Source organism: Rhodococcus sp. SORGH_AS_0303 (assembly GCF_030819335.1).
Lineage (GTDB): Bacteria > Actinomycetota > Actinomycetes > Mycobacteriales > Mycobacteriaceae > Rhodococcoides.
Map to the genome: position 1 here is coordinate 3,677,529 of NZ_JAUTBO010000001.1, position 830,953 is coordinate 4,508,481.

The window sequence follows — 830,953 nt, forward strand, 5'->3', positions numbered from 1 at the left end:
AGGACGCGGAGGCGCAGGGCGAGACGGAGGACCGCTCCGGCCTGACGATGTGGGATCGGCCGGCGGGCTCGTGCTTCGAGGAGGGCTGCATGCTCACCAGCGGTCATGGTGGCGAGCACTACGCGGACGACGAGCTGTGAGCGGCCACCTCACGTCCCTGGCCGGCCTGCCTGGTCGGTTCGTCGCTACGTCGTTCGATGCTGAGCGGCAGATGATCGTGGTGGAGATCTCGGACGCCGAGGGCAACCTGAAGGGCTCCATGTCGTGGGGCTACCAGGAGCCGGCGGAGTGAGCCGCTGCCGAGGGCGTAGTGCTGAGTTCGAGTACGCCAATGTGCCTGGTGGACAGTGGCGTACGAAGCTGGACGCTGCTGCTGCTCTGTGTGCTGGGTGCCCGTTCCGGCCGCAGTGTGCAGCGGACGCGCTCAGATATCACGCCCTCGGCATGGTGTGGGCCGGTGTGCCGATACCACCTGACCATGACAACAAGCACACGGCGCGAGCGAGGCTGATGCTGATCGAGATCGCCCTGTATGGCGGTGTGCAGCACCTCGACCTCAGTGAGTACGACGGTGATCTTGATGGCTGATGTGAAGCGGCGTGACTTGCCGGCCGATGTGAAGGCACGTGTGCGTGCGCGTGCTGGGTACGTGTGTGTGAAGTGTGGGTCAGATGATCGGTGCGAGGTGGACCATGTGGTGCCGTGGACCATCAGTCACGATGACAGCGAGGACAACCTCCAGCTCCTGTGCTTCGGGTGCAACAGGCGCAAGGGCGCGAAGGTGGAGGCCGGCCGCAAGACGTGGTTCCACGCTGACTACTGGCCTCGATGATGCGTGCATACTATGCATGCGTATGCATCATGGTGGGTGCATACTATGCAGCGCCATGCATGATGCAGGCGGCTGCCAGGAGCCTGTCACGCGGTCGGTTTTTGCCAAAGGGGACGGTGGACACCGAGGGGCTCCCTGGATTTACACCCCCCGAGGGCGTCAGGTTCGATTCCCACGGCTCGAGATGCATGAACGGTGCATAGTATGCAGGCACAGCATGCATGGTCCATGCATAAACGGTGCATAGAATCCTGCATGATTCGTCCGATTCTGTCGAGTGTGAGGTGAGTTCTGGTGGCTGTCGCGAGAAACGTCGGGTTCGCTGACGCGGTCGATCTGTACATCACGGCGAACGACGATTGGCTGTCCGATTCCGAGACTCCGCTCGTGACCGAGCTGGTCACGATCGCTCAGAAGCTCGACGGCGCGAAGATGGCGGTCAAGGGACCTCCATCGGTGATGCTGATGGAGTTCCGGCAGTGCTTCAACGACCTGCACCGCCTGCGGCCAGACGATATCAGCTCCGGCCCGTCGAGCGACCCGTTCGATGCCGGCATTCGGGAGATCCTGGGCCAATGACGGCCCCGACGATGGTCGATGCTCCGGTGTGGCTGCCGTCGACGTACACACGCCCGATCGAGAACCCGGACTACTCCGAGGGCGACATGCTGATCCGCCTCGCGGAGAAGTGCTTCATCTTCGAGCAGTCCGACCAGTTCGGCCTGGACGACTGGCAGAAGTGGCTCATCCGCGAGATCCTCCAGAAGTTCCCGGCCGACTACCACGACCAGGCGCTCGCCGGCCGACTCGTGTACGAGCAGGTGGTCGTCTCGATGGGCCGGCAGAACGGCAAGACCGTCCTCGGCGCGGTCTTCGCCCTATACGGGCTGATCCTGATGGTCAACCGCGCCCCCGACGTGATCTCGCTGGCCTCGACCGTCGAGCAGGCGAAGAACCTCTACCGCAAGACCCGCTACTGCATCGACAACGTGCCGCTGCTGGCGACCCGATTCAAGACCACAGACCGGTCCGGCATCACCTCGAAGAACCCGCGCAAACCCGCCAACTACGTCGTGAAGGCCGCAGGCGATGGCTCAGGGCTGCAAGGCTTCTCGGGCAACCTCATGCTGCTGGACGAGCTGCACCTGCTCAAGCCCGAGACGTGGTTCGCGCTCGTCCTCGGCGCGTCCGCGCAGCCGAAGGCGCTCGTGCTCGGCCTCACCACGTCCGGCGATGACAACTCCGAGCTGCTCAAGCGGCTCTACCGCACCGGCAAGGAGGCCGCGGCGAAGTCCGAGGGCCACAACCCCCGGTTCGGATTCTTCCTGTGGATGAGCGACCCGTCGCTCGACCTGTACGACCCCGAGGCGCTCGTCCAGGCCAATCCCGCCATCGCATCCGGCCGGCTCTCGCTCGAAGCGGAGCTGCGCAACGGTCGCGAGATGCAGGAGTCCGAGTACCGCCGCTACAGGCGCAACGAGATGGTCTCCGTCGAGAACACATGGATGCCGCTGCCGGCCTGGCTCGCCGCCGCTGGCGGTCCGATCCCGGCAGCAGCCCGCAAGCAGCCGATGATCGTCGCGTTCGCCCGCTCCAGGCGCTCGTGGGACTACATCAGCATCGTCGCCGCGGTGAAGTGGAACGAGAAGGTCTACACCCAACTCATCGGCACCATCACGTTCGGCAACACGGAGCTGCTGGAGGCGAAGCTGGTCGAGTTGGCGCGGCACATTCACGTCGAGAAGTTCGTCGCGTCGGCCGAGACGATGAAGCCGACCATCCTGACGCTCAACTCGGCGCACCGGCTCACCACGGAGTACATCACCCGCGGCAACCTCGCCAACGCCACCGTCGCGGTGCACTCGATGGTCAAGGACGGTCGCCTGGTGCACGCCGGCGACCCCGAGATCCAGACGCAGATCCCGCGCACGGTGACCGTGAACGCCGGTCAGGGCGTCGTGATCGACGAGACCAAGTCGCTCGGCGATATCGAGGCGGTGTCCGCGACCGTCATGGCGGCGTTCATGGCCGAATCGCAGCAGCCGTTCGTGTCTCCTATCAGCATCTTCTGAAAACCACCGCAGGAGAATCGCTCCGACGCCCCTAGCGTCGTCCGCGATGAACATCAGGGAGTTTTTCGGATTCGGTGAGCCGGCCGTCGAGACGCGCAGCGGCTCGGTCGGCTCTGCCGGCGGCGACTCACCGCGGCCGGCCATTCTGCCGCCGCCGCGGTCCCCGCTGTACGTCTCTCCCCTGGACGCCCTGCGCATCAGTGCGGTCTCCCGCTCGGTCGATCAGATCAACACGATGATGTCCTCGATGCCGGCCGGCTCCCGACGCAACGGCGTGGTGCTCGACCGTGACAAGGATCGCGGCGCATACCCGACGATCCTGACCCGGCCCAACCTGGACATGGACTACGAGGAGTTCGTCCAGGTCACCGTCAACGACCTCGCGCTGCACGGCGAGTTCTTCTGGCTCCGCCAGGGCGACCCGCAGACGGCCAACCTGGTGCCGACCTCGCCCACCGAGATGACGGTCGTGCGCGAGCAGCTCCGCGACGGCACGTGGCGGCTGAAGTACGGGCACATGGGCCGTGAGATCCCGCGCTCCCGCGTCGTGCATAAGAAGCACACCGCCATCAACGGTGTCGCCCACGGCACCGGCCCCGTGCAGCAGGGCCAGTCGGACCTGCGCGCCGCGCTGACCCTCGCGGACTACCAGCAGGACTGGTTCGACGCCGGTATCCCGTCCGGCACGCTGAACACCGATCAGCCGCTGAACCCCGACCAGCAGGATCACATGCAGAAGCGATGGAACGAGTTCCTCCGCTCGCACCGCGGCCAGTCGGTGATCCTCGCGTCGGGCCTCGAATACAAGCACCTCGCGATCAAGCCCGCCGAGGCGCAGATGCTCGAGGTGCAGGACGCCATCGACCGGAAGATCGCCCGCCGGTTCGGTATGCCGGCCTTCGACCTAATGATCCCGGCCGGCACCGAGTCCCGCACGTACATGAACCTGGAGCAGTCCAACCTCCGGTTCCTGGTGACCACGCTGGCGAAGTACATCAACGCCGTCGAGCGTGGCTTCACCGAGGTCATCCCGCGCGGCCAGGAGGCATTCCTCGACGAGTCCGCCCTGCTGCGTCTCGACTCCACGACGCAGGTTGCGGTCGACGAGAAGCACGTCGCGATCGGATTGCGATCCACCAGCGAGATCCGCGCCCGCGACGGTCTCCGGCCGCTGCCGAAGCCGAAGCCCGAGGAGTCCCCGGCCACGCCGGCACCGGGCGAGAAGGAAGCACCCGCGAAGCAGGAGGCCGACGCATGATCACCGTCGTCGTCGGTCCGCCCTGCGCCGGCAAGTCCACGTTCGTCCGCGAGAACGCGAAGCCCAACGATGCTGTCGTTGACTTCGACTCCCTCGCAACCGCTTTCGGCTCCGGTGCCGCTCACGACACCCCGCAGCCACTGCGGCGCGTCGTGCAGGCAGCCCGACGCGCCGCGGTGTCCCAGATCCTGCTGGGCGTCGTCGAGACGGCCTGGGTCATCGACACCGACCCCGGCCACTTCATGCTCCAGCAGTACCGCCGAGCCGGAGCAACCATCGAGGTCATCGACCCCGGCATGGAGGTCTGCATCGAGCGCGCACTCGCGGACGAACGCCCCGAGTGGACCGCCGACCAGATCCGACGCTGGTACCGACTGAACAAGAAAGCGACCCGAGCATGACGATCGAGATCCGCACCGCCGCCATCGGCGGCGTCGACGAGCAGAAGCGCATCATCTCCGGTCTGGCCGTTCCGTTCGGCCAGACGGCCAACGTCGGCTACCCCGAGGAGTTCGCCCGCGGCGCGTTCGCTGACGACACCGTCGTGACCGTCCACGCCAACCACGGCGGGTTCAAGCGCGGCGAGCTGCCGGTCGGTGTCCTCACCGCCAGCCGCAACCGCGAGGACGGCTTCTACGTCGAGTGCCGCATCGCGAACACCGCCCGCGGCGACGAGGTGCTCGAACTCGCCCGCGACGGCATCCTCCAGTACTTCTCGGTCGGCTTCGTGCCGGGCGAGCACCAGATGCGCGGCGAGACCGTCGTGCGCACCAAGGCGACCCTCTGTGAGGTGTCGCTCGTAGAGACTCCCGCCTACTCGGGCGCGGTCATCGAGAGCGTGAGAAGCGCTGCAACAGAAGGGAACACAGACATGACACCCGAGGAACAGGCGAAGCTGAACGCCGCCGAGTCCGAGGTCGCCGCGCTCCGCGAGTCGTTCGGCGACATGGAGCGCCGCATGGAAGTCATCAAGGACGGCCAAGCATCCGGCAGCGGCCGCAAGACCTACAAGGCCCGCACCGGCGGCGAGCTGCTCAAGGCGCTCCTGACCGGCAACACCGACGTCGTGACCGAGGTACGCGAGGCTGCGCTCGAGATCGAGGGCGAGCGCATCCAGACCCGCGCCTTCACCGGTGCGACGTTGGCGGAGAACGGCGTCGACCAGCCGGTGTGGCTGGACAAGCAGCTCAAGCTGACGAACCGCCGCCGGCCGCTGTCGACGCTGTTCTCCCGCGAGTCGCTCCCCGAGTCCGGCACCTCGTTCGAGTACCCCGAGGTGATCGAGGAGATCGGCACCGTGGGCGTGCAGGCTGTCGAGGGCGACGACCTGTCGTACCTGGAGCTGAAGATCGGCGAGGGCGTCGGCAAGGTCCGCACCGTGGGCGGCTAAACGAGCCTGACGCGGCAGATGATCGAGCGGAACAAGGTCGCCTACCTCGACGCCGTGCTGCGCTGGATGGGGATCCAGTACGGCGAGGCGTTCGAGCTGTACGTCCGCACGTTCCTGCTCGGCCTGACCGGCACGAACACCATCCCCGTCGTCGGCGGCGTGCCCACCAGCGCGCCGGCGTGGATCTCGCTCATCATCGACGCCAAGGCCGCGATCGAGGACGAGTCCAAGGGGCTGCTCGCGGACATGATCGTCGTCTCCCGCGACGTGTTCAAGACCGTCGCCCTGATCGAGGACAGCACCGGCCGGCCGGTGTTCTCGGTCAACGGCGACGGCCAGAACACCTGGGGCAACATGGACCTGTCCTCGGTGGAACTCGGCGGTTCGATCTCCAACCTGCCGCTCGTCGTCGTGCCCCGCCTGCCCGCAAAGTCGTGCTTCGTCGCCTCCCGCGACGCCATCACGTCGATGGAGTCGGCCGGCGCTCCGTTCTCGCTCCAGGACGAGAACGTGGTGAACCTGACCAAGGACTTCTCGCTCTACGGCTACCAGGGGATCTACTCCGAGCAGCCGAAGGGCATCACCAAGGTCACCTTCCCCACGGGTGCCTGATGACGACCCCGACTGACGGAACCCTCGACGACGGCACCGCCGAGGGCGACACCGCCTCAGCAGTGCCGACGCTCGACGAGTTCCGTCAGTACGTCGGGGGCGATCCGGAGCAGGATGCCGTCCTCGTGCGCGACCTGGAGGAAGCGGTCGCGCACGTGGACGCCTTCTGCGCCCACCCTGATCGGCCGATCCCGGCCGTGATCCTCCGCAAGTGGTACCTGAAGGTCGGGGCCGAGATCTTCGACTCCAGCCAGGGACCGATCTCGGTCAACGACCGGTTCGGCACACCCGCCCAGGTGCGCTCGTCTCGCGACCCGATCCACGTCATCCTCCGCGAGGCTCGTCACTACGTCGGGTACTTCTGATGAACCTGACGCAGTTGCGCGACAACATCATCGACGGTCTCAAGGCTGCGATGCCGGCAGGGGTGCAGGTCACCTCGTGGGAGGACCGCAAGACCATGCCGCCAGTGGCGGTGGTCATCCCCGGAGTCGTCGACCGGGACGGTCCCGTCACGGTCGGGATGCCGTACGCCGTGCACTACGTCGTGCAGATCATCGCCGGCAAGGGAACGGGCCGGCAGATCCAGGTCAAGCTCGACACCCTGATCGAGGCCGGCGTGCTCGCGCTCGACGGCCTGAACGACCCCGACGCCCGTCTGGTGGTCGATGAGATCCGCGGCCCGCTCACTGGGGAGAACGACGAGTTTCTCGGCGCGGAGATCGAACTGACAGCAGCAATCAGCATGAGAGTGAGTTGAGCACAATGCCATTCAAGGGCACCAAGGGCGAGAACCTGTCGATCATGATCGACACCAAGGAGTACAACTCCTACCTCCACGAGGTGCGCGCCGAGCCCGACGACGGCGAGGACGCGGACTTCATCACGTTCGCCAACGCGGCCACCGGCGACACCGAGCAGTGGTTCCTGCGCGGGACGCTCTACAACGACTACGCCGCAGACAGCCTGTGGACGATGGCGTGGCTCAAGTCCGGCACCGTCGTCCCGTTCGTCATCAAGCCCTACGGCAACGCGGTCGCCTCCGCCGACCAGCCGCACTTCAAGGGCGACGTGCGGATCTCGCGCAAGCCCGGCATCGGCGGCGAGGCCGGCGAGGCCCACGAGACCGAGATCGAGTGGGAGATCGACGGCGTGCCGACCAGGGTCACCGCCGCCGCATGATCGTCGTGGACGTGGACGTCGAGGGTGTGCCGCAGATCCTCGCCAAGCTGGCGAAGTTCAAGGCGGACTCTCGACGTCTACGCCCCGCGTTCGACCGCATCAAGGATCGGGCGATGGTCATGGGCCGGTTCCAGGCCCCGGTGTACGGCGGTCGCACCAAAGCCTCGCTCAAGGGCAAGGCCACAAACATGCAGGCGAAGGTCTCGGCCGGCAACGGCAGCTACAGCAGCCACGGTGGCGGCATCTACGTCGAGCTGAACCACGCCGGCACCCGGTGGGACGGTCAGACACCGAACCCGTGGCTGTACCGAACGCTCAGCGCAGTAACACCTTTCGCCGTGCAGGCCGTACGGCGTGAACTCAACACCAAGAAGGAAGAGGCAGGACTGTGAGCTTCAACGACACCGTCGACGGAATGACCGGCCGGCAGATCAAGGGCGTGCAGACGCTCACCGGCGAGTCGATCCAGAAGAGCACCGACATGATCATGCTGATCTTCGCGGTCGGGTACGTCCTCCAGGAGACCGGCGAGGTCACCCAGGACGGGTTCAACAGCTACCTCGACAGCACCACGTACAAGACCGCGGCCGTCGCCACGGGTGCCGAGGAAACGGTGCCGGACCCAAACGCCGAGCCGGTCTCCTCCTAGCCAAGGCGGAGGCCGAGCAACTGGCCACCTGGTGCATGCTCACCGGCCAGTCGCCCTCGGTCTACTACGACCTCACCCTGCGTGAGCGCAATGCCTTCGTGACGGTCGCCAACAAACGAGCGCAGAGATCAAGAAGGAAGAACCGATGAGCTTTCGCAAGGTGTACGGGTACGAGTGGTCCGAGGCCGGCTGGCGCATGTGCAACCGGGACGAGTGCGTGACCGTCCCCGGCCCGTTCATGGACACCGCACCACTCCGGCGAGGCGCGCCGGCGGTGATCCTCGGTGCGTTCGTCAACGAGCTGCACCGCGTCGTCGCGCCGATCACATCGCCTGTGTGGGGTTGGTCCCTGAAGAACGACGTGGCGAACTCGAACCACCTCGCCGGTGTGAGCGTGGACGTGTGGGCCCCGCGACTCCCGTGGGGACTCAAGCGCATGCCGGCCGATCAGGTCGCCGCCACCAACGGTGTGCTCCAGCGGTACCCCGAGGTGTTCTGGGGCCGCGGGTGGAGCAAGCCCGACGAGATGCACTTCCAGATGCGCTACCGCGAGGGCGACCCCCGCAACGACGCCGGCGTACAGCGCATCCTCGGCGACGGCCCGTCCGCACCACCGGCCCCCGCTCCGATCAGTGGCCGGCCGACCATCCAACGCGGCGCGACCGGGCAGCACGTCCGCGACCTCCAGACCCGCCTCAACCGGGACTACCCGCGCTACTCGAACCTCGCCGTGGACGGCGACTTCGGGCCGGCCACCGAGCGCGTCGTCCGCGAGTTCCAGTCCCGCGCCGGCATCACGGTCGACGGCATCGTGGGCATCGTCACCTGGCAGAAACTCGGTCTGCTGTGACCGGGCGCGTCGTCACCCTCGCGCTCATCCGCGCCGGCCTCATCGCCGGTGCCGTCGTCACCACGGCCATCGCGGTGTTCGGCTACTACGTCATCAGCTCCGACCTCCAGGCAGAGGCGGAAACACTGGAGGAGAAATCGTGAACGGCATGGACCTGGTCTACGCGGAGATCAAGCGCCGCATGGACCCCGAGATCCAGGCGCGCATGGAGCAGCTCGCAGAGCACCTGTTCCCCGCCGTGAAGGACGGCACGCCCCTGGAGGACGTGCCCACTCCCCCGCCGCTCGGCACCCCGGCCCCGTCGACCGCCGCTGCGCGCACGCTCGTGCAGGGCCTGGTGCTCACGGTCCTGTCCGCCATCGTCGGCGTGGTCTACACCGCGCTCGGTGACGATTCGTTCCAGGTGTTCGAGCTGGGCGACTGGGCCGCAGTCGGCACCACCGCAGTCACGGCGTCCGGCATGGCGCTGCTCGCGTACGTGATGCGCAAGATCGGCCGATGAACGAGCGGGCGGTCGTCCAGGCCGCTCGGTTCCTGTCGTTCGTCCTCGCCACCGGCGCGATGGTCGTCGGCACCTTCTACGCCGGCCCCGAGTCACTGGTGCGCCGGCCGGTGCGCCCCGGGCAGGAGACGCTCGTCGTCCTGGTCGAATCGGTGTTCCCGGTCTGGCCGATCATCTTCCTGCTCGCCGGCTCCCTCGTCCTGGTCGCCGCCATCCGCATGCGCGGCCTCATCGCCGCGCACGGCGTCGTGGTCGCGGTGTGGGCGTTCTACGCCCTGTGCCTCATCCTCGGCCCGATCCTGTCGGTGCCGCCGTCCCCGATCCTGGTCGGCGTCATCGCGGCCATCGTCATGCTCACCAACGCTGCTGCCATGCGCCTGTGGGCGGCGCTCGGGGTGAACTGATGATCGACCACCTCACCACCATCACCATCATCTGCGCCGCCATCGGTGCGGTCGCCACCGGCGTCGGCACCGTCATGACGTACCGCGGCCGGGTGCAGACCGGCAACGTCAACACCCTCACCGAGCGCGTGACCAAACTCGAAAGTCAGGTCACCGCGCTCGACGAGTGGAAGATCGCCGCCCGCTACTACATCGCGCAACTCCGCGGCACCCTGGCGGACCGCGGAATCCAGTCGCCCACACCGCCCGTCGAGCTACAGCTACACCTGAGAGTGGGTGACCACGATGGCGAGTAACACCGTCGATATCTACTTCAAGGGCCACAACTCCGGCCTGACCCGCTCCATCGCGGAGGTGCAGTCCAAGCTCCGCCAGCTCCGCGACCAGACGATCCGCGTCAAGGTCGACGTGGACAGCTCGTCGCTCGACCAACTCCAGCGCCGCATACGAACCATCGGCAGCGAGACCCTCCGCATCCGCGTCGGCACCGAGGACGCGCGCGGCCTCCGACAGAACGTCCGCGACCTCGCCGCCAGCCGCGAGGCCCGCGTCCGCGTCAACGTCACGAACCTCGCACAGACCGAGGCGCAGCTTCAGCGCCTCACCCGCGACCGCACCGTCAACATCCGCACCCGCGTGAACGTCTCCGAAATCGACCGCCTCGTGCAGGCGCTCAACCGGCTGAACGACGCCGGCGGTGGAGCGGGTGGCGCTGCTCGAGGTATCACCGCGCTCGGCGGCGCAGCGGCCAGCACCCTGCCCAAGCTCGTCGCCCTCGCACCCGCCGTCAGTGTCCTCGCGTCCGGCGCTGTCGGTGCCGGCATCTTCGGTGTGGCCGGCGCGCTCGGTGCCGTCACCGCCGCGGCCGGCGCGCTGTCGGTCGGGTTCGGTGCCGCGGTCGCCGCCATCCCGATCGCCGCCGCCGCGGCCAGCGATCAGGTCAAGAACCACTTCTCCTTCATGGCCGACGACGTCGTGGCGACCATGAAGGAAATCGCGGTCCCGCTCCAGCAACCGCTCGTCGACCTCGCCACCTCACTCGGTGCCGCCTTCCACCAGATCCGCCCCAACCTCGAATCCATCACCACCGGTGTCGCCGGCCTAGTGACCGAGCTGTCGGGCAAACTGCCGGCCATCGCCGCCGAGGTCGGCCCTGCCCTGCAGAGCATGTTCGAGGGCGCTGTCCCCCATATCAAGAACTTCATCGGCAACATGCCGTCACTGATCAAGTCAGTCGGCAGCTTCGCCGCCAAGCTCGGGGACCCGGCCATCGTCGCCGGCGCGCAGCGGGTGTTCTCCGCCCTGCCCGGCATCATCGAAGGTGCCGGCAACGCTCTCGTCGGAATGGGCGAGAAGTTCCAGGGCATGATGTCTTACCTCGACAGTGGTGCCCTCGACGGATTCACAAGCGGCATAGGCACTTTCGTTGAGAACCTTCGAAACACCGATATGTCGGGGTTGGCAGCAGGCATCACCGAGATGGCGAACAGCTTCGGCAGCTTCCTCGGCAACGTCGACACCAGCAACCTGGTGACGAACCTGCAAGGTCTCGCCACCACGACGGCAAGCATCACCGCCGCAGCGGGATCCGCTCTCGCCAAGTTCCAAGAACTCGACAACGCGGTGCGCGGGGCCAACGATGCCAGCGGTGGCGGCCCGGTCGAGTGGGGCGGCAAACTGGCGGACGGCGTGAAAGCAGCCATCGCCAATCTCGCGGGCAACGGACCGGTCGAGGTCCCCGTCGTGCCCAAGCTCGAGGGTGACCCGATCGATGGCCAGATCGCCCGCAACGGCCCCGTCGAGGTTCCGCTCACTGGCGTGCTGGACCCGACCGCAGGGCAGCAGCTGCGCAACATGCCGCCCGTGCCGGTTCCCGCAACGATCGGACCGGTCACACCTCCGGTCGCTCCGATTGCTCCCATCCCCATCCCTGCAACGGTGGAGAACGTCGAGCAGCCGACGACTCCGATGGAGCCTGTCGAGGTCCCCGGCACCATCGCGGAGGTCGACGTGAACATCGCGGGTATCGACCCGGTGCCGGTGCCCGTCAAGTGGGACACCGACCAGCTCGGCACGCTGACCATCACCCCGCCGGAGCCGGTGCCGATCTCGTTCGTCGTGACTCCGCCGGATCTCAGCGCGGTCAACGTCGACATGACTGCCAAGGGAGCCGAGGCCGGCGCATCGTTCGCTGCCGGTCTCGCCAGCTCGGCAGGTGCCGTGTCGGGTGCGGTGGCCGGCCTCGCCGCCGCGGCGCAGAGCGTGAGCGTGGACCTGTCCGCGCAGGGCGCAGCGGCCGGTGCGAGCTTCGCCGCCGGCATTGCCTCGCAGGCCGGCGCGGTCGCTGCCGCAGCGGCGAACCTCGGTGCTGTGGCCGCGGCGAACAAGGGCCACTACGCCGGCCGCAAGGGCATCGCCGCCGACCGCATCATGCTCATCCCCCACGGTCGAGCGATGGTCGGCGGATTCGTCCGCGGCATGGTCTCGCAGAAGGGCGCGGTCGTGTCCGCAGCGCGCGGCCTCGCCGGCGAGGTCTACACCGCATTCGACGACGAGCTGGTGCCCGCCATCGGACTGCGCGGTGGCATGGACATTCAGCAGACCGTGCACGTCACCGTCGAGGCCGGCCTCGTGTCCGATCCAGTGCGCACCGGCCGCGCCGTCGCGGACGTGCTCGACGCCTACGCCGGTGCTATCGGCTCGACCTCGGTGAGCGTCAATGTCTAGGTTCATCGACCGCACCATGGTCACGCTCCAGGTCGAGACGGCCAGCCAGGACGTGTGGGTGCCGGACGGGCTCGCGGTCGCCCGCCGCAACTACGACCCGTCCGGGATCAAGATGGTGCCCGGGAACGGGCTCGCGTTCGAGAAGGACGTGACGATCGTGACCACCTCATCGCTGATGACGGTGCGGGCGAACAAGGCCAAGATCGCGACCCCGGTCACCGAGGTCGACCAGAACAGCTCGGGCGACGTGCGGACGTACAAGTCCCGCAGCCTCGGCCCCGTCGTGTTCCAGAACCGGGTGGCCGTCCCGGTGCGCCCCGGCATGCGCGTGAACATGAAAGGCACTCTGTCCCTGCGCCGCACGGGCAAACCGATCCGCGACCAGAACGAGTCCTACACTCCGATCGCGCTGCGTTTCGACCTGTGGGGCACCGGCACCACCGTCGACGAGTACGGCACCGAGACCGACGTCAAGAAGCAGATCATGTCCTACCAGGCGACCCTCCAGGGCACCGCAGGTGTCGGCGTCGGGTTCGTCGACTTCACCCTCCCCACCGTCTCGGATGCCACGGTGCCGTCCGACGTGGACCGGCTGTACCTCACCGCCTCGTTCGTCGCGACGAACACCAACAGCTACCAGGGCGTCGGGTACCAGGCGCGCTACTGGTTCGCGGAGTACCCCGACTACATCCAGTTCGACCTCAACGACCCGCTGACGATCTTCGTGCGCGAGCCGGCCAACACCACACCGACGGTCGCGAACTCGAACAGTCGCACCGGGTTCGCGTACCGCAACCGGCGCTTCTACACCAACCTGCCGAGCGACACCGAGATCGTGCTCGTCGGTGATCCGAACGCGACCGCCGTCGCCACGATCAGCGTGTGGGCGTGGACGGGCACCGAGCGCGCAGGGTGGCTGACGGGTGTCGACGTCGCCCCGAACCAACGGGTGTCCGTCATCGTCAACTCACCCACCCGCGGCATCGAACTGAGCACCTCGGCTCCGGCGATCCTGGTGGAGTCGGTGACCGCCCGCCCCTTCGAGACGCGCACCGCGGAGCGCACCCGCACGACGGCATACACCTACGCGGACGTCATCGACCCGGTGGTGTCGATCGAGTCGGAGACGGTCGAGGCGGACCTCGGTGTGCTCACGGTCCGGTTCGTCTCGGACACCATCAACGCCAAGGTGTCCGCCGGCAAGCGGGTGCGTCTGCTCGCGACCCACGCGGACGGATCGTTCGAGCCGATCTTCACCGGCACCATCCGCGGCCGGCGGATCGTGCACGACTTCAAGCACCAGGCGCAGGTGCAGATCTCGGTGCACGACGCGTTCGGCCGCGCCGGCCAGTCAACGATGCCCGTCGCGCACGACCGGCTCGCGGAGTACGGGCACCTGGTGCACACCACCGGCGTGCCCATCATCATCGACGGCACCGACTACTCGGGACCGCCGCGCTCCCTGCCCGAGGGCTGGGACTACTTCCCCTCGTACGCGGACGACGCGATGACGATGAACGACGCGCTGATCAAGACCCGCAACGCCCGCAAGGCGTTCCTGTACGTCGACCGCCGCGACCGCATGATCGTCACCTCCACGCTGCCGACGACGGTGACGTTGGACCTGTCCGACAAACCGGGGCAGGGCGACATGAGCTACAACCGGGATATTGAGTTCTCCTCGGACACAGAAAATCTGGTGAACACGGTGCAGGTGGTCGAGCACATGCTCGACCGCAAGGAGTTCATCGAGCGTGAGGTCGGTGGCGCTGATCCGCCGGCGCTGCTGGGTGACCTCGCGCCGAAGACTCAGCGGATCGACTACCGCCGGCAGGCGTCGATCGACACGTACGGTCAGCACCGCGTTTCGATCGACGTCATTCGTGGGTCCGGCTCGTGGGCCGACGTGCAGGCCGACCGGTTCGGTGCACCGTTCGCCGAGTGGGCCGCGGCCATCCTCGACGAGTACTCCGTCGAGCGGCAGGCCGTGAACCGGTTGCGCCTGACGGCGACGAAGCCGATCCATCGGACGCTGATGGCGAAGCTGCAGCCGCTCGACGCGGTGGTGGTGCGGTTCGGGAACTCCGCGCAGGTGTGCCGAATCCGCAAGGTGGAGCACAAGATCGCGCCGAACAAGTGGACGGTGGATCTGTCGTTCGGTGCCAGCCGTGATCAGACCTACTGGCTGCCACCGACACCGCTGCCGGTGCTCACCCTCGGCGACACCGACGCCGGCACTCAGTCCTACCCATCCCCCGGTCTCATCGACGGTGGCGCACCTGGCGACACCGTGACCGCAGTTCTCGACGGAGGCACCCTCTGATGGCCGCACGCGCACGCATCCAACAGCTACGCGACACCGCTGCCGGGTGGGCAGCGAAGAACTTCGTGCTGCTGGAGGGCGAGATCGGCGTCGAGACCGACACCGGACTCCAGAAGGTCGGCAACGGTGTCCAGGGATGGAACGCCCGCCCGTACCAGCGCGGCCCCATCGGGCCGACCGGACCGGCCGGCGCGACGGGTCCCGGCGGCGCGACCGGACCCACCGGCGCGGCCGGCCCGACGGGACCGAAGGGTGACACCGGCTCGGTCGGCCCCACCGGACCCAAGGGTGACACCGGCTCGGTCGGCCCCACCGGACCGAAGGGTGACACCGGCGCGGCCGGACCGAAGGGCGACCAGGGTGCCGGCCTCCAGCTCGCCGGACAGGTGCAGTCCTACGCGCAGCTGCCGACGTCCGGCCTCGCGTCGGGTGCTGGGTACCTCGTCGTGGACGACGGGCTGGTCTACATCTGGTCGGGCACTGGGTGGCCGGCGAACGGGTCCGGTGTGCAGCTGCGAGGCATCAAGGGTGACACCGGCGCGGCCGGCCCCAAGGGCGACACCGGTGCCGCCGGACCGAAGGGCGACACCGGCAGCGCCGGCGCGACCGGACCGAAGGGCGACACCGGCGCGACCGGACCCGCCGGCCCGGCAGGTCCGGCAGGTCCCGCCGGCGCAGCGGGCACCGGCGGTGTGGGCGACACGGGCCGGTTCCTGGTGCGCGTGGCGGGCACGAGCCTGTACGCGATCGACTACCGCAAGGGGTCGGCCGAGAAGCTCGTCGCGGCCGGCCTCGACATTGGCACCGCCGCGCCGGTGGTCCTCGGGAACTACGCGCTCTACTACACCGCCAACGGGTCGACGTTCATGTGCATCGACCTCACCTCCGGCTACGTCTCCCCCGTCGTGCCGGCCGCTGGTGTGGCGGTGTGGGGATCGTCGAGCGCCGAGCGCCTGGTGTCCCAGGGCGCGCTTCAGACGACGCTCGGCATGGCCGTCTACGGGCAGGGTGTCAGCGGCGAGGAGATCGAGCACTCCGCCGCACGCGCCAACGCGGTGCCCGTGCGCCTGCTCCCGGTGGGCGGTTCCATCCCCGCATCCGGTGGAGTCGACGTGACCGCGACGGCACCGTTCTCCGTGCTCTCGTCCGTCAACATCGCCGGCACCCTCGCCGGTGTCGCCGGCACTCTGGCGTACTCCGCGAGTCCGTCGCCGCGGCTGGTGTTCACCCGCTCGGCATCGGGCACCGCGGTCATCGTGTCGGCACCTGCGCCGTTCGTCGCGACGGCCGGCGTGCAGCGGCGCGACAACGCGGCGCTGCTGTGGGTGGGGAAAAACAACCTGTCCCCGGTGAGCTCGACGAGCGAGGCTCGGGTGATCGAGTACACCGCTCGGCACTGGGAGCAGGTCGGCGGGTTCGCCAAGCGCCGAATGGTGTTGGGCCACTTCACGAACACGAACTGGGACGCTGCTCTGAAAGCGCAGCTCGCCCGAGTGAACGCTGCCTACGCCACGGCGTACGGTGACAACTTCGTCGACGTGCAGGCGTACCTCATGAGCGCGCAGGTGTGGACGGACACGAAGATCACGCCCACTTCGGCGGACCTGGCGGCTCAGGCCGCGGGCGACATGCCGCCGTCGCTGTCGGCGGACGCGCTGCACCTCAACGCGGCCGGCTATACCGCGGTCTCGGGTCTGGTGAAGGCGAAGATGCTGGCGCTCGAATGGATCACCCCGCCGGCGCCGATCGTGCCGGGCCCGGTGTTGTTCTCGGACGGATTCTCCGGCACCTCGGATCTGAACGGCCGCTCGACGGACAACGCCTACGGCGGCAGCACCCTGGCGTGGTCGTCCAGCCCCGCCGGCCGGTACGCGGTGGCGAACGGTCGGGTGACGCTGAGCATCGTCGGCGGCGAGACCTCACCCGTCGCCACGCTCAACACGACGGTGGCCGACGTGGACGCGTCGATCCGTGTGGTGACGCGGCCGGCCTCGGTGGTGGTGTGGCTGGACATTCGGCGTACCGGGACGACGTCGTTCCGACTGCGCATCATGGCGACCACCGTCCAGATCGAGAAGCGAGTCTCGGGCACCACGACACCGCTCACGGCCACGTACCCGTACGCGGCCGGCGACATAGTCGGCATCCGTGCGCTGGGCTCGTCGGTGCAGCTGTCCGTCAACGGTGTGGTGCAGGAGACGATCACGGACGCCACGGTGCCGTCCGGCACGACGCTCACGCTCGGGTCGTTCCTGTCCTCGGGCACCGACACGGCCGCGTTCGACGACCTGGTGGTGCGGCAGGCGGTCTAGATCGACTGGTCCCACTCGTGCTCGGACTCGCACCGGTCCGAACAGAACCGGCCCGTGCGGCCGGGTGGGATCGGGCTGCCGCACCAGTCGCAGACAGACGGGTGGATCGTCTCGCGCCACCAGGCGGCGACCGCGCTACGCCACCGCACGGTACGGGTCCAGAGTGCGGATGGCCGCGTGCATCCGCACGTCGGTCGCCTTGGTGTAGATCTGCGTGGAGATGAGCGAGGCGTGGCGCAGCAGCTCCTGGACGACGCGAATGTCCGCGCCGTCTTCGAGCAGGGTGGTGCCGTACCAGTGGCGCAGCTGGTGCGCGGTGGCCTCGACGCCGGACCGGCGGATCGCGGTGGCGACCATGTCCGACACCGACTTGCCGCGCACGCACTGACCGGGCCGCGACGAGTTCGACGGGAACCAGTAGCCGCGGGCGGGCATGGTCTCGGCGGTGGTCGCGAGGATCGGGTGCAGCGGCACGTACTTGACCGTCTTGTGCTTGCCGGCCACGAGGAACCGGCCGCGCTCGAGGTCGATGTGCTCGCCCTTGAACCGGGCGATCTCCGAGCAGCGGAGCCCACCGAGGCCGGCCAGCAGGATCATGACGCGGGTGCGGTGGTGCATGTTCGACTTGAGGATCGTCAGCATGGCGGCGTCCGCGATCGGGCGGGCGACACGCTCGGGTGCTTTCGGTGAGCCGACCTTCAGCAGCGGGTTGTCGAGCCGGTGTTCCTGGAGCTGGAGCCACTTGAAGAACACCGACAGGTACGAGTGGTAGGTGGCGTGGGTGCTGTCACCCCAGTCGCCCGAGTGCGAGGCGTACCAGCGGACTATGTCGAGCGCCCTGATCGTCAGCAGGTTGCACTCCGACTCCAGCGCAAGCTGATTGAGCACGCGCACCCGCTCGACGATGGTCACCTCAGACAGCCGCGCCGCGTACTGCCAGACCTCCCACTCCTCGACCAGACCGGTAGGTTTCATGGGTCCCATTATTAACACACGTCACAAAACGGACCCTGAGAGTCTGTCATGCGACCAGTCGCAGTCCGGTCAGGTGGGTCGAATCACCGGACTTGTAATCCGCAGGTCGTAGGTTCGAGCCCTACTGGGGGCACAACGTCTTTCCCCACACCCGTCGACGCTCAGGAATTCCGGCTCAGCCGGGCCCCGATGCTCTGATGGAGTGAGCGCAACGCGTTCTGACCCAGCGCCACGGTCTCCGACTCGATGTGGCGGAGCAGATGAGCGTCGCTCACCACCTTCTCGGACGACTGGATCAGGACCGTTCCCGCACCGGTGAAGTCGAACTGCCGCTCCTCCCCCGTCTGTGCTCCGAGGAGCATCCCCTGCGCCGCCCCCCAGGAAGCTCTGCATCCACTGCGCGTCGAAGTGGTGGGACGGAGCGGGGCAGTCGGCCCAGCCGACGAGTGCCTGCGGATCCACTCGAACGGGCGGTTCGGCGAACACGACCGCACCGTTGGACGAGGCGAGGAACTTCCCGGTGCCGAGCAGCGTGAGAAAACCGGGCACGATGGACTGCTTCAGCTCGAGGCCGGGTTCGAAGGCCAGCAGGTTGGACGCCCGGATGGTCAGGTTGCCGTCGTCGAGATCGAACGAGTTGATGTCGAAGCCGCGATCGCCGAGCAGCACCTTGCCGTGTCCGCTCGCGAGCACCCAGTCGTTCGCGTACAGCGGCGACGAGAAGCGTGAGGCCACGACGGCCACCATCGACGTCCGCCCGAGAGGCTCGAACTGCACCGACCCGTAGTAGGCGATCATCGCGCCCTTCGCCGTGAACCACGGCTGTCCCGCGAGTTCGATGCAGAAGGCGTAGTCGTTTCCCGGCACGTTGTCGTTCACCGGCAGGGTGTGGGGGTTGTGCACGACGTCGGTCATGTCCGATTCCCTCTCGTCAGAACTTCTGCTCGGACGCCTGGACCCACACGGTCCCTGCGCCGCCGATCGCGAGTTGCACGGCTTCACCCGAACCGCGGCCGACGGCGTCACGCCACCCGACGTTCGTCGAGATGTCGACGGTGAGAGTGCCGCGGTGACACACGTACGCCTGCGGATCGACCACCACCTGCGGCCGGTGCGGACCCACCTCGATCTCGACCGTCCCACCGTGGGCCAGCACGGCCACCTGCCCACGTCCGGCGACCTGTGTCGTGAACATGCCCTGCCCGGTCATCGCCCCGCGCACCGCGCCGCGGACCCCTCCCTGCTGCGTCAGGGGTACGACCGATGTCGAGAGTGCGCCACTGTGTGCGAGCAACCGTGACGCCTCGACCGAGAGGACACCGGTCCCGTCGAGATCGATGACGGACACGTGCAGCCCGGCGTGGCCGTAGTGCACGGTGCCGGACCCCTCGGCGGCCATCATGGCGACGTGCTCGCCCGACATCATCCGGCCGGCCATTCCCGCGACGGCACCCATCCCCGGCATGCCGCCCGCGCCGCCGATCGTGTGCGGGACGAAGCGGACGTCGCCCTGGTGGAACAACATGGATCCACGGCGCGCGAGCGTGGGCGAGCCCGGGGCGACGGTCGACTTCACGACCTTGCTGTTGACGAGTTCCAACATGTCAGCGCTCCTGCGGCTGGATGTAGACGACACCGGTGCCGTCGAAGCGGAGGGAGAAGGCCTCGCCGCTCCCGCCGCCGACGGCCGACCGCCACGTGACGTCGGTGACGAAGCTCTGTGTCACCTGACCTCGGTGCGCGACGAAGGCGTCCGGATCGACCACCAACGGGTACTGCGGCGACACCTCGAGCGCGATGAGCGGTCCGCCCGCGGACAGCAGTCCCACCTCGCCCTGTCCACTGACGACCGTCGTGAACAGGCCCTGCCCGGACGAGGCGCCGCGGAGCCCGGCGAAGGCCACATCGGACCGCAGCCCGCCGGACAGAGCGAGCAACTGCGACGATTCGACGTGGAGTGCGTCACCCGCCAACGGCACGACGACGACGTGCTGCGCGTCGACCGCGAGCCGCACCGTTCCCTGCCCCGCCATCTCCATCAGGGACAGCGACTCGCCGGTGACCTTCTGCTTGAGAGCGGCGCGCAGTCCACCGCCACCGCCCATCCCGGCGTTCCGGAAGGTCACCTGGCCCTCGTACGCGATCATCGATCCGGTGACCGCCCGCACGCTGTCCCCGTGCAGGTCGACGACCAGAACGCGGTGTCCCTCGGTTCTCAGTTGCGCCACGGCAGACAGAATGGCAGACAACGGTCGTCGCCACAGTGGCTCCGGTGATCTGTCCCCTGCCAGCGACTCCGAGTGACGCACAGTACATCGAGTTCGTTTCTCGCAGAAGTCACAACACCTGTACCCCGTACCCCGCGGCATATACTGGACGAGGTCGACGGCGGGCGGGCGTAACGAACTGTCGCCCCGCTCGATGAACGTCTACCGGACGGTACGCACCCCTCGCGGCGGCTCGTCGAAGCAATTCACATCGAAGTTACGGTGCCGTAGGCTGCCCTCACAGTACGAGGCAGCGCGGTCATCGCGCGGAAGCAGTGAGCCGAACACCATTCTGGAGGACACGCATGGCACGGGATCTGACCCAACTGGAGCTGCTCGGAGAGCTGCAGCCGGTTGCGGAAGAGAATCTGAACCGGCATCTCTCCATGGCGAAGGAGTGGCACCCCCACGACTACGTCCCCTGGGACGAGGGGCGTAACTTCGCCGCGCTCGGTGGCGAGGACTGGTCGCCCGAGCAGTCTCGGCTCGACGAGGTGGCCAAGGCTGCCATGATCACCAACCTCCTCACCGAGGACAACCTGCCGTCGTACCACCGCGAGATCGCGGAGAACTTCTCGCAGGACGGCGCCTGGGGCACCTGGGTGGGCCGGTGGACCGCCGAGGAGAACCGCCACGGCATCGTCATGCGCGACTACCTGGTGGTCACGCGCGGAGTGGATCCCGTCGCCCTCGAGCAGGCCCGCATCGAGCACATGACCAATGGCTTCTCCTCAGCCGCTGCCGGTGGCCACGATCAGATGGGCTTCCTGCACTCCGTCTCGTACGTGACGTTCCAGGAGCTGGCCACGCGAGTGAGCCACCGCAACACGGGCAAGGTCTGCAACGACCCCATCGCCGACCGCATGCTCCAGCGCATCGCGGCCGACGAGAACCTGCACATGATCTTCTACCGCAACCTGTGCGGTGCGGCGCTCGACATCTCGCCCGACCAGGCGCTGCGTGCCATTGCCGACATCGTGCAGAACTTCCAGATGCCCGGCGCCGGCATGCCCAACTTCCGCCGCAACGGCGTGCTGATGGCCAAGCACGGGATCTACGATCTGCGTCAGCACCTCGAGGACGTCGTCATGCCGGTGCTGCGCAAGTGGAACATCTTCGATCGCACCGACTTCACCGCCGAGGGCGAGCAGACGCGTGAGGAGCTCGCCGCCTTCCTCGAGAAGCTGGAGAAGGACGTTCTCAAGTTCGAGGAGCAGCGCGACCGCATGCTGTCCCGTGAGGCTGCCAAGCGGCAGGCCGCGCAGGCATCCTGACCCGCACCGCACGACGGAGTGGCCGAGTGCCAGTTCCGACGGATACCCTCGATGTGCCCGGCACCCGTTCCGCGGATGCCGGGCACATCGCTGTTTCCCGTCGACCATGTCTGGTGTGTGATCAACCATGACTCTGCAGATCGGTTCCCTCGCCCTGCGTAGTCCCGTCGTCCTCGCGCCGATGGCCGGTGTCACCAACGTGGCGTTCCGCACGCTGTGTCGGGAGCTCGAGGAGACGCTGACGGGCAGCACCTCCGGGCTCTACGTCTGCGAGATGGTCACCGCGCGTGCCCTCGTCGAGCGGCAGCCCGCCACGTTGCACATGACCACGTTCGGCCCGACCGAGACGCCTCGCTCGTTGCAGCTCTACACCGTGGACCCGGACACGACGTACGACGCCGCGAAGATGATCGTCGACGAGAACATGGCCGACCACATCGACATGAACTTCGGCTGCCCCGTGCCCAAGGTGACGCGCAAGGGCGGCGGCGCCGCCCTGCCGTACAAGCGATCGCTGTTCGGACGCATCGTCGCCGCGGCGGTGAAGGCCACCGAGGGGACCGACATCCCGGTGACCGTCAAGTTCCGGATCGGCATCGACGACGAGCATCACACGCACCTCGACGCAGGACGGATCGCCGCCGGCGAGGGTGCTGCGGCCGTCGCGCTCCATGCGCGCACCGCGGCGCAGCGTTACTCCGGTACGGCCGACTGGTCCGAGATCGCGCGCCTCAAGGATCACGTCCGCGACGTCCCCGTCCTGGGCAACGGCGACATCTTCGACGCGTCCGACGCCGCCCGCATGATGGCCGAGACCGGCTGCGACGGCGTGGTCGTCGGCCGCGGCTGCCTGGGACGCCCCTGGCTGTTCGCCGAACTGTCCGCCGCTCTGCGCGGCACCACTGCGCCGACGCCGCCCACGCTGGGCGAGGTCGCCGTCATCATGCGTCGGCACGCGGAACTGCTGTCCGACCACCACGGCGAGGGCCGCGGGCTCCGGGAGATGCGCAAGCACGTCGCCTGGTACATGCGCGGCTTCCCGGCAGGCTCGGACCTGCGGGTACGCATGGCCACCGTCTCGACACTCGCGGAGCTCGACGAGCTGCTGGCTCGCCTGGATCCGACCGTTCCCTTCCCGGCCGACGCCGAGGGCCCCCGCGGTCGCCAGGGTTCCCCCGGCGCCGTGTCGCTGCCCGACGGCTGGCTCGACGATCCCGACGACTGTGCGGTGCCGGCGGGCGCCGATCTGATGCACTCGGGCGGATGATCAGTACTATGGCGTCGATCCGTCGACCACTGTTCGACGCCCGAGAGAAAGACGGAACGACCAGTGGGTGACGAGAACGAACCGGGGTCGCCCACACCCGGACGACGCGCCCCCTGGGAGCGTCCCATCTCGCGAGTGCCGCGCTCCGATCGCGACCCCGAGACACCGTCTCCCCCGTCCGAGCAGCCTGCGCCGGAACAGCGCCCGCCAGCGGATCGACCCGAGCCCGAGCAGACCCCGCCGTCCTCGTCCGACGACCAGGATCGACGGCTCTCGGTGGCCGAGGTCGTGGATCGGATCTCCCGCATCGGTTCCAACCGGGGACGCGCAGCGGGTCGCGACGACTCGCCGACCTCCGGCGCGGACGATCGAGCGGTCGCGTCGAGCCCTCCACCGTCCCCGCCGGTTCCACCTCGCGAGGATCCCGAGCCGCCCACCGAGGTGATCGCCCCCGTCGTGGACGAGCGACGCACCGCAGAGCGTCCGGCGCCCGAGGCGGTCGGCCCCGTCGCACCCCCGACGCTCACGCGGCTCGCCCTCAGCAGGGCACGCAAGCGCAAGCGGATGCGGGTCGCAGGCCGTGTCGGCGTCTCGATGGTCTCGATCCTGGCCCTGGTGATCACCGGTGTCGTGTGGGGATATCTCCGGGCGACCGACCGCGGGTTCGAGCAGGTCGCGGCCCTGGACACCGAGTCCACCGACGTGGTCGACGCGCCCGGCCAGTACGGCGACGAGACCTACCTCATCGTCGGGACGGACACCCGAGCCGGAGCCAGTGGTGAGATCGGCGCCGGCACGGTGGCCGATGCCGAGGGTGCACGGTCCGACACCGTCATGCTCATCAACATCCCGGCCGACCGCAGTCGCGTGGTAGCCGTGTCGTTCCCCCGCGACCTCGACGTCGAACGCCCCGAGTGCGAGGGCTGGGACAGCACCACCGGTGACTACACGGGCGAGATGTATCCCGCCGCGGACGGCGACAAGCTCAACGCGACCTACGCGCTCGGTGGACCCAAGTGCCTGGTCAAGATCATTCAGAAGATCTCCGGACTGCGGATCGGCCACTTCGTGGGTATCGACTTCGCCGGCTTCGAGTCGATGGTCGACGAGGTCGGCGGGGTGGACGTGTGTTCCCCGGTTCCGCTGGTCGACGAGGAGCTGGGAACGGTCCTGGCCACCGCGGGCGAACAGCGCATCGACGGACGCACCGCGCTCAACTACGTGCGCGCCCGCAAGGTGGACGCCGAGGGCACCGGTGACTACGGACGCATCAAACGTCAGCAACTCTTCCTGTCCTCGCTCCTGCGCTCCGTGCTGAGCAACCGCGTGCTGTTCGACCCGGGCGCCCTCAACGGTTTCGTCACGGCGTTCACGCGCGACACGTTCGTCGAGAACGTGAAGACGTCGGACCTGTTGACGCTCGGCAAATCGCTGCGCGGCGTCGAGGCGGGCGCGGTCACGTTCCTCACCGTTCCCACCGCGGGTACCACCGACTACGGCAACGAGATCCCGCGCACCGACGACATCAAGGCGATCTTCCAGGCGATCATCGACGACCAGCCGCTCCCCGGTGAGGAACGCGCACCCGAGACCACCCCCGAGGTCGCGCCGCCGGTCACCACCGAACCGCAGGTCGCGGTCGACCCCTCGCTGGTGTCGGTCCAGATCTCCAACGCCTCGGAGACCAGCGGACTGGCCGCCACCACCGCGGACGAACTGGCGGCCTACGGCTTCCAGGTCGTCGGGACCGGCAACGCCGAGACCACCGGTGCCGCGGCGACCGTCGTGCGGTACGGCGCCGGGTCGATCGCGGACGCGTCGACGGTGGCCAGCACCATTCCGGGAGCGGTTCTCGAGGAGACGCCGACTCTGGGCGGCATCGTCGAAGTCGTCCTGGGGACGGATTTCCAGGGCTTCCTGATGCCGCCGACCGTCGTCGGAGACCTGCTTCCGACCTTCGCGACGGGGGTCTCCGGAGCGTCCACGGAGGTCGCGCTCCCCAGCGATCTGACGGTCACGAACGGGGCGGACGAGTCCTGTGTGTGAATCGCTGCTCCGCATTCACCGCCCGTTCACCGCCTGCATGCCCTGTACCCACGTACGGCCGAGTAAAATCGGGCCATGCGCGTGGCTTACAACGAACAGATGACAGAACTCGCCGACCTGCTCGGCGAGATGGCCGCCCTGGCCGGTAGTGCGATGGAGCGCGCCACGCAGTCCCTGCTGCAGGCGGATCTCCGGATCGCCGAGCAGGTGATCGGCGAGCACGACAAGATCACCGACCTCAGTGCCCAGGCAGAGGAGCGCGCCTTCGCGTTGCTGGCTCTCCAGGCACCCGTCGCCGGCGACCTCCGCTCGGTGGTCTCCGGCATCCAGATCGTCGCCGACATCGACCGGATGGGCGCTCTCGCCCTGCACGTCGCCAAGATCGCGCGTCGTCGCCACCCCCAGCACGCACTGCCGGAGGAGGTCAACGGTTACTTCGCCGAGATGGGACGCATCGCCGTCGCTCTCGGCTCCTCCGCACGTGAGGTGCTCGAGACCCGCGACCCCGAGCGCGCCGCGAAGCTCCGTGAGGAGGACGAGGCGATGGACGACCTGCACCGCCACCTGTTCAGCGTCCTCATGGACAAGGAGTGGAAGCACGGCGTCGCCGCAGCCGTCGACGTGACCCTGCTGGGTCGCTTCTACGAGCGCTTCGCCGACCACGCCGTCGAGGTGGGCCGCCGAGTCATCTTCCTGGTCACCGGCAGCCTGCCCAGCGACCTGCCGACGCCTCCCGCGCAGCACGTGTCCTAGTTCTTCCACTCGCTACCCGGACGCACGAAAGGGCGCCCTCCCCGCGGGGAGGGCGCCCTTTCCGTGTGTGGACGCGCGAGCTGCGGTCTAGCCGAAGCGACCCGAGATGTAGTCCTCGGTGGCCTTCTGCGACGGGTTGGAGAAGATCTTCTCGGTGTCGTCGATCTCGATCAGGTTGCCGGGCTTGCCGGTGGCCTCGAGGTTGAAGAAGCCGGTCTGGTCGCTCACACGTGCAGCCTGCTGCATGTTGTGCGTGACGATGACGATGGTGAAGTCCTTCTTCAGCTCACCGATCAGGTCCTCGATCGCCAGCGTCGAGATCGGGTCGAGAGCCGAGCAGGGCTCGTCCATGAGCAGGACGTCGGGCTGCACCGCGATCGCACGGGCGATGCACAGACGCTGCTGCTGACCACCGGACAGACCGCCGCCCGGCTTGTCGAGGCGGTCCTTGACCTCGTTCCACAGGTTCGCGCCCTTGAGCGACTCCTCCGCGACCTCGTCCAGCTGCTTCTTGCTGCGGCCACCCTGCAGCTTCAGGCCGGCCACGACGTTGTCACGGATGGACATGGTGGGGAACGGGTTCGGACGCTGGAAGACCATGCCGATGGTGCGGCGAACGCCGACCGGGTCGACGCCGGAACCGTAGATGTCCTCGCCGTCGAGCAGCACCGAGCCCTCGACGCGGGCACCCGGGGTGACCTCGTGCATGCGGTTCAGCGAGCGGAGCACCGTGGACTTGCCGCAGCCGGACGGTCCGATGAAGGCCGTGACGCTACGAGGAGGAACGGAGAGCGTCACGTTCGACACGGCGTGGAACTTGCCGTAGAAGATGTTGACGTCCTTGAGATCGAGTCGTTTTGCCATGTCGAGATCCTTCTGTCAGAAGTTCTTGGGAGCGAAGAAGCGGGAGACCAGCTTCGCGCCGATGTTCAGCACCGCAACGATGAGGATGAGGGTGAGGGCGGCACCCCACATCCGCTCGCTGGTGAGGGCAGCGGTTCCGGCCTTCTGGAGGTCGACCATCATGAGCGGCAGCGACGTCTGCGGACCGGCGAACAGGTTGAAGTTGATGGCCGTCGCGGACCCGACCAGGATCAGCACCGGCGCCGTCTCACCCATGACGCGGGCGAGAGCGAGCATGATGCCCGTGACGATGCCCGAGAGCGCCGTCGGGACGACGATCTTGGCGATGGTCTTCCACTTCGGCACACCCAGCGCGTACGACGCCTCGCGCAGGTCCTGGGGAACGATGCGCAGCATCTCCTCCGCCGAGCGCACGATCACGGGGATCATGAGCAGGACCAGGGCGAGCGAGACAGCCAGACCCGACCGGTCGAAGCCGAACGTCGCGATCCACAGCGAGTAGATGAACAGCGCCGCGACGATGGACGGGACACCGGTGAGGATGTCGACCATGAACGTCGTGGCCTTCGCGAGCCGCGTGCCCACGCCGTACTCGACGAGGTAGATGGCGACGAAGATGCCGATCGGGATGGAGATGACCGCGCAGAAGAGTCCCTGGAGCAGCGTTCCGACGATCGCGTGGTACGCGCCGCCGCCTTCCTTGAAGGGGGTGACACCCGCCTGCGAGTACTGCCACCAGTCGGCCGACGCGACGGCGCCGATACCGCGGGAGACGACGGTGTAGAGAACCCAGATCAGTGGGACGAGCGCAATGAGCACCGCGAGGGACACGAGGACTGTCGCGATCGAGTCGGAGGCCTTGCGACGGGCACTGACACCCTGGAAGGTCGGCTCCTTGACGGGGCGATCCATGGTGGCGGTTCCACCGGACGTGGTGTCGGCCATGGGTCAGTCCTTCTTTCCAGCGATGGCGGCGCGAGCGCCGGCGTTGACGACGAAGGTGAGGACGAACAGCACCAGGCCCGCGGCGATGTAGGCACCGGCCTGCAGCTGGTTGTTGAACTCACCCGCGGCCAGTGCGATCTTCGTCGCGAAGGTGTTGCCGCCGTCGAACAGCGTCCAGCCGAACGTCTCCTGGGTGCTGCGGATGATGATGTAGAGCGCGATGGTCTCGCCGAGCGCGCGGCCAAGGCCCAGCATCGAGCCGCTGACGAAGCCGGACTTGCCGAACGGGATGACCGTGGTGCGCACGACCTCCCACCGAGTGGCGCCGAGGGCGAGAGCAGCCTCGATCTGGCCACGGGGCGTCTGGACGAACACCTCGCGGGTGACCGCGGCGATGATCGGCAGGATCATGACGGCGAGCACGATCGCACCGGTGAAGATGGTGCCGCCGCCGGCGATGGAGACGGAACCGGTGGCGAAGAGCGGGAACCACGCGAGGTTCGTGTTGAGCCACTCGGCGACGGGCGAGATGACCGGCGCGAGAACGTACAGGCCCCAGAGTCCGAAGACGATGGACGGCACGGCGGCCAGCAGGTCGATGACGTAGCCCAGCGGGCCCGCCAGACGCTTCGGGGCGTAGTTCGTCAGGTAGATCGCGATGCCCAGTGCCACCGGCATGGCGATCAGCAGAGCCACCACCGACACCGTGGCCGTGACCAGGAACAGGTCACGGACACCGAAGAGCATGGCGGACGTGTCCGACGTGCTCCACTGCCCGTTGTACGTGAAGAAGTTCACGGTGTTGTTCTGCAGCGCGGGGATCGCCCGCCACAGGAGGAACCCACCGATCGCCGCGATCAGGACGATGACGAAGACACCGGAACCGGTGGCGAGCGTCGAGAAGATGCGGTCACCCGGGCGGGTGACCGTACCTGAGGCTTTCTTGTCGGGCACTGGTGTCGGCGCTTCCGTCTTGCGAGCGGCGCTCACGGCCGATGTGGTGGCCGGCGTGACGTCGCTGATCGAATGGGTGTCGCTCATACCGCTCACTGTCTCGTGTGGGGTGGTACGGCATCGCCTGCATCACCCGGTGAATGGTCTTCGGGGGTGATGCAGGCGAGAACCAGTGTGTCAGGAAATGGCGTTGATCGCCGTCACCAGACGCTCCTTGAAGCTGTCCGGGAGCGGCACGTAACCGGCAGCCTCGAGGCCTTCCTGGCCCTCGTTGGCAGCGCTGAGCAGGAACGACTTGACGCCCGCGGCGGTCTCCGCGTCGTAGCCCTTGGAGCAGACGATCTCGTAGGTCGACAGCACCAGCGGGTAGGAATCGGCTTCCTTGCTGGCGAACAGTGCGTCGGTATCGAGCGCGAGGTCGTTTCCGTCACCGGAGAAGGTGACCGTGTCGATCGCCTTGGCGGCGGTCTCGGTGGTGAGCTCGACGGCACCAGCGCCGAAGTCGATCTGCGCCGCGGTCAGGTTCTCCTGATCGGCGAAGCCCTTCTCGACGTAGGTGATGGCGCCCGGGGTGGCGGCAGCGGCCTGAGCGACGCCCGACGAACCGTTGGCGCCCTCGCCCACTCCACCGGCCCAGTCGGAGCTGTGGTCCAGCGTCCAGGACTGCGGTGCGGCGTCGGACAGGAAGCGCTGGAAGTTGTCGCTGGTGCCCGAGGAATCCGAGCGGTAGATCGGCGTGATGGCGGTGGTCGGGAGCGACGCGCCCTCGTTCAGCGCGGCGATGGCCGGATCGTTCCAGGTGGTGATCTTGCCGGTGAAGATCTGGGCGATGACGTCGGGCGTCAGGACCAGGTCGTCGACACCGTCGAGCGTGTAGGCCACGGCGACCGGACCGAACACGAGGGGAAGGTTCCACGCCGGGTTGCCGGCGCAGCGCGTGGCGGCCGCGTCGGCCTGCTCTTCCTTGATGGACGAGTCCGAGCCCGCGAAGTCCACGAGACCGGCGACGAACTGGGTCCGGCCGTTGCCGGAACCGCTCACGGTGTACTCCACGGCCTTGCCGGAGCACACACCCGAGTAGACGGACGTGAAGTTGGACATCGCGTTCTGCTGCGCCGACGATCCTTCGCCGGTGATGGGGCTCTTGCCCTCGCACGTCGCGGCGGAGTCACCACTGCCGGTGGCCTCGACGTTCGCGTCGGAACCACATGCAGCCAGCGTCAATCCGCCGACAGCCAGTACACCCATGAGGGCAATGCTGCGCTCGAGCTTCACCTGTCTCCTCCAGAAACAGCCCGTCGGCGACCGATCGGTCGGCGGGCGAGAAAAGATGCGGTGACGTCGTACCGCAACGGGCAGCGTGCGCTACCCGTGGGAGAACGTAAGCGCCGGTGGTGGACGGTTCACCGCGCCTTTGTGAACGGAGGGTGAACAGACAGACCGAAAACCCGGATCGGGATGCGATGCGCGTCTCAGGGACCGCACCGGTCCCGCGTCAGACGCGCGCGAACGCCGCGTCGACGTGTAAGGTGGCGAAGCCGAGCCGGTCGTACGTGTGCACGGCGGCCGTGTTGTCCGACTCGACGTACAGCAGCACGCCGGCGAGGCCGCGATCGGCCAGATACCGCAGGCCGGCGAGCGTGAGGGTCCGGCCGAGCCCCCTGCCCTGGGCCGCCGGATCGATGCCGACGACGTAGACCTCACCCAGTTCGGGATCGTCTCCGGTCGGCGGGTGCACCTTGGTCCAGTGGAACCCCAGCACCGTGTCCGGGTCGTCCGTCGACGTCGCCACGAACAGCCCCGCGGGGTCGAACCAGGACTCCGCGCGGCGCTCGTCGATCTCCGCCTGCGTCCAGCCACCCTGCTCGGGGTGCCAGGAGAACGCGGCGTTGTTCACCCGCAGGATCTCGGCGTCGTCGGACTCCCGGTAGGTCCGCACGGTGATGCCGTCCGGGACGGTGAGTTCGGGCAGGGGCGCCGCGTCGGGGCCACCGAGCGGGCGGCGCATCTGCAGCAGTTCGCGGACCACCTCGAGACCGACTTTCTCGGCGACGCGATCGGCGGCGGGCAGCCGCCCGTGGGCCCACACGCGCGCCCCCGGTGCTGCGAGAGCGCGGTCGACCAGCGCGGTGCCGACGCCGCGGCCCCGGTGATCGGGGTGCACGACGGCCTCCACCATGACCGGCGCGTCACCGCGCGCGGACGAGAGCGTCGCGTACCCCACGAGGTGTTCGCCGTCCAGTGCCAGCAGATGCTCGTCGTCCCGCGGAGAGTCCACGGCGCGCTCGGCCTGCTCCGACAGCGGCGGTGTCCCGTCGGCGGTCGTGGCGGCCTCGATCGCGTCGCGGACGCGTCGGGCCTCGTCGCCGACCGGTCGCCGTGCCTCGAGTCGAATCGCGTCGCTCACGTCAGAAGGCCGTCCGATCAGCTGGGGCGAACGAGGGTGTCGCCGTGTCGTTCTCGATGTCCAGGTCGCCGTCCGACGGCAGGTCGACCGCGTCGTCGCTGCCCGCCGCGCCCTTACCTGCCCGGCTCGGTCTCACGGCCTTGTATCCCACGTTGCGCACGGTGCCGATGAGCGACTCGTACTCCGTTCCGAGCTTCGCGCGCAGACGCCGGACGTGCACGTCCACAGTGCGGGTACCGCCGAAGAAGTCGTACCCCCACACCTCCTGCAGCAGCTGCGCTCGGGTGAAGACGCGGCCCGCGTGCTGGGCGAGGTACTTGAGGAGTTCGAACTCCTTGTAGGTGAGGTCGAGCGGTCGCCCGCGCAGACGGGCGGTGTAGGTGCCCTCGTCGATGACGAGCTCGCCGAGAGTGATCTTCCCCGAGGCCTCGGGACTGCTGACGCCTCCGTGGCGGCCCACGAGGAGACGCAACCGGGCATCGAGCTCGGCGGGTCCGGTGGTGGGCAACAGGATGTCGTCGAGGCCCCACTCCGCGTTGACGGCGACCAGACCGCCCTCGGTGAGCACCGCCACCACGGGTACCGACGAGCCGGCGCTACCGAGCAGTCGGCACAGTCCGCGGGCGGCGGCCAGATCGGTGCGCGCGTCGACGAGCGCGATGTCCGCGCTCCCGGCCTCGAGCAACGACGAGACCTCGGTCGGTGCGGGACGCACCGTGTGCGCCAGGAGCGCGAGGGACGGGAGCACGGACTCCGGATCCGGATCGGAGGTCAGCAGCAGCAACTCCACAGGGCCTCCTCGTCCGCTCTTCTTCGGCCGGACGAGCCCACCAGCGGGTCCGCGACCGGCACTTCCGGTTGTTCTTCGGTCACAGACTAACCTGTCGGAAGGCAGGACAGTCGGCTGCGAGCCGCCACCGCCCGCCTCGGGACCCGCCCGCAGGACACCGAACCGCCCGAGAGGAACTCCGTGCGAAAACTGATCGTCGGGCTCGTCTTCGTCCTGGCGCTCGCTCTGGCCGCCGATTTCGGCACTGCCGCCTACTCCGAGTACCGCGTCTCGCGGGCACTGCGGGACGGCGGAGATCTGGTGTCCGATCCGCAGGTGACCATCCACGGCTTCCCGTTCCTGACCCAGGCGGCCGACGGCAGGTACGGCCGCGTGGAGATCCGAGCGCAGGACGTCCCCACCGACTACGTCGAGAAGACGACCATCGAGGCGACGTTGCGCGGCGTGCGTATTCCGGCCTCCGACCTGCTCGACGGATCGGTGCGCACGGTGCCCATGGATCAACTCGACGCGCGCGTCCGTATCGACGCCACCGACCTCGGCCGGTTCCTCGAGATCCCCGACCTCCAGGTCTCCACTCCCCCAGCCGACCGCTCCGACGGCACCGGCGGTTCGGGCGGTTCCGGCGAGACCACCGCCGGGGCCGTGGTCCTCACGGGCACCGTGCCCGTCGGCCCCCTGGACACCGCGGTCAGCGTCACCGCCGAGCTCCGGCTCGACGGTGGAACCGTGTCCATCGTCGCGTCGGACCTCTACTTCGGGCCCGAGGGCCAGGCCGACTTCACCATCCCCGACTTCCTGAAGCCCGCGGTCCTGGGCCTGTTCACCCGCACGATCGACGAGCAGCAGCTGCCGTTCGGCATCCTCCCCACGTCGGTCTACGCGGAGGGCGGACAGATCGTCATCGAGGGCAGCGCCGAGGACGTCACCATCGAACTCGACGAGATCCGCACGCCGTGAGCGCCGTCGTCGTCCTTCTCGTCGCCCTGGCGCTCGCCGCCGTGGTGGGCCTGTGGGTCCGCCGCCGCGAGGGCGCCGTCCGCACGTCGGATCGCGGCGGCGCGTCGGGATCGCGAGCTCACGCTCTGCGCGCCGCCGGCGCCACCGACGGCGCGGTGACCGTGCTCCACTTCTCCGCCACCTGGTGCGGCCCGTGTGCGGCGGTGCGACGCGTCGTGTCCGCCGTGGTGACCGACCTCGAGTCGGCGGGGCACCGCGTGTCCGACGTCGAGGTGGACATGGACGAGAACCCGCAGCTCGCCCGCGACTTCGGCGTGATGTCTCTCCCGACCACCTTCGTGCTCGACGGGGCGATGCGGGAACGATCGCGCGCGTCGGGTGTGCCGTCGTCGAAGGACCTGCGGGCCGCCGTGCTCTCGGCGTCCGATTCACCCTCGTCGGAGTGACGAGCGACACCCGGAACTTCTGGATCGGGACCGGCGTGGGTACGATGGCCGACGTGACCGCCAGCCACGAGCTTCTGCTCACCCGACGCCGCACAGTGGACCTGTGCCGCCTCGGTGGCTGTTGCTGCCGCTGCCGCTGACGACGGTCCTCCCCTCGTCGACCCGTCCGCTCGGGTACAGCCGTGCTGTACACACCTCGGACCGCTCGACGATCGCCGGAGACCACGCGCATCCGCTCGGTCCCCTTTCCTCCACTCCAGGAGCATCTCGATGTCATCCATTCCCCCGCAGGTCGACGTTCGTGGTCCCCGCTTCGTCGCCTGGGTGACCACCGGCGTCCTCGTCGTGACGCTGCTCGTGTCGACGGTGTCGCTCACCGCTGCAGCGGTGCTCCTGGGCCTGCAGACGCTGGTCTTCGCGTACGGCGCTGCTGCCGGGCCGGCAGCGCATCCCTACGGACGCGTGTTCCGCGCCGTCGTCGCACCGCGCCTGGGCCCGGTGTCGGAGACCGAACCGACGACCCCCCTGCGGTTCGCGCAGGGACTGGGATTCGCCTTCTCGATCGTGGGAACCCTCGGGTTCGCGCTGTCCTCGACGACCGTCGGCACCGTCGCCACGGGTCTGGCCCTGTTCGCCGCCGTGCTGAACGCGGCGTTCGGAATCTGCCTGGGCTGCAAGATCTACCCACTCGCGAGTCGGCTCCTGCCGGCTCGACATGCCACCACCTGAACCACCCACCACCTGTCAGAGAAGAATCGAAAGGAACCACATGGCTCGCTCCGACGTCCTGGTCACTGCCGACTGGGCCGAGCAGAACCTGCATGCTCCCAAGACCGTGTTCGTCGAGGTCGACGAGGACACCAGCGCCTACGACACCGGCCACATCGAGGGTGCCGTCAAGCTCGACTGGAAGTCCGACCTCCAGGATCCGGTCCTTCGTGACTTCCTGAACCAGGAGCAGTTCTCGGACCTGCTGTCGACGCGCGGCATCGCCAACGACGACACCGTGATCCTCTACGGCGGCAACAACAACTGGTTCGCGGCCTACGCCTACTGGTACTTCAAGCTGTACGGCCACAAGGACGTCCGTCTGCTCGACGGCGGCCGCAAGAAGTGGGAACTGGACGGTCGTCCGCTGAGCACCGACGCCGTCTCCCGCGAGGGAACGTCCTACAGGGCCGAGGCTCCCGACCTGTCGATCCGCGCGTTCCGCGACGAGGTCATCGCCGCCATCGGCACCAAGAACCTCCTCGACATCCGCTCCCCCGACGAGTACTCGGGCAAGATCCTGGCGCCGGCGCACCTCCCGCAGGAGCAGAGCCAGCGTCCCGGCCACATCCCCGGCGCCGTCAACGTGCCGTGGAGCAAGGCAGCGAACGAGGACGGCACCTTCAAGTCCGACGAGGAACTGAAGGAGCTCTACGACGGTGTCGGCATCGATCCGAGCAAGGGCACGATCGCGTACTGCCGCATCGGCGAGCGCTCGTCGCACAGCTGGTTCGCACTGACGCAGCTGCTGGGCTACGAGAACGTCAAGAACTACGACGGCAGCTGGACCGAGTACGGCTCCCTCGTGGGAGCACCTATCGAGTTGGGAGCGTAATCATGTGTGGAGCACCTGCTCAGGGACAGACCCTTCCCGCCGGCGTCGACGTGGAGAAGGAGACGGTCATCACGGGCCGTGTCCTGGCCGCGTCGGACGGTCAGCCCGTCGGCGGTGCGTACGTGCGCCTGCTCGACAGCACGGGTGAGTTCACCGCCGAGGTCGTCGCGTCCGGAACCGGCGACTTCCGCTTCTTCGCGGCCCCCGGCACCTGGACGCTGCGCGCGCTGTCCGCGTCCGGCAACGGCGACGTGACCATCTCGCCCGAGTCCGCCGGCCTCCACGAGGCCGAGATCTCGATCGGCGCCTGACCGAACACCTCTCGTTTCAGCCGAACACCCTCCCCAGCGTGCTGGGGAGGGTGTTCGCGTCGTGGAGGGTGTGCGATCCGACCGCGGGAACTACTTGCCGGGCTCCGGCGGGAGGCCGAGGGACTTCAGCACTTCCTCCCACGTCGACGGCACCGTCTCCACGGGCTGCGCCGGCGGCGCGAGATAGCCGGGATTCACCGGGGGAATCACGCGGGGCTCGGCGGGCGCCGTCGTGTCTCCCGCAGGAGGAGCGGCCGGCTCGTCGACCGGAGGGGCCTCGCTCTGCTCGCGAGCGAGGTCGGTGATCCAGCGGATCATCTTCTCGCTCTCCCAGTCGCGGCCGTTGTCCGGGAAGTTGTCCCAGTAGTAGAGGTGCTGCAGAAACCCCAGTTCGACGTAGGGCTTCTCGAACAGCTGCGGGATGTCGGCGTTGTCCTCGCCGAACCCCACGGCCTCCGCCTGCAGCTTGGCCTCGACGACGGGGCGGCCGGGACCGAGCGCCCACGTCACTGCGTCGAACATCTCGCGCGGCGTCGGCGACCTCTCGTCCGGCAGTGGCTGGGTGCGGTCCGACACCCGGAGCATCACGTCGAGCAGGGACTCGTCCGACGTGGCGAAGTCCGGGTCGCTGAAGACGTGCGCGATGGTGCGAGCCGCGACGTCGGACGAGACCGCGACGAACTCGGTGACGGTGCGGCCCGGATCGAGCAGGGTGAAGTGCATCCGCCCGAAGACGTTGAGCGCCAACGGCAGGACTCCGAGGTTCTCCGGTGCGTCACAGGCGATGTCCATCGGACGGCACGCCCACCGGATCTTGTTCGTGAGGGTTCCGTAGTCCTTCGGCTCGGACGACATGAAGCCACCACCCGGCGGACCGGGCTTGTCCAGAGACGCAGTGCCGGCAGGGCGGTACGGATCTCCGACGAGGGCGACCCCGGCGATGTCGTCGGACGTCACGTGCGCCGTGGACGGTCGGGACCCGATGTCGACGGCGAGGCGCTCGACCACCTCGGCACCCACGCTGTAGCCGAGCAGCACGTACTTCGTCGACGTGCCGCACGCGGTCTTGTTGGCGTCGATCATCCGGCCCATGGTCGCGAGGCCCTCGGCGACGGATTCCTGATAGGTGGGCACCGGCTCGGCCACGGCCACGCCGTACTCCGACGCGTACGGCACGTACACCCAACCGACTCGTCCGGGCGTGGACGCCGAGGCCTCCCCCGCGGGCACGGTCACGTTGCCGACCCAGTTGGACCACGGCAGCCGGTCCACCTCGTCGACGGGGTTCCGGTCCGACTCCGAGTCCGTCGCGCCCGTGATGGCGACGATGAGCACGTCGGGGCAGTCGTACGCGTAGTTGTTCGGATCCTGATCGACCTTCGTGCCCAGCCCGAACGTGTCGAGCACCGACTCGACGGGGTCGTCGCCCAGACCGAGCGGATCGGAGGGGGTGATCGGTGCCGCCCCCGCCAGTCCTCCAGGGATCGCGCACAACAGCAGTGTCGCGAGGGCAGCGGTCGCCGCGCGCAGCACGATCCTCGTCGGCCCGGTCCGCCGACGGTCGGTCGGGTCGAGCCCGGTCACACGAAGCATGGATGGATCACCCTCGTCTCTCGGTTCCAGAACCTCACGACCTTAAACAATGAATCGCGTCACCGGACCCGGCACAGGTTGTCATCCGTCACACAGTCTGCGGACCGCCTGCGTCGACCGATCGCGACGGCGGCCCGTGGCAGATCCACGACACCGCCGGTCTACAATCGGTGCGTGGTCCTATTCTTCGAAGCACTCCTCATCCTGGCGTCGATCCTCATCGCCTGGTTCTCGCTGTACGTCGTCTATCGCCTGGTCACCGACGAGTCGTGACCGACGAGTTCGGCACCCCGGCGCCCCGCCTGAGCGGTGACGCCGCGGTCGCGCATGCGGAGGAACGGGCCAAGGAGACGGCCGGGCGCAACATCCCGCCGCTCCCCGATCTGCCCGGTGACGGTGACACCGCCAATCTGCGGCAGGGTCCCGACATCTCGCACTCCATGCTGGCACTGCTGCCGCTGGTCGGCGTGTGGCGCGGCACCGGTGAGGGACACGACGCCGAGGGCGACTACACACTGGGACAGCAGATCGTCGTGAGCCACGACGGCGGTCCCTACCTGTCGTGGGAGTCCCGCACCTGGCGCGTCGACGAGAACGGCGCCTACGCCGGCCGCGACCTGCGCGAGTCCGGCTTCTGGCGGGTGAGCGGAACCGGTGAGCCCGGTGACGACGGCGAGGAGACTCTCGAGCTCCTACTGACCCACGCGAGCGGGCTCATCGAGCTGTACTACGGCCGCGCACTGACGCAGTCGTCCTGGGAGCTGGCCACCGACGTGGTCATCAGAAGCACGTCGGCGGCGCTGGTCGGGGGCGCGAAGCGTCTCTACGGCATCGTCGAGGGTGGCGATCTCGCGTACGTCGAGGAGCGGGTCGGACCGGACGGCGATCTCGAGCCCCGGCTGTCCGCCCGCCTCGAACGCTACGTGGGCTGACGCTCGCCCTTCTCGCTCTCCGCATCCTTCCCGGAACCGGTGTCGGCCTTGTCGGTGTCGGATTTCTCGGTGTCGGATCTCTCGGAGGCACCGTCCTCGTCGAAGTCCGCGAACGCGGTACCGGACACGGTGCCGCCGGTGCCGGGCAGCGTCACCGTCTCGCGCGCACCGGTCTCGTACCGCGCATTGAGGCCGTCCATCTTCTCGCCGGCGCGATCGAGGTCCTCCTGCGTCAGCTCGGGGCCCACGGTCTCCTCGTTCGCCGAACCGGTGTCGGAGGACGTGTCGTCGGTGTTCGTCGTGTCGGGCTGCTCGTCACTCGTCATGTCCCCCACAGTGACACAGGCGAGGGGGTCTGCTCGGCAGAACGGGAAAGACCAGGCGCGCGGGCCTGGTCCGGACATGGGACGACCCCCGAGCCCTACCGGTACACCGTTGCAGGAGTACGGGTCTCGGTCTGGACGGACCGAGGGCTCGGGGGTCGGGTAGCTGCCTGGTATTCGCCCGCCGCTCGCGCGGTGAGAGAAGAACCGTCAGCGGTTGCGGCTAGCGGGCAGCCACCTCACGCGTCCAAGAGTCATACAATTCCAGACCACCTCCTCTCTCGTGTACAGACGACGCTACGCGTGGATCAGCCCGGTCGGCAACGTCTTTTTCCGTGAGCGAACACACCTGACGTTCACCGCTCACGGTCACCACTCGAACGCCCGTCGGCACCGGTCGATGTGTCACGACCAGAACGGTCGTCGCCCGATCGAACAGTCCACCGTCGGGATCGAGCATCGCGGCGAGCAACGCGGCGGAGGACACGTCGTCCACGTGTTCGGTGGGCTCGTCGACGATGATCACCGCCGCCCGCGAGAGCGTCGCGCGGGCCAGCAGCAGTCGGCGACGCTGGCCGCCGGACAGCACCTCCGCGCCGCCGTCGAGGTCCGTGTGCACACCGTCGGGCAGACCGCGCACCCAGTCGCCGAGCCCGACCCGGTCGAGTGCCGCCGTCGCCTCCGTCTCGGTCACGTCACCGCGCACCACACGGAGGTTCTCCAGAACGGTGGTCCGGAAGACATGGGCGTCCTCGGCGACGTAGGACACCGTCCGGCGCATCGCGTCCTCGGACAGTTCGTCGACGGACCTGCCGTCGACGAGCACGGTGCCCGCGGCGGGGGCGACGAGCCCCGCGATCGTCATGGCGAGCGTGGACTTGCCGACGCCGCTGGGTCCGCTGATCGCCAGGCGCGCACCGGGTTCCACCACCAGAGATACCGGCGCGGTCCGCGATCCGCCGCGGCCTGCGACGACGTCGCACACCTCGAGGCGCACCGACGGCGACGGCGACGGGTCGTCCTTCGGCGTCACCGCCGGCCCGGAGCGGGCCTCGTCCACGAGAGCCATGATCCGCCGAGCCGCCGCGGATCCGCGCACCCACGCCACCGCGGCGGCGGGTATCGCACCCGTCGCCTCGAACGCGGCGAGCGGAACCAGCACCACGACGGCGAGCCCGGTGGGGTCGGTGCCGCCCGCGAACCCCGATGCGGTGCCGTACGCCGAGATGCCGACGGCGAGGGCGCCCAGCACCGCGACTCCCATCGACAGCGGGGTCGCCGCGGCGGACAGGGCGGACCACCCGGCGGCGCGGTCCTGCGCGGCACCGACGGCGCGGTCGGCCTCGTCGGCGCGGCGTCGCACGTCTGCCAGTCGCCCGGACACCCGGAGTTCGGCGGCGTGGTCGATCGCGGTGACGGCGTGGGCGGCGAAGTCGGCTCGCGCAGCGACGAGATCCTCGGCGACGGCCCGCTCGGCCCTGGCGCTCGACCAGGGCGCCACGACCCCGGAGACGAGCAGCGCGACCGCCAGGACGATTGCCGCGGCAGGGGACCACACGGCGACGAGTCCGACCGCGAGGGCCGAGACCACCGCCGCGACGGCGACGGGAACGAGGGCGCGCACCACCACGTCGCCGACGGCGTCCACGTCGGCGCCGGTCCGCACGAGGAGATCCCCTCGCCGCGTCGTCACCGCCGTGGCCGAATCACCCTGCGACAGTTCGCGGTACAGGGTGGACCGCGCACGGACGGTCCCGCGCAGTGCGACGTCGTGAGTGGCCAGTCGTTCCAGATACCGACACACGCCGCGCGTGATGCCGAGCGCGCGCACCGCGACCACGGCCACCGAGAGGTGCAACACCGGCGGCATCTGCCATGCCCGCGTGATGAGCCAGGCCGAGAGCGCGGACAGCGCGAGTGCACTGCCCAGCGTCGCGACTCCGGCCGCCACGGCCCGCGCGACGCGCCCCGGCGGCAGGTCGAGCAGCCGCAGTGCCCGCGTCAGATCGCTCATGCCGACACCGCCGCTCGGTCCACGTGCACGACAGTGTCCGCGGCGGCGAGCACCTCGGGCGTGTGCCCCACGATGAGGACGGTGCGGCCGCCGTCGGCCGCGGCCCGCAGGGACCCGAGCACCCGACGCGCCGATTCCGGGTCGAGGTGGGCGGTCGGTTCGTCCAGGAGCACGACGGATCCCGTCGCGGCGAGAGTGCGCGTCAGGGCCAACCGCTGGGCTTCTCCGACGGACAGTCCCACTCCCCCGGCGCCGAGCATCGTCGCGGCTCCGCGGGGCAGGGACGCCAGGACGGACGAGAACCCCGTGGCACGAGCAGCTTCGGCCACGTCACCACGCGCCCCGAGGTCGAGGTTGTCGGCGACGGATCCGGCGACGACGGCCGGACGCTGCGGCAGCCAGGTCACACGGCGCCACCACTGGTCGAGGTCGACGGTCGACAGGTCGACCCGCACCCCGTCGGAGCCCACGAGGGAGACGGACCCCTCGTCGGGATCGACGAGCCCGAGAACGGACGCCAGGACCGTCGACTTCCCGGTCCCGTTGGCGCCGGTCAGCACCGTCACCCGTCCCGCCCGGAACGTCGCGTCGAGGTGGCGGGGTGCCCACCCGTCCCGCCCGCGGACCGACAGGTTCGTCAGGACGACGGTGACCGGACCGGTGGGCGGCGCGGCCGTCCGCTGGTCACGCGGCGCCTGCGACTCGGCGCTCTCGAGCAGAGCGAAGGTACGTCCCGCGGCCTCCGCACCGTCCTCGGACGCGTGGAAGGCGGCACCGAGTGCGCGCAGCGGCAGGTAGACCTCGGGCGCCAGAATGAGCGCGACGATGCCGGGTGCCAGCTCCATGTCGCCGTACACGAGGCGTAGACCGATCGACACCGCGACGAGTGCGACGCCGAGCGTGGCCAGCAGTTCGAGCACCATGGACGAGAGGAAGGCGACGCGCAGTGCGGCCATCGTCCGGCGGCGGTGCTCGTCCCCGAGTTCGCCGACCCGCGCGGCCGGCCCGTCCTGCCGGCCGAGTGCGCGCAGTGTCGGGATTCCGGCGAGCAGGTCCATCAGCTGAGAGGACAGTCGCGTCATCGCGTCGAGGGTTCGTCGGGACCGCCCGCGGGTCATCAGACCGATCAGCACCATGAACACCGGGATCGTCGGGAGTGTGACCGCCACGATCACCGCGGAGAGCGGATCGACGAACGCGATCATAAGGGTCGCGATCGGCGTGACGGTCGCCGCCAGGACGAGGGCCGGGACGTAGTCGGTGAGGTAGGGCGCCAGTCCGTCGAGACCACGCGTGACCACCGTCGACCACTCGCCCCGATCCTCCCCGCCGCGCGAGCGCGTCGTCGTGGCCGCGTCCAGCATGTCCGCGCGCAACCCGCGCACGACTCGGATCGCCGAGCGGTGCGCGTACCTCGACCGCGCCCACGACGCGAGGACGCGGACCAGCACGGCGGCAGCCAGGACCGTCAGCTCGGTGGTCCAGGCTCCGACCGTCCGACGGGTCGGGTCGGTGACCGCGCCGCCCAGCACGGTCCCGACGACGACGGCGATGACGACGACACACGCGGTCGTCACCAGGGAGAGCGCCACCGACCCCACGAGGTGACGACGGACGGGCACCGACCGGCGCCACAACCGGGGGTCGACCGGTCCCCGGGGCCGCCTCGTCGCGGTCATCGGGTGCTCGCCAGGCCGATGGACGCCGGGATCTGCGTCGTCGAGATGCGCCGACGGAAGACCCAGTAGGTCCAGCCCTGGTAGGCCAGGACCACCGGTGCCACGATCGCCGACAGCCACGCCATGATGCGCAACGTGTACGCGGAGGACGACGCGTTGTCGACGGTCAGCGAGAACGCGGCGTCGATGGTCGAGGGCATCACGTTCGGGAACAGTGAGCAGAAGAGCAACAGCACGGCTCCGCCGATGGTCACGGTGGTGCCGACGAAGGCCCATCCGTCTCGCCCGCGCAGCACGGCCACCGCTGCCGTCACCAGCCCTGCCACGGCAGCAGCGACGATCCACCAGGTCCAGCCCTTCCCGTGCGCGAGCTGAGTCCACAGTGCGAACACCCCGGCGCCCACCACGGTCGGAACGATCAGTGCCGCAGCGAGTCTCGATGCGTCCGCTCGAACCTCGCCGGCCGTCTTGAGGGCGATGAACACGGCACCGTGGAACGCGAAGAGCATCGCTGTGGTCGCACCACCCAGCAGCGCATAGGGAGTGAGAAGGTCGAGCAGTCCCGAGGTGACCTTCTTGTCCGCGTCGATGGCGACACCGCGCACGATGTTCGCGAAGGCGACACCCCACAGCACCGCGGGCACCCAGGAACCGATCCCGATACCGAGGTCGCACCGACGCCGCCACACGGGGTCGTCGATCTTGCCGCGGTACTCGATGGCACAGATACGCAGGATGAGCGCCACGAGGATCAGCAGCAGCGGCAGATAGAAGCCGGAGAAGAGCGTCGCGTACCACTCGGGGAAGGCCGCGAAGAGCACTCCTCCCGCCGTGATGAGCCACACCTCGTTGCCGTCCCACACCGGACCGATCGTGTTGAGCACGACGCGACGTCGGGTCTCGGCGTCGTCCCGGCCGGATCGACCGAGAACGGGCATGAGCATGCCGACCCCGAAGTCGAATCCCTCGAGAACGAAGTATCCGACGAACAATGCGGTGACGACGGCGAACCAGAATTCGGGCGTTCCCATGATCATGTCTCCGGCGGGTCAGTAGGCGAACGAGAGCGGGCGGGCGTCGGCGTCGGTGTCGTCACCGTCGTCGTCGTGGGGGTGCCTGTCGTGCTCGAGCGGACCTGCCTGCACGTGGCGACGCATGAGCAGGAACCAGACGGCACCGAGCCCGGCATAGAGGACGGTGAACGTCGCGAGGGACGCCGCCACCAGAGCGACGGGGTGGTCGGACACACCCTGGTCGACCGTCAGGCGGATCATGTCGACTCCGCTGGGGTTGGGCGCGACGATCCAGGGTTGGCGGCCCATCTCGGTGAAGATCCAGCCCGCACTGTTGGCCAGGAAGGGTGTCGGGATCGCGAGCAGTGAGAGCCGGGAGAACCAGCGCTGGTCCGGAACTCGGCCACCTCGAGTGACCCACAGGCCGGCGAGCGCGAGCACGGCGGACCCGGCGGCGAGGCCGATCATCATCCGGAAGGCCCAGTAGGTCACGAAGAGGTTGGGCCGATAGTTACCCGGTCCGTACTGCTCCTCGTACTGCTGCTGCAGCTCGGTGACACCCTGGACGGTCGCGTCGACGTCGCTCTTCGCGAGGAACGACGTCAGGCCGGGGATCGCGACGATGTGCTGGACGCTGTCGCAGTTGTTGTGGGTGCCGATGGTGAGGATCGAGAACGAGGCGCCGGTCTCGGTGTGACACAGCGACTCTGCCGATGCCATCTTCATGGGCTGCTGCTCGAACATCAGCTTGCCCTGCACGTCTCCGGTGATCGCGAGTGCAGCGCCGGAGGCGATCATGACGACGAATGCCAGCCGGGCCGCGGGGCGGAACATGGAGCGGGCCTCCGACGAGGGGCCGACGTCGCCGCGACGTGCGCTGCGCACCATCCACCACCCGGCGATGCCGGCGACGAATGTCGCTGCGGTGAGGAAGGATCCGGCCACCGCGTGCGGGAACGCCGCGAGCGCCGTGTTGTTGGTGAGCATGGCCCAGAAGTCGACGAGCTCGGCACGCCCCGTGTCCGGGTCGTAGACGGCCCCCACCGGATGCTGCATCCACGAGTTCGCGGCGATGATGAAGTAGGCGGAGGCGTTGACCCCGATGGCCACCAGCCAGATCGTCGCCAGGTGAACGACTTTCGGCAGCCGTTGCCACCCGAAGATCCACAGCCCGAGGAACGTGGACTCGAGGAAGAACGCGACGAGGCCCTCGAGCGCGAGCGGCGCACCGAAGACGTCGCCCACGAACCGCGAGTACTCGGACCAGTTCATGCCGAACTGGAACTCCTGGACGATGCCGGTGGCGACGCCGAGTGCGAAGTTGACGAGGAAGAGCTTGCCGAAGAACTTGGTGAGCCGGTACCAGGAGTCCTTGCCGGTGATCACCCACATGGTCTGCATCGCGGCGACGATCGGAGCGAGTCCGATGGTCAGCGGGACGAGCAGGAAGTGATAGACGGTGGTGATTCCGAACTGCCATCGTGAGACATCGAGTGCGTCCATGACCAGCTTCTTGTCGTCGGCTGCGAGGCGGGGATCCTGCCTACGGGGCCGACGCTACTACTACGCGTAGTAGTAGGCGATGGACTGTGTCCACCGTTACCTGTGGCGCGCGTCAACGCGCGACGGCGGTGTCCACCAGTTCGCGCACGACGCGGTCCGACGGCATCTCCTTGAGGCGCGTGGTGTCGAGCGTGTGCACGCGCGCGGCCAGCGTGACGGAGGAGATCAGCCAGACACTGTCGGCCAGGATCAGATCGGCCACCCGCAACGGCTCGTGCGCACAGTCGAAGCCGGCGTCGCCCGCGACCTCGAAGAGAGCGTCCACCGTGGTGCCGCGCAGCACCCCGTGCTCCACCGGCGGCGTGACCATGCGGCGGTCCACCACGGCCAGCACGCTCGACCGTGGACCCTCGAGCACCTGCCCCTCGATACTGCGGAACACGACCTCGTCGAAACCCTCTCGTGCCGCGTGGCGCAGGGCCGCCATGTTGGTGGCGTAGGACAGAGTCTTCGCACCGAGCAGCGCCCAGGGCGACTGCTGTGTCGCGTCGATGGAGAAACCCCGGTTCAGGGTCAGGGCCGACACGCCCTCCGCGCGCGCCTGGGTGACGCGATCGGCGACGGCGGAGACCATGACGAGCGCCGTCTCGGCATCGTCCGCCCCCTCGCGCCCCCGGCTCAGCAGCAGCCGCATCGCACCCTCGCCGCCACCGGTCTTCTGCCACTGCGCGAGTGCCACGTCCACCGCGCGCCGCCATGCGTCGACGTCCGGTTCCGCGAGGTCGAGCATGGCCGCCGACCGGGTGAGGCGGGCGAGGTGGGCGTCGAGTCGGCACGCCCGACCCTCGCGGATCAGCACGGTCTCGAAGATGCCGTCCCCGCGCACCGCCGCCAGGTCGTCGGCATGCAGAACAGGCTCGGTCGGATCGAGCACGGCACCGTCCAGGGTCACCACCACGCGTGAAGTCATGGCCCCGAGGGTAGTGCCGTGGCCGGACCGGGCAGTCCGCTCCTAGACTGGTGGGGTGTCCGAGACCCCTGGCCTGTACTCCTCCCCCGTTCTGGCCCGCCCCGGCGCGGTGGCCGCACCCCAGGACGGTCCCGATCGTGGAACCGCCTGGCACTACGGGGATCCGTTGGGTGAGCAGCGCGCCGCCGTCACGACCGCCGCGGTCGTCGATCGGTCGAACCGGTTCGTCATCGCGATCACCGGCGAGGAGCGACTGACCTGGTTGCACACCATCTCCAGCCAGCACGTCGCGACGCTGACCGACGGAGCCTCCGCGGAGAACCTGAGCCTGGACGTCAACGGGCGCGTCGAACACCACATGGTCATGACCGACCTGGGCGGCACCACCTGGATCGACACCGAGGCGGACCGCGGACCGGACCTTCTCGCCTTCCTGTCGAAGATGGTGTTCTGGTCGAAGGCCGCGCCGCGTCGCGGCAGCGAACGGGTCGTCGTGTCGTTGCTCGGTCCGAAGGCCGGCTCCATCCTGCGAGCGGTGGGCGCCGAGGTGCCCGCGATGCCGTACGACGCCCTTCCGCTCGACGCCGCGAACCCCGACCTCGGTCTGGTCCGCCGGATGCCGTGGCCGACCCGCACCGATTCCTTCGACGTCCTGGTCCCCGCCGACCGTCTCGACGAGTGGTGGGCGAAGTTCGTCGTCGCGGGTGCGCGTGAGGCGGGCAGCTGGGCGTTCGAGGCGCTGCGCGTCGAGTCCGGTCGACCACGCCTCGGTCTCGACACCGACGACCGCACGATTCCCCACGAGGTCGGCTGGATCGGCGGGGTCAGCGAGTTCGGGGCCGTCCACCTCGAGAAGGGGTGCTACCGCGGACAGGAGACGGTGGCGCGCGTCCACAATCTGGGCAAGCCGCCGCGCCGACTGGTCCTGCTGCACCTCGACGGCTCCGCGGACGGTCGACCGGAGACGGGCGACGACGTCACCGTCGGCGGCCGATCCGTGGGCCGCATCGGCACCGTCGTCGATCACTTCGAGCTCGGGCCGATCGCGCTCGCTCAGATCAAGCGCGCGGTGCCGGTGGAGACCACGCTCGACGCCGGGCCGTGCGCCGCCTCGATCGATCCCGACTCCTACGTCCTGGACACCGCGGTCCAGGCGGGCCGCGCCGCGGTGGATCGGCTGCGCGGCCGGTGACGCAGCCGGCCCCGTCGGGACGCGTGCTGTCGGTGTGCGTCGTGCACACCATCCACCCCATCTCTCGGCCGGCGGTGGTCGACTCCGCCATCGACAAGCGAGCGGTGTCCGGACCGGTCGACGTCACCGAGCTCGGTCTGCACGGTGATCGCTCCTGCGACGTCACCTTTCACGGCGGCGCGGACCAGGCGGTCTACGCGTACGACGAGGCCGAGGCCGACAGGTGGGCCGAGGAACTCGGCCGGGAGGTTCCCGCGGGGTGGTTCGGTGAGAACCTGCGCGTGAGCGGACTGCCCGTCACCGATGCGGTCGTCGGAACGCGCTGGTCGGTGGGCACCGCCGAGCTCGAGGTGACCATTCCGCGGCGCCCGTGTGCCGCCTTCGCGCGGTGGACGGGCGAGAAGACCTGGGTCAAGCGTTTCACCGCGCGGGGCGATGTCGGGGCGTACCTGCGCGTCGTGCGAGTCGGCGCGCTCTCGGCGGGCGACGACATCGAGATCGTGTCCGTTCCCGACCACGGAGTCACCGTGCGGGACCTCTTCACCGGGGTGTCGGCGGAGGCGATGCAGATCCTTCTGAACACCCCCGATCTGGCGCCCAAGGTCTACCGCGAGGCCCGCGACATGGCGGCCCGGGCGGCGCGGCGCGCACCGTCGGTGTGACACCGGCGCCGGTGGAAGCGCAGACCCGATTCGCACGCTAGAGTGTGGGCAGGAAGAACACACAATCAGACGGGGCCGCCAAAAAATCCCAGGCCGCCCCGCTACTCGCGAGGGGGTTAGCCATGGGCCGCGGCCGGGCTAAGGCAAAGCAGACCAAAGTTGCACGTGAGCTCAAGTACAGCTCACCGTCCACGGACTTCGAGAGTCTCCAACGAGAGCTCACAGGTTCCCCCGACTCGCACCGCAACGGCATCGCCGATCGGGAGCCGTCCCGACACGACGATGACGACTACGACGACTGGCGGCGCTGACCGCATCCCCTAACAGGGGGGGGAATCCTCACATCGCACACACGACCGTGCGGGGCGTTCCGACTTCGGGACGCCCCGCACGGTCGTGTGTGCGAGGTTCTTCACGCGCAGGTCAGATCGCATACTGTCGCGGCGTGTGCTGGACGCTGATCCAGTGGTCGGTGGTGAACTCGTCGATGGCCCACTCGCCGCCGAAACGACCGATGCCCGAGTTCTTCTCGCCGCCGAACGCGGTGTTGGGCTCGTCGTTGATCGTGGTGTCGTTCACGTGTGTCATTCCGGCGTCGAGTCTCGTCGCCACCCGGACCGCACGCTCGACGTCTCGCGAGAACACCGCGCTGGAGAGCCCGTACTCGGTGTCGTTCGCGATCCGGACGGCGTCGTCCTCCCCGTCTGCGCGGATCACCGTGGCGACGGGTCCGAACACCTCCTCGGCGGCGGTCGCGACGCCGTTCGTTCCCAGCACGAGATGTGGGCCCAGCACCCGCCCAGCCGGTCCCGAACGCTCCCCGCGCACGCGGATCTCCGCGCCGTCCGACTCCGCGCGAGAGATCCGGTCGAGAATCGACTCCACCTGCGCGTCGTTGATGATCGGGCCGATCTGTGTGTCGGGATCGGCGGGGTCGCCGGTGCGCAGTGACCGGACCCGCTCGGTGAGCCGGTCCACCACCTCGTCGTGCACCGCATCGACCGCGATCACCCGGTTGGTCGCCATACACACCTGACCCTGGTGGAAGAACGACCCGAAGACCGCCGCGTTCACGGCTGCCTCGACGTCCGCGTCCTCCAGCACGACCAGAGGCCCGTTGCCCCCGAGTTCGAGGGACATCCTGGTGAGCGGCGCCGACGCCGCGATGCCCGACCCCACGGGCGTCGAACCCGTGAACGACACGAGCCGTGTGAGGGGATGCGAGGTCACGGCGTCACCGATCTCGCTGCTCTTGCCGACGACGACGGACAGCAGGCCGGCGGGCAACCCGGCATCCTCGAGGATTCTGGCCAGCAGGAGTCCGCCGGTGACGGGGGTGTCGCTCGCGGGCTTCAGCACCACTGCGTTGCCGAGCGCCAGCGCGGGCGCCACCGAGCGGGCGGACAGTTGCATCGGGAAGTTCCACGGACTGATCACCGTGACCACGCCGAGGGGCCGCCGGTACACGCGGTTCTCCTTGCCGTCGATCAGGGCGGCAGGGAGGATTCGCCCGGCCGATCGAGTGGGGTAGCTCGCCGATTCGAGCATCACCGCGCGGACGGCCAGCCATTCCCACTCGGCGCGGGGGCGGATGGCGCCGACCTCCGCGACGAGCCAGTCCACGATCTCGTCCTTGCGCTCCTCCATGATGCGCGCTGCGCGGTGGAACACGTCCGCACGCTCGGTCGGGAGCGTGGACTCCCAGTCCCGCTGCGCGATGCTCGCCGCCGTGAACGCTGCGTCGACGTCGGCCGCATCGGCCAGCGGGAGGGTGGTCAGGACGTCGCCCGAGTACGGGTTCACGTCGTCGGCGGTGCGGCCGTCTCGGCCCACTCGCCACTGACCGGCGATCGGGAGGGTGTCGAATCCGTCGTACGTCGTCATGCCGGTCGGGTGCCCGACCAGTCCTGCGACAAACGAGAACCTAGAAACGGGGGTGATTACCCGTCAGCACGGCGCGCTCGTCGGTTCCGCTGTCGGCGGACTTCTTGACCGTCCCCAGCGTCCAGCAGTCGATGTGGCGAGCAGTGAGCACGGCGAGGGCGCGGTCGACGTCCTCGGGTGCCACGATCGCGACCATGCCGACGCCCATGTTGAACGTGCGGTCCATCTCCTCGCGCTCCACGCGTCCGCGCTGCGCGATCATCGCGAAGATCGGAGCCGGGCTCCACGTTCCGCGATCGAGCTCGGCGACGAGGCCCTTCGGCATGACGCGAGCGAGGTTGGCAGCCAGGCCACCACCGGTGACGTGGCAGAACGTCCGCACGTCCGTCTCCGCCGCGAGGGCGAGGCAGTCCTTGGCGTAGATGCGGGTGGGTTCGAGCATCTCCTCGCCGAGCGTGCGGCCGAACTCCTCGACATGACCGGTGAGCGACATGCGGCTGATGTCGAGCAGAACCTTGCGAGCGAGGGAGTAGCCGTTGGAGTGCAGTCCCGAGGACCCCATCGCGAGGACCACGTCGCCGGGACGCACCCGGTCCGGGCCCAGTACCTGGTCGGCCTCGACGACGCCGACACCCGTCGCGGACAGGTCGTACTCGCCGTCCGCCATCATGCCGGGGTGCTCGGCGGTCTCGCCGCCCAGCAGTGCGCATCCGGCCAGGATGCAGCCGTCGGCGATGCCCTTGACCAACTGCGCGACGTGCTCGGGCACCACGCGCCCCACCGCGATGTAGTCCTGCAGGAACAACGGCTCGGCGCCGCAGACGACGAGGTCGTCCACGACCATCGCGACCAGGTCGAGTCCCACCGTGTCGTGCTTGTCCAGAGCCTGCGCGACCGCGATCTTGGTGCCCACACCGTCGGTGGACGCGGCGAGCAGCGGCTCGCGGTATCCGCCCTTCAGCGCGAACAGGCCGGCGAACCCACCGAGACCGCCCATGACCTCCGGTCGCGACGCCCGCTTGGCGAGGGGCGCGAACAGCTCGACGGCACGATCACCGGCTTCGATGTCCACTCCTGCCGCTGCGTACGAGGCTCCTGCGCCGGGCTGGTGGGTGTCATCGGTCATGGGTGTACTGCTCCAGCCTGATCTGTGTGTGAGTACCCGGGAGGGTCGGATGCGGCCCTAACGGTACCGGAGGCCTATCGGTCCTTCCGGTCTCGTGTCACCTCGGGCCTGGGAATGGCCGCGATCAGGCGCTTGGTGTACTCCTCCGCCGGATCCCGGAGGATCCGTCCGGGCGTCCCGAGCTCGACGACGGCGCCGCCCCGCAGCACCGCCACCCGATGCGCGAGGCGGTCGACCACGGCGAGATCGTGACTGATGAACAGGCACGCGAAGTGCAGTTCGGTCTGCAGTTCCTCGAAGAGGTCGAGAACCGCGGCCTGCACCGAGACGTCAAGCGCGCTGGTCGGTTCGTCGGCGACCAGCAGATCCGGCTTCAGGACGAGTGCCCGCGCCAGCGATGCCCGCTGACGCTGACCCCCCGACAGCTCGTGCGGGTACCGCTTCTCCGTGCCCTTCGGGAGCTGGACCGCATCGAGCCACTCCACGACCGTGCGCGCGATGTCCGCCTTCGACCCGGCCTTGTGCACGATCATCGGCTCGGCGATGCACTGGCCGACGGTCAGTCGGGGGTTGAGCGACGTGGACGGATCCTGAAACACGAATCCGAAACGCTTGCGCAGACTCTTCAGCGCGGACCCCCGCAGCCTGCCCACGTCCTGACCGAGGACGTCCACCGAGCCGGACGTCGGCTTCTGCAGTGCGGCCACGCAACGGCCGATGGTGGACTTGCCCGAACCGGACTCCCCCACCAGACCGAGGGTCTCGCCGCGGTGCAGATCGAACGTCACCGAGTCGACGGCCCGGAAGACGGGCTGACCGATGCCGCCGGGGAACTGCACGACGAGATCGCGCACCGACAGCACCACCTCGTCCGAGACGGTGCGATCGGTGACCACGGGATCGAGCGTCGGGACCGCCGCCAGCAACGTCTTCGTGTAGTCGGCCTTCGGCGCAGCGAAGAGATCGTGGACGAGTGCCTCCTCGACCACCTCGCCGTCCTTCATGACGACGACCCGATCGGCGATGTCCGCCACCACGCCCATGCTGTGCGTGATCAGCACGATCGCGCAACCCAGACGGTCCTTGAGGTCGCGCAGCAGGTCGAGGATCTCGGCCTGCACGGTCACGTCGAGTGCCGTCGTCGGCTCGTCCGCGATGATCACCTTCGCCTCGCAGGAGATGGCGATCGCGATCATCACACGCTGCTTCTGGCCACCGGACAACTCGTGCGGGAAGTAGCCGAATCGCCGCTCCGGGTCGGGCAGACCCACCATGGTGAGCAACTCGATCGCCCGGACGCGGGCGGACTTCTTGTCCAGCACCTTCCCGTCCGGTCCGGCGTGAGCTCGCAGGGCCTCGACGATCTGGAAACCGACGGTGAACAGCGGGTCGAGGGCGCTGCCGGGTTCCTGGAACACCATCGCCACGGCGTTGCCGCGGAGATCGGCCCACTGCTTGTCCGACAGCGACGTCACCTCGCGGGACCCCACGGTGACGGTTCCGCGTACGCGGGCGGTGTCCGGGAGCAGCCCGATGGCGGAGCGGACGCTGACCGACTTCCCGGAGCCCGATTCGCCGACGACGGCCAGGACCTCGCCCGGGAAGACCTCGAAACTCACTCCCTTGACGGCGTCGACGGGCCCGGCGTCGGTGGCGAAGCTGACCGACAGTGCCTCGAGGGTCAGAGCCGCCTGCGGGGTGGACGCTGAGGCCGTCATGAGGGATCTTTCTGCTTGCGTCTGGTTCTCAGAACGGGATTGAGTGTCTCGCTGACGGATTCGCCCACCATGGTCATACCGAGCACGACCAGGACGATGGCCGTGCCGGGGAAGATCGACGTCCACCAGATGCCGTTGGAGATGTCCGGCAGCGCCTTGTTGAGGTCGTATCCCCACTCGGACGCGGACGTCGGCTCGATGCCGAACCCGAGGAAGCCGAGACCCGCCAGAGTCAGGATGGCCTCGGCGCCGTTGAGCGTGAGGATCACCGGCAGTGTCTGCGTGACGTTGGCGAGGATGTGGCGGAACATGATCCGTACCGGGCCGGCGCCGGTGACCCGCGCCGCGTCCACGTAGGGCTCGGTCTTCACCGAGACCGTCGCGTTGCGCACCACGCGGAAGTACTGCGGCACGAAGACGGCGGTGATGGCGATCGCGGCCGAGAGGACACCACCGAAACTGCTGGACTGGCCTCCGGCCACGACGATCGAGACCACCACGGCGAGAAGCAGACTCGGGAACGCGTACATCGCGTCCATGAAGAGGACCAACACCCGGTCCACCCACCGGCCGACGTAGCCGGAGAGCAGTCCGAGGGGAACGCCCACCACGATCGACAGCACCAGCGACGTGACGATGACGAGCAGGGCGGTCCGTGCGCCGTAGACGACGCGGGAGAACACGTCCTCTCCGCGCACCGACGTCCCGAAGATGTGGTCCGCACTCGGCGCCGCCTGGCGCGCGAACTCCATGCCGTCGGCGGACGTCTGGGAGAAGGTGTACGGCGCGATGAGCGGAGCGAAGACCGCCATGATCACGAACAGCACCACCAGCACGAGCCCGATGACGATGGTGGCCTTCTGCAGTCCGGCACTCGAGCGGATGATCGACAGGCCGGGCACACCCCGACGTCGCTTCGGCGCCTCGATCGAGCCGACGCTCACCTCGATACTCATCAGAACCTCACTCGTGGATCGACGATCGCCACGATGGCGTCGGTGAGGAAGCTGACGACCGCGACGACGATGGCCAGGAACGTGACGATGCCCTGGACGGCGATGAAGTCGCGCGCCTGCAGGTAGCGAGCGAGCTGATAGCCCAGTCCCTGCCACTCGAACGTCGTCTCGGTGAGCACCGCGCCGCCCAGCAGCATGGCGATCTGCAGCCCCATCACGGTGACGACCGGGATGAGCGCGTTGCGGAAGGCGTGCCGCCGGGCGACGACGCGCGCCGAGAGTCCCCGTGCGCGCGCAGCTTCCACGTAGCCGGACTGCAGGGTCTGCAGAAGGTTCACCCGCACCAGGCGCAGGAACACGCCGGCGGTGAGAAGTCCGAGCGCGACCGCGGGGAGCACGGCGTGCTTCAGCACGTCGACGGTGTAGCTCGGCTCCCCGTAGAGAATCGAGTCGATCAGCAGGATGTTGGTCTTCGGTGACACGTTCTGCAGTGCCAGTTCGACGTTGGTGCTCGCCCGGCCCGCCACCGGCAGCCACCCGAGCTTCACGGCGAAGACCAGCTTGAGCAGCATGCCGACGAAGAACACCGGCGCCGCGTAGAACAGGATCGCCAGGATGCGCAGGGTGCCGTCGGAGATCGAGTCGCGGCGGGTCGCGGCGTAGAAGCCGAGGGGGATGCCGACGGCGAACGCGACGAGCAACGCCCAGAACGCGAGTTCCAGCGTCGCCGCGCCGTTGGTGATCAGCACACCGCTGATCTCCTGGTTGCTGGTCGCGGAGCGACCGAAGTCTCCCCGCAGCAGACCGGACAGGTACTCCCAGTACTGCACCAGGATCGGCCGGTCGTAACCGGCCGCGGCGCGTCGTTCGGCGATCTGGTCGGCGGGCAGTCGTCCACCGAGGGCAGCACTGATGGGATCGCCGAGAACGCGCATGAGGAAGAAGACGACCGTGACCAGGATCCATGCCGTGGGAATGATCAGCAGGAACCGGATCACGAGATAACGGGCGAGCGCGCCGTAGCGTGACGACGCGCTCGCCCGTGACTGCTTCCCCACCGACGCCTCGTCGGGCGTGGTGGTGACCATGGATCAGCCCTTCGTGAGCGGGGTGAAGCGGAACTTGAACGAGGCGTCGAGAGTCTCGTCGACACCCTGGACCTCGTCCGTCGAGATCGCGATCTGCTTGCCCTCGAGGAGCGGCAGCGTGGACACGAAGTCCTGCGCCATCCGCGTCTGGATCTCACCGATGATCTCGGAGCGGCGAGCCGGGTCGGTCTCGGTCCGCTCGGAGTCGATCAGCGCAGTGATCTCGGGGTTCTCGAAGTGGTTCTGCAGGAAGTTGTCCGGTGCGAAGAACGGCGTCAGGTAGTTGTCCGCATCCGGGAAGTCCGGGAACCAGCCGAGCTGGTAGACGGGGTACGTGTCCGCGACGCGTTCCTTGTTGTAGGTGTTCCACTCGGTGGACTGCAGGTTCACCGTGAACAGGCCCGAGCTCTCGAGCTGCGCCTTGACCGCCGCGTACTCCTCCGACGACGAGGAACCGTAGTGATCGGGGTTGTACTGCAGATTGACCGCGACCGGGGTCTGCACACCGGCGTCGGACAGGAACTTCGCTGCCTCGTCCTTGTTCGGGGCCTCGCCGTAGACGTCCTTGAACGCGGTGTTCGCGCCCTCGAGGCCACTGGGCACCACGGACCACGCCGGCGTGAACGTGCCCTTGTAGACGTTCTCCGACAGTGCGTCACGGTCCACCGAGGCGGCCATGGCCTTGCGGATCGCGAGCTTCTGCTCGGGTGTGCCGCCGGGCATCGTGTTCTGGTTGAAGACGATGTAGCGGAGCTCGCCGCCGGGGCCCTCGTGGACGGTGAGGCCGTCCACCTGGTCGAGCGACTCGATGTCGGTCGGGGTCAGCGAACGCCACGCGACATCGATGGACTTGTTCTGCATGTCGAGCTTGAGGTTGTCCGCGCTGGTGTAGGTGCGCAGGGTGACCGATCCGGTCTTGGGCTCGCCCAGCACGCCCTTGTAGTCCGCCGCGGCGGAGAAGCTGACGAGGGAGTTCTTCTCGTAGCTGTCGATCGAGTAGGGGCCGGCGAAGGGCTTGGCCGCCACGACCGCGTTGTCGTCCATGATCGAGTCGGCCGGGAAGACCTCGGAGTCGATGATGGGCCCGGTGTTGGTGGCGAGAACCTGGGGGAAGGTCTGGTCGTTCGCGGCCTTCAGCGTGAACTCGACGGTCTTGTCGTCCGGCGCGGCCACCGAGTCCAGGTTGGCCAGCAGCGAGGACGGGCCGTTGGGATCGTTGATGGACACGATGCGATCGAACGAGAACTTGACGTCCTCGCTGGTCAGCGCGTGGCCGTTGGCGAAGGTCAGGTCGTCCTTCAGCGTGCAGGTGTAGACCGTCGGCTGACTGAACTCGCAGCTCTCGGCGGCGTCGGGCTGCAGTTCGTCGCTGCCGGGGGCGTAGTTCATCAGGAACGGATAGACCTGGTTCATGATCGTGAACGAGCCGTTGTCGTACGAGGCGGCAGGATCGAGCGAGTAGACCTGGTCGGTGGTGCCGACGACGAGCGCCTCGCCGCCGCCCTCACCGCCTGCGCCGCCGCCGTCGTCGGTGCGGCCGGAGCCGCACGCTGCCGCGGTGAGAGCCGCGACGGACAGGATGGACACGGCTGCGGTGCGCCGCGCCGTGCGTCCTCGGGAGGGCACGCTCATGGTGTGGATGTCCTTCGTGAGTCTGGGCCCGCGGTGTCGGAAGCGCGCGTCGCGTCCCGTCCGGCCGGGTCGTTCCGGTGGTTCGGTGAACGGCACGTTACCGAGTGCGCATGTCGTTCATGTGTCGAACCACACGAAATTTTTAACATGACCGGTACTTACCTGTCCGACCGCCTGATGTCCAACAGCTTTTCGCCTCGCGGAGACAGCCGATATCCCACCTTCAGACTCTCGGTCAGACCCAGCGCCTTCAGCCGACGCACGCGCGGCTTGAACACGTCGCGTTCGAGTCCCAGCACGGCGCCGAGGTCCGCCGCCAGCACCGCCGGGCGCTCCCGGATCAGCTCGAGGGTGCGCCAGGCCCACGGCGCGTCGGCACGCTCCTCCATGCGATCGAGCTTCGTGGTCACCATGGCGACGTCGTCGTCGGACAGATCGTCGTCCGCACGCAGCCCCACTCGCGGGTCCTCGCCACCGAACGACACCTCGACCCGCCAGACGGGATCACCGTCGGCGCCTCGAAACCCCTTGCGCAAGGCCGAGATCGAGGACTCCCCCGCCGCGCGGGCATCGTCGTCCGTGAGCGACTCGGGGTCGCACTCGGTGATCGAGTCCACGACGACGACACCGGCCGGCGTGTGGATCCACGTACCCGCCTTGACGCGCCGCTTCGCCCAGCGCCGGTACTGCACCCGGATCGTTCCCGTCGCGATCGCCTCGGCGATCGCGAGCCGGATCAGCATCTGGGTGTCAGGGGCGCGAGAGAGCGCTCACGTTGTCGACGGCAGCGGGCATCGCGATGCCCGCTGCGGTCGCCAACATGCCCTCGAGGACGTTCTTGCCCATGGCGGTCTCCTTGGGGAGCTCGATGGGGTACTTGCCGTCGAAGCAGGCGGAGCACAGCCGCGTCGCGGGCTGCTCCGAGGCGGCGATCATGCCCTCGATCGAGATGTAGCCCAGCGAATCGGCGCCGATGGCCTGCCGCACACCCTCGAGCATGCCGTCCTCGGAGTCCATGCCGTTGGCGATCAGTTCCGCGGGCGAGGCGAAGTCGATGCCGTAGAAGCACGGCCAGCGGACCGGCGGCGACGCGATGCGCACGTGGATCTCGAGCGCGCCCGCCTCGCGCAGCATGCGTACCAGGGCCCGCTGGGTGTTGCCGCGGACGATCGAGTCGTCCACCACGATGAGGCGCTTGCCCCGGATGACCTCGCGGAGAGGGTTGAGCTTCAGCCGGATGCCGAGCTGACGGATGGTCTGCGACGGCTGGATGAACGTGCGTCCGACGTACGCGTTCTTCATCAGGCCCTGGCCGTACGGGATGCCGGAACCCTGCGCGTAGCCGACGGCGGCGGGCGTTCCCGATTCCGGGACAGGGATCACCAGATCGCCCTCGGCGGGGTGCTCCTCGGCCAGGCGGCGGCCGATCTCGACGCGTGTCGAGTGGACCGAGCGGCCACCGATGACACTGTCGGGACGAGCGAGGTAGACGTACTCGAAGATGCAGCCCTTGGGCTCGGGAGCCGCGAATCGCGACGACCGCACGCCGTCCGCATCGATCGCGAGCAGTTCGCCCGGCTCGATGTCGCGGACGAACGAGGCGCCGACGATGTCCAGGGCGGCGGTCTCGGAGGCGACGACCCAGCCGCGGTCGAGGCGACCGAGCGACAACGGGCGCACGCCGTGAGGATCACGTGCCGCGTAGAGGGTGTGCTCGTCCATGAAGGTCAGGCAGAACGCGCCCTTCAGCGTCGGCAGCAGTTCCATCGCGGCCTGCTCGATCGTGCTGTCCGCTGCGCCGTGCGCGAGAAGAGCGCCGACGATGTCGGAGTCCGACGTGGCACCGGTCCCACGGGGACGGCCCATGATTCCCGCATCGCGGGCGCGCTCCGACAACTCGGCGGTGTTCACGAGGTTGCCGTTGTGGCCCAGAGCGATGCCACTGCCGGCCGCGGTGGTGCGGAAGATGGGCTGCGCGTTCTCCCACGTCGTCGATCCGGTAGTGGAGTACCGGCAGTGCCCGATGGCGATGTGGCCGCTCATCGCGCCCAACGTCTGCTCGTCGAACACCTGGCTGACCAGGCCGAGATCCTTGAACACCAGCACCTGCGAGCCGTCGGCGACGGCGATGCCGGCGGCCTCCTGACCGCGGTGCTGCAGCGCGTAAAGGCCGTAGTACGTCATCTTCGCGACGTCCTCGCCAGGGGCCCACACACCGAAGACGCCGCATTCCTCCCGCGGCTCGTTCTCGTTGATGTCCAGTTCCGGACCGGATGTGTCATCGAGCAGATTCGGGCTGTGGACCGAGGGGTCACGAGTCACGACGCGCTCTCCTAGAAGCCGGGAGGGGTGGGGTGCAGGCCACGCTGCACGCACACTCGGGGAGTCTACGGGCAACCCCGCGATCAACAAGCCGTCGGCAGGCACCGATACCGCGGTGAGCTGTGATCCACGACTCGCGGCGCGGTGCCATGATGGAGACATGGCCAGCAGACTTCCGTACGGCGTCACCCCCGAACAGCCCGGCGAGGGGCAGGAATCGGTGTGGGACTACCCGCGTCCGCCGGCCCTCGAGGCGTCCACGAAGCATCTCGTGGTGCGCTTCGGCGACGCGATCGTCGCCGACAGTCACGCGGCCCACCGCGTCCTGGAGACCAGCCATCCGCCCACCTGGTACATCCCGCGGGCCGACGTCGACGAGAGCCGACTGCGGCGCTCGAGTGCACGATCGACGATGTGCGAATGGAAGGGATCCGCCACCTACTGGGACATCGTGGGCGACGACGGCGCCGTGCTCGAGGCCGGCGGCTGGAGCTACGAGAACCCCACCCCGTCCTTCGCACCGATCGCCGGCGCGCTCTCCTTCTCTCCCGTGTCCCTGACGTGCGAGCTCGACGGCGAGGTGGCACGCCCGCAGGAGGGCGGCTTCTACGCGGGGTGGATCACCCGCGACGTGGTCGGACCGTTCAAGGGCATCGCCGGGAGTTGGGGCTGGTAGTGGCCGAGAAGAACTTCTACAGCCATTCCGACGCGGCCGAGAAGTCCCGCCGCGACAAGGCCGTCGCTCTCGCTCGATACCTGTGGGACCGCGACATCTCTGCAGACGATCTCGCGGCGATGGCCGCGGACGTCCGACGCAAGGTGGCTCGGGCCGCGGACATCAATCCACCCAGTTCCGACGAGACGTGGACGGTGGTGTCGAATCTGTTGCGCGAGAAGGCGGAGTGGGCGCGCGATCACCCCGATCACGACGCGGCCCGCCGGGCGCACTCGGACGAGAAGATCTTGTGGGTCAAACCGCCGGTGCGGCCCTGGCGGTGAGAGTCAGATGCGCACGAGCGGAAGCCAGTGCGCCACCTCGCCGGCGCGGCCACCCGAGGCCGTGACGCCCGCTCCGCGCACGGCGTCCTCGAACGCCACGCGCCCCGTCACCATCAACAGCCATGTCCGCGGGTCGCATTCGACGACGTTGGGGGGCGTGCCCCGCGTGTGACGAGGCCCGACGATGCACTGCACCGCGACGAACGGCGGCACGCGCACCTCGACACTCGAGCCCGGCGCCGTCTGCTCGATGGTGCGCGCACTGAGCCGCACCGCGGCGGCGATATCGGCGCGCGGCGGCTTCGGAAGGTCGGGGTCGTCGAGCCACGGAGACACGGTCTGCAGTGCGCTCCGGAGCTCGGCCGGGTCGACGGGTTTCGAGGGTGCCACGCTGTTCAGTGTCTCACCGAGCGCGGTGTGCCCCGAGCCGTGCCTCACGGTCCAGACGTCGCCCGCATTGACGGGATCCCGCCGATTCTCGCGAGTTGTGGATGCTGAGGCACGGTCTGATCAACGAGGACCGCCGCTGTCCGCGATGGACGCTTCACTGTCTCCATGACACCGAACCTCTATCAAGGATCGACCATCGACCACCTCAACGTGACGGTCACGGACGTCGACCGCTCACTCGAGATCTACGTGCCGGCTCTCGGCGTGCTCGGGATCGAGAAGCTGCTCGACTTCACCGGCGGGCCGGACGACGACTACGTCCGCATGGTCGGATTCGGCAGTGGCCGCAAGCCGTTCTTCTGGCTCGTCCAGGGAAGCACCGTCGATCCCGCACTGCACGTGGCGTTCTCGGCACCCACCCGTGACGTCGTCCGGGAGTTCCACGACGCGGCCCTCGCGGCGGGCGCACGGGACAAGCTGTCTCCGCGCGTCTGCCCCGAGTACCACGAGAACTACTTCGGCGGCTTCGTGTACGACCCCGACGGCATCAACCTCGAGGCGGTCTGTCACCTCGAGTAGAGCGCCACCACGTCGATGCGATCGCCCCGACCGAGTTGGCAGCCCAGTGCAGTGCCATGGGCGTGAGAATGGTGCCGGTTCGCCGCTTCGACTCGACGAACAGTGCGCCGGCCGCCCCGGTGAACAGGACCACGGGCACCGACCTACCCGAGTCGTACCAGTGCCAGACCCCGAATGCCGTGGAGCCGACCACCAGTGCGGCACGGGGACCCACCACGGCGGTGGCCACGGTGTCGACGACGCCGCGGAACAGGAATTCCTCGGGTAGCACTGTCCCGATGGGGATGTCGAAAAGCACCCATCGGGCCAGTCCGGTCACTTCTCGGGACCGTCGGCGTCGGCGTACTCGTTCATGACGACGCGGATGCGTTCGGTGTCGGCCTGCGTCCACCCGTCGGGGGCGGCCACAGCGGCGAAGCCGTCGAGCACCGTCGTCCCGTAGTTGTGGCCGTGCCCGTCCGGCACGCCGGCCGCGTTCGTGAGGTCGGCACTCACCTGCCAGAAGGTGACGAACGGGAACCACCGCATGCTGGGCAGTCGGTCGTACCCGGGCGGCTCGGCGAGCCAATCCGGACGCTGGAAGATCAGATCCGGCGTCCACCACACGATGGGGTCGGACGGGTGCTGGATGTACAGCACGCGCGGGTAGGGCCAGTCCCCGCTCAGCGCCTCGACGTCACGGGTGCTGTCGGCGAACCGCATCAGCAGTCCGCCGGCGTAGACGGGTTCCACCTCGGTGGTTCCCGGATCGCGTCGGCTGACGTAGGTGTCCCAGATGCGATTGGAGTTCGGCGGGCCCACCCACAGCACTCCGTCGACGGTGTCCCGGATGTCGGCGATGTCCGCGAACGCGCCTTCGCCGGCCTGGGTTCCGAGACTCTCGCCGTAGACGTAGAACTTGGGCCTGGTCGCCTCGGGCTCCTGCTCCCATCGCTGGTGCACGGTGTCGATGAGCAACTTCCCCGCGGCCGCCGCCTTCTCGCGATCGGCGAGGAAAGAGATCCAACTCGGAAGGTACGAGTACTGGGACGCCACGAGCGCGACGTCCCCGTCGTACATCAGTTCCACGGCCCGAGCTGCGGTGGGATTGACCCACCCGGTTCCCGTGGTCGGGATGACGACGATGGCCTTGCGGGAGAACGCATCGGTTCGATCGAGTTCGCGTACCAGGAGATCCATGCGCTCCTCGTCCGTCTCCGCGCTCTCGAGTCCCACGTACGCGCGGATCGCCTCCATGCCCGTGCGGCCGGTCGCTCGGGTCATCTCGTCGGCCGACAACCCACCCGAGACGAAGTTCCGGCCCTCGAATCCCAGTGTGTCCCAGTCCACGAGCGAACCGGTACCACCGGAACGCTCGGGCACCGTCGGCTGTTCGGCACCCTCACGCGTGTTGCTGTTCTGAGTGCTGAAGACCGAGTTGGCGACGGTCATGGTGCCGCGCAACAGCACACCCTGCACCAGTGTGACGAGCACCGTCACGACGAGGAGGAACCCCACGAGGTTTGCAACCCACTGCGGGAGTCGGATCAGACGCAGGATCGAGCGCACGACGAAGCGGCGGATGTCCCGGATGACCCGCCACAGGCCGATGAGCGCGGCGCACACCGCGAAACTGATGATGCCGGTGCGGATGAACCCCGTGGACGTGAGCCCCTCGGCGCCCATGAGCGCGGCGAGCTGACGCTGCCAGTCCGCAGAGGCGTAGAGCATGACCGCTCCGGCGACGGTCGCGATCACCGGGACAGCGACCAGGAGTGCGCGCTCCACGCGGATCGGCAGCGGCCACCACGGCTGCTGACGAAGCACCGTGCGCAGGAGAATCCAGCCGACAGCGACGCCCACCCCGTACCCGATGGCCGCGGTGATGCCGCTGACGATGCCCTGGAACAGCCAGCCGCGTGGCAGCAGTGACGGCGTCAGCGACCAGCAGAAGAACAGGGCGCCGAACGCGATGCCGGTGACGTCGAGCCGCAGCAGACCCCACGCCCAGATCCACGCGGGGTGCTTGCGCACCGTGCGGGTCGCCGAGCTCAGGACGTACGCCGGCAGTTCCTCGAAACTGTGGGGGCGCTGCAGTTCGTCCGACGACCGAGTATCGGTGTCGGTCATCGGACGGTGCCGGTGCCGGGAAGGTCGGTCAGCCGAAGAGCGCCGGGAGCGTCCCCTCGTACGCCTCGCGGAGTTCGGTCAACGGGACACTGAACAGTCCCTGGAACTCCACCTCGTCCGACCCTTCGTCGGCCACCCCGATACGCGTCCATGGCATCCCCCTCGCGCTGCACATCCCCGTGAACCTGGTCTCCTCGGTCCGAGGGACAGCAACGAGTACCCGCCCGGACGATTCCGAGAACAAGGTGACGAAAGGATCTGTTCCTTCGGGCGGCAGAATGCGGCACCCGGTCTCGCCGGCGAGCGCGACCTCGACGACGGTCTGCGCGAGCCCGCCCTCGGACAGGTCGTGCGCCGCGGTGACCAGACCGTCGCGGCTCGACGCCGTGAGGATGTCGGCCAGCAACTGCTCGCGAGCCAGATCCACCTGCGGCGGAACACCACCGAGATGGTCGTGAACGACCTGGGCCCAGATCGAGCCGTCCAGTTCGTCGTGCGTGTCACCCAACAGGATCAGGGTCTCGCCCGGCTCCAGGCCGATGCCCGTGGGGATGCGGCGGTGGACGTCGTCGAGGACACCCAGCACACCCACCACCGGGGTCGGCAGGATCGGCGTCGACCCGGTCTGGTTGTAGAAACTGACGTTTCCGCCGGTGACCGGAATGCCCAGTTGCACACAGCCGTCCGCCAGGCCGCGTACCGCCTGCTGGAACTGCCACATGACACCCGGATCCTCGGGCGACCCGAAGTTCAGGCAGTTGGTGACGGCCTTCGGCGTGGCGCCCGTCGTCGCGACGTTGCGGAACGCCTCGGCCAGCGCAAGCTGCGCACCGCGGTACGGATCCAGCGCGGTGTACCGGCCGGACGCATCGGTCGCGAGAGCGATTCCGCGGCCGGTCTTCTCGTCGATGCGCACCACACCGGCATCGGCGTGCTCGGCGAGCACGGTGTTGCCGCGGACGTACCGGTCGTACTGCTCGGTGATGAGCCGCCGACTGCAGAGCTGGGGGGAGGAGATCATCTGCAGCAGGGTCTCGCGCAGTTCCACACCTGTGGTCGGACGGGGCAGACCCTCGGTGGTGTTCGCCACCAGGGCATCCTGGCTCGCGGGCCGCTGCACGGGACGCTCGTAGACGGGACCGTCGTGGGCCACCGTCTTGGGCGGCACGTCGACGACCACGTCGCCGTGCCAGGTGATCTCGAGATGCTCACCGTCCGTGACCTCGCCGATGTCGGTCGCCAGCACGTCCCACTTGGCGCACACCGCCATGAAGGCGTCGACGTTCTCCGGTGCCACCACGGCGCACATGCGTTCCTGCGACTCGCTGGACAGCACCTCCGCCGGCGTCATCCCGGTCGCACGCAGCGGAACCCGATCCAGGGCGATGTGCATACCGCCGTCACCCGCCGAAGCGAGCTCGGAGGTGGCACAGGACAATCCGGCACCGCCGAGATCCTGGATACCGACCACGAGCTTCTGCTGGTAGAGCTCGAGGCAGCACTCGATGAGCACCTTCTCGGTGAACGGGTCGCCCACCTGCACCGCGGGGAGCTTGCGTCGGCCCTGCTTCTCGTCGAACGTCTCGGACGCCAGCACCGACACGCCGCCGATCCCGTCGAGGCCCGTGCGCGCACCGAACAGGATGATCTTGTTGCCCGAGCCCGACGCGAACGCCAGGTGCAGATCCTCGGTACGCATCACTCCGGCGCACAGCGCGTTGAGCAACGGGTTGCCGGCGTAGGACGCGTCGAACACCGTCTCGCCGCCCACGTTCGGGAGCCCGAGTGAGTTTCCGTAACCGCCGACGCCGCGCACGATGCCCTCGAGCACCCGGCGCGTGTCCGGAGCATCAGCCGCACCGAAACGCAACTGGTCCATCACCGCGATCGGACGAGCACCCATGGCCATGATGTCGCGCACGATGCCGCCGACGCCGGTGGCCGCACCCTGGTACGGCTCGATGTACGACGGATGGTTGTGGCTCTCCACCTTGAAGGTGACAGCCCACCCGTCGCCGACGTCGACCACGCCCGCGTTCTCACCGATTCCGGCGAGCATTCCCGACCGCATCTCGTCCGTCGTCGTCTCGCCGAAGTACTTGAGGTGCACCTTCGACGACTTGTACGAGCAGTGCTCGCTCCACATCACCGAGTACATCGCCAACTCGGCGTCCGTCGGACGGCGGCCGAGGATCTCCCGGATGCGGGCGTACTCGTCCTCCTTCAGACCCAACTCCGCCCACGGCTGAGCGACGTCGGGCGACCCGGCCGCAGCGGAGACGGTGTCGACCGGAGGGGTGGGGAGGGCGTCGACCTGAGGAGTGGACTCGACAGACACGGTGGATGGGGTCCTTCCCTCGGCAGAATGTCGAGGTCATTCTATGTGCAGGACCCGACACCGTCCGACCGGCCTCCGGCCTGCCCGTTCGTCGGCCCCGACCGGCCTCCGGCCTGCCCGTTCGTCAGCCCCCGACCGGCCTCCGGCCTGCCCGTTCGTCAGCCCCGACCGGCCTCCGGCCTGCCCGCTAGTCCCCCTTGACGGCGTAGTCGACGACCACGTTGCCCTTGCTCGTGACGAGGGAGTTCGTCAGAACGAGACGAGTGAGCGGATCCCCCGGCTCGAACAGGTGCTGGCCCTTGCCCACGACGACGGGGTGCGTCATCAGGGTCAGGGTGTCGAGCACACCGGCCAGGAAGAGCTGGCGGACCAGAGAGACGCCGCCCACCAGCGCGATGTCGCCACCGTCGGTCTGCTTGAGTCGACGCACGAACTCCACCGGATCGCCGTCGATGGGCGTCGAGTTCTGCCACGCGAGATCTCCGGTGAGCGTGCGTGAGGCGACGAACTTCTCCACCGGATTGATGAAGCCGGCGAAGGGGTCGTCCGCCCCCGCGTTGCCGAAGTGATCCGACCACGACTCGTAGGCGACCCGACCCATGACGGCGGTGGTCGTCCTGCTCATGAACCCGCCCATGGACTGGCCGAGTTCGTCGTCGAAACTGTCGAACTGCCACTGGTCGGGAGCCTCGACCACACCGTCCACCGAGTGGAAGAGCCCTGCCGTCACCGCACGCATCGTGTACCGCCCTCGTGAAGAACCGGCGCCGATCGCCGATCACTGCGGGACAGACCATGCCGGACGCCGGAACTCATCACCCGTCGTTCGCCGCGGACTCGATCCAGTCCGTCGCCGCGTCCGTCAGCTCGGACGACCCGTCGACGGACTCACCGGCCCACCACGACGGGTCGGTGAGATCGCCGTTCACGCGCAGCACGTCGTCCCTCACAGCGGACGGGAGCGGCTCACCGTTGTGCTCGACCAGCCAGTCCCGAGTCTCCGCCGTCACGGCCGGCCACCACTGCGCGATCTCCATCCCGCCAGTCTCCCCCGCCGGGCCCTGTACGGCAGCAGGATTCGTCGGCCGCGTCGACGGGGTTCCCGTACCCACCGCGCACCGCCCGGCGGCACCAGGTGGCATTCAGCCGCAGCCCGACCCAGCGCTACGCCCCCAGGAACGCAGCCAAGGCGTCGGCGTACATGTCGACGTCGTGTGCGCCCATCACCTCGCGCGCGGAGTGCATGGCGAGCTGCGCGGCACCCACGTCGACGGTGGACAGACCGGTGCGGGAGGCGGTGATGGGGCCGATGGTGGATCCGCACGGAAGGTCGGCCCGGTGGACGTACCGCTGCAGTGGGACGTCGGCTCGCTCGCACGCCAAGGCGAAGGCCGCGGCACCGGCGGCGTCGGTGGCGTAGCGCAGATTCTGGTTGACCTTGAGCACCGGGCCACCGTTGACCTCGATGCGGTGCGCGGGCTCGTGCCGCGAGACGTAGTTGGGATGGGTCGCGTGCGCCATGTCGCCCGAGGCGTGGATCGACCCGGCCATCGCGCGCAGGAACTCCTCGCGGCCGCCACCACGCGCGAGCACGATGCGCTCGAGGACGGTGTTCATCAGATCCGAGAACGCGCCACGGTCCGACATGCTGCCCACCTCCTCGTGATCGAAGAGTGCGAGGACGGGGATGCAGTCGTCGGCTTGCGCGGCCGCGACGACCAGCGCCTCGGTTCCGGCGTAGCAGGTGCCCTGGTTGTCCAGTCGCGGCGAACTGACGAGGTCGTCCGAGAGTCCCACCACTGCAGCAGGATTAAGATCGTGGGTCATCAGTTCCCACCCGAGCACGTCGCCGGGATCCACCCCGACCTCGTCGGCGAGGAACCCGATGAACGAGTGGGGTGATCGCCCGACGCCCCAGATCGCGTTCACGTTGTTCTGCGGATCGAGATGCACTCCCTTGCGATCCTCCGACAGGTGGATCGCCAGCTGGGGCACCCGCAGGATGGGACGGTCGACGCGCACGAGGACGTCGCGCACCGAGCCGCCGTCACGCACACCGAGACGGCCGGAGATGCCGAGATCGCGGTCGAGCCAGGAGTTGAGCCACGCGCCGCCGTACGGCTCCAGGGCGACCATCTGCCACCCGGCGACGTCGAGATCGGGGTTCTGCTTGACGCGGAGGTTCGGACTGTCGGTGTGTCCGCCCACGATGCGGAAGGCCGCATCGGGTGCACGTTCGGTGGACCAGGCGATGATCGAGCCGCCGCGGACGACGAGGTAGCGGCCTGGCTCGGAGGGCCACGCGTCGGTCTCGGCCACGGCGGTGAACCCGTGCGCCGCCAGTTCCGAGGCCACCGTCTCGACGACGTGGAACGGCGACGGGGACGCGTCGACGAAGGAACAGAGGCCGGCCGCGGTCGCGGAGGTGAGGGACGCCATGGTCACCGATCGTAGAGAGACGGGGTGCGGAGACAGCGATGCCGGGCCCACCACGAGGGTGGACCCGGCATCACGAGTCGAGAAGGGTTCAGCTGAAGAAGCTCAGGCCGTCGAGGAAGCTTCCGGCGCCACCGAAGATGTCGGACAGTGCACCGAGAAGGTCGACGAAGCTGGCGAGGTCGGTCATGAGGAGCTCCCTTTGTGAGGTTGGTGGGCTTGTTGCCCGCTTGCTAAGTAATCCACACAAAAGAATGGCTCGCAACCCGAAAATTGTCGCGATTCGGTGACGAGAATCGACTCACGGGTCGATCTGTGCACCACCTGCAACGCCGTGCCACGGGTGAGCCATTGTCACCAGCACTGTCACCACGCGTGGACTCCGACCCGATCCGACGCCGACTCCTGCCATTCCACGCCGGGCACACCTGTGGGGCGGACTCGGCCGAGTTCGCCCCACAGGGATGCTCGGGTCAGCTGAAGAAGGACAGTCCGTCGAAGATCGATCCGAGCGCGTCGACGATCCCGGACAGGTTCTGGAAGAGTTCGAGCAGATCGGTGAGGTCGGAGGACATGGTGACTCCCTTGGCACGGTGGTGACGAACGGTCGTCCGCCGACGTCAGTTACTCATAGTGACAGTCACTACACAACCGGAATCGGATTGTGCGATCCGACAAGCAGACCGTCGCTCGGCGAACCCTCGCCGAGACCGGGAAAAAGGGGGAAATACGATGCAGGACTGGGTCGATCACGTCATCTGGTGGCAGGTGTACCCCCTCGGGTTCGTCGGCGCCGAGGCCGAGGCAGTGGACCGCACCGAACACCGACTCGACCGGATCGAGGGCTGGTTCGACTACCTCCTCGAGCTCGGGTGCAACGGCCTCGCACTCGGCCCGGTGTTCGCGTCGGAGACCCACGGCTACGACACCGTCGACCATCTCCGCATCGATTCCCGTCTGGGAACCGACAGCGACATGGACGCGCTCATCGGTGCGGCACGCGCCAAGGGCATCCGAGTTCTGCTCGACGGCGTCTTCAACCACGTCGGCAGGAGCCACCCGCAGTTCGTTCGTGCGGAGCAGGACGGGCCCGACTCGGACGCGGGGCGGTGGTTCCGCTGGAAGGACGGTCGGCCGCGCACGTTCGAGGGCCACGATCTGCTGGTCGAGTTGAACCACGACGAGCGGGCGGTGCAGGAGCACGTCGCACAGGTCATGACGCACTGGCTCGACCGCGGTGTCGACGGATGGCGGCTCGACGCGGCGTACGCGGTCTCACCGGCCTTCTGGGCGGCGGTGCTCCCCCGTGTGCGAGAGGCACATCCCGACGCCTGGATCGTCGGCGAGATGATCCACGGGGACTACGCGTCGTACGTGCGGGAGTCCGGACTCGACTCGATCACGCAGTACGAGCTGTGGAAGGCGACGTGGAGCGCCCTGAAGGACGCGAACTTCTTCGAGTTCGCCCACGCGCTGCGGCGCCACGACGAGTTGCTGCCCACGTTCGTTCCGGCGACGTTCGTCGGCAACCACGACGTCACCCGGATCGCGTCCACCCTCGACGACGACGATGCCGACATCGCCGCCGCGCTGCTGTTCTTCGTGGCGGGAACGCCGACGGTGTACTACGGCGACGAGCAGGGATTCCGCGGGATCAAGGAGGAGCGGGTGGGTGGCGACGACGCCATCCGACCCGAGTTCCCGGCGACACCCGACGATCTGGCGCCGTACGGATGGCCGCACTACCGGCGCCACCAGGCCCTGATCGCGATGCGGCGACGGTTCCCGTGGCTGCACCGTGCGCACGCCGAGGTGTCCGGACTGGAGAACACCGCGGTCACCCTCACCGCGACGGACGGCACGACGACGCTGGTGCTGTCGGCGAACATCGGCGACGCACCCGTGCCTCGACCGGCCGGAGACATCGTGGCAGCAGCCGACGGAGTGGAGAACGACCTGCGGCCGCACTCCTGGGCGGTGACCGTCAGGCCGTGACGATCGCGTCCAGCGCAGAGTAGAAGATGCCGAGGCCGTCGTCGCTGGGGCCCGTGAGGGCCTCGGTGGCGTGCTCGGGGTGCGGCATGAGTCCCACGATGCGCCCGTCGGCGGACGAGATGCCCGCGATGGACCGCTGCGAACCGTTCGGGTTGTCACCCGAGTAGCGGAACACGACGCGTCCCTCGCCCTCGAGCTCGTCCAGGACCGCCTCGGACGCCTGGAAGCGACCCTCACCGGACTTGAGCGGAACGAGGATCTCGGCGCCCGCCTCGTACCGCGAGGACCATGCCGAGGACGTGCTCTCCACCGTGAGCCACTGATCGCGACACGTGAAGTGCAGGTTGGCGTTCCGGGTGAGGGCGCCGGGCAGGAGTCCGGCCTCGCACAGCACCTGGAAGCCGTTGCAGATACCGAGGACGGGCATGCCGCCCTTCGCTGCGTCGATGACCGCATCCATGACGGGGGCGAAGCGCGCGATGGCGCCGGCGCGCAGGTAGTCGCCGTAGGAGAAACCGCCGGGGACGACGACGGCGTCGACGTTCTTCAGATCTGCGTCGCCGTGCCAGAGGCTGACGGCCTCACCACCTGCGAGCGTGACCGCGCGCGAGGCGTCGATGTCGTCCAGCGTGCCGGGGAAGGTGATCACACCGATCCGGGCGGGAAGGCCGGAGGCCGGTCGATCTTCGAGGCGAGTCACAGCCGGGTCACTTTCCATTCCTCGATGACGGTGTTGGCCAGGAAGGTCTCGGCGATCTGGTCGAGAGTCGCATCGTCGACGTCGTCGCCGACCTCGAGCTCGAACCGCTTGCCCTGACGGACGTCGGAGACACCGGCGAAACCGAGTCGCGGCAGCGCCCCGACGATGGCCTGCCCCTGAGGGTCGAGAATTTCCGCTTTGGGCATGACGTCGACAACCACACGGGCCACGTGAGAGCTCCTGAGCTAAGAGGGCAGATCCAGCAGGCACTTTACCCAGTCCCGAACCACTCCACGAATCCGGCGCATACTGGGGAACCATGGAGCTGACTCACTTCGGACATTCGTGCATTCAGGTGTCGATGGCGGGATCGACGGTGCTGTTCGACCCCGGCGCCTTCTCTCACGGGTTCGAGGGCATCACCGGCCTCGACGCCATTCTGATCACGCACCAGCATGCGGACCACGTCGACACCGATCGGTTGCCGGCGCTCCTCGAAGCCAACCCCGACGCGGCGCTGTACGCGGACCCGCAGACGGCCGACCAGCTCGGGGATCGGTGGACCGCCGTGAACGCGGGAGACGTCTTCTCCATCGGGGGCGTGCAGGTGACGGGTGCGGGCGGCACGCACGCGACGATCCACCCGGACATCCCCCTGATCGACAACATCGCGTATCTCCTCGGCACGCCGGAACAGCCCGGGCAGCTGATGCATCCCGGCGACTCGCTGTTCGTTCCCGACGTGGAGATCGACGTGCTGGCACTTCCCGCAGCGGCCCCGTGGATGAAGATCGGCGAGGGCATCGACTTCCTCCGCGCCGTCTCTCCGCGACTGGCCGTTCCCATCCACCAGGCCATCGTCGCGCCGGACGCGCGCGGCATCTACTACGGCATGCTGTCGGGCCTCGCGGGCGAAGGGACGGAGTTCCGCGCCCTGGAGGAGGAGACGGGCACGTCGCTCTAGACATTCCCGGACCGTCGTGGACACTGACCCGATGACGTGGACCAGGAGTACCTCGAAGGTCATCGGATCTGCCGCCCTGCTGGCCGTCGTGGCGGCGACCGCGGCATGCGGGACCGGGGAGTCCGGTGCGTCGGCCACCGACACACCGCCGGGGATCTCCGTGTCCGGGGTCGGCGAGATCCAGGGCACCCCGGACACTCTCACCGCTCAGATCGGTGTCGAGACGACGGCGGACGACGTGACGACGGCGATCGACGAGGCGAACACCGCGGTGACTGCGGTGACCGAAGCGATCGCCGCTGCCGGAGTGGACCGCGCGGACATCCAGACCCGCCAGGTGTCCATCGACCCGCAGTATGCCGACGGGTTCGGGGGCGGAACCTCCACGATCTCCGGCTACCGGGCGTCGAACATCCTCGGTGTGACCGTGCGCGACCTGTCGCGAGCGTCGGCGGTGCTGGGCGACGCCACCCGCGCAGGTGGGAACGCGACCCGAGTGTCCGGCGTGTCCTTCCGCATCGACGACGATTCCGACCTCATCGCCGACGCTCGGTCACGGGCATTCGCGGACGCTCGCGACCGAGCCGAGCAGTACGCGTCTCTGGCGGGAAGCGATCTCGGCAAGGTCCTGTCGATCACCGAGAACATCACCGGCCAGGAGTCGGCGCCGAGCTTCGACAGAAGTTCCGCCTCGTCCGCGGTGCCGATCGAGCCGGGGCAGCAGACCGTCAGCGTCTCGGTGAACGTGCAGTGGGCGCTGGGATGACTCCCCGGCTGCAGTACACCTAGCGCCGCAGGGCGCGCCCCGCGGCACGTCCGGAGAAGATGCACCCCCCGAGGAATGTGCCTTCGAGCGAGCGGTACCCGTGCACACCGCCGCCACCGAAGCCGGCGACCTCGCCGGCCGCGTAGAGCCCCGGCAACGGCGTGCCGTCGGCTCGGAGCACCCGGGAGTTCAGGTCGGTCTGCAACCCGCCCAGCGACTTTCGCGTCAGAAGGTGCAACTTGACGGCGATCAGCGGACCCGCTGCGGCACGCCCGGTCTCGTCGAGCAGCTTGTGCGGTGTGGCGATGCGCGCCAGGCGATCGCCTCGATAGTTGCGCGCCGCGTGGATCGCCGAGACCGAGAGGTCCTTGCTGAAGTCGTTGTCCATCTCACGATCTCGCGCGACGACCAACTTCTCCACATCGGCGGCGTCGAGCGTGACGTCACCGATCTTGTTCATTCCGGCGACCAGTTCTGCCACCGTGTCGGCGACGACGAAGTCGACGCCCTTCTGCTTGAAGGCCTCGACGGGGCCGGGTGCGCCGGGACGGACTCGCTCGAGAAGCTTGCGCAGATCGCGGCCGGTCAGATCCGGATTCTGCTCCTGACCGGAGAGTCCGAACTCCTTCTCGATGATCTTCTGATCGAGGAGGAACCACGTGTAGTCGTGTCCCGTCGACACGATGTGTTCGAGAGTGCCGAGCGTGTCGAAGCCGGGGAACAGCGGCGCCGGTAGCTGCTGACCCGACGCGTCGAGCCACAGCGACGACGGACCCGGCAGGATGCGGATGCCGTGGTTCGGCCACACGGAGTCCCAGTTGGTGATGCCCTCCGTGTAGTGCCACATGCGGTCCTCGTTGATGATGTTCCCGCCCGCGGCACGCGAGATCTCCAGCATCCGACCGTCGACGTGCGCCGGTACGCCCGAGAGCATGTGAGAAGGGGTGCGGCCCATGCGCTTCGGCCAGTTCTTCTGCACCAGGTCCCAGTTGCCGCCGATGCCGCCGGAGGTCACCAGCACCGCGCCGGCCCGGATCTCGAAGTCCCCCACCACGGTGCGGGACGACGTCACGCCGCGGGCGACGTCGGTCGGCTCCAGGACGGCGCCGCGCACACCGGTCGCGACACCGTCGGTCACCACCACCTCGTCGACCCGGTGCCGGAAGGCGGGGATCACGCTGCCACGGTCGATACCGTCCCGCACGATGCGTTCGAAGATCTCCACCAGTCCCGGCCCGGTACCCCAGGTGAGATGGAATCGCGGCACGGAGTTGCCGTGGCCGGTGGGGCCGTAGCCGCCGCGTTCGGCCCACCCGACGACCGGGAAGATCTTCCAGCCGCGCTCGCGCAACCAGGAGCGCTTCTCCCCCGCCGCGAACGCGACGTAGGCCTCGGCCCACTGGCGAGGCCACTCGTCCTCGGGACGGTCGAAGCCGGCTGATCCCATCCAGTCCTGCAGCGCGAGTTCGTAGGAGTCCTTGACGCCGAGACGACGCTGCTCCGGGCTGTCCACGAGGAACAGCCCGCCGAACGACCAGAACGCCTGGCCGCCGAGGTTCGCCTCGTTCTCCTGATCGAGCAGGATCACGCGCTTGCCCGCCTCGACCAGTTCCGCTGTCGCGACCAGTCCTGCGAGACCCGCACCGACCACGACGACATCGCACTCTCGTATCCCCATGACCTCACCGTATACGGCGAACCACGTTTTCGATACCGCCGGTATCGAGCGGTACTCTTCCCGAGTGAGCACCCCCGACCCGAACATCACCGAGCCGACCACCCGCCCCCCTCGCAGCGAGGTTCGCGAGCGGATCATCGCGTCCGCGATGACGGAGTTCGGCCGACGCGGGTACGCCGACGCCACGCTCGACGCCATCGCCGAGCAGGCCGGGTTCACCAAGGGCGCGGTCTACTCGAATTTCGGTTCCAAGGAGGGGCTGTTCTACGAGCTGATGGACCGGCAAGTGCTCGGTCGGGCGCGGATGTCGGTCGACCTGCTCGCCGAGCTCCCCTCCGACCTGCGGGAAGCCCAGCGCGTGCTGAGTACCCGTCTCACGGAGGCGATCTCGAACAATCGCGACTGGCATCTGCTGTTCATGGACTACTGGTCGAGGGCCCTTCGCGATCCCGAGGTGGGTGCCCGCTTCGCCGAGCACAGGGCGCAGCTCCGGGCGGCGGTCACCGACGCCGTCGTCAGCGTCACCGAGAGCTCCGGAGCGACGTTGCACGTTCCCGCGGAGTGGGTCACGTTCGTCATCCTGGCGCTCAGCAACGGTCTGGCCGTCGAGGAACTCGCCCAGCCGGGCATCGTGCCCCCGCAACTGATGGGCGAGGTCGTCGGGCGCCTCCTGCACATCCCCTGACCACGAAGGTCCTCAGCGCCCCGAATACGTCGCCTTCACGTGCATCCGTTCGCCCTGCGGTCCGAAGATTCCCAGGTACTCGACGGGCCGGCGGTCGGCGCTGCCGAACCAGTGCGGAAGGTGAGTGTCGAATTCGGCCACCTCACCCGGACCCAGCACCAGGTCCTTGTCGCCCAGGATGAGTCGTAGCTTCCCGTTCAGCACGTAGATCCAGTGATAACCCTCGTGAGACCCCAACCGCGGGTTCTCCTCGTAGCGATCTCCGGGGACGATCTGCTTGAACGCCTGCAACCCGCCCGCCCGGCGCGTCAGCGGGACGACGGTGACGCCGTTCGTCGTGACCGGCGTGAACTGCACCCGCGGATCTCCGGTCTCGGGGGCGTCGACGATGTCGTCCAAGGGAACGTCGTACACCTTGGCCAACGGCAGCAACAGCTCGAGGCTGGGCTTGCGTTGCCCCGATTCGAGCCGGGAGAGCGTGCTCACCGGGATGCCCGTGCGTTCGGACACCGCGGCCAGGGTCACGTCCGCCGCGACGCGGAGAGCGCGCAGGCGCGGACCGATCGCACTGATCACACCGTCGAAGTCGTCCATACCCCATATTGCAGTTTCGGCAAATATGTTTGTCAAATCCGCAGACTCGGGCGCACAGTGTCCGCATGACCTCACACCACCACGTCGACGCCGACGTCATCGTCCTCGGCGGCGGGTCCGCCGGACTGTCCGCCGCACTCATGCTCGGCCGTGCCCGTAGGCGAGTCCTGGTTCTGGACAACGGAACTCCTCGCAACGCACCTGCCTCGCACATGCACGGCGTGCTGGGTCGGGACCACACCTCGCCGCTCGACTACCTGAAGAACGGCCGAGCCGACCTCGAGCGATACGACGTCACGATCGTCGACGCCACGGTCACCGCACTCGGCGGTCACGTCGGGCACTTCTCCGCGACCACGGACGACGGACGCGCCTTCTCGGCGCGGCGCATCGTGGTGACGACCGGACTCACCGATCTGCTCCCGCCCGTCGACGGTCTGGCGGAACGCTGGGGTCGGGACGTCGTGCAGTGCCCCTACTGCGACGGGTGGGAGATCCAGGATCACCGCATCGGCGTCCTGAGCACCGGGCCGTTCAGCATCCATCACGCCTCGATGTGGCGGCAGTGGACTGAGAACCTGACCTTCTTCACCGACGGCGGACCTCTGGCGGACGATGATCGCGAGAAATTCACCGCGCGCGGCATCGAGATCGTCGAGCAGAAGGTCACCTCGGTGCTCACCGGGGAGGATCGCCTCCGTGCTGTCGGGCTGGCCGACGGGACCGAGGTCGCGGTCGACGCTCTCGCCGTGGGACTGCGCTTCACCGCTCGCAGTGAACTTCTCGGATCGCTCGGCCTCACCACAGTGCCGCACGCGACCGGACTCGGCGACGTCGTCGAGGTCGATTCCTTCGGAGCCACCACCGTGGCGGGAGTGTGGGCGGCGGGCAACGTCACCGACCCGTCGGCCACGGTCATCGCCTCCACCGCGCAGGGAGCCCTCGCCGGCGCTCACGTCAACGCGAACCTCGTCGCCGAGGAGTTCGACCAGGCGGTCCAGGCAGGGCGCCCCCGTCCGGCGTTGGACGGGCACTTCTGGGACGAGTTGTACCGGGAGTCGGACAAGCGGTGGAGCGGCAATCCCAACCCGACACTGGTCCAGTACGCGGAGCACCTCTCCCCCGGGCGCGCCGTCGACGTCGGATCGGGTGAGGGCGCCGACGCCGTGTGGCTGGCGGAACGCGGCTGGACCGTCACCGGCGTCGACATCTCCGAGGTGGCCGTCGAGCGGGCACGCGGACTGCACGACGGTGTGACGTGGCTGGCCAGGGACCTGCTGACCGACCCGCTGCCGCCGCACTCCACGGATCTGCTGACGCTGCACTACTTCGGCATCCTGCGGTCCGGGCCGGCGGACGGGCTCACGCGCCTCGTCGACACCGTCGCTCCCGGCGGGACGCTGCTCATGGTCGGCCACACCCCGTCGCCCGGACACCGCTGGGCAGGGTTCGATCCGTCGGACTTCCACAGCCCCCACTCCGTCGCCGAGTCCCTCGACCCCGCCGAGTGGACCGTCACGGTCGACGAGACGCGTCCACGACTGGTGGAGGCAGCACCCGGAACCCCCCACGTCTCCGACGACATCCTGGTGGCCGTCCGGGTGCCGGAACGGGTCGGACAGCGATAGCGTCGTCGCATGATCCCGGCGTCCGATCTCCGCGCTCGTTTCGCAGTCGCCCTCTCGGCGATGTACGGCCGTGAGGTCCCGGCGTACACGACGCTGGTGGAGGTGGCGACCGCGGTGAACGCGGACGTGGTGGCTCGCGAGGGTGCCGAGGCCGAGCGCCTCGGCACCCTCCACCGCGTCACGGCGGAACGGCACGGAGCCGTCCGGGTGGGGACCGTCGCCGAGTTGCGCGACGTGGCACGACTGTTCGGGGGGTTCGGCATGCACCCCGTCGGCTTCTACGATCTGCGTGACGCCGCCACCCCGATACCGGTGGTGTCCACGGCGTTCCGGCCCGTGGACTCGATCGAGCTGGCCCGCAACCCGTTCCGGGTGTTCTGCTCCATGCTCGTCGTCGACGACCGCAGATTCTTCACCGCCGATCTGGAGCAGCGACTCTCGACCGCACTCGAGGCGCGCACGCTCGTCCCGCCCGACCTGGTGCGCCTCGCGGTCCGTGCCGCCGAGGACGGCGGGTTACCGGAACCGGAGGCCACCACGCTCGTCGACGGCGCCGTCGCCGTCTTCGAACTCGGCACGGAGCCCGTCGATCGCGCCTGGTACGACGAGCTCGAAGCCGTGTCGTCGGTGGCCGCGGACATCGGCGGGGTGTCGTCGACGCACATCAACCACCTGACGCCGCGGGTGCTCGACATCGACGACCTGTACCGCCGCATGGCCGAGCGCGGTATCGAGATGATCGACCGGATCCAGGGACCCCCTCGGTGGACCGCGCCGGTGCTGTTGCGTCAGACATCGTTCCGAGCTCTCGCCGAACCTCGACTCTTTCGCGACGCGTCCGGTGCCACGTTCTCCGATCGGCTCCGCGTCCGCTTCGGTGAGGTGGAGGCACGGGGCGTCGCCCTCACCCGCCGCGGCCGGGAGGTGTACGACACCGCGATGGCGCGGGTGGACGGCCTCTCCGACGAGGCCGCTGCCCGGGAGTGGGCGCAGCACTTCCCCGGCACCGATCAGGAGATGGCGGAGCGCGGACTAGCCTACTACCTTCGCACGCCGGACGGGCTCGAACCCGTTGTCTACGAGGACTTCCTGCCCGCGTCCGCCGCGGGCATCTTCCGGTCGAACCTCACCTCGGACGGCGCCGTGGACACCGATGCCGAGGGAACGAGCTGGTCGGCGGAGTCCCTGTCCGAGGCCCTCGGGATGCCGATCGCGGATCCCTACGACCTGTACGACGCGCAGGTCGCGGCCGGGTCAGGCGACAGCGGTGCGTGAGCGCGGAACCCACTCGTAGCGGGCCGACGTCGCACCGTGGAAGCGCGCCAGGTCCACCGCGTCGAGCATGGCGGCACGGGGGCCCGGACGGCCGAGCTGCTTGGCGCTCACCGACAGTCGCACCACGCCGCCGCGGCGAGCCGTACGGCCGGCACCCATGACGAGCGCGCGGCACCACCACGGTTCCGTGGACCCGGGCTCCCAGACGTAGCCACCGGATCCGGTGCCGAAGCCCTCACCGATACCGTGGACCCGACCGCGCACCGTGGTTCCCCGCTCGAGGTCCTGGATGCCGGCGAGCCCGGCGAAGACGCGGAACCCGACCGTGGGAAGGGCGGACACCGCACCCGGTGAGGCGACCCAGCGGGGCGGTGCGAACACGCGGGTGCGCATGCCGATCTCCTCCATGACCCGGTCCGCGGCGCGCAACCGCAGCTGCGCCTCGTGAGCGGGGAGGGTCGCGAACTCGGCGCGACGCCGCTTGGTGGCCGCCTGGTCGTATCCGTGCAAGACCAGTGCGTCTCCGTGATCGCGGCGCATGCGCAGCCAGTCCTGCGTCTCGGTGTCGCGCGTGAGGCGGTACTTGTCCTTCAACCGCGGGGCCACGAGAAGCGACAACTCGATGTCGCGGCGATCCATCTCCGCGGCGAACTCGGCGGCGGCGTCGCGGGTCTCGTCGCGGATACCGGACACGGACACGATCAGACGTGCACTCATGAAGAAACCGTCGCACACCGAGGTGTACGACGGTCTCGTCCCGCGTGAACGCCGGGCGACGTCAGAGAGTCGGAACGGGCAGCACCTTGTCGATCGCCGCGAGAACCTCAGGGGCGTCCGGTTCGGTGCGGGGGCGGAATCGGCCCACGACCTCGCCGTCCGGCGAGACGAGGAACTTCTCGAAGTTCCACTGCACGTCTCCCGCGTTCCCCTCGGAGTCCGCGGTCTGCGTCAGGATCTCGTAGAGGGGGTGCCGGTTCTCGCCGTTGACGTCGACCTTCTCCATCAGCGGGAAGGTGACGTCGTACGTCGTGGAGCAGAACGTCTCGATCTCCTCGGCCGAGCCGGGCTCCTGGCCACCGAACTGGTTGCAGGGAACGCCCACGACCGAGAGTCCGCGGTCCGCGTACTCGCGGGCCAGCTTCTCCAGCGTCGTGTACTGCGGGGTCAGGCCACACTTCGAGGCGACGTTGACCACGAGCACCGCGCGGCCGCTGTACTCCTCGAGCGAGGTGGGAGCGCCGCCGAGAGTGCTGATGCCGACGTTCTGCAGTTCTGTCATGGGCTCACAGTACCGGCCGGTAACCCGTGAGCACGAGAGCGGGCGCACCCTCCCTGTGTGGAGGATGCGCCCGCTCTCGGTCGGTGCGTGCGGTGCTAGTTCTTCACGAGGTCGGGCTTGGCTTCCGGATCGCGGGCCTCTCCGTGCCCGTCGTCCACCATCGTGGTCTCGTCGAACGGGAGCTTGCCGGCGAGGACGTCCTTGACGCGTTCGTTGTCGATCGTCTTCGTCCAGGTGCCGACCAGCATCGTGGCGACGGCGTTACCCGAGAAGTTGGTGACGGCGCGAGCCTCGGACATGAACCGGTCGATGCCGACGATGAGGCCGATGCCGTCGAGCAGCTCGGGGCGGTGGCTCTGCAGACCACCGGCGAGCGTGGCGAGGCCGGCGCCGGAGACGCCGGCCGCACCCTTGCTGGCGATGATCATGAAGACGAGCAGCGAGATCTGCTCGCCGAGTCCGAGCGGGTTGCCCATGGCGTCGGCGATGAAGATCGAGGCCATCGTCAGGTAGATCGCGGTGCCGTCGAGGTTGAAGGAGTAGCCGGTGGGGACGACGACGCCGACCGTGGTGCGCTGCACTCCGACGTGCTCCATCTTGGCGATGAGGCGCGGCAGGGCCGACTCGGAGGACGAGGTGGCGACGATGAGCAGGTACTCACGGGCCAGGTACTTGACCAGCTTGAAGATCGAGACGCCGGAGACGAAGCGCAGGATCGTGCCGAGGATGCCGAAGACGAAGATGGTGCAGGTCAGGTAGAAGGCCAGCATGAGGGTGGCCAGCTGGACCACGGCCTCGAAGCCGGTGTCACCGACGACCTTGGCGATGGCGCCGAAGGCACCGATCGGGGCGAGCCACAGGATGCCGGCCAGGATGCGGAAGACGAGCTTCTGGATCGAGCCGATGCCGCGGAGGATGCCCTCACCCTGCTTGCCCATGGCCTGCAGGCCGAAGCCGACGAGCAGCGCGACGAAGAGGGTCTGCAGCACGCTGCCCTCGGTGAGCGACGACAGCAGCGACGTCGGGATGATTCCCTGGATGAAGTCGAGCGTGCCGCCGGCACCTTCCGCGGTCTCGACGAGCTTGCCGACAGCGCCGGAGTTCGGCTCGATGTTCAGGCCGGTTCCCGGCTGGATCAGGTTGCCGACCACCATGCCGATGGCGAGGGCGAAGGTGGACATCGTGATGAAGTAACCGAGGGCGAGGCCGCCGACCTTGCCGACGCTGGCCGCGGCCTTGACCGACCCGATGCCGAGCACGATGGTGCAGAAGATGACCGGGCTGATCATCATCTTGATCAGATCGACGAACATGGTGCCCAGCACGCCGAGGCTCGACCCGACCTCGGGTGCGACGAGACCGACGATGACACCACCGATCACGGCGATGATCACGGCGATGTAGAGCCAGTGGGTCTTGTCCCGCTTCTTCTTGGGCGGCGGGGTCGCGTCGTACGGTTCGGCGTCGATGCTGGCGGTCATGGTTGTCCTTACGATCGTGGCGTGAGGTGGATCACGCTTGTCTGAATGGAATGGTGGTCCATGAGCGTGACCCGAGTCACCAATGAGTTCATTTCGTTCATGTGTACAGCGGTCACGCGCACGTCGTGAGCAGAACAGTCGAACCCGGAGGAACCCCGTGAGCAGCACGAACACCCGGCGTCGCCGCAGTGTGGCGCGGCAGCTCCTCGTCGGCCAGCTCGCGGTCGTGGTGCTCCTCGTGACGCTCGGCGGCGCTCTCGCCCTCGTCGACGCCCGCCGGGACAGCGACGAGAGCATCCGCCGGGAGGTCGTCGACATCGCCGTCTCGATCGCGACTGCCCCGTCCACGGTGACCGCACTCGCGAGTGCGGATCCCACAGCCGCGCTGCAACCGGTGACCGAGCGCGTGCGCATCGCGACGGGGATGGACTTCATCGTCGTCATGTCGCCCGACCGCACGCGTTTCACCCACACCACCACCGAGCTGATCGGCGGGCAGTTCACGGGCACGATCGACCGGGCGCTCGCCGGCGAGACGTTCACCGAGACGTACCGCGGATCTCTGGGACCGTCGATCCGCGCCGTCACGCCCGTGCTCGACGACGGCCGCGTCGTGGGGCTCGTCTCCGCCGGGGTCACCCGCCAGAAGATCTCCAGTCAGTTCGTCGCCGGGCTCCCGGCAGTCCTCGGCATCATCGCGGCGGCACTCGGCGTGGCCCTCGCGGCGTCGTATCTACTCAATCGGCGGCTCAGTCGTCAGACCCTCGGGCTCGCGCCCGACGAGCTGCGCAGCATGTACGAGCACCACGACGCCGTCCTGCACTCCATCGGCGAGGGGCTGGTGGTGTGGGGCGACGACTCGGAGGCGGAGCTGGTCAACGACGAGGCGCGGCGGCTGCTGGACCTGCCCGAGGGTCCCGTGACGCGCGAGCGCCTTCCGGAATCGCTGCGCGGACTGGGCGACACCGCCGTTCGCGACGAGATGCACCTGACGACGACGCGTGTCCTCGTGGTGACCCAGGACCCCGTCCTGCACGGGTCCCGCCGGCTCGGCACGGTGACCGTGCTGCGCGATCACACCGAATTGCAGCGTGTCATGGGCGAACTCGACTCGATGACGTCCTTCGCCGAGTCGCTGCGCTCGCAGGCGCACGAGTCGGCGAACCGTCTCCACACCGTCATCACGATGGTCGAACTCGGCCGCACCGAGCAGGCGGTCGAGTTCGCCACCCAGGAACTCGAGCTGTCGCAGAACCTCATCGACCGGCTCATGAGCACGGTGCAGGAACCCGCGGTGGCGGCACTGTTACTGGGCAAGGTGAGCCAGGCCGCCGAGCAGGGCGTCGAGCTCACGGTCACCGAGGACACCGCTCTCACCGACACCGAGTCCTTCGACCGACGTGAATTGGTCACTCTCGCCGGAAATTTGATAGACAATGCGATCGATGCAGCGAAGCAGTCGGACGAGCCGTGGGTGGAGGTGACCGTGCGCGAGAGCGAGACGGACCTCGTGATCCAGGTGGCGGACAGTGGACCGGGAATGGACGCGGACGCCCTGGCGAGAGCACGGACCCGCGGATACTCCACCAAGTCCGGCTCGCGGGGCCTCGGTCTCGCGCTGGTCACCCAGGTGGTCGAACGCCATCACGGGACCCTGACGTCGGAGACGACCTACGGATCGGTCGTCACCGCGAGCATCCCGCATGAGTGAGGCACCCGGTCCCGACGACACCACCATCCGCGTGCTGATCGTCGAGGACGAACCCCTGATCGCGGACGCCCATTCGAGCTACGTCGGTCGTGTCCCCGGCTTCACCGTGGGTGCGATGGCGCACACCGCGTCGGGCGCCATGCGCGCGGCGTCCAAGGCCATCGCCGACGGGTCGCCGTTCGATCTGGTCCTGCTCGACATCGGGCTGCCGGACGCCAACGGCATCGACGTCGCCGCCGCACTCGGTGGACTGCGCCCCGGACCCGACGTCATCGCCATCACCTCCGAGCGCGACCTCGCCGTCGTGCGCAACGCCGTCGCGCACGGGGTGGTGCTGTACCTGCTCAAGCCCTTCACCTTCGCGGCGTTCCGGGACAAGCTGGAACGGTACGGCGAGTTTCGCAGCGCCCTGCGCGACGGCGAGTCGGCGGTGAGTCAACGCGACATCGACCGCGCCATGGCCTCTCTGCGCACCGCGGACGAGCGCGCCGCCTCCCCCAAGGGCATCGCTCCGGCGACACTCACCGAGATCTCGAACAGCGTGCGGGCACAGCCCGGGGGACTCGGGGCCTCCGAGGCAGCCAAGGCCGTCGGCGTCTCCCGGGTGACGGCGTGGCGCTATCTCGAACGGCTCGCCGACGACGGGCTCGTCGAGCGGCACACCGAGTACGGCAGGGCCGGACGGCCCCAGGTGCGGTACCGCTGGCGGTGAGTCAGCCCAGCGGGGCCGTGCGCTCCAGGAACGCGATCTGATCGGCCACCACGTGCTCGAACGGGTCGCCGACATAGATCTCGAAGTGGCCGTACGGGTACACCTCGATCTGTCCGCGAGGCGCCTTCGCCGCATGGCGCAGGGTCGCCTTCGTCGGTGCGACGGTGTCCGGATCGCACACGCAGAACAGCACCGGCGCGGTGATCCTCTTCGCCGCCCGGCCAGGGAAGTACCGGGTGATGGCGAGTGCGAACCGAGCCGCCACCTCGTTGGAGAAGGCGGAACCGGGCGGCTGCAGACCGAGGTACCCGTCGAGCGCATCGGTGCTGGCCATCAGTGCGACACCACGGTGTTCCGCGGCGAGCGGCACCATCACGGGAGGCTTGCCCCGGAGCGATCCGACGATGTCCCGGACGGCGAGCGGGGTGATCCTGAGCGTCGTGCGCAGCGGCGTGGCCAGGGCCGACGCGAGCCCGTCGGTGAACGGGCACTGGGAGATCACCGCGGCGACCCGGCCGTCCCGAGCTGCGGCCTCGAGGACGTGGCCACCACCGAACGAGGACCCCCACAGCACCACTCGGGTCGGATCGATCCCGTCGATCGTGCGGGCGTGCGCGATGGCCGACGCCCAGTCCTCGAGTTGGAGCCTGATGTCGAGGAGCTGCCGTGGCTCGCCGCCACTGGCGCCGAAGTGGCGGTAGTCGAACACCAGGCACGCGTAGCCGGCAGCAGTGAAGCGCTCGGCGTACGCGTCGAGCCGCATCTCGCGGACACCGCCGAGACCGTGAGCGAGGACGACGATCGGCTGCCGCTCGCTCGGTGTGGCCGGACGGTACAGCCACGCCGCACAGGTGGCGTCCCCGGACACGAACTCGACATCACGACGTTCACTCACTGCGGCCCCCGACCGTCATTCGCTGCAGTCCACCCCCCGGCGAACGCCGTCAGCTTCCCGTATCGCGGCCACCCGTGGCAATCGCACCCGTGCGTTCGATCACCCACGCGTACTCGAAGGCGACCTCCTTCCACTTCTCGTATCGCCCGCTGACCCCGCCGTGCCCGGCACTCATCTCGGTCTTCAGCAGAATCGGCTCGCTGCCGGTGTTCTTCACCCGCAGAGCGGCGATCCACTTCGCGGGTTCGACGTAGAGCACGCGCGTGTCGTTGATCGAGGTGATGGCCAGGACGGCCGGATAGTCCTTCTCCGCCACGTTCTCGTACGGGCTGTACGACTTCATGTAGTCGTAGACGTCCTTGTCCTCCAGCGGGTTTCCCCACTCGTCCCACTCGATCACCGTGAGCGGCAGCGACGGGTCGAGAATGGACGTGAGCGGATCCACGAACGGCACGTTGGCGAGGATGCCCGCGAACAGTTCGGGTGCGAGGTTGGCCACCGCTCCCATGAGGAGGCCGCCCGCACTGCCACCGTCGGCCACCAGACAATCGGGAGACGTGACCCCGGTGTCGATCAGATGCCGTGCGCACGAGACGAAGTCGGTGAACGTGTTCTTCTTGTGCAGCATCTTGCCGTCCTCGTACCAGAGGCGGCCCATCTCCCCGCCGCCGCGCACGTGCGCGATGACGAACACGATGCCCCGATCGAGCAGGGACAGTCTCGACACCGAGAAGCCCGGGTCCATGCTCGCCTCGTACGAGCCGTACCCGTACAGCAGCGTCGGCGCGCCGCCCTTGGACACCTCGACGTCGACGCGCTTGATCACCGAGAGCGGCACTCGCGTGCCGTCCTCCGCCGTCGCCCACTCCCTGGTCTGGGTGTACCGCGTCGGGTCGAAATCGCCGAGCACCGGCTGCGACTTGCGCAGGATGCGCTCGCCAGAGGCCAGGTCGTAGTCGTAGACGCGCGAGGGCGTGATGAACGAGGTGTAGCCGAAACGCAGCAGCGGTGCGTCCCACTCCGGATTCGAGCCGAGACCCACCGAGAACAGTTCCTCGTCGAACTCGAGCTCGTGACGCTCGCCGTAGCCGCTGTCGAGCAGTGGCCACAAGGCCATGCGCGGCACGGCTTCCCGGCGGTACGACAGCACCAGGTGGTGCGCGAACGCGTCGACGTCCTCGAGCCGCACGTCGTCGGCGTGCTCCAGGAGAATCGTCATGTCCGACGGGTCCTCCACCGGCGCGTCGGCCAGGACGAAGTTCTCCGCCTTCACTCCGTCGACGACGTCGTTGTGCAGGATCAGGAACCGGTCGCGGCCGGCGACCACGGCGTGCTCCGCGCTGTACTCGACGCCGTCCCTGCGCGGCAGGATCACGTGGAACTCACCCGTCGGATCCTGCGCGTCGAGGTACCAGCCCTCGGTGGTGACCTTCGACCCCACCCAGATCACGAGGTACTTCTCGCTGCGCGTGGATCCGAAACTGACCCAGTAGGACTCGTCCGGCTCGTGGAAGACCACCACGTCCTCGGACGTGGGCGACCCGATCCGGTGTCGCCACACCTTGTCCGGACGCCACGAGTCGTCCACGGTCTGATAGAAGAGGTACTGCTGATCGGCGGACCAGGTCGCTCCGGGAGCGGTCTGCTCGATCTCGTCCGGGAACAGCTCTCCGGTACGAAGATCCTTGATGCGCAACGTGTACCGCTCGTCGCCGGCGGTGTCGACGGAGTACGCGAGCAGGTGTCCGTCGTCGCTCAGGGAGAATGCGCCGAGCGAGAAGAAATCGTGTCCTTCTGCCAGCACGTTGGCGTCGAGGACGATCTCCTCGCCGGGGACCTCGACACCCGGTTCGAGCGCGGGCGGCGTCCAGTCGTCCACCGAGGCGACCGGGCAGCGGCACTGCATGCCGTAACTCTTGCCCTCCAGCGTGCGCCCGTAGTACCACCAGAGTCCGCGGCGCGTGGGCACCGACAGATCGGTCTCCTGTGTGCGCGACTTGATCTCGTCGAAGATCGCCGTGCGCAGCGGCTCCAGGTGGGCCGTCTGTGCCTCGGTGTAGGCGTTCTCCGCCTCGAGGTACGCGACGACCTCGGGATCCGACTTCTCCCGCAACCACTCGTACGGGTCGACGACGACGTCACCGTGGTGGGTGCGCGTGTGCGGAACGGTCTTGGCGATCGGTGGTGTCGTCTGCTGTGCGTCGTGCGTCTGCATGTCGGTCACGGTCGTACCCAATCGTCGAAGGAGAGACCCGAGAGTCGTTCGTACGCCTCGACGTAACGCGACCGGGTGCGGTCGGCGATGTCGTCGGGCAGCGGCGGGGGCGGTGCGTCGCCGTGGCGGTCCCATCCGGACTCACCGGTCAGCCAGTCCCGGACGAACTGCTTGTCGAAACTCGGCTGCGCCTGCCCCTCGGTGTAGCCGTCGAGCGGCCAGTACCGGGACGAGTCGGGAGTCAGCACCTCGTCGGCGAGGACCACCTCGCCGTCGTCGTCGACACCGAACTCGAACTTGGTGTCGGCGAGGATGATTCCGCGTCCGGCGGCGAACTCCGCGGCGCGCGCGTAGATGTCGAGCGTGGCCGAACGCAGCTTGTCCGCCGTGTCGGCTCCGACCAGGGCGACCACGGAATCGAAGTCGATGTTCTCGTCGTGATCGCCGATCGCCGCCTTGCTGGCGGGGGTGAAGATCGGCTCCGGGAGCTTGCTCGCCTCGGTGAGACCGTCCGGGAGCGGAACGCCGCACACCGCACCCGTCTCCCGATAGTCGAGCAGCCCGGACCCGGTGAGGTAGCCACGGGCGACACACTCGACCGGTGCCATGCGCAGCGCGCGCACCACCAGCGCGCGGCCGAGCACCTCCTGCGGGATCCGCGGATCCTCCGCGTCTCCGGCGAGGTGATCTCGCACGCCGAGAGTGTCGAAGAAGAACACGCTCATCGCGGTGAGCACGCGACCCTTGTCAGGAATGGGCGTCGACAGCACGTGGTCGTACGCGGAGATGCGGTCGCTCGCCACCAGTAGCAGATGGTCGTCGTCGATGCGATACAGGTCGCGGACCTTGCCGGCCGCCAGATGGGGATACTGCGAGAGAGAGGGGCGCACGACGTTCGAGCGTAGTCGTGCCGCGCATCGCGGTGGTGGCGGTGTCTGGCAGTGTTCGGAGGGGACCCTCGGTACCGAGGCGAACGAAGGAGCGTGGCGGGTGACGACGACGGACAGGGTGCAGGTCGGATTCCGGTCCGAACGAGGCCCGATCCTGGCGGCGCTGATGCTCTGCAACTCGCTCGTCGCCCTCGACTCGACGATCATCGCCACGTCCGTCCTCACCATCGTCGACGATTTGGGCGGCTTCTCCCAGTTCCCGTGGCTCTTCTCGATCTACCTGCTCGCACAGGCCGTCACCGTGCCGGTCTACGGCAAGCTGGCGGATCTCTTCGGCCGCAAGCGTCTCGTCCTGTTCGGCATCGCCGTCTTCGCGATCGGCTCGGTGCTGTGCGGGATTGCCTGGAGCATGCCCGCCCTCATCGTCGCCCGGGCGATCCAGGGCATCGGCGCGGGCGCGATCCAACCGATGGTGCAGACGATCGCCGGCGACATCTACACCGTGCGCGAGCGCGCGAAGGCGCAGGGCTATCTGGCCAGCGTGTGGGCGATGTCGTCCATCGTGGGTCCCAGTCTCGGCGGCATCTTCTCCGAGTTCCTCTCGTGGCGCTGGATCTTCTTCGTCAACATCCCGCTGTGCCTGGTCGCGGCGGTGATGCTGATCCGCAAGTTCGACGAGACGGCGAGGCCGTCGACGCGGCAGAGCATCGACTACGTCGGCGCCGCGCTGCTCACCGTCGGCGCGGGCGCCCTCATCCTCGGGCTGCTCGAGGGTGGTCAGTCGTGGGCGTGGACGTCGGGAGCGAGTGTCGCGGTCTTCGCCGTCGGAGTGGCCGGGCTCGCCGCCTTCGTGCTCGTCGAGAGACGCGTCGCGTCCCCCGTGCTGCCACTGTGGGTGCTGACGCGACGTGTCCTGGTCGCCACGAGCGCCGTGGGCGCCGTCATCGGCGCCGTCGTGCTCACGCTCACCACGTACGTCCCGACGTTCGTCCAGGGCGTACTGGGGCTGAGCGCACTGGCGGGCGGCTTCACCCTCGCACCGCTCCTGTTGTCGTGGCCGCTGATGTCGTCACAGTCGGGTCGGGTGTATCTGCGCATCGGGTTCCGGCGCACCGCGGTCATCGGTGGGTCGATCGTCACGGCCGGTTCGCTGCTCACACTGGGATGGACCACGACGTCGTCGGTGTGGGAGATCTGCGTCGGGTGCCTCGTGATCGGAGCCGGGATGGGGCTGATCGCGGGCCCTGCGCTCATCGCGGCGCAGTCGAGTGTCGACTGGTCCGAGCGCGGAGTGGTCACCTCCACCAACACGTTCGCCCGCAACCTCGGCAGCGCCGTCGGCATCGCGGTGTGCGGGGCCATCGTCAATGCCACCGTCGGAGACGACGCATCGCCGACCGAACTCGGCGACGGTCTGCACATCGTGTTCTACACGGTGATCGGCGGAGCGGTCCTGCTGCTGATCGCCGCGCTCGCGATGCCCGGTGGCCGTATCGCCGATCCCGAGAAGAGCTAGAGGCCGACGCGCTCGAGGAGTGCCTCGAACTCCTCTTGCGCCTGCGCTTCCGACTTGCCCTCGCGCAGAGCGCGCTTGTAGCCCGCGAGCGCCATCGCCTCGTACCGCTTGTAGGAGGCCAGCCACTCCTCGGCGCGCTCGCGCCAGTATCCGATGACCGAGCACTCACGGGTGCTCATGCCCCAGTGCTTGCGCACGTGGGAGCGCACCGCGCGGGACGCGCCCGCCTCACCGGCGAACCACACGTATCCGGAGCCCGCGGGACGCTCGTACGACGCGACCGCATCGGGGAGAACGCTCGGCATCACACCGTTGCCGGTACCCACGCGCCAGTCGACGGTGACGTCCGCCCCCGTGTCGAACGACTGGATGTCGGCGGGGTCGAGGACCTCGAGCACGACGTGGGTCCGCAGCCCGGCCGGTGCCTGTTCGAGTGCTCGGGCGATCGCCGGCAGACCCGTCTGGTCCGCCACGAGCAGTTGCCACGCGGCGTCCTCGGGACACCGGTACCAGGAGCGGGGGCGCGAGAGGACGACGCTGTGGCCCGGGCGCGCCAGCCGCGCCCAGTTCGACGCGACGCCGCTCTCGTGCAGGACGAAGTCGATGGTCAGCGTGTCGTCGTCGCGCATGCGGACGGTGTAGTTGCGGCACTCCGGCCGCGTCGCCGCGTCGTGGTAGCCCCACACGCCCTTACAGCAGGTCATCGGCGGCAGGACGTCGTCGACGGCGGGCGGGAAGTACACGGTCACGCACTCGTCCGGTGCCTCGACGCCGACGTACCGTTCCACCCACGGGCCGCCGAGAACGATGCGCACCATGCTGGGTGAGATCGCCGTCGTGGACAGCACCGACGCCGGATAGAAACCGGGTTCCGCATCGAGCGTCGCGGCGTCGAGTTCGAACGCTGTCGACATCGGACCTCCTCGCCTGCGGCACGCTCGGGGGATCGAGCGTCTGTAAGGCGAGCCTAACCATGCCTGGCGGCGGAGTGCAATGGGGCCGGGCGTTCTCGTTGCACTTCACACCCCCGCACGGGAAAAGACTTGTCGTTTCGTTTCGCCTCCTTCGCCGTCTTTCAGCCCCATGCGCCGCCACGGGCCGACCCCCCGTACGCCATTGCCTCGTCAAACAAACCGAATGAAAGGCGAAAGCTTTGACCAGAGCAGTTGCGGTCCGTCGAAAACACCCAGACAGACACACCGCGCAATCCTGCTGCACTCGAGCGACTTGTCAGGCATGTCGCCCCTCGCCTATCTTCGATTCGAGTCGAGCAGCGATTTCGGGGAATGCATGCTGCGGATACGACCATTTTATCCGTGTGTCGGGGCGCGGCTGTCAGGCCAATTCCGCGCGTTTCGAGGAGTGAAACCCCGTGACTGTCTCCGTGAGTTCGAACCGCCACCCTCGTTCTGCGGGTGAGAGCGGGTCGTCGACCCCTCGTTGCGAGCAATCAGGACAGGGCTGCTGATGTCTCGTCGCCCCGCTGTCGCCTCGGGCAGTTCGGTTTCCACGCGTCATACTCGGCAGGTGCAACGGGTCGCGGAAAAAGCAGCACGGTACCTTCCGTGGTTCGACATCACTGTCCATCCCCTAGACAGCGAGGACATCGTTCGCCTCGTCCTCGACACGGTCGAGTCACGAGAAACCCTGTGGCTGTCGAACTTCAATCTGCACGGGGTCTATCTCTATCAAATCGACCCGGATTATCGCGACGCCGTGAACGCGGCACACATCAACGTGATCGACGGGTGGCCGGTCCTCGCCGCCACGTCACTGGTCTGCCGCCGGCGGTTCGGCGCAGAATACCGAGTGGGAAGCTCGGACTGGCTACGGCTGCTTCTCGCACGTTCGTCGGGGCTGCGCATCGTCGCGGTCGGCGCCACTCCTGAGTCGAGTAGGCGTGGCGCCGAGGTCATCGCCGCCGGTGATGCCGACGTGACATGGAATGCTTACGACGGCTACCACTTCGCTCAGCGCGATGATTCACGAGAAAGAATGACACTCCGCCGTGCCGTGGCCGAGGCGGACATCGTACTGGTCGGAATGGGTATGCCGCATCAGGAGCGTTGGATCACAGAGAATGCGGACATGCTGCGGGGCAAGGTCGTTGCCAATGTCGGAGGGTGTCTCGACTATTTGTCGGGTGTGCAACGAGAAGCTCCCCGCTGGTTGGGACGCTACGGGCTGGAGTGGCTGTACCGCCTCGTTCAAGCGCCACGGCGGCTCTGCTACCGATATGTCGCCGAACCCGTGTTGCTGTCACGTCACGTGGTGAGACGAGCGTTGCGATCCGCTTCTGGCACTGCTGACTGACCCTGTCGTGACCTGATCACACTCGTCCTCAGTCTGCCTTTCTCCGGCGCAACAGGCCGGCGGTGTGGACCAGTGTCGTCAGATCCGTCCGTACCCTGCTCACCGCGATGAACCACACGGCAATTCCTACCGCCATGAGCGAAACTCGGGCGAAGAACGCCATGATGCCATCGCCGACGACATTCTCCACGGGGACCAGGTATGCGATCGCTGCCGATGTTCCGTAAACGCAGCACGCGCGGACACCAGACCAGAACATCGCCTGTACAGGGGCAGTTGTCAGGCGGGAGATCCACCACAGTCCGAGTGGCCAAGAGATCAGGGTTCCCAAGGCGAACCCCCAGGCCACGGCGATCGGCGACCACAGTGAGCCGACCAGAATCAGCGCCACGGTGAGAAGCCTGCTCACGATCGTGAACCTGAGGTTCGCGCCGGGAAGCCCCTTGGACAAGAACACCCAGTACGTCGCATACGAGGCCACTTGTGCTGCACCCGCGATGAGCAGAATTTGAAGGTACGGCACAGCCGGTGTCCACTGCTCGCCGAAAACCAGATTCATCAACCACAAGGCATTCGCCCACGCGACCGCGAATGCGGCCAACAACACGTGCATGAGCACGAGCTGGCCACGCAGCAGGAAAGCGGAGTATCGCTCGTCGTCGTCTTCCGTTCGCGCCAGCACAGGCAGGGCGACATTCGTGGCCGGTGCCTGGATCTGATTGAGCGGCGACGTGAAGACCTGAAACGCACGGTCGTACAGCCCCAGACTCACAGATCCGAACCGCACTCCGATGACTACCGAATCGACGTTTCGACTCAAGTACGCCACGAGCTGCGTGGCTGCAACGTTTGCCCCGAACTTGAGCAGATCGCTCATGTGCTCACCGCGTCGCGGTCTGCCCGGCCACCAGCGTGCAACGAATGGAATGAGCACCGACACGGACACTGTCTGAACGATGAGTTGCAGCACCAGCGCCTGAACCCCCAATCCTGCAATTGCAGCGATGGCAGCGGCCGCAATTCCCAGGACATGAGCGCCCACATCGATCACTGCCAGTGCACCGAAACGTAGATCCCTGTTCAGCTTGACTCTGAACTGTGTGGAAAAGCCGCTCGCGAGGAACGTCACCGACAAGCATATGGCGATCAGTTTCAGCGCCGGCCGATCGTAGAAGTCGGCAAGAAGTGACGAGGTGGCGATCACGACGAGACAGAACGCGAACCCGATACTGGTGTTGATCCAGAACAAATTCGATTGTTGACCCTCAGACAACGTTTTGGTCTGCACGGCGGCGGCCGACAGGCCGAAGTCCCGGAGTAACTCACCTATTCCGACGACCGCCACCACCATCGCCAGCAGGCCGTATTCCTCCGGCCCCAGAAGCCTCGAGAGGATCACCAGACCCAGAAGCTGCACGACGATCTTCGCAGCCTGACCGGCAAAAGAGAAGGCTGCACCGCGAGCGGCGATGCGTCCGAGAGGTCCCTTCGCCGAAAGGCTGTCTGTCACGGAGACGACCGAACGCTCGTCTGGTCGGCTCGCCTCGACGATGTCGCGGAACGGTGATGCGCCAGTGCCACGACGATCCCCATCAGTGCCCACAGCGGCACCGGGAGACCGCGATTGCTGAAGGCAGGAACGATGAAGGCATTGACCACGCTCAACGCGAAGAACGCCACGATCGGCGACGTCATCTTTGTTCGCGCGCGCCACATCGTGATGCCGATGACTGCGATGACTGCACAGTAAAAGATCGCGATCGGGATACCGAACCACAATGCGACGCCGAACCACTGCGACTCGGCAGAGTCCCAGATCAACGTCGTCGGCCTGTTTGCCGAGTTGACGACATCAGCACCCCACCCCGTCCAGGGTCGTTCGCGTATCGCGGGGAAAGTCTGCTCCGACCACACTTCGATCCGATACGCCAGGGTACTGGGCAACTTGCTGGATTCCGCGAGCGCCGGAACACCCGGATCGGCTGCTCCTCCCACTGCGCCGTCGGCTGCTCCTCCCACTGCGCCGTCGGCCACTCCTGCGGCGGGAACGTTCGGTGTTCTCTGCTGCTCGACTCTCGACTGGAGAGCGCCTCTGCTGAACAGCACAGTGACCACGCCCGCCACGACTGTGGCGCTTCCCAGGTACGGGAGGGATCTTTTACGCTCGACCGCCACCGTGACCGCAACGAGCACTGCAGACGTGGCGATCACCGAGATGGTCGCGGTAGCTGCGGCTCCTGCGATCGCCAGTCCGGCCGACACCCACGTCAACCGACCGATACGCCGATTCCGAGAAGTACCGATCACAATGCAACATGCGGCCGCCAGAACGGCATTGAAGTACATTCCGGCGCCGATCCAGTTACCGACGAGTGCAGTTGCTCGACTCGTCTCGCCGTCGGCAATCCGTCTCGATAGATCTTCGGACGGCGAAATGGACAGGATCGTCAGGCTCGCACCGCTCGAGACCTGCTGCACGAGTGCCACAGCAGCGCTCGGGATCACAGGAACGGTGAACCATTTCAGAAGTACGAGCGCATCGGTCCGGTGCCGGATCGTCATTCTGACCGCGACGTAACCGACCAACGGGTAGACGGGGAACACCGCCGCCGACAACCCGAAGGGTTCGCCGAGATCCCTGCTGTTGAAGAATCCGACCACGATCGACAATGCGATGAAAGCGAGAAAGAGCCAATCCATCACGAGTGGTCGCGGCCAGACCGCTCGGCGGGCTCGAACTGCCGCCAGCGCTATGACAAGGGCTGCACCCATCGCCACATGCCAGGGGCGCAGTGGGAGGAAAGGTAGCACCTCTGGAATGCCGACGACCGCAGAAGCGACCCCGAGTGCCACACCGACCGCGGCCGGGAAGTTCCTCACACGCGCACTCCTCTCGCAGTCTCGACTATCTCTTGAACTCTGCTGTCCCACGAATGATCGTCGATGACCGATCGTCGCGCTTTCTCCACTGCTCGACTGTCGCGAACGAGGAGGTCAGGTTGTGAAAGGATTGTGTCGAGTTGATCCAGACTGTCGAAAACATGAACGGCAGCGCCCGATTCGGCTAGACGACGCGCGTCCTCGGACGGTGTGCACAGGATGTCGAGACCCATTCCGGCATACTCGTACGATTTCAACGGGCTGTGGTACATCGACATGCTGGATGTCGCTCGATGACCCGCAATTCCGACGTCCCAGGTCGACATCAATGACCGGGCTCGCTCCGATGGAACCTGACCGTGGAAGGTGACGTACCGCCCCCACGAATGTCGCGTCACCACATCCCGAAGGCCGTCGAGCGCCGAGCCGTCACCGACGATGTCGATCGCGACAGCTCGTCCATCCACGAGTACACCCGGTTCCCCCAACCGGCGACACACAGCAGGAATGATGGAGCCGAGGTCCTGCCACTCCACGACCGCACCGACGAAGCCGAAAGTGAATTTGTCCGATTTCGTTCTTTCGACCTCCAGAAGAGCGGGGTCGATTCCATTCGGAACCACCAACATGCGAGTTCTGTCCACTCCCGCGAAGTGCTCGATTTCGCGCGCCAATGCGTCGCTCACCACTACAACGAGATCCGCGCGACGGAGAACGTGTCGCTCGACGAGGGCGGAAAGCCACACCGCCCTCGATATGTTGCGGTCGCGTGCCGTTTCACGGGAGAAGATGCCGTTTGCCTCGACCACGCGGATCGCGCGCTTCTTGTACCGATGGAACGAAGTCAGGGATTGGAACACCGCGGACCGCTCGTAGATGATCTCCGGCGCCGGACGTCGGAACGACCGGACCGCGACCCAGAACCCACACCACACCATGATGGCCACGCGCAGCAGGTCGACGGCAAGGATCCGCGACGTGCCGAGGTCTTTGTAGCCGGCGTCGCTCACCCTGGCGAACCGTCCCATGAGCGGCATGTCGGATGCGAGGTGCACGTCGGTCTGATGCCCGCACGTTCGAGCGGCGTCGACGAACTTGGTGATGTGCGTGCGCGGGCCGGGCGTGTGCGACGACGCATCCAGCGAGATTCGTACGCCGCCGACCAGATAGTCGATCATGTGATGCAGTCCTTTCCGACGGCAGGAAGATCCTGCGTTCCGAGTACGGACCGATAGACCTGGAGGTGCCGCTCGGCGACTACCGATGGATCGCGATCACGAAAGCGCGGTCTGCGGGCGACATCGACGGTCGCGGCCGCTTCGAGAGCATCCACGAGGTCAGCTGCCGTGATGTGCTCCCCTGAGAACAACTGAACCCACTCTGCCCCCACTTCTTCCTGCACGAGGAGCGTCGTAGGTGTCTGTGGCGCCAGTACGACGGCACCCAAACTCAGCGCCAGAATGAGGGCACCTGAATTGTGCATCTGACGATAGGGAAGGACGACCACGGATGATTCGGTGATCGCTCGAGACAGCGTGATGTCAGCAACGTGACGTAGACACAGGCGTACGCGTCGACGACCCTCTGCGAAGGAAGTCAGACGCGCGACGAGATCGGCGTTCTGTGGCTCACCGACGATCTGCAACGAGACTGATGCGCTGTCCAGTTCGCCGTAGGCCGTCATCAGGTCGTCCAAGCCCTTGTAGAGGCGTATCTGTCCGAAGTAGAGAAGCGAGTTCGGTGTCTTCGGACGCGGTTCGAGGCACTGGAACGATCGAACGTCGCAGTAATGCCCGTGGGGAATGAGCGAAGTCGGGCGGTCGGGAGGCACGGGTGTCACCGGGTTCAGAACGACTGCCGCTCTCGTTCGCCTGTCCAGACCGGACAGGATCACTCTTTCGAGGCGAGTCGCCCCTTCGTGTGGCCTCACGTTGTGCACTGTTCTGACCACCGGCGTGCGGAACAGTTCGAGCCGAAAGAGAAGCAGCGTCGTCGCGACGAATTTGAGAAGAGTGCGACCCCGCGTGCTGCCTCGGACGAAATTCTCGGGCCAGTGGACGTGAAGAATGTCGTACGAACCGATCAAGGCGTGACGCCACGAGAACGGGTGAATGCGGACGCCGGGCGCTGTCGACTCTTCCAACAGTTCGTAGAAACCGGTCGTGCCGCCCGACCTGCTGAGAGCATGCAGGACCGTGAGCTCAGTCATTCGTGTAGCCGCCGGCTCACGATCCTGCACACTCGGGCACGTCGACCGTCGCGGTACCGGCGAGGGTTGCCGGCTGAATCGGAGTCCGCGGTGCACCGGCCACCGTCGGCTCCACCAGGTCGAGGACGATCGTCTTCGTCTGACCCGGTTCCACCACCAGCGGGGTGTAGAAGACCGGGTGATTTCGCTCCTGGGTCGTCAGCAAGAACACTTGCTGTCCGTCGATGGTCGCCTTCGAGAGTGCAGACCCCGTGGTGGTGAACACCGACACCACCGAGCGATTCGTCCCGGGCGGCCCCTCGTATGCCGTGGTCTCGTTCTGCCTGCCGGCGATGTACTTCGGGTAATCCTGTGCGGGCGCAGTGTTCGTCACCGACACAGTGATCTGCGAGGTCCTCGTGTCTCCCTCGCATGCCGAGGCCGTGTAGGCGATGTCGCGCCTCAGGTAGTAATCCAACTTTCCGCCTGCGCCGTTGTTGACTATCGCCGACGCGAACGGGGCTGCGTCGTCGGGAACCTCGTGCGCGATCTTGGTGCCCGACAGCACACTCTGGATTTCGGGATCTGCGCTCCACACGGCGGTGTGCCCTTCGCTGACGCCTCGACCGATCGCATCCAGCAGCTTCGCTGGGTCGCTGATCTTCCCCTCCACCTTCGAGAACACGCGAGCGGCGATCTGCTGGAGATAGTCCTTACGCGCCGTGTTGTCTTCGGCGAAGCGGAAGTACGCCTCGGACTGAGTCAGATTCACGACGTTGTCTGCGGTGATCTGCTCGCCGTCCGCGAGTGTCACGGGGCCGACCACACCGAGGATGTAGCTGAGCGCGACGGGGTCGGTGGCCAACACACCGTCCACGGACTGGCCGGATTCCTGCTGCCAGATGGATCGGAGTATTTCACCGGTGTACGGAAAATGCGGGCTGACATTGGCGTTTTGCCAATTCGACGTCGCGTTGTATTGATTGTCGTAGTTCCGGGCGAAATCGGGACCGAGATCGATGGGGTCGTAATCGCGACGCAATTCATTGTTCTTCGCCAATTCGTCCAGCCCGATCTTTCCCCGATCGGCGTCGATGATGGCGAACCCACCCATCAGCCCGCCGGTGCCACGCGATTCCGCGTTCGTCTGAAAGGCCAAGAAGTAACTCTTGGGCGCATTCTCGCCGAGCATGTCCGGGAGGATCTTCGATGCGAGACTGGTATTGGTCAGGAGTCCTGCCAGGTCGTCCAGCTGTGCTTTCAACGAGTCGCCGGCCTCGGTGACCTGGGGCAGGTAGCTCTCGGTGTCGATGGACTCGGCACGATCGTTCAACTCGCCGACCGACACCGACACCTGCTCCAGCGTCGGCGATGCATCGCGGAGGGCACCCAGGTCGATCGTGCCGTCGTCCGCGCGCAGTTCACTCGGGTTCAGGACGGCACCGACTTCGACGGCGGGCTGCAGGACCTCGGTCGTGAGGTCGTGGACGAGCCCGGTGAGGGGCCCCACGACTTCGAGTGGGGAGCCGACGCCAGGGATAGCAGCGACGGCTTTCCAGATGGGCGACTTGGTGGCGTCCAGCGCATCCGACGACGCCGCGGTGGCGTCCGCGACGTGCTCGCGGCCTTCGTCCGCGTTGCCGGCCAGGATCGCCGACCGCGCCGCGAGCGCGTCGTCGCGCGCCGAGCTCAGTCCCTTGTACGCAGTGAAGACGGTCCATCCGAACCATGCGACGAGCCCGAGTAGCACGATGACGACAACCCATACCCAGATCGGTACACGTCGCCGTCGTCGCACTGCCGTGGTTCCCTCGAGCTCAGTCGACACGAAATTCCTCTGCTCGTTCATGGATCGGGATTCGGGCAGAAGTGTATCAATCGTTTTACGGGCACGCGTGGCGTCGCGCATTCACCAAGTCACGGCCTGCCGAGTCCCCGATACAGCCATCCCGCGGATCGCCACACATTCACGTCGAGGCAATTGCGTCCGTCGATGATTCTGCGTTCTCGCACCACGCCCTCCAGATCGGCGGGAACCAGCTCGCGGAATTCACGCCATTCGGTGAGCACGAGTACCACGTCGGCCTTCGCGCACGCCTCCAGCGCAGAGCTCGCGTACCCCAGCGTGGGGAACAGCGCGCGTGAGTTGTCGTTGGCCTTCGGGTCGTACACGGTCACACCGGCACCCTGAAGTTGCAGTTGGCCAGCGACATTGAGTGCCGGTGAATCACGGACGTCGTCGGAGTCGGGCTTGAAGGCTGCACCCAGCACCGCGACCTGAGCTCCCAGCAGAGTTCCCACGGTGTCGCGCACGACCTCGACCATGCCGGTGCGGCGACGCATGTTGATGTTGTCGACCTCGCGCAGGAACGTCAGCGCCTGATCGGCTCCCAGCTCACCGGCACGAGCCATGAATGCGCGGATGTCCTTCGGTAGGCAACCTCCGCCGAAACCGATCCCGGCGTTCAGAAACTTGCGCCCGATTCGATCGTCGTGACCGATTGCGTCGGCCAGAACGGTGATATCGGCGCCTGCCGCGTCACAGACCTCGGAAATAGCATTGATGAACGAGATCTTCGTCGCGAGAAATGCGTTGGCCGAGGTCTTGACCAATTCGGCGGTGGCCAGATCGGTCACGATGAAGGGGATCCCCTCGGCGAGCAGGGGCGCGTAGACCTCGCGGGCGACCTCCTCCGCGCGCCGAGGACGGTTCCGGTCGACCCCGAGCACCAGCCGGTCCGGGTGCAGCGTGTCCTCCACGGCGTGACCCTCGCGCAGGAACTCCGGGTTCCAGGCCACCTCGAGGTCCTCGCCTGCCGGCGAGAGCGCGTGGGCCATCGTGCCGAGTCGCTCCGCCGTGCCCACGGGGACCGTGGACTTGCCGAAGAGGACAGCGGGTCCGGTGATCAGCGGTGCGAGGTTCTCCACCACCGAGTTCACGTACGTCACGTCAGCGGCGTACTCGCCCTTCTTCTGCGGCGTGCCCACCGCGAGGAAGAAGATGTCACCGAACGCTGCAGCGTCCGCGTACGACGCGGTGAAGCGTAGGCGGCCCGCTGCGATGTTGCGCTGCAACACTTCCTCAAGGCCGGGCTCCCAGAAGGGCACCTCCCCCGCCTCGAGCTTGGCCAGCTTGCTCGGGTCGACATCGACCCCGAGGACGTCGTGTCCGATCTCGGCCATGCACGCAGCGTGCGTGGCGCCCAGATAACCCGTTCCGATGACGACAACTTTGCTCACATGACGAACCGTAGGGTCTGACGGCCGTCACTTCCACCGGGAGACCGCCCCGTCGTCACGGTTCACATCACAGAATGGGAGCCGGTGTGTACCGAGCCGCCTCCGGGTTCGCGTCGACCAGTGTCTGCACCGCGGCGACGACCGCAGCGACCTGCGCGTGCGCGGCGCCGATGAACGCCGACCGATCCGCCAGCGCCGTGTCGAGTGCCGCGCGGTCGAGCGGCAACCGCTCGTCGGCCGCGAGTCGGTCGAGGAGGTCCGGTTCCCTCCCCTGCTCCCGCATCGCGAGAGCGACGGCCACGGCATGCTCCTTGATGGCCTCGTGGGCGGTCTCCCGACCGACGCCTGCGCGGACAGCGGCCATGAGCACCTTGGTCGTCGCCAGGAAGGGCAGATAGCGATCCAGCTCGCGGGCGATCACCGCGGGATAGGCACCGAACTCTGCGAGCACGGTCAGGAAGGTCTCCATCATCCCGTCGATGGCGAAGAATGCGTCCGGCAGCGCGACACGACGCACGACGGAACAGAAGACGTCGCCCTCGTTCCACTGTGCGCCGGCCAGCTCCGCGGCCATGGACCCATACCCGCGCAGGATCACCTGCAGGCCGTTGACGCGTTCGCAGGACCGGGTGTTCATCTTGTGCGGCATGGCCGACGAGCCCACCTGACCCGGCTGGAAACCCTCGGTCACCAGCTCGTGTCCGGCCATCAGGCGCACCGTGTGGGCGAAGGAGGACTGCGCCGCACCCACCTGCACCAGCGCCGACACCACGTCGTGGTCGAGGGAACGAGGGTAGACCTGGCCGACACTCGTGAAGACGTGGGCGAAGCCGAGATGCTGCGCCACCGCGCGTTCGAGGGTCTCGAGCTTGTCGGCATCGCCGCCGAGCAGATCGAGCATGTCCTGGGCCGTCCCCATCGGACCCTTGATGCCGCGCAGCGGGTACCGGTCGATCAGCTCCCGGAGCCGGGTCAACGCCACCATCAGCTCGTCGGCAGCCGACGCGAACCGCTTGCCCAGCGTCGTGGCCTGCGCCGCGACGTTGTGGCTGCGGCCGGCCATGACCACCTCGGTGTACTCGGCCGCGCGCTCGGCCAGACGCGCCGCGACAGCCACGCCGTGCCCGTACACGTGTTCCATCGACCGCAGAATCTGCAGCTGCTCGACGTTCTCCGTCAGATCGCGGCTGGTCAGACCCTTGTGCACGTGCTCGTGGCCGGCGAGGGCGTTGAACTCCTCGATCCGCGCCTTCACGTCGTGACGAGTGACCCGCTCGCGATCCGCGATCGACTCGAGATCGACCCGGTCGGCCACGCGCTCGTAGTCCGCGATGGCCTCCGCCGGGACGTCGACACCGAGATCGGCCTGCGCTCGCAGCACGGCGATCCACAGCTGACGCTCGAGCACGATCTTGTGCTCGGGTGACCACAGACGGGCCATGTCGGGACTGGCGTAACGGTGGGCGAGGACATTCGGGATACGGCTCACGAGCGGCCAGTTTACGGTCCCCTCACTGCGCGGCCGTCCCCCGGACTGCGCCTCTACTGCGCGACCGTCCTCCGGACTTCCCGCGACAACGGCGCGTGACGGTCCACCGCATCCAGCAGGACGTCCCGCACGCGTGACCGCAGGTCCGCCCCATTCTCACCCAACGCGCCCATCACGACACCGTCGACGAGGGCCAGGAGCGGGCGGACGTGGTCACGGTCGGTGGGCCGACCCGCGGCGGACAGCACGTCGGACAGCATGTCCTCCAGCTCACCACGCAGCCGGCAGTGCAGTTCCTGCAGCTGCGGATGCCGCGCCGCGGCCAGCACCCGCTCGTAGCGCGCCACCATCAGGTCCCGCCGGACCTCGTCGCCGTCGTCCGGACCCACGAGCAGGTCCACCACCAGGTCCACCGTGTCCGCGGTGTCCAACGCAGCCGGCGCGAATGCGGTCATCCGGTCGCGGATCATCGCGATCTCACGGACCCCGTTCAGTTCCGCGGCGTGCGTGACGAGGTCGTCCAGGGAGTCGAAGTAGTAGGTCGTCGACGCCAGCGGAAGCCTGGCCCTCGCCGCGACGCTCCGGTGCCGCACGGCGTCGTACCCTCCGGCCAGCAGAAGGTCCGCTGCGGCCGAGATGAGGGCCTCGCGCCGACGCCGACCCTTGGGCGTCGAGCGGGGAGCGGAGCCGGTCGACATGCGTACACATGCTGCCACCGGCGCTTCTCCCCCGTGCGCCTTTTGCGTATCCCTGGATGCGCAAAGGGCGCACAGGGGCGCAGCCCACTACCGCAGTCGCGGGGTGAGCCGACGCAGCGCCTCGGTGATGTCCTCGGTCGCACCGGCGAAGGAGAAGCGCACCGTGTGGTGACCGTGCACCGTGTCGAAGTCCGCACCCGGGACGACGGCCACGCCGGTCTCGTTCAGGGTGTCGGCGCACCATCGGAACGAATCGTCCGTCAGGTGCCCGATGTCGGCGTACGCGTAGAAGGCGCCGTCCGCGGGAGCGAGCCGGGTGATGCCGGCATCACGGAGACCGCCGAGCAGTTCCTCGCGGTTGCGGGCGTACCGCCGCACGTGACCGTCCAACTCGGCGAGGGACTCGTCCGTGAAGGCGGCGACCGCGGCGAGCTGCGAGACGGTCGGCGGACACACCGTCATGTTCGAGGCCAGCCGCTGGACCGCTCGGGTGAGCGAACGCGGGAGCACCATCCAGCCGAGACGCCAGCCGGTCATGGAGAAGTACTTCGAGACCGACCCGATCGAGACGGCGCCGTCCGAGAACTCCCGAGCGCTCCGGCACTCGACGTCGCCGTAGGAGATGCCGTGGTAGATCTCGTCGGAGATCAGCAGCGTGCCGTGCTCATCGCACCATCGCGCGAGCGCGGCCAACTCGTCGGGATCGATGATCGTGCCGGTCGGATTGGCCGGACTGGCGATGATCAGTCCCTTCGGAGGTTCGGGGAGCGCATCGAGCATCGCGACCGTCGGCTGGAAGCGAGCGTCCTCGCCGCAGTCCAGCTCGATCACGCGACACCCCAACGCGGACAACGTGTTGCGATACGCGGGATAACCGGGTCGCGCCATCACCACGGTGTCGCCGGCGTCGAACGCCGCGAGGAACAGCAACGTGAACGCACCCGACGACCCGGTGGTCACCACGACGTCCTCGGCCTCGATGACGACCTTCGATCGCCTCGACAGGTAGGCGGCGATCGCCGCCCTCAGCCGCGCGGTACCCAACGTCTCGGAGTAGCCGATCACGTCGCCGTCGAGCGCCGTGCGCATGGCAGCGAGGACCGGCCCGGGCGCACGCGTGGACGGCTGTCCGGCCGCGAGGGACACGACGTCGCCGTGAGTCTCCTGGCGGCGCGCCGCAGCGGCGAACACGTCCATGACGCGGAACGGCTCGATACGCGAGCGCGCGGATTCCTCGACCATCGTCAGGAGGGGATCGAGATCCGGCCCTCGACGGCCGAGAGTCCGATGTCGGTGCGGAAGTGGCCGCCGGTCAACGACACTCGCGCCATGATGTCGTACGCCTCGGTGCGGGCGGCGGCGAGATCCGCCCCGGTGCCGACGACGCTGAGCACGCGGCCCCCGGCCGACACGAGGCCACCGTTCCTGCCGTGCGCCGTCCCCGCGTGCAGCACGCCGGGGTTCTCGGCGCCGGTGATGGCGTCTCCGGTGCGCGGTCGGCCGGGATAGTTCTCGGAGGCGAGCACGACGGTGACCGCCGAACCCTGCTTCCACTGCAGCGGCGGCAGGTCCGCCAATGTTCCGGTGGATGCCGCGTACAGCGCCGCACCGAGCGGTGAGTCGAGCAGTGCGAGCACGGCCTGGGTCTCAGGATCACCGAAGCGACAGTTGAATTCGATGACCGCGGGGCCCTCACCGTCCACCGCGAGGCCCGCATAGAGCAGGCCGGTGAACGGGCAACCCCGTGCCACCATCTCCGCTGCCACGGGCGCGACCACCTCGTCGACGATGCGCTGGACCATCGAGTCGGGCAACCACGGCAACGGTGTGTAGGCGCCCATCCCGCCGGTGTTGGGCCCGGTGTCGCCGTCTCCGACGCGCTTGTGGTCCTGAGCGGGCAGCAGCGGCACCACGGTCTCGCCGTCGACGAGACAGAACAGCGACACCTCCGGGCCGGACAGGAACGATTCGAGCAACACGGGATGGCCGAGTTCGAGGAGCTCGGCGGCGTGAGCGCGCGCGGTGAGGCGGTCCTGCGTGACGACGACTCCCTTGCCCGCGGCCAGTCCGTCGTCCTTCACCACCCACGTCGGCCCGAAGCGGTTGAGGGCGGCATCGAGCAGTGCCGGCGTGTCCACCACCTCGCTGGTCGCGGTGCGGACCCCGGCCGACGCCATGACGTCCTTCGCGAACGCCTTGGAACCCTCGATCCGGGCGGCGGCGGCGGACGGACCGAAGCAGGCGATCCCGGCCTCGCGCACCGCGTCGGCGACGCCGAGCACCAGCGGTACCTCGGGGCCGATGACGACCAGATCGGCGCCGCGCTCGCGAGCGAGCGACACGACGGCCTCCCCGGAGGCCACGTCGACGGGGTACGTCTGGGCGAGGGTCTCGATGCCGGCGTTGCCGGGTGCGCACATCACCGTGCTCACCTCGGGGTCCGCCGCCAGGGCGGTCAGCAGGGCATGTTCACGGGCTCCGGAACCGATGACGAGTACTCGCACGAGAGCAGCGTACTGGCCACGACCTCTGGACCAGCGCACCCGTTCGCGCTATGGTAATTCCGGAATTACGGAATAGCCGAATGATGCGACTCGAGGAGAACCGATGATGCGCACTCTCACCGCCGTGACCGCGGCGTCGATTCTGCTGGCCGGGTGCTCGTCCGCACCGCCGAGCACGGCCGAGCCGACGTCCACCACGACGTGCGCACCGGCCCCCGTTGCGGACATGACCACACCCGACGGCTGGATCGGCTTCGCCGCCGAGCACCCCGAATCGGTGTCCTTCGCGGTGGACGACGGGCTCGGACACACCGCCGAGCACGACGCGGACACGCCGCACCCCCTCGCCTCCGCCGTGAAGGTCGTACACCTCGGTGCCTACGCCCGCGCCGTGGCCGACGGCACGCTGAACCCGGACGAACGCATCCCTGTCGCCGACTGGCAGCGGTGGTACGCACCCGGCACGGACGGCGGTGCCCACATCGCGGCTCTGAATCGCCTCGGCATCGCGAACGACGGAACATCGCCGACGGATCCGGCCGCGACGGTGCGGCTCGACGACATGGTCACCGCGATGGTGCGTGAGAGCGACAACGGAGTGCCCGACTACCTCCGGTACCGGCTCGGCGACGACGCGTTGCGGGACGCGGCCGCAGCGGGCGGGTGGAGCGACTTCACACCACCCACCCTCGTCGGCGTCACGCTCGGCGCTCTCGACGCGACCGTCGACACGGACGATCTGTGGTCGCTCGCACAGCGGTTCGCCTTCGACGCCGACTTCCGCGCGACGTACGGAACGACCGCGCGACCGCGCGACGAGACAAAACTCCTCACGTACTTCGATCGGTTCGGCCCGACCGGGACGGCCGCCGAGCTCGCGCGATTCCACACCGCCGTCGCCGACGGTTCCTACGGCTCGGGGGTCGACACCGTCAGGCGCCACCTCGAATGGCAGGACCCGCCTGCGGACGCCGGGTTCGTGGCCATGGGGTTCAAGGGCGGAAATCTGCCCGGAGTTCTCACGCACGGCTTCGAGTTCCGCCGCGCGGACGGCGCCCCCGCCGTGGTGGTGTGGCTGAACCATGGTCTGACCGCAGCCGAGTACGAGTCCGCGACGACGAACCTGACCCAGCATCAGACGCTGCTCCTCGAGGCCGCGGCGGATCCGGCGACAGTGGGGCGGCTAGCCTGCATCTCGTGAGCGAGCTGGAGGCACGCGTCGCAGCCCTGGAGGCTCGGGTCGCGGCGCTCGAGGGGGACCCCCGACAGACGGCGGCGTCCACCGGGGGCCTCGTGTCCTACTCGGGTGACGTCCATCTGGCCGGCGACGTCACCTGGTCCATCGAGTACGTGCCCGACGCCGTGCTCGATCTTCCCCCCGACCGGGCGGTCGAGGTGCTGGCGGCGCTCGGCCACCCTGTGAGGCTCGCCGTGGTCCGCGCACTGTTGCGCGGTCCCGCGGTCGCCGCCGATCTGCAGGCTGCGGTGGGACTGTCGTCCGTCGGTCAGCTCTATCACCATCTGAAGACCCTCACGTCGGCGCGGATCGTCGAGCAGCACGGCCGGGGCGACTACCGGCTCGCCGCACGCACCGTCGTGCCCGCGCTGGTGCTGATGCTCGCCTCGGCCGACATCGCCGGAGAACTTCGCTGATGTGAGATCCGGTGCAGTGGACCGTGGTCAGCACGGTTCACTGCACCGGATCCGGGTCAGGCGGTGAGGTCGTACAGTGTCACGCCGTCCACGGTCTGGGCGGTGAAGGTCGCGGTGACCCACTCGCTGATCTCCGCCGAGGTACCGGACGCACCGCCTCCCATACCGCCGCCCGCGATGAACCAGTGGATCTCACCGTCGGCGACGTACTGCTGGAACTCGGCCAGCGTCGGGGAGGGATCGCTGCCGTTGAAACCACCGATCGGCATGACCGGGTCCTCGGTCGCCAACTGGTAGCCCGACGCGGCATTGGACCCGATCGCCGCGGCGACCCAGGTGTACGAGTCCGAGTTCTCCTCGAGCAGGGCGACCATCTCGGCGCTCGGAGTACTGCCATCGAGCAACCCGCCCATGCCGCCGCCACCGTCCGCGCCACCCGGCATCTGCGCGGCGCCACCCGGGAGCTGACCGGGCGCACCCGTCGGCGCCTGTCCCCCGGCGGGCATCCGGCCGGCACCGCCGTCGCGCATGCCGCGCCCGCCGTCCATGCCGCCACGCCCGAAGCCGCCACCGGTGTTCGGCCCGGCCGTGACGATGGAGCCCTGATGCGGTGTCGCGATGGCGTTCGCGGCGTAGGCGGTCGGTCCTGCGAGTCCCGCGATCACCGCCGCCAGAACCGTGACCGCGGCGAGCCTGCCGCGAGTCAGCCGCGGAACGAGCAGCCCCACGACCGCGAGCACACCGACCAGCACGACGACGACCTTCAGCCACGGAACGAAGGATGCGCTGCGGGACAACAGGATCCAGGACGTCACCACAGTCGCGACCACCGTCGCGGCGAGAACGATGCGTGCGACGAGGTGCTCGCGGGCCCGCCAGAGCGCCACGCTGCCCATGCCCACCAGCGCCGCGACCGCCGGCGCCAGCGCCACGGTGTAGTACGAGTGGAAGATGCCGGCCATGAAGCTGAACGTCAGCCCGGTGACCAGGAGCCACAGTCCCCAGACGATCAGCGCAGCGCGCCGCTGGTCGGTACGAGGAGCCCTGCCGCGCAGCACGATCGCCGCGATTCCCAGAATCAGCGCAGCGGGAACGAGCCAGGCGATCTGACCGCCCTGCGAGGCGTCGAACATCCGCAGGATGCCCGTCTCCCCCCACATTCCGCCGCCACCACCGCCGCCGCCGGGCGTGACCGAACCGGTCTCCTCACCGTTGAGCCGACCGAGACCGTTGTATCCCAGCGTCAGTTCGAGGATCGAGTTGTTCTGCGACCCACCGATCCACGGCCGCGACGACGCCGGCCAGAGTTCCACGACGGCGATCCACCATCCGGCCGACACGATCATCGCGCCCAGCGCGGCACACAACTGCAGGATGCGCCGTCGCAGCGACACAGGCCCGGCCAGGAGGTACGTCAGCGCCAGAGGGGGAACCACCAGCATGACCTGCAGCTGCTTGGTCAGGAAGCCGAGTCCGACCATCGTGCCGACGACCACGAGCCACCGGGTGCGACCGGTCTCGACAGCCCGCATCATCGCCCACACCGCCGCGATCATGAGCAGCACCAGCAGCGCATCGGGGTTGTTGAAACGGAACATCAGTGCCGCCACGGGAGTCAGCGCGAGAACCAGTCCTGCGAGCAGTCCGGCGGCCGGTCCCCACTGTCGCCGTACGGTGCGCCACAGCAGCGTCACGGAGGCGACACCCAGCACGACCTGAGGCACGAGAATCGCCCACGAGTTCAGCCCGAACACCCGGACGGACAGTTCCATGAGCCACAGCGACATCGGCGGCTTGTCGACGGTGATGGAGTTCGCGGCATCGGAGGAGCCGAAGAAGAACGCCTCCCAGGATTGCGAACCCGCCTGCACCGCAGCGGAGTAGAAGGAGTTGGCCCATCCGTTGCTGCTCAGGTTCACGAGGTAGGCGACAGCAGTTCCCAGGATCAGGGCCGCAGCGGCCCATGGTTCCCAACGAGTACGGACCGGGCGCGGAGCCCCGTCGTGCACGTGATCTTCCGGGGCGGTGAGGAGGGTGGTCACGAGGTGGACTCCATCTGACGAGTGCGGGCGGAGGATGCGGCCCGGAAGACCCAGCGCAGCGCGACGAAGCGCGTCACGGTGGCGACCAGGTTGGCGAGAACGAGAACGAGGAGCTCGACGTGCTTGGACGCACCCGGAGCCCACTCGTGCAGGGCGACGAGAGAACCGGCGGTGACGAGCCACCCGAAGGCGAACACCGCGAGACCCTGAAGATGATGCGCCGCAGCCCCGTCGGAGCCTCGGACCCCGAATGTGAAGGCTCTGTTGGCGGCGGTGTTCAGCACTGCGGTGACGAGGAGCGCGACGAAGTTGGCGCCCTGCGCGCCGAGGATCGTGTGCAGGATCAGGTACAGCACCGCGTAGGCGACAGTGCTGGCGACGCCGACGAGCGCGAACCGCACCAGTTGACCGATCATGCCGACGGGCACTCCCCTCAGTTCGGAGACCTCGGTGGTGGAGGCGGTGGACGACAGGGGTCCACGACCCAGGCTGAGACGCAGGTCCGCGATCGGGAGGGCGCCGGTCGCGAGCGCACGCCCGACGCGCCAGCAGCCCTTCAGATCGGCCAGTGCGGTGTCGACGACGTCCACGCTCGAGTCGGGATCGTCGACCCAGTCGACGGGCACCTCGTGAATGCGGAGACCGACCCGCTCCGCGAGGACGAGCAGTTCGGTGTCGAAGAACCACCCGGTGTCCTCGATCAGCGGAAGCAGTTCCCGGACGATCTCGGTGCGCGCGGCCTTGAACCCGCACTGAGCGTCGGAGAATCTGGTCCGCAGACCCGTGCGAAGGAGGACGTTGTAGGTGCGGGAGATGAACTCTCGCTTCGCCCCTCGCACCACCCGCGAGGACGAGGCGAGCCGGGACCCGATCGCGAGATCGGAATGGCCCGATGCCAGCGGAGCCAGGAGGGGCACGAGTGCACCGAGATCCGTCGACAGGTCGACGTCCATGTACGCGACGATGTCGGCCTCCGACTCCGTCCACGCCGCCTTGAGCGCGCGACCGCGACCCTTGTCGTCCAGATGTCGCACCGAGACACCGTCGAGCTCCCGGGCGAGGCGCTCGGCGATCGACCGTGTCGCGTCCGTGCTCGCGTTGTCGGCGACGGTGATCACCGTCGACCAGGGAACGTCGGCCCGCAGGAAGGCGTGCAGCCTGCGGACACAGGCTTCGAGCGCGGCCTCCTCGTTGTACACGGGCACCACGAGCTCGACGGTCACCGTCCGCGCCGCACCCCCACTCGGCCCCGGCTCCGGCCCGCGCCCGCGCCCGGGCCCACGGCCTTCCCGCCCGTCACCGGCCGGCCTCCGGCCTTCCCGCCCGTCACCGGCCGGCCTCCGGCCTTCCCGCTCCACCACTGAGTTGGTTGTCATGCACCGAACACTCGTGCGCCGCCCCGGGACCGACCCGGGGCGAACCCGGGAAGTACCCGGGAGCCGATGCGGAGCCGACGAATAGAGTCGGCCCATGGCATCCGTGTTCAGCGCAATCATCGCCGGCGACATCCCGGGCCGCTTCGTGTGGGAGGACGACGACGTCGTCGGGTTCCTCACCATCGCCCCGGTCACGCAGGGTCACACCCTGATCGTCCCGCGAGCCGAGATCGATCAGTGGCAGGACGTCGATCCCACGACCTTCGGCTCGCTCACGTCGGTCGCTCAGACCGTCGGCAAGGCCGTCCGGTCGGCGTTCGACGCCCCTCGGGCGGGTCTGCTGATCGCCGGTCTCGAGGTGCCGCACCTGCATCTGCACGTGTTCCCGGCCTTCGACATGGCGGACTTCGACATCTCCGGCGCCGACACCTCCCCGTCGCCCGAGTCGTTGGACGAGGCGCAGGAGAAGATCACCGCAGCGCTCACGGCACTCGGCCACGGGCAGCACGTCCCCCGTCGCTGATCGGTCGTCCGAGAACCGCCCGCGCGGCTCCGACGATCGCCGCGGCCACCGTGTCGAGCGCCGGCGACGACAGCGTCCATTGCTGCCAGTGAAGCGCCACGTCGATCACGGTGTCGTCGAGTTCGACGACGTCGAGTCCGCCGCGCTGCTGGTCCGGCAGCATGCCCCAGCCGAAGCCCAGATGCACGGCACGCGCGTACTCGGTGGACGACGGCACCAGGTGTCGCGGCGGCACCGACGCGGACACGCCGTGTCGCGAGAGGTAGCGATCCTGCAGCGCGTCCTTCTCGTCGAACACCACGACGTGGGCTCGGGCCAGGGCGTGCGGAGTGACGCCGTCGTCCAGGAATCGAGTCACGAACGACGGAGACGCGCAGGGGCGGTACCGCATCGAGCCGAGCCTGGTCGAGGTACAGCCGCGGACAGGTGTGTCCACGGACGTGATCGCCGCCGTCACCGTTCCACCGCGGAGCAGTTCCGCGGTGTGGTCCTGATCCTCTCGATGGATGTCGAGGATCACGGAGCCCGCCAGTGGCGCGAGCGCCGGCAACACCCACGTGGCCAGGGAATCCGAGTTGACGGCCAGCGACACCCGAGCGACGTCGTCCGCGGCGCGCAACTCCCGCACGGCGCCGTCGGTCAGAGTCTGGATCTGCCGGGCGAGCCGGAGCAGCACGACGCCGGACTCGGTCGGCATCACGGGCTTCGTGCGCGAGACGAGAACGGCACCGACCCGCAGTTCCAGCGCTTTGATGCGCTGACTCACCGCCGACGGTGTGATGTGCAGCGACCGCGCAGCCGCTTCGAACGTGCCGTCGTCGACGACGGCACGCAGGGCCTCGAGCTGGTCCGACTGCATGATGTGAAGCTACGCTCATCAGTCCTGAAAAACATGAGCTGGACTACATCGTCGGGTTCGACCTAGCGTTCCGGTCATGTCCTCCCTGTTCGTCGGCTTCGGTGTCGGCCTCTCCCTCATCGTCGCGATCGGCGCACAGAACGCCTTCGTTCTCCGTCAGGGCATCGCGCGACAGCACGTGCTCGCCGTCGTCCTGGTGTGCGCTCTGTCCGACGCGGTCCTCATCCTCGCGGGAGTCTCGGGCATCGGCGTGGTCGTCGAGACCTACCCCACGGCTGTCACCGTCGTCACGGTCGCCGGCGCCGTCTTCCTCACCGTGTACGGACTCATGGCCTTCCGACGGGCACTGCGCCCGACGAGTCTGACCGTCGGCGGGAACGGAGCGAGTGTGTCGCTGCGGTCCGCGGTCCTCACCTGCCTGGCACTGACGTGGCTCAACCCGCACGTCTATCTGGACACCGTCGTCTTCCTCGGCTCCGTCGCCAATCGCGAGACCGGGTCAGCGCGCTGGTGGTTCGCCCTCGGCGCGACGCTGGGCAGCATCGTCTGGTTCACGGCCCTCGGATTCGGCGCGCGATTCATGACGCCGATCTTCGCCAGACCCGTCGCGTGGCGTGTGCTCGACGTCCTGATCGGTGTGGTCATGCTCCTCATCGCCGTCGTCCTGGTCGAGGGGCTCGTCTCCGGCTGACTCCACCCGTCCACCCGGACGCCGGCCCGCCAGGGGCAGCTCCACGCGGAACGTCGCACCCCGGCCGGGCGCGCTCGCCACCGAGACCCGACCGCTGTGGGCCGCGACCAGCGCGGACACGATCGACAGACCCAGACCACTCCCGCCGCTCTCTCTCGTGCGCGAACGATCCGCCCGATAGAACCGCTCGAAGACGCGCTCGGCATCGTCCTCGGTGAGTCCCGGCCCGGTGTCACGAACCTCCAGAACAGCTGTCTCACGGACGGTTCCGACCGCCACGGTGATCGACGCCGTCGGCGGGGTGTGCCGGAGCGCGTTGCCCACCAGGTTGCCGAGAACCTGGCGCAGACGCGCATCGTCCCCCAGCACCTCCGGCACGCCGCTGCCCTCGAGCACCTGCAGACTCACGGCTCGTTCCGGAGCCGTGGCGGCCGCATCGTGCACCGCGTCCGCTGCGATCACGAGGAGGTCCACGGGGCTCCGATCGAGCGGACGCTGGGCGTCCAGCCGCGCCAACATCAGCAGATCTTCGACGAGCAGACCCATCCGCGCCGACTCTCCCCCGATACGGGTCATCAGCAACTCGGTGTCGGTCATGGCCCCCTGCCGGTAGAGCTCGGCGAAGCCGCGGATCGTCGTCAGCGGGGTCCGGAGCTCGTGGGAGGCGTCGGCCACGAAACGGCGCATCCGGTCCTCCGACGCACGTGCCGCGTTCTCGGACTCGCGCGCCGCGTTCTCGGACGCCTCCGTCGCAGCGAAGGCGTGCTGGATCTGGGCGAGCATTCCGTTGAGTGCCGCGGACAATCGCCCCACCTCGGTGCGTTCGTTCCGCTCGGGAACGCGTCGATGCAGATCCCCGGACGCGATGGCCGCGGCCGTCACCTCCACCTCCTGCAGCGGCCGCAGGCTCCGGCGTACCAGGAAGTACGCGGCGACACCCAGCACAGCCAGCACTGCGAGACCGATGGACAGTTGCAGAGTCACGAGCCTGGAGACGATGGCCTCGTTGCCCGCCAGCGGAATCGCGACCGTCGTCTGGCCGTCCCCGTTCGAGACGGTCACCGTGCGCCACGACTCGTCGGGATCGCCGACCGATCCGACAGTGGTCGGCGTGGCGGTCAGGACGCCGGTCAGATCCGGCTGATCGTCCCCGACATCGTTCACGGGAGTACGCACGGTGCCGTCCGCCGCCACCGAGCGGACGTAGAACGCCGTGGGCGGACGCTGTGGGTTCGCCTCCTCCGGGGGAGGTCCGAGGAACCGCTCCCCACGAGGCCTGGCCCAGCCGGACGCCGCCTCCATGAGCTGTTCGTCGACACGTTGGGTCAGCGTGTTCTGCAGTGCCGAGGTCACGGCCACACCCGAACCGACGAGACCGAGGGCGACGAGAAGCAGCAGCACCGACACCAGGGTGACGCGGAGCGGGACGGCGCGTAGGTGCCGCTTCACCGTCGCGGTTCCCGCAGGACGTAGCCGACGCCTCGCAGTGTGTGGATCAGCCGGGGTTCCGTCGTGTCGACCTTCCTGCGCAGGTACGACACATAGGACTCCACGACACCGACCTCACCCCCGAAGTCGTAGTGCCACACGTGGTCCAGGATCCGGGGCTTGGACAGCACCGTCCCGGAATTGACCATGAGGTAGCGCAGGAGCGTGAACTCCGTCGGGGACAACGAGACGGGTTCGCCCGCCTTCCACACCTCGTGGGTGTCGTCGTCGAGCTCGATGTCGGCGAACGTCAGGCGTGACGGCTGCGCCTCCGGACCGCGCACCGACCGGCGCAGGATCACGCGCAGGCGCGCCACCACCTCCTCGAGGCTGAACGGCTTGGTGACGTAGTCGTCCGCACCCATGGTCAGACCGGTCACCTTGTCCTCCACCGAGTCCCGTGCCGTGAGGAACAGTGCGGGCGCGTCGATACCGTCGGCGCGCAGTCGGCGGAGCAGCCCGAAGCCGTCCATGTCGGGCATCATCACGTCCAGGATCAACGCGTCCGGCCGGAAGGTCCGGGCGACGTCCAGAGCCGCGGGCCCACCCAGCGCCGTGCGGACCTCGAAACCCTGGAACTTCAGACTGACCGACAGCAGTTCGACGATGGTCGGCTCGTCGTCGACCACCAGTACCTTCGCCTCGGCGGTGGTCTGCGGTCGGGGAGTCGTCATGACGGAATTCTCGCTCACGAGTGCCATGGTGTCCGGCGTTGCTGGTTCCTGCCCGGGGTGTCGCTGTGAGGTTCCTGTGAGCCCCGATCCGGCGTCGTGTCCGCTTTGCTACCGTGGAGGACAGACTGCGACACAGACCCGGACGAGCGCACCGTACCCGGCCAGCGACAAGACGGTGCCAGGAGAGTCGACTACTCATGGCATGGATCATTCTGGTGTTGTCGGGCGTGTTCGAGGCCGTCTGGGCCACCGCACTCGGCAAGTCCGAGGGCTTCACGAAGCCCGTCGCCACCATCGTCTTCGGTACGGCGCTCGTCGTCAGCATGGGCGGTCTCGCCTTCGCCATGCGGACCATCCCGACCGGCACCGCCTACGCGGTGTGGGTGGGCATCGGCGCCTCGCTCACCGTCGTCTACGCGATGGTGTCCGGCACCGAGTCCGCGACGCCGATCCGCATCGCCCTCATCGCAGGGCTCGTCGGGTGCGTCATCGGACTCAAGCTCGCCCACTGACCGCGCCCCCGGCCGTCCCGGCCGTCCCGACCAGCCTCCGGCCTTCCCGCCGCGGGTTAGAGTGACCCCATGAACTGGGTGTCCGCGGTCACACTGCCGGTGCGTGTCGGATTGGCCGTCGCCGAGTCGGCGGTCGGGGTGGCCGAGTCGGCCGTCGCGACCACCCGGATGGCGCTGGCCGCAGGCGCTTCCGGGTCACTCGACGCCATCACCCTGGCCAATCCTCGGAGCGGCCCGCTGCAGCTTCTCGGACAGTTGGCCGAGCTCACCTCCGACGACCGCGCACTGGGTCACGCGCTGCGGCCCGGTGGCCCGCTGGACCGACTGCTCGAGCCCGGTGGCGCCGTCGACAGGTTGACGAGCAAGGGCGGCACCCTCGATCGACTGCTCGAGCCCGGCGGTCCTCTCGAACGCATCCTGGCGGACGACGGCCCCCTCACCCGAGTCCTCGCGGAGGACGGTGCGCTGGATCGCCTCCTCGCCGAGGGCGGTCTGCTCGATCGACTCACGGCCGTCGACGGACCCATAGAGCGCCTCACCGCGAAGGACGGCCCTGTCGAACTCCTGACCAAGGAGGGCGGCGTGATCGAGGCGCTGACCCGTGAGAACGGGGTCATCGACAACGCCCTCGCCAAGGGCGGGCTCGTCGAGACGCTGCTCGGTGAGGAAGGCGCGATCCAGCGGCTGACGGCACGCAACGGTCCGCTGGATCAGCTCGTGACCGTCGCCGAGTCGCTGAGTTCGCTGGCGCCCAACCTCGAGCGCATGAGCGTCAGCGTGGAGATTCTGCAGGACACCGTGGACGTCCTCGCCGCTGCGGTGAACCCGCTCGGCGAGCTGGTGGGCAAGCTGCCGAGCCGCTGGGTCAAGAGTCGCGGCGCGGTCGAGCCCAAGACGGGCGAGGTGCGCGGGGCGCTGCAGGGTCCGGCCGTCGGCCGCTGAGCCTCGTGGGCGTCAGCGCGACCGGACGTGCTCGCCGAAGAAGGTGAAGACCCGAGCGAAGGCGTCCTCGGCCTGCTCGTGCTGATAGCCGAATCCGGTGACGCGCATGACCAGTGCACCCGGACCCGATCCGAAGTCGTTCGCGAAACTGTGGCCGGCACCGGGATAGGTCACGACGTCGTGGGCAACGCCCTTGTCCTGCAACACCTTCTCGAGCTTCGGGCCCGCGCCCGGCAGCATCGGATCGCGCTTGCCGAAACTCGCGACCATCGGGCACGTGCCCTCGAGGGCCGACTCGATGTGACGGGGCAGGATGCCGTAGAACGGCGCGCTCGCCTCGAACCCCCGGGGCGCCAGCGCCAGAGCGAAACCTCCACCCATGCAGAACCCGACGATGCCCACCGCGCCGGTGGTGTCGGCGCGCGCGGTGAGGGTGTCGCGGCACGCCAGCAGGTCGTCCACCGCCCGGCCCGAGCGCGCGAGAAGCGACCGGAACACTCCTGTCACACACTTGGCGCGACCACCGCGGGCGTAGAGATCCGGCACCAACGCGACGTAGCCCTGGTCGGCGAAGCGCCGGGCGATGGACCTGATGTCGTCGGTCATGCCGAACACGTCGTGCACGATCACGACGGCGGGCCAGGGCCCCTCCCCTGAGGGGATCTCGAGTGTCGCCTCGATGCGATCTGTTCCGGTGTCGACCTCGATGACAGTCATACCGGCCGACTCTAGCGACCCAGCGCCGTTCTCACGGTGTCCGACAGCAGGTTGCCGGCGTGCACGCTGAGACCGTCTGCGAGCCCGGGAACGGTGGCGCACGCCTGCTCCCAGCCCTGGTCGGCGAGAGCGAGAACGAACGGGAGCGTCGCGTTGGTCAGCGCCTGCGTCGACGTGCGGGGAACCGAGCCCGGCATGTTGGCCACGCAGTAAAAGATCGAATCGTGCACCGGGAAGGTGGGATCGTCGTGCGTGGTGGGACGCGAGTCCTCGAAACACCCGCCCTGATCGATGGCGATGTCGACGAGCACGGACCCCGCCTTCATCCGTGCGACCAGTGCGTTGGACACCACCGTCGGGGCCTTGGCACCCGGGACGAGGACCGCCCCGATGACGAGGTCGGCGGCCACGACGGCCTGCTCGAGCTCCCACCTGTTCGACACCACGGTCTTGACCTGGCCGCGGTACTGCGCGTCGATGGTTCGCAGCTTGGCGATGTCGAGGTCGAACACCGTCACGTCCGCACCGAGCCCGTGTGCCATCGCCACGGCGTTGGATCCCGACACCCCACCGCCGATCACCACCACCTTGGCCGGACTCACTCCCGGAACGCCGCCCATCAGCACGCCGCGGCCGCCCGTCTGCGCCATCAGGTGATACGCCCCGGCCTGGGTCGCGAGCCGGCCGGCGACCTCGCTCATCGGTGCGAGCAACGGCAGACTGCCGCCCGCGCCGGTCACCGTCTCGTAGGCGATCGCCGTGGTGCCGGACGCGACGAGGGCATCGGTGCATGCGGCCGACGCGGCGAGATGGAGATAGGTGAACAGGACCTGGCCCGACCGCAGCCGGTGGTATTCGGCCTCGATCGGCTCCTTCACCTTGAGCAGCAACTCGGCCCGCGCCCACACCTCGTCGGCCGAGTTCGAGATCTCCGCGCCGGCAGCCTTGAAGTCGTTGTCCGAGAACGACGATCCCGCGCCCGCCTCGGTCTCGACGACGACGCGATGACCGTGCACGACCATGTCGTGCACTCCCGCCGGGCTCGCCGCCACCCGGTACTCGTGATTCTTCAGTTCCCGAGGTATGCCGATTCTCATGGTGCGCCCTTCGCCTCTACCGGATGACTCGTCATGTCCGATAATCGTGAACTTCGTTCGACCGAGCCGCAATCGAAGTGACGATAATTTCGTAGACTGGCCTCATAGACATCGAATCGTCGAACACAGGTCTGTCCGCCCCGGTGCGACCGAACAATCTTCGGGCGGCATCTCTGGACCGCATCGATCGCGTCATCCTGCGTGAACTGGCGAACGACGCCCGCATCCCCAACAACACCCTGGCCGCCCGCGCCGGGATCGCCCCGTCGACGTGTCTGGGACGCGTCCGTTCACTGGTCGAGCGCGGGGTCGTCCGCGGTTTCCACGCCGACATCGATCCGGCGGCACTGGGGCAGGGCCTGCAGGCCATGATCGCGGTGCGGCTGCTGGCGGGTGCCCGGCGCCACCTGGGCGAGTTCGCGGAGTCCTTCACGACGTTCCCCGAGGTGCTCGACGTCTACTTCATCGCCGGTGCCGACGACTACCTGATCCACGTCGCGATGACGGACTCTGCGCACCTGAGGGACTTCGTCGTCCAGAACCTCAGTGCTCATCCGTCGGTGGCCGCGACCGAGACCACACTGATCTTCGAGCACCTGCGGCCGCGACTGGTCGACGAGGGCGGACCGAGCTGACGCCCTCCGCCCATCCGGTGCGGCGAGCGCACCGAATACCCGGTGTATCAGCCAGGAGAGCACGGCCGTGGATGTGACGGGGGTACTTTTCGCCCACTCTTACTGACCCACCGACCACACGCATGGAGGCAGCCCGAGATGAGCGATCACGGTTCGCCCGAACGACCCGTGCAGCTGCCGGATCGGGACCTTCTCGAGCTCGCGTACCTGTGTGCCCTCGACGCCATGGCAGCCTCGGAGCAGTACGAGACCATGACTCGCCTCGACGACACGGACGCCCACACCAGGCGGAGGTTCGACGCGATCGTGCGTGACGTCCGCGAGACGATGGCCGTGACGTCGGACGCGACACGCACTCCCGCCCCCGCCGATCTCCGGGTCCGCATCCTGGGGGCCGTGGAGGACACGGCGCAGGTCGACCCCGACGGCGCGACAGTCCTCCCCCTTCGTCCCAGCCGCCGACGCGGATGGCGCATTGCCGCGATGGCGGCTGCCGCTGCGGTGGTCGTCGGTGTGGGCGGGGCGGTGGCCGTGCAGCAGAGCGCGACTCCGTCGGCTCCCACCGCGACCGTCGCGGCACCGCTCGAATCCCCGGTGGCCGGAGGCGGCACCATGAGCGTGCAGTACACCCCCGGTGACGAGCGCGCCGTGCTCCGCATGACGGGTGTCGCAGCACCTCCCGCCGGGTCGGTCTACCAGGTCTGGCTCATCGAGGGCTCGCCCGTGTCCGTCGGGACGATGGATGCCGACGACCTCTCCCAGCCGGCATCCGTGCCCGTCGACGGCGCCACCGCACTGTCGGTGACCGTGGAACCCGCGGGCGGATCACCGTTCCCCACCTCGGGCGCCGTGGCGCGCGTCGCGCTCGTCTGATCCGTCCCGGATCGGATCCACCGGAGTCGAACATGTGTTCGACACCCGTGTAGGGTGGGTGTCACTGCACCACCCGACGTCAGACCTTCCCTCGTGACGTGTGATTCCCGAGGAGACGTCCGTGATGAACCGTCGGCGCCGACTGCACCTGATGAACGGGGTCTGGCACGAGGAGGCACCGGCCACCTGCGGTAACGGTCATGTGCTGCAAGCGCGTACGGTTCTCGTGGGAGCCAGGTCGTGCTCGTGCGGCATCGGTCACCATCGCACGCACCACTGCCGCACCTGCGGTGACACCGTCTTCACTCCCGCCCTCGGCGAGGGGTGCCGGGACGGGAGTTTCGACGGACGCGCGAATCGCGCGCGCGGCGAGGGGTCAGGAGCGGGTCAGCAGTGACCGGAGGAAGAACGTCAGGTTCGCCGGACGCTCCGCCAACCGCCGCATGAAGTATCCGTACCATTGCGTACCGAAGGGCACGTACACGCGGACGCGGTACCCCTCCGACACCAGGCGTGTCTGCTCACCGTCGCGGATGCCGTAGAGCATCTGGTACTCCATGTCGTCCGGTCCACGTCCCAGTTCGGCCGCGTCTCGTCGCGCCGCCTCGATCATGCGGGGATCGTGGGACGCCACCATGGGGTAGCCCTCCCCCTCCATGAGCACCCGCAGGCACCGCTCGTACGAGGCGTCCACGTCCGCCTTCTTCTGGAAGGCCACACTGGCCGGTTCGCGATATGCGCCCTTGCACAACCGGATTCGCGATCCGGGACCGGAGAGCTCGCGGCAGTCCTGTTCGGTGCGGTGCAGGTACGCCTGCAGGACGGTGCCTAGAGTCGGGAAGTCCTTGCGGAGCTCCCGCACGATCGCGAGAGTCGAGTCGGTGGTGGTGTGGTCCTCGGCGTCGACGGTGACCCACACTCCCGCGGCGTCCGCGGCGGCGCACACCTTGTGGGCGTTGGCGAGGGCCGCGGCGTGGCCGTCGTCGGGGAGCGACTGTCCGAGCGCCGAGAGCTTCAGCGAGATCTCCAGCGGGAAGGCCGGAGGCCGGCCGGAGGTGGGCGGGAAGGCCGGAGGCCGGCCGGAATTGGACGGGAAGGCCGGAGGCCGGCCGGAAGTGGACGGGGAAGCCGGAGGCTGTGGGGTGTGGAGGCGTGAGTATGCCTGCAGTAGGGACAGATACGCGTCGACGGTCGCGGTGGCCTGCGCCGCGTCGGTGGTGTCCTCACCCAGGTGATCGACGCTGACGAAGCGGCCGGACCCGAGCAGGTCGGCGACGGCACCGACCACCTCCGGTTCGGTGCTCCCGGCGATGAAGCGTTCGACGAGCGACCTGGTCAGGACGGACCGCGCGACGACGCGTTCGAGGCGGCGCGATCGCCCGGCGGCGAGCAGGACGGGGCGGAGCGGGTTGGTGGCCATCGGTCAGATTCCCTGGTGAGGGTAGGTGTGGTCCACGGCCGGCACGAAAGTCTCCTTGATGGTGCGCGCGGAGGCCCACCGGAGCAGGTTCTGCGGTGATCCGGCCTTGTCGTTGGTGCCCGACGCGCGAGCACCGCCGAACGGCTGCTGTCCGACGACGGCGCCGGTCGGCTTGTCGTTGACGTAGAAGTTGCCGGCGGCGAAGCGCAGGGCCTCGGTGGCCTGCGTGACGGCGGCGCGATCGTCGGCGATGATCGATCCGGTCAGGGCGTACTTCGACCCGCTGTCGACCATGGCGAGCGTGTTCTCGAACGCACCGGGCTTCGAGTCGTCGTAGACGTGCACGGCGAGGATCGGGCCGAAGTACTCGGTGTGGAACGCCTCGTCGCCCGCGTCGTCACCGAGCAGGATCGTCGGGTCCACGAAGTAGCCGACGGAATCGTCGCAGGTGCCGCCGGCGGCGATGGTGATGCCCGGGGTGGACTTCGCGCGCTCGAGTGCAGCCGCGTTGCGGTCGAAGGCCTTCCGGTCGATGACCGCCCCACCGAAGTTCGACAGATCGGTGACGTCGCCGTAACGCAGCGACGACGCGGTGTCGACGAGCTTGTCCCCCATCCTCTTCCACACCGACGACGGCACGAAGGCCCTCGACGCCGCGGAGCACTTCTGACCCTGGAAGTCGAAGGCACCGCGGATCAGCGCCGTGGTGAGCACGTCCGGGTCGGCGGAACTGTGGGCGACGACGAAGTCCTTGCCACCGGTCTCACCGACCAGTCGCGGGTAGGTGTCGTAGCCGGCGATGTTCTCGCCCACCTCGCGCCACAGCCGCTGGAACGTCGGTGTGGAGCCGGTGAAGTGGATGCCGGCGAGACGACGATCGGCGAGTGCGACCTCGGAGACGAGGGGTCCGTCACCGAGCACGAGGTTGATGACGCCGGGGGGCAGTCCGGCGGCCTCGAGAAGCTGCATCGTCAGGTACGCGGCGACGGCCTGGGTGGGCGACGGCTTCCACAGCACGGTGTTGCCCACGAGCGCCGGCGCCGTGGGGAGGTTTCCCGCGATGGCGGTGAAGTTGAACGGGGTGATGGCGTAGACGAAGCCCTCGAGGGGGCGGTATTCGACGCGGTTCCAGACGCCGGGCGCGGAGATCGGTTGTTCGGCCATGATCTGTCGGGCGAACGAGACGTTGAAGCGCCAGAAGTCGATCAGCTCGCAGGGTGCGTCGATCTCGGCCTGGTGGTACGCGCTCTTCGACTGCCCCAGCATGGTGGCAGCCGCGATGGTCTCGCGCCACGGCCCGGCGAGGAGATCGGCGGCGCGGAGGAAGACTGCGGCGCGCTCGTCGAAGGGCAGCGATCGCCACGCAGGTGCGGCGGCGGTCGCCGCGTCGATGGCGTCGCGCACGTCCTGGTGGGTGGCATTCGCGAACGATCCGATGACGGACGCGTGCCGGTGCGGTTGCACGACGTTCTCGCGTGAGCCCGTCGCGTCGCGGTGGTTTCCGCCGATGACCTGGGTGATCTCGGTGGGCGTGGCGGCGAGTCGTTCCAGATGGTGCGTGAGCCGCGCTCGCTCGGCGCTGCCGGGTGCGTACGTGTGCACCGGCTCGTTCAGGGGGGTGGGTACTGCGGTGACGGCGTCCATGTCGGTCCTCGGTGTCGGGTCTTCGTGCCGGGTCGGTGGGTTTCAGCCAAGCGGACGCGGCATCCTCGATATTCGGCCCAGCGTCCAAAGAAACACACCGACCCCTGTCCGATCGGACGAAGGACATTTAGAGTGCACGGCATGACCCGCACCTCGTCGACCCTCGACTCGATCGTGCGTGCGCTGCACTCCGCCTTCGTCGAGGTGCTCGTGGCACCGGCAGGGTCGGACGTGCCGATCGGGTCGGTGACGCTCGTCGACGCCGACGATCTGGCCGCCGAGCTCTACACGACCGCCGCCGCGGCGGACCTCTATCTGCTGGCGGGTGTGCGGGAAGCGGACGCCGTTGCGTGGTTCGACGACCTGGCGACGCGGAGCAGCGACCTTCGACCCACCGCGGTGATGTCGAAGATCGCCGCCTCGTCCTCGCTGATGCAGCACGCGGCTCGCACGGCCGGCGTCGCTCTCGTCGCGGTGCACACGCAGACCCGCTGGGACCGCCTCCTGTCGATGGTGCGCGGCGTGCTCGACCATTCCTCGCCGTCGATCACCACACCTCCACCGTCGTCCGCGGAACCGTCCGAACTGGCGGGACTGGTGGGCGCGGACACCGATCTTTTCGGGCTGGCGCACACCGTCGCGGTGCTCACGCGCGGGATGGTGAGCATCGAGGACCAGCGGTCGCACGTGTTGGCGTACTCGGCGTCGGACGATCAGGCGGACGAGCTGCGGACCCTGTCCATTCTCGGACGAGAAGGCCCCGCGGAGTATCTCCGGCGACTCGAGCAGTGGGGTGTCTACGACGCGGTCCGCCGTTCCGACGAGGTCGTCGAGGTGCCGGCGCACTCCGATCTGGGTATCCGACGGCGACTGGTCGCCGGCATCAGAACGACTGCCACCCAGGATGGTTCGGGCACACCACGACTGGTCGGCACGCTGTGGATCCAGGAAGGTCGTCGCCGGCTCACCGACGATGCTCCGAGCGTGCTGCAGGGCGCGGCCGCGGTGGCGGCACGGTTGATCACGCGCATCCTCGAGGCACCCACTAACGAGGCGGTGCAGATCCAGCGACTGCTCGGCGCTCGTGGCGGTGGGGTCGACGTGCCCTCACTCGCCGCGGCGCTGTCCATCCCGACGGACGGGCCGGCGGCGGTGATCGGTCTCGCGGCGGTGGACGGCGCCGCGCCCGATGCCCCCTCGTCGGCCACGATGGCCGATCTGTCCGGCGCGATCCGACTGCACGCCAGTTCCTTTCACCGACTGTCCCTGGTCACCACTCTCGGCGACCGCATCTACGTCCTCGTTCCACGGACCCGCGCGGAGGCCTCGGTGCCGTCGTGGACTCGCCGGTTGCTCGAGGGCATCGAGGGACGCACGGGGATCCGGTTGCGGGCCGCGGTGGCATCGCCGGTGGCCGCCCTGTCCGAGGTCGCCGCCGCTCGCCGCGAGGTCGATCGCGTCCTGGACGGGACCGCCGGAGCAGACGACAGGGTGACCACACTCGCCGATTCGCGGACGTCCGTGCTGCTCGGTGAGATCGTCGATCTGCTCCTCGCGCACCCCTCGCTGCACGATCCGCGCATGGCGGCGCTCGTCGAGTACGACGCACGCACGTCCTCGTCGCTACGCGAGAGCATCGCGACGTATCTGCGGCACCCGTCCGATGTGCGCCGGGCCGCGGCCGACCTGCACGTGCACCCGAACACGTTGCGCTATCGGGTCCGACGGGCCGAGGAGATCACCGGGACGGACCTGTCGGATCCCGCTGCGCGACTGCTGATGGAACTCCAGTTGGCCGTGCTGGCACGTCAGGCCAGTACCTGACGGCACCATTCGAGAAGTGGTGTGAGATCACGCCAGGCGGCACGGATGTGATCGGCGCACTCCGGTGTGTCGAGCCACGGCGGGCAGCCGAAGGACCGTCCTGCCGTCAGGGACTTGTGGCGCAGCAGATCGATGCGGGGATGATCCGCGTCGTAGCCGCGCGGCGAGGTCTTCAGCCGGTCACCGCCGCGGTCGTAGCCGCGGCTCTCGAGATCGGCCACGATTCGCGCGAGCTCCGACCCGCGGACCTCGTCGTCGACGACGGCGCGGAACTGGGCGATGGAGTCGGACGTGGACGCGTAGAACCCGCCGGCGACCATGAGGCCGGAGGCGTCGACCTGCACGTACCACCCCGTGGACGGGGCCACCTGCACGTAGGCACCCTGGTGCGTCTTGTACGGCACCTTGTCCTTGGAGAAGCGGACGTCGCGGTGCGGCCGGAAGAGCTTGGCCGTTCCGAACTCCTCGGCCAGTACCTCCGTGAGCGCGGTCATGGGCGCGCGGACCGATTCGTCGTAGACGTGCTTGTGTTCGGCCCACCAGGTCTTGCTGTTGTCGACCTCGAGATCCTCGTAGAAATCGAGGGCGGCCTCCGGGATTCCGGTGAACGAGCTCATAGCGGGAGGCTATCGCCCCGTGCGCCCTGTGCGTACCGCTGGATGCGCATAGTGCGCACGGGGGTCAGGCCAGCGACCGGCTGATCACCAGACGCTGGATCTGGTTGGTGCCCTCGAAGATCTGCGTGATCTTGGCGTCGCGCATGTACCGCTCGACCCGGAAGTCTCGGGTGTACCCGTAGCCTCCGAACACCTGCACGCCGTCGGTCGTCACCTTCATCGCCGCGTCCGTCGCCACGAGCTTGGCCACGGAGGCCTGACGTGAGAACGGCAGTCCGGCATCCTTTCGGCGTGCCGCGTCGATGTACGTCGCTCGGGCCGAGTCCACGGCCGCTGCCATGTCGGCCAGCACGAACCCGAGCCCTTGATGATCGATGATCTTGCGGCCGAACGTCGTTCGCTCCTGCGCATAGGCCACGGCATCGTCGAGCGCGGCCTGGGCGATGCCGACGGCGACGGCGGCGATGCCCAGCCTCCCGGCGTCGAGGGCACTGAACGCGATGCCGAGCCCCTGCCCCTCCTCGCCGATGCGGCGATCGGCCGACAGCACCGCGCCGTCGTAGTGGGCGGCCGTCGTGGGTATCGCGTGCAGCCCCATCTTCTCCTCCGGAGCTCCGAAGGAGAGCCCCTCGAGGTCGGCGGGCACGAGGAAGCAGGAGATGCCCCGCGAGCCCTCGCCGGTGCGCGCGAAGAGCGTGTAGAAGTCCGCCTTGCCGCCGTGCGTGATCCAGGCCTTCGACCCGGTGACGGTGTACCCGTCCGGACCGGCCACGGCCTTGCAGGAGAGGGCGGCCGCGTCGCTGCCGGCCTGTGGCTCCGAGAGGCTGTAGGCGCCGATCGTGCGCCCACCGAGCATGTCCGGCAGCCACCGCGACTTCTGGTCCTCCGACCCGAAGGACATCAGCGGGTGGCACGAGAGCCCGTGCACGCTCACGGCGACGGCCACCGCGGCCCAGCGCGACGCCAGTTCCTCGAGCACCTGCAGATAGACCTCGTAGGACTGACCGCCGCCGCCCCACTCCTCCGGATACGGCAGGCTGAGCAGCCCCGCCTCGCCGAGCGTGGCGAAGACGCCGTCGGGATAGGTCTCGGCCTTCTCGTGTTCGTCGACGATGGGGTCGAGGACCTTGTCCGCGATGTCGCGGGTCAACTGGAGAAGGTCACGTGCGTCGTCGTTCGGCAGCAGTCGTTCGACAGCCATGGGTCCTCGTCTCGGTCGCGGATCGGATGAGGCGGCACCAGTACTGCAGCGGGCCCCTCAGTACTACGACAGTACTGCATGGCGTTCTGCAGTACTGTCGCTCACCATGACAGCAGCTCACGCGACGGCGCGGCGCGCGCAGCTCTTCGATTCCGTAGTGGCCCTGTTCCTGGCCGAAGGCTTCGCGCACCTCACTCTCGACGGCATCGCCGCCCGCCTTCGGTGCTCGAAGAGCACGCTGTACACCCTCGCCGCGAGCAAGGACGACCTCGTCCGCTCCGCCGCGGTGCACTTCTTCACCTCGGCAGCGGTCAGCGTGGACGCGGCCTCCGACGCCGCGACGGGCACCCGCGAGCGCCTCGCGGCGTATCTGGGCGCGGTCGGTGAAGCACTCGCGCCGGCGTCGGAACGGTTCATGACCGACCTCGCCGACTTCGAGCCGTCGAGGCTCGTCTACGAACGCAACACCGCCATCGCGGCCGAGCGAGTCCGCGGCATCATCGACGACGGGGTCCGCGCCGGCGACGTGCGGGACGTCCACGCCGCGTTCGTCGCCGACGTCGCCGCGTCCGTGATGGTCTCGATCCAGAGCCGTGCCCTCGCCCGTCGCACGGGTCTGGACGACGCCGCCGCCTACCGGGAGCTGGCCACACTGCTGACCGCCGGCATCGCGCGATGACTTTCGCCGTCGGCCGGAGTCGACACGGCTGACGGGTCGAGTTCGCTCCGCCATCCGAAGACGAAGGACCTCACGATGCAGAAGATCACCCCCACACTGTGGTTCGACGACCGGGCCGAGGAGGCCGCGGAGTTCTACCTCTCGACGTTCGGCACGGGAGCGATACTGAACGTCAGCCGCTACGGCGACGGTGGACCCGGCGCCCCGGGCCGCGCGATGATGGTCGACTTCGAGCTCTTCGGTCAGCGATTCAACGCCCTGAACGGGGGACCACAGTTCCCGTTCACCGAGGCCATCTCCATGGCTGTCAGCTGCGACGGGCAGGAAGAGGTCGACCGCTACTGGAACGCGCTCACGTCCGACGGTGGATCCGAGGGCCGGTGCGCCTGGTGCAAGGACAAGTTCGGGGTCTCCTGGCAGATCGTCCCGGTCCAGCTGATGCAGTTGATGAGCACCCCGGATCCGGCGGCGTCCCAGCGCGTCGTGCAGGCCATGCTGTCGATGTCGAAGATCGTGGTCGCCGACCTGCAGAAGGCCCACGACGGAGCCTGAGCGGCGACGTTTCCTCACGTCACACACCGGGCAATCCCCGAGCGTGAACGAGACGTCGATGCCCGTGCGCGCGCTCGCCCTGCCGTTCGGGTTGGGGTCGGCGCTGCGCCACGCCAAGCTGTTCCATCCCCACGGGAAGGTTCTGACGGGCACACTGCGCCGTACCGCCGAGGGCGACGCCGGACTGCCTGTGGGCACGTGCGAGGTGACGGTGCGCCTGTCCACCGCGCTCGGGCTGCCCCGACGAGTTCCCGACGTCGCGGGTCTCGCGTTGCGTCTTCCGCAGACCGACCGGGCCGACGGTGCCTGGGACATCCTCCTTGTCAGCGCCGGGCGGGACGTCGTGACGCGGTGCGTTCCGCTCCCGGTGCTCGCGTTCGAGACGGCCTCCTTCTCGACGCTGATGCCGCTGCAGTTCGAGGGTGGTCAGTGGTGGGTCCGCGCGCGGGCCGTCGCCGCGCCGCCGCTGCCCACCCTGGACTCCATCGTCGACGCCGTGCGTGCGCGTCCGCTGGTCTTCGAGTTCGAGCAGGCCGAGGGCACCGGGGCGTACGTCCCGTTGGCCGAACTGACGCTCGGCTCGGTCGACCAGTCCGGTGGCGACCTGTCGTTCGACCCGATCCGGCGCACTCCCGACAGTGTCCGGCCCGGTCCGGAATGGTTGCGGTCCCTCAGGGCGAGGGCCTACCTCGACAGTCGGCGCGGCCGGTCCGACACCTGACCTGAATGCGACCGACTCAGGTTCCCTGACCGATCTCGCGCCCACACCCCACTCAGCGCGCCACACCCCTGCCGGCAGACGGCACAGGGTGTGCACCTCATGAAACCCGTGCACGCCGGCGGCGACCACGCACCCGCGCACCCGACCGACGGGGTTCGACTGCCGCATTTGTGGATATTCACACGCGAAGTAGGATTTGTTCACATACGCGTGTGCCGATGGGGGTGGGCGCGTCCCAGGGGAAGGCTCCACGTGACCAGCAATTCGGTGACCGACGACTCCGTGACAGGTGCTCACGAGACTCGCCCGCTCGTTCCGCACGAGCCCGATCACCGGTTCGAACGCAGCTCCCGCCTGGTCGGACACGCCTACGTCATCCCCGACTACTACGAGGTCGGCCGCGAGAAGATCCGCGAACTCTCCCGCGCCATCCAGAACGAACATCCGGCGCACCACAAGGAGGCCGCTGCGGCCGAGTTGGGATACGAGGGACTCGTCGCGCCCGCGACCTTCGTGAGCGTCGTCGGATCCATCGCCATCGACTATCTCTTCGCGCACATCCTCGTGGAGTACGAGATCACGGCAGTCATGCAGACCGATCAGAGCTTCGTTCTGCATCGCCCGGTCATGCAGGGAGATCAGCTGGTGTCCACTCTCCAGGTGCTGTCGATCCGCCAGTTCGCGGGCAACGACATCCTGGTGGTCCAGAACCATCTGACGTCGCACGGCGAGGACGTGTGCACCAGCACCACGACGTTCATCGCCCGGACCGACGCCGACGTGGACCCGCGAGCGGCGGCTCTCGTCGACGCCGTGCTCCCCGCCAGCGTGCCGCGGATGGGCCCCACCGCCCGCCCGACCGCCTGACCGCCTGACCGCCTGCATTCCGACCGACCCCGGCCTTCCCGCCACACCCCGACCGGCCTCCGGCCTTCCCGCCACACCCCGACCGGCCTCCGGCCTTCCCGCCACACCCCGACCGGCCTCCGGCCTTCCCGCTAGAGTCCCCCGTGTGGAGGACGAATTCGCCGACCGGTCGTTCGAGGACGAGAACTACAACGAGATCGACGCACACGGCCAGCGGTGGGACAGGCGTTCGTACACGTCCTGCAGCTTCATCGACGCGGACCTCGGCGGTCTGACCACCCACGGTGTCGTCTTCACCGACTGCGACTTCTCCGGCGTGGATCTGACGGACTCGACGCACGTCGGGTCGGCCTTCCGCAACTGCGAGTTCCGGCGGAGCCGGTTGTGGCACAGCACCTTCCGCAGCACATCGTTTCTCGGTTCCGCCATCGCGGACTCGCGCATCACGCCCGCGGTCTTCGACGAGGTCGATCTCATGCTCACCTCGCTCGGCGGTCTCGACCTCCGCGGACTCGACCTCACCGGGGCGCGCCTGCGTGACGCCAACCTCGTCGGGACCGATCTCCGCAAGGCCACGCTGCGCGGTGTCGACTTCGGCGGTGCCCGCACCTCCGGGCTCCGGTTGAACGATGCGGATCTGCGGGGCAGCATCGCCGATGCCACGTTCTGGACGTCGGCCGTGCTCGACGGAGCCCGCATCGACACGGTCCAGGCACTCGCCTACGTACACGCGCACGGTCTCACCGTCTCGGACTGAGTAGATCCGACCTCCGCCCGACTCCGAATAGAAGACGGACACGGCCTCCCCGCCCGCGTGGTCCGTGCGGGAAGGCCGTTCCATCGGCAGGCTGTGGTCTCAACCTCACCGGGCGTCCACGCCGACGCACGCGCCGCCGCTGCCGCCGCACGTCTTCTACCCGAGCCACCCACTTCCGAAACGGACACAGGTGCTCGACCGCGTCGAACCGCGATGATCGGAACCCTGGACCGGACGACACCCGAGGACGCACGATGACGGGGAACTGTCACCGAGTGAAGGGCACACCATGAGCGACAACGTCTACCGCGTCACCGAGATCGTCGGAACCTCGACGGAGGGTGTCGACGACGCCATCCGCAAGGCCATCTCCCGCGCGAGCAGCACACTGCGGGAGCTCGACTGGTTCGAGGTCACCGAGACCCGCGGACACATCGAGAACGGCGCGGTCGCGCACTTCCAGGTGACGCTGAAGGTCGGCTTCAAACTCGACGACTGAGTGATCGGGCGGGCGACGACTCGGCGGGAACGCGGCGGCCCCGGTGCCCGTTTCCGATCGAGCACGACGGGTAGCCGACCAGGATGCCCGTCGTCAGAGTCGCGTCCGATCCCGGCTTCGCCGCCGCCGTCGCCGACTCCGTCGCGGCCGATCTCGACGGATCGGCCACGCGCGACGGCGACGTGCTCACCGTCGACCAGGTCGCGATCCCGTTGCCACCGGTACAGAGTGGCAGCCCCGACCTGGACACCTGGGCGTCCCTGCTCGGCCATACCGGGGGCAGCGAGGACATCCTCACCGTGTGCGTGTCCGAGATACCGCGGCGCGTGCGGTCCCGCCCCGTACTCGCCGAGATCGTCGGGCCGTCGATGGTGGTCGTCTACGTTCCGTCGTTCGGGACCCACCGAGTCGCGCCGCGGGCGCGCGCCGTCACGCTGGCCGCGCTGGAAGCGCTACGCGACGCCACCGGTGTCGACAGGCCCGATCCCGCCACGGGTCTCGCGCACTGGTCCACCGTCTCCGGCCACGACGCCCTGGTGGCGCCCGCCCTGGCGGGACGAGCGCGAGTGGTCGCGGGCATGATCCGCACCAACCGCCCGTGGCGGTTGATGCCGACGTTGTCCGGCGCACTCGCCGCGGCGACCGCGACGTCCGCGTTCGGCCTCTTCTACTCGAGCATCTGGCAGATGGCGGCCTCGATGTCGATCGTGCGTCTGTCAGCGGTGTCCGCCACCGCCCTCGTGGCCGTGACGACATGGCTCATCGTGCCGAACGGACTGTGGGAGAGGCGCGCTCGACGCGAGCGTGGGTTCGATCGCACGATGTACAACCTCGCCACCCTCGGTACGGTCGTGTTCGGGGTGGCCGTCATGTACGCGGTCCTGTTCGCGGTGGTCGGCGCGGCGGCCGCGGTGGTGATCTCTCCGTCGTTCCTGTCCGAACAGATCGGGCGTGCGGCGAACCTCTCCGATTACGTTCGCCTGGCCTGGCTCTCGGCATCACTCGGCACCGTGGCGGGCGCCGCCGGCAGCACCGTGGCCGACCGGGAGCAGATTCTCCGTGCGACGTTCGGACACCGCGAGGTCCTTCGTCGACGCGCAGCTGCCGGCCGACTGGACGACACGCAGGACCACGTCGACTCGTGACCGGTCCCGAATTCCGATGAAAACATCAGGAGTGGCACCGACGCCTGTTACGTTGCCGCGGAGCCGGGGGGACGGCTTCCGCACACGGGGGGAACGACGATGGCGACACGACGACAGGCTCTGCAGACTCTGATCGGCGGAGGCGTGCTCGGCACGGGACTGCTCGCGGCCACGGGACCGACGGCCTCGGCCGCTCCCACAGGCGCGTATCGAGTGGACCTACACGCGCACATGATCCCGCCGATGTATCGGGAGGCCGTGCTGCGCGCCGGGCTTCTGGTTCCGGGCGGCCTACCGCTGCCCGCGTGGTCGCCGGAGTCCGCTCTCGCGTTCATGGACGAGTTCGGCATCGCGGCCCAGGTGCTCTCGATCTCCGACCCCGGAGTGCGGTTCGTGCGCGGCCTCGAGGCGGTGCGCCTCGCGCGCTCCTGCAACGACTACGCGGCCGACCAGGTTCGACTGCATCCCACTCGTTTCGGCTCCCTGGTCACCGTGCCACTTCCGGACGTGCCGGCGTCCCTCGCCGAGATCGCGTACGGCCTGGACGTGCTGGGAATGGACGGGGTGGCACTGCTGTCGTCGTACGACGGCATCTACCTCGGTGACCCACGCTTCGAGCCGATCATGGCGTTGCTCGACGCGCGGTCCGCCCTCGTCTTCGTGCACCCCGGCGAGCTCCCCGCGGGTTCGGCTCCCCCACTGCCGCTTCCGAGCTTCCTCCTCGAGTTTCCGTTCGAGACCACACGGACCGCGGTCGAGATGATCGCGGCCGGCACCCTCGACCGGTATCCGAACATCCGCTTCGTCCTCGCTCACGCGGGTGGTTGCCTGCCGTACCTCGCCACGCGGCTGAATGCGCCCCGCGCCGTCGCACCGGACCAGATCCCGTCCGTGTCGCTGCTCGGCCTCGAGGGTGCACTGCGACGCTTCCACTACGACACCGCACTGTCCGCCTCGGCGTCGTCGCTGCGATCGGTGCTCGAGGTGACCGACGTCGACCACATCGTCTTCGGAACCGACTGGCCCTTCAGCGGACTTACCTACTCCGCCTCGGACACGGACGACCCGGCCCCCGGCCTGTCCGACGTGTTCGACGGCGACGGCCGGGCACGGGTGGAACGCGCCAATCCCCTCGCGCTGCTCCCTCGGCTGGCGGCGGAGCTGCGGTAGCCGGTCGAGGTTCTGCCACCATGGGGGTATGGCCACGAGCACCACTGCCCCACTCACCGGATATCTCAGCGACAACGCCGCGGGCACCGCCCCGGAGATCCTCGCGGCCATGGCGGAGGCATCGACCGGGCTCGCAGCCCCGTACGGCAACGATCCGACGTCCGCTCGTCTCACGACGCTGATGGCCGACGTCTTCGAGCGTCCCGTCGACGTGTTCGTCGTCGGAACCGGTTCGGCGGCCAACGGACTGGCGCTGGCCGCGTGTACACCGCCGTGGGGCAGCATCCTCACTCATCCCGACGGCCACATCACCAACGACGAGGCCGGCGCTCCGGAGTTCTTCACCGACGGCGCCAAGATCGTCCTCGTGGACGGCCCACGTTCGACGATGGATCCCACCGCACTGCGCGCCGCGGTCGTGCGACGACGCGGCGACGTCCACAGTGTCCAGCCGTCGGTGGTGAGCCTCACGCAGGTCACCGAGACGGGCAGCGTCCACACCCTCGACGAGGTGCGTGAGGTGTCGACCATCGCGCACGATGCCGGACTCCGCGTGCACATGGACGGCGCCCGGTTCGCCAACGCGCTCGTGGCCCTCGAGTGCACGCCGGCCGAGATGACCTGGCGAGCAGGCGTGGACATCCTGTCCTTCGGCGCGACGAAGAACGGCACGATGACCGCCGAGGCCATCGTGTCGTTCGATCCCTCGTTGTCCACCGAACTGGCGTTCCGACACAAGCGCGGTGGCCAGCTGACGTCCAAGATGCGGTTCCAGAGCGCGCAACTGGTCGCGTACCTGGAGAACGACCTCTGGATGCGTCATGCGCGGAACGCCAACGCGATGGCCGCGCGGCTCCGAGACGGGCTCCGACAGATCGGGGGCATCGAGGTCGTGGGCGACGCGTCGGCGAACATGTCCTACTTCCGCTTCCCCGCTGCTCTGACACAGGCACTGCACGACCGCGGATTCACGTTCTACGACGACCGGTGGGAGCCGGGGGTCGTGCGTCTCGTGACGTCGTTCGCGCACACTGCGCGCGACGTGGACGCGTTCGTCGATGCCGTGCGGGCACTCGCCATTATTGACTGATCAGTCTAGAATGGGTGCATGCCGAGACCGCGCGAGTTCGACACGGACACTGTGCTCGCGGCCGCCGTCGACACGTTCGTCCGTCACGGTTACACCGGCGCGTCCGTCGATCAGATCCTCGACGCCGTCGGCATCCGACGGGCGAGCCTCTACAACGCGTTCGGAAGCAAGCGCGGACTGTTCCTCACCGCACTGCGCTCGACGCACTCCACGATGCCTCTGCTTCTCGTCGCTCTCATGGATCTGGCCCCCTCCGATCCCTCGGTGAGGCAGGAGATCCGCGAGAAGTTGGTTGCCGAGAACATCGACGCACGGGCACTGGGCGACGCGATACTCACGCGCGCCTGCATCGAGAGAAAGGGCACAGCATGAACACCGTGACCATCGTCGACGGCCGACTGGTCGTCGAACCACGCGGCCTCGACAAGCTCTGGAGCTTCACGCGCCGACTCGACATTCCGCTGTCCGAGGTGAAGGGCGCCACCGTCGACACCGGTGTACGGCGTGAGCCCAGGGGCATCAGGGCTCCGGGCCTCTCGATACCGGGAAAGTACGCCGGCACCTTCCATCGTGACGGCGAGAAAGTGTTCTGGAACGTCGGGGACCCGGTGCGCAACATCGTGATCGAGCTCGACGGCACCGGACGGTTCGATCGACTCGTCCTGACGGTGGACGATCCGACCGGGACGGAGAATGCGGTCAACTCCGCACTCGCGACCTAGTTCTCACAGGTCCGCCCATGCCTCCGGATTGACTGCGTGGGGCGGCAGCTCGCCGGCGGCCATCGCGACGGCGTTCTCCGCGCACAGACGCGCCATCTCGCTCCGCACCGACACCGTCGCGCTCCCGACGTGCGGCAACAGCACGGTGTTTGCCAGCTCCGGCAGGCCGGGCGCAACGGCTGGTTCGTCCTCGTAGACGTCGAGCCCCGCACCGGCGATCACGCCGTCGCGCAACGCCTCCACCAGCGCGGACTCGTCGACCACCGGCCCGCGCGCGGTGTTCACCAGAATCGCGGAGGTCTTCATCGCGCCGAGAACCCGAGCATCGACGAGGTGGTACGTCGCCTCGGTCAGCGGAACGTGCAGGGACAGGAAGTCGCTCGTCGCCACCAACTCGTCCCACGAGACGTGCTCGACGCGACCGCCGAACTCGTCGAGCTCCGCATCGTCGACGGGCCTGTCGGACGGGGGCCGTGGGCAGAACCGCACCGTCATACCGAATCCGAGAGCGCGCCGCGCCGTCGCGCGAGCGATGCGCCCGAATCCGGCCAGTCCCAGCACCCGTCCGGACACGTCCGTGCCGAGCATCAGGTCCGGTGCCCATCCGGTGAAATCACCGGCGCGCACCGTCCGGTCCGCCTCGAGCGCCCGACGCGCTGTGGCCAGCATCAGCAGGAGAGCGATGTCCGCCGTGGAGTCCGTCAGGACGCCCGGAGTGTTCCCGACGACGATGCCTCGGGCGGTGGCGGCGCCGACGTCGATGTTGTCGACACCCACCGCGTAGTTGGAGATCCCACGCAGGCGCGCACCGGCGAGCAGTGCGCTGTCGAACCGGTCCCGGAGCTGGGCCACCACCACGTCGTAGTCGCCGGAGGCGCATCGCTCCGCCAGCGCGACGTGATCGAGCGCGATCACGTCGACGTCGGCGGCGCGGCGCAGAATCTCCATACCTGGTTCGGGAATCGGCAGGGTGACCAGAATCCGTGTCATGCGTCGTGCTCGCTCTCGGTGCGTCCCAACAGTTCCCGCAGTACTTCGGCGGTGTGCTCGCCGAGGTCCGGTCCGAGCGATCGGATGGGAACGGACGCGTCGCCGATGACGGGCACCACACCGACGAAACCCACGTCCACCGGAGTCTCACCACCGACGTCCACGGGGAACGTCTGAATCATGTTGCGCGCTCGGTACTGTGGATCCCGCACGATGTCGGCGGCCGTGTAGATGGGCCCCGACGGCACACCGGCCCGATCGAGCACCGCCAACGCCTCGTCGCGGGAGTGCAGCATGGTCCAGGCGGAGATGGCCGCGTCCAGTTCGTCCCGACGTCGCCAGCGGCCGGCGTTGGCGGACAGCTCGGGATCCGCGCCGAGATCCGGCCGACCGATCGTCTCCATGTAGCGCTGGAAGATGGCGTCGCCGTTGCCGGCGATGATGATCGAGTGACCGTCGTTGCACGGGTACGCATTCGAGGGCGCGATGCCTTCCATCCGCCCACCGGTGCGCTCGCGTTCCACTCCGTAGGCGAGGTAGTCGGGTACCAGCGATTCCATCATCGACAGAATCGACTCGTTGAGCGCGACGTCGATCGAGCGTTGCTCGAGCGAGAGCTCGCTCGACGCGGTCTGGCGTCGGAACAGAGCCATGACACAACCGAAGGCGGCGTAGAGGCCGGCGATGGAGTCACCGATCGACACTCCGACGCGAACCGGTGGTCGGTCGGGGTCGCCGACGAGGTTGCGAAATCCCCCGTAGGCCTCGGCGACGGCGGCGAAGCCCGGACGCTCGGCCATCGGACCGGTCTGCCCGAAAGCGGAGATGCGGGTGATGATGAGATCGGGGTTCCTCTCGCTCAACCGCTCCGGCGAGAGTCCCCATTTCTCGAGAGTGCCGGGCCGAAAGTTCTCGAGCACGATGTCGCACTGCGCGGCGAGATCCAGCACGTCCTGCCGCCCCTGCTCGGTGCGCAGATCGAGCACGATCGACTTCTTGTTGCGGTTGATCGTCCGGTACAACATCGACGTGGTACCGGAATAGAGACGCCAGTTCCGGATCTCGTCGCCGGTGCCGGGTCGCTCGACCTTGATCACCTCCGCGCCGAAGTCCGCGAGCATGCGTCCCGCGGTCGGCGCGGCGATGTAGTTGCCGAGCTCCAGCACTCGAATGCCGGTCAGCGGTAGCGACATGGGGTCCTCTCCGTCAGTCCCGGTCGTCCGGGCGCACGTCCTGCTCGGGATACCGGTCCATCAGCATCCTGTGGACCGCCGGGTTCGCACCGTCGAGCACCCGGCCCGCGAGTCGCCCGAGCTCGAGTGCGTCCTCACGACCGAGGCGGTCGACAACCAGTTCTCGCACCTGCGCGACGTGACCGGGAGCCGCGCGACGAACGATCTCCATGCCCTCGTCGGTCAACGTCACCGCGGTCTGCCCACCGGGGCCTCCGCGTGGCCCCCGTTCGACCCACCCCCGCGACTCCATACGCGTGAGTGCGTGGGAGACCCGAGAAAGTGATCCTGCGGCGAAGGCAGCGATCTCACTCGTCGGCGAACTCCGACCAGGCGACTCGGACAGACCGGCCAGAAGCATGTATTCGAAGTGGTTGACCCCCGCGTCGTTCTTCAATTGCGAGTTCAGTACTGCGGGGAGCGCCTCGAGGAGTCCTGCGACCGCGAGCCACGCGCGTACCTCGTCGGGTCGCAGCCACTCGACGTCGTCGTTCACACACCCAGCCTAGGTGTCGCGAACCTTCACTACCCCAACTTGAAGATTCAACTCGACGACACCACAGAGTGTTGACACTTCACTACATCGGCAGAACGGCACCAATGCAGATCGGGATCGACAACTTCGTGGCGGCCGTCGTCGAGTACGACACCGGCCACCGCGTCACCGCTCGCGAGCGGGTGGCGCATCTCTTGGACGGACCATGCTGCGGGGCATCGAGTTGCTCGGCACCGAGGTCGCGCCGCTGGTGAAGGCACGCGTGAGCGATCGCCTCCGAGCATCACGACCGGAGCGCCTCCGCCAGCATGGGCACCACGGTGTCGAGTGCGTACTGCAGCGAGAGCGCCGAGTTGGTGGAGTAGGACTTCGCCACCGCCGGGTCGTCGAACACGATCGCATGCCCCTGCGCCACGGCCGGGATGCTGCGGAACAGCGGGTTCTGCTCGATGTCCTGCGCAGTCTTGCCGATCGGAAACATGACGACGAGATCCGCGTCGAGCAGACCCAGCTGCTCGTCCGCGATCGGTACGGAGAACCGCACCGGGGTCATCGATGCGATGGTCGGGTTCTGCCGGAACCCGAGCCGCATCAGGAACTGCACCCGCTCGCTGTCCTCTATGTAGGCGCCGTAGCCGGTTCCGCTGAGGGCGCCCACCGTCACGGTCTTCTCTGCGAACTCCGGATGGTCCGCAGCGGCCGTGCGGAAGCCGTCGTCCAGCCCTGCGATCAGCTCGGCGCCCTTCTCGGGCACACCGAGCGCCGCGGCCACCATGGTGACCTGATCCTCGTAGGACGTCGTGTAGTTCTCCGCACCCTCCGGGATGCCGACGGTCGGGGCGATGGCCGCCAGGCGGTCGTGCCGGCCGACGTCGCCCGAGCTCTTGGTGTCGAGGATCAGATCCGGCTCGAGTGCCGCCACGGCTTCGTAGGACGGTTCCAGGGTTCCGATGATCTCGGGTGGTGTGTCGTAGAGACCCTCCGCCCACGGACCGACGCCCTCTCCGCCGAAGTCGAGCCAGTCGCTGGCACCGACCGGCTGGAACCCGAGGGCCAATGCCGTCTCCGCGTCCCCCCACCCCAGCGCCACGACGCGCGTCGGCGCCGATTCGAGGTCGACGGCGCCGAACGCGGTGTCGACCGTCGCGGGATAGACGCCGCCGGCCGCTGTCTGCGCCGCGTCGCGGCCGTCCTCGGTGGCGGCCGACGAGCACGACACGGTGAGGGCCACCGTCGCGACGAGTACAGAGATCAGTCGCCTCACGGGCGCACACACGGTGAGAAACATTGCGTTAGCCTAACCTAATCTGAGGCCCACGGGCGCACTGCGATCCAGCTCACAATCAGCATCACCGCAGGTGAGACCCGTTCTCGACTGGTCGCCGAAAAATATCTCGGCAGATCGGTAATGAAATTCGGGATGGGCGCGATTCAGTAGACATGAGCATTGCAACCGACTTCGCCACCGCAGACGTCACGCGCAACCACGGTGCCGACACCGCCCACGACATCGACTCCATGCACGACGAGATCGAGCGTCTCGACGCCCAGATCCTGGCCGCAGTGGCACGACGCACCGAGCTCACTCGCACTGTCGGCATGATGGAGCCCCGCTCGGCCGCATCGTCCGCACGCGAGATGTCGGTGCTCCAGCACTTCGGTGATCTCGGCCGCGAGGGCCGCACCCTCGGCATGCTCCTCCTGCGCATGGGCCGCGGACAGATCGCTCGCTAGTCCCGCCCGCGGTAGAACTACCGCATGGTGTGGTTCCTTCTGGCGGCGGCCGTAGTGGCCGAAGTGTCCGCCACCCTGTCGCTCAAAGGTTCCGAGACCCGTCCCGTCCTCTACGTCGTGGTGATCATCGGCTATCTGCTGGCCTTCGTCGGACTCGCGTCCGTACTGCGCCGCGGTATGGCCCTCGGTGTCGCCTACGGTATCTGGGGAGCAAGCGGTGTCGCTCTCACCGCCCTTCTCGCGTCATCGCTCTTCGGTGAACCGCTGACCATCGTGATGGGTCTCGGAATCGGACTGGTCATCGTCGGTGTACTCCTCGTCGAGACCGGGTCCCACCCCGCAGAGCGGGAACCGTGATGCAGTACCTCTTCCTCCTCGGCGCCATCCTCCTCGAGGTGTCGGCCACGCTGTCGCTCCGCGTGGCGGCCACCGGACGCCCCGCGTTCTACGGGGTCGTCGCTCTCGGCTATCTCCTCGCGTTCGTCGCCCTGCTCGGTGCGCTCCGTTCCGGTCTGGCCCTGGGAGTGGCCTACGGCATCTGGGCCGCGTCCGGAGTTGCCCTCACCGCCGTGGCCTCCCGGTACCTCTTTCGAGAACCCCTGACCCGCCGCATGCTCGGCGGGATCTCATGCATCGTCATCGGCGTCCTGCTCATCGAACTCGGTGCCGCGGCCGCTCGATGAACCTGCCGAGCAGTCAGTGACCGGTGACGTCGAGTGCGGCCCGGACGATCGAGTCGGTGTCGATCTGATGGTGGCGGTACACCTCGTCGAGTGCGCCGACCTGACCGAACTCACTCACCCCGAGAGACGTGGACGGCACCCGATTCACCGTCGCCAGGAACGCGAGCGTGTGGGGGTGACCGTCGAGGACCGTCACCATCGGCGCCGCCCGCTCTGCCGGCAGCAGATAATCGAGAATCCACGACTCCGCCTCGAGATGCCCCTGCCGTGCCTGCACCGCCCGATACAGCTCCCCCGGACTCGTGACGCACAGGACGTCGGCAGCGAGCCCGATCTGTTCGAGCCGCTCCGCCGCGGCGAGGGCCTCGGTGACCATCGCGCCCATCGCCGCGATGGTCACCACCGCACCGTCCCGCCGCACCAGCGGGTATCCCCCGGCGACCACCTGCCGCCGTCGGCGCTCCCGCGCCGCCGGATCCGCCGGAACGTTCGCCAGCGACTGATCGACCGGCCTGGTCGACAGGCGCAGATACGCCGACGTGCCGCCCGGGCGCCCCAACCGTCCGATCGCCGCCAGCAGCGTCCACTCGACGTCGATCGCGAACGCCGGTTCCCAGCTCACGCACCCGGGCTGCTCCAGACCGATCGACGGGGTCTTGATCGACTGGTGCGCACCACCTTCCGCCGCCAGGGTCACTCCCGAGGGGGTGCCGACGAGGATGGACTGTCCGCCTGCGTAGATGCCGTACGACCACGGCTCGAGCGCGCGCTCGACGAACGGGTCGTACATGACTCCGATCGGGAACAGCGGCTCTCCCCACCGGCTCCACGTCGCACCGAGCTCGCCCATCAGTCCGACGAGGTTGGTCTCGGCGATGCCCAGTTCCATGTGTTGCCCCGTGGGGCTCTCGCGCCAGTGCATGATCGTCTCGGCGTCGTCACCGAACCAGTCGTGGCGCTCCGAGGACGACCACACTCCGACCTTGTTCACCCAGCCGCCCAGGTTGGTGGTGGAACTGACGTCCGGGCTGACGGTCACCACACGTCGGGCGGCTTCCGGCGCCGCTCTGGTCAGGTCGAGCAGGACGCGACCGAGCGCGGCCTGCGTCGTCGCCGTTCCCTTGGGCGTGCGCCCGATGTCGGTGGGCACCGAGGGAGGCTCGGCCGTGTGTATCGGTTCCCGGCGCAGCCGGTCCGCGGTGTCCGCGCACACCCGCCCGGCCGGACTGTCGTCCGAGAATCGTGCCCAGGGCGCGTCGGGGTCGGTGCCCAGCGTGCCGGCGAGTGCGGCGTACTCCTCGACCGTCAGCAACGACGAGTGATTCTGCGGATGACCCTGCGTCGGCAACCCGAAGCCCTTGACGGTGTACGCGATGATCACGGTGGGACGGGTGTCGTCGATACGGGCGAACGCGGCGCGCAGTGCGGCGAGGTCGTGTCCGCCCAGGTTGCGGACGGCCTCCGTCAGAGCGGCATCGTCCAGATCGGCGACGAGGGCACGAATCCGTTCGGCACCGGGCCCGGCGCCGGGCAGTCGGGTGCGCAGTTCGTCCGCCGTGCAGCGCAGGAGGCGTTGGTACTCCGGGTTCGGCATGTCGACGATGCGTTCGCGCAGGGCCTCGCCGCCGGGACGGGCGAACAATGCGTCGAGAAGGGTGCCGAACGAGACCGTGACGACCTGCCAGCCGGCGGCGTCGAACATCTTCTCCAGCCGCCGCGCAGCGAAGTTAGGCACCACTCGATCCAGCGATTGGCGGTTCAGGTCGACGATCCACACGATCTCGCCGAGGTCGGCGATTCCCGGGTCGATCACCGCTTCCCACACCGCGCCCTCGTCCAGTTCGGCGTCGCCGACGAGCGAGTACTGCCGCCCCCGGAATCCGGTCGCTGTCCGGGCGTCGTCGTGCGCGTCACCGAAGGCGGCGTCGACGTAGCGGCGCGACATCGCGCCCCAGATCGGTGCGGTCGCTCCGATTCCCACGGACCCGGTGGAGTAGTCGACGGTGTCGGGGTCCTTGGCGCGCGAGGGGTAGGACTGCAGCCCGCCGTAGGACCGCAGCGTCGTCAGGTACTTCTCGTCCAACTCACCGAGGAGGTAGTTGATCGCGTGCAGCACCGGAGACGCGTGCGGCTTGACCGACACCCGGTCCCCGGGCTGCAACTGTTCGAACCACAGGGAGGTCATGATCGACACCATCGACGCGCACGAGGCTTGGTGGCCTCCGACTTTGAGTCCGCTGGGGTTGGGCCGAATTCGATTGGCGTGGTGGATCATCGAGGTCGACAGCCACAACACACGCTGTGCGATCTCCTCCAGGGTCTCCACCGTCTGTGGCGCTCGATCATCGACATGCTCGTTGCTGGTCATGGCGCTTCCCCCTCAGGACGTCATCTCCGGCTCGATGCTTCGCGGAGATCCCCAGGTGACCACGGTCTTGCCGACTGCGCAAGATCCAGCTCCGCGACCGAGCATTCTGCGCACAGCACCGCATGTCGTCGTGGGTGTTCCGAGCGTGTCGACCACTCGGGTGACCGGCGACACCCGGTGAGTGGGCGCCCGTGTTCGAGGACACCGGCCGGATGTGGTGTGCGGTGCCGACGGACGGGTACACGATGAACGGCGAGACACACCCTCAGCTGCGGTCCACGAACCGGTTACACGAACGCAGCGAAGGACGCCCCATGGCATCGAACTCGGCCCGCGAGCCCCATCCACCAGACGAACGCGTCATGGGCGCCCTGCGGTCCGGACGCACTGCGGAGACATGGCTGGCCGCGTGCGTGCAGTGGTGCCGGGCGGACGGAGCCGCCGTGGTGGCGGAATCGGCGGCCGATGCCGACGTCCGGCTCGTCACGTACGCGACGGACGACCTGGCGGAGCGGCTGGCCGACCTCCAGTACCTGCTCGGCTGCGGACCGCACACCGAGTCGATGGCGGGAGCGGGACACAGCCGACTCGATGTCGAGGACCCTGACCACGGCGTCCGCTGGACCACTCTCGTCGACGAATTGGCGACCCTCGGAGTCGTCGAGGTCGCGACGTTCCCCATCGGTGCACCCGCCACCCCCCTGGGAACGCTCCAGATGTACTGGCGTGGTCGACGCCGCAGCAGCACGCACTCCGACGCCGCCATCGCAGCGCTCGTGGAACGCCGCCCGGAGTTGCTTGCGCCGCGAGTTCCCCTGTGCGACGACCTGGACGGAGACACTGTCCTCACGGCCGTCGACGGCGGGCCCGACCACGGCTTCGACCTGTCGACCGTGCACCTGGCGATCGGCGTGGTGGTCGCTCGGCACCACCTCGGCGTCCAGGCCGCGTCGGCACTGCTGCGAGCACAGGCCTACAGCGCTGGGACCACGGTCACCGAGCAGGCTCGACGGGTGCTGGACGACCAACGAGGCTGACGACCGTCGTCGCCGACACCCACTAGGCTCCCCTTCATGCTGTCGAGCGACGTCCCCACCGCAGTCGGACTCACCACAGCGGAAGCGGAGACCCTCGCATCGCAGGGTCGGTCCAACGACGTGCCGGCCCGCTCCTCGAGGTCGGTCGCAGACATCCTGCGCGGCAACATCTTCACGCGCATCAACGCGATTCTGGCGGTACTTCTCGTCATCGTGCTGTCGACCGGATCGATCATCGACGCGATGTTCGGTCTGCTCATCGTCGCCAACAGCGGGATCGGCATCATCCAGGAACTGCGCGCGAAGCGCACCCTCGACGCGCTCGCCATCGTGGGCCAGAGTCGGCCCCTCGTGCGACGAGACGGCCGTGCACGGGACCTCGCTCCCCACGAGGTGGTGCTCGGCGACGTCGTGGAACTCGGTCCGGGCGATCAGATCATCGTCGACGGCGACGTGATCGAGGCGGACTCGCTCGACGTCGACGAATCACTGCTGACGGGTGAGTCCGACTCGATGACCAAGACCCCGAGCGACTCCGTGTTCTCCGGGTCGTTCGTCGTCGCCGGCCGCGGAGCCTACCGCGTCACCAAGGTGGGGAGGGAAGCGTACGCGGCCCAGTTGGCCGAGGAGGCAGGCAAGTTCACGCTCATCGACTCCGAACTCCGGTCCGGTATCGACCGCATCCTCCGCCACATCACCCGGGTGATGGTCCCGGCCGGCATCGTCATCGTCGTCAACCAGCTCGTCGTCACGGGCCAGCCGCTCGGCCCCGCGCTCAACGGCATGGTGGCGGCGCTGGTCCCGATGGTGCCGGAAGGACTGGTCCTGCTCACCTCACTGGCCTTCGCCGTCGGCGTGGTCCGCCTCGGACGTCGACAGTGCCTCGTGCAGGAGCTTCCGGCGGTCGAGGGGCTGGCCCGTATCGACGTGGTGTGCGCCGACAAGACCGGAACGCTGACCGAGAACGCGATGGTCATGTCGGACCTCCTCGTGCTGTCGGCCGAGTCCGACGAGGACGTCCGGCGCGACCTGTCCGCCGTCGTCGCCGACGACGATCGACCGAACGCCAGCATGATCGCCGTCGCCGACGCGCTTCCGACCGCGCCTGCCCGGACGGCGTCCGCGCGGGCTCCGTTCTCGTCGGAGAAGAAGTGGAGCGGAGTCTCCTTCCCCGACGCGGGCAACTTCCTGATCGGTGCTCCGGACGTGCTGCTGGATCCGGCATCGGAGGCCTCCGCACGCGCCACCGAGCTGGGCGCGGCCGGAAAGAGGGTGCTGCTCTTCGCCACCAGCGACCTCCCGATGGATCACGCCGACGCGCCGGGTGTCGTGACGCCCCGAGCCCTCGTCGTGCTCGAGCAGAAGATCCGGGCGGACGCCGGCGACACACTGAACTACTTCGCGGATCAGTCCGTCCAGGTCAAGATCATCTCCGGCGACAACGCGGTGTCCGTGGGCGCGGTGGCCGGGTCGCTCGATGCTCTGCCGTCGGGCGATGCGGTCGACGCTCGCAGTCTCCCGTCGAACACGGACGATCTCGCGGACACCATGGAGCGTCATGCCGTGTTCGGACGGGTACGCCCGGAACAGAAGCGGGACATGGTCACCGCCTTGCAGAGCCGTGGTCACACGGTGGCCATGACGGGTGACGGCGTCAACGACGTTCTCGCACTGAAGAAGGCCGACATCGGTGTCGCCATGGGCGCGGGAAGTCCCGCGGCGCGGTCCGTGGCGCAGATCGTGTTGCTGGACAACGCCTTCTCGACGCTGCCCCACGTGGTGGCCGAGGGTCGACGAGTCATCGGCAACATCGAACGGGTCTCCACGCTGTTCCTCACCAAGACGGTCTACTCGGTGGTGCTCGCGGTCCTCGTCGGGCTGTCCGGTCTGCTGTCCCTGGTCGTGAACGTCGACCCGCTGCCCTACCCGTTTCTTCCCCGCCACGTCACCATCGCGGCGTGGTTCACCATCGGCATTCCCGCGTTCCTGCTGTCGCTGGCGCCGAACAACGAACGGGCCCGCTCCGGCTTCGTCCCTCGGGTGCTGCGCAAGGCGGTCCCCGCCGGACTGGTGGTGGGTGTCGCCACGTTCGCGACCTACCTCGCCACCTACGACGGACCCGATGCCTCGCGGGCGGACCGGATCCAGTCGAGCACCTCGGCGCTCATCACGCTGATCGTCGTCGCGATGTGGGTCCTCGGGACGGTGGGCCCGGCCCATGCAGTGGTGGAAGGTGACTCTGCTGACCGTGTCCGTGGCGGCCTACGCGGTCATCTTCACCGTGCCGCCGCTCGCCCGCTTCTTCGAGCTCGATGCGGGCAACGTGTCCTACACCGTGCTCGCCTTCGTCTCCGCGGCAGTGGGTATCGCGGTCCTGGAGGCGGTACGCCCCGCCATGCGGCGCCGCGCGCACCGCACGGCGTAGCGCGCACAGCACCGCGTGCTGCGCATGATTGGCGACGACGGGAATCGGGCATTTCACAGGTGTGCATTTCACGCCGGCCCGGGTCGAGCGCATCGTCGCAGTGGTGCCCGCCCACAACGAGGACGCGTCGCTGTCTGCGTGCCTCGATGCCCTGCGCACCGCTCGCACGCTGTCGCCGGTCCCCGTCCGACTGGTGGTGGTGCTGGACGCCTGCAGTGACCGCACCGCGGAGGTGGTGGGTGGGGGCGTCCGGTGCGTCACGACGGACGTCGCGAACGTGGGAGCTGCACGGGCCCTGGGGTTCCGGTCCGAGACGTCGAGCGCCGGATCGTCCACCTGGTACGTCAACACCGACGCCGATTCGCTGGTCGACCCCGACCACTTCCGATCGATCGTGGCGTGCGCTGCGCAGGCACACGTCGTCCCCGGACCGGTGCGCGTCGACGAGGGCCTGCGTGATCCCGTCGTGCTCCGGCGATTCCGGCGCGACTACGCGGACCGTGAACGACGCGGTCTCCTGCAGGTCCACGGAGCCAACCTCGCGGTGCGCGCCGACGCCTACCGTGCGGTCGGCGGATTCCGTGCGCTCGCCGTCCACGAGGACGTCGATCTGGTCGCGCGACTCGGACGCCGGGGGTACCGCATACGCCGCACCGGCGCTCCGTGCGTGACCACGTCGGCCCGCACCAGTACGCGCACCACAGGTGGTTTCGCCACGTTCCTCGACGAGATGGCGACTCCCGTCACCGCCTGATCAGTGTGCGCCGGTACCCCGTGTGAAGACGTCGACGAGAACGTCGTCGTCGCGGTACTCCGCCCGGAGGAGCAGGTGCGGAGACGCGCGGAACGCGGTGTGCACCTCGGCCGCAGTGCTCGGGTACTCCGGAACGTCGTGGCGCCAGTGCGCGACGCACACGGTTCCGCCGGGCTCTGCCGCATCGACCGCCTTCGACACCAGAGCGTCGAGCTCCGTCGGGTGGACGTAGTAACACATCTCGCTCAGCACGACGAGATCGAACTGCTCGTCCGGCCACCCGTCGTGCAGCGACTCTCGGCGGAACTCCACGTTCGGAATCCCACGCTCCCGCGCGCGACGCAACGGTGCCTCTGCGATGTCCGTGGACAGCAGGCGATCGGCTCGGCCCGCGATGAGTTCGGACAGAACTCCGACGGAACACCCCGGCTCGAAGGCCGACCGGTACCGCTCGTTCGGAAGCATCGCCATCGTGAGGGCGTACTTGCGTCGCTCGTACCACCGGCTCTCGAACCCCCACGGGTCCGGATCGGCCTCGTACATGCGCTCGAAATAACTCGCCGGGACACCTCCGGCCTGCCCGCCCGATTCCGACCGGCCTCCGGCCTGCCCGCCCGATTCCGACCGGCCTCCGGCCTGCCCGCCCGATCCCGACCGGCCTCCGGCCTGCCCGCTCACACGAACACCGTCTCGTGAGAACGCAGGAGCCGCTCCAGAACCCACGGCGGGAGGATCTCGTCCTCGTTCCCGTCCCGAGTCGTCTGGCTGACGAATCTGCTCACCGCTACCTCCTTGCGCGCGATCGCGTCCGCGTCGAGCGTGATCGTGCGGGCCGACTCCCAGTCCACGGCCTCGTCCCCCGGTTCTGCCCAGTGCCACATCCACACCGGGTACTCGACGAGCGTGCACCCGTTCCGGCTCGCCGCCGCGGCCGACGCGCGCCCGACCGCTTCGTGATCGGGGTGGCCGTCGCCGCGCAGCGTCGTTGCGCACCACACCGTCGTACCGCGCCCCACGGTGTCGAGCACGTCGACGAGAGCGTCGACGAGGGCGCGCTCGTGCTCGGCCACCTGTCCGTCGGGCATGCTCAGCCGACGGATGTCGACGATACCGAGATCCACCAGCGCCGAAGCACTCTCGGCTCTGCGCACCGCTTCCAGGTCGGCGCGCGACCGCGCGGGCGTGGGGGTGTGAGACGCGCCCCCGTCAGTGACGGCGACTATCGTCACCGGAACACCGGACGCGGCCAGCATCGATGCCCAGCCGCCCAGACCGAGGACCTCGTCATCGGGGTGCGGAGCGACGAGGACCAGATGCGCCAGCCCGTCGTGGACAAGGTCGGGGTACGTCGGACCGTTCTCGCGCCACACGGACTCGGGCGTTCCATGCTGTGCCACCGGGCGTTCCGCGAACCTGTCCACACTCACGATGCGGAACCCGACGCCGCGACCGCCCGACCCAGGTTCTCCAGATCGACCTCGGCGTGGCTCTGGCGAAGATACGTCGTCAGGTCTGCCACCCGGCGGGAGTGCTCCGCGTCCAGACCGAGGGGTGCCGCACCCAGCGCGCGGCCGACCCGGTCGAGAACTTCGGTGCAGGCCCGCTCCACGATGGCGCGAACCCGCATGGCGCGGACTCTCGCCTCGTCCAGAGCCAGTGGGTCTCGGTCCACCTCGTCGGCAGCGACGTCGAAGGTGTTGACACAGGCCGTCAGTGCCGCGTCCACTGCTCCGAGGTGCGCGAGCGCATGCGGTCCGGCCCGGTCCGCAGCGGCCCGGCGGTAGAGCGGGTCGGCGACGGCGAGTGCCACCCCGAACCAGCAGGCGGCCACCCCGATCGCACCGTGCCAGAATCCGGCACGCGCGGTGTAGTCACCCGGTTGCCCCACCGCGACCGCGGGCGTTCCCGCGAGAGACACTGCGCCGGAATCGCTCTCGCGCATACCCGTCGCGTGCCACGTGTTCGGTTCAGGGGTCACGGTGCCGCTGTCCAGCGCCACGGCGAACAAGGCGGAGTCCTCCCCCGCCCGTGCCGTCACCAGCGCGTGCGAGCAACTGTGGGCGCCCGAGCACCACATCTTCCGGCCGGTCAGCGACCAGGAACCGTGCTCGTCGGAGACCGCGTTGACGGGCGGCGGCGTCTCTGCGGCCCACACTCCCCACATCTGCTCGGACGAGGTCGCGGGACCACCCAGCTCCGCGCAGATGGCGACGGCGTCGAAGTGGGCTTCGAGCAACCGGCCGACCACCGCGTCGTCGCGGCACCACGCGGCCAGCAGATCCCAGCGTCGCCTGGTCGCACCGGACCCCGGTAGCGGGATCTCTCCAGCGGACGCGATGCGGGACCGTACGGCCGCGGCGACACCGAGGTCGAGATCGTCCGTACTCACGTGAGTTGCTCCTGTCGTCGTTCCGCGGGGTACCCGATCGGCGTCAGGCCTACGCAGACCGGTCGATCGCTCGCTGTGCGGCTGCACAGCGCAGGCCGACCCGACGTGGAGTCACGCACCTGTCGCGGGGCTGCTCGCCGGGCGACGCTGAGGGGACCGCGAACGACGACCCGTGAAGGACAGCGCATGGCATCGATGGCAGGCAAGGTCGTACTCATCACCGGCGGTGCGTCCGGGATCGGTCTCGAGACCGGACGCCGACTCGCGTCGCAGGGCGCGCACGTGGTGCTCGTGGACCGATCCGACATACCCGCATCGGTGATCGGGAGCCTGGACACCAGCGCTCACGGCCGGCACCTGGCCGTGACCGCCGACGTCACGGACACCGCGTCACTCGAATCAGCTGTTGCACAGATCCTCTCGGAGTACGGGTGCCTCGACGTGGTGGTGGCCAATGCGGGCATCGCCGAGGCCGGCACCGTCGCCATCAGCGACGTCGAGACACTGACCCGCATCGTCGACATCAATCTGAACGGCGTCATCCGCACCGTGCACGCCACGTTGCCCGCCGTGACCGCACAGCGCGGCTTCTATCTGTTGGTCTCGTCCGCGGCCGCCCTGAAGACCGTGCCGGGCCAGTCCGCCTACGCGGCCGCCAAGACGGGTGTCGAGGCATTCGGCGGCGGACTGCGCCTCGAGGTGGCACACAAGGGCGTCGGCGTCGGGGTCGCGCATCCCGCATTCGTCCGGACTCCGATGTTCGAGTCGCAGCACAGCATCGAGTCGGTGCGGTCGAGCATCGAGGAACTGCCCTGGCCGTTCGATGTCGTCACCGACGTCGAGGACTGCGCCGACGCGTTCGTCGACGCCATCGTCCGGCGCCGCCGGAAGGTGTACGTGCCGGGCGCTCTGCGCGGCGTCGACAAGATCCGCGGTGTATTCACCGGCTCGCTGTGGGACGCGATTCTCCGTCCGAAGATGCGGAAGACGGTTCCACTACTGGAGCGGGGGATCCTGGAGAGCCGAGCGCGCGCTGCGCTCACGCGTCAGTAGCCACCACGCGAGGACGAGATCGGCTGTCCGGTCGATGTCGAGGCCCGTCAGATCACCGAAACGCGCCACCCTGTTGCGCACGGTGTTGCGATGCACGTAGAGGGCGGCGGCGGTGTCGTCGACGCGCCGATCGTGGTCGAGGTACGCCGCGACGGTGTCCAGGATCTCGCGACCCGCCTCGCCGCGTTCGGCCACCGTGGTCAGATGCGCGGACGCGAGTCGATCCGCGGCCTCCTCCCCCAGCGCGAGGAGAGGAAGCGGTCCGAGTGCGGCCAGGTCGACCACCCCAGTCCTCGCGAAGCGGGTGGCGAGGTCGAGTGCGTGCCGCGCCTGCCCGTACGACGCGCGCGCGTCTCTGGCCGGTCGAGCATCGCCCAGACCGACCGCCACCGAGGCCGCGAGGCGGTCCGGAACCACGGGCAGAAGGGCGACGAGACAGCCGTCGATGACCGCGTCCACCACGCCGAGATCATCGGTGCCGCAACGTAGTCGCAGCATCGACCGGATGTCCGACACGATCGACGAGTCGTTCCAGGTCACACAGGCGACGCTGTAGTGGTGATCGAGCGCGATACCGTGCTCACGGGCGTCCCGCTCGACGGACGCGGGCACGTACGACCCGTCGACGAGCTGCCGGATGAGATCCGCACGCCGGGTGGCACCCGTGACCGCTCGTTCCTGCATCACCGTGTTCACGGCGGCCGAGTACGACGTGGCCCACTCCCACATCATGTCCTGCATGTCGTCGATGACATCGGTCGACAACTGCTGCTCGACGGCGTTGCGCCGGATCATCTTGAACAGCTCGCGGGCACCGAGCTGGATGCTGTGTGCGACGAGTTCGAGGGGGATCCGCTGATCGGCCCACCGCCGGACCAGGTCGGCGACGTCCCGCTCGTTCACGGCAGGTGCATCGCTACGCACTCGCCACAGCACGATGTCCAGGACGGCGCGCGTGTTGCGCTGTACCTCCTCGTGCGCCACCGAGTCGTACACCGGAATGCTTCTGCGGTACAACGACGTCAGGTCCGACGCGACGGCATCGAGTTGCTCCTCGGCGTCGGTGACGAGGGAGGCGATGCGCGCGGCGATCTCCCGCTCCCGCGGAGTACCCGTCCGGTCGCTCATCGCGCCTCCTCTTCCACCACCCTGCCTGTCCGGTTCACGAGCGTCGCACATCCAGAGCAGCGAGCGCACGAATCCGCGGAGCTGCTGCTCGACTCCGCGCAGTGAACGGTGCCGTCGGGAGCGCGGCACGGAGGACGAGGAGGACGCGGCCGGCTCTCGGGTACACCATGCGCGACGACCGCCGCTCCAGCGCGCGGACGATGTGCGGAACGATGTCGTCGACGGGGCTGACCGCACCGAACGGGCCGGGAAGGGCGGCGAGCAGGGCCGCGAACGCGGGCTGCGCCATCTTTCCCGTGACCATCGACGTGTCGATCCATCCCGGGTGCAGGGATCCGACACGCACTCCGGTGCCGCTGAGTTCCAGTCGAAGGGCGTTCGCGAACGCTTCCAGCCCTGCCTTCGCCGCGGCGTAGCCCGAGTGGCCGGGCTGATGAGCGAAGGACGCCCAGGAACACGTGAAGGCGATGTGGCCGCGCGAGACCAGAACAGCCGGGAGCGCGGCCCGCACGATGTTGTGGGCACCGATCAGGTTGATGTCGATCATGCGCTTCCACGCTCCGTCGGGCAGAAGGTCGAGCGGACCGTACTCCGACACACCGGCATTGGCCCACACGATGTCGACCCGCCCCCGCTCGGCGACGACGGTGTCGATCACTCGGCGGCAGGCATCGGCGTCCCGGACGTCGAGCACGTGGGTGTCGCACGGGCCCGTCAGCGACCGCGCGGTGCGGGTCAGACCGCCCTGGTCCACGTCGAGCAGGACGACGATCGCACCGAGGTCCGAGCACCGCCGCGCCGTCGCGGAACCGATGCCTCCGGCCGCGCCCGTGACGACGAGGACCTGGCCGTCGAGGCTGCTCACCATTCGACTCTCCCCTGTGACGTGGGCGGGAGGTCGACGACCGCCAGCGCGGATTCGGTGATGCTTCCGAGAATCAGTTGCGTGCCGTGTCGGACCACGCTGGTCACCATCGAGTACTCGGGAGATGCCGACTGCAGGTCGTGCACGACCGTGCCGCCGGAGTCGAGAGCGATCACCCAGGTCGTGGACTCGCCCTGTCGCACACACTCGGGGAGGCGGTACGCGAACCTCCGGACGATGCCGGGGAGCTGCGCGACCCGATCGTGCAGTGTGCTGCGCGGCGTCGCCAGGGCCACCCACAGAAGGTCACCGTCGACCGAGACGTTGTCGGGGAAGGCAGGCAGATTGTCGGCGACGACATGCGGCGGTCCGGCGTGACCGTCGACGAGGGGGTACCGCAGTACGGCGAAGTCGCCTGTCGAGATCACGGTGACGGAATCCTCGTCGTGCGAGACCGCCAGCCCGTTGGCGAACTGGACACCGTCGACGAGCGTGCGCGCGGCGCCGTCGGGCGACACCACCGCCAGCCGGCCCGTGCCGGAGTGCTCGAGGAGATCGGCGAGGAAGTCGTGGAACCCGAACCGCCGGGTGGACACCGTGAAGTAGATGTTTCCCGACCGCCCCTGGACGATATTCGACGCGAAGGTGATCGGTTCGCCGTCGAGTCGGTCGAGAAGGACGTCGACCACCCCGGTGCCGAGATCCACGCGGAGAACACCTCGTTCGGCATCGCACACCAGCAACGTGGCGTCGTCGACGACGGTGATGCCGAGCGGTCGACCTCCCGTGTGCGCGAGAGTCTCGACGCCGTGACCGGTGTCGTCGATGGTGACCCGGACGATGCGCCCGTCCTCCAGGCCGGTGAGTACTCGCCCCCGCGAGTCCAGCCTGACGTCCTCCGGCCCGCGGCCCGGTAGTTCGAGACGCCGGATCGACGCCACCGGCTCCCTGCTCGTCACCTGCCGTGCTCGGGCCGGCGCGCTCGGTGGAGTCCACCGGACCGGGCGTAGTCGCGGAGCCACCGTGGAAGTGGGTCGAACGGCCTCGCTCGGGTGCGCGTCGCCGGCAATCACGGCGGCCACGGCACCGGCCGAACTCCACGGGGCACCGTGCCCCTCACGCCGCAGCGGATACGCGGTGGTGCGCGGGCCGCCTGCACTGTCGGCCATCGCGGCCGGATCCACACGTCGGTCGTTCAGGCCGTACACCAGTGAGACCGGGACGGACAGTCTCGACAGTCGTTCTCTCAGCGGCGCTTCGGTCACGTAGTGGTCGATCGCCGTCGAGGACGCGCGGAACCGACGCAGTCCCGTCGCGACGAGGTCCCGCACCGCGAACTCGGGAACCGGACCACCGGGAGCGAACGCCGACGCGAGACCGGACCGGAGCCTGCGCTCGGGCAGCATCGTCCACACCGCGGCGCCGAGGACCGGCACACCGAGAACCATCTCGGAGACACCTCTGGCCGTCAGCCGACTCGCCGTGGTCGGCGGAGTCGCGACCAGCACCAGACGGGTCACGAGGCCCGGGAACTGCTCCGCCAGGGACGTGGCGACGAGTCCGCCGCGCGAGTGCCCCACCACGACAGCGGGACCGATGCCGGCGGCCCGAACCGCCCGGGCGATGTCGAGGGCGTCCTGCTCGATCGACGCGGTACCCGCGATCTCGGGCGCGAGCACCGTACCGGTGAGCAGCGGTCGAACGCGATTCCAGATCGCAGGCGACCCGCCGAGTCCGTGCAGGAGGACGACGGGCTCGCTCATCGCGGCACCGCGTTCGTGTGGACCGCGTGGTGCTTCTCGTCGAATCGCGCGGCACGGCGTCGATACCCGAGGATGCTGCCCGGCCAGAGGTTGCTGTTGCGGCCGGCGGGGTCGAGGTACCAACTCGAGCACCCACCGCTCGTCCACACCGTCCCGTCGGTGAGGTCGTCGATGTCGGTCGAGTACTCGGCCTGCGCCCAGGCGGTCGGCTCGATGGAACCGCGTGCGGTCATCGCACGACGCATCGCCTTCTCGATGTATGCGATCTGAGACTCGAACATCAGGATCACCGACGTGTGGCCGAGTGCGATGTTCGGTCCGTGCATCAGATAGAGATTCGGGAATCCCGCGACGGTCGTTCCCAGGTAGGCCCGCGGACTGTCGCCCCACGTGTCCGCCATCGATCGACCCGACCCGTCGAAGACACTGTCCGTCAGCGGAAGTCGACTGGTGTCGAACCCGGTGCCGAAGATGACGGCGTCCACCTCGTGCGCGGTGCCGTTCGTGTCGATCACTCCGGTGGGAGTCACGGTCGCCACGCCCGCCGTCTCGACGGACACGTTGGGTTGCGCCAGGGCCGGGTAGTACTCGTCGGACAACAGGATCCGCTTGCAGCCCATCCGATAGTCCGGTGTGAGTTTCTGCCGCAGAACAGGATCGCTCACGGCATGTGCGAGGTGCGCACGACCCTCGCGCTCCCCGATCGCCATCAACGCAGGGTGCCGGAAGGCCAGGAGCTTCACCTCCCGCTCGAGGTAGATGGCCGCGCGCGCAGCACGCTGGTATCCGGGAACCGACTTCAGCAGGGTCCGCGTGCGTGCGGAGATGGGCTTGTCGTCGCGCGGCATCACCCACGGTGCCGTGCGCTGGAACAGGGTCAGGGACTCCACCAGCGGTTGGATTCTCGGGACGAACTGGATCGCGGAGGCACCGGTACCGACGACGGCGACGCGCATACCCGTCAGATCCGTGTCGTGGTCCCACTGCGACGAGTGGAACATCGGACCCGCGAAGGACTCGATGCCGTCGACGGCGGGGAGAGAGGGGTCGGCGAGGGACCCCGTGGCGAGAACGACGTGATCCGCGGTCGACGTCCCGCGCGGCGTCTCGAGAGTCCATCGCGCCGCGCTCGCGTCCCAGGTGAGGGACGTGACCGGGCACTGCGTCCGGAGTCGCGGGAGCAACCCGTGGTCCCGCGCCACCCGGTCGAGGTACTCGCGGATCTCGGGCTGCCGTGCGTAGGTGTGACGCCACCGGTGGCTGGGAGCGAACGAGAACGAATAGAGGAGGCTCTGGACGTCGCACGCAGCACCCGGATAGTCGTTGTCGCGCCACACCCCGCCGAGCGTCGCCGCGCGCTCGAAGATGACGACGCTCCCCTGGTGCAACGGTGCCAGCCCGATCGCTGCTCCGACTCCCGCGAAACCCGAGCCGATGACCGCCAGCGTGTGGTGGTCGGAACTCGTGGTGGTCCCGGACGATGTCATCACTGACCCTCTTTCCCTGCGTGGTGGTGACGGGCGAACTCCGACCATTCCGCGACTGCTGTCGGGATGAGGTCGGGCAGCACGAACGTGCCGTCGAGAGCGAGGATCCGCGCCGGCGGCACCGACCCGCCGCCCCGATCGGTCAGTCGGACGGACACCACCGCGGTGGCATGGTCGACGTCGCGAATGTGGAAGACCTGCTCGAAGTACAGGTTCTTGGCATCGGTACCGATCAGACGGGTCCGCACGCGATACGCACGCGGGAAGGTCAGCGAGCGTCGGTAGGTGATGCTCTGCGCCGTGACGACGGGACTCCAGCCCCGCACGCGGAACTGGTGCCACAGACCGGTTCTCGCGTAGTACGCGATGCGGGCCGCGTCCAGAACGGACAGGTACCGGCCGTTGGTCATGTGCATCAGGATGTCGAGATCCGCCGGGAGTACGCGGAACCGTGTCTCGAGAGGATCACCCACTCGCGCCGTCCGTCCGAACGAGTGCATGCGGAGGACCCAGCGCAGCATCATGATCACGGGCCACTCCTCGCCGGACGACGGTATCGATCACTCGAGTGTGGCCTTCGGGAGCGTCGCGCACGATGGCTGTCGCGACACGGCGCCGCACGATACGTTGTGCACGTGCCCACCGCCACGAGGGATGCGCGGCGTCAGTGCCCGGTGACCACGCCGAAGGCTCTCACCACGAGGTCCACGACGTCGTCGAGCGACAGGTCGTCGCGCTCGACGTACTCGTCGGCCGCCCGGTCGAGGAATCCCGTCCAGGCGACGACCGCCGTCTGCATCACCGGAGTCAGGGGCTGCCCCAGTCCGACGATGTCCGCCACCTGACGCGCGCCTGCCGCACGTGCCTCGCGGAGCGCCCGTTCGACGGCCGGATCGCCCAGCACGCCCTCGACGACGACGCGGACGTACAGCGTCCGATGGTTCTCCAGGAACTCGATGTGCCGTCGGACGAAACCGTCGAGGCGTTGCTCCGGAGTCTGCTCGTCCGCCCTCGGACTCTGGTGATGCACCAAGCGCGACAACACGTCTGCGAGCGCCGCAGCCACCAGGCCCTGCTTGTCGGTGAAGTAGTAGAACAGCAACCCGTGTGCCACGTCGGCCCGCCGGGAGATGGCGGCCGCGCTGATGTCCGCGTCGCCGCCCTCGCTCATGAGGGCGATGGCCGCATCGATGAGTGCCTGTCGACGATCCCGTCGCGGACGACGCGCGCCGTCGGGGGGGTTCGCGGACATGGCACCGAGGGTAGTGCACCCCGCCCTGCACCTCGAGCACAAGTCAATTTCTTGACTGACAGTCAAAGTGCTCGTAGCGTCGCGGTCACTTCCCCACGACGAGAGGCGACGATGAACGCGACGGGTGACCACACCGGCTCGGCCGGTCTCGGCAGTCACGGACCGGATCGCATCGCCCACTGGGTGGTGAAATCGACTCGCACCGACGAGATGGTGCGGTGGTACGGCACCGTCTTCGGGGCGCAGGTCGCGTATCAGGACGACGAGATCACGTTCCTGACCTGGGACGACGAGTCGCACCGCCTGGCGATCATCGCCGTGCCCCCGGTTCTGCGGCTTCTCTTCCCGCTCGCGAGGCTCAAGCGCAAGGTCTACGGCATCGACCACATCGCGCTGACCTTCACGTCCCTCGAACGGCTGCTCGAGAACTACGTGCGGTTGAAGCGCCAGGGCATCCGCCCGGTCTGGTCCATCAACCACGGCCCGACCATCTCCCTCTACTACGAGGATCCCGACGGCATCCGACTCGAGTTCCAGGTGGAGAACTTCGACCCGGATCACACCGCGGCGTTCTTCTACAGCGACGAGTTCGCCCGCAATCCGATCGGCGTGAACATCGATCCCGACTACCTGCTGAGCCGACTGCGCAACGGCGAGTCGCCGAAGGAGCTGCGGCGGCGGGAGGCCGGGACCAGGCCGGGCCGGCCGGTCGTGGCGAACAAGAAGACCATCTCGTTCCGTACCTTGTGATCCCTTCTCGAGAAAGCGAATCACCATGCCCGTGAACATTGTTCGCACTGCCGAGGGATGGTGGCGCCTGCACGGTGAGACCGCGGCCCGCATCGACACCACGGCCGACACCACCCGTGATCTGCTCGCCGATCGTGCGGCCGTCGAGAGCGCACACGGCGAGGACGCCGTCGTGGCGGATCTCGACGCCCTCTCGCCGATCACCGCACCGTGCCGCGTCGTGGCTCAGTTGCTCAACTACCGGTCGCACGCGCTGGACATCGGAGCCGACCCGGCAACGCTGTACCCCACGTTCTTCCGGAAATCGTCGGCCTCCATCAGCGGCCCCAACGACCCGATCCGCCAACCCGCCGAGGTCGCCCTGCTGGATCACGAGATCGAGCTGGGCATCGTCATCGGGGCGGACGTCCCTGTCGGGACCACGGTCACGCAGGACACCCTGCCGCGCTATGCCGCGGGGGTGGTCGTGGCCGACGACGTGTCGGCGCGCGAGATCCAGCTGACCCGCGTCCAGGTCTACGAGAGCAAGTCCTATCCCACCTTCACGCCACTCGGCCCGCGACTCGTCCTGTTCGACGCAGCGGACTGGGCGCGGCTTCCCGAGTTGCACATGACCCTGTCCGTCAACGGCGACGTCCGTCAGGATCAGACCATCGGCGATGACCTGATCACGCCACCCGCCGAGGCACTCACCCGCCTGTCTCGTTTCCAATCCCTCTCCGCAGGAGACGTTCTCCTGACGGGCACGCCCGTCGGAACCGCCATCTCCGCCCCACCGAAGATCGTGCAGAAGATCGGCGAACTCCTTCCGCCGGCGGTCAAGTGGAAGATCTTCTTCGCTCGACAGGCGCGCAATCCCCACTATCTCTCCGTCGACGACGTCGTGACCGCCACCATCCGCACGGCCGACGGCACCATCGACCTCGGCACTCAGCGGACCGTCGTCCGATGACGACTCCGGTGGTGATCGTCGGCGCGGGTCCGGCAGGCGCCACAGCCGCACTGCTGTTGGCTCGCAGGGGTATCCGCACCACTGTCCTGGAGCGTCGAGCCACGCTGCTCTTCCATCCGGCCGCACACGTGATCAATGCCCGCACGCTCGAGATCTGGCACGAGTACAGCCCCGATCTCGCGTCGGTCATCGCGTCGATGTCGCCTCCGCACGACGAGGTGAACCTCATCAGTTGGTTCGGCGGCATCGGCGACGGCCCCATCGGGTCCATCGACCTGCTGTCCGATCCCGATCGGAAAGCAGTCGTCGAGAGCCAGAGCCCGTACATGGTCTCGCACATCGGACAGCACCTGCTCATGCCCGTGCTGTGGAACGCGCTGGACGAGGACCCGCTCATCGACTTCCGCCGCGGCGTCACGGTTCTGGATGTCGAGTCCACACCCGAGGTCGCCCGAGTGCGAACGCGCAGTGGAGATGACGACGGAGAGCTGACCGCTCGATACGTGTTGGGGTGCGACGGGGCCAACAGCCCTGTTCGCGACGCCACTGGAATCGACCTCGTTGGGCCGGTCCTGGCGAACATGGGTAGCGCGTTCTTCACCTCGCACACGCTGTTCCCGGACGACGCTCGTCCACTTCTGAGCTGGATCTATACGCCGGATCTGTGCGGCGTCCTGATCTCCCACGCCGATCACCGGTACATCCTCATGACGGCCTACCTGCACCCGGCCCAGGAGATCGCCGCGAACAGCCGCCAGTTCTGGGCCGACATGTTGCCGAAGGTGCTCGGTGACAAAGACTTCGAGCTGGAGTCGACCGGCACCTGGGTGATGACGTCGCAGACCGCGGACTCGTTCCGCCGCGGGCGGCTCCTGCTCCTCGGTGACGCTGCGCATCGGTTCCCGCACACCGGCGGCTTCGGCCTGAACTCCGGGGTGCAGGACGCGCACAATCTCGCGTGGAAGCTCGACGCGGTGCTGTCCGGCACTGCCTCTCCCACTCTGCTCGACACCTACGAGACGGAACGCCGACCGGTGGTGGAGAAGTTCGCGGAGCAGAGTGTGGCCAACCATTTCCGGCTCGACGACATCGGTGGACGCATCGGCATCACCAACAGGATGCTGGCGGTCGCGACCCGGGTCGCGGCGCGTGCACCGCTCGCGTCGCTCCCCGACCGGCTCGTCGCGCCGATGGCCACGGCGATGATGCGTCGGCAGATGCGTCGAGCGCGGCGACTGCATCCTCGGGCTCCGGGTTCGACGGCACTGCGCGGGCAGATCGCGGAGGCGTTGCCCGGTCAGATCGAACACTTCGTCTCCACCGGTCTGCAGTTCGGCTATCTGCACACGAGCGACCTCGTCGCCGACGACGACTCTGCAGTGCGGCCGCCCGAGGACGTGGTCGACTATCTCCCCACCACCTACCCCGGCGCCCGGCTTCCCCACGCGATGATCTCGACGCGCGGGCTCACCACGGGCATCCACGACGTACTCCACCGGACCTCGTTGACGCTCCTCGCGCTCGACGACGACGGGTGGGAGAACGAGCTCGGCACTCACCGCATCGCGGGCCCGGGCGTCGTGGTGGTCCCCGTCGACGCACCGGACCCCGCAGACCGGCGTCGACTGATCGACCTGCTGGAGGTCGGTGAGAAGGGAGCCGTGCTCGTCCGCCCGGACGGGCACGTGGCCTGGCGTACGACCTCGCCGGCGTCGTCGGGTGTGGCCGAGTTGACGAGATTCCTCGAACGCTGGCGCCAGCACTATCCGATGCGGTGACAGCGGCATGTCGAGGGTTCCGCGCTCCGATTCCTTCGGCAGCACCGGAACCGACGGGGTTGACTGTGCCCATGACTGACACGAGGGTCGCCATCGTGACCGGCGGTGGACGCGGGATCGGACGGGCCATCAGCCTGGCCCTGGCCCGCGCCGGGTGGGACGTGGTGATCGGCTACCACTCCGACGCGGACTCGGCCGACGCCGTCGCAGCTGACGTCACAGCCCTCGGTCGCCGCGCGTTGTGCTGCGCGGTCGACATCGTCGACGAGGATTCCGTCGCCGCGTTCTTCGCGGCAGCGGAGACGTTCGGGCCGGTGACCGGGGTGGTGAACAACGCCGGCGCGGCCACCGCAGTGGGGCGGCTCGAGGACAACGACCTCGCGGCGATCCACCGGGACCTCGACGTCGACCTCTTCGGAGTGATCGTCTGCTGCAAGTTCGCGCAGGCAGCACTCATGAGACAGGGCGGTGGATCGATCGTCTCGATCTCGTCCGCGGCCGCGACGCTCGGAAGTCCGTCGAGGTACGTCCACTACGCGGCAGCGAAAGCCGGAGTCGACGCACTGACACTCGGACTGTCGAAAGAACTTGCCCCCGCGATTCGCGTGAACGCCGTGTCGCCCGGCACGATCTGGACCGACTTCCACCAGGAGCCGGACCGGCCCGCGCAGGTCGCCCCGACGGTGCCGCTCGGTCGAGCGGGCACCGTCGACGACATCGCGGGAGCCGTCGTCTGGCTCATGTCCGAGGACGCGAGTTACGTGACGGGTGCGGTGCTCCGGGTGGCCGGTGGACTGTGAACTACCTGCGGTGCGGACCCACCTTGTTCTCCGAGTTCTCGTAGTCCCCCCGGTAGAGGCGATTGCTGAACGGCTTCTCGTTCACGGGGATCTCGATGAGCCAGTCGTGCTCACGGATGTCACGCGGCCGATACGACCCCTTGAACGTCACGGTCACCGCGCCACCGCGTTCCGCAGCGGCCTCCTCGGTGGCCTCGCGACCGGTGTTGAACGTCTCGGCGAGGTCGCGGCCGTCGTTGCCGACGATGATGGTCCCGTCGTGCACGAACTGGACGAAGGTGCCGTTCGTGGCCGCTGCGGTTCCGGCGACGGCCGACCCCAACTCCGGGTTCAGTTCGGCGACGAAGTCGGGGGTGCCCGGCGCGGCCTCGCGGTCGTCCGCTCGTACGTCCGCGTGGCGGGCCGGTGCGGGCGCGAGGGTGACGTACTGGCCGAGGGCACTGTGGCGTCCGCGGTCGACGATGTCCCAGACGTGCGAACTCGAGGTGACCTTCACCCTCCCGTCGTGGAAGACGGTGACGCGGTCGGCGCCGTTGCTCAGAATCGTGCGCTTCGCGTTGGGGGGCATCCGGTAAGTATGCGCCCCGGGACCGTCCGCACTCACGCTCGGCTCCGAAGACGTGGGCCGTGGTGAGGCCAGGCGCGATCAGTCGGCCGACGTGATGGTCACCGTCACCGTGCCACCGAGCGCACCGACCACGCCGACTCCCGACGGGTCCATGGTCCCGAGTACGACGATGCCGGGGAAGTAGCTCTGATCGCCGTAGTACAGAACGACGTCGTTCGACGGCGCGTAGTACCCGATGTCGCCGGGATCGGGATCCGCCCCTGAGGGAGACCCGTCCGTGCTCAGCACCGCCGGCAGCGGACCCGTCTTCTCCACGCCGCCGTGATCCGACATCTCCACCGTCACGGGCAGAAGTGCCGCGAGATCGCGGGCCGCCACACTGTCGTTCAGCGTTCCGATCACCGTGGTGCCCTCGACGTCGATCGCGATGCGCATCGTCTCTCCGTTCGGTTCTGCGGCGGTCGGCTGCGTGGTCGCCGGTGACGACGCCGACGAACCGACGGTGTCGCTCTCAGCCGAGCAGCCGGCGAGCAGAGAGACTGCGGACGCGAGGGCAATCGCTCCGCGGCGCGTCATCCACGCTCGTAGGTGGCCCGAAAGCCGTCGGCAGGATCGCTCGGTGTCGGAACGAGAGTGTCACCGTCCACCTCGTGAGCACGATGAAGGGTCTGCCCGATGAGATCGCGCGCCGGAGCCGACTCCACCGAGATCGTGAAGGTCCCCGAGGTTCCGTCGGACTCGGTCACGAGATCACCGTGGAACGACTCGTACCCCTGCAGGATCGAACGCCGAGCCCGGTCATGCGCCACTCCCCCACCAGCGGGCTCGCCTCCTCCGACGCCGTCCACGCCGCGCCCAGTGCGGGCACAGCGACCGCCGGCGCGGCAGTCACGAACGGTCTCTTCACGGTTGGTACCTCGTCACGTCGGAGGGTTGGTCTGGCCCCACCAACGCTAGAGACGTGATCGCACGCGAGGGAGTCCCTACGAGGGCACCCTTTGCGGTCTCCCGACGACACTCAGAAGTCGAGGCTGTCCACTCCGTCGGAGCCACCACGTACTCGCCGAATGTGCACCCGTCGAACGAGGCGGATGACAGGCCGGACGAGCAACTCGACGCTCCCGACAAGGAAGAAGACTGTTCCGAGCTCGGTGGTCGACTCACTGAAGAACAGCACACTGCCCGCGATGAACCACACCGCGATCGCGATGTCGTTGACGATGCTGACCACTTCCCACCGCTGACGGACGATCAACTCGTCGTGTCCGATGGTGAGTGTCAGCGTCTTCCCGCTGGTGTCGATACCCACGGTCGCCGATCAGGAGTCGGTGTTCGCATCCCCGGGGTGCGGCACGTTCTCCTCGTCGACGTACGCGGTGTGCTCGGTGTCCTGCTCGTGCTCGCGCGGTCCGTCGTTGCTTCCGGCGGCGGGCACGGCGTCCGCAGCATCACTGGGCATCGTCATCGCGGGGTCCTGCTCTCTGATCGGTGGTCGGGTCACGCCCTGAATGCCCCGCGCCCCGATTCCGCAACCCTCAGGCGGGTGTGCCGTCGCCGACCAGATCACCCATGTCGAGCACGAACCGGTAGCGCACGTCTCCGGCCTCGAGGCGATCGAGAGCGGTGCCGACGACGGCCGACGGCAGCACCTCCACCTGCGCGGTGATGCCGTGGTCGCCGCAGAAGTCGAGCATCTCCTGCGTGTGCCGGCGACCACCGCTGCCGGACGAGCTCACCGATCTGCGACCGACCAGGAGATCCACCGTCTCGATCGAGACCGAGCCGAGGTGGCCCACCAGACAGAGGGTTCCGTCGAGCGCCAGGCTCGCGAGGTACGGCTGCGGATCGTGAGCGACCGGGATGCAGTCGACGACGAGATCCAGTCCGCCCTGCACCGCCGCCATCGCGGCGTCGTCAGTCGACAGTACGGTGTGGTGAGCACCCAGTTCCCGCGCCTCCTCCGCCTTGGCCGACGAGGTGGTGAACACGGTGACCTCGGCGCCCAGCGCCGCCGCGAATCGCACGGCGAGATGACCGAGGCCACCGATTCCGGCAACACCGACACGAGAGCCGGGACCGATGTTCCAGCGGCGCAACGGCTCCCACACCGTGATGCCCGCGCACATCAGGGGAGCGACCGCGGCCGCATCGAGGCCTTTCGGCCGGTGGTAGACGAAGCGATCCCGCACGACGTACTCCGCCGAGAAGGCTCCTGCCGTCGTCGATCCGTCGACGCGGTCCCGCCCGCCGTAGGTGAGGGTGGGGAACTCACGGCAGTAGTTCTCCTGCCCCGCAGCGCACATGTCGCAGCCATCAACAAGTCGCAGATCTATGCGTACTTCGGCAGCAAGCAGGCACTGTTCGACGCGGTCTTCGACAACCGGGTGGACGTCGACATGGCGGACGTCCCGCTCGACGCGGACGACCTGCCCGGATACGTCGCGGCCCTCTACGACATGTACCTCGGCGATCCCGAGCTGGTGCGCCTGGTGACCTGGGCGCGGTTGGAGCGGACTCCGATCGGCCCCCTCTTCGCGCACCGCGAGGATGCCGGTCGCGCCGAGTTGGACGCCATCCGCGACGCACAGAAGCGGGGCACTCTCGTCGACGACGTCGCGGCGGAGGATCTCTGGTCGATGCTGGTGTCGCTCGCCGCCACGTGGGCGCAGTCCGCGATCGTCCACACCGCGCACGCGGGTGAGAGCGCGTCCGACCACGATCGCCGACGAGCGGCACTGGCAGCGACAGCGCGGAGGGCGTTCCACGCGATCTGAGCCGACGAGGCACCTGTCAGCCGAAGACCGTCTGCCGTTCGGTGTGGGTGAAGGTGAAGATCGTGGCACCGAAGCTGAACAGCGCGGCGAGCAGGAGCACCTGGGGACCGGTGATGACGACGCCGATGAAAGCGCCGATCGCACCGCCGAGCGAGAACGACCCCAGCAGCATGAGGTAGCAGAGCCAGTCGTAGCGGGTTCCGCCACCGCAGAGGTGGCGTTCGATTCCCTGCCCCAGCTTGACCAGCGTTCCGGTGACATAACTCAGCGGAATGTAGGTCTCCTCCTTCTTGGTGAAGGCGGTGTTCAACGCGCCGAGCGCGAAAGCGATGAGAAGGATCGGATAGAAGTTCACGTCGGCGGACGACCACCCGGACAGTGCGATGTCGGTCGACCCCGCCACCGCGAGCGCGATCGTCGTCACCACGGTGGCACCGTGCGGATGGTTCGACCAGTACTTCCGTCGGCAGATCGACGCGATGACCACGCCGAGCAGGAACGATCCCATCAGTGCCAGTGCGGCCCAGGGAGATGCGCCCGGAGCCACCTCCTTGCCGGCGGGCTCACCGAAATGTCCCACGACCGCGCGTTCGGTATTTCCCGTCATGAAGGTGACGAAGTATCCGGCGGAATGCAGAAATGCGACGGCGCCGACCATCCCGGCGAGGCCCGACAGAATCCAGGACAACCGGGCTTCCGGGCCGACTGCTGTGTCACGGCTGATCGCCACAGATGAGGTCATACCTGTCATTCTCCGGACGGAATGTGCTCGGACGGCTCCGTGAGGCGTGTATCACAGAACAATAAAGATGGTTAACACCGGTGAAATGTGGTGGGTCACAACAGCGTTCTCCGAAAGCTGGAACAACACCGAAGGATTGAGGGTGGTCAGACTCGGGGCACCCGTGCTGCGTGGGCGGCAGTTCCGCCCCACGCCTGAGGAGGCCCCATGTATCTGCACGTACAGAAGCTGATCCACGACATCGTTCCCGACGAGCCCGATCCCGCCGCAGCGAACGCGCTGCAGGAGGGCCTCGGTGGCCAGTTCGGCGAGATGCGCACGATGATGCAGTACCTGTTCCAGTCGATGAACTTCCGCGGCGCCGCGGCCAAGCCCTACCGGGACCTGATCCAGGGCATCGGTACCGAGGAGATCAGTCACGTCGAACTCATCGGCACCACCATCTCTCGCCTGCTCGACGGGTCGCCGCGATACCAGGGCAAGCAGAACGATCCGCTCGACACACCGGGCGCGGGCGGCGCCGTGCCGCTGAACATCGCCCTGTCCGAGGGCAACATCCACCACTACCTCGTCGGTGCTCAGGGCGCGATGCCCGTCGACTCGGTGGGCAACCCGTGGAGCGGCAGTTACGTCTACAACTCGGGCAACCTCGTGCTCGATCTGCTGTACAACCTGATGCTCGAATCGACGGGCCGCCTGCAGAAGTGCCGCATGTACGAGATGACCGACAACAAGACCGCCCGGTCCACCATCTCCTACCTCATCGTTCGGGACCAGGCGCACGAGAACGGCTACGCGAAGGCACTCGAGACACTGGGTGTCGACTGGAAGAAGACGCTGCCCATTCCGAAGACGAACGCCGAGCAGTTCCCCGAGGTGAAGAAGCTCGTGGAGATGGGCCTGCAGAGCAAGCAGTACACCTTCGACCTCACCGGCGCGTCCGAGGCGGGCCGTATCTACCAGGGCATGTCGCCGTCGAAGGACGGAACGGATCTCGACGCGAGCGAACAGGCGCCGGCGGGTGCACCCCTCGACATCGCGCCCGAGCGACCGGAGGAGTTCGCACCCGGGCTCGATCCGGAGCTCATGGAGCTGATCCAGCAGACCGCAGAGATGGAGATGGCCGACATAGACGCCACGTTCGGCGAACTCGGGAAGTGATCTGACAGTTCACCGATGCGGCACTGCGCGACTCTCGTTCGCGCAGTGCCGCATCGGTGATCACGACACCATGCGTCGCAACAACCCGACAGCCTTCTTCATCCCGTAAGCCACGACGGTCCTGCGACCGTCGTCGTGCGTCCACTCGAGGAGAGCCGAACCGTCCTCCATCGATCCCTCCAACACGGTGGGTGCACCGACGAGAGGCAGCGGACCGACGACCTTGATGGACAATCCCAGTACCTCGGTCCAGAAGTAGTCGTCCGTCGGTGCGCACCGGGCCGGCACATCCAACACCGATGCCGCGGCGACCCTGCCCTGCGCGATCGCAGTGGACCAGAACGGGGTACGGCGAACCCGGCCGTTCTCGTCCGAGCCACGAGTGACGTCTCCCGCAGCGAACACTCCCGGCACCGCGGTCGCACAGCGGTCGTCGATGTCCACGCCGCCGCCGTCACCGATCCCGCTGCCGTCGAGCCAGTGCGTGCCGGGGACCTCACCGACACAGCTGACCACGAGATCGGCCGTCGACTCGATGCCGTCGATCCGGACCCCACCCACCGGATCGCCGATCAACTCGACAGGCCGGTCCACCCGGCGGACGTCGACCGAGCGTTCAGCCGCCCGTGCGGTGATCGCCTCGGACAGGAACGGGCCGAGTATCCGCTGCAACGGCGGATCCACGTCGATGACCGTGACCGGAACATCGCGTGCCGCACAGGCACTCACCACTTCCATCCCCAGGAACCCTGCGCCGACGACGATCGCGGACGTCGCACTCTCCAGCCGCTCCCGCAGCAGACGAGCATCGGCAAGGCTGCGCACCACCAGCTCACCGCTCTGGTCGGGTGCAGCCAGTCTGCGAGCGTCCGCCCCCGTCGCCACGATGAGAGCGTCGTACGGAACGTCGTCACCCTCCGCGAGAGTGATCACTCGTCGCCCGACATCGACTCCGGTCGCCAGCGCGGTGACGGCGGTCAGGTCGAGATCGGACAGGTCCCAGACATCGGACGCACCGATGCCCTCCGCGAGAACGCGTTTGGACAGCGGCGGCCGGGCATAGCAGCCGTCGGGATCGCATCCGATCATGGTGATCGGACCGTCGTGACCCAGCGCTCGGAGTTCACGTGCGGCGGTACATCCGGCGATGGAATCACCGACGATCACCACCCGGCGTGCGGCACCGCTCACGCGCGCTCACGCAGCGCCGCGACCGGACAGACACTCACGGCGGATCGAGCACCGGGCACCAACTCGTCCGGGACGTCCGCGCCGTCGTAGGCATGGTGCAGCTCGCCCTCGTCGTCGAGGCTGAACACCTCCGGCGCCTGCTCTGCGCAGATGCCGTGTCCCTCGCATCGATCCCAGTCGACATCGACGATCATGACGATCTCCTCTCTGCTGCGACCAACCTCAGTGGGAGGCGGTCGAATCGGTGGATGACGTTGTTCACCGCACGCGACGGTGTGCCCGTGAGTTCGATGCGCTCGACGCGCTCGGCCAGCACTCGCAGCATCGTGGACGCCTCGAGACGAGCGAGCCCTTGACCCGCGCATCCGTGCACGCCCGATCCGAAGCCGAGTTGACGGGACGCATCGCGGGTGATGTCGAAGGAGTCCGGGTCGTGCCACTCGCGGGGGTCACGGTTCGCCGACGCGTAGAGCACCAGCACTCGCGCGCCCCGAGGAATGATCGCGTCGCCGATGGTCTCCTGGCGCACCGCCCTGCGGGAGAACGCACGGATCGGCGACTCGTATCGCACGACCTCGTTGACCGCGTTGGGAATCAGGGACGGATCCGCGCGGACCGCCTGCCACTGGTCCGGATGGGTCGCGAACAGGTGCAGTGCACCGGAGATGGCGCCGATGGTCGTGTCCAGCGACGGTCCGAGGTAGTCGATCATCAACGCCGGGCACTGCGATCTCTCGATGCGCCCCTCGTCGGCCGCGGCGAGAACGTCCGCACCCATGCTGCCCGGCAGCACCGAGCGTTCACGGACCACCCGGCGGGAGTAGGCCATCATCTCCGACGCTGCTCGGGTCGCCGTCACCGCGTGCCGGTTCAGGGGACCGAGCGCATCGAATGTCGCTCCGGCCCAGCGCAGCAGGTCGTCACGGCCGTCCTCCGGCCACCCGACGAGATCGGGAACGATCGACGTCGGGAGCGCGGTGGCCAGGTCGTCGACTCCGTCGATGCACTGCTGCGTCAGCGCCGCGTCGACGATCTGCTCGGCCTTGTCCTGCACCGCCGACGCCATCTTCCGGACGGCCTTCGGAGTGAGACGATGTGCGAGCACGGATCGCTTCAACGCGTGCTCGTCGCCGTCACTGTTGAGCGTCGTTCCACGACCGAGTCTGTTGGCGACGGGATTCAGCGCGACACCGTCGCCGGAGACGAACGTGCCGTCGTCGAGCAGCGTCGACTTGCATTCCGCGTAGCGCGTGATCGCGTGAACCTTCTGGCGAGTCAGCCACACCACCGGACCCAGAGCCCGCATCTCCGCATAGTGCGGGTACGGATCGAGAATGGCCGCGGTGGAGTAGATGTCCTCGGTGTAGCGAGGAAGTGCCGTGTCAGCTCTCATCGGCGCGTCCGATCGTGTTCGGGGGCAACGGGCTCGGCGACGGCGGTACAAGGGTGTGGAGGGCGGACAGTGACCGCGCGGTCGCCATCACCGTCCGGTCGGGGCGGACCAGAGCGGCGGACACCCGTCCGCGGCGTAACCATCTGCCGTGGTCGGAGCCGGGGCTGACCAGAAGGACCTCCGCGCCGCGGCGGGCGATCTCCTGACGTTGCGCAGGTTCGGGTTTCACGGTGGTGACCACTGTGAACCGGTATGGTGCCACGGCATCGAAGCGAACACCGCGCTCGGTCGGCGCGTTGGGGCACAGCGTTCCCTCGAGCCTGCGCGGCGACATCGATCCACGTCGCACGAACATCGACGGGTGCAGACGCGGAGTCGCGCTGTCCGTGACGACGGAACTCAGTCCGGGAACACGTGTCACCACCGGGAACACCCGGCGACGCAGACCCGCGACCCTCTCACCGCCGCCGTTCATGGCCCATCCGACGGCAACTGCCTGGCGGATCATGGCGCGCGCGTGCGGTACTCGTTCCTGCTCGTAGCTGTCGAGAGCCGCCTCGGGCAGAGATCCGCCCAATACCCCGGCCACCTTCCAGGTCAGGTTGTAGGCGTCACGCAGACCGGCGCCCATCCCCTGGCCGATGAACGGCGGTGTCAGATGCGCCGCGTCGCCCAGCAGGAACACCCGTCGATCACGCCACCGGTCTGCGAGCTGGGCCCGGAACGTGTACTCGGTGACCCGGACGAGCTCGAGATCGGTGCGCGGTGCTCGGCGCAGCCACGGGTCGAGCAGCGATGCGAGTGCATCCAGATCCGGGAAGTCGTCGACGGTCTCGTGTTCGAGAAGTTCGAATTCCCACCGATAGCGAGTCTGGCCGATGCGCATGAACGTGCCCGCGCGGTGCGGATCGCACAGCTGATGCACCCCGTCCCACAGGCCGGGGTCGACGGGACTCGACGCGTCGACCACCAGCCACCGCTGTTCGGGCGCGAGAGTCCGCATCGTCGTTCCGAGCGCGGCCCGCACTGCGCTGTTCGCACCGTCGCACCCGAGCACCACGTCCGCCGTGACGGCGCTGCGTTCGCCCGTGGCGACCTCTCGGACGATCACCTGCACGTGGTCCCTCATCGTGGCCACGTCGGTGATCTCCACGCCGCCGCGAAACTGCACGTGAGGATTCCGCGTCATCGCCGATCGCAGGATGCGCTCGAGCTCCGGCTGGTCGAACATGTTGGCCGGAGGGAAGCCGTGGGGACGGGAATCGGGATCACGCTCGAACTCGGCGATGGTGTCCATGGCGGGGTCCACCAGGCGCAGGCCGCGTCCGGGGCGGGAGATCTCGGTGAACGCCTCCGCGACGCCGAGGTCACCGAGGATGCGGTGGACCTCGTCGTCGAGGTGGACGGCACGCGGCTGCGGGAAGATGTCCTCCCACCGGTCGAGTACGAGGCACTCGATGCCGTGCCGTCCGAGCAGTGAGGCTGCCACCATTCCGGTGGGTCCCGCGCCGACGACGACGGCCGGGTGGTGCGTCACGCGTACCGCACCGTCGTGCGCTGCATCCCCAGGTCGAGCATCGCGTCGTCGGTGGCGATGGTCACCTCCACGACGTCACCGTCCTGCAGGTAGGCCGGGTTGCTCGCCTGACGCTTGAAGAAGGTCTTCCACTTCACGGCCGGCGGCAGCAGAGCGCCGATGATCTCGATGGGCTTCGGTGGCGCCTTCAGGGCCGTGCCTCCCGGAGTGCCGGTCAGGATCAGGTCGCCCGGGTCGACGCGCTGGAACCCCGTCAGGGTCCGCAGCGCTTCCGTGGGTCGGTAGATCATGTCTCGCACCGTACTGTTCTGCCGGATCTCCCCGTTGACGCGCAGCATCAACCGCAGTTGCTCGAAACGATCGAGGTCGCCGTCTTCGAGAACAAGGAGGACGGGGCCGACGGGGGTGAAGGTCGGGTACGACTTCGCCTCGTAGAACTGGGTCTTGGGCAGCTGGACGTCGCGGGCCGACACGTCGTTGGTGATCACCAGTGCCGCGATGTGGCGGGCGACCGTCGTGTCGTCCATCGTCGATCCGACGGGAAGGGTCGTCCCCACCACGAGCCCGATCTCCACCTCGTAGTCGAGCAGGGTGACATGGGCCGGCCGGACGATGTCGGCGGTCGGTCCGCTGATCGACCCCGACGACTTCCGGAAGAAAGTCAGTGGCACCGTCTCCGGATTCATACCGGAATCCTTCACGTGCGACACGTAATTGGTCATCTGTGCCACCACTCGACACGGCGCGGTGACGGGCGAGACGAGCTCCAGCGATGCCACGGGGACGGTCTCGCCACCGGCCGCGGCAGCATCGACGGCCGACCGGTCTGCGAGCAGGTCCGCGGTGGTGGTCGCTGTGGTGTCCACCCGAACGGCACCCTCGCGGGTCTGCACCCACCATCCGTCGGCGGTGCGGAGAACGGCGATGCTCATGTCGAGGCTACTTTCATCAGGCCGAGAAGGCGTTCGGAGTCGAATTCGTTGTCGCTGCGCAGTCCGGTGAGGATGGATCGCAGTTCCGACAGGGACCGCTTGTTCGGTGCGATCCCCAGGAAGTCCTTGCTCGCGGGTGGTCCCCACTGCGCGAGACCGGACGCCGTCATCGGCGCCCAGCCCGGTTCGAGCGTGGCGTCGAAGCGGTCACCGTCGCTGAAGTGCTCGACGAGGAAGCCGTCCGGGTCGCGCCAGTAGTCGAAGATCTGACTGCCCTGGATGTGCCGACCGATCCCCCACGAGTGCCGGTAGCCGCGCTCGGTGAGATAGCGGCTCCCCGCACCGATGGCGTCGATATCGCACACCTGGTATGCCGAGTGGACGTAGCGGTCCGACGGCCCCAGCGTCATCGCGAGCGTGTGGTGGTCGGTCGGTTCGGACCCCCGGTCGCAGCGGATGAAACTCATGACCGGTCCGCGGTGACGCTGCCCGTCGTAGTAGAGGAAATCGCTGACGATCAGGCCCAGGTGTTCGAGGTACCAGGTCAGATTCTCGAGATAACGCGTGCGCTGCAGCACCACGTGACCGAGCCGCTCCACGAGGGCGGGCTCGTGCGGTGGCCGCTGCGTGGCATTGGTGCGCGTGATCCCCGCGTCGTCGAGCGCCCCGAAGTTGTAGTCGTGGGTGCGCTGACCCGGCAGTGGGCGACCGTCGTCGAGATCGGCGACCACCCGCACCGGCTGGCCGCTCGGATCCGTCACGGTCACCCCGATCCCCCCGATCGAGTCGGGCAGCCGCTCGACGCGATGACCCGTCGCGCGGGCGAGGCGCAGCACGTCGGCGGACTCGGCGGCACGGAAGGCGGCACCGACGTAGGACGTCCGGCGCCCCTTGCGGATGATGACGCACGGCGCTCCGTCAGCCAGCCCGCGCAGATACAACTCGTCATCGGTCCGCACGGTGACTCCGAAGCCGAATGCTTCCGCGAACGTCTGCGCGCGGTCCAGGTCGGGCTTGCGGAACTCGAGCCAGGCGATGTCCTGGACCTTGATCACCGGGTTCATCGCACGACCGGGATGCTCACCCGGCAACGCACCCTGATCGACGTGCATCCCCTGATGCCCGTCGACGTCGCGAGTTCGGTGCGCGTGATCGATAGTCATGGCCGCTCCTGAAGTAGATGATCACATCGTCACTCATGATCGGATCGCCCGTCAAGACTTTCTGATGAAATCATCACAAGGTGGTGTTCGAGTGGGAAGCACGGTGCTCGAGCGCTGACTCGTGTGCAGTGATCCGCGGTATCCGCGGATCACTGCACACAGGTGACTCGGGAGCGAGAGGTTCCCTGTCAGGGTCTCGTTGCGCCGCGAGGACGTCGATAGCGTCGACGACCGTGCCTTCCACCACCGAACGTCGACCGCTGCCCTTCCTCGTCTCCGTCCTGGCGATGGGCACGTTCCTCATGGGCACGTCCGAGTTCGTCGTGGCCGGGTTGCTGCCCGACATCGCCGGCGACCTGGCCATCGGGATCTCCGAGGCGGGTCTCCTGGTCACGGCATTCGCGATCGGCATGATCGCCACGCCGGCGGTGGCGGTGGCGGTGCTGCGAGTTCCCGAGCGCACGACGCTGCTGCTCTCGCTCGCCGTGTTCGCCGCCGGACATGTCGTCGTGGCACTCACCGACGAGCTCTCCGTCGTCCTCGTCGCCCGCTTCGTGACCGCGCTGGTCACGGGGGCGTTCTGGTCGATCGCAGCGTCCGTCGGTGCTCGAGTGTCCGGCCCGGACGACGCCGCGCGTGCCATCGGCATGGTCCTCAGCGGCGGCATCCTGGCGACCGTCATCGGCGTGCCCCTCGGGTCCGTCGCCGGTCAGCTCGTCGGGTGGCGTGGCCCGTTCTGGATCCTCGCCGGGCTGGCGCTGCTCGCGACCGTTCCCGTCGCTCGCATCGTTCCCGGCGGTCGCTCCGCCTCGACCACCGTCCCGCTGCGAGAGCAGACGGCGGCACTGATGTCGCGGCGCCTGTGGGTGGTCATGGCTGCCTGCGTCCTCGTCACCTCGGCCGTGATGTCCACCTACTCGTTCATCGCCCCGCTGCTGACGGAGCGCGCGGGCCTGTCCGCCGAACTCCTCCCGGTGGGTCTCGCGATCTTCGGCGTCGGGGCCGTCACCGGCACACTCGGCAGTGGCCGGCTCGCGGGCCGCGCGCCGTACGGGACTGCTCTGAGCGGGGGCATCGCCGTCGTGGCAGCACTCGCCCTGCTCGGCGCGGTGTCGGACCACGCCGCACCGGCGATCGCACTTCTCGCGATCGCCGGTCTCGCCGGTCTCGGCATGAACCCGGTCCTCATGTCGATGGCCGTCAGGTTCGCCGAGGGCGCACCCACCCTGGCCACGTCGCTGTGCACGTCCATGTTCAACCTCGGCACCGCGATGGGGAGTGCGGTCACCGCGCGGGCCATCGGCGTCTTCGGCCCGGCCTCGATCCCGGTCGTCGGCGCAGCGTTCGCCGCCCGCGCTGCTCGTTCCGCTGGCTACCCTCGTGATCATGGCCAGGCCCGGACACGGCCACCGCGCCGGCACCACCCCGCAGCACGACGCACTGGTGTCCTGACTTCCACTCGATCAGAGGAGCAACGACCATGACCACGATCGCCATCATCGGTGCGGGTGAGGGACTCGGAGCCGCCGTCGCTCGCCGCTTCGGCCGCGAGGGGTTCTCGGTCGCCCTGATCTCACGAGAGCAGGGCAATGTCGACCGCATCGCCGACTCGCTGGGCGATGCCGGGATCACCGCCGCGGGCTTCGCGGCCGACGTCCGGAACCCCGAGTCCCTGACCACCGCGCTGGACTCGGCGGCCGAGCGACTCGGACCGATCGAGGTGCTGCAGTACAGCCCTGTCCCGGCAAGGGAATTCATGAAGCCGGTCCTCGAGACACGCGTGGCCGATCTCGTCGGTCCGGTCGAGTTCTCCATCTACGGACCCGTCACCGCGGTGAACTGGGCACTGCCGGGAATGCGGTCGCTGGGACGCGGCACCGTGCTGTTCGTGAACGGAGGCAGTGCAGTTCGTCCCGGCGCGACCGTCGCCGGGACCTCGGTCGCCTTCGCCGGCGAGAGTGCCTACGCCCAACTGCTGCACGACGCACTCGCACCGGAGGGGCTGCACGTCGGCCAGCTGATCATTCCGCGGGGCATCGGCGCGGGTGAGCCGTCGCACGAACCGGACGCGCTCGCGGAACTATTGTGGACCATGCACACCGAGCGCGGCGAATTCCGCACGTTCGCAGCACCTCTGGACTGACCGTCCCGACGAGAGGTGCCCTGCGGGTACACCCTTCGTCAGGGACTCCCTCGACCGCCGATGCGGGTGTCGACTGGAGACATGACCACTCCCGTGAAGGCGTACGCCGCCACCGCAGCAGACGAGCCACTGTCTCCCTACACCATCGACCGCCGCGATGTCGGACCTCACGACGTCCGGATCGACATCGCGTTCGCCGGAATCTGCCACTCCGACATCCACACCGCCCGCGGCGAATGGGGCCCGGTTCCGTACCCCCTCGTCGTCGGCCACGAGATCGCGGGAATCGTGGCCGAGATCGGCTCCGAGGTCACGAAGCACGCGGTCGGCGACCGCGTCGGCGTCGGCTGCATGGTCGGCTCGTGCGGCGAGTGCGCCCAGTGCGTCAAGGGATTGGAACAGTACTGCCTCGTCGGCAACATTCAGACCTACGGCAGCACCGACCGCGACGGCACGGTCACTCAGGGTGGCTACTCGCAGCAGGTCGTCGTCACCGAGCACTTCGTCGTCACGATCCCCGAGGGCATCGAGCTCGACGCTGCGGCGCCGCTGCTGTGCGCCGGCATCACCACGTACTCACCGCTCCGCCACTGGGGCGCAGGACCCGGCAAGAAGGTCGCCGTCGTGGGGATGGGTGGACTCGGGCACATGGCCGTGAAGCTCGCGCACGCCATGGGAGCCGAGGTCACCGTCCTGTCGCAGTCGCTGGCGAAGCAGGAGGACGGACTACGTCTCGGCGCGGACCACTACTTCGCCACCGGCGATCCGGACACGTTCACGGATCTCGCCTCCACGTTCGACCTGATCATCAACACCGTCAGCGCGTCGATCGATCTGAACGCACATCTGTCGCTGTTGGCCGTCGACGGTGCCATGGTCAACGTCGGCGCGCCGGCGGAACCACTCCCCCTGCAGGTCTTCTCGCTCATCCCGCACCGCCGTACCTTCGCAGGATCCGCCATCGGCTCGATCGCGGAGACTCAGGAGATGCTCGACTTCTGCGCCGAGCATCGTCTCGGAGCCGAGATCGAGGTCATCTCCGCAGACAAGATCGACGACGCGTGGGAACGCGTGCTCGCCTCCGATGTCCGCTACCGGTTCGTCATCGACACGGCGACGCTGGCCTGACCGCGCGAGGGGTGTCATGACAGGGCCTCCCCCATCGCCTCCGGTCGTCCTACGCTGAATTCATGGACACCAAGGCCGAGGTTCGCGAGTTCCTCATGACCCGCCGCGCGAGGTTGACACCGGAGGCAGCGGGCATCACGACCAGTGGTACCCGTCGGGTGGCCGGCCTGCGTCGCAGCGAAGTGGCGTCGTTGGCCGGCCTGTCGGTCGAGTACTACGCCCGCATCGAGCGGGGCGCCATCGGCGGCGCATCGTCGTCGGTGCTCGACGCGCTCTCGCGCGCCCTGCAGCTCACCGACACCGAACATGCGCATCTGCTCGATCTGGCTCGCGCGGCCGACGGTGTCCCCACGTCGGGACGCCCCCGTCGCAGGGCGGAGCGCATCACCCCACCGCGCATCAGCCTGCAGTGGGCACTCGACTCCATCACCGACGGCGTCGCCTTCGTACGCAATCGACGGCAGGATCTGCTGGCCACCAACGAACTGGGAAAAGCGTTCTACGCACCCGTCATCGGTGACGGCGGCCGGGTGCCCAACCTGGCTCGGTTCCAGTTCCTCGATCCGCTGTCGCGGGAGTTCTATCCCGACTGGGACCTGTTCGCGCAGATGTGCGTCTCCATCATGCGTGCGGAGGCCGGCCGGGACCCACACGACAAGGGCCTGCAGGACCTCGTCGGCGAACTGTCCACACGCGACGAGACCTTTCGCAGGCTGTGGGGAGCGCACGACGTTCGCACTCACGGCGCCGGGACCAAACGCTTCCACCATCCCCTCGTCGGCGAGGTCCACCTCGCCTACGAGGAACTGGTGATCACCGCGGACCCCGGTTCCGTCCTCATGGTCTACACAGCGGAGCCCGGATCCCCGAGCGCGGATCGACTGCGACTGCTGGGGTCCTGGTCGACTGAAGCAGCCCGCTGATCGTGGAATCGAGACCCCGGAATCCGGGGTCTCGTTTCCACTGTCGTCATCGCGTCGTTCAGGACGACGCCCACACACCCAGCACGGTGCCGCTCGGATCGGTGAAGTGGAAGCGTCGTCCACCCGGGAAGTCGTAGGGGCCGGACACCACCGATCCGCCCGCGGCCTCGACCGCCTCGGCCGATGCGTCCAGGTCGTCGGAGTAGAGCAGCACGAGTGGTCCTCCCGCCGGCGCGGGGGTCTCGACCACGGCCAGCCCACCGACCTCGGCGCCGTCGGCTCCCACGATGCCGGCGTACGTCGGGCCGTAGTCGACGAAGGTCCATCCGAAGGCCCCCGCGTAGAAGGCCCGAGCGACCGTCAGGTCGGTGACCGACAGCTCGATGTAGTCGATGCGGTGGTGCCTGGTCGTCGCCATTGCCCGATCATGCCGGTCGAGCACGCCCGGCGCGTGGCCTTCCGCGGGACCTCTGTCGCCGAGTGGCAACCCGCCGACCGCACGAGTAGTGTCCTCCCACGGTGTGCCGGGAAGTCTGGTCGGCGGTCGCTTCCGCGACCCCGAACGACGTCCAGCAGGAAGAGGCACCTCGACATGATGCTCGCCGTCGACACGGGCACGTACCGGACCACAGCAGGCCGAGACGCCGTGCAGGAATGGTGCCGACGCAGACTCGCCGACTGGTCCACGCCGCACACCGTTCGCCGGATCGACACCTCGCTCGGCTCGACCGTCGTCACGACCGTCGTTCGACCCGACGCGCAGCGCTCCGTCGTGGTGGTGCCCGGCGAACTGTCCTGCGCGGCACTTCTGACGCCGCTGATCGATGCGATGCCCGACGCCACGGTGCACGTCGCCGACATGCCCGGCCAGCCCGGGCTCAGTTCGGGGGTGCGCCCGCGCCGGGGCCGGGCCTCGGCCGACTACGGTCGCTGGCTGGAGGACACCCTGACGCAGATCGGCGCCTCGCGGCCGGTTCTGCTGGGCATCGGGAGCGGCGCCGCGGCGGCCCTCTCCGCCACCTGCCGATCGTCGGTCGGCGCGATGGTGCTGGTCCGTCCCGAAGGCATCGTCCCGGTCTCTCGCCCCGATGGGCGGTTCCTGCGACGCCGCACGTCAGCGCACAGCACCTCCAGGGCGGTGGCCGCACTCTGCGGACAACATTTCCGTCCGGACGACGACCTGGTGGAATGGCGACTTCTGGTGTCGACGCATTGCGCCGGAACGCGCGCGGATCGCCACATCTCGGAGCGGCGGCTCGCGGAGTGGAGCCGCGCGGTGCCGCTCGAAGTGGTGGCGGGATCGTGTGATCCGGTGCTCGACCACCGTCGACTGGACGACCAGGTGTGGGAGATCACCGGTCGGGACACGACGGTGCTCGACGACTGCGGCCACCTCCCGGAACACGAATGCCCGCGGGCGCTCACCGCCGCGATCGAGCGGGTCGACCGACTGGTCCGGACGTAGCGGATTCGCGTCCACCCCGGCCTCACCGCCATGATCGACTGACCGATCGTCTATTTCTCAGGATGTGAACAAGTGAATTCAGTACGATCCGCCTGGCGCGGAATACGCAAACCGGTATTCATTCCCGCGTCCGCGATCATCGTCGCCATGATCGTTTTTTCCGTCATTTTCGCGGGTACCGCGGCCGACGCATTCGAGGCCCTCAACGGGGCCATCACCGACGGTGTCGGATGGTGGTACATCCTGACGGCGACGGGATTCGTCGTCTTCGCTCTGTACTGCGGCGCCAGTCGTATCGGCAACATTCGCCTCGGCCGCGACGACGAGAGCCCCGAATTCGGCGTCCTCTCCTGGTTCGCGATGCTCTTCAGCGCCGGCATGGGCATCGGACTGGTGTTCTACGGCGTCGCAGAACCGTTGTCGCACTACATCACTCCCCCGGTTGCCGGGGGTGTCGACGGATCGACCGACGCGGCCGCCAACCAGGCCATGGAGCTCACCCTGTACCACTGGGGTCTGCACGCATGGGCGATCTACGTCGTCGTCGGTCTCGGACTCGCGTACATGACCTACCGCAAAGGCCGCCCCCTGTCGGTTCGCTGGCTCCTCGAGCCACTGCTCGGACGGCAACGGATCGAGGGCGGTATCGGTCACGCCATCGACGCGATCGCCATCATCGGAACGCTGTTCGGCGTCGCGACCTCACTCGGTTTCGGTGTTCAGCAGATTTCCGCCGGTCTGTCCTACCTCGGCTGGGTGGAGACGAACAATTGGCTGACCATCGCCCTCATTGCCTTCGTCACGTTGCTCGCCACGTATTCCGTCGTCTCGGGTGTGTCGAAGGGCCTGAAATGGCTCTCCAACATCAACATGGCACTCGCCGCCGGCTTGGCTGTGTTCGTCCTGATCGCCGGACCGACGCTGTTCCTCATGCAGTCGTGGGTGCAGAACCTCGGTGGGTACGTCCAGGCGCTGCCGGAATTGATGCTCCGTACATCGCCTTTCGCCGAGGACGGGTGGGCCGGCGCCTGGACCATCTTCTACTGGGGATGGTGGATGAGCTGGGCACCGTTCGTCGGCATGTTCATCGCACGGATCTCGCGCGGCCGCACGATCCGCGAATTCGTCTTCGGCGTGCTGCTCGCACCGACTCTCGTCGGCTCGCTGTGGTTCACCATCTTCGGTGACTCCGGAATCCTCCGTCAGCGCAACGAGGGCACCATGCTCGCCGACGACGGAACGGTCGGCACGGACACGAGCCTGTTCCAGCTTCTCGACGGTCTTCCGCTCGCGACCGTCACGAGCGTTCTCGCCATCGCGGTGATCGTGTTCTTCTTCGTCACCTCCTCGGACTCCGGCTCGCTGGTCATCGACATCCTCTCCACCGGTGGTGATCTCGACACACCCAAGATCACCCGCGTCTACTGGACCGTGCTCGAGGGCGTCGCTGCCGCTGTTCTGCTGCTGATCGGTGGATCCGGATCACTCACGGCCTTGCAGACGGCGTCGATCGCGACCGCGGTGCCGTTCTCGATCATCATGGTGCTGGCGTGCGTGTCACTCCTGAAGGCCTTCCGCTACGAGGTGGCCACCACGCCGTCCTACGTCCGGATCACCCCTGCCGGAGATGCACCGCCCGTGGACCGCGCGACACCGGCGCGACGGCCGGAGCGCGGCGGTATCTCCACCACGTTCGCCGGTCTGTCACCGTCTAAGGACGGCCTGTCCACTCCGTCGGGGCTGCTCGCGGTCCAGTCGGTACCGCAGAGCCGACTTCAGATCGACCCGGACACCGGCGCCGTTCAGTACTCGGAGCACGACGAGCCGGTCGATCCGCTCGGCGGCGAGGTCTTCGACACCCCCGAGTTCGCGGACTCCGCCGAAGGCGAAGCCCACCAACGCCGTACCGACGACACCGCGTACGACAACTCCTGATCGTCAGAGCACCGAAGGGCACCCCATGACGTCATCCTCGCCACCTCCCACGCGTCGCAGTCTGCTCTCGCGGGGGTCGTGGTCCGAAGCCTCGCGCATCACCGACGTGCTGCGCAAGGAGACCGTCGGGGGTGCCCTGTTGCTGGTCGCCACGGTGATCGCTCTCGTCTGGGCCAACTCCCCGTGGTCGGCCGCCTACGACACGCTCATGGCGACACGAGTGGGCCCGTCCGCGCTCCACCTCGATCTCACTCTCTCCACGTGGGCCGCGGACGGCCTGCTCGCGATCTTCTTCTTCGTCGTGGGCCTCGAACTCAAGCGCGAGTTCGTCGCCGGCGACCTCCGCGACCCGGCGCGTGCGGCCCTGCCCATCGCGGCCGCGATCGGCGGCATGGCCGTGCCCGCACTGATCTTCGTCGTCGTCAATCTGCGCACCGGTGACGGCGCACTGCTGGGGTGGGCCATTCCCACCGCGACCGACATCGCCTTCGCGGTCGCCGTTCTCGCCGTCGTCAGCACGCACCTACCGCTCGCATTGCGCACCTTTCTGCTCACGCTGGCCGTCGTCGACGATCTCCTCGCGGTGACGGTGATCGCGATCTTCTACACCGCCGACCTGAACTTCGTGGCGCTCGGCGCCGCGATGATCCCGCTCGCCCTCTTCGCCGTCGCCGTGCAGCGACGGATCCGGTCGTGGTGGATTCTCATTCCCCTCGCGGTCGTCACCTGGGTTCTCATGCACGAGTCCGGCGTTCACGCCACGGTCGCCGGCGTGCTGCTCGGATTCGCGGTGCCGGTGATCCGCAGCCGCGCCGCCGGCGGTCCGGAGGCCGGTCCCGGTATGGCCGAACACTTCGAACATCGCATCCGACCTCTCTCTGCCGGTGTCGCAGTGCCGCTCTTCGCATTCTGCGCAGCCGGCGTGACCGTCGGCGGCGTGTCGGGCTTCTTCGAGGCGCTCGGCGACCCGATCGCCATCGGCATCGTCGCGGGACTGGTGGTCGGCAAGACCATCGGCGTGCTGGGCACCACGTATCTCGTGTCCCGCTTCACCCGTGCCACTCTCGATGCCGGACTCGCGTGGCGTGACGTGTTCGGCGTCGCCGTTCTCGCCGGCATCGGTTTCACCGTCTCGCTGTTGATCGGCGACCTCGCCTTCGGTGAGAGCACCGAGCGAGACGATCACGTCAAGGTCGGAGTGCTGACCGGATCGGTGATCTCGGCGTGCATCGCCGCCGCGATTCTGCGCAGCCGCAACCGCGCGTACAAGCTGATCCACGAGGAGGAGACTCGCGACGACGATCACGACGGCATCCCCGACGTGTATCAGCGCCGCGAGGAGAGCTGACTCAGAGTTCGGTGACCGGCGTGCGGGCCGCGAGCAGAGCTGCGAACTCCTCGCCGTAGGCAAGATGGCGTCGCAACGTCTCGCACCGATCCAGCGCCTTGTCGTGGCACTGGTCGACGAACTGTGTTGCGGCAGCGCGGTCCTCGTCGTCAGCATCGCCGTTCCCGAGGACGTCGAGAGCTGCGAGCAGCTCGCCCATCTCGGCCAGCGTGAACTCCAGCGGCTTCATCCGCCGGATCACCAACAACCGCTCGACGTCGGCCTCGGTGTAGAGCCGGAATCCGCCGGCCGATCGCGCCGACGGGACGACGAGACCCACCGAGTCGTAGTGGCGCAGTGTGCGAATGGACAGTGCCGTGCGCTCGGCGACCTCACCGATCTGCATGCTCTCGCCCACTGTCCCGCTCCTTCGTCGTACGTCGAGTGTGCGTCGACTCTAGTTCCGACCCGGAGACCGGGCCCGATCAGTGTCCTGCGCCGAGGTGTCCGCTGAGCCGGTCCCGTCGTTCCACGGACGACGCGTTCAGACCCACGATCTCGACCTTCTTGCCCCTCGCCGCGTACTTCGTGGTGACGGCATCGAGCGTCGCGACCGTGGAGGCGTCCCAGATGTGGGACTCCGACATGTCGATGACGATGTTCTCGGGGTCACCGACGTAGTCGAACTGGTGGATCAGATCGTTGCTGGAGGCGAAGAACAGCTCTCCCAGCACCTTGTAGACGCGCGTGTTCTCGTCCGGGTGCGCCACGTCGACCACCTCGGTGAGGTGCGCGACCCGCCGCGCGAAGAGCACCATCGCGGTGACGACACCGACGACGACGCCGTAGGCCAGGTTGTGGGTCGCGACGGTCACGGCCACCGTGGCGATCATGACCAGCGTCTCGCTCTTGGGCATGCGCCGCAGGGTCGACGGACGGATGCTGTGCCAGTCGAACGTGCCCACCGAGACCATGATCATGACCGCGACCAACGCGGCCATCGGGATGAGTGCCACGATGTCGCCCAGTCCCACCACGAGGATCAGCAGGAACGTCCCGGCGAGGAAGGTCGAGATCCGGGTACGAGCGCCGGAGACCTTCACGTTGATCATGGTCTGGCCGATCATCGCGCAGCCGCCCATGCCGCCGGTGAAGCCCGTGACGAGGTTGGCGACACCCTGGCCCCAACCCTCGCGGGTCTTGTTCGAGCGCGAATCGGTGATGTCGTCCACCAGCTTCGCGGTCATGAGTGATTCGAGCAGACCCACCAGGGCGATGGCGAGCGAGAACGGCGCGATGATCGACAGGGTGTCGAGGGTGAACGGCACGTTCGGGAGCAGCAGCGTCGGAAGCGAGGACGGCAGCTCACCCTCGTCGCCGACATCGGGAACCTGCAGCGCGAACACGAGGGTGGCGGCGGTGAGCATCACGATGGCGATCAACGGTGCGGGCACGACGGTCGTCAGCTTGGGAAGGAACACCATGACCACGAGACCCACTGCCACGAGGGGATACACCAGGGCGGGCACGCCGATGAGGTAGGGCAACTGCGACGTGAAGATGAGGATGGCGAGCGCGTTGACGAACCCGACCATCACGCTGCGCGGAATGAAGCGCATCAGCTTCGCCACTCCGACGACGCTGAGCACGATCTGCAGGACGCCACCGAGGATCACGGCGGCGATGAGGTAGTCGAGGCCGTACTCGCGTGACAGTGGCGCGACGACGAGGGCGATCGCTCCGGTGGCGGCGGAGATCATGGCCGGACGACCGCCGACGATCGAGATGGTGACCGCCATCGTGAAGGACGCGAACAGTCCGACGCGGGGATCGACACCGGCGATGATGGAGAACGAGATCGCCTCCGGGATCAGCGCCAGCGCGACGACCAGGCCCGCCAGCACCTCGGTCTTCAGTCGACGAGGTGAGCGCAGCGCGGCCAGCACCGAGGTGTCCTCGGGTGGGGCGACGGTCGAGCCGGCGTGGGACATGACGAGCCTCTTTCACGGTGCGGGACTGCCGGAGGCCGAGCACGGCCCTCCGCTGGGGCGGAACTCTACTCTCACCGGAGAGTAGAGTGCGAATTGACCGAGACCATCGACAACCGTCAATATAGAAGAATGTCGAATCAGTCAGAGCCCGACACGGGCGTCCGATGCTCGCCCCTGGTTCGTGAACCTCTGACCGAGCAGCAGTCGCACATCCTCGCGTCGATGTTCAAGGCGCTGGGCGACCCGGTCCGGTTGCGCCTGCTCAGTCTCATCGCGAGTCACGACGGTGGTGAGGCGTGCGTGTGCGACATCTCCGGATCCTTCGACCTGTCGCAGCCGACCATCTCCCACCACCTCAAGGTGCTTCGCCAGGCCGGCCTGCTCGGCTCCGATCGGCGCGGAACCTGGGTCTACTACCGCGTGGTTCCCGATGCGCTGCAGCAGTTGTCGGCCGTCATGGCCACCATCGACCCGACGGTGGTGACCGCATGAGCACCGCGGCGAACACCAGCGACCACCCCGCCGTCGTCGGCAAGCTCTCCACCCTCGACCGCTTCCTCCCGGTGTGGATCGGCGTCGCGATGGTCGTCGGGCTGCTGCTCGGTCGCGTGATCCCCGGGATGAACGACGCCTTGTCGTCGATCTCCGTCGACGGTGTGTCCCTGCCGATCGCGATCGGCCTGCTGATCATGATGTACCCGGTGTTGGCCAAGGTCCGCTACGACCGGCTCGACACCGTCACCGGCGACAAGAAGCTCCTCCTCGGTTCTCTCGCTCTGAACTGGATTCTCGGCCCCGCCTTGATGTTCGCGCTGGCCTGGCTGTTCCTCCCCGACCTGCCCGAGTACCGCACCGGACTGATCATCGTCGGACTCGCCCGCTGCATCGCGATGGTCATCATCTGGAACGACCTCGCCTGCGGCGACCGCGAAGCCGCCGCCGTACTCGTGGCCATCAACTCGGTGTTCCAGGTGATCATGTTCGCCGTCCTCGGCTGGTTCTACCTGTCCGTGCTCCCCGGCTGGCTCGGCCTCGACCAGACCACCATCGAGGCATCACCGTGGCAGATCGCGAAGTCCGTCCTGATCTTCCTGGGCATCCCGTTGATCGCCGGATTCGCCTCCCGGTACTTCGGCGAACGCGCCAAGGGCCGCGACTGGTACGAGACCTCGTTCATCCCCAAGATCGGGCCGTGGGCGCTCTACGGACTGCTGTTCACCATCGTCGTCCTCTTCGCCCTACAGGGCGACCGCATCACCTCCCAACCCCTGGACGTCGTCCGCATCGCGCTCCCGCTGCTGGCGTACTTCGCCGTGATGTGGGGCGGCGGATACGCCCTCGGCGCCGCCATGGGCCTGGGCTACGAACGCACGACGACCCTGGCGTTCACCGCGGCGGGCAACAACTTCGAACTCGCCATCGCCGTCGCGATCGCCACCTACGGAGCCACCTCCGGCCAAGCCCTCGCCGGCGTCGTCGGACCCCTCATCGAAGTCCCCGTCCTCGTGGGACTCGTCTACGTCTCGCTGGCACTGCGCAGACGATTTTCACCCGCCCGACAGACGAAGGAATCCTGATGTACCGCAAGCCGAGTGTGTTGTTCGTCTGCGTGAAGAACGGCGGCAAGTCGCAGATGGCCGCAGGGCTGATGCGCACGGTCGCCGGTGACGATGTCGAGGTGCATTCCGCCGGGACTGCCCCCGGCAGTGCAGTCAATGCTCTGTCGGCCGAGTCGCTGCGTGAGGTCGGAGTCGATCTCACCGGTGAGCACCCCAAGCCGATCGATCCGGATCTGATGTCCCGGATGGACTTCGTCGTCACCCTCGGCACCGAGGCGACCGTCGACCCGGTCGAGGGACCGACCTACCTGAACTGGGACACCGACGAGCCGTCGACGCGAGGTATCGAGGGCATCGAGCGGATGCGCCTGGTGCGCGACGACATCGCCACGCGCGTCGACGAACTCGCGGCGCGACTGCGGATCTGACACGGGCCGCACCCGACGGCCGGCACTCCCGGTCGGAGTGGCGGCCGTCGGCCGGAGGTCAACCGAGAAGTTGTTCCATCCTGGCGATCTCGGCGTTCTGCGTGTCGACGATCGTGCGAGCCATCGCGACCGCGTCGTCGTTCGAGCCCTCCTCGATCTCCGTCTCCGCCATGGCGACCGCACCTCGATGATGGTCGATCATCATCGTCAGCCACCGCTGGTCGAACTCGTCGCCGGACAAGGCCGTCAGGGAGGCCATGTCCTGCGAACTCATCATTCCGCTCCCCGACCCGTGATCCATGCCCTGCATGTCGTCGGGCGTTGCCGACGGAGACGGCTGACCCCACTCCGCCAGCCATGAGGCCAACTGGTCCATCTCGGGTCCCTGCGCGTCCGCGATCTCGTCGGCGAGCGTGACCACGTCCGGGTTCGTGGACCGCCCGTCGACCATGGAGGCCATCTCGACAGCCTGAGCATGGTGCGGGTACATCATCGATGCGAACGCGACGTCGGCGTCGGCGAAGTCCGCAGCGGGATCCTGAGACGGCGCGGACTCCATGGACGAGGAACCCATCGAGTGGCCCTCCATCGACGCGGACGACCCGTCGTCGCCACAACCGGCGACGAGGGCGACTCCGATCGCGGCAGCGGCGAGTGTGGTGACTGTCGTGTTCTTGACATGCATGGGCGTACTCCTGAGGTGTGTCGAACGGAAAAGGGGTCTGAATCGACGTGCGATCCGCCGGGGCATCACTGCCCCGGGCTCCCCGTCACACCCGCAGAAGTACCGAGTCGTCCAGCGAGGACAGCGCCCATGGTGGAGCTCGACCTGCGCGGGCGACGATCATGACGACACGGTCGGATGCGTCATCGAGCGCCGGCAGGCACTCGACGGCCCCGATCGGGACCGACATCGGCGGGAACGAGGTGACCGTCCCGATGCACGGATGCATCATGTCGTGACCGCCGGGGCACGGCAGTCGCTCCGCCGCCGGACCGGGCTCCGCGGTGTGCGTGGCGGCGCCAGCGTGGACCTCCGCGTCCATCGACGCGTGGTGGTTCGGCATCGCTTCATGGGCCGCGGCGGTCTGGACGGGCACCACCATGTGCATCAGCACCACGCCCAGTGCGATCGAGACGGCCCACCAGGCCATCTGCACAGCGAGGGTCAGCGAACGTCGCTGCCGAAGACTGTGCAACACGGGCCCCAGTGTACCGACGAGTACCCCCTGGGGGTACGTCGGCGGTCGTCGCACCGACACCCGGCAACCTCGATCAGATACCCCAGGGGGTACTTGCATACCCCCCCTCGTATGTGACACGGTGTGCGCAGTCCAGCGGATCGAACGCGGAAGGAGTGTCCAGTGGGCCCCCCTGCCGAATGCTCACAGTTCCACCGCTGAGCACACCCTCACACCACTTCTCGACGATGGCCGATCCAGGCCCTTCACATACCCCCAGCCGTATAGGAGTCCACCGTGTCCCAGTCCGACACTGTCGCCGAACCCCGGCCCGGCGACCACCACGACAGCGCCCCCGGCCGCCTCGGCCGGTGGGGCGCAGCCATGGTCACCCGCCGCCGCTGGGTCTTCGGCACCTGGCTGGTTCTGCTGATCGCCCTCGGCTCCGCTGCATCGTCGGTGTTCTCGTCCCTCGCCGGCGCCGGGTGGCAGGCGAACGGATCAGAATCGGTCCAGGTCCGCGAGCTCGCCGAGGAACACTTCGGCGGCAACTCCTCCGCCGCGGTGCAGGTCGTCGTCCACAGCGACTCCGGTGCGCTGAGCGACCCGGCAGCGACCGCCGCGCTCGCCGAGGCCACCGCCATCCTGAACGCGGACCCGCGTTTCGGTGAGATCGTGCCCCCGCAGCCGGGGATGACGATCAGCCCCGACGGGCGCACCGGCATCCTCATCGCCGGAGCCGACGGCACCACCGACGAGATGGTCACCGCCGTCGACGACGTCAAGGACCAGCTCACCGCACTCTCCGGCGACGGCATCGAGGTCTACCCCACCGGCGCATCGGCGCTGTGGTCGGACTTCAACAAGGCCAACCACGACGCGATGATTCAGGCCGAACTCATCTCCTGGCCCGTCACCCTCGCCATCATGGTCCTCGCGTTCGGCTCGCTCGTCGCCGCCGGACTCCCGCTGCTCTTGACCATCGCCGGTCTCGTCGCCTCCGCCGGCGGGCTGGTCCTGCTCAACGAGATCACCCCGATCTCGGTGTGGGCGATGAACTTCGCCATGATGTTCGCCCTCGCACTCGGTATCGACTACGCGCTGTTCCTCGTTGCCCGCTTCCGCGACGCCCTGCGCTCCCGCGATCCCCGCGCGGCCGTCGCCGAGACCATGGACACCGCCGGCAAAGCCGTGGTCCTGTCCGGACTCACCGTCCTCGTCAGCTTGTCCGCCGTGCTGATCGTCCCCGCCCCCGCGGTGCGGACCATGGCCGTCGGGATCATGCTCGCCGTCACCTTCGTCCTGCTCGCCACCCTCACCCTGCTCCCCGCCGCCCTCGGCGCGCTCGGACCGAAGGTCGACGCTGCGTCCCTCCCCTACGCCAAGCGTCAGCAGCACCGCTCACCCATGTTCGCCGCGTGGGGCGCACTCCTGCACAAGCACCCGTGGCCGTTCGCGCTCGCCTCGATCGGCGTCCTCGTCGCACTGGCGCTGCCTGTTCTCGGCCTGAAGGTCGCGATGCCGTCGATCTCCGTCGTCCCCGAGGACGCGCCCGTGCGGCAGGGCTACGCGCTCGTCCAGCAGCAGTTCGGTGACGGCGCCCCCGGCGCACTGCAGATCGTCATCTCTGACACCGACTCCGCAGACACGGCCGCCGCCGCGGCGCAGGTGTCCGGCATCGCCATGGTCACCCCACCGCAACCCGCCGCCGACGGCTCCGGCTACGCACTCCTGCAAGCGATTCCGGCGGTCGACCCCTCCGACGAGTCGATGGGCACCATCCTCGCCGACCTGCGCGGCGAGCTCCCGGAGTCGGCGCTGGTCGGCGGCGCCCCCGCGGAGAACCTCGACCTGCAGCAGGCCCTGAACGACTACCTGCCGCTCGTCGTCACGATCATCCTGATCCTCGGATTCGTGCTGCTCCTCGTCGCACTGCAGGCACCCTTGATCGCGTTCCTGGGCACCGCGGTCAGCCTGCTCTCCACCGCCGTCGCGTTCGGCGTCGCGAAACTGATCTTCCAGGACGGGCACGGCGCCTCGCTGCTCGGCTTCACTCCACAGGGCTTCCTGAACGGCTGGGGACCGGTGTTCTTCTTCGCGATGATCTTCGCCATCGCCATGGACTACACCGTGTTTCTCCTTGCCACCGCCAAGGAACACGTCGAGCGCACCGGCGACGCGACGACGGCGATGATCGACGGTCTCGCCCACTCCGGGCGGGTCATCTTCGCCGCGGCCGCGGTGATGGTGGCGGTGTTCTTCACCTTCGCCCTCGCCGACCCGCTCCCGCCGAAGGAGATGGGCATCATCCTCGGCGTCGCCGTGCTTCTCGACGCCATCCTGATTCGGTTGATCCTGCTGCCCGTCCTGCTCCGACTGACCGGCTCCGCCGCCTGGTGGTCACCGGCCTGGCTCCGCAAGGCCCTCCCGTCCATCAGCTTCTCCCACTGACACCCCCGACCGAAGGACGACACTCGTGACCATCGCTCTGACCACCACCCTGACCGACACCGACTTCGACACCGCCGTCCAGCGCACGCGAGACGCCCTGGCAGAGCAGGGTTTCGGCGTGCTCACCGAGATCGACATGCAGGCCACCCTGAAAGCCAAGCTCGGTGAGGACATGGAGCGCTACCTGATTCTCGGCGCGTGCAACCCGCCCCTGGCCCACCGCGCCGTCGGCGTCATGCGACAGATCGGCCTGCTGCTCCCCTGCAACGTCGTCGTCCGCGAGGACCCGGACAACGCCGACGTGATCATCGTCGACGCCATGAACCCCGACATCATGGTCCAGTCGACGGGAGTGCCGGCGCTCGGCGACGTCGCCCACGACGCAGCGACCAAGCTCCGCGCTGCCATCGCCACGCTCGCCGACGAACCGGCACCCGGACACTGAGACCCTGATGCCCCCGGGGGTACCATCGACAGCTCACGGCAGTTCTGACAGGAGTTCATCATGGTCGGCGACGACGACAGCATCGCACTGGTACTCAACCGACTCCGGCGCGCCAACGGCCAACTCACCGGGGTCATCTCGATGATCGAGAACGGCCGCGACTGCAAGGAGGTCGTCACCCAGCTCGCCGCCGTCTCGCGCGCGCTCGACAGGGCAGGGTTCAAGATCGTCGCCACCGGCCTGCGCGAATGTATGACCGGTGCCACCGCCGACAACAAGGAACCCATGACCGAGGCGGAACTCGAGAAGCTGTTCCTCGCACTCGCGTGACGAGACGAGCACTCCTGCACACGGCGGCTCGACCGCGCGTCGCGCTCGCTGTTGTCGCCCTGGCCCTCACCGCGTGCGCTCCGTCGGGCGGTGTGCCCGTCTCGCCGGCTCCCACGTCGAGTCGAGCAGAGCGCGACGACGTCTCGACCGGACTGCAGGCTGTCGAGGAGCGCTACGACGTGACGGTGGGTGTCAGCCTCCTGAACACCGGGACCGGCGAGACGATCAGCTATCGCGGAGCCGAACGTTTCGGTTTCGCTTCGACAGTGAAGGTGTTCCTGGCAGCCGAGTTCCTGCGACGAACCCCTGAGGACGCTCGGGACGACCTCGTGAGGTGGACCGCGGCCGACATCGAGCGCGCGGGATATTCACCGGTGACCACGGCACGTCTGGACACCGGGCTCACGGCGGCCGAGTTGGCGGAAGCGGCCGTGCGGGAGAGCGACAACACGGCGACCAACCTCGTGTTCGACCGGATCGGCGGTCCCGCAGAACTCGATGCGGCTCTGTCCCGACTCGGTGACGACGTCACGGACATCGCCGACGTGGAGCCGGGCCTCAACACGGTCGGACCCGACAGCACCGGAAACACCACCACCGCCGACGCGTTCACGACGAGTCTGGCCGCACTGCGGGGTGCCGGCTCGTCGACCGATGCCGACGCAGCGACCCTGGCCGAGTGGATGAGCGGGAACGCCACGGGCGACGCACTCGTCCGCGCGGGGGCGCCGAGCGGATGGACGGTGGCCGACAAGTCGGGTGGCGCCGGGGCCGTGCGGAACGACATCGCCGTCGTCACACCACCCGGCTGTCCCCCGCTGGTACTGACGGTGCTGACACGGAAGAACGACGCCTCGGCACCGTACGAGGACGCCGCGGTGAGCGAGAGCGCCGCGGTCGTCCTGAACACCGTTCGGTAGCCCCTGAACACCGTTAGGTAGTCTCGAAAAGTATGATCACTGCACCACTCAACGACGACATCGTCCTCGGTGCAGCCGAGCTCGAACGCGTGGATCGGGGCGTGCGCCCACACCGGCTCCCCCGTGCCGTCCGGCAACGCGATGCGGACCCGCAGCTCGCGATGATGGAGGCGCAACCGTCCGGAGTACGTATCGCCGCACGCACGACCGCCGTCCAGATGGTCCTCGAGGTCCACACCACGCGCATGACCTACCGGGGTGTGATGCGCGACCGGGGCGCCGTCGACGTGGTGGTGAACGACTCGATTCTTCAGTCCCACGTGCTCTCGGGCGGTGACACCGTCGAGATCGATCCGACCACCGGGACGAGCACGGTCCACCCGGGAACGACGGAACGCATCACCCTCACCGATCTGCCGGCCGGGGAGAAGACGGTCGAGATCTGGCTCCCCCACAACGAACAGGTGGATCTGGTCTCGCTGTCCGCTGATGCCGTTCTGCACCCGGCGCCGACGAGCGGACCGAGGTGGCTGCACCACGGCAGCTCGATCAGCCAGGGATCCAACGCCGCGAGCCCCACGCGCATCTGGCCTGTCGTCGCGGCCCGTCGTGCCGGCGTTCGGCTGCGCAACCTGGGTTTCGGGGGCAGCGCCTTCGTCGATCCGTTCATGGCTCGCGTCGTGCGGGACTCCCCCGCGGACGTCATCAGCGTCAAGCTGGGCATCAACGTCGTCAACCTCGATGCAATGCGCCTTCGTTCGTTCGTTCCCGCAGTTCACGGGTTCCTCGACACCGTCCGCGACGGGCACCCGACCACACCGCTGCTGCTGATCTCGCCGATCCACTGCGCGATCCACGAGAACACTCCGGGACCCGGGGCGATCGATCCCGACTCGTTCGCCGCCGGCTCCGCGAGATTTCGCGCGACGGGCACGGAGGGCGACATCGCGCTCGGACGCCTGACACTTCGCGTGATCCGTGACGCGCTCGCTCAGATCGTCGACAGTCGATCGGACGACCCGAACCTCCACCACCTCGACGGACTGCTGCTCTTCGGCGAGGACGACGAACGGCGCCACCCACTTCCGGACAACCTGCATCCCGACACCGACGCCCACGCCGTCATGGGACAGCGTTTCGCGGACATCGCCTTCGGCCCGTCAGGGCCGTTCGCGCCGGGGTGATCACGGGGCGTGGGCCCGACCGGGGAACGTGAGTGTGACCAGTCGGTGCATTCTCACGGAATGCGCGTGGGGTGGCGAAAATGGGGGTAGTCCCGAGTGAAGCGCGGCACCCGCGCACCGAGAGAGGACGACCCTCGATGGTGAGCGCGGGGAACCACGACGGCGGGCTTCGCACGTCGATCATCACCGACATCGTGGATGTCTGTGTCGATCTGACGGGCGCCGACGGCGCCGCCCTGGTTCTGGTCCCGCCCGGCGACTGGTCGGTGCAGAATGTCGCGCACGTGACAGACACGACGGCGGCCCGCGTCGCACGGGAACTCCAGGCAATCGGGCTCGGTCCGGTCGTCGACGCTCTCGCCGACGGTGCGGTCCACGATGCCGCGGTGGAGGATTCACTCGATCGCCTGCGGTGGCCGCAGGTGACCGGCGCCCTGAGCGTCCTGGGCGTCGGGTGGCTACGGGTGTTCCCTGTGGGCCCCCGCGCCCGACCGTCGGGAACCTTGCAACTTCACCGACGCACCTGGAGAGGTCGAGGGTGGTCGACGGAGCTCGACGGCCCTCTCGGCCGACTGGCGCACTCTCTCGGCACTCTGTGCGCCACCGACTTCGCCGCCGAGAACGGTGCACAGCCCGGCCCCGACACCGACGTGGTGCACACGGCGATCGGAATGATGGCCGCCAGGCACGAGCTTTCCGTATCCGCCGCATCCGCACTTCTGCGCGCGGTCGCTGATTCTCACGGGCGCTCGTCGGTGGCGCAGGCACGGGTCATCGTCGATTCAGTCGGGCGACGGGGAACCGGCACCTGACCTCGTTGATTGCGTCATAAGGGCAGCCTACCCTTAGCATCAAGGCATGATGCGTATTCCCGGCAGCGTTCCCCGATGGACGAGACGCTCGATCACAGTTCTCATCGCCGCCGTGGCGGTGACCGCGCACCTCGTCGGCTGCAGCTCGTCGGACCCCGCTGACCCCGGTTCGGCGACGACCGCCGATGCATCGTTCCCGAAGACGTTGCGGCACATGTACGGCGAGACCGTCCTCGACTCGACACCCGCCCGCGTGGCCACCTGGGGTGCCGGCGCCACGGATGCCGTGCTGGCTCTCGGGGTGATGCCGGTGGCCATGCCGTCGACCACGTACGGCGGCGGTGACGACCTGACGTACCCGTGGGTCGCCGAGTCGATCGCCCGGAACGGCGGTGAGGCACCGGCTCTCCTGGACGACGTCCTGGGTCCCCTGTCGGTCGAGAAGCTCGTCGCAGCCGACCCCGACGTTCTGCTGGCACCACATTCCGGCCTCACGCAGAGCGAGTACGACGCGGTCACATCGGCCGGCATTCCCGTGGTCGCACCGCCGTCCGAGCTCTGGTCGACTCCGTGGCGAGACACGATCGGTGTCACCGGTGAGGTTCTCGGAAAGAGCGTCGAGGCAACGGAACTCGTGTCAGAACTGGACCAGCAGGTCGTCGATGCCGGCGCACGACACCCCGAGTTCCGAGACCGAACCATCGCCTACGTGTCCGAGGCGCAGGACGTCTACTACCTCCTGCTTCCCTCGGACCCGCGCGTCGAGCTGCTCGAGAACCTGGGATTCACGTCCGATCCGTCCGTCACCGAACTGGCGACCGGTGATTCCACGTTCTCGACCGCGGTGTCGTCCGAGGAGATCTCCCGAATCGATGCCTCTGTCGTCTTTACACAGGTGGACACGGACGCGGCACTCCGGGAGTTCCTGTCATCCGACGTGTCGCGGCAGATCCCCGCTGTGGCGGCAGGTGCCGTCGCCGGATTCGTCGGCCAGGAAGCAGGGGCCGCCATCGGCCCGACGGCACTGACGATTCCCTACTTCCTCCCGACTCTCGTCGACGGCTTGGCGACGGCGGTCGACGCAACGGAGCAGTGACGAACCACGGGACTCACCGGAGCGAATCGACGTCGCGCACCGCACCCTTGTCTGCGGACAGTGCGAGCGCGGCGTACGCACGGAGCGCGACGCTCACCTCGCGCTGCCTGTGGCGGGGCCGGAAGCCGTCGAGGGCAGAACGCCGTTGCGCGAGCACGCTGTCGGCGACGTCCAGTGTGATCGAGCGGTGCGGGATGTCGATGGTGATGCTGTCCCCGTCCTCGACCAGAGCGATCACGCCACCCGCGGCCGCCTCCGGAGACACGTGCCCGATCGACAGACCCGATGTCCCGCCGGAGAAGCGGCCGTCGGTGATCAGCGCACACGAAGCCCCGAGGCCGCGACCCTTGAGAAATGCTGTCGGATAGAGCATCTCCTGCATTCCGGGCCCACCGCGCGGACCCTCGTACCGCACGACCAGCACGTCACCGGCCACGATCCGTCCGGACAGGATGGCGTCACATGCGTCCTCCTGCGACTCCACGACCACGGCCGGGCCGGTGAAGGTGAGGATGGAGTCGTCGACGCCCGCCGTCTTCACCACACACCCGTCGGCGGACAGGTTGCCGCGCAGAACCGCCAGGCCGCCGTCGGCCGAGTACGCGTGCTCCACATCGCGGATGCATCCGCCGGCGGAGTCGAGATCCAACGTCTCCCAACGCTCGGACTGCGAGAACGCAGTGGCGGAACGCACGCATCCCGGTGCGGCGTGGAACAACTCGATCGCGGCCTCGTCGGCACACCCGGACCGGACGTCCCACCGGTCGAGCCAGTCGGCGAGAGACTCCGAATGCACCGTGTGCACGTGATCGTGCAGATGCCCGCCCCTGCGGAGCTCACCGAGAATGGCGGGCACTCCACCGGCGCGGTGCACGTCCTCGACGAGGTAGTGCCCGTTGGGTGCCACCTTGCACAGACATGGGACCATCCGCGAACGCTTCTCGATGTCGTCGAGGCTGTAGTCGAGTTCAGCCTCGCGTGCCGCGGCCAGGAGATGCAGGATCGTGTTCGTCGATCCACCCATCGCGATGTCGAGGGCCATGGCGTTGTCGAACGCAGCGCGTGAGGCGATCTGCCGAGGAAGGACCGACTCGTCGTCGTGGTCGTACCACCGACGGCACAGATCGACCACGGTGCGCCCGGCATTCTCGTAGAGGTCCCGACGCGCCGTGTGCGTGGCGAGCGTGGTTCCGTTGCCCGGCAGAGCGAGCCCCAGCGCTTCGGTCAGGCAGTTCATCGAGTTTGCCGTGAACATGCCCGAGCAGCTCCCGCACGTGGGGCACGCTGACTCCTCCACGCGTGCCAGGTCCTCGTCCGAGACGTCACCGGCGGCGGCATCGGACATGGCGGACACCAGGGTGAGTCGGGTTCGCACGGTGCCGTCGACGAGCACTGCGGTGCCACCCTCCATCGGACCGCCCGAGACGAACACGACCGGGATGTTCAGTCGCAGTGCGGCCATGAGCATCCCGGGGGTGATCTTGTCACAGTTCGAGATGCACACGAGAGCGTCCGCGCAGTGTGCGTTCACCATGTACTCGACGGAGTCGGCGATGAGATCGCGGGAGGGCAGCGAGTAGAGCATCCCGCCGTGTCCCATCGCGATGCCGTCGTCGACCGCGATCGTGTTGAACTCGCGCGGAATGCCGCCGGCTGCGGTGATCGCGTCCGAGACGATGCGGCCGACCGGCTGGAGATGGGTGTGGCCGGGAACGAACTCGGTGAAGCTGTTCGCGACGGCGATGATCGGCTTACCGAAATCGTCGCCGTTCACCCCCGCGGCGCGTAGTAGCGCGCGGGCCCCCGCCATGTTGCGTCCGTGCGTGACGGTTCTCGATCGAAGTGCAGGCATGGGGACGACGATGCCGGTCGAGTGCCGCCGCAGGAAGACAGCTCCGGTACTGGTATCACCACCACCACCTTCACGCGTGGACGATCGTAGAGTTGCCGTGTGACCACCGACCGGGACTTCGCCGCGCGCCGTGAGCTGGGAGCTTTCCTGCGCGCCCGCCGCTCGGCACTGCCACGGTCGCGGCTCGGGTTGCCGCCCGTTCCGCGGGGCCGGTCGACAGGCTTACGTAGAGAGGACGTCTCGTCGCTGTCCCATGTCAGCGTCACCTGGTACACCTGGCTCGAACAAGGGCGGGACATCCACCCGTCACGCCAAGTCCTCGATGCCGTCGCCGCGACGCTCCACCTCACGCCTGCCGAGCACGATTACGTTCTCGACCTCGCGGGACACCCGCCGACGCCGACCCCGTCGAGCGCGGAGACGACGCCTCCGGCCGTGCAACGTCTGCTCGATGCCCTCACCGATTTCCCCGCGTTCGCTCTCCGTCCGGAGTGGACGATCGCCGGATGGAATCGTGCGTACCGTGCGTTGTTCCCCCGCATCGAGACCGTGGAGGCGGCGGACCGAAACCTTCTGTGGCTGGTCTTCACCGACCCGTACGTGCGCGAGTTGCTCCCGCACTGGGAGTCCGACAGCAGACGCTTCCTCGCAGAGTTCCGGGCGGACGGAGGCGCCGCCCTCGGCACTCCCTCCTTCACGGACCTGGTCGATCGGCTCCGCTCGACGAGTGACACGTTCGCCGACGGGTGGGACAACCGCGACATCGAGGGATTCGCCTCGCGTGAGCGCGTCTTCCGGCACCCTGTCGTCGGAGAGTTGCGCTTCGAGCACCACCAGTTGGCGCCGACCGATCACAAGGACGTGAACATCGTCGTCTACCTTCCTGTCGCGGGCACCGACACTCGCGAGAAGGTGCAGCGCCTGATCGGCGAGTGACGCCGATCCGGATCGGCACGGACATGAAAGAGGGACAGATGGCTACCGTCCTCATCACCACCGACTACCTCCACCCCGGCGACGACGTCGACACCCTGCTCCGTGCGCACGGTCACGAGACCGTCCACTCCCCCGCCGTCGGGCCCCGCCCCGACGGTGAGATGGCCGCGCTCCTCGCCGCGAGTGACGCTGCCATCATCGCCAGCGAACCCGTCACCGCCGCCATGCTGCGCGCGGCCCCGTCCCTCAGCGTGATCGCGCGCAGCGGAGTCGGATACGACTCGGTCGACATCGAGGCCGCCACCGCTCACGGCGTCCTCGTCTGCAACACCCCCGGAGCCAACCGCCATGCGGTGGCCGAGATGACCCTCGCTCTGCTCCTGATGTGCGCGAGGCGGATCGGCGAGACCACCGACGGCGTGCGGCACGGAGAGTGGCCACGCCACGACACTCGACAGCTACGGGGCGCGACTCTCGGCATCATCGGCCTCGGGCCGAGCGGACGGGCCGTCGTGGACCTCGCTCACGCGTTCGGCATGACCGTCCTGATCTCCACCGGCCATCCCGACCCCGCACTCGAGGTCACCTACGTCGACAGAACCACTCTGCTCCGCGAGTCCGATTTCGTCAGCCTCCACGCCCGTGCCGGCGGCGCACCCGTCATCGACGCCGCGGCACTGGCCCAGATGAAACCCTCTGCCTACCTGGTCAACACGGCCCGCGGATCGATGGTCGACGAGGATGCCCTCGTCGACGCGCTCCGCGACCACACCATCGCGGGAGCGGCGCTCGACGTCTTCGCCACCGAACCACCGAACCCGGACAACCCGCTCCTGGCCATGCCCACGGTCGTGGCCACCTCACACCTGGCCGGTCAGACCCGCGAGGCGCGCACCGATGCGGGTACCGCGGCCGCCGAGTCCGTCGTCGCAGCACTGGCCGGTCGGCCGGCCGCGGGTGCGATCAACGAGTCGGCGGTGGCGACGAGACGACCCTGAGCCGCCGCCGGACGGGGCCCCTGGACCATACAGGAGTACCCCCCGGTCGGCGTCAGGTCGACGAGCTCGTGCGGTCGACGGCGTCCGCAAGGCGGTCGAGCCAGTCCGCGTACTCGGTATAGGTGGTGGGACGCTTGTCGTCCCAGTCCAGAACATGGCCCGAGGTGACCGCAGGAATGGAACCGTAGACGGGTGAGGCGTCCAGCATCTCGCGGCTCGCGGGGTACTCGAGAACGATGTCGGCAGGGTACTGAGCCACGTTCTCCCAGCTCACCGTCGCCCACGGTCCGTCGAATCCCGGACCCGCGAGACCCACGCCGAGGTCCGAGAGCAGTCCCAGCACCGACAACTGTTCCGTTCCGATGTACACGGCGTCGGCGGCCGCGTTGACGGGCAGCACCGTCACGCCGGGACTCGCGGCGACAGCATCGCGCACCCGCTGTTTCGCCGCGTCGTAGTCCGCACGGTCGGATGCGATCTCCGGGGAGTCCACGTCGGCGCCCAGTGATGCTGCGAGCGAACGGTATTGATCCAGCGTTCCGTCGAGCGACGAGGACGGGTCGATGCCAAGGAAGGGAGCGACGACGTTGATCTGCTCGGCCTGCGCTGCCTCCCACCAGATCCAGGACGTGGGATCGGTCTCGGCGGAATAGCCGACGACGAGGTCGGCGCCCATAGTCGCCGCCACCTCCGTCTCGAACACCGCATCCGTACCCACGACGGTCATGGAATCGAGGTCCGCGTCACCGAGACCCAGCCCGTTGGTGATGCCGTAGCCGTAGACCCCGGCAGGGCGAACACCGTAGTCCCACAGTGCGGCAGCCGAGTACGCGTCGACAACCACCGTGTCCGGCGGTGCGTCCAGCGACACGGTGTTGCCGAAGGCAGTGGTGTGAGACCACCCTTCCCCACCGGAACTGCTCCCGGACTCGGTGGAACACCCGGCGACAGCCAGCGCGAGGGCAGCGAGGAGAGCGCCGGCGCGCCCGGCGGAGATGGTCGACATGTCCGAATGTTAGCGCAGGCTTACCTCACTTCAGTGAGTCACCGTCTGCGTGAACGGCGGGCGCCTCCGAGATTGACGACCAGCGCAACGAGCGCCAGCACTACCGCCACGACCCACCCATCCGGGTCCACCGCGTGGACGAGGATAACGGCACCGAGAACGACGAGCGCAGCAAGCGCGACCACCCCGAGCCCGGGGCCGCCGAGCGCTGTGCGGGTGCGACGGTCCAGAGCGCCGAGTCGTGTCCTCACACGTCGACCCTACGACGTCGAGTCCACCGCTCCGGATCGCGTCGATCCCGTTCGCGGAGGTTCCAGAGTTCGGATCTCAGGCCAGCGCGAACCGGGTGCGCGAATTTTGCGTCTGCCGGTGCAGCTCTCGCAGAGTCCGCTTGTGTGTCGCGGCCTGCTGCTCGTGCCACGTACCGGTGGGCGCGTCCCCCCTGGCCCGAGCTTCTGCGGCGAGCCGACGCGCGTCCTCGAGTTGAACCGATACGGTCGCGATCTCGTCGTCCAGCGCCGCGAGAAACACCCGCGCCTGCGCCACGTCCGAATCGTCCGCCACCCCGGTTCGCCTCCTTTTCATCGACCGTGCCGGTCCAGTCACTCACGATAGCGAGCCGCCCTGCTGCCACACCCCTCACCACTCCCATGTGTCGGACGATCCGGTGCAGTGAACCGTGTACAGCACGGTCAGCTGCACCGGATCACGCACAGCGGTCGCGTGGTCGATGAGTTCCCGACCTCGCGCCGGTCCACATCGGTGACATCCGACGAGAGGACGAGCCCATGATCGACCACGTACTGACCGTCGTACCCGTGCGCGACATCGATGTCGCACGCGAGTGGTACACGCGCCTGCTGGGACGCGAACCCGACAACAACCCCATGCCGGGTCTGATCGAGTGGCAGATCGTGCCGGGGGCGTGGATGCAGGTGTTCCTCGATGCCGACCGGGCCGGCCGGACGCGGTCGAACCTCGCCGTCGACGACCTCGACGCTCACACCACCGAGCTCGCGGGCCGCGGACTCGCCGTCGGCGACACCACGGACGCCACCAACGGAGTTCGGCTCGCGCCGATCACCGATCCCGACGGCAACGTCATCACCCTGATAGGCGGTTTCCGGACGGTGTACTGACCGACCCGACGATCGGGACGAATGTGTGCAGCCGAGTCACACGATGCGATATAAAGTCAGAGTCATCCACGGTTCCCATGTCCTGTAGACGTTCGGATCACCTCGAGCGCAAGGGGTGACGGCGAGGCACCACGTACGTCAATGTCGGAACACATGACTGTCCTCACCGACTCGGCCTCGTACGAACCCGATGCCGACCGGCGCAAGCGCCTTCGCACGGTCGTGGCGTCGAGCCTGCTCGGCACCACCGTCGAGTGGTACGACTTCTTCCTCTACGCCACGGCAGCGAGTGTGGTCTTCAATCGCCTGTTCTTCCCCGATCAGTCGTCCTTCGTCGGCACCATGCTGTCGTTCGCCACCTTCGCTGTCGGATTCGTGGTGCGCCCCATCGGTGGAGTCGTCTTCGGATACTTCGGAGACCGTATCGGCCGCAAGAAGACACTGGCGTTGTCGATGCTGATCATGGGTGTGGCGACCACTCTGATGGGCGTCCTGCCGACGACCGAGGACGTCGGTCTGCTGGCTCCGATTCTGTTGTTGCTGTTGCGCATCGCACAGGGTTTCGCTCTCGGCGGCGAGTGGGCCGGTGCCGTGCTTCTGGCCGTCGAGCACAGCCCGGCGCGTCGGCGTGGATTGTTCGGAAGCATCCCGCAGGTGGGTCTCGCGCTCGGCCTCGCGTTGGGCACCGGAATGTTCGCCCTGCTGCAGGTGATCTTCGACGAAGAGCAATTCCTCTCCTACGGCTGGCGCATCGCGTTCCTCGCCAGTCTCGTTCTGGTGATCGTCGGCCTGGTCGTACGCCTGAAGGTGGAGGAGACGCCGGCGTTCCGCGAGGTGTCCGACCTCCAGCAGCGATCGAGCGCACCGATCAAGGAAGTGTTCGCGCGGCGTCATGCGCGAAGCACCGTCCTCGGACTGCTGTCGCGATGGGGCGAGGGCGCAGCCTTCAACACGTGGGGTGTCTTCGCCATCACCTACGCGACGACGCAACTGAAGTTCGACAAGGTCTCGGTCCTGCTCGTGGTCACCGTGGCGGCAGTGGTGATGGCGGTGCTGATCCCGGTGTCCGGGGTGCTCGTGGACAGGGTGGGCGCCAAGCGTGTGTACGTCACCGGCATCGCGGCCTACGGGCTGGCCGTGTTTCCCGTGTTCGCCCTCTTCGACACGGGCAGCCTGTGGCTCTTCGGACTCGGACTGGTCCTGGTGTTCGGCATCGTTCACGCCACCTTCTACGGAGCACAGGGCACGCTGTACGCGAGCCTCTATCCGACCGAGATCCGCTACACCGGCCTGTCCGTGGTCTACCAGTTCTCCGGCATCTACGCCTCCGGCGTGACACCACTTATTCTCACCGCACTGATCGCTGCGGCGAGCGGGTCACCCTGGCTCGCGTGCGGCTTCCTCGTCGGCACGTCGGTGATCAGCGTCATCGCCACGGCGCTCATTCGCGAGGAAGACCTGCATCTGTCCGCGACGTCGAGCGTGGGGAGGACGTGAATCAGTACCCCATCGCGCATTCCGTGCCGCCGTCGGAGCCGCCGCTCGTGGTACTACTTGATGAGTAGTAGTCACGAGTGGGACGGGGGGTGAGGGGACATCGACGGACCCCTGCCCTTGACATCGGCGCAAGCTGCCGTCTGGTACGCCCAGCACGTGACCCCCGATCTGCCGTTCACGATCGCCTACTGCGTCGAGATCACGGGTGACCTCGATGTCGACGCGCTGCGCCTCAGCTCCACCACCGCCCTGGCCGAGTATCGGTCGTCCACCCTGCGCGTCCGGGACATCGACGGCCGGCCGTGTCAGACCTTCGTGGAAGCGACGCCCGACGTCGACGTGCGTGATCTCCGAGAACTCGACGACGCCGCCGACGCCGCCCGCCATGCGATGCGCAGCGCCTGTGACGACCTCCTCCCGTTCGACGGGCCCCTCGTGACCTCGACCGTGTTCCGCGTGCAGGACGACCGCGTCCTCTGGTTCACCCGCGCGCACCACATCGCCCAGGACGGACACACCAGCATGTTGGTGCTGGCGCGCACCGCCGACCTCTACGCGGCGAGCGTGCACGGAAAAGCCGTTCCCCCGATCGACATTCCCACACCGGAGATGCTGCTCGACGAGGACGCTCGGTTTCGCGCGTCAGCCCGCTCGACACGCGACGAGACGTTCTGGGCCGAACTGGACGCGGTGTCCGCGCGATCCGCCGTTCGACTCGGGCGCGTCCATCGTCCGCGCCCGGTCTCGGTCCGGACGGGACCAGGGTCGGCAGTTCCTACCGACACGCCCGAGGCTGCCGGCCCCTCGACGTCATATGCGACCACGGCGACGATGATCGCCGCCTTCGCCGTCCTGCTCTGCCACATGACCGGTGCTCGCGACATCCGGTTGTCCCTCCCGATCTCGGTGCGCGCCGATGCGATCAGTAGGCGCGCGGGGTCCACGATGTCGGCAGTCGCACCGCTCGTTCTCACAGGTATCGGTGACGGGACAGTCGGCGACGCGATCGCTCTCACGGAGAAGTCACTCAGCGCCGTGTTGCGGCGGTCCAGGACCGCTGTGACGGCCCGACGAGTCGCCGCGGCAGGCGCCCCGGGGCACGAAAGTTTCGGTCCGACGGTCAACATCATGATGTTCGCCGAGGACCTGCCCATCGGCGACCTGTGCGGCACGTTGGAGATTCTGACGACGGGTCCGGTGCCGGACCTCGCGGTCAACATTCATCCCGCCGTCTCCGGTGGCGCACCCCGCGTCGACATCGAAGGCAATCCCGCTGCCCACACCGCCGCGGATCTCGACAGGCTGCGTCGTCGCTACCTCCGACTGTCGGCAGAGTTCACTCGCCCGGAAACCTCCGACACCCTCGTCTCCGCACTCGACATCCGACTTCCCGGAGAGATGGACTCGGCACCCGCATCGGTCGGACCGACCGCGAGCGTGCCGACGACACTGGCCGACGTGTTCGATGCCGCCGTCCTGCATCACGGGAACTCGCCGGCCATCACGGGAGACGGCCGAGTCGTCACGTATGCGGAACTGGCCACCCACGTCGATGCGCTCGCGCGCATACTGCGCGAACGCGGGCTCGGACCCGAAGATCCTGTGGCTGTTCGGGTTCCGCGCTCGGTCGAGGCGGTCGTGGCCTTCTGGGCAGTCATTCGTGTCGGCGCCGCGTACGTGCCGATCGATCCGGACCTCCCGGTCGCGCGCGCCCGGTTTCTTCTCGAGGACAGCCGGGCGACGACGGCACTCGGAGACGCCGGGCCACACGTCGGCAACGGCGTCGGCCCGGTGTGGATTCCACTCGTCGACCGTGCCGCGACACCCAGATCGGGTGCCCTGGTCGGGTCGATCCGCCGAGATCCGAGGACCGCCGCGTACATCATCTACACCTCCGGTTCGACCGGCGCCCCCAAGGGAGTCGTCGTGACACACAGCGGTATCGGGTCGTTGGTGGATCACATCCGATCGCACTACGGCCTCGACACCTCCTCGCGTGTCTGCCTGTCGGCCGCGCCGGGATTCGACACCGCGGTGGTCGAACTCCTGGCAGCCGCCGCGACCGGATGTGCCCTGGCGGTCGCGCCGCCGAACGTGTTCGGTGGACCGGAACTCACCGACTTCGCAGTGCGTGCCGGCGTCACGCATCTCTTCGTCACCCCCTCCGCTCTCGCCACACTCGACATCGACCGGGCTGGGTCCATCGGTACCGTCATCGTCGGCGGAGAGGACGCGCGGGATGACCTCATGACCCGATGGTGTTCAGGTCGAGTGCTTCTCGATGCATACGGCCCGACCGAGACCACGTGCAGTGTCACGATGACCGGGCCCCTCGCCGACGGGGATCCATCTGGAATCGGGCGCGCCATGACCGGTGTACGCATTCATCTGCTGGATGCACAGCTTCGACCCGTCACTCCCGGCGCGATCGGTGAGATCTACATCGAGGCGGCTGGTCTGGCACGCGGCTATCTCGGACGATCTGCGATGACCTCGGCTCGCTTCGTAGCCGATCCGTTCTCGCCCGACTCACGTCTCTTCCGAAGCGGCGATCTCGCGCGGTGTCTCGTGGACGGCACTCTCGAATACCACGGTAGAACGGACGATCAGGTCCAGATCCGCGGCAACAGAGTCGAACTCGGTGAGATGGAGAGCGCGATGCGTCGGCACACCGCCGTGTCCGCTGCCGCGGTACGGGTCGGCCGGAGGTCCGACGGCACTGCTCGACTGGACGGTTATCTCGTTCCGGTGGGTGCCGGCGTCGATGTCGACGACATGCGTCGGTTCCTGTCACGCAGTCTCCCTGCACACATGATTCCGAGCACCATCACTGTCGTCGAGGCCATGCCCCTCACCGCCAATCGCAAGGTGAACAGGGAGGCCCTTCCCGAACCCGAGGTTCCCGTGAGCTCGACCTCCGCGCCGTCCGGCGCGATGCAGACGCTCGTCGCTCGAGCATTCTGCGAGGTACTGGAGTCGACGACGGTCGATGTCGCACTCTCGTTCTTCGACATGGGTGGGGACTCACTGGCAGCCACGCGCGTGGTGTCGCGTCTGCGCACCGCCACCGGGACGGACGTCGGGGTACGGGACATCGTCGACGCGCCGACAGTCCGTGCGCTCGCTGCAGTCCTGGACTCCAGAGTCTCAGGCTCACCGGAAGAGCGCGTGACCCGTGCACGAGAAGGTCTCGCGAACGCTGCGCACGGAGTTCCCCTGGCTCCACAGCAACGGGACATCGATCGCGATTCGCCACTCCCCCTCTATAATCTGCCGTTCACCCTCGACATCACAGGACCTTTCGACGTCGATGCCGCATCGCGAGCGTTCGACGATCTGATCGAGAGACACCCGACGTTGCGGACGACGTACCCGGATTCACCGGACGGGCCCCGTCAGGTCGTCGAGCGAGACCCGGAGCCTGTCACGATCGACGCGCTTCCCTTCACCGAGACGACCATGCGCGACATTCTCGCCGCTCCCTTCGACGTCCGGTACCGACGCCCCTTCCGAGTTGCGATTCTTCACGTCGCGCCGGACCATGCGGTACTCGCGTGCGTCGTGCACCACATCGCTGCGGACGGGTGGTCACTCGGGATCCTCGCGGCCGATTTCACCATTGCCTATCGCGCTCGAACCCGAGGTCGTTCACCGGATCTCGTGTCGATACCTCTGAGCTATGGCGATTACAGCGTCTGGGCGGCGGCCCGTCCGACGAGCGGAGATCTCAGTTTCTGGGCCGACGAACTACGCGGAGCGTGTTTCACCGCGACTCTGCCCGCCGGCCGCCCCCTGCCCTGTGTCTGGTCCTACACCGCGGCGCGAGACACCACCCACGTCGACAGCGAGACCGTCCGACACATCGACGCCGTGGCGCGACAGTGCGGCGTCGGACGTTTCACGGTTCTCAGAACCGCACTACTCGTCGCACTGAGCAGAGCGACGGGAGCCGAGGACATCGTCGTCGGCACGCCGGTCGCCGAACGGAACGATCCGGCGCTCGAACAGATCGTGGGCACGTTCACCACCACGGTGCCCGTTCGTACCGATCTGACGTCGACGTTCTCGATGTCCGATGTCGTGCGGTCCGCGCACGCGAGCGAGACACGGGCGCTCGACCACACGTCGGTACCTCTCCACGCCATCGCAGCGCAACTCGATCCAGGACCACACCCGTTGCGGCACCCTCTCTTTCAGATCGCACTCTCCTACGACGTGATGCAGGCGGACGTCGTCACGCTGGACACCACACCGGACGGGACGCCGACCAGAGCCACGGTTGAGCCTCGCCCCCTCGACACCGCGAAATGCGATCTGCACGTTCACGTCGTCGAGCATCGCGAGTCGCCTGGCGATCGACTGGAGGTGGCCATCGTGTATCCCACCGCGGTGTACGACGCCCCGACGATCGAGGATTTCGGCCGGGAACTCGCCCGCGCACTGCAGGACCTGATCGACGAGCCGGGAGCGTCGTGGCGCCGGGAGACCATGGTCGACCGGCGGACCGACCAGTTACTACACGATCTGTAGTATGTGTTCGTGTGGCACGGCGCCGCGCATCCGACCATCGGAGCTCCAGTGTCGACGATCAACGGTCTGCCCGCCCACATCCTGCTGGTCCACTTCATCGTCGTTCTCGCGCCGCTGACTGCCGTGCTCGCCATTCTCGCCGCTGTCGCACGACCCGTCCGATCACGCCTGGTGTGGCTGATCGCTGTGTCGGCCGCCCTCACCCTGATCCTGACGCCCCTGACCACCGACGCCGGCGAGTGGCTCGAAAAGCGGGTGCCGCGATCACCGGAGGTGCACGCGCACACAGAGCTGGGTGACGCGATGATCTATTTCTCGGTCGCCCTCGCCGTCGTGGCGGCCCTGGTGGTCGCCGTCCATCTGAGGGAACGCCGGGGCGGGTCCGTGCGACACCCCTTCACGATCGCCGTGGCGGTCCTGGCGATCGTCGTGGGCGGCGCGACCATCGTCCAGGTGTACCGGATCGGTGAGTCGGGCGCCCGCGCGACGTGGAGCGACGTGCCCGCAGCGGGGGTCGAGAGCAGCGAGTGACAGACAGGTCCGTCGCCCCTGACTCAGTGCAGGACCGAGGTGGCTGTCTCTCCACTCTCGGGCGCCACGACGTCCTGTGTGACGTCCGCGAGAATGCCGATCACCATGGCCATCACCACGACGACGACGGCCACCGCAGCGATGACGGGCGCGTTCCGCGGGCGGGGAGCAGGGGCGCTGAGAGCTAGAGCCCGGGCGACGACATCGCCGCCGGCGCCGGGCACCGTGTAGTAGACCGTCTCCCGATCGACGCCGCCACGCAACAGCGCCGCTCGGGCGAGTGCTGTCATGACGGTGACCCTGTCGGAGGCCTCTGCCGCACATTCGTCCGCGTGCCGTTCGACGGCATGTCGCACCCGTGCCACGGACGGACACAGAACGGGGTCGAGCAGTGCGGACACCTCGACCGCCTGGGTCCACAGAGCGTGGCGACAACGTAGATGTGCCCGCTCGTGGTCCAGGACTGTGCGGACCTCTGCATCCGACAGGGCGTCCAGTAGACCGGTCGTCACCACCACGGCACCCCCACCCGAGGGGACCGCGAAAGCATCCGGCTCGGACGTCTCGACCACGACCACTCCGTCGGAGCGCGCAGCGACCCTGCCGAACCGTGCGGTGCGACGGGCACTGGCGACGACCCGACGAAGATGGCGCACGACGAGCACTGCTCGCCACGCCGACCACAGGATCACGGCTGCACCGATCACGGTCGCCGGCCACGTCGACGATGAGAGGAGAACAGCGGCGACAGCGACCAGTGACGCGGTCACCGAACACGCCGCCACGGTCGTCAACGATGCGAGCACCACGACCGCCCGGGCCGGGGACACGTCACGATCGACCCTGCGGCACCAGAGCCGCACCATCACCGACAGTGTCCACGGTGCTGCCGCGACCACGACGAACCCGATCACGATTCGTTCGTGTCCGGGGAACCGTGACGAGACAGCAGTTCGCGTAACACGAGCTCGTCGTCGGGGTCGAGACCGGACACGAAACTGGCGAGAACATCCGCCCGAGCCTCACCGGCGTCGAGTTCCGAACGCATCCGCATCGCTGCACGCAGAGCCGGCAGATCTTCGTACGGCGCGGTCAGGCGGTAGACGAACGATCGACCCTGTCGCTCCCTGGTCACGAGACCCTTCCCGTGAAGTCGGACCAACGCGGTCATCACCGTCGTGTGGGCCAGATCGTCCTCGAGGAGTGTGCGTACTGCGGACACCGAGAGTTCGTCGTGCTGACCGAGAAGCCGGAGGACCGCCTTCTCCAATGCACCGGGTTCCCTACGCATCGGCCCGGGTGCGTTGCCTCGACATACAGCGAGTGTAGTGGGCACCTCGCGTTTCCGACTGCCGACGCATGGCCGTCCGAGTTCGGCTCGCGGCGACTGTCAGACCTCGCGAACCGTCTCCGCCCGTGGCGCACGGAGCTCCAGCACGGCGGTGGTGCGCTCGGCGTCGACGGGTCTGCCGAGCAGGAACCCCTGCGCCAGATCGCATCCCGTCTCGGCGAGTGCATCGAGTTGCGCCCGGGTCTCGACGCCTTCCCCCACGACGGTCATCTCGTACGCCTTGGCCAACGCGACGATGGCGGTGACGACCGCGCGGCCCCGCCGGGTGTCGAGTGCGTCGATGTATCCCTTGTCGATCTTGAAGCACTCGAACACCGGAAACCGTTCGAGGTAGGCCAGGCTGCTGTGACCGGCGCCGACGTCGTCGAGGAGCAGCGCGACGCCCATCTCGGTCACCGCGGCGAGGTTCCGGGCGACGCGTCCGGTGTCGGCGAGCCACACCGTCTCGGTCACCTCGAGCCCCAGTGCCTGTGGCGGTAGGCCGGTCTCCCGGAGCACCGACGCGACCCGGCCGGGGAACGCCGGATCTCGCAATTGGAGCGCGCTGACGTTCACCCGCACGGTGATCGAGAAGTCCCTGCGCCATCTCGCCGCCTGGCGGCACGCAGTGCGTAGCGCCCAATCCCCCAGTACCGCAGCCAGACCGGTGCGCTCGGCCACCGCTACGAACTCGGACGGCTCGATCTGCCCGAGCGTCGGGTGATTCCAGCGTGCGAGTGCTTCGACGGACACCACCTCCCCTGTCGCGATGTGCACCAAGGGTTGGTACGCGAGGGTCAACTCGTCCTCGGCCAGGGCAGCCCGCAGGTCGACCGACAGGGAGCGGACGCGGTCGGCGTCGTAGTGATCGTCCTCGGCGTCGAAGACGGCATGCGCTCCGCCGCCGCCGTCCTTGGCGCGGTGCAGCGCCAGATCGACGCGCCGCAGCAACTCCCGCACCGTGACGCCGGGCTCGGACACCGCGATACCTATCGAGGCACTCATCGGAATGGGGGCATCGGCCGCGGACGGCGGCGCGGCCAGCGCAGCGGTGACACGGAACGCGAGATCCTCGGCGTTCCGGGCGTCGTCGAAGCCCCCGCAGACGACGAGAAACTCGTCACCTCCGAAGCGATACACCGCGTCCCGCGTTCGGACCGCAGCGACGAGACGCTCGGCGAACCGGACCAACGCGCGGTCCCCGGTGTCGTGTCCGAGGCTGTCGTTGATGATCGCGAAATCGTCGACGTCGAGGAGGAGCAACGCCACCTCGTCGCCCTGCGCACGCGCACGAGTCAACGCATCGCCCACCGCCGAGTAGGCCCGCGTGCGGTCCGGAAGTCCCGTGAGTGGATCGTGATCGGTCTGTTCCCGGAGAAGCCGCGAGAGGTCGACGCGTTCGAGCGCTGCGGAGAACACTCCGGCCACCGCCGACAGGAAGGCGATGTCCGTGTCGTCGAACAGATTCGGTTCCGCCCCGAACACGATCAGCGCGCCCCACACCCCGGCGCTCGTCGTGATCGGCACAGCGGCGCCGCTGCGAAAGCCGACCGACGACATGGTGGACGTGTCGAACCGTGTCTCTGTCTCGCCGTCCGAGCAGACGGTCAATCGACCGTGCGCCAGAGCGAATCCGGCCAGGGAGCCGGCGCCGGACCGCACCTCGACATCGGTGCGCAGCACATGGGTGACCGCGTCGATGCGCAGAAACGGATCCTCCGGACTCTCGTGCCGAGCGAGCGCCGCGGACGCCACCCCCACCAGGGTCGCCGCGGTGGAAGTCGCTGCGGCGGACACCTCGTCCAGGTCGGCGGAGACGGCGAGCCCACTGAGCCTGGCGAGCGCGGTCTGCGCCAGCGCGAAGCGTCGGGATGCACGAACGTCCGCGAGGACACGGGCGGGGATCGTCACCATCACTCCGTTCGGCGTCTGTGAGTCGATGGTCGGTTCGACCACGGGCACACGTCACGAGCGACAAACCCCGACATTCACGGCTTATGACCCGTCCAGCATCGCACGTCGATCGTTCCGTGGCCGTGCGAACGCCGACGGAGCCGAATGCACTCGTGTCAGGGGGCGGTCGGATAGTGACCGTCGGGTGCGTTGCTGACCACCAGGCTGCGACCCCGAAGGTCGTCGGGGAGCATGTCACGCCATCGCAGCGCCTCGTCGAGGTCGGTACTGGTCCACAGAGCCGACACCAGTTCGTCACGTCCCGTCGCGCGCGGCGATCGCAGTTCCACCGTGTACACGTACGGCAACGGATGGGGGCCGGTCATCGATGGTTCCCAGTCCGCGCGGTCGACTATCCGGCCGTCCGGACCCTCGATGTACTGCACCCGTGCTCCCCAGGCCGCGCAGTACGCGCGAGCCGTCCGCACCGCCGACGACACGTCGGCCGCTGCCCGCACCACCACGGTGTCGCGGTCGTCGATCAACCACACCAGGAACCGACTCGAGGGTTCGATGTCGGACGTGCCCATCACCTCGAGGAAGTCACACGAGCGCGGCGTCGTTTGAGTGCGATGAACCATGAAACACATTCGCACACGATCGCCGATCGGGATGCGTGCTCTTCCTCACCACGCGTGGTGAGGGTCCGGCGCCCGGTAGTCAGTCCGGGAACCCGACTCCGGCGAGCTCGGTCGACAGTTCCCAGACCCGTCGCGCCTCCGCACGATCGCGCAGCCGCGAGTACAGCTTCTGCGGTCCGGGACGCCCACCGAGGTGCCCGAGTCCCGCCGGCCCGTGGAAACTTCCGGACGTCACGTCGACGGCGGTCGCCGCGTACAGAGCCGGCAGCGCAGCGGTCTCGGTGGTGCCGACCAGTAATCCGCGACGGGACAGGGCCTCGATCACGCGACGGCTCGTCGTCTGCGAGGTCCGGTCGAGCTCGGGTCGCGCGGCGAGCAGACCTGTCGGCGCGATTCCGGGGTGCGACAGATGACTCGAGATACCCCAGCCACGCTGCGCGCTGAGCCGTCCCAGTTCGAGGCCGAACAGTCCGAAGGCGATCTTCGACTGGCTGTAGGCGCGCATTCCGTCGTACGACCGTTCCCAGTTCAGGTCGTCCCAGTTGATCGATCCGCTGTTCGCGGCAATGCTGATCTGTGAGACGACGCGGGCGCGCCCTGCTCGCAGCAGGGGAAGCAGACGGCTCACGAGCGCGACGTGGCCGAGGTGGTTCGTACCGAACTGCAGCTCGAATCCGTCCGACGTCGTCCGTCGCGACGGTGGAGTCATCACGCCGGCATTGTTCACGAGGATGCCGATCGGTCTGCCCTCCGACGACAGCGTGTCCGCGAGTGCGGACACGGAGTCGAGCGACGAGAGATCGAGGCGCCGGAGTGAGACGTCGGCGCTGGGATGAGCCTGCCTGATCGCGTCGATCGCCGCCTCCACCTTGCTCTGCGAGCGAACGGGCAGGACCACCTCCGCCCCTGCTGCCGCGAGGCGACGGGAGAGGACGAGGCCGATGCCGTCACTGCCGCCGGTGACGACAGCTCGGATACCGGAGAGATCGGGGACGGCGATGTCGATGGTGCGTCTCATGGGTCGCTCCTGATGGGTGTGAGGTGTCGTGTCGACGACGTGTGACCTCACCGTGCCGGGGTCCTCCCCCGACAACCAGGACTCGTCGATCCCCCGATGGCCGGGTCACCCCTTGCGCGTGAGAGGGGGATCGACAGACCCTGGTCGGCGCACGCGCCACGCGATAGGAAGAAGCAATGGAGATCGACAGAGCAGGGGTGGCCCAGTTTCTCCGGGGTCGCCGCAGCGCACTGCAACCCGAGGACGTGGGTCTTCCGCGAGGGCTGCGACGTCGGACCGACGGATTGAGGCGCGAAGAGGTCGCGGGACTGAGCCACATGTCGACCGACTACTACGCCCGTATCGAGCGGGAGCGAGGACCCCAACCGTCCGAACAGATGGTCGCCTCGATCGCACAGGGACTGCATCTCTCACTACCCGAACGCGACCACTTGTTCCGGCTCGCCGGCCACACCCCACCGACGCGCGGGGCCGTCGGCGATCACATCGGTCCGGGCCTGCTGCGCATATTCGACCGACTGCACGACACTCCCGCCGAGATCGTCACAGAGTTGGGAGAGACGCTGCGGCAGACGGCACTCGGTGTCGCGCTCACCGGTGATCAGTCCGGCCGCACCGGGCCCTCGCGCAGCATCGGGTATCGGTGGTTCGCCGACCCGGCGAGCAGGAACCTGTACGCCCCCGAGGATCACGCGCACCTCACCCGAACATGGGTGTCCGGCCTACGCGAGGTCGCCACTCTTCGCGGACCCGACTCGCGCGCTGCGCGTCTCGCGGCGACGCTGCTTCAGGAGAGCGACGAGTTCCGCACCGTCTGGGAGCGGCACGAAGTAGGAGTGCGGCCGGCCGAGACGAAGCGATTCGTCCACCCGGATCTCGGCCGCCTCGAACTGTCCTGCCAGACGCTCGTCGATCCGCTGCAGTCCCATTTCCTTCTGGTCTACACCGCATTTCCCGGCAGCCCGAGTCACGAGAAGCTTCAGCTGCTCCCCGCGCTGGGAACACGAACGTCCACGACACCGGGCCCGTGACGAACACGCAGTCACGTCGAGGAATCTGTGCCATCAGCCGAACGACCGCCTGCTCACAACTCGATCCGCCCGGTGCGGTCGTGGAACTCCCCCGTGGGTCCGTCGCTGCCGAGCAGGGCCAGGCGAACGGTGGCGTCGGTTCCCTCCGCGACGGTCTGATGCCCGGTGTTCCCGTTGAGGTCGGTGGCCGTGTAGCCGGGGTCGGAGGCGTTGATTCGCATCTCGGGGAGGTTCTTGGCGTACTGCACGGTGAGAGCGATGACGGCTGCCTTCGAGGCGGCGTACGGGATGGCGGCGACGGGGAACTCGTCCCGACCGGGATCCTGGAGGAAGCGGCCCATTCCCACACCCGAGGCCACGTTGACGATCACCGGGTTCGACGACTGCCGCAGCAGCGGCAGCGTTGCTTGCGTCACCCGGACGATGCCGACGACGTTGGTGTCGAGGGTGTCCGCCATGGAGTCGGCGTCCAGGTCGTCGACACCGCCGCCGTGTCCGATGACGCCGGCGTTGTTGATCAGGACGTCCAGTCGGGGAAGTGACGACACCGCCGCGGTGACCGAGTCGGTGTGCGTCACGTCCAGCCGTACCACGTGTGCGCCGAGTGCGCGGACGTCGTCTGCCCTGTCGGGGTCGCGGACGCCGGCGTACACGTCGACACCGGAGTCGACGAGTCGTCGCGCCGTCTCGAGTCCGAGGCCCTTGTTCGCTCCCGTGATGAGTGCTGTTGTCATGTCTCGATCCTGTGGCCCGGTGACGTGCAGGTCCAGGTACTGCCGGTACCACCCGCGCTCCGGCGACGCGGTGCACGATGGTGTGCATGAGTGAACTGTCGACGGTGCTCCGGGCTTGGCGGGACCGGACTCGACCGGAGGAGGTCGGCCTGTCCGCCGTCCCCGGCCGACGAGCACCCGGACTGCGCCGTGAGGAACTCGCCACGTTGGCGTCCATCAGCGTCGACTACATCGTCCGCCTCGAGCAGGGGCGGGCGCGGCACCCGTCGGCGCAGACCGTCGCCGCGTTGGCGCGAGCGCTGCGACTGAACGACGAGGAAGTGGATCACCTGTATCGGGTGGCCGGACTGGCATCACCGAACGGGCGCCTCGTACCGCACCACATCGGGCCCGGAGTGCGGCGCATGGTCGACCGCCTGGACGACGTGCCACTGGCGGTCTTCACGGCCGCGTGGGACATCGTCCATCACAACGGCCTCTGGGCAGCCATCAGCGGGGACCCCGCACTGCGACACGGTGTCGACCGCAATGTGGTGTGGCGCCATTTCACCGACGACTTCACCGGCGTCGGCTACGACGACCGGCATCACGAGGAATTCGGCGAGGACCTCGTCGCCGATCTCCGAGCGGCACACGCCCGCTATCCCGACGACCCGTATCTGACCACCCTCGTCACCCGACTCCGGGCGAGGAGTGCGGACTTCGACGCTCGCTGGGGTCGCGCCACCATGTCGGTGCACAAGGCAAGCCGCAAGGTGATGACGACGCCGGTGGGACCGATCGCCGTCGACTGCGATGTGCTCACGGCACCGGGCAGCGATCTGCGCATCGTGGTCTACACCACCGTTCCCGGCTCCGAGGACGAGCAACGTCTGGAGTTGCTGTGCGTCGTCGGCACGCAGACTCTGGTGTGAGCCGGTCGCGCGGAGCGGGTCAGGAGCGGCGAGTACCGATGCCCCGCGACACGAGATCGGCCACGAACCTCTGTGTCAGCGCGTCCGATTCCGCCCCGACCATCACGACGACCGACCTCGTCAGTGGAGGTGTCATCGACTTGACGATCCCGGCGAAGCGAGCGGGAACGGCGGTGGCCGGCACGAGCGCGACCCCCAACCCTGCGTGAGCGAGTTGTGCTGCCGTCGTGGCATGTCGAGTGTGCGTGACAGCGTCGAACTGGACTCCGTGCGTTGCAGCCACGGTGTCGAACCATCCACGAAGGCCGTTCGACGGGTGGTAGTGCACGATCGGCCTGCCGGCGAGGTTCGGCCAGGAGACGGCGTCCTCGTCGGCGAGATCGAGACCTTCCGGAATCACGACCAGGATCTCCTCGGTCCCGATCTCGGTCATCGCTGCGGACCCGCGCGACGGCGCCGGCCCCACTGCGATGTCGAGGTCGCCGTCCGTGATCGCCGTCGCCATCGCGTCGGCGCTGGTGTACTCGGTCAGATCCAGACCGATGTCCGGGTGCTTCCGGGTCCAGGTGCGCAACGTCGGCGCCAGGATCGGGACGGTCATGCTCTCCGCACACCCCAGGCGTAGCCGGCCCGCATCACCCTGTGCCGCAGCGTGTCCGGTTCGCAGAACTCGCTCGGCCGCTGCCAACGCGATCCGCGCATCGACGAGAACGGCACGGCCGATGGGCGTGAGACGCACGCCTCGCGGAAGCCGCTCCAGCACAGGACTCCCGATCTCCGACTCCAACGACGCGAGGTGATGGGAGAGCGCGGGTTGCGACAGATGCAGCTGGGCTGCTCCCGCGGTGACAGAGCCGGCGTCGACGACGGCCACGAAGCATTCCAGGGCTCGCAGAGTCGGCACCGATGGAGCGTATGTCAGCGGCGCATGCTCACGTCGGGGCGATCGTGCGACTCGTCGTCGCCGGGATGCGACGGGAGGGGATGCGAGGGGAGAAAGACCAGCGTCAGCACACCGGCCACAGCGGTGACCATCCCGGCGACGAGACTGCCGGTGGTGAAGCCGTCGACGAAGCGTTCGCGTGCGAGATCGGACAGTTGCGACCCGAGCAGTGCCCCGGTGGCACCCAGCGAGTCCGCCGCCTGGCGTGCGGCTTCGAGCGCGGCGCCCACCGACTCCTGCGCGGGTTCCATCAGGACGGTGGGCAATTCGGTCGTGTCCAGCCCGTCTCGGTACACCGACAGAGCGACCGACCCGATCACGGCGACACCGAGTGTTCCGCCGAGCTCGCGGGTGGCATCGTTGACCGCTGATCCCATCCCGGCCTTGTCGGTCGGAACGACTCCCATGATCGCTTCCGTCGCAGGGGCACTCGTCAGACCCAGGCCTGCGCCCAGCAGCACCATCTGACCCGCGATCTGCAGGTAGGACGTGCCCGTGTCGATCTGCGAGATCCACAGGAACGCAGCCGTCAACGATGCCAGGCCGGCGGCCACCACGATCTTGGAACCGACCAGTACTGCCAGGCGAGGACCCACCAGCGAGAACACTGCCAGCGATCCCGCGACGGGCAGCATGCGCACGCCGGTCTCGAGGGCACCGAAGCCGCGCACGGACTGGAAGTACTGGGTGACGAGGAAGATGAACCCGAACAGCGCGAAGAACGCACTGGTGACCGCCCCACTGGCAGCCGTGAAGCGCATGTTCGTGAACAGCCGCACGTCCAGCATCGGGTGGCGAGCGCGCGACTCCCGGAGAACGAAGGTGACCAGCACTGCGGCGGCCACACCGAATCCGAGCGCCGTCGACGCCGAGGACCACCCGCGGTCGGGGCCTTCGATGATGGCGTGCACCAGTGAACCCAGGGCCAGCACGGACAGAAGCAAGCCCGACTTGTCCAGCGGCGGGGTCGACGGATCACGGGAGTTCGGCACGAAACGCACTGCGAGAGCGATGGTTGCGACAGCAGCGAGGCCGTTGAAGACGAAGATCGATCCCCACCAGAAATGTTCGATCAACGCCCCACCCACCACGGGTCCGACCGCGACCGAGACGCCGGTCGCCGCGCCCCACAGTCCGATGGCCATGACGCGTTCGGACCGCTCCTGGAACACGTTGGTCAGAATCGACAGCGTCACCGGGTACACCACGGCAGCCGCGACACGACCCGGAACAGATCGCCGCCCAGTTGTGGAGCCTGGTACACGGGTTCGTCTCGCTCGAAGCGGCCGGCCACTTCGCCGATCACAGCGACGCAGTCGCGAGCGTCCTCGCGCCCATGGCTGTCGCCCAGCTCGTCGGTATCGGCGACGACCGCGCTCGGGCGACCCGCGGAGCGCTCGACGCCTACGCGACCTGGACCGCGACGGCAGTCGAGTAAGAGAACGCCCTGCCCGCTCGAGAGCTCGCCGATCGCGACTGCGACAACCTCGCAACCCCGGATCGCGGCGCGCGGAGATGGGCACGGGCCCGGCGACCCCCTCGTGCCCGTCGTCGCACCGCCCTCACCTGCGTGATTGACATCACAAGGACGTCATACTACTTTCAAACTGACATCAGTTCAGGAAGTCCACTCGCACCGACAGCCGAGCGGCCCTGTGAGTCCGAGAGAGGTCTGACCATGCGGAGGATTCCCCGAGCCATCGCCACCGTTGCCGTGGCAGCGTCGGCGTTCGCGCTCACAGCGTGCGGCGGCAGCACCACCCCGTCCGGGCCCGTCGAGGGCAGCTGGGACGACGTCGTCGCCGCGGCGAAGACGGAGGGCAGCGTGATGCTCTACTCCAGCCAGAAGCCTGCGAACCTCGACGCGCTGAAGGCCGCGTTCACGCAGAAGTACCCGGAGATCTCCATGGACTTCGTGCGCGGAACGGATTCCGAGATCAATCCCCGTGTCGAGACCGAGAACCGCACGGGTACAGGCATTGCCGACGTCCACATGGTGACCGACGCGTCGTGGATCGCCAGCGCGTCCGAGTCCGGCACCTTCTCCACCGAGATCGTGGGTCCGGACTTCGACGCACCCGACTACGACCGCGCGGCCAGCGTGAAGAACGACCGCTTCTTCCTCTCGTCCGCCGCTGTCTTCGGCCTCGGGTGGAACACCGCCGCGGTGCCCGACGGTCTCGAGACCCCGCAGGACATTCTGGACCCGGCCTACCGCGGCCGCATCGGCATCGTCAATCCGACGGGCATCGCGTCGTACGTCGACCTGTATCGGCACTACGCCGAGAACTACGGCGAGGACTACTGGGACAAGCTGGCCGAACTGCAGCCGCGTGTCTACCCGAGCGCCCTGGCCGTCGCGCAGGCCCTGACGTCGGGTGAGGTGGTGGTCTCGCCCAGCGTCCAGCCGCTCGTCACCGAGGTCGACGCGGGCGCTCCCGTCGATTGGGTGCTGCCGGAGAACCCCTGGGGCACACCGTGGTACACCGAGGTCCTGAGTGCGGCGCCGCATCCGAACGCGGCTCAGGTCCTTGCGGACTTCATGGTGACCGCCGAGGGACAGGCCGCGCTGAACGGTGGCTACGCCGCCGCGCTGCCGGATGTTCCGGGCGCCGTCGAGCGGGCACAGAACATCGCCTCACCCGATCCCGCCGATCTGACCCCCGAGAACGTCGACCGGTACTCGCAGGAATGGTCGCAGCTCTTCCAGTGACGGGGACGCGACCGCTCTCGACCATCCGAACTCGTCATCCAGGGAGGTGATCATGGACGCTCGGACAGCGCCTTCACACGGCTCCCGTGTGCTCGTCACCGGCGCCGCGCGCGGCATCGGTGCGGCATGTGCCGCGCGCTTCGCCTCTCTCGGAGCGACCGTGTACGTCACGGACGTGGACGACGAGGGTGGTCGCGCGGTCGCCGACACCCTCGGACCGTCGGTTCGCTACCTGCATCTGGACGTGGCGTCGGAAGCCGAGTGGGACGCGTGCGTGCAGAGAATCGAAGCGGACGGTGGAGGCCTCGACGTGCTGGTGGCCAACGCCGGGGCGGCGCACCGCGGCGACATCGCCGACACCTCACTGGCCGACTTCCGCCGCATGCTCGACATCAACCTGGTCGGCACCTTCCTCGCCCTCAGGACGGCGAGCACCGCCGTCAAGTCCGGCGGTTCCGTGATCACGGTGTCGTCCCTGCGCGGAATCCTCGCGACAGCGAAGCTCGGCGCCTACGGCGCCTCGAAGTTCGGTGTGCGGGCCCTCACCCGAGTGGCTGCGCTCGAGCTCGCCGAGCGGGGGATCCGAGTCAACTCGGTGTGCCCCGGAAGCATCGACACCGACATCACCGGTAGCGAGGACTTCGCCGACCACGATGTCGCCGGCTATGTGCGCACCATTCCGATGCAGCGGCGGGGCACCACCGGCGACGTCGCGGACGCCGTCGTGTTCCTCGCCGGATCCGAGAGCAGCTACATCACGGGAACCGACCTCGTCGTCGACGGTGGTCTGGCGGCCGGCGCGCGAACACCCACACACACCTCTGGACAGAAGGCATGAGATGACCGATCGCTTCACCATTTCCGGACTGACCAAGACGTACGGCAGCACGAAGGTCGTGGACGGTCTCGACATCGACATCGAGCAGGGCGAGTTCCTGGTTCTTCTCGGCCCGAGTGGCTGCGGGAAGACCACCACGCTGCGGTGCCTCGCGGGGCTCGAGACACCCCAGGGCGGGCGTATCTCGTTCAAGGACAGGACGGTCTTCGACGCGGACCAGCGAGTCGACGTCCCCGCGCACAAGCGCAACATCGGCATGGTCTTCCAGTCCTACGCCCTGTGGCCGCACATGACGGTGCGCCGCAACATCAAGTACCCCCTCGACGTCCGCGGACTCACCAAGTCCTTCGGACCGGGAGCCGTCGAGGCAGCGGCCGACATGGTGGACTGCGGCGCACTGCTCGACCGGTATCCGTCGCAACTCAGTGGTGGCCAACAGCAGCGCGTGGCGGTCGCCCGCGGGCTGGTCGCGCGTCCGGACCTCATCCTCTTCGACGAGCCGCTCAGCAACCTCGATGCCCGGCTGCGCGATCAGGTCCGGTCCCAGATCCACCGCCTGCACCGCGAACTCGGGTTCACCGCCGTGTTCGTGACCCACGACCAGTCCGAGGCATTCGCACTGGGCGATCGTCTGGCCATCATGAAATCGGGTCGCATCGAGCAGCTCGACACGCCGTCGAGCGTGTTCGAGAACCCCGGCTCGGACTACGTCGCGGCATTCATCGGCATGGCCAACAAGCTCGAACTGCGCAGGGCGCACGACGGCTGGCAGACCTCCGCGGGTGACGCGATCGATCTCCGCGACTCGGTGGTCCGCGATCGTGCCGACGAGGGCGATTCCGCGGTCGCACGGCTGCGTCCGGACGACCTGCTCCTGCACCGCAGCATGGCCGAGGTTCCGCCCGGCCACGTCGGACTGCACGCCGCCCTCGTCGATCACGAGTACGGAGGTCGGCACTTCGATGTGACCGTGCGGTCCGGCGCCGAGACACTCACCCTGCGTGCGTCGGCCGCCGAGCACGGCCTCGCGCTGCGTTCGGCCGAGCCGGGTGACGCCGTGGTCGTCTCCTTCTCCCCCGCAGCACTGCGGGTGTTCCCCTCGGCGCCCTCCACCGCGACAGCCGCGGACACCGCACCCGTCGCCGCAGCAGTGGGGAGCGCATCGTGACCGCCACCCTCACACCCCCCGACACCGACACGACGCCGCCGCCGGCGGGACGACGGTCACGGCTGACCGGCCCCTGGCGTGCCCGGCTCGGTTACGGCATTCTTCTCGCCGTTCTCGCCTATCTGGTCGTCCTCCCCATGGTGCGTCTGCAGATGCTCGCGTTCGAGGACGGAGCGCGGGGCTACCGCAGCCAGTACGGACGGTTCGACATCGCCCAGACACTGTGGACGACAGTGATTCTGGCGCTGGGATCGCTCGTCATCGCGCTCGTTCTCGGCACCCTGCTCGCCTACGCCGCGAGCCGCCTTCCCGCGCGACTGGGGTTCCTCAAGATGATCCCCATCCTGCCCATCGTGCTTCCCGCGGTCGCCAACATCGTCGGCTGGGCCTTCCTGCTGTCACCGGGACCCGGCTACCTCAATGTCGTACTGCGCGCGCTGCCCTGGTGGAGCGATCTCGAGAGCGGCCCCGTGGACGTCTACACGGTGCCGTGGATCGTCATCCTGACCGGATTCGGTCTGACGTCGTTCGTCTATCTCTTCGTGTCCTCGGGGATGGACAACATCAGTTCGGAGCACCTCGAGGCCGCACGGATCAGCGGATCGTCCTCGATGGGTGTGTTCTTCCGTATCGTTCTCCCCCTGCTCCGTCCGTCGCTCATCTACGGCGGTGGTATCGCGTTCCTCCTCGGGCTCGGCCAGTTCACCGGACCACTCCTGTTGGGTCAGAACAGCGGAGTGAAGGTCCTCACCACCGAGATGTACCGGCGGGTGTCGGAATCACCGTCCGACTTCGCGGCCGCCGCAGCTGCCGGTTCACCCCTCGTCCTGTTCGGACTGGCGCTGGTTCTGGTGCAGAAGATGTTGCTGGGCAATCAGAGCCGGTTCGTCACTCACGGCGGCAAGGCGTTCTCCGCACCCTCGGGCCGCGGAACGTGGGCGGCCGTCACCATCAGTGTGTACGCCCTGTTCGCGCTGCTGATCCCCATCGTCGGACTCGTCATCGTGTCGCTGACCCCGTACTGGTCGGACACCCTGACCCTGGATCTGTTGACGCTGGACAACTTCCGGGCCCTCATCTCCGACGACGCGATCGTCTCGTCCGTACTCACCAGCATCCTCACGTCCCTCGCCGCGGTGGCCGTGTGCATCCCCATCGGGTACGTCATGGCCAACCTGTTGGTCCGCGGTCGACGCTTCCGCGTCCTGGGCATGATCGGCGACTTCATCACCGCCCTGCCACTGGGTATCCCCGCGGTCATCTTCGGTGTGGGGTTCCTGCTCACGTACACCGAACCTCCGTTGATCCTCTACGGCACTCGCACGGTGATCGTGCTCGTCTACATCGTGCTGATGTTGCCGTTCTCGGTCCGACTGCAGATGACGGCGATGCTCGCGCTGGGCAACACCTACACCGAGGCCTCGGCCACCAGCGGCGCCTCGCCCGTGGTGACCAATCTTCGGATTCTGTTGCCACTCATGCGAGGAGCCATCTTCGGCGCCGTCGCCCTGATGTTCATCCTTCTGACTCACGAGTTCGCCGCCTCGCTGCTCGTCCGCGCCTCGACGACCCAGGTCATGGGCACCCTGCTCTACGACATGTGGCAGAACGGCTCGTACCCGCTCGTCGCGGCGATGGCGCTGCTCATGACCGCGGTGACCACCACGGGAGTCGCGATCGCCATGCTCGTCGGCGGTCGCAACGTCCTCAGCAAGCTCTGAAAGGCCCACCATGCCCGAAGGCAGTACCCGTCTGACCGACAAGGTGGTCCTCGTGACCGGCGCCACCGGCGGGATCGGTGTCGACATCGTGACGAGGCTGGCGTCCGAGGGAGCCAGCCTGATCGTCACCGATGTCGACCAGAGCGCCTGCGACGCAGCGGTGCACGCGCTGGAACGCCCCGACTCGCATCTGGCGTGCGCGCTGGACATCACCGACGAGGAGCAGTGGGCGGCGACCCTCGCCCTCGTGGAGGACCGTCACGGCACGCTCGACGCCGTCGTCAACAACGGTGCGATCGGATCGCTCGCCACCGTCGTCGACGAGACGGTGGAGCAGTATCGCCGCGTCGTCGAGGTGAGTCAGACCGGTACGTGGCTGGGGATGAAGCACGCCGGCGCCCTGATCGAGCGGACCGGCGGCGGATCTGTGGTCAACATCTGCTCCATCCTCGGCAGCGTCGGCGGACTGGGCAACAGCATCGCCTACGCCGCGGCGAAGGGTGCCGTGCGGACCATGACGAAGAACGCGGCGCTGCACTGGGCCCGCCTCGGGGTGCGGGTCAACTCGATCCACCCCGGTTTCATCGCGACCCCGCCACTGCTCGCGCGCTACGAGGGCACACCGCGCCACGAGGCCATGCTGGCCGGCACGCCGATGGGACGACTGGGTTCCGGCGCGGAAGTCGCTGCCGCGGTAGCGTTCCTGGCCGGTGACGATGCGCGCTTCGTGACCGGTACCGAGCTGTACGTCGACGGCGGGTGGACCGCCGCCTGAGTCTCAGGCGACGCTGAACACGTCGACGCCGTCCTGGTTCTCCACACGCAGCACGCCCCAGTGGACGTCCAGATCGAGGTGGGCCAGGGTCTCGCAGACCGCGACCATGCGATCGAACGTTCCGAGATCCGCGAACGGGCGATCACGACGGGTCCACGGAAGGCGCTCGGCGACATCGAGGCCGGTCGCCCGGGTCAGGTCGGCGACGACCGCACGGGTCGCCGCCAAGCGGCGGGCGTGGTGATCGAGGAGTTCGCGCACGCGCGCGTGCAGACCGACACCGGTGTCCCCGTGAGCGGGCAGCACGGTGCGATCCCGATCGTCGAGCATCATCTCCAACGACTGCAGGTAGTGCCCCAGGGGCAGGTCCCACTCACCGAGTTCGAATCCGATCGACGGGGTGATGGTCGGCAGAACGTGGTCGCCCGTGTAGCTGATGTCTCGGTCGAGATCGTGGAACACCATGTGGCCCTTGGTGTGGCCGGGCGTGTGCACCGCGGTCAACCGGTGTCCGGGGATGTCGAGGGCGCCCTCGGTGAGCCACGCGTCCGGCGGCTCCCAGTCGTCCGAGTCGAAGTCCCCGTCGCTGGTGTCCAGGCGAACAGCTCGCGCGATGTCGTCGGCGCCGGCCCGTTCCAGCTCACGCAGTGACGATGTCGGCATGTTGGAGGCAAGCTCCCCGATGGCGACGATCCCCGGCGCCTCGGCCGACCCGAGGTGGATGCGGCAACCGTGTCGACGGCGGAGGTCGACGGCGAAGGTGTAGTGGTCACGGTGGACGTGAGTGACGAACACATCGTGTACGTCGTCCGGTCGGCAACCGAATTCGGCCAGCGCGGTGGAGAACTCGTCGTACGTACCCGGCCGTCGCCATCCGCCGTCGATCAGCGCCAGGCCCCTGTCGGTCTCCAGGGCATAGACGTTGATGGCACGGAGTCCGTCGGACGGCATCTGCAGTGGCACCCGGTGGATGCCGTCCGCGATCCGAACGGATCCCGGATCGGACCACCGGGCGGTCACGAGGTGGTCGACGTGTCGGCGACCATGGTCCGCTCGTCGCCGTACCAGATCATCCGTCGCCCACGCATGGTTCCGACGTGCTCGACGGCGACCTTCCACTCCGGACTGGCGAGCGCGGTCTCGAGATCGTCGCGCGAGGCGAAGCTCAGAATGGACAGTCCGTCCCACCCGGCGCTGCGCTCGTCTATCGAGTGGACGATGTCGATGTGCTGCCACCGCAGCAGGCCCGGGAGAGGGTAGGTCACCTCCGCGTGCTCACCGCGCCACCACGTCATGAACTGCTCGTGCGTCCAGTCGTTCGGACGGGCGGCGAGAACCATCAGATCGAACATGATTTCCTCCAGGGTGTGGTCAACATGAATTCGGTTCGGTATGGGTGGACGTGATCGACACGAATGACCGAGCCGGGCTCAGCGCCCAGCGGTCAGGGGCGCACCATCTTGAGCACCGCGGTGGTGACGGTCTCGGCGATCTCGTCGAGGGTGGCGGGGCCGTTCGGCCGGTACCACCGCCACACGCTGATGACGAGGGCGAGGACCAGGCGTCCCACCGTCTTCGGATCTCCCTCGGCGAAGACCCCGTCGTCCATGCCACTGGCGATCAATCTCGTCCACCGACGCTCGATCTCCTGGACCAGCTCTCGGGACTGGAGACGCTCGGCCTCCTCCTTCCCCGACTGCCGCTCCGTCGCCAGAAGGTCCATGTGGTTCTGCAGGATCCGGCGCTGCAGAGCGTCCAGCGGCGAGGCCTGGAGAGCTCCCGCGACGGCGGCTCGCAGTGCCGCCTCCGGGTCGCTCCGGTCGGCCGTGGCCGCGTCGAAGCGCTCGACGGAATCCGCCAGTTCCAGACGCATGATGGTGAGCAGACAGTGCGCTTTGGATTCGAAGTAGTGGTAGAGCGCGGTCTGGCCTATTCCGACCTCGTCCGCCACCGACGCCCACTTGGTGTGGTCGTAGCCCACCCTGCCGAACTGCTCGATGGCGACGGTGAGAATACGAGACCGCTTGGAGCGCGGGCTCTCGCGGCGTGCCGTCGTTCCGACGCTCATCGCGGCACCCTCGAAGACTGGCCCGGCCGGCCTCCGGCCTCCCCGCAACGTGTCAGCATCGTGCTCATGTTACTCGTCCCGAGGTGAATTCGGATCGGGAACACCGGCGAGACGCGCTGCCATCCGCACGGCATCGGGTCGGGAGAGCTTCCCGACACGGTTCTGCGGCAGATCGTCCACAGCGAAGACGTACTCCGGCCAGTTGTGTCGTGGCACGCCGCGACGGGACAATCCGTCCGTCACCTCGGCCAGACCGAGAGCGCGTCCGTCGGTCACCACGAGGGCTCCGGCGCGCTCGGACAGCAGCTCGTCCGGGATCGGCACCACGCAGACCTGCACGATGCCGGGGACGCCGGCCACCGCCGCCTCGACCTCGTTGATGTCGATGTTGCGACCACCACGGATGATGATCTGCTTCTGCCTGCCCATCACGGTGATGGTGCCGTCGGTCGCCACCTCGACGAGGTCACCGGTCGGCAGGTATCCGTCGTCGGTCAGTGTCGGTGCCGCGACCTGTCCTCCCCGTGCGTACCCGACGAACATCGAGGGTCCGCGGACCTGCGCGTCACCGATCTCCCCGGTGCCCACGTCCTCCCCCGCACCGTTCACGGCCCGCACGATCGTGCCGGGGAACGGCCGTCCGTCCGTACCGAGGCGAAGTCGAGGATCGTCGTCCGGGGTCGCGGTCGTGTGACCGAGGCACTCCGACATGCCGAACACCCGGAGGAACGTAGTTCCCAGGAACTGCTCGGCCCGTTCGAGAGCCGACGCGTTCATGGGCCCGCCGCCGACCGTCATCGCCCGCATCCCCGCGAGTCGACCGGCCCCGTTCTCGACGAGGGACAGCTGCAGCGCCATCGTCGGCACCAGCATCGTCCAGCGGACGTCGTGGGCGGCCATCGCGTCGAGTGCGGCCGCCGGTGACCACTTGCCGATCGACACCATCGGTCCGCCCACGAACAGCGGCAGATACATCCCGAAACATGCTGCGGCGACGGAGGACAGGGGGACGAAGGCGCCCACCGCGTCGCCCGGCCGCAGACCCACGGCGTCCCTCGTGCACGAACAGGCGTAGCGCAGTGCGTCCTCGGACTGGACGACGCACTTCGGGCGACCGGTGGATCCGGAGGTCATCGCGATGACACTGCCTCCGTTCCAGCGCGACACACCTCGCGGATCACCACGGCGAGCACGCAGATGACGGTCACCGACCGCCGCGTCGCCCGACGGGAAGTCCTGGTCGGACACCCCCCACTGTTCGAGTGTGCGAAGGTCGGCCACCACCATGTCGGGGTCGACGTCCTCGACGGCGAGCACGAATTCCGATGCTGTGGCATGCGGGCTGAGCACGGCGACCACGCCTCCGCGCAGACCGACCGACAGTGCGGTGGCCACCGTCTGCCAGGTGTTGTCCGCCTGGATCAGCACAGTGGGAGGTGTGGGGTCGTGCTGTGCCATGTGCTCGGCTCCGCTTTCGGCGGCAGCCATCACGTCGGCCAGTCGATGGGTGCCGTGCAGGTCGATCACGGCGATCGCGTCGGGGTGTTCCCGGACGCGGTCTCGCAGTTCGAGCGCGAGAGTCTTCACTGACGGTGGTCCTTTCCGGCATCACGTTCTGGGGTGGGCTCGTCGGACGTGGTGGGCAGGAGCACGGTTCGGCCGGCGTCCTCCCCGGCACGCAGACGCGCATAGGCGTCGATCGCCTCGTCGAGAGGTCGCGTGGTCACCTCGGGCAGCAGCGCCCCGGACTCCGCGAGCGCCACCACCTCCACCAGATCCGCCCGACTGCCCCAGAAGGGGGCCGAGACCTGCCACCCGGCGGCGATCCCCCGGTTCTTGGCCACCGACACGGACCCCCCGGCGCCCCCCACCACGACGAGGCGTCCTCCGGGTACGAGCGTGGCCAGCCCCTCGGCCATCGTGTCGTCGCTGCCGACGAAGTCGAACACCACGTCGACGCCCCCGAGATCTCTCGTGGCAGAGGCCGCCTCGGCCAGTGACGAGTACACCGCGGCGGCGCCCATGGTCGTCGCGGATCTCCGAGCCGCGTCGCGCGGATCGACGGCCACCACGTGGCCGGCTCCCAGCAGCGACGCCATTCGGACCGCGAGGTGACCGAGACCGCCGACACCGACGATCACGACCACGGCGTTCGAGTCGAGGAGGTCGGCCTGACCGCTGACGGCGTGATGCACGGTGGCGCCCGCATCGGCGAGGGGCGCTGCGAGTTCCGGTGCCAGGGAACCGGTGTCGACCAGCACCCCGCCGTGCGGAACCACCATGTACTCGGCCAGTCCGCCCGGCGCGCCGAGGCCGTTGCCGATCACGGCGAGCCTGCCGTCGACCGGCCGCAGTGCCAGACAGTAGTTCTCCCGACCCCGGCGGCAGTTGCGGCAGGTTCTGCAGGACCACACGCCGTGGACGACCACGGACGATCCCACCGTGCTCCCGTCGGCATCGGGGCCGGCAGCGACGACGCGTCCGGCCACCTCGTGTCCCAGCGTGAGTGGCAACGGGTAGTCGAACCGTCCGGCCGGCGCATCGCAGACGGACAGATCGCTACGACACAGACCCGCCGCCGTGACTTCGAGCAGCAACTGCTCGCCCGTCGGTTCGGGAACGGGAATGTCCCGCAGCTCGGGAGCGGAGCCCCACTCGAGCAGTTGCACGGCCAGCATCAGCGCGCCGTCCAGCCGCCGTCGACCACCAGGGTGTGCCCGGTGACGTACGACGAGGCATCGGAGGCGAGGAACAGCACCGCGCCGTCCACCTCGCCCGCAGTACCCCCGCGACCGAGCATCGTGTTGCGCCGCACCCACCCGGCCGACTTCTCGTTCTCGAAGAGCCCGTCGGTCATCTCGGTGTCGAACCACCCGGGGACCACCGCGTTCATGCGGATCCGTCGTCGTCCCCACTGCCCGGCGAGTTCACGGGTCAGGCCGAGCACACCGGCCTTGGACGCCGCGTAACTCGCACCGCCGATGGGGGCGGTCGAGACGAGACCGACGACCGACGAGATGTTGACGATCGACACCGGGGCGGAGTCCGGCGTCGTCGAGGCGACGTGCACCGCCAGGTGGAAGCCTGCGAGGAGGTTCACCTCGAGGATCGCGGAGAAACCCTCCGCGGTCTCCTGCTCCGCGTCCGGTGGGCCGGGCATCCCGGCGTTGTTGATCAGGATGTCCAGGCGCCCGGTCTCTGCACGGCACCGATCCACCAGCGCTCGACGGTCCTCGTCCGAGGTCACATCGCATCGCACGGGAACGAGGCCCGGGACGGTCTCCGCCACCGCGGCCAGACGATCCGCGCGACGTGCCGCCGCGTACACCGTGGCTCCGGCGGCGGCGAGCGTCCGGGCGAACCCGAGACCGAGACCGGACGACGCTCCGGTCACCACCGCTGTTCGGCCGGTCAGATCGAACAAGGCGGCAGGACTCCGGGTGTCGTTCACTTCTGTCACGTCCACGCCCTCCTCAGTAGACCGCGGTGCGGCCGCCGTCGACGGGAATGATGGCACCCGTCGTGTACGACGAGGCGTCACTCGCGAGATGTACGACGAGACCGGCGATCTCCTCGGGGCGACCCAGACGTCCCGACGGCAGCCGGTCGACGATCTTGCCGACGAACTCGTCGTCCCAGTGCTCGGCCATGTCCGTTGCAAATCCCCCGGGCATCACGCAGTTCACTCGCACGTGCGGCGCGTACTCCTGCGCGAACGCCATGGTCAGCGCATTGAGGCCGTTCTTGGCCGCGGCGTACATGGCTTCGGGCGGGCTCGGTCGAACAGCTCCGATGCTCGAGATGTTGACGATCGACCCGCGCCCGGCGGCCGCCATCCGCGCTCCGGCCACTGCCATCAGCCTGAACGGACCCTTGAGATTGACCTCGATGGTTTTGTCCCACAACCCTTCCGTCACTCCGACGAGGTTCTCGGACAGCGGCGCGATGCCGGCGTTGTTGACCACGATGTCGAGTGAGCCGAACTCGTCGACGATGGCGTCGACCGCGGGCTCGATCTCGTCCCAGCGACCGACGTGCAGAGCGCGGGCGTGAGCGCTGCCCACCGTCGACGGTCCGAGGGAGGCGACTGCCTCCTCGCACGCCTCGAGTTTGCGGCTGGACACCACGACGGTGGCGCCCGCGTCGCGCAGTCCACGAGCGATGGCAAGGCCGAGTCCGCGGCTCGCGCCGGTCACGAGCGCCACTCTGCCGGTGAGGGAATGTATGTCGGTCATCGGTACTTCTTCGTCTCGAGGCGGGCGATGGTGCGGAGATGGACCTCGCTCGGTCCGTCTGCGATCTGGAGGGCGCGGGTGATGGCGTGCAGGCGGGCCAGGACGAAATCGTCGCTGACACCGGCCGCTCCGAACGTCTGAACAGCACGGTCGACCACCTTGTGCGCCACCTCCATCGCCGCGACCTTGATCGCGGCGACCTCGGAGCGCGCCGAGGCGTTACCGCGGGTGTCCATCATCCAGGACGACTTCAGGACCAACAGTCGGATCTGGTCGATCTCGATACGACTGCGTGCGATCCACTCACGCACGACACCGCGATCGGCGAGCGGGGCACCGAAGGCCACTCGGTCGAGCGAACGGCGGCACATCATCTCCAGAGCGCGCTCGGCCATGCCGACGGCGCGCATGGCGTAGTGCATCCGGCCCGGGCCGAGACGACCCTGCGCGATGGCGAAACCGTCACCCTCGGCTCCGAGCATGTTCGAGGCCGGCACTCGGACATCGGTGAACTGGACGTCGCCGTGCCCGAGACGGTCGTGGAAACCGAACATCGGGAGATCGCGCAGGACCTCGATCCCGGGACTGTCGGCGGGAACCAGGATCATGCTCTGCTGGCGGTAGGTCGGACCGTCCGGATCCGACTTGCCCATGAAGATGATGAGCTTGCAGTCCGGGTCGAGAACGCCGGAGGTGTACCACTTTCGGCCGTTGAGCACGTACTCGTCACCGTCGCGACGGATCGTCGAGGTGATGTTGGTGGCGTCCGAGCTGGCCACGGCCGGCTCGGTCATGGCGAACGCGGACCGGATCCGACAGTCGAGCAACGGCTCGAGCCAGTCCTTCTTCTGCTCCTCGGTACCGAACATGGCGAGGATCTCCATGTTGCCGGTGTCCGGGGCGGAGCAGTTGATGGCCTCGTTGCCGATGATCGAGCGCCCGACCACCTCGGCGAGAGGGGCGTACTCGAGGTTGGTGAGTCCGGCCCCGAGCCCGTCGTGCGTCATGAACAGGTTCCACAGTCCCTGCGAGCGCGCGGTCTCCTGCAGTTCGCGCATCACCGCCGGCTGCTCGTGCTTGTTCGTGTTCGCCGCGATCTGCGCGTCGTACACCTTCTCGGCGGGCAGAACATGGTCGGTCATGAATGTCTCGAGGGTCTCGAGCAGCGCGTCGGTACGAGCACTGTAGGAGAAGTCCACGGTTGGCCTCCTGGAGGACGGATCGGGCGAGTGGATACGAGGGCGAGGGAGCTCAGGCGAGCAGGGCGGTGCCGGTGTCGATCAGCCGAGAGATGGTGGCGGGCAGCTTCTCCTGGTCCGGATCGTGATGACGGCCCTCCCTGTGACGACGCAGGTTGTGCCCCATGATGGCGGCCATCTTGAGTCGTCCCAGGGCGTCGAACCACGGCAGGTCGGGCAGGTCACGTCCCGCACCGGCGTAGATCTCCACCAACTCGTCGGCGCTCGGCAGACCGGGGACGGACCGCCCGACACCGGGGAAGTTGTCGCCGTCGGCGAAGACGAGGAACCACCCCAGCTCGACTCGGGGGTCGCCCACACTCCAGATCTCCCAGTCGATGAGCGCGACCGGCTCGGTGCCGTCCGCGATCAGGTTGCCCAGGCGATAGTCACCGTGCACCAGCGTCGACGAGACCGCGTCCGGGACGCGGGCACCGAGGAGGCTCAGCAGTCTGTCTCCGCCCTCCACCAGTTCCGGTGGAACGGCGCCCAGAGTGCGAGCCCACCGGGCGAGTTCGTCACCCGGTGTGAGTGTGGGGCCGGCGTCGGGCACCGCTCGGTGATCGACCGCGTGCAGCTCGGGTAGGACCGCTGCCGCACGCCGCATGCGCGCTGCTGCGAGCTCCGGGTCGACGGCCGGATCGTCCAGAACAGGCTCGAGCGACTCACCGCGGACGAATGTCATGGCGTACCAGGAGGGCTCGGTGTCGTCGACCATCACGATCGTGGGCACCGGCACCGACGTACCCGCGAGTTCCCGCATGATGGTCGCCTGCCGCAGCATGTCGTGGCGCCCGACGGGGCGCTGCCCTGCGGGCACGGCCTTGACCACCAAGTCGGCGTCGTCGGTCCGCACGCGGTAGGTCAGGCCGGAGTGTCCTCCGAGGAGTGGATCGAAGCTGCGCAGCGAGCCGAGGCCACCGGTCTCGAGCTTCGCGGCGACGCGCTGCTGCAGTGCGGAGTGTGTCGTGTCGTCGGTGGTCACGGCCTCGGCTCTCGGGGAAGGCCGAGAACGCGCTCGGCGATGATGTTGTGTTGGATCTCGTCGGTGCCGCCGGCGATGCGGTATCCGGGCGCGCCCAGGACGTGTTCCGTCCAGGCGAACGTGCCCCATTCACCGGTGTCGGACACCAGATCGGAGCCGAGCATCCGCCGGACCGCCGCCGACGTCCGGGACATCGTGGTGGTCGCGAGCAGTTTGCCGACGGACGCCTCGGGGCCGGGATCGCGTCCGGAGACGACGACGCCGGCGACGCGCATGGCGGTGACGCGCTGAACATGGCTGTGCACGACGAGATCGGCAACCTGATCCAGCTCGATCTCGGTGAGGGGCCGACCCAGATTGCGTGCCAGTTCCACGGCACGGTCGGCGTTCGCCAGTCCGAGGTTGCCACCGTCGAGTCGTTCGGCCGCCAGCACGGTGAGAGCGACCTGCCACCCCTGCCCCTCCGGGCCGAGACGGTGCGCATCGGTCAGCCGCACGTTCTCGAGGTACACCTCGTTGAACGAGCTGCCACCCGTCATCTGCCGGATGGGGCGGACGGAGACGCCCTCCGCGTCCATCGGGACCAGGAAGACGGTGAGGCCCTTGTGCTTAGGCACCGAGGAATCGGTGCGGCACACTGCCACCCCGATGTCCGAGACCGTGGCTCCCGACGTCCAGACCTTGTGGCCGTTCAGCACCCACCCGTCGCCGTCACGGACCGCGCGGGTGCGGACGGCCGCGAGGTCGGAACCGGCCTCGGTCTCCGAGAAGAGTTGGCAGGCCATGAGGTCGGTGCGCAGCATCGCTCGCACGTACGTGGCGCGCTGATCCGGCGTGCCCCATTTCTCGATCGTGGGTGCCACCAGTTGCTGTGTCACGGAGAACATCTCGGTGCGGCGCGGGACATCGAACCGGTCCTCCGCGCGGCGGAAGGCGAGTACGTGGGACAGCGGGAGATCTCGTCCACCGTATTCCGCGGGCCAGTCGAGCGGACCCCAGCCGGCGTCGAACTTCCGTCGTTCGTAGTCGCGGATGACGTCCGTGTGCCGGCGTTCCTCCTCGGGCGTCCAGTTCTCGAAGACGGCCACCGAGTCGGAGCCCTCGCCCCACGTCGTGCTGGTCCGCGGTGCGGCCACGCTGCTGAGCCACGCCGTCGCCTCGGCGGTGAATGCTCGGACGTCGGACGACACGGTGCTGGTACTCATGGACTGACCTCGCTGGTCGGATCGGACTAGTTCAGACGGACAGAACGGTGCAGGCGCTGATGCCCGGTGCCCCGTAGACATGGGTGAAGCCGATGGACGGCCCGCCCGGCACCTGACGATCGCCGGCCTCGCCGCGCAACTGGGTGACCACCTCGTGCACCTGGCGCAGACCGGAGGCGCCGATCGGTTCTCCGTTCGCGATGCACCCACCGTCGGTGTTGACGGGTAGACGCCCGCCGATCTCGGTGGCTCCCTCGGCGATCCACTGCTCCTGCTCGCCGTGCTCGCAGAAGCCGCACTCGGCCATGTGCATGAGTTCGGCGCCACTCTCGGTGTCCTGCAGTTGGGCCACGTCGACATCCGACGGGGAGATCCCGGCCTGCTCGAACGCGGCTGCCGCGGCATCCGCGCTGACGCTGGTCGGCTCGCCGACGCCCTGGACGGACGGACTGAAGACCTCGAACGAGCCGAATCGCCGCGTCCGATGGGTGATGGCGCGCAACCGGATCGGCCGGCCCGTCAGCCGCTCGGCCACCTCGGGTGAGGCCACGATCACGGCCGCACCGCCTTCGCCGGGAGAACAGAACATGTACCGCGTGAGGGGATCGTTCACCATGTCGGCGGAGGCGATCGCCTCGGCCGACATGGGTTCGCGGCGCCACGCATTGGGATTGAGCGCGCCGTTGCGGTAGGACTTCTCGGCGACGCGCGCGAGCGTGTCCGGGGTGATGCCGTGCTGCCGCATGTAGCGGGAGATCTTCGCGCCGAAGAACTGCGTGGTCACCATCAGACCCGCCTCGCCGTACCCCTCGGACAGACCCCACTCCGCCGGCGTGGGGTCGAACGCACCGCGCGGGTGCTTGTCGAAGCCCACTGCGAGACCGATCGACGCCGATCCCGCCCGTACGGCGTTGACCGCCGAGAACAGGGCGCTGCCGCCCGTGGCGCAGCCGTTCCGCACGTTGGTGAACGGCAGTCCGGTGAAACCGAGTTCACTGACGAGCGTGTCGGCGAGGCCCGCGGAGTCGCTGCCCCCGAACGCCACATCGACGTCCGGCCAGGCGATGCCCGCGTCGGCGAGCGCGGCGGTAATGGCCGAGACGGCCATCGCTCGGCCGCTGACACCGGGCTGGCGACCGAACTTCGACAATCCCACTCCGACGATGACCACGGACTCGCTCATACGGTGTCTCCCAGTGTGCTCGGTGCGGACGACGGGCCGGCCGCGACGACCTCGAACCGGGGAACCGGCACGACGGCCGTGAGGTGGACGAGCGCTCCGTGCAGATCGTCGACGTTCTCGGTGTCGAGAATCGCCTCGATGCGGATGCCCTCGCTCAACTCGACCCAGCCGACCGCGAACGGGGTGAACCCGCCCGCGGGTGGCACGTACGGCGGCGACTTGGGCGGGAAGCGCTGCACCGTGTGGGCCCACACGGTGCCCGACGTACTCAGGTCGACGGGTTCTGCCGTGGGCGTGACGCACCGGGAGCAGAGACTCGACGCCGGGTACGCGACCGTGCCGCACACAGTGCATCTACTGCCCTGCAACACCACCCGCTGTGTCCCGAGACCATTCGTCATCGTGATCCTCCCGCTCCCCGCCGACCGTCGTTCCTCGTTCGTGTCTCGCTGAGGATCAGCGACCGACCCACTTCGGCTCACGCTTCTCGAGGAACGCGGTGACGCCTTCTCGCCCGTCCTCGGACTGCAGGGCGTTGCCCACGGCGAGATGCTCCATGACCATGAGGGACTGGATGTCCGCGTCGAGGCCGCGATCGATCGTCATCTTGGTCAGCTTCATCATGAACGGGCTCTTGTCGGTGAGCTGCGCGATGAACTCCTCGACGGTCTTGTCCAGCTCGGCGGCCGGCGCGGACGCGTTGATGAGATCGAAGTCCGCAGCCTCGACACCGGAGAGCAGCTTGCCGGTCAGCATCAGTTCCTTGGTCTTGCGGATGCCGATCATGCGCGGGAGGCGATAGATGGGGCCGGCGCCGCCGAACAGTGCACGGCGGATGTGGAAGTCGCCGATCTTGGCGTCGTCGTCGGCGATGGCGAAATCACAGGAGATCATGAGCTCGAACCCACCGGCGGTGACGTAGCCCTCGAGGACCGCGACGGACGGCGTGTTCATGGAGTACAGGCGATCGCAGACCTTGGCCGAGAGCACGGCCACGTCCATGGCGTTGGTACTGCCGACGTAGTCGGACAGCAGGATGTCGAGGTCGAACCCCGAGCAGAAGGTGTTGTTCACACCGCGCAGGACCAGGACCTTGAGGTTCGGGTCGGCGTCGACCTCGGCGATGATCTCGTCGAGTCGGTACAGCAGCTCCGGAGTCACCGCGTTCTTCTTGTGCGGGCGGTTGAGCCAGACGCGAGCGACGTCGCCGTCCTTCTCGAGCAGGATGTGGTCGGTGTCGATCATGGGATCTCCTTGGGCTGCGTCACGATTTGAACTGGATTCACTTCAGTTTTACGGCATGGGGTCGAGCGCGTCAACCCTCGAATCGAACCGGGTTCAGTCCGATGAGGTCGGCGATGCGGCGGCGGTGGTACACCGCATCGCCGAGCAGCGCCTCGTCACCGGTTAGCTCGGCGAAAGTATCTGTGCGCCTGGTGCTCCCACGTGAAGCCGACGCCACCGTGCAGCTGCACCGCCTCGGCGACCGACTCGGACGCGACCTCCGTGCACACGGCGCCGGCGATCGCGACCGCGAGCGCGGCACGGTCCGGGGAGCTGTCGTGGAGCGCAGCAGCGAAGCGGGATGCCGATCGCGCTCGTTCGAGAGAGAGGAGCAGGTCGGCGAGTCGGTGCTTCACGGCCTGGAAGGAGCCGACGGGCCGACCGAACTGCTGCCTGGTGGTGACGTACTCGACGGTCATCTCCAGCATGCGATCGGCGATTCCCGTGTGCTCGCTCGCCAGCCCGATCGTCGCTCGCGCTGTCAGGTCGTCGAGAGCGGAGGCCGTGTCCGCCACCTCGGTGAGCACGGACGCCGCTGCCGAGTCGAGGTGCACGTCGGCGCGCGGCCGCGTCGGGTCGATGACCGTCCGCGGGACGGCGCGCACCGCGTCGGAGAGGGGTACGGCGAACACTCGGGCGCCGTCCGCCGTGTGCGCCCCGACCACGACGACATCGGCCGACGCACCGTGAACGATGTCGGTCGCGACACCGCTCAGACGCCATCCGTCTGCTGCGTGGTCGGCCGTGATCACCTGCGTGGCCGCTCGTCGCGTCTGCGACACGGGCAGGTGCACCGCGACGCGGAGTTCACCGGCGAGGGCACCGGACAGCAACTCGTCCACAGTTCCGGCCGGAGCTAGGAGCAGCGCGTGCACGCCGACACCGGCCGCGAACAGCACCGGTTCCGACACGAGCGCTCGGCCGCACTCCTCCAGGACCACGGCCATGTCCGTCATCCCGTACCCGAGGCCGCCACGATCCTCGGGAACGGACAGCATGGTCACGGCCATGTCGTCCACGAGTGTCCGCCACAGTGCCGTCGGGTCCCCCTCGTCTCGCCCACGGTGCCGCGCCAGTACTGCGCGCATCGCGGACCGGAGATCGGTCTGCTCCGGCCCGGGAATCAGGCCCGCGGGCTCCGCCTCCGGCCAGGGTGAGTAGGTGACGTCGTCGATCGCTGCAGACATAACACTCCTGAGTCGAGTTCAGTTCTGTTTTGAGAGTATCGGCGAAATGGAAGACATGCGGACTTTTCTTGAACTAAGTTCGGTTCATGCTTCGAATCGAGTCCTACTACGCCACCCTCGACAGCGGTGAGCTCGAGCAGGCGACCGACATGCTGGCGGAGAGCGTCTCCTTCGTGATGATCGTCCCGACGGGAGCCCGAGCCGGCACCGGTCGCGCCGCGATGCTCGACTACCTCACCGGACGTCCCCCTGTCGGCCGGCAGCATCGACTGCTGCGACGCGCACAGGACGGCGACGTCCAGTTCGCCCAGGGAGCCGTCACCGAGCACGGCGATGTCGTGACGGGATATTTCGTCGCGGCGATGCACCTCGACGAGAACGGGCTGATCGACCGCTACCAGGTGTCGTTCGATCCCGACCACGCACTGGTGCCGTGGGCCGGTTCCGACGCGCCCTCGACCGACCAGACAGGAGCACGACGATGACGACCGACGCGACAGGAGTCCTGCGAACGTGGTTCTCGTACATGGACTCCGAAGATCCCGACCGGGTGCTGACCATGATCACGGACGACTTCCGGATGTCCGTGCAGTTCTCCCGTGGCGAGGGAGCGTCCGCCGAATTCGTCGGCGACAGAGAGGGACTCGTCCTCTACCTCGCCCAGCGTGAGAAGAGCACCCTCGTCCATCACATCGACGTCGGATCCCGGGTGGGCGACGTGGAACTCGTACTGGGGCGGACCACGCGAGACGGCGACTTCGAGGCGTCCTTCAACGCGACGGCGTCGGTCGACGCGGCCGGCTCGATACGCCGCTTGCTCATCTGCCGGACACCGGAACTCGCGTTCGACTGACGCCGTCGACCACAACTGACAGGAGACCCTCATGACCACGTGGTGTCGTACGTTCGCGGCGCTGACATCGGCAGCCGCAGTCGGGTTGTCGGCGGCCTGCAGCGGTGGGGCGACAGCGTCCGGACCGGTGTCGGGCACGTGGGACGACGTGGTCGCCGCGGCGAAGGACGAGGGATCCGTCTACCTGTACTCGTCGCAGCACCCCGACAACCTCGCCTCGGTGAAAGCCGGATTCGAAGCGACGTATCCGGGCATCACGGTGGAGTTCACACGAGGTTCCGACGTCGAACTGAACCCCCGCGTGGATGCGGAGCACAAGTCCGGGCGCGGGATCGGCGACGTCCACATGACCACCGACCCCGCGTGGATCCGCGCGGCCGCAGACTCGGGCGAGCACTCGGTGAACGTCGTCGGCCCCTCGTTCGACAACCCCGACTACGGTCGAGACACCAGCGTGCTTAACGACAAGCTCTTCCTCACCAGCGCCGCCGTTCTGGGGCTCGGCTGGAACACCACGGCGTTACCGGACGGACTCGACAGTCCGCAGGATCTCCTGGCTCCCGAACTGCGCGGACGTATCGGCGTCGTCAATCCTGCGGGCTTCGCCGCCGTGACCGATCAGTTCCGGTTCTTCGACCGCAACTGGTCGCCCGACTACACCGACGAACTCGCGCAGAACGAGCCACGTGTCTATCCCGGTGTTCTGGCCGTCGCACAGGGCCTCGGGTCCGGAGAGATCATCGCCACGCCGATGGTCCAACCCCTCGTGCGCGAGCAGGAGGCAGGCGCACCCGTCGGGTGGTTCAGGCCGGACCCGGCGTGGGGCGCCCCCTACTACTCCCATGTTCTCGCGTCCGCACCGCACCCGAATGCAGCGCAACTTCTCGCCGACTTCCTCGTCTCCCCCGAGGGCCAGCAGGCGTTGTCGAAGGGGTACGCGAGTGTGCTGCCGAACATCCCGGAGTCGGTCGGACGCGCACAGGACCTCGCACTGACCGACCCCGCGGACCTCGACCCCGCAGCGGTCACCGAGTACCAGGCGGAGTGGGAACAGCGTTTCATCCGGTGACGTCGGGCTTCATCCGGTGATGCCGGCGGGCGGCGAAGGGGCACAGGCCATGACACGACCACCGACCGTCACACTCCTGACGCCGTTGCGTGTGCGCCGATTACGCATGATGTTGGGTTTCGAACTCGGCGCCGCCATCGGGATCTGGATCCTGGTTCTGGCGGTCCAGTGGACCCTGACTCGAGCAGGAGAATCCGCGTTCGCAGTGTCGGGCGTCCAGTTCGCCGCCAGCCTGCCCTTCTTTCTACTCTCCCTCCCCCTCGGCGCGATAGCGGAGCACGCCGGCCATCGAACTCTGCTGACCGGCACGGCGATCGGGCTGCTGGTCACGTCGGCAGCGCTCACGGTGCTCCAGGTCCTCGACCTCGCGACGATGCCGGTTCTGATGGCGGCAGTGTTCCTGTCGGGGTGCGGTCTGGCGTCGGTGGCGATCGTCTGGCAATCGCTGCTGCCGACGCTGGCGAGCCGCGAGATGATGACCGTCGTGCCCGCGATCGACGGCGCCATCTTCAACGGTGCACGCGCCATCGGTCCGGTACTCGGCGGGGCACTCCTGGCCGCATGGGGCGCCACCTCGACCTTCGCTCTCGTCACGGTCGTGTTCGCGATCTGCGTCGTCCTGGCGGCCGGTCAGATCCCGCCTCGGTCCGGGCGAGTTCCCAGGACCGAGTCGGTTCTCGAATCGGTGGCGACGAGTCTGCGGTTCATCCGTCATTCGCGATGGACGCGGAGACTGTTGTTCCGTGTCGTGATGTTCGGCCTGCCGGCGAGCTGCCTGTGGGCTCTGCTGCCGCTCGTGGCGTACGAGATGCTCCACGTGACGACGCTCGAGTTCGGAGTGTTGTCCGGGGCGATCGGTGTCGGCGCGGTGGCGGGCACCATCGCCTCGATGCCGCTGCGACGATGCCTGAGCTGGAACGTGTTCGCGGCCCTGGGTTCTGCCGCGTACGCACTGGTTCTGCTCGGTCTCGCCTTCGTGCCGTGGATGCCGGTCGTGTTCGCTCTACTGGTGATGGTCGGCGCAGCCTGGGTCGGCGTGCAGAGCACGTGGATGATCGCGACGCACGCGGTCATGCCACCGTGGATCAAGGCCCGAGTCATCGCCGTCGTGATGCTGACGTTCCAGGGCAGCCAAGCGGTCGGTGCCCTTCTGTGGGGGTTCCTCGCCGACACGATGGGGCTCGTCTCCGCTGTCGCTCTCTCCGCCGTCACGATGTCGGTGTCGTCGATCGGACTGCTGCGCCGAGGCATTCTGCCCAGCGACTCCATCGCGCCCGACCCGTCCGGTGCCGCCGGACCGCCGGAACTCGAACCGGGTCATCGTGGCGCGACGATCGTCGTCGAGACGACGTACGTGGTCCGTCCGCAGCGGGCGGACCACTTCGTCCACGCCATGACTCGTCTGAGGTCGTCGCGCCTGCGCCTCGGCGCATCGCGATGGGCACTGACCAGGGTGAGCGACTCCGCCTCGACGTACGTCGAGTTCTGCACCTTCAGGAACTGGGCCGAGTACTCCGCCCAGGAGACCGTGCGTCTCACCGTTCCGGAACGGCTCGTCCGAACGGATCTCGCGCTCGACCTGGCGGAGGAACCACGTGTTCGAGTCCTCGTCCGCCCCAGAACACCCGCCGACAGAACCGAGTCCGCATGAACGACCACTTTCCCCACCTCTTCTCACCGATCCGAATCGGCGGACTCACGCTGAAGAACAGACTGGTCGCACTCCCGGCGGGCACGTCGATGGCGGTCGACGGTGTGCCCACTCACGGGGACACCGAGCACGTCGAGCGCCTGGCCGCGGGTGGAGTGGGCTTGATCATCGGGGGTGCCACGGTCGTGCACCCGACGACGACGCTGCGATCGCGCAAGTTGATCGAGGCCTACCGGGTCGAGATCATTCCGAGCACAGCGGCCAAAGTGTCTGCTGCGCATCGCCACGACGCACTGTTCATCGGACAACTCTGCCATCTCGGACGTGAGTTCATCGGCGGCGAATCGGATGCGCCACCCTCCGCGCCCTCGGCGATCAAGACCGCGCGCGACGCCTACCCACCCCACGAACTGTCGGTCGCGGAGATCGAGGACATCGTCGAGGGATGGCGTACGTCGACGCGAAACCTGGTGCGAGCAGGTGTCGACGGGGTGGAGCTCCATGCTGCGCACGGGTATCTCCCCGCTCAGTTCATGTCCCCACTGACGAACCGACGGACGGACGATTTCGGCGGCTCGTTCGACGGCCGAATGCGTTTCACCCGCATGGTGATCGAGGCGATGCGGTCGGAGATGCCCGCAGGGCTCGCGCTCGGAGTGAGGCTGAGCGGGGAGGAGGAGATCCCCGGCGGAATGACGATCGACGACTGCGTTCGCATCGCCGAGAACGTGGCCGCGGTCGGCGTCGACTACTTCAGCATCACCCACGGCACCCGCGGGAAGTACGTCAAGGATTCCACCGGCGCGGACGCGGTCGCGATCCCGTCGGCGGCGAGGGTCCGAGCAGCGACCGGGACACCGACTCTCGTGGGACAGCGAATACGCGATGCGGGCGTCGCGGACCACGCCATCAAGACCGGACAGGTGGACATGGTCGGCATGGCACGCGCGCTGATCGCGGACCCCGAACTGCCGAACAAGTCCCGAACCGGTCGCCTCGACGAGATACGCGGTTGCCTCGGCGTCAACCAGGACTGCCGGGCCTTCGACCCGCATCTGCACTGCGCTGTCAATGCCGAGATCGGGCGCGGTCGACACGTCGACGTCGGTCGACGTGCCCGCGCCACGAAGGACGTCATCGTGATCGGCGGCGGCCCCGCGGGTCTCGAAGCCGCTCGCGTGGCCGCGGGAAGGGGCCACCGAGTCACGGTGTTCGAGAAGGGCAGTGCCCTCGGCGGATCCGTGCGGGTGGCTGCCTCGGCGCCGCACCGGGCGACGCTCATCGACATCGTCGACTACCTGGAACGGGAGATGCGTCGGCTGAAGGTCGATGTTCACCTGGCGGCCGGAATCGGCGAGGACGACCTGGCCGAGATTCGCTCCGCGTCGGACCACATCGTGGTGGCGACCGGATCGCGTCCGGTCGACCTGACCCCGTTGCTCCGAGAGCGCACCGCCTACAGCGTCGACGACGTTCTGCTCGGCCGGGTGTCGGGCGACGCGGGCCGGGTGGTGGTGTTCGACGACGGTGACGGGTTCTGGCCGGCCTACAGCGCGGCCGAAGCCCTGGCGCAGCGGGGCTGGGAGGTCACCGTGGCCACGACGCTCACCGCTCTCGCGTCCCGAATTCCCGCCGAGAGTGCCGGACCGCTGCTCGATCGACTGGGTGACGCGGGGGTCGACTTCCAGATCGCGCACGCCCTTCACGTCCCCGACGACCCTGCTGATCCAGTGACCTTGCGTCCGGTCTTCGGGACCGGCGACCGGCCCTACGAGGACGCCGCGATCGTGTGGCACCAGCCGCGAGTGGCAGTGTCGTCCTTCGGACTCGACGCGGGCCCCACCGTCAGTGTCATCGGAGATTGCGTCACACCACGGCGCATCGGTCACGCGATCGCAGAGGGCTATCGGGCGGGCGCAGAACTCTAGACTGCCGGTGCCGCTGGACCGCACCACCGACGAATCATGAAGAGAATGGAGCACATCATGTCGTTCGTACTCGTGCACGGTGCCGGAATGGGCGCGTCGTGTTGGGACCGCCTCGCGCCACTGCTGACGGGGCGAGTCGTCGCGGTCGACCTTCCGGGGCGCGGCACACGCGCGGACGTCGACCTCCGCACCGTCACCCTGGAGGACTGCGCCGACGCGATCGTCGCGGACGTGGAGCGGGAGGACGTCACCGACATCGTGTTGGTGGCCCACTCGTTCGCCGGAGTCTCCGTGCCCCGCGTCCTCGACAGGCTGCAGGACCGTGTCCGGCACGTGGTCTTCCTGGCCGCGGTGGTCCCGCCGGACGGCACGGCGGTGATCGACGGGATCGATCCTGCGGTTCGCGACATCGTGAAGGCGTCCATCGTGGACGGCAGATACGTCCAGGGCCCCGAGGGGGCACAGGCCATGCTGTGCAACGACATGGACGACGAACAGACCGCGTGGACACTCGAGCAGCTCGTCGACGACTCCGGCGCTCTGCTCACCGAGACCGTCGATCTCTCCGGCCTCCGGGTCGACGTCCCCCGCGCCTACATCCGGACGACGAGGGACACGTGCTACCCGCCGGAACTGCAGGAAGCCTCGTCAGCGCTGGTCCGCGCCGGTGCCCGGTCGGGTCGCGTCGTCCACATGGACTCCGGACACATGCCGATGATCAGTGTCCCCGACCAGCTCGCGGCTGTGCTCGACTCTCTCACCGCCGACTGAGCTCCGACGGTGCAGCCGCGGGGTCATCCCAGCCGGACGAGTGTCTTGCCGGTGTTCTCCCCTGCCAGCATCGAGACCAGCGCGGCCGGAGCTGCGTCGAGACCGTCGAACACCCACTCGTCGTACCCGAGACGGCCCGCATCGATGAGGGACGTGATCTCCGCGCGCATGTCGCCCTCGAGATGCAGGAACGATCCGGCCCGGTATCCCCGCATCGACAGGTTCTTCGACACGAACTGGAACAGATTGCCCGGCAGACTCGGCGCCTCGGCCGCGTCGTACTGAGACATCTGGCCGCACATCGCGATACGTCCGTTCGGTCGAAGTGCGTCGATCGCTGCAGTCAGGTGATCACCGCCCACACAGTCGAAGTACGCGTCGATGCCGTCGGGCGCCGCGGCGGCCACCGCCGCGGGCAGCGATTCGTGATGATCGAAGGCGTCCGCCAGGCCGGACGCTCGCAGATGGGCCACCTTGGCCGCTGACCCTGCCGATCCGATGACGGTGGCCCCTCGTGCCACCGCGAGTCCCGCCGCGAGCCCACCGACCGCACCGGCAGCGGACGACACCCAGACCGTGTCCGCGGGCCCCACGTCGAGGATGCCGATCATCCCCGCGTACGCGGTGAGACCGGAACTGCCCAGGGGCCCGAGGAACCACTGTTCGGGCAGACCGCCCGGACGGACGACGGTGGGCGACCCGTAGCCGCCGATCGTCGCGGTGTCGGCCGAGATGAGGGCGTGCTCACGGAAACCCAGTGTGTGAGTGACGATGTCACCGACAGCGAAAGCGGAGCTTTCCGATCGTTCGACGACGCCGAGAGCGAGACCTTCCAGTGCCTGCCCTGGCGCGAAGGGCGGCAGATAGCCTCCCGGCGTCTGCCTCGACAGCCGGATGCGGATCGACGGATCGATCGAGAGCCACGTGTTGCGGACGAGCACGTCGCCGGAACGGAGCTCGGGCACCGGCGCCTCCACCACCTCGAGGTCACCACTCGTCAGTGCGCCGTTCGGCCACGAGCGCAACACGACATGACGGGTCGAGATCACCCCGGTCATGCCGCACCTACCGCGCTCGGCGTCATCCCGGTCCACCGGCGGAAGGCGCGCCGGAACGCCCGTGGTTCCGAGTAGCCCAATCGGGCCGACACGATGTCCAGGGCCTCGCCGCGCCGAAGCGCCTCCACCGCGCGGGCGGCGTCGTGTCGAGCACGCAGAGCACCCAGAGTGGTCGACTCACCGGCGAGCAGGCGCCGTAGGTGCGGCTCGCTGATGTGGAGAGCACGGGCCACCGCGGTGGTGCTCGGCAGGGGTCCGCGGCCACAGGATGCGAACTCGCACAACACCCGTCGAGATACCGGTCCGAGTTCGATCCCTCCGGATCGCGTGTCGGTCATCGGTCCCCCACGGTCCGAGACGACCTGGCGGGCGTCCGCCGCACGACTGGCGGGCTCCACGCCCGGTCCGAGGGTCCGTACAGCCGCAGCATCAACCGGAAGTCTCCGGACGGAGTCGGGAGCCAGTTGCTCGTCCCTTCCGCGGGCGGGGTCGACGCGAGTCGAACGGTCAGGGATCCGTCGTGCGCCACCGTCACGCCGGGCGTCCGGTCGGTGATTGCATATCGGCCGATCGAGTTCTCGCACAGCAGTCCTCGCTTGTGGTAGACGGTGAGGGACCAGAAGAAGCGCGCCGGCGGCGCCTCGCCGGCGGCGAAAGTGATGTCGTAGGAATGCGCACCCGACAAGGGGCGCCCACCGTCGTCCACCTCACACACCGGGTACAGCGCCTCGTCCGCCGGGTTGACGTAGATCTGAGACAACGCGACGGCCGCGCGCAGAAGATGGTCGTCGCCGAAATCCGTGCCGAGTTCGTTGACCGACCAGCCGTTCGTCGTCCGGCCCAGCGACCTCACCCGGTCGGCGATCGCATCCAGGCCGTCGGACAACCCTGCTGCGAACTGCGAACGTGCTCGCGTGAACTGTTCCCCTGCGTGCAGCGCTCTACGCAGTCGCGCCAAGCTCTCGCGGACCGCGGGTGGCACGTCCGCCGCCGCGACACCGGCGACGGCGTGGTCCAGCGAGTCGAGAAAGGCTTCCGGATCGCGTAGTTCGTCATCGCGTTCACGGAGGACGAGCGTGCGGGTGGCAGCGTCGCACGCAGCTCCGGGCGCACGCGGCCCGTCCAGCACGATGGCGTCCTGCACGGCGATCACTCGCCGGAGATCCTCGGCATCGTCCGGTCGCACCAGGATGCGCACTGCAACCATGACATGACGTGTTCGGCAGGCCACCAGTAGTTCGTCGTCCGCCATGACCACCTCGCTGCCCGAGCGGACGATATGCAGTGTCGGCAAACGGCTCCCGTGTGTCCGCTGACCCTGTACCGCGATGGTCGTCGAGTCGGCCTCACCTAGCTGAATGCAGTAGTAGCGGTCACCGAGATCGGGCATTCGAAGCGTGAACGACCCGACATCGAGGTCGACGAAGGCCAGTGAGTAGAGCGTGTCCACGTTGGGAGCCACTCCTGCGGTGAGGGTGGGATCGGACAACCTGCGCTGATGGCCCATCGTGTTCAGCGCTGCACCCGCCGATGTGAGCGGCCGGTCCACGTCAGGCTCCAGCGGGGTGTGAACCGGAGACGCAGTCGCTGAGCGAAGACGAGCGGAAATCCCCAGATCTGCAGCGCGCGCGCGTCGCGGAACAGCTCGTCGCCACCATCCGAGCAGTCGGGTGCAGTCACACCACGACCATAACTGAAGTGAGTTCGATTAGGCTAGGGACTCTCAGTGACATTGCGAGCCCTCGACCGTCAGGAGAAGTCATGTCCCAGGAGGAGGCGCACGATCGTCGGCGCCCGCGCCGGGTCTACGCCGTCGGTGCCGAACCGGACGCACGGTTCAGCCTGGCGAACGAGCGGACGTACCTCGCGTGGATTCGAACATCGTTGGCGTTCATGGCAGCCGGAGTCGCGCTCGACGTGTTCGAGGTCGGAGGGGACACGACGCCCGCACGCATCGCATCGGTGCTGCTGATCGGATGCTCCGTCGTTCTGCCGCTGCACGCGTGGTGGGCCTGGGGCGCAGTCGAATCGAGCCTGCGCCGTAATCGGCCGCTTCCGTCCCCTCGTGTCGGAGCACCCCTGGCCGTCCTGCTGGCGGTGGCCGCAGCGCTGGTCGTCTGGTCGGTCTTCTCGTGACGGGACCACCCGAGGACAGGCCAGCGGGCGCACTCGGGGACGGTGGTCTCCAGGTCGAACGGACGGCGCTCGCCTGGCGGCGCACCGAGTGCTCGGTGGCGGTGTGCGCCCTGGTGGGTCTGCGCCTGGCCACCCACCAGGGTGACGTACCGACGGCTGTAGCCGCCGGCGTCGTACTGACCGGCGCCGTCGCTGCGCTCGTCGTCGACATCGTTCGGCGACGGAAGCGCAGGCGCGCGGACGCCGGCCCGGACGCGCCGCGAGGAATCCCGGCGCGCGCTCACGTACTGGCAGTCCTCACTGCGAGTCTCGGCGTCCTGGCACTGATCGTGGCCCGCACCGTGACGTTCGGCCCCGGGCACTGAGCCCGGGGCCGTTCCGTGGCTCGGTCAGCCCTGGAACTTCTGCTCCCACTCACGTGATTCCCGCTCGATGAACTCGGGAGTGAGTTGTGTCGGATCGGGCCCGGCGATGTCATGGGCGTCGGCGGTCGCGCCGTCGATACCGGGCAGCGCAGTCGCGACCCCGATCGCCTGCGCTCGTTGACCTTCGGGGCTGACCAGGAAGTCGGCCAGAACCTGCGCAGCGTTGGGATGAGGCGCGACCGACGTGACGTGACCGTAGAACGGTGTTCCCCACGACGGCGTCGGGAGCGCCCAGTTCACCGGAGCTCCGGACGCGACCTCCTGCACGAGAGGCTGGACCATGGGGGAGACGACGACCTCACCGGAGGTGAGTGCCTGCGCGACCCCCAGCGAGCTCGGGTAGATACGAGGCTGCTGCTCGGCGAGTTGATCCACGAAATCGTCGCCGAAGTTCTCGCGGTAGAAGCGGTAGAGATCCACGTAGGACGCGATGCCGACGGGGTTGACCACGCCCACCTTGCCTCGGTACTCGGGGCGCAGGACATCGCGCGGATCCGTGAGTCCGGTCGGCACGGTACCCGTGTTCCACCCCATGCCGAAGGTGGCGGCGACGTCGAGGAAGAACCTGTCGTTCTTGACGCTGCGGTCCCGTCCGTAGTCCGGATCGTCGAACGCGTCGCCCTTCAGAGACTGGGAGTACGCGCCGGACTCCGCCGCCGACGCGATCCATGCCGTGTCCGTGACCACGTGTACGTCCGCAGTGCCCTTGCCGGTCTTGTTCTCGGTCTCGACACGAGGATTCAGATCCGCGTCCGTTCCGCGAACGAAATCGAGAGTGATCTCGGGGTACGTCTGACTCCAGGCCTTCTTCACGCTGTCGAGGATCGTGGTGTTCTGGCTCGAGTACAACATCACCGACCCCTCGGACTTCGCCGCGGCGACGACGTCGTCCCAGCTCCCCTCCACCGGAGAGGTACCCCCTCCACCGCTGCTGCCGCACGCCGTCATCGTCAGCGCCACCACCCCGACCACAGCGATCGTGGTCGTCCGGATCGATCTACCGAGAGCACTCATGTCCATCTCCTTTGTTGAACTGACCTCAGTTCACCAAGTAGGGTGGGCAGAGTCAAGAGCGATGGCGGGTGCGCGTACAGGTCGGTGCGCCGGGTGAAGGAGTGTCGGATGACTCGAGGACGAGAAGCGGCCACCGTGAGTGGCCCGACGCCGTACGACCCTGCTCGAACCGACCAGTACCAGGAATCGACGTCCGACGACGTCCGACCCGTGGCCGCCGACGAGGCGCTCACATTCGCGTCCGTGCTCGCGCAGCAGGCAGTGCTGTACGGCGTGCCCGCCGTCTACCAGTACGCGAGCATGTGTGCACAGTGCGCTCCGGATGCCGACGGTGCACCGTGGTCCGTCAACACCTTGGTCCACGAGAGAAGCACGGCCGGTTCGGATTTCCGCCAGTTCCGGGTTCCGAACGTCGACACGGTCTACTCCAATGCCTGGCTGGATCTGACCGACGGACCGGTGACCATCGAGCTACCCGACTTCGGTGGCAGGTACTACACCCTCGAATTCCTGGACGCCCACAGCAACGTGAGCAACGTCAGCGCGCGGACGCATCCGGACGGTCCACGCAGGATCGTGGTGATCGCGCCGGGCCAGGACGACCCCGACACCGCGCGGTCGTCCGACGTCGTGTCCTTCCCCGTGTCCACCCCGCTGATGTGGCTGCTCATGCGCATCCAGGTTCACGGCGCTCCCGACGACATCGACACGGTCAGGACACTGCAGGACTCGGTCGCCCTCACCGGTCCACCTCCCCGCTCCCGTTCGTGGCCCGTGCTGCTCCGGGAGGAGGTGGAGTCGTCCGCCGCCGCGTTCCTGACGGCCCTCGATGCCGTGGTGGCCGTCAACGGTGTTCCGGTGCAGGATGTGTCGCACGTTCACCAGTTCCGTCAGCTGAACGTCGGTCCCGGTACGCCGGAGGTCGGCGATCTCGACGAGGTGGTGTCACGAGGCGCCGACCTCGGCTTCACACGCGCCATGTCCCTGCTCGACACGTCCCGATCCCGCCTCGGGCGGCGCACGGCGTCCGGGTGGACGCGGGTACTCGACAAGGGCGCACACGGACACAACTTCGTGGCACGCGCCGTCATGAACTTCGTGGGGCTCGGAGCCAACGTCGTCGAGGAGAACTGCTCGTACAACACGTACGTCGACTCCGACGGGAACGCACTGACGGGCCTCGAAGGCTGCACCTACGAGATCTCTTTCTCCGAACCCCCACCCGCAGAGGCGTTCTGGAGCGTCACCCTGTACGAGGCCGATACCGGCTGGCTGTACGACGCACCCGGCGACGTGTTCTCCGTCGGATCGACCACCTCGTCGGACGGTGTGGTGTCCACTCCCTCTCGCATCGTGGTCGGGTACGCGAGACCCGATGACCTCGATAGTCGGGAATCCTGGCTTCCCGCCCCACCACGTCCGTTCTTCCTGGTACTACGCATGTATCGACCTCACGAAGACGCGGTGACCGAACATTGGTCACCGCCGCCTGTCGATCCGTCGAGGGTTCCGTCACCTACGTGCCCGTGAGCCTCGAACCACGTCTCAGCACGACCCCACCGAGCGAACGCTCCTGGACCATGTGAAAGGGAACCACCATGGCGATCGATCTGACCTACGACCCCGTCGTCCGCGAGTGGATCGAGCGCACCCGCACGTTCACCCGCGAGCACGTCCTGCCCATCGAGGACAAGTTCCTCGGTGACGTGACCGCCGCGGGCGGCGACGACCTACGCCGGGAACTGCAGGCCGCGGCGAAGGACGCAGCAGTCTTCGCTCCCCACGCGCCCCGCGAGTACGGCGGCGGCGGACTGTCCATGAGCGACCGCGCCCCCGTGTTCGAGGAAGCCGGCTACTCCCTCTTCGGACCGATCGCGACGAACATCGGCGCACCCGACGAAGGCAACGTCCACCTGCTCGCCCACGTCGCCTCCCCCGCCCAGAAGGAACAGTTCCTCGCCCCCCTCGCCCGCGGCGACGTGCGGTCCGCGTTCGCGATGACCGAACCCGCACCCGGCGCCGGCTCGGACCCCTCCGCCCTCACCACCACCGCCACCCGCACCGACGGCGGCTGGCGCATCGACGGCCACAAATGGTTCATCACCGGCGCCGACGGCGCCGGATTCTTCATCGTCATGGCCCGCACCTCCGGCACCCCCGGCGACCGCGGCGGCGCCACGATGTTCCTCGTCCCCGCCGACACCGCCGGCATCACCGTCGGCCGCCACATCAGCACCCTCGACCGCGCCATGATCGGCGGGCACTGCGACGTCACCTTCGACCGCGTCGTCGTGCCCGAGGACAACGTCCTCGGCGCCGTCGACGAAGGATTCACCTACGCCCAGGTCCGCCTCGGACCCGCCCGCATGACCCACGTCATGCGCTGGCTCGGCGCCGCCCGACGCGGACACGACGTCGCCGTCGCCCACGTCGCCCACCGCGAAGGGTTCGGCAGCCGCCTCGGCGACCTCGGCATGGTGCAGAAGATGATCGCCGACAACGAGATCGACATCGCCGCCACCCGCGCCCTGCTCGTCACCGCCTGCCACGCACTCGACCTCGGCGACCCCGCGAGCAACAAGACCTCCATCGCCAAGACCTTCGCCGCCGAAGCCATCTTCCGCATCGTCGACCGCGGCGTGCAGATGTGCGGCGGACTCGGTGTCTCCGACGACCTGCCCCTCGCCCGACTCTCCCGCGAGGTCCGCCCCTTCCGCGTCTACGACGGACCCTCCGAAGTGCACCGGTGGGCCATCGCCAAACGCGCCGTCGGCGCCGCCCGCCGCGCCGCCGCCAAGGAACAGCCGTGACCACCACGCTCCCCGGGATGAACATCGCCGCACTCGAGACGTTCCTGCGCGACAACGGCATCGACATCACCGGGCACCTGCGCGTCGACCGCATCGCCGGAGGCCGGTCCAACCTCACCTACCGCGCCCACGACGACACCACCTCGTGGATCGTGCGGCGCCCCCCGGTCAGCGGACTGACCCCCTCCGCCCACGACATGGCCCGCGAGTGGACCGTCACCCGCGCCCTCGTCGGCACCGACGTCCCCGTCGCCACCGCCGTCGCCTTCGACGCCGACGGCGCCACCCTCGGAGCTCCGATGACCGTCGTCGAGTTCGTCCACGGACAGGTCGTGCGCACCCGCACCGACCTCGACGCCCTCACCGACGACGACATCGCCGCCAACACCAGCGAACTCGTCCGTGTCCTCGCCGCGCTGCACGCCGTCGACCACCACGAAGTCGGACTCGCCGACTTCGGCAGACCCGACGGATTCACCGCCCGACAGGTCGCCACCTGGGGACGGCAATGGCACCGCGTCAAGACCCGCGACCTGAACGACATCGACCGACTCCACCGGGCCCTCACCGACGCCGTCCCCACCCACTGCGCCGCCGCCATCGTGCACGGCGACTACCGCGTCGACAACACCATCCTCACCCACGGTGAACCCGGAACCGTTGCCGCACTCGTCGACTGGGAGATGTCCACCCTCGGCGACCCCCTCACCGACATCGCCCTCATGTGCGCCTACCGGCAACCCATGTTCGACACCGTCCTCGGCGTCGACGCCGCCTGGACCTCCCCCCGCTACCCCGACGCCGACGACCTCGCCCAGCACTACGCCGCCGTATCCGGACGCGACCTCGCCCACTGGAACTTCTACCGCGCCCTCGCCGACTTCAAGATCGCCGTCATCGCCGAAGGCATCGCACACCGCGCCGCCACCTCCGACGACACGGACGGCACCGCCGCAGCAGCCGCCCACGCCACAGTCGAATTCGCCGCAGCCGGGCTGCGCGCGTTCTCACGGTGACCCGCAGACACCACTTCTGATCGAGAGGCCGACAGCAATGAACGACATCGAGTGCGACGTACTGGTCATCGGCGGCGGGATGGCCGGTCTGACCGCCGGAGCCCGCGCCGCGTCCGCAGGCAGATCCGTCGTCGTGGTGGAGGTCGGTGCGGATGTCGGCGGATCCGCGCGCTATGCCGGATACGTCTGGACGGCACCGGATCACACCGTCATGGACGCACAGAACCCGCACGGCAACCCTGCCCTGAGGCGACTGCTGGTGGACCGGTTCCAGGACGGCGTGCAGTGGTTACGTGACACCGGTGTGGAGGTGGGCGATGCGCAGCGAATCCTGTCCTTCGGGCGAGGACACAAGTTCGACACCAACCAGTACGTCGATCTGTGCAGGCGGATCGTCCTCGAGTCCGGCGGATCGGTCCTTCTGAACACGTGCACCGAGAGCCTGATGTTCGAGAACGGCGTCGTCACCGGCGCGGTGATCCGGACCGGCACCGCGGAACCACAGGACGTGCGGGCGGCGCACACCGTGCTCGCCACGGGCGGTTTCCAGGGGTCCGCAGCGCTGCTCGAGAAGCACGTTCATCCGAATGCAGGGCGCATGCAACTGCGCTCGAACCCCCACAGCACGGGCGTGGGCCTGACACTCGCCGAGAGCGTCGGCGCTGCCGCCGGTGCGATGAACGCCGGCTTCTACGGGCACCTGATTCCCAGCGGGGTGACCCTGACGGACCCGTCCGATTTCGTCGACATGTCGCTGTACTACAGCGAACACGCGCTCCTGTTCGATCTCGACGGGACGCGCTTCGTCGACGAGACACTCGGTGATCACCTGACGACGATGGCTCTGCTCGACCGGCGCGAGGCACGCGGGCTTCTCGTGGCGGACGCTCGCGTGCACCGGGACTGGGTCCTGGCGTCGTACGTCGAGGGCGCCGTGGCCGTCGACAAGTTCGCACTGGCGAGCAAGCGCGGGGGTCGGGTCGGACGAGCGGACACGCTCGAGGAGCTCGAATACCTACCGGAGGACTGGGGATACGACGGAGCCGCCATCGCGGCCGCGATCGCCGACTTCAACGAGTCCACCACGTCGGCGGAGGGCCCTGTGCCGGGCCGAGCGCTGGATGCGAGCCCGCTGAGCGAACCGCCTTACTACGTCATCGAAGCCGTCCCGGCCGTCACTTTCCCGTTTCACGGCGTCAGAGTCGACGGCGACGCCCGTGTTCTGACACCGAACGGCGAGCCGATTCCGGGCCTGCTGGCAGCCGGTTCCGACACGGGCGGCCTGTGGAACCGCGCGTACGCAGGCGGTCTGGCGGCCGCTCTGGTGCTCGGACTCGTCGCCGCGGAGACTGCCGGGTGACCCCTCGGGAAGGATGATGCCGCCGCCGCGCTGCGCGTGTCACGGCCCCTCGCGGCCGTGGAGGGTGGCGATGATGCGCTGCGCCTCCTCCACCGACGAATGCTCCCGAGTGACCGCTCCGGCCCGCAACATCGCCGACGCGACATCGACCGCCACGGCATGCCGCGCGACCAGGATGCCGATGGCCACGCTCGTGAGATCGGTTGCCTCGTCCCCGTCCACGGTCGCCAGCGCGGCGTCGCCTGCGACCACGGGCCCGATGACCCGCACCAGGTGTCCGATCAAGACGTCCGTTCCTGCCGGCAACGGCCCGCTCCACACCGAGCGCCGGTGCAGTTGCACGCACCCGAGGGGGGCGTCCACCGCGCCCAGTGGGAGCACCCTCACCCACCCGACATCCAATGCCACCAGGTCGTCGATCAGCAACGGCCACCGCGCCCCGTCGTGGCGGTCGTCCACGATGATCGTCCGGCCCACCGCACGGTCACTCGACACGAGATCGACATCCGCGCCGTGCAGGTACAGCAGGTCGGCGATCCTCTCCGCCGACGAGTCGGTGGTGTGCAGCACGCGTCGCGTATCGGGGTGACGCGGGGACGACACGACCACCGCGCCACCGTCCGCGCCGGCGACCCCGACACACACGTCGACGAAATCCGACAACCGCTCCCCCGGGCCGAGTCGAGGCCCGTCGGACGCGGTCGCATCACCGGGGTCGTTCATGGTCCATCCCTCCACCAGGCGTTCGCAGATCGACTCGCGTACGCCTCGTTCAGCTTTCCCGTCCGCGACGACGGGGGCAGGTCGCGTCCTCACGAGACGGCGGACGTGCTCGCGTCCGATACGCCGCCACGACAGAATCGGCGATGCGCCCGCGGTCGGCGATGGCGAAACCATGTCCACGCGCCCACGTGCGGATCGCCGCGGTCTCCGCGCGGTCCGCTGCCGTCCGACGCCGCACCGTCGAGATGTCCTCCGACCGACGTCCTCGGGTGCTCCACTCCGTGAGCAGGCCGTGGATCTGCGCTGCGTTCTCGGACGACAGGTCGATCTCGAACCATGTTCCCCGGTAACCGAACACGACGGTGTCGTCCGCGGACATCCCGTCCAGGTCGTCGATCAGCGTCACGTCAACCTTGCGAACCACGCGGAGCTCCTCGGACACACGTACGAACGACCACGCAGGGTGACCCCGCACGGGCCGATCTGCCGTTGTATCGGTAGGTAGTAGGAAGCCGCCACACTCTGGACGCCGCTGTCTGTGCGTGTCCATACCCTGTCCGGTGCCACTCAACCTTCCGTGAGGGGAAATTTTCTCTCTCGACTCCATGTGATCTTCGAGCGGTGTTTCAGGGTGGTCCCCCACTGGGCACAATTCTCCGCAGGTGCCCCGCTGCACCCGGAGTTCGGTGCTCGACTGTCGAAACCGACGGCGGTCGGCACCGACTTCCCGAGTTCGCGAGGCCCGTCACCGGTCGGCGCGACCTGAGACAGTGATGGAAAGAGCGCCGTGACCACGTCGGACCCCACACCGCCCGAGCTGCGGCTCGCTCTGGCCGTCCGGGCAGTTGCCGCACTCGCCGACGACGACCACGTCGCCGAGCTGCTCGATCGACTGACCGACGTCGCCTGCACCCTCGTCGATGCCGCCGACCACTGCGGCATCACGCTGTCGATCGGCGATGTCACCTTCACCGCCGCAGCCTCGAGCACGGAGATCGCGCCGATCAACGACCAGCAGTACTCCGCCGACGACGGTCCCTGTCTGCACGCGGCTCGCACGGCCGCCACCATCGTCGTCGATTGCACGGTCGACGACGATCGATGGCCGCATCTCGGACCTGCTGCTCGCCGCGTCGGCATCAACACCATGCTGTGTGCGCCGATCGTCTGCGACGATCGGCCGGTCGGATCGCTGACCCTGTTCGCCCGTGCACCACAGGGTTTCGACGATCTCGATCACCGCCTCGTCGAGCTGCTCACCGGAGTGACAGCGGATGCTCTCGAGAGGGCTCGACGTCGCCGCGAACTACACGGAACCATCGCCGGGCTACGGGACGCGCTGGTGCACAGGGCTCCCATCGAACAGGCCAAGGGCATTCTGATGGCACTGCGTGGTATCGACGAGGATGCGGCTTTCTCTGTGCTGTCGACCCGCTCCCAACATCTCAATCGCAAGGTGCGCGACATCGCCACCGAGTTCGTCGAGTCCGTCAGCGCCGCCGCGCCGACCGGCGATCTCTGACCATCAGCGACGCACCCGCTCCCCTGTCAGTGGAGCCCACCGTCCACCGGAGCAACGAGGTCCCCCACGTCTCGCGGCTACCCGCGTCGAGCAGGCCGGGTGCGTTTGGCGCTGTACAGGGCCGTGTCGGCGAGGGCGAGGAGGTCGGCGAGCCGGACGGTTCCGGAGTTGTACGCGATCCCGATGGTGACGGACACCTCGACATCGCTCTCGTCGAGCGCGATGGGTTCGCGAACCCTGTCACCTAGTCGGGCGGCCAGCCGGTCCGCACCCTGCTCGCCGCCGGCGCCCGTCGGGGCGAACGACGCAATGATGAACTCGTCGCCACCGATTCTGCCGATCACATCCTCCGAACCGCACTCGGACCGCAGACGCTGAGCGAGCGTACGCAGGACGAGATCACCCGCCGCGTGTCCGTGAGTGTCGTTGATCTCCTTGAAGTAATCGACGTCCACGAACAGCAGCGCCGTCGGAGCAGCGAGGTCGCAGTCCGGGTGGGTGAGCCTCTCCAGCAGTGCCGACCGGTTCAGGACGCCGGTCAGGTCGTCATGACGAGACCGGTCCAGAATCGACTGGTACGCGTCGACCAGGCGAGCGGTCCGTTCGACGGTCTCGGTGACGTCGCGAAAATTGATCGACACGTGCCCGTCCACGAAACTGCCCGTCAGTTCGATGGTGCGACCGGGCACGTACAGGGATGCCGTCTGCAGCGTCACCTCACCACGCGTGGCGAGGACCTCGCGGTGGAAGTCACCGAAGAACGAGTCCCGCCTCCGCGGCAGTGCGTCGTGAATGTGTCGGCCCAGGATCTCGGCGCGAGGCACCCCGAGATGCCGTTCGCTCTCCGTGTTGATGTAGCGGACCACCATGTCTTCGCCCAACACCATGAAGCCGAGCGAGACCCGATCCAGCACCCGCGTGAGTACGGCGTCTGCGCCGAGTTCGGGGTCCACGGCGAGCACGATGCCGGTGAGAACTCCGGCGCCGGACTCGTTCGTCTTCTCGATGGTCATACTCCGGGTCAGGACGTACCGCAGGGACCGGTCCGGAAGCACGATCCGGTAGAGGCACTCGGCCCCGAGCGAGGTGTGGGCATCCTCGAACATCCGCTGCACGACACTCTCGTCGTCGGGATGCACTCGTTCGTGCCACACCTGCATCGCGGGACGGTCCGCGGGCGCCGCGAAGATCTCCCTCGCGCGGTCGTCGAGATCCAGGCGCCGGGCAGCGATGTCGTAGCGGATCACACCGATGGTGGCCGCTCGCGCCTCGACGTCGGACACCGACGGCTGCCCCGGCGACCACTGCAGACGATGTACCGACACCCTGACACCCACTCGTTCGTGCTCACGGTCGGGGACATCCTTCGCCACCCGCCCCGGATATCGTTCTACACCGGCGCACCCGGCGATCTGACCGTTTCGCCCCATCGCCGGGCGGCACTGGTCGCCGAACAGCCGGACGGTTCCCCGATGACCGGGGAACCGGAAGCGAGCCGACAGTATGGACACTGCTGTCCGAGTTCGAGAAGAACAAGGGTCGTCGCGCGGAATTGGCCGAGGCTGTCGGTTCAGTGCAGGCGGCGGTCCGCGACACTATTTCACTCGGCTCGAGAGACGGCCCCGAGATCGTGGACGGTCTCGAGATGCACCGGCCCGTCGAGCACCCGCTCCACCCTGACGAGCGGCGTCACACACGTGTCACGCTCACCCCGGCGGGAAGGCCGTCGTCGCCACCAGCGAGACCGTCCTGTCGCCCCGTGGGGTTCACCCGACTCTCCCCCGCCGCCTCACGAGCTGAGATCGACGCTGATTCCCAGTCCTCGCTCACGAGCTGCTGTGATGACGAGGCGTGCGACGGCGAGGTCCTCCGCACCGATGCCGGTCGAGTCGAAGAGTGTGATCTGCTCGTCCGATGATCGACCGATCCTCCGGCCGGTGATGACGTCACCGATCTCGGTGCTCAGGTCGTCCTCGGTCACCGCACCCTCGGCGAGTGCGAGCACGGCATCCCCCGATTTGGACAGCGCGGTGCTTCGACTGTCCACGACGACCCGCGACCGCGCCATGGCCTCACCGTCCACTTCACGTTCGTTCGGGCGTGGCGCTGCACCTACCACGTTCAGATGCGTTCCGGTGGTGAGCCATTCGCCGCGCAGGATCGGGTGAACCGACGGGGTGAGAGTGCAGACGATGTCGGCGCAGCGGGCCATCTCTTCCACCGACGCTGCCGACCGCACCAGGAGATCGTCACCCTCGAGGGCCGTACGGAACGTCTCCACCGTGCTCGCCGATCTGGACGACACCAGAACACTGGTCACGTCCCGCACAGTGCGGATCGCGCGGACATGCTCGACCGCGAGCGCGCCGGCGCCGACGACACCCAGCACAGCCGGCCCCGGCCGTGCCAGGTACCGGGTGGCGACTGCACTGGCGGCTGCGGTCCTGATGGCAGTGATCGCACGTCCGTCCAACAGAGCGACGCATTCTCCGGTGCGAGTCGAGGTGACCAGCATCGTCGACCGCTGACGAGGAAGTCCGCGCGCACGATTCGCGGGTGCGTCGCAGAGCACCTTGGCCACCGCCAGTTGCGCGACACCGGACTGGGCCACCATGGGGATGATGCGGGCGTCCTCGGTGCCGTTCATCGAGGGCGGCACCGGGTTCTGGGCGCTGCCCTCACTCAGCTCCACGAACATCCGCTCGACTGCTTCCAGGACAGTGGTGCGGTCCAGCAGCGCCGAGATCTCCGAGTGGCGCAGTACCAGTGTCATCGTTCAGCCGACCGTCGTCAGTTCCGCAGCGTCGACGATGCGCGAGGTGACCAGATCCTCGAACGCGGGGGCCCGACCGACCATCTTCTCTTCGTGGAGGATGCGCATCCAGCGGTCGCTCGCAGCACCATCGATGCGCGCCGTGTCCCAGGTGCGGGATTGCTGGATTCTGGTGCACGCGGCGGTGAGAGTGGGCAGCGGCATCATGGGCCAGTGCTCGGCCAGCAGCGGTTCGAGTTCACTCACGGGCGTCGCCTTGACCGTTGCCATAGCAGCGTCCAGGGCGGATGTGAACGCGACGAGCCGATCCTCCAGTTCCTCGACACGGTCGGTGCGGCAGTAGTACACACTGTTCGGGCCGAGCCCGCCGACGTCTGCGTACTCGACGACGATGTGTCCGGTGTGGCGATCCGACATCGACTGAGCGGTGGTGATGTCGACGATGATCGCATCACCGAGTCCGTCCTCGAACAGTTCGACGAACATCGGCGTGGACAGATCGCGGAGAAATGTCGTTGCGGCGGAATCGATTCCCGCTTCCCGCATCATTCCCGCGGTGATCGCATACGGCGCGCTACCACCGATTCCCGGCGCCAACACGGTCTTCCCGGTGAGTATCGACCAGTCGAATCCGTCCGGTGTCGGTGCTCGCATGACCAGCGCCTTGGGGAACTGGTGGTTCAATTGTGCGAAGACGGTGAGCTGACGAGATGTCCCCCAGTACATTCCGGGAACCCACAGTCCGCCGAGAGCGATGTCCGCAGCGCCGCTGTCGAGATCGTCGAGCACGCCGGTCCATGGGTCACACGCCTTCGCGCGCACCGACAGACCGCGCTCGGCGAACATGCCGGCGTGATCGGCGTAGTACTCGGGAAGGTAGTTCAGCCCGTGCGCGGTGGCGGAGACGAACAGTGACTCGGTCATGATGGATGTTGCCTTTCTGTTGTGATGCACTGTATTCGAGTGTCAGGCTGCGACGAGTTCCTTCTCGTTCACTTCCTCCAGAGACTGTCCGAACGTCTCGGGTCCGAAGCGAGCGACGACGACCAGGAGGACGTACATGGCCGCGATCATGAAGAACACTCCGGCCACTCCCGCGCGGTCGAAGAAGAAGAGGGCTGCGAACGGCATGACGGCGCCGGCGACATTCCCGATTCCGTTGACGATGGACGTGCCCATTCCGCGGATCGAGGTGGGGAACAGTTCCGGCGTCCACACCGACAGCATGGTGTTGAGCATCATCGTGAAGAACTGGAAGACGGCGCCGAGAACGAGGATGGTGACAACGCTGTTCGCGAGAGTCGCGAACGCCACCGCGGACACGCACCCGAGAACCGCCGCGGTCATCACAGTGGGCCGCCGCCGGACTCGGCCGGCGAGATAGCACGCGGCACAGGCGCCGAAGAGACTGCCGACGTTCATGATCATGGTGAACAGCAGTGAGTCCGTGAGGGAGTAGCCCCTCGAGACCAACAGGATGGGCATGAGGAACAGGAGGGTGACCTGGGCACCGAACGACATCCACGAGGCGGCTCCGACCGCCGCGGTGCGGCGCAGATTCTGCCCGCGGAACACCTCTGCGTACGACGTCGACGAGGTGGTGGGAAGGATGTCGGCATCGGTCACGAACTGCTTCGTCGGCCCCGGGTCGCGAAGCCCCGAGATCGAGCCACTGGCCAGCCGCGTCAGACTTCGATTGGCCTCGTCGACACGCCCTTTGGACAACAGGAACCGCGGCGATTCAGGAAGGTAACGCCGGAAGAACACCACCAGCAGCGCCGGCACGGCAAGGATGACGTAGGTCCAGCGCCACGAAGTGTCGTCGCCGCCGAGCACGCCCCCGAGCGGACCGAGCACGAGCATGAAGAAGCCGAACGATGCGATGTTGCCGATGCCTCCGGACGAGATGTTGAGAGTCGCGAGGAGGGACCCGCGGTGGCGGGTCGCGACCAGTTCGGCGAGAATCGCCAAGCCGACCGTGAACTCGCCGCCCAGACCGATGCCCACGATGAATCGGCTCGCGAGAAGCATCTCGTAGCTGACGGACGCGGCACTGATCAGTCCGCCGAGGGTGTAGACGAGAAGGTTCAGGCTGAGCGCCACGCGCCTGCCCCACCGGTCGGCGATGTAGCCACCGATGAGGCGGCCCACGAGGCCACCGATCACGGTGGCGGTGTTGATGAGTGTCAACTGCGCGTTTCCGATTCCGAGAGAATCCTTGATGAGTGGGCCCATGGCGCCGGTGGAGTTCTGCTCGAGACTGTCGAAGAACAACCCCGCCATGAGGAGGAGAACGACAGCTCCCTGGACGCGGGTGAAACCGATGCGGTCGAGGGCGCTGGACAGTGCCGATGCGGGCGCAGGATCGACGCCCGATGGGATCGATGCCGGAGTGGATGTGGACATGGTGTGCTCCAGGGGACTGGACGGCACCGGGAACGGATGTCAGCCGGCGAGTCGCCTCTCCACGTGCTCCGAAACGACTGCCTACTTTGTATACAAACCATGTGTCATTCCCGTTGCACTCCGCTACGGATGTGTTAATCCCCTGATATACATCTCGAATAGTATACGAAAGGCAGGGAGGGCCGATCGCTCAGGTGTCGGCTTCGTCGCGCCGAAGATGCTCGTCCATGAGGAACCCCGCCTGGACGGGTGCGCCACCGAGGATCGCCGACGCGAGCGCCGCGTGGTCGTGAACGGTGGCATCGGGATCGTCACCGAGACCCCACTCCACGCGTCGATTGACACCCGCCAGCATCTCCCTGAGCTGGTCGTTGCCCGAGGCGATGGCGATGAGGTCGTGGAACGACCGGGCGCCGCTCCGGTCCGCGGGTGATCCCCCGCCGCAGTCACGCGCCCGTTCGACGACACGCGCCAGCTCGTCCGCCACCGAACCACCCCGGTTTCGAGCAGCGAGCTGGGCGGCGAGAACCTCGAGCCCGTGCCGAACTTCGAGCAGCTCTCGATTGTCCTTGTGGAGAGTGGTCGACACCGTCGCACCGCGATACCGCACAGTGGTGACGAAACCTTCGGCTTCCAACTGCGCCAGAGCCTCTCGAACCGGCACGCGGGACACACCGAAACCCTTGGCGATGGTCTCCTCGACGAGCCTCTCCCCGCCGACACGACGACCCGAGAGGATCTCCTCCCGCAAGTGTGCCGCGATGGTGTCGCCGGGTGACCTGTCGTTCTCTCGACCCGCATCCACGGGAAGAAGTCTAGTCGGCCGGTCCTCTCGATGCCGGGATCGTGACGACCCGTCCGCCGGTCACGCCTTGTCAGCCTTGCGTTATTTGCATTCATAATGCAATATTCGCATGAGCATCGGGGCGGGCCGGGTGCGAAGACCGGAGGGGGTTCCATGATCACGGTGACCAGTGCCGCAGGCGGTGTCGGACGGCTGCTCGTCCGACAGCTGGCATCACGGGGTGTTCCGATACGAGCGGTGGTGAAGAACGACGACCAGGCCCGTTCGACTCGGCGTGACGGGGCCACCGAGGTCGTCGTGGGCGATCTGAGAGCCCCGCAGACACTCGACACGGCCCTCGCCGGCACGACCGTCCTGTACCACGCGGCTCCGACCAAGATCATCGACGAGCGACCCATCATCGATCACCTCATCGCTTCAGGACCATCACATGGTCTGCAGCACATCGTCTTCCACTCGGTGATCCACCCCGAACTGCACCAGCTGACCCATCATCGGCAGAAGGACATCGCGGAGGGGATGCTGCTCGGCAGCGCGATCCCCACCACCGTCCTGAGACCGTCGCACTACATGCAGAACTACCTCGAGGTGTGGGACCTTCTGCACGCGGGCGTCATGCCGTACCCGGTCTCACCGGACAGCGTCATGGGAGTGGTCGACCTCGCCGATGTCGCCGAGGTGGCCGCCACCATCGCACTCGATCCGGACCCACACACCGGGCGTACCTACGACCTGTCCACCGTCGAACTGACTCGCCACCAGATGGCGGCGATCTGGTCGACGGTGTTGGGCCATCGCGTGACTGCTCTCCGCATCCCGCCGTCATCGCTCAGACACAGGACGGCCGCCCTGCCCGCGCTGGGACCGATCCTCGTCGAGGCCGTCCGGGCGACCGGAATGCACTCCGCGAGCCACCTCGTGCGGGGAATCGGCGCGGCCGCCAATCCCCGCGGCATGAACGACTGGCCGCACGATGCGCGCGAGGCGTACCGCACGATGATGTCGCATTACGACCGGCACGGACTTCCCGCCGGTGATCTGACCGTGCTTCCCGCACTGCTCGGACGCGAACCCACCTCCTACGAGGATTTCGCCCGCCGGTCCGCCTCCGAGCGTGGGCATCGGTCGAAGGACTCCCGAGGATGAGTCGCTCGCAGGATCCATTCCGACCGGCGCGGTCCATGGTGACCGGGGCGAGTTCCGGCATCGGGGCCGGGTTCGCCCGAGCCCTGGCCGCGCGCGGCTCCGACCTGGTGTTGGTGGCACGACGGGAGGACCGGTTGACCGCTCTCGCAGCCGAACTCGAACGTGCACACGGCATCCACTGCCGTACGGTCTCCCATGATCTGTCGGAACCCGCAGCCGGACGTCGACTCCGGACCCTGGTTCCCGAGAAACTGGACCTCGTCGTCAACAATGCCGGCTTCGCAGTACAGGGCCCGTTCGTCGACAACGATGCCGACGACCTCGCGCGGCTCCTGGCGGTCGATGTCGCTGCAGTGGTGGACATCTGCTCTGCCTTCCTCCCCGACATGATCTCCCGCGGCACCGGATCCGTCGTCAACGTCGCCAGCACGACAGCGTTCCAACCCGTTCCCACCCTCGCCGTCTACGCCGCAGCCAAGGCGTTCGTCCTGAGCTTCACGCAGTCGTTGTGGTTCGAGTCCAGGCGCCACGGTGTCCGAGTGTTCGCACTCGCCCCGGGTCCGACGCGCACCGAGTTCTTCGATGTCATCGGCGAGTCCGCCGCGACGACCGGCTCGTACCAGTCACCCGCCGAGGTCGTCGCCACCGCGATGCGCGCCCTCGACGCCAGAACCTCACGTCCACAGATCATCTCAGGACGGAGGAACACCATCGCGGCCGCCACGGCAGCGCTGACGCCACCTCGGGTACTGCTTCCGGCGGTGGCGCGGCTGCTGCGCTGATCTCCTAAGTTGCCGTCCCCGCTCGGCCGACTCGGACTGTAGTGTCACGATCATGGCCAGGGCCTCGAAGTTCACTGCGGCCGACCGTCGCGCCGCTGTGGAGCGTGCCTTCGAGGGAACAGAGAGTCCCACCGCCGTCGCATCTGATCTGGGTGTCCACCCGACCACTCTCTATCGGTGGGCCGCGTCCGACACCACGGACGACCCGGGGCCGGCGCCGACTCGGCTCGTCCACGCCACCCAGACGCTGCTCGAACACTCCGACTACGGCGACATCACCGTGGAGGCCGTGGCGCAGCACTGCGGACTCGCGGCTCGGACCGCATTCCACCACTTCCCCACCAAACGCGACCTGTTCCACGCAGCCGTCAACGATGCCGCCACCACGCTGATCGACCGCATGGCAACGCGTTCCGAGCAGGCGACGTGGCCGGACGATCCTCTGGGACAGCTGCGATCGTTCCTGCACATCGCCGCGGCCACCATCTACGACACTCCAGCGACCCACGTGCTGTTCCGCAACATCGGTGTTCCCCGCAGCGAAGGAACCGCCGAGGGGTGGCACACCGACTTCGTCGTCGCGATCGAACAACTGCTGCACAGAGCGGCCGATGCCGGTCAGATCGAACGCCACACCGACGTGGCCGCGGCAGCGCAACTCGTGACCGGCGCCATGCGCGGGATCCACACCGCCGTGTTCGACGGCGCCTCTCCCGATGTCGCACTCGACCTGGTGGACCGCGTTCCCCTGCTGATACCTGGCCCCCGTCGAACGTGAGATTCGCAGCGTCGAGGCACCCCGCACCTCACCCGATCACGCGGTACCGCAGCATCATCTCGTGATCCTCGTGGTCGAGGATGTGGCAGTGCCACATGTAGCCCTGCAGATCCCCGGCCGGTGCGCTGTGAACTGCATGGTCGTAGGACGCCAGGGCACCCGGTTCGGGCGGCCGGGGGAACACGGCGTCGGGATCGAAGTCGAGTTCCTCGGCGGTGGGGAATCGCACGACGATGCGAGTCACGGTGCCCGGATCGAGTCGCACCGTGTCCTTCCACCCGCTCTCCCACGGCGCCGGAGGGAGTCCCGGACCGGCGAGGAAGGGTTCCGGTGACGGCGTCCACTTCGTGCCGACGGCGGGTTGCGGATGAGCGAGTTGAAGCTCGACGGTGCGTAGCGGGACGCGCTCGAGAATGCGGAAGTGCACCAGGTGCAGATGGATCGGATGCGGATCCGCCGTGATGTTCACGATGTCCCACCGCTCGGTGGTCCCGGCGCGGGGCGACTCGATGTCCCCGTCGGTGTAGCGGAGGTTGTTGAGAGCCATGTACGCCGGCGGAAGCCGTAGCGCGTACGGCTGACTGACGGTGACGACACGGTGGCGGTCGGGAGTTGCGATCGGCGGTAGTGGTTCCGGTCGTGATCCACCGTCGCGCAGACGGTTCGGGATCGCGCCCGTGTGGCCGCGAGCCGCGGTGACGTCGAAGCGGCAGAAGTGCGTCATGGCGACGGCGCCTAGTTGCGCAGCCTGGAACGGTGGTGCCTCGTCGTTGAGCAGCCGCACCGCCGTGCCGGGTTCGACTGCCCCGAAGTCCACGAGCACGTCGTAGCGCTCCCCCGGGGCGATCCGGAGGTGTCGAGTCTCGACCGGGGCATCGAGCAGTCCGCCGTCGTTACCGATGACCAGAAACGGGATCTCGTGATCGAGGTAGAGATTCCAGACGCTGTACGAGCCGGCGTTGATCATACGAAAGCGATACACCCCGCGAGCGACCGGGACACGCGGCCACACAGCACCGTTCACCACTCCGAGATCGCCGACGGCCCCGCCTTCCCAGGATCCTTCGGGCACCACGGGGGTGGATCGCAGACTCGCTCTGCCATCAGGATTCAGGATCTTCTCCTGCAGTACGAGCGGCATCTCGAACTCACCTGCGGGCAGACCCAGCGGATTGCCCGCTTCGCCGGTGTCGAAGCGGTCGCGAAGCAGAACGTTCCCGGCGAGCCCGCCGTACACGTTCGCGCGGGTGATTCCCATGGCGTGGTCGTGGTACCAGAAGTGCGCCGCCTCCTGGCGGAACGGGAACTCGTAGCGCAGGGTGCGACCGTAGTGCACGAGTTGCTCGGCGTGCCCGTCGCTGTCCGGCGGGGTCAGCCCGCCGTGCAGATGCAGCACCGTCGGCGGACTGGTCCGGAAGAGTGGTGAGACTCCGTGGAGACTCGTGTCGAGATCGCGCGCGAACGGGTGCGGGCCGAGGTCGTTGGTGAGGGTGAGCGACATCCGCTGACCGGACACCGCTTCGAGGGTGGGGCCGAGCACCGTGGTCGCCACCCCGTCCACCTCGTACGCCATCGCGGGCGCCGCAGACACTCCCGAGTGATATCGGTGCATCGTGGACACCGTTCGGACGACATGGTCGGCCCCGCGCACAGTAGGTAGCGGAGCCACCTCGTCGATGTACGGCGTCAGTGTCGGCGAGTGGAACAGCAGCGGACTCGAGAGGATCGGCTGAGCCTGAGCGCGGGTGACAACACCCCCCGTCGCACCCACTGCCACCGCCAAGCCCAGATTGCGCAGGAACCGCCGGCGCGCCATCGCACCGTCACGACCGACCGAGAACTCCTCCGCCACTTCGCACCCCCATGCCCGCGGCGCGAGTGCGCCGGGGCTGACCGTACCGCACCGTATGGTGTGTCGAGTGCGTTTTCGCGTGAGTGCGGAACGGCCCGCTACCGCGAGGTCAGCAGGGCGAACATCGCCCGCACCTCGTCAGGGGTGGGCGTGGGAAGGTTGTCGCGGGCATGCACGAAACCGATGCCCGCGTACACGAGAAAGCCTGCCCGCAACCGTGCCTCGGCCTCATCGAACCCCAGTTCGCGCATCGAGTTCTGGACCACGTCGAAGATGCGTTGATCGAGCTCCCGGACGACCACGGCAATCTTGTCGTAGGTCCGAGCCCAGTCCCGCACCGCCGCCTCGACAGCCCAGGTACGTTCCTGCAGAAGCAGTTCCGCCATCACCTGCAGTCGCGTGTCCACGGGTACGGTGTCCACCTGAGCCAGTCCGCGAAGCGTGTCGTTCTGCTCGTCGCACCACTTGTCGGCGATGGCGGTCATCAGCTCGTCGATGTCGGCGAAGTGCCAGTAGAAGCTGCCCTTGGTCACCTTCAGCCGCTCGCACAGCGTCGTGATCTTCACTTCCGACACGCCCTCGCTCACCAGTAGTGCGAAGGCGGCGTCGATCCAGTCGTCGACGGTGAGTCGCGGAGCCCGTGGCGCGGGCGCCGACTTCTTCTCGCTGCCACGCCGTCGACGTGCTGGAGCGCCACTCCGGGTGCGGGCATCGCCGGACGCGGCCTCGGGTGCCATCGCTCTCCTTCGTGTCATCGGGCTCGACTGATTCGTCGATCGTACGATCACCTCGTCGGCTCAGGTCCGACCGAGTGCGTCCAGCGCGAGTCGCCGTACCTGCTCGTCGCTCGAGAGCCGGGTGTGGTCGACCGTGCTGGTCGGATCGACGGACTGCACGACGATCGCCTCGCCACCCGGCATCGCACTCGTGAGCGGAGCGGTCACGAGTCCGTCGGTCGCCGTGACGAGGTCGACATACCGCACCCCAGCGACCGGTACGTCGACGGGCGGAGTCGTGAGAAACGACGACCCCGCGACGATCTGGCCACATGCCCCGCACCACGGACCCACCAGGGGCTTCTCCAGACGGGCCAATTCGTCGTAAATTCCGATACCGCGGTTGAACGCGGCAATCGTGCCGGCCCCGGCGAGGTTTGTGCCGCGCCAGAGCGGTCCGAGCGTGACCAGTGTGGACACCGGGGCAAGTTCGTCGTTCATAGAGCGGGTCAGTGCAGACTGCACGGCCAGCGCTCCCGCGCCGCGTGCGACGACGCGGATTCGCGACTCCCCGGTGCGGGACAGGATCCCGTCGATCGCCGACCGTATCTGCGATGCGGAGTCCTCGAGTGCAGCCAGCCCGGCGACCGTGACGACCGGCCGGAGCGCCTCCGTGAGAGCCGATTCGCCGTAGGTCAGCGCAACCGGGCACCACCCCCGAGTCGTCAGATCGTCGGTCCACCTGTCCCACTCCGCCGCGGAGGCACCCAGATCGTGCACCAGGAGAACAGTGTCGCCGCAGGAATCAGTCGGGCCGGCCATGGACGGAGCCACGACACACGCCTGGACTCCGACCGCGATGAGCACGACGGATATCAGCTTGCTGCACAACGACATTCATGACTCCCGGGGCCGAATCGTCGAAAACGTTCGAACACACCATACAGTGCGGTATGGTGGTCTGAGTCACAGACGCTGTGACGATGATCGCCGGAAGGGCAGGTCGTATGAACCACGAACGGACACGACCCTGTCTGGTAGGACGGTGAGCGCCTCCACCTCGCGAGCAGTCTCGTCCGCGGCACGCGGAGCGGTGTCGTCTCTGGGCGAGTTCTACTCCCTGGCACTCGACACCGGCCGAGCACTGGCGAAGCGGCCGTTCCAGTGGCGGGAGTTCGTCGATCAGAGCTGGTTCATCGCCCGGGTCTCCCTACTGCCGACGATCCTGATGTCGGTCCCCTTCACGGTGCTGGTCGTCTTCACTCTGAACTCGTTGCTCATCGAGATCGGTGCCTCCGATCTGAGCGGTGCGGGCGCAGGTCTGGGCGCCGTCACCCAGATCGGGCCGCTGGTCACCGTGCTCGTCGTGGCCGGCGCTGCCGCCACTGCGATCGCCGCAGATCTCGGATCGCGCACCATCCGCGAGGAGGTGGACGCCATGGAGGTGCTGGGTATCGATCCGGTGCACCGCCTCGTCCTGCCCCGAGTCCTCGCCTGCACTCTTGTCGCAGCCCTCCTGAACGGCGCCGTGTGCACGATCGGACTGGTGGGAGGGTTCTTCTTCTCCGTCTACCTCCAGGACGTCACACCGGGTGCCTATGCCGCCGGAGTCACGCTGCTGGTGGGACTTCCGGAACTGCTGCTCTCCGAGGTGAAGGCAGCACTGTTCGGTCTCCTCGCCGCGCTGGTCGCCTGCTACCGCGGACTGTCCGTGCGGGGTGGGCCCAAGAGCGTCGGGGAGGCGGTCAACGAGACCGTGGTGTTCTCGTTCGTCGCCCTGTTCCTGGCCAACCTGGTCCTCACCTCCGTGGGCCTCGCCGTGAGCGGCCGCTGATGGTTATCGAGATGAGCGACGTCGCCGCTGCGATGCGACGCCGGACGAACGCTGCCTCCGGAGCGGTCGATGTACTCGGCGAACGCGCGATCTTCTTCACGCGTGCACTCGCGTCCACCGGACGAGCCGTCCGGTCGTACCGCGGGGAAACCATGCGCGTCATCGCCGAGATCTCCCTCGGCACCGGGGTTCTCGCCGCGATCGGTGGCAGCATCGTCATCCTCGGCTTCCTCACGCTGTTCGCCGGTGCCACCGTCGCGGTGCAGGGATTCGACTCGCTCGGAAGCATCGGGGTCGACGCGTTGACCGGGTTCCTCGCCGCCTACGTCAACGTCCGGGTGGTCGCACCGGTCACCGCGGGAGTGGGCCTTGCCGCGACCATCGGCGCCGGGACCACGGCAGCGCTCGGCGCCATGCGGATCAGCGAGGAGATCGACGCGCTCGAGGTCATGGCGATCAAGTCGCTGCCCTACCTCGTCGGCACCCGCATCGTCGCGGGCATCGTCGCCGTGGTTCCGCTCTACGCGTTGTCACTGATCACGTCGTTCCTCGCGAGCCGGGTCGCGACAGTCGTGGTGCTGGGCCAGTCCGGCGGGGTCTACGACCACTACTTCTCCACGTTCCTCGTCCCGACCGACGTTCTGTGGTCGTTCGTCCAGGTCATCGTCATGGCTGTCGCGGTCATGGTGATCCACACCTACTACGGCTACACCGCCTCCGGAGGTCCCGCCGGCGTCGGCACGGCCACCGGACGCGCCGTGCGCCTGTCCCTCATCACGGTCGTCAGCGTCACGCTGCTGATCTCGCTCGCGCTGTACGGCAGCGCACGATCCGTGCATCTGGCAGGGTGACATGACACGACCCTCCGCCCGCCTCAAAGGTGCTGCGCTCCTCTCGATTCTGCTGATCATCGGAGTCGTCGCGGCGGCCTACCTCGCCTATCGGGGCACCGTCACCGACGCGATCGCGCCATCGGTCTCGGTGTCGGTGCAGTCCGATCGCGCCGGGCTGGTGATGCAGCGGGGCGCCCTGGTCAAGATGAACGGTGTCGAGATCGGCACCGTCTCGCAGGTCCGCCCGTCGACCCGCGGCGCCGTGATCGACCTCCGCCTCCGCGGCGACATCGCGGGTTCGGTGCCCTCCGATGTCGGGGCAACCATCGCCGCCACCACCATCTTCGGATCGAAGATGGTCACTCTCACCGCTCCCCCGTCACCGTCCGCCGTATCCATCGCCGACGGCGCCGTCATCGCCGCCTCCTCCGTCACCGTGGAGGTGAACTCCGTGTTCGAATCGCTGACGTCCGTTCTCGTCGCGTCGCAACCCGAGAAGCTGAACACCACCCTGGGGGCGCTCTCCACCGCCCTGAACGGCCGGGGCCGCGCGTTGGACGCGACGATCGAGGACCTGGACACCGTGCTCGGGGCGGTCAGTCCGCTCGTCCCCACGCTCCGACGCGATCTCCGTTCCGCAGCAGTCGCGTCCGGCGCGCTCGGCGACAGCGCACCGGATCTGGTCAGCACTCTGGCCTCGCTGACCACCACCGCGCGCACGGTCACCGACAGCACTGATGTGCTGGGCCCCGCCCTGACGTCGCTGACGGGAGCGGCGACCGACGCTCGCACCGTTCTCGCGGAAAACGCCGACGGAGTGACCGCCACGGTGGCCGATCTGGTCCCGACGACCGGGTTGCTGCGGGAGTACTCCCCCGAGTTCACGTGCTTCCTTCAGGGCGCCGACATCGCACGGAAGGCTGCGGAGAAGGTCTCCGGCGGCAACGGCCGCACGATGTTGCTGAACAGCACCGTGCTGTTCGGGGTGCCGGCGTACGAGTACGCCACCGACCTGCCGAAGGTCGCTGCCACCGGCGGGCCTCGGTGCGGTGCGCTGCCGCTGCTTTCCGACAGCGACATTCCGGCACCCTACGTCCGCGCCCACACCGGATCGAACCCGTTCCGCGCCGGTCTCACCGCTCCCGTCCTCGACCCGGCGTCCATCATCGACTTCCTGCCCGGCGGTCTCGCAGCACCGAGCACGACTCGATGAGTCACCGGGGCAAACTTGTTCGGCTCACGAGCTTCGTGGTCACCATGACACTGGTGCTCGCCGCGCTGGTGGTCGTCTTCGGCCAGGTCCGCTTCGACTCGACCTCCACCCACCGGGCGCTCTTCACCAGCGCGTCCGGTTTGCGCAGTGGTGAATTCGTCCGAGTGGCGGGTGTGGAGGTCGGATCGGTGGGCGCGGTGGACGTCGTCGACAACGACCACGCCGTGGTGGAGTTCGACGTGACCGATGCGTACACCGTGACCGAGTCCACCACGGCCACGATCCGCTACCAGAACCTGGTCGGCGATCGTTACCTCGAATTGGCCGACACTGCCGGTGACGCCGCGCCTCTCGCTGCCGGCGCCACCATCCCGGTCGACCGGACCTCTCCTGCACTGGATCTGGACCGACTCCTGAGCGGATTCCAACCCTTGTTCTCCGGCCTGGACCCCAGCACCGTGAACAGAGTGACCGGCGAACTCGTCGACGTCTTCCAGGGGCAAGGCGGCACCGTCGCCTCTGTGCTGGCGCGGCTCGCGAGCCTGACGTCGTTGTTGGCAGACCGTGACGAGGTGATCGGACAGCTGATCACGAATCTGCGGACCACCCTGGCGACACTCGCAGGGCGTCAGGACGACGTGTCCCTCGCGATAGACAGTGCTCAGACGCTGGTGTCCGGCCTCGCTGCCGACACCCGGACCTGGGGTGAGGCGCTGACGAGCATCGACAGTTCTGCTGCCACGATCGGTGATCTGCTCGTCGACGCCCGCCCGCCGTTGGACACCACCGCCGACCAGTTGCAGCGCACTGCAGCACAACTCGATGCCGGCAAAGACACCATAGCCAGTATCACCACTCGTCTACCGGACACGTACGCATCTCTCAGTCGCCTCGGCGCCTATGGGAACTTCTTCAACTATTACCTGTGCGGCATCAGGCTGAAGATCGACACACCCGACGGACAGGGCCTGACGACACCGCTCATCGGTCAGAACACGGGAAGGTGTGCACCCGCATGATGGAACGGTTCCGCACGGTCGACACCGTGCGCAGTGGCATAGTCGGCACCTTCCTCGTGGTGGTGGCCGCGGCGGCGGCGATGAACGCGACCGCACTCCCGATCCTCTCCACCGGAACGTCCTACAGCGGCCTGTTCCTCGATACCGGAGGCCTCGAGACAGGCGCCGCCGTGGAGGTCGCAGGGGTACGCATCGGCACGGTGACGGACATCGAGGTCGAGGGGCAGGCCGTCCTGGTGACGTTCTCGATCGAGGGGAAGGTGCTGCCCGGCAACGACACCCGCCTCGCCATCGCCACCGAGACCGTCCTCGGAACCAAGAACCTCCGGTTGGATCCGCGTGGCCCCGGCCGCCTGTCGACGACGGAACCCGTCGGACTCGACCACACCACCAGCCCGTATCAGCTCACGGACGCACTGGGGGACCTCACCGACGACGCGGCCGGTATCGACACCGACCAGCTCACCGACTCACTCGCCGCCACCACCGAGATGCTCGATCGCACACCGGACGACCTGGGCCGCGCCATCGACGGGGTGGGTCGTTTGTCCGCGACGGTCGCGTCGCGGGACGAGAGCTTGCGTGACCTCCTGGCGTCGGCCGAGAAGGTCACCGGCGTCCTTGCCGACCGCAGTGCGCAGGTCGACACGCTCATTGTCGATGCGGCCACGGTTCTCGCCGAACTCGACCGACGACGCGGCGCCGTGGACACACTCTTCGGAACCGTGACGCGGTTGGCGGACCAACTGCGCGGACTGGTGGCCGACAACGAGGCCGAGCTTGCGCCGACACTGGCCTCGCTCGACTCCGTCCTCACCGTCCTGACCGACAACAAGGCGGACATCTCCGCCGCGATCGAGAACCTGGGGCCGTACGTGACGCAACTCGGCGAGGCGGTGTCCAGCGGACCGTTCTTCAACTCGTGCATCCAGAACCTGATCCCCGGCCAGGTCATCAGCCCGTTCATCCGCGCAGCCCTCGGACTGGGCCCGGCTCCGGCCGATTCCACGTCCGTCAATCCGCTGACGGCTCTCAACGGGGCACCGCGATGAAGGCGAGGCTCCTCGGCGTCGTGCTGTTCCTCGTCGTCGCTGCTGCCGCGTCGTACGCGATCGTGCCGCGATTCACCTCGGTTGCGGTGACGGCGGAGTTCGCGAACACCACCGGTCTGTACGTCGGTGACGACGTGCGCCTCATGGGAGTGACCATCGGCTCGGTGACCTCGATCGAGCCTCGCGGCGACCACGCGGAGGTGGGACTGCGCTACGACTCGTCGTATCCCCTTCCGGCCGACGCGAAGGCGGTCATCGTCTCGCAGAGTGTGGTCGCGTCGCGCTTCGTCCAACTCGCTCCCGCTTACGACGGCGGCGACACCCTCCGATCCGCCGACACCATCCCGCTCGACCGGACCGCCGTGCCCGTCGAGTGGGACCGCATCACCGAGCAACTCGCCCGTGTATCCGAAACTCTTGCGCCGCAGGGCCTCACCGAACTCGGCTCGGACGATGCATCCAGGCCCCTCGGAGCGCTGGTCGATGCGGTGGACGCCAACATCGGCGGGCGGGGACAGGACATCCGCACCACGCTGACCCAGCTGTCCGACGCGATGCGCACGCTCTCGGACGGCAGAACCGACCTCTACTCCCTCGTGCGCAACCTCCAGGTCTTCGTGTCGGCGCTCGCAGCGAGTGATCAGCAGATCGTGACGTTCAACGAGATCATGGCCTCGGTCACCTCCGTGCTCGCCGACGATCAGGACGACATCGGCAGCGCCCTGGCATCACTGGATGGCGCGGTGTCGGATGTGGAGCGCTTCGTCCGCGAGAACAGGACGGGCGTCGCAACCACGCTGGGCAGCCTGGAGGAGCTCACGGCCGAGCTGGCGTCCCAGCGGGACGGCATCGCGCAGATCCTCCACGTCGCGCCCACGGCGCTGTCGAATCTGAACAACATCTACCAGCCGGCGCACAACGCGATCGTGTCGTCGTTGGCGCCGAACAACTTCGCGAATCCGATGGATTTCGTCTGTTCGGCCATCGCCGCCGCCGAGCAGGTGGGCGCGCAGGAAGGTGCGGAATCCTGTGTCCGGTACCTGGGTCCACTGTTGAAGACTCTTGCCTTCGACTACCTGCCCCTGCAGGCGAACCCCATCAAGGGTGTCGGCGCTCTGCCGGGCCAGATCGTCGACAGCGAGGGCGGGCGATGACGACACGGAGGACCTCGTCGTCGGTGGCACTCGTTCTGTGCTCGTCGGCACTGCTGTCGGCGTGCGGGTGGCAGGGCCTGAACTCCCTTCCGCTTCCGGGCACGGCGGGCGACGGTCCCGGATCGTTCGAGGTGGTCATCGAAATGCCCGACGTGTCCACGATCGAACGCAACGCGCGAGTCCTCGTCGGCGACGTCACCGTCGGACGTGTGGCCGATCTGGCGCTCGTCGACGGGCACGCCGAGGTGACCGTGCGTCTCGACGGCAGTACTGCACTCCCTGCCGATGCCGTCGCATCGGTGGGGCAGACGAGCCTCCTCGGATCGACCCACATCGAATTGGCCGCTCCGACAACGGGAGGCGCCCAGGGTCGACTCGCCGATGGCGATGTGATCCCCCTCGACCGGGCGGGCGCGTACCCCACGACAGAGCAGACGTTGTCGTCGTTGTCCCTGGTACTGAACGGGGGTGGGCTCGCGCGCATCAACGACATCACGACCGAGGTGGACGCGGCACTGGACGGCAACGAGGAGTCGCTGCGCTCGGTCCTGGCGGGTCTGGAGACACTGCTCGTCGGACTCGACGATCAGAAGAGCGACATCCAGAACGCCATCGTGGATCTGGACCGATTCGCCGAGACGGTCGCCGCGAACGACGCGGTCCTGGGCGATGCGGTCACCGCGCTGGCTCCGGCTCTGACCGTGTTGTCGGATCGCCGGGGGGATCTGGTCTCGGCCCTCGACTCCCTCGGCCGCCTCGGTACGACGGCGGAGGCCATCGTGAACGACACCGGCGACGACCTCGTCACGGCCCTGGACGATCTGGGCCCGGTCCTGAAGTCCCTCGCGGATTCCGGCTCGTCACTCACCGAGTCGTTCCGCTATCTCCTCACCTACCCGTTCCCCATCGACGTCTACAAGAACGCGGTGCGCGGCGACTATGCCAACGGGGAGGTGACGCTCGACCTCCGGATGGCCACGTTGGACAACGCACTTCTTCTCGGCACACCGTTCGAAGGCATGCTCGCCGGGCTCGAAGGAGCCGTGGGCGCCATGGCACCCACCCCGACGCCAACGCTTCCCACCGTGAACGACCTGCTACTGCCCCCGAACCTCTTGCCCCCGAATCTTCTGCCACAGAACGGCACACCATGACTCCGACTGTCCGACTCCGTGTCCAGCTGACGGTCATCGCCGTGGTGGCAGTGCTGTCGGTAGGGATCACGGGCGTCTATTACGCACGCATTCCGCAAGAGCTGGGGCTGGGCCGGTACAGCGTGACTGTGGAGCTCGCGGGGGGCGCCGGCCTCTACACCAACGCGAACGTCACCTACCGCGGCAGCGAGATCGGCAAGGTCAGTGCCCTGCGCGTCACTCCCACCGGTGCATCCGCTGTCGTCTCGCTGTCGTCGGACGTGTCGGTTCCTGCGTCGACACGTGCCGAGGTGCACAGCATGTCGGCCATCGGCGAACAGTTCATCGATCTCCTGCCCGACACGGACGACGGCCCCTTCCTCGGGGACGGGTCGGTCATCCCGATCGACCGCACCACGATCCCGACGGCGGTTGCCCCGACCATCGACCGTCTCGACGCGGCGTTCCGCTCCGTCGACCCGGTGACTCTCGGCCGCGTTCTCGACGACAGCTCCCTCGCGCTGGGTGCCGACGGTGACACCCTCGGCGAGCTGCTCGACTCGCTCGGGTCCGTCACCACGGCGACGCGGGAGAACATCGACCCGATCGCGGCCCTCGTCACCGATCTCGACCCGGTGCTCGGTGCGACCGCCGCGAGCAGTGACGCCATCCGGTCGTGGGCCGCGTCGCTGGCCACCGTCACCGGTCAGGTGTCGACGCGCGACGGCAACCTACGATCCGTCATCGACGGTGGTGAACCCCTGGGCGCTGCGGTGTCGGGCCTCTTCCAGGACCTGCGCCCCACACTCCCCTTGTTGTTGTCGAACCTGATCAGCGTCGAGCAGGTAGCCGTCACCTATAACGCTGCGCTGGAACAGATCCTGGTTCTGTATCCCCCTCTCATCGCCGCCACGCAGGGCACCGGTAAGGCGAATGCCGACGCCGGTGACCCCGGCCAGAACACGTACTTCGCCGCACAACTCAACGACCCGCCGCCGTGCACGGAAGGTTTCCTCCCCGCCGACCAACGCAGATCACCCGCCGAGGTCGACACCGTGCCGACGCCGACCGACCTGTACTGCAAGGTTGCGCCGGACGACCCCAGCGCGATCCGCGGTGCACGCAACCTGCCGTGCCAGGAGTTCCCGGGCCGGCGGGCGGCGACGGTGCAGTTGTGCCGACAGGGTGCCTACGACCCGAACAACGGGTCCTACATCACCGATGACGGGTCGCGATGGGTCGAGTCGACACTGTCCGACGCGCCGCCCGCAACAGTGGAACAGATGATGCTGCCGGACGAGTGACCCGGCGACCTACCGCACAGGATCCAGCGCGGAGACGAGCCAGCGGCCGTCCACCTGCGCCATCTCCACGCGGAGGCTGGTCGAGGTGGCACGCGGATCGGGAGTGTCTGCCGCAGTGACAGTCTGGTTGACGAACAGCAGCGCGACGGCCTCGGCGTCGTCCATCGAGACGAGCGCGGCACCCGACACGACCGCGCTCGAGGTGAGTTCGCGTTCGATCGCTCCCGGAACGACGGACTGCTCGGCGAAACCGGAATAGTAGGTGAGGAAATCGCCGGTGAGGCGTGCCTTCGCGCCGTCGACGTCGGACTGCACGCTGTCGGCTCGGTAGGACAGGACGGCGACGGTCCCCTCCGTCGCCGCCCGGACGACGTCCGACTCGACGGCATCGGATACCGCCCGATCCGGGACCGTCAGTTCGATCCCGACCGGGACAGCCACCAGCGCAACGATTCCGACGACGATCGCGATCTGCGCACCCCTCCGGCGCAGGCCCCGTCGTCGATCGGTCGCCGCGCCGTCGTCGACCGCATCCTCAGGTTCCGCGTCGGCGTCCAGAGTGACCGCCACGTCGTCGCTCACGGCACGAACTGCACGTCGGACAACGCGAGGCGGTCACCGTCGCGTGCGACCGAGACGCGCAGGCGCCAGACACGCGGCTCGTCCGTGGCTCCCGAGGCATTGGTGACCGTCGATGTCGCAGCCACGAGCACCTGCGCGTCGGAATCGGTCACAGACTCGATTCCCGCCTCGCTCACCGCTCCGGTGGCAGTGACGTCCGCATCCCGGACGACGGACACGAAATCCGCAGCGCGCTGGGAGAACTCGTCGCGGAAGCGACCGGTGGACGCCGACGTCACCCGCTCGACGTCCGCATCGACCGTGTCTGCGGAGATGGTCGTGAGGTCGAGGACGCCCTGCCGTGCGACCTGCAGGTACTGCTGCTCGAGCGTGGTGCGCTCCCGAGCCTCCTGAGATCGCGTCCACGCCGTGGCCGAGACAGTGACCGAGGTGGCCACCGCGGCGACAGCGAGTACACCGACGATCACCCGCGTTCGTGTGCGCACAGCCACTCCTGTCCCGGGCCACCTCCAGCGCGGCCCTCAGGTCCGACCGTACTACAGAGTACGGATGCTGTTTCCGAAACAGCGGAACAGATTTCGTTGCCCGAAACGCTTTCTCCATACCCGGTAGTACGGTACGTTCGCTCCACACGAACAACCGGATTTCACCGATCGAAAGCAGGGGCAGGTGCCGGAGACAGTCGACGAGTTCCAGCGAATACCGTACGAACCGGCGCGGGACGGGCGCGTGGAGATGCATTCCGGACTCTCCCGGCACTACCCGACGTTGCATGCGAATCTGGTGTCGCCCATCGGCAGGCCTGATAGACGCGTCGGCATCCTGATGGCGCATCCGTCGAGCGACTTTCTGTCGCACTTCCTGCTCCGTGGATTCGCGGCCGCCGGCATCCCCACGATGGGTCTCAACACCCGCTACTCCTCCAACGAGCCGGCACTGATCATGGAACGCGCGGCTCTGGACGTGGGCGCCGGTGTGCGGTGGATGAAGGACGAGCTCGGGTTCGAGAAGGTCGTTCTCCTCGGATTCAGCGGCGGCGGTTCGCTGTCCGCGTTCTACCAGTCGCAGGCCGAGACTCCGACGATCACGACGACTCCCGCCGGTGACCCGGTCGATCTCGCGTCGGCGGAGCTCGTTCCTGCAGATGCCCTCATGCTCGTCGGAGCGCACTCCGGACGCGCCCGCGTCCTGCGCCACTGGATCGACGGAGCAGTCGTGGACGAGTCCGATCCGTCCTCGGTCGCCCCCGACCTCGACCTCTACGCACCTGGACGTACGACGCCACTCGACCGCACGTGGGTCGAGGAGTACCGGGCGGCGCAGCTCGCCCGCATGCGCCGAATCGACACGTGGGCACTGGGCGAACTCGACGATCTCACGCGGCGCGGGGCGTCGGACCGGGCCTTCGTCGTCCACCGCACCGTCGCGGATCCACGCTTCGTCGACATCACGCTGGACCCGAGCGATCGGGTTCCGGGCAGCATGTACGGAGACCCGTTCGCGGCCAATTCCGCTGCCGGCGGACTCGCGCGCTTCGTCTCGGTCCGCAGCTGGCTCAGCACGTGGAGCCTCGACCACACGAACGCGGATGCCGTGCGCAACCTGACCGACGTGACAGTTCCTACCCTCGTCATGCCTCTGCTCGGTGACCAAGCGGCCTTCGCCGACGATGCGCGTGCGATGGCCGCAGCTCGCGGCGGCGCGACGGTCGTCGAGATGCCCCACCTGAACCACTACCTGGTCGATCAACCCGACGGAGTCGACCGAGTCACCACCGCAGCGCTGGCATGGCTGACGGACGCCCTGTCGGAGAGGACATCGAGATGACCAGCGCCACCCGCACTCCTACCGCGTTCACCTACTGGGAGAACCGGCAGAGTCCCGGTATCCAGCGCGCCGAAGCGTTGTTCGAGCGAGTGTTCCGGTCGTCACCGTTCCCCAGCGATGACGTCGCGAGGGAGTTCTGCGAGAGTCTGTTCCTCGGCGACACAGCGGCCGAGAACTTCGTCGACGAGGTGTACGAGGCAGACCCGACGGGAACACGCGCCCTCCTCGACCGTGCACTCGCTCACGGGATCGATTCTCTTCCCGACGTTCCCGAGAGCATGCGCGTCCTGTTCGACGAGTTCGAGACCGAACCGGACTGGCTCGACACCGATCTGGTCGAGCGCGGGGCCGCGGTGTGGCGACGGTGGGGCACGATGCTGTTCACCGTTGCCGGCGGCATCACCCTCGAGATGTACACCGAGGCTGCCGTCGCCACCCCGCTCTCACTGGCAGGCGGGTACGCCGGCGACAACGCGATGCGCCGATTCCTCGAGACCTGCAAGTTCTGGATCGACACCTCCGAGCCGGGTGCCCTGTCCCGCATCGGGTCCGAAGGTCGAGCCACCGCGATGAAGGTCCGCGTCATGCACGTCGCCGTACGTCGCAAGGTCGACGGACACCCGGAGTGGGATCGCGAGAAGTGGGGCTACCCCATCAGCCAGGGGTATCAGATGCTGACTCTCCTCGGTGGCAGCACCGTTCCGGCACTTGCTCTGCGATTGGTGGGTCTGCAGACCACCGCCGACGAGATCCGAGCGTTGCTCCATTTCCAGAAGTACATGGGTCACCTGCTGGGTGTCGACGTGTCGAACTTCCCCACCACCATCGCCGACTCCCTCCGGATGACGGCGATGGTGTCGGCCGCCCGCAGTTACGACGCCGGACCACACGGCAAGGAACTCATCGAGTCCTTCCCCGCAGGTTTCGCACCGCGCCCCGAGCAGCGAGGCCTCGCGCGTCTCCGCGCGCGGTACAACTACGGCATTCACGGCGCTTACACCGCTCTCTTCATGAGTCCGGTGACACGGTCGGACTACACGATGCCTCGGGCGTTCCCGTGGGTCCTGATCATCCTCCTGCGCTTCCCTCTCCTGACAGCGATCGAGCTCTCCCGACGATTCCTACCCGGAGTGGCGCCCGTCGTCGAGAAGGTCGCTGTGGCACAACGACTCCGGTGGTACCGGGACCAGATGAACGGCCGCGAGGCCGAATTCGACGCGAACGGAGCACTGCGACGATGACCGAGTATATTTCCGGCTTCGGCAACCAACACCAGTCCGAAGCCCTCGACGGTGCACTCCCCCGAGGTCAGAACTCGCCGCAGCGAGCGCCCCACGGCCTCTACGCGGAGCAACTGTCCGCGACGGCGTTCACCGAGCCGCGAGAGGTCAACCGACGCACCTGGACGTACCGGATCCGCCCCAGCGCAGCGCACCCGCGGTATCACCCCATCGACCACCCGACGCTCCGATCCGCGCCGCTGAGTGACGGAGTTCTCGACGTGAACCGGCTTCGGTGGAATCCCGTGGCCCGACCCTTCGATGCGGCCGACTTTCTCGACGGCCTCACGACCATCGCTGCGAACGGTGATGTGCTGCAGCGTGACGGCATCGCGATCCACCTGTACCACGCGACACGATCGATGACCGACCGCTACGTTGCAGACCTGGACGGAGAATTGCTGATCGTTCCCCAGTCCGGCCGTCTACGGATACACACCGAGGTCGGAATCGTCGACGTCGCTCCCGGCGAGATCGCCGTCGTCGGACGGGCCATCACGTTCCGAGTCGTGCTGCTCGACGACGATGCCGCGGGCTATGTGTGCGAGAACTACGGGTCCTACTTCACCCTCCCCGAACTCGGACCCATCGGCGCGAACGGTCTCGCCCACGCGCGGGACTTCCACTACACCGTCGCAGCATTCGAGGACGACGACCGACCCGTCGAGAAGATCCAGAAGTTCGGCGGCCGACTCTTCGCGACAGAGCTGGACCACTCGCCTCTCGACGTGGTGGCCTGGCACGGCAATCACGGTGTGTACAAGTACGACACCGCCGACTTCAACGTCATGGGGACACTCGGGTGGGACCACCCCGACCCGTCGATCTTCACGCTCCTGACGTCGCCCTCCGAACGGCCGGGACAGGCGAATGTGGATCTCGCCATCTTCCCGCCGCGCTGGAACGTCGCCGAGCACACGTTCCGGCCCCCGCACTTCCATCGCAACGTCATGACCGAGTTCATGGGACTGGTCCGAGGGCAACACGATTCCAAGGCGGAAGGCTTCCTGCCCGGGGGTGCAAGTCTGCACAACATGTGGGGTGCGCACGGACCGGACCAGGAGACCTTCGACCTCGCCACCGCGGCCGACCTGGCACCGCAGAAGCTCGAAGGATCGTTGCCGTTCATGTTCGAGACGCGGCTCCCCCTGCTCGTCACCCCACTCGCCCACGACGCGCCGCATCGCCAGCCGGACTACGACTCCTCGTGGGCCGGACTGCAGCGCCATTTCACATCTCCCCTCACTCCCAGCAACCCGGAGCAGCCATGACCGCGAGCACCCCCACCCGTCCCTCTGTCGCCCTGCCCGATCCGCTGCTGCGTATCGGCGGCGTCTCGCAGGCTGCCTCCGGTGGGCAGACCTACGACAGCATCGATCCGACCACGGGTGCTCTCGTCACCTCCGTCGCTGCCGGCGCCGAGGCCGACGTCGACCGGGCCGTGCGCGCTGCACGTGCGCAGTTCGACGGTGACTGGTCGCGCGTCAGCGGCCCGGAACGTACGAGGATCCTTCTCACGATCGCGGATCTGATCGATCGCGACTGCGAGACCCTCGCCGCACTCGAAGCAGTCGAGATGGGCAAGCTGTTCCGCGACTCCGTGAACGGCGACATCCCGGCCGCTGCCGCGGTGTTCCGGCACTTCGCTGGGTGGGCGGACAAGATCTCCGGAACCACCGTCATGCTGCCGGACTTCGGACCGCAACGCCGGTTCGGCTACACCGTCCGGCAGCCTCTCGGTGTCGTCGCCGCGATCACGCCGTGGAACAACCCGCTGTTGATCGCCGCGTGGAAGCTGGCACCCGCACTCGCCGCAGGGAACACGGTGGTGATCAAGCCCGCGGAGGACGCGTCCCTGTCCACGTTGCACCTCGCGGATCTGTGTGCAGAAGCCGGCCTACCGCCGGGTGTGCTCAACGTGGTCACCGGTCTGGGCGTGACCGCCGGTGCCGCCTTGGCCGGCCATCCCGGTGTGGACAAGGTGTCCTTCACCGGCAGTCCCCGTGTCGGCCGCCAGATCCAGGCGGTCGCGGGCACCACGTTCCGCAAGATCGTCCTCGAACTGGGGGGTAAGGCACCCCAACTGATCTTCGAGGACGCCGACCTCGACGCGGCGATGCCGTGGATCGCGATGGGCAACTTCTATCACCAGGGCCAGGTGTGTGCCGCGGGCACGCGCGTTCTCGCACACGAGTCCGTCGTCGATCGTGTCGTCGAGGGACTGGTCGCGGCGGCCGACGCTGCCGTGATCGGAGACCCGTTCGACGACACCAGCACGATGGGCACCATCGTCAACGAACGTCAGCTCGATCGCATCATGGGCTACATCGACTCTGGTGTCACCGAGGGCGCAGAGCTGATCACCGGTGGGCGGCGGATCGAGGGACCGGGACAGTTCGTGCAGCCCACCGTCTTCCGCGGACACAACGACCTGACCATCGCCAGGGAGGAGATCTTCGGTCCCGTCGCCACCGTCATCAGCTTCTCGTCCACCGAGGAGGCCGTCGCGATCGCCAACGACACGCAGTACGGGCTGAATGCGATGGTGTACTCGGAGAACATCTCCCGAGTGCACTCCGTCGTCGAGCAACTTCGCGTGGGCACCGTGTGGGTGAACGGGTGGGGTGTGCCGGATCCGGCTCTGCCGTGGGGCGGACGCGGTGCGAGCGGAGTCGGCCGCGAACTCGGCCGTACCGGACTCGACGGAGACACCGAAGAGAAGACCGTTCACATCGGATTCTCCGCATGAGCGCGCCGGAGATCGTCGAGACCTGGAACGGCCCCGGCCGACGCGACGCACGACTGACCGACGTCCACCCGCGCCACAACGCGGCCCATCCTGTGCCGGGTAGCCGATCGGGCTTCGAGCACTGGTACTTCGACGCCCACCTCGACGACGGTCACACCATCATCGGATTCCTCAACCTGCGCCGACCCGAAGAGCCTGCGCTGGTGGCGAAACCGAGCGTGGAGATCCTGATCTACGCACCCGACGGCTCACGCCGACAGATTTCCGTCCGCCACTCCAAGAAGGACGCCACCGCGTCGATCGCCGCCTGCGACGTCGTCGTGGGGCCGAACCACGCATGGGCGGAGTTCCCCGCAGACGGGCTCCCCATCCATCACCTCTACCTGTCGGAGGAGGACGTCACCTTCGATCTCCGCTTCCACAACGAACTTCCGAGCTGGATGCCCGGCGAGGGAGAGACGTTGTTCGGAGGCACCGACGTCTTCGGCTGGGTCGTCGCCGCGCCGCGTGCGCGGGTCGAGGGATCCATCACCATCGCCGGAAGAACCACTGCCGTCACCGGGCGCGGCTACGCGGACCACAACTGGGGCGCGGGCGACATGAAGCGCGTCATCGACCGCTGGCACTGGGGCCGACTGTACGACGACGACTATTCCTTGCTCTATGCCTTGGTCAAGACGCAGGCTCGGCTCGGTGCCCACGAGAGTCGCCCACTGATGTTGGCGTACAAGGGCGAGATCGTCCTGAGCTCCGGCGAAGCGGACGTCACCGAGGGGCCGATGGTGTTCAACGAGATCGCCAATCGGTCGTACCCCGCGTGGCTCCGCATCGAGGTACCGGGACAGGTGTCCCTCCTGCTGACCGTCCAGAACGTCGTGCACGCCCACGACCTGCTGGACGACGTTCCCATCGCCGGCCATCGTATGTTCCGCCCGTTGCTCTACAGCCTCGTCGGACACCCCGGGTACTTCCGCTTCGACTCGACGTTCGAACTGACCGTCGTACGTGACGGGGTCACCGAAACCCGAACGGGCCGAACACTTCATGAGCTCGTCGCCCTGAACTGACGCCTACGATTCCAGGGAGACATCCGATGCACACACACCCGGCAGGCAGGCGATCCGCCGCCGTCACGTTCACTACAGGACTCGCGCTCGCGGTGATCTCGGCGGTCGCCCCGTCCGCGTCCGCCACACCGAACGATGTTCTGGGCAGCTTCCAGCTTCGAGACTGCGTCGAGGTGTCCGCCATCGTCTCGGTGCCACCCGATCGCGCAGCCGCCGCACTGCCGGACGGCTACACCTCCTCGTCCTTCATCGGATTGCCCGGTGGCCCCGGCATTCCGGGTAATTCATCGCTCCTGATGGGTGTCGAGACCTGCCAGGGCGGGACCATCGGCGGCGTCCCCGTCGACGGTCCCGTCGCCTTCGGTGAGCGCGTCCTCTCCGTCGACCGCAAGGATGCTCGGCCGGGATACCACTTCTACGCCGTCGAGCAGGTCACAGACAACCAGCAGATCTACGACTTGATGCGGGAGGCCGGATTCGACATCGCATTGGTGCCGGGAGTCGGTGCCACTGCCGACGCGTTCGGAGGCGTCTCGGATGGCGGCCCCGTGCGGATCGTGGACCAGGCGCCCGTTCCTCGCGTGCCGTCCCCTCTCGGGGAGGTCAGCATCTGGAAGGACACCGAGAGCAGCAGAACAGCCCTACGCCTGACTGTCCATCGGCCGACGGCACAGGCCGGGCTCGGGCACGTGACCGCCGAACCGAATTCACCCATCGCGTTCCTGATGGGCACCGAGACGGCAACGGGAATCGGAGCGATCAACAGGTTCGACTTCGATGCTCGGGTGGAGGTGGTGCGCTGACCCACACCGGGAACAGTCGTGGTCCAGAAGGTCGGCTGTCGATCACCCGGCCACTGCTCGTAACCGCTCGACCTCGCTGCGAGAGTGGCGTACGGACTCGGTGTCCTCCCCCTTCTCGCGGGCGACGTCGTGCGCCAGGTCCAGAACGGCGCGACGCAGATGCTTGCGGGCTCGTCGGGCCTTCCGAGTGGGCGCGGACTTCACGAATGCCTTGCGGGCCTTCGTGTCCAGCACACCGTCGACCTCGGCATCGGTGACGACACCGGCCTCGACTTCCGGGTCGAGGATGTCGCGGACGAACTTATACTCACGCGGTGCGGCCCGGCGGAACGCGATGGTCAGAACCGTGAACCCGATGACGACCGACGCCAGGATCACCACGAAGTTTCCCAGACCGCCGCCACCGAGACCGCCGGCGTCGTCCCACGTGAAGTGGAGGAACATGCCGGCGACGACGAAGGCCGCACCACGCCAGACCCGCCGGGGTTGCGCTGCCGTCCCGATCAGATAGACGGCTCCGGTGCAGACGAGGGCACTGAACAGAGGGTGGGAGGCGAAGCTGACGGCGATGCGTACGACGGACATGTGCACCGCGTTGCCCACGGGATCGGTGCCGAATGCCCGAGCAGTGGAACTCGCCGCGTAGAGGAAGTCCTCGAACACGGCGAATCCGAGCCCGATGAGCGCTCCGACGATGAGGCCGTCGTTCGCGGTGCGGATGAGACGCGGGGCGAGGCTCATCAGGAGCAGGAAACCACAGAGTTTGGCCGCTTCCTCGGTGAACGGTGCCGTCGCACCTGCCGCCCAGTTCGCGCTCCATTCCTGACCGAACAGCTTGGGGTAGATGCCGAGCATCGCCGTGTTGACGGTCATCGCAAAGGCGAACGTTGCCGGGACAGCGCCCCACACGAGGGCAGCGACCACGAGCCCGCCTGGTTGCCGCTCCCACCGGTCGATGTGATGGAACCAGACAAGCCACGCGAGTCCGCACAACCCGCACAGCACCGCTGCGACCGCGAACCCTTCGGCGTAGAACCCGGCGTCGGGTGCGAAGAACGCCCACGCCTGGAACGCACCTATGGCGGTCAGCGCCAGGTAGACCCAGAAGGAGAGGTTGTGAGGCTGCACGAAGCGGAATCTCGCACCCCACCCGGAGATCTCGACTGCTTCCGCTCGGCGCTGACCAGCTTCCGTGCCGACCGTCTCGGGAGACGTGCGGGGGTCGACAGTGCTCATGCGTCGTCCCCGTCCACGGTACGGATGCTCGCGATCATCGCTCGGACGTCGTCGAGGGCTGCGGTCATCTGGGTGGGTGGCCCGTAGGCAGTGATGTCGACCCCTGTGCCGCCGAGAACGAAGGCCGCGATCACCCCGTCGCTTCGCACGCTGTTGTAGGGCTGCGCGACTCCGGTCTCGCCGGCCGCCGTGGTGAGAGTGGCCCTGTTCCCGTCGACCCGGAAGGTGGGGTCGTACGTCCGGGACGTGACCTTCTGCACCTGGTCGAGCAGCTGATCGGGAGTGCCGTCGTACGAGTCTGTCGACACCTGGAAGGTGATGCCGGCCCCGGCGAGGGTGGCATCGCCGAACGTGCCTCCGTCTCCGACACGGAAGCCGGACTCGACGTCGTAACCGGCGACGGGGGTGAAGACGAGGGTGTCGGTGAGTGCAAGCTGCTGCCCTGCCAGAACGGGGTCGTCCCAGTCGAGGGCAGCGTCGATGCGCGGAACCACCACGGTGAAGACCAGGAACACAGCGAGCACGACGAGCGCCGGTGGCCACGTTCGACGGTCGAGACCCAGCACACGATGTTCGACCGGTACTCGATGTCGATGTGCAGGAGCGTTCAACAGTGGTGTCACGGATACCCCTCGAACTCGTCGTTGTTCGTACTTTGTCACAAACCACGCGGTCCGTGCAGTCCGCTGTGAACGACCTCGACGAGAACGGCGAGTCGAGTGTCAGAGTCCGGCGATCACCCGATCGAGCCACTCGACCATGACCGCGCGCTCGGCGGCGCTCAACGTGTCCAACGCCGGCGTGATCGCACGAAAAGCGACCGCGGCGGCGGCGTGGTCGTCCTGCTCGCGGTCGGGCGGGTCGGTGAGGATCTGCCGCATGACGGCATCGAACATCGCGTCGGCCAACTCGTCGTCGCGGTCCTCGGCCGGAGTCGCGAGAAGCACCGAGATCGTGCCCACACCCGCTGCCTGGACGAGTCCGAGCGCCCGTTGTTCGCTCACCCGCAGTCGGCCCGTCTCGGCGACCCTGTGTATCCGAGCCCGGAGGACGTCCATGCCGGCCTGCGCCGCGCGAGATCGTGTCAGGTGCTGCGGGCCGTTCATCATCCGGAACAATTCCGGGTTGGCGATGCCGAACTCGACCTGCGTCAGCCACCCTTCGCGCAGGTCCACGAGGGGATCCACGCCCTGCGACGCGGCCGTCTCGGTGATGCGTTTCTTCATCGAGACATGCTCGGCCAGAACATGTTCTGCGACGGATTCCAGGAGACCGTCCTTGTCGCCGAACAGTCGATAGATCGTCGGGGGCTGTACGTCGGCACCCTCGGCAACCCCACGAGTGGTCACTGCGGCCACGCCGTGATCGCGCAGCAGGGCGGCCGCGACCTCGATGATCCGCGCCCGGACGTCGTCTCGAGTGCTGGTCGGCTTGATCACGTTCCAACGATAACAGTTCCGTGATACCGTCGCGTTTCCATCGATAACACCGGTGCGATACCAACGAAACTGAGGCACTCATGATCGTCATCACCGGCGCCACCGGCGCGCTGAACGGCGCCACTGTCGACCACCTGCTCAGACATCGCCCCGCTTCGGAGATCGCGGTGGCGGTCAGAGACGCGTCCAGGGCCCGACGCTTCGCCGATCTCGGAATCGAGGTGCGCCACGGCGACTACGCAGACCCGGCGTCGCTGGCGGACGCGTTCGCGAATGCCGATCAGCTGCTGCTCGTCTCGTCCAGTGATCCGAGGGCCGACGCAGTCTCCCTGCACCGCAACGCGATCGACGCGGCCGTCACCGCGGGCGTGGGGCGAATCCTGTACACGAGTCATCAGGGGGCCGCGGACGACACGCCATTCGGTCCGGGTCGAGACCACGCGGCGACGGAGCGGCTGCTGGCGGGTTCCGGCCTGCCGTGGACCTCGCTGCGCAACGGCTTCTACGCCCACAGCCTGGCCTGGTCGACGGGCCCATGGCGCGAGTCCGGTGTCATCACCGTTCCGGCCGACGGTCCGGTGTCGTGGACGTCCCGAGCGGATTCGGCGGAGGCTGCGGCGGCGATCATCGCGTCGAACGGCGCGTACGACGGACCGGTCACGGTGACCGCCGAGTCCGCACCCACCTTCGAGGAGGTGGCGGCGATCGCCTCCGACGTGGCCGGGCGGACGGTACGGCGAGTCCTGATGGACCCCGAGGACTGGATCGCAGCCCGGGTCGCCTCGGGGCAGCCGGAATTCGCGGCTCGCTTCACACTCGGGATGTTCGACGCTGCAGCCGGCGGTTGGTTCGCCGGCGTCGATCCACTGCTGGGACAGTTGCTCGGCAGGTCGCCCGCGACCGTGCACGACGCGCTGACTCTCGCGTAGCCTCCACGGCGCCCGTCAGAGGTCGAGGGTGGCACTCCAGGACAGCGAGACTCAGACCGGTCGTTCCGCCGTCACTCGCAGCCGTTGTGCTGATCGGCATGTTCGGAGGACAATCACCGGATCGGTGACGTGTTCGGTGAGAGGGTGTGCGATGTCTGTGTCGTGGGAGTCTCTGTCTCGTCGGCGCGGCGTACGGGTGACCGGCGGGCTCGTCGGCGTGTACGTCGGCCTGGTGGCCTATTGGTTCGTGCAGGATGCCGCCCACCGTGTGGCAGCGCGGAAGGCTGAGGCATAGCCTCCGTTCGTGCCGCTCCGAGTCATCGTCCGATGTGAGGGGATGTCGGACAACAGGATGCCCCTACGACGCCGACCCTGAATGCCGCATCGACGACGGGGACCGACCCATGGTGCGGGTGAATGCTCGCGAGAACGCCGCGTCGGACCCGTATCCGAACGAGGCCGCGACCGAGGAGATGGTGGCGTTCGATCTCGCGAGCTCCGCCGCCGCGAGCTGCATGCGCCGACGGGTCAGGTGGACCACCGGGGCCTCACCCACCAGCGCGGTGAAGCGCGCGGCGAAGGCGGATCGAGACATCGCCGCCGTCCGAGCCAGATCCGCCACCGTCCACGGCCGCTCCGGATGCCGATGCATCGCGATGACCGCGGCACCGATCTGTCTGTCGCGCAACGCCCCCAGCCAGCCGCCGATCTCAGCGCCCTCCTCTCGGAGCCACGCTCGGACGAGATCGATGATCAGGATGTCGGCAAGCCGCGTCACCACGGCCTCCCCACCCGGCCGGCGGGCAGCGGCCTCGTTCGCGAGCAGTTCCAGTACCGCGGCCGAGACCGCAGACCCGCGATCACCCACCAGCACATCGGGCAGCACGTCGAGGAGTGAGCGGGCAGTCGGATGATCGAACTTCACGGCGCCACAGATCAACACGGCCCGCTCGCCCCCGCCGCCGTGCTCGAGAACGATGAAGCGGTCCGAGATCCACTCGGGCTCCGGGTCGTACATCGACACCGACAGGGATGACGGATCGTCCACCACTCGGTGGCCTCGACCGTGCGGGACCAGCACGCACTCACCCTCGCCCACCAGCCGAGGGTCCGTCCCCGGCAGCTCGAGCAGGCACGATCCCACCACCGGTGCGTGAAACCACAGGCAGTCCTCCATCGCGGGGATGTCGAGACCCCAGGGAGCCGTCAGTTCCGATCGAACGTAGAACACCCCACGCATCCGCAGCGAGTGCAGGGCGTCGCCGAGCGCATCGTCACCGCGCCACATCCTGGACGATCGATCATCAACGGTGGACTCCACGGTATTCATTGTCCACCACGAACCCGGCACCGTGAATATCGTGACCACACAACGAACCATCACTGTTCTCGGCGCCACCGGCCGAACCGGACGACGCCTCACCGACACGCTCCTCGGCCGCGGATGGAAAGTACGCCGTGTCGCGCGCACCGCACGGCCCCACCCACACCCGGCTGCCACCACGCACACGGGCGACCTGACCGACACCGACTTCCTCACCACCGCGTTCACCGGCGTGGACGCGGCCTACGTCCTCGTCCCGTTCGACCCCACAGCACCCGACGTCCGAGCACACATGGACGACATCGGGTCCTCCATCACCGACGCACTCCGACGAGCACGGGTGCCACGCGTCGTCGCACTCAGTTCTCTCGGCGCCGAACTCGAGCACGGGACCGGATTCCTCACCGCACTGCACGCTCAGGAGCAGCGACTCACCGCCCTCGAGACCGATCTCGTCCTTCTCCGCCCCGGCTACTTCTTCGACAATCTCGACCCCGTCCTGCCCCACCTTCGCCACATCGGGGCACTCCAGGACTCCATCGCCCCCGACGTGCCCCTGCCGATGGTGGCGGCCGGAGACGTCGGCGCAGCCGCGGCCGACGCAGTCGAGGAACCCGAGCACCAGGGCACCACCATCCGCGAGATCAGGACCGCAGTCGATCTCACCCTGATGGACGTCGCCGCCGCGGTCGGCCGAGCACAGGGCATCGGCCATCTCCCCTACCAGCAGCTCCCCGACGAGGAGACGATCACCCAGCTACTCCAGGTCGGATTCTCCGACGATGCAGCGAGATTGCAGGTCGAGATGCACCACGCGTTCTCTGCAGGACGCGTCGCCGCGGCGGGGGACGACCCCCGCGCCCCGACGACGGTGGACGACTACCTGGCGTCGCGGGCGTGAGCGTCTACCGAAAGCGTGGCGTTCCCACGTGTGCTCACGACGCCGTGGTCGAACCCCGGATCACAGCCGCCACGAGATCAGGATCGTCCCACGTGGGAACGTGCCCCAGATGCTCGTGCACGATGACGGCGGCGAGGGACGGCAGCCCGTCGAGGTCCGTCTCCGCTGCACGGATGAGCGGGTCTCTGCCCCCGTAGACCACGGTGATCGGGACATCGATCTCGTCTCCGCCGCCGAAGCGGGTGCCCTCGAGGGCCGACATCGTGCGGTCGAAGTCGCACGTGGCGAGGTTGCGTGCATCGTCGGCTGCCACCACCGACGGGATGCGCCACGGACGGCCGAACAGCCCGAACAAGGCGACGGTCCGCAGCAGTGGCCGGCGCAGGAGGAACCCCGCACCCGGAACGCGAGACCCGTGCACCCACACGGAGAAGAGCACCTGCCGACGCACACGGGCTGTGCCGCCCGTCGAGCGCCACAGCCCGGCGGGCATGAGCGCACACACGGACGTCGCCCGACCACGGCGCGCGAGCTCCAACGAGAGCCACCCGCCGAGCGAATTGCCCACGAGGTGCGCACTGTCCCAGCCCAGTTCGTCCATCACCAGCTCCACCCGGTCAGCCAGTCGCGCCGGCGTGGGTGCGTCACCGTCGCCGAGGGGATCGCTCTCTCCGAAGCCCGGGAGATCGATCGCGACGGTGTCGAAGTGATCAGCCAGTGTCGGAATCACGGGGTCCCACATCTTATGTCGATGCCCGATCCCGTGAATCAGGAGCATGGGCGCTCCCCGGCCGGTCCTGCTGTAGCGAGGCAGTGCGGAGACATCGATGTCGGTCACGGGACAAGTATCGGTCCGAGACGGGCACCACCGATGTGGAGTGTGGCCAGTATCCGTGCGATGGGTCGGGACATTCGACAACCGAGCCGTGCGAGTGCACCACGCGGGAGCGACGACCAGCTCGGGTGGAATCGTCTGAACGGCTCAGAGGTGGCGCGCAGCGAAGTCCACCGCGCACTGCAGCGTCTCGCGGCCTTCCGGAAGTACGCCTGCCAACACGGGAAATGCGTGCACCTGACCCCGCCACACATGGGTCTCGACGATCCGGCCGGCGTCCTCGAGCTTGCGCGTCATCGCCTCCACGTCCGGGCGCATCAACTCGTACTGCGCCGAGGACAGGAAGACCGGCGGAAACACCGATGGATCGGCATCGATCGGAGACGCTGCGCCCGGGATGGCGTCCGGCCCGTTCATCCAACGATCCTCCAGCGCGAGAACCTGTTTCATCGGCAGATACGCGTCCCGCTTCATGAACGCACGGGAATGGCTCCTCAGGTCCAGATTGAGCAACGGCGAGAATCCCAGAACGGCCGCGGGTGGTGTCAACCCTTCCAGCGCAGCCAGTTCGGCGACTTTCATCGCGAGGTAACCGCCGGCCGAGTCTCCCGCCACGATGATCTTCGACGGATCGGCCACCGTCGCCGACGCGGCGCGGTAGGCGGCCATGGCATCGAAGATCGACGTGCCGATGCCGCCGTACGGAATCTGCCGGTACTCCACGGAGTACACCGGAACACCCGCACGGGCGGCGATCATGGCACACGCACCGCGGTGGGTCGCCAGTCCGCAGAAGACGAAGCCGCCGCCGTGAAAGTAGAGAACCGTCGCACCGGCCAGAGAGCCGGTGGCCGTCCGAGGATGTGTCGTCTTCTCGCAGGGCACACCACCGAGAACCACCTGGTCGATCGTGACGCGAGGCGGTTTCGGCAGTCGGTCGACGACGCGATCGAGGTGCCCGATGGCCTTGATACCGCCGTCGGTGAGCGGCCACATACTCAGGGTCGGCTTGAGGACCGCCTTCATCGCCGCCGACAGAACGCGTGCTTGCGGACTGATGTCGTCGTGCCAGGTGAGTGTGCCCGTCATCGTCTCGTCGTTCCCCTCGTGCGATGAAGCGTGGAGACGATCGACGCTATCAGCCCGGCTATGTGCACCGATTCCGACAGACTCGAGCTCGGCTGTGCTCGTGGGAGCTCGGCTCGGGTTTCCCGCGTGAACGTGCTGGGTACGCATACGACGAACGCGCCTGGGCGCACTAGAGAAGTTCGGTGGTTCACCGTGAAACGCATCGTCGTCGCCTTGTCGGTACTGGCTCTCGTCGCCGGCTGTTCCACCGACGACACTGCACCTGCGCCGACGCAGACGCCCGCCGCCGAACCGGCTAGGGCGCCCGCAGCGCAGGATCCGATCGGCACCGTCGTTCCGCTTCCGGGCGCACCCGAGGGAATCGTCGTCACGTCGTCCGGCATCGCCGTCGCCGCAGTGCGTGAACCCGATGGCCTGAGGCTGCTCGACGCGGCGACCGGAGTCGAGCGATCGTTCGTGCCGACGGTCGGTGCGCCGCGACACCTCTCCCTCGCCGGCCCGGACGGACCGGTACTCGCGCCCCTCGAGTCCAGTGACGAACTGCTCCTGGTCGATCCGGCGAACGGAGCGACGCTCTCCACCACCCGGGGCGTCGGACGGCAACCGCACGATGCCGTGGTAACCGCCGACGGCGCGACCGTCGTGACCAACGAGATGGGCGGCGGAGTCGTCTTCGTACGCAACGGTGTCGTGATCGCATCTCTCCCCGCCGGTCCCGTGCAACCGGGCGGCGTTGCAGCCGTCGGCAATTACGCAGCTGTCGCAGACGTGCAGGGCAACGGGATCTGGATCTACAGCGGGCCGGACCAGAAGCTCGTCGCGCAGGGACCGTTGGGGACCAAACTGACGCATGCGACATCGCTCGGCCCCGACCTCGCTGCCTTCGCCGACACCGACGGTGGCGCGGTATACCTCGAACGCATCACTCCCGACATCAGCGAGGTCGCTCGCATCGACGCACCCGGCAATCCTTACGGGCTCGCCTACGACGCCGATCGGAAGCTCCTTCTGATCACGCTGACCGAGAGCAACATCCTTCGTGTCGTCGATGTGGCCGAGCCGGCATCGCCGCGGATCGTGGTCGACTTGCCGACGGTTCGTCAGGCCAATTCCGTTGCCGTGGATCCACGAACGGGAAACGTGTTGGTGACAGGCAGTGACCCCGGCGCGGACTCGAGCCTGCAGATCATCCCGGCCGACAGTGTCGACGCGTCGTGACACGTGCCTGCGCGACGTTCACGATCGGTGTTCGGTGAACACCCGGCGCAACCCGACGAAGCGCACGACCGTGGCCACGAGGTTCGCGGCCACCAGGACGGACACCTCGACTGCTCGCGATGCATCGGGTACCCACCTGTGGAGGAGTACCAACGAGCCGCTGGTGACCGCCAGCCCGAGGGCGAAGACGACGAGCCCTTGCACGTACTGGCGAACGATCGCATCGGTTCCACGGATTCCGAAGGTGAACCGGCGGTTGATCGCGGTGTTGGCGAGCGTAGAGACCAGGAGCGCGAGCACGTTCGCGGCCTGGGACGACATGACGACTCGGAACACCAGAAACAACAGAACGTACGCGACGGCGCTCGCAGCCCCGACGAGGTAGAAGCGGAACAGCACACTCCGGGTTCCGGATGTCGTAGTCAGAGCATCTCTCCCGTCGGCCTCGAAACGGGGAGCGCAGCCACGCATCGGGCGAACTCACTGTTCGGGTGGCACTGTCGTGCGATCGGGTCGAGATCGACGAGTTCGTCCGCGTCACGCAGAGTCGGAGCTGCACCGACGACGAGGCCGCAGCGCTGCAGGGCGTCCCGGGTGTCGTCCCCGGTGCGGTCGGTGGACATCTCCACTGCTCGCAGCGCCTGCGCATCGGATGCGTCGTGCAGTCCGAGCACCCACCACCCTCCGTCCTCGGCACGGCCCAGGATCGCCGACGACGGTGCCAGAGCCTCACCGATGTCGGTGAGCATCGCGGGGTCGACCTGCGGTGTGTCCATGCCTATCTGCACGACGGGACCGGATCCGGCGGCGTCGTGATGCGCGTGGATCAGCCGTTCCGCAAATCCGTCCCCGCGCTGGTCGATGACGTCGAAGTAGGCCAGTGACTTTCGGATCTCGTCGCTGCGCATCGCCTCGGCCAGGTCGCCGGTCATCGCGACCACCCGCCGGGCAAAAGGAGCCTGCCTTGCCGCGGCAAGCGTGTCGAGCAGCGCCGCAGCCGCCACCGACGCGGCGTCCTCGGCGGTCATGGCGGCCATCAGACGAGTCTTGGCGAAGCCGGGTACCGGCGCTTTCGCGATGACGAGCAGCGTCGCATCCATCATGGAATCACCTTCGCGAAATCCCAGACGGCCACCACCGTGCCGCGAACCGACCCCGACACCTTCGACACTCCCCCGGTACGCGGGCGGTAGGTGATGTCGTGCTCGACCACTGTCCACCCTGCCCGAGCGGCGAGAACCAGCAGCTGCAGCGGGTAACCGGAGCGTCGGTCCGGGACGTCGAGCGAGAGCAGATCCTCGCGGCGTGCCACCCGAAGAGCGCCGATGTCGTGGACGTCGATCTTCAGCCGTCTGCGCAGACGCCAGGCGATGGCCTTGTTGCCGAGGCGGGCGTGCCACGGAGAGCCACTGCGGTGCACCGGGCGGCGCCGACCGACGACGAGTTGGGCGGAGTCCAACGCTGCGACGAGACCGGGCAGCTCGCGCGGGTCCATCGACCCGTCCCCGTCCATGACAGCCACGACGGTCGTTCGGGCAGCGGTGATTCCGGCGTGCACGGCGGAGCCGTACCCGGGAACAGCCTCGACGACCACGTGCGCCCCGTGCGCGCGGGCCACGTCCGCAGTGCCGTCGGTGGAGCCGTTGTCGACGACCAGACGGTGATAGCCGTCGGGCACGGCGTCGAGAACATCGGGAAGAGATTGCGCCTCGTTGCGGCACGGGAGTACGACCGTGACATCGGAAGGATCGATCATCGTCACACCACCGGGGCCGAGCCATCGGATGCCGCCCGAAGCGGTGCCGACGCGAACCGCGTCAGGCCCTCGTCCGGACCGACGGCAGCTCGGAATCCGAGAATCTCGTCGGCCCGATCGGCACCGGCAACGATGTGCCGCACGTCGCCGGGACGGAACTGACCCGTCACCTTCGGCTCGATGCCGCCGCCGTGTGCACGACACAGAATGCGGGCCACATCACCGATCGAGATCGGGTGTCCCGAACAGACGTTGCAGGCCACGAACCCCGCTCCGTCGTGCTCGACGGCGGCAAGGTTGGCGGCGGCGACGTCCCGGACATCGACGAAATCTCGCATCTGCCCACCGTCCTCGTACACAGTCGGTGATTCACCGCCCTCGAGCGATGAGCGGAACATCGCGGCGACACCGGAATACGGTGTGTCACGCGGCATTCGGTCACCGTAGACGTTGTGGTAGCGCAGCGCCGTGACCGATCCGCCCGTCGCCAGCGACCAGGCGAGTGCATAGTTCTCCTGCGCGAGTTTGCTTGCTGCATAGAGACTTCGGGGCTCGAGCGGAGCGTCCTCGTCCACCGTCTCCCACGTCACCGGCTCGTCACCCTCCGGGCACTTCGCATCGAAGACCCCGTTCCGCAGATCCGACGGGTTCCGGGGGCGCGGACGGACGACACCGTGCACGGGGCAGCGGTAGCGACCTTCGCCGTAGACGACCATCGATGACGCGAGAACCAGCTTCCGACACTCGGCTCGGGCCATCGCAGCAAGTACTTCGGCAGTACCCAGGTCGTTGTGGCTGGCGTATGCGGGTGCGTCCGCAGTGCTGACGCCGGCTCCGACGACGGCGGCCTGGTGACACACCACGTCGACCCCCGCCATGACATCGTCCAGAGCGCCGGGGTCGCGGACGTCGACCGTCGTGACGTTCGGCGCGTGCAGTGGCGTCGAGCCGTGCGCCGAGGGTAGGAACGCGTCGACAGCCGTCACGTCGTGGTCGGCCGCCAGTAGTGCTTCGTGAATGTGTTCACCGATGAAACCGGCCGCGCCGGTGAGTAACACGTGCATCGTTTTCTCCTTGTCGTGTCGATCGAGGGGGGGCGGGTCGCTCACCAGTTCGTGTACGTCAGATGGTTGATCGCCAATGCCAGCACGACTTGCGCTGCCAGCCAGAAGCGCACCGAGCGGTCCCCGATCGCGACAGTGGCAACCGTCATCCACACCTGGAACGGCAGCCAGATGCGTTCCGTCTCCGCCTTGCTCAGCCTGCTCAGGTCCGCGAAAGCCACCGCCAGCAGAGCGGCCACCACGAGCAGAGTCACAGGCTCGGCACGTCGCACACGCGGCAGTGACACCACGCGTGACAGGGCGGCGGGCACCGCGAGTCCCACGGCGCAGACCAGAGCCGCGATGTTGCCCCAGCTCCAGTACTGGAACGGACGTGCGGACGCGATTCCCTGCCAATACCGTTCCTGGACGGCCACATACCCGTCGAACCACCAGAAGCCCGACGCGGTGAAGAGGCCGGCGACGACGAGGGCGCCGCCGATCGCCGGTACCAGTGGCCGCACGCGGCGAGAGGCGATCAGGACCGCCAGAGCCGGCAGTCCCATCAGAGCGAGGCCGTAGTTCAGGTAGACCGAGAACCCGAGCAGGAGACCCGCCGCGACGGCCTCGGCATCGTGCCGAGGTCGTCGACCGGCTGCTGCGACGGCCAGAAAGGCGATGCCCCAGGCAGACACACCGGTGAAGAATCCGTCCGCGGAGACACCGATCCAGATCGCGCTGGGAGCGATCACGGCGAACGGGATCAACCGTCGAGCCGTGTCGCGGTCGACGAGCGCCGCCACAGCGACAACCGTGGCCACGGCGGCAGACGACCCGACGATCACACACAACCATGCGGCCGCCGCGCCTCCACCGAGTCCGATGCGGTCCAACCACACGAACGTCAGGATGGCGCCGGGGGGATGGCCGGAGACGTGCGTGGCCCACGAGTCCGCCTGGCCGTCGACGATCCGGTCGGAAAACCCACGCAGCGTGGCCCCGATGTCGTCGATCCCGCCGACTTCGGACAGATACTCGTCGCGGGACGTCAACTTGTCGACGAACCCTCTCTGCCAGCCGTCGACCGCAGCCAGTCCGACGGTCCAGACAAGGGTCGTCGCCCAGGTCACGAGGAGCAGGAGCCGCCACGACATGCGTGCCGCCACGGACGGGCCGAGGATCACCACCAGGACGCCGACGATCACCGCGACCGGGGTACCCGGGCCCACATGAGCGCCCACCCGCCCGAACAGCGGCGCGAGCGACGCGAAATCGTCGAAGTCGAAGCCCATGCCGTCGATCAGCGGAGTGACGACGGCGTTCTCCCGCCGCGCCACGACCACTGCCGCGACGACCAGTGCGGCCGCGAGGAGTGCGCCGATCAGTTCCGGAACTCGAGGAACCCACCCGCGCCGCCGATCCATCGCGGTCGGGCCGCTCACTCGGAAGTCTCGGGGGCCGAACCGTACGGGGGTTTGACGAAGTGAGCGAAATGCCGACCCGCGATCGCGGTCACGCCGACCGGCACCAACCCTTGTGCCGCAGCGAGCGGCGCCAGTGTCTCCGCATCGATGCGCGCCCAGTCGTACCACGGCCCCGCAGTCTCGTCGCTCTCGATACGCAGACATTCGGCAACAAGTCCCGTTCCGGGGGTTGCCACTTCGACGTGAACCGTTCCGCTCTCACAGGCGATGTCGTGCGCACGACCGATGACACGGCCGGGATCCCCTCCGATGCCGATGTTCCCGTCGACGAGAAGCACGGTGTCCCAATGCCCCTCGTGTGGAACGATGTCGAAGATGTCGGCCAGCTCGGCCTTGGCGCCGCGTTCACGGACCAGCGCGACAGCTGCCGGGGACGTGTCCACGCCCATGGCCGACACTCCCCGTCGGCGCAGTTCCTCGACCAAGCGGCCCGGCCCGCACGCGAGATCGATCGTGCGCCCGCGACAAAGGGCAAGCAACGTCTCGTCCACTGCACGGTCGTCCGCGTCCGCGTGCTCGCCGCCGAGCCAACGTCCGACCGGTAACAAGTTCCGTCGGCCGTCCCGGTGCCGCACCCACCACGCGGTACCGGTTGAGGCAGTGTCGAACAGAACATCGAAATTGTCAGGGGCCTCGCCCGCCGAAGTCGCTGTCACGCTTGTCCCTTCTACAGACCCCGACTGGTCCGGCACTTCCTCGATGTGGATGGTTGTCCATTCCCGGTGGACGTCGGCGACAAACGTCGCGTTCAGTCGTTTTCCACGTTCAGGGGCCGTCGCCCGACTCGTCGACACGATCCGGCCCACATCGGTGTCGATGTGGGCCGGGTAGGAGGCAGTGCCTCGTTACTGCGTGTTGACGGTGATCGTGGCGACTCCCACGAGCAGTCCCGGGGTGACGGCGTCGGTCTTGAACGTCTCGTTCAGCAGGCCGGCGGCGGTCTCGGAGATATGCACGGTCGTGCCCTGCAGAATCGCGGTGTTGTTCGGGCCGGTGGCCAGCGGCTCGAGCGTGCGGCCGTCGAGATCGAACAGCACGGCGTCGGTGGCGGCGCTCTCACCGTTGACGGTCACATCACCCATGAGCAGCGAGGTGCCCGGATCGATGACGAAGTTCGTCAGCTCCACCGTGGTACCGCCGGCGGTCAGCGACAATCCGCTGCCTTCGTGGTCGATGGAGCCCTGCACGTACGGATCGACCGTGCCCGGCGTCCAGTACTTGACATTGCCGCCGGTGATCGGGAATCGAAGTGATCCATCCGCGAGGGTCGCCGTGCCCACGGTTCCCGGGGTCAACCCGAGCGTGGTCAGAGCGTCCGTGAAGCCGGTATCGAGCGCAACGGCGGTGTCCACGCCGGTCAAAGCATCGACCTGCGCGGCAGGTTCGGGCTGAGTGGACGTCGATGCGGCGGCGGAGGACGAACTGGACGTCGTCGCTGCCGATCCGCCGTCGTCACTGGACGAGCAGGCGGCCAGCGGAATCAGGGACATCACGCCGATCGCAGTAGCGGCCACGGATTTACGGATGGTGAACATATCAGCTCCTTGTCGTCGGTAATGGTTACTCCACATTCGCCGCGACACGGCCCATGGATGGTGTTCGACCGCAATCGTTCCCGCGGCCACCTGCGTGGCAGCGATGGTGGAACCTCACCCGATCGGACGTAGAACGTTGTAGCACAGCCATTTTCGCGCTACATCTACGCGCCCTGTGTATCCGTCCGGTCGTGGACGCGTGGCATCGCAGGTGACGGCCGCCTCACCGCCGCGAGCACCCGCACCAGGAACACGGCGACGCTGATCGCGACCATGACCGCCACGAGCCACAGCCACCGCTCGAGATACGGGTCACGGTTCAGGCCCGTGGCCGCGACGATGGCAGTGTCGTCGGTGTTCAGGACGCCCGGGAAGAAGACCAGCAGCGTCAGCGCGGCGCCGAGAGCCGGCACCCGGATGTGCTGGCGCACCGAAACCTGTCGAACCGTCCAGTTGCGAGTCGGGCGCGTCGCACGATCCGCCAGCGAGTAGAGCGGATACAGAACGAGGTCGTGCAGGATCGCCGCACCGATGAACCACACGGCGATCGACTGCCACCACCTGTCCGGGTTCCACAGTGCATCCACCCCGAGTGTCAGGACAGCGGCACCGGCGATGACGAAGGACACGACCAGGACGGCCGCATGGGCGACGCCGGCGCCGTAGAGCCGCCTCATCGATCGGCCCCGCCCGCGAAGTCGATCCGCGAGACCCACTTGGTGTTGTGGACGCCGGGGAGCCCGGGGACGATCACCCGTGCCGGAAAGCCGTGGTCGAGCGACAGCGCCGCACCGTTGACGGTCAAGGCGAGAAGCGAATCCGGATGCCACACTTGGTTCTGAGCCAGCGTCGCCTGCGCGAACGCGCCCCCTTGTTCCAGCGACACAACCGTCGCAGCGCCGCCGGACACGCCGGTCAGCCCCGCGAGATCCCGCAGCCGCACCCCGGTCCACTCCTGCGTCGTCGACCACCCCTCGACGCACGCGATCGGCAGGACCGCGGTGTGCTGCTCCATCGCCTCCAGTGCCGTTCGGTCGAGAACCACGCGCGTCGTCCCCGACAGCTCCACACGCCACGAATCCCCGGTCGACGCCGGATCGATCCCCGCCGCGACCGCCGTGCGATTGACCTGAAAGTCGTTCGGTCCGTCGCCGTAGGAGCGGCCGCGGGGCAGCAGCAGTGCAGTCGACCGCAGTGGCCCGTCGATCGTCTGCCCGATGGTGAGTACGGCCAGCAGGCCGCTCCCGCCGGCCACGAGTGCGAGGGCTCCGCGTCGTGAGATGCCCTCCGGTGCACTCTCCTCGCGCACCGGTTCCGTGCCGGCTGCGTCGTTACGTTGCCGGAGCACGTCGGACAGAGGTGTCTGCCGGAGAGTCCTCCACATGACCGGAACCTTGATGGCTACGTGCGCGAGGAAACCGGCGATGAACACCCACGCCCCGAAATAGTGGGCCGCGTAGAAGTCGAAACCGAAGACGTAGTCGTACTGGATGTTGAGCACACCGGTGACGATCTCGAACAGCACACCACCGACGAGCATCAGCAGACTGAGTCGCTCGAGCGCCTGCGCCGGGGATCGGACCGGGGGCCACTGCACCAACTTCGGCATCACCGACCACAACTTCGCGAGCACCAACGGAATGACGACGATGCCGAGCGTGACGTGCAGGCCCTGGTTCAGCCGGTAGATCCATGCCGGATCGGTCGGCCAGTCGAACTGGGGCACTCTCAACCACCCCACGTCCCCGGGGCGGGCTTGTCCGAACTCGGGACCGTAGGCGATGTAGGACAACAGCCCGGTCACGGTGATCACCGGCAGCGACACCAGGAGAACGGCGCCGAACACCGATGTTAACCACGGACCGCGAATCGCACTCCGGAACTGAGGCAGAGGAGGCAACGGCACAACCCTTTCGACTAACCCGACGACTGGTGTACGCCAGCGTCGCACGGCGACGGTCAGTACGCAGGCAACCGGCGCGCGCACGCCGACGGATCACCACCTGGCTGCCATCGCACACGTGACTGCCCGCCACGCCTCGCGCCGTGGATGTCGCGGGCGATCGGCTCGACAGTCCATATCGAGTCGACAGGGACGTCGGTGTCGGCGATTCCAGACCGGGTGGGCCACGAGACTGGCCGTCCTGTCCGACGGCAGCTTCCTCCCTCCAGCAGTGAGCGGGTCTGGATTTACGAGATGTCACCAGACGTTTTCACAAAATATGTGCAGTTCACTGATGTACTCCGCGGTGGAGGCAGGGACTTCCTCGGCAGGCTCGGGGCCGTGAACGTGGGGAGTCGTGTGATGCGTAGGAGTGTTGTTCGTGCTGTTGTCGGGGCTGCTGCTGTGGTCCCGTTGTGTCTGGTAGGTGCGGGGTCGGCGTCGGCTGCTCCGAACGATGTGACGTTCACGGCGGTGGAGGTCGACCCGGGCGACGGCTCGGGGGCGATTCAGATCACGGTGACGGCCAACGTCGTCACTGCCTTCGGCTCGCCCATCTGCACCTTCTCGATCGACGGGGTGTCGGCGCAGTACTCGAGTCCCGGCATTATCTTCATCGGGAGCGTGTTGTCTCAGGGACAGCGCATCCCGAGTTTCCCGGTAGGGCCGTTGGTCGACGGGTTGTATGCGGTGGACGTGTCATGCCAGGGCATCGGTGAGGTGTACTCGGTGACGAATCTGCCGGTGATCGTGGGTGCGTTCGGTGGCGGCGGCGCCACCGGACCTGCCGGACCTGCGGGACCCGCCGGACCTGCCGGACCTGCCGGGCCTGCGGGACCTGCCGGGCCTGCGGGACCTGCCGGGCCCGAAGGCGCACCGGGCACTCCCGGGGCTCCCGGACCTGCCGGGCCTGCGGGACCTGCCGGTGGTCTCGGGAACATTTTCGGGAGCTGAGCTGCGGTAGGTAGTGGATGGCCCGAGCCCGTCAGGGTCCGGGCCATCGCGCGTGCGTGCGGTGGGTGCAGGGTCGGCCTCGTGCCGGCGAGCGAACCCGAGAATGCGGGTGACCGGGCCGCCGTCGCGTCGGCACTGGAGTGTCGTCGCCTCGCCGTCGACAATCCCCCTTCCACGCCCTGATGTTCGAGCGACCAGCGGGCGGGATCGTGCCGCTGTGACGCGTGCCGGTGGTCGAGTGCCGTTACCTGTCAGCGTGCATCGATCCCCCCGCCCGAACGCGTGGTCCAGCACCCACGGTTCGCGTGAACGATCGGGATGCGTTGCGAGAGCGGCATAACATTGATATACATGCGCTATGACAGCACTCCGCGGCACTCCACATCTCGACACGGTGATGGACAGTCCTCCTGCGGCTGACCGCGCGACCGCTGCATGACCGCCGTCGGACGCAGCACCTACGCCAGACTCACAGTCCTCGCAGTCGCCGCGACCGCTCTCGCCGTGGCCGGCGGATCGTATGTCCGCATGGAGTCCCTCCTGGGGGTCGGCCAGTACTCGGTCACACTGCAGCTCAGAGACTCCGGCGGCATCTTCACCAACGCCGAGGTGACATCGCGCGGCATTCCCGTGGGTCGCGTCGGAACGCTGACACTCGTCGACGCGGGGGTCGACGTCGAATTGCTGATCGACGACTCGTCCGATCCGATCTCCGCGGCGACCTCCGCCGCGGTCGCCGCACGCTCCGCCATCGGTGAGCAGTACGTGGACCTGCGGCCTGACACCGACGAGGGCCCTCACCTCCAGGACGGCTCGATCATCGACCGATCGAGGACGACGATTCCCACCCCAGTGGAGAACGTGCTGTCCAACGTCGACGGCCTCGCGCGCAGCATCCCGGTCGACGAACTGCGGACCGTCGTGACCGAACTGGGCGACGGGTTCGACGGCATGGGAGGCGACCTCGCGACACTCGTCGAGTCACTCGACTCGCTCAGTGCGGCGCAGCTCGACGCCCTCCCCGACACGCTGGATCTCGTACGGGACGGGCGCGTCGTGCTCGGCACCCAGTCCGAACAATCCTCCGCGATCATCGATTTCAGCGCGGGGCTCGACGATATCACCGCGCAGCTCCGTGCGAACGACGGTGACCTACGTCGAATAGTCGACAGCGGAATCGACGCTTCCGACGAAACCGGTGCACTGATCACCGGTGCAGGGGCAAGCGTCACATCGATCGCGAACGACGTCGCCTCGGTGGCCGCCGCGGTCAGTCCACGAGCATGGGCCCTTCGGCCGCTGCTGCAGATTCTCCCCCGGACGGCCATGGGGGCCCGAGCTCAGAGCCCCGGTGACGGAACCACCCACTTCGGCCTCGTCGTGGAGACGAACAACCCCCCACCGTGCACAGTGGGATACGAGGCCACCCAGAGAACCCTCGAGCGCGAACGTGCCGCCGATCCGGACTTCGACGAGACGACCCGGGACTTCCCGATCGATCTGTCGGTCGGATGCACAGCACCGCGAGGATCCGTGACGGGCGTCCGAGGTGCCGGCAGTGCGCCCTACATGGATCCCGCCATTCCGCAGCCCTGGGACGACAAGCCCAAGGTCGACCCCGGCGCACTCGACCTCAACCCGATCGCGAACCAGATGGCCACACTGCTCGGTGTCACGGTGCGATGATGCCTGCGACTCGACCGGAGGTGATCGGATGACGACGGTGAGCATGGGAATGCCCAGCCTGCCCGGTGTCGTACGTGCGTCCTCCGCCCTATCGGGTCCGCAGGACATGATGGTGGGCCGTCCCGATGTGCCGCACCTGTTGGACAGTTTCGGTCGCATCGCGCGGGACCTGCGCATCTCGGTCACCGAGAAGTGCTCGCTGCGATGCACCTACTGCATGCCGGCCGAGGGGCTGCCGAACCTGGAGTTCGAGCAACTGCTCACCGCGCAGGAGATCGCCCGCCTCGTCGGCGTCGCCGATCGACTCCTCGGGGTGCGCGAGGTCCGCTTCACCGGCGGCGAGCCGTTGGTCCGCAAGGACATCGTGGACATCATCGCCCTGACCGCTGAGCACGCACCCGGTGTCGAGTTGTCGATGACCACCAACGGCATCGGCCTCGAACGCCGAGCGGAGCGGCTGCGCGCGGCGGGTCTGACCCGGGTCAACGTCTCTCTCGACACGATCGACCGCGAGCACTTCGCGTCGCTGACCCGGCGGGACCGGCTGCCCACGGTGCTCGCCGGTATCGACGGTGCCCTGGCGGCCGGTCTGACGCCGGTCAAGATCAACGCCGTTCTCATGCGCGAGACTCTGCACGGCGCTCGCGATCTGGTGCAGTGGTGCCTGGACCGGGGTGTGGATCTGCGGTTCATCGAGCAGATGCCGCTCGACGCCGACCGGGAGTGGGCCCGTTCGACGATGGTGTCGGCGGCGGAACTGTTGGATGTGCTCGGGGAGCGGTTCACGCTCACCGAGATCGGGCGCACCGATCCGTCCGCGCCGGCCGAGGAGTGGACCGTCAATGGTGGCCCGGCCACGGTGGGGATCATAGCTTCGGTGACCCGCTCGTTCTGCGCCGACTGCGACCGGACCCGGTTGACGGCGGAGGGGACCGTGCGGTCCTGCCTGTTCAGCGACTCCGAGACCGATCTGCGGGTGGCGTTGCGCGGGGGTGCGACCGACGAGGAGATCGCGGACCTCTGGCGTGGAGCGATGTGGAACAAGTGGGCCGGGCACGGGATGGAACGTGAGGACTTCGTGCCGCCGGAACGCTCGATGGGTGCCATCGGTGGTTGAGTCCGTGACGGTGGACGTGCGGTACTTCGCGGGGGCTGCGGACGCTGCGGGCACCACGCAGGAGTCGTACGACCTGAGGGTCGGCGCGACCGTGGCGGACGTGAAGTCGGCGCTGCGTGGACGCCACGGGCAGAAACTGAATCGTGTGCTGGACGTGGCGGTGTTCCTCATCGGCGACGAGATGGTCCGCGACGACGCCTACCCGGTCGGTTCCCGAGTCGACGTCCTCCCGCCCTTCGCCGGCGGCTAGCGGTGTCGACCCGAGACCGCTAGCGGGGTCACTCGACGCCGATCGTCACCTCGGTGGACTTGACGAACGCGGTTGCCTGCTGACCCACTTCGAGGCCGAGGTCTTCGGCCGCCTCTCGTGTGATCGAGGAGGTGACGGTCTGGTCGCCGCCGTCGAGACGTACCTTCACGGTCGCCATCACGCTACCGAGAGTGACCTCGGTGATGGTGCCGACGAGCTGGTTGCGAGTGGACAGTCGCATGATGAATCCTCCTGTGAGAACGATGTTGTGACAGATTTGAGAAAGTGAAGACTACCAACGACACCGAGGAAGCAGCACGTGCTGATTCCTCGGTGTCGCGTGCCCGTGTCGACTGCGCGGCGCACTCACTGCGGAGCGTGCATCGCGTCCACGCGTGCGGGCACGTTCTTGTGCCACGGGGTGGCCGAGTACTCGTCGCGGCGGGCAGCATCGGTCAACTCGTTGGGTGCCACTCCCACGCGGGCCGAACCGGGAAGGTCGAGTCCGAAGCCGTTCGGCAGGGCGATGTGGCCGGGCTGCATGGTGTCCGTGATCTCCACGTGTGCCATCGCCGACCCCTTGGCAGTCGTGATCCGGGCACTGGAACCTTCGGAGAGACCGAGCTTCTCGGCATCGACGGGGCAGATGCGCAAGGCGCCGTTTCCGCCCCGCTTGCGCCACGTGTCGTCACGGAAGATGGTGTTCGCTGTGAACGCGCGTCGCTCGCCGGCGGAGAGAACGAACGGGAATTCGTCGCTGACATGGGACGGGTTCTTGCCCGTCAACGCCGTCAACGACTTCAGCAGGGGTGTGATGGCCAGCTGTATCGGCCGGTTCGCAGCAGGGACATAGTTCCACGCTCCGCCGTCGAGATCGTCCACGGTGATCTCGACGCCTGATCTGTTCTCCAGGATCGCGGTGAACAGGGCCTCGGCGTTGCGATGGCCTGCTGCGCGGACCGAGCCGGGATGTTCGTGGAAGATTTTCTGGGACAACGCCCACATGACCGAGGCCGATGTCGCGCCGTTCGGGAGCGTGGGCCCCAGTGTCGCGTAGAGCAGGTATGCCGCGACCGGGACGGACCTCTTGTCCAGTCTGAGCAGAGCGAGAAAAACGGCGCCGTACACCTTGTGACCGAGCTTCAGCGCTCCGCGCAGCAGCGCGAGCCACCACTGTTCGGTCAGCCCGAGAGCGTCGATCAGCCGTGCGTAGATCTCGGGTTCCGGCAATGTGCCCGGCAGCGGGTCCAGAATCGGTGCCCGGAGCTGAAAACTGTTGCGTGGGAACTCCAGACTGAAGAAGGTAGCCTCCCACTTCTCGAACTGGCTGGACGCAGGCAGCACGTAATCGGCACACCGTGCGGTCTCCGTCATGGCGACATCGATCACGAGGCTGAACTCGAGGTCGTCCATGGCTTGCCGGAAACTCGCCGAGTCGGCCATCGAATGCGCTGGGTTGGACGACTCGATCACCATCGCCCGGAATCTCGCGGGGTGATCGTTCGACACCTCCTCCGCGATGGCGTTACCCGGAACCAAACCGCCGAACATCGGAGTGCCGTGGACCGGTGTGTGTTTCACGTCCAGCGAGTAGTTCACCACCGGCGCCATCCACGAGTGATTCTGCATGGCGCCACTTTTCGCGAAGTTTCCCGTGATCAGCCAGATGAGCTTCTCGAGGTAGGACACCAAGGTGCTGTTGGGGCTCTGCTGGACTCCGAGATCCTCGTACACCGAGACGCTGTCCGCTGTCCCGATGAGATGCGCGGCTCGTCTGATCGACGACTCGCCCACCCCACACGTCCGCGCGTACGCGGAGACGTCGAGTCCGCGGACAGCCGCCACGACCTGCTCGACACCGGCCGTGTGCTCACGGAGGAAGGCGTGGTCCATCATTCCGTCGTCGATGATGACGGCCAGAACGGCAGCGAGGCACCAGGCATCGGTTCCCGGCTTGACCTGGAGATGGAGGTCGGCGCGCTCCGCTGTCTCCGTACGCACCGGGTCCAGAACGATCATCGATCTGTTCGGGTCCTTGACGATCTCCTGCAACACGGTGCGCGCCCGAGCGACACCGTGAGACTGCCACGGATTCTTTCCGAGGAAGACGCTGACCTGCGCGCGGTCGAAGTCGCCCACCGTGTGCCCACCGGTGAGGTGCGCGTCCACCCAGGCTTCACCGGTCTTCTCCTGCGCAATGGCGTTCGATCTGTACCTCGCGCCGAGTCCGCGCATCATGGCACCGGCGTACGCGCCACCCAGATGGTTTCCCTGTCCTCCACCCCCGCAGAAGAAGATGCTCTCGCCGCCGTGTTCGTCGCGCACGGCCCGCAGACGGTGTGCGATCTCGCTGATCGCCGTGTCCCAGTCGATCGGGCTGTAGGTGCCGTCGGCTTCGCGTCGCATGGGGGTGTCCAGTCGTGACCCGCCGTTCTGGTAGTGATCCAGTCGAAGCGCCTTGTTGCACGTGTACCCCAGCGACTTGGGATGTTCCTTGTCGCCACGTATCTTGGCAATACTTCGGCCTTCCATGGAAACGGTGATGCCGCAGTTGTTCTCGCACAGAATGCACGCGGTCTTCTGCCAGCCGGTGCCGTTCTCGTCCGTCACGATCGTCTCCAGTCGGTGTATGTGGTGATCGTCGCCGCGCATGATCGACTCGATCTGTCGGTCGAGGGTGGGTTGCTAGGTCACGACTCGCCTACAGCAGCGTCACCCGGCCCTGATGGCGAGTGTCGCGGGGACCGGGTGGCGATGACAAGAGGTATCGGTACACGTTCGCGTCGGACATGCTGTGCATGCGCACATATCACGCATCCTGCCGACTCTTGTCACGAGATGCGTTGCGCTGCATCCGTTCCTCTGTACTATGGCGATCGACATAGAATGGGGTTTTCATGACTTACGTGGTGGCGGAGCCGTGCGTCGATGTTCTGGACAGGGCCTGCATCGAGGAGTGCCCGGTCGACTGCATGTATCAGGGTGACCGCATGCTCTACATACATCCGGACGAATGCGTCGACTGCGGAGCGTGTGAACCGGTGTGTCCGGTGGAGGCGATCTTCTACGAGGAGGACGTGCCCACCCAGTGGTCCGCGTACATCTCGACCAACGTGGACTTCTTCGACATCATCGGATCTCCGGGCGGCGCAGCGAAGTTCGGTGCCACCGGCGTGGACACGGACCTCGTGTCCGCGGTCGTCGTCGGCGCACCCTCGCCGTGATGCCGTCGGCACCGAGCCTGCGGACGGTGGAGCAGCACCGAAGGATCATCGCCGGCCTGATCTCGCGTACGCCGACAGTGCTGACACCGCTCTCGGCGGCCACGGGACTCGTCCTGGCCGAGGAAGTGACCGCGTCGATCCCGCTTCCGCCGTTCGACAACTCAGCAGTCGACGGATATGCGGTGCATACCGCTGACCTGGCCACTGCCGGAGCGGACGCGCTGGTTCGGCTCCCCGTGTCCCACCTGATACCCGCAGGACACCCGGTACCGAAAGAGCTGCGCGCGGGAACGGTGGCGCGCATCATGACCGGCGCACCCCTTCCTGTCGGGGCCGATGCGGTGGTTCCGGTGGAGGACGCTCGGTACGACGGGCTGCAGGTGGCGTTTCGTCGTCCCGGCACGCTCGGTGCGCACGTGCGGCGGACCGGCGAGGACCTCATGCCTCCAGAGCGGCTCTTCGGTGCGGGTACGGTCCTGACGCCGTCGCGGATCGGACTGCTGGCCGCGTCCGGTGTGGGGCAGGTTCTCGTGCATCGCCGAATCCGTGTCGCCGTGGTGTCGACCGGCGCCGAGATCGTCGACACCTCCGCTCCCCTGCGACACGGTTCGATCCACGATGCGAACTCGGCACTCCTGTCCGCCGCGGTCGAGGACTGCGGCGCCGAACTCGTCGCCTGTGTCGCCGTGTCGGATTCGGTGAACCGGCTTCGTGCACACCTCGAAGACCTCGGAGCACGGGCGGACGTCGTCATCACCTCGGGCGGAGTCAGCACGGGGGATCACGAGGTGGTCAAGCAGACGCTCACGCCCCACGGCGTGCGTTTCACCGGCGTCTCGATGTCGCCCGGGCGGCCGCAGGGTGCCGGGACCGCCTTCGGTACGACTCTGCTGACGTTTCCCGGCAACCCCCTCGCGGCCTACGCCTCGTTCGAACTCCTCGCGCGACCGATTCTCCGGCGCGCCATGGGTCTGGTGCCGGACAACAGGCCCACCGTGCAGATACCTCTGGCCGACCCGCTGGTCAGGAGGCCCGGCCGACACACTCTGGATCTCGCCGCCGAACGCCCCGACGGGTCGCTCGCTCTTCTCACCGGTTCGGGACGACACGGACTCGGGGCGGTACGGGAGGCGCGCTGTCTCGTGGAGCTGGACGGCGAGGTTCCTTCCCTCGATGCCGGCGCGACGGTCACGGCGACAGTGCTCTGATCGAGCGGCCACATCTGATCACCACGAGCGGAAGAGACGGTTCATGGTCCAGAGCAACACCACTGGCGGGCGGCCGAAGACGGAGCGCCCGCCGTATCGACACGCCGCTGCCGGTACGCCGGGTGCTGCTTCAGCATCCGACGTGGGCGACAGGCGCCCGAGGACAACGGTTCTCGCCAGGATCTCGAGCGATCCCATCGATCCAGCGGAGGTCGCCGACGCCGTCACCGGCCCCGAACGCGGCGCCGTGCTGGTGTTCTGGGGAGTCGTGCGCGACCACGACCACGGCGAGTCGGTGTCCGCACTCGAGTACCGAGCCCACCCCGACGCCGAGAAGTTCCTCCGGCGCTGCTGCGAGGACGTGGCCGCGTCGTCGGGCCTGCCGACGGCGGCCGTGCATCGCGTCGGCGACCTCACGATCGGTGACACCGCTCTCGTCGCCGCGGTCGCATCCCCGCACCGCGCCGAGGCGTTCGCAGCGTTGCAGGCGTTGGTCGATCGCATCAAGACCGAGGTACCCATCTGGAAACGCCAGCAGTTCCCCGGCGGCACCAGCGAGTGGGTGGGTCTCTGAGGTCGCGCTCACTCGGAATGCGCTCGACCGCCCCACGAGGCCGAGACGGCGTCGCGGACACGAGCGCGGTCAATCGTCGAGAATTCGGGGGTCGAGTACACGCCGCATCAGGTCCCGGGCGACGCTGCTGATGGGTTGCGATTCGGCGTACGCGTGCCCGCGGAGCCGAACCGCCGCATCGTCGATCGGGATACGCAACCGGGCAGCGAGCATCCCCATGGCCGAGTGCACCTCCGGCGCGGTGCGGTACAACTCCAGTGACCCGATGGTCGACTCCCCGGCAGCCAGCGCGAACGCGAACAACGTGCGCACCTCGAGTACCGCCTCGACCCGATGCGTTCAGTCGGTACGACCGGCCCACATGATTCTCGCAACCCGGATGTGGTTGCAGGACTGCGTCAGGACATGACGCCTGTGAACTTGGGTCGCCGCTTCTCCATGAAGGCGCGCCCACCTTCCACGGCATCGTCCGAGCCCGCGCACATGGCCACGAAAGCCTCGGCCTCGGAGAGCATCTCCGGGTAGAGGTCGCTCGCGAGGGCCACCTTCGCAGCCCGCACCGACATGGGTGAATTGGCCGCGATGGTCGTCGCGAGTGTGCGTACGGCCTCGTGCAACTGGTCTTTCGGAACCACCCGATTCACGAGACCGATGGAGAGCGCGGTCTCTGCCGTGACGCGACCGCCGGTGTACAGCATCTCGGCGGCGTGACCGGAGCCGACCATGCGCTGCAGCACGCGCGTCGGCGGAACCGGGTATGCAATTCCCAGACGTGCGGCGGGAATCGCGAACGCGCACGCCTCATCGGCGATGCGGATGTCCGCGGTGAGCGCGACGGCGACGCCGGCGCCCATGCAGAAGCCGTGCACCATCGCGATGGTCGGCGTGTGCATGGCGGCGAGTCCGAAGAACAACGCGGCAATGGCGTCGTCGGCGGCCTGCTTGGCATCGGTGGAACCGTGCTGCGATTCGAACTCCGAGATGTCGGCTCCGGAGACGAATGCCTCCGAACCTTCCCCGCGCAGCACGATGGCGCGGATGTCGGGGCGTGTGTCCAGCTCTTGCAGTCGCGCGTGCAGATCGCGCATCATCGCTGCGCTCAATGCGTTGCGACGGGTCGGATTGCTGATCACGGCCCATGCGACCGCACCGTCGATCTCGACGGAGACAGAGCCTTTCTGCTCCACTGTGGCAGTCATGACAGGCCGTTTCGACGAACTTCTGGGTGCTCCATGCATGAATTTTAGATTCGGGCCTTCCACCGAGAGCGCGGCCGAACCATTGTCTGGCGGTCTCACAACCCGGCCGCAGTATCCCGTGGTCGTGACCGCGCATTCCTGCTCCGGGTCACCTCCCGCGCACCCACACGTCACTAGTCGGTCTGCATCCGACGAGCATCGACCGGACGTCCTGTGGTCGCGCGTTGCGACATATCGCGCCAGGGGTCCAGCAGCAGCGTACGGTGAGGCGCGTCCGGTGAAGTCATCACCGCGCAGCGTCCTCCGCGCACGTCGACAGGTGTCATGACTGCACCACAGAGGACTCCGCATGACGGATTCGGGCACGTCCGGCCTGCCCCCGGACGATCACAGCGCCGCGGCCGCACTGGCCGCCGCGAACGCTTTCGACGACGAGATCGCGGGAGCGTTGTCGTCCCGCACGGCCAGTGGTGTCCGCACGGCGATCACGATGCGATACTTCGCCGCGGACACCTTCGACGCATTGGACGTCTTTCGTGGACTCCTGCTGTCGCACAGTCGGTTCGAGATCCTCCTCCAGGGCTTGTGCGAACAGGCGGTCGCCGCGATCCCCGGAGCGGACATGGCCGGGGTGACCCTCCTGCATCACGACGCGGCGAACCCTGAGACCGCGGCACGGTCGGATTCCCGAGTCAGCGACATCGATGCCGATCAGTACCGCGTGAATGAGGGGCCCTGCCTCGAAGCCGCCCGGACCGGGCGCATCGTGTGCGTGCACGTCGAGGATGCTGCGGCGCGATGGCCGCTCTTCGCCGCGGCAGCCTCCGAGGCCGGTGTGCGCAGCTTCCTGTCGGCACCCCTGGATGTGGATTCCGAACATGCGGGATCGCTGAACATCTACAGCTTCGGCGACCACGGCTTCAGCGACATCGACGAGGTGCTGGTCACGGTCCTCGTGACCGCCGTGGAGGTCGCGGTGTGGGAATCGCGGCACACCGCGGACGCTCGCGAAGAGTCAGGCAACCTCCGCAGAGCGATGGAGGACCCGCGCCTGCATCGAACAGGCGAAGGGCATCGTCATGGCAGTGCGGGGTATCACCGCGGACGCGGCCTTCGCCGCTCTGGTCGAGCAATCGCAACGAGAGAACGTGCGTGTGTCGGTGCTTGCGGAACGCACGGTCACCTCGGTCGTGGCGGTACCGCTGTGACCCTTGATCGCGCACGCGAACAGGACGTCGACCGACGATCCGTCCAGGTCACCGCCGCCCGCAACGGGACTGTACTCATTGTGTCGGTCCGCGGCGATCTGGACCTCGAGTCCACGCCGATGCTGACAGCGGAACTCGACCGGGCATTGTCCGAGACGGCGCCCTCCGCAGTCATCATCGACCTGACCGACGTCGACTTTCTCTCCTCCACCGGCATGACGGCCCTCGTCGACACGCACCGCCGACTCGGCGCACTCGTCGCGCTCGCTGTCGTCTCGAACAGGCCCGCCACCACCCGCCCACTGACGCTGGTCGGGATGGACGAGATACTGACACTGCACGCCGACCTCGAGTCGGCACTGGCCGCGGTGACGTCCTGAACGGTCGCGCGGCAGGCGTGCTGGATGCGACGCACGGAGGTACCGCGGACGGAACCGTCCGCCCGAGCGCCCGGAACCCGGACTTCGTCGTGTCCGGTGTCCCCGCCGATGCCCTGTGCATCGGCGCCGTACGCAGAGCGCTCGCCGCCTGGCTTCACATCCTGCCGTTCGACGACGCCTGCAGAGCCGATGTGGTGCTGGCGGTGTACGAAGCGATGGCCAATGTCGTCGACCACGCGTACCTCGACACGGACGGTGTCGGCACGATGCAGATCAGCGTCACCTTCTCGATGGACGACGGCACGCTGGACGTGACCGTCGCTGATCTCGGACAGTGGAAACTGCCGGTGCACAACGCTCTTCGCGGTAACGGTCTGCGACTCGTCGCAGCATTGAGCACCTCGTCGACAGTGGATCACTCGGGCACGGGGACCACCGTCCGCGCGACGTGGTCCTCGATGGCGCGTCAGCACCCGGAGTCCGCATTCCACTGACTGAGCGCTCCGGATGACCCACTCGCGCAGCTCACCTGGATCCGTGGCATCCAGTCGGTCGAACCCACGTGTCGGTGTCCGGACATAGAGTTCGACCATGACCGACCCTGTGAACCGCGTGGAACCGCCCTTCGTCGCAGACCAAGTGACCATGCTCGAATCGTGGTTGGACTACCACAGAGCCACTCTGCTGTGGAAGTGCCGCGGACTCACCGACGCGCACTTGGCAGCGCGGTCGATACCGCCTTCCACTCTGTCCCTTCTCGGCTTGGTGAGGCACCTGACAGAAGTCGAACGAAGTTGGTACGCACGACGGCTCGCGGGCCGAGAACACCCGCCTCTGTACTAATCGGACGCCGAGCCCGACGGAGACTTCGACAGCCTCGACTCGGCACCTGTCGCGGAGGTGTTCGCCGCCTACGACAGGGCCGTCCACGACAGTCGGGGCTTCGCCGCGAACATCGACCTGGACACGTTGTCGGTCGGCACGGTCGACGGCCGGCCGGTCTCGCTGCGCTGGATCCACCTGCACATGATCGAGGAGTACGCCCGGCACAACGGCCACGCAGACCTCCTGCGGCAGTGCATCGACGGGGGCACCGGCGAATGACTCTCGTCGTCGCGGCCCTGGTGATCCTGGTGGCGCAGAACGTCGTACAGGGGACGGTCCTGATGCCTATCTTCCCGACGGCTGCTGAGCACGCGGTATTCGGTCAGCCTCCGGTGAGCGTCAGATAGCCGACGGTCGCCAGGGCTGCCACCATCGGCGCCGACAGCCCCACTGAGCCGAGGCGGCCGGCTGTCGACGCCTTGACTGCGATCTGCTCGCGCTCCTCCGCTGCCACATCCAGCACAGAGACGATGTCGGCGCCCACGACGATCGCCGCGAGAGCATCGACCCTCGGGTCGTCGCACACCGGGTTCACCAGGTCCGCGATCACGCGGTTGCGCGTTGCAGGCGCCGCCCTCGTGGTGCGGTAGGGCACACCGAGAACTCGGGCCCGGCCGCGTTCGAGCACCCCGTCGTCGGCCGCACGGTCGCGATGCTCCACATAAGCACGAGACCTCCGACGCAGCCAGTGCCGAATCTTGATGGGCCGGGTCGCGGTTGCTCGGTCGAGGGAGTCGGCGAGTGTGGACACCCATTCGAGATCACTCACGTCGACCCGCGCGCCGAGAATCAGGTCACCGTCGATGTCGACGATCCGGTCTATGGACAGCTCCGCGAGCTCGGCCAACGCGGTGCACTTGGCCGGGCCGAACCGCTGATACGGGCGCCCGTCCGCCGTGTGCAGCAGTGTCATCAGGGCCGTCGGGACGGCCAACTCTCGAGGGGTCGGTCGGGTGCTGTTCACGTGGTGCCTCTCCGTCGATTCGGTACCGGCTTCACGAATGCGAAACCAGTGCGTCCACATCACGCTAACAACGCGACGTTCCAACATCAAAAGTTTTTGTTAGGAAAACACAACTATTTGCAGGATCCACCACCACCTGAGGTGGACGGTGTCCTCGACGCTGCAGGACTCGGGGTTGGCGAACACCACAGTGTCGCAGGGTCCGCTCGTCGAGGAGATCGGACGCGACGGATCATATGAGCCGGGGTGCGCGTCCGCCCAGCACGTCCCGCCGAAGGATCTGACGTCGTCGCTGGTGAGCGAGGAGGTCTGAGACCCGGTCACGTTGGTGGCAAGTCCTCGTTCCTCGGCCATCGATGGCCCAGCCACTCGCGCCGGCGGCGGTGCACTCCCCACGATCATCCGACAGTGGATCGTCCTCGCCGACCGGACGTCATGGCAGGGGACGCACCAGTGCGACTGCGCTCTCGTGCGCTCGGGTGAGGGCGAGATCGAGTGGCATGCGCCGGAAGTCGTGGGACAAGATCTCGACACCCCAGGTTCCGTCGTATCCGACCTCGCGCAGAACACTGATCAGTCCGTTCAGGTCGAACACTCCCTCACCGCACAGTCGACGGTTGTCCATCGTGTCGTCGAACAATGACCCGACGACGTGCTCGTCGGCATCATCGAGTTCCACACCGAACACGACGTCGCCGGTCAGGGAAGATCGCAGTTCGTCGAGGGTGGTGCCGGCACGGAAGACGTGCCAGGCATCGACGATCACGCCGCACGCGGGATTTCCTGTGGCGCGGGCGAGGTCGGCCCCGTCCGGGATGGTGGAGATGATCGAGAACGGCATCGGTTCGATGGCGATGCGGGTGCCGCGCTCCACGGCCTCGCGGCTCAATACGCGTAACGCGTCGACCACGGGTTCCAGGTCACGAGGCGGCGCATTCTCCGAGCCGATCTTGATGTGCGTCGGCTGGAGGATCTCAGCGGCCTCCAGCAGCAGGTCGCGAGTGTCGTGGGTGCTTCCCTTCTCTCCTCTGGGGATCCACCACCGTTCCAGCAGTTCGATCTCGACATACCTCAACGGCGAATCGTCGAGCATGCTCCGCAGGGCCGGTAGTCCGATGTCGTCGCGAATGGCCGCGAGGTCCGCGGCGACGATCCCCATGCCGGCGAACCCGGCATCGGATACCGCCGTGATCCGGTCCGCGATCGGAATCGGACTCACAGGGTGTGGCGCGTCGGGGCGGACATCGCCCGCCGACGTCCAACACGCTGCGATCAGTTCCGGCGCCATCGGTGCGATGCGTCGGTCCGCTCCTCGGGTCATGGTCAGGATCCTGTCTGCGTCGGGGTACCTCGCGGCCACCGCGATAAGGACTGGTGCGACGTGGCCCGGATGCAGGAGGTGGCACCGGGAGCGAGGTGGTCACCTGCAGTGTGCCGATTGCGACATCGTCGGATCAAGCAGGTGGACCCATCAAAAACCCCTCGCCGAGGTGAAGTGGCGCTGCCGGTCCGATCCGGTCGTGGCCGGACGATCGCGTCATACCGAGTGAAGGCGACTCAGCTTGTCGGGCACGTCGAGGCTCATTCGAACGACGTCACCGATCGAAAGTCGTGACCCGGTAGTCATCCGCTCTCGCGACGGCTCGCGTGATCCCGACGCAGGCAGGGTGACGTGGTGGTCGATCCGACCACTGTCAGACCGTTCCGGCAGTGACGTCGCCACCGTCGATGACCCACCGGGCCACCTCGACCAACGAGATCGACAACGCATAAACGCGGGCCCGCAGCAGAGCCGAGGCATCGTCTGCCGCCAGATCATGACGTGCCATCAGCATGCCGATCGCGATGTTCGCAGACTGCAGATCGACATGGTGACGCATGAGACCGTCGATCCCGATGTGGCCGACCAGGTCATCACCCAACACGCGGGCCAGCTTGAAAACGAAGACGTCGACTTCCCCGGGCCATCGACGCGTCGGCGGGGTGCATCGATGCATCTGCATCGTCCCCGATGCACGATCACCCGAACCGATCGGATAGATCTGCACCCACCCCACGCCCAGCGACGACATTGCTCGACGAGCGCCGGCCACCGCAAGCGATCCAACGGATCACCCGACGTGATCGTGCACACCGCGTTGTCGTCGATCGCAGCCCGATCGGGACCGCACCCGTGCACGTACAGCACATCCGCCACCGCCGTCGCCGATGCGCTCGTCGCGTGCATGAGCGAACGTGCATCCGAATTCTCGGCGGAGGTGACGATCACCGCGGCACCGTCGGCGCCGTCGTTCACGCCGATGCCCCCGTTCCGAGCCGCCTCTGTTTCTCATCGTGCCATCGATCGGACCGGGAGGTTCGAAACGCTCATCGCTCGGGTGGTCTGCGCCGGGCAGCCTTCACACATCGACCGCGACGGTACGTCGCGCCCAGGATGCCGCTGAGTACTCAATTCGACACCTACCCCGATGTAGCATCGCGCAATGGCTCTACGGAACGCGATCCTCGCCGCACTCCTCGACGGTGAGTCCTCCGGTTACGACATGACGAAGAGCTTCGACGTCGCGGTGGCGAATTTCTGGAGTTGCACCTCGCAACAGCTCTATCGCGAACTCGACAAGTTGGAGGCCGACGGCCTCGTCGAAGCACGCCTGGTCGAGCAGCAACGACGGCCGAACAAGCGACTGTTCAGCCTCACCTCCGAAGGACGAGCCGCGCTGCAGCAGTTCATCGTTCGCGAACCCAAGCCCACAGCCGTACGTGACGAACTACTGGTGCAGATCGAGGCAGTGGACGTGGGTGACGTCCACGCGATCATGGCGCACCTTGACACAAGGGGGGCCGCCTCGACCCGCAAACTGCTGCAGTACAAACAATCTCGAGAAGTATTGCTCGACGGACAGACAGAGGCCGAGTACCTCGCGGACACAACGAGAATCGGGCACTTCCTCACCCTCGCACGCGGAATTGCTTTCGAGGAGGAGAACATCAGATGGTGCGACTACGTGCGCGACATTCTGTCGGGCCGAGCTGGGCCGAGCCTGGACACGGTGCGTGCATCGCAGTAGCCTCGCCCTGACGTACTCAACAAGTTGACTAGGGGCTGTCATGACGACCTTCCGCCAGGCGATCGATGCGCGAGATCTCGATGCCGTCGACGACATGTTGGCGGACGACGTCGTGTTCCGAAGCCCCGTGGCCTTCGCCCCTTATCAAGGGAAGGCCATCGTCTCCGCGATCCTCCGGACAGTCCTTCAGGTGTTCGAAGGTTTTCACTACAGCCGGGAGATCCACGACGTACACGGTCGAGACCACGCGTTCGTCTTCGAGGCGACAGTGAACGGACTGACCGTGACCGGGTGCGATTTCCTTCGGTACGACGACGAGGGTCGGATCGTCGACTTCATGGTGATGGTGCGACCACTTCGCGCGGCCGAGGCCCTCTCGGCTGCCATGGGCTCTCGCTTCGAACAGATCAAGGCCGACGCCGCCGAGCGAAGCGCACGGTGACCCTCTCCGGCGTTCTGCTCCTCGCATGGCTCAGCAGGCATCGAGCTGCGATCGTCCTCGCCCAGGGCATCCGAGTGCGGCGCTCCACTCCCCGCCTGCCCGCGGCACTCGGCCTGAAAGGCCGGATCGGCGAGACCGATGGGCGGGCTGTGCAGCTCGTAGTGTTGGGCGACAGCCTCGCCGCTGCCGTGGGAGTCGACCAGCATGCCGATGCTCTCGGTGGACATCTCGCGACACGGATCAGTACTCGAACGAGCAGACCCGTCGAGTGGACGATCATCGGCAGATCGGGAGCGACCGCACGCGAGGTGTCGGCTCTCGTCGACGACGCGGTGCTCGGAGCTGCCGACATCGTGGTCGTCTCGGTCGGTGTGAACGACACGAAGAATCTGCACTCACGGGCGACCTGGCGGGCTCAGTTGTCCGCACTGCTCGACCGCGTCATCGAGGCCTCCCCTCAGGCGGCAATCCTGTTCATCCCGCTCGCCCCACTTGCAGAGTTCCCGGCCCTGCCCGCGCCGCTGAAAACCGTACTCGGCCGCCGAGCCGACGAGTTCAATGCCATCGCCGGCGAACTCATCGCCGTGCGTCCGCGAATTCTATTGTCGGACGTGGCTTTCGAACCGTCACATCGAATGTTCGCCGCTGACGGATTTCATCCCTCGTCGGCGTTGCACGGCATCTTCGCCGACGGTGTCGTCACCGCACTCGACCGGGCCGGCACACACGGCGTGCTCGCGGCCGTGGAGCAGGAGCCACCACACCACCGTGCGTCAGCCGGAATCTTCGACGACCCTTCGAGCTGAGCACGCGCGATCGGCTTCGATGTGGAAGCGAGGCACTGTTCGGTCGAGGGGCGCCGGCAATCCTGCCACTCACAGGCCATGCCACCTGAGCTACGCGGGTGCGGAGTCGCCGAGTAGCACGGACACCGCGTGATCCACGTCGACCGTGGAATCGAGGAACGGGACAGATCTCAGGCACCCGGCGATGAGGTGGACGAGCATGTCGACGACGACATCGACGTCGAACCGACTCTCCACTTCCAGCCACCGAGCACTCGTCTCGTCCACAGCGGCAACGGCTGTCCGTCCGACCAACCTGATCGCGTCGTTGTGGGGATCGATGCCGAGCATGGCAGCGGCGGCGACGAGCGCTGCTGTGCGGGCATTCTCGAATACCTGCCACGCCTCGGGATCGGCGCCTCGACCGCCCAGAACCATCCGCAGCGCCAGGCCACGGTGTTCACGCAGATATGTCAGGTGTGCGGTCAGCGCTGCCCGGATCTGCTTGTCCGGGGTTGCGTCGGGGATGCCGTCGAACGCGCGCGCCATCGCCTCGGCGGTCGATCGCATGGCCTCGAGGTAGATGCCTCGCTTGGTGCCGAAGTAGTGGAACAACAGCCCGTGCGCGACGTCGGCCGTCTTGGAGATCTCACCGACGCCGACCTTGTCGTAGTCGTTCTCGGCGAAGAGCGTGACGGCGGTGTCGATGAGTCGCTGGCGGGTCTCCGCCGCCCGGGCGGACCGGGCGGTCATCTTGGCGGGCGGGCGCGACACGACGTCACTGTATCGGGAACAGCCGACCCGGGGTGAGTAGGTGACGGCCGCGATCGTCAGATGATCGGGGTGATGTGATCGTGCAGCTCGACCCCCAGCAGAGCCTTTCCGTACGTCTCGATCGATACTCGGGGCAGCATCACCGCGTGGCGCGCACCGACGTTCGAGTCGCGCCAGATCCGCTGCAGCGCATTCACCTCCGCGAAGGCGCCGGCGCCGGTGGCATCGAGCAACGTGTTGAGCGCCTCGTTGATGCTGCGCAGCGCGGTCGCAGCATCGCCGCGGACACGGGCCCGCGAGAGGAGGTCCGGATACTCCCCCGCGTCCGCCCACCGCTCGACATCGTCGGCTGCGCGGAAAGCGTGCAGGTGGGCGGTGTCGATCTTCAGAGCCGCCTCGGCCACGAGCATCTGAAACGCCACCGAGTCTGCCTGGCGCTCGAACACGGTGTAGGCGAGAGACTTTTCCGCAGCCTTGGTGCGCACCAGTTCCAGTGCAGCTCGACCCATTCCGAGCTGCGGTCCGACAAGGACCATGACCAGCATGGGGCCGAACGCGGACCTGGCGAACGCGGAATCGGTGCGCTCGGAGACATAGGAACCGCTGAAGGCACCCATCATCGAGAGCATCCGATGTTGGGGGACGAACACGTCGTCTGCGACGACGGTGTTGCTGCCGGATGCACGCATTCCGGTCACGTACCAGGTGTCGTCGACGTGGTAATCGGTTCGGGGGATCAGCGCCATTCCCTGATCCATCACCGTCTCGTCCTCGTCCAGGATCACCACGCCTCCGGTGCACCACGTGGCGTGCAGACTGGCCGAGGCGTACGGCCACTGGCCGCTGACGCGGTAACCGCCGGGTACCGGTCGCGCGGTGGCAGTGGGCGACACGACGCCGGAGATGATGACGTCCGGCCCGTCCGCGTACACCTCGGACTGCGCTTGCTCGGTGAACATTCCGAGTGCCCAGTGATTGATGTTGGAGAGCGTGGTGACCCACGCTGCGCCGCCGTCACCCTCGGCAATGGTGGCAGACACCTCGAGCATCGTCCGCAAGTTCGTCTCCAGCCCTCCGAAACGGGCCGGCGCTGCGATCCGGAACGCGCCGGAACGGCGGAGGGCGTCGACCGGGTCCTCGGACAACCTGCGCGCCTGCTCGTTCGCCGCGGCACCGGACTTCAGCTGCGGCAGCAGGTCGCGTAGCTGTCGTACCACCTCGGCACCGGTGTCGATGCCCGTGGTCGGTGCGGAGGACTCGGTCAGTGTCGTCATGGTGTCACTCTCGGTCGGGCCCCTGAGGAGCGGAGATGCGATCTGTGACACCGAACGTAGAGTTTCGTTGACTTCGTGTCAATATTGACATCGAGTCAACGACATGGCCTGATTGCCTCGTCGACCGCATCCGAAAGGAATTCGAGTGAGCCCCACATCCGTGAGCCGGAACATCGCCGCGCCCCAGCAGAAGGTCTGGGAAACCGTCTCCGACGTGACCACCTTCGAGCACTGGCACGCTCTGCACGCCGGCTGGGAAGAGCTGCCGCCGAGCACGATCGAGGTCGGCGCGACGATGGTGGAGAAGATCAAGGTGGCCGCCCTGGTCGACACCATCACCTTCGAGGTGGAATCGTTCCGGCCGCCGAGCGAGGTCGTCTTCCGCGGCAAGGGTTCGACCGGCTCGAAGATCCACATGCGCCTGGGGTTGGACGCGTCCGGTGACACGACCACCGTCACCATCGACCTCGACGTCACGAGCCCGCTGCTGGTCGGCCCGGTGGGCAAAGCTCTGCGGGGAACGTTCGAGAAGCGGCTACGGGAGACACTGGACGGGTTGTCCCGACATGTGATCGCAGTCTGAGGTCACATCGGGGCGCACGTCGCGTCACGGGGAGCGGACCGCGCGACGTGCCTTCACAACGCATCTGGCCCGCCCCGAGTACGAACCAGCGCGGAGATCACCGGGTGGTCGAGACGATGACATTGGCCGCGACGATGAGCACCAGAGCCAGCATCTGCCAGGGAGACAGCACCTGCCCGAGGACGATCCACCCACCTACCGCGGCCCAGACGGGATTTACACTCGCCAGCGTTCCGAAGGCGCCGGCGTCGAGATGCCGCAGACTCACCATGTCCACCGCGAACGGCACCACAGAGGCGAGCACACCGCACAGCGCTGCCAACAACACGAATCGCGGCGACGGCGGATTCACCGTGAACAACGCCACCGCCACCGGAGCCCACACGACTGCCGACAGAATCGCCGCAGCCGAGGTTCCGCGAAAGCCCGAGAAGAGCGCTCCCACGCGCTGATTGAGCAGGATGTAGCCCGCCCACCCCGCTGCGGCGACGAGAGCCGCGACGACACCAGCGATGTCGGAGGTCCCGCTCGGTCCGACGAGAACGATGACACCGACGGCGGCCAGTCCGGCGCACAGCACGTCGAGGGCGCGGCGCGACCCGGCGACCGCGACAGCCAACGGACCGAGAAACTCCAACGTCACCGCCAGACCCAGACCGATGCGCTCGACGCCGAGGTACAGGCTCAGATTCATGACGCCGAACACCGCAGCCAGCGCCATCACCGCCACCACTTGAGTGCTCGTCATCGAACGGAAGCGCGGCCGCGCCACGAACACCATGACCAGCGCCGTGACCAACTGGCGCACGGCGACCACGCCCACGGGACCCATCGCGGGAAAAGCCAGAGCGCCCGCCGCTGCGCCGGACTGGTTGGCCGCAGATCCAGCGAGCGCGGCCGTCACGCCCACCGATCGGCGCCTGCCGTTCTCCGGCCGGGCACCGGCCATGTGAACTCGCGAACCCTGCGACGGACGTTGCCTGAGCACCATGACGAGAACCGTAGGAGCAGCTCCAGCCAGAACTGAAATGCATACATCGCTCCGGGTATGCTCTGCGGTTATGACGTGGTCGTCTCGCGAAGTGGTCTACTTCGTCGCTGTCGCCGGCTGTGGGTCGTTCACGGATGCGGCCATCGAACTCGGCGTGTCCCAAGCGGCCGTCTCTCGCGCCATCGCCGCCACCGAGAACCGGCTCGGCGAAAGACTTCTGCGTCGCACACCTCATGGCTGCGAACCGACCGCTCTCGGACTGCAACTCCTGCCACAGGCGCGCCGCATCCTGTCCGAACTCGACGTGCTCGACGACATCGCTCGCACCAGGCGCCGACGGTTACGTCTGGGCTACGCGTGGGCCGCGGTCGGTCGTCACACCACACCACTCCTGCGTTCGTGGCCCGCCGAGCATCCGACAATCGAACTGCAACTCGTACGCCACAACTCCCCCACTGCCGGACTCGCGGAAGGTTTCTGTGACGTCGCCGTCGTCCGCACACCGGTGAACACCTCTCGATTCGACACCGTCGTCGTCGGACTCGAGAGACGACTGGCCGCGTTCGCGACCGACGACGCACTCTGGCGCCGCAGGCGGACACTGACCATGGCCGAGGTGGGCCGTCGCACGCTCGTCGTCGACCCTCGAGTGGGTACGACGACTCCCGCGCTCTGGACCCACGACGGCACCGACCCCGTACCGGATCTCATCGAGACCACCGACGTCGACGAGTGGCTCGACACCATCGCGGCGGGCCGAGGAGTGGGCTCCACCGCCGAAGCCACCGCCCTGCACCATCCCCGATCCGGGATCACCTACCGACCGATCACGGACGGACCGAGCATCCCGGTCCATCTCGCGTGGTGGAGACATGAACCGCCTATCGGACTGCGCGAACTGGTCGACACTCTCACGTCGTTCTACTCGACGTGACCGTCCGCGCCGTCACGCCCCCGATGTCGACCCTGTGAGGAACATGCACGAGTGACGCGTGACATTCTTTCGACGCGGAGCGGCTGGGGCGAGCACTCGCGATGTCGCAATGCGCTGTCTTGCACAGCATCTCAGTCACACAGTCAGGGGTAGCATTCGCTGCTACCACACCCTGGTCCTGCTGCCACAGCGCACATCAGCGCGCACGCGGAGCGTCGCAAGGGCCTTCATTGCTCGTGCGCACTCGTTTCGGCCAGCATCGAGACCTCTCCGAAAGGACAGTCTCGGTGCGCAACAGGTCAGTTCGAGCGGGAAGTCCGCCGTCCGTCGAACTCCCCAGGGATGGTGATGGCAGTCATATCGACTGTCGAACCGTTGCCGACCACAGGAGACGACCATGGCCATCGAGCTCAATCAGATCTGGGACTTCCCGATCAAGGAGTTCCACCCCTTTCCTCGCGCCCTTCTCGGGGTCGGCGCACACGACATCATCGGCGTCGAGGCCAAGAACCTGGGCTTCAAGCGATCACTTCTGGTCACGACGGGCCTCCGGGGTTCGGGGATCATCGAGGAACTGATCGGGAAGATCGAGTACCAGGGCGTCGAGGTCGTGTTGTTCGACAAGGTGGAGTCCAACCCCAAGGACTACAACGTCATGGACGCCGCCGCGCTCTACCAGAAGGAGAAGTGCGACAGCATCATCTCCGTCGGTGGCGGCTCGAGTCACGATGCAGCCAAGGGTGCACGTGTCGTCATCGCGCACGACGGACGCAACATCAACGAGTTCGAGGGTTTCTCCAAGTCGACCAACAAAGAGAACCCACCGCACATCGCCGTCTCGACGACGGCGGGTACGGGCTCGGAGACCTCGTGGGCCTACGTCATCACCGACACCTCCGACATGGACAAGCCCCACAAGTGGGTGGCGTTCGACGAGGCCTCCATCGTCACCGTCGCGATCGACGACCCGTTGCTCTACTACACCTGCCCGCAGCACTTCACCGCGTACTGCGGATTCGACGTGCTTGCCCACGGAAGCGAGCCCTTCGTCTCCCGGCTGGACTTCGCGCCGTCGCTGGGCAATGCGTTGTATTCCGTCGAACTGGTCGCGAAGAACCTTCGCGAAGCGGTGTACGAACCTCGGAACTTGAAAGCTCGAGAAGGAATGATGAACGCGCAGTACATCGCCGGGCAGGCCTTCAACTCCGGCGGCCTCGGCATTGTGCACTCCATCTCGCATGCCGTGAGCGCCTTCTTCGACAGCCACCACGGACTCAACAACGCCATCGCTCTTCCGCGGGTCTGGGAGTACAACCTGCCGAGCCGGTACGAGAGGTACGCGCAGCTGGCCGGCGCCCTGGGAGTCGACACCCGCAACCTCACCACCGTGCAAGCGGCGGACGCTGCTGTCGAGGCGGCCATTCGACTGTCGAAGGACGTCGGCATCCCGGACAACTTCGGGGAGGTGAACACCCGCCTGTACGACAAGAACCGGATGAACACGGGCAAGTACACCGGCCGCGGAGACGTCATCACCGGAGACGAGAAGACCGTCCTCGCCATTTCCGAGCACATCCAGGACGACTGGTGCACGCCGGGCAATCCCCGCGAGGTCACGGTCGAGTCGATGATTCCGGTCGTCGGTCACTCCATCAACGAGTCGTACTGACACTCGAGAGATCACGGAAAGGACCACGAGTATGACCACGGCCGGACCCTTCGTTCGACAACAGGACACCACTTCGGATCTGGCGACGCCCGCGGACGTGCGCGCATCGCTCCGGGAGACCGGATACATCGCGACCGACGACCTGTCGGTGGTGGTGCATCTCGCCATCGCGCTGGATCGACCGTTGTTGCTCGAAGGTCCGGCCGGCGTCGGTAAGACGGAACTGGCCAAGGCGCTCGCCCTCGCGGGAGGGCGTCGGCTGGTCCGCCTGCAGTGCTACGAGGGTCTCGACGACAATCGCGCGCTGTACGAGTGGGACTACGCGAAGCAACTGCTGCACGTCCAGATGTTGCGGGACCGCATGGGGGCCGAACTCGCCGATGCACCGGATCTCGCCGCAGCGTCCGCCCTACTGTCCGACACGGATTTCGGTCTCTACTCCGAGGGCTTTCTCGCTGTCAGACCCCTCCTCGATGCGATCCTCTCGGAGCAGCCGGTGGTGCTGCTCATCGACGAGGTCGACCGCACAGAGGAAGCGATGGAAGCACTGCTCCTCGAGGTGTTGGCTGAGAAGCAGATCACCATTCCCGAAGTCGGTACCTTCCGGGCGCGAACCGATCCGTGGGTGATCCTGACATCCAACGACACTCGTGAACTGTCCGCCGCGCTCAAGCGGCGCTGCCTGCACTTCGCGGTCGATTTCCCGAGCGCGGAGGTCGAGCGCGAGATCGTCTCCTCCCGCGCTCCGGAGGTGGAGGAGTCCGTGGTCGCTGACGTCGTCGACCTTGCTCGGTCGATGCGGGAACTGCCCCTGCGCAAGAGCCCGTCGGTCTCCGAGGTCATCGACGCAGCCCGAGCCGCGATGATCCTGAAGGAGCACGACACCGAGCGCACGAGGGAGTTGCTGTCCTCCGCACTGCTGAAATACGTGAGCGACGTCGAACTCGTTCGGCGACAACGAGAGCCCTCTGCACCGCACGACACTGCCGACCGTTCGGGTCCACCGCCCAGCATCGCCAGTCGACCACCCAACAGCACCACCGCTGCTTTCCGCGGACACGGCGGACGTGACCGTGGCGGAGTCGGGAAGAAGGCGTGACGTGACAACCACGTCCGCCACTCCGGCACGGGTACTCGACGTTCTGTCGGCCGTGTTCGGCCGGCTCCTCCGCCGATTCGGTGTCGCGGCGTCGCCCGCCGAGGTGATCGAGGTGAGGCGGGTTCTGGGCCTGATCGGCGCCTCCGACACACCGCTTCTGCGCTCGGCACTGCGCGCGACGTGCGCGAAGTACCCACACGAGCAGGAGGGCTTCGACCTGGCGTTCTCGGCGCTCTTCGATCCCGTTCTCCCGATCGACGAGCCAGGACGCACAGCGAGCGCGGCGGCGGTGGCCGGCGGATTGCCCACGGACTTGGAGGTCTCCGGCGACGAGCACACCACCGCCCGCTACGCGGACTTCAACGAGCGCGCCGCCGACGTGGGCGAACACTTCGACACGCCCGATGCCGAGCAGGGGTTCAATCCGCACAAGGACGACGACGATCTGAGCCTCACGAGCAGCGACTCTCAGGTGTCCGTGGACGCTGATTCCGCGTCGGGTCGCCGCGGAGTCACGTTCACCGTGGACGTGGACCGTGCCGACAGCGCGACGGTCGGTGAGTTGTCGTCCGATGACGCGGTCGTGTCGCGGGGAACTCTTCGGTGGGACGACCCGAACGGGATTCTGGGCTGGCTGGACGCCTACGATCCCGCGGCGGTCTACGGCGACGCACTCGACGCGGGGGAGATGACTCGGACCCAGCTCGATCGACTCGCGGAGGCCATCGAGGCCTTCGTCGATGCGCTGGCGCGCAGCGCGGGGGGTACGACACCCGCGACGGAGGCCGATCCGAACGCCCTGTCTCGCGTCGACGTGGACGGGGCGTGCCGGGAGATACTCCGCCGGATGAGGGGGGCGCCCAGACCTCGACCTCGCGAACACGGTCGCGGCAGACTCGACATGCGCAGGACCGTGCGCGCCGGGATGCGGACCGATGGGGTGCCGTTCCATCTGATCGTGCGCACCCCCGTTCCGGAACAGGTTCGACTGCTCGTACTCGCCGACGTCTCCTTGTCCGTTCGGCCCATCACCGCATTCACCCTGCGACTCGCGCAGAGCATGCGCCACCGGGTCAACAGATGCACGGTGTTGGCCTTCGTCGACCGACCGGTCGACGTCACGGACGAGTTGGCTCGAAGCACAGGCGACGACGCTCTCGCCACGGTGCTGTCCAGTCCGGAACTGGACCTCGAAGCCAGCAGCGACTACGGACGCGTGCTCGACGAGGTACTCACCCACCACGGCTCGTTCATCACATCACGGACGTCCGTCATCGTCGTCGGCGACGGCCGATGCAACGGTCTCCCCGCGGGAGTGGACAGGCTTCAGGAGATCTCACGCCGGGTTCACCGACTGGCATGGATCACCCCGGAATCTGAGCGGTACTGGGACCAGGCATCGTGCTCCATGCGCGAGTACGCAGACGTGTGCGACGGCGTCGTGGTGGCCCGCGATGCTCCGCAACTCATCGACCGAGCACCCGAACTCGGCAACGCTCTGCGGTGACGGTCCTGCCCGATCGGGCAGGTATCGACAGGCCGTTGCGCCGTAAGCTGGATCACATGTCCGGATTCTCTGCACCGTCCTCGGCGCATTCGGCGGACCCGACTGTTCCCGGCCTGGACGTTCCGCTCGGTGACGTCAACGCCGTCGGCCGGGTCGTCAAGTTCCACGCCCCCGAGATCGTCTTCGGGGTGGGTTCCACCGGCGAGGTCGCGCACGCGGTCGCGAGACTGGGAGGAGTGCGCCCGTTCCTGGTGACCGACGTGGGACTGCTCGAGGCAGGGTGGGTCGCGGCGATCGAGAAGGAATTACGAGAGCACGGCATGGCACCGGTGGTGTGGGCGGACCCGACCCCGAACCCGAAAGACCACGAGATCGCGGCCGGCCACGTCGTCTATCGCGACCGCGGATGCGACGTCCTCGTAGCAATCGGTGGCGGTAGCGTCATGGACGCGGCGAAGGGCGTGGCCATCCTCGCGTCGAACGGCGGTCGCATCCTCGACTACGAGGGCGTCGACACGGTCGAATCACCCATCCCGCCTGTCGTGATGGTCCCCAGCACCGCCGGCACCGGCGCCGATGTCTCTCAGTTCTGCATCGTCACGGACACCGACCGTGGCACCAAGATCACCATCCTCGGCCGTGCACTGGTCCCGGACATCACGATCATCGATCCGCGACTGCTCACCACCATGCCGGAATGGCTCAGTGCGGCCACCGGCCTGGACGCCCTGACGCACGGGATCGAGGCTTTCGTCTCGCTCGCCCACAATCCCCTCACGGACCACCATGCCCTCCGGGCGGTCACTCTCGTCATCGAGACTCTCGCCCACACGATCGCGGACCCCGACGGACTTCCTGCGCGCACCGTGATGGCCCAGGCCAGCCTCGAGGGCGGACTCGCGTTCACCAATGCCATCCTCGGAGCCGCGCACGCGATGAGTCACCAGGTGGGTGGTCTTCTCGACCTCCCCCACGGCGTCATCAACGGAATACTTCTGCCGCATGTCATCCGCTTCAACGCAGGCGCCGACGGCCGGCCGTACGTGCCCGTCGCCGCGAGTCTCGGGCTCCCCGAGGCCCGCGGATCGGCCGCGGAGGCAGCGTTCGCGGTCGCGGATCGTGTCGAGACTCTGGCGCGGGCCGTCGGGGTTCCCCGCACACTCGGGAACATCGGCGTCACCGACGCCGATGTCGAGCGCCTCGCGGAGTTCTCGCTCCGCGACGCCTGCATGGCCACCAATCCGCGGCCGGCCACTCAGAGCGATATCGCAGCACTGTTCCGGAAAGCACTGTGACTCAGCGCGAACCGGTGACGGACCTGTCCCGCCTCACCGGCCTGCGATCGTCGAAGAGCACCTACTACCCGCAATACCGGGGAGCCGCCGAACGGGCCGAACGGATCTTCCACGCCCTCGATCTGGTGTCGCGTGCACTCGTCCGCACGGTCGAGGGGCCCGAGACCCTGATCTGTGCAGTGGCCGAGGCCGCTCGCGCGCACCTCGGCGCCCGCTGGGTCGTCTTCGCCCTCACGGACGGCGCACTTCCGGACGCCGGCCCTCGCCGCCTGGTCCTGGGCCCCGACGCGACACCGTTTCTCGTGGGCGACGTCGAGGGCCCTCCCCTGCCCGACGACGTGGTCAAGTGCCTCGACGACATCCGCCGAGCGCGGGTGCAGGGTGGCATTGTCATAGAACCCCACTACGCGTTCGTCCCCATCGATTCGGTGGGCGGCGCGGTGGGGGCGTTCGCCGCGTGGACCGGTGAGCATCGGACTCTCGATGCCACCGACGGGGCCGTCCTGAGCATCCTCGCCTCGCAAACTGCGGTGGCGCTGCAGAACTCGGCCCTGTTCCAGAATGCCCGCCGCACCGCGGCGGACCTCGCGGTGCGTAACGCTGAACTGGAGACCACGCAGAGACAGCTCGGCGCGGTCCAGCGCCACCAGGTAGTGGACGAGGAGCGGCACCGCATCGCCCGTGAACTACACGACAGTGTCACCCAGGCAGTGCTGTCCGCCGGTATGCAGATCGAGGTGTGCCGCAGCGAGATCCCCGACGCGGAACGCCGAGATCGCCTCGATCTGGCGAAAGACCTGACCAAGCGTGCAGTCGAACAATTGCGATCAGCGATCTACGCGCTGAACCACGCGGGTGACTCTGATCGGTCCACACTCCCGGAGATGCTCGATCAACTCGCTGTCGTGCACATGCCGGACGAATTGCAGGTCAAAGTGAACACCGTCGGTAACGCTGTCGAGTTGTCGAGCGACCTCGAGCACGCGGTCCTTCGTATCGCCGGTGAAGCGTTGTTCAATTCGGCGGTGCATTCGAACGCCTCCCGCGCGGCACTCCGCCTCACGTATCGCGACCACTCGGTACTGCTGACAGTCGACGACGACGGCGACGGCGATCCCCGCGATCTCCGCGTCGTGATGCGACTCGCGGAGACCAACGACCTCGGCGGCTCACACCGCGGTCTCGTGAACATGGCGGCGCGCGTACGAGAGTTCGACGGCACCTTCGACGTCAGACGTTCGCGCCTGGGCGGGATACGCATCGCCGCAACGATTCCGATCGGAGCATGATGACCTCCATCCTTCTCGTCGACGACCACGCGATCCTGCGCCAGGGTCTGCGTTCCGTCCTCGAACGTGAGCCCGACCTGAGAATCGTCGGCGAGGCGGCATCACTCGACGAAGCCACCACGACGGCGGCTCACCTCACCCCTGACGTGGTTCTGATGGATCTCAAGCTCTCCGCCAGTTCGGATTACGAGGGTCTGACCCTGTGCAAGAAATTGTCGAAGTCGCATCCGTCCATGGGCCTGCTCGTGCTCACCACGTTCCTCGACGAACGACTCGTCGTCGAAGCCGTTCATGCGGGCGCACGCGGCTACGTGGTCAAGGATGTCGACACCACCGAACTCGTGCGAGCCATCCGTGCAGTGTCTCGCGGCGAGTCCGCGTTCGACGCCCGCAGTGCATCCGCCGTGGTGCGGTCACTGAACCGAGGAGGTGAACCCGACGGGAGACTGACCGAGCGCGAACTCGAAGTCCTGCGCCTGCTCGCGAACGGCATGTCCAACACCAGGATCGGTACCGAACTGTTCATCTCGGCCACCACAGTCAAGTTCCACGTCAGCAATATCATGCGCAAATTGGGCGTCAGTCGCCGTGCAGAGGCCGTCTACGCTGCGAGCAAGGGCGGCTTGATCTAGCGTGCGTCGAGCACGGCCCAGCCACCGTGGTGCTCGAACACGTCGAAGGGCGCGCCACTGCGCGAGACCGCGGATGCCAGTGCGGCGAGATCGAAGGTACGGACATGGCCGTGACAGCGTTCGGCTTCCTCTTCGAACGGCACCGCGATCACCACTCGCCGGCGTGCGACGCGCAGCGCCTCCTGCACGATCGCGTCACCCGATCTCACGTCGACGTGTTCGAGGAGGTGCAACGCCGTCACGGTGTCGACGTGACCGTCGGGCACAGGCACGGAGGCGGCATCGCACACCAGGGTGGCGACGTCGAGGCCCAGTGCAGTACTCATGGCGTCGAGCAGACGCACGGTTCCCTCGTGAAGATCGGTGGCGATCACGTTCACGCCGCGAGAAGCGAGCCGCAGGGGGAAGAACCCGAAGCACGAACCGAGGTCGAGCACGCTGTCGCCGTCGACCAGATCGTCAGCGCAGGCATGAATCGGCGCAAAGGCGGACGTACCGGATGTCAACTCTGCCAGAGAATTACGATAGTACGTGGCCCACGCTGCGACCGCACCGGGGACGGTGGACCGCACGAGGCCGACCATGATCGCTTCGAACTCCGATCTGCTCGAGCCGGCGGCTGTCACTCGGTCGGTGACTTCTCCGACCAGCGCATCGCTCAGACGGTCCGCGGTCAGGGAGTGTCGCACCTCCAGCACGCCTCCGCTGCGCCCGATATGGATGTCACCGGCGATCCGATCGTCGGAACGGGTGACGGTCACGTTGCCGTTCCTCCACACACCGGGCGCACACGGTGCGAGGGAATCGAATGGTTGGAGTGTCGCGGTCACAGGCCTCTCCCACATCTGTCGGGGACAGCATCGATCCTAGGGCCGAACGCCGCAACGTGACGGCCGGTTCCGCACCTGCCCGATCGGGCAGTCCTCGGGCGCCAACAGGCCTGTCACAGAGGAACATCGGACACCTGAACCTCTCTCGGTCCTACAGTGAATTCACGCACCTCACACGAGAATGCGCGTTCGAGAAACCCGAGACCGGAGGTACGTCATGACTCACAGCGATCCCACCGAGACGACAGACACGTCGCAGCAGGAACCGTTGGTCCAGGAGTCGTTGGTGGAGGAAGTCTCCATCGACGGTATGTGCGGCGTCTACTGAGTCGGCCGTGACCGACGTGCTCGCTGCATCGCCCCGAACGGTGGACCTGGCCCTGGCGTGGCAGCTCAATCCTCAGGTCGCGTTGCGCCCGGAACCGTTCGGGGCGTTGCTGTATCACTTCGGGACCCGCAAGCTCTCGTTCCTCAAGAACGCCGTCATCGTGTCACTGGTCACCTCGCTGTCGTCGCATCCGGATGCACGATCCGCGATGTCGGCCATGGGAATCGAGGAATTGGCGATACCGCGCTACGCGCAGGCACTCGCCGCTCTCGCGGACTCGACGATGATCGTTCCCACTCCCGTGAAGGAAGGCCCGGCATGACCTCCACCCTCGCCCGCCCCGAGCAACCGGTCGGCCGCCTGGTCGACCAGTTCGAACTCGGCCTCGACGCCCCCATCTGCCTGACCTGGGAGCTCACCTACGCCTGCAATCTCTCCTGCGTGCACTGCCTGTCCTCCTCCGGGCGGCGCGACCCGAGGGAGCTGTCGACCGAGCAGTGCAAGTCAATCATCGACGAACTGCAGAAGATGCAGGTGTTCTACGTCAACATCGGCGGCGGCGAACCGACTGTGCGATCGGACTTCTGGGAGCTCGTCGACTACGCCACCGCCCACCAGGTGGGCGTCAAGTTCTCCACCAACGGCGTCAAGATCGACGAGAAGGTCGCCGCCAGGCTCGCCGCGTCCGACTACGTCGACGTGCAGATCTCCATCGACGGCGCCACCGCCGAGGTCAACGACGCCGTCCGCGGCCCCGGCTCGTTCGACATGGCCGTCCGCGCCCTGAAGAACCTGAAAGACGCCGGGTTCCGCGATGCGAAGATCTCCGTCGTCGTAACCCGGCACAATGTCTCTCAGCTCGACGAGTTCAAGGCCCTCGCCGACGCCTACGACGCCACCCTGCGCATCACCCGCCTGCGTCCGTCCGGTCGCGGCGCGGACGTGTGGGACGACCTGCATCCCACCGCGGGACAGCAGCGCGAGCTCTACGATTGGCTCGTCGCCAACGGCGAGGGTGTGCTCACCGGCGACTCGTTCTTCCACCTCTCCGCCTTCGGCGACGCCCTACCGGGTCTGAATCTGTGCGGCGCAGGACGAGTGGTGTGCCTGATCGACCCGATCGGCGACGTCTATGCCTGCCCCTTCGCCATTCACGAACAGTTCCTCGCCGGCAATATCGTCCGCGAGGCCACCCCCACCATGGGCGGCTTCCAGGCCGTCTGGCAGACCTCGGAACTGTTCCAGGAACTGCGCTCACCGCAGACGTCCGGCGCGTGCACGAAGTGCGCGCACTTCGATGCCTGCCGCGGCGGATGCATGGCCGCGAAGTTCTTCACCGGCCTTCCCATGGACGGCCCCGACCCCGAATGCGTGCAGGGTTACGGCGAATCTGCCCTCGCCGCCGACCGCGGCACCGTGCCGAAGTCGAGTGTCGACCACTCCCGCACCGGCAAGCGTTCCACCCCGAAAGCGTCGATCCCCTTGACGCTGCTCACCCGCCGCGACGGCGCACCCGCCCTCGTGGAGGCCGGAGGCCGGCCGGCCCTCGGGAAGGCCGGAGGCCGGCCGGCCCCGAAACTGTGTGACGAGAGCCCCCTTGCGGGGATGCCTCGAGAGAAGGACTGACACCATGCGCACCCCCTGGTCACGACCCGCCTGGATGGAGACTGTCGCCGAAGCGCAGAGACGAGCGAAGAAGCGACTCCCGGCATCGGTGTACTCCGCACTGATCGCCGGCTCCGAACGTGGCACGACCTACGACGACAATCTCGCGGCCTTCGGCGAACTCGGATTCGCACCCAGGGTCGCCGGACATTGTCACGAGCGTGATCAGTCGACAACGGTGATGGGGCAGCACATCTCCATGCCTGTCATCATCTCGCCGACAGGAGTTCAGGCGGTCGACCCCGACGGCGAGGTCGCCGTGGCTCGTGCGGCGGCGGCGCGTGGCACCGCCATCGGCCTGTCCTCGTTCGCATCGAAGTCCGTCGAGGACGTGGCGGCGGTCAACCCGCAGACACTCTTCCAGGTCTATTGGCTCGGCACCCGCGACGAGATGGTCGCCCGCATGGAACGGGCGAAAGCTGCCGGGGCGGTGGGGATGATCCTCACCCTCGACTGGTCGTTCTCCTACGGGCGCGACTGGGGCAGCCCCACCATTCCGGAGAAAATGAATCTCGCGTCCATGGTCAAGTTCGCACCCGAAGGCATTCTCCGGCCCGCCTGGCTGTACAAGTTCGCACGAACCGGCAGGGTGCCCGACCTGACGACGCCGAACATCCTGCCCGCCGGCGCACCCCAACTACCCACGTTCTTCGGCGCGTACGGCATGTGGCAGCAGACTCCGCCGCCGTCCTGGGACGACATCGCCTGGCTCCGTGCGCAGTGGGACGGCCCGTTCATGCTCAAGGGCATCTCCCGCATCGACGACGCCCACCGAGCCGTCGACGCCGGTTTCTCCGCGATCTCCGTCTCCAACCACGGGGGCAACAACCTCGACGGCACACCGGCCACCATCCGCATGTTGCCCGCCGTCGCCGAGGCCGTGGGTGACGAGATCGAGGTACTACTCGACGGCGGAATCCGCCGCGGCAGCGATGTCGTCAAAGCCGTCGCCCTCGGTGCCCGCGCAGTGATGATCGGCCGCGCCTATCTGTGGGGGCTCGCCGCGAACGGGCAGGCCGGTGTGGAGAACGTTCTGGATGTGCTGCGTATGGGCACAGACAGCGCGCTGCTCGGCATGGGCAAGAGTTCGATCCACGACTTGACCCCGCAGGACATCGTCGTTCCGGACGGCTTCACTCGCCGGCTGGGCGAGAGCGTGCCCGCGCCGGCAGTGTCCGATGCTGCCACCACCGTGCTGACCTCCGCACGTCGGTCGTCCTGACGGTAGGGCGGCTCAGCGTGTCGTCGTCGAGGCCCGCTCAGTCCTCGAACCTGGGAGCGATGCGCTCGCGCGAGACGGTCGGGGCTCGGTTGGTGGCGGTGCCGGTGGGGTCGCTGGAGCAACACGGCCCGCATCTCCCCTTGGACACCGACACCCGCGTCGCCGCAGCAGTCGCGGGATCTCTCGATGACGCCGTTCTCGCCCCTGCCCTCGCCTATGGGGCCAGCGGCGAACATGAGGGCTTCGCCGGCACGGTCTCTCTCGGAGCCGAAGCACTGACCGCTGTCCTCGTCGAGTACGGCCGATCCATCTGCCGATGGGCCGATCGAGTGGTGTTCGTCAATGGCCACGGTGGCAACCTGTCGTCCCTCGTCTCCGCGGTCGGTCTCCTGCGATACGAGGGCCGAGATGTCGCATGGTTTCCCTGCGCGGTCGCCGGCGGCGATGCCCACGCCGGTCGTACGGAAACGTCCCTCATGATGCATCTCGCACCGAACCTGGTCGACGAGTCTGCTGTGGAGGTGGGAATCACCGCCCCGATCGCCTCGTTGCTTCCGCGCCTACGCACCCTGGGGATGAGCGCGATCACCAGCAACGGTGTGCTGGGCGACCCTCGGGGTGCGAGCGCCGCCGAGGGCGCTTTGCTCGTGGCATCGATGCGGGACTCCCTCGCCGCAGCCGTTCGATCGTGGGCTCCCGACACGCACGGCCGACTGTGACCACCGGTGACTCGTTCGACGTCGTCGTCGTCGGGGGCGGTAGTGCGGGATGCGTTGTCGCAGCGACAATCGCTGCGGCGGGGGCCACCGTCGCACTTCTCGAAGCCGGGAAGTCCGACATCGACGCCGAGGATCTGCGCTCTGCGACGCAGCTGCCTATCGGGCCCGGATCGGAGCGGGTGGACACGTTCGAGGTCGAGCTCTCCGCCGGTCGGACAGGATTCATGGCCAGAGGCCGAGTCCTCGGGGGAAGCGGCGCCGTCAACGGTGCGTACTTTCTCCGCGCCCCCTCTGCCGACTTCGACGCCTGGCCGCGGACGACATGGTCCTGGCCCACGGTCCGGCGCCGTTACGACGACGTCGAGCGGCACATGGTGCCCACGGCGAGTATCGACTCGGAGATCGGCCGAGCCTTCGCCCGGGCATGCTCGTCAGCCGGGTTTTCATGTGTCAGCCGAGCCGAGAAAGGCACCGATGCGTGGATGGCCGTGCCCTCGAATGTTCGGGACGGCTACCGCGTCACCACGGCACACGCGTATCTGGCGCCGGTACGCCATCTCGTCGACGTGCGACCGCGCACCCGTGTCGCGCGGGTACTTCTCGAGGGGACACGCGCGGTCGGCGTCACGGGCATCGACGAAGACGGGGACTTCGTCCTCCGGGCGGACACGATCATCCTGAGCGCGGGCGCGGTGAGAACACCACTGCTACTGATGCATTCAGGCATCGGCGACCCTACAGTGCTCCGGAACGTGGGCGTGGACGTGCACCATGCGCTGCCCGGCGTGGGAGTGGGGTTTCGTGATCACCCGGAGGTGACGGTGCCGTACGTTCCGCTTCGACCTCCGTCCGAGGTACGAACTCGCGCTCTCGACGTCGTCCTGCACGTCGGTGATGTGGAGATCCGTCCTTACACAGCATCTTTCGACCAGCTGATACCCGGGCTACCGCCGATGAATCCGGTGCTGGGTGTTGCTCTCATGCGACCCGATTCGCGCGGACGCATCTCGCCGGTGTCGGCCGACCCTTTCGCCGCGCCGCGGATCGAATACCGCTACCTCACTTCACCACGAGACAGAGCCGGACTGCGGGACGGTGTCACCCTCGCTCGAACGCTCGCGTCGTCGCTCGGTGTGGTCGAGAGCGCTCGCTCGGAACGACTGATGGACAGGCTCGGCACGTCCGCGCACATGTGCAGCGGCGCCCGTATGGGCACCGATCCGCTCTCCGTGGTCGACGACCACTGCGCCGTGCACGGAATCGACGGCCTCCACGTGATGGACTCATCGATGTTCCCCAGCGTCCCCTCGGTCGGGCCGCACGAAACGGTGGTGATGGCGGCACTGCACGCCGCGCATCTCGCGATCGGTCAGCCCTCGACCACAGGGTCGCATCGTGAACGACAACTGTGACGCGCAGTGTCACCTCGGGAGCTCCGAAATCCCCGGCGCCGGAAATCTGCGTTCTCACCCAAGGTCGACCGTGTCGGCGTTCTCCGCTCGCTCGATATCTGCGCGTGCACCTCGGCCTCGGCGAAGGACCACCACGGACGGACAGTCGTCACGTTTATCGGTCGATCGACCGGGTAGCACCGGGCGATGACAGACCACGACCCACACCGAAAAAGGACCCACCCGTCCAGCGGGAGACGGCGTATCGGTACTGCTCATCGCCGACCCCGGCAAACCCGCAGACCTCGCCGAGCACCTCTCCGACCACCTACCCCAACGCCTCACCGAACGAGGATCACCGCCCCGCCGATGGACCACCACCGTGCGCCGACAACCCCTCGTATCCGACGAACACGCCTCACTCGACGACGTGATCGACACCGTCGACACCGACTCCGACCACGAGGACATCGTCGTCTACCTCACCGACCTCCCCCGCCGCGACAACACCGTCCCCGTCATCGGCGAGGTCAGCGCCGATCACAAGTTCGCACTGATCTCCATCGCCGCCGTCGGCGGCATCGACCTCACTCGACGCGTCACCACCGTCGTCGAACTCGCCCTTGCACGCATCCTCGGCGAACCCGAACTCGCACCGACGAGCGCCGCGAGACGATTCCCCTCCGAACAGCACGAGACCAGCACCCGGTACCTCGCACCGAAGGGACTGCGCACGCTCCGACTGGTCTCCGGAATGGTGCGAGCCAACCGGCCCTGGCGGCTGGTCACCGGCCTGTCCAAGGTGCTCGTCGGCGCCTTCGCCACCGGCGCATTCGCATTGTCCACCAGCACCATCTGGTCGTTCGCCGACACCATGGGCGGATGGCGCCTCTGTGCGGCGACGATCCTGTCGACGGTGGCGCTCATCCTCTGGCTCGTCATCGACCACGAACTGTGGGAACGGCCCGAATCCGACGAGGAACGCGAACGCTCGAGGCTCTACAACACCGCGACTCTCATCACCCTCACCACCGGCGTCGCCGTCCTCCACATCGCCCTGTTCGGTCTGCTGCTCTTCACTGCCTGGCTCTCCCTCCGAGCGCACGTCCTGTCCTCGACCCTCGGGCACAGCGCGACCGTCGCCGACTACCTCGAACTCAGCTGGCTCCTCGCCTCGATCGCCACCATCGGCGGCGCCCTCGGATCCGGCCTCGAGGACGACGACGCAGTCAAGGAAGCCGCCTACGGAAACAGACAGCGCCAACGACACGAGAACACGCAGAAGGAGTGAGAGGTGAAATCCTCGAAGCGAGCGGTGCACCGTCCAGGCACGGGGTGGTGGACCCGTTGATCTGAACTGAGCGTGTTGCGCCCCCTTGCGAGCGCCTCGAACGCTCCCCGGTTCGGACGGAAGAGTATGCCTTGATCATGAGCAGTTCCGTTCTCAGCGCTTCCCTCGCCGACCGCCGCGCCGCAGTGGGCCGGTCGAGTTACCGAGTGATGGTCGTGGCCATCAGCTATGCCGTGCTGATCGCCGCTATCGCCGTCGCGATGTTCTCCGGCAGCAACAGCTTCAGCGGCATGCTGACGGTGGCCGCCGTGTGGCTCGGAGCGTTGTACGGGGTGACATGTTGGTGGCTCAGACAGGACGCCGATTCACGCGCGGGCCGCTGAGACCGTCGCAGCCACGCAGGATGAGTTTGCGTAGCCTTACCTAAGTAGTTACTCTCCAGCGGGTAAAGGTTCGGTCAAGAACTCACCCCTGGAGACTCGTGAAGAACCCGAAAACCCCGATCCTCGCCCTCCTCGCCACCGTGATCACGGTGAGCGCGCTCGCGAGTTGCAGCACCGACGACACCACGTCCGCGGACTCCGCCACCACCGTTTCGATCGACACCGCCACCGGACCTGTCGAGGTCCCCCAGAACCCGCAGCGTGTCGTCGCCCTCGACAACACGTCGCTGGAGACCCTGCGCGCGTTCGGCGTCGAACCGGTGGCGCTGCCCAAGCCGATCATGCCGTACGAAGGGTTCGAGGACTGGATCGACGACGACGCCATCCTCGACGTGGGGACGCACCGGGAGCCGAATCTGGAAATCGTGAACGAGGCGGAACCCGATCTCATCATCGGCGGCTACCGCTTCTCGGAGTACACCGACGAACTCGGTCGCATCGCCCCGACGCTGGACATCGCGCCGTCCGACGATGCCGAGGGTGGTTACGTCGAGTCGCTGAAGCGCCAGACCGCCTCTCTCGGCGTCGTTTTCGACCGCGAGGAGCAGGCGGCCGAGATCATCGCGGCTCTCGACGCCGCGGAGGAGAACGCGGCGGAGCGGACCACCGGCCAGTCGGTGTTCCTGTCCGTCGTCTCGGGCGGCAAGATCGACAACGGTGCCGGACGGATCGGTCGGATCATCGAACCGCTGAACCTGCGCGACGTCTTCGCCGGTGAGGCCGGCGACGTGCACGGCGACTCCGGCCTTGCGCCGGAGGCCGTCGCCGCGGCGAACCCGGACTGGATGATCGTGCTGGACCGCGACGCCGCGGCCGGCGAACCCGGTGCAGCTCCGGCGAAGTCGGTGATCGATGCGCAGGAAGCGTTCGCCCGCACCACGTTCGCGTCCGAGGACCAGATCGTCTACCTCGATCCCTACTTCTACACGCGCGAGAGCATCCAGGCGCACGCCGAGACGTACGAGCAGCTCGCGGATGCCTTCTCGAATGCATCGTAGGACAGCACTTCTGGGCACGGCGGTGGTCACCGCCGCCCTGGTCGCGGCGTCGCTGCTCGTCGGCGAGTTCGACATCTCGCTCGGCACACTGCTCACCGACCCGGTGGCGCGGGAGATGTTCCTCATCTCCCGCGTCCCGCGGACCCTCTCATTGATCTTCGCCGGCGTCGCGATGGCGGTGTCCGGTGTGGTCATGCAGATGATCACTCAGAACAAGTTCGTCGAGCCCACCACCGCCGGCACGAGCCAGTGGGCGGGGCTGGGCATTCTCGCGGCCCTGTTGCTGGCGCCGAATCTCGGGCCGATGCCGAAGATGCTGATCGCCACCGCGTTCGCCTTCGTCGGCACCATGTTGTTCGTCGGCGTCCTGCGTCGAATCTCGTTGGAACAACAACTGGTGGTCCCCCTGGTCGGCATCATGCTGGGCGCCGTCGTCGGCGCGATCACCACCTTCCTCGCCGGCACATTCGACCTGCTGCAGTCCATGTCCGCGTGGCGGTCCGGCGGATTCAGCGGCATCGTGCGCGGTTTCTACGAACCCTTGTGGGCCGTCGTCGTCATCGCCGTGCTCGTCTACCTGCTCGCGCACCGCTTCACCGTCGCCGGCCTCGGGAAGGACCTCGCCACCACGGTCGGACTGAACTACGACGCGACCGTCGTGCTCGGCGTCGCGATGGTGGCGGTGTGCACCGGTGTCACCAGCGTGGTGGTCGGCTTCATCCCGTTCCTGGGCCTCATCGTGCCGAACATCGTGTCCATGGTCCTGGGAGACGACGTACGGAGGAACCTCCCGTGGGTGGCGGTGCTGGGCGTCGGACTGCTGCTGGCGTGCGACCTGATCGGGCGCACGGTGGTCGCGCCCATGGAGATTCCGGCCTCGGTGATTCTCGGCGCGCTCGGCGCCGCGGTCTTCGTCCTTCTCGTGGTGAGGCAGCGACGTCATGTTCTTGCGTGAATCACCCTCGATGCCGACGCTGGTACGCACCGACTCGGGACCACGTCCGCGCCGACGACTTCTCGTGGCCTCCGCGGTGCTGGCGGGGGCGATCGCCTGCTTCCTTCTCCTGTTCGTCCGGGGTTCCTTCGAGTTCGCGGTGGAACGCCGCGCCACGATGCTGGGCGCCATGGCCGTCGCGGCCTTCGCCCACGGGCTCGGCACCGTCGTCTTCCACACCGTCACAGACAACCGATTGCTCACTCCGTCAATCGTCGGTTTCGACTCGCTGTACGTGCTGATGCAGACCGTCATGGTGTTCGTCTTCGGCGGCTCCGTCATCGCGCGGACCGACGGCACCCCGAAAGTGATCGCACAGACCCTCACCATGGTCCTGTTCGCCACGATCCTCTATCGCTGGCTCTTCTCCGGTCGCCTCGGCAGTCTCTTCACGATGCTGCTCGTCGGTGTCGTCCTGGGGCTGGCCTTCGACAGCCTCTCGACGTTCCTGCAGCGTCTGCTCTCCCCCACCGAGTACGACCTGCTGTCCGTTCGCCTGTTCGGTCGCCTCAGCGGGGTGGATCCGGGCATGCTTCCCCTCGCGTTCACGGTGTGCGTCGCGGTGGGAGTGGTGTTGTGGCGCAGACGCTTCCGGCTCGATGCGCTGTTGCTCGGCCGTGACTCCGCGACGACCATCGGCGTCGACCACAAGCGTGAACTGACGCTCGTGCTCGTTCTGGTGGCGCTGCTGGTGTCGTTCTCCACCGCGCTGGCAGGGCCGATGACCTTCTTCGGCTTCATCGTCGCGACGATGGCCTATCAGCTGACCGGCAGCTACAAACACCAGTACGTGCTGCCGATGGCATTCCTGCTCGGCATGCTCACGCTCGTCGTCGGACAGTTCGTCATGCAGCACATCTTCTACTCGGCCGGGTTCCTCACGGTCGTCATCGAATTCGCGGGTGGACTGCTGTTCCTCGTTGTCGTCCTCCGGAAAGGCAGATTGTGATCACGTTCTCGGACGTCTCCAAGACCTACCAGGGCGAGACGGTGCTCGGACCGGTCAGCGGCACCATTGCGGCGGGCGGCATCACCTCGGTCGTCGGACCCAACGGAGCGGGCAAATCCACCCTGCTCTCGATCATGGGCAGACTGCTCGAGCCGACCACCGGAACCGTGACCATCGGAGGCGCCGTGGTGCAGCACACGGCCACGAAAGACCTTGCCCGCATCGTCTCGGTGCTGCGCCAGGACAACCACCTGACCGCGCGGCTCACCATCCGCGAGCTCGTCTCGTTCGGCCGGTTCCCGCACTGCGGCGGCCGACTCGGCGCACACGACCACGAACACGTCGACCGTGCGCTCGACTTCCTGCACCTCGACATCCTCGCCGGGCGTCACCTCGACCAGGTGTCGGGTGGTCAACGCCAGCGGGCGTTCGTGGCCATGGTTCTCGCACAGGACACCCCGTACGTCCTGCTCGACGAGCCGCTGAACAACCTGGACATGAAGCACTCGGTGGCGATGATGGGCCATCTCCGACGCGCGGCCGACGAACTGGGGCGCACGATCGTGCTCGTGGTGCACGACATCAACTTCGCGGCGGCCTGGTCGGACGACATCGTCGCGATGCGGGACGGCCGGATCGTCGTCAGCGGTCCCGCCGGCGCGATCATGCACGACGACATCCTGAGCGACGTGTTCGACACCCGGGTGCGCGTCCACGACATCGACGGCGCGCGGACCGCCGTGTACGCCCGCCCTCGGAACGAGGTGCGTACCGCGGCCTCGACACAACCATGACACGCACGACAGTGCTCTCGAAAGGATTCGCCATGGTGCACTCCCCACTTCGCCGGCGAGGCGTCCGCCTCGTCGCCGCTGCGTCGATGGCGCTCGTCGTCCTCGGCGCGTCCGCGTGCAGTTCGACCGCCGATGACACCGCTGCAACTGTCGAGCCGACACGGAGCGAGACCCGCGTGATCGCCACCGACAAAGGAGAGGTGACCGTGCCCGCCGACCCCCAGCGCATCGCGGTCCTCTCGGCCGGGTTCGCCGGATACCTCTACACACTCGACGCGCCCGTCGCCATCACCGACACCAGACTGCTCGGTGTGACCAACCTCGACGGTGGCTTCCCTCCGCAGTGGGCAGACAAGGCTGAGGCACAGGGCACAGCGGAACTGCCGGCCGGCGAATCGCTGAACATCGAAGCCATCGCGCAGGCCGAACCCGATCTCATCATCGGCGGCGGGCAGGGCTACTCCGCCATCCTGGCCGACGATGCCTACGACCGGCTCGCCGCGATCGCACCCACCGTGCTGATCCCGTCCACGGTCACCACCTGGCAAGGCGAACTGGCGGCAGTTGCCGACGCTGCCGGGGAGAGCGACAAGGTCGACTCTCTTCTGCAGGCATACGAGGACAAGGTCGCCGACGTCGAGGACTCCATCACCGTTCCCGGGTCGCCAGTCGCCTATTTCCTGTCACTGGGCACCAATGAACCCTCCTTCATCCCGCAGACCGCGGCACTGCCGACGTTGTTGTCGGAGGTCGGTTTCGAAGCCGACGACATTCTCACGAAGGCCGGGAATCCGGAGTTGTACGGTTCCGGGGACTCGTTCATCGTCAGCCCGGAACTGCTCGGGTCCGTCGCCACCGCCCCGGTGATGTTCGTCGTCCCGGTCGCCGGACGCACCCTCGACCAGCTGAAGCAGGATCCGGCCTACGCGGCGTTGCCGTCCTTCGCTGCCGACACGGTCTACGAGCTACCGGCGACGAGCTACCGACCCGACTACGACGGCGTCATGGCCACGCTGGACCAGATCCAGCAGACGTTCGCCGCGTAGCAGTGCTACTGGGTGAGAACGGATCAGGAGGTAGGGATTCCCATGGCGGGCACAGTGCGCGACGTTCAGGTCTTTCGGATCTGCGTGCGAGAACTCGATGTTCTGCGGGTCGAGGACGTGACCCCCGGGATGCGACGGGTCGTGGTGGGTGGGCCGTCGATGGACCGGCACGTGCGCGACGGTGTCGAGCTGCCTCCGGTGCGGACCACCGGATTCGACGACGACGTCAAGATTCTTCCGGTCGACCCGGTCACCGGGACCCTGCCGTTCCCGGTTCCCAGGAATCAGGACGACGGCACCGTCGACTGGCCCTCTGGATCGTTCCCGTACGCACGGACGTACACCGTGCGCCGGTTCGACGAGGCCGAGCGAGAGATGGTGCTGGACTTCGCAGCCCACGAGGGCGGACTCGCCGCGACGTGGTCCCGGACGGTGGAGCCCGGCGACACGGTGCTGATCGCCGGACCGAAACACTCCGCGAGCCTTCCGCGCGAGGTGGAGTGGATGCTCGTCGCCGGCGACGAGACCGCCCTGCCCGCCATCGCGCACTGCCTCGAGATGCTGCCCGCTGATCTGCCGGCGACGGTGGTCGTCGAAGTGGCCGAGCGCTCGCACCGGCAGGAGCTGCGCTCGGCTGCCGACGTCGACATCACCTGGCTGTACCGGTCCGAAGCCGGAGGCGACTCCCGGCTCGTCGACGCGGTCCGAACGGCGCCGTGGCGACCCGGGCAGCCGTACCTGTGGGTGGCCGGCGAAGCACAGACCATCACGCCACTACGTCGATGGGCGAGGCAGGACAAGCAGATCGACAAGAAGTTCGTCGAGATCGCCGGGTACTGGCGTAGACGCGAGGAACGAACGGACGCGTCCCCGGCCGAGAGCGGCCAGGCAAGGGACGCCGCGGCGCGCCTGCACGAGATGGCGGACCTGGCAACCCCGCTGGTGATCAGGACCGCGGTGACGCTCGGGGTGTTCGCTGCTGTCGACGGCGGCGCCGACACCGTCGACGCGATCGCCGCAGCATGCAGCACTCACCCCGGCGCCACGGCGAAGCTGGTGCGGCACCTCGTGCTGCTCGACTTTCTCACCACCGACGGTCAGCGTTGCGCCCTCACCGAGATGGGGTCCCTGCTCGCCGACCCGGACGCGTTTCTCAACCAATCGCTGCACGACGACAGGATCCACACCCGACTCGAACTGTCGCTCTTCGGACTCACCGAGACGATCCGGATCGGGACACCCGCTGCGACACATCGTTTCGCCGACAAGATGGCCGAGCCCGGTGTCGCGGACGAGTTCCACGAGGAAGCGGCGTTCTCCGCTGTCTACCGCGCTCCCGCACTGCCCGACGCGGTCGATCTCGACGGAGTCCGGACGGTCGCACTCCACGGCGACGGGGCAGGCGTCTACGCCGACACCCTCGTACGGGAACGTCCCGACCTCGAGATCACGCTCGTCGGACATCCCGACCGCAACCGCCGGAACCTGGCAGACGTGGCCGACGAGCGGCGCGGTGCGGTGCACTGCATCGACTCCACCGATATCACCCCGTCGGGATCCCTCGTAGACCTCGCGATCGCCGTCGACCTCATCGACGCTTTCCCGGACGCTGACGCCCTCCTGCTGCTGTCGATGCTTGCCACGTCCGCGCGCAGGGTCGTCCTCGTCACCGACGTGCTCGACCCGGCGACCACCGACGATCACGACACCGAAGACGACTTGGTCCGACTGTGCCTGTACGGATCCGGGCGACGCACCGAAGCCGAAGTGCGCGAGCTGATTGCCGAGTCCGTCGGGGCCGACGCACGTGTCGGAAGCCTCGGGTGGGGGTCCACGGTGGTCGAATTTCGGGGCCGGTCGGGGACGTCGACGTGATGGGCCGGACGACTCTCGTCTGAACCTCGCCGGAAGCCGACCGGCTGCCTCGCGCACGCGGCCTCGACGACCCGGACAGGTACCTGCGTTCTCACCGCGGGACGAGCCGGAACGCGAAGACGCGCTGTCGCCTCCGGGGCATCTCGAGATCATCAGCGAACGCGAATCGCCACGCCGGGGACGTGGTCCCGAACAGTCGTACCCGGCGAAGAGTGGCCGACTCGAACGCTGGGTGAGCGGATGCCATCGGTCTTCCGGAACCCGTGCGTCGACCGGGCATTCGCGTACCGTCAAGTATATGACGCTAAATTATGTCAGATTCGGACATGGCAGCCCGCTGTTGCTGGTGCACGGCTTGGGCGTGGGATGGCGATCCTGGTCCCCGATCATCGACGAACTGGCGGAACACCGTGACGTCATCGCGGTCGACCTACCGGGGTTCGGCGACACGCCGCCGTTGACGGGCGAAGTATCGATCGCTGCTCTCGCCGACTCCGTCGCGGACTTCATTCGCGAACACGATCTGGGTGGCATTTCCACCGTCGGTCAATCCATGGGCGGTCGAATCGTCCTCGAACTTGCTCGACGGGGAGTCGGCGGCGACACCGTGGCACTCGACCCCGGCGGTTTCTGGAGCGACCGCGAACGCGCTGTCTTCGGCGCCACACTCCGGCCGTCGATAGCCCTTGTCAAATTGTTGCGGCGCTTCCTGCCTGCACTTCTGGGCAACCCTGCGGGAAGGACCCTGCTGCTGGCACAGTTGTCGGCGCGGCCATGGGCGCTCCCGCGCGACACCGTGTTGCCCGACGTGCGAGGGCTCGCCGACTCCCCGTCGACCGAGGCCGCTCTCGATGCCCTCATCCATGGGCCGAAGCAGGAAGGCGCCTCGCCCGGCACAGTGCCCGGACGGGTCACAATCGGTTGGGGACGACGAGATCTGGTGACAGTGCCGAAGCAAGCGGCGCGCGCTTCGGAGCTGTTCCCCGATGCCGTTCTGCACTGGTTCGAGCGATGCGGTCACTTTCCGCAGTGGGACGCACCTCGAGAAGCCACTCGATTGATTCTCGACCGCACCGAGAGAGGATGATTCTCAAAGGTCCGACCAGTGCATGTCGATCGCGGGTCACCATTCGCCGGCGACCTCGACCGGCCCCCGGCGAACCCGCTGCGTGGTGACGACTGTCCCGGTGTCGCGGGAGGGTCGCGGCGCGTCCTACCGGGGGATCCGGCCCTGCCCGCACATCAGATCGGAGGCGGCGTGCGGGCAGGGCCGGAGGGCCGCCATTCCTCTCGTCCGGTGACTTCACAGGTGGCGCACGAGCACGCCTCCGGCATTTCCCCGAACTGAGCGAGTCGACGATCTTCGTGCAATCGGGCATGAGGCTCAGGAGTGGTCGTGACCCGACGCATTGCCTGGCGCGGGTGCCTGCTTCACTGCTGACATGCTGAACGAATCGGGGCCGGCCGAATATATCGCCCCGGTCCTCGGCGGCGAGGTCGCCGCGACGCTGCCCGGGAATGGGCATCGTGAGCAGGGCCGCATCGTCGGTGCTACTCGGAGGGTGTCAGTTCCCGAGCCGTCCTCGGCAATCACCACGCGTGTCCCCACCGTCCCGGTGCGTAGCCGGTTCCGGCGTGCCGCTTTCGGAGTGCCGCTTTCGGCGTGACGGGACGTCATGCCTACGGCGAGCATGGCCAGCAGAGTTTGTGCTTGTCACCCTTTCAGGGGTGGTGCATCCGTTCTGCGAATGGGGGGTACCACGTCCTCATCTCTCAGACCCGACACGATGCGCCGCCGGCTGCAGTCCACGTGAGCTCGTTCCGCCCGCCGGTGCGGCGCCGTGTGCGAGCAAGCGTTCCCGGTGACTGATTTCGACGGGGACGGAAGCCGCTCCGGCCGCGCCCAGCAGCGGCCGGTCACCGCTGATGACATCTGCGACCTTGTACGTCGCGGCGGACCCACCATGGTGTTCCAACCCATCGTCGACGCCGCAGACCTGAACGTCGTCGGCTACGAAGCGCTCTCGCGGTTCCCCACCGGAACCGCGTGCCCCGCGGAGTGGTTCGACACCGCAGCGCAGAGCGGACTGTCCGGGGCACTCGAAGGCGCTGCGCTGCTCTCCGCTCTGAACGAAGCGGTATCGTTCCCGCCGGGAATGTTCCTCGCGGTGAACCTCTCCCCCGCCGCGCTCACCGACGACCCTCTGCTCGCCGAGCCGCTGCGCCACGCCGCCCGACATCGCCGCATCATCCTCGAGGTCTCCAAACGCACCCACATCCACGAGATCGACACCGTCCTCACACGGGTCAACGACCTACGCGGCGCCGGTGTGGTCATCGCCCTCGACGACGTCGGCGCCGGGCAGTCCGGGCTCCGGCAGGTGATCACCGTCCGACCCGAGATGATCAAGATCGACGCGTTCGTCACCCACGACATCGACACCGATCCTTTGCGTGCAGCCATCGCTGCCGGCACCGTGACCCTTGCCGAGCAATTCGGCATGACCGTGGTGTTCGAGGGCGTCGAGTCCGATGCCGAACTGCGCACCGTCCGCCGTCTCGGCGCCCATTTCCTGCAGGGGTATCACCTCGGGCGTCCCGCCCCCGCCACTCACGGAACCACCCCCCTGTAACGAACATTCTCGCCGCATCGAAGCCTCTGCGACCCTGGGGTCAGCTGACGATCGGCGTCACTGCAGTCGGGTCGCCCGCGGGTGATCGCACACGTCGTCAGTCAGCTCCCTGGCGGAGGTCACAGCTGACGGTCTGACGGTCTGCTCGTCTTTCGGACGTTTCGACTTGTCTCAACCGGGTGGCACCGGGCGATGACCGACCACGACCCACACCGAGAAGGACCCACCCGTCCACCGGGAGACGGCGTCTCGGTACTGCTCATCGCCGACCCCGGCAAACCCGCAGACCTCGCCGAGCACCTCTCCGACCACCTACCCCGACGCCTCACCGAACGAGGATCACCGCCCCGCCGATGGACCACCACCGTGCGCCGACAACCCCTCGTCTCCGACGAACACGCCTCACTCGACGACGTGATCGACACCGTCGACACCGACTCCGACTCGGACCACGAGGACATCGTCGTCTACCTCACCGACCTCCCCCGCCGCGACAACACCGTCCCCGTGATCGGTGAGGTCAGCGCCGATCGCGCGTTCGCGCTGATCTCCATCGCCGCCGTCGGCGGCATCGACCTCGCTCGACGCGTCACCACCGTCGTCGAACTCGCCCTCGCACGCATCCTCGGTGAACCCGAACTCGCGCCGACGGGCGGCGCGAGACGATTCCCCTCCGAACAGCACGAGAACAGCACCCTGTACCTCGCACCGAAGGGACTGCGCAGGCTCCGGCTGCTCTCGGGAATGGTGCGAGCCAACCGGCCCTGGCGGCTGGTCACCGGCCTGTCCAAGGTGCTCGTCGGCGCTTTCGCCACCGGCGCATTCGCGTTGTCCACCAGCACGATCTGGTCGTTCGCCGACACCATGGGCGGATGGCGCCTCTGTGCGGCGACGATCCTGTCGACGGTGGCGCTCATTCTCTGGCTCGTCATCGACCACGAACTGTGGGAACGGCCAGAATCCGACGACGAACGCGAACGCTCGAGGCTCTACAACACCGCGACCGTCATCACCCTCACCATTGGCGTCGCCGTCCTCCACATCGCCCTGTTCGGTCTGCTGCTCTTCACCGCCTGGCTCTCCCTCCGAGCGCACGTCCTGTCCTCGACACTCGGGCACGACGCGACCACCGCCGACTACCTCGAACTCAGCTGGCTCCTCGCCTCCATCGCCACCATCGGCGGCGCCCTCGGATCCGGCCTCGAAGACGACGACGCAGTCGAGGAAGCCGCCTACGGAACCAGACAGCGCCAGCGACACGACAACATGCAGGAAGAGTGAAGAGGTGAGAATTCCGAAGCGAGCGGTGCACTGTGCGGGGCGGCAGTCAGCACGCTCCACGCCTCCGACGTCGACATGAAGCGAGCGGTGTCCGTCCACAGAAGTCTCCGGAGGTCCACCGACCGTCGTGGATATTCATGCGCACAGTCCACCCATGACCACCCGAGTCCATCGAACGAGTGACGAACACGTTGTGACAACTCGTGACATCGAGCGGCATTTCGGCAGTTGTCGCAGGTGCCTGGACTCCCCTGGACCGTGGCGGACCTGCACGGAGTGCTGGCTGGTCCGCCGGAACCACGCGGTTCACGAGTCCGATTCGAAGCCGGTCTCCGCTGTGACGCGACTGCCTGTGAACAGCATCTCGGCAGCGTGCTCCCCCGGGGAAGTGGAACCCTCAGGCAATCGGCGGGTCCCGGCGCAGGCTCGTGTAGCTCACCCCGGTCACCTGCTCGGACAGATTCCACAGGGCGGTCGCGAGCTTCAAGTCGCGCGAACGCTTACTGGACGAGACGACTGTCGGATGGCCGCGCATCTCCCGGAACCCGTCGGGTCCGATGTACGAGCCTCCCTCGACGCCGGCGACCGTCGCCGCGTACAGCTGCGGCAACGCTCCCATGTTCGAGCTCTGACCGATGACACCCGCTCCGAACGAGAAAATCTTGTCGAGGGCAGATTCGGTGTGGGACGCCAGGTTCGTGGACGAGACACCGGGATGCGCCGCGACGGAGACGACCGAGGAGCGCGCTTCCGACAGGCGCCGCTGGAGCTTGTACGCGAACAACAAATTCGCCAACTTGGACTGGCCGTAGGCAGCCCAGCGACTGTAGCGGCGGTGCTCGAAGTTGGGGTCGTCGATCGAGATGTCTCCGCTCGTGTGCGCGAGACTGGACAGCGTGACGATCCGGTCGGAGATGCGGTCGACGAGCAGTCCGGTCAACGCGAAATGCCCGAGGTGATTGGTCCCGAACTGCATCTCGAAACCGTCGGCCGTCCTCTTCTGCGGCAGCGCCATCACACCGGCGTTGTTGACCAGGACGTCGAAGGGCTCGGTCGCGTCGGCGAAGCGTCTCACGGAGGCCAGATCGGCGAGATCGAGCTCACGAACGGTAGCAGTCGGCCCGATCTCGCGGGCGACATCCTCTCCCCTGTCGGTATTGCGACACGCGAGTACCACCTCCGCCCCACGAGCACCCAGGGCTCGGGCCGTGGCCGCACCCAAGCCACTGTTGGCGCCGGTCACGACGAAACGCCGCCCCGTCTGATCCGGGATGTCTGCGGTCGTCCACGTCGAGGTCACCGGTCCGACAGTAGCCGTGCGCGGCGGGTCACTCGGGAAACTGCAAAGGTGCCCTCCACGAGAACCTCGGCCACCGCCGCCTAATGGGTTGCGGTGATGCCACCGTCCACCGGGATCGTCGCCCCGTGCAGGTACGCCGCCTCATCCGAGACCACCCACGCGATGGCCGACGCGATCTCTTCCGGTCTACCCGGACGTCCGGCCGGTATGCCGGCCGTCATCTGACTGATGACGTCGCTACTCGAGTCGTTGATCGGGGTTCGGGTGGCGCCCGGCGCAACGGTGTTCACTCGCACCCCCTGCGGTCCGAACTCGGCGGCCCAGCTTCGAGCGAGCTGAGCTTCGGCCGCTTTCGTGGCGGAATACAGGCCGACGAATGCGTGGCCCACCGCGGCCATCCACGACCCGACGACCACGATCGCGCCGGTGCCTCGTTCGGCCATTGCCGGGGCCAGGGCTGCGGTGAGAACATGCGGTGCCCGGACGTTGACGGCAAGTGTCGCTTCCAGATCGGCGTCGGTGAGGGACACGGTGTCGACGGCGGGGCAGAGTGCCGCGTTGTGCACCAGGATGTCGACCCGCCCGTCGAGAGCGGTGGTCCACGCGGCGGCCAGCGCACGCAGGTCGGCAGGTGACGCGGCGAGATCGCCGTTCACGAACGCGGCGGATCCGCCGGCGCCTTCGATCTCGGCGACCAGATGCGCACCACGTTCGGCGTCGCGCCCGGTGATCACGACGCGAGCGCCACGGGCCGCGAGTTCGCGGGCGGTAGCGGCGCCTATTCCGCTCGTCGAGCCGGTGACGACGGCGGTGCGGTCGGACAGATTCGATGGGTTGCTCATGACGGCCAGTCCACAGTGCGATCACGTGACGCACCAGGGCGAGCACTGCCTGGTCACGCCGTGACCAGGCAGTGTCCGGGATGTCTCCGTAGTCTCGGCAGGGTGCCAGCAGACAGATCCGCACTCGGAGCGTTCCTCCGGTCCCGACGTGACGCACTCACGCCGGCAACAGCGGGGATTGCGCCATTTCCCGGTCCGCGGCGCGTTCCGGGCCTGCGCAAGGAGGAGCTCGCGGTGCTCGCGGGCCTGAGCCCCGACCACTACAGCCGGTTGGAGCAGGGTCGCCAGCACACGGTCACCGACGACATCGTCGACGCCTTGAGCCGGGCCTTGCGCCTCGACGAGATCGAGGACGCACACCTCCGGAATCTCGCCGCTCCGCTTCGCCGGAAACGCTCGAGTGCGTGGGAGTCTGCGCAGGGTCCCGATCCTGGTCTTCTCCGGGTGCTGACCATCATGGACCACGTTCCTGCGCTCGTCCTCGGGCGCCGCTCGGAGATCCTGGCGTGCAACACGCTGGCGCGGGCAGTCCTGGGGGCAGAGATAGACGCGGGCGCCGTGTTGGTGCGCTGGCTCTTCTTGGATCAGCGTGCGAGGGAACGAATCGTCAACTGGTCCGATTACGCGTCGGCCGCGGTGGGTGCGATGCGTTACGAGGTCGGACGCCACGTCGCGGACGCCCGATTGACGGTTCTGATCGACGAATTACGTCTGGCAAGTGGAGACTTCGCCCGGTGGTGGAATGATCACGGCGTAGCGGATCGCACGTCCGTCGACAAGAAGATCGCTCACCCCGTGGTAGGCCGACTCGCGTTCGGCATCGAATCTCTTGTGTCGCCCCTCGATCCGGAGCAACGCTTGATCATCTACACCGTCGAGCCCGAGTCGTCCACTGCTCGGGCACTTCCGATGTTGGCGTCGTGGGGCCCGGCATCCGCCGAGTCGATGGGCTGACGCGGGGACGATCACACGATCGGCCGGTCCCGCGCGGGTGGTATCGGCGGTACCTTCGACTGTGCCCAGATCGTCTCGTCGTTCACCGCCGCAACCTCCACGGGTCCCGACACGTTCGTCACGCGGGTGCCGAATACGTCTCGTCCGAAAGCCGAGCCGTACTCCTGCGCATCACGCGTCGCCCATTGGCTCGACTCGGTGACGTGCAAATAGAGGATGTCGCCGACCACCGTAACGCCGCGGTGGATGCGGCAGCACGCGGTCGGGCCCCCAGCACCCACCTGAGTAGCACTCGACGACCTCTGAGTCCCCGGTGTCACACGGCCGGCTGACGCATCGCGGGTGCTACATGCGGCTGGACCGAAAGCGACTGCTGTATGCGATCTTTCATCCGCCGTCACGGATCGTCTCGATCAGGTCCAGCAAGGGCATGGGGTGACCGTGGTAGTACCCCTGCGCCAGCTCGGCACCGGTCGCGGCGGCGACGGCGGACAGCCTCGCATCACCAACGCCCTCGATGACCGCGGTGGCCTCGAGTGCATGGGCGAGCCGCACGGCTGCGTCGAGGATCCGCTCGCCGCGAACGTCTTCGGCGGCACGTTCGGTGAGGGTGCGGTCGATCTTGATGATTCCTGGTCTCAGTCGCCCGAGCAGCTCCAGGTTCGAGTACCCGGTACCGAAGTCGTCGATGCTGATCGTCGCTCCGAGTCTCTGCAGCAACGTCAGCGCACCGAAAGCGCGATCACCGGGTACCAGGGTCACGTGCTCGGTGACCTCGATGACGATCCTGTCGAAGCCGGCGTCCGGGTGCCAGGACAGCAGCCTGTCCATCAGCTCGCGTTCTCGGAGCTCGGTGACGGAGAGATTGAACGCGACTCGCGGGTGGTCGACACCGAATCGCCGGTACAGGGCCGCGACGTCGTCGATGAGACAGTCGAGCGCGAGGTGCCCGAGGGCGCGCAGTTGACCGGTCTCGGTCGCAAGGGTGATGAACTCGCTCGCGGTGACCAGTTCACCGTCTCGCCGCCACCGCATGAGGGCCTCGACCATCACTGTCGCACCCGTGGAGATGGACCGGATGGGTTGATAGTGCAGTTCGAATTCGTGCGCTCTGACCGCGGATGCGAGCTGGTGGCGGATGGTCGCTCTGACATCGGCGTCGTGGTCCATCTCGGCCGTGAAGTAGACCGCCCGATCTCGACCGTTCTGTTTCGCCGAGTACATCGCGACGTCGGCGTTGTGGAGCAGGTCGTCGACGGTGGTCCCGTCGACCGGCTGCACGGCGACTCCGATCGAGGCGGAGACGAATGCGGTGACGTCGTCGATGACGACAGGTTCACGAACGGCAGCGAGCACTCGATGGACGAGGCCGTCCAGCGTGTCGAGGTCGTCGGCCCCGGTCACGAGCATCGCGAACTCGTCGCCACCGAATCTGCCGACGAGCTGATCGGTGCGCGCGGCGCGCTGGAGTCTGGTCGCGATGACACCGAGAACGAGGTCACCGTTCCGGTGGCCGAGTCGGTCGTTGACCTCCTTGAATCCGTCGAGGTCGATCCACAGCACAGCGGACGCGGCACCCTCCGCCGTGACCATCTCCATGGCCTGAGCCCGGAAGAACGCTCGGTTGAGCAGCCCGGTCTGGTGGTCGAACTGCTCGCGTGCGGCCAACTCTGCACTCAGATGGCGCAGCCGGGAACTGTCGTGAACGACCACCACGGTGCGGCCGTTGCCGGCCCTCCGGAGGATCTCGATCGTCGCCGGTGTGCTGTGCCCGTCCGCGTGCAGCACCCGGCGGCTCTGTGTGTCGTCGTCGTCGAGGGCACGGTCGTCCGGCGGCAGGACGCTGAGTACCGTGCGGCCGGTCAGCGCGTCTGCTGAATGTCCGGTCATCGCCTCGATCGCGGGGCTGCTCCGCTCGATTCGCCCGTCGCTGTCGACGAGGAGTAGTCCGAGCGAGCTCGAGTCGAACATGGCGGACACGAGTTCGGTGCGGCGCTCGAGTTGTTCGGTGAGTTCGTGCTGTTCGGTGACGTCGAGTGCGGTCCCCACGCGCAGCGGAGGCGATCCGTCCGGTGGTTGTATTCGAGCGGCCGATTCGTCGATCCATCGGACGGTGCCGTCCGGGCGAACGATGCGGTAGCGAAGCTGCCAGTCAGGGGACGCGGACGCGGACACGGCGGCCACGCGGTCGCGATCGGCGGGGTGCACGGCGATCAGCAACAGCGACGGGTCGGCGAGGACCCTGGCCCGATCGAGCCCGTACATCTCCTCGACCCGGCGGGTGAGCAACGTCAACGCCCCGGACGAGTCCCGTTGCCACACCGTCTCGCGGACCGAGTCGGTAATGACTTCGAGGTTGGCCAGCGCGCGTTCGCGGGCGCGGCGCTCGGCGGTGATGTCGGTGACGTCGATGACCACGACGATCACGCCGAGAATCTCCTCGTGGTCCCCACGGTACGGCTGGGTCTGGACCAGTAGATCCCGTCCGTCGCCGCCCGACTCGAGAATCCTCGAGTCCCCCGCCAGAGTCTGCAGGAGCAGGTCGGTCAGACCGGGCATCGCGATGGTGGTCGGTATCGCGGACAGCTCGCGCCCCACGTCCGAGGGGATCAGGGAGAACAAGCGCACCGCCAGGGCGGTGTACCGGGTGACGCGGAGATCCCGGTCGAGCAGCACGAGCCCGTTCGTCAGAGAGCTCTGAATATTCTCCAGGTCGGTGTTCGCGCGGGTCAGTTCCGCGCCGCGGACAGCGAGTTCCTGATTGAGGGTGACGAGTTCCTCGTTGGTCGCCTCGAGTTCCTCGTTCGAGGCCTGAACCTCCTCCGATGATGCCTGCAGTTCCTCGGAGGAGGCTTGCAACTCCTCGTTGAGGGCCTGCAGTTCCTCGTTGGATGCGCTGAGGTCCTCCACAGTCGCCTGCAGCGCGTCGTACACGGTGTCGAGCTCGACGCGCACCTCCACCGGTGGCGCATCGACGTCGGCGTCGGGTGTGTTCTCGGGCCGCGAATCGGAATCGGCCTCGGCCTCGGCCTCGGCCTGGAAGGCGATGATCGCGCCCGCACCGGACCTCCCTTCAGCGGTGTCGATGCGAGTGACCGAGATCCGAACGGACTCCCGGTCGCTGCGTATCGACCGAGTCACCGTGCGCGGCGCACTGAAACGGAGCTGACTGAGCATCGCGCGCACCGCCGCACGGTAGTCGTCCTTCACCAGATCGACGACGTGCCCGCTGTGGACCCCCTCGCTCACCGCGACCCACGGTGTGACGTCGCCGATGACCTCCACGAGTACCGCTCGGTCGTCGACGATCAGCGCCGACGGCGCCACCGCCTTGACGATGTCGCTGTAGAAGCGGTCGCCGACGGCTGTCGAGCGCGGTGAGACGTCTCCACGATCGACGACCTTCGCCCCGCGGACCGGGTGCCCGATGCCGCTCAGCGGCAGGCCGAGGGCACGTGGACTCTGGCGTCGCCGATACAATCTGCGCTCGGCGTCGACGGAGACGAAGGCGTCGTCGGTGCGCGGTACGCGTTCACTCTGCCCGAGCAGCAGCAGTCCCCCGGGATTGAGAGCGAACTGACACAGCTGCAGAGCCCGCTCCTGCAACCGGGGTTGAAAGTAGATCAACGTGTTGCGTAACGAGATCATGTTCAGATCGGGAAACGGGGGATCGAAAGCCACGTTGTGTCGAGCGAAGACGATGCACTCCCGTAAGACTGGGGAGATCTCGAACTCCCCCTCGAGATCACGGGTCCATCGCACTCGTGCGTACTCCGGCAGCGCATTCCGCTCGCCGATCGGGTATCGCCCGACCCGAGCGATCGTCAGTGCGCGCTCGTCCAGATCGGTGGCGAAGATCTTCAACCGTTGCGACAGTTCGACATCCGGTACGGCCAGGGCTTCCGCGACGAGTACGGCGAGGGTGTACGCCTCTTGTCCGGTGGCGCATCCAGGCACCCACATCCGGACCTGACCACCCTCCGACGCGGAGACGACCGCGCCCAGATGCTCGCGCAGCCCGTTCCACACGCCCTGGTCTCGGAAGAATGCGGTGACCGTGACCAGCAGGGCGCGGGCCAGCGCCGAGGCCTCGGTCGGCGACTGCCGGAGATGCTGTAGGTAGAGCGCAGTCTCGGCGATGGCCGACAGACGCTGGCGGCGGATGATCTGCCGCTGCAGCGTCGAGGTCTTGTAACCCGAGAAATCGAGCCCACTCTGCTCGTACAACGCGGCCACGACGTCGTCGACCACGCCCGTGCCGATGACCTCGGACGGCGGCGAGTCGGGCGGAGCGCCGCGGAGAAAACGTTCGAGCGCGCCGGGGATGTCCGCAGCTGCTTCCTCGATGTCCACCGACCCGGTGGCGAACGACGCCGACGGCATCGAGTCGAACGCGGCCGTCGCCCGCTCCTGCACCGCCACGACTCCACCCGCCGACTCGACGGCCTCGACCCCCGACGCTCCGTCGCTCCCCGTGCCGGACAACACGACCACCACCGATCGATCCCCGAACGCCTGCGCCGCGGACACGAACAGGCGGTCGATGCTCGGCCAGGGACGCGTGTTCAGATCGGGGACGTCGATCGATATGCTTCGTTCGCGGACCGCGATGTCATGACCCGGTGGGGCGACGAACACGGTGTCCGGGCGCAGGTCGTCACCGTCGGCCGCCTCGACCACGTGCAGTGCACTCGCGCGGTCCAGAAGGTGGGCGAGTTCGCTCGTCCCTGTCGGTGCCGTGTGTTGCGCGATGACGACACACCACCCCAGGCCCACCTCTACCGCGCCGAGCATCGCAGTGAGCGCGTCCAGTCCGCCTGCCGAGCCGCCGACCACGATCACGTACGACGGTTTCGCCTCGTCGTGCGAATCCCAGGGCACAGAAATCTCCTCCCCGGACTTGCGAACCTGCCGCGCGGTTTTCACGCCTCGAACCGACACAGTGTCACACGTCCGCACGCAGTATCTCCGATCAGCCGGAAGACGACATCGACACAGGCCGGATACGCCACGGGATTCACAACACGTGAATGAGGACCTCACTCCGGCGACGACGTGCGCGCTGCGGCGCAGATTCGACCCGCACCCGCCCGCCGTGGCGGCATCCCGGGCGAGTACTCGGGAGTACTGCACGACCGATCGACAGTCGCCCTCTCGATAGAGGTGCGGCGGTCACATGAACTATGCAGAGATGTCCTCGGAGTTGCTCGTCGAACTGTACGAGCGACTGCAGCGAGACAGGCGATCAGCGGTGGCGCGCAATGCCCCGTCGGACGAGGTCATCTCGGTGTCGAACGCGTGTACGCGGGTGCGCCGGGAGCTGGACCGGCGCCACAGTTGATCCTGTGACCCCACGAGCTCGGTGCATCAGTCGATGTGACGAGCAGGTTGTGCGCCGGCGGCGCCGCGCCGTGCGCTCGACCGCGTTCACGAGGGCCGTGTCGGGTCGGTCGAGGCGTGGCGTGGCCCAGGTCGGCAGATGCTCGGTGCAGTAGCCACTTATCGCCAGTGGCATCAGTACGCCCGCCTCCGCTGCTGTGAAGCCGAAGTCGGTGATGACGGCGGTGGCATCCGCCACAGCAGAGCCGGCGTCGAGGAATAGAAGCATTCCTCCTGGTCAGGGGCGTTCGAGAGCCTCCTGTCAGAATTGAACCGAAGACCGCTCGCTTACAAGGCTTCGACGGCCCGATCAGGTGAATTCACCTGGACTCACGAAACCCGGTCTGAGCTGCGTGTTCGTCCATCAGCGTCCGCCCCGGTCCACCTCCGTCCGTCCCGACTTGTGACACTCTCGTGACACCGAGAATCCCCTACGTCGAACTCGACTAGTCCGTATTACCCTGGTGGACATCGTATCTCGTTGATCGACAAAGCAGCAGACGCGGGTCCAGCCGCATGACAGTTGCGGCCACGCGTCAATGAGTCGCGACTCGGCTTCACGATCGCGTCACTAGCAAACGCGGCTGAACGAAGGCCCACACCGGCCGAGTGCAATGCGTGGGAACGACCTCACCTCCGAGGACAACCCGCCAAGCTCGACCGGAGGTCTGCCGGAGCCGCAGAGGACGCTCGTCGGAAGCACTCGCGCCAGCTCACTCAACTAGTTTGATCCGCGCAACTCCTGGGTGGTGTGGCGCAGGATCTGCGCCCTAACGGTCCCGAGGAGTCATTCGAGTAGTTACGCGAGGGCGACAAACCAGTCGGTACGGCCAGCTGAAGTTCTCGGAATGGGCACATTCGCTGCCCTTTACGACACCTGCTCCGAAAACAATCACATCCGAGGCAGGCAGTTCGAGCGCATCTGCAAGTGGTACCTCGAGAACGACCCGTACTACCGACACACGGTTCGGAAGGTTTGGCTGTGGGATGACTGGGATCACAGGTGGGGCAGCGACGCCGGCATCGACCTCGTGGTCGAGGACAGTGTCGGGAAGGCCTGGGCGGTGCAGGTTAAGGCTTACAGCCCCGATCACGCCGTCACGAAGCGCGACGTCGACAAGGTCCTCTCCGAGTCGTCGAGGAAGTGGTTCGACTATCGCCTTCTCATCGCTACCACGGACCGGTTACACCACAGCCGGATCGGGCTGGCCAAAGCCATGCGCAAATATGACCTCCGCCGGGTCATCGCTTCCATTCGCGGGTGCTGCGAGCACAGAGATTCGCCGCCGAGATGCCCGACGTTCTCGACTGGATGCCTGCAGAAGAACGACCGTCCGGAACATTGTGGCCGGGTTCGCCTCCGGTGATATGTCGTCCGTTGAACGTCACGTGAAGCTTCAGCGTCTCCGCCAACTCGACGACGACGAACGCGGCGTGCTGGCCAACGCCAGATGGCTCGCCGAGGGCGTCGACGTCCCCACCCTCGACGGTGTCGCCTTCATCGACCCACGAGGCTCGGAGGTCGACATCGTTCAGGCGGTCGGGCGGGCAATCCGGTTGGCCGAGAACAAAACCGTCGGCACCATCGTGATCCCGGTGTTCATCGATACTGCCGCAGAAGGGTGCGGAATCGCATCAGCTGCACGATCCGATGCGTGCAGGAACCGAGACCGAGTGAGACGGCACACCTTCCCACAGCCGACCGAGCGGCGTATGGTCTTGATTACATACCCCCTGGGGGTATCGACCCGGAGCAGGACACAGCGGGTAGCCGACCGCAGCGATGCGATGGACTACGGCACGTCCGAATCTCCGACCGGTACAGGGCATTGCACAGCAACACCTTTGGAATCGAGGAATTGACATGATCGAATCATCACCGGCCACCGTCCGGACGGACAGTTCGCACGATCACGACCATCACGACATGGCCGGCGGCCACGGCGGCCACGGCGGCCACGGTGGCCACGGCGGCCACGGCGGCCACGGCGATCATGCAGGCCAGTTCCGGAGGTTGTTCTGGGTGATGGTCGTGCTGGCCGTTCCGGTGATCGCAGCGTCGGACATGTTCGCGATGGTCCTCGGGTACGCACTTCCGCACAGCTCCTGGATCGGGTGGGTGTCCCCCGTGCTGGGCACAGTCATGTTCGTGTGGGGTGGCTCCCCGTTCCTCACCGGTGCCGTCAGCGAGATCCGCGGCCGCACACCGGGAATGATGCTGCTGATCGCGTTGGCGATCACCGTCGCGTTCGTCTCGTCTCTCGGTGCGAGTGTCGGTCTGCTCGATCATCAGCTCGACTTCTGGTGGGAGCTGGCACTGCTGATCGTGATCATGCTGCTGGGGCACTGGATCGAGATGCGCTCACTCGCGCAGACGACGTCGGCCCTGGACTCGCTGGCCGCGCTGCTCCCCGACACCGCGGAGCGGGTCGACGCCGATGGTGAGGTGACCGTCTTGGATCCGGCGCAACTGCAGGTCGATGACGTGGTGGTCGTGCGCCCCGGCGGCCGGGTCCCGGCCGACGGTGTCGTCGTCTCAGGGGCCGCGAGCATGGACGAGTCGATGATCACCGGCGAGTCCCGCACCGTACGCCGCAGCGACGGGGACACCGTCGTCGCCGGCACTGTCGCCACCGATTCCGGGATCCGCGTGAGGGTGTCCGCCATCGGCGAGGACACCACCCTCGCCGGCATCCGGCGCCTGGTCAGCGACGCGCAGAACTCGACGTCGCGGGCGCAGCGGATCGCGGACATCGCCGCGGCGTGGCTGTTCTGGTTCGCCCTCGGCGCCGCCGTCCTCACCGCCGCCGCCTGGACCCTCCTCGGCTCCCCCGACGACGCGGTCGTCCGCACGATCACCGTCCTGGTCATCGCCTGCCCCCACGCGCTGGGCCTGGCGATTCCGTTGGTGGTGTCCATCGCGACCGAACGCGCCGCACGCGGCGGCGTCCTGATCAAGGACCGCCTCGCGTTGGAGTCGATGCGCACCGTCGACACCGTGCTGTTCGACAAGACCGGCACCCTCACCCGCGGCGAACCCGCCGTCACCGACGTCGAGGCCGTGGACGGGCGCACCGTCGAGGAGGTTCTGGCGCTGGCGGCAGCTGCGGAAGCGGATTCCGAGCACCCGTTGGCACGCGCGATCGTCGCCGCTGCTGAGGGCCGCCGGCTCGATATCCAATCTGCGCAGGACTTCCGGTCCTCCCCTGCGGTCGGGGTGTCCGCGGTCGTCGACGGCGCCGCCGTGCGGGTGGGTGGTCCGGCGATGCTCGAGCAGGAGCGCCGGTCCGAGCTCGGTGTGGCCGATCGGTGGCGGCGGGACGGGGCGATCATCCTGCATGTCGTCTCCGGTGGCGCCGTGATCGGAGCGCTGAAACTGGCCGACGAGATCCGCCCCGAGTCCCGCGCCGCGGTGGCCGATCTGCACGCCCGTGGGGTGCAGGTGGTCATGATCACCGGCGACGCCGACGCGGTCGCCGCCTCGGTCGCCGGTGAGCTGGGTATCGACCGCTACTTCGCCGGGGTGCGCCCGGAGGACAAAGCGCAGCGGGTGGCGGACCTGCAGGACGAGGGCAGGAAGGTCGCGATGGTCGGTGACGGTGTCAACGACGCCCCCGCCCTCGCCCGCGCCGACGTCGGCATCGCCATCGGTGCAGGCACGGATGTGGCGATCGCGTCCGCGGGGGTGATCCTCGCCAGTGACGACCCCCGCTCGGTGCTGTCGGTGGTCGATCTCTCCCGCGCTGCGTACCGGAAGATGAAGCAGAACCTGTGGTGGGCCGCCGGATACAACCTGCTCTCCGTGCCCTTGGCGGCCGGCGTGCTCGCGCCCATCGGGTTCGTGCTCCCGATGTCCGTGGGAGCGATTCTGATGTCCCTGTCGACGATCATCGTCGCCGCCAACGCCCAGCTGCTCCGTCGACTCGACCTCCGGCCCGGCACTGGTACCCCGCGGGACTGACCTGCGGCCCTCCGATACGACGCAGCCCCGCACCGACATCGGTGCGGGGCTGCGTCGTTCGTCGAGCAGGACCCGAAACTGCGGTACCGGCCGGGTTCTCGGTCAGCCCAGGAGCTGCTGCATGCGGGAGATCTCGGCGTTCTGCGTCTCGACGATGGTGCGGGCCATCGCGACCGCGTCCGTGTTGGAGCCGTCGGCGATCTCCTTCTCTGCCATCGCGACCGCGCCCTGGTGGTGGGCGATCATCATCGTCAGCCACTGGCGGTCGAAGTCAGCACCCGACGCGGCCATCAGCGAGTCCATGTCCTGTGGAGTCATCATCCCGCTGCCCGATCCGTGGTCCATACCCTCCATCGAGCTCGCGTCCGACGACGGCGCCGGCTGACCCCACTGCACCAACCACGACGTCAATTGCTCCATCTCGGGTTTCTGGGCGGCGGCGATCTCCCCTGCCAGGGCGACGATGTCCGGGTTCGTCGTGCGCCCGTCGACCATGGTGGCCATCTCGACGGCCTGTGCGTGATGGGGATACATCATCGACGCGAACATGACATCGGCGTCGGTGAAGTTCGCTGCGGGATCCGCGGACTGCGCCGACGAAGACTCCATCGACGTGGACGAGCCCATCGAGTGGCCCTCCATCGACGTGCCCGATCCGTCGTCGCCACACCCTGCGAGGAGGGCGATGCCGACCGCCGCGGCGGCGAGGACGGTGGTTGTTCTTCTGTTGATACGCATGGAAGTACTCCTGAAGTGTGTCGAACGAGAGACGAGGTGGATCTGCCTGCGATCCGCCGGAGCACCGTGGCCCCGGACTCCCCGTCACACCCGAAGAAATACCGACTTGTCCAGCGAGTACACCGCCCACGGGGGCGCACGACCTGCCCGAGCCACGATCGCGACAACACGGTCGGACGCGGTGTCCAGTGTCGGCATGGACTCGGCGGTCACGGTCGGCACCGACATCGCAGGGAAAGACGTGACCGTCCCGATGCACGGATGCACCATGTGGTGACCGCTCGGGCACAGCCCGTGCGCCGCCGCCGTCTCGGCGTCGACGGTGTGTGTGTCAGCAGAGTGATGGGCGACCACGCTGTTCGGCTGCCCTGGTGCGCGCATCGCGTCATGGGCCGCGGCGGTGGGGACGGGCAGGGTCGTGTGCATCAGCACCACGCCGAGCGCGATCAGAACCGTCCGAAGCACCGAGAGCGCAGACGAGGCCGACGATCGTCGCCGAGCACCCTCACGCACGTTGCCACCGTACCAAGCAATACCCCCTACGGGTATCACCGAGGCCGAAGGCAGATCCTGACGCGCCGCCGACTCGGCACACAGATCATGGATGTCATGGCCGCGGCGATGGTGCCGGTCATGATGGCCACTCTTGCCGTCGTCGTGGCGTCGCAGATCGACGCAGTCCGCTCCGAAGGCTCCCAGCTGATTGCCGTGGTGCCGATCTTCGTAGCGTTCCTGGTCATCATGGCGGTTGTCGGATGGGCGACGGCCAGAGTGACCCGCCAGGACGTCCCGGATGCTCGGGCCTCGATCTTCTCCGGCGCCACCCGAAGTTCGTTGGTCGTACTGCCGCTGGCGCTCGCGCTGCCACCAGCACTGTCTCTTGCTGCCGTGGTCGTGGTGTCGCAGACACTGGTGGAGCTGATCGGAATGGTCGCCTACGTCCGACTCATCCCCTGCCTTGTCCCAGCTCACGCTGCGAGAGCACCGGTGAAGTTCGAGACAACTCGCACGAACCAAGGCAATCCCGGGTGACGAGAATTGGATAAGTTCAGGTGGCGTCAGTGAGGGTGAACGAACCACGGGATCCAGTGCCGCGACCCCGTTCCACTTCCCGCGAGCACTGAGCTCGAATGGGGACTTTCCCGGCAAACGCGCCCGTGGCCCCGTGCCCACTACGATCGCAGTCTCTACGCTGGCACCGTGCCCCTGCCGACCCATGTGACCGACCTGATCAGCTACGAATTATTGCTGTCCGTCGCCGAGCTGGGAAGCATCGGACGCGCAGGGGCTGCGCATGGCATGTCGCAGCCAGCGGCGAGCGCACGCCTGAAAGCACTCGAAAGCCGCGTCGGGGCAGCACTCCTGCATCGCGGGCAGCGAGGTGCCACCCTCACCGCAACCGGCGAACTGGTCGCCGGCTGGGCCGAGCGCGTCATCGCCGAAGCCGCCGAGCTCGCCACGAGCATCGCAATGCTGCGCACCGACCGCCACAGCCACATTCGTATCGCCGCGAGCCTCACCATCGCCGAATACCTCATACCGCGATGGCTCATCACACTGCGCTCCCACGACACTTCCATCACACCGACTCTCACCTCCGGAAACTCTGTCGACGTAGCCGCATCGGTGCTCGACGGCCGCGCCGACATCGGATTCGTCGAAAGCCCCGATCTGCCCAGCGGACTCCACTCGAAGGACGTTGCCCGCGACGAACTCGTCGTCGTCGTCGCCCCCGATCATCAATGGGTTCGACGAACGATCACGGCGAGCGAACTGGCCGCGACACCGCTGGTCACCCGCGAACCCGGGTCCGGCACACGTCTCGCGCTCGAACGTGCGCTCCGGACTGCAGGCCCACTCGCCGCGCCACTGCTCGAGGTGTCCTCCACCACTGCCATCAAAGCTGCCGTCATCGGCGGCCTCGCACCGGCCGTACTCAGCTCCCTCGCGGTATCCGCCGAGATCGCCGCCGGAACACTGGCCCGCGTTCACACAGAGGGGCTCGACCTGCGCCGGTTCCTGCGTGCCGTGTGGCCCGCGGGCCGTGAACTGCGAGGACCGTCGAGCGACCTGCTCGTCGTCGCCCTCAGATCCCCGGAGTCATAACCTGAGGTTGGGACCGGCCAGGTAATCGGTGTCTACCGGTGACGACTGTGTGCGAGGACGCTGGAAGTCATGACCACGACAGCTCTGCACCGCTCCTCCATCACGTCTCGGCGCGGCGACGATACCGAGCGGCCGCGCAAGTGGCCGGTGCTCTCCGACCTCGACCACCCGAGCCAGATCTTCGAACACATCACCCCCAACTGGTTCGCCTCGGTCATGGGCACCGGTATCGTCGCCAACGCCGCCGCCACCCTGCCCGCCCACATCCCCGGACTGCACGTGTTCGCAACGATCGTGTGGATCGCAGCGTCGGTCGCCTTGATCACACTCTCCGGTGCCTTCGCAGTGCACTGGATCCGACACCGGCAGTATGCGCGTGAGCACGCCGCGCATCCGGTGATGGTGCAGTTCTACGGCGCACCCCCCATGGCGCTGCTGACCGTCGGTGCCGGGACGATGCTGCTGGGCAAAGACGTCATCGGAGCGATGCCCGCAACCGTGATTTTTGCCGTCCTGTGGACCGCTGGCACAGCCCTCGGGCTGATCACCAGCATTCTCGTGCCCTACCTGATGATCACCGCCCACGATCACCAGACCGCCGTCGCACTCCCGGCGTGGTTGATGCCCGTCGTACCGCCGATGGTGTCCGCCTCCACCGGTGCGCTGCTGCTCCCTCATATCGCGGACGGGCAATGGCGCCTGGCCATGCTGTCCGGTTGCTACGCGATGTTCGGCCTGTCACTGATCATCGGAATGCTGACCATGACGCTCATCTACGGACGGCTCGTCCACGGCGGAATCCCGCCGGTCCAGGCAGCACCGACGGTGTGGATCACCCTCGGCATGATCGGTCAATCGATCACCGCCGCGAACCTGCTCGGCAACGATGCACCCTTGGTGTTCACCGGCGAGACCGCCTCCGTCGCAACCGGCCTGCACGTGTTCGGCATTCTGTACGGACTGATCATGGGCGGCTTCGGCGTCTTGATGTTCATCCTCGCAACCGCCCTCACCATCCATGCCGCCCAGAAGGGACTGACATTCTCACTGACCTGGTGGTCGTTCACCTTCCCCATCGGCACGTGCGTCACCGGTGCCACTGCCCTCGGCGGCGCTCTGGGGTCGGCCGCGGTCGAGGCCCTTGCAATCGGACTGTATGCGGCCTTGCTCGCAGCCTGGGGCACAGTCGCCGCCCACACTCTCCGCGGCAGCGTCCAAGGAAAACTTTTTCAACCCAGCTGAACCGACCGCCGGGTAGTGCCCACTCGGAACGCTGATACCGAACGAACAGCGTTGATCCAATCGACCACTGACCACGGAAAGGACTCACGATCACGATGAACACACCGAATGCAGACACACCGACTTCCGATACCCCGAGACGGGGCCGCCGCGGACGCATCTGGGCACGAGTCACCGAAAATTATCTGGCCTGGCTGTTGCTGATGGCGGGAACAGCTGCTGCGGGGGCCCTTCTCACTGCCCTCGCCGGCGGGTTCGAGGGCTGGACCGTCGTCGCAGCGATCGCGACAGTGGTGCTGTTCGCGGGATGTTGGTTCTCCTATCGAGACGGTGCACGCCGGGGTGCCGCCGAACAACACATCATCCAGTACCACCCCGACAGCCCGGACGAGGTGATCGACATCGACACCGACACCGGCGAACGCCAGCCCCACCAGGACTGACCGGACGGAGGCAGCAGCAGCACGATCCGCCCTACCTCAGCACAGTGCGGGGTTCAGGTGCCTTCTCCAGGTGCGTTGCGACCGACAGTGCTGCGTTGATCAACCGCTGGCGAGCAGCCGCCGGTGCGTGTGCGTTGCGAGCCGAGGGGTGCGGCGCCGCTATCACCGGGAGGAGGCGGGTGGGAGCAGATGCAGTGATGACGCGCATGTAGCCATCGAGAGCCTTCGCACCAAGAACGAAAACCACCTCCAGTTTCGGCAGCAAGGCCATGAGCTCGCCGACATATGGGCCCGCCTCACCGAGAACGGATGCCGTCGGCGATACCGGATAACCGGCGTCGTCGAGCACTGCCCACGGCACAATATTCCACTTGACGCACTGCACCCGGTCGATACCCGCGTCGGCGAACACCGATTTCAGCACGGGGTTCGTTCGATCTGGATTGTCGAACGAACACATGTTGGTCCCGCCCGGACGCACCGTTTTCGGCCCCGGAGACTCCAACAGCACCAGACAGCGAGCCGCGTCACCGCCGTCGTCGGGATCGAACAGTGGAATGGAACGTGCAGTGTCGATCCTCCATCGCAACACCGACGCATTGAGTGACCGGACCGGGGCATCGTGCGCTCGGGCGTGCTTTCCGGACCACACGTCATCATCTGTCATACGCCGCACTCACTACTGACCACGCCACACGTACTGCTGGCCATGGGGAAACGCACCGTGAGCCGTAGACGCCAGCTCTCGGTGGCTCGCCTCGACGACCACTGCTGAGCGTTCGACGACTCCGCTGCCTGAACACACCTGTCAGATAACCACGACAGGCCGTGTGGTGCCTGTTGTACCCGTCTTCTCATCGACTTCGATTCCAGATCGAATACCCCCTAGGGTACCAACATACCCCCCTTGGTATCTGCCGCAGTGGGTACCGAACCGACCGAAAGGACCACCTGTGTGCTCCCCCCACCTCGTGCCCGGCATGCGGTGAGACCACCCGGGCCGGTTGCGGTCGTCTCGGCGTGCGGATCGCGCTCGACGACTTCGGCAGCACCGACACCAGCCTGTCGACTCTGACTGCGCTCGACGTCGACATCGTCAAAGTCGCACCGGCACTCGTCGACGCTCTCGATCGACTGCCCAGGACGGCCACCGTCATCAGCTCTCTGGTGCAGATGGCCGACAGCCTGAACGCCGTGGTCATCGCAGAAGGTGTCGAACGGCCCGGGCAGCTCGACATGTTGCGACACCTCGGAGTGCCCCTCGCCCAGGGGTACCTGCTCGGGGTTCCCCACCTCGACACGGACACTCTCGTGACACCCGAGAATTCCCTACGTCGAACTCATTACTTCTGTATCACTCTTCCGGACAGTGTATCTCGTTCAAGGAGTATCAACTGAGACGGGCAAGGCGGCAGGGGCAAATCATGGATCAAGTCCGATCTGATTCGAATGACCAATGAGTGAGCGTTGAAAGCTGCAACGTCAGTGGTGGAACGTAAAATCGATCCGGTGGCAATGAACAAGGCACGACAAGCCCGCGTAGTCCTGATGTGCGGGCCAGGTGGTGCCGGCAAGACCACCTACGCCAAGGCCCTCGAGCGCGAAGGCTGGACACGTCTGTCGTTCGAGGTGGAGTTCTGGGATCGCGGAATCACGACGATGCCGTCCGCCGACGTGGTGGCCGACGTGGCAGCAGACCTGAAAGCACGGCTGCTGCGTCACGTCACCACGGGGGACGATGTCGTGCTCGACTTCGGGTTCTGGTTCCGGCGACAACGCGACGAGTACCGGGCGCTGCTCGCGCCCCACGGCATCGTCCCGGGCACCGTTCACATCGCGACGAGTCTCGAGACCATCCTGAGTCGGGTCGGTGACAGACACGGCACGCAGGCGGACGATTGGCCGCTCACCGAGCAGACGGCGACAGCGTACTTCGAGCGGTTCGAGCCGCCCACGCCTGACGAGGGACCGCTCGACGTGGTGCGATGACCCGATCAACACGCCCCAGCTGACGGAACGCGAAGCAATTCACCGGAAGCTGCTGTTCAGTCGTCCTGTCCCGGGTGACGGCCTGATCGGCAGATCATGGCTGCGAGAGAGTCGATATCGAGGTGGTGTCGCGCGGCGTCAGCGGTGATCCGGGCATCGGCTTCGGCGAGGTCGACGTCGTCGAGCGCCATCACGATGCCCGCGGCCACCGCCCTGGTACGTCGGCGGTCGAGGGCGCCACGCACTCGCTGGGCGCGTCGGTCGCATCCATGACCGCCGAGAGAATCGAAAGGTGGGCTTGTCGGCACGACGCACGCTCCCTGGGTTCGCGTTCCGCCGGTGGGGCGGGCGCGACGAAGTTCGGACGAGAATCCGAACGGCAGGGGCTGTACCGAACACTGATCACCGTACGCGCACCCGAGGTGTGACAGGGTGGCGCCACGAACGTCGTCCTACACGGCGACGACCACGAACAGCTAACAGCGCGACGGGGAGGCGTACATGCCCGACCACCCGGACGGCGACGACGTTCCGAGGTCGTTGGGCGATGCGATGGCCGAGATGGCGCGTCTGATCGAACAGGACCACGGCAGCGTCGACGAGACCCTCGCGGCCATCACCGCAGAAGCAGTACGCCTCATACCCGGGGCAGATCACGCCGGCATCACCCTGGTGACGAAGAACCATAGGGTCGACTCCCGCGCCGCCACCGACGACCTCCCCCGCGTCATCGATGAGCTGCAGCAACAGCGCAGGGAAGGTCCGTGTCTGGACACCGTGTGGAAGCACCACAGCGTGCACGTGGTCGACATGGCCACCGAGCAACGGTGGCCGACCTTCGCCCCTGCCGCGTCGGCGAGAGGGGTCCGGTCGATGCTCACCTTCCGCCTGTACACCCACCGTGATCACCTGGGGGCGCTCAACCTCTACTCCGACGTCGCGCACGGATTCGACGACGCCGACGACGACGTCGGTGTCCTGCTCGCCACCCACGCCGCTGTTGCGCTCGTCGCCGCGGAACGTGAAGCGCAACTCGAATCGGCCCTCGTGACCAGGGATGTCATCGGTCAGGCGAAGGGCATCATCATGGAACGCTACGACCTGCGCGCCGATGCGGCGTTCTCGATGCTGGTGCGTCTGTCGCAGGACTGGCACACCCCGGTGACCGCCCTCGCCGAGCGCATCGCCCAACGAATCCCCGACTGACCCCGGACCCGCTTCGATGCCCGGACCTACGAGATGTTTGCTCGACCGTGTGGGGCACCCGTGTGCGCGATCGTGAGGATGTATTCAAGTGCAATGCGGGCGATGTCGTCGCTGTGCTCCGTGCGCGATGTCGACGGTGGGGGCAGTGTGGTGGGCTGTGTTTCATTCACGGGGCTCGCAGACTGCGGGCCTCATGGGAGGCCCCGCGCGCCCGGACGGCCACCGACCGCGTCGCCGGCACCGCCCGCATTGGACTCGGCGGGATCCTGGCCGCTGCCCCATCCGAACCTGACCGACCCCGGTGGGTAATCCCGCCGCGCACTCCTAGTCCGGAAACTCCGCTCGACACTGCGCAGGCCACGCCGGTCGGGTTACGCACCGACGCCTCGAATGTCCGCCGACACCATCGACAGACACACGACCGTGACCTTCCGATCACGCGAAACCACTGCCTCACAACGGTTCCGACACCGGCTGGGCGCCTGTATAGCTGATCCGATCGACGGCAATCGCCGAAGGTCAACCAAGTTGATCGAGCCTCCAGACTCAGCGTGATAACTGTCGGTTCCTCACCGTTTCGACGATCGAACGACGCACCGTCCACCGACGTCCGCACACGTCCACGCCACCGGCACCCGGGCGTCAAGCGAGTGGAATACGTCCACTGAAGTCCCCTGAGGTCCGCAGACTGTCGTGGACTCCTCGGCGCTGAGGTCCACCCACAGCCACTGACGTCCACCCGAGTCCAGCGAACGAGTTACGGACGAGTTGTGACAACTCGTGACATCGAGCGGCATTTCGGCAGTTCTCGCAGGTGACCGGACGCCCCTGGACCGTCGTGGACCTGCACGGACGTACTGGGAGAAGTCGTGAAACGAGAGGTCGGATCAGCCTATTTCAGAACATTTCTGCTGGTCAGAGGCATATCGAGAGCCTCCTTTCGGGATTGAACCGAAGACCGCTCGCTTACAAGGCGAGTGCTCTACCACTGAGCTAAGGAGGCGTGCCCGGCGAACCGAGCGGCACCATCATAACGAGAGCCCCTCCTGTCGGCGCCCGCCCCGTCGGTTCCGGGGTCGGCGACGCTGACCCTGTTCCCGCCCTGCCGCTTCGCCTGGTACATGGCGGCGTCGGCGCGATCGAGCAGGCTGTTGAGCATCACGGCGGTGTCGCCGCGGGCCTGCGACAGGGGTAGGGAGGCCACCCCGATGGATGCGGAGATCGGTGTCGCGTCATCGTCTCGATGGATGGCGTGCAGCAACGCGCGGGCGACCGCCGGTCCCCTCGACTCGTCGCCGGCGACGACGACCAGGAACTCCTCGCCGCCGATGCGCGCGGAGACGGCGTCGAAGGACACCCGACCGATCCGGGCGGCGGCGCTGCGGAGGACGTCGTCGCCGATGGTGTGGCCGAAGCGGTCGTTGACGGACTTGAAGGCGTCGAGATCGAGGCAGACGGCGGACACGACGGTGGCGCCGTCGGCGGGTGCGAGTCGCGCGCTGCGGAGCATCGACTCGACGTCGACGAGCAACCCGCGTCTGTTCCGGAGACCGGTCAGCTGGTCGTAGAACGCGCGCGCCGCGTCGTCACGCAGTGCGGTGAAGAACAGGTGATTGAGCGACGACGCGGCGAAGAGGACGACGAGGACGGTGACCAGGGTCGACACGGCGGCGGACACCTCCACCGACGTGGTGGTCACCAGTCGGAGGAACAGCAGCCCGGCGACGCCGATGGCCCAGGCCTCGTGGCAGACGAAGACGCGCACGCCGTGGAACGCATTGGCGTAGTTCCCCACCGTCACCAACAGCGCGGCGGAGATGACGACGATCTGGGACGGCGGCAACGCGAACAGCACCGCGGCGATGGTGACGTCGCCGATGATGACGAAGCGCAGCGACCACGTCCGGGAGAGGAAGTGGCCGCGCCCCCACATCAGACCGAGCGCGATGGAGACGACGGTGGCCACGGCGAACACCCACCCGGATGCGCCCAGTCCGGCGTCACGGGCTGTGACCAGATCCGCGACCGTCTTCACTGCGAGCAGGAAGCAGGCCGCGCTGATGAAGTACGGCGCCGACCTCAGGTAGGCGTGGGTCCGGTGGTAATTGGCGACCCACGCGTAGTCGATGTCGGACGACCACCACTCGCGGAGAACACGCACTCGAGCCAGCCTTGCATCGAAACGGACAACAGTGTCGACGGTGGTCCCCACACCGTCGTCGACCGCAATGGTAGGCACATGATCCCCGGTCGACACGGTCATTGCGGGAACAGAGCCCGAAAAAGACCAACCGAACGAGGTCTAGGACGGTTTCCGATCGTCAGAGGCAGTGCACGTCGTCGCCCGTCGCGACGGCTGCGCGATGCCCACCGCACCGTTTCGCCTCGTACATGGCTCGATCAGCAGAGGCGAGGACCGTGTCCAGAAGGTCCCGAGTATCGACGCGGCCGTCCGGCAGGGGAACGGTGGCCACACCGATGGACGCAGTGACGGGGGTGGGATCGTCGGGGCGGTGAATGGCGTCGAGAAGGGCGCTCGCCATCTGCGGCCCGGGGTCACCCACACCGACGACCACGAGGGCGAACTCCTCCCCGCCCGTCCGCGCGCTGACGGCGTCCCCGGCGACCGCGGCGATCCGACCGGCCGCGCGTCTGAGCACCTCGTCGCCGGCCGCGTGGCCGTGCCGATCGTTGATCGACTTGAACGCGTCGAGATCGATGCACAGGATCGACACCGCGACCGGCGTGCCGGCGGCGTCATGGATCTGCTTCTCCACGTCGACGAGCAGGCCCAGACGATTACGCAGCCCGGTGAGCTGATCGTGATAGGCCCGCACCGCGTCGTCGCGAAGCTGGGTGAAGAAGACGTGGTTCAGCGTGGATCCGCCGTACACGACGAACGCGACGACCACAGCGGTCGCGGCCACGACGACCAGGCTCTCGGACCCCACGGCGAGCGCTCGCAGCACCAGCGCCGTCGTCGCCCCGAGGACGAGGATGCTGTGCACGAGGTACACGCGCAGGCCGTGGAACGCACTCGCATAGTTGCCGACAGCGAGCAACAGCACGCTCTGCACGACGATCACCGACGACGGCGGCAGCATCACCAGAGGGACCAGGACGACGATGTCGGCGATCGCAACGAACGCGACCGATCCGCACCGGCGCGGCATTCGTCCGCGGACCCACCACAGCGCGAGAGCGGCGGTGACGGCTGCGCACACCAGAAGGATCGGCGGACGGAACCGGTCGCCTCGGACGGTGGCCAGATCCGCACCGGTCTTCACGAGAAGCAGGACGCATGCGAACGCTATGAGGTACGGCGCTCGCCGGATCGCGGTGCCGTGGCGGTGGTACGCCACGACGCTCTCGTAGTCGACGTCGGCCGCCGGGATTCCGGGGAGCACGCGCACGGTGTGGCCGTCCTTGCAGGGTCGGACGTCGTCGCCCCCCGACGGTCGACGTGGTTCCAGCACTGTGCCACGAGTGGGCGCATCCGGACGCCGAAAACGGTGTGCGGGCGTGAGCCGCCTCGGTCAGGGAACACCCGGGTGGACCCGGTACCTTCGTCGGGACAACCGGACACCAGAGCGGACCGAGAGAAGGAATGACCTACCTGCAGGGCTTCGCGTCGACGTTACGACGCATGACAGGCGAGCGACGCGCCATCGTCGACACCCCGGCGGGTGCACCCAGTCCGCTCCAGCCCATCGACCTCACCGACGACGCCAGCGTGTCGGAGGTGCTCGACCTCGCGGTGCGTGTCGGTGAGGTGACCCTGGCCGCCGGGACCGGTGCCATCGACACCGCCAACCAGGTGCAGTTCATCGCCTCGACGTACGGCCTGGCCCGGTGCGACGTGGACGTCACCTACAACTCGATCGTCATCAGCGCCTACCGCGGCCCGACCCTCCCCCCGGCAAGCACGATGCGCATCGTGCACTACCGGTCCATGGACTTCACGCGCCTGGCCGACGTGGACGCTCTCGCCCGCAAGATCCGCCTGGAGGTGCCGACACCGGCGGTCGCGCTGGCGGAGCTGAAGGAGGTCACCCGGGCACCGCACCCCTACAACCGGTGGATCGCCACCCTGGCGTGGGCGGGCATGGCCGCGGCGATCTCCGTCCTGCTCGGCGGCGGTGTGCTGGTGGCCGCCGTGAGCTTCCTGTCGACGATGGTGATCGACCGCGTCGGCCGAGTGCTGAACCGTGCCGGTCTGCCCTTCTTCTTCCAGCAGGTGGTCGGCGGTTTCATCGCGTCGGCGCCCGCCATCACGCTGTACAACTTCCAGGAACAACTGGGCATCTCGATCCTGCCGTCCCAGGTCATCGCGGCCGGCGTGACAGTGCTGTTGTCAGGGCTGTCGCTGGTCGGCTCGGTGCAGGACGCCATCACGGGCGCCCCGATCACCGCCGCGGCCCGCTTCTTCGAGCTGTTGATGATGACGGGCGGCATCATCGCGGGCGTGGCGACGACCCTGCGACTGGCGGCGCTGCTGGGCGCCGAGCTGCCGGTCATGAGCAACGTCGCGCCTCCGGACCTCGCCCAGGTGCCCACCAAGGTGCTGGCCGGCGCCTTCGCGGCCCTCTTCTACGCACTGGCCTGCTACGCGGAGCGCCGAGGTCTCACGGCGGCGTTCGCCGGTGGTTTCGCCGGTGCGCTGGTGTTCCTCATCGCGCAGCAGGTCGGCTTCGGGCCGGTGCTCTCGTCCGCGATCGCCGCGACGGTGGTCGGCTTCGCCGGTGGTCTCATGGCTCGCCGCGCCCTGATTCCGCCGCTTATCGTCGCGGTCGCCGGTATCACCCCGCTGTTGCCGGGTCTGTCGGTGTACCGCGGCCTCTTCGCCCTGCTCAACGATCAGACGTTGCTGGGCCTCAGCGCACTGCTGGCGGCGGTGGGCACGGGCGGCGCACTGGCCGGCGGCGTCACGCTGGGCGAATGGGGTGCGCGCACACTGCGCCGCCCCCGCATAGTCGAACGCACCGAGTCCCTGCGTCGACCCATCATGAGACTGGGCCGCGCGGACTCGGTGCGCTCGAAGCTTCCGGTCAGGTCGCGGAGACGGTCCGCGGCGCGCTGGAAGTAGAGATCAGGAGGGATTCTCGACGCGGTGACGACCCGCGGCGTCCTCCTCCATGGCCTCGCGGAGACTGCGGGGACGCATGTCGGTCCAGTTCTTCTCGACGTACTCCAGGCACGCTGCCCGGCTCTCCTCGCCGAACACGACGCGCCATCCCTGGGGCACCTCGGCGAAGGTGGGCCACAACGAGTGCTGATCCTCGTCGTTGACCAACACGTAGAAGCGTCCGTCTTCGTCGTCGAACGGGTTGGTGCTCATCTTGCCTCGCTCACTGCAAACGTCGATGCCGGGCGTTCCCGGCGGGCCTTGTCGGTCTCGGCGCGGGTCGCCGCGCCTGTGGAACCGGTGTCGACCCTAGCAAGGACCGCGCCACCGGCACGCCTCGCAACGATGGAGTTCAGGATTTCTCCGGATCTGATCGCGACATTCGAGAGCAACGACGACGTGATGCCGTGCGTGGTCTCGGTGCCGCCCTGCAGGTAGACACCGGGTGCACCGGCGGTGTCGGCCTCCGGTGTCGCCAGCAGGCGATAGTCGCGTGTGACGACGCGGGGGCCGCCGTCCTCGGGCGCCAGTTCGCCGAGGAGCGGGCGCAGGGGCGCGGGCCGGAAGCCGGTCGCGAGCACGAGCGCGTCGCAGTCGAGGGTGTCGGCGATGCCGTCGATGCTGTCCCGGATGGTCACCTCGATGCCGTCGGCCGTCTCGACCACGCCGTCGATGGTGGACGCGCGGCGCATGAACAGCCGGCGGTGACCGCTGACGCGCTCCGCGTACTCCGCGCGGTAGAGCTCCTCGATCAGCTCGATGTCGACGACCGAGTAGTTGGTGCTGCGGTGCAGCGCGATGAGCCGCTCCCGCTCGAGGGCCGGTGCCCGGTGCAGTTCGTCGACCGCGGACGGATCGAAGATGCGGTTGGCGTAGGGGCTGTCGTCGGCGGGGCTGTAGCCGTACCGCGTGAAGACACTGTGGACCTCGGCGTGCGGGTAGTGACCGTGCAGGTACTGCACCACCTCGGCTGCCGACTGGCCGGCACCCAGCACCACGAACCGTCCGTGGGTCGGCTTCGGCAGCTCGGCCATACGTGGCAGGAAGTCGTGGTTGTGGAAGCACCGTGCGGACAGCGATGCCCACTCGGGGACCCGCTGGGTCAACCCGGCGCCGACGGAGACGTTGCGGGTGCGCACGACTGTGCCGTCGTCGCACCGGACGGTCAGGACGTCGCCGTCCTGCGTGATGTCCGTGACCGACGTGCCGAAGCGGACGTCGGCGTCGACCCGGTCGGCAGCCCAGGACAGGTAGTCGTGGAACTCGTGCCGCGTCGGGAAGAACGTCTGGTGATTGACGAAGTCCACGAGCCGGTCGCGTTCGTACAGATAGTTGAAGAAGGTGAACCCGCTCCGCGGATTGCGGAACGTGACCAGGTCCTTCGGGAACGCGATCTGCATCGTCGCGCCGTCGAGCAGCATGCCGGGATGCCACCCGAAGCTCTCCTGACGTTCCACGAACACCGCCCGGACGCGCTCGTGCTCCGCGCACGTCTCGTTGTGTTCCTCGATCGCGATCGCCAGCGCGAGATTCGCAGGTCCGAAACCGACACCCACGACGTCGAGTACTTCTGGACTGCTCATGCTTCTCCCACCCGTTCCGTCCCGGATCGGATCGTCGCGTGGACGTCGGGACCGTCGGTCAGCTTAGCCTAGCCTTTGCTGGTCCACTAGCCCTCGACGACCGATCGCAGGTGCAGAGTGAGCCGTTCCACGAACCGACCGATCGCCCCGCGATCGGCACCCGCAGCGAACTGCAGCTGCGCGAAAAGTGCAGCGTCGTGGTCCGATTCGCTCTCGTGGACACTCAGCGTCAGGTCGGCCCACGGTCGACCGACGGGTATCGGCAGGAGTGCCGCGCCGGCGTCGCCGAGATCCGCGACGTGGTGGTGCACCACCAGGAACTGCGGACGGTGCATCTCCGGCACGCCGGCGCCCTCGACGATGTCGACATAGGAAGGACCGGAACGGCTCAGCGCCGCGACGGTCTCCGCCTGCACCCGACGAGCCACCGTCGCCAGATCGGATCCTGTTCGCGTGCGGATCGGCACGACGTCGGCGAACGCACCCACCATGGCGTGCGTGCTCTCGTCGTCGCGGCCGGCGACCATCGTGGCGATCGCCAGGTCCGCGCCCGCACCGAGGTCGGTGAGAGCGAGCGCGAAGGCAGCGTGCAGAACCGACACGAGACCCGCACCCTCGATGGTGCGCAGCGCTCGCACCACGTCGACATCGATGTCGATCGCGACGGCGTCGGACCCCGACTCCCCCAGCGCGATCGGAAGACTCACCCGACTCGGCACACCGTCCAGGGTCTCGCGCCATGACGCGATCGCCGAGTCGTCGGCGTCCCGTCGGGCGACGGCCCAGCGCGCGACGTCGCTGTACCGCAGCGGTAGCGGCGTGAACTCCGGCGCCTCGGCACCGGAGCGCGCCTGCGCAGCGTGCATCAGATCGGTGAGCAACGGGACGACCGACCACTCGTCGACGGCCCAGTAGTGCATGACCAGGAGAACTATTCTTTCCCTGGAATCGTTCTGTAAGAGCATGATTCGCAGACCCGGTCGCTGCGTGAGATCCAGGGGTTCCTGTGCGATCTCGTAGGCGCGGCGGCGAATGTCGTCTGCCCCGACGTCGACGGTCTCGAGCGCCACCGGGTCGCCGAGGGCGGACCCCTCACCCGGCACCAGAACCGAGTGCAGCGGTTCGTGCCGCTCTGCGACATCGCGGACCGCGGCGGCGAGCACCGCCGCGTCCACGTCGGGCAGCTCGAGAACCAGTGCGTGGTCGGCCTGCACCACGTGCCCGTTCTGCAGCCTGGTCTCCTGCATCGGACTCAGCGGCACGACATCCGGCCTGTCCGCGTGCGCGGTCAGGTGCGGTCCCTCGTGTCCACCGCGATCGGCGAGTCGCTCCGCCAAGGCGCGGACGGTCGACGCCTCGAACACGTCGCGCACCGAGATGTCGACGTCGAGTTCGGCGCGGACGGCCGACACCCACTGCATCGCGGCCATCGAATGACCGCCGAGAGCGAAGAAGTCGTCGTCCGTCCCCAGCTCGTCCAGGCCCAGAACTGCTGCGGCACTACGCACCAGCGCACGCTCGACGTCCGTGGTGGGAGCGCGACCGCCGACCACCGACGACCACTCCGGCTGCGGCAACGCCGCTCGGTCCAACTTGCCGTTGGGTGTCAACGGCAACGTCCCGTCGACCACCACGACGAGAGTGGGCACCATGTAGTCCGGCAGCACCGTCGCCGCGTGCGACCGCACCGCGGCCCCCGTGAGATCGTCACGCCCGGTGACGTATCCGACGAGTCGGCTCACCTCGGACGACTCGTGCACGACGACAGCGGTCTGATCGACACCGTCGAACGACGCCATCGCGGCCATGATCTCGCCCGGCTCGATCCGGAACCCCCGCACCTTGATCTGGTCGTCGACGCGCCCCAGGAAGTCGAGATTGCCGTCGGCACGCCAGCGTGCCCGGTCGCCGGTGCGGTACATCCTGCCGCCGGGAGCGGCGACATCGGGCACGAAGCGGTGGGCACTGAGCCCCGGCTGCCCGAGGTACCCGCGCGCCAGCCCGCGGCCGGCGATGTACAGCTCCCCCGACACCCCGACCGGGACGGGCCGCAGCCGATCGTCGAGCACGTACGCGCGCTCGTTGGGATCGGGTACGCCGATGGGCACGGAGGACGTCCAGCCCGGACGGGCCTGCCACAGAGTGTTGTTGACCGTCGCCTCGGTCAGTCCGTACGCCGCGAGCAGGTTCAGATGCTCGGACCAGGCGGAGATCACCGCGGGCGGCACCGTCTCGGTACCGACGAGCACGGTGCACCCCTCGGGCAGTGCGCATCCCGGCGGGAGCGCCGCCATGAGCGACGGCGGGATGATCGCGTGGGTCACCCCGTGCTCGGCGCAGAAGTCGGTGAGCTCGGGACCCGCCACACGCGAGTCGTCGGGCACGATCACCAGCCGCGATCCCGTGCACAGGGCCATGGCGAGTTCGAAGACCGCGACGTCGAAGCCGACGGACGCGAACTGCAGGACCACCGATCCGGTGGTGAGTCGCATGCGGTCCTCCGCCGTGGCCACGAGTGACGAGATGCCCTCGTGCGGCACCACGACACCCTTGGGGCGGCCGGTCGAACCGGACGTGTAGATGACGTACGCCGCGAGTTCGAGCGAGGCCGGTCGCGCGAGCTCGACACCGGTCGACGGCGGGATGTCCTCCACGAGGACGTGTTCGGCCGCGGACGGCACCTTCGCGGTAGCCGCGGCCGACGTCAGGGCGAGGGTCGCACCCGCATCGGTGACCATGTACTCGAGCCGGTCCGCAGGATGCTTCAGGTCGAGCGGGAGATACGCCGCGCCCACCGCGAGGACCCCCATGGTCGCCGCGATGGTCCACACCGACCGCGGCACCGCGACCGCGACCACGGCCTCGGGGCCGACACCGCGCCGCTGCAACTCCGCGGCGATGTCGAGGACGTGCTCGTGCAGATCCGCGTACGTCCACGTCGTGGTCTCGTCGACCACAGCGATCGCGTCCGGAGTGGTCTCGACCCACCGCAGGTACGACTCGAACAGCGACTCCTCGGGCACCGCACGGGCGGTGTCGTTGAAGCGCCGGAGGACGTCGTCGCGCTCGGAGGGCAGGAAGATGTCGACGTCGTCGACCACCGCCGTGGCGTCGGTCGCCAGTGCGTCGAGCACCGCGAGCTGACGTGCTGTGACGGCCTCGGCGGTCGACGCGTCGAACAGATCCTCGGCGTACTCGAGCTCGAGCACCAGGCGGTCGGAGGTGAGATCCTCGGTGTAGTTGAACACCAGGTCGAACTTCGCCGGCGTCATCAGCGCCGCGTCACCGTCGCCGAGCGGACCGGTGTGATGGCTGATCATGACCTGGAACAGCGGGTTCCGCGACATGCTGCGCTCGGGAGCGACCCGCGCCACCACTGCGTCGAACGGCACATCCGCGTGCGCGAAGGCCTCGAGGTCGACGCTGCGCGCCTCCTCCACCGCCCGCTGCAGCGTGGAGCGGCCGTCGACCGCGGTGCGCAGAACCAGCGTGTTGACGAAGAACCCGACGAGCTGGTCGAGCCCCTCCTCACCGCGCCCGGCCACCGGGGCGCCGAGCACGATGTCGTCGGACCCGGTGATCCGGTGCAGCAGCACCGCAGACGCCGCGTGCAGGGTCATGAAGACACTCGCGTCGAGACTCCGCGCGAGTGTCCGCAGGGCGCGCACGGTCTCGGGATCGACGGTGCGACGCACCACCGATCCGCGATGACTCGGCCGCGGCGGACGCGGTCGGTCGGTCGCGAGTTCGATCTCGTCGGGAGCGCCGGCCAGGGCGGACTGCCAGTAGGCGAGCTGACGCCCCGCGAGCGACTCCGGATCTGCGGCGTCGCCGAGCAGGTCGGCCTGCCACAGCGTGTAGTCCGCGTACTGCACGGGCAGCGGAGGGCGGGCATCCGTGTCACCGGACAGTCGCGCGGCGTAGGCCGCCATCAGGTCGGCCAGCAGCGGCCGGTCCGACCACTCGTCGGTCGTGATGTGGTGTAGGACGAGCACGACGACGCACGAAGTGTCCTCGTTCCGGATCAGCGCCGCGCGGACAGGAATCTCCCGGCGCAGATCGAACGGCCGCGCCGTCATCTCGGCGACCACGGCGGCGGCATCGCCTTCGTGAACGAACAACTCCGGTGACGCTGTCGTCAGGACATGCTGCGCCAGAACGCCGTCCGCATCGCCGAAGACGGTGCGGAGCGACTCGTGCCGTTCGACGACGTCGGCGAGGGCGAGCCGGAACGCATCCTCGTCCACCTGCTCGGGGAGCGGCAGGACGATCGGAAAGTTGTAGGCGGCCGAGTCCGGATCCAGCTGATGCAGAAGCCAGAGCCGTTGCTGCGCAGCCGACATGGGCACGACATCCGGCCGGTCGTACCGACGCAGAGCCGGCCGCGCGTCATCGCCTCGCGATCCGACTAGCGCGGCGAGACCCGCCACGGTCGGCGCGGCGAACAGATCGCGCACACTCAGCTCGGTGCCGAGCGCGGTCCGTGCACGGCCGACGACGCGAGTCGCCAGAAGTGAATGGCCACCGAGATCGAAGAAGTCGTCGTGGATCCCGGTGCCGCGGCGGCCGAGCACGTCGTCGAACACGTTGCACAGCAGCCGTTCGACCTCGGTCCGCGGCGGCACAGCGTCGACGGCACTCTCGTCCGGCGCCGGCAGTGCGGCGACGTCGAGCTTGCCGTTGACGGTCATCGGGAAGGACGAGACGAGCACGACGGTGGGCACCATGTAGTCCGGCAGGACCACGGCGCAGGCCGCCCGTACCGATTCGGCATCCGCGTCGGTGTCGACGTAGGCGATCAACCGGGCCAGCCCGCCCGGCCCCGTCGAGGTGACGACCGCGGCGCGGCGGACGCCGGCCACCGACGACACGACCGAGGCGACCTCACCGAGTTCCACCCGGTGACCGCGGATCTTGACCTGATCGTCGGTGCGGCCGAGGTAGTCGATCAGTCCCGTTCCGACGCGGCGACGCACGAGGTCACCCGTGCGGTACATGCGCTCCCCCGTCCCGAAGGGATCGGCGACGAAGCGGTCCGCCGTGAGGCCGAACCGTCCCGCGTAGCCACGGGCGAGTCCGGCTCCGGCGATGTACAACTCGCCGGCCACGCCGTCCGGTACGGGCCGCAGCCAGCCGTCCAGCACGTGCGCCTCGGTGGCGCGGATCGGCAACCCGACCGTCGGCGTCTCGCTCTCGTCGGTGCCCGCACCGAGAGTGTTGATCGTGTACTCGGTGGGGCCGTACAGGTTGTAGCCGAGCACGCCGTCGATGGATCGCAGTGCGGACCACACGTCGTCGCCGACGGCTTCACCGCCCAGCAGGACGAGCGCCGGTCGATGCCCGTCGAGCAGACCTGTCTCGAGGAGGAGGGATGCGTACGTGGGGGTCACATTGATGACGTCGATGCGCTCCTCGTCGATGTAGCGGACCAGGGCATCGGCGTCGCGGCGCAGCACCTCGTCGGTGACGTGCACCTCGTGACCCTCGACGAGCCACAGGAGTTCTTCCCACGACATGTCGAACGCGAACGACACCGTGTGCGCGATCCGCAGTGTCCGACCGTGTGCCGCATCCACCACCGGGTCGAAGATGGCGGACCGGTGGTTCAGCTGCATGTTGGTCAGTCCGCGGTACGGCGTGACGACGCCCTTGGGCGTCCCGGTCGACCCGGACGTGTAGATGACGTAGGCCGGGTGATCGAGCCGGTGCGGCGTTCCGGGTGCGAACGCCCCCAGTTCGGCTGCGGTGACCGGTGACTCGTCGTCGAGCGGCTCCAGCAGGACGATGCCGTCGCGTCCGCTCAGTCGGCGACCGACCGCCTCCGTGGTCACGGTGCACAGCGGACGAGCGTCGTCGAGCAGAGCATGGATACGGGCATCGGGGTGATCGAGTTCGAGGGGCAGATAGGCCGCGCCGGTGCGCAACACGGCGAACAGCGCGACCACCATGTCGAGACTGCGAGGCAACGCGAGAGCCACCACGGTCTCCGGTCCCGCACCGCGGCCCAGCAGGACGCGCGCCAGACCTTCCACCCGGCCGGCCAACCCGGCGTAGGTGAGGTGCTCGGACCCGGCGACGAGTGCGATCGCGTCGGGATCCTTCTGCGCTGTGCGGAGCAGCATCTCGGTCACGGTGAGATCAGGAACCTCGTCGACCTGTCGGTCGAGGCGTGGCAGCGCCGGCAGAACAGAGCGCGACCCCTCGGTCGCGAATCCGGCCACCAGGCGGGTGAACTCGTCCGCGATCAGGTCGACGCGCTCGACGTCGATCGCCTCCGGCCGGTACTCGACCGTCACGGCGATCCGAGCGCCCGGCGTGACGACGACGGTGAGCGGATAGTTCGTGTGGTCGATGCTGTCGGTGCCCGCGACACCGTGCGCCGCGTTCAGGGACGCCGCCGAGTCCTCGGAGACGAAGTTCTGCACCACGCAGAGCGTGTCGAACAGAGTGCGGTGCGGCGACACCTCGATGATCTCGGCGAGACCGAGGTGATCGAACTCCATCGCCTCCACGCGGTCGCCCTGGACACGGCGGACCAGGGCGTCGACGCTCTCGCGGGGATCGAGCACGGTACGGACGGGCACCGTCGACAGGAACATCCCTGGTGCGGTGTCGAGTCCCTCGACCTCGGGCGGTCGGCCCGCGACCGTGATGCCGAAGACCACGTCGGTGCGGCCGGTGGCCGACGAGATCGCCAGTGCCAGAGCGGCCGTGACCACGGCGTTGAGCGTGACACCGCGCTGACGGGTGGCGGCGACGAGCGCGGCCGTCGTCGACGCATCGAGCTCGTCGCGTCGGCGCAACGGGATACCGACCGGCGGCGCGGCGCGGTGCGCCACCAGCGTCGGCTCGTCGAGACCGGCCATCGCCGTCGCCCACGCGGTGCGGGCCGCGACGCGGTCGCGTTCCGCGAGCCACGTCAGGTACCGCTCGAACGCGGTGTCCGCCGGCGCGGGCAGCCCCGGATTCTCGTAGCGGGCGAGCAACTCTCCCACCACCACACCGTTGGACCAGCCGTCCCAGACGAGGAACTGCCGGTTGATCACCAGGCGATCGCGCCCACCGTCGAGATGCAGCACGAGCACCCGCCACAGCGGTGGTGTCGACAGGTCGAAAGGGGTGTCGCGGTCCTCCTGCATCCACCGCTCGGCCTCGTCGTCGTCTCCGGCGTGTGCCTCGCGGACGGGCACCTCGCACGACGACGACACGACCTGCACCGGCACACCGGCGGCCGTCTGCGTGAACCCTGCGCGCAGCTGTGGGTGGCGGCGCTGCAGCCCGGCGAGGGCACTACGCAGCCGATCGAGATCGAGGCGGTGATCGAAGTCCAGCGCGAACTGCGCCGTGTAGATGTCGCGCTCCCCCGCGGACAGGCTCTCGAAGACCAGTCCCTCCTGCAGAGGAGTCAACGGCCACACGGTCTCGACAGATCCCTGTGCGGTCAGCGCCGTCAGCTCGTCGGGAGTGAGGTCGACGAGAGGGACGTCCGACCGCGTGAGGATCGGCGGTCCGTCGTGTGTGCGGGCGGCCTCCGCGAGATCTCCGAGCGCCGTGCGGAACTCGTCGGTGAGCGAGGTGACCGCCTCGGACGACAGGTGCGCGGACGACCAGGCGAACTGGGCCGAGAGGGTCGGCTGTGCACCGTCCGTCACGTGCGCGTTGATCACCAGACGGTAGGGACCGCCCATGTCGGCATCGGGATCGGTACGCACGGTCTCCGGAGCCCTGTCGAACGGGGCCGACCCGGCGGCCGGCACCCGGCCCAAGTAGTTCAGCAGGATCTGCGACTGCTCACCACGTGCGAGAAGGGCTGCGGTGCGGGCGTTCCCGTAGCGCAGGAGCCCGTAGCCGAGGCCACCGTCGGGCGCCGCACGCAGGGCCTCCTTCGTCTCCGCGAGCACCGTGACGGGATCGGTTCCCGGCCGCAGCCGGACCGGAGCGATGGACGTGAACCACCCCGTGGTGCGCGAGAGATCCGCCGCGTCCGACCGACCGTGGCGCTCGAGGTCGACCAGTACGTCGCGGTCGACAGACCACCGGGTGAGGGCGAGCCGGAGCGCTGCGGCGACGACGTCGGTGACGTCGCCGCGCACGAGAGAGGGCACACTGCCGAGCACCTCGGCGGTGACCTCGGACGACACGTCGACGGTGCGGACGTCGCCCTGACCGACCACGGCGTGGTCGGTGTCTCTCGGTGTGAGCGCGCCGCCCGGCGCGGTGACGGCGGTCCAGTGGTCCAGTTCCGCGAGACGAGCGGGGCTGTGGGCACTCTCGTCGAGCAGGCGCCCGTACTCCCGCAGTGAGGTCCGCACGCGGTCCAACGTCGGGGTCTGGCCGCTGTCGTGCGCGATCCACGCCAGTGCGAGGTCCTCGACGAGGATGCCCCACGAGACCCCGTCGACAACGAGGTGATGCGCGACGAGCAGCAGCCGGCCGGGCTCGGAGCCACGGTCGAACCACACGACCTCGAGCACGGCGCCGGCCTCGGGAGCCAGACGGTCGGTGGCGGCATCGGATTCGCGCGCGACGAGGTCGGCGAACGCAGACTCGTCGAGATCGACCGCGTGAACGCGGTGCACGGTGACCGAGGCCTCGGGGCGCACCGCGGTGGTCCAGACACCGCGGAGGTGACGGGTCAGGACGAGGCGCAGGCTGTCGTGATGTTGGACCAGCGCATCGACGGTGCGCTGCGGCGTGGTCTCCTCGACCGGAGCCGGAACCACCAGCAGCAGTGACTGGTTGAAGCGATCGGTGCTACCGGACCACTCGGACAGTCGGTGCACCACGGGGAGCGGGCGCACCTCCCCGACACCGGACTCCGCGACCGTGGCGGCCTGCGGAGTCTCGACCCGTGCGACCTCCGCGAGCGCACGCGGAGTGCGCTTCTCGAAGACGTCGCGGGCGCTGATCTCGAGACCGCTGCCCCGCGCCAGGTTCACGAGCCGGATGGCCAGGATGCTGTCGCCGCCGCGGGCGAAGAAGTCGTCGTCCTCACCGACCGCCGCTCCACCGAGAACGGTGTGGAAGTGGGTGCACAGCAGCGCGACCGGACCCGACCCCGTCTCCGTGGTGGTGGGAGTGTCCGCGCGAACGGCGGCCAGCAGCGCTGCCCGGTCGAGCTTGCCGCTGGGGCCGGTCGGCAGATCAGCCACCACGGACAGCGTCGTCGGCACCATGTGCTCGGGCAGACGGTCGGCCAGGTACGACCGCAGTGCGGCCTCGTCCACCGACCCCACCGCGAAGGCGGCGATCTGCGCGGTCCCGCGGTCGGTGCGCACCACCGTGGCGGCCCGGTCGACGGACGGATGCGAGCGCAGCGCCGCGTCGATCTCACCGAGCTCGATACGGAAGCCCCGCACTTTGACCTGGGTGTCGGCGCGACCGAGGTAGTCCAGCGCCCCGTCGCGCCACCGCACGATGTCGCCGGTGCGGTAGAGCCTTTCCCCGTCCGGCCCGGCGACGAACCTGGTGGAGGTGAGACCGGGGCGGCGAAGATACCCGCGCGCCAGCTGCGGACCCGCCAGGTACAGCTCGCCCGGCACGTCCGGTCCTACCGGCGACAGCCACCCGTCGAGTACGCGGAACCCGACGGCGGGCAGCGCAGATCCGATGGGCACCGCGTCGCCGGAGTGGTTCTGGACGCCCTGTGCGGCGGTGACGTCGACCGCCGCCTCGGTAGGGCCGTAGAGGTTGTCCAGGCGCACGTGTGGAAGCAGATCGCCGACGCGGCGCGCGGACTCTGCGGACAGTGCCTCCCCGCTGCAGACGATCACGCGCAGCGACGTGCACGTCGCGACGTCCGGATCGGTGAGGAACGCGTCGAGCATCGAGGGGACGAAGTGCACCCAGGTGATCTGCTGCGCGCGGATCACCTCGACGAGACGGGCGGTGTCGCGGTGCGCATCCGGGTCCGCGAGCACGAGCGTCGCTCCGGACACCAGCGGTCCGAAGAACTCGCTGACCGAGACGTCGAAACTGGAGGGCGTCTTCTGCAGCACTCGGGTGCCCACGGCGAGCGGAGTGTGATCGCGCATCCACTCGAGGCGGGGCACGATGGCGCTGTGCGGCACCACCACTCCCTTGGGACGGCCGGTCGATCCCGAGGTGTAGATGACGTACGCGGCGTCGGCTGGGGCGGGCCCGGGTGCTGCCGTCGGCTCGGCCTCGAACGGTGCGAGATCGCCGCCGATCACCGCGGCGGGATGCGCGTCCTCGATCATGAAGGCCAGACGCTCGGCCGGGTACCCCGGATCGAGCGGCAGGTACGCCGCGCCCGACCGGACGACCGCGAGCAGTGCGACCACCAGATCGATCGAGCGCGGAAGCGCCACCGCCACCACCGATCCCGGACCGGCGCCACGCTCGCGAAGGCCGGCGGCGACCCGCTCGGCGCGCGAGTGCAGCTCGGCGTAGGTGAGGGACTCCTCGCCGTGGACGAGGGCGACGCCGTTCGGGGTGGTCCGGCGCTGCACCTCGAGGAGATCCACCAGGGTGGTCGAACTGTCGGACGAGGGCGGGTCGACGACCGCCGGACGGTCCGTCGCCGTCACCGCGGACACCAGGGTGTCGGCCGGTGCGGTCGCGACCGCGACGACGGTGTCCAGCATCGACTGCGCCGTCGCTGCCGAGACCAGCGCCGCGTCGTACTTCAGCTCCAGCGTCAACCGATCGCCGGGGATCACCATGAGCGTCAACGGGTACGGCGAGTTCTCCTCCACCCGAATGCCCGTCAACGCGATGGTGCCGGACGGATCGGCGATGGCGGTGTCACCCAACGGGTAGTTCTCCACCACGACCAGCGAGTCGAACAACGAGTCCACGCCCGCGACACGACGCAGAGTCGGCACGCCTACATGGTGGTGATCGAGCAGATCGGCCTGCTCCTGCTGCCAGCGCTGTACCGCGGAGGCGACGGTGTCGTCCGCTCGCAGTCTCCATCGTGCCGGGATGGTGTCGATGAAGAGCCCCACCATGGACTCGATACCCGCGACCGGTGCCGACCGTCCGGACACCGTCGACCCGAACACGACGTCACGTCGACCGGTGGCGCGTGCGAGCGCGAGACCCCAGGCCCCGTGCAGCAGGGAACCCTGCGTCACCGCGGCATCGCGCGCACGTCCCGACACCACGGCGGTGACGTCGGAGGAGAGGTCGACCCGCACGGATGCGGTACCGCTGCCGGCGGCGCCGAACGCCGGGACGGGTACCGACTCGCGGACACCCGCGAGTGCGGCGCGCCAGACCCGTGCCGACGCGTCGATGTCGCGCTCGGCGAGGTGGCGGACCCACGCCGCGGGCGCGGTGACCGCCGGAAGAGCCGGAGTGTCCCCGTAGTGAGCGAGCATCTCGCGCAGCATGATCGGGATCGACCATCCGTCCGCGACGATGTGGTGGATCGACTGCACGAGGGACGAGCGGGTCTCGTCGTGGCGGACGAGGGTGTAGCGCACCAGCGGAGCGGTGCCCAGATCCATGCCGGCACCGGCGTGCTCGGCCAGCACCTCGTCGACGGTGCTGTCGGACACGGTGAACGGGACATCGACGGTGCGGTGCACCACCTGGACCACGCGCCCGTCGGCGAGGGGTCGGAAGCTGGTGCGCAGCGATGCGTGTCGAGCCACCACGTGCTCGAGCGCGGTGCGGAGCACGGCACTGTCGACCGGGCCACTGATCTCGACCACCTGCCCCACGACGTACGGGTCCGCGTCCCCGAAGGTGCTGTGGAAGTAGATGCCGTCCTGCACCGCGGTGAGGGGCAGGACGTCCTCGACGTCGTCCGGGAGCGCCGCGACGTCGTCCGCACCGAGAGCGGCGAGCGGGAAGTCGGCGGGGGTTCGGCGAGCGCTCGACGCAGATCCGGCGACGCGGTCGAGTGCGGCGGTCCACGCATCCACGATGCTGTCGTCCACCACACCCGGCACCCAGCGCAGGGTCGAGACGAGCTGTCCCCCGGTCTCGATCACGTCGATCGTCAGCGCGTGCGCCGCAGGCTGATCAGGATCGGAGCCCCCGGTGACGGACACCCCCACGTCGGTACTGCGGCCGAGGTAGTTGAGCAGGACGCTCGGCGCCGCGGCCTCCGCCAGGGCGGGCTCGCGGCGCAGGTACCGCAGTGCGCCGTATCCGACGCCCGACGCAGGTGCCGAGCGCAGCGAGTCCCGAATCTGCAGCAGGACATCGGCGTCCGGGTCCGGACCGGTCGGCAGTGCAACGGGACGGACGGTCGTGAACCACCCGACGGTGCGCGTCAGATCGACCGCGGGGGCCTCGACGACCTCGACGTCGCGGCCGTGTCCCTCCACGTCCACGACCACCCACGGCGCCGAGTACCCGTCCCACGACGCGAGGGTGCGGGCGAGTGCTGCGAGGAGCACCTCGGTGGGCCCGGTGCGGTAGGCGGTGGCGACGTCGGTCAGCAGAGCCGCCGTGACGTCGGCGGGGGTGGTGACCGTGTGCGTCGCCGACAGTCGATCGGCCGCGGCGAGTGTGCGAGCACCGACAGTGTCGCTCGAGGTCGTCAGAACCTCACGCCACCAGGGTAGTTCGTGGTCGAAGTGGCCGGCGTCCGCAGCATCGGCGATCAGGCTCGCCCAGCGGCGGATCGACGTGGTGACCGGTGGCAGCGTGGGCGTGCGGCCCTCGATCAGCGCACCCAGTGCCGTCAGTAGATCCCCGAGCAGGATGCGCCACGACACCCCGTCGACGACGAGATGGTGCACCGACAGAATCAGCGTGTCGGCCTCGAGAGACACGGCCACCATGCCGCCCGGCCGCATCGGATCGAGGCGGGCCACGGTGTCCGCGACGGAACCCGTGCCGAACTCGGGGGACACGGTGTCGGCCGGCACGGTCAGACCCTCGCTCCACACGGCACGCAGCGCCGGGTGGTGGGCGACGACGAGCTCGACGGCCGCACACACGAGTACAGGGTCGGTGCCCGGAGGCAATGCCACGGAGGCGGTCTGGTGGAACGCGGCGCCGATGCCGCCGTGCTCGAGTGTCCGCGCGACGATGGGCGTGGCCACCACCTCGCCGACAGGATCGTCGTCGACGGTCACCAGTTCCGCCGGAGCCGCGCCGGCGATCGCCTCGGCGGTACGCAGGGTGAAGACGTCGCGCGGGCCGATCGCCAGCCCTCGTTCGCGGGCCTGCGCGACCACCGTGATCGCCACGATGCTGTCGCCGCCCAGGGCGAAGAAGTCGTCCGTGACACCCACATTCTCCACACCGAGCGCCGACGCCATCACCTCGCACAGCACGCGCTCCCGCTCGGTCCGCGGGGCCACGGCGTCGCCGCGCACCTGCTCCGGATCGGGCAGAGCCCGCCGATCGACCTTGCCGTTCGCGGTGGTGGGGAAGGCATCGAGCACCACGTAGGTGGACGGCACCATGTACTCGGGGAGGACGCGTGCACAGTGCGTGCGCAGCACCTCGGGTGTCAGCGCGGCGCCGTCCGGCACGATCCAGGCGGCGAGAAACGCCGCGCCCGCGCCGGTTCGGCGCACGTCGACGGCGGCGCGTCGCACACCGGGGCACGAGCCGAGCGCGGCTTCCACCTCCTCGAGCTCGAGGCGCATGCCGCGGATCTTGACCTGGTTGTCCACCCGGCCGAGGAAGTCGAGGGTGCCGTCCTCCGCCCAACGTGCGCGGTCGCCGGTGCGGTACAGCCGGGCGCCGGCGGGGCCGAACGGATCGGCCACGAAACGCGACGCGGTCATGTCCGGTGCGCCCACGTAGCCACGACCGAGGAGGAACCCGCCCGCGTAGAGCTCTCCCCCGACGCCGACCGGCACCGGGCGCAGCAACGAATCGAGCACGTAGAGGCGCGTGTTCGGGTTGGGGCGGCCGATCGACGTGGCGATGCGAGGAGCGTCGCCCGTGTAGATCACATGGGACACACCGATGGTGGCCTCCGCGGGCCCGTACCCGTGGTACAACGTGGTGCCGAGTCGAGAGCGGAAGCGCGCGAACAACTCCGGAGTGAGCACCTCACCGCCGCACCACACGTGCCGCAGGCCGGACAACGATCCGTCCGTGTCGAGGGCCAGCAGAGCGTCGAGCATGGACGACACCAGGTAGACGAAGGTGACGTGGCGACGCGAGATGACATCCAGCAGGTACAGACCGTCCCGCTCGCCTCCCGGTTCGGCGATCACGAGGGTGCCACCCGACAGCAACGGGAGCAGGATCTCGTTCACCGAGATGTCGAAGGACAACGGCGCCTTGAACAACGACGCGTCGCCCGGTCCGAAACCGAGCACCCGATCGCGCTGCCACACCATGCGGGCACAGATGGCCTCGTGGCGGATCATGGCACCCTTGGGCGTCCCGGTACTGCCAGAGGTGAAGATGACGTAGGCGAGCTGCGAGCCGTGCACCACGATGTCCGGTGCGGACGTCGGCCTGTCCCCGAACTGCCAGTCGTCGAGATCGACCGTCCACCGGCCCTTCTCGTGGCCCGCACCGGTGAGAACGACGCGGGTGTCCGCATCCTGCTGCACCCGCTCGCGGCGATCCGCCGGCCAGTCCGGATCGAGCGGGACGAACGCACCGCCCGCGACCATCGCGGCCAGCACTCCCACGACCATCTCGATCGAGCGCGGCATCGACACGGCCACGACACCCTCACGGGGCAGGCCCGCGTCGAGAAGTGCATGAGCGAGCTGGTGCACCCGCTGCGAGAGCTCGGTGAAGGTGAGCGTCCGCTCGCCCAGTACCACGGCCACCGCATCGGGGGTGGCGGCGACCTGCGCCGCGAACAGAGCGGGCACCGACGTCGACACGGACGGTTCCGCGGTGTCGTTGAAGGTGTGCAGTAGGCGATCGAGATCGGGCTCCGACATCGTCGACAGGGAGGACAACGTCCGATCCGGCTGCGCGAGAACCTGATCGAGCACCCACTCGAAGCGGTCCCGGTGGCCGATCAGCGCGTCGTGCGCACCGGGGCGCGAGCGCAGGTCGAACACCAGCGGCTCGTCGTCCCGGCCGCCGGTGACGGTGACGTCGAGATCGCGCACCGGTCCGGTCTCGAGGCTGTGCATGTGCGCCGGCGAACCGCCGATGTCGATGCCGTGCTCCACCATGAGGACGTTGATGCCCGGCCCGTGCACCATGCGGTCGCCGGAGTCCCGCAGCTCCCGAGCGATGTCCTCCCCGCGGAAGCGCCCGTGCCGGACCGCGCCGATCGATGCCCGCTGCAGTTCCCGCGCGACGTCGGCCACCGTCATCGACGGCGAGAGTCGCAGTCGCACGGGAAGGATGGTCGACGCCATGAACGGCGTCGTCCGCGCACGACGGCCCACGCGGGCGGTCGACGGCAAAGAGACGACGAGATCGTGACGGCCGGTGACCGCGGACAGGTACGCGATCCACACCGCCGGCGCGAGGCGGGTGCGTCGGATGTCCTCCGTCTCGGCGACGTCGTACAGCGAGGTGAGGCGGTCGATCGGCACCGAGACCCGCTCGGTGACCGCGGACCCCGTGTCGGGCACGTCGGGCAGCAGCACCGGCGGCTCGGGGGCGTCGGCCATCTGGTCGAGCCAGTAGTCGCGGTCGCGACGGAAACCCTCGGACGCGCGGTACTCCGCATCGGCCACCACCAGCGGCTCGAGAGCCCACGCGGATACGGTGGGACGAGCGGCATCCGGCCTGCCCGCGGGTGCGACTCCCCGATCAGGATCCGCATAGCGCGCGCGGACCTCGTTGAAGATGATCGACATGCCGAAGCCGTCGACGATGCCGTGGTGATACCTCTGGTGCCAGAGCACGTGCTCGTCCCCGAGGCGGAGAAGCGCCGTCGCGAAGAGATCGCGGGCGCCGCTGGTGTCCGCCGACGCGATGTCGCGCGCGATCCAGGCCTTCGCCTCGGCCATCGGGTCGGCAGCCGCGCGTAGGTCGACGACCCCGACCGACCACTCGTCGTCACTGCGGTACTGCACGGGCTCGGGACCGGAGAAGTCGAATCGCACGTGCAGCGCGTCCGCGTCGGCGATGACCGACCGGATGACGTCACACGCACGGTCGAGGTCGAGCGGGCCGGTGATCTCGACGAGCAGCGAGATGACGAAGTCGGTGCGGTCACCCAGCAGGTGCTGCGCGGTCCAGACCTCCGTCTGAGCAGCGGTCAACGGCAGCACAGCGGTGGTGACGACAGATCCCCGAGACATGAACGTAGGCTAACCTAACGCTCGCCCGGCGTTACTCGCGGAGGAACGTGAGAATCGCTTGATTGACCTCGTCGGGCTTCTCCAGGTATCCGTAGTGCCCCGCGTCGGCGATCTCGACGTAGCGACCGCCCGGAACCAGGTCGGCCACCTCGCGCGAGAGGTAGGCGGGAATCATCCGGTCGTCGGCGAAGCCCATGGCCAGGCACGGCACCGTGATGTCGCGGTACGCGGACCGGCGGTCGAACGACTCGTCCAGAGAGAGCTGGGCACGCTGGCCCGGGGTCAGCGGCTGCACGGAGAACTCGAACAGGTCGAGCCAGTCCCGTGCCTTCGCGGGGTCGGCGAGCGACGCGGGAGAGAGGTTCAGGGCCGCCGTCACCGCGGCCGCGTACTTCGGCGGCAGCGTCGCCGAGCTGTCAGCCAGCTCGCGCTCGCCGGCGCCGAGCACCTTCTGGAACTCGTCGAGCCGGGCGTGACCGGCCGCGAAGATCGCTCGCGACACCAGGTCGGGCCTGGTCAAGGCCAGTTCCTGCGCCACGCGCGCACCCATCGACGTGCCCACGACGGCTGCCTTCTCGTCGGGGCCGGACCGCAGGTACTCGATGAGCGCCGCGGTGTCCGCGACCAGATCGTCCATCGTCATGCCGCCCGCGCACTCGTCGGTCGGGGCGATGCCGCGGTTGTCGAAGGTGCACACTCGGAATCCCGCGGCCGTGAGCGCCGGCACCTGATGCAGCTGCCACACCCGGCCGGGGCTGCCCGTCCCCATGACCATCACGACGAGCGGACCCTTGCCCGTCACGGTGTAGTTGAGGCGGATGCCGTTGATGGTGCCGATGGGCATGGCGGATGTCCTTCTTCCGATACGACAGCTGTTCGGGGCAGACGCTACCGGTCACGGTGCGCGTCCGGTTTTGCCGGGAACGAGCGCGAACTCGTAGAGTTCAGGTACGCGAGTGCGCCCCACCGGGCTGCACCACCACATCGTTCGACCCCAGGAGACCCGCATGGCCACCGAGCCCGCCGAGACCGACATCGCCGACGAAGAGATCGAGACCCTGTCCGACGAGACCGCCCGCATGGCACGTCGCGTCGTCGCCGCCTACGCAACAGACGCCGACGAGTGCCGCATGCTGCTGTCCATGCTGGGGATCAACCCGCCCGTCCGCGCCTGAGCGCCGCTCGCTCCCGCACTCCGATTGGCGTTCGGCGAGTGGGGTAAGCACGTGCTGACACCGTCGCGGCAGGCTGCCGGCCTCACCGCGCGCCCCGACGTCGAGACAGAGGATCAGCAGTGACCGCATCAGGTTCGGACTTCGTCGTCGTCGCCAACAGGTTGCCTGTCGACCTCGACACGGCGCCCGACGGTTCCCGAGTCTGGAAGCGCAGCCCCGGTGGTCTCGTCACCGCGCTCGAGCCGATCCTGCGGAGCAACAACGGCGCCTGGGTCGGATGGGCCGGTGTCCCCGACGTCGACGTCGACCCGTTCGAGGACGACGGCCTCGAGCTGGTCCCGGTCCCGCTCTCGCAGCAGGAGGTCGCCGACTACTACGAGGGCTTCTCCAATGCCACCCTGTGGCCGCTCTACCACGACGTCATCGTCCGGCCCGTCTACGACCGGAGCTGGTGGGACGCCTACGTCGAGGTGAACCGACGCTTCGCCGAGGCCACGTCCAAGGCGGCCGCCGAGAACGCCACCGTGTGGATCCAGGACTACCAACTCCAGCTGGTCCCGAAGATGCTGCGCATGCTGCGCCCCGATCTGACGATCGGCTTCTTCCTGCACATCCCGTTCCCGCCCGTCGAGCTGTTCATGCAGATGCCGTGGCGCACCGAGATCGTCGAGGGTCTGCTGGGCGCGGATCTCATCGGCTTCCATCTGCCCGGTGGCGCGCAGAACTTCCTCTACCTCGCACGGCGTCTCGCCGGCCAGCCGACCTCGCGCGGCAACATCGGAGTCCGCTCCAAACTCGGTGTGGTGCAGGTGGGTTTCCGGTCCGTGCGCGTGGGCGCCTTCCCCATCTCCATCGACTCGGGCGATCTCGACGAGAAGTCGCGGCGCAAGCCGGTGCGCGATCGTGCACGAGAGATGCGCGAAGAGCTGGGCAATCCGAAGACGATCATGTTGGGCGTCGACCGACTCGACTACACCAAGGGCATCGACGTCCGTCTCGAGGCGTTCCTGGAACTGCTGACCGAGGGCCGGGTGGATCCCGAGGACGTCGTGATGATCCAGCTGGCCACACCGAGCCGCGAGCGCGTCGAGAGCTACAAGCAGATGCGCGGTGAGATCGAGGGCATGGTCGGGCGCATCAACGGCGAGTTCAGCCGCGTCGGGCATCCGGTGGTGCACTACCTGCACCGCCCCATTCCGCGCGAGGAGCTCATCGCCTACTACGTGGCCGCCGACGTCATGCTGGTGACGCCCATCCGCGACGGCATGAACCTCGTCGCCAAGGAGTACGTGGCGTGCCGCAGCGACCTGGGCGGTTCCCTCGTGCTCAGCGAGTTTACCGGCGCCGCAGCCGAACTGCGCCAGGCGTACCAGTGCAACCCGCACGACCTGAACAGCGTCAAGGACGCGATGATGGCCGCGATCGAGCAGACGCCGGAATCGGGCCGACGCCACATCCGGGCGATGCGGCGGCAGGTCCTCGCGCACGACGTCGATCGCTGGGCGCGGTCGTTCCTCGCCGCGCTGGGACGCACCGGCGACGAGGAGCCCAACCAGATGATCTCCAACCGGGACATCGGTCAGGCGACGATGTGATGCGCGAAGACCGGTGACCGTGGTCGAAGCGCAAGTGGTGCAGTGCCATCGGCTGCGCCGTGATCTCCTGATCGTCCGCCTCGTCGGCGAACTTGTTCCGTTCGCCGCGGGGCAGTCCGTCGCCGTGACGGTGCCCACCTCGCCGCACCTGCCTCGTCGGTACTCCCCCGCCCTACCCCCGTCGCGAGACGGCAAGTACGAGTTCCACATTCGCGAGGTACCGGCAGGCTGGGTCAGTCGCAGCATCGTCCGCGAGACCCGTGAGGGCGACATCTGGACTCTCGACGACCCGGCGGGCGACCTCCGTGTCGACGACACCGACGACGACGTCGTGATGGTCGCGGGCGGAACGGGTCTCGCACCGATGCGCGCACTGCTGCTGGGCCTGGCACGTCGGCCACGACCTCCGCGGGTGCGGCTCTACGTGGGAGGCAGGCACCCCCGCGATCTCTATGCCGCCGACATGCTGTCCCTGATGGCGCGATCAGCGCCATGGCTCACGGTGATCCCGGTGGTGGACGAGCCCGTGGACCCGCCGTACCGCGAGGAGTTCTTCGATGCCGCCGAGGCCGTGCGGCTGCAGACGGCACCCGACTCCGGCTTCGCACCTCACGAGTACCTCGTCGGACGCGTCGGAGAGGTGGTGGCGCGGCGCGGGCCGTACCTGTCGCAGCGCGTGCTGGTGTGCGGATCACCGGCGATGTCGAGCTTCACGACGCGTGCCCTGGTGACGACGGGAACCCCGGCGGAGAACATCCGCACGGGGTGACGGTCAGGTCTGCTTCGGGTTGCGCGGTGTCCACACGACGAGCGCGTTACTGCGTTGCACCGGAACGAGATCGCGTCGGTACCCGGCATGAACCTTGGCCAGCTCGGTCGCCATCTCGGTGACGCGGGCCTGCAGCGCCTCCACCTGATTGGTGAGTTCGATGATGCGCTTGATACCCGCCAGATTGACGCCCTCGTCCTGCGAGAGACGCTGCACCTCGCGAAGCAGCGCGACGTCGCGCGGAGAGTACCGTCGCCCACCGCCGGTGGTGCGGAACGGCGTCACCAGTCCTAGACGGTCGTAGGTGCGCAGTGTCTGGGCGTGCATGCCGGCGAGCTCGGCGGCGACGGAGATGACGAAGATCCGGGCATCCGGGTCCGCGCCTGCGTCGCGCGCATCCTGCGGATCGCTGGGCGTCCGAGTCATCTCATCTCTCCTCTCGCATCAGAACCGTCAGGCTCCGGGCCACCCGGAGCGGGGATCGAAACCACTCGCCTTCTCCGCCGCAGCGTAGGCCTCGAGGGCATCGCGTGCCGCGTCGTCCAATTCGGACGGCACGGCCACCTTCACCGTGACCAACAGGTCACCGATCTTCGACTTCTTGGGAATGCCGCGACCCTTCACCCGGAAGGTGCGGCCGTCGACCGTTCCCGCCGGAACCTTCAGACCGACTCGGCCGTCGAGCGTCGGCACCGACAGCGTCGTGCCGAGCACCAGTTCGCTGTACGCGACGGGAACCGTGAGGGTGAGATCGTCACCCGTGCGGCCGAACACGGCGTCGCTCTTCACGTGCACGGTCACCAGCAGATCGCCGGCGGCAGCGCCGCGCAGACCGGCCTCGCCTCGGCCGGCCACTCGGACACGTTGCCCGTCACTGACACCGGCAGGAACCCGCACCGTCACCGACCGGGTGCGGTTCTGCACGCCGGTGCCGCGGCAGTCGGTGCACGGATCGTCGATGATCGAGCCGGTGCCCCGGCAGTCGTCGCACGGCTCGCTGAAGCCGAACGCGCCCTGGTTACGGCTGACCACACCGGCACCGTTGCACCGCGGGCAGACCCGCGGGCTCGTGCCGGGCTTCGCGCCGCTCCCGTGACAGGTGGTGCAGGACGACGGACTCGTGATGGACAGCGGGACAGACGTTCCCACCGCCGCGTCACGGAAGTCGAGCGTCACCTCGGCCGCGAGATCACTCCCACGCCGGGGACGCGACGACGCGGCCTGGGTACGACCACCGGCCGCGCCACGGTTGAACAACCCGCCGAACAGATCACCGAGATCGGCTCCGCCACCGGCACCTCCGAAGAGGTCACCGACGTCGAACCCGCCGGCCGTACCCCCGCCGCCGAAGTTGGTTCCGCCGCCCGGCGAGAATCCGCCGCGTCCGAAACCACCACTGGCGAACAGTGATCGGGCCTCGTCGTACTCCTTGCGCTTCGCGGGGTCGGAGAGCACCGCATTGGCCTCGCTGACCGCCTTGAAGCGCTCCTCCGCTTTCGCGTCCCCCGGATTGGAGTCCGGATGGTTGTCGCGCGCGAGCTTGCGGTACGCCTTCTTGATCTCGTCCTGCGACGCGGAGGAGGAGACGCCCAGCTCCTTGTAGAAGTCCTTCTCTATCCACTCCCGTTGGCTCACCGGTCGCCTCCTCCTCTCACATCACATCTTCGTTGTGGTCGAACTATGCCTGGTCGGATGCCGCGTCGGCGCCCGAACCGTCGACGACGGCGACCATGGCGGTGCGCAGAACTCGATCACGCACCTTGTACCCCTTGCGGAACACGCTGCCGACGACAGGATCGTTGCCGTCGCCCTCGTGCTGCACGGCCTCGTGCAGCGCAGGGTCGAACGCGTCGCCCTCGTCACCGAAGGCGACGAGACCCTGTGCGGTGATGACGGATTCGAGCTTGTCCGCCACCGACTTCAGCGGCCCCGTCTCGAGGTCACCGTGCTTGCGCGCCCGATCGAGATCGTCGAGCACACCCAGCAACTCGGCCAACACCGACGCCTTGGCGTTGTCGATGTCCACCTGCTTGTCCCGAGCGACGCGTCGCCGGTAGTTGGCGAACTCGGCGCTGAGGCGCTGCAGGTCGGCCGTCCGCTCGGACAGCTCGTCCTTCTCGGGCGCAGTCTCGGAATCCACGGAACCCTCGGACATCTCTGCCTCGAGAACCTCTGCTTCGTCCTCCACGTCACCGGGCTGGGGCGCCGTGGCGGAGCCCGCGAGGGACTCCTCCACGGCGGGGTCGACGTCGGGTGCGTCTACCTTCCCGGTGTCCTCAGCACTCACTTCTTGTCCGTGTCGACCGGCTCGTCCACGACCTCGGCGTCGACGACATCGTCGCTACCGTCGGTCGGGGCTGCGCCGTCGGCACCTGCTCCGTCGGCTGCTGCCGACTCGTACAGTGCCTGACCCAGAGCCTGCGACTCCGTGCTCAGCTTCTCCACCGCTGCCTTGATGGCGGCGATGTCGGTGCCGTTCAAGGCAGTGCGAGCCTCCGCGATGGCCGACTCGACCTTTTCCTTGGTCTCCGCAGGAACCTTGTCCTCGTTGTCCTTGACGAACTTCTCCGTCTGGTAGACGAGCGACTCGGCCTGGTTGCGGGTCTCGGCCTCCTCGCGACGGGTCTTGTCCTCCTCGGCGTGAGCCTCGGCGTCCTTGACCATGCGCTCGATCTCCTCCTTGGAGAGGCCGGAGCCCTCCTGGATCTTGATCGTGTTCTCCTTGCCGGTGCCCTTGTCCTTCGCCGTCACGTGCACGATGCCGTTGGCGTCGATGTCGAACGTGACCTCGATCTGGGGCACACCGCGCGGTGCGGGAGGCAGCTCCGTCAGCTCGAACGAGCCGAGAAGCTTGTTGTGCGACGCGATCTCGCGCTCACCCTGGAAGACCTGGATCTGCACCGACGGCTGATTGTCGTCCGCCGTGGTGAAGGTCTCGGACCGCTTGGTGGGGATGGTGGTGTTGCGCTCGATGAGCTTGGTCATCACGCCACCCTTGGTCTCGATGCCGAGGGACAGCGGCGTGACGTCGAGGAGCAGAACGTCCTTGACCTCACCCTTGAGCACACCGGCCTGCAGTGCGGCGCCGACGGCCACGACCTCGTCCGGGTTGACGCCCTTGTTGGGCTCGCGTCCACCGGAGAGCTCCTTGACCAGCTCGGAGACTGCCGGCATACGGGTGGAGCCACCGACGAGCACGACGTGGTCGATGTCCTTGACCGCGATGCCCGAGTCCTTGACCACGGCCTGGAACGGCGCGCGGGTGCGGTCGAGCAGGTCGGCGGTGATCTTCTGGAACTCGGAGCGGCTGAGCTGCTCGTCGAGGAAGAGCGGGTTCTTGTCCGAGTCCACCGTGATGTACGGCAGGTTGATGGACGTGCTCTGACTCGAGGACAGCTCGATCTTGGCCTTCTCCGCAGCCTCACGCAGGCGCTGGAGAGCCATCTTGTCCTTGGTCAGATCTATGCCGTTCTGAGCCTTGAACTTGTCGACGAGCCAGGTGACGATGCGCTCGTCCCAGTCGTCGCCACCGAGGTGGTTGTCGCCGGACGTGGCGCGGACCTCGACGACACCGTCGCCGATCTCGAGCAGGGACACGTCGAACGTGCCGCCACCGAGGTCGAACACGAGAATGGTCTGTTCCTTCTCGCCCTTGTCCAGGCCGTACGCCAGAGCGGCGGCGGTGGGCTCGTTGACGATGCGCAGGACGTTGAGGCCGGCGATCTGGCCGGCTTCCTTCGTGGCCTGACGCTGTGCGTCCTCGAAGTACGCGGGCACCGTGATGACCGCGTCGGTGATCTCTTCGCCCAGGTACGCCTCGGCGTCACGCTTGAGCTTCATGAGCGTGCGCGCGCTGATCTCCTGCGACGTGTACTTCTTGTCGTCGATGCCGACGGTCCAGTCAGTGCCGATGTGGCGCTTGACGGAGCGAATGGTCCGGTCAACGTTCGTGACGGCCTGGTTCTTCGCGGACTGGCCGACGAGAACCTCTCCGTTCTTGGCGAACGCGACGATGGACGGGGTGGTGCGTGCACCCTCGGAGTTGGCCACCACGACCGGTTCGCCGCCCTCCAGGACGGACACGACCGAGTTGGTGGTCCCGAGGTCGATTCCGACCGCACGAGCCATGTGAAGACCTCCTGATAGATGCTGCTGTGATCGTTCGAGCGTCTGCCTGAGCGAACTGCGCTCAAGTCTGCCTGCCGGATTCTCGCTCCGTCAAGTCGTACTTGAGTGACCCACGCTCAATGGCAGTCGTACGGCTCAACGGAGGGGTGTGCGAGTTTGTTCCCGGAGTGGTCGGCCGGCTGTGGTCCGCGCGTCTGGACCCACCCGATCGCGAGGCTTTCTGCGGATCGGCAGCATTCGACGCGAAAATGTGGCAAAACCTGCACTCGGCCGTGCCTCAGCATCCACAGGTCGACCGGATCGACGGGATCCCGCCTCCGGCAGCGAGTTGAGGGCACTCACGCATGGTCGGCGCGTGTGAACCCACCCGATCGCGAGGCTTTCTGCAGATCCGCGGAATTCGACGCGAGAGTGTGGCTGAGCACGCGCGTCCGACGGTTAGGGTCCACGGCATGTCACCGGTTCCCGGCACGACCCTGACGGCCCGAGGTCTCACCCGCACGTTCGGACGCCACACAGCAGTCGCGCACGCCGACGTGACGCTCGCTCCCGGCACGGTCACCGGCCTTGTCGGGCCCAACGGCGCCGGAAAGACGACGCTGCTGCTGATGCTCGCCGGCCTCCTGGCTCCCGACTCCGGGACCCTCGAGCTGGACGGGTCTTCGGTCGAGACGGTCGCACTCCGGCGGGCCGTGGGGTGGATGCCGGACGTCTTCGGCACCTGGGACAGCCTCACGGCGACCGAGATCCTGTCCACGTTCGGACGGCTGCACGGGCTGTCGTCGAAGGACGCCCGTGCCCGCGCCGCCGAACTGCTGCAGCAGGTCCACCTCGACGATCGCGCCGACCGACCCGCGCACGAGTTGTCCCGCGGCCAGAAGCAGCGGCTCGGGTTCGCCCGCGCTCTGGTCCACCGACCGCGCATCCTGCTGCTCGACGAGCCGGCGTCCGGCATGGATCCGCGCTCGCGAGTCGAACTGCGCGACGAGGTCCGCCGGCTCGCCGACAACGGATGCGCAGTGCTGGTGTCGAGCCACATCCTCACCGAACTGTCGGAGATGGTGGACGACGTGCTCGTGATGACGGACGGGCGCACGCGGGAGTCGGCACCCGCCACCGAACGATCGTGGCGACTACGCGCGGTGGGCCGGCCTGTTTCGTCGGCCGACATCCTGCGCTTCCCCGACGAGGAGGCCGCGGCGCGACACCTGCGCACGGTCGTCGACTCGGGAGTGCTCGTCGCCGAGTTCGCCCGCGTCGACTCGGAACTCGAGGACGCGTACCTCGCCCTCGACGCGGACAGGACATGACATGGCGGCACGGATGAGCAGCTGGTCGTCGGTGGTCGGCGTACTGATCGGCCTCGAACTCCGGCAGCGACTGCGCACCACGCGGTGGCGCGTCACCCTGGCCGTCACGTTCACGGTCATGTCGCTGGCCGTGTTCGGGTCGATGTATCTGGCACTGTCGGTGGACGAGGCCGATGCGAACTACGACGGCTGGGCGCGCAATCTCTACGCGGTCGTACTGGGAGTCGAGCTGTTCCTCGGCGTGGTCCTCGCCCCCACCCTCACGGCGACGTCGATCAACGGTGACCGCAAGGGACGCGACGCTCGCCGTGGTGCAGGCGACGCCGATCAGCCACTGGCAGTTGGCCGTCGGCAAACTTCTCGGGTCGTGGGTGTCCTGCCTTGCCCTCGTCGCCGTGGCGTCGCCGTACCTGGTGTGGGGCATCGTCGCCGCGCCCTACGGCATCGGCACCTCGGTGCTGGGCGTGATCGTTCTCTGCGTGATTTTTCTGTGCTACTGCGGGATCGGGCTGGGGTACTCGGCCCTGACCGCTCGGCCGGCAGGTTCGGCCGTCCTGACGCAGGCCACCGTGTTCTTCCTCGTGCTGGGCCTCCCGGCGCTGTTCGGCCTGCTCTACTCGACCACGGCGGAGGACCACGAGGTGGTGGGCGCCGAGTACACGTACGTGGACGATTCGTTCGACACCGTTCCGGACTGTCGCGACGTGGCCACGGTGCGCTCCTACGAGCACACCGAGCGTATCTGGTGGCTGTTGGCGCCCAACCCGTTTCTCATTCTCCCGGATGTGGTGGCCGCACATGACAATCCGAGCGTACGTGTCTGGACGTCGGACGAGCGGCCACCCGATCCCAGCGTGGCGCGCCCGATAGCCGAGACGCTCTCGACGGCGCGCACGGGCCCGTACCTGACGGAGCCGACCTGCGCGGACACCGTGTCGACCTACCGCGTGAGCGCCTCGAACCGCAGCTTCTACGACGAGCAGGTCGCGTTCGAATCCGGAAAGATCGGCGACAGTTGGTACCTCGGGCTGGCCGTCAATGTCATCCTGGGAGCTCTCGGACTCACGGTCGCCGCGCGCCGACTCCGCGTTCCGGCCCGCACCTTGCCGAGGGGCGTACGGATCGCCTGAGGCGCTCAGCTCAGCCGTCCACCCCCGTCGACGTGGAGGGTGGTTCCGGTGACGAAGCCGTTGGTGAGCGCGAGAAGTACTGCGGCCGAGACGTCGTCGGGTCGACCCACTCGCCGAGCGGGGTTCTTGGCAGCCGTCGCGTCGAACATCGCCTGCTTGCCGTCCCCCATGCCGTCCCACGCACCCGAGTCGACGATGCCGGGCGAGACGGCGTTGACCCGCAACGGTGCCAGTTCGACGGCCAACGCTTCCGCGAGGAATGCGACAGCACCGTTGGTCGTGGCCATGACGGCGAGGCCCGGCGCCGGCTTCCATGCGGCGACACCGGAGAAGAACACGAACGAGCCGCCGTCCCGCAGCGTGGGCGCGAAGTGCTTGGCCAGCAGGATCGGTCCGACGACCTTGGCTGCGAACGCGCGCTCGACGGCGGCGCGGTCGAGGTCTGCGACCGGGCCGTTGGCGTGGTTCGCCGCGAGCGACACGACGTGATCGAGAGGTCCGAGCGTGGTGACGGCGGCGGCGATGGACGATTCGTCGTCGAGGTCGAGGTGCACCGCCGATGCGCCCGAGCCGAGCTCGGCGACAGTGTCGGCCAGGGCCTCCGGGCGTCGACTGCCGAGGACGACTTCCGCGCCGGCGGCGAGCGCGTCCTTGGCAATGCGCCGCGCGATGCCCGACGAGCCGCCGACGAGAAGGATGCGGGTGTTCTGCAGGGTGCTCATGACGGTGTGTCCCTTCCGCGGCCCCGTCTCTCGCGGCCACGGAAGGTTCAGCGCACCGGGCCCGCAGCATCATCCCGTCGCGCTATCGATAGTTTCGCGACTTGCCATCCATACTCTCTATGACAACAGCGTGGCGGCATAATCGACCAGCATGACGTTCGACGAGGTGGCCGACGAGCTGTACGGGCTGGACCCGTCCGACTTCGTCGCCGCGCGCACCGGCCGGCAGAAGCAGGCGCGTTCCGACGGCGACAAGGACCTGGCCAAGCAGATCGGTGCGCTGCGCAAACCGACGATCGTCGGGTGGGTGCTGAACGTGACGGTGCGCGACGCGGAGGACGACGTCACAGACCTGCTCGACCTCGGCGAAGCACTTCGTGAGGCGCAGCAACATCTGCGGGAAGGCCGGAGGCCGGCCGGTCGACCGTCGGGTGCCACCCTCCGCACGTTGACGAAGCAGCGGCAACGCGCGGTGCGCGCGCTGGCGAGCCGGGCTGCGGAGATCGCGGAGGATCGCGGTCACCCGATCGGCGAGGACGTCGGGCGCGAGGTGACGCAGAGCCTGAATGCGGCGCTGTCCGATGCGGACATCGCCGACGAGGTGCGGCGCGGCCGGATGCTGGGGGCCGCCGAGTACAGCGGGTTCGGCCCGATGGGGCTGGTGTCCGTCGATCCCGAACCCGCGAAAGAACCGGAACCCGAACCCGACGACACCGCCGAACGGGAGATGGAAGAGCAGCGAGCCCGCGCACAGGCCGAACTCGACGACGCCGAGGCTGCGCTGCAGGATGCGACCGAGGCGCTGGAGCACGCCGACCATCGCGTCGACGACCTGCAGGAGTCGGTCGACGCCCTCACCGAGCAACTCGAGAAGGCCCGCGAGGACCTGGAGGCGGCGCAGGACGCGCGTTCCGAGGCGGCGTCGGAGAAGGACGCGTCGACCTCGAGGGTCCGGAACGCGACGAAGCGCCTCGATCGACTGTGATCGAGGCGCTTCGGCGGTGACGGGTCAGGCGCAGTTGCCCGCTGTCGGAACGTCGCGGAACCGGGCGTCGAGCCAATTGGTGCCGGCGCCGAGTCCGATGAAGTCGGGCAGGACGTGGCCGAGCGCGAGCCCGGGGAGGAAGAACGGCAGCTGCTGAGTGTTCAGCTGGACGTTCGAGCCCTTTCCACACCAGGTTGCGGCGAGATCGACGGCCTGGCCGTGCGGAACGATGTCGTCGCCCGTGCCGGTGTCGATGTAGACCGGCGTGGTGGGCGTGCGGTTACCGATCTTGTTCTCGGCGAGAACTGTCTGCGCCTCGGGAATGCGCTTGAGGTAGTCCGACAGCGACTCGCCGGTGGTGATCCACTCGTTGGTGCGGTGGAAGCCCACGGTGAGTGCACTTTCCACGACGCACTGATTCTCGAGTGCCGCCAGCGCAGCCTTGCCGGCCGGGTTGGTCGACGCGTCGATGATCGGGCCCAACTCGGGGTTGGACCGGCGCAGACCGTTCAGGGTGTAGCCGATGACACCGGTGAGGATGGTGCCGTCGACCTGGGCCAGCGTCGCTGCCAGATCGGCGACGGGGGCACCGGCGTAGGTGCCCTTGATGTCCAGCTCCGGTGCGTACTCGGGAGCGAGCTCCACGGCTGCTGCCACGGCGCCGCCGCCCTGGGAGTAACCCCAGAGGCCGACCGGGGATTCGGGTCCGACCTTGGTGTTGCCGAGTTGCTGCGCGGCGCGCGCCGCGTCGAGCACCGCGTGCGCTTCGGCGGCGCGGTTGACGTAGGTGTGCGCACCCGGCGTGCCCAGACCGTCGTAGTCGGTGATGACGACGCCGTAGCCGCGGGCCAGCAACGCGTAGGTGGAGAGCAGCTCGTACTCGACCATGAGTCCGAGTACGGGGGTGTAGGTGAGGACGTTGTTCAACTGGTGCGACGGCGCGCACTGGTCGCCCTGGCCGTGGGTGCCGGGGGCGATCACCACGAGCGGGCGCGGACCGGGGCCGGTCCACTCGGCCGACGGGTCGATGTACGTCCCGGTGACGGCCACCGGCGCGTCGTTGGCGTCCTGCGACCGGTACATCAGGCGCGTCGCGGTGCCGGGGATCGGTCCCTGCGGCAAGGGAAGCGACAGTGCGAGATTCGACGGCCCGGTACGGATGAGGTCACCGTCGTTCCCGGCGGGAAGCGGCGAGGGGGGCGTGTAGAAGCTCGAGGCCGGGCCGGGAGGTTCGGCGGTCGCCGTGGGCACCACCGCGCCGAACAGACCGAGACACATCACCAGACCGACGCCGGCAGACCGCAGTTTCCGCACATTCATCCCATCGACAACGGGGCCCTGGCGGGCCCACTACCGCCCTGACCGTAAGTGATGGGGCCCACTTCCGAGAAGCCGGTGTGACCCCGACCGCGGACTTCGTGCTCGATCACTTTCCGAGCCCGAGCGGACGGGGCCGGACCACAACAGGGTCGGGCGGAAACAGACCCTCTAGCCTGAAGCCATGAACGCGTCGGACAGTGTCGAAGGCTCGCAACCCCCGAAGCCGCCCCGCCCGTCGGTGCACGTGACGCCCATGCGGGAGCCGGTTCCCGACGAGCGCCCACGCGCCGTCGATGCCGCCGTGATCCTGTGGAGTCTGTGCCTCGTCGTCCTGGCGGCCACCGGCGCGCTGCTGGGACTCGACCACCAGGGACTACGGTCGCGCCTCGCCGACGTCCTCTCGGCCGACGCCCCCGGCACCTCGGCGGAGGACATCGACTCGACGGTCCTCATCACGCTCGTCGCCGGTGCTGCCGTCGGCGCCGTTGTTCTCCTGGTGGGACTGGCCGGCATCCTGCAGATCCGCGGCCGACGCCCCACCGGACGATCCACGCTGACCCTGGTCGGCATCGTCGCCGCCGCGGGATCGATCGCGTTCTGGATCGCGACCTCCGATGCGCTGGAGCAGCCCACGACGTATGCGCCGTTCGTCGTCGCGGCCCTCGCTCTGCTGGGCACCGCTCCGCTGTTCGTCCCCGCCGTCGGGCGATGGCTCGCGGCCGCTCCCGTCCGGCGCTGATCTCAGCGGCGGTCGAGCTCCGCGAGGATGCCCTCGGCGCTGCGCGCGGCGATGTCGCACGCCCGCGCCGTGAACCGGTCGAGCAGCGGATGGGACGCGCGGGAGCGCCAACTGCGGACCGCGTCGAAGGCCGTCTTGCGCTGCAGTTCCACCGAGTCGTCGGGATCGAGCCCCAACCGCGTCGTCGTCTCGGTGCCCTGCGCACCCACCAGTCGAGCGAGCTCCGCCTTCTCCGGCTCGGACAGCCGCACCTCGCGTGCCCGTAGCTGACCGAGCAGACGCAGTTCCTTGAACCCGTGGACGTCGGCGAGGGTGGATCCCACCTCGTCGATGATGGCGCGCGATCCCGCGGCCGGTGAGGCGCGCAGCACGCGATCGAGAGCGACGAGGGCCGAGTGCGCCTTGAGCTGGTCGGCTCGCTCGCCGAACTGAACGTCGATGATGTGCCGTAGCTCCTCGAGTCCACTGCGCTCGACGAGTTCCCTTGCGAGCGAGGGCGAATCGCGCGTGCCCATGCGGATGAGCGTGACGGCCATCCGGATGCCGAAGAGCCCGAAACGGTCGACGAGTCCGGCGCGCGTCTCCGCATCGACGGGGAGTGGCATGTCCGGGCGGGAGAAGCGGTCGGCCGACAGCATCGCCAGTTGGAGGTCGTCGGGCGGAGCGTCGGCCAACGCGACGAGCGCGCCGAACTCGCTCTGCCGCAACGTCCGTGCCCCGAGGGCGAGCAGGCCGGCGACGGGCACGACGGCCTGGCACAGACCGGTCTTCTCGAGCTCCACCGCGAAGCGGGACGCCACTTCCTTGGCCGACATCATCGCGTCCATGCGACCGGCGCCCACCTCGTCGGCACGCGAGACGACGCCGACCACGCCGAGGGGGCCGGAGTCGCCACCGACCGCGTCGTTGATGCGGGTGAGGAACGACGTGTCGGACGCGCTCAGGGTGCGCAGGAGATAGACCACGGCGTCGGCGCCGGACGCGGAGTCCTCGGGCGTCAACATCGACAACGTCCGCTCGGACACGTCCAGGGACAGCGACGACGTGCCGGGGGTGTCGATGATGGTGTTGCGGGCCAGGGTTCGCGCCGGCCACTCGACGTCGAGGCGGTCCACGCGGTCGGCGGTGAGATCGCCGAAGTCGAACGACAGTCGACCACCCCGTCGCAACACCGGGATGCTCATCGAGCGGTCCCCGTCGTACCGGGCCGTCACCGAGGGAGACGTCCCGCGGCGGTACCACGTGACCACGCGGGTGCACTCGGTCGCGTCGGTGGGGGCGATGTCCTGTCCGACGAGCGCGTTGAGGAGCGTCGACTTGCCGGCCTTGAGTGATCCGGCGAGCGCGACGCGCAGCGGCTCGTCGAGCCGGTCCGCGCAGACGCGCAACGCATCCCGGACGTCCGGCTCCCGCACGTACTCCGCCTGCGCCGCCGCGACGAGTTCCCGCGCACGGTCGAGCGTGACACTCACGAGCCGGTACCGATCTGCGTGCGGTCCGCACGAGCCGCCTCGACGACCTTGTCTGCCTCGGCGGCTTCGACGGCCTCGGGGTCGAGCTTCTGCGCGATGCTGCGCAGTGCAGAGATCTTCTTCAGTGACTGCTCCAGTTCGGCTGTGCGCGCGGCACGCTCGGACGAGGCGCCGGTCGCCGCCTCCTGCGCGGCACGCAGCGAGTCGCTCACCGAGCGCACCGTCTGATCGGCCATGTCGGTGAAGTGGTCACGGAGCTGGCGCTGGACGAGCCGCAGGCGGTCTTTGGACTCCTTGCCCACCTGGAAGCTGACGTCGTCGGTGAACTTGCGGATGGCGACCTTCGCGTCGGCCCGCCGCTTGAGCACCCGCGCCTCCTTGTCGTCCTTGTAGGCCTTGCTGCCCAGCAGGACTCCGGCGCCGAGCGAGATCGGATTGAGCAGCGCCAGTCCCATCATCGTCGTGATGAGTCCGAACATGAGCACGCCGCCGTAGGAGCCGCGCATGCCCACGAGCACCTTCGAGGTGATGCCCATCCGGCCGGACTCGAGGTCCCCCAGTGAGGTCACCGGGTCCATGACGCCGTCGACGTTCGCGATGTTCATCGCCGGGATGTGCGCATCGGCCGTCTCGGCGAAGTGCCGAGCGACCGTCTCGGCGAGCCACAGGGACCGCTCGTGCGCCCAGACGAAGTTGTCCCCCACGGCGGAGGCGATCTGGTCCTCGAGCCACTCACCGATGCGCGGCCAGTCCTTGCCCGGGTCTCCCCCGTCGACCGCCTCCTCCGCCTCACGGGTGATGACGCGCAGCCGGTCTCGCAGGTCGTGGTCGATGTCGGCGGCCAGATCGGTGATGCCGTCGTTGAGTGTCTGCTGCCACCGACTGCTGCGCTTCTGCATGTCCTCGGCGTTGGCCCGCGCCTGTTGCAGACCGGCCACCGCCGCGGCGGCGGTCTCCGGATCGCGAAGCGCCGCGAGTTCACTGCCCAGGGCGAGGGCGAGATGCTCGGACACCGAGCGGACGTCGAGAGCGACGGCCTTGCGAGTGGTGGCGTCGGCACGCTGCACCACACCGCGGAGGAAGTCGTAGAGAGCCGGGAAGCCGGCCTCCTTGTCGAGCGAATCGTCCTTCAGCCGCAGCGCGTGCGAGCGGAGCATCGACGAGATCGGCATCAGCGGAACGTCGATGCCCTGCCGCGCGAGGTGCCCGCGATCGGCCTCGACGATGCGCCGCCAGTGCGGGTACAGGTCGGTCTTGGTCACCAGGCACGCGACCGCCGGGCACAGAGTCACCACCTGGCGCAGGAAGGCCACCTCGGGCTCGGTGAACTCCTGACTCGAATCGGACAGCACCAGAACGGCATCCGCCGACGTGACCAGACCCAGGGTGCTGTTGGCGTGCGGGTTGCCGTGGCCGCCGACGCCGGGGGTGTCGATGACGACGAGCCCGTCCTTCAGCAGCGGGCTGGGCACGGAGATCTCGAGGCGCAGGATCTCGCGACCCTCCGCGCGCGGGTCGGTCGGTGTGACGGCATGGATGTCCGCCATGGGGATGTCGATGTGCACCGGGTCGGCACCGATCTCGCCGACCACCAGCTCCGCCCGCTCGGTCTCCGCGTACGCGACCATCGTGGGCACCGCGGTGGTCTCGTCGTCGCCCACCGAACACACGTCGAGGCCCAGCAGCGAGTTCACGAACTGACTCTTGCCCTGCTTGAGCGGTCCGACCACGACGATGCGCAGGCGCGGATCGAGCACCCGCTCACGCGCCGCCGTCAACCGGTCGAGAAGGTCGCGGCGACCGGCACCGGACGCCACCTCGCCCATCCGGGACAGGAGCTCGGCCAGCTGCGTCGCCTGCGTCGGCGCGGGGGTCTTCCCGGCGCCGGTCTGCACGGCGGGTGGTGCGTCGTTCTGCATGTGGTCCCGATCTGTCTGCGGTGGCAACGGGTCGAGCGCGTCTGTGAGCATTCACCATCTGCGGCGGTGTGACCCTCACGGTAAGCGCCGACGACCCCGTACGCATAAGCGCGTACGGGGTCGTCGGTGTTACAGAGCGCGGGTGATCAGTTGGCGTCTCCCGCGTCGGCCGCGTCGTCATCGGCCACAGCGCCGGTGTCGAGGCCGTCGTCCGCGGAGCTCAGTCCACCGCCGAGGGTGTTCGACAGGCCGTCGGTCAGGCCACCGGTGAGTCCGCCGCCGAGCCCGGAGACGGTGTCGGTGAGGCCGTCGCCGACTCCGCCGACCGCCGCCGCGGGGCCGTCGAAGGCACCCTCGGCGTCGACGTCCTGCCAGGAGGTGGCCTCGCCGGCGATGTCGCCGCCGAGTCCGCCGTCCGTGGTCACTGCGCCGAGCGCGTCGCCGGTGACGTCGGTGACCGCGCTCAGGCCCAGTCCGTCGGTCGCTCCGGTGACGCCGCCGAGCACGGCGTCGGTGGAGTTCTGGAACTGGCCCACCGCGTCGGCGGTGGCGTCGATGCCGCCGTCGAGTGCGCCGGTGAACTCGGACGTGTTGTCCAGTCCGCCGGTGACCTCGCCGTCGGGCGAGATCTCGAAGCCGCCGAAGACGCCGCCCGCGCCGGTCGCAGCGCCGGTCAGGCCGCCCTGCAGCTCCGAGCCGAGCTCGAGCCCGCCCTGCGTGACGCTGTTCAGGCCCAGCCCGAGGCCGCTGGCGAGGCCGCCGCCCAGGCTCGCCACCGCACCGGTGACCGCGTCGGGATCGGTGACCGCGCCGCCGACACCGGTGAGGGTGCCGTCCAGTCCGCCGGCGACCGCACCCACGGCGCCGAGGCCACCGGTGAGGGTGGTCAGTGCGCTGAGGCTGCCGTCGAGGCCGGTGTTCGCGTCGAGCAGTCCGCTGATCGGCAGACCCTCGGCGTCGAGCGCGCCGCCGGCGGAGACCGCCGTGTCGAGTGCGGCGTCGAGCATCGTGGTGAGGTCACCCGTGGCTCCGAGTGCCGTTCCCAGGGACGCCACCGGATCGCCGCCGCCGGCGATGTCGAGCAGAGCGCCGAAGGCTCCGCCGAGCTCCGCACCCGCCGTGCCGCCGACGCCGAAAGCTGCGGTCAGCGTCGCGGGCAGGTCGCCCAGGGCGCCGGTGTCCACGCCGCCGACGAGGCCGAGCGCCCCGTTGAGCGCAGTGCCGAACTGGCCGACCGGGTCGGTCTCCAGGTCGAGGACACCGCCGACGTTCAGTGCGTCGCCGAGTGCGGCGGAGACGATGCCGCCGAGGTCACCCTCGAGCAGTCCGTTCGCATCCAGATCGGCGAGCACCGTGCCGCCGAGCACCGTGCCCAGTGCGGTTCCCAGTCCTGCTGCGGCTGCGCCGCCCAGTCCCAGTGCCGCGGCCAGGCTGCCCGTGAGGTCCGGCAGCTCCGTGTCGGGCAGGCCGACTCCCGCGACCAGGCCGAGGCCGGTCGAGACAGCGCCGCCGAGCAGGCCGGCGAGGTCTGCGTCCAGATCGAGATCCGGAGCCGCACCGAGCACCGTGCCGAGCGCGGCGTCGAGGTCCAGCCCACCGGCCAGCAGTGCACCGAGCTGGGCCTGCAGATCGGCGGTCAGGGAGCCCCCGAGAGCGGCACCGAGAGTGGCGCCGACCGTGGCGGCGACATCGCCGCCGGCGGCCAGAGCACCGCCGAGTGCAGCGCCGACCGTGGCGGCCAGATCTCCGCCGACCAGGCCGTCGAGATCGAGCGCCCCGCCGAGTCCGAGCGCCGTGTTCAGGGCGCCGGCCAGGGTGGCCGCACCCTCACCGGTGATGCCGAGAGCGGCGGTGACGGCGGCACCCAGATCGGCACCCGCGGTCAGGTCGGTGACGCCGGCGAGGACGCCGCCGAGGGCGAGTCCGAGTTCACCGGCAGCGTCGCCGCCGAGGCCGAGAGCCACGCCGAGGGCGGTGGACAGCTGCGCCGCCACATCGCCGCCGAGCAGTGCCTGCAGGTCACCGGTGAGCAGCCCGCCGGCGCCGAGGGCAGCGCCGAGCGAGCCGGCGAGCGCACCGACGATGTCGGTGTCCAGTGCGCCGGTCAGGCCGCCCAGCAGGTCGGCGTCGAGCAGACCGCCGACGGCTCCGAGCCCGTCCAGATTCGCGAGCCCGTCGAGATCGACCAGCCCGCCGAGTCCGAGTGCGCCGCCGAGGACCGTGCCGAGTGCGGCGTCCAGATCGACGCCGCCGCCCAGCAGACCCGCGAGCTGTGCGCCGAGGTCGCCCGACAGGGCGGTCCCGAGCACGCCGCCGAGGGCGGCGCCCACGTTCGCGGCCAGCGGGCCACCGGCCGACAGTGCTGCGCTGAGCGCGGCTCCGACGGTGGCGGCGACGTCCGCGTCGGCACCGAGGATCGCGGTGAGGTCGAGACCGCCCGCAGCTCCCAGCATCGCGTCGAGTGCGCCCGAGAGCGTGGCGGCGGCATCGCCGGTGACACCGAGTGCACCGGCGAGGACCAGTCCGAGATCGGCGCCGGCCGTGAGGTCGGTAGCCGCTCCGACGAGCCCGCCCAGTGCCAGGCCGAGGTCGCCACCCAGTGCGCCGCCGGCGCCCAGGGCGCCGGAGAGTGCGGCGCCCAGGACGGCGGTGAGGTCGCCGCCGAGCAGTGCGGTGAGGTCGACGTCGGTCAGGCCGCCGACGTTCAGTGCGGCGGCGAGCGTGGTGCCGAGCGTGCCGACCAGGCCGGCGGCCGCGTCGGCACCGATGCCGAAGACCCCGTCGAGGTCGAGAGCGCCGCCCAGGACGGCGGTCAGTGCGGTACCGAGATCGGCGCCGCCTGCCAGCAGTCCGGTGAGCTGGGCGCCGAGGTCGGCGCCGAGCACGGCAGCGAGGGTGGTGCCGAGTGTCGCGCCCAGTCCTGCGGCGACGTCGCCACCGGCGGCGAGTGCGCCCGTGAGCGCAGCCGTGATGTCGGCGCCTCCGACCACACCGAGTGCGGCGTCGAGCGCGCCGGCGAGCTGCGCGGTGAGTCCACCGGTCAGGTCGCCGTCGAGGCCGAGGGCCGCGGTGAGCGCCGCTGCGAGGTCGGCGCCGAGGACGCCGTCCAGGTCCAGACCCGCGGTGACCGTGCCGAGCACGTCGCCCAGGGCCAGGCCCACGTTCGCCGCCACGTCGCCGCCGGCCGCGAGAGCCGTCGCGAGTGCGGCGGAGAGCTGCGCGGCGAGGCCGCCGGTCAGCAGGCCCGCGAGATCGGCGTCGAGCAGACCGCCCGCACCGAGCACGGCTGCGAGCGAGGTGCCGAGCGTGGCGACGAGGTCGCCGCCGAGGCCGAGGGCACCGGACGGATCGAGGACACCGCCCAGCAGGGTGGTGAGGCCGGCACCGAGGTCCAGACCACCGGCGAGCAGGCCGACGAGCTCGGCGCCGAGGTCGCCGGACAGGACACCGCCGAGGGCCGCGCCGAGCGTGGCACCGAGGTTGGCTGCCACCGCGCCGCCGGCGGCGAGAGCGCCGGAGAGTGCGGTACCCAGGGTGGCCGCGAGGTCCAGGTCGCCGAGGACGCTGAGGTCGTTCAGCACGTTCAGGTCGCCCAGCACGCCGAGTCCGCCGAGCAGGTCGAGATCGCCGGCCAGGCCGAGGACACCGTCGAGAGCGGCACCGAGCTGAGCGGTGAGGCCCGCTGCGAGTCCACCGGTGAGTCCTGCGCCGACACCGAGTGCGCCGGTGAGGGCTGCGGCGAGGGTGGCACCGAGTCCGGCCACCGCGTCGACGTCGAGACCGCCCGCGACGTCCACGAGTCCGGCGAGCACGCCGCCGAGGGCGAGTCCGAGGTCGCCGCCCAGGTCGCCGCCGACGGCGAGAGCGCCGGCCAGCGCGGCAGCGAGCTGAGCACCGAGATCGGCACCGAGCAGTGCGGTCAGATCGCCACCGAGCAGGCCGCCCGCGCCGAGGAGAGCCTCGAGGGAACCGCCGAGCGTGGCCAGGACACCGGCACCGAGGCCGAGTGCGCCGTCGACGTCGAGCAGGGCACCGAGGTCGGCGAGAGCGCCGATGTCCAGCAGGCCGCCGAGGCCGAGAGCGCCGTCGAGGATGGTGGCCAGTGCCGCACCGAGGTCCAGCTCACCGGCCAGCAGTCCGACCAGCTGAGCACCGAGGTCGGCCCCCAGGACGCCGCCGAGGGCGGCACCGAAGGCCGCGCCGAGCGTGCCGGCGACGGTACCGCCGGCGACCAGCACGCCGCTGAGGGCAGTGGAGAGAGTGGCGCCGAGCGTGGCCGCGATGTCGGCTCCGCCGGCCAGGGCGGCCGCGAGGTCCAGGCCACCGGCCAACTCCAGGACACCGTCGAGCGCGGCGCCGAGCTGCGCACCGATACCGCCACCGAGGCCGAGCACACCGGCGAGGGTCGCGCCGAGGGTGCCGCCGACGCCGAGAAGAGCGTCGAGGTCGAGTGCGCCGGACAGGCCGGTGACGGCTCCGAGGAGCGCGCCGAGGGAGGCGCCGAACTCACCGGCGACGTCTCCGCCGGCAGCGAGGGCTGCGCCGAGAGCCGCGGAGAGCTCGGTGGTCAGCGTGCCTGCCAGCGCGGCGACGACGTTCGCGTCGAGGATGGTGGTCAGCGTCGCGCCGAGATCACCGGCGACGTCGACGGCAGCGGCGAGTGCACCCGAGAGAGCAGCGGTGATGTCGGTGGTCACACCGAGCGCGCCACCGACGACGACACCGAGCGATCCGGCGACATCGAGTCCGGCGGTGAGGGCGGCGGCCAGATCGGCGCCGAGCGAGCCACCGGCGGTGACCGCTGCGCCGAGCACGCCGCCGAGTGCGGCGCCGACATTCGCGCCGAGCACACCGCCCACCGAGAGTGCGTTGGAGAGAACGCCGGACAGACCGACGACGGCGTCGAAGTCGAGACCGGCGACGGTGCCGAGCACGGCGTCGAGGGCGGCCGTGAGCTGGGCTCCGGCACCCACGCCGAGGCCGAGCGCTGCGGTGAGCGCACCGGCCAGGGTGGCGCTGAGGTCGACCAGCGTGTCGAGGTCGAGGACGCCGCCGAGGGCGAGGAAGGCGTCGAACGCCGCGCCCAGTGCGGCACCGAACTCGGCGGCGAGGTCGCCACCGAGGGAGAGTCCGTTGGCCAGGACGAGGGCGAGGACCGTGGTGAACTGGCCCGCGATGTCGAGGTCGCCCAGGTCGATGAGGCTGAGGTCGAGTCCGCCGAGCAGGTCGATGTCGCCGATCCCGCCGAGGTCCAGCGAGGCCAGGTTCAGGCCGCTGAGGTCGAGCGAGGCCAGGTTCAGGCCGCTCAGATCCAGGTCACCGAGGTTCAGGTTGCCGATGCTGCCGATCGCCAGGCCGCCACCGATGAGGGTCGGGCTGAAGGTGAAGCCGCCCAGGTCGAAGCCCCCGAAGTTGTTGTTGCTGAAATTTCCGTTGTTGTTGTTGTTTCCGAAGTTCACCGCGTTGCTGCCGAACGTGGGGCCGCCGACGGCGACGTTGTTGCCGCCGAAGACGGTGCTGTTGTTCACGCTGCCCGCATTCACGACGGTCGAGTTCACGACGTTGGAGGAGCTGCCCGCGTTCACGATCGAGGCGAGACGCGATCCGCCGGCGAACAGTCCGGACTCGGCGACCATGGGCGCCACGGCCACGATGTCGGCGTGGCACACGTCGGGCAGGCCGGCAGCGTCCAGCGAGGCCTGGGGGTTCGCGCAGTAGGCGGCGGCGGCCTTGTCGTCGCGAAGAAGGCTGAGGATGAAGTCGAGTACGGCGTTCGTGGCCATCGGGATCTCCTGGGTGTGTGTGAACCGGTGTCGGCAGACGGTGTGTGTGCAGGCGTCGAGGTGGTCGGGCCGACTGTCTCGGCACGTTGAGATCAAAACTAGGTCGACTAGTGAGGTGTCCCAACGGGGCGCAGCCCCCTTCCTGCACCCCGGGGGTCGCCCCGGGGCAGATCGGGGTGACTAGGGGGCATAGGGGATAGGACCGCTCTACTCTTGTGACCTGTAACGAAACGGACCATCGAGACGACAGTGCCGGTGGACAGCTACGGCGTCACGGCGACGTGCCCGACAGCAGGTCCGACACAGCCTTGACGAGCACGAATATCGACGAGCACGGAAACGGAGTCGGCGCCATGGCAACGGATCAGGGACGATCATCAGGTCTGGGACTGGACGTCGGCTCGAGCACCTCGACGGCGGTCGCCGTGGACGGTCCGGGACATCTCGGTGACGCCGTCACCGTCGTGCGGTCCACCGCACTGTCGGTCACGCCCGACCGTGAACCCGCCCTGGCCGCGCCGGGCACCGTCGACACCACGGCCCTGACCGGCTTCGCCGGCCGCGTCGGCGATCCGGTCGCGCTGGTCACCGAGGACGGACGCAGCTACACCGGCGACGAGCTCTACGCGACGACGCTGGACTGCCTCGTCCGCGAGGCACGCACGGCCGGCGCCGACGACGATGCCGCAATCGTGGTGACCTACCCGACGTCGTGGCCCGAGTACACGGTGGACCGGCTGCGCAACGCGGCTGCCCGCCACGGCCTCACCGACGTCACCTTCGTTCCCGACGCTCTCGCCGCGACGGCATGGATGCAGCAGTCGCCGGACGCGGTGGCGGACGGCGTCGTGCTGGTCGCGGACCTGGGTGCGAGCGCCCTGACCGTGTCGGTCGTGCGCACGGGTGCCGATTCGGCGATCCTCGGACGCGGTGCGCGCAGCGAGGACGTCAGCGGCGCCCACATCGACCAGGTCGTGTTGGCGCACGTGCTCGACAACGTCGACTCGTCGTCGCTCGATCCCTTCGATCCCGCGACGGTCGAGGCCCTCACGACCCTGCGCACGCACTGCGCGACGGCCAAGGAAGCACTGTCCTCCGACACCGAGACGGTCGTGCCGGTGCACCTGCCCGGCATCGACACCGACGTGCGACTGGTGCGGTCGGAGATCGAGGAACTACTGCGCGAGACGTTCGACGACGTCACCCGGGTACTCGGCGAGGCGCTGCGCACCGCGGGTGTCGACGGCGACGCGGTGGACCGTGTGCTGCTGGTCGGCGGCGGCGCGTCGATCCCCATGCTCACCGAGACCGTGTCCTCCGCGCTGCGCAAGCCGGTGACCGTCGGCGAACAGCCCGCGGCCACCGCCGCGACCGGAGCCGCACTGCTCGCCGCCGACATCGCTTCTGCCGGGGCAGAACTGAACCGCCCGGGCGCAGCGGCACTCGCTGCCGTCGCCGCCGGTTCCACCGTCGACGACGACGAGACCGACCTGCTCCCTCCGGTCACCGAGAGTCCCGCCTCGGCCCGAACCTCCACGCCCGCACCGGTGTCGCGCTCGGCACACGCCAAGGACGCCCCGTCGCGCGGTAAGCGCACCGCCGTCATCGGCGGCGTCGCCGCTGCCGTGATCCTGCTGGCCGCTGGTGGCCTCTCCGTCGGCACCGGTCTCGTCGGCGGATCGTCGGAGAACACCGGCCCCTCCACCAGCAGCGCGGTGGCCCCGGCCGCCGCGGACGGTTCCGTGAGCGCGACCCCGACCACCGCCGCCGCCGGCGTCGACCCCGTGACGGGGCAGCCGCGCACCACCGGAGCCGCCGGAGCGCCGACCAGCGGCGCCGCAGCAGCACCGGGGGCTGCGGTTCCCGGCGCGACCGCGCCCGGCTCGACCGGATCGGCCGCGGTACCGGGCGCCACCGCGCCGAACGCTGCTGTGCCGAACGCACCGGCGCCGCAGTTCACCGCTCCGAGCGTCCCGACGGCCCAGGTGCCCCAGGCTCCGGCCTACACCGCACCCTCGCTGCCGCAGTACACACCGCCGAACGTCATCGGCGGCGTCACGGACGGCCTCGGCAATGTGGTGGGAGGCGTCGGCGGTGTCGTGGGCGGTCTCGGGAACACCACGGGCGGCGTCGTCAACGGGCTCGGCAACACCGTCGGCGGGCTGACGAGTCCCCTCACCGGGCAGTGACTTCGCCCGACGAGCGGTCGGCCCTCGACGCTCTGCTGTCCGCGCACGATCACACCGCCCTCGTGGTGGTGACGCTCGCGTCGGTCGGTGTGGCCCCGGATCCGTATCTCGTCGCCGATGTCGCCGACGTCCCGATGCCCGACGCCGCCGCCGCCGTGGAGCGCACCCGGGGCTGCGGGGTCCTGTCCGACGAGGGCCTGCTGTCGGACTCCGCGCGCGGTGCCCTGCGCGTGGTGATGGGCGAGCACGGAATGCTCGGCGTGCTGCGTCGCCTGGCACGGGTGCACCTCGACAGTGGCGGTCTCGGTGGTGATCTCGCGGTCTCGCTCGCGGATGCGGGTCTGCGCGATCCCGATCTCGCACAGCACCTGGTCGGATTGGCCTCCGCCGCAGACCGTCTCGCCGCACGACGACTCTGGGACGCGGCCTCCGCGGCGGGTGCGCAGGGCACCGACATCTCCGTGCCCTACGCCGACGCCCTGCTCGCGAGCGGAGATCTCGACACCGCGGCGCTCACGGTGGACGCGGTGCTGTCCGCCGAGGCGCCGTCACCCGACGGAGTACGCGGAGCCGTTCGCGTCGCCTCCACGGTCGCACTGATGCGCGGCACCGCGTCGCACGCCGCCGACCTCTACCGGTGGCTCGGGCCGGACCGCATCGGACCGGATGCGGCGTACGCGGTGACGACGCTTCTCGCCGTGGGGGACGCCGACTGCGCCGCGACGTTCGTCCGCGCGCACGGCGGCCTCCGCCCCGTCCCGCCCACGTCGGCGAACGCCCGCTCGACGCTGGTGGCCCGCGGGCTCCTCGACTCACTGACCGAACCCGCCACTGTGGCAACGGGTTCGCTGCTGCGCGCCGCCTCGATGGCCGACACCGCGGTGGGCGCCCGGGCCGAGCCGGAACATCCCGCGGTGATCGCGGCACTGATCGCTCTGCACACCGGCGACCCCGCCACCGCCCGAGCGGTGCTGACCGAGACCATCGCCGCGGATCCGGGGTGCGCGGTGTCCACGCGGTGCCGTCTGCTGCTCGCCTGGTCGGCCCTCGTGGCCGGCGACACGGGTGTCGATCCCACCTCGGGCGTCGACCCGGCCACGCTCCCCCAACGGGACGCCCTGTCCTACTTCGCACTTCGCGTCGCCACCGCCCGCCGACGCGGAGATACCGGCGCCCTCATGTCCGCGTGGCAGGAGGCCCGGCGCACCGTCGCGGAGGCCGAACCCGATCTCTTCTCCCTCATCCCGCTCGGTGAACTGTGGCTCGCCGCAGTGCGCCTCGGGGACACGGCACGCATCGCGCACTCCGTCTCCGCGGCCACCGCACTGGTCGCCTCGCTCGGCGAACCACCGACCTGGGCGGCCACGTGGCACTGGTACGGCGTGCAGGCCGCCATCCTCGGCGGCGCCCCGGCCGACCTGCTCCCCCACGCTCGTGCGCTCGGCTCGTTCGCCGACCGCAGTCCCCACGCCGCAGCACTCGCCTCCGCAGGCAAGGCATGGCTCCGTGTCCTGCAGGGCGAGCCCGACGTCGCCGAGGTCGAGACGTCCGCTCGTACCCTGGAGAAGTTCGGTCACGCCTGGGACGCGGCACGGCTCGCCAGTGACGCCGCCCTGCGCGTCGCCGACACCCGCGACGCCACCGCCCTGCTGCAGATCGCCCGCGACATCGGTGCCGTCGCGGCGACGGCCGAGCCCACCGAGCCCGGTTCCGCGTCGCTGGGGGCGCTGACCGAGCGTGAGGCGGAGGTGGCGCATCATCTCGTACTGGGCCTGACGTACCGCGAGATCGGCGCCCAGATGTACATCTCGGCCAAGACGGTCGAGCACCACGTCGCGCGGATCCGTCGACGTCTGGGAGCGCAGTCGCGCTCGCAGATGCTGTCGATGCTCCGCGCGGCCGGCTACGCACAGGACAAGGAACGACGGGTACACGCATGAACACCGGGCACGACGCCGCACCGATCACCCGAGCCACCGGGATCCACATCACCGATCTGACGTCGACGGCCGTCGTGGTGTCGACGACCTCGGGTGAACTGGTCCGCGTGCCGGTGACGGCCGAGACGGTCCTCTACCTCCTGCCCGACGGCACGACGACCCTGCACCGGCCCGACGCGCTGACGGCGGACATCGACGTCGTCGATCGCTTCATGGCTCGCGTCGGTGACCCGTCCGGCGTGGTCTCGTCCCGCGGCGTACCCATGCGCGCCGAGGATCTCGTCGCGACCATGATGTTCCTGCTGCTCAGTGAGACCGTCGACGCCGGCGAGGACGTCCGCGTCCTCACGGCCGGAGCTGCCCATCCCGCCGACTGGTCACCCGAGCGCATCGCCGCGCTGCGGGAGGCGCTCGACTTCGTCGGACTCACCGCGCTGACGCTGCATCCCGAGTCGGCCGATCCCCACGCCACCCTCGGCGCGTCGGAGGAACGGCTGGCGGCCGCCGCGGCTGCCGCGCGTGCCGCCGCCGGGCTCGCGCCGACGACAGGGGCACCGCTGCTCGCGACCGCTGCCGCCTCGACAGCCACCGACAGCGGTGCATCGAGGTCGACACCGCGCGGGCCCCTCGCCCTCCTCGTGGCGGCCGCAGTCGCGACCCTGCTGATCGTGGGCGGCGGTATCGCCTACCTCGCGTCCGATCGGACGGTCAGCACCGCGGTTCCGGCCGTCGAGGACGCCGCCGGTGTCACCGCGCGGCCGACGACGACTCGTCCCGCCCCGTCCACCAGCATCGGCTTCCCGACCGTCGTCCCCGGCGCACCCGCGCCCGCCCCCGCCGAGGCGACACGTGCACCTGCTCGGATCACCACGACCGTGCCCCCGCGCGCACCGGACCCCGAGCCGGCACCCGCGCCCGCTCCTGCCCCGGCGCCGGCACCCGAACCGGCACCCGAGCCCGTGCCCAGCGACCCGCCCGTCGTCGAGGAGCCGGTCGACCCCGCGGAGGGAACGGACCCGGACCCCGACGTTCCGGATACTCCGGACACTCCTGCCGAGCCCGAGTCACCCGCGCCGTCACCCGGCACCACGCCGGTCGGCTAGATCCCCCCTGTGCAGGGGCGGAGCTCAACCGGTACCCCATGACCGTGACGACCGGTACGGTGATCGGACGGGTGCTCGCGGTCGACGTGGCACCGTGTCCGCAACTCGCCGAGGGGGTCGAGTCCGAATGAGCGCGCGCAGCCAGGGGTTCGACGACCCCCGGGTCGACAAGACGATCCACCTCGTCATGGCGTTGACCGACGCCGAGACGGCCGTGTCGGTCGACATCGACGGTGGTACCGAGCTGTTCGAGTGCCCGACGGCGGTGGGCCTGGACTCCGACGGACGCGTCCGCCTCGACGACTCCGAACAGGGAGTTCGCGGATTTCTGTACGCGGTGGGAGACCCCCGCGGACTCGGTCTGGCCGACGGCCGCGTGGTGCGCGCCGAGGACCTCGTCGCCGGATTCGTCCACGCACTGACGGGCATGCTGTCGGAGCTCTACTCTTTGCCCGCCGACGCGCGATGCATGCTGCTCCACCCTGCAGGACTGTCCGCCGACTCGATCGCCGCACTGCGGGACGCCCTCGACTACGTCGGTCTGCAGGACTGCTCGCTGGCTCCCGCGACGTCGGAGAACCCGGCGGTGGCCGTGCGCGCCGCACCCTCGCATCGGTCGTCGCCGGCCACCACGGCGGCCTCGGACAAGGCTTTCGCGGCGATGGTGTCGGACTCGGCCACCGGCAGGACGCGCCGCAGTCGGACTCACAGGAGAACACCCACGCGCGCGGCTGTCTCGGTCGCCGCGGTGGCGCTCGCGTTCCTCGCCGTCGGCGGCGCCGTGGGCACCCACGACCTCGACTCCAGCTCGGTCGCGCCTCTGAACTCGCAGCAGGCCATCACGCCCGCCGCTCCCGTCGTGACGTCGTCGTTGGACAGCACCACGACGTCCGCCGCGCCGCTGCCCGTCCAGGAGCAGGCACCGGCTCCGGTGCAGGAGGCCCCGGCTCCGGAGATCGACACGCCCGACCCCGTCGTGCCGCCCGCACCGCCTGCCGCCGCGGTGGAACCGAGCACCGGTCTCGGGCTCCCGACGGACCGGTTCCCGTTCGCGCCACCGGACATCGACTTTCCCGACTTCCCGTCGTTCCCCGAGGTGACCGTGCCGACGCCGCCGACCGTGGCGAGCAGTACACCCGCACCCACGACCACGTCGACTGTTCCCACGACGACCTCCACGGCGCCGTCCGTCGCGATTCCACGGCTCGGCCCGATGCTGTCTGTGAACCGTCCCTGACGCTCGTCGGGCGCCGGAAACGCTCAGGATGATGCCCTATGCTCGTGCGCTGGCATCGGTACCTCTGCAAACCATGTGCGGACCCGACGGGCCACGGACTGTCACCACTGCGAAGGGAACTTCTTGCGTAACTCGGCGGCCACAGCGGCCACGGGCCAGAGTCACTCCGAGTCGAGCGGCGCATCTCGCAGCGCACGGGTGATGGGGGTGGTGGGCGCGTCGCTGCTGACGCTGAGCCTCGGCACCGCCACTGCCGGCGCAGCACCCGCGTCGGCGGCTCCCGAGCAGCTGTCCGCGGATCGCCTCCCGTCCGAGTTGGTCGACGCCGTGCAGCGCGATCTGCACATGTCGCCGCAGGAGTACCTCGACCGCGCTGCCGAGGCGCAGAAGCTTCGTACCTACGCCGACGACTTCCGTCAGCAGCGCCCGGCGGACTTCGCGGGTGCCTGGATCGGCGACGACGGCGTTCCCGTCGTCGCGGTCACCACCTCGGAGGCCGCGAGCCAGGTGGCGCAGGACGGCTACCGCAGCCGCCAGTCGCCCGTGTCGGCGGACACGCTCGAGCAGTCCCTCGACGACTTCGGTCGCTGGGTGTCGGGTCTGCCCCGCGAGGTCTCGTCACAGATCAACTCGGCGGCTGTCGACGTGCTCGGCGGACGGGTGATCGTCGACATCGCCAACAGTCCGATCGGGCGCGCGCTGAATCTGCCGACCGCCATCGCCAACCTCCAGGTGCAGCTGTCCCCACCCGCTCCCGGTCCGACGCGTCCGCCTGCCGTGATGGGCGGCGACGACTACGTGACGTCCGCCGGCGACATCACCACCGCGCCGCTCGAGGACATCGAGATCTGCTCGTTCGGGTTCAGCGCCACCGACAGGGCCGGAACGCCGGTCAATCTGTCTGCGGGACACTGTGATCCGGGTAACTCCGCCTCGGTGTACCTGCCCAATCGTGACGACATCCGCGCCAGTACTCCCGTCGGCGACTTCACCACGTCGAATGTCGGCGGCAGCGACGGACTCGACTACTCCGTCATCGCGCTGAACGACGCCGGCGTGGCCGCCGGGCTCGACCAGCCCACCGTGCGGGGAGCCAACGGCACCGCCCTCACGATCACCGGAACGGCCTCGCCCGTCATCGGCGCTCCGGTGTGCAAGTCCGGTCAGGCGTCGTCCTTCACGTGTGGTCTCGTCGCTGCGGACCGCGTCGAGACGCAGCTCTTCCTGGGTGACGGCGACAGCCGCACGGTGCGTGGATTCGCCAGTACCGCCTGCACTCTCGCGGGTGACAGCGGCGGCGCCATCGTCACAGGGACACTCGCGCTCGGCATCACCAGCGGATCCAACAGCGGCGCCGCTCCGAGCTGCGGCGAGGCCAACCTGGCGCTCGCTCAGTACGGCGGAACCGCCAGCCTGGGCATCCCCGTCGATGCCGTCACCGCGGCCACCGGAACGACCGTCCGAACGTCGTGAGATAGCACAACGTTCGGTCTCCTTGGTGCGGTAATGTCACCCGTCGAGGCAGGGTGCCTCCGCACCTCGATCGTGCGTCGTCGACACACGGAAGGCCCGACATGGGATACCTCCAGCTCGCTCTCACCGTCTTCGGATACATCATCGGGATCGTCACGAACGCCGGCGCCTTCGGAAGCTGACCTCCCTTCACCACACTGTCGCGGCCCCGTCGTCTTCGGACGACGGGGCCGCTGCCGTGAGTATCGAGGAATCAAAAAGACACGGGCACATCACTTTACGGATTCCGTCACGTAACGCACTCTGGCCACAGTGGTATCGTGGGACACGCGCAGTCCACTCCGTCACCAACGTCGGTGACGTTCGAGTGTCGACCGTTCCGTTCATCCCACGAGGAGGTGTACCGCTGTGCTGCGCTGCGTTCGATACCCGATGACCTTCGGCTGTTCCCCGAAGGAGGTATCGCTGTGACCGACATCGCCGATTCGTCACTCCCCCGCGAGACCCAGTCCCCGGCCGCGATCTACACGGCGGAAAAGATGTCGTCTGCACGGGCGGCCCTGAGTTCCGTTGCCCGCGATCCCCGACTCGCCGACGCTTCCGTGCTGTTGGGCGCGCTGTCGGTGGTGGCGTTCTGGAGCTTCGGCTTCGGTGTTCTGCTGGGCATCGCCGCGCTCGTCGCCGGCGTCCTGGCCACCCGCGTTCCCGATGCCGATCGCGCAGACACCGTCATCGGACTGCTCACCGGAGCCGTTGGTGTGATCGCGGGTGGCATCTTCCTCGCCGCCGCCGTTCCCTGGCTCTGATCCACTCCGCCTGAAACGAGAGAAGGCCGCCACCCGATGGGTGGCGGCCTTCGTCGTGTTCCAAGTCTTACAAAGCGAACTTGGAGGTTCCCGGAGCAGCGTTGTACGTGTTGAGCAGATCGATACCGGCGACGACCAGGGTCGGTCCACCCGCGACGATCGTGCCGATGACGCCACCGACACCGGCGCCCGGCACGATGCCGATCGCGGGGACGATGATGCCGCCGATGACTGCACCGATGATGGTGCCGGTCAGTCCGCCGATGGAGGTGGCGAGACCGAGCTGCGAGGCGAAGGACTGCTCGGCAGCGGTGTTCTCGGCGGGCGATGCCACCGTGTTCTCGAGCGCGTTCGGGGCGAGGCCCATCGGTGCTGCGAGGTTCGGGATGAGCTTCACGGTGCGGCCCTCGTCGGTGTACTCGACACCGTAGGGGAACTCGACGCCGTTGAGGTTGAACGACAGCGGAAGGCTCAGGATCGTGTTGCCCTCCTCGTCCACCAGGTCGACGGTCTTGCCGTCGTCGGACGCACGGAACATGCCGGCGTCGACGGTGGTGACGACGCCACCAGCCTCGACGCGCGATGCCCAGTTCAGCTCGGAGTTCTCCGCGGGAGCACTCTCGGTGGTCGTCGCGGAGGGGGTGGTGGTGGCCGGCTGCGCGTACGCAGTACCGGTGGCCACGCCCAGGGAGGCGATCGCGATCGCAGAGGTTGCGACGAGTCGACGCAGTGTCATCTAGATGTTCCGTTCGTTCAGGTTCGTGGTGTCGGACCCCGACACGAGCACTGTAGCGGTTGACGGGGACACAACCGAATATCAGGTCCGTTTTCAGTACTCGATCCGGGAATTGTCCGTGTGAACAGCCACGATGTGACCTCATTCACGGACGAGGTGGCTCGTGAAGGGTAACAAAATGGTCGCGATGAGGGGCGACTTCCTCGGCGGCCCGAAGTTACCCATGAGGCAAGTTAGGAATACCTGTGCGGGAGGCCTGTCGCTGTGCCGTAATACGGTAGGGCTCATCGCGTGTGCGGGACGGATCAGCCCTCCGTCCGACCTGCGGTGATGTCGACCGAAATGCTAAGTTACCGATCGGTAGAACCCTTGTGGTTACCGGCTGGTAACTTCGAGTGGGACAGATGCATCCGGGCTGACCGTCGGACCGCCCCCTGTGGCCGGCCGGAAGCGTAGGGCGACGGAATGGCCGTCGCCGAAGAAAGGCAGCGTCATGAATGCCCTGACGATCACCCTCGGCACCGTCGGTGCCCTGCTCAGCATCGTGTGTTGGGCCTACTTCTTCCGCGGTGCCGCGATGATGGTGCGATCCATCGCGCTGGGACAGCCGGACAGGACACGTCTGCGACCGTTCGTTCCGCGGTTCAAGCAGATGTGCATCGAGTTCGCTGCGCACACCCGGATGAACAAGTTCCGCTCCGTCGGCTGGGCGCACTGGTTGGTGATGGTCGGCTTCATGCTCGGCGCCATCCTGTGGTTCGAGGCCTACGGGCAGACGTTCAATCCCGAGTTCCACTGGCCACTCATCGGTGACCTCGCGATCTACCACCTGATGGACGAGATCCTGGGCCTGGGCACCGTCATCGGCATCGTGACGCTGATGATCATCAGGCAGCGGAACCACCCTCGCTCCCCCGAGCGCCTCTCCCGCTTCTCCGGCTCCAACTTCCGTGCCGCCTACTTCGTCGAATTCGTGGTGCTGCTCGAGGGCCTCGGCATGATCTTCGTGAAGGCCGGCAAGATCGCCACCTACGGACACGCCAACCCGTGGACCGACTTCTTCACCATGAACCTGGCCAAGCTGCTCCCCGCGAGCGCGGTCCTGGTCTCGATCTTCGCCTTCGTCAAGCTCATGTCCGGCATGGTCTGGCTGCTGATCGTCGGGCGCAACATCACGTGGGGTGTCGCATGGCACCGGTTCAGCGCGTTCTTCAACATCTACTTCAAGCGTGAGGACGACGGCGGAGTCGCGCTCGGCGCGGCCAAGCCGATGATGTCCGGCGGCAAGGTCCTCGAGATGGAGGAGGCCGACCCCGACGTCGACGCGTTCGGTGCCGGCAAGATCGAGGACTTCACCTGGAAGGGCTGGCTCGACTTCACCACGTGCACCGAGTGCGGCCGCTGCCAGTCGCAGTGCCCGGCGTGGAACACGGGAAAGCCGCTCTCACCCAAGCTGCTCATCACCTCGCTCCGCGACCACGGCAACGCCAAGGCGCCGTACCTGCTCGCCGGTGGCCGCAAGGACATGGGGGGCGACGAGATCGGCCTGGTCGACGCGGACGGCAAGCCGGACGAGGCCAAGCTCGCGAAGATCCCGCAGGCCGCCCGTGACGAGGCCGAGCGCCCGCTGGTCGGCGAGACCACTCTCGACGGCGGTCTCGGCGGAATCATCGATCCCGAGGTGCTGTGGAGCTGCACCAACTGCGGCGCCTGCGTCGAGCAGTGCCCCGTCGACATCGAGCACGTCGACCACATTCTCGACATGCGTCGCTACCAGGTGCTCATCGAGTCGGAGTTCCCCTCCGAGCTGGCCGGCCTGTTCAAGAACCTGGAGAACAAGGGCAACCCCTGGGGCCAGAACGCCAAGGACCGCACCAACTGGATCTCGGAGCTCGACTTCGACGTGCCGGTCTTCGGCCAGGACGCCGACAGCTTCGAGGACTTCGAGTACCTCTTCTGGGTCGGCTGCGCCGGCGCCTACGAGGACCGCGCGAAGAAGACCACCAAGGCCGTCGCGGAACTGCTCGCCACCGCTGGCGTAAAGTTCATGGTGCTTGGCGCCGAGGAGACCTGCACCGGCGACTCCGCTCGCCGCGCGGGCAACGAGTTCCTGTTCCAGCAGCTCGCGATGCAGAACATCGAGACCCTGAACTCCGTGTTCGAGGGTGTCGACGAGAGCCGTCGCAAGATCGTCGTCACGTGCGCGCACTGCTTCAACGCACTCGGCAACGAGTACCCGCAGGTGGGCGGCAAGTACGAGGTCGTCCACCACACCCAGCTGCTCAACCGCCTCGTGCGGGCCAAGAAGCTGGTGCCGGTGGCGTCGGTGCAAGAGGACGTCACGTACCACGACCCGTGCTTCCTGGGACGCCACAACAAGGTGTACGACGCACCCCGCGAGCTGATGGCGGCGTCGGGCTCCACACTCAAGGAGATGCCGCGTCACGGCGAGCGCTCCATGTGCTGCGGCGCCGGTGGTGCTCGCATGTGGATGGAAGAGAAGATCGGCAAGCGGATCAACATCGACCGCGTCGACGAAGCGCTCGACACCCTGGGTGGCAGCACCACCGCGACGCAGAAGATCGCGACCGGCTGCCCCTTCTGCCGGGTCATGCTCAACGACGGTGTCACCGCACGCCAGGAGGCCGGTGGCAACGACAACGTCGAGGTCATCGACGTCTCGCAGATGCTGCTCAGCTCGATCACGCGCCTGGACTCCGCACAGCTCGGCGAGAACATCAAGGTGGTGCCGCGGGCCAAGCCCGTGGTCGTCCCTGCCGAGGAGCCCGTCGACACCCCCAAGGCCGAGTCCGTCGCCACCGAGGACGTCGCCGCCGCAGAGGAGAAGGGTCGCGTCGAAGAGATCGAGACGGCCGCAGCGGGTGGCGATCCCGCTGCCCCCGCGCCCGGCAAGGGTCTGAAGATGAAGGGCCTGGCCAAGGCTCCGGGCGCCAAGGCACCCGGCGCGAAGGCTCCGGCCAAGCCCGCCGAGTCGCCCAACGCCGACGGTGACGACGCAGCCGACGCGTCCAAGCCGAAGGGCCTCGGCATGGCCGGCAAGGCGAAGGCACCGGGCGGCAAGGGGCTGCAGCTCAAGGGTCGTCCTCTGGGCGCGAAGGCACCGGGATCTGCCGCAGCTGCTCCGGCCGGGAAGCCGGAACCGACCGACGCTCCCGCCGAGACGGCCAGTGAGGCATCCGAGTCGTTGCCGACGGTCAAGCCCAAGGGTCTCGCCGTGAAGTCCGGGTTCAAGAAGCCCGGCGCCAAGGCGCCGGGGTCGGCAGCTCCTGCTTCTGCGGCTCCTGCTTCCGCTTCCGCCGAAGCACCGGCTGCCGAGGCACCGGCACAGGCGGCCGAGTCGATGCCGACCGTCAAGGCCAAGGGTCTCGCCGTGAAGTCCGGGTTCAAGAAGCCCGGCGTCAAGGCATCGGGATCCGCGGCCGCACCGGCGGCTGATGCACCGGCCGAGGCACCGGCCGAGGCTTCCGCTGAGACGTCTGCCGCGGCTTCCGCTGAGACGTCTGCCGAGGCACCGGCCGAGGCTTCCGCTGCGGCACCAGCCGAGGCACCGGCACAGGCGACCGAGTCGATGCCGACCGTCAAGGCCAAGGGTCTCGCCGTGAAGTCCGGGTTCAAGAAGCCCGGCGCCAAGGCACCGGGTTCTGCGGCACCCGCCGCAGCGCCCGAGCCGGAGGCACCTGCCGAGTCGGAGGCACCGGAGTCGGCGGCACCCGCAGAGCAGGCACCCGAGGAGACGGCCGCTCCTACGCCGGAGTCGAACGGTGCTGCCGAGTCGAACGGTGCCGCCGAGTCGAACGGCGCCGCGGAGCCCGCAGACACCCCGGCGCCGCCGCAGCCGAAGGCCGGTGGGCTCGGGTTCAAGTCGGGAGCGAAGGCGCCGGGCAAGAGGCCCTGACCGAACACCCGTTGCAGTAGCCGAACACCCTCTCCAGCGTGCTGGGGAGGGTGTTCGCGTTGTGTGCGGTGTGCGGCTCGGGACCGCAGTCCCCGCACCGCAGAAGGCACCACCCGGCACGCGGCTCCGCTCCCCCAGAGCCACACACCACTTGCCGCCATCGAACACCCTGTCCAGCGTGCTGCGAGGGGTGTACGCGTCACGGACCCTGTGCAGCTCACGCATCCACAGGCCTCGGGCGATCCCCAGCGCGGCACCGGAGGCCCGCCCGAGCACCACCGGTGCGGCAACCTTCGGCGCATGGCCCGCATCATCACGCGCTCTCAGGCATTGACCGACGGATTCACCGACTCCGAGCTCCGCCGACTCTGCCGCGACGGCACCCTCACCCGCCTGCGCCGCGGGGCCTACGCGGGTGCGCCTGACATCGAGAACCTGACCGACACCGATCGGCACCTCCTCGTCGCGCGGGCAACCATGGCGCGCGCGACCGCCCCCGACACCGTGTCGAGCCACGCGAGTGCCGCCCTGCTGCACGGGATCACGCTGTGGGACGTGCCGCTGGGCACCGTCCACCTGACGCGGAACCGTAGAACCGGGGGTCGCCGCGGACAGCTCCGCACAGTGCACGCGTCGCCCTACGACCCGGACGAGGTCACCGAGGTGGAGGGCCTCCGCGTGACCACTGTGGCCCGCACGATCGCGGACCTGGCCTGCAGCCTCCCGTTCGAGCAGGCCGTCTGCGCGGCGGACGATGCCGCGCGTCGGCTCGGGGTACTCGGCACGGAGGTGGCGGCGGTGCTCGCCCGACGGCCGACCCGCAACGGCCGCTCGCGCGCTCCGGGTGGCTCGGTTCATGAACGCTGGAGCGGAGAGCGTCGGCGAGTCACGGAGCCGCGTACTGCTCCACGAGTCGGGCTTCGTCGTCGAGGTGCAGCGAATGGTGCACTGTGCGAACCGATCTCATCGCGTGGACTTCTTCCTGCCCGAGTCGAACGTGGTGGGCGAGTTCGACGGGCGCGTGAAGTACGGCCGCCTCGTGCCCACGGGTGACACTCCCGCTGACGTGCTGTGGCGCGAGAAGCTCCGGGAGGACGAGATCCGAGACACGGGGTACGAGATGGCGCGCTGGACGTGGGGCGATCTGGAGTTCCCCGAGTCGATCATCGGGCGGATCCGCCGCGCCGAGGCGCGATCCGCACGCCGACCATGACATCCACACCCCCTCCAGCCTGCGGAACGGGGTGCAGCTCAACGCAACCGGTGCACGACGCCACCAGCAGCACCCGAAGACACACCGCCCCTACCGCGCCCCCTCCAACTGCCCGACGATGTGCTCCGCGATACCCAGCGCCGCGGTGGCGGCGGGTGAGGGCGCGTTGAGCACGTGCACCTGGCCGGGCCGCTGTTCGTAGTAGAAGTCGTCGACCAGTGCACCGCTGCGGTGGATCGCCTGCGCCCGCACTCCCGCATGGGTGGGGACGAGGCTGTCCGAGGGCAGGTCCGGCACCAGCTCGCGCAGACTGGCGAGGAAGCGCGCGGACGACACCGACCGGGCCACCTCCTGCGCTCCGGTGCGCCAGTAGCGCCGACCGAGTCGCCACAGCCCGGGCCATGCCAGCGCGTCGGCCACGTCGCGCGGCGCGATGTCGCGCCACCGATAGCCCTCGCGCGCCAGTGCGAGAACGGCATTCGGTCCGGCATGAACGGTGCCGTCGATCATGCGGGTGAGGTGGACGCCGAGAAAAGGCAGCGTCGGGTCGGGCACCGGATAGATGAGCCCGCGCACCAGGTGGCTGTACTGCGGTGCCAGTTCGAAGTACTCGCCGCGGAACGGCAGGATGCGGACGGCCGGGGTGACTCCGGCCATGCGGGCGATGCGGTCGCTGTGCAGTCCGGCGCAGTTCACCAGCAGGTCGGCAGCGATCAGCGTCTCCGACTGCCCTGTGCGACAGCGCACCTCGACCGATCCACTGATCGCGACGACCTCGGCGCCCAGCACCACGTCACTGCCGGCGTCCTCGATCTCGCGTCGCAGCGTGGCACACACCGCCCGGTAGTCGACGATGCCGGTGGACTCCACCCGCAGCGCCGCCACCGCGCGCACCGCGGGTTCGTACTCTCGCGCCTCGTCCGCGGTGATCATCCGGCACGGCACCCCGTTGACGGCGCCGCGCTCGGCCAGGGCTCGCAGTGCCGGTACCTGCGCCTCGGTGGTGGCGACCACGAGCTTGCCGCAGACGTCGACGGGCAGGTCGTGCTCGCGGGCGAAGTCCCGCATCGACACGGACCCGGACACGGCGAGCGTGGCCTTGAGGCTGCCGGGCGCGTAGTAGAGACCCGAATGGATGACACCGGAATTGTTGCCCGTTTGATGCGTCGCGGTGTCCGACTCCTTGTCCAGCACCGTCACCCGGTACCCGCGGCGCACCAGCGCCCGCCCCGTCGCGAGGCCCACGATGCCGGCCCCGACCACCACCACGTGCCCACCGTGCATGTCAGGACTCGACGATCGCCTTGATCGCGGCGAGCGTGCGGGGAATCCCGTCGAGTGCGGCGGTACGGCGGATCTCGATCTCCTCCTGCGCGCGATCGCCGAACTTCGTGTGGAAGTACTCGATCCCCTGCTCGGTGAACAGCCACGATTCGGTGAGCTGCGTCGAGTTCTCGTCGATCGCCTCGAGGGTGTATTCCCACCGCACGAACGAGTCGCCGACGAGCCAGGCGAACTCGGTGCCCGGGATGGCGACGGCGACGGTCGAGACCGTCTCCCAGGTGCGGTCGGCGGTGACGTTGCGCCCGGTGAAGGTGGACCCGACCACGTCGGCGCTGCCACCGTCGTTCCACCAGCACTCCTGGCAGATCGGGCTCCACTCCCCGGTCCGGGTGACGTCGGAGACGAGGGCGTACACGGCGTCGGGCGACGCGGCGATCACGATGGAGTCGGAATGCTCGAGTGCGGTCATGCCTCGAGTATGCCGCCGAGCGGCGCCGTGAAGGTGGTTCGTCGCCGAAGTTCCTGCTCCGCCACCCGGATCGCCAACTGCAGGCGCTCCTCACGGCTCCCCGTCAACAACACCCAGGACCGGCCGGTGCGCGTGAGCGCGTCGAGGAACCACCCGGTCATGTCCGCCCGCACTTGTTCAGCGTCACGAATACCGTCCTGCACGAACGGAACTCCGTGATGATCCGTCACCAGATACACCGCGGGTCGATCGTCGGCGACGGCGTGGTGTGACTCGGGGCCGAGGTAACGCCGCTCCCACACCGTCGTCGCGAACGCGTCGGTGTCGCAGATCAGCACAGGCGATCCGCGCCGCGCTGCCGCGTCCTCGTGGGCAGTCTGGGTGCGCGCGATGCGGGCGAAGTCGTCACCGGTCCACACGATGTCGTCGACCGATCCGACCTCCGCGACCTTGTCGAGGGTGTCCTGCCGGCCGAACTCGTCGACGCACTCGGTGTCCGGCCACCGTTGTCGAAAGTGTGCAGCCAGCGCGCCCGCGACGGTGGTGGTGCCCGTCGACTCCGAACCCACCACGACGATGCGCGTCGCCAGACCGGCTCTGGCGGGCGCGTCGAGGCAGCGCCACGAGGCGGCGAGGTCGCGACGACACGCGGTCCCGGACACCGGGAAGGTGCTGCGCGGCAGATCGAACGGCACGTGTCGAGCGTCGAACCACCGCGCCAGTTCCTCGCCGTACGGCTCGCTGGTGACCACCACGTCGACGGGCTCGTTCCCGACGGCCGCGCGCATGCACGCCACCTGGGCCGCCCACACGGCCCGTGAGGTGTGGTCGATCGGTGCGTCGCAGACGATGCCGGTGATCGTGACCGTCTTCTCGCCTGCGTGCGACTCGGTCATCCACGCCACACGGTCTCGCAGAGACACCGACTCCACGGTGGCTGCCATCACCACGACGGTCACCCGGTCGGCCACCGTGGCGGCGAACCGGACCATCGCGTGGTGACCGACGTGCGGCGGATAGAACTTGCCGATGATCAGCGCGTGCCTCATGCCGGCACCTCGACGGCGGCGGGGGTCATCGACCGTGTCCACGCTCGCAGCCCGGCAACGCACAGCGCGATGAATCCCAGATAAAGAACACCGGTCAGCACCAGGTCCTTGTAGAGGTAGAGCGGCACGTACACGACGTCCGCGGCGATCCACAGGAACCAGGACTCACGACGCTTCGTCACCTGGCCCCACGTCGCCAGCAGTGACAGCACGGTCGTCACCGCGTCCCAGAACGGCACGACCGACGTCGTCGCGATGTCGAGGAACCACGTCATGGCCAGCGTGGCCATCACGCCGACGGCGCCGAGCCACCACCATTCCCGACGGCTGGTGGACGTGACCACCAGCGGCCCCTGCGTGCCGCCGCTGACCCACAGGACCCATCCGGACACGGCGAGAGCGATGTAGACGAACTGCAGCGCCGCGTCGGCGAACAGCCCGGCGCCGAAGAACAGCAGGACGAACGCCAGATTGTTGGCGATACCGATGGGCCAGTTCCACACCGACTGCCGTGCGACCAGGACGACGCAGGTGGCGCCCGTGACGAATCCGACGACCTCGACCCACGACGTGGGTGCCCCGAAGGACACGAACGCGGTGGATCCGAGCCACTCGATCAGGGTCATGACGCCTCCTTAGCGTGATTATGCGCTAAGCATGGCGCAGAAGTGCTCGAAGTGCAACTCGACCCCTGGTCAGGCCACCGGCTCGAGCAACTGCGGCCCGTTGTTGCGCACGCTGTTGACGGCCGTGCTCACCTCGTACGGAGACAGGTGCGGCTCGGGCATCGACTGGACCAGGTCCGCCACCGCGCCGAGATCGGTCAGCGTCGGGTCCAACCAGGCATCGCGCATGTCCGCAGGCACCACGACGGGTGACCGGTCGTGGATGTGCCCCAGCGCGTCGGTGGCCGTCGTGGTGAGCACAGTCGTGGTCCACACCCACTTGCCCGGATCATTCTCGGGCAGTGCGGGATCCGGCCACAGCTCGTACAGTCCCGCCATCGCGAGAACACCGTCCGTGTGCAGGAAGTGCGGGATCTTCTTCCCCTCGCGCTTCTCCCACTCGTAGTACCCGTCGGCGGGAACGAGGCAGCGCCGCTTCGCCGCGGCCTTGCGGAACGCCGGCTTCTCGGTGATGGTCTCGGACCGCGCGTTGATCAGCCTGCTCGCGATCTTCCGGTCCTTCGCCCACGACGGGATCAGACCCCATCGGACCGTCCGCAGCTGGCGCGCTTCCTCCCCACGCTCGAGCACGATGCGCACCGGATCCGTGGGCGCCACGTTGTAGGACGGTTCCGGCGCCTCCCCCAGCGCCACGGCGGCATCGAAGATGGACGACAGGTCGTCGTCGGACCGGGTACTGGCGTAGCGACCGCACATCCCTCGATTCTGCCCCGCACGGGTAGCGACATGCCAGGCGGTCTGGTTAGTGTCGGAAAGTACCGCAACCGACGAGGGGATCGCATGTCGACCGTGGACGAGACACCCGGCGCGCTGCAGTCGTGGGGGCTGAGCAAGCAGTACGACGGGAGCGCACCGGCCGTGCGCGACCTGTCCTTGTTCGTGCCGGCCGGCACGCTGTACGGGCTGGTCGGACCCAACGGAGCAGGCAAGACCACGTTCCTGTCGATGGCGACGGGCATCGTGCGCCCGTCCGCCGGGCAGGTGTGGATCGACGGTCACGACGTGTGGGCCGATCCGGTCGCCGCCCGCGGGCGCGTCGGACTGCTTCCCGACGGGCCGTCCCTCCCCGAGGCCCTGCCCGGTCGGCGCGCACTGCACTACGTCGGAGTGCTGCACGGTCTCGATCCGGCGGTGGCGCACGAACGCTGCGAGGAACTGCTCGCGGTGCTGGACATCGCCGAGGCCGGTGACCGCGCGGTCTCCACGTACAGCGCCGGAATGAAGAAGAAGATCGGCCTGGCCGCGGCGATGATCCACTCGCCGCGGCTCCTCGTGCTCGACGAGCCGCTGGAGGCGGTGGACCCCATGTCCGCCCGCACCATTCGGCACCTTCTCGAGAGTTTCGTCGCGCGGGGCGGCACCGCGATGGTGTCGAGCCACTCCATGCCGCTCATCGAGCAGATGTGCTCGCACGTGGCCATTCTCGCCCGCGGCTCTCTGCTGGCCGCCAACACGATCGACGACGTGCGTGCCGGCGGCACCCTCGAGGGCGCGCTGTTCGACGCGGTCGGCGGCGGTGACCAGGCGGCCGAGTTGCCATGGCTGGGCTCATGATCAGCGCGCCGGTCCGCACACTGTTGTCATTGGATCGCGAGATACGCAGGGCAGCAACCGGATCGGGTGCCCGCATCGCGATCGTGATCACCGCGATCGCGTCGCTCGGGGCGATGTACGCGATCACGCTGAGCGCACAGCCCTCGGCGCGTGCCACGCTCGCCGCACTGTGCGCCGTGGTGGTGGTCGTCCTCACCGTCGTCGCTCCCCTGCTGACCGGAGTGGGCGACCGCGGACTCGTCCCGGCGCACGTGCGCCATCTACCGGTGCGTGCCGACGATCTCCGGAGAGCCCTCGCCCTCATCGGTGCGCGCAGCGGGGTGACCGTCTTCCTCGTCGTCGGACTCGCCCTCACACCCGTCGCGGTTCCGGACGTCTCGCCCGTGGCACGCATCGTGACCGCCGTGATCGCCCTGCTCACCGTCGGTGTCGCGCTCGCCGTGTCCCGTGTCGCCGTCCTCCGCCTGGATGCGGCATCGCGCACTCCCCGCGGCCGCATCCTCTCGACCATCGGTGGCACCGTCGTCGCCGCGGTCGCGTACGCGGCCTTCCTCCTGCTCGGCAACGTCTCGACGTCCTTCGCCGACAACACCTTCCTGCGCACCGCGGTGCGCGTCCTGCCGACGGGATGGGCGGCGGTGTCGAGCGAGGCAGTCGACGACGGGAGGTGGTGGGTGCCCGTCCTCGTCGCCGTCGCGCTCGCCGGACTCGGCGCACTGGTGGTGCGGTGGTGGACCTCGGCGGTGTCGGCCGCGCTCGACAGCACGCCGCCCCGCTCCCGGACCGACCGCCGTCGGACGACGACGACGTTCCGTGCGCGTGGACCGATGATCACGGCCATCGCCGCCGAGAGCAGGTTGCTGCTGGTCGATCCGCGCCGAGTGGGACTGCTGACGATGCCGGGTGTGTTCCTGCTCGTCGGAGTCGTGCTCATGGCCACCTCGACCGACATCTACGGCCTGCAGTACGGCGCACCGATCGTGATCCTGCTGACGAGCAGCATGTTCGCCAACTCGTACGGCCTCGACGGCGCAGCGGCGTGGCGCGTCACGTCGGTGCCGGGTGTGGCGCGACGCGTCATCGACGCGCGTCTCGTCATCGCGGCGGTGGTGGCCGTGGTGTTCGGCGCCGTCGGGACTGTCCTCGGTCGCCTCGTCGGCGATCCGTCGCCGCGCACTCTCCCCGTGGCGGCCGCCGTCGTCGTGGCCGCGTCCCTGGCCACCGCCGCGGCCGGCGCCGTGCAGTCGGCGGCCAGCCCGTACGTCGTCGCAGGACAGACCGCGGGGAGCGCGTTCAATTCCCGCGGGTCGATGACCGGCCGTGCGATCGGGTGGACGCTCGCCGTGATGGGCGGGGGTGCACTCCTGTGCCTGCCGGGCGTCCTGATCGCGCTGGCCCTCCCGGGCGTCCTCGTCTGGCTCGCGCCCGTCGTCTCCCTGCTGCTCGGCGGATGCATCGTGGCGGTGGCCCGCCGTCGAGCCGTGGCTCTGGTGACCAGCCGCGGCCCGGAGATCTTCGCAACCGTCAGCGCCTGATCACGATTCCGTGCACGATGTGGTCCGGGGAGCCGAGAGCGAGGAACACACAGGCATGACCATGCACGAACCGTCGACGCACGTCGTTCGCAAGACCAGCACCACCCTCGCCGACGGTCGAGAGTTGCTGTACTTCGACGACTCCGAGCCCTGGGTGTCCGGGGAGAGGACGCGGGACCTGGTGGACACGCGCCCCCTCCCCGCGTCGGAGTCGTTGTCGCAGATGCGACTCGACGTGCTCACCGGCGACTGGGTGGTCATCGCCGCGCAGCGGATGGACCGCACGTTCCTCCCACCGCCCGACGCGTCCCCGCTCGCGCCGAGCCGCCCGGGACGCCCACCCACCGAGATCCCCGCTGCCGACTACGACGTCGTGGTCTTCGAGAATCGCTTCCCCTCCCTTGCGCAGTCGGCAGCGGCGCAGCACCTTCCGTCGCACGTCGACGGCGAGGAGCTGTGGCCGCTCGCTGCCGGCACGGGCCGGTGCGAGGTGGTGTGTTTCGCCAGCGACCCCGACGCCTCCTTCGCCTCGCTCGACCTGCACCGGGTGCGCACCATCGTCGACGTGTGGGCCGACCGCACCGAGGCACTGTCCGCCCTCCCGGGGGTGCGCCAGGTGGTCTGCTTCGAGAACCGGGGGCGGGAGATCGGGGTGACCCTCACTCACCCGCACGGGCAGATCTACGCCTACCCGTACCTGCCGCAGAGGACCGACGCGATGATCCGGCAGTCCCGGCTGCACCGGGACCGCACCGGTCGCTCACTGCTGTCCGACGTACTGGACACCGAGCTGCGGTCCGGCCGCCGCATCGTCGTCGACACCGAGCACTGGGTGGCCTACGTGCCGGCGGCCGCCCGCTGGCCCGTCGAGGTGCACCTCGCCCCGCGCCGCGCCGTTCCCGATCTCGCTGCGTTGTCGACGGCCGAACGGGACGCGTTGGCCGGTGTGTATCGCGCTCTGCTGCGTGCCGTCGACGACTTCTTCGAGGGCGTCGACGAGGTGCCCTACATCGCCGCGTGGCATCAGGCGCCCGTCGGTGCGGACCGCGATCTGGGGCGTCTGCACCTGCAGCTGTTCTCGATGATGCGATCGCCGGGGCGGATGAAGTTCCTGGCCGGATCCGAGTCCGCCATGGGCGCGTGGATCAACGACACGACACCCGAGGCCATCGCGGACAGGTTCCGGGAGGTGCTCGCGTGACCGCGTGGCTGCCGGTCGTCGACGAGACCGAGCTCGCCGACGGTGCCGTCGAACGGTTCCGCACGACCTTCGGCGGCGAGCCGGACGGCGTCTGGATCGCGCCGGGACGGGTGAACCTGATCGGCGAGCACGTGGACTACGCGGGCGGGCTCGTCCTTCCCTTCGCGTTGCCCTACGTCACCGCCGTCGCGGCCCGCCGACGCGACGACGCAGTACTGCGGGCGGCGTCGACAGGCTCCGACATGCACTGGGGTATCGCACTGTCGGCCATCGCTCCCGGCAGCCCGGACGGGTGGGGCGCGTACGTCGCCGGTGTCTCGTGGGCGCTGGGGCTCACGATGGGCGCGGACATCGCGGTGCACTCGTCCGTCCCCGTGGGCTCCGGCCTGTCCAGCTCGGCTGCTCTCGAATGTGCTGTGGCGGTGGCGCTTCGGGACCTGTTCGATCTCGACGCCGACCGGCGGGCACTGATCGACGCGTGCATCCGCGCCGAGAACGAGATCGCCGGCGCATCGACGGGCGGGATGGATCAGTCGATCGCGATGCTCGCGGAACCGGGCCACGCGCTGCTGCTGGACTGTCTCGACTTCTCCTCCCGGCAGATTCCGCTCGATCTCCCGGACGCGGAGATCCTCGTCATCGACACGAACGCACCGCATCGGCTGGTCGACGGTCAGTACGGCCGGCGGCGCGCGTCGATCGAGAAGGCGTGCGCCGACCTCGGCGTGTCGACGCTGCGCGGTCTCGACCCGGCGGCGGCGGCGTCCTCGATGACCGACCAGGTGTCGGCGGCACGCGTCCGGCACGTCACCAGCGAGATCGTCCGCGTGGAGCAGGCGGCCGAACTCCTGAACGCCACACCCGATCTCGCAGCGTTGGGGGCGCTGCTGACCGCATCGCACCGATCACTGCGTGACGACTACGAAGTGAGCTCGCCGGAACTGGACTCCGCCGTCCGGGCATCGCTGGACGCCGGCGCGTTCGGCGCCCGGATGACCGGCGGCGGGTTCGGCGGTTCGGCCATCGCCCTGGTCGACCGGACGCGCACCGAGGCGGTCGCGGACGCGGTCACCGAGGCGGCATCGGCAGCCGGGCTGCCCACCCCCACCTTCCTCACTGCCACCCCGTCCGGGGCAGCGCACCGTCAGCGCTGAGAACGCCGACCCGAGACGACGAGTAGCGCCGCACCCAGAACCAGACCGACGCCCCCGACGGACCACAGCAGCACAGGTCCGCGGTCGGTGAGCCACATCAGCTTGGTGGCCGACTCGCGGGCGCGGTCGAGCTGCTCCTTCTGCCCGTCCTCGTCGAGCCCGAGGGTCGCCTTGAACACGGTGACCTCCGGAACGGCAGGGTCGCGCGCGAAGTACTGGTAGGGCTGCTCACGACCGCCGACGAGACTGCCGCTGCGCGGCTCGACGTAGATGTCGCGAACGGTGGAGTAGTACCGCTTCATGGTGATCGACTGCTCACCGAGCCCCTCGAGCCCCCACTTCGACGCGGGCAGCGTCACGGAGTTGATCGGCGACTGCGTCGTCTCGGAGAGATCGGCACCGGTGACCTGCGTGCGGAAGTGGTAGATCGGGAGCCCGTCCATCGAGATCTCCTCGACGAACTCGGCAGGGAAGCTCGTCCAGGCCGTCGCGTCGTAGACCGAGTACGTGATCGGCTGGGTGTCGAACGGAAAGCGCTGCTGATATCCGGTCCGCGGCACCGGGATGGCCGGCTTGCCGACGGTGGTCTGCAACGACGCCACCGGATCGACCGGCTGCGACGTGCGTCGATCGACGGTGACCCGGTCGACCGACGCGGTCAGCAGACCGGCATCGCCCTCCCGGTCCGCACGGCGCACGGTCGCGCCGGACTGGAACGTCACGCGATCCGCGTCGCTCGGATCCTCGGTGGTGATGAAGCGCTGCACCACCAGCGGGACCCCGGTGGCCACGGACAGCGGGCCGGGACGCGTGATGGACGTCGCGTCGAGCACGTCGCCGCCGGTTCCCGGATCGGTGACCGCGACCGTCGTGGTGCGGATGTCCAGGGGCGTCACCGCGAGTCGATGCTCGACGTAGGTGGGCAGCATGATCGCCCCCACCACGGCCGCACTGCCGATCGCGAGCAGGACACACGCGCTGCCGCGCAGGAGGGTCGGTCGCGCCACGTCGGTCACCTGCTCCCGTACTGCACGTCGCCGAGCACCGAGGCCGACGGATCGGCGGTGACCACCGGCTCCGGCCGGACGGTCTCCTCGGCGGACCACGTCAGGCCCACCACCGCGCCGGCGGACAACACCCCACCCACGAGCAGGCTGGCCACAGCCGGCACCACGACACTTCTCACAGCCACGTCCCCCACATCCGATCCTCGACGTCCAACTGTGTCATTTCGGACACCGCCCGAGGCCGTCCCGACGTTGTGAACAGTCCACGATCTGGGCGCGGACCTCTGGAGGCTCCCGTTTCGCCCGGTCGGGTCGCGGGTACAACCCGGCTCATGAACGAAACCCGGCACACGAGCGATACGGGCGGCCACGCACCGGCCGCGGCCGATCTGTCCACCGTGCAATTGGTCGAGCGCCTGACCCAGCAGGTGAGCACGCTGGTGCGCACCGAGGTGAGCAGCGCACTCGACGAGGTCAAGTCGAAGGGCACCAAGCTCGGGGTCGGCATCGGTGTCTCCGGCGCCGGCGCCCTGCTGCTGTTCCTGGGCCTCGCGACCCTCGTCGCCACCGCCGTCCTCGGCCTGGCGACGGTCCTCGACCCGTGGCTCGCGGCACTGATCGTCGCCGTCGTCCTGCTGATCGTCGGCGGCATCCTCGCCAAGGTCGGCGCGACCAAGGCGAAGAATGCCGTTCCGCCTGCACCTGCCGCCACCGTCGCCAGCGTCCAGCGCGACGTCGAGACCGTCCAGAACGCCCGAAAGGCTCACTCATGACCGACCCGAAGGACGCGTCCGAACCGCGTCACGCCCTGCGTACCGAGGCCGATGCCGAGCCGCCGTCCGTCGAGCAGCAGCGCGAGGAGCTGGCCGAGACCGTCGAGGCGCTCGCGGCCAAGGTCGACGTGCCCGCTCGCGTCTCCGCCGCGGCCCACGAGTCGACGGAGAAGGTGCAGGAGGTCGCTCAGCAGGGCGTCGCCAAGGCGCAGGAGGGTGTCGCGCAGGTGAAGGAGAACCCGCAGGTCGCGGGCATCTCGCTCGCCGGTGCGCTCGCCGCCGTGGTCCTCGTGGCCCTGGTCCGCCGTCGTCGTGCGCGCAAGGCGCTGCGCCGACAGAGCGTCCTCGACATCCTGGCCGGCCGATGACCAGCACGTCGAAGGCGTTCTACAAGCCGCTCTCCCTGGCCACGAGCATCGTCGGTGGCTTGGTCGCCGGACAGATCTTCAACCAGATCTACAAGCGCGTCGGCAAGAACGACGCCGAGATGCCCGATCCGAAGGACCTCTCACGCACCAACCGTGAGGTCCTGATCGCCGCAGCGCTGCACGGTGTCGTGTACGGGCTGGTCAAGGCCGGGGTCGACCGCGCCGGCGCCAAGGGATTTCGCGCACTCGCCAAGGAAGACCCCAAGTGACGATCATCAGAAGGAGCCTTTCGTGACCGAGAACCAGGGTGCAGCCTCCGAGGCGCGCAGCGACTTCGTCGACAAGATCAAGGGCCGTGCCAAGGAAGTGGCCGGCGCCGTGACCAACAACGACGAACTCGCCGATCGCGGGCGGCTCGAGCAGGCGGAGGTGGAACGCCGCCGCGAGGCCGAGGCCACCGAGACCGCCGCCGCCCTCGAGATCGAGGAGGCGCAGCAGGACATCGCGGAGACGGAGGCCGAGGCGGACGTCGCACGGCAGTCTGTCGAGGACCGCACCGACGCGTCCGAGGCTGCGGCACAGAACGACCGGCTCCGTGCGCACACGACGGCGGAGGCCGACGCGATGCGTGACGCCGAGCAGGGTCGCGTCGCCGCCGAGGCACAGTCGGAGCGGCGCATCGCCGAGGCCACCAGCGAGCGGCAGCAGGAGGAGGCCCGTGCGGCCGACGAGATCTCCGCTGCGCGAAGCGAGTACGACGAGAAGCTCGACGAGGCCGACGCACTGGAGCAGGAGGCGGCGCAGGCACGTGAGCGCGCCGCCCGGGCCGAGCGCGAGGCCGCGTCGACCGACACCGAGGAGACCAAGTGAGCCTGTCCCTGCCCCGCCGGATCCTGCGACTGCAGTACTCGATCGCACGACTTCCGTTGCAGGCGTTCGAGTCCACCGTGATCAGTCGGCTCGACGCCGAGGGTCCGGTCCGTGCGACGTATCAGCAGATCGTCGGAGGCATCGACGCCACCGCGGGTGCCGTCCTGGGTGACGAGAACCTCGCGCGGCGCGGCCAGAAGATGCGCAGCGCGGCCGCGGATCTCGAGAAGGCCACCCGTCTCGAGGCGCAGGCCCGCGAGAAGCGTGCACAGGCGACGCGCGAGACGCAGAACAGGGTCGACGAGGCGACGACGCGGGCGAAGAAGGCTCGCGAGACCGCCGAGGAGAAGGCGACCGACGCGGCCGACCAGGAGATCGAGAACAAGGTGGCCGCGGGCAAGAAGGCCGCCGCACGACTCGAGGACCGCAAGTCGCGCGCCGACGACATCGCCGACAAGCGGATCTCGGCGGCCGAGGCCGAGCGTGAAGCGAAGCTGTCGGAGGTCGAACGCCGCGAGGCCGAGGCCAAGGCTCCGCGCACCGAGGAGATCGAGGACGCGGCGGAGAAGCTCGAGGACGCCGCCGAGAAGCGCGACGACGCCGAACGCCTGGCGGACGTCGCGGAGGCGTCGAAGGACAGCTGACACCGCCCGTCGACTCACCGTCTGCCCCCGACAGTCACTGGACTGCTCGGGGGCAGACCACTCGACGGGGCCGACAGTGAGACGATGGCGGACGTGAGCACATCAGACACGACGCCGCGCCAGGCCGGCCAGCGCACGCTGCGCCCGCTCGAGCAGTCCGTCAAGCTGCAGAACGTCCTCTACGAGATCCGTGGACCCGTGCACGCCCACGCCGCCCGTCTCGAGGCCGAGGGCCACCGCATTCTGAAGCTCAACATCGGCAACCCGGCGCCGTTCGGCTTCGAGGCACCCGACGTGATCGTGCGCGACATGATCGCCGCGCTCCCCACGGCTCAGGGGTACTCCGAGTCCAAGGGCATCATGTCGGCCCGCCGCGCCATCGTCACTCGCTACGAGCTGGTCGACGGCTTCCCGTTCCTCGACGTCGACGACATCTATCTCGGCAACGGCGTGTCCGAGCTGATCACGATGACGATGCAGGCGCTGCTCGACGACGGCGACGAGGTCCTCATCCCGGCGCCCGACTACCCGCTGTGGACGGCGATGACGACGCTGTCCGGTGGCAAGGCGGTGCACTACCGCTGCGACGAGGAGAACGACTGGAACCCCGACCTCGCGGACATCGAGTCGAAGATCACCGATCGCACCAAGGCGCTCCTGGTCATCAACCCGAACAACCCGACGGGTGCGGTGTACTCCAAAGAGGTGCTGCGGGGGATCGCGGCGCTGGCACGCAAGCACAGCCTGTTGCTGCTGGCCGACGAGATCTACGACAAGATCCTCTACGACGGCGCCCAGCACGTGTCCATGGCGACGATGGCGCCGGACCTGCTGTGCCTCACCTTCAACGGTCTCTCCAAGGCCTACCGGGTGGCCGGATACCGCGCGGGCTGGCTCGCGATCACCGGACCCAAGGACCACGCCGCGGGCTTCCTGGAGGGCATCAACCTCCTGGCGTCCACTCGCCTGTGCCCCAATGTGCCTGCGCAGCATGCCATTCAGGTCGCACTCGGTGGCCACCAGAGCATCGGGGACCTCATCCTGCCGGGCGGGCGACTGCTCGAACAGCGTGACGTCGCGTGGGAGGGACTCAATGCCATTCCCGGCGTGAGCTGCGTCAAGCCGCGCGGTGCGCTGTACGCCTTCCCGCGCCTCGATCCCGAGGTGCACGAGATCCACAGCGACGAGAAGCTGGTGCAGGACCTGCTGCTGCAGGAGAAGATCCTGGTGGTGCAGGGAACCGGCTTCAACTGGCCCGACCACGATCACCTGCGCATCGTCACGCTGCCGTGGGCCCGCGATCTGCGCACGGCGATCGAACGGTTCGGCAACTTCCTGTCGTCGTACCGACAGTGACCGTCAGGGCGTTCGTCGAGGCGCTGCCCAAGGTGGAGCTGCACGTCCACCTCGAGGGGTCGATGTGGCCGAGCACGCTGAAGGCGCTGGCCGACAAGCATCAGGTCGACGCGATCCCGCGCACCGAGGACGCGCTGCGGGAGTGGTTCGAGTTCCGCGACTTCCCGCACTTCATCGAGGTGTACCTGACGTCGATCGGCGTGCTGCGCGATCCCGAGGACTTCGCGCGGCTCGCGTACGACAGCCTCACCGCGCTGGCGACGCACGCCGTGCGGTACACCGAGATGCACATCAGTCTCTTCGGGCACCTCATGCGTGGGGTGGACGCGGCGGCGGTGTTCGAGGGCGTCGAGGAGGGCCGGCTGCGTGCTGAGGCCGAGACCGGCATCGTCGCGCGCTGGATCCCCGATTTCCCGGGTGACTTCGGTACCGACGCCGCGAACCGCACCCTCGACGCCGTGCTGGCGCATCGCGTCGACTCGATCGTCGGATTCGGCATCGGGGGCATCGAGGTGCCGCGGGCGGAGTTCGCCGACGTGTTCGCGCGGGCGAGCGCGGCGGGACTGCACTCGCTCCCCCACGCGGGCGAGACCGGCGGGCCGGACAGCATCTGGTCGGCGCTGCGCGATCTGGGGGCCGAACGCATCGGCCACGGCATCGCCGCGCTCGGCGACCCCGAGCTCGTCGCGCACCTGATCGAGCACCGGATCCCGCTCGACGTGTCCCCCACCTCCAACATCCGGACCCGCGTCGTCGAGTCGCTCGACGTGCACCCGCTGCCGGCCATGATCGGCGCGGGGCTGACCGTGACGCTCAACAGCGACGACCCGTCGATGTTCGGCACCGACCTCACCACCGAGTACCTCGCCGCGCACGGCATGGGGCTGGACGCGTCGGCCCTGCGCTCGCTCGCCCTCGCAGGGGTGGACGCGTCGTACGCGGACGCGGACCTGAAGGAGCAGTTGCGGGCGGAGATCGCGGCTGTCGAACTCCCGGAGGTCTAGGGGCGCTGCACGCCGTCCAGCGCTCCACACCCCTCCCCGCAAGCTGCAGGGGGTGTGCGCCTCACGGAACCCTCGCAGCACGGCGTGTCCCAGGTTCCCGCGGGTGTTCCAGGTTCCCGCGGATGCTGCAACACGTACGAGAACCCGGAACCCCTACGGGAGCGCCGGCACACTCCCTGACCTGCACTTGGTGTGACGCGCAGTGCCATACACCGCGCTGTGTGACACAACACAACGTCTCGGGCACATTTTTCAACCCCGTGATGATCGAACCGTGCGTTCGCGGGTATGTTCGTACATGAGCCCTTCGGGGTTCCGAAAGCGCCGAACGGCCCCCCACCCCCCCGGTGGGCCGCTCGGTCGGTGGCGGGGGACACCCCCCCTGCTTCCCCGCCACCCGCTTTCGTCCCGCACCGCTCGCGCCCCCAATCCCTTCTCCGCGCCACCGATAGTGTTGGCGTGGTGACACACGGCCACGGACACAGCTCCGGTCCCGCCCCCATCGGGAAGATCGCCGCGAGACTGGTGCTCGGCATCCTCGCCGTCGTCGGCATCGCCGCGATCGTGGGCGTGGTGCTGCTGTGGCCCAGCGATCGCACCGTCGAGGTCCCCGCGCCGTTCCAGAGCGCGGCCGGCGGCGTCGTGGCCACCGAGTACGGCACCGTGGTGTCGCAGGACATCGGTCCGTGCGGCAGTTCGTCCAACGGGCGCGTCTTCAGCGGCGCCCCCACTCCGCCCACCGTCTCGGGCTTCGAGTGCAACCGCAGCATCGTCTCGATCGACACCGGCGTGAACGAGGGCACCCGCACCCTGCTCGAGGTGACGCCCGGGCCGGGCACCCCCGATCTGCGCGTCGGCGAGGAGATCCGCCTCGTCCGCGGCACCGACGACAGCGGGACCGCGATCTACGGGTTCGACGACTACTCCCGCACCACGCCGCTGCTGCTGGTGGTCGCGGTCTTCGCCGTCGTCATCTGTGTGGTCGCACGGTGGCGCGGGCTGCGCGCCCTGCTCGGACTCGGTCTCGCGCTCGGAGTGCTGGTGGGCTTCGTGCTCCCCGCGATCCTCGACGGCCGGTCCGCCATCCTCGTCGCCCTGGTCGGCGGCACCGTCATCCTCTACGGCGTGCTGTATCTGGCGCACGGGCCCAATCTGCGGACCAGTTCGGCGTTGCTCGGCACCGTGGTGTCGATGGGCGTCGCCGCGGGACTGTCCGAAGCGGCCATCAGGCTGACCCGGGTGACCGGTCTGTCGGAGGAACAGAACACCGACGTGCAGGCTTATCTCGACCACGTCAGCATCACCGGGTTGCTGCTCGCCGGGTTCATCATCGGATCGCTCGGCGTACTGAACGACGTGACGATCACCCAGGCGTCGGCAGCGTTCGAACTCGCGGCACTCGATCCCGACGCCACCCGGCGGTCGATCTTCACGTCCGCGATGCGCGTCGGGCGGGACCACATCGCCAGCACCGTCTACACGCTCGTCCTGGCCTACGCGGGTGGCGCGCTGCCGCTGCTGCTGCTCTTCAGTGTCGCCGGCCGCTCGTTCGGCAACGTCCTGACCGGAGACGCGGTGGCCATCGAGATCGTCCGCTCGTGCGTGGGCGGCACGGCGCTCGCGCTCTCCGTTCCGCTCACCACCGCGATCGCCGTGATGCTCGCCCGGCCGCCCCGCGGACGCGCCCCCGTGAGCGGTCGGCACTCCGCGCGCTGACGCCCCAGCACAGCACCTCCGGTCGTCTCACGGTATGTATTTGTCACAAAAACATTCTCGTGTATTGTTTTCACTGGGTTCGGGAACCTACGCGTCTGTTCATCGCAGAGGCAAGGCACATCGACACATGTGAGGAACATCGAATGAACACACTGACCGTCGAGGACATCGACCGCATCCGTGAGGTTCTGGGCAAGTACGGCAAGCTGCCCGTCACCATCGCGTCCGTGGGCAACGAGGACGATCTGTACGACGCCGGCCTCACCTCGCACGCCAGTGTGAACGTGATGATCGCGCTCGAGGACGAGTTCGATGTCGAGTTCCCCGACCGCCTGCTCCAGAAGTCCACCTTCGCCAGCGTCGCGTCCATCGCCGACGCCGTCGCCGAGCTGGCCTGATCACCATGACGACACTCGAGGATTTCCCCGCCGGCGCCCTCGTCGACTCCACCCCCTCTCCGCTGCCCCTGGACGAGGTACTCGCGGTGGTGCGTTCGCACGCCGATGCCATCGACCGGGAAGCCCGCTTCCCCACCGAGTCGGTCGACGCGCTGCGTGCCGGCGGCCTGCTGTCCGCGTCCATCCCCTCGTCGCTCGGCGGCGGCGGCTACACGCTCAGTGAGCTGGCGGCCGTGTCGCGCGCGCTCGGTGGTGAGTGCGCGTCGACGGCCATGATCTTCGCGATGCACCACACCCAGGTGATGAGCCTGTCGCGTCACGGCCTGACGTCGGATGCCATTCGCTCTCTTCTGCGTCGCATCGTCGACGAGCAGCTCCTCGTGGCGTCGGCCACCACCGAGATCAACATCGGTGGCGACGTCCGCACCAGCGGGTGCGCGGTGGAGTACGACGGCGACCGCTACACGCTCACGAAGAACGCCCCCGTCATCTCGTACGGCGAGTACTCGGACGTCGTCCTGGCGACAGCACGGCGCTCGGTCGACAGTGCTCCGAGCGACCAGGTCCTCGTCGCCTGTCAGCGAGCGGACCTCACGCTCGAGAAGACCGGCACCTGGGACACCATGGGCTTCCGCGGCACCTGCAGCCCCGGCTTCATGCTGCACGCCTCCGGAGACGCCCAGTGGGTCCTCCCCGACAGTTACGGTGACATCTCGGCTCGCACGATGCTGCCGACCGCCCACGTCCTGTGGGGCGGCGCCTGGCTGGGTATCGCCGACGCCGCTGTGCGGAAGGCTCGCAAGTCGGTGCAGAAAGCCGCGCGCAAGACTCCGGGTGTCACTCCTCCGGCCGCCGCACGTCTGGCCGAACTGCTCGTCGTGCACCAGCAGCTCACCGACACCGTGTTCCGCGCGGGCGACACCTTCGACGCGATCGCCGACGATGCCGAGGCCCTCGGCGCGATCGGTTTCGCACTGCAGATCAACAACGTCAAGGTCACCGCATCGAACCTGCTCATCGACATCGTCGCGCGCGCACTACTCATTTGCGGCATCGCCGGCTACCGCGAGGACAGTGAACTGCGCATGAGCCGCCACCTCCGCGACTCGCACGGTTCCGCGATCATGGTGAGCAACGAGCGCATCCTCGGCCACAACGCCCAGCTCTCGCTCGTCTACAAGGGGATCTGACCATGACCTCCACACTCGACCGCGACGTGGTCTCCGATCTCGATCTGGCCCGTGCCGATTTCCGCGATCAGCTCGTCGGCGCCGGTCTCCTCGTCCCCAGCTCCCTCGACGGTCTGTACGGCCGCTCGGGCGAGTTCGAGGACATCATCGATCTCATCGACTCCAAGGTGAAGGCCGCAGGCGCTGCCGCACACGGAAATGCGCTGCGCCGCTTCCGATTCCCACCGGTGTTCCCGCGCGACGCATTCGAGAAGACCGATTACATCGCGTCGTTCCCCAACCTCACCGGCGCCATCACCACCTTCTCCGGCGACAACAAGGCCCACGCCGAGCTGCTCGCGGCACGGTCCGAGGGCAAGGACTGGGACCACTGGCTCGAGTCCGCCGGCACCATGCTGGTGTCGGCCGCGTGCCACCCGTCCTACTCCATGCTCACCGGTCAGCTTCCCGACGGCGGCACCATGCTCGACGTCTACGGGTACTGCTTCCGGCACGAGCCCGCCGTGGATCCTGCTCGCATGCAGGCGTTCCGGATGCACGAGTTCGTCCAGGTCGGCACCCCCGACCAGGCCGTCGAACACCGTGAGTCGTGGATCGAGCGCGGCATGACGGTGCTGGCCGACCTCGGGCTCGACGCCTCCCCTGTCATCGCCAACGACCCGTTCTTCGGTCGCGCGGGACGCATGCTGGCCGCGAACCAGCGCAACGAGAACCTCAAGACCGAGCTCGTGGTCCGCCTCTACGGCGACCTGGACGAGGGCACCGCGGTGGTCTCGTGCAACTGCCACCGCGACCACTTCGGTCAGACCTTCGACATTCGCACCGCGGACGGCAACGAGGCCCACAGTGCCTGTGTCGGTTTCGGTATGGAGCGCATCGCCCTCGCGATGGTGCGCACACACGGCCTGGACACCTCGCGGTGGCCGGGCAGCCTCCGCCTCTCCTGACGGAGCTCGGGGGGGCTCACTGACCGGTTCGGGCCTGGGTTGAGGGAGGTCCGAACCGACGGAGGCGAGAGCGCGTCACCGATTCTCGATGCGCGCTCTCGCCTCCGCATTGAGTGCACGCACGTGACCGGACGGTGCCTTGTCACCGGACCCGGACGGCGTGAGCGGAATTCGCCGTGTCGTTCCCGGCGCCAACGAGAACCAATTGTCCTGCGGCAGCCATCCGTCCATGTCCAGGCACACGTACTGTGCCGCGAAACGTGTGCTCACCTCCACGTGTCGCCGGCCGGCATCGTCGATGTCCGCGGTCGCTGCGAGTCCGATGTCGTTCTGCCGCGGCACCATCGGACCACCCACGAGATGCACACTCTCTGCGACGAGCCCTGTCGTGCCGTCGGAGAGGGTCGCACGGATCGCGTCGAAGGTGCGCGCTCCGAAGCGATGTACATGGGTGGCGTCGGTGAAACGACCCACCATCTCGTCTGCGCTCACGACGACACTCCCTCGCGCCGGAACCGTGATCTCGCGGTGCCCCTCCGCTGCCACGACCCCGCTGCGAGTGTGCGCCGAGACGGACAACGTGAGGGCACGCGCAGACTCGCTGTCGTTCACGGCCTCGAGTCGCAGCCCGTCCATCCCCTCGTCCGTCATCAGGATGGTCACCGGCCGGGCCGCGCGCGCCAGAGCCCACCACGGGGCCTTGGGACGACCGGCCACGTCCGTCAGTCCCCAGCCCGCGCCGGGAGCAGTGTCGCGGTACGTCAGTACGAGGGCCCCGTGGCACTGCGACGCCGAGCTGCGCCAGAACTCGTACGCGGCGCTCACCGCCTCACAGATCGCCGCACGCCCGAAGTCCAGGTACAACTCCGGATCGTCGCGACGAATCGAGGCGGGATCCACCGCCGAACACCGTGCGCACGTAGTGGTCTCGGACATCCTCGAAGTCCCACGACGATCCGCGGTCGCGCGGGACCGCGGCCTTCCAGACCGGATGATGCCCGGCGACGGCCGCCGATCCGAACATGTCGTCGACTGCACGACGCTCGGGTGGCACGGAGAACGCGAGTGATTCGGCGGCGAAGCGCACCCCCGCCCGGCGCAGATCCGACAGCGGTTGCAGGTAGCCACCGACGCCGAAGTAGTGCGCCACGCCGCTTCCCACGTGGGTGGCCAGCGGACCCCCGTACGGAGTGGACGGCACGTACGCCAGCTCCGGTCGCTCGTCCTTCACGATGCCGGGAACCACGTCGTCCAGTAGCGCCATGACGAAGTCCGGGGGCTCGAGACCCACCATCGTCGGCTGCTGATGCGTCTCGCTGCCGCCGCTGAGCACCGCCAGTGACGGATGATGCGAGGTCGACCGGAGGAGGTGTCGCACTTCCTCCGTCACCAGTTCGGTGAACTCGTCCGTCTCCGGTGGGTCGATGGTGGTCACCATCAGGTCCTGCCACACCAGGATGCCGCGGCGTGAACACGCGTCGAAGAAGGCGTCGTCCTCGTAGACCATCGTGCCCGTGCAGCGGAGCATGTTCAGCCCTGCCGCCACCACGGAGTCCAGGGCGGCCTCGAGCGTCGTGGGATCGTTCTGCAGACTGCGGACATCGAGCGGCACCCAGCACGCGCCGCGACAGAAGACCGCCACACCGTTGACCGTCAGCTCCCCGGATCCGACATCGAAGGCGACTGAGCGGAAACCTGTGCGACACAGCATCTCACCGTCGACCCGCACCTCGTACAGATGCGACTCACCGTGCGTGTGCGGCCACCACGGTGTCACCCCGTCGACCGGGAACGTCGTGTCGACCGCTCCGTCGGCACCTGCAGTGACCGATCCGGTCGTGTCCGCGACGGACACCGAGAAGCGTTCGCCTGGTCGTGCGGTTCCGCGTACGCGGAGGACGGCGCCGTCCTGGACGAGGGTGCCGGTCACCCGCAACGCTCGTCGGTCCGGGTCGGTGACGTGGACCGCTCGCCACGGCCCGACCGGTGCGGGCGCACCCACGAACACGGGCGCCCGTCCGAGCGCCGACGTCCTGATCCAGCGCAGAGACTGCCGATCCAGCATCGACGACCGCCACCGGGCACGGGGCCGCCGTGGAGTGCTCACAGCGTCGAGAGCTCGGAACGCCAGATCGAGGCGCACGGATCGAGCTGCCTCACAGCGGATCTCGACGTCCACCGGTACGAACATCGACTCGCTCCGGACATGGAGCTCGCCGTCCACCCACACCTCGGCACGCGTCGCGAGACCGTCGAACGTGATCAGGGTCGTCCCGGCCGGGAGGTCGACGGTCGTGCCGTACCACCAGTCGCGAGCGTCGAGCACCGCGTCGACCTCGGGCCCCAGAGCGGATGCGACCGTACCCGGGACCACGGCGGGAGTGGGATCGCCGAGCACGGCGGACGGTGCCTCGAACGCACCTGCGGCCGAGCCGATCACGGTCCAGGAGCTCGACGCGACAGGGTCGTACCGCGCCTCAGGCATGTAGCGCGGAGGCCAGCGTGTCGGTGGCGTACTGCCACGACTGCGCCATCTCGTGCAGCGCGCCGGTCACGTCCACCGCGCGCCCCCGAGCGGCGCGCGCCATCTTGAACTGCACAGACTTCGCCCCGGTGGCGACGTCGAGGAACGGAGCCACGGCGGCATCGCTGCCGGCCACGCCTCGGGACTCGAGGTACCGAGCGAGGTCGGCGCCGAGTTCTGCCGTGAATCCGCACTGGCGCAGGGTTCCGAACGACCAGAGGTGGAACTGCTCGGGACCGGCCTGCTGGATCCACGGAATGTCCGCCTGCACGCGGTCACCGAGAGCCGCGACAGGATTCCGGCGGGGCCGACGCGCGACGTGGGACCGTGCGACCGCGAGATCGATGTCGTCGTGAGTGGCGCCGAGTGCCAAGCGATCCCGGTCGATGCCGATGCGTTCGATGTAGGGCGGCAACGGAACCGGGGCATCGAGCGACAGGACGCGACGGAAGTCCTCGCCCTGCACGACGTGGTAACCACTGTTGTGGAAGTACTCCATGCGCTCCACATCGGTGTCGACGACGACCGGAACGATGGTCGTCTTGGAACTCTCGATGTGATAGTTGATGCCGTCCGTGTCCGGCAGGAAGTAGGAGTCCACCTCCACCGTGCAGAGGACACCGTCCTCGAGGTTCTCGACGATGTGCTGCCAGAACGGCTTCCAGACATTCATCTCATCGATGCGAATTCCGAGGAGAGCGCGCATGTCCTCGGGCTGAAACTTGACGAAGTCCCACTGCCGACCGTCGAAGTCCGTACTCAGGACCACGGCCATGGCAGGAATCGGATCCGCCTTCAGCGCGTGCACCAGCTCGATCCACAGATCGACGTAACAGTTGGTCTGAGACCAGATCCGATCACCGCGATGAACGGGATGCGGAACGTGCTGCGCTGCGTCCGCGCCCAACGAGGCGGACATCGAGGAAGGCGTGGTGGTACCGGTCATCGGCGATCTCCTGAGGTGGTCGCTGCACTCTAGCCGCTCAGAACCCCGGAATGGGCAGCTGATCGAAGATCGGCGGGACCGTGAGTTCGAAGGGATTCGTACGTGTGGTCGGCGTCGGGACCTGCACCGCGGCGCTCGGGGCGGCCGATTCCGTGGTGGGGTCGAGAGGCGGGTCGACGGTGGGGATCCGCGTGGAGGTCCGCGGCGGGACGTACGCGGGCTCCTCCTCGTCGTCGATCAGGGGCTGTGTGGTCGTCGGCTCGGTGGTGGTCGTGGTGATGCGCGGAGCGGGCGTGGTCGTGGTGGGCTCCGTCGTCGTCGTGGTGACGGCCGGAACGGCGTCGGCGACAGTGGCGGGCGCGGCCTCGACCTCGACGCCGGGGCGAACCACGGCCCACAGCACACCGCTGGCCACGGCGAGGACGGTCAGCACCATCGCGGCAGCGCGGGGAAGGCGCATCGAGGACGGTGTCGAAGGCGGCGTCTCCCCACCCTCGGCCGGCGGATCCAGGGTCCCTATAGGAGACGCGGGGCGGTCGGCGACGGCGTGGAACGGACGGGTCGGCGAATCGTAAGGGCTGCCCGCAGGTGCCGACGGGACCGTGGAGACCACGTCGTCGACGATGTGGGCGAGTTCGATGGCCTCGGTATCGACGCTGTCCGATTCCGATCGAGAGAACGGCAACGGCTCGAGGACTCCGTCGACCGTGTCGGTCTCCTCGCGCGACGACCCCGGGGTGGGGGGCTGCTCGAGCGACGACGACGACTGCCGTGCCGTTCCGGGCTCGATCGTCGGTGCATCCTCGCCCAACCACCCGGCGACGCTCAGCTCGGTGGTGTCGTCGGGTGACGGACCGAGCCCCGCCAGCAACCCGGCTCCCTTGGCGACCACCGCCTCGGGCTCGTCCGGGACGACGACCGGAACGCCGACACGGCTCTCGAGGGCATCGCGCAGAGCCGGCATACGCGCGGTCCCGCCGATCAACACGACGACGTCGACCGGGCGTCCGCACCGGTACGCAGCGTCCGTCACCATGTCGGCGCATGCCGCGATCGTCGCGCCCGAGAGTGCGTTCAGCTGGTCTCGGCTCATCAGTTCGATCGCACCGCCGGACGCACGCGCGAGCACGCTCGTCGACAGAGATTCCTTCACCGATCGAGCGAAGGTGACCAACTCCCGTTCAGCGTCCTCGGATCCGGGGCGATCGACGATCTGGGCGTCGAGCAGATGATCGACCACGATCCGATCCAGGGCTCGCCCGGCACCAGCGGAGGATCGTTCCGTCTCGGTGCGACGTCCGGCCTCGGTGTCGACGATGGTGACCGACGTGCCCGTCGCGCCGGCGTCCACGAGTGCGAGAGTCCGGTAACCGTCGGCCAGCCAAGCGAACTCGACGAAAGCGAGTGCCGCGCGCGTGTCGTCCACCACGGCGACGGTCGAGTCCCCGACCGCAGCGGACACCTCGGCCAGCCGACTTTCGGGAACCGCGACCGTGGCACGCACGCAGTCGCCGTCCGTCGGCAGAGAGCGAACAGCGTCTCGGACGTCACTCGCCGTCGGGCGTTCGACCGTGTCGACGACCCTCATCTCGAACGCGACCGTCCCGGCCTCTATCGCATCGGAATCCGTCCGCACGAGACGAAGCGCGGCGGCTCCCACACTGATCCCGTACACGGCAGTCATGCCTCAGCCTTTCCCTGTCACGAGATCGTGGTCCCTGCTCGGCCGACTTTCGACTGTGAACACCCCGCGGTTTCGGCCCGACAGTACCAATCCGGGCATGGGAGGACCAGCGCGGACCGGCGACGACGTGCCGTGCGGCACCCGATTGCCGGTGACGTCCGCGGAATAATGAAAGAAACATCGTCGTTCGGTATGTTTGATTGACGATAGAATACCGTCAGACTGCTTGGTCCAGGAGCGAAGGGCATACCGATGACTCGACACGCGTTCACCACGCACGAACCCGTGCGATCGTCGACCGACCACGTTTCCCGCCCTGTCGGCCTCACCGCGGTGCAGGCGACCTCGGCGCGACAGGCGAGCAGTCAGGCCGTCCGGACCGTCGACACGTGGTTCGGCCCACCCGAGAGCTCCCTGTTCGGGAGCATGCACATTCCTGTATCGGGGACGGCGCGCGGCGCGGTCGTCATCTGCTCGCCCATCGCGCGCGAGCACATCCCCACCTATCGCGGACTACGCCAACTCGCTCAGCTTCTCGGTCGAGCCGGCTTCCTCGTCCTACGATTCGACTACCGAGGGCTGGGCGATTCGGCGGGAATGCAGTCCGACCCCGAAGCGATGGACGGGTGGCTCGACAGCGTGCGCGAAGCTGTCGACCACGTTCGGTCCTGTGTCGACGCCCCGGTGTCCGTCGTCGGAGTTCGGGCGGGAGCACTCCTGGCATCTCAGGTCCTCCGGGACATCGAGCCACTCGCCTCCCTCGTCCTTCTGGACCCGGTGATCTCCGGCCGGCGCTACGTGCGGGAGCAGAGGGCTCAGTACAGCGTCATGGTCGGCGAGGACGTCGCTGCGGACGGGCGAGTCTCCTTCATCGGTGGGTCGTTCGCGCAGGACACCGTCGATCGACTCTCGTCCATGTCGCTCGACGGCGGCATCGCCGCCGCCGCTGCACCTCGTGTTCTCGCCGTGGTCCGGGAGGCGGACAGGACAGGAAAGGCGGTGACCGGACTCCTCGCTGCGTCGGGAGCGAGCTGCATCACCTCCTCTCGACTCGAGACCTTCGTCAACCCGCCCAGTTTCGTGTTCTCGGTTCCCACCACCGTCTTCTCCGAGATCGCGGAGTGGGTCTCCGTCGGAGCATCGGATGTTCGTGCCCCCGTCGACGTGGCGGTCCGACACGACGCCGCAGTGGGGCTCACCGCGGAGGGTGCGCCGGTGATCGAGACGATCGGGTACCGGGGACCGGACCGTCTCCTGTCCTTCGCCACTCAGGCGGCGGGCCACCGCGCGGAGGACGGGGTGGTCGTTCTGCACCAGACTGCCGCCGAGCACCGAATCGGTCCCGCTCGACTCTGGGTGGAGGGCGGTCGGTTGCTCGCGTCCCGCGGAGTGGGCGCGTTGCGCTACGACCGTCGCGGAACGGGCGACAGCGGTGACGTTGCGTCGGAGGAGTCGACGGCACCCACGTCGGCCGACGCGCGCGACGACGTCCGGCACGTGGCCGAGAGTGTGGAAGCACCGGCGCAGGCCACGGTGCACGCCGGCATCTGTTCCGGTTCGTGGCACTCGGCCTTCGCTGCCCGTGAGAACGGCGCCGCCGCGGTGGTCATGATGAACATGGCGAAGTGGTCGTTCCGCAACACGAGGGTGCCCATCAAGGCCGCACACGTCGACGCGCTGGATTCCGCGATGGTGACGAGACTGTTCCACCTCGCCCGCGCAGTGCGGAACAGAGTGCACGCCGTGCGTGACACGCTGCCGGACCCGGGCTGGCGAGCGCTCGGTGCCATGGGGCTGGTCAACGCGCCCGAGGTCGTGCTCGGACCACTCGCCGCCGGCGGTGCGCGAACGGTCACGCTGTTGTCGCCCGAGGACACGGCGCTCTTCGAGGCCAGTCGCGGTCGTTCTGCTCTGCAGCGGCTCCGCCGACGCGGGCTGCGACCCGAGGTGGCGATCTTCGATCGTGGGGACCACTCGCTCTATCACCGTGATCTCCGAGAGACCATGTTCGAGCATCTTCTGACCGTCGTCGGCGACACCGTCGGCGGCGCTTCCCCCACCCCTTTCACCTCCGCGGCGCCGCTGGGCGCCGAGAAACTCTGATATGACACCCCGTTCCCACCGGACCCTCATGGTTCTCGCGCTCGCGATGCTCACCGCGACGACGGCCGCCTGCTCGTCCGAGGCGCCGGCCGCACCAGCAGCGCCTGTGCAACAACCACTCCCGACCCTGGACGGCGACACCGCCGCCCAACGGGGAACAGTGATCTCCTCCGAGCCGGTGGAGGACATCGATCCGTCGATCACGGCAGTGGGCGCAACGGCCACCCGCATCGTCTACTGGTCGACATCGGGCCTCGACGGCCGACCGACCGCGGTGTCGGGAATCGTCTTCACGCCGGATGCACCCGCTCCGAACGGATCCCGCCCCGTGGTCTCCTTCGGACACGGCACGACGGGCGTCACGGCGGACTGTGCACCGTCCGCCTATCCCGATCTTCTGGGATACGCGTCCACCATCGTCCCTCTCATGAAGCTGGGTTACGTGGCCGTCATGACGGACTACCAAGGGCTCGGATATCAGGGGCCGGGGTCCTCCCCCGTTCACCCCTACCTCGAACCGAACACGAGTGCGTACAACATGATCGACGGCGTGCGCGCAGCACGCGCAGAGACACCGGTGGCGTCCGACAAATGGGCTGCGATGGGTGTGTCGCAGGGCGGCCAGGCAGCGTGGTCAGCGGCCGAACTCGCCGACTTCTACGCCCCCGAACTGTCGTTCGTCGGCGCCGTCGCTCTCGCTCCCGCCCTGGACCTCACCGAGCAGGGAACCCTCGCATCGTCACGCTTCATGACGCGTGACCAGCAGGTCGGGTTCCCATTCCTCGTCTCGGGCCTCACCGCTGCCGTGCCGGACGCAGTGCCGGCGGACTATCTCCATGGTGTGCTCGCACAGGATTCGTCCTCCTGGACGGCATGCATGGCCGACACCGCCGCTCTCGCCCGCCGCGCGGACAAGATCCAGTACATCAACCCGTCGGACACGGTTCCGTCGACGGCAGAGGCGGCCGATCGCCTCGAGAACTGGCTCGGCGAGATCGAACTGCCGAGGCGATCAGCAGCCGGTCCCATCCTCGTCGTCAACGGCGATCAGGACGAGACCGTCAAGCCACAGTGGGTGGCCGGTGCGATCGACAAGGCCTGTGCGATGGGCTACTCCGTGGATCACATCGTCCGTCAGGGCCAGGGTCACGACAATCTCGATCCCGGCGCGGAGACGGCGATCTGGTTCGAAGCACGGTTCCGCGGCGAACCGCCGGCAGCGGACGTGTGTGCCTGAGTCACTTCCTGCTGCTCGTGACCGTGTAGTCCAGCGTTTGTACGTACGGGTTCGCGACCACCGTCTGAGACGAGGAGACGGACTGCACCGTGGAACCGTTGCGCCTCATCACGACTCTGACGTTGCCGGGAGTCAGGGGCGCCGTGCAGACACCCACACCCGCCGGCACCGTGCACATGGTGGTCGCTGAGCCCACGGTGATGCTCACCTGCGCAGGTGAGTTGCCGAACGAGAGCGCCTCCACCGTGTCTCGCGCAGGACTGCTGCCCTGCCGTAACGTCATGAGTCTCGTCTCGGGGAACGAGGGCTTGGCGGACGCGAGCTGGGTACGGTGCGACACGAACAGTCCGATTCTCCGGATCGCCGGGTAGCTGCCGTACTTGTATCGGACGAGGTAGTAGGCGCTGAGGTCGAGTGGGCCCCAGGCGTGCCGCACCGACGGTGCGAAAGTGGCCCCCTCGCTGTAGTCGTTCCACGTGGTGAGCTGAACCCACTCGCTGTTCGTGGAGATGGCGATGTCCCAGGTGTTCCGGAGATTCGTCGTGTTCTGCGCTTCGTCGTAGATGCTCTGATTCGGCCGACTGTCCTGGAAGGACACCGGTTGCATCCAGATCTTGCCGAGCGAGCGGACCCTGTTGGCGATCGCCACCGGCGAGTAGGGATTCGTGTTCGCCGTGGGGTTGAACGCAGGGTTGCGGCCACCCCAGTTCGACATGCCGTAACTGATCGATGCGAAGGCGTCGATGTTCGACGGGGCGTCGAGAAAGGTCGGAACGAACGCCACGGTGATTCCGTATCGGTTCCGCATCGACGTGAGGAAGCTCGACCACCAACTCGCCGGCTTGCGCTCGGCATAGAACGGCGACACCACGAGGCGGCCGTCCGAAAGCTTGTACGTACCAGGCAATTTCGCGTACTGAGCCAACTCATCGGCCATTCCGTCGGGCGTGAGTGCGCCGAGCTCACCGTTCATGTCGGGCATCAGCACCACGGAGAACTTCCCGCCCGTCTGACCCGCCACGTCGATCAGCTGACGCGTGACGGGTGCGATCGGATTGGTGCTCGACGACCTGACCAGGATGTCGACGGTGAATCCGTCGATGCCGCGACTGCGTGCGTCGCTGACTTCCTGCCGAAGATCCTGAATCTTCCAGTCGCTCCCACTGCGTGGAGCGCGTGGAATCGGACGATCGCGGAGAAAACCCCCGTAGGCGGCATGCTTGTTGTTCTCACCGTTGGGATTCAGGTATTGAGTGGCGTAGTAGTCGGAGGCCGGTGCCGCATTGTCTATAGACACCGGATATGGAGGGAAGTAATGGGCGAATACTTTCTTCGGGCTCGCGGACGTGGGTATGTCGACGGGCATTGCCGGTGCCGAGTAAGCCGTCGCGATCACGTCTTGATCCGAGGTCGGTACGTGATCCTCGGTCGGCAGTACGAGGCTGACCACCAGCATCGCAGTCGCAGCAACCAGCACGGTCGGTCGCATTCCGCGCGGCCATCGCCCGTCGAGACCTGCGCGGACGCTGTTCCGAACGGTTCGGTCACGCATCGTCGGAACCTGCGTCGAACAACCACGCCACTGTGCTCATGAAATGCAACTTAGCGCGCAGGAGCGCTGCGCATTAATGACACGCACATATTCGAAAAAGGCGTCAGTTCTTTTTTTCACCGCCTGCACGAGACGGCCATGCGGAAACTAGCGCCGACTGGATACCGCGACGTAGTCAAGGGACTGCACGTCGGGCGAAGATTCGACGACGAACGGCGAATCCACACGAGCGACGTCATTTCCGTCGCGGTCGACGATGACGGACACGACGCCCGGAGCGAGGGCCGCTGTGCAGACCCCCACGCCCGCGGGGACCGTACAGGTCGTCTCCCCCGCGGATGTTCGGATGGTCACCGAGGCTTCGGATGTCGCGAACACGAGAGCTTCCACCTCGTCCGACGCCGGCGTACCACCGGAACGCAGGACCATCGGTGCCGCCTCGGCCGATCGAGTCGGTGCGCCGACCAGCTGCGTGCGATGGGTGAGGTAGACGGTGTCGCGCACGATCGCAGGCGGATCACCTGACTTGAACCACCACAGCCAGTACTCGGAGATGTCGAGGAACGACCACCCGTGCCGCACGCTCGGCGCGAACGACGTGCCTTCGCTGTAATCGTTCCAGGTCACCAGTTGCACCCACTCGGCGTCACCGGCCATCGCGTTCTGCCAGGTCGCGCGGAGGTTCTCGGTGTTGGACGCTTCGTCGAAGATCGATTGGCTCGGCCGAACGTCCTGAACGGACACGGGTGCCATCCACAGTTTGCCCAGTCTGTGCGCTTCCGCGGCCTGACCCAAGGGAGACTGCGGGCCGGCGTCGTCGGACGGATTGAAGGCAGGGTTTCTGGCACCCCACGACGACAATCCGTACGAGACTGACGAATACGCGGCGAGATCGGTGCTCGAGTCCACGAACACCGGAACGAGTGCGACCTTCTGACCGTGTCGGGTCGCCATCGCCGCGCCGAAGTCTTCCCACCACTGCGGCGACTTCGCCTCCGCCCGGAACGGACTGATCACGATGGAACCGTCGACTCGGAAGGCCGACGGATACAGCGCGAGCGCCGCCATCTCGTCCGCCAGCTCCACAGGAGAGAGGTCGGCCAACACCCCCGACATGTCGGGCATCAGCATGATCGAGAACGCCGGGTCGACCGCGTTCGCCGCCGCGAGCAATGCAGCGGGTCGAGAGGCCACCGAGAACGACCCGGTCTCCATCGGCGCGAGTACATCGACCGAGAAGCCGTCTATTCCCGCCGAGACGGCCTGTCGCACTTCGTCCTGGAGATCCTGATTCACCCAGTCGGCCTCGGGACGGGGTGCTCGCGGCAACGGTCGGTCCCGGAGGAAACCGCCGACGTCCGCATACTTCCCGTCCTCACCGGCCGGATCGAGATAGTGCGTCGCGTAGTAGTCCTCGGCGGGGTCGACATTGTCCAACGAGATCGGGTACGGCGGAAAGTAGTGAGCGAAGACCTTCTTGGGAGAATCTCGCTCGGCGGGGACGTCGAACGGCAGGGTCTGATCCGGTGTCGCGTCCGGCGCACCGACCACGGTCGCGCCGTCGAGCCCGGCCGGGCCGTCGACCGAGATCGCCGTCGAGCATGCCGACGACGACGCGGACAGGACGATCAGGGCGACGACGAGAAGACGCCGTCCGACCGGACGACGCCGTCCGGACACGAGGGAGCCGAGTGTCACCGCGATCTACCGCGTGCCCGCCCGGAAGCGGCGACCGGCTGACCGTTCGCTGCGCGGGATCGAGGTGCTCCACGACGCGTGATCTGCCGAGTGGTCGTGGTCTCGTCCTCGCTGCCGCTCTCGTCACGGGTGTCGTCCGGTCCGTCGCCGAGGGTGTCCGACGGCGCCTCGTCGCTCGACGACGCGGAGACATCGACATCCTGTTCGCCCGACGTGCTGACGACGTCCTTGTCGACGACATCTGCGGACCTGGGCGCGGGTGCCTCGGACGCCGCCGGGAGCGCTGCGCGGGGGAACGGGCGAGACGGGACGTGGCGCCGCACCGGGGCCGCCGGCGCCCACTCCATCGCGGACGGCACAGCACCGGCCTCCTCGGCGGTGACAGCCGGGAACGGATCGGTGATCGCGTCCTCGACCTTGCGATTCGCCGAGAAGCGGTCGTGATCGGAGACCCAGCGATCGTCGTCGCGGCGCTCCCGCGCCACCCCGTCGGCCGAACGGCGGACGTCGTCACGGACGACGTCGTCACGGCCTAACACACGATCGGCCGGGGTGTGGTGGTCGACCTCCGTTCGCCGGGTACGGCTCACAGCGACCGGCGACTGTTCCGGAATCGAGGTGTGAGAAGGGGCGACTCGTGTCGGCGCGTTCGACACGGTCGTCGCGGACGAACCCGTCTTCGCGACCAGCACCGTCCCGTACAGGGTGCCACCCGTCGACCGCAGGGCGCGCGCGGCAGTGGAGACCTGCGCGGCGGTCGATGCACCCTCCCGGACGACCACCACAGTTCCGTCCACGTCGTGCGACAGCACCGCAGCATCGGCATAGGCATCGGCGGCAGCGGCAGCGACGACGACGTGGTCGTAAGTGCGTGCGAGTTCGGCGAGAACGGTGCGCATCAGATTCGCGGCGATGTCCTCGCCGGGAGTGGACGACGCCGAACCGGCAGCGAGGAAGGACAGGCGTCCACCGGCAACGGTGGTCACCGCGTCCTCGACCATGATCGCACCCGCGAGCACATCGGTCAGACCGACGGCAGCATCCGGTGCTCCGACGTACCGGTGCAGTGACGCCTCGCGCAGATCTGCATCGACGAGCACCACCGTCCTCCCCGTCTCGGTGAGCAGAAGCGCCAGTGTCGCCGCCACCTCACGCGACGCCGCGGAATCACCGACACCGGTGACGACGAGCGACTCCTTCTGCTTGTCCGCGTCGACGAACTGCACGGTCGTCCGCAGCTTGCGCGCACTCTCGGTGTACCCGTCCGTCGAGTTCTCGGGCAGGCTGATGAGCGTCGAGCCGCGGGCCGAGTCGGCAGGCAATCGTCCCAGGACCGGTGCGCCCGCGGCCTCGGACAGCGCGTCGACAGACCTGACTCGCTTGTCGAGGCGGCGGCGCAGCCACACGACAGCGCCGGCGAGGGCACCGCCCGCCACGACGCCTGCAGCGAGATTCGTCGTGCTGCTCGGACTCGTCGGGGCAGCAGGGGCCTCGGCTGCCGTGATGACGGTGACCAACGAGCTGGGCTGGCCGCCGCCGGTCGGGTTCTCCAACTGGCCGACGAACTGCGCGAAGTTCGACGCGTAGGCGTTGGCGATGTCGGCGGCTCGCGTGGGACTGCCGTCCACCACGTCCACCTGCAGGAGCACGGTCTTCTCGACTGCGGCCGCGGTGACCTTGGACGCCAGCTCGCTCGGCGTCAGACCGAGCGAGAGGTCGTCGTTCACCTTGACGGCGAGGTCGTCGCCCGTGAACAACTGCGCGTACGTTCCTGCGCGCTGCTGGGAGAACAGGTCACCCTGATAGGCACCGGCCGAATCGCCCGCGGCGGGTGAACCGATGAAGAGCACCGTGCTCGCCGTGTAGGACTTCGGCATGGTGGCGGTGAGCATCAGCGCGAGTATCGCGCCGACGACTGCACCCAGCGGCACAGCCCAGACGAGCGTATTCACGCGAAGCTTCTTGATGAGTGTGCTCATCGGGTCACCGTTCCTGTCTGCACCGCGGTCGGCGCGTCCTGGTCGTCGTGCGGAGCGAGGTAGCCGAATCGTGCTCGGGTACCTCGGGAATGAGTGAGAACAGTGCCGGCGACATCCACGCCGACCGCTCGCATGTCTGCGACCGAGCGCACCAGATCGTCGATGGACGTCCTGCCGGCAGCGGCCGTCAACACCGTCGTGTCCGCGAGGCGAGCGACGGTGCGGGCATCGTCGAAGCGGCCGGCGTCGGGCGAGTCGACGAGAACGACGTCGTAGCGCGAGCGGAGGTCGTCCAGCAGTTCCGCGAAGCGTCGGTTCTCGAGAAGTCGTGCAGGTTCGGCCGGGTGAACCCCGCTCACGAGATGCGCGACACCGTCGACGGAGGTGAGTGCACGTGCGAGAGAGAGCTCCCCCAACACCACTCCGCTCACACCGCCGCTCGCGGCTTCCGGTCCCGTACTGCGGAAATCGGCGTCGACAATCACCGCCGATCGTCCTGCTCGTCTGTACGCGGCACCCAGTCCCGCGACGGTGGCGGTACGTCCGACTCCGGATCCAGGTCCGGAGACCACCAGGACACCGGACGGCGCACGCCGCGCCAGGTAGTCGAGGTCGTACCGGAACTCGTCGAACGCCGCCTCGTCGGTGACGTGGGGAATGGTGGCGAGAACGGGGCGACCGGTCGCGGCGACGATCGTCTCGGCGTCGTCCACGGTTCGCCGTGACCGCTCGCGCACGACCATCGCCGACAGACCCAGGAGCAGACCCACCGTGACACCGGCGACGAGCGTGAGTGCCGTGTGGGGAGACGACGGTTCCGTCGGCACCGTCGCGCTGCCCACGGCCACGGGCTGCACGGTGGCCACGCGGAGGCCGGCTGGGGTCTCGAGAGTCTCGATGTCCTCCGTGAGTTGCTCCGCGGCTGCGACGGCCATGTCCCGCGCGGTGTCGGGTGACGCGTCACCGGCGGTGACGTCGAGCAGAACGGTGTCGGGGACCACCCGTACATCGAGATGCGCGGCGACCGCCGACGGCGACACCGAACCTCCGAGTCGTTCCGACACGCGCTGAGAGAAGTTCATGTCCTCGATCAGACGCACGTAGGTCTGCGCACGTTGCCGGGTGAACTCGTCACCCTGGTAGGGACTCGAATCCGAATTGCCCAGGGTCGTCGGACCCGCCCCACCCGGGCGTACCGAGGAAGAGCTGCGACGTGGAGCGGTAGACGGTGTCGGACGTCAGGAGGATTCCGACGGCGACCAGGAGCCCGAGAAGCACTCCGGCGACGACGGTCGTCCAGCGCTTACCGACGGTGGCGGAGAACGAAGCGATGTTCACTGGGGTCCTTCCGGTGCGGTGAGGTCGCCGAGGCCGAGTTCGCGGAGATCGCGCTCGAGCACGCCCGCGAGATACGCGTTGCCGACCGCGTTGGGATGCACCCTGTCCTCGATCTGCATCGAGGGAATATCGACGTTCGCGTACCACCCACGCGCGACAGGATCGAGGACCTGCCCGCCGACCTTCGCCGCGATCGCGTCGATGCCGGCGACGAGTTCGTCGTAGTTGTCGTACTTCTCGGGGGACATGAACGTGGGCACGATGATCACGATCCTCGCGTCCGGCCAGCCTTCGCGAAGATCCGAGACGTAGTCGTCGATCGCCCCGATGAGGACGTCGAACGGCACCTCGAGATCGTTTCGTCCGGCGTCGACGATGATCGCATCCGCGTCGAAGGTGGCCTTGTCGAAGTCGAGTCGGGCCGGAAGCCGGCTGGTGACGCCCTGGTACTCGGCGGCGCCGTCGTCGAGGAACCCGGTGCTGCCCTCGGCGTCCACGTTGCAGGCCCACCCCATGCGCAGGCAGACGATGCGGGCGTAGGAGGCGTTGTCGATCCGGCCCACACCCGCGGTGTAGCTGTCGCCCACCCAGAGCGCGGTGGTCGCTCGGCTCGGCGCGAGGGAGGCCGACGTCGACGTCGACGTCGCACTCGATTCGGTCCCGGACGGTTCAGCGGCGCCACGTGCGAAGAGCACGCCCGCCGCGGCCACGGTGACGATGGCGAGAAGTACGACGGCTCGGACGTCGCCGCGCCGAAGGGCCGACCGCGTCATACCTTGTTCCTTCCGGTTCCGGTGACGAACAGGGCACACGCGATGATGACGAGTAGGTATGACATCGCCTGCAGCAGTGAGCCTCTGAGTAGAATGATGGCGTAGAACGGCAGAATGCAGGCCAGCACCGTCGGTGCGCGTGCCGTACGTAGCGAGATCTCGATACGGCGATCCTGCAGTCCCGCGACGAGGCCGAACAGCAGCATCCCGATCACGAGAATCGGGAACCCTCCGTTGATGTACAACTCGGCCCAGAGTGGCGCCGACAGATTGTCCACGGGGTAATTCCGACTCTGCGCCAGGAGCACGCCCGTGTCGGGTGCCTTGTCGGCCCAGACGGACCGCGGCACCCAGAAGAAGAGCACGCCCAGGGCCTGGTCGCCTCCGGTGTCGCCGTTGTTCTGGACGTACAGCACCGTGTTGTTGATCTGCGCGAAAGCATCGTAATCCGGAGACGTCAACGACTCCAACGGATTCGATGTCTTGAACTGGGCGGACGAACTGTAGCGGAAGGCATCGGCCAGGGGGAAGACGAGCACGAGCGCGGCCACTGCCAGGATCGCGACGACGCGGAACCGGGCGCGGGTGGCGAACAGTCCGAACAGCGCTGCGACCGCGAGCGCCCCGGTGCCGAACAGGTAGCGCGCGTTGGAGATGGGATTGAGGGTGACGCACAGTGTCGCGCCCAGCAGGATGATGATCGGGAGGAACGCCCGTTCCTTCACCGTCATCGTGTCGTAGTACTTGACCACGGCGATGAACGCGACCAGCAGCGACATCATGGCACCCGCGGCGATGATGACCGCGGTGGTCGACTGTCCGAGCGATCCTTCCGCCTGCTCGGTCACGGCGGTGCGGCTCGTGAACAAGGTGCCGAGGCCGATGCGGCTGATGTAGTACGCGTTGAGAGCGAGCGCGACGACCGCCAGTGCCACCGCACGAAGCGGATCGATACGTCCGGCTCCGCGCTCCCCGGTCACGATGGGCGGGAGCTTGGGCCACACCAGTCGCGCGACCAGGAGACCGACGCAGAAGAAGACCAGGCCGGTGACGACGATGACCATGGCCTTGATGTCCAGGGACGGATCGAGACGCGGCGTGGTGGGCGGGTTCTGCTCAAGTCGCAACTGAGCAAGAGGGGCCAGCCCCAGGAAGACGTAGGTGAACATCCAGAAGGACATCTCGATGAGGCGGCGACGGCCCTCACCGATGATCCAGGCGTAGCGGACTCCGGCGATCGTGGTCACGGCGAGGGCGCCCATCCACACCGGGCGATGCGGAGTGGGCGTGAAGCCGATGACGACGACGGGCACCAGCACGACCATGGACGCCGCCACCCAGCACGCCAGGAGCGGAGCACCGAGCCGGCCGCTCGACATCGTGGCGACGGTGGTGGGGCGCAGTCGGCGCGTGGACGGGGCGGTCATGACCGCGACTCCGCGTAGCCGCGGGCTGCCAGTGCGGTCGCAGGCACGGGGCGACGCTCTGCGGCGACCTGTCGAAGTTGCTTCCGGTACACCTCGACGACCAGACACACGGCCATCACGGTGGCCGAGAGAGCGAGCCCGATCGCCACGCCGACAGCAGTGCGGAAGATCGCCGCTGCGCCCGTGCAGATGACGATGCCGAGCAGACTCTGCACGATGCGGTACTTCAGGAGTTCGGCGGACGCTCCACGCGACCGATAGAAGTTGTAGACGCCGGCGATCCAGCAGATCGCGGCGTACTCCAGTCCGAGGAACGGCAGCACCTGTGTCGCCTCGGCCCACGAATCACCCAGCAACAGGCGACCCAGGAACGAGGGGACGAACGGTGCCAGGAACCCGATGGTGGCGGCGAGGGCGGACGTGATCCACGCGGCGTAGCTCAGGGTGCGCCAGATCTGCTTGGCGCTGTGCCCTGCCCGCACGGCCTCGGGGATGACGATGAGAGGCAACGAACTGATGAGGACAGCGAAGGGCCCGAGGACGGTGACCGCGCCGCGCAGTGATGCGGCGGCGACGGTGCCGATGAAGATGGTGGAGACCGACACGATGAGGATCGCGGCGATCTGATCCACGCCGCTCTCGAAGGCGAAACGCGTTCGGTGCTGCCAGAATTCGACCCACCACGTCCGGAGGCCACGGAACGTCGGGCGAATACCCGTGCGCCAGGCGAGCTGTAGAAGGGCGAGTCCACCTGCGATGGACCAGAACCAGATCATCTCGGGGATGACCAGAGCGGTCGGCGAGATCCACGTCGTGACGAGTACTGCACCAGCACCCACTGCCCAGATCGCGTCGCTGACGAACGCCGATTCCGGTTCCCCCAGGGCCATGGAGACGAACCGCAGGACATCCTGTGCGAGCACGAGTGGAACGGCTGTCGCGTAGGCGATTCCGACCTGGGGCTCGTCGAGGGCGATGGACACCACGAGGGCGACGACACCGACCACCGCACCGAACAGGAGCGCCGAACCGAGACCGCGAGACCCTTCACGCAGGATGTCCTCACGCGACTCGCCGCTCATGAGCAACAACGGTGTGCCCAGGGCACCTCGGACGAGTCCGATGGCAGCGGTGACGATCGAGAAGACGAGGACCGCGGCACCGAATGCCTGGACCGAGGACGGACCGGCCATCGCGAAGAGAATGACAGCGTTGCTGACGCTGGAGAGGACCTGGTCCCCTGCGCTGGCGATCACCCGAAACTTGAGCCCAGCCATGTTGACACCGCCCCTCGACGTGTTGGACGACGAATCACCGACTGATGACCCGCCTACACCCCGACGATGCGTACCGGCAACCTGATCACTGCCTCGAAAGAAGACTACAGGATTGTTTATGGCTATGCATAACTGCCCTCGGTCGGCACAGCCGTGATCGGCGAACTCGACGAAGCGTGGTCGTGCCGGTCGAAGGACCAGGACCACGTGACCCGACACCCCACTCGAGCAGCGTTGACGACCAGGGCTGCGAGCACGCGATCTCGATCGACGAGTCCACCGCGATGCGACACTGTCAGATCCGCGGTTCCGCCGAAGTCCCGCGCGTTGAACGCGAGCACACCCAGATCCGGCGTCTGCAACCCCGTGACGTGGACGGCATCCCCGTCGGACCGGACGACGGACTGGCCCGCGGGCACGCGGTAGTAGGACATCGAGGTGGCCAGGGTGGCGCTCGACACGGACGGCCGCGACGTCGTCATCCGCGCGCCGAGTCCGAACAGCCTCGAGGCTGCCGCACGCACCACCGGTTCCGCCACACGCAACCGAGCGGCGATCGAGGCCGCGCAGCCGCTCGGGTCGTCACGGGACCAGTCCGCGACGAACGGCACATGACTCACCGCGTTGCCGCCCGTACCGGACAGGGCGGGCGAGTAGGAGCGCAGATCCGCGATGACGTGGTTCATGACGCCCGCCGGAAGTGCGAGGTCTCGGAGGATCGAGCAGTACAGCAGAACCGACGGGATCTTGGGCGCCGACACCGTCTCGATCGTCACGCAGATCGCGAAGACCGCGTTCGGATCTGCCGGTCGCGTCACGGAACTCGGGGACATCACCGCGTCGGTCGACCGCCCTCGCACGATGGTTCGCGCCGCCGTGGCCACTGCTCGCGGGCGTGACGCAGCGACCTGAGCCGCGGCGCCGAGCAAGCGGAGACCGGTGAGCGCACGTTCGTCCGTGAGAGGCGGCGGAATGGGGAGCGTTCGACCACCGATCGCGAGAGACAACCGTCGCACCTTCGGAAAGAAGACCGTCTCGTCTCCGAAGAGGTGGCTGTAGACGACGCGGACGTGCCGGGCGCCGATCACCACGTGCACTGTCGCGTGGTCGAAGGCTCCGTCGGCGTCCGGACGGTCGCCCCGCCGCACGAAGTCAGCGATCGCGCTCTCGCGGAAGCCGTCCCGGGTCAGCGTCAGCTCACCGGCATCGAGCGCGTCGTGGACGGCATCCGTCAGGGGCAGAACGTCGAAGTCACCGGTGGCGACCATCCATCGCACCGCCGGCTGGTGGCCGGGAGCGAAACACGCCTCCGCCCACGCCCTGCCGACACTCGTCACGGCACCGAGGTCGACGTCTCCGTACAGCGTCTCGACCTGGCAGCAGAATTTGCCGGCCCACGGATCGGCGGTCATCGCGCACACCGAGGCGTGCCGTGCGCCCCACTCCGAGATGTCATGACGATTCCCCTGTCCTTCACGTGACGGACCACATATCAGGCAGCGGGCCGTGTTGCGCCCGCGTTCCCGAACCGACGGGTCTGATGGAAACACTTTAACAACTGAGTACGGCGGTTTCACAGTTGTCCTGAAACCGATAATCTGGTTCAATGGCTCGAAACCGACTCGGGGACGGTTTCGCAAGCAACCTAGACCCGGAGGTGCAGTATCAGTTCGCCGCAGCGGGAGTGGACAGCACTCCCCGACATCCGTACCGAGCCGCGAGACGGCGCCGAGGCCTTCGAGGCCCAGCCCCTGCGCGTCACGATTCTGGGTATCAACTACGCGCCCGAGACGACGGGAATCGCGCCTTACACCACCGCGCTCGCGGAGGGCCTCGCATCGCGCGGACACCGGATCGATGTCGTCACCGGCATGCCCCACTATCCCGAGTGGCGGATCGCGGACGGGTACGACCAGTCCTCGTCCGACGAGCAGATCAACGGCGTCGACGTGCACCGTCGACGCCACCTCGTTCCGGATCCGCCCACCCCCAAGGGCCGCGTCAAGATGGAGGCGAGCTTCGGAGCCCGCTCCGTGCGAAGCGGCTGGAACAGCCCCGACGTACTGCTCTGTGTCAGTCCCACTCTCATCTCGACCGCCATGGCGATCACCCGTGCGCGCCTCTCGCCGCGTCGGCCCGCTGTCGGTGTGTGGGTCCAGGATCTGTACAGCCTCGGCGTCGTCGAGACCGGCGCGATGGACGGCCGCGGAGCACGCGCCGCCGCCCGCTTCGAGTCCGAGATCCTCCGTGCCGCGGACGGCGTGTCGGTGATCCACGACCGTTTCCGCGACCACGTCACCAGCAACCTGCAGGTCGATCCGGCCAAGGTCGAGGTGATTCGCAACTGGACTCACATCCAGCCGATGGGCACCATCGACAAGGAGGCCGTACGCCGGTCGTTCGGGTGGGCCGAGGACGAGACCATCGTCCTGCACTCCGGCAACATGGGCGCGAAGCAAGGGCTCGAGAACGTCGTCGAGGCCGCGCGGTTGGCGGACGCGGAGGGACGACGTGTTCGATTCGTCCTCATGGGTGACGGCAATCAGCGCCCCCAGCTCGAGGCCGCCGCCGTCGGCGTCTCACGTCTCCAGTTCGTTCGGCCGCTCCCGGACCTCGAGTTCCGGTCCGCACTCGCCGCCGCCGACGTGCTCCTCGTCAACGAGAAGCCGGGCGTCGCCGAGATGGCCGTTCCCAGCAAACTGACGTCTTATTTCACCAGCGGCAATCCTGTTCTCGCCGCGACCGACCCCACGAGCACGACGGCGCATGAGATCCGTGCGTCGGGGGCCGGAGTTCACATCGGGTCGGGGGACCCCCGAGAGCTTCTCGACACTGCTCTCGCGATCGGCTCGGACGACGTGTCGTCCCGCCGGTTCGGAGACGCCGGGCGCAGGTACTGCACCCGCGTGCTCTCCGAGGACTACGCCATCGACCGCTACGAGGGGTGGCTTCGTCGGCTCGCAGCCGCACGCCGCTCCCCGGCCCGCACCGAAAGTGTTATCAGCTCATGACGAAGATCGGAACCGGAAAGCGCGCCCTCATCACGGGCATCACCGGACAGGACGGCTCCTACCTGGCCGAGCTCCTGCTCGCGAAGGGATACGAGGTGCACGGAGTCGTGCGTCGCTCGTCCTCCTTCAACACCTCTCGCATCGATCACATCTACGCCGACCCGCACAACCCGGACGCGAAGATGTTCCTGCACTACGGCGACCTCAGCGACGGTGCCCGCCTCGTGACGTTGCTCATGCAGATCCGTCCCGACGAGGTCTACAACCTGGGTGCGCAGTCCCACGTGCGCGTGAGCTTCGACGAGCCCGAACACACCGGTGACACCACGGGTATCGGCTCCATCAGACTGCTCGAGGCAGTGCGTCTCGCAGGCCTGGACTGCCGCTTCTACCAGGCGTCGAGCTCCGAGATGTTCGGTGCCACACCGCCTCCGCAGGACGAGACCACGCCGTTCCATCCGCGCTCGCCCTACGGTGCCGCGAAGGTCTACTCCTACTGGGTCACGCGGAACTATCGCGAGGCCTACGGGATGTTCGCTGTCAACGGCATTCTGTTCAATCACGAATCACCCCGCCGTGGTGAGACTTTCGTGACGCGCAAGATCACCCGCGCAGCGGCTCGCATCGCCGCCGGCATGGAGAACGAGCTCTACCTCGGCAACCTCGACGCCATCCGTGACTGGGGTTACGCACCCGAGTACGTCGAGGGAATGTGGCGCATGCTGCAGGCCGACACTCCCGACGACTACGTCCTGGCGACCGGCGGTAACTTCTCGGTCCGTGACTTCCTCGTCGCCGCGTTCGAGCAGGTCGGTCTCGATTGGGAGCAGCACGTCAGGTTCGACGAGCGCTACCTTCGACCCTCCGAGGTCGACGCCCTCATCGGTGACGCGAGCAAGGCGGAACGCGACCTGGGCTGGAAAGCCACGGTGCACACCCCCGAACTCGCCCGCATCATGGTCGATGCGGATGTCGCAGCGCTCACGCACGAGGGCAAGCCGTGGATCGATCGCCCGTCCCTCCCGGACTGGAACAGGTCGTGACCACCGGACCGAGCAGTGTCGTGCCCGGTCCGCTCGATCGCGACGAACCGCTCTACATCGCCGGCCACCGCGGCCTTGTCGGATCGGCTCTCTGGCGCCGTTTCGAAGGTGAAGGTTTCACGTCGCTGATCGGACGGACGTCGTCCGAGCTCGATCTTCGTGAGCGCGACCAGGTGTTCGAGTTCTTCTCCGCGACTCGCCCCCGCACCGTCGTTCTCGCTGCCGCGAAAGTCGGCGGCATCCTCGCCAACGACACGTTCCCGGTGGACTTCCTCTCCGAGAACCTGCGCATCCAGGTCAACGTTCTCGACGCAGCGCTGGCCCACGACGTCGAACGGGTTCTGTTTCTCGGTTCCTCGTGCATCTACCCGCGATCGGCGCCACAGCCGATTCGCGAAGAATATCTGCTCACCGGCACGCTGGAACCGACCAACGATGCGTACGCCATCGCCAAGATCGCGGGCATCCTTCAGGTGCAGTCGGTGCGCAAGCAGTACGGGTTGCCGTGGATCTCCGCCATGCCGACCAACCTCTACGGCCCGGGAGACAACTTCTCGCGTTCCGGATCGCACGTCATGCCCGCACTGGTGCGTCGTTTCGAGGAGGCAGTCGCCGCGGGGGCCGAACAGGTCACGAACTGGGGCAGCGGGAGGCCGCGTCGTGAGTTCCTGCACGTGGACGACATGGCATCGGCCTGTCTCCACCTGCTCGAGCACTTCGACGGACCGCAGCAGGTGAACGTCGGCACGGGCGTCGATCACACCATCGCCGAGATCTCGGACCTGGTAGCGGCCGCGGTCGGGTACAACGGTGACGTGAACTGGGACACTTCGAAGCCGGACGGCACACCGCGCAAGCTGCTGGACGTCACGACTCTCACGGAGTCGGGGTGGGCGCCGTCCGTCGGACTCGCCGACGGAATCGCCGGCGTCGTCGACTGGTACCGCACCGCGGGCCGTGCCGACGCCGTGCGGTCGTGAGTGCGGCACCTCTGCGTCGATCGTTGGCCGGCTTCACCGGCCGAGGCTACGACAAGGGCGCAGGACCGCTGAAGCAGATTCTCTGGCTGGCCGTGTCCGGGACGGTACTGACGCGATGGTGGTGCCCCGGTTCGGTCCGGGTCCGCGTTCTCCGGGCGTTCGGTGCCACCATCGCCGACGGAGTGTTGATCCGGCACCGCGTTCGCATTCACTGGCCGTGGAAGCTGACGGTGGGGCGTGATTCATGGATCGGCGAGGACGTCTGGATCCTGAACCTCGAGCCCGTCACGGTGGGTTCCGACGTCTGCATCTCGCAGGGCGTGTTGCTGTGTACCGGTAGTCACGACCGCCGGTCTCCTACCTTCGAGTTCGACAACGCGCCGATCGAGATCGGCGACGGGGCGTGGATCGCCGCGCGAGCCACGGTGTTACGCGGAGTCACCATCGGATCCGACGCCGTCGTCGGGGCAACGGCTCTGGTCACCGCGGACGTCGCAGCGGACGCTGTCGTCCTGGCACCGAACGCGGTGATGCGACCGTGAGGATTCTTCACGTCGTCACACTGATCTCACCGGACGGCGCCTACGGCGGGCCGGTGCGAGTGGCGGTCAACCAGGCACGCGAGCTCAGGGCACTAGGCCACGATGTCACCATCGCCGCCGGCACCCGCGGCTTCGACGTGGCACCCACCGAGCAGGACGGCGTGCCGGTCCGCCTCTTTCCGGTCCGTGCGGTACTGCCGGGCGCGGGCTTCGCGGGCCTGTCGTCCCCAGCCATGGTGACGTGGTTCCTGCGCCACGGCCGAGACTACGACGTGGTCCATGTGCACCTGGCGCGGGACCTCGTCACGCTGCCGATCGCGCGCATCGCTGTCGGCCGATCGCAGCGGCTGTTCACACAGACTCACGGCATGATCGACCCGACCGACAAGATGTTGGCGCGGCCGATCGATGCTCTGCTCACGCGTCCGGTACTGCGCCGCGCCTCCGGGGTGTTTCACCTGACGGATCACGAGAAGCGCGACGTCGAGGCGGTGGCGAACACCGACCTCGACTTCATCCGTCTCGCCAATGGTGTTCCCGCCGCGGAACGTCGACGGGAATCCGGTGAGGCCCCGCCGCATGTGCTCTTCCTCGCTCGACTTCAGGCTCGTAAACGCCCCGTCGATTTCGTGAACGCGGCAGTCGCCGTCCTGGCTGAGGGCCACACCGCTCGCTTCACCCTGGTCGGACCAGATGAGGGTGAAGGCGATGCGGTCGCCGCGCGCATCACCGACGCCGGCGTGAGCGCTTCCGTCGAGTGGCGCGGTCCGCTGCCACCACACGAGACGCTGGAGACCATGCGCACGGCCGACCTCTACGTGTTGCCGTCCGTGGACGAGCCCTACCCGATGTCGGTTCTCGAGGCCATGTCCGTCGGCGTACCCGTGATCGTCACCGACACCTGTGGTCTCGCCCCCCTGATCGCCGAGAACGCGTGCGGCGCAGTGACGAACGGCACTGTTTCCGAGCTCACCGCGGCGATGTCCGCGCTGCTTGCTGACCCCCCGACGCTCCGCACAGCGGGCGAGAACGCCTTCCGGACGGTCCGGGAGACCTCCGGCATGGCCTCCGTCGCTCAGACGCTCGACGCCGCGTACTCACGCGACGGCGCACCCGCACCCTCGCCGTAGACTGACCGGGTGCTGCAGAGGAAGTCGCCCCGGCGCCGTCGCCGTCGGGTGGCGCTCACCGTTGTCGGCGCCGTCGCCGTGGCCACCGCCGTCGGCTGGGAGCCTTACGTGAGCCCGCCCGTCGATCAGCCCACTGCCGCGGACGCCATCGTCGTTCTCGGAGGCGCCCACGACGGACGTGAGGAATTCGGCCTCGAGTTGGCAGAGGACGGCTATGCGCCGCAGGTGGTGTTCTCGGATCCGTACACCGCACGAGGTGTCGGTTCCTACGGCGATCCCGACTACATGAGCGATCTGTGCAACGGCACCTACGACTTCACGGTCACCTGTTTCGTTCCGGACCCGTCGACCACCCGCGGTGAGGGACGAGAGATCCGCCGGCTCGCGGAGGAGCAGAACTGGAAACATGTTCTGGTCGTGACGTTCCGGCCCCACGTGTCGCGCAGTCGGTACATCCTCGACAAGTGCTGGGACGGTGACCTGACCGTGCTCGCGAGCCCGACCGAGCTCCCCTGGTGGGCGTGGACGTGGCAGTACGTCTATCAGACAGCGGGATTCGCACGCGCGGTGTTCGAGGACTGCTGACAGCCCTTCGCACACGGAGTCAGTACGCGCCTTCGCTGCCGAACACCGCACGCACGGTCTTCACGATGATCAGCATGTCCTGTGTCATGGACCAGTTCTCCACGTACGAGAGATCCAGGCGTACAGATTCTTCCCACGTGAGGTCGGATCGACCACTCACCTGCCACAGGCCGGTCACACCGGGTCGCACCAGCAGACGCCGACGCACGTTTCCGTCGTACGTCTCCACCTCACGGCGCAACGGCGGACGCGGACCGACGACGCTCATCTCGCGACGGAGCACGTTCACGAACTGCGGCAACTCGTCGAGGCTGTAGCGGCGTAGAACTCGGCCGACACGCGTCACTCGCGGATCGTGCTTCATCTTGAACAGCACTCCCCCCTCGCTCTCGTTGCGCGCGAGCAGGGTGGCCAGATGCTTGTCGGCGTCCACCACCATGGTGCGGAACTTGATCATCTGGAAGGGGTTGCCGTCCAGTCCCATTCGCTCCGACTTGTAGAAGATGGGGCCGCGAGTGTCGATCTTCACGGCGAGCGCGATGGCGAGCAGAACGGGCGACACGAGCAGGAGCGCGAGAGCCGAGAAACACATGTCGAAGGCGGTCTTGGTGAAGCGGGTGGCTCCCTGATAGCGCGGCTTCTGAACATGGAGGAGTGGAAGGTCGGCGACCGGCTGGAGGGTGAGCCGCGGACCTGCGATGTCGGCGACGCCGGGCGCCACGACCAGATCGACGCCGAACGGGTCGAGTTCCCAGAGCAGGCGCTTCATTCCTTCGGCACCCAGATGCTCGGTCGCGGTGACCGCGATGACGTCGGCGCCGGTGGAATGCATGGCAGCGATGACGGCGTGCTCGTCACCGAGTACCGGAATGCGGTGACCGTCGACGTCGAGGGACCCGGCTCCATTGCTGGACGTGGCCACACCGTGCCCGGGCACACAGGCACCCACGACCCGGCAGCCACTCGACTCGTCCCGCTCGAAGGACGCCGCCATGGATGTGGCGGCGCGGTGCGAACCGACCACGAGCACCGAGGTCGTGAACAGTCCCGACGCCTTGTGTCGTCGTGCCCACCCCCGCCAGACGTGCCGACCGATCAACAGGCCGACGGCGCCGAAGGGAAGGGCGATGGCCAGGTAGCCGCGCGCGAAGTCGATGCGGAACAGCAGAGACAGGATCGCGACGACGCCGAAGAGTCGCATGGTCGCCGAGAGGATGCGTCGATACTCCTCTGCCCCGGTCCCGATGATCTGCGTCGACCTGGCTCCGAAGATCACCAGGAAGGCGGACCAACCGACCACCAGAAGCAGTGACACCGTGACGTAGTCGATGTCGACGGACGCGGCCATGAGCGACGAGTTCTCCCCGAACCGCACCACGTGTGCGAGCGCGACGGAGAGGACGATGACCGCCAGGTCGGTCAGGGCCACACGGCGCCGATAGACGGCTTGCCAGTGGGCACGTGACGACGGTGCGACCCGAGGGAAAGGCACGGTGACGCGAGAGTAGTTCGGCTCGTCGGTCGTTCTCGACACGGCAGGACGAGGGATCGACACACCTCTGACACTGCTTCGTTCGTCAACGCTGGTCACGCACGACACCGCCTCTGGCTCGAGTTCCGCCGCCGACGCGCCCCGCAGCGCAGCCACCGGTCGGAAGAAGACCGGATACCGAAGATCATATCACGCAAGATACTTTCGGTTTGTTTTCAGGCCCCAGAGAAACCGACCGAGAGGTGTGACTCGGAGTCAGAACCCGGGGATCAGACCCGGCGGGATCTGGATGCCGGGCGGCAGCTGCACACCGGGGAGACCCGGGATGGTCGGCGGAGCGGGCGCGGGAGCAGGCGCCACGTCGGGAATCTCGGCGGCCGGAGCGGGCGCCTCCACCGGAGCCGGAGCGACCGGGGGAACGGTGGTGGTGGTCGGCGGCACCGTGGTGGTGGTCCGTGTGGTGGTCGCCGTCGTCGTGGACGGTGCGTCCGAACTCGACGTTCCCGCCTGATCGGCCGGGGTGACGTCGGCGGTGGACTGCGACGGCGTCGCGCCGTACCCGAGCGCGAGCCCGACGGCAGCGATCACCGCGAGACCGACGGCCGCGATGAGCGGCAGCCGTGGGCGTGACGAACGCTGTTCCGGCGCTGCTGAACCGGACCCGGAGAGCCACGAGGGAGTCTCCGCCGCGCGCGGATCCGCCACGTCGGGGCGATGCTCCGAGTCGCGAGCCGCATGGTCGATGTCGCGCGCGGAGTGCTCACGGCTCTCCACGTCGCTGTAGGCCATGGTCTCCGCGGACGGTGCGCTGAGCGCCTTCTCCGGCGCCGGTGCGTCCGGCGTGCGCGGCTCGACCGGCCCGGCGACCACGGGAGCGGACACCAGCGGTGCCGCGACGGTCGGAGCGGGAGCAGCGGGACGAGGGGCGGCCATCGGGACGGGACCGGAGTTCGACTGGCCGTCCACGGGAGTCGCGGACAGTGCCGCACCCTTCGCGGCGACCAGCTCGGGCTCCGCGGGCGTGATGGTGGGGAGACCGACCCAGCCCGCGAGCGTCGCCCGGACCAGGGGGATGCGGGATCCGCCGCCGATCATGACGAGAGCCTCGACGGGGCGGCCGGCGCGCGTGATGACATCGCGGGTGAGCCGCGCGGACTGCTCGATGGGGACGGCGACCATCGACTCGAACGCCTCGCGGGACAGCAGGATGAGCCCGCCGATACCCGGCAGGCACACGGCGCCGCTCGAGGAGAGCTGTTCCTTGGCCACGCGGCACCGGAGCTCGAACTCGCGTCCGTCCACGTCGTCCAGGCCGCTCTGCTGGCGGCCGATCTGGTTGTCGCGGATGGTGGCGTCGAACATGTTGCCGCTGACGGCGAAGCTGCGCTCGGAGGCGAGCACCTGCCCGTTGTCGAGGTCGACGACGGTGACGCTGAGACCCGAGCTGCCCAGGTCGTACAACCCGACGACGTGGAGCCCGTCGAGGTCGCCCGTGGACCGCAGGAACTGCACGGCGGCATGCACTTCGGGGACGAGGCGGTAGTTGACGATGTGCTGGCGGGCCATGGCCCGGGCGACGGCGCCGGCCTGCGCGTCGTCGCGGTAGGCGACGCCGGTGGCGGAGATCGACTCGGGGTCGGCGGGGTCGGCGAGGATGACGCCGATGGACTCGGCCGCGAGCTGCTCGGCCTGGTCGAAGGTGGTGTCGATGGCGCGGTGACGGAAGGCGGCCTCGACGCCCGCGCGCAGCCCCTGAACGGGCCTGGCCAAGCGCACGGCACTGGTGCCCACCGACACTCCCAGTACTGTCATGAGCCGCCTTGTCCGGACCGATGTACCGCACGACGAGCGCGTGCGATCACAGAGTGTAACCAGGCCGCGCCATCGCCGTCACATCGGCTGTTACGACCTGACAAACGGGGTAGGCGTCCACTTTGTCCGGAGGCCGGTCACGCGTAGGGCATGCGGGCGGTCTCCGGATCGCCGAACGTGACCGCTCGCTCGCGTCTGGTTCCCGAGGCGAGGGTCGCGGCCCAGTTGATCAAGGTGCCGGCACGGTTGCGTCGACCCGAGAGGAACGCGATGTGGATCGCGCCCCACGCGGCCCACCCGGCGAAGCCCGAGAGCTGGATCGGGCCCGCCTGCAGCAGCGCGTGCCGACGAGCGATGTAGGCCGCGCTACCGAGATCGTGGTACTTGAACGGCGACGACGCGCGCGTCCCGTTCTCGATGGTCTTCGCGATCATCGCGCCCGCGTGGCGGCCGCCCTGCATGGCGACCTCCGCGACGCCGGGCAGATCGTCGAGAGCGGCCACGTCGCCCACGACATACACGGTGGGGTGCCCCGCGACCGAGAGGTCCTTCTCCACCGGAATGCGCCCGCCACGCGCCTGCGTGACGCCCAGTGCCGACGCCAGGGTGCCGGCGAACGGCACCGCCTCGACGCCCGCGGTCCACAGCACGGTGTGGGTGTCGTAGGTCGTCTTCTGCTTGTCCGACTTGCGGGTGACCTCGATGTGGTCGGCCGTCACGTCGGTCACGTGGACCCCGAGGTGGGTCTCCACCCCGATGTGGTCGAGGGTCTTCTGGGCCTTCGCCGACAGCGTGGCGTCGAACGACTCGAGGACGCGGTCACCGCCGTGGAACAGCAGCACCCGCGCCTCGCTCGGGTCGATCGAGCGGAACTCGTGCTCGAGCGCCCCGACGGCGAGCTCACGGATCTGCCCGGCGATCTCGACGCCGGTGGGGCCGCCGCCGGACACCGCGAACGTGAGCCACGGCCGACGCTCCTCGGGAGTGGGCAGCGACTCGGCCATCTCGAACGCGCTGATGAGCTTGCGGCGGATCGCGAGCGCGTCGTCGACGGTCTTCATGCCGGGCGCGTACTTCGCGAACTCCTCGTTGCCGTGATAGCTCTGCCGCATGCCGGCGGCGAACACGAGGTAGTCGAAGGGGAGCTCGAACGTCGACCCGTCGATACGCGACGCTGTGAGACGTCGCTTCTCGAGATCGATGCCCGACGCCTCCCCGAGCGCGACGTGGGTGTTCTTCTGTCGACGCAGGAGGTGCCGCAGCGGCGAGGTGATGGATCCCTCGGACAGCAGGCCGGTGGCGCACTGGTAGAGCAGCGGTTGGAAGACGTGCGAGGTGCCGCGGTCGATCACGGTGACGTCGCCGTCGATGTGGCGCAGTCGCCGGGCGGCGTACAGCCCACCGAATCCGCCGCCGACGACGACGACACTCGGGCGCTGTCGTGAGAGTTCATCAGCCATGCTCGAAATCCTGCCACGCGAGGCCGCAGTGCTGTAACGAAGCGGGGCGTCGTCACGAACCTGTGAGTAGGTTTACCTTTCACCATTCTTCCCAGCCGAGAGTTGCCAGTCGATGTTCCGTGTTGTGGGCGAGTGGTGGAGTCGACCCTTCGACTACTCCGCGATGCCCGGCTACATGGCGCAGCGCGGACTGCAACGGCCCTACCGCCGCATGATGGCCGCAGTGGTGCTCATGGTGGTGCTCGCCGGGTCCCTGCTGCTCTTCACCAGCGGAGCACCTCCCTCACCTGCCGCCCGCGCCGTGTTCATCGCCTGCCTGGTCACGGGCGCAGTGTCGGCGCTGCTGTGGCTCCGCGGGACGTGGCCGACTCGTCGACAATCCCTCGTCTTCCTGTTCGGCGACGACGTGGCGCTGGTGGTGGGGCTGTCGATGCTGGCCGACGTGCAGGCCTCGTTCACCGTGTCCGTGGTGTTCGCCCTGCTCGGCATCTACTGCGGCTACTTCCACTCGATCCGCACGCTCGTGGCGCACATCGCGCTGACGGTGGCCGTGTCGCTCTACTTCTTCGGCTCGGCCGCCGCGGAGGGCGACAGCGACGTGGCGTACCTGTCCGTCCTGCTGGTCGTGCAGCTGGCACTGTTCCTTCTCGCACCGCTGCTCTCGCAGATCCCGCTGTCGAACCTGCGGGACGACGCGTATCAATCGGGCACCGATCCACTGACCGGGGCGCTGAACCGTCGGGGGTTGAGCGCGGTGGTGCACGCGCCGCTGCTGGCTGCGGCACGTCACGACGAGGTGGTGGCGATGATGGTGATCGACCTCGACAGGTTCAAGTCGGTCAACGACCGCGTGGGCCACGAGGGCGGCGACGAGGTGTTGCGACGGGTCTCCGAACGGTTGCAGACCAGTACGACCACCTGGGCGTATGTCGCCCGTCTCGGCGGCGAGGAGTTCTGCGTCGTCGGGATCGTGCCGTGGGCGGAGATGCGGAACCGTCTCGACGACGTCCACGCCGCCGTCCGGTGCGACGCCGACGAGGTACCCGTCACGGCGAGTGCCGGAGTCGCGTGGATCCCCGGCAGCCGGTGGACCCGCGACGCCGACGACGTCGAGTTGCTGATCCGCCGCGCCGATCGTCTGATGTACGAGGCGAAGCGCGCGGGAGGGGACAGCCTGCGGTTCGACGACCAGGCGTACACCACGACGGACAACGCGCGCACCTGACACCGGGGCGGACCTACACTCCGCTCATGCATGTCCTCTACGTCTGCACGGGCAACATCTGCCGCTCCCCCACCGCGGAACGGTTGACCGCCGCGTTCGCCCGTGACCTGAACCTGGACGTGACCACCGACAGCGCCGGCACTCGTGCCGTGATCGGGCACGGTGTCCAGGACGAGGCGGCCCGCGTTCTCGAGTCCCTGGGCGGCGATCCCACCGGGTTCGTGGCCCGCCGACTCACCCCGACCATCGCGTCCGGGGCGGATCTGGTGCTGACGATGACCTCTCGGCACCGTGACGAGGTGCTGACGGTGGCGCCGCGCAACCTCCGCCGCACGTTCACGTTGCTCGAGGCCGCGGAGTTCGCGCGGCGCACCGGGGTGATCGACCCGGCCGCGTGGGTCTCCGAGCGAGCGGCGAACCCGGTAACGCAGCTCGACATCATGGATCCCATCGGTCAGTCGACCGACGTGTACGAGCGGGTGGGCGACGCCATCTCGGAGGCGCTCGGTCCGCTGTTCGAGATCTGGGGCGCTCGCTGATCGAAGTTCGGACTGCCACCCGCCGTCTCCCCGGCTACGGTATGACTCGGCTCGAGGACACGGGCGGAAACGGAGCGCGGAGACCATGCGTGAGAGAGCTGCCGTCGCCGTCGTGATGGGTATCGCCGCGGCCGCCCTGGCCGGCGGGCTCACCGTCGCTGCCGCCGGCGGAGTGTTCGACGCGGACGTCCGACGGGTCTCTCCCCCACCCATCGACGGCACGGTCGCCGTCGTGGGCAGCTTGACCTACGCGCCCACCATCGAGGTGCCGCCGTCCCCGACGTGGCAGATCGCGCCCGTCACCACACCCCGGCCCACCACCACGCCTCCGCCGACCACCACCGCGGCCACGACGGCCGACGAGCCGACCACCACGACGAGGCGCACCCGCACGTCCACGACCACCACCACCGACGCGGACGACGCCGAGTCCGGGGACAACTGACGGTGCCGTGTCCCCCAGTCACGAACGTGGTGCACACCCGGAATACTTCCGCCACGGACGCCGTTACTCTCACCGACGGTGTTCGATCCCAATGCCCCGGGTACCAACCATCAGCCGCTTCGAGCGGCCACCTGCCGAGAGGCGCACTGGCGGGCACCGTCGCCTATGACAAAGCCGCAGACCCCTGGTCTGCGGCTTTCGTCGTTCACACGGTGCGGGTTCGAGCACCCGCCTCTGTCAGGACTGATACGGACGGCGAGGCGGCGGACGCATCGTCGACCGGCTCGGAACCTGCTCGGCCTCGTACCCGTTGCCATTGCCATTGCCATTGCCGTTCGCGTTCTCGGCCTGACGTCGAGCCGCTCGACCGCCATGGCTCCGAGTCGGCTCGTAGCGAGGCGCGGGGTAGGCCTCGGGGGCGGGTGCCGGGGTGGGCTCCGGTGCGGGTTCGGGGACCACGACCGGTGCTGCCGGCCGCACCGCGGCGGACGGAGCGTCCTGACGAGCGACCGTGGTGTCGGTCTCGTAGTAGTGGCGGTAGTCGTAGTCCCGCTTGCCGCGCGACGGGGCCATCGTGAGGATGACGCCCAGAATCGGGGCACCCACCTGCGTCAGGTTGCCCAGTGCACGGGTGAGTTCGTCCCTCTTGGTGTGGCCGTGGCGTGTCACCACGATGGCGCCGTCGGCATGCGCGGTGATGACGGATGCGTCGGTGACGGGGAGCAGCGGCGGTGCGTCGACGACGACGTAGTCGAAGTTCGCGCGGAGCGTGTCCATGACGGTGCGCGCCGCCTCGGAGCCGAGCAGCTCGGACGGGTTGGGCGGCAACGGACCCGAGGCGAGGACATCGACACCGTGAAACTTGGTCGGCTGCAGCACTTCCTGGACATCCGCCTGTCCCGACAGCACGGTGGAGAAGCCGACGGACCCGACAAGGCCGAGGTACTTCGAGACACGGGGACGACGGAGATCGCCCTCGATGAGCGCCACGTGGTGGCCGGCCTCGGCGAGGACGAGCGCGAGGTTGACGGCCGTGGTCGTCTTGCCCTCGGCGGGCACGGCGGACGTCACGACGATGACGCGCGGCGGGGAGTCCACCTCGAGGAACTGGAGGTTGGTGCGCAGTTCACGGAACGCCTCGGCGGTGCCGGAGGACGACTCGGCGAACGAGAGCGCCGCCTCCTCCTTGATGGTCTTGTCGAAGGGCACGACGCCGACGACGGGAACGCCCGAGAGATCGGCGAGGGCGGTGCGGTCCTTGATGGTGTTGTCGAGCCGGTCGCGGATCACCGCGAGCGCGATGCCGAGCAGCAGGCCGACGGCGACACCGAGAGCGAGGTTGCGCGTGGTCTTCGGTGACACGGGACCCGCAGGAACCTGGGCAGGTTCGACGACGCTGACCTTCGCCAGGGCAGCTCCGCCACCGGGGGGCGTCTCGAGATCGTCGACGAAGCCGACGAAGGTCGCGCCGATGCCGTTCGCCAGGTCGCGAGCGGTGGTGGGATTCGCGTCGGAGACACACGTGTCGATCAGCACGGTGTCGGGCGAGGACGTCGTGCGGACCTTCGACGCCAGCGTCGACGGGCTCATGGAGAGGCCGAGGCTGTCGATGGTGCGCTGCGCGACGCTCTCGCCGCCGAGGAGCTGTGTGTAGGAGGCGACGCGCTGCTGCGACGCCAGGTTGCCCTGGTACACCTCGGTCACCGAGGACGACGACGAGCCGGTGGAGACGTAGAGGCGGGTGCACGCCTCGTACACGGGCGTGGACACGAGTGAGAACACCAGCGACGCCGCTGCGGCGATCACCGTGGTCAGAACAATCACGATCCACCGCGCGCGGAGAATTCTCACGTAATCAGATATCTCCACCGAGACGACTCCTCACATCGATGACGGCCGGACCGAGCACCCTGACCACACATCTGGGGCAAACTTCTGGACTCACCTTAACCATGTCGTGACCATCGGGCATCTCGAGAACGGGGCGAAAGCTTCGCTCCGGTTTTTACGCGATAAATGTGAGAAACACCGATTTCCGAAATCACGATCGAGTTCGTGAGCACTGCATACTTCGGCCTGCTCCGCTCGCCGTGTGGCACAGTTCACCACGTGACCAAGCTCGACCGCACCGATGCTCGCCTGTTGCTCGCGCTCTGCGACATCCCTCGCGCCACGGGAGTCCACCTCGCCTCGGTCCTCGGACTGGCGCGAAACACGGTTCAGGCCAGACTCTCTCGTTGGGACGACTCACATACTCTCGCTCCGATGGACCGGCTCGTCTCCCCTCGGGACCTGGGTTATCCCCTCCGCGCGTACGTGGGCGCAGTGACGGACCAACACCGCCTCGAAGCGGTCATCGATCGACTGCGGGACATCGCCGAGGTGACCGAGGTGGTCGGTGTCTCGGGCGGAGCGGATCTACAGATCGGCGTCTCCGCCGCGGACGCCGACGATCTGTATCGCGTCGCCGGGCTCATTCTCGCGGTTCCCGGAGTCGAACGCACGACGGTTTCCGTCGTGATGCGCGAAGCGATTCCCTATCGCACACGCCCGCTGATCGAGCGACTCGCGCGCGAGAACGACAATTCCTGATTTCCGCTCCTGTTACGTGCGCGCAAAACAAGGATTCAGCCCGACGGAAGCGTGCAACCGCCCCTCGACGCAGGTTCCACGCTGATACCGTCCGACAGGTGATACGCCCAGGTTCCGGCGGCCGCAGTCGTGGTCGGTCCCGGGCACCCTTGACCGACGTCGTGCGTCGCCGTATCGCTGTGCTGATCCCGACGTTCGCCGTCCCCGGCATCCTGACGATGTTCAGCGCCGCCGGCCCGGCCGCCGGTGCCCCGCGTATCGCTGCCATCGCCGTCCTGCTGTCCACTCTTCCCGTGGCGGCAATCGTCGCCACCGCTCGCAAGTCGTTCACGTGGTGGCGCCGGGCGCGCACCCAGCGCGCCGTCGCTCTGGCCTTCACCGTCTACGCCGACGTGGGGACGTCGACCTTCCTCCTGCTGTGCAGCAGTCACGCTCTGGGTCTCGCCGGGTGCGCCCTGTTCGCGGTCATCAGTTCGTACGTCGCCTTCTTCGGCGGACGCGCCACCGTGGTGGTGCACCTGGTGCTGACCACCGTCGTGATCGGCTGGATGACAGCGCTGGTCCTGCGCGAGCAACCGATCGGCGCCATGGCCACCATCGCCGCGGCGACGAGCATCTGGCTGGCGGTCAACGCGACCATGTCCATCGTCAGCACCACCTCGATGTCCCTGCACCGGCACCTCGAGCGTCAGATCGACAGCGCCCGGACCGATCCGCTGACGGGACTACTCAACCTGCGGGGCCTGGAGGTGCAGGCGAAGCGGCAGCTCCGCGGACGGTCACAGGTGGGATTCCTGCTCGTCGACCTCGATCACTTCAAGTGGGTCAACGATCATCACGGGCACATCGCGGGCGACGGGGTGCTCGCGCTCGCCGCGCAGCGCCTGCGCGATCACCTGGGTGACCGGGCAGTGGTCGCCCGACGCGGCGGCGAGGAGTTCCTCGTGGTGCTCGACGCGCAATCCACCGGTCTGCACGCTCTCGCCGAGTCGATCCGGCTCGCGCTGTCCGACGCGTCCGACCTCATCCCGGTGACGGTGAGCATCGGGGTCTCGTGTCTCGACACCACTCGAATGACGGCGGCCCCGATCGCGTCGACCATCAACCACGGCATGCACCTCGCGGACATCGCCATGTATCGAGCCAAGGCCGCGGGCCGCAACACCGTGGTGGTCTACACGGACTGACGTCCGCACGGTTTGCCGTCCCTCTCCTCGGGTAGCTCGCACGCGAGCCATCACCCGACCGACGAGAGGACCGTCCCATGGCCGTCAATCCGATCGAACTGCAGAAGCACTTGGCCGGCGCCGACTACCCGGCGTCGCCGAAAGACCTGGCCGATCTCGCGAAGAGCAACGGCGCGGACGACGACGTGGTCGACGCACTGTCGTCCATGCCCGACGACAGCTACGACGGACCCGACGCCGTCAGCGCCGCCATCACCAAGAAGTAGGTCAGGAGTCGAAGCGCCGGGGCGGCACCGGACTCGTCGGCAGGTAGATCAGCTCCGACGATCCGATGTCCGCCGGCGCGACGTTCTGCGCGGCGATGATCGCGGCGGCGTGCTCGCTGTCCGTGGTGCCGTGCGCCCGCGCCAGGCGGGACAGCCGAGTACGTGCCGCCGACGTGGAGTCGTCGAAGAATTCGGCCAACACACCGGTCGCACCCGAGATGGTGGCCGCGCCGCTGAGTACTGCCTGCACGGCGGCCGACGCGTCGACGCGTCGTATCTCCGACGCTCCGGTGGTGAGGGCCAACGCCGTCAGGTCGGCGAGCATCTGCCCCAGCTCGTCCGGACGCTGGGTCCCCCACGGTTCGGCGGTGTAGACGGCCAGGGCGCCGAGTCCGACGCCCAGGGCGACGACCGGATACGCCCGCACGGCGCCGACGCCGCTCTCCTCGGCGAGTGCGCGGTACTGCTCCCACCGGCTGCTTCCCGCCGCCGAGGCGTCGCCGATCATGGCCACGGCCGTTTCCCGGGCACTGGTGCGGACGGGGCCGGACGTGAAGAGCCGCTCGTCGGCGGCCGCACTGCCGACACTGGCGGTGGCCACGGCATGCAGGGCATCGCCGTCCAGCAGGGAGATGACAGCGATGTGTGCGTCGAACCCGGCGAGTGCGGTGCCCGCGATGCGCTCGAGGAGGGCGGGCAGGTCGAAGCGAGTGATCAGCGTGGCGGTGATGTCGGCGAGGGCGAGCCGAGTGGGCGTCGTGTTCACCGGGGACCTCCGTTGTCTCGTTCGTCTCTCATGCTGATCCGACGGGCCACGACGTCGGCGGCGACCTCGGTGACGCTGCGCCCCCGTGCGAAGGCGTGCGCGCGCAGACGATCCATTGCCACATCGGTGGTCACCGCGAGTTGCACCGCGATCATGCCCGCCGCCACGTAGACGTCGGCGCGGCTGTACGGGCCGGCGCCCTCGATGGCGGCGACGTCCTCCGATGCCAGAGCATCCTCCGGGGTCGCCTCCGCGTCGTCGGTGTCGTCCGGGTTCACGTAGTGCCCGAGCACCGTACGCGCGATCGCGACGGCGCACATGCGGGCCGCGTCGTGCTCGACGTCGGTCAGGTCCACGGGCGTCGAGCGGTAGAGCTCCAGGACGCCGAACGACGACGCGCCACCCAGCAGCGGGTAGGCGTACATCCCGCGAGCGCCCAGCGTGGCCGCGCCCTGTCCGAAGATGGGCCAGCGGGCCGCGGAATCGGGCGAGCGGATGTCGCCCACCCGTACCGGTTCTGCGGAGCGATGCGCGTCGATGCACGGGCCTTCGCCGACGGTGAACTGCAGTTCGTCGAGCTGCTGCGAGAGGGCGTCCGTGGCGAACACGAGTTCGCGCACGTCGTGCGAGGTGCCGAGAAGCGCGACCGCGGCCCCGTCGACACCCGTCAGCCGCACCGACGTCTCGGTGACGTGGCGGATACCGGTGAACGAGGATGCACCGTCACGTGAGGACCCACGACGATCGTCGTCAGAAGTGGGGTCGTCGGGCATGGAATCCACGAGCGAACCTCCTCCGGACGCCCTGTGCGCCTCGCATCCAGTGTCCCACGCGCAGTGTCCCGGACGCGGAATGCGCCTCCTACTTTCCGATCCCGCTGCGCAGCAGCTTCCACGGGACGGCGGCAGACTCGAGCTGCACCGCGAGGCTCATCTTGGAGGTGCCGTCGACGCGCTCCTCGAAGCGGATGGGCACCTCTGCGATGCGGAGACCGTGCTTGATGACGCGGTAATTCATCTCAACCTGGAAGGCGTAGCCGTTGCTGCCGACGGACGCGACGTCGATGGTGCGCAGCGTCGACGCGCGCCAGGCCTTGAAGCCGGCCGTCGCATCCTTGACCTTCAACCGCAGGATCGCGTTGACGTACAGGTTGGCCCACTTCGACAGCGCCTTGCGGTGCCACGGCCAGTCCTCGGCGACGGCACCGCCCGGCACGTAGCGCGATCCGAGCACCACGGCGGCGTCCGATTCCTCGAGGCGCTGCACCATGCGTGGAATGGCCTCGCACGGGTGGGAGAGATCGGCGTCCATCTGCACGACGATGTCCGCGCCCTCCTCCAGCGCGCACAGGATGCCGGCGACGTACGCGCGGCCCAGCCCGTCCTTGGTGGTGCGATGCAGAACACTCACCGGGATGGCGGCGGAGGTGGTGAGCCCGTCCGCCACGTCGCCCGTCCCGTCCGGCGATCCGTCGTCGACCACGAGGACGCCGAGGTTCTTCATCTGCAGGTCGGTGAGCATTCCGACCAGCTTGGGAAGGTTCTCGCGCTCGTTGTACGTGGGTACGACGACGGTGATGCGGGGGTCAGCGGAGGCTTCGGACACTGTGGAATGGTGATCGATCGGCCGGTAGATCGCAAGAACCGGACATCCGCGTCGTCACCATGTGGCGTCAACCGGGGAACCGAGGGACCTGTCCCCATACGTCCGACCCCGTCCGCCGTCCCGTTTCGCGCTGTAGAGAAGGTGATCGGCGCGATCAAGGCAGTCGTGGATGTCCTCGTCGACACCCAGCATCGCCCAGCCGGCGGAGAACGTCTGTTCCTCCGGCATGACAGCGATCAGCCGGGTCAGGATCGCGGTGACGCCCTCGGGGCCGCCACCGGGGACCGCCATCGCGAACTCCTCGCCGCCCCAACGAGCCAGCACGACATCAGGACCGAGCATCCGTGTCGCGGCGTCGGCAAATCCGACCAGCAGAGCATCCCCGGCGGCATGGCCATGGGCGTCGTTGTAGGACTTGAACAGGTCGAAGTCGAGCATCGCGAGAACCAACGATCTTTTCCCGACCAGCGACTGCACGCGCTCACGCCATCCTCGACGGTTCAGCACGCCGGTGAGGCCGTCGGTCATCACAGCCTGCGCGAGGGCGTCTTCCTTGGTGCGACGGTCGGTGATGTCGTGAATCACCGCCATCGTCCAGACGGTTCCGTCGGCGGTGACGACACTGGTCGTCGACACCCATCCCCACCGGATCTCACCGTCGGGGCGCAGGTACCGCTTCTCCACCCGCAAGATTTCGCCTCGCCGGTCGGCGTCGGCGGTGAGCTGCTCCATGCCGACATGCTGGGCGATGTCGTCGGGATGGCTGAACCCGCGTGAGGACAGTCCCGCGATGTCGTCCCACGAGCGACCGACAAGACGGCAGTAGGCATCGTTGGCCAGCACCAGCAAGCCGCACTCGTCCGCCAGCGCCATGGGAACGGTGCTGGCGTCGAACATCGCCTGGTACGTGCCCTCGTCCACCTGCCGAGAACTCATGTCACGAGCGTACGCAGGTCAGAGCCGTCGTCAGGTCCTCATCGCCCGGACGGCCGCCAGAGCGGTCGCGCCGACGAAGCCCCAGATCGCGACCGGTGCGCCACCGGTGACCATCAGCGTCAGCGTGGTGCAGAAAAGAAGGACCGACAGGGCCGCCCAGATCCGCGCGTCGACGCGAGACGCCCTCACTTACGACCCTTGCCCTTGTGGCCGCGCGACACGTCGTCCGGATCTGCGACTGCGGTGCCGGAGATGACGCGCTCCTCACACGACGTCTCCCCGCCTCCGATCTCGCCCACCAGTCCGCCGATGGCGGCGCCGACCGCGACACCGAGAGGACCACCGCCGGCGCCGAGCATTCCGCCGACGCTCGCTCCGCCCATGGCGCCGGTGAGCATCCCGGAAGAGCACTCGTCGACGGCTGTCTCGAACGACTCGACGACATCCAGTAACGGATTCGACGTGGTCGATGCACTCGCAGTTCCCGCCCCCGCAACCGCTGTCGCGACCGCTACGAGCGTGGTGCCGACAATGCGCCTTGTGATCAAGATGTCCCCCGACGTCGTGGGGAACCGACCGTCGGTCCCCCTGCGACGTCAAGCAGAACAGCGGGGTGGGCGGGAGTCCATGACGCGGGCGCACGAACTGTGTTGCCGTACATGCACGCACGGCAACCTGCACTTAGGATGACAGCGTGCAACGGTGGAAAGCGGGAAGTGTCGCCGTCGTACTCTTCGCTGCTTCGTGCACCCCGGCGACATCGCCCGATCCCGCCCTGCCACCGGTGCCGGCGTTCGACGCCGACCTACCAGCCGTGACCGCCGCCTTTCTGGACGCTGAATCTGCAACGGTGCCCTCACCGGCCGACGCGATGACCTCGATCACCGATGCCGGGTTCGAGGCCGTGCGCGTCACGGTTCGATGGTCATCGGTCGAACCGGTCCGAGGTGAATTCGATTGGGAGCGCGTCGACGCCACGATTCACGCCGCTCGCGAGCGCGGCCTTGCCGTACTCGGTGTCGTCACGTGGGCTCCGTCGTGGGCAGTGCCGCCCGACTATCGGGCCACGGCCCATCCCGCTCCGTCGGATCCCGCAGTGTTCGCGCAGTTCGCTTCGCTTGCAGCGGAACGGTTTCGGGGTTCCGTACAAGCATGGGAGGTGTGGAACGAACCCAATATTTCTGCAGCTTTCGGCCCGAACGTGGATCCGGAGAAATACTGCCGCATCCTCACGGCCACACACGACGCCATCGAACGCGCCGATCCGGATGCGACCGTCGTCGCCGGAGGATTGTCTCCGGCGGTCGACTCGACGTCGACCCTCGCGCCCGCCACCTTCGTTCGCGCGTTGTATCTCTGTGCAGCAGGGTCTTTCGACGCGGTTGCGATGCATCCGTACAGCACGCCGAAACTGTTGAGTGACACCACCGCGTCGGGATCCGCTGCCGATATCGCTGCCGTACGAGCGGTCATGGTGGAGAACGGTGATGACGATGCACGTATCTGGTTCACCGAGTTCGGCGCACCGACCGCAGCGTCGTCACCTGGTGTGTCCGACGCTCGGCAGGCCGAGATCATCGGTGACGGGGTCGCGTACCTTCGATCCCTGGACTTCGCCGGCCCCACCTTCGTCTTCGATTTCCAAGATCTGGACAGTGGCGAGGCGAACCCCGAGTACAACTACGGCATCCTGCGTTCGGACGGTGATCCGAAGCCGAGCGCGTCCCTGCCTACCCGGTGACCGACGTCGGTGTGGAGATGTCCACCGGCCGTGCCGCGACGAGGGTTGCTCCGGGTGGGACATCGCGAGTGACCACCACATTGGGCCCGATCCACGCACCGTCACCAATGGTGATGCCACCGGCAACGACCGCCCCGGTCGCCACCGTCACATCGTCTCCGATCGTGGGCCGCCCAGTGGTGGAGTGCCCGATCGTCACATTCTGATTCACCCAGAAGTTCCGCCCGATGGACGCTGCGTCGACGATCGTCGATCCTCCGTGGTGCACGAACAGTCCTGGACCGATCGGCCCCGGAACGAGGACGAGTCCGGTCTTACCGGGGTACAGGCGTCGAAGTAACCGCCTGACGATGAACGGGGCGGCCGCCAACCTCAGATGGACCATCGACCGGAATTCGGGGAGAGCCCCGACGAGATACGCGAAACGATCCCGAGCGGTCAACCCGAGCAGGGAGGGTACGGCCACGCTGACGATCGCACGATCGACATCCGACGTCACCACGTCACTGGGCACGTACGCGTCGACCGCGGCCCGGAGAGCAGCGGAGTAGATTCTGGCAGCAATGAGGAGCGCGCGTTTGTCTTCCGTGTAGACCATGTCGCTAGTGCCTTTCCGACTGTGACATCCGCATTCCGAGCAGGCCGTCCGCCCACTCCCCGATTCGAGAAACTCCGACCGAGCGAGACAGCGCGCTGTCGGCGAATCCTCTGCCCGACAGACCCATTCGAGCGCTACCCGGTGCGTCGCTCGCCATGTCGATGACGGCGGCGAGCAATGATTCGGGATCTCCCGGGTCGATCCTCCGGCCGGCGCCGGACAGCTCGATCTGCGCACTGGTGACCGAGTCTGCAGATGTAGCAGCCAGGACGGGTGTGCCGCTGGCGAAGTAGGTCGTCAGTTTGCTCGGCACCGCCATGTCCGTGAGGGTCGGCAGTTCGTTGACCAGGAGAACGTCGGCCGCCGCCAGCGACGCGCGGAATTGGTCGTCGGGAAGCGGCCGAAGAAATGTCATCGTGTCCACGCCGTCCCCGCTCCGTTCCAGCGCCTCTCGTTGATTCCCGTCGCCGACCAGGTAGAAGTGCACATTCCGTCCGCGGTCCCGCGCCACGCGCGCAGCATCCACGACGGTGTGCAGACCTTGCTTGACGCCCATGTTGCCGGCGTGCACTGCGATCACGGCGTCCTGCGACCATCCGAGCATGCGTCGTGCCTCGACGCGCGACGGCCGGTCGACGTGGCGTTGGTGGTTCCAGTTGGGTACGACGGACACGCGCTCTCTGTGCACGCCGAGACTGTCGACGACGTGCTCGGCGAAACGTTCGTGAATCACCGCCACACCGTCCGCCGCACGGAACACTGCGCTTTCGACGGCCGAGATCGCCGCCGCGGCCACCGTCCCTCCCGAACCGGTCTGCACGATCCCACGCCCGTAGAGGTCCTGCACCCAGACACCTATCCGCGGGCGCGCGCTCCGGGTACGCAGATACGCGACCACGCAGGCCGATGTCAGCAGTGCTGGTGTCACGCAGATGACCAGATCTGCGCCCGACAGGTCGGCATCCGACGCTCCACGGACGTCGTTCATCACCAGTCGGCGTCCCACGGACAGTTCCAGCCGACTGCGCCCGGTGAGCGACGGGCGCGCCGGAACGTGATGTCTGACGCGGGTCACCTGGACGCCGTTGATCACTTCGCGGATACGGGGGCTGCCGTATCTCGGGTCCGCTGCCCACCGCGGGTAGTGCGGAAAACCGGTGCACACGCGGACGTCGTGGCCGGAGGACGTCAGGTGCTCTGCTGCGTCGGCGGTGTACGGCGCGATACCCGTCACCTCCGGCCGGTAATTGACTCCGACGAGTGCGATGCGCACGGTCACCCCCGGCGTTCTCTGATGTCGAATCGGCCGCGCCGCCGCTCCCACAAGTCATCTGTGGACGCCATGCGGCGAGCGGGGTTACCCGCGACGACGGTGTCCGGTTCGACGTCGCACGTCACGACCGAACCCGCCCCGACGATGGCGCCGGCCCCGATGGTCACTCCGGGAAGCACTACCGTGCCGAGCCCGACGAAAGCCTGCTCACCGATGACGATGGGTGACGCACTGAACAACTCCTGATTCTCGGGGAGCATGCCACGGCGCTCCGACACCCGATCGAGCGAGAAATCATGCGTCAGCAGGACGACGTTCTCCGACAGCACACATCGGTTGCCCAGGCGAATAGCTCCCGGCCCGAACATGTCGAAACGCACACTCGGCGATATCCACAGCGGACGCCCGTCGTGTTCGACTCCGGCCCGATCCATCAATCGCACAACGAGTTTCATGTACGCGGACTGGTGGAATTTCGCGAGTCCGCGAAACAAGGGGAGAACTGTCAGCGGGAAAGCCATCACACCACCTCCGGGCGTCGTGCGAGCAGAGCCGGGGCTCGGCCGAGCCCCGGCAGTAGTTGACATACGCACACCGACACTGCGGTGACGATCACGACGGCCGGCGCACCACCGCTCGGCACGATCAGGATCGCTGCGGCCGAGGTCGTGAGCGCCATCGCTACAAGGCACCACGCTTGCCATCGCGCCTCACTGGCCTGAATGAGCAGGACACCGGTGGGGAGATGTGCGACCTGGACGACCAGCAGGACGGCGAATGCTGTTGCCAGGCTTACAGACACCTCGATCTCGGAACCCGACAGGACACGGGCGGCGAACGGTGCGAGCGCAACGAACGGGACGGACGCCAGCACTGCGGACACGGCGAACAACGCGACGCACTTCTTCCACAGTGCAACGAGTTCGGGTACCGACGTGCGGGAGGCGAAGATGGGCCACAAGGCGGCTCCCGCAGTGGAGAAGACGGCCCAGACCACACCGTAGAGCTGAGCAGCGAGTGCATACGCGGATAACTCCATCGGTGTCGACAGATGAGCGAGGACCACTCGCTGTGACTGCAGTCCGAAGGGAACGCCGACGCTGATGACGAAGAGCCAGAACGACCCCTGCAGAAGCGTCCGTGTGCTCGGCCGCCGTGTCGACCGATCCTCGGCGCCGATACCCAGGATGGACCGACGTCCCAACAGACGGAAGACCCAGACCGTGCCTGCCACATTCACCAGGAACGCACCGAGCAGTGGTGGCACGACGAACCAGATGCCTCGTACCCCGGCAGCGTGAGCCGACGCGACGAGGAGCAGTCCGGTCACGGACATACACATCGTCACTACCACCGAGTGGTGATTCCGTCCGGAACCGATCAGCAATCTCAGGTTCAGTGCGGCGGGAACGGTCCACGCCCACACGATGACGGCGACCGTGATCGCCCACCGATCCTGGGGCCCTGTACGGATACCGAGGAGCGAACCCCACGCGTCGAGGGCGGCGATGACGCACGCCAGGAGGGTCAGTCCGACTGCGATGAGAGCGAGCACCGAGTACGCCCGGCGGACGACGGCATGAGCATGTGCGTCGTCAGGCAGGTTCGTGCTCTTCGACACCGCAGTGGTGACCACCGCGCCGATGCCGAGGTCTGCGAAGGGCAGCAGCAGGCCCACTGTCGTGATCAGTGATACCAGTCCGTAGACCGCCTCACCTGTGGACCGTACGACGATCGCGGTCGACACGAGTCCACAGACCGCGATGACCGGTGTTCCGGCAATACGAAACCCTGTGCTGTAGAACAGGGATCGGCGCTCGGATTCCAGCAGGCCTGCCGATCCGGTTCCGGATCGTGCACTGGTCATGTCAGATCTCCGACGCCGTGCGCGGCGGGGAGGAACGCGAGAGGCTCGCACGGTTCGCCGTGATGGCCGATCGGGCCGCCAGCCCGACTCGCGCGCGCGCTTCCAGGACTCGGGACAAAAGTCGCGATGCACGGCGTCCCCCGATGGGATACCACTCGACGGTGTCCCACATACGACGCACGTCCGTGTAGTGCTCGCGCAGTCCACGCACCGTCCCCGCCCCGGTCGTATCGAAGTCGCAGAGGACGTCGTCGACCACCAGTGGTGGGGTGTGCAGCGACGCGGCGAGCATGAGGAGTTGATCGGCCGCGATTCCGAACTGTTCGTCGTACGAGCCGACAGAGGCGAGGACATCGCGCCCGAAGAAACTGGCCTGATGGGGAATCGGGCGCGTACCCAACGCGAATGCGGTGCGGTCGAACGAGGTCGTGCGCCAGACGTCGTGTCCACTGTGGGGAGGTATCAACCGTGCCGATCCGAAGCCCCAGCAGGAGCGTGCTCGAGCTACCGACCCCAGGGCGGACGCGATCTCGGACAGCACACCGGGATGCGAGAACGTGTCCGACGAGTGCAGGAACCAGACGACGTCTCCACTCGCGAGCGCCGATCCGATGTTCATGGCCGGATAGCGACCACCGTCGGGCTCGGACCTCCAACGTCCGACTCCGCTGTGCTGCAACATATCTTCGACCCGTGCGCCGCTTCCCCCGTCCACGACGATGTGCTCGACGTGGGGGTAGTACTGCTCCGCGGTACTGGCGATGGTGCGCCGAAGACCGTCCTCGTCCTGGTAACTGATCGTGACGACACTGAACGTGACAGCGTCGCCGGGAGGCCCGGTCACCCGACTCGCCTGCCCATCGGTGCGACGACGACGGCCAATTTCGCCATCGCGTACAGGTACGCCATGGGCCCTGGACGGCCGTGCGTGATCCCGTGTCCGATGGCCGACACGACGCCGCTGGCCGAATGTGCCGACGCCGCGGCCGTCACTGCGCTGGTCAGGAAGTAATCGCCTCGGGTCCGGGCCGAACTGGAGCCCAGATACGTGTCACCCCAGTCGATGTAGTCGGCTGTGCGGTCGTCGAAGGAGCGCGACACCGAGTCCGATGTCACGGTGTAGATGGTGTAGCACTCCGCGATCTGTCGAATCACCAGGTCGTCGAACTTCCCCTGGAGTGTCATCAACCACGTGGGTTCGTCGTGAACCGCGTCTCCGACCGAGTCCAGCGGCACCTCGAGCGCAACGTTTCGGGGGAAGCACAATGTGGACGACTGCAGCATTCCGTCGCCGAAGAACAACGTGGAGCGGCGGAACAGATAGTCGGCCACCGGTTGCGCCGGTCCGATCACCGTTCTGGGCCAAACCTTCTCGCGGCGACCGACGCCTCGAACTGCTGCACGGCACGCGACGATCCACCGATCCGAGCCGGTAGCGAGTCCCTCTGCAACTTGACGTTCCAACTTGTACGGATGCCACAGATCGTCGTCGTCCAACAGCGCGACGATGTCTCCCCGGGCCGCCCGAACCCCGACCTGCCGAGACGCGGAAGCGCCGGTGCGTTCGGGAACGGTCACGAGGCGGATTGCCGGGTGGTCCGGCAAGTCCAACGCGACACGGTCGTCGTCGGCGATGACGACGATGACCTCGTCGGGCGGGCAGGTCTGGTCGAGAGCGGACTCCACCGCGCGACGGACGGTAGGGCGACCGATGGTCGGAACTATCACGCTGACGGTCACTGTGACTCCTCGAGTAGTCGATGCCGGCCCGTGTAAGCGGGCTCCACCGGTGTGGGTGCATGCGGGCGTGCGGGCCGTGTAGGCGATGGTCGCGACGAGGTGCGATCCGGGGCGGACACCCGTACTCGGCGGCGATGAATGGTGAGACGGACAGCGAGACAGGCGACGACGGCGCATACCGCGGCGAGGTTGTAGCTCCACGGCGAGAACGCCAGGTCCCATGCCGACTGGAAGCCGACCGTGATGACGAGAGGCATCCACCGCCCGGCGTCGAGTGGTCCGGACGCGAGAAGCATGGCGGCGAACAGCAGCCACACAGGAAAGAGGACGGCCAGCACTCCGCCTTCGGCCCATGATCCGAGAATGATCGAGTGGAGTGACACGGAACCGTTGGGAAGTCGCCAGAGATATTCGATGGGGTAACTACGGGCGAATCCGAGGTCACTCGCGAAGCGACGCGCGGCGGCGAAGGTCGTGGAGTCGATGTGATCGGCGTTGCCCCATCCCAGCAGTGGTCGCGCCGCGATGGCAGTCAGTGACAGGGGCGGCTCGGTTCGTCCCGCCAGAAGCGGTGAGACGTGCGCAGTGGCTTGCAGTTCGACTTTCTCCTGAAGCTTCGAACCCAGAGTGCCGTTCGCGCCCAGGGACGTGATGACCACGGAGAATGCGATACCCACTACGGCAAGTGCAGCGGCCGTTCGGACTCGCGACATCGGGGCTCGCCGACCGCGGCAGAGCACCACGACAGCAGCCAGAACACAGATCAACGCATGGGATCGGTAGTTGAGTAGGACGCTCGCCCCGGCGAGACCGGTGAGGGCCAGGACAGACCACCATGGTCTGACGGTCTTCGATGCGATCACGTAGAGAACCAGAACTGTCATCGGAGGTGCGAGGCCGTACTTCCAGATGTCGGCCAGTGATCCACCGGTGGTGAGATCGGTACCGAGGACGACGTAGAAGCCGACGGTTCCCAGGCTGATACCGGCCAGGAGCGCCAGGATCTCGTCCAGGGACGACGCCAACACTGATATGCCCACGATGTACAACGCCACTGCGGGAAATACCAACATCGTTTGGTTGGTCGGACTGGTGCCATTGACTGCTGCGGCCACTGCGTAGCCGACGCTACCCAAGCCGACAAGCACGATCGGAACGAAGGATCGCGGTGTCGGCCACCGCATCAGATACATACCGGAAATGGCGATGCACACCACGGAGAAACCCGTCGCACTGATATTGACCAGCGGCCACACGGCGGTACTGCCCAGCATGATCAACACGCCACGGGAGCGAGCAGCGACTCGGAGCGTAGCCGGCCCCGAGACGGGCAAGGGCACGTCACTCACTCGGCCGACACGTGTCCGGCAGGCCGATTGCGCTGTGCCGGTGGTTATCGTCTCGACGCCGGACAGTTCGACGACGGGCACCGGGGTGGCAGTCGCGGTGTCCGTTGCCGTCATCTCGTGCACCCCCCGTTGTCCGATCCTCCTGGGCGGACACTGCCGACCTGCCGAGAAACATACCTCCGTAAAGGGTCTGGGGTGCAGGTGAATCAGAAAGGCGTACTTCCATTAACAGGCAACGCAAACAATGGCATTGGGCTGTTTCCCGCGGGATCACCAGGCTTACCGAGTAAGAGCGTGAGCAACGCGATTCGAGACCGACCGAATGTCCGATAAATCAGCGGTCGTGCGTCACCTCAGGACCTCCGCCCTGCAAACCGCCCGGTTTTGCTAACGGCGTGAATCACATTTGCAGCGGGGGTCCGACGACTTTCTTGGCGACTGCGGGAACCCCCGCGTACAGGGTGTTCGCCTCGCAGTCTCTGGTGACGACGCTGCCGGTCGCGATGACAGCCCCGTCCCCTATCGTCACTCCCGGAAGGACCGTGACATTGGAGCCGATCCAGACGCCACGACCGATGACGATCGGTTCGTTGCGGGCCGCTCCGAAGCGCGTGAGGCCTGTGCCGATGTCGTGGCCACAGGTGACCAGCATCGAGCGGTACCCCAATCCTGATCCGGCCACCGATGGAAATGGGTGCACCGAGATCGAGGAAGCACCCGTAATTGAGGATGCACCGAGGTCCCATCGTAAGACCGGACCAGCTCCCGAAGAAGCATCCCGGGTTGATGATGGCGCTGGAATGCACGTCGTGTCCGGTGACCCGGAGACCCTGCACGCGAGCGCGACGAGGAACCAGCGGACTCGCCAGAACTGTGTTCAGGTAGAAGTCTCGGGGCAGAGGTGCGACTTCGTCGGAGAAAACCGCTGAAATGGCGGAACGGGACGGTAGACCGGTCATGGCGACACTTCTCTCGAGTTCGATGGTCGACGTTCACGGCCGATCATGCAGCATGAGAGCGCGTTTCGAGGACCGACCGTACCGACCGTCGGTACATCGACTCACTCGCGAATGGTGTCCATGTGCTCACGGAACCAGTCGACGGTCGCACTGATGCCCTCTTCGAGACCCACCGTGGGTGACCAACCGCTCGCCGTCAGAGTCGAGACGTCCAACAGCTTTCGGGGAGTTCCGTCCGGCTTCGTCGTATCCCACTCGATGTCGCCGGTGTAACCGACGGCGTCCGCCACGATCGCGGCGATTTCTTCGATCGTGTGATCCACACCCGTGCCGACGTTCACCTGCTGAGGCCCGTCGAAGTGCTCGAGCAGGTGCAGGCAGGCTGATGCCATGTCGTCCACGTGGAGGAATTCCCGACGGGGGCTACCGGTCCCCCAGTTGGTCACTGCGGCTGCATCATTGCGCCGCGCTTCGTCGTAGCGTCGGATCATGGCCGGCAGTACGTGCGACCCCTTCGGGGAGAAGTTGTCGCCGGGCCCGTACAGGTTGGTCGGCATGGCCGAAATCCACGGTAGGCCGTACTGCCGGCGCACGGCCTGCACCTGAAGGATGCCCGCAATCTTGGCGATGGCGTACGCGTCGTTGGTCGGTTCGAGCAGACCGGTGAGGAGCGAGTCTTCACGAATGGGCTGGTCGGCCAGTTTGGGGTAGATGCAGGACGACCCGAGAAAGAGCACCCGCGGAACCTGCTGTTCGAGGGCAGCGTCGAGAACGTTCACCTGGATCTGCAAGTTTTCGCTGAGGAAGTCGACCGGGTACGTGCTGTTGGCCATGATCCCACCGACCTTCGCGGCAGCAAGGACCACCACGTCCGGCGTCGACTCGGCGAAGAAATCGAACACGGCCTGGCGGTTCTTCAGATCCAGCTCGGACGACGTCCGGCCGACGAGATGAGAGAACCCCTGATCCTCGAAATGGCGCCACAGCGACGACCCCACCAGTCCCCTATGGCCGGCGATGTACACCGTCGAAGAACGATCGAGGGCGGTCGGCACGAAGTCGAGCGGCTCTTCAGGCATACGTCGTCACTTCCAGTCGGGGAGCGCAGGTGAGTCGATCCACGGCCGCCCTTCGTGCTCCAGAGCGGCAATGTCTGCGTCCACCATGATCTTGGCGAGCTCGGGCGTGTGCACCGAGGCCTTCCAGCCCAGCTTGCTTTCGGCCTTGCTCGCATCTCCCACGAGCGCGTCCACCTCGGTGGGCCGCAGGTAGCGCTCGTCGAACTTGACATGCTCCTCCCAGTCCAAGCCGGCGTGTTCGAACGCGGTGGTGAGGAAGTCGCGCACGCTGTAGTTGCCGCCGGTGGCGAGCACGAAGTCCTCCGGCTCGTCCGCCTGCAGCATCCGCCACATGCCCTCGACGTACTCGGGTGCGTAACCCCAGTCGCGGATGGCATCGAGGTTGCCCATGTAGAGGTGCTTCTCGGTTCCCGCCTTGATGCGGGCGACCGCACGCGTGATCTTCCGGGTGACGAACGTTTCGCCTCGACGGGGCGATTCATGGTTGAACAGGATGCCGTTGACTGCGAACAGGCCGTACGCCTCGCGGTAGTTGCGCGTCACCCAATAGGAGTAAACCTTCGCCGCTCCGTACGGCGACCGAGGGTAGAACAGCGTGTCCTCGTTCTGCGGCGGCGGCGACGCACCGAACATCTCCGAGCTCGACGCTTGATAGAAGCGGCACTGCACGCCGGCCAGACGGACCGCTTCGAGAAGGCGGATGGAACCGATGCCCGTGGTGTCACCGGTGTGCTCGGGCTCGTCGAAGCTCACCCGCACATGCGACTGAGCGCCCAAGTTGTACACCTCGTCCGGGCGAATCTCCGACATCAAGGTCACCAGCCGGGCACCGTCGCTCAAATCACCGTAATGAAGGAACAATTTGGCGTCCGGATCGTGAGGATCCACATAAAGGTGGTTGATTCTCGAGGTATTGAAACTAGACGACCGCCGAATGAGCCCATGGACGACATAGCCCTTGCTCAGCAGCAACTCGGCAAGGTAGGAGCCGTCTTGCCCGGTGATTCCCGTTATCAGAGCAGTTTTCACGACAGTTCCCCTACTGTTTCAAGCGGCATATGACGCATAATCTTAATCACGACAGCAACTTTCAGGCGACTCGAGCGACGAAAATCTATTGCCTGCCGCTGTTTAGGAACCGCTACCGAGCACCATGCCTCGAGTAGCGAGCCACAACCGGCCAGACTATTATCACCTCACACAGTAACGAGGTCGTGATAATCGAACGTGCAGGTCGATTGCGCGTCAGGGGGTTCGACAGTGTCCAGCGCAGGCAACAGCACAAGTACAGACACCACACGAGTCTCCGTCGGATCCGTGCCTTTCGAGGTGACCTCGCTCACAAAGGCGACATCGACGGTGATGGCTCTCGCGCGTGATCACACTGCGCAGCCCATTCGCCTCGCTAATGCATATTGTGTCGCGGCCGCCAACAGCGATGGCAACTACATGGAGATTCTTCGCGGTCCAGGTATGAACTTCCCGGACGGGTCTCCGGTGGTGTGGTTCATGCGGCGCTCGAAAGAAGCAGGCCAGCGACCCGGACGCGTCCGTGGACCCTCGCTGTTCGCCCAGTGCCTCGACGAAGGCCGTGAGCACGACGTCAAGCATTTCTTCGTAGGAACTACAACATCCACTCTCGAGCTGCTCCAGTCCGAGGCGGAACGCCGATACCCCGGCATCGAGATAACCGGCATGTATGCACCGAAGTTCGCGCCGGTCAGTAACGAGATGGTCCAGGAGATTGCTGACGAGGTGAACGCTCAGGAGTCCGACATCGTGTGGATTGCGATGGGAACACCCAAGCAGGACTTCGTAGCGGCAGCCCTCGCTCCCCTCGTCCACAAGCCCTGCATCGGAGTAGGCGCGGCATTCGACTTCATCGCCGGGACAAGCAAGGAAGCACCGATCTGGGTTCAAAAGAGCAACTTCGAGTGGCTCTACCGATTCGCTTCGGAGCCCAAGCGACTTTGGCGAAGGTACCTGTTCGGCAACCTTCGATTCCTTAAATCCGCAATTTGGACTACTCGGAATCACAGAGACGCACCGTAGCAGTCCACAACGCCTCCGGCAGAAACAGCTGGCCTCCGTTTTGCTAGCGGCCAGACATTCAGAATTCGTTCCGCACCAAGAGCACCGTCGACGGCCTTTCAGAAGTTCGACTTCAAAGCCTCAAAAAGTTCACCGAATCCGCCAACAACGACCTCCCACGTCGTAATATCGCGCCTCTTACTGAACTCGAACGAGCCCTTACTGCCATTTGAGACTCCGGCACGGAGTTGGTCACAGCCTCAATCGCGTTAGTCATCGAGTTGTGGGCCAGTTGCGAAAGCTCGGCGGCACGACCGGATTCAGCCGCGCTACTCCTTGCGAGCAACGCGCTTGCTACAGCGGCATCGGCATCGGCGATCGGCACACCAACAGGCATAACTTCGCCCCAAGTTTCCGCGTACCGTACTAATTTTTCCAACTCCAGACCCACACGTGGCACATCGAACGCCGATGAAATTATCAACCCATGAAGTGACGTGCCCACCCATAAACCGCACCCGGCAATAGACTCTGCTTTTTGTTGCGCAGAACCGACTTCGGGCATCGAGATCCTGCGGCCCGGCGACATCTTTTCGAAAAGACGCTTCACTTCCAAATATAATGCATCGCTGTCGTGCCCTCGCGCTGACCCAGCGCTGAAAAATTGCAAATCGAAGTTTTTCAACTCTTTTGAACCGCTAAGAACAGATGCAACAGTTTCGACCCCCAATTGCTCCAAAACTTTCGCCTTCATCTGAATCAGCGCCCTATTGCGACGAACGTCTGGACGGAATGACGGACTTGTCAGAAGCGTATGGATGAAGTCAGGGGCTAGAACATGCGAGATCTGATTCTTCGCGAGGAGATCACTCGACTGTCGGTCGCGCACCGAAACGTAGCTACATTCCCTTACTGCCTGCCACGCTTCGAAGCGCCTCGTACCGACTAAACCGCTCAGACCGCTCAACCCCACGGAGTTCAACGCCGCCGCAGCCTCGTGCGTCGAGGAGTCGCGCGACATGCGCGGCAGGTAAGGCGAGCAGAAAACACTTAACTCAGTGCTCGAACGGACTATCTTTATTTTGCGCAGACGGCCGGCTTTCAGAAACTCACGATACAACTCGTCGGTACAGGACATGGTGTAGGCGGAGGTCGCACTCGTACCGCCGACCTCTCCGCCAACCACGATCACGCCGCGAGCAGAAGATTCTCTCAAAGCGTCAGTGTATGGAACCAACGCGTAGGTGGATGCGTCGAAACATTCGTTATCGAAGGGAACTGTGGCCAGCGAATTATGGCCTACGAGGTACTGCTGCGCCCGTTCTAGAAATAGCAGATCACCAAAATTGTCTCGCTCGTACGCGCCGACAAGAAGTAGGCGATCGTTCATGGCTTGATCCTCAATATTCGAAGTGTTCGGCGCCGGCTGTGTTCTGCTCACTCCTTGCGAGCGGGTAACACACTGCGTTCGTAAACGGAGATCAGTGCTGTCGATACTGACTCCGCAGAGAACCTGGATCTCCAACTGTCCATTGCTGCCACGGAATACTTTTCGAGCTCAGGCTTGGGAGTCGCCGCGAGAGCGGATACCGCACCTGCCCATCGCCGGAAACCACCTGACCCGACGACAGCCGCATACTCCATGGTCGACACCACCTCCGGGAGGCCACCCCTGTCGCTCACGAGTGGAAGACTCCCAACTGACATCGCTTCAGCTGCCACACGACCGAATGGTTCGTCCCATTGGGAGGGTACCAGCGTGAAGCGGCTGTTTGCCATGACACCAAGCGCCGCTGCATTATCTACGAGGCCCAGATCAACAAGATTACTTGTTGATTTCGCTGCCGCTTCCACATCCGGCCGCAGTTCTCCAGTGCCAGCTATCGCAAATTTCAAATCGCTATTCTGCTTAGCGACTTCGAGGAAAAGAGATACCCCCTTCTCGTGTGTCAGCCTACCGACATAGCAAGCGTCGAATTGCCTCTCGCACATGGATGTATATGGTACTGAGGCATGGTTTACCACGGCGTTATGTACAATCTGCACAGGAACGCTCGGATGCAAATTGCTCTCAATACGACGGTGTGCAGCATCGCTAATGCATATGTAAAAAGATGGCGGATGACGCCGTTCCGCAAGGTTGTCCCAGAGGCTGTACGCAGTTGCACCGATCGACTGCGCCCTACTGTCGCGGTAGCAACTGTGAACGATACCTGGAAGACGACCGCACACCGACTGGCATTCCAAACATTCCACGCCGTTCCTTGTGTAGGTGCCCGCGATACAACCTTTGCGGTAATTCCGAATAGTTCGGACCCACGGAGTGTTCGAATGCCGCAACGCGTCGATTCCACTCGCACCAATCCGGGGGAAAAGATTCTGTGCATGTACCACATCGGGCTTGAAGTTATCGATAGCGTCGGCTATCGAGGACCGCATTACACGATTCGGAAACGTCTCGCGCACTTTTTGGGTTGTCGGCGCGCCGACTAGTTGTTCATTCGTCACTGTCATCAATTCTACGTTCACGCCATGTGTTATCAAGGCTGTGGCCTCCGCCGAAACCGAGTTCCGTTCTCCGCCGTGTTCAAGGTAATCATTGAACAGCATAAGAACCTTCATACGTTTTCTACCTCGAGTCCGTAAGCAAGACGAAGCACCGACCGCAGATTGTCCATAGTGTGGGTTTCCTCGACAACGCGGCTCGTCTCGGAACACGACTGCAGAGCTTCAGCGAAACGCTTCTCGAGAGTCGACACAGGCTGTGGTTGTACGACCACAGCGCACGACCCAGCAAGCGTTGATACTCCCCCATAGGGGAGGCACACGACCGGCGTCCCGAACGCCGCCGCCTCAGCTGCCGCCCACGGTGCCGAGTCATGGAGACTTGGGAGCGCTAGCGCGGTCGCCTTGGCCATGAGGGCCAGAGTCTCAGTGCGCGACAGTGCGCCCAAGAATTCGACCCGGCCATTTCCAGCAGCCATTGATCTGTATCGATCCAAATCTGTATCGGGGCCAGCAACCACCAATCTCCAGGGTGGTGGCAGCCGATCGAAGGCTGAGAGGAGCAGCGGCAACCCCTTCCAGTCCACTCCTCTCGCAGCCCACAAAATGGTTCTTTCGAGACGCGATTCAGGCTTGACGAGTGCACTGTAATCCATGACAAAATTCGAGACCGTCAGAACGTACTTGAAACCAGATGAGTCAAAAGATTGCTTCGCGTCCTCGTTTAAAGCGAGCGCACAATCCGTGCTGGCCGAGAGTCTTCTATGAACATACTTCCTGAACAGCTTGGTGAGTTTTTCTCGCTTCGCACCATTGGACTTGGCCGAACCAGCAACGATTTCGCTGACATCGACTGGGGCGTAGGTCGAACCTCCGGCGGGACCCCATACCCAGCGTTCGTTAGAGCGCTTGCGAAGAAAACAGAGAGGATTGACAAACCAATCGGACGCGTAGGTTGCATGATGTACCACGTTGAATCTCGTGACTCTACGCAGATGAGATGCCCGGAAGGCTGCCATCAGAATCCAGGCTACATAACGAAAGTATATCGGCAATTTTGGCGGCAGAACAGGCAACGCAATAACGGTAACATTGTGTCGGACGAACCGAGGGACGACTCTATCAACTTCCCGTCGAGTGATCACGACGACCTCGTCGACAAATTCAGCAATTGCATCGACGATTGTCGCACCCGCTCCTGGCTCACTTCCCTTAGACCAGTCGCAGGCGTACGCAAACACGAGCACTCGTGTCATGACTCACCCCCCATGATTCGCACAAATTGCGCTACAGTTGCGAAGATTCTCGTGCTGGAATTATTGATGTGCTGTTGCTTTCTCTATTGATCGTCGACACGCCTTCTCGAAATCATTGCCTACCGATTCTACTGAGAACAGGGCTAGGCCCCTCGATCGCATAGCAGCACCGTTCTCAGAACGGACCGAAGGATCACACAAAGCAGTGATTTTTGAAGCAATCGAATGAGCATCGCCAGCAACGGAAATGATTCCTGAAGCCCCCACAGCCCAATCCAGAGGAGCTACATTGCTGACGACTACCGCTCGACCACACAGCATCGCGTCCACCAGCTTGGCGGGAAGCTGACCGGTAGAGAATCCGACAGGCAGCGACGGAATCACTACAATGTCGGACTCCTGAACAATTTTCAATCCATCGTCGAGCGTACTGCTGCCGATCCAGGATTCCCAGGGCTGCGCGTCGGACGGTGCTTCGGCGGTCACTACCAACCGGACCTTGTTTCCCTGACACAGCGCCACCGCCTGCCTCAGCTCATTAATTCCTTTGTGTGCTCGGGCGGTACCAACAAAAGCAACTGTCGGAGTCGTGCTTGTGTGATCGGCGCCAACGCCTGGATCAACACGGGAATGGGCAACAATTTGGCCTCCGTACTGGTCTTTCAACACCGGGTTGCTGACCGTCACCGTGCCGCGACGTTGTATGGCATCTGCGGACCGAACTCGTAGCCAGAATCGAAAGTGGCGGGCCCTCCACGCGATTCCACGGAAATACGGGCGCATCGCCAACCGCGCCTCGAGGTCGGGATCATCTATGTCGATAACAAGCGGAAAGCGACGCACCTGAAACGCATCTAGCGCGACACCGAGCGACTGAGGCAATGGCTTCACAGCGACGACTACGTCGAAATTTCGCGACAACTCAGCGAGATGCACTCGACGTTGTTGCCTCTTCACGTAAGAATAGGAGATACAAGCCTCGGCGAAGTCAGTCCCTGCAAGTGGCTCCCAAACTTTGTCCCCATTGTAAGAGACCACAGAAGCCTGCCAACCCGCTGCAATAGTGTTGAGCCAAAGAGAGTACGTGCGTCCCGTAGAATTGTCGGACAATATAGGAGTGACAAAAAGAACCTTCATCGCGGCGCTCACGCTGTTTTTCCGTACTGCCATCTGTCCCGACGCATTGTCGAGCGGTCTGATAGTCCCAGAGCGAGGGCAAACGCCATCGTTATGTACCCGAACGGCGACTCCATGATCACGCCTCCTAAACCTACAGCAAGAATAGCTACTGATAGGCCTCGTCCTATAGCGACGTTTCTCGGGACATTGAGGCCGCCGCGGAAGATCGCAACAATGCTGAGTATCAAGGCTACGAGCACCAGAGAAACACCCACTGCGCCCAAAAATGCGTACCACGTTACGGCGTAGTTGTGAGCGGCACGCACTTGCTCGTTGCCCGACAGGTAACGAATCGCACCACTGTCCCGAATTGGTTGCGATCCAAAGCCAGAACCTAATAGGGCGAACCCCCCATCCGACCCACCCGTGTACCGATATATCAATTCCCAGGCGTCGAGACGTGCCTGCCACGTGTTTTGCCCTGTTTGGTAGGTCGCACTATCGCTTGGAAGTAATTTCGTCAGCCCGACCGCCCACGCCGGTGGCCTAGACGCGAACAGCACAAAGACGAGCAGTGCGACCGCAGCGATTGCGAACAGCGCCGCGAAGCGCACAGGTCCCTTTGAGCGGTCGTGGAACGGTTTACTACAAGCGGACGCGATCAATATGACCAGCAGCGCCCCTATTAGCCCCGCACGGCTACCGCTGGACAGAATCGCTGCCAGATTAGCTGCCACCAATAACGTTTTGCTGGCGCCCGTCCAACGTCGCTCGTAACTGATCACCGCAATAGAAAGGCCACAGATGAGAAGGTCGAAGTCACCGCGCGTCGTGAATGCCTCGATACCGCCGATGAGAGGAAGCGGAACTGTGGGCAACAGACCCAAGATTGCAGGCGCTACCCAGAGTGTGTGGAGAACGCAGGCGAGTCTGAGGTACGAGAACACCCGATCTCGACCCAGCAAATTAAGCGCAGCTGCAAATATTGGAGTCATGCTCAGGTACACAAACGGAACGGCGTCGCGGATTGTGGTGATTGAGAAGTTGCTAACCGTGGCAACTCCAGCCAATACTGCGGGCACGTACATGAGCGACGCGTATCGAACCATCCGACCAGCGGCGTCTTGAACACCTGCAGTGTGATATGTGCCATACGCGAAGAACGCAACGCCGGCAAAAACAGCCAGGTCAGCCCAGTAAACAGGTAGACCTGGGATTTTCAGATAACTGCCCCATCTGCCGAAAGCGACCGCGATCATCGCCCCTAACACGAGGAGCTTTGCCCCACGCAAGGCAAGACGGTGATCTCGCTCGCTGTCCGTGACTCCGCGTCGTGCGTCGGTTCTCACGGAGAGGCTTACACTGCCCATGCCTTATCTCCCTCGTACGACTGCAGCGATGCCTCCGACGGCCTGGCCAACAACCATGCACGGACATGAACCACTCCGACCACTCTGCTGCGCGGCTCAGGTTACGTGCTCGGAACCGCGTCGGCGACTCGAGGCTGGCAGTCAGCGCTGGGACAGCGACCACTGCAATGCATAAATTTGAAAACCCTCTGTCTCCGTGAGCTTCGCTGGAACTTCGAAGTGCACCCACACGTTGGCCTGCGGCATAATGCGCGGGTGAAGAGTCTACGAACTGGGTTCAGTCGAGAGGGTGGTCCACGACCGGCATCACATCGCCTGTGGCTCCTGGTGTTCGTAACCGTTTTCGCGTCCGCAACGGTGGCCGTCGCCGCTTGGGTCTCACCGAAACCGGCAGTCGAACCGGCGACTGCCGGATCTGGCGATGCCGCCGGCGCTCAGTACAACCACTTGAGGGTCGCTGTCCTGGGTGATGCTTACGCAATCGGCGAGGGATTGCCGCCGCGCAGGGGTGCCTGGCCAGCTATTCTCCGCAACCGACTGTGTTGGACGTTATCGGTGACCGCGACAACGGAATCCGGTTTCGTTGCTCAGAATCAAGGCTCGACCAGCAGGACGTACCTGGATGGATCTGGTTCCGCTGTTCTTACGTCGCCCGACTTAGTCATCGTGCAAGGCAGCAGCAACGACACCGACCCCGACGCGGTTGCTGCCGCATCTGCCGAACTCTTCAGCGAGCTGCGCGAGAAGCTTCCGGACGCGTCACTGATCGCGATCGCACCAGTGTCGCCTCCGTCTCGCGACGTTGCCGTGGCTATGAACGTAACCACGGCGCTGAGGACCTCGGCCGAACAATTTTCCGTCCCCTTAGTCGAGCCGATTCGCGATGGTTGGTTCACGGACCCCGTGGTCAACTTTCTTCCGGACGGGATCAATTTGTCACTCGATGGCCAGCAAACCTACGCCGCGCGACTGAAACTCGAACTGGACAAATTGGGCATCCCAAGGATGTACTCCTGCGAGCCAATCGAGGGTCAGTGAGTAGGCCTTCTATTGATTCGTGCTCAAGCGCCCACCCAGCACACGATATGCAAAATTTCGCGAATTCGTGGGTGCGGACTGCGTTTGATCTGAGCAGCTGCCGGCTTACGAATTGAGTCCGACGGGTAAGCGACCGCACCGCAAATTAATTGCCGCAACCGCCGGACTCGCGGATAGCGGCTTCGCGGCTGGTGCTAATTTCATTGCGGGCCTTTATGCGATTAATAGACTGAGCACCGACTCACTCGCCGTTTATAGCTTGATGTTCAGCGGCTGGGTCACCATGCAGTTACTACCTGCGCAGGTTGCCTACCTACCCTCTCGTCTCAGCTGCAATATGAAGCAAAACCGGGTCGTTCCGAGATTCTGGAGGGACTTGTATAAAGGCAGCCCAACCACTGTCGTTGCATGCGTCGGTGTCGCTTGCGCTGGACTACCTTTGTTCGACTCGGTCGATACTGACGAATATTTGTTCGGCGCACTAGCGGTGGTGGCCCTAACTGTTACATCTCCGTTCCAAGACCACGTCAGACGTGCGCTCCATATCTCAGAGTTGCACGTGACTGCATCGATAGTTTCCGTCACCACCCTGATTGTGTCAGCAGTGACCATTGGGGCAACAAGCTTGCAATACAGCGACGGATATTTGTTCTTACCTTTCGCGGCACTGGCTCTCGGCAACATAGCCGGCGTTATAGTCGGAGTCGCCCTTACCCGGCATCAAACCATCAATGCTTATTCTCCGGCGCGACTCAGGACCCGAATCGCGTACTTGGGACCCGACTTTCTTGCCCAGTCAGCCGGGTACCTGGTCTCCGTTCTCGCGTCGCAAATCCTAGGCGTTTCCGCGCTTGCCGCTTTGGAGACCGCTCGGGTCGCGGCTTCACCGGTCATCGTTGTGGTGACGGGCCTCGCTACTTCTCTGGTCCCCACCGCCGTACGCAGTTTCAGTAGAAACGACCCGATCTACAAAAGGCAACTCCTGAGTATATCCGCCGCAGCAGTCAGCCTCGGCGCCGTGTACAGCTTGATCGTCTATTTTTCCGGTTCACGACTAGAGTATCTATTCGGTCGTAGCTTCGACGTACATCTCGGATCTTCCCGATCGTTCGTCGCAACTGTTGACTCCGCTGCAATGGGCGCTTCAACTGTCTTATTCACTGCAGGTCAAACGACACGGTGGACCTTGGTTGCCTTAATTGGTTCTTTGGTGACACTCGCCATGGTCGTACCATGCGCATTACTTTTCGGTGCGTATGGAGTCGTCCTGGCCCAAGGATTGGGAGCAGGTGTGAAATCCATAACAGGTATCACCTTTGCCCTTCGCGCCCGCGCGCCACGTGCAGGCACGGCGGTCTGAAACCAAGACCCATTGCCCTGTGCGCAGGCGGTGCTCTCTCGAACCCCTACCAGCAAGTGCTGGACGTGGCTATTCCATCGTTTGAACGATACTCGGAGATTTGTTTTTCCTCGTGACCAGATCAAATGCTCAGAATTGGTTGCACACGAACCGACGCGGGTTGTCATGATCCCGATCATCGGCAATCCCTCCGACGAATCGATGCCCGTGCCAAGCCCATTGCTGGCCAGCTCGGTTCGGTGAGAAGGCGGCCGTCTCGCTGCCGGCTCTGCTTCACCTGCGCGTCGCCCACGGCCTGCTCAGAGCAGGCCTCCAGAAATTTGCCGCGAACGCGCCGACCAAGGACGTCGACTTTTGGGCGGGCCGCAGTTCACCGCTGGCCCGAACCGGGTAGCCCATTCCGTCCGGCGGCCTCAAAATTGATAGGCTTGTTTTCTGGTAGCAGTCCTCTAATCCGAACAGCGGCTCGCGGGCGGATCGGCTCAAACGCGCGGGCGCGGGCGCGGCGCAAGCCTCGGCCACCACGATGGCGTGTAGGAAAGTGCCGACCACGACTTCGCTGGATCGAGTGCACCGACGGACCTCCGCGAATGCTGCCCGTGGTGACCTTGCGTCCGAAGCTTAGCGGTACAGATCGATCAGCGTTGTGGAGTAGCGATGACGCTGAGGTGGCGCGTCGCCAATCGCTCCGCAGCCTCGGTCGGTCACAGGTCCGCGACCACACCAGACCTCTGGTAACCAAACATCTCAGGAAAACCTCGACGCCCGCTCGCCTAGACACCTCTCGGCTAACTGCCCTGCCCTGCACGTACGTCCACGCGGGCCCAGTCCGCGTCGTCGCGGTTGATCTTTTTCGGCCGCTTCTCAAGTCAGGCCGGCATGAGCGAAGTGCGGTCGAGCAAGGACCGCTCCCGGAGAACACGAGCCTCATACTCGATGTCCGCATTGTGAATGGCACCGCCCATGACGACGACGATGACCAGGGCTGCGACAACCCAGACGGCGCCGATGCCGTAGACGATCCACCACATCGCACGAGTGTGACACCGAAATCCGGAAATGTGACCATAAATGGCAATGAAACCGTTGAGAACGTTTCTCGGCGGGGTTCGAAGCGCCACCACGGGCGTCTTCGGTACGCGATCCGCACCACAGAGCCTGTCCTTCGATCGGAGGACGGGGTCTACTACGCTTCCATGCACTCGGCCTGTTCAGGCGTGTTTCAAGTTCTTCGACGCCGTGGACGAGTCGGATCAGATGACGGGATGACTTGCAGCAGAAACAGCGGATCGCCATACTTTCCGCATGGTCAGACGACGTTCGCGCATTGTTGCGCCCGATACACCGACGCTTGGACAAGTCAGTTCCGTCGGTGTCAGCTTCGTCGCTTTTTTCGTGTTGCTGTTTCTCTGCGTCAGCCACGGCCTTCTCTGAATTCGGCCCACTTGCGCGCATGTAGGCACTCGAACACACGTTCGATTTATGTCGGTTGGTCGCGGTACTGTGAGGCATGTTTTCGGGGGGAAACGCAGGGGATGGTCGTCGTGACGACGGCTCCATCGGCGACCCCGTTCTCGCTCAGCTCTTCGCCGAGCAGGAAGAGCTGACGCGTCGCATCGCGGCGTACGGCACTCGACATCTCGACACGGCCGACCGTCTCGCTCTGCTCGTGCGAGACGAGAAGGTGACGCGGGCGCGGCAGGCGCAGGCGCACGTGTGGCTGGCCGAGCTCGTCCAGCAGCGCGGCTTCGAGGAGACCGGAGCGCACAACGCCGATGCGCTGGCTCAACTCCTCACCATCGATCGCGCAGCCGCCGTCGCGCGACTGTCCGTGGCCGCTCAGCTCGGCAACAGGACCACCCTGCTCGGCGACGTCATGGAACCGGAGCTGCCCGCCACCGCCGCGGCGCTGCGCGAGGGTGCCATCGACCCGGCCCACGTGAAGGTGATCAGGAAGTTCGACAAGAATCTCCCAACTGCTGTGGATGCCGATACCCGCGCCCACGCGGAGCGACACCTGGCCGACGCGGCGCGCGAGGTGCGTCCCGCAGAACTCACCGCGCTCGCCGAACGCATCGCCGCGCACATCGTCGAGGAAGGCGAGTTCGAGCTCCCGCCGGAGCGCGTCCGCAAGCGCGGCATCTTCATGGGCAAGCAGGACAGCGACGGGATGCGCAGCGGCAGGTTCGTTCTCGATCCCGAGACCGCGGCGTACTTCGACGCCTACAACAGCAAGTACGCGTCGCCCGGGGTGGGCAATCCCGAGGACACACGCGCGCCCGTCATCGGAGAACCGGACGACGAGACCCGCCAGCGCGACACCCGGACCACACCGCAACGACGGCACGACGCCCTCAAGCTACTGCTGCGCGACACACTGTCCTCCGACGATCTCGGCAAGCATCGCGGTGTCCCGGTCAAGGTCATCATCGTCGCTCGTCTCGAGGATCTGGTCCGGGGCACCGGGCTGGCCACCACTGCAACGGGTTCCACCATGCCGATCCGCGACGTCATCCGCATGGGGTCGCACGCCGATCACTACCTCGCTGTCTTCGGCGACGACGACGGCAGGCCACTGCACTTCGGCCGCACCCGCCGCATCGCCAGTGAGGACCAGCGCCTCGTCCTCATGGCCACCGACCGCGGGTGCACAGCACCCGGATGCGACCGCCCCGCCGTCGCCACCCAGGCGCACCACATCCACGAATGGCAGGACGGCGGGCCCACAGACATCGAGTCGCTCACCTTCGTGTGCGACATGCACCATCCGATGGTCCATGACGGAGCACTCGGATGGTCCACCACCACAGCGCCGCCAGGCCATCCCTACGCCGGGCGCACTCTGTGGCACCCGCCTGCCCTCATCGACCCGTCGAGGACGGGCCGGGTGAACCACTATCACCACCCACAGGACTTTCTGTGGGAGGACGACGAGCCAGCGGCATGAGTCATCTCGCTGAGTCGCAACGCATCCCACGGCGCGGCGCCCTTCGCGTCGTTGTCGAAGTAGACGTACACGTCTCGCTTCGCAGCGCGCCACTCACCGATGCGCTCGGCCCACCGGCCGAGCGCCTCGTCGGAGTACCCACTCGTGTACAGCTCGGTGTCGCCGTGCAGCCGGACGTAGACCACGTCGCTGGTCACCTCGGTGAGCATCGGGAACTTCCCCGCCGAGTCGGCCACCACGCACCCGATGCCCTGTGCCCGCATCAGCTCGTACGCCTCCGCTGAGTCGAAGCTCGGGTGCCGCACCTCGAGGCAGTGTCGCAGCGGCCGGTCCTCGTCGACGTCCAGGAACACGCGGTCGTCGGCGAGCTTGTCGTCGTGCTTCTCCCCCAGCCGAGCGGCCTCCGTCGTCGACCGCGGCAGCAGCGCGAAGAAGTCGGCCATCCTCGTGGCGTCGAAACGGAACGTGGCCGGCAGCTGCCACAGGATCGGCCCGAGCCGTGGCCCCAGCGCGAGAACACCCGACGCGAAGAAGTTGCCCAGCGCCGCGTCCACCCCCACCAGCTTCTTCATGTGCGTGACGAAGCGCGGCCCCTTCACCGCGAAGACGAAGCCCTCGGGTGTCTCCGCACGCCAGCGCTGGTAACTCGACGGCCGCTGCAGGGAGTAGAACGAGCCGTTGATCTCGATGGAGGTCAGTGCACGGGAGGCGTACTCGAGCTCGCGGCGCTGCGCCAGCCCCGCGGGATAGAAGTCGCCCCGCCAGCCCGCGTAGCGCCACCCGGAGATGCCGATGCGCAGTTCCATCGGCTACCTCCGTCCTGTCGGCCTCCGTCAGCAGATACCCGCACACCGAGCTGCGACACATGGGCCTGGTGCGATCACGGTCGCGGTGGCCAGGCGGCCCAGCCGTCAGGCAGTGCACGGAGAATGGGATCCGCAGCGTCGAGACGCGCTGCGGGGATACCGTCGGAACCGGTCCGCCCCGAGCTCGCGCCGTCGGGAAAGGTGAATGCGTACCCGACCATCGGACGGAGCCCGCGCTTCACACTCTCCCGATAGTTGCCGTTCACGACCGCGAACACCTGACGCTCGAGGCCGTCGGCTTCGTCCTGCCAGGTCGAGTCGCACGCGTCGCACCCGCAGCTCGGGAAGTAGAAATCGTGCAGCAGACCAGCGTGCACTGCGATCCCCGGGTACGGGGTGAACACCAGCGTCAGAGGTGCGCACGTCGACGCGTTCGGCCGAACGCGGACTCCCCGAACCACGTCACGATTCGGACGAATCAAGTCCGCCACCGCCTCCGGACCCTCGTCGATCTGGACGTCGTAGGTGTCGCGTAGGTGCTCGATGAGGGCATCCGCGATCACATGAAGTGGCGCATAGCGTTCCGGGTGTTCGGTCACGGAATAGGCACTCCCCGCCGGAGAGTCGGCCCACAGGTTTCCGTACTCGATCTTCCGGCCGTCGGAGTCGCGGAACACCTGCTCGTCGATCGTCGGTCGTACATACGAACTCACGTCAGTCATCCTCTCTCGCTGCGAGCAGTCCGATCGGCGCTACTGCCCGGTCGGTGCGGGGATCGCGCCATACCGCGTCCCCGTCGACGACCGTCGGCCACAACAGACGCTTCTCTTCGACGGGCCACTCGACCCACGGCGGGTACCCCGCGAGTTCGGTCTGCACGATGTCCGCGATGACGACGGTCGCCTCCGCGAGAGACAGGTTCATGTGCAGATCAACCGTGTACCGCGCGATACCGAGCGTCCTCTCGTCGACGTTGCTCGCCTTCAGGCGTGGGCGAGGGCGGCTGGAGTTCACGCCGAGTCCGACGACACCCGTCTCGTGGAGCGAGAGGATCCACCGAAGTCTGTCGAGGTCCAGGTGCGCACCGAACCGGCGCCAGTGGAGGTCCGACCCCACCGCGACACACGCGTCGACCATCTGGGTGGGCGCACCCATTCCGGAGTCGGGGAGCAACGGAAACGTCCATTCGTCGACGTATTCGAGATCCGGGCCCCACATGGGTCCAGTGTGGCAAGCATTCAAATGCTCGAAAAACTGTTTTTCACGATCCCGCCGACACCGTACGGTTCGGTGCATGGACGAGGTCGTGACCCGACGGAAGAACCAGCCACCGCCCCCACATGTGGTCTTCGACGATCTCGCGCATCCGGGTCGAGAGACCAGACGACCGTGGTTGCACCTGCTCGACGACGAGACGCTTCCGCGCGTCATCGAGTCCGAGTCGCCGTCGCTGATCGTGTGGTCGTCGCTCTGGCCGGCGAGACCCGATGCCCGTATTCGATTCGACCTGGCCGACGATGGCGCTGGGACGAACCTCCGGTGGACATTGCTCCTCGACCCACCGCGCCCGGACGACGACGCCGTTCGTGGCTTGCGCAAGCGCATCGACAGGCTGATCAATGGCAACCTCCGCCATACTTACGGCCAGTGACCGACCCTCGCGGTGAATGGGAGCGTGCGAGAGCCACCGTGACGCCAGGGATCAGGGACTGTCCAGCACCCGCTCGAGTGGCACGTTCGGGATCGTGATCCCCCGCGACGCGCCGAGGCCGGTGATCTGCAGCCAGATGGTGTCGGCGAGGAAGGCGGCGAACGTGTCGAGATCGACCGGATCCTCCTGTGCGCGCCACGTTCTCACGGCGCCGACACAGCCGGAGATGAGGCTCGACACCCACGGTCCGACCAGGCGCAGGTCGTCGTCGCCCAGGTCGGCGTCGACGAGGGCGAGGAATCCGCCGACGGCCACCTCGATCTTCTCGGCGACGCGGGCGATGGTGCTCTGCAGCGGTGATTCGGACGATCCGGTGACGTTCTGCTCGATGACGTACGTCCAGGTGGGGTGGGCCACGACCCAGCGCACGTACGAGTCGACCACCCGTTGCACCACCGAGCGTGGCAGACCCTCGAGTGTCACCGACGCCGTCAGGGTGTGTTCCAGCTGCTCACAGATGGTGCGCTGGATGGCGACGTCGAGGTCAGCCCTGTCGGCGAAGTAACGGTAGATGCCGGTGCGATGGATGCGCGCCTCGTCGGCGATCTGCTGCGCCGTGACCCACTCCCCCGGATCCACGCCCCGCTCGAGCACGTCGAGGGCAGCGGCGATCACCTGACGGCGGCGGTCGGCGTTGTGCTGATCCCACCGTCGCCTCCGGCCGTCACCGGAGGTGGTGCGCTCGGTGCTCATCGCACCGAAGCATCTCACGTACGCAGCAGTCTCCGCGGTGCCCTGACGTTCACGCGTGCCGCGACGGCCTCCTGGTCGAGCCGATCGACGATCTTCACGCGCGGCCGACCGATCCGTCGACCGAGAGCGAGCTCCTCAGCATCCAGCCTGCGCCATGCTGCCAGATCACCCGCTTGCGGGATCGTCGCTGCAATCAGGTCGTCAGGTGTGTGGTGCGGCTCGGTGATGTCGGAGTCCAGGTGGTCGAGCACTGCCTCCACAGTCTCCTGCGCGCAGGTCTTGTTCGTGCCGATGAAGCCGCGCGGACCGCGCTTGATCCACCCGACGACGAACACACCCGGCGCCACCCGCCCGCGATCGTTCGGCACCGTGCCCGTGCGCTCGTCGAACGGGAGCCCGGGCAGACCGACACCGCGGAAGCCGACCGACCGCACCACCAGGCCGGCGTCGAGGACGTACTCGTCGGACGTCGGGACGGCGACGACGGCACTGTCAGCACCCTCGACCAGGTCGTTCCGGGCGACGCGGACGCCGGTCACCCGGCCGTCCCGGCCCAGGATCTCCACCGGCGACACCGCGAACGTGAGCACGATGCGACGGCGCGTGGCGTCCGTCGATCGCGGCCGAGCAGCCAGCTCCGCGAGCAGGCGACTCCGCTGATCGTCACCCTGCAGCTGCGCAGGATCCGCCTCGACGATGACGTCGACATCGGTGAGCGCGGCGAGCCCCATCAGTTCGGGCACGGTGAAGGCCGCGTCGGCCGGTCCGCGTCGGCCGAGAATCTGCACCTCTCGGATCTGAGAACCCCGCAGCTGGTCGAGAGCGTGCGGCGCGATGTCCGTTCTCTCCGATAGCCATTCGGTGTCGCGAGTGAGCATGCGCGCGACGTCGAGGGCGACGTTGCCGTTGCCGACGACGACGGCGCGCTCGTGATCGAGCGTGACGGCGGCGTCCCGATGGTCGGGATGGCCGTTGTACCAGCCGACGACGTCGGTGGCCGCCACGGAGCCCGTCAGGTTCTCACCGGGAATGACGAGCAAGCGGTCGGACGACGCGCCGACGGCGAACACCACCGCGTGATAGACCGACTGCAGTTGCGCCACAGTGACAGTCGTTCCCACCTCGGCGCCCAGCACGTAGCGGAAGCCGGGCTCGTTCTCGATCGCCTCGAAGAGGTCGGTGACCTTCTTGGTGGTCGCGTGGTCGGGTGCGACGCCGTGCCGCACCAGGCCGTGCGGAGTGTGGAGCTTGTCGTAGACGTCGACCGACGCCACCTCGGGATGCTTGAGCAGCTCGTCCGCGGCGTACAACCCGGCAGGCCCCGCACCGATCACCGCGACGCGGAACGGGCCACCGCGGCGCAGACGTCGTTGCGGCGCAACGAGAGCCAGCGGAGTGCGGTCCGCGTGCGGAGACCGCTCGAAGTACTCCGCGTTGAGGGCCGCGTACGGAGCGGTCTCGATGGTCAGCTTCGTATCGGGGACGATCGCGCCCACCGGGCACGCCGTCACACAGGCACTGCATCCCACGCATGTCGCCGGGTCGATGAACAGCATGTCGGTGGTCCCGAACCCGGGCTCACCCGGCGCGGGGTGGATGCAGTTGACCGGGCACGCGAGGACGCAGGACGCGTCGGCGCAGCACGTCCCGGTGACGACGTGGGGCATCGAATCAGGCCGCGGCGGAGGCGGGCTCGCTGCGGAACCGCGACGGGCGTCCGTCGATACGCAGACTCGTCCACAGACGCTTCGAGACGCGGTTCATCAGGCCCATGTCCTCGGACAGCTTGCGGACGTCACCGAACATGTCGCGCAACGTCTTCGCGGAGGCCTCGTTGTCCCACCACACCTCACGCACCACTTCGGGCGGGATTCCGAGCTCGCGCTGCACCTGCTTGCTGGGCTTCATGATGACGTCGCACAGCACGCGCATGATGATCGGCGTCGCGATGGACATCGCGAACCGCTGACGTCGGGACAGCTTGGGCGCGCGGTGCTCCAGGTACTGGTGCGCGAAGCCGATGTGCCGCGCCTCCTCGGCGACGTGGATCTGCATGATGCGCGTCATCAACGGGTGCTGCGATGCACCGGCGCGCAGGATCGACTTCTGCGCGTGGTCGATGGGCTCCTCGCCGGCCAGCACTCCGACGAAGAAGCCGAACGGCAGCGGGCCCGCGAAAAGGGGAAGAAGAGGGCCGGCCTTGCGGAACCACCTCGGGCCACCGGGCACGGCGACCCCGATGCGGTTCACCAACTCCTGGAACATCTGGGTGTGGTGGCACTCCTCCGTCGCCTCGTGCGTGGAGTAGCGGAACTCCGGCGAGCCGTTCGGGAGCCGCAGCGCGTAGTTCATGATGCCGGCGATGAGCACCTGCTCGAACTGCAGACCCACCTTGAGAATGTTGGCCTGCCGGTACATCCCGACCGCGATCTGCCGATCGAGAGGGAGCGACCGGTACCACTCGGTGTTGCCCAGCGGATCGGCTGCCGGGAGCACCCAGCGGGGATCGTCGGCCACGATCGCGTAGTGCGGATCGTCCCAGGGGATGTCGAGGAAGGCATCGAAGTGCTGGTGAACGGACGCCTCGGACAGGGTGCGCAGCGTCTGCTCGTACTCGGAGCGCGTGTCGGATGTGATCGTCATGGCGTGAACCTCCGTGAGTGCCGGGCCGACTTGGTGCGACAGGCTGTTGCAGTAAAAGTTACTGCAACTCGGTGTACCACGCAAGCAGTGAGCCGTCGCGAATTGGTACAACGAACGTTGTCATCATGGCCGAAATCAGGCCATTCTCGGTTGTTGCATTCACTCGGTATCTATTCTTCGATCATCGGGTACCGTTTGCCCGTCCTTGCGAACCGCAGCTCCGAATACCGGGAACTCGACCTGTCCTTCTCCTCACTGCCGCATCGTTCGTCGGGGGTCGACGCGGCTCGACGAACGAGAGTGTGTGTTGCCCGTACGTCCGATCCCGACCGCCGACCACGCCGCGGCACGCCTCGAGTACCCGAGCGTGCCTGCGATGCGTCTCGTCGTGTTGACGCTGGTCATCATCGTGGGCCTGGCCGGGATCACCTGGGGTCTGTCACCGCAGTTCGACAGGACGTCCTTCGTCATCGTCGCCGTGGCGGCGCTGACCACTCTTCCGTCCGCGTTGCTCATCTACCTCTACGGGCGGAACCTCCGCTACTCGATCCCTTTCGTCGTCTACGCCGACATCGGCATCACCGTCGTTCTGTTCGCCTCCCGCTCGCCGTTCGACGCCCTTCCCGGCGTTGTCCTACTGATGCTGGTGTCGTTGTTCGCGGGTGTGTACGTCTCCGGGCGGATCCTGGCGGCCCAACTGGCCTTCGCCGCAGCGATCCTCGTCGTGCTGTCTGTGCTCTCGGTACACGACGGAGTCCCCGGCTGGCTCGTTCTGTCTCGAGCGCTCACCCTGCTCACCGCGGTCATCGTGCCGATCCTGCTCAAGATGCACGTCGACTTCCTCACCGACAAGCTCGAGAACAGCCGACGCGACAGCGTCAGCGGCCTGCTCAACCGTCGCGGCCTCGACGGCGCCGTCGCCCGGTTCGATGTCCCCCGCGGAGTCGAGCAGACCCTGGGCACGGCCGTCGTCCATCTCCGCGACTTCGTGCAGATCGAGCGACGCCTCGGCCGCGCCACGAGCCACGACCTGGTCGCCGAGACATCGAGTCTCCTCACGGATGCGTTTCCCGACGCCATCGTGGCCCGGACCCAACCGGGCGAATTCGCTTGTGTCTGGCTCGGTTCCGCGGACGACGTGGCCGAGCGGCTCGCCGCGGCGCGCGCCCTGGTGGAGTCGACCCGCCTGCGCAGCGCCACCGTCAGCATGACCTGCACCAGTTCCACCGTGCCGGTCGACTACCGCACCACGGTGACCGTCGCGCTCGGCAAGACCCTCACCGCCGCCGCGTTCCTGCAGTACGGCGACGCCGTGGCTCCGCGCAGCAACCACCACGTCGCCGAGCTGATCGCCGACGGCGGGCCCGCCATCGTCTTCCAACCCGTGTTGTCGGTGTCGACGGGTCGGGTCATGGGCTACGAAGCGTTGTCCCGCTTCCCTTCCGGGCACGGCACCACCCAGAGCTGGTTCCTCGACGCGGCCGCCGACGGCCTGCAGATCCCGCTGGAGCTCGCTGCTGTCCGACGCGCCGTCGCGGCGTCCCGAGACCTCCCGACCGACGTCTTCCTCGCCGTCAACGTCTCGGCGACCACCATCGTCGCCACCGACCTGGTGCCGATTCTCGACGAGGCCGCCGAGTGCCGACGCGTCGTCGTCGAGATCACCGAGCACGACCTGGTCAGCGACTACACCGCACTCGGCGCCGCGCTCGATCATCTGCGCGACGAGGGCCTGTCCATCTCCGTCGACGACGTCGGGGCCGGCTACTCCGGTCTCCGTCAGCTCGTCGAGATCAAGCCCGACGTCCTCAAGCTCGACGCCTCGATCGTCCGCGGCATCGACACCGACCCCATGCGCCGCGCCGCCGCCAGCGCCCTCACCACCTTCGCGGCCGCCATCGGTGCGGAATGCGTGTACGAGGGCATCGAGACGCCGCAGGAGCTGGAGTCGGCGCGCAGCCTCGGTGCCGACATGGTGCAAGGGTTCCTGCTGGGGCGTCCCACCTCCACTCCGATCCTGAGCCGTCAGGACGGCATGAACGCCCTCTGAGCGGGTATGGCCAGGCCATGACGACACCAGGTTCCGACTTCGTTCCCCGCACCGCCGTCGTGACCGGCGGCGACTCCGGCATCGGCCGCGCGGTGGCCGTCGCGTTGGCCGGCGGCGGCCTCGACGTCGGGGTGACCTACAACCGCGACCGCGAGGGCGCCGAGGCCACCGTCGCGGAGATCCGCGCGCTCGGGTGCAGCGGGTTCAGTGCCCACATGGACCTGACCGACCTCCCGGGCGCCCCGTTCGCCGTCGACTCGCTGGCCAGTGAGCTCGGCGGGATCGACGTGCTGGTGAACTGCTCCGGCACAGGCACCGCCACCTCGTTCCTCGACCTGGACTTCGACTCGTGGCGCACGGTGCTGTCGGTCGACGTCGACGGGGCGTTCCTGTGTGGCCAGCACGCCGCACGGCTGATGGTGGAGCAGGGCCACGGCGGGCGCATCGTCAATGTCACCAGCGTGCACGAACACCTGCCCAAGGTCGGTGCGGCACCGTACTGCGCCGCGAAGGCCGGTCTCGGCGGACTGACGCAGGTGATGGCGATCGAGCTCGCGCAATACGGCATCACCGTGAACTCGGTTGCACCGGGCGAGATCTCGACACCGATGACCGGTCAGACCGACGAGAACCCCGAGAACAACCCCCGGCCGGGTGTCCCGCTCGGACGTACCGGCGACGCACGGGAGATCGCCTCCGTCGTCGCGTTCCTCGCCGGCCCGACGTCGTCGTACATGACGGGCGCCTCCCTCGTCGTGGACGGCGGCATGGCCCTGATGGGGCCGCAGGCCGTCCAGTTCGTGAAGGACGACGCCTGGCGGAGCGTGTGACGTCCGATGGCCCTGCACTGCAGGGCCATCGGGGTCGTCAGGTGCCCTTGACGTTCATGATCTGGCGGAGCTCGTGGAGCACCGTGACCAGATCGCGAGCATCCTCCATCACCACGTCGATGGACTTGTAGGCATCGGGGATCTCGTCGATGAACTCGGCCGAGTCCCGGTACTCGATCCCCACCATCCGCTCCCGCAGATCGTCCTGCGTGTAGCGCTTGCGCGCCTCGGCCCGGGAGAACCGCCGACCCGCACCGTGCGGAGCCGAGTGCAGACCGCTCGCGCTGCCCTTGCCCTCGACGACGTACGACCGCGTTCCCATGCTGCCCGGAATGATGGCCCGCACACCCTCGGCCGCGTGGACGGCGCCCTTACGGGTGAGCCACACGTCCTTGCCGGCATGCTTCTCCGGCCGGGTGTAGTTGTGGTGACAGTTGATTCGATCCGACTCGACACTCGTGTCGGTGCCGGCCCGATGCACGAACTGGTGCAGGAACCGATCCATCATCTCCGCCCGGTTGAGGTACGCGAACCGCTGCGCCCACGTCAGATCCGCGATGTACCGATCGAACTCGGGCGTGCCCTGGGCCAGGTACGCGAGGTCACGGTCGGGGAGCTGGATCCACCACTTCTCGCACATCTTCTGCGCGATCGCGATGTGCTTCTTGGCGATCTTGTTGCCCACCCCTCGCGAACCCGAGTGCAGGAACAGCCACACCCGGTCCCGCTCGTCGAGACACAGCTCGATGAAGTGGTTGCCACCACCGAGAGACCCCAGCTGCTGACGCCACTTCGGCGAGTGCGACAGGTCCACCCCGCTCTTCTCGGCCAGTTCCTCGAGCTCCGCGATCTTGGCAGCGGTGAACTCGAAGCGGTCGAGGTGCCCGTTGTAGTTGCCGGGCGAGAGGGGGATGACACGCTCGACGTCCTGACGCAGCTGCGCCAGGTCGAGGTCCGTGATGTCGCTGTGAGTCAGCGTCGTCTCGACGCCGATCATCCCGCACCCGATGTCGACGCCGACCGCGGCGGGGATGACCGCGCGCAGTGTCGGAATGACCGTGCCCACAGCGCTTCCCATTCCGGGGTGCGCATCGGGCATCAGGGCGACGTGGGGGTGGATGAACGGCATGGCCGCGGTGCGACGCGCCTGCTCCAACGTGGCGTCCTCGATGGCCGAGGCCCAGTTGAGCAGCCGCGTTCCCGCGCCTGTCGGTGGCATGGTGATCTCCTTCGTTGTGTTCGGTGAGGTCCGAACGGTACGTGGAGTCGACGACCATCGCGACGTATTTAGTTGTGTGCCTGTCAGGCTCGCCGTTCGAGTCGCACGAACACGTCCTTCATCTCGCGTGTTCCGAGGTCGGGGCGATCGATGTCCACCACGTGGAAGGTGAGGGCGTCACCGCGAGGCACGACGAGGTCCGGAAGCGTGGGATCGCTGAAGCCGATGCGGATCTCGTCCCCCACGACGTGCAGGGTGTCGACCAACGAACTGCGCCGCATCACGACACCCGAGACGTCCTCGGTACCGTGGTCGACGAAGCGCGGTCGGCCGTCGTCCAGTGTCAACAGAGTGGCGGCCGGACCCGTGAAGGAGAGCACCGCACCCGGCGCGGGCATCACGGCCACAGGACGTCTGTCTCGGGATCGAAACTTCACTGTCGTCACCTCGGCTGGCTGAGCGGCGACGCCCTCGGCGCCACGTCCATGACACCAGAGCCGTGAATGGATGTCAGTACTTTCGGCCACTATCTCAGCAGTTTGTCAGCCCCGTGCCGGTTTGTGGCGCTCACTATGGTGAGCAGGTGACCCCGGCATCCCCCTACGACGCGATCGCGCCCGACTACGCCGCGGCGTTCGCGGACGAGCTCGGCTCGCGCCCCTTCGACCGCGGATTCCTGTCGTCGTTCGCTCGCTCGGTGCGGTCCTCGCGCGGCACGACGGTGCTCGACGCCGGGTGCGGGCCCGGCCAGGCGGCACGCGAGCTCGCGAGTGCCGGCCTCGATGTCCTGGGCCTCGACGCGTCGAAGGGCATGATCACCGCAGCATCGGGGCCGGCCTCCTGGGTGGTGGGCGACATGACCGCGCTCCCCCTGGCCGACGGTTCTGTTCACGGCGTGTGCGCCTGGTACTCGATCGTGCACACCCCCACCGCCGATCTGCCCGCTCTGTTGTCCGAGTTCCGCCGCGTCACCGTCCCGGACGGCTGGCTGCTGCTGGCATTCCAGACCGCCGCACCCACCCGCGAGCTGCGCTCTGCGTTCGGGCGGGACGTGCACCTCGACTATCTCCGCCACGACGTCGACGAGGTGCAGTCGCTGCTCATCGACAGCGGGTACGTGCTGCACCGGGACGCCGTGCGCTCCGCTCACGGCACGGAGACGGCGGCGCAGGCGTTCGTCGTCGCGCGGGCACGCGATCACCTCGTGGAGCCGCCGCCGCGAGGGTGTTGATCAGACGTGCACCGACGCAGCTCGGTCGGACCGCCGGCGCTTCTCGCCGAGTATTCCGACCCAGACCAGGTTCCACCGTCCGAAGATCAGTTGGAACATGATGGGCAGCCCCACACCCGCCACCATTCCGATGACGAACAGCGCCACATCGGCGTCGATCCCCATTGCTCGCGCGAATATTCGGGAGGCCGCCGAACCGAAGACGTGTAGTAGGTAGATGCCGAACGAGAACCCTCCCACCCACGCCAGGGGAGCCCAGTCGACCAGCCGACGTGCCGAATAGATCGAGACCACTCCGGTCACCCCCACTGCGAGTTCCAGAACGCGGTCGACTCGCGGCGCGAGGTTCCATTCGTTCACGGTGCCGATCGTCCTGGCGCTGTAGACAGCCAGGAACGCGAGGAGGGTGACACCCACGGCGACCCGCCTGCCCTTCTCGACGCCGTAACGGTGCAGTCCGTAGCCGATGAGGAAGAAGGGCAGCAACCGGAAGTACCCGTTGACGGAGAACACATCGGCACTCGACGGAACTCGAACGGCGACGAAGACGACCAGCGCCGACACAGTCGCGATCGCCCATCCGGCACGGGTTCGGGTCACCCCACACGCATCGAGCGCCGCCACCGTCAAGAAGATCAAGAACATCGACTGCAGGAACCACAGATGTCCGTAGTGGAAAGGGAACACGAAGAACCACGCCAACTCGTTCAGTTCCGGCCTCGAGTTGGTGCCCGGCACGGAGATCTGCAGAACGAACAGTAGTAGACCCACTGTCACCAGGGGAATCAGGAGTCGGCGCGCCTTTCCTCGCGCCAGGGAGGGGTAGTCGGCGAAAGACCGGATCGGGCGCATGGCATAGACATGACCGGAGATCACGGTGAACAGGGGCATCCGGATGTCCTCGAGAGCGACATAGAACCATCGCCAGATCGAATCGTCCGCGACATTCATTCCGCGCCCGCCACTCGAACCGATGACATGGCCCGCCACCATCAGAAGAACCGCCACGCCGCGCAACGTCTGAATCGAACGATCCTTCGGGCGAGCGTGTTCGGCCATGACCAGATCATGCAGTAGGAACCCGTCCTTCGCAGCACCCTCCGCCACACGACCGGTATCTGCGTCTCTCGAGAAGGCACTGATCGGTCTCGTCTTTCAGGCCGGCTGCGTTCTTCGTCGAAGAAGGATCACCGCGAAGGCCGGCACACCCACCAGCGCCGTCACGACCCCCACCGGAATCTCCTGCGGTGCGAAGACGCTGCGCGCCAGGGTGTCCGCCCACACCATGAACACGGCACCGATCGCCATGGACACCGGCAGCACGCGGTGATGGGCGGTGCCGACGAGGATGCGAGCCGCGTGCGGGATGACCAGCCCGACGAATCCGATGGCTCCCGCCGACGCCACGATGGTCGCGGTCATCAGTGCAGTGACTCCGAGCAGGACGACGGACAGGCGGAGCATCGAGACACCGAGCGCGCGGGCCGTGTCCGATCCCAGCGTGACCGCGTCGAGCGACGGCGCCGCCACCACGCACGCCACCGCCCCGATCCCGACGGCGCCGGCGCACACCGCGACATCGCTCCACCCGGCACCGGCGAGCGAGCCCAGCAGCCAGAACAGCACCCCGCGCGTCTGCTCGGCGTCGGCGGAGGACAGCACGATGAACGAGGTGAGGGCCGAGAACAACTGCGTACCGGCCACTCCCGCCAGAATCACCGGCCCTGTTCCACCGCCGGCGCCGGTGGCCAACATCATCACCAGCACGAAGGACACGAGAGCGCCGACGAAGGCGCCGGTCGACAGCGACAGTGCGCCCGCACCCACACCGAGCACCGCCACCGACACGGCGCCCGTCGAGGCACCGGACGAGATGCCGAGAACGAACGGATCCGCCAAGCGGTTACGCAGCAGCGACTGCATGATCGCGCCACACAGCGCCAGGCCGCACCCGCAGATAGCCGCGAGAAGTGCACGGGGAAGCCGTAGTTCCCAGACGATGCCGTCCTGGATGCGGCTGACGTCCGCCGGCGGGCCACCGAGATGCGCGACGACGACGGCGACCACGTCGGGCACCGTCACGTTCGCCGGGCCCAGCGCGATGGACACCGCCACCGACGCGACGACCGCCAGCAGCGTGGCCACGACCGCCAATGCCGGTCGCACCCTCACCCGTTCGACCACTCCTGCAGTGCCGCAGCCACTTTCTCGATACCGTCGATGGTCCGGATCGACGGATTGAGGTCGGCACCGTTCACGACGATGTAGCGCTTGTCGATCACCGCCTGCATGCGACTCGTCACCGGGTTGCTCTCGAGGAATGCGATCTTGCTCGCCAGCGCGTCACCGTCGATGCTGCGCCGGCTGAGGTCGGCCAGCACGAGTGCGGAGGGGTTGCGGTCGGCGACACTCTCCCAACTCACCTGCGGCCATTCGTCCTTCGTGTCCGCGAAGACGTTGCGCACGCCCACCGCGTTCGAGATGACACCGGACGCTCCGCAGCACCCGGCCATGTAGGGGGCAGTGGTGTCGGCGAACCAGTACGCGAGCGACGCCTCCGACACCGGCGTGGATGCCGCGTCGTAGCGCGTTCGCAGCTCGTCGACGAGGGCATCCCCTCGGTCGCGGACATCGAAGATCGCCGCGAGATCGCGCACCTCCTCGAACACCGTCTCGATGCTCAGTGGCTCGTCCCGGGCACCGTCAGCGTTGACGCTGGTGGCCGACTTACCGATGCAGTCGGTCGGCGACAGGTACGTCGGGACGCCGAGGGCATCGAACCGGTCGCGGTCCGCGACTCCACCCTCTCCCAGCGTTCCGCCGAACGACGCGGTGACCAGATCGGGCTCGGTGTCCAGCACCACCTCGAGCGAGGGCGTGTTGTCCGCCAGCCGAGGAACCTGCGCGTCGGCGTCCGCGAGGTCGGCCCGTACCGGGTCGGTCCAGGTGGCGGTACCGACCATCCGATCTTCCAGCCCGAGGGACAGCAGAATCTCGGTGGATCCCTGGTTGAGGGAGACGGCGCGCTGCGGCGGCGCGTCGATGGTGACGGTGCGGCCGCAGTTCTCGAGGGTGACGGGATAGGTGCTTCCGGCCTCGGCCGCAGCCGTCGTGGTCGGGCCGGTGGAGCATCCTGTGGCGAGGAGGCCGACTGTCGTGACGACAGCGGCGATCGCGAGGCGTGAGGTCATGTTCGGTTGTGCCGTCCTGCTGGGAGCCCGTGCGCGGAGCTTCGAGGGTGGTGCCGGACAGCAAGCGATCGGACTTCGAGCCGAAGCTCGTCACCGTTGCGCGCCAGTCCCGGAATCGCACCGGGTTCCCTCGCTGAACGACTGTTCGAGGGTCACTCTATTCCGCGCGGCTCCATCCGCACCACGTACCCGTCCTCGCCGAACTGCGCGAGGTCCGGCCGATCGATGTCCACGACGTGAAACGTGACGTCCTCGTCCGCACCCACGACCATGTCCGGAACCGACCTGTCGGAGAACTCGATGCGAAACCGGTCCTCCTCGGGCCACAACGTGTCGACCAGAACGCTCCGCCGAGCCTTCTGGCCTGCGACATCGACGTACCCGATGTAGACGAACCGCGGTCTGGAGTCCGCGAGCTCGATCAGGAGAGAGACCGGGCCGGTGAAGGTGAGCACGGCACCGGGAGCCGGAACGACCATGGGTGCCGAGTGGGAGCGACCGAATCCAGGGAGTCTCACACCCGGCTTTCGTCACACATGTCGGCGAGGATTGTCGGGATTTATCACAATCCGATCTCGGTCCCCATCACCTCGTGGGAGCGAGTGGCGCGTCACCGTCGACGTCGTGCGCGTGCTCGACATCCTCCTCGACGTCGGCCACATGAATGGCATGGCCGACTCGGACGCCGAGAACGACCGACACCACCATCCAGACGGCCACGAAGCCGATGACGAACCACCACATGTCACGAAGTGTTCCACCGAGACCGGCCACCGAACCGCCTGCGAGGACGCGACATGGTCACGGTATCCGCTCAGTTCACATACGGAATGTTCACGAAGCTGGGGTTCGCGGGGTCGAGTTGCACGTGCTGGGGTGCCAGCGCGGAGTCGACGAGCATCGGCCCCAGCGGCAGGTAGCGCGGCACGCTGGCGGCGTAGACGTCGATGCGGATCCGGTGGCCCGGCGCGATCACGGCATCCGTGGGGAGCAAGTTGATGTCCACCGTGGTCGGGACGCCGGGCACGAGCGGCTGCCGGCTCGCGAGCGTGAGCGCCGGCTTCGCGTCGACGTAGTCGCCGTTGGCCGAGCGGGTGCTCTTCGCCTCGTCGATCTGGCGCAGCGATGCGGTCAGAGCGCCGTGGCTGATAGGGGTGGACGTGCCGTCCGGCGCGACGTCGTTCATCGTCGCGGCCCAGAAGCCGTCGGGCCGATCGAGCACCGTGTTGAGATGCAGGTTGGTGGCACCCGAGATCTGAGTGGGCTTCTCGGCCGGCGCGCTGGTGAAGGTCAGCGCCTCGGCCTCGTTGAACCGGGAGTCCTTCGTGCACACGGACCCCAGGATCGCCGCCGCACCCGCAGTACCGGCCGCGGCGTCGCGGGAACAGACCCCGCGAAGGCCCGGCGCGACGGTGAGGCGCGCGGTGTCGGACGTCGGCGACGAGGACAGCGAGCCGTCGTGGAGGCTGTGCCCGGCGGTGCCGCTGGGGGCGGCGGAGAGGTAGGTGCGCTGAGACTGCGCTCCGGCACGGGGGAACTGATCGGTGGTGGTCCACCCGCCGCCCTGCTGGAACAGCGTCACGGGGCCGTACTTCTCGACACCGTTGTCGACGCCCTTGAGCCAGTGGTCGAACCACGCGCGTTCGAGTGCATCGAGTCGCGGCGGGTTGCCCGGGCGTCCGAAGCCCGCGCCCGGATTGACGTGGTACCCGTCGCCCATGATCAGCTGCTTGCGTCCGGGCGCGACCGGGATGTCGTTGTAGATGCGCGGCTCGCTGTTGGTGAAGATGTCGTGCCAGCCGCCGTAGACCATGGTGGGTACCTCGATCTGCGACAGATCCGCCGAACGGTCGGCGTAGAACTCGCCGTCCTGCGCGACACCGAGTGTCTCGGGCCGGATGTCGGCAATGGTCGGCGCCGTGAAGGCGTTGGCGAGTTCGGGGATCAGGATCGCCGGATCGGCCAATCGATCGGCGAGCCACCGAGTGTCGAACTGCCCCTGCAGGATCGACTGCACGTTCGGGACGAACTTCAGCACGTTGACCAACGTGAGCCACAGCGGCATGAACCCGACACCCAACGCGCCGCCGGTACCCACGATGTCGCGCAGCAGGTCGTTGCCGGGCTCGACCGGGAAGATGGCCTTGAGCGCCGGCGGACGCAGCGCCGCGGCCTGCACGGAGTTGATGGCCGAGTAGGAGATGCCCGACATGCCGACCTGACCGTCCGACCAGGACTGCCGGGACGTCCAGTCGATGATCTCCGCCGAATCCTGTTGCTCGCGTGGACCCAACACGTCCCACGTGCCCTGCGAGAACCCGGTGCCGCGGGCATCGACGATCACCTGGGCGTAGCCGTTCTGGACCAGGTTCCGGTTGACGGCGAAGATGCGCAGGCCGCCGCCGTCGACCGCCTGCGTGAGATCGGTGATGCCGTCGAACGGCGTACCCGCGAAGTTCAGACTGGCCAAAAAGTCGAGCACCGGCTCGCTCACTCCGGGGATCTGCTGGATCGAGTCGATCAGGTTGCCCACGAGCTTGGTGTACGGCGTGATGTTCAGGACGGTCGGGAGGGCGGTCTCCACCGGGCGACCGGATGCATCGGCGGGCCGGTAGATGTTGGCCTGCAACACCGTTCCGTCACTCATCGTGATGGGGACGTCCCAGTCGATGGCCACCTGCGGGTACTGCGGCGGCGCATCGGCCGCGGCGGTCCAGGCGACGGCGTCCGCGCCGCCGGTGGGATCCGCCGTGGCCGGCACCGCGGTACCGGATGCGACGAGGAGGGCGACGAGAACGCCCGAGATGACCGTGGAACGACGCCGCACACGAGCCCCCATGCTCTGATCGGCACCCTCCCCTGTGATGGGCGCCACTAACCTACCGGACGGTAACCTACGGTCACGGAAAGGTCAACGACCATTCATGCGCCGAACAACAAGAAGAGACCGAGGAAGGTGTACAGCACCATCACCAGCATCAGTGCCAGTTCGCCGAGCAGCGCATCCTTCTTCGGTAAGAGCCGCAGAGCCGCGTCGTGCGCCAGTGTCACTCCGACGATGTGCCCGATCACCACGCACAGCACCGTGATCGACGCGACCACCGACGGGTGCGAGGACAACGCGTAGTTCACCGACGCGTCCGCGATGCCGAGCGGATTCCATCCTCGATCGAACGGATCGAACAACGTGAAGACGCTCTGCTGACCTTTCTCCACGAGATAGGTGAGATAATGGGCGAAGAAGTACCCGACGACGATCGGGATCAGCGAGTGCGCCAACAGACCCGGCAACTGCGCGCGACGCTCCCTCGTCACACCGCCGGTGGTGCGCGCCGCGAGCCAGAACACGGTGCCCACCAGTGCGACACACGCCAACAAGCCGGCCGTGCGGATCAGCACCGGGTTACCGAGGTCACGCGCGAACGACTTCCAACTCGGCGTCTGCGCCAGCGAGTCGAACGCGGTGGAGCCGAGCAACGTGGCCGTCACGGCGACGGTTCCGCGTCGTACGGGGAGGGTGGCGGCGCCGTCGAGCGGGTTCCGCAGCACGAGGGCGCGAGTCTCGTTGTCTCGCGCCAGGATCGACAGCCGCGCCACGGTGTCACTGAACACCTCGAACGGATCCGCGCGCGCGAACCATTCCTCGCCGAAGATCAGGGCGCCGCCGAGCAGGACCACCACGTACAGCAGACACCAGGTACGCACGGCGGCGACCGAACCGGGATCACTCGACGCCAGTTCGAGCCACACGAAGGCCAGCAGGCCCAGCACCGCCGGGACCACCCCGATGCCGTCGGGCACGGTCCGCGGCCGGCCGTGCGGCAGAACGCGATACAGCGCGCGGACCGGGGACACGATGCGCCACACCGGCCCGAAGACCAGCGATGCCGGGACCAGCCCGACCCACACCAGCACGTAGAACACGCCGAGCAGAGCGTTGGATGCATCCTGCGGACCCAGCACCGACGCCGCACCGACCCACACGGCCAGCGCCACCGACGCGGTGCCGACGACGCCCCGGAACGCGACAGCGTCCACGAGTCGCGCCAGCGGCGTCCGGACCAGGTGTCGATCGGGCGTCAGACGCGGAGTCTTCCACGCCAACAACAGGACCGCGAAGGACGCTGCCAGCGCCCAGGCACCGCCGATGAGGGCGTACGTCACCGGGATCGGCAGGTCGGACGACCCGCCGAGACCATGTGCGAGGAGCTCGCTGCTCACGACCGGACGAGCACCGTCGCCACGGTGGCGTCGGCCTCGTGCAACTCGATGTCGACCGAGCCCGGCACGTCGACCGTGAAGCGGAACTGCTGATCGTCACCGACCGCCACCGGGAAGCTGTGCTCCGGAACGGAATGCACGTGGATCTCGTCCTCCGCGTCGCTGGACACGGTCACGAGGATCTCCTCGCCGACCCTGCCCTCGAGACGCTGGTCGACCGGGGTGACCTCACCGCCCGCGATGGAGACGTCGAGCGTGGTGGTGGGCGTGATGCGCGGGACGTCGGACGCCGCTACGGACGTGGCCGGTGTCGAGGAGACCTGCTCGGGCGTCGCCTCGGTCTCCGGCTCCGCCTGCGAGCACCCCGCCAGCGCCAGTACCGCCAGCCCGACCACCACTACCCGCCTCACTCCGTGCCCTCCCTCTCGTTCGCATCCTTCAGGTCGTTCTCGGCGTTCTCCGCCCGCTCAGCCCGCCGGTCGCGCACGACGATGACGATCACCACGAGAGCGATGAGCACTGCGGGGATGACGGCCGGAAGTGCCAGCACGACAGAGTGATCCGCGAGGTAGATCACGTTCGGATCGGGCGTCATACGCGACTGCGCTCCTTGCTGCCCTTCGTCGCGGTGTTGCCGGGGGTGGCCAGGCTGATGCGTGCGGCGCCCCAGGACAGCGACCAGATGAGGGCCAGCGAGCAGGCCAGCACCACGAGGCACGCCGCCGTGAACAGCCATGCCGGGTGGTCGAACGAGCGCTCGCGCTGCAGCAGCTTGGTCTCGTACTGGAATTCGCGGGTGAACTCGGTGGTCGCGGGGACCTCCTCGGCGCCGATGCCCTCGTCCGCCGCCATGAAGATGGGCGCACCGGCCATGGTGCGGCCGTCCTGGATGCGCAGGAACGTCTTCCACGTCCCGTCGACCGGCATGGCACGCGTGGAGCGGTACTCACCCGGGCCGGTGCGCTCGAGGTTGTCGACGACGAGTCCGTGCAGCGAGTCGCCTGCGCCCTGCCAGGCGAGGATGGAGACCCACTCGGGATCGTCGGACACCAGGTCGCTCGGGTCGATGCTCACCGTGGCGGTGACCATGCGGAAGCCGTCCTCGCGGGGAGCGTCGGTGAGACTCACGGTCGCGCTCGCGCCCTGCGGAACGTCGATCATCAGGCCGTTCGCGACGCTGCCGCCGAGCACCAGCACCATCGCGACGACGATGGAACGCCGGACGGCGGGACGCGGGAGTCCGTCACCGCTGAGCGCCTGCGCGAACAGACCCGCGGTGAGACCGACGACGAGGCCGGCCGGGATGCAGGTGGCGAGCGCCTCGACCCACATACTGTTCGGCCACGGGTAGAGGAAGACGGCGTCGACCCACATGGACTCCAGGTACAGGCCGACGGTGCCCACGGCGACACCGGTGACGGCGCCGAACAGGAGGCGGCGGTGGACGAGAGTGGTCAGACCCATGATCTCGACGACCACGGCCATGCCCAGGTAGAGCGTGAACACGCTGTGCGGCTCACCGAGGACGGGACCGACGATCAGCGCGGTGATCTCGCGGATCACCGCGGCGAAGGCGACGGCGAACAGAGCGGATCCGCGGCCCACCATGAGGCGGGCGGCGATGAGCGCGAAGGCGCCGGCAGCCGTCATGAGCAGCGGCTGGAAGACGAGGCGGAACTGTTCGACACCGAAGTCGTACTCGATCTGGAAGACGGACAGGCCGATGACGAGACCACCGAAGGCGGAGCTGCGCATGAACCAGGTGATGATCGAGCGCTTGCGGGAGTCGACGGCCTGCGCCGGGTCCGCCTTCGTCTCGCCGTCGGGCTCACCGGCGGTGGCGGCGGTGGTCACGGCGGTGGAGGCCATCGCGACGCGACCCTCGTGCTCGAGCAGCAGCACGCCGACGAGCGAGAGCCCGGCGCCGCCGATGAGCATGAGGTGCGTCGGTCCCCACAGCGTCACGTCCTGGCCGAACATGCGGTGCCAGATGTCGTCGAGCGGGAAGCCGATGAGCGCGTACAGGCCCGAGCCGGCGATGAGCAGCCCGCCGGTGGGGGCATACCAGGTCCGGGTGATCTTGATGGCTGCCGGACCGGGCTTCTCGTCGCGCGGCAGGATGATCGCCAGCGCACCGGCGATGAACAGGAAGAACAGGCCCACCAGGATGAAGTAGTGCGCCGGGTTGGCCAACGGGCCCTCGTCGCGACCACGTCCGATGTGCAGGCTGACGTCCCAGATGAAGCCGAAGAACGCGGTGAGGATCGTCGAGATGAACATGACGAGCGGCAGCGCCACCCACCCGGGGCGGTGCAGCTTCTCGCCCGCGTAGTCCGCGAGGCGCTGCAGCCACGTGATGCGCCTCGTCCGGTGCATCACGGCCAGATACAGCAGGAACAGCGAGATGACACCGGCTGCCGCGGTCATGCCGAAGACCTGATCGAGCGCGGCGCCGCCACCGGCCGGCGCCTGTGCGATCAGGTTACTCGAGGTAACACCTACATTGTTCACGCATCGGATTATGTCTGTAACCGGGCGTCGACACCAGAGCTACCCGAAAGTAATTTCTCGGGCACTCTCACGTGCCGCGCGCGGCGGTCGTCGCTGCTCTATCGTCTGCGCATGGACGTCGAACTCCGGCACAACCCCTCCAACACCGTCGCCCGATGCCGCCTCGCACCACGGGAATCGCTGAACACCGAGGGCGGGGCGATGCTCGCGTGTTCGGCCGGTGTGGACATCCGGAGCAGCACCCCGGGCGGATTCCTCGGCGGACTCAAACGCAGCGCGCTGAGCGCCGGATCCTTCTACGTCACCACCTACACGGCACCGGACCAGGGCGGCTGGGTCGACCTGGCCGGCAAGCTCCCCGGCGACGTCGTCACCGTCGACGTCGCCGACGGGCAGGAGTGGTTCGTGGGCCACGGTTCCTGGCTCGGCAACTCCCCCGACGTCACCGTCGACCCGCAGTTCGGCGGAATGAAGCAGATGTTCGGCGGCCAGGGCGCCTTCGGCTACAAGGCGTCGGGACGCGGGCACGTGCTGCTGGGTGTGTACGGCGCCATCGACGTCATGGACCTCGGTCCCGGGGAACGCGTCACCATCGACACCGGTCACGTGGTGGCGTACCACCTCGCGATGACGTTCGACGTGCGTCGAGCGGTACAGGGAAAGACGATGCAGACGCTGAAGTCCGGCGAGGGGCTGGTGTTCGACTTCACCGGTCCGGGCCGCGTCCTGCTGCAGACCAGGAACCCTCGCGAACTCGAACGGCTCATCGACGAGAACCGGCCACGCTCGAGCTGATCGTGGAACTCAGACCCCGGAATCCGGGGTTCAGACTCCACTATTCGCGGTGTAGGCCCGCCAGCCGCCGAACTCGGTGATGTCGGTGCCCGCCTCCGCCGCATCGGCGGCGCACATGAAACCGACCACCTCCCGACCGTCGGACAGCGTCACCGATCCCAGGCCCATCGGTGCGGGCAGCCCGGCCAGGAACGTGCCGAGGTGCGCCGGGGCCATCCGATACAGCTCGCCCGCGATGGAGGCGCTGCCGCCGCGCACCAGTCCGGGCTTGGGCGGCGTGGTGCCCAGATCGACCAGGCGGTAGTCGGCGGAGGTGCTCACCTCACCGACGAACCGCGCACCACGCTCGACCAGCTGACCGTTCAGCGGGAACCCTCGCAGGTGCGCGCCGACGACGAGCACGTCCACGCCGTCCTCCACGAGTACCGCCGTGTCCTGATCCGCCACCGCGGCGCCGATGTCGAGCAGTACCTGATCGGTGAACGCGGGGCCCACGACCATGACGCCGAAGGGATCCCCCGCCGTCGTGCGCGCACCCGGCACCGCGACGGCCGCCATGTCGAGGAGGTTGCAGAAGTTGGTGAACGTGCCGAGCCGCCGGTTGATGCCGAGCGGATCCGCCTGTACCGCAGCGATGGTGGGGTGCTCGGTGGTCGTCGGCAGCACCAGGCCGTCCAGCCCGTCGAGAATCGACGCCGCGTGCGCCTTCGCCGCCAGCAGCGTCGAGAGGTCGTCGACGTACGCGTGCGCTGCCGGATCCTTCGCGCCCAGCACGATGCGGGAGACGGTCGGGTCGGCGTGCTCGGGCGATGTCGACAGAAACTCGCCGACCGCCGCGTAGCGCTGCGCCACGATCGCCCCGTCGTACAACAGCACGGCCGCGTCCAGCAGCACGGAGATGTCGACGATCTCGTGGTCGATCCCCACAGCGTCCAGTCCCGACACCGTGCGCTCGAACGCCTCCGCGTACTCGGGGCACAGCGCGCGGAGATCCTCGGTGCGTGGAACGGCGACACGGGGGCGCGGCGGGGCCGACAACGGCACCGTCGCGGGCCACGCACGACTCCGCGGATCCGCCGAGTCCGCACCGATCATGATCGCCATGGCTGCTGTGGCCGTGGTGATGTCGGCGGCAAAGACCGTCACGGCGTCGTAGTCCACGCACGCCGGGACGACGCCGGTGTTCGGCACCAGTCCCAGCGTCGGCTTGATGCCCACCAGGGAGGCGAAGGCCGCAGGAACTCGGCCCGACCCTGCCGTGTCCGTTCCGAGGGCGATGTCCACGATGCCCAGCGCGACCGCGGTCGCGGAGCCGGAACTCGACCCGCCGGAGATCTTCTCGGGGTCGTGCGCGTGCCGCACCGCGCCGTACGGGCTGCGCGTTCCCACGAGTCCGGTGGCGAATTGGTCGAGATTGGTCTTGCCCAGCACCAGAGCGCCGGCGGCGCGGAGTCGCGCGACCACGGTCGCATCGGCGTCCGGGGTACGCGAGAACTCGGGGCACGCCGCCGTCGTCGGGAGACCCGCGACGTCGATGTTGTCCTTGACCGCGAGCACGGTCCCGTACAGCGGCAGGCTCTCGTCCAGACCGGCGGCCTCCGCGAGGACGTCCGCCTCGTCGCGCAGCGTGATCCACACCTCGGGGCGGTCGACCTCGGCAATACGCTTGTACGCGAGCAACACTCGATCGGTGGCGGTCGTCATCATGCTCCCTGTGCTGTGGTGAGGGCGAACTCGCCGGCCGCGGACCAGGCATCGCGCTCTATGCCGAACGCCTCGGCCTGCTTCTTGCGGAACTCGGCGATGGAGCTGTCGTTCTCGGCCAGGAACTCGTCGTGGTCGGCCAGAGAGAAGGTGCCGTCGGTGATCTCGACACCCGCCCCGCGCCCGGCCGCGAGATCGGCGCGCATGTCGGCGAGCTCATCGGTGCTGACGGGGTACCAGGAGATGCGGTCGAAGAAGCGCAGCAGCCAGGGCGTGCCCTCTTCGAACCCCTTCGTGGTCAGAGGATGACGGTGGTTCCAGATTTGGGTGGTGCGACCGACGAACTGGTAGCCGCCGGGTCCCTCCATGCCGTAGATGCACAGATACGCGCCGCCGATCCCCACGGCGTTCTCCGGTGTCCACGTCCGCGCCGGGTTGTACTTCGTCGTGACGAGGCGGTGCCGCGGATCCAGCGGAGTCGCCACCGGTGCACCGAGGTACACGTCGCCCAGGCCCAGCACCATGTACTCGGCGTCGAAGACCGTGTCGTACACGTCGTCGACGGACTCGAGCCCGTTCATCCGGCGGATGAACTCGATGTTCCACGGGCACCACGGCGCGTCGGAGCGTACGCCGTGCATGTAGCGCTGGATCGCCTCGCGCGTGGACGGGTCGTCCCACGAGAGCGGCAGCCGCACCTGCCGACTGGGCACCGTGAGCTCGGAGGTGTCCGGCAGCGCGTCCTCGGCCTCGAGCAGCAGATCGAGGAGTTTCGAGGTCGGCAGCACATCGGGGTCGACCTTCACCTGCAACGACCGGATACCGGGCGTCAGATCGACCAGCCCGGCGGGGGCGATGGCCTCGACGGCCTCGTGCAGCGCGTGCGCGCGGGCCCGCAGTGCCAGGTCGAGGGACATCTCGCCGTACTCGACCAGGATGTTGTCGTCACCGGAGCGTCGGTAGGTGACCGGCGTCGCGCCGTCGCGGCGCGCGATGACACCGTCGTCCCCGTCGCCGCCGCGCGAGAACACCACGGGCAGGCCGGCGCGCCGGCCGACACCCAGCGTATTCTTCGAGGCGGCCGCAGCGGCCTCGAGCGCGACGAAGCGCACCGTGTCGCCGGGGCGCAGCTGACCGAGCTTCCAGCGATCGGCCGCGACCACCGTCACCGGGCACACGAAGCCGCCCAGGCTCGGGCCGTCGGGACCGAGCAGGATGGGGGTGTCGCCCGTGAAGTCCAGCGCCCCGACCGAATACGCGTTGTCGTGGATGTTCGACGGGTGCAGACCCGCTTCTCCCCCGTCGGTACGCGCCCAGTCCGGGCGGGGTCCGACCAACCGCACGCCGGTGCGATCGGAGTTGAAGTGCACCTCGTAGTCGGTGCCGAGAATGGTATCCATGTCGGAGCGGGTGAAGAACTCGGGTGCTCCGTGCGGGCCCTCCGTGACGGCGAGCTGCCACGAGTGCGTCAGCGCCGGAACGTGTTCCATCGGCACGGGTGCGGGCGTGCCGGTCGCGCGATCCGCCGGGGCGAGGTCGTCGCCCGCCTGCAGCACACGGCCGTCGAGCCCGCCGAACGTCCCGAGTGTGAAGGTCGACGCACTGCCGAGGTACTCCTCGGCCAGGACGCTGCCGCGGATCGCGACGTACATCCGCAGACCGGCCCCGGACACCGCACCCACGTCCAGCACCCCGCCCGCGGGCACCGTGATCGGCGTCCAGCGCTCGGCGGGTTCGCCGTTCACCGTGACGGGTGCGTCCGCACCGGTGACGCACACGACGGTCTCGTCGTCGAAACGCAGTGCGGGACCGCTCATCGTGGTCTCGAGCGCCGGCGCTCCCTCCGGGTTGCCGACGGCGACGTTAGCCAACCGCAGCGACAGGTCGTCCATCGGCCCCGACGGGGGTACTCCCACCTTCCAGTACCCCACCCGGCCGGGCCAGTCCTGAATGGTCGTGAGCATGCCGGGGCGCTCGACGCGGATGCTCATGCGGGCCGCGTCACGATCAGACGAACCGGTGTCGGGTCGAAACCGTTGCACGGGTTGTTGATCTGCGGGCAGTTCGAGATCAGGACCAGCGAGTCGATCTCCGCGCGCAGCGCGATCCGCTTGCCCGGCGCGGACAGTCCGTCGACGATGCCCAGGCTGCCGTCCGCGTCGACCGGGACGTTCATGAAGAAGTTGATGTTGGAGACGATGTCGCGCTTGCCCAGACCCCACCGTGACCCCTCGAGCACGAAGTTCTCGACACACGCGTGCTGGTGCTTGGTGTGGTGGCCGTAGCGCAGCGTGTTCGATTCCTGCGAGCACGCACCGCCGATCGTGTCGTGATTGCCCACCTCGTCGGCGACGATGGTCATCATCGGCCGGGACTCACTGTCGCGCAGCACCGTTCCCGTGGTGAGGTAGACGTTGCCCTGGCCCACCATGGTGGCCGGTGCGCTGTAGCGGACGGTGTGGTCGTCGGCGCCGTAGACCAGGGTGTCGACGGCCTGGTTGCCCTCCAGGTCGAGGATGGTGAGAACGTCGCCGGCGCGCACGACGGCGGACCACGGGCCGAGGGCAGGTGCGACCTCGTCGAGGATCACCCGGCCGGCCACCAGCGCCAGTTCCTGTACTGCTGCGGTCATTTCGAGCCTCCTGCTGCGTACGTGTCCTCCGTGTTGGCGACGGCACGGAGGTATTCGGGGTCGGTGTTCGGCAGCGCGTCGAGATCCTGCGGCGACGGCCAGGCCAGCACCTCGAGCGACGTGGTGTCGAAGGTGGGCGACGGATCGATCGGGTGCGCCGTGTTGGCGATGCTCACGATCACCGGCAAGTGCAGGATCAGGTCGACCTCGCGGCCGGCACCCGCGGAACCCGTGCTGCGGAGGGCCCCGTCGGGATCGACGGTGACGCCGTGGAAGAAGCTGAGTGTCGGCGGCACGTCGCGGGGACCGAGGCCGTTCTTCAGGGCGGCCAGGATCAGCAACTCGCGGCCCGCGGGCGACGCCGAGTACGCGCTGCCGTCACCGTACTTCGCGGTGTTGGTGAGCAGCGTCGTCGTACCGCACAGTGCGTCGTGGTGTCCGGACGAGTCGGCCAGCACAGTGGCGAGCACCCGCCCCTGGTCGGACAGCAGCGGATGACCCACCCCCAGGTACGCCTGCCACGGCACCTTGACGGTGTCGGCGGTGTTGAGGCGTTCCCACGGTGCGTCGGCACGGTGCAGCAGGACGTGCCCGCAGGCCGCTCCGTCGATGTCGCGCAACCGGACTCGGGTTCCGCGCTGGAGCACCTTCGTCGTGTACCGCCCGCCGGGAACGGTCTCGGCCCAGACGAGCGACGCGGCATCGGTTCCGGGAACCTCGTGCGGCCACAGGGAGGGTGGGACCACCGGCATCGAGTCGGTGATCTCCCGAGCCTGCGACCGGGCGTGCTCGCGGGCGGCTGTGGTGGTGGCGGTCATGCGGACACTCCTGTGGTGACGGGGTTGGGGTGGGCCTTGCCGCGCGGGAAGCACAGCGCACCGACGGCGACGACGGCCAGCACGGTGAGGGGCGCGGCCCAGCGCAGCAGCGGGAAATCGCCGGAGGGGTCGTAGATCTCGGGGCGCGGCCAGGACAGGTTGACCACCATGGCAGCGCCGTAGACGACGGCGAGAAGGTTGACGGGCAGTCCGAGTCGGCCGAGCGTGAACAGCGGCTTGCCCTCGGAGTCGACCTTCGGGGCGCCGGTGGTGTTGTGCGGCCAACCCTTCAGCCGCTGGAGGAGCAGCGGCACGGTGACCATCATGTAGGCGAGGTAGATGAGCACGATGCACACGCTGGCGAGGGTGGAGAAGATCGCCGAGTTGCCGACATTGACCACGAGCACCAGAACGCAGCCCAGCCCGATGACGACGGCCGGGGCGATGGGCGTGCCCGTGGTCTTGTTGACCGATCCGAGAACCCGGGACGCGGGGAGCCGGCCGTCGCGGGCCATCGAGAACATGAGCCGGGACGCGGCGGTCTGAATGGCCAACGTGCAGATGAGGATCGCGATGGCCACGTCGATCAGGAGCACGGTGCCCCACGGGGACGAGAGCACGGAGTTCAGCACGTACGGCAGACCCTGCGTCGCGAGTTCACCGTCGGTGAGGCTGGGTGCCGCCATGAGCGCACCGATGATCATGAGCCCGCCGCCCAGCGCGGAGACGGACAGCGCGAGACGGATGGTGCGCGGTGCGACCCGACGGGGATTCTTCGTCTCTTCGGCCAGTTCGCCGGCGGAGCCGAATCCCACCATGACGTAGGCGGCCATGAGTCCCGAGACGATCCACGCCCCGATGTAGCCGGAATCGACGGGCACGCCGCCGGTGTCGAACACGACGTCCGGTCCGCGCTGAGCATGAGTGAAGAACACGCCGATCACCGCGATGACACCGACGATCTCGCACGTCACGCCGATCGAGTTGATGCGCGCCATGGCATTGACACCGATGGAGTTGATGGTCGTGGTGATCACCAGCAGCGCGGTGCCCAGCACGACGGCGTTGGTGGCGCCGTCCGACGAGGTCAGTGCGGTGTCGGTGCCGACGATCTGGAAGCCGCTCCAGACGTTCGGCAGCACCACCTGCAGTGCGATGGCGGCGGCGGAGGCCGTCACGATCTGCGCGATGATCATGAACCATCCGGCGAACCAGCCGGTGATCTCACCGCCGACGCGGCGTGACCACTGGTAGATGGCCCCGGAGATGGGGTAGCGCGCGGCCAGTTCGGCGAAGCACAGCGCCACCATGAACTGGCCGACGAACACCACCGGCCACGCCCAGAAGAACGCCGGGCCGGCGAAGCTGAAGCCCAGGCCGAACAGCTGGAAGATCGTCGTCAGGATCGAGACGAACGAGAAGCCCGCCGCGAAGGACGCGAACTTCCCCAGCTTGCGATGCAGCTGTTGTTCGTACCCGAACTCGAGGAGATCGTCGGAGTCGCCGTCCGCGTGACGGTCCGACGGGGGTGGGAGCACGGCCTGGCTCATGGGTGTTCTCCATCGACGGGAGGGGTTTATCTGTCGAGTGATAGTTAATCGGACGCAGCGGCCGCGGTGGTGTCGGTGATGTATCGAGATGTTGCGAGTGCGTTACGAGCTCAGGGCGCGCAGGAAGAGGGGGAGGAAGGGGCGTGCGGACGGTGCGCCGGCCTGGCGGAACGGTGCCGAGTCCTGCGATGCGGCGATCCAGTCCCGCCGCTCGACGTCGGTCAGATCCAGCCGGAACCCGGTCGGCGCGACGAGCAGATGCAGCAGCATGGTCGCGGCCCGTCCGTTGCCCTCACGGAAGGGATGCACCTGATTGAGGTCGGCGTAGGTGCGGCTCAGGAGGTACGCGAGCTCCCCCCGGTCGGCGGCCGCCCAGTCGGCGCTCAGGATGGTCTCGTGCACGCCCATGAGGCCGTCCCACACGACGGAGCACCTCGCGAACGCGGTGCCGTTCTTCGACAGTTCCACGGTGCGCACGTCGCCTGCCCACACGTAGACGTCCTGGAAGACGTAGCGGTGCACGCTCAGCAGGCGGTGCACACCGACGGCGCCCCCGAGGTCGGCCCGCCCGGTGTGACAGCGGACCAGACGGAGTGCGGTGAGGATGCTCTCCGCGCGGTGCAACGCGGCCGCGTCGACGATGCCCAGCACGTTGCGCAGCGTCGTCGACCCGGGCAGCAGGTACGGGGTGTGCCGCGGACGCAGTGCCGCCCAGCGTGATTCACGCTTCGGTCCGTCTCCGACGAGCCCCTCGCGCACCGACGGCAGCACCGTCTCGCCGCGACACTCGGCGACGAGGAGTGCGAGGTCCGCCGGCGTGGGACGCCATCCCTCGAGCCGTTCGGCGGCGACGGCCTGATCGACGGCGTGGCACTGCTCCGGGGTGAGCCCGGCGAAGGTGTCGGGATGTTCCTCGGACGGCCTCATCGAGCCAGGTACGCCGAGGCCCGTTGCACGCCCGCCACTTCCCGCGCAGCCGCGTCGAGCAGGCTCCGGTCGAGGGGCGTGAGGTCCGACGGGCGCACCAGGTCGTCGACGGGGCGGCCGTCGCGCAGTGCCTCGCACTGGTGCCGCAGCCGGATGCGCTGGACGACGTCGAACGATTCCGCGAGCACCGCGGCGTCGTCCTCGGACAGCACCTGCGCGCGAGCACCGTGCTCGAGCCGAGCCGGCGTGCCCACGGCGTCGTGCCCGGCGGAGACACCGGCCCAGCGCGCGATGTCCACGATGGGAGTCAGGATCCCCGCCTTCACGTCCATCGTGTCGGCACGACGGAAGAGCTTGTCCCGCAGCGTCACCCGCGCCTTGACCGTCGTCGCCTCACGCAACATCAGCAGTCGCGAGTGAGCGGCGTCGGCCAGCGCGGCGCGCGCGGGCTCCGCCGGTGTCCATCCGCCAGGCACCACCGGACGCGTATCGAGCGCGAGCGAGAGCATCACCACACCGGTGTCCTCGTACGGATCGGCCACCCAGCCTGCCACCGCGTCGGACCACTCGTCGACCGTCCGCACGAAGCGCGGCGACGCGGCACTCGCGTGATGGGGATCGGCTGCGAGACCGCAGCGTTCGAGTACGGCGTGCACGTCCGACCCCATCGGGGACGGGCCGCCCACCCGCGCCGTCTCGACATCGGACGACGGGACCGATTCGCGCCGAGCGACGCTTCCGGAGACGAGCCAGGTGGACGCGTCGTCGCCCAGCAGTTCGGCGGCCCGGCGCACGGTGGCCGTCACCACGGACGATCGCACTGCCGTCACGTCGGCCGACGGGACGCGGGAATCGTTCAGCGACAACGTCACCGAGGCAAGCCGCCCGCATGCCTCGACCAGATCGTCGACACTCGCCGAGCGCTCCACCGCGGTGCGCAGCGCTGTGCCCGCACGCAGCGCCGGCGAGAGCAGATCCTGTTCGAGGGCGATGCCGAGCACGCCCCCACTCGCATCCAGCACCACCAGTCGGCGGACACCCGCAGTGAGCGCGAGGGCGGCCGCCTCCGCGACGGGCACCTCGGCGTCGACAGTGACGGCAGGAACGGACGCGACGGCCGACACCGGTGCCGCGGTGCTCAGGCCCGCGGCGATCACGCGTCGGCGCAGGTCGCCGTCGGTCACCACTCCCCACACCGAGCCCGGGCACTGCACGACGAGGGTGCTCGACCTCGCCCGGGTCATCGCGTCGGCTGCCTCCGCGACGGTGATGTCGGCTCGACCGATCGGGACACCGCGACGCGTCAGCGCGCTCACCGGGGAACGCCGACGCGAGGAGGTCACCCGGCCACGTTAACCCCGACGGCCCCACTGTTCCCGGTGCACGGCGTCGGACAGGGGCCGACGCGGGCGCCACCCGAACCGCTCGAGGTCCGGAACCTCCTGGAACTCCGTCACCGGACCGACGCACAGCCACGCGACGGGCCGCACGGCGTCGTCGCCGGTCAGGCCGACGATGTCCCGCAGCACCGCCTCGTCGTAGAACGACACCCACCCGACGCCGACACCCTCGGACACCGCTGCGAGCCACAGGTTCTCGATGGCCAGGGCCACGGAGAGCAGGCCCGTGTCCCGCACCGTGGCCCGGCCCAGAACGTGCTCACCACCGCGGGAGTCGTCGTACGTCACGACGACGCCGGTGCCACTGGTCTCGATCCCCTCGACGCGGATCGGGTCGAAGGTCTCGGCGCGGTCGGCGGGCAGTGATGCCGCGAAGTCGGCGCGGCACTGCGCCACGTGCGCCGCGAATCGCCCCAGCGTCTCGGGGTGTCGGACGATCACGAAGTCCCACGGCTGGGTGTTCCCGACACTGGGTGCGCGGTGGGCGGCGGCGAGAAGACGGGTGAGGACGGCGTCGTCGACCACCTCACCGCTGAATTCGCTACGGACGTCCCGACGTGCGGCGATGGCGTCGTGGACGGACAGGTGCTCGGTGCTCATGTGGTGACCGTGCCAGAACACGCCTAGTGTCGACACCACTCGGTGCGTCCGAGTCTCGAGACAACGGGGGGGGGTCGATTCATCGTGGGTTCGACGCCCGGCACCACGCCACCGCCCGGTAGGGGTCAGCTCACCCGCACCGTCATCCTGCGCGCGGGCATCGCCTTCATCGACGACAACGGCGCTCGGGATCTGACGATGCGCCGACTCGGCGGGCGTCTCGGCGTCGAGGCGATGGCGCTCTACCACTACTTCGGTGGCAAGGAAGAACTGCTCGACGGCATCGTCGACCAGGTCATCGACGATCTGGGCAGCGACCCGCAGGTGCTGATGAAGGGCGCCTCGAGCTGGCAGGACTACCTGCAGCGGCTGGCGCACGGCGTGCGACGGATGGCGCTCGAACATCCCGAGGTGTTCCCGCTCATCGCGACCCGGCCGAACAGCGCGCCGTGGGTGCGGCCCCCACTCCGCAGCGTGCGGTGGCTCGAGAACTTCCTCTCCAGCCTGAAGGAATGGGGATTCGACGACGCGGCCGCGGCTGCCGCCTACCGCTCGTACACGAGTTTCCTGCTCGGACAGCTGTTGCTCGAGGTCTCGGCGCAGGGAGTCTCGATCGGTCCGACGGACCCCAACGATCCCGACGATCCCCGCGCCACCGCTCAGCCCGGAGACGACATCGACCCGACGGAGTTCCCCACCGTGGTGCGGATGAAGGCGGAGCTGGCGCGCGATCTCGGCCTGCCCGAGTTCGAGAAAGCGCTCGAGGCTCTGCTCGACCGACTCGCCGCGACCCTGCCTCAGGTGGACGGGTAGCGCAGCTTGGCTCCGGCCTCGACGATGTCCGCGGCAAGCTTGTGCAGCGGTCGGTTGTTGTTCTGCGACAACTTCGAGAGCATCTCGAACGCCTGGACCGAATCCACCTCGAACCGCTCCATCAGCATGCCCTTGGCCTGACCGATGATGTCGCGGGACGCGAGACCGGACCGGAACTGCGCTTCCTTCTGCAGACTCTGCACCGCGATGGCGGCGTGCGCCGCGATCGCCGTCGCCACGGTCAGGCTGTCCTCGTCGAACGCCGCGGTCGACGACGAGTACAGCGTGAGCACTCCCAGCGTGCGCTCGTGCATCGCCAGCGGTACGGCGGCCAGCGCGCGGACACCGACGGCGTCGGCCACCTCCGCCAGACCGGGCCAACGATGCACCGGACCGGCGACGACGGCAGCGAGGTCCACGTCCGCCTCGGAGGACCGATGCAGGAGATCGACGGTCGGTCCGTCCCCCGGTCGCCTCTGCACCCGGTCGAGTGCGGCCGCGATGTCGCTGCTCGTGCGGCTGGGCTCCGCAGGCCCCGATACCTCGGCCGCCAGCCGCACCGACGCGTGATCCGCGGCGTCGATCAGATCGACCGACACCGCGAGGACGTGATCGAGAACCTCGTCGATCGTCCGGACCTGGCGCGACCCGGCGAACTCGCGCGCCAGCTCGGCCAGAGTGCGCACCAGATCGAGGTGCTCGGAGCTCGGCGGCCGACCGTCGTTGCTCATGTGTGGTGCTGATCCCTTCGGTTCTCTCATCATCCGTCGTCACTCGGTCGTCGCAGACCGGACGACAAAAGGCGACACCCACCAGTGCCGACGCCTACTGCTGGACGCCGGGCGGGGTATCGCCTTCCGCGCAACTATAACCGGACAGCCCGACAGCGGTACGGTGGTCTCGCACTCCGCGTACGGGTCGTCGAGTGATGAGTCGGCGAAGGCGGGAGATGCGGTAATGACCGACAGCGCGGACACCACGGACGGACGACGGGCGTTGGCCCTGTTGGCGGAGGCCCTGACAGACCTGGACAGTGCGCTCGCCGTCTCCCACACGGCCGACGGCGCGCTCGACACGATCTGTGCGCGTGTCGTGACGGCGATTCCCGACGCCGACGCAGCGGGCGTCACGGTGTTCCGCCGCGGCAGGCCGCAGACCGCCGCGAGCACCGAGACGTTCGTCCTCGAGGTGGACCAGGCCCAGTACCGCAGCGAGCAGGGACCGTGCATCGAATCGACGTTGACCCACGAGGTGGTGCGTGCCGATCTCGACGACGTGTCCCAGCGCTGGCCCGTGTTCGCGAAGGCGATCGATCACCTCGACGTCGCGAGTTTCCTGTCCGCGCCCGTCACCGCGGGTGGTGCCCACATCGGCGCCCTCAATCTCTACAGCCACACCGGCCACCGGTTCGATTCCGTCGACGAGTCGGCGATGCGGGTGTTCGTGCAGGCCGCCCAGTCGGCCCTGACCGGAGCGGAGAACTCCGAGCACGCCGCGAGACAGGTCGAGACCTACGCCGCCGCGATGGAGTCCCGGGCCGCGATCGAACAGGCCAAGGGCGCCCTGATGCTGGGACTCAACGTGTCGGCCGACAAAGCCTTCGACCTGCTGCTCTGGCGCTCGCAGACCACGAACATCAAGGTACGGACTCTCGCCGAGCAACTGGTCCGCGACATCGGCTCGCTCGGCGATGCACCGGACGCTCTGTCCACCGAACTCGGCAAGCTGCTGATGACAGCGCACACGCGCGTGCCGTCGGGTCAGGTCACTCCGGCCGAGTAGTGCGCCCCGTGTGGCGGGAACGAGCCCGGTCAGCTCAGGGCATCGATCACCGCACGCGCCCGATCTGCGAGCGAGGTCCGTGAGCGGCGGGCGTCGGTGACGAGCAGGTCGGTCGCGGGGCCGATGGCGAGACCATGGGTCTCGGCGAGCACACCGATGGCCTGATCGATCACGGCGGCGTCCTCGAGGACCTGCTGTCGACGCGTCGCCTCGACCGACAGGCGCACGTCGCCCTCGGTGTCGACGCTGACGGCCAACGCCGCCAGATCCGCGACGGCCTGAACGAACGCCGCCGCGTGACCCGGTGCCCGCCACGGCCCCGACGTGTGGACCACGACGGCGCCGATGGCCCGGTTCGCGATCCGAGCCGGGTAGGCACGCATACCGCCGATGCCGGCCGCACGCGCCTCGCGGGCGTGGTCCTGCCAGCGCCCCGGAGCGTTCTCCAGATCGTCGAGCAGCACGGCCGCGCCGGTGCGCACGCACATCGCCACCGGTCCGCCCACGGACAGCGATCGGTCGAGCAACCCGGTCGAGGCCGCAGCGACCAGGTCGAGGTCGACCGACCCGGACCCGTCGAACACCACCGACACCGCGGCGGCCCGCAGGGCCTCGCGGGTGCGGGTGGCGAGGAGGTGGAGCAGATAGGGGGCGTCGACCCCGGCGGCCAGATGGCCCGTCAACTCGGCGAGGACGACGACGGGCGACGGCACGTCGGTGTCACCGACGGGGCCGGTGCCGGGCGGATCGAAAGTGGGCGGGAAAGTCACGACGGCTGTCCTTTCGTCGTCGAGTCCGACGCGGTGTCGTCGGTGGAGAAGCGCACCTTGCGCTCGACCACCTCGCGGGCGATGTCGTCGACGGGGCGTCGGGCCGAGTACGCCGCGGCGCGCAGCCGGGCGAGCGCCTCGGTCGGCGACACCCGCATCTGCACCGTGATCATGCCGACGGCCAGATTGACGTAGGGCCGGGTGCGATGGTCGCCCAGCGGCGAGTCGTCCGAGGCGTCGCCGAGCGACTGTCCCGCGCCGAGGCCGGGCGCGAAGGCTTCCAGCAGGCTGATGGCTGCCGCGTCCGCGGTCAGCTGGGCGACAGCGGCGAACTCGTCGCTGAGTTCACCGACGGATGCGCGATACAGCTCGAGCACGCCGAACACGGTGTTGCCGCCGCGCAGCGGGAAGGCGAACAGAGCGGCCGCGCCCCCGTCCGACGCGTCGGCGGCGAATCCGGGCCAGTGCTCCTCCGCCTCGCTGTCGAGATCGGCGACGAACACGGTCCGGCCACGGTGGAAGGCGTCGACGCAGGGACCCTGACCGGTGGTGAACTGCAGTTCGTCGAGGTACTGCGACACGGCGTCGGTGGCGTAGACCAACTCGCGCGTGGTGCCGCTCATGACGGTGATGGCGGCGCCGTCCACCTCGACCAACTGCACGACACTGCGGCACAGATCGGCGATGTCGGTGATGGACAACGGTGCGTGCGCGTCGTCGTCACCACCCGATCGCGTCGTCATGACCTGCACTCACTCCTCGTCGATCGACGTCCACACCGTTGTCCGCGACCCGAGGAATGCCCCGTGTGCCACGAGTCAACCGTAGCGACAAGTCTGGACCGCGCGGGCGACCGGCGTAGAGTTTTCCCGCACCGTTGCACTCGTGAACGGGCGAACAGGCGAACGACCGAGAACACGGAGACCCATGACGAGCGACCCGGAGCAGTCGTTGCACGAACGCATCCGCGCGGCCGCAGACGAACTCGTACTGCTCGAGCGACTCGGGGCCGTGGTCACCGAGCGCATCCGGCTGTCCCTCGATGCGCGCGCCGCGATCGATCTTATGCGCGCGCCGCGATCGATCTCGCCGTGGGTGCACTGATGGTGCGGCACGGATGCGAGGCACCTGCCGCGGTCGCGCGACTGGCGTCGACGGCGTCGTCGCGGTCCGCCACGATGCCCGAGATCGCCGCCGAGGTGCTCGCGACCATCCGATGAGCGGTCGACTCAGTACGCGCCGTCGCTGCCGACGACGGCCTTGAGGGTCTTCAGCACGATGAGCAGATCACCTGTCATGGACCAGTTCTCGACGTAGCTCAGGTCGAGGCGCACCGATTCCTCCCAGGACAGGTCGGAGCGGCCACTCACCTGCCACAGGCCCGTCAGACCGGGTTTGACCAGCAGCCGGCGGCGCACGTCGCCGTCGTAGGTCTCCACCTCGCGGCGCAGCGGCGGCCGCGGGCCCACGATCGACATCTCGCGGCGCAGCACGTTGAAGAACTGCGGCAGCTCGTCGATGCTCAGCCGCCGCATCACGCGGCCGACCTTGGTGACACGCGGATCCTCGCGCATCTTGAACAGGACGCCGCCCTCACTGTCGTTGAGCGCCAACAACTCCGACACCCGAGCGTCCGCGTCCTGCACCATCGAGCGGAACTTGATCATCTGGAACGGTGTGCCGTCGAGGCCCATGCGCTCGGATCGGTAGAACACCGGACCCTTGCTGGTGGCCTTGACGAGAAGGGCGGCGAGAAGGAACAGCGGGGCCACGGCGACGAGGGCGACCACGGCGAACACCATGTCGAACGCCGTCTTCCCGAAGCGGCTCGCACCGTTGTACTGCGGCTTCTCCACGTGGATGAGCGGGAGGCCGGCGACCGGCCGCATGTGCAGGCGCGGGCCGGCGACGTCGACGACGCCGGGAGCCACGACCAGATCGACGTTCTTCTTCTCGAGATCCCAGACCATGCGGCGGATGCCCTCGTGGCCGATGTGGTCCGTCGCGGTGACGGCGACGGTGTCCGCGCCCGTGGCCTCGATGGCATCGAGCACGTCGTTCTCGTTGCCGAGGACGGGAATCTCGAGACCGTCGACGGACAGCTGATCCTCGGTGACCGACTGGGTGCGCGGCAGGCACACCCCGACCACGGCGTATCCGGCACTCCCGTCGCGGTTGAACGACCGCGCCATGGAGAGGGCCGAGCTGTGACTGCCGACGATGACGACCGACGTCTGATAGTCGCCGCGACGACGTCCGCGAGCCACGTGCTTGCGGAAGAGCCACCGCGAGACCAGGAGCCCGATCAGCCCGACCGGCAGTGCGATGGCCAGGTAGCCACGCGCCAGTTCGAAGCGGAAGAGCAACGAGATGATGGCCACGAGCCCGAAGAGGCGGAAGGTGGCGGACAGCAGACGCCTGTACTCCTCGGCTCCCCCGCCGAGCACACGCGGCGAGCGGGTGCGGAAGATCGCGAGGAATGCGATCCACGTCAGCGCGAGGGTGACCGAGACCAACGTGTAGTTGAACGCCGCGCGCGGTACCTCGAGATCCGGCCGACCGAAGCGCACCACCTGTGCGCAGGCGACGGCAGCGACGACGACGAGCACGTCGGTCACCCGGAGCCGGTCCATGTACGCGCGCTCCCAGTCGCGTCGCGAGGTCGCCCTCCGCGATCGCCGAGCCCGCGGCAGTGCGACGTCGCGGCGCTCGGCCGACTCGCTCTCCGCCGGGCTGGGAGCAGACACGTGTACCTCGTTCCGTTCGACTGGATCCGCCTGGGACTCGACCGCTGATACGTGTACCAGGGCAGTCGGTAGCTTATTGCCTTCCCGCAAGGCTCGCTCAGACAACCACAGTGCGGTGAATCACACGGTGAGTTCACACAGATTTAGCGTGTTCGAACGACACGATTTCGGAGGACCCTCAAGCCATTTGTTTGCGGCCGCTCACGAAGAAGACGATCCGCGACGCGACATCGATGATCTGGTCGGCGTAGCGCTCGAAATACCGTCCCAGCAGTGCGATGTCCACGGCATTCATCACGTCGTGCCCGTGATCGTCCGCCGACACGGTGTCCACGACCGTTGTCTTCAGAGAATCGACCCGATCGTTCTGTGAACTCAGACAATCGATACGCCCGAGATCACTCGTACGCAGTGCGTCGACTATTCGACCGGACATGTCGAGACACAATTCGCTCATCTCACGAAACTGCGGCATCAGATGATCGGGAACGATCGGCTCGGGAAAGCGACGGCGCGCGGCTTCGGCGATGTGCACCGCGAGGCCGACCATCCGTGAGAGGTCACTGCTGATGCGCACGGCCGAGAACACTCGGCGGAGATCCGCCGCGACGGGTGCCTGCAGCGCCAGCACGGTGACAGCCTGATCCTCGCAGCGGGCACCGAGTTCTCCGAGTGCCTCGCCGCGGGCGATGACGGACTCCGCAGCCTGCAGGTCGCCGTCGAGCAGAGCGATGCTGGCGTCGCGCATGGCGGTCTCCGCCGCCTGCGCGAGAGCGCACAGATCGTCGTTCAATCCCTCGAGTTGAGCTGTGTACGCGTTGCGCATGATGTCCCCGATCCTGGCCGTCCCGCCGACGCGTCCCGGAGGACGCGACGATGGGGGGTACCCACGAGAGCGCCCCCTAATCGAGCAGAGAGCGAACATCGCGCGCGGGCACCGCACGAGAGTAGAGAAATCCTTGGACGCGAGTGCACCCAGTATGGCGGGCGGCCGCGACCTGGTGGTCGCTTTCGATTCCCTCCACGACCAGGGCACGGCCGGTGTCGACCGCGAATCCGGCCAGTGCGCGGACCAACGAGTCGCCCGCGGCTGTACCGAGCGTCCGCGCGATGCCCGCGTCGATCTTGAATCCGTCGACCGGGAAGTCGACGAGGCGTTCGAGCGACGAGAAGCCGATGCCGATGTCGTCGAGCAGCACCCGGAACCCGACGGCCTGCAGGGCGCTGACGAACTCGTGGGCCCGCGCCGGGCGAGCATGCGACACGGTCTCGGTCAGTTCGAAGACCACGCGCGCCGCCGGCACCGCGGACGCGGCGACGATCTCGATGAGGTGGCGCACCGCGTCGGGGGCCGCGAGATGCCGCGCGGACAGGTTGACGTGCAGGTCCATCTCGTGAGCGACGGCCATCCACCGCTCGAAGTCGACGAGCGCGCGGACGAGCACCGCGTGGTCGACGTCGATCTCGAGGTCGCTGCCCTCGATGGTGGGCAGGAAGTCCGCGGGGCTCACCATCGAGGGCGCAGTGGTGCCGTCGCCCGGACGCGTCCAGCGGGCGAGAGCCTCGACCGCCGTGACGGCGCCGGACGACACGTCCACGATCGGCTGATACCAGGGAGTGATCTCGCCCCGCTCGATCGCGGCCGCGACAGCGCGGACGCACCCGGCGCTCTTCGAGCGGCCGTGACCACGCAGCGCCTCGAGATGGGTTTCGACCACCCGACCGAACTCGGTGAGAGTGGTGACCGTGTACTCGTTCGCGGGGTGCGGCTCGGCGTCCAGCACGCAGAGGGTGCCGATGATCAGCCCCTCGCGTCCGCGTAGCGGAACCCCGACGTAGGACCCGAGTGACAGAGCGTGCAGAGCCTGAGCGGTGGCCGCGCGGACCGGATCGTTCGAGAACCGGTCGAGGCCGGAGTTCGAGACCGCGACGGGCCCCGCGGACGCGACGACGTGCTGACAGGCGGTGACGGAGCGCGGCAGTGTGTGCGGGAACGGTCCCCCGTGCTGAGCACGGGTGTACTGCACGTCCTCGTCGAGGATGTTGAGCTGCGCGGCGGAGAATCCCAGCGTGGTCGCCGCGAGAGTCGTGAGGGTCTGCAGCGTGGAGTCCGTGGCCGTGAAGTCGACATAGTGCCGCGCCGACTCACTCTGGCGCCGGAGTGCGCTCCTCTGCATGGCGTGTCCGTTCTACGAGGCCACCGTCGGATGGTTCCGACGTGGCGTGTCCCGACACCGTGACCCCCCGGATCGTCAGTGATTCGTACCTGTTCCAGCCCCGTATCGGTCACGGGCGGGAAAAGGTTTCGTCCATTCCACAGCCGAGTCATCGTACAAGCCGTCAAACAGGCACGACGCCGGGTATCGGAGGTTCCGCCGTAGTATCACCGAATGACAGCGGACGGGCCCCTGGCCGGGTCGGACTGGAACGCACGCGAGCGGAACGAGACCGAGACCGAGCGCCTCGATCGCAACTGGTCGAACCTTCTGCAGGAGCTGCGCGTGGTGCAGACCGGTATCCAGTTGCTCACCGGCTTCCTGCTCACCCTCCCGTTCCAGGCCCGGTTCCCGGAACTCGAGACGTACGAGCAGGCCGTGTACCTCGTGACGCTCGGAGCATCGGTCACCGCCACCATCCTGCTCGTCGCGCCGGTGGCTCTGCACAGGATCCTGTTCCGTCGCCGGGCACTGCGTCAGCTCGTCGACCACGCGAACCGGTTCGCTCTCGCCGGCTTCGTCCTGCTGGGCATCGCGATGTCCGGCGTACCGCTGCTCATCTTCGACCTGGTGGTGGGTCCCACCGCGGGCATCATCGCGTGCGCAGTGGCGGCCACCCTGTTCGTCTCGGTCTGCCTCGTACTGCCCGCGTCGCTGCGCCGCCGGCTGGGTCCGGTGAACGATCGGTCCGATTCGACCGAGTGATCTCGACCATGCATGTGCAAAATCCGCGCGCAGTGGGTACAGGGCTTCCATGATCAGCGACGTCGCCGACGACATGCCGGTCACCGACCGTGGTGACGCGACCCGCGATCTGATCCTGCAGGACATCCCCGCCGAGCCGCGGGCGCTGACCGGTGTGCGTACGACGGTGCTCGCATGGCTGCGCGACCGCGGCCTCGACGAGGACCTGTGTCAGGACATCACCCTGGCCACGTACGAGGCACTGGCCAACAGCGTCGAGCACGCCTACGAGCGCTCCGCGGACACCGTGGTGCGCACCGTCGGACTCGAGGTGCGTACTCCGCGGGCCGGCGAGGTGACCATCGACGTGACCGATCGGGGATCCTGGGTCGACAACGGCAACGATCCGCGCCGAGGTCGAGGGCTTCCCCTCATTCATGCGCTCGCGCACGAGGCGTCGGTGGATTCCTCGGAGGACGGCACGACCGTCCGGATGCGGTGGAACGCGGCCTGACGGTCAGACCAGTGCGTGCCGCGACTGCGTCGTCACCGCGGGCACCGGTTCAGACCGCGTCGGTACCACCGGCAGCGGCGCGCTGAACGGAGACTCCGACCGCCGTGCGGCGAGGAGGGCAGCCCCCGTCGCGGCGATGGACTGCGGATCCTGCGGCATCACCAGAGCGGAACCCCACTCGCGCGCGAACACACCGCGCAGCAGAGGGAGGTTCGCCGGTCCGCCGGCCAGCACCACGGCGTCGACACGATGCGCACCCCGGCGCACCACATCGCTCACCCAGTCGGCAGCCTCGGTGACGTAGTCCAGCATCAGCCGGTCCACCGTGGTCCGCCAGACGTTCACAGTGCCCCCGACGAACGGTCCGCCGACGCGCACGACGCGGTGCAGGGCGATCATCTCCATCGCCCACTCGACGCCCTCGGTCAGTAGCTGAGAGTCGTTCGGCGACAGCGGTTCCGCTGTGCCGTAGGCAGCCAGGAGGTGCTCGCGGACACTGTCCGCGAAGGCGCTGCCCCGGTAGCGGTCGGTCCACGTCGCATCCTTGACGAAGCCCGTGGCCACGTCGACGACGGACACCGACGTACCGCTCTTCCCCATGTCGACGACGGCGATCGTGGATCCCGACTCGACCAGGCCGCGCATTCTCAGATACATCAGCTGGGCGCCGAGTTCCGAAGCGAGACGGACACATCCGCCGGTGTGCACGGACAGGGAGATGGTTCCCACGCGTGACCGGGGCTCGTCCGGAACCACCAGCACGGCGGTCTCACGATCGGCGCCGTGGCGCGCACAGACCGAATCCACCACGTCGACAGCGGCTTCCAGTCGATCGCGACCGCGTGCCACCGTGACGGACTCGGTACCGAGCAACGCACGGCCCATGGGATCCATCACCGCGGCTCGTATCGCCGACGCTCCGAGGGAAATTCCTACCACTGCTCGCATGACCCGCCCCGTTCCTGGTGTTCCGCGACGAAGCCTAGGCGCTCGAACAGGGAAAAGGTCGGTTCTCAGTGGCTATTGGCAAAGTTTGGTTGGTTTCACTAGGAACCGGGGCGTCACTCGACCGACGCGGTACCGGACGTGTCCAGCGTCGGGTCGGGCTCGGACGGCTCGGTAGGCGGCTCGGAATCCGTCGGCGGCTCGGACGACGAGCCTCCCGTCGATCCGGGTGTCTCGCCGCCGCCGGAACCACCGCCCGTACCGGTGCCGGGATCGGTACCACCCGTGCCGGTTCCGCCGCCGCCCCCGGTGGAGCCTCCGCTGGTCGACCCACCGCTGGTCGAACCACCGCTCGTCGAACCACCGCTCGTCGAGCCTCCACTCGTCGAGCCTCCACTCGTCGAACCACCGCTCGTCGAACCACCGCTCGTCGATCCGCCACTCGTCGATCCGCCGCTGGACGGCGCCGCCGACGACGTTCCCGGTCGCGTGGTCGCGGCACCGGGTGCGGCGGGCACCGACGCGGCGCCGTTCTGCTGCGTGACACCGGGGCGGATGCCGGTGAGGGCGTCCGCGGCCGGGGTGCCGCCGGGCACGGGTGCCGGCACGGCCGTGGGGCTCGATCCGGCGGGCGCTGCGGGATTGGGAGCGATACCGGTGCCCGCCTCGGCCGAGTCGGTGGCCGACGTGGACAGGGGTTCCGCGACACCGGCGGCCTCGGGAGCCCGCGGTCCCGTCACGGCCCAGACCGCGAACGATCCCGCCAGGACGGCGGCAGCGACTCCCGCACCCACGACGGCGAATCCCCGGCGCGTCTCGCGTGAGGACGCGTCGACCGGCTCGGGCAGCACCACCGGGATCGGACCGGTGATCGCGTCGCCGGCGTCGTGGTCGGCCCACAGCGCGACGGCGACCGCCGGTTCGAGGGACGGATCGACGTCCACCGCGTCGACGACGACCACGTCGCGAACGTGACCGTCGCGCAGCGCGGACTCGACGGGCTCACGCAGATGCGGCGACTCGAGGACGACGGCGGCACCGGTGAGCAGCAGATCGGCGCGGGCAGCCCGGAGCCGCATGACACCGATGGACGTCGCGACCGCCGCGGCCACCTCGGCCGGCGACCCGGTCTGCATCGGGATGGTGCGCTCGTCGACCGGACCGAGCCGAGGCAGCTCGACGTCGACGAGAGCCGCCGTCACCTCGTCGCTCGTCGCCGAGATTCCCAGCACGATGTGCATGTCGTCGTCGTCCGCCTGTTCGTTCTCGATGATGCGTGGTCTCGTACGGTCCCGCCCGATGGATCAGTGCGCCGTGGTGGGCTGGGCGCTGGTTGCCGCGGGCGTGGTCGTCCGAGTCGTCGTGGACGTCGGCGACGGAGCCGCAGATGTCGTCGTCGTGCTGGTGTTCGAGTTCGGCCGCCGTGTCGTGGTGGGCGCCGGCGTCTCCTCCGGCTCGTCCTGTACCGCGGTGGAGGGTGCCGGGGCGAGCGTCGGGCGCTGGGAGATCGAGGTCGACGGGGTGACGCTCGACGGTGCTGCGACGGGCGTCTCCGTGGACGGCGCCGGCGCGGCGGTGGCGCTCGACGACGCCGCCGAGGGCGAGGCCGGCGCCGCGTCGACGCGCGGGGCAGTGCTGGGCACGGTGGTGGCAGTGGGCGTGGCGTCGACGGACGACGTGACGACGACGCGATCCGTCGCCTGCACGGCCTCGGTCTCCGACCGTCCCGACGCACCGGCGGCTGCGCCGAGGGTGACCGCGGCGACGAGCGCCGTGGTTCCCACCACGACACCGGCACGGGACCGACGTCGCCGCGTGGAGCGGGCGCGTCGAGGAGCACCGGTGACGACGCGCGGCGTGGGCAGCGGTGGTCGAGCGGTCTCCGGCTCCGGTGCCACCTCGGGTTCCGGGGTGGGAACCGGCTCCGCCGCTGGGGTGTGAGCCGGCTCCGCCACCGTGGTGAAGGCGGCCGTGACCTCGTCGTCCGCCGGCGGTGCGGTGACGACGGGCAGCGGCATGGCGTCCACGGCGGGGGGCACGACGGTGGAGAGATGTGCGGCGCCCATGGCCGCGAAGAACTGCGGCCAGCGCGGCGTGATGACGGGGACCGCGACGCGAGCGGCGATGTCGCGGCGCACCGACGGGATGTGCGCGCCGCCGCCGACCAGGAGCACGGCGTCGGCTCCGCGGGCCACGGCGTCGTCCACGAGGTCGACGAGCATCGCGGTGGGCTGGGCGATGAGAAGTTCGAAGTCGGTGCGGCGCAGGCGAACCGAATCGGTGACGAACGGCCCCGACAGGTCGACCGCACGCTCGTCGGACAACATCTCCTTGGCCGCGAGACTGTCTCGGGCCAGGGTGCGCACGGCCGCGGGGCTCATCTTCTCGGCAGCACCGAAGGTGGTGGACAGGTGATCGGCGACCGCGGCGTCGATCGCGTCACCGGACAGTTCCGTGATGCCCACGCTCGAGTACAGGTCACCGGTCTGCGTGTCCAGGACGTGCACGCGCGTGCCGACCCGACCGAGGTCGACGATCGCGAGGGTGCGAGCCGAGTCGACGCAGCCCTCCATCCGTGCGGCGGCCAGCAGCGCGTCGCACTCGGCGACGAGTCGGACTCCGCCGGGACCGTAGGTGCTCTCGGGATCTCCCCCCACGGCGATCACCGGCGCGTCCGGACCCACGCACAGATCCGCGGCCATCTCGAACGCTGCCGCAGCGGCCGCGGACAGAGGATGGTCGGATCCGGTGGCGAGCGAGCGCACCTCGACGACCCGGCCCTCCGGGTCCATCACGACTCCGCGCACGCACCCGGTGCTCATGGAGACACCGAACGTTTCCGTCTCGGTTCGCATCATGGATCACCACCATCGGCTGTCGGAGTTTCGGACAGACCGATAGTAGAGCGTCAAACCGGGCATAGCAACGTATACGACGGCGAAAACCGACCGTAGGTCTACTGGAGAAAGTTCAAATAAGCCTTCGACGGGGTCGGGCCGCGCTGTCCCTGATACTTCGATCCCAGCGCTGAGCTGCCATAAGGATTGATCGCCGGACTGGAGAGACGGAACAAGCAGAGCTGCCCGATCTTCATGCCCGGCCACAACGTGATGGGCAGATTGGCGACATTCGAGAGCTCCAGCGTGATGTGTCCGCTGAAGCCCGGATCGATGAAACCCGCCGTCGAGTGTGTGAGAAGTCCCAGCCGGCCCAGACTCGACTTGCCCTCGAGTCGCCCCGCGAGATCGTTCGGCAGCGTCGTCAGCTCGAGCGTCGACCCGAGCACGAACTCGCCCGGATGCAGAACGAACGGCTCCCCCTCGGCGGGCTCCACCAACGTGGTCAGCTCGTCCTGCTGCAGCTTCGGATCGATGTGGGTATAGCGCGAGTTGTCGAACACCCGGAACAGCCCGTCCAGGCGCACGTCCACACTCGACGGCTGCACCATCGCCTCGTCGAACGGTTCGATGCCGAGCGTTCCGGCATCCACCTCGGCCTTGATGTCGCGATCGGAGAGCAGCACGCACAGAGACTATCGACCGAGCCCGCCGAGGCCACCCGGGCGCCCTGCTAATCTTCAGGGCAGCACCACCGGCCGATGTAGTTCAATGGCAGAACATCAGCTTCCCAAGCTGAATACGCGGGTTCGATTCCCGTCATCGGCTCCACGTCTCCCCTCGCCGCCGGGCGATGGTGGAACCCAGAACCCGGATTCCGGGGCCTACATTCCACACTTCACACTCGCGGTCGTCCCACTGTGTCCAGCGACACGCGTCGTTCCTGGTCAGGCTGGGTACACCTCCGCGCACACCCCTCTCCCCCCGGAAACGAGCACCTCCATGACCGAACGCGTCGTCTCCGCACGCCTCGATGTCGACATCACGGCCGCCAGCACCCTGGAGTTCCAGATCGCCGTGGCCCCGCATCCCGGCGCGCAGGTCGCCGAGACCCTCTCGTTCGTCCTGGACGGGAAGACGGTCGAGGCCCGCGAGGTCAGCGGAGCCCACGGCAACCGGATCCACGTCCTCGAGGCACCGGTGGGCAACCTGCAGGTCTACTACGACGCGACCGTCACCGGGAACGCGGAGCCGTCCCCCGTCACGGATCTCGATCGCTCGGTCTACCTCCGTCCGAGCCGGTACGCGGAGGCCGACAAGTTCTTCGGTTTCGCTGCCACCGAGTTCGGCAGCGAGTCGGACGACGCGGTCCTCTTGTCGGAGGTCTCCGACTGGGTCGGCCGTCGACTGCACTACGTCCCGGGGAGCAGCGATCCCATCGACGGTGCGGCGGACACGCTGCTCGCCGGTGCCGGCGTGTGCCGTGATTACGCGCACCTGGTCGTCGCGATGCTGCGCGCGCTGAACGTTCCAGCTCGTCTGGTCGCCGTCTACGCACCCGGATGCGACCCGATGGACTTCCACGCCGTCGCGGAGGCCCTGGTGAACGACACCTGGCACGTCGTGGACGCGACGTGCCTCGCACCTCGGTCGACGCTGGTCCGGATCGCGACCGGACGCGATGCGGCCGACACCGCGTTCCTCGACAACCACAAGGGTTCGATCACGCTGAACAGCTCCACGGTCACGGCCGTGGCGACCGACGGCCTGCCGAAGGACGACATCCACGAGCTGGTCTCCCTCACCTGATCCGGCGCATGCGTCGGCCGCCTCCTACGTCGTCGGGTTACTGTGACTCGACGAATCAGGAAGCGAGACGCACATGAGCATCGAACGAGATGCAGCGTTCACGGGTGGGCGAGGGACGGCGGCGGACCGGAGCAACGACTCCGACGATGCCGTCGAGCGGCTGACGACGACGCCGAACAAGGACCCGTTCTACCGCTCCCCCGCCGGGTTCGAGAAGGCCGAGCTGGGGACCGTGCTGCGGTCGCGCCGTGTCGAGATCGCCCTGTTCGGCACCATCCGCCAGCGCGTGTCGGCATGGCAGCTGCTCTACCGGTCGTCCGACATGCACGGCGAACCGCGCACGGGTGTCACCACGGTCCTGCTGCCGGCCGGCGCGGTTCCGGGTCGGAGCAGGCCGCTGCTGTCCTACCAGTGCGCCATCGACGCCGTCTCGGACCGCTGCTTCCCGTCGTACGCGCTGCGGGACGGAGCACACGCCCACGGCGCCGTGCCCCAGTTCGAGCTGCTCATCATCCTGTACGCGCTGCGCCGCGGGTGGGCGCTGTCCCTGCCGGATCACGAGGGCATGGACGGCCGCTGGGGTGCACCGATCGAACCCGGATACTGCACTCTCGACGGCATCCGCGCCGCCCTGTCCTTCGCACCTCTGGAGCTCGACGACTCGGCGCCCGTCGCACTGTGGGGGTATTCGGGCGGCGGCCTGGCCACGTCGTGGGCCGCCGAGGCCGCGGACGAGTACGCGCCGGAGCTGAACGTCGTCGGTGCCGCGCTGGGCTCGCCCGTCGGTGATCCCGCGTCGGCGTTCTCCCGCCTCAACGGCACGATCTTCGCCGCGTTGCCCACCATGGTGGTCGAGGGTCTGCGCCGCACCTACCCCGATCTGGACCGGACGATCCGCGATCACGTCGCGCAGCCCGGCATGACCATTCTGTCCTCGCTCGAGCGCAAGACCACGGTGCACGCCGTTCTGACGCTGCTGATGCACGACCTCGAGCGCTACACCGACATCCCGCTCGCCGACGTCATGGCGACCCCCGAGCTGGTGCAGATCTTCCAGGACATCCAGCCGGGCAAGTCCGCACCGAGCTTCCCGCTCCTCATCATGCAGGCGGTGCACGACCCCATCATCGCCGTCGACGACGTGGACGGGCAGGTGGAGCGGTACCGCACCGCCGGCGCCCACGTGACGTACGTGCGCGACCGGCTCAGCGAGCACCTGTCGCTGCACCCCATCGCCGCACCTGCGACGCTGAACTGGCTCGCCGATCGCATCGCCGACCGCCCGGTGCCCCCGAACACCACCGAGACCGTGTGGTCCTCGGCCCTGTCGGTGTCAGGTGTCCGAGGGCTGCTCGGGCTCACCATCTCGACCGGTCGCGCTCTGCTCGGCCGGGTCCGCTAGGCGGTCGTCGCCGGAGTCGCGGCGCGTCGGCTCGATCCCGAAGTCGGGTGGCCCCGACGCCTCCGCGAAACCGGACGGCTCCGAGTGCTTCTCGTCGGACGTCGACATGATCACGCCCCGAGCTTGTCGATCATGTCGTTCAGCGCGGTGGCCGCCGTCTCGAGTCGCTCGGGTGACCTGTCGTCTCCCAGTTGCTCGACGAGTGCCGCCTTGGTGGTCACCAGAACGGCACCCGAATCGTCGTCGGTCATCGTCAGTTCGCCGTCCCGCATCACCAGCAGCGTTCCGTCGGGTGCGTCGAGCACGCCGCGCACCGTGTCGCTCGTCATCGTCATCGTGTCGATCCTCCTGTCAGGGTGTTGCCTCGTGACCGCGCTTGCCGTGCGTGCGCCGGTCCTCCTTCATCTCCGCCTCGAAGACGTGACGGCGGCCGTCCATCAGGTCGTCGCGGATCCGGCGTTCGTGCTCGCGCGCGGTGGTCCAGTACCCGTCGTCGAAGTCCTCGACCATCTGGAACGTCCACCGACCCTCGATGACGTTGCGGCCGATCACCTCTCGCTCCAGTGCGTCCGCTGCGTCACCGTGCCCGGCGTCGCGGAGCTCGTCCGCGGCAGAGCCGAACTGGAGATCGGCGTGGCCCATGAGCTGGTGGAACGTGTACAGGTGACCGCGGGCGCGTTCCACCCACTCGAGGGCCTCCGAGACCGAACCGACGGCGGACACCGTGGCATCGTCGGACCCGTCCGGACGGTGGTGGTCCGTCAGCATCTTCTCGCGATCATTGTTCATACCTGCTGGTTACCCGTCCGGCAGTCGCGGCACACACCCCAGAAGAAGACGTCGACGCCGTCGATGTCGAAGTCGTCGTCCTCCGGCTCGGGAGCACGTCGACGCACATCGGAGGTGAGGGCCGTGTCGAACACTCGGCGGCACTGCCGACACATCAGATGGTGGTGGTCGTCGCCGTCGACCCGAAGTTCGTACAGCGCGGGCGAATTGGCGGGCTCGATCCGGCGCAGGAGATCCACCGACACGAGTGCGTCGAGGTTGCCGTAGACGGTCTGCCGCGACATCCCCTGGCTCTCCAGCGTGCGGGCCACGTAGCCGGCGTCGACGTGTGGGTGCCGCGCCACGACGTTCAGCACGCGCAGGCGCGGGCGGGTCACGCGCAGCCCGCGCTCACGCAGTACCCGACGCCACTGCTCTTCCGACGAGACGACCGTCGGCTGTTCCCTGGTGTCCACGACGCCGGAGTGCCCCCGCAGGGCGCCGTGAAACGTCCGGGCCGTGTCAGTCGTCGCGACCCCGGTCCTCGGTGGTGGACGCACGGATCTTGCGGCGATGGCTGGTGTCGCAGAAGGGGTAGTTCTTGCTGCGTCGACACGCGCAGAGAGCCACCATGAAGCGGTCGGACCGCACGCGGGTGCCGTCCTCCATCTCCACGTCGACGGGCCCCTCCACCATCACCGGCCCGCCCGGAACAACACGGACGAGCCGCGCTGCGGGAGCAGCGTCAGGCGCGTCGGGCACGGACGACCACCAGTTCCTCGGAGCGCCGACCCGGCTGCAGGGCGCCCGTGGCCTCGAGCCACTCGGCGCGCGCGTGCATGACGGGACCGAACGCGATCCGACGGCGAGCCACCACGTCGACCGTGGTGCCGGACCGCATCAGACGCTCGATCGTGCGGTCCACACCGGCGAACTCGGACTGCACGATCAGCATGGTGCCGCCCGGAGTGAGGAGATCGAACGCGTTGTCGCACAACGGGTCCAGGACGATGCGACCGTCGGCGCCGGCGTCCCACGCACGGTGCACACCGCGCCCCTCCGGCGCGGTCGGCGACGGCACGTACGGCGGATTGGAGACCACGAGGTCGAACGGCGCCTCGGCGAGGGCGTCGATGAGCGTGCCCTGTCGCGCATCGACCTCGACACCGATGCGCTCGGCGTTGTCCAGGGCACACGCGACGGCGCGAGCATCCAGGTCGTAGGCGAGCACCTCACGTGCACCGAGACACGCAGCCTGGAGTGCGAGTACTCCGGTACCCGTACACAGATCGAGGGCACGCGCACCCAGGGGCGACGCCGCCACCGGCATGACCTCGCAGAGCAGTCTCGAATCGTCCTGGGGGGCGTACACACCGGGGTGTGCACGCACCATGCTGATCGTGTCGCGATGAATCGTCGTCACACGAGAACCTTCCGTCGGCGCAGATGCGCTGGCAGCATCTGCCGCCTTTCTTCAGGAATGGCATTCCCGAACGGACGCGATTCAAACGCGGGACCGGCGCGTCACCACCTCCGAGCGATGATGGAGACGATGCGCGGAATCTCCTCGTCGGCAAGCGGTTCGACCCCGATGACCACCTGGCGGGTGAGCAGACCGTCCACGGACATGGCGAACAGTTCCGCCGACGCCACGGTCGCGGGGTAGCCCGCCTCGCTCATCTTGGACGACACCAGGCCGACGAACGCGGCCAACTGGGCGTCGAACGCCGCCTTGAGTTCGGGCCGCACCAGACCCTCGCCGAGAAGGTGGTGCCGTGCGACGACGCGGCCGCGATGCTCCTCGCTGCACATGTCGCGGACGAACCCGACGACAGCGTCGACCACGGCGTCGTGATGCCAGGTGTCGAGTGCGAAGTGCCGACCGGCGACCTCGAGATCTTTCCGGAACACCTCGTCGAGCGCCAGCGAGAGCAGGGTGGCTCGATCGGGCGCGTGATAGTTGACGGCGCCGGCACCGAGACCGGTGGCCTGATCGACCGCACGATGAGTGAACCCACGGGGACCGCGTTCGGCGAGTACCTGCACCGCGGCGGCAGAGATGAGTGAGCGCCGACTTCTGGGCTTCTCCACCGTCTCACCATCACTCATTGGTGAGATGTTACGGCCCTGACGTGCCGGTACCACCATCACCGGTCACGGTCGGCTCACGATGATCGCGCCGGCGGAACGGGCTGATCGAGCCCGCTCCACCGTCCCCCGACTGCCGCGTCACTGTCATGACAGGCGTTGAGGGTACACCCGTCTCGGCACGTCCGCTCGTGCTTGACACCGGGGTCGCCGGCGTCTTTTCTGTACAGATGTTGAGGAATCGGTCCATGAGTCGTCGCGGGATGTTGGGAGCGGCCGCCGTCGCCGCGGGAGCGGTCACGGTGGGGATCGCCCCGCGCGTCCGCGCAGCGCCGACACTCCCCTCGGCGGCCTGCGCCGTTCGCTATCCCGGCTACCGCGGCGCCGACTTCGCGCTCCCGTACGCCCGCTACATGCAGGCCCGGACCGCCCCCGCGCCGCAGATCGTGGCCGACGCCTTCGCCGGCCCGGCGCTACCGGCGGGAGCAGTGCCTCGGTTCGAGGACATCACGCGCGATCTCGGCCCGACCGGGACGTCCGCCGTGGAGACCGGGTACGGCCAGGGCGCCGACGGAGTGGTCTTCGTGGCGGTGCGCACCGTCATGCCGAGAGTCACTGCGGCCATGTGGGACTGGTGGTTCGGGTGGCACTCCAGCGAGGCTGCGCGCTACAAGTTGTGGCATCCCGACGCGCACCAGTTCGCCGCCCTGGACACCGACCTCACCACCGCCGACCTCACGGACCGGCAGAAGTACATCGGCAACACCACCTACGTCGACGAGTACGTGGGGCCGAAACTGCAGCAGCTCGGGATCAACTTCCGAGACCCGGTGGCGCACGGGTTCACCGTGCCGTCGGATCAGACCATCGTCTTCGGCCGCGTCGGGAGCAGCATCGCCCCCGTGGACCTGGGGTGGCTCGCCCACCAGGTCCGCCCGATCGAGGGCGGCGCCGAGATGCGCAGCCGGTTCCACCTGAACCTCCGCGGCCTGCACGTACCGAACGTGACGCAGGCCGCGTGTGCGGTGGCCCGTGGTGCGTCGGTCGATCCGACCGATCTGCAGCTGAGCCTCGACCTCGGTCGTGATCTGCTGATGCACTGCGGGCAGGAGATGAACCACCTCGCGGCGTTCCTCCCCGAACTGCACGCCGAGTTCTCGTGACCCGGCACCTCAGCGAGCCGACTCGGACCCCTTCTCCACCAGTTGGACCGACAACCGGCCGATCGGGGTGTTGGAGTCCTGGGACAGCCTGGTCAGCAGGGTGAAGGCCTGCTGGGCGTCGACGCCGAAACGCTCCATGATCATGCCCTTGGCCTGCCCGATGACGTCCCGGGACGCCAGGGCCGAATGCAGTTGATCCTCGACCCGACCCGCAGTCAGAGCGATCGCGGCATGGGTGGCGAGCGCCTCCCCGACCATGATCGCGTCGTCGGTGAAGGCTCGGGGCTCGAACGCGAACAGGTTCAGGGCACCGAAGGTGTCGCGGTGGGTGAAGAGCTGGAAGGAGAGCGAGCTCCGCACGCCCTCCGCCAGGGCGATCGGCGCATACTTCGGCCACCGGGTGTCGGTGGTCAGATCGTCGGCCCGCACCACCGCGGTGGTGGTCGCGGCGTCCAGGCACGGGCCCTCCCCGAACTCGATCTGAGCTGCGTCGAGCCGCGGCGGAAGGGACGACGTGGGCCCGTGCGAGGTGAACGACGACCTGCCCGAGATCGCCACCACGTCGGCGGCGTCCGTTCCGGGAACCAGATCGAGGGCCGCCTCGGTGACCCTGCGCAACGTGTCGTCGAGATCGGTGTGCGCCGTCAGGTCGCGAGCGAGTGCCGCCAGCGCCGACGCGATGTCCGACGGCTCCCGTTCTCGAGACGCGTTCATCCGACCTCCTCGAGCAGCAGCGGGCATGACACTCGGCACAGATTGACCGCGACCGGGGACGGGTAAACCAGGACCACTCACTCGAAAGGCATGTCTTGCGCATCCTGGTCACCGGGTCCACCGGCTACATCGGCTCACGTCTCGTTCCCATCCTGCTGGGCGACGGTCACGACGTGCTCGCCGCCATGCGCGACGACAGCAAGGCGTCCTCCTTCAGCTGGGAGGACGACGTGACGCCGGTCCACTTCGACATCACCGACGAGAAGTCCATCGACGCCGCGCTCGAGGGTGCGGACGCGGTCGTCTACCTCGTGCACTCGATGGACGACGGCGACTTCGTGACCAAGGATCGCGAGGCCGCGCAGGCCGTCGCGCGCGCCGCGGAGAAGCACGGCGTGGGCCGCATCGTCTACCTGTCCGGCCACGTGCCCGACGACGACGAGGACCTCTCCGACCACATCACGTCCCGCCTGCAGGTCGAGGAGGTCTTCCTCAACTCGTCCGTCCCGGCGACGGTGTTCCGGGCGGCCATCATCCTCGGGTCCGGCTCCACCTCGTTCGAGCTCGTACGCAGGATGGTCGAACGTCTCCCGGTCACCCCCGTGCCGAGCTGGATGGTGAAGAAGGTGCAGCCGATCGCGACGACCGACGTCCTGCACATCATCGCCGCCGCTCTCGGTGACGAGCCCATTCCGGGGTCGTACGACATCGGCGGGACCGAGGTGCTCACCTACCCCGAGTTGCTCACCCGCTACGCGACCATCGCCGAACTGTCGCGGCCCCAGTTCCGCGTGCCGCTGGTTCCCACACCGATCGTCGGGCGAGCCGTCGCCGCCATCACACAGATGCCGCCCGGCACCGTAATCTCGTTGGTGGACAGCCTGCATCACGACATGATCGTCCGTCGCGGCAACGCGGCCACGGACACGTTCGCGCACGCCGTCGACTCTCTCGTGGGTATCGACGAGTCCATCAGGCGGTCGCTGACGGTCAGCTCGCACGACGGCACCGACGCCGAGGGCACCACCGACCCGCAGTCCGCGGCGGACACCGACCCCTCGTGGGCCGGCGGCGTCGTGTCGATCGGCCGAGACGGACGGGTGCGTCACGACGTGTCCGGACGATTCTCGCGAGCGCTGTTGCACCCGCGTTCCTGAGGCGGGACCAGGATTCCCGGTCGGGTACGCGGGTACCCGACCGGCATGACTTCTTCGAACGGCTCGATCGACCAGTACTCCAAGAGAGACCCGCGTACCGCCTACGCGACGCCGGATCGCGAGGGGCAGCAACCGATCTCGCATCCCGGGCTGACCGAGGACATGCGGACCACCCCCGACCACGGGGAGTCCACCTACCGCGGATCAGGGCGGCTCACCGGCCGGAAGGCACTGATCACCGGAGCGGACAGCGGCATCGGCCGCGCCGTCGCCCTGGCGTTCGCGCGCGAGGGCGCCGACGTCGTGCTGTCGTACCTCGAGTCCGAGGAGCCCGATGCGCGCGAGACGGTGCGGCTCGTCGAGGAGGCCGGCCGCCGGGCCGTCAGCGTACCCGGTGACATCCGCGACGAGGCGCACTGCGACGCCCTGATCGACACCGCGGTGCGCGAACTGGGTGGTCTCGACATTCTCGTGAACAACGCGGCGTTCCAGATGGCCCAGAGCGGCGGTATCGCCGACATCACCACCGAGCAGTTCGACCGCGTACTGAAGACCAACCTGTACGCGTTGTTCTGGTTGTCCAAGAAGGCTGTGGCCGTGATGGATCCGGGCTCGACCATCGTCAACACCTCCTCCGTCCAGGGCGTGAGCGCCTCACCCGAACTGCTCGACTACGCCACCACCAAGGCCGGCATCATCAATTTCTCCAAGGGGCTCGCGAGCGACGTCGCCCGACAGGGCATCCGCGTGAACGTCGTGGCACCCGGACCCATCTGGACACCGCTGATCCCGGCCACGATGCCGTCGGACAGTGTCGACGGTTTCGGCGACCAGGTGCCGCTCGGACGTCCGGGACAGCCCGCGGAACTCGCACCCGCGTACGTGTTCCTCGCCTCGGGCGAGTCCAGCTACATCACCGGGCAGGTCATCGGCGTGACCGGCGGTTCCCCGATCACCTGAGCATTCCCGCATCCGCACGACACGAAAGGCACATCATGAGAGCAGTGACCTGGCACGGCAAGCGCGACGTCCGCGTCGACAACGTCCCGGATCCGACGATCCAGGATCCGACGGACGCCATCATCGAGGTGACGTCCACCAACATCTGCGGCTCCGATCTGCACCTCTACGAGGTGCTCGGGCCGTTCATGAACGTCGGTGACATCCTCGGCCACGAACCGATGGGCATCGTGCGCGAGGTCGGCAGCGCCGTGTCGACGCTGGCGGTGGGCGACCGCATCGTCGTCCCGTTCCAGATCTCGTGCGGCTCGTGCTTCATGTGCGATCAGTCGCTGTACACCCAGTGCGAGACCACCCAGGTACGCGAGACCGGTATGGGCGCAGCACTGTTCGGCTACTCCGAGCTCTACGGATCGGTGCCGGGCGGCCAGGCGCAGTACCTGAGGGTGCCGCACGCCGACTTCACCCACATCAAGGTCCCGGAGGGCCCGAGCGACGAGCGATTCGTCTACCTGTCCGACGTACTGCCCACCGCGTGGCAGGCCGTGCAGTACGCGGGGGTGCCCGAGGGTGGCTCGCTGACCGTGCTGGGCCTCGGTCCGATCGGCGACATGGCGGCACGCATCGGCACCCATCTCGGATACCGCGTCATCGGCGTCGACCGCGTACCCGAACGACTCGAGCGTGCTCGCGCTCGCGGCATCGAGACGGTGGATCTCCGGGCCCACGGCGGGCAGGTGGGGGACGTCGTCCGCGAACTGACCGACGGCCGCGGTACCGACTCGGTCGTCGACGCGGTCGGAATGGAGGCCCACGGCTCACCGGTGGCCAAGGCTGCGCAGCAGGTGGCGGGTCTGCTCCCGGACGCCCTCGCGAAGCCGTTCATGGAGAAGGCCGGAGTGGACCGCCTCGACGCGGTCTACTCGGCGGTCGACATCGTCCGCCGGGGCGGCACGATCTCACTGTCCGGCGTGTACGGCGGCGCGGCGGATCCGATGCCGATGATGACCATGTTCGACAAGCAGATCCAACTGCGCATGGGTCAGGCGAACGTCAAGAGGTGGGTCGACGACATCATGCCGTTGCTGACGGACGACGATCCGTTGGGCGTGGACGATTTCGCGACCCACACCCTGCCGTTGACGCAGGCCCCGCACGCCTACGAGATCTTCCAGAAGAAGCAGGACGGAGCCGTGAAGATCATCCTGCGTCCGTGACGAGCGGGTCAGCTCGCGAGCGGCTCCGGTTCCACCGAAGCCACGACCGGCACGAGACGGGTGAGGCCGAGGACACCGAGAGTGCGCCGCACCCGAGGTGACGGCGAGATCACGACGTCGATCGCGGTCGGGGCGTCCGACAGGACGTCCTCGATCGCGGTCACGCCGGCCGAGCTGAAGAACCGGACGTCGGTGAGGTCGACCGTGACGGGGCCGTCCGAGACGGCCGCCCGGAGGCAGCGGGTCAGGTCGCGCGCGGTGACGAGGTCGACGTCGCCACGGACGGCGACGATGCGGCGGCCGTCGTGGCCTGCGTGGACGACGACGTCGAACGGGCTGGAGGAGTGGTGGGAAGGAGCAACCGTGGTCATCATGTTCCTTCTGCGGCGCTGCTCGGACGCGGTGTCTCGCACCGGTACCGAGGGTGTAGCGAAGGGCCCTGGGCTGGACCGCCTTGCAGACAACTCTGATCGATCGACATCGCGGTTCGGCGAACCGGAACATCACGATCAGGTCACGGCGGGTAACGGAATGATCACGGCGCCGGGCTCGCCGAGCGCGTTCATCAGACTGTCCTCATGAACCCCCGCCCTCTCGCTCGGTTCTCGGACTCGGTCGTCACGTTCACGGGACGCTCGTCTTCCGACTACGGCGCGCTGCATCGCTGGTCGGTCGACGAGCCGGAACAGTTCTGGGCCGGCGTCAGCACCTTCTTCGACGTGCCGCTCACCGGTCACGAGTCCGTCCTGTCCCCCTCGGAGGACCCCCGCGTGTTCAGCGGGCGGCAGTGGTTCCGGGGTGCCCGCGTGAACTACGTGGATCGCGTACTGGCGTGGTGCGACCGGTCACCCGAGTCCGTGGCGATCATCGACGACACCGAACCGGGCGGGCTCGGCCACCCGCACATCGTCGTACACGGAACTGGCCGAGCAGATCTCCTCGATCGCCGCCGCGCTGCACCGCCTCGGCGTGCGGAGCGGCGACCGGGTGGCCGGTTACGTCCCGAACACGACCGAGGCCGCCGTCGCGTTCCTCGCCACCGCCGCACTCGGCGCCGTCTGGACCTCGTGCGGGCAGGACTACTCCGCGGCCGCCGCGGTGGACCGGCTCGGACAGCTCGAACCGACGGTGTTGGTGACCGCCGACGGCTACCGCTTCGCCGGTGTGGACCGCGACCGCCGGGACCAGGTGGCGGTACTGCAGGCCTCGATTCCCTCACTGCGGGCGGTGATCGCCTTCTCCCGACTCGGCACCGACGTACCCGGAGCCGTCCGATGGGACGATCTGCTCGACGAGGGGCGCGGTGGCCCACGGGTGCTCCCCGAGCCTGTCCCGTTCGACCACCCACTGTGGGTGCTGTTCTCCTCCGGCACCACCGGGCGCCCCAAGGGCATCGTTCACGGCCACGGCGGTGTTCTGCTCGAGCACCTCAAATCTGCTGCGCTGCAGTCGGACATGACCGAGGACGACGTGTTCCTCTGGTACACCTCACCCAGCTGGATGATGTGGAACTACCTGCTGGCCGGGCTGCTCGTGGGCTCGACCGTCGTCTGCTACGACGGCAGCCCCGGCCATCCGGACGCCGGCGCACTGTGGGAGCTCGCTGCGCGGCACCGCGTGACCGTGCTCGGCACCAGCCCCGGGTACCTCCTGCACTGCGAGAGTGTCGGGGTCGAACCGGCTCGGGCACAAGACCTCTCGGCACTGCGCATTCTCGGGGTCACCGGGTCGGTCCTCCCCGCCGCGGCGCACGGCTGGGTGGCGGAGCACGTGGGGCGGTCGGTGCACCTCGCGCCGGTGTCGGGCGGCACGGACGTCGTCAGCGGATTCGTGGGAGCGCCCACCGGGGTACCCGTGATCCCCGGCGAGATTCCTGCCGTGAATCTCGGCGTCGCTCTGGAGGCGTGGAGCGACGACGGGACCCCGCTGGTGGACGAACCGGGTGAGATGGTCATCGTCGCGCCGATGCCGTCCATGCCCGTCGGGTTCTGGAAGGACCCGAGCGGTGACCGCTACGCCGACGCGTACTTCTCCACGTTCCCCGGCGTCTGGCGGCACGGCGACTCGATCACCGTGACCAGCAGGGGCAGCGTGGTGATCCACGGACGATCGGACGCCACGCTCAACCGCAACGGTGTGCGCATGGGCAGCGCCGACATCTACGGCGTGGTCGAGCGTCTACCCGGCATCGCAGAGAGTCTCGTCGTGGGTCTCGAACGCCCGGACGGCAGCTACTGGATGCCGCTGTTCGTCGTCACGTCCGACGACGTGGAGCTCGATGACGATCTGCGCGAACGCATCTCGGCGGCGCTGCGGAGGGAGGCCTCGCCGCGTCACGTCCCGGACGACATCATCGAGATCCGCGCCGTGCCGCACACGCGGACCGGGAAGAAGCTCGAGATCCCGGTCAAGAAGATCCTGTCGGGTGCGGATCCGTCGACCGTGGCCGATCCGGAGTCGGTCGACGACCCCGACGCGCTGCGCTGGTTCGCGGCGCTGGCGCCGGGGTCCTGACCGGTCGGCTCAGCTCAGCGTGGCGCGCAGCGCGTCGACGGCCGAGACCGGCTCACGCTCGAGCAGTCGAGTCAGATCGCCCGACTCGGTGTCGAGGTCGCCGCGGGCGATGCCCGCATCGGCGCTCGCCAGCATCTGCGCGACGGGCGCGGGCAGTCCCGCACCCTCGAGCGCGCCGATGTGCTCGTCGGTGCTCAGATCCTGGTACTCCACCGGCGCGCCGATGATCTCGGAGATCGCACCCGCCAGACCCTCGTACGTCAGACGCTCGCCGCCCAGCTCGTACACGGTGCCCGCCTGGTCGTCGGCGATCAGCACGGCGGCCGCGGCCGCCGCGTAGTCGGCCCGAGCAGCACCGGCCACCACGCCCGACCCGCCGCTCCCGATGATGGCGCCGGTGTGCTGCGCCTGGCCGATCGACGCCGCGTAGTTCTCCCAGTACCACCCGTTGCGCAGCAGCACGGACGGCACGGAGGATGACGCGAGGCGCTCCTCGGTGGCGACGTGCTCGGGCGCGAGACTGATGCCGCTCGTCGGCGCCTTCAGCACACTGGTGTACGCGATGAGCGAGACACCGGCCGCCTCGGCGGCCTCGATGACGTTGGTGTGCTGCGGGATTCGCTTCCCGGGCTCGGAACCCGACACGAGCAGGAGCTTGTCCACCCCGTCGAGAGCGGCGCGCAACGCAGCGGGATCCGCGTAGTCGGCGACGCGGACGACGACACCGCGCGCCGCCAGGTCGGCGGCCTTGGCCTCGTCGCGCACCACGGCCACGATGTCGCCCGCGGCGACCCCGTGATCGAGGAGCGATCGAATCACTGCGCTGCCGAGTTGTCCGGTCGCGCCGGTCACCGCTGTCGTGGTCATGAGCATGTCTCCCTGGAGAGTGAGCGTCGTCCGGCGCACCACGAGGGTGTGCCGCTGCGACCGATCCGGCCGTCGGCACCACTATGCACTTACTGTTCGTGCAGTGCAACATTCCTCGTAATCACTTACGGACCAGCTGGTAGGATGGCACTCGTGCCCGACACCGACCCGACACTCGAAGCCGACGTGTTCTCTCGCCACTGCTCGTCCCGCGACACGATGCAGGACATCACCAGTCGCTGGGGCCTGCTGGCGCTCGCCGCGCTGCACGAGGGGCCGTACCGGTTCGGGGCTCTGCGGCGGCGCGTGGACGGGGTCAGCGAGAGGATGCTGTCGCAGACACTGCAGCGGCTGGAGCGTGACGGGCTGATCACCCGCACCGTGCTCGAACAGATTCCGCCGAAGGTGGAGTACGCACTCACCGACCTCGGGCGCGAGACGGCGACCCGGCTCGTCGGCCTCATCGAGTTCGTCGAATCGACGCTTCCGACCGTGACGGCCGCGCGCGCCGAGTACGACGCGCGCGGCACGGACGGGGTCTAGCTGGTTCCGCGGCCCGTCTCGGACTGCAGCTTGTCGATCATCTCGGACGCCTGCGCCTTGGTCAGGTCCGACGGCACCTCTTCGCCGGCCTCGCGGGCCAGCGTCTCGAGGTAGCTCAACTGGGGGCCGGTGGGCGGCTCGTCACCGGTGACCCAGTCGGACGGATCCTTGTCCGCGCTCTGGTCGACGTCCGCATTGCCTGTCTTGGTGGTGTCATTCGCATCGCTCATACGTTCGACTGTACCCACGAGTACCTCCGCGCAAACCGACGCGAATCGGCGAGCGGGCAGCCGCCGAGCGCGCCGATCGAGATTCATTCCGGTTTACTCCGTAAGAAACCGATCCAAGTCTCGCGTTTCACAGAATGTTTTCAGTTCGAGGTGCTACAAACGGAATCGTGATAGTCGTCGTGGTCGTCGGAGTGGTGTGGCTGCTGGTCGCCGCGGGTGCCGCAGTGCTGCTCGGACGCGCCGCATCGCGCGCGGACCACGAGGAACTCGGCTCCGAGCTCCAGTGGGACATGGCCGAACTCGATCACGAGGTCTTCGGCTCCCGCTGACTGGCCGACCATTCTCCGTCGGCCGCCCCACTTCACAGCACGACGGCAGAATAATCCCCGTCGGTCGGTTTCAGGGATTGGTACGCGAACGCAATTCGGTCGATCGCAGCCTCCAATCGATCGGCACCCTCCGTGTACGGCAGGCGCACGTGGCGCTCGAACGCCCCCTCCACCCCGAACCGCGGCCCCGCCGCCAGCGCCACCCCGTGCGCCGGCGCGATCGCGGCGAGAGCCGTGGACGCCGCGGCAGGCATCTGAACCCACAACGACAGGCCGCCCGGCGCCGGGTCGTACGACCAGTCCGGAAGGTGCCGCGCCAGAGCCGCCGTCAGCGCATCCCGGTTACCACGGAGTTCCGCGCGGCGGGGAACCAAGATCTCCTCGTGCCGCTCGATCAGTGCCGCGCACGCGAGCTGATCCATGATCGGCGTGCCGATGTCGACGGCGGCCCGCGATGTCGCCAAGCGAGAGATCAGCGACGGCGACGCCCTGATCCAGCCGACCCGCAGACCACCCCAATACGCCTTCGACGCGGACCCCACGGTGACGACGGTGCCGGGATGCCCCACCGCCGCGACCGGAGCGGGCGGCGCCTCGTCCAGCCACAGGTCGGCCATCGACTCGTCCACCACCAACGTGGTGCCGGTCCGGCGGGCGTTCGACGCCAGTTCCGCGCGGCCGGCGACATCGAGCAGAGCACCCGTCGGATTGTGGAAGTCGGGCAGCACGTACGCCATTCGCGCCCCCGTCTGCACCGTCGCGTCACGAATCGCGTCGAGGTCCCACCGCCGCGACGAGCGCGCCGATCCAGGGGACGAGTACTCCCGCGGCCTCAACGGAACGGGCACCGCGCGCGCCGCAGTTCGTCGAATCGCCTCCAGCGCATTGGGATACGTCGGGTGATCGACCACCACCCGGTCACCCGGCGACACCAGCACCTCGAGCAGCAGCCGCCAGGCCTGCTGCGCGCCGGACGTCACCATGATCTGGTCCGGCGACGTGGGCAACCCCCGCTCGTCGTACCGGCGAGCCAGGGCCTGCCGCAGTGTCGCGAGACCGACCGGCTCGATACCGTGACCTGTGTAGTAGGCCGGAAGTGCCTCCAGCGCAGCGGCGTACGCCTGTGTCACCTCGTCGGACGGGGCGGTGACGGCGGCATGGGTCAGATCGATCACCGACGCCGCCGCGCGGGCCGGCCGCCCCGCCAGGGTGGTCCGCGGCAGTGCGACCGTGCTGCGGGAACCCTGCCTGCTCAACAGGTACCCCTCGTCACGCAGTGCCGCGTACGTGTTGGTGACGGTGGTGCGGGACAGCGACAGGGCTCCCGCCAGATCGCGCTCGCTGGGCAGGGCGACGCCCAGGGGGATGCGGCCGTCGTGCACCAGGAGCCGGATCCCGTCGGCGAGTGCCCGGTAGACCGGCCGGTGCCGCCCCGACGGCCGCCAGTGCCCGAGGTCCCGCGAGAGAGTCGAGGCACCGATCACGCGAGTCACCATGAGGTCCAGTATCCACCTCGGTGGACACCGGGGTGCAGTCCAGTTCAGGCGGTGCGGACGGATCCCATGAGGAATGCCCCGGTACCCGGGAGCCATCCGACGGTGCCGTTCTCGAACACGTTGTAGCGGCCGTGGCCCGTCGGAGTGCGCTTCTCGTCGGTGAGCGGGTAGCCGAGCGATCCACTCGGGCCGCCGTGCGCGAGGTACCAGGCGAGGATGTCGCCGTGCACCTCGTGCGCGCCGCCCTCGGGGAGCGCGAAGACCATGGCGTGCTGGAACTCGAGCATCCCACCGCCGCGCGGCCCCAGCATCAGCTCGCCGACACGGTCACCGATCCACGAGTGCTCGAAGCTGAAACGCTCGAACTGGCACTGGAAGACCTCGAGCCCGACGTAGGTGCTGTCCATAGCGGTCCTCCACTGACCTGCTCTCGCCGAGAGGGGGATCCGTTTTGTTCCACCTCATAGCGAACCTGAGCCACAGTATGAGCCATCCTGGCGTTATCGTCACGCCATTTGTGATATCTCGACCGTGTCAGGACAGGATGTCGCGCCGCACGATGGTCTGGTCACGGCCCGGACCGACGCCGATGTACGACATGTACGACCCCGAGAGCTCCTCGAGACGCAGCACGTACCTCTGGGCGTTGACGGGCAACTCCTCGAAGGTCCGCGCCCCCGAGATATCCTCCCACCACCCGGGCATCTCCTCGTAGATCGGCTTCGCGTGATGGAACCCGGTCTGCGTCATCGGCATGTCGTCGTGACGCACGCCGTCCACGTCGTACGCGACGCAGATCGGGATGGTGTCGAGCGAGGACAGTACGTCGAGCTTGGTGAGGAAGTAGTCGGTGATGCCGTTGACGCGCGTGGCGTACCGCGCGATGACGGCGTCGAACCAGCCGGTGCGCCGGGCGCGGCCGGTGGTGACACCCACCTCGCCGCCCTGCTTGGCCAGGTACTCGCCCGACTCGTCGAACAGCTCCGTCGGGAACGGGCCCGAGCCGACGCGCGTGGTGTACGCCTTCAGGATGCCGAGGACGGTGGTGATCCGACCCGGGCCGACGCCCGAACCCACGGCCGCGCCGCCCGCCGTCGGGTTGGACGACGTGACGAACGGATAGGTGCCGTGATCGACGTCCAGGAGCGTGCCCTGCGAACCCTCGAGCAGCACCGTCTCGCCGCGCTCGAGCGCCTGGTTCAACGCGAGCCGGGTGTCGGCGATGCGGTGCTTGAAGCCCTCGGCCTGGCCGAGCACCTCCTCCACCACCTTCTCCGACTCGAGGGCGCGCCGGTTGTAGATCTTGGCGAGCACCTGGTTCTTGAATTCCAGTGCGGCCTCGACCTTCTGGGTCAGGATCTTCTCGTCGAGGACATCCGCCGCGCGCACTCCGACGCGGGCGATCTTGTCCTGGTAGCACGGGCCGATGCCGCGTCCGGTGGTGCCGATCTTGCGGGCACCGAGGAAACGTTCGGTGACCTTGTCGATGGCCACGTGGTACGGCATGATCAGGTGCGCATCGGCGCTGAGCAGCAGCTTCGACGTGTCCACGTCGCGCTTCTCGAGGCCGTCGAGTTCGGTGAGCAGCACACCCGGATCCACGACGACGCCGTTGCCGATCACGTTGTTCACACCGGGCGAGAGGATGCCCGACGGGATGAGGTGAAGCGCGAACTTGTCGCCGTTCGGCAGCACCACGGTGTGGCCGGCGTTGTTGCCACCCTGGTAGCGCACCACCCACTGCAGTCGCTCGCCGAACAGATCCGTGGCCTTGCCCTTGCCCTCGTCGCCCCACTGGGCGCCGATGAGGACGATTGCCGGCATGTGTTGCTCCATCACTCGGGTGGACAGCCGGACCATCCCGGGCTGTGGCACGTGTCGGAACGCACTTCGTGACGTGCGGAACGCGCACCGACCATGACCGGTGACACAGTGTACCGCCCGAGACGACACGTGCCGCTCACAGCCGACCGCACACCGTACTGCCTGGTCTTCTGTCGCGGCGGCACGGTCAAAGCGACGCGAAATCGAGACCGGGCAAGCGCCTTCCCGGGGTCCACGACGACCGTGTCCTGATTAGGGTGGGGCAGACCCGTCCGGCTGAGAAGGAATTCGCGTGACTCCGTTCGTCTTGCAGTGCGGCAGGCCCTTGCTGCCCATCGCGCTGTCCTCGCTACCGCTCACCGCGGTACCCGAGGTGCCGTCGAAGGAGGAGTGCGACGCCCTGCTCGCCGAACTCGACGCGGTACACGACCCCCGGCTGATCGTGCTCGGCACCGACGCCTCGCTCGCCGCCGTCCTCACCCGGTTGATGCGGCGCGACCGACTCGACATCGAGCTCGCCTACGTCGCCGAGACCGCCAGCGAGGCCAGCCACCTCTTCCGCGTCGGCACCGGATCGCGCGCCGCCAAGGTCGCGCTGTCCGGCACCGCCTCCCCCACTCCCCTCATCCGTGACGACGCCGGATCGGCCGTCGTCGGACTCGCCACCGTCTCGGGGCCGTCGGGCCACCTCGTCGGCGAGGCCTACGTCGACGACACCAAGCTCTTCTCCGGTGAGGTGCCGGGCATCGAGGTCACCCCGACGCTCGAGATGCCGGGACTCCGAGCTCGGGTGCAGGGCAAGCGCGGACTGTTCCGCCGCCGCTGGATCACCGGCCGGGCGATGCAACTCGGAGCCACGGCGGCGCGTCTGACGAAGGACGGCATCGACATCCCCCGCGAGACCACCAGGTCCACCATCTACCGCCACGACAAGCAGTGGTTGCTCGTACGTTAGCGCCGACTGATACTGCTGCTCAGCATCTTTCGTAGTTCTTCGGCGTCCCGTGGTCGCGATCCCGGTTCGAGCATTCCGTCCCGGACGAGGTCCGCCGCGAGCGCCAACGGCCACGGTGTCCGCAACCTGGCCCGTCCCAGCAGGTCGATGTCCGACAGCAACGTCACCGGATCCCCCTGCACCACAGCGCCGTCCACGACCACGGCGACCGAGTGCGACCACTCCAGCGCCAGGGCCACGTCGTGTGTCGACAGCACCACGGTCGTGTGGTGATTCTCCAGGCGGTGCAGCGCAGCGAACATCTCGTCGACGCCCTGCGGATCGAGCCCGGCCGTCGGTTCGTCGAGCAACAGGATGCACGGCCGCATGGCCACGGCGCCGGCCGTCGCGACGCGCTTGCGCTCACCGTAGGACAGCTGGTGCGTCGGCCGGGACCGCAGATGGTCGATGCCCATCACCTCGAGCGCCGCCTCCGTGCGGTCGCGCACCTCGTCGGTCCCCAGGCCGAGGTTCACCGGACCGTAGGCGACGTCTCGGTACACGTCGACCGAGAACAACTGATCGTCCGGATCCTGCAGCACCAGTTGCACTTCCTGGCGATGTGCCCGCAGGCCCGACCGGCTGTGGCGCAGTGCGACGTCGTCGATCTCCACCCGTCCGCCATCGGGAACGATCGCTCCGGACAGGCACCGCAGCAGGGTCGTCTTGCCCGAGCCGTTGGCGCCCAGGAGCGCCACCCTCGCCGCGGCGGGAACGCTCAGGCTCGCGCCGGCCAGCACCGGCGGCCCGCCCTGATACCGCACCTCGAGGTCGCGGGCGGTGAGCGTGCGGTGGCTCATGCGCGATGTCCCAGCAGGGACAGCGCCACCACGGCTCCCAGCACCGCCACGACGGTCACCAGGAAGCTCGGCGAACTGCGCTGCCGGTCGACCGGATCCGCCGAGACCGCGTCGCCGAACTCGCGACCCGCCAGCCCCGCCTCGAGCCGCGAGGCCCTGTCCCACGACTTGATCAGCACGGCGGCCGTCAGCAGACCCGCGGAATGCAGCGACCGGCGCGGCGACGAGTAGCCGAGGCGGGCGGTCTGCGACTGGCGGATGGTGCGTACCGACGACAGCAGCACGAACAGGAAGCGGTACATCACGGCGGCGACGTCGATGCATGCCTGCGGTACCCGCAGCCGTCGCAACCCGGTCAGGATGTCGATCATCGGTGTCGTGACGGCCAGCAGGAGCACGGCCGACGTCCCGGCGATCGCGTGACCGGACACCTCCAGCGCTCGTCGCGCGCTGTCGGCCGTGACCCCGACACTCCAGTCCGGCGTGGCGGTCACCGTGACGGCGACGGAGACGGCGCCGAGGGCGATGAAGGCTGCGGGCGCGGTGAGCGCACGCAGCACCGGCCGGAGCGGTGTGCGGGCAGCCCCGACGGCCGCACCGAGCGCGACCACCGTGACGATCAGCGCGCCGGGCCACGGCGGGAGCAGCAGCGCGCACAGCACGAGACCCAGCGACAGTGCCGCCTTGTCCCCCACCGCGCGCGTGCGCCACGGACTGGCCCAGGCCGCGTCGTCGACCGCGAGACCCTGCACCTACGTCCGTTCGAGTTCGGTGCGGAGCGCGTCGAGCTTGCGCCGACCGCGCAGCGCCGCCAGCACGTACCCGAGGACGAGCCCACCCAGCGCGGCCTGCAGCGCGAAGAGACCCGACTCCACCTCGCCCGACGTCGGCGAGAACACCGACTCGAACCACGGCACGTAGTCCGGGTGGTCCTCCTCGATCTGCGACGTGGCGGCCGAATCGGTACCGACGAACCGCTCCTCGTCGCCGCTTCGTCCCGCGTCGAGCATCAGCGCGGCGCCGACGATGAGGACGATCCCGAGGACGAGCAGCAGGTTGATCACGACGTTCCTACGCATCGACGGCACCCTTCTCGCGGCGCAGCACTCCGAGGTCCCGCAGCTCCGGCGTCGCCACGGTCCGCAGGACGCGGAACACCAGCACACCCAGCAGGCCCTCCGCGATGGCGAGCGGAATCTGGGTGACAGCGAAGATGGACAGGAACTTGGTGACGGCTCCGAGTACGCCGCTCTGCGGATCCGGGAACGCGAGCGCTATCTGCACCGACGTCGTGCAGTACGTCGACAGGTCGGCCAGCATCATCGCGAAGAACACCGACAGCGACAGACCACCGCCCAGCCGGCCGGTGAGACGGAACGCGGCGTACCCCACCCACGGGCCGACGATCGCCATGGAGAACGCGTTGGCGCCCAGCGTCGTCAGGCCGCCGTGCGCGAGCAGCAACGCCTGGAAGAGCAACACCACCGTGCCCAGGAACGCCATGACCGGCGGCTTGAACAACACCGCGCCCAGCCCTGTCCCGGTGGGATGACTCGAGCTGCCCGTGACGGACGGCAGCTTGATGGCGGAGAGAACGAAGGTGAAGGCACCGGCAGCACCCAGCAGCAGACGGCTGCGGGGGTTCTCCCGGACCTGGACGACGACGGCGCGAGCGCCGTGAACGACGAACGGCGCCGCGGCGCACGTCCAGACTGCCGCGTGAACGGGTGGCAGAAAACCCTCGGCGATGTGCACGAGTGGAACTCCTCAGATTGCGCGTCCGATTCGAGTCTCACGTGCCGGATCGGCGATCTGACTCACGGACGACGAGGCCCGCTCACAGTGGCGCGACCGTTCCGGATTCTCACCGGATTCCCCTCGCCAGCACGTCGCAGGTACTGACCTGCCGTGTCATGGTCGCACAGGTGTTCCGATGCCTGTCATTATCCCGACCGGCCTGCTACCAGGTGAGCTCGTCGCGGCAGGTGGCACCGTGCACCGCGGGCTCGACCTGCACGGTGGCGTGGTCCAGGCCGTAGGCCGAGAGCACTTCCTTCCCGCGGGCCAGCATCACCGATCCGGAACCGTCCGACGTGATGTGCACCGTGGCGACGTCCATGCCGGTGGTGAGGGTCCAGACGTGCAGGTCGTGGACGTCGACGACTCCGGGCAGCGCCCGCAGATCGGCCTCGAGCGCACCGATGTCCACCGACGACGGGCTGGCCTGCGTGAGGATGCGCAACGACTGGCCGGCGAGCGAGAGTGCCCGCGGCACCACCCACAGCGAGATGGCGATACCCACGACGATGTCCGCCCACGTCCAGTCGAACGCCAGGAGCAGCACACCGGCGACGAGCACCCCGACGCTGCCCACGGTGTCCGCGAGCACCTCGAGATAGGCCCCGCGTACCGCGATGGAGTCCTTCGCGTCGGCGCGGATGAGCAGCATGACGACGATGTTGGCGACGAGTCCCGCGGCGGCCGTCAGCACCATCGCGAGGCCCGGGATGTCCGGCTGGTCCCCGATGCGGCGGATCGCCTCGACGAAGATGAAGACCGCGACCCCGAGCAGCAGCACCGCGTTGGCGACAGCGGTGAGGACCTCGGCCCGGTGCCACCCGAATGTCCGTGCAGCGGAATTCGATCCGCGCCGGGCCATCGTGAGTGCGACGAGGCCCATCGACATGCCGATGATGTCGGTGAGCATGTGCCCGGCATCGGCGAGCAGGCCCAGCGAGTTGATGATCAGGCCGACGGTCAGCTCGAGGGCGAAGAACGCGACGAGCACGAACCACGCGATCCCCATGCGTCGCAGCCGCCCGGTGCCGGCCTCACCAGCCGCCGGTGTGTGCGCATGTCCGTGCCCCGCTCCCATGATCGAGACCATACATGCGAATGTGTGCATATGGTGAGTCACGCTTCCCGCGGGGCTTCCGTACTCGAGGAGGGGTTGCAGCCTCCGCGGGAACACGGAACGGCTGCGGGAACCCAGAGACCTCCGGCGTCAGCGGAACGCGATGGCCATCCCGGCCGCGAGCAGACGCCGTAGCCGTTCGGGATGACGCAGGTCGTCCCACGTCCACCGCACCACATGGCAGCCGAGCGCGCGGAGGGCGTCCTCGCGCAGCTTCTCGTCGATCACCGACTGTGCTCCGCCGCGATACTTCATCAGCCCGTCGAACTCGCCCACCAGCCGACCGTCCCAGTCGAAATCGGTGCGGGCCACGATGCGACCACGATCGTCGAGGAAGCGATGCTGCAGCCTCGGCGAGGGAATCTCGGGCCACTGCATCATCAGGGCTCGGCTCCACGATTCGCCGATGCTCTCGGTGAGAGGGCTCGCGAGGTCCACCGCGCGGCGGGCGGTGGCGATGCCGCGACGGCGCCCGAGCCGTGCGAGGCACTCCTGCAGATCCGGCGCCTCCGTGCGGAGTGCGGACTCGACAGCGCACAGCGCACGATCGAGTCCCACCGTGCACGCGATGTCGAGCGCCGTCCGCGTCGGCGTCGTGACCTGCACACCGTCGACGGTGGTGACGTCCAGCAGGGACAGCGGCACCCGGTGCTCGGCGACCCTCCTCGTCGACGCACCACCTCCTCGACCGTCGACGCTCACGTGCACTCGGTCTCGGTCGGGAGCGAGAAGGGGGAGCCGATGCAGCGCCGCCGCGGACTCGTGACTGGCGACGGCCACCGCGGTGCGTCCCGCCATGACTCCGAGCACGCGCAGGCGGTAGCGCTCGTCTGGTGATGCCGACGCCCACTCCGAGCCGGGGCCGTAGGAGCCGCGGCTCACGCGGACCAGTTCGCCGCGCCTCACCAGACCGCGCAGCGCCGCATCGGTCACGTCACCGGTCGCGCGGCGGTGCAGGTCCATGGCGGTGAGTGTCGATCACGCGCGGACGGGGACACGCCTTCCTGGCGCCCGCCTGTGGAGCACCCTCGTCCTGTGTACCGGCAGCTCCCGCAGGGGTTCCGTACTCGAGGAGGGGTTGCAGCGTCCGCGGGAACACGGAACGGCAGCGGGAACCTAGTAGTCGAGCTCCGGCGGCACGGCGGGGTGGTCGACGGTCGGGGGCAACGTCGCCAGCGCAGAGATCCGCGAGAGCCCCGCCACCTGGAGCAGGTCGACGACGATGGACCGTATCTGCGCGAGCACCACCACCGCGGACAGGCCGGCGTCCTGCATGAGCTCCGCCTTCGCACCGACCGCCACGTGCCGGAGAACCCGCGCTGCCTCGGCTCGGTCGGGTTGCTCGCCGGGATCCGCGAGCATCATCTTCCGCACCACCTCGGTGGCCTGCGCGAGCTTCTCGACGAGGTCGACCAGTCGGGGGTCGAGAATCTCGTCGTCGCGCACCAGGGACAGGGAGCGCCTGGCGAGAACCCGGATGTTGCGCACCGCGTTGTCCAGCGGATCCGCCGTCGCGGCGAGCTCGGCCAAGCGCTGCTTGCTGTTCCAGTACAGCGGGGAGATGCGGCTGATCTCGCGCCCGCCCTTGAGATCGGTGCGCATCGCGTCGATGGCCGGTTGTGTGGCGCGCGCAGCCTTCAGCGCCTTGGCGATCGGTTCCGCGTCGTTGGCCAGGAGACCGTCCGCGACGAGTTGCAGTACCCGGCCCGACGTGGCGATGACGGTGGCCGCGTCCTTGCGTGCGCGGCGCACGGGGTGCGTCGGCACGACGGCGACGACGGCGAGTCCCACCAGACCGCCGATCAACGCGTCGACCATGCGGTTGAGTCCGCCAGCGTTGCCCGGCGGGATGAGCGTCGCCACCAGCACGGCCGACGATCCCGCCTGCATCGCGATGATGGCGCCGCTGTCGAGGAAGACGGCGGTCGACATCGCGAGCGCGACGACCAGGGCGATCTGCCACGGTCCGGTCCCGATGAGGGCGATGATCGCGTCACCGACACCGATACCGACCGTGACGCCGACGACGAGTTCGGCCGAGCGTCGCATCCGCGCCCCGAGGGACACACCGAGCGAGACGACGGCCGCGATCGGTGCGAAGAAGGGCGTGACGTGCCCGACGACGTCCGTCGCCACGAACCACGCAATGCCCGCAGCGAGCGCGCACTGGATGATCGGCAACCCGGAGACACTCAGACGCCGCAACGAGGCGTCGATCCGCGCGGAGCCGCGGGTGCGCAGGCCGAGATGCGGGGCCGTGAATCGTGGGTAGCTCCCGAATCGGCCCATGAAGCTGGTGCTAGCCGACGCCGAGTTCGTCCGCGGCGCGCGGATCGCAGTCCTCGAGCAGGTCGAGGCAGCGGGCGTACTCGTCCGTCTCCCCGATCGACTGCGCGGCGCGGGCCAGGACGGCCACGCAGCGCAGGAAGCCTCGGTTGGGCTCGTGGCTGTACGGCACGGGTCCGAAGCCCTTCCAGCCGTTGCGACGCAGCTGGTCGAGCCCGCGGTGGTAGCCGGTGCGTGCGTAGGCGTACGCGGTGATGGTGCGGCCGTCGGACAGGGCGGCCTCGGCGAGGTAGGCCCACGCGATCGACGCGGTGGGGTGCGCCGCGGCCACCTCCTCGGGGGCCGTGTGGTTCAGCAGAGCGGACTCGGCCTCGTCGTCGCCGGGCAGCAGGGTGGGCTGGGGACCGAGGAGATCACCGAAGGAAGTCATGACGACAGTCTCCCACGGAGCGCGCGGGAGACGTCGGGCGCTGGATAAGGTGCACGCGTGTCCCCGGATAACTCGCGCCCCGCCGCACCGCGCCGCATCGAACCCAGCGCCGCACCGAAGAAGGTGTCGACGCGCTCCGGAGGACGGCGGCGCGGACCGTGGATCGCGGCGGCCCTCGTGGCCCTGCTGGCGATCGCGGGTGTCGTGGCGTTCGCACTGCTGCGTGGCGGCACGAGCGTCACGGGTCCGAGCGACGACGAGAAGATCCGCACCTCGATCGACACCTTCACCACGGCGTTGCGTGACGGCGACCTGACCGCTCTGCGCAGCGTCACGTGCGGCGCGCTGGCGTCCTTCTACGGCGGCATCTCCGAGGCCGACTTCGCCGCGACGCACGACGCCGCCGTCGCATCCGGAACGGTGCCGGTGGTCCAGAGCGTCGACACCATTCAGATCACCGAAGCGGAACCGCCGGATCAGACGACGGCGATCGCACAGGTCACCGCGCGCACCGAGGGCGCGGAGCCCTCGGCGCGCACGTTCGACCTCGCGCTGGACGGCGAGACCTGGAAGGTCTGCGCCTGACCGCGCTCGTGCGGGGGTCAGCCCGCTGACACACTCCGACCGGCGGACTTCAGGTCGTTGCACGCCTCGACGACGCGCGCCGTCATACCGGCCTCGGCCTTCTTGAGGTAGCTGCGCGGGTCGTAGGCCTTCTTGTTGCCCACCTCGCCGTCGACCTTCAGCACGCCGTCGTAGTTGCTGAAGAAGTGGCCGGCGATGGGCCGACTGAACGCGTACTGGGTGTCGGTGTCGACGTTCATCTTCACGACGCCGTACTCGAGGGCCTCCTCGATCTCGCTCTTGGCCGAGCCCGAGCCGCCGTGGAAGACGAAGTCGAAGGGCTTGGAGCCGGCGGCGAGTCCGAGCTTCTCGGTGGCGACGCGCTGGCCGTCCGCGAGCACCGACGGCTTGAGCTTGACGTTGCCCGGCTTGTAGACGCCGTGGACGTTGCCGAACGTCGCGGCCAACAGGTAGCGCGATCCGGCATCGCCGGCACCGAGCGCCTCGACCGTCTTCAGGAAGTCCTCGTTCGAGGTGTACAGCTTGTCGTTGATCTCCGCCTCGACGCCGTCCTCCTCGCCGCCGACCACGCCGATCTCGATCTCCAGGATGATGCGCGCCGCGGCGGCCCGGGCCAGCAGATCCTTGGCGATCTCGAGGTTCTCGTCGATCGGCACCGCGGAGCCGTCCCACATGTGCGACTGGAAGAGGGGGTTCTTCCCGGCGTCGACGCGCTCCTGCGACACCGCGAGGAGCGGACGCACGTAGGTGTCCAGCTTGTCCTTGGGGCAGTGGTCGGTGTGCAGCGCGATGGTGACGTCGTACTTCGCGGCGACGACGTGGGCGAACTCGGCGAGCGCGACGGCGCCGGTGACCATGTCCTTCACACCGAGGCCGGACGCGAACTCCGCGCCACCGGTGGAGAACTGGATGATGCCGTCGCTGCCCGCGTCGGCGAAGCCCTTGATGGCCGCGTTGACGGACTCGGATCCCACGCAGTTGATGGCGGGAAAAGCGAACTTGTGTTCCTTGGCGCGGCCGAGCATCTCGGCGTACACCTCGGGAGTTGCGATCGGCACGAAGAAACCTCCACGGTGAGCGAACGGGGCACCCGATCAGGTGCGGTCACTAGCAGTATGTCAACCGAGGTGACGCCGGTCGCGCCCTGCCCGATCTACTCGCCGGTAGTTGCTGAGAGTTGCTCGTGAGTTGTACTACCCGCCACTCGGCGTGCGGGTATCGGCTGCTCTCGCCGGTACTGTGGGCGCTTGTGACTACCGTGGCCGCCTCCGTGACCGACCTCGCCCTGCTGCCGGGGTTCCTCGATCCCGTCAACCTGCTGAACTCGTTCGGCACCTGGGTCCTGGTCGGTCTGCTGCTGGTGGTGTTCATCGAGTCGGGCCTGCTGTTCCCGCTGCTCCCGGGCGATTCGCTGCTGTTCACGGCCGGTCTGATCGCCGCGTCGAAGAGCGCGGAGATCGAGCCGTTCGCGCCGCTGTGGGTGCTGTTGGTGACCATTCCGATCGCCGCGGTGCTGGGTGATCAGGCGGGATATCTGATCGGCAAGAAGGCCGGCACGGGCCTGTTCACGGACGACGCCCGCTTCCTCAAGAAGCGCTACATCGACGAGTCGCACGCGTTCTTCGAGAAGCACGGTCCCATCACCATCTTCCTGGCGCGCTTCGTGCCCATCGTGCGTACGTTCGCGCCGGTCGTGGCCGGCGCCTCGGGTATGCGCTACCGCACGTTCATCACCTACAACGTCGTCGGCGGCATCGTCTGGGGCTCGGGCGTCACGCTGCTCGGCTACCTGCTGGGCCAGATCGCCGTCATCCGCGACAACGTCGACATCATCTTCCTGCTCATCGTCGCCGTGTCCGTCCTGCCCATCGCCTGGGAGGTCGGCAAGCGGATCGTCTCCTCGCGCCGCACCCCGCTCGGTGAGGCCGTCGACGCGTTCGACGGCAAGCTCGACGGCAAGGTCGAGCCGTCCAAGTGGTCCGAGCCGGCCCAGAGGTCGGACACTGCTCAGCGGTCGGAACCAGCTCAGTGGTCCGAGCCCGTCCAGCGCACCGAGCCCGCTCCGCGCGACTCGTCCTCGTAGATCGGTCCCCCGTTCATGCTTCTCGCCGGTAGCACCGTGCTCGCCGAAGGCGGCGCGATGGGATTCCTCGAATCGGCCGGGCCCACCCTGGTCTGGCTCATCGTGGTGTCCTTCGTGTTCCTCGAGTGCGCCGTCATCGTGGGCCTCTTCCTTCCGGGCGACTCGCTGCTGATCACCGCCGGTATCGGACTGGCCGCCCACGCCTCGGGCACCTCGCACGTGTGGGCGCTGTCCGCGGGCGCGTTCCTGGCCGCCATCGCCGGTAATCAGGTGGGGTACATGATCGGTAAACGCACCGGTCATCGCCTCGTGGCGCGCAAGAACGGCAAGTACGTCAACACCGCGAATCTGGAGAAGGTCAACCGACTTCTCGAGAAGCACGGCTTCTGGGCGGTGCTCGTCGCGCGCTGGATCCCGTGGGTGCGGACCCTGTGCCCGATGGTCGCCGGTGCCGGTGGGATGAACCACCGCCGCTACACCATCGCCAGCACGCTGGGTGCGCTCATCTGGGCACCCGTGCTGCTGCTGATCGGGTTCTACTTCGGAGCGGTGCTCGACAAGGTGTCGTGGCTGTTCCCCACCGTGCTCACGCTGATGATCGTCTCGATCGTGGTCGGCACCATCTTCGGTCTGTACCAGTACCGCAAGGAGATGAAGAAGCCGGTGGAGACCACCGAAGTGCACGATCTCTGACGGCTGACGTTCAGCCGAGGCTGTGCGCCGCCTCCATCAACATCCAGCCGCCGAGCTGGACGGAGAAGTCGCGCTCCGGCACGGACGACGACGTGACGGTGCCGGCGCTGAACCGGGCGATCGACGCACCGAACGAGGGCAGCTTGGCGATGGCGGACCAGTCGCTGCCGAACAGCGGCAGGCCCTCGATGGACAGGCAGTTGTCCCACGCGGCCTCCGCCGACGCCAGCACGATGTCGGCGGCGACCGAGCGCGCCTCGTGGTCCTCGTCGTCGTCTCCGGGCAACGACGTCGCCACCAGTGCGAGGTACCGGGCGAGGATCCCGTTGAACAGGCCGCCGTCCCCTCCCCCGCCGCCGATGATCACGCCGTCCTTCGTGAGGTGCTGCTGCACGGCGGCGACGAGTCGATGCACGCGCTCGCGGTGCTTGTCGTCACCGAGGCTGATCGCGAGTTCGGTCTCGGCGCCGAGCACGACGCCCTGGCAGTAGGAGTAGATCGGCGTCTCGACGCGGCCGTCGGCGTGGATGCCGTCGAGCACGAGATGGGTCGTCGGATCGACGAGAGTCGCGTCGATCCAGTCGGCCATGGCCTGGGCGCGCCACAGCTTGCCGGTCCGTGCGAGCAGCACCGCCGCCGGGCCGTTGGCCGGCACGTTGAAGAAGTCGCTCTTCCTGGACCAGCGGATACCGCCCCCGTGCGCCGGATCCCAGGCGTCGAACAGCTCCGACTCCAGGGCCGCGATCGCGGTGCGATTGTCGACGAGGTGCAGACGTTGCGCTCGCTCGAGGGACAGCCCCAGCCACGCCATGTCGTCGTAGTACGAGTTGGTCCAGCCGGTGAGGTTGCGCAGCCGGTGGGTGCGCGCGATCCGGGCCAGCCGTCGTCGGCGGCGCGCCGACGGCGCCCGCTCCTCGGCGTCGACCACACAGTCGATGAGGTGCGCCTGCCACCAGTAGTGCCAGCGGAAGAACAACCGCTCCCGTCGGACCGGCGGCCACGCCACGACACCCAGAGCCGTCCCCGGCAGTCCCCACAGACGGCGGACGTGGCGAGAGAAGACGGCCTCCTCGGCGGCGTCCGCCCTGGAGGACCACGTGTCGTGCATGATTCGATCCTGCCAGTACCCCTCGGCTCGGGAGCCGTCGGGCACGGTCACCAGGCCAGGTCGGGATCCGCGTGCTGCCGGATCCAGGCGTGCATCGTGATCCCGGCTGCGACACCGGCATTGATACTGCGGGTGGAGCCGAACTGCGCGATGGACACCGTCATCGACGCGGCGGCGCGCGCGTCGTCGGTCACGCCCGGGCCCTCCTGACCGAAGAGCAGCAGCGCATTCCGCGGGAGAACGGCAGTCTCGAGCGGGACGGACCCGGGCACGTTGTCGACGGCCACCACCGTCAGGCCCGCCTCCGCCGCGTACGCCGTCAGCGCCTCGACGGTCTCGTGATGCTCGATGTGCTGGTAGCGATCGGTGACCATCGCACCGCGACGGTTCCAACGCCGACGCCCGACGATGTGCACCGCGGCGGCGCCGAACGCGTTGGCCGTGCGGACGACCGTCCCGATGTTGGCGTCGTGCGCGAAGTTCTCGATGGCCACGTGCATCGGATGCCGGCGCGTGTCCAGGTCCGCGACGATGGCCTCGCGCGTCCAGTACCGGTACGCGTCGACGACGTTGCGCCGATCCCCCTCGTCGAGGAGTTCCGGGTCGTAGCGGGGATCGGTGGGCCGAGGCCCGTCACGCTCGACGTCCCAGGCGGGTACGCCGCGCGGGTGCTCACCCCACTCGGTGGCACCCGCCTCGTCGCTGCGGTCGTTCTCGGTCAACTCAGGAATGGGACAGACGGCGGTTGACCTCGCGGGTCAGCCATACCGGGGAGAACCGCGAGCCCATGGACAGTGCCTTGGACGGGAGCCCCACCGGGAAGTGCACCTTGTGGTAGATCCGCTTGGCGGGCTGCGTCGCCTTGAAGATCGCGTCGGCGACGTCCTGCGCGGTCAGCTTGATGCCCAGCGAGCCGGTGGTGCCGGTCTGGATCCCCTTGGTCATGGCGGTCTGGACGAAGAGCGGCCACATGGCCTTCACGGCGATGTCGTGCTTGTGCCACTCGAGGTCGAGCGCCTCGGTGAGGCCGCGCACCGCGAACTTGGTCGCGCCGTAGGTGGCGAGCTCGGGCTGGCCGTAGATGGCGGAGGCGGAGCACAGGTTCACCACCTGGGCGCCGCGCGTCTTCTTCAGGTACGGGAACGCTTCCAGCAGCCCGTTCAGCACGCCGCCGACGTTGATGTCGAACTGCTTGCGGTGCGTCTCGATGGCCTGCTCGGCGAACTGGCCCGCGATGAGGATGCCCGCATTGTTGATGAGCACGTCGAGTCGCCCGCCCGCCGCCTCGTCGAACTCCTTCAGGCGCTCGGTGAACTGCGCGGTGTCGGTGACGTCGAGGATTCCCGTCGTCGACGTCGAGCCCTTCGCCGCGATCTCCTTCGCGAGAGAGGCCAGTCCCGTCTCGTCGATGTCGTACGCACCGACGTGGTACCCGGCGGCGGCGAACGTGAGTGCGGTGGCCCGCCCGATGCCGGCTGCTGCGCCGGTGATGAAGACAGTAGGTTGAGACATGTCTGAAGAGTAAAGGGTCGGGCTGAGCTGCAACAGAGCGGTGAGCCGAAAACTTACCGCCGAGTAGCTTCCGGCGTCCTCGGAGGCGCTCACGGGAGGGATCCGAGTCGATGGACCACGAGAGAGTGGGTCGGGCGGTGGCCGTGGTCACCGCCATCTACGTCGTCGTGCTGGCGGTCTGGGCGCTCGTGCTGCTCCCCAAGGCCCCGGACGGCACCGTTCCGTATCAGATCGCTGCGCTGGTCGCGGGCTTCGGCGCGGCACTGGGACTCGCGATGATGGCTGCCGGGCGCCCGACCGCCGACGAACGCCGCATGCGCGACCACGGGCTCGAGGGGTGGGCCGTCGTCGACGAGGTACGGGAGGTCGGAGCCGAGACGGAGGTCGACCTCACGATCACCGTGCCCGGGTCGGGGTCCTACCCGGGCACCGTCCGACGCACGGGGTCCGTCCGGTACGAGGTCGGCGCGACCGTTCCCGTCGTCGTCGATCCCGACGACCGGACGCGGATCCGGTTGTGACACCGACCGACTCGACCCGGCACCACACCGTTCTCGACACCCCGGTGGGTCCTCTCACCGTCGTGCGCACCGGGACGGCGCTGTCGGGCGTCTACTTTCCCGGTCACCGTCCGGCACCGGCTCCCGGCCGGATCGGCACCGCCCGGGCGGACGGGTTCGACGAGATCCGCGATCAGTTGGCGGAGTACTTCGGCGGCCGGCGGCGCCGCTTCGATCTCGAGCTGGCCCCGGTGGGCACCGAATTCCAGAACGAGGTGTGGGCCGCGCTCCGCACGATCCCCTACGGCGAGACGTGGACGTACTCCGCTCTGGCCGTCGCCGTCGGCCGGCCCACCTCGGTGCGAGCGGTGGCGTCGGCCAACGCCCGGAACCCGTTGTCGATCGTCGTGCCGTGCCACCGCGTCATCGGAATGTCCGGCAGCCTCACGGGTTTCGCCGGCGGCGTCGAGCGCAAACGCCTGCTGCTCGATCTCGAGTCGGGAACCCCGACGCTGTTCTCGTGAGGGAGTCGACGAGCGCGTACTGAGCGCCGATGTAGGTCGCGAGTACCGCGACCTCGAGGACGTCGCGCAGGCGCGCGTCGGCCGTGGTCCGCCGCACGAGCACCATGCCGTCGGAGACGGTGAACAGCGTCGATCCGACGACGGCACGGGTGTCGCCGTCCGCACCGAGAACGGACATGGCACCGAGGGCGACGCCGTAGGCCATGGAGATCGGTGCAATGGTCGGGGCGCGTCTCGTGGCCAGCACGGCGCCGCCCGCCCATCCCGCCGCTCGAAGCAGAGCATGGTGCGGCCGCGCGCGAGAACCGTTGCGATGCAACAGTACCGACCAGCACCCCTGCATGACGGCGAACGACGACGCCCCCGCAGTGAACCGGCGATCGTCGTCCGGATCGATCATCGCGACGTCGCCGAGCGTCGCCGCCGAGAGCCCCGCAGCCAGCAGTGGCGAGCGGTGGGCGCCGGACCGCACCGCGAGAATCGGCATGAGGAGCGGCTTGCACACCGCCTGCACGACGGGTCGATGCGTGGCGGCACCGACGATGGTGCCCGCCGCAGCGACGGCGTAGGCCAGGGTCGTGGCCCTGCGGACCAGCGTGGCGGACGACCCGGACGGCATGCGGACACCGTAGCCGACCCCACACTGGATTTCGATAGTTAGCTTATGTAACGTTAAGGGAGTGCAGACCACGGCGATGCGAACCGACGAACTGCGGACACTGCTGTCCGAACTGGTCACCACGACCTCGCGTTTCACCCGGCTCGCGGCCTCGGTCGCGCCCGCGGAGCATCCCCGTACGTGGTCGCGCGCGCTCTCCCTGCTCGACGAGTACGGCGCGATCCGGATCAGCGAGTTCGCCCGCCTCGACCGAGGCTCGCAACCCTCGGCGACAGCCCTGCTGCGCACGCTCCACGAGAACGGTCTCGTCGACCGCATGACGGATCCGACCGACTCCCGCGCCGTGGTCGTGTCGATCTCGGACCGCGGACGCACCTGGCTCGCCGACTCGCGTCGCGCCATCGGCGACGGACTGCTCCGCCACCTGGGCGAGCCGGATCCCGACCAACTCCGACGCATCGTCGAGGGCCTCGACGACCTGCGCTCGGTACTCAAGAACACAGCACGAAAGGAACACCCGTGACGACGATCGAGGAGAAGAAGGACGCGTCCCAGCCGAGCCTTCTGCAGCAACCGAAGGCCGTGTGGGCAGTGGCGTTCGCCAGTGTCATCGCCTTCATGGGGATCGGCCTCGTCGATCCCATTCTCAAGCCCATCGGCGAACAGTTGAACGCGACACCGTCGCAGGTGTCTCTCCTGTTCACGTCCTACATGCTGGTGACGGGCGTGGCGATGCTCGTCACGGGCGTCGTCTCGTCGCGCTTCGGCCCGAAGAAGACACTGTTGGCCGGTCTCGCGATCATCATCGTGTTCGCCGCGCTCGCAGGCTCGTCGAGCACCATCACCCAGATCGTCGGGTTCCGCGCCGGCTGGGGACTGGGCAATGCACTCTTCATCGCGACCGCCCTGGCGACGATCGTCGGCGCCGCGAGCGGTGGCGTCGCGCGGGCCATCATCCTGTACGAGGCCGCACTGGGCATCGGCATCGCCACCGGCCCGCTGGTCGGCGGCGTCCTGGGCAGCATCAGCTGGCGGGGCCCGTTCTTCGGCGTCGCCGTCCTGATGGCCGTGGCCGTCGTGCTGCTCGTCGTCATGCTGCCGGAGGGCGAGAAGCCCACGCACCGAACCTCTCTCGCGGACCCCTTCCGCGCACTGCGGCACCGCGGGCTGCTCACGGTCGGCATCACGGCACTGCTGTACAACTACGGATTCTTCACCCTGCTCGCCTACACGCCGTTCCCGCTCGACCTCGGCACCTACGCGATCGGCTTCATCTTCTTCGGCTGGGGACTCGCGCTCGCGGTGGCCTCGGTGTTCCTCGCACCGCGCCTGCAGCGCCGGTTCGGGACGCTGAACATGATGATGCTCGCGCTGCTCCTCTTCGCCGCCGACCTCGCCGCGATGGCTCTGTTCACGGAGAGCAAGCCGGTTCTGATCGTGTGCGTCGTCCTCGCCGGACTGTTCCTCGGCGTCAACAACACCCTCATCACCGAGACCGTCATGATCTCGGCGCCGGTCGAACGGTCGACCGCCTCGGCGGCCTACAGCTTCGTGCGGTTCGCCGGCGGCGCTGCCGCCCCGTACCTCGCCGGCAAGCTCGGAGAATCCAATGTGCACGTGCCGTTCTGGGTGGGCGCCGCCTGCACCTTCCTGGCCATCGGCGTTCTCGCGACCGGTCGGAAGGTCCTCGCACACGTCGACGACCACGACCCCGCTCCGCACAGCGTCGACGAGGCGGCAGCACTGACCGTGGGCGACTGACCAGGGAAAACCGAATCACACCAGTCACATTCACCGCATGAACACCATCTGCACCAAAGGTCACACTTCGATGACGAAGTAACTCTGAAGTAAAGGTCTAGGCGGACCGGAAGGTACGTTCTGTTCGGTCGGGGGACGCGTACACCATTCTTCACCGCTTCTCGGATACGGCAGGAATGCCGTCTTCGGTATCGAAAGGCCATTCATGTCGGACAAGTCCATCACCCGTGCCCGCAGGACGCGGCTCGCTGCAGCAGGCGCCGTGCTCGCCGTGTCGCTGGCTGTCGCCGCACCCGCCGTGGCCGTCGCCCAGCAGGATCAGCCGGACAGCTCGGAGAGCAGCGAGTCCTCCACGAGCACCACCACCGAGGCTCCCGCCACGTCGAGCACCGAGCAGGAACCCTCGGCGACGGATGCGCCACCGGTCACCACCGTGCCCACCACCGCTCCCCCGGCCCGGCCGCTGCCGCAGGTCACCGGTTCCGTCGTGGTCGACGACGAGGGCAACTCCTCCATCAAGGTCGACATCGACGCGAAGCTGACCGAGGACGAGAAGAAGGCACTGCAGGTGGCCAAGGACGCCACCAAGGCCGCCGTCGACGCCATCAAGAAGGCGCAGGCATTCCTCGACGACGCCATCGCCGCAGCGCAGGGCGGCGACGCCGCTGCCGAGGCCGAGGTCGACGAAGCGAAGGCCGAGCTCGAGGCATCCAAGGCCGAGGAATCGGCGTCGGTCGCCGAGCAGGAGAGCATCGTCGCCGCCGGTGTCGCCGCCAAGGCGCAGGAAGAGGCGGACGCCGCCAAGGCTGCAGCGGACGAGGAGAAGAGCAAGGCGGACGCCGCTCAGGCCGAGGCCGACGCTGCGAAGGACAAGGCCGACGAGCTCGAGGGCGACGCTGCCGCGGATCCGACCGAGGCAGAGGCCGCGCGTGCGGACGCCGATGCGAAGGCCGAGGCCGCAGCCGCCGCGCGCACCGCCGCGGAGGAGGCCACGAAGGCTGCCGAGGAGTCGTTGAAGGCCGTCGGTGACGCGTTCGCGACGCTCGACGCCGCCAAGGTCACCACGGCGATCCAGGCCGCGTACGCGAAGGCGTCGACGCTCTTCGCCGCTGTCGTCAAGGCAGCGACGACGCAGGTGGCCGCCACGGTCGCCGAGGAGAACGCGAAGCGGCTCGAAGCAGCCGGTGACGCCGAGGCGGCAGCAGCAGCCGAGGCCGCCGCAGCAGCGAAGGCCGAGGCCGAGGCAGCTGCGAAGGATGCCGCGGACAAGAAGGCCGCCGACGAGGCTGCCGCGGAGAACGCCGCCAAGGAGACCGTCACGGTCGAGGTCGGCGACGAGAAGAAGGAGGACGTCGAGGTCGCGACCATCGACTCCACCACGGTCGAGGTCACCGCCTCCGGAATCCGTCTCATCGGCTTCTACGTCGACGGCCCGACGCGCACGTTCAAGGTGGTCGACTACTTCACCGACGACGAGGAGGGCAACGTCATCGTCGCCGGCGAACTGCCGGAGATCGGTCTCGTGTCGTCCGAGTCGAGCCTCGCGGGGTCGGATCAGGCGAGTGCCTCGAACGACGAGGGCGGACTGCCCGTCGCCGCGATCGGCACCGGCGTGGCCGTCGTCGCCGTCGCGGGTGTCGGTGCGTTCGCACTCTCGCGTCGCAAGGGCACTCGCTCCTGACGACCGAGCGCGTGGGTGCGGGGGCTCTCTCGGCCCCGCACCCACGCGCTCTCGGCGTTTTGGGATGATGAAGACATGCCGACACTCGCCTACGTCATCGCCGGATCCGAAGCCACGGGAGGCGCCGGCCTGCAGGCCGACCTCAAGACGTTCGAGCGGCTCGGGGTCTACGGCGTCGGCACCATCACCTGCATCGTCTCGTTCGATCCGAAGGCCGGGTGGGGCCACCGTTTCGTCCCCATCGCGGGACCGGTGATCGCCGACCAGATCGAGGCGGCGACGGCTGCCCACTCACTGGACGTCGTGAAGATCGGCATGCTCGGCACACCCGAGACCGTTGCCACCGTCGCCGAGTCGCTCCGTCAGCAGCCGTGGCGACACGTCGTCGTGGATCCCGTCCTCATCTGCAAGGGCCAGGAGCCGGGCGCGGCGCTGGACACGGACAACGCCCTGCGCGCCGAGATCCTCCCGCTCGCGACCGTCGTCACGCCCAATCTCTTCGAGGCGCAGACCTTGTCGGGAATGGACTCGATCGAGTCCGTCGACGATCTGTCGGAGGCCGCCCGCCGCATCGCGGACCTCGGACCGCGCTACGTGGTGGTCAAGGGCGGCGCGGGTCTGCCCGGCGACGAGGCCGTCGACGTCCTGTTCGACGGCACCGACGTCTCGGTGTTCCGTGCGCCGAAGATCGGCGAGGAGCGCGTCTCCGGAGCCGGCTGCATCTTCGCCGCCGCCATCACCGCCGAGCTGGCGAAGGGTTCCTCTGTCCAGGACGCGGTGGCCACGGCCAAGGACTTTGCGCACGCCGGCATCGTCGGCCGCGTGACGACGAACGCGCCCTTCACCGCCGTCGGCTGGCAGTAGAGCTCAGAGGTTCAGGTCGCCCAGACCGAGGAGGGACCGGTACTCGAGACCCTCGGCCGCGATGACCGCGTCGGCGCCGGTGGCGCGGTCCACCACCGTAGCGACGCCCACCACGACGGCACCGGCGTCACGCAGAGCCGCGACGGCCGTGAGCGGGGAGTTGCCGGTGGTGGTGGTGTCCTCGACGACCAGGACCCGTTTGCCCACGATGTCCGGGCCCTCGATCTGGCGCTGCATGCCGTGGGCCTTGGCCGCCTTGCGGACGACGAACGCGTCGATGGGACGGCCAGGCGCGTGCATCACCGCCAACGCGACGGGGTCGGCACCCATGGTGAGTCCGCCCACGGCGTCGAAATCCCAGTCCGACACCAGTTCTCGCATGAGCTGCCCGATGAGGGCACCGGCGCGGTGGTGCAGCGTCGCACGGCGCAGGTCGACGTAGTAGTCGGCTTCCGTGCCCGACGACAGCGTCACCTTCCCGTGCACGACGGCCAACTCGCGGACCAGTTCTGCCAGTTCGGACTTCTCGGTAGCTGCCACGAGCAGTGAATCTATCGGGTGCGCTCAGGCGGCGTGCTGCGGCGCCCGCAACCACGCCGTGTCGGCGTCCGCGGTCTCGGCGAACGCCTCGGGTGCCCGGACGCCCAACAGCCGGACGACGGGTCCGGACAACGGCGAGTCGGCGAGCGAGGCCAACGACGAGGCCTGCGTGTTGTACACGCGGACGGCCCCGGCGACGCGATGCTCGATGCGATCGAGTTCCGTTGCGGGCGAACTGAAGTCCCACCCGAGAGGCCCACTGGCCCGACCGTCGAAGAGCACCTCGTGCAGCGCGACCGACAGCGCGTTCTCGGCGCCGGCCCGGGCGCCGAGCTCGGCGCGCCGATCCCGCATCATGGCCGACAGCGACCGCGCTCCGACGAGTTGGTTCACGGCGGCGCGGTCGAGATCTGCGTCGACGGCAGCGCGCACGAGATCGGGGATCACGGCCCGTCGTCGATCGAGCTCGATCTCGAGCAGGTTCAGTCCGGCAGCGACGGAGTCGGCCGACCGACGTGTCCGCCGGACGACCGACACGATCCAGCCGATACCGATGATCATCACGAACGCCACCAGGGCCACAACAGTCACACCAGAAACATAGCGCCGTCGAGTATGAACGTCGACCCGAGGTCGAGGGTTCGCCCCGGCCGCCGGAGCCTACGTGCGACCGCGCGCGCTGCCGACCAGGGAGACCACGCGGCGAGCGATGGTACGGGGCACCAGACGCGATACCGAAGTCAGTGACTTGTACTGAAGCCCAGGCACACTCAGCACGGTGTTCTTGTCCAGGTCGGCGAGCGAGGCGTCGACGACCTGGTCCACGGAGAGGTACATGAACGACGGAATCGACGACATCTCGATGCCGGCGCGCTCGTGGAACTCGGTCCGCACGAAGCCCGGGCACAGAGCCTGGATGCGGACGCCGGTGCCGGCGAGACCGCCCGCGAGACCCTCGCTGAACGAGACGACGTACGCCTTCGACGCGGAGTACGTGGAACCGCGACCCGACAGCAGGCCGGCGACGCTGGCCACGTTGATCACCGAGCCCTTCGCACCCGCGATCATCGACGGCAGCGCCGCGCGGGTGAACTGCATGACGGCGGTGACGTTGACGTCGAGCTGCGACTGCAGCAGCGCGGGATCCGCCGTCCAGAACTCGCCGGACGTGCCGAAGCCGGCGTTGTTGATCAGGACCTGCACGCCCTCCTGCAGTCGGGCGACCACGGCAGCGCGGCCCTCCTCGGTCGCGAGGTCCGCGCCCAGGATCTCCGACGAGGTGCCGTACGACGCGCGTAGCTCGTCGGCCAGTGCCTCGAGCCTGACGGTGTCGCGGGCGACCAGGACGAGGTCGTGGCCACTGGCGGCGAGACGGCGGGCGAACCCGCCGCCGATGCCGGACGTCGGACCGGTGACGAGTGCGATGGGCCGCGGTGTTGGAGTCGACATGCGCACGAGACTAACGGGTGAGGTTCCTCACGGCAGCACGTGGCTGATGAAACGATCAGTCGTCGCGTCCGGGTGCTGCGCGGCGTCGCGAGGGCGGCAACACGTGCAGAAGGCCGGACAGGCGGGTGACGGCGTCGATCGCGGCGTCCCAGTCGCGTCCCGAACTGCCCACCGGAACGGTGCCCAGCGTCCACGGACCCTCGCTCCACAGCAGCTGCACCACATCGGGCACCGAGTGCGTGAATGCGACCATGCGCTGGTCACAGACTCGCCGTGCCACGTCGAGGTCGGTCGCGAAGATGATGCGCGGACCCAGCGAGCCGAGGAGCTGCATGTCGGCCTCCTTGGGCGGCGGCGTCGTGCGGGACCGCAGATCGAGGTCGACGTCGGATCCCACCTCGCGGCGCACCGCCACGACGGTCGCGGCGTCCTCGAGGTCGAACAGGACGAACTCCTCGCCGCGTCGCACACCCTCGACCACGTCGACGGCACCGAGGAACTCCTGGTTCGCCATGGCCGCGCGCGAGAAGGTCGACGGCAGGTCGGGATCGGCGGGAACGTACTGGTAGCCCTGCGCTTTCGCCCAGATCTGACGCACCCGGCCCTGCTGTCCGCGGCGGGCGCGATCGATGTACAGCAGTGCCACCGCACCGAGGAGTGCGATCAGAGCAAGGCCGAACCACATCGCTGTCATCGCTCTCCACTGTACTTTTCCCGGGGCACGGCGCCGTCGTCGGCCCATCGTGTCATTACCCGCCGGTATACCCGTGGGTAGCGCATCGCCACAGGTCAGTGACCGATCACGACCCTTTCGGGCGTTGGTGAGATGTACTCGCCAGTACGCTCGTGGACCGTCACACTGGCTCGGAAGACACTTTCCCTTCGAGACGGCGGAGCGCATGTTCACACGCATAGCAGTAGTCAACCGAGGCGAAGCAGCTGTTCGCCTCATCCGAGCGGTACGCGAGCTGAACAACGAATCGCGGTCCGCCGAGCCTCTGCGCGTCATCGCTCTGCACACCGACGCCGAGCGGAAGGCGATGTTCGTCCGCCAGGCCGACGAGGCCGTCACGCTCCGCAAGACGGGCGTGCAGAACCCCTACCTCGACTACGTCGAACTCGAGCGCGCACTCGTCGAGGCCCGCGCCGACGCCGTGTGGGTCGGCTGGGGCTTCGTCGCCGAGGACCCGACCTTCGCCGACATCTGCGCTCGCCTGGGCATCACGTTCATCGGCCCGTCCGCTGCCTCGATGCGCCTGCTCGGCGACAAGGTCGAGGCCAAGATCCTCGCCGAGAAGGTGGGCGTCCCGGTCGCGCCGTGGAGCGGTGGTCCCGTCGAGACCCGCGCCGATGCACGTCGGCACGCCGCCGCCATCGGTTATCCCCTGATCATCAAGGCGCGCAGCGGCGGTGGCGGTCGCGGTATCCGCAAGGTCTTCGCCGAGGACGAGCTCGAGCTCGCACTCGAGCGCACCCAGGGTGAGGCCGAGCGCTCGTTCGGCGACCCTGTCGTCTTCCTCGAGCGGCTCGTCACCGAGGCGCGCCACGTCGAGGTCCAGGTCATCGCCGACACCCACGGCAACGTGTGGGCACCCGGCGTCCGCGACTGCTCGATCCAGCGTCGCAACCAGAAGGTCATCGAAGAGTCCAGTTCGGCCGTCCTGACCCGGGAGCAGGCCGACGAGCTGCGCGCCGCCTCCGCGGAGCTGGTCCGCGCCGCCGGGTATCACGGCGCCGGCACGGTGGAGTACCTCTACCAGCCGGAGCAGAAGATCTTCACGTTCCTCGAGGTCAACACGCGCCTGCAGGTCGAGCACCCCATCACCGAGGTGACGACGGGCCTCGACCTGGTCAAGCTGCAGATCCTCGTCGCGGGCGGCCACGTGCTCGAGGGCGACTGCCCGACCGAGTTCGGTCACGCCGTCGAGGCACGACTCAACGCCGAGGATGCAGACAACGGTTTCGCACCGGCGCCCGGCACCGTCCGGTTGCTGAAGTTCCCGCTCGGATCGGGCCTGCGCGTCGACACGGGCATCGCCCAGGGCGACGTCATCCCGCCCGACTACGACTCCATGGTCGCGAAGGTGATCGCCTGGGGCCGTGACCGTTCCGAGGCCCTCGCCCGGCTACGTACGGCGCTTCGCGAGACCACAGTCGTCATCGACGGCGGCACCACCACGAAGTCGTTCCTGCTCGACCTGCTCGACCGCGAGGAGCTCATCGACGCCACTGCCGACACCGGCTGGCTCGACCGCACCGGCGCGGGCACCGCGGAGGGCCCCACCCGCGTCGCTGACGTCGCACTGATCGCCGCGGCCGTCGACGCCTACGACGCGGACGAGGCCCGTGAGCGCGCCAAGTTCCTGCTGTCCGCCCGCGGCGGCCGTCCCCGCGCCAGCCACGACATCGGCCGCACGGTCGAGCTCAACTACCAGGGCCAGGGCTACCGCCTGACCGTCGGCCAGGTGGGACCGCACCGCTACCTGGTCGCGGTCGACGACCACGAGATCACCATCGACATCGAGCGGCTCGGCACCTTCGAGCGTCGCGCCGAGATCGACGGCACCCGCTACTCCGTCGTCACCGTGCCCGGCCCCGCCGGGTATCTCGTCGAGGTCGACGGCGTGAGCCACCAGATCAGCCAGGACGAGGCCGGCCTGGTGCGCGCACCTGCCCCCGCCGTCGTCGTCGCCGTGCCGGTCGCCGTGGGCGACGAGGTCGAGGCGGGACAGACGCTCGTGGTCCTCGAGGCCATGAAGATGGAGACCGCGGTGCGCGCCGCCTCGGCCGGTCGGGTGAGCGAGGTGCTCGCCGTCGTCAACGCACAGGTCGACAACGGCGCGGCGTTGCTGCGCGTCGACCCGATCGGTGAGACGGCCGCCGCCTCCACCACCGCCCGGGTCGAGTTCCGCTCGCCGTGCGGCGACGCCGACCGCGACGACCGCATCGACGCACTGGCCCGTCTCGACGAACTGCGGGCTCTCCTCAGCGGATTCGACGTCAGCGCGTCCCGTGCGCTCGCCACCATCGCCGAGTACGACGCTCTGCGCGGGGCACTCCCGCGCAAGGACGGCGAGCTGGTCCGCGCCGAGCTGGACCTGCTCACCACCTTCGCCGACATGTGCGAGCTGACGCGTAACCGTCCGACCATGGACGAAGAGGGCACCGACGAGCGCGTCCACAGTCCGCGCGAGCACTTCCACGCGTTCCTGCAGTCGCTCGACGCCGACGTCCAGGGCCTGCCGGACGAGTTCCGCGACAAGCTGGCTCGCGCACTGCGGCACTACGACAAGAACGATCTCGATCGCGGCACCGATCTCGAGGAGGCCGTCTACCGACTCTTCCTGGCGCAGCAGCGCATCGAGAACCAGGTGCCGGCCATCGCGGCGCTCCTCGATCGGTGGATCGCCGACCCGTCGGTCGCCCCCGACGCGGACAGCGCCGTCGGTGAGGTGCTCGACCGCCTCGTCGTCGCGACCCAGGTGCGGTACCCGGTGATCGGCGACGTCGCCCGCAACCTCCGTTTCCAGTTGTTCGACGAGCCGCAGATCCGCAAGGCGCGCGAGCAGGTCTACGACGGTGTCCGCGGCAGTCTGCAGTACCTGGCCGAGCGGCCCGACGCCGACGATCACCAGGAGCGCATCGACGCCCTGGTCGCCACGGAGGAGCCGCTCGTGGAGCTGCTCTCCCAGCGCATGTCCGATCCGGGCGCCCTGCTCGAGGTGATCACCCGCCAGTACTACGAGATCCGTGACTTCGAGGACGTGAAGGCCTTCGATCGCGAAGGGCAGCACTATGTCTCGGGCACCTTCACCCTCGTCGGCGGCAAGGTCAACCTGCTCTCGACGATGACCGATCGCGCGGGCCTCTCGTCGACGCTGGTGGCGCTCACCGAGACCGCGGGGCCGGCACCCGAGAACCTCGCGGTGGATCTGTACCTCTCGTGGCCGACAGCTCCCGAGGACGGCGACCAGGTGGTCGAGGAGCTGCGCACCGAGATCGCCGCACACCCGGCGACCACGTCGTGGCGTCGCGTCACGGTCACCGTCTTCGGACGCGGCACCGGCATCTCGCGCCAGGTGACGTTCCGGCCGCAGGCAGGCGTTCTGACAGAGGACGTCTCGCTCCGCGACCTGCATCCGCTCACCGGTCAGCGACTGGACCTGTGGCGCCTCAAGAACTTCGACGGCACCCGCATCCCCTCCGCACCCGGCACGTACCTGTTCGATCTGGTGGCGAAGGACAACCCCAAGGACGAGCGACTGGTCGCCCTGGCCGAGATCCGCGACGCCGCAGTGCAATTCGATGCCCAGGGCAACGTGGTCTCGGTTCCCGCGATCGAGCGCACACTCTCCGCGTGCCTCGACGGCATCCGCCGCGCCCAGGCTCGCCGAGGCAACCGCCGCCTCGACCACAATCGCGTCGTCCTCTACGTGTGGCCGGTGCTGAACCTGCCGCTCGACAAGCTGCGCATCGTGGCCCGGCATCTCGCGCCGCTCACCGTGGCCGCCGGTCTCGAGGAGATCACCATGATGGCCCGCGTCGTGGTGCGCCCCGGCGCGGAGCCCACCATGCAGGCCCTGCGCTTCTCGTACCGACCCGGTACCGGTGTGGTCACCAAGATCACCGACCCGCCCACCGAGCCCATGCGCCCGCTGGACACGTACACGCAGAACGTGCAGCGCTCGCAGGCACGCGGCACCGTGTACCCGTACGAGCTGATCCCCGTGCTGACCAAGCGCGACGGTTCCTTCGTCGAGTACGACCTGGACGAGTCCGGTGCGCTGCAACCCATCTCGCGGCCGTACGGTCAGAACACCGCGGGCATCATCGTGGGCCTGGTGTCCACGCCGACGGCGCTGTACCCGGAGGGCATGACCCGCGTCGCCCTGTTCGGCGATCCGACCAAGGCGTTGGGCACGGTGGCCGAGGCCGAGTGTGCGCGCGTCGTCGCCGCGATCGACCTGGCCGAGGAGATGAACGTCCCTGTCGAGTGGTTCGCGCTCTCCTCAGGCGCGACCATTTCCATGGGCAGCGGCACGGAGAACATGGACTGGGTGTCGCGGGCTCTGCGCCGCATCATCACCTTCACGCAGGCCGGTCACGAGATCAACGTGATCGTCGCGGGCATCAACGTCGGCGCGCAGCCGTACTGGAACGCCGAGGCCACGATGCTCATGCACACCAAGGGCATCCTGGTGATGACGCCGGAGAGCGCGATGGTGCTCACCGGCAAGCAGTCCCTGGACTACTCCGGTGGCGTCTCCGCGGAGGACAACTTCGGCATCGGTGGCTACGACCGCGTCATGGGCCCCAACGGGCAGGCGCAGTACTGGGCTCCGAACCTCGGAGCAGCGTGCGACGTCCTCTTCGCGCACTACGATCACGCGTATCGCGCACCGGGAGAACGCTTCCCGCGCCGCACGACGACCGTCGACCCGGTCGACCGCGACGTGCGGACCTACCCGCACGTCCACCCGTCGAGCGACTTCAAGACCGTCGGCGACATCTTCTCCTCGGCCACCAACCCGGAGCGCAAGAAGCCGTTCGACATCCGCACCGTCATGCGCGCCGTGGTCGATCAGGACCACGCCGTGCTCGAGCGGTGGGCCGACATGGCCGACGCGGACACGTCCGTCGTCTTCGACGCCCACCTCGACGGTTACCCGGTGTCGGTGATCGGCATCGAATCGCGTGCCATCTCGCGCAAGGGATGGTTCCCGTCCGACGGCCCCGACCAGTGGACGTCGGGAACGCTGTTCCCCCGCTCGTCCAAGAAGACGGCCCGTGCGATCAACGCCGCCAGCGGCAACCGCCCGCTGGTGGTGCTGGCCAACCTGTCCGGCTTCGACGGGTCACCGGAGTCGCTGCGCAACCTGCAGCTCGAGTACGGCGCCGAGATCGGCCGTGCCATCGTCAACTTCGACGGACCGATCGTGTTCTGCGTGGTCTCCCGGTATCACGGCGGCGCGTTCGTGGTGTTCTCCGGAGCGCTCAACGAGAACATGGAGGTGCTGGCCGTCGAGGGATCGTTCGCGTCCGTCCTCGGTGGTGCACCGGCCGCAGCAGTGGTCTTCACGCGAGACGTCAACAAGCGCACCGCATCCGACCCGTCCGTCCGCGATCTGGAGGCACGCATGAACTCCTCCGAGGACGACACGGAGCGGGCCCGGTTGCAGGTGGAGCTGTCGGCCACCCGCACCGCGGTGCGCTCGGAGAAGCTCGGTGAGGTGGCGTCCGAGTTCGAGGCGGTGCACAACATCGAGCGAGCGCGGACCGTCGGTTCGGTGCACCACATCGTGGCGGCCGCCGAACTGCGCCCGCAGATCGTCGCGGCTATCGAGCGCGGAATGGCCCGCCAGGCCTGACCTGATCGACAGAGAGACACCCTCCCCCGCGTGTGCGGGGGAGGGTGTCTCTCGTTCGGTGGTGTCGGTCGACGCCCCAGCGTCAGTTGAAGCCGATACCGGCGCTGACGATGACCTCGGCGGTGATGGACCCCTCGGCCAGCGGGGTGCCCTGCACCACGATCGAGGTGCCGGGCGCGAGGTCCGCCACCGTGGCGGCGCCGAGTGCGAGGATCTGCGTGTTCGCGTTCGTCACCACAGTGACGGTGGACCCGCCGATCCCGTCCATGACGATGGTGGTGCCGTCGTTCGAGATGATCGTGCCCACGGAGGCCCCCTGAGACCCCAGCGCCTCCCCCACTCCCCCGGGAATCTGCTCCAGACCCGGCAGCGAGCCCAGCGGCGGGACGCTCGTCGACGGCGGCGCCGTGGTCGTGGGCGGGGCGGAGCGCGGCGTGATGGCCGGCGCCGCGGTGCGCGAGGACGACGTCGAGTCGTACAGCAGATACGCCCCGGTGCCGATGAGTGCGATCACGACGAGCGCCGCCACGACGATGAGTGCGGTCTTCGGACCGCGCGGGGGCTTGCTGTCGCCGTTCTCGAGGAAGGGCGCCTCGCCGTACTGGTTCTGCTGGTACGGGGGCTGCTGGTACTGGGGATAGCCCTGCGTCGGGTAGCCCTGCTGTGCCGGGTAGCCCTGCTGCTGCGGATGACCCTGCTGTGTCGGGTAGCCCTGAGTCGGATACTGCTGCTGCTGGGGGTAGCCCTGCTCGTACGGCGGTTGCTGGGCGTACCAGTCGCCTGCCGGGAGCGCCTCGGTCGGGTTGTAGCCGGACTGCCCGTAGGCCTGGCCCGGATCCGACGTGTGACCGGGAGTGCCGAGGTACTCCGTCGGCTGGTCGCGGTCGCGAGCCGAGTCGTCGTTGTCGCGCGGTCCGGTCGGCGTCGTCATGACCTCAGGATAGTCCCCGAAAAGACCGGGCAAATCGGACGAGATGTGCCGTGCGCCGGGCACCGAACCGACCGTTGTGATCGACTCGGAAGGTTCGCATCTCACGAGGAGAACTGACATGTCGATCGACAACAAGGACACGGACCCAGTCAGCGCGACCGGACAACCCGGCGCTCTGGGAACCAGCCTGAAACCACGTCACATCACCATGATCTCGATCGCCGGCGTCATCGGCGCCGGACTGTTCGTCGGATCCGCGACCGCGATCAACCTGGCCGGCCCCGCCGTGCTGTTGTCGTATCTGTTCGCCGGCATCCTCGTCGTCCTGGTGATGCGCATGCTCGGGGAGATGGCGACCGCCAACCCCGACACCGGATCGTTCTCCACGTATGCGACCCGCGCGCTCGGCCACTGGGCCGGGTTCTCTGTCGGGTGGCTCTACTGGTGGTTCTGGGTGCTGGTCATCCCGGTCGAGGCCACGGCCGGTGCGCTGATCATGTCGTCGTGGATCGGCGGTGATCAGTGGATCTGGGCTCTCGCCATCACTCTGATCCTCACCGTCACCAACCTGCTGAGCGTGGGCAACTACGGCGAGTTCGAGTTCTGGTTCGCGCTCATCAAGGTGGTCGCGATCATCGGGTTCATCGCGCTCGGCGTGCTCGCGATCCTGGGTCTGCTGCCGGGCAGCGACGTCAGCGGGGTGTCGCACCTGTGGTCGGACGGCGGGTTCATGCCCTTCGGTTTCGGTGCCGTCATCGCCGCCATGCTCACGACGATGTTCTCGTTCATGGGCACCGAGATCGTCACCATCGCCGCCGCGGAGTCGCCCGATCCGAAGAAGGGCATCACCCGCGCGGTCAACTCGGTGATCTGGCGCATCATGATCTTCTACCTCGGCTCGATCTTCATCGTCGTCGCCCTGGTGCCGGCCGCGGAGCTCGACGCCGAGACCGGCTCGTACCAGTTCGTGTTGGGGCAGATGAACATTCCGCACGCGGACCGCATTATGGACGTCGTCATCCTCACCGCCGTCGCCTCGTGCCTGAACTCCGCGCTGTACACGGCGAGCCGCATGTTGTTCTCGCTGTCCGAGCGTGGCGACGCCCCCGCGGCGGTACGCAAGGTATCGAGCCGCGGCGTGCCCTACGTCGCCGTACTGGCCTCCACCGCACTAGGATTCGTGGCCGTCGTCGGCAACTACGCGCTGCCGGAGAAACTGTTCGGGTACCTGCTCGCGACCACCGGTGCCGTGGCTCTCTTCGTGTACCTCGCCATCGCGGCCAGCCAGTTGGTGTTGCGGCGCACGCTCGACCGGGAGGGTCGCCGACCTCCGGTGCGCATGTGGCTGTATCCGTGGCTGACGTATCTGGCGATCGGCTTCATCGTCGTCGTCCTCGTGATGATGGTGATCATGCCGGAGCAGCGGACGGCCATCGGCTTCTCCGCGGTGCTGGCAGCGGTCACCGTGGTGGCCGGTGTGCTGCGTCAGCGACGCGTGACCGCCGCCGAATCCGCGCGCGTCTGACAGCCCCGCCACCGTCGTTCAGAACGGTGGCGGGTCGTCGATCGCTGCGGCTTCTCGAGCTCGGCGGTTGCGTGCCCGTTCAGCGCGTCGCCGCGCATGAACGGCCGCAAGGCGAGTGCGTCGTCTCGTCGGTGGCGACTCGGTCCCGGGCGGCGGGTGCACCACTGGGTCGTCGAAGGTGACGTCGGCCAGTTCCGGGTGGAGGTCGTATCCGTTGTGAGCCGGACCGGGAACGGTGCGACCCTCCGGGGTGGTGACGGTCGAGAGGACTCTGCCGGGTAGCTCCGGGTCGGGGTACTGATCGTCGAGGAAGTCGGTGAACGTCTTCAGAGTGTGGTGAAAGCGGCACTTGCCGTTGAGATTCACCGCCGTGGTCTGTCTACCGGCGGCCGGGTCGTCGTGGTCGTACTCGGTCACGTGGTCGAGGTCCGCCGTCACCGCCGGGTTGTTGCATCCAGGCCACGTGCAGTACTGGTCGCGGGCACGGACGAACGTCTCGAGTGCCGCGCTGGGCCGGTACGGGTCGGCCGGCTGATGGGCTGCGGGCGTCGCGTCCATCCGTCGACGCACGGCATCGGAACGGTTCGCCAGATCCCGCAGGTGGTCGGGCGAGATGACACCGTGACCGTGCAGGAAGCCGGAGCGGCCGGAGGTGTCGGGGGCTGCACCTTCCGGGCTCGATGCAGCTGGGGTGGCCGCATCCAGGGTGGCCGCGTCACCGACCACGTGCACGACGACGGTGGTCGCGCTGATCGAGTCGGGGCCGGTCTCCGTGTGTGTGCACGTGGGATCGCCGCACTGACAACCGAATCCGGTGCCGGTGACGAGCGCGAACAGTGCGTCGGACGCGCGAGCGATGCGGCTGCGCGGATCGCGCGAGCAGACGTTCGCGGCAAGAGCCTCGACACGGGTTGCGACGAGCAGCGCGTCCTCGGCCGCCAGAGTGGCACCGACGGCTGCCATGCCGTCGGGAGCGTTCTCGACCCAGAAAGAGCGATTCTCCTTCGCCTTGATGCGCCTCTCGCGCACCGCATCAGGATCATGACGATGAACGATGCAGTCGACCATGTCCCGCAGCCGGGTGTCGGACCACGAACGGCGACGCCGAAGGGCGGCAGCGATCTCGGCGTCGACCTCGTCGGCGTAGTCGCGGCCGTCCACCAGATCGGTACGAGTGACGATGGTGTGCAGGTGTTTCGGCGCGAGCAGCCCGTCCCGCAGACACTCTGCGACACGCGGCAGGCGATCGCGCAACACGAGGGCGCGAAAGAGAATGCCGTCAGCGGCACCCTGACTGACGGACAGCACGGTGGCGATGCGGGCGGCGCACTGTGTCGCCGCGTCCAGGCGTCGGCGGTCCGAGGCCTCGACCGGCGCGACGATCAGGGCGTGGAGGTGCGCGGCCGCCCGGTAGCGAGTCCACTCCAGGAAGCCGAGGCCGGCGGTCGCGTGAACGACGGTGTCCAGAGCCTCCTCGATCGACGCATCGGTCAGCGCCACCGGAAGGCCCATGGCCTCCGGATTCTGCTGCGCCCACCTCGACTCGAACATGTGTGCGAAGATAACAGGAGCCACCGACACCGTCAGAAATGTCGACGAGCGAGGTCTGCCGCCAGTTCCGCGATGCGTGTCCGCGCCTCTTGCGGCTCCACCACCTCGAGGTGATCGGCGAACTGCAGCAGTTGCCGTACCCCCTCGATGGTCGAGTATCTGATCGACGTCTGCGACCAGCCGTACCACGAATGTCAGGGTCGCCCCCGTCGACTGACCCGAGCGTGACGGCCACCACACTCGATTGACCGTGACGCAGCGACACAGTTACCTTCTGTCCACCTTCTATGCGCTACCGCATAGAACCGACGGAGCGGGGTTCCATGGCACTGCATCAGGCACCACCCACCACCTCGCTGTCAGGGCGAGGCCGCGCGCTGGCGCTCCTCGTCATCTGCGCGGCCGAGTTGCTGGTAGTCCTCGACAACACCATCGTCAACGTCGCGCTGCCGTCCATCGGCGTCGAGCTCCAGACCTCGATGTCCGGCCTGCAGTGGGTGGTCGACGCCTACACACTGACGTTCGCCGGCTTCCTGTTGGCGCTCGGGCACTTCGGCGATCGGTACGGACGCCGCCGCGTCATGATCATCGGTTTGCTCGGGGTGGCGGCGCTGTCTGTGGTGGGGGCGCTGTCGAGTGACCTCGGCCAGGTCATCGCGGCACGCGCCGTCATGGGCGTCTTCGCGGCGGCAGTGTTCCCGGCGACGCTGGCCATGATCATCACCATCTTCACCGACCCCCGCGAGAAGGCACTGGCCATCGCCGCCTGGACGGCCATGGCCGGCTTCGCCATCGCGATCGGTCCGACCGCGGGTGGGTACCTGCTGGAACACTTCTCGTGGCACTCGGTCTTCTGGATCAACGTGCCCGTGGCACTCGTCGTGGCCCTCGCCGCTCGGGTTCTGGTCCCGGAGTCGCGCGCCGAGCACGTCGGCCGCTTCGACGTCGTCGGACTCGTGTCCTCACTGGTGGCGATCACGGCACTGGTGTGGACGATCATCGAGGCCCCGCATCGCGGATGGCTGTCGGCCACCTCCCTCGCCGGCTACGCGCTCTCCGCCGTGGCGATCGCCGGCTTCCTCGCGTGGGAGAAGCGCACAGCCGCTCCGGTTCTCGATCTGACTCTGTTCGCGAACCGTCGCTTCTCGCTCCCGGCCCTGTCGATCGCCGTCGGCTACTTCTCCATGTTCGGCTTCCTGTTCATGATCACCCAGTACTTCCAGGGCGTCCGCGAGTACTCACCGCTCGAGTTCGGCCTGCACTCACTGCCGTTCGCGGTGGCCGTGGGTGTGGGCGCACCGATCGCCACGCTGATCGCTCAGCGCTTCGGTGCCACCGCCGTCATCGTGCTGGGACTGCTCATCGTCAGCACGGGGATGGCCATCGCCGGCCAGACCACCGTGGACACGCCCTATGTCGGCCCGGTATTGCTGTCGATGGTCCTCATGGGACTGGGACTGGCCGTCGTCCAGGGACCCGCGACCGACTCCATCATGTCCGCGGTCGACCTGGACGGCGCAGGCGCCGGGTCGGCGGTCAACGACACGACACGCGAGATCGGCGGCACACTCGGTGTGGCGGTACTGGGTTCGATCGTCGCCTCGGTCTACTCCGCGCGGGTCACCCCCTTGCTCGACGCAGTGCCCTCGTCGCTGATGACGGACGGCGAGAAGGGTTTCGCGTCCGAAACCGTCATCGCGGTGATCGAGATGGCGAAGCGTCCCACGCCGTCGCTGTTCGAACAGCAGAAGGCGGAACTGATTCTGGCGATGAAGTCCGCAAGCCTCGAGGGATTCCAGTTCGCCTCGTACGTCACGGTGTCCGCGTGCCTGGCGTGCGCCGTGGCCGTCGCGATCTGCATGCCGTGGAAGCCCGCCGCCGACTCGGTTCTGGCCGCAGCACGAACTCGCCGCCGGTAGTCTGACGTCGGAGTGTGCTGATTCCCAGCGCACTCCGGCGCCGCAGACCGTCGAAACGAGTCGTCGTGAGATCACAGCGGATCAGTCCTGATCCGGTTCTGTCGTTTCTCGCGTTGACGCCGAGACCAGCAGAACGATCTCGCGCCGTCATCGCGGGCATCACGGTGCTCGTCGGCGTCGCCGGCCTGCTGCTCCTGCCCTCCGACGCCCTCCGACCGGGCGGCGCGGTGTGGATACTTCTGTTCTCCGCCACGACCGTTCCCGTCGCGGTCGCCTGGTTCACGACCACGCGTCCGAGGCACTTCGAGACCGCCTACGTCGTCTATTCCGACGTCGGCGTGCTCACCGTCGTGACGATGTACGACTCCGCGTTCCTGTCGATGCCGGCATGCGCCGTACTGGTGCTGGTCTCCCTGTTCGCAGCGGCGTTCACCGACACCCTCACCCTCACATTGCATGTCGGGTTCTCCTGCGGCCTGCTCGTCGTGCTCGCCGCCGTCTCGGTCGAGCAGGGCACGGAGATCTGGCTCGTGCTGTCACGCACGCTCGCGCTGATGAGCATGTTCGCCACGCCCTTCGTCATCCGCATGTACGTCTCCTACCTCCGCCGACAGGTCGAGGCCTCGCAACGCGATCAACTCACGGGGTTGCTGACGCGACGCGGGCTCTACAACCGGGTGACGTCGCAATCGCAGTCCGTGCAGAGTCGCCGCACCGCTCTCGGCGTCTTCGTCGAGATCGCCGACTTCGCGGACGTCGAGCAGCGTTTCGGCCGCGGCTCGGGCCGGGAGGTGCTCGAGGAGATCGCCGAGCGGCTCACCACCGAGGCTCCGGCGGACGCCGTCGCGGCACGGTTGAGCACCTCGCAGTTCCTGTGTGTGCTTCTCGTCGGCCCGGACGGTTCCGCCGATCGCGCGATGCGGGATCTGGCCACGGGACTCGAGAGCACTTCTCTGCGCAGCGCACCGGTCACGGTCCTGACGGGCTCGGTGGCGGAGACCGTCGACCCGCATGCCGACGTGGGCACCACGCTGCACCACCTGATGACGCGTGCGGAGGCGACGATGCAGCGTCGCCACGCCAGTCGGGCGTCCGCGTCGGCGGACCTGCGCGACCGTATCGCGGCGCTCATCGCGTCGGGCGGCCCGAGCATCGTCTTCCAGCCCGTCTGCACCACCGACACGGGAGCCGTCGTCGGCTACGAGGCGTTGTCGCGATTCCCCGACGGGTACGGCTCACCGCAGACGTGGTTCACCGACGCGTCGACCGTCGGCCTGCGCGTGGACCTCGAACTCAGTGCCATCCACGCGGCGATCACCGCGTCCGGCGTGCTGCCATCGGGCGCGTTCGTGGCGGTCAACACCTCGGCGGACACCATCCTGTCCAGCGATCTCGCCGCGGACCTGATCGGGCGCGGCGACAGGGGCAGGCGCTGGATCGTGGAGGTGACAGAACACGACCGCATCGACGACTACGACGGGATGGGCGTCGCCGTCGAGATGTTGCGCTCGGCGGGCGTCCTCATCTCGGTGGACGACGTGGGAACCGGCTACTCGGGTCTGCGCCAACTGGTGGAACTACGTCCCGGCGTGGTCAAACTCGACGCCTCGATCGTGCGCGGCATCGACACCGACCCCATGCGCCGCGCCGCCGCCGTCAGCATCGTCACGTTCTCGCGGGAGATCGGTGCCATCTGCATCTTCGAGGGCGTGGAGACCGCCGAGGAACTCGCCACGGCGCGCGAGGTGGGAGCGGATCTGGTGCAGGGATACCTGCTCGGCCGCCCCGCACCCGCCTCGGAACTGCTCGTGAGGGACACCCCCCACCCGACTGCTTGATGACAATGGTTATCATTACGGCATGGCACCTCTGCTCCCCGTCACCGTCCTGTCCGGCTTCCTCGGCGCCGGCAAGACCACCATCCTGGAACACGTGCTCGCGAACCGGCAGGGTCTCAGGGTCGCGGTCATCGTGAACGACATGAGCGAGATCAACATCGACGCGAGGCTCATCGACGGGTCGGTCACCGGGTCGACCACGCTGGTCCGCACCGAGGAGCGGCTGGTCGAACTCACCAACGGCTGCATCTGCTGCACGCTTCGCGACGACCTCATCGAGACCGTGGGCACGCTGGCATCGGCAGGCGACATCGACTACCTGCTGATCGAATCGACAGGTGTCTCCGAGCCCATGCCCGTCGCGGCGTCGTTCGACTGGGTCTTCGAGCCCCGAGGGTTGGAGCCGCAGAGCGATGCGCCCGTCAGCCTCGGCACCCTGGCCCGCCTGGACACGATGGTGACGGTCGTGGACGCCTCCACCTTCCTCACGGAGATCTCCCGCGGCGACACACTCGACGACCGTGAGCTCGATGTCGCCGAGGATGACGAACGATCCATCTCGGACCTCCTCGTGGACCAGGTGGAGTTCGCCGACATCGTGCTGATCAGCAAGACGGACCTCGTCTCCGACGCTCTCGCCGGAGCCACCGACGCCGCCGTGCGACGGCTCAATCCCCGCGCCGAGGTCGTGCGCACGATCAACGGGGTCATCGACCCCGCCCGAATCCTCGACACCGGTCTCTACGACCCCGAGGCCGCGCTACTCGCCCCGGGCTGGGACGACGAGCTCACCGGCACCCACGTGCCGGAGAGCGAGGAGTTCGGCATCTCGAGCTTCGTCTACACCGCCGACCGGCCGTTCCACCCCACGCGCCTGAACCTGACACTCGACCGGTTGCACGATGTGTTGCGAAGCAAAGGTTTCTGCTGGATCGCGTCGCGACCGGACCGGGCGGCGGTGTGGTCGCAAGCGGGCCCGAACCTCACCATCGACGGTGCGCAACCGTGGTCGGAGATCGACGTTCCGGCCGGCCAGGAGATCGTTGTCATCGGAGTACGACTACGCCCGGACATGGTTCGTGACCTTCTCGACACCGCACTTCTGACAGACGCGGAGGTGACAGCGGGTCCGGACGCCTGGAGGGGCTATCCGGACCCGTTGCCCGAGTGGACGATCGATGATCACGTGCACGGTTGACGCGTCGATCTCAGCTCAGCTCGAGCGTCGCGCCGTCCTCCGACGTGTCCACCGTGACCGTGTCACCGTCGACGACCTTGCCCGCCAGCAGCAGCTTGGCCAACTGATCGCCGATGGCCTGCTGGATGAGGCGACGCAGCGGCCGGGCGCCGTACTGCGGGTCGTAACCCCGTACGGCCAACCAGAACCGGGCCGATGGCGTGACGTCCAGCGTGAGTCGACGAGTCGACAGGCGGCGCTGCAGTTGCAGCAGCTGGATGTCGACGATGGACTGCAGCTGCTCCTCGCTCAGGGCGTCGAAGACGACCACGTCGTCGAGCCGGTTCACGAACTCCGGCTTGAATGCGCTACGCACCGCCGCCATCACATGGTCCCTGTCGCCACCCGCACCGAGATTCGAGGTGAGGATCAGGATCGTGTTGCGGAAGTCCACCGTTCGGCCCTGACCGTCGGTCAGACGGCCCTCGTCGAGCACGGCGAGCAGGATGTCGAACACGTCCGGATGCGCCTTCTCGACCTCGTCGAACAGCACCACCGTGTACGGCCGACGACGCACGGCCTCGGTCAGCTGACCACCGGCCTCGTACCCGACGTATCCGGGCGGGGCACCGACCAGTCGAGCCACCGAGTGCTTCTCGCTGTACTCGCTCATGTCGATGCGGATCATGGCACGCTCGTCGTCGAACAGGAAGTCCGCCAACGACTTCGCGAGCTCTGTCTTGCCGACGCCCGTCGGTCCGAGGAACAGGAACGACCCGGTGGGCCGGTTCGGATCGGACACCCCGGCACGAGCGCGGCGCACCGCGTCGGACACGGCCTGGACCGCGTCGTCCTGACCGACGACACGCCTGCCCAGCTCGTCCTCCATGCGGAGGAGCTTCGCCGTCTCACCCTCGAGCATCCGGCCCGCGGGGATACCGGTCCACGCCGCGACCACGTCCGCGACGTCGTCCGGACCGACCTCCTCCTTCAACATCACGTCACCCTGGGGAACGGTGGCCGCGGTCTTCTCCGCGAGCTCTTTCTCCAGCGACGGGATGCGTCCGTAGCGCAGCTCCGCGGCCTTGCCCAGATCACCGTCGCGCTCGGCCCGCTCGGACTCGCCGCGCAGCGCTTCGAGCTGCTCCTTGAGGTCGCGCACCGAATCGATGGCGTTCTTCTCGTTCTGCCAGCGCGTGCTCAGTTCGGCCAGCTTCTCCTTGCTGTCCGCCAGCTCACCGCGCAGCTTCTCGAGACGGGTCTTCGACGCGTCGTCGGTCTCCTTGGCCAGCGCCATCTCCTCGATCTCGAGTCGGCGCACGACACGCTCGATCTCGTCGATCTCGACCGGACGCGAGTCGATCTCCATGCGGAGGCGGGACGCGGCCTCGTCGACGAGGTCGATGGCCTTGTCCGGCAGGAACCGTGAGGTGATGTAGCGATCCGACAGCGTGGCGGCGGCGACCAGGGCGGAGTCGGTGATGCGCACACCGTGGTGCACCTCGTACCGCTCCTTGAGGCCGCGCAGGATGCCGACCGCGTCGTCCACGGACGGCTCACCGACCAGCACCTGCTGGAACCGGCGCTCGAGTGCGGCGTCCTTCTCGATGTACTTGCGGTACTCGTCGAGCGTCGTGGCGCCCACCAACCGCAGCTCACCACGCGCGAGCATCGGCTTGATCATGTTGCCCGCGTCCATGGCGGACTCGCCCGTCGCGCCCGCACCGACGATGGTGTGCAGCTCGTCGATGAACGTGATGACCTGGCCGGCCGAGTTCTTGATGTCGTCGAGCACGGCCTTGAGCCGCTCCTCGAACTCACCGCGGTACTTGGCGCCCGCGACCATCGATCCCAGGTCGAGCGACACGACGGTCTTGCCGCGCAGGCTCTCCGGGACGTCGCCGGCGACGATGCGCTGCGCGAGGCCCTCGACGATCGCGGTCTTGCCGACGCCGGGCTCACCGATGAGCACCGGGTTGTTCTTGGTACGGCGCGAGAGCACCTGCACCACACGACGGATCTCGGTGTCGCGACCGATGACCGGATCGAGCTTGCCGCTGCGTGCGGCCTCGGTGAGGTCGGTCGAGTACTTCTCCAGAGCCTGGTACGTCGCCTCCGGGTCCGGGCTCGTGACGCGGGCACTGCCACGCACGGTGGTGAACGCCTCGCGCAGCGCCGCCGGTGTCGCCCCGTTCCTCTGGAGCAGCGTCGCGACATCGGAATCGCCCGTCGAGAGTCCGACCACCAGGTGCTCGGTCGAGACGTACTCGTCGTCGAGTTCGGTGGCCAGCTGTTGAGCGGCGGTGATCGCGCCCAGCGCGTCACGTCCGAGCTGCGGCTGGGTGGTGGAGCCGGTGGCCGACGGCATACGGTCCACCAGAGTCTGCGCCTGCGAGCGGATCGCGCTCGGGTCGACGCCGACAGCCTTCAGCAACGGCGCGGCGATGCCGTCCGTCTGGTCGAGCAGTGCGACGAGCAGGTGAGCCGGCCGGATGTCCGGGTTGCCCGCTGCGGATGCCGACTGCAGTGCAGCGGTCAACGCTGCCTGGGTCTTCGTGGTGGGAGTGAACGCGTCCACCGGTCACCTTCCTTCGGGTCGAACGGGTGTGTCGACGAGAACAACCTTAGTCGACTTGAGTCTATTCCGCTCAAGTTTGTTGACGCCGCATCACGCAGGAGGGCGCCGCCCAGCGCGCTGGCCGTGACCGGACACGACCACTACTCTCGGACACACCACTCGCGCACGAACCCGTCACCCGCCACGACCATCGAAGGTGCCCATTGCTGGACCCGCAGGCCCTGGCGCGAGTGCGCGCCGGAGTTGCCTCCGCGCTGTCCGACGACGGCGCGGACACCGTGGCCGGCGCCTTCTACGCTCGGCTGTTCGCCGAGTACCCCGATTTCCGCGGCTTCTTCCCCGCCGCCATGGATCAGCAGCGGCACCGCCTCCTGCGCGCCGTCGACCACGTCGTCCGGCACCTCGACGACCGCGACTTCCTGCCCTTCCTCCATCAACTCGGGCGTGACCACCGCAAGCACGGCCTGACCGGCGCGCACTTTCTCGCCGCCCAGAACGCGCTGGTCGACGCGTTCCGCACCACGGCGGACCCGGACGTCTGGACAGACGAGACCGACGCGGCGTGGCGCCGCGTGGTGTCGATGATCTGCAACTCGATGGCCGTCGGGGCCGACACCGAGGACCTGCCGCCGTACTGGGGAGCGACGGTGGTCGAGCACCATCGCGTGCTCGACGACCTCGCGATCGTGCGCCTGCAGACGGACGCCGACATTCCCTTCGCCGCCGGCCAGTACCTCAGCGTGCAGATCCCGCAGCGTCCACGGATGTGGCGGTACCTCTCCCCCGCGATCGCACCCAACGACTACCGCGGCATCGAGTTCCACGTCCGGCGGGTGTCGGCCGGCTGGGTGAGTCCGGCCATCGTCTCGGAGACCACGGTGGGCGACCGCTGGCTGCTCGGGCCGCCGCTGGGCGGACTCAGTGTGGACACGTCGCCTGGCAGCGAGGACGTGCTCATGATCGCGGGTGGCACCGGCATCGCCCCCCTGCGTGCGCAGCTGATGGACATGGCGATGCGGAGCCGTAATCCGCGGGTGCATCTGTTCGTGGGCGGCGAGTATCCGAGCGACCTCTACGACCTGGACACGCTGTGGAACCTGGCACGCACCAACCCGTGGCTCACCATCGTGCCGGTCGTGGAGCAGCCCGAGGAGCCGTGGTGGCGGCCCGGTCCGGCACGCGAGTTCCCGCCGGGCATGAACCACACCATGGTGGGCAAGCTCGGGCAGGTGGTCACGCGGTTCGGATCGTGGGCCGATCGGCAGATCCAGGTGTGTGGATCACCGTCGATGGTGCGCACCACCCTGTACGCACTGCGCAAGGTGGGGACGCCGATGCAGAACGTCCAGCACGATCCCCTGGGTCAGTGAGGGTGCGCGTGCGCCAGGCGGCGTAGCGGCGGGACCGTCTGCGGCGGCTGCTTGCGGGGCGGGAGCACGCTCAGCAACCGGGTGGTCGACGCGGTGACCTCGGCCACGGCGGTCTCGAAGGCGTCCCGGTTCGCGTCCGACAGTGTGCGGAGTCCGCTGACCTTGCGCACGTACTGACGCGCGGCCGCCTCGATCTCCTCGTCCGTCGCCGCAGGCTCGAGGCCGCGCAGTTCGGTGATGTTTCGGCACATGCGAATCACGGTAGACCGGGCGCCGTCCGAGGGGAACACCCGAAGAGCTTTACGCTGTACAGGCACCGCGTCGGATAATGTCCACCAATTCAAGCTTCGTGCAGTTTTCGATCACCGTGAATTCATCTGTTCAACCGATTGCGCGCTGATCGGAAAGCGCATTTCCCAGCATCCGCTCGGGCGCCGACAAACCACCCCAGACGCCGTACGGCTCACCGGCGGCCACCGCGTAATCACGGCACCGCATCAGCACGGGGCACTGCTCGCAGACCCGTTTGGCCTGCTCCTCGCGGGCTGTTCTCTTATGTCCCCGTTCACCTTCCGGATGGAAGAAGACGGCAGAATCCATACCGCGGCACAATCCGTTCAACTGCCACTCCCACGTCGTGGCAATCGGCTCGGGTAACTGGACGGGCTTCGACATGACGCTCCTCGTTGTTCGCCTCGTATGCGACGTCACGCTCTCAGTATTACATTACGAACAATCGTCCAAAAAGTTAATGCGAATAGTCGTGACACACGATTTCCAGTCATCGCGGGTCACAGACACCCTCGCGGCCGCTCCTCGGACCTCTCTCCCCGATGAGGCGAGCAGGGCCCCCGTCGCCTAGGTTTGACCGAGTGAGAAGCCCCGGTCACCGTCCAGGTCGTGCGCTGTGAGCGCTGTGGACCTCCCCCTCGACCTTCGCCGCGCCCTCGTCGGCGTCGCGCGGGTGCCGAGACTGCTGGTCGCCTCCGACTACGACGGCACCATGGCGCCGTTCGTCTCCGACCCGCAGAAGGCGTTCCCGCTGCCCGAATCGGTCCGCGCACTCCGCGCTCTCGCCGGTCTCGACGGCACCCAGGCTGCTGTGATCTCGGGGCGCGCGCTGCGTGACCTGGCGATCCTCTCCCGCCTGCCCGTCGAGGTCCAGCTCGTGGGCAGCCACGGGTCCGAGTTCGACGCCGGCTTCGTCACCGAGCTCGGCGGCGAGGCGACGGCACTGCTCGAGCGCGTGGTCGCCGAGCTCCGCACGGTCGCGTCCCGCGGCGCGAACATCAGCGTCGAGACCAAGCCCGCCAGCGCCGCTCTGCACGTGCGCAACGCCGACCCCGAGGCCGGACAGCGCGCCCTCGACGAGGTCCGTGCGGGCGCAGCCACCTGGGACGGCGTGCAGGTCACCGAGGGCAAGTCCGTGATCGAGCTCGCCGTCATCGCGACCGACAAGGGCCAGGCCCTCGACATCCTGCGGCACCAGGGCGGCGCCTCCGCCGCCGTCTTCTTCGGCGACGACGTCACCGACGAGAAGGCGTTCCGACGGCTGCACGGGCCGGACATCGGCGTCAAGGTCGGCGACGGTGAGTCGCTCGCCGGCTACCGCGTCGACACCCTCGAGCAGGTGGCCGCGGCGCTCGCGTTCCTGTTGGAGGAGCGCCGCACCTGGCTCTCCGGTGCGGACGCCCCGCGCATCGAGCGTCTCACCATGATGGCGAGCCCACGATCGGTGGCACTCCTGACGCCCGAGGCCGGCCTCACGTGGCTGTGTCACCCCGAACCCGACTCCGCCGCCGTCTTCGCACACCTGCTCGGCGGCGACGAGGCGGGCCACTTCACCGTCGGCCCGCTGCGTCCGTCCCTCCCGCTGAGCCAGCAGTACATCGACAGCACCATGACGGTGCAGACCCGCTGGGCCAGCCTGCAGGTCGACGACTACCTCGCGCACGACGTGCCGAGCGATCGCACCGACTTCACCCGCGTGATCACCGGCAAGGCGAAGGCCGTGGTCACGTTCGCGCCGCGCCCCGAGTTCGGGCAGGCACGCGTCCGGCTCGAGGCCGAGGACGACGGCCTCCGCGTGTTCGGCACCAACGACCCGATGGTGCTGCGCGCGCCGGGCATCACCTGGACCGTCACCAGCGAGCACGGCCAGGAGACCGCGCGGGCGGAGATCGATCCGTCCACCGGTCACGTGATCCTCGAACTACGCTGCGGGACGTCGGATCTGGGCCCGTCCGAGGTGCCCGAAGCCGAGCGTCGCGCCGAGGCCGAGTCCTACTGGCACGACTGGGCGGCCGGGTTGACGCTCCCCCAGCTCAAGCCCGATCTGATGAAGCGGTCCGCGCTCACCCTGCGCGGCCTGGTGCACGCCGACTCCGGGTCGATCATGGCCGCGGCCACGACGTCGCTGCCCGAGGAGATCGGCGGTGTCCGCAACTGGGACTACCGCTACTGCTGGCTGCGCGACGCGGCCCTGACGGCGTCCGCGCTGGTGTCCCTGGGCTCGCTGTCCGAGGCGGAGAACTACCTGCACTGGGTGCACGACGTGCTCGAGACCGTCCCCGGACCGGAACGCCTGCACCCGCTCTACACGCTGTGGGGGCAGTCGCTGCCTCCCGAGGCCGTCATCGACGCCCTGCCCGGGTACGCGGGATCCCGCCCCGTGCGGGTGGGCAACGCGGCCAACCAGCAGGTGCAGCTCGACGTCTTCGGACCCATCGTCGATCTCATCGCGACACTGGCCCGCGCCCGCACCGCGAGCGGCGTCACCGCGAACGCCGAGGTGCTCACCGATCAGGACTGGGACCTGGTGTGCGCCATGGTCGACGCCGTCGAGCGACGCTGGTCCGAGCCGGACAACGGCATCTGGGAGATCCGCGGCAACCCGCGCCACCACGTCTACTCCAAGGTGATGTGCTGGCTCACCGTCGATCGCGCCATCACCCTGGCCGAGGCGTACGGCCGCGAGGCGCAACTCGGCTGGAGCACGTTGCGTGACGTCATCCGTCGTCAGGTGCTCGACAAGGGCTGGAGCGACGAGGCGCAGTCCTTCACGGCCGCGTACGGCGGAACCGATCTCGATGCGGCCACCCTGCACATCGGCCTGTCCGGTCTCATCGATCCGAGCGACCCGCGCTTCGCGGCGACGGTCACCGCGACCGAGGCCGAGTTGCGCAGCGGCGCCACGGTGTACCGCTACCACCACGACGACGGCCTCCCCGGTGGCGAGGGCGGGTTCCACCTGTGCGCCGCCTGGCTCGTCGAGGCGTATCTTCTGATCGGGCAGCGACTTCCGGCCGAAGCGCTCTTCACCCAGCTCGTCGCCGCGGCAGGCCCGACGGGCCTGCTGAGCGAGGAGTACGACCCCGTGGCCGAGCGCTCGCTGGGTAACCACCCGCAGGCCTACAGCCACCTCGGCCTGCTGCGCTGCGCCCAGCTGCTGGCCCGCTAGCCGGTCCGCACCGGGCCGAGCGTCACCCCGGCGAGCAGATGCGTCGGGAGGTGCTCGGTCCGGTCCACCCCGGAATGGCTGACGCCCAGCACGATCTCACCGACGAGCCGACCCTTCTCGAGGACCGGCTGCTGGACCGACGTCAGGCCGATGCGGCGCGCCTCGTCGACCCCGTCGAAACCGGTGACCGACATCTGTTGGGGTACCGAGACACCCTGCGCGGCACAGTGATCGAGCGCACCCAGAGCCAGCACGTCGGACGTGCACACCAGCGCGGTGGTGTCCGGCGCTGCCCGGAGCGCCTCGGCGGCCGCCGACCGTCCGGCCTCCCGCGTGTGGTCGAAGCGCTCGACGATCACGATGTCGGGATCGACGCCGGCCGCGATCATCGCGTCGCGGATGCCGGCGAGACGCTCGCGCTGGACGTGGAAGGTGATGCCGCTCCGGCGTTCCGGATCGACGAGTCCGTCGTGCCGGTCGCGGCGCAGCCGCATGCAGACCACGCTGATGCGAGTGTGGCCCCGCGCGAGCACCTCCTCGGCCATCCGTCGCATCGCCACCCTGTCGTCGATTCCGACGAGCGAGGTGTCCTCCGCGTCCCGAGGCTGGTCACACACGACCGTCGGCAGATGACGGTCACGGACCGCCGTCAGGTGCGGATCGTCGTCGGACACCGAGTAGACGACGAATGCGTCGACCCCCGCCTGCTGCACGACGGCCGCGGCGTCCTCCGGCGTCGAGGCGGGCCCCGCGGGAATGAGCAGCAGACCGCGTCCGGCCCGCTCGCACGACTCGGCGAGGCCGGTGAGGAACTGCACGGCGGCGGGATCGGAGAACGAGTAGCTGAGCGCCTCGGTGAGGACGAGCCCCACCGCACCGGCGCGCCGGGTGCGCAGCGAGCGGGCGACCGGGTCGGGCCCCGGATAACCGCGAGCCCTGGCCGCGTCGAGCACACGTTCCCGCATCTCGGGTGAGAGCTGGTCCGGCCGGTTGTAGGCGTTGGACACGGTGGTGCGCGAGACGTTCAGTTCGGCGGCCAGCGACGCGAGCGTGGCCATCCGTCGCGGTTCCGTCGACCTCGCCATGAAGAGACGGTATCCGGTCGGGGTCGCGCACGTCGGCTCCGGCACGGTTTCGCCGTCGGGGTGGTGGGGCGGTAAGGTCACGACAACGGTTTCCATTAACGATAACGTTCGACCGACCCAGGAGCACCCCTCGTGTACGCACCCGCCCGAATTCCCCTCCGCACGCTCGTCACCGCCCTGGGTATGACCGCCCTGACGGCGACCGCCCTGGTGGGATGCAGCTCCGACGACACCGCGACGGCCGAGTCCGGTCGGCCCACCGTCGTCGCGTCGACGAACGTGTGGGGCTCGGTCGCCGAGGCCGTCGTCGGAGACCGAGCGGACGTCACGGCGATCATCTCGGATCCGTCCGCGGATCCGCACTCCTACGAGGCCAGCCCCGGCGACGCCGCGGCACTGTCCGAGGCCTCGCTCGTCGTGTACAACGGCGGCGGCTACGACGAGTTCGTCGACGACGTGCTCGGCTCCGCGGGCGACGTGCCCTCCGTCGACGCGTACTCGCTGCTCGAGGGGCACGCGGACGACGCCGACCACGCCGACGAGGCGGGTGCCCACGACCATTCGGGCGAGACCAACGAGCACGTCTGGTACGACCCGGAGATCGCGGCGGCCACCGCCGAGGCGATCGCCACCGAACTCGGTAAGGTCGACCCCGACAACGCGGCGTACTACACCGAGAACGCCGAGGCGTTCCACGACGACATCCACGAGATCACCGACATCACGGATCGCATCGCCCAGCAGAAGCCGGGCGCACCCGTCGCGCAGACGGAGCCGATCGCGCACTACCTGCTGGAAGGAGCCGGGGTGGACGACAAGACCCCCGAGGACTTCGAGGACGCGATCGAGGAGGGCAACGATCCCTCGCCCGCCGCCGTCGCCGCGACGCGTGACCTGTTCACCGGCAAGGGCGTCGACGTGCTGGTCTACAACATTCAGACGGAGGACGCCCGTGACCGAGGACGTGCGCCGCATTGCCGAGGAGAACGGCATCCGCGTCGTCGAGGTCACCGAGACCCTGCCCGCAGGGCAGGACTACGTCTCCTGGCAGCGCACGGCGGCGCAGGATCTCGCCGACGCGCTGGGGGTCGTGTGACCGCTGTCCGACTGACCGGAGCCACCCTCGCCTACGGCGACCGGGTGCTCTGGTCCGATCTCGACCTCGAGGTCGCACCGGGCGAGTTCGTCGCCGTGCTGGGCCCGAACGGCTCCGGCAAGACGTCGCTCCTCAAGGTGCTGCTCGGGCAGGCCCACCTCACCGCCGGCACCGCGACCATCGCCGGCGGTCGATCCTCCGTCGGCTACATCCCCCAGCAGAAGGCCATCGACGAGGGCGTTCCGCTGCGCGGGCGCGACTTCGTCGGCCTGGGGTGGGACGGACACCGCTGGGGCATCGGCTTCCGTGGGCGCCATGCCCGTCGCGAGGCCGTCGACATCGCCGTCGCCTCGGTCGGTGCGGACGCGTTCGCCGACGCGCCGCTGGGGCAGATGAGCGGCGGTGAGCAGCAGCGGCTCCGCGTCGCGCAGGCACTCGTCGGCGATCCGGACGTGCTGCTCTGCGACGAACCGCTGCTGAGCCTCGACCTCGCCAACCAGCAGGTCGTCGCGCACTTGATCGACCAGCGTCGGCGCTCGCACGGCACCTCGGTGGTGTTCGTGACGCACGAGCTCAACCCGATCCTGCCGATCGTCGACCGGGTGGTCTACCTCGTCGACGGCAAGTTCCGCATCGGCACCACCGAGGAGGTGATGACCTCCGAGGTGCTCTCCGAGCTGTACGACACCGACGTCGAGGTCCTGCGCGTCCGCGGGCGGCTGGTGGTCGTCGGCACCGGAGACGCCATGGACGCCCTCGGGAGCGCCGGCGGCATGCACCACGTGGACGAGTCGGAGTAGGCATGGACAAGGTTCTCGACGCCCTGAGCAAGGCATTCGACTTCGGTACGACGGCCGATCTCCTCACCTACGACTTCGTGCAGCAGGCGCTGATCGCCGCGGCGATCCTCGGTGTGCTCGCCGGGGCGCTCGGCCCCCTCATCGTCAGTCGACAGTGGTCGTTCGCCGTCCACGGCTCGTCCGAGCTGTCCCTCACCGGCGCGTCCGCGGCCCTGCTGGTGGGGTTGGCCGTCGGGGTCGGCGCCATCCTGGGATCCGTCATCGCGGCGGTCCTGTTCGCCCTGCTGGGCCGTCGTGCGCGCGAACGCGACTCCGTCATCGGCGTCATCATGAGCTTCGGGCTCGGCCTGTCGGTGCTCTTCCTGTGGGCGTATCCCGGCCGCACCGGCACCAGTTTCTCGCTGCTGGTCGGGCAGATCGTCGGCGTCGGCAGCACGGGTCTCGGCCTGCTGCTCGCGGTGGCGCTCGTCGTCATCGTCGTGCTCTTCGTGGTCTACCGGCCCCTGCTGTTCGCCAGCACCGATCCCGAGGGCGCCGAGGCGCGCGGCGTACCGATGCGACTGCTGTCCATCGTGTTCGCGATCCTCGTCGGTGTCGCGTGTGCGCTCGGCGTCCAGATCGTCGGCGCCCTGCTGGTGCTCTCGCTTCTCATCACGCCCGCGGCAGCGGCGTCCCGCGTCACCGCCAACCCCGTCACGGCGACGTGGCTCTCGATCCTCTTCGCCGAGGTCGCGGCCGTGGGCGGCATCCTGCTCTCGCTCGCTCCCGGGGTGCCGGTCTCGACCTTCGTCACCACCATCTCGTTCGTCATCTACCTCGTCTGCCGGGCGGTCGGTCGACGCACACCGTCCCGCACCGTCGTCCAAGCCTGACCGTTACCCTCGTGTGGATGGTCGATCTGAACTCCGATCTCGGCGAGGGCTTCGGCACCTGGACGCTCGGTGACGACGCGGCGATGCTGCGTGTGGTCACCAGCGCCAACATCGCGTGCGGCTTCCATGCGGGTGATCCGGCCACGCTGCTGCGGACGTGCGCCGACGCCGTCCGGTCCGACGTGCGTATCGGCGCTCAGGTGGGGTACCGGGACCTCGTCGGCTTCGGCAGGCGCTTCCTCGACATCACCGCGGAGGACCTGCGCGCCGACGTGATCTACCAGATCGGGGCTCTCGACGGCCTGGCGCGCTCCGTCGGCGGACGCGTGCGGTACGTCAAACCACATGGAGCGCTGTACAACACGATCGTGCACCACCGAGTACAGGCACAGGCGGTCGTCGACGCCGTCGCCGCGTACGACCCCGGCCTGCCCGTCCTGGGGCTGCCCGGCTCGGCATTCCTCGAGATCGCCGCGCGGGCGGGCCTGCGGACCGTCACCGAGGCGTTCGCCGATCGCGGCTACACGGCAGCGGGAACCCTAATCTCCCGCCGCGACCCCGGTGCGGTCCTGTCCGACGTCGAAGCGGTGGCACGACGCGTGCTGCGGATGGTCACCGAGGGCGTCGTGGACTCCGTCGACGGGGTGACGGTGCCGGTGAACGCCGACTCGGTGTGCCTGCACGGCGACACCCCCGCCGCGGTGGACATGGCCCTGGCCGTGCGTGCGGTGTTGTCCCGCAACGGCGTCACCCTGACCCCGTTCGTGTCGTGAGGATCGCCCCGGCGGGCGACCGCGCCCTGCTGGTCGATCTCGACGACGTCCGCACAGTCGCGGCGCACCACGCCGGGTGGGCCGTCGGGCACCCGGGAATCGCCGAGATGATCCCCGCCGCCGCCACCGTGCTGGTGATCCTCACCGAGGACGCGGAACCCGCACGGGTGTCGGCGTGGCTCCGCGAGACGCCACCGGCGCAGGTGCTCGGCTACTCCGGTGAGACGATCACGATCGACGTCCGATACGACGGGCCCGATCTCGACGAGGTCTGTGCGACAACGGGACTGGACATCGTCGCCGTGCACACCGGTCAGGTGTGGACCGCCGCGTTCTGCGGCTTCTCCCCCGGCTTCGCGTACCTGGTCGGTTCCGATCCGTTGTCGATCCCGCGCCGCGCCGATCCGCGCCACCTCGGTGCCGGCGGGATCCGTGGCTCTGGCCGGCGAGTACACCGGGGTGTACCCGACCTCGTCGCCCGGCGGGTGGCAGATCATCGGCAGCACCGACGCGGCGCTGTGGGACGTGAACCGGGACGACCCCGCGCTGCTCGCGCCCGGCACGCGCGTGCAGTTCCGCGCGGTGACGTGATGCTCGAGGTACTGGCGACCGGGCCGCTGACGACTGTGCAGGACCGCGGACGGACCGGGTGGTCCTCGCTCGGCGTCGGCACGTCCGGCGCAGCCGATCGACGCTCGCACGACGCGGCGAATCGGTTGGTGGGGAACATGATCGACGCCGCGACGCTCGAGGTGACACTCGGCGGACTGGTGCTGCGCGCACGCACCGAGGTGGTTCTGGCGGTGACGGGGGCTCCGACCCCGTTCACGGTGGACGGCGTGCCGCAGGGGCACGGCGCCGTGGTCGTGGTGGGGTCGGGCGCCGAGATCCGCCTCGACTGGGCACCGGTGGGACTGCGCACGTACGTCGCCGTCCGCGGCGGCATCGACGTGCCCCGGGTTCTCGGGAGCCGATCGACCGACTCCCTGTCCGGCATCGGACCCGAGCGAGTGGCGCCCGGCGCCCTGCTGCCGATCGGTCACGACGCCGAGGACTGGCCTCGGGCGGACATGAATCCGTACCCGTTCGAGCACCGGACGACCCTGCGGGTGATTCCCGGCCCGCGCGCGGACCGGTTCACCGACGACGCGCTCGACCTGCTGCTCGCCCAACCTTGGACGGTGCGGACGGATTCGGACCGCGTCGGCATGAAACTCCAGGGCGCCGAGCCACTGTCGCGATCGCGGGAGGACGAACTCCCGAGCGAGGGAATGGTGACCGGCGCACTGCAGGTACCGCCGTCGGGACTGCCCGTGTTGTTCCTCGTCGACCATCCGGTGACCGGCGGCTACCCGGTGATCGCCGTCGTGGTGTCGGCGGACCTCGGATCCGCGGCGCAGTGTGCGCCGGGACAGACGATCCGCTTCAGTGTCTGATCATCGGGAGACAGGAACGGCGATCTCGTTGCGGCGGCGGAACGACACCGTCCAGGGCGGGTCGTAGAACCAGGACATCGGCTCGCCGGTCGTGTCGATGCCGCGGGACTTCAGGATCTCCAGCAGCTCCGTGGTGCGCTCGGCCACGGCCCGCGCACCGCGGTCACCGCTGAACCGCAGCACCGCCACCGTCTCGGCCGGCACCTCCACCAGGCGCACCCGATCGTCCTTCGGCGCCGGCAGAGTGTCCATCGTCCATCGCGACGGCATGAAGAACCGGACGACCCATCCCTCGTCGCTCGCGGCGCGCGACACGGGTGCGGTCATCGCGATGGTCTGCCCGCGCGACGCCGACTGCCCAACGGGAGCCGTCATCGCGATCCTGCCGGATCCCTGATTGCCCCCGAAGATGTACCCGGCCAGCCGGCGGAAGCCTTCGTTACGGGCGCGTTCCTCGTCGGCGTCCACGACGGTCTCCGCCGCGATCCGGGGTTCGTATCGGCGAATCTCGACCGCCCCCGTGAGCGACTCGGTGGTGTGGGGTGGTTCCTCGGTACCCACCCGAACCCCCACGATTCCCAGTGCGGCCTCGGCCACCTGTGTCACCGTCGTCCTCAGCCGTTCGATCATGACTCGACGGTACGCGCGGACGAGCCCCACCCCGGTCGCGCTCGACCTAGGGGCCCTGGCGCCACCACGCGACGACGTAGAGCACCATCGCCGTCACCAGACCCGCCACCACCCACAGCACCACGGTGTAGTCGACCCACGACCCGATCGGCGGAGCGCCGGGGAACAGGTTGCGGATGGGCAGCACCGCGAAGAGCGTCACCGCGAACCACGTCATGATCGGCGGCAGGAACTGCTTGCGGCGGCGCAGCGTCTGGATCGACACGAACAGCGTGCACAGCGGCAGCACTACCAGGACCACACAGATCGCGATGTCGAAGATCGTGGTGCCCACCGTGCGCGCGACGCGGATGTCGAAGGCCTGCGCCGAGGAGGAGTCGATGTCGACGGCCTCCACCGCCCAGGACGTGAGCGAGTCGGTCACCACGATCTCGGCGGGTACGGGCTGCCGGTCCGCGCCGGCGCCGGAGAACACCCGCACCTGGATCGACGACGCGTCGTAGGTGTCGAACGGCCATCGCCGGATGTCGCCGTCCGCGTACAGGGAGACCGGGAGCGGGCCCACGCGAGTCCCGCTGGGGAACGTCAGGGTGCCGGCGCTCGCGGTCGGCGTCACGTCGACGATCAGGTCGTCGACCAGGTTGCCGTCGGCATCGGTCAACTCGGTCCCCGGATACACGGACACGCGGGCGTCGAGCGAGAAGTTCTCACCGGAGACGGTGTCCACGTCGAGGTAGACGAGCGCGGCGTCGGGTGCGGCCTCACGGAGGTCGGGTCCGTTCGGCGGGCTCCCCAGCGCGTAGGTGAGCACCACCGCGACGTACGCGGCGATCACCACGGCCACCAGGACCACACCGCGCACTCTGCGACCCGCCGCTGTCATGGACAGATGATGACAGGACTCAGGTCTGCGCGTGCGGTTCCACGACGTCGTACTCCGCGCAGAGGAACGCGCCGTTGCGCGCGAAGTCCACGAGTCGGAGATCGAACCGACGCGGGAACAGCGGCCTGCCGGCGCCGAGGGTGACCGGCGCGATCGAGACGACGATCCGATCCAGGTGGCCGGCCTCGGCGAACTGTGCTGCCAGGTCACCGCCACCTACGATCCAGACGTCCTTGCCGCCGGCGGACTCCTCGATCGCCGGCCAGAGGTCGGCGACGTCTCCGGCGGCGAATCGAACGTCGTGCTCGGAGTCCGCGAAGTCTCGATGGGTCACCACCCACGCCGGCATGTCGTACGACCATGCCTCCCCGGTCGACTCGTTGTGGTCGAGGACCCAGGCGTAGGTCGTGGCGCCCATGACGATCGCGCCGATGTCCGCGATGAAGTCGCCGTAGTTCATCGGGCCGTGCTCGTCGATGTCCTGACGGAAGAGCCACTCGAGAGAGTCGTTCTCGTCGGCGAGGTAGCCGTCGAGGGTGCTGGCGGTGAAGTAAGTGCTCCGGGTCACAGGACGATTCTGCACCCGACCACCGACACCGATCGCACTGCGGAGCGTGTGCACACCCTCTCCGGTGAGCGCACACCCCTCACCGCCGACTGCACAGGGTGTGCGGTTCAGGCAACGGGTGTGCGCACCCCATCCGACCCAGATTGGAGCTCAGCTGCCGACCCCGTTCATCGAGTCGGTGCGCGTCCACTGAGCCGGGTTCAGCCCCGGCGCTGCCGTGCGATGCCCGCGAGCACGACACCCGCTGCGACGGACGCGTTGAGCGACTCCACCGGACCGGCCATGGGGATCGACAGGATGCTGTCGCAGTTGTCGCGGACGAGGCGGGACAGACCCTTGCCCTCGGACCCGACGACCACCACGATCGGCCCGGTGCCGTCGAAGTCGTCCAGCGAGGTATCGCCGTCGGCGTCGAGACCGACGACCATGACACCCTTGTCGGCCCAATCCTTCAGCGTCCGAGTCAGATTGGTCGCACGGGCGACGGGGAGACGCGCTGCCGCGCCGGCACTGGTGCGCCACGCGACGGCCGTGACACTCGCGCTGCGTCGCTGCGGGATGACCACGCCGTGTCCACCGAACGCTGCGACCGACCGGACGACGGCACCGAGGTTGCGGGGGTCGGTGATGTTGTCGAGAGCGACCAGCAGCGGCGGCTCCTGACGCTGGCGCGCCTGCGAGAGGAGATCGTCGGGGTGGGCGTACCGGTACGGCGGCACCTGGAGCGCGATGCCCTGGTGCATGCCGTTGGCACTCATCCGATCGAGATCGGTGCGGGAGACCTCCAGGATCGAGATGCCCTTGTCCGCGGCGATCTGGACGCTCTCCTTCAGCCGATCGTCGGCCTCGGTGCCCGACGCGACGTACAGCGCTGTCGCCGGCACTCCCGCGCGCAGGCACTCCAGCACCGGGTTGCGGCCCAGCACGTTCTCCGGACCGTCCTCGGTCTTGCGGACCGGCGGACGGCCGCGACCCGAGCCGGACGCGTCCCGGCTGGTCGGCCGTGCGCGCCGGGCGTGCTTGGTGCGCTCGGCCGCCGGCGGGGTCGCGCCGCGGCCCTCGAGGCCCTTGCTGCGCTTGCCGCCGGACCCGACTGTCTGGCCCTTCTTGGTGCCGGTCTTGCGCACCGCTCCGCGTCGACTCGAATTGCCTGCCATTACTTCTCCGTGCCTTCCGGCTGTGCGATCGACCATTCCGGGCCGTTCGGGGTGTCGGTGACCTCCACGCCCGCGCGGGCGAGGCGGTCACGAATACGGTCGGCCGTCGGCCAGTCCTTGCCTGCCTTGGCGGCGCTGCGCAGCTCGAGGTCGTCCGCGATGAGCAGATCGAGCGCCGCCCGTTCCGCCGACGCGTCGGCCGAGCCGGACGCCCAGTGCGGATCGAGGGGATCCACGCCGAGGATCGACGTCATGGCGCGGACGGACGACGCAGCCTCGACAGCCTCGTCCAGCTTCCCCGCGGCCAACGCACTGTTGCCCTCGCGGCGGAGTCCGTGGATCTCGGCGAGCGCCTTGGGCACCGAGAGATCGTCGTCGAGCGCCTCGGCGAACGCGGGCGTCCAGGTACCGATCGGCACCTCGCCCGCGCGCTCCGCAGTCTTCGTCACGAACGCCTCGATGCTCCGGTACGCCGATGCCGCTTCCTGCAGTGCCTCGGCGGAGTACTCGAGCATCGACCGGTAGTGCGCGCTGCCGAGGTAGTAGCGCAGTTCCTGCGGACGCACGGTCTCGAGCATCGTCGGGATGGAGACGACGTTGCCGAGCGACTTCGACATCTTCTCGCCGCTCATGGTGACCCAGCCGTTGTGCAGCCAGTACTGCGCGAAACCGTCCCCCGCGGCGTGGGACTGGGCCAGCTCGTTCTCGTGGTGCGGGAACACCAGATCCAGTCCACCGCAATGGATGTCGAACGCGGACCCGAGGTAGGTCTCCGCCATCGCGGAGCACTCGATGTGCCACCCGGGTCGGCCGCGTCCCCACGGGGTGGGCCACGACGGCTCGCCGGGCTTGGCCGTCTTCCACAGCGTGAAGTCGCGCGGATCGCGCTTGCCCGCACCGACGCTCTCACCCTGGTGGACGTCGTCGAGCCTGTGCCCGGACAGAGCGCCGTACTCGCCCCAGCTCCGCACGTCGAAGTAGACGTCGCCGGCGGCCGCGTACGCGTGACCCGCGTCGATCAACCGACCGATCAGCTCGACCATCTGCGTGATGTGACCCGTGGCGCGCGGTTCGGCCGACGGGGGAAGCACACCGAGGGCGTCGTAGGCCGCGGTGAAGGAGCGCTCGTACGTCGCCGCCCACTCCCACCACGGACGGCCGGCGTCGGCGGCCTTGTTCAGGATCTTGTCGTCGATGTCGGTGACGTTGCGGACGAAGGCGACGTCGTAGCCGGCGGCCGTCAGCCACCGCCGAAGGACGTCGAACGCGACGCCGCTGCGCACGTGACCGATGTGGGGATGCCCCTGGACCGTGGCCCCGCACAGATACACCGAGGCGTGTCCGGGGGCCAGCGGAGTGAACTCACGCACGGCCCTGGTCGCGGTGTCGTAGAAGCGCAGGGTCACGACGGCCGATCCTACCGGGGATTCGACTCGCCCTGTACCACGCGAGCGTCGTCCGGGACCGCACTCTCCAGCACGAGAGCGGTGGCGATCGCGGCCACACCCTCGCCGCGGCCGGTCAGGCCGAGCCCGTCGGTCGTGGTGGCCGAGACGGAGACGGGCGCCCCCAGGATGTTCGTGAGCAGTGTCTGCGCCTCCACCCGACGTGGGCCGACGCGCGGACGATTGCCGATGACCTGGACCGCGGCGTTGCCCACGCGCATCGACTGCTGCGCGAGCAGTTCGCGGACGTGCATGAGCATGGTGGCGCCGCTGACGCCGTCCCATTCTGGGCGACCCGTGCCGAACACCGAGCCCAGATCTCCCAGACCGGCCGCGGACAGCAGCGCGTCGCAGAGTGCGTGCGCCGCGACGTCGCCGTCGGAATGCCCGGCACAGCCGTCGGCGTCCTCGAACAACAGTCCGGCGATCCAGCACTCACGCCCCACCTCGACGGGGTGGACGTCGGAACCGATCCCTACGCGCATGGTCTCCCTCTCACGACTGTGTCCGGCGGGCGACGAGTGCGCGAGCCAGGACCAGATCCATCGGGGTGGTGATCTTGAAGGCCTCGGCGTCGCCGACGACCGTGTGCACGTGAACTCCCAGACGTTCGACCAGGCCGGCGTCGTCGGTGGCCGTATCGGGAAAGGAATCGTAGGCACGCCTCAGGGTCACCCCGTCGAATCCCTGCGGCGTCTGCACCGAGCGAAGCGTGGCCCGGTCGATCGTTCCGGTGACCACACCGTCGGCATCGACGGACTTCATCGTGTCGACGACGGGCAGCACCGGCACCACGGCCGACGCACCGGCGCCGACCGCCTCGACGACGCGGGTGATCAGACTCGGCGGCGTCAGGCAGCGTGCGGCGTCGTGCACGAGCACGATGTCCGCCGCACCGGCCACTGCCAGGCCGGCCCGCACCGAATCGGTGCGCTCGGCTCCGCCGACGACGACGTCGACCGGCAGGACGCAGGACTCGACCAGACGAGAGGTCGTGTCCTGCAGAACGTTCGGGACCACCACCACGACACGAGAAAGGGCGCCGGAGGCCGACAGGCCGTCCAGCGCCCACTCGAGCAGAGTGCGTCCCGCGAGTTCCACGAACGCCTTGGGCATGTTCTCCCCTAGGCGTACGCCCGATCCGGCTGCCGGAACGAGCGCGACGACGTCCGTCACACGCGCGTCAGGACGCCGCGGCCAGAACCTCGTCCAGCATGGAGTCCGCCCTCACTTCGTCGGTTCCCTCGGCGAGTGCGAGCTCGCCGACCAGGATCTGACGTGCCTTCGCCAGCATGCGCTTCTCACCAGCGGACAGGCCGCGGTCCTGCTCACGACGCCACAGATCGCGCACGACCTCGGCCACCTTGTTCACGTCACCCGACGCGAGCTTCTCCAGGTTGGCCTTGTACCGGCGCGACCAGTTGGTGGGCTCCTCGGTGTGCGGCGCGCGGAGAACCTGGAACACCTTGTCCAGACCCTCCTGGCCGACGACGTCCCGGACACCCACGTACTCGGCGTTGTCGGCAGGAACTCGAACGGTGAGATCACCCTGGGCTACCTTGAGAACGAGGTATTCCTTGGCCTCGCCCTTGATGGTGCGTGTCTCGATATTTTCGATCAGCGCCGCTCCGTGGTGCGGGTAAACGACGGTGTCTCCGACCTTGAAAATCATGTGTTCGGTGCCCCTTTCGATATGGCCAGTTTAACACGCCTCCGATCCGGGGTCGTTCCAACGGTGCAGGTCAGGGGCACAGGGCTGGTGGGGACGCTCTTGACAGGGGGCGGGATACATGTATCGAGCAGGCTGTTCGGCCCGCTCCGGCACCGACTGGCGTCACCCGATCCACACGTCCGGACGGCGAACTACTACGCTGCGTGGTGGTGGCCGCCCGTCGGCACAACTCTCGATGACGACCAGTGGAGGACGACCAGTGACCGCATCTACCGCCCGGATCCGGCCGGCCCGAGTCGCGACCGGCGTCGCGCTCGCTCTCGGCACGGTGATCAGCCTCTCCGCGTGCAGCGCCGGGCAGATCTCCCAGACGGCGACGCAGGTCGCCGCGGTCAACGGTAACGGCGCGGACCAGGGCACCGTCTCCCTGCGCAACGTGCACGTCGCCTACCCCTCCTCCGACGAGTTCGTGCTCGAGCCCGGTGGCCGCGCGGAGCTGATCTTCACGGCGATCAACACCAGCGAGACCACACCGGACCGCATCACCGGCATCGAGACCGAGGGTGCCGCCGAGGTCGTCGTCACCGGTGCCACCGGTGGCACCTCCATCGAGATCCCGGCTCAGGCGTCCGTCGCGTCCGGAGTGCCCGCGGACCAGGACCCCACCGCCCCCGAGGGGTCGCAGTCCATCACCGCCGTGATGGAAGACCTCTCCGAGAACGTGCGCCCCGGACTCACCGTCCCGGTCACCTTCACGTTCCAGCAGGCCGGCGACGTCACCGTCAGCGTGCCCGTCGATCCGGGCCCCGTCACCCCGCGCCTCGACGAAGAGGCCAACGGCTGACGGTCCCCCGTCGGCCGAGCATTCCTGTCGGTAGACACCTCTAGTCTTCGCGAGTGGCCAAGACTCGTACCAGTTATCGCTGTTCGGCCTGTCAGCACACCGTGGCCAAGTGGGTCGGCCGCTGCCCCGAGTGCGAGACGTGGGGCTCGATGGACGAGGTCACCCTCCTCGCCTCCGTGTCGTCCCGCGCGGGTGCGAGCGCCGTTCGGGCGGGCGGCGCGTCGATGATCCCGACGTCGCCGGCACTTCCGCTCACACAGGTCTCCAGCACGTCCTCCATCGCCCGTCCCACCGGGGTCGACGAGCTCGACCGCGTGCTCGGCGGCGGCATCGTGCCCGGCTCGGTGGTGCTGCTCGCGGGTGAACCGGGCGTCGGCAAGTCCACCCTCCTGCTCGAGGTGGTCAAGCAGTGGGCCGAGCGCAGCCCGCAGGACATCGCGCTCTACGTCACGGGTGAGGAGTCGGCGGGGCAGGTGCGTCTGCGCGCCGACCGGACAGGCGCCGTGCACGAGCGCGTGTTCCTCGCCGCAGAGAACGACCTGGCCACCATCTTCGGCCACGTCGACCAGGTCGCGCCCACTCTCGTCGTCGTCGACTCCGTGCAGACCATGCAGGCGTCCGACGTGGACGGCGTCATCGGCGGCGTCACCCAGGTCCGTGCCATCACCTCGGCGCTGACGTCCCTCGCCAAGGGCAGCGGCACGGCCGTCATCCTCGTCGGCCACGTCACGAAGGACGGCGCGGTCGCCGGGCCGCGCTCGCTCGAGCACCTCGTCGACGTCGTCCTGCACTTCGAGGGCGACAAGCACTCCACCCTGCGCATGGTCCGCGGCGTCAAGAACCGCTTCGGCGCCGCCGACGAGGTGGGCTGCTTCGAACTGCGCGAGGGCGGCATCCACGGCGTCAGCGATCCGTCCGGCCTGTTCCTGCACCACCGCGCCGACTCGGTCCCCGGCACCGCCGTCACCGTCACGATGGACGGCAAGCGGGCCCTGCTCGCGGAGGTCCAGGCGCTCGTCGCGCCGTCGCACATGCCCACGCCCCGCCGGGCCGTCAGCGGTCTGGACGCCGCCCGGGTGTCGATGATCCTCGCGGTCCTCGAACGTCGCTGCGGCGTGCAGCTCAGCAGCCGGGAGGTCTACGCCGCCACCATCGGCGGTATGCGGACCACCGAGCCCGTCGTCGATCTCGCGTTGGCACTCGCGGTCGCCTCCGCGGCCCGTGACACCGCCCTGCCCCCGGGAATGGTGGTGCTCGGCGAGGTGGGGCTGGCCGGGGAGGTCCGGCGCGTGGTCGGCGTCGACCGGCGCCTCGCCGAGGCCGCGCGGCTGGGGTTCACCTCCGCGATCGTCCCGTCCGACCAGCGTCGCGGCGTGAAGGACGACACGGCCGGAGATCCACCGGGCATGCGGGTCGTCCGGGTCACCGACGTCGCCGGCGCGATGCAGGGGGCCTTCGAGCGACGACGGAAGTAGACCACTCGACCCGCGGACGGAACGCCGGTGCGGTGAGTACCGGTACCCTGACTCTGCACCACCGGCAACCGGGAACGACGTGGGAGGGGGACCAGTGACCGACACCGTGACGACTCCGGGCATCTCCCTCGGCTTCCCGGTACCCCATTCGTCCCTGCGTGACGCCATCGCCGACCTCGCCCCGGGCACCACGTTGCGCGACGGTCTCGAGCGCATCCTGCGTGGCCGCACCGGCGGACTGATCGTCCTCGGGTACGACGAACAGGTCGAGAGCATCTGCGACGGCGGCTTCGACCTCGATGTCGAGTTCGCCCCCACCCGGCTCCGCGAACTGTCCAAGATGGACGGCGCCGTCGTGTTGTCCACCGACGGTTCGCGCATCGTCCGCGCCAACGTGCAGCTCGTCCCCGACCACACCATCCCCACGGTCGAGTCCGGTACCCGCCACCGCGCCGCCGAGCGCACCGCGATCCACACCGGCTACCCCGTGGTGTCCGTCAGCCAGTCGATGAGCATCCTCAGCGTCTACGTCGGCGGAACCCGGCACGTCATCGAGGGTTCCGCGACCATCCTGTCCCGCGCCAACCAGGCCGTGGCCACCCTCGAGCGGTACAAGGCGCGCCTCGACGAGGTCAGCCGCCAACTGTCCGTCACGGAGATCGAGGACTCGGTGACGTTGCGCGACGCGCTCACCGTCGCGCAGCGCCTCGAGATGGTCCGGCGCGTGTCCGTCGAGATCGAACAGAACGTTCTCGAGCTCGGTATCGACGGGCGCCAGCTCGCCCTGCAGCTCGAAGAACTGGTGGGCGACAACGACTCCGCGCGCCAACTCGTCGTCCGCGACTACCTCGCCGGCACCGACACACCCACCACCGCGGCCGTCGAACGCTCCCTCGCGGCACTCGACCGGCTCACCGACGTCGACCTGCTCGACCTCACGGTCATCGCTCGTGCCTTCGGCTACCCCGGCACCATCGAGGCGCTCGACGCACCGATGAGTCCCCGCGGGTACCGGTTGCTCACCCGCGTTCCGCGGCTGCAGTTCACGCAGATCCACCGACTGGTCGGGCACTTCGGCACCCTGCAGACACTGCTGGCCGCCACCGCAGCCGACCTGCAGTCCGTCGAGGGCATCGGTGGGCTGTGGGCCCGGCACATCAGAGAAGGCCTGTCCCGCATGGCCGAGGCCAGCATCTCGGGGCCCTTCGACTAATCGGCCGGCCTCCGGCCTTCCCGTTCGATTGATCGGCCGGTCTTCCCGGAGGGGTTTCGTTGCTCTGCGACTGCAGCACCTGCCGGAACGCGGAACTGCCGCGGGAACCGACCTCGCTGACGCGGAACGGACGTGCGCTACGTGATGTTGAACGTCTCCGGCGCGCTGCGCAGCTGGCCGAGCTGGCCGACCACGCTGTATCCGCCGGGTCCCACCGGGTTCCGCGGCGCCGCGCACCCGGGCTCGGAGGTGGTCGCGGACCACTTCACGGCGAACGGCGCCTGCTCACCGGGCTGCAGCGTGCGGATGTCGGGAGTCGTGGTGGGGAAGCAGTCGACGTTCGACCAGAGTCGCTGCCCCTCCAGCGTGTAGACCAGCACCTGCTGCAGACCCGAACCCAGATCGCGCTCGCACGCCGAGGTTCCGATGTTGGTGACGACGACGGTGAACGCCGGCTCCTGCCCCGCGGGGTAGGACGGCTGATCGGGCGAGGCCTTCACGGCGAGAGACTGATCCGCGCACTGACCGGGAGCGACGGGCGCAGAGGACGTCGTGGCGGACGTGGACGTCGCCGACGACGAGGACGCGGCGTCTCCGCCACCACCGGAACCTCCTGCCGGAGCTGAGCCTCCGGTCGCGGACGCGTCGGGGCGGTACGTCGTGGCAGCGGACGGTGCGAGCGAGGCCGACGCCGCGGTGGACTCGGAATCCTGCGACCCGCCACCGGCGAGCGACACCACCAGCCACACCACGAGTCCGATGACCACCACTGCGCCACCGATCGCGAGCGCGCGGCGTCGCCAGTAGATCTCGGGAGGCAAGGGTCCGTTCGGCTCGAGCACAGGTCAACCGTATGTGCCGACGCGGTGACCGAGCGGCACCTACTACGGCGTGTCGCTCGCCGTCGCTGACGAGGTGAGCAGATCACTCGCATCGGTGCGGTCGGTCGACCCCATCTCGACGTGTCCGATGTCGCCCAGCGCGCCCTGGAACTCCACCTTGCCCTCGGCCAGCTTGTACGTCAGGCCGACGATGGCGAGTTTTCCCGCGGCGACGCGCTTCTCGAGGATCGACGACCGATCGATCAGCAGCTTCCCGGTCTCGAGGACGTGGCGCGCCTCGACGTCGTCGGCGCGCGTGTACCCCAGTCGGTGGGCGTTGAGGACGGACGGCGTGACCCGCTCGACGATGTCGCGGATGAAGCCACCGGGGACGGTGCCCTCGTCCAGCGCGTTGATGGTCGCCTTGACGGCGCCACAGCTGTCGTGGCCGAGAATGACGATCAGGGGCGCTTCGAGGACCTCGGCGCCGAACTCCAGGGAACCCAGAACGGCCGAGTCGACGACCTGGCCGGCCGTGCGGACGACGAACATGTCGCCGAGGCCCTGGTCGAAGATGATCTCGGCTGCCACCCGGGAATCGGAGCACCCGAAGACGATCGCGGTGGGGTGTTGACCGTCGACGAGCGACGCGCGGTGATCCACCCCCTGGCTGGGATGCTCCGGGCGGCCGTCGACGAAACGGCGATTACCCTCGACGAGTGCGTTCCATGCTGAGCGGGGACTCGAATTAGGCATGGCCTCATTGTTACCGAAACATGAGTCACCCGCCGGTGGCGGCCCCGACTTCCGGGAAGGATCACAGACATGGACAGCGAGGTTCTGGTCTCGTGGTACCGACGCGAGGCCAGGGATCTGCCCTGGCGCCGTAGCGGTGTCAGCGGGTGGCAGATCCTGATGAGCGAGGTGATGCTGCAGCAGACTCCGGTGGCGCGGGTCGCTCCGATCTGGGTCGAGTGGGTACAGCGTTGGCCGGTGCCGTCCGCCATGGCCGCGTCGTCGCGGGCCGACGTCCTGCGGGCCTGGGGCAAGCTCGGCTATCCCCGTCGCGCCGCACGCCTGCACGACTGCGCCGCCGTCCTCGCCGAGCACCACGGCGACGAGACGCCGTCGGATGTCGAGACGCTGCTGACCCTGCCGGGTGTCGGGGCGTACACCGCGCGCGCCGTCGCCTGCTTCGCCTACGGGCAGCGGGTTCCCGTCGTCGACACCAACGTGCGGCGCGTCGTCGCCCGTGCGGTCCACGGCCGCGCCGAGCCCGGAAACCCCAGCACCACACGAGATCTCGCAGACACCGAGGCCTTGCTACCCGAGGACGTCGCCACCGCGGCCACTCTGTCGGCGGCACTGATGGAGCTCGGCGCCGTCATCTGCAGCGCACGCAATCCCGCCTGCGCGGACTGCCCGCTCCCGTCGTGCGCGTGGGTCGAGGCCGGTCGGCCGGCGCACGACGGACCGCCGAGGAAGGTGCAGAAGTTCGCCGGAACCGATCGGCAGGTGCGCGGAAAACTGATGGACGTACTGCGCTCCACGATGGGTCCGGTGGAGAAGTCCGAGCTCGATCTGGTGTGGACGACCGATCCCGGCCAACGTGACCGTGCCCTGAACTCGCTACTGGTCGACGGGCTCGTCGAGCAGACGTCCGCCGGCGCCTTCGCGCTCGCCGGGGAGGGCTCGTAGGAACGACTCGACAGCGCGCCGGTACTCCCCCGGCCGATCGTCGTGCACCAGATGCCCGGCGCCGGCGACCACCTCGTACGTCGAGTCGTGATGCAGTGCAGCCATTCTCGCCATCTGACCCGCTGGAGTGACCGTGTGCTCCGCCTCGAGCAGCAGCGCGGGAGCACGCACTGCTCGCCACTCGTCCCAGAAGTCGCGTCGTCCCCATTCGTCCGAGATCGCCGCGAACGTGTCCACGTCTCCGTGCAGGTGCAGCCCGTCCGGCGTCCGCTCGAAGGAGTCGAGGAAGTACTGCCCCGCGACGTCACCGAAGTACGCCAGAACCGCGGCCTCGTCGGGGAACGGCTGGGGCCACGCACGGATGACGGCGGCCCACCCGTCGGAGGTGCGACCGCGGAAGTCGGGAGCCATGTCCTCGACGACGATCCCGCGCACCCGCTCCGGTTCGCGCGCCGCGAGGCACCACGCGTGGAGCGCGCCCATGGAGTGACCGATCAGGATCACGGACTCGAACGGCGCCAGCGCCTCGCGCAGCTCGTCGACGAACGCCTCGGTGGTGAGGGTCGCCGGAGCAGCACGCCCGTGTCCCGCCGCCCGGGCGGCGAGCACGTGGCCGTGCTCCCGCAACCAGGGCACCTGCCGCCGCCACGTGTCCGGGCCGCCCATCAGGCCGTGCAGCAGCACGAGGGGCACTCCGGAGCCGCCGTGGTCGTCCAGCATCGCTCGACCGTAACCGTCGCAGGTAGCCTCGGGTCCATGCCAGTGGTCAAGATCAACGCCATCGAGGTGCCCGAGGGCGCCGGCCCCGAACTCGAGAAGCGCTTCGCCGCCCGCGCCGGATCGGTCGACGGCTCACCCGGTTTCCTCGGTTTCCAGCTGCTCCGCCCGGTCAAGGGCGAGAGCCGCTACTTCGTCGTCACGCAGTGGGAGGACGAGGAGTCGTTCCAGGCCTGGTCGGGTGGACCGGCTCGCGAGGCCCATTCCGGTGAGCGGGCGAAGCCGGTCGCCTCGGGTGCCTCGTTGCTGGAGTTCGACGTCGTCCTGGACGTTCCGGCCCGTCGAGACGGACCGGCCGACCGGTAAACCCGGACATGGCTGTAGGTAAGGTCGGTTCTTCACGGCAGTTCGAGCCACAGCAGTTCGAGCGGGAACGAGGTCGGCGACACATGCCCACGTCACGCAGGTACGCCATTCTGGCCGCTGCCGTCACCGCGACTCTCACGCTCGCCGGATGCTCCGCAGGCGTCGATCCGCTGCTCGAGTCGGGAGCCGCGCGCGGCGACGGATCCACGACGGAACCCGCCGACACGACCGCTGCCCCGGCCGCCGGCGCGCCGATCACGGCGGTCACCGACACCGTCCTCGGTTGGATCACGACGCCGGACCCCACCACGCTCGACCCGGCCGCGATCGACTCCTTCGCGGCGCCCGAGCTGGCGCAGGCACTGGCTCAGGTCGGCGGGCTGCTCGGTCCCGTCGCGCAGATCCTGGCGAGTGGCCCCCTCACCGTGGGTGAACGAACCGAGGACGGCCTCGAGTCCACCGTGCAACTGAGCACCGGCCGGAACGCGCCCGTGACGCTGCGACTGCGCGCCACCGAGGACGGCCTGCTGTCCGGGATCCAGGCTCTGCCCGACACCGAGGGCGTCGACTCCTTCGCCTCGTCGGACGCTGCGCTCAGCGCTCTCGGTGCCCGCACGTCCTACGTCGCCTCCCGCGTCACCGACGGCACCTGTACTCCCGTTCACAGCCTGAACGCGGACGACTCCCTGCCGCTCGCCTCCGTCGCGAAGCTGTACGTGCTCGGCGCGGTCGCGCGGGCCGTCGACAACGGGACGCTGTCGTGGGACGAGCAGTTGACCGTGACCGACGCACGCAAGTCGGCCCCGTCGGGACAGTTGCAGTTCGCTCCCGAGGGCACACCGGTGACGGTGCGCGAGGCGACCGACGCGATGATCGCGATCAGCGACAACACGGCGACCGATCTGCTGATGGATCGCATCGGCCGGGACGCGGTCGAGTCCGAGGTCACCATCATGGGCGCCGCGAATCCTGCGGCGCTGACGCCCTTTCCGACGACACGCGAGTTCTTCGTGCTCGGGTGGGGACGGCCGGACCTGCGTGCGCAGTGGCGCGACGCCGACACGCAGACCCGCCGCGGCATCCTTGCCGGAATCGAGAATCGCACCATCGACAGCGAGCCCGTCGATCCGGTGACCGCCGACCTCGACTACCAGGGAATCGCGACGAGGCCCGGTACGCCGGACGGAGTCGAGTGGTTCGGCAGCGCGAACGACATCTGCCGCGCGTACGCGGCGTTGATCACGGGTCCGCAGAGCGACGTCGTGCGCCAGGTCCTCGCGCTGAACCCCGGCGCCGAGGTCGATCCCGCTCGCTGGCCGTACGTGGGCTACAAGAACGGCAACGCCGCGGGCGACGTGGCGGGGTCCTGGCTCTTGACCGACACTCGGGGACAGGACTGGGTGGTGGCCACCCAACTGCAGTCCGACGAGGCGATCGGCCCCCTGGACAACGCCTACGCGTTCGCCGTCGTCCAGGGGACGTTCGAGCTGTTGCGTTAGCTCTCGAGAGCGGCGTCGAGCGTGATCTCGACGCCCGTCAGGGCCTTGCTCACCGGGCAGGTCTCCTTGGCGTTCTGCGCTGCCTTCGCGAAGCCGTCGGCGTCCAGACCGTCGACCTCACCGCGCACCGTGATCGTGATGCCGGTCAGCTTGAAGCCGACCTCGTCCGGTCCGAGCGACACCTCGGCGGTCACGTCGAGGCTCTGCGGAGTGCCACCGGCCTCGGCGATGACGGCCGAGAGTTGCATGGCATAGCAGGACGAGTGCGCTGCGGCGATGAGCTCCTCGGGGCTGGTGGTGCCGCCCGCGTCGTCCGCCGCACGCTTGGGGAACGACACGTCGTACGTGCCGACCTTCGAGCTGGAGAGCTCGACCTGTCCCGAGCCTTCCTCGAGTGAACCGTTCCATGCTGTCCGTGCTGTACGAGTAGGCATCAGCCATCCTTGTCGCTGGGGAACTCTTGACTCGTTCAGAGTATCCAGCGGCTGTCGACTTCGAACCGATGCCAGGTCAGACGCTCGGGTCGACGGCGATCACCGCAAGGACGTTGCCGGACGGGTCGGTGAACCACGCGATGTCCGGGCCGTTCCCCCGCATGACACCCTTGTCGTCCTGCGGTGCCCCGTCGTATCGGACGAATTCGACACCTCGCGCTGTGAGGTCGGCGACCGTGGCGTCGATGTCACGCGTCGGGATGTTCAGCACGGTGTGCGTGGCCGGTACGTGATCCGGCTTGGGGTAGGCGAGCATGCTGGTGCGTCGGTCGATGCGAATCCAGGAAGTACCCATCTCGGACGGCAGTACGCGCATGCCCAGGACATTGCGGTAGAAGCGCGTGGTGTCCTCCATGTCTCGGACCGCGATGCCGGAGAACGGCGTCGTCGGAGCGCCCATCTGCGCTTCCATCTCGTCCCGCAGACGGACCAGCTGGATCCAGTTGCCGTCGGGATCCTTCGCGGTGGCGAACAGGTCCCCGTCGCGGCTCTCGAGGGGACTCACCCACTCGCCGCCGAGCGCGTCGATTCGACCGGCGACCGCCTCCGGGTCGTCCGGTTCCACGTTCAGGACGACGCGCGCACCCTCTCGATTCGGGCCCGTCACGTCGTCACGCTTGTCGAACATGACGAAGAAGCCGTCGAGGTCGATCACGGTGTACGTGCCCATCGACATCGGCGGCGCCTCGAACACCTCCCCGTACCACCGGGCGAGCTCTTCGGGATCGGGGCTGGACAGGAGCATCGAGTTCACGGTTGCAGTAGCCATACCGGTACAGACCGGGCGGTGCGGCCGAACTCATCGCGAGAGACACCACGAACGCAGAACGGGCGAGACCCGTGAGGGTCCCGCCCGTTGCCGTGCGTACGTACTACTCGGAGCTCTCGCCCGACTTCGCCAGGTCGACGGTCAACTCGTCGGGAAGGCTGATCGGCTTCTTCTCGCCGCGGAAGGTGAAGACTGCGTCTTCGCCCTGTCCTTCGCCGTCCCAGTTGTCGACGTCGACCAGCACGATCTGACCCGGCTCGATCTCGCCGAACAGGATCTTCTCGGACAGCTGGTCCTCGATCTCGCGCTGGATCGTGCGACGCAGCGGACGCGCACCCAACACCGGGTCGAATCCACGCTTGGCCAGGAGCGCCTTGCCCTTGTCCGTGACCTCGATGGCCATGTCCTTGTTCTTGAGCGCAACCTCCACTCGCGCCAGCATGAGATCGACCATCTGGATGATCTCGTCCTTGGTGAGCTGGTGGAAGACGACGATGTCGTCGATGCGGTTCAGGAACTCGGGGCGGAAGTGCTTCTTCAGCTCGTCGTGCACCTTGAGCTTCATGCGCTCGTAGTTGGAGCCACTGCCCTCACCCGAGGAGAAGCCCAGCCCGACGGCCTTGGAGATGTCCGACGTACCGAGGTTCGAGGTGAAGATCAGCACGGTGTTCTTGAAGTCGACCGTACGACCCTGACCGTCTGTGAGACGGCCGTCCTCGAGCACCTGCAGGAGCGTGTTGTAGATCTCCTGGTGAGCCTTCTCGATCTCGTCGAACAGCACCACGGAGAACGGCTTGCGGCGCACCTTCTCGGTGAGCTGGCCACCCTCTTCGTAGCCCACGTATCCGGGGGGCGCACCGAACAGACGCGATGCGGTGAACCGGTCGTGGAACTCGCCCATGTCGATCTGGATGAGCGCGTCGTCCTCGCCGAACAGGAAGTTCGCCAGAGCCTTCGACAGCTCCGTCTTACCCACACCGGACGGGCCGGCGAAGATGAACGAGCCGGACGGACGCTTCGGGTCCTTCAGTCCTGCGCGGGTACGGCGGATGGCCTTCGAGACCGCCTTGACCGCCTCGACCTGGCCGATGATGCGCTTGTGGAGTTCGTCCTCCATGCGCAGGAGACGCGTGGTCTCCTCCTCGGTCAGCTTGAACACGGGGATGCCGGTCCAGTTGCCCAGGACCTCGGCGATCTCGTTGTCGTCGACCTCGGCGATGACGTCGAGGTCTCCGCTACGCCACTGCTTCTCGCGCTCGGCGCGCTGCGCGACGAGCTGCTTCTCCTTGTCGCGCAGGTTGGCGGCCTTCTCGAAGTCCTGCGCGTCGATCGCGGACTCCTTCTCCCGACGAGCATCGGCGATCTTGTCGTCGAAGTCGCGCAGGTCCGGCGGCGCCGTCATCCGACGGATGCGCATGCGCGCGCCCGCCTCGTCGATGAGGTCGATCGCCTTGTCCGGCAGGAAGCGGTCGTTGATGTACCGGTCGGCCAGGGTCGCGGCCGCCACGAGCGCGCTGTCGGTGATCGAGACGCGGTGATGCGCCTCGTACCGGTCGCGCAGACCCTTGAGGATCTCGATCGTGTGATCGACCGACGGCTCGCCGACCTGCACCGGCTGGAAGCGACGCTCGAGGGCCGCGTCCTTCTCGATGTACTTGCGGTACTCGTCGAGCGTGGTGGCACCGATGGTCTGGAGCTCACCACGAGCGAGCTTCGGCTTCAGGATGGAGGCCGCGTCGATCGCGCCCTCGGCAGCACCCGCGCCGACGAGCGTGTGCAGCTCGTCGATGAACAGGATGATGTCGCCGCGGGTGTTGATCTCCTTGAGCACCTTCTTCAGGCGCTCCTCGAAGTCACCGCGGTACCGGCTGCCGGCGACGAGCGAGCCCAGGTCCAGCGTGTAGAGCTGCTTGTCCTTGAGCGTCTCGGGAACCTCGCCGTTGACGATCGCCTGCGCGAGGCCCTCGACGACGGCGGTCTTGCCGACGCCGGGCTCACCGATGAGCACCGGGTTGTTCTTGGTACGGCGGCTCAGCACCTGCATGACGCGCTCGATCTCCTTCGCGCGTCCGATCACCGGGTCGAGCTTGCCCTCGAGTGCGGCCTGCGTGAGGTTGCGGCCGAACTGGTCGAGCACCAGCGACGTGGACGGTGTGCCCGCCTCGCCGCGGCTGCTGCCGGACTCGCTGGGCTCCTTGCCCTGGTATCCGGACAGGAGCTGGATGACCTGCTGGCGCACGCGGTTGAGATCGGCGCCGAGCTTGACCAGCACCTGCGCAGCCACACCCTCGCCCTCACGGATGAGGCCGAGCAGGATGTGCTCCGTGCCGATGTAGTTGTGTCCGAGCTGCAGCGCCTCACGCAGGCTGAGCTCGAGGACCTTCTTGGCACGCGGAGTGAACGGGATGTGCCCGGACGGTGCCTGCTGGCCCTGGCCGATGATCTCCTCGACCTGGCTGCGTACACCTTCGAGGGAGATCCCGAGCGACTCCAGAGACTTCGCCGCCACGCCTTCACCCTCGTGGATGAGACCCAGCAGGATGTGCTCCGTGCCGATGTAGTTGTGGTTGAGCATCCGGGCCTCTTCTTGGGCCAGGACGACGACGCGCCGTGCGCGGTCGGTGAACCTCTCGAACATCGCTCTCCCTCACACTGATGACGGGGCAGGCGTCGGACCCTCTAGTCCGAACCTCGAGCCCGACTCTCACTCTAGTTGCCGTGACCTTCGAGTGCCGCTCCGCCGGGGAAGTTCATCCGACGGCGAACGGTGGCTCCCATGCCCTCGGCGCGTCCATCGGGACGACACCGGCACCCTTGTATGCAGTCACAACGCACTGCACCGGAGATTCGTTACCACGAGCGACAGCGGATTCACCGTTCCCGCCTTCGCCCGCAGCGAACGGCCTACTCCTGATCGGCACCCACGGCAATGGGTCGGCGTGATGAGACGTGACGGACATTCCGCCCATCCATTGGAGTCATTGTCATTCAATCGAATGACAATGACTCCGACAGACAGGACAGAATCACGAAGAAAGTTCCCAGGCCCGCACGATCTCGGACGATATGCGGCCCCGCGCGCTGATCTCGAAACCTTGCGTGCGCGCCCATTCCCGTATTGCAGCACTGCGCGCCCGATCGGCCGCTCCGCGTGTCCGCGTGCCCCCGGACGAGCTCGCGGCCGGCCCTCCCCCGGTCGTCCGCGTCGACACCCGCCGCGCGTGCTGGATCCACTGATCCATGACTTTCCGCAGCTCATCGGCGTTCGAGTTGGACAGATCCAACTCGAACCACGTGCCGTCCAACCCGATCGACACCGTCTCGTCAGCCGGCACGTTGTCGACGTCGTCGACCAGCGTGACCGTCACCTTCTTGACCATTCGACGCATTCCCCCCTCCGAACACAGCGACACTTTTCGCTGAGCAGGATCGATAATAGCGCGCATTACCGAGGCCTTGCAGCGTACCGAGTGGAATGTTCCATTCGGGCGTCAGCCGCGGTCGGGACGCACCAATGGAAAGAGGATGGTCTCGCGAATACCCAGCCCTGTGAGCGCCATCAGAAGGCGGTCGATGCCCATTCCCGTACCCGTTGTGGGCGGCATCGCGTACTCCATGGCGGTGAGGAAGTCCTCGTCGAGGACCATGGCCTCGTCGTCGCCGGCCGACGCCAGCCGGGCCTGATCGACGAAGCGCTCGCGCTGCACGACGGGATCGACGAGCTCCGAGTAGCCGGTGGCGAGCTCGAAGCCCCGCACGTAGAGGTCCCACTTCTCCACCACACCGGGGATGCTGCGATGGGCCCGGACCAGAGGCGACGTCTCCACGGGGAAGTTGCGGACGAACGTCGGAGTGTGGAGCTGGTCCCCGCAGCTGTGCTCCCACAGCTCCTCGACCAGCTTGCCGTGGCCCCACCCCTTGTCCGTCGGCACGGCGAGACCCACCCGATCGGCCAGCGCACGCAGGTCGCCCGGGCTCGTCTCCGGTGTCACCTCGATGCCGACGGCGGCCGACAACGACGGGTACATCTCGATGGTGGTCCACTCGCCCGCGAAGTCGTACGCGGAACCGTCCGCGAGGGTGACCTGGAGCGACCCGTACACGGCCTGGACGACTTCCTGCACGAGCTCGCGCGTCATCACTGCGGAGTCGTCGTACGTGCCGTAGGCCTCGTACGTCTCGAGCATCGCGAACTCCGGGGAGTGCGTGGAGTCGATGCCCTCGTTGCGGAAGTTGCGGTTGATCTCGAAGACCCGGTCGATGCCGCCCACGACCGCCCGCTTGAGGAACAGTTCGGGAGCGATGCGGAGGAACAGGTCGATGTCGAGCGCGTTCGAGTGCGTCGTGAACGGTCGGGCCGCGGCGCCGCCGTGCAGCGTCTGGAGCATCGGGGTCTCGATCTCCAGGAATCCGCGGCGCTCGAGCCCGTCACGCAGTGCGCGCAGCGCGGCGACGCGGCGGCGGGCGTTCTCCCGCGCCTCGGGACGCACGATGAGGTCGACGTACCGCTGGCGGACGCGGGACTCCTCGTTCATCTCCTTGTGGGCGACGGGTAGGGGCCGCAGCGACTTGGACGCCATCTGCCACTCGTCCGCCATGACGCTCAGCTCGCCGCGTCGGGAGCTGATCACCTCGCCGTGCACGAAGATCATGTCGCCGAGATCGACGTCCGACTTCCACAGCGCCAGCGCGTCCTCGCCGACACCGGCGAGGGAGATCATGGCCTGGAGCTGCGTGCCGTCCCCGTCCTGCAGCGTCGCGAAGCAGAGTTTGCCGGTGTTGCGCAGGAAGATGACGCGACCGGCCACCCCCACCTGCTCGCCGGTGTGTGTGTCCGGCTCGAGCGCGGGATGCGCAGCCCGGACATCGGCCAGCGAGTGCGTCCTCGCGACCGACACCGGATACGCCTCGCGCCCGGACTCCAGCAGCCGGGCGCGCTTCTCGCGGCGGATGCGCACCTGTTCCGGGGTGTCGTCGGTGGGAACGGCGGCGGGGTCGGTGTCTGCTCGTGGTGTCTCGGTCACGACTGCCCAGCCTATAGAGAGGTCAGTGCGCGACGAGAGTGCGCCCTTCGCGCAGGCAGTGCCGTGCGCTCCCCACGACGCCGGTGAGCCCGGCGTCGACGATGGCGCGGTACCCACCGATGACGTCGGACGCTCGCGTGAGCCCCAGTTCCTGCAGCGCCGCGGCGGCCAGCGAGGAGGTGTAGCCCTCGGAGCACAGCACGATCCACTCGACGTCGTGATCCACCGCGATGGCCAGGCGTGCGCTGCTCGTGGGGTCGCACCGCCACTCGAGGACGTTGCGCTCGACGGCCAGTGCCCCCGGCATGGTCCCCTCCAGCGCGCGCTGTGCCTGGGGGCGGATGTCGACGAGCACCGCGCCGCGGGCGACGGCATCGGCCAGCTCGGAGACGTCCGTGCGGCGGTACGTGGACCGTGCGCGCTCGAGCATGTCGTCGATGCTCGATCGGGTGGTGGGTCGAGTCGTCATCACGCGTCTCCCTCGGGCAGGTCGGTCAGGACGGACCGGGTGCGGCGCAGAGCACCGCGCTCGCCGATCTCGTAGTAGGACATGGCCGTCAGCGGCGGCGAGTACGCGTGCACGCTCAGTGTCGGACCGCTCACGGTCACCGGGTCCGATGTCGGGGCCGGTGCGTGGGTGACGTCGTGGACCCACCCCAGCGGGAAGGACGCCTGATCACCCGCGTCCAGGCGGCGGTGATGCAGACCCTCACCGTTCCAACGGTATTCGCTGAGCGAGCCGCTCAGGACGGTCAGCGCGCCGAGCGATCCGGCGTGGTCGTGCAGTTCGGTGGACTTGTCCGGCACCCAGCTGATGAGCCACAGGTCGACCAGATCGTCCGAATGCAGACGGGCACACCACCGTTCACCGGCTGGGAACACTCCACCGGGCGGGAGGAGCGCATCATGGCGACCGTCGAGCACGTCCGCCGCACCTTGATCGGTGAGGCGCAGCAGATCGGCGGGACGCAGAGAGGTAGGGGCGACAGCAGAGAGCGAGAGCACGACAGGACTCCAGGGAGGTGTGATGACAGTCAGGGCAGGCGTCAGCCCCGACAACACTCCCGAGCACCCGTGCGATCAGTCACCCCGAAAGTGTGGCACACCGTTCGGCAGCGCGCCACCTCGACCGTCGTGGCCTCGATCAGCGGCGACGGGCCTGATTGCGCTCGTAGACCAGCCGCAGTCCCGCCAACGTGAGGTCCGGCTCGATGCGATCGATCGACGAGGAGTCGTCCATGACGAGCGACGCCGTGTCGCCGGTGGCCACCACGACGACGTCGTCGCCGTCGAAGCCGGGCACCTCGCGGCACACCCGATCGACGATGCCGTCGACGAGGCCGGCGAACCCGAAGATCGCACCCGACTGCATGGCCTCGACGGTGTTCTTGCCGAGAACGCCTCGGGGCCGGACCAGTTCGACCTTGCGCAGCGCCGCGGAGCGGGACGCGAGCGCGTCCATGGAGATCTCGAGTCCGGGTGCGATCGATCCGCCCAGGAACTCCCCCTTCGCCGACACGACGTCGACACACGTGGACGTCCCGAAGTCGACGATGATGCACGGGGCGTCGTACAGGTGGTGGGCCGCGAGGCTGTTGACGATGCGGTCGGCGCCCACCTCTTTCGGATTGTCCACCAGCAGAGGCACTCCCGTACGCACGCCGGGCTCGACGACCACGTGGGGAACGTGCGACCAGTACCGCCCCAGCATCGTCCGGATCTCGCGCAGCACCGACGGGACCGTCGAGAGCGCCGCGACACCCGTGATGGTCTCCACGTCGGGACCGAGGAGACCGCGAAAGGTCAACGCGAGTTCGTCCGCCGTCATCGACGCGTCCGTCCGCATCCGGCGTTGCCGCGTGAGCCGCGCGTGGTCACCGCTGCCGGTGAACACGCCCAACACGATGTTGGTGTTGCGGACGTCGACGGTGAGCAGCATCAGACCGAGACCGTGTCACGCGTGTCCGCGGTGAGTGTGCGCGGCGAGATCAGTCCGGAGCCGGCCGGGCTGTCCGCCGGATCGGTGCCCACCTGGACGGGGCGGTTGTCGGCGTCGACGAACACCACGTTCGGCGCGTACTCGGCGACCTCGGCCGGATCGAGGATGCCGTAGGCGATGATGATCACCAGATCACCCGGGTGCACGAGATGCGCTGCGGCGCCGTTGATCCCGACCACTCCCGAACCACGCTGCCCCGCGATGACGTAGGTCTCGAGCCGAGCACCGTTGTCGATGTCCACGATGGTCACCTGCTCACCCTCGAGCAGCGCGGCGGCGTCGAGCAGGTCCTGATCGATGGTCACCGACCCCACGTAGTGCAGATCGGCGTGGGTCACGGTGGCGCGGTGGATCTTCGAGGTCATCATCGTGCGGAGCATGGTGGGTCCTTACCTGTCTGGAGCCGGGCGGAGTTGCGGGCAGGCCGGAGGCCGGTCGGTTGGCGTGGAGTCAGGAGTGGCCGAGATGGCGTTGTCCAGCTGCGGATTCCGGATCGCGACCCTGGAATCCGGTACCGAGAGCGACGCCCACGTTGTCGAGCAGGCGCGTGGTGCCCACGCGGGCGGCGACCAGCAACCGGCCGTCTCCCTCCTCGGGTGCGTCACGGAGATCGGCGCCGCGTACCTCGAGGTAGTCGACGTCCACCTCCGGCACCGTGTCGAGCACCGACTGTGCCGCCGCCAGAACGGCATCCGAACCACCCTCGGCAGCATGGGTGCCGGCGATCAGCGCTGCCGACAGGGCCACCGCGAGGGACCGCTGGTGCTCGTCGAGGTACCGGTTGCGCGAGGACAGGGCGAGACCGTCGGACTCGCGGACGATGGGGACGCCGCGGATCTCGACGTCGATGTTCAGGTCACGCACCATCTGGTCGATGAGGACCAGCTGCTGGTAGTCCTTCTCCCCGAAGTAGGCCGTGGTGGGTGCGACGATGCCGAGCAGCTTCGCGACCACCGTCAGCATCCCGGCGAAATGGCCGGGCCGCGAAGCGCCTTCGAGTTCGGCACCGAGCGGACCGGGGTGCACCGTCGTCCGCGGACCGTGCGGGTACATGTCCTGCACACTCGGGACGAAGGCCAGTTCCACCCCGGCTGCGCGCAGCACGTCCAGGTCGGCGTCGAGGGTGCGCGGGTACGCGTCGAGATCCTCCCCCGCCCCGAACTGCAGCGGGTTGACGAAGATCGACACCACGACGACAGCGCCGCTCCGCTTCGCCATCTCCACGAGCTGGACGTGACCGGCGTGCAACGCACCCATGGTGGGCACGAGCGCGACTCGGCGTCCCGCCGAGCGCAGGGCTCGGGTGACCGACCGGACCACATCGGGTGCGTGATGCACCGTCAGTTCACCCGGTGTGTACGCGCCGGCGAGTGCACTCACGGCTGCCTCCTCATTCGTTGTCCCGCAGGACGTTCATCACGGTGTCGTCCGCGCCGGTCCGCTCGGCCGTACGCAGTGACATCGCGCGATAGCCCGCGGCGATCCGCGGGTCGAGATCGGTCAACGCGTCGAGATGCCTGGACACCGTCGCCCCGTCGCCGCGCGCCACCGGACCGGTCAACGCGCCCTGTCCGCTGCGCAGCACGTTGTCCAACGCCGCCGACAGCAGTGGCGCCAGAACCCGCTCCGCCACACCACCGGGACGCTGTTCCACCGGCTGCTGGCCGGGAAGTTCCTCGTGGGCCAACGCGTCCCGCAGCGCGTCGAGGGCGTCGACGACCAGAGTGACCAGGTGGTTCGACCCGTGGGCGAGCGCGGCGTGGTACAGCGTGCGCGCCTCCTCGGGCACACCCACGGGCTCGCCGCCGATCTCGAGCACCAGTCCCTGCGCGATCGCGAGGCCGATCTCGTCGGCCGCCGTGATGCCGAAGCACGCGGTCGCCAGACGGTCGGTGTCCTCGGGTTTGCCGCTGAAGGTCATCGCGGGGTGCACAGCCATCGTCACCACTCCTCGGCCCGCCAGCGGCGCGAGGATGCCGACACCGTTGGCGCCGGACGTGTGCAGCACGAGAGTTCCGGGCGACACCGCATCGGTGCGCGCCAACCCGCGGACCAGCGCGTCCAATTCCTGGTCCGGCACCGCCAGGATCAGCAGTTCACTGCGCCGCGCCACATCCGTGGCCGGCATGATCTCCGCGTCGGGGAGGCGGGTCTCGGCGCGGCGCCGGGACGCGTCGGAGACGGCGGCGCAGCCGAACACGACGTGGCCGACGCGTTCGAGCGCCTCACCCAACGCGGTACCGACCCGGCCTGCGGACACGACACCGACGGACAGGCGCGCCGGGGCGGGGTCGGACGTGACTCGATCGGGGGACAAGAAGGGTCCTCTCGGGGATACAGTTCCAGTCCCGCTCGGCGGGTACCGGACTCATCGACGCCCACACTAGTGTCCGGCGTCGACCGACCGCCATGCGACGCCGGTCACACCCGCGGCGCAGATCTCACTCGGCGAAGCTACTACTCGGCACGGCGGCGCCGGCGACCCGATCCTGTCGACGCGTCCGCGGTGCCCATCCCCGCGAGGATGTCCGCGACGGAGCGCCCACTCGAATGTGCTCCCGATCCTGCGTCGACCGGTGCGTCGGACTCGTCGTCCGGATCCGCAGCGCGTCGTCGACCGCCCGACTGCACGGGTGCGACGGGCGCGGGTTCCGGAAGCTCGGGCTCTTCCGGCTCGGGTTCGGGCTCGACGTCCAGGGTCGGCAGCGGATCGGGTTCAGGCTGCGGCTCGGGTTCGGGAAGCGGCTCGGGTTCCGGCAGGGGTTCGGGCTCGGGTTCGGGTTCCGGCAGCGGTTCCGGCTCGGGCTCGGGTTCGGGTTCGGGCAGCGGTTCCGGCTCGGGGGCGACGGGAATGCTGTCGGCGCGGTGACTCGACGGGTTCCATTCGGGGGTGCGCGGCGACTGCGGTGCGGGTGCCGGATGGAAGGTGCCGTCGTGATCGAACTCGCCGCCGATGACCGACGTCTCCGCCGTGACCGGGTCGTCGAAGGGAGTGGCAAAGCCGGGCCGGGAGTAGGTCGGATCGGGGGCGAAGCTCGGCGGGCGGGTGCGCGATCCGGGAACGTACAGACCGGACGGCGCCGGCTCGTAGCCGCTGTAGGAGCGCTCGGCCAGCTCCCGCATCCGCATCGCCTCGCCGGCGATGGCAGCGCGGTCGTCCGGCAACTCGCCGTCGAACAGCATCTCGAGGCTGCGGCGCAGCGACGCGAGTTCGGCTCGGAGAGCACGCATCTCGTCTCCGTCGGCACCGATCTCGGCGCGTACCCGCGACTCGACGCCGAGCTCGTACTCGCGGCGAGCGGCGATCTCCCGCTCCAGCTGGAGCTCGTAGACGGTCTGCAGATCGCGCGCCTTCATCTGATCCACCGCGGCGTCGCGGCGGTACTTCGTCATCGCGAACGCGCCGAGAACGGCGGCCCACAGCGCTGCCACGATGCCCACGCGCAGCAGCGGAACGCTGTCGCTGAGGATCATCAGAACGCTGGCCACCACGCCCAGCAGAACCAGACCGGCGAGAGCCGTGTGGTTGCCGCCGCGTTTCGTGCGACGGTTCGCCTTGCTCCTGCCGGTGTCCGTCATGAATCCCAGGGTAACGGCTCGGGCGGCTGTCGCACTTCACCATGCACGGACGGGGTGTCCGAGGACGGCCGCGATCGGGTCAGTGGGCGGGCTCGTCGGCTCCGTCGTCCGGTGTCCGGCAGCAGTGCTCGAGCCACAGGGCAGCGGCCACGGCGACGATCCCGGCGACGAGGCCGATCAGCGCTCCCGGCGTGTCCTCCGACGCCGCGCGCACCGAGGACCGCAGGGGCAGCAGATGGATCAGCAGACCGGCCCACACTCCCGCCGCCGCTGCACCGACGAGGGCCGCGGCCTTCGCCAGCGCGACGGCGCGCGCGACCGTGATCGGATGCAGCTGGCCGGGCCCGGGGCCGATCCTGCGGGTGCGCAATCGGGACCGCACCAGCAGACCCACGACCACGAGGACGACCGCCACCGGATACAGCGACGCTCCGGCGAACGTCGAGATCGGCGGAACAGACCCGTAGAACGAGGACGCGAGGATCCAGGTGGCCACCACGGCGAACGCCGCGAGCGCGACGAGGTCGCGCACGCGCGTCGGGCTCACGTGGAGTCACCGCCGGCCCGCCCGCAGCGCACCGGGTCCCACAGCCGTGTCTCGGTGCGACGCACACCGGCACGTTCGGACTCCGGCAGCTCGGCCAGCAGGTCGCGCACCGATCGGCCACGCAGCACGGCGTCGGGATCGGCGTCCAGCCACGGTGCGAGGACGAAGGCGCGCTCGTGCGCCAGTGGGTGCGGAAGAATCAGCTCGGGGTCGTCGCTGACGACGTCGTCGCACACGACGATGTCCACGTCGACGGTCCGCGGTCCCCAGCGCTGCACCCGCTCGCGGTGAGCGGCCGTCTCCAACTGCTGTCCCCGTCGCAACCAGCCCCGGCAGTCGGTGTTCTCGTCGTCCACGATCACGACGGCGTTGAGGAAGTCCTGCTGGTCGATGCCGCCCCACGGGGCGGTGGCGAACACGGTCGACACTGCGACGACGGCGTCACCGAGACCCTCGACCACAGCCCGCAACTGCTGTTCGCTGTCCCCGATGTTGCTCCCGATCGAGAGCACCGCGCGGGTCACGCAGACCTCGATCGGGTCACTACGACGGCCACGTCCGTGAAGGTCAGGGGGATCGGAGCCGACGGCTTGTGCAGGGTGACCTCGACGCGTTCCACGCGCGGATCCGTCAGGACACCGTCGGCGATCTCGCTCGCGACCGTCTCGATGAGATCGCGACTCGGCCCCGCGACGACCGCGGCGGCGGCCTCGGCCAACTCGCCGTAGTGCGCCGTCTTCGTCAGGTCGTCCGACGCCGCGGCCGGGGCGAGATCCATGTGGACGACGAGGTCGACGAGGAAGTCCTGCCCGTCGCGCTTCTCGTGGTCGAAGACACCGTGATTGCCACGCACGGTCAATCCGCGCAGCTCGATGCGATCGGTCATGTCGTGCCTTTCGGTTCGGTCGGGCCGTGCCACTGCCGGTGCACGGCGAGAGCGTCGAGAGTGCCGACGGCGTCGTGGACGCGCACCCCCCAGGCACCCGCCACGGCGGACAGCACCGAGATCGCGGCCGTCGCAGCGTCGCGGCCGTGCGGGGGGCGAGGCTGCCCGTCGCGGGCGAGCAGAGTGCCGAGGAATCGTTTGCGGGACGCACCCACAAGCACGGGAATGCCCGTGTCGACGAGACGATCGAGTCGGCGGAGCAACGCCCAGTTGTGCTCCGCGTTCTTGGCGAAGCCGAGCCCCGGATCGAGGACGATGCGGGAACTGTCCACCCCGGCGGCGACGGCCGCGTCGACCTGACGGAGCAGTCCGCTGCGCACGTCCTCGACGATGTCGCCGTAGTCGTGCTCCTCCGCGGCACCCGGTCGGTGGGTCCAGTCGACGGTGGAACGCCAGTGCATGAGCACCCAGGCGACGCCGGCATCGGCGACGACACCCGCCATGTCGGGATCGGCGCGGCCACCGGAGACGTCGTTGACGATGGACACGCCCGCACCGATCGCCGCGGTCGCCACGGATGCCCGCATCGTGTCGACGCTGACGCACACGCCGTGAGAGACCAACTCGGCGATCACCGGTGCGACGCGCTCCGCCTCGACGGACGGGTCGACGCGGTCGGCTCCCGGACGTGTCGACTCGCCCCCCACATCGACGATGTCGACACCCGCGGCGTGCAGTTCGAGGCCGTGCCGCACCGCGGCGTCGACGTCGAGGTAACGGCCGCCGTCCGAGAACGAGTCGGCCGTGACGTTGACGACGCCCATCACCACGGGCCCGTCCGCGTGCGGAAGCGTGAACACGAGCGGCGCCTACTTGCGAAGGATGAGATCCAGCGCCTCGGACCGGGACACCGCGCTGGACTGGAACACACCGCGTACGGCGGAGGTGGTGGTGCTGGCGCCCGGCTTACGGATTCCCCGCATCGCCATGCAGAGGTGCTCGGCCTCCATCACCACGATGACTCCGCGCGGTTCGAGCTTGCGCATCATCGCGTCGGCGACCTGCGAGGTGAGACGCTCCTGCACCTGCGGCCGCTTCGCGTACAGGTCGACGACCCGCGCCAGCTTCGACAGGCCCGTCACCCGGCCCGACTTGCCCGGGATGTAGCCGACGTGCGCGACGCCGTGGAAGGACACCAGGTGGTGCTCGCACGTCGAGTACATCGGGATGTCCCGCACGAGGACGAGCTCGCGGTGCGCCTCGTCGAACGTCGTTCCCAGCACCTCGTCGGGATCGACGAACAGTCCGCCGAACATCTCCCTGTATGCACGCGCCACTCGAGCGGGCGTGTCCTTCAGCCCCTCGCGCTCGGGGTCCTCACCCACCGCGAGCAGCAGCTCGCGAACGGCCGCCTCGGCGCGCTCCTGATCGAACGTCCGACCGGACACCACGGACACGGGCTCGTCGATCGACTGATCGGCTTGGTTGACGGACACGGGAGGTCCCTTCGCTGACGGACGCGCTGCCGATGGATCAGAGCAGCCGGAGTGATGTGCGGGCGGGTGCGGCCGCACGGACGAGAGGGTCGGACGAGCGACTCTAGCGCGCGTCCGGGCCCTCCCACCGCTGGGTGTTCGGCGGCAGCTGGGGATCCTCGGCCTCGTCACGCGGAGGCTGGTACTGCCCCTCCGGGTTCTGCGGGTTGCGGTAACGCGGCTCGGGCTGAGCCGGCTCCCCCACACCCGAACCGGGGTACTGCCCGTACGGCTGCGGATCCTGGTACGGCTCCTGATAGGGCTGCGGTTCCTGGTAGGCCTGCGGTTCCCGATAGGGCTGCGGTTCCTGGTAGGGCTGCGGTTCCTGGTAGGGCTGGGGCTCGTCGTACCCGCGCGGTTCCTGGTACCCACGCGGACCCTGGTAGCCCTGCGGGTCACCCTGACCCTGAGGCTGCCCGTAACCCTGGGGCTGCCCGTAACCCTGGGGCTGGCCGTAGCCCTGCGGCTGGCCGTAGCCCTGCGGCTGGCCGTAACCCTGCGGCTCCGGGTACCGCGGTGCCTCGTTCTCGCGAGGAGGCCATCCCGGTGCGGACCAGCCGGCCGGTGCGCCGTAGTCGGGCATCGAGGAGCCGGGACGGCCGCCGCGATGTGCGCCACCCTGACCGTTCGGGGTCGACCCGTTCTGGCCCTGCCCGTTCTGACCGTGACCGTTCTGGCCGTGCCCGTTCTGGGCGTGGCCGTTCTGGCCGTTCTGTGCCTGGCCGTTCTGGGCCTGGCCGGCGTAGCTCGGCTCCTTGACGATCGAGACGGGGGGCCACGGCTCCCCGCGCTCGGTCGCGAGCTCGCGCGGCGTCTTCACCGGGGGCTTGGACGACGGAACTCGATCACCGAAGTCGTTGAACGCGGTGATGCGGGGACGCTTCTCGACGCCGGTGAAGATCTTCTCCAGATCCTTGCGCGTGAGCGTCTCGCGCTCGAGCAGCTCGGTGGCCAGGATGTCGAGGACGTCGCGGTAGTCGTTCAGGATGGCCCACGCCTCGGTGTGCGCGGCCTCGATGAGGTTGCGCACCTCCCCGTCGATCTCCCGCGCGACCTCGTGCGAGTAGTCGGACTGGACGCCCATCGAGCGGCCCAGGAAGGGATCGCCCTGCTCCTGGCCGTACCGGACGGCGCCGAGCTTGCTGCTCATGCCGTACTCGGTGACCATGGCGCGAGCGATCTTGGTGGCCTGGTCGATGTCGGACGACGCTCCCGTGGTCGGCTCGTGGAAGACGAGCTCCTCGGCAGCGCGGCCGCCCATCGCCATGACGAGGCGCGCGATCATCTCGGAGCGCGTCATCAGGCCCTTGTCGTCCTCCGGCACCGTCATCGCGTGACCACCGGTGCGGCCGCGGGCGAGGATGGTGACCTTGTAGATCGGCTCGATGTCGGGCATCGCCCACGCCGCGAGGGTGTGACCACCCTCGTGGTACGCCGTGATCTTGCGCTCGTGCTCGCTGATGATGCGGCTCTTGCGTCGAGGTCCGCCGATGACGCGGTCCACCGACTCCTCGAGGGCGGCCTCGGTGACCACGGTGCCGTTCTCCCGCGCCGTGAGCAGTGCGGCCTCGTTGATGACGTTCGCGAGATCCGCGCCCGACATGCCGACGGTGCGCTTGGCCAGACCCTCGAGGTCGGCGTCCTGCGCGATCGGCTTGCCCTTCGAGTGCACCGCGAGAATCGCGCGGCGTCCTGCGAGGTCGGGGGCGCCGACCGGGATCTGCCTGTCGAAACGGCCCGGGCGCAGCAGGGCGGGATCGAGGATGTCGGGGCGGTTGGTCGCGGCGATGAGGATGACGCCGGTGCGCTCACCGAAGCCGTCCATCTCGACCAGCAGCTGGTTGAGCGTCTGCTCGCGCTCGTCGTGTCCGCCGCCCAGACCGGCCCCGCGCTGGCGACCGACGGCGTCGATCTCGTCGACGAAGATGATGCAGGGGCTGTTCTGCTTGGCCTGCTCGAACAGGTCGCGCACACGTGAGGCACCGACGCCGACGAACATCTCGACGAAGTCGGAACCGGAGATGGTGAAGAACGGCACGCCGGCCTCACCGGCGACGGCGCGGGCGAGCAGCGTCTTGCCGGTTCCGGGAGGGCCGTAGAGCAGCACGCCGCGGGGGATCTTCGCGCCGAGTGCCTGGTAGCGGGCCGGGTTCTGCAGGAAGTCCTTGATCTCGTACAGCTCTTCGACCGCTTCGTTCGCGCCTGCCACGTCCGCGAACGTCGTCTTCGGCATGTCCTTGGTGAGCTGCTTGGCCTTGGACTTGCCGAAGCCCATGACACCGCCACGCCCGCCGCCCTGCATGCGCGACATCACGAAGATGAAGATGCCCAGCAGGATGATCATCGGGAGCAGGAACACCAGGATCGACGTGAACCAGCTGTCCTGCGTCACCTCGGTGTCGTAGCTCTCGGCACCCGACGCGGCGACCTTGTCGAAGATCTGCTGCGACGCGGCGTCCGGGTACTGCGAGATGATCTGCGTCTCGTTGCCGGTGGCGTCGTTCCCGCTCTTCAGCGTCAGACGGACCTGCTGCTCGCGGTCGTCGATCTGCGCGGTCTGCACGTTCTGGTCGTCGAGCTGCGCGACGGCGACCGACGTGTCGACACTCTTCCACCCCCGCGTGTCGTCGCCGAAGTAGCTGAAGGCGAAGATCACCAACAGGATGCCGGCGACTATCGCCAGGTTGCGGAACAAAGTCTTGCGGTTCATACAGCGTCGCCCTCGATGGCAGTCGGACTCACAGGCAGGTGGTCATGGTTCGCGTCGGTCGGCCGGCAGCAGTTCTCGATCGTTGCCGGTTGCGCACCGGACAAGCCAGGTTACCGCGGATGCGGACGGCCGGGCGGCGCGCACATCTCGGTCAACGCGCCGACACGCGGTGAGGTTCCCGCGCCCAGCTGCGCGTGACGAGTGTTACCGGTCGGCCGCGGTGCGTGGCCAGGGCCGATGCTGTTCGATCTGTGCCGCGAGCGCCAGCAGTCGACGCTCGGACCCGGGAGGGCCCGCCAGCTGCACGGCCAGCGGAGTCCCCGACTCGGGATGGAGTCCCGCGGGCACACTCACGGCCGGCCACCCCAGCAAGTTCCACGGTGCCGCGAAGGGTGCGTAGCGAATGTTGGCCGCCATGTTGGCTGCCCACCCGCGCTCGCTCCACCGGTCCGCACGGATCGGCGGCGCGGCGAGCGCCGGCGTCAGCACCACGTCGAGACTCTCGAAGTACGAGCGCATGCGCCGCGTGAGCGTCTCGGTCTGCGACGGCCGCACGAACCGTGCCGCTCGCCGACCCACCGCGATGTGGCGACGGGTTCGCTTCTGCAGCGCCGACACGTCGAGGCCGGCGGCGTCCGCGGCTCCGCCGGCCGTCCAGCGGGCGAGCTGCCCGAGTGGACTCGCCGGGTAGGGCAGCGCTGCCGTGCTGGTGCGGTGCCCGATCCGCTCGAGCTCCCGGGCGACGTCGAGTGCGGCCTGCCGGAAGTGGGGATCCACTCGCACGACGGGCGACGGCGACTCCACGGCGACCCCGATGCGCGTGGTCTCGGGAGCGTCGACGTAGGCGAGATCCGGATCGTCCGCCATGACCGAGAGCAGGAGCGCCGCGTCGGCGACGGTCGTGGTCAACGGACCGTTCTCCGACATGCCGAACCACGAGCCGTTGCCCAGTTCGGACGGGACGAGGCCGAGCCCCGGCTTGATGCCGACCAGTCCGCAGTTCGCGGCGGGGATCCGGATGGACCCCATGCCGTCGTTGCCGTGGGCGACGGGCACCATGCCCGAGGAGACCGCGGCGGCGGCGCCACCGGACGATCCGCCCGGGGTGAGGTCACGGTTCCACGGATTGCGGGCGATGCCGTCGGCACCGTCCGTCGCGCCCCACAGGCACAGCTCGGGAACCGAGGTGAGACCGACGACCACGGCGCCCGCGCCGCGCAGGCGCGCGACCACCGGGTGATCCGCGGCGGCGGGAGTGTCGGATGTCGCGAGCGAACCGTTGCGCATCGGGTAGCCCGTCACCGGGACGTTGTCCTTGATCGCCACCGGGACGCCGGCGAGCGGCAGGGCGCGCAGATCCGCTCGGACGGCGATCGCGTCCGCTTCGCGGAGCACCTCGTCGGGACGCACCACGACGAACGCGTGCAGGTCGTCGTTCCGAGCGGCGATGCGGTCCAACGCTTCTCGGGCTACCGCGGCAGGTTGGACCCGCCCGTTCCGGACGTCGTCCGCGATGGACGTGGCGGTGGGGCCGACCTGTTCGCGCGACATTCGATCAGCCTCCGTAGACCCGGGGTTCCAGCAGTCCGATGTAGGGAAGGTCGCGGTAACGCTCGTCGTAGTCGAGGCCGTAGCCCACGACGAACTCGTTCGGGATGTCGAAGCCGACGTTCGCGACGTCGACGTCCACCTTCACCGCGTCGGGCTTGCGGAGCAAGGTGACCACCTCGAGCGACGCGGGCTGGCGCGTGGCGAGGTTCTTCATCAACCACGACAGCGTCAGACCGGAGTCGATGATGTCCTCCACGATGAGGACGTGGCGGCCGTGGATGTCGCGGTCGAGGTCCTTGAGGATGCGGACGACGCCCGACGAGGACGTGGACGATCCGTACGAACTGACCGCCATGAACTCGAGCTGGCTCGGGATCGGCAGTGCGCGTGCGAAATCCGTCATGAACATGATGGCGCCCTTGAGAACTCCGACGAGCAGCAGATCACCCTCGGGAGCCCCCACCGGATAGCGAGCGGCGATCTCCTCGGCCAGCTCGGCGATACGCTTGTCGATCTCCTCTCGGGAGATCAGGATCGATGCGATGTCGCCCTCGTACACGGGTGTCCCTTCACTCGCTCGCGGCCCGGCCGGTCCACCGAACCAGGTCGAGCTTGCCACGTCGTCTCTCGACGACCAACCTCTCGACCGGGCCGCCCCCGGCCACCGCGACGCCGCCCTGCCCGCGCCACGCGCCGACGAGATCGTCCACGGCGCGCACCTGCGCCTCGTTGCGCAACGGCACTCCACAGTCGGCCAGCCACTCGCGGATCACCCGCCGACGGAGTGCACCCGGTACCTCCACGAGGGCGGACACCTCCAGCGCGTCGCCGACGCGGGCGGACACGGCGATGTCCGCGGCGAGTGCGTCGAGAACGGCGCCGTCCTCGCGCAGCTGGTCGGCGGTGCGCGCGAGCGCGGCGGCGACACCGCCGTGCAGGACGTCCTCCAGCAGCGGGAGCACCTCGCCGCGGAGTCGGACCCGAACGAAGGACGGGTCGAGGTTGTGCGGGTCGTCCCACGCGGCGAGACCCAGTTCGGCGCACGCGCCGACGGTGGACTCGCGGCGCACGGTCAACAGCGGCCGACCTCGCGGCGGGTCCCAGGCCGCCATCCCCCGCAGCGATCGGGACCCGGATCCGCGGCCGAGTCCAAGCAGGACGGTCTCGGCCTGGTCGTCCAGCGTGTGGCCCAGCAAGATCGGGCGGTCACCGCGGACCGCGTCGAGAGCGGCGTACCGGGCGCGCCGGGCCGCGGCCTCGGGTCCACCCGCCCCGGTCACCGACACGGTCCTCACCTCGGCGCGGGAACACCCGAGGTCTCGTGCCTGCTCGGCGGCCCTGTGCGCCACCTCGGCCGAACCCGCCTGCAGCGCGTGGTCGACGACCACGGCGTGCACCTGCGCGCCCTCGGCCACACAGGCGGCAGTGAGCGCCAGCGAGTCCGCACCACCCGACAGCCCGACGACGACGGCGCGCTCCGGGCAGTGCTCCCCGAACCAGGCGCGCACCGCCCGCCGCACCGTGAGCAGGTGCGGGCCCTCCGGCATCGGGCGTGCCCCGGTCATGCCGGGACGCCGGTCATCCCAGAACTCGCTGCGTCCACTTCTCCGGCGCCTCGATCTCGGAGAGCAGCGGCAACGTGTCCGCGTCGGTCCACACGGTGTTGAAACACTCCATGCCGACCTGGCCGACGACGGCGTCGACGAACGCCTTGCCGCGGACGTACTGCGCCATCTTCGCGTCCATCCCGAGCAGCGCGCGGATCACGCGCTGCACCGGGTTCTGCTTCCGCGTGCGACGGGCGTCGAAGGCCTTGCGGATCGCCGAGACCGACGGCACCACCGCGGGACCCACCGCGTCCATCACGTGGTCGGCATGGCCTTCGAGCAGCGTTCCGAGCACCAGCAGACGATCGAGTGCCTCCTGCTGCGCGGGTGCCTGCGTCGCCCGGAGCAGACCGATGATGCCGCCGTCGCCGCCGTCCTGCCCGCGGGACCGCACCGCCGCCGCGAGGCGTCCCACGACGTCGGCCAGGGGCTCGTCCGCGCCGCCCTGCAGCGTGGTGACGTTGTCCTTCATGTAGCCCGCGAGCCACGGCGACGACGAGAACTGCACGCGGTGCGTCACCTCGTGCAGACACACCCACAGTCGGAAGTCGCTGGGCCGCAGGCGAAGCGATCGCTCCACGGACACGATGTTGGGTGCCACCAGCAGCAGCGTTCCGTCCGGACCGGTGAAGGGGTCGTACTGCCCGAGAATGGCCGTCGACAGGAACGCCAGCATCGCGCCCGCCTGCACGCCGCCGGGCTTGCCGCCGAGGAACGAACTGTCGTCGCCGTCGGAATCACTGACCAGGTGCCGCATCGACTCGGACGCGGCGGCGATCCACTCCGGCCGATCGAGCACGCGCGCCGCCGGGACGGGCAGACCGTCGGCGAGGCCCGTGACCTCGCGCACGGGGCCCTCGGCGCGTACCGACGCGTCGGCCAGTTCGCGCAGCGCCGCGTCCGCGGTGTACCGCGACGTCTTCGGCCCCCGTGGTGCGAGCCGGGCACCCGTCCGGGCGGCCAGACCCCAATCGATCACACCAGTGTCGGACATGCCCTCACCCCTGTTCTCTCTCGGAATCGACCGGTCAGGTGCAGCCGCAGGAGCGGAGCGTCGACGCGAGTGCGTCCAGGGCCGGACGACCGACCTCGGGCGGCCTGTCGTTGGACATCAACGCGAACGTCAACACCCGGCCGCTCTCGTCGGTCACGTATCCGGCCAACGCACTGGCGGTCGAGAGCGTTCCCGTCTTGGCGCGCAGCCACCCCGCGGCCGTGCGGTCACCCGACGCGTAGCGGGCGGCGAGCGTGCCCGTGGCACCGGCGACGGGCAGGTAGTCGAGCATCGGCCGCAGGTTCTCGGTGCCGGACCCGGCGGCCCGGGTGACGAGCGCGCCCAGCACCCGGGCAGGGATGAGATTGTCGACGGAGAGTCCGCTGGTGTCCTCGAGCGTGACTCCGGTGACGTCGACGCCGTTCTTCTGCAGTGTCTCCAGGACGGCGTCCGTGGCCCCGTCGAACGACGCGGGCCGGCCCACCTCCTCGGCGATCTCGCGACCGACGGCCTCCGCGAGCACGTTGTCCGAGAACCCCAACATCTGCCCGAGCCGCTGCCGCAGAGGCGCGGACTGCACCGTCGCGAGAGATCCGGCACCGGACTGCGCGCGACCGTCCGTCACGACGGCCGGGTCCAGGCCGAGAGCACGCGCCAACGCCCGACCGGCGTCGAGACCGGGAGTGGCGCTGCGCGGCGACTCGTCGACCGTCGGCACCGAGCGACCCCCGTCGAGGGTGATCGGTTCGATGGGTGCGATGTATCCGGCGGCCACGTCGCCGGGGAACCAGCCCTGCGCCTGCTCCGGCCCCGAGTACGCGCCGCCGTCCACGGCGATGGACGTGACGGTCGTGCCGGACCTGCGGATCTGTTCGGCGAGGTCGTCGATGCGGGCTCCCCCGTCGTAGAACCCGGGTCGTCCGACCGGCTCCGCCGTGAGCGTGGGGTCGCCGTCACCGACGAGCACCACCTGACCGGCCGCGTCGCCCGCCACGACCTTGGTGGTCACACGGTGGTCGGCCGGCAGCGCCATCATGGCGGCCGCGGCCGTGAGGATCTTGGTGGTCGACGCCGGCGTCATGGGGGTGTCCGCATCGGCGCTCCACAACACCTCGCCGGTGATCGCGTCCGCGACGGATCCGGTGAAGCGGCCCAGATCGGGATTGCGCAGGGGTGCGGCGAGCACCGCCTCGAGGCCCGCCGGGCTCGGTTTCGGCGCGTCGGGTGAGACCGGAACCACCTGCGGGGCGGGCAGAACGGGCGACGGCTCGGGTGAGGTCGCCACGGGTGTCGAGTCCTCGGAGAGCGTGGGGGTGATCAGCGCGACGCCGACGATCGCCAGCACGAGCACCACGACCGAGGCTCCGATCAGCAGCACGCGCGTGCGTAACGGCGTGCCGGACGGCCGCTTCCCTGAGCTCACGTCTCTCCTCCACTCGCGGGTCCGTGGCCGTTCTCCGGCGATGCACCTCTCCTCGCACCCTATCGACGCGGCCGGTTACTGTCTGACCACCGGCGCGTCCTTCGATGCGCCCGACAGACGACTGCACGACAGTACGTGGCCGCCGAGCAGGTAGCCGGGCCACCGAGCAAAGGACAGTGGACGTGAAGTTCGACGTGACCATCGAGATCCCCAAGGGTCAGCGCAACAAGTACGAGGTCGACCACGAGTCCGGGCGAGTACGCCTGGACCGCTACCTCTACACGGCGATGGGCTACCCCGCGGACTACGGCTTCATCGAGAACACCCTCGGTGAGGACGGCGATCCGCTCGACGCGTTCGTCCTGCTGCCGGAGTCCGTGTTCCCCGGTGTCCTCGTCGAGGCCCGCCCCGTGGCGATGTTCAAGATGGTCGACGAGGCCGGCGGCGACGACAAGGTGCTGTGCGTCCCGGCGGGCGATCCGCGGTGGGACCACATCCAGGATCTCTCGGACGTCTCGCAGTTCGAGCTCGACGCGATCGAGCACTTCTTCCTGCACTACAAGGATCTCGAGCCGAACAAGCACGTCACCGGGTCCAACTGGGTCGGCCGCGCCGAGGCCGAGGCGGAGTTCGAGGCATCGGTCGAGCGCCTGAAGAACCAGGGCGACCACTAGAGACCGTCGGAAACCCGGATGCGGTGCTGTCCGCTGATAGCATCGCATCCGCGGTCCCCCGGGCCGTGTCAGGACGAACGAGCCACGACGTAAGGGTGCGGTACCACCGATGAGTGACGCTGTGAGCGACCGGAGAAATCCCACGTCCGAGGCGGTCTCGACCACGACGCAGTTCCCGTCACTGCCGGTGACCGTCGTGCTCGACCGCATTCCGTTGGCCGTCCTCGCCGTCGAGCCCGGCGGCACGGTCGTCTTCGCCAACGAGGCCTTCGACGAACTGATGGGCTTCGACGAGGAGTCCCCCCGGTCGAACGAGACCCTCACACTGCAGGACATCTTCCCGGCCAACGAACCGCTCGGAGTCAACATCGCCGAGACGTTCCTGACCACCGTCGCCACCCGCGCCGACTCGCTCTGGCGCATGACGGACTCGAAGGGCGACATCCTCCAGGTCCGGGCGAGCAAGTCGATCCTGCGCCGCGCTGAGGACTCGGTGGTGCTCGTCGTCCTCGAGGACTTCACCGATCAGCTGTGGAACGACCCGAAGAGCGCCTTCCGCTGATCGGGCCGCTCCACCGGGGTCTCTCTACTTGCCCTGGAACGACGCGGGGCGCTTCTCGAACACCGAGGTGATGGCCTCCGTCAGATCCTCGGACGGCAGGAAAGCAGCGTTCCACGCGGCGACGTACCGCAGCGAATCCTGCACTGCCGCAACGCGACCGTGGTCGAGAACCGCCTTGATCCCGTGCACCACGAGAGGCGGGTTCGCCGCGATCTCGGTGGCCGTGGCACGCGCTGCGGCGAGCACGGCCTCCGCGTCCTCGAACACGTCGTTGACCAGACCGATCTGCTGCGCCCGGGCACTGTCGATGTCCTTTCCGGTCAACGCGAGTTCGCGAAGATGACCGTCGCCGATGATCGCGGGTAGACGGGCGAACGACCCCATGTCCGCCACGATGGCGACCTTCACCTCGCGCACACTGAACTTCGCGTCCGTGCTGGCGTAGCGGATGTCGGCGGCCGAGATGAGATCGATCCCACCGCCGATGCACCACCCCTGCACGGCGGCCACCACGGGCTTGCGGCAGTCGGCCACCGCGTTGATCGACGCCTGCATGCGCTTGATCATGTCGTGGAACGTGCTGCGCGGACCGGCCTGTGCCTTGTCCCCCATGACCGCACCGAAATCGCCTGCCATGGCGGGCAGGTCGAGACCGTAGCTGAAGTTGCGGCCCGAGCCGGCGAGCACGATGGCGCGTACCTCGGGGTCCGCGTCGAGCGCGGAGAAGACGAGAGGCAGTTCCGACCAGAAGTCGGGACCCATCGCATTGCCCTTGTTCGGGCCGATGAGGGTCACCGTCGCGACATGGGCGTCGGTCGTCACCGTGAAGGCTTTCCACGCATCCGTGTGTGTCATCCGGTCAGGATAGCCAGCGCTCCCGCTCACCGGATGTCCCGGCGGCGTGGACTGACTATCCTGCGACCATGACGCGGATCCACCATCCCGCTGCGGCACACGTGTCGGACGTTCTGATCGCCCGAGGTCATCACGGCGTGATCGTGACGCAGTCCGAGCCGACGCACACGGCGCGTCAGGCCGCGGCGGTGAGCGGGGTTCCGCTCGGTGCCGTCTGCAAGTCGCTGGTGTTCCTGCTCGACGACGACCCGGTGCTACTGCTGGTGTCGGGTGCACACAACGTGGACCTCGATGCCACCGGTCGACGTCTCGAGGGCACGCTGACCCGCGCATCGATCGACGTGGTCGAACACGCCACCGGGCAACCGGTGGGCGGGATCGCGCCCGTGGGCCACCCGACGAATCTGCCGACGTTCGTCGACACGGCGCTGGAACGCTTCGAACGGCTGTGGGCTGCAGCGGGTCACCCCGCGACCCTCTTCCGCACGACCTACCCCGAACTGCTGCGCATCACCGCCGGGCTCGCTGTGGACATGGGCCCCGAGACCCGCGAGGGCTGAGCCTCAGGACGCGCGCAGGCGCCGAACCTCCAGGGCGGGTACCACCTCGGTGGTGATCGCCCGGACGACGGACTCCCTCGTCTGCTCCACCACCGGACGCAGGGTCACGCCGTCCGCCACGTCGACCGTCACGATGTCGGCGACGAGGCCTGCGAGACCCGACGCGGTGCCGACGTACTGCAGCGTGCCGGGGCGAGGCTTGCTGTCCGACGCCAGCACCTCGCGGCGGGCGGTCCGGGCGTCGGCGGCGATGTGCACGTCGATGTCCACCACGACACGAGCACCGGGGTGCTCGGCCTTGAGGGTCGCGTAGCGGCTCTGGGCCTCGGAGAGATCGGCGGCGGAGAACCGGACGACGTCCGGGGAGGTACCGGAGACGCCGTCGAGGAAGACGAGGGAGTCGGAAGACACCGTGGTCATGAGTTGTCCAGTCAGTCGTGGGTGCAGCGGTGGCTGTGAGGTGAAGTGAGTCGCACGATCACCGGACCGGACAGGCGCTCGAGGTCGCACGGCAGAGGTCGACGTGTCGTCGACCCCACAACCTGCTCCTCGTCATGATGCTGATGCTAACGATCCGGTGGTGACGCGATCCCGCAGTGAGAGGCACGTCACACGCACCGCCTCCACGAACCGGTCGACATCGTCGGCGGTGGTCCCCAGCCCGATGCTCGCCCGCACGGCACCGTCGGCCGCGCCTACCCGCGAGAGGAGGGGGTGGGCGCAGAACTTCCCAGCCCGCACCGCGATGCCGTGATCGTCGGCCAGTGTGGTGGCGAGTGCACCCGCGTCGACACCGTCGACGGTGAAGGACACGATGCCGACGATGTCGGCGGAGTCGCTCCACAGGCGGAGGACCGACACACCGGCCAGAGCGGTGAGCCCGCCGAGCAGGGCGTCCGTGCACTCCTGATCGTGAGTGGCGATGGCACCGTGGCCGATCGCGCCGATCTCGTCGCACGCCGCGGCGATCGCGACGGCGCCGAGGAGATTGGGTGTGCCGGCCTCGTGCCGCGCCGGGGACGGCGCCCAGTCGATGTCGACCGACGCACCGAGGACGGACACGTGCCGGGTGGCTCCACCGCCCGCGAGGTACGGCTCGGCCACATCGAGCCAGTCACGCCGTCCCACGAGCACTCCCGCTCCGAAGGGCGCGTACAGCTTGTGACCACTGAAAGCCAGGTAGTCGATGCCCGCCGCGGTGATGTCCACGGCGCGGTGCGGAACGAGTTGCGCCCCGTCGACGAGGATGCGGGCACCGTGTCGGTGCGCCAGATCCGCGAGTCGATCGAGGGGCAGGACCTCGCCCGTCACGTTGGAGGCACCCGTGACGGCAAGCAGCGCAGCAGGTCTCGACGCGAGTTCGTCGCCGAGCCGAGTCAGAGTCTCCTCGACCGAGTCCGCCGATCGCACCACCCGGCGGTTCCGCCACGGCAGCAGATTCGCGTGATGCTCGATGTCCAGCACCACCGTGTCCCCGGGAACGCAGCCCGCCAGGAGATTCAGCGCGTCGGTGGTGTTCCGCGTGAACACGACCACGTCGTCGGAATCCGCGCCGCAGAAGCGGTGCACCGTGTTCCGGGCGGACTCGTACTCCCGGGTGCAGACCTGCGACTTGTGGCCGGCGCCGCGGTGCACACTCGCGCAGTGCGGCAACACCTCTCGTACTCGCTCGACCACCGCGTCGAGCGCGGGAGCGCTGGCCGCGTAGTCGAGATCGATGCTGCGAGTGGTGCGGCCGTCGGCACACGTCACCTGCTGGTCGCGGCCGTGCACGGATGCGATGGGGCGCTGCAGAACTGTGGTCATGATGAATCCCTCCGTCGAGGGATCGACGCACGGCACGAGGGCCGCGATCTGACGAGAGGCGTCGATCCGCGCTTGCCGCCTCCGTCGTCGGAGCGCGGCCAGGTCGTCACCCGGAGCACCCCACCGCGGAGGAGGGTTGCCGACCAGCGAGCCGGGGCTTGATGCTGGTACTCGTGACCTGGAAGCAGGATGGCAAACGGTCGCCCGAGTTGTCAACCGGTTCGCCGCACGCGCGCCTGGTCGGCGGAGTTGTTCACCAACCCGCAAACTGGGCGTGCAATAACGTGTCGTCACACCCGCCAGCGTTCCGTCGTCCCTGTTCGATGCGAGAGGCCGTTCGTCTTGTCACTGCAGACCCGTGTTCCCGAGGCCTACCTCCGTTCCTCCGTGGCGGCCCCGGTGCGCACCCTCGTCGACATCCTCGAGGACACCGCGCGGGCATTCCCTGATGCGCCGGCCATCGACGACGGCGACACCACCATCAGTTACAGCGAACTGCTCGACAACATCGACGAGGGCGCTCGGTGGCTGTCCCGACACGGCGTCTGCGCCGGCGATCGCGTCGGGGTCCGCATGCCGTCGGGCGGTTACTCGCTCTACGCGGCGATCCTGTCGGTCATCGCCGCCGGTGCGGCCTACGTCCCGGTGGACGTCGACGACCCGGACGAGCGGGCCGAGCTGGTGTTCTCGGAGGCCGGCGTCACCGCGATCATCGCGGACGGCGGCGTGACCCGAACCGACACCGCGGGGACCGGTCGCGCGGTCGGCCATCCCACACCCGACGACGACGCCTGGGTCATCTTCACCTCGGGCTCGACCGGCAAGCCCAAGGGCGTCGCGGTGAGCAATCGCAACGCGGCGGCGTTCGTGGACGCCGAGGCACGACTGTTCCTGCAGGACCGACCCATGGGCCCGGGCGATCGAGTGCTGGCGGGGCTCTCCGTGGCGTTCGACGCGTCGTGCGAGGAGATGTGGCTCGCCTGGCGCAGTGGCGCGTGCCTCGTTCCCGCGCCTCGCTCCCTCGTGCGCAGTGGCATGGACCTCGGCCCCTGGCTCGTCGCACGTGACATCAGCGTGGTGTCGACGGTGCCGACCCTGGCGGCGCTGTGGCCTCGCGAAGCGCTCGAGGACGTCCGGTTGCTCATCTTTGGCGGCGAGGCCTGTCCGCCGGATCTCGCTGAGCGACTCGCTGTTCCGGGCCGCGAGGTCTGGAACACGTACGGCCCCACCGAGGCCACCGTCGTCGCCTGCGCCGCTCTCATGGACGGTGTCGGACCGGTGCGCATCGGGCTGCCGCTCGACGGATGGGACCTCGCCGTCGTGGGCCCGGACGAGGAGCCGGTCGCGGTGGGCGAGGTGGGTGAGCTCGTCATCGGTGGCGTCGGCCTCGCGCGTTACCTCGATCCGGTGAAGGACGCCGAGAAGTACGCTCCCATGGCGACTCTCGGATGGGACCGCGCCTACCGCAGCGGCGATCTCGTGCGGCTCGAGCTCGAGGGGCTGCTCTTCCAGGGCCGCGCCGACGATCAGGTGAAGGTCGGCGGGCGCCGCATCGAGCTCGGTGAGGTGGACAACGCCCTGCAGGCCCTCCCCGGTGTGAGCGGCGCAGCCGCCGCAGTGCGGACCACCGGCTCCGGAACACCCGTGCTGGTGGGCTATCTCGCCAGCACCGACCCGGACTTCGACCTCGTCCGCGCGCGCGAGCTCCTCGCGGAACAGCTTCCCGCCGCGATGGTTCCGCGTCTCGCACTCGTCGACGAACTGCCCACCCGCACCTCCGGCAAGGTCGACCGCGCGGCTCTGCCGTGGCCGCTGCCCAAGCGTGGTTCGACTCCGGACGACGCCTCTCTCGCCGGGACCGCCGGCTGGGTGGCCGAGCTGTGGAGCGACGTGCTGGGCGCCGAGATCGGATCCCTGGACGCGGACTTCTTCGCTGCCGGTGGCGGATCGCTCTCGGCCGCACTGCTCGTGACCCGATTGCGCGAGCGTTTCCCCGAGATCACGGTCGCGCAGCTCTACGACCATCCGCGACTCGGCTCGCTCGTCGCGTTGCTCGACTCGCTCGTCCCCCCGCCGGTGACCGCGAAGCGCATCGTGGTCCCCACACCCCGGACGGCCCAGGTGGTGCAGGTCCTCGCGACCCTGCCGCTGACGACGTTGACCGGGCTGCAATGGGTGACCTGGCTCGGCATCATGGCGAACACATTCAGCTGGTTCGCTCCCCGCCCCTGGCTGCCGACGGTGTCCTGGTGGTGGCTCGCGCTCGGGTTCCTGCTGTTCGTGACGCCCGTGGGCCGGATGGCGATCTCCGTCGCCGGATCACGGCTCCTCATGCGCGGCGTCACGGAGGGCGCCCATCCGCGCGGCGGCAGCGTGCACCTCCGGCTGTGGACCGCCAACCGGTTGACCGACGCCAGCGGTGCCTCGAACCTGTCGGGCGCGCCGTGGATGGTCTACTACGCCCGCGCACTCGGTGCGACGGTCGGCCGCGACGTCGATCTGCACACCCTGCCTCCGGTGACCGGCATGCTGACTCTCGGTGACGGCTGCTCGCTCGAGCCGGAGGTCGATCTGTCCGGCTACTGGATCGACGGCGACGTCGTGCACATCGGCTCGATCGAGGTCGGCGCCGGCGCCACGGTGGGTGCGCGGTCGACCCTGCTCCCCGGAGCCAGGATCGGCCGCCGCGCCGAGATCACCGCGGGGTCGGCCGTCTCCGGCAAGGTCAAGGCCGGTCAGCAGTGGTCCGGCTCGCCCGCCGCGAAGGTCGGCAAGGCGATGCACCCGTGGCCCGACGAGGCGCCGCCGCGCGGTCGCGGCTGGGTGCCCGTCTACGGCGTGACGTCGCTGTTGCTGTCGGGACTTCCCCTCCTGTCCATTGCCGCGGGCCTGCTCCTCGTCGCTGTCGGAGTAGTCGCGCACGCGACCACACTGCCCGGTGCGATCGGCCTCGGGCTGGCGCTGCTCGCTCCCGCCACCGCGGTGTCGTTGCTCGTCTTCGCAGCGGTCACGCTCGTGTCCGTGCGGTTGCTGTCGATCGGGCTGATTCCCGGCCACCACGCGGTACGCAGTCGCATCGGCTGGCAGGTGTGGGCCACCGAACGCCTGATGGACTCGGCCCGTACGTTCCTCTTCCCGCTCTACGCGAGTCTGCTCACTCCGGGATGGCTCCGGCTGCTCGGCGCGACCATCGGCAAGGACGTGGAGGCGTCGACGGTCCTGATGGTCCCGAAGTTCACGACAGTCGGCGACGGTGCGTTCCTGGCGGACGACACCATGATCGCCAGCTACGAGCTCGGCGGCGGCTGGATGCTGCTCGGCGAGGCCAAGGTGGGCAAGCGTGCGTTCCTCGGCAACTCCGGCATGGCGGCCGCGGGTCGACGCGTGCCGAAGAACGGCCTCGTCGCCGTGCTGTCGGCCGCACCCGCCAAGGCGAAGTCGGGATCGTCGTGGCTCGGCAGCCCGCCGGTGCGCCTGCGCCGAGCGCCCAACTCGTCCGACACCACCCGCACCTTCGACCCGCCGCGGCGACTCAAGATCGCCCGCGCCGTGGTCGAGACCTGTCGACTCGTGCCCGTCGTCGTGTCGTTCGGCATCGGGTTCGGCGTGCTCGCCGCCCTGACCTGGATCGCCGGAACGCTGGGCTACTGGGCCGCCGCCCTGCTCAGCGGCGCCGTGTTGCTGATCGCCGGCGCCGTCGCGGCCGGAATCTCCGCCGTCGCCAAGTGGTCGCTCGTCGGCCGCATCGGTGCGGTGGAGCACCCGCTGTGGAGTTCGTTCGTGTGGCGCAACGAAGTGGCCGACACGTTCGTCGAGGTCGTCGCCGCCCCGTGGTTCGCCCGCGCCGCCGAGGGAACCCCGGTGCTGAACCTGTGGCTGCGCTGGCTCGGCGCCCACATCGGGAAGGGAGTCTGGTGTGAGACCTACTGGCTGCCGGAGGCCGACCTCATCACCCTCGGCGACGGTGCCACCGTCAACAGAGGGTGCGTCGTGCAGACACATCTGTTCCATGATCGGATCATGAGCATGGACACGGTGAGTTTGGGGGCGGGAGCCACGCTGGGCCCGCATTGCGTCGCACTGCCCGCAGCGGGAATCGGGGCAGGTGCCACGGTCGGACCGGCCTCGCTGGTCATGCGCGGCGACACCGTCCCCGAGTCGAGCCGGTGGCAGGGCAACCCCATCGCACCCTGGACCGAGAAGTGATGCCGGACTCTCCCATCGACCCGTACCTGCCGCAGAACGGCAACCGCGGGTACTCGGTCGAGCGATACGCCCTCGACCTCGAGTACAAGGTGCAGTCGAACCGCCTGTCCGGCAAGGCCGTCGTGCATGCGGTGGCCACCCGGTCGATCACCAAGTTCTCACTCGACATGGGTCCGGCCCTCACCCCGTCCAAGGTGAGTGTCGCCGGAATGCGCGGTGTCCGGTTCACCCATCGGGGCGGCAAGCTGACGGTCACGCTGCAGCGTGCCATCGACGAGGGCGCCTCCTTCACGGCCACCGTCGCCTACAGCGGCAACCCCGCACCGATTCGCAGCGTGTGGGGTGAGGTCGGGTGGGAGGAGCTCACCGACGGCGCCCTCGTCGCGAGCCAACCCAACGGCGCCGCATCGTGGTTCCCGTGCGACGACCATCCCAGTTCCAAAGCGGCGTACACCATCTCGATCACCGCCGATTCCCCGTACCACGTCGTCTCGAACGGCACACTGACGCGGAAGTACGTGAAGTCCTCGCGCACCACCTGGGTGTACGACCAGCCCGAACCGATGGCCTCGTACCTCGCGACCGTGCAGATCGGCCAGTACGAGAAACACCGGGTCAGCGACTCCCCCGTGCCGATCGACGCGATCCTGCCGGCGCATCTACGCCAGAACTTCGATCACGACTTCGGCCGTCAGCAGCAGATGATGGAGACGTTCGTCGAGTCGTTCGGCCCCTATCCGTTCGAGTCGTACTCCGTCGTCGTGACCGACGACGAGTTGGAGATCCCCGTCGAGGCACAGACGCTGTCGATCTTCGGCGCCAATCACTGTGACGGCGACCGCGAGTACGAGCGACTCGTCGCCCACGAACTGGCGCACCAGTGGTTCGGCAACAGCCTCACCATCGCGCGGTGGAGCGACATCTGGTTGCACGAGGGCTTCGCCTGCTACTCCGAGTGGATCTGGTCGGAGAGCTCGGGCGGACCGTCCGCCCACCAGGAGGCCACCCGCGCACACAGCCGCCTGTCGTCCCTGCCGCAGGACATCGTGCTGGGAGATCCAGGACCGGAGGACATGTTCGACGACCGCGTGTACAAGCGCGGAGCCCTTGCCCTGCACGCACTTCGGCGCACCATCGGCAACGCGGCGTTCTTCGATCTGATCCGCGAGTGGACCACGACCTTTCGCCACGCCACCGTGGCGACGTCGGACTTCGTCGGGTTGGCGAAGCAGTACGGCAGCACCGACGAGTTCTGGGAGTCCTGGCTCGAGAAGAAGCGGCTACCCCGACTGCCCTGACGGCAGGTGCGACCGCGTTCTCGTCGCGACGAGCGCCAATGACACCGCGGCGAGAACCGCACCGCCCGTGAACAGTTCGGGGTAGCTGATCGCGCCGGGGAACTCCTGCACGAGCAGCGCCAGGATCGCCGGCACCGCGAAGCCGAGGTAGGTCACCGAGTAGAACACCGCGGTGAGTCCGGCCAGATCACGCGGTCCCGCGATGCGCTGCACCTCCTGCAGGCCCGACACCATCGCCATGCCGTAGCCGCACCCGAGCACCGCGGCGGCGAGCAGCGCCATCGGGATCGTCAGCACGTCGGCGGCGACCGAGACCAGCACCATGCCGACGACGATGATGCCCAGCGCGACCAGGACGGCGCGCGCACTCGACGCGGTGTCGATGCGTCGGCCGACGGCCTGGATGGCGAAGCCGGACGACAGCGCGACCACGCCGAGCAGTGCGGAGAACGCGATGGGGAACGCGCCGGAGTGGTCGGCCATCAGACCGGGCAGCACTGCGTACGCGACGCTGGCCGCGCCGAAGACCCACGGCGCCATGGGAAGAACGACGGACACGAACCGACGGTGACCTGCCGACGGGATACGCAGATCGGACAGCAACGAGGCGCCGTCCACCGCACGCGCTCGCGTCTCGGGCACCCCGAGCAGGGCCACGGTGGCCAGTGCTGCCAACGCGACGTGCACCAGGTACGGCAGCACCTCGGGCCACGGCGCCCACTGCGCGAGCACCCCGGCGACCCCTGCGCCCGTGGCGAATCCGCCCGTGAGCGACATGGCGGCACGGCGGGCACCCGAGCCGTCCGCGGACAGCTCCTTCAACCAACTGCCGCCGACGGCCATACCCAGCCCCAACGCGATGCCGCTGAGCACGCGGCCGGTCGCGAGGATCGGGGCCGAGTGCGCGCCGAGGGCGATGACGAGAGATCCCGCGGCGGCGACGGCCGGCGCGGGCACCATGAGCGGCCGCCGTCCGTAGCGATCCGAGAGCGGGCCCCCGATCAGCAGGGCCGGCACGATGCCGACGACGTAGGCGAAGAGGAACACGTCGACGACGACGGGTGAGAAGCCGTGACCCTCGCGGTACATCACGAGGAGCGGCGTGAACTCGTTGCCGCCCCAGGCGACGGCGAGCATGCCGAGCGCCACGGGCAGCCAGGTGCGGGTGGTGGTCGTGCGGTCGAGAACGGTCATGGTGGGGTCCTTCAGCGGATTCCACGCGGCAGCGCGTGCGTGGCTGCCATGTGGAGGGAGAGGGCGTCGTCGTACGCGGCGACGTCGCCCTGCTCGACGAGTGCGGTGAGACGGGTGTGGTCGCCGATGATCGACGCCAACACGTCCGGATTGCGCGCCACGGAGTTCGCGGTCATGCGGCGCTGCCGGTCGCGCAATCCTGAGTAGAAGGTCGACAGCAGCGGGTTGTCCCCGTGCGTGACGACGATGGTGTGGAAGTCTGCGTCCTCGGCAGCGAAGCCGAGGGAGTCGCCCGCCTCCGCGAGAACGCGCTGCCGGTCGAGGCTCTCGCGCATCTGTGCGGCGGCGGAGGCCCGGCTGCCCGGATCCTGTGCGAACGCCTCGAGCGATCCGGTCTCGACGAGTCGACGGGCGGCGACGAGATGGGTGGCCTCGTCGGGGGCGACGGGAACCACGAGGGCCCCGCGCTTGGGGTAGAGCCGCATCCATCCTTCGGCCGCGAGCCTGAGGAAGGCCTCACGGACCGGGGTGCGGCTGGTGCCGGTGCGCTCGGCGATCTGTCCCTCGCTGATCAGCTCCCCGCCCGGCAGCTCGCCGGAGACGATGAGCTCCTTGACCGTCGCGTACGCCCGGTCGGACGACGTCTCGGTTGCATCTGTGTTGCGCACATCTTGTATCTAAGCAGTCGATGCACCGCGTCGCCAGGTGTGTGTGACGGGCATTACGCGGTACGCGCTGCTCGACGCACCGCAGTTCGCCACCCGCACCCCTGATCGCGGGTGCACCGAACGATCCGTGGAGCGCGGCCGGGCGCAGCGCCCGGTTCTCCGCGCACCGTGGAAGGTGCGCGCGGCGACGAGCGGTGCGCCCGGCGAAGCTAGAGCGCACCGCAGTTCGCCACCCGCACCCCCGATCGCGGGTGCACCGAACGATCCGTGGAGCGCGGGCGCAGCGCTACAGAACCGAGGTGTCGAGGTCCAGCGTCGTACGGTCCAGGTTCTCGAGCAGGTCGAACTGTGGGCCCGTCTTGGGGAGCTCGTACCGGAAGAAGTACTGCGCCGCGACACGCTTGCCGTCGTAGAAGGCGCCTTCCTTGTCGCCGATCGCCCGGAGCTGGTCGAGCCAGAGCCACGCGACGACCACGTGACCGGTCGCCTCGAGGTACGCGGACGAGTTCGCCAGCGCCACCTCGGCGTCGCCCTGACCCCACAGCGTGCCGGTGACGGCCACGAGGCGATCCACTGCCGCTCGCAGGGCGTCGGCGTACTCGCCCGACATCGCGTCGATGGTCTCCGTGATGGTCTCGACGAGGAGCTGAAGTCCTCGGCCGCCCTGCGCGACGACCTTGCGTCCGAGGAGATCGAGGCCCTGGATGCCGTTCGTTCCCTCGTGGATGGGGTTGAGGCGGTTGTCGCGGTAGAACTGCTCGACGTTGTAGTCGCGGGTGTAGCCATACCCGCCGTGCACCTGGATCGCGAGGTTGTTGGCCTCGAGGCACCACTGCGACGGCCACGCCTTGGCGATGGGGGTGAGCACGTCGAGGAGGAACCCGGCGCGATCCGCCGCGTCCTGCTCGCCGGTGATCTGCTCGTCGACCAGCCGGGAGCAGTACAGACCCAGGGCCAGACCGCCCTCGACGTAGGACTTCTGCGCGAGCAGCATGCGACGCACGTCGGAGTGGTCGATGATCGGCACCTGCGGGGCAGCCGGATCCTTGTCACCGACGGGCCGGCCCTGTGCACGGTCCCGGGCGTACGCCACCGAGTGCAGGTAGCCGGTGTAGCCCAGCGCGGTCGCGCCCATGCCGACGCCGATGCGCGCCTCGTTCATCATCTTGAACATGTACGACAGGCCCTTGTGCGGCTCGCCGACGAGATAGCCTGTGGCGCCGCCGTTCTCGCCGAACGCGAGGAGCGTGTTGGTGGTTCCGCGGTACCCCATCTTGTGGTTCAAGCCGACGAGGTTCACGTCGTTGCGCTCGCCCAGCGACCCGTCCGCGTTCACCAGCGTCTTGGGAACGACGAAGAGCGAGATGCCCTTCACGCCCGCCGGACCGCCGGGGATCTTGGCGAGGACGAGGTGCACGATGTTCTCACCGAGTTCGTGCTCGCCGCCCGAGATCCACATCTTGGTTCCGGTCACCGCGTAGGTGCCGTCACCCTGCTCGACGGCCTTGGTGGTGATGTAGGCGAGCGACGATCCGGCACCGGGCTCGGACAGGCACATGGTCCCGTGGAAACGGCCTTCGAGCATGGGCCGGACATAGGCGTCGACCAACTCCTCGCTGCCGTACTCGATGAGGAGATTGGCGTTGCCGATCGTGAGGAAGGGATAGGTCGCGGTGCCGGTGTTCGCGGCCTGGAACCACGCGAGCGACGCCTTCGACACCGTGGTCGGCAGCTGCATGCCGCCGAGCGAGTCGTCGAACTGCCCGGAGATGAGGCCGGCGTCGTTGAACACCTTCAGCGCCTGCTCGACCTCGGGAATCAGGACGACCTTGCCGTCCTCGCCGACGTGCGGCTCGTTCGCGTCCGCCTTCTTGTTGTGCGGCGCGAAGTGCTTCACCGCGATCTGCTCGCTGAGCTCCATCACCGCGTCGAACGTCTCCCGGGAATGATCGGAGAAGCGCTTCCGCTCGGTCAACGACTCGACGTCGAGCCATTCGTAGAGGAGGAACTCGAGATCGCGACGAGACAGAACGAGGTGCGCGGGAACATCAGCAGCGGAGGACATGCGTCGAGAGTAATACCGCCTAGTAGTTCTGTGTCTCGAGCTCGAGCAGAAGCTGCTTGGCGGCCTCACCGCCGGCGTAGCGACCGGGCGTTCCGTCCGACCGCACCACGCGATGACATGGGATGACCAGGGGCAGCGGATTGCGCGCGCAGGCCGATCCCACGGCGCGGACGGCCTTCGGGCTGGCCGTTTCCGCGGCCACGGCGGCGTAGCTCCGGGTCTCACCGTAGGGGATGCGCTGGAGATGTGTCAGGACGTCGCGACGGAACCCTGCAGCGAGGCGCAGATCCAGGTCGACGTCGACGACGCGGGACGTCCCGGCGAAGAACGCGTCGAGCCCGCGGACCACCGGGTCGAGCCGGGCCGGCGCTCGGAGCACCCGCGGACTGATGCGGGTGGCCAGCGTCTGCAGGACCGTGTCGTGGTTCTCGACGTCGAAGGCCACGCGCACGACACCTCGCTCGGTGGCCGCCACGAGGAGCGTGCCGACGGGTGAGTCGAGGGTGCGGTACGCGACGTCGAGCAGTCCTTCCTCGGCGGCGCGGTGCGTCAGTCGCTCGTGGAGCGCGGTCAGTTCGGCGGCGGTGGTCACAGCAGCTCACTCCTCGTGGTCGTGCGGCGTAGCGTCGCGATGCCGTCGGCACAGGCACGCCGGGCGGCGGTGGTCGAATTACCCAGCAGCGCAGCGACGTCCGCATGAGGGAGCCCACCGATGTGGTGGTACGCGACGGCCAGTCGCTGAGTGTCGGGCAGGGCCGCGACCGCGGACCACAGGGCGTGGTTCTCGTCGGGCACCATCGTGGCGACGTCCGGAACGGAGTCGGTGGGCACGGGCCGGCGAGCTGCCGCGCGATGAACGTCGACGGCCTTGCGGTGCGCGATGGTCACCAGCCAGGCCTGCACGTTCGCGTCCTCGGGCAGATCGGGGTACGCCCGGAGTGCGGCGAGGAAGGTCTCCGACCACGCGTCGTCGGCGTCGACGGGACCGACCACGGCGCGACAGACCCGCAGCACCACGGGGCCGTGGGTGGCCACGACGGTCTCGAACGGAAGCATCACGATCAGTAAACGCGTGAGGGCGGCGGAACGTGAGAATCGACGGGATCGCGAGGTGCACCGAGCTGCGTGCACACCCCCTGCGTCAACCGCACACCCCCTCCAGCCTGCGGCAACGGGTGTTCACCACACGCCGGCCGTGTGCACACCCCTTCCAGCCGGCCACCGCACCAGCGCGCGCACCCCGACACTCAGCAGGGGCTGGGGACCCGATCGGCGTAGGACCGGTCGAGCCCGCGCTGCACCATCCACAGTGCGCGGGGGTCGGTGGTCAGTTCCATGTGCCCGGCGGTGTTGCTCGGGCAGCCGTCCTGCACCCAGACGTTGTCCACGGTCGCGCCCGGGCCCGCGGCGAGGAAGGTGTTCTCGGGCGGCGTGGAGACGGTGTCCGCGCGGGTGGCGATCACGGTGTAGTCGACGCCCGGGACGGTGTCGCCGCCCGCGTTGAGCACGTCGAGGAACGACGAGCCGACCATCTGCTGGACGAACGACGGTCCGACGGCCGCGGCGGCGACCTCGCCGACCGGCAGTCCGAACTGCTGCGCGAGCGATCCGACGAGCTGCCCCGCCGAGAACGTGGTGCCGTGATTGGTGGCGCCGAGGGTGACGAGGGTGTGCACCGCGTCGGCTCCACCTCCGAACTTCAGGTACTGGCGCGCCACGACACCGCCCTGGGAGTGCCCGACGACGTCCACGTCGGCTGCGCCGGTGCGTGATCGGACGTCGTCGACGAAGGCACGCAGCTCTCGCGCGGACATGGCGATGTCGTCGCCGCCGTAGGTCTGCAGCAGGTTCTCGCCGGGCTCGGCGCGGTAGCCGTACTCGAGAGTGAAGACGCAGTAGCCCTCCGCCTCGAGCTGAGGAGTGAGGGTGGACCAGGTGTCCGGACCGTCGACCCAGGTGCCGTGCACCAGCACGACGGGACGGGGATGCTCGGGTGAGCAGGAGCCGGCGGTGTCGGCCGCGGCCGGACCGGCGCCGAGAGGTGCAGTGCCCACGGCCACGGCGAGTGCCGTCGCCGCCGTCAGAAGTGCCCGTCTCATGCCCTGATCGTATCCGAGCGTGTTACTGGTGTGACGGATGGGACTCGTCAGTCGCCTTCCGGTCCGAGCGAGATACCGCGGCCGATCAACCACAGTTCGGGATCCACGTGCTTGTCTCCGACGACGGTCTCGAAGTGCAGGTGCGGCCCGGTGGAGTCGCCGCGGTTCCCCATCGTCGCGATCTGCTGCCCCGCCGCGACCCGCTGACCGGCCACCGCGACCAGGGTGTCCACGTGACCGTAGATGGACACGGTGCCGTCGTCGTGTCGCACGCGCACCCACAACCCGAAGCCGCTCGCAGGGCCGGCCTCGATCACCTGACCGTCCGCCACCGACAGGATCGGTGTGCCGATCGGGCCGGCGATGTCGATGCCGTTGTGCATCGTTCCCCACCGCGGGCCGAAACCGGACGTGTACGTGCCGCGAGCCGGTGAGGCGTAGCTACCGATGCGGGCGCCGATCACGGCCGGCGGCAGCTCGTACAGTCGGCGATCCTTCTCCTCGGCGCTCGCCGCCGTCGAGAGCACGGCGATGGCGGCCGCGTACTCCTCCTCCGCCGTGGCGCGGTTGACCTTCGCGATCTGGCGCAGCGGGCCCAGGTTGCGCTCCGGTTCCGCCAGGAAGCTCGGCCGCAGGTCCGCAGCGGGAGCGGCGACCGCCCCGACGGCCGGTTCCTCGGCCGTCGGCCGGGTCAGGTGGAACACGAGCACCGCGACGGCGAGCACGAGCACGATGGCCAGTGCCTGCGCCGAGACGGTCCGCACCGGAACGGTCGCAGGCGTCGTCACGGGCGGCCGATCGGCCGCCCGTGAGCGCGAGAGCAACTGAACCACCGGAGGAACGCTACCGCTCGGTAAGTCCTCCCGGACCGAGATTCACCGCGCCGGTCGACGCATCAGTCCCCGAGGCGGAGCGGGGCGATGCTCTCGAAGACGTCGCCCGGCCCGGGATTGTCCGGATGTGTCGATCCGCCGAGGTGGTTCATGACTCCCCACACCGCGTTGAGCGCGGTCTGGATGGCGCCCTCGGCCCATCCCGCCGTCCACGAGATGTCGTCGCCGGCGAGGAAGATCCCGCGATGCCGGGGGGCGAGCTCGTCCTGCACGAAGTGCGAGAAGAGGCGTTCCTGATAGCGATAGTGGCCGGGCAGGTTGGCCTTGAAGGCACCCATGAAGTGGCGCTCGGTCTCCCACGACAGCGTCACCGGATCGGAGACGATGTGGCTGCGGAAGTCCACCCCGGGATAGATCTCCTCGAGCGATCCCAGCATCAGCGTCAACCGCTCGTCGGGTGAGAGCGGCAGCAGCTTCAGCGAGTCGTCGCTCCACGTGTACGACAGACAGATCACGCCGGGCCGATCGTCGCCGTGATCGAGGAGATACGTTCCCCGACTCAACCGGTCGGTGAGGGTCATGCTGACCAGTTCCCTCCCCGTCTCGGGGTCGACGTCCTTCCAGAACGGTCGGTCCACGAGCACGAACACCTTGGTCGACCCCATGTAGTGGGTGCGTTCGACGGCCGTCCAGTGATCGATGGGCAGCAGGTCGTCGTCGGTGTCGATGGTGTTGAGGAGCATCCAGCTCTGCGCGGTCACGACGACCGAGGCGAACTCGTCCGTCCGGCCCGAGGAGTCGGTCACCGCGAAGGTGTGGTCGCCGGTGGCGTCGTCGGTCCGTCGCCGGATCTCCGTGACACCCGGGCGGGGTGTGCCGCCGTGCAGCGACGCGACCGAGGTGCCCGCCGACCAGTGCGCCGCGTCCGACACGGCCTCCGACCACAGACCACGTGGCAGGCGGCTGGATCCGCCGACGATGCCGCGGTGGTGATCGTCCGCCTCCGTGGCCACGACGCGCAGGATCTCGAGTATCGAGTTCGGGAAGTCGGTGTCCCAGCCACCGGTGCCGAAACCGACCTGCCCGAACAGCTCTCGACGCGCGAACGACGCGAAGTGGGGGGATCCGACGAGGAACCCGTAGAACGTCGTGTCGTCGAGTCGCACCACGAGGTCGTTCCAGATGCGCTTCACCGCCGCCGCGTCCCGAGCGCGGATGGCGCGCTGGAGAGGGACGAGTTCGGACTGTTCCTCGAGCGTGCGCTGCCACGCCCTGGCCACCTCGGCGTACTCGTCGGGGAGATCGGTCAGCTGCCGCGCGTAGTGACTGGTGCCCTTGAGGTCGATGACGGTGCTGGGCGTCGCCTCGGCGAGCGGGTTGGGGAACGGGGTGGTCTCGATGCCGAGGTGGTCGAGGTAGTGGAACAGGGCGGTGGACGACGGCGGGAACCGCATCGCGCCCATCTCGGCGACCGTGTCCTCGTGCCCCTCGAACGGGACCGAGTGCATGCGGCCGCCGATCCACCCCGCCTCGTACACCACGGGTTCGAGTCCCATCCGCAGCAGCTCCCGGGCGGCGACGGTGCCGGCGAGACCGGCCCCGACGATGGCGACGCGGGTGCCGCGGCGGTCCGGAGGGACCGACCCGAGCCCGGCCGGGTGCGCGAGGAAATCGTCGTAGGCGAAGGGGAAGTCGGGGCCGAACATGGTGACCGGCTGCTCACGGTCCCCTGCTGATCGCTCGTGGACCGAGCTGTCGGGAGTGACGGGCGTGGTCATGGGGTCGTCTCGATTCTGGTTCTGTCGTGGCGGGAGGGCAGGGACGGCGTCAGGACCCACAGCACCGTGGTGTCGACCTCCGCGCGGAAGCTGTGCCGACGACGAGGATCGAAGGTGAGCGCGTCACCGTCGTCGAGCTGCACGGTGCGCTCGTCGAGCGTCAGGATCAGCCGACCGGTGAGCACCAGGACGAACCCCACCTCGGCCGGCAGTTCGTACGACTCGTCGCCGCTGCCTCCTCCGCGCTCGATCCTGCCGTGGATGACCTGCACGCGCTGTTCGCCCGGCGGGGTCAGCAGGTACTCCGTCTGGGCATGACCCCCGAGGGCGATCGGGGGGTACTCGCCGGCGCGGACGACGTCGCCGTGCGGAACGTCGTCGAACAGCGACCCCATGGGAATCTCGAGCGCGTCGCACCAGCGCACCAGGACGGCGACGGACGCGGACGCGCGGTCGTTCTCGACCTTGGACAGGTAGCCCTTGGTCACACCGACGGTCGACGCGAGCGCGTCGAGAGTGAGACGACGGGCGGCCCGGGCCTCCCGCAGCCGGTTTCCGATGGTGGACACGCCGCGATCATGCCCTGCTCCGCGTCAGGAAACAAGTGTTGACCAACCGCCTGAAGTGAGGAAACATCACTGCTCATGACCGACATCAGGGGACCTCTGGACGGCTCGCGATACCCGCGGTACATGGAACCGTCGACCTTCGCGCGGCTGCCGCGACTCGACGAGGTCTCCCGGGCGGACGTGAGCATCGTCGGAGTGCCCTTCGACTCGGGCGTGAGCTACCGGCCGGGCGCGCGCTTCGGTCCCGGCCACATCCGCGCGTCGTCCAAACTGCTCCGGCCGTACAACCCCGCGCTGGACGTGTCGCCGTTCGCGCACCGCCAGGTGGCCGATGCCGGCGACATCGCGGTCAATCCGTTCGACATCGCCGAGGCACTGACGACGGTCGAGCACGCGATCACCGATCTGCGCAAGGACGGCAGCACGGTCCTCACTCTCGGTGGCGACCACACCATCGCGCTGCCGATCCTGCGCGCGCTGCACCGCGACCACGGGCCGATCGCCGTGCTGCACTTCGACGCGCACCTCGACACGTGGGACACGTACTTCGGTGCACCCTTCACGCACGGGACACCGTTCCGACGGGCCAGCGAGGAGGGGCTGATCGACCTCGAGCGGTCGCAGCACATCGGGATCCGCGGTCCGCTGTACGGCAAGAAGGACCTCGAGGACGACGCCGTCCTGGGGTTTCAGATCATCCGGTCCGACGACTACGAGATGGACGGGGTGGCCTCGATCGTCGAGCGGATGCGCCGCCGTCTCGACACGGGCCCGGTCTACGTCTCAGTGGACATCGACGTCCTCGACCCGGCCCACGCCCCGGGTACCGGCACACCCGAGGCGGGCGGCATGACGTCGCGGGAACTGCTGAACACCCTGCGCGGGTTGGTGGGAGCGAACATCGTCGGTGCGGACATCGTCGAGGTCGCGCCCGCGTACGACCACGCGGAGATCACCGGAATCGCCGCGTCACACGTGGCCTACGAGCTGCTGTCGGTGCTCGCGCTGGGATCGTAGGCCCGCGCCGCGCCCTTCTCGGAGCGATGAGCCCGGACGCGCCACACGATCAGCGCGATCACCACCACCGCGACCACGATGATCGCCGCGTCCCGTCCCACCGTCTTCGCGACCTGTTCGTACGAGTTGCCGGCGACGAATCCGAGCACCACGAACCCCGTCCCCCAGACGAGCCCACCGAGTGCGTTGTACGCGAGGAACTTCGGGTACGGCATGCGCGACATTCCGGCCAACGCCGGCATCACCGCTCGGAAGAAGGCGACGAACCGGCCGAGGAAGACGGCCGTCCCGCCCTTGCGCGCCAACAGGTCCCGCGCCTTGTCCAGCTTGTCGCGACGCTTGTCCAGAATCTTCATGGCCAACAGTCGTGGGCCGAAGTGCTTGCCGATCTCGAAGCCCACCGAGTCACCCACCACGGCCGCGACGACCACGACCGCCGCCATCGCCACGACACTCACGTGGTCCTGACTCGCCGCGACACCGCCGATGACCGCGGCCGTCTCTCCCGGGATCACGAAACCGACGAAGATCGCGTCCTCGAGGAACACCAGCAGGAAGACGATGAGGAACACCCAGATCGGGGCGATGTCCAGCAGGCGCTCCATCACGGAAGTCATACGACCATGATGGCCCACAACCAGTGAATCGAGGTTCGATGTGGCTCCACGCAATCCGCACGCCATCGCGGACGGCATGATCGTGCGCAGTGTCACACGCCCGGATCGAGTCTTCCGGGTCAGCGGCGATCCCGGCGGGGCTCGGGTCAATTTCGTGGCGCTGTCGCCGGGCACGCGCACCGTGGTGAACGGCAGCCCTCGCAACTACCGTCCCGAGACACCGGCCGAGAAGTTCGAGCGACTCGCGGACGCGGGGCGGGACGACGTGATCGAGGACGTCCGTCGGACCGAGCCGGCCGACGACGAATCGGCGGGTACGAGCGCCGTGGCGGACGAGCCGACCGACGACGATTCCGTCGCCACACTGTGCGTACGCATGCAGGATGCCGTCGCGCGCGTCGCCGACGGCGAGTGCGACCCGGACGACGCCGCCGCGATCGTCAGCGCCGCGGCCGCGCTCAATGCCGCCGTGATCGAGGAGCACGCACGCCGCGGCTGAGCCCACGACACGAAGAACCCCACCGGTGCGCAGGCACACAGTGGGGGTCTCCGAGACATCGGCGGGCTTCTTCACTCGACGGCTCTGGCACTTCGTGATGTCCGGACAACACGAGTACCTGATGCTTGCGATACCCGCTGGCCACCGAACTCAACCGGAGTCGCTGCTGGTGTCCCCGCGTCGTGCGATGATTCTCAACCGTGGAGAGCAGGGACAGCGCCGTGGCGGCGACAGCGGACTCGGAGCGCGCGGAGGCGGACGAGTCGACGTCGCGTGCGGCGGAGTTGGTCACCGAGGTGGCCACCGGGTCGGTCGCTCCCCGTCGACTCGCGGCCATGCTGAGCGTGGTCGGCGGCAGCGTCCGCGACGACGACCATCTGGCGGTGCTGCTGAAGCGCACCGCGGAGATCGCACACGAGGCCGTCGACGGTGCGTCCAGCGTCGGTGTGAGCATCCTGTTCGGCGGCCTGACGTACACGGCCGTGCACACCGACGACCGCACGCTCGAGGTCGACCGCCATCAGTACGAGATCGGTGAGGGTCCGTGCCTCGAGGCCGCCCGGACCGGGGAGATCGTGCGCGTCGACGTCGATACGGCGCAGCAGCGCTGGCCGGAGTTCGTACACGCTGCCCGCGAGGAGGGCGTGCGCTCGTTCCTCGCCGCGCCCCTGCACACCGCCGACATGAAGCTCGGATCGTTCAACCTGTACGGCACCGCCCCCGACGCGTTCGGGTCGATCGACGAGTCGATCCTCGAGCTGCTGACGTCCACCGTGTCCACGGCGATCGGCGACTACGCGCGCGTGCGGTCGGCCCGCGAGGTCGCGTCGGGCCTGCAGGACGCACTCGAGCACCGCGCCCCCATCGAGCAGGCCAAGGGCATTCTCATGGCACTGCACGGCGTCGACAGCGACACCGCGTTCGGCATGCTGTCCGCGGAGTCACAGCGTGCCAACCGCAAGCTCCGTGACATCGCCCGCGACTTCGTGGAGAGCGTCTCGCGCGGCGAGTGATCAGCTCGCGCTCCAGCCGCCGTCCATCGTGTACGACGCGCCGGTGATCATCGATGCCTCGTCTCCGACGAGGAAGGACACCAGTGCGGCCACCTCCTCCGGCTCCACCATCCGCTTGATCGCACTCTCGGTCAGCAGCACCTTCTCGAGCACCTCGGACTCGTCGATGCCGTGGACGCGCGCCTGATCGGCGATCTGCTTCTCCACGAGGGGTGTTCGCACGTAGCCGGGGTTGACGCAGTTGCTGCGGACGCCCCGCTCGGCGCCTTCGAGAGCGGTGACCTTCGACAGTCCCTCCAGCGCGTGCTTCGCCGTGACGTACGCCGACTTGTTGGCCGATGCCCGGATGCCGTGCACGGACGACATGTTGACGATGCGTCCGTACCCGGACTCGTACATGTGCGGCAGAGCGGCACGCACCAGCAGGAACGGTGCCTCCACCATGAGTGTCAGGATGCGGCGGAACATCACCGGGTCGAAGTCCTCGATCGGCGACACGTGCTGGATTCCCGCGTTGTTCACCAGGATGTCGGTCTCGAGGGTGAGGTCCGCGAGCGCGTCGACGTCGGAGAGATCCACCTGCCACGCGTCTCCCCCGATCTCGTGTGCCAGCGCCGTGGCGGCGTCACCGTCGAGGTCGGCGACGGTGACCCGAGCGCCGTTCGCCGCGAGGGCGCGGGCGATCGCGGCCCCGATTCCGCTGGCACCACCGGTGATGAGAGCCGATCGTCCTGTGAGGTCCGTCATGGTCACGAGTCTGTGCCCGTCGCGCTCCGTCTTCAATGACGACCTGCGCACCCGCTTCCTGCACAAGTGCAGACTGGACCCATGACCGACGAACGACTCGAGTTTCAGCGCGTGATGCCGTTGCCCGCGGCGGACATCTTCGACGTGCTCTGCGATCCCGACGGCCACGTCGCCATCGACGGCTCGGGCATGTTGATGAGCGCGGACGGCGCACCCGTGACGTCCGCGGGAGACACCTTCGTCGTGCACATGGATCGCGAGGCACTCGGCGACCTCCCGATGGGTACCTACGACGTCGAGGTCACCATCGCGACCTTCGAGCGCGATCGGGACATCTCGTGGACGATCGTCGGCACGGTCCGACCGCCCATCGGCCACCGCTACGGGTACCGGCTCGCGCCGCACTCCTTCGAGGACGGCACGGAGGGCACCCTCGTCACGTCCTACTACGACTGGTCCGACATCCATCCCGACTGGCGGGAGCGTGACATATTCCCCGTGGTGTCCGGATCGTCCCTGCGCGTGACCCTCGGCATTCTCGAGCGCACCGTGCGTCGCGGTTACCCTCGACCGCTGCGGGTATCCGACACGGTATGAATCTCACACCGCTGTTCCACCCGCTCGAGAAGGCGACGTTCCTCGATCCGGTCAGCGACCCCGTCGCCGGGAAGCTCCGATCCGCTCTCGAGGGGACGAAGGTCGACGGCCTCCTCCGTGGGACCTTCGTCGGCCACCCGATGCATCCCATCATGGCCTACTCCTCGGTCGGATTGTGGACCAGCGCAGTCTTTCTCGATGTCACCGGTGGAGACTCCGCGGCAGCGCGGCGCCTCATCGGTGCCGGACTGGTGACCGCCCCCACCGCACTGGTGACGGGGTGGGCGACGTGGTCGACGCTCAACGCGGAACAGCGACGAGTGGGTCTGATCCACGCGAGCACCAACGCCGTAGCCCTGGCTCTGTTCACGGCGTCGTATCGCCGGCGCGCGAAGGCAGCGGACGCGTCGCCGCCGGACACCACGTCGAAGGCGCTCGCACTCGCCGGATTCGCCGTCGCCGGTCTGGGCGGCGCTCTCGGCGGTCATCTCGGGTACAACATGGGAGCGGGAGTCGCGGCACGGGCACTCCCGGCGGGCGTGTGAGTACCGACGAGGTGTTCGCCCAGTTGCGAGCACGCGGTGTCACGGCCGAGGGTGCACGGCGCTTCGCGGACGGCAGTGCCGAGAACCTCGATCCGGAGGCCCTCGCGGCACTCACCGAGGCGAACCTCACCGAGGCGCAGCTGCACGACTACGTCACGCAGGCGGCGGAGTGACCGTCCGATAGTGCTCGGCGATGTCGCCGGCGGTGGTGAACCAGACACCGTCGGCGTGCGACGTCAGGTGATCCAGCGCGCGACGAAAGCGTCTGAGCCGGTGCGGTTGCCCGGTGAGGAACGTGTGGGTGGAGATGGCCAACACGCGCGGTGCGCGCCGCGACTGCTCCTTCAGCTCGTCGAACGAGTCGACGACGATGTGCTCGAAATCCTCCGCGGACCCGTGGTGATGGACGAACACCGGAAGGTCGTTGACCTCGTGCGGGTACGGAACACTCAGTAGAGGTCCACCGCGCGTGGCCATCCACACCGGCTGGTCGTCGATCGGCCAGTCGAGCGTGTACTCGAATCCCTGCTCCGCCAACAGGTCCTCCGTCACCCGGCTCGGGTTCGCGCCGGGGCTCATCCAACCCCGAGGCGGCGAACCCTCGTGTGACTCGATCGCCCGTCGTACCGCCTCGATGGTGCGACGTTCCGCGTCCTCGTCCTGCTGGTTCGGCTGCTCGGCGTTGGTGCGGCCGTGGGCGACGACGTCCGCGCCGAGTGCGCGATACGCCGCCACCAGATCGGGAGCGTGCTCGTAGATCTCGGCGTTGACGAGCAGAGTCGGACGAATTCCGCTGTCGCGCAACGTGTCGGCCAACGCGAAGCCGCCCGCCCTGTTGCCGTACTCGCGCCAACCCCAGTTGTAGGTGTTCGGCTGGTCCATTCCCGGCGTCCATCCCAGCCCGGGAGCTCCGTCGTCGTACGGGAAGTGCTCGCAGTTGACGGCGACGTACACCGCGAGGGACGCGCCGCCCGGCCACGAGAACGACGGACGGGACGTGATGGGCGAGTACGGGAATCGGCCGTGCGAGGGCAGTGCCATCACTCGCCCCGACTCGTACGGATCGCGGCGCGGAGGCCGTCGAGATAGGGCTCCATGTCGGTCTCCGACGTCAGCGCCACCGCCTCGACAGGGTGGTGCCGCGCCTCGATCACCACACCGTGGTCGCCCACCGTCGCCGACGCCCACCACCGTTCCTGCCCGCCGTGCATCTCGAAGTCGGTGTCCGCGCCGTTCACCGGCACGACGACGCGACGCGCCTCCGTCGCCGCGATGGCCTCACGTCGCCGCTTGTACTCGGGCGACATCGGCGTCAGACCGATCGCCGACAGCATCGCCTTCAGCGCCGTGCGGTGCGCGTCCTTCGTGGTGGTGGTGACCTCGACGAAGGGACCGTCGATGTCGTCGCCGTCCCAGTCGACCTCACCGTGCCGCAGTGTCACGCTGGTCAGTACGTCGTTCTCCCGCGACCACGGGCCCATCACCCGCACCCCGTTCCACCCGTTCACCGTGTAGGTCGGGAAGGTGGTCGACTCGGCGCGGATCTGATCCTCGATCGCGCGTTGCTGGGTCCAGAACTCGTCGGGCGTGAGGTGGCCGGTGATCTCCATGCCTCCAGTGTGCCCACTTCGCCGTCGTGCGACTCTCACGCCGGAAGAAACACCCGGCCGCGATACGCCTCGCGCACCGTCCTCGTCGCCACCGTCGTCCACGCCGTCACCAGCACGGCGAACAGCACGACCGCCAGTGCCTCGACGACGGACGACTCCAGCGCGCGCCCCAACGCCGCCGCGCCGGTGACGCATGTTCCGACCGGGAAGGTGAACGACCACCATGCCAACGAGAAGCGCAGTCCTCGGCGCGCCGCGTGCACGGTCAGCGCCGTGGCCAGGGCGAACATCATCGCTCCGAAGCCGCCCATCACCATTCCGAAGAGGATTCCCGCCGCACGCAGGACCACCGCCACCTCTCTCCGGTCACCGGTGAACACCATCGCCGCATCGGCACCCAGGAGGTTGGCCGCGGTGACGGACTGGCCGATGACGCCGAGAGTGATCCATATAGTCGGTGCAGCCTGGACCGGGAGGACGGCGCCGTGCAGCAGTCGACCGAGAACCGCGGTCGTCACCATCAGCCCGGTCACGAGTGCCGATCCGAACAGCGCGTAGCAGCCGACGAGCATCGCGAGCCGCCACTGCCCGTCGGCGATGTGCGGGAGGAGAAGTGCACCGGTGGATGCCGAGACCATCGGCGGCACCACGGGCATCAGCCATGCCGGGAGCGCGACCGTGTCGGCGCTGCGGCGGCGGGTGATCATCACGTACGGGACGACGACACTGGTCGCGAGCCCCAGCGCGGTACCCACCGTCCAGAGGACGACGAAGATCGAGGTGGCCAGGCTCTGCCCGATGATGTCCACGCCGAGGAGGCTCGTGCCGGCACCGACGGTGAGCAGGGCCATGGGCGGCGCGCCGTAGAACTGCATCATGACCGGGTGGGCCGCGTGGGCCTGCGCGACGCGGCGGTGCGCGAGCCAGTGCGCGGCGAACAGGGTCGACACGACGACGAGGACAGTCGAGGCGAGCAGCCACATGACGACGGCTGCCATGTGGAGCACGACATTCTGCACGGGCAGCGTTGCTGCGGCAGTGGCGACGATTCCGGTCCCCATCACCGATGCGAACCAGTTCGGCGTGATGTGCTCGATCACGCTGCCGGGCGAGTCGAGATCGCGGAGCAGCCCGTGCGATGTCGCGGTCCGGAAGGTCGTCATGCCTTCACAGTGCGCCGGGACGGCGACGATCAGTAGTGGTCGTGCTCTTGTCACCCCACAAACGCTGTTTGTGGCTACTGCCGGGCAATGTCGAGGAAGTCGCGACGTGGACCGCGCAGTGCTGCAGACAGGCTCCAGACCGCGCGCAGCTCACGCGTCATCGAAAGACCGGGAACGTCGATGCGCACCAACGCGCCACTCCGCAGCTCCCCCTCCACCGCGAGGGACGACACCACCGCCGGCGCATTCGCCGATATGGCAGCAGACTTGACAGCGGTGACGGAGTTGAGCTCGATGAGCGGCGGAACCGTCGGGCGGACGGCGCTCTCGTACGTGGTGCGGGTTCCCGACCCCGGCTCCCGTTGCACCAGAGCCGTCGTCTGCAGCAGCTCCATCGACGCCGCACGTCTGGTCGCCCACGGGTGGGACGGTCCCGTGACGATGATCAACTCGTCGTGCGCGACGACGGCGACCCCGAGCCCGGCCGGCACGTCGGGCCCTTCGACGAAGCCGATGTCCGCGCGCCCGTCCAGCACCTGCTCGGCGACCTCCGCCGAGTTCATCAGTCGCATCTGCACCTGGACGTCGGGCGACTGTCTGCGCATCGACAGCATCCACGCCGGCACGAGGTGCTCGGCGACGGTCATACTCGCGGCGATGGTGAGCGTCGCATTCCCCTCGCGCAGAAGCGATGTCACTCCTGTCGCGAACTTCTCGGCCGAGTCGAGGATGCCGCCCGCCCACTCCATCACCGCGACGCCCTCGGGGGTCAGGGCGACACCGCTCGTCCCGCGATCGAAGATGCGGACACCGATGTCCCGTTCCGCCGCACGCACTCGCGCGCTGACCGCCTGCTGACTCAACCCGTGTTCGCGGCCCGCTGCCGTCATGCTGCCCAACCGGGCGACGGACACCATCACATCGAGGGCTCCGAGGTCCGGTACCCGCGGCGACAGTGGCATCCGCCCACCGTAGCGACTGCGCCGGTGGGCTCGGGGTCAGCTACCGAAGCCTGCTCGGATACCGACGAGCTGGTACGTGCCGAAGGCGAGGCCGGGCGCACAGTTCACGAGGATGATGTCGCCTCGTTCGCGGTACTCCGCCGCCGTCTCCTGGCAATTCTTCGCAGGCGGGAAGTAGAACTCACCGAAGGTCTGGAAATAGAGCGGGCCGATCGATGGTGCTGCAGACGCCGTTGCACCGCCCGACAAGGCAATGGCAACTGCTCCGGCGCCGGCGGCTGTGGCTCCGACGAGTGTGCGGGTGAGACGACGAGACATGGTCGACCTCCTGGCTGGACGTACCGTTCGGTCCGTTCACGGTAGACCCGGCCATACGCCGTGTACAGAGGTCGAGCGACCCACGCACTACATCGTCATGGTGTACCTGACCTCGTTCTTCAGGATCTTTCCGACCTTCGACCGGGGCAGAAGATCCCAGACCTCGATGTTCTTCGGTGCCTTCACACTGCCGATGCGTTCTTTGACGAAGGCGATCAATGCGGCGGGATCCACCTCCTGCCCGGCGCGCAGTTCGACCGCGGCCACCACCCGTTCTCCCCATTTCTCGTCGGGAAGTCCCACCACGGCCGACTCCTTAACTGCAGGGTGAGCGAGCAGAGCCTGCTCGACCTCAGCCGAGTAGACGTTGAAGCCGCCCGTGATGATCATGTCCTTCGCGCGGTCCACGACGTAGAGGAAGCCCTCGTCGTCGAGGTATCCGATGTCGCCCGTGTGGTGCCAACCGTGAGCGCCCACCTCTGCCGTCGCCGCCGGATTCTCGTGATAGCCGTCCATGACCAGGGGACCGCGCACGACGATCTCGCCACGCTCACCGGTGCCGACGAGGTCGCCCTTCTCGGTCATGATCGCGACCGTGGTCAAGGGTGTCGGACGACCAGCCGAGGTGAGCCGTTCCGTCGCCACCGTGCCGTCCGGACGAAAGTGGTCCGCCGGCGCCAGGGTGGCGATCATGTTGGGCGCCTCGGTCTGTCCGAACAGCTGCCCCAGCACCGGCCCGATGCGCGTGAGCGCTTCCTCGAGCCGCGTCGGCGACATCGGCGCCGCCCCGTACCAGAGGCAGCGGAGAGACGACAGGTCCCGATGATCCAGCTCCGGGTGGTCGAGCACGCCGTAGATCACCGTCGGAGGCAGGAACGCATGGGTGATGCGGTGCCGTTCGATCAGCACCAGGAACTCCCCGATGTCGGGGGCCGCCATGATGACCACCTCGCCGCCGAGACTCAGGATCGGGAACGTCAGCACACCGGCGGAGTGCGTGAGCGGCGCCAGCGCAAGATAGCGCGGCCGCACACCGAAGGGATAGCTCATCAGCGCGAGCGCCGTCGAGGTCATCATGTTGTCCTCGGTCAGCCGCACCCCTTTCGGCTTTCCCGTGGTGCCGCCCGTTCCCGCCAGCATCGCGAGCCCGCGCGGCGGCCGCCTGTCCGCGTCGAGCTCGCCGCGGTGTTCGGCGAGCCACGACTCGAACGGGATCGACCACTCCGTGTCACCGTCGAGGCAGACCAGTCGCACGAGGTGCGGCAGATCGCCTCGGATCCGGTCGACCAGGTCGGTGAATCGGCTCTGGAAGAACAGAGTTCGGCATCCGAAGAGATCGAACAGCTGGCGGTTCTCGTCGGCCTCGTTCCGCGGATTCACCGGGCACCACACCGCGCCGGCGCGCGAGATGCCGAACACGCACGTCAGCGCCAGCGGGTCGTTACCGGACAGGACGGCGACGCGATCGCCGGCCTCGACACCGTCGTGTTGCAGCGCCGCGGCGATCTCGACCGACCGGTCGTACACCTCACCGTAGGTGGAGGTGTCACCCCCGGCCGTGAGGCACGGTGCCCCACGGCCGAGCGAGACGCCCTTGTCCAGGTAGTCGGAGAGTCGCATCTCAGCGGTGCACGGAGACGATCGGGTCCAGGACCAGACCGAACGCCCGCAGCGTGCCGAGCAACTCGCGATGACCGAACGCCTCACAGCTGGAGGCGAATCCGACCTTGCGCGGAGCTCCCTGCAGGAGTGCGGCAGCGCCGTGCGCGTTGAGCAGCGCGGTCTGCTTGTAGTTGCAGTTGCCGTGGATGACGCAGTGTGCGCGGCCCAGCGGACCCGATGCGTACACCGAGTCCAGCGAGGTGTTCAGGCGCGGGTTCTCCCGGGGCGGCATCTCGCTGCGGATCGCGGACGACTGCTCGTCGATGATGCGGTACTTCTCCTCGTCGGACTTGCCCTCCATCTGTTCGAGGGCGGCGGCCACCAACAGCGGAACCGCCTTCATCAGAGGCGGATTGAAGACACCGCCGAGAGCCTTCGCGGTGGCGACCCGCGGGTCGTTCTTGAACCAGACCGGATGCGACGTGCCGCCCCACGGCAACGCCAGGCCGAGATCGTGCTGACCGGGAACGCTCACGGTGTAGAGCCCGGCGTCGGCGGGCCACTCGACGTACTCGTTCTCCTCCAGGTAGTACGCCTTGGAGAACGCGGCGTTGGTGAGGATGGTGTTGGTCGAGGCGACGGTGGGGTGCCCCTTCCAGAACACCTGGATGTCGAGGCTGTTCAGACCGGGGTTCTCCAAGCAGATGTTCGCGGCGATCTCACCGATGGAGTACATCTGCGCGAGGCCCGGCGTGAGAACCAGTCCCTGCGAGGCGAAGTCGGCGCTGTACTGCGCCTCGGCGTCGATCATCCAGTTCTGCTCGCCGTTGGTGTCGGTGTAGTGCGCACCGATGGCCAGGCAGGCCTGCGCCACCTCGTGGCCGTAGCGGGCGAACGGTCCCACGGTGTTGAGGACCACGGTCGCGCCGCGGAAGGCCTCGGTCAGCGCCTCAACGGTGTGCTCGACCTCGACGATCTCGTGCTCGACGGTGTCGATACCCGGCACGGCACTCACGGCATCCTTCAGGCGGGCGTGATCGCGGCCCGCGGCCAGGAAAGGAATGTTGTACTCGCGCAGATACTCACAGATGAGGCGACCCGTGTAGCCGGACGCTCCGTAGACGACGACGCGCTTGTCAGTGGGCATGGTTGATCTCCTGGTTCGAAGTGGGGTGGTCGAGAGCCGTGCTGGTGGGGCGGCAGGTCACATGCCCATGCCGCCGTCGACGGGGAGCCCCGCGCCGGTGATGAACTTCGCGGCGTCGGACGACAGGAACACCACGGCGTCCGCCATGTCGTCGACCTGGCCGAGTCGACCGAGGGGCGTCAGTTCCACGACGGTCTGCACTGCCGCCTCGACCGACGGGAACAGGCCGAGTTCCGCTGTGTCGACCGCGAGCTTGTTGCCCATCGCGGTCGGGGTCAGTGCCGGATAGATGCAGTTGACGCGCACGCCGTAGCCGAGCTTTCCCGATTCGGCGGCCGCGACCCGGGTCAGTCGGTCGATGCCCGATTTCGTGGCGGAGTAGAGGCTGATTCCCGGGAACGCGATGGTGGCGGCGACCGAGGCGATGTTGACCACCGATCCGCCCTTACCGGCCTTGCCACCGGGGCGCATCGCGCGGAATGCGTGCTTCACGCCGAGTGCGGTGCCGATGACGTTGACCTGCAGCATCGCGGACGCCGCCTCGGCGTCGAGATCGGCGATGAGACTGGTGACCTCGATACCCGCGTTGTTGACGACGATGTCGAGGCCGCCCAGTGCGCCGATGGTCGACTCGACCGCCGCCTCCCAGGCCGCGTCGTCCGTGACGTCGAGCTGGACGAACTCCGCTTTCGCTCCTGTGGCCCGCAGCGCCTCGACCGTCTCCTGACCACCCGCGGCATTGATGTCGGCGATGGCGACGGACGCTCCTGCCGCCGCGAGAGCCTGCGCCATTCCCGCGCCGAGGCCCTGCGCACCGCCTGTGACCAGTGCCGTTCGTCCGGTCAGGTCGTAACTCGTCATGTCCGCTCTCCTTGTTCGAAGCGTTCTTCGCGTTGGATCACATCCGCTGTTCGATGTGATGCAGGCAACACTAGGGACAAGTCTTGACAGTCGTCAAGAAAAATCTTGACGACTGTCAAGAGTTCGTCGATGCGGCGGTATGCTTTCCGGGTGACCCAGACCACCGACCCCCGACTTCGCGTCGAGGAGCGCTCTCGAGACAAGTTCGAGGCGCGTCGCAGCGAGCTCGCACTGGCGACTCTCGCGACGTTGGCGGAACTCGGTTACGCCCGCACCAGCCTCCGCGAGATCGCTCAGAACTCCGAGTACTCGCACGGCGTCCTGCACTACTACTTCTCCAACAAGCTCGATCTCATCGCGCATGCCGTGCGGCAGTACGAGGAGATCTGTGTGACGCGGTACGACGACGTCGTCGCCGGGGCCGAGTCCGCCGAGCAGCTGCGACGCTCGTTCACCGAGACCTTCTTCGGCACCCTGCTCGCCGACGCGGCGATCCACCGCCTCTGGTACGACCTGCGCAATCAGAGCCTGTTCGATTCCTCCTTCCGCGCCGACGTCCTCGAGATCGAGTCCCGGCGCGAGGAGATGATCTGGCGCGTCGTCGCCCGGTACTGCGAACTCGTCGGAGCGGCGCCTGTTCTCACGCCGGCCACCGCCTACATCACCATCGACGGCATCTTCCAGCGCGCCCTGCTGAACCAGATCGCCGAGCGCCACCCCGACGTCGACGAGGGCCGGGCTCAACTCGACGCCGTCTTCGACATGGTGACCGGTGGCGTACCCTCCTCCCACTGACGACCGCGCCGCGGATCCGCTCGGCTATCTCGGCATCGTCCGATTACCCGGTGCCGCACGCGCTTTCCTCCCCGCACTGCTCGGCCGCCTGGCCTTCGCGATGGTCGGACTGGTCATCCTGTTGGCGGTGCAGCGTGCCACCGGATCGTTCGCGGTCGCGGGTTCCGCGACGGGTGCGTTCGGTGTCGCCAATGTGGTGGCGTCACCGTATCGGGCACGTCTCGTCGACCGCATCGGTCAGCGGCGAGCCCTCGTCTCGATGGCCGTCGGATTCGCCACGGCCCTGGTCACTCTGGCCGTTCTGACGTACGTCGATGCCCCGGCCTGGTTCCTGGTGCTCGGCAGTCTGGTCACCGGATTCTTCCCTCCCCCACTCGGTGCCTCGATGCGTGTCGTCTGGAGCTCGCTGACGCCGCCGGGGCCGACCCGCACCCGCGCCTACAGTCTCGATGCCGTGAGCGAGGAGTCGATGTTCACCATCGGGCCCCTCCTCGGCGCCACCCTCGTCACCGCCCTGTCCCCGTCGATCGCACTCGCCGCCACGGGATGCGTCGCCGTCGTCGGCACGGTCGGCATGACCACCAGCCGGCACTCGCGCGGACACGGCCCGCGCACGACAGGGACCACTCCCTCGTCGCGCCCACTCCGCCGGCCCGGCTTCGTCGGTGTCCTGACAGCGATGGCAGGGGTCGGGGCCGTCCTGGGAACCGTGGAGATCGCCGCCACAGCCTTCGCCGCGAAGCAGGGAGCCATCGGATCGGCCGGAACGCTTCTCGCGGCGCTCGGAGCCGGAAGTGTCTGCGGTGGACTGCTGTACGGGCGCCGGAGCTGGGCCGGCTCGCTGACCCGTCGACTTCTGACGACGGTCCTGATGATGGCCGTCCTCACCTCCCTGCTGTCGCTGGTCTCGACCACGGTGCCGCTGCACGTCGGACTGTTCCTGCTGGGCTTCTGCATCGCGCCCGCCCTGGTGACGGGGTACCTGCTGTCCGATCACCTCACCACCGCGGACGTGCGCACCGAGGCGTCGAGCTGGATCAACACCGCGGTGAACGCGGGCGCTGCTCTCGCCTCCGCGGGTATCGGCGTGGTGGTCGACTCCCGTTCTCCCGGTACAGGATTTCTGGTCGGTGGCGCCGCGGCGGCTCTCCTCCTCGTCCTGGCAGCGGTGACGAGGCCGCCCTCGTGACCGTCGTCGCCGTCACCGCGCGGCTCACTCTGCGCACCTATTCCCCCGACGACGAGCACCGGCTCGACTTCTACACCGATCCCGAGGTCTGCCGGTACCTCATGCACGAGCCGTGGACGGCGGAGGACGCACGGATCGCAGTGCAGAGACGCTGCGAGCGAACAAGTCTCGACACGGGGGCATTGAACGCTCTGGTCGAGCTGAACGGCCGGGTGATCGGCACCGTCTCCGCGTGGTTCGTCGCCGAGGACACCGTCGAACTCGGGTGGACCTTCGCGCGCGACGTTTCAGGCCACGGCTACGCCACCGAAGCGGTGCAGGCAGTGCTCGACGAGGTACTCGCTCTGGACCGGGTCCGGCGCGTCACCGCGGAGATGGACGCGCGCAACGCAGCCTCCGCACGTCTCGCCCAGCGCGTGGGACTGCGCGACGAGGAACTGCGCCTGCAGGACTGCTGGTGCAAGGGTGAGTGGACGGACACTCTCGTGTACTCGCTGAGCCGTTGACCTCGACCGGCCTCCGGCCTTCCCGCTGACCGCTGACCGCACAGGTTCTCGTAGGTGTTGCAGCGTCCGCAGCAACCGGGAACGACCGCGGGAACCCCACCCGCGTGCGCCATACTCGAGGAATGGCCGACATCGACTCTCTCCCCGTGGCCGAGTTCGCCTTCCCCGGGCCGCTACGCGATGCCCTCGTGTCGGCGATAGGCGCAGGCCGCAAGACGGCGACCACCTCACTGCGGGTGGAGTACGAGAACGAGCCGCTGCCCCGAGTGGGCGAGCGTCACAGGGTGATCGACTCCGGCGGCGCCACTGCCTGCGTCATCGAGATCACCGATGTACGCGTCAGCGCTCTCGGCGACGTCGACGATGCGCATGCCGTCGCGGAGGGTGAGGGTCACGCCGACATCGCCGCATGGCGTGCCGGGCACGAACGGTTCTGGCGATCCGACGAGATGGCGGACACGCTGGCCGGCCTCACCATCGACGACTCGACTCTCGTGGTCCTCGAACGGTTCCGGGTCGTCTGAGCCTCCGGCCTTCCCGAGTCACGGCCGGCCTCCGGCCTTCCCGAGTCACGGCCGGCCTCCGGCCTTCCCGCATGCCTTTCGTGTTCCCGTAGGCGTTGCATCTACCGCAGGAACACGAAACTCCCGCGGGAACACGAGTCACGGCCGTCTTTCCCGCAGGTCACCGTGGAGGAAAGCCACCCGCACGCCCGAGGAACCCCGGCACGTCCTTGCCCAGCGCGGAGCCGAGCCAGGTCGCGGCGTCGACCAGCACGTCCATGCTCACTCCCGTCTCGACACCGGAGCGGTCGAGCGCGTAGATCAGGTCCTCGGACGCGATGTTCCCGGTGGCGGCGGGTGCGAACGGGCACCCACCGAAGCCGCCGATGCTGGCGTCGAGGGCCTGCGCCCCCGTCTCCAGTGCGGTCAGCGCGTTGGCGTAACCGGTGTTGCGTGTGTTGTGGAAGTGCCAGCGCTGCGGGATGTTCGGAGCGTTCCGGGTGGCGAGCTCCGCCAGTCGACGAACCTGCGCCGGCACTCCCACGCCGATGGTGTCGGCGAGGGCGATCTCGGCCGGTGCGCATTCGGCGATCCGCGCGACGAGTTCGCCGACTCGCACCGGATCCACCTCACCGCTGAACGGGCACCCGAACGATGCGGCGATGGTGACCGTGCCCGGCACGCCCGCTGTACGCGCATCCGTGATGATGTCGTGCGCCGCCGCCACCGCCTCGTCGACGGAGCACCCCTGGTTGCGCCTGCTGAACTCCTCCGTCGCGACGACCACGACGTTGACCTCATCGACGCCGGCCGCCAGCGCGCGGTCGAGTCCACGTCGGTTGAGCACCAACCCGATGTACGAGACGAAGCCGTCACGCGGGACGCCTGCCATGACCTCCTCGGCGCCGGCCATCTGCGGCACCCGCTTCGGGTTCACGAAGCTCACCGCCTCGATGCGCGTGGCACCCGAGGCGACGCTGCGCGTGATCAGTTCGATCTTGTCGTCGACGGAGAGGACAGCGTCCTCGTTCTGCAGTCCGTCACGGGGACCCACCTCGACAAGTTGCACCGCAGTCATGGGCCCATCCTGCGCCGACACCCCGTTGTATGCAATAGCGGATCGGAAACGGGAATTTAACGACGATTACCGGGACACGCCATCGTCATGGGCCTACATTGTGAACAATTCACCATCGACCACAGGGAGTCGCATCCATGGCGAGAGCCGTCGACCGCGTCTACGCGCACATCCGCGACAGCATCGTGTCCGGGACGTATGCGCCCGGTGCACGTCTCGGAGAGGTCGAGATCGCCGAACTCACCGAGACCAGCCGGACACCGGTGCGTGAGGCGCTGCGACAGCTCGAGATGGAGGGACTCGTCGAGGTTCTGCCGCATCGCGGGGCTCGGGTGTACCAGTGGACGGCGGACGACCTCGAGGAGATCTACGACCTGAGGATGACGCTCGAGGCCATGGCCGCGGCACGGGCGGCCTCACGTATCGGCGAGAAGGACATCGACCGACTCGCCGAGCTGTGCGACCTCATGGAAACCGCGGCCGGGGAGGGAGCAGATCAACGCCTGGACCTGATGGCGCAGCTCAACGACGAGTTCCACGCCATCGTGCGCACTGCCGCGGCCAGCACCCGCCTCATCTCGATGCTCGGAGCGGTGATCCAGCTGCCGTTGGTGATGCGCACCTTCCATCGCTATGCCCCCGTCGATCTCGCACGCAGTCACGCCCACCATCGCGACCTGGTCGCGGCTCTGCGCGCCGGCGACGAGACGTGGGCGGACTCGGTGATGCGCGCCCACGTCCGCGCCGCCAAACATGTTCTGCTCCAAGCCCTCACGACCGACCAGACGAAGGAGTCCTCATGAGCGAGGCCCCCACCGGCCCACTGTCCGATCTGCGTGTCGTGGAGATGGGTCAGCTTCTCGCCGGCCCCTTCTGCGGACAGTTGCTGGCCGACTTCGGCGCCGAGGTGATCAAACTCGAGCCGCCCGGCACCGGCGATCCGATGCGCCAGTGGGGTCGGGAGAAGCCGCACGGCAAGTCCCTGTGGTGGCCCGTCGTCGCGCGCGGCAAGAAGTCCGTGACCTGCAACCTGCGCAGCGCCGAGGGTCAGGACCTCGCCCGCCGGATCATCGCGGACGCCGACATCGTGGTGGAGAACTTCCGCCCCGGCACGATGGAGCGTTGGGGCCTCGGGTTCGACGCACTGCGGGAGATCAATCCGCGCCTCATCATGGCCAGGGTCACCGGGTACGGCCAGAACGGCCCCTACGCACCGCGGGCGGGCTTCGGGTCCATCGGCGAGGCCATGGGCGGAATCCGCTACGTCACCGGCAATCCCGAGATGCCGCCGTCTCGTACCGGCATCTCCCTCGGTGATTCACTCGCAGCCGTGTTCGCCACGATCGGCGTCCTCACCGCGCTGCATCACCGGGAGAACACCGGACGGGGGCAACTCGTCGACTCGGCCATCTACGAAGCGGTGCTCGCCATGATGGAATCCCTGCTGCCCGAGTGGGAGATCGGCGGGTACCAGCGTGAGCGGACCGGCTCCGTGCTGCCGAACATCGCGCCCAGCAACGTCTATCCCACCCTGGGCGGCGAGATGATCCTCGTCGCGGCCAACCAGGATTCGGTGTTCGGCCGATTGGTCACCGCGATGGACCGGACCGACCTGATCGAGGACGCCCGCTACCGCGACCACGAGGCGCGCGGGAAGAACATGACCGAGCTCGACGACATCGTCGGGGCCTGGACGTCCGCCCTCGACACCGACACCGTGCTCGACCTCCTGCACGAGGCGGGCGTTCCCGCCGGTCGCATCTACACAGCACGGGACATGTTCGACGATCCGCACTTCGCCGCGCGCGAGGCCATCGTGCGTCTGGCGCACCCGGACTTCGGCGAGATCCCCATGGCGAACGTCGCACCGAAGCTCAGCGACAGTCCCGGCTCGGTTCGGCACGCCGGACCCGAACTGGGAGAACACAACTCCGACATCTACGGACGACTACTCGGAGTCACGGAATCCGACCGGGCGGCGCTCGCGGAGCGCGGCATCATCTGACCTTCGCTCCTCTCACCCTCACAGCACGGGAGAACACCATGCGTTATCGACTCGGCGTCGACGTCGGCGGCACCTTCACCGACGTCTTGCTTCTCGAGGAGACGACCGGCACCACCTTCAGAGCCAAGACACCGTCCACCCCTGCGGACCAGTCGATCGGTGTGCTCAACGGCATCGCGAAGGTCTGCGCGGAGGCCGAGATCGAGCCGTCGGAGATCGGGCAGGTTCTGCACGGCACCACGGTCGCGACCAACGCCATCCTGCAGGGACGTGGTGCGCGCGTCGGGCTCGTCACCACGGACGGGTTTCGCCAGGTGCTGCAGATCGCGCGCTCCTTCGTCCCGGGCGGGCTCGCGGGGTGGATCATCTGGCCCAAGCCGGAACCGCTCGCGGCGCTCGAGAACACCGTCGAGGTGGTCGGGCGACTGGCTGCCGACGGGTCGGAGATCACTCCTCTCGACGAGGAGCAGGCCCGCGCGCAACTGCGTCGACTGGCCGGTGCCGGCATCGAGGCGCTGACCATCTCGTTGATCAACTCGTATGCGAACGACTCGCACGAGAAGCAGGTCGCGGCCTGGGCGGAGAGCGAACTGCCCGGCATTCCGGTCTCCATCTCGAGCCAGGTTCTTCCCGAGATGCGCGAATACGAGCGCACTCTGACGACGGTGGCCAACAGCTACGTGCAGCCGGAGGTCTCCCGCTACGTGCGGAACCTCGACCGGTCGCTGCAGGACAAGGGCATCACAGCGCCGCTGTCGATCCTGCGCAGTGACGGTGGCCTGGTGCAGTCGGCCAAGGCGGCCGAGTCACCGGTGTCCCTGCTGCTGTCGGGCCCGGCGGGAGGCGTCACCGGCGCGGTGTGGTTCGCCGAGCAGGCCGGCTACTCCGACTTCCTGACCTTCGACATGGGCGGCACGTCGACGGACGTCGCACTGGTCCTCGGCGGTGAGCCGCGGATCGGTCGTGAGACCAAGGTCGGCGACCTCGCTGTGCGCGCCACCAGTGTGGACGTCCGGACGGTCGGTGCCGGCGGCGGGTCGATCGCCCATGTCCCCGAGCTCACGAAGGCGCTGCGGGTGGGTCCGCAATCCGCGGGAGCCGACCCCGGACCCGCGGCCTACGGCAACGGCGGCACGGAGCCGACGGTGACCGACGCCAACGTCGTGCTGGGGTACCTGCCTGCCGCCCTCGCGGGCGGTGAGGTGAGCCTCGACGTCGACGCGAGCAGGACGGCAGTGGCGACCATCGCCGACGCCATCGGGCTCGGCAGTCCCGAGGAAGCGGCGTCGGGCATCGTCGACATCGTCAACGAGAACATGTTCGGCGCACTCCGACTGGTGAGCGTGCAGCAAGGCTACGACCCCCGCGACTTCGCACTGGTGTCGTTCGGTGGCGCAGGTCCGCTGCACGCCAACGCACTCGGGCGTCTCACCGGCGCGTGGCCTGTCATCGTCCCGCCGTCGCCCGGCGTCCTCTGCGCCTACGGAGACGCCACCACCTGCGTCCGCGACGAGAGCGCTCGCACGATGATCCGTGCGTTCTCCGACACCGACGACGCCGAGCTGCGCACCGCCCTGGCGGAACTCGCGACGTCCGCGGCCGCACGACTGTCGGCCGAGGGCGTGCCCGCGGATCAGCAGACGGCGAAGTACCAGGTGGATCTCCGGTACCAGGGCCAGGGCTTCGAGATCCCCGTGGATCTCGACGCGAGCGCACTCGAGTCCGGCGATCTGCTGTCCACTCTGGGAACGGCATTCGACACCGAGCACGAGCGTCTCTTCTCGTTCCTGTTGAAGAACGAACGCGAGGTCATCAACCTGCGCGTCACGGTCAGCGGGCCGCGACCGGACGTGGCCTTCCAGCCGCTCGAGGAGGGCGGTGCGGATCCGTCGGCCGCACTGGTGTCCACGAACGACGTGTGGATGGACGGCGAGTACGCGAAGGCCGGCATCTACGACCGGGCGAAGTTGCTGGCAGGCAACGTCGTCGAGGGACCCGCCGTGATCACCGAGATGGACTCGACCACGTTGGTCCTCTCCGGTCACGCCGCGACGGTCCATTCCAGCGCCAGCCTTCTCATCGCTCCCCGCTGATCCCCTCTCGCCCGGAACTCATCTCAGGAGACCTGATGGCCACGATCATCGAGACCTCGACCACGCCCTTCACCACGGTTCCCGTGGATCCGATCACGCTCGACATCATCGAGAACGCGCTCCGCAACGCCCGATACGAGATGGACGAGGTGCTCTTCCGTACCGCACTCTCACCCGGTATCCGCGAGCAGCACGACGAGTTCCCGCTCATCGCCGATCCGAGCGGGAAGATGGTCGTCGGGCAGTTCGGTCTGTCCGTGCCCGACTTCCTCGACAATTTCAACGGGACCGTCGGTGAGGGCGACATTCTCCTCACCTCCGATCCGTACGCGTGCGGTGCCGCCATCAGCCACGCCAACGACTGGCTCATCGTGCTGCCGATCTTCCACAGCGGCCGCGTCGTCGGATGGTCGTCGATGTTCGGCCACATGTCCGACGTCGGCGGAAAGACCCCGTCGTCGATGCCCACCGACGCGCACACCATCTTCGAGGAGGGCGTCATCATCCCGCCCTTCAAGCTGTACAGCGAGGGGCAGCTCAACGAGACCGCGCTCGACATCATCCTCAACCAGGTCCGCAAGCCCGACTGGAACAGAGCCGATCTCAACGGTCTCGTCGCCGCGTGTTCGACGGCGTCCCGGCGCATCGTCGAGTTGTGCGACAGATTCGGTGTCGACGTCTACCTGTCCGCCCTCGACGCACTGCTGGACCGCAACTACCAGGCGATGAAGGTGCTGCTCGCGATGCTCTTCGTCGACGGTGAGACCATCGAGTTCAACGACTTCGTCTGCGACGACGGATGTGGTTACGGACCTTACGAACTCGCGATCACACTGACCCGGCACGGCGAGAAGATCCACCTCGACTTCAGCAAGGCGGCGCCGCAGGCGGTCGGTCCGATCAACTACTTCATCAACGAGAACCTCGTCCGGATGTTCTTCGGGATCTACGTCATCACCGTGGCGGATCCGCAGATCCTCTGGAACGACGGCTTCTACCCACTGATCGACGTCACCATTCCCGAGGACTCGTTCTGGAAACCGCGCTATCCCGCGGCGCTCAACGGCCGCAACCACGGCATCGGGCGGGTGTTCGACCTCTTCGGTGGGCTCCTGGGCAAGAACAATCCCGACATCCTCAACGCCGCCGGGTTCTCGTCGTCACCCCACTTCATGTACTCGGGCCACTACGACGGCGGACCGCGGGACGGTGAGTGGTTCCAGCTGTACTCCATCGGTTTCGGAGGCATCCCCGGCCGACCGATGGGTGACGGTCCGGACGGCCATTCGCTGTGGCCGTCGTTCGTCAACATCCCCTGCGAGTACCTGGAGTCGTACTACCCGCTGCGCATCGAGCGGTGGGAGACGGTCACCGACACGGGCGGCGCCGGTCTGCATCGCGGCGGCAACGGCGTGGACGTGGCCTACTACTTCGAGGAGCCGGGCACCATCGCGATCCACGACGATCGCTGGCTCACCTATCCGTGGGGTGTGAACGGCGGCAAACCCGGTGCACGCGGACGTAAGTGGCTGATCCGCGCGTCGGGTGAGACCGAGATCCTCCCCAGCAAGATTCACGACGTCGAGGTGTCGCGGGGCGATGTGCTGCACTTCGTGACGTGGGGTGGCGGCGGCTGGGGCGACCCGCTGACGCGCGATCCCGAGCTGGTGGCGCTCGAGGTGCGTCGCGGCCTCGTCAGCGCCGACGGCGCTCTGACCGGCTACGGCGTCGTCTGCGACGCGGACGGTGTCATCGATGCCGACGCATCCGCGGGCCGACGCGAGAGCATGGCAGCCGAGCGGGGCGAGATCGAGGTGTTCGACAAGGGTCCGTCCCTCGAAGTCATCCTCGAACGGTGCGAGGAGGAGACCGGTCTGCCGGCGCCACGTCCGCCCGTCAACGTACGGAAGGCGGTGCGCGCGTGACGGACACGCTCGGGTCGTATCGCGAGTCGGGTTTCGCCGGCGATCTCGGACCGGGGCGCAGCGCGGCGGTACTGGTGGTCGACGTGGTGCAGGCGTACCTCGTCGACGGGTCGCCCCTGCGCGCTCCCGTGGAGGACGCCGTCGCCGCTGCCGCGACTCTCGTCGCGGCAGCCCGCGACGCCGGGGTACCGGTCGTCTTCACTCGCGTGAGCTATCAGGCCGGCGGCGCCGACGGCGGGCTGTTCATGCGGAAGATCCCGGCGCTGAGCGTGTTCGAGGAGGGCTCGGATCTCGGCGACTTCCCGTCGGCCCCGCGGCCCGCAGCGGGCGAGACCGTCGTGACGAAGCAGTACGCGAGTGCCTTCTTCGGCACGTCGCTCGCCGCGACCCTCACCGCACGCGGTGTCGACACCCTCTACATCTGCGGCCTGACCACCAGTGGCTGCATCCGCGCCAGCGCCACCGACGCTCTGCAACACGGATTCCGGCCACTCGTGGTCGCGGACGCATGTGGTGATCGGGAGGCGGGGATGCACGAGTCGAACCTGCTCGACCTGCGTGCGAAGTACGCGGACGTTCTCACCCTCGACGAGGCGGTGGGGCACTGGGGACGGTCCGGGTGACTGCGTCACATCCACGGCACTCGTCGTTGCCACCACGGCATCGATCGCGGTCGCTCCGATTCGACTGTCGCCGAGCGTAAGCGAGTATCGAGGGTGTCGACGGCGACCGCGAGGCGATGAGCGCGCCGCCCGCCGTTGTGCAGCAGCCCGGCGAGACGCGCCCGGGCATCGGTCGGAAGGTCACCGTCACACATCGGACACCCCGTGGGGCCGGTCCATTCCCACGCACGTGACACGGGGTGGGCGCCACCGCGAGCGACGCGCCGTTCCGTGCGCTCGACGTGGTCACGCCACTCGTCGAGGTACCGGAGCGCCGCGCCATCGCGCCGCGGTCGAGAGGGACGGTGCCGGCGAATTCCCTCGTCGGCGGTACGTGATGCCATGTCGATCCCGATGCAGTAGGGGAACCGTGCGACGACGCGCACGGGCATCGGGTCACCGTGGATCGAGCATACCGCCGCTCAGCACCGCCGCAAGGCTCGATCCCGTGGGATACCGACTGATCCACACCGCCTGGGCTGCGTGGTAGATGTCGGGCTTCCCGCCCCACACACTCGTCGCCACGGCGTTGTGCTCGTCGAGTTCGTGGTGCCACGATCCGCGCGCTCGGTCGACGTAGCAGTCGGCTACGTGATCCCAGCACGCGCGATAGTCGTTCTCGTACTGCCCTTCTCCGGTCCACCGCAGCAGGGTCGCGGCGGCGGCGATCGCCTCGCACAGCACCCAGTGCAATCGCTGGGTCACGACGGGCCGGCCCGTCCAGTCGGTCGTGTAGACGAAGCCGGGCGTCGACCCTTCCTGCCATCCGTCGGCAGCGGCGCGCCGATACAGCGATCGAGCGACGTCCACGTGGTCGTGGCCGCGCGCGCTGGTGGCCACGAGGGAGACCTGCAGCATCAGGCGCGACCACTCGAAACCGTGACCGACCGTCGCACCGTAGGGCTTGAACTGATCGGCCGGACTGTCGGAGTTGTACTCCAGCAGCGGTTCCCACTCGGTGGTGAAGTGTTCGGGGATGCGCCAGTCGTTGGCCTCGGACCACTCGATGACGCTGTCGCAGATGCGAGCGGCCCGCTCGCGCCACACCGTGGGGGCGCCGGCGTCCACTGCCGCGAGCATCGCCTCCACCATGTGCATGTTCGCGTTGATCCCGCGATAGTCGTCCAGTTCCGACCAGTCGGCGTTCCAGGTGTCCACGCACATGCCACTGCGGTCGTCCCAGAACCGGGCATCGACGACGGCGAGTGCCTCGGCGAGCAGTGCAGGTCCGCGAGGGTGACCCGCCGCGGTGGCCGTCGACGCCGCGAGAACGACGAAGGCGTGCGTGTAGGCCGACTTGGTCGCGTCGTCGGTCGACTCGACCCAGCCGTCGTGTCGGTCGTCCCGCAGCACCGTCAGGAGTCCGTCGAACAGTCGGTCGGCTCTGCGGCGAGAGCCCGGATGCCCGAGCAGCGCACCGAGGTACTGCACGTGCACCATGCGCGCGGTGATCCAGGTGAACACCGGCCGCGTCAGGTCCGGCTCGCCCGTGTCGTCGAGCCACGCCGCGCCTCCCGACGGGTGATCGAGAGTGCGGCCGAAGTCGAGCAACCGGGCGGATTCGCCGTCGAGCCACGACCTGTGGGACGGAAGCGTCGGCCAGGAGGGACCCGCAGGCATCTCGTTCGAGGACACCGCGTCACCCTACGAGACCGTCGGCGCCTCCCGGCTCGGAACAGCGGCACCGGTGCTGACATGATCGGGTCCCGCATCGAACAGGAGTCCCTCTGATGGCAGCACCCACGCGCGTCCACGTCACCCACACGTTCACGTCCGCACCGGATGTCGTGTTCGCAGCCCTGTCGGAGCACGAGAACCTCGGCCCCCTGTTCGGAGCGAAGATCACGCGTGTTCGTGACGGAGACAGCTCGCGCAACGGTGTCGGCTCCACGCGCGCACTGAAGCTCGGCCCGCTGCCCGCCTTCCACGAGACGACGATCGTCTCCGAACCGAACACCCTCATCGAGTACAAGATCACCAAGGGCTCACCGCTGCGCGGACACTGGGGCACCCAGCGCCTGACCCCGACGACCGACGGCGGCACCGCTCTCGACTACACCATCGGATTCGACGCTCCGGTTCCCGGCCTGGCTCTCGTCGTCGCGAAGGTTCTCACCTCGACCATCTCCGCCAAGATTGGCAACCTCGTTCCCTGACGAGGGTCAGAAGGTCTCGTTCCAGTCGCGAGCGAACATGAATGCACCGGCGGTGCCCCAGCAGGTCACGCCGAAGTCGACGTCGGACGAGCACACCACTCCGGACGTCGAGAGAACCTCGCCGTACTCGAGCACTCGAGGTGCCGGGCTCGTGTAGATGCCCTGCGTGGTGCACAGATGGTGTGAGCCGGCACCGTCGACACGGACCGCGTACTTGTCGTTCGGCGCATTCGTGCACATCGGGCCGTCGACCGGCTGCACACTCGTCACCGCTTGGCATCCGACCTGGCCCGCGGGTGAGCCACCGGCCCAGATCCCGCACTGCACGTTTCCGCTGGGCGTCGTGAAGTTGGTCAGGCCAGGGGCGGTCTGGAACAGGGCCGGGTCGACCGTTCCCGACTCGGGGCTCGGACGCGGCTGATTCCAGGGAAACAAGTCGGACACCTCCTCCGGGGTTCGCCGCGGCGAGGTGGCAGTGGACTCTCCCGACACCTGTGCACCGGGTGCAGGAGGCGTCGCCGACTCCACCGCCGGTGTCGTGGTGGTCGGCTCCACCGTCGACGTGGCCACCGTGGTCCCCGCATCCGTCGCGGAATCCCCGCCGGAACACCCCACCAGAGCCGACGCACACAGTGCAGCGATCGGAGCGACGAACGTCCGCATCGCCGTCATCGGGCCGGCACCTCGAAAGTGGGGCTCGGCGTGTGCGGGGTGTTCGTCCTGAACGTGACGGTGACCGGTCCTGCACCCGTGTCGATGTCGAGATAGGGGTTGGTCACGTTGGGGCCCTGGAAACGCCAGCTCGCCACTCGGTGTTCGGCGGTACCGCTGGCGCCGGTGTCGTGATTGTGCCAGTCCGCGTACATGGTCACGTAGCACTCGTAGTCGGCCAGCCCCACCCACGCGGGGCTGTACAGATGGGTCGTGAAGTCAGCGTGAATCTCGTCAGGGGTGTAGCCGCTGGTCACTCTGACATCGACCGTTCCCGCGAGGCACTGGGGAACCTCGGCGAGGGTGTGGATGCGCTGCTCCGGTGAGAAGTACATCGGTTGCGCACCGGCGTTCACGGTGCCACCCGCCGTGACGACTGCCGTCAGGGCGCCGGTGACGACGACGGCGCGAGTGCTGATGGGATGCTTCTTCATGACCCTCCTCGAGTGGACTGCATGGCCCGTCGAACGTAACACTTTCCAGCACGGAAAGTGTTAGTGTTTCCGTCATGGAAAGCCATCGGTCGCCAGACGATGCTCGCGCCCTGCTGAGTGAGATCCATGCCGACCGAGTCGTTCTCGCCGACCGTCTCGCGGCGCCGACGTGGTTCTATCCGGCCTTCGCGGCACTGACCGCCCTGTACGTCGGTACACCGTCGCTGCCCGACGGCCACGTGCGTTCGGTGTCGACGTCTGTTCTGGTCGCGGCCGCGATCGTGACGACGGTGCTCTATCCCCGCCTGACGGGGGTACGCCCATCAGGAGTGGGTGTGGTCGGGTGGTGTGTTCTCGGTGGGCTGCTGGTGACCGTGCTCGGATCGTTGAGCGTCTCCTACGGTCTGGTGGCATCTCTGTCCGCGTGGTGGGTCCTCGTGCCACAGGCGCTGTGTTTCGTGCTCGTGCTGTTCGGCGGCCGCCTGTTCGACCGCGAGTATCGCCGCCATCTGCACGCAGACGACGTCCGACGCCCGTCCGGCCGGGCGCACTCCGGACCACGGTCGTGACCGAGGATCGCGGCCCCGAACCACGATTCGATGCCGTCATCCACGCACCGGTCCGGCTGCGCATCTGCGGGCTTCTACGCCGAGTCGACGAGATCGATTTCGCCATCATCCGCGACACCCTCGAGATCAGCGATGCGTCTCTGTCCAAACATCTCCGAGCTCTGTCGGACGCGGGCTACGTGTCGACGAAGAAGACGACGTCACTCTCCCGCGGCGACTCGCGACTGGTGACGTGGGTCGAGCTGACCCGGGTCGGTCGCGATGCTTTCGACTCTCACATCGCAGAACTTGGACTCATCGCGCACGGTCGCCCGGAACAGTCGACGGCTCGGCAACCACTGTCGACGAGACTTCCCCACTTCGGACCGGCACCCGAATTCGGCTGACGACCGCACGGCGCCGTCGCCTGATCCACGTCGTATCCACGTTGTTCATGCCGACGTCGACTCACCCGCCGTTCGAGTTCACCGGGGCTCGATATCAATGACCCGTCACCGTCGAACAGCGCAGCGGCACAGACAGAATTCGGGTCGCATCCTGTGCGCGGGGAGACCGGTGACGCAACGATCCGAGCGCCCGCCGACACGGGCACCCTGCTCGGCTCGGGCTCGCTCGCGCACGATTGACGTGAGGGCGACGACGGTGCACAGTGCGCGCATGACACTGCCGCGCGAGACCGCCGACCGTCACCGCGCCGTCGCCGCGACCTTCACCACGCTCGTCGAGTCCACGTCGGCCTGGGATGCCCCGGCGCCCGTGGACGGCTGGACCGCACGTGATGTGGTGGCGCACCTCGTCGAATGGTTTCCGGCGTTTCTGACGACGGCCACCGGGCTGAAACTCGATCGTGGGCGCTCACCACTCGAGGACCCGGTCGATGCCTGGCGTGTCCACAGCGACGCCGTGCAGAGAGTGCTGGACGGGCCGGACGCCGCGACCCCGTTCCACCATCCGATGATCGGCGAGATGCCACTTCCCGCGGCGGTCGGCCGGTTCTACGTACCCGACGTCTTCATGCACTCGTGGGATCTCGCCGCGGCCGGCGGGCAGGACCTCTCACTCGACGGCGACTACTGCGCCGAACTGGTCGACGGCATGCAGCCGATCGAGGAACTCATGCGGTCGTCCGGGCAGTACGGGCAAGCTGTCGCCGTACCCGACGACGCCGATGATCAGACGAGGCTTCTCGGATTCATCGGGCGCGATCCGCACGTCCTCGGGCGCTGAAGCGCCGCGTCAGTCCTGCACTTCGTCTCGCTCGTGCTGCGCTCTCTGCTCGAGCTCGTCGTCGTCGAGATGGCTCGGTGTCTTGGCGTGAGCCCGGCGGTCCGGGTGCGCGTCCTCCGTGGGAACCAGGACGTCGTCGAGTGTGGGTTCGTCGTGTGGATCGGTCATGAGTGCGGCGTGCCCGCGGACGAATCATCCAAACGTCCCCGTTCTCACTCCGCGATAACGACCCTGGACGCCCCAGACCGTGCAGGTGTGATCTGGATGAGAATCATTCACCGAGTCACGGAGGTCTCCATGAGCCAGAACCCACGCGTCGCCGTCGTCACCGGAGCAGCCCGAGGAATCGGTAAGAGCATCGCCGAACGCCTGGGCCGAGACGGTCTTCACGTCGTCGTCGCCGACCTGCCTGGTTCGAAGGACGGTGTCGACGAGACCGTCGAGACGATCGTCGGTGCCGGCGGTGTGGCCACGGGCGCCGCGGTCGACGTCGTGGACGAATCCTCGGTCGAATCGTTGGTGCGTACCGCGGTGGACGCAGGCGGGCGCCTCGACGTCTTCGTCGCGAATGCCGGAATCGCCCAGGTCGAGGAGCTGCTGAAGTACGACAGCGCCGACTTCGACAAAATCTTCGACGTCAACGTCAAAGGCATCTTCAATTCCTACCGAGCCGCGGCCAACCAGTTCATCGCGCAGGGAGGCGGCGGCAAGATCATCGGCGCGGCCTCGATCGTCGCGTTCCGACCCTTCGCACTTCTCGGCCCCTACTCGGCGACGAAGTGGGCCGTACGCGGTCTCACCCAGGCCGCGGCCATGGAGTGGGCCGAACACGGCATCACCGTCAATGCCTACGGCCCCGGCATCGTCGGCACGGCGATGTGGGATCTCATCGACGAGAAGCTCGCCGCGAAGCACGGCCAGCAGAAGGGCGAGGCGCTCGCCGAGAACGCCCAGTCGATCCTGCTGGGCCGAGTATCGGTGCCCGACGATGTGGCGAAGCTCGTGAGCTTCATGGCATCTCCGGATTCCGACTACGTCACGGGTCAGACGATGCTCGTGGACGGTGGCATCCAGTTCTCCTGACGCGGACGAGGTCAGCCGGTGCGCAACCACCGGCTGATCTCGTTCGCCGCGGACCGCAACGCGTGCTCCACCTCGGCCGCCCGTCGACGGTCCACTTCCCGATCGGGGGTGCTGATGGCCACGGCTCCCATGACCGCACCCGACGCATCATGGACAGCCACTGCAGCGCACGCTTTCGTCGGAACGAATTCCTCACGCTCCCATGCCACCCCACGACGGGACACCTCGGCGAGGTGGTGTTCCAGTTCGTCGCGGTCGGTGATGGTCGTGGACGTGAGCCGTTCGGTGCCATGGGTGTCGAGGTACTCGGCTGCGTCCTCGCGGGACATCGCAGCGAGCAGGATCTTGCCGAAGGCAGTCGCGTGCCCGGCCTCGTGGAAACCGAAGTTCAGCGGCGTGATGCGGGGCTGGGTGGCGCAGTCGGCGACATGCGCCACCACAACGTCGGACCCGCGGTAGACGGCGAAGTAGCTTGCCGTCCCCAGTGTCTCGTGCAGCTTCGAGATACGCTGCCGCACCGGCACAGGCACGCCGACCTGGCGATGCAGGCTGACACCGAGACGAGCCAACTTGTATCCCAGCTCGAACCGCTGCCGCGCTCGGAGATGAACGAGGTAGTCGCAACCGACGAGTACCTGCAGCAGACGGTAGGTCGTGGGCAGCGGGAAGCCCAGCACCTCGGAGACCTCCTTGGCGGTGGCGCCGCCGCGATCGGCCACCACCTCGAGCACGGCGAGGGTCTTCTCCACCGTGGCGACTCCGCCGGCTCCGGCGCGCCGCAACCGCGTCGGGACGTCGGGGGTCGGGGGATCACGGGGAATTCGATCGTCGTCGAGCACACCCCCATCGTCTCTCAGCACCGCCGCAGGGGGCGGAAGATCGAGCCCACGGGTTTCGTCGATCACAGAACTCGACGGGCGCGACGGTCCAACTCGCGGCGCACCCGGGTGCACTCGTTGGAGACCGACACGACGTCGTCCGGTGGCGCGTCGCGGGCAATGGCGGAACGGCGGTCCGTCACCAGCCGCTCGTACCGTTCCTGCAACAGATCGGTGGACATTTCCGCATAGTTCATCGCCCGACTCAGCTCTGACCGCGAGGGTGACCCGGCAGGTCACACCACACTCTCGATCTCCACGATCAGGATCCATCACCGGAGGTCGACTCGGGCATGAATGGCAGATCCCCCACGGACGGTCCATTGACCCGTTCCATTGTGGCGCCACCCTCTCGCGACGCGGTTGACGTGGAGACCGGCCGCGCCTAATTTGGGTGAACCTTCACCCATATGGAACTGGAGGCCAGCGATGGCAGAGTCGATCGAGCAGCTGATGCACGCCAACCTCCTGCAGGTCTTCGGCGAACGGGACCCCGCGGCGAGGCGGGCCGCCATCGCGCGGACGTACACGGAGGACGTCGTCTTCTCCGATGCCGAGGCTCGGGTGCAGGGCCACGACGCACTCGATGCCAAGGTGCAGGCGATCCTCGACGACGCACCGGGATTCGTGTTCACCGCGGACGGCAGCGTTCACCTCATGCAGGACGCCGGCTACCTGGCGTGGGCACTCGGACCCGAGGGCTCCGATCCCGTCGTCCGTGGAGCCGATGTCGGCATCGTTCGCGACGGCCTCCTGGCACAGGTCTACACCGTCATCCTCACCTGAGGTCGGTGGCCGCCTCGATGCGGGCCGTCCGTCGTCGGCCGGGTACAACAGGACGATGACCGAGTACGACGTGGCATCCGAGTCTCCTTACGCCTTTCTCGGCGAGGAGGAGACACGGGCCTGGTACGCCTACATGAAGGTGCACCTGCGGCTGCGCTACGAGATGGATCACCAGCTGCGCGGCGATCACGGCATCTCCCTGGCCGACTACGACGTACTGGTGGCGCTGGTCAGCGATCCCGAGCGCACGCTCTCGGTGTCCGACCTCGCCACCCGCATCGGCTCCGAGCGCAGCAGGGTCTCGCATCAGCTCCGCAGCCTGAGCGCACGGGGACTCGTGACCCTGGCGACCGACCCCGACGACCGTCGAGTGACCCGAGTTGCACTGTCCGACAGAGGTAACGACACCCTCGCCGACGTCTCGCCGCGACACATCGACTTCGTGCGGTCCGTCTTCTTCGATGCCCTCACTCCCCCTCAGGTGCAGGAGATGTCGACTATGTTCGAGGGCATCTACGACCAGTTGATCCGACACGGGACACTGCCCCGGCCTGTCGACCGTCCGTGAGTCACCCGACGCCGATCAGTCGGAGTCGGACGGGAACCCCGGAGAGCAACGACACATCCGATCTCACGGCGCTTCTCACGGGTTACCGACCCTCGAACACTCCCTGACACCGAGACTGGCGCGATTCACGAACTCCTGGTCGCCCGCTGCTCAGGAAACGGACCGCACGGCGCACGACGCGAGATACGCGGTGTCCGTTCATGCGAGCGTCGGGGCCCGCATGATGCAGAATCAGCCCATGACCACGGCGGAGTACGCATCTCCGCGACGAGCGCGCCCGCCATTTCTCGATGTCGATCGTGCAGCGACCGAGGCGAACGCCGCTGCGCTGGACCGAGACCTTCGCGACCGATGCGGTGTCCTGCTCGGCCTGATCGCCTCCGGGGACGACCGTGCGATGGTCGAACTGATGCTGGTCACTCGACCCGTGGTGTTCGCAGCGGCGTTGCGAGTTCTCGGAGACCGTGCGCGCGCCGAGGACACGGCGCAGGAGACGTACTTCCAGGTGTGGACCTCGGCCGGAACGTTCGACTCCGACCGAGGGACACCTCACGCCTGGTTGGCGACTCTCGCGCGCCGACGAGCGATCGACCGTTCGCGCTCCGACACCGCGTCGGCGAGGCGGGACACGAAGTACAGCGCATCGCATTTCGACCGCGACCACGACGGCGTCTGGGAAGCGGTGTGGACGAACGCCGACAACGATCTGCTGACGAAGGCGCTGATCGAACTGACCAGTCTGCAGAGAACCGCTGTCGACCTGGTCTACTTCCAGGGCCTGTCCTGCCGCGAAGCAGCCGAGCGGCTCGGCGTACCGCATGCCACCGTCAAGACCCGCGTGCGAGACGCCGTGCTGCGCTTGCGACTTCACCTCGCGCGCACCGCCTGAGCGAGCGCTCAGAGGGTGCAGCGAGTCCCTGCCTCGGGTGTGGCCAGCTCGACGAGATAGTCGGCCACGATGTCGTTCACGCAGGCATTCGCACCGGAGATCGCGACGGTGTGCTGCTCGCCGTCCACGGGGAGCAGCGTTCCGCCCAGAGTGTCCGCGAGGTTCACACCTCCTTCGTAGGGCGTGGACGGATCACCCGTGATCGAGATCGTCAGAGTGTCGGGAACGCCCTCGACATCCTGTGCGTAGGGAATTCCGAGTGTCGGCTCGGCCGGCCAGAACTCGCACGGATCACGAGCTCCCTCCGGACCGAGTCCCGCGTCCGTGAACGGCGCGATCTCCTGAATTCTCCGTTTGAGCTCGACTTCCTCCTCCGGTGTGTTGCGGTCCTCGTCCATGCAATTGACGGCGTAGAGCGCTTCGCTGAAGTTGGGGTGGGTGCCGTCCTCGTCGCGGCCGCCGAACACGTCGAGGATCTTCAGCAACGTGTCTCCCTGTCCCGCAGTGACCTCGGCTATCCCTCGGATGATGACAGGCCACACCGTCGAGTCGTAGAGTCCCGCGACCACCGCTCCGTATGCAGCGTCGAAGTCGAGGCGCCGACCGCTCTCGGTGACGATGGGATTCTCGACGAGAGGCCTGACGATGTCCTGGAACCTCTCGACCGCCCTGCTCGGATCGGGGCCCAGCGGACAGTCCGGAGACGCCGCACAGGACGCGGCCATCTCGTCGAACGAGCGCTGGAAGCCGGTGAACTGGTCGACTCTGCGGTCGGCCGTGCTCTGAGCGGGGTCGATGGCGCCGTCCAGGACCATGGCGCGCACGTTCTGAGGGAACATCTCGGCGTACACCGCTCCCAGTCGCGTTCCGTAACTCTGACCGAGGTAGCTCAGTTTCTCGTCGCCGAGCACCTCTCGCAGAATGTCCATGTCCCGCGCGGCATCTCGAGTTCCGACCGCCGAGAGGACGTCGTCGCCGCCCGAGCGCTCGGCGCAGCGTTCGACCAGGCGACGCGAGTCGTCCTCCGTCAGCGTTCTCGAGCCGGTCAGCACCGTGGTGTACGCCTCGCCGGCGTCGTTCTCGGCATCGGTGAAACAGTCGATCGCCGGTGTCGACGCACCGACCCCGCGAGGATCGAAGCCGATCAGGTCGAAGTGTTCGGTCACGCGACTGTCCGCCAAGGTCGTCGCACCCGCGGCGGCCATGCTCATTCCCGGCCCACCGGGCCCACCCGGATTGAGCAGCAGTGACCCGATTCGCTCACCCCGCGCGGGTGCCTTCAACAGGGCGATCTGCACCGTCCGACCGTCGGGATCGTCGTAGTCCAACGGCACGGTCACGCGAGCGCACTCGAAGGTCGGGTCGGCGGCGAACGCAGTGGCATCGGCCGACGTCACCGCGTACCCGTCGCACGATTCGAAGGCCACGTCCTGGTCGTGAACACTGCTCAGATCCGGCTCGGTCCGCGGTTGCGCACACCCGGCGAGCACCAGCGCGGTGACTGCCACGGTGACTCCTGCCGTTCTGCGGCTCACGACAGCGACCCGCTCGGTGCGTGGACGGAGGAGGGACTCGCGGAATGTTCGCGCCCACCCAGGTGCTGGGCGAGGAACCGCTCGACCTCGCGGTAGAACGCGATGGTGTTCTCGGGGTTGACGAACCCGTGTCCTTCGTCGTCGAAGACGAGGTAGTCGACGTGGACCCCACACGAGCGGAGGGTGGCGACGACGTTGTCGGACTCGGCTCTGGTGACACGAGGGTCGTTGGCTCCCTGCGCGATGAGCAGGGGCGCCGTGGACGCGTCGAGACGGCTGATCGGGGACCGCGCGAGCATGTCCGCTTCCTGCTCCGGATCACTCGGGTCGCCGACGAACCGGTACCAGTTGTTGACCAGGCTGGCCCGGAGAAAGGACGGTTGTGTCCTCATGAAGTTGGCGAGGTCCGAGATGCCGACCAGATCGACCGCCGCGGTGAACACGTCGGGGGTGAAGGTCGCGCCGACCAACGCGGCGTACCCGCCGTACGAGCCGCCCATGATCGCGACGCGCTCACGATCGGCGTACCCCTGCTGTACGGCCCACTCCACCGCGTCGACCAGGTCGTCGTGCATCGCGCCCGCGAATTCCCCCACCGCGGCGTTGGTGTGAGCCTTCCCGTAGCCGGTGGAACCGCGGAAGTTGACCTGCAGCACGGCATACCCGCGGTTGGCGAGCATCTGCACGACGGAATCGAAGCCCCACGAGTCGCGATACCAGGGGCCGCCGTGCACGAACAGCACCAGCGGCAGCGCGGTCGGGTCGACGCCGAGAGGCAACGTCAGGAAAGACGGCAGCGCACGCCCGTCGCGCGCCTCGATGGTCACCGGTTCCATCGGCGCCATCGCGGTCGGCTCGAGATGCGGGTACGGACGGAACAACTGGCGGCTCGCACCCGCGGTGTGGTCGTAGAGAAAGGTGACAGCGGGATCCCGATCGTGCACGAAGCTGACGGTCCAGCGCAGTCCGCTCCGGTCCGAGGACAGTGCGCCGACATCGCCGTCCGAGAGCTGTTCGAGTGCTGCCAGAACCTCTCCGAAGCGCTCGTCGAGGACCCGTATCTCCTGACGCTCGCCCAGGTATCGCACCCCGAGCAGGTCGCCGGTCTCGGCGTCGCAGATCAGGGGCGACGATGTCTGTTCGACAGCGCGGCGGGCTGCGTCGAGTTCCAACGTCGGGTGCGAGTCGACGACGGTCTCCTCGCCGGTGTCGAGGTCGACGCGCACGAGGTGAGTCAGATCGCGCCCGCGGGTCGAGCCCATCCACAAGCCTGTACCGTCCGGGGTCATCTGAGTCGGGGTGATCCCGATCGGGTAGTCCGTGGCGTCGATCGACGCGATCGGAGTCCGTGTTCCCGACGGGGTGACCCGGGACAGGAGCAGGTGGCCGTCGTCGGTCGTCTCCTGCTCGACGAGAATGTCGCCATCCGCGAGCATCAGCAATCGGTCCGTTCCGGCGCTGCGCCCGATCACGGTGATCTCACCGGTCGCGACGTCGATCCTGTGAAGGTCGAACTCGGCAGGGTTCCGCGCGTTGAGCATCGCCGTGTAGCTGCCTGTACTCGCGCGCACCGGCAGGAGTCCGACAGCACGAGCGCCGGGGAACGGCGTGAGATCGACGGCGGGACTGCAGGGATCGTCGAGATCGACACGGAACACGTGGTGGTTCTCGTCGCCTCCACTGTCCTGCAGGTACAGCAGCCACCGGGGGTCGTCGGTCCACTCGAACTTCATGACGCTGCGGGTCTCGTCAGCGCTCACGCATCGTGCATCACCCACGGCGGAGAGATCCGGGGCGATGTCCTGCACCCAGACGTTGAGCCTGTTCCTCCACGGTGCGAGGAAGGTGATTCTGTTGCCTTCCGGAGAGATTCGGGCACCGACCGCGGCGGGCGGGCCGAAGAGGTCGTCGATCGCGATCAGATCGGGTGCAGTGGTCATGGTCCTTTCCTCTGGTGGGGCGGGTGTCGAGCTGTCTGTCAGTGGTGTGTCTCAACGGACGAAGTGGGTGGTCGAGCGCCGGAACGCCCAGACGGTGACCACCACGGCGACCGCGAACAACGGCGCACCCATCCCGATTCTCGCGACGGCGAGCCAGCCGGTGGCGTCGGTGTCGTACAGCCAGTCCTGCACGAGGTACCGGGCACCGAAGAGCACCGCGAAGGTGAGAGTGGCGACGTCGTGGGCGCGGCGCACCGAGGAGTTCCGTCGCCATGCATATCGGTTGCCGTGCAGCGCGTTCCACAGCAGGCCGGTCACCGGTCTGCGGATCAACACCGATGCGAGTACCACGACGCCGGCCACCAGGCTGGTCCAGATGCCGAGAAGGAAGTAGCCGTTCGCACTGCCACTCATCGCCGCGACGGCGCCGGCGGCGAGAACGCCGACGAGACCGCCGCTCGCCCCGGCGATCGACTCACCACCTCGGACGCGATGGACGGTCAGCCCCAGTGCGACGAGCACCGCGGCGCCGATCGCGACCGGCAGCGTCCAGACGGCGTTCGCGACGACGAACACGATCACCGGTATCGCGGTGCGGATCATGCCGCTGGTGCCACCCAGACTGTCCACCACCCTCGCGCCGGCATCGGTGGTCGGTGCGTCCTGCGTGCTGTCGTGCGGCGGGTTCGCCATGTCGCCCTCCTTGCGCCTCGGTCGATCCGGTCGAATGCGTTCATCGACAACCAGAGTCGTCGAGCTGACCGACCGCTGCCAGTGCCTGCGTGCACCAGATACGGTGACACTGTCATCGACCGGTCATGACAGATGTCACGGCGTCAGCCGGTGCTCACTGCGTCGCCCGAGGACACTGGGCGTCCTTCTCCGGCATGGTGCCGCCGACGAGATACTCGGTGACCACCTCTTGCGCGCAGGAGTTGGTTCCGAGCGCGAAGACACCGTGCCCACTGCCGTCGACGGTGAGCAGCCGGGAACGATCTCCGAAGCGCTCGTCGAGCAGTTCACCCCCGCGCAGGGGCGTGACCGGATCACGTCGATGCTGAGCGATGAGGATGTTCGTCGGTCCGTCGGAGTCGATGGTGACCGGGGGTTCGGCCGGCGCATGGGCCCAGAACGCGCACGGCATGATGTTCGCGGCCGCTGCGCCGAACAGCGGGTAGTCGACCCTGTCGGTGGCGACGGCATTCTCGTAGGTGGTCACGTCGTGCGGCCACTCGACGTCGTTGCAGGTGACCGCCAGGAAGACGGACCACGAGTTGTCGCCGACCGACGGTACCGGAGCCCCCTGCGGAAGGTCCCCACCCTGACCCGCCGCGAGGCCGTCCCGGTACGAGACCCACGCATCGGCCGCAGTCTCGTACGTCGCCGGGTTGTACAGCGTGACGAAGGTGGCCAGACGGAACGAGCGACCGTCGACCCCGTTCACGGGCGTGGCATCGAGCCTGGAGGCGATGTCGAAGTACGTCGCCCGCACCTCGTCCTCGGTCGCGCCGAGACCGTATCGGTCGTGACGCTCGGCCATCCACCGGGCGAGATCCGGGAAGGTGTCTTCCATTCCTCGGGAATAGCGCCGCATCCCGGCTCGATCGAGATGGGTGTCACCGATGTTGCTGTCCAACACGATTCGGTCGGTGCTCTCGGGGAACATCGACGCATAGGCCGCGCCCAGCGCCGAACCGTAGGAGTAGCCGAGGAAGCTCGCGGTGTCCTCGCCGAGAGCAGCTCGGACGCGATCGAGGTCCCGCGCCATGTTCGCTGTACTCACGTGGCGCAGCAGGCCGTCGTCCTCGGCGGCGCACCGGCGCGCGACTTCTCTCGCAGTACGAACCTGCTCGTCGAAGGCAGCCTGGTCGTACGCGTACGGCGGGACTGCGCCGTAGTAGTGCAGGTCGTCGGTGAAGCCGCAGCTGATGGGACTGGAATGGCCCACCCCACGGGTGTCCATGCCGATGAGGTCGTAACTGTCCAGCACGGACTGCGGCATGCCCCGATTCACCAGGAACGTCGGTTGGTCGAGCCCCGTGCCGCCGGGGCCGCCCGGGTTGAGCAACAGCACCCCTCGCCGTTCCTCCGGCTTCTGGGAGGGCAGCCGAGAGATCATGAGGTCGATCTGTCCACCGTCGGGGTCGTCGTAGTTGATCGGCACGGGCACCGACGCGCACTGCAGGCGCGACGGTTCCTCCGCTGGGTCACCGACGTCGTCGGGACATGAGGCCCACTCGAGGTCGGGCATGGAATAGGGTTGCTGCACTGCAGTATCAGGCTGAGACTCGGTGGAGGTCGTCGAGCAGCCGACGAGAACGAGGCAGATCGCGGCCACCGCAGCGGTACGCGTGTGGTGTCGGTTCACGGGATGTCCATTCGGTAGCAGGGGTGGCCGACAGCCGATCAGTTGCCGGCGGCGTCGAGCCAGTGATAACGCAGTCGCAGAGCGCGTTCCGTGCTGCCCACGGCGGCACCGACGGTGGAGGCGACCGTCGACCACGTCGGCAGACCGATCGGTGCGGCGATGACACCGACCGACTCGGCGATCGGCGGAATTCGAGACACCGTCTCGACGAGATACACCGCGAGCGACAGGACTCCGCTGAGAACGAGGGCGATCGAGACGACGCCGATGACCGAACTCGCCGCGGGGTACCGCCTGTCGAATCGGGCCCGGCGCCCTTCGGCCGAGCGAGGGTCGGGGCTCAGCTGCCGCTCGCTCCCGTCAGCGGAGACGAGATGGCACCGCTTGACACCGAAACCACTCATCGCGACCTCGATGCGGCCGTCCTCGACGGGGAACGCGGCGGGCAGTGCCGACCGTGCTTCGCACAGACCGTCTCTGTACAGATCGGCCGTGACAGAACCGGAGGCCTGGTCCTGCCAGTGCCTGATGTCGACGGACCATTCCGGCTCATGGGGGCCCGACGGTGGGAGATGAAACAGCGCACGTCCCAGCAACTGCCACCATCGGAACGGCTGCAGTGCTCGCCCGTCGCCGGGTCGCACCCGACGAGCCGCGCGGCGGCGCCTGACTCGATCGAACATGATTCGCTCCTCCTCCGCCGGCCGTGCCACTAGCACGCTGTACTGTCGCGAACGATGGCGACGACGCTAGCACACCGTGCTAGCACATTGTGCTGGTCAAGTGATCGGTCCTGCTCAGAGCAGGAACGTGCGCAGAGGAACAGAGGGGACGCGATGCCGACACCGGACGAACCCGGCCCGGACACGCGGGCGCGGATACTCATCGCTGCCTGCGAGATGATCGGTGAGGACCCGGCGTCGACACTCAGCGTGCGATCGGTCGCCGCGCGCGCCGGAGTGAGCATGGGTTCTCTCCGTCATCACTTCCCCACCCAGCGCGCACTGCGCGAGGCCGTTCTCGCCACGATCTACGACGTGGTGACACCGGACGCCGACGTCATTCACGACCGATCGATACCGGCTCGGGATCGCCTCGTGCGCTGCCTCGAGCAGGTCCTGGTGCCTGCCGTCGGTGCGCAGGCGCGGCGCGCGTTGATCAGCACCGTCGAGGCGTTCGCAGTACCCGAACCCACCGCAGACATCCGAGCCGCCTACGCGTCCTTCGCCGAGGAAGCGCAACGGAGAGTCGAGCAGTGGCTCGACATTCTCGCCGCCGAAGGTGCAGCGCCACAGGGTGATCAGTCGCTGAACGCCGCGTTCCTCAACACGGTTCTCGACGGCCTGTTCTGGGACCGGGCGATGCCCACCGATCCCGCCACGCTGCACCGAGCGACCGCCATTCTCCAGCATGCAGTGGATTCGGTCCTCACGCCGCCGTGACCACGTCGAGGATGTGGCTCGGGGGCTTCATCCTCACCGCGAGGAGGCGGATGGACGACCCGTGCTGCGCCGTGTCGACACCGCCCGGTGGTCGTGATATGCCTGGCGGCATCGTCGCCACCGCGCACGCATCGACCGACCGGAAGGTCCACCCATGACCGCCGACCTCGCCGCAGGCCCCGACACCCACTCGTCCTCGGCATGGGCGCCGCTGCGTGGCAGGGTGTATCGCACGCTGTTCATCGCTCAGCTGGTGTCGAACATCGGCCTGTGGATGCAGACGGTGGGATCACAGTGGTTCCTGGTGGAGCAGAACAGCAGCGCGACCGTGGTCGCCCTCGTGCAGACGGCCAGCCTGCTGCCCACCTTGTTCTTCGCCCTCCTCGCCGGCGGACTCGCCGATCTGCTCGATCGGCGCAGGTTGTTGATCGCGATCAGCACGTACACCGCCGTCGCCGCGACGGCCACCGCGGTGCTCGCCTTCACCGACGTGCTGACCCCGATGATGTTGCTGGCGATGACGTTCCTGCTGGGGTGCGGCTCTGCGCTGTCGTCTCCCGCATGGCAGGCCATCCAACCCGAACTGGTTCCGGCCGAACAGATCCCGGCAGCATCCGCCCTGGGCGGCGTGACCGTGAACGGTGCGCGCGCCGTCGGCCCGGCCATCGGCGGCGTGATCGTGGCTGCGGCCGGACCCGCCGCGGTGTTCGCCATCAACGCCCTGACGTTCGTCGTCATCATCGGCGCGCTCGTGTGGTGGCGTCGGCCCGCAGACGACCGGTCCGTCGACCGAGAGCGCCTCGGCAGGTCCATGCTGACCGGGCTGCACTACATGCAGTCCGCACCGATCGTGCGCCGGATCCTGCTGCGCTCGGCCCTGTTCGCCTTCCCGGCATCGGCGCTGTGGGCCCTGCTGCCCCTGGCCTCGTCGCGCCACCTGCACTTCGGCGCGTCGGGGTACGGGCTCGTCCTGGGAATGCTCGGTGTCGGCGCAGTGTCCGGCGTGGCGCTCTACCCGCGGTTGCGACAGTCGATGTCGGGCAACGCCGTGCTGGCACTGTCCGCGGTCACCTATGCCGTCGGCGTCGTCTCCGTGGCCTACCTCCCCGCCGGCGCGGCCGTCCCGTTGCTGCTGCTGTCGGGCGCCGCGTGGATCGCCACCCTGACCACACTCAACGCGGCGATTCAGCTCTCTCTCGCGCACTGGGTGAGAGCTCGGGGGATGTCGATCTACCTGTTGGTGTTCATGGGCTCCCAGGCGCTGGGCTCGTTCGTCTGGGGTCTGGTCGCGTCGCACGTCGGTTTCGCTGCGGCGCTACTGATCTCGGCGGTGCTCTTGGTGGTCACCGCCGCCAGCGTCACGGTCCTGCCTCTGCGCGCCGACACCGGCACGCTGCCGCGCGGGGTGTCGACGGCGTGGCCGACACCGATGGTGATGTTCGAACCCGAACCCGACGACGGCCCCGTGGTCGTCTCGGTGACGTACCGGGTGCGGCCCGACTCGACGACCGACTTCGACCGCGCCATGGCGGCCGTCGGGAAAGCTCGCCGCCGGACCGGCGGGTACTCCTGGGCACTGTTCAGAAACGGCGAGGACCCGTCTCTGCGTGTCGAGCAGTTCACCGCCCGGTCGTGGGGCGATCTCGAGCGGCAGCACCGTGAGCGCTGGACCGAGTCGGATCACCAGCGGATGACCGAGGCTCTGTCCTACACGGTGACCGGTACGACCGAGAAGGAGGAACACCTGTTCGGCGTACCGGCCGACCGGTAGTGCGAGACCCCGGCCGGACGTGACGACCCCCGGTCAGGCGTGCAGGAACCTTGTCGTCAGCCACTGATCGGGACCCACGAAACCTGGAGGTCGCCATGCCCTACATCACCACCACCGACGGAACCGAGATCTACTACACCGAGCAGGGCACCGGAAAGCCCGTGGTGCTGAGCCACGGATGGCCGCTGTCGTCGGATGCCTGGCAGGTCGAGCTCAAGCTGCTCGCCGACGCCGGCTACCGGGCCATCGCCCACGATCGCCGCGGACACGGCCGGTCGTCCAAGACCTACACCGGCAACGACATGGACACCTACGCCCGTGACCTCGCCGAGCTCGTCGAGGCTCTGGATCTGCAGGAACTGACGTTGATCGGCCACTCGACCGGCGGCGGCGAAGTCGTCCGCTACGCCGCCCAGCACGGCGGATCCCGCGTCGCCCGCGTCATCACTGCCGGCGCCGTCCCGCCCATCATGCTGAAGTCGGAGTCCAACCCGGAGGGCACTCCGATCGAGGCACTGAACGACATCCGCGACGGCGTGCTGACCGACCGCTCGCAGTTCTACCAGGATCTCGCGCAGCCGTTCTTCGGCGCCAACCGTGACGGCGCCGCGGTCTCGCAAGGCGCGATCGACGACTTCTGGCGTCAGGGAATGCTCGTCAACCTCGCTGCCGCCTACGACTGCGTGAAAGCGTTCTCCGAGACCGACTTCACCGAAGATCTGAAGGCGCTGACGGTCCCGATCTTCATCGCCCAGGGTGACGACGACCAGATCGTCCCCATCGCGGCGGCGGCCCTGAAGTCCATCGACCTCGTCCGGGACGGCACGTTGAAGGTGTACCCGGGCGCACCGCACGGCATCTACGGCGACTACCAGAAGGCCCTGGACGCAGACATTCTCGACTTCCTCGCCCGATGACCACCCCCCTGGCCCTCGGGCCCGTCGGCAACGTCTTCTACTTCGTCGACGATCTCGAGGCCGCAGTCGAGTGGTACTCCGCCCGGCTGGGTCGCACACCGATCCAGCGGGGCGGGGCACTGGTGGCCTACGACATCGACGGGGTGCGGCTCACGCTGCACGAGAACGACGACTACAACTCGTCCGGGCCGGCCGGAGTGTCCGCCTACTGGACCGTGACCGACGTGGATGCGATCGTCGCGGACTGGACAGCCCACGGAGCGGTTGCACACCGGGGACCCAAGACGGTCTTCACCGGTGAACGTCTGTGCCAGCTGCTCGATCCGTTCGGCAATCTGTTCTCGGTGCGACAGGCTCCCGCAGAGATGGATGTCAACGGCTAGGACAGGGGATCAGAGACCAGAAAAGCGGCCACGCGTATCGCGAGGCCGCTTTTTCTGAACTGTGTGGAGCCGCCTAAGAGAATCGAACTCTTGACCTTTTCATTACGAGTGAAATGCTCTACCGACTGAGCTAAGGCGGCGCGGCTCCCTGAGGAGCCATCGCAAGTTTAACCGGTCCCCCCGCCCGAACCCAAAACGGGGGTCAGCGGGCCGCCGCGCCCAGTGTGGCGACCATCGCGTCGACCGCGAACTTGGGCTTGACGTTCATCTCCAGGGCTTCGCGGCACCGGAGGATAGCCTCGATGCACTGCAGCAACGACTCGGGAGTCGATACCGAGGCGAGGCCGCGGGCCTGGTCCTCCATGTCGGGGTGCGTCATCGTCGACGAGGCGCCGTACGACTGTGCGAGAGCGTCGCGGTACAGCCCGGCGAGGTCGATGAGTGCCCGGTCCAGCGAGTCTCGACCGGTACGAGTGCGCCTCGACTTCTGCCGCTGTTCCAGTTCCTTGAGCACGCCGGCGGATCCGCGCAGCGCGCCCGCTGCACCCTTGCCGGTGCCGCCGGCGCCGAGTGACGTCCGCAGTTCGTCGGTCTCCCGCTCGTCGCGGTCGGCGTTGATCTGCACCGCGTCGGACTCGGCGGCCTTCACCAGTTCCTCGACCACCGCGTACTGGGTGGCGGGGCGGAGCGCCGCCTTGGCGATGCCCAGTGCCCGCTGCCGTCGCTCGCGTGCCTCGGGGTCCGTCGCCAAGCGGCGCGCGCGGCCCACGTGTCCGCCGCCCACCGAGGCGGCCCACGCGGCGGTCTTCTCGTCCAGGCCGTCGTTGTCCCGCAGCACGCGCGCGATGTCGTCGGGCTTGGGCGTCACCAGAGCCACGTGCCGACAGCGCGAGCGGATGGTGACGGCGATGTCCTCCGGATCCACGGACGGTGCGCAGAGCAGGAAGATGGTGCGGGCCGGCGGCTCCTCGACCGCCTTGAGGAGCGCGTTGTAGGCGCGCTCGCCCAGCCTGTCCGCGTCCTCGATGACCACGATCTGCCACGTCCCCGTCGTGGGGCGGCGCGCTGCCATCTGCACCACCTCGCGCATCTCCTTGACCGAGATGCTGAGGCCCTGCGGCACGATGCGGCGCACGTCGCCGTGGGTGCCGTGCAGGGTGGTGGTGCAGGCGTGGCAGTGGCCGCACCCGATGACGTCCGGATCCGTGCACTGCAGCGCAGCCGCGAAGCAGACAGCGGCGATGGAGCGGCCGGACCCGGGAGGCCCGGTGAACAGCCACGAGTGCGTCATGCGGGAACCGATGTCACACTCACGCGCAGCCGCCGCCGCGTCGGACAGCTCGGCGACCACCTCGTGCTGACCGACCAGCCGTTCGAACACTCCCGCCATGGGAGGAGAGCTTAGTGCTCCTGTGCGACAGCCCCACCGCGACGCTTGGCCAGCAACGAGGACACCCCGGTCATCACGGCCACGACGATGGAGCCGACGACGAGACCGATCAGCGCGGATGCCAGCGTGTTGACGATCCAGGCCAGCACACCCCCGATACCGGCGACGTCGTGGACCGCGTCCTCCATGTGGTGGACGAACTCGTAGATCGGGTGGAAGCCCAGCTCGTCGATGCCGTTGAGCAGGATGTGGCCGCCGACCCACAACATCGCCGCGGTGCCCACCACGGACAGCACCGCCATGACCTTGGGCATGCCCTTGACCAGGCCGCGCCCGACGGTCTGCGCGATGCCCGACGAGGTGTCGGCCAACCGGAGACCGATGTCGTCCATCTTCACGATGAGACCGACAACGCCGTAGACGAGGACGGTGATCACCACGGCGACGACGGCCAGGATGATCAGTCGGCTCCAGAAACCCTCGGCGGCGATGGTGTCGAGCGCGATGACCATGATCTCGGCGGACAGGATGAGGTCGGTGCGCACGGCTCCGGCGACGACGGTGTCCTCGTCGCGAGGTCCGTCCTCCTCGTGATCGTGAGCGCCGTGACCGGAGACGGCGCCCCAGATCTTGTGCATCGCTTCGTAACTGAGGTAGGCACCGCCGACCATGAGGATCGGCGTCAGCAGCCACGGCAGGAACTGGCTGAGCAGCAGCGCGATCGGCAGGATGATGAGCAGCTTGTTGCGGAGCGACCCGAGGGCGATGCGCCGCACGATGGGGAGCTCGCGTTCGGCGGCGAGACCGCGCACGTACTGCGGCGTCACGGCGGTGTCGTCGATGACCACACCGGCGGCCTTGGCCGTCGCCTTGCCTGTCGCGGCGCCGACGTCGTCGATCGACGCCGCCGCCAGCCTGGCAAGCGCTGCCACGTCGTCGAGCAGGGCTACGAGTCCGCCGGCCATCAGTACTCCCGAAGTAGGTCAGTGGTTCGAGAGTGAGAGTACCGCTCCGGGGGTGGGCTCGGCCGCGCATCTCGCAGCAGTTCGCGCAGGCCCTGGACCGTCGCGAACTGCCGAGAGGTGCGCGTACGTTCTCCATCCCCAGCCTGTGGATCACGGCCGACGACTCGACGCCCGCATCGCGCACCCTTCGATACATGTCTCTGATCCCCCGAGCCGATCTCCGACGACGCGGCGTGTCCGACGGTGAGGTCCGCGCTGCTGTCCGGTCCGGTTCGATCGTTCCCGTGCGCCGCGGCGTCTACGTCGATCCGGCGACGACCGACCTGTCCGACGACCGCACCCGCCGACTGCTCGAGCTACGCGCCGCCGTCCTCTCCTCCGACAGCGATCTGGTGGTGAGCCACAGCTCGGCAGCGCTGGTCCACGGCATCGACCTGTGGCCCGACATCGATCGTCGAGCACACCTGACGGCGAATCGATCCGGCGGTGGTCGGGCCGGCACGTCGCGCGTCGTGCACGCATCGCCACTGCACCCGGACGATGTGACGACGGTCGACGGGGTGCGTGTCACCTCGCTCGCCAGAACAGTGGTCGACCTCGCCTGTAGTCGGCCGTTCGAGTCCTCGGTCTGCTCCGGCGATGCTGCTCTGCGCCGAACATCGGCGGACGATCTGGCTGCGACGCTGGCCCGAGCGCACGGTCGTCGCGGGATCGACAGGGCGCGGCGGGCCATCGCCTTCATGGACGGTGGCGCCGAGAGCGTGGGTGAGTCTCGGAGCCGGGTCTACCTGCACCGGCACGGCCTCCCCGCTCCTGCGCTCCAATGCGACGTCCTCGACGAGAGCGGACGCTTCGTGGGACGGCCGGACTTCCTGTTCGACGGAGTGATCGGCGAGTTCGACGGGCTCGCGAAGTACCGCGAGTACGGGGATGCAGCGGATGTGGTGATCGCCGAGAAACTGCGCGAGGACCGGTTGCGCTCACTGGAGTGGCGGATCGAACGGTGGACGTGGAACGACCTGGCGACGTCGGCTCTCGCCGATCGTCTCCGGGCAGCGCTCACAGCAGCAGAAGGACGCGCACCCCTCGGCAGTACGCGCAGGCACGGGACGGTCGCGAACTGCGGGGAGGTGCGCGTCCAGGACGGCAATCGCGCCTAGAACTCCAACCCCATGTCACCCGCCACCACACCCATCGTCGACTGCCCGTCCAGAGCCTCGCGGAGGATGTCGGCGTGCCCGCTGTGGTGGGCGATCTCGCGCAACAGGTGCAGCAGTACGCGCCGCGCCGTCCACCAGATGCGCTCCGGCGCCCACGGTGCGGTGGGTTGCGGGATCAGGTCATCGAGGCTGCCGAGCGCGGCGATGCACTGCTCCAGCGCGCGGCCGGCGGAGTCGAGTTCGGCCAGCACCTGTTCGATCGACTCGGGCACCTCGGGCTCGCCCGATCCCGAGAAGTCGACGGTCGAGGTCTCGTCGCGCTCCTCGAGCATGGTCACGTTCCCGCGGATCACCGACGCGACGTGCGCGATCAGCGAGGCGAGCGTGAACTCACTGACGGTCGTGCGCCGACGCGCCTGCTCATCGGTGATTCCCCGCGCCGTGATCGCGAGCATCCCGCGCTGATCGGCCAGGATGGTGACCAGATCGAGCTTCTCGCCCGTGACGTCGACCGACGGCCCCACGGATGTGTACGTCCCCGCCATGATGTGCCCCTCTCCTCGTGTGTGAGGAGAACGCTAGGGGCAATCGCGGACAGGTGCGGTCCTCAGGACTCGGCGGGCGGCGTCTTCTTCGCAGCGGTCTTCTTGGCGGCCGCCTTCTTCGCGGGAGCCTTCTTGGCCGGCGTCTTCTTCGCTGCCGCCTTCTTGGCGGGAGCCTTCTTCGCCGGCGCCTTCTTGGTGGCCTTCTTCTTCACGGGCCCGCGAGCGCGACGATCCGCGAGGAGTTCCATGGCCCGCTCGTCGGTGATGGTGCCCACCTCGTCGCCCTTGCGCAGGCTGGCGTTGGCCTCACCGTCGGTGACGTACGGACCGAAGCGGCCGTCCTTGATCACCATCGGCTGACCGCTGACAGTGTCCACACCGAGTTCGCGCAGCGGCGGCGTGGCCGCACCCTGACGTCCGCGACGCTTGGGCTCGGAGTAGATCTTCAGAGCCTCCTCGAGGGAGACGGTGAAGATCTGGTCCTCGGTGGCCAGCGAGCGGGAGTCGGTGCCCTTCTTGAGGTAGGGACCGTAGCGCCCGTTCTGCGCCGTGATCTCTTCCTTGCTCTCGGGATCGACGCCCACCACGCGCGGCAACGACAGCAGCTTCAGCGCGTCGTCCAACGTGACCGTCGCGAGATCCATCGACTTGAGCAACGAACCCGTTCGCGGCTTCGGGGCGGTCGCTTTCTTGGCGGCCTTCTTGGCGGGAGCCTTCTTCGCCGCCTTGGTGGCCACGGCGGTGCCGCCGCCCCCATCGGACGAATGCTGTTCCACCGGAACGATGTCCGGGGTGGGCTCAGGCTCCTCGGGGATGACCTCGGTGACGTACGGCCCGAATCGTCCTTCCTTGGCGACGATCTCATGACCCGACAGCGGGTCGACACCGAGCTTGCGACCCTCCTGCGGAGTCGCGAACAGCTTCTCGGCGAACTCGAGCGTCAGCTCGTCCGGCGGAAGGTCGTCGGGCAGGTTGGCGCGCTGCGAGATCGGATCCCCGTCGGGATCGTCCGGGTTCTGCACCATCCGTTCGAGGTACGGGCCGTAGCGACCGACGCGGACGTGTACGTCGCGACCTTCGGAGTCGTCGAACAAGTGGATCGAGTTGATGACGCGGGCGTCGATGTCCTCGAGGTTCTGGCCGACCATCTTCTTCAGTCCGCCGGACCGTGCGACCGACCCCTCCGTGCCGTTCTCACCGCCGAAGTAGAAGGCGGACAACCAGTCTCCACGTCGTTCGCGGCCACCGGCGATGGCGTCGAGGTCGTCCTCCATGCCTGCGGTGAAGTCGAAGTCGACCAACCGGCCGAAGTGCGCCTCCAACAACGCGATCACGGAGAACGCCACCCACGAGGGCACCAGGGCGCTGCCGCGCTTGTAGACGTACCCGCGGTCGAGGATGGTCTTGATGATCGACGAGTACGTCGACGGGCGACCGATGCCGAGTTCCTCGAGCGTCTTGATGAGCGACGCCTCGGTGAAGCGGGCCGGTGGGTTGGTGGTGTGACCATCGGGATCGAGACCGGTGGCCGTGACCGCCTGCCCCTGCTCGAGAACCGGCAACCGGGACTCGGCGTCGTCGGACTGTCCCCCGGCCTGGTCGTCGACACTCTCGACGTAAGCCTTGAGGAAGCCGGCGAACGTGATGGTGCGTCCAGACGCGGCGAAGGTGCACTCCTCACCGGTACCCGCGGTGCCCGAGATACGCAGCGACAGAGTGGTTCCGCGCGCATCCGCCATCTGGGAGGCGACGGTGCGCTGCCAGATCAGCTCGTACAGCCGGAACTCGTCGGTGTCGAGCGAGCTGTGCAACTGACCGGGAGTCGCGAAGGAATCACCCGCGGGGCGGATTGCCTCGTGCGCCTCCTGGGCGTTCTTGACCTTGCGGGTGTACTGCCGCGGGGTGTCGTGCACGTACTCCGGGCCGTACAGCTCGGTGGCCTGACGACGTGCGGCATCGATCGCCGACGCCGACAGGTTCGTCGAGTCGGTACGCATGTAGGTGATGTAGCCGTTCTCGTACAACCGCTGCGCGATACGCATGGTGCGCTCGGAGGACATGCGGAGCTTGCGCCCGGCCTCCTGCTGCAGGGTCGAGGTCATGAACGGGGGGTACGGACGACGCGTGTACGGCTTGGACTCGACCGATGCGACGGTCAGATCGACACCGTCCAGAGCCTCGGACAACCGGCGTGCGCGCGCCTCATCGAGAACGGTGACGCCCTCGGACTTGAGTTTGCCGTCGGCACCGAAGTCGCGTCCCGACGCGACACGAGAGCCGTCGACGTTGACCAGGCGCGCACCGAACGCCCGCGGCGTCGCCTCGGCGCCGGCGTCGAGCTGCGCCGAGATGTCCCAGTACTCGGCCGATCGGAACGCCATGCGCTCACGTTCGCGCTGCACGATGACACGTGTGGCCACCGACTGGACGCGGCCCGCCGACAGCTTCGGCATGACCTTCTTCCACAGCACCGGCGAGACCTCGTAGCCGTACAGGCGGTCGAGGATGCGGCGCGTCTCCTGGGCGTCGACGAGGTCGGTGTCCAGTTCGCGGGTGTCGGCGGCGGCGGCGAGGATGGCCGGCTCGGTGATCTCGTGGAAGACCATCCGTCGAACCGGAATCTTCGGCTTGAGCGTCTCGAGGAGATGCCACGCGATGGCCTCGCCCTCGCGGTCGGGGTCGGTGGCGAGGTAGAGCTCGTCGGCGTCCTTGAGCAGGCTCTTGAGCTCGGCGACCTTGCCCTTCTTCTCCGGGCTGACGACGTAGAGAGCCTCGAAGTCGTGGTCCACGTCGACACCGAGACGAGCCCAGGACTCGCCCTTGTACTTGGCCGGAACGTCTGCAGCACCACGCGGGAGATCTCGGATGTGCCCGACCGAGGCCTCGACCACGTAGTTCTTGCCCAGATAGGGCGCGATCTTCTTGGCCTTGGTGGGTGACTCGACGATCACGAGACGCCGAAGCCCGGACGCGCCGGACGACGAGTTCCCCGTGCTGTCTCCTGCTGCCACCTGCTGCCGAACCTTCCTGGTCCCCGCGAGAGGGGACCCGTTCACCTGCGTCGATACCCCGAACCGTTCGAAGCCGACACACTACAGAGTGACACACACGTGCAACTCGTATGTGACACCGCGGCCCATCGACCGTCGGTGACCTCCGTCCGAGTCCCCCTCTTCCTCTACACGAGGACGGGCCACCCGCCCGCGGCGAGAGCGCCCGGTGGCGGCTCGCCGATGTTCTCGATGAGCCTGGTCACCCGACGGCGACCGGTGATCCGGAGTGCCGGCGACCCTCCGTGGGTTCCCACCAGAGTCGGCGCCACACCGGCGCGCATCAACGACTGGGCGAGCACCGGATGCGTGTCGGGGGCATGCGGATCGAGTCCGAGGACGAACCGGGCGCCGCCTGCCTCCTGCCGTCCCGCCGCGACCACCCAGGCCCGCAGGGCGCGCGGTCCGGGCACCCAACCCCCGGGCACCGCCTTCACCGCTCCCCGGACCCACTCCGCGGCGAGCGACGCCAGCTCGGGCACCGGCTCGGTCCGGACCAGTGGCCGTCCCTCGTCGGTCGTCGTGATCTCGGCGTCGAAGCCGCACGACTCGATCAGGTCGGCCACCGCGTGGGCACGCCAGGTGGCATCGACGACGACGGAGATGCGCGTGCGCCCGGACACGATCACGGGCTGACCCTGCGCAGCCAGCAGCCCGGCGAGGTCGGCCGCGTCGGGCGGCGTCGACTCGGCGGAGAAGAAGGACAACTGGCTCACGATCGCGACAGTAAGCCACGAACGCCCCGCCGGCGTGGTGTCCGCGACGCAGTGTCACGGAAACGAGACGTCCCCCGCCACCTCGGAAGGCGACGGGGGACGTGTCGGTAGAGACTGTCCGATCGAGATCAGACGGCGCGGACGCCCGTGGCCTGGGGGCCCTTGGTGCCCTGTCCGACCTCGAACTCCACGCGCTGGTTCTCCTCGAGGGTGCGGAAGCCGCTGCCCTGGATCTCGGAGTAGTGGACGAAGACGTCAGCGGAGCCGTCCTCGGGTGCGATGAAGCCGAAGCCCTTTTCGGCGTTGAACCACTTCACAGTTCCCTGTGCCATGCTTGTCTATCCTTTTCTTGAACACCGGATGCGATGAACGGCACTTACAGTCCATCGGGCCGGTTCCGACCGCTGTGATGATCCCCCCCAAGAGTCACCCCGTGGGCAGAGCTTCACGCACCGCGCTCGCAACATTAGATCCTGCGAGCGTGAAAACGAACACAGAAGCTGCGACCGAGAACAGTGAACCACGTCGGACGGCGGCGCGACAGTCGACGAGACAACAACTTCGTAAATATCCTCGCGGGCTCTGTCCGCCCGTTCTTCTACGATCGACACGAGCACCGAGGGAGTGAGAGACAGTGAGCACGACGACCGACGCACCGGCCTCCTCGTTCGGCGGAATGCTGCTCGGACGAGCGCTGGCGGGAACGCCGCCGGGAGAGTCTCCGCTGACCCATGCGGCGGAGCTGCCGGGACGTGAGTCCCGGTACGCCGCATGGCCGCAGTGGCTCGAGCCCGCGGTCGTCGAGGTCTTCCAGGACTGCGGGATCCCGCAGCCGTGGACCCACCAGGCAGAGGCCGCGTCGCTCGCGTGGTCGGGCCGCAACGTGGTGGTCTCGACGGGCACGGCGTCGGGCAAGTCGCTGGCGTACCGGATGCCCGTGCTGTCCCGTCTGTCGACCGACGCGCGTGCCACCGCGCTCTACCTCGCGCCCACCAAGGCGCTGGGGGCAGACCAGCTTCGGGCTGCAGTGGACATGACGGACTCGCTCGCCGCGCGGGGCTTCCCGGACATCGCACCGAGTGCGTACGACGGCGACACACCCCTCGAGGTGCGCCAGTGGGCCCGGGCGAATTCACGGTGGATCTTCACCAACCCCGACATGCTGCACATCTCGCTGCTCAAGGGCCATCAGCGGTGGGCGCACTTCTTCCGCAACCTGGCGTACGTCGTCGTCGACGAATGTCATTCGTATCGAGGGGTGTTCGGCTCCAACGTCGCCCTGATCCTGCGACGACTCCGGCGCATCGCCGCGCGCTACGGAGCCGCGCCCGTCGTCGTTCTCGCGAGCGCCACCGCGTCGAATCCCGGGGCTGCGGCCAGTCGCCTGGTCGGTGCACCGTGCGAGGAGATCACCGAGGACGGATCTCCCCACGGTCCCCGGACCGTCGCCCTGTGGGAGCCACCGCTTCTGGACGTCACGGGTGAGAACGGGGCGCCGATCCGGCGCGCCGCCGGTTCCGAGGCCGCACGCATCATGGCCGACCTCGTCGTCGAGGGCGCCCGAACACTGACGTTCGTCCGTTCCCGACGCGGCGCGGAGCTGACGGCACTGGGTACCGCGCGGCTGCTCGCGGACGTCGATCCCGATCTGCCGCAGCGCATCGCGGCATACCGGGCCGGATACCTCGCCGACGACCGCCGCGAACTCGAGCGGTCGCTGTCCGACGGCACCCTGCTCGGCGTGGCCACCACCAACGCACTCGAGCTCGGCGTCGACATCGCGGGGCTCGACGCCGTCGTCGTCGCCGGCTTCCCGGGGACGGTCGCGTCGTTCTGGCAGCAGGCCGGCCGCTCCGGTCGCCGCGGCCAGGGATCGCTGGTGATCCTGGTGGGCCGGGACGACCCGCTCGACACGTACCTCGTGCACCATCCGGCCGCGTTGTTGGACAAGCCCATCGAGGCGACGGTCACCGATCCCACCAACCCCTACGTGCTGGGGCCACAGCTGCTCTGCGCGGCCATGGAACTCCCGCTGACCGACGACGAGGTGATCGAGCTCGGCGCTCAGGACGTCGCGCAGTCCCTCGCGGACCGGGGTCTGCTCCGCCGTCGGCCGCACGGGTGGTACATCACCGCGGACGCGACCCCCCATGCGGCGGTGGACATCCGGGGCGGTATCGGGTCGCAGATCGCGATCGTCGACGGCTCCACCGGACGCATGCTCGGCACCGTCGACGCCGGCCGCGCGCCCTCGACGACCCACCCCGGCGCTGTCCACATCCATCAGGGCGAGTCGTTCGTCGTGGACACGCTCGACTTCGAGGACGGCCTCGCGGTGGTGCACCCCGAGGAGCCCGAGTGGACCACCTCGGCGCGCGAGATCACCGACATCGTGATCGAGGACGTGCACGAACAGCAGTCGTACGGGGAGGTCGACGTCGCGCTGGTGCAGGTCCAGGTGAGCCACCAGGTGGTCGGATACCTCCGCAGACTGCCGTCCGGAGAGATCCTCGACTCCGTGGAACTCGACATGCCGATGCAGGAACTCCACACGCGCGCAGTCATGTACACGATCACGCCGGAGTTGCTCAAGGCCGCCGACGTGACCGCCGAACGTGTCCCCGGGTCGCTCCACGCGGCGGAGCACGCGGCCATCGGTCTGCTGCCCCTCGTCGCGACATGCGACCGATGGGACATCGGCGGCGTGTCGACGGCACTGCACGCCGACACCGGCCTGCCGACGGTCTTCGTCTACGACGGGTACGACGGTGGCGCCGGATTCGCCGACCGCGGCCACGCCGTCATCGGCACCTGGCTCTCCGCGACCCGCGAGGCCATCGCGTCGTGCGAGTGTGTCTCGGGGTGCCCGTCCTGCGTGCAGTCACCCAAGTGCGGCAACGGAAACGATCCGTTGGACAAGGACGGCGCCGTGCGCGTGCTCGACGCCGTCCTCGCCTGTCTGGAGGGTTAGGCAGACACGGTGGCCGGTTCGCCGAGCGCCACCGGTAGCGTGCGGAACCCGTGCAGCACACGGGTGTCCCGCTTGACGCCGGTGCCGGCGGACGACAGATGCGGGAAGCGGTCGAACAGCGTGCGCAGTCCCACCTCGCTCTCCGCGCGCGCGAGTGCGGCGCCGAGGCAGTAGTGGCGCCCACCCGAGAACGACAGGTGCTTGTTGGCGTTGGACCGACCGACGTCGAAGGTGTCGGCGTCGTCGAAGACCTGCGGGTCCCGATTACCGGCCGCGAGGACGCACACCACCAGATCGCCGGCCTCGAGGTCCATGCCTTCGAGGGTGACGGAACCCTTCGCGACGCGGGCCGTCATCTGCACCGGCGACTCGAGCCGCAGCATCTCGTCGACGGCCGTTCCCCACAGCGACGGATCGTCCTGCAGTCGCGCGAGCTGGTCGGGGTTGTTCATCAGCAGATTGATGCCGCTGCCGAGCAGGTTGACCGTCGTCTCGAACCCTGCCGCCAACACCAGACCCGCGGTGGCGCGGAGTTCCCGATCGTTCAGGTACACCCCGTCCTCGGACGCCGCGATGAGCTGACTCATCAGATCGTCGCCCGGGTTGTCGCGCAATCCCGCGATGTGGGTGGCGAGCCACCGGTCGAAGCCCTCGAGGCCCTGCTCGACCTCGCGGAACTGCGACCACGTCAGACCGACGTCGAGACTGGGCGCCGCGAGTTCGCCGAACTCGAGCACCTTGTCGCGGTCCGCCTCCGGCACGCCGAGGATGTCACCGATGACGGCGACCGGAAGCTTGGCGCAGTACGACGACACGATGTCGACCGTGCCGCCGCCCGCGGCCACGAGTTCGTCGAGAAGCGTGTCGGCCACCTGCTGCACGTTGTCGCGCATCGCGTTGACGGCGCGCGCGGTGAACACCGACGACACCAGCTTGCGGTAGCGGGTGTGCGAGGGCGGCTCGACCGACAGCAGCGACGGCGGCGCCAGCGGGTGCAGAGCGGCGGTTCGGGTGCGACGCTCGATCGCCCGCAGCGGCTTCGGGAGATTGCCGCCCACGACGACGGTTCGGTAGTCGTCCGAGCGCAGGAGGTCGAAGATCAGCCCGTGGTCGACGGTGAGGTAGGCGACGCGGCCCTTGACGATCTTTCCCCGGTCGCGAATCTCCTGGTAGACGACACCGGGGTTCGCCCGAGTCACCGGATCGGCGATGAGCTTGGCCTGCGGGTCACCGATCTTGATGCCGCGTGTGGCGAAGAAGCGCACCACTCCGTGCACCGCGAACCACCGCAGCCGCGATCGTGCCTCGTCCTTGACGTCCGCCACTCTCGACATTCCGATTCCCCCGATGCTCGGCCTGCGATAACCCGGTTGCGCGTTACCGCACGTCACACGTGTGACTCACCTCATGATGCGCCGGTCACGACGCCGGTGTCTACCGTCGTGTCATGACCCTGCGTCGGAGCGTCGCCTCCTTGTGGATCGCCACAGTCCTCTACTGGCCGATGCAGGTGATCGTCTCGCGTTCCTGGACCACCCCGTACAGCTGGCGTGACGACGTCATCAGCGCCCTCGGTGCGGCGACGTGCACCGACTACTGCTCGCCCGATCACGTCGTCATGAACGCGACGTTCGTGGCCGTGGGCGGCGCCACCGCAGCGGGCGCGGCGCTCCTGGTACGTCCCTCGGTGGGCATCGCACGGACGGGGTGGATCCTCGTGGCGCTCTCCGGTCTCGCGACGTGCGCCGTCGGGTTCCTCCCGATGGACGTCGCACCGGTCCCCCACACCGTCGCGGCGCAGGTGCACTTCGGCCTGCAGCTCGCCGGAATGCTGTGTGTCGCACGATCCGTCGGTCGAGTCGCCTCGCGATTCACCTACGCCTGCAGTGCGATCGCCGTGGTGGGCGGCATCGCCTTCCTCACCCCCGGGAAGTGGGGACTGGGCTCGGGTGTCACCGAGCGGCTCGCCCTCGACACCCTGAACGTGTGGACCATCGGCATGGGCGTGCTCCTGCTCGCGCGATCGTGGAATCCAGGCCCCGGAATCCGGGGTCGATAGTCCACGATCACCGAGGCACCAGTTGCGTGTCTCTGTGAGGCGGGCTGCTGCACGAGCCGCCGTGGCCGCCAGCGCGAAGACCGGCCGCCCCGTCGCACCGGAAGTACGCAGGCTCGCCGAGTCGCGCTGACCGACATACCGAGGTGCTGGTCCACGATCACTCCTCCACCGGCCCCGCCCGCGCAGAGGCCACCGCGTCCCTCTCCCCGAAGCGCAGCAGCGCGATCCGCACCCGCACCCGGACCTGCACGTCCCACTCCTCCACCGCGCATCCGTCCAGCACCGCATCCATCCGGGCAGCCGATGCCGTCGCCGCCGCGCACCCTGCCTCGGACCCCGACGTCAGTGCGGCGGCACCCGCCAGCGCGGCGAGGTCCGCCGCCGACTGCGCCTGATGACGGGCCGAGACGGCGGCACCCACCGAGACCACCGCCGCGGTCACCACCACCAGCGCCGCCGTGACGAACGCTCCCAGCACAGTCGCCGAACCGCGGTCATCCACCCGTCGGCTCCGCCGTCGCCACCGCACTCGCCGACACCGTCAACCCGGGCAGCGGCGACGACGCCTCCACCCGCACCGTCACCAGATCGCCGACGCGCGACACCGTCACCCGCGCACCGGGCGGGGCCACCACCGTCGCCGACGTCACCGCGCTCTCGTCTCCGAGCGCCGAGAGCCGGGCACCCTCCCGCGCCGCGTCGATGCACCGGATGTGCTCGGTGACAGTGACCAGCGCACCGAGGCACAACACCAGGACGGCGACGATCGACGAGATCGCCAGCGCCGCCTCGACCGTCACCGCCCCGCTGTCGCCCGTGAGACCCGAGTCCCCCGTCAGACCTGCGTCTGCAGAGCCTTGTCGATGATGGACGTCAACGCGGTCACGATGCTGTCGCCCGTCACCACCGTGTAGAGCACGGCACCGAACGCCGCAGCCGCGATGGTGCCGATGGCGTACTCGGCCGTCGACATCCCGTCGTCCTCCCGCGCCACCATCAGGATGCGCGCGCCCACCTCGGTCAGGAACTTGCTCATGTTCTCCCCCTTCGTGTTCCGAGGAGGACGTTCCCCCTCGGCGTTCTCGGGCGGGGGTCACATCACCCCGCCGTTCAGGACCGACCCGGCAAGCCCGATCACCACGGGCACGATGCCGAGGCAGACGAACGCGGGCAGGAAGCACAGCCCCAGCGGTCCGCTCACCATCACTCCGGCGCGTTCGCCCGCGGCAGCGGCGGCATCGTCGGCCCGCACGCGCAGATCGGCTGCCGCCTCGGCGGTCGCGTCGGCCATCGAGGTTCCCGACCGCGCCGAGCGAAGGATGACGCGTGCCACCGACTCGGTGTCGGGATGCGCCGCCAGCGCCGACCAGGCTGCATCGGGATCCGCTCCGAGAGTGAGCAACTGGGCGGCGCGGCGCAGCGCCGACGCCATGGGTTCGGGCGCGACGGAGGACACCGCCGAGGATGCGCTGCCGATGTCGAGTCCCCCACGGAGACAGGCGGACAGCAGGTCCAACGCGCCCGCGGTGGCGTGGTGGTCCGTCGGCGCCACCCCCACCGATGCGGAGCCGTTCGCGCCCGGCACCCGGAGCCGGGCGCGCACACCGACGGCGGGCGGGAGCGCGAGCACCGCGGCGGCGAGGAGCACGAGGGTGATCGTCACGGTGCCACCTTCGCGACGATGGCGTCGGTCCAGAGCAGCCCGGCGCAGGCGAGGGCCACTCCGACGACCAGCATGATGCCGCCGGCGCCGCCTCCGGTGAGAACCGCGAGGGGCGCTGCGCCCATGGCCTGGCCGAGCAGGACGCCGACGGCGGGCAGCGCGGCGAGGACCATCGCCGTGGAGCGCGGGCCGGCCATGGACGCCTCGATGCGCCGGGCCGAGCGTCCGCGATCGCGCAGATCGGAGCGCACCGCGTCGAGCAGTGCCGCGAGACCCAGCCCGTGCACCTCGGCCACGCGCCACACGGCACCCACCCGGTCCCACGCCTGCCCGTGTCCGCCGACACGCACGGCATCCGACATCGTGCCGCCCAGTTCCGCACGAGCCGCGGCCGCGGCGAAGACGGTGCCGACCGGCCCGGGGTGCTCGCGTGCAGCGGTGCGGCAGGCCGTGGCCGGGTGGGCTCCCACGCGGAGTTCGGCCACCATCGTCTCGAGCGCCGCCGCCAGGGTGTCCCCCGCGCGCCGCCGGTCCGCCCGCACGGCGCCTCGGGTGCGCCGCAGGGCGACGGTTCCCAGCACGACGGCCACCGCGGCGCCCACCGCGGCACCGAGGCCCAGCGCTGCCGCGCCTGCCGCCACGGGTATCCAGGCAGGCGCCGGCACTCGCACGGACACGAGCGAGCGTCGGCGCACCGGGCCGAGGCGGCGGCGCGCGTCCGCGCAGGGCAGCACCAGCAGAGCCGCCGCGAGACAGACCGCCGCGAGCATCACGCGGACCCCTCCCGTCGGCCCAGGATCGCGGTGAGAGCGTCGAGTCCTGGACCTCGTGCCCGCGTTCGCGACCAGGCGTCGACCACGGTGCACAGCCCGCGGTCGTCCCGTTCGAGCACGCCGATGGACGACAGCACACGCTGCCCGCTCGGCGTGCGGGCGGTGTGCAGCACCACCTGCACCGCGGCGGCGAACTGGCTGTGCAACGCCGCCCGGTCCATGCCACCGAGGGCCGCCAGCGCTTCGAGTCGTGCGGGTACCTCGTCGGGCGAGTTGGCGTGCACGGTGCCCGCACCGCCGTCGTGTCCGGTGTTGAGCGCGGTGAGCAGGTCCACGACCTCGGCACCGCGGACCTCGCCCACCACGATGCGATCGGGACGCATGCGCAGGGCCTGACGCACCAGATCGCGCACTCCCACCTGGCCCACTCCCTCCACGTTGGCGGGCCGGGCGACGAGCCGCACCACGTGGGGGTGCGAGGGCGCCAGTTCGGCGGCATCCTCGACACAGATGATGCGCTCGGCCGCGTCCACCTCGCCGAGGAGTGCCGCCAGCAATGTCGTCTTGCCGGTTCCTGTGCCACCGACCACGAGGAAGGCCAGGCGTCCGGACACGATGCGGCGCAACAGATCCTCGGCGCCGTCGGCGAACGCGCCGGTCGCGGCGAGCGCTGCCAGACCCTGCGTCGCGGGACGGAGCACGCGGAGCGACAGGCACGTCCCGCCCTGCGCCACCGGCGCGAGAACGGCGTGCAGTCGCACTCCGAACGACCCGGGATCGATTCCGGGCAGACGACCGTCCACCCACGGCTGCGCATCGTCGAGCCGCCGCCCGGCCGACAGCGCCAGCCGCTGGGCGAGGCGGCGCACGGCGGCCTCGTCCCCGAACCCGACGCCGGCTCGCCGCAGACCCTGCCCCCGGTCCACCCACACGTCGTCGGGTCCGGTGACCAACACGTCGGTCACGCCGGGCTCGCGCAGGACGGCGTCGAGCACGCCGGCACCGCGGAACTCGGTGTCCAGGAGATGCAGTGCGCGCAGCAGATCCGCGTCACCGAGCACGCCGCCCGCCTCGGCCCGGAGCGCCTCCGCGATGAGGGCGGGCGTCGGATCCCGGTCGGCGTCGACGAGGCGCACCCGGACGCGATCGAGCAGATCCGTCGACACCCATCCCGTCATGTCGTGGGCGCCGAGGTGAGCAGTGCCAGGACGTCGCCGGCAGCTCGCGCCAGGGGAGATCGGCGGCCGAGGACCAGTCCACGCCCGTCGAGCATCGCGGCGAGTCGACGCTCGGGGCGCACGGAGGCGAGCAGGGGAAGACCCACCACATCGGCCACCTCCGCGGCCGTCAGTCCGGACGGCGCGGGACCGCGGACCACCACTCCCACGTTGGCCGACGTCGAGGTGATCGACCGGGCGAGACACTGCGCTGCCGCGGCCGATCGCACCGTCGCAGGAACCAGTACAACCACCAGATCCGCTGCCTCCACCGACATCTCGTGAATCGGGCCCGCGCGCGGTACGTCGCACACGACGACCTCGCCCGCCGTGACTCCGGCGTCGACGACGGCGCGCCAGGCCGCTGCCGTGATGGTGTTCGTCTGCTCGCGCCGGGTCGAGAGCACCGCCAGATCGCCGCGCCCGGGCAGCGCGTGATGCAGTGCGTCGGCCGTGACGGTTCCGCCGTCGATCACCAGTTCCGGCCAGCGCAGGCCCGGTGTGCCGTCGAGTCCCGTGACGAGGTCCATCCCGCCGCCCGCCGCGTCTCCGTCCATCAACACGGTGCGCCCGGACCGGGACGCGACGACGGCCGATGCCGCGGCGAACACGGACGCACCGGCGCCGCCGCAACCGCCCACCACCGTCACGACCACACCGCCACCGACGGGGACGCGTGCGGCCGCGGACAGCACCCCCATGAGATCGGCCTCCTGCGCCGGCAGCGCGAGCACACGGGAGGTGCCGAGCCGCGACGCGCTCTGCCAGGCCTCGACGTCCGCCGGTCCGTCGGTCACCACGACGACACCGGGATGCCTCGGAAGGTGTTCCCGCACTGCTCGTTCGGCAGCTGCCGTTCCCAGCACGACGATGTCCGAGGACTGCCACAGCACGCGGTCCGGCAGCGCGCCGAGGTGCGACGACTCCCGACCCGCGGCGGCGGCGATGCGCCGGACGCGATCGGAGAGTGCGGTGTCGGGCACGATCACCAGGAGTGCTGAATCGAGGTCGGTCACGCCGTCGATCGTGCGGCGTCCGCGGTCGGTCCGCCAGAGCGGCGAGCCGAACCTGTGGACAACTCGGTACCCGGGGACGGCGCCTGCACCAGCGCGGAGAAGGTGCTACCGCACCGGAAGTAGGGGACGACCCCCGCCAGGGGGGGAGGAGGCGGGGGTCGTCGGAGTTCAGCCCCGGGGGGTCGGGCTGAACACACCCGGTTCGAGACCGGGTAGTCGAAATCTTACACCGCCGACCACCCGCACCGACACGGACGACCGTCGGTCCGTGGCGCCGTCGAAGCAGGTGGAGACACCGTGACCCGCGATCCACCTCCGGGCACCCTTAGGCTGACGGGGTGAGCACACCCCTCCGCCCGGACGCCCCCGGCCGCGTCGCCGCGTTCTTCGATCTGGACAAGACGATCATCGCCAAGTCCTCGACGCTGGCCTTCAGCAAGCCCTTCTTCGACGGGGGTCTCATCAACCGCCGGAGCGTGCTCAAGAGCAGCTACGCGCAGTTCCTGTTCCTGGTGTCGGGCGCGGATCACGACCAGATGGAACGGATGCGCATCCACATCCGCCAACATGTGTACCGGCTGGGACGTCGAGCAGGTCCGAGCCATCGTCGCCGAGACGTTGCACGACATCGTCGATCCGCTGGTCTTCGCCGAGGCTGCCGACCTCATCGCCGACCACAAGCTGCGCGGCCACGACGTCGTCATCGTCTCGGCCTCCGGCGAGGAGGTCGTGGCGCCCATCGCGGAGGCTCTGGGCGTGGACCACGACATGGGTACCCGGATGGCCGTCGAGGACGGCAAGTACACGGGCGAGCTCTCGTTCTACTGCTACGGGCCCGGCAAGGTCACCGCCATGGAGGAGTTGGCCGAGCGCGAGGGATACGACCTGTCTCGGTCCTACGCCTACTCGGACTCGATCACCGATCTGCCGATGCTCGACGCGGTCGGACATCCCACCGCGGTGAACCCGGATCGAGGGCTGCGCCGCGAGGCGTCGGCCAGGGGATGGCCGATCCTCACGTTCTCCGACCCGGTCTCGCTGCGCGCCCGGTTCCAGGCCCCGTCGTCGGGCACGGTGGCCGGCATGGCCGCCGTCTCGTTCGGCGCCCTGGCCGCGGGCGCCGCGACGTACACGCTGCTGCGTCGGCGACGCTGAATCGATCGGGTTCGCGAAACCCTTGCTGTGGCGCGAGTCACAGAGTACAAATGGTCTTACGGGAAGACGGAAGGCCAAGAGCGGGCCGGAAGAGAAGGATCGCTCTCCCAGCCGGGCTTTCCCCAGCACGACCGATCAGTACCCACGCGTAGCGCGCCGCTATGATGGCACAAGCGTTGTGGGCCTGCGAAAGTCGCGCATCAGGGATGAGAACTTCGCACTGGTTGCGGACACGAGTCCCGGGCGCACGATTTCTCGCCGAGGCCTCGCGGAGTCCGCTCCGCCGCAACCCACTCTGCACGCCTGGTAACCGACGTTCGTGCTGACGGGCGACGTCGTCGAGGTGAGAACTCGGCAGCGTCGCCCGTTTCATGCGTCAGACAGAGTTGTCCGCGATGGTGGTCGCCTCGGCTGCTCCGGCCTCGAAGGTGCCGCAGCACAACAGCACCCAGCTCCCCACGCCCTGCTCGGTGCCGCGGGCGAAACCGTCGGCGCCGGTGCGGTACGCGGCGAGCCGCTTCGCCCAACTGATCTCCGGGACACCGAGATTGTGGGGGTCGAAGCCCGTGGACACGGCCACCAGCCGCGAGGCCGCCCGGGCCACGATGCCGTCGGCCGTGCCGAACGGCTTCAGCGCCAACAGTTCTCCGTGCACCACGGCGGCCAGCACCGGGGCGGGCGCCTTCGTGGCGCCGGTCACGAGATCCGCCAGGAACGCCAGGCGGTCGGCTGCGTCCGCACGGGGTCGTCCGAGATCGTCCTGTGTCGTCGCCAGGTCCGCGGCGGCCAGGAGGTGCAGCCGCGCGAGTGCCTGCAGCGGCGCCCGCTGCCAGACGCCCACCATGATCGGCAGGGAGTCGCCGTCGAGAGCCTGGGCCACCCGCAGCGCGCCGGCGAGCAGGGGCGGAGCGGCCTCACCGTCCTCGGGCATCGCCGTGGAGGAACCCTCCATCGCGGCGGAGGCCCGCGCGGCCCGGACCGCCGCCTCGGCTGCCGTCGCCTTCCATCCGCGCCGGTTGGCCTTGTGTCGGTGCACCTCGCCCAACGCGTTCCGCGCCCGCTCGGCGGCGTCGCGCACCCCCTCGAGCTCCAGGATCGGGCCGAGGGGATCTGTGGCTGAGCTGGTCATCCGGTCAGGCTATCGGTGGTCCTACGTCGCGGCGGATCCGGCGTTCCGCTCGGCAGCCATCAACTCGGCACGCTCGCGGCGCCGGACGGCCTGCTGCTCCGGGTCGGGAACGGGCACCGCGGCGAGCAGCCGCTTCGTGTACGGGTCGGCCGGCGAGCGCAGGATGGTGTCGGTCCGATCGAACTCCACCAGCTTGCCCGCACTCATGACGGCGATGCGGCGAGCCAGCACCTCGACCACGGCGAGGTCGTGGCTGATGAACAGGCATGCGAAGCCGTACTCCCGCTGCAGCTCCTGGAAGAGCTCGAGCACCTTGGCCTGTACGGACACGTCGAGCGCGGACGTCGGCTCGTCGGCGACGAGGAGGGTGGGTTCGAGAGCCAGGGCGCGGGCGATGCCGACACGCTGGCGCTGACCACCCGACAGCTGATGCGGGTAGCGGTTGCGCATGTCCCGCGACAGGTGCACCTGATCGAGCAACTCCTCGATCTTGGTGTTGCGCTGACCACGGTCCATCTCGGTGTGCAGCAACATCGGCTCGCCGATCGACTGGCCGATGGGCCACCGCGGGTTCAGCGACGAACCCGGATCCTGGAACACGATGCCGACCTTGCTGCGCACCGGACGCAGGTCGCGGGTCGACATCGACGTGATGTCCGTTCCGGCGATGGACAACGACCCCGAATGCAGCTTGAGCAGGCCGACGGCTGCCTTGCCGATGGTCGACTTGCCCGATCCGGACTCACCGACCAGACCGACCACCTCGCCCGGCTCGATGGTGAGGCTGACACCGTCGACCGCGCGGAAGCCACCGGAGCGACGCGAACCCGGGTACTCGATGACGGCGTCGACGAGTTCGAGCGCGTACCGCACGTCGGGGGTGTCGTCGGTGCCCGCCTGCCCGGTCCGGGAACCGAGGTGGGGCACGGAGGCCAGGAGTTCGCGGGTGTAGGCGTGATCGGGACGATGGAAGATGTCGCCGGAGGTGCCCTGCTCGACGATGTCGCCACCGCGCATGACGAGGATGCGGTCGGCCATGTCGGCGACCACGCCCATGTCGTGGGTGATGAGCAGGATCGCCGCGTCGACCCGACCGCGGAGGTCGCGCATGAGCTGCAGGATCTCGGCCTGCACGGTCACGTCGAGTGCCGTGGTCGGCTCGTCCGCGATGAGCACGGACGGCTCGGATGCCAACGCCTGGGCGATCATCGCGCGCTGGCGCTGGCCACCGGACAACTGGTGGGGGTAGTACTTGACGCGCTTCTCCGGCTCCGGCATCTCGACGAGCCGCAGCAGCTCGATGACACGGTCCTTGGCCTGCGCCTTGCTGAGCTCGCTGTGCGCGCGGATGGCCTCGGTGATCTGCCACCCGATGGTGTAGACGGGGTTCAGCGCCGTCATCGGCTCCTGGAAGATCACGGCGATGTCCTTGCCGCGCACCGAGTTCAGCTCACGTTCCTTCAGGCCGATCAGTTCGCGACCGTTGAGCGTGATGCTGCCGCTCACGCGGGCGTTGTCGGCCAGCAGGCCGGGCACCGCCATGGCGGTGGTGGACTTACCCGAGCCCGATTCGCCGACGATGGCGAGGATCTCGCCGCGAGCGAGGTCGAACGAGACGTCGCGCACGGCGGTGCGCCAGGTCTTGTCGACTTCGAAGTCAATCGTCAGATCCGAGACTCCGAGAACCGGGCCGGTCTTGTCGTCACTCATGTCCGTCAGCTCCGTTTCGGGTCGAGCGCATCTCGCAGCGCATCGCCCATGAGGATGAAGGCCAGCACGGTCACCGACAGGAACCCGGCGGGGAAGAGCACCAGGTGCGGCGAGGTGGAGATGTAGTTCTGGCCGAGGTTGATCTGCAGGCCCCACGAGATCGCCGGCAACTGCAGCCCGATACCCAGGTAGGACAGCGTGGCCTCGGCCGCGATGAACGTGCCGACGGCGATGGTCGCGTACACGAGCACGGGTGCGAGGGCGTTGGGCAGGATGTGGCGGACCAGGATGCGGAACGTGCTCGCGCCCAGTGCCTGTGCGGCCTGCACGTACTCGCTCTGCTTGATCGAGATGACCGACGAGCGGACCAGTCGCATGGCCGTCATCCACCCGAAGGCGATGAGAGCCAGCGCCACCGTGGTGACGGTCCGCTCACTGGTGACGGTGAGCAGGACCAACGCGCCGAGCAGGAGCGGGATGCCGAAGAAGATGTCGGTGAAGCGGGCGAGCAGGCTGTCGAGCACGCCGCCGAAGTACCCGGCGAGCGCGCCGATCAGGACGCCGATGATCAGCACGCCGATGACGGCGAGCAGTCCGATGGTCAGCGAGATGCGGGCGCCGTAGATGACGTTGGCGTAATAGTCGCATCCCTGCAGGTCCGTTCCGAACCAGTGCTCGGAGCTCGGCGAGAGCCGGGTGTCCGACAGGTCGCAGGCGCGCGGATCGAGCCCGCGAGCGAACAGCTGGGGCACCACGGCCATCAGGACGAGCACCGCGGTGATGACGGCACCGAACCAGAAGAAGACGCTGCGCCGCAGCTTCTTCCACGCGTTACCCCACAGGCTCGCCTGGCCGACCAGCTCCTGTGCCTCACCGGTCACGACGTTGCCCGGCTCGCCCTCGGCGGCGACATGCTGTGCATCGTTGGTCATAGCGCCTACTCGTATCGAATTCGGGGATCGAGGAGCGCGTAGAGCACGTCCACGACGAGGTTGAAGAAGATGTAGAAGAAGACCATCAGCGTGACGATGCCGACGACCACCGCGCCTTCCTGACGCTGCACGGCGTCGAAGATCGCGCGTCCGAGGCCCGGCAGGTTGAACACCGACTCGGTGACGATGGCGCCGCCCAGCAACGCACCGATGTCCGCGCCGATGAACGTCACGACGGGAATCATGCTGTTGCGCAGTGCGTGACGCAGGACGATGCGCCGGTACCCCACGCCCTTGGCGCGGGCGGTGCGGATGTAGTCCGCCGCCATGGCCTCCGACACCGCGGACCGCGTGAGACGCGCGACGTACGCCATGGACAGCGACGCCAGGACCAGGCCGGGCAGCAGGTAGCTGTACCACCCGTCGTTGATACCCGCGATGGGGAACAGGTCCAGCTTGTAGCCGAAGAGGTACTGGGCGACGAAGCCGAAGACGAACACGGGAACCGACACCAGCAGCGTCGTCGACACCAGCACGAGGTTGTCGAAGAAGGAGTTGCGGCGCAGACCGGAGAGCACACCGGCCGCGATGCCGATGACGGCCTCGAAGACGATGGCCACGATGGTCAGCCGCACCGTCACCGGAAGACGCTGGGAGATGGTGTCGAGCACCGGGCGCCCGGCGAAGTCGGTACCGAAGTCACCCTGCAGGAGCCCGCCGACGTACTTGACGTACTGCACCAGGAACGGGTCGTCGAGGTTGTACTGCGCACGCAACTGCGCGACGACGGCCGGGGCGAGCGGGCGATCACCCGCGAGCGCGCGGATGGGATCACCCGGAAGGGCGTACACCATCGCGAAGATCAGGAACGAGGCGCCGATCAGGACCGGGATGGTCAACAGCAATCGGCGCGTGATGAAGCGACCCACTGGGTTCTCCTCTTCGGGGTCTCACGGTTCACGCGTCGGTGGGGCGCCCTGCGTCTGCACGGCGCCCCACCGAGTCGAGAGAGAGGTCAGCTGACCGTGACGTCCGCGACCTCGATGTCACCGAACAGGTCGATCTTGACGTTGTCGACCCGCTCGCTCCACACGGCCTGGTTCAGACCGTAGAAGAGCGGAGTGGCCGGCAGGTCGCGGAACAGGATGTCCTCGGCCCGCTGGTACTCGGTCGTCGCGGCGTCGATCGACTCCGCGTTGTTGCCCTGCGAGAGGGCGGCGTCGAACTCCGGGTTGGAGTAGAAGCTGACGTTCGAGCCCGCCGGCGGCAGTGCTGCCGAGCTGTAGACCGGCGACAGGAAGTTGTACAGCGACGGGTAGTCCATGATCCAGCCCGAACGGAACGGACCGGTCATGCCCTGCGCGTCCTGCAGCGGGAGGTACTGCGCGAACTGCAGATCGCCACGGAGCACGTAGTCGACTCCGAGGTTGGTGCGCAGCTGGTTGCCCACGGCGGTCATCCAGGTGTCGTGTGCCGCACCGGCGTTGAACCACAGCTCCACCGGCTGCGACCTGTCGAAGCCGGCCTGGTCGAGCAGCGTGTTGGCCTGAGCGGCGTTCAGCTCGCACTTGGTGCCGCAGGCATCGTCCCGGTAGCCGTCGACGACGGGCGAACCGAAGGAGGTGGCCGGCGTGCGGGTGTTGGTGAAGATGGCCTCGGTGATGGCCTGACGGTCGATCGCCATCGAGAACGCCTCACGCACACGGGAATCCGAGAAACGCGGGTCGTAGGTCGGGAACGCGAGCGAGGTGATGTCGGGGCGAGCGCGCTCGCCGTACCGGTCACCGAACTGGTCACGTGCGGTCGCCCAGGCGTCCGGCGGCAGATCCAGCATGACGTCGAGGCCGCCGGCCTGAACGTCGGTGTAGCCGGTGCTCAGCTCCGTGTAGACCTTGAACTGCACGCCCTGCGACTGTGCCGGGTTCTCACCCTTGTAGTCGTCGTACTTGGTCAGGGTGATGCCCTGTCCCTCGACGAAGTCCTCGTCGGCCTTGAACGGGCCGTTGCCGATCGGGCGACGTCCGAAGGCGTCGGGATCGGTGAAGAACGCCTCGGGCAGCGGCGAGAACGCGCTGTAGCCCAGGGTCACCGGGTAGATCGCGAAGGGCTCCTTCAGAGCCACGCGAATCGTGGTGTCGTCCACGGCCTCGAGGCCGGTCATCGTGGTCGCGGTGGGCTCAGCGCCCTCGGCGGCCTGCAGATCGTCGTAGCCCTGGACGTTCTCGAAGAAGTACGAGGCACCGAAGGCGTTGGTGCTCAGCGCGGTGTAGTTCCACGCATCGACGTAGGACTTCGCGTCGACGGGCGTGCCGTCGTGGAACGTCCAGTCCGGCTTGAGCTTGATCGTCCAGTTCTGCTGGTCGTCGGACTCGACCGACTCGGCGACGCCGGTGTACTCGACCTCGCTGCTCTCGTCGTTGTAGTTCACCAACGGCGTGAACAGGGCCTTGAGGACCTGGTTGCCCTCACTCTCGGTGGTGTTACCGGGAACGAGCGGGTTCTCGGGCTGGCCGATGTACAGGCTGTAGGTGCCCTCGGCGCTCGAGGACCCACCCCCGCCACCACACGCCGCGAGCATGCCCACGGCGGCGATGGCCACCGAGACCACCGCGATCGTCTTCTTGACTCTCAACATGTCCTCCATCGAATCCGGCACGAACAGGGTCGACTGCACGCACCGTCCGCGGGTGGTCCGCGGGTGTCGGGTGGGCCACGGGCGATGACCGGCGTGACCCGGATATTTGCTTGACTTTAGACACACTCACAAAGGTCTGTCGTGCACTCCCCCGAAATCGGAACGACCCGGGTCCGCCCCGAAATACGGACGTAACCTGACAGGACTGGACCTCACCGGTCAGACAGCCTGATGAGAGGCGATTTTGGTGTCTCGTCACCATCCATCGCTGCTGCACACCGCCCGTCGCGCAGAACGCACCTCTCGCCGCACGTCCCGGGTCGCAGCCCTCTGCAACGGTGCGGCGCCGGTCACACGTGACTACCCTCACAGTCGCGACACACCGAACCGACACACCAGCTTTTCCGAGAGGGGCCAGGTACCACGATGACCGAGACCGTGACCGACGACGGCGCGACCAGGGACACGGAATCGGAGCACCCGGTGTCCTATCCCCCGAGTGACGACTTCGTCGCGCAGGCCAACGCCGGATCCGAGCTCTACCAGGCGGCGAAGGACGATCGCCTCGCGTTCTGGGCCGAGCAGGCGAACCGGTTGCACTGGCACACGCCGTTCGAGCAGGTGCTCGACTGGTCGGACGCCCCCGTCGCGAAGTGGTTCGTCGGCGGTGAACTGAACGTCGCCTACAACTGCGTCGACCGGCACGTGGTCGAGGGCCGCGGCGACCAGGTGGCGATCCACTGGGAGGGCGAGCCCGGGGACAGCCGCGAGATCACCTACTCCGACCTCCTCGCCGAGGTCAGCCGCGCCGCGAACGCCTTCACCGATCTCGGGCTCGTCTCGGGTGACCGCGTCGCCATCTACATGCCCATGGTCCCCGAGGCCATCGTCTCGATGCTCGCGTGCGCCCGCCTCGGACTGACCCACAGCGTCGTCTTCGCAGGCTTCTCGTCCTCCGCACTGCGCTCGCGCATCGACGACGCCGAGGCCAAGCTCGTCGTCACCACCGACGGCCAGTGGCGCCGCGGCAAGGCCGCGCCGCTCAAGGACTCGGTCGACGAGGCCGTGGACGGCGCCGCGTCGATCGAGCACGTCCTGGTGGTCAAGCGCACCGACATCGACGTGCAGTGGACCGAGGGCCGCGACCTCTGGTGGCACGACACCGTCGGATCCGCCTCCCCCGAGCACGAGGCGCAGGCGTTCGACTCCGAGCACCCACTCTTCATCCTCTACACCTCGGGAACCACCGGTAAGCCGAAGGGCATCATCCACACCTCCGGCGGCTACCTGACGCAGACCGCCTACACGCACCACTACGTCTTCGACCACAAGCAGGGCAAGGACGTCTACTGGTGCACGGCCGACATCGGCTGGGTCACCGGGCACAGCTACATCGTCTACGGCCCGCTGGCCAACGGCGCCACGCAGGTGGTCTACGAGGGCACGCCCAACTCTCCCGACGAGCACCGGCACTGGAACATCGTCGAGAAGTACGGCGTCACCATCTACTACACGGCGCCCACGCTCGTGCGCACGTTCATGAAGTGGGGACGACAGATCCCCGACGCACACGACCTCTCCTCGATCCGCCTGCTCGGCAGCGTCGGCGAACCCATCAACCCCGAGGCGTGGCGCTGGTTCCGCGACGTCATCGGCGCCGGCAGCGCTCCGATCGTCGACACCTGGTGGCAGACCGAGACCGGCGCGATCATGGTCTCGCCGCTGCCCGGCGTCACCGCCACCAAGCCGGGATCGGCCCAGACACCGCTCCCCGGCATCTCGGCCGCCATCGTGGACGACGATGCGAAGATGCTCGGGCCCGGCGGCAACGGGTACCTCGTACTCGACGAGCCGTGGCCGTCGATGCTGCGTGGCATCTGGGGCGACATGGAGCGCTACAAGGACACCTACTGGTCCCGCTACGCCACCGAGGGTTGGTACTTCGCCGGTGACGGTGCGCGCTTCGACGACGACGGCGACCTCTGGGTCCTCGGACGCGTCGACGACGTCATGAACGTCTCCGGTCACCGCATCTCCACCTCCGAGGTGGAGTCGGCTCTGGTGACCCACCCCGGCGTCGCCGAGGCAGCCGTCGTGGGCGCGGCGGACGAGACCACCGGCCAGGGCATCGTCGCCTTCGTCATCCTGCGCGAGGGCATCGAGAACACCGGCGACGCGCTGATCGCCGAGCTGAAGGCTCAGGTGTCGAAGGAGATCTCGCCGATCGCCAAGCCGCGACAGATCACGGTGGTCCCGGAGCTCCCCAAGACGCGCAGCGGAAAGATCATGCGCCGCCTGCTCCGCGACGTCGCCGAGGGCCGGGATCTGGGCGACACCTCGACCCTCGTCGATCCCGCCGTCTTCGACGCGATCGCCAAGGCCGGCCAGAAGTAACCACGCGTCACGCAGAGAGAGGGGCTCGTGCACCGAGTGCACGAGCCCCTCTCTGCTGTCGGCAGTCCGTCAGGACACTGTGTCGAGATCGCGTCCGCGCGTCTCCTTCATGACGACGAGTGCGAACAGCGTCAGTGCCGCGGCGACGGCCAGGTACACGCCCACCCACGCGACGCCGTAGGAGTTCACCAGCCAGGTCGCGATGAACGGCGCCACGGCCGCTCCCAGGATGCTGGCCGTGTTGTAGGAGATACCCGATCCGGTGTAGCGCACGTTGGTCGGGAACAGCTCCGGCAGAACAGCACTCATCGGTCCGAAGGTCAGACCCATCAGCGCCAGGCCGACGCACATGAACAGCAGCATGCGGCTCTCGGTGGCGGACTCGGGAGCAGCGAACCACTTGAACGACAGGCCGAACAGGATGATCGCGGTGGTGATGACGATCAGTGTGATGCGGCGGCCGAACCGATCCGCGAGCCAGCCGGAGACCGGGACGAACGCGGCGAAGAACAACACCGAGATGAGCTGCAGGCCCAGGAAGTCCGTGTAGGCGATGGTCACGGCGACACCGCTGTGATCGACCACCTTGCCGGTGCCGTAGCTGACCACCCACGTCGTCATGACGTAGAACAGTGTGTACGTCGCGAGCATGACGAACGTGCCGAGGATCAGCGGACGCCAGCTGGTCTTGAAGACCTCCGCCACCGGCGTCTTGACGCGCTGGCCGTTGGCCACGGCGCGCTTGAACACCGGTGTCTCCTCGAGCTTGAGTCGCACGTAGAGGCCGATGATCACCATGATCGCGCTCAGCAGGAAGGGCACACGCCATCCCCACGTGAGGAAGGCGTGGTCCGATCCGGACGTCTTGGAGTCGTAGTCCATCGACAACGTCAGGATGAGGAAGATCCCGTTGGCCATCAGGAAGCCGATGGGGGCACCGAGCTGCGGCCACATCGCGGCCCAGGCCCGCTTGCCCTCCTTGGCGGTCTCGGTGGCGAGCAGTGCAGCGCCCGACCACTCGCCGCCCAGGCCGACACCCTGCGTGAAACGCATGAGCGCCAACAACATCGGGGCGATGATGCCCACGCTGTCGTACGTCGGCAGCAGTCCGATGAGGAAGGTCGCGACGCCCATGGTGAGCAGGGACCCCACCAGGGTCGCCTTCCGGCCGATGCGGTCACCGAAGTGTCCGAACAGCACCGAACCGATGGGCCGCGCGACGAAGGCGAGGCCGAACGTCGCGAACGACGCGAGCAGGGCCGTCGTGTCGTTGCCCGCGGGGAAGAACAGCCGGGGGAAGACGAGGACGGCGGCGGTGGCATAGATGTAGAAGTCGAAGAACTCGATGGAGGTTCCGACCATCGAGGCGATCACGATGCGACTGCGAGGTACGCCGTCCACTGCATCGAGATCGGAGTCCGGACCGGCGATGTTCGAACCGTCGGGGTTCGGAACGCGGTCCGCGGAAGTGCTTGTCACGGGTTTCTCCTGTTGGGAGGCGGGTTCGTCAGCAGGAAGTTACCCGACGCATCGTGACGTGATGGCCGATACCGGCCACTCGGTTCGTGAGTGCTCACCACGCGGGGACCGACGTCCGGCGGGACCGGCCCCGTCCGGCGGCGATAGTGTGAGCCCCGAACGGGTAAGGACATAGGGTTGGCCGGTATCGCCGGACGATCACTGTCGAGCGCGACGAACATCTTCGAAGGGACTTGCACGTGAGCAGCAGCCGAGGCACCGACACGAGCGGTCGGACGACCGCTCCGGCCAGTATCTCCTCGATCCCGCTGACGGACGTCGACAGTCGCAGCAACCCCGCCACGGCCAGCATCGGCACCCTGGTCAAGGACGCGACGACACAGGTCTCCACGTTGGTCCGCGCCGAGGTCGAACTGGCCAAGGCCGAGGTGACCGGCGAGATCAAGAAGGGACTGCAGGGCAGCGTCCTCTTCATCCTCGCGCTCGCGGTCCTGATCTTCAGCTCGTTCTTCTTCTTCTTCTTCCTCGCCGAGCTGCTCAACGTGTGGGTCACGCGGTGGCTCGCGTTCCTCATCGTCTTCCTGATCATGGTGGTCATCACGGCGCTGCTCGCGTTCCTCGGCTACCTCCGGGTGAAGAAGCTGCGCAAGCCCGAGAAGACCATCGACTCGCTGAAGGCGGCCTCCTCGGTGCTGCCGGGCCAGGGCGACGGCGCATCGCCGAAGAAGCCGTTGGACGCGCTCGACGTGCGCGCCCCGCTCTCGCGCTGACACCGCGCCCGCGTACCGACGACAGTGGCCGCACCCGACCCGTCGACCGTCCGATATCCCGGCCCGTGGCAGCACCGCGACATCCGCGCCAACGGCATCCGGTTCCACATCGCCGAGGCGGACACCTCGGCGTCCGCCGACCCGGGACGCCCTGATCCGAGTCGGCCGGCGCCGCTGGTCGTTCTCGTCCACGGCTTCGCCGACCTCTGGTGGTCGTGGCGCCACCAGCTGACCGCTCTCGGCGCCGCCGGCTATCACGCCGTGGCAGTGGATCTGCGGGGCTACGGCGACAGCGACAAGCCGCCTCGCGGCTACGACGGCTGGACCCTCGCCGGTGACATCTCCGGCCTCGTTCGCGCGCTCGGACACTCCGAGGCGGATCTGGTCGGGCACGCCGACGGCGGACTCGTGTGCTGGGCGACCGCAGCGCTGCACCCTCGCGCTGTTCGCTCGATCTCGCTGCTCGCCTCACCGCATCCGATCTCGTTGCGGCGAGCTGCGATACGGGACTCGGCGCAGCGCGCGGCGCTGCTGCCGTCGTTCCTGCGCTACCAGGTTCCGCTCACACCCGAGAAGACGCTCGTCGCCGACGACGGTGCCGAGGTGGAACGACTCGTCCGTGCCCGGTCGTCCGCGCAGTGGCAGTCGTCCACGGAGTTCGGCGACGTCGTGTCGAGGATGCGGTCGGCCGTCCGCATCCCCGGTGTCGCACACAGCACGTTGGAGTATCAGCGCTGGGCGTTCCGCAGCCAGTTCCGTTCCGACGGTCGCCGCTTCCGCGCCGCGATCGACCGGACCGTCGATCTACCGGCGCTGCAGATCCTGGGATCCGCCGACCCGTACGTCCTGCCGACAACGGCGCGCCGCGACTCCCACTGGGCACCGCAGCTCGAGGAGCATCGCGTGACGGGATCGGGGCACTACGTGCACCAGGAACGCCCGGACGAGGTCACCGACGTTCTGCTGCGCCATCTCCGAGCGAGCGGTCAGCCCTTGTAGGGGTCGACGAGGGTGCTCTCGATGATCGCCTCGAGACCGACACGGACGCGTCCCGACGGAGGCGGTGTCCCGCGCCCGAACAACCGCACCACAGCGGCCACCGACGCGCCGCCCAGAGCCACGTCACTCCCCAACTGCGGCCACGTCGACAATGTCGTACCGATGTCCGGCAACGATGCCGCCATGCGCGGCGTGATGCGCTCCATCTCGAGGATGCGCCCCGCCAGTGGCGCCTTCTCCCGCGGCGTCATCCCCGCGACCGCCGCGGCGTCGACGTCGCCGAGCAACCCGTGGAAGTACGGTCGGTCGGGTTCGAGGTCGTAGCGCTCGATGTCGAGCACGCCCCCGTCGCTGGTCTCCATGATCACGGGAATCCCGCGGCGACGGCACTCCTGCCGCACCAACACCTTCGCGTCGATCGAGTCGCACTCCTCGACGACGATGTCGAGGTCGGCGAGAAAGGCGTCCGTGGTCGCCTCGTCGATCCCGGTCGGGAACGTCGTCACCTCGAGGTACGGATCCAGTTCGGCGATGCGGCGAGCCGCCAGCACCGCCTTGTTGACGCCGAGGTCGAACACCGACGCGGGCACACGGTTGAGGTTCGACAGGTCCAGATCGTCGAAGTCGGCCAACCGGAGCTCGCCGCACAGCCCTTCGAGAGCGAGGGTGTGCGCCACCGCGTGGCCGACGCTCAGACCCACGACGCCGACGCGCAGGCGCCGCGCAGCATCCTGCTCGTCCACGGTGATCTTGTTGCGGTTCCGGTCCAGGCGCAGCAACCGGAACCCGCGCGGACCGAGCACCCGCACGAGCGAGCGACGCCAGGGGTAGTGCACCCACCGGGTCGGCTCGTCCAGGAGCTCGGACGACGGAGTGGGCAGCAGTGCGTCGAGCGACTGGAGCTGCTCGGCGGTGGTGTCCAGGATCGCGTCGTCCCCGATCTCGGACATCAGTCGATCGAGAACCTCGTGATCGCCGAGGTCGGTCGGATCCAGGACGCGGTGCTCGCTCATGCTCACTCCTCTGCCGTCACGGGAGGGGTTCCGTCTTGTCGCGGCGCTGCACCGGCGTCAGGGTCGGTGACCACCGGACGACGTCCTCCATCGCGAACGCCACTCGATCGCGGCCCGCCGTCTTCGCCGCGTACAGCGCGCGGTCGGCCGCGTAGGTCAGTCGGTCGAGGGTGGCCTCGACGTCGTTACCGCCCCTCTCGTCGAACACCACGTTCGCCTGCGCCACTCCGATGCTGACGGTGACGTCGCACGCGGAGCGGACGCTCTCGAGCACCTTCTCCTCGAGCCCCGCGACGGACTTGCTGAGGCCGAGCACCAGGAACTCCTCCCCGCCCAGCCGGGCGACCACCGCATCCTCGGGAACGTAGGCTGCTATCGCCTCGGCGACCGTGGTGAGCACGACGTCACCGGCCGCGTGGCCGCGAGTGTCGTTGACGGACTTGAAGTGATCGACGTCGACGAGCGAGACGACGATGGCGTCGGACTTCTCCGATGCCTCCGCGAGCATGGCGCTCACCCGCGGCAACATGCCGCGGCGGTTGAGCAGGCCGGTGAGCGGATCGGTGTTCGCCAGGGTCTCGAGGCGGGCTGTCACCGATTCGAGCGAGCTGCGCATGGTGGCGATCAACACCGCCGGCACCACCACGGTGGTGACCGCGGCGCCGGCCGCGACGAACCGCACCGCGCCCTCGGAGCCGTTGATGCTCAGTGCCGTCGCCATGATCACCGCGGCGCCGGTGAGCGAGATCGTGACCTTGGGCGGCGATCCGGACGCCGCGATGGCGGGCACGACCGCCAGCATCGCCGTGACCGCGCGGGACCCCGACGGATCGGCGATCAGATAGGCGGAGATGGCGACGCCGACCATGCCACCCGACCCCAGCACCGTGAACTGCCGGTCGGACAGACGACCGGCACGCAGGGTGATGCCCACGGTGACCACGGTGAACGCGACGATGACGGCCAGGAGCGGCAGCGTGCCCGGCCGCAGGAACGTGGGCTGGAGAATCGCGATGACGAGCAGGGGCAGCGCCCCCGAGGCACTTGCCATGACCGCCTTCGACCGCGTGTCGAAGTAGTTGCCGGCCGCCGTCAGCTGCCGACCGCCGCGGCGGCCCATCCTCGCCTCGTCTCCCGTCGTCACCGTCACCCGTCACATCCCGTGTCCGCGCGCCGCAGACCGTCGGATGATTCCCCGGGAACCGTCGAACCAATCGGACACACGTCGCGCGCCCCTCGAACAACCCGTGTCGTGATCGCCACGTCACGGCGTCGACGTACCCCCATCGATGCTCCCCCCGTCGAGCCGGGGACGCGGAGTACGTCGTCTCCTCGCCACCTTCGTGATCACGGTACGCGGTGCGGGCGCTCCTCGGCGTGACAGCCGATGCATCCTCACCCGACGCAGGATCCCGTACCGGCAGGTTGCCCGTTCTGCAGCCCCGTTGCCACCTCGTCGGCGACTTCTGCTGCGGTCAACACGAATCCGGTATCGGAGTTGTCGACGGCGGCGCCGAAGACGACGCCGAGAACCGTGCCGTCGGTGGCCACCAACGGTCCGCCGGAATTGCCCTGACGGATCGATCCGCGCACGGTGTAGACCTCCCGGTCCACCGTCCCGGTGCGGTAGATGTTCGGCCCGGTGAGGTTCAGTGTCTCGCGCACCCGCGCGGACGATGCCGTGTACGGGCCACCGCCGGGATACCCGAGCACCACCGCGTCGGTTCCCGATTCCGCGCGCCCCGTCGCGAACGGCAGGACGTCGGCGGTCAGATCCGGCACGTTCAGCACCGCGATGTCGACGGCGGGATCGAACAGGACGACCTCCGCGTCGAGCGGGCCGTCAGCGGTGTCGACGGCCACCGACGAGGTGCCGGCGACGACGTGCGCGTTGGTGATGACACGGCCCGGCCCGATGACGAAACCGGAGCCCTCGAGCGCCTTCTGGCAGCTCTCGGCGATACCGCGGATCCGCAGCACGCTGTCCTGGAGGTCCGCCGCGATCGGCGACGCCAGCACGCTGGGATCCGGCGGACCGACCTCGGCCACGGGAGTGCGGCCGAAGGGGCCGATGACGTCGGGGAGACCCGACGTGTCGAGCAGAGCCGAGAACTCGTTGGGGATCTCGCGGACCCACTCGGGTGCCACGTCGTCCACGGCGCCGAGGATCGACGATCCGCGCACGGCCGCGGCGATCTGCGGTTGCGACGCCGCGGTGAGCGGGACGGCCAGCAACCAGGCCGCGACGAGCACGGCCACCGCCTGCAGACCGGCACCGATGACGCTGTCCACCGAGCGCGCCGCCGGGCTGTGGATCCCGCTGCGCAACGCTCGTCCCAACACCATGCCCGCGATCTCGCCGACGATCACCATGACGACGATGAGGGCGACGCCGACGAGCACGCGCATCCGCCCCTCCTCGACGTGGTCGAGGACGCGCGGTGCGAGCAGGATGCCGGCGACGGCACCGAGGACGACACCGAAGAAGGCGAAGGCGGACGCGACCGCGCCCTGCCGCCACCCCGACGACGCGGCGAGCAACGCCACCAGTGCCACACCGATGTCGAGCCAGGTCGATCCCGTCACGGGTGCAACTCCTCACCGACGGCGGCGAGCGACGTCTCGAGGTCCCGGACGTCCTCGGTGTCCCAGGGGGCACCCCAGCCCGCCGTCTCGAGGACGCCGGACAGCACCCCGGCCGTGAAACCCCACACGAGCATTCCTCCCACTGCGAACGCCGGGCCCCGATAACCGAGGGGGTGGCGCACCACGAATCTGTTGACCGGATCGAGAAGATCGGTGAGCGGCACGGCGACGACACGCTCCGTCTCGGCGGTGTCCACGACGGACACCTCGCTCGGGGCGCGCCAGTACGCGATCACCGGTGTCACCTCGAAGCCCGACGGGGGCACGAAGATGGAGTCGAGCACCGTGAGCGGCTCCACGCCGTCCGGGTCCACCCCGGTCTCCTCCTGCGCCTCCCGCCGAGCGGTGCCGACGGGTCCGTCGTCGCCGGGATCGGCTGCGCCGCCGGGAAAGGCGACCTGACCGCGATGTTGCCGCAGCGAGGACGCGCGTTGGGTCAGGAGCACGGTGGCGTCGGTGGGCAACTCCGCCGCGTCGGGCCGCCCGCCGAAGAGCACCAGCACCGCGGCCGGTCTGCCCGTCGCCCCGTCCGGTGCGTGGCGGGCGATCACCGGGTTGCTCGCGTCGTCGCGCACGGTGTGCACGGCGGCCAGACGGGACAGCCACGGCGGCGTGCCCGCGGGATCCGTCACGCCGAGACTCCGAGGTGGGTGCGCACGGCGTCCGCGATCTCGTCGACGGAGCGGAACGGCTGCGGGAGAACCGCGGCGACGGATCCGTCGGCGGCGAGCAGCACGCTGACGGGCAACACGGCCGGAGCTCCGACGGCAGCGGCGACGGCAGCGGACGGATCCTGCACGCCGGGTAGTCGGACGCCGTAGTCGGCCAGTCGGGTCAGGGCGTTGCCCTGGCGGGGATCCTCGTGCACCGTCACCACGGTAACGGCACCGCCCGCACGCTCGGCGTACTGCTGCAGATACGGCAGTTCCTCCGCGCACGGGCCGCACCAGTAGGCCCACAGGTTGAGCAGAGTCGGCGTGCCGGCGACGGCCGCACCGAGATCGACCGGCGCTCCGTCGGCCAGGCAGGTGGTGCGCAGACCCGCCAGTGGGCCGGCGGGCGCCTGGGCGCCGGCCGCCGGCACGGGGCACGCGGCGAGCGCGGCCTCGGTGCGCAAGGGGGCCAGCTCCGTGTCCGTCGCGTCGTCGGTGGGCGCCGCGCCGAAAGTGTCGCGGTAGTCGGCGAAGCTCGCCGGTCCCGTCGGATCGTCCCCGCGCGGCCAGATGGCGACGATGAGGGCGACGACCACCACGAGCGCGGCCAGGCTCCACCTCGCCGCGGACGACCTGCTCACGTCTCGATGCCGGCCAGGGCGAGGATGTGGTCCGTCTCCGGCCCCTTCACCAATGCCGCGGCCTTGACGGGGTCGGTCGGCCCCAGCCCGTACGACGGGCAGTCCTTCGCCAGCAGGCAGACACCGCACGCCGGCGTCCGCGAATGGCACACGCGGCGGCCGTGGAAGATCACGCGGTGGGACAGGATCGTCCACTCCTTGCGCGGGATCAGCGCACCGATGGCGTGCTCGACCTTGACCGGATCCTCCTCCTCGGTCCAGGCCCAGCGGCGGACGAGTCGGCCGAAGTGGGTGTCGACGGTGATGCCGGGAATGTCGAACGCATTGCCGAGGACCACGTTGGCCGTCTTGCGCCCGATACCGGGCAGCGTCACCAGCTCCTTCAGCGAGGCGGGAACCTCACCGTCGTACCGCTCGAGGAGCTCGCGGCCCAGCCCGATGAGGGAGTTGGCCTTGTTGCGGTAGAAGCCGGTGGACCGGATGTACTCCTCGAGCTCCGTCCGGTCGGCCTCCGCGTAGTCGCGCGCCGACCGGTACTTCGCGAAGAGTGCCGGCGTGGTCTCGTTGACCCTCTTGTCGGTGCACTGCGCGGACAGGATGGTGGCCACCGCGAGCTCGAGCGGGGTGGTGAAGTCCAACTCGCAGTAGACGTGCGGAAAGACCACGCCGAGGTTGCGATTCATCCGGCGTGCCCGACGCGTGAGCGCGAGGGCGGACTCGTCTCGTTTGCCCACGTGAGAGGGACCGGCGGCTGATTTCTGCACGCCACGACTCTACGGAACGCCCCCGACAGCACGCTCCGGTCGTGTCCGCACTGGTGACCCCGCCGTGTTCTTTTCGAGACGTCGACAGTGTTTACTCCTCGGTATGCAAGCACTCGCTGTGGTTCTGTTCCCGGTCTTGCTGATGCTGTTCGCCCTCGCCATGGAGCGCTTCGAGGCGCGGCTGAACCGCGCAGGAGTCCGCGAGCAGGAGGTTCAGGAATTCCTGGACGCCGCCAGTTCCGCCGAGGTCGCCACCCTGGCCGCGGAAGGCTTCCCGAACGCTCTCGCACGGTTCCGCACCCGACGTCGCCGCGGTGGCGACGTCATGGAGGAGGACGTCGCTCTTCTCGACGACAGGGCACGCCGCGCCAGCTGAGCACCCGCCGACACGGCCCCCGGTCCGACGCCGACGCGTCGAGGGTGGCTGTGATCACTCCTGTGGCCGCCCGGCGACGTAGACTCCGACCGGACACATGAAGACGACACATTCGTAGATCTGCCGATCTTTCAGGGCAAGGGAGTACACGTGGACGAGGTACTGGCACGAGCCGGCATCTTCCAGGGGGTCGAGCCGTCTGCGGTGTCGGCGCTGACCAAGCAGCTGCAACCGGTCGATTTCCCGCGTGGCCACGTGGTCTTCAACGAGGGTGAGCCCGGCGATCGGCTGTACATCATCGTCAGCGGCAAGGTGAAGCTCGGCCGCCGCTCCCCCGACGGTCGCGAGAACCTCCTGACCATCATGGGTCCGTCCGACATGTTCGGTGAGCTCTCGATCTTCGATCCCGGCCCCCGCACCTCCACCGCCACGACGGTCACCGAGGTGCGCGCGGTGAGCATGGATCGCGACGCCCTGAAGGCCTGGATCGATCAGCGCCCCGAGATCGCCGAGCAGCTGCTCCGGGTGCTCGCCCGCCGGTTGCGTCGTACCAACAACAGCTTGGCCGACCTCATCTTCACCGATGTTCCCGGCCGCGTCGCCAAGGCACTGCTGCAGCTCGCACAGCGTTTCGGCACCCAGGAGGCCGGCTCGCTGCGCGTCGTCCACGACCTCACGCAGGAGGAGATCGCTCAGCTCGTCGGCGCCTCTCGCGAGACCGTCAACAAAGCGCTCGCCGACTTCGCGCACCGCGGCTGGCTCCGCCTCGAGGGCAAGAGCGTGCTCATCTCCGACTCCGAGCGACTCGCCCGGCGCGCACGCTAACCGCGCAGATACGTCAGCTGGGCCTTGACCGACATCCGCGCCGCGGGCCACAGCTTCTTGTCGACGTCCGCGTAGACGTGACGTACCACCTTCAGAGGGGTGGCGTCGGGTCCGAGGACGTCGAGCGCTGCCCGCACCTGGTCGAGTCTCTGTTCGCGATGGGCCCGGTAGGCGCGCGCGAGCACCGCGGTGTCGGGCTGGTCCGGCCCGTGACCGGGCAGCGCGACGCGTCCCTCACCGAGTTGCTCCAGTCGGTCGAGTGAGGCCAGGTAGTCACCGAGATCCCCGTCCTTCCCGTCCAGGACGGTCGATCCGGCACCGAGGATGGTGTCCCCGGTCAGCACCGCGTCGTCGAGGACCAGGCTGACGGAATCGGCGGTGTGGCCCGGTGTCGCCGCGACGGTGAGTTCCACCCCGGCGGCCGCGATCACCTCGCCGTCCACCAGCGGCGCGGCGTCACCTCGGAGGTACGTGGACGTGACCGCGCGCACCGGCGCGGACGTCGACCGGTGCAGCCGGGCGATACCGCCGGTGTGATCGTGATGGCGGTGGGTGATCAGGATCAGCGCCACGCGTCCCTGCGCCGCGACGCGGTCGACGTGCGACCGGGAGCGCGGGCCCGGATCGACCACGATGCACTGCTCGTGCCCCGGGGCTCGCAGAATCCACGTGTTCGTGCCGTCCAGCGTCATCTTCCCGGGGTTCTCGGCCAGGAGGACGGACGCGGTCGACGTCACGCGCCGCAGCCGTCCGTACGCGGGGTGCTTCTCCGATGCCGTGGGATCCTTCTCCGCCATGCGACCACTGTGCCAGCCGACGCAGGTTCGGTGCAGACCGGGACAGAACCTAGGCTCGCACCATGAGAATCGGTCTGATCGGTGCCGGACCCTGGGCTCGTCAGGCCGCGGCACCCGCACTCACCGCGCATCCCGACGTCGAGTTCGCCGGCATCTGGGCCCGCCGTCCCGACGCCGCGGCACAGACGGCTCCCGAGGTGCCGTACGTCGACGACGTCGATGCACTGATCGACTCCGTCGACGCCGTCGCGTTCGCGGTACCCCCCGAGGTGCAGTTCGATCTCGCCCGTCGGGCGGCTGCCGCGGGTCGACATGTGTTGTTGGACAAGCCGATCGCCGGTTCCGCGGCGGATGCGGCCACTCTCGTGGCCGCGATCGACGAGGCCGGGGTCTCGTCGATGGTCACGCTGACGCGTCGCTTCGCACCCGAGACCCGAGCATTCCTCGACGCCGTGCGCGACACGGAGGTCGCGACCGTGACGGCGACCTGGCTGTCCGGCGCCCTGCTCGGCGGCGAGTACGCCGGCTCGACGTGGCGGCAGGAGGGCGGCGCCCTCATGGACGTCGGCCCGCACGTTCTCGATCTCGCGATGGAGGTGCTCGGACCGGTCGAGTCCGTGGCGTGGGCGAGGCGTGACGACGCGTCCGACACGTGGTCGCTGGCTCTGCAGCACGGGAGCACCGCCGGAGTCCGGACGAGCCTGGTGACGCTGTCCATGCGGACGCCGGTGCGCCCGTCGGTGCTGCGGGTCGGCGCGAGCGGACCGGGCGGCCTGGTCGAGTTGTCGGACCGCACCACGCCACCCGACCGGTGTTACGCGGTACTGCTCGACGAGTTCCTGGAGTCTGTCCGGACCGGCACCCGCCACGAGTGCTCGGCACATCGCGGACTCGCTCTGCAGCGCGTCATCGAGCAGTGCCGGACCCTCGTGGCGAGCGGTCGGTGACGCGCACCCGTCAGGCGGGTGCGACCTCGACGATCATCTCCACCTCGACGGCTGCGCCCAGGGGCAGCTCGGCGACTCCGACAGCCGACCGAGCGTGGATACCGGCGTCGCCGAACAGCTCACCGAGCAGGTTCGACGCACCGTTGATCACGCCGGGCTGACCGGTGAATCCCGGTGCCGACGCGACGAATCCGACGACCTTGACGATGCGGACCACGGATTCGATGCCGACCAGCGCGTCGATCGCGGCCAGTGCGTTCAACGCACAGACGCGGGCGGCGGCGGTCGCGTCCTCGGCCGACACCTCGGCCCCGACCTTGCCGGTGGCGGTCAGCGCGCCGTCCACCATGGGCAGCTGACCCGAGGTGAAGACGTGGTCTCCCGACCGCACCGCGGGAACATAGGACGCGACCGGCGGCACGACGGGCGGAAGGGTCAGCCCGAGCTCGGCCAGCTTCTCCGTCACACCCATGTCAGCTCTTCGGGCGCTTGAAGTAGGCGACCAGGTTCTCGCCGGTGGGGCCGGGCATGACCGTGACCAGCTCCCAGCCGTCGGCACCGAAGTTGTCGAGGATGGCCTTGGTGTTGTGGATCAGCAGGGGTGCGGTGAAGTATTCCCACGTCGTCGATGCGCTCATGGCAGGAGCCTATAGCGCACCGGGTCAGTAAGGTCGAGGACGTGTCGGAGACAGCAGGTGCGACGTCGCACCCCACCGGATCGTCCCCCCAGGCGGAGCGAGGATGGCCGCCCGAAGCGGACCGCGCTCGACTGCACTTCGTCTCGGGCAAGGGTGGGACGGGCAAGAGCACCGTCGCCGCCGCGCTCGCCCTGGCCCTCGCCGCAGGTGGGCGCAAGGTTCTGCTGGTCGAGGTCGAGGGACGCCAGGGCATCGCCCAGCTCTTCGACGTCCCCCCGCTGAGCCCGGTGGACACCAAGGTGGCCTCCGCCGACGGCGGTGGTGAGGTGTACGCGCTGGCCATCGACATCGAGACCGCGTTCCTCGAGTACCTCGACATGTTCTACAACCTCGGCTTCGCCGGCCGGGCGATGCGGCGGGTGGGAGCCATCGAGTTCGCCACCACCATCGCCCCCGGTCTGCGCGACGTGCTCCTCACCGGCAAGGTGAAGGAGCGTGCGGTCCGCACCGAGAAGAACGGTCGCCTGCTCTACGACGAGATCGTCGTCGACTCGCCGCCGACGGGGCGGATCGGGAGCTTCCTGGACGTGACGACGGCGATGCGCGACCTCGCCAAGACCGGCCCGGTGCGATCGCAGAGCGAGGGTGTGGTGAAGCTGCTCCACTCCGAGCAGACACTGGTGCACCTGGTGACGCTGCTCGAGGCGCTGCCGGTGCAGGAGACCGCCGATGCTGCTGCGGAACTCGCAGCGGCCGATCTCCGACTGGGCACCGTGGTCGTCAACCGCACCGAGGAGTCGTTCCTTCCGGCGGAGGCGCTCGCCGAGGCGGCCTCCGGGAACCTCGACGCCGCCGCGATCGAGAAGAAACTCGCCGATGCCGGAATCACGCTGTCGGAGGACGACTTCGCCGGCCTGCTGACCGAGTCCATCGAGCACGCGTCGAGGCTCGCCGCCCAGCGCGAGAGCGAACAGCGTCTCGGTGACCTCGCGGTGCCGCGCCTGACGCTCCCGGCTCTGGCCGACGGCATGGACCTCGGCGGACTGTACGAGCTCGCCCACCACCTCACGGAACAGGGAGTGCGATGAGCACCGTTCCCACTCTCGACATCGGGTCCATCCTGACCGATCCGTCGTCGCGGATCGTCGTGTGCTGCGGCTCCGGCGGTGTGGGCAAGACCACCACTGCGGCGTCGATGGCGCTGCGGGCAGCCGAGAACGGGCGCCGGGTCGTCGTGCTGACGATCGATCCCGCACGGCGCCTGGCCCAGGCTCTCGGCGTCGGCGAGCTGGACAACACTCCGCAGCCGGTCGCCCTCGGGCCCGGCGCCACCGGCGAACTGCACGCGATGATGCTCAACATGCGTCGGACGTTCGACGAGATGGTGATGGAGCACTCGACGCCGGAGAAGGCACAGCAGATCCTGAACAATTCCTTCTATCAGACTGTGGCGTCGTCCTTCTCGGGGACGCAGGAGTACATGGCGATGGAGAAGCTGGGGCAGCTCGCCGCCAGCGGTGACTGGGATCTCGTGGTCGTGGACACGCCGCCGTCGCGCAACGCGCTGGACTTCCTCGACGCCCCACAGCGTCTGGGGTCGTTCCTCGACGGTCGCATGATCAAGCTGCTGATGGCCCCGGGTCGCGGGCTGGGCCGAGTGGTCACCGGCGCCGTGGGTCTCGCGATGCGCGGCGTCTCGTCCATCGTCGGCAGCCAGATGCTCTCCGACGCTTCCGCTTTCGTGCAGTCGCTGGACTCGATGTTCGGTGGCTTCCGCGAACGTGCGCGCCACACGTACGACCTGCTGCGTCAGGACGGAACCCATTTCGTCGTCGTCGCGGCCGCGGAGCCCGACGCGCTGCGGGAGGCATCCTTCTTCGTCACCCGCCTGTCCGAGGACGGCATGCCGTTGGCTGGACTGGTGCTCAACCGCACGCACCCGACGCTGAGTTCGCTGCCGTCCGACCACGCCGTCACGGCCGCCGACCAGTTGGACGCCGAAGGCACCCCCGATGCCGCTCTGGCCGCGGGAGTGCTTCGCGTGCACGCGCATCGGGCCGTCACCGCGAAGCGCGAGATCGGACTGCTGCGTCGTTTCACCGCCGCTCACCCCCGTGTTCCCGTCGTGGGGGTGCCCTCGCTGCCGTTCGAGGTGTCCGATCTCGACGCACTGCGTGCCGTCGCCGATCAGCTGACCGGCACCGCCTGAGCCTCTGCGCTCAGGCGGTGAGCCGCAGGCCCGCGCCGGGGCCGCCGCTCTCGTCGATCGCACGCAGGATCGACACCAGGTCGGTGACGACGGCGGGGCCGATGCAGGGTGCCACGAGGTAGGCGTTCACCATGCCGACCACGGACGCTCCCCGCACCACCGGCGCACCGGAGTCACCGGCGTTCACGCACACCTGGGCGAACACCTGCTGGGAGTTCAGGACGTCACCGTAGGAGACTCCGCACGTCGCACCGGTCGTACGACCCTGCTTGCACACGGTCTCGGCCAGCCGTGCGGGATCCCCGACAGCCGTGATGGTGGTGCTGCCGACGGAGGCCACCGGGGCCACCCGCTCCGCGTCGAACTCGATGATCGCCGTGTCGTACGCGGGCAGAACCGCGACGACGGAGCCCACATCTCCTGCGGCGGAATCGCTCTCGCTCGCCACGGTGTCGCCGACCCGCCCGCAGTGACCTGCGGTGAGCCCGATGGTGCGCCCGGCGGTGTCCGCACCGATCACGGTGAGACTGCACAGGGTCTCTCGTCCGTCCTGCGTCAGGACCAGCCCGGAACCCCCGCCCAGCTCCACGCGCTCGGCGGCGGAGGCCTGAGCCCCGCCGCCGAGAACGAGCGAGCAGAGGACGGCGAGACCGACCAGAAGTACTCGCATCGGTGTGACTACTTCTTCACTGCGGGCGGCGCCTCGAGCAGCGTGACGAACTGCTGCGCATTGGCCACGGCGGAACCGAGACCACCGATGGCGGTACCGGCGAGCGATCCACCGGCGCCGAGCAGCAGGGCGCCACCGATGCATCCGGCGATCGGGCCCGCACCGAAGAGGAGCGCGACGGGAGCGGAGACGACGCCGGCCGCGGCCGCACCGAGGAGGCAGCCACCGACGAGACCGGTTGCGGCACCGAGGAATCCACCGACCGTGGCGGTGAGCGACAGGTTGTCCTTGACGCCGGCGACCGCGGCGGGCAGGTCCACCTGGTTCAGGCCCGGAATGTCGTAGACCGGCGCGGCGGGCGCAGCGGCGTCGACCGCGAGGGTCGCGGTGTTGCCCTCGACCTGAGCGGACACGGGATGCGCCAGTCCGTCGACGGCGAGAGCCAGCGGCACCGAATCGACGACGACACCCGAGTCGTCGCGGATGACCAGGTGGTTGTTCTCGTTGCTCAGGGTTCCCGAGTCGGTGGTCACGAGCAGCCCGGTGCCCGCGGCCACGGCGTTCCAGTGCACCTCGGGAGAAGCGGCGGGTGCCGGATCGGCGTACGCGGTCGCGGAGGCGGTGCCCAGCGACACGATCGTCATCGCGGCGACAACCGCGATCTTGTTCATCTTCATGCCCGTCGAGTCCTTTTCGCAGTGGGAGCGAATCCGCGCTGATCGTCGGATCCGTCAAGCGGCGAGTGCCGAGCAGGATTCAACGGTCACGGTGGGACGGTGTCAATCGACGTGCGAGACAACGGAAAGCGAACCGCGAGGGACGGACCGACACACGGACCGAGCGCGGCCGGGGCACCGAACGCCGGGTCCGATTCGGTGCCGGGCACGACCGGCGCGGCGGCGGGCGAGCGGGCGCCCCCACGGTCCGCGTCGACGACGGCGCAGGTCAGAGCGTGGAAAGCCTTCCCGCGCGGGCGCGGCAGCCGAGCGACCGTGCGTCACGCTTCTTCCGATACGACCGATTCCGTTGTGACGCACACAGACTCGATGGAGGTCCGATTCGTCCGCGCTGTCGCGTGTGGTCGATCGACACGGGCGGGCGTGACAGACACCCCGCGCCCCGGACGGGTCCCGACGCGTCGTCGGGCGTTCACGAAGAGTTCATGCGGTGCGACGAGAGATCTCCCACCGCGAATCGGACATCGCGGTGGGAGATCACAGGAACCGGGGCCGGTCGCCCGGCGGCGGCGTGGGTCAGACGGCCGACTGGTGGTGACGCTGGGTCTCGAAGAACTCGGCCCAGGAGTCCACCTCGGGGTGCTGCTTGATCAGGGCCCGGCGCTGACGCTCTGTCATGCCGCCCCAGACGCCGAACTCGACACGGTTGTCGAGGGCGTCCGCTCCGCACTGCATGAGCACGGGGCAGTGGCGGCAGATCGTTGCGGCCTTGCGCTGCGCGGCGCCGCGGACGAACAGTTGATCGGGATCCACTCCCCGGCATCGCGCCTGCGATACCCATGCGATGCGCGCTTCGGCTTCCCCGATGTCGAGCGCTGCATTCGGCGTTCCTGTGTGCATTCGTTGACCCCTTACCGTCGGCGAACACCGTTTCCCTGGCGTTCCGGGCGTCCCACCCGCCGACGCAGCTCACGCTGCACAGCGAACTGAGGAGCACCCCACTAACTGATGTGATTGTTATCTGAATCACATCGTGTCCATCAATGTAGGGGAAAGGCCGCGCGGGAAGCAAGGTGGGGGATCACTTTTCTGGTACGCCCGTGCGATCGGTCACATCGGAGCAGGTCAGCCGTCCACATGTCCGGTACGGGCTGTGTCCCGGAGGAGCCACGTACTCTGTTGTTCGTGCCGATCGCCAAGACTGTCGCCAAACTCGCCGGGTGCTCCGCCCTGGCCGGCGCGCTGCTCGCCGGAGTCATGTTCCCGCTCGCCGGCGGGTTCGGATTCGCGTCCAACCGCGCCGCCGACACCGTGGACAACGTCTCCGCGGAACTCGTCGAGGGAACGGTGCCCGCCGTGTCCACGATGGTGGACTCCGCGGGCAACCCCATCGCGTGGCTCTACGAGCAACGACGCTTCGAGGTGCCGAGCGACCGCATCTCCAACGAGATGAAGCTCGCCATCGTCTCCATCGAGGACCGCCGGTTCGCCGAGCACGAGGGCGTCGACTGGCAGGGCACGGTGCGCGCCTTCCTGACCAACACCACCAGCGGACAGGTGGAGCAGGGCGCGTCCACCCTCGACCAGCAGTACGTGAAGAACTACCAACTGCTCGTCGTCGCCAAGACGGACGCCGAACGCCGCGCCGCCATCGAGACCACTCCCGCGCGCAAGATCCGCGAGATCCGCATGGCGCTGACGCTGGACAAGCAGCTGACCAAGGACGAGATCCTCACGCGCTACCTCAACCTGGTGCCGTTCGGTAACTCGTCCTACGGCATCCAGGACGCGGCACAGACGTACTTCGGCATCGACGCGAGCCAGCTGAGCCTGACGCAGGCGGCAATGCTCGCGGGCATGGTGCAGTCCAGCTCCGCTCTCAACCCGTACACCAACTACGACGGCGTGATGGCGCGACGGAACACCGTTCTCGACACGATGATCCAGAACATCCCGGACCGCGCGGCGGAGATCGAGGCCGCCAAGGCCGAGCCGCTGGGCGTGCTGCCGGAGCCCAACCAGTTGCCGCGCGGCTGCATCGCCGCCGGTGATCGTGGCTTCTTCTGTGACTACGCGCTGCAGTACCTGGCCGACGCCGGCATCAGCAAGGACCAGGTGGACAAGGGCGGTTATCTGATCAAGACCACTCTCGACCCGGCCGTGCAGTCCTCCACGAGCGCCGCCCTGTCCGGGAACAGCAGCCCGGATCTCGACGGTGTCGCGACGGTCATGAACGTCATCGCGCCGGGACAGGACTCGCACCGCATCCTCGCGATGGGGTCGTCGCGGCGCTACGGCCTGAACGGCGACGCCAACGAGACCGTGCAGCCGCAGCCGTACTCCCTGGTGGGCAGCGGTGCCGGGTCGATCTTCAAGATCTTCACCACCGCCGCCGCGATGGAGAAGGGCCTCGGCACGTCCGCGGTCCTGCAGGTGCCCAACCGCGTCGAGGTCAAGGGACTCGGCGACGGCGGTGCGCGCGGGTGCCCTCCCTCGACGTACTGCGTGACCAACGCCGGCAACTACCCGCAGTCACTCTCGGTGACCGATGCGCTGGCACAGTCACCCAACACCGCCTTCGTGAAGCTGATCGAGTCGGTCGGCGTCACCCCGACGGTCGACATGGCCGTCCGCCTGGGCCTGCGCTCGTACACGCTGCCCGGCACAGCCGGCCAGGGCACCGACCAGAGCCTCGCCGACTACCAGAAGGAGGCGAATCTCGGCTCCTTCACGCTCGGACCGACCTACGTCAATCCGCTGGAACTGTCCAACGTGGCCGCGACCCTCGCGTCCGGCGGCAAGTGGTGCCCGCCCAACCCGATCGACAGCGTCTTCGATCGCAGCGGCAAGCAGATCCCCGTCACGCAGCAGGCGTGCGAGCAGGTCGTGGAGCCGGGACTGGCGAACACACTGGCCAACGCGATGAGCAAGGACGATCAGCCCGGCGGCACGTCGGCGTCCGCCGCGAGCTCGGTGGGCTGGTCGCTGCCGATGTCCGGCAAGACCGGCACCACGGAATCGCACCGATCCTCGGGATTCCTCGGATTCACGAACCGGTACGCGGCCGCCGCCTACACCTACGGCGATTCCCCGACTCCCAGCGAGATCTGCTCGTTCCCGCTGCGCCCGTGTGGTTCGGGCAACCTGTTCGGCGGTAACGAGCCTGCACGGACCTGGTACGACGCGATGGATCCGGTGGCCACGAACTTCGGCGACGTCGGACTCCCGGCCGTCGACCAGAAGTACGTGCGCGGATCGGCCAACGGCCAGGTTCCCGACGTCACGGGCCTGACGCAGAACTCCGCGACCTCGCAGTTGCAGGCCGCCGGGTTCCGCGTGCAGGTGGCGACCACCGCGTCGTCGGAGGGTCGGGGCACCGTGGTCAGCACGTCACCCTCGGGTTCCGCCATTCCAGGATCGACGGTCACGATCTACATCAGCGACGGGTCCGTCCGGGCGGCACCGGCGGCCCCGGCGCCGGGGATCCAGCTTCCGGCGTTGCCGCCCGGGGTCACCCTGCCGGCGATCCCCGGGCTGACGGCACCGCCGCGCTAGCTGCGGCAGTGCCGTGCGGCGGCGAGTGCTCTACAGCCGAGCCTTGACCGCGGCCGAGATGCGGGAGCCGTCGGCCTTGCCGGCGGCGATCGCCGTGGCGGCCTTCATGACCTGTCCCATCTGTCGCATCGCCGGGCGCTCACCGAGTTCCTCGGCCACCTGCGCGATGGCCGTGTCGGCGACGTCGGCCAGTTCGGCGTCGGTCAGCGGCGTCGGCAGGTACTCGTCGATGATCTGCGCCTCGGCACGCTCGGTGGCGGCGAGTTCACCGCGCCCGTTCTGGGTGTAGATCTCGGCGGACTCGCCGCGCTTCTTCGATTCCTTGGCCAGCACGCGCAGCACGTCCTCGTCGGTGAGCTCGTGTGCTTCCTTACCCGACACCTTCTCGGTCTGTACCGCCGACAGCAGCATTCGCAGCGTCGCCGTCCGGAGCTTGTCCTTCGCCTTCATCGATGTCGTCAGATCCGCCCGCAGGCGCTTTTCCATGTCACAGTTCTCGGCCATGTCGGAAACGGTACTGTCGAAGAGGTGTCCGGTACATCAGCGTTCCCCCGTCGCTCGGCGCACTCGCTCCCGAGTCTGCAGTCGGCCGCGCGTTCTCTCGCCACTCCCGGAGGGATCGCGGCTCTCGCCGCGGGATCGGCGGCGGTGGGGTTGACCTACGCCACGGCCATCGAGCGGAACGCCTTCGCGCTGCGGGAGACCACCATGCCGGTGCTCGCCCCGGGGTCGTCGACGCTGCGTGTCCTGCACATCAGCGACCTGCACATGATGCCGGACCAGAAACTCAAGCAGAACTGGGTGCGTGAGCTCGATCGGCTCGAACCCGATCTCGTCGTGAACACCGGCGACAACCTGTCCCACCAGCGGTCTGTGCCGGCCGTGGTGCAGTCGCTCGGGTCGCTCCTCGGTCGGCCGGGTCTGTTCGTCTTCGGGTCGAACGACTACTTCGCGCCCGTGCCCAAGAACCCCCTGAAGTACTTCTCGAAGAATCACAAGAAGGTGTTCGGGAACCCGCTGCCGTGGCAGGACCTGCGGGCGGCCTTCACCGAGCGCGGGTGGATGGACGTCACCCACGTCCGCCGCGAGCTCGAGGTGTCCGGCGTCCGGATCGCGACGGCCGGGGTGGACGATCCGCACCTGAAGCGTGATCGCTACGACACCATCGCCGGCGCGCCGAACCCCATCGCCGACGTGAGCATCGGCATCACCCACTCTCCCGAACCGCGCGTGCTCGATCGCTTCGCGGCGGACGGATACGACCTGGTGCTCGCGGGACACACCCACGGCGGCCAACTGTGCCTCCCGTTCTACGGCGCACTGGTGACCAACTGCGAGCTCGACCGCTCTCGCGTCAAGGGACCCTCGCGCTGGGGTGCCCACACCCGACTGCACGTCTCGGCCGGACTCGGGACGTCGCCGTATGCGCCGTACCGCTTCTGCTGCCGTCCCGAGGCAACCCTGATCACCCTCGTTCCGGCGAAGCGTCCGCCCAGGACCTCACCCGAACAGGGCGTTTCGCGTTCCGAAGCCATGGTGCGATAGAGTTGCAGAGCTGCCCTGACGGGGAGTGAACGGCCACGGGGTGTGGCGCAGCTTGGTAGCGCGCTTCGTTCGGGACGAAGAGGTCGTGGGTTCGAATCCCGCCACCCCGACTCGTGGTTGAGACACGAAAGAAAGCCCCGACCGGGGAAACCTGGTCGGGGCTTTCGTGCTTCTGCGCAGCGGTTCAGCGAGCGCTGCCCCGAGCGACCGTGCTCTCCGTCGCGTCATCCGGACCGGGTAGTTCGGCATCGATGTCATCGTGCGCGACGGGATGGTCAGGCAGAAAAATGAGGGTGAGAACTGCAGCAGCGGCAGTCACGCCTCCCGCGACCATGCATCCGAGCGACATTCCGTCGACGAAGCCCACCCTTGCGACCTCTGTCAGTCGTGCGCCTACATCGGCACCGGCCTGACCGAACAGTTCCGCCGCCCTGTCGGCAGCGAAGAGTGCCGCGCCGACCGATTCGCTCGCGGGCTCCCGCAGCGGCTCGGGAAAGGATCCGACATCGAGATGATCGCGATACGCGGACAGTGCGACCGATCCGATCACCGCGACGCCGAGGGTGCCGCCGAGCTCACGCGTGGCGTCGTTGACCGCCGACCCCATGCCGGCCTTGTCCGGTGACACCACACCCATGATCGCTTCGGTTGCCGGCGTGCCGGTCAGTCCGATGCCGCCACCCAACAGGAGCATCTGAAGCAGGATGACCCAGTAGTCGGCGTCGGCAGAGAGAGTCGACGCCCACACGAATGCGACGCTGAGAGAGAACAATCCGAAGGCGACTACCACTTTCGTGCCGATTGCGACGGCGATCCGAGGCCCGACGAGCGCCGCCACCGCGATCGAGCCCGCGACCGGCAGGATTCGGACGCCGGTCTCCAGAGCGCCGTACCCCCGCACGAACTGGAAGTACTGGGTGACCAGGAAGATGAAGCCGAACAGGGCGAAGAATCCGCCGGTGACCGCTCCACTTGCGGCGGTGAACCGCATGTTCGCGAACAACCTGACATCGAGCATGGGATGGTCGCTCCGGATCTCGTGGATGACGAACACCGTCGACACCACCGCAGCCACCACGAAGCCGATCACGGTAGGTGGCGAGCCCCATCCGCGGTCGGGTGCCTCGATGATCGAGTACACGAGCGTGCCGAGTGCGACGGTCGACAGAACGAGGCCGACGTAGTCGAGCGGCGGCGTAGCGGGGTCGCGCGACTCGGGGATGAAGCGCGCGGCGAAGAACAGCGTGACCGCCGCAGCGATGCCGTTGAAGACGAGAATCGATCCCCACCAGAAGTGCTCGATCAGGGCACCACCGACGACCGGACCGGTGGCCACCGCAAGGCCGGTGGCCGCTCCCCACAACCCGAGAGCTTTCACCCGTTCGGTCCGATCGGTGAACACGTTGGCGAGGATCGACAGCGTTACCGGATAAACCAGTGCAGCGGCGACACCGGCGAGTGTGCGCCAGGCGACGAGTACGCCGGGGCTGCCGCTGAGCGCTCCGCCTGCGGATGCTGCGACGAAGATGACGAGTCCGAGCAGCAGGAGCCGACGACGACCGAATCGATCGCTGAGCGATCCACCCGCCAGCACCAGCGCGGCGAACGCAAGATTGAACGCGTCGACGATCCAGAGCAGGTCCCGGGTGCTGGCCCCCAGCTCCCTGACCAGCGTGGGCAGAGCGATGTTGATGACGGTCGTGGACACGTTGACAACGAATACCGCTAGACAGAGCGTCGCGAGGACGGCCGTCTTGTTGACGGCGCTAGTGGAGAGTGGGCGGGTGAGCGACATAATGACGTTATAGCAGACGCTGCCTGCCGTGCACCCCGAAGCGGTCCCCTGTGCCGTCAGCCGGGTGTCCCGTCCCGATGTGAAACGATCGACTCATGGCATCCGCTCACACGCCCCTCGTCGGGAGCGTCGACGACGAACCCGTCCGCGAGCGGCTCATCCGCTCGGCGATGGAGTTGCTGGCCGATGCCGGTCCGAGCGAGTTGAAGGTGCGGACGATCACCGATCGCGCCGGCGTCTCGACGATCACCATCTATCACCACTTCGGCGGTTTGCAGGAACTGTTGCAAGAGGTCGTCATCCGCGGATACGCCAACCTTCGTGCTGCATTGCTCGCAGCATCAGCGGCACGAATGAACCCGGGCGCACAGTTGTTCGCAATGGCACTGAGCACCCGCGAGGTTGCCCAACGCAACGCCCACCTCTACGACATGATGTTCGGCCTCTCCACTCGGGGCACGTACCGATACGTCGCTTCGACGAATCGGATGTCCACCGACGGGTTCGGTCCCGCCTATGCCGTCCTGGCCGCCACCTGCGAGAAATTGGCTCGCACGGGGGTGTCGCCGATCGCGGGAGAGCAGATGGCGGCAGAACTGTGGAGTCTCGTCCACGGCTTCGTCACGCTGGAAATCAGCGGGCAATTCGCAGATTTCACAGACCCCGTGGCCACCATCTTGGAACCGATGGCTGTCAACCACTTCGTCGGGATGGGATACCCGCGCGATCTGTCAGAGGCCGGCGCGAAGCAAGCCGTGCGATGGTGGAAGCGACGGCAGCAGTCGCAGCCCTAGCGCGCATCCGGCGTGGTTGTCCGTCACGAACGTCGGCGGGCGGACACTTTGTCGGGTTCGGCGGCGGCGAGCATGTCGTCACGCTCGACGACCTTGATGCGTTCGCGGCCCTCGACCCGGCCCAGTGAGCGTTCGTGTTCGTCCAGTCGATACCAGCCGTCCCAGGTCGTGAACTGCACGTCGCGCGATTCCAGGAGCTCGAGAACGGCGGATTCCTGCGGCGTGGCCGGGGTGTTCAGCGACTCGGCCCTCATGTCGTCGAGAATGCACTCGACGGTCTCGTTGGCGTCGCCCTTGGTGTGCCCGATCAGGCCGATGGGTCCCCGCTTGACCCAGCCCGTCGTGTAGAGCCCGGCCAGGTGGGTGCCCTCGTCGACGATGCGTCCGGCCTCGTTGGGGATGACACCGGCCCGGGTGTCGAACGGGATCCCCGGCAGATCGTCCGACAGATACCCGACCGCGCGATAGACCGCACCGACCTCCCAGTCGGTGAACGCACCGGTCGGCGTCACGTTGCCGCTCCCGTCCAGTCGGGTGCGTTCGGTGCGCAGACCGATGACCTTGCCTTCGGCGCCGAGGATCTCCACGGGTGATTCGAAGAAGTGCAGAAACAGCTTGTGCGGACGGTCACCGGGTTCGCGGATCGCGTAGTTCTCGATGATCGTGGCAACCTGATCGGTGATCTTGGAGGCGCGTCGCGCGACCGCGGACCCCTCGTCGTACTCGATGTCCTCGGGGTCGACGATCACCTCGATCGTCGGGGAGTGGTCCAGCTCTTTCAACTCGAGCGGCGTGAACTTGGCCTGGGCCGGGCCGCGACGCCCGAACACGTGTACCTCGACGGCTCTGTTGGCCGCGAGCCCGTCGTAGACGTTCGGCGGGATCTCCGTGGGCAGCAGCTCGTCGGCGGTCTTGGCGAGCACCCGCGCGACGTCCAACGCCACATTGCCGACGCCGATGACGGCAACCTTCTCCGCCTCCAGAGGCCAGGTACGAGAGAAGTCGGGGTGTCCGTCGTACCAGGCCACGAACTGCGCGGCACCGAAGGAGCCGTCGAGATCGATGCCGGGGACGTCCATCGCGCGGTCCTCGGTGGCACCGGTGGAGAAGATCACCGCGTCGTACAGCGACCGGAGATCATCCACGGTGATGTCGGTGCCGAAGTCGACGTTGCCCAGCAGTCGGACCTGCGGCTTGTCGAGGACCTTGTGCAGGGCGGTGATGATGCCCTTGATGCGCGGGTGATCCGGTGCCACGCCGTAGCGAATCAATCCGAACGGCGCGGGCATCCGCTCGAACAGATCGATCGACACGCCACGCTCCGAGGCCGTGTCGGACTTCATCAGCGCGTCCGCCGCATAGATCCCGGCCGGCCCCGCTCCCACGATGGCGACTCGGAGGGGACGCGAATTTATAATGAGGTTATGCATCTGGTCATCGTACCCATCGTCCGCACGTCTGGTCGGTCGGACCTCCGATCGGATCCCCCCGTACATGACTTTGTTATGTACGATCGCTCACACGACGCGAAGGGATCACCGACATGACGCAGGACGCGACACCAGCCGACTGGCAGAAGACCGCATGCATTCTGTGCGAGTGCAATTGTGGCATCGAGGTACTGCTCGAGGGCCGGGCGCTGACCAAGATCCGAGGCGACAAGGACCATCCCAACTCACAGGGATACAGCTGCGAGAAGCCGCTACGTCTCGATCGCTATCAGAACGGCGCCCACCGGATCGACAGCCCGCTGCGCCGACGTCCCGACGGCACGTTCGAGGAGATCAGTTGGGACACAGCCCTCGACGAGATCGCCGCTCGACTGGCTGCCGTGCGGGACGAACACGGCGGTGAGCGAATCTTCTTCTACGGTGGCGGTGGTCAGGGCAACCACCTCGGTGGCGGATACGGCCGCGCGCTGTTCAACGGCGTGGGCGGCAAGTACATGTCGAACGCCCTCGGCCAGGAGAAGACCAGCGAAGCGTACGTCGACAAGCACCTGTACGGCGCCCACACGGCGGGCGACTTCGAGAACTCCGAAGTTGCCGTGTTCATCGGCAAGAACCCGTGGCAGTCGCACGGCATGGCCCGGGCCCGACCCACCTTGAAGGAATTGGCGCGCGACCCCGACCGGGCGATCATCGTGATCGATCCCCGGAAGAGCGAGACCGCAGCGATGGCGGACCATCACCTGCAGATCAAGCCCGGGACCGACGTCTGGTGTCTCGGCGCCCTCGACGCCACCCTCGTACAGGAAAACCTGATCGCGTCGGAGTGGCTGAACACCCATGCGGTCGGGGTCGACGAAGTTCTGCAGCTGTTCCGCGACATCGACATCACCGACTACGCCCGACGATGCGGCGTGCCCGAGGACGACATTCGTGCAGCCGCCCGCCGCATCGCGCGAGCGAAGAGTGTCGCCACGTACGAGGATCTGGGTATCCAGCAGTCCCCCAACAGCACCGTATGCTCTTATCTGCAGAAGATGCTCTGGGTGTTGACCGGCAACTTCGCCAAGCCCGGCGGCATGCACATCCACTCGTGGATCTTTCCGCTCGCAGGGCCGTGGTTCCCCATCGAACGGGACGAGCCGGTGCGGTTCTCCGGGGCGCGACGCGCTGTCGGACTCCAGTCGATGCGTCACGGCGCTGCCGCGATGCGCGCGGTCTTCTCTCGCCTCGACGGGCATGCGACCTCCGGGAAGGTGGCCGAGAACGTTGCCCGATCCGCGTTGCACTTCTTCTTCCCGTCGGTGTCGGTGGCAGCGGCCGATCCGATAGCACGACTCGCCGGCAACGTGGACCGTGATGCCGAAGTGACCCCGGTGACCGGCGCGCGCATCATGGCCGGCTTGATCCCGGCCAACTCCATCGCGGACGAGATTCTGACCGATCACCCGGATCGGTTTCGTGCGATGTTCATCGAATCGTCGAATCCCTTGCATTCGTTGGCCGATTCGGAGCGCTTCCGGCAGGCGATGCGCAGCCTCGACCTCACCGTCGTCATCGATGTCGCCCTGACCGAGACCGCCAGGGCTGCGGACTACGTGCTGCCAGCAGCCAGTCAGTTCGAGAAGTACGAGGCGTCACTGTTCACTTTGCACTTCCCGCACAACACCTTTCAGATGCGTCACCCCTTGATGCCGCCGATGCCGGGCACCCGATCGGAGCCGGAGATCTACGCCGCTCTGATGGACAGGCTCGACCTCGTGGATCCGGGCATCATCGCGTCGTTGACGGCGTCCGCGCGGGTGGGTCGATCCGCCTACAGCCTCGCGCTGTTCTCGACGATCGAGCAGAAGCCCGAACTCGCCGGAATCGTGCCGTACCTCGTCTACCGCACATTGGGCGCAACATTCGCTCCGGGAGACGAGGCACAATCACTCGTCTGGAGTTTTGCCCATCTCGCAGCCATTGCACAGCCCGACGCGGTACGGCGGGCTGGGTTCACCCACGACGGTGAAGGACAGGGCGAAAAGCTGTTCGAAGCGATCCGTGATCGCCGCGAGGGCGTGATCTTCACCGAGGATCGCTACTCCGACGCCTGGTCCTACATTCGCCACGAGGACAAGAAGATCCACGTCGCGATCCCGGAGCTCATGGACGAGCTACGCCTGCTCGACGCCGAGGAACCGTGCTACACCAGCGAGGAGTTTCCGTTCATCCTGTCGGCGGGTGAGCGACGGGCATTCACTGCGAACGTCATCATTCGCGACCCCGAGTGGCGTCGACGCGACAAAGATGGGGCGCTGCGCATGAGCCCGCAGGACGCCGCTGATCTCGCTGTCGACACAGGTGATGTCGTGCGTCTGATCACCGAGACGGGCATCGCGACAACGACGGTGGAGATCAGCGACATGATGCAACCCGGACACGTGTCGTTGCCCAACGGCATGGGTGTCTCCTACCCGGGAGAGAACGGAGACACCGTGGTCGGGGTGCCGCTCAACACGCTGACCACTGTCACGCGACGTGACAAGTTCTTCGGAAATCCGTGGCACAAGAATGTCCCGGTACGCATCGAACTCGTGGACTCGAGCGTGACAGCCGAAGGCTGAGAATACGCACCACGGCGAGATCAGCCCGGAGGATCGACAACCACCGAACTCGCCCGCGAGGGGGCGGGCGAGTTCGGTGTGCGAGTCGAACCTTGGAATCGAACCGACCCACAGGAGAAAGCATGCCGCTCTGGAACATCAGGACCGCGAAGAATGTGTACACCGCCGACGACAAGAAGGCGTTCGCCGACAGCATCACGTCGTTCTACCTGGACGTCGTCGGGTTGCCGAAGTTCTACACCAGCGTCGTCTTCCATGAATTCGATCCCGAGAACTTCTTCCTCGGGGGTGAACCGACAGACGATTTCGTCCTGATCGAGGTGGTTCATGTCGCCCGCAACATGGACGAGCTGTCCGAGAAGCTCGGCGCGACGATGACCGAGGACGACCTGTATTCGTTGATGCGAGAGAGCTTCGCCGGGATTGTCCGACCGTTCGTCGACAATCGTGGGCTGCGCTGGGAGACAGCGGTTGTTGAAGGGCTCTTCAAGAGCTGGATGATCGACGGCATGACACCACCGCCGCCCTTCTCGGATGCGGAGAAGACGTGGGCGCGGCAGAACAAGCCGTCGCCGTATGACACAGAGTCGGCCTGACTCTCGGACCGGACATCGACGGCGACGTCGTCGGCATCCTGCGTGCGCTGCTGCGCCGCGATGGATGCCGACGACGTCGTCACTCGTCGGTCGGTCGTCCCGCCACTGCCGTTCCGCGATAGTCGGCTCGGACGCCGTCGAGTCCGCGTTCCAGCGAACTCTCCAACAGTCGGAAACCGCCCTCTTCGGCGATACGGCGCACTCCCGGGAGCCTCGTCACCGAACTCACTGCTCGTAGCGCGCCCGCCCCCAGTCGCACCACCGCCTCCGCCGTGGGCCGTGGCTCGAGGCCCAACGCGTCCCGAGCATCGCCACCGGGGAACGTGGCTATCATCGACGGTTGCAGAACCTGCCGCGCCACCGCGTGGTTCAGCCATGTCGACTTCCCGAAAGCGGCCATCGATGCTGTGCCCTCGACAACGTCGCGCATCAAGGTCTTCGTCTTGTCACTCTCACTGAACAGGGTGTCGTGGATTCGCATCTGGATCGCCATCTCCTCGGCGTGGTCTCGCCCGAGCAGTTGATTGTTCGCACCCTCGATGCGCGACACCCAGCGCCACATCAGCGCGAAGCCGTCGCGTTCGTCGGGGGTCACCTTTCCCCCGAAATACTCCATGATGTTGACCCGGTACTGCCCGAAGATGTACGTCGCACCGGCAGTGGCCATCTGGCTGATCGGCGTTCCCGATTCGTATCGGGGCCACCTCGCGCTGCGATGGATTCCCAGCCGGATCATGGTGTGCATGAACCTGATTCGTATCCACATGATCCACCGATCGCCGCCCGGCAACATCCCGTCCACGTCGAGTGCTCCGACGAAACCGGTTGCCGTCTCCCAGAAACGGCGTCGGAAATCGCCTCCGCCGGCCAGGCGACCGGTCGACGACATCACCTCCACGGTGGCCGGATCCAGGTAGGTCATGGGCAAGGCCCCGTGGATCCCGAACAACATGCCCAGCGGATTGCGGCGTCCCATCCGCGCACCCACCCTGAGGGAATCGACATCGAGCCAGCTCGGAATGGCCTCGACGTCGGCGAAGAAGGCGGTGGCCTCCGAATTGCCCCCTCGTTCGAGTTCTCTGGCGTTCGCGTAGATGTCGCCACCCATCAGTTTGCGTTCGCGCATCACGTGGATCAGCGCCTCGCACAGCGGGTCACCCACGTGATTCCACGACCTGTAGTCGATGTCCTCGGGTGCGAGATACGACTCCGCGCCCGGGGTACTCGCCAACGCGATCAGCGCGTCGACGCTGGGACCGTGCGGGGCGAATTTACTGCGTACTTCGCTGGACATGTGACGCCTTCCGTCGAGGAACGACCGAGCACTGCGAGCACGCGCGTCGACCCGAGTGAGGTGCATGGCCGGTGATGGAGGCGTGGTGCACGAGCCGTTGCGAGGTACAGAACCTCGTTATGCATAGTTCTATCACGTCCGCTCGAGGTCGGCACGGAGGCGACGTCCCGATGCAGGACCGCGGGCGCAGTCCTTCGAGACGACGAGGTCGTGGGTCCGTCGTCAGACCGAGGAGGCCACCAGCAGCCGGACCGCCCCGATCGGGCCGTTGTCCTGGAGGCGACGCTTCGCGCGCTGGTACGCCACGCGAAGCCGCACGCTCGTCGTCAGGTCCCCGAAGACGTCAGGTTGGGCCAGGAATGCGCCGGGGCTGTCGTGGTCGGCCCTCGCCAGTGCGCAGAGCTGATCCGCCGCCCGGTCGGGCAGCGCCACTCCCCCTTCGATGCATGCGCACCACGCCGCGAGCATCAAGGCTGCATGGTCGATGGACAAGTCGTCCCGCAGCCTGTCCCGCACGACGGGCAGGACGAACTTCGGGATGCGCGACGTCGCGTCGACCACCTGACGCGCCACCGTGTCCTGCACGGCCGGGCTGCCGAAGCGTGCTAGCAGATCGTCGATGTACGTGTCGAGGTCCACGCCGGGAACGAGTCCCACGGTGGGCGCCGCCTCGTGGCGCATGTAGGAGGCCACGAAGGCCCCGAGGTCGGGGTCGGCCATCACCTCGTGCACGAACGTCTTCCCGGCCAGCACACCGAGGTACCCGAGCATCTGATGGGAGGCGTTGAGGAGTCGGAGCTTCATCCGCTCGAACGGCGCGACGTCCGTGACCACCTGGACGCCCACGTCCTCGAACGGTGGCCGCCCGTCGGAGAAGTCGTCCTCGAGGGCCCACTGCGCGAACGATTCGGACCGCACCGGCCAGGCGTCGTCGATGCCCGTCCGGCGGCGCACCGAGTCGATCACGGCCGGCGACGTCGCAGGGGTGATCCGGTCCACCATCGAGTTCGGGAATGCGACGGAGTCGTCGATCCAGTCGGCGAGCGCGCCGTCGTGGTGACGGGCGAACGACACCAGCGCGGCACGGGCCACGGCACCGTTTCCGACGATGTTGTCGCACGACATGACGGTGAACGGCGCGGTGCCCTCGTCGCGGCGACGGCGGAGTGCCACCGTGAGGAACCCGAGGACGCTGACCGGCGCGTCGAGAGACATGAGGTCGTGGCGCGTGGCGTCGTCCCGGGGATCGAAGGCACCGGTCGCGTCGTCGATGCCGTAGCCCGACTCGGTGATGGTGAGCGAGACGATGTGCGTGGTGGGTGCCGCGAGCGTCGCGACGACGAGATCCGGGTCGTCCGGCGCGTAGAGAGGTAGCGGGCGATGGACCCCACGATGCGGGTGTCCTCCGCGCCGTCCGGATGCACCGTACTGAGGGTGAAGAGCTGGTCCTGGGCAGCGGCGGTGTCACGCGCCGCCGCGTCGGCGGGCATGACACCGACACCGCAGATCGCCCAGCCGAGGTGCCCCGCGGCGAGCAACCGGTCGACGTACATCGCCTCGTGCGCTCGATGGAAGGCGCCGACACCGATGTGGACGATGCCGCACACCAGGGTCGAGCCGTCCACTCGATGACGCGGAACCGTCACGCCCGCAGGCGGTGCGGTGAGGGCGTCCTGGATCGAGATGGTCACGGCAGCGGTGCCTTTCGAGTGGTACGACGTGGAACGCGGTGGCGCTCCCGTTCACCGGGATCGAGCCGGTGAGACAGAAGAGCGCCACCGCAGCTGGGGACGGCCGGTCAGCAGGCCGACTTGTACACGTACTGCGCGCCGTCGCCGTCGATCGTGTCCGCGGTGATGACGTGGAAGCCGGTCGAGATGTCCTTCTCGGTGGGCTTGTCCTCGAGCGAGGCGACGGCCTGCTCGACGCCGTCGGTGCCGATGGTGGCCGGCTGCTGGGCGATGAGCGCCTGGACCGTTCCCTCGCGCAGCTGCTTCACCTGGGCGGGGCCGGCGTCGAAGCCGACGATCTTGACCTGCTCCTGCTTCCCGGTCTGGCGGACGCCGGTCGCGGTGCCCTCCGCGGCGAAGGTGTTGGTGGCGAAGACACCGACGATGTCGGGGTCCTTGGCGATGGCGGCGGAGATCAGACGAGCGGCCTCGGCCGGATCGTTGTGGCTGTACTGCACTCCGAGGTACTGGAAGGCCGAGTTGCCCGCGGCCGCATCCTCGAATCCCTTGACGCGGGCGTCGGTGGTGGAGACGCCGGGGTCGGTGGAGATGACGATGACCTTGCCGCCGTTCGGGTTCAACCCCTCGATCGCGTTGAACGCCTCGGCGCCGCCGCCCTCGTTGTCCGACGAGATGGCCGACACGGCCTTCGACGGATCCTCGAGCGTCGTGTCGACGAGGACGACCTTGATTCCGGCCTGCGCGGCGGCGTCGAGCGGTGCCTGCATCGCGGACACGTCGGTGGGGGCGATGAGAATCGCGGCGGGACGAGAGGCGACGACCGAATCGACGATCGGCTTCTGCAGGGTCGGGTCGAACTTGGCGGGACCCTGGACGTCGACCGTGTAACCGGCGGCCTGAGCGGCGTCCTGGATGCCGCACTGCATGCTGATGTAGAACTCGTCGCCGCTGACGCCCTGGATGAACGCGAGCTTCTTCTCACCGCCGCCCGAGTCGGACGAACAGCCGGCGAGCACGAACGTGGAGAGTGACGCGGCTGCCAGCGCAGCGGCGGCGACGGTCCGGGATGTACGCATGGGTGAGTGATCTTTCCGGTAGGCCGAGCGTGGTGAGTGGAGTGTGCGATGAGGCCGAGCGACGGTGGTACGTCAGGGGTTTCGAGCCCACAGTCGTTTCAGTGAAGACGTCGACGCCCCGCGGGTGGCGGCGGCTCGGCGGCGTTGATCGAAGTACACGGCGGCGATGAGCACGGCACCGACGGCGACCTGCTGCCAGAAGGGCTGCACACCGACGATGACGAAGCCGTTCTGGAGCACGGCGGGAATGAAGAGTCCGATGACGGTGCCGAACATGGTGCCCACACCGCCGAAGAGGCTGGTGCCGCCGATGACGACCGCGGCGATGACGTTGAGGTTGGTCTGCGACTGGCCGGCGATGGCCGTGGTGCCGTACTGCGAGAGCGACAGGATGCCCGCGAGACCGGCGAGCGTGCCGGACAGCGCGTAGACCTTGATCAGGTGCAGGTCGACCTTGATGCCGACGCGCCGGGCGGACTGCTCCTTGGACCCGACAGCGAAGGTGTGCAGGCCGAACCTTGTGCGGTGCAGCACGATACCGAACACGATGACGAACACCAGGGCGATGAAGGAGATGAGCGGGATGGTGGTCGCGGGCACGTTGCCGTAGCCGATCGTGTCGACCAGCACCGGCGGCACGTCGCGGATGTCGACACCACCGGTGATGACCTGGGCGAGACCCAGTGCGCCGCCGAGCGTACCCAGCGTCGCGATCAACGGAGGCACCTTCGCGATACCGATGAGGAACCCGTTGAGCAGCCCCCACGCCAGCCCGCAGGCGACGGCCACGAGGATACCGATGACGGCCACACTCCAGCCCTCGCCGCCGACGGCCCGCATCACCTTCGCGGCGACGACGCCGGAGAAGACGAGGACAGAGCCGATGGAGAGATCGATACCGCTGGTGACGATGACGAACGTCATCCCGATGCCGAGGACGGCGAGGATCGAGACGTTCTGGATGATCTGCCGGATGTTGCCCCACTCGGGGAAACTGTTCGGCGCGAGAATCGAGAACAGGATGCTGATCGCCAGCAGCACGATGACGATCTGGAACACCTGGACACGGGCGAGGCCGGCGAGGCTGCTCCGCAGATCGAACGAGCTGCCGTTCGACGACGGTTCGGGGGCCGAGGATCCCGCTGATTTCGGCAAGGTCTGATTGCTCATCTCGCGGCTCCCACCGTCGCGCCGGTCATCGCGCCGACGAGTGCTTCCATGGTCGTGTTCTTGGCATCGAGCGTCGCGACGCGCTTGCCCAGGCGCAATACCTGGACGCGGTCGGCGACCTCCATGACGTGCGGCATCGAGTGGCTGATGAACACCACGGCGACGCCCTTGTCGGCCACTCGACGAATGGTGTCGAGCACGTTGCGGGTCTGGACCACGCCGAGTGCGGCGGTGGGTTCGTCGAGGAACACCACACCCTTGGCCCAGGCCACGGCGCGGGCGATGGCGATGGCCTGCTGCTGGCCACCGGACATGGCTCCGACCGGATCGGTGAGGCTGCGGACGGTGGCCCCCAGTTCGTCGAGCGCCGCACGCGACTGCGTGCGCATCTCGGCCGTGTTCAGGAAGCCGAGCTTGCCCAGCAGGCCCGCCGCGGGAATCTCGCGCCCCAGGAACATGTTCTGGGCCGCGTTGAGGTGCGGAGCGAGCGCCAGGTCCTGGAACACCGTCTCGATGCCCAGATCTGCTGCTGCGGTGGGGTTGTCCAGGTCGACGGTCACGCCGTCGTAGAGGATCTCGCCGGAGTCCAGCGCCAGGCTGCCGGACAGCGCCTTGACCATCGTCGACTTGCCGGCGCCGTTGTCGCCGATGAGTGCGACCACCTCGCCCGCGTAGATGTCGAAATCGGCGTCGTCGAGCGCGCGCACGTTCCCGAAGCTGCGGGAGAGCCCGCGTGCCTCGAGGACGGGCGTGGCGCCGTCGGGGTGGTTGCTCATGAGAGCTCCTCGGATGAGTCGGTGTCGCGTGATGAGTCGGTGTCGTGAGCGGGTGCGAGAAGCGGGTCGTTCGGCACCTCGATGATCAGGTCGGCGCGGCGGGCCGCCGCGGCCACGATCTCCGCGTTGCGGAGGTCGACGTCGCGGGTCCACTGCTCGGCGTCCGCACGCGACTTGCCGTGGTGTCGGTGTCGGGCCACGAGTCGTTCCGCGCGCACCGTCGTCGGAACGTCGAGGTACCAGACCTCGTCGAGTTCCGAGCGCACCGCGCCCCACCCGCCGTCGTCGAGCAGGAGGTAATTGCCCTCGGTGATCACCATCGCGGTGTCGCGCTGCACGGGGACGGCGCCGGCGATCGCGGCCTCGATCGACCGCTCGAACCGCGGTGCGTAGATCGTCTCCGCCGTCTGGTTCCGCAGGCGGCGCAGGAGCGCGACGTATCCGTCGACGTCGAAGGTGTCGGGCGCACCCTTGCGTCCACGGCGCCCGAGCCGGATCAGCTCCTCGTCGGCGAGGTGGAACGCGTCCATCCCCACCAGCGTGGAGTCGGTACCGAGTTCCGCCTGAAGCAGTGCGCAGAAGGTCGACTTGCCCGCGCCCGGTGCACCGGTGACACCCAGCAGCCGGCGACCGCCGGATCCGTCGCGCAGCACGGACGCCAGGTGGCTCACCATCTCGGTGAGATCGGCCGGCGCGTAGCGCCGACGGTCCTCGCGGCCGTCCGGCGTGCCGGCGTCGTTCGAAGCTGCGTACATGTCCGTCCCTCGTCGAATCGCGGAACTCGATCGACCCGACCTTCGTGGGGGCGGGTCGTCGTGCGGCCCGAGCCGCATCGCGATGCGGATCAGTGTGACCCACGCAACTCGCCGTGTCACGCGTTTCGCGAAAATTCATGTCATCGGTGACATGGGCACCGATCGGTCGAGCGTCCCCGATTCGTGGAGGACACTCCTGAGAGAAGGATCAGTGCAGTTCAGCGATGTTTTTCGGCAATCGGGCGCAGAATTACACACGGTGACGTACGGTCCGTGTCATCGATGTCATGGACCACCGCAACGGAGGACATGACATCGATGACATCGCACCACCGCCACACCCACGACTCCCCAGAAGGCAGAACCGACATGTCGCAGAGTTCCCCGTCGAAGTTCAGGGGCCGCACGATCCTCGTCACCGGGGCCAGCGGCGGTATCGGCGCCGCCACAGTGCGGCGCCTCGTCGCCGACGGCGCCGACGTCATCGCGTCCGGACGGAACGAGGCCGCGCTCGCTGCTCTGCAGGAGGAGACCGGCGCACGTCCGCTGCCGTTCGACCTCACGTCGGAGGACAGCATCCGTGAGGCCCTGTCGGGCCTCGAGCTCTACGGCGTGGTCAACTGCGGCGGCTTCGGCGGCGAGATCGCCACCCCCCAGGACACCGACATCGACATCTTCGACAAGGTCATCTCCATCAACGCGCGCGGCAGCCTCCTCGTCATCAAGTACGCGGCTCCCGCGATGATCGCCGCCGGAGCCGGGGCCATCGTCAACGTCTCGAGCCAGGCATCGCTCGCAGCGCTCCCCGGACACATCTCGTACGGATCCTCGAAAGCGGCCCTGGACAACATCACTCGCGTCGCGGCACTGGAACTCGGGAAGCACGGCATCCGGGTCAACAGCGTCAATCCCACCGTCGTCATGACGGAGATGTCCGCCTTCTACTGGGGGCGCCCGGAGATCGAGGGCCCGTTCCTGTCGCAGATGCCGCTCGGTCGGTGGGCCACCGAGGCCGAGATCGCGGCCCCCATCGCGTTCCTGCTCAGCGACGACGCCTCGATGATCACCGGGGTGTCTCTTCCGGTCGACGGCGGGTACACCAGCCGCTGACCCGTCATACTGTCCCGGCACGTACGAAGAAGGTGGCCCGATGACCACGATGCAGGATGTCGCGACACTGGCCAACGTCAGCGCGAAGACGGTGTCCCGTGTCTACAACGACGATCCGCACGTCGATCCCGAGACTCGCGCTCGGGTCAACGCGGCGCTCGAATCGTTGAACTACGTTCCCAACACCATCGCGACGTCGTTCCGCGCCGGCCACACCGGTGCCATCGGGGTCGCCGTTCCGGACATCGACGATCCCTTCTTCGCGTCGATCGCGCGTGCGGTGGAGAACCGAGCCCGGCTGCACGACATGGCCGTCATCATGACCAGCCTCGGTAACGACGCGTCCCTCGAGAGCTCACTGGTGGAATCGCTCCTGCGCAGACAACTCAGCGGCCTGGTGATCGCGCCCATCGGTACCGACCACGCCTATCTCAAGCGGTGGGCCGAGCGCACCCCCACCGTGTTCGTGGACCGCGCGCCCTCCGGGCTCACCGCCGACACGTTCGTCGACGACGATCACGGCGGTGCCTGGACGGCCACCACCCATCTTCTCGATCGGGGCCACCGGCGCATCGCTCTGGTCGGCGACGACATCTCCATCAGCACCGCGTTCAACCGCCTCTCCGGGTATCGAGATGCGCTGGAGAGCAACGGGATCGAGTACGACGACACGTTGGTCGTCACCGGAGTCCTCGGCCGCGATCAGGCACGGGAGGCGATGCGCACACTGCTCGACTCCTCCGCGCCGCCCACGGCGCTGTTCCTGTCCAACGCCCGCACCGCGATGGCGTGCGTGCCCGAACTGCAGAAGCGCGGAGCGACGCGCCCCGCGTACGTCGGCTTCGGCGACTTCCCGCTGGCCGACGCTCTGTGCCCGCCCGTCACCGTGATCGACCAGAACCCAGCCGAACTCGGGCTCCAAGCGATCGATCGCATTCTCGGACGCATCGAGAACCCGCGCCGGCGTTACCGCCGCCGCAACGTGCTCGGAGTCGAGCTGATCGAGAGGGAATCGTGCACGCTCCCCGACGGCGCCGCGTCACCGCAGTGACACGGTGACGCCTCCCTCGGCGAGGGTGACCGTCAGCTGATCCAGGGTGTCGACCTGCAGGTCCGCGTCCAGGTCGGCTCGGTCGTGCGTGCCTCCCACACCGATCACCGTGCAGCCCGCGGCCCGTGCCGATCGCACTCCGGCGGGCGCGTCCTCGACGACCAGGCAGCGGCTCGGATCGATCCCGAGCGTGCGCGCCGCGAGGAGATAGGGCTCCGGGTCCGGCTTGCTGTGTGCCACGTCCGCAGAGGTCACCATCGCGGTGGGTGCGGCCAGACCCGCCGCTGCGAGACGGGCGTGCGCCACAGGGGGTGCACCCGACGTCACGATCGCCACCCGCGAGGCGGGCAGTGCCGAGAACATCTCCAGCGCACCGGGGGTGGGGACCACGTCGGCCACGTCGCGGGTCTCCAGATCACCGAGCCGCAGCGCCGCTGCCGGCCCCTCCACGTCGCCGAGAAGCAGCGCCATCGACTCCGCCGCCGTCATTCCGTGCGCGATGTCCGCGACCGCGAATCCGTACTCGTCGCCGACCTGGGCCCAGCACCGCGCGACGGCCGCCGTGGAGTCGACGAGAGTGCCGTCGAGGTCGAACAGCATCGCGTCGAACGTCCGCCCGACGACACCACCCCGTTCCGCGGGCGGGGACACCAGTCCCAGCGCCCGGCGGACACGGAACAGTTGCTGCGCGGTGGTCAGAGACGCGTCGACGCGCAGATGCGGGACCGTGGGGCTCGAGTGCGGCGTGTCGGCGCGGTGGCGATCCCGGTCCAGACCGCGGTCCGCGCGGCGCCGGGCGAGCAACGCCTCGCTGCCGTCGACATGGACGACGACCACCGGCGCAGGGGCCACGGACTCGAGAAGAGCCGCCCACTCGTCACCACCCTGCAGTTCGCGGGTGAACGGCGCGACCATCACGGACCGCACGCCCACCGACGTCAGTTCTTCTGCGACGGAACGCATCACGGCATATCGACCGGCACGGATCAGGGGCGCCGCGTCGCCGGAGTCGTTCCAGTGTCCACTGCCCAGCAGCGGACTCAGCACGTCGAGCAGCGGCGCCGTCAGGGTGTCGAGGTCGAGCAACGGCGCTGCGAGATCATGGGCGACCGCTGCTCCGAGGGTCGACTTGCCACTGCCGGCGACCCCGGCGATCACCACGTGCGGGCCGCTGTTCCACGCGATCTCTTGACAGGAGGTGTGCACGATGACGATCATAGAAGACAACGTTGTCTCGCAGCAATGCCGGACCGTCACCCACCCTCTATCGAGAGTTCTCCCGTGACCCACCGCGCCAGCATCAAGGACGTCGCCGCACTGGCAGGCGTCAGCTTCAAGACTGTCTCGCGCGTGGTCAACGGTGTCGACACGGTGCTCCCCGAGCTGCGCGAGCGCGTCGAAGCGGCGGTGGCGGAACTGAACTACGTTCCCAACTCCGCCGCACGATCACTGAAGTCCGGATCCGGCACCACCATCGGCATCGTGGTCGACTCCATCGACGACATCTTCTTCGCCTCCCTGGTACGCGCGATCGAGGAGCGTGCGCTCGATCGCGGCATGGGAGTCATGGTCGGCAGCACCGGGTTCGATCCCGAGCGCGAACTGTCGCAACTCACCCGCCTCGCCGGTCAACACGTGCGCGGCATCGTGCTCGCCCCCGTCGGCGATCACTCGTCGTTCCTCACCCCGCGCCGCCACACCCTGCCGGTGGTGACCGTCGACCGCTCGATCCCGGGTTTCGACTCCGTCACCGTCGACGACTACTCGGCGGCTCGACGCGCCGTCCGGGTGCTGGTCGACGCGGGGCACCGGCGGATCGCCCTCGTCGGTCACGATGCGCGACTGCAGACGGCGCAACGTCGACGCGACGCGTACGTCGACGTCCTCACCGAGAACGGTCTCAGCGCCCCGGGCGACGGCATTCCCGAAGTGGCGCCGTCGCCGGACGCGGTGCGCCCGGTGGTGCTCGACCTGCTCGCCCTTCCCGAACCCCCCACGGCGCTGTTCGTCTCCAACGCCCGCCACGCCAGTGCCGTCGTGTCGGTCCTGCACGAGATCCACCGCACGGACGTGGCCATGGTGTCGTTCGGCAGCTTCGCTCTGGCCGACGCCGTCGATCCGCCCGTCACCTGCATCGACCAGAACCCGTACGAGATCGGAGCCGCGGCGTTCGACCGTCTGCTGCTGCGTTTCGACGATCCCACCCTCGACGCCGTGGCCGGCCTCGCCGACACGTCTCTCGTCGAGCGCAGCTCGCATCTCGCTCCCCCGAATCGACAGTCCCCCAGCGCTGGAAAGCGGTACCGCCCGTGAGCATGTCCCTCGTCGCCGGTCTCGACCTCGGCAGCACCGGAATCAAGATCCTCGTCAGCGACTCCTCGGGTTCCGAGGTCCTGATCGAGCAACTCGCCACTCCCTGGACGCACGGGGCCGGCGGTACCACCGACATGGCGGCGGACGATCTCCTCGACACCGTGCGTCACCTGGTGGAGATCGTCGCGCGCCGACTGCCGGACGTCACCGGTGATCCGAACGCCCGGCTCGATGCCGTCGCCGTCTCGGGCATGGGCGAGACGGGCTTCCTCGTCGACGCAGGGCTGGAGGTCGTGGCGCCGTCGTTCGCGTGGTTCGACCCGCGCGGCGGGGAGCAGGTCGCCGCCCTGCCCGAGCCGCTGCGGGCCGCGTTCGCAGCGACCACGGGAATCCCTCTCGGGGTGCAGGTCTCGGTCGCGAAGATCCTGCATCTGCAGTCCGGCGGACTGGACCTCACCGGACTCCGATGGCTGGATCTGCCCGCGTTCGTCGTCGCCGCTCTCGGCGGACGGGCTGTCAGCGAGTACTCGCTGGCGTCGCGAACGGGGCTGCTCGACCAGGACACCGGCGCCCCCTGGCGGGACATGCTGGCGCACCTCGGTGTCGACGACACCTTCCTCCCGCCGCTCGTCGCTGCCGGCACCGCACTCGGATTCGCCTCGGCGCCATGGCTTCCCGAGCTCGTACGCGGGGCCGCCCTCACGGTCGCGGGCCACGACCACCTCGTGTCCGCGGTGTCCGGCGGCGACATCGCCGACGACACCTACCTCGTCTCGATGGGTACCGCGGAGGTGTTGTTGCGCGTCCTGGACACGCCACCGTCCGCGGCCAGTCGCGCGCGACTGGCCGAGCACCTGATCAACTCGGTCCGCCACGTCGTGCCCGGCAAGTACGTGCTGGTGGCCGGTGTGAAGTCGGGACTGCTCATGCGCCGCGCACTGCAGTTGTGCGACATCACCGATCGCGCCGGGCGGGACGGGCTGGACCAGCGCGTGCAGGCACTGCCGTCCGCGGGATCCGTCGCCGAGGGTGGTGTCACCGTCTCCGGTGCACGCAACGACGACGGTGTGCTCGCACTGACCATCCGGACCGACGGGGTGGACGCCGCCGAACTCTTCCGCGCCGTGCTGCTCCACGGGAACGACGAGGTGGCCCTGCTGGTCGCCGCGCTCGACCGTGAGGTCCCGCCCGCACGGCGCAGCATCCTCACCGGTGGCTGGGCGAGCATGGCCTGCGTCCGCGACGCCCGCGCCGCCGTCCTGCCCGACATCACCACCTCCGGCCGAACACAGGACACCGCCTACGGCGCAGCCCTGTTCGCCTCCAGACTGCTCGACTCGAGCGACCGAACCCCACCTCGCACCACCGACAGGAGCTCCGACATGAACGACCTCACCACACTGGAACGACGCGGCATGGCCGCCATCTCCACTGCGAACGGCAACATGCTGATCGTGGCCGGCGACCAGCGCAACGGCATGAAGGCCGTCATGAACGACGCCCCGGACGGTCCGGACTCCATCTCGAAGGATCAACTCGCCGATGCCAAGGGCGATCTCGTGAGGTACCTCGGCAACCACGCTCCCGCCATCCTGCTCGACCCGGAGGTGGCGCTCCCCCGCGTCGTCGACGAGGGCACGTTGTCGCGGGACACCGCGCTCGTGGTCGGGATGGACGCCTCGGGATTCGAGACCGTGGACGGCCTGAAGTTCACCCGCTTCGTCGACGGCGTCACCCCGCGCGTGGTGCGCGATCTGGGCGGCGATGTCGCGAAGATGTTGTGGTACATGCGCCCCGACCGTCAGACGGCGGACTCGCGGGTCGGCCAGGAGATCGCCGAACTGGTGAAGGCGTGCTCGGCCGAGGGTCTGCTGCTGATCGTCGAGATCCTCACGTACCGGCTCGAGGGCGAATCGGCCGTCGACTACGCGGAGCGCTTCCCGTCCCTCGTGGCCGAGTCCGCCCGCATCTCCGTCGAGTGCGGTGCCAAGGTGCTCAAGCTGCAGTACCCCGGATCGGCCGAAGCCTGTGCCGCCGTGACCGCCGCCGCGAACGGCGTGCCGTGGGCCGTCCTGTCCGCCGGTGTGGATCACGAGACGTTCATCGAGCAGGTGCGCACCGCCGTGGCGAACGGCGCCAGCGGCGCGATGGCGGGTCGCTCCCTCTGGAAGGACAGCATGGCCGTCTCGGCCGACACCCGCGAGCAGCTGCTGACGGACCGCGCGCTGCCGCGCCTGCGCGAGCTGGCCGAGGCCGTCGACAACCGCTGACCGACACGCGACACGCGATACCGGACCGTCGAGTCTGCCTATCATGACGGCATGACACGGTTCCGGTTCGCGGTCGCGTTCATCGCGGCGACAGCAGTGCTCGGTCTCGCCGGTTGCTCCGACAGCTCCGGTGACACACAGTTCGACGGGCTCACGGTCGGTCAACGCGTGTACGACCGCACCGGGGACTCGCTGGGTCCGGCCGACGTCGAGGCGCTGGAGCAGCGACTCGACGCGCTGCGCGCCGAGACCGGGGCCGACGTCGTCGCGTACGTCCGCGAACTGGACGCCGACTCGGACGACACCCTCGATCAGGTGGAGGCACTCCAGCAGGCGTGGGTGTCGACGGCGGACGTCGATCAGGACGTCGCCGGTGCCATCCTGATCAACCGCGAGCCCGGTACCGACGACGAGGCTCGGGCCGGGATCTTCCTCGGTTCCACCTTCGACGACGGCAATGTTCCCCGCGACGAGCAGGAAGCGATCATCGAGGACGCCCTGGTGCCGCCGCTGCGCGACGGTGACGTCGCGGACAGTCTGACGAACGGCATCGACCGGCTGGAGTCCTCCATCCTGGTCGGGCCACCGGTGACGGCGCTCGACGAGTTCGCCGCCGGACCGGGGTCGACGTGGCTCCCGTGGACCGGTCTCGCCGTCGTGCTGGTCGGCTCCGCGGGCGCGGCGCAGATCTACCGTCGCCGTTCGCGGCCCACGGTGTCGGCGCAGCCTCCGACGACCTACCGACCCGATCACACCACCGATCCCGCGATCGTCACGGCTCTGGTCCATCGGAGCGCGCAGGCGAGTGCGGTGCCGGCCACGCTGCTGGCACTCGCGGCGGCCGACGCAGTGGCTCTCGAGTCCGAGCCGGGTTCCGGGTCGAAGAAACGTGGCAAGGACACGCTCCGAGTCCGACTGCTCGACCGCGGCAAGGTACGCGGCGACGTGCAGGACGCCGTCTGGACCATGCTGTCCGAGAAGGCCGAGGGCGACGTGGTGGACAGCGCCGCGCTCACGAAGCTCGCGCAGGGTCACGGCGCGACGAAGGCCGTCGTCGACGCGCACCTCGAGGCGAACGGGTGGGTGCGCCACGGCACGGCCGGACCACGCTGGGGTCTGGTCGGACTGGCACTTCTCGGCGGTGCAGTCATGGTGGGCGCAGGCGTGGTCGCTGCTTCCGGGGCCCCGATCATGCTGGTCGCCGCGATTCCCGGCGGGATCCTGCTGATCGCCGGCCTCGTCATGACGGTCGCCTACTCGCGATTCTCGGCTGCCGGTCTCGACGCCGCTCGTCCCTGGGAGGCCTACCGTGACGGGTTGAAGCAGTCCGGAAAGGACGACGACTCCTCGCTCGATCTGGACGACGCACTGCCCGACATCGTCGCGCTGGGGCTCGGCTCCACGTTCACGAAGCGCCTCGAGGCGGCCACGGACGTGGACGGCGGAACGACGCTGCGTGCCTTCGCCTCGCCGTCCGGATCACTGCACGCCTCGGACCCGGCACTGCTGAACTGGGTCGTCTTCTCCTCGGTGTTCACCTCGACCAACAGCAGCGCCGGCACGGTGTCCGGGGCCGGCGCGGGTGGCGGTGGCGGCGCCGCGGGGAGCACCTGAGACCATTCCGGGTGTGACCGACACTCCGTCATCACGTCCCGCGTATCGCAACGGCGCGGGCAGCAGCGCGCTGGTCGCGGGCATCGTCGCGCTGGTCTGCGCGTTCGTGCCCTTCGTGGGAGACATCGTCGCGGTGCCCACCGGCATCCTCGCGGTGGTGTGCGGATGGGTCGGTATCGGCCGGGACGAGGACGGCACGGCCACCAACGGCCGCGAGGCGATGATCGGAGCCGCGCTGGGCGGCGCCGCACTGTTCGTCGTCTTCGTGTCCTTCGCCGCCACCACCCTCTGAGCCGACGGAGTGCCGCCGTAACGGCGCGGAAACCGAGAAGACCGACGAACGACACGGGCAGGGCCGACACTGTGTCCCATGGTGTCGTTGTCGAGGTTCACTCGCGGTCGGGCGGGCACGCATCCGGTCGACCACATTCCCCCGCTGTCGGTGCTGGCTCCACTCGGCTTGCAGCACGTGCTCGCGATGTACGCGGGCGCGGTCGCCGTCCCTCTCATCGTCGGCAGCGCCCTGGTCGCTGCGGGGGAACTGCAGTCGAGCGACCTGCCGTACCTCATCACGGCCGACCTGTTCGTCGCCGGGATCGCGACACTGATCCAGGCGGTCGGGTTCTGGCGCTTCGGGGTACGACTACCGCTGATGCAGGGCTGCACGTTCGCCGCGGTGACGCCGATGATCGCCATCGGCTCGCAGTACGGCGTCACCGCCATCTACGGTTCCGTGATCGCGTCCGGCGTGTTCATGATGGCGCTGGCGCCGGTGTTCGCGAAGCTGCTCCACCTGTTCCCGCCTCTGGTCACGGGCACGGTCATCCTGATCATCGGCCTGTCGCTGATGCCGGTGGCGGCCGGATGGTTCGGCGGCGGAACGGGATCCGAGGACTTCGGTGATCCGAAGTACATCGGGATGGGCGCACTCACGTTGCTGATCATCCTGCTGATCGAACGGTTTGCTCCCCCGGCCGCCAAGCGACTGAGCATCCTGCTCGGACTCGTCGCCGGCACCGTCATCGCGATCCCGCTGGGCATGACCGACTTCAGTGGTGTGCGGGAACAGGACTGGGTCGGCGTGACCACGCCGTTCCACTTCGGATTCCCGACGTTCGAGGTCAGCGCGATCATCACCATGTGCATCGTCGCGCTGGTCATCATGACCGAGACCACGGGCGACATCATCGCTGTCGGCGAGATCGTCGACAAGAAGGTTCCGCCTCGCCGTCTGGCCGACGGTCTGCGCGCCGACGGCCTGTCGACGATGCTCGGCGGCATCTTCAACACGTTCCCGTACACGGCGTTCGCGCAGAACGTGGGGCTGGTGGCGATCACGGGCGTCAAGACCCGCCATGTGGCCACGTTCGCCGGCGGCATCCTCATCCTGCTGGGGTTGCTGCCGAAACTCGGTGCCGTGGTGGAGGGTGTGCCGCTTCCCGTGCTCGGTGGCGCGGGCATCGCACTGTTCGGCATGGTGGCCGCGAGTGGCGTCCGCACGCTCGCGCAGGTGTCGTTCAACAACACGAACATCCTGGTGGTCGCCGTCGCGGTGGGCGTCGGACTGTTGCCCACGGTGTCGCCGGACCTCTACGACCGGTTCCCCGACTGGTTCCAGACCATCTTCCATTCCGGCATCAGCGCGGGTGCGCTGTGCGCGGTGGTCCTGAACATGCTGCTGAACTCGGAGTCGTTGCGCGACAAGCTGTCCACCGACACGGATCCGCCGGCCCACGACGCTGTGCGTGGACCGGCGCTCTGATCGATCCGTCGGTCAGGACGACGCTGCGCGGAGCTTCTCGAGCAGTGGCCCGGCGGCCTCGGCAAGGAAGCGCTCCTGGGTCTCGTCGCCGACCTGCACGAGTGCGATGTCGGTGAAACCGGCCTCCCAGTAGGGCGCCACCTTCTCGACGATCGCATCGAGATCCGGTCCGCAGGGGATGGTTCCGGCCACGTCCTCCGGCCGGACGAACTGTGTCGCACCCGCGAAGCCGGCCGTCGTCGGCAGGTCCGCGTTCACGGCCCACCCACCTGCGAACCAGCGGAACTGGTCGTGCGCGAGCTCGGTGGCCGCCTTCTCGTCCGGACCCCAGCAGATGGGGATCTGACCGATCTTCTTCGACTCCCGGTTCAGGCCCGTGCCGATGTGCCTGGCCTTGTCCCAGCCCTCGACCAGCTCGGACTTCGGCTCCGTCGAGATCATGTGGTCGCCGAGCGGCGCGAACCGCTCGATCGACTTCGACCCCGAGACCGCGATGCCGATCTCGAGCGGGTGTTCGGGGGTGTCCCACAGGCGCGCCGAGTCGACGCGGTAGTGCTCGCCCTGCCACGTGATCAGTTCACCCGACTGAAGTTGCCGGATGATTTTGACCGCTTCCTCGAACATGTCCTGACGCTTGTCCACCGAGGGCCAACCCTCGCCGACGACGTGCTCGTTCAGGTTCTCGCCGCTTCCCAGGCCCAGCGTGAAACGGCCGTCGGCGAGGATCTGCAGCGTTGCCGCCTTCTGCGCGACTATCGCCGGGTGGTACCTGATGATGGGGCAGGTCACGTACGTGTAGAGGCCGACTCGGGACGTCGCCTGCGCCACCGCGCCGAGCATCGTCCAGGCGTAGGACGCGTGTCCCTGCGACGACAACCAGGGTGAGTAGTGATCGCTGGACACCTCGAAGTCGAACCCGACGTCCTCCGCCTTCACGGCGTAGTCGACGAGCTGCTTCGGTCCGCTCTGCTCGGTCATGAGGGTGTAGCCGAAACGTGTCATGGGCGTGGGTCCTCTCTAGATGGTCGCGACGGAACCGGAGTCGACGCGGTAGTTCGAGCCGTTGACGAAGCTGGCGCGCTCCGAGCACAGGAACGTGATCACCGACGCCACCTCCTCCGGGGTACCCCGTCGGCCGAGTTCCATGAACGGCCGGTCCTCCTTCAAGAAGCTCTCGATGGCCTCGTCGCGGTCGGTGCCACGCTCGTCGGCTCGCTTGTCCATCATCGCGTCCGTCATCGGGGTGTGGATGAAGGCAGGAGACACCGCGTTCACCAGGACACCCTCGGACGCATACGTCTTCGACAGTCCCTTGACCAGCGAGAGGATGCCGGCCTTGGCCGCACAGTAGGGCAGCTCGTCGATGTAGGGCTGCTCCGCGTCTTCGGACGCGAGCAACACGATGCGCCCCCATCCGCCCGCGCGGAGTTCGGGAAGGAAGGCGCGCACGACGCGCACCGGCCCGAGAAGGTCGACCTCGATCGTCGTCGACCACCCGTCGTCGTCGATCTCGTGGAACATGCCCTGTGCGCCGGTGATGCCGGCGCTCTGCACCAGGATGTCCACGGTGCCGAGCGCCTCGACCGCCTTCGCGTGCATCGCCTCGACGTCGGCGGGCTTCGTCACGTCCGCGGCGAACGCCGTGACGGCACCCTCCGGTCCGGTGAGCTCGGCAGCGCCGGCGGCCAGCTTGTCCTGGTCCTTGTCCGTGACGAAGACCCGGACACCCTCGTCGAGCAGCATCTGCGCGGTGCACCACCCGATTCCCGAGTCCGCGCCGGTGACGACAGCAGTTCTGCCCGTGATTCCGAGGTCCATGTGGTCCTACTTTCCTGTGTTGGAGGTCGTGTGGTCGTGGCCGCTGGCGAGCGTGAGCGCCGCGTTGATGAGAGCGAGATGGGAGAGCCCCTGCGGGAAGTTGCCCAGGAAGGTCGACGGTTCGTCCTCGGCCGACCGGTCGGGGTCGATCATCTCGGCGAAGAGGCCGACGTCGTTGCCGCTGGTGACCAGTCGATCCATGAGTGCGGTGGCCTCGTCGTCGCGGCCGAGCTTGGCGAGGGCGCCGACGACCCAGAACGAGCAGGCGACGAACGTACCCTCGACCATCTGCATGCCGGAGTAGCGGTAGAGGTGGTCGCCGGAACCGAGTTCGTCGCGCAGAGCGTCGACGGTCCTCGACATCCGCTCGTCGTCGACGCACCGACTGCCCGCGTGCAGCAACACGGAGGCGTCGAGTTCATCCGTGCCCGGGTACCAGACGTAGGCGCCGCGCGACTCGGACCAGCAGTTGTCGTCGATCCACTGGGCGATGTGGTCGCGCTCGGTCACCCACCTGTCCGCGATGCCGGGAATCATGCCCTGCTCGGAGAGGTGCACCGCGCGGTCGAGCGCGTGCCAGCAGCCCATCTTGGAGGATGTGTAGTGCCGGATCGTGGGCAGCTCCCACATCCCGGCGTCCTTGCGGCGCCAGATGTCACACGTCGTGTCGGCGATCTCCGCGAGAAGTCGACCGGTGGGCGCATCGAGTACGTTGCCCGCGTCGACGTAGAGGGACACGATGTCGAACAGGTCACCGAAGATCCCCTGCTGCAACTGAGTTGCCGCCTCGTTTCCGTTGATCACCGGACCGACCCCGCGCCACCCCGGCACGTCGGGATATGTCGAGCCGCCCGGGATCTCACCGTTCAGGGTGTAGAACACCTGCGTGATCTGCTCGTTGCTGCGGATGATGCGCAGCAGCCACGCCACCGCGGCGTGGACCTCCTCGCGCAGACCGAAGCGGATCAGCGCCTTGATCGTGTACGCGGTGTCACGCACCCACGCGTAGCGGTAGTCCCAGTTCTTGGCGCCGGCCCACCGCTCCGGCAGCGAGGTCGTCGCCGCCGCCGCGATGGCACCGGACGGGCTGTACAGCAACAGCTTCAGTGCGAGGGCGCTGCGATGGACCTCGTCGTGCCAGGGGCCCTCGTACCGGAACTCCTCGGACCACATCTGCCAGTTGGCGATCGTGCGATCGATGCCCGAATCGACGTCCTCCGGCACCGGGAGATACAACGGTTCCACCTCGGTACCGACCACGGCCACGAGGGAGCGCGAACCGACCGCGGTGGTGAATCGACCACTGATGGAACGCGATTCGAGCTCGATGTCGTCGGCATTGAGAGTGCGCACGCCCAGAGTGACACCGTCGACGCGCAGCACCGTACCGTGCACCGTCTCGTACGACCACGGCGACGCCGTTCCCAGACACGTCCCCGGAGCGACGGACCACTCCATGTCGACACTGCCCTCGACGCCCTCGACGCGCCGTGCGAGCTCGGTCCACGGAAGGCGTCCCGCCACACCGGTGTTCAGCGAGTCCGTGACGTTCACGACGCCCGACTCGGTGGTGAACGTCGTGACCAGGACATTGGTGCCGTCGGCGTACCGACGCGTGGTCGTGAACTCCTCCGCCGGGCGCATCGAGATGTAGCCGCCGGACCCGGCGTCGAGCAGTGCCGCGAACACCGGCGCGGTGTCGAGATTGGGAACGGGAAACCAGTCGATGCGCCCGTCGTCCGCGATGAGCGCGACGGTGCGGCCGTCGCCGATCGCCGCGTAGTTCTCGATCGGTGCGTAGCCGTTCTCTCTCATTCGAGGCGCGCGATCATCGAACTGTCGATGTGCGTTAACAGGTCTGCAGGATCGTCGTACACCGCGGTGGCGCCGGCCTCGGTCAACTCGGCACTCGAGACGCCGCCACTGCGCACTCCGATACACGGGACGCCCGCTGTGACGGATGCCTTCACGTCCCACACGGAATCCCCGACGAAGACGGCGCGCTCAGCAGCGACGCCGGCACGGTCCAGCGCGATGTCGACGATGCGCGGCTCCGGCTTCGCCGTCTCCACGTCCTCGGACGACGTCAACTCCGAGACGATCTCCTCGACCCCGAGAAGTCCGCGAAGGATCGCGAGTTCGTTCTCCGGTGCCGAGGTGGCGAGCACGACCTGCAGCCCGCGGTCTGCTACCGCGCCGAGCAGGCCGAGCGCACCGGGCAGCGGCGACAGCAGGGAGGACATCTCCTCGTAGTACTGCGTGTGTAGTTCCTTCGCGCGTTCCGCCGCGTCCTCGGGTGCGTCACCCGCCAACGACGAGAGCAGCTTCGCGCCGTCCATGCCGATCGAGCGGTGAATCCGCCACGAGTCCACAGCGATATCGGCGTCGGAGAAGGCACGAGCCCAGGCGTGGACATGGGCGTAGTTCGAATCGACGAGCGTGCCGTCGATGTCGAACAGAACGGCGGGAGAAGTCACCCTCCTCGACTACCCGGGGGTGGGGGACGACAAACGGCGGGAGGGCAGCGTCACGACCGGGTGGCCGCCTCCACCGGCACCGTCTCCCCCGTGAGCGTCCTCGGCGACCAGAGCCCGTCGGTCGTGGCAGCGGCGATGCCAGGTGGCGACAGCGCCACCGGAGTGAATACGACCGCCGACCCGTCACCACACGCGAACGGCACCGCGTCCTCGGTGGGGGTGCCGGCCACACACGTCAGGCCGTCCGATGTCACCAGTCTCGTCACGGACCCGTCGGGTGGGCCGGAGAACTCGGTCGCCGCGGGCGTGACGGAGGTGGTGGTCGAGGCCGTGGTGGTCGAGGCCGTGATCGCGGTCGTCGTCAGGGGGTTGTCCGTCGTGCCAGGTGTCGGTGCGATGGTGATCGTCGGCGTCGGTGCCGTCGTGACGGTCGTCGTCGTGGTCGAGGCGGTGGTCGATGTGGTGGTCGCTGCGGTGGTCGCGGTCTCTGCCGAGGTCGTCGTCGTCGTACCGGCTGTCGACGTCGCTGCTTCCGGCGTCGTCGACGGGGCCGCCGGAGTCGTCGAGAAGGCCTCCGGCACCGCTACCCGAGCAGCGGGCTCCGCGCTCGCTACGACCGGCGCTGCGACATCCTTCCCACACATCGCGTCGACGACCACGAGCCGGAACGTGATCGGAACGAGTCCGATGTAGGTGAGGGTGCCGTCGACCGTCAGTGTCGACCGTGCCTGGCCGGCAGACTGGGTCACCGCACTGGTGATCGTTCCCGCGAGCCGCGGAACCAGCACTCCGGTCGGGCGGTCGAACGCCGTCGTTCCGCCCGCCGCGGGTATCGCGACGGCCTGATTTCGGATGCTGATCGTGCCCTGATCGCCGGCGGTCGCGTTGGCCGCGCGAGCCCCGGTCGCGGTGGTCGACGCCGTCGACGTGGAGAAGTTGCAGGACGCCGTGGCCGTGACCGCGGAGGGCAGAGTGACGACCTGCACGGACCCCAGACCGGCAAGCAGTTCTGCGCGCAGTGTGTAGGTCGACAATGTGCTCGTCGCGTACACCTTCTGGGCAGCACCGGTGCACTGGGGCGGTGAACCCGGACCCCATGCATAGGACGCGCACGTGTCACCGACGATCGGGGAGGTGTCGGTGGCCCCTCGGGAGATCAGCTGGTTGACCAGGCCCAGTACGCCGCCGTTGCGATACGGCCCGGCGTTCGAGGCAGTCGAGGCACCGGGAACCGTCTGAGTCCTGCTCGCGGTCACCCCGGACCACGGCATGCTGGTTCCACCGGAAAGCAGATTGAACACGAGACCGGAGGCAGACACGACTCGCCCCGCCTCCGCGTACGCGCTACCGCTCGTCGGCCAGTATCCGGGCGTCACGGTGGTGGCGAGGTGCTCTCGCCCGACCCACGCGGCGTCGGTGGAGGAGGTGCGGACGACCGTCGCGACGAAGGTCGACAGCACCGCGACGAGAACGACGGCCGTGGAGAGGCGTCGACGCATCAGGTTCTCGCCCGCGGTGTTCGGGGCCAGAAGACGGCGACGACCAGCACCGTCATGGCGATGGTGATCGCCCCCAGCACCAACGGGTGCGAGAACCACACGATCACCTTCGCGAGGCCGGGGATCGACCACAGAACCTTGCGGACCTCCGTGACCTTGTATCCGGCGGGGTCCTCGTACTCGTTGGCATCGCCCTTGAGTTCCAGAACGGTCGTGCCGTCCGTGCTGGGTGACGTCCGCACCACCCGGTGCGTGACGGGGAGTTCTCCGGCCCGGTCGACGGTCACGATGTCACCGGGAGCCACTGTGTCGGCGGCGACTTCGCGTACAACGGCCAGCGATCCGGTGGGGATGGTGGGCGACATGGAGCCGGTCTTGAACATGATGAGCGTGATGTTCATCGTGAACGCCAGGATCACCAGAACGATGCACACCACACCACCGACCGCGAGCACGTTCAGCACGGCATCGCCGATGCGCGTGAGGGCCCGCCGCTCGGTGGGGGCCACGTGGCGAGTAGTCATGGAGAACACTCCGTTCCGGGCGGGCTCATGTCGTTCCGACGAAGGTCCACGTCGCGGGGAACGAAGTTTGTAGTGTCGAGTTGGTCCACACCGCCAGCGTGTCCGGCAGGCTCAGCCGAAAACACAGGGGCACAGGGGAGCCCGTCGCACTGGAGGTTCCCGCGGGCAGAATCACGGCGTTCGCTGCAGAATCTGTCGTCACCGGTACGTCCGCCGCGGCCGATCCGATGACATAGGACGCCCCGGGTGCGGTGAAGTTCGCCGCGACACAGGTCGCCGAGCGGATGACGGAGTACCGCAGCACGGATCCGAGCCCAGCAGTGGTCGAGGTCGCGTCCACGGTGACGCGGATCTGGGGCGACGCGGTGACAGCCCGGAGCGACACGGCGCCGTACGTGGACTGGCCGGGAAGAAGCGATGCGGCGCTGAGAGTCATGACGGCAGGCGCGTTCGCCGGATGCGCCGCCCACGTACCGCCGTTGTTCACGGAAGACTCCAGACCGAACGGGCTGGTGGTGAAACGAGAACTGCCGATTGCCCGGTCCACCCAGGATGCCGCGACAGTGGTCGCGCTGAGGGCCGCGACGACGGCGCCCACCACGAGCAAGAGGGCCGCGCCGACACGGGCCCGCCTACCAGGCATCGGGATCAGGCGGGTCCGTGAGGACCTGTGTCGAACCACGAGACTGTTGCGACGTGACCGAAGTCAGACCACCGCTTCGGCTGCGAACTGCCACGTGACGACGCCCGTCGTCTGTCCCGCCACGACGTTCGGGGCGACGGCCTGCGGAAGGGTCACGGCGAAGCACAGCGACACCGGACTGCCGTCAGCAGGCACACTGATCGCGTCCACGGCGCTCCCGTCCCCGAGTGCACTGCCGGCCACGACGACGTCGGTTCCACCGCCCAGTATCGCTGCGTTGCAGTTGTCCGCCGAGACGCCCGACACCACCTGGTAGGTCAGCGCGGTGGCAAGGGGACCCGTGATCGGAGTCGCTCCGTTCAGTGTCACGTCTGCCGGGTAGGCGCCGCCCGGGGTAGTGCCGGTGCCGACTCGAAGTGCCACCGGCGCGTAGACCGTCAGGCCAGGACTCATGGCCGCGAAACCCGTGGTGTACGCGAAGGTGCCGGCTGTTCCGACCGTGTCGTACTCGTTCCAGACGCCGGTACCACCGGTGGAGAAGTCGCCCTGGACGTTCCAGTTCTCCGCCGAGAACTGTGCTTGCCCGAACACGTTGTCGGTCCAGACGGCCAATGTCACCGCCGCTCCCACGCCGAGAACCAGCCCGCCCGCGAGGAGCGCTCGAACCTTGCGGCGACGGACATCGCGCTGCTCACGCTCTGTCTCGACGGTGAGATCGGTGGTCATGGCAGGTCCCCGTTTCGCTTCGACGAGCCATTACCGCAATGGCTGCGAGCGAACTGTAGATCCATTCTCGAAACCACACATACCGAACGTTCTTCAATTTCCGCGAACCATTGATCGGTACTCGGGGTCACACAGACCGATCGGGGCGATACGACGAGGCCGTTCGATGAACCGGGCCGGGACGTGAGCCTGTCGGCGTTGCCGCCGCCGCTTCGGTGCCCGAAGCAGCGAGCCGGCAGAGCATTCTGACCACACGTTTCAAACGTGATCTACATCACACACGGCAACGCCCGCCGCACCCGGTGAGGGTGCGACGGGCGGCGTCGAGAATCGGAGCGGATCAGACCTTCGCGGCCTCGTCGGCCGGGTCGTCCACCGCGCCGGCCCCGGTCGTGGGGGCGGTCTGGCCCTGTCCGGAGCGCACACCCTCCTCGACCTTCTTGCCGATCTCGGGGTCGACGTTGCTCCAGTACTGGAACACCCGCTGCAGCACAGGCTCGGTGACACCGTTGAGCGCGTGGCCGACGATGTTGCCCACGAGACGCTCGCGGGCGTCGTCGTCCATGATCTCGCGCACGAGAATGCCGGCCTGGACGAAGTCGCCGTCCTCGGGATGCTGCACGTACCCGGTGCGCACGAATCGGGGCTCGAAGTCCCAGGCACCGTCGTCGCCGTACGCGTTCGTGTCGGCGGCGGGACCACCGTACGAGTTCGGGGCGTACACGGGCGTCTCCGCGGAGTTGTAGTGGATGTTCATCGCACCCTCCTTGGAGTAGGAGTTGATCTCCGCCTTCGCCCGATTGACCGGCAGCTGCGCGTAATTGGTGCCGATGCGGTACCGGTGCGCGTCCGCGTAGCTGAAGATGCGTCCGAGCAACATCTTGTCCGGGCTCGCACCGATGCCCGGAACGAGGTTGGACGGCTCGAACGAGCTCTGCTCGATCTGGGCGTGGAAGTTCTCCGGGTTCTTGTTCAAGGTCATCGTGCCGACCTCGATCAACGGGTAGTCCTTCTGCGACCAGACCTTGGTCAGATCGAACGGGTTGTACCTGTACGTCTCGGCATCGTCGTACGGCATGATCTGCACCTTGACGGTCCAGCTCGGGAAGTCGCCGTTGCGGATCGATCCGAACAGGTCCTGACGATGATGATCGGGCGACGTGCCCGCCAGCTCGTCGGCCTTGTCCTGTGTCAGGTAGTCGATGCCCTGATCCGTCTTGAAGTGGAACTTGACCCACGACTTGGTGCCGTCGGCAGCGATGAACTGGTACGTGTGCGAACCGAAACCGTCCATGTGGCGGAACGACTTCGGGATTCCGCGGTCACCCATCAGCCAGGTCACCTGGTGTGCCGACTCGGGCGACAGGGTCCAGAAGTCCCACTGCATGTTGTTGTCTCGGAGACCGGAGTCGGGCATGCGCTTCTGGCTGCGGATGAAGTCCTGGAACTTCAACGGATCGCGCACGAAGAACACCGGCGTGTTGTTGCCGACCATGTCCCAGTTGCCTTCGGTGGTGTAGAACTTCAGCGCGAAACCGCGGGGGTCGCGCCACGTGTCGGGGCTGCCCTGCTCGCCCGCGACGGTGGAGAAGCGCGCCAGCATCTCGGTCTTCGCGCCGGGCTGGAACACCGCCGCCCGCGTGTACTGCGAGATGTCACCGGTGACCTCGAACGTGCCGAAGGCGCCTGCACCCTTGGCGTGCACCACACGCTCCGGCACCCGCTCACGGTTGAACTGCGCCATCTTCTCGATGAGGTAGTGATCGTGCAGCAGGATCGGTCCCTGCGCACCCGCAGTGAGGGAGTGCTCGTCGCTGGGAACCGGGATACCGGCGTTGTTGGTCGTGGGCCTCGGCTGTGTCATGAGTCCAGTGCCTCCTGTTCGTGGCAGACGCGAAGCGTCGCGGTGTGACGCAGAACGTCCGTCGTACCCGCATACCCGGGCATCGACTCGCGCACACGCAGAATGTCGATCCGTTCCAATATGACCCCTTTTCTGGAATCAGTCCAGTTACGTTCGTGGTGTCAGGGCGTCGGGTACAGGAGGGGCAGTCCCCGCTCCCCCACGCCCAACTCCTGGATCGACCACTCGCGGGGGTCGATCGCGTACTGGGAATGGTTGGTCGCCAACACCGACGTGCCGCGGAAGGCCAACGATGCGGGAGTGACGAGAGGCACCGCCAGCGCCGCCCTCGCTTCGGGGGACGGGAGCGCGCCGACGACGCCACGTCCGGGCTCCACGATCTCGACGTCGTTGATGATCGGGTTCGCGACCGCCACGTAGACGCGGCCCGACTCCCCGATGGCGATGCCGTCACCCTGTGACGTCGTGGCGATCTCCTCGCGAGTACCCGGACCACCGTTCCCGTCGACGCCGAGGCGGAACAGCTTCCCGCGGAAGATCGACGGGTCCGCTGTCAGGGAGATCGTGACCACGAAGACGAGGCGGCCCTGCGCGTCGAACTGCATGCCGTTGACGCTGTACAGCGACACGAAATCTGGACTCTGGTACCAGATCCGAGCCTCACCGCCGCCGGCCGGCACCTTCCAGATGGTGGCCTGGTTCAGATCGCTCACGTACAGATTGCCCGCCGCGTCGAACACCGGGTAGTTGGGCCACGCGGGTCGATCGACAGGGCTCGGCTCGCACGGGACGATCCCCCGACCACAGGACGGCAGATCGGGGAACGTCGCGTAGACCGACTGGGCTCCCGATGCAGGATCGAGTCGTACCGCACGCGCACCCGACCAGTCGAGCGCGTACACCCGGCCCGCACCGTCCAGCGCGATGCCGTTGACCCCGTGCTCGGCGTCCGGGGAATGCCCCACGAGATCGTAGGTGCCGATCAGTGCACCGGATCCGTCGTGATGCCAGACCGTTCCCGTCGATCGGGGCCGATTCGATCCCGTCCACACGCTGCCGTCGGACGGATCGACGGCGATGCCCTCCGGCTGTCCGGGCAGCGGAAGCTCGGAGAACGTTCGTGCGCCACCGGGCGCCGGCGACGGTTGTACGGCGGGATCCGCACTCCCCGTGGCACTCCCGAACACGGTCATGGCGGCCACTGCCACCACGGTGACCATGACTCTGGTCAGAGAGAACGTCGACACGTCAGGAGCCCCCCGGCACGAATTGCGCAGCACTGTGCTGCTCCGGTGGACACTACGGTCAGTCCGACCGTCCCCTCGTGTCCACTCGTCCAGGGCCGCGTAGCGGGCATTGTGCCAGGTCACACACATGTCGGAGATGGGGGATTCGTGTGGCACTCTTCGGTCGTCGAGATGGCAGCAGTTCTGGGGGGGGAATACAACAATGCACAGTCGTTCGAGCAGATCCGGTCTTCTGCGGCGGGCGGGACTCGTCGCCGCTGCGGCCGTCACCGCGGTCGCCTCCTTCACGGGCACCGCCTCGGCCGACCCGGGACCGGTGGCACCGTCGACCCTTCTCGGATCGATCAGCGACGGCCCCGGCCAGTTCCACGTCTTCCGCACGGTGGACAGCGGCAATCGGCCGACTGCCGAGGACACCGCGCGGTGCAACGCCCAGTACGGCGTTCCGGCCCAGTACCTCCTCGTCGAACGTCTCGACGCCCGTATGTACACGTTCCAGTCGGACCCCGCGTCCGGCGTGCTGACCGCCGAGACGGCGCGCAACGTCGGACCTATCTACGTGTGCGACGGGCTGGGGCTCGACGGAACCCAGATCCTCGACCAGTGGGGCACTCTCGACGCTCCCGGCCTCGGCCGTCTCGACATGCGCGGACCGTGCGGCTTCGAGCTCTACCCCGGATCGCCCGGACGCGGCGCCGTCGACTGCGTTCTCCGCATCCAGCCCAACGCGTCCGGTGTGAGCGCCGGTGTCGCCACCAGCAACTCGGTGGCCAACCCGTTGCGTCTGCCCGGTGGACGCACCGGATCGGTGTGGACGCTGTACTCGCTCGGCGAGGGCACCGCGCCCGTCGATTCGGCTCCGCCCGCCGGAATCCCGCAGCCGACGGGCCCGATCGCCTACAACGTGACACGCGAGGTGAACTCCCGATCGGTGGGATCGTCGCCGTCCTGTGCGGGAGGCGAGCGCACCACCGAACTGCACGCGGCGAGTGTGAATCCGGCCACGGGCGCGGCCTCGACCTCGCCCAGCGAGATCACGGCCGCGACGGCGCGTGTCTGCTACTCCCCGACGGCGCAGCCCGAATTCGGTGCTGCCCTGACCGTCACGTACGACAACCTGCCCGGTGGCCCGCTGACGGTCGAGGGACGCGGTCAGTGCCGCCAGAACTCGCTGCCCGGCATCGCCGACGTGCAGCAGAGTTGCGGCCTCACCCTCCCGCCGAACCCCGCACGCGGACTGGCCGGCGGACAGGTGACCATCAACGGACTGGTGCCGGCCGGTGACCCGGCAGGGTCCGCCAACTCGGCGATCTGGACCACCTCGCTGCTGGGACCCATCTCCGGCAAGTGACCGAACGGGACAGGCCCCGATCTCCGCGAGGAGGTCGGGGCCTGTGTCGTCTCGGGGTCGAGCCCGCGCGAGTCAGCGGTTCCGACCCACCACGGTGAGCGGGAGTCGCAGTGCGCCGGGTGCTTCGGCGGGAACCACGGGAGCGACGGGGCGGACCGGGGCGAGGGGTTCGTACCCTGTGCCGACCGGCGGACGCTGATCGTTTTCTCCCTTGTTCGGCCACAGGGCCATCGCCCGCTCAGCCTGGGCGGTGATGGTGAGCGACGGATTGACGCCGAGGTTCGCGCTCACGGCCGATCCGTCGACGACGTGCAGACCCTCGTGCCCGAACACCCGGTGGTACGCGTCGATGACGCCCCGTTCCGGCGTCGCACCGATGACACAACCACCGAGGAAGTGCGCGGTCATGGGAATGTCGAACACGTCCGCGAACGAGCCACCCGGGTCGCCGCCGATCTTGTCCGCGGCCTTCCTGATCGCGATGTGCCCCTCCGGAATCCACTTCGGCGGCGGGCTGCCACCTCCCGGGCGAGAGGTCAGACGCCGACCGAATCGACCTTTCCTGGAACCGAGTTCCAGCGAGTTGTCGTCGGTCTGCATGACGAGCGCGATGACGGTGCGTTCCGACCAGTTCTTCACCGACAGGCTGCGCACGGTGGCGGCCGGGTGGCGCAGCGCGACGCCCAGCGTCTTCAGCGGTCGCGGCAGCCTGCCGCCGCCGTCACTGAGAACGGTCTGCAACAGTCCGATGGCGTTGCTGCCCTTGCCGTATCGCACCGGCTCGATGTGCGTGTGATCGTTGGGGTGGAACGACGAGGTGATCGCCACGCCCTCCGTGTAGTCGATCTGCCGGTCACGCGCCGTCGCGGCCAGCACCGCTTCGGAGTTGGTACGCACCACGGACCCGAGCTTGTCCGACAGGTGGGGCAGATTTCCGGTCTCCTTCATCGCCAGCATCAACTTCTGGGTCCCGTAGGTGCCGGCGGCGAAGACGACGTGGTCGGCCGTCATCACGGTCTCCTTGCGCCGCAGCTTCGCACCGGTGCGACGCGTCCGCACCTGGTATCCACCGCCCTCGCGGGGACGCACCGAGGTGACCGTGGTCAGCGGATGCACCATGGCACCGGCCTTCTCGGCGAGGTAGAGGTAGTTCTTCACCAGGGTGTTCTTGGCGCCGACACGGCAGCCCGTCATGCACGCACCGCACTCGGTGCAGCCTGTCCGGGTGGGTCCGACGCCACCGAAGAACGGGTCCGGGACGTCGCGACCCTTCTGCCCCGGCTGACCGAAGAACACGCCGACCGGTGTGGTGCTGAACGTGTCACCGACGCCCATCTCCTCGGCGATGTCGCGCATGACCTTGTCCGCGGGGGTGATGGTCGGGTTGTCCTCGACGCCCAGCATCCGACGCGCCTGCTTGTAGTACGGCGTCATCTCCGCTTCCCAGTCGGTGATGTCACCCCACTGCGGATCCTCGAAGAAGCGGCTCGGGGGCTGGTACAGAGTGTTCGCGTAGTTCAGCGATCCGCCGCCGACACCGGCTCCGGCCATCACCAGGACATTGGGGAGCAGGTGGATCCGCTGCAGTCCGTAGCACCCGATCATGGGCGCCCACAGATACTTCCGCAGTCGCCAGCTCGTCTTGGGCAGCTCGTCGTCCTCGAAACGACGACCGGATTCCAGGACACCGACTCGGTATCCCTTCTCGGTCAGACGCAGGGCGGAGACGCTGCCGCCGAAACCCGATCCGACGACGATGACGTCGTAGGTGTTCTTCATATTGCTGCCTTCTCCGACGGTGTACTTCCCACAGTTCGGCCGACGTCCGGCCCTCCGCGCGCCCGCATCGTGCGGTAGTTCTCGATATCGAACGCGGCGGTCGCCTTGCGGAACTTCCACGTGAAGGTCGGCCACATGGCCGAGTTCCGTCCACTCGCGTCCAGGTACCAACTCGAACACCCACCGGTGTTCCACACCGTGCCGGCCAGGTCGGCGTCGAGAGACGCGTTCCACTCGTCGACCGCGGACGGACTCACGTCGACGGCATCGACGCTGCGACGCGTCATCTCGCGCAGAGCGGATTCGACGTACGCCGACTGGGACTCGAGCATGTAGACGATCGAGCTGTGTCCCAGGTTGGTGTTCGGCCCGTACATGAGGAAGAGATTCGGGAAGCCGGCCATCGTCGTACCTCGGTAGGCGCGCGGGCTGCCGCCCCACCGCTCGGCGAGAGTTCGACCGTCGCTGCCGCGCAACAGATGTGCGACGGGCGGCTCGGTGGGGGTGAAGCCGGTACCGAAGACGATGGCGTCGACCTCGCGCTCGCGTCCCGCGGCGTCCACCACACCTGTCGGCGTGATCGAGGCCAGACCGCTGTCCACCAGTTCGACGTCCGGTCGCTGCAACGTGTCGTACCAGTCGTTGGACAACAGCATGCGCTTGCAGCCGATGGTGTAGCCCGGCGTGAGGCGCTTCCGGAGTCCGCCGTCGCGCACCTTCAGTCGGAGGAAACCCGTGGCTATCGTGTGCGCGATCGACAGAAGCTTGGGCCGCTTGGCCATCATCTCGACGTACATCTCGCGGTACGCGTAGATCGCACCGCGCTGCGCCTCGAGTGTCCACGGCGCGCGGCGGTAGAACCATCGCTCGATCGGACCGCGCGTGCGGTCCATGCGCGGGATCACCCACGCCGGGGTGCGCTGGAAGACGTGCAGTTGCGACGTGACCGGGGCGATCTCGGGAACGAACTGGATGGCCGACGCACCGGTGCCCACGACGGCGACACGCTTGCCGCGCAGGTCGTAGTCATGGTCCCACGTCGCGGAGTGGAAGGTGTGGCCGGCGAATGTGTCGAGGCCCGGCACAGCGGGCAGCTTCGGCGTCGAGAGCGTTCCCGTGGCCGCGACCAACACTCGGCAGGTCAGATCACCCTTCTCCGTGGTGACGTCCCAGACGCAGCGTTCCTCGTCCCACTGCGCCCCGAGCAGCGCGCAACCCGTGACGAGACGGTCTCGGATCCCGAAGTCGTCGGCCACCCCGCGCAGGTACCGATGGATCTCCGGTCCACGAGCGAAGGTGTGGCTCCAGTCGGAGTGCGGGGCGAAGGAGAACGAGTACAGCGACGTCGGAACATCGCACGCGACACCGGGATACGTGTTGTCGCGCCAGGTCCCACCGACGTCGTCGGCACGCTCGATCACGAGCACGTCGGCGGACGGGTCCTCGCGGAGCACCCGCGCCGTCACACCCATACCGGCGAATCCCGATCCGACGACGAGAACATCGACGTGCGCGGGCAGTGTGGTCGTCACAGCTCCGTCACCGCCCGCTCCCACTCCGGCAACAATCGTGCACGCATCGCGTGTTCCTCCTCGGGGGTTCGGAAGATGGCCGACACGGCCATCCCTCGTGCGAGTTCGATACTCAGGTCGAAGGCAGCGGGAGACATGCTGTCCCCGTAGAGCTCTCGGCCGCCTTCCTGCAACACCTCGGTCACTCGACGCTCGAGTGGTTCCACCGCGGCGTGCAGTGCCGCATCCGTGCGGGCGGCGACCCACAGTTCGAGCGCCGCGTGGAACAACGGGCCGGAGAAGGCGTCGAGCAGGAGCGCCGGGCCGACGGGCCCACCGCGGTGGACCCCGACCAGCTCGTCGAGGCGTCGCTCGACGAGCCGCTCGACGGCCGCCACGACGAGCGCTTCCTTCGTCGGGAAGTGGTGGAGCTGAGCACCGCGGGACACACCGGCCCGACGTGCGATCTCCTGAGTGCTGGCGCGGGAGTATCCGACGTCCACCAACGTGTCGATGGCGGCGTCGAGAAGCTTGGCCCGCGTGCCGGCGGTGCGCTCGGCCTGCGTCCGGCGGGCGGGCTGGGCAGCCGGCTCGGTCACGGCGGTGGTCTCGGTCACATCTGCGACCATATCGGCTTTCTTACAAACAGTCCAGACTGAATGTAAGTTAGTTAGCCGGAGTTCAGGGCGGGCCGACCGTCACCGCCCGGACAGGACCTCGAGCATCGATTCCACCGCCGTCGGCCAGCCGTACTGCTCCGCCCTCGCCCTGGCCGTGGGCCGTCCGCCCGAGGGGAGCGCCAGGGTCGCGGCGATGCCCTCGGCGAAGTCGCGAGAGCGATTGGCCACTGCTGCGCCGCAGTCCGGGGTGACGATCTCGGCCAGCGCGGACGTTCCCGAGACCACCGCGGGTGTGCCCGACGCCAGTGCCTCCAGCGCCGCCAGCCCGAACGTCTCGTGCGGTCCGGGAGCGACCGCCACGTCCGCCTCGGCGAGCAACCGTGCGACGCGCTCGCGGTCGGAGACGAACCCGGCGAAGTGCACGGGCAGACCCTCGGCGCGCCGCTCGAGCGCGGACCGCCGCGGACCGTCGCCCACCACCACCAGGCGTGCGTCGATGCCCTCGCGGCGCAGGTGTGCCAGGGCGTCGACGCTCCGCTCGGCGTGCTTCTCCACCGACAGCCGTCCACAGTGCACGAGCCGGATCATCCGTCCCTCGTTGCGATGGCGACGCGACGGGTGGAACAACTCGAGGTCCACCCCGAGTGCGATGCGGTGCGCGTCTGCGCCGATCCGGTCGAACTCCTCCTGCGCGAACGCGGTGGTGCACACCACCGCGTCGTGACCGAGGACGGACCGCCTGTTGGCGACGTCCGCCGCCGCGCGCGCCACCGGGACGGGCAACACCTGTCCGAGCAGTCGGTCCAGCCTCTCGTGGGAGATCATCACGCTGCGAATCCCTCTGTGGCGCGCCCACGTTCCGAGGCCACGCAGGGTCAGACGGTCCGAGATCTCGAGCACGTCCGGTCGCAGACTCGCCGCGACATCGGCCGTCACGGACGGCCTCGCCACCCGGTAGCCACCGGTCATCGGGAGCCGGGTGGACGGGACGGTGATGCGATGCACCCCGGTGGCAGACATCGTCTCGGAGTGGACGTCGCCGGGCACGATGACCGTCACCTCGTGGCCGCGAGCGACATAGCCGGCTCCGAGTTGGTCCACGGCCGTCCGCAGACCGCCCGAACGAGGTCCGTAGAAGTTGGCCACCTGCACGATGCGCATGCGGCCCAGTGTCGAGGTGAGCCGTGTACGGACGAGGACCGCGCCGAGAACGTCGCACGAACACTCACGTCGAGCATTCACCGTCGTCGCACGACGGCGGCACGGGAACCCGGCACCGGCGCCGCACGTTGCCGTGGTGTCCGACCCGCGACGACACGTCACCGACGAAGAAGAGGTCCCACGATGACCAGCCCGGCCCGCAGGCTCACCCGTTCACGTCAGAGCAAGCTCATCGCCGGAGTGTGCGGCGGTCTCGCCGAGCGCTTCGGTCTGAGCGCAGGACTCGTGCGCCTGCTGTTCGTCCTCTCGTGCATCCTTCCGGGACCGCAGTTCGTGATCTACCTGGTCCTGTGGATCGCGATCCCCAAGTCGTCCTACTGATCGTTCGATCAGTTCGAGAGTGAGTGCACATCGGGCGCCGTTCCCGTGGCGGGTTCGTATTCCGATCACCGACAACATCTTTGACCAACGGTTGGACAGGGTCTACTTGCGGCACGACTGACCTGCACCTACTGTCGAAGTCGATTCGTCGCACGTGCGGTGTCGTCACCTCGTCCACCGTGCGCTCACGTCGAAGTGCGAGGCGTTCGAGCCCCGGGGCGCCCGGCACCACACGGCCACTCTCGAGCAGGCTGTTCGCCACCACCCTGGCGCGCGGCCGGCAAGGACACGATGTCTTACCACGGCGGTTTCCCGCACCACGGTGATCCTTCGGGCCGCGGCGCTCGACCTCGTCCGGGCACTCTCCCCGGTCCCGATCGCGCCCGCGGTCGCTACACGTGGCGCTATCTCGACACCGACGACGCCGCCCGCCTGTGGGACGAGGTGACCGACTGGGTGTGGTGGCTGCGTGACCGCTACGAGCTGACCGAGCGCATCCCCCGCTGCTGGTACCGGCACGGACCGGTGGTCGAGGAGTTCACCGCCGTGTTCGCGTCCTGGAGCGAGGCCTACGGCGGCGAGAGCGGACTGTCCCGCTGGCATTCGCAGGACCTGTGGCCACTGATCGAGCGGCTCGAGGTGATCGCCGGATTCGAACAGTGTCAGGCCGACGGGTGCTCGCACGACTCCGGCTTCCTCCACGCTCCCGAGGGCACCGAGGCGGTCATGGAGCCGCTGGTCGACTCGTCGGGCCGCGATGCCGACGAGCCGGTGTCCACGGTCGATGCGATGGTGGTCGGTGTCGTCGACGAGAGCGTGATGCTCTCGGCCGTGGTCAGCGGCGAGGCGACAGCGCTCGACGCCGGTCTCCCCCACGGGCGCTACCGACTCGACGGACGCCTGTGGACCTGGAGTTCGATCCTGGGTGGGTACGTGCCGTCACGCGACACGCACCGCACCCTGCGCGCCCTCGAGAGCTGAGCGCGCGGGATCGAATCCGACCGGCCTCCGGCCTTCCCGCCGAACCCGACCGGCCTCCGGCCTTCCCGCACTACCGAACGAAGAGTTCGGCGATCTGAATCGTGTTGAGGGCAGCACCCTTGCGCAGGTTGTCGCCGGACACGAACAGCGCGAGTCCGCGACCGTCCGGCACACCGGGATCCTGCCGGATGCGTCCCGACGAGCGACTCGTCGGCGCCGGCCGCCTGCAGAGGCGTCGGCACGGCCACCACCCGCACGCCGGGAGCCGACGACAACAGTTCCGTCGCCCGTTCCACGGACAGCGGGTTCGCGAACTCCGCGTTGATCGACAGCGAGTGGCCGGTGAACACGGGAACGCGGACGCACGTGCCGCTCACCAGCAGGTCCGGCAGACCCAGGATCTTGCGGGACTCGTTGCGCAGCTTCTGGTCCTCGTCCGTCTCGCCACTTCCGTCGTCGACGAGAGAGCCCGCGAGCGGCAGGACGTTGAACGCGATCGGCGCGGTGTAGACCGTCGGATCGGGGTACGCGACGGCGCTGCCGTCGTGCACCAGCTTCTCGGCGTCGGCCACCACGGCACGCGCCTGCGTCGCCAGTTCCTCGACACCGGCGAGACCGCTGCCGGACACGGCCTGATAGCTCGAGACGATGAGCCGCTGCAGCCCGGCCTCGTCGTGCAGCACCTTGAGCACCGGCATCGCCGCCATGGTGGTGCAGTTGGGGTTCGCGATGATGCCCTTGACGAGATTCTTCGTCGCCTCGGGGTTCACCTCGCTGACCACGAGCGGGACGTCGGGATCCTTGCGCCACGCGGAGGAGTTGTCGATGACGGTGACGCCGGCGGCGGCGAAGCGCGGCGCCTGCTCGCGGGACATGGTGGCGCCGGCCGAGAACAGCGCGATGTCGAGCCCGGTGGGATCCGCGGTGGACGCGTCCTCCACGGTGATCTCGCCGTCGCCCCACGGCAGGGTCTTGCCGGCGGACCGGGCGGACGCGAAGAAACGGATCGAGGCGACGGGAAACTTACGCTCCGCCAACAAGGTTCGCATGACGGCGCCGACCTGGCCGGTCGCGCCGACGACTCCGATGTGGAGGCCGGTGGAATTCGTGGTCATGGTGCTCCTACCTTCCGGTTCCGCCGTGCACGACGGCGATCTCGTCGCCGCCGAGGCCGAAGGCGGCGTGCAGCACGCGCACGGCCTCGTCGAGCTCGGAGTCCTTGGTCAGCACGGAGATACGGATCTCCGAGGTGCTGATGAGGTCGATGTTGATGCCCGCGTCGGCGAGCGCTTCACAGAACGTCGCGGTGACGCCGGGGTGCGACTTCATGCCGGCGCCGATGAGCGAGACCTTGCCGATGTGGTCGTCGTAGAGCACCTTGGTGAAGCCGATCTCGCCCTGCAGCTTGGTCAGCTTCTCCACCGCGGTGGGTCCGTCGGCCTTGGGGCACGTGAACGTGATGTCGGTCTTGCCGGTGTCGATGCGCGAGACGTTCTGCAGCACCATGTCGATGTTGATCTCGGCGTCCGCGACGGCCCGGAAGACCTTGGCGGCGAAGCCCGGCTGATCGGACAGGCCGACGACCGTGACCTTCGCTTCGCTCCGGTCGTGCGCGACACCGGTCAGAATGGCTTCTTCCACTGGAATGTCCTCCATGGATCCGGACACGATGGTCCCTGGCTTGGTGGTGTACGACGAGCGGACGTGGACGGGAACGTTGTAGCGGCGGGCGTATTCCACGCACCGCAGCATCAGGACCTTGGCGCCGCACGCCGCCATCTCGAGCATCTCCTCGAAAGAGACCTTCTCGAGGTGACGGGCGTCGGGAACGATGCGTGGGTCGGCGGTGAAGATGCCGTCGACGTCGGTGTAGATCTCGCAGACGTCGGCGTTCAGCGCGGCGGCGAGCGCGACGGCGGTGGTGTCCGACCCACCGCGCCCGAGCGTCGTCACGTCCTTGCTGTCCTGGCTGACGCCCTGGAAACCGGCGACGAGGACGATCGAGCCCTCGTCGAGTGCGTCACGGACACGGCCGGGCGTCACGTCGATGATCTTGGCGTTGCCGTGCACGCTGGTGGTGACGACGCCGGCCTGCGATCCCGTGAAGGATCGGGCCTCGGCGCCGAGGGAGTGGATGGCCATGGCGACGAGCGCGTTGGAGATGCGTTCGCCCGACGTGAGCAGCATGTCCATCTCGCGCGCGGGCGGCGCGGGGCACACCTGCTGCGCGAGGTCGAGCAGTTCGTCGGTGGTGTCTCCCATCGCGGAGACGACCACCACCACGTCGTGGCCCTTGCGCTTGGTCTCGACGATCCGTTCAGCGACGCGCCGGATCCGCTCGGCGGTCGCCACCGAGGATCCTCCGTACTTCTGAACGACGAGTGCCACGCTGGTGCTACCTCCCGAGTCGAGAACGTCCCGCTGGACATCCACTGGTGCGACGGGTGCCGCCGGAACGGTCAGCAGCCTACCGACCTGCGGGGGTCCGGGGGGAATCGCGTGCCTACCATCAGGTGGTGACAGCCCCGGACCCGTCCGCTCTACCGCCTCGTCCTCGGCGCCGACGACTCTTCGTCGCGGTGCCGTCGGTGGGGCCGCGCTGGCCCGGCGGCCTCCGCGCCGCGCTCGCGTTCGGTGTTCCGGCACTCGCGCTGCTCGCGCTCGGTTTTCCCACCGAGGCCCTGCTGACCGCGGCAGGCGGGTTCGCCGTCGTCTACGGCGAGGGCCGGCCGTTCCGGTCCCGCTGGTCGGTCGTCCTGTGGGCCGGTCTCGCGCTCGTGCTGTCCGCCACCGTCGGCGGCCTCGTGGGCCAGTACGGCGACCCGCGGAACTCCGTGGTGGGCGCCGTCCTCGTCGTCGTGGTGCTCACCGTCCTGGGCACCGTCGCGACCTTCGTGGTGGATGCGCTCCGTCTCGGACCGCCCGGTGCCTTCTTCTTCGTCCTGACCTGCGCGATCGCCACCATCGTCCCGCAGAGCGGGGTGACGGCGTGGGTCAACTCCGCCTGCGTCGCGCTCGGAGCGCTGTGGGCCCTGGTCGTGTCGATGGCACCGGCACTGCGCGACGCGTCGAAACCGGAACGCGACGCCGTGGCAGCCGCCGAGCGGAGCGTGACCGACTTCGGTGAGGCGCGCACCGCGGGCGATCCCGCGGTCGGTGCCCGGCACCGCGCCGCCGTCGCGGTCGATCGCGCCTGGGCCGCGCTGCACGACGCCGGGATACCGGCTCGCCGGATCGACGATCCGCTGGTCCTGCGACTACGGAGAGTCCACCTCGACTTCGCGCGCATCATCGGCGACGCACCGCTCGATCCCGAGCACGCGTCGGACACCGTGCACGTCACTCCGGATCACACGCCCTCCGTCCCGATGTCGCGCCCGACGATCAAGTTCCGGCTGGTCCGGGCCCTGCACGTCGATTCCCACGCCACCACCACGGCGCTCCGCGTCTTCTGCGCATCCGCGGCCTCGGGCGCGATCGCCGTCGTCGCCGGGCTCGGGCGGCCCGACTGGGCTGTCATCGGCGCGGTCCTCGTGCTGCAACAGGGCCTCGACCGACCACGAGGTACCGTCCGCGCCCTGCACCGCCTGGTGGGCACGGCCGTCGGAGTGGTGCTCTTCGCCATCGTCTTCTCACTGTCACCGAGCGGGTTCGTGCTGGTCCTGCTGCTGATGGCACTGCAGTTCCTCATCGAACTGGTCATCGCTCGGAACTACGGCATCGCCGTCATGTTCATCACGCCCCTGGCGCTGCTCATCGGCGGCGCGTCCCATCCGGGTGCGCAGGCGTGGCCGCTCGCGACCGAACGTCTCGTCGAGACGAGCATCGGTGTGGTGTGCGCGCTGGTGTCGATGTGGGTGGTCGCTCGTCACGCTCATCGGCGGTGCCTGCTGTGGTGCGACGGGCGCGTTCTCGACGCCTGTCGCCGGACGGCGGATCTGCTGCGCACCGTGACACCCACCCATCCGGACGCCATGACCGCGCGGCGAGACGTGCAGTTCGAGCTCGTCGGGGCCGCCTTCGCCGCCGAGCACGCCGTCAGCGACGACCGGGAGTGGACGTCGGCGAGGTGGGAGTCGCACCTGCGAGTCGACGCGGCCGGGTACGACCTCCTGTCCGCCTGCTGGCGCACCGCGGACGGCGCCATGCTGGCGGAACCGGAGCGGTGGGCGGACGTGGCACCGCGCCCGTGAGACGTGCCGGTGTCGTCCGCGCGGGCGACGGAGTAGGGTGACCCGCATGTTCGGCGCCGGGTTCGCCCTCCTCCTTCGTCGCCGCGACGGGGTCTGATTCACAGACCGGCTCCCTGTCGCGGGTCTTTTCGGCGCCGGTCGTCCCCTTCCTCACAACGGAGATCATCGATGTCACCCGCCGACGCTTTCGTATCCGGCTCACGCACGGTCACCACCCCCACCAAGCCTGCGCCCGCCGATCAGCCCTCGTGGAACACCCAGAAGAACTCGTCGATGCCGACGTTCCGGTATCGGTCGTTCGCCGAGGAGGTCGAACCGCTCACCCTCCCCGACCGCACCTGGCCGGACAAGGTCATCGATCGCGCACCCCAGTGGTGCGCCGTGGACCTGCGTGACGGCAACCAGGCACTCATCGACCCGATGAGCCCCGCGCGCAAGCGCCGCATGTTCGAACTGCTGGTTCGCATGGGCTACAAGGAGATCGAGGTCGGTTTCCCGTCCGCGAGCCAGACCGACTTCGACTTCGTCCGCGAGATCATCGAGGACGGTGCGATTCCCGACGACGTCACCATCCAGGTGCTCACCCAGTGCCGACCGGAACTGATCGAGCGCACGTTCGTCGCGTGCGAGGGCGCCCGCAGCGTCATCGTCCACTTCTACAACTCCACGTCGATCCTGCAGCGCCGCGTGGTCTTCCGCGCGGACCGCGACGCCATCGAGAAGATCGCGACCGACGGTGCCCGCAAGGTGCTCGAGGAGGCGACGAAGTTCCCCGACACGCACTGGCGCTACGAGTACTCGCCCGAGTCCTACACCGGCACGGAGCTCGAGTACGCCAAGAAGGTCTGTGACGCGGTCACCGAGATCATCGCTCCCACACCGGAGAACCCGATGATCCTGAACCTGCCCGCGACCGTCGAGATGGCGACCCCCAACGTCTACGCCGACTCCATCGAGTGGATGCACCGCAATCTCGAACGTCGCGACTCGATCGTGCTGAGCCTGCACCCGCACAACGACCGCGGGACCGGCGTCGCCGCAGCCGAACTGGGCTACCAGGCCGGCGCCGACCGCATCGAGGGCTGCCTCTTCGGCAACGGTGAGCGCACCGGCAACGTCTGCCTGGTCACGCTGGGCCTCAATCTCTTCACTCGCGGAGTCGACCCGCAGATCGACTTCTCCAACATCGACGAGATCCGGCGCACCGTCGAGTACTGCAACCAGCTGCCCGTCCACGAGCGCCACCCGTACGGCGGCGACCTGGTCTACACCGCGTTCTCCGGCAGCCACCAGGACGCCGTGAACAAGGGCCTCGATGCGATGAAAGTGTCTGCGGACGAACAGGATCAGGACGTCGACGACGTGCTGTGGCAGGTTCCGTACCTGCCCGTCGACCCCAAGGACGTCGGCCGCACGTACGAGGCTGTGATCCGCGTCAACTCGCAGTCCGGCAAGGGCGGCGTCGCTTACATCATGAAGTCGGACCACGGTCTGGTGCTGCCGCGCCGACTGCAGATCGAGTTCTCCTCGGCCGTGCAGCGCGTCACCGACGGCGAGGGCGGCGAAGTGTCGCCCAAGGCCATGTGGGACGTGTTCTCCGAGGAGTACCTGGCCCCGATCGTTCCTCTCGAGCGCATCCGGCAGCGCGTCACCGCGGCCGAGGAGGACGGCGGGATCGACTCGATCTCCGCGATCGTCAAGGTCGACGGCGCCGAGCAGGAGATCACGGGCGACGGCAACGGTCCACTCGCCGCCTTCGTCGACGCGCTGGGCTCCATCGGGTACGACGTCAGCGTCCTCGACTACTCCGAGCACGCCATGTCCGCCGGCGACGACGCCCAGGCCGCGGCCTACGTCGAGGCGGCCGTGCGGCTGCCCGGCGGCGGCGAGACCATCGTGTGGGGTGTCGGTATCGCCACCTCCATCACCACGGCATCACTGCGCGCCGTGGTCTCGGCCGTGAACCGGGCGGCACGATCCGGGGCGTAGCCCTCGTGCGCCTTCTGCGCATCCAGGGATACGCAAAAGGCGCACGGGTCACGCAGTGACCTCCGCGACCCGCGCCGCGAACGCGTCCACCACGGCCCGCACGGCCGGACGCTCCGCGGCGCGGGGTCGTGTCGCCAGGTCGTAGATGCGGGCCGCGCGCACCCCGGCCAACCGGCGTTGCGTGACACCCGGGTGCGTCGACGCGTGGCGCGGCATCAGCGCGATCCCGTGGCCGTGGGCCACCAGCTCCTCCATGAGCCGGAAGTCGTTGATACGCAGATCGACTCGCGGCGCCACCCCGGTAACCGTCGCGATGGAGAGCAGCACGTCGTCCACCGGGAACCCTCCGCGGACACTGATCCACCGCTCGTCCGCCAGATCCTCGATGTCGACGGCATCACGCTCCGCCAGCGGGTGCCCCGGCGGCAGCACCAGGTCGATGGGCTCGCGCATCAGTGAACGCACCTCCACCCGCTCGGACGCGATGCTCGGTGCGCGCTCGTCCCGATGCGTCAGCACCACGTCGTAGTCCGCGAGCAACGCCGGCACGGCCGACGCGGGCACGTCCTCGTCCCGGGCGTCGACATCCACACCCGCCTCGGTGAGCCGGTCCAGAACCCCCGGCAGCAACAGTGCGGCGCCCGAGGGGAAGAGCGCCAGTCGAACGGTTCCGCGTGCGCTGCCGCGGTACGACGCCATCTCCTCCGACGCCCGGTCGAGGGCGGCGAGCACGTCGTCGGCGTGAGGAAGCAGCGCGCGTCCCGCCGCGGTGAGCCGCACGCGGCGCCCGTCGGGTTCGAGCAGGGCGACTCCCGCCTCCCTCGCCAACACCTTGAGCTGCTGCGACACCGCGGACGGTGTCATCGACAGCGCGTCGGCGGCCGCGGCGACCGTGCCGCGATCCGCCAGCGCCCGCAGGACGCGCAACCGGTCGACATTCATGTAGCAACGCTACAGCTACCGGTCACCACAATTCGATTGTTCTTAGCAGTCGCACCCGGAACACTCGAGGTCATGACCACTCGCGACCGCCTGCTCGGACTGATCGTCGTGGTGGTCTGGGGACTGAACTTCCTCGCCATCCGCGCCGGGCTCGACCAGTTCCCGCCGTTCTTCTTCGCTGCGCTGCGGTTCGCGGTGATTGCCGTTCCGGTCGTCCTCTTCGTCCGCCGACCGACCGTGCCGGTGCGCTGGCTCCTGCTGTACGGCACGGGTTTCGGCCTGCTGCAGTTCGCGTTCCTCTTCGCCGCGATGAACGCCGGCATGCCCACCGGCCTGGCCTCGCTGGTACTCCAGTCGTCGGCGCCGTTCACCGTCGTTCTCGGCGCGCTGCTGCTGCGGGAGAAGGTCGGGCCGCGCCAGTGGATCGGGATCGGCATCGCCGTCGGGGGCATGATTCTCATCGGGTGGGATCGTGCCCACAACGCCACCCTCCTGCCCGTGCTGCTGACGCTGTTGGCAGGCCTCAGCTGGGCCTTCGGCAATCTCGGAAACCGACTGGCGACTCGAGCATCTCGACCGGCCTCCGGCGTTCCCGTCGAGCCGATGCGACTCATGCTGTGGATGACGGTGGTTCCCCCGCTGCCGATGTTCGCGTTGTCGGCCGTCGTCGAGGGTCCGACCACGGGATGGACCGCCATCGGCGACGTGGTGTCGGCCGGGCAGTTCTCCGGGTTGATCGGGCTCGCCTACATCGTGGTCATCGGCACGATCGCCGGCTCGGGACTGTGGACCGTCCTGATCAGCCGGTACCCCGCCGGCGTCGTCGCGCCGTTCTCGTTGCTGGTCCCGGTCGTCGGCATCGGTGCGTCCTGGCTCGTGCTCGACGAGACGCCGAGCGTCCTCTCCCTCGTCGGTGCGGCCGTCGTGATCGGCGGCTGCACGTGGGGTCTGAGCCGCTCGCCGCGATCCGCGACGACCACACCGACCGAGCCCCGGATCGTGACTCCCCCGTCCGGAGCCACCGTCGGTTAGGGTCCCCTCACCATCACTGTGACGGAGGCTCGGCAAGCGTGTTCGGAAGAAGAAGTACTGTCCTGGCGACCCTGCTCGCCGCGACGGCCCTCGTGGCCTCGGCGTGTTCGACCGATGCGACAGCCGAGGACGCCGCGGACAGCACCCGGACCGTGACCCATGCGCGCGGGGACACGGAGGTGCCCTCGTCGCCGTTGCGAGTCGTCACTCTCGAACCCGTCCAGCTCGACACGAGTGTCGCGCTCGGCGTCGTTCCGGTGGGCACGTCGGTGCTGAGCGAGGCGACGGGGGTGCCCCCGTATCTGGGCGACGAGGCGTCGCGCATCGAGACCGTCGGCACCGTCGCGGAGCCTCGCGTCGAGGCCATCGCGGCTCTGCAGCCGGATCTGATCCTGGGAACGGAGACGCGCCACTCGGAGCTGTACGAGCGGTTGTCCGCGATCGCTCCGACGGTGTTGATGGCGTCGCAGAGCGACCCGTGGCAGGACAACGTCCGCCTCGTCGGGCGCGCCCTCGGACGTGACGCGGAGCCGTTGCTGGGCGAGTACGACGCGCGGTGCGACGAGATCGCCGACAGGTTCGACACCGCCGGGTCGACGGCGCAGCTCATCCGGCCACGCAACGAGGAGCTCACGCTCTACGGACCGCTCTCCTTCGCGGGCAGCACCCTCGAGTGCGCCGGGTTCACCACGCCGCCCCGCCCGGAGTGGTCGAACGAGATCAGTGTCGACGTCTCCCCCGAACTGGCGACGGAGGCCCGCGCCGATCTCGTGGTCGTGACGTCGGCGACACCGGACGATCCGGCGTCGATGCCCACGTCCGTCACGTCGAACACGACGGCGTTCCCGAATCCGCACCTCGTCGACCAGTCGTACTGGATCACCGGCGTGGGACCTCGCGGCGGACAGGCCGTGCTCGACGACATCGAACGGATCCTCGGGGCGTCCTGAGTTCCTTCCCGTGTGGGAGGATCGGACACCATGACCGACAGCAGCAGACGGCACCTCGGAGCCCGCGGACGCCTGGCACTGTCGGCGGCCTCCGCGGCCGCGTGGGCCTCGCAGAAGGCCGGTCGCGGCAAGGGATCGATGATCGGCGGTCTCGTCGCGCTGAAGATCGACCCGGCCCTCATGTCGCGCCTGGGCGCGAATCGACGCACGGCCGTCATCACCGGCACCAACGGCAAGTCGACCACCACCCGGATGACCGCGGCGGCGCTCGCGACACTGGGCGAGGTGGCGACGCAGGCCGACGGCGCCAACATGGACGCGGGCATCGTCGCCGCGCTGAACTCACGGCGCACCGCGCCGCTGGCGGCCCTCGAGGTCGACGAGCTGCACGTCCCGCACGTGTGCGACGCCGTGAACCCCGAGGTCCTGGTGTTGCTGAACCTCAGCCGTGATCAGCTCGACCGCGTCGGCGAGATCAACATGATCGAGCGCAAGCTCCGCGCGGGAATCGTCGCCCATCCCGACACCGTCGTCGTCGCCAACTGCGACGACGTGCTGATGACGTCCGCGGCGTACGACGCTCCGCGGACCGTGTGGGTGGCCGCCGGCGGCGGGTGGGTCGGCGACTCGGTCAGCTGCCCCCGCACCGGGGAACCCATCGAGTGGAACGGCACGCACTGGCGCAGCACAGGCCTGCTGGAGGGCGGGCGGGAGTTCTCGCGGCCGGAGCCGCAGTGGTGGCTCGACGACGAGAACCTGTACGGCCCGGACGGTCTCGTGCTCCCCATGAGTTTGACGCTGCCCGGCCGGGCCAACCGCGGAAACGCGGCGCAGGCCGTCGCTGCCGCGGTCACGATGGGCGCCGATCCCGCGCAGGCCGTCGCCGCGGTGTCCGCGGTCGACGAGGTGGCGGGCCGCTACAGCTCGATCCAGTACGGATCCCACACCGTGCGCATGCTGCTGGCCAAGAACCCCGCCGGATGGCAGGAAGCACTGTCGATGATCGACCCGGCCGCCGACGGCCTGGTGATCGCCGTCAACGGCCAGGTGCCCGACGGCGAGGACCTGTCGTGGCTGTGGGACGTGCGGTTCGAGCACTTCGAGAACACCACGGTGGTGGCGGCCGGTGAACGTGCGACCGACCTGGGAGTTCGCCTGACGTACGCCGGAGCCGACCACACCGTGGTGCCGAACCCGTTGCGGGCCATCGCCTCCTGCCCACCCGGGCGCGTGGAGGTCCTGGCGAACTACACGGCCTTCCGTGACCTCGGCCGGGCGCTGGCGCGCGAGACCGCGAAGGAGGCACCCGGTGTCTGATTTTCGTATCGGGCTCGTCCTGCCCGACGTCATGGGCACGTACGGCGACAGCGGCAACGCGCTCGTCCTGCGCCAGCGCATGCTGATGCGCGGACTCGACGCCGAGATCGTGTCGATCACCCTCGCCGATCCGGTGCCCGAGTCCCTCGACGTCTACGTGCTCGGCGGAGCGGAGGACTCGGCGCAGCGACTCGCGACGAAGCACCTCGCGCGCTACCCCGGACTGCAGCGCGCCGCCGAGCGCGGTGCACCGGTGCTCGCCATCTGCGCGGCGATCCAGGTGCTGGGCGAGTGGTACGAGACGAGCTCCGGCGAACGCGTCGACGGTGTGTCGATGCTGAACGTCACCACGGCGCCGCAGGCGACTCGGTCCATCGGCGAGGTCATCACCCGCCCGGTGTCGGACCGCCTCACCCAGACACTCACCGGCTTCGAGAACCATCGCGGCGGAACCACTCTCGGCCCCGACGCGGCCCCGTTCGCCCTAGTGGAGCACGGCATCGGCAACGGGGTGGGCGACGGCAACGAGGGGGTCGTCCAGGGGTCGGTCATCGGGACGTACATGCACGGACCGGCGCTGGCACGGAACCCGGAGCTGGCCGACCACCTGCTCGAGACCGCTCTCGGACACCCGCTCGAGCCGTTGCACCTGGCCGACGTCGAGCAACTGCGCACCGAGCGTCTGCGCCGCTAGACCGAGACCGGATCCTCGGCCGGCCTCCGCGCCGCCCGGCGCATCAGGAGCTGGGCGATGAGCGGTGCCGCCACGAGCATCGAGACCAGCCGGATGAGCTGCACGCACGCCACGAACGTGACGTCGGACCCGGTGGACGCGGACACCGCGAGCACTGCCGCCAACCCGCCGGGGGTCGTCGCCAGGTAGCCGGTGAGCAGGCTGGTCCCGGTCCACGCGGACAGCGCCCATCCGAGCAGCGCACAGATCACGCCGATGCCGAGCACCAGCGCGAACGCGTAGGGGAAGAGTCGGCCGATCAGGCGCAGGCTCGACATCGTGAACGCCAGTCCCGCTTGCCATCCGATGACCAGGAACGCGAGTGGCAGCACGATCATGGGAACCTCGATGCCCACGGGCCAGCCCAGCAGCGCGCAGGCGCCGGACACCATCAGCGGACCCAGCGTGGCCGGTGCGGGAAGCCGCGCGAGCCGCCCCACCGCGATGCCGACGAGAACAGCGCCGAGCAGGAACAGCAGACCCACCCACCACGGCAGCGCATTCTCGTCGGGTGCGGCCGCCGCGACCGAGTGGGTGTCGGCGTGGAACACGAACGTGACCACCAGAGGCATGGTCACCACCACCAGTGCCACCCGCAGGTACTGCACCACCGCGACCACACGTTCGTCGCCGCCGAGCTCTCTCGCTGTCGCGACGAGACCGGTGGCCCCGCCCGCGATCAGCGCCAGCATCCCGGTGGCCGCGGTGACGTCCTTGTTCAGTGCGAGCAGTGCACCGCAGCCGGCGCTGACGACGAGCGTCGCGATCCCGATGGCGACCGCGGGAAACCAGTTGTCCCCCAGCGCACTCAGCGTCTCGACATCCACTATGAGACCGATGGTGACGGCCAACGTTCCCTGCGCCGCCATGGATCCCGCGCGCGGGACGGCGCGCGGCCCCACTCCGGTGAGGGCGAAGACCACCGCCACCACCAGTGCCGCGAACAACGACGGCGCCGTCAGGCCGACGGCGTCGAGGGCGAACCATCCGGCCACGGACACGGCTGTGAGCGCCACCCAGCGGGTGGCGCTCACAGCGACGGTACGAACTCCGCTCACGACTTGACGAGCAGCACCGGTACCGGTGTTTCGAGAAGCAGGCGCTGGACGGCCTGTCCCATCAGGAACTTGCCGACGGCCGACCGATGCCGCGACCCGACGACCAGCAACTCGGCGTCCGCCTTGTCGATGAGCGCGAGCAGGGTGGTGGTCGCGTCCGGATCGGGCTGGGCCGCAGCGAGAGTCCACTGCGCCTCGGACTCTCCGAGCGCGGCGAGCGACGCGCGGATCGAGTCCTCGACCGCGGTGGTCTCCTTCGCCTCCGAGGAGGGATCCGCGGATCCGGAGAAGGCGTGGAGGACGACCAGTTCGGTTCCTGCGGACCGGGCCTGCTGGACTGCCGATCCGAGTGCCTTGCGGCCCTCCTCGGAACTGTTGTGCACGACGGCGACACTCATGTCGGTGACTCCTTTCTCTCGTGGATGCTGATCAGCCGAAGGGGATCTGGCCGAGGAGAACACCCACGGCGAGCATGGTGAGGGACACGACGGTCGCGCGCCACAGAACCTTGCGGTGATGGTCGGCGAGCGAGACGCCGGCCAGGGTGACCAGCAGCAGGATGGCGGGAACCAGCGGACTCTGCAGGTGCACCGGCTGTCCGGTGATGGAGGCGCGGGCCATCTCGACCGGCTCGATGCCGTACTGGGCGGCGGTCTCGGTGAGGACCGGAAGGATGCCGAAGTAGAAGGCGTCGTTGGTCATGAAGAACGTCAACGGGATCGACAGGATTCCGGTGATGACGGCCAGGAACGGACCCATCGCGTCGGGGATGACGCCGAGGAGCCACTCGGCCATGGCCTCGACCATTCCGGTACCGGAGAACACGCCGGTGAGGACGGCAGCTGCGAGCACCATGGCGACGACGGAGACGATCGAGGCGGAGTGCCGAGCGATGGCCTCGCCCTGCTCCTTGACCTTCGGGAAGTTGAACGTGAGCGCGATGGAGGCGGCGATCATGAACAGCACCGGGATGGGGAGGATGTCCATGACCAGGATCACGAGCAGCGTGACGGTCAGGATCGCGTTGAACCACAGCAGCTTCGGACGTAGAGTGTCGCGGTTGGGGTCCAGGCCGTCGATGAACTGGCCGGCCTTGCCGTCGTTCTCGTCGTCGCCGGTGGTGATGTCGGCGCTTCCGGTACTGCGACGGGTCTTGCCGTTTCCGGTTCCGGTGCCGTCGGTGCCGACGCCGGCGCCCACCAGCTCCGTGTCGTAGATCAGCGAGCCGAGGCGGCGACGCTCCATGAGGCCGAGGTGGATCGAGAAGAGCAGCACGATGATCAGGCCGGCGATCATCGACGGGACCATCGGGATGAAGACGTCGGAGGGCGAGATGCCCAGTGCGGACGCGGCGCGAACGGTCGGGCCACCCCACGGGATGATGTTCATGGTGCCGTTGGCGAGGCCGGCGACGACCGTCAGGATGACCGGTGAGACACCGAGTTTCAGGTAGAGCGGCAGCAGCGCGGACGTCACGATGATGAACGTGGTGGAGCCGTCACCGTCGAGGGACACGACCATGGCGAGCACCGCGGTGCCGACGACCAGCTTCATCGGATCGTTGCGCACCAGGCGGAGGATGCCGCGCACCAGCGGGTCGAACAGACCCACGTCGATCATGATGCCGAAGAAGATGATCGCGAAGAACAGCAGCGCTGCCGTGGGGGCGAGCGACTTGATGCCGTCCGTGATCATGTCGCCGATGCCGAGCCCGGCGCCGGCGAACAGGCCGAAGATGACCGGGACCAGGATCAGGGCGACCACCGGGGTCGCTCGTTTGGTCAGGATCAGGAACATGAAAGCGGCAACCATGAGGAAGCCGAGTATCACCAACATGGTTACTACTCCTCGTTGTTCGAATAGTGCAGGGTTCGATCAGTGCAGGGTGTGTCGAGGCAGGCTGCGGGCACAGGTGCGGCGCAGTACGGAGGTGTGCGGCGTCAGCCGTCGGTGGGTGGATCGATGGTCGAGCGGACCAGGTCGGCCTGCTCGCGGAGGAACGACGCGAAGTCGTCTCCGGTGAGCAGCGCGTCCCGCCACCCGTTCTGCGCCAGGATCTCCTGCCAGAGCGGCGATCCGACCAGGGCTGTGACGTCGGCGATCAGGCGGTCGACGCGCTCCGGTGGCAGTCCCGGCGGGGCGAGGATGCCGCGCCAGTTGTCGAAGTCGAGGTCGACTCCCTGCTCCCGCAGAGTGGGCGCGTCGATGCCGTCGACGCGCTCGGAGCTCGAGACGGCGAGCGCCCGGACCGTACCGGACGCGATCTGGTCCAGATATTCGCTGACGCCGGTGGTGGCGACGTCGACCTCGCCGGTCAACAGGGCCGGCAGCAACTCGCCGCCGCCGTCGAAGACGCGGTACTCGGATGCTCGCGGGTCGACACCGACGGTGCGGGCGAGCTGCGTCCGGAACAACCCGTCCGGCCCACCCTCCGCGGAGCCGCCGGCGAACTGCAGAGCCGCGGGATCCTGTCGCCAGGCGTTCGTGAGATCGGCCAGAGTCCGCAGCGGGGATGCTGCCGGCACCAGGACGACCTCGGGTTCGGTGACGAGTCGGGCGATCGGGGTGACGTCCGCGATCTCGTGATCGGACGGGGTGGTGGACAGTGCGCCCACCAGACCCAGCCCCATCACCAGCAGGAGTCGATCGTTGCCCTGTTCGAGAGCGAGACGATTGAGTCCCACGACACCACCCGATCCGGGTAGTACGAGGACGTCGTCCACCACGACGCCCTCCGCGGCCCAACCTCGGGCCAGACTGCGAGCGGTCAGGTCGTAACCGCCACCGGCGACCGACGGAGCGATGACACGAAGTCCCGGCTCCTCCGCCCCGGTCACCATGGCCGACACCCCCGCACTGCACGCGGTCGCCGTGCAGAGCACCGCGAGCAACGCTGCGAGAGCGCTGATGCGGAGGCGTCGGTTCATGGGCACGGTCTCACTGTGTCGGATCCTGTGACTGTGGTCACCCTTTGGTGCACAAACGGGATTGTGTTCATTGTGAGCGTCCGCAGCGCACGCAGATGCACGAATTCCGCGCTCGCCCGGCGGTACGGTTCACCTCGTGATCGGGCGGCGACTGCGCATCTTCGGAACACGCCGCACCCTCTCGTCGCAACTGCTCGCACTGCAGCTTCTCATCATCGTCGCGGTGCTCGTCGTCATCAGCGGGTTGTCGCTGGCCCAGGCGTCGGCGACCTTCCAGCGCGAACAGGGTCTGCGCGTCCAGTCGGCTGCCGAGAACCTCGCCGCGAGTCCCACCGTGCGACAACTGCTCGCCTCCGCCCAGCCCCGCATTCGTACGGCGCTGCAGGGTGCGGTCGAGTCGGTGCGGGCCGTCTCGGGTCTGGACTACGCGCAACTGACCGACCCCGACGGCATCATCGTCGTCGCGACCGACCCGTCGCGGGTGGGACAGGAATCGGCGGCCGAGGGAGCGGGCGCGCGGACGGGCCGATCCTGGACCGGTCTCGCCGAGACGAGCGCCAACACCGCGGTGTCCCCCGACGCGTCCGTGCAGTCACAGGTCCCGGTGCTCGATGCCGACGGCCGCATCGTCGGTGTGGCGATCGTCGGCCGCGAGTACCCGTCGGTGTGGGAGCGCCTCGCGCAGGCGACCCCGGACCTCGTCATCTACCTTGCCGTGGCCTCCGTTCTGGGCGCCGTCGGGTCGATCCTGCTGGCCCGACGCGTCAAGCGGCAGACCATGGGAATGGAGGCCGGGGAGATCGTCGACCTGGTGCGCCAGCGGCAGGCGATGCTCGAGGGCCTCAAGGAGGCCGTGGTGGCGCTGGATCCGTCGGGTCGGGTGGTCCTGCTGAGCCGCAGCGCACACGACATGCTCGGCCTCGACGAGGACGGCGTGGGCCGGCGGGTGGAGGAGCTCGGACTCGACGACCGGGTCCTCGACGTCCTGCGTCACCCGAGCGACGACGGCGACCAGCTCGTCCTCACCGGAGATCGCATCCTCGTCTTCAACACGGTGC

At 68.1% G+C, this 830,953-nt stretch carries 793 protein-coding genes, 4 tRNA genes, 15 pseudogenes and 4 riboswitches (1 of these 816 running past the window's edge); of the genes and pseudogenes, 370 read left to right on the forward strand and 442 right to left on the reverse strand.

The genetic code is table 11. The features are described from left to right. From QE449_RS17385 to QE449_RS17485, 23 genes are all read left to right on the forward strand, one after another. A protein-coding gene (locus QE449_RS17385; RefSeq protein ID WP_307109255.1) for a hypothetical protein crosses the window boundary here: on the forward strand, window positions 1-140 show its 3' end. Its footprint begins 220 nt before the window's first position; the window shows 140 of its 360 coding nt (coding positions 221-360); its start codon lies off the left edge, out of view; the stop codon is at window positions 138-140. Continuing rightward, on the forward strand, window positions 137-292 hold the full coding sequence (locus QE449_RS17390; protein ID WP_307109256.1) for a hypothetical protein: 156 nt from the start codon (window positions 137-139) through the stop codon (window positions 290-292). The genes QE449_RS17385 and QE449_RS17390 overlap by 4 nt, the downstream gene beginning before the upstream one ends. Then, complete coding sequence (locus QE449_RS21470; protein WP_373428310.1) at window positions 289-588, forward strand: WhiB family transcriptional regulator; 300 nt, start codon at window positions 289-291, stop codon at window positions 586-588. Before QE449_RS17390 ends, QE449_RS21470 begins: the two co-directional genes overlap by 4 nt. Beyond that, entirely contained in the window at window positions 581-832 is a 252-nt protein-coding gene (locus QE449_RS21475) for an HNH endonuclease (RefSeq protein WP_373428397.1), read from the forward strand. Before QE449_RS21470 ends, QE449_RS21475 begins: the two co-directional genes overlap by 8 nt. 387 nt (window positions 833-1,219) lie before the next feature. Beyond that, window positions 1,220-1,411: a hypothetical protein gene (locus QE449_RS17395; RefSeq protein WP_307109257.1), complete on the forward strand. Its 192-nt coding sequence runs from the start codon at window positions 1,220-1,222 to the stop codon at window positions 1,409-1,411. After that, the gene (locus tag QE449_RS17400) at window positions 1,408-2,904 is read left to right on the forward strand and encodes a terminase large subunit domain-containing protein (RefSeq protein ID WP_307109258.1); all 1,497 of its coding nucleotides are present in this window, start codon (window positions 1,408-1,410) and stop codon (window positions 2,902-2,904) included. The genes QE449_RS17395 and QE449_RS17400 overlap by 4 nt, the downstream gene beginning before the upstream one ends. 46 nt (window positions 2,905-2,950) lie before the next feature. Continuing rightward, the gene (locus QE449_RS17405; protein WP_307109259.1) at window positions 2,951-4,162 is read left to right on the forward strand and encodes a phage portal protein; all 1,212 of its coding nucleotides are present in this window, start codon (window positions 2,951-2,953) and stop codon (window positions 4,160-4,162) included. Next, window positions 4,159-4,563, forward strand: a complete 405-nt coding sequence (locus tag QE449_RS17410) for a hypothetical protein (RefSeq protein WP_307109260.1) — start codon at window positions 4,159-4,161, stop codon at window positions 4,561-4,563. The genes QE449_RS17405 and QE449_RS17410 overlap by 4 nt, the downstream gene beginning before the upstream one ends. Further along, window positions 4,560-5,552 (forward strand): HK97 family phage prohead protease, encoded by a 993-nt coding sequence (locus QE449_RS17415; RefSeq protein ID WP_307109261.1) that lies wholly within the window; start codon window positions 4,560-4,562, stop codon window positions 5,550-5,552. Before QE449_RS17410 ends, QE449_RS17415 begins: the two co-directional genes overlap by 4 nt. An 18-nt stretch (window positions 5,553-5,570) precedes the next feature. Next, entirely contained in the window at window positions 5,571-6,164 is a 594-nt protein-coding gene (locus tag QE449_RS17420; protein ID WP_307109262.1) for a hypothetical protein, read from the forward strand. Then, complete coding sequence (locus tag QE449_RS17425; protein ID WP_307109263.1) at window positions 6,164-6,529, forward strand: hypothetical protein; 366 nt, start codon at window positions 6,164-6,166, stop codon at window positions 6,527-6,529. The genes QE449_RS17420 and QE449_RS17425 overlap by 1 nt, the downstream gene beginning before the upstream one ends. Continuing rightward, window positions 6,529-6,924, forward strand: coding sequence for a hypothetical protein (locus tag QE449_RS17430; protein WP_307109264.1), 396 nt, complete (start codon window positions 6,529-6,531; stop codon window positions 6,922-6,924). Before QE449_RS17425 ends, QE449_RS17430 begins: the two co-directional genes overlap by 1 nt. Beyond that, on the forward strand, window positions 6,921-7,346 hold the full coding sequence (locus QE449_RS17435) for a hypothetical protein (RefSeq protein WP_307109265.1): 426 nt from the start codon (window positions 6,921-6,923) through the stop codon (window positions 7,344-7,346). The genes QE449_RS17430 and QE449_RS17435 overlap by 4 nt, the downstream gene beginning before the upstream one ends. Beyond that, entirely contained in the window at window positions 7,343-7,738 is a 396-nt protein-coding gene (locus QE449_RS17440; protein WP_307109266.1) for a hypothetical protein, read from the forward strand. Before QE449_RS17435 ends, QE449_RS17440 begins: the two co-directional genes overlap by 4 nt. Further along, window positions 7,735-7,995, forward strand: a complete 261-nt coding sequence (locus QE449_RS17445; RefSeq protein WP_307109267.1) for a hypothetical protein — start codon at window positions 7,735-7,737, stop codon at window positions 7,993-7,995. Before QE449_RS17440 ends, QE449_RS17445 begins: the two co-directional genes overlap by 4 nt. A gap of 145 nt (window positions 7,996-8,140) precedes the next feature. Beyond that, window positions 8,141-8,845, forward strand: coding sequence for a peptidoglycan-binding protein (locus QE449_RS17450; RefSeq protein ID WP_307109268.1), 705 nt, complete (start codon window positions 8,141-8,143; stop codon window positions 8,843-8,845). Continuing rightward, complete coding sequence (locus QE449_RS17455) at window positions 8,842-8,988, forward strand: hypothetical protein (protein WP_307109269.1); 147 nt, start codon at window positions 8,842-8,844, stop codon at window positions 8,986-8,988. The genes QE449_RS17450 and QE449_RS17455 overlap by 4 nt, the downstream gene beginning before the upstream one ends. After that, a complete protein-coding gene (locus QE449_RS17460) occupies window positions 8,985-9,347 on the forward strand; it encodes a hypothetical protein (RefSeq protein ID WP_307109270.1) in 363 nt (120 codons plus the stop codon). Before QE449_RS17455 ends, QE449_RS17460 begins: the two co-directional genes overlap by 4 nt. After that, window positions 9,344-9,751, forward strand: a complete 408-nt coding sequence (locus QE449_RS17465) for a hypothetical protein (protein WP_307109271.1) — start codon at window positions 9,344-9,346, stop codon at window positions 9,749-9,751. The genes QE449_RS17460 and QE449_RS17465 overlap by 4 nt, the downstream gene beginning before the upstream one ends. Further along, a complete protein-coding gene (locus QE449_RS17470) occupies window positions 9,751-10,047 on the forward strand; it encodes a hypothetical protein (RefSeq protein WP_307109272.1) in 297 nt (98 codons plus the stop codon). Before QE449_RS17465 ends, QE449_RS17470 begins: the two co-directional genes overlap by 1 nt. Next, window positions 10,037-12,478, forward strand: a complete 2,442-nt coding sequence (locus QE449_RS17475) for a hypothetical protein (protein WP_307109273.1) — start codon at window positions 10,037-10,039, stop codon at window positions 12,476-12,478. The genes QE449_RS17470 and QE449_RS17475 overlap by 11 nt, the downstream gene beginning before the upstream one ends. Continuing rightward, a complete protein-coding gene (locus QE449_RS17480) occupies window positions 12,471-14,801 on the forward strand; it encodes a hypothetical protein (protein ID WP_307109274.1) in 2,331 nt (776 codons plus the stop codon). The genes QE449_RS17475 and QE449_RS17480 overlap by 8 nt, the downstream gene beginning before the upstream one ends. Next, window positions 14,801-17,113, forward strand: coding sequence for a hypothetical protein (locus QE449_RS17485; protein ID WP_307109275.1), 2,313 nt, complete (start codon window positions 14,801-14,803; stop codon window positions 17,111-17,113). The genes QE449_RS17480 and QE449_RS17485 overlap by 1 nt, the downstream gene beginning before the upstream one ends. A gap of 135 nt (window positions 17,114-17,248) precedes the next feature. On the opposite strand, the gene QE449_RS17490 is transcribed toward QE449_RS17485, so the two are convergent. The 4 genes and pseudogenes from QE449_RS17490 to QE449_RS17505 all read right to left on the reverse strand — a co-directional run bounded on the left by QE449_RS17490 (window position 17,249) and on the right by QE449_RS17505 (window position 20,307). After that, complete coding sequence (locus tag QE449_RS17490; RefSeq protein WP_307109276.1) at window positions 17,249-18,088, reverse strand: tyrosine-type recombinase/integrase; 840 nt, start codon at window positions 18,086-18,088, stop codon at window positions 17,249-17,251. A 161-nt stretch (window positions 18,089-18,249) separates the two neighbouring features. Beyond that, window positions 18,250-19,003 (reverse strand): annotated as a pseudogene (locus tag QE449_RS17495) (AIM24 family protein). Window positions 19,004-19,019: 16 nt separating this feature from the next. Further along, window positions 19,020-19,691 carry an AIM24 family protein gene (locus QE449_RS17500; RefSeq protein WP_027504260.1) on the reverse strand — a complete coding sequence of 224 codons (672 nt, stop codon included), beginning with the start codon at window positions 19,689-19,691 and terminating at the stop codon, window positions 19,020-19,022. A gap of 1 nt (window position 19,692) precedes the next feature. Beyond that, window positions 19,693-20,307 carry an AIM24 family protein gene (locus tag QE449_RS17505; protein WP_373428398.1) on the reverse strand — a complete coding sequence of 205 codons (615 nt, stop codon included), beginning with the start codon at window positions 20,305-20,307 and terminating at the stop codon, window positions 19,693-19,695. A 353-nt stretch (window positions 20,308-20,660) separates the two neighbouring features. Here QE449_RS17505 and QE449_RS17510 point away from each other — a divergent pair, with 353 nt between their 5' ends. The 4 genes from QE449_RS17510 (at window position 20,661) to phoU (ending at window position 25,695) form a co-directional block, all read left to right on the forward strand. Continuing rightward, on the forward strand, window positions 20,661-21,629 hold the full coding sequence (locus tag QE449_RS17510) for an acyl-ACP desaturase (protein WP_027504262.1): 969 nt from the start codon (window positions 20,661-20,663) through the stop codon (window positions 21,627-21,629). Between the two features lie 127 nt (window positions 21,630-21,756). Then, complete coding sequence (dusB, locus tag QE449_RS17515) at window positions 21,757-22,896, forward strand: tRNA dihydrouridine synthase DusB (RefSeq protein ID WP_056446780.1); 1,140 nt, start codon at window positions 21,757-21,759, stop codon at window positions 22,894-22,896. A 63-nt stretch (window positions 22,897-22,959) separates the two neighbouring features. Then, entirely contained in the window at window positions 22,960-24,942 is a 1,983-nt protein-coding gene (locus QE449_RS17520; RefSeq protein ID WP_307095540.1) for an LCP family protein, read from the forward strand. 75 nt (window positions 24,943-25,017) lie between these two features. Beyond that, window positions 25,018-25,695, forward strand: coding sequence for a phosphate signaling complex protein PhoU (phoU, locus tag QE449_RS17525; RefSeq protein WP_027504265.1), 678 nt, complete (start codon window positions 25,018-25,020; stop codon window positions 25,693-25,695). Window positions 25,696-25,782: 87 nt separating this feature from the next. Here the strand turns inward: phoU and pstB are convergent, their stop codons facing one another. The 6 genes from pstB to QE449_RS17555 form a co-directional block, all read right to left on the reverse strand. Next, window positions 25,783-26,559: a phosphate ABC transporter ATP-binding protein PstB gene (gene pstB / locus QE449_RS17530; RefSeq protein ID WP_027504266.1), complete on the reverse strand. Its 777-nt coding sequence runs from the start codon at window positions 26,557-26,559 to the stop codon at window positions 25,783-25,785. A gap of 15 nt (window positions 26,560-26,574) precedes the next feature. Continuing rightward, window positions 26,575-27,504 carry a phosphate ABC transporter permease PstA gene (gene pstA / locus QE449_RS17535; protein ID WP_027504267.1) on the reverse strand — a complete coding sequence of 310 codons (930 nt, stop codon included), beginning with the start codon at window positions 27,502-27,504 and terminating at the stop codon, window positions 26,575-26,577. A gap of 3 nt (window positions 27,505-27,507) precedes the next feature. Beyond that, window positions 27,508-28,545, reverse strand: coding sequence for a phosphate ABC transporter permease subunit PstC (gene pstC, locus QE449_RS17540; protein WP_027504268.1), 1,038 nt, complete (start codon window positions 28,543-28,545; stop codon window positions 27,508-27,510). A gap of 90 nt (window positions 28,546-28,635) precedes the next feature. Beyond that, window positions 28,636-29,733: a phosphate ABC transporter substrate-binding protein PstS gene (gene pstS, locus QE449_RS17545; RefSeq protein ID WP_027504269.1), complete on the reverse strand. Its 1,098-nt coding sequence runs from the start codon at window positions 29,731-29,733 to the stop codon at window positions 28,636-28,638. Between the two features lie 220 nt (window positions 29,734-29,953). Continuing rightward, a complete protein-coding gene (gene mshD / locus QE449_RS17550; RefSeq protein ID WP_373428314.1) occupies window positions 29,954-30,865 on the reverse strand; it encodes a mycothiol synthase in 912 nt (303 codons plus the stop codon). Between the two features lies 1 nt (window position 30,866). Continuing rightward, window positions 30,867-31,655: a response regulator transcription factor gene (locus tag QE449_RS17555; protein WP_056446762.1), complete on the reverse strand. Its 789-nt coding sequence runs from the start codon at window positions 31,653-31,655 to the stop codon at window positions 30,867-30,869. Window positions 31,656-31,835: 180 nt separating this feature from the next. Between QE449_RS17555 and QE449_RS17560 the strand changes: the two genes are divergently transcribed. The 5 genes from QE449_RS17560 (at window position 31,836) to QE449_RS17580 (ending at window position 34,975) form a co-directional block, all read left to right on the forward strand. Then, window positions 31,836-32,615 (forward strand): LmeA family phospholipid-binding protein, encoded by a 780-nt coding sequence (locus tag QE449_RS17560; RefSeq protein WP_027504272.1) that lies wholly within the window; start codon window positions 31,836-31,838, stop codon window positions 32,613-32,615. Continuing rightward, a complete protein-coding gene (locus QE449_RS17565; RefSeq protein ID WP_056446758.1) occupies window positions 32,612-33,061 on the forward strand; it encodes a thioredoxin family protein in 450 nt (149 codons plus the stop codon). Before QE449_RS17560 ends, QE449_RS17565 begins: the two co-directional genes overlap by 4 nt. A gap of 270 nt (window positions 33,062-33,331) precedes the next feature. After that, window positions 33,332-33,790 (forward strand): DUF4395 domain-containing protein, encoded by a 459-nt coding sequence (locus QE449_RS17570; protein ID WP_222627838.1) that lies wholly within the window; start codon window positions 33,332-33,334, stop codon window positions 33,788-33,790. A 40-nt stretch (window positions 33,791-33,830) separates the two neighbouring features. Then, window positions 33,831-34,664, forward strand: coding sequence for a sulfurtransferase (locus QE449_RS17575; protein WP_027504275.1), 834 nt, complete (start codon window positions 33,831-33,833; stop codon window positions 34,662-34,664). A gap of 2 nt (window positions 34,665-34,666) precedes the next feature. Next, window positions 34,667-34,975: a DUF1416 domain-containing protein gene (locus tag QE449_RS17580; protein WP_027504276.1), complete on the forward strand. Its 309-nt coding sequence runs from the start codon at window positions 34,667-34,669 to the stop codon at window positions 34,973-34,975. Window positions 34,976-35,065: 90 nt separating this feature from the next. Here the strand turns inward: QE449_RS17580 and QE449_RS17585 are convergent, their stop codons facing one another. Continuing rightward, window positions 35,066-36,568: a cutinase family protein gene (locus QE449_RS17585; RefSeq protein WP_222646616.1), complete on the reverse strand. Its 1,503-nt coding sequence runs from the start codon at window positions 36,566-36,568 to the stop codon at window positions 35,066-35,068. A gap of 269 nt (window positions 36,569-36,837) precedes the next feature. On the opposite strand from QE449_RS17585, the gene QE449_RS17590 reads away from it, so the two are divergent. Continuing rightward, window positions 36,838-37,500, forward strand: a complete 663-nt coding sequence (locus tag QE449_RS17590; protein WP_307109277.1) for an FABP family protein — start codon at window positions 36,838-36,840, stop codon at window positions 37,498-37,500. Here the strand turns inward: QE449_RS17590 and QE449_RS17595 are convergent. The 6 genes from QE449_RS17595 to QE449_RS17620 all read right to left on the reverse strand — a co-directional run bounded on the left by QE449_RS17595 (window position 37,488) and on the right by QE449_RS17620 (window position 45,002). Next, window positions 37,488-37,826, reverse strand: a complete 339-nt coding sequence (locus tag QE449_RS17595; protein WP_307109278.1) for a hypothetical protein — start codon at window positions 37,824-37,826, stop codon at window positions 37,488-37,490. The genes QE449_RS17590 and QE449_RS17595 overlap by 13 nt on opposite strands. Before the next feature lie 220 nt (window positions 37,827-38,046). Continuing rightward, window positions 38,047-39,837 carry a thiol reductant ABC exporter subunit CydC gene (gene cydC / locus QE449_RS17600; protein WP_307109279.1) on the reverse strand — a complete coding sequence of 597 codons (1,791 nt, stop codon included), beginning with the start codon at window positions 39,835-39,837 and terminating at the stop codon, window positions 38,047-38,049. Next, window positions 39,834-41,516 (reverse strand): thiol reductant ABC exporter subunit CydD, encoded by a 1,683-nt coding sequence (gene cydD, locus QE449_RS17605; RefSeq protein ID WP_307109280.1) that lies wholly within the window; start codon window positions 41,514-41,516, stop codon window positions 39,834-39,836. The genes cydC and cydD overlap by 4 nt, the downstream gene beginning before the upstream one ends. After that, window positions 41,513-42,547 (reverse strand): cytochrome d ubiquinol oxidase subunit II, encoded by a 1,035-nt coding sequence (gene cydB / locus QE449_RS17610; protein ID WP_222627850.1) that lies wholly within the window; start codon window positions 42,545-42,547, stop codon window positions 41,513-41,515. Before cydB ends, cydD begins: the two co-directional genes overlap by 4 nt. Before the next feature lie 18 nt (window positions 42,548-42,565). Beyond that, entirely contained in the window at window positions 42,566-44,032 is a 1,467-nt protein-coding gene (locus QE449_RS17615; protein WP_307109281.1) for a cytochrome ubiquinol oxidase subunit I, read from the reverse strand. 112 nt (window positions 44,033-44,144) lie between these two features. After that, window positions 44,145-45,002: an aminodeoxychorismate lyase gene (locus tag QE449_RS17620; protein WP_307109282.1), complete on the reverse strand. Its 858-nt coding sequence runs from the start codon at window positions 45,000-45,002 to the stop codon at window positions 44,145-44,147. Between the two features lie 55 nt (window positions 45,003-45,057). Between QE449_RS17620 and QE449_RS17625 the strand changes: the two genes are divergently transcribed. From QE449_RS17625 to QE449_RS17635, 3 genes are all read left to right on the forward strand, one after another. Beyond that, window positions 45,058-46,194 carry a folate-binding protein YgfZ gene (locus tag QE449_RS17625; RefSeq protein WP_222641169.1) on the forward strand — a complete coding sequence of 379 codons (1,137 nt, stop codon included), beginning with the start codon at window positions 45,058-45,060 and terminating at the stop codon, window positions 46,192-46,194. Beyond that, window positions 46,191-46,856 carry an MOSC domain-containing protein gene (locus QE449_RS17630; RefSeq protein WP_056446733.1) on the forward strand — a complete coding sequence of 222 codons (666 nt, stop codon included), beginning with the start codon at window positions 46,191-46,193 and terminating at the stop codon, window positions 46,854-46,856. The genes QE449_RS17625 and QE449_RS17630 overlap by 4 nt, the downstream gene beginning before the upstream one ends. A 122-nt stretch (window positions 46,857-46,978) precedes the next feature. Continuing rightward, a complete protein-coding gene (locus tag QE449_RS17635; protein WP_081821107.1) occupies window positions 46,979-47,167 on the forward strand; it encodes a DUF3073 domain-containing protein in 189 nt (62 codons plus the stop codon). Between the two features lie 112 nt (window positions 47,168-47,279). On the opposite strand, the gene QE449_RS17640 is transcribed toward QE449_RS17635, so the two are convergent. The 8 genes from QE449_RS17640 to purF form a co-directional block, all read right to left on the reverse strand. Continuing rightward, window positions 47,280-48,740: an aldehyde dehydrogenase family protein gene (locus tag QE449_RS17640; RefSeq protein ID WP_222641165.1), complete on the reverse strand. Its 1,461-nt coding sequence runs from the start codon at window positions 48,738-48,740 to the stop codon at window positions 47,280-47,282. 40 nt (window positions 48,741-48,780) lie between these two features. After that, window positions 48,781-49,866, reverse strand: a complete 1,086-nt coding sequence (purM, locus tag QE449_RS17645) for a phosphoribosylformylglycinamidine cyclo-ligase (protein WP_027504286.1) — start codon at window positions 49,864-49,866, stop codon at window positions 48,781-48,783. A gap of 74 nt (window positions 49,867-49,940) precedes the next feature. Further along, window positions 49,941-51,584: an ABC transporter ATP-binding protein gene (locus QE449_RS17650; protein ID WP_056446729.1), complete on the reverse strand. Its 1,644-nt coding sequence runs from the start codon at window positions 51,582-51,584 to the stop codon at window positions 49,941-49,943. After that, a complete protein-coding gene (locus QE449_RS17655; protein ID WP_056446726.1) occupies window positions 51,581-52,540 on the reverse strand; it encodes an ABC transporter permease in 960 nt (319 codons plus the stop codon). The genes QE449_RS17650 and QE449_RS17655 overlap by 4 nt, the downstream gene beginning before the upstream one ends. Continuing rightward, window positions 52,540-53,628, reverse strand: coding sequence for an ABC transporter permease (locus QE449_RS17660; protein ID WP_081821062.1), 1,089 nt, complete (start codon window positions 53,626-53,628; stop codon window positions 52,540-52,542). The genes QE449_RS17655 and QE449_RS17660 overlap by 1 nt, the downstream gene beginning before the upstream one ends. 3 nt (window positions 53,629-53,631) lie before the next feature. After that, a complete protein-coding gene (locus QE449_RS17665; RefSeq protein WP_056447497.1) occupies window positions 53,632-55,260 on the reverse strand; it encodes an ABC transporter substrate-binding protein in 1,629 nt (542 codons plus the stop codon). 158 nt (window positions 55,261-55,418) lie between these two features. Further along, the gene (locus tag QE449_RS17670; RefSeq protein WP_307109283.1) at window positions 55,419-56,003 is read right to left on the reverse strand and encodes an ASCH domain-containing protein; all 585 of its coding nucleotides are present in this window, start codon (window positions 56,001-56,003) and stop codon (window positions 55,419-55,421) included. Between the two features lie 7 nt (window positions 56,004-56,010). After that, window positions 56,011-57,582: an amidophosphoribosyltransferase gene (gene purF, locus QE449_RS17675; RefSeq protein WP_056446723.1), complete on the reverse strand. Its 1,572-nt coding sequence runs from the start codon at window positions 57,580-57,582 to the stop codon at window positions 56,011-56,013. 160 nt (window positions 57,583-57,742) lie between these two features. On the opposite strand from purF, the gene QE449_RS17680 reads away from it, so the two are divergent. Both QE449_RS17680 and QE449_RS17685 read left to right on the forward strand, forming a co-directional pair. Then, window positions 57,743-58,258: a DUF427 domain-containing protein gene (locus QE449_RS17680; RefSeq protein ID WP_307109284.1), complete on the forward strand. Its 516-nt coding sequence runs from the start codon at window positions 57,743-57,745 to the stop codon at window positions 58,256-58,258. Next, the gene (locus QE449_RS17685; RefSeq protein ID WP_307109285.1) at window positions 58,258-58,581 is read left to right on the forward strand and encodes a hypothetical protein; all 324 of its coding nucleotides are present in this window, start codon (window positions 58,258-58,260) and stop codon (window positions 58,579-58,581) included. Before QE449_RS17680 ends, QE449_RS17685 begins: the two co-directional genes overlap by 1 nt. A 3-nt stretch (window positions 58,582-58,584) precedes the next feature. On the opposite strand, the gene QE449_RS17690 is transcribed toward QE449_RS17685, so the two are convergent. Continuing rightward, window positions 58,585-58,971 carry a sterol carrier family protein gene (locus QE449_RS17690; RefSeq protein ID WP_307109286.1) on the reverse strand — a complete coding sequence of 129 codons (387 nt, stop codon included), beginning with the start codon at window positions 58,969-58,971 and terminating at the stop codon, window positions 58,585-58,587. Window positions 58,972-59,136: 165 nt separating this feature from the next. Here QE449_RS17690 and QE449_RS17695 point away from each other — a divergent pair, with 165 nt between their 5' ends. After that, the gene (locus QE449_RS17695) at window positions 59,137-59,550 is read left to right on the forward strand and encodes a VOC family protein (RefSeq protein ID WP_307109287.1); all 414 of its coding nucleotides are present in this window, start codon (window positions 59,137-59,139) and stop codon (window positions 59,548-59,550) included. On the opposite strand, the gene QE449_RS17700 is transcribed toward QE449_RS17695, so the two are convergent. From QE449_RS17700 to QE449_RS17725, 6 genes are all read right to left on the reverse strand, one after another. Then, window positions 59,519-59,869 (reverse strand): CPBP family intramembrane glutamic endopeptidase, encoded by a 351-nt coding sequence (locus QE449_RS17700; protein ID WP_051612986.1) that lies wholly within the window; start codon window positions 59,867-59,869, stop codon window positions 59,519-59,521. The genes QE449_RS17695 and QE449_RS17700 overlap by 32 nt on opposite strands. Next, on the reverse strand, window positions 59,866-61,659 hold the full coding sequence (locus tag QE449_RS17705) for an alpha/beta-hydrolase family protein (protein ID WP_307109288.1): 1,794 nt from the start codon (window positions 61,657-61,659) through the stop codon (window positions 59,866-59,868). Before QE449_RS17705 ends, QE449_RS17700 begins: the two co-directional genes overlap by 4 nt. 28 nt (window positions 61,660-61,687) lie before the next feature. Then, on the reverse strand, window positions 61,688-63,997 hold the full coding sequence (gene purL, locus QE449_RS17710) for a phosphoribosylformylglycinamidine synthase subunit PurL (protein WP_051612987.1): 2,310 nt from the start codon (window positions 63,995-63,997) through the stop codon (window positions 61,688-61,690). 187 nt (window positions 63,998-64,184) lie between these two features. After that, a complete protein-coding gene (locus QE449_RS17715) occupies window positions 64,185-64,727 on the reverse strand; it encodes a dihydrofolate reductase family protein (protein WP_307109289.1) in 543 nt (180 codons plus the stop codon). Between the two features lie 85 nt (window positions 64,728-64,812). Further along, window positions 64,813-65,034 (reverse strand): hypothetical protein, encoded by a 222-nt coding sequence (locus tag QE449_RS17720; RefSeq protein WP_307109290.1) that lies wholly within the window; start codon window positions 65,032-65,034, stop codon window positions 64,813-64,815. A 127-nt stretch (window positions 65,035-65,161) separates the two neighbouring features. Beyond that, window positions 65,162-66,436 (reverse strand): M18 family aminopeptidase, encoded by a 1,275-nt coding sequence (locus tag QE449_RS17725; protein WP_056447496.1) that lies wholly within the window; start codon window positions 66,434-66,436, stop codon window positions 65,162-65,164. 729 nt (window positions 66,437-67,165) lie between these two features. On the opposite strand from QE449_RS17725, the gene QE449_RS17730 reads away from it, so the two are divergent. Continuing rightward, window positions 67,166-68,428: an alpha-amylase family protein gene (locus QE449_RS17730; RefSeq protein ID WP_307109291.1), complete on the forward strand. Its 1,263-nt coding sequence runs from the start codon at window positions 67,166-67,168 to the stop codon at window positions 68,426-68,428. Here the strand turns inward: QE449_RS17730 and purQ are convergent. Together purQ and purS are read right to left on the reverse strand one after the other, a co-directional pair. After that, entirely contained in the window at window positions 68,418-69,128 is a 711-nt protein-coding gene (purQ, locus tag QE449_RS17735) for a phosphoribosylformylglycinamidine synthase subunit PurQ (protein WP_307095590.1), read from the reverse strand. The genes QE449_RS17730 and purQ overlap by 11 nt on opposite strands. Continuing rightward, window positions 69,125-69,358 carry a phosphoribosylformylglycinamidine synthase subunit PurS gene (gene purS / locus QE449_RS17740; protein WP_027504302.1) on the reverse strand — a complete coding sequence of 78 codons (234 nt, stop codon included), beginning with the start codon at window positions 69,356-69,358 and terminating at the stop codon, window positions 69,125-69,127. The genes purQ and purS overlap by 4 nt, the downstream gene beginning before the upstream one ends. 89 nt (window positions 69,359-69,447) lie before the next feature. Here purS and QE449_RS17745 point away from each other — a divergent pair, with 89 nt between their 5' ends. Next, window positions 69,448-70,092, forward strand: a complete 645-nt coding sequence (locus QE449_RS17745; RefSeq protein ID WP_027504303.1) for an MBL fold metallo-hydrolase — start codon at window positions 69,448-69,450, stop codon at window positions 70,090-70,092. Window positions 70,093-70,123: 31 nt separating this feature from the next. After that, the gene (locus QE449_RS17750; protein ID WP_222627889.1) at window positions 70,124-70,858 is read left to right on the forward strand and encodes an SIMPL domain-containing protein; all 735 of its coding nucleotides are present in this window, start codon (window positions 70,124-70,126) and stop codon (window positions 70,856-70,858) included. A gap of 19 nt (window positions 70,859-70,877) precedes the next feature. On the opposite strand, the gene QE449_RS17755 is transcribed toward QE449_RS17750, so the two are convergent. Beyond that, window positions 70,878-72,536 (reverse strand): FAD-binding dehydrogenase, encoded by a 1,659-nt coding sequence (locus QE449_RS17755; protein ID WP_307109292.1) that lies wholly within the window; start codon window positions 72,534-72,536, stop codon window positions 70,878-70,880. 64 nt (window positions 72,537-72,600) lie between these two features. Between QE449_RS17755 and QE449_RS17760 the strand changes: the two genes are divergently transcribed. Continuing rightward, window positions 72,601-73,221 (forward strand): TetR/AcrR family transcriptional regulator, encoded by a 621-nt coding sequence (locus tag QE449_RS17760; RefSeq protein WP_285187750.1) that lies wholly within the window; start codon window positions 72,601-72,603, stop codon window positions 73,219-73,221. A 12-nt stretch (window positions 73,222-73,233) separates the two neighbouring features. On the opposite strand, the gene QE449_RS17765 is transcribed toward QE449_RS17760, so the two are convergent. Then, on the reverse strand, window positions 73,234-73,815 hold the full coding sequence (locus tag QE449_RS17765; RefSeq protein WP_222627893.1) for a helix-turn-helix domain-containing protein: 582 nt from the start codon (window positions 73,813-73,815) through the stop codon (window positions 73,234-73,236). A 65-nt stretch (window positions 73,816-73,880) separates the two neighbouring features. Between QE449_RS17765 and QE449_RS17770 the strand changes: the two genes are divergently transcribed. Then, complete coding sequence (locus QE449_RS17770) at window positions 73,881-75,443, forward strand: bifunctional NAD(P)/FAD-dependent oxidoreductase/class I SAM-dependent methyltransferase (RefSeq protein WP_307109293.1); 1,563 nt, start codon at window positions 73,881-73,883, stop codon at window positions 75,441-75,443. 9 nt (window positions 75,444-75,452) lie between these two features. Further along, window positions 75,453-76,718 carry a VOC family protein gene (locus QE449_RS17775; RefSeq protein ID WP_056446680.1) on the forward strand — a complete coding sequence of 422 codons (1,266 nt, stop codon included), beginning with the start codon at window positions 75,453-75,455 and terminating at the stop codon, window positions 76,716-76,718. Here the strand turns inward: QE449_RS17775 and QE449_RS17780 are convergent. From QE449_RS17780 to QE449_RS17790, 3 genes are all read right to left on the reverse strand, one after another. Then, on the reverse strand, window positions 76,698-77,435 hold the full coding sequence (locus tag QE449_RS17780) for a DUF2334 domain-containing protein (protein ID WP_027504308.1): 738 nt from the start codon (window positions 77,433-77,435) through the stop codon (window positions 76,698-76,700). The genes QE449_RS17775 and QE449_RS17780 overlap by 21 nt on opposite strands. A gap of 61 nt (window positions 77,436-77,496) precedes the next feature. Further along, on the reverse strand, window positions 77,497-77,997 hold the full coding sequence (locus tag QE449_RS17785) for a glutathione peroxidase (protein WP_027504309.1): 501 nt from the start codon (window positions 77,995-77,997) through the stop codon (window positions 77,497-77,499). Window positions 77,998-78,092: 95 nt separating this feature from the next. Beyond that, entirely contained in the window at window positions 78,093-79,478 is a 1,386-nt protein-coding gene (locus tag QE449_RS17790; RefSeq protein WP_027504310.1) for a cation:dicarboxylate symporter family transporter, read from the reverse strand. A 157-nt stretch (window positions 79,479-79,635) separates the two neighbouring features. Between QE449_RS17790 and QE449_RS17795 the strand changes: the two genes are divergently transcribed. Together QE449_RS17795 and QE449_RS17800 are read left to right on the forward strand one after the other, a co-directional pair. After that, a complete protein-coding gene (locus tag QE449_RS17795) occupies window positions 79,636-81,189 on the forward strand; it encodes a sensor histidine kinase (protein WP_027504311.1) in 1,554 nt (517 codons plus the stop codon). Next, on the forward strand, window positions 81,182-81,901 hold the full coding sequence (locus QE449_RS17800; protein WP_307109294.1) for a response regulator: 720 nt from the start codon (window positions 81,182-81,184) through the stop codon (window positions 81,899-81,901). Before QE449_RS17795 ends, QE449_RS17800 begins: the two co-directional genes overlap by 8 nt. A 1-nt stretch (window position 81,902) precedes the next feature. On the opposite strand, the gene QE449_RS17805 is transcribed toward QE449_RS17800, so the two are convergent. Genes QE449_RS17805 through QE449_RS17815 form a run of 3 tightly spaced genes read right to left on the reverse strand, consistent with a single transcriptional unit; the run spans window position 81,903 to window position 85,901 of the window. Continuing rightward, complete coding sequence (locus tag QE449_RS17805) at window positions 81,903-82,796, reverse strand: alpha/beta hydrolase (RefSeq protein WP_307109295.1); 894 nt, start codon at window positions 82,794-82,796, stop codon at window positions 81,903-81,905. A gap of 49 nt (window positions 82,797-82,845) precedes the next feature. Beyond that, window positions 82,846-85,011, reverse strand: coding sequence for a S9 family peptidase (locus tag QE449_RS17810; RefSeq protein ID WP_307109296.1), 2,166 nt, complete (start codon window positions 85,009-85,011; stop codon window positions 82,846-82,848). 5 nt (window positions 85,012-85,016) lie between these two features. Further along, on the reverse strand, window positions 85,017-85,901 hold the full coding sequence (locus QE449_RS17815; RefSeq protein ID WP_027504316.1) for a phosphoribosylaminoimidazolesuccinocarboxamide synthase: 885 nt from the start codon (window positions 85,899-85,901) through the stop codon (window positions 85,017-85,019). A 100-nt stretch (window positions 85,902-86,001) separates the two neighbouring features. Here QE449_RS17815 and QE449_RS17820 point away from each other — a divergent pair, with 100 nt between their 5' ends. Continuing rightward, on the forward strand, window positions 86,002-87,417 hold the full coding sequence (locus QE449_RS17820; RefSeq protein WP_027504317.1) for an MDR family MFS transporter: 1,416 nt from the start codon (window positions 86,002-86,004) through the stop codon (window positions 87,415-87,417). On the opposite strand, the gene QE449_RS17825 is transcribed toward QE449_RS17820, so the two are convergent. Next, window positions 87,414-88,331, reverse strand: coding sequence for a siderophore-interacting protein (locus tag QE449_RS17825; protein ID WP_307109297.1), 918 nt, complete (start codon window positions 88,329-88,331; stop codon window positions 87,414-87,416). The genes QE449_RS17820 and QE449_RS17825 overlap by 4 nt on opposite strands. A gap of 613 nt (window positions 88,332-88,944) precedes the next feature. Between QE449_RS17825 and QE449_RS17830 the strand changes: the two genes are divergently transcribed. Further along, a complete protein-coding gene (locus QE449_RS17830; protein WP_307109298.1) occupies window positions 88,945-89,730 on the forward strand; it encodes a WecB/TagA/CpsF family glycosyltransferase in 786 nt (261 codons plus the stop codon). A gap of 28 nt (window positions 89,731-89,758) precedes the next feature. Here the strand turns inward: QE449_RS17830 and QE449_RS17835 are convergent, their stop codons facing one another. The 10 genes from QE449_RS17835 to purD form a co-directional block, all read right to left on the reverse strand. Further along, entirely contained in the window at window positions 89,759-91,240 is a 1,482-nt protein-coding gene (locus tag QE449_RS17835; protein ID WP_307109299.1) for a lipopolysaccharide biosynthesis protein, read from the reverse strand. After that, window positions 91,237-92,610 (reverse strand): O-antigen ligase, encoded by a 1,374-nt coding sequence (locus tag QE449_RS17840; protein ID WP_307109300.1) that lies wholly within the window; start codon window positions 92,608-92,610, stop codon window positions 91,237-91,239. The genes QE449_RS17835 and QE449_RS17840 overlap by 4 nt, the downstream gene beginning before the upstream one ends. Continuing rightward, complete coding sequence (locus QE449_RS17845) at window positions 92,607-93,788, reverse strand: glycosyltransferase (protein ID WP_307109301.1); 1,182 nt, start codon at window positions 93,786-93,788, stop codon at window positions 92,607-92,609. The genes QE449_RS17840 and QE449_RS17845 overlap by 4 nt, the downstream gene beginning before the upstream one ends. After that, window positions 93,785-94,819, reverse strand: coding sequence for a glycosyltransferase (locus tag QE449_RS17850; protein WP_307109302.1), 1,035 nt, complete (start codon window positions 94,817-94,819; stop codon window positions 93,785-93,787). Before QE449_RS17850 ends, QE449_RS17845 begins: the two co-directional genes overlap by 4 nt. A gap of 16 nt (window positions 94,820-94,835) precedes the next feature. After that, window positions 94,836-96,707: a DUF4012 domain-containing protein gene (locus tag QE449_RS17855; protein ID WP_307109303.1), complete on the reverse strand. Its 1,872-nt coding sequence runs from the start codon at window positions 96,705-96,707 to the stop codon at window positions 94,836-94,838. 8 nt (window positions 96,708-96,715) lie between these two features. Next, window positions 96,716-98,038 (reverse strand): UDP-glucose/GDP-mannose dehydrogenase family protein, encoded by a 1,323-nt coding sequence (locus QE449_RS17860; RefSeq protein ID WP_222646581.1) that lies wholly within the window; start codon window positions 98,036-98,038, stop codon window positions 96,716-96,718. 67 nt (window positions 98,039-98,105) lie between these two features. After that, the gene (gene purB, locus QE449_RS17865) at window positions 98,106-99,527 is read right to left on the reverse strand and encodes an adenylosuccinate lyase (RefSeq protein ID WP_027504320.1); all 1,422 of its coding nucleotides are present in this window, start codon (window positions 99,525-99,527) and stop codon (window positions 98,106-98,108) included. Between the two features lie 53 nt (window positions 99,528-99,580). After that, window positions 99,581-100,225, reverse strand: coding sequence for a TetR/AcrR family transcriptional regulator (locus QE449_RS17870; RefSeq protein ID WP_027504321.1), 645 nt, complete (start codon window positions 100,223-100,225; stop codon window positions 99,581-99,583). A gap of 87 nt (window positions 100,226-100,312) precedes the next feature. Continuing rightward, the gene (locus QE449_RS17875) at window positions 100,313-101,467 is read right to left on the reverse strand and encodes a pyridoxal phosphate-dependent aminotransferase (protein ID WP_027504322.1); all 1,155 of its coding nucleotides are present in this window, start codon (window positions 101,465-101,467) and stop codon (window positions 100,313-100,315) included. Between the two features lie 2 nt (window positions 101,468-101,469). Then, entirely contained in the window at window positions 101,470-102,729 is a 1,260-nt protein-coding gene (gene purD / locus QE449_RS17880; RefSeq protein ID WP_307109304.1) for a phosphoribosylamine--glycine ligase, read from the reverse strand. Window positions 102,730-102,832: 103 nt separating this feature from the next. On the opposite strand from purD, the gene QE449_RS17885 reads away from it, so the two are divergent. Next, window positions 102,833-103,930 (forward strand): serine hydrolase, encoded by a 1,098-nt coding sequence (locus QE449_RS17885; protein WP_307109305.1) that lies wholly within the window; start codon window positions 102,833-102,835, stop codon window positions 103,928-103,930. After that, the gene (locus QE449_RS17890) at window positions 103,927-104,382 is read left to right on the forward strand and encodes a helix-turn-helix transcriptional regulator (protein WP_056446646.1); all 456 of its coding nucleotides are present in this window, start codon (window positions 103,927-103,929) and stop codon (window positions 104,380-104,382) included. Before QE449_RS17885 ends, QE449_RS17890 begins: the two co-directional genes overlap by 4 nt. Before the next feature lie 56 nt (window positions 104,383-104,438). On the opposite strand, the gene QE449_RS17895 is transcribed toward QE449_RS17890, so the two are convergent. Then, window positions 104,439-106,424 carry a glycosyltransferase family 39 protein gene (locus tag QE449_RS17895; RefSeq protein WP_373428315.1) on the reverse strand — a complete coding sequence of 662 codons (1,986 nt, stop codon included), beginning with the start codon at window positions 106,422-106,424 and terminating at the stop codon, window positions 104,439-104,441. Next, window positions 106,421-107,800, reverse strand: a complete 1,380-nt coding sequence (locus QE449_RS17900) for a bifunctional glycosyltransferase family 2/GtrA family protein (protein WP_307109306.1) — start codon at window positions 107,798-107,800, stop codon at window positions 106,421-106,423. Before QE449_RS17900 ends, QE449_RS17895 begins: the two co-directional genes overlap by 4 nt. Window positions 107,801-107,894: 94 nt before the next feature. Between QE449_RS17900 and QE449_RS17905 the strand changes: the two genes are divergently transcribed. Further along, window positions 107,895-108,323 (forward strand): HIT family protein, encoded by a 429-nt coding sequence (locus QE449_RS17905; protein ID WP_027504327.1) that lies wholly within the window; start codon window positions 107,895-107,897, stop codon window positions 108,321-108,323. On the opposite strand, the gene QE449_RS17910 is transcribed toward QE449_RS17905, so the two are convergent. Beyond that, window positions 108,283-109,182 carry a LysR family transcriptional regulator ArgP gene (locus QE449_RS17910; protein WP_307109307.1) on the reverse strand — a complete coding sequence of 300 codons (900 nt, stop codon included), beginning with the start codon at window positions 109,180-109,182 and terminating at the stop codon, window positions 108,283-108,285. The two genes, QE449_RS17905 and QE449_RS17910, sit on opposite strands and share 41 nt — an antisense overlap. A 76-nt stretch (window positions 109,183-109,258) precedes the next feature. Between QE449_RS17910 and QE449_RS17915 the strand changes: the two are divergent. Continuing rightward, a pseudogene (locus QE449_RS17915) lies at window positions 109,259-109,792 on the forward strand (LysE/ArgO family amino acid transporter); the annotation flags it as partial. Here the strand turns inward: QE449_RS17915 and QE449_RS17920 are convergent. Both QE449_RS17920 and QE449_RS17925 read right to left on the reverse strand, forming a co-directional pair. Continuing rightward, the gene (locus tag QE449_RS17920) at window positions 109,682-111,322 is read right to left on the reverse strand and encodes a cell wall metabolism sensor histidine kinase WalK (protein ID WP_307109308.1); all 1,641 of its coding nucleotides are present in this window, start codon (window positions 111,320-111,322) and stop codon (window positions 109,682-109,684) included. The pseudogene QE449_RS17915 and the gene QE449_RS17920 overlap by 111 nt on opposite strands. Then, window positions 111,319-112,035 carry a response regulator transcription factor gene (locus QE449_RS17925; RefSeq protein WP_027504330.1) on the reverse strand — a complete coding sequence of 239 codons (717 nt, stop codon included), beginning with the start codon at window positions 112,033-112,035 and terminating at the stop codon, window positions 111,319-111,321. Before QE449_RS17925 ends, QE449_RS17920 begins: the two co-directional genes overlap by 4 nt. 120 nt (window positions 112,036-112,155) lie before the next feature. After that, window positions 112,156-112,217, forward strand: a riboswitch (guanidine-III (ykkC-III) riboswitch). 15 nt (window positions 112,218-112,232) lie between these two features. On the opposite strand from QE449_RS17925, the gene QE449_RS17930 reads away from it, so the two are divergent. After that, window positions 112,233-112,547, forward strand: coding sequence for a multidrug efflux SMR transporter (locus QE449_RS17930; RefSeq protein WP_027504331.1), 315 nt, complete (start codon window positions 112,233-112,235; stop codon window positions 112,545-112,547). Between the two features lie 69 nt (window positions 112,548-112,616). After that, on the forward strand, window positions 112,617-113,489 hold the full coding sequence (locus QE449_RS17935) for a hypothetical protein (RefSeq protein WP_051612993.1): 873 nt from the start codon (window positions 112,617-112,619) through the stop codon (window positions 113,487-113,489). A 12-nt stretch (window positions 113,490-113,501) separates the two neighbouring features. Here QE449_RS17935 and QE449_RS17940 read toward each other — a convergent pair whose 3' ends face one another. Together QE449_RS17940 and ald are read right to left on the reverse strand one after the other, a co-directional pair. Then, window positions 113,502-114,206 carry a dienelactone hydrolase family protein gene (locus QE449_RS17940; protein ID WP_307095650.1) on the reverse strand — a complete coding sequence of 235 codons (705 nt, stop codon included), beginning with the start codon at window positions 114,204-114,206 and terminating at the stop codon, window positions 113,502-113,504. 11 nt (window positions 114,207-114,217) lie between these two features. After that, entirely contained in the window at window positions 114,218-115,303 is a 1,086-nt protein-coding gene (ald, locus tag QE449_RS17945; RefSeq protein WP_027504333.1) for an alanine dehydrogenase, read from the reverse strand. A gap of 104 nt (window positions 115,304-115,407) precedes the next feature. Between ald and QE449_RS17950 the strand changes: the two genes are divergently transcribed. Together QE449_RS17950 and QE449_RS17955 are read left to right on the forward strand one after the other, a co-directional pair. Beyond that, window positions 115,408-115,938: an Lrp/AsnC family transcriptional regulator gene (locus QE449_RS17950; RefSeq protein WP_027504334.1), complete on the forward strand. Its 531-nt coding sequence runs from the start codon at window positions 115,408-115,410 to the stop codon at window positions 115,936-115,938. Between the two features lie 138 nt (window positions 115,939-116,076). Further along, window positions 116,077-116,811, forward strand: coding sequence for an anti-sigma factor (locus QE449_RS17955; RefSeq protein ID WP_222646573.1), 735 nt, complete (start codon window positions 116,077-116,079; stop codon window positions 116,809-116,811). 376 nt (window positions 116,812-117,187) lie between these two features. Here the strand turns inward: QE449_RS17955 and QE449_RS17960 are convergent, their stop codons facing one another. Both QE449_RS17960 and pruA read right to left on the reverse strand, forming a co-directional pair. Next, window positions 117,188-118,231 carry a proline dehydrogenase family protein gene (locus tag QE449_RS17960; RefSeq protein WP_307109309.1) on the reverse strand — a complete coding sequence of 348 codons (1,044 nt, stop codon included), beginning with the start codon at window positions 118,229-118,231 and terminating at the stop codon, window positions 117,188-117,190. A 3-nt stretch (window positions 118,232-118,234) separates the two neighbouring features. Beyond that, on the reverse strand, window positions 118,235-119,875 hold the full coding sequence (pruA, locus tag QE449_RS17965; RefSeq protein WP_307109310.1) for an L-glutamate gamma-semialdehyde dehydrogenase: 1,641 nt from the start codon (window positions 119,873-119,875) through the stop codon (window positions 118,235-118,237). A gap of 141 nt (window positions 119,876-120,016) precedes the next feature. Between pruA and QE449_RS17970 the strand changes: the two genes are divergently transcribed. Beyond that, window positions 120,017-121,699, forward strand: coding sequence for a CdaR family transcriptional regulator (locus QE449_RS17970; RefSeq protein ID WP_056447482.1), 1,683 nt, complete (start codon window positions 120,017-120,019; stop codon window positions 121,697-121,699). Here the strand turns inward: QE449_RS17970 and QE449_RS17975 are convergent. Continuing rightward, window positions 121,684-122,316 (reverse strand): DUF2461 domain-containing protein, encoded by a 633-nt coding sequence (locus QE449_RS17975; RefSeq protein ID WP_027504340.1) that lies wholly within the window; start codon window positions 122,314-122,316, stop codon window positions 121,684-121,686. The two genes, QE449_RS17970 and QE449_RS17975, sit on opposite strands and share 16 nt — an antisense overlap. Window positions 122,317-122,380: 64 nt before the next feature. Then, window positions 122,381-123,517, reverse strand: a complete 1,137-nt coding sequence (locus QE449_RS17980; protein ID WP_222627948.1) for an acyl-CoA dehydrogenase family protein — start codon at window positions 123,515-123,517, stop codon at window positions 122,381-122,383. A gap of 106 nt (window positions 123,518-123,623) precedes the next feature. Between QE449_RS17980 and QE449_RS17985 the strand changes: the two genes are divergently transcribed. The 11 genes from QE449_RS17985 (at window position 123,624) to QE449_RS18035 (ending at window position 131,719) form a co-directional block, all read left to right on the forward strand. After that, window positions 123,624-124,196, forward strand: coding sequence for a TetR/AcrR family transcriptional regulator (locus tag QE449_RS17985; protein ID WP_285187683.1), 573 nt, complete (start codon window positions 123,624-123,626; stop codon window positions 124,194-124,196). A 75-nt stretch (window positions 124,197-124,271) separates the two neighbouring features. Next, the gene (locus QE449_RS17990) at window positions 124,272-124,748 is read left to right on the forward strand and encodes a VOC family protein (protein WP_027504343.1); all 477 of its coding nucleotides are present in this window, start codon (window positions 124,272-124,274) and stop codon (window positions 124,746-124,748) included. 43 nt (window positions 124,749-124,791) lie between these two features. After that, window positions 124,792-125,469, forward strand: coding sequence for a phosphodiesterase (locus tag QE449_RS17995; protein ID WP_307109311.1), 678 nt, complete (start codon window positions 124,792-124,794; stop codon window positions 125,467-125,469). Window positions 125,470-125,721: 252 nt separating this feature from the next. Then, entirely contained in the window at window positions 125,722-126,336 is a 615-nt protein-coding gene (locus tag QE449_RS18000; protein WP_051612996.1) for a MaoC family dehydratase N-terminal domain-containing protein, read from the forward strand. A 196-nt stretch (window positions 126,337-126,532) separates the two neighbouring features. After that, complete coding sequence (locus QE449_RS18005; protein ID WP_307109751.1) at window positions 126,533-127,093, forward strand: pentapeptide repeat-containing protein; 561 nt, start codon at window positions 126,533-126,535, stop codon at window positions 127,091-127,093. Window positions 127,094-127,382: 289 nt separating this feature from the next. Beyond that, window positions 127,383-127,592 carry a dodecin gene (locus QE449_RS18010; protein ID WP_027504346.1) on the forward strand — a complete coding sequence of 70 codons (210 nt, stop codon included), beginning with the start codon at window positions 127,383-127,385 and terminating at the stop codon, window positions 127,590-127,592. Between the two features lie 83 nt (window positions 127,593-127,675). Continuing rightward, window positions 127,676-128,737, forward strand: a complete 1,062-nt coding sequence (locus QE449_RS18015) for a hypothetical protein (RefSeq protein ID WP_307109312.1) — start codon at window positions 127,676-127,678, stop codon at window positions 128,735-128,737. Window positions 128,738-128,836: 99 nt separating this feature from the next. Continuing rightward, the gene (locus QE449_RS18020) at window positions 128,837-129,907 is read left to right on the forward strand and encodes an amidohydrolase family protein (protein ID WP_222646562.1); all 1,071 of its coding nucleotides are present in this window, start codon (window positions 128,837-128,839) and stop codon (window positions 129,905-129,907) included. 28 nt (window positions 129,908-129,935) lie between these two features. Next, window positions 129,936-130,997: a low specificity L-threonine aldolase gene (locus QE449_RS18025; protein WP_056446597.1), complete on the forward strand. Its 1,062-nt coding sequence runs from the start codon at window positions 129,936-129,938 to the stop codon at window positions 130,995-130,997. 18 nt (window positions 130,998-131,015) lie between these two features. Beyond that, entirely contained in the window at window positions 131,016-131,369 is a 354-nt protein-coding gene (locus QE449_RS18030; protein WP_051612997.1) for a TetR/AcrR family transcriptional regulator, read from the forward strand. After that, complete coding sequence (locus tag QE449_RS18035; RefSeq protein WP_307109313.1) at window positions 131,366-131,719, forward strand: hypothetical protein; 354 nt, start codon at window positions 131,366-131,368, stop codon at window positions 131,717-131,719. Before QE449_RS18030 ends, QE449_RS18035 begins: the two co-directional genes overlap by 4 nt. A gap of 3 nt (window positions 131,720-131,722) precedes the next feature. On the opposite strand, the gene QE449_RS18040 is transcribed toward QE449_RS18035, so the two are convergent. The 4 genes from QE449_RS18040 to QE449_RS18055 form a co-directional block, all read right to left on the reverse strand. Then, window positions 131,723-132,709, reverse strand: coding sequence for a D-glycerate dehydrogenase (locus tag QE449_RS18040; protein ID WP_307109314.1), 987 nt, complete (start codon window positions 132,707-132,709; stop codon window positions 131,723-131,725). Next, complete coding sequence (locus QE449_RS18045; protein ID WP_222639630.1) at window positions 132,706-133,902, reverse strand: CaiB/BaiF CoA-transferase family protein; 1,197 nt, start codon at window positions 133,900-133,902, stop codon at window positions 132,706-132,708. The genes QE449_RS18040 and QE449_RS18045 overlap by 4 nt, the downstream gene beginning before the upstream one ends. 13 nt (window positions 133,903-133,915) lie before the next feature. After that, complete coding sequence (locus QE449_RS18050) at window positions 133,916-134,437, reverse strand: MarR family winged helix-turn-helix transcriptional regulator (RefSeq protein ID WP_307109315.1); 522 nt, start codon at window positions 134,435-134,437, stop codon at window positions 133,916-133,918. Between the two features lie 283 nt (window positions 134,438-134,720). Continuing rightward, window positions 134,721-135,725, reverse strand: coding sequence for an iron-siderophore ABC transporter substrate-binding protein (locus QE449_RS18055; RefSeq protein ID WP_307109316.1), 1,005 nt, complete (start codon window positions 135,723-135,725; stop codon window positions 134,721-134,723). A gap of 152 nt (window positions 135,726-135,877) precedes the next feature. Between QE449_RS18055 and QE449_RS18060 the strand changes: the two genes are divergently transcribed. From QE449_RS18060 to QE449_RS18070, 3 genes are read left to right on the forward strand one after another with little or no spacing between them, the layout of a single operon-like run. Then, a complete protein-coding gene (locus tag QE449_RS18060) occupies window positions 135,878-136,171 on the forward strand; it encodes a chorismate mutase (protein ID WP_037184031.1) in 294 nt (97 codons plus the stop codon). A 24-nt stretch (window positions 136,172-136,195) separates the two neighbouring features. Then, complete coding sequence (locus tag QE449_RS18065; protein ID WP_307109317.1) at window positions 136,196-136,528, forward strand: multidrug efflux SMR transporter; 333 nt, start codon at window positions 136,196-136,198, stop codon at window positions 136,526-136,528. Next, the gene (locus tag QE449_RS18070) at window positions 136,528-136,854 is read left to right on the forward strand and encodes a multidrug efflux SMR transporter (protein WP_307109318.1); all 327 of its coding nucleotides are present in this window, start codon (window positions 136,528-136,530) and stop codon (window positions 136,852-136,854) included. The genes QE449_RS18065 and QE449_RS18070 overlap by 1 nt, the downstream gene beginning before the upstream one ends. Before the next feature lie 13 nt (window positions 136,855-136,867). Here the strand turns inward: QE449_RS18070 and QE449_RS18075 are convergent, their stop codons facing one another. Further along, window positions 136,868-139,222, reverse strand: a complete 2,355-nt coding sequence (locus QE449_RS18075) for a pyruvate dehydrogenase (protein WP_307109319.1) — start codon at window positions 139,220-139,222, stop codon at window positions 136,868-136,870. A gap of 314 nt (window positions 139,223-139,536) precedes the next feature. On the opposite strand from QE449_RS18075, the gene QE449_RS18080 reads away from it, so the two are divergent. The 3 genes and pseudogenes from QE449_RS18080 (at window position 139,537) to QE449_RS18090 (ending at window position 143,438) form a co-directional block, all read left to right on the forward strand. Next, on the forward strand, window positions 139,537-140,259 hold the full coding sequence (locus tag QE449_RS18080) for an ANTAR domain-containing protein (RefSeq protein WP_222627986.1): 723 nt from the start codon (window positions 139,537-139,539) through the stop codon (window positions 140,257-140,259). A 36-nt stretch (window positions 140,260-140,295) separates the two neighbouring features. Beyond that, a pseudogene (locus QE449_RS18085) lies at window positions 140,296-142,684 on the forward strand (HAD-IC family P-type ATPase). Window positions 142,685-142,787: 103 nt separating this feature from the next. Beyond that, window positions 142,788-143,438 carry a glycosyltransferase family 2 protein gene (locus tag QE449_RS18090; RefSeq protein WP_307109320.1) on the forward strand — a complete coding sequence of 217 codons (651 nt, stop codon included), beginning with the start codon at window positions 142,788-142,790 and terminating at the stop codon, window positions 143,436-143,438. Here QE449_RS18090 and QE449_RS18095 read toward each other — a convergent pair whose 3' ends face one another. From QE449_RS18095 to QE449_RS18105, 3 genes are all read right to left on the reverse strand, one after another. After that, on the reverse strand, window positions 143,439-143,981 hold the full coding sequence (locus QE449_RS18095; protein ID WP_222640420.1) for a trans-aconitate 2-methyltransferase: 543 nt from the start codon (window positions 143,979-143,981) through the stop codon (window positions 143,439-143,441). A gap of 131 nt (window positions 143,982-144,112) precedes the next feature. Continuing rightward, window positions 144,113-144,835, reverse strand: a complete 723-nt coding sequence (locus tag QE449_RS18100; protein ID WP_307109321.1) for a PIG-L deacetylase family protein — start codon at window positions 144,833-144,835, stop codon at window positions 144,113-144,115. A gap of 26 nt (window positions 144,836-144,861) precedes the next feature. Further along, on the reverse strand, window positions 144,862-145,827 hold the full coding sequence (locus tag QE449_RS18105) for an acyl-CoA dehydrogenase (RefSeq protein ID WP_373428316.1): 966 nt from the start codon (window positions 145,825-145,827) through the stop codon (window positions 144,862-144,864). 186 nt (window positions 145,828-146,013) lie between these two features. Here QE449_RS18105 and QE449_RS18110 point away from each other — a divergent pair, with 186 nt between their 5' ends. After that, on the forward strand, window positions 146,014-146,880 hold the full coding sequence (locus QE449_RS18110) for a short-chain dehydrogenase/reductase (protein WP_307109322.1): 867 nt from the start codon (window positions 146,014-146,016) through the stop codon (window positions 146,878-146,880). Here QE449_RS18110 and QE449_RS18115 read toward each other — a convergent pair. The 6 genes from QE449_RS18115 to QE449_RS18140 all read right to left on the reverse strand — a co-directional run bounded on the left by QE449_RS18115 (window position 146,824) and on the right by QE449_RS18140 (window position 153,375). Next, on the reverse strand, window positions 146,824-148,008 hold the full coding sequence (locus QE449_RS18115) for a CdaR family transcriptional regulator (RefSeq protein ID WP_307109323.1): 1,185 nt from the start codon (window positions 148,006-148,008) through the stop codon (window positions 146,824-146,826). The genes QE449_RS18110 and QE449_RS18115 overlap by 57 nt on opposite strands. A gap of 34 nt (window positions 148,009-148,042) precedes the next feature. Next, a complete protein-coding gene (locus tag QE449_RS18120; protein ID WP_307109324.1) occupies window positions 148,043-148,876 on the reverse strand; it encodes an SDR family NAD(P)-dependent oxidoreductase in 834 nt (277 codons plus the stop codon). After that, the gene (locus QE449_RS18125) at window positions 148,870-150,636 is read right to left on the reverse strand and encodes an alpha/beta fold hydrolase (protein ID WP_307109325.1); all 1,767 of its coding nucleotides are present in this window, start codon (window positions 150,634-150,636) and stop codon (window positions 148,870-148,872) included. The genes QE449_RS18120 and QE449_RS18125 overlap by 7 nt, the downstream gene beginning before the upstream one ends. Further along, on the reverse strand, window positions 150,633-152,123 hold the full coding sequence (locus QE449_RS18130) for an NAD(P)/FAD-dependent oxidoreductase (protein ID WP_307109326.1): 1,491 nt from the start codon (window positions 152,121-152,123) through the stop codon (window positions 150,633-150,635). Before QE449_RS18130 ends, QE449_RS18125 begins: the two co-directional genes overlap by 4 nt. Beyond that, entirely contained in the window at window positions 152,123-152,647 is a 525-nt protein-coding gene (locus tag QE449_RS18135) for a thioesterase family protein (RefSeq protein ID WP_307109753.1), read from the reverse strand. Before QE449_RS18135 ends, QE449_RS18130 begins: the two co-directional genes overlap by 1 nt. 140 nt (window positions 152,648-152,787) lie before the next feature. Next, on the reverse strand, window positions 152,788-153,375 hold the full coding sequence (locus QE449_RS18140; protein WP_222628002.1) for a TetR/AcrR family transcriptional regulator: 588 nt from the start codon (window positions 153,373-153,375) through the stop codon (window positions 152,788-152,790). 111 nt (window positions 153,376-153,486) lie between these two features. Here QE449_RS18140 and QE449_RS18145 point away from each other — a divergent pair, with 111 nt between their 5' ends. From QE449_RS18145 to QE449_RS18160, 4 genes are all read left to right on the forward strand, one after another. Then, a complete protein-coding gene (locus QE449_RS18145; protein ID WP_307109327.1) occupies window positions 153,487-154,125 on the forward strand; it encodes a VOC family protein in 639 nt (212 codons plus the stop codon). Between the two features lie 25 nt (window positions 154,126-154,150). Continuing rightward, the gene (locus QE449_RS18150) at window positions 154,151-155,077 is read left to right on the forward strand and encodes a fumarylacetoacetate hydrolase family protein (protein ID WP_307109328.1); all 927 of its coding nucleotides are present in this window, start codon (window positions 154,151-154,153) and stop codon (window positions 155,075-155,077) included. Next, a complete protein-coding gene (locus QE449_RS18155; RefSeq protein WP_307109329.1) occupies window positions 155,074-156,855 on the forward strand; it encodes an FAD-dependent oxidoreductase in 1,782 nt (593 codons plus the stop codon). The genes QE449_RS18150 and QE449_RS18155 overlap by 4 nt, the downstream gene beginning before the upstream one ends. A 71-nt stretch (window positions 156,856-156,926) precedes the next feature. After that, on the forward strand, window positions 156,927-157,655 hold the full coding sequence (locus tag QE449_RS18160) for an SDR family NAD(P)-dependent oxidoreductase (RefSeq protein WP_027504368.1): 729 nt from the start codon (window positions 156,927-156,929) through the stop codon (window positions 157,653-157,655). Window position 157,656: 1 nt separating this feature from the next. On the opposite strand, the gene QE449_RS18165 is transcribed toward QE449_RS18160, so the two are convergent. From QE449_RS18165 to QE449_RS18195, 7 genes are all read right to left on the reverse strand, one after another. Beyond that, window positions 157,657-158,223 carry a hypothetical protein gene (locus tag QE449_RS18165; protein WP_027504369.1) on the reverse strand — a complete coding sequence of 189 codons (567 nt, stop codon included), beginning with the start codon at window positions 158,221-158,223 and terminating at the stop codon, window positions 157,657-157,659. A gap of 78 nt (window positions 158,224-158,301) precedes the next feature. Then, window positions 158,302-158,658 (reverse strand): cyclophilin-like fold protein, encoded by a 357-nt coding sequence (locus tag QE449_RS18170; protein WP_231476168.1) that lies wholly within the window; start codon window positions 158,656-158,658, stop codon window positions 158,302-158,304. A gap of 137 nt (window positions 158,659-158,795) precedes the next feature. After that, on the reverse strand, window positions 158,796-158,969 hold the full coding sequence (locus tag QE449_RS18175) for a hypothetical protein (RefSeq protein ID WP_231476169.1): 174 nt from the start codon (window positions 158,967-158,969) through the stop codon (window positions 158,796-158,798). After that, entirely contained in the window at window positions 158,966-159,115 is a 150-nt protein-coding gene (locus tag QE449_RS18180) for a hypothetical protein (RefSeq protein ID WP_231476172.1), read from the reverse strand. Before QE449_RS18180 ends, QE449_RS18175 begins: the two co-directional genes overlap by 4 nt. Window positions 159,116-159,241: 126 nt before the next feature. Continuing rightward, on the reverse strand, window positions 159,242-159,532 hold the full coding sequence (locus QE449_RS18185; RefSeq protein ID WP_027504372.1) for a YrhK family protein: 291 nt from the start codon (window positions 159,530-159,532) through the stop codon (window positions 159,242-159,244). Between the two features lie 9 nt (window positions 159,533-159,541). After that, window positions 159,542-159,688, reverse strand: coding sequence for a hypothetical protein (locus QE449_RS18190; protein ID WP_197027715.1), 147 nt, complete (start codon window positions 159,686-159,688; stop codon window positions 159,542-159,544). A gap of 70 nt (window positions 159,689-159,758) precedes the next feature. Beyond that, the gene (locus QE449_RS18195) at window positions 159,759-160,526 is read right to left on the reverse strand and encodes an NAD(P)-dependent alcohol dehydrogenase (protein WP_197027716.1); all 768 of its coding nucleotides are present in this window, start codon (window positions 160,524-160,526) and stop codon (window positions 159,759-159,761) included. Between the two features lie 93 nt (window positions 160,527-160,619). Between QE449_RS18195 and QE449_RS18200 the strand changes: the two genes are divergently transcribed. Beyond that, the gene (locus tag QE449_RS18200; RefSeq protein WP_197027717.1) at window positions 160,620-160,997 is read left to right on the forward strand and encodes a hypothetical protein; all 378 of its coding nucleotides are present in this window, start codon (window positions 160,620-160,622) and stop codon (window positions 160,995-160,997) included. 16 nt (window positions 160,998-161,013) lie between these two features. On the opposite strand, the gene QE449_RS18205 is transcribed toward QE449_RS18200, so the two are convergent. Then, window positions 161,014-161,739 (reverse strand): YoaK family protein, encoded by a 726-nt coding sequence (locus QE449_RS18205; protein WP_051613006.1) that lies wholly within the window; start codon window positions 161,737-161,739, stop codon window positions 161,014-161,016. A 207-nt stretch (window positions 161,740-161,946) separates the two neighbouring features. On the opposite strand from QE449_RS18205, the gene QE449_RS18210 reads away from it, so the two are divergent. Beyond that, window positions 161,947-162,900 carry a manganese catalase family protein gene (locus QE449_RS18210; RefSeq protein WP_027504374.1) on the forward strand — a complete coding sequence of 318 codons (954 nt, stop codon included), beginning with the start codon at window positions 161,947-161,949 and terminating at the stop codon, window positions 162,898-162,900. 60 nt (window positions 162,901-162,960) lie between these two features. On the opposite strand, the gene QE449_RS18215 is transcribed toward QE449_RS18210, so the two are convergent. Genes QE449_RS18215 through QE449_RS18240 form a run of 6 tightly spaced genes read right to left on the reverse strand, consistent with a single transcriptional unit; the run spans window position 162,961 to window position 169,116 of the window. Next, a complete protein-coding gene (locus tag QE449_RS18215) occupies window positions 162,961-164,091 on the reverse strand; it encodes an NAD(P)/FAD-dependent oxidoreductase (protein WP_027504375.1) in 1,131 nt (376 codons plus the stop codon). After that, window positions 164,088-164,285: a ferredoxin gene (locus QE449_RS18220; protein WP_027504376.1), complete on the reverse strand. Its 198-nt coding sequence runs from the start codon at window positions 164,283-164,285 to the stop codon at window positions 164,088-164,090. Before QE449_RS18220 ends, QE449_RS18215 begins: the two co-directional genes overlap by 4 nt. Then, on the reverse strand, window positions 164,282-165,484 hold the full coding sequence (locus QE449_RS18225) for a cytochrome P450 (RefSeq protein ID WP_027504377.1): 1,203 nt from the start codon (window positions 165,482-165,484) through the stop codon (window positions 164,282-164,284). The genes QE449_RS18220 and QE449_RS18225 overlap by 4 nt, the downstream gene beginning before the upstream one ends. Then, window positions 165,474-167,021: a bifunctional 3-(3-hydroxy-phenyl)propionate/3-hydroxycinnamic acid hydroxylase gene (locus QE449_RS18230; RefSeq protein WP_027504378.1), complete on the reverse strand. Its 1,548-nt coding sequence runs from the start codon at window positions 167,019-167,021 to the stop codon at window positions 165,474-165,476. The genes QE449_RS18225 and QE449_RS18230 overlap by 11 nt, the downstream gene beginning before the upstream one ends. Further along, on the reverse strand, window positions 167,018-167,953 hold the full coding sequence (locus QE449_RS18235) for a fumarylacetoacetate hydrolase family protein (protein WP_307109330.1): 936 nt from the start codon (window positions 167,951-167,953) through the stop codon (window positions 167,018-167,020). The genes QE449_RS18230 and QE449_RS18235 overlap by 4 nt, the downstream gene beginning before the upstream one ends. Further along, window positions 167,950-169,116: a VOC family protein gene (locus tag QE449_RS18240; RefSeq protein WP_051613007.1), complete on the reverse strand. Its 1,167-nt coding sequence runs from the start codon at window positions 169,114-169,116 to the stop codon at window positions 167,950-167,952. The genes QE449_RS18235 and QE449_RS18240 overlap by 4 nt, the downstream gene beginning before the upstream one ends. A gap of 233 nt (window positions 169,117-169,349) precedes the next feature. Between QE449_RS18240 and QE449_RS18245 the strand changes: the two genes are divergently transcribed. The 4 genes from QE449_RS18245 to QE449_RS18260 all read left to right on the forward strand — a co-directional run bounded on the left by QE449_RS18245 (window position 169,350) and on the right by QE449_RS18260 (window position 173,310). Further along, window positions 169,350-170,600, forward strand: coding sequence for an MFS transporter (locus QE449_RS18245; RefSeq protein WP_307109331.1), 1,251 nt, complete (start codon window positions 169,350-169,352; stop codon window positions 170,598-170,600). Next, window positions 170,597-171,259, forward strand: a complete 663-nt coding sequence (locus QE449_RS18250; RefSeq protein WP_027504382.1) for an SDR family NAD(P)-dependent oxidoreductase — start codon at window positions 170,597-170,599, stop codon at window positions 171,257-171,259. The genes QE449_RS18245 and QE449_RS18250 overlap by 4 nt, the downstream gene beginning before the upstream one ends. A gap of 81 nt (window positions 171,260-171,340) precedes the next feature. Then, the gene (locus QE449_RS18255; protein ID WP_027504383.1) at window positions 171,341-172,387 is read left to right on the forward strand and encodes an NAD(P)-dependent alcohol dehydrogenase; all 1,047 of its coding nucleotides are present in this window, start codon (window positions 171,341-171,343) and stop codon (window positions 172,385-172,387) included. A 62-nt stretch (window positions 172,388-172,449) separates the two neighbouring features. Continuing rightward, window positions 172,450-173,310 carry a helix-turn-helix transcriptional regulator gene (locus QE449_RS18260; RefSeq protein ID WP_027504384.1) on the forward strand — a complete coding sequence of 287 codons (861 nt, stop codon included), beginning with the start codon at window positions 172,450-172,452 and terminating at the stop codon, window positions 173,308-173,310. Window positions 173,311-173,368: 58 nt separating this feature from the next. On the opposite strand, the gene QE449_RS18265 is transcribed toward QE449_RS18260, so the two are convergent. Further along, entirely contained in the window at window positions 173,369-173,728 is a 360-nt protein-coding gene (locus QE449_RS18265) for a VOC family protein (protein ID WP_027504385.1), read from the reverse strand. 174 nt (window positions 173,729-173,902) lie between these two features. Here QE449_RS18265 and QE449_RS18270 point away from each other — a divergent pair, with 174 nt between their 5' ends. The 3 genes from QE449_RS18270 to nhaA all read left to right on the forward strand — a co-directional run bounded on the left by QE449_RS18270 (window position 173,903) and on the right by nhaA (window position 178,058). After that, window positions 173,903-174,775, forward strand: coding sequence for an alpha/beta fold hydrolase (locus QE449_RS18270; RefSeq protein ID WP_051613008.1), 873 nt, complete (start codon window positions 173,903-173,905; stop codon window positions 174,773-174,775). 147 nt (window positions 174,776-174,922) lie between these two features. Next, entirely contained in the window at window positions 174,923-176,710 is a 1,788-nt protein-coding gene (locus tag QE449_RS18275; protein WP_373428317.1) for a BCCT family transporter, read from the forward strand. A 25-nt stretch (window positions 176,711-176,735) separates the two neighbouring features. Beyond that, window positions 176,736-178,058, forward strand: a complete 1,323-nt coding sequence (gene nhaA / locus QE449_RS18280) for a Na+/H+ antiporter NhaA (RefSeq protein ID WP_027504387.1) — start codon at window positions 176,736-176,738, stop codon at window positions 178,056-178,058. 1 nt (window position 178,059) lies between these two features. Here the strand turns inward: nhaA and QE449_RS18285 are convergent, their stop codons facing one another. Together QE449_RS18285 and QE449_RS18290 are read right to left on the reverse strand one after the other, a co-directional pair. Next, complete coding sequence (locus QE449_RS18285) at window positions 178,060-178,443, reverse strand: MerR family transcriptional regulator (protein WP_051613077.1); 384 nt, start codon at window positions 178,441-178,443, stop codon at window positions 178,060-178,062. A 79-nt stretch (window positions 178,444-178,522) separates the two neighbouring features. Further along, on the reverse strand, window positions 178,523-180,028 hold the full coding sequence (locus tag QE449_RS18290; RefSeq protein WP_027504389.1) for a SulP family inorganic anion transporter: 1,506 nt from the start codon (window positions 180,026-180,028) through the stop codon (window positions 178,523-178,525). Between the two features lie 129 nt (window positions 180,029-180,157). On the opposite strand from QE449_RS18290, the gene QE449_RS18295 reads away from it, so the two are divergent. From QE449_RS18295 to QE449_RS18305, 3 genes are read left to right on the forward strand one after another with little or no spacing between them, the layout of a single operon-like run. After that, the gene (locus tag QE449_RS18295) at window positions 180,158-180,520 is read left to right on the forward strand and encodes a helix-turn-helix transcriptional regulator (RefSeq protein WP_307109332.1); all 363 of its coding nucleotides are present in this window, start codon (window positions 180,158-180,160) and stop codon (window positions 180,518-180,520) included. Beyond that, window positions 180,517-181,605, forward strand: a complete 1,089-nt coding sequence (gene arsB, locus QE449_RS18300) for an ACR3 family arsenite efflux transporter (protein WP_027504391.1) — start codon at window positions 180,517-180,519, stop codon at window positions 181,603-181,605. Before QE449_RS18295 ends, arsB begins: the two co-directional genes overlap by 4 nt. Further along, a complete protein-coding gene (locus QE449_RS18305; protein ID WP_027504392.1) occupies window positions 181,605-182,015 on the forward strand; it encodes a low molecular weight phosphatase family protein in 411 nt (136 codons plus the stop codon). Before arsB ends, QE449_RS18305 begins: the two co-directional genes overlap by 1 nt. Before the next feature lie 58 nt (window positions 182,016-182,073). Here the strand turns inward: QE449_RS18305 and QE449_RS18310 are convergent, their stop codons facing one another. Together QE449_RS18310 and QE449_RS18315 are read right to left on the reverse strand one after the other, a co-directional pair. Beyond that, on the reverse strand, window positions 182,074-182,700 hold the full coding sequence (locus QE449_RS18310; RefSeq protein WP_027504393.1) for a DUF305 domain-containing protein: 627 nt from the start codon (window positions 182,698-182,700) through the stop codon (window positions 182,074-182,076). Window positions 182,701-182,785: 85 nt separating this feature from the next. Next, a complete protein-coding gene (locus tag QE449_RS18315; protein ID WP_155956913.1) occupies window positions 182,786-183,217 on the reverse strand; it encodes a DUF6153 family protein in 432 nt (143 codons plus the stop codon). A 363-nt stretch (window positions 183,218-183,580) separates the two neighbouring features. On the opposite strand from QE449_RS18315, the gene QE449_RS18320 reads away from it, so the two are divergent. From QE449_RS18320 to QE449_RS18350, 7 genes are all read left to right on the forward strand, one after another. Beyond that, complete coding sequence (locus tag QE449_RS18320; protein ID WP_027504395.1) at window positions 183,581-185,647, forward strand: MMPL family transporter; 2,067 nt, start codon at window positions 183,581-183,583, stop codon at window positions 185,645-185,647. 25 nt (window positions 185,648-185,672) lie between these two features. Further along, complete coding sequence (locus QE449_RS18325; RefSeq protein ID WP_027504396.1) at window positions 185,673-186,092, forward strand: DUF302 domain-containing protein; 420 nt, start codon at window positions 185,673-185,675, stop codon at window positions 186,090-186,092. Window positions 186,093-186,152: 60 nt separating this feature from the next. Continuing rightward, window positions 186,153-186,422 carry a metal-sensitive transcriptional regulator gene (locus QE449_RS18330; RefSeq protein ID WP_027504397.1) on the forward strand — a complete coding sequence of 90 codons (270 nt, stop codon included), beginning with the start codon at window positions 186,153-186,155 and terminating at the stop codon, window positions 186,420-186,422. Continuing rightward, window positions 186,419-187,342 carry a class A beta-lactamase gene (bla, locus tag QE449_RS18335; protein ID WP_197027718.1) on the forward strand — a complete coding sequence of 308 codons (924 nt, stop codon included), beginning with the start codon at window positions 186,419-186,421 and terminating at the stop codon, window positions 187,340-187,342. The genes QE449_RS18330 and bla overlap by 4 nt, the downstream gene beginning before the upstream one ends. A gap of 32 nt (window positions 187,343-187,374) precedes the next feature. Next, window positions 187,375-188,526, forward strand: a complete 1,152-nt coding sequence (locus tag QE449_RS18340) for an SGNH/GDSL hydrolase family protein (protein ID WP_027504399.1) — start codon at window positions 187,375-187,377, stop codon at window positions 188,524-188,526. A 137-nt stretch (window positions 188,527-188,663) separates the two neighbouring features. Further along, window positions 188,664-189,338, forward strand: a complete 675-nt coding sequence (locus QE449_RS18345; RefSeq protein WP_027504400.1) for a hypothetical protein — start codon at window positions 188,664-188,666, stop codon at window positions 189,336-189,338. A gap of 46 nt (window positions 189,339-189,384) precedes the next feature. Beyond that, a complete protein-coding gene (locus QE449_RS18350; protein ID WP_231476174.1) occupies window positions 189,385-190,434 on the forward strand; it encodes an ABC transporter substrate-binding protein in 1,050 nt (349 codons plus the stop codon). 13 nt (window positions 190,435-190,447) lie between these two features. Here the strand turns inward: QE449_RS18350 and ilvD are convergent, their stop codons facing one another. Beyond that, window positions 190,448-192,286, reverse strand: a complete 1,839-nt coding sequence (gene ilvD / locus QE449_RS18355; RefSeq protein WP_056446463.1) for a dihydroxy-acid dehydratase — start codon at window positions 192,284-192,286, stop codon at window positions 190,448-190,450. Between the two features lie 99 nt (window positions 192,287-192,385). Here ilvD and QE449_RS18360 point away from each other — a divergent pair, with 99 nt between their 5' ends. Together QE449_RS18360 and QE449_RS18365 are read left to right on the forward strand one after the other, a co-directional pair. Next, entirely contained in the window at window positions 192,386-193,222 is an 837-nt protein-coding gene (locus QE449_RS18360; protein ID WP_051613009.1) for a helix-turn-helix transcriptional regulator, read from the forward strand. A 38-nt stretch (window positions 193,223-193,260) separates the two neighbouring features. Next, window positions 193,261-194,220, forward strand: coding sequence for a phosphoglycerate dehydrogenase (locus QE449_RS18365; RefSeq protein ID WP_027504404.1), 960 nt, complete (start codon window positions 193,261-193,263; stop codon window positions 194,218-194,220). 52 nt (window positions 194,221-194,272) lie between these two features. On the opposite strand, the gene QE449_RS18370 is transcribed toward QE449_RS18365, so the two are convergent. Both QE449_RS18370 and QE449_RS18375 read right to left on the reverse strand, forming a co-directional pair. After that, a complete protein-coding gene (locus tag QE449_RS18370; protein ID WP_051613010.1) occupies window positions 194,273-195,226 on the reverse strand; it encodes an ABC transporter substrate-binding protein in 954 nt (317 codons plus the stop codon). Between the two features lie 327 nt (window positions 195,227-195,553). Beyond that, window positions 195,554-195,790, reverse strand: a complete 237-nt coding sequence (locus QE449_RS18375; RefSeq protein WP_307109333.1) for a hypothetical protein — start codon at window positions 195,788-195,790, stop codon at window positions 195,554-195,556. 224 nt (window positions 195,791-196,014) lie between these two features. Here QE449_RS18375 and QE449_RS18380 point away from each other — a divergent pair, with 224 nt between their 5' ends. The 4 genes from QE449_RS18380 (at window position 196,015) to QE449_RS18395 (ending at window position 202,923) form a co-directional block, all read left to right on the forward strand. Continuing rightward, the gene (locus QE449_RS18380; RefSeq protein WP_222646528.1) at window positions 196,015-196,365 is read left to right on the forward strand and encodes a VOC family protein; all 351 of its coding nucleotides are present in this window, start codon (window positions 196,015-196,017) and stop codon (window positions 196,363-196,365) included. Between the two features lie 153 nt (window positions 196,366-196,518). Further along, the gene (locus tag QE449_RS18385; protein WP_307109334.1) at window positions 196,519-197,862 is read left to right on the forward strand and encodes an MFS transporter; all 1,344 of its coding nucleotides are present in this window, start codon (window positions 196,519-196,521) and stop codon (window positions 197,860-197,862) included. Window positions 197,863-197,979: 117 nt separating this feature from the next. Next, window positions 197,980-202,392, forward strand: a complete 4,413-nt coding sequence (locus tag QE449_RS18390) for an amino acid adenylation domain-containing protein (protein ID WP_307109335.1) — start codon at window positions 197,980-197,982, stop codon at window positions 202,390-202,392. A gap of 48 nt (window positions 202,393-202,440) precedes the next feature. Next, window positions 202,441-202,923 (forward strand): DUF2231 domain-containing protein, encoded by a 483-nt coding sequence (locus QE449_RS18395; RefSeq protein ID WP_222639846.1) that lies wholly within the window; start codon window positions 202,441-202,443, stop codon window positions 202,921-202,923. 23 nt (window positions 202,924-202,946) lie between these two features. Here QE449_RS18395 and QE449_RS18400 read toward each other — a convergent pair whose 3' ends face one another. The 5 genes from QE449_RS18400 to QE449_RS18420 form a co-directional block, all read right to left on the reverse strand. Continuing rightward, window positions 202,947-203,837 carry a M56 family metallopeptidase gene (locus tag QE449_RS18400; RefSeq protein ID WP_307109336.1) on the reverse strand — a complete coding sequence of 297 codons (891 nt, stop codon included), beginning with the start codon at window positions 203,835-203,837 and terminating at the stop codon, window positions 202,947-202,949. Continuing rightward, on the reverse strand, window positions 203,834-204,214 hold the full coding sequence (locus QE449_RS18405; RefSeq protein ID WP_222639852.1) for a BlaI/MecI/CopY family transcriptional regulator: 381 nt from the start codon (window positions 204,212-204,214) through the stop codon (window positions 203,834-203,836). The genes QE449_RS18400 and QE449_RS18405 overlap by 4 nt, the downstream gene beginning before the upstream one ends. 99 nt (window positions 204,215-204,313) lie before the next feature. Further along, entirely contained in the window at window positions 204,314-206,209 is a 1,896-nt protein-coding gene (locus tag QE449_RS18410) for a bifunctional diguanylate cyclase/phosphodiesterase (RefSeq protein ID WP_307109337.1), read from the reverse strand. 113 nt (window positions 206,210-206,322) lie between these two features. After that, on the reverse strand, window positions 206,323-206,787 hold the full coding sequence (locus tag QE449_RS18415) for a hypothetical protein (RefSeq protein ID WP_307109338.1): 465 nt from the start codon (window positions 206,785-206,787) through the stop codon (window positions 206,323-206,325). A gap of 79 nt (window positions 206,788-206,866) precedes the next feature. Continuing rightward, entirely contained in the window at window positions 206,867-207,805 is a 939-nt protein-coding gene (locus QE449_RS18420) for an SDR family oxidoreductase (RefSeq protein WP_307109339.1), read from the reverse strand. A 176-nt stretch (window positions 207,806-207,981) separates the two neighbouring features. Here QE449_RS18420 and QE449_RS18425 point away from each other — a divergent pair, with 176 nt between their 5' ends. Beyond that, a complete protein-coding gene (locus QE449_RS18425; RefSeq protein WP_307109340.1) occupies window positions 207,982-208,836 on the forward strand; it encodes a helix-turn-helix transcriptional regulator in 855 nt (284 codons plus the stop codon). Between the two features lie 53 nt (window positions 208,837-208,889). Here QE449_RS18425 and QE449_RS18430 read toward each other — a convergent pair whose 3' ends face one another. Next, complete coding sequence (locus tag QE449_RS18430; protein ID WP_307109341.1) at window positions 208,890-209,570, reverse strand: SDR family NAD(P)-dependent oxidoreductase; 681 nt, start codon at window positions 209,568-209,570, stop codon at window positions 208,890-208,892. An 86-nt stretch (window positions 209,571-209,656) separates the two neighbouring features. Here QE449_RS18430 and QE449_RS18435 point away from each other — a divergent pair, with 86 nt between their 5' ends. Beyond that, complete coding sequence (locus tag QE449_RS18435) at window positions 209,657-210,484, forward strand: helix-turn-helix transcriptional regulator (RefSeq protein ID WP_307109342.1); 828 nt, start codon at window positions 209,657-209,659, stop codon at window positions 210,482-210,484. A gap of 19 nt (window positions 210,485-210,503) precedes the next feature. Here QE449_RS18435 and QE449_RS18440 read toward each other — a convergent pair whose 3' ends face one another. After that, complete coding sequence (locus QE449_RS18440; RefSeq protein WP_307109343.1) at window positions 210,504-211,388, reverse strand: LysR family transcriptional regulator; 885 nt, start codon at window positions 211,386-211,388, stop codon at window positions 210,504-210,506. 14 nt (window positions 211,389-211,402) lie between these two features. Further along, window positions 211,403-212,635, reverse strand: a complete 1,233-nt coding sequence (locus tag QE449_RS18445; RefSeq protein WP_373425244.1) for an MFS transporter — start codon at window positions 212,633-212,635, stop codon at window positions 211,403-211,405. A 14-nt stretch (window positions 212,636-212,649) separates the two neighbouring features. Between QE449_RS18445 and QE449_RS18450 the strand changes: the two are divergent. From QE449_RS18450 to QE449_RS18475, 6 genes and pseudogenes are all read left to right on the forward strand, one after another. Further along, a pseudogene (locus QE449_RS18450) lies at window positions 212,650-212,865 on the forward strand (TetR-like C-terminal domain-containing protein); the annotation flags it as partial. A 240-nt stretch (window positions 212,866-213,105) separates the two neighbouring features. Next, a complete protein-coding gene (locus QE449_RS18455; RefSeq protein ID WP_307095785.1) occupies window positions 213,106-214,140 on the forward strand; it encodes an ABC transporter substrate-binding protein in 1,035 nt (344 codons plus the stop codon). 52 nt (window positions 214,141-214,192) lie between these two features. Then, the gene (locus tag QE449_RS18460; protein ID WP_027504420.1) at window positions 214,193-214,978 is read left to right on the forward strand and encodes an SDR family NAD(P)-dependent oxidoreductase; all 786 of its coding nucleotides are present in this window, start codon (window positions 214,193-214,195) and stop codon (window positions 214,976-214,978) included. A gap of 1 nt (window position 214,979) precedes the next feature. Next, window positions 214,980-216,146, forward strand: coding sequence for an ABC transporter ATP-binding protein (locus QE449_RS18465; protein WP_222639902.1), 1,167 nt, complete (start codon window positions 214,980-214,982; stop codon window positions 216,144-216,146). 62 nt (window positions 216,147-216,208) lie between these two features. Then, entirely contained in the window at window positions 216,209-217,867 is a 1,659-nt protein-coding gene (locus QE449_RS18470; RefSeq protein WP_027504422.1) for an iron ABC transporter permease, read from the forward strand. 10 nt (window positions 217,868-217,877) lie between these two features. Further along, window positions 217,878-218,642 (forward strand): SDR family NAD(P)-dependent oxidoreductase, encoded by a 765-nt coding sequence (locus QE449_RS18475; RefSeq protein WP_307095788.1) that lies wholly within the window; start codon window positions 217,878-217,880, stop codon window positions 218,640-218,642. A 3-nt stretch (window positions 218,643-218,645) separates the two neighbouring features. On the opposite strand, the gene QE449_RS18480 is transcribed toward QE449_RS18475, so the two are convergent. The 13 genes from QE449_RS18480 to QE449_RS18540 form a co-directional block, all read right to left on the reverse strand. Beyond that, window positions 218,646-219,662 carry an MBL fold metallo-hydrolase gene (locus QE449_RS18480; RefSeq protein ID WP_373425245.1) on the reverse strand — a complete coding sequence of 339 codons (1,017 nt, stop codon included), beginning with the start codon at window positions 219,660-219,662 and terminating at the stop codon, window positions 218,646-218,648. Further along, entirely contained in the window at window positions 219,659-219,994 is a 336-nt protein-coding gene (locus tag QE449_RS18485; protein WP_027504425.1) for an EthD family reductase, read from the reverse strand. The genes QE449_RS18480 and QE449_RS18485 overlap by 4 nt, the downstream gene beginning before the upstream one ends. 92 nt (window positions 219,995-220,086) lie before the next feature. After that, complete coding sequence (locus QE449_RS18490) at window positions 220,087-220,710, reverse strand: TetR/AcrR family transcriptional regulator (protein ID WP_027504426.1); 624 nt, start codon at window positions 220,708-220,710, stop codon at window positions 220,087-220,089. 69 nt (window positions 220,711-220,779) lie between these two features. After that, window positions 220,780-222,297 (reverse strand): class I adenylate-forming enzyme family protein, encoded by a 1,518-nt coding sequence (locus tag QE449_RS18495; RefSeq protein ID WP_307109344.1) that lies wholly within the window; start codon window positions 222,295-222,297, stop codon window positions 220,780-220,782. Then, the gene (locus QE449_RS18500; protein WP_307095794.1) at window positions 222,294-223,388 is read right to left on the reverse strand and encodes an alcohol dehydrogenase catalytic domain-containing protein; all 1,095 of its coding nucleotides are present in this window, start codon (window positions 223,386-223,388) and stop codon (window positions 222,294-222,296) included. Before QE449_RS18500 ends, QE449_RS18495 begins: the two co-directional genes overlap by 4 nt. Then, window positions 223,388-224,170: an SDR family NAD(P)-dependent oxidoreductase gene (locus QE449_RS18505; RefSeq protein WP_307109345.1), complete on the reverse strand. Its 783-nt coding sequence runs from the start codon at window positions 224,168-224,170 to the stop codon at window positions 223,388-223,390. The genes QE449_RS18500 and QE449_RS18505 overlap by 1 nt, the downstream gene beginning before the upstream one ends. Window positions 224,171-224,183: 13 nt before the next feature. Next, window positions 224,184-224,945 (reverse strand): SDR family NAD(P)-dependent oxidoreductase, encoded by a 762-nt coding sequence (locus QE449_RS18510; protein WP_027504429.1) that lies wholly within the window; start codon window positions 224,943-224,945, stop codon window positions 224,184-224,186. Beyond that, window positions 224,942-226,144, reverse strand: coding sequence for an acyl-CoA dehydrogenase family protein (locus QE449_RS18515; RefSeq protein ID WP_042575773.1), 1,203 nt, complete (start codon window positions 226,142-226,144; stop codon window positions 224,942-224,944). The genes QE449_RS18510 and QE449_RS18515 overlap by 4 nt, the downstream gene beginning before the upstream one ends. Before the next feature lie 52 nt (window positions 226,145-226,196). Then, entirely contained in the window at window positions 226,197-227,168 is a 972-nt protein-coding gene (locus tag QE449_RS18520; protein ID WP_222639922.1) for a phosphotransferase family protein, read from the reverse strand. After that, window positions 227,165-228,373, reverse strand: coding sequence for an acyl-CoA dehydrogenase family protein (locus QE449_RS18525; protein ID WP_307109346.1), 1,209 nt, complete (start codon window positions 228,371-228,373; stop codon window positions 227,165-227,167). The genes QE449_RS18520 and QE449_RS18525 overlap by 4 nt, the downstream gene beginning before the upstream one ends. Before the next feature lie 31 nt (window positions 228,374-228,404). After that, window positions 228,405-229,556, reverse strand: a complete 1,152-nt coding sequence (locus QE449_RS18530) for a thiolase family protein (protein ID WP_027504433.1) — start codon at window positions 229,554-229,556, stop codon at window positions 228,405-228,407. Further along, the gene (locus QE449_RS18535; protein ID WP_027504434.1) at window positions 229,553-229,957 is read right to left on the reverse strand and encodes a Zn-ribbon domain-containing OB-fold protein; all 405 of its coding nucleotides are present in this window, start codon (window positions 229,955-229,957) and stop codon (window positions 229,553-229,555) included. Before QE449_RS18535 ends, QE449_RS18530 begins: the two co-directional genes overlap by 4 nt. Window positions 229,958-230,012: 55 nt before the next feature. Then, window positions 230,013-230,801, reverse strand: coding sequence for an enoyl-CoA hydratase/isomerase family protein (locus QE449_RS18540; protein ID WP_027504435.1), 789 nt, complete (start codon window positions 230,799-230,801; stop codon window positions 230,013-230,015). Between QE449_RS18540 and QE449_RS18545 the strand changes: the two genes are divergently transcribed. Continuing rightward, the gene (locus QE449_RS18545) at window positions 230,791-230,967 is read left to right on the forward strand and encodes a hypothetical protein (RefSeq protein WP_307109347.1); all 177 of its coding nucleotides are present in this window, start codon (window positions 230,791-230,793) and stop codon (window positions 230,965-230,967) included. The genes QE449_RS18540 and QE449_RS18545 overlap by 11 nt on opposite strands. Here QE449_RS18545 and QE449_RS18550 read toward each other — a convergent pair. Then, window positions 230,957-232,027: an acyl-CoA dehydrogenase family protein gene (locus tag QE449_RS18550; RefSeq protein WP_307109348.1), complete on the reverse strand. Its 1,071-nt coding sequence runs from the start codon at window positions 232,025-232,027 to the stop codon at window positions 230,957-230,959. The genes QE449_RS18545 and QE449_RS18550 overlap by 11 nt on opposite strands. Before the next feature lie 86 nt (window positions 232,028-232,113). On the opposite strand from QE449_RS18550, the gene QE449_RS18555 reads away from it, so the two are divergent. Genes QE449_RS18555 through QE449_RS18580 form a run of 6 tightly spaced genes read left to right on the forward strand, consistent with a single transcriptional unit; the run spans window position 232,114 to window position 238,299 of the window. Then, a complete protein-coding gene (locus QE449_RS18555) occupies window positions 232,114-232,512 on the forward strand; it encodes a nuclear transport factor 2 family protein (RefSeq protein WP_307109349.1) in 399 nt (132 codons plus the stop codon). Then, window positions 232,509-232,880, forward strand: a complete 372-nt coding sequence (locus QE449_RS18560; protein WP_307109350.1) for a hypothetical protein — start codon at window positions 232,509-232,511, stop codon at window positions 232,878-232,880. The genes QE449_RS18555 and QE449_RS18560 overlap by 4 nt, the downstream gene beginning before the upstream one ends. Before the next feature lie 31 nt (window positions 232,881-232,911). Beyond that, entirely contained in the window at window positions 232,912-233,949 is a 1,038-nt protein-coding gene (locus QE449_RS18565; RefSeq protein WP_307109351.1) for an ABC transporter substrate-binding protein, read from the forward strand. Between the two features lie 49 nt (window positions 233,950-233,998). Further along, window positions 233,999-235,600, forward strand: a complete 1,602-nt coding sequence (locus QE449_RS18570) for an MFS transporter (protein WP_307109352.1) — start codon at window positions 233,999-234,001, stop codon at window positions 235,598-235,600. Further along, a complete protein-coding gene (locus tag QE449_RS18575) occupies window positions 235,597-237,528 on the forward strand; it encodes an FAD-dependent oxidoreductase (protein WP_307109353.1) in 1,932 nt (643 codons plus the stop codon). The genes QE449_RS18570 and QE449_RS18575 overlap by 4 nt, the downstream gene beginning before the upstream one ends. A gap of 57 nt (window positions 237,529-237,585) precedes the next feature. Then, the gene (locus QE449_RS18580) at window positions 237,586-238,299 is read left to right on the forward strand and encodes an alpha/beta fold hydrolase (protein ID WP_307109354.1); all 714 of its coding nucleotides are present in this window, start codon (window positions 237,586-237,588) and stop codon (window positions 238,297-238,299) included. Window positions 238,300-238,322: 23 nt separating this feature from the next. Here QE449_RS18580 and QE449_RS18585 read toward each other — a convergent pair whose 3' ends face one another. The 4 genes from QE449_RS18585 to QE449_RS18600 are packed head-to-tail and all read right to left on the reverse strand — an operon-like array spanning window position 238,323 to window position 241,037. Next, window positions 238,323-239,357 (reverse strand): NADP-dependent oxidoreductase, encoded by a 1,035-nt coding sequence (locus QE449_RS18585; protein WP_307109355.1) that lies wholly within the window; start codon window positions 239,355-239,357, stop codon window positions 238,323-238,325. Further along, window positions 239,354-239,695 carry a helix-turn-helix domain-containing protein gene (locus QE449_RS18590; protein WP_222639982.1) on the reverse strand — a complete coding sequence of 114 codons (342 nt, stop codon included), beginning with the start codon at window positions 239,693-239,695 and terminating at the stop codon, window positions 239,354-239,356. Before QE449_RS18590 ends, QE449_RS18585 begins: the two co-directional genes overlap by 4 nt. Beyond that, window positions 239,692-240,906, reverse strand: coding sequence for a DUF1214 domain-containing protein (locus QE449_RS18595; RefSeq protein ID WP_307109356.1), 1,215 nt, complete (start codon window positions 240,904-240,906; stop codon window positions 239,692-239,694). The genes QE449_RS18590 and QE449_RS18595 overlap by 4 nt, the downstream gene beginning before the upstream one ends. Next, on the reverse strand, window positions 240,870-241,037 hold the full coding sequence (locus QE449_RS18600) for a hypothetical protein (RefSeq protein ID WP_307109357.1): 168 nt from the start codon (window positions 241,035-241,037) through the stop codon (window positions 240,870-240,872). Before QE449_RS18600 ends, QE449_RS18595 begins: the two co-directional genes overlap by 37 nt. Window positions 241,038-241,118: 81 nt before the next feature. Between QE449_RS18600 and QE449_RS18605 the strand changes: the two genes are divergently transcribed. Next, on the forward strand, window positions 241,119-241,493 hold the full coding sequence (locus tag QE449_RS18605; RefSeq protein ID WP_285189858.1) for a YidH family protein: 375 nt from the start codon (window positions 241,119-241,121) through the stop codon (window positions 241,491-241,493). After that, a complete protein-coding gene (locus QE449_RS18610; protein ID WP_222639995.1) occupies window positions 241,490-241,858 on the forward strand; it encodes a DUF202 domain-containing protein in 369 nt (122 codons plus the stop codon). The genes QE449_RS18605 and QE449_RS18610 overlap by 4 nt, the downstream gene beginning before the upstream one ends. Before the next feature lie 24 nt (window positions 241,859-241,882). On the opposite strand, the gene QE449_RS18615 is transcribed toward QE449_RS18610, so the two are convergent. Continuing rightward, window positions 241,883-242,932 (reverse strand): ABC transporter substrate-binding protein, encoded by a 1,050-nt coding sequence (locus QE449_RS18615; protein ID WP_373428318.1) that lies wholly within the window; start codon window positions 242,930-242,932, stop codon window positions 241,883-241,885. Window positions 242,933-243,040: 108 nt separating this feature from the next. Between QE449_RS18615 and QE449_RS18620 the strand changes: the two genes are divergently transcribed. From QE449_RS18620 to QE449_RS18635, 4 genes are all read left to right on the forward strand, one after another. Next, window positions 243,041-244,462: a DUF1254 domain-containing protein gene (locus tag QE449_RS18620; RefSeq protein WP_081821078.1), complete on the forward strand. Its 1,422-nt coding sequence runs from the start codon at window positions 243,041-243,043 to the stop codon at window positions 244,460-244,462. Between the two features lie 68 nt (window positions 244,463-244,530). Beyond that, complete coding sequence (locus QE449_RS18625) at window positions 244,531-245,742, forward strand: acyl-CoA dehydrogenase family protein (protein WP_307109358.1); 1,212 nt, start codon at window positions 244,531-244,533, stop codon at window positions 245,740-245,742. Window positions 245,743-245,759: 17 nt separating this feature from the next. Beyond that, window positions 245,760-246,758, forward strand: coding sequence for a phosphotransferase family protein (locus QE449_RS18630; protein WP_307109754.1), 999 nt, complete (start codon window positions 245,760-245,762; stop codon window positions 246,756-246,758). Window positions 246,759-246,795: 37 nt separating this feature from the next. Next, window positions 246,796-248,118 carry an FAD-binding protein gene (locus QE449_RS18635; protein ID WP_307095827.1) on the forward strand — a complete coding sequence of 441 codons (1,323 nt, stop codon included), beginning with the start codon at window positions 246,796-246,798 and terminating at the stop codon, window positions 248,116-248,118. Window positions 248,119-248,157: 39 nt separating this feature from the next. Here the strand turns inward: QE449_RS18635 and QE449_RS18640 are convergent, their stop codons facing one another. Further along, complete coding sequence (locus tag QE449_RS18640; protein ID WP_222640011.1) at window positions 248,158-248,841, reverse strand: hypothetical protein; 684 nt, start codon at window positions 248,839-248,841, stop codon at window positions 248,158-248,160. 49 nt (window positions 248,842-248,890) lie between these two features. Then, window positions 248,891-249,265, reverse strand: coding sequence for an Lsr2 family protein (locus QE449_RS18645; RefSeq protein ID WP_081821111.1), 375 nt, complete (start codon window positions 249,263-249,265; stop codon window positions 248,891-248,893). 363 nt (window positions 249,266-249,628) lie between these two features. On the opposite strand from QE449_RS18645, the gene QE449_RS18650 reads away from it, so the two are divergent. Continuing rightward, entirely contained in the window at window positions 249,629-250,363 is a 735-nt protein-coding gene (locus QE449_RS18650; protein ID WP_056449433.1) for a GAF and ANTAR domain-containing protein, read from the forward strand. Between the two features lie 77 nt (window positions 250,364-250,440). Here QE449_RS18650 and QE449_RS18655 read toward each other — a convergent pair whose 3' ends face one another. The 5 genes from QE449_RS18655 to QE449_RS18675 all read right to left on the reverse strand — a co-directional run bounded on the left by QE449_RS18655 (window position 250,441) and on the right by QE449_RS18675 (window position 256,347). Further along, window positions 250,441-251,688, reverse strand: coding sequence for a sensor domain-containing diguanylate cyclase (locus tag QE449_RS18655; protein WP_307109359.1), 1,248 nt, complete (start codon window positions 251,686-251,688; stop codon window positions 250,441-250,443). 464 nt (window positions 251,689-252,152) lie between these two features. Further along, a complete protein-coding gene (locus QE449_RS18660) occupies window positions 252,153-253,136 on the reverse strand; it encodes an ornithine cyclodeaminase family protein (protein WP_307109360.1) in 984 nt (327 codons plus the stop codon). Between the two features lie 3 nt (window positions 253,137-253,139). Further along, a complete protein-coding gene (locus QE449_RS18665; RefSeq protein ID WP_307109361.1) occupies window positions 253,140-254,060 on the reverse strand; it encodes an ABC transporter substrate-binding protein in 921 nt (306 codons plus the stop codon). Between the two features lie 42 nt (window positions 254,061-254,102). Further along, window positions 254,103-255,542 (reverse strand): MFS transporter, encoded by a 1,440-nt coding sequence (locus QE449_RS18670; protein WP_307109362.1) that lies wholly within the window; start codon window positions 255,540-255,542, stop codon window positions 254,103-254,105. Between the two features lie 190 nt (window positions 255,543-255,732). Further along, window positions 255,733-256,347, reverse strand: a complete 615-nt coding sequence (locus QE449_RS18675) for a GntR family transcriptional regulator (protein ID WP_307109363.1) — start codon at window positions 256,345-256,347, stop codon at window positions 255,733-255,735. Between the two features lie 153 nt (window positions 256,348-256,500). On the opposite strand from QE449_RS18675, the gene QE449_RS18680 reads away from it, so the two are divergent. From QE449_RS18680 to QE449_RS18690, 3 genes are read left to right on the forward strand one after another with little or no spacing between them, the layout of a single operon-like run. Then, on the forward strand, window positions 256,501-257,493 hold the full coding sequence (locus QE449_RS18680; protein ID WP_307109364.1) for an SDR family oxidoreductase: 993 nt from the start codon (window positions 256,501-256,503) through the stop codon (window positions 257,491-257,493). After that, entirely contained in the window at window positions 257,490-258,275 is a 786-nt protein-coding gene (locus QE449_RS18685) for an SDR family oxidoreductase (RefSeq protein ID WP_307109365.1), read from the forward strand. Before QE449_RS18680 ends, QE449_RS18685 begins: the two co-directional genes overlap by 4 nt. 52 nt (window positions 258,276-258,327) lie before the next feature. Further along, window positions 258,328-259,053, forward strand: coding sequence for a TetR family transcriptional regulator (locus tag QE449_RS18690; protein ID WP_222628083.1), 726 nt, complete (start codon window positions 258,328-258,330; stop codon window positions 259,051-259,053). 28 nt (window positions 259,054-259,081) lie between these two features. Here the strand turns inward: QE449_RS18690 and QE449_RS18695 are convergent, their stop codons facing one another. The 3 genes from QE449_RS18695 to QE449_RS18705 all read right to left on the reverse strand — a co-directional run bounded on the left by QE449_RS18695 (window position 259,082) and on the right by QE449_RS18705 (window position 262,518). Beyond that, entirely contained in the window at window positions 259,082-260,869 is a 1,788-nt protein-coding gene (locus tag QE449_RS18695) for a multicopper oxidase family protein (RefSeq protein ID WP_373428399.1), read from the reverse strand. Window positions 260,870-261,003: 134 nt separating this feature from the next. After that, window positions 261,004-261,642 carry a TetR/AcrR family transcriptional regulator gene (locus tag QE449_RS18700; RefSeq protein ID WP_307109367.1) on the reverse strand — a complete coding sequence of 213 codons (639 nt, stop codon included), beginning with the start codon at window positions 261,640-261,642 and terminating at the stop codon, window positions 261,004-261,006. A gap of 60 nt (window positions 261,643-261,702) precedes the next feature. Continuing rightward, the gene (locus QE449_RS18705; protein ID WP_307109368.1) at window positions 261,703-262,518 is read right to left on the reverse strand and encodes a triacylglycerol lipase; all 816 of its coding nucleotides are present in this window, start codon (window positions 262,516-262,518) and stop codon (window positions 261,703-261,705) included. A gap of 196 nt (window positions 262,519-262,714) precedes the next feature. Between QE449_RS18705 and QE449_RS18710 the strand changes: the two genes are divergently transcribed. From QE449_RS18710 to QE449_RS18745, 8 genes are read left to right on the forward strand one after another with little or no spacing between them, the layout of a single operon-like run. Next, window positions 262,715-263,455, forward strand: coding sequence for an MlaE family ABC transporter permease (locus QE449_RS18710; protein WP_373428400.1), 741 nt, complete (start codon window positions 262,715-262,717; stop codon window positions 263,453-263,455). Between the two features lie 11 nt (window positions 263,456-263,466). Then, window positions 263,467-264,306 carry an ABC transporter permease gene (locus tag QE449_RS18715; protein ID WP_197074732.1) on the forward strand — a complete coding sequence of 280 codons (840 nt, stop codon included), beginning with the start codon at window positions 263,467-263,469 and terminating at the stop codon, window positions 264,304-264,306. 1 nt (window position 264,307) lies between these two features. Beyond that, a complete protein-coding gene (locus QE449_RS18720) occupies window positions 264,308-265,501 on the forward strand; it encodes an MCE family protein (RefSeq protein ID WP_307109369.1) in 1,194 nt (397 codons plus the stop codon). Beyond that, the gene (locus tag QE449_RS18725; RefSeq protein ID WP_307109370.1) at window positions 265,498-266,520 is read left to right on the forward strand and encodes an MCE family protein; all 1,023 of its coding nucleotides are present in this window, start codon (window positions 265,498-265,500) and stop codon (window positions 266,518-266,520) included. The genes QE449_RS18720 and QE449_RS18725 overlap by 4 nt, the downstream gene beginning before the upstream one ends. After that, window positions 266,517-267,572, forward strand: a complete 1,056-nt coding sequence (locus tag QE449_RS18730) for an MCE family protein (protein ID WP_307109371.1) — start codon at window positions 266,517-266,519, stop codon at window positions 267,570-267,572. The genes QE449_RS18725 and QE449_RS18730 overlap by 4 nt, the downstream gene beginning before the upstream one ends. Next, window positions 267,569-268,726: an MCE family protein gene (locus QE449_RS18735; protein ID WP_307109372.1), complete on the forward strand. Its 1,158-nt coding sequence runs from the start codon at window positions 267,569-267,571 to the stop codon at window positions 268,724-268,726. Before QE449_RS18730 ends, QE449_RS18735 begins: the two co-directional genes overlap by 4 nt. Then, a complete protein-coding gene (locus QE449_RS18740) occupies window positions 268,723-269,880 on the forward strand; it encodes an MCE family protein (RefSeq protein WP_051613025.1) in 1,158 nt (385 codons plus the stop codon). Before QE449_RS18735 ends, QE449_RS18740 begins: the two co-directional genes overlap by 4 nt. Further along, window positions 269,877-271,163 (forward strand): MCE family protein, encoded by a 1,287-nt coding sequence (locus QE449_RS18745; protein ID WP_307109373.1) that lies wholly within the window; start codon window positions 269,877-269,879, stop codon window positions 271,161-271,163. The genes QE449_RS18740 and QE449_RS18745 overlap by 4 nt, the downstream gene beginning before the upstream one ends. 9 nt (window positions 271,164-271,172) lie before the next feature. Here QE449_RS18745 and QE449_RS18750 read toward each other — a convergent pair whose 3' ends face one another. Together QE449_RS18750 and QE449_RS18755 are read right to left on the reverse strand one after the other, a co-directional pair. Further along, window positions 271,173-271,745 carry a hypothetical protein gene (locus tag QE449_RS18750; protein ID WP_307109374.1) on the reverse strand — a complete coding sequence of 191 codons (573 nt, stop codon included), beginning with the start codon at window positions 271,743-271,745 and terminating at the stop codon, window positions 271,173-271,175. Continuing rightward, window positions 271,742-272,230 (reverse strand): hypothetical protein, encoded by a 489-nt coding sequence (locus QE449_RS18755; RefSeq protein ID WP_307109375.1) that lies wholly within the window; start codon window positions 272,228-272,230, stop codon window positions 271,742-271,744. Before QE449_RS18755 ends, QE449_RS18750 begins: the two co-directional genes overlap by 4 nt. A gap of 250 nt (window positions 272,231-272,480) precedes the next feature. On the opposite strand from QE449_RS18755, the gene QE449_RS18760 reads away from it, so the two are divergent. Genes QE449_RS18760 through QE449_RS18785 form a run of 6 tightly spaced genes read left to right on the forward strand, consistent with a single transcriptional unit; the run spans window position 272,481 to window position 279,471 of the window. After that, window positions 272,481-273,572, forward strand: coding sequence for an alpha/beta hydrolase (locus QE449_RS18760; RefSeq protein WP_042574535.1), 1,092 nt, complete (start codon window positions 272,481-272,483; stop codon window positions 273,570-273,572). Continuing rightward, the gene (locus QE449_RS18765; protein WP_307109376.1) at window positions 273,569-274,813 is read left to right on the forward strand and encodes an oxygenase MpaB family protein; all 1,245 of its coding nucleotides are present in this window, start codon (window positions 273,569-273,571) and stop codon (window positions 274,811-274,813) included. Before QE449_RS18760 ends, QE449_RS18765 begins: the two co-directional genes overlap by 4 nt. Next, a complete protein-coding gene (gene hmgA / locus QE449_RS18770) occupies window positions 274,810-276,123 on the forward strand; it encodes a homogentisate 1,2-dioxygenase (protein ID WP_307109377.1) in 1,314 nt (437 codons plus the stop codon). Before QE449_RS18765 ends, hmgA begins: the two co-directional genes overlap by 4 nt. Continuing rightward, the gene (locus QE449_RS18775) at window positions 276,120-277,601 is read left to right on the forward strand and encodes an aldehyde dehydrogenase family protein (protein ID WP_307109378.1); all 1,482 of its coding nucleotides are present in this window, start codon (window positions 276,120-276,122) and stop codon (window positions 277,599-277,601) included. Before hmgA ends, QE449_RS18775 begins: the two co-directional genes overlap by 4 nt. Then, the gene (locus QE449_RS18780) at window positions 277,598-278,668 is read left to right on the forward strand and encodes a lipocalin-like domain-containing protein (RefSeq protein ID WP_307109379.1); all 1,071 of its coding nucleotides are present in this window, start codon (window positions 277,598-277,600) and stop codon (window positions 278,666-278,668) included. The genes QE449_RS18775 and QE449_RS18780 overlap by 4 nt, the downstream gene beginning before the upstream one ends. A gap of 26 nt (window positions 278,669-278,694) precedes the next feature. Then, window positions 278,695-279,471, forward strand: a complete 777-nt coding sequence (locus QE449_RS18785; RefSeq protein WP_307109380.1) for a hypothetical protein — start codon at window positions 278,695-278,697, stop codon at window positions 279,469-279,471. A gap of 42 nt (window positions 279,472-279,513) precedes the next feature. Here QE449_RS18785 and QE449_RS18790 read toward each other — a convergent pair whose 3' ends face one another. The 3 genes from QE449_RS18790 to QE449_RS18800 form a co-directional block, all read right to left on the reverse strand. Next, complete coding sequence (locus QE449_RS18790) at window positions 279,514-280,707, reverse strand: PrsW family intramembrane metalloprotease (protein ID WP_307109381.1); 1,194 nt, start codon at window positions 280,705-280,707, stop codon at window positions 279,514-279,516. Then, window positions 280,704-281,273 (reverse strand): hypothetical protein, encoded by a 570-nt coding sequence (locus tag QE449_RS18795; RefSeq protein ID WP_307109382.1) that lies wholly within the window; start codon window positions 281,271-281,273, stop codon window positions 280,704-280,706. Before QE449_RS18795 ends, QE449_RS18790 begins: the two co-directional genes overlap by 4 nt. Before the next feature lie 156 nt (window positions 281,274-281,429). Further along, window positions 281,430-282,146 (reverse strand): TetR/AcrR family transcriptional regulator, encoded by a 717-nt coding sequence (locus QE449_RS18800; RefSeq protein WP_307109383.1) that lies wholly within the window; start codon window positions 282,144-282,146, stop codon window positions 281,430-281,432. 80 nt (window positions 282,147-282,226) lie between these two features. On the opposite strand from QE449_RS18800, the gene QE449_RS18805 reads away from it, so the two are divergent. Continuing rightward, a complete protein-coding gene (locus QE449_RS18805; RefSeq protein ID WP_307109384.1) occupies window positions 282,227-283,075 on the forward strand; it encodes an NAD(P)H-binding protein in 849 nt (282 codons plus the stop codon). 358 nt (window positions 283,076-283,433) lie between these two features. On the opposite strand, the gene QE449_RS18810 is transcribed toward QE449_RS18805, so the two are convergent. Then, the gene (locus QE449_RS18810) at window positions 283,434-284,405 is read right to left on the reverse strand and encodes a cupin domain-containing protein (protein ID WP_373428320.1); all 972 of its coding nucleotides are present in this window, start codon (window positions 284,403-284,405) and stop codon (window positions 283,434-283,436) included. A 31-nt stretch (window positions 284,406-284,436) separates the two neighbouring features. Here QE449_RS18810 and QE449_RS18815 point away from each other — a divergent pair, with 31 nt between their 5' ends. Beyond that, on the forward strand, window positions 284,437-285,300 hold the full coding sequence (locus tag QE449_RS18815) for an NAD(P)H-binding protein (protein WP_307109386.1): 864 nt from the start codon (window positions 284,437-284,439) through the stop codon (window positions 285,298-285,300). Between the two features lie 34 nt (window positions 285,301-285,334). Here QE449_RS18815 and QE449_RS18820 read toward each other — a convergent pair whose 3' ends face one another. Both QE449_RS18820 and QE449_RS18825 read right to left on the reverse strand, forming a co-directional pair. Next, window positions 285,335-286,138, reverse strand: a complete 804-nt coding sequence (locus QE449_RS18820) for an alpha/beta fold hydrolase (RefSeq protein WP_307109387.1) — start codon at window positions 286,136-286,138, stop codon at window positions 285,335-285,337. 144 nt (window positions 286,139-286,282) lie between these two features. After that, entirely contained in the window at window positions 286,283-287,224 is a 942-nt protein-coding gene (locus QE449_RS18825; RefSeq protein WP_307109388.1) for an alpha/beta hydrolase, read from the reverse strand. A gap of 192 nt (window positions 287,225-287,416) precedes the next feature. On the opposite strand from QE449_RS18825, the gene QE449_RS18830 reads away from it, so the two are divergent. Next, window positions 287,417-288,442, forward strand: coding sequence for a hypothetical protein (locus QE449_RS18830; RefSeq protein WP_307109389.1), 1,026 nt, complete (start codon window positions 287,417-287,419; stop codon window positions 288,440-288,442). Window positions 288,443-288,460: 18 nt separating this feature from the next. On the opposite strand, the gene QE449_RS18835 is transcribed toward QE449_RS18830, so the two are convergent. From QE449_RS18835 to QE449_RS18875, 9 genes are all read right to left on the reverse strand, one after another. Further along, window positions 288,461-288,841 carry a GtrA family protein gene (locus QE449_RS18835; RefSeq protein WP_307109390.1) on the reverse strand — a complete coding sequence of 127 codons (381 nt, stop codon included), beginning with the start codon at window positions 288,839-288,841 and terminating at the stop codon, window positions 288,461-288,463. Between the two features lie 23 nt (window positions 288,842-288,864). Then, window positions 288,865-289,545 carry a DUF2064 domain-containing protein gene (locus QE449_RS18840; protein WP_307109391.1) on the reverse strand — a complete coding sequence of 227 codons (681 nt, stop codon included), beginning with the start codon at window positions 289,543-289,545 and terminating at the stop codon, window positions 288,865-288,867. After that, window positions 289,542-290,198: a glycosyltransferase family 2 protein gene (locus QE449_RS18845; protein ID WP_042574386.1), complete on the reverse strand. Its 657-nt coding sequence runs from the start codon at window positions 290,196-290,198 to the stop codon at window positions 289,542-289,544. Before QE449_RS18845 ends, QE449_RS18840 begins: the two co-directional genes overlap by 4 nt. Before the next feature lie 2 nt (window positions 290,199-290,200). Then, on the reverse strand, window positions 290,201-291,262 hold the full coding sequence (locus tag QE449_RS18850) for an NAD(P)-dependent oxidoreductase (protein ID WP_056070768.1): 1,062 nt from the start codon (window positions 291,260-291,262) through the stop codon (window positions 290,201-290,203). A gap of 41 nt (window positions 291,263-291,303) precedes the next feature. Beyond that, window positions 291,304-292,665, reverse strand: a complete 1,362-nt coding sequence (locus QE449_RS18855; protein WP_307109755.1) for a hypothetical protein — start codon at window positions 292,663-292,665, stop codon at window positions 291,304-291,306. 14 nt (window positions 292,666-292,679) lie between these two features. Further along, complete coding sequence (locus QE449_RS18860) at window positions 292,680-293,531, reverse strand: class I SAM-dependent methyltransferase (RefSeq protein WP_307109392.1); 852 nt, start codon at window positions 293,529-293,531, stop codon at window positions 292,680-292,682. Window positions 293,532-293,570: 39 nt separating this feature from the next. After that, complete coding sequence (locus QE449_RS18865; RefSeq protein ID WP_222650878.1) at window positions 293,571-294,260, reverse strand: hypothetical protein; 690 nt, start codon at window positions 294,258-294,260, stop codon at window positions 293,571-293,573. Window positions 294,261-294,424: 164 nt separating this feature from the next. Further along, window positions 294,425-294,937, reverse strand: a complete 513-nt coding sequence (locus tag QE449_RS18870) for a hypothetical protein (protein WP_307109393.1) — start codon at window positions 294,935-294,937, stop codon at window positions 294,425-294,427. Then, window positions 294,934-296,166, reverse strand: coding sequence for a molybdopterin-dependent oxidoreductase (locus QE449_RS18875; protein ID WP_307109394.1), 1,233 nt, complete (start codon window positions 296,164-296,166; stop codon window positions 294,934-294,936). Before QE449_RS18875 ends, QE449_RS18870 begins: the two co-directional genes overlap by 4 nt. Window positions 296,167-296,956: 790 nt before the next feature. On the opposite strand from QE449_RS18875, the gene QE449_RS18880 reads away from it, so the two are divergent. From QE449_RS18880 to QE449_RS18895, 4 genes are all read left to right on the forward strand, one after another. After that, window positions 296,957-297,166 carry a hypothetical protein gene (locus QE449_RS18880; protein ID WP_307109395.1) on the forward strand — a complete coding sequence of 70 codons (210 nt, stop codon included), beginning with the start codon at window positions 296,957-296,959 and terminating at the stop codon, window positions 297,164-297,166. 425 nt (window positions 297,167-297,591) lie between these two features. After that, window positions 297,592-298,842, forward strand: a complete 1,251-nt coding sequence (locus QE449_RS18885; RefSeq protein ID WP_307109396.1) for an MCE family protein — start codon at window positions 297,592-297,594, stop codon at window positions 298,840-298,842. A gap of 28 nt (window positions 298,843-298,870) precedes the next feature. Beyond that, the gene (moaA, locus tag QE449_RS18890; RefSeq protein ID WP_307109397.1) at window positions 298,871-299,959 is read left to right on the forward strand and encodes a GTP 3',8-cyclase MoaA; all 1,089 of its coding nucleotides are present in this window, start codon (window positions 298,871-298,873) and stop codon (window positions 299,957-299,959) included. Next, a complete protein-coding gene (locus tag QE449_RS18895; RefSeq protein ID WP_307109398.1) occupies window positions 299,943-300,209 on the forward strand; it encodes a MoaD/ThiS family protein in 267 nt (88 codons plus the stop codon). The genes moaA and QE449_RS18895 overlap by 17 nt, the downstream gene beginning before the upstream one ends. 28 nt (window positions 300,210-300,237) lie before the next feature. On the opposite strand, the gene QE449_RS18900 is transcribed toward QE449_RS18895, so the two are convergent. Both QE449_RS18900 and QE449_RS18905 read right to left on the reverse strand, forming a co-directional pair. Then, window positions 300,238-300,450 (reverse strand): molybdopterin-binding protein, encoded by a 213-nt coding sequence (locus QE449_RS18900; protein WP_027507116.1) that lies wholly within the window; start codon window positions 300,448-300,450, stop codon window positions 300,238-300,240. Window positions 300,451-300,575: 125 nt separating this feature from the next. Next, window positions 300,576-302,819 (reverse strand): molybdopterin-dependent oxidoreductase, encoded by a 2,244-nt coding sequence (locus tag QE449_RS18905; RefSeq protein ID WP_307109399.1) that lies wholly within the window; start codon window positions 302,817-302,819, stop codon window positions 300,576-300,578. Between the two features lie 287 nt (window positions 302,820-303,106). On the opposite strand from QE449_RS18905, the gene fdxA reads away from it, so the two are divergent. The 3 genes from fdxA (at window position 303,107) to QE449_RS18920 (ending at window position 305,215) form a co-directional block, all read left to right on the forward strand. Further along, the gene (fdxA, locus tag QE449_RS18910; protein WP_307109400.1) at window positions 303,107-303,433 is read left to right on the forward strand and encodes a ferredoxin; all 327 of its coding nucleotides are present in this window, start codon (window positions 303,107-303,109) and stop codon (window positions 303,431-303,433) included. Beyond that, the gene (gene glp, locus QE449_RS18915; RefSeq protein WP_307109401.1) at window positions 303,433-304,641 is read left to right on the forward strand and encodes a gephyrin-like molybdotransferase Glp; all 1,209 of its coding nucleotides are present in this window, start codon (window positions 303,433-303,435) and stop codon (window positions 304,639-304,641) included. Before fdxA ends, glp begins: the two co-directional genes overlap by 1 nt. 142 nt (window positions 304,642-304,783) lie before the next feature. Further along, window positions 304,784-305,215: a molybdenum cofactor biosynthesis protein MoaE gene (locus QE449_RS18920; protein WP_307109756.1), complete on the forward strand. Its 432-nt coding sequence runs from the start codon at window positions 304,784-304,786 to the stop codon at window positions 305,213-305,215. A 69-nt stretch (window positions 305,216-305,284) separates the two neighbouring features. On the opposite strand, the gene QE449_RS18925 is transcribed toward QE449_RS18920, so the two are convergent. Both QE449_RS18925 and QE449_RS18930 read right to left on the reverse strand, forming a co-directional pair. Further along, window positions 305,285-305,527, reverse strand: coding sequence for a hypothetical protein (locus tag QE449_RS18925; protein WP_307109402.1), 243 nt, complete (start codon window positions 305,525-305,527; stop codon window positions 305,285-305,287). 86 nt (window positions 305,528-305,613) lie between these two features. Continuing rightward, window positions 305,614-306,414 (reverse strand): enoyl-CoA hydratase-related protein, encoded by an 801-nt coding sequence (locus QE449_RS18930; protein ID WP_307095920.1) that lies wholly within the window; start codon window positions 306,412-306,414, stop codon window positions 305,614-305,616. A 490-nt stretch (window positions 306,415-306,904) separates the two neighbouring features. Between QE449_RS18930 and QE449_RS21480 the strand changes: the two are divergent. The 5 genes and pseudogenes from QE449_RS21480 to QE449_RS18945 all read left to right on the forward strand — a co-directional run. Next, window positions 306,905-307,381: pseudogene (locus QE449_RS21480) on the forward strand (GAF domain-containing protein); the annotation flags it as partial. A 112-nt stretch (window positions 307,382-307,493) separates the two neighbouring features. Next, window positions 307,494-307,622 carry an ANTAR domain-containing protein gene (locus tag QE449_RS21485; RefSeq protein WP_373428401.1) on the forward strand — a complete coding sequence of 43 codons (129 nt, stop codon included), beginning with the start codon at window positions 307,494-307,496 and terminating at the stop codon, window positions 307,620-307,622. Further along, on the forward strand, window positions 307,619-308,002 hold the full coding sequence (locus QE449_RS21490) for an STAS domain-containing protein (RefSeq protein WP_222626852.1): 384 nt from the start codon (window positions 307,619-307,621) through the stop codon (window positions 308,000-308,002). The genes QE449_RS21485 and QE449_RS21490 overlap by 4 nt, the downstream gene beginning before the upstream one ends. A 17-nt stretch (window positions 308,003-308,019) precedes the next feature. Continuing rightward, window positions 308,020-308,496 (forward strand): ATP-binding protein, encoded by a 477-nt coding sequence (locus QE449_RS18940; protein WP_307109404.1) that lies wholly within the window; start codon window positions 308,020-308,022, stop codon window positions 308,494-308,496. 151 nt (window positions 308,497-308,647) lie between these two features. Continuing rightward, a pseudogene (locus QE449_RS18945) lies at window positions 308,648-309,106 on the forward strand (DinB family protein). A 103-nt stretch (window positions 309,107-309,209) separates the two neighbouring features. Here QE449_RS18945 and QE449_RS18950 read toward each other — a convergent pair. After that, window positions 309,210-309,851 carry a GPP34 family phosphoprotein gene (locus QE449_RS18950; RefSeq protein WP_307109405.1) on the reverse strand — a complete coding sequence of 214 codons (642 nt, stop codon included), beginning with the start codon at window positions 309,849-309,851 and terminating at the stop codon, window positions 309,210-309,212. A gap of 148 nt (window positions 309,852-309,999) precedes the next feature. Between QE449_RS18950 and QE449_RS18955 the strand changes: the two genes are divergently transcribed. Continuing rightward, entirely contained in the window at window positions 310,000-310,164 is a 165-nt protein-coding gene (locus tag QE449_RS18955) for a hypothetical protein (protein ID WP_307109406.1), read from the forward strand. 120 nt (window positions 310,165-310,284) lie between these two features. Here QE449_RS18955 and QE449_RS18960 read toward each other — a convergent pair whose 3' ends face one another. Next, window positions 310,285-311,172 (reverse strand): sugar phosphate isomerase/epimerase, encoded by an 888-nt coding sequence (locus QE449_RS18960; RefSeq protein ID WP_307109407.1) that lies wholly within the window; start codon window positions 311,170-311,172, stop codon window positions 310,285-310,287. A gap of 373 nt (window positions 311,173-311,545) precedes the next feature. Continuing rightward, window positions 311,546-311,731, reverse strand: a complete 186-nt coding sequence (locus QE449_RS18965; protein WP_307109408.1) for an ANTAR domain-containing protein — start codon at window positions 311,729-311,731, stop codon at window positions 311,546-311,548. Here QE449_RS18965 and QE449_RS18970 point away from each other — a divergent pair. The 4 genes from QE449_RS18970 to QE449_RS18985 are packed head-to-tail and all read left to right on the forward strand — an operon-like array spanning window position 311,720 to window position 314,167. Then, window positions 311,720-312,295 (forward strand): hypothetical protein, encoded by a 576-nt coding sequence (locus QE449_RS18970; protein WP_307109409.1) that lies wholly within the window; start codon window positions 311,720-311,722, stop codon window positions 312,293-312,295. The genes QE449_RS18965 and QE449_RS18970 overlap by 12 nt on opposite strands. A 39-nt stretch (window positions 312,296-312,334) precedes the next feature. Then, window positions 312,335-312,919 (forward strand): PadR family transcriptional regulator, encoded by a 585-nt coding sequence (locus QE449_RS18975; RefSeq protein ID WP_027507098.1) that lies wholly within the window; start codon window positions 312,335-312,337, stop codon window positions 312,917-312,919. 40 nt (window positions 312,920-312,959) lie between these two features. Further along, window positions 312,960-313,361 carry a nuclear transport factor 2 family protein gene (locus QE449_RS18980; RefSeq protein WP_027507097.1) on the forward strand — a complete coding sequence of 134 codons (402 nt, stop codon included), beginning with the start codon at window positions 312,960-312,962 and terminating at the stop codon, window positions 313,359-313,361. After that, the gene (locus QE449_RS18985; protein WP_051613665.1) at window positions 313,358-314,167 is read left to right on the forward strand and encodes an SGNH/GDSL hydrolase family protein; all 810 of its coding nucleotides are present in this window, start codon (window positions 313,358-313,360) and stop codon (window positions 314,165-314,167) included. The genes QE449_RS18980 and QE449_RS18985 overlap by 4 nt, the downstream gene beginning before the upstream one ends. 90 nt (window positions 314,168-314,257) lie before the next feature. Here the strand turns inward: QE449_RS18985 and QE449_RS18990 are convergent, their stop codons facing one another. After that, the gene (locus QE449_RS18990) at window positions 314,258-314,920 is read right to left on the reverse strand and encodes a TetR/AcrR family transcriptional regulator (RefSeq protein ID WP_222640156.1); all 663 of its coding nucleotides are present in this window, start codon (window positions 314,918-314,920) and stop codon (window positions 314,258-314,260) included. 56 nt (window positions 314,921-314,976) lie between these two features. Beyond that, window positions 314,977-316,194, reverse strand: coding sequence for an oxidoreductase (locus QE449_RS18995; RefSeq protein ID WP_307109410.1), 1,218 nt, complete (start codon window positions 316,192-316,194; stop codon window positions 314,977-314,979). 145 nt (window positions 316,195-316,339) lie between these two features. Here QE449_RS18995 and QE449_RS19000 point away from each other — a divergent pair, with 145 nt between their 5' ends. After that, entirely contained in the window at window positions 316,340-316,777 is a 438-nt protein-coding gene (locus tag QE449_RS19000) for an SRPBCC family protein (RefSeq protein ID WP_027507094.1), read from the forward strand. A gap of 97 nt (window positions 316,778-316,874) precedes the next feature. Here the strand turns inward: QE449_RS19000 and QE449_RS19005 are convergent, their stop codons facing one another. Continuing rightward, complete coding sequence (locus tag QE449_RS19005; RefSeq protein WP_307109411.1) at window positions 316,875-317,768, reverse strand: DMT family transporter; 894 nt, start codon at window positions 317,766-317,768, stop codon at window positions 316,875-316,877. A 70-nt stretch (window positions 317,769-317,838) separates the two neighbouring features. Between QE449_RS19005 and QE449_RS19010 the strand changes: the two genes are divergently transcribed. From QE449_RS19010 to QE449_RS19040, 7 genes are all read left to right on the forward strand, one after another. Beyond that, window positions 317,839-318,702, forward strand: a complete 864-nt coding sequence (locus tag QE449_RS19010; RefSeq protein ID WP_307109412.1) for a LysR family transcriptional regulator — start codon at window positions 317,839-317,841, stop codon at window positions 318,700-318,702. Window positions 318,703-319,099: 397 nt separating this feature from the next. Next, the gene (gene mdo, locus QE449_RS19015) at window positions 319,100-320,371 is read left to right on the forward strand and encodes an NDMA-dependent methanol dehydrogenase (protein WP_027507091.1); all 1,272 of its coding nucleotides are present in this window, start codon (window positions 319,100-319,102) and stop codon (window positions 320,369-320,371) included. Between the two features lie 31 nt (window positions 320,372-320,402). Continuing rightward, window positions 320,403-321,470, forward strand: a complete 1,068-nt coding sequence (locus QE449_RS19020; RefSeq protein WP_307095950.1) for a MoxR family ATPase — start codon at window positions 320,403-320,405, stop codon at window positions 321,468-321,470. Window position 321,471: 1 nt separating this feature from the next. Then, the gene (locus QE449_RS19025) at window positions 321,472-322,977 is read left to right on the forward strand and encodes a VWA domain-containing protein (protein ID WP_307109413.1); all 1,506 of its coding nucleotides are present in this window, start codon (window positions 321,472-321,474) and stop codon (window positions 322,975-322,977) included. Window positions 322,978-323,033: 56 nt separating this feature from the next. Next, entirely contained in the window at window positions 323,034-324,272 is a 1,239-nt protein-coding gene (locus tag QE449_RS19030; RefSeq protein WP_081821461.1) for an iron-containing alcohol dehydrogenase, read from the forward strand. Then, on the forward strand, window positions 324,269-325,561 hold the full coding sequence (locus QE449_RS19035; protein ID WP_027507087.1) for a sensor histidine kinase: 1,293 nt from the start codon (window positions 324,269-324,271) through the stop codon (window positions 325,559-325,561). The genes QE449_RS19030 and QE449_RS19035 overlap by 4 nt, the downstream gene beginning before the upstream one ends. Continuing rightward, window positions 325,561-326,193, forward strand: a complete 633-nt coding sequence (locus QE449_RS19040; RefSeq protein ID WP_027507086.1) for a response regulator transcription factor — start codon at window positions 325,561-325,563, stop codon at window positions 326,191-326,193. The genes QE449_RS19035 and QE449_RS19040 overlap by 1 nt, the downstream gene beginning before the upstream one ends. On the opposite strand, the gene mftM is transcribed toward QE449_RS19040, so the two are convergent. After that, window positions 326,190-327,038 (reverse strand): mycofactocin oligosaccharide methyltransferase MftM, encoded by an 849-nt coding sequence (gene mftM / locus QE449_RS19045; protein WP_307109414.1) that lies wholly within the window; start codon window positions 327,036-327,038, stop codon window positions 326,190-326,192. The two genes, QE449_RS19040 and mftM, sit on opposite strands and share 4 nt — an antisense overlap. Before the next feature lie 202 nt (window positions 327,039-327,240). Here mftM and mftA point away from each other — a divergent pair, with 202 nt between their 5' ends. From mftA to QE449_RS19130, 17 genes are all read left to right on the forward strand, one after another. Then, complete coding sequence (mftA, locus tag QE449_RS19050; RefSeq protein WP_155957132.1) at window positions 327,241-327,351, forward strand: mycofactocin precursor MftA; 111 nt, start codon at window positions 327,241-327,243, stop codon at window positions 327,349-327,351. 7 nt (window positions 327,352-327,358) lie between these two features. Continuing rightward, window positions 327,359-327,673, forward strand: a complete 315-nt coding sequence (gene mftB / locus QE449_RS19055; RefSeq protein ID WP_027507084.1) for a mycofactocin biosynthesis chaperone MftB — start codon at window positions 327,359-327,361, stop codon at window positions 327,671-327,673. Then, on the forward strand, window positions 327,670-328,977 hold the full coding sequence (gene mftC, locus QE449_RS19060; RefSeq protein WP_307109415.1) for a mycofactocin radical SAM maturase: 1,308 nt from the start codon (window positions 327,670-327,672) through the stop codon (window positions 328,975-328,977). Before mftB ends, mftC begins: the two co-directional genes overlap by 4 nt. A gap of 4 nt (window positions 328,978-328,981) precedes the next feature. Next, a complete protein-coding gene (gene mftD, locus QE449_RS19065) occupies window positions 328,982-330,238 on the forward strand; it encodes a pre-mycofactocin synthase MftD (protein ID WP_307109416.1) in 1,257 nt (418 codons plus the stop codon). Window positions 330,239-330,297: 59 nt separating this feature from the next. After that, window positions 330,298-330,957: a mycofactocin biosynthesis peptidyl-dipeptidase MftE gene (gene mftE, locus QE449_RS19070; RefSeq protein ID WP_222640199.1), complete on the forward strand. Its 660-nt coding sequence runs from the start codon at window positions 330,298-330,300 to the stop codon at window positions 330,955-330,957. Continuing rightward, window positions 330,954-332,369 carry a mycofactocin system GMC family oxidoreductase MftG gene (gene mftG, locus QE449_RS19075; protein WP_307109417.1) on the forward strand — a complete coding sequence of 472 codons (1,416 nt, stop codon included), beginning with the start codon at window positions 330,954-330,956 and terminating at the stop codon, window positions 332,367-332,369. The genes mftE and mftG overlap by 4 nt, the downstream gene beginning before the upstream one ends. 250 nt (window positions 332,370-332,619) lie before the next feature. Further along, window positions 332,620-333,639: a hypothetical protein gene (locus tag QE449_RS19080; RefSeq protein WP_307109757.1), complete on the forward strand. Its 1,020-nt coding sequence runs from the start codon at window positions 332,620-332,622 to the stop codon at window positions 333,637-333,639. 137 nt (window positions 333,640-333,776) lie between these two features. After that, window positions 333,777-334,022, forward strand: coding sequence for a hypothetical protein (locus QE449_RS19085; protein ID WP_307109418.1), 246 nt, complete (start codon window positions 333,777-333,779; stop codon window positions 334,020-334,022). A 98-nt stretch (window positions 334,023-334,120) separates the two neighbouring features. Further along, complete coding sequence (locus QE449_RS19090; RefSeq protein ID WP_307109419.1) at window positions 334,121-335,080, forward strand: siderophore ABC transporter substrate-binding protein; 960 nt, start codon at window positions 334,121-334,123, stop codon at window positions 335,078-335,080. Continuing rightward, on the forward strand, window positions 335,070-336,035 hold the full coding sequence (locus QE449_RS19095) for an ABC transporter permease (protein ID WP_222640231.1): 966 nt from the start codon (window positions 335,070-335,072) through the stop codon (window positions 336,033-336,035). The genes QE449_RS19090 and QE449_RS19095 overlap by 11 nt, the downstream gene beginning before the upstream one ends. A gap of 10 nt (window positions 336,036-336,045) precedes the next feature. After that, window positions 336,046-337,023 carry an iron chelate uptake ABC transporter family permease subunit gene (locus QE449_RS19100; protein WP_307109420.1) on the forward strand — a complete coding sequence of 326 codons (978 nt, stop codon included), beginning with the start codon at window positions 336,046-336,048 and terminating at the stop codon, window positions 337,021-337,023. Further along, entirely contained in the window at window positions 337,020-337,817 is a 798-nt protein-coding gene (locus QE449_RS19105; RefSeq protein WP_307109421.1) for an ABC transporter ATP-binding protein, read from the forward strand. Before QE449_RS19100 ends, QE449_RS19105 begins: the two co-directional genes overlap by 4 nt. A 32-nt stretch (window positions 337,818-337,849) precedes the next feature. Continuing rightward, window positions 337,850-338,863, forward strand: a complete 1,014-nt coding sequence (locus QE449_RS19110) for an ABC transporter substrate-binding protein (RefSeq protein ID WP_307109422.1) — start codon at window positions 337,850-337,852, stop codon at window positions 338,861-338,863. 42 nt (window positions 338,864-338,905) lie between these two features. Continuing rightward, a complete protein-coding gene (locus QE449_RS19115; protein WP_307109423.1) occupies window positions 338,906-340,738 on the forward strand; it encodes a siderophore-interacting protein in 1,833 nt (610 codons plus the stop codon). Window positions 340,739-341,036: 298 nt separating this feature from the next. Then, window positions 341,037-341,825, forward strand: a complete 789-nt coding sequence (locus QE449_RS19120; protein ID WP_307095985.1) for an alpha/beta fold hydrolase — start codon at window positions 341,037-341,039, stop codon at window positions 341,823-341,825. A gap of 775 nt (window positions 341,826-342,600) precedes the next feature. Next, on the forward strand, window positions 342,601-343,371 hold the full coding sequence (locus QE449_RS19125; protein WP_307109424.1) for an EAL domain-containing protein: 771 nt from the start codon (window positions 342,601-342,603) through the stop codon (window positions 343,369-343,371). 192 nt (window positions 343,372-343,563) lie between these two features. Then, entirely contained in the window at window positions 343,564-344,652 is a 1,089-nt protein-coding gene (locus QE449_RS19130; RefSeq protein ID WP_307109425.1) for a hypothetical protein, read from the forward strand. 397 nt (window positions 344,653-345,049) lie between these two features. Here QE449_RS19130 and QE449_RS19135 read toward each other — a convergent pair whose 3' ends face one another. Both QE449_RS19135 and QE449_RS19140 read right to left on the reverse strand, forming a co-directional pair. After that, entirely contained in the window at window positions 345,050-345,952 is a 903-nt protein-coding gene (locus QE449_RS19135) for an oxidoreductase (protein WP_307109426.1), read from the reverse strand. 80 nt (window positions 345,953-346,032) lie between these two features. Next, window positions 346,033-346,794: an SDR family NAD(P)-dependent oxidoreductase gene (locus tag QE449_RS19140; protein ID WP_307109427.1), complete on the reverse strand. Its 762-nt coding sequence runs from the start codon at window positions 346,792-346,794 to the stop codon at window positions 346,033-346,035. Window positions 346,795-346,896: 102 nt separating this feature from the next. On the opposite strand from QE449_RS19140, the gene QE449_RS19145 reads away from it, so the two are divergent. Next, entirely contained in the window at window positions 346,897-347,748 is an 852-nt protein-coding gene (locus QE449_RS19145) for a helix-turn-helix transcriptional regulator (protein ID WP_307109428.1), read from the forward strand. Between the two features lie 11 nt (window positions 347,749-347,759). Here the strand turns inward: QE449_RS19145 and QE449_RS19150 are convergent, their stop codons facing one another. Both QE449_RS19150 and QE449_RS19155 read right to left on the reverse strand, forming a co-directional pair. After that, window positions 347,760-347,978, reverse strand: coding sequence for a hypothetical protein (locus QE449_RS19150; protein ID WP_307109429.1), 219 nt, complete (start codon window positions 347,976-347,978; stop codon window positions 347,760-347,762). 157 nt (window positions 347,979-348,135) lie between these two features. Then, the gene (locus QE449_RS19155) at window positions 348,136-352,629 is read right to left on the reverse strand and encodes an EAL domain-containing protein (protein ID WP_307109430.1); all 4,494 of its coding nucleotides are present in this window, start codon (window positions 352,627-352,629) and stop codon (window positions 348,136-348,138) included. A gap of 295 nt (window positions 352,630-352,924) precedes the next feature. Between QE449_RS19155 and QE449_RS19160 the strand changes: the two genes are divergently transcribed. From QE449_RS19160 to QE449_RS19175, 4 genes are all read left to right on the forward strand, one after another. Beyond that, window positions 352,925-353,089, forward strand: a complete 165-nt coding sequence (locus tag QE449_RS19160) for a hypothetical protein (protein WP_307109431.1) — start codon at window positions 352,925-352,927, stop codon at window positions 353,087-353,089. An 886-nt stretch (window positions 353,090-353,975) separates the two neighbouring features. Then, a complete protein-coding gene (locus tag QE449_RS19165; RefSeq protein ID WP_307109432.1) occupies window positions 353,976-354,494 on the forward strand; it encodes a restriction endonuclease in 519 nt (172 codons plus the stop codon). A 22-nt stretch (window positions 354,495-354,516) separates the two neighbouring features. Continuing rightward, window positions 354,517-354,990, forward strand: coding sequence for a helicase-related protein (locus QE449_RS19170; RefSeq protein ID WP_307109433.1), 474 nt, complete (start codon window positions 354,517-354,519; stop codon window positions 354,988-354,990). A gap of 64 nt (window positions 354,991-355,054) precedes the next feature. Further along, window positions 355,055-357,088 carry a heavy metal translocating P-type ATPase gene (locus QE449_RS19175; protein ID WP_307109758.1) on the forward strand — a complete coding sequence of 678 codons (2,034 nt, stop codon included), beginning with the start codon at window positions 355,055-355,057 and terminating at the stop codon, window positions 357,086-357,088. A 102-nt stretch (window positions 357,089-357,190) separates the two neighbouring features. Here QE449_RS19175 and QE449_RS19180 read toward each other — a convergent pair whose 3' ends face one another. Then, window positions 357,191-357,826 (reverse strand): DUF305 domain-containing protein, encoded by a 636-nt coding sequence (locus tag QE449_RS19180; RefSeq protein ID WP_307109434.1) that lies wholly within the window; start codon window positions 357,824-357,826, stop codon window positions 357,191-357,193. Between the two features lie 84 nt (window positions 357,827-357,910). Continuing rightward, window positions 357,911-358,339 (reverse strand): hypothetical protein, encoded by a 429-nt coding sequence (locus QE449_RS19185; protein WP_307109776.1) that lies wholly within the window; start codon window positions 358,337-358,339, stop codon window positions 357,911-357,913. A gap of 96 nt (window positions 358,340-358,435) precedes the next feature. On the opposite strand from QE449_RS19185, the gene QE449_RS19190 reads away from it, so the two are divergent. The 4 genes from QE449_RS19190 (at window position 358,436) to QE449_RS19205 (ending at window position 361,617) form a co-directional block, all read left to right on the forward strand. Next, complete coding sequence (locus QE449_RS19190) at window positions 358,436-358,858, forward strand: hypothetical protein (protein ID WP_373428322.1); 423 nt, start codon at window positions 358,436-358,438, stop codon at window positions 358,856-358,858. Between the two features lie 168 nt (window positions 358,859-359,026). Next, window positions 359,027-359,932, forward strand: a complete 906-nt coding sequence (locus QE449_RS19195) for a LysR family transcriptional regulator (protein WP_307109435.1) — start codon at window positions 359,027-359,029, stop codon at window positions 359,930-359,932. A gap of 69 nt (window positions 359,933-360,001) precedes the next feature. Then, the gene (locus QE449_RS19200) at window positions 360,002-361,174 is read left to right on the forward strand and encodes a TDT family transporter (protein ID WP_307109436.1); all 1,173 of its coding nucleotides are present in this window, start codon (window positions 360,002-360,004) and stop codon (window positions 361,172-361,174) included. A gap of 203 nt (window positions 361,175-361,377) precedes the next feature. Beyond that, window positions 361,378-361,617 (forward strand): hypothetical protein, encoded by a 240-nt coding sequence (locus QE449_RS19205; RefSeq protein WP_307109437.1) that lies wholly within the window; start codon window positions 361,378-361,380, stop codon window positions 361,615-361,617. A gap of 31 nt (window positions 361,618-361,648) precedes the next feature. Here QE449_RS19205 and QE449_RS19210 read toward each other — a convergent pair whose 3' ends face one another. Next, window positions 361,649-362,284, reverse strand: coding sequence for a uracil-DNA glycosylase (locus tag QE449_RS19210; RefSeq protein WP_307109438.1), 636 nt, complete (start codon window positions 362,282-362,284; stop codon window positions 361,649-361,651). Window positions 362,285-362,637: 353 nt separating this feature from the next. Here QE449_RS19210 and QE449_RS19215 point away from each other — a divergent pair, with 353 nt between their 5' ends. Continuing rightward, entirely contained in the window at window positions 362,638-363,015 is a 378-nt protein-coding gene (locus QE449_RS19215) for an EAL domain-containing protein (protein ID WP_307109439.1), read from the forward strand. Between the two features lie 117 nt (window positions 363,016-363,132). Beyond that, window positions 363,133-363,606 (forward strand): ATP-binding protein, encoded by a 474-nt coding sequence (locus QE449_RS19220; protein WP_307109759.1) that lies wholly within the window; start codon window positions 363,133-363,135, stop codon window positions 363,604-363,606. Between the two features lie 56 nt (window positions 363,607-363,662). Here QE449_RS19220 and QE449_RS19225 read toward each other — a convergent pair whose 3' ends face one another. Then, the gene (locus QE449_RS19225; protein ID WP_307109440.1) at window positions 363,663-363,815 is read right to left on the reverse strand and encodes a hypothetical protein; all 153 of its coding nucleotides are present in this window, start codon (window positions 363,813-363,815) and stop codon (window positions 363,663-363,665) included. A gap of 292 nt (window positions 363,816-364,107) precedes the next feature. Here QE449_RS19225 and QE449_RS19230 point away from each other — a divergent pair, with 292 nt between their 5' ends. Then, window positions 364,108-364,812, forward strand: coding sequence for a GAF and ANTAR domain-containing protein (locus tag QE449_RS19230; protein ID WP_307109441.1), 705 nt, complete (start codon window positions 364,108-364,110; stop codon window positions 364,810-364,812). A gap of 931 nt (window positions 364,813-365,743) precedes the next feature. Here QE449_RS19230 and QE449_RS19235 read toward each other — a convergent pair. The 3 genes from QE449_RS19235 to QE449_RS19245 all read right to left on the reverse strand — a co-directional run bounded on the left by QE449_RS19235 (window position 365,744) and on the right by QE449_RS19245 (window position 368,225). Continuing rightward, window positions 365,744-365,815, reverse strand: a tRNA-Thr gene (locus tag QE449_RS19235). Beyond that, on the reverse strand, window positions 365,795-366,973 hold the full coding sequence (locus QE449_RS19240; RefSeq protein WP_307109442.1) for a diguanylate cyclase: 1,179 nt from the start codon (window positions 366,971-366,973) through the stop codon (window positions 365,795-365,797). The genes QE449_RS19235 and QE449_RS19240 overlap by 21 nt, the downstream gene beginning before the upstream one ends. Before the next feature lie 160 nt (window positions 366,974-367,133). Next, window positions 367,134-368,225 carry a diguanylate cyclase gene (locus QE449_RS19245; protein ID WP_307109443.1) on the reverse strand — a complete coding sequence of 364 codons (1,092 nt, stop codon included), beginning with the start codon at window positions 368,223-368,225 and terminating at the stop codon, window positions 367,134-367,136. 203 nt (window positions 368,226-368,428) lie between these two features. Between QE449_RS19245 and QE449_RS19250 the strand changes: the two genes are divergently transcribed. Then, complete coding sequence (locus QE449_RS19250; RefSeq protein ID WP_373425300.1) at window positions 368,429-369,898, forward strand: threonine/serine exporter ThrE family protein; 1,470 nt, start codon at window positions 368,429-368,431, stop codon at window positions 369,896-369,898. 3 nt (window positions 369,899-369,901) lie between these two features. Here the strand turns inward: QE449_RS19250 and QE449_RS19255 are convergent, their stop codons facing one another. The 4 genes from QE449_RS19255 to QE449_RS19270 form a co-directional block, all read right to left on the reverse strand. Further along, entirely contained in the window at window positions 369,902-370,150 is a 249-nt protein-coding gene (locus QE449_RS19255) for an MbtH family protein (protein WP_027506921.1), read from the reverse strand. Beyond that, window positions 370,147-371,520: a lysine N(6)-hydroxylase/L-ornithine N(5)-oxygenase family protein gene (locus QE449_RS19260; RefSeq protein ID WP_307109444.1), complete on the reverse strand. Its 1,374-nt coding sequence runs from the start codon at window positions 371,518-371,520 to the stop codon at window positions 370,147-370,149. The genes QE449_RS19255 and QE449_RS19260 overlap by 4 nt, the downstream gene beginning before the upstream one ends. 86 nt (window positions 371,521-371,606) lie before the next feature. After that, window positions 371,607-387,686 carry a non-ribosomal peptide synthetase gene (locus tag QE449_RS19265; RefSeq protein WP_307109445.1) on the reverse strand — a complete coding sequence of 5,360 codons (16,080 nt, stop codon included), beginning with the start codon at window positions 387,684-387,686 and terminating at the stop codon, window positions 371,607-371,609. A 31-nt stretch (window positions 387,687-387,717) separates the two neighbouring features. Next, the gene (locus QE449_RS19270) at window positions 387,718-388,530 is read right to left on the reverse strand and encodes an alpha/beta fold hydrolase (protein ID WP_027506922.1); all 813 of its coding nucleotides are present in this window, start codon (window positions 388,528-388,530) and stop codon (window positions 387,718-387,720) included. A gap of 163 nt (window positions 388,531-388,693) precedes the next feature. Between QE449_RS19270 and QE449_RS19275 the strand changes: the two genes are divergently transcribed. The 3 genes from QE449_RS19275 (at window position 388,694) to QE449_RS19285 (ending at window position 391,225) form a co-directional block, all read left to right on the forward strand. Then, on the forward strand, window positions 388,694-388,861 hold the full coding sequence (locus tag QE449_RS19275) for a hypothetical protein (RefSeq protein WP_200933864.1): 168 nt from the start codon (window positions 388,694-388,696) through the stop codon (window positions 388,859-388,861). A 119-nt stretch (window positions 388,862-388,980) separates the two neighbouring features. After that, window positions 388,981-390,456: a trehalose-6-phosphate synthase gene (locus tag QE449_RS19280; protein WP_027506923.1), complete on the forward strand. Its 1,476-nt coding sequence runs from the start codon at window positions 388,981-388,983 to the stop codon at window positions 390,454-390,456. 19 nt (window positions 390,457-390,475) lie between these two features. Beyond that, window positions 390,476-391,225 carry an FAD-binding oxidoreductase gene (locus QE449_RS19285; protein WP_307109446.1) on the forward strand — a complete coding sequence of 250 codons (750 nt, stop codon included), beginning with the start codon at window positions 390,476-390,478 and terminating at the stop codon, window positions 391,223-391,225. Window positions 391,226-391,228: 3 nt separating this feature from the next. On the opposite strand, the gene QE449_RS19290 is transcribed toward QE449_RS19285, so the two are convergent. Genes QE449_RS19290 through dnaK form a run of 4 tightly spaced genes read right to left on the reverse strand, consistent with a single transcriptional unit; the run spans window position 391,229 to window position 395,353 of the window. After that, the gene (locus tag QE449_RS19290) at window positions 391,229-391,651 is read right to left on the reverse strand and encodes a heat shock protein transcriptional repressor HspR (RefSeq protein ID WP_027506925.1); all 423 of its coding nucleotides are present in this window, start codon (window positions 391,649-391,651) and stop codon (window positions 391,229-391,231) included. 27 nt (window positions 391,652-391,678) lie between these two features. Continuing rightward, complete coding sequence (dnaJ, locus tag QE449_RS19295; protein ID WP_027506926.1) at window positions 391,679-392,860, reverse strand: molecular chaperone DnaJ; 1,182 nt, start codon at window positions 392,858-392,860, stop codon at window positions 391,679-391,681. Window positions 392,861-392,903: 43 nt separating this feature from the next. Continuing rightward, complete coding sequence (gene grpE, locus QE449_RS19300) at window positions 392,904-393,512, reverse strand: nucleotide exchange factor GrpE (RefSeq protein ID WP_051613622.1); 609 nt, start codon at window positions 393,510-393,512, stop codon at window positions 392,904-392,906. Next, window positions 393,509-395,353 (reverse strand): molecular chaperone DnaK, encoded by a 1,845-nt coding sequence (dnaK, locus tag QE449_RS19305; protein ID WP_027506927.1) that lies wholly within the window; start codon window positions 395,351-395,353, stop codon window positions 393,509-393,511. Before dnaK ends, grpE begins: the two co-directional genes overlap by 4 nt. A 452-nt stretch (window positions 395,354-395,805) precedes the next feature. On the opposite strand from dnaK, the gene QE449_RS19310 reads away from it, so the two are divergent. Further along, the gene (locus tag QE449_RS19310) at window positions 395,806-396,663 is read left to right on the forward strand and encodes an ABC transporter ATP-binding protein (protein WP_307109447.1); all 858 of its coding nucleotides are present in this window, start codon (window positions 395,806-395,808) and stop codon (window positions 396,661-396,663) included. 281 nt (window positions 396,664-396,944) lie between these two features. Next, the gene (locus tag QE449_RS19315) at window positions 396,945-397,793 is read left to right on the forward strand and encodes an ABC transporter permease (RefSeq protein ID WP_307109448.1); all 849 of its coding nucleotides are present in this window, start codon (window positions 396,945-396,947) and stop codon (window positions 397,791-397,793) included. Window positions 397,794-397,798: 5 nt separating this feature from the next. Here the strand turns inward: QE449_RS19315 and QE449_RS19320 are convergent, their stop codons facing one another. Next, entirely contained in the window at window positions 397,799-398,515 is a 717-nt protein-coding gene (locus tag QE449_RS19320) for an SDR family oxidoreductase (protein WP_027506930.1), read from the reverse strand. Between the two features lie 151 nt (window positions 398,516-398,666). Between QE449_RS19320 and QE449_RS19325 the strand changes: the two genes are divergently transcribed. Then, window positions 398,667-399,500, forward strand: coding sequence for a hypothetical protein (locus QE449_RS19325; RefSeq protein ID WP_027506931.1), 834 nt, complete (start codon window positions 398,667-398,669; stop codon window positions 399,498-399,500). A 24-nt stretch (window positions 399,501-399,524) separates the two neighbouring features. Here the strand turns inward: QE449_RS19325 and QE449_RS19330 are convergent, their stop codons facing one another. Then, window positions 399,525-400,820 carry a lipase family protein gene (locus QE449_RS19330; RefSeq protein WP_231476455.1) on the reverse strand — a complete coding sequence of 432 codons (1,296 nt, stop codon included), beginning with the start codon at window positions 400,818-400,820 and terminating at the stop codon, window positions 399,525-399,527. 181 nt (window positions 400,821-401,001) lie between these two features. On the opposite strand from QE449_RS19330, the gene QE449_RS19335 reads away from it, so the two are divergent. Further along, window positions 401,002-401,559: a hypothetical protein gene (locus QE449_RS19335; protein WP_051613623.1), complete on the forward strand. Its 558-nt coding sequence runs from the start codon at window positions 401,002-401,004 to the stop codon at window positions 401,557-401,559. 2 nt (window positions 401,560-401,561) lie between these two features. Here the strand turns inward: QE449_RS19335 and QE449_RS19340 are convergent, their stop codons facing one another. The 3 genes from QE449_RS19340 to QE449_RS19350 form a co-directional block, all read right to left on the reverse strand. Continuing rightward, window positions 401,562-403,031 (reverse strand): dynamin family protein, encoded by a 1,470-nt coding sequence (locus tag QE449_RS19340; RefSeq protein WP_307109449.1) that lies wholly within the window; start codon window positions 403,029-403,031, stop codon window positions 401,562-401,564. Continuing rightward, the gene (locus QE449_RS19345) at window positions 403,028-404,857 is read right to left on the reverse strand and encodes a dynamin family protein (RefSeq protein WP_231476460.1); all 1,830 of its coding nucleotides are present in this window, start codon (window positions 404,855-404,857) and stop codon (window positions 403,028-403,030) included. The genes QE449_RS19340 and QE449_RS19345 overlap by 4 nt, the downstream gene beginning before the upstream one ends. Before the next feature lie 239 nt (window positions 404,858-405,096). Continuing rightward, on the reverse strand, window positions 405,097-410,733 hold the full coding sequence (locus tag QE449_RS19350; RefSeq protein WP_307109450.1) for an IniB N-terminal domain-containing protein: 5,637 nt from the start codon (window positions 410,731-410,733) through the stop codon (window positions 405,097-405,099). Between the two features lie 308 nt (window positions 410,734-411,041). Between QE449_RS19350 and QE449_RS19355 the strand changes: the two genes are divergently transcribed. The 6 genes from QE449_RS19355 to QE449_RS19380 all read left to right on the forward strand — a co-directional run bounded on the left by QE449_RS19355 (window position 411,042) and on the right by QE449_RS19380 (window position 419,481). Next, window positions 411,042-412,922, forward strand: a complete 1,881-nt coding sequence (locus QE449_RS19355; protein ID WP_307109451.1) for an Hsp70 family protein — start codon at window positions 411,042-411,044, stop codon at window positions 412,920-412,922. Then, window positions 412,919-414,862 (forward strand): LuxR C-terminal-related transcriptional regulator, encoded by a 1,944-nt coding sequence (locus QE449_RS19360; RefSeq protein ID WP_222640646.1) that lies wholly within the window; start codon window positions 412,919-412,921, stop codon window positions 414,860-414,862. Before QE449_RS19355 ends, QE449_RS19360 begins: the two co-directional genes overlap by 4 nt. Further along, window positions 414,859-415,965, forward strand: a complete 1,107-nt coding sequence (locus QE449_RS19365) for a hypothetical protein (RefSeq protein ID WP_307109452.1) — start codon at window positions 414,859-414,861, stop codon at window positions 415,963-415,965. The genes QE449_RS19360 and QE449_RS19365 overlap by 4 nt, the downstream gene beginning before the upstream one ends. A gap of 127 nt (window positions 415,966-416,092) precedes the next feature. Beyond that, entirely contained in the window at window positions 416,093-417,202 is a 1,110-nt protein-coding gene (locus QE449_RS19370) for a hypothetical protein (RefSeq protein WP_307109453.1), read from the forward strand. Between the two features lie 201 nt (window positions 417,203-417,403). Further along, window positions 417,404-418,675 (forward strand): S1 family peptidase, encoded by a 1,272-nt coding sequence (locus QE449_RS19375; RefSeq protein WP_307109760.1) that lies wholly within the window; start codon window positions 417,404-417,406, stop codon window positions 418,673-418,675. A 467-nt stretch (window positions 418,676-419,142) separates the two neighbouring features. Then, the gene (locus QE449_RS19380) at window positions 419,143-419,481 is read left to right on the forward strand and encodes a hypothetical protein (protein WP_051613628.1); all 339 of its coding nucleotides are present in this window, start codon (window positions 419,143-419,145) and stop codon (window positions 419,479-419,481) included. Window positions 419,482-419,548: 67 nt separating this feature from the next. Here QE449_RS19380 and QE449_RS19385 read toward each other — a convergent pair whose 3' ends face one another. Beyond that, entirely contained in the window at window positions 419,549-420,217 is a 669-nt protein-coding gene (locus QE449_RS19385) for an ammonium transporter (RefSeq protein ID WP_307109454.1), read from the reverse strand. Window positions 420,218-420,710: 493 nt separating this feature from the next. Between QE449_RS19385 and QE449_RS19390 the strand changes: the two genes are divergently transcribed. The 3 genes and pseudogenes from QE449_RS19390 to QE449_RS19395 all read left to right on the forward strand — a co-directional run bounded on the left by QE449_RS19390 (window position 420,711) and on the right by QE449_RS19395 (window position 425,346). Then, the gene (locus tag QE449_RS19390; RefSeq protein WP_307109455.1) at window positions 420,711-424,133 is read left to right on the forward strand and encodes a (Fe-S)-binding protein; all 3,423 of its coding nucleotides are present in this window, start codon (window positions 420,711-420,713) and stop codon (window positions 424,131-424,133) included. A 300-nt stretch (window positions 424,134-424,433) separates the two neighbouring features. After that, window positions 424,434-424,496 (forward strand): annotated as a pseudogene (locus QE449_RS21495) (hypothetical protein); the annotation flags it as partial. 493 nt (window positions 424,497-424,989) lie between these two features. Next, window positions 424,990-425,346, forward strand: coding sequence for a hypothetical protein (locus QE449_RS19395; RefSeq protein ID WP_307109456.1), 357 nt, complete (start codon window positions 424,990-424,992; stop codon window positions 425,344-425,346). 90 nt (window positions 425,347-425,436) lie between these two features. Here the strand turns inward: QE449_RS19395 and lhgO are convergent, their stop codons facing one another. The 5 genes from lhgO to QE449_RS19420 form a co-directional block, all read right to left on the reverse strand. Then, complete coding sequence (lhgO, locus tag QE449_RS19400; protein WP_222640659.1) at window positions 425,437-426,630, reverse strand: L-2-hydroxyglutarate oxidase; 1,194 nt, start codon at window positions 426,628-426,630, stop codon at window positions 425,437-425,439. Between the two features lies 1 nt (window position 426,631). Further along, entirely contained in the window at window positions 426,632-427,099 is a 468-nt protein-coding gene (locus tag QE449_RS19405) for an SRPBCC family protein (protein WP_307109457.1), read from the reverse strand. Further along, window positions 427,096-428,148 (reverse strand): AAA family ATPase, encoded by a 1,053-nt coding sequence (locus QE449_RS19410; protein ID WP_307109458.1) that lies wholly within the window; start codon window positions 428,146-428,148, stop codon window positions 427,096-427,098. The genes QE449_RS19405 and QE449_RS19410 overlap by 4 nt, the downstream gene beginning before the upstream one ends. Further along, entirely contained in the window at window positions 428,145-428,774 is a 630-nt protein-coding gene (gene pnuC, locus QE449_RS19415; protein ID WP_307109459.1) for a nicotinamide riboside transporter PnuC, read from the reverse strand. The genes QE449_RS19410 and pnuC overlap by 4 nt, the downstream gene beginning before the upstream one ends. Window positions 428,775-428,843: 69 nt before the next feature. After that, complete coding sequence (locus tag QE449_RS19420) at window positions 428,844-429,530, reverse strand: SOS response-associated peptidase (RefSeq protein WP_307109460.1); 687 nt, start codon at window positions 429,528-429,530, stop codon at window positions 428,844-428,846. Between the two features lie 84 nt (window positions 429,531-429,614). Here QE449_RS19420 and QE449_RS19425 point away from each other — a divergent pair, with 84 nt between their 5' ends. From QE449_RS19425 to galK, 4 genes are read left to right on the forward strand one after another with little or no spacing between them, the layout of a single operon-like run. Next, the gene (locus tag QE449_RS19425) at window positions 429,615-430,388 is read left to right on the forward strand and encodes an ABC transporter ATP-binding protein (RefSeq protein ID WP_307109461.1); all 774 of its coding nucleotides are present in this window, start codon (window positions 429,615-429,617) and stop codon (window positions 430,386-430,388) included. Next, complete coding sequence (locus QE449_RS19430; protein ID WP_307109462.1) at window positions 430,373-431,923, forward strand: hypothetical protein; 1,551 nt, start codon at window positions 430,373-430,375, stop codon at window positions 431,921-431,923. Before QE449_RS19425 ends, QE449_RS19430 begins: the two co-directional genes overlap by 16 nt. Window positions 431,924-431,978: 55 nt before the next feature. Then, on the forward strand, window positions 431,979-433,124 hold the full coding sequence (gene galT, locus QE449_RS19435) for a galactose-1-phosphate uridylyltransferase (protein ID WP_307109463.1): 1,146 nt from the start codon (window positions 431,979-431,981) through the stop codon (window positions 433,122-433,124). Then, window positions 433,121-434,278: a galactokinase gene (gene galK / locus QE449_RS19440; RefSeq protein ID WP_307109464.1), complete on the forward strand. Its 1,158-nt coding sequence runs from the start codon at window positions 433,121-433,123 to the stop codon at window positions 434,276-434,278. Before galT ends, galK begins: the two co-directional genes overlap by 4 nt. Here the strand turns inward: galK and QE449_RS19445 are convergent. Together QE449_RS19445 and QE449_RS19450 are read right to left on the reverse strand one after the other, a co-directional pair. Further along, complete coding sequence (locus QE449_RS19445) at window positions 434,269-435,285, reverse strand: DUF3068 domain-containing protein (protein WP_162246758.1); 1,017 nt, start codon at window positions 435,283-435,285, stop codon at window positions 434,269-434,271. The genes galK and QE449_RS19445 overlap by 10 nt on opposite strands. Window positions 435,286-435,290: 5 nt before the next feature. Continuing rightward, window positions 435,291-435,470 (reverse strand): DUF2613 domain-containing protein, encoded by a 180-nt coding sequence (locus QE449_RS19450; RefSeq protein ID WP_235579024.1) that lies wholly within the window; start codon window positions 435,468-435,470, stop codon window positions 435,291-435,293. A gap of 147 nt (window positions 435,471-435,617) precedes the next feature. Here QE449_RS19450 and QE449_RS19455 point away from each other — a divergent pair, with 147 nt between their 5' ends. From QE449_RS19455 to QE449_RS19505, 11 genes are all read left to right on the forward strand, one after another. Further along, on the forward strand, window positions 435,618-436,058 hold the full coding sequence (locus QE449_RS19455; protein WP_222633031.1) for a phage holin family protein: 441 nt from the start codon (window positions 435,618-435,620) through the stop codon (window positions 436,056-436,058). Beyond that, window positions 436,055-436,426 carry a DUF3618 domain-containing protein gene (locus QE449_RS19460; RefSeq protein ID WP_307109465.1) on the forward strand — a complete coding sequence of 124 codons (372 nt, stop codon included), beginning with the start codon at window positions 436,055-436,057 and terminating at the stop codon, window positions 436,424-436,426. Before QE449_RS19455 ends, QE449_RS19460 begins: the two co-directional genes overlap by 4 nt. Then, window positions 436,423-436,695 carry a DUF4235 domain-containing protein gene (locus tag QE449_RS19465; protein WP_027506952.1) on the forward strand — a complete coding sequence of 91 codons (273 nt, stop codon included), beginning with the start codon at window positions 436,423-436,425 and terminating at the stop codon, window positions 436,693-436,695. Before QE449_RS19460 ends, QE449_RS19465 begins: the two co-directional genes overlap by 4 nt. Window positions 436,696-436,717: 22 nt before the next feature. After that, window positions 436,718-437,296 (forward strand): hypothetical protein, encoded by a 579-nt coding sequence (locus QE449_RS19470; protein ID WP_056443995.1) that lies wholly within the window; start codon window positions 436,718-436,720, stop codon window positions 437,294-437,296. Beyond that, on the forward strand, window positions 437,293-437,940 hold the full coding sequence (locus QE449_RS19475; RefSeq protein WP_056443992.1) for a hypothetical protein: 648 nt from the start codon (window positions 437,293-437,295) through the stop codon (window positions 437,938-437,940). The genes QE449_RS19470 and QE449_RS19475 overlap by 4 nt, the downstream gene beginning before the upstream one ends. An 84-nt stretch (window positions 437,941-438,024) precedes the next feature. Beyond that, complete coding sequence (locus QE449_RS19480) at window positions 438,025-439,296, forward strand: pyridoxal phosphate-dependent aminotransferase (protein ID WP_027506955.1); 1,272 nt, start codon at window positions 438,025-438,027, stop codon at window positions 439,294-439,296. Next, complete coding sequence (gene add / locus QE449_RS19485; protein WP_307109466.1) at window positions 439,293-440,300, forward strand: adenosine deaminase; 1,008 nt, start codon at window positions 439,293-439,295, stop codon at window positions 440,298-440,300. Before QE449_RS19480 ends, add begins: the two co-directional genes overlap by 4 nt. Window positions 440,301-440,762: 462 nt before the next feature. Beyond that, window positions 440,763-442,016 carry a YibE/F family protein gene (locus QE449_RS19490; protein WP_056443987.1) on the forward strand — a complete coding sequence of 418 codons (1,254 nt, stop codon included), beginning with the start codon at window positions 440,763-440,765 and terminating at the stop codon, window positions 442,014-442,016. 143 nt (window positions 442,017-442,159) lie between these two features. Then, window positions 442,160-442,414, forward strand: coding sequence for an acyl carrier protein (locus tag QE449_RS19495; protein ID WP_222647928.1), 255 nt, complete (start codon window positions 442,160-442,162; stop codon window positions 442,412-442,414). A 5-nt stretch (window positions 442,415-442,419) separates the two neighbouring features. After that, complete coding sequence (locus QE449_RS19500) at window positions 442,420-443,604, forward strand: acyl-CoA dehydrogenase family protein (RefSeq protein ID WP_307109467.1); 1,185 nt, start codon at window positions 442,420-442,422, stop codon at window positions 443,602-443,604. Between the two features lie 2 nt (window positions 443,605-443,606). Then, window positions 443,607-444,551: an amino acid--[acyl-carrier-protein] ligase gene (locus QE449_RS19505; RefSeq protein WP_222633038.1), complete on the forward strand. Its 945-nt coding sequence runs from the start codon at window positions 443,607-443,609 to the stop codon at window positions 444,549-444,551. 75 nt (window positions 444,552-444,626) lie between these two features. Here the strand turns inward: QE449_RS19505 and QE449_RS19510 are convergent, their stop codons facing one another. Genes QE449_RS19510 through QE449_RS19525 form a run of 4 tightly spaced genes read right to left on the reverse strand, consistent with a single transcriptional unit; the run spans window position 444,627 to window position 449,705 of the window. Beyond that, window positions 444,627-445,451, reverse strand: coding sequence for a hypothetical protein (locus QE449_RS19510; protein WP_307109468.1), 825 nt, complete (start codon window positions 445,449-445,451; stop codon window positions 444,627-444,629). Beyond that, entirely contained in the window at window positions 445,381-447,036 is a 1,656-nt protein-coding gene (locus QE449_RS19515; protein ID WP_307109469.1) for a hypothetical protein, read from the reverse strand. The genes QE449_RS19510 and QE449_RS19515 overlap by 71 nt, the downstream gene beginning before the upstream one ends. Next, entirely contained in the window at window positions 447,029-448,021 is a 993-nt protein-coding gene (locus QE449_RS19520; RefSeq protein WP_261776461.1) for a DUF1839 family protein, read from the reverse strand. The genes QE449_RS19515 and QE449_RS19520 overlap by 8 nt, the downstream gene beginning before the upstream one ends. Window positions 448,022-448,058: 37 nt before the next feature. Next, window positions 448,059-449,705 (reverse strand): Hsp70 family protein, encoded by a 1,647-nt coding sequence (locus QE449_RS19525; protein ID WP_307109470.1) that lies wholly within the window; start codon window positions 449,703-449,705, stop codon window positions 448,059-448,061. Between the two features lie 252 nt (window positions 449,706-449,957). On the opposite strand from QE449_RS19525, the gene QE449_RS19530 reads away from it, so the two are divergent. Together QE449_RS19530 and QE449_RS19535 are read left to right on the forward strand one after the other, a co-directional pair. Next, window positions 449,958-451,808 (forward strand): serine aminopeptidase domain-containing protein, encoded by a 1,851-nt coding sequence (locus QE449_RS19530; protein ID WP_307109471.1) that lies wholly within the window; start codon window positions 449,958-449,960, stop codon window positions 451,806-451,808. 1 nt (window position 451,809) lies between these two features. After that, window positions 451,810-453,045 carry a lipase family protein gene (locus tag QE449_RS19535; protein ID WP_222647933.1) on the forward strand — a complete coding sequence of 412 codons (1,236 nt, stop codon included), beginning with the start codon at window positions 451,810-451,812 and terminating at the stop codon, window positions 453,043-453,045. Window position 453,046: 1 nt separating this feature from the next. Here the strand turns inward: QE449_RS19535 and QE449_RS19540 are convergent, their stop codons facing one another. The 9 genes from QE449_RS19540 to QE449_RS19580 all read right to left on the reverse strand — a co-directional run bounded on the left by QE449_RS19540 (window position 453,047) and on the right by QE449_RS19580 (window position 464,501). Continuing rightward, window positions 453,047-454,342: a glycoside hydrolase family 71 protein gene (locus tag QE449_RS19540; protein ID WP_307109472.1), complete on the reverse strand. Its 1,296-nt coding sequence runs from the start codon at window positions 454,340-454,342 to the stop codon at window positions 453,047-453,049. Window positions 454,343-454,744: 402 nt separating this feature from the next. Further along, window positions 454,745-456,295 carry a glycoside hydrolase family 71 protein gene (locus tag QE449_RS19545; protein WP_307109473.1) on the reverse strand — a complete coding sequence of 517 codons (1,551 nt, stop codon included), beginning with the start codon at window positions 456,293-456,295 and terminating at the stop codon, window positions 454,745-454,747. Further along, window positions 456,292-458,274 carry a polysaccharide biosynthesis tyrosine autokinase gene (locus tag QE449_RS19550; protein ID WP_307109474.1) on the reverse strand — a complete coding sequence of 661 codons (1,983 nt, stop codon included), beginning with the start codon at window positions 458,272-458,274 and terminating at the stop codon, window positions 456,292-456,294. Before QE449_RS19550 ends, QE449_RS19545 begins: the two co-directional genes overlap by 4 nt. Continuing rightward, entirely contained in the window at window positions 458,271-459,356 is a 1,086-nt protein-coding gene (locus QE449_RS19555) for a polysaccharide biosynthesis tyrosine autokinase (protein ID WP_307109475.1), read from the reverse strand. Before QE449_RS19555 ends, QE449_RS19550 begins: the two co-directional genes overlap by 4 nt. Window positions 459,357-459,405: 49 nt before the next feature. Then, window positions 459,406-459,612, reverse strand: a complete 207-nt coding sequence (locus QE449_RS19560; RefSeq protein ID WP_307109476.1) for a hypothetical protein — start codon at window positions 459,610-459,612, stop codon at window positions 459,406-459,408. After that, entirely contained in the window at window positions 459,609-460,385 is a 777-nt protein-coding gene (locus tag QE449_RS19565) for an SGNH/GDSL hydrolase family protein (protein WP_222633047.1), read from the reverse strand. Before QE449_RS19565 ends, QE449_RS19560 begins: the two co-directional genes overlap by 4 nt. Beyond that, entirely contained in the window at window positions 460,382-461,812 is a 1,431-nt protein-coding gene (locus tag QE449_RS19570) for an oligosaccharide repeat unit polymerase (protein ID WP_307109477.1), read from the reverse strand. Before QE449_RS19570 ends, QE449_RS19565 begins: the two co-directional genes overlap by 4 nt. Next, window positions 461,809-463,089, reverse strand: a complete 1,281-nt coding sequence (locus QE449_RS19575) for a hypothetical protein (protein ID WP_307096206.1) — start codon at window positions 463,087-463,089, stop codon at window positions 461,809-461,811. The genes QE449_RS19570 and QE449_RS19575 overlap by 4 nt, the downstream gene beginning before the upstream one ends. 122 nt (window positions 463,090-463,211) lie before the next feature. Beyond that, window positions 463,212-464,501: a hypothetical protein gene (locus tag QE449_RS19580; protein WP_222633050.1), complete on the reverse strand. Its 1,290-nt coding sequence runs from the start codon at window positions 464,499-464,501 to the stop codon at window positions 463,212-463,214. Between the two features lie 387 nt (window positions 464,502-464,888). On the opposite strand from QE449_RS19580, the gene QE449_RS19585 reads away from it, so the two are divergent. Genes QE449_RS19585 through QE449_RS19610 form a run of 6 tightly spaced genes read left to right on the forward strand, consistent with a single transcriptional unit; the run spans window position 464,889 to window position 470,380 of the window. Beyond that, window positions 464,889-466,100 carry a glycosyltransferase family 4 protein gene (locus QE449_RS19585; protein WP_307109761.1) on the forward strand — a complete coding sequence of 404 codons (1,212 nt, stop codon included), beginning with the start codon at window positions 464,889-464,891 and terminating at the stop codon, window positions 466,098-466,100. Next, on the forward strand, window positions 466,097-467,143 hold the full coding sequence (gmd, locus tag QE449_RS19590; RefSeq protein ID WP_222633051.1) for a GDP-mannose 4,6-dehydratase: 1,047 nt from the start codon (window positions 466,097-466,099) through the stop codon (window positions 467,141-467,143). The genes QE449_RS19585 and gmd (QE449_RS19590) overlap by 4 nt, the downstream gene beginning before the upstream one ends. Continuing rightward, window positions 467,140-468,123, forward strand: a complete 984-nt coding sequence (locus tag QE449_RS19595) for a GDP-L-fucose synthase (protein WP_222647940.1) — start codon at window positions 467,140-467,142, stop codon at window positions 468,121-468,123. The genes gmd (QE449_RS19590) and QE449_RS19595 overlap by 4 nt, the downstream gene beginning before the upstream one ends. Further along, window positions 468,120-468,665 (forward strand): DapH/DapD/GlmU-related protein, encoded by a 546-nt coding sequence (locus tag QE449_RS19600; protein WP_307096214.1) that lies wholly within the window; start codon window positions 468,120-468,122, stop codon window positions 468,663-468,665. Before QE449_RS19595 ends, QE449_RS19600 begins: the two co-directional genes overlap by 4 nt. Then, entirely contained in the window at window positions 468,662-469,795 is a 1,134-nt protein-coding gene (locus QE449_RS19605) for a glycosyltransferase (protein ID WP_222647941.1), read from the forward strand. The genes QE449_RS19600 and QE449_RS19605 overlap by 4 nt, the downstream gene beginning before the upstream one ends. 9 nt (window positions 469,796-469,804) lie before the next feature. Further along, window positions 469,805-470,380, forward strand: coding sequence for a YdcF family protein (locus tag QE449_RS19610; RefSeq protein WP_307109478.1), 576 nt, complete (start codon window positions 469,805-469,807; stop codon window positions 470,378-470,380). A gap of 19 nt (window positions 470,381-470,399) precedes the next feature. On the opposite strand, the gene QE449_RS19615 is transcribed toward QE449_RS19610, so the two are convergent. The 3 genes from QE449_RS19615 to QE449_RS19625 all read right to left on the reverse strand — a co-directional run bounded on the left by QE449_RS19615 (window position 470,400) and on the right by QE449_RS19625 (window position 475,144). Next, on the reverse strand, window positions 470,400-471,872 hold the full coding sequence (locus QE449_RS19615) for a sugar transferase (protein WP_373425246.1): 1,473 nt from the start codon (window positions 471,870-471,872) through the stop codon (window positions 470,400-470,402). Between the two features lie 255 nt (window positions 471,873-472,127). Beyond that, on the reverse strand, window positions 472,128-473,684 hold the full coding sequence (locus QE449_RS19620; RefSeq protein ID WP_307109479.1) for an Hsp70 family protein: 1,557 nt from the start codon (window positions 473,682-473,684) through the stop codon (window positions 472,128-472,130). Window positions 473,685-473,821: 137 nt separating this feature from the next. Next, window positions 473,822-475,144: an NAD(P)/FAD-dependent oxidoreductase gene (locus QE449_RS19625; protein WP_307096224.1), complete on the reverse strand. Its 1,323-nt coding sequence runs from the start codon at window positions 475,142-475,144 to the stop codon at window positions 473,822-473,824. Between the two features lie 112 nt (window positions 475,145-475,256). Between QE449_RS19625 and QE449_RS19630 the strand changes: the two genes are divergently transcribed. The 3 genes from QE449_RS19630 (at window position 475,257) to QE449_RS19640 (ending at window position 477,353) form a co-directional block, all read left to right on the forward strand. Beyond that, complete coding sequence (locus tag QE449_RS19630; RefSeq protein ID WP_081821440.1) at window positions 475,257-476,369, forward strand: GGDEF domain-containing protein; 1,113 nt, start codon at window positions 475,257-475,259, stop codon at window positions 476,367-476,369. A 26-nt stretch (window positions 476,370-476,395) separates the two neighbouring features. Next, on the forward strand, window positions 476,396-476,908 hold the full coding sequence (locus QE449_RS19635; protein WP_307109480.1) for a low molecular weight phosphatase family protein: 513 nt from the start codon (window positions 476,396-476,398) through the stop codon (window positions 476,906-476,908). 85 nt (window positions 476,909-476,993) lie between these two features. Further along, window positions 476,994-477,353, forward strand: coding sequence for a hypothetical protein (locus tag QE449_RS19640; protein WP_222647945.1), 360 nt, complete (start codon window positions 476,994-476,996; stop codon window positions 477,351-477,353). A gap of 237 nt (window positions 477,354-477,590) precedes the next feature. On the opposite strand, the gene QE449_RS19645 is transcribed toward QE449_RS19640, so the two are convergent. Continuing rightward, window positions 477,591-479,222, reverse strand: a complete 1,632-nt coding sequence (locus QE449_RS19645) for a polysaccharide biosynthesis tyrosine autokinase (protein ID WP_307109481.1) — start codon at window positions 479,220-479,222, stop codon at window positions 477,591-477,593. A 240-nt stretch (window positions 479,223-479,462) separates the two neighbouring features. On the opposite strand from QE449_RS19645, the gene QE449_RS19650 reads away from it, so the two are divergent. From QE449_RS19650 to QE449_RS19660, 3 genes are all read left to right on the forward strand, one after another. After that, the gene (locus QE449_RS19650) at window positions 479,463-479,945 is read left to right on the forward strand and encodes an Lrp/AsnC family transcriptional regulator (protein WP_027506980.1); all 483 of its coding nucleotides are present in this window, start codon (window positions 479,463-479,465) and stop codon (window positions 479,943-479,945) included. 149 nt (window positions 479,946-480,094) lie between these two features. Next, entirely contained in the window at window positions 480,095-481,132 is a 1,038-nt protein-coding gene (locus QE449_RS19655) for a diguanylate cyclase (RefSeq protein WP_222633061.1), read from the forward strand. 77 nt (window positions 481,133-481,209) lie between these two features. Continuing rightward, the gene (locus QE449_RS19660; protein WP_056443925.1) at window positions 481,210-481,398 is read left to right on the forward strand and encodes a DUF2795 domain-containing protein; all 189 of its coding nucleotides are present in this window, start codon (window positions 481,210-481,212) and stop codon (window positions 481,396-481,398) included. 1 nt (window position 481,399) lies between these two features. Here the strand turns inward: QE449_RS19660 and QE449_RS19665 are convergent, their stop codons facing one another. The 6 genes from QE449_RS19665 to QE449_RS19690 all read right to left on the reverse strand — a co-directional run bounded on the left by QE449_RS19665 (window position 481,400) and on the right by QE449_RS19690 (window position 485,103). Then, entirely contained in the window at window positions 481,400-482,164 is a 765-nt protein-coding gene (locus QE449_RS19665) for a GAF domain-containing protein (protein ID WP_307109482.1), read from the reverse strand. Continuing rightward, window positions 482,161-482,937 carry a GAF and ANTAR domain-containing protein gene (locus tag QE449_RS19670; protein WP_307109762.1) on the reverse strand — a complete coding sequence of 259 codons (777 nt, stop codon included), beginning with the start codon at window positions 482,935-482,937 and terminating at the stop codon, window positions 482,161-482,163. Before QE449_RS19670 ends, QE449_RS19665 begins: the two co-directional genes overlap by 4 nt. Window positions 482,938-483,025: 88 nt before the next feature. Beyond that, window positions 483,026-483,769, reverse strand: a complete 744-nt coding sequence (locus QE449_RS19675; protein ID WP_307109483.1) for a polyprenol monophosphomannose synthase — start codon at window positions 483,767-483,769, stop codon at window positions 483,026-483,028. Window positions 483,770-483,823: 54 nt separating this feature from the next. Next, complete coding sequence (locus tag QE449_RS19680) at window positions 483,824-484,705, reverse strand: sensor domain-containing diguanylate cyclase (RefSeq protein WP_307109484.1); 882 nt, start codon at window positions 484,703-484,705, stop codon at window positions 483,824-483,826. Between the two features lie 30 nt (window positions 484,706-484,735). Then, on the reverse strand, window positions 484,736-484,894 hold the full coding sequence (locus QE449_RS19685; RefSeq protein ID WP_307096241.1) for a hypothetical protein: 159 nt from the start codon (window positions 484,892-484,894) through the stop codon (window positions 484,736-484,738). Continuing rightward, window positions 484,891-485,103, reverse strand: coding sequence for a hypothetical protein (locus tag QE449_RS19690; protein ID WP_307109485.1), 213 nt, complete (start codon window positions 485,101-485,103; stop codon window positions 484,891-484,893). The genes QE449_RS19685 and QE449_RS19690 overlap by 4 nt, the downstream gene beginning before the upstream one ends. A 452-nt stretch (window positions 485,104-485,555) precedes the next feature. On the opposite strand from QE449_RS19690, the gene QE449_RS19695 reads away from it, so the two are divergent. Further along, window positions 485,556-486,446 (forward strand): cellulase family glycosylhydrolase, encoded by an 891-nt coding sequence (locus QE449_RS19695; RefSeq protein WP_307109486.1) that lies wholly within the window; start codon window positions 485,556-485,558, stop codon window positions 486,444-486,446. Here the strand turns inward: QE449_RS19695 and QE449_RS19700 are convergent. The 10 genes and pseudogenes from QE449_RS19700 to gmd (QE449_RS19745) form a co-directional block, all read right to left on the reverse strand. After that, window positions 486,436-487,044: a serine O-acetyltransferase gene (locus QE449_RS19700; RefSeq protein ID WP_307109487.1), complete on the reverse strand. Its 609-nt coding sequence runs from the start codon at window positions 487,042-487,044 to the stop codon at window positions 486,436-486,438. The two genes, QE449_RS19695 and QE449_RS19700, sit on opposite strands and share 11 nt — an antisense overlap. Window positions 487,045-487,048: 4 nt before the next feature. Beyond that, window positions 487,049-488,317 (reverse strand): glycosyltransferase family 4 protein, encoded by a 1,269-nt coding sequence (locus tag QE449_RS19705; RefSeq protein ID WP_307109488.1) that lies wholly within the window; start codon window positions 488,315-488,317, stop codon window positions 487,049-487,051. A gap of 2 nt (window positions 488,318-488,319) precedes the next feature. Next, entirely contained in the window at window positions 488,320-488,697 is a 378-nt protein-coding gene (locus QE449_RS19710) for a DapH/DapD/GlmU-related protein (RefSeq protein WP_307096247.1), read from the reverse strand. A gap of 140 nt (window positions 488,698-488,837) precedes the next feature. Next, window positions 488,838-490,184, reverse strand: coding sequence for a lipopolysaccharide biosynthesis protein (locus QE449_RS19715; protein ID WP_307109489.1), 1,347 nt, complete (start codon window positions 490,182-490,184; stop codon window positions 488,838-488,840). 1 nt (window position 490,185) lies between these two features. Next, entirely contained in the window at window positions 490,186-491,028 is an 843-nt protein-coding gene (locus tag QE449_RS19720) for a glycosyltransferase (RefSeq protein WP_307109490.1), read from the reverse strand. Then, complete coding sequence (locus tag QE449_RS19725; protein ID WP_307109491.1) at window positions 491,025-491,924, reverse strand: glycosyltransferase family 2 protein; 900 nt, start codon at window positions 491,922-491,924, stop codon at window positions 491,025-491,027. Before QE449_RS19725 ends, QE449_RS19720 begins: the two co-directional genes overlap by 4 nt. Next, window positions 491,921-493,198 (reverse strand): O-antigen ligase family protein, encoded by a 1,278-nt coding sequence (locus QE449_RS19730; RefSeq protein WP_307109492.1) that lies wholly within the window; start codon window positions 493,196-493,198, stop codon window positions 491,921-491,923. Before QE449_RS19730 ends, QE449_RS19725 begins: the two co-directional genes overlap by 4 nt. Before the next feature lie 552 nt (window positions 493,199-493,750). After that, window positions 493,751-493,850: pseudogene (locus QE449_RS21500) on the reverse strand (DapH/DapD/GlmU-related protein); the annotation flags it as partial. Window positions 493,851-494,333: 483 nt separating this feature from the next. Continuing rightward, the gene (locus QE449_RS19740) at window positions 494,334-495,311 is read right to left on the reverse strand and encodes a GDP-L-fucose synthase (RefSeq protein ID WP_307109494.1); all 978 of its coding nucleotides are present in this window, start codon (window positions 495,309-495,311) and stop codon (window positions 494,334-494,336) included. Window positions 495,312-495,317: 6 nt separating this feature from the next. Next, complete coding sequence (gmd, locus tag QE449_RS19745) at window positions 495,318-496,340, reverse strand: GDP-mannose 4,6-dehydratase (protein ID WP_042576030.1); 1,023 nt, start codon at window positions 496,338-496,340, stop codon at window positions 495,318-495,320. 288 nt (window positions 496,341-496,628) lie between these two features. Here gmd (QE449_RS19745) and QE449_RS19750 point away from each other — a divergent pair, with 288 nt between their 5' ends. Then, window positions 496,629-497,363: a WecB/TagA/CpsF family glycosyltransferase gene (locus QE449_RS19750; RefSeq protein ID WP_307109495.1), complete on the forward strand. Its 735-nt coding sequence runs from the start codon at window positions 496,629-496,631 to the stop codon at window positions 497,361-497,363. Window positions 497,364-497,475: 112 nt separating this feature from the next. Here QE449_RS19750 and QE449_RS19755 read toward each other — a convergent pair whose 3' ends face one another. The 5 genes from QE449_RS19755 to QE449_RS19775 are packed head-to-tail and all read right to left on the reverse strand — an operon-like array spanning window position 497,476 to window position 503,481. Further along, complete coding sequence (locus QE449_RS19755; protein ID WP_307109496.1) at window positions 497,476-498,732, reverse strand: polysaccharide pyruvyl transferase family protein; 1,257 nt, start codon at window positions 498,730-498,732, stop codon at window positions 497,476-497,478. A gap of 47 nt (window positions 498,733-498,779) precedes the next feature. Then, the gene (locus QE449_RS19760) at window positions 498,780-499,964 is read right to left on the reverse strand and encodes a glycosyltransferase (RefSeq protein WP_307109497.1); all 1,185 of its coding nucleotides are present in this window, start codon (window positions 499,962-499,964) and stop codon (window positions 498,780-498,782) included. Then, window positions 499,961-501,103, reverse strand: a complete 1,143-nt coding sequence (locus QE449_RS19765) for a glycosyltransferase (protein WP_307109498.1) — start codon at window positions 501,101-501,103, stop codon at window positions 499,961-499,963. Before QE449_RS19765 ends, QE449_RS19760 begins: the two co-directional genes overlap by 4 nt. A gap of 60 nt (window positions 501,104-501,163) precedes the next feature. Further along, window positions 501,164-502,252, reverse strand: a complete 1,089-nt coding sequence (locus QE449_RS19770; protein ID WP_307109499.1) for a glycosyltransferase family 4 protein — start codon at window positions 502,250-502,252, stop codon at window positions 501,164-501,166. Next, window positions 502,249-503,481, reverse strand: a complete 1,233-nt coding sequence (locus QE449_RS19775) for a hypothetical protein (RefSeq protein WP_307109500.1) — start codon at window positions 503,479-503,481, stop codon at window positions 502,249-502,251. Before QE449_RS19775 ends, QE449_RS19770 begins: the two co-directional genes overlap by 4 nt. 666 nt (window positions 503,482-504,147) lie before the next feature. On the opposite strand from QE449_RS19775, the gene QE449_RS19780 reads away from it, so the two are divergent. Next, window positions 504,148-504,630, forward strand: a complete 483-nt coding sequence (locus QE449_RS19780) for an SGNH/GDSL hydrolase family protein (RefSeq protein WP_307109501.1) — start codon at window positions 504,148-504,150, stop codon at window positions 504,628-504,630. A gap of 2,229 nt (window positions 504,631-506,859) precedes the next feature. Here the strand turns inward: QE449_RS19780 and QE449_RS19785 are convergent. Then, window positions 506,860-507,021, reverse strand: a complete 162-nt coding sequence (locus tag QE449_RS19785; RefSeq protein ID WP_307109502.1) for a hypothetical protein — start codon at window positions 507,019-507,021, stop codon at window positions 506,860-506,862. Between the two features lie 479 nt (window positions 507,022-507,500). On the opposite strand from QE449_RS19785, the gene QE449_RS19790 reads away from it, so the two are divergent. After that, on the forward strand, window positions 507,501-508,937 hold the full coding sequence (locus QE449_RS19790) for an HNH endonuclease signature motif containing protein (RefSeq protein WP_307109503.1): 1,437 nt from the start codon (window positions 507,501-507,503) through the stop codon (window positions 508,935-508,937). On the opposite strand, the gene QE449_RS19795 is transcribed toward QE449_RS19790, so the two are convergent. The 3 genes from QE449_RS19795 to QE449_RS19805 all read right to left on the reverse strand — a co-directional run bounded on the left by QE449_RS19795 (window position 508,889) and on the right by QE449_RS19805 (window position 510,961). Continuing rightward, a complete protein-coding gene (locus QE449_RS19795) occupies window positions 508,889-509,743 on the reverse strand; it encodes a DUF72 domain-containing protein (protein ID WP_307109504.1) in 855 nt (284 codons plus the stop codon). The genes QE449_RS19790 and QE449_RS19795 overlap by 49 nt on opposite strands. Before the next feature lie 74 nt (window positions 509,744-509,817). Next, the gene (locus QE449_RS19800) at window positions 509,818-510,456 is read right to left on the reverse strand and encodes a DUF6226 family protein (RefSeq protein WP_307109505.1); all 639 of its coding nucleotides are present in this window, start codon (window positions 510,454-510,456) and stop codon (window positions 509,818-509,820) included. 1 nt (window position 510,457) lies between these two features. Then, window positions 510,458-510,961: a hypothetical protein gene (locus QE449_RS19805; RefSeq protein WP_307109506.1), complete on the reverse strand. Its 504-nt coding sequence runs from the start codon at window positions 510,959-510,961 to the stop codon at window positions 510,458-510,460. Between the two features lie 76 nt (window positions 510,962-511,037). Here QE449_RS19805 and QE449_RS19810 point away from each other — a divergent pair, with 76 nt between their 5' ends. Then, window positions 511,038-511,394 (forward strand): hypothetical protein, encoded by a 357-nt coding sequence (locus tag QE449_RS19810; protein WP_307109507.1) that lies wholly within the window; start codon window positions 511,038-511,040, stop codon window positions 511,392-511,394. Between the two features lie 51 nt (window positions 511,395-511,445). Here QE449_RS19810 and QE449_RS19815 read toward each other — a convergent pair whose 3' ends face one another. The 3 genes from QE449_RS19815 to QE449_RS19825 are packed head-to-tail and all read right to left on the reverse strand — an operon-like array spanning window position 511,446 to window position 514,790. Further along, a complete protein-coding gene (locus tag QE449_RS19815; protein WP_307109508.1) occupies window positions 511,446-512,147 on the reverse strand; it encodes a TetR/AcrR family transcriptional regulator in 702 nt (233 codons plus the stop codon). A gap of 14 nt (window positions 512,148-512,161) precedes the next feature. After that, window positions 512,162-513,814, reverse strand: coding sequence for an FAD-dependent oxidoreductase (locus QE449_RS19820; protein ID WP_307109509.1), 1,653 nt, complete (start codon window positions 513,812-513,814; stop codon window positions 512,162-512,164). A 4-nt stretch (window positions 513,815-513,818) separates the two neighbouring features. Next, window positions 513,819-514,790, reverse strand: a complete 972-nt coding sequence (locus QE449_RS19825; protein WP_027506362.1) for a diiron oxygenase — start codon at window positions 514,788-514,790, stop codon at window positions 513,819-513,821. 304 nt (window positions 514,791-515,094) lie between these two features. On the opposite strand from QE449_RS19825, the gene QE449_RS19830 reads away from it, so the two are divergent. Together QE449_RS19830 and QE449_RS19835 are read left to right on the forward strand one after the other, a co-directional pair. Next, window positions 515,095-516,840: an EAL domain-containing protein gene (locus QE449_RS19830; RefSeq protein ID WP_222638813.1), complete on the forward strand. Its 1,746-nt coding sequence runs from the start codon at window positions 515,095-515,097 to the stop codon at window positions 516,838-516,840. Between the two features lie 17 nt (window positions 516,841-516,857). After that, on the forward strand, window positions 516,858-517,670 hold the full coding sequence (locus QE449_RS19835; protein ID WP_307109510.1) for an SDR family oxidoreductase: 813 nt from the start codon (window positions 516,858-516,860) through the stop codon (window positions 517,668-517,670). Between the two features lie 37 nt (window positions 517,671-517,707). Here the strand turns inward: QE449_RS19835 and QE449_RS19840 are convergent, their stop codons facing one another. Beyond that, entirely contained in the window at window positions 517,708-518,889 is a 1,182-nt protein-coding gene (locus tag QE449_RS19840; RefSeq protein ID WP_056443848.1) for an RtcB family protein, read from the reverse strand. Between the two features lie 83 nt (window positions 518,890-518,972). Continuing rightward, a complete protein-coding gene (locus tag QE449_RS19845; protein ID WP_307109511.1) occupies window positions 518,973-519,296 on the reverse strand; it encodes a hypothetical protein in 324 nt (107 codons plus the stop codon). A gap of 176 nt (window positions 519,297-519,472) precedes the next feature. Here QE449_RS19845 and QE449_RS19850 point away from each other — a divergent pair, with 176 nt between their 5' ends. Further along, window positions 519,473-520,120, forward strand: a complete 648-nt coding sequence (locus QE449_RS19850; protein ID WP_307109512.1) for a class I SAM-dependent methyltransferase — start codon at window positions 519,473-519,475, stop codon at window positions 520,118-520,120. On the opposite strand, the gene QE449_RS19855 is transcribed toward QE449_RS19850, so the two are convergent. The 6 genes from QE449_RS19855 to QE449_RS19880 all read right to left on the reverse strand — a co-directional run bounded on the left by QE449_RS19855 (window position 520,121) and on the right by QE449_RS19880 (window position 526,072). After that, complete coding sequence (locus QE449_RS19855; RefSeq protein WP_307109513.1) at window positions 520,121-521,179, reverse strand: acyltransferase family protein; 1,059 nt, start codon at window positions 521,177-521,179, stop codon at window positions 520,121-520,123. A 96-nt stretch (window positions 521,180-521,275) separates the two neighbouring features. After that, entirely contained in the window at window positions 521,276-522,292 is a 1,017-nt protein-coding gene (locus tag QE449_RS19860) for an iron ABC transporter permease (RefSeq protein ID WP_222646709.1), read from the reverse strand. Continuing rightward, window positions 522,289-523,311 (reverse strand): ABC transporter substrate-binding protein, encoded by a 1,023-nt coding sequence (locus QE449_RS19865; RefSeq protein WP_307109514.1) that lies wholly within the window; start codon window positions 523,309-523,311, stop codon window positions 522,289-522,291. Before QE449_RS19865 ends, QE449_RS19860 begins: the two co-directional genes overlap by 4 nt. A gap of 41 nt (window positions 523,312-523,352) precedes the next feature. Next, window positions 523,353-523,472, reverse strand: a riboswitch (cobalamin riboswitch). Continuing rightward, window positions 523,464-523,790, reverse strand: coding sequence for a hypothetical protein (locus tag QE449_RS19870; RefSeq protein WP_307109515.1), 327 nt, complete (start codon window positions 523,788-523,790; stop codon window positions 523,464-523,466). It overlaps the preceding riboswitch by 9 nt. A 106-nt stretch (window positions 523,791-523,896) precedes the next feature. Next, on the reverse strand, window positions 523,897-524,055 hold the full coding sequence (locus tag QE449_RS19875) for a hypothetical protein (protein ID WP_155957071.1): 159 nt from the start codon (window positions 524,053-524,055) through the stop codon (window positions 523,897-523,899). 70 nt (window positions 524,056-524,125) lie between these two features. Then, entirely contained in the window at window positions 524,126-526,072 is a 1,947-nt protein-coding gene (locus QE449_RS19880) for a CocE/NonD family hydrolase (protein WP_373428326.1), read from the reverse strand. Between QE449_RS19880 and QE449_RS21505 the strand changes: the two are divergent. Further along, window positions 526,026-526,157 (forward strand): annotated as a pseudogene (locus QE449_RS21505) (hypothetical protein); the annotation flags it as partial. The gene QE449_RS19880 and the pseudogene QE449_RS21505 sit on opposite strands and share 47 nt — an antisense overlap. A 76-nt stretch (window positions 526,158-526,233) precedes the next feature. Here QE449_RS21505 and QE449_RS19885 read toward each other — a convergent pair. From QE449_RS19885 to QE449_RS19900, 4 genes are read right to left on the reverse strand one after another with little or no spacing between them, the layout of a single operon-like run. Then, complete coding sequence (locus QE449_RS19885; protein WP_307109517.1) at window positions 526,234-527,532, reverse strand: hypothetical protein; 1,299 nt, start codon at window positions 527,530-527,532, stop codon at window positions 526,234-526,236. Continuing rightward, the gene (locus QE449_RS19890; protein ID WP_307109518.1) at window positions 527,529-527,942 is read right to left on the reverse strand and encodes a hypothetical protein; all 414 of its coding nucleotides are present in this window, start codon (window positions 527,940-527,942) and stop codon (window positions 527,529-527,531) included. The genes QE449_RS19885 and QE449_RS19890 overlap by 4 nt, the downstream gene beginning before the upstream one ends. Continuing rightward, window positions 527,939-528,127, reverse strand: a complete 189-nt coding sequence (locus QE449_RS19895; protein WP_222638821.1) for a hypothetical protein — start codon at window positions 528,125-528,127, stop codon at window positions 527,939-527,941. Before QE449_RS19895 ends, QE449_RS19890 begins: the two co-directional genes overlap by 4 nt. Next, complete coding sequence (locus QE449_RS19900; RefSeq protein ID WP_307096313.1) at window positions 528,124-529,959, reverse strand: hypothetical protein; 1,836 nt, start codon at window positions 529,957-529,959, stop codon at window positions 528,124-528,126. Before QE449_RS19900 ends, QE449_RS19895 begins: the two co-directional genes overlap by 4 nt. 195 nt (window positions 529,960-530,154) lie before the next feature. On the opposite strand from QE449_RS19900, the gene QE449_RS19905 reads away from it, so the two are divergent. Next, window positions 530,155-530,838: a TIGR00266 family protein gene (locus QE449_RS19905; protein ID WP_307109519.1), complete on the forward strand. Its 684-nt coding sequence runs from the start codon at window positions 530,155-530,157 to the stop codon at window positions 530,836-530,838. Window positions 530,839-530,868: 30 nt separating this feature from the next. On the opposite strand, the gene atzF is transcribed toward QE449_RS19905, so the two are convergent. The 8 genes from atzF to bluB form a co-directional block, all read right to left on the reverse strand. Beyond that, window positions 530,869-532,545 carry an allophanate hydrolase gene (atzF, locus tag QE449_RS19910; RefSeq protein ID WP_307109520.1) on the reverse strand — a complete coding sequence of 559 codons (1,677 nt, stop codon included), beginning with the start codon at window positions 532,543-532,545 and terminating at the stop codon, window positions 530,869-530,871. Then, on the reverse strand, window positions 532,542-534,533 hold the full coding sequence (locus tag QE449_RS19915; protein WP_307109521.1) for a 5-oxoprolinase/urea amidolyase family protein: 1,992 nt from the start codon (window positions 534,531-534,533) through the stop codon (window positions 532,542-532,544). The genes atzF and QE449_RS19915 overlap by 4 nt, the downstream gene beginning before the upstream one ends. Then, window positions 534,530-535,174: an urea amidolyase associated protein UAAP2 gene (locus QE449_RS19920; protein ID WP_307109522.1), complete on the reverse strand. Its 645-nt coding sequence runs from the start codon at window positions 535,172-535,174 to the stop codon at window positions 534,530-534,532. The genes QE449_RS19915 and QE449_RS19920 overlap by 4 nt, the downstream gene beginning before the upstream one ends. Then, the gene (locus tag QE449_RS19925; RefSeq protein ID WP_307109523.1) at window positions 535,171-535,992 is read right to left on the reverse strand and encodes an urea amidolyase associated protein UAAP1; all 822 of its coding nucleotides are present in this window, start codon (window positions 535,990-535,992) and stop codon (window positions 535,171-535,173) included. The genes QE449_RS19920 and QE449_RS19925 overlap by 4 nt, the downstream gene beginning before the upstream one ends. Beyond that, on the reverse strand, window positions 535,989-537,542 hold the full coding sequence (locus tag QE449_RS19930) for an amino acid permease (RefSeq protein WP_222638827.1): 1,554 nt from the start codon (window positions 537,540-537,542) through the stop codon (window positions 535,989-535,991). The genes QE449_RS19925 and QE449_RS19930 overlap by 4 nt, the downstream gene beginning before the upstream one ends. A gap of 102 nt (window positions 537,543-537,644) precedes the next feature. Then, window positions 537,645-538,469: a Fic family protein gene (locus QE449_RS19935; RefSeq protein WP_307109524.1), complete on the reverse strand. Its 825-nt coding sequence runs from the start codon at window positions 538,467-538,469 to the stop codon at window positions 537,645-537,647. After that, a complete protein-coding gene (locus tag QE449_RS19940; RefSeq protein WP_307109525.1) occupies window positions 538,466-539,812 on the reverse strand; it encodes a putative nucleotidyltransferase substrate binding domain-containing protein in 1,347 nt (448 codons plus the stop codon). The genes QE449_RS19935 and QE449_RS19940 overlap by 4 nt, the downstream gene beginning before the upstream one ends. Before the next feature lie 9 nt (window positions 539,813-539,821). Continuing rightward, entirely contained in the window at window positions 539,822-540,469 is a 648-nt protein-coding gene (gene bluB / locus QE449_RS19945) for a 5,6-dimethylbenzimidazole synthase (protein ID WP_307109526.1), read from the reverse strand. Window positions 540,470-540,550: 81 nt separating this feature from the next. Between bluB and QE449_RS19950 the strand changes: the two genes are divergently transcribed. Then, entirely contained in the window at window positions 540,551-541,282 is a 732-nt protein-coding gene (locus tag QE449_RS19950; protein ID WP_051613498.1) for a TetR/AcrR family transcriptional regulator, read from the forward strand. On the opposite strand, the gene QE449_RS19955 is transcribed toward QE449_RS19950, so the two are convergent. After that, a complete protein-coding gene (locus QE449_RS19955) occupies window positions 541,267-542,013 on the reverse strand; it encodes a GAF and ANTAR domain-containing protein (protein WP_222650707.1) in 747 nt (248 codons plus the stop codon). The genes QE449_RS19950 and QE449_RS19955 overlap by 16 nt on opposite strands. A gap of 226 nt (window positions 542,014-542,239) precedes the next feature. Here QE449_RS19955 and QE449_RS19960 point away from each other — a divergent pair, with 226 nt between their 5' ends. Then, on the forward strand, window positions 542,240-543,064 hold the full coding sequence (locus QE449_RS19960) for a GAF and ANTAR domain-containing protein (RefSeq protein WP_307109527.1): 825 nt from the start codon (window positions 542,240-542,242) through the stop codon (window positions 543,062-543,064). Between the two features lie 29 nt (window positions 543,065-543,093). On the opposite strand, the gene QE449_RS19965 is transcribed toward QE449_RS19960, so the two are convergent. Together QE449_RS19965 and QE449_RS19970 are read right to left on the reverse strand one after the other, a co-directional pair. Next, window positions 543,094-543,834: an ANTAR domain-containing protein gene (locus QE449_RS19965; protein WP_307109528.1), complete on the reverse strand. Its 741-nt coding sequence runs from the start codon at window positions 543,832-543,834 to the stop codon at window positions 543,094-543,096. Continuing rightward, window positions 543,831-544,577 carry a GAF domain-containing protein gene (locus QE449_RS19970; RefSeq protein ID WP_056443790.1) on the reverse strand — a complete coding sequence of 249 codons (747 nt, stop codon included), beginning with the start codon at window positions 544,575-544,577 and terminating at the stop codon, window positions 543,831-543,833. The genes QE449_RS19965 and QE449_RS19970 overlap by 4 nt, the downstream gene beginning before the upstream one ends. Window positions 544,578-544,761: 184 nt before the next feature. Between QE449_RS19970 and QE449_RS19975 the strand changes: the two genes are divergently transcribed. Both QE449_RS19975 and QE449_RS19980 read left to right on the forward strand, forming a co-directional pair. Continuing rightward, window positions 544,762-544,938 carry a hypothetical protein gene (locus QE449_RS19975; RefSeq protein WP_285187380.1) on the forward strand — a complete coding sequence of 59 codons (177 nt, stop codon included), beginning with the start codon at window positions 544,762-544,764 and terminating at the stop codon, window positions 544,936-544,938. Then, a complete protein-coding gene (locus QE449_RS19980; RefSeq protein WP_307109529.1) occupies window positions 544,938-545,054 on the forward strand; it encodes a hypothetical protein in 117 nt (38 codons plus the stop codon). Before QE449_RS19975 ends, QE449_RS19980 begins: the two co-directional genes overlap by 1 nt. Window positions 545,055-545,063: 9 nt before the next feature. Here QE449_RS19980 and QE449_RS19985 read toward each other — a convergent pair whose 3' ends face one another. From QE449_RS19985 to QE449_RS19995, 3 genes are all read right to left on the reverse strand, one after another. Beyond that, window positions 545,064-546,467, reverse strand: coding sequence for a sugar transferase (locus tag QE449_RS19985; RefSeq protein ID WP_037186361.1), 1,404 nt, complete (start codon window positions 546,465-546,467; stop codon window positions 545,064-545,066). 292 nt (window positions 546,468-546,759) lie between these two features. Continuing rightward, window positions 546,760-547,407, reverse strand: coding sequence for a PhoU domain-containing protein (locus QE449_RS19990; protein ID WP_027506381.1), 648 nt, complete (start codon window positions 547,405-547,407; stop codon window positions 546,760-546,762). Between the two features lie 76 nt (window positions 547,408-547,483). Continuing rightward, window positions 547,484-548,758, reverse strand: a complete 1,275-nt coding sequence (locus QE449_RS19995; RefSeq protein WP_307109530.1) for an EAL domain-containing protein — start codon at window positions 548,756-548,758, stop codon at window positions 547,484-547,486. 213 nt (window positions 548,759-548,971) lie between these two features. Between QE449_RS19995 and QE449_RS20000 the strand changes: the two genes are divergently transcribed. Both QE449_RS20000 and QE449_RS20005 read left to right on the forward strand, forming a co-directional pair. Then, window positions 548,972-549,502: a DUF6328 family protein gene (locus tag QE449_RS20000; protein WP_307109531.1), complete on the forward strand. Its 531-nt coding sequence runs from the start codon at window positions 548,972-548,974 to the stop codon at window positions 549,500-549,502. 49 nt (window positions 549,503-549,551) lie between these two features. After that, window positions 549,552-549,995, forward strand: a complete 444-nt coding sequence (locus QE449_RS20005) for an ATP-binding protein (RefSeq protein WP_307109532.1) — start codon at window positions 549,552-549,554, stop codon at window positions 549,993-549,995. 3 nt (window positions 549,996-549,998) lie between these two features. Here QE449_RS20005 and QE449_RS20010 read toward each other — a convergent pair whose 3' ends face one another. The 4 genes from QE449_RS20010 to dcd form a co-directional block, all read right to left on the reverse strand. Next, window positions 549,999-550,889, reverse strand: a complete 891-nt coding sequence (locus QE449_RS20010; protein WP_056443767.1) for an Hsp70 family protein — start codon at window positions 550,887-550,889, stop codon at window positions 549,999-550,001. A gap of 167 nt (window positions 550,890-551,056) precedes the next feature. Then, window positions 551,057-552,181 (reverse strand): hypothetical protein, encoded by a 1,125-nt coding sequence (locus tag QE449_RS20015; protein ID WP_307109533.1) that lies wholly within the window; start codon window positions 552,179-552,181, stop codon window positions 551,057-551,059. 63 nt (window positions 552,182-552,244) lie between these two features. Next, window positions 552,245-553,798, reverse strand: coding sequence for an Hsp70 family protein (locus tag QE449_RS20020; RefSeq protein WP_307109534.1), 1,554 nt, complete (start codon window positions 553,796-553,798; stop codon window positions 552,245-552,247). A 98-nt stretch (window positions 553,799-553,896) separates the two neighbouring features. Then, entirely contained in the window at window positions 553,897-554,463 is a 567-nt protein-coding gene (dcd, locus tag QE449_RS20025) for a dCTP deaminase (RefSeq protein WP_027506388.1), read from the reverse strand. 71 nt (window positions 554,464-554,534) lie between these two features. Between dcd and QE449_RS20030 the strand changes: the two genes are divergently transcribed. The 3 genes from QE449_RS20030 (at window position 554,535) to QE449_RS20040 (ending at window position 556,988) form a co-directional block, all read left to right on the forward strand. Further along, window positions 554,535-554,608, forward strand: a tRNA-Gly gene (locus tag QE449_RS20030). Between the two features lie 171 nt (window positions 554,609-554,779). Further along, window positions 554,780-555,586, forward strand: coding sequence for a transglutaminase family protein (locus tag QE449_RS20035; RefSeq protein ID WP_027506389.1), 807 nt, complete (start codon window positions 554,780-554,782; stop codon window positions 555,584-555,586). Window positions 555,587-555,659: 73 nt separating this feature from the next. Further along, window positions 555,660-556,988 carry a lipase family protein gene (locus QE449_RS20040; RefSeq protein WP_307109535.1) on the forward strand — a complete coding sequence of 443 codons (1,329 nt, stop codon included), beginning with the start codon at window positions 555,660-555,662 and terminating at the stop codon, window positions 556,986-556,988. Window positions 556,989-557,098: 110 nt separating this feature from the next. On the opposite strand, the gene QE449_RS20045 is transcribed toward QE449_RS20040, so the two are convergent. The 6 genes from QE449_RS20045 to QE449_RS20070 form a co-directional block, all read right to left on the reverse strand. Next, entirely contained in the window at window positions 557,099-557,323 is a 225-nt protein-coding gene (locus tag QE449_RS20045; RefSeq protein WP_027506392.1) for a hypothetical protein, read from the reverse strand. A gap of 16 nt (window positions 557,324-557,339) precedes the next feature. Then, window positions 557,340-557,777, reverse strand: a complete 438-nt coding sequence (locus tag QE449_RS20050) for a hypothetical protein (RefSeq protein WP_307109536.1) — start codon at window positions 557,775-557,777, stop codon at window positions 557,340-557,342. Next, a complete protein-coding gene (locus QE449_RS20055; protein ID WP_307109537.1) occupies window positions 557,774-558,232 on the reverse strand; it encodes a Fur family transcriptional regulator in 459 nt (152 codons plus the stop codon). Before QE449_RS20055 ends, QE449_RS20050 begins: the two co-directional genes overlap by 4 nt. 46 nt (window positions 558,233-558,278) lie before the next feature. Further along, complete coding sequence (locus tag QE449_RS20060) at window positions 558,279-558,452, reverse strand: CDGSH iron-sulfur domain-containing protein (RefSeq protein WP_082544411.1); 174 nt, start codon at window positions 558,450-558,452, stop codon at window positions 558,279-558,281. Between the two features lie 49 nt (window positions 558,453-558,501). After that, window positions 558,502-559,179 carry a methyltransferase gene (locus QE449_RS20065; RefSeq protein ID WP_027506395.1) on the reverse strand — a complete coding sequence of 226 codons (678 nt, stop codon included), beginning with the start codon at window positions 559,177-559,179 and terminating at the stop codon, window positions 558,502-558,504. Between the two features lie 101 nt (window positions 559,180-559,280). Beyond that, a complete protein-coding gene (locus QE449_RS20070; RefSeq protein ID WP_307109538.1) occupies window positions 559,281-559,865 on the reverse strand; it encodes a TetR/AcrR family transcriptional regulator in 585 nt (194 codons plus the stop codon). Between the two features lie 227 nt (window positions 559,866-560,092). Between QE449_RS20070 and QE449_RS20075 the strand changes: the two genes are divergently transcribed. Continuing rightward, complete coding sequence (locus QE449_RS20075; protein ID WP_307096385.1) at window positions 560,093-561,007, forward strand: DAPG hydrolase family protein; 915 nt, start codon at window positions 560,093-560,095, stop codon at window positions 561,005-561,007. A gap of 9 nt (window positions 561,008-561,016) precedes the next feature. Here QE449_RS20075 and QE449_RS20080 read toward each other — a convergent pair whose 3' ends face one another. Beyond that, a complete protein-coding gene (locus QE449_RS20080) occupies window positions 561,017-561,721 on the reverse strand; it encodes a GAF and ANTAR domain-containing protein (protein WP_307109539.1) in 705 nt (234 codons plus the stop codon). A 95-nt stretch (window positions 561,722-561,816) separates the two neighbouring features. Here QE449_RS20080 and QE449_RS20085 point away from each other — a divergent pair, with 95 nt between their 5' ends. The 3 genes from QE449_RS20085 to QE449_RS20095 are packed head-to-tail and all read left to right on the forward strand — an operon-like array spanning window position 561,817 to window position 565,055. Then, on the forward strand, window positions 561,817-562,878 hold the full coding sequence (locus tag QE449_RS20085; RefSeq protein ID WP_222638843.1) for an NAD(P)H-binding protein: 1,062 nt from the start codon (window positions 561,817-561,819) through the stop codon (window positions 562,876-562,878). A gap of 45 nt (window positions 562,879-562,923) precedes the next feature. Further along, the gene (locus QE449_RS20090) at window positions 562,924-563,838 is read left to right on the forward strand and encodes an SDR family oxidoreductase (RefSeq protein ID WP_307109540.1); all 915 of its coding nucleotides are present in this window, start codon (window positions 562,924-562,926) and stop codon (window positions 563,836-563,838) included. Between the two features lie 35 nt (window positions 563,839-563,873). Then, complete coding sequence (locus QE449_RS20095; RefSeq protein WP_027506400.1) at window positions 563,874-565,055, forward strand: zinc-dependent alcohol dehydrogenase; 1,182 nt, start codon at window positions 563,874-563,876, stop codon at window positions 565,053-565,055. Between the two features lie 8 nt (window positions 565,056-565,063). On the opposite strand, the gene QE449_RS20100 is transcribed toward QE449_RS20095, so the two are convergent. Continuing rightward, a complete protein-coding gene (locus QE449_RS20100; protein ID WP_056443708.1) occupies window positions 565,064-565,426 on the reverse strand; it encodes an STAS domain-containing protein in 363 nt (120 codons plus the stop codon). Window positions 565,427-566,009: 583 nt separating this feature from the next. On the opposite strand from QE449_RS20100, the gene QE449_RS20105 reads away from it, so the two are divergent. Next, window positions 566,010-567,569 (forward strand): acetoacetate--CoA ligase, encoded by a 1,560-nt coding sequence (locus QE449_RS20105; RefSeq protein WP_307109763.1) that lies wholly within the window; start codon window positions 566,010-566,012, stop codon window positions 567,567-567,569. Window positions 567,570-567,578: 9 nt separating this feature from the next. Here the strand turns inward: QE449_RS20105 and QE449_RS20110 are convergent, their stop codons facing one another. Beyond that, on the reverse strand, window positions 567,579-568,436 hold the full coding sequence (locus QE449_RS20110; RefSeq protein ID WP_307109541.1) for an NmrA family NAD(P)-binding protein: 858 nt from the start codon (window positions 568,434-568,436) through the stop codon (window positions 567,579-567,581). A 144-nt stretch (window positions 568,437-568,580) separates the two neighbouring features. Between QE449_RS20110 and QE449_RS20115 the strand changes: the two genes are divergently transcribed. Then, window positions 568,581-568,979: a helix-turn-helix domain-containing protein gene (locus QE449_RS20115; RefSeq protein WP_197027821.1), complete on the forward strand. Its 399-nt coding sequence runs from the start codon at window positions 568,581-568,583 to the stop codon at window positions 568,977-568,979. Here QE449_RS20115 and QE449_RS20120 read toward each other — a convergent pair. Further along, the gene (locus tag QE449_RS20120; protein ID WP_307109542.1) at window positions 568,976-569,209 is read right to left on the reverse strand and encodes a DUF3072 domain-containing protein; all 234 of its coding nucleotides are present in this window, start codon (window positions 569,207-569,209) and stop codon (window positions 568,976-568,978) included. The two genes, QE449_RS20115 and QE449_RS20120, sit on opposite strands and share 4 nt — an antisense overlap. Before the next feature lie 167 nt (window positions 569,210-569,376). Here QE449_RS20120 and QE449_RS20125 point away from each other — a divergent pair, with 167 nt between their 5' ends. Next, window positions 569,377-569,538 (forward strand): hypothetical protein, encoded by a 162-nt coding sequence (locus tag QE449_RS20125; protein WP_155957078.1) that lies wholly within the window; start codon window positions 569,377-569,379, stop codon window positions 569,536-569,538. Between the two features lie 32 nt (window positions 569,539-569,570). On the opposite strand, the gene QE449_RS20130 is transcribed toward QE449_RS20125, so the two are convergent. The 3 genes from QE449_RS20130 to QE449_RS20140 form a co-directional block, all read right to left on the reverse strand. Further along, on the reverse strand, window positions 569,571-571,034 hold the full coding sequence (locus QE449_RS20130; protein ID WP_222633140.1) for a PLP-dependent aminotransferase family protein: 1,464 nt from the start codon (window positions 571,032-571,034) through the stop codon (window positions 569,571-569,573). A 44-nt stretch (window positions 571,035-571,078) separates the two neighbouring features. After that, window positions 571,079-571,441 (reverse strand): LGFP repeat-containing protein, encoded by a 363-nt coding sequence (locus tag QE449_RS20135; RefSeq protein ID WP_051613506.1) that lies wholly within the window; start codon window positions 571,439-571,441, stop codon window positions 571,079-571,081. A 127-nt stretch (window positions 571,442-571,568) separates the two neighbouring features. Beyond that, window positions 571,569-572,858 carry an adenylosuccinate synthase gene (locus QE449_RS20140; protein WP_027506406.1) on the reverse strand — a complete coding sequence of 430 codons (1,290 nt, stop codon included), beginning with the start codon at window positions 572,856-572,858 and terminating at the stop codon, window positions 571,569-571,571. A gap of 292 nt (window positions 572,859-573,150) precedes the next feature. On the opposite strand from QE449_RS20140, the gene QE449_RS20145 reads away from it, so the two are divergent. Next, window positions 573,151-573,813, forward strand: a complete 663-nt coding sequence (locus QE449_RS20145; protein WP_027506407.1) for a hypothetical protein — start codon at window positions 573,151-573,153, stop codon at window positions 573,811-573,813. Here the strand turns inward: QE449_RS20145 and QE449_RS20150 are convergent. The 8 genes from QE449_RS20150 to QE449_RS20185 form a co-directional block, all read right to left on the reverse strand. Continuing rightward, on the reverse strand, window positions 573,810-574,652 hold the full coding sequence (locus tag QE449_RS20150) for an energy-coupling factor ABC transporter ATP-binding protein (RefSeq protein WP_307109543.1): 843 nt from the start codon (window positions 574,650-574,652) through the stop codon (window positions 573,810-573,812). The genes QE449_RS20145 and QE449_RS20150 overlap by 4 nt on opposite strands. Further along, a complete protein-coding gene (gene cbiQ / locus QE449_RS20155) occupies window positions 574,649-575,404 on the reverse strand; it encodes a cobalt ECF transporter T component CbiQ (protein ID WP_027506408.1) in 756 nt (251 codons plus the stop codon). The genes QE449_RS20150 and cbiQ overlap by 4 nt, the downstream gene beginning before the upstream one ends. Continuing rightward, window positions 575,405-575,731 carry an energy-coupling factor ABC transporter substrate-binding protein gene (locus QE449_RS20160; RefSeq protein WP_027506409.1) on the reverse strand — a complete coding sequence of 109 codons (327 nt, stop codon included), beginning with the start codon at window positions 575,729-575,731 and terminating at the stop codon, window positions 575,405-575,407. Then, on the reverse strand, window positions 575,724-576,407 hold the full coding sequence (locus tag QE449_RS20165) for an energy-coupling factor ABC transporter permease (RefSeq protein ID WP_204869804.1): 684 nt from the start codon (window positions 576,405-576,407) through the stop codon (window positions 575,724-575,726). Before QE449_RS20165 ends, QE449_RS20160 begins: the two co-directional genes overlap by 8 nt. 33 nt (window positions 576,408-576,440) lie before the next feature. Further along, window positions 576,441-576,570: riboswitch (cobalamin riboswitch) on the reverse strand. Window positions 576,571-576,612: 42 nt separating this feature from the next. After that, window positions 576,613-577,527, reverse strand: a complete 915-nt coding sequence (locus QE449_RS20170) for a cation diffusion facilitator family transporter (protein WP_056444318.1) — start codon at window positions 577,525-577,527, stop codon at window positions 576,613-576,615. 129 nt (window positions 577,528-577,656) lie between these two features. Beyond that, window positions 577,657-578,529 carry a hypothetical protein gene (locus tag QE449_RS20175; protein WP_307109544.1) on the reverse strand — a complete coding sequence of 291 codons (873 nt, stop codon included), beginning with the start codon at window positions 578,527-578,529 and terminating at the stop codon, window positions 577,657-577,659. Between the two features lie 153 nt (window positions 578,530-578,682). Continuing rightward, window positions 578,683-579,855 carry an aromatic acid exporter family protein gene (locus tag QE449_RS20180; protein WP_204869801.1) on the reverse strand — a complete coding sequence of 391 codons (1,173 nt, stop codon included), beginning with the start codon at window positions 579,853-579,855 and terminating at the stop codon, window positions 578,683-578,685. A 10-nt stretch (window positions 579,856-579,865) separates the two neighbouring features. Further along, window positions 579,866-580,282: a DUF3151 domain-containing protein gene (locus tag QE449_RS20185; RefSeq protein WP_027506413.1), complete on the reverse strand. Its 417-nt coding sequence runs from the start codon at window positions 580,280-580,282 to the stop codon at window positions 579,866-579,868. A gap of 57 nt (window positions 580,283-580,339) precedes the next feature. Between QE449_RS20185 and QE449_RS20190 the strand changes: the two genes are divergently transcribed. Next, window positions 580,340-580,867: a hypothetical protein gene (locus QE449_RS20190; RefSeq protein WP_307109545.1), complete on the forward strand. Its 528-nt coding sequence runs from the start codon at window positions 580,340-580,342 to the stop codon at window positions 580,865-580,867. A gap of 17 nt (window positions 580,868-580,884) precedes the next feature. On the opposite strand, the gene fbaA is transcribed toward QE449_RS20190, so the two are convergent. Further along, window positions 580,885-581,925, reverse strand: coding sequence for a class II fructose-bisphosphate aldolase (gene fbaA, locus QE449_RS20195; RefSeq protein WP_027506415.1), 1,041 nt, complete (start codon window positions 581,923-581,925; stop codon window positions 580,885-580,887). 212 nt (window positions 581,926-582,137) lie between these two features. Between fbaA and QE449_RS20200 the strand changes: the two genes are divergently transcribed. After that, window positions 582,138-582,950: a DedA family protein gene (locus tag QE449_RS20200; protein WP_307109546.1), complete on the forward strand. Its 813-nt coding sequence runs from the start codon at window positions 582,138-582,140 to the stop codon at window positions 582,948-582,950. A 15-nt stretch (window positions 582,951-582,965) separates the two neighbouring features. Then, window positions 582,966-583,643 (forward strand): DedA family protein, encoded by a 678-nt coding sequence (locus QE449_RS20205; RefSeq protein WP_051613508.1) that lies wholly within the window; start codon window positions 582,966-582,968, stop codon window positions 583,641-583,643. Window positions 583,644-583,653: 10 nt separating this feature from the next. Here the strand turns inward: QE449_RS20205 and QE449_RS20210 are convergent, their stop codons facing one another. From QE449_RS20210 to QE449_RS20220, 3 genes are read right to left on the reverse strand one after another with little or no spacing between them, the layout of a single operon-like run. Further along, window positions 583,654-584,751, reverse strand: a complete 1,098-nt coding sequence (locus QE449_RS20210) for a glycoside hydrolase family 76 protein (RefSeq protein WP_222638853.1) — start codon at window positions 584,749-584,751, stop codon at window positions 583,654-583,656. 47 nt (window positions 584,752-584,798) lie between these two features. After that, a complete protein-coding gene (locus QE449_RS20215; protein ID WP_027506418.1) occupies window positions 584,799-585,473 on the reverse strand; it encodes an RNA methyltransferase in 675 nt (224 codons plus the stop codon). A gap of 1 nt (window position 585,474) precedes the next feature. Continuing rightward, window positions 585,475-586,263 carry an SDR family oxidoreductase gene (locus tag QE449_RS20220; protein WP_307109547.1) on the reverse strand — a complete coding sequence of 263 codons (789 nt, stop codon included), beginning with the start codon at window positions 586,261-586,263 and terminating at the stop codon, window positions 585,475-585,477. Between the two features lie 110 nt (window positions 586,264-586,373). Here QE449_RS20220 and QE449_RS20225 point away from each other — a divergent pair, with 110 nt between their 5' ends. Further along, a complete protein-coding gene (locus tag QE449_RS20225) occupies window positions 586,374-586,784 on the forward strand; it encodes a hypothetical protein (protein WP_027506420.1) in 411 nt (136 codons plus the stop codon). Continuing rightward, the gene (locus tag QE449_RS20230) at window positions 586,781-587,287 is read left to right on the forward strand and encodes a methylated-DNA--[protein]-cysteine S-methyltransferase (RefSeq protein ID WP_307109548.1); all 507 of its coding nucleotides are present in this window, start codon (window positions 586,781-586,783) and stop codon (window positions 587,285-587,287) included. The genes QE449_RS20225 and QE449_RS20230 overlap by 4 nt, the downstream gene beginning before the upstream one ends. On the opposite strand, the gene QE449_RS20235 is transcribed toward QE449_RS20230, so the two are convergent. Further along, entirely contained in the window at window positions 587,208-587,906 is a 699-nt protein-coding gene (locus QE449_RS20235) for a lysoplasmalogenase (protein WP_307109549.1), read from the reverse strand. The genes QE449_RS20230 and QE449_RS20235 overlap by 80 nt on opposite strands. A 61-nt stretch (window positions 587,907-587,967) precedes the next feature. Between QE449_RS20235 and QE449_RS20240 the strand changes: the two genes are divergently transcribed. From QE449_RS20240 to thiD, 4 genes are all read left to right on the forward strand, one after another. Further along, complete coding sequence (locus tag QE449_RS20240; RefSeq protein ID WP_373428330.1) at window positions 587,968-588,429, forward strand: MarR family winged helix-turn-helix transcriptional regulator; 462 nt, start codon at window positions 587,968-587,970, stop codon at window positions 588,427-588,429. Beyond that, the gene (locus tag QE449_RS20245) at window positions 588,426-589,667 is read left to right on the forward strand and encodes an MFS transporter (protein WP_081821365.1); all 1,242 of its coding nucleotides are present in this window, start codon (window positions 588,426-588,428) and stop codon (window positions 589,665-589,667) included. The genes QE449_RS20240 and QE449_RS20245 overlap by 4 nt, the downstream gene beginning before the upstream one ends. 205 nt (window positions 589,668-589,872) lie before the next feature. Beyond that, window positions 589,873-591,348 (forward strand): hypothetical protein, encoded by a 1,476-nt coding sequence (locus tag QE449_RS20250; protein ID WP_307109550.1) that lies wholly within the window; start codon window positions 589,873-589,875, stop codon window positions 591,346-591,348. A 75-nt stretch (window positions 591,349-591,423) separates the two neighbouring features. Then, complete coding sequence (gene thiD, locus QE449_RS20255; protein ID WP_056443661.1) at window positions 591,424-592,212, forward strand: bifunctional hydroxymethylpyrimidine kinase/phosphomethylpyrimidine kinase; 789 nt, start codon at window positions 591,424-591,426, stop codon at window positions 592,210-592,212. Window positions 592,213-592,215: 3 nt separating this feature from the next. Here thiD and pyrE read toward each other — a convergent pair whose 3' ends face one another. From pyrE to QE449_RS20275, 4 genes are all read right to left on the reverse strand, one after another. Then, window positions 592,216-592,752, reverse strand: coding sequence for an orotate phosphoribosyltransferase (gene pyrE, locus QE449_RS20260; protein ID WP_037186299.1), 537 nt, complete (start codon window positions 592,750-592,752; stop codon window positions 592,216-592,218). A gap of 24 nt (window positions 592,753-592,776) precedes the next feature. After that, window positions 592,777-593,343, reverse strand: a complete 567-nt coding sequence (locus QE449_RS20265; protein ID WP_155957081.1) for a hypothetical protein — start codon at window positions 593,341-593,343, stop codon at window positions 592,777-592,779. A 69-nt stretch (window positions 593,344-593,412) separates the two neighbouring features. Next, entirely contained in the window at window positions 593,413-594,201 is a 789-nt protein-coding gene (locus QE449_RS20270; RefSeq protein ID WP_307109551.1) for an SDR family oxidoreductase, read from the reverse strand. A 55-nt stretch (window positions 594,202-594,256) separates the two neighbouring features. After that, window positions 594,257-594,886 (reverse strand): hypothetical protein, encoded by a 630-nt coding sequence (locus QE449_RS20275; protein ID WP_051613537.1) that lies wholly within the window; start codon window positions 594,884-594,886, stop codon window positions 594,257-594,259. A 214-nt stretch (window positions 594,887-595,100) separates the two neighbouring features. On the opposite strand from QE449_RS20275, the gene QE449_RS20280 reads away from it, so the two are divergent. After that, a complete protein-coding gene (locus QE449_RS20280) occupies window positions 595,101-600,569 on the forward strand; it encodes a carboxyl transferase domain-containing protein (RefSeq protein WP_027506427.1) in 5,469 nt (1,822 codons plus the stop codon). A gap of 82 nt (window positions 600,570-600,651) precedes the next feature. Here the strand turns inward: QE449_RS20280 and QE449_RS20285 are convergent, their stop codons facing one another. Then, on the reverse strand, window positions 600,652-601,500 hold the full coding sequence (locus QE449_RS20285) for a hypothetical protein (protein ID WP_197027822.1): 849 nt from the start codon (window positions 601,498-601,500) through the stop codon (window positions 600,652-600,654). Window positions 601,501-601,618: 118 nt separating this feature from the next. On the opposite strand from QE449_RS20285, the gene QE449_RS20290 reads away from it, so the two are divergent. Continuing rightward, window positions 601,619-603,025, forward strand: coding sequence for an amino acid permease (locus QE449_RS20290; RefSeq protein ID WP_307109552.1), 1,407 nt, complete (start codon window positions 601,619-601,621; stop codon window positions 603,023-603,025). An 18-nt stretch (window positions 603,026-603,043) separates the two neighbouring features. Here QE449_RS20290 and QE449_RS20295 read toward each other — a convergent pair whose 3' ends face one another. Beyond that, window positions 603,044-604,576 carry an HNH endonuclease signature motif containing protein gene (locus QE449_RS20295; protein ID WP_307109553.1) on the reverse strand — a complete coding sequence of 511 codons (1,533 nt, stop codon included), beginning with the start codon at window positions 604,574-604,576 and terminating at the stop codon, window positions 603,044-603,046. A gap of 32 nt (window positions 604,577-604,608) precedes the next feature. Beyond that, window positions 604,609-604,743 (reverse strand): annotated as a pseudogene (locus QE449_RS21510) (WYL domain-containing protein); the annotation flags it as partial. 156 nt (window positions 604,744-604,899) lie between these two features. Here QE449_RS21510 and QE449_RS20300 point away from each other — a divergent pair. The 3 genes from QE449_RS20300 (at window position 604,900) to QE449_RS20310 (ending at window position 609,531) form a co-directional block, all read left to right on the forward strand. Then, window positions 604,900-606,495 carry an MFS transporter gene (locus tag QE449_RS20300; protein WP_307109554.1) on the forward strand — a complete coding sequence of 532 codons (1,596 nt, stop codon included), beginning with the start codon at window positions 604,900-604,902 and terminating at the stop codon, window positions 606,493-606,495. A 65-nt stretch (window positions 606,496-606,560) separates the two neighbouring features. After that, window positions 606,561-608,333 carry an EAL domain-containing protein gene (locus QE449_RS20305; protein ID WP_307109555.1) on the forward strand — a complete coding sequence of 591 codons (1,773 nt, stop codon included), beginning with the start codon at window positions 606,561-606,563 and terminating at the stop codon, window positions 608,331-608,333. Between the two features lie 22 nt (window positions 608,334-608,355). Next, a complete protein-coding gene (locus QE449_RS20310; RefSeq protein ID WP_307109556.1) occupies window positions 608,356-609,531 on the forward strand; it encodes a GTP-binding protein in 1,176 nt (391 codons plus the stop codon). 10 nt (window positions 609,532-609,541) lie between these two features. Here the strand turns inward: QE449_RS20310 and clpB are convergent, their stop codons facing one another. Continuing rightward, entirely contained in the window at window positions 609,542-612,088 is a 2,547-nt protein-coding gene (gene clpB, locus QE449_RS20315; protein WP_307109557.1) for an ATP-dependent chaperone ClpB, read from the reverse strand. A gap of 206 nt (window positions 612,089-612,294) precedes the next feature. On the opposite strand from clpB, the gene QE449_RS20320 reads away from it, so the two are divergent. Continuing rightward, complete coding sequence (locus tag QE449_RS20320; RefSeq protein ID WP_027506432.1) at window positions 612,295-613,458, forward strand: globin domain-containing protein; 1,164 nt, start codon at window positions 612,295-612,297, stop codon at window positions 613,456-613,458. Here the strand turns inward: QE449_RS20320 and QE449_RS20325 are convergent. Next, window positions 613,452-613,709 carry a DUF2277 domain-containing protein gene (locus QE449_RS20325; RefSeq protein ID WP_027506433.1) on the reverse strand — a complete coding sequence of 86 codons (258 nt, stop codon included), beginning with the start codon at window positions 613,707-613,709 and terminating at the stop codon, window positions 613,452-613,454. The two genes, QE449_RS20320 and QE449_RS20325, sit on opposite strands and share 7 nt — an antisense overlap. 130 nt (window positions 613,710-613,839) lie before the next feature. Beyond that, window positions 613,840-614,133, reverse strand: coding sequence for a WhiB family transcriptional regulator (locus QE449_RS20330; protein WP_027506434.1), 294 nt, complete (start codon window positions 614,131-614,133; stop codon window positions 613,840-613,842). 232 nt (window positions 614,134-614,365) lie between these two features. Here QE449_RS20330 and otsB point away from each other — a divergent pair, with 232 nt between their 5' ends. After that, entirely contained in the window at window positions 614,366-616,918 is a 2,553-nt protein-coding gene (gene otsB, locus QE449_RS20335) for a trehalose-phosphatase (protein ID WP_307109558.1), read from the forward strand. On the opposite strand, the gene QE449_RS20340 is transcribed toward otsB, so the two are convergent. Continuing rightward, complete coding sequence (locus QE449_RS20340; protein ID WP_307109559.1) at window positions 616,915-618,003, reverse strand: LacI family DNA-binding transcriptional regulator; 1,089 nt, start codon at window positions 618,001-618,003, stop codon at window positions 616,915-616,917. The two genes, otsB and QE449_RS20340, sit on opposite strands and share 4 nt — an antisense overlap. A 183-nt stretch (window positions 618,004-618,186) precedes the next feature. Here QE449_RS20340 and QE449_RS20345 point away from each other — a divergent pair. The 6 genes and pseudogenes from QE449_RS20345 to QE449_RS20370 all read left to right on the forward strand — a co-directional run bounded on the left by QE449_RS20345 (window position 618,187) and on the right by QE449_RS20370 (window position 622,980). Beyond that, a pseudogene (locus QE449_RS20345) lies at window positions 618,187-619,099 on the forward strand (metal ABC transporter solute-binding protein, Zn/Mn family). Further along, window positions 619,096-619,899 carry a metal ABC transporter ATP-binding protein gene (locus QE449_RS20350; protein WP_027506438.1) on the forward strand — a complete coding sequence of 268 codons (804 nt, stop codon included), beginning with the start codon at window positions 619,096-619,098 and terminating at the stop codon, window positions 619,897-619,899. Before QE449_RS20345 ends, QE449_RS20350 begins: the two are co-directional and overlap by 4 nt. 2 nt (window positions 619,900-619,901) lie before the next feature. Beyond that, window positions 619,902-620,771, forward strand: coding sequence for a metal ABC transporter permease (locus QE449_RS20355; protein ID WP_307109560.1), 870 nt, complete (start codon window positions 619,902-619,904; stop codon window positions 620,769-620,771). Between the two features lie 17 nt (window positions 620,772-620,788). Further along, complete coding sequence (locus tag QE449_RS20360; protein ID WP_373428334.1) at window positions 620,789-621,544, forward strand: LamB/YcsF family protein; 756 nt, start codon at window positions 620,789-620,791, stop codon at window positions 621,542-621,544. Between the two features lie 2 nt (window positions 621,545-621,546). Beyond that, window positions 621,547-622,135 (forward strand): annotated as a pseudogene (locus tag QE449_RS20365) (allophanate hydrolase subunit 1). Then, window positions 622,030-622,980 carry a biotin-dependent carboxyltransferase family protein gene (locus QE449_RS20370; protein ID WP_373428336.1) on the forward strand — a complete coding sequence of 317 codons (951 nt, stop codon included), beginning with the start codon at window positions 622,030-622,032 and terminating at the stop codon, window positions 622,978-622,980. Before QE449_RS20365 ends, QE449_RS20370 begins: the two are co-directional and overlap by 106 nt. Here QE449_RS20370 and QE449_RS20375 read toward each other — a convergent pair whose 3' ends face one another. From QE449_RS20375 to QE449_RS20410, 8 genes are all read right to left on the reverse strand, one after another. Then, window positions 622,981-623,610, reverse strand: coding sequence for a heme-binding protein (locus tag QE449_RS20375; RefSeq protein ID WP_307109563.1), 630 nt, complete (start codon window positions 623,608-623,610; stop codon window positions 622,981-622,983). 46 nt (window positions 623,611-623,656) lie between these two features. Next, a complete protein-coding gene (locus tag QE449_RS20380) occupies window positions 623,657-624,493 on the reverse strand; it encodes a DUF4436 domain-containing protein (protein WP_222638869.1) in 837 nt (278 codons plus the stop codon). A gap of 19 nt (window positions 624,494-624,512) precedes the next feature. Next, window positions 624,513-625,061: a dihydrofolate reductase family protein gene (locus QE449_RS20385; protein WP_307109564.1), complete on the reverse strand. Its 549-nt coding sequence runs from the start codon at window positions 625,059-625,061 to the stop codon at window positions 624,513-624,515. Window positions 625,062-625,261: 200 nt separating this feature from the next. After that, entirely contained in the window at window positions 625,262-626,218 is a 957-nt protein-coding gene (gene rlmB, locus QE449_RS20390) for a 23S rRNA (guanosine(2251)-2'-O)-methyltransferase RlmB (protein WP_027506446.1), read from the reverse strand. Then, entirely contained in the window at window positions 626,218-627,624 is a 1,407-nt protein-coding gene (cysS, locus tag QE449_RS20395; RefSeq protein WP_307109565.1) for a cysteine--tRNA ligase, read from the reverse strand. Before cysS ends, rlmB begins: the two co-directional genes overlap by 1 nt. Window positions 627,625-627,635: 11 nt before the next feature. Then, the gene (ispF, locus tag QE449_RS20400) at window positions 627,636-628,148 is read right to left on the reverse strand and encodes a 2-C-methyl-D-erythritol 2,4-cyclodiphosphate synthase (protein WP_222638871.1); all 513 of its coding nucleotides are present in this window, start codon (window positions 628,146-628,148) and stop codon (window positions 627,636-627,638) included. A 10-nt stretch (window positions 628,149-628,158) separates the two neighbouring features. After that, entirely contained in the window at window positions 628,159-628,839 is a 681-nt protein-coding gene (gene ispD / locus QE449_RS20405) for a 2-C-methyl-D-erythritol 4-phosphate cytidylyltransferase (protein ID WP_307109566.1), read from the reverse strand. A gap of 7 nt (window positions 628,840-628,846) precedes the next feature. Then, window positions 628,847-629,335 (reverse strand): CarD family transcriptional regulator, encoded by a 489-nt coding sequence (locus QE449_RS20410; RefSeq protein WP_027506450.1) that lies wholly within the window; start codon window positions 629,333-629,335, stop codon window positions 628,847-628,849. 259 nt (window positions 629,336-629,594) lie between these two features. On the opposite strand from QE449_RS20410, the gene QE449_RS20415 reads away from it, so the two are divergent. The 3 genes from QE449_RS20415 to disA all read left to right on the forward strand — a co-directional run bounded on the left by QE449_RS20415 (window position 629,595) and on the right by disA (window position 632,867). Then, the gene (locus QE449_RS20415) at window positions 629,595-630,179 is read left to right on the forward strand and encodes a hypothetical protein (protein WP_056443593.1); all 585 of its coding nucleotides are present in this window, start codon (window positions 629,595-629,597) and stop codon (window positions 630,177-630,179) included. Window positions 630,180-630,232: 53 nt separating this feature from the next. After that, on the forward strand, window positions 630,233-631,654 hold the full coding sequence (radA, locus tag QE449_RS20420) for a DNA repair protein RadA (RefSeq protein ID WP_307109567.1): 1,422 nt from the start codon (window positions 630,233-630,235) through the stop codon (window positions 631,652-631,654). 121 nt (window positions 631,655-631,775) lie between these two features. Continuing rightward, a complete protein-coding gene (gene disA / locus QE449_RS20425; RefSeq protein ID WP_027506453.1) occupies window positions 631,776-632,867 on the forward strand; it encodes a DNA integrity scanning diadenylate cyclase DisA in 1,092 nt (363 codons plus the stop codon). Window positions 632,868-633,004: 137 nt separating this feature from the next. Here the strand turns inward: disA and QE449_RS20430 are convergent, their stop codons facing one another. Beyond that, window positions 633,005-633,709: a hypothetical protein gene (locus tag QE449_RS20430; protein ID WP_307109569.1), complete on the reverse strand. Its 705-nt coding sequence runs from the start codon at window positions 633,707-633,709 to the stop codon at window positions 633,005-633,007. 42 nt (window positions 633,710-633,751) lie between these two features. Continuing rightward, window positions 633,752-634,444: a carbonic anhydrase gene (locus QE449_RS20435; protein WP_051613514.1), complete on the reverse strand. Its 693-nt coding sequence runs from the start codon at window positions 634,442-634,444 to the stop codon at window positions 633,752-633,754. A 69-nt stretch (window positions 634,445-634,513) separates the two neighbouring features. Here QE449_RS20435 and QE449_RS20440 point away from each other — a divergent pair, with 69 nt between their 5' ends. Further along, entirely contained in the window at window positions 634,514-635,386 is an 873-nt protein-coding gene (locus QE449_RS20440) for an A/G-specific adenine glycosylase (protein ID WP_307109570.1), read from the forward strand. On the opposite strand, the gene QE449_RS20445 is transcribed toward QE449_RS20440, so the two are convergent. Then, window positions 635,318-636,106: an alpha/beta fold hydrolase gene (locus tag QE449_RS20445; protein ID WP_222633169.1), complete on the reverse strand. Its 789-nt coding sequence runs from the start codon at window positions 636,104-636,106 to the stop codon at window positions 635,318-635,320. The two genes, QE449_RS20440 and QE449_RS20445, sit on opposite strands and share 69 nt — an antisense overlap. Before the next feature lie 36 nt (window positions 636,107-636,142). Here QE449_RS20445 and QE449_RS20450 point away from each other — a divergent pair, with 36 nt between their 5' ends. After that, window positions 636,143-636,469: an antibiotic biosynthesis monooxygenase gene (locus tag QE449_RS20450; protein WP_027506456.1), complete on the forward strand. Its 327-nt coding sequence runs from the start codon at window positions 636,143-636,145 to the stop codon at window positions 636,467-636,469. 83 nt (window positions 636,470-636,552) lie between these two features. Next, window positions 636,553-637,968: a serine hydrolase gene (locus QE449_RS20455; protein ID WP_307109571.1), complete on the forward strand. Its 1,416-nt coding sequence runs from the start codon at window positions 636,553-636,555 to the stop codon at window positions 637,966-637,968. Here QE449_RS20455 and QE449_RS20460 read toward each other — a convergent pair. From QE449_RS20460 to dacB, 23 genes are all read right to left on the reverse strand, one after another. Continuing rightward, window positions 637,965-638,402: an OsmC family protein gene (locus tag QE449_RS20460; protein WP_027506457.1), complete on the reverse strand. Its 438-nt coding sequence runs from the start codon at window positions 638,400-638,402 to the stop codon at window positions 637,965-637,967. The genes QE449_RS20455 and QE449_RS20460 overlap by 4 nt on opposite strands. A gap of 76 nt (window positions 638,403-638,478) precedes the next feature. Further along, window positions 638,479-639,231 (reverse strand): VOC family protein, encoded by a 753-nt coding sequence (locus QE449_RS20465; RefSeq protein WP_307109572.1) that lies wholly within the window; start codon window positions 639,229-639,231, stop codon window positions 638,479-638,481. Between the two features lie 103 nt (window positions 639,232-639,334). Next, complete coding sequence (locus QE449_RS20470; protein WP_027506459.1) at window positions 639,335-641,869, reverse strand: ATP-dependent Clp protease ATP-binding subunit; 2,535 nt, start codon at window positions 641,867-641,869, stop codon at window positions 639,335-639,337. Between the two features lie 388 nt (window positions 641,870-642,257). After that, window positions 642,258-642,611 (reverse strand): Lsr2 family protein, encoded by a 354-nt coding sequence (locus QE449_RS20475; protein ID WP_027506460.1) that lies wholly within the window; start codon window positions 642,609-642,611, stop codon window positions 642,258-642,260. A gap of 111 nt (window positions 642,612-642,722) precedes the next feature. Beyond that, complete coding sequence (gene lysS, locus QE449_RS20480; protein WP_307109573.1) at window positions 642,723-644,255, reverse strand: lysine--tRNA ligase; 1,533 nt, start codon at window positions 644,253-644,255, stop codon at window positions 642,723-642,725. 22 nt (window positions 644,256-644,277) lie between these two features. Further along, the gene (locus tag QE449_RS20485; protein ID WP_027506462.1) at window positions 644,278-644,724 is read right to left on the reverse strand and encodes a rhodanese-like domain-containing protein; all 447 of its coding nucleotides are present in this window, start codon (window positions 644,722-644,724) and stop codon (window positions 644,278-644,280) included. Next, window positions 644,724-645,260 carry a cysteine dioxygenase family protein gene (locus QE449_RS20490; RefSeq protein ID WP_235579015.1) on the reverse strand — a complete coding sequence of 179 codons (537 nt, stop codon included), beginning with the start codon at window positions 645,258-645,260 and terminating at the stop codon, window positions 644,724-644,726. The genes QE449_RS20485 and QE449_RS20490 overlap by 1 nt, the downstream gene beginning before the upstream one ends. Window positions 645,261-645,399: 139 nt before the next feature. Beyond that, window positions 645,400-646,194, reverse strand: coding sequence for a type III pantothenate kinase (locus QE449_RS20495; protein ID WP_027506464.1), 795 nt, complete (start codon window positions 646,192-646,194; stop codon window positions 645,400-645,402). Then, window positions 646,194-646,634 carry an aspartate 1-decarboxylase gene (gene panD, locus QE449_RS20500; RefSeq protein ID WP_027506465.1) on the reverse strand — a complete coding sequence of 147 codons (441 nt, stop codon included), beginning with the start codon at window positions 646,632-646,634 and terminating at the stop codon, window positions 646,194-646,196. The genes QE449_RS20495 and panD overlap by 1 nt, the downstream gene beginning before the upstream one ends. A gap of 70 nt (window positions 646,635-646,704) precedes the next feature. Next, window positions 646,705-647,634, reverse strand: a complete 930-nt coding sequence (gene panC / locus QE449_RS20505; RefSeq protein ID WP_307109574.1) for a pantoate--beta-alanine ligase — start codon at window positions 647,632-647,634, stop codon at window positions 646,705-646,707. A 10-nt stretch (window positions 647,635-647,644) separates the two neighbouring features. Next, on the reverse strand, window positions 647,645-648,571 hold the full coding sequence (locus QE449_RS20510; RefSeq protein WP_027506467.1) for a Rossmann-like and DUF2520 domain-containing protein: 927 nt from the start codon (window positions 648,569-648,571) through the stop codon (window positions 647,645-647,647). A 140-nt stretch (window positions 648,572-648,711) separates the two neighbouring features. Next, window positions 648,712-649,833, reverse strand: coding sequence for a DUF6779 domain-containing protein (locus QE449_RS20515; protein WP_222633177.1), 1,122 nt, complete (start codon window positions 649,831-649,833; stop codon window positions 648,712-648,714). A 79-nt stretch (window positions 649,834-649,912) separates the two neighbouring features. After that, on the reverse strand, window positions 649,913-650,380 hold the full coding sequence (locus tag QE449_RS20520) for a DUF3180 domain-containing protein (RefSeq protein ID WP_027506469.1): 468 nt from the start codon (window positions 650,378-650,380) through the stop codon (window positions 649,913-649,915). Beyond that, window positions 650,377-650,904 (reverse strand): 2-amino-4-hydroxy-6-hydroxymethyldihydropteridine diphosphokinase, encoded by a 528-nt coding sequence (gene folK / locus QE449_RS20525; RefSeq protein WP_027506470.1) that lies wholly within the window; start codon window positions 650,902-650,904, stop codon window positions 650,377-650,379. The genes QE449_RS20520 and folK overlap by 4 nt, the downstream gene beginning before the upstream one ends. Further along, complete coding sequence (folB, locus tag QE449_RS20530; RefSeq protein WP_027506471.1) at window positions 650,901-651,266, reverse strand: dihydroneopterin aldolase; 366 nt, start codon at window positions 651,264-651,266, stop codon at window positions 650,901-650,903. Before folB ends, folK begins: the two co-directional genes overlap by 4 nt. Beyond that, the gene (gene folP, locus QE449_RS20535; protein WP_051613538.1) at window positions 651,263-652,090 is read right to left on the reverse strand and encodes a dihydropteroate synthase; all 828 of its coding nucleotides are present in this window, start codon (window positions 652,088-652,090) and stop codon (window positions 651,263-651,265) included. The genes folB and folP overlap by 4 nt, the downstream gene beginning before the upstream one ends. A 45-nt stretch (window positions 652,091-652,135) precedes the next feature. Beyond that, the gene (folE, locus tag QE449_RS20540) at window positions 652,136-652,762 is read right to left on the reverse strand and encodes a GTP cyclohydrolase I FolE (protein ID WP_027506473.1); all 627 of its coding nucleotides are present in this window, start codon (window positions 652,760-652,762) and stop codon (window positions 652,136-652,138) included. A 103-nt stretch (window positions 652,763-652,865) separates the two neighbouring features. Then, window positions 652,866-655,511, reverse strand: a complete 2,646-nt coding sequence (gene ftsH / locus QE449_RS20545) for an ATP-dependent zinc metalloprotease FtsH (protein WP_307109575.1) — start codon at window positions 655,509-655,511, stop codon at window positions 652,866-652,868. 204 nt (window positions 655,512-655,715) lie between these two features. After that, the gene (locus QE449_RS20550; protein ID WP_307109576.1) at window positions 655,716-657,062 is read right to left on the reverse strand and encodes an amidase; all 1,347 of its coding nucleotides are present in this window, start codon (window positions 657,060-657,062) and stop codon (window positions 655,716-655,718) included. Between the two features lie 4 nt (window positions 657,063-657,066). Continuing rightward, on the reverse strand, window positions 657,067-657,621 hold the full coding sequence (gene hpt, locus QE449_RS20555) for a hypoxanthine phosphoribosyltransferase (RefSeq protein ID WP_027506476.1): 555 nt from the start codon (window positions 657,619-657,621) through the stop codon (window positions 657,067-657,069). Between the two features lie 10 nt (window positions 657,622-657,631). Further along, window positions 657,632-658,627 carry a tRNA lysidine(34) synthetase TilS gene (gene tilS, locus QE449_RS20560; RefSeq protein WP_285187300.1) on the reverse strand — a complete coding sequence of 332 codons (996 nt, stop codon included), beginning with the start codon at window positions 658,625-658,627 and terminating at the stop codon, window positions 657,632-657,634. Between the two features lie 13 nt (window positions 658,628-658,640). Further along, window positions 658,641-659,663, reverse strand: a complete 1,023-nt coding sequence (locus tag QE449_RS20565; RefSeq protein WP_307109577.1) for a zinc-dependent metalloprotease — start codon at window positions 659,661-659,663, stop codon at window positions 658,641-658,643. A gap of 34 nt (window positions 659,664-659,697) precedes the next feature. Further along, window positions 659,698-661,086 (reverse strand): D-alanyl-D-alanine carboxypeptidase/D-alanyl-D-alanine-endopeptidase, encoded by a 1,389-nt coding sequence (dacB, locus tag QE449_RS20570; RefSeq protein WP_307109578.1) that lies wholly within the window; start codon window positions 661,084-661,086, stop codon window positions 659,698-659,700. A 182-nt stretch (window positions 661,087-661,268) separates the two neighbouring features. Between dacB and QE449_RS20575 the strand changes: the two genes are divergently transcribed. Further along, window positions 661,269-661,760 carry an inorganic diphosphatase gene (locus tag QE449_RS20575; RefSeq protein WP_027506480.1) on the forward strand — a complete coding sequence of 164 codons (492 nt, stop codon included), beginning with the start codon at window positions 661,269-661,271 and terminating at the stop codon, window positions 661,758-661,760. 109 nt (window positions 661,761-661,869) lie between these two features. Further along, window positions 661,870-662,322 carry a histidine kinase gene (locus tag QE449_RS20580; RefSeq protein ID WP_027506481.1) on the forward strand — a complete coding sequence of 151 codons (453 nt, stop codon included), beginning with the start codon at window positions 661,870-661,872 and terminating at the stop codon, window positions 662,320-662,322. A 24-nt stretch (window positions 662,323-662,346) separates the two neighbouring features. Here the strand turns inward: QE449_RS20580 and QE449_RS20585 are convergent, their stop codons facing one another. Then, window positions 662,347-663,177, reverse strand: a complete 831-nt coding sequence (locus QE449_RS20585) for a crotonase/enoyl-CoA hydratase family protein (protein WP_307109579.1) — start codon at window positions 663,175-663,177, stop codon at window positions 662,347-662,349. A gap of 68 nt (window positions 663,178-663,245) precedes the next feature. On the opposite strand from QE449_RS20585, the gene QE449_RS20590 reads away from it, so the two are divergent. Further along, entirely contained in the window at window positions 663,246-663,737 is a 492-nt protein-coding gene (locus QE449_RS20590; RefSeq protein WP_056443532.1) for a YbaK/EbsC family protein, read from the forward strand. Between the two features lie 3 nt (window positions 663,738-663,740). Here the strand turns inward: QE449_RS20590 and QE449_RS20595 are convergent, their stop codons facing one another. Beyond that, entirely contained in the window at window positions 663,741-664,157 is a 417-nt protein-coding gene (locus tag QE449_RS20595; RefSeq protein WP_037186306.1) for a hypothetical protein, read from the reverse strand. A gap of 132 nt (window positions 664,158-664,289) precedes the next feature. Then, window positions 664,290-665,543: an aminotransferase class V-fold PLP-dependent enzyme gene (locus QE449_RS20600; RefSeq protein ID WP_307109580.1), complete on the reverse strand. Its 1,254-nt coding sequence runs from the start codon at window positions 665,541-665,543 to the stop codon at window positions 664,290-664,292. 63 nt (window positions 665,544-665,606) lie between these two features. Then, a riboswitch (SAM riboswitch) is annotated at window positions 665,607-665,722 on the reverse strand. Between the two features lie 163 nt (window positions 665,723-665,885). Here QE449_RS20600 and QE449_RS20605 point away from each other — a divergent pair. Beyond that, complete coding sequence (locus QE449_RS20605) at window positions 665,886-669,749, forward strand: Pls/PosA family non-ribosomal peptide synthetase (protein WP_307109581.1); 3,864 nt, start codon at window positions 665,886-665,888, stop codon at window positions 669,747-669,749. Further along, on the forward strand, window positions 669,749-671,047 hold the full coding sequence (locus QE449_RS20610; protein ID WP_285187296.1) for a M1 family metallopeptidase: 1,299 nt from the start codon (window positions 669,749-669,751) through the stop codon (window positions 671,045-671,047). Before QE449_RS20605 ends, QE449_RS20610 begins: the two co-directional genes overlap by 1 nt. Here QE449_RS20610 and QE449_RS20615 read toward each other — a convergent pair. The 9 genes from QE449_RS20615 to QE449_RS20655 form a co-directional block, all read right to left on the reverse strand. Then, on the reverse strand, window positions 671,030-672,241 hold the full coding sequence (locus QE449_RS20615; RefSeq protein ID WP_307109582.1) for an MFS transporter: 1,212 nt from the start codon (window positions 672,239-672,241) through the stop codon (window positions 671,030-671,032). The two genes, QE449_RS20610 and QE449_RS20615, sit on opposite strands and share 18 nt — an antisense overlap. A gap of 11 nt (window positions 672,242-672,252) precedes the next feature. After that, window positions 672,253-672,909 (reverse strand): GntR family transcriptional regulator, encoded by a 657-nt coding sequence (locus QE449_RS20620; protein WP_037186307.1) that lies wholly within the window; start codon window positions 672,907-672,909, stop codon window positions 672,253-672,255. 286 nt (window positions 672,910-673,195) lie between these two features. Then, window positions 673,196-674,974: an acyl-CoA dehydrogenase gene (locus QE449_RS20625; protein ID WP_307096497.1), complete on the reverse strand. Its 1,779-nt coding sequence runs from the start codon at window positions 674,972-674,974 to the stop codon at window positions 673,196-673,198. A gap of 19 nt (window positions 674,975-674,993) precedes the next feature. Beyond that, window positions 674,994-675,566 (reverse strand): methylated-DNA--[protein]-cysteine S-methyltransferase, encoded by a 573-nt coding sequence (locus QE449_RS20630; protein ID WP_027506490.1) that lies wholly within the window; start codon window positions 675,564-675,566, stop codon window positions 674,994-674,996. After that, window positions 675,563-676,030 carry an RNA polymerase sigma factor gene (locus QE449_RS20635; RefSeq protein ID WP_027506491.1) on the reverse strand — a complete coding sequence of 156 codons (468 nt, stop codon included), beginning with the start codon at window positions 676,028-676,030 and terminating at the stop codon, window positions 675,563-675,565. Before QE449_RS20635 ends, QE449_RS20630 begins: the two co-directional genes overlap by 4 nt. A gap of 191 nt (window positions 676,031-676,221) precedes the next feature. After that, on the reverse strand, window positions 676,222-677,073 hold the full coding sequence (locus QE449_RS20640; protein ID WP_307109583.1) for a triacylglycerol lipase: 852 nt from the start codon (window positions 677,071-677,073) through the stop codon (window positions 676,222-676,224). A 47-nt stretch (window positions 677,074-677,120) separates the two neighbouring features. Next, window positions 677,121-677,906 (reverse strand): M23 family metallopeptidase, encoded by a 786-nt coding sequence (locus QE449_RS20645; RefSeq protein WP_307109584.1) that lies wholly within the window; start codon window positions 677,904-677,906, stop codon window positions 677,121-677,123. A gap of 62 nt (window positions 677,907-677,968) precedes the next feature. Next, window positions 677,969-679,684: an NAD(P)/FAD-dependent oxidoreductase gene (locus tag QE449_RS20650; RefSeq protein WP_027506492.1), complete on the reverse strand. Its 1,716-nt coding sequence runs from the start codon at window positions 679,682-679,684 to the stop codon at window positions 677,969-677,971. Then, window positions 679,681-680,253, reverse strand: coding sequence for a helix-turn-helix domain-containing protein (locus QE449_RS20655; RefSeq protein WP_307109585.1), 573 nt, complete (start codon window positions 680,251-680,253; stop codon window positions 679,681-679,683). Before QE449_RS20655 ends, QE449_RS20650 begins: the two co-directional genes overlap by 4 nt. Window positions 680,254-680,328: 75 nt before the next feature. On the opposite strand from QE449_RS20655, the gene speB reads away from it, so the two are divergent. Then, window positions 680,329-681,270: an agmatinase gene (speB, locus tag QE449_RS20660; RefSeq protein ID WP_222638891.1), complete on the forward strand. Its 942-nt coding sequence runs from the start codon at window positions 680,329-680,331 to the stop codon at window positions 681,268-681,270. Here the strand turns inward: speB and QE449_RS20665 are convergent. Further along, window positions 681,234-681,887 carry a DedA family protein gene (locus QE449_RS20665; protein ID WP_051613522.1) on the reverse strand — a complete coding sequence of 218 codons (654 nt, stop codon included), beginning with the start codon at window positions 681,885-681,887 and terminating at the stop codon, window positions 681,234-681,236. The genes speB and QE449_RS20665 overlap by 37 nt on opposite strands. Before the next feature lie 40 nt (window positions 681,888-681,927). On the opposite strand from QE449_RS20665, the gene QE449_RS20670 reads away from it, so the two are divergent. Next, on the forward strand, window positions 681,928-682,386 hold the full coding sequence (locus QE449_RS20670) for a hypothetical protein (protein ID WP_307109586.1): 459 nt from the start codon (window positions 681,928-681,930) through the stop codon (window positions 682,384-682,386). Between the two features lie 200 nt (window positions 682,387-682,586). Further along, on the forward strand, window positions 682,587-683,399 hold the full coding sequence (locus QE449_RS20675; protein WP_307109587.1) for a GAF and ANTAR domain-containing protein: 813 nt from the start codon (window positions 682,587-682,589) through the stop codon (window positions 683,397-683,399). Here the strand turns inward: QE449_RS20675 and QE449_RS20680 are convergent, their stop codons facing one another. After that, the gene (locus QE449_RS20680) at window positions 683,400-684,146 is read right to left on the reverse strand and encodes a 3-hydroxybutyrate dehydrogenase (protein ID WP_027506496.1); all 747 of its coding nucleotides are present in this window, start codon (window positions 684,144-684,146) and stop codon (window positions 683,400-683,402) included. A gap of 81 nt (window positions 684,147-684,227) precedes the next feature. Between QE449_RS20680 and QE449_RS20685 the strand changes: the two genes are divergently transcribed. The 3 genes from QE449_RS20685 to QE449_RS20695 are packed head-to-tail and all read left to right on the forward strand — an operon-like array spanning window position 684,228 to window position 685,461. Further along, complete coding sequence (locus QE449_RS20685) at window positions 684,228-684,743, forward strand: polyketide cyclase (protein WP_027506497.1); 516 nt, start codon at window positions 684,228-684,230, stop codon at window positions 684,741-684,743. Further along, window positions 684,740-685,288 carry a DUF2231 domain-containing protein gene (locus QE449_RS20690; protein WP_307109588.1) on the forward strand — a complete coding sequence of 183 codons (549 nt, stop codon included), beginning with the start codon at window positions 684,740-684,742 and terminating at the stop codon, window positions 685,286-685,288. The genes QE449_RS20685 and QE449_RS20690 overlap by 4 nt, the downstream gene beginning before the upstream one ends. Continuing rightward, window positions 685,285-685,461 carry a hypothetical protein gene (locus tag QE449_RS20695; protein WP_155957085.1) on the forward strand — a complete coding sequence of 59 codons (177 nt, stop codon included), beginning with the start codon at window positions 685,285-685,287 and terminating at the stop codon, window positions 685,459-685,461. Before QE449_RS20690 ends, QE449_RS20695 begins: the two co-directional genes overlap by 4 nt. Here QE449_RS20695 and QE449_RS20700 read toward each other — a convergent pair. The 8 genes from QE449_RS20700 to QE449_RS20735 all read right to left on the reverse strand — a co-directional run bounded on the left by QE449_RS20700 (window position 685,442) and on the right by QE449_RS20735 (window position 692,951). Beyond that, window positions 685,442-686,329, reverse strand: coding sequence for a polysaccharide deacetylase family protein (locus QE449_RS20700; protein ID WP_056443505.1), 888 nt, complete (start codon window positions 686,327-686,329; stop codon window positions 685,442-685,444). The two genes, QE449_RS20695 and QE449_RS20700, sit on opposite strands and share 20 nt — an antisense overlap. Further along, complete coding sequence (locus QE449_RS20705; protein ID WP_027506500.1) at window positions 686,329-686,898, reverse strand: hypothetical protein; 570 nt, start codon at window positions 686,896-686,898, stop codon at window positions 686,329-686,331. Before QE449_RS20705 ends, QE449_RS20700 begins: the two co-directional genes overlap by 1 nt. Window positions 686,899-686,933: 35 nt before the next feature. Next, a complete protein-coding gene (locus QE449_RS20710) occupies window positions 686,934-688,061 on the reverse strand; it encodes a TDT family transporter (RefSeq protein ID WP_307109589.1) in 1,128 nt (375 codons plus the stop codon). 74 nt (window positions 688,062-688,135) lie between these two features. Continuing rightward, the gene (locus tag QE449_RS20715; RefSeq protein ID WP_056443500.1) at window positions 688,136-689,023 is read right to left on the reverse strand and encodes a LysR family transcriptional regulator; all 888 of its coding nucleotides are present in this window, start codon (window positions 689,021-689,023) and stop codon (window positions 688,136-688,138) included. A gap of 36 nt (window positions 689,024-689,059) precedes the next feature. Next, a complete protein-coding gene (locus QE449_RS20720) occupies window positions 689,060-689,341 on the reverse strand; it encodes a hypothetical protein (RefSeq protein WP_307109590.1) in 282 nt (93 codons plus the stop codon). 87 nt (window positions 689,342-689,428) lie between these two features. Next, entirely contained in the window at window positions 689,429-690,961 is a 1,533-nt protein-coding gene (locus QE449_RS20725; protein ID WP_307109591.1) for an AMP-binding protein, read from the reverse strand. A 1-nt stretch (window position 690,962) separates the two neighbouring features. Next, window positions 690,963-692,090: a DUF5938 domain-containing protein gene (locus QE449_RS20730; RefSeq protein WP_307109592.1), complete on the reverse strand. Its 1,128-nt coding sequence runs from the start codon at window positions 692,088-692,090 to the stop codon at window positions 690,963-690,965. A 57-nt stretch (window positions 692,091-692,147) separates the two neighbouring features. After that, window positions 692,148-692,951, reverse strand: a complete 804-nt coding sequence (locus tag QE449_RS20735) for an SDR family NAD(P)-dependent oxidoreductase (protein ID WP_042574244.1) — start codon at window positions 692,949-692,951, stop codon at window positions 692,148-692,150. Between the two features lie 150 nt (window positions 692,952-693,101). Here QE449_RS20735 and QE449_RS20740 point away from each other — a divergent pair, with 150 nt between their 5' ends. The 4 genes from QE449_RS20740 (at window position 693,102) to QE449_RS20755 (ending at window position 695,965) form a co-directional block, all read left to right on the forward strand. Further along, a complete protein-coding gene (locus QE449_RS20740; RefSeq protein ID WP_027506507.1) occupies window positions 693,102-693,746 on the forward strand; it encodes a TetR/AcrR family transcriptional regulator in 645 nt (214 codons plus the stop codon). Next, window positions 693,724-694,935, forward strand: a complete 1,212-nt coding sequence (locus tag QE449_RS20745; RefSeq protein ID WP_307109593.1) for an MFS transporter — start codon at window positions 693,724-693,726, stop codon at window positions 694,933-694,935. The genes QE449_RS20740 and QE449_RS20745 overlap by 23 nt, the downstream gene beginning before the upstream one ends. Further along, window positions 694,932-695,441 carry a GNAT family N-acetyltransferase gene (locus tag QE449_RS20750; RefSeq protein ID WP_027506509.1) on the forward strand — a complete coding sequence of 170 codons (510 nt, stop codon included), beginning with the start codon at window positions 694,932-694,934 and terminating at the stop codon, window positions 695,439-695,441. Before QE449_RS20745 ends, QE449_RS20750 begins: the two co-directional genes overlap by 4 nt. Window positions 695,442-695,563: 122 nt before the next feature. Next, window positions 695,564-695,965 (forward strand): ASCH domain-containing protein, encoded by a 402-nt coding sequence (locus tag QE449_RS20755; protein ID WP_222633199.1) that lies wholly within the window; start codon window positions 695,564-695,566, stop codon window positions 695,963-695,965. A 160-nt stretch (window positions 695,966-696,125) separates the two neighbouring features. Here QE449_RS20755 and QE449_RS20760 read toward each other — a convergent pair whose 3' ends face one another. Beyond that, a complete protein-coding gene (locus tag QE449_RS20760; protein WP_307109594.1) occupies window positions 696,126-697,022 on the reverse strand; it encodes a hydroxymethylglutaryl-CoA lyase in 897 nt (298 codons plus the stop codon). Between the two features lie 137 nt (window positions 697,023-697,159). Here QE449_RS20760 and QE449_RS20765 point away from each other — a divergent pair, with 137 nt between their 5' ends. From QE449_RS20765 to QE449_RS20790, 6 genes are all read left to right on the forward strand, one after another. After that, window positions 697,160-697,825, forward strand: a complete 666-nt coding sequence (locus QE449_RS20765; protein WP_307109595.1) for a GntR family transcriptional regulator — start codon at window positions 697,160-697,162, stop codon at window positions 697,823-697,825. Continuing rightward, the gene (locus QE449_RS20770; protein WP_056443476.1) at window positions 697,822-699,027 is read left to right on the forward strand and encodes a CaiB/BaiF CoA-transferase family protein; all 1,206 of its coding nucleotides are present in this window, start codon (window positions 697,822-697,824) and stop codon (window positions 699,025-699,027) included. Before QE449_RS20765 ends, QE449_RS20770 begins: the two co-directional genes overlap by 4 nt. Before the next feature lie 38 nt (window positions 699,028-699,065). Next, on the forward strand, window positions 699,066-701,120 hold the full coding sequence (locus tag QE449_RS20775; RefSeq protein ID WP_307109596.1) for a hydantoinase/oxoprolinase family protein: 2,055 nt from the start codon (window positions 699,066-699,068) through the stop codon (window positions 701,118-701,120). Between the two features lie 35 nt (window positions 701,121-701,155). Beyond that, window positions 701,156-703,045, forward strand: a complete 1,890-nt coding sequence (locus QE449_RS20780; protein ID WP_307109597.1) for a hydantoinase B/oxoprolinase family protein — start codon at window positions 701,156-701,158, stop codon at window positions 703,043-703,045. Then, window positions 703,042-703,668, forward strand: a complete 627-nt coding sequence (locus QE449_RS20785; protein WP_027506515.1) for an isochorismatase family protein — start codon at window positions 703,042-703,044, stop codon at window positions 703,666-703,668. Before QE449_RS20780 ends, QE449_RS20785 begins: the two co-directional genes overlap by 4 nt. 239 nt (window positions 703,669-703,907) lie before the next feature. Then, window positions 703,908-704,045: a hypothetical protein gene (locus QE449_RS20790; RefSeq protein WP_197027823.1), complete on the forward strand. Its 138-nt coding sequence runs from the start codon at window positions 703,908-703,910 to the stop codon at window positions 704,043-704,045. Window positions 704,046-704,103: 58 nt separating this feature from the next. Here QE449_RS20790 and QE449_RS20795 read toward each other — a convergent pair whose 3' ends face one another. Continuing rightward, on the reverse strand, window positions 704,104-705,342 hold the full coding sequence (locus QE449_RS20795; RefSeq protein ID WP_155957087.1) for an AGE family epimerase/isomerase: 1,239 nt from the start codon (window positions 705,340-705,342) through the stop codon (window positions 704,104-704,106). 95 nt (window positions 705,343-705,437) lie between these two features. On the opposite strand from QE449_RS20795, the gene QE449_RS20800 reads away from it, so the two are divergent. After that, on the forward strand, window positions 705,438-705,863 hold the full coding sequence (locus QE449_RS20800; protein ID WP_037186314.1) for an SRPBCC family protein: 426 nt from the start codon (window positions 705,438-705,440) through the stop codon (window positions 705,861-705,863). Between the two features lie 6 nt (window positions 705,864-705,869). Here QE449_RS20800 and QE449_RS20805 read toward each other — a convergent pair whose 3' ends face one another. Then, window positions 705,870-706,535: a hypothetical protein gene (locus QE449_RS20805; RefSeq protein WP_307109598.1), complete on the reverse strand. Its 666-nt coding sequence runs from the start codon at window positions 706,533-706,535 to the stop codon at window positions 705,870-705,872. After that, window positions 706,532-707,008, reverse strand: coding sequence for a hypothetical protein (locus tag QE449_RS20810; protein ID WP_222633205.1), 477 nt, complete (start codon window positions 707,006-707,008; stop codon window positions 706,532-706,534). The genes QE449_RS20805 and QE449_RS20810 overlap by 4 nt, the downstream gene beginning before the upstream one ends. A gap of 74 nt (window positions 707,009-707,082) precedes the next feature. Here QE449_RS20810 and QE449_RS20815 point away from each other — a divergent pair, with 74 nt between their 5' ends. The 3 genes from QE449_RS20815 to QE449_RS20825 all read left to right on the forward strand — a co-directional run bounded on the left by QE449_RS20815 (window position 707,083) and on the right by QE449_RS20825 (window position 708,804). After that, window positions 707,083-707,577: a hypothetical protein gene (locus QE449_RS20815; protein ID WP_307109599.1), complete on the forward strand. Its 495-nt coding sequence runs from the start codon at window positions 707,083-707,085 to the stop codon at window positions 707,575-707,577. After that, window positions 707,574-707,963 carry a transcriptional regulator gene (locus QE449_RS20820; protein WP_307109600.1) on the forward strand — a complete coding sequence of 130 codons (390 nt, stop codon included), beginning with the start codon at window positions 707,574-707,576 and terminating at the stop codon, window positions 707,961-707,963. Before QE449_RS20815 ends, QE449_RS20820 begins: the two co-directional genes overlap by 4 nt. Window positions 707,964-708,234: 271 nt before the next feature. After that, window positions 708,235-708,804: a maleylpyruvate isomerase N-terminal domain-containing protein gene (locus tag QE449_RS20825; RefSeq protein WP_307109601.1), complete on the forward strand. Its 570-nt coding sequence runs from the start codon at window positions 708,235-708,237 to the stop codon at window positions 708,802-708,804. 9 nt (window positions 708,805-708,813) lie between these two features. Here QE449_RS20825 and QE449_RS20830 read toward each other — a convergent pair whose 3' ends face one another. Then, entirely contained in the window at window positions 708,814-708,972 is a 159-nt protein-coding gene (locus QE449_RS20830; protein ID WP_307109602.1) for a hypothetical protein, read from the reverse strand. A gap of 129 nt (window positions 708,973-709,101) precedes the next feature. On the opposite strand from QE449_RS20830, the gene QE449_RS20835 reads away from it, so the two are divergent. After that, complete coding sequence (locus tag QE449_RS20835; protein ID WP_222650630.1) at window positions 709,102-709,887, forward strand: SDR family oxidoreductase; 786 nt, start codon at window positions 709,102-709,104, stop codon at window positions 709,885-709,887. Between the two features lie 11 nt (window positions 709,888-709,898). Here QE449_RS20835 and QE449_RS20840 read toward each other — a convergent pair whose 3' ends face one another. Both QE449_RS20840 and QE449_RS20845 read right to left on the reverse strand, forming a co-directional pair. Next, entirely contained in the window at window positions 709,899-710,726 is an 828-nt protein-coding gene (locus QE449_RS20840) for an IclR family transcriptional regulator (protein WP_307109603.1), read from the reverse strand. A gap of 62 nt (window positions 710,727-710,788) precedes the next feature. After that, window positions 710,789-710,947: a hypothetical protein gene (locus tag QE449_RS20845; protein ID WP_197027825.1), complete on the reverse strand. Its 159-nt coding sequence runs from the start codon at window positions 710,945-710,947 to the stop codon at window positions 710,789-710,791. A 247-nt stretch (window positions 710,948-711,194) separates the two neighbouring features. Between QE449_RS20845 and QE449_RS20850 the strand changes: the two genes are divergently transcribed. The 3 genes from QE449_RS20850 to QE449_RS20860 all read left to right on the forward strand — a co-directional run bounded on the left by QE449_RS20850 (window position 711,195) and on the right by QE449_RS20860 (window position 713,008). Beyond that, a complete protein-coding gene (locus QE449_RS20850; RefSeq protein ID WP_056443437.1) occupies window positions 711,195-711,551 on the forward strand; it encodes a nuclear transport factor 2 family protein in 357 nt (118 codons plus the stop codon). Between the two features lie 55 nt (window positions 711,552-711,606). After that, window positions 711,607-712,119 (forward strand): MarR family winged helix-turn-helix transcriptional regulator, encoded by a 513-nt coding sequence (locus QE449_RS20855; RefSeq protein WP_307109604.1) that lies wholly within the window; start codon window positions 711,607-711,609, stop codon window positions 712,117-712,119. A gap of 238 nt (window positions 712,120-712,357) precedes the next feature. Further along, on the forward strand, window positions 712,358-713,008 hold the full coding sequence (locus QE449_RS20860; RefSeq protein WP_307109605.1) for a sigma-70 family RNA polymerase sigma factor: 651 nt from the start codon (window positions 712,358-712,360) through the stop codon (window positions 713,006-713,008). An 8-nt stretch (window positions 713,009-713,016) separates the two neighbouring features. Here QE449_RS20860 and QE449_RS20865 read toward each other — a convergent pair whose 3' ends face one another. The 5 genes from QE449_RS20865 to QE449_RS20885 form a co-directional block, all read right to left on the reverse strand. Beyond that, window positions 713,017-714,543: an alpha/beta fold hydrolase gene (locus QE449_RS20865; RefSeq protein ID WP_307109606.1), complete on the reverse strand. Its 1,527-nt coding sequence runs from the start codon at window positions 714,541-714,543 to the stop codon at window positions 713,017-713,019. Next, a complete protein-coding gene (locus tag QE449_RS20870; RefSeq protein WP_307109607.1) occupies window positions 714,540-716,483 on the reverse strand; it encodes a S9 family peptidase in 1,944 nt (647 codons plus the stop codon). Before QE449_RS20870 ends, QE449_RS20865 begins: the two co-directional genes overlap by 4 nt. Before the next feature lie 51 nt (window positions 716,484-716,534). Beyond that, entirely contained in the window at window positions 716,535-717,176 is a 642-nt protein-coding gene (locus QE449_RS20875; RefSeq protein WP_307109608.1) for a DUF3159 domain-containing protein, read from the reverse strand. Between the two features lie 154 nt (window positions 717,177-717,330). Further along, complete coding sequence (locus QE449_RS20880) at window positions 717,331-718,734, reverse strand: alpha/beta hydrolase (RefSeq protein WP_307109609.1); 1,404 nt, start codon at window positions 718,732-718,734, stop codon at window positions 717,331-717,333. Window positions 718,735-718,889: 155 nt separating this feature from the next. After that, the gene (locus QE449_RS20885; protein WP_307109610.1) at window positions 718,890-719,534 is read right to left on the reverse strand and encodes a hypothetical protein; all 645 of its coding nucleotides are present in this window, start codon (window positions 719,532-719,534) and stop codon (window positions 718,890-718,892) included. Window positions 719,535-719,687: 153 nt separating this feature from the next. Between QE449_RS20885 and QE449_RS20890 the strand changes: the two genes are divergently transcribed. The 4 genes from QE449_RS20890 to QE449_RS20905 all read left to right on the forward strand — a co-directional run bounded on the left by QE449_RS20890 (window position 719,688) and on the right by QE449_RS20905 (window position 723,364). Continuing rightward, window positions 719,688-720,293 (forward strand): TetR/AcrR family transcriptional regulator, encoded by a 606-nt coding sequence (locus QE449_RS20890; protein ID WP_222646892.1) that lies wholly within the window; start codon window positions 719,688-719,690, stop codon window positions 720,291-720,293. Between the two features lie 154 nt (window positions 720,294-720,447). Further along, complete coding sequence (locus tag QE449_RS20895; RefSeq protein ID WP_222638929.1) at window positions 720,448-722,064, forward strand: MFS transporter; 1,617 nt, start codon at window positions 720,448-720,450, stop codon at window positions 722,062-722,064. A gap of 95 nt (window positions 722,065-722,159) precedes the next feature. After that, window positions 722,160-722,981, forward strand: a complete 822-nt coding sequence (locus QE449_RS20900) for an alpha/beta fold hydrolase (RefSeq protein WP_222633217.1) — start codon at window positions 722,160-722,162, stop codon at window positions 722,979-722,981. Beyond that, on the forward strand, window positions 722,978-723,364 hold the full coding sequence (locus QE449_RS20905; protein WP_056443421.1) for a VOC family protein: 387 nt from the start codon (window positions 722,978-722,980) through the stop codon (window positions 723,362-723,364). The genes QE449_RS20900 and QE449_RS20905 overlap by 4 nt, the downstream gene beginning before the upstream one ends. A gap of 64 nt (window positions 723,365-723,428) precedes the next feature. Here the strand turns inward: QE449_RS20905 and QE449_RS20910 are convergent. The 3 genes from QE449_RS20910 to QE449_RS20920 all read right to left on the reverse strand — a co-directional run bounded on the left by QE449_RS20910 (window position 723,429) and on the right by QE449_RS20920 (window position 725,719). Beyond that, window positions 723,429-723,504 (reverse strand) — tRNA-Thr (locus QE449_RS20910). A 62-nt stretch (window positions 723,505-723,566) separates the two neighbouring features. Beyond that, window positions 723,567-724,754 (reverse strand): DNA polymerase III subunit delta', encoded by a 1,188-nt coding sequence (locus QE449_RS20915; protein WP_307109611.1) that lies wholly within the window; start codon window positions 724,752-724,754, stop codon window positions 723,567-723,569. An 11-nt stretch (window positions 724,755-724,765) separates the two neighbouring features. After that, complete coding sequence (locus QE449_RS20920; protein ID WP_027506715.1) at window positions 724,766-725,719, reverse strand: DUF808 domain-containing protein; 954 nt, start codon at window positions 725,717-725,719, stop codon at window positions 724,766-724,768. A 32-nt stretch (window positions 725,720-725,751) separates the two neighbouring features. Between QE449_RS20920 and QE449_RS20925 the strand changes: the two genes are divergently transcribed. Beyond that, window positions 725,752-726,879, forward strand: coding sequence for a type IV toxin-antitoxin system AbiEi family antitoxin domain-containing protein (locus QE449_RS20925; RefSeq protein ID WP_307109612.1), 1,128 nt, complete (start codon window positions 725,752-725,754; stop codon window positions 726,877-726,879). Here QE449_RS20925 and QE449_RS20930 read toward each other — a convergent pair. From QE449_RS20930 to QE449_RS20945, 4 genes are all read right to left on the reverse strand, one after another. Beyond that, window positions 726,876-727,424 carry a DUF664 domain-containing protein gene (locus QE449_RS20930; RefSeq protein ID WP_307109613.1) on the reverse strand — a complete coding sequence of 183 codons (549 nt, stop codon included), beginning with the start codon at window positions 727,422-727,424 and terminating at the stop codon, window positions 726,876-726,878. The two genes, QE449_RS20925 and QE449_RS20930, sit on opposite strands and share 4 nt — an antisense overlap. A 62-nt stretch (window positions 727,425-727,486) precedes the next feature. Then, window positions 727,487-730,435, reverse strand: coding sequence for a type I DNA topoisomerase (gene topA / locus QE449_RS20935; protein ID WP_222647573.1), 2,949 nt, complete (start codon window positions 730,433-730,435; stop codon window positions 727,487-727,489). A gap of 167 nt (window positions 730,436-730,602) precedes the next feature. Further along, a complete protein-coding gene (locus tag QE449_RS20940; protein WP_056443407.1) occupies window positions 730,603-731,190 on the reverse strand; it encodes a hypothetical protein in 588 nt (195 codons plus the stop codon). Between the two features lie 128 nt (window positions 731,191-731,318). Beyond that, window positions 731,319-731,522 (reverse strand): cold-shock protein, encoded by a 204-nt coding sequence (locus tag QE449_RS20945; RefSeq protein WP_005248460.1) that lies wholly within the window; start codon window positions 731,520-731,522, stop codon window positions 731,319-731,321. A gap of 344 nt (window positions 731,523-731,866) precedes the next feature. Here QE449_RS20945 and QE449_RS20950 point away from each other — a divergent pair, with 344 nt between their 5' ends. Further along, a complete protein-coding gene (locus tag QE449_RS20950; protein ID WP_307109765.1) occupies window positions 731,867-734,161 on the forward strand; it encodes a DEAD/DEAH box helicase in 2,295 nt (764 codons plus the stop codon). Here the strand turns inward: QE449_RS20950 and QE449_RS20955 are convergent. Next, a complete protein-coding gene (locus QE449_RS20955) occupies window positions 734,158-735,495 on the reverse strand; it encodes a cytochrome P450 (protein ID WP_222650618.1) in 1,338 nt (445 codons plus the stop codon). The genes QE449_RS20950 and QE449_RS20955 overlap by 4 nt on opposite strands. A 113-nt stretch (window positions 735,496-735,608) precedes the next feature. Between QE449_RS20955 and QE449_RS20960 the strand changes: the two genes are divergently transcribed. Further along, window positions 735,609-736,220 carry a DUF998 domain-containing protein gene (locus QE449_RS20960; protein ID WP_307109614.1) on the forward strand — a complete coding sequence of 204 codons (612 nt, stop codon included), beginning with the start codon at window positions 735,609-735,611 and terminating at the stop codon, window positions 736,218-736,220. A 157-nt stretch (window positions 736,221-736,377) separates the two neighbouring features. On the opposite strand, the gene QE449_RS20965 is transcribed toward QE449_RS20960, so the two are convergent. Genes QE449_RS20965 through ssd form a run of 7 tightly spaced genes read right to left on the reverse strand, consistent with a single transcriptional unit; the run spans window position 736,378 to window position 740,889 of the window. Next, window positions 736,378-736,722, reverse strand: coding sequence for an Rv3654c family TadE-like protein (locus QE449_RS20965; RefSeq protein ID WP_222647570.1), 345 nt, complete (start codon window positions 736,720-736,722; stop codon window positions 736,378-736,380). Continuing rightward, complete coding sequence (locus QE449_RS20970) at window positions 736,715-737,020, reverse strand: TadE family type IV pilus minor pilin (protein ID WP_197027832.1); 306 nt, start codon at window positions 737,018-737,020, stop codon at window positions 736,715-736,717. Before QE449_RS20970 ends, QE449_RS20965 begins: the two co-directional genes overlap by 8 nt. A 35-nt stretch (window positions 737,021-737,055) precedes the next feature. Continuing rightward, window positions 737,056-737,256, reverse strand: coding sequence for a DUF4244 domain-containing protein (locus QE449_RS20975; RefSeq protein WP_027506707.1), 201 nt, complete (start codon window positions 737,254-737,256; stop codon window positions 737,056-737,058). Between the two features lie 57 nt (window positions 737,257-737,313). Then, window positions 737,314-737,883: a type II secretion system F family protein gene (locus tag QE449_RS20980; RefSeq protein WP_027506706.1), complete on the reverse strand. Its 570-nt coding sequence runs from the start codon at window positions 737,881-737,883 to the stop codon at window positions 737,314-737,316. Beyond that, window positions 737,880-738,653, reverse strand: coding sequence for a type II secretion system F family protein (locus QE449_RS20985; RefSeq protein ID WP_307109766.1), 774 nt, complete (start codon window positions 738,651-738,653; stop codon window positions 737,880-737,882). Before QE449_RS20985 ends, QE449_RS20980 begins: the two co-directional genes overlap by 4 nt. Beyond that, the gene (locus QE449_RS20990; protein ID WP_222650613.1) at window positions 738,653-739,834 is read right to left on the reverse strand and encodes a TadA family conjugal transfer-associated ATPase; all 1,182 of its coding nucleotides are present in this window, start codon (window positions 739,832-739,834) and stop codon (window positions 738,653-738,655) included. Before QE449_RS20990 ends, QE449_RS20985 begins: the two co-directional genes overlap by 1 nt. Next, a complete protein-coding gene (gene ssd, locus QE449_RS20995; RefSeq protein WP_307109615.1) occupies window positions 739,831-740,889 on the reverse strand; it encodes a septum site-determining protein Ssd in 1,059 nt (352 codons plus the stop codon). Before ssd ends, QE449_RS20990 begins: the two co-directional genes overlap by 4 nt. Window positions 740,890-741,227: 338 nt before the next feature. Here ssd and QE449_RS21000 point away from each other — a divergent pair. Next, a pseudogene (locus QE449_RS21000) lies at window positions 741,228-742,044 on the forward strand (HAD-IB family hydrolase). 376 nt (window positions 742,045-742,420) lie between these two features. Here QE449_RS21000 and QE449_RS21005 read toward each other — a convergent pair. From QE449_RS21005 to QE449_RS21025, 5 genes are all read right to left on the reverse strand, one after another. Further along, complete coding sequence (locus QE449_RS21005; RefSeq protein ID WP_056443385.1) at window positions 742,421-743,173, reverse strand: hypothetical protein; 753 nt, start codon at window positions 743,171-743,173, stop codon at window positions 742,421-742,423. A gap of 21 nt (window positions 743,174-743,194) precedes the next feature. Next, window positions 743,195-744,883, reverse strand: coding sequence for an ABC transporter ATP-binding protein (locus QE449_RS21010; RefSeq protein ID WP_307109616.1), 1,689 nt, complete (start codon window positions 744,881-744,883; stop codon window positions 743,195-743,197). A gap of 5 nt (window positions 744,884-744,888) precedes the next feature. After that, window positions 744,889-745,815 carry an ABC transporter permease gene (locus tag QE449_RS21015; protein WP_307109617.1) on the reverse strand — a complete coding sequence of 309 codons (927 nt, stop codon included), beginning with the start codon at window positions 745,813-745,815 and terminating at the stop codon, window positions 744,889-744,891. A gap of 5 nt (window positions 745,816-745,820) precedes the next feature. After that, a complete protein-coding gene (locus QE449_RS21020) occupies window positions 745,821-746,744 on the reverse strand; it encodes an ABC transporter permease (protein ID WP_307109618.1) in 924 nt (307 codons plus the stop codon). An 86-nt stretch (window positions 746,745-746,830) separates the two neighbouring features. Then, window positions 746,831-748,447, reverse strand: coding sequence for an ABC transporter substrate-binding protein (locus QE449_RS21025; RefSeq protein WP_307109767.1), 1,617 nt, complete (start codon window positions 748,445-748,447; stop codon window positions 746,831-746,833). 429 nt (window positions 748,448-748,876) lie between these two features. Here QE449_RS21025 and acs point away from each other — a divergent pair, with 429 nt between their 5' ends. Then, entirely contained in the window at window positions 748,877-750,844 is a 1,968-nt protein-coding gene (gene acs / locus QE449_RS21030) for an acetate--CoA ligase (RefSeq protein WP_307096603.1), read from the forward strand. Window positions 750,845-750,913: 69 nt separating this feature from the next. Here acs and QE449_RS21035 read toward each other — a convergent pair whose 3' ends face one another. After that, complete coding sequence (locus tag QE449_RS21035; protein ID WP_222628740.1) at window positions 750,914-752,206, reverse strand: MFS transporter; 1,293 nt, start codon at window positions 752,204-752,206, stop codon at window positions 750,914-750,916. 356 nt (window positions 752,207-752,562) lie between these two features. Here QE449_RS21035 and QE449_RS21040 point away from each other — a divergent pair, with 356 nt between their 5' ends. Together QE449_RS21040 and QE449_RS21045 are read left to right on the forward strand one after the other, a co-directional pair. Continuing rightward, complete coding sequence (locus QE449_RS21040; RefSeq protein WP_222633335.1) at window positions 752,563-753,093, forward strand: phage holin family protein; 531 nt, start codon at window positions 752,563-752,565, stop codon at window positions 753,091-753,093. A 24-nt stretch (window positions 753,094-753,117) separates the two neighbouring features. Further along, window positions 753,118-754,092 (forward strand): alpha/beta fold hydrolase, encoded by a 975-nt coding sequence (locus tag QE449_RS21045; protein WP_307109619.1) that lies wholly within the window; start codon window positions 753,118-753,120, stop codon window positions 754,090-754,092. On the opposite strand, the gene QE449_RS21050 is transcribed toward QE449_RS21045, so the two are convergent. The 6 genes from QE449_RS21050 to nth all read right to left on the reverse strand — a co-directional run bounded on the left by QE449_RS21050 (window position 754,080) and on the right by nth (window position 759,728). Further along, window positions 754,080-755,105: an Rv1355c family protein gene (locus QE449_RS21050; RefSeq protein WP_056443373.1), complete on the reverse strand. Its 1,026-nt coding sequence runs from the start codon at window positions 755,103-755,105 to the stop codon at window positions 754,080-754,082. The genes QE449_RS21045 and QE449_RS21050 overlap by 13 nt on opposite strands. Window positions 755,106-755,121: 16 nt before the next feature. Continuing rightward, window positions 755,122-756,249, reverse strand: a complete 1,128-nt coding sequence (locus QE449_RS21055) for a GGDEF domain-containing protein (RefSeq protein WP_155957104.1) — start codon at window positions 756,247-756,249, stop codon at window positions 755,122-755,124. 251 nt (window positions 756,250-756,500) lie between these two features. After that, window positions 756,501-757,691 (reverse strand): MarP family serine protease, encoded by a 1,191-nt coding sequence (locus QE449_RS21060; protein WP_056443370.1) that lies wholly within the window; start codon window positions 757,689-757,691, stop codon window positions 756,501-756,503. Continuing rightward, on the reverse strand, window positions 757,688-758,383 hold the full coding sequence (locus QE449_RS21065; protein WP_373428347.1) for a CoA pyrophosphatase: 696 nt from the start codon (window positions 758,381-758,383) through the stop codon (window positions 757,688-757,690). The genes QE449_RS21060 and QE449_RS21065 overlap by 4 nt, the downstream gene beginning before the upstream one ends. Then, window positions 758,380-759,045 (reverse strand): TlpA disulfide reductase family protein, encoded by a 666-nt coding sequence (locus tag QE449_RS21070; RefSeq protein ID WP_307109620.1) that lies wholly within the window; start codon window positions 759,043-759,045, stop codon window positions 758,380-758,382. Before QE449_RS21070 ends, QE449_RS21065 begins: the two co-directional genes overlap by 4 nt. Next, complete coding sequence (gene nth, locus QE449_RS21075; protein ID WP_307109770.1) at window positions 759,042-759,728, reverse strand: endonuclease III; 687 nt, start codon at window positions 759,726-759,728, stop codon at window positions 759,042-759,044. Before nth ends, QE449_RS21070 begins: the two co-directional genes overlap by 4 nt. A gap of 184 nt (window positions 759,729-759,912) precedes the next feature. On the opposite strand from nth, the gene QE449_RS21080 reads away from it, so the two are divergent. Continuing rightward, on the forward strand, window positions 759,913-760,185 hold the full coding sequence (locus QE449_RS21080) for a hypothetical protein (protein WP_027506689.1): 273 nt from the start codon (window positions 759,913-759,915) through the stop codon (window positions 760,183-760,185). 150 nt (window positions 760,186-760,335) lie between these two features. Continuing rightward, window positions 760,336-761,010 carry a Crp/Fnr family transcriptional regulator gene (locus QE449_RS21085; protein ID WP_027506688.1) on the forward strand — a complete coding sequence of 225 codons (675 nt, stop codon included), beginning with the start codon at window positions 760,336-760,338 and terminating at the stop codon, window positions 761,008-761,010. Here the strand turns inward: QE449_RS21085 and QE449_RS21090 are convergent. Beyond that, window positions 761,007-761,807, reverse strand: a complete 801-nt coding sequence (locus QE449_RS21090; protein WP_307109621.1) for an MBL fold metallo-hydrolase — start codon at window positions 761,805-761,807, stop codon at window positions 761,007-761,009. The genes QE449_RS21085 and QE449_RS21090 overlap by 4 nt on opposite strands. Window positions 761,808-761,869: 62 nt before the next feature. Here QE449_RS21090 and QE449_RS21095 point away from each other — a divergent pair, with 62 nt between their 5' ends. Beyond that, complete coding sequence (locus QE449_RS21095) at window positions 761,870-762,754, forward strand: Gfo/Idh/MocA family protein (protein WP_307109622.1); 885 nt, start codon at window positions 761,870-761,872, stop codon at window positions 762,752-762,754. A gap of 10 nt (window positions 762,755-762,764) precedes the next feature. On the opposite strand, the gene QE449_RS21100 is transcribed toward QE449_RS21095, so the two are convergent. Together QE449_RS21100 and QE449_RS21105 are read right to left on the reverse strand one after the other, a co-directional pair. Further along, window positions 762,765-763,226 carry a RidA family protein gene (locus QE449_RS21100; protein WP_307109623.1) on the reverse strand — a complete coding sequence of 154 codons (462 nt, stop codon included), beginning with the start codon at window positions 763,224-763,226 and terminating at the stop codon, window positions 762,765-762,767. A 1-nt stretch (window position 763,227) separates the two neighbouring features. Continuing rightward, on the reverse strand, window positions 763,228-763,392 hold the full coding sequence (locus tag QE449_RS21105) for a hypothetical protein (RefSeq protein WP_197027831.1): 165 nt from the start codon (window positions 763,390-763,392) through the stop codon (window positions 763,228-763,230). 41 nt (window positions 763,393-763,433) lie between these two features. Between QE449_RS21105 and QE449_RS21110 the strand changes: the two genes are divergently transcribed. Next, the gene (locus tag QE449_RS21110; protein ID WP_307109624.1) at window positions 763,434-764,480 is read left to right on the forward strand and encodes an ArsA-related P-loop ATPase; all 1,047 of its coding nucleotides are present in this window, start codon (window positions 763,434-763,436) and stop codon (window positions 764,478-764,480) included. Then, window positions 764,477-765,601, forward strand: a complete 1,125-nt coding sequence (locus QE449_RS21115) for an ArsA family ATPase (protein ID WP_056443351.1) — start codon at window positions 764,477-764,479, stop codon at window positions 765,599-765,601. The genes QE449_RS21110 and QE449_RS21115 overlap by 4 nt, the downstream gene beginning before the upstream one ends. A 10-nt stretch (window positions 765,602-765,611) precedes the next feature. On the opposite strand, the gene QE449_RS21120 is transcribed toward QE449_RS21115, so the two are convergent. The 3 genes from QE449_RS21120 to QE449_RS21130 form a co-directional block, all read right to left on the reverse strand. Continuing rightward, window positions 765,612-766,271 carry a serine protease gene (locus QE449_RS21120; RefSeq protein WP_307109625.1) on the reverse strand — a complete coding sequence of 220 codons (660 nt, stop codon included), beginning with the start codon at window positions 766,269-766,271 and terminating at the stop codon, window positions 765,612-765,614. Window positions 766,272-766,279: 8 nt separating this feature from the next. Beyond that, the gene (locus QE449_RS21125) at window positions 766,280-766,948 is read right to left on the reverse strand and encodes a hypothetical protein (protein ID WP_307109626.1); all 669 of its coding nucleotides are present in this window, start codon (window positions 766,946-766,948) and stop codon (window positions 766,280-766,282) included. A 576-nt stretch (window positions 766,949-767,524) separates the two neighbouring features. Beyond that, a complete protein-coding gene (locus tag QE449_RS21130; protein ID WP_027506681.1) occupies window positions 767,525-767,848 on the reverse strand; it encodes a WhiB family transcriptional regulator in 324 nt (107 codons plus the stop codon). A gap of 285 nt (window positions 767,849-768,133) precedes the next feature. Here QE449_RS21130 and QE449_RS21135 point away from each other — a divergent pair, with 285 nt between their 5' ends. Beyond that, entirely contained in the window at window positions 768,134-770,503 is a 2,370-nt protein-coding gene (locus QE449_RS21135) for a transglycosylase domain-containing protein (RefSeq protein WP_027506680.1), read from the forward strand. Between the two features lie 30 nt (window positions 770,504-770,533). Here the strand turns inward: QE449_RS21135 and QE449_RS21140 are convergent, their stop codons facing one another. Next, window positions 770,534-771,007, reverse strand: coding sequence for a GatB/YqeY domain-containing protein (locus QE449_RS21140; RefSeq protein WP_027506679.1), 474 nt, complete (start codon window positions 771,005-771,007; stop codon window positions 770,534-770,536). A 75-nt stretch (window positions 771,008-771,082) separates the two neighbouring features. Here QE449_RS21140 and QE449_RS21145 point away from each other — a divergent pair, with 75 nt between their 5' ends. Both QE449_RS21145 and QE449_RS21150 read left to right on the forward strand, forming a co-directional pair. Next, window positions 771,083-772,048, forward strand: a complete 966-nt coding sequence (locus tag QE449_RS21145) for a metallophosphoesterase (protein ID WP_051613580.1) — start codon at window positions 771,083-771,085, stop codon at window positions 772,046-772,048. A 36-nt stretch (window positions 772,049-772,084) separates the two neighbouring features. Continuing rightward, window positions 772,085-772,158, forward strand: a tRNA-Pro gene (locus QE449_RS21150). Window positions 772,159-772,232: 74 nt separating this feature from the next. Here QE449_RS21150 and QE449_RS21155 read toward each other — a convergent pair. Further along, window positions 772,233-773,843: an MFS transporter gene (locus QE449_RS21155; RefSeq protein ID WP_307109627.1), complete on the reverse strand. Its 1,611-nt coding sequence runs from the start codon at window positions 773,841-773,843 to the stop codon at window positions 772,233-772,235. A gap of 95 nt (window positions 773,844-773,938) precedes the next feature. Here QE449_RS21155 and QE449_RS21160 point away from each other — a divergent pair, with 95 nt between their 5' ends. Beyond that, a complete protein-coding gene (locus tag QE449_RS21160) occupies window positions 773,939-774,637 on the forward strand; it encodes a TetR/AcrR family transcriptional regulator (RefSeq protein ID WP_037186485.1) in 699 nt (232 codons plus the stop codon). A 23-nt stretch (window positions 774,638-774,660) separates the two neighbouring features. Here QE449_RS21160 and QE449_RS21165 read toward each other — a convergent pair whose 3' ends face one another. Beyond that, the gene (locus tag QE449_RS21165) at window positions 774,661-776,067 is read right to left on the reverse strand and encodes an FAD-dependent oxidoreductase (RefSeq protein ID WP_027506677.1); all 1,407 of its coding nucleotides are present in this window, start codon (window positions 776,065-776,067) and stop codon (window positions 774,661-774,663) included. A 113-nt stretch (window positions 776,068-776,180) separates the two neighbouring features. On the opposite strand from QE449_RS21165, the gene QE449_RS21170 reads away from it, so the two are divergent. Next, on the forward strand, window positions 776,181-778,694 hold the full coding sequence (locus QE449_RS21170; protein ID WP_307109628.1) for a molybdopterin-dependent oxidoreductase: 2,514 nt from the start codon (window positions 776,181-776,183) through the stop codon (window positions 778,692-778,694). A 122-nt stretch (window positions 778,695-778,816) separates the two neighbouring features. Continuing rightward, the gene (locus QE449_RS21175; RefSeq protein ID WP_307109629.1) at window positions 778,817-779,290 is read left to right on the forward strand and encodes a tautomerase family protein; all 474 of its coding nucleotides are present in this window, start codon (window positions 778,817-778,819) and stop codon (window positions 779,288-779,290) included. A 79-nt stretch (window positions 779,291-779,369) separates the two neighbouring features. On the opposite strand, the gene QE449_RS21180 is transcribed toward QE449_RS21175, so the two are convergent. The 7 genes and pseudogenes from QE449_RS21180 to QE449_RS21215 form a co-directional block, all read right to left on the reverse strand. After that, complete coding sequence (locus QE449_RS21180) at window positions 779,370-780,584, reverse strand: oxygenase MpaB family protein (RefSeq protein ID WP_307109630.1); 1,215 nt, start codon at window positions 780,582-780,584, stop codon at window positions 779,370-779,372. A 222-nt stretch (window positions 780,585-780,806) separates the two neighbouring features. Beyond that, on the reverse strand, window positions 780,807-781,892 hold the full coding sequence (locus tag QE449_RS21185) for a mannitol dehydrogenase family protein (RefSeq protein ID WP_373428402.1): 1,086 nt from the start codon (window positions 781,890-781,892) through the stop codon (window positions 780,807-780,809). 122 nt (window positions 781,893-782,014) lie between these two features. Further along, a pseudogene (locus QE449_RS21515) lies at window positions 782,015-782,137 on the reverse strand (hypothetical protein); the annotation flags it as partial. Window positions 782,138-782,382: 245 nt separating this feature from the next. Beyond that, window positions 782,383-783,351: an ABC transporter substrate-binding protein gene (locus QE449_RS21200; RefSeq protein ID WP_056443334.1), complete on the reverse strand. Its 969-nt coding sequence runs from the start codon at window positions 783,349-783,351 to the stop codon at window positions 782,383-782,385. Between the two features lie 72 nt (window positions 783,352-783,423). Beyond that, entirely contained in the window at window positions 783,424-784,521 is a 1,098-nt protein-coding gene (locus QE449_RS21205; RefSeq protein ID WP_027506673.1) for an ABC transporter permease, read from the reverse strand. Then, on the reverse strand, window positions 784,518-785,297 hold the full coding sequence (locus tag QE449_RS21210) for an ATP-binding cassette domain-containing protein (RefSeq protein WP_027506672.1): 780 nt from the start codon (window positions 785,295-785,297) through the stop codon (window positions 784,518-784,520). The genes QE449_RS21205 and QE449_RS21210 overlap by 4 nt, the downstream gene beginning before the upstream one ends. After that, on the reverse strand, window positions 785,294-786,052 hold the full coding sequence (locus tag QE449_RS21215; RefSeq protein ID WP_081821395.1) for a nucleoside/nucleotide kinase family protein: 759 nt from the start codon (window positions 786,050-786,052) through the stop codon (window positions 785,294-785,296). Before QE449_RS21215 ends, QE449_RS21210 begins: the two co-directional genes overlap by 4 nt. A gap of 369 nt (window positions 786,053-786,421) precedes the next feature. Here QE449_RS21215 and QE449_RS21220 point away from each other — a divergent pair, with 369 nt between their 5' ends. Beyond that, window positions 786,422-787,162, forward strand: coding sequence for an SDR family oxidoreductase (locus tag QE449_RS21220; RefSeq protein WP_307109632.1), 741 nt, complete (start codon window positions 786,422-786,424; stop codon window positions 787,160-787,162). A 40-nt stretch (window positions 787,163-787,202) separates the two neighbouring features. After that, complete coding sequence (locus tag QE449_RS21225) at window positions 787,203-788,213, forward strand: LacI family DNA-binding transcriptional regulator (RefSeq protein ID WP_307109633.1); 1,011 nt, start codon at window positions 787,203-787,205, stop codon at window positions 788,211-788,213. Here the strand turns inward: QE449_RS21225 and QE449_RS21230 are convergent. After that, the gene (locus tag QE449_RS21230) at window positions 788,202-789,419 is read right to left on the reverse strand and encodes an HAD-IA family hydrolase (protein ID WP_307109634.1); all 1,218 of its coding nucleotides are present in this window, start codon (window positions 789,417-789,419) and stop codon (window positions 788,202-788,204) included. The two genes, QE449_RS21225 and QE449_RS21230, sit on opposite strands and share 12 nt — an antisense overlap. Before the next feature lie 75 nt (window positions 789,420-789,494). Here QE449_RS21230 and QE449_RS21235 point away from each other — a divergent pair, with 75 nt between their 5' ends. The 5 genes from QE449_RS21235 (at window position 789,495) to QE449_RS21255 (ending at window position 796,172) form a co-directional block, all read left to right on the forward strand. After that, on the forward strand, window positions 789,495-790,526 hold the full coding sequence (locus QE449_RS21235) for a LacI family DNA-binding transcriptional regulator (RefSeq protein WP_307109635.1): 1,032 nt from the start codon (window positions 789,495-789,497) through the stop codon (window positions 790,524-790,526). A 2-nt stretch (window positions 790,527-790,528) separates the two neighbouring features. After that, window positions 790,529-792,796 carry an FGGY family carbohydrate kinase gene (locus QE449_RS21240; protein WP_307109772.1) on the forward strand — a complete coding sequence of 756 codons (2,268 nt, stop codon included), beginning with the start codon at window positions 790,529-790,531 and terminating at the stop codon, window positions 792,794-792,796. A gap of 51 nt (window positions 792,797-792,847) precedes the next feature. Beyond that, a complete protein-coding gene (locus QE449_RS21245) occupies window positions 792,848-794,410 on the forward strand; it encodes a TPM domain-containing protein (protein ID WP_307109636.1) in 1,563 nt (520 codons plus the stop codon). 13 nt (window positions 794,411-794,423) lie between these two features. Further along, the gene (locus tag QE449_RS21250; RefSeq protein ID WP_027506667.1) at window positions 794,424-794,702 is read left to right on the forward strand and encodes a hypothetical protein; all 279 of its coding nucleotides are present in this window, start codon (window positions 794,424-794,426) and stop codon (window positions 794,700-794,702) included. A gap of 78 nt (window positions 794,703-794,780) precedes the next feature. Then, a complete protein-coding gene (locus tag QE449_RS21255; protein WP_082544397.1) occupies window positions 794,781-796,172 on the forward strand; it encodes a nucleobase:cation symporter-2 family protein in 1,392 nt (463 codons plus the stop codon). 12 nt (window positions 796,173-796,184) lie between these two features. Here QE449_RS21255 and QE449_RS21260 read toward each other — a convergent pair whose 3' ends face one another. The 10 genes from QE449_RS21260 to QE449_RS21305 form a co-directional block, all read right to left on the reverse strand. After that, window positions 796,185-797,174 (reverse strand): LLM class F420-dependent oxidoreductase, encoded by a 990-nt coding sequence (locus QE449_RS21260; protein WP_027506666.1) that lies wholly within the window; start codon window positions 797,172-797,174, stop codon window positions 796,185-796,187. A 15-nt stretch (window positions 797,175-797,189) separates the two neighbouring features. Next, window positions 797,190-797,990: an SDR family NAD(P)-dependent oxidoreductase gene (locus QE449_RS21265; protein WP_027506665.1), complete on the reverse strand. Its 801-nt coding sequence runs from the start codon at window positions 797,988-797,990 to the stop codon at window positions 797,190-797,192. A 6-nt stretch (window positions 797,991-797,996) separates the two neighbouring features. Beyond that, window positions 797,997-799,805 carry a glycoside hydrolase family 15 protein gene (locus QE449_RS21270; protein WP_307109637.1) on the reverse strand — a complete coding sequence of 603 codons (1,809 nt, stop codon included), beginning with the start codon at window positions 799,803-799,805 and terminating at the stop codon, window positions 797,997-797,999. Beyond that, window positions 799,802-800,467 (reverse strand): HAD family hydrolase, encoded by a 666-nt coding sequence (locus tag QE449_RS21275; RefSeq protein WP_307109638.1) that lies wholly within the window; start codon window positions 800,465-800,467, stop codon window positions 799,802-799,804. Before QE449_RS21275 ends, QE449_RS21270 begins: the two co-directional genes overlap by 4 nt. Before the next feature lie 50 nt (window positions 800,468-800,517). Then, a complete protein-coding gene (locus QE449_RS21280) occupies window positions 800,518-801,966 on the reverse strand; it encodes a hypothetical protein (RefSeq protein WP_307109639.1) in 1,449 nt (482 codons plus the stop codon). Beyond that, on the reverse strand, window positions 801,966-802,490 hold the full coding sequence (locus QE449_RS21285) for a signal peptidase I (RefSeq protein ID WP_081821410.1): 525 nt from the start codon (window positions 802,488-802,490) through the stop codon (window positions 801,966-801,968). The genes QE449_RS21280 and QE449_RS21285 overlap by 1 nt, the downstream gene beginning before the upstream one ends. Before the next feature lie 25 nt (window positions 802,491-802,515). Continuing rightward, window positions 802,516-803,133, reverse strand: coding sequence for a hypothetical protein (locus tag QE449_RS21290; RefSeq protein ID WP_155957103.1), 618 nt, complete (start codon window positions 803,131-803,133; stop codon window positions 802,516-802,518). A 63-nt stretch (window positions 803,134-803,196) separates the two neighbouring features. Continuing rightward, on the reverse strand, window positions 803,197-803,859 hold the full coding sequence (locus QE449_RS21295; protein WP_027506660.1) for a SipW-dependent-type signal peptide-containing protein: 663 nt from the start codon (window positions 803,857-803,859) through the stop codon (window positions 803,197-803,199). A 340-nt stretch (window positions 803,860-804,199) separates the two neighbouring features. Next, entirely contained in the window at window positions 804,200-805,723 is a 1,524-nt protein-coding gene (locus QE449_RS21300; RefSeq protein WP_307109640.1) for a catalase, read from the reverse strand. Window positions 805,724-805,884: 161 nt separating this feature from the next. After that, entirely contained in the window at window positions 805,885-806,970 is a 1,086-nt protein-coding gene (locus QE449_RS21305; RefSeq protein ID WP_222633314.1) for an SMP-30/gluconolactonase/LRE family protein, read from the reverse strand. Window positions 806,971-807,172: 202 nt separating this feature from the next. Between QE449_RS21305 and QE449_RS21310 the strand changes: the two genes are divergently transcribed. Continuing rightward, the gene (locus QE449_RS21310) at window positions 807,173-808,321 is read left to right on the forward strand and encodes a hypothetical protein (protein WP_307109641.1); all 1,149 of its coding nucleotides are present in this window, start codon (window positions 807,173-807,175) and stop codon (window positions 808,319-808,321) included. Window positions 808,322-808,393: 72 nt separating this feature from the next. Here QE449_RS21310 and QE449_RS21315 read toward each other — a convergent pair whose 3' ends face one another. The 4 genes from QE449_RS21315 to QE449_RS21330 all read right to left on the reverse strand — a co-directional run bounded on the left by QE449_RS21315 (window position 808,394) and on the right by QE449_RS21330 (window position 813,392). Then, entirely contained in the window at window positions 808,394-810,100 is a 1,707-nt protein-coding gene (locus QE449_RS21315) for a GMC oxidoreductase (protein WP_307109642.1), read from the reverse strand. After that, on the reverse strand, window positions 810,097-811,572 hold the full coding sequence (locus tag QE449_RS21320; protein WP_051613577.1) for an NAD(P)/FAD-dependent oxidoreductase: 1,476 nt from the start codon (window positions 811,570-811,572) through the stop codon (window positions 810,097-810,099). Before QE449_RS21320 ends, QE449_RS21315 begins: the two co-directional genes overlap by 4 nt. Window positions 811,573-811,628: 56 nt before the next feature. After that, window positions 811,629-812,240, reverse strand: a complete 612-nt coding sequence (locus QE449_RS21325; protein WP_056443296.1) for a TetR/AcrR family transcriptional regulator — start codon at window positions 812,238-812,240, stop codon at window positions 811,629-811,631. Window positions 812,241-812,309: 69 nt separating this feature from the next. Beyond that, window positions 812,310-813,392 carry a glycosyltransferase gene (locus tag QE449_RS21330; RefSeq protein ID WP_285187018.1) on the reverse strand — a complete coding sequence of 361 codons (1,083 nt, stop codon included), beginning with the start codon at window positions 813,390-813,392 and terminating at the stop codon, window positions 812,310-812,312. Between the two features lie 183 nt (window positions 813,393-813,575). On the opposite strand from QE449_RS21330, the gene QE449_RS21335 reads away from it, so the two are divergent. Both QE449_RS21335 and QE449_RS21340 read left to right on the forward strand, forming a co-directional pair. Then, window positions 813,576-813,773 (forward strand): PspC domain-containing protein, encoded by a 198-nt coding sequence (locus tag QE449_RS21335; protein ID WP_027506653.1) that lies wholly within the window; start codon window positions 813,576-813,578, stop codon window positions 813,771-813,773. Between the two features lie 291 nt (window positions 813,774-814,064). Continuing rightward, window positions 814,065-814,754 carry a hypothetical protein gene (locus QE449_RS21340; RefSeq protein WP_056443289.1) on the forward strand — a complete coding sequence of 230 codons (690 nt, stop codon included), beginning with the start codon at window positions 814,065-814,067 and terminating at the stop codon, window positions 814,752-814,754. Between the two features lie 70 nt (window positions 814,755-814,824). Here the strand turns inward: QE449_RS21340 and QE449_RS21345 are convergent. Then, window positions 814,825-815,869, reverse strand: a pseudogene (locus tag QE449_RS21345) (aspartate-semialdehyde dehydrogenase). 7 nt (window positions 815,870-815,876) lie between these two features. After that, on the reverse strand, window positions 815,877-817,142 hold the full coding sequence (locus QE449_RS21350) for an aspartate kinase (protein ID WP_027506651.1): 1,266 nt from the start codon (window positions 817,140-817,142) through the stop codon (window positions 815,877-815,879). A gap of 128 nt (window positions 817,143-817,270) precedes the next feature. On the opposite strand from QE449_RS21350, the gene QE449_RS21355 reads away from it, so the two are divergent. Further along, window positions 817,271-818,947, forward strand: a complete 1,677-nt coding sequence (locus QE449_RS21355) for an FUSC family protein (RefSeq protein WP_307109643.1) — start codon at window positions 817,271-817,273, stop codon at window positions 818,945-818,947. Between the two features lie 168 nt (window positions 818,948-819,115). Continuing rightward, window positions 819,116-820,936: a 2-isopropylmalate synthase gene (gene leuA, locus QE449_RS21360; protein ID WP_027506649.1), complete on the forward strand. Its 1,821-nt coding sequence runs from the start codon at window positions 819,116-819,118 to the stop codon at window positions 820,934-820,936. 48 nt (window positions 820,937-820,984) lie between these two features. On the opposite strand, the gene QE449_RS21365 is transcribed toward leuA, so the two are convergent. Then, window positions 820,985-821,878 (reverse strand): LysR family transcriptional regulator, encoded by an 894-nt coding sequence (locus QE449_RS21365; RefSeq protein WP_027506648.1) that lies wholly within the window; start codon window positions 821,876-821,878, stop codon window positions 820,985-820,987. Window positions 821,879-821,950: 72 nt separating this feature from the next. On the opposite strand from QE449_RS21365, the gene QE449_RS21370 reads away from it, so the two are divergent. From QE449_RS21370 to QE449_RS21385, 4 genes are read left to right on the forward strand one after another with little or no spacing between them, the layout of a single operon-like run. Then, on the forward strand, window positions 821,951-822,910 hold the full coding sequence (locus QE449_RS21370) for an EamA family transporter (RefSeq protein ID WP_285187000.1): 960 nt from the start codon (window positions 821,951-821,953) through the stop codon (window positions 822,908-822,910). 38 nt (window positions 822,911-822,948) lie between these two features. Further along, window positions 822,949-823,860: an ABC transporter substrate-binding protein gene (locus QE449_RS21375; RefSeq protein ID WP_373428353.1), complete on the forward strand. Its 912-nt coding sequence runs from the start codon at window positions 822,949-822,951 to the stop codon at window positions 823,858-823,860. 30 nt (window positions 823,861-823,890) lie between these two features. Next, the gene (locus QE449_RS21380) at window positions 823,891-825,177 is read left to right on the forward strand and encodes a MurT ligase domain-containing protein (RefSeq protein WP_307109644.1); all 1,287 of its coding nucleotides are present in this window, start codon (window positions 823,891-823,893) and stop codon (window positions 825,175-825,177) included. Next, window positions 825,170-825,871: a type 1 glutamine amidotransferase gene (locus QE449_RS21385; RefSeq protein ID WP_027506644.1), complete on the forward strand. Its 702-nt coding sequence runs from the start codon at window positions 825,170-825,172 to the stop codon at window positions 825,869-825,871. The genes QE449_RS21380 and QE449_RS21385 overlap by 8 nt, the downstream gene beginning before the upstream one ends. Here the strand turns inward: QE449_RS21385 and QE449_RS21390 are convergent. From QE449_RS21390 to QE449_RS21405, 4 genes are all read right to left on the reverse strand, one after another. After that, window positions 825,868-826,944, reverse strand: coding sequence for an AbrB family transcriptional regulator (locus QE449_RS21390; RefSeq protein ID WP_307109645.1), 1,077 nt, complete (start codon window positions 826,942-826,944; stop codon window positions 825,868-825,870). The two genes, QE449_RS21385 and QE449_RS21390, sit on opposite strands and share 4 nt — an antisense overlap. A gap of 20 nt (window positions 826,945-826,964) precedes the next feature. Beyond that, window positions 826,965-827,366, reverse strand: coding sequence for a universal stress protein (locus tag QE449_RS21395; protein WP_056443269.1), 402 nt, complete (start codon window positions 827,364-827,366; stop codon window positions 826,965-826,967). Window positions 827,367-827,397: 31 nt separating this feature from the next. Beyond that, on the reverse strand, window positions 827,398-828,804 hold the full coding sequence (locus QE449_RS21400) for a CitMHS family transporter (protein ID WP_027506641.1): 1,407 nt from the start codon (window positions 828,802-828,804) through the stop codon (window positions 827,398-827,400). Between the two features lie 104 nt (window positions 828,805-828,908). Further along, window positions 828,909-829,895, reverse strand: a complete 987-nt coding sequence (locus tag QE449_RS21405; RefSeq protein ID WP_222633438.1) for a tripartite tricarboxylate transporter substrate binding protein — start codon at window positions 829,893-829,895, stop codon at window positions 828,909-828,911. A 136-nt stretch (window positions 829,896-830,031) separates the two neighbouring features. Here QE449_RS21405 and QE449_RS21410 point away from each other — a divergent pair. Next, on the forward strand, window positions 830,032-830,953 hold a 922-nt coding region (locus tag QE449_RS21410; RefSeq protein ID WP_307109646.1), incomplete at its 3' end, for a PAS domain-containing protein.

Bases quoted from the DNA above. Each gene is read 5' to 3' on its own strand.
- QE449_RS19110 (WP_307109422.1), top strand. From the start codon at position 337,850: ATGGTGCACTCCCCACTTCGCCGGCGAGGCGTCCGCCTCGTCGCCGCT.
- QE449_RS21210 (WP_027506672.1), bottom strand. From the start codon at position 785,297: ATGAGCAACCACCCCGACGGCGCCACGCCCGTCCTCGAGGCACGCGGG.
- mftC (WP_307109415.1), top strand. From the start codon at position 327,670: ATGACCTCCACCCTCGCCCGCCCCGAGCAACCGGTCGGCCGCCTGGTC.
- QE449_RS20715 (WP_056443500.1), bottom strand. From the start codon at position 689,023: ATGCCACTGTCGCCGCGGGTACCGGACCTCGGAGCCCTCGATGTGATG.
- QE449_RS18560 (WP_307109350.1), top strand. From the start codon at position 232,509: ATGACGACCGACGCGACAGGAGTCCTGCGAACGTGGTTCTCGTACATG.
- QE449_RS19350 (WP_307109450.1), bottom strand. From the start codon at position 410,733: ATGGCCACGAACGCCGTACTCGACTTCATCCTCAGCCTTCTTCGCGAC.
- mdo (WP_027507091.1), top strand. From the start codon at position 319,100: ATGGCCATCGAGCTCAATCAGATCTGGGACTTCCCGATCAAGGAGTTC.
- QE449_RS20270 (WP_307109551.1), bottom strand. From the start codon at position 594,201: ATGTCGACTCCAACACCGCGGCCCATCGCACTCGTCACCGGTCCGACG.
- QE449_RS18140 (WP_222628002.1), bottom strand. From the start codon at position 153,375: ATGTCCGCGAACCCCCCCGACGGCGCGCGTCGTCCGCGACGGGATCGT.
- QE449_RS19680 (WP_307109484.1), bottom strand. From the start codon at position 484,705: ATGAGTTCTCGGCAGGTGGACGAGGGCACGTACCAGGCGATGTTCGAC.
- QE449_RS20835 (WP_222650630.1), top strand. From the start codon at position 709,102: ATGAGCCAGAACCCACGCGTCGCCGTCGTCACCGGAGCAGCCCGAGGA.
- cydC (WP_307109279.1), bottom strand. From the start codon at position 39,837: ATGAGCGATCTGACGCGGGCACTGCGGCTGCTCGACCTGCCGCCGGGG.
- QE449_RS18190 (WP_197027715.1), bottom strand. From the start codon at position 159,688: ATGACGATGCCCAGTGATGCTGCGGACGCCGTGCCCGCCGCCGGAAGC.
- QE449_RS18885 (WP_307109396.1), top strand. From the start codon at position 297,592: ATGACCGCCGTCGGACGCAGCACCTACGCCAGACTCACAGTCCTCGCA.
- QE449_RS19565 (WP_222633047.1), bottom strand. From the start codon at position 460,385: ATGACGCGGTCGGCCCTTCGGCGCGGCGACGTCCGAGCCGTCGTACTT.
- QE449_RS21105 (WP_197027831.1), bottom strand. From the start codon at position 763,392: ATGAGCGCATCGACGACGTGGGAATACTTCACCGCACCCCTGCTGATC.
- QE449_RS18810 (WP_373428320.1), bottom strand. From the start codon at position 284,405: ATGAATACCGTGGAGTCCACCGTTGATGATCGATCGTCCAGGATGTGG.
- mftA (WP_155957132.1), top strand. From the start codon at position 327,241: ATGACTCACAGCGATCCCACCGAGACGACAGACACGTCGCAGCAGGAA.
- QE449_RS18605 (WP_285189858.1), top strand. From the start codon at position 241,119: ATGTCCCAGGAGGAGGCGCACGATCGTCGGCGCCCGCGCCGGGTCTAC.
- QE449_RS18720 (WP_307109369.1), top strand. From the start codon at position 264,308: ATGACACGACCCTCCGCCCGCCTCAAAGGTGCTGCGCTCCTCTCGATT.
- QE449_RS21255 (WP_082544397.1), top strand. From the start codon at position 794,781: ATGGTGTCGTTGTCGAGGTTCACTCGCGGTCGGGCGGGCACGCATCCG.
- QE449_RS17490 (WP_307109276.1), bottom strand. From the start codon at position 18,088: ATGAAACCTACCGGTCTGGTCGAGGAGTGGGAGGTCTGGCAGTACGCG.
- QE449_RS21365 (WP_027506648.1), bottom strand. From the start codon at position 821,878: ATGAATGTCGACCGGTTGCGCGTCCTGCGGGCGCTGGCGGATCGCGGC.
- QE449_RS21090 (WP_307109621.1), bottom strand. From the start codon at position 761,807: ATGGCGGAGAAGGATCCCACGGCATCGGAGAAGCACCCCGCGTACGGA.
- QE449_RS20355 (WP_307109560.1), top strand. From the start codon at position 619,902: ATGGACAAGGTTCTCGACGCCCTGAGCAAGGCATTCGACTTCGGTACG.
- QE449_RS21245 (WP_307109636.1), top strand. From the start codon at position 792,848: ATGACACGGTTCCGGTTCGCGGTCGCGTTCATCGCGGCGACAGCAGTG.
- QE449_RS19980 (WP_307109529.1), top strand. From the start codon at position 544,938: ATGGTGCGGCACGGATGCGAGGCACCTGCCGCGGTCGCGCGACTGGCG.
- QE449_RS21155 (WP_307109627.1), bottom strand. From the start codon at position 773,843: ATGTCGCTCACCCGCCCACTCTCCACTAGCGCCGTCAACAAGACGGCC.
- QE449_RS18635 (WP_307095827.1), top strand. From the start codon at position 246,796: ATGAACGACATCGAGTGCGACGTACTGGTCATCGGCGGCGGGATGGCC.
- QE449_RS18580 (WP_307109354.1), top strand. From the start codon at position 237,586: ATGTCGTTCGTACTCGTGCACGGTGCCGGAATGGGCGCGTCGTGTTGG.
- QE449_RS18555 (WP_307109349.1), top strand. From the start codon at position 232,114: ATGCTTCGAATCGAGTCCTACTACGCCACCCTCGACAGCGGTGAGCTC.
- QE449_RS18285 (WP_051613077.1), bottom strand. From the start codon at position 178,443: ATGCAGATCGGTGAGGTCGCCGAGCGCACGGCACTGTCCATTCGCACA.
- QE449_RS17985 (WP_285187683.1), top strand. From the start codon at position 123,624: ATGACAGCAGCTCACGCGACGGCGCGGCGCGCGCAGCTCTTCGATTCC.
- QE449_RS19895 (WP_222638821.1), bottom strand. From the start codon at position 528,127: ATGACGCCCGATCCGAACGTGATCTACCTCGCGGATCACTCTGTCGTG.
- QE449_RS20075 (WP_307096385.1), top strand. From the start codon at position 560,093: ATGAGTCGTCGCGGGATGTTGGGAGCGGCCGCCGTCGCCGCGGGAGCG.
- QE449_RS19140 (WP_307109427.1), bottom strand. From the start codon at position 346,794: ATGAGCAACCCATCGAATCTGTCCGACCGCACCGCCGTCGTCACCGGC.
- QE449_RS18060 (WP_037184031.1), top strand. From the start codon at position 135,878: ATGAGCATTGCAACCGACTTCGCCACCGCAGACGTCACGCGCAACCAC.
- QE449_RS20095 (WP_027506400.1), top strand. From the start codon at position 563,874: ATGAGAGCAGTGACCTGGCACGGCAAGCGCGACGTCCGCGTCGACAAC.
- QE449_RS17510 (WP_027504262.1), top strand. From the start codon at position 20,661: ATGGCACGGGATCTGACCCAACTGGAGCTGCTCGGAGAGCTGCAGCCG.
- QE449_RS19410 (WP_307109458.1), bottom strand. From the start codon at position 428,148: ATGAGGCACGCGCTGATCATCGGCAAGTTCTATCCGCCGCACGTCGGT.
- QE449_RS21265 (WP_027506665.1), bottom strand. From the start codon at position 797,990: ATGGACCTCGGAATCACGGGCAGAACTGCTGTCGTCACCGGCGCGGAC.
- QE449_RS20300 (WP_307109554.1), top strand. From the start codon at position 604,900: ATGGCACTGCATCAGGCACCACCCACCACCTCGCTGTCAGGGCGAGGC.
- QE449_RS21395 (WP_056443269.1), bottom strand. From the start codon at position 827,366: ATGAGTGTCGCCGTCGTGCACAACAGTTCCGAGGAGGGCCGCAAGGCA.
- QE449_RS17930 (WP_027504331.1), top strand. From the start codon at position 112,233: ATGGCATGGATCATTCTGGTGTTGTCGGGCGTGTTCGAGGCCGTCTGG.
- QE449_RS19085 (WP_307109418.1), top strand. From the start codon at position 333,777: ATGAGCAGTTCCGTTCTCAGCGCTTCCCTCGCCGACCGCCGCGCCGCA.
- QE449_RS19855 (WP_307109513.1), bottom strand. From the start codon at position 521,179: ATGGCCGAACACGCTCGCCCGAAGGATCGTTCGATTCAGACGTTGCGC.
- QE449_RS18365 (WP_027504404.1), top strand. From the start codon at position 193,261: ATGGCTACCGTCCTCATCACCACCGACTACCTCCACCCCGGCGACGAC.
- QE449_RS19130 (WP_307109425.1), top strand. From the start codon at position 343,564: ATGACCGACCACGACCCACACCGAGAAGGACCCACCCGTCCACCGGGA.
- QE449_RS18715 (WP_197074732.1), top strand. From the start codon at position 263,467: ATGAGCGACGTCGCCGCTGCGATGCGACGCCGGACGAACGCTGCCTCC.
- QE449_RS18900 (WP_027507116.1), bottom strand. From the start codon at position 300,450: ATGCGACTGTCCACTCGCAACCAGCTCGTCGGCACCATCACCGAGGTC.
- QE449_RS18550 (WP_307109348.1), bottom strand. From the start codon at position 232,027: ATGTCTGCAGCGATCGACGACGTCACCTACTCACCCTGGCCGGAGGCG.
- purM (WP_027504286.1), bottom strand. From the start codon at position 49,866: ATGACCGATGACACCCACCAGCCCGGCGCAGGAGCCTCGTACGCAGCG.
- QE449_RS21310 (WP_307109641.1), top strand. From the start codon at position 807,173: ATGCACAGTCGTTCGAGCAGATCCGGTCTTCTGCGGCGGGCGGGACTC.
- QE449_RS19730 (WP_307109492.1), bottom strand. From the start codon at position 493,198: ATGCTGGGCAGTACCGCCGTGTGGCCGCTGGTCAATATCAGTGCGACG.
- QE449_RS19905 (WP_307109519.1), top strand. From the start codon at position 530,155: ATGGACGTCGAACTCCGGCACAACCCCTCCAACACCGTCGCCCGATGC.
- fdxA (WP_307109400.1), top strand. From the start codon at position 303,107: ATGACTTACGTGGTGGCGGAGCCGTGCGTCGATGTTCTGGACAGGGCC.
- QE449_RS17580 (WP_027504276.1), top strand. From the start codon at position 34,667: ATGTGTGGAGCACCTGCTCAGGGACAGACCCTTCCCGCCGGCGTCGAC.
- QE449_RS20610 (WP_285187296.1), top strand. From the start codon at position 669,749: ATGCCGGACTCTCCCATCGACCCGTACCTGCCGCAGAACGGCAACCGC.
- QE449_RS18500 (WP_307095794.1), bottom strand. From the start codon at position 223,388: ATGCTGGCCGTGCAACTGCTCGAGTGGGGCTCCGCTCCCGAGCTGCGG.
- QE449_RS17615 (WP_307109281.1), bottom strand. From the start codon at position 44,032: ATGGACGCACTCGATGTCTCACGATGGCAGTTCGGAATCACCACCGTC.
- QE449_RS18035 (WP_307109313.1), top strand. From the start codon at position 131,366: ATGAACACCGTGACCATCGTCGACGGCCGACTGGTCGTCGAACCACGC.
- QE449_RS20440 (WP_307109570.1), top strand. From the start codon at position 634,514: ATGGACAGCGAGGTTCTGGTCTCGTGGTACCGACGCGAGGCCAGGGAT.
- QE449_RS20250 (WP_307109550.1), top strand. From the start codon at position 589,873: ATGTCGGACAAGTCCATCACCCGTGCCCGCAGGACGCGGCTCGCTGCA.
- QE449_RS19505 (WP_222633038.1), top strand. From the start codon at position 443,607: ATGACCTCCACACTCGACCGCGACGTGGTCTCCGATCTCGATCTGGCC.
- QE449_RS21205 (WP_027506673.1), bottom strand. From the start codon at position 784,521: ATGAGCAATCAGACCTTGCCGAAATCAGCGGGATCCTCGGCCCCCGAA.
- QE449_RS20845 (WP_197027825.1), bottom strand. From the start codon at position 710,947: ATGTCCACCGATCTGTTGCAGGAACGGTACGAGCGGCTGGTGACGGAC.
- QE449_RS20855 (WP_307109604.1), top strand. From the start codon at position 711,607: ATGACCGAGTACGACGTGGCATCCGAGTCTCCTTACGCCTTTCTCGGC.
- QE449_RS20580 (WP_027506481.1), top strand. From the start codon at position 661,870: ATGAGTGACGCTGTGAGCGACCGGAGAAATCCCACGTCCGAGGCGGTC.
- QE449_RS19785 (WP_307109502.1), bottom strand. From the start codon at position 507,021: ATGTGGTGGATCGTCTACGGCATCGGCGCCGTCTGGGTTGTCGCAGCC.
- QE449_RS20680 (WP_027506496.1), bottom strand. From the start codon at position 684,146: ATGACGGACCTCACAGGACGATCGGCTCTCATCACCGGTGGTGCCAGC.
- QE449_RS19840 (WP_056443848.1), bottom strand. From the start codon at position 518,889: ATGCCACCGACAGGCGCGGGAACGCGGCTGCTCAACTGGGCCTCGGCC.
- QE449_RS20460 (WP_027506457.1), bottom strand. From the start codon at position 638,402: ATGCCTACTCGTACAGCACGGACAGCATGGAACGGTTCACTCGAGGAA.
- QE449_RS17855 (WP_307109303.1), bottom strand. From the start codon at position 96,707: ATGCGCGACGCCACGCGTGCCCGTAAAACGATTGATACACTTCTGCCC.
- QE449_RS20140 (WP_027506406.1), bottom strand. From the start codon at position 572,858: ATGCCGGCAATCGTCCTCATCGGCGCCCAGTGGGGCGACGAGGGCAAG.
- QE449_RS17485 (WP_307109275.1), top strand. From the start codon at position 14,801: ATGGCCGCACGCGCACGCATCCAACAGCTACGCGACACCGCTGCCGGG.
- QE449_RS19520 (WP_261776461.1), bottom strand. From the start codon at position 448,021: ATGACCGGTACCACCACGCCTTCCTCGATGTCCGCCTCGTTGGGCGCG.
- QE449_RS18930 (WP_307095920.1), bottom strand. From the start codon at position 306,414: ATGACTGCCACAGTGGAGCAGAAAGGCTCTGTCTCCGTCGAGATCGAC.
- QE449_RS19335 (WP_051613623.1), top strand. From the start codon at position 401,002: ATGAACGCGTCGGACAGTGTCGAAGGCTCGCAACCCCCGAAGCCGCCC.
- QE449_RS17990 (WP_027504343.1), top strand. From the start codon at position 124,272: ATGCAGAAGATCACCCCCACACTGTGGTTCGACGACCGGGCCGAGGAG.
- QE449_RS18030 (WP_051612997.1), top strand. From the start codon at position 131,016: ATGCCGAGACCGCGCGAGTTCGACACGGACACTGTGCTCGCGGCCGCC.
- QE449_RS19190 (WP_373428322.1), top strand. From the start codon at position 358,436: ATGGCCGCGGCGATGGTGCCGGTCATGATGGCCACTCTTGCCGTCGTC.
- QE449_RS18380 (WP_222646528.1), top strand. From the start codon at position 196,015: ATGATCGACCACGTACTGACCGTCGTACCCGTGCGCGACATCGATGTC.
- QE449_RS21400 (WP_027506641.1), bottom strand. From the start codon at position 828,804: ATGTTGGTGATACTCGGCTTCCTCATGGTTGCCGCTTTCATGTTCCTG.
- QE449_RS21165 (WP_027506677.1), bottom strand. From the start codon at position 776,067: ATGCATAACCTCATTATAAATTCGCGTCCCCTCCGAGTCGCCATCGTG.
- QE449_RS18700 (WP_307109367.1), bottom strand. From the start codon at position 261,642: ATGGCACCCGAGGCCGCGTCCGGCGATGCCCGCACCCGGAGTGGCGCT.
- QE449_RS17440 (WP_307109266.1), top strand. From the start codon at position 7,343: ATGATCGTCGTGGACGTGGACGTCGAGGGTGTGCCGCAGATCCTCGCC.
- QE449_RS20945 (WP_005248460.1), bottom strand. From the start codon at position 731,522: ATGGCACAGGGAACTGTGAAGTGGTTCAACGCCGAAAAGGGCTTCGGC.
- QE449_RS19925 (WP_307109523.1), bottom strand. From the start codon at position 535,992: ATGACCGCCACCACCACAGCCGCCCGCGAGCACGCCCGGTCGCAGGCT.
- QE449_RS19405 (WP_307109457.1), bottom strand. From the start codon at position 427,099: ATGACCGCACTCGAGCATTCCGACTCCATCGTGATCGCCGCGTCGCCC.
- dusB (WP_056446780.1), top strand. From the start codon at position 21,757: ATGACTCTGCAGATCGGTTCCCTCGCCCTGCGTAGTCCCGTCGTCCTC.
- QE449_RS20860 (WP_307109605.1), top strand. From the start codon at position 712,358: ATGACCACGGCGGAGTACGCATCTCCGCGACGAGCGCGCCCGCCATTT.
- pruA (WP_307109310.1), bottom strand. From the start codon at position 119,875: ATGGACGCCGTCACCGCAGTACCCACCCCCCTGAACGAGCCGGTGCAC.
- QE449_RS18530 (WP_027504433.1), bottom strand. From the start codon at position 229,556: ATGAGCGAGTCCGTGGTCATCGTCGGAGTGGGATTGTCGAAGTTCGGT.
- QE449_RS20130 (WP_222633140.1), bottom strand. From the start codon at position 571,034: ATGGTGACTCGCGTGATCGGTGCCTCGACTCTCTCGCGGGACCTCGGG.
- panD (WP_027506465.1), bottom strand. From the start codon at position 646,634: ATGCTCCGCACGATGATGACCTCGAAGATCCACCGCGCCACCGTGACC.
- QE449_RS20775 (WP_307109596.1), top strand. From the start codon at position 699,066: ATGCGTTATCGACTCGGCGTCGACGTCGGCGGCACCTTCACCGACGTC.
- QE449_RS19310 (WP_307109447.1), top strand. From the start codon at position 395,806: ATGTCACCGGTTCCCGGCACGACCCTGACGGCCCGAGGTCTCACCCGC.
- QE449_RS18625 (WP_307109358.1), top strand. From the start codon at position 244,531: ATGGCGATCGATCTGACCTACGACCCCGTCGTCCGCGAGTGGATCGAG.
- nhaA (WP_027504387.1), top strand. From the start codon at position 176,736: ATGACGTCATCCTCGCCACCTCCCACGCGTCGCAGTCTGCTCTCGCGG.
- QE449_RS19660 (WP_056443925.1), top strand. From the start codon at position 481,210: ATGGCCGTCAATCCGATCGAACTGCAGAAGCACTTGGCCGGCGCCGAC.
- QE449_RS17570 (WP_222627838.1), top strand. From the start codon at position 33,332: ATGTCATCCATTCCCCCGCAGGTCGACGTTCGTGGTCCCCGCTTCGTC.
- QE449_RS20445 (WP_222633169.1), bottom strand. From the start codon at position 636,106: ATGCTGGACGACCACGGCGGCTCCGGAGTGCCCCTCGTGCTGCTGCAC.
- QE449_RS20000 (WP_307109531.1), top strand. From the start codon at position 548,972: ATGACAGCGGACGGGCCCCTGGCCGGGTCGGACTGGAACGCACGCGAG.
- cydD (WP_307109280.1), bottom strand. From the start codon at position 41,516: ATGACCGCGACGAGGCGGCCCCGGGGACCGGTCGACCCCCGGTTGTGG.
- QE449_RS19495 (WP_222647928.1), top strand. From the start codon at position 442,160: ATGAACACACTGACCGTCGAGGACATCGACCGCATCCGTGAGGTTCTG.
- QE449_RS18170 (WP_231476168.1), bottom strand. From the start codon at position 158,658: ATGCGCATCGCGATCGACGTCGAGGGCACCACGGTGATCGGAACGCTG.
- QE449_RS20410 (WP_027506450.1), bottom strand. From the start codon at position 629,335: ATGATTTTCAAGGTCGGAGACACCGTCGTTTACCCGCACCACGGAGCG.
- QE449_RS19005 (WP_307109411.1), bottom strand. From the start codon at position 317,768: ATGGTGCTCAGGCAACGTCCGTCGCAGGGTTCGCGAGTTCACATGGCC.
- QE449_RS20040 (WP_307109535.1), top strand. From the start codon at position 555,660: ATGAGCATCGAACGAGATGCAGCGTTCACGGGTGGGCGAGGGACGGCG.
- QE449_RS19010 (WP_307109412.1), top strand. From the start codon at position 317,839: ATGACGTGGTCGTCTCGCGAAGTGGTCTACTTCGTCGCTGTCGCCGGC.
- QE449_RS20220 (WP_307109547.1), bottom strand. From the start codon at position 586,263: ATGTCTCAACCTACTGTCTTCATCACCGGCGCAGCAGCCGGCATCGGG.
- QE449_RS20900 (WP_222633217.1), top strand. From the start codon at position 722,160: ATGCCCTACATCACCACCACCGACGGAACCGAGATCTACTACACCGAG.
- QE449_RS19555 (WP_307109475.1), bottom strand. From the start codon at position 459,356: ATGAACTTCTCTCAGCGCGTGTCGGAACGACTCGGAGGTTCGGTGTCG.
- QE449_RS21010 (WP_307109616.1), bottom strand. From the start codon at position 744,883: ATGAGTGACGACAAGACCGGCCCGGTTCTCGGAGTCTCGGATCTGACG.
- QE449_RS20135 (WP_051613506.1), bottom strand. From the start codon at position 571,441: ATGGACAGCACCTACGTCGGGCTCGAGGTCTTCCAGTGCCAGTTCGAG.
- QE449_RS19020 (WP_307095950.1), top strand. From the start codon at position 320,403: ATGACCACGGCCGGACCCTTCGTTCGACAACAGGACACCACTTCGGAT.
- QE449_RS18665 (WP_307109361.1), bottom strand. From the start codon at position 254,060: ATGACCGAGTCACTGTTCGTCTCCGCCACCGCGCACGGGCTGAACTAC.
- QE449_RS18825 (WP_307109388.1), bottom strand. From the start codon at position 287,224: ATGACGGGCACACTCACCTGGCACGACGACATCAGTCCGCAAGCACGC.
- QE449_RS18160 (WP_027504368.1), top strand. From the start codon at position 156,927: ATGACTGACACGAGGGTCGCCATCGTGACCGGCGGTGGACGCGGGATC.
- QE449_RS20060 (WP_082544411.1), bottom strand. From the start codon at position 558,452: ATGGTGGAGGGGCCCGTCGACGTGGAGATGGAGGACGGCACCCGCGTG.
- QE449_RS20760 (WP_307109594.1), bottom strand. From the start codon at position 697,022: ATGACTGCGGTGCAACTTGTCGAGGTGGGTCCCCGTGACGGACTGCAG.
- QE449_RS20035 (WP_027506389.1), top strand. From the start codon at position 554,780: ATGACCGAACGCGTCGTCTCCGCACGCCTCGATGTCGACATCACGGCC.
- QE449_RS18405 (WP_222639852.1), bottom strand. From the start codon at position 204,214: ATGCGTAGGGAACCCGGTGCATTGGAGAAGGCGGTCCTCCGGCTTCTC.
- QE449_RS21180 (WP_307109630.1), bottom strand. From the start codon at position 780,584: ATGTCCAGCGAAGTACGCAGTAAATTCGCCCCGCACGGTCCCAGCGTC.
- QE449_RS19865 (WP_307109514.1), bottom strand. From the start codon at position 523,311: ATGACCTCACGCCTCGCGATCGCCGCTGTCGTCACGACAGTCGGCCTC.
- QE449_RS18460 (WP_027504420.1), top strand. From the start codon at position 214,193: ATGGACGCTCGGACAGCGCCTTCACACGGCTCCCGTGTGCTCGTCACC.
- QE449_RS18765 (WP_307109376.1), top strand. From the start codon at position 273,569: ATGACCAGCGCCACCCGCACTCCTACCGCGTTCACCTACTGGGAGAAC.
- QE449_RS17725 (WP_056447496.1), bottom strand. From the start codon at position 66,436: ATGGCGTCCCTCACCTCCGCGACCGCGGCCGGCCTCTGTTCCTTCGTC.
- QE449_RS17475 (WP_307109273.1), top strand. From the start codon at position 10,037: ATGGCGAGTAACACCGTCGATATCTACTTCAAGGGCCACAACTCCGGC.
- QE449_RS20290 (WP_307109552.1), top strand. From the start codon at position 601,619: ATGTCGATCGACAACAAGGACACGGACCCAGTCAGCGCGACCGGACAA.
- QE449_RS18435 (WP_307109342.1), top strand. From the start codon at position 209,657: ATGAGTGAACTGTCGACGGTGCTCCGGGCTTGGCGGGACCGGACTCGA.
- phoU (WP_027504265.1), top strand. From the start codon at position 25,018: ATGCGCGTGGCTTACAACGAACAGATGACAGAACTCGCCGACCTGCTC.
- QE449_RS20495 (WP_027506464.1), bottom strand. From the start codon at position 646,194: ATGCTGCTCACCGTCGACGTCCGCAACACCAACATCGTGTTGGGCGTG.
- QE449_RS18340 (WP_027504399.1), top strand. From the start codon at position 187,375: ATGATCACTGCACCACTCAACGACGACATCGTCCTCGGTGCAGCCGAG.
- QE449_RS20340 (WP_307109559.1), bottom strand. From the start codon at position 618,003: ATGGCGAGGTCGACGGAACCGCGACGGATGGCCACGCTCGCGTCGCTG.
- QE449_RS21160 (WP_037186485.1), top strand. From the start codon at position 773,939: ATGGCATCCGCTCACACGCCCCTCGTCGGGAGCGTCGACGACGAACCC.
- QE449_RS19460 (WP_307109465.1), top strand. From the start codon at position 436,055: ATGACCGACCCGAAGGACGCGTCCGAACCGCGTCACGCCCTGCGTACC.
- QE449_RS20780 (WP_307109597.1), top strand. From the start codon at position 701,156: ATGGCCACGATCATCGAGACCTCGACCACGCCCTTCACCACGGTTCCC.
- QE449_RS20045 (WP_027506392.1), bottom strand. From the start codon at position 557,323: ATGACGATGACGAGCGACACGGTGCGCGGCGTGCTCGACGCACCCGAC.
- QE449_RS19515 (WP_307109469.1), bottom strand. From the start codon at position 447,036: ATGCCTGAGGCGCGGTACGACCCTGTCGCGTCGAGCTCCTGGACCGTG.
- QE449_RS18115 (WP_307109323.1), bottom strand. From the start codon at position 148,008: ATGAGCGACCGGACGGGTACTCCGCGGGAGCGGGAGATCGCCGCGCGC.
- QE449_RS19230 (WP_307109441.1), top strand. From the start codon at position 364,108: ATGCCCGACCACCCGGACGGCGACGACGTTCCGAGGTCGTTGGGCGAT.
- QE449_RS20825 (WP_307109601.1), top strand. From the start codon at position 708,235: ATGACACTGCCGCGCGAGACCGCCGACCGTCACCGCGCCGTCGCCGCG.
- QE449_RS21220 (WP_307109632.1), top strand. From the start codon at position 786,422: ATGTCGCAGAGTTCCCCGTCGAAGTTCAGGGGCCGCACGATCCTCGTC.
- QE449_RS20955 (WP_222650618.1), bottom strand. From the start codon at position 735,495: ATGTCGAGAGTGGCGGACGTCAAGGACGAGGCACGATCGCGGCTGCGG.
- QE449_RS19970 (WP_056443790.1), bottom strand. From the start codon at position 544,577: ATGACGACGCGATCGGGTGGTGACGACGACGCGCACGCACCGTTGTCC.
- QE449_RS18970 (WP_307109409.1), top strand. From the start codon at position 311,720: ATGGTGACGCATGAGACCGTCGATCCCGATGTGGCCGACCAGGTCATC.
- QE449_RS19530 (WP_307109471.1), top strand. From the start codon at position 449,958: ATGACTCGACACGCGTTCACCACGCACGAACCCGTGCGATCGTCGACC.
- QE449_RS18370 (WP_051613010.1), bottom strand. From the start codon at position 195,226: ATGTCGACCATCTCCGCCGGGCGCGCCGGCGCTCTCCTCGCTGCCCTC.
- QE449_RS18590 (WP_222639982.1), bottom strand. From the start codon at position 239,695: ATGACCGACACGCGATCCGGAGGGATCGAACTCGGACCGGTATCTCGA.
- QE449_RS21125 (WP_307109626.1), bottom strand. From the start codon at position 766,948: ATGAAGATGAACAAGATCGCGGTTGTCGCCGCGATGACGATCGTGTCG.
- acs (WP_307096603.1), top strand. From the start codon at position 748,877: ATGACCGAGACCGTGACCGACGACGGCGCGACCAGGGACACGGAATCG.
- QE449_RS21260 (WP_027506666.1), bottom strand. From the start codon at position 797,174: ATGACACGTTTCGGCTACACCCTCATGACCGAGCAGAGCGGACCGAAG.
- QE449_RS20870 (WP_307109607.1), bottom strand. From the start codon at position 716,483: ATGACCACTGCACCCGATCTGATCGCGATCGACGACCTCTTCGGCCCG.
- QE449_RS18870 (WP_307109393.1), bottom strand. From the start codon at position 294,937: ATGAGGCGGCTCTACGGCGCCGGCGTCGCCCATGCGGCCGTCCTGGTC.
- QE449_RS18055 (WP_307109316.1), bottom strand. From the start codon at position 135,725: ATGTTTCTCACCGTGTGTGCGCCCGTGAGGCGACTGATCTCTGTACTC.
- QE449_RS17500 (WP_027504260.1), bottom strand. From the start codon at position 19,691: ATGTTGGAACTCGTCAACAGCAAGGTCGTGAAGTCGACCGTCGCCCCG.
- QE449_RS19635 (WP_307109480.1), top strand. From the start codon at position 476,396: ATGCATGTCCTCTACGTCTGCACGGGCAACATCTGCCGCTCCCCCACC.
- QE449_RS19955 (WP_222650707.1), bottom strand. From the start codon at position 542,013: ATGAGCAACGACGGTCGGCCGCCGAGCTCCGAGCACCTCGATCTGGTG.
- QE449_RS18015 (WP_307109312.1), top strand. From the start codon at position 127,676: ATGCCCGTCGTCAGAGTCGCGTCCGATCCCGGCTTCGCCGCCGCCGTC.
- QE449_RS20895 (WP_222638929.1), top strand. From the start codon at position 720,448: ATGACCGCCGACCTCGCCGCAGGCCCCGACACCCACTCGTCCTCGGCA.
- QE449_RS18165 (WP_027504369.1), bottom strand. From the start codon at position 158,223: ATGCCCCCCAACGCGAAGCGCACGATTCTGAGCAACGGCGCCGACCGC.
- QE449_RS21300 (WP_307109640.1), bottom strand. From the start codon at position 805,723: ATGACACAGCCGAGGCCCACGACCAACAACGCCGGTATCCCGGTTCCC.
- QE449_RS18110 (WP_307109322.1), top strand. From the start codon at position 146,014: ATGGCATCGATGGCAGGCAAGGTCGTACTCATCACCGGCGGTGCGTCC.
- QE449_RS19095 (WP_222640231.1), top strand. From the start codon at position 335,070: ATGCATCGTAGGACAGCACTTCTGGGCACGGCGGTGGTCACCGCCGCC.
- QE449_RS21380 (WP_307109644.1), top strand. From the start codon at position 823,891: ATGACCGACAGCAGCAGACGGCACCTCGGAGCCCGCGGACGCCTGGCA.
- QE449_RS20225 (WP_027506420.1), top strand. From the start codon at position 586,374: ATGGACCACGAGAGAGTGGGTCGGGCGGTGGCCGTGGTCACCGCCATC.
- QE449_RS20885 (WP_307109610.1), bottom strand. From the start codon at position 719,534: ATGTTCGATCGAGTCAGGCGCCGCCGCGCGGCTCGTCGGGTGCGACCC.
- mftM (WP_307109414.1), bottom strand. From the start codon at position 327,038: ATGTGGGAGAGGCCTGTGACCGCGACACTCCAACCATTCGATTCCCTC.
- QE449_RS19320 (WP_027506930.1), bottom strand. From the start codon at position 398,515: ATGAGCACCCTGCAGAACACCCGCATCCTTCTCGTCGGCGGCTCGTCG.
- QE449_RS20720 (WP_307109590.1), bottom strand. From the start codon at position 689,341: ATGTCTCGTCGTCTCACCCGCACACTCGTCGGAGCCACAGCCGCCGGC.
- QE449_RS20565 (WP_307109577.1), bottom strand. From the start codon at position 659,663: ATGTCCGACACTGGTGTGATCGATTGGGGTCTGGCCGCCCGGACGGGT.
- QE449_RS19455 (WP_222633031.1), top strand. From the start codon at position 435,618: ATGAACGAAACCCGGCACACGAGCGATACGGGCGGCCACGCACCGGCC.
- QE449_RS19180 (WP_307109434.1), bottom strand. From the start codon at position 357,826: ATGCGTATCAACAGAAGAACAACCACCGTCCTCGCCGCCGCGGCGGTC.
- QE449_RS21035 (WP_222628740.1), bottom strand. From the start codon at position 752,206: ATGGTCGGAACCTCCATCGAGTTCTTCGACTTCTACATCTATGCCACC.
- QE449_RS21015 (WP_307109617.1), bottom strand. From the start codon at position 745,815: ATGACCAACGATGCACAGCATGTCGCCGCCGAGGGCGAGCCGGGCAAC.
- QE449_RS18240 (WP_051613007.1), bottom strand. From the start codon at position 169,116: ATGACTATCGATCACGCGCACCGAACTCGCGACGTCGACGGGCATCAG.
- QE449_RS20735 (WP_042574244.1), bottom strand. From the start codon at position 692,951: ATGACGAGTTACGACCTGACCGGACGAACGGCACTGGTCACAGGCGGT.
- QE449_RS19255 (WP_027506921.1), bottom strand. From the start codon at position 370,150: ATGAGCACCAACCCGTTCGACGACGAAGACGGACGCTTCTACGTGTTG.
- QE449_RS18150 (WP_307109328.1), top strand. From the start codon at position 154,151: ATGCCCGTGAACATTGTTCGCACTGCCGAGGGATGGTGGCGCCTGCAC.
- QE449_RS18510 (WP_027504429.1), bottom strand. From the start codon at position 224,945: ATGACCGACATACATTCCCTCACCGGCAGAGTGGCGCTCGTGACCGGC.
- QE449_RS18265 (WP_027504385.1), bottom strand. From the start codon at position 173,728: ATGGCGACGACCAGGCACCACCGCATCGACTACATCGAGCTGTCGGTC.
- bluB (WP_307109526.1), bottom strand. From the start codon at position 540,469: ATGAGCACCGAGCACCTGTCCGTCCACGACGCCATCGCCGCACGTCGG.
- QE449_RS20330 (WP_027506434.1), bottom strand. From the start codon at position 614,133: ATGTCGAAGCCCGTCCAGTTACCCGAGCCGATTGCCACGACGTGGGAG.
- QE449_RS19670 (WP_307109762.1), bottom strand. From the start codon at position 482,937: ATGCCCGACGACCCCACTTCTGACGACGATCGTCGTGGGTCCTCACGT.
- QE449_RS18660 (WP_307109360.1), bottom strand. From the start codon at position 253,136: ATGACACTGGTACTGCGCCACTCGGAGATCTCGGCGCTGCTGGACCGC.
- QE449_RS18420 (WP_307109339.1), bottom strand. From the start codon at position 207,805: ATGAGACGCACCATCGACATCGCCGTCCCCGATCTCTCCGGTATCCGA.
- QE449_RS20650 (WP_027506492.1), bottom strand. From the start codon at position 679,684: ATGACCACGCCCGTCACTCCCGACAGCTCGGTCCACGAGCGATCAGCA.
- QE449_RS20830 (WP_307109602.1), bottom strand. From the start codon at position 708,972: ATGACCGATCCACACGACGAACCCACACTCGACGACGTCCTGGTTCCC.
- QE449_RS17980 (WP_222627948.1), bottom strand. From the start codon at position 123,517: ATGGCTGTCGAACGACTGCTGCCGAACGACGACGCACGTGACCTTCTC.
- QE449_RS19960 (WP_307109527.1), top strand. From the start codon at position 542,240: ATGACCGACAGCGCGGACACCACGGACGGACGACGGGCGTTGGCCCTG.
- QE449_RS20310 (WP_307109556.1), top strand. From the start codon at position 608,356: ATGGCACCTCTGCTCCCCGTCACCGTCCTGTCCGGCTTCCTCGGCGCC.
- QE449_RS18290 (WP_027504389.1), bottom strand. From the start codon at position 180,028: ATGTCCCACGCCGGCTCGACCGTCGCCCCACCCGAGGACACCTCGGTG.
- QE449_RS20800 (WP_037186314.1), top strand. From the start codon at position 705,438: ATGGCAGCACCCACGCGCGTCCACGTCACCCACACGTTCACGTCCGCA.
- QE449_RS19500 (WP_307109467.1), top strand. From the start codon at position 442,420: ATGACGACACTCGAGGATTTCCCCGCCGGCGCCCTCGTCGACTCCACC.
- QE449_RS19875 (WP_155957071.1), bottom strand. From the start codon at position 524,055: ATGTGGTGGTTCGTCATCGGCTTCGTGGCCGTCTGGATGGTGGTGTCG.
- QE449_RS21005 (WP_056443385.1), bottom strand. From the start codon at position 743,173: ATGACCAGCTCAGCCACAGATCCCCTCGGCCCGATCCTGGAGCTCGAG.
- lhgO (WP_222640659.1), bottom strand. From the start codon at position 426,630: ATGCACGGTGGGCACGTGGTGGTGGTCGGGGCCGGCATCGTGGGCCTC.
- QE449_RS17695 (WP_307109287.1), top strand. From the start codon at position 59,137: ATGACACCGAACCTCTATCAAGGATCGACCATCGACCACCTCAACGTG.
- QE449_RS17870 (WP_027504321.1), bottom strand. From the start codon at position 100,225: ATGTCGACCGGCTCCGCTCCCCGCTCGACGCCCAAGGGTCGGCGTCGG.
- QE449_RS17575 (WP_027504275.1), top strand. From the start codon at position 33,831: ATGGCTCGCTCCGACGTCCTGGTCACTGCCGACTGGGCCGAGCAGAAC.
- QE449_RS18155 (WP_307109329.1), top strand. From the start codon at position 155,074: ATGACGACTCCGGTGGTGATCGTCGGCGCGGGTCCGGCAGGCGCCACA.
- QE449_RS19575 (WP_307096206.1), bottom strand. From the start codon at position 463,089: ATGGCTGGGCTCAAGTTTCGGGTGATCGCCAGCGCAGGGGACCAGGTC.
- QE449_RS19930 (WP_222638827.1), bottom strand. From the start codon at position 537,542: ATGAGCCAGGCCGTGCTCCCACCCCCGTCGGACCGTCACGCGGACGGC.
- QE449_RS21315 (WP_307109642.1), bottom strand. From the start codon at position 810,100: ATGAAGAACACCTACGACGTCATCGTCGTCGGATCGGGTTTCGGCGGC.
- leuA (WP_027506649.1), top strand. From the start codon at position 819,116: ATGTCACCCGCCGACGCTTTCGTATCCGGCTCACGCACGGTCACCACC.
- QE449_RS18775 (WP_307109378.1), top strand. From the start codon at position 276,120: ATGACCGCGAGCACCCCCACCCGTCCCTCTGTCGCCCTGCCCGATCCG.
- QE449_RS21325 (WP_056443296.1), bottom strand. From the start codon at position 812,240: ATGGTCGCAGATGTGACCGAGACCACCGCCGTGACCGAGCCGGCTGCC.
- QE449_RS19935 (WP_307109524.1), bottom strand. From the start codon at position 538,469: ATGAGGCCGTCCGAGGAACATCCCGACACCTTCGCCGGGCTCACCCCG.
- QE449_RS19220 (WP_307109759.1), top strand. From the start codon at position 363,133: ATGAACAAGGCACGACAAGCCCGCGTAGTCCTGATGTGCGGGCCAGGT.
- QE449_RS21290 (WP_155957103.1), bottom strand. From the start codon at position 803,133: ATGCCTGGTAGGCGGGCCCGTGTCGGCGCGGCCCTCTTGCTCGTGGTG.
- pstA (WP_027504267.1), bottom strand. From the start codon at position 27,504: ATGGCCGACACCACGTCCGGTGGAACCGCCACCATGGATCGCCCCGTC.
- QE449_RS20765 (WP_307109595.1), top strand. From the start codon at position 697,160: ATGGCGAGAGCCGTCGACCGCGTCTACGCGCACATCCGCGACAGCATC.
- QE449_RS18790 (WP_307109381.1), bottom strand. From the start codon at position 280,707: ATGAGCACTGTCGACCCCCGCACGTCTCCCGAGACGGTCGGCACGGAA.
- QE449_RS18250 (WP_027504382.1), top strand. From the start codon at position 170,597: ATGACCACGATCGCCATCATCGGTGCGGGTGAGGGACTCGGAGCCGCC.
- QE449_RS21405 (WP_222633438.1), bottom strand. From the start codon at position 829,895: ATGAACCGACGCCTCCGCATCAGCGCTCTCGCAGCGTTGCTCGCGGTG.
- atzF (WP_307109520.1), bottom strand. From the start codon at position 532,545: ATGATGACGACCGCCACCGATCGAGTGTTGCTCGCGTACAAGCGTATT.
- QE449_RS19630 (WP_081821440.1), top strand. From the start codon at position 475,257: ATGTTCCGTGTTGTGGGCGAGTGGTGGAGTCGACCCTTCGACTACTCC.
- QE449_RS20815 (WP_307109599.1), top strand. From the start codon at position 707,083: ATGGAAAGCCATCGGTCGCCAGACGATGCTCGCGCCCTGCTGAGTGAG.
- QE449_RS17770 (WP_307109293.1), top strand. From the start codon at position 73,881: ATGACCTCACACCACCACGTCGACGCCGACGTCATCGTCCTCGGCGGC.
- QE449_RS18730 (WP_307109371.1), top strand. From the start codon at position 266,517: ATGATGGAACGGTTCCGCACGGTCGACACCGTGCGCAGTGGCATAGTC.
- QE449_RS18430 (WP_307109341.1), bottom strand. From the start codon at position 209,570: ATGACAACAGCACTCATCACGGGAGCGAACAAGGGCCTCGGACTCGAG.
- QE449_RS19825 (WP_027506362.1), bottom strand. From the start codon at position 514,790: ATGACGATCACATCCGACACGCGCTCCGAGTACGAGCAGACGCTGCGC.
- QE449_RS18130 (WP_307109326.1), bottom strand. From the start codon at position 152,123: ATGACATCGTCCGGGACCACCACGAGTTCCGACCACCACACGCTGGCG.
- QE449_RS18745 (WP_307109373.1), top strand. From the start codon at position 269,877: ATGACTCCGACTGTCCGACTCCGTGTCCAGCTGACGGTCATCGCCGTG.
- QE449_RS17825 (WP_307109297.1), bottom strand. From the start codon at position 88,331: ATGTCGACAGCGTTCGAACTCGACGCCGCGACGCTCGATGCGGAACCC.
- mftD (WP_307109416.1), top strand. From the start codon at position 328,982: ATGCGCACCCCCTGGTCACGACCCGCCTGGATGGAGACTGTCGCCGAA.
- QE449_RS20185 (WP_027506413.1), bottom strand. From the start codon at position 580,282: ATGACTTCCTTCGGTGATCTCCTCGGTCCCCAGCCCACCCTGCTGCCC.
- QE449_RS18840 (WP_307109391.1), bottom strand. From the start codon at position 289,545: ATGATGGATGCGACGCTGCTCGTCATCGCGAAAGCGCCGGTACCCGGC.
- QE449_RS18065 (WP_307109317.1), top strand. From the start codon at position 136,196: ATGGTGTGGTTCCTTCTGGCGGCGGCCGTAGTGGCCGAAGTGTCCGCC.
- QE449_RS20755 (WP_222633199.1), top strand. From the start codon at position 695,564: ATGGCCGACATCGACTCTCTCCCCGTGGCCGAGTTCGCCTTCCCCGGG.
- QE449_RS21225 (WP_307109633.1), top strand. From the start codon at position 787,203: ATGACCACGATGCAGGATGTCGCGACACTGGCCAACGTCAGCGCGAAG.
- QE449_RS18200 (WP_197027717.1), top strand. From the start codon at position 160,620: ATGGCGGACGTCCCGCTCGACGCGGACGACCTGCCCGGATACGTCGCG.
- QE449_RS19920 (WP_307109522.1), bottom strand. From the start codon at position 535,174: ATGACCGCAGCAGTACAGGAACTGGCGCTGGTGGCCGGCCGGGTGATC.
- QE449_RS19995 (WP_307109530.1), bottom strand. From the start codon at position 548,758: ATGCAGAGGAGCGCACTCCGGCGCCAGAGTGAGTCGGCGCGGCACTAT.
- QE449_RS20850 (WP_056443437.1), top strand. From the start codon at position 711,195: ATGGCAGAGTCGATCGAGCAGCTGATGCACGCCAACCTCCTGCAGGTC.
- QE449_RS19795 (WP_307109504.1), bottom strand. From the start codon at position 509,743: ATGGAACTGCGCATCGGCATCTCCGGGTGGCGCTACGCGGGCTGGCGG.
- QE449_RS19820 (WP_307109509.1), bottom strand. From the start codon at position 513,814: ATGCCCCACGTCGTCACCGGGACGTGCTGCGCCGACGCGTCCTGCGTC.
- folP (WP_051613538.1), bottom strand. From the start codon at position 652,090: ATGGGCGTCGTCAACGTCACGGCCGACTCGTTCTCGGACGGCGGCCGT.
- speB (WP_222638891.1), top strand. From the start codon at position 680,329: ATGACCGACATCAGGGGACCTCTGGACGGCTCGCGATACCCGCGGTAC.
- QE449_RS19115 (WP_307109423.1), top strand. From the start codon at position 338,906: ATGGCGGGCACAGTGCGCGACGTTCAGGTCTTTCGGATCTGCGTGCGA.
- QE449_RS20685 (WP_027506497.1), top strand. From the start codon at position 684,228: ATGACCGACGAACGACTCGAGTTTCAGCGCGTGATGCCGTTGCCCGCG.
- QE449_RS20810 (WP_222633205.1), bottom strand. From the start codon at position 707,008: ATGAAGAAGCATCCCATCAGCACTCGCGCCGTCGTCGTCACCGGCGCC.
- QE449_RS19030 (WP_081821461.1), top strand. From the start codon at position 323,034: ATGTCCGGATTCTCTGCACCGTCCTCGGCGCATTCGGCGGACCCGACT.
- QE449_RS19265 (WP_307109445.1), bottom strand. From the start codon at position 387,686: ATGTCTCGGGGATCTGTCGTCACCACCGCTGTGCTGCCGTTGACCGCT.
- QE449_RS17400 (WP_307109258.1), top strand. From the start codon at position 1,408: ATGACGGCCCCGACGATGGTCGATGCTCCGGTGTGGCTGCCGTCGACG.
- QE449_RS20890 (WP_222646892.1), top strand. From the start codon at position 719,688: ATGCCGACACCGGACGAACCCGGCCCGGACACGCGGGCGCGGATACTC.
- QE449_RS18535 (WP_027504434.1), bottom strand. From the start codon at position 229,957: ATGACGAATGGTCTCGGGACACAGCGGGTGGTGTTGCAGGGCAGTAGA.
- QE449_RS20600 (WP_307109580.1), bottom strand. From the start codon at position 665,543: ATGACCACAGTTCTGCAGCGCCCCATCGCATCCGTGCACGGCCGCGAC.
- QE449_RS18490 (WP_027504426.1), bottom strand. From the start codon at position 220,710: ATGAGCGTCGGAACGACGGCACGCCGCGAGAGCCCGCGCTCCAAGCGG.
- arsB (WP_027504391.1), top strand. From the start codon at position 180,517: ATGAGCACCGCGGCGAACACCAGCGACCACCCCGCCGTCGTCGGCAAG.
- pstC (WP_027504268.1), bottom strand. From the start codon at position 28,545: ATGAGCGACACCCATTCGATCAGCGACGTCACGCCGGCCACCACATCG.
- QE449_RS21295 (WP_027506660.1), bottom strand. From the start codon at position 803,859: ATGACCACCGATCTCACCGTCGAGACAGAGCGTGAGCAGCGCGATGTC.
- QE449_RS19535 (WP_222647933.1), top strand. From the start codon at position 451,810: ATGACACCCCGTTCCCACCGGACCCTCATGGTTCTCGCGCTCGCGATG.
- QE449_RS19815 (WP_307109508.1), bottom strand. From the start codon at position 512,147: ATGAGCACCGAGCGCACCACCTCCGGTGACGGCCGGAGGCGACGGTGG.
- QE449_RS19430 (WP_307109462.1), top strand. From the start codon at position 430,373: ATGGCTGGGCTCATGATCAGCGCGCCGGTCCGCACACTGTTGTCATTG.
- QE449_RS20635 (WP_027506491.1), bottom strand. From the start codon at position 676,030: ATGCTTCCGTTCGAGACCGTCGTGGCCACCCACGGCCCCGTGGTGCTG.
- QE449_RS18080 (WP_222627986.1), top strand. From the start codon at position 139,537: ATGGCATCGAACTCGGCCCGCGAGCCCCATCCACCAGACGAACGCGTC.
- QE449_RS19760 (WP_307109497.1), bottom strand. From the start codon at position 499,964: ATGAAGGTTCTTATGCTGTTCAATGATTACCTTGAACACGGCGGAGAA.
- QE449_RS20990 (WP_222650613.1), bottom strand. From the start codon at position 739,834: ATGACGGGATGGGTGTCGACGGATCTGCTCGATCGCGTCCGGGTGCGC.
- QE449_RS18310 (WP_027504393.1), bottom strand. From the start codon at position 182,700: ATGCATGTCAAGAACACGACAGTCACCACACTCGCCGCTGCCGCGATC.
- QE449_RS18040 (WP_307109314.1), bottom strand. From the start codon at position 132,709: ATGACACGGATTCTGGTCACCCTGCCGATTCCCGAACCAGGTATGGAG.
- QE449_RS17585 (WP_222646616.1), bottom strand. From the start codon at position 36,568: ATGCTTCGTGTGACCGGGCTCGACCCGACCGACCGTCGGCGGACCGGG.
- QE449_RS19550 (WP_307109474.1), bottom strand. From the start codon at position 458,274: ATGAGCACACTCATCAAGAAGCTTCGCGTGAATACGCTCGTCTGGGCT.
- QE449_RS19385 (WP_307109454.1), bottom strand. From the start codon at position 420,217: ATGACACTGCGTCGACTCGTCGCAACCTCTGCGATCGCGATCGCCTCC.
- QE449_RS20360 (WP_373428334.1), top strand. From the start codon at position 620,789: ATGGTCGATCTGAACTCCGATCTCGGCGAGGGCTTCGGCACCTGGACG.
- QE449_RS20730 (WP_307109592.1), bottom strand. From the start codon at position 692,090: ATGCCCACTGACAAGCGCGTCGTCGTCTACGGAGCGTCCGGCTACACG.
- QE449_RS19390 (WP_307109455.1), top strand. From the start codon at position 420,711: ATGAATGCCCTGACGATCACCCTCGGCACCGTCGGTGCCCTGCTCAGC.
- QE449_RS18965 (WP_307109408.1), bottom strand. From the start codon at position 311,731: ATGCGTCACCATGTCGATCTGCAGTCTGCGAACATCGCGATCGGCATG.
- QE449_RS20005 (WP_307109532.1), top strand. From the start codon at position 549,552: ATGATCAGCGACGTCGCCGACGACATGCCGGTCACCGACCGTGGTGAC.
- QE449_RS19790 (WP_307109503.1), top strand. From the start codon at position 507,501: ATGTTTTCGGGGGGAAACGCAGGGGATGGTCGTCGTGACGACGGCTCC.
- QE449_RS17790 (WP_027504310.1), bottom strand. From the start codon at position 79,478: ATGACCGCCAGCATCGACGCCGAACCGTACGACGCGACCCCGCCGCCC.
- QE449_RS20905 (WP_056443421.1), top strand. From the start codon at position 722,978: ATGACCACCCCCCTGGCCCTCGGGCCCGTCGGCAACGTCTTCTACTTC.
- QE449_RS19120 (WP_307095985.1), top strand. From the start codon at position 341,037: ATGACGCTAAATTATGTCAGATTCGGACATGGCAGCCCGCTGTTGCTG.
- QE449_RS18350 (WP_231476174.1), top strand. From the start codon at position 189,385: ATGATGCGTATTCCCGGCAGCGTTCCCCGATGGACGAGACGCTCGATC.
- tilS (WP_285187300.1), bottom strand. From the start codon at position 658,627: ATGACCGGGGCACGCCCGATGCCGGAGGGCCCGCACCTGCTCACGGTG.
- QE449_RS21095 (WP_307109622.1), top strand. From the start codon at position 761,870: ATGAGAATCGGTCTGATCGGTGCCGGACCCTGGGCTCGTCAGGCCGCG.
- QE449_RS20640 (WP_307109583.1), bottom strand. From the start codon at position 677,073: ATGAGACGGGCACTTCTGACGGCGGCGACGGCACTCGCCGTGGCCGTG.
- QE449_RS20160 (WP_027506409.1), bottom strand. From the start codon at position 575,731: ATGCGTAGGAACGTCGTGATCAACCTGCTGCTCGTCCTCGGGATCGTC.
- QE449_RS18995 (WP_307109410.1), bottom strand. From the start codon at position 316,194: ATGACGACACTGACCGAGTCCTCCGCACCGACCACGGGCATCGACACC.
- QE449_RS19810 (WP_307109507.1), top strand. From the start codon at position 511,038: ATGGACGAGGTCGTGACCCGACGGAAGAACCAGCCACCGCCCCCACAT.
- QE449_RS21335 (WP_027506653.1), top strand. From the start codon at position 813,576: ATGACCAGCCCGGCCCGCAGGCTCACCCGTTCACGTCAGAGCAAGCTC.
- QE449_RS18305 (WP_027504392.1), top strand. From the start codon at position 181,605: ATGTACCGCAAGCCGAGTGTGTTGTTCGTCTGCGTGAAGAACGGCGGC.
- QE449_RS18385 (WP_307109334.1), top strand. From the start codon at position 196,519: ATGACTGTCCTCACCGACTCGGCCTCGTACGAACCCGATGCCGACCGG.
- QE449_RS19975 (WP_285187380.1), top strand. From the start codon at position 544,762: ATGACGAGCGACCCGGAGCAGTCGTTGCACGAACGCATCCGCGCGGCC.
- QE449_RS18805 (WP_307109384.1), top strand. From the start codon at position 282,227: ATGATCGTCATCACCGGCGCCACCGGCGCGCTGAACGGCGCCACTGTC.
- QE449_RS20080 (WP_307109539.1), bottom strand. From the start codon at position 561,721: ATGAACGCGTCTCGAGAACGGGAGCCGTCGGACATCGCGTCGGCGCTG.
- QE449_RS18850 (WP_056070768.1), bottom strand. From the start codon at position 291,262: ATGCACGTGTTACTCACCGGCGCGGCCGGTTTCATCGGTGAACACATT.
- nth (WP_307109770.1), bottom strand. From the start codon at position 759,728: ATGAATCGCAACCTCGGCGTGGTCTTTCCGCACGTCTACTGCGAGTTG.
- QE449_RS17620 (WP_307109282.1), bottom strand. From the start codon at position 45,002: ATGACTTCACGCGTGGTGGTGACCCTGGACGGTGCCGTGCTCGATCCG.
- QE449_RS18685 (WP_307109365.1), top strand. From the start codon at position 257,490: ATGAGTCGCTCGCAGGATCCATTCCGACCGGCGCGGTCCATGGTGACC.
- QE449_RS17595 (WP_307109278.1), bottom strand. From the start codon at position 37,826: ATGACGAGTGACGAGCAGCCCGACACGACGAACACCGACGACACGTCC.
- QE449_RS18045 (WP_222639630.1), bottom strand. From the start codon at position 133,902: ATGTCGCTACCGCTGACCGGCATTCGAGTGCTGGAGCTCGGCAACTAC.
- QE449_RS20595 (WP_037186306.1), bottom strand. From the start codon at position 664,157: ATGACCACGGTGTCTTCCGACTCCCTCGTCTTCCTCGACGGCGTCTCC.
- QE449_RS21475 (WP_373428397.1), top strand. From the start codon at position 581: ATGGCTGATGTGAAGCGGCGTGACTTGCCGGCCGATGTGAAGGCACGT.
- QE449_RS17785 (WP_027504309.1), bottom strand. From the start codon at position 77,997: ATGACAGAACTGCAGAACGTCGGCATCAGCACTCTCGGCGGCGCTCCC.
- QE449_RS20450 (WP_027506456.1), top strand. From the start codon at position 636,143: ATGCCAGTGGTCAAGATCAACGCCATCGAGGTGCCCGAGGGCGCCGGC.
- QE449_RS20880 (WP_307109609.1), bottom strand. From the start codon at position 718,734: ATGCCCGACCTCGAGTGGGCCTCATGTCCCGACGACGTCGGTGACCCA.
- QE449_RS17875 (WP_027504322.1), bottom strand. From the start codon at position 101,467: ATGGTCGAGGAATCCGCGCGCTCGCGTATCGAGCCGTTCCGCGTCATG.
- QE449_RS17415 (WP_307109261.1), top strand. From the start codon at position 4,560: ATGACGATCGAGATCCGCACCGCCGCCATCGGCGGCGTCGACGAGCAG.
- QE449_RS19690 (WP_307109485.1), bottom strand. From the start codon at position 485,103: ATGCTCACCGGCGCCATGGGCGGAGCGAGCGTCGGCGGAATGCTCGGC.
- QE449_RS18415 (WP_307109338.1), bottom strand. From the start codon at position 206,787: ATGGTTCATCGCACTCAAACGACGCCGCGCTCGTGTGACTTCCTCGAG.
- QE449_RS20625 (WP_307096497.1), bottom strand. From the start codon at position 674,974: ATGTCCTCCGCTGCTGATGTTCCCGCGCACCTCGTTCTGTCTCGTCGC.
- QE449_RS20235 (WP_307109549.1), bottom strand. From the start codon at position 587,906: ATGCCGTCCGGGTCGTCCGCCACGCTGGTCCGCAGGGCCACGACCCTG.
- QE449_RS19040 (WP_027507086.1), top strand. From the start codon at position 325,561: ATGACCTCCATCCTTCTCGTCGACGACCACGCGATCCTGCGCCAGGGT.
- QE449_RS21140 (WP_027506679.1), bottom strand. From the start codon at position 771,007: ATGGCCGAGAACTGTGACATGGAAAAGCGCCTGCGGGCGGATCTGACG.
- QE449_RS18330 (WP_027504397.1), top strand. From the start codon at position 186,153: ATGGTCGGCGACGACGACAGCATCGCACTGGTACTCAACCGACTCCGG.
- QE449_RS18630 (WP_307109754.1), top strand. From the start codon at position 245,760: ATGAACATCGCCGCACTCGAGACGTTCCTGCGCGACAACGGCATCGAC.
- QE449_RS18195 (WP_197027716.1), bottom strand. From the start codon at position 160,526: ATGTGCGCTGCGGGGCAGGAGAACTACTGCCGTGAGTTCCCCACCCTC.
- QE449_RS20985 (WP_307109766.1), bottom strand. From the start codon at position 738,653: ATGCTCGCGGCGGTCTGTCTCGCGGCGGCTCTGCTGGTGCTGCCCTGC.
- QE449_RS19395 (WP_307109456.1), top strand. From the start codon at position 424,990: ATGAACGCTGGAGCGGAGAGCGTCGGCGAGTCACGGAGCCGCGTACTG.
- QE449_RS19900 (WP_307096313.1), bottom strand. From the start codon at position 529,959: ATGACCGCGGCAGCCGGTGTCATCTCGCTGTTCCTGCTGTATCTGGCC.
- galT (WP_307109463.1), top strand. From the start codon at position 431,979: ATGACCATGCACGAACCGTCGACGCACGTCGTTCGCAAGACCAGCACC.
- QE449_RS17470 (WP_307109272.1), top strand. From the start codon at position 9,751: ATGATCGACCACCTCACCACCATCACCATCATCTGCGCCGCCATCGGT.
- QE449_RS20435 (WP_051613514.1), bottom strand. From the start codon at position 634,444: ATGCCTAATTCGAGTCCCCGCTCAGCATGGAACGCACTCGTCGAGGGT.
- pstB (WP_027504266.1), bottom strand. From the start codon at position 26,559: ATGGCAAAACGACTCGATCTCAAGGACGTCAACATCTTCTACGGCAAG.
- QE449_RS18855 (WP_307109755.1), bottom strand. From the start codon at position 292,665: ATGGATCGGCGGCGCGGGTGGGTTCCTCGAGTTCCGGAACTGATCGGC.
- QE449_RS17730 (WP_307109291.1), top strand. From the start codon at position 67,166: ATGCAGGACTGGGTCGATCACGTCATCTGGTGGCAGGTGTACCCCCTC.
- QE449_RS18690 (WP_222628083.1), top strand. From the start codon at position 258,328: ATGGCCAGGGCCTCGAAGTTCACTGCGGCCGACCGTCGCGCCGCTGTG.
- QE449_RS17635 (WP_081821107.1), top strand. From the start codon at position 46,979: ATGGGCCGCGGCCGGGCTAAGGCAAAGCAGACCAAAGTTGCACGTGAG.
- QE449_RS18585 (WP_307109355.1), bottom strand. From the start codon at position 239,357: ATGACCGGGGTGATCTCGACCCGTCATGTCGTGTTGCGCTCGTGGCCG.
- QE449_RS21485 (WP_373428401.1), top strand. From the start codon at position 307,494: ATGGCAGTGCGGGGTATCACCGCGGACGCGGCCTTCGCCGCTCTGGTC.
- QE449_RS20285 (WP_197027822.1), bottom strand. From the start codon at position 601,500: ATGACGACGCCGACCGGACCGCGCGACAACGACGACTCGGCTCGCGAC.
- QE449_RS18740 (WP_051613025.1), top strand. From the start codon at position 268,723: ATGACGACACGGAGGACCTCGTCGTCGGTGGCACTCGTTCTGTGCTCG.
- QE449_RS18135 (WP_307109753.1), bottom strand. From the start codon at position 152,647: ATGATGCTGCGCTGGGTCCTCCGCATGCACTCGTTCGGACGGACGGCG.
- QE449_RS20725 (WP_307109591.1), bottom strand. From the start codon at position 690,961: ATGCGACTCTCCGACTACCTGGACAAGGGCGTCTCGCTCGGCCGTGGG.
- ftsH (WP_307109575.1), bottom strand. From the start codon at position 655,511: ATGAACCGCAAGACTTTGTTCCGCAACCTGGCGATAGTCGCCGGCATC.
- QE449_RS17745 (WP_027504303.1), top strand. From the start codon at position 69,448: ATGGAGCTGACTCACTTCGGACATTCGTGCATTCAGGTGTCGATGGCG.
- QE449_RS21080 (WP_027506689.1), top strand. From the start codon at position 759,913: ATGCAAGCACTCGCTGTGGTTCTGTTCCCGGTCTTGCTGATGCTGTTC.
- QE449_RS18705 (WP_307109368.1), bottom strand. From the start codon at position 262,518: ATGTCGTTGTGCAGCAAGCTGATATCCGTCGTGCTCATCGCGGTCGGA.
- QE449_RS17670 (WP_307109283.1), bottom strand. From the start codon at position 56,003: ATGCTGATCCGGCTCGCGATCGCCGAGGCGATCGCGACGGGAACGATC.
- QE449_RS21115 (WP_056443351.1), top strand. From the start codon at position 764,477: ATGAGCACCGTTCCCACTCTCGACATCGGGTCCATCCTGACCGATCCG.
- QE449_RS18345 (WP_027504400.1), top strand. From the start codon at position 188,664: ATGGTGAGCGCGGGGAACCACGACGGCGGGCTTCGCACGTCGATCATC.
- QE449_RS21170 (WP_307109628.1), top strand. From the start codon at position 776,181: ATGACGCAGGACGCGACACCAGCCGACTGGCAGAAGACCGCATGCATT.
- QE449_RS17780 (WP_027504308.1), bottom strand. From the start codon at position 77,435: ATGAGTGCACGTCTGATCGTGTCCGTGTCCGGTATCCGCGACGAGACC.
- QE449_RS17660 (WP_081821062.1), bottom strand. From the start codon at position 53,628: ATGGTCACCACCACGCCCGACGAGGCGTCGGTGGGGAAGCAGTCACGG.
- QE449_RS18020 (WP_222646562.1), top strand. From the start codon at position 128,837: ATGGCGACACGACGACAGGCTCTGCAGACTCTGATCGGCGGAGGCGTG.
- QE449_RS19330 (WP_231476455.1), bottom strand. From the start codon at position 400,820: ATGAATGTGCGGAAACTGCGGTCTGCCGGCGTCGGTCTGGTGATGTGT.
- QE449_RS18205 (WP_051613006.1), bottom strand. From the start codon at position 161,739: ATGACCTCATCTGTGGCGATCAGCCGTGACACAGCAGTCGGCCCGGAA.
- QE449_RS20915 (WP_307109611.1), bottom strand. From the start codon at position 724,754: ATGGCGGGAGTGTTCGAACGGCTGGTCGGTCAGCACGAGGTGGTCGCC.
- QE449_RS18540 (WP_027504435.1), bottom strand. From the start codon at position 230,801: ATGATCGACACCGACCACATCCTGCTCGAGAAGGACGGCGACGTCGCT.
- QE449_RS19765 (WP_307109498.1), bottom strand. From the start codon at position 501,103: ATGACACGAGTGCTCGTGTTTGCGTACGCCTGCGACTGGTCTAAGGGA.
- QE449_RS19620 (WP_307109479.1), bottom strand. From the start codon at position 473,684: ATGACAGTACTGGGAGTGTCGGTGGGCACCAGTGCCGTGCGCTTGGCC.
- QE449_RS20050 (WP_307109536.1), bottom strand. From the start codon at position 557,777: ATGAACAATGATCGCGAGAAGATGCTGACGGACCACCACCGTCCGGAC.
- QE449_RS19345 (WP_231476460.1), bottom strand. From the start codon at position 404,857: ATGGGCGAGGTGGCGTCCGGTGCCGGTCGCCGCGACCTTCTCGACCGG.
- QE449_RS20455 (WP_307109571.1), top strand. From the start codon at position 636,553: ATGCCCACGTCACGCAGGTACGCCATTCTGGCCGCTGCCGTCACCGCG.
- ald (WP_027504333.1), bottom strand. From the start codon at position 115,303: ATGAGAATCGGCATACCTCGGGAACTGAAGAATCACGAGTACCGGGTG.
- QE449_RS19870 (WP_307109515.1), bottom strand. From the start codon at position 523,790: ATGGTCGTTCCGGCTCCCGGTGCCGTGCTCACCTTCACCGGCCCGGTC.
- QE449_RS19775 (WP_307109500.1), bottom strand. From the start codon at position 503,481: ATGATCGCGGTCGCTTTCGGCAGATGGGGCAGTTATCTGAAAATCCCA.
- hmgA (WP_307109377.1), top strand. From the start codon at position 274,810: ATGACCGAGTATATTTCCGGCTTCGGCAACCAACACCAGTCCGAAGCC.
- QE449_RS20585 (WP_307109579.1), bottom strand. From the start codon at position 663,177: ATGACACACACGGATGCGTGGAAAGCCTTCACGGTGACGACCGACGCC.
- QE449_RS17650 (WP_056446729.1), bottom strand. From the start codon at position 51,584: ATGACGGCCTCAGCGTCCACCCCGCAGGCGGCTCTGACCCTCGAGGCA.
- QE449_RS20770 (WP_056443476.1), top strand. From the start codon at position 697,822: ATGAGCGAGGCCCCCACCGGCCCACTGTCCGATCTGCGTGTCGTGGAG.
- QE449_RS20375 (WP_307109563.1), bottom strand. From the start codon at position 623,610: ATGATCGAACGGCTGAGGACGACGGTGACACAGGTGGCCGAGGCCGCA.
- QE449_RS20960 (WP_307109614.1), top strand. From the start codon at position 735,609: ATGACCCTGCGTCGGAGCGTCGCCTCCTTGTGGATCGCCACAGTCCTC.
- gmd (WP_222633051.1), top strand. From the start codon at position 466,097: ATGACGAAGATCGGAACCGGAAAGCGCGCCCTCATCACGGGCATCACC.
- QE449_RS18575 (WP_307109353.1), top strand. From the start codon at position 235,597: ATGAACGACCACTTTCCCCACCTCTTCTCACCGATCCGAATCGGCGGA.
- QE449_RS19525 (WP_307109470.1), bottom strand. From the start codon at position 449,705: ATGACTGCCGTGTACGGGATCAGTGTGGGAGCCGCCGCGCTTCGTCTC.
- QE449_RS18455 (WP_307095785.1), top strand. From the start codon at position 213,106: ATGCGGAGGATTCCCCGAGCCATCGCCACCGTTGCCGTGGCAGCGTCG.
- QE449_RS18260 (WP_027504384.1), top strand. From the start codon at position 172,450: ATGGACACCAAGGCCGAGGTTCGCGAGTTCCTCATGACCCGCCGCGCG.
- QE449_RS19210 (WP_307109438.1), bottom strand. From the start codon at position 362,284: ATGACAGATGATGACGTGTGGTCCGGAAAGCACGCCCGAGCGCACGAT.
- QE449_RS18980 (WP_027507097.1), top strand. From the start codon at position 312,960: ATGACGACCTTCCGCCAGGCGATCGATGCGCGAGATCTCGATGCCGTC.
- QE449_RS19205 (WP_307109437.1), top strand. From the start codon at position 361,378: ATGGCGGGAACAGCTGCTGCGGGGGCCCTTCTCACTGCCCTCGCCGGC.
- QE449_RS18075 (WP_307109319.1), bottom strand. From the start codon at position 139,222: ATGACCAGCAACGAGCATGTCGATGATCGAGCGCCACAGACGGTGGAG.
- dnaK (WP_027506927.1), bottom strand. From the start codon at position 395,353: ATGGCTCGTGCGGTCGGAATCGACCTCGGGACCACCAACTCGGTCGTG.
- QE449_RS17450 (WP_307109268.1), top strand. From the start codon at position 8,141: ATGAGCTTTCGCAAGGTGTACGGGTACGAGTGGTCCGAGGCCGGCTGG.
- QE449_RS21120 (WP_307109625.1), bottom strand. From the start codon at position 766,271: ATGCGAGTACTTCTGGTCGGTCTCGCCGTCCTCTGCTCGCTCGTTCTC.
- QE449_RS18010 (WP_027504346.1), top strand. From the start codon at position 127,383: ATGAGCGACAACGTCTACCGCGTCACCGAGATCGTCGGAACCTCGACG.
- QE449_RS18270 (WP_051613008.1), top strand. From the start codon at position 173,903: ATGATGCTCGCCGTCGACACGGGCACGTACCGGACCACAGCAGGCCGA.
- QE449_RS17655 (WP_056446726.1), bottom strand. From the start codon at position 52,540: ATGAGTATCGAGGTGAGCGTCGGCTCGATCGAGGCGCCGAAGCGACGT.
- QE449_RS18760 (WP_042574535.1), top strand. From the start codon at position 272,481: ATGCATTCCGGACTCTCCCGGCACTACCCGACGTTGCATGCGAATCTG.
- QE449_RS20150 (WP_307109543.1), bottom strand. From the start codon at position 574,652: ATGAGCCACCGCACGCTCACCGCCCGCGACCTCGAGGTGCGGTATCAG.
- QE449_RS20070 (WP_307109538.1), bottom strand. From the start codon at position 559,865: ATGAGTGATGGTGAGACGGTGGAGAAGCCCAGAAGTCGGCGCTCACTC.
- QE449_RS17970 (WP_056447482.1), top strand. From the start codon at position 120,017: ATGACCCGCACCTCGTCGACCCTCGACTCGATCGTGCGTGCGCTGCAC.
- QE449_RS19805 (WP_307109506.1), bottom strand. From the start codon at position 510,961: ATGTGGGGCCCGGATCTCGAATACGTCGACGAATGGACGTTTCCGTTG.
- QE449_RS20120 (WP_307109542.1), bottom strand. From the start codon at position 569,209: ATGAGCGATGCGAATGACACCACCAAGACAGGCAATGCGGACGTCGAC.
- QE449_RS17680 (WP_307109284.1), top strand. From the start codon at position 57,743: ATGGCCAGCAGACTTCCGTACGGCGTCACCCCCGAACAGCCCGGCGAG.
- QE449_RS17905 (WP_027504327.1), top strand. From the start codon at position 107,895: ATGGCATCCGTGTTCAGCGCAATCATCGCCGGCGACATCCCGGGCCGC.
- QE449_RS20590 (WP_056443532.1), top strand. From the start codon at position 663,246: ATGACGCGGATCCACCATCCCGCTGCGGCACACGTGTCGGACGTTCTG.
- QE449_RS20325 (WP_027506433.1), bottom strand. From the start codon at position 613,709: ATGTGCCGAAACATCACCGAACTGCGCGGCCTCGAGCCTGCGGCGACG.
- QE449_RS17900 (WP_307109306.1), bottom strand. From the start codon at position 107,800: ATGACAACCAACTCAGTGGTGGAGCGGGAAGGCCGGAGGCCGGCCGGT.
- QE449_RS18725 (WP_307109370.1), top strand. From the start codon at position 265,498: ATGAGTCACCGGGGCAAACTTGTTCGGCTCACGAGCTTCGTGGTCACC.
- QE449_RS19290 (WP_027506925.1), bottom strand. From the start codon at position 391,651: ATGACTCGGACGCCCAGCGATCCGCAGGATGCGCGCGACGCAGGCGCG.
- QE449_RS19275 (WP_200933864.1), top strand. From the start codon at position 388,694: ATGGCCACCGAGCCCGCCGAGACCGACATCGCCGACGAAGAGATCGAG.
- QE449_RS17405 (WP_307109259.1), top strand. From the start codon at position 2,951: ATGAACATCAGGGAGTTTTTCGGATTCGGTGAGCCGGCCGTCGAGACG.
- QE449_RS18125 (WP_307109325.1), bottom strand. From the start codon at position 150,636: ATGAGCGAGCCCGTCGTCCTCCTGCACGGACTCGGCGGGTCGCCTGCG.
- QE449_RS20180 (WP_204869801.1), bottom strand. From the start codon at position 579,855: ATGGGCCGATTCGGGAGCTACCCACGATTCACGGCCCCGCATCTCGGC.
- QE449_RS17755 (WP_307109292.1), bottom strand. From the start codon at position 72,536: ATGGGGATACGAGAGTGCGATGTCGTCGTGGTCGGTGCGGGTCTCGCA.
- QE449_RS20210 (WP_222638853.1), bottom strand. From the start codon at position 584,751: ATGCACGACACGTGGTCCTCCAGGGCGGACGCCGCCGAGGAGGCCGTC.
- QE449_RS19160 (WP_307109431.1), top strand. From the start codon at position 352,925: ATGAACTATGCAGAGATGTCCTCGGAGTTGCTCGTCGAACTGTACGAG.
- QE449_RS18255 (WP_027504383.1), top strand. From the start codon at position 171,341: ATGACCACTCCCGTGAAGGCGTACGCCGCCACCGCAGCAGACGAGCCA.
- QE449_RS19270 (WP_027506922.1), bottom strand. From the start codon at position 388,530: ATGCCCATCGGCACCATCAACGGCATCCGCCTCAACTACACCGTGACG.
- QE449_RS19175 (WP_307109758.1), top strand. From the start codon at position 355,055: ATGGCCGGCGGCCACGGCGGCCACGGCGGCCACGGTGGCCACGGCGGC.
- QE449_RS18465 (WP_222639902.1), top strand. From the start codon at position 214,980: ATGACCGATCGCTTCACCATTTCCGGACTGACCAAGACGTACGGCAGC.
- QE449_RS18695 (WP_373428399.1), bottom strand. From the start codon at position 260,869: ATGGCGCGCCGGCGGTTCCTGCGCAATCTGGGCTTGGCGGTGGCAGTG.
- QE449_RS20020 (WP_307109534.1), bottom strand. From the start codon at position 553,798: ATGATGCGAACCGAGACGGAAACGTTCGGTGTCTCCATGAGCACCGGG.
- QE449_RS18210 (WP_027504374.1), top strand. From the start codon at position 161,947: ATGTATCTGCACGTACAGAAGCTGATCCACGACATCGTTCCCGACGAG.
- QE449_RS19325 (WP_027506931.1), top strand. From the start codon at position 398,667: ATGACGTTCGACGAGGTGGCCGACGAGCTGTACGGGCTGGACCCGTCC.
- QE449_RS19990 (WP_027506381.1), bottom strand. From the start codon at position 547,407: ATGCGCAACGCGTACACAGCTCAACTCGAGGGATTGAACGACGATCTG.
- QE449_RS21270 (WP_307109637.1), bottom strand. From the start codon at position 799,805: ATGAGAGAGAACGGCTACGCACCGATCGAGAACTACGCGGCGATCGGC.
- QE449_RS18680 (WP_307109364.1), top strand. From the start codon at position 256,501: ATGATCACGGTGACCAGTGCCGCAGGCGGTGTCGGACGGCTGCTCGTC.
- mftE (WP_222640199.1), top strand. From the start codon at position 330,298: ATGCGCTCGCGCGAGACGGTCGGGGCTCGGTTGGTGGCGGTGCCGGTG.
- QE449_RS17845 (WP_307109301.1), bottom strand. From the start codon at position 93,788: ATGATCGACTATCTGGTCGGCGGCGTACGAATCTCGCTGGATGCGTCG.
- QE449_RS19165 (WP_307109432.1), top strand. From the start codon at position 353,976: ATGGGCACATTCGCTGCCCTTTACGACACCTGCTCCGAAAACAATCAC.
- QE449_RS20705 (WP_027506500.1), bottom strand. From the start codon at position 686,898: ATGGAGATCACCGGCCACCTCACGCCCGACGAGTTCTGGACCCAGCAA.
- QE449_RS18960 (WP_307109407.1), bottom strand. From the start codon at position 311,172: ATGACCCGAGGAGCGGACCGACGCATCGCACCGATGGCGCCGGAACTG.
- QE449_RS20110 (WP_307109541.1), bottom strand. From the start codon at position 568,436: ATGACCACGACAGCGGTGACCGGCGCGACCGGACAACTCGGCAGCGCA.
- QE449_RS17925 (WP_027504330.1), bottom strand. From the start codon at position 112,035: ATGACGACTCCCCGACCGCAGACCACCGCCGAGGCGAAGGTACTGGTG.
- QE449_RS21240 (WP_307109772.1), top strand. From the start codon at position 790,529: ATGTCCCTCGTCGCCGGTCTCGACCTCGGCAGCACCGGAATCAAGATC.
- QE449_RS20515 (WP_222633177.1), bottom strand. From the start codon at position 649,833: ATGACGGACACCGGCAGGAGCAAGGCGAACCGTCGCACGAAACGCGGC.
- QE449_RS17885 (WP_307109305.1), top strand. From the start codon at position 102,833: ATGATGCGCACTCTCACCGCCGTGACCGCGGCGTCGATTCTGCTGGCC.
- QE449_RS19985 (WP_037186361.1), bottom strand. From the start codon at position 546,467: ATGGACCGGCTCCGGGTGACCGACGTGCTCGTCGTCGTCGCTGCCGTC.
- QE449_RS17430 (WP_307109264.1), top strand. From the start codon at position 6,529: ATGAACCTGACGCAGTTGCGCGACAACATCATCGACGGTCTCAAGGCT.
- QE449_RS20115 (WP_197027821.1), top strand. From the start codon at position 568,581: ATGGCACTCGTGCCCGACACCGACCCGACACTCGAAGCCGACGTGTTC.
- QE449_RS20930 (WP_307109613.1), bottom strand. From the start codon at position 727,424: ATGGCGGGGACGTACACATCCGTGGGGCCGTCGGTCGACGTCACGGGC.
- QE449_RS18780 (WP_307109379.1), top strand. From the start codon at position 277,598: ATGAGCGCGCCGGAGATCGTCGAGACCTGGAACGGCCCCGGCCGACGC.
- QE449_RS21100 (WP_307109623.1), bottom strand. From the start codon at position 763,226: ATGGGTGTGACGGAGAAGCTGGCCGAGCTCGGGCTGACCCTTCCGCCC.
- QE449_RS17465 (WP_307109271.1), top strand. From the start codon at position 9,344: ATGAACGAGCGGGCGGTCGTCCAGGCCGCTCGGTTCCTGTCGTTCGTC.
- QE449_RS19715 (WP_307109489.1), bottom strand. From the start codon at position 490,184: ATGACCAGTGCACGATCCGGAACCGGATCGGCAGGCCTGCTGGAATCC.
- QE449_RS17665 (WP_056447497.1), bottom strand. From the start codon at position 55,260: ATGAGCGTGCCCTCCCGAGGACGCACGGCGCGGCGCACCGCAGCCGTG.
- QE449_RS21200 (WP_056443334.1), bottom strand. From the start codon at position 783,351: ATGCGTACATCCCGGACCGTCGCCGCCGCTGCGCTGGCAGCCGCGTCA.
- QE449_RS19580 (WP_222633050.1), bottom strand. From the start codon at position 464,501: ATGACCGCCGATCCGTGGGCCGGCAAATTCTGCTGCCAGGTCGAGACG.
- QE449_RS17975 (WP_027504340.1), bottom strand. From the start codon at position 122,316: ATGAGCTCGTTCACCGGAATCCCGGAGGCCGCCCTCGATTTCTACGAG.
- QE449_RS17935 (WP_051612993.1), top strand. From the start codon at position 112,617: ATGAACTGGGTGTCCGCGGTCACACTGCCGGTGCGTGTCGGATTGGCC.
- QE449_RS20475 (WP_027506460.1), bottom strand. From the start codon at position 642,611: ATGGTCAAGAAGGTGACGGTCACGCTGGTCGACGACGTCGACAACGTG.
- QE449_RS20380 (WP_222638869.1), bottom strand. From the start codon at position 624,493: ATGACAGCGGCGGGTCGCAGAGTGCGCGGTGTGGTCCTGGTGGCCGTG.
- QE449_RS19570 (WP_307109477.1), bottom strand. From the start codon at position 461,812: ATGACCGCCCCGTCCACGCGCCGACTGCGCCCCACCACCGTCGCCACG.
- QE449_RS17765 (WP_222627893.1), bottom strand. From the start codon at position 73,815: ATGGACGACTTCGACGGTGTGATCAGTGCGATCGGTCCGCGCCTGCGC.
- QE449_RS20920 (WP_027506715.1), bottom strand. From the start codon at position 725,719: ATGGCCGGCGGACTCGTAGCCCTGCTCGACGACGTGGCAGCGCTTGCC.
- QE449_RS19465 (WP_027506952.1), top strand. From the start codon at position 436,423: ATGACCAGCACGTCGAAGGCGTTCTACAAGCCGCTCTCCCTGGCCACG.
- QE449_RS21340 (WP_056443289.1), top strand. From the start codon at position 814,065: ATGTCTTACCACGGCGGTTTCCCGCACCACGGTGATCCTTCGGGCCGC.
- QE449_RS20205 (WP_051613508.1), top strand. From the start codon at position 582,966: ATGCTTCTCGCCGGTAGCACCGTGCTCGCCGAAGGCGGCGCGATGGGA.
- QE449_RS17720 (WP_307109290.1), bottom strand. From the start codon at position 65,034: ATGGAGATCGCGCAGTGGTGGCCGGCCGTGACGGCGGAGACTCGGGAC.
- QE449_RS18570 (WP_307109352.1), top strand. From the start codon at position 233,999: ATGACACGACCACCGACCGTCACACTCCTGACGCCGTTGCGTGTGCGC.
- QE449_RS17960 (WP_307109309.1), bottom strand. From the start codon at position 118,231: ATGGCCACCAACCCGCTCCGCCCCGTCCTGCTCGCCGCCGGGCGATCG.
- QE449_RS20275 (WP_051613537.1), bottom strand. From the start codon at position 594,886: ATGTGGTTCGGCCTTGCTCTGATCGCACTCCTCGGTGCGGTGGCACTG.
- QE449_RS18565 (WP_307109351.1), top strand. From the start codon at position 232,912: ATGACCACGTGGTGTCGTACGTTCGCGGCGCTGACATCGGCAGCCGCA.
- QE449_RS20465 (WP_307109572.1), bottom strand. From the start codon at position 639,231: ATGGCTACTGCAACCGTGAACTCGATGCTCCTGTCCAGCCCCGATCCC.
- QE449_RS18145 (WP_307109327.1), top strand. From the start codon at position 153,487: ATGAACGCGACGGGTGACCACACCGGCTCGGCCGGTCTCGGCAGTCAC.
- QE449_RS20175 (WP_307109544.1), bottom strand. From the start codon at position 578,529: ATGGACCTGCACCGCCGCGCGACCGGTGACGTGACCGATGCGGCGCTG.
- QE449_RS20170 (WP_056444318.1), bottom strand. From the start codon at position 577,527: ATGGGAGCGGGGCACGGACATGCGCACACACCGGCGGCTGGTGAGGCC.
- QE449_RS18320 (WP_027504395.1), top strand. From the start codon at position 183,581: ATGGTCACCCGCCGCCGCTGGGTCTTCGGCACCTGGCTGGTTCTGCTG.
- QE449_RS20280 (WP_027506427.1), top strand. From the start codon at position 595,101: ATGTTCACACGCATAGCAGTAGTCAACCGAGGCGAAGCAGCTGTTCGC.
- QE449_RS20875 (WP_307109608.1), bottom strand. From the start codon at position 717,176: ATGGCGAACCCGCCGCACGACAGCACGCAGGACGCACCGACCACCGAT.
- QE449_RS17940 (WP_307095650.1), bottom strand. From the start codon at position 114,206: ATGACTGTCATCGAGGTCGACACCGGAACAGATCGCATCGAGGCGACA.
- QE449_RS20690 (WP_307109588.1), top strand. From the start codon at position 684,740: ATGAATCTCACACCGCTGTTCCACCCGCTCGAGAAGGCGACGTTCCTC.
- QE449_RS17640 (WP_222641165.1), bottom strand. From the start codon at position 48,740: ATGACGACGTACGACGGATTCGACACCCTCCCGATCGCCGGTCAGTGG.
- QE449_RS20710 (WP_307109589.1), bottom strand. From the start codon at position 688,061: ATGACGACCTTCCGGACCGCGACATCGCACGGGCTGCTCCGCGATCTC.
- QE449_RS19740 (WP_307109494.1), bottom strand. From the start codon at position 495,311: ATGCCTGAAGAGCCGCTCGACTTCGTGCCGACCGCCCTCGATCGTTCT.
- QE449_RS21320 (WP_051613577.1), bottom strand. From the start codon at position 811,572: ATGGGTGTGACGGCGCGGGTGCTCCGCGAGGACCCGTCCGCCGACGTG.
- QE449_RS21285 (WP_081821410.1), bottom strand. From the start codon at position 802,490: ATGACTACTCGCCACGTGGCCCCCACCGAGCGGCGGGCCCTCACGCGC.
- QE449_RS18865 (WP_222650878.1), bottom strand. From the start codon at position 294,260: ATGTTCACCATCCGTAAATCCGTGGCCGCTACTGCGATCGGCGTGATG.
- ilvD (WP_056446463.1), bottom strand. From the start codon at position 192,286: ATGCCTGCACTTCGATCGAGAACCGTCACGCACGGACGCAACATGGCG.
- QE449_RS17410 (WP_307109260.1), top strand. From the start codon at position 4,159: ATGATCACCGTCGTCGTCGGTCCGCCCTGCGCCGGCAAGTCCACGTTC.
- QE449_RS18295 (WP_307109332.1), top strand. From the start codon at position 180,158: ATGTCGAATCAGTCAGAGCCCGACACGGGCGTCCGATGCTCGCCCCTG.
- QE449_RS18670 (WP_307109362.1), bottom strand. From the start codon at position 255,542: ATGTCCACATCCACTCCGGCATCGATCCCATCGGGCGTCGATCCTGCG.
- QE449_RS18845 (WP_042574386.1), bottom strand. From the start codon at position 290,198: ATGATCGATCCTTCCGATGTCACGGTCGTACTCCCGTGCCGCAACGAG.
- folB (WP_027506471.1), bottom strand. From the start codon at position 651,266: ATGACCGATCGCATCGAGCTGCGCGGATTGACCGTGCGTGGCAATCAC.
- QE449_RS18785 (WP_307109380.1), top strand. From the start codon at position 278,695: ATGCACACACACCCGGCAGGCAGGCGATCCGCCGCCGTCACGTTCACT.
- QE449_RS19420 (WP_307109460.1), bottom strand. From the start codon at position 429,530: ATGTGCGGTCGCTACGCCAGTACCCGGTCCGACGACGACCTGTCGTCC.
- pnuC (WP_307109459.1), bottom strand. From the start codon at position 428,774: ATGACCCTGATCGAGTGGCTCGGATCCACCGCGTTCGTGTCCTTCGGG.
- QE449_RS18070 (WP_307109318.1), top strand. From the start codon at position 136,528: ATGCAGTACCTCTTCCTCCTCGGCGCCATCCTCCTCGAGGTGTCGGCC.
- moaA (WP_307109397.1), top strand. From the start codon at position 298,871: ATGACGACGGTGAGCATGGGAATGCCCAGCCTGCCCGGTGTCGTACGT.
- QE449_RS18485 (WP_027504425.1), bottom strand. From the start codon at position 219,994: ATGTTCGATCTGATGGTTCTCGCCGCCCGTCCGAACGACTGGACGCAC.
- QE449_RS21050 (WP_056443373.1), bottom strand. From the start codon at position 755,105: ATGAGCGAGCACCGCGTCCTGGATCCGACCGACCTCGGCGATCACGAG.
- QE449_RS19370 (WP_307109453.1), top strand. From the start codon at position 416,093: ATGAGCGCGCGCAGCCAGGGGTTCGACGACCCCCGGGTCGACAAGACG.
- QE449_RS18095 (WP_222640420.1), bottom strand. From the start codon at position 143,981: ATGTACGAGGCCGATCCGGACCCGTGGGGGTTCGAGAGCCGGTGGTAC.
- QE449_RS18620 (WP_081821078.1), top strand. From the start codon at position 243,041: ATGACTCGAGGACGAGAAGCGGCCACCGTGAGTGGCCCGACGCCGTAC.
- QE449_RS18275 (WP_373428317.1), top strand. From the start codon at position 174,923: ATGATCGTTTTTTCCGTCATTTTCGCGGGTACCGCGGCCGACGCATTC.
- QE449_RS19365 (WP_307109452.1), top strand. From the start codon at position 414,859: ATGAACACCGGGCACGACGCCGCACCGATCACCCGAGCCACCGGGATC.
- QE449_RS21215 (WP_081821395.1), bottom strand. From the start codon at position 786,052: ATGTACGCAGCTTCGAACGACGCCGGCACGCCGGACGGCCGCGAGGAC.
- QE449_RS17910 (WP_307109307.1), bottom strand. From the start codon at position 109,182: ATGCAGTCGGACCAGCTCGAGGCCCTGCGTGCCGTCGTCGACGACGGC.
- QE449_RS19480 (WP_027506955.1), top strand. From the start codon at position 438,025: ATGGCGGACGTGAGCACATCAGACACGACGCCGCGCCAGGCCGGCCAG.
- rlmB (WP_027506446.1), bottom strand. From the start codon at position 626,218: ATGGCAGGCAATTCGAGTCGACGCGGAGCGGTGCGCAAGACCGGCACC.
- QE449_RS19700 (WP_307109487.1), bottom strand. From the start codon at position 487,044: ATGGTCTACACGGAAGACAAACGCGCGCTCCTCATTGCTGCCAGAATC.
- QE449_RS20665 (WP_051613522.1), bottom strand. From the start codon at position 681,887: ATGACTTCCGTGATGGAGCGCCTGCTGGACATCGCCCCGATCTGGGTG.
- QE449_RS19915 (WP_307109521.1), bottom strand. From the start codon at position 534,533: ATGAGCATCCGCGTCGAGCGCCCCGGCATGCTCACGACCATTCAGGAC.
- QE449_RS19835 (WP_307109510.1), top strand. From the start codon at position 516,858: ATGACGACACCAGGTTCCGACTTCGTTCCCCGCACCGCCGTCGTGACC.
- QE449_RS21330 (WP_285187018.1), bottom strand. From the start codon at position 813,392: ATGCGCATCGTGCAGGTGGCCAACTTCTACGGACCTCGTTCGGGCGGT.
- QE449_RS20015 (WP_307109533.1), bottom strand. From the start codon at position 552,181: ATGCACATCGTGCTGGGAATCTCGGCGACGAGCGACGAGGTGACGGCG.
- QE449_RS17810 (WP_307109296.1), bottom strand. From the start codon at position 85,011: ATGCAGACGCACGACGCACAGCAGACGACACCACCGATCGCCAAGACC.
- QE449_RS20090 (WP_307109540.1), top strand. From the start codon at position 562,924: ATGACTTCTTCGAACGGCTCGATCGACCAGTACTCCAAGAGAGACCCG.
- QE449_RS19425 (WP_307109461.1), top strand. From the start codon at position 429,615: ATGTCGACCGTGGACGAGACACCCGGCGCGCTGCAGTCGTGGGGGCTG.
- QE449_RS21280 (WP_307109639.1), bottom strand. From the start codon at position 801,966: ATGCGTCGACGCCTCTCCACGGCCGTCGTTCTCGTCGCGGTGCTGTCG.
- QE449_RS18640 (WP_222640011.1), bottom strand. From the start codon at position 248,841: ATGAACGACCCCGGTGATGCGACCGCGTCCGACGGGCCTCGACTCGGC.
- QE449_RS20100 (WP_056443708.1), bottom strand. From the start codon at position 565,426: ATGACCACGGTTGCTCCTTCCCACCACTCCTCCAGCCCGTTCGACGTC.
- QE449_RS17420 (WP_307109262.1), top strand. From the start codon at position 5,571: ATGATCGAGCGGAACAAGGTCGCCTACCTCGACGCCGTGCTGCGCTGG.
- QE449_RS19375 (WP_307109760.1), top strand. From the start codon at position 417,404: ATGGGGGTGGTGGGCGCGTCGCTGCTGACGCTGAGCCTCGGCACCGCC.
- QE449_RS20295 (WP_307109553.1), bottom strand. From the start codon at position 604,576: ATGTTCGAGTCGAGGTGGGCGCAGCAGAATCCGGAGGCCATGGGCCTT.
- QE449_RS19200 (WP_307109436.1), top strand. From the start codon at position 360,002: ATGACCACGACAGCTCTGCACCGCTCCTCCATCACGTCTCGGCGCGGC.
- QE449_RS17800 (WP_307109294.1), top strand. From the start codon at position 81,182: ATGAGTGAGGCACCCGGTCCCGACGACACCACCATCCGCGTGCTGATC.
- thiD (WP_056443661.1), top strand. From the start codon at position 591,424: ATGCCGACACTCGCCTACGTCATCGCCGGATCCGAAGCCACGGGAGGC.
- QE449_RS19625 (WP_307096224.1), bottom strand. From the start codon at position 475,144: ATGGCTGATGAACTCTCACGACAGCGCCCGAGTGTCGTCGTCGTCGGC.
- QE449_RS18220 (WP_027504376.1), bottom strand. From the start codon at position 164,285: ATGATCGTCGATGTCGACTGGGATCGATGCGAGGGACACGGCATCTGC.
- QE449_RS21130 (WP_027506681.1), bottom strand. From the start codon at position 767,848: ATGCACACAGGAACGCCGAATGCAGCGCTCGACATCGGGGAAGCCGAA.
- QE449_RS17425 (WP_307109263.1), top strand. From the start codon at position 6,164: ATGACGACCCCGACTGACGGAACCCTCGACGACGGCACCGCCGAGGGC.
- QE449_RS19100 (WP_307109420.1), top strand. From the start codon at position 336,046: ATGCCGACGCTGGTACGCACCGACTCGGGACCACGTCCGCGCCGACGA.
- QE449_RS20975 (WP_027506707.1), bottom strand. From the start codon at position 737,256: ATGAGCAAGTTCCTGACCGAGGTGGGCGCGCGCATCCTGATGGTGGCG.
- QE449_RS20805 (WP_307109598.1), bottom strand. From the start codon at position 706,535: ATGACGGCGATGCGGACGTTCGTCGCTCCGATCGCTGCACTGTGTGCG.
- QE449_RS18025 (WP_056446597.1), top strand. From the start codon at position 129,936: ATGGCCACGAGCACCACTGCCCCACTCACCGGATATCTCAGCGACAAC.
- QE449_RS20700 (WP_056443505.1), bottom strand. From the start codon at position 686,329: ATGGCACTGCCCTCGCACGGCCGATTCCCGTACTCGCCCATCACGTCC.
- ispF (WP_222638871.1), bottom strand. From the start codon at position 628,148: ATGCGCGTAGGGATCGGTTCCGACGTCCACCCCGTCGAGGTGGGGCGT.
- QE449_RS20950 (WP_307109765.1), top strand. From the start codon at position 731,867: ATGCTGCTCGGACGAGCGCTGGCGGGAACGCCGCCGGGAGAGTCTCCG.
- QE449_RS17480 (WP_307109274.1), top strand. From the start codon at position 12,471: ATGTCTAGGTTCATCGACCGCACCATGGTCACGCTCCAGGTCGAGACG.
- QE449_RS17955 (WP_222646573.1), top strand. From the start codon at position 116,077: ATGAGCGATCACGGTTCGCCCGAACGACCCGTGCAGCTGCCGGATCGG.
- QE449_RS17850 (WP_307109302.1), bottom strand. From the start codon at position 94,819: ATGACTGAGCTCACGGTCCTGCATGCTCTCAGCAGGTCGGGCGGCACG.
- QE449_RS19755 (WP_307109496.1), bottom strand. From the start codon at position 498,732: ATGAACGATCGCCTACTTCTTGTCGGCGCGTACGAGCGAGACAATTTT.
- QE449_RS17750 (WP_222627889.1), top strand. From the start codon at position 70,124: ATGACGTGGACCAGGAGTACCTCGAAGGTCATCGGATCTGCCGCCCTG.
- QE449_RS18235 (WP_307109330.1), bottom strand. From the start codon at position 167,953: ATGAGCATCGCCGTTCTCCGCACCGCCGACGGATGGTGGGTGCAGACC.
- QE449_RS20615 (WP_307109582.1), bottom strand. From the start codon at position 672,241: ATGACCGTTCTCGACCGCACGACCACCACCCGCACCTGGCTGCCCGTG.
- QE449_RS21175 (WP_307109629.1), top strand. From the start codon at position 778,817: ATGCCGCTCTGGAACATCAGGACCGCGAAGAATGTGTACACCGCCGAC.
- QE449_RS18225 (WP_027504377.1), bottom strand. From the start codon at position 165,484: ATGAGAGCTGACACGGCACTTCCTCGCTACACCGAGGACATCTACTCC.
- QE449_RS18525 (WP_307109346.1), bottom strand. From the start codon at position 228,373: ATGAGTACCAGCACCGTGTCGTCCGACGTCCGAGCATTCACCGCCGAG.
- glp (WP_307109401.1), top strand. From the start codon at position 303,433: ATGCCGTCGGCACCGAGCCTGCGGACGGTGGAGCAGCACCGAAGGATC.
- QE449_RS19640 (WP_222647945.1), top strand. From the start codon at position 476,994: ATGCGTGAGAGAGCTGCCGTCGCCGTCGTGATGGGTATCGCCGCGGCC.
- QE449_RS18425 (WP_307109340.1), top strand. From the start codon at position 207,982: ATGGAGATCGACAGAGCAGGGGTGGCCCAGTTTCTCCGGGGTCGCCGC.
- QE449_RS18735 (WP_307109372.1), top strand. From the start codon at position 267,569: ATGAAGGCGAGGCTCCTCGGCGTCGTGCTGTTCCTCGTCGTCGCTGCT.
- QE449_RS20485 (WP_027506462.1), bottom strand. From the start codon at position 644,724: ATGACGACTCGACCCACCACCCGATCGAGCATCGACGACATGCTCGAG.
- QE449_RS20550 (WP_307109576.1), bottom strand. From the start codon at position 657,062: ATGTCGCGCGAACAGGTCGGCCCCACCGCCACGTCCATCGCGGACGAC.
- QE449_RS17775 (WP_056446680.1), top strand. From the start codon at position 75,453: ATGATCCCGGCGTCCGATCTCCGCGCTCGTTTCGCAGTCGCCCTCTCG.
- cydB (WP_222627850.1), bottom strand. From the start codon at position 42,547: ATGGGAACGCCCGAATTCTGGTTCGCCGTCGTCACCGCATTGTTCGTC.
- QE449_RS18615 (WP_373428318.1), bottom strand. From the start codon at position 242,932: ATGAGTGCTCTCGGTAGATCGATCCGGACGACCACGATCGCTGTGGTC.
- QE449_RS18475 (WP_307095788.1), top strand. From the start codon at position 217,878: ATGCCCGAAGGCAGTACCCGTCTGACCGACAAGGTGGTCCTCGTGACC.
- QE449_RS20010 (WP_056443767.1), bottom strand. From the start codon at position 550,889: ATGGATCCCATGGGCCGTGCGTTGCTCGGTACCGAGTCCGTCACGGTG.
- QE449_RS18975 (WP_027507098.1), top strand. From the start codon at position 312,335: ATGGCTCTACGGAACGCGATCCTCGCCGCACTCCTCGACGGTGAGTCC.
- QE449_RS20470 (WP_027506459.1), bottom strand. From the start codon at position 641,869: ATGTTCGAGAGGTTCACCGACCGCGCACGGCGCGTCGTCGTCCTGGCC.
- QE449_RS18120 (WP_307109324.1), bottom strand. From the start codon at position 148,876: ATGGTGAGCAGCCTCGACGGCCAGGTCCTCGTCGTCACGGGCGCGGCC.
- QE449_RS17705 (WP_307109288.1), bottom strand. From the start codon at position 61,659: ATGACCGACACCGATACTCGGTCGTCGGACGAACTGCAGCGCCCCCAC.
- QE449_RS21370 (WP_285187000.1), top strand. From the start codon at position 821,951: ATGACCACTCGCGACCGCCTGCTCGGACTGATCGTCGTGGTGGTCTGG.
- QE449_RS19260 (WP_307109444.1), bottom strand. From the start codon at position 371,520: ATGAGCAGTCCAGAAGTACTCGACGTCGTGGGTGTCGGTTTCGGACCT.